Below are 903,288 nucleotides of genomic sequence, written 5' to 3' on the forward strand. Positions count from 1 at the left end.
TCAGTGACACTCAGCGGCAGGCTGTCCAGGTACTCGTCCAGGGCGGACTGCTCGGTGGTTTTCATGGGGCGGTAACCGTATTAGGTGGGAGTTGATAGCTCCAGGTTTCGCTGAGGGTCTTGTCACCCTCGACCAGAGCCGCGCGCATTTCCACCGCTTGCTTAGGATCCTTGACCTTGAGGCGCAGCGTCAGGCGCCAGCCTTTGGTCGCTGGGTTGTACTGCAGACTGTTGTCCAGCAACTCGGCGTTGTCATTGACGCTGACGTTGGACGTCACTGCCGCGTCGGGTTTGAGTTTGGCCAAGGCCGGGCCTTCAAAATCCACCAGCAAGGCGGTGCTGCCATCGAGCTTGCGGGTCAGGTTGGGCTGTTTGACTTCGCCGGCGCTGCGCATGGTTTGTTTGACCCAGGCCGTCTCTTGGCCGAGTTGCGCGTGTTCGTCCTTGGTCCAGTGCATGCGGTAGTCGAACTGCATCGGCTCGCCCGGCTTGGGCTGCTCGTCAGGCGTCCAGAAGGCGACGATGTTGTCGTTGGTTTCGTCCGGGGTAGGAATTTCCACCAGCTCGACCTTGCCCTTGCCCCATTCGCCCTTGGGTTCGATCCACACGCTGGGGCGCTGCTCGTAGCGATCTTCCAGGTCTTCGAACTGGGCGAAGTCGCGGCCGCGCTGAAGCAGACCGAAGCCTTTTGGGTTCTCAACCTCGAACGTGCTGACTCCAAGGTTTTGCGGATTGTTCAATGGGCGCCAGATGTGCTCGTCGTTGCCGGTATGGATCGCCAGGCCGTTGGAGTCGTGCAGTGCAGGGCGGTAATTCGGCTTGCTTGAGCGCTGGCTGGGGCCGTAGAGGAACATGCTGGTGAGCGGGGCGATGCCCAGCTTGTTGACGTTGTCACGCAGGAATACCCGCGACTGCACGTCTACCACCGAGTCCTTGCCCGGGCGCAGGATGAAACGATAGGCACCGGTGGCGCGCGGCGAATCGAGCAGCGCGAAGATCACCAGATGCTTGTCTTCCGGCTTGGGGCGTTCGATCCAGAACTCACGGAAATAGGGGAATTCTTCGCCGCTCGGCAGGGCGGTGTCGATGGCCAGGCCGCGGGCCGAGGCACCGTACACCTGATCCTTGCCGATCACCCGGAAATAGCTCGCGCCAAGCAGGCTCATGATCTCGTCGGACTTGCCTTTGGCGTTGATCGGGTACATCACGCGGAAACCGGCGTAGCCGAGATTCTTGATGGCATCGCCATCCTTGTCGATCTTCAGGTCACCGAAATCGAAACGCGCGGGGTCGTACTTGATTTCATTGACGCTGGTGGACGTCACTTCGTTGATCTTCACCGGGCTGTCGAAGTGCATGCCCTGGTGATAGAAACTCAATTTGAACGGGGTTTTACTGTCGGCCCATTCGTACTTGTCTTCGAGCGATTTGATCTTCTGGTAATCGGCAAACTGCAGGGTGCGCAGCTCGCTAGGCAGGTTGACGGCTGGAGCAGCGTAAGGCTTGTCCAGCAATTCCTTGGCGTCTGATGCCACGTCATCGAGTGAGAAGGCCAGCACATTGGCGCTGAACAATGAAGTGGTGCAGGCCAGGCACAGCGCGGCTGGAAGCATGCTGTGACGGACAGATGCCTTGACGGTTTTGAGGATCACAGATCCCTCCAGAAAACAGTAAGAAACAGCGGCGTGGTCGGCCGAACATCTCCTTCCGACCGTGATCGTTGCAGATGATTCCTGTGAATTTCCCGCCGCTTCGCTCTGAGCCTGTTCACGACCTCGCGAGCTAGAGCCATACAAGGCAAAAATAGGCGAGGACGCGGAGTTTACGAGCTGTAAATGAGCAGGCCGAGCCTGTTTTTAACGCAGTAGGGCAGACGCGCAGCAGGTTGTGAACAGGTTCTCAGAGTGTGCTGCGCTTCACAGGCAGAAACTTCAAGAGCTGCTTGCGGGTCGGCACCACCGCGTTCTCCTGGGCCCAGACGCAGAGGATCACGGTGAGCAGCAGGAACAGCGGGTAGAAGGCGATCGACAAGGTCTGCTCGCCGGCCTGAACCGCGCATTGCGCCCAGTTGGCGAAGCACTCGGTCGACGCCACGCTGAGCACCTTCTCCGAACGTGAGAACAGGGTGAAGGCCGGCACGTGCAGCACGAACAGCGGTAGCGAGGCAGCCCCCAGGCGCTGCGACCAGCGGCGTACCGGCTCACTGGACGGCGAAGGCGCCAGGGCGCACAGGTAGATCAGCATCATTTGCGACGGCAGGAGCAGGCCGTTGTGCAGCAGGTAGTACCAGTACTGCTCGCCCTCGACCAGCCAGGCCGCGCCGAAGAAGCAGGTCAGCACCGCGACGATCATCAGACCGATGCCTGCGCCGCCCGGCGAGCGGCCAGCGTCGCGCATGTCACGGAACAGGCCGTAGGCGAGAATGCCGGCAAGAAACTCCGGCAGGCGCACCAGCGGGTTGCGGTGCAGGATGCCGGTGAACGGCATGCCGTAGTCACCATTGAGGATCACCAAGGTCGGCGGAATCATGTAGATCAGGGTGAGTACGCCCAGCCACAGCACCTTGTGCTTCAGGCGCGCCAGGCGTGGGGCGACGAAGGGAAAGGTGAGGTAGAAGAAGAACAGCGTGGAGATCGACCACAGTGGCGGGTTGAAGGTTAGGTAGAACGGATTCCAGGCCTGCAGCATGAACAGTTGCAGCACCGTATTGAGTGCCAGCTCGCCGTTGCCCATGAAGTGTTCGAGGGTGGTGCGCGAGATTCCGGTCATGTCTTCGTTGGTGTCGTACACCACGAAACGGATGGTGGCCTTGGTCTCGTCCGGCGGGATGCCCAGGTTGCTGATGATGAAGATGACCGTGATGGTCAGCAGCAGGGAAAAGATGTGCAGTGGATAGAGGTTGGCGAAACGCCTGCTCCAGAAACTCACCGCCGGCTCGCGCAGCTCACCGCGCTTGCAGTAGACGTGGGCGAGCAGAAAACCGGACAGCACGAAGAACGTACTTGTGGCAAAAAAGCCGACACCGCTGAGCTGCTTGATGATCGGCAGCTTCTGTTCCGCGTAATTGTGCAGGGTATGGAAGACCACGATGTACAGGCCGAGTATGAAGCGCAGCCACTCAAGCCCGATGAAATGTTCCTTGTCGGTTCGGGTCATTCCCGATCTCCTTATATCAACCATCTTCCGGGCACAAATCGACCTGCGCAGAGAGCTTCACTGCGCAGCCTTGCGGCAGCGGGGTCAGTTTCTGACAGCGGCAATCGCGTTTCGATCTATCTTATTTACCGGGAAAGGGCGGTATGGCGGGAGCGGGTGTAAGGAGGGACGTAGCGTGTCATGTGCGCGAATCGAGCTCATGGCACTTGAGTCAGTCCCCAGTTTTGACCGCGTGAAAAATTGTAGGAGCCGGCTTGCCGGCGAAGTGATTTCTGGCGCAACGTCGATGCTTGCTTGACTACTACAGTCGCGGGCAAGTTTGCTCCAGCCGCCCTTTGGGCATCGGCCGTACGCTAAGCACCCGCCCCGCATCAAATACGCGGGGCGGGCTGCTAGGTGTGAAGCCGTTGAGTCAGTCGAACAGCACCTTGGCGACATCACTGTAGCGTTTGGCGAAATGCACGGTGATGCCTTCCTTGAGATAGTCCGGCAGTTCCTGGTAGGAGCCGCGGTTGGCCTCCGGCAAGATCAGCTCGTAGATTTTCTGTCGGCGTGCGGCAATGACTTTCTCGCGTACGCCACCGATGGCCAGCACCTGGCCGGTGAGTGTCAGTTCGCCGGTCATGGCCACGCCTTTTTTCGGTGCCTTGTTGCGAGCCAGGGAGAGCAGGGCGCTGGCGATGGTGACGCCGGCGCTCGGGCCGTCCTTTGGCGTGGCGCCTTCGGGGACGTGCATGTGCACGAAGGCCTCATCGAAGAAGGTCGGGTCGCCCTTATAGGTCTTCAGGTTGGAGCTGACGTAGCTGTAGGCGATCTCCGCCGACTCCTTCATGACCTCGCCCAACTGGCCGGTCAGTTTGAAACCACGGTTTAGGGTGTGAATCCGCGTTGCTTCGATCGGCAGCGTGGCGCCGCCCATGCTGGTCCAGGCCAGGCCGGTGATCACGCCGATACCCGACAGCACCTGCTCGCTGCGGAACACCGGCATGCCCAGGTATTGCTCAAGATCCTTGGCGGCGATCTTGACCTTGCTCTGCGGATCTTCGAGCAGCTTCACTACGGCTTTGCGCACCAGTTTGCCGAGCTGCTTTTCCAGTTGCCGCACACCGGCCTCGCGGGCATAACCCTCGATCAGCGCGCGCAGGGCGCCGTCGCTTATCGTCAGTTGCTTGCTCGATACGCCCGCCTTGTCCAGTTGCTTGGGCCACAGGTGGCGTTTGGCGATGGCCAGTTTTTCTTCAGTGATATAGCCGGAGAGGCGAATCACTTCCATGCGGTCGAGCAGCGGGCCGGGAATCGAATCCAGCGTGTTGGCTGTGCACACGAACAGCACCTTGGAAAGATCCAGACGCAGATCCAGATAGTGGTCGAGAAACTCGACATTCTGTTCGGGGTCGAGGGTTTCCAGCAGTGCCGAGGCCGGGTCGCCCTGGAAGCTGCTGCCCATCTTGTCGATCTCGTCGAGCATGATCACCGGGTTCATCACCTCGACATCCTTGAGCGCCTGTACCAGCTTGCCGGGCAGGGCGCCTATATAAGTGCGACGGTGACCCTTGATCTCCGCTTCATCGCGCATGCCACCGACCGAGAAACGATAGAAAGGGCGACCCAGGGATTCGGCGATGGATTTGCCGATACTGGTTTTGCCGACGCCGGGCGGGCCGACCAGCAAGACGATGGAGCCGGCGATCTCGCCCTTGAAGGCGCCTACAGCCAGGAACTCGGTGATGCGTTCTTTGATGTCGTCCATGCCCGCGTGGTGGTCGTCGAGCACCTGACGCGCATGCTTGAGGTCGAGTTTGTCCTTGCCAAACACGCCCCAGGGCACGTTGGTGGCCCAGTCCAGATAATTACGCGTAACCGCATATTCGGGAGAGCCGGTTTCCAGTACCGACAGTTTGTTCATTTCCTCGTCGATGCGTTTGCGGGCCTGGTCAGGCAAGGTCTTGCCTTCCAGGCGCTGGCTGAATTGTTCGGTATCGGCGCTACGGTCGTCCTTGGTGATGCCCAGTTCCTGCTGGATGATTTTCAGCTGTTCCTTGAGGAAGAACTCACGCTGATGCTCGCCTACCGAGCGGTTCACCTCGGCGGACAGCTCGTTCTGCAGGCGCGCCACTTCCACTTCCTTGCGCAGTAAGGGCAGCACTTTTTCCATGCGTTTGAGGATCGGCACGGTATCGAGCACTTCCTGCAGCACCTTCGCTTGTGCGGTGGTCAGCGCGGCAGCGAAGTCGGTCAGTGGCGATGGATCGTTGGGGCTGAAGCGATTGAGGTAATTCTTCAGTTCCTCGTTGTACAGCGGGTTGAGCGGCAGCAGCTCCTTGATCACGTTGATCAGCGCCATGCCGTAGGCTTTCACCTCATCGCGCGAATCATTGTCGTTGCGTGGGTACTCGACCTCGGCCAGGTAAGGCGGGCGATGGTGTTTGAGCCAGCCGCGGATACGCACACGGGTCAGGCCCTGGGCGACGAATTGCATTTTTCCGTCGTCGCCGCTGATGTGGTGCACACGCACCACGGTGCCATGCTCGGGCAGGGTGGAGGTGTCGAAGTGACGCGGGTCGGTGACCGGCTGATCGACGTAGAACAGGGCCAGAGTGCGGTGCTCGGTCTTGCTGACCAGCTCCAGGGTTTCCGCCCAGTGCTCCTCGTTGACGATCACCGGCAGCACCTGCGCCGGGAAGAACGGCCGATTGTGGATCGGAATCACATAGAGTTTGTCCGGCAGGTTCTGGCCGGGCAGCATCAGGCTATGGCTGGTCTGCTCCGAAGCGATCTCGATATCTTGCGTCTCGTTCATGCGGCACCTGTCTTTTCACGTTGAGTGTTAGATGGGGGGCCGTCAGCTTTTTTCAATATTTATTCGCTTATCTGCCCACAACTCTGAGCGCCAGTGGGGCTCCTGGAATGCTTGCAGGGTGTTTCGTACAACGGCCGTCATTCCACCGGTCGTGGCCCATACAGTTTTTCCATGCAACGCGGTAGAGTGCGCGCTTCGCCCATCGAGTTGCGAATCATGCTCAACGCCCGCCTCATGCGCCTGGACGACCAGGCCCACGAACACACTCACGACCATCATCAGTTGGTGATGTCGGTGTCGGGGCGTGCCGAGTTCGAGGTGGTCGGGCGTGGTGGCGAGGTGTGCCGAATGCGCGCCTGCCTGGTGCCAGGCGATGCCGATCACCAGTTCGCAGGCATCGGCGACAATCGCATGCTGATCGTCGATCTCAACGAGCAGGATATGTCCGCCGAGGATCTGCAACTGCTCGGCCACCTGTTCGATACGCCGCGTTATCCGCAGTTGGATGCCGACTTCCAGCACCTGCTCTGTTATGCCGGTGCCGAACTGGAACGCTACGGCAGTGATCACTTGCTGGCTCGTTCCCTTGGCGGTGTGCTGTTGCGTGCTCTGCATCTACGCCTGTTTGGCGAGTCGGCGGGGCGCAGCCATGGCTCGATGGATGTACAGCGCCTGGACGTCTATATCGCCAACAACCTGGCCCGGCGGATCAGCGTTGCTGAATTGGCCCATGTTGCTTGCCTGAGCTCTAGCCACTTCCATGCCCAGTTCAAGGATAGTGTTGGCCTCACCCCGCACCAGTACCTGCTCAAGGCGCGCCTCGACCGTGCCACACGGCTGCTGCGCGAGAGCGGTTTGCCGCTGATCCGCATCGCCGAGGAATGCGGTTTTTCCAGCCAGAGCGCCTTGACCACTGCCATGCGCCGCTACCTCGGCCTTACACCCAAGCGGCTACGCGGCTGCGAATAAAGCTCTTCAGGCAAACGGTTCACGACCTGCCGTCGGTTACTTTTCGGGTGCTGGCCTTTTGCCTTTGGTCAATCCGATAAAACGTGAACTTCTTCACTCATCCGGCTAATCTTTCCAGCAGCCCCTTCAGATTGCCGGAGAGGCCTGTGTGGCGACCTTGGTACGAGGTTGGCGTGTTCTGGACGAGTTCATCATGACCAAACGTTTTCTCCTCGCATTACCTCTGTGGTTACTCGCTTCGTTGGCCGTTGCCCAGGCTGCCAGCTTGCAGGGTGAACTGGTCGACGCCAAGGGCGCGCCGCTAGCCAACGCGGTGGTTACCCTGCAGGGCCCTGCGAATGGTGCTGCGGCACCAGGCAAAGCGGTGATTGATCAGCAGGACATGCGCTTCGTGCCCTCCGTACTGGCTGTACGTACCGGTACAGCGGTGACCTTCCCGAACCGCGACGACATCCGTCACCACGTCTATTCGTTCTCGGCGCCCAAGCGTTTCGAGCTACGCCTGTACCAGGGCACACCCAGTGCGCCAATCGTGTTCGATAAGCCAGGACTTGTGGTGTTGGGCTGCAATATCCACGACTGGATGGTTGGTTACGTGTACATCACCGACGACCCCTGGTTCGCCGTCAGCGACGCCCAGGGCAAGGTGGTCATCGACAATCTGCCCGCGGGAGACTACCGCGTAACTCTGTGGCACTCCGCCTTGCCGGACATGATGCCGCAACAGGCCGGCGCCCTGAAGGTCGAGGCTGGTGCAGTGCAACAGCGCTTCCAGTTGCCGGTTGAAGCACCGAGCGAAACCGAGCCGCCTGGCGCGCCGCCAAGCGCTTTCGGGGATGCCTTCAAGAAAGCCGTGGAACATGGTTCGCACTAGTTTCCAGGCGCGCATCGCCAGCGTTCTGATCCTGCTACTGCTTGTGGTGATCGGCGCGCTGTATTTCGCCGTTCAGGCGGCGACCAACGCATCGATTCGCACCCAGGCACGCGAGCAACTGGATGTCGGTACCGGTGTATTCGGGCAGTTGCTCGATGTGCACTCGCGACAGCTCAGGGACGCGGTGCAGGTGCTGACCACCGATTTCGGTTTTCGCGAAGCAGTGGCCAGCGGCGACGAAGCGACCATCCGCTCGGCACTGTTCAATCATGGCGCGCGCATCAATGCTGGCGTAGTGATGATGTTCGACATGGATGGCAAGCTGACGGCCAGTACCCTGGCGCCGTTGTCTACGGCGCGGGCCGAGCAGATCAACGCGCAACTGGGCAGTCAGGGGCAGAGCTTTCTGATGCCTTTCGATGGCAGCATTTATCTACTGGTGCAGGCCACAGTGAGTGCGCCGTTACCCATTGCTCGGCTGGTGATGGGCTTTGCTATCGATGAAAGCTTCGCCCGTGAACTGAACCAGCTCACTCACCTGGAACTGACCCTGACCGGCGCCATGGAAGGGCAGCCCGGCGTGCGTATAAGCACCCTGGACGATATGCCGATGATCGCCTTCGAGGGCGACAGCGGTGAAGTGCTGCATGGCGGCGAGCCCTTTCTGGTGCAGCGTCTGGTGCTCGCCAGCGGCGACGGCTTCCGCGTGCAGGCATTGCTGCAGCGTTCATTGGAGCAGGCGCGCGGTTCGATCGCGGCCCTCAACCGGAAAATCCTCTTCATCGCCGTAGTCGCATTGCTGGCTTCGCTGGTCGGCGCACTGTTGCTGGCGCGAAGCCTGTCTCAACCGATCTGCCGCCTGGCTGGTGCCGCGGAGCGAATCGGACAGGGTGACTATGAGGTGCCGCTGGCGCTCGATCGTGCTGATGAGCTGGGCAGCCTGGCCAAGGCCTTTCAGAGCATGCAACAGGGCATCGCCGAGCGTGAGCGGCAGTTGGCGCACAACGCCCTGCACGATCCATTGACCGACCTGCCCAACCGTAATCTGGCACTGGAGCGTCTGGGTAGCGCCATCACTGCGAAGCGCCATATTGCGCTGTTGTACCTGGGAATCGGAAATTTCCGCACGGTCTGTGAGAGCTGCGAGGCCGGTGGTGGTGATCTTGTCATGCAGCAGCTGGCCAACCGACTCAAGGTGGCATTGCGGCCGGCCGACAGCTTGGCACGTCTGGTCGGTGATGAGCTCGTGCTGCTGCTCGAAGGTACCGACGTCGACAGCGCGGTTGCTACGGCGGATCGTGTTCAACAGCTTTCCATGAAACCCTTTCGGGTCGACAACGTGAATGTTGCTCTGGACTGCCGGATTGGCATCGCCGCTTATCCCACCGATGGTGCTACACCGGAAGAGTTGCTGCGCCGTGCCGCCATCGCCATGCAGGATGCCGGGCATCTGGTGGGGCGAATTCAGGTGTATGAGAGTGGCCGCGATGTTGCCCAGCAGCGCCAGGTGCAATTGATTCGCGACCTGCGCCGTGCCGCTCAGCAGGAAGAACTGCTTCTGCATTACCAACCCAAGCTGGACATCCGCAACCCGTCGAAAATGCAGGCCGAAGGCCTGCTGCGCTGGCAGCACCCGCAGTTCGGCATGGTTTCTCCGGGCGAGTTCATTCCGCTTGCGGAGCGCACCGGCAGCATCCAGATACTGACCGCTTGGGTGATCGAAGAAGGTGTTCGGCAATTGCAAGAGTGGCGCCAACGCGGGCAGGTGGTGCAACTCTCGCTGAATATATCCACCGAGGATCTGATCGACGCCGAATTGCCCACGCGAGTCGGCCGTCTCTTGGCGCACTACAAAGTACCGGCCTCGCAGTTGATCTTCGAGATTACTGAGAGCGGGGTGATGCTCAATCCTGCCGTAGCGCTACAGGTATTGCATGGCCTGCGCGAGAAGGGCATCGGCCTGTCGGTGGATGATTTCGGCACCGGCTATTCTTCCCTGGCGCAGCTCAAGCGCATGCCGGTGCAGGAACTGAAGATCGACCAGACCTTCATCCGCGACCTGCACGACACCAGCGAAGATGCGGTGATCGTGCGTTCGACCATCGAAATGAGCCATAGCCTGGGCCTCAAGGTGGTGGCCGAAGGCGTCGAGCTGCAACGCAGCCTGGATCTGCTCGACCGCTGGCATTGCGACAGCGTGCAGGGCTACCTGATCAGCCGGCCACTGGCGGCGCAAGCCTTCGAGGCATGGATGCAGCGGCCGTTAACATCCCCTGTTTCTCTGGTGTATTGATCATGGCCTTATCCCAACTGACCGGCGCCCTCTTGTTTGGAATGCTCACCACGGCCGCTGTCGCCAGTGAAGGGCGGCTGCTGGCCACGGGCGGCGCTAGCAATCTGGAAGGCGCGGCCGGTGGCGGCATCACACCCTGGGCGGTATTGGCCGGCTATGGCGAGCAGGGCGAGTGGGGCGCGGACGTGTTCGCCACACGGGTGGAAACCGGTGACTACCGCCTCGACGTGGCCGGCGTCGCGGCCGCCTATGGGAATCGCATCGAGCTTTCCTACGCTCGCCAGCGCTTCGATCTGGGCAACCTGGCGCGTAACCTGAGCCTGCCGGAAAACAGCCTCAGCCAGGACATCTTCGGACTCAAGGTGCGGCTGTTCGGCGACCTCATCTATGACCAGCTACCCCAGGTATCGCTGGGCATTCAGCACAAGCGCCAGAAGGACTTCCTCATCCCCAGCCTGATCGGTGCCCAGCGTGACGCAGATACCGAAGGCTACCTGACCGCCAGCCGACTGATTCTCGGTGGTGCCTTCGGCTACAACCTGCTGCTCAACGGTGGCGTGCGCTACAGCCGTGCCAACGAACTGGGCCTACTCGGTTTCGGCGGCGACCGTCGCGACCGCCATTCGGTGCTCAAGGAAGGCTCCGTGGCCGTTCTGCTCAACCGCCGGTGGGCCGTGGGCGTGGAATATCGGGAGAAGCCGGACAACCTCAACTTCGCTGGGGAAAGCGACTGGGCCGACCTGTTCATCGGCTACTTTCCCAACAAGCACCTGGCCGTGGTGCTGGCTTATGCGCGGCTGGGCGAGATCGCCACGCTGGATAACCAGAACGGTGCCTATCTGTCCGTGCAGGGGAGTTTCTGAGCATGCTGCGTTCATTCTGCGTTGCGGCACTGTTGCTGCTGTTGCTGATCGGCTGCGCGCAGCAGCCAGCCAAGGACGACAGCCTGTACCGCGAGCTGGGCGAGAAGCCCGGCATCACCCGCATCGTCGAGGGCATGCTGCTCAACGTGGCGCGCGATGAGCGCATCGTGCACTTCTTTGCCAAGGTCGATATCGCCGGCCTGCGCGACAAGCTGGTTGATAAGTTCTGCGTGATCGCTGGCGGGCCGTGCGTCTACACCGGCGATACGCTCGAGGAAAGCCACAAAGGCCAGAAGCTGACGCCCAGCCACTTCAACGCCCTGGTCGAGAACCTGCAGGTGGCGATGGAAAGCGAAGACGTGCCAACGCCGACCCAGAACCGACTGCTGGCGCGGCTGGCGGCTCTGCGTGGGCAGATTATCGAGCAGTAGCCACTGTTTTATCCATGACGAAATAGGCTTAAAGTTCGGCCCCGTCTTTCAGCCTATTTTCGCGAGCCGATCATGTCCGTCACCTGGCACCTCAAGCCTCACTCCGAGCTAAGCAAAACCGAGTTGTACGCAGCTCTGGCGCTGCGCACCCAGGTATTCGTGGTCGAGCAGAACTGCCCCTATCTGGAAGTCGATGGTCGCGATCTGGAGGGCGATACCTGCCACTTGCTGGGCTGGCAGGGCGATGAACTGGTGGCGTACCTGCGCCTGCTCGACCCGGCGCTCAACGATGGCGAAGTCGTCATTGGCCGCGTGGTGACCGCCGCCAGCGCACGTGGCACCGGCCTTGGTCACGGCATGATGCAACAGGCGCTACAAGGCTGCGATCAACGCTGGCCCGGCGTGCCGGTGTACATGTCCGCCCAGGCGCACCTGCAGGGCTATTACGGACGTTACGGTTTCGTCGCAGTGACTGACGAATATCTGGAAGATGACATTCCGCATATCGGTATGCGTCGCGAGCCATAAGCGATAGCCCTGCGGTAACTGGCGATCCGTTTTTGCTGTGGGCTTTAGCCCACCACCCAAAATGCCCACAGCCCGAGGTGCTGAACCGCATGCTCTGAACCTCCGGCCACCATCGGCGTTGAATGGCTTTAGTGGGCTAAAGCCTCACCCTACGGTTGATGCCCCTGGGGGTAGGGTGGGCTTTAGCCCACCAACCGTAGGGGGTTCATCTACTCCAACCTCAATGAAAATCCCGGCTGCGCACATCCAGCCCCAGTAGCCAGTCGGTGAGGTCGACGAGTCTTCCGGCTATCACGTGTTGCACGCCATTGGCGGCCTCCAGATGCCCGTCGATGCGCAGCAAGCGAGCCTGCAGCAGCGTCTTGCGCTGGCGCTCGGCCAGCTCCAGGCGCACCAGTACGTTGATCATGCCGAACTCGTCTTCCAGGGTGACGAAGGTCACACCGCTGGCGGTCTGTGGGCGCTGACGGCCGATGACCAGACCAGCCACGCTGACCATGCGCCCCGGTTCCACGTGCTGTAGTTCGTTGCGGCTGCGGCAACGGGCGGCCCTGAGTTTGCTGCGCAGCAGCGACAGCGGATGCGGGCCGAGGGTGGTGCCCAGCGTCGCGTAGTCGGTCAGCAGGTTTTCGCCGACGCTGGGGCGCGGTAGCTCGATGGTGGTTTCCGTTTGTGCGGGCAGGCTGGCGAACAGCGGCAACTGCGGCTCGACACCGGCGATGGCCCAACGCGCCTGGTGGCGATGGCCAACCAGCGCCTGCAGGGCGCCTGCATCGGCCAGCCTTGCCCGGGCGTTGCTGTTCAGGCGAGCACGCCGGCACAGGTCGGCGACATCGCCGAATGGCGCGACGTTGCGGGCGGCCGCCAGGCGCAGGGCATCGTCCTCACGAAAGCCTTTCACCAGGCGCAGGCCGAGGCGGATGGCCGGCTGTGATTTGTCTATGGCTTCCAGGGTGCAATCCCACTGGCTGTAGCGCACGTCCACCGGGTGGATGCGCAAACCGTGGCGGCGGGCGTCCTGCAATACCTGGTCGGGGTTGTAGAAGCCCATTGGCCAACTGTTGATCAGCGCGCAGGCGAACGCCGCCGGTTCATGGCATTTGAGCCAGCAACTGGCGTAGGTGAGCAGGGCGAAGCTGGCCGCGTGGGACTCGGGAAAGCCATAGCTGCCGAAGCCCTTGATCTGCTCGAAGATGCGGTTGATGTATTCAAGCGGATACTCCTTCTCGAGCATGCGCTCGGTCAGCCGCTGGCGGTGATGTTCCAGGCCACCATGGCGCTTCCAGGCCGCCATGGAGCGGCGCAGCTCGTCCGCTTCGCCCGGGGTGTAATCGGCGGCGATGATCGCCAGCTCCATCACTTGCTCTTGAAACAACGGTACACCCAGGGTGCGCTCGAAGACGGGCTGCAGTTCGTCGGAGGGGTAGGTGACAGGTTCTTCCTGGTTACGCCGACGCAGGTAGGGATGCACCATATCGCCCTGAATAGGCCCCGGCCGCACGATGGCTACCTGGATCACCAGATCGTAGAAGGTCGCGGGACGCAGGCGCGGCAGCATGGCCATCTGTGCGCGGGATTCGATCTGGAACACGCCCACGGTGTCCGCGCGGCTGATCATCTCGTAAGTGGCCTTGTCCTCCTGGGGCAGTGTGGCCAGGGTCCAGTGTTTGCCGCGGTAGTCGGCAAGCAGGTCGAAGCAGCGGCGCAGGGCGCTGAGCATGCCCAGGGCGAGCACGTCGACCTTGAGCAGACCAACGGCATCGAGGTCGTCCTTGTCCCACTGGATCACCGTCCGCTCGGCCATGCTGGCGTTTTCCACCGGAACCAGCGTGTCCAGCGCGTGCTCGGAAATCACGAAGCCGCCAGGGTGCTGCGAGAGGTGACGGGGAAAACCAATCAACTCGCCGGCCAGCACCAGCACGCGATGCAGCACCTTGCTCTGCGGATCGAAGCCGGCTTCGCGCAGGCGCTCGGCATCGGGGATGCGGTCGCTCCAGCGGCCACAGCAGGCGGCCAGGGCGTTGATCTGGTCTGGCGGCAAACCCAGGGCCTTGGCCACGTCACGAATCGCCCCGGCACCGTGATAGGTGCTGACCACTGCAGTGAGCGCCGCCCGGTCGCGGCCATAGCGGCGGAACACGTACTGGATGACTTCCTCACGGCGGTCATGCTCGAAGTCCACATCGATATCGGGTGGCTCGTTACGTTCTCGGGACAGGAAGCGCTCGAACAGCAGCTTGCTGTGCATTGGGTCGAGCTCGGTGATGCCAAGGGCAAAACACACCACCGAGTTGGCTGCCGAGCCTCGGCCCTGGCAGAGGATCGACTGCTCGCGGGCGAAACGGACGATATCGTGCACGGTGAGAAAGTAGCTCTCGTAACCCAGTTCGCTGATCAGTTGCAGTTCGTACTCAATGCGGCCGCGTACCTCGTCACTGAGGCCTTTCGGCCAACGACCGGGAATACCGTCCTCAACCAGTTTGCGCAGCCAGGAACTGGCCTTGTGACCTGCGGGAACCAGTTCATGGGGATACTGATACTCGAGTTCGCCAAGATCGAACCGGCAGCGCTCGGCGATAAGCAAGGTTTCGGCCAGCAACCTCGGCGGATAAATCTCGGCCAGCTCCTCGCGGCGGCGCAAATGGCGCTCGCCATTGGCGAACAAGTAGGCGCCGGCTTCGGCCACCGGCAAGTGGTGACGGATCGCCGTCATGCAATCCTGCAGGGCTCGGCGGCCACGGGCGTGCATGTGCACGTTACCGCAGGCAACCGCACGGACACCCAGTTGCCCGGCCAGACCCAGACAATGCTGCAGGTGCGCCCGGTCATCGGCGCCACGGTGTAGCGCCACACCCAGCCACAGGCGCTCGGGAAAGCGTGCCTGCAGCCAGGCTCCGGCTGTGGCGTGGTCATCCGGACCTGGCAGCCAGATGGCCAGCAAGCCCTCCGGCGTTGCGGGAATGTCATCGATCAGCAGCCGATAGCGGCCTTTTTCCGCACGTCGCCGAGCTCGGGTGATAAGCCCGCACAGCGTCTGGTAGCCAGTCAGGTTCTCGGCCAGGAGGATCAACCGGGCGCCGTTCTCCAGCGTCATCTCGCTGCCGACGATCAAATCTACCTCGTGCTTCTTGGCCGCCTGCCAGGCGCGCACGATTCCAGCCAGGGTACATTCGTCGGTGATCGCCAGGGCGCGGTAACCCAGCAGCCTGGCCCGCTCGAAAAGCTCTTCGGCGCTGGAAGCGCCACGCTGAAAACTGAAGTTCGACAGGCAGTGCAGCTCGGCGTAGGCCACCTGGCTCATGCGAACCATCCGTGCAGATGCAGTGGGCCATCTTCGCCGACCGCGCGGAATGCCCAGCCGCGTTGGCCATTACGGGTCTCGATCAGGTAATAGTCGCGGCGTACGTCCTCGCCATCCCACCAGCCGGACTCGATGCGCTCGGGGCCCGTGAGAATACGCAGCCCGGATTCATGCAGAGCCTGAGGCTCCGGCAGCAGCCAGCTGGGCCGGGCACCGCATTGCCCAGTAACGGCGCTGCCCATAGTTTGCGTGCGCCAGGCTTTCTCGGGGCGATGATCGGCATGGGCGCTCAGGCCCTGTACGGCGTCGTCACCCAGGCGTGCCCGCAGGCGTTCGCGCAACTGTTCCCAGCCCAGGCTCTGCTGCGGGCGCTCGTCGAACAGCGCTTGGTGGTGCGGCACGAAAACCGGCAGATCATTGGCCACCAAGCGGATCGCCAGCACCGGCGACGGCAGTTGCAACTGCTCCAGACGGCCACGGGTGAACTCCAGCAACATCGCCGCTTCCCGTTCGGCACTGAGCAGGCCCACCGGCAGCAGGCTGTCATCACCCTCGCGGTGTTCCAGGTGCACCACGAAACGCTGCACGCCGCAGTCCCGCCCCGCCAGGTAGGCGGCCAGATCCGCAGTGAGGCGGCGTAATGGAAACAGCAGGGCCTGGGTCGATTCCGCCTCGAAGTGCAGCTCCAGGCGCGTATCGAACACATCCGGTGGCCGGTAATAATCCAGTGCCAGCGGGCGCAGGCCCAGCAGGGTATCCAGGCGACTCAGTAACTCGGCAGGAAAACGCCGCGCCAGGCTGTCACGAGGCAGCGCCTGTAACTGACGCACCTGGCGCAGGCCCATGCGCGTCAGGGCCGTGAGCAGCTCGACGGGCAGGCCGATGCGATCCAGAGGCATGGCCGCGATCTGCTGGCTCAGGGCCTGTTCGTCCGTCACCGCCAGGCCGTCGTGGAGATTGGCGAGCATGCGCGCTGCGGCTGGGTTGTGCGCCAGGGTGATGCGATGGCGAAAGCCCAGCGCCGTCAGCTCTTCGCGCAAGCGTGCTTCGAAGCGCGGCCAGGGGCCGAACAGGGCCAGGCTGGATTGCACCTCCAGCAGCAGGCAGCGTGGGTAGTGCAGGCTGACCTGGGAGCTGAAACCGTAAGCCCAGGCGGCGAGAAAATTGCGCCAGCGCTCGATATCCGCCGGGTCGTACTCGGCGCTGGCGAACGCGCAGTTCAGCGACTGCGCAGCCGTGAGCGTCTGCCCCGGACGCAGGCCAAGTGCCCGAGCCGCCGGGGTGACCGCCTGCAACAGCTGCCGCTGCGCTGGGCCGCTGAGCAGCACCAGCGGCGTGTCGGCGTCTTCGCGGCCGCGCAATATCCCGTCCATGGCCAGTTGCGGCAGAAGAATGCAGGCCCAGCGCATGTCATCGCCCCCAGGTGCTCAGGGGAAATGCGCGCGCCGGAGGCTGCCCGCCACGGCACTTGAGCACGCGCACCTGAGCCGGTTGCGCTTCGATGGTCAGGCGCAAGGCCGCAGGCGAGGGGTTCTGCGCCTCATGCAGTGGGCGGTAGGCGAAAGCCAGGGTCTGCCCGGTTTCCGCAGCGATCTGCAGGCGGCGCAATGCCCGATCATCGGCCCGCTGCGGCCAGAGCACCACCGCACCGCAGCTGCCCGAGCGCAGGCACTGTTCGGCTGCCCACAAGGCCTCCTGGGCAGACGCCTGGATCAGCGTCAACTGCTTCATCTTCACCCCAGCCGCCAGCCACGCGCTGGGGTAAGGCAGATAGGGCGGAGCGACCAGCACCACCCGCTCACCGGCAGCGCTCAAACGCGCGAGAGTCGCCAGCAACAAACGCAGCTCGCCAATGCCCGGTGTCGCAACCAGCAACTCGCTCAACGCCGCTTCCGGCCAGCCACCACCAGGCAGCGCCGCATCCAGCGCAGGGTTGCCTGTGGGCTGGTAGCCGCTGGGCGCAACAGCGCTCTGGCCACGCCAGATACGGCGCTCGTTGAGCAAATGATCGAGGGCTACGACAGAAGACATGGTAATCGGACGGCATAAAAATACTGTTCAAATGTACAGTATTTTATCTAGTCGACAAGCCAGTATCCGCCGAGTGGATCACTCCGAATTCTGACTGAACGTTGGCAAGCGGGTGGCAAGTGCCACACCCATCAACGCCGTAGCGGCCTGCGAGGCTTCGCACTCAAGTCCTTAGGCACGAAGGAGGCCGGTTAGCTGCCGCTTATTGGTTGGCCGAATGAGGCAAGCAATTGAAACCAAGCGAAAAAAATTGCCCGACGGGGTTCGCCAAACCGATTTCTACTGATATCATGCGCGCCGCCTGGGAAGATGCCGGAGTGGCCGAACGGGACGGATTCGAAATCCGTTGTATCAGCGATGGTACCTAGGGTTCAAATCCCTATCTTCCCGCCATATCAAAAAAAGCCCCGATACTGAAAAGCATTGGGGCTTTTTCGTTTCTACTCGCTTATTTCCTGCTGGATTTTGGCGCGCTGGTCGAAACAAACGCGTCCAATTGGAGGCCCTAGGCCTTCGCCGAGGGCCTTACTGCCTTAGGACTTGTCCAGATCCGAAGCCTGATGCCGCTCGGGCACTTGCTGCGCTTCGTCGCCCCAGGTGCGATTGACGCGTTTGCCGCGCTGGACTGCTTCGCGGTTGGCGATTTCATCGGCCCAGCGCAGAAGATGCGGGTATTCATGAACAGCAAGGAATTCGGCAGCCGAATACACGTTGTTCCTCACCAGTTCGCCGTACCAGGGCCACACGGCAATATCGGCAATGGTGTAGGTGTCGCCCGCCAAGTAGCGGTTTTCGGCGAGTCGCTGGTTGAGTACATCCAGTTGACGTTTTGTTTCCATGGTGAAGCGATTGATTGCGTACTCGAACTTCTCCGGCGCATAGGCATAGAAGTGCCCGAAGCCGCCACCCAGGTAGGGCGCAGAGCCCATTTGCCAGAACAGCCAGTTGAGGGTTTCGGTACGGCCAGCTGGATCTTTCGGCAGGAACGCGCCAAATTTTTCCGCGAGATAGAGCAGGATCGACCCGGACTCGAACACGCGGATAGGGGTATCCGCACTCTGGTCGAGTAGTGCTGGAATCTTCGAGTTGGGATTGACGCCGACAAAGCCGCTGGAGAATTGGTCGCCATCGGAAATACGGATCAGCCAGGCATCGTACTCGGCACCGCTATGCCCCAGTGCAAGTAGCTCCTCAAGCAGGATGGTCACCTTCACGCCGTTGGGCGTGGCAAGCGAATACAGCTGCAGCGGATGCTTGCCGACCGGCAGCTCCTTCTCATGAGTCGCGCCGGCAACGGGCCGGTTGATCTTGGAGAACTGGCCACCGGAAGCCTCAAGGTGCTTCCAGACCTTTGGCGGTACGTAGGTAGATTGGGTCATCGATTCCTCCCTGTTAGCGTCATGAACAATGCATTCGAAGCCAAGGCTATCTGGATTACGCCCGGCATTCGAATGCGTTTTGCGCATTTTGATCATCGATTCGGCTGATGTTGTCGGTTGGATCGGTGGTTATCGGCATCCACCTATCGCTGTAGCTCGAGAACCAGCGCCAGTGCGACCGGCGCGTTGCCTGGCAGGTTACGAACGCCACATACGGTGCGCACGTGGCCAGCGCGTTCTGCGAAGACCTGGGCCAGCAACTCCGACGCGCCGTCGATTACTTCGGGGTGGCGGCTGAACGCGTCTTCGCAGGCCACATAGGCATCCAGGCGTACCACCTGTCTGATGTGATCGAGGCTGTCGAGGTAGGCACGCGCCTGGGCCAGTGCATTCAGCACGCTGACCCGGGCTGCCTCCTGACCCGCTTCGATAGAGATCTCGCGGCCAAGCAACCCGGTAATCGAGGGCTTGCCCTGGACAATTGGCCCCTGCATGGAAATGTGCAACAGCGAACCAGCATCTACCACTGCACGGTAGGCCCCGAGCGGACGGGGCGGTGTGGGCAATTCCCATCCTAGCTGCTGCAAGCGTTCCAGCGTCTGATCCCGCATGTCTGCATCACTCCTCTCGAAAGACCGTATTGCGTCTGGTGGCAGCAGGACGATACGACATCGGCATGCGGGGTGGCGATTCGTACGTTGGCTTGGGATGTTTCAGCGATCAGGCCATTTTTGCCCGAACTCCGATGCCTGAACCTTGCGGCTACCCGTTGCAGCTCATTGGCAGAGTCCCATTAATCTCAATCCGCGTGATCGACCAGCGTATGACCGCGTAGCAGCTTGGGCTCGATGGCGCCCATGAAGAGGCTCCCTTCAAATGGTTACTCGCGAGCTTGCTGTTCGGGAAACCCATTCCGCAATCCGTGCGAAAGGGCCTCCCTGGCCATCGTCGAGCAACTCCACTCCATCGACGCCCGCCAAGTGCAATCAGAAATGCTCGTCCGGGCCCGTTACGTACGCTATGACATTTCTACCGCTGAGTGCCTCCTGACGCTCGGTAGAAAAATGCTTGGTGAGTACGACGTCCGAACTCCGCATCCGACGCTGACATGCATGGGCGTAACTTGGCTGGCCGGCTTCCAGATCGAGATCAAAGCTCGTCTAGCTGGACTTTGCGACGGCGGTGCGTTCAAGCGTCGGCTATTTGCCGGAACACGCAGCACCGCGTATCAGCGCAAATGCCGTTCGATCCATTGCGCGACGTCGACGGTATCGATCTTCGCTCGTGCGTTGTAGCTGTCCACCTTTGGCCATGCGACGCCTTTGCCTTCGGCGAACACCGCCCGGTACTTGCGCAGCGAGTCATCGGGGGCTGCAGCCAGCTCGGCCTTGAGCGCGGGCACCGTCCATTCCACGCGCTCGACCTTGCGGTCGAGTAGCTGATCGACGGTGTCCGCCAGTTGCCGGTAGGTGAGGGTGTCGCCCGCGGTGAAGACGACCTGGTTGACCAGCTCCGGCTCGAACAGGATGGCAGCCGTCAGGCGGCCGATATCTTCCGGTGTGGTGACCGTTACGGCAGTGTCCCAGCTGCCCAGCGCGCGCACGGTGTTCTGGCTCAGATCCACTACGCCGAATGCAGGTTCGAACAGAAAGCTGGTGAACATGCCGGTGGAGATGATCAGCCATTGCACCCGTGACTGGCCGCGCAGCAGTTGACGCACGTCCAGCTGTTCGTCGAACAGGTTCTGTGGGCTGCCGCGGCCGATCACGTCGTAATCCACACCGAACTGCCAGGGCACATAACGCTTCACCGCCGACTTCAGTGCTGCCCTGGCCAGCTTGCGCTGTATGCCTGCCCCGGCTGCGAACCCCAAGCAACTGACCAGCGTGTCGAAACCACTGAACAACGCGGCGAGCTTTTCTTCGGAGTCGTTTGCGGCATCTGCAGATACCACTTCGATACCCAGTGTGCTCAGTTCTTCGAGCGTCTGGCGTTTGCTTTCTGAACCGGTATCAAGAGCGGATGCTCGCAGCATCACCGTTACCCGCGCTGCCGGCTGGGCCGCCAGTTCGCGGAGCACGGCCATGCCGAGTTCACCGGCGCCCAGGACGAGAATGTTGTCGGTTTTTACAGGAGACTGTGGTTGCATCGGTTACTCGCAGTGAATGATCAGTGATGTTTTTATCCTGTCACCATTGGCGAACATCCAGAAGAAGGCACACGAGTGATACCGCATGAACGCAATGACCGAAGAAGAGGTAATTCGCTTATCTCAAGCCACCTGCGACGCACTCAGTGACGAGGACGACGGGCTCAAGCGTGAGGTTCTGACTCATGCGGGCAATCGCTGGTCGCTGGGTATCGTCCATACACTGGGAGTAGAGGGAAAACTGCGACACGCAGAAATCGGCCGGCGCTTGCAGGGCATTACCCAGCGCATGCTGACCCGTAGCCTACGACAACTTGAACGGGACGGATTGATCGCCCGTTGCGATCACGGCGAGGTGCCGCCCCGTGTCGATTACCAACTGACCGCATTGGGTCGGAGCTTTCTGGTGCAGATGGTGCCGCTATGGACCTGGCTGTTGGAACACGCAGACGATTTTCGCGCAGCGCGTGTTCGATTCGACCAGGTTTGAGCGTGCAGGGATTATCGAAGGTGGCGGCTGGGGGCGTAGCCCCAGTCAGGCGCTGAAGGGGCAAACTGCTCAGGCGTGGGTACTGGCGCGGGCATTCCTTTTCTGCAGGAGCATCGACGCTTCGTTGTAGGCACTCTGGAAGGCATCGCTGCCGATCCAGGCCACTGCCGCGTCCTCGTCTTCATCATGGAAGATCCCGCGGTAGACGATCAGCAGGCCCATCATGAAGTCGGTCGCCGGGTCTTCCTCTTCCTCAGCGACCACCAGTTCCAGCACCGGGTATTGCAGAAACACCAGGCACATCGCTAGCAGGCTGATGCCTTCGGCCATCTTCATGGTCTGGAACAGGTCGTCGAAATGGGCCGGGTTGAAACCGTTCTCCTCGATGTCCTTGAAATCGAAGGTGCTCAGGTCGATTTCGACGTCATCAAACGGCTCGTTGATCAGCGGGTTGGCCAGAACCGGATGCAGGACATTGGGCTTCGGCTTGCCCATGCGGTTCTGCTTGGCCTTGGCTTTGGCCCGCTGGGCGCGTTTTTGCTGTTTGTCAGGGGAGGCCATGGAGGCGGGTTCCTTGTCCGGTGCAGCCACATTCATGGCCTGCGATAGTCTGACGCATATTGTATTCAGTCTGGCTGGGTTCGTCGGCGAAAAGATGTCGCCCGCCTGGCCGAGAGCGGACAATGTTCGGATCCCGCAATGCCAGCAAGGAAGGCTCACCACTCACCAACTCTTCGCCATCGAGTGGATAGACGGCCAGGTGATTGAACGTGCCAACGCGGTCAGGCAGTTGGCAGCGTTCCGCCATCGATGACAAATTCGCTGCCCGTGATGGATGCCGCACGAGACGAGGCCAGGAACGCAATGAGATTGGCCACCTCCGATGGCGTCGAAGGGCGCCCGAGTGGAATACCGCCCAGAGCATCCATGATTATCCGTTTGCCGCCTTCATAGTCGGTACCGGCCTCGCTCGCCAGCCTCTCTGCCAGGGCGACCGACGCTTCGGTTTCAATCCACCCCGGCGATACCCGCACTACGCGCACACCTTTTGGCGAGACTTCTTTCGACAGACTCTTGCTGTAGGTCGACAGCGCCGCCTTGGCAGCGGCATAGGCCGTGGTGGCTTCGGGTAAGGGCAGCCGGCTCTGAATGGACGTCACGTGGATGATGACGCCTTGTTTTCGCTCCAGCATCTCCGTGAGCAGGGCGCGATCCAGACGCACTGCCGGAAGCAGGTTGAGGTCGAGCTCGCGTTGCCAATGCTCTTCGCCCAGCGCCGCGAACCCGCCGCCAGGCGACGACGAACCACCGAGGACATGAACGATGATGTCCACGCTGCCCAAGCGCCGCTTGGCCTGCGCTACCAGCGTTTCGCAACCTTCCACGGTCGAGAGGTCTGCCGCAACGAACAATTCTTCCGGCATGTCGCGGGTTGTCTGTCGGGCCGAGGTGATCACCTTCGCGCCTTCGGCGAGGAACAGATCGACTACCGCGCTTCCGACGCCTTTGGTGCCGCCGGTAACCAGAACTCGCTTGCCGCTCAGGTCGAGGTTCATGGCGCAATCTCCAGCGAACGAATCCGACCCTCTTCCAGCAGGAACAGATGATTCAGCTTTACCGGGCTGCCGGGGAAGTTGCCGGTGACCTGTGCGGTTACCACCAGTCGGCCATCTCGATGTACGGCTTCCAGTGGCTCGACCTGGTAGGTGAATGCCTGCTGCGCTTCGTGTTGCCAGGCGTGGATTGCCTCGGTGCCCTGATGCGTTCGGTTTTCGTCGGTCACCGTGGCATCTGCACTGAAACAGCCTGCAAGGCGTGACGCGTCGCTACCATTGCTGATTTCGAAGTAAGCCTTCACGGCTTCGGGAAGTTGAGGATTCACGGATTGATCTCCTGTCTCGCGGTTTGTGGGGGCACGAGTGCGATCTTGCCGCCTGGTTGATAATTTGCTCAACTGGGATGGACGTTAATGGCTAGTCCTGAAAATCAGGATAATTTGATGCCAGATCCTCGCTTCGCTCTCAATGACCTGGACGCTGTAGTGGCCGTGGCACGTAGGGCGTCATTTCGGCAGGCGGCTATCGACCTGGGCGTTTCAACCACCGCGCTGAGCAATACCATCGCCAGGCTGGAGGCGAATCTCGAAACCCGGCTGTTCAATCGCACGACCCGCAGCGTGTCTCTGACCGAGGCGGGCAAGATGTTTCTGGAGCAGGTGGGCCCGGCCTTGCAGGACGTGCGCACTGCACTGGAAACGGTGCGCTCTCACAATGCTGGGCCTTCAGGCGTTTTGCGCATCAACGCATTCGCGAGTGCTCGCACTGCGCTGCTGCCACTGATGCTGGAGTTTGTGCAGCGCTTCCCGAAGGTGCACATCGACTTGGTTACCGAGGGGCGTCTGGTGGATATCGTCGCGGACGGTTTCGACCTGGGCGTACGTTCCGTGAGCCTCGTCCCCAGTGACATGATCGTGATCCCGATTGGCCAACCGCAACGCTACGCCGTGGTCGGTTCGCCAGCGTACTTCGACAAGCACGGCCGGCCGCGCAGCCCCGCTGATCTGCTCGACCATCAGTGCATTCGCATCCGCCTGCCTAATGGGGCGATCTATCCCTGGCATTTCGAGCGAGCAGGGGACGTGATCAGGCTTGAGGTGAACGGCCAGCTCACCTTGGATGAATCCAGCATCGCCATGGCTGTCGTGCAGGTGGGTGTGGGGCTCGGTTTTTTCCTCGAGCAGGATGTTCAGGGCGAGATCGAGACCGGGAAGTTCGAGCGGGTACTCGAAGACTGGACGCCGCCCAGAGACAATCTGTGTCTGTACTATCCGAATCGTCGCAATCCCTCTGCCGCACTCAAGGCATTCATCGCCATGGCTCGCGCCAGCCTGCCAGGCAAGGACGAACTCGCTAAGCCGACCTGACTTCCTACTTGAGTTTCCCTGTGGGAGCGAGCTGGACGCCGCCCATGTCGGGTATCAGGAGATCAGACCCAGGGTCAGCCCCTTCAGGGTAGCCGCCGCTCGGGTGGAGCAGCCCAGCTTGCGAAAAATGCTTTCCATGTGGGTGCCCACGGTGCTGGGGCTGATTTCCAGACGGCGCGCCACTTCCTTGTTGCTGGCGCCACGGCTGATCTCCAGGAGGATGTGGCATTCACGTGCGGTGAGCAGCATACTTTTCGGCTGAGGCAGCCGCCGTTCGCCCCGTGCTGCGGCGATCACCGCGTCGCAGATTTCTCCGTCGAACAACCCACGGCTGGCATCCTGCTTGAGCAGCCTGGCCGCTTCCGATTCGCTGTAAGTCGGTCGCCAGGGGCGGGCACCCCTCAGCGCCACCCAGGCGACAGTGGTGGCGAGCAATCGATAAGCAGGGCATTGGGCGTCGGCCGCTGCACCGCGAAAGTAGCCGCTGCCGTCGAGCCGCTCGTAAGCATGGGCAGCGATCTCGCCGGGCACGGCCAGCTCGCTGATCTGCCTGGAGGCCTTGTGCGTCCAGTAGGGTACGAGGTGGATGCGCTCCGCTGCGCCGTAGGGCAGCGGCCCTGCGGTATTCCAGAGATGGTTGGAAACCGCAGCTCGGCCGAGACCATGAATCAGCGCGGCCTTGCCGATGTCCATCAACTCGGGCTCAGGCAGCCCCCACAAGCGCGCGGCTTCCACGGCGACATGTGCGACTTGCCTCGAGTGCCCCGCTAGCCAGGGGAGCTTCAGGTCGATCACGTCCCCCACCAGGGTCAACGACACTGCGCCTACTGACTCGCTGTCGAGCAGCGTGTCGGGTGTGGTGTCCAGATCGCTCAACCACTCCCTGGCATGTCGTACGAGCAGGGCGGCGAGGGGCGCGGGGTAGCGTCGATCGGACTGCTCGCTGATCCAGCGCAACGCCGCGTCCAGGCCGTGGGCTCGGCTGAGAATGTCCAGGTCCCCGGCAAGCACGACTTGGTAAGCCACTTCCGGGATGTGTTCGTGGGTGAGGCCCAGGGGGCGGCCAGTTCCGTCGTAGGTTTCGAATACCCGGCACACTCCCGACTCGACCGCCGCGCCGAGCTCGAGTGTCTTGGCAATTTCGCCGGACACCTCGCAGTGCACGACGGCGAGTGGAGTTGCCTGGTGCACCGCGCTCATCTGCTCGGCGCCCAGGGTCAGGTCGAGCATCGCGCGGCGGCCGTCCACATCGTCTCCCAGCAGGTGGGCAAAGCCATCGGCATTGGCGGTGCAGCCGGACCAGCGCAGCAAGGCGACCTGCTGGGCTACCGCGAGGTGGTTGCCCTCGCCGTGCATGGCTTGCGCCAGCATCCGCGCCAACCTGGCGACGCGCAAGGAGTGCCCGAGGGGCTGTCCCATGCTGAGGTCGCCGACCTGGGAGATCGCTCCCAGTGCGGCGTTTAACGAGACGTCGAAGCGCAACGCACTAACCATGAAAAAAGCCTCTGGGTCGGGTAAATGACCGATACCGGCCAAGCGAGCCTGCCAGCAGAATTTGTACTCCAAACACAGGAGTTCACCCCATGAAAACATTCAAGTCGCAACTCGTGACCGCCGCCTTCGCTCTGGCCAGCACCCTCGTCGCGAATGTGAGCCAGGCCGCCGATGCCACGCCTTCCGTTGTCATCGTACACGGCGCATTCGCCGACGGCTCTGACTGGGCCAAGGTCGTGCCGCTCATTCAGGCCGAAGGGGTGCACGTTACGGTAGTACAGAACCCGCTCACCTCGCTGGCCGACGATGTTGCCGCGACAAAAAGAACGCTGGATAACCAGTCGGGTGAGGTTGTGTTGGTCGGACACTCCTGGGGCGGCACCGTGATCAGTGAGGCTGGCAGCAGTGAAAAAGTCAGGGCTCTGGTGTATGTCGCTGCCTTCGCACCCGATGCCGGGCAGGCCAGCGGTGAGCAAGGCAAGGGCGCACCTACGCCTCCGGGCATCAGCCAGATCAAGGCAGACGGCAACGGTTTCCTCTACCTTACGCCAGAGGGCATGGCCAAGGATTTCGCCCAGGATCTGCCGGCTGAACAGACCGCCGTCATGACCGCCACGCAAGGCCCGATCAAGGCATCCGCCTTCGATGACCGTACGACGGTCGCTGCCTGGAATAGCAAGCCGTCCTGGTACATCCTCGCTACGCAAGACCGCATGATCCACCCTGATGTGCAGCGCTCATCCGCCAAGCGTATCGGCGCCACTCTGACTGAACTGCGCACCAGCCACGTGCCCCAGCAGTCGCAGCCTGCCGAAGTCGCCAAGGTGATTCTCCAGGCGGTACGCAGTGTCGGCGAGCAGTGATCGCCACTACGACCTCATCGTTGTGGTGTACGCAAGGCGGGGTGCGTGAGTCGCAGCGCGTCTTGCGCCAGGATTTAACCGCAACGTCGCGTTATCGGTGCGGTCGGTTGAAAGGCAGGCCGTTCACTTGACGTGGTGGGCTTACCTGCCAGGCCCACGACGGTAGTGATGGAGGACATGATGTTTCAGAATCGCCACGGTTTCATCTTGCAGAGTCGAAACGTCATGGCCTGCATGCTGCTGGTTTCTGCGCTGGTGAGTTGCTGGGCTGAGGAGGAGGCGCCTCAGGCCCAGGACGTTCCTTCAGCGGCCTCTACAGAGCGCGCGGCCTCTGCCAGGCTGGCGCCTTTGACCGGGACGGACATCACCGAGGCCAGGCTGCCGGGTGAGTTGGTGTGTACCTTTTCGGCGAAGGATGATGTCTACCTCTATGCAGCCGGCGACGTCGCCAGCAAGGCCGACGCGCAAGGCGTGGCGAAGCTTGGTGATAGCGTTGTGGCGATTCAGGCACAGGGAGGTTTCGACGGGATGCTGCACGGCGCCACATTCAAGGGTGATCAATTGGCGATCGAGATCAAGCTGACTGGTGCTGCGGTAGGCGATGGCGAGTCACCTCACTATCCGGCCAACGCTACCTATCTGCTCAAGGACAACCCGAGCCGCACGTTCGAGGGGCATTGGCAATGTGGGCCTTGAGCCCGACGCGTTGGTCGTGAAAAAGCTGTGTTGCGCGCCTGATAACGTCGCTAGTCGACGTGTCGTCATCGGCTAATGGGTGCGGATCACCGGGGCTCTCCAGTGCGCGGGAACACACTCTCATCAGTCCACAAGGCTTTTCTCGTTCTGTCTCTTGGCAAACCCACCACCCAGCTCTAGATTGCTTGCTGCGCAGTTCGCGCATGTAGAAGGATTTATCGATCATGCTCGGTCGCACGACGCTACCGTTGTTCCTGCTGTGCAGCATTATCTCTGCTCCCGCGCTGAGCCAGGTCTACACCTGGGTGGATGAGAACGGGCAGAAGCATTTCGGCAGCCAGCCACCTGCCTCTCAGCAGCAAGCCGAGCCAGTGAACATCAATCAGGGATACGTAGGCGATGGCCGAGCGGCCGCTCCTGTATCGCCTGCCCAGAAGGCCTCCGTTGGCGCGGCTCCAGGCAAGCTCTCGAAGCGGGAAATGTGCAAGAGCGCCATGCGCTGGACGGCTATCGATATCGAGAACCTCAAGGAAATGGCTGAGGAGCGTAAGGAGGCTGGGCGAATCACGGCTGCCGAATACGCGGAAGGTCAGAAGAACTTCGCCGGCATCGAGGAGCGGATCAGCATGCAGAACTGCGTGACCAGTTCTGGTGAGGATCAGCAGCGCTATGAATGCCTTTCTCAGGGGGCCGGCGTGATGGTCTGCTCAGGCCTGGCGGCCGCTGCTATGGAGGAGGGCATCGAGAAGGCCAAAAAGCGAATGAAGACGCCCTAGCCAGAGCCTATCGCTCGTTCATTCTCCGACATTTTGCCGCTGCCGTTTGCCAGCGTGCCGGGCTACCATCACCGAGGTTCGTTAGCGCGTATTCGAGTGGCCACGCATGCCGCGCGTCGTTGTTTTCTGTCAGTTCTTGTTGATGGGGGCATGCATGCCTGACAGTCGGCTATCACGCTGCAATATATCCGTAACACAGCCTTCATAAAATCATCGCACTTCCCCCTCCCGTTCGAGTTTTCCATGAGCCTTGGTCGTTCGCTGCGTGCCCAATTGGTGTTGCTGATTGGCGGTGGTCTGGTGTTGATGTTGTTGATTGCGCTGGCGGGTTTCGCGCTGTTGTCGCGCCAGCTCGATGGCTATCAGGCGCTGCTCAGCGGCCCGCTGGACGAGGCGCGCCAGGTCGATGCGACCAACCTGGCATTCAAGATTCAGGTGCAGGAATGGAAGAACGTGTTGCTGCGCGGTGCTGACCAGACCCAGCGTAATCGCTACTGGCAGCAGTTTCAGGACGAAGAGGGGCGCGTGCAGGCGCAGATCGGCCACTTGATCGAAACGGCAGGCAGCGCCGAGCTGCGTCAACGTCTGAGCGAATTGCGCCGCGCACATGCTGAGATGGGCCAGGCCTATCGCCGTGGTTATGAGGCCTTTGCCGCGGCCGGGTTTTCTGCTCAGGCCGGCGACACGGCAGTGAAGGGCATCGACCGAGCCACCACCGAGCAGCTGTCGTTACTGGTCAACGAACTGCACGAGCGCAGCCAGGCGAGCGCCACGCAGTTGAGCGAGATCGCCCAGCGCAGCGTGCTGTTCGGCAGCCTGGCGATGCTTGGGCTGGGAATATTGCTGGCGCTTTTCAGTGCCTGGCTGGTTAACCGGCGCATCACCACGCCGCTGCTGCAGGCCACCGGCCAGCTCGATCTGCTCAGTCGTGGGCAGTTCGGCGAGCGGCTGAGCGAAGGTCGCGAGGACGAGGTAGGGCGCCTGGCCCAGGCTGCTAATCGCCTGCGCGAGTTCATGCAGGCGCTGTCGCAGCAACTGCGTCGTGGTACCGGCGAGCTGGATGCCGCCACCCATGATTTGAGCAGCGTGGCGGGACATATCGGTCACGGTATTCGTGAGCAGTTTTCGCGTACCGATCAGGTGGCCACCGCCATGCATGAAATGAGCGCAACGGCTGATGAGGTGGCGCGGCACTCCGCTGCGGCGGCCCGTGCCGCGGATGAAGCCGATCAGGCTGCCCAGGAAGGCGAGGCGACCATGGCCAGCACCATCGCCACCATCGAGCAGATGCACAGCGAGATCACCCGCACGTCTGAGGTGATCACCCGCCTGGAAAGCGACAGCGAGCGCATCGGCAGTGTGCTGGACGTGATCCGCGGCATCGCCGACCAGACCAACCTGCTGGCCCTTAACGCGGCCATCGAAGCCGCACGCGCGGGCGATGCAGGCAGGGGCTTCGCGGTGGTGGCCGATGAGGTGCGCAACCTGTCATTCCGCACCGCCAGCTCGATCAGCGAAATCCACCAGCTGATCGCCAACGTGCAGAGCGCCTCGAAGGAAGCCACCGCAGCCATCAACGCCGGTGCCCAGCAGAGCGCAGCAGGGCGTGCCCAGGTCGGTGTGGCTGGCGAACGGTTGCACAGCATCTCCGAGGCGGTGGAGGCGATCCGCGACATGAACCGGCAGATCGCTACCGCTGCCGAGGAGCAGACCTCGGTTGCCGAAGACATCGCCCGTAACCTGGCGGAGATCGTTTCCATCGCCCAGAGCAACGAGGCCGATCTGCAGCGTAGCGAGTCGGCAAGCCGAGCCATGCAGGGGCTGTCTGGCGATCTGTCGACTCTGGCAGCGCGCCTCAAGGATTGACCGAAACGGCTCAAGCATGCCTGTCGGCGGGCGTGCAGTGAGCGCCTGCCTATGCATCATCAGCTCTTCAGCAATAGGCCCAGCATCCCCAGTGCCAGGGCGATCAGTACCAGCCCCGAGAGCCGCTCCAGCAGCGGCAGTGCGCGCTGGAAGCGTTGCAACAGGCGCCCGTTGCCGATCGCTAACGCCACCAGCAGATCCCAGCCTAGCACCACGGCAAACATCCACACGCCATAGAATAGCTTCCAGCCGACGCTGCCTTGCGAGCTCCCCAGCATGCTCGCCAGACTGACGTAAAACAGCGCGTTCTTGGGGTTGAGGATGCCCGACAGGAAACCCATGCCGGCGGCCTGCAGCCAATTGAGCTGCCTGGCTGGCGCGGCCCCGTTCGCAGCCTGCAGTACACTGCTGCCTGCGTGGCGAATAAACAGCACGCCGAGATAAAGCAGGTACAGGCAGCCGACCAGTTGCAGCACGATGAAGGGCACGCTGCCCGGCTGCAGAGCCGACACCCCGGTAAATGCCGCGACGATGAACACGCCGTTGGCCACGGCAATGCCCAGGCAGGCGCCACTGGCGACTCGCCAACCAGCAGACAGCGACGTGCGGGCGACCAGAAAGAAATCCGGTCCCGGGGAAAGCAGCGCCAGGAAGTGGGCGGCGGCAATGATCAGGAACTGCTGCATGGCGGGCATCGCTTCTCGAGAAAAGATGCCGGCAGTCTGTCGGTGCGCGGTGTGGCTGTATTGAAGGAAATCGTCAGGCGTATATGAGCAGCGGGTGCACGGGTGTAGGGAAAGGCATCAGTCACGCCTCAAAACCCTAGGGTTAAATGAGTACAGCGCATGGTGGGCATTACCAAACGCAGAAGCCCGGCACTGGGCCGGGCTTCTGTTGTTCACCGCGGTGCGGCGTTACTGCACTTCAACCGCCAGGCTTTCAGCGATCTTCTTGTTCCAGATTGCTGGGCCCGTTATATGCACCGACTCGCCGCTGCTGTCGACCGCAACGGTGACCGGCATGTCCTTGACCTCGAACTCGTAGATCGCCTCCATACCCATTTCGGCGAAAGCCAGCACCTTGGATTTCTTGATCGCCTGAGCCACCAGATAGGCTGCGCCACCGACGGCCATCAGGTAAACGGCCTTGTGATCCTTGATCGCCTCGATGGCGGTCGGGCCGCGTTCGGATTTACCGATCATGCCCAGCAGACCGGTTTGTTCGAGGATCTGACGGGTGAACTTGTCCATCCGCGTAGCGGTGGTCGGGCCGGCAGGGCCAACCACTTCGTCGCCGATCGGGTCGACCGGGCCAACGTAATAGATGAAGCGGCCTTTCAGATCGACCGGCAGTTCTTCACCCTTGTTGAGCATCTCGACCATGCGCTTGTGCGCGGCGTCGCGACCGGTGAGCATTTTGCCGTTTAGCAGGATGGTTTCACCCGGCTTCCAGCTCTGCACGTCTTCCGGAGTCAGGGTGTCGAGGTCGACACGACGAGCCGACGGGCCGGCTTCCCAGACGATTTCCGGGTAGGCGGAAAGATCCGGTGCTTCCAGCTCCGCCGGGCCCGAACCGTCGAGCACGAAGTGGGCGTGGCGGGTCGCGGCGCAGTTGGGGATCATGCACACCGGCAAGGACGCGGCGTGGGTCGGGTAATCCATGATCTTGACGTCGAGCACGGTGGTCAGGCCGCCCAGGCCCTGGGCGCCGATGCCCAACTGGTTGACCTTCTCGAACAGCTCCAGGCGTATCTCTTCGATACGGTTGGCCGGGCCACGCTTTTTCAGCTCGTGGATGTCGATGGATTCCATCAACACTTCCTTGGCCATCACCGCTGCCTTCTCGGCGGTACCGCCGATGCCGATGCCCAGCATGCCCGGCGGGCACCAGCCGGCGCCCATGGTCGGAACGGTCTTGAGCACCCAGTCGACGATCGAGTCGGACGGGTTGAGCATGGCCATCTTCGATTTGTTCTCAGAGCCGCCGCCCTTGGCCGCCACGTCCACTTCCACGGTGTTGCCCGGGACGATGGAGTAGTGGATGACCGCCGGGGTGTTGTCCTTGGTGTTTTTACGCGCACCGGCCGGGTCGGCCAGGATCGAGGCGCGCAGGACGTTTTCCGGCAGGTTGTAGGCGCGGCGTACGCCCTCGTTGATCATGTCGTCGACGCTCATGGTGGCGCCGTTCCAGCTTACGTCCATGCCCACGCGCACGAACACGGTAACGATGCCGGTGTCCTGGCAGATCGGGCGGTGGCCGGTGGCGCACATGCGCGAGTTGATCAGGATCTGCGCCATGGAGTCGCGTGCAGCGGGAGACTCTTCGCGCAGGTAGGCCTCGTGCATGGCCTGGATGAAGTCGACGGGATGGTAATAGGAAATGAACTGCAGGGCGTCGGCGACGCTCTGGATCAGATCGTCTTGCTTGATCACGGTCATGCGGGGCGCTCCTTTATAGGGCAGGAACTTCATGGGGCACCGGAACATGGCCGGGGCCGTCTAAAAGGCGCGGCATTATACCGCGGGGTCGACGGGTGGGACACCCGTACAGTAGCGGCGCAGGTCGCTGATCGCCCGTCATATGGGGCATATAAACGCCTGCTAGGCATTTGCTCAAGGCGCGAGTAGAGTGGCGGCTAGTTGCCACTATGGGATGGAGCCCATGATCCCAAGCAGCCGTCGATTGACCCAACGTACGTTACAGAATCTGCTGATCAAGCGTTTCGGCATGGCTGTGGCTACCTATCTAATGATCGCTGCGCTGGCAGGGATTGCCTATTATCACGACCTCTTCAGTGTGCGTGGCGGCACGGTTGTAGCGCTGTTGGTGATTGCTGCTGCCAGTCAGTTGCTGTTCTTCGCATTGTTCATATCGAGCCGCAATCTGCTGTTTCGCGATCCTAGCCTCACCGAGGCGCAGGTACTCGTCGCTCTGGGGTTGATCACCGCGATGGTTGCCATGCTCGACGAGGGGCGCGGCAGCCTGCTGCTGATCTATCCCATGTCGTTGCTGTTCGGCCTGTTCCAGCTGCCGCCGAGGGTGTTCTTTCGGTGTGCCGGTCTGGCGTTCTTAGGTTTCGTGCTCATCAATCTGTATGACGCCTACCAGATGCGTATGCGCGATCCTGGCCTGGCTACCTTGCAGGTTTGCGCGCTGGGGCTCGTGTTGTTGTGGCTGAGTCTGTTCGCCTCCTATATGCAGAGCATGCGCCAGCGTATGCGGCAGCGTCGTTTCGCGTTGCAGGCGCATCAGGAAACGCTACGCGGAATGATGCGTCAGTTGGAAGATCTGGTGGCTACCGATGAACTCACCGGGCTGTGCAATCGGCGACATTTTCTGCGTATGGCTGCTCTCGAGCTCGAAGGGTTATCGCCCAAGGGGCAGCACGGTCTGGCGCTGATCGACCTCGATCACTTCAAGGTCATCAACGACAGGCACGGCCATGCTGCAGGGGATCGCGTGCTGCAGGCTTTTGCAAAGGCGGCGACTGCTTGTCTGCGTGAGGGTGACATCATCGCCCGTTACGGCGGAGAGGAGTTCGTGCTGCTGGTTCCCAATACCGACACCGATGCCTTCATGTCTTGCTGCGAGCGGCTGCGGGTGGCGTTCAGTGAGGCTGAGCCTATCGGTGTTAAAGTGCAGAACCTCAGTTTGTCAGTGGGAATGACCCTGGTGTCCATGCAAGACGATCTTGACGAAGCCCTGCACCGCGCCGACCAGGCGCTGTATCACGCCAAGCGTACCGGGCGTAATCGCTGCGCCTCGACCTGGGAACAGGCGGATGCCTGAACTGTTGGTCGGTGAGCGACGCGTCACCGTCGATCCTGAAAATAACCTGCTCGATTCGCTGCTGGGTGCCGGTATTGCGGTGCCCTACAGTTGCCGCGCGGGCAGTTGCCAGGCGTGCCTGGTGCGCTGCCTGGTGGGCGAACCGCTGGATGCGAAGCCTGGTGCTCTCGATCAGGCGCGTCGGGAGCAGGGGTGGCGACTGGCGTGTCAGTGCCGGGTGATCGATGATCTGCAGATACAGATATTCGACCCCAGAAGCGATGGCATCCCTGCGCAGATCCAGGCGTGCGACTGGTTGAGCGATCATGTATTGCGCTTGCGCCTGCTACCGCAGCAGGCCGTGCGTTATCGCGCGGGCCAGCATCTGTTGCTATGGACGGCTACTGGTATCGCCCGGCCATATTCGTTTGCCAGCTTGCCACAGGAAGACAGCTTTCTCGAGTTTCACGTGGATTGCCGCCAGCCTGGCGCGTTCAGCGATGCAGCCCGGCAGTTCAGGGTGGGAGAACTCATACGCCTTGGCGCCTTGAGTGGCGGTGCATTGCACTACGATCCAGACTGGCAGACCCGGCCGCTCTGGCTGCTGGGTGCTGGAACCGGTCTCGCACCGCTGTACGCCATTCTGCGCGAGGCATTGCGCCAATCCCATCAGGGGCCGATCCGGGTTATGCATGTGGCGCGTTCGACTACCGAGCACTACCTGGCTGATCCGTTGCTCGAACTGGTCGAGCTCCATCCTCATATACAGCTCGACCTGATCGAGGCGGTAGCGCTGCCCGCTGCTCTGGCGGCGCTGCGTCCCGGCTCACGACAGACCATCGCGTTGGCTTGCGGCGGGCCAGATACCGTGGATGCCATCGCCCGACGCCTTTATCTCGCCGGCCTGCCGCGCAGCCAGCTGTTCTCTGACCTGTTCCTGCCTCACGCCTGAGCTGCTTCGCTGCGTCCGCCAGAAACGAAAAGGCCCGCATTGAACGCGGGCCTTTTGGCGGATGCTGCTGATCGTCAGACCAGCGCGTCACCGACATGCAGGATTTTCATGCCGTTGGTGCCACCGATGGTGTGATAGCTGTCACCCTTGGTCAGGATGACCCAGTCGCCTTGCTGGACGAGGCCGCGCTTGAGCAACTCGTCTACCGCTGCCTGGCTGACTTCGCCTGGTGGCAGGGCCGCCGGGTCGAAGGGGATGGTGTACACGCCACGGAACATCGCCGAGCGCGCCTGGGTGTCGCGGTGCGGGGAGAACGAGTAGATCGGCACCGAGGAGCGGATGCGCGACATGATCAGCGGTGTGTAACCACTTTCGGTGAGGGCGATGATGGCCTTCACGCCCGGGAAGTGGTTGGCCGTGTACATGGCCGCCAGGGCGATGCTTTCGTCGCAGCGTTCGAAACTCTTGCCGATACGGTGGCTGGAGCTCTTGCCGGTCGGGTGGCGTTCTGCACCGAGGCAGATACGTGCCATGGCCTGCACGGCTTCCAGCGGATAGGCACCGGCGGCGCTTTCTGCCGAGAGCATGACCGCATCGGTGTAGTCGAGTACGGCGTTGGCTACGTCGGAGACCTCGGCCCGGGTCGGCATCGGGTTCTGGATCATCGACTCCATCATCTGAGTCGCCACGATCACTGCCTTGTTGTGGCGGCGTGCGTGCAGAATGATCTTCTTCTGAATGCCCACCAGCTCGGCGTCGCCGATTTCCACGCCCAGGTCGCCACGGGCAACCATCACTACGTCGCTGGCCTTGATCAGGCCGTCCAGTGTTTCGTCGTTCGCTACCGCTTCGGCACGTTCGATCTTGGCGACCAGCCAGGCCTTGCCGCCGGACTCGTCACGTAGCTGGCGGGCATATTCCATGTCCGCCGCATCACGCGGGAAGGAAACAGCCAGGTAGTCCAGATCCATTTCGGCAGCGAGCTTGATGTCGGCCTTGTCTTTTTCGGTCAGGGCTGGCGCGGTCAGGCCACCGCCACGACGGTTGATGCCTTTGTGATCGGACAGCGGGCCGCCGATCAATACGACGCAATTGAGGGTGTCGGCGGTGGTGGTTTCGATACGCATGACCACACGGCCATCGTCGAGCAGCAACTCGTCACCTACGCCGCAATCCTTGACCAGATCCGGGTAGTCGATACCCACGACTTCCTGGTTGCCGTCAGTCAGCGGGTGGCTGGTGGAGAAGGTGAAACGATCACCGACCTTCAGCTCAATGCGCTTGTTGGCAAACTTGGCGATACGGATCTTCGGCCCTTGCAGGTCACCCAGCAGCGCGACGTGGCGACCGTGCTTGGCAGCGATGTCACGTACCAGCTTGGCCCGTGCCTTGTGATCTTCGGGCGAGCCGTGGGAGAAGTTCAGACGAGCGACATCCAGCCCTGCGAGAATCAACTGTTCCAGCATTTCCGGTGAATTGCTGGCGGGGCCGAGGGTGGCGACGATTTTGGTGCGGCGAGCGGTCATGCGCGGACTCCTTAATTGAAGCAGACCGCGAGGCTACTACGCCGCAGCGCTGTAGTCATTGTTCCTCTGCACTACTCTTCTGCCTATTTTCGTTGCACGGCTTGACCACCAGCAGGTCACAGTCCACCGATTCGAGCAGGCGCTCGGCAGTGTGACCGATGAGGATGGTGTCCAGACGGCCGCGGGCGATGGCCCCCATCACCAGTAGGTCGATTTCGTGCCTGCGCACGAAGTTCGGCAGCATGTTTTCCGGCGCGCCCTCTAGCAGGTGGGCCGATTCGGCGGCGATTCCGTACTGGTGAATCAGTTCGTCGAAGGCCTTGTGATGCTGCTCTGCATCGTCGCTGAGGTACTGTTGGTAGGTGGCCAGCAGCTCGGTATTGTTGAGCAGTGTGCGGGGCAGTGGCGCATGGCAGTGCACGACGTCGGCATGCATGCCGAGTGCGGAGGAGAGCGCCATGCTGGTGTCGATCAGGTGGTGATCGAGTGCCGCTGGCTTGTCGTCCTTGTGTAGCGGATCGACGGCGGTGCACAGGTTGCGCCCGCGCCAGTCAGCGTGATGAACCAGCCACAGCGGGAACGGGCAGTGACGCATCAACTGCCAGCAACTGTCGGTCAGCAGTAGACGGCGCAACAGATTGTTGTGGGCGGCGGACTTGAGCACCAGATCCGGCTGCAGACCGTTTGCCACATCGAGCACTGTTTCGTGCAGGCGCTTGCCCCAGCGTACCTCCTGCTGCAGTGGTAGGCCTTCATCGCGTAACGGAGTCAGTAGCTCCTCCAGCCATTTGCCGCGCTGCTCCAGCAACGCCTCACGGGCTTTGCTTTGCAGGCTATTCTCAAGCAGGCTGCCATCCAGCGCTGCGTTGTACTCCACTAGCAGAATGTGTAGGCCCGCCTGGGTTGTGCGTGCCAGCCAAGCGGCGCGTTCCAGTGCGGGATGGCTGAGTTGGCTGGCGTCGATCACGACCAATAGTTTTTCGAGTTTCATGGCGTCGGCCTCGCAGGTTAAGTAAGCCGCATTGCATACCATCACTCGATGGCATGCGTTGACATGAATCAGCGTAGAAGATCGAGTCCGCTTGTCTTGTTCTGAGGCCTTGGTAACGCGATGCAGCATGTTGCCGCTGTTCAGTTTTTTCAGGCCCCGCCGATACGCTGCTCATTGGAGGAGAAACCCATGCGTATTGTGTTGCTGCTGTGTTGTGTGCTGGTCGTCAGCGGGTGTACCCGCATGTCGCTCGATCATCATCTGAACAAGGCCTATCAGGCCTACGACCGGGGCGAGTGCGAGGATGCGCTGCTCTACCTGTCCCAGGCCGAGCGGGTGAGTCGTTCGCGCAGCTACATCCAGCCGGAGATTTCCCTGCTGCGAGGCCAGTGTCTGGAACGACAGAATCTGTACATCGATGCGGCGCAGACATATCAGTTCATCATTGGCCGCTATCCCACCAGCGAATATGCCTTCCGCGCCCGGGCGCGGCTGGAAACCCTGCGTCAGCTCGGTCATCATGGCGTGCCGGAGCCCGCCAAGGTATCGCCTGCTAGAGCGCTTTGACGGCCAACATACGATCGAGCGGGGATTGCCGCGATGCGCGCCTGGATTGGTCTTCTGCTACTGCCCTCTCTTGCCTGTGGGCAGGTTTATCGCTGGGTAGATGAGCAGGGCCAGGTGCATTACGGTCAGCAGCCGCAGGCGACCGATGCCAAGGTCATCGAGATCCGCCCACAGGTAGTAGAGCGCGATGCTGCTACTCAGGAGCGAGAGCAACGCAGTGAGCGCTTCTTCCAGGCCCGTCGTGAAGAACAGGCCCAGGCCGCGCAAGCAAGACGGCAGCAGCAGGCCGATAAGGTGCAGGAGTGCACAGCGTTGCGTAATCGTCTGGCTTCCATGCCTGAGGGGCGGCGCTACTATCAGCCCGCTGCGAATGGCGAGCGGCGCTATTACAGTGACGAAGAGCTGGATGCCGGACGTGCGTATCTACGCAGCCAGTTATCCGAGCGGTGTAATTGAAGGCTAGTCAGCTCGGCGGACTGCCGCCATACTCGTCGGACACTCATAGCGCTTAGCCATTATGAATGCCAACCGCCATATAGAACGGCACCAGTTGCCGTACTACCTCAACGTCTTCAACGCCTATACCGATAAGCCAATCGGTCATTTGGGTAATGTCTCGCAGGATGGTTTGATGCTGATCAGCCAGTTGCCTGTGCTAGTAGGTGGCTCCTTCGATATGCGTCTGAAGATTCCAAGTCAGGACGCAGTTCGTCATATCGACTTCAGTGCCACCTGCCTCTGGTGCCGTGAAGATGTGACGCCTGGCAGCTTCGATTCAGGCTTCGCCCTCAGTGCCCCTCCGGCGGACTATCTCGAGATGGTCGAAGCCCTGCGTTATTACTTCAGCTTCCACCCGCTCGCTGCGGCGGTCTGATGATTTGCTGAGTGCTCGTTGTAATTACCTTTCTTTATTAATGTGGCCCTCTGCAGTTTGCGTTGGCCAGCATTCCTACGGATCACGGTTTCTTTCCGTAATCGTGTCAGTATTTGCTTACACGTGTTGTAAGCATTAGTGGCAATTTGCCGCTTGGAATCTGGCGGCTTGGCTTTTTTGTTTATTAAACTATTGATATTGAAGTGTTTTTTATTTTTACTGGCATGCTTGCTAGGACGCTACTCGAATAGCCGTGCCGTTGTGATTAATACCAGAGCCGTTAAGATCTGAACCGTGCTTAGGGAGAAGCACAGGTCGTTAAGGAAAATGACCAGGACATCGCGGGACGCGATTCATCAGGATGATGATTTGGGAGTTTAAGGGAGTAGGGACAAAAGAGTGGGCGGGTAAAACCGCCCCTTTTTTTCGCCTGCAGAAAAGTGCCTGCTCGCTGACACCGCCCTGCTTATAGCGAGGTTCTCCAAACTCAGCGGCAATATCGCGATGGTCGCCGCCGTAATGGTGAGCCATAAAAAATGCCGCGACCCTTTCAGGTAGCGGCATCTCTAGCGGCGGTCTGCACTGCCGAACCCCTAAGCTTAGCGCTCCAGGTGCTGCAGCTTGTCTTTCACGCCATCCCACTCTTCGGCATCGGCCATTGCGTCTTTGCGCTCGGTGATGTTCGGCCAGACTTCCGCCAGTTCGGCGTTCAGCTCGATGTATTCCTGCATGCCATCCGGTATCTCGTCTTCGGAGAAGATGGCCTGCGCCGGGCACTCAGGCTCGCAAAGCGCGCAGTCGATGCATTCATCCGGGTGGATCACCAGGAAGTTCGGGCCTTCGTAGAAGCAGTCCACCGGACAGACTTCCACGCAGTCGGTGTACTTGCACTTGATGCAGTTGTCGGTGACGACGAAGGTCATTTCTAGTTCTCTCCTCGGGCTACGGCAGCGAGCCACTCCTTGATTCAGCAGCTCTCAGGCTCGGGATTGGGGCTGTCAGACCAGGCTAAAGGCTGCAGCGCTTCCGGAGCGCGCGGGATTCTAACAGCTTGTTGGCTCCGGCGTTAGACTCGCGCTTTCCATGCATATAACAGTTCGAGCGCCTTGCGTGGGCTGAGATCGTCGGGATTGACCTTCTGCAGCTCTTCCAGCACGGGATGCGGCAGGCTGGAGAACAGATCGCTCTGCATCGGCGCGGTGCTTTGTCCCATGCCTTTGGTCGGCAGGTCGTGGGGCAGGCTGGTAGTTTCCAGACGCGCCAGATGCTCGCGGGCACGTAGGATCACGGTGTCCGGTACCCCTGCCAGTTGCGCGACCGCCAGACCGTAACTCTGGCTGGCCGGGCCAGGCAGTACGTGGTGCAGGAAGACGATGCGTTCATTGTGTTCGGTTGCATTGAGGTGCACGTTGGCGACCACCGGTTGGCTTTCCGGCAAGACGGTCAGCTCGAAATAGTGGGTGGCGAACAGCGTGTAGGCCCGCAGGTTGGCCAACTGCTCGGCAGCTGCCCAGGCCAGCGACAGGCCATCGAAGGTGCTGGTACCGCGCCCCACCTCGTCCATCAACACCAGGCTGCGTTCGCTGGCGTTGTGCAGGATGTTGGCGGTCTCGCTCATTTCCACCATGAAGGTCGAGCGCCCGCCTGCCAGGTCATCGCTGGAGCCGATCCGGGTGAAGATACGGTCGACCATCGACAGTTCGCAGCGCGCGGCTGGTACGAAGCTACCTATATGGGCGAGCAGCACGATTAGCGCGGTCTGGCGCATGTAGGTGGACTTACCGCCCATGTTCGGGCCGGTGATGATCAGCATCCGCGTGGCATCATCGAGTTTCAGGTCGTTGGCCACGAACGGCGTGGTCAGAACCTGCTCCACCACAGGGTGGCGACCTTGCTCGATCAGCATGCACGGCTCTTCGACGAAGCGCGGGCGGTTGAGGTCCAGATTCAGTGCGCGTTCGGCCAGGTTGCTCAGAACGTCCAGCTCTGCCAGTGCCGCAGCGCTATCCTGCAACGGGCCCAGGTGGCCGATCAGGCGCTCCAGGAGTTCCTCGTAGAGCTGCTTCTCGCGAGCCAGGGCGCGGCTCTTGGCGGACAGCGCCTTGTCCTCGAACTCCTTGAGCTCCGGGGTGATGAAGCGCTCGGCGCCCTTGAGGGTCTGGCGGCGGATGTAGTCGGCCGGTGCCGATTCTGCCTGTCTGCTCGGTAGCTCGATGAAGTAGCCGTGCACGCGGTTGTAGCCGACCTTGAGGTTGGCCAGGCCGGTACGGGCTTTCTCCCGGGCCTCCAGATCCATCAGGTACTGGCCGGCGTTCTCGCTCAGCGACTGCAGGTCATCCAGCTCGGCGTCGTAGCCGGTTTTCAACACGCCGCCATCACGGATCACCGCCGGCGGATTGTCGATGATCGCCCGCGACAGCAGCTCGGCCAGCTCCGGGTAAGTGCTGATCGCAGTTGCCAGGGTCGCCAGGTGCGCACAGTCCAGTTGAGTCATTGCCTCCTGCAACTGCGGTAATGCACACAGGGCGTCGCGCAAGCGCGCCAGGTCACGGGGGCGGGCGTTGCGCAGGCCGATACGGGCCAGAATGCGCTCCAGATCACCGATTTCCTTGAGCTGTGGCTGCAAGGCTTCGAAGCGGTAGCGATCCAGCAGGCAGGCGATCGACTCCTGGCGCGCCTCGAGCACGGCGCGGTCACGCAGCGGGCGGTTCAGCCAGCGGCCGAGCAGGCGGCTGCCCATGGCGGTCTGGCTGCGGTCGACGACCGATTGCAGGGTGTTTTCGCGGCCACCGGCCAGGTTGATGCCCAGTTCCAGGTTACGGCGGCTGGCGCCGTCGAGAATCACCGTATCGTCGATGCGCTCGTGGCGCAGGCTGCGCAGGTGCGGCAGGGCGGTACGTTGCGTCTCTTTGGCATAAGCCAGCAGACAGCCGGCGGCACCAATGGCCAGGGTCAGCGTCTCGCAGCCGAAGCCCTTGAGATCTTGGGTGCCGAACTGTTGGCACAGGCTCTTCTGAGCGGTATCACGCTCGAAATCCCAGGGTGCACGGCGACGCGAGCCACGGCGTTTCTCCGCCGGCAAGCCTTGGGGCCAATCATCGGGGATCAGCAGCTCGGCAGGGTTGAGGCGCTCGATTTCGGCCAGCAGGTTTTCCCAGCCGCGGATTTCCATCACGCTGAAGCGCCCGCTGGTGATGTCCAGCACGGCCAGGCCGAACAAGCGCTCGTCACCGAGCACGGCGGCCAGCAGGTTGTCACGGTGCTCGTCGAGCAATGCCTCGTCGCTGACGGTGCCTGGGGTGATGATGCGCACCACCTGGCGTTCCACCGGGCCCTTGCTGGTAGCCGGATCACCGATCTGCTCGCAGATGACCACCGACTCACCCAGCTTGACCAGCTTGGCCAAGTAGCCCTCGGCGGCGTGGTAAGGAATGCCGCACATCGGAATCGCCTGGCCGGCGGACTGGCCGCGGGCGGTCAGGGTGATGTCCAGAAGCTTGGCGGCTTTCTTCGCGTCCTCGTAGAAGATTTCGTAGAAATCGCCCATCCGATAGAACATCAGCTGATCGGGGTGCTGATTCTTCAGCCTCCAATATTGCTGCATCATCGGCGTGTGGGAACTGAGGTCGCTTTGGCTCATCGTGTCGAGTGTCCGGCTGTTTAGCAAAAGCGCCTAGTGTACGGTATCGACCCCACCGCCTTTAACCCCGGAGCGCAGATGAATTTCGATGATCAGCCCCTGACCAAAATCGCCGCCCGGCTTGGTGAGGCGCTCTTGGCGTGTGGTGCTCAGGTCACCACTGCCGAGTCCTGCACGGGCGGCGGTATTGCCGAAGCCATCACCCGTATCGCCGGCAGCTCGGCCTGGTTCGAAGCTGGCTTCGTCACTTACTCCAACACCCAGAAAACCCGCCAGTTGGGCGTGCCCGAAGCGCTATTCAGCAGCGTAGGTGCGGTCAGCCGTGAAGTGGTCGAGGCTATGGTGCGTGGCGCTAAGGCGAACAGTGGGGCGCGTTATGCCACGGCGGTCAGTGGTGTGGCCGGGCCCGGTGGTGGCAGCGCGGAGAAACCGGTCGGCACCGTTTGGATTGCCTGGGGCGATGGTGAGCAGGTGTTCACCAGGTGTTTCCAGTTCCCCGGCTCCCGTGACGCCGTGCGCGCGCAAACCGTGGAAGCAGCCTTGCTGGGACTAATGCGACTACTGGCACAAGAAAATCCATCAGCGGGGTAGGCGAGTGACGAACCCTGTGGAATAATACTGGCTACTTATACAGTTATTGGCCGTCAGGCCCTTCTGATCACGTGAGGAATGTAATGGACGAGAACAAGAAGCGCGCTTTGTCGGCTGCACTGGGCCAGATCGAGAAGCAGTTTGGCAAGGGCGCAGTGATGCGTATGGGCGATCATGATCGTCAGGCGATTCCAGCCATTTCCACCGGCTCCCTGGGCCTTGACATCGCGCTGGGTATTGGCGGTTTGCCGAAAGGTCGAATCGTCGAAATCTACGGCCCTGAATCCTCGGGTAAAACCACGCTGACTCTTTCGGTGATTGCCGAAGCGCAGCGCATGGGTGCTACCTGTGCGTTCGTCGATGCTGAGCATGCGCTGGACCCGGATTACGCTGGCAAGCTGGGCGTCAATGTCGATGACTTGCTTGTTTCGCAGCCAGACACCGGCGAGCAGGCGCTGGAAATCACCGACATGCTGGTGCGCTCCAACGCTGTTGACGTGATCATCGTCGACTCCGTGGCCGCACTGGTACCCAAGGCTGAAATCGAAGGTGAGATGGGCGACATGCACGTCGGCCTGCAGGCTCGTCTTATGTCTCAGGCGCTGCGCAAGATCACCGGCAACATCAAGAACGCCAACTGCTTGGTGATTTTCATCAACCAGATCCGCATGAAGATCGGCGTGATGTTCGGCAGCCCGGAAACCACTACCGGTGGTAACGCGCTGAAGTTCTATGCCTCGGTGCGCCTCGACATCCGCCGTACCGGCGCGGTGAAGGAAGGTGACGAGGTAGTCGGCAGCGAAACTCGCGTCAAAGTGGTGAAGAACAAAGTAGCACCGCCATTCCGTCAGGCCGAGTTCCAGATTCTCTACGGCAAGGGCATCTATCGCAATGGCGAGGTCATCGACCTGGGTGTGCAGCACGGTTTCGTCGAGAAAGCCGGTGCCTGGTACAGCTACCAGGGCAATAAGATCGGTCAGGGCAAAGCGAATGCCGCGAAGTACCTGGAAGATAATCCGGAAATAGGCCGTGCCATCGAAGGCCTGATCCGCGAGAAGCTGCTTGTCGTCAGCCCCTCGGTAAAAGCCAATTCGGGTGCTGAAGTCGTCGGCGCCGAAGTCGACCTCTGATTCCAGTTCGTGGCCGTGATTCTGGATAACGTGCAAGCGGTGCGCCATACCGCCATGGATCTACTGGCGCGCCGCGAACATGGGCGGATCGAGCTGTCGCGTAAACTGCGACAGCGCGGCGCCAGCGATGAGCATATCGAGGCTGCCCTCGATCGCTTGAGCGAAGAAGGGCTGCTCTGCGAAGCGCGTTATCTGGAAAGCTTCATCAGTTATCGGGCGCGCTCGGGCTTTGGCCCGCAGCGCATTCGTGACGATCTCTCCCAGCGCGGGCTTGCCCGTGCGGATATCGAACAGGCGCTGCGCGACAGCGGCATCGACTGGCGCGATGGCCTGCAGCAAACCTGGCAACGCAAGTTTGCCGGGCAGTTACCGTCCGATGCCCGGGAGCGGGCTAAACAGATGCGCTTTCTGGTTTACCGCGGATACCCAATGGATCTGGTCGGGCAACTGATGCGCGGTTCACTGGATGACGACTGACAACGCTCTCCATTGGCAGGCAGCGGTGCTCGGATTTCGCGTGGGAACCATCCAATTGCTCTTTTGAATACTCTAATTGGTGGGCTGAAGCCCACCCTACCTGTGCGCACCCGCTGCTGGGTGGGCCGGGCGGCGATCCGCTTCAGCCCACCAATTCATGCTCGCTACCGCCACTCTCTGGCGATTGCAGCGGAAAATTCGTCGAAAAGATGACGAACAGAAGGCTCTGAGCCTGCTTGCGCTCAGGCCAGCCAATTCCGGGGCAGGTTGATCACATCGAGCAATTCACGCAGCCGCCCGGCGCTACGACCGCTGAACGCGAACGCCAGTCTTGGCATATCGCGTAGTTGAGGCCCGTCCGTTTCTGCGCTACCACTGAGCTGCTGCTGGATATCGCCGTTTTTGCATAGATCGCTGAAGTGCAGGTTGAGGTGTTCGAGGGCTTGATCGGTCAGCGGGTGCTGCATGCGGATCACGAACTGATGTTTCAGCCAGCGACTGGAGTGGAAGTTGGCATAGAAACGGTCGATTGCCTCGGCTGCCTCATCGACGTCGTGAACCAGGTGCATCAGGTTCATGTCGCTAGCGAGGATGTAGCCGTTGCTGTCGAGGTTCTGCTGGATGTAGTCGAGCAATCCCTGCCAGAACGTGCCACCGGGCTCGTCGAGCAGAATCACCGGTACCAGGGGGCTTTTGCCTGTCTGGATCAGGGTGATGACTTCCAGTGCCTCGTCGAGGGTGCCGAAGCCGCCTGGGCAGAGCACCAGAGCGTCGGCTTCCTTGACAAAGAACAGTTTGCGTAGAAAGAAGAAGTGAAACGACAGCAAGTTGTCGCTGCCTTGCATGGTCGCGTTTGCCGATTGTTCGAAGGGCAGGGTGATATTGAAGCCCAGGCTGTTGTCACGGCCGGCACCCTCGTGCGCCGCGGCCATGATGCCGCCGCCTGCGCCGGTGATGATCATCAGGTCGTGGCGGGCCAGGGTCGCGCCCAGGTCTCTCGCCAGCGCGTAAACCGGGTGGCCGGGCTGGGTGCGGGCAGAGCCGAACACGGTGACCTTGCGGCGATGCCGGAAGCGCTCCAGCACACTAAAGGCACGCTCCATCTCGCGCAGGGTCTGCGACATGATCTTGGCGTCCCAGCGGTTGCGGTCGGCTTGGGCCATGCGTGCCACAGTGGCGAGCATCTCCCGGTACAGCGCGAGGTTGGGGCTATCCGCTGGCGTTATTTGGGCGGCCAGCTCATCGAGGCTGTCCGCCAACGCGGTGCCGGTGGTTTGCAGGTGACGGGAAAGATGGGCGTTCGCGTGATCATCCATTGCGCTTCTCCTTTTGCGTCAGCACCCTCTGGTCAACTGCGCCGGAGGGTTTCAAGCCGTCTCGTTGTGCGCTTGGCTTACAGCCGGCAATCGGCCTTGCCGAACCGTTCAGTTGTGACGGGGCGATTGCTCTGGATCTCACTGAACTCGTAACGCAGTACCGCACCGCTGGCCAGCAGCTTGCGGAAGCCCGGGTTGCTACACACGCTATTGGCTAACTGCGCACGTACGGTATCGGGGTTGCCACGCATCTGCGAGGCGTGCCCTGGGCGAACGCTCAGGTGATTGATCAATTCGTTGCCTTCGACCGTGTAGCCCTGATCGAGGATATCTTCGTTGATGGCGCGTGGTGTACCGACACTGCTTTCGCGCGCTACTTTTTCCAGCGTTTGCGTCAGCTCATAGCCTTTTAGCGAAGCAGCATGCGCCGTCGGAACGAGAAGGCTGACGAGTAGGGCGGAAAGGGCGAAACGCTGCATGACTGACTCCTGAAGACGGTAAGCGGTAATAGACCCGGCTCGTCTCTTTATGTTCGCTTTAAGAAAGCGTATCGACGGGCAAGGGATGGATGTTACCAAGCCCGGCTGTTGCTTGGAGATTAGCAGGGGCAATGGGGCATTTTTAACAACGCAATTGATAGACTACGCGCCCTTCGTTACGCGACTCCAGACGGCCATGTCCTTTTCTGTCTTCGATCCGATTTTCTCTGCCCGTCCGGGTGCACGCTCATGAGCCACGCTGTTGCCGTACTGCGCGCCGCACGCCTGGCGCGTAGCGTCAAACCGTTCCTGGCTAGAGGGTCGCGAGCCGAGCGCTGCCCGGACTGCCGGCTGGCGCGTACTCATTGCCTGTGTGCCTGGCGCCCGCAGGTATCGGCGAATGCCGGGGTGTGTCTGTTGATGCATGACGTCGAGGCGTTGAAGCCAAGCAACACCGGTTGGCTGATCGCCGATGTGGTCGCGGATACCTCGGCCTTCGGCTGGTCGCGTACCGAGGTCGATCCGCTGCTACCCGCGTTGCTGGGTGAACCCCAGTGGCAGCCTTACCTGGTATTTCCCGGCGAATATGCCGAGGCTGAGCGTGTAGTGACCTCCGTGGAGGTGGGCACGGGCAAGCGGCCACTATTCGTGATGCTCGACGCGACCTGGACACAGGCGCGCAAGATGTTTCGCAAGAGCCCTTACCTGGATCAATTGCCGGTGCTCAGTTTGCAACCTGAGGCGCTGTCACGGTATCGGCTGCGACGTTCCACGCGCGATGATCACCTCTGCACCGCTGAAGTCGCGGCGTTGTGCCTGGAACTGGCTGGCGATGATCAAGCCGCCGCTGCGTTGAATGCTTACTTCGACGTGTTCAGTGAGCATTACCTGGCTTCCAATGCGCCGCGCGCTGTGAACCTGGAAAGTGAGCTGCACCAGCGCCTCAAGGCCTATCTATAACAACCGCGGGTTTTCGCCACAGCTGCGCGAGTAGCATGCCGCCGAACATCAGGGCGCAGCCGAAATAGCCGCGTGCTGACAAGGATTCGCCCAGCAACAGGGCGCCGGCGATGGCTGCGAACACCGCTTCTAGGGAAAGGATGATCGCAGCGTGGGAAGCAATGGCGTGTTTTTGAGCCACCACTTGCAAGGTAAATCCCACCGCTACGCCGAATATGCCGCCGTAGAGAATCGCTGGCAGGGCCTGAACAATGTTGGCACTCGGCAAATCCTCGAAGACCAAGACCAAGACCAAGACCAAGACCAAGACCAAGACCAAGGCCAGCGCCAAGCTGATGAGTGCGCAGGTGACGAATTGCACCAGGGCCAGCAGCAGCGCATCGTGGCGTGTGGCGAAGACACCCACGAGCAGCACATGCACGCCCCAGACGAAGGCGCCAGCCAGCTGGAGCCAGTCACCGGAGGCGACCTGGAAGCCTTCACCAACGCTCAGCAGGAACATGCCGACTACCGCCAGCGAGGCGCCCAGCCAGATGCCCATTCCGGTCTTGTGGCCCAGCAGCAGGCCAAGCAGTGGCACCACGATCACGTACAAACCGGTGATAAAACCCGAGTTAGTGACGCTGGTGAATAACAGACCGACCTGCTGCAGGTTAATGCCCAATGCCAGCACAGCGCCCATCAAACTGCCGCCGAGCAGTAGCGGGCGGCTCAATGGCGAGGCAGGTTTTGTACCGTGCCGGCGTAGCAGCATGATGAGCGGCAACAGCACGATGATGGCCAGGGCAAAGCGTAGTCCGCTGTAGAGAAATGGACCTATGGCATCCATCCCCAGGCGCTGGGCGACAAATGACGAGCCCCAGATCATGGCAGTCAGCAACATTAGCAGGTCGGCGCGTAGCGCTTGGTTGGCCATCATCGGGCTCCTGGCAAGAAGGGCGCAGACTTAGCCGTAAAGCGCCGCGCTTGACCACCTTGTCCGCGCTGGGCATTCTGGCGGATGTCGTACGCCGCCGTTGGGCATGGAGTCCGCCGTACGTTCTGCCGATAAAAAGAACAGGATCTGCCATGGTCGCTTACGAAATCCTGATAGCTGATGATCACCCACTGTTTCGCAGCGCGCTGCAGCAGGCCCTGACAATGGGCCTCGGGGCTGGCGTGCGACTGGTTGAAGTGGCCAGTATCGCCGAGCTGGAAACTCGACTGACCGAGAAAACCGATTGGGATCTTGTGCTGCTCGATCTCAATATGCCCGGAGCCTACGGATTTTCCGGGCTGGTGTTGCTGCGTGGGCAATACCCGCAGATTCCCGTGGTGATGATTTCTGCCCAGGAAGAGGCCGCCGTCGTAGTGCGCGCTCGTGAGTTCGGTGCCAGTGGTTTTATCCCCAAGTCCAGCCCACTGGAAGTGATCCAGCAGGCTGTGCGCCAGGTGCTCGACGGTGAGGTTTGGTGGCCACCGCTGAGCGAGGAAGCCATTAGCCTGTCTGCCGAGGTGAAGGCCGCCAGTGCCGGCCTGGCCAGCCTTACACCGCAGCAGTTCCGCGTGTTGACCATGGTCTGCGAAGGGCTGCTGAACAAACAGATCGCCTATGAACTGAGCGTTTCCGAGGCCACTGTGAAAGCCCACGTCACCGCTATTTTTCGTAAGCTCGGCGTGCGTACGCGCACCCAGGCGGCACTGCTGCTGCAGCAGCTGGAGTCTGTGCCGGCCGCCTGATGGTGGCGTTTGGCAACCGAATAGACGGGATTTTTCTTGGGCTCTGGCGTAATCTGCCGGCCTTCTCCTGTCGCGGTTCGCTGTCTATGTCACCATTCAAAGGACAAACCGGGTTCAAGCGCGTCCTCAATGCTGCTGGTTATTCGCTGGATGGCCTGCGGGCCGCATTCGTCGGTGAAGCGGCGTTCCGCCAGTTGGTCTTGCTCAACGTCGTGTTGATCCCGCTGGCGCTGCTGCTCGATGTCAGCCGTGGCGAGCGCGCCTTGATGGTTGCCGTCTGCCTGTTGGCGCTGATCGTCGAATTGCTCAACTCTGCTGTTGAGGCAGCCATCGACCGTATTTCCCTCGACCTGCACCCCTTGTCCAAAACTGCCAAGGACATGGGCAGTGCCGCACAAATGGTCTCGTTGACGCTGATTGCCAGTGTCTGGGGCTTGATTCTGCTGGGCTAGCGCGCCTCGGCTAACGCACTTCGGGTAGCACGATCTCGTCACTACGGCGAATGCCTGCGGTCAGTGCCCGGCACATGTCCAGAAATTCGCGCATGGCGGCTGTCTGGTATTTCTGCCTATGCCAGATGAAATAGAACTGCCGGCGCAGATCCAGATCCGGTGTTTCCACGGCTACCAGGCTGCCGCGGCGGAATGCATCACGCAGTGCCAGGCGTGAGATGCAGCTGATACCCAGGCCGGACTCCACTGCGCGCTTGATCGCTTCGGTGTGTTCCAACTCCAGGCGAATGTTCAGGGCGTCGGAGTGGTGACGCATGGCTTGGTCAAATGTCAGGCGAGTGCCGGAACCCTGTTCGCGAAGAATCCAGGCCTCACTGCTCAGTTCTCTGATACTGGCGTGACCTCGCTGCGCGAGAGGATGCTGAGGAGCACAGAATACCACCAGCTCATCTTCCACCCAGCTCTGCACCTCGATATCCGGGTGATTGCAGTCGCCTTCGATTAGACCCAGGTCAATTTCGTAATGAGCCACCTGCTGTACGATATTGGCCGTGTTCTGTACGTGGAGTTTCACCTGGCTTTCGGGGTGCACCTTCATGAAACCGCCGATCAGCAGAGTGGCCAGGTAATTGCCGATGGTCAGGGTTGCGCCCACGGCCAGGGAGCCAAAGCCTGATTTGCCGTTGAGCAGATCCTCGATCTCTTTGGATTGATCCAATAATGCGACTGCCTGTGGCAGTAGCTGGCGCCCAAGGGCGTTTAGGCTCAGGCGCTTGCCGGCACGGTCGAATAACTGGCAGCTTGATTGCCGCTCCAGCTCGGTGATTGAGGTGCTGGCGGCCGATTGGGATAGGGCGAGGAGGGTAGCGGCTCTGGATACGCTCTCCTGCTGGGCGACGGCGACAAACACTTGAAGTTGACGAAGAGTAAATCGCATATCTATATAACCGATAACCTATATCTTGATAATTCATTTAACAGATATTGTGGGCGGGATTAGAATGCCGCGCAATTGCGCTTAAGAATCAGCGCGTCTGAAGTTTTTAGGAGCCCGTACATGAGCAACATGAACCACGAACGCGTTCTCAGTGTTCACCACTGGAATGACACGCTGTTCAGCTTCAAGTGTACCCGCGATCCGGGCCTGCGCTTCGAGAATGGCCAGTTCGTGATGATTGGTCTGCAGCAAGAAAGCGGCCGCCCGCTCATGCGCGCCTACTCCATTGCCAGCCCGAACTGGGAAGAGCATCTGGAGTTCTTCAGCATCAAGGTGCCAGACGGCCCGCTGACCTCGCAATTGCAGCACCTCAAGGAAGGTGACGAAGTCATCATCAGCAAAAAGCCCACCGGCACCCTGGTTCTCGATGACCTCAACCCGGGCAAGCATCTGTATCTGCTCAGCACCGGTACTGGCCTGGCGCCCTTCATGAGCGTGATTCAGGATCCGGAAACCTACGAGCGTTTCGAGAAAGTGATTCTGGTTCACGGTGTGCGCTACGTTAACGAAGTAGCTTACCGTGAGTTCATCACCGATCACCTGCCGCAGAACGAATTCTTCGGTGATGCGCTGAAGGAAAAACTGATCTATTACCCGACGGTGACCCGCGAGGCGTTCGAGAATCAGGGTCGTCTGACTGACCTGATGCGCAGCGGCAAACTGTTCGCGGACATCGGCCTGCCGCCGATCAACCCGCAGGACGACCGCGCGATGATCTGTGGCAGCCCGAGCATGCTTGACGAGACCAGCGAAGTACTCGACAGCTTCGGTCTGAAGATCTCCGCGCGTATGCGTGAGCCAGGTGATTATCTGATCGAACGCGCCTTCGTCGAGAAGTAAGCATCAGTGATGAAAAAACGGGAGCCTAGGCTCCCGTTTTTTATTCTCGCAACTAAATCCGCAAAAGGCGCGGCGGATTGGGAGCTTGCGAGCTAGAGCCATGCAAGGCGAAAACAAGCGAGAAAGCGGAGTGTACTTATGTACATGAGCATTTCGAGCTTGTTTTCAACGCAGCAGGGCCGACGCGCAGCTGCTCCCAGTTACTCTTCCATCTGCGACTGCAGGTAGTTCTGCAAGCCAACGGCCTTGATAAGGCTGAGTTGGGTTTCGAGCCAGTCGATATGCTCTTCCTCGGATTCGAGGATGTCTTCGAGCAGTTCACGGCTGGCGTAGTCGCCAACACTTTCGCAGTAGGCGATGGCTGCTTTCAGATCGATGTGCGCCTTGTGCTCGATCTTCAGGTCGCATTCGAGCATTTCCTGGGTGTTCTCGCCAATCAGGATCTTGCCCAGGTCTTGCAGATTCGGCAGACCTTCCAGGAACAGGATGCGTTTGATGAGCTTGTCCGCGTGTTTCATCTCGTCGATGGACTCGTGGTACTCGTGCTTGCCCAGCTTGGTCAGGCCCCAGTCTTCATACATGCGGGCGTGCAGAAAGTACTGGTTGATCGCGACCAACTCGTTGCCGAGGATCTTGTTCAAATGCTGGATAACTGTCTTGTCGCCTTTCATGGGAGAGCCCGTCCTGCCTGGAAATAGATAACCGATGGCGAATTCTGGGCTTGCTAAATACTGCTGTCAAACGTAAGTTATTGAAATATAAGTGAAAATAAATATAAATGAGAGTGTTTAAGTTGTGCGTCTTGGCGCTAACTCATTGAATTTTGGGCATAAAAAAACCGGATGCTAGATCCGGTTCTTGGAAAGCGCTTAATTTAGGCGGCAATAAAATTTCCTGGGTAAGCCATGGCTACCTGGCTTTGCTGTACTTCGCCCAATGTTTCGCGCACAACCTGCTTGGCGAGGCAGGCACATTTGCCGCACTGACTGGCAACGCCCAACGTTTCACGGACTTCACGGTAGCTGCAGCAACCTTCGTAGATTGCTTCGCGGATCTGACCGTCGGTGACACCTTCGCAGAGGCAGACGTACATAGGCTTGGCCCGTCGTTTGGCTGAGACTGATGGCGAAGGATACTAATGTTAATGAGAATGCGTGTCAAAGATAAACCGACTATTGATTGGCACAGTCGTGTAACTTTCGATGAGTGGTTGCTCGCTATTCGCTTTCCTGGCCTCTGGCCCGCTAAACAACGATCAAAAAAACCGGCTTATAAGCCGGTTTTTTCTGGTTAGGGCAGGGATCAATCGATCTGAGTGCACAGCCCTTCATCCAGGCCCAGCATGATGTTGAGGTTCTGCACCGCAGCACCCGAGGCGCCTTTACCCAGGTTATCGAGCTTGGCTACCAGCAGGGCCTGTTTGCCGCTGCTCGCACCGTACACCTGCAGCTCGGCGCGATTGCTGCCGTTCAGGCCGTGGGGGGTGATGAACGGCGCCGAGTCGGCAGGGATCTCGTTGTAGGGCAGAACCTGCACGAACTGCTCACCCTGGTAATAATCGCTCAGGGCTTTTTGCAGCTCTGCGCCGTTGCTGCTTTGCAGGGGGATCATCACCAGCATGCCCTGGTCGTAGCTGCCGACCGCTGGCTGGAAGATCGGGCGTGCGTTCAGGCCGCTCCAGTGCTGGATCTCCGGAATGTGCTTGTGATCGAAGCCCAGGCCGTAGGCCGCGTAGACCGGCGCACCTTCCTGCTCATAGCGTTCGACCATCTTGGTGCCGCCACCGGTGTAGCCGGATACGGCGTTGATGCACAGCTCGCGATCCGAGCCCAGCAGGCCCGCCTCGATGAGCGGGCGCAGCAGCAGGATGGCGCCCGTGGCGTAGCAGCCCGGGTTGCTCACGGCGGCGGCCTTGGCGATGGCTTCGCGTTGGCCCTTGGCCAGTTCGGCCATGCCGAAAACCCAGTCATTGGCAGTGCGGTGTGCAGAGCTGGCGTCGAGCACTCTGCAGCCGACTTCACGAGCTTGAGCAGCCGTTTCTTTAGCCGCATCGTCGGGCAGGCACAGCACGGTCACGTCGACCGAACGCATCAGCTCGAGCTTGGCCTCTACGTCACGACGTTTGTCGTGGTCGATGGTGACCACTTCGATCTGCGGGTGGTTGGCCAGCCGCTGACGAATCTGCAGGCCCGTGGTGCCGGCCTGTCCATCGATGAAGATCTGATATTTTTTCATGGCACTCACTCGTCGAAGTCTTCCCAGCCGCCCATTTCTTTCCAGCGATTGACGATGCCGCAAAACAGCTCGGCGGTCTTCTCGGTGTCATAGCGGGCGGAGTGGGCTTCACGGCCGTCGAACTCGATGCCGGCGGCCTGGCACGCCTTGGCCAGCACGGTCTGCCCGTAGGCGAGACCGGCGAGGCTGGCGGTGTCGAAGCTGGAGAAGGGGTGGAATGGATTGCGCTTGAGGTCACAGCGCGCGACCGCGGCATTGAGGAAGCCCAGGTCGAAGCTGCTGTTGTGGCCGACCAGAATGGCGCGCTTGCAGCCATTGGCCTTCAGGGATTTGCGCAGACCGCGGAAGATCTCGGTCAGCGCATGCTCTTCGCTTACCGCCATGCGCAGCGGGTGGTCTAGCTTGATGCCGGTGAAATCCAGCGCCGCCTGCTCGATATTGGCGCCTTCGAATGGCTCGACCCGGAAGAAATGCGTGTGATCGGGATACAGGAAGCCGCCTTCATCCATGGCAATGGTGGTCGCAGCGATTTCCAGCAGGGCGTCTGTAGCACTATTGAAACCACCGGTTTCAACATCCACCACTACCGGCAGGTAACCACGAAAACGCGCAGCCATGGGGTGACGCGGGCCGCTGCTGCTCGGTTGCTCCTGATCGTCTTCGTACAATTCTTCGCTCATTGACCAGCCTCCAGCAGACGCCAGCGCAGCGATTCGCCCGCGCGCAAGGGGATTACCGTCTGCTCGCCAAACGGCAGGCTGGCCGGTGCGTTCCACGACTCACGCACCAGGGTGATGGTGTCGGTGTTGCGCGGTAGAGCGTAGAAGTCCGGGCCGAAGTGGCTGGCGAAGGCTTCCAGTTTGTCCAGCGCGCCACGCTGCTCGAAGGCTTCGGCATACAGCTCGATGGCCGCATAAGCGGTGTAGCAACCGGCACAGCCACAGGCGTTTTCCTTGGCGTGCTTCGCGTGGGGCGCGGAGTCGGTGCCCAGGAAGAACTTCGGACTGCCGCTGGTGGCTGCATCGAGCAGCGCTTCCTGGTGCGTGTTGCGCTTGAGGATCGGCAGGCAATAGAAGTGCGGACGAATGCCGCCGACCAGCATGTGGTTACGGTTGTACAGCAGATGCTGCGGGGTGATGGTGGCACCGACGTTGGCCGGCGCCTCCTTGACGAACTGGGCAGCATCGCCGGTGGTGATGTGTTCGAACACTACTTTCAGCGTCGGGAAGCGTTCGACCAGACGGCGCATGTGCTCGTCGATGAAGGCCTTCTCGCGGTCGAAAACATCAACCTCGGCGCGGGTCACCTCGCCGTGCACCAGCAGCGGCATGCCGGTTTCCGCCAGGGCTTCCAGGGCGTCGGTGATGTTATCCAGGCTGGTAACGCCCGAGTCGGAGTTGGTGGTCGCCCCGGCCGGGTACATCTTCGCCGCGTAGACGATGCCGCTGGCCTTGGCTGCACGGATGTCGTCACCCGTGGTGCGATCGGTGAGATACAGCACCATCAACGGCTGGAACTGGCTGCCAGTTGGCCGCGCGTCGAGAATGCGCTGGCGATAGCCAGTAGCCTCGGCGGCGTTGCGCACCGGCGGCACCAGGTTGGGCATGATGATCGCGCGGGCGAAGGTACGGGCGACATCGGCGACGGTGTGCGGCAGTACCGCGCCGTCGCGCAGATGAATGTGCCAGTCGTCGGGACGCAGCAGGGTGATGCGGTCGGTCATTGAGGCTTCCAGGCGGGGGCGAAACATGCCCGGAATCCTACCGGAAAAGCCCGGCGGGGGCACGCCGCAGATAGACCATCGCACGGCTCAAGTTTTCTCCGCCGCCACCGATACCCACAGGGAACGTTATGTTTTCTTGTGGAGCTCGCTGTGCGCCAGCCTCTTTTCCTCATCGTCGGATTGCTCGCCGGCGCAGGCTTGAGTCTGCCTGTGGCCGCGATCAGCTTCCAGACTCGTCTGGAAAAGGTCGAATGGCAGGTGGCCGGCGACCAGTTCGAATGCCGGCTGACGCAACCGATCACTGATTTCGGTTCGGGCCAGTTTGTGCGCCGCGCGGGCGAACAGGCGACCTTCCGTCTGCAGCCCCGGGAGCGCTGGCTGGGCAGCGGCTCGGCAACGCTACTCGCAGCAGCGGCGCCATGGCAGCCGGGGCGTGGCGACATCAACCTCGGTGTGGTTAGCGTCGGCAGCGGCGAAGTGCCGTTCAACAGCAGCCAGGAGCAGGCTGGGCGTTTGCTGACCGGCTTGCTGGAAGGGCGCAGCCCGCTGGTGCGCCATCGCAGCCAGGTGGGTGGTGATCTCGAGGTGCGGATGCTGCCGGTACGCTTTCGCAAGGCTTACGACGATTATCTGAATTGCACGGCCAAGCTGTTACCGGTCAACTTCGACCAGGTGCGCAAGTCCACCGTCGGCTTCCCGGGCGGCGGGGCAGAGCTCGACCCCATGGCCAAGGCCAAGCTGGAAATCATCCTCGATTTCATGAAGGCCGACCCGACGGTCAATCGCATCGAGCTGGACGGTCACTCCGACAACAGCGGCAACCGGCTGACCAACCGCGACCTGTCGCGCCGCCGGGCGCTGGCGGTGATGGAGTACTTCAAGGCTCAGGGCATTCCCGAAGAGCGCATCGTCATGCGCTTTCACGGCGAGCGTTACCCGCTGGCGCCCAACACTACGGCCGCCAACCGGGAAAGGAACCGCAGGGTGTCCATAAGCCTGGACAAGGTGCCTGAAGCCCCCGCGCAGCCTGCCGAACAGGCCGCTCCACCGGTGCCTTCGACGCCAGCCGCCACCTCCTGATCCTGTCGCTTCAATGCCATGGGCTGTCGCACCCCTGTAAATCGCGGGCCATGGGCAGTAGAATCACGGGCTTTCCGAACAACCCGTGGAGTGGATGGCATGGCGGACGTCAAAAAGGTAGTTCTGGCCTATTCCGGTGGCCTGGACACCTCGGTGATCCTCAAGTGGCTGCAAGATACCTATAACTGTGAAGTGGTGACCTTCACCGCTGATCTCGGTCAGGGCGAAGAGGTCGAGCCGGCCCGTGCCAAGGCCAAGGCAATGGGCGTCAAGGAAATCTACATCGATGACCTGCGCGAAGAGTTCGTTCGCGATTTCGTCTACCCGATGTTCCGCGCCAACACCGTTTACGAAGGCGAGTACCTGCTGGGTACTTCCATCGCGCGCCCGCTGATCGCCAAGCGTTTGATCGAGATCGCCAACGAGACTGGCGCCGACGCCATCTCCCATGGCGCTACCGGCAAGGGCAACGACCAGGTTCGCTTCGAGCTGGGCGCCTACGCGCTCAAGCCCGGTGTGAAGGTGATCGCTCCCTGGCGCGAGTGGGATCTGCTGTCCCGCGAGAAGCTGATGGATTACGCCGAGAAGCATGCGATCCCGATCGAGCGTCACGGCAAGAAGAAGTCGCCGTACTCCATGGATGCCAACCTGCTGCACATCTCCTATGAAGGCGGCGTGCTGGAAGACACCTGGACCGAGCACGAAGAAGACATGTGGCGTTGGACCAAGTCGCCTGAAGCGGCTCCGGACAGCCCGACCTACATCGAGCTGACCTACAAGGCCGGTGACATCGTTGCCATCGACGGCAAAGAACTGAGCCCTGCCACCGTGCTGGCCGAGCTGAACCGCATCGGCGGCGAGAACGGCATCGGTCGTCTGGACATCGTCGAGAACCGTTACGTCGGCATGAAGTCCCGTGGCTGCTACGAGACCCCGGGCGGCACCATCATGCTGCGTGCCCACCGCGCCATCGAGTCGATCACCCTGGATCGCGAAGTCGCTCACCTGAAAGACGAGCTGATGCCGAAGTACGCCAGCCTGATCTACAACGGTTTCTGGTGGAGCCCGGAGCGTCTGATGCTGCAACAGATGATCGACGCCTCCCAAGCCAACGTGAATGGTGTGGTTCGCCTTAAGCTGTACAAGGGCAACGTCATCGTCACTGGCCGTCAGTCCGACGACTCGCTGTTCGATGCCAATATCGCCACCTTCGAAGAAGACGGCGGCGCATACAACCAGGCCGACGCGGCGGGCTTCATCAAGCTCAATGCCCTGCGCCTGCGCATCGCTGCTGGCAAAGATCGCAAGCTGCTGTAACGGCTAGCGTCCTCAGTCCACGCCGGGCCCTGCATTCGCCAGGGTTCTGGTGTGCGATTTCTCCGTAAGCATCACCCACGACGCATCAACCGGCTCCCTTGGCGATCTCGCTGCAGGGCGGTTTTGGTGTGGGCGTGATGATTGTCAGGAGTGCCGCCGACCGGCTAGGCAGGGCGGCGGAGCTGGCCGGGCGAGCGCCCAGCCGTGGGTGCGAGAGGGCTCAGGCTTTGCGGGTCAGCGACTGCTGTTCGAAACTGACGCCTGCCAGGCCGCTGCTCATCAGGGCGCGGATATTGGCGTGGTCACTGCCTTCGGGAGTGGCCAGCACGCTGCGGTAGTGTTCGCCGAAGCACTGCAGAGCTTCCTGATCGCTCAGGCCTTCGAGTTGGGCCAGGCCGAGGGTCTTGCACGAGCCTTCGTTCTGCCCGGTGGCATTGCTGACATCGCCGTTGCGAAAGGCGCTGGGCTGATAGTCATAGTGCTCGGTGATGAAGGCCAGGGTCTCGGCAAAGGCGAAGTGCTCGCCGCTCAGGCGGGCGCGGAAGTCGTTCAGGTGGCTCATGCTGTTCCTTTTGGGGGCTTGGCGTTGAAGGCAGCCTGCTGCTCGGCGCTGGCTTCGGTCTGGTACTTGGCCTTCCACTCGGCGTAGGGCATGCCATACACCTCTTCGCGGGCCTGATCCGGGGTGATCGCGATATCGAGATCGTCAGCCGCGGCCTTGTACCACTTGGACAGGCAGTTGCGGCAGAAACCGGCCAGGTTCATCAGGTCGATGTTCTGTACGTCCGGCCGTTCGCGCAGGTGCTGCACCAGTCGGCGATAGGCGGCGGCTTCCAGTTCGAGGCGTTGTTGATCATTCATGGCGAGGCACTCACAAGGAGGGAATGGCGGCGATGATAAAAGCCGGCGGGCAGGTCGGCAACCGAACTGCCTGCGGATTCCAGTGGATCAGCGATGACCTGCGAGGGTGATCGACACCGACTCGGCGAAACGCAGGGCATGGGGCTTGTCGACTTCCACTTCAGCGTAGCGCACCGCCTCGTGGGCCATCACCAAGTCGAGGATTTCCTGGGTCAGGCGCTCCAGCAGGGCGAAGCTGTTGCCTTCGACGTGACGAATAATCGCCTTGGTGATGGTGCGGTAATTGAGGGCGTGATCGATGTCGTTGTCACGAACCGCATCGACGGCCGGGTAGAGAATAGTCAGGTTGATTAGCACGTCCTGCTTGTTGTTGATCTCTTCTTCCTTGATGCCGATGAAGGTGCGCAGGCGCAGATCTTTGACGCGGATGCGCGCCATGCCGGGTTCCAGTCTGGGCATGCTTACTTGCTCCGTCCGATCAGTTGCAGGAATTCATGGCGCGTATTGTAGGACTCGCGGAAGGCGCCAAGCATTACCGAGGTGCTCATTACCGAGTTCTGTTTCTCCACGCCGCGCATCATCATGCACATGTGCTGGGCCTCGATGACCACGGCCACGCCGGCGGCCTGAGTGACTTCTTCGATGGCGCTGGCGATCTGCCGGGTGAGGTTTTCCTGGATCTGCAGGCGGCGCGCGTACATGTCGACGATACGGGCGATCTTCGACAGCCCCAATACCTTGCCAGTCGGAATGTAGGCGACGTGGGCCTTGCCGATGAACGGCAGTAGGTGGTGTTCGCACAGCGAGTAGAGCTCGATGTCCTTGACGATCACCATCTCGTCGCTGTCAGAGCTAAACAGCGCGCCGTTGACGACTTCTTCCAGGCTCTTCTCATAGCCGTTGCAGAGGTACTGCATGGCCTTTGCGGCGCGTTTTGGGGTATCCAGCAAACCTTCGCGCTCGGGGTTCTCGCCGATGCCAAGAAGGATTTCGCGGTAATGATTGGGCAGTAATGGGTTCATCGTCATTGTCCTCGCGGCGCCTCACTTGAGGTGGCGGCCGCCGTTCACGGTCAGGGTGGTGCCGGTGATGTAGGGGGTGTCCAGCAGATAGCGCAGGCTCTGGTAGATCACATGGGGGCCAGGCTCGAAGCCTAGCGCCGATTTGTTCAGGGCCTTGGTTCGGTATTCGGCGTCGTCTTGCGGGTTGAACATCAGCAGCGCCGGGGCGATGCCATTGACCTTGATGTCAGGCGCGAAGCGCGCGGCGAAGGACAGCGTCAGGCTGTCCAGGCCCGCCTTACTGGCGCAGTACGCCGGCCGGTTGCCACTGCCCTTGCGCACCACATCATCGCTGATGTGGATGATGTCCGCCTGTTCGCTGCGCTGTAGCAGCGCGGCGCAGTGCAGGTTGATCAGGTAGGGTGCCAGCATATGCACGGTGAACAGTTGCTGAAAGGCCGCAGCTTCTTCGCCGGGCGCTTCCGCAAACCAGGCCGAGGCGTTGTGCACGATCGCGCGCAACGCGTCGGTATGGCTCTGCAGGCGTTCGATGAAGGCGAGAATGCTCGCCTCGTCGGTGAAGTCGGCGTGCAGGGTCAGCACGCCGCGCTCACGCAGTTTCTCCAGTTCAGGCCTGTCACTGCGGTAGGTGATGATCAATGAATGACCGTCATCGAGCAGCCGTTCGGCGCAATAGAAGCCGACACGCTTGCTGGCGCCGGTGATCAGGATCGGGGCGTTGCTGACGCTCATGGGAATTTGCCGGCAATGAACGGGAAAGGCGCCGCCATGAAAGTCGGTAGCCTTGGCCATGCAACGTTATAGTAGCCACAGAAGCTGTACAACCCTTCGTACAGTGTGGGAAAGCGAAGCGCCATGGCCTGCTGGGCCATGGCGCTCCCGGCTCAGCGGCCGGTGGGAGCGCTCACGCGGCGCAGCAGGCCGGCAGGGCGGCTACCTTGCAGCCAGGGGGCGAGCAGGCGGGTGACCAGAGGGATGAACAGGTAGGTCATCAGCGGCGTCAGCGCCAGGGTGCTGAGCAGCACGCGGGTCACTAGTGGAACGTCCGCCAGCAGGCTGCCGAACAACAGGTTGAAGCCAAGGGAAACCGGGAAGAAGGCCAGCCAGATGGCGATGGTCTGTTTCCAGCGTGGAGGTTGTCGCAGGCCGCTGCCGAACCAGGCGTCTATACCCAGGGCGCGCTGTTCATGGGGCTGGGCGAAGAGCCCTTTGCCTCGGCTCAGCCAGGCACGACGCGAGGCGGAATGCTCCCAGGCGGCCATGGTCTGCTCGTCGGTAAAGCGAAATACCATCTGGAATTCGTCGTCACCTGGCGGTGGAGCCAGGACGCCAGAGCCCAGATAGCCGGGGAAGTCGGTAGCCAGTTGCTCGCCTTCGCGTAGCCAGGCGATGAAATCCTGATAGCGCCCGTTGGCAACACGGCGCGCCACCATGAGGGTGACCGGTTCGGTAGACATCGTGTATCTCCTGCAGAGCACCTGGCCAGGGTAGGGTCAGGCGGATGGCGCGGCTCGGGGTGGTGAGTCGCGTCTTGAACGCAGCAAGGATTATTCCTGTTTTATGCAAATTATCCAGCAATGTTATTCACAACTGCCAAAAGGCGGCTCAGCGCCCCAATTTACAAGGGTTTCGAGGCTTTAGCGCAGAATCTGGGTGCTTGAGGAAAATGGCTGTCGATCCAACGATGCCCCGTTTCGGGCAGCCTGAATGGTCGATTAAGTGCCAGAACGGTGCCCATTTTCTCTGTACAGGCTTTGTATAACTAAAATGAAAGGCACTCAGAGCTGGAGTAGACTGCTGAAATTCTGACCCTATGGCGGTTTTTTCTATGTCCGACCTGGTTGGCTCTTTACCTTTCAACTCCAGCGCCCTCAAGGAAGAGGAACTGTTCCCAATCCGCGAAGTGGCGCGTCTGACGGGTGTGAATCCTGTGACGCTTCGTGCCTGGGAACGGCGCTATGGGCTGATCCAGCCAGTGCGTACCGACAGTGGTCACCGCTTGTACTCGCCCGTGGATGTCGAGATGGTGCGCAGCGTTCTGGCCTGGATCGAGCGCGGTGTACCGGTCAGCAAGGTTGCTCGGATTCTCGCTCGCCATGGTGGTAATGAAGCCAGCAGTGCACCCACCTACGAGTCGGCCACATCGGGTGAGTGGGCTCAGTGGCAAGGGCGCTTGCTGGAGGCCGTGCAGGCCTACGACGAAACCGAGCTGGATCGTGTTTATGGGCAAGTGTTTTCCAGCTACCCACTCTCGGTAGCCTTTCAGGACATCATCATGCCGCTCTGGCAGCAGCTATTGGTGCGTTATGGGCGGCCTGGGTACGGTAGCGAATGGCTATTCTTCGACACATTCCTGCGCGGTCGCGTTTTGCAGCGGCTGCATAACCTGCGCAACCAGCCTGGCCGACGTCTATTGCTGGTCGCGCTGCCTGGCCGTTGCCGCGAGTTGGAGCTGTTGGTGACCGGCCTGCTATTGAATCCGGCCGATGCAGCCGTGCACGTGCTCGGCATTGGGCAGTCGCTCGAAGAGCTGCCGCAGGTGTGCAGCAGGATGCAGCCGTTGACGGTGGTGGTGTTTTCCAATCAGGCGCCTGCGGCCGATACCCCGCAAGTCTTGGAGCGCCTGGCGCTTACCCTCGAATGCCCGGTCGCATTGGTGGGCGAGAGTGCTGATCTGCTCGAGGAAAGCTTCCATGGCTCGCCCATCGCTTGCCTGGGCAGCGAAGGTCGCATGATGCGCTTGCGGTTACGGCAATTTCTGGCCGGTCGCCTCGATACCTGAGGCGATAGTTCAGAGCATATTGGTCTGGGGATACAGATTGCGATACTGCTGGTACAGGTAGTTTTGCAGACGCTCACCGTTGTCTTCGTCCAGCGTTAATTCATACCCCAGCAGGCCATCGCCAGTCACTCGCACCAAGCTACCTTGCAGCGTAATCGGTGCCTGTTCGTCAACGTCCAGGCCGAGACTGAAGCGATCCGGCGGTGAGGATCTTGCCGTTTGTTCGACCAGCAGCCCGCTCAGTGAAAGCTCATGAATCAGCAAGCTGCCCGCTAGCCCATTGCGCGCCAGCAAGGGACGGGGCGGATCGAGCGGCAAGCGCCATGCGCGGTCGAAGGAGCCCTCCTCGAAGATCTGCGGCACCCCCAGCTCCAGGTGGGCTGTGTTCTGTTCATCGGTGACCAGATGAGGTGTGAACGACAGGCGTTGATTGTCGATGTGGGCCTCGATAGTCAGTTGCTCCTTGGCGGCGCAACTGGCGAGCAGCTCGGCGGTTTGCCGCATAGCATCGACCTGCAGGCCCGGATCGGACTCGACGAGGGCAGGGCTGTTTTCCGTGAGTTGCTGGATGAATTCCATTTCGAGAGGGGTCAGGAGTGACGAATCTTGCATGACGGCATTCTGCGCAAGCTGGAAACATCCACTTGTGACAACTGACCGGCTGTTTCGTTACCGTTAGGTGCGTGGTTTCAATTCAGCTAACTCGGCTTGCAAGGCTTGTACCTGTGCTTCCAGCTTCTTCACCCTCTCTTGGTTGTGTACGTGTTCACTGACGTTCTTCTGGATGCCGATGAAGTAGGTCAGTTGATCGCCCTCGTTGAATACAGGGGTGATGGACAGCTCGTTCCAGAAAACACTGCCGTCCTTGCGATAATTACGAATCACCTGGCGACAAGGTTGCTGGGTTCGCACGGCCTCGCGTATCAAGTCCAGTGCTGGCTGGTCACGGTCACCTGCTTGGAGGAAGCGGCAGTCCTGGTAGAGGATGTCCTCACTGCTGTAGCCCGTGAGGGCTTCGAATGCCGGGTTGGCGTAAATGAGGATGTTGTCCTCTCCCTCCTGCTCTGCGACCACGATGCCGTCATTCGAGGCGTCGACTACCAATTGCAGCAGTTTGGCGTTGATCATTTCATGCGTCCCCCCATCCATTTTCGTCAGTTTATCAGAGGCCTGTTCGGTTGCTGCTTCTGCACCTGGGCCTTTGGAAACACCCGGCTGCGCAATGCGGCATAATGCTGGGCGCAGCCCTCAACATATGGAGTTTTCATGAAAGTCGCGATTCTGTCAGGTTCGGTTTACGGCACTGCCGAAGAGGTAGCCCGGCACGCCGAGGGCCTGTTGAAACAGGCTGGTTTCGACGCCTGGCATAACCCGCGGGCGAGCCTGGAGGATGTCTTGGCGTTCGGCCCTGAGAGTTTTCTGGTGGTGACCTCGACCACCGGCATGGGCGAGTTGCCGGATAATCTGCAGCCGCTGTACTTCGCGATCCGCGACAGGTTGCCTGCGTGGAGTGGGCTGCCTGGTGGCGTGATTGCGCTGGGTGATTCGAGTTACGGCGACACCTATTGCGGCGGTGGCGAGCAGGTACGTGAACTATATGGCGAACTGGGTATACGCGAGGTGCTGCCCATGCTGCGTGTGGATGCCAGCGAAAGTGTCACCCCGGAACAGGATGCCGAGCCATGGCTCGCAGAGTTCACCGAGGCGTTGCGCGGGTAACGACCGTCCATCCTGCGAGTCGAACATTGTTGAACCCCAGCCGGTCGGGTGTAGGGAGCGTTCGCTTTCATTGATGAAAGTGGCGAGATCCCCACCAACCTGGATGAAAGGTGACAATAATGAACAAGACCAAAATGACTGCTTTCTTATTCAGTGGCCTGCTGGCCACTGCAATGCTTCCTGCCGTCGCGGATTCGACCGCTCCACCAACTGGGCCTGCCACCCCATCAGCTCCTGCCGTGCCAGCAGATGACCCAGGCTTAGGCACCGATGACGGCACCACTCTGCCAGGGGGCACCACGACTCCAGGCACCACTGCACCAGGCACCGGAACCGGTACTGGGAATGGAACCGGAGCGGGTACTGACCCGATGCCCGGTGGTACCGGCACCAATGGTGGTGGAACAGGCGGTGCAGGTAGCGGCACCGGTGATGGTACCGGCGGTGGTGCTAGCAGCGGGGCAGGCGGCGCTGCTGGTGGTAGCAGCGGTCAGTAAGCCGTGAGTCTGGCGCAGGTGTTCCCCGAGCATTGATCGTGGACGCCTGCCCTATCCGGATCTGGCGTGCGCTATCGATTGCTCTTGATGCCGTATTTGCGCAGCCGCGTGGCGATGGCGCTGTGCGAGGTATTCAGGCGTGCAGCCAGTTGTCGGGTCGAGGGATGACTGGCATAGAGTTTTTCCAGCAACTCTTTCTCGAACCCTGCAACTGCGGCCTCCAGGCTGCCAACTTCTCCCCCTGCTTGCTGAGCGACGGCGGTGCCGGCGATATCCAGATCGCCGACCTGCACCAGGTTACTGTCGCAGATAGCTGCAGCGCGGAAGATAACGTTCTGTAACTGCCGCACGTTGCCCGGCCAGCGATTGCCGAGTAGGGCAGGGTAGGTATCGGGCGTCAGACGGCACTGGGTACGCTGAATCTGTGCACAAGCATGCTGCATGAAGTGCCGGGCCAGCAGCAGAATATCCTGACCGCGCTCGCGCAGTGGTGGTACCTGCAGGTTGAGCACGTTCAGGCGGTAGAACAGATCCTCGCGAAACTCCCCTTCGCTGACCATCCGCTCCAGGTTGCGGTGCGTGGCGCTGATGATGCGCACATCGACGCGCTCCTCACGATCTCCGCCTACCCGGCGAAAAGTACCGTCACTGAGGAAACGCAGCAGCTTGGCCTGCAGGTAAGGTGACATCTCGCCAATCTCATCGAGAAACACCGTGCCGTGATTAGCCAGCTCCAGCAGGCCCGGCTTGCCGCCGCGTTGCGCGCCCGTGAAGGCGCCAGGGGCGTAGCCGAACAGCTCACTCTCGGCGAGACTTTCCGGCAGTGCGGCGCAGTTCAAGGCCAGAAAAGAGGCGCTGTGGCGCGTACTGAGGGCGTGGCAGGCGCGTGCCACCAATTCTTTGCCGGTGCCGGTTTCACCATGAATCAGCAAGGGCGCATCCAGCGTCGCGACACGTTGCGCGCGGGCCTTGAGCGTGCGGATCGGCACCGAGTCGCCGAGCAGCGAATCGAAGCCCTCTGCATGGTCATGATGCAGAGCTGCCAGGCGCGCGCCGATACGGCTGGGTTCGTAAAGGGTCAGCAGAGCGCCGGCCAGTTGTCCGGTCTCGGCGGTTTCGCTGATGGGCGTGGCATCGAGCAGCAGCGCCTGGCCGTTGAGTGTCACCTCGCGCAGAGGCAGGCGGAAATGCTGATCGAGCAGTGCCTGCTGCAGGTCTGTTTCGGTGAACAGCTCGCCGAGTGCCGCGCCTTCAGGCTCGCGGCCGCACAGGGCGATCAACGCCGGGTTGGCCAGCAACACGCGGCCGTCAGCATCCACCGCCAGCACCGGATCCGTCATCGCCGCCAGCAGCGCATCGAGCTGCAGGCGGCGGCGTTGTCCGGGCAGAATGTCCACCACCGTTACCGCCTGCACGCCACGCACCTTGAACAGTGCCTCGCGCAACTCGTCGAGCACCGCTGCACTGAGGGTCGGTGCGTCGATGTAGACGTTGGGCGGCACCATCTCCACGGCGTCGAGATTGAGGTTACGGCCACCCAGCAGGGCGAGCACTTCCTGAGTGATGCCGACGCGGTCGATGAAGGTGACGTGAATGCGCATGGTAGGCCGGGCAACGGGAGAACGGTGGCGCAGTATGCCCGGTCTGCTCTTCGGCGTTAACCGATGTGCATCGTTAACCTGATCGTAACGATACGACGCCGTGCTTGATTGATGGCTGCTCCCAGCACTCCTACTGTGATCCCACGACAGCGGAACTCGTGGAGTCTTTAATGACAACAACAATATCCCCACCGCCGCAGTGGTCGCGTCGTCGCGCTGAAAAAGCCCGGCGTCTCGATCAGGTGCGCGCACTCGCCGATGGCGTGGTTTTGCCAAGCGACAAGATCGTCGCTGCGCTCGAGGCCTTGATCGCCCCCGGTGATCGTGTAGTGCTCGAAGGCAACAACCAGAAGCAGGCGGACTTTCTTTCCCGCTCGTTGGCCAAGGTTGACCCTGGCCGTTTGCATGATCTGCACATGATCATGCCGAGCGTCAGTCGCGCCGAGCACCTCGATCTGTTCGAGCGCGGCATCGCCCGCAAACTCGACTTCTCCTTCGCTGGCCCGCAAAGCCTGCGGATCAGCCAATTGCTCGAAGATGGCCTGCTCGAAGTGGGCGCCATCCATACCTACATCGAGCTTTACTCGCGGCTACTGGTCGATCTGATTCCCAACGTTGCTCTGCTGGCCGGCTTCCAGGCTGATCGGCACGGCAATATCTACACCGGGCCGAGCACCGAAGATACGCCGGCGCTGGTCGAGCCCACCGCCTTCAGCGATGGCATCGTCATATTCCAGGTCAACGAGATCGTCGACGAACTGCCACGGGTGGATATTCCTGCGTCGTGGGTCGACTTCGTGGTGGTGGCGGATAAACCCTTCTACATCGAACCGCTGTTCACCCGTGACCCCCGGCACATCAAGCCCGTGCACGTGCTGATGGCGATGATGGCGATCCGTGGCATCTACGAAAAACACAACGTGCAGTCGCTCAACCACGGCATCGGTTTCAACACCGCCGCCATTGAGCTGATTCTGCCGACCTACGGCGAGTCTCTGGGCCTGAAAGGCAAGATCTGCCGCAACTGGACCCTCAACCCGCACCCAACGCTGATCCCGGCGATCGAGACCGGCTGGGTCGAAAGCGTGCATTGTTTTGGCACCGAGCTGGGCATGGAGGGCTACATCGCCCAGCGCCCGGACGTGTTCTTTACCGGTCGCGATGGCTCGATGCGCTCCAACCGGATGATGTGCCAACTGGCCGGGCAGTACGCGGTCGACTTGTTTATCGGCGCGACCCTGCAGGTGGATGGTGATGGCCATTCCTCGACCGTTACCCGCGGTCGCCTGGCCGGTTTTGGCGGCGCACCGAACATGGGCCACGACCCGCGCGGTCGTCGCCACAGCACGCCCGCCTGGCTGGACATGTGCCCTGAACAGAGCGAGGCGCCGCTGCTCGAGCGCGGCAAGAAGCTGGTGGTGCAGATGGTCGAGACCTTTCAGGAGGGCGGCAAACCGACCTTCGTCGATCAGCTCGATGCGGTCGAGGTGGCAAAGAAGGCCGGCATGCCGCTCGCGCCGATCATGATTTACGGCGATGACGTCACCCACCTGCTCACCGAGGAAGGTATTGCCTACCTCTATAAGGCGCGCTCCCTGGAAGAGCGTCAGGCGATGATCGCTGCCGTGGCGGGTGTCACTGCCATTGGCTTGCGTCACAACCCGAAAGACACCGCACGGATGCGCCGCGAAGGGCTTATCGCGCTGCCGGAAGATCTCGGTATCCGCCGTGCTGACGCCAGCCGCGAACTGCTGGCGGCCAAGAGCATCGCCGAACTGGTCGATTGGTCCGGCGGGCTCTATAGCCCGCCCGCCAAATTCAGGAGTTGGTGATGAGCGCGATTCATTCAAAACAACCGCAACTGTCACTCAGTGAGTGTTTGGCGGATCTGGCCGTCGATGCGTTGATCGACGAGGCTGATTTGTCGCCCAAGCCGGGCCTTGTCGACAAGCGCGGCAGTGGTGCCCACATCGATCTGCATTTGGGTTTGATGCATGCCTCGGCGTTGTCGTTGTGGCCGTGCTTCAAGGCGATGGCCGATGCAGCGCTTGAGTACGGTACGGTAAGCCTGACGTTGCGCGAAGCCATCGGCCAGATTGGTCGTGACGGTGAAGTGGAGATGCTGCGCGTTACGGCGGGGGTGAACACCCATCGCGGCGCAATCTGGGCGCTAGGCCTGCTGACTGCCTCTGCTGCACTGGATAGCAGTGCCTCAGGCGCTGGTGATGTGACCACACGGGCCGCGCGCTTGGCCATGCTCAACGACCGCCACGCTCCAGCCAATGGCGACAGCCATGGTGCCAGGGTCTGTCGCTTGTATGGTGTGCCCGGCGCCCGTGAGGAAGCACAGCAGGGCTTCCCGGCGGTGATCCAGCAGGCGTTGCCGCAGTTGCGGCGCAGCCGTGAGAACGGAGCCGGTGAGCAGAATGCTCGGCTGGATGCCTTGCTGGCGATCATGACCACCCTGACTGATACCTGCGTGCTCTACCGTGCAGGCCTGGCCGGCCTAAGCAGCATGCAATGCGGCGCACGAGCGGTGCTCAAGGCCGGCGGCTGCGCCAGCCTGGAAGGTCGCCGGCGTCTGCGTGAACTTGATAACGATATGTTGAGGCTGCGTGCCTCGCCCGGCGGTGCAGCCGATTTGCTCGCCGCGTCTTTATTCCTCGACCGCCTGCAGCCCGTGCTGCACGCGCAGATTGGGAGTCTCTGACCATGGAAACCCTGTCCTTTGCCTTCCCCGCCGGCTCGCCAGCCCGCAACCGCGCGTTGGTCGGCTGTGTCGGTTCTGGTGATCTGGAAGTACTGCTGGAGCCTGGTACAGCCGGCACCCTGGCTATTCAGGTCGTGACTTCGGTGAATGGCAGCGCAGCGCGCTGGCAACACCTGTTCGAACGCATGTTTAGCGAGCAGCAACTGCCAGCCCTGAATATCGAGATTCACGATTTCGGCGCTACGCCAGGCGTTGTACGTCTGCGTCTGGAGCAAGGGCTGGAGGAGCTTTCCCATGACTGATGCCACTATTCAACGGCTGCTGGAACAGCACAGTTTTACCGAGCTTGGCGCCCGCCAGCGCGCCCGTGCGCTGTTCGACGAGGGCAGTTTCCGCGAGTTGGTAGACCCGTTCGCCCGAGTGATTTCGCCGTGGCTGCCCAAGCAAGGCATCGTGCCCCAGGCCGATGACGGCGTGGTCGTCGCCAAGGGGCTTATCGATGCTCAACCTGCGCTTATCGTTGCGATTGAAGGTGCCTTCCAGGGCGGCAGCCTTGGCGAGGTGGGCGGTGCGAAAATTGCCGGTGCCCTCGAGCTTGCGGCCGAAGACAACCGTAATGGCACGCCGACACGCGCGGTGCTATTGCTGGAAACCGGTGGCGTACGTTTGCAGGAGGCCAACCTCGGGTTAGCCGCCATCGCCGAAATCCAGGCCGCGATTGTCGACCTTCGTCAGTATCAGCCTGTAATCGGCGTGGTCGCCGGGCCGGTCGGCTGCTTTGGCGGGATGTCGATTGCCGCCGGGCTGTGCAGCTATCTGCTGGTGACCCGCGAAGCACGGCTTGGCCTCAACGGCCCGCAAGTCATCGAGCAGGAAGCCGGTATCGATGAGTACGACTCCCGTGATCGCCCCTTCATTTGGAGCCTGACCGGCGGTGAGCAGCGCCACGCCAGTGGCTTGGTCGACGGTTATGTCGGTGACGATGTCGAGGCGATTCGCGACCAGATCCGCGCGCTGTTCGTGCAGGGTAAGCCCGTGCAGGAACGCAGTCGCCGGCATGCCTGGTTCCTCGAGCGCCTACAGAGTGTCGACACCAGCGTTCAGGCTGACGCAGCTGCCGTGCGCAGTCTTTATCAGGGAGCACAACAATGAGCCAGTCTACTGAATCGCGTGGGCTGAACTGGTTTCAGGCCCTCGCTGGCGATGCTTCGTTAGTGAGTGGATTGCCCGCTTCATTGCGCGTAGCCGATGGCGAACTCGCCGGCCAGGCTGTGCGCTATCTGGCGGTGGTCAGCGATGAACAAAACCGCTTCCCTCGCGCCAGCGGTGGTGAAGTGGGCCTGCTCGAAGGCTGGGGCCTTGCCCAGGCGGTAGATGCCGTGATTGAGCAAGATCGAGACAGCCCTCATAAGCGCGCGTTGATCGCCATCGTCGACGTACCCAGTCAGGCCTATGGCCGGCGCGAGGAAGCGTTCGGCATTCATCAGGCCCTGGCCGGTGCGGTTGACGCCTACGCCCGCGCGCGGTTGGCCGGCCACGCTGTCGTCGGCCTGCTGGTTGGCAATGCCATGTCCGGTGCCTTTCTCGCCCACGGATATCAGGCCAATCGGTTGATCGCCTTGCGTGATCCGGGGGTGATGGTGCACGCCATGGGTAAGGCGGCGGCTGCTCGTATCACCCAGCGCAGCGTCGAGGAACTGGAGAGCCTGGCAGCCAGCGTGCCGCCAATGGCTTACGACCTGGATAACTACGCATCCCTGGGCCTGCTCTGGGAAACCCTGGAGGTGCAGCAGGTGGTACAGCCTACCGAAAGCGATATCACGGTGGTGCGTGCAAGCCTTGGCCAAGCGCTGCAAGACATTGCACAGAACCCGCGGGATCTGCGCTCGCGCCTAGGTGCCGATAACCGTGCAGCCTCCAGCCGAGTCCGTGAACTGTTGCGGGCGCAGTGGTAGGAGAGGGGGCGATGAAGCAGCCACTGCCACATGACCTGCTCTGGGGCCTGCGTCCTGAGCACCTGCCGCAGGACGCTCCCGAGTGGGCTCGCACAGCACTGCGGGGCCGTGTGCCGGTGGTCGTGCGACGTGCGCCGGCCGATCCCGGCTGGATCGCGGTTGGCGTGCGGGGTGCTCAGCGTGCGGAGCGCTTCGCTACTTGGATGCGCTTGGCAGATATCGCGCGTCAGGTGAGCCCCGAAGCGGTTGCGCGTACAGGGCGCTGGCGAGTCCATCGCCGTCCGCAGTGGCCTGCTGTGCAGGCACTGGCGAAGTTGGCGCCGTTATTGACCGAGCAGGGCATGGCGTGGGGCGTGACCGGCAGCTTAGGGTTCGAGTTGGCCAGCGGCGTACCCGCCGCTCATCCGGACAGCGATCTCGATCTGTTGTTACGCGTGCCCTATGCCCTATCGCGGGCGCGGGCTCAAACGTTGTGCAGCCACCTTGATAGCGTTTTCACGCGGGTCGATATGCAGCTGGAAACGCCCAGTGGCGCGGTGGCGCTACGTGAATGGGCGGGTGCTAGCGGGCGGGTGTTGGTGAAAACCCGCAATGCCCCGGTGTTGTTGGACGATCCGTGGTCTTTGCATGGAGCGCCGGCATGAGTACGCTTTGGGCCTTCCCTGGGCAGGGTGCACAGCGACCTGGCATGTTGCATGCGTTGCCGGATGCGCCAGTGGTGCGCGAATGTCTGGAGCAAGCCAATGACGCGCTGTGTTCTGCCGCCATCGAGCTGGATTCGGCGGAGCAACTGCAAGGGACGCGCGCAGTGCAACTGTGCTTGCTGATCACGGGTGTTGCTTGCGCGCGGCTGCTGGTTGCGCGGGGGTACCAGGCTGATTATGTCGCCGGGCTGTCCATCGGCGCCTATGCCGCCGCCGTCGCCGCCGATGCGCTGGATTTCAGCGACGCCGTGCGCCTGGTGGCGCTGCGTGGTGAGTTGATGCAACGTGCCTACCCGCAGGGTTTCGGCATGACCGCCATTCTCGGTCTGGATCAAGGCAGCCTGGAGCGCCTGCTCGAGGAGGCCGACGGGCCGGTTTATCTGGCCAATATCAATGCGGACAATCAGTTGGTCATCGCCGGCAGCGATGCTGCCATGGCGGCGGTCGCCCGGCAGGCGCGAAGCCTGGGCGCGAGTGCCGCCAAGCGCCTGGCGATGAGTGTGCCGTCGCACTGCGAGTTGCTTGCCGCGCCTGCCGCACAACTGCGTACCGCCTTCGCGGATGTTGCACTGCGGCCTCCGCGTATTACCTATCTCAGTAGCAGCTCCGCGCGCGTGATTGGCGACAGTGAGCGGCTGCGCGACGACCTGGTTGGCAATATGAGCCGTATCGTCAACTGGCAGGCGACCTTGCAGACCGCCTACGAGCGAGGCGTGCGCCTGCATCTGGAGTTGCCGCCTGGCAACGTGTTGAGTGGCTTGGCGCGGCGTGTGTTCGAGCCGGGGCAGGTGATCGCGTTCGAGGGTGCCCGTCTGGATACTCTGGACGCCCTGTTGCGTGAGGAGGTGAGCCGCAGCCGATAGCAACGCGGGTCGTTTACCGAAGGACAACAACAATAACTTCGACAAGTAAAACGAGGACAACAACAATGATTATCTACGGCGTCGCCTTCCTGGCGTTCTGTACCCTGGCGGGTATCTTTATCGGCGAGTTGCTTGGCAAGCTCATCGGCGTACCGGCTAACGTCGGTGGTGTCGGCATTGCCATGCTGCTACTTATCTTTCTCGGTAGCTACTTGAGTAAACGTGGTCTGTTCGCTGGTAAATCGGAACAGGGTGTCGAATTCTGGAGTGCTATCTACATCCCCATCGTCGTGGCCATGGCGGCCCAGCAGAACGTCTATGGCGCCCTCAGTGGCGGCCCCATGGCGATTCTTGCCGGCACTGCGGCCGTGGTCATCGCCTTCCTGATGGTGCCGGTGCTCAGCCGGATTGGTCAGCCCGCCGCGGATGAACCGCCGGCGCCTAGCACTCCCCTGACCAAAACCCCACGGTGATTGCCATGTACGAATCCTTGATGAAAGTGATCACCAGCTACAGCCTGATCAGCGGTTTCGCCATCATCGGCATCACCATGTGGGTGTCTTACTGGTTCTCCGACAAAGTAACCAACGGGCGCCTGCATGGCTCAGCCATCGCCATCCTGTTGGGCCTGGTGTTGTCTTATTTCGGTGGCTTGTACACCGGTGGGCAGAAGGGGCTGGTGGATATCCCGCTGTTTACTGGTATCGGTCTGCTTGGCGGCGCCATGTTGCGTGACTTCGCCATCGTTGCCACGGCGTTCGGGGTCAATGTCGAAGAGTTGAAACGTGCTGGTTTCTCTGGCGTGCTGGCGTTGTTCGTCGGTATCGGCACGTCGTTCATTGCCGGCGTTGCCGTGGCCATGGCCTTTGGGTACACCGATGTGGTGAGCCTGACGACCATCGGTGCCGGCGCGGTGACCTATATCGTTGGCCCGGTGACTGGTGCGGCGATTGGCGCCAGCTCCGACGTGATGGCGCTGTCCATTGCCGCCGGCCTGATCAAGGCGATTCTGGTGATGGTTGCCACCCCATTCGTGGCGCCTTATATCGGCCTGAACAATCCGCGCAGTGCGGTGATTTTCGGCGGCTTGATGGGGACGTCCAGTGGTGTGGCTGGTGGCCTGGCCGCCACCGACCCGAAGTTGGTGCCGTATGGTTGCTTGACGGCTGCGTTCTACACCGCTCTTGGCTGCCTGCTTGGGCCGTCGCTGCTGTACTTCATCATGCGTGGTCTGTTCGCCTAATATCGTCAGGGTGTTGGCCGAGGCTGTACATACGGCATTCGGCGAGGAGCGCGAGCAAGTTGGGGTCGCGCTCCTTGGCCTTGAGGAACACCACACCGATATGCTGCTGCAGGTGATACTTCGCCTGTAATGGGATCAGCCGCACGCGATTCTCATAGACCGCCGCCACGCGGCCCGGGAGCAGCGCATAGCCGACACCGGAGCTGACCATGCTAAGCAGGGTGAAAATATCCTTCACCTGCATGGCTACATTGGGCTCGAAACCGGCTTGGCGAAAGACCTGCTCGCCATCACGAAACGTCGCATAGCCCTGGCTGAGGGTGATGAAGGTGGCGTTGCGCAACTCAGCCAGGTCGACGTCAGATTGATTGGCGAAGGGCGAGTCGTTTGGCACGGCAAGAAAGATATCGTCGGCGAACAATGCCAGTTGATCGCAGTCCTGATCGCTGACACTTTCGTCGAGGGCGACCAGAATGGCATCCAACTCCATGTTCTTGAGCTTGTACATCAGGTCGGCATTGGAGCCGAGGATCAGGTCGATGTTCAGCTCGCTACGGCGAATTTTCAGGCCCATGATCAACTGCGGCACGGTTTTCACCGTCAGCGAATACAGCGAGCCGAGCTTGAAGCGTTCTGCCGAGAAGCCGGCGGCTTCGCGGGTCAGGCGCACGGTATCGACAACGTCCTGCACCAGCTTGCGCGCCTTTTCCTCCAGCACGTAGGCGCTTTCCAGGGGAATCAGGTTGCGCCCTTCATGCTTGAACAATGGGCAACGCAGGGCGCTTTCCAGGGAGTGAATGGCGCGGTGCACGCTGACGTTGCTGGTATTGAGCTCGCTTGCGGCCTTCGTGAGGTTGCCGCTGCGCATGAAGGCCAGAAAGATTTCCAGCTTCTTGAGCGTCAGTTCTTCATCTATCTGCATGGGCCAGATCCGATCCTTGGCAGGGGGCTGGCCCGATTGTGCCGCAGATTAGTCGCGGTTGTACGCATTCAACCGCAGGCAATGCGCTCGATCACTTCCGCTTCGGTGATATCGATGTTCAGGCGCTGGGAGTCGTAGTCCAGGGTGACCATGTCGCCAGGCGACAGCACACGGGCGGTGCGAGCACCGGACTGCGCGCGCGCCTGTTCGACTATTTCCGCGGTGGCCACTTGACCGAGCAGGCTCTGGGCTGCTTCGGCGCTGCATTTGCCGTTGCTGTTGGCGGGTTTCGAGGCCTGGGTGGGCGCTGTGTCGGTCGAACTGCAGCCGGCGAGCACGGCGAGCAGAGCAGCGCCGCCAATCAGGTGTTTGAAAGCCATTGCATGATCCTTGTGTCTGAAGGGTTCACTGTGAAGTGCGGGAGTGTGCCTTTTATCGGACTGCCTTGTCGTGCCCGTGTTCCGAATTCAGCCTATCCAGGCACTGTTGAGGTGCATTAAACCCCAGTGATTACGCTTGCGCCGCCGAGTGGGGCAGCGGTGCTTGTAGCATTTCTTTACAATGGCCGACTGTTTTCAGGATCAAGGCAATGCCGTGCAACCGGTCATTTCTATTCAGCAGTTGAACAAAACCTACGCGTCCGGCCATCCGGCGCTGAAATCCATCGATCTGGACATCCACAAGGGCGAGATCTTCGCGCTGCTGGGCCCCAACGGCGCCGGCAAGACCACGCTGATCAGCATCATTTGTGGAATCGTCAATCCCGGCAGCGGCTCGGTGACGGTTGGCGGTCATGACATCCTGAGCGACTATCGGGCGGCTCGCTCGAAGATCGGTTTAGTGCCTCAGGAACTGTTCAACGAAGGCTTCGAGAGCGTCTGGGCGGCGGTGCGTTTCAGCCGTGGTCTGTTCGGCAAGGCGCCTGACAACGCGTATCTGGAGCTGCTGCTGCGTGACCTGTCGCTGTGGGACAAGAAGGATGCGCGCATCTTCGAACTGTCCGGCGGCATGAAGCGTCGGGTGATGATCGCCAAGGCACTGTCCCATGAACCGGAGATCCTGTTTCTCGACGAGCCGACCGCCGGGGTCGACGTCGAGCTGCGTCGCAACATGTGGGAAATGGTGCGCAAGCTGCGCGAGCGTGGCGTGACCATCATCCTGACCACCCACTACATCGAGGAGGCCGAGGAAATGGCCGACCGCATCGGCGTGATCCGCAAGGGCGAGATCATTCTGGTGCAGGACAAGGACACCCTGATGCGCCAGCTCGGCAAGAAACAGCTGACCCTGCACCTGCAGCAGCCGTTGAGCGAACTGCCGCCCGCGCTGCAGCGTGATGACCTGCAATTGCGCGACGACGGCTACGAGCTGGTCTACAGCTTCGACGGCCAGCAGGAGGATACCGGCATCGCCGCACTGCTGCAGGCGCTGGCGCAGCACGGCATCGCCTTCAAGGATCTGCAGTCGAGCGAGAGTTCGCTGGAGGACATCTTCGTCAGTCTGGTGAGGGATCGGACATGAATTTCTACGCGATCCGCGCCATCTACCTGTTCGAGCTGGCCCGTACCTGGCGCACCCTGCTGCAAAGCATCGCCACGCCGGTGATCACCACCTCGCTGTATTTCGTGGTGTTCGGCTCGGCCATCGGCTCGAGCATGACTCAGGTGCATGGCGTCAGTTACGGCGCCTTCATCATCCCCGGCCTGATCATGCTGGCGCTGCTGACCGAGAGCATCTCCAATGCCTCGTTCGGCATCTACATGCCCAAGTATTCGGGCACCATCTACGAGGTGCTGTCGGCGCCGATTTCCTACCTGGAAATTCTCCTCGGTTACGTCGGCGCAGCGGCCACCAAGTCCATCGTGCTCGGCCTGATCATCCTCGCCACGGCGCGGTTGTTCGTCGATTTCGAGATTCTTCATCCGTTCTGGATGCTGGCCTTCCTGGTGCTCACGGCGCTGACCTTCAGCCTGTTCGGCTTCATCATCGGCGTGTGGGCCGATGGCTGGGAGAAGCTGCAGATCGTCCCGGCGCTGATCGTCACGCCGCTGACTTTTCTCGGTGGCAGCTTCTACTCGATCAGCATGCTGCCACCGGTGTGGCAGACGGTGACTCTGTTCAACCCAGTGGTCTACCTGATCAGTGCGTTCCGCTGGAGCTTCTACGGCGTATCCGACGTCAACGTGCTGGTCAGCCTGGGGATGATTCTCGGCTTCCTGCTGGCGTGCATCCTTACGGTCGGGTGGATATTCAAAACCGGCTATCGCCTCAAGAGTTGATGTAGCGGGCTGGCTCACGTTCAGGCGGCGCGGGGTTGGGCAGCGCCGCGCTTTCATGCCATTATCCGGCGCAGAAGAATTCCGAGAATGGTCATGCTGGACGAGTTACTCCAACGCGTTCGAGGCTACAGCCCGCACTTCATGGAAGCCCAGGAGGGTTTTCCCGAGGCTGCGGTGCTGGTGCCCATCACCCGCAGCGAAGAGCCCGAAGTGGTGCTCACCCTGCGCGCCAGTGGTCTTTCCACCCACGGCGGCGAAGTCGCCTTTCCCGGTGGTCGTCGCGACCCGGAAGACCGCGACCTGATCGACACCGCCCTGCGTGAGGCCGAAGAAGAAATCGGCCTGCCGCCCGGCCTGGTGGAGATCGTCGGGCCGCTCAGTACGCTGGTTTCCAGGCATGGCATTCAGGTCACGCCCTATGTCGGCGTGGTGCCGGACTTCGTCGACTATCAGGCCAACGATGGCGAGATCGCCGCGGTGTTTTCCGTACCCCTGGCGTTCTTCCGTGATGACCCCCGTGAAGTCACCCACCGCATCGATTACTTCGGCCATAGCTGGTACGTGCCGAGTTACCGCTATGGCGAGTACAAGATCTGGGGGCTGACGGCGATCATGCTGGTGGAACTGGTCAACGTGGTCTTTGATGCCGGCATCGACATGCAGCGCCCACCCGAGTACTACATTCACCTCAAGTGAGCCTGGCTCCGAGACTTTCGCCATGAAATACCGCCTGGGCAATGCCCGTGTCGAACAGCACCCGCAAAGCTGGGTCGCACCCAGTGCCACCCTGATCGGCAAGGTACGCCTCGAGGCGGGTGCCAGCGTGTGGTTCGGTGCGGTGTTGCGTGGCGACAACGAACTCATCCATATCGGCGAGGACAGCAACGTGCAGGACGGCGCAGTGCTGCACACCGATATGGGCTCGCCGCTGACCCTGGGCAAGGGCGTCACCGTTGGCCATAACGCCATGCTGCATGGCTGTACGGTCGGTGATTACAGTCTGGTCGGCATCAATGCCGTGGTGCTCAATGGCGCGCGTATCGGCAAGCACTGCATCATCGGCGCCAACGCGCTGATCGCCGAGGGCAAGGATATTCCCGATGGCTCTCTGGTGGTGGGCTCGCCGGGCAAGGTGGTGCGTGAGCTCACCGAGCAGCAGAAGAAACTACTCGAAGCCAGTGCCGCTCACTATGTACAGAACGCCAAGCGTTATGCCACCGATCTCGCCGAGCAGGAAGACTGATGCAAACCGTCGAACGTCCCGTCGCCTCGCCCTGCGTGCATGTCTGTGCACTGGACGAGGAGGACATCTGCATCGGTTGCCAGCGCAACGTCGACGAGATCACCCGCTGGAGCCGCATGGACAACGCCGAGCGCCGTCAGGTGCTGCAGTTCTGCCATGAGCGTGCCAGAGACAAAGGCATCCTGCTTTAGCGGGATGCGCCGCCCGATTGCGACACATCCCGTGCCAGCAGTGACTGTGATCAGTCGTTACGCGCTCCGCCGAATGCCGCGCAGCCGCGCATCAGCTTGCCATTGAGGCGCAGCTCGGCGCTCAGATGCTGTACCGCGCCGCTCATGGTGTTGACGCAACGCTGCGGCGCGATCCACAGCTCGACGCGTTGGCCATTGGCTTCGCTGGTCAGGTTGGTGCGACCATCGGGCAGCTGCTCTTCCATATACGGTAGCGCCAGAGGCTCGTGATCCGGGCCGCTGAGCACCATGCCCTGATTGCTCACGGTTACGCTCCAGAACGGCTCCTGGCCGCTGGCGCGCACCAGCGTGCGCTTGAAGTTGGGGTCGTCACAGCCATGGCCTTCGCCTTGCAGCCGGTACACGCGGCTCAGTTCCATGCCGCCGTCGGCGCCGCTGACCGTGGTCGAGCCCATCAGCCCGCGCAGGTCGGCGAACAGAACCGAATGGCCGTCGCTGAGCAGCTCGCTGCTGTCCTGCGTGATGCTGGTATTACCCTCGGTGATCGCGAAGCGGCGTGGATCCTCGCATGGCTTGAACCACAGTTGATCGGCTTCACGAGTCAGTTCGCCTTGCAGGCGCGTCTGGGATTTTTCCGGATCCACGGGTTTGCCCGTATACACCGCGCAACTGGCGAACAGTGGCAGCAGGGTGAACACTAGGTGTTTAAGGCTGATAGACATGTGGCTCTCCGTTTGCGAGCGGCCACGTTACCGAGGCCGTAGGGCAATCTCAAGGGACGCTGACGATGATCCGTTGCAAACGCGTTTACGAACCAGAGGAGGAGGGTGACGGCTACCGGGTGCTGGTCGACCGCCTATGGCCACGAGGGTGCCGCAAGGATGCACTGCCACATGATCAATGGCTGCGTGACGTGGCGCCGTCAGCGCAGTTGCGCCGTAGCTTCGCGCATCAGGTCGAGGCGTACGAGAGGTTTCGCGATGCCTATCGCCGCGAGCTGGCCGCTCACCCTGAGTTCTGGCAGGGGCTGCTGGCCCGCGCCGCAGAGGGAAACCTGACCTTGCTTTATGCGGCACGGGATGCCGAGCACAACAACGCCAGAGTGCTGCAGGACTTTCTCGAGGATGAGCTGGATCGCTACGCCGCAAGTAGCTCACCGGTCTGTTACGCCGGTGAGTTCTGACGTTATCGAGGGTCTATGCCTACCGGGCGCATGAAGCTGCGCTCGTAACTGATGACGCAGCGGTTCTGCTGGGCATAGGCGAAGGCCTCCAGGCACTCGGCATCCTGCATCGAGCGCTCACGGTACTCCTCGTAGGTGGCCAGGCTAGGGAAGCTGAACAGCGCCAGCGCCACGTTGTTAGCACCTTCCGATGGCAGGAAGTAGCCGTGATGCTGGCCGCCGAATTTCTCCACCAGTGGTATCCACAGCTTGGCGTAGTGCTCGAATTCGGCGAGTTGGTAAGGGTCGATGATGTAGCGCAGGTAGCAGGTGATCATGGGCGTCTCCTTGACGGGGTGTGCAGCAATCGGGCTTGTTGCGGGTTTGCGGGTGAGCACACTTGTGCCGCTCAGTGCTCGGCTTTGCTGGGCTTTTCGGTAAAGGCGTCCATTAACAGGAAGGTGCCAGGCTGGCGCTGGTAACTGTCGATTTTCGGTACCAGCGTCCTGAAATGTTCGGTTCTACAGTGCACGTCCAACGCGGCCTTGTCCGGCCAGGTTTCGATGAAAACGAAGTGTCCTGGATCCTTTTGGTCGATATGCAAATCGTAAGACAGGCAAAGGGGTTCTTCGCGTGTTTTGCGAACCAGTTCGGCGTAAAGCGGCAGTACGTCCTCGAGGTGTTCGAGCTTGATGAAATCCTGGGCGATGACCGTGAGCATGGCGATGGGCTCTTGTTGGCAAGTGAGATATACGGGTGCAGGCGAAGCGCGTTGTGATGCGAAAGAGTATTCAACTGCTCAGGAGGCGCTCCAGCAACCACGCGGCAGCCGGGCCCAGCGGCCGTTCCCGCGACCAGACCACGTCCACCGAAACCTGCTTGGGCCAGCCGTTGATGGCCAGTTCCTGCAGGCGGTCGCCGCCATGGCCGATCACCAACTGGCGAGGCAGGGCAGCCCAGCCAAAGCCCAGCGTGGCCATCTCCAGCAGCAGCAGGTAGTCCGGCGCCGACCAGCAGCGCCCGCCACTGCCCGGCAGATCGTCCAGTTCTTCTTCCTGCTTCGCCACAGTGCTCAGGCGCAGTACGCGCCAGTGGGCCAGATCATCCGCAGTGACTCGCGGTAACTGGCTGAGCGGATGCCCCTTGGCGACGAATAGACCGAAATCTGCACAGTCGGCCAGGCTGGCGTGGGCCAGCTCCGGTGGGTAGCTGGGCTGGGCGGCGAGCAGGCCCAGGTTGACGCGGCCCTGGCCGACCAGATCGAGCACATCGGCGTGCTCGGCGAAAAAACACTCGAATTCCAGATCCGGGTAGCGCTGGTCGAGCTCCACCAGGCGAGCCTGATACTGGCTCGCCTGGTAGGCGTCCGACAGCACCAAGGTCAGCTTGGGCTCCAGGCCTGCAGCCAATTGCCCGGCCTGGCGCAGCAAGCGGTCGGAAGCAGCCAGCACATCCTGTACGCGGCTCAAGAGGCTGCAGCCGGCCTCGGTCAGCGTGAGCTGGCGCGCGCCGCGCACGAACAGGCTGACGTTGAGGTCGATTTCCAGCCGTGCAATGGATTCGCTGACCGTCGACTGGCTTTTGCCCAGGCGTCTGGCCGCCGCGCTGAACGAGCCGGTGGCGGCTGCCTGGGCGAACGCCTGGAGGGATTCGGGAGAGAGGTTCATATCGGTTTTGCCGATGGCTGGCAACTTTGCTCTGGCTGTTTTTCCGATGAGGATAGCCCCATCGACGTCACCTTGCGAGTCATCAGAAATGAGTCAGTCCAATCATATCGCCCGCCGCTCATTTAAGGAGCGCGTGCTGCATGCAACCCTGTTCGAAGTGATCGCTGTAGTGGTGTGCGCACCGCTGCTGGCCTGGGCCATGGGTAAATCCCTGGCGCATATGGGCGCCCTGACGCTGATGTTCTCGGCCATCGCCATGCTCTGGAACATGATCTTCAACATGCTGTTTGATGCCGCCCAGCGCCGCATGGGCTTCGAGCGCGGTCTGTGGGCGCGGATCAGCCACGCCTTGTTGTTCGAGGCTGGCCTGATTCTGGTGCTGGTACCGCTGGCGGCCTGGTGGCTGTCGATCAGCCTGGTGGCGGCATTCTTCCTGGATATCGGCCTGATCCTGTTCTTCCTGCCCTACACCCTGGGCTACAACCTGGCCTACGACAACCTGCGCGAGCGTTATTTCCAGCGCCGCCAGGCCAGCGAACTGGCCTGCCGCTAAACGTCTGGCTTTCGCCACGGCCTGCCACGCTGCAGACCGTCGGCCAAATGCCATGCGGCTTGTGATTGGTTGCCAGCAACCCCTAAGCTTCACGGTTTACGGTTCCCGAAGGCAAGGGCATGGCTACTCAGAGCATCGTCGTCCCGCGCATCTCCAATTTTCCTGGCCATGAGCGCAAGGCGCAGCAGATTCTGCGCTGGCTGGCCAAGCGCGATATCGTCGAGGCGTTGCCCACCACCTGTGGGCGCAATGGCATGGCCTACGCCATCGCGCCGGGGGCGAGCAGGGTGGTCGAGTTCGCCGAGCGGCTGCCGTTCGGCCAGCCCGTCAATGGGCTGGAAGTCATCTACCGGCGCTGCATCTATACGCCCGTCGACGGTTTCCTCGAAGAGGCGGGTTGCCCCGAGTGCCGCAAGGAGGTCGGCGAAGCGCTGTTCGAAAGCCTGGACGAGTGGACGCCAGGAGAAACCGACAACTTCACCTGTCCTGAATGCAGGCACGAAGACGACATCAACGGTTTTCTGTTCCTGCAGCCCTGCGGCTTTTCCAATCTGGGTTTTATCTTCAACGGCTGGGCCGAAGCGCGGTTCACACCGGCCTTTCTCGAAGAATTCGCCGAACGGCTGGGGTATCCCGTTGCTCTGGTAAGCGCCTAGGGATTGTTGCGCAAGCCGCGCCAAACCTGGTGACGATCAGTCTGTGGCGCGGCGCTGCGGTAGAAAGGGGAGCTCTTCCCTGAGCCTGAATAGATCAGGCTGCATGAATTCTCATCGGTTCCCTGCCAGCTGAGAATCATTGATATTAATTGCCGAACGGTCGATATCCATTCTTTACATTGAGTGACAGGGGCTGACTCGCTATAATGGCGCGCTTCCAATTTTCCCGTCTGGGAGCCCCCGCCATGCTGCGTATCAGTCAAGAAGCTCTTACCTTCGACGACGTTCTACTTATCCCCGGTTTTTCCGATGTTCTGCCGAAGGACGTCAGCCTCAAGACTCGCCTTACCCGCGGCATCGAGCTGAATATTCCGCTGCTGTCCGCAGCGATGGATACCGTGACCGAAGCCCGCCTGGCCATCGCTATGGCGCAGGAAGGTGGCATCGGCATCATCCACAAGAACATGACCATCGAGCAGCAAGCTGCCGAAGTGCGCAAGGTCAAGAAGTTCGAAGCCGGTGTGGTCAAGGATCCGATTACCATCGAAGCCGACGCTACCGTACGCGACCTGTTCGAACTGACCCGCCAGAACAACATCTCTGGTGTGCCCGTGCTGAGCAATGGTGAGCTGGTCGGTATCGTCACCTCCCGTGACGTGCGTTTCGAGAACCGCCTGGATGCGACCGTCCGTGAAGTGATGACGCCAAAAGAGCGTCTCGTCACTGTCAAGGAAGGTGCTGCCAAGGACGTCGTTCGCGATCTGCTGCACAAGCACCGTATCGAGAAGGTCCTGATCGTCGACGATGCCTTCACCCTCAAGGGCATGATGACCGTCAAGGACATCGAAAAAGCCAAGGCCTACCCGCTGGCCAGCAAGGACGACCAGGGTCGTCTGCGCGTGGGTGCTGCTGTCGGTACTGGCGCCGACACCGGTGACCGCGTTGCCGCGCTGGCCAATGCCGGCGTTGACGTGATCATCGTCGACACCGCGCATGGCCACTCCAAGGGCGTGATCGAGCGCGTGCGCTGGGTCAAGCAGAACTTCCCGGACATCCAGGTGATTGGCGGTAACATCGCTACCGGCGCTGCCGCACTGGCCCTGGCCGAAGCAGGCGCTGATGCAGTCAAGGTCGGCATCGGCCCTGGCTCGATCTGCACCACCCGTATCGTCGCTGGTGTTGGCGTGCCGCAGATCTCCGCAGTGGCCAACGTCGCCGCCGCGCTGGAAGGCAGCGGCATTCCGTTGATCGCCGATGGCGGTATCCGTTTCTCTGGTGACCTGTCCAAGGCCATCGTTGCCGGTGCTTCCTGCGTGATGATCGGCTCCATGCTGGCCGGTACCGAAGAAGCTCCGGGCGAGATCGAACTGTTCCAGGGCCGCTCCTACAAGGCCTACCGTGGCATGGGCTCGCTGGGCGCCATGTCCCAGGCTCAGGGCTCCTCGGATCGCTACTTCCAGGACTCCGCTGCCGGTGCCGAGAAGCTGGTGCCGGAAGGCATCGAAGGCCGCGTGGCCTACAAGGGCGCCATGGGCTCCATCGTCCATCAACTGATGGGCGGCCTGCGTGCCTCCATGGGCTACACCGGTTGCGCGACCATCGAAGAAATGCGCACCAAGCCCGAATTCGTCCGTATCACCGGTGCCGGCATGGCCGAGTCTCACGTCCACGACGTGCAGATCACCAAGGAAGCGCCGAACTACCGGGTAGGTTGATGCTTCGGTAATACCTGTAAGCGGGGCTGTTATCGACAGCCCCGCGTTGTTTCTGCTTACCACTGACGAGAACTAGTCATGGCCCTCGACATTCACGCTCACCGCATCCTGATCCTCGATTTCGGTTCCCAGTACACCCAACTGATCGCCCGCCGTGTGCGCGAGATCGGCGTGTATTGCGAACTGCACCCGTTCGACATGGACGATGACGCGATTCGCGAATTCGCCCCGCGCGGCGTCATCCTCGCCGGTGGCCCGGAGTCGGTACACGAAGCCAACAGCCCACGTTGCCCGCAAGCGGTATTCGACCTCGGCGTGCCGGTATTCGGCATCTGCTACGGCATGCAGACCATGGCCGAGCAGCTCGGTGGCCGAGTGGCCGGCTCCGACTTGCGCGAATTCGGTTACGCCCGTGTCGATGTGGTTGGCAAGAGCCGCATCCTCGACGGCATCGAAGACCATGTCGACGCCGACGGCGTATTCGGCCTGGACGTGTGGATGAGCCACGGCGACAAGGTCACCGAGATCCCGGCTGGCTTCCACGTGCTGGCCAGCACGCCGAGCTGCCCGATTGCCGGCATGTTCGATGATGCGCGCGGTTACTACGGCGTGCAGTTCCACCCGGAGGTGACCCACACCAAGCAGGGCGAGCGCATCCTGTCGCGTTTCATCATCGACATCTGCGGCTGTGAAGCCCTGTGGACGCCGTCGAAGATCGCCGAAGACGCCATCGCCCAGGTGCGCGCTCAGGTTGGTGATGCCAACGTGTTGCTCGGCCTGTCCGGCGGTGTGGACTCCTCTGTGGTCGCGGCGCTGCTGCACAAGGCCATCGGCGATCAGCTGACCTGCGTATTCGTCGACAACGGCTTGCTGCGCCTGCACGAAGGCGAGCAGGTGATGGCCATGTTCGCCGAGAACATGGGCGTCAAAGTGATCCGCGCCAACGCCGAAGCGCAGTTCCTCGATAACCTGGCTGGCGAAGCCGACCCGGAGAAGAAGCGCAAGATCATCGGCCGTACCTTCATTGACGTGTTCGATGCTCAGGCCAGCCAGCTCGACAACATTCAGTTCCTGGCGCAAGGCACCATCTACCCGGACGTGATCGAGTCCGCTGGCGCCAAGAGCGGCAAGGCCCACGTGATCAAGTCGCACCACAACGTCGGCGGCCTGCCCGAGGAAATGAACCTCAAGCTGGTCGAACCGCTGCGTGAGCTGTTCAAGGACGAAGTGCGTCGCCTCGGCCTCGAACTGGGCCTGCCGTACGACATGGTCTACCGCCACCCATTCCCAGGCCCGGGCCTGGGCGTGCGTATCCTCGGTGAAGTGAAGAAGGAGTACGCCGACCTGCTGCGTCGTGCCGACCACATCTTCATCGAAGAACTGCGCAAGGCCGACTGGTACCACAAGGTCAGCCAGGCGTTCGTGGTGTTCCAGCCGGTGAAATCGGTTGGCGTGGTCGGTGACGGCCGTCGTTACGCCTGGGTCGTGGCCCTGCGTGCGGTGGAAACCATCGACTTCATGACCGCCCGCTGGGCGCACCTGCCGTACGAACTGCTGGAAACCGTCAGCGGCCGCATCATCAACGAAATCGACGGCATCTCCCGCGTCACCTATGACGTGTCTAGCAAGCCGCCAGCGACGATTGAGTGGGAGTGATCCCGCGTCCGGTGTAAGCCGGTAGTAAGTGGTCAGGAAAACCAAAAGCCCGCGTAATTGCGGGCTTTTTGCGTCTGATATTCTCGTAGCCCTAGTAAGTCAAAAGGCAACCGCCAATCTCGTAGGGATCATCACCGTGGAAGATAGGAAGCACCTGACTAACGCCATGACGGACACTCTGATGATTGCGATGTATCAGGCCGAAACGAGCGTGGCCAAGTGCCCGGATCTCAACAGCTGCATTGGGCAGAGTGTCAGAGCAATGGAGGAAAATAAATCTGTCCCCTTTTTCTGGGGTGCTCCCTACTCTGACCCCTGCTTTGGAGAGCCAGTGATCGCAGCACACCAGTAGTAGCGAACAGCAACCCTCGCTGGTCAGGTCAAGCGGGGACATATCCATCAAATTCCCAGTCCATCACTTCAGCCAAGTTACGGGTACTCCCATGGGGCACAGCCGCGCGCACAAGCTCGGCTGTGTGCACTGCCCACTACACTGGCTACGCTGCTGGTCGCCGGCCACCCGTGCTTGCCGCTAATAGGGCATTCCAGCAGAATGTACCGAAGCCACACGACGGCCAGCAGGTCGTTCCCACATGTGCAGACCGCCTCGAGAGAACGCCGACATGAAACTCCGCCCCCGCATCGCCGCATGCATGCTTGCACTGCTTCCTACGGCCTTGATGGCGCAGGTACCAACGGAACTGTTGGGTGGTGGCAATTCGGCGAATGACGGGAAAATGGCAAACACGCCGTTCTACAAAGGCAAGGAAGGCATTTGGGTGCTGTCGCACAAGGCGGTGAACGATGGCTACCAGTGCTCCGTAGGTTTCATCACCGAGACGGCCTCGCTGAAAATTGCAGGTCCGTGGGATGCCGACATGGCCAAAAAAGGCGACGGGATGCTGTGGTTCAACAGCAAGGACATTCCCCAGGTAAAAGCCCCTAAGACCGTAAGAGTCACATTCGGCAATGGGCTGGGCAATGCTGATGTCGGGGCCTACCAGATACCCGGCAGTGACGGCCAGGGAGGGGGGTTCATCCTGTCGCTCAAGTTTGACTCGGTTCTGAAGGATAAAAGCGACACTGCCCACTACACCATCGGCATGGATGGCAAGTCCATGGTCGATATAAAACCCATTGCCGTGCAGGCCGCCTATAGGCGTTTGAAGGAATGCATGGCGGTGCGGGTAAAGTAAGCCCCGGACGACCGCTCTCCGGGGCAGTACGTTACACCGCCTACCGTGCCGTCTATCGGCCGGGTGCGTTCATGATGTCGGCGCAGGCATGCATGCCGCGGGTATCCCCTGCAGAGTCAGCCGTCACCCGGACATCGACAACCTTGTATACGTTGTCCGACTCGTCCGGCATCAGGACATAGCGCACGTTGCAATACTGCCAACCGCCCGCCGTGCCCATTGGGGCGCCATTGAAAGCATTCACCCACTGCACCTGGTTGTCGTACGAACTGCCGTAGGAAAGAAAGCGCATCCCACCGGCATCATTGATTGCCGGCGGCCCGTTCGCCACGACCACATCGTGTTCTGTCTTCCCCACCCACACCTGGACCAGCGTTGACTCGGCCCGCGACAGCTTGCGCTTGCCGCGCAATTGCGCAGCCTTGGTGGTAAAGGAAAGTTCTCCGCCAAGCTTCTTGAGCGTTGCATTGGTCTCATCTGCTTCACGGTCAACTCTCGACTTGAGCTCGGCCATGTTTCGTTTGAGTCCGGCGATTTCATCCGGCGTCATTTCCCGCGCGGCTACCGAGGGTGGACGTACCGCGTCCTTCCAGATGTGCTTCCAGGTGAAATCCGCCGCATCCTCACCAGTACCTATCGGAACCGCGCCCAAAACATGGATGCCCAGCCTTTCCATATTTTTTGCAAGCAGTCCGTTATTGATGGAGCGGTCCGGGTTACCCGACGCCTGCAGTGCGCTCGAGAAAGCATCCGGCTGACAGGCAATGCGATAGGCCTGCAGCAAGGTGTAGCTCGAGGTCATTTGCCAATCCGTGGGTTGTGTTGCATCGTACCTGTCCTTCTTCCGGGACCAGGTTCCACCTCCATTGGAACGGAACCTGATGGTGTCTACTTCCGGCAAGGATGCAAGTTTGATCTCGAAATCTTTCGGAACCCGCACATTGCTTCCGTTCAAGTCCGGCATGATCATGCGATCCATGTTGGGGCATTCGAATTGCGCCGCCATGACCGTCCAATGAGGCTTGTCCGCCGCCTCGTAAACCAGTTCCAGCTCCATCCCTCGGATCAGCGTTTGGGAGAATGCACTGCCACCCAGTCTGGCGATATCCTCCGCATTGGCATACACGATCACGCGGTTGGGCGATTCACCCTGCATGTCGATGATGTACTTGTTCGCCAGTACCGGGCTGGCCATCGCCAATATGGCCAGTCCGCAAAACATTTCTCGAATTTTCACTGAAGGATCCTTTGTTGCCATCCACAGCGCAGCGCATGGCCGGCTATGACCTTGAGATGGTTCGATCTTAGAGGCGCTCGGTTCGGCTAACAAGCCGAGGTATAACCGGACCCAACGGGGTGCAGAGCGTGCGCTGCGACGGATGTTCGTTTTGGGTCGATAGCAGTCGCCGGTGACGAGGGGCAGCTACCGGCCAAGAGCAGATGTAGATGACAGGCCGCTATCGGCCAATAGCAGACGTCTAGAGCAGACACTCAACCGAATGGCCATGCGTACACTAACCCTCGCTGGTGGCGGTAAGGGGTGTTGTGGTCAACTCACCATTTCGTTCAATCCAAACGAGCCGCCTATGTTTTTCGTCAGGATCGTTCGCGACCGACCCGATTTCCGGGTGTTTATTGACCTTCTGTATGGCAGTGGGCGCAACGTTGATACCGATGGCAACGCCGAATCGGTGACTAGCAGGAATTGGACTGAACTCTACCTCTGCGATCGAGAAAGCGACGATCCTTTCGTAGAGATTTACGAGGCTCAAGGTCAGCCTGGAATCTTGGTTGTTGAGTCGAGCAATGATCGATTGATGCAGCTGACAGCGCTGTACTTGTACCTTGAAAGTGGTAGCTCGATTAGCGTGAGATCCCAGACGCTAAACAGCGCAAACATCGAAGCCCTAGCCGACCAATACCGTTTCGAGTTGGATCGGGCCAAGGCCTCTGTGTGGCATTTTTCATCACCACAATCCCCCTACCCAAACAACAAGTAACGGTGACGAGGACAGCCCGAAACATCCTGAGAGACAGGATAGAGACCAGATTTATTATCTACCCTGAACGGCTGCTAATGGCCGAAAGCCGATCCTCGCTAGGGGCTGCTAAGGGCCAAAGGCAAACAGTTAGATAAGCATCAATAAAGGTGACTAGTCGGTAGAAGCAATGGCAATTCAAGCAGATGATTTCGGCTGTACTTTCTTTTGTACTCTGATCCTGTTTGCTCCCAGCTTCGGCTTCTAGATTCCCAACTGGATGTTCATCATTTTGATACTGGTATTGGAGGCAATTTGTTCACAAGGAATGCTTTGCTCTTTTTCGTTTTATCTGCAGCGCTTACTGGTTGCGGATCGAAAACTGTCTCACCAGCACTTGCAGGACTACCGGGAGTAGTGACAGACATCGGCGCCGACGGTTATCCAATTGTCAAGTCCATCACTTTTCAGCGCCCCGTTGCAGATCCGTCCCGTGTTCTCGAGTGTATGCAAGTGGAGGTAGATGGGCTGATAAGTGTCCCGGTAGAGATAGACGGTGCTGCCAGAGCGCGTGGTCATTTCTACGTTTCAATCCCAATGAACAATTATGTGGCATTTACCCTTTCCGTGCGTGGTGGCGAATACCGTTTTGAACACTTTGCCACTGCGTGGATCAAGGGACCTTTATACGAGCTAAAAGCTTCAGCCTACAACGCACCCGAGAAGTCATATCAGGCCCTCCAATCCATTGCTGATCACGTGAGTGCATGCGCAGGTAGGGAATGAACCTTAGGTCGCTGCTCTGGGCGAGCACCTCGCCGCAGTGGGCAAAGCGGGCTCGCCGGATTTAGCGTATCTGAAGCATGTGTATGTTTCTTGCTCGATCAGACACATGTATGGGCGGCTATCGACTGCCATTAACAGTCCAAGGCACGGCTGCGACAGTCCGCTGACAGCCCTCTTTGGTGAGCGGCTGTTTCTGGCCGATTGCGGCCCTCGCGACCGGCCGCAATCGGCCAGAAGCGGCCCTTCGCTGTGGCTTGAAACTGGCGAAAAGAGGACGGTCTCACCGCCGTTGGGGGATCATCTTGAGGCTTGAGGATCTCTGGAAATGGGGGGCGATGCACTCAGATGATATGCCAGAGATAAGAACGTGAGAGATCGTAGTCACGATGAGGCAATGGCAGAGGCTTTTCAGACTGGTCCGTCGATGCCATCGTATTGCTTGCCGAAGTCTGCGCTGAGGGAGCAGCTTTTGAGCTTGCTGTGCTGATGCGTCTCCTTTCTGCGGGCCGTCCTCTAAGTGCATGTATCTTGGCGACGCTGGCCCTCAGAAGTGATTTTTATCCTGCATGGTATTTTTCATGGTTTTGAAAAAATTAGTTCCTTGAAAGCCACTAAATACATGTTTTCATGGCGTCTGTTGATAATAGAGTGGGAGTGATCCCGCTGTTTTGCGTGAAAAAACCGGCTTAGGCCGGTTTTTTCATATCTGCACCAGGGCCATCAGTGTGAGCGAGGCGAGCGCAATCAGGAAGGCAACCAGCGATTCCCGTTTTAGGCGTGCCTGGTTCGTGAGAATCGCGTCCTTTCGGCGTGGGTCACAGGCCACATTGATCCGGCGGTTTTCCAGCAGTTGGCGCCAGTCCTCGTCAGTCATCCAGCAGGCCGCCCGGTGTTCGGGTAGATCCAGTGCCAGGAATAGCTCCTGGCAGGTCAGCGGGTCGAGGTTGAACGGGAAGCGCTGACCCTGTCGTTCGCAATTGAGGTGTAGGCGAATCATGGGGCGTGCGTCGCTCGCATCGCTTTGCGTCAGATCCGGGGTGAAAATTTCGTACCCGATTACCAGGGCGGTGCCAGGCCGGAAGAAAACCTGCCGTAGGGTTCGTAGCGTCTGTCTGCCAAGGTAGTAATACGCGACACCAGCTAAGGCAAGGAGCAGCAGGCAGACTAGCGTGCTCATCCCCACCAGCAGCACAAGAGCTAGGATATCCATCAGAGTTTCCAGAACAGCAGGAAGGGTGCCAGCAGCCAGCTGGAATAGGCCATCGCGGCGACCAGGAACACGCCGTAGGGCCACTGGCTCGGGTGGTTTTCCGCACGGGCGTGGGCCGGCTGGTGGTGGGGTACGTAGAGCTTGAAGGTGCCGGCCTTTTTATCCAGCATCACCTGCTGCTCGTCGATGACCAGGTATTCAATCTCATGAACGGCGCCGCCAAACTCGTAGTGCAGGCGATAGACCGATCGCAGGCCAATCCAGTTTCTGCGTCTGCCATGGATGCGGGTACTGACCTGGCGTTGATCAATGATCCTGGCTTCTACTAGGCTGTGAGCGCGCCGTAGATTAAAGGCGCCAGCGTACAGCCAGCGACCGATCCGAGCTAATAGGAAGAGCCAGTAGAACAACAGCAAGGGGGTAAGGATTGTTAGCGCGAAAGTAATTGCAATGTCGAAAGCGTCCATGCTGCGTTTATATCCTGTCGAACTTTGCGCAATTCTAGCGGCACACACGATTCTCATGTCGTGAGCGCGTCATCTTCTCTCGACATTCACGCTCACCGCATCCTGATCCTCGATTTCAGCTCCCAGTACACCCAGCTGATGGCCCGCCGCGTGCGCGAGATCGGCGTTTATTGCGAGCTGCACCCGATGACGCGATTCGCGAACTCGGTAGCGCTCTGCATCGCCAGTTACGGTATTCATGTGCCTCCCGGCCGGGATTACATGTGCGAGGGGCGGCGTTGAACCAGGGGTTGCCGCCGGGGTATGAGCGCGCGTTACGCCTTGCCCTATCGGCGGATTAAATCGCCTGCACCTTGGCCAGTTGCTCGCCTTCAAGCCAGGTGCTGATGTCGCTGGCGTGCATGGGTTTGGAGAACAGGTAGCCCTGGGCCCAGGCGCAGCCGAGGTTTTTCAGGGCGCCGAGTTCTGCGGCGGTTTCCACGCCTTCGACGATGCATTCCAGCTGCATGTCCTGGCACAGGGCAACCAGCGATTTGACGATCTTGAAGCTGGCTGGGTCGAGGTGGATGTTGGTAACGAAGGTGCGATCCACCTTCAGTTTGGTCAGCGACAGGGCGTGGATCTGGCTCAGGCTGGAATAGCCGGTGCCGAAGTCGTCGAGGGAAATGCCGCAGCCCAGCTCGCGAAACCAGCTGATCGCTCGCTGGGTCTGCGGCAGATCCTGGATGGCTGCCGTTTCGGTGATTTCCAGATCGAGGCAGGTCGGGTCGAAACGGCTGCTCTTGATCAGCTCGACGATCTGCTGGGCGGCGTCCTCCGAACCACAGTCGTGGGCGGACAGGTTGAATGACAGGCGCATACCCGCAGGCCAGCTCGCGGCCGTGTCCATCGCCTCTCTCAGCAACGGCAGCGTGAGGCGATTGATCATGCCGACGCGCTCGGCAATCGGGATGAATTCACTGGGCGGCACGTTACCCAACTCCGGGCTCTCCCAGCGTGCCAGTGCCTCGAACGCCACGGTTTGCGAACGGTGAATATCCACGATGGGCTGGAACACCACGTGAAACTCACGATCCAGATCGGCCCTGCGCAGGGCCTGTTCGGTCTGCCCTTCGCGATTGAGCTGCTGGCGATGGGCTGCGCTGAACAGGCAGACCGTGCCTGGGCGGTGGCGCTTGCTCTGGTACAGGGCATAGTCGGCGTATTCATACACCTGCGTGGCGCAGGATGCCTGATCTGGGAAAGTCGCGATGCCCAGTGAGGCACTGATCTGAATAGGGATGTCCACGAGCAGAAACGGCTCGCGCATGCTGGCGCAGATTTTCTCGCCAAACGCCCGCAACTGGTCGTCGCTCATGGCCTGGGTAATGATCAGAGCGAACTCGTCGCCGCCCAGCCGGGCCAGGTGCACATCGTCGTCGAGCAGCCCGCTCAGGCGCTGGCCAACCTGATAGAGCAGCTTGTCACCAATGCTGTGGCCATACAGATCGTTGACCGGCTTGAAACCATCCAGGTCGATCAGCCCCACGGCCAGGCGAATCTCCTGCTCGCGGGCGCGGGACAGCTGCGTATCGAGGCGGGCAAAGAACTGCCGCCGGTTGGCCAGCCCGGTCAGGCTGTCCTGATTGGCCAGGTGAAGGTTTTCCTCACTGAGTTTTGCCGTATGCGCCTGCATGTTCACCAATCGGGTGAAGTCGGTGTATTGCGCCTTGAGAATGACCAGCATGGCAATGGACACCAGCAGCACGTCAATTGCAGTGGCAATAAAGGTAATGATATTGGTGGACGCGAAGAACACCACGAACGCCGTGTTGACCACTGCCGCGGTGACCAGAGCGGCTGGCAGCAGGTGCATCATGCAAAAAATGCAGCCGATGACGGTGATCGCCATATAGAACGCGACATGCGCCTGGGTGTAGCTATCGCCATAGGGAAACAGCGCCAGCGACCAGGCGGTGAACGCCACGGCGACAAAAGGCGCGAGCAGATTGGTGCGCTTCAGCGCCGTCAGCATCTGCGCCGGGCTGCGCGTCTGCCCTCGCGTGCGCATCCATTCCACCGCACGAATCACGCCGAACACCGTCATGATCAACGGGCAATACATCACCAGCCAGCGCGGCGCGACCGCGAAGTGGGTGCCCGCCAGCATCAGGGTGTTGATCAGCAAGATGAAGTACATCATGGGCAATTGGCGAGACAGCGCGAGGTATTGCGCCTTGACCAGACCAGGATTGTCCTTGGGCACGGACATCAAAGTTCGCACGCCCAGCAGTATTTTGTTCATCAGGCGACGCTCTGAAAATAAGACCAGATAAATAACCGAGCGGATCATCCTTTCCAGCCTGGATCGAACAGGGCTAAACGCTGCTCTCATTGGGATCGTGTCGGCCTATCCCCAGGTTTCTGCAATCTTTACGACTAGTGGCACTTTGCTTTCGTTCCGTCAGCCGGTCGCGGTAGGTGTAAGCGAGGCAAGCGCCGGTGGCGAATTCAAAAGGCGGATTAGACGTTTTATTCAGTCGCTTTGCAGGAGCATGCAACCTGCTCCGCGTCTGCCGCTTATCGGCAGCGCTTAGTAGAAAACACAAAGCCCGCTTGATTGCGGGCTTTGTGCATTTTGGACTGCGCAGTTCGACGGGCCCCCGCAGGTGTGAGCGGTGCTTTTGATGACGACCTCAGCGTGTCGACCAAATGAAGTTTTATCTGCTCCGATCCAACCGGCTCGGTTTTATGTAACAGCTGGGAACTTTATTAGTAATGACTATCGTTGTGATAGACATTTTCGAATATCATTGTTGTACGACCTCTGCCGGTGCGTTGCGATAAAGCTAAAAGGGCTAGCGGCGGAAGCCTTAAAAACAATCAAGGATCTTGAGCATGACTCATTGCAAACCCAGGGCTATCCCTACAACTGTGTCCTGGCAGCGAACCGCTACGGCCGCTCTGTTCTGCGCCCCGTTGGTGGCGGTTCCCTTCGGTGTGAATGCCCAAGAGGCGATTACTATCGGTGAGGAGGAGAGCTATCGTCTCGCGCCGATCATTGTCAATTCCAAGGCTGCGGCGAGTGACGATGCAAGCTCAGTGGTCGCTCAGGAGCTCTGGGTTGGCGGCAAGGTCGCTACCAGCATCCTCAACACGCCGGCTTCCGTTTCGGTGATCACGCAAAAGGAAATCGAGCAGCGCAGCGTCAACACCACCGAAGAGCTCCTGCAATACACGCCTGGCATCATTACTGACTACTACGGCACTGATGACCGTAACGACTATTTCAAGATTCGTGGCTTTCAGGCCACCACCTACCGCGACGGCCTGACCCTGGGTTCGATGCGCGGTGTTCGTGAAGAGCCATTCGCCTATGAGCGTGTCGAAGTGCTGCGCGGTGCTAACTCCACACTGTTTGGCGCGGCTGACCCGGGCGGTTCGGTCAATTTCGTCACCAAGAAACCGCGCTTCGAGAAGCACGGTCAGGTCTACGCGACTTATGGTTCTTTCAACCACAAGGAAACTGGCATTGACGTCGGTGATTCGCTGAACGAGGATCAGACGGTTGCCTATCGCTTCACCGGAAAGCTCCAGGACAGTGACCGTGAGTACGACCACTCTCGGGACGACAACGGTTTCGTCATGGGTGGTCTGACCTGGGCACCGACTGCCTTTACCTCGGCAACTTTGGTTGTGGATCACCTCAAGACCAAGAGCACGCCCAACAGTGGTGGTTATCCGCTGGATCGGGAGTACGACCGCAGCGACTTCTTCGGTGAGCCTGACTACAACTTCCATGATGTCGAGCGCACCAATATCAGTGGCAGCTTGAGCCACGACTTCGACAATGGTTTCGTTCTGCGCAGCAACCTGCGTTACAGCGAGCTGACGGATGATTTCGGTTATGTCTATCTGAATGGTGTTCGCAGCGGTGACACGCTAGGGCGTGATGCTTTCGGTACCGATAGCGAAGCAGAGCAGCTCAACGGCAACCTGATGCTGCAATATGACGCCCGCTTCGAGAACATCGATAGCAGCACCATGGTAGGGGTGGAGTATGGCGATTCTTCGTCTGACAGCAGCTCCATCTATCAAGGTGTTGGCTCTATCAACGTGACCAACCCCATCTATACTGGTGCGCCTGTTGGACTGCAGCCCTATATGCGCGACAAGCGGGAGTACACGACCAAAGCTGTTTTCCTGCAGCAGAACCTGTCGTTCTATGAGCGTTTTATCGTCACTGCTGGTGTGCGTAACGACTCCATGGATTTGTCCAGCAAGGGCTTCAACAACTTCAACATCGTTCCAGAGTTTGACGACAGCGACAGTTTTTCCGAGACCTCTTACCGTGGCGCGCTGACCTATATCGTTACCGACGAGGTGTCCACTTACGTCAGCATGGTCGAGTCTGTTTCGCCACCCGAAATCGGTGTCACCCCGAAGCGTGGCAAGCAGTATGAGGTTGGCGTGAAGTACTCTCCAATGGGGATGAATGCGTTGTTCTCGGCTGCCATCTACGATCTGACCCAGGAAAATGTATCTATTGCCGTTGTCGTCCCTGGTGGTGGAATTCAGCAGCAGACTGTTGGTGAGACAAATGTGCGTGGTCTCGATCTGGAGGCCAAGGCTGAGCTGACCGAGAATCTGAGCCTGGTTGGCGGATACTCTTACATGAAGTCGGACGTGACCCGCGGTGCGCTGCAGAGTGGTGCGGGTATTGTTTCCATCAAAGGCAACGAGTTCGAAGTAACGCCGCAGCACTCCGCGTCGCTCTGGACCTACTACAATGTTCCGGGTACAAAAATGAGCGTAGGTGCGGGCGCTCGTTACACCGGTTCCTACTACTTCAATGCGTTTAACAACGGCAAAAGCGAAGCAACCACGTTGTACGACGCTGCCTTCAACTACAACATCGCCAAGGGAACCGACCTCGCGCTCAACGTCAGCAACCTTTTTGACGAGCAACACGTGGTCGGCTCCGGTACCGCCAACTACTACAACCCTGGCCGCGAAGTCACTGCCAAGGTGAGTTACAACTGGTAAGCCGGTAGATCGTCGCCCGAGCGGTTCCATGCTGCTCGGGCGATGCTACGTGGTTGCCTTCGGCCCACGTTGAGGCTAGGCAATAAAGGAGCTGCACCACTAATGAAAAAGGCGCGAATAGCTAGTCGATTCGCGCCTTTTTTGCTGGCATCAGCCCAAAACATGCGCAGAGATAAGCTTGGAAATCTCCACGATCGCGGTCTTGCCGGTGAACTCGAACTTCACTTTGCCGAGTGACGAGAAATGGATTTCCAGTTCAGAGTCCAGATCGAAGGTGCCGGAGGTTTCGATCGAATAGGCGACGATATTCTTGTAGGGCAGGGAGGTGAAATCCTTCTTGCTGCCGGTCAGGCCCTGCACGTTCACCGCGATGATGCGCTTGTTGGTGAACACTACGCCGTCGCGCATGGATTTGTAGGCGTCGATGACGTGCTCGTTTTCAAGCAGCAAGGCACTTACGCGCTGGGCGTATTCGTCGTTTTGCTTGAGTTTGAAAAAGCCTTTGTTGTTGAAGTCGATCATCCGGGGATATCTCTACGGGGGCAGGATTTAGTCGTACCGAGTAGAAGAGCGCCGCGGAGCGTTTTTGGCAAGCTGCAACGTGGGACGAATCAGCCGTCGATCCATGCCAGTCTGGTTGGTGTTGGTTTGGCGAGGTCGCCTTACCGGCTTCGCTCGACCATGCCGAGAATGATCGCCTGCAGTTCATTCTGGGCCTGCTCTTCGCTGATGTCGCCGGCAACGGCTGCATCCGAGAGTGAGTCGGCGGCGCCGAGCATCGCCCACATGCCGGCTGATGAAGTGCCCTTCGAAGCGCAGAAGGGCGCCAGGATCGCGGCACACTTTTCGATGAAGGCATGCTGGTACTGCTTCTTCACGGCGGTCAGCTCCGGGGAGCCGTTGAGGGCTGCCACGACATCGGATATCTCTCGTCCCTGGGTCAGTACGCAATTGACGTAGCTGGCGGCGATGACGCGACTCTTGTCCTGCAGGTTCGCAGCTGCGGCTTCGATGGCGGCGTCGAAGATCAGGGTCTGGCGCTCGTCGTAATCCTGATAGAGCGCCGCCAAGAGCCCGTTGCGAGTGCCGAAGTGGTCGTATACCACCGGTTTGGTCACGCCCGCTGCTTCGGCCAGCCTGCCCAGCGTCAGGGCATCGGTGCCTTCATCACCGATCAGTTGCCATGCCACCTCCAGAAGCTGACGCGTGCGCTCCTCCCGTGGCAGGCGGCGACGTGGCGAGGCGGGTGGCTGCGAACTCATTGATACTCCAGGGCGTTTCAGGATTGCTCGGCGAACAGCTTACGGCCAATCGCTTGTGCCGTCTCCAGATGCGCTTCCGGGAAGCCGGGGTCGGAGGCGAGTAGAAACTGCGATGTCGCCACCGGTGCGCCGCAGTAGTCGAAGATGCCGTGGTCGATCTGCGTCTTCATCGCCTGGTCGTAGCCGTGACGCGTGAAGGTGCCTGAGTCCGCACCACCAACGGCCACCAGGTGAACCTGCAGGCGCTGCAGCTTCTTGACGACCTTGCCGTTCTCGGCTTCTTCATAGGCCCAGCCGTTGCTGAACACGCGATCGATCCAGCCCTTGAGCAGGGCAGGGAAGGACCACCAGTAAATCGGGTAGACCAGCACCAGCGCATCGGCACGCTCGAGCCGCGCGTGTTCGGCAGCGACGTCTGCAGGTGCCGGGGCCTTTTTCTGGAACAGGGCGATGTCCGCCGCGTTGAAGCGCGGGTCGAAGCCTTCTGCAGCCAGATCGGCCAATTCGGCCGAGTGACTGGCCTTTGTGCTGGCAAGTCCATCGGCAATGCGGGCTGCGATCGCGTGGGTCAGGGAGTGTTTATCCGGGTGCGCAACGGCGATAAGGGCATGCATGGGCTAGCTCCAATAGTGAGTTCCTACTATTGGTAACTTACTTTTGGTAGGTTGTCGAGAGGCACGATCCTCTGCCCTCGACGCTCACTAATTCTGCATGCGCTTTGACCGTAGGGTGTCGTCAATTACTTGCCAGGATTAGCCTGGCTTTGTGCTGCTTGCAGATGGGCCGGAACCCACGGGCCACGTACCGGGATATCGGCATATACCCTGTCGAGGACACGGAGTTCGGCATCCTTAGGCGTGTTGTCGCCCTCACCCTGAATACTGACGATGTCTTGCGGGCAGGCTGAGAAGGCGACGAAACAGTCCATTTCGGCGCGTAGGGTAATGGAGTCTCCGGGCCGGGTGATGGTCGGCAGTGTCTGCAGGTGGATGTTGTCCGGCTGTACGCGGATGTTCATGAAGATATTGAACGAGGCGAGGTTGCGGCGCGGCGGGGTAACGCCCAATTCCAGCATGCCTTCGAACAGGTTGTCCGCGCAGTTGCGGTGGTAATGCGTGCAGCCCAGCAGCTCATAGCGGCGACGGTCGCAGGCTGCCATGAAGGTGTCGTGAACGCCCGGCGAGGTGTCTTCCACCAGGGTGAGGATCGGGTGGCGCTCGCTGGTGACAAAGCTGTCGCCTACCACCGGGTTGAGGTGCTGGTTGTAGACGCGCGTTGCTTCCATGCACATGTATTCGTTGAGGTCGTAGGCATTCCAGGCCCAGCAGTCGACAACCTGAGTACCGTGGGTGTTGATGACCTGTACCGCTTGGCCTGCGCGCAGGCGTACAGCCTTGCCGTGACCGGCGGGGAGGGTGATGGATGGCGTAGTCATGATGATGGCTCGCTGAGGGTTAAGCAGGACGGTGGCGTGTCAGGCGGCGTTCGATTGAGCCGGCTGCCGCATCGATCGCCAGGGTGACCAGCCAGTAGCACAGGGCTACGGCCAGGTAGATTTCCAATGGGGCGTAGCTTTCCGAAATGGCTTGCCTGGCGGCGTACATGAACTCTTCGACGGAGACGATGGACAGCAGTGCCGAGTCCTTGATCAGGCCGATGAACAGCCCGGTAGCCGGAGGAATCGCCATCGGCAACGCTTGCAGCAGAGCCACTTCTCGGAAGGTGCTCCAGCGTGACAATCCCAGCACGCGGCAGGCTTCGAACTGTCCGCGCGGGATGGATGCGAATGCGGCACCCAGCACCTGCGCCAGGTAAGGCCCGTAGTAAAGGCTCAGAGCGGTTACTCCAACCGCTGGTGATGACAGCGTGATGCCGTACTCCGGCAGAATGAAGAACAGCACATAGATCAGCACCAGCAGCGGCAGCCCGAGAATGAAATCGCAATAAACACGGCCCACTGCTTTCAAGAGACGGCTACTGCTGCGTAGATCGATCCACGTCAGCAGTGCGGCAAAGCCAAGTGCCATGAGCGCGGCGATCAGCGACAGTGCCAGGCTGTAGAGCAGACCATCGAGCAGGGCCGGCGCATGTTTTCCGATGATGGCGAAATCCATCAGCTTCTTCTCACTTTGTCGAGGCGCGCTTCCAGGCGACGGGCCAGTAGCAGGATCGGCCAGCAAACCAGCAGGTAACCAAGCACGACGGGCAGCATCACTGGGGTGGCTTCGTAGGTTCTGGCGATGATCAGTTGTCCTGCGTAGGTCAATTCGGTTACCGCGATAACCGATGCCAACGGTGTTGTCTTGACGATCAGGGTGAATTCGTTGACCAGCGCCGGCAGGCTAGCGCGCAGTGCCTGCGGTGCCAGCACGTAGCGCCAGCACTGATAGCGCGTCAGCCCCGACACTCTGGCGGCCTCGCGTTGGCCTCGGGGCACTGTGGCGTAATTGGCTCTCAGTATCTCGGCGATATATGCCGCGCTGTTCAGGCCGATAGCCAACGTTGCCGCCAGCAGCGGGTTGCCGCCCATGCCGATCAGTGGCAGCGAGAAGAACACCAGAAATAGCTGCACGATGGAGGGCGTACCCCGCATCAGGCTGACGTAGAGTCGACCCGGAGCGCGCAGGAAGGCGGATCGCCGCGTGCGCAGCCACCAGATCACATGGCCGAACAGAAAACTGATCAGCGCCGCGCCGACCGTCAGTTGCAGCGTAACCAGTAGTCCGGTGGCCAGCTCCGGTAGCGCCTTGAGTATCTGCTCGAACACCGGTTATTCCGCGAAGTCGCTCAGGTTTTCGGCCACCGACATCGCGATCGCGCCAGGCTGGTCGTTGCCCGCAATACCGGTGCAGCAGGTCGATACCACGAACAGCATGTCCTGAACCACGCGGCAGGTGACCTTGTCGCCGACCTTCACGGTGTTCGGTTGTGGCTCGATGCTGCCGTCGCGTTGCAGGACTACATGCATGAACAGGTTGATAGGATCGGGAAGCTTCGGCTGTACGCGGCCCAGGCGATCCAGCTCGCCCTGCAGCGCTTCGACGCAGCCGCTTCCCTCATAGCCCTTGCTGCGCAGATACGCGGTCGTGGAGGCGGGCAGCAGCAGGTCGTGTTTGCCGATGCTGTCCTTGCCCAGCACCATGACCGGGCGACGCCGGTTGTTCACCAGGCGCATGCCCGAGCCGAGCAGGTAGGAGTTACTGAACACCCGGGTGTGATGAACCGAGAGATGAACCAGCGGGTCGGCTTCGCTGAAGCCGAACAGACTGGCGACTGCACCGTCCTCAAGGGCTTCGATGCGCAGCAACTGCCCGCGCTTGACGGCGATGGAGCCGGCGCTGCCGGCAGCTACGTCCACGCGCTTGCTGGGCAGCGGCGCGCGGTCGTTGATAGGGTCTTTCATGATGAGCATGGTGGGATCCTCAGGCGTTAGCCGGTGCATCGTCAGTGATGCGGATATCGATGGGCGTTACCTGTAGGCCATTGCCCGGAATGATGTCCTGAGGGCAGGACGACACGGCACAGACCAGATCCTTGAGCGCCTTGAAGACAACGTAGTCGCCAGGGCGGCTGATCGGGTCGGTGACCTGCATGCGGCCATCTGCAGTGACCGGGCCGTTCTGGAACAGGTTGAAGGGCTCGGGTACGTTCACCGCGAGCACGCCGTACTCGGCCAGGCCCTCGTGTAGGTTGTCGAGGCAATTGCGGTGGCCATCCACACCGAAATCGATGCTGAAACGGGTCGAGTCGCAGGCGGGCACGTTAGCGTCATGTACGCCAACGCTATCTGCCAGTACTTCGAGCAGCGGCTCATCTACGTTGGAATACAGGCAGTGCCCAACGTTGAAAAACAGCGAGCCGAGGCGTCGGCGTGTATGCACGGGCGACAAGTACTCGCTAGCGTTGCCGTGAACCACCGCGACGAAGTCGGCGGCCTGTTGGCCCTCGGAGTCGATCACCGTGATGTACTGGCCCGCACGCACTTCGAAGGTTCGGCCGTGGCCTGCTGGCACGTGCACAGCGTTGTGTTGACAAGGCATGGGATGACTCACTTGGTTGGGATGAAGTCGGCGGAGGGCAGTTCGAAGGTCACGCCGAGGTGTTGCTGTTGCAGTTTCTCCAGTTCGCCGGAGGCTTTGAGGGCAAGGATTTCATCGTTGATCACCTGATTCAGACGCTCGTCATCCTTGCGCGTGGCCCAACTGATCCACTGGCTGTCGCCGAGCTCTCCTGCCTGTTTCAGCTTGCCTGGCAGCTTTTGCGAAAGGCTGCCCAATACGGTGATGTCGTCGAACACGAAATCGGCGCGGCGGGTCATCAGGGTGGCCAGGGTCTGGTCGACGCTGTCCACGCTCAGGATCTTGATCGGTGCCAGCCCTTTGCCTTTCAGTTCGGTATTGAATTGCTTGAGTAGCTGCTCGGGCGCGGTAGTGGTCTTGACGGCGGCAGTCAGGCCAGCGAGTGACTCGACCGTCAGCGGCTTAGCCGCGATGCGTTGCTCGTCAGCACGAACCAGCACAGCATTCACGCTCTTGCCGAATGGCACCGTGAACAACACCTTGTCGGCACGCTCGGCGGTGACGTTGAGTGAGGAGCCTTCTGCATCCACCGAGCCGGCGATCAGTGCCGGGATGATGCCGCTGAAGGCCATCTTCTGATACTCGAGCTGGACGCCCAGCCTGGTTGCCACGCGCTTCATGATCTCGGGGGTGTAACCGACGATGTTGCCGGCAGCATCGGTGTATTCGTAGGGCGCGAAAGTGGGGTCGATGGCGACCACCAGTTTGCCCTTGGCCTTCACCTCATCGAGGGTGTCTGCGCTGGCGGAGCAGGCGATGCCTAAGCCAAGGGTGAGGGCGGCGAACGTGAGGGCAAAGCGGGAGGTGAACGTCTTCATGGTGAGTGCCTTGGGTCGTGGGGGCCCAGGGGCTATCGCAGGAAGTGTGCCAGGATTTCACCAGATGATAGGGAGCGCTGGCCAAGTCGTCTGGAATGCTGGTTTCATTATCTTTTTTTTTGAAATATTTGTTTCTTTTGATGGAAGGGATATGTGCTCGAATGCCCTGATCTCGAGCGTCCTTGCTCTTTATTGGTGCCCTATCGACCGGTTTCCAGTTCATCCAACCGCTGGTGGAGCAATTCCGCTCTTTCCAGATGCGATGCCTTGCTGCCACTCAGTTCCTTGCCCACCAAGGAGCAAAGCAGGTTGGTAATGGCTGCGACGCCAGCGTTGCTGTCGAACATCAGCGTACTTTCGGTATGACAGCGAATGACCCAGGTGGCCAGGCGGGCAGGGCTGCCGGCCAGAACATCGGCCACGTAGAGCATGCGTACGCCAAGCTCGGACATCGCGACCATGCTCGCCTCCAGTGCTGGCATGCGTCGGCGCAGGCCTATGCAGATGGCCAGGTCATCCTTGCCAAGCGCTGCGAGGTACTCGGCGAGGCTGTCTCCGGGGGATGGCAGCAGCATGATGTCGCCACGCACCTGGATCAGGTTGCTGCGAAACATGTGGGCGATGGTTTGACTGTGGCGGAAACCGATGATGACGATGCGTCTTGCGCCAGCAATGGCTTGAGCAGCATCGAGTAGTTCTCTGCGGTTCAGCGACTGGTAAGTCTCGTAGATATTGGCAATCTCCTGATCCAGATGATGCTGGATGAGATCGTCAGGTGTGCTCTCGCCACGCCCTCTGTCCTGCAGATAAAGCGGCGAACCACTACCGCGCGATTCGCGTGCCTCGCGCCGTGCCTCTTCGTAGGAGGTGTAGCCCAGGGTGCGGAAAAACCGCGTAGTGGTGGCCTTCGAGACGCCTGCATGGCCGGCCAGTTCGGTAGCCGTCTGCATGGCCAACTGGCCGGGAGAGGCGAGGATGACATCGGAGAGCTTCTGCTCCACTGCAGACATCGCCTCGTAGCGTGCCTTGATTCTCCCTTCCAGCGAAGTCGACGAGGAGGGCGATGGTCGGTTCTTCCTAGTATCGGACATGGCAGAGCTCTGGGCGCAGGCGAGTTGGCCCGGATTCTAGCCGCAAATGCATGCGCTGACGTACACCTTGGCGAGCGAGATACTCCTTGGGCTGTCGGGTTTTACATTACCTGAATGTGTTGCCTGCATTGGCCATTCTGCGTTTGGCTGCGCGCGGCCCATCGCCATTTCAGAGAGCCTTCTCACTGATCAGCAGCGTTTGAAATGCAGGCGCTGGGAAGGCTGTCCATGGCTTTCTGCATTCGGCGGCCTTGCATCAGTGGATTTTCTTGAGAATCAGCTGCAATTGGCCCGTATAATTACCGGTAACTTTTTGTGTCGGCTGCCCGGGGTGGCGCTCTACGGGCCATTGCTGGCGATGTTAAAAGTCGCTCTTGGCGACTTCTTGTATGAGGAAACGATCAATGTCAGCTCATCGAGTAACCGGTCTGGCACGTGCGATTGCCGCGGGTGTTCTGTCTTCCCTGCTGTTCGCTGGTGGTGTGCAGGCTGACGATGCCGTGACCCTGACGCTGTACAACGGCCAGCACGAGGCCACCGGCAAGGCGGTTGCGGCTGCCTTCGAGAAGAAGACCGGCATCAAGGTGCTGATCCGCAAGGGCGGTGGCGGCCAGTTGGCCAACCAGATCGCCGAAGAGGGCGAGCGCTCGCCGGCAGACATCATCTACACCGAAGAAGCGCCGCCGCTGATCAAGCTCGGCAGCCAGGGCCTATTGGCCAAGGTCGATGACAGCACCCTCAAGCAGATCGACTCCAAATTCTCCGACGACAACGGCAACTGGATAGGCATCACCTCGCGCGTGCGCGTGCTGGCCTACAACCCGGATCTGGTCAGCGAAGCCGAACTGCCGAAAAGCGTGCTGGAAGTGGCCGACCCCGAATGGGCCGGCAAGATAGCCTTCGTGCCGAGCAGTGGCGAGTTCCTTGGCCAGACGGCAGCGGTCATCCGTATTAATGGTCGCGAGGCTGCCGAAGAGTGGCTCACGGGTCTCAAGGCCTTTGGTGGCACCTACACCAATAACGTCATCGCCATGAAGGCCGTGGAGAATGGTGAGGTCGGTGCTGCGCTGGTCAACAGCTACTACTGGACGGCGTTGAAGAAAGAGAAGGGCGAGCTGAAATCCAAGCTGCACTACTTCGCCGATGGCGATGCCGGCGGCCTGTCGAGCGTCTCCGGCGCGGCCGTGGTCAAGGCCAGCAAGCACCCGAAAGAGGCTCAGCAGTTTCTTGCCTTCATGATCAGCGAAGAAGGGCAGCAGGCCATTCTGAGTAAATCCGCCGAGTACCCGGTCAACCCCAAGGTGCAGGCCGATCCGCTGCTCAAACCCTATGACCAGCTCAAGCCGCCGGCTATCACCGCCGCGCAGATCGGCCTGGCCGAGGATGCGCTGGAGTTGCAACGCGAAGTTGGAATGAACTGACCATGCAGCCCCAGGCGGTAACCCCCGAACTGCCGCTACCCCCGGTAAACGTCACCACGCGGCGGCGCAAGGCGCCACCGATCTGGCTGCAGCTTCCGATCCTGGCCTTGCTGCTGCTCGCCGCATTGCCGCTGTTCTTTGTGGTCGCCCGTGCCGCGCAGGTTGGGCTGCACGAAGCCTTCGCGCTGCTCTGGCGGCCGTTCGTATTCGGCCTGCTGGCCAACACCATGAAATTGATGGTGCTGGTGACCCTGGGCTGTGCACTGCTTGGCCTGGCGCTGGCCTGGCTGGTGGAGCGTAGCGATCTGCGCTGGCGTCGGCACTGGAACGTGCTGCTGTGTCTGCCATTCGCCATTCCTTCGTTCGTCAGCGGCTTTACCTGGGTGTCGATCAGCCCGCTGTTCGAAGGCCTGGGCGGCACGGTGCTGGTGATGATCTTGTCGAAGTACCCGCTGATCTACCTGCCGGTGGTCGCGGTGCTGCGCAATCTCGACCCGGCCCTCGAAGAGTCGGCACGGATGCTCGGCTGCAGTCGCCGCCATGTGTTCTGGCGGGTCACGCTGCCGCTGCTGCGCCCGGTGCTGATGGCCACCAGCTTGCTGGTCGCCGTGCATATGCTGGTCGAGTTCGGCGCGCCGTCGATCATGCGTTACCAGACCTTCACCACCGCCATCTACCAGCAGTTCGAGCTGGAGTTCAGCGGCAGCAATGCGGCCATGCTGTCCGCGCTGTTGCTGGCGCTGTGCATGCTGTTGCTGTGGGGCGAATTCCGTCTGCGCGGGCGCGGCTATGCGCGTACCGGCCAGGGCGTGGCACGCAGCGCGGCCCGGGTGCGCCTGGGGCGCTGGAGTGTGCTGGCTCAGGTGCTGCTGTTGGCGCTGGTGGCCATCGGCTGCGGTGTGCCGCTGGTGATGCTGGGGTTCTGGATCGTCGAAGGCAGCTCGGCCAGCTTCCCCGTGGTGGAAATCGCCGAGACGCTGTGGTCGTCGCTGACATATTCCTTTGGTGGTGCCTTGCTCAGCTGCCTGCTGGCGCTGCCGGTGTGTCTGGTGGTGGTGCGCTACTACGGTCGCATGGCCACGCTGGCGGATCGCTTGCCCTACCTGCTGCACGCCTTGCCGGGCCTGGTGATCGCTCTGTCGCTGGTGTTCTTCGCCCTTGGCTACGTGCCTGCGCTTTATCAGACCAGCATCCTGCTGCTGGTGGCCTATGCGCTGCTGTTCATGCCCATGGCTCAAGGGCCGATCCGCGTGGCACTGGAAAAGGCTTCGCCGCAACTGGAAGAGGCCGCACGCACCCTCGGGCATACGCCGACTGCCACGTTTCTGAGAGTCACCTTGCCAATTATCTCGCCCGCCATCGGTGCCGGCTTCGTGCTGGTATTTCTCGACTGCATGAAAGAGCTGACCGCTACCCTGATCCTCGGCCCGACCGGTCTGGAGACCCTGGCGACCAAGGTCTGGTCGCATACCGGCAACCTGGAATACGCCGGCGCCGCGCCTTATGCCGCGCTGATCGTGCTGGTGTCGGGGCTGCCGGTGTATCTGCTGACCACGCGCGCTTACCGGCGTTCTTGAACTCGGGCTGGGCGGTATGTCGCGGTGTCGCGGCTTAACGCCCCCGCTTTCAAGGTGTATCGTTCGCAGCTCTCCAGCGCCCGCAGAGGCGTATTCGATCAAACCTGGTTAGCGTTATCGCAGTCCCGCTTCAGGAGCAGGCTTCATGAGTTTCACCCGTAGACAGGTGTTGGGCGGTTTGGTCGGTCTTGGCGTCGTTGGCCTGGGCGCTGGCGGCGCACGTTATTGGCTGGGGCGCCCGTTCGACCGCAAGACCCACGACTACGAGTTGATCGCCGCGCCCCACGATATCGAACTGGTGCCCGGCCATGTCACGCCTGCCTGGACGTTCGGCGGTCAGGCCCCCGGTGTCGAGCTGCGCTGCCGTCAGGGCGATGAGCTGCGTGTACGCTTTATCAATCACCTGCCCGAGGCCACCACCATTCACTGGCACGGCATTCGCCTGCCACTGGAGATGGACGGCGTGCCCTACGTATCCCAGTTGCCGGTGCTCCCAGGCGAATATTTCGATTACCGTTTCGTCACCCCGGATGCGGGCAGCTACTGGTACCACCCCCATGAGTCGAGCGCCAAACAGCTGGGGCGCGGCCTGGTCGGCCCGCTGATCATCGAGGAGCGCGAGCCCACCGGTTTCCAGCACGAGCGCACCTTGTGCCTGAAGAGCTGGCACGTGGACGAGCAGGGCGCCTTCACCGCATTCAGCGTTCCCCGAGAAGCTGCCCGCGAGGGCACCCGTGGGCGCCTGTCGACCATCAACGGCGTCTCGCTGCCGACCCTGGAACTGCCGGCTGGGCAGGTGGTGCGCCTGCGCCTGATCAACTTCGACAGTACCATCACCTACCGCCTCAACCTGCCCAAGGGCGATGCCCGCATCTACGCGCTGGACGGCAACCCGATCCAGCCGCGCCCTCTGGGTAAGGAATACTGGCTGGGGCCGGGCATGCGCATCGACCTGGCGCTAAAGGTGCCGGACGTCGGCAGCGAAGAACTGTCGTTGCGCAACGGGCCGCTGCGCCTGGCCACCATCAAGTCCGTCGCCAGCAATGAGCCCGCCGCCGAGTGGCCGCCCGCGCTGCCGCCAAACCCGGTGGCCGAGCCGGATCTGCAGCGCGCCGAAACCCTGCGTTTCAACTTCGAGTGGGCGGCGTCACTGGCATCCCCGGCCGATGAAGCCGCTGGCCGTTACAAGTACTGGCAGATCAACGGCCAGGCCTGGGACATCAACGACAAGACCTGCGCTGACCGGCCCATCGCTAGTCTGAAGAAGGATGGTCACTACATCTTCGTGCTGCGCAACATGGCTCAGTACCAACACCCGATCCACCTCCACGGGCTGATCTTCAAGGTGCTGGACTCCAACCGCCGCAAGATCGAGCCGTACTACACCGACACCTTTCTGCTCGGCAAGAACGAGACCGCGCGTATCGCCTTCGTGGCCGATAACCCCGGTGTGTGGATGTTCCATTGCCATGTTATCGACCATATGGAAACCGGCCTGATGGCCGCTATCGAGATCGCCTGACGTGAGTGCCCTTACTTGGGAGCGTTAACTTGAGAGCCCCGTTGATCATCGACCGCAGCCACGACGAACGCTTTATGCGTGAAGCGCTCGAACTCGCCGCTGAAGGCGCTCTGCGCGGTGAAGTGCCGGTCGGTGCCGTGCTGGTGCAGAACGGCGAGGTGATCGGCCGCGGCTTCAATTGCCCGATCTCCACCAACGACCCCAGCGCCCATGCCGAAATGGTCGCCATCCGCACCGCCTCCCTGGCCGTCAGCAACTACCGCCTGCCAGGCAGCACCTTGTACGTGACCCTGGAGCCCTGCGCGATGTGCGCAGGCCTGATCGTCCACTCGCGGGTGCAGCGTGTGGTCTTCGGGGCCAGCGAGCCCCGCGCGGGTATGGCCGTGAGTCGCGGCCAGTTCTTCGAGCAGGGCTTTCTCAACCACCGCGTACTGGTCGAAGGCGGAGTGCTGGCAGAGGAGTGCGGGGCGATGTTAAAGGCCTTTTTCAAGGCGCGGCGGGGGTAGGCCTGCTCGTCTGCTGTCTTTGTGAGCGGCGCTCTAAGGTGTGCCGCAACAGGCTGCCAAACCATGGTTCTGGTAATCCCGGCTCGATAGGCCTGCTCGGCACGCCAAGAGCGCTGCAAGGCAGGTTCAGCCGCACACCTGAGGTGGCGGCTGACGAATCTCACCTCACCAGCTGAAATTTACCGAGCCGACCAATTGGCGCTCGTCGCCATAGGTGCAGGTGGCGAACTCGCAGTAGGTGTACTGCTTGTTGGTGAGGTTGTTGGCGTTGAGGCTGACGTCCCAGTTCGCGTCGAGCTGGTAGCTGACCATGGCATCGAACAGGGTGTAGGCGGGCATCGCCGAGTCCATTTCGGAGGCCTGGGTGGTGCCCTTGTAGCGGGCGCCGGCGCCAACGGTGAGCTGCGGCAGGTTGAGGCGCATGAAGTTGTAGTCGAGCCACAGCGCCGCCTGGTGATAGGGCGTGTCTTCACTGCGTTGGCCAACTTCGCCGGGGATCACGCTCTCTGTGATGCGCGCATCGATATAGGCGTAGGAGGCGATCAGGCTGAGGGCTTCGCTGAGGTCGGCCTTGGCTTCCGCCTCGAAGCCGCGCGAGCGCACTTCCCCAGTCTGCGAGGCGATGTTGGTGGCAGGGTTCTGCTTGAACACGTTCTGCTGGGTCAGCTCGAAAACCGCCGCACTGAGCAGCAGGTTGCGGCCGTCGGGCTGGTAGCGAATCCCCGCCTCGTATTGCTTGCCTTCGGTGGGCACGAAGCTCTGCCCGCCGGCAACGGCCACTGACACCGGGAAGAACGATTCGCTGTAGCTCAGGTACGGTGCCAGGCCGTTATCGAACTTGTACACCAGGCCGGCGCGGTAGGTGGTGGCTTCGTTGTTCTGGCTGGTGCGCACGTCGTTGCGATGCTGACGCTGGTCCTGGTCGGCCCAGTCGTGGCGCACGCCGAGTACGGCAACCCAGCGGTCGTCGATGTTGATCTGATCCTGCAGATAAACGCCCTTTTGCAGGGTGTCGATCTGTGAGCCACGGTCAAAACTGCGATCCACTACCACTGGCTGCCCGTAGTTGTAGCGGCTCAGGTCAAGCGCTGGCGCTACGCCGCGAAAGTTGTGCGAGTCGTAGGTCATGTCGTAAGCATCGAAGCCCAGCAGTACGCTGTGCTCGGCGCCACCAAGCTGCCATTTGGACTCGATATTGGTGTCGCTGGCCAGGCCGCGGGCGCGCTCGTGGCGGTCGCTGTACTGGCGGCGCAGGATGCCCGTGGTGGCTGCCTGATTGATGGCCGCGGCAGAGGTTTGTATCTGCAGGTACTTCCAGTCCACTTCTGTCTGGTAGTAACGCAGCTTGTGGTTGATGCGCAACTGCTCGTTGAAGTGGTGCTCGAACTCGTAACCCAGCGTCGACATCTCGCCGTTCATCTCGTTGTAGTCGGGCTCGCCGATAAAGTCGTGGCGGCCTATCTGGTACGTCGCGTCGCCCACACCCTTGACCAGCTGATAGGGCAGCGGCGCGGAGAAGCCCGTTTCGGTCTTCTGGTAGAACGACAGCAGGGTCAGGGAGGTATCTTCGTTCGGGCGCCAGGTCAGCGCCGGTGCGATATAGAGCCTGTCGTCATTGATATGATCCTGCGGCGTGTCGCTGTCGCGCGTGAGCATCGTCAGGCGGTAGCTCAGCGTATCGCTTTCACCGAGCGGGCCGCTGAAGTCAGCGGACAGCTGCTTGCGGTCGTTCTGGCCGACCTGCAGGTTCAGTTCGCGCAGCGGCTCCCGAGTCGGCCGCTTGCTCACCCCGTTGATCATGCCGCCTGGCGACAGCTGCCCGTAGAGCACGGACGCCGCGCCGCGAATCACCTCGACACGCTCCAGGCCATAGGGCTCCTGAATGCCGTCATAGGAGTTGTTCTGCAGGCGCAGGCCATCGCGCAGCGAGCCGCCGGTGGCGGACTCGACATCGAGGCCACGGATACGAAAACGATCCGCCGTGCGGTTGAAACTGGTCGGCTGGCTGGTGACACCCGGTGTATAGCTGAGTGCCTGGGACAGGGTTTCCGACTGGCGATTGCGCAGCTCGTCGCGGGTGACCACCGAGATCGACTGCGGGGTGTCTACCAGCGCGGTATTCGTCTTGGTCGCGCTGCTGTTGCGCAGAGCCACGTAACCGGCGAGCGGCTCACCCGGTGCCTCGCTACTGCCCAGCGCGCTTCCAGACACAGTGGTGCTATCGAGCTGCAGCGCGCCGCTGGCTGGCAGCGGGCGTAGCACGTAGCCGCTGCCGCCCTGAGCAACGGCTTCCAGGCCAGAGTTCTGCAGCACCAGGGCAAGCCCAGCGGACACCGAGTAGATGCCATTCAGGCCGGGGCTGTTCTTGCCCGTCGCCAGGTCGTTGTGCCCGGCGAGGTAGATGCCCGCCTGGGCCGAGAACTGGTTGAGCACGCCGGCCAGCGGGCCTGGCGCGATGCTGTAAGTGCGCACCTCGCGGCTTTCCTGCGCCGCTGCCGGTAGCGAAACCAGCAAGGCCGGAGCGAGGGACAGCGCCATTGGCAAGGCCAGTGCGAGTGGTCGCAGGGATTGGAAGGAGTGCGCGGTTGGCAAGTGCATGGTGTCCCCTGGAGTTGTTCGAATAGTTGGCTTCTCAGGGATTACCGAGCGAGATTGCAGAAAGGGAACCGCATCGATGATTTTCTTTTCAGTCAGGCACTGGCTGGCTCGACGCTCACCCACCAGTCGGTGAGCCGTTGGATACGGATTGGCAGGGCAGCTTGCAGCAGTTGCAGTGTTTGCTCGCTGTCGTCCAGCGGGAAATAGCCCATCACCGCCAAGCTGGCGATGCTCGGATTGCACCCCAGGTGCCCACGGCGGAAGTGCGAGAGTTCTTCGAGCAGTTGCCCCAGCGGCATGCCCTCAGCCGCCAGCACATGGCGCGTCCACGACTCGCGAGCGCTGGCGGCGGGTGCCTGGCCGCCAACCCGCAGGGTATTGAACCCAACCTGCTGGCCGGCCTTGACTCGTTGCGTCTCGCGGCTATCGGCTGTGCAGATTTCCACAGTGCCATCGAACACCGTCAGCCAGGTTTCTTCAGGCGTCTGGCGCACACTGAAGCGGGTGCCCAGGGCCTGCATGCGGCCATGCCTGTTGTCGATGAACAAGGGCCTGGCGTCTTTCGCGGTATCGATCAGCACTTCACCGAAACGCAGGTGCAGCAGGCGCAGGCTGGTGCTGAATTGGGCATCCACCGCACTGGTTGCGTTGAGCCACAGGTGGGTGCCATCAGCCAGCCTGGCTTCACGCACCTCGCCGGTGCCGGTGGCGAAGTCCGCCGTCCAGCCAGCCAGCAAGCGTGGTAGCGGAGTATTGCGCCACGTGCCCCAGCCAAGCACGCTGCCGGCGCCGATAATCAGCAGGCTCTTGAGGCCCTGACGACGACTGAAGCCCGCGCGGCTTTCCTGACCCAGAGCCTGGCGCAGGGCCTGGGGATTGTCCTGTTGCTGCAGGTTGCCGAAGCGCTGGCTGACCCGCTCCACATAGTGCCAGGCGTCACGGTGTTCGCTGTGTTGCTCGAGCCACTGCTGCCATTGCTGGCGCATCTGGCTGTCTGGTTGTTCGTCGTGCAGCAGCACATACCAGTTGGCGGCCTGTTGCAGGCTGGCATGGCTGAGCGTGCGGTCTTGTTGGGTATGCATCGCCGTCACTCGACCAGCAGGCCGTCGAGCTCCGCTTCGAGCAGGGCGCAATGCAGCAGAGCCTGGGCCAGGTACTTCTTGACCATGCGCTCGGATACGCCGAGCTGCCGGGCTATCTCGCGGTAGGGCAAACCATCGAGCTGAGCCAGCAAAAACGCCTCCCGCACCCGGGCAGGTAGTCGCAGTAGCATGGCGTCAACTTCGTGCAGGGTTTCCATGATCAACGCCGCCTGTTCCGGCGAGGGCTGCAGCGCTTGCGGACGGTTGGCGAGCGCACTCAACCAGGCCTGTTCCAATTGCTTGCGGCGCCAGTGGTCGATGCTCAGGCCTCGGGCTATGGTCGCCAGGTAGGAGCGCTCGCCACTGTGACTGTCGAAGCTGCGCGGGCGAAGCAGCAGGCGCACGAAGGTGTCTTGCACCAGGTCGGCGGCATCGGCGCCATCGCCCAGGCGGCGACGCAGAAACTGCTGCAGCCAGCCGCTGTGGCTGGCGTAGAGGCTATGCAGGTGGTTGGTATCGAGAGGCGTCATCGAGAGCACGTACCCGTTGGCGTTTACGCGCCTCAATGCAGATAAGAATTAGTCGCAAATTAGAACAAGATGCGCTGATTGCTGCAATGGGTGGTGCTCAATTCAGTTTGCAGGCACGGGCTGCCGACTTCGTGCAGCAGCCCGTGATGGTGTTGGTGATGCGTCAAACGCTGCGCATCAGGCCACCACTGGAGTCAGCGGGTCGGCCGCTACCAGGGCGGTTTCGCGGATCGCGGCGGGCGGGTAGATCCACTGTGTGTTGATCTCGGTTTTCAGCTGCTTGCCCTTGGTGCCGGTCAGCACCACTTTGCGCTCCCAGCCTTCGGTGAATAGCGCGCCCCATTCGCCGAGATCCAGGCAGGTGACGTACTTGGGCTGGCTGTAGGTAATGGGTGCGACACCGAGCAGGTCGGCCGCAGCGTTGTTACCTGCGGAGCGGCCCAGAGCGATGGCGTGCTGGCAGGACATCAGCGCATGGTTGCCGTGCTCGTCGGCTGCCGCGTAGGCGGTATCACCGGCGGCGTACACGCTCTCCAGCCCGGAGACCTTGAGGTTACGGTCAACATGCAGGCGACCCTGAGCGTCACGCTCGGCAGTCAGCTCCCTGGTCAGCGGCGAGGCCTGCACGCCAACCGTCCAGATGACCGTCTGGGCGTCGATGCGCTCGCCGTTGGTGAGCGTGACGCCGCCCTTATCTACCGCACCCACTGCACTGCCCAGGCGCCAGTTAACGCCCTGCTGGGCGCTGGCTTCGGCCACGATGGGGGCGACGTGTTCGCCCAGGCTGGCGCCGATCCGCTCGCCACGGTCGACCACTATCACGCGGATATCAACCTCGTCGCCCAGGATGCTGCGCAGGCGAGCGGGCAGCTCGGTAGCGGTTTCGATACCGGTGAAGCCGCCGCCCGCTACCACTACGGTGTTGCGCGCCGGGCTGTCTGGCAGATCGCGCAGGCTGTGGAGATGACGCTCCAGGGCCAGGGCCTGCTCCAGGCTGTCGACATCGAAGGCATGTTCGACGCCGCTCAAGGCGGGGCGTACCACCTGGCTGCCGCTGGCGAGGATCAGGCGGCTATAGCCCAGCTCGCTGTCGAGGCCGTGTTCGCTTCGGTAGGTCAGGGTTTGCCTGGCGCTGTCGATACCCGTGACCCAGCCTTGCACGAAGCGGATGCCGACCACGGCGAACAGCTCGTCCAGCGGTGCGCTCATCCGCGCTACATCCGCCTCGTAAAAGCGTGGCCGCACGTGCAGTTGCGCCTTGGGAGCAATTACGCAGACCTCGATATCCTCGCGTGCCTGCAGGTCGAGTAGACGCGCCGCGCTCAGGGCGCTCCACAGACCGGCGAAACCGGTGCCGATGACTAGAATTCGTTGCTTCATCAGGTGTTCCTCGAAAGCGGTTGCCTGGCCGCAAGGTGCGGCGCAGGAAGGGCGATACGCTTGGGGCGCGATCGCTGCAGTTGACGAGGCGATTCTCTGCTTGAAGTGGATCAGCGTATTGATCCATAAAGTGCTAAATGGATTGATCCAAGAGAGGCGTTCATGGCAGCCAAGAATCAAGGGCCATTGGTGGTATCACTGCCGCTCGGCGAGCCGCAGCCAGGCGAGAGCCTGCAGCGTTGGCTATACACCGCGCTGCGCGAGGCGATCCTCAGCAGTCGGCTGCCATCGGGCAGCCAGTTGCCCAGTACGCGAGCGCTCGCTGAGCATTACGGCATGGCGCGTGGTACGGCGCAGGCCGCCTACCAGCAGTTGCAGTCCGAAGGCTATCTGAATACCGACAGCGGCTATGGCACGCGAGTCTGCGTGGTGTTGCCGGATGCTACGCTGAACGCGGGCTATGTAAGGCGGCCAATCGCCCCGCAGGTAGAGCAACCGCGTGACGCGCCAGATACGCTCTGGGCGCAGCGCCTGCAGGCAGAGAAGCCGGTGTTCATGAGTGGTGGAGCACAAGCTGGATTGCGCCCGTTCTTTCCGCACCGCGGCGACGTGTTGGCATTTCCTATCGACTTGTGGCGCAAGCTGCACACCGGGCACCTGCGTTCGTCTCGCCTGCTGGATATGCTGGATGCAGACCCAGCGGGCTTGCCCGTATTGCGCAATGCCATTGCCCAGTACCTGTCAATTGCCCGTGGCGTGCTGGTGGCAGCCGAGCGAATCGTGATTCTTGGCAGCGTCCAGCAGGCGCTGGATCTGACCCTGCGGCTAGTGGTTGCACCTGGCGAGACGGTGTGGATGGAAGACCCCGGCTATCCCGGCGCCCGGCAATTGATGAAGGCCAGTGGCGTGGACATGGTCGATGTGCCCGTTGACCGTGAGGGCCTGCAGGTCGAGGAAGGGATTGGCCTGGCACCGGGTGCGCGCATGGCCTATGTCACCCCATCGCACCAGGCACCGCTGGGCGGCGAGCTGTCACCAGCACGGCGTCTTGCGTTGCTGCGTTGGGCCAGTGAAAACGGCAGCTACATCTTCGAGGACGATTACGACAGCGAGTATCGCTTCGTCGCTAAGCCCATCCCGGCGCTGCGCAGCATGGCCAACAGCGACGCTCAGGTGATTCTTGCCGGGACTTTCAGCAAGCTGCTATTTCCGTCCCTGCGCTTGGCCTACGTGGTATTGCCGCCGCAGTTGGTGGAGCCCTTCACGCGCCTGGTTTCGCTGACCGCGCGGCACGCCAACAGCCTTTCACAGGCAGTACTGGCCGACTTCATCGAGCAGGGGCATTTCGACCGCCACCTGCGGCGCATGCGCAAGCTGTACGCGGCGCGGGCCCAGGCCTTCGCTCATGCCGCCGAGCGACATTGGCAAGGGCTGATCGACGTTCCGCCAATACGCGCGGGGCTGGATGTGGTGTGTCGTCTGCTGGCGGGCGATGAGCTGGACGTGCAGGCGAGGCTGGCCGCGGAAGGCATCGACGTGATGCCCTTGCAGCGTTACTGCGTGAAACCTCGGGCGCCTGGGCTGGTGATGGGCTTCGCGCCCTATGACGAAGCGGCCATCGAACGTGCCGCCAAGGATGTGGCGCGGTTGCTGCAATCGATGAACGTGCGCTAGCGGGCCACGATGATCACGGTGATGCAGATCATCGCCACCACGCCAAAAACCATGCGGGCGATCCATGGTGCTGTGAGCCATGCCGTCGTGGCGCCGGCAACCTGGCCGACGTTCTTTTCCGACAGCCAGCGATTGCTGGCCGGCTGGCTCATCGGGTTGCCACATTGCGGGCAGGCATGAGCTTTGTCGGAAATACGGTTCTGGCACTCGGGGCAGTCGATAAGGCTCATGTCGCTCGTCCTCTGATCAGTGGCGATGGCGAACGTGAGACTTGGCCGGTGCAGCCGAGTTCCACCACAGGGCACAACTGGCGGGGTCTGTAGCGTTTTCGTGGAGGAGATCACAAAGCGCCCGCAGCGTGCTGCGGGCGCTCCTGGCGGTTACTTGCGGCGCCACTGACCCTGCTGCTGGATGTACTGGCCAGCAGGGGTTTTGTCGATGGCTTTTTGCCCAGCGATGGTTTCCACGTCGCTGAGCTGGATACCGTTTTGCTTGGCCAGTTTCTGGTACTCGGCGCGGCGCGCCTCGTTGATCAGCTTGGCGATCTCGTCGGCCTGGCCGGCGGATTTGACCACGCCGAGGTAGCCGTTGGGCTGCTCGCCGAGTTGGCCGCTGGCCTTGGCATCGCTCAGGGCGGACATCGCCTCGTTGAGGCTGATAGCGTGGGCCGGCAGGCTCAGGCTGAGCAGCAGCAACAGGCCGGCGAAGGGTTTGATCAGGCTCATTTGCGTTTCCTCAGAACAGTCCGCTGGATTCACTGAACATGCTGTCCAGTGCCTTATCCACCTTGATATAGATCTCGTGCTCGATCTTCACATTCAGGTTGATGTTGATCGGCTCGTTGGGCATCGCCAGTTGTACCGTGGGGGTACAGGCTACGCTCAGTAGCCCCAACAGCAGGGCGGTGATGCAACTACGCAAGCGCATGGCGCTTCTCCTCGTCAAGGCTCCTTGGGTGCGGTGCTGCGCTGTAGCATTCGCTGCTGCACGCGCCGCGTGATGATCTCGTTGACTCTGTCCGTCAGTTGCAGGCTGGCGAGCAGGTTGGGGATGTCCTCCTCCAGGTTGATGTTGAAGTGAATCGGTCGGCCATTCTCGATGGCCGGGTTCTGACCTTCCAGGCGCATGGCCAGGCGCAGTTTACCGTGCTGATCATAGTCGACCGAGCTGTTCAGGGTGGTGAAGTTGAAGTCTTCCAGGGACTTCGTCACCAGCTGCATCGCCGGGTTGCTGCGGCCCAGGGCCTTGATCTTCTCCGAGCTGAATTGCAGGCGCCCGCCAGGTTCGCGGGCGGCGATATGGCCTTGTTCCACCTCGATGCCGTTCTGGCCCAGGCGCACCGGCAGGTCGCCATCCAGTGTCCCGCTTCCGGCCAGGCCTTCTGCCGGATAGAGGGTGAAAAGCTGCTGGAGTTCCAGGCCGCGAATCTGGATCGGAAACAACTGATTGCCGGCGGCGAGATCCCATTGCCCTGGTGTGAGGGTGACCTGCCCGTCCATCAGAGCCGTTCGGGCGAGGTTGACCTGCAATTGGCCCTTGTCGGCGCTGGCCAGTGATGCGCTGTAGCGACCACGCGCCTCGATCGGGCCGATGGGCAGGCCGGGGTTGGCCTGCTGTATTTTCAGTTCTTCAATGTTCAGGTCGAAGCGCTGGCGTGCCAGCTTGAATTGCAGGCGAGTATCCAGACCGCTGAGTTCGGAGCGGTCGTAAATACCGCCCAGGCCTTTGCCGGTCAGGTTCAGATCGACATTCGGCGCGCTGCTGCCAGCGGCCAGCGCTAGGTTTGCCGTGGCATTCAGGCGGCCACTGTTGAGGTCGAGCAGTTCCGGCCACTGCACCAGGGTTTTGGCCAGCGGGTTGCCGGAGCGCAGGAACAGTTCGCCGAGGGTCGCCTTGAGCAGCAGATCCTGCTTGGCGTCGAGGCTTGCATCCACGTCCAGCTGCAATTCGCTGTCGTTGCTCAGCTTACCGCGTAGGGTGCCGGCCAGATTCGCGGCGCCTACCTGGCTCTGCAAACGCCAGCCCTGAGGCTTGAGGTTGGCCTGCCCCAGGCGTGTGGTGCTCAGGTTCAGCGGGCCCTTGAACTGCCAGTTCTGCAGGGCGCCGTCCTGCAGCGTCAGGTTCAGGGCGCTGCCAGCGAGCTCTACTTGCAGCTTCTGTGCATTTAGGTCGGCGCCTTTGAGGGTGGCTGCCTGAAGCTGGGAGCCTTGGCCAAGGCTCAACTCGATTGCGTTGCCATCGGCGTGGCCGGCCAGCTTGAGGTCGCTGGTCAGCTCGCCTGCTTGCCAGCCAGCCTGGTTGGCCTTGGTAGTGCGCGTGGTCAGGCGTGTATCGGCGAACTGCACGGCCCACGGGGCTGAGCTCGCCAGCGCCAGACGGCCTTGCAAGTCCAGGCGGGTGGCGCCACGCAGTGCAAGCGTCAGTTTCAATGGCAGACTGCGCTCGGCCAGATCGCTACGTAGGTCGCCGAGCGGCGTGTCAGGCTGCACCTGTACACGCAGGGATTCGCTGCGCAGTTCCGGCGGCAGCACGTTCAGCCAGTCGGCACTCGGCTGGGTGAGCTGCAGATCCGCCTCGACGCGCCTGGCGATCCACTGTTTCCCGTCGTTGTGCGCCGCCAGTGTTAGCTGGCCTTGCAACTGGCCAAGCCCTGGAAAAGGCCAGGGTTGCGGCAGGTTACCTTGCACGTCGAGCTGGCCGCTGGCAGCCAGCAGGTTGTCTACATCCATTGCGCGTCGCGGCAGGTTCAATTGCCACGAGCCTTGCAGGCTTACCTCTCCTGGTGCCTGAGGCCACTGCTTGCCTTGCGGTACCGTCCAGGCGCTCAGCCAACTCTGCAAGGCGGCCGCCTGAGTCAGTTGCGTCGCATCGAGTTGGCCGCTCCAGTTCAGGCCGCCGTCGACTTGATCGAGACTGCTTTTCACGCTTAGTTGCGGCTGCTGATCGACCGCCAGGGTCAGTTGCAGGTCGAGTGCATCGCTGCGGGGCTGCAGAGTGAGCGAGCCATTCAGTACCTGTGTCTGGTGGTTGAGGTTCAGTTGCACGGCCAGGTGATCATCCTCGCTACGCAGCAGGCTCAGGTCGCCTGTGGCGGTGCATTGCCCGCGGGCACAGGGCAGGGCGGCGGCGAGTTGGCGAATATTGAGGCTGCGTGGCAGCAAGGCCAGTGGTGCGGCCAGTTGCTGCAGGTCGAGATCGGCTGGCGGTGTGGCTAGCGCGACCTCTTCACTTGTCGGTAACCAGGTGATCGCCAGGTTGCCTATATCGAGGTGTTGCCAGAATGGCAGGCTGAGGCCGAAGTCGCGCCAGGCCAAGTGCAGATCCTGGCTGTGCAGTTCCAGAGTGCCTGCGCTGCTGCGTTGAGTCAGTTGCAGGTCTTGCACATTCAGGCCTGTGCTGGAGAGTGAAACGCCCTGCCAATCGAGTTTATCGATGCCATTGCGTTGCAGCAGGTAGCGCCCACCCAAATAGAGGGCGGCGGTGAATACCACGAGCAGTGTGAAAACAACAGACAGTCGCAGCCTGGTGCGGCGGCTGAGCATGGGGCGTCATCCATAAACAAGGTATTTGCGACGGTAACCCGAAGCGACACGGGCTGCCAAACACGCTGTTTGCTGAATGTGCCGCTCATAGTTTTATGTCGCAATGGTGACATGGGCATTATTGGTGCGGGGCTAAAACGTCCGCCTGTCATTGCGTGGGCCCCTTAGGGCATGCCTGATGCCCCGCAAAAGGGCGTCCCAGGCAGCTTGCAGATGGACTTGTGCACAATCGCGATGCGGCTTGTCAAGTCTCATATTGGCGCTTGCGTAATTCATTGAATTGTCGTAGGTTATAATTTAAGTATATGAAAAATATGGTTTTTTTATATCTGGTGAAAAAATAGCCAGTTTGACTTCGCCCCCCATTCCATCGGTGTTGAGGGTTCTTTCGCCCACGATATGCACATAGTTATCCACAGCTTCTGTGGATTGTCATAAGCAGGCCTGCAAGGAGTAGGGCGGGCTTTACCTGAGAATAAAAAAGAGTAGAGTGGCGCGCCTCTCTGGTAACCCCTGCTTTTTCTACTATGCCCCGCGTTTTGCCCCATCCCGAGCTTCATCTGCTTCCCGTCCGTGCCCAGGTACCTGTTCGTGTTGCCGCCTGGCTGCTAGACAGTCCGCGATTGGGTCATGCCACGAGCATAAAACGCATCGCTGGTCGGCTGCTTAAGCAGCCGGCACGCCAGGGTGTGGTTCAGGCGCAGAGCCGCCTTGGTCAGATGCTTTGCCGTGATTGCGACAACGCCCGTGATCGCCGTATTGGTGTGGAGCTACTGCGCCAAGCGGCACGTGCGGGTGATGGGGCCGCGCAGTTGGAACTGGGGCGTCTCTACTGTCAGCCGCGTACCCTCGAACTGCAGCAAGCGCGGCACTGGCTTGAGCTGGCGGCGTTGCAGGGGCAGGACGAAGCACGGGATTTGCTCCAGCGTCTGTAGCCTCTTTAGGTTCGCCCACGCGCGTATACTGCCCGGCAGTCTCGCCTGGATTCCCGTATGCCCTTCGATCTCGTTTCGCTTCTGCCGGCCTTTCTGGTCGGCGCTCTGGTTTGTGCCATTCCCCTGTTGCTGCGTACTGTCGCCCTGTCGCGGGAGGCCGAGGAGATGCGTCTGCAATCCGGCCTTGCGCAGGAGCGCATGAATGCCGCGCAACTGGCCCAGGCTGGCTTGAGTGCGCAGCTGGACAGTTGCCGCGAGGAGCTCGCCGAGATTCTCGAGATCAAGGCCGACCAGCAGGCCGAGCTGGCCGCGCTGCGCCGCGAAACTCATTTGTTGCAAAACGACCTGCAACTTTCTCGTGAGCAGATAAAGGGCGGGCAGGCGCTGCGCGATCAGCAGGAAGCCGAGCTGCGTCGCCTGGATACCGAGCGGGCTGGCCTGGCTGCCGAGCTGCATGAGCAACAGGAAAACCACCAACAACGTCTCGAAGATCTGCAGGGCGCCCGCGATGCCTTGCGGGCGCAGTTCGCCGAGCTGGCGGGCAAGATCTTCGACGAGCGCGAGCAGCGTTTCTCGGAAACCAGCCAGCAGCGCCTCGGTCAGTTGCTCGATCCGCTCAAGGAGCGCATCCAGTCCTTCGAGAAGCGAGTCGAGGAGAGTTATCAGCAGGAGGCGCGCGAGCGCTTTTCCCTGGGTAAGGAGCTGGAGCGCCTGCAGGGGCTGAATCAGCGCCTGAGCGAAGAGGCGATGAACCTCACCCAGGCCCTCAAGGGCCAGAAAACCCAGGGCAACTGGGGGAGCTGGTGCTCGAGCGCGTGCTGGAGCACGCCGGCCTGCAAAAGGGCCGCGAGTACCATACTCAGGTCAGCCTGAAGAGTGCCGATGGCGAGCGCTTCCAGCCGGACGTGCTGATCCAGTTGCCAGGCGAGAAGCAGGTGGTGATCGATGCCAAGGTCAGCCTGACGGCCTATCAGCAGTGCGTGTCCGCCGCCGACGAGGCGACGCGGCAACTGGCCCTCAAGCAGCACGTGCTGTCTCTGCGCAGTCATCTGAAGGGCTTGTCGCTCAAGGATTACCAGCACCTGGACGGGCTGCACAGCCTGGATTTCGTGCTGCTCTTCGTGCCCATCGAGGCGGCATTCGCGGCCGCTTTGCAGGCTGATCCGGGGCTGTTTCAGGAGGCCTTCGACCAGCACATCGTGATCGTCAGCCCCACTACGCTGCTGGCGACCTTGCGGGTGATCGACAGCCTCTGGCGTCAGGAACGGCAAAGCCAGAACGCTCGGGAAATTGCCGAAAGGGCGGGTGCGCTGTACGACAAGTTCGTGGCTTTTATCCAGGATCTGGACGAGGTGGGCATGCGCCTGCAACAACTCGACAAGGCTTATTCCGGTGCGCGCAACAAGCTGGTCGATGGTCGCGGCAACCTGATAAGCCGCGCCGAAAATCTCAAGCTGCTCGGCGCCCGAGCCAGCAAGAGCCTGCCTCCCGAGCTGCTCGAACGAGCCGCCGGCCTGCCTCTGGATGAGCCAGAGGACGACTGAATCCTTGTCTGATCGCTGCCCCGCCAGGAGGATTTCGCTTCCTGGCTGGACGTGACTGAAAATTTGGCTATCTTGTCGGTTGTCATACTTCTTTAGGGTGTGGCGATTTCGCCTGGCTGATTATTAAACCGGCTCGATGGCTGGTTTAATTTCAGCTGATTCAATAGATTGGCCATAACAAGGATAAGAATATGCCGCTCATCGAGAGCTCATCTGCGTCAGCAGTGCAGGGTGCCTGGCGCCAAAAAAGTATGTTGTCGTACCGCTTGCGCTGCTGTTCAGCGCTTCTGCCCTGGCGCTGGACGCGCCCCACAAGGTTCAAGTGCCGACCCTGGCCTACGACGACAGCCAGATCATTCTGGTCTGGGAGAAGCCGGAGAATGCCGCCGGCATCGTCGACTATCACGTCTACATGGACGGCAAGAAACTGGGCGGCGCCAACGCCAACAACGACCAGCATTCGCCAGCCAAGCCGTACATCGATCAGTTCTACAAGGCCGATACGGAAAACTTCCATCACCGCATCTCCATCCATAACTACACCGTCGATGGCCTGAAGCCCGAGACCGAGTACCGCTTCACCGTGCGTTCGGTGGATGCCGACGGGCGCGAGTCCGGCGACAGCCCGGTGCTGGTGCAGCGAACCACGGCGACCCCCGAGGTCTTCAACGTCGAGGAGCAGGGTGCCAAGGGCGACGGCAAGACGCTCAACACGGCGGCCATCCAGAAGACCATCGATGCCTGTTCGCTGAACTGCAAGGTGCTGATCCCGGCTGGCGTGTTCAAGACCGGCGCGCTGTACCTGAAGAGCAACATGACCTTGGAGGTCGCCGAGGGCGCGACGTTGCTGGGTTCGGAACGCAGCGAGGATTACCCGCTGGAGGGTTATATCCAATATCCCTATTCGACCATGGTGCGCCCGGCGTCGTTGATCAACGCATTGCCGCGCGATCCGCGCCAGCATCAGTCGTTCGAGAACATCCGCATCGTCGGCAAGGGCACCATCGACGGCAACGGCTGGAAGCGCAACGACGACAGCCGTGACGAGCTGGGCAACACGCTGCCGTTCTATCGCGCCAGTGACAACACCCGTTACATGGAAGACGGCATTCTCGCCAAGGATCAGGTCGAGAAGGCGGTAGCGCGGGGCATCATCGTCAAGGACGCCTATGGGCAGATGCGCTCGTCACTGATGACCCTGCGCAACGTCACCAACGTGTTCTACGGCGGCTTCACCGTGCTCAATCCGGCTTACCACGGGATCATGAACCTGGAGACCGAGAACGTGGTGATGGCTGGCACCGTGCACAAGACCTACGACGCCAACAACGGCGACGGTATCGAGTTCGCCAACAGCAAGGGCGCCATGGTCTTCAACAACTTCTTCGACACCGGCGACGACTGCGTCAACTTCGCATCGGGCACCGGCGCCGATGCGACCAAGCAGCCGCCTCAGGAAGATGCCTGGATCTTCAACAACTACTTCCGTCGTGGGCACGGCATGGTGGTCGCCGGCAGCCATACCGGCGGCTGGATCCAGAACATCCTCGCCGAAGATAACGTGTCCGATGGCACCGATACCGGCCTGCGCATGAAGAGCACCAACTTCATGGGCGGTGGTGCGCGCAACGTCACCTTTCGCGATTCGGCTATCCGCAATACGGTCAAGCAGGGGGTGATCATGACCCTCGACTACCACGACCCCAACGCCATTCTCGACTACAAGCGCTCGACCGTTCCTGGCCAGTTCCGCGATATCCGCGTGGCCAACGTGACGGTGGAGGATGCTGCCGGTGCGGCGATTCAGGTCAAGGGTGACAGCGCCCACGACGCCTTCCACGAGAACGTCGCCTTCGAACAGGTACGCTTCAAGGGCAAGGCCGGGGCGCAGATCGACGGCCTGCGCAATTCGAGCTTCACCGACGTCAGCTTCGTCGGTAGCGAGGGTGACCCTTGGAACATCAAGGGCAGCGAGGGGCTCAGCTTCGACCGCGTCGAGCCGCCGCCAAAGCGCTAGGTCGCAATCAATTGACGTGGGGCGGCTCAGTCGTCCCGCGTCAGCACTTCCAGCAGCTCGATTTCGAAGCTCAGGTTAGAGTTGGGCGTGATATGCGCGCCCATCGAGCGTTCGCCGTAGGCCAGGTGCGCGGGCACGAACAGGCGACGCTTGCCGCCGACTTTCATCCCCATCAGCCCCTGATCCCAGCCCTTGATTACTCGCCCGGTGCCGATCACGCACTGGAAGGGCTTGCCGCGGGAATAGGACGAGTCGAACTCGGTGCCGTCTTCCAGCCAGCCGCGATATTGGGTGGTGATCAGCGCGCCTTTGACCGCCGCTTTGCCATCGCCTGGGTGGAGGTCTTCGATACGTAAATCTTCGCTCATTGCCTTCATTCCGATGTTCCAGAGGGCCGCGTTTTCGCAGGAAACGCGGTGTTTTGCAACAGCTGCACGCGGCAGCAGATGGTCTGGTGAGGCGTATCTCAAAGGCAGGCTATGGCAGGAACGTGGCGCTAGCGGCCGGTCGCGATCTCGTGGGAGGGGCCGGGCGGCGATCCGCTTTAGCCGCGGGCTCTTTACGCCTAACTAGGCAAAATCGAGGCTAAAGCCTCTCCCACAAAAGCTCTGCTCACCGTCCGCTATCGCCTTATTGCAGTGGCAGATGGCGGCTGATCAACGCGCGCAGGGCCGCCGGCTTGACCGGTTTGGGCAGGAAATCCAGGCCCGCAGCGTGCACCTGGGCGATCAGCTCGGGGCGGCCGTCGGCGCTGATCACCACTCCGGGTACCGGTTCACCGAGGCGGGTGCGCAGCCAGGCCATTAGCTCGGTACCGGTATCGCCTTCGTCGAGGTGATAGTCGACCAGCGCCAGGTGCGGGCGCACGTCGCCTGCGAGCAACGCTTCGCACTCGGCGCGATTGCGCGCCGACCACACTTGGCAGCCCCAGCGTGACAGCAGACTGTGCATGCCGGTGAGGATACTTTCCTCGTTGTCGATGCACAGCACCTGGGTGCCGGTGAGTAGCTGGCCATTGCCTTCCGGTCGCGTGCGCTGTAGCGCGGGCGTCTGATTACGGGCGATAGGCACGGTGACGCTGAACACGCTGCCTTTGCCTGGCCAGGAGCGTACTTCGAGGCTGTGATCGAGCACCCGGCATAGCCCGTCGGCGATGGCGAGGCCCAGGCCCAGGCCTTTCTCGGCGCGGGTCTGGTGGCTGTCCAGGCGTTTGAATTCCTCGAAGATGGTCTGGCGCTTGTCCTCGGGGATGCCCGGCCCGCGATCCCATACTTCCAGACGCAGCTGCCCACCCTGGCGGCGCACGCCCAGCAGCACGCGGCCCTTGGCGTAGCGGAAGGCGTTGGTGAGGAAGTTCTGCAGCACGCGGCGCAGCAGCTTGATGTCGCTGTCCACGCGCAGTGTGCTGCCCTGCATATGGAAGTCGACGCCATGTTCTGCCGCCAGCACCTTGAATTCGGCGCCCAGGGTGTCGAACAGATTGTTGAGCACGAAGGCGTTGCGATCCGGGGTGATGCGGCCGTTCTCTAGGCGCGAAATGTCCAGCAGGTCGCTGATCAGGTCTTCTGCGGAGCGCAGCGAGCTGTCGAGGTGACGCACCAGTTCCTGGGCTTCCCGCGGCAGCGCTTCTTCCTGGTGGGAGAGGGCGGCGGAGAACAGGCGGGCAGCGTTGAGTGGTTGCATCAGGTCATGGCTGACCGCGGCGAGAAAACGGGTTTTCGAGGCGTTGGCCGCTTCGGCGACACTGGTGGCGGCGGTCAGCGCCTTGTTCAGTTGCGACAGCTCATGGGTGCGCTCGGCAACGCGCTGTTCGAGGCCCTCGTTCGCCGCCTTGAGGGCGCGCTCGGCTTCGCGAAATTCAGTGATGTCGGTGAAGCTCATGACGAAGCCACCGCCGGGCATCGGGTTGCCGATCAGCTCGATGACCCGGCCATTGGGGAATACCCGTTCGTAACTGTGGGCGGTGCCCTGGCGCATCCAGTACAGGCGCTTGGTGACGCTTTCCTCGACATCGGTGCTGCCGAGCATGCCGCGCTCGGCATTGAAACGGATGATCTCGGCAATCGGCCGACCCACGCAAATCAGCCCTTCCGGGTACTCGAAAATTTCCAGGTAGCGATGGTTCCAGGCCACCAGGCGCAGGGACTGGTCGACCACGCTGACGCCCTGGGTGATGTTCTCGATAGCGCCTTGCAGCAAGGCGCGGTTGAACTGCAGCACCTCGCTGGCTTCGCCAACGATACGCACCACGTCCTCGACCTGCATGTCGCGCCCTTCGATGGCCGCTTTCACTACCGCGCGGGTCGAGGAGGCGCCGAGTACACCCGCCAGCAGGCGTTCGGTGTGGGCGATCCATTCGCTGTTGGCCGGTTGTGCGGCGTTGAAGGTCTTGCCGTGGCGAGCAGCGAAGCGGCTAAAGCTGTGCTGCGCGCGCTCTGCGCCGACGAAGCGGCCGGCGAGCAGCAGCAGATCGTTGACCTGCACCGCGAGCATGGTGCGGCCGCCCTGCTTGCTGCCGAAGTCGTGGTTGACGAAGCGCCCGGCCTGCCAGTGCTCGGAAACCCGGGTGCGCGAGAAGAACGATACCCAGGCGAATATCATGGTGTTGCCGGCCAGCGACAGCACCACGCCGCGGGTCAGGGCATCCACCTCGAAGCCAATGGGGGCATAGAGCAGCGTACGCAGGCCAGGAAAGATATCCAGCGGCCAGCCCAGGCCGCGGGCCAGCACTGGCAGCACCAGTGTGTATACCCACAGTGCGGCGCCAGTGATCAGGCCGGCGAATACGCCGCGGCGGTTGGCCTGCTTCCACACCAGGGCGCCGAACATCGCCGGTGCCAACTGGCCGATGGCGGCGAAGGAGATCTGCCCGATGGTGGCCAGGCTGGCGTTGGTGCCGAGCAGGCGGTAGCAGACGTAGGCCAGCAGCAGGATCAGCACGATGCTGACCCGGCGCGCGGTGAGCATCCAGTGGCGGAAGGCCTCGAAGGGTCGCTCGGTGCTTTTACGGTGCAGCAGCCAGGGCAGCAGCATGTCGTTGGAAATCATCGTCGACAGCGCCACCGACGCGACGATCACCATGCCCGTGGCTGCCGAGGCGCCACCGATAAAAGCCAGCAGGGCGAGGGCCGGATGAGCCTCGGCGAGCGGCAGGCTGATAACGAACGAATCCGGGCTGACGCCGGCTGGCAGCAGCATCTGCCCGGCGAGGGCGATGGGGATGACGAACAGCGCGGCGAGTAGCAGATACAGCGGGAATACCCAGCGCGCCAGGCGCAGATCCTGCGGTTGGGTGTTCTCCACCACGGTGACATGGAATTGGCGGGGCAGGCAGATGATGGCGATCATCGCCATGCCGGTTTGCACCAACATGGCCGGCCAGTTCACCGCCACGGCCCAGTATTCTTCGAGCTCGGTATTGCGCTGTGCCTGGCTGAGCAGGTCGCCGAAGCCGTTGTACAAGCCGTAGGTGACGAAGGCGCCCACAGCGAAGAAGGCCAGCAGCTTGACCAGCGATTCGAAAGCGATGGCCAGCACCATGCCGCGGTGGTGCTCGGTAACGTCAAGGTTGCGGGTGCCGAACAGGATGGTGAACAGCGCCAGGATCAACGATACAACCAGGGCAGTGTCCTGGGCGCGGGTGCCGTCGGGGTCGCTTTCGGAGCCGATCAGCAGGTTGACGCCGAGCACGATGCCCTTGAGTTGCAGGGCAATGTAGGGCAGCACGCCGACCAGGCAGATGAGTGCGACGACGATGGCCAGCGACTGTGATTTGCCGTAGCGGGCAGCGATGAAGTCAGCAATCGAGGTGATGTTTTCCTGCTTGCTGATCAGCACCATCTTCTCGATCACCCAGGGGGCGAACAGCAAGAGCAGTATCGGCCCGAGGTAGATCGGCAGGAACGACCATAACTGCTCGGCGGCCTGGCCGACAGCGCCAAAGAACGTCCAACTGGTGCAGTACACTGCCAGCGACAGGCTGTAGACCCAGGCGCGTACTTTCGGCGGCAGTGGTTTGCGCCGACGGTCACCGTAGAAGGCGATGGCAAACAGAACGGCCATGTAGAGCAGGGCGACCGCAGCGATGAGCCAACTGGACAGCGACATGCATACTCCGGAAGAACCAAGGGGCGACTGTATCGTTGCATGCACGCCTTTACGTGCTCGCGTCAAGGCGTAGAAGATACCGCAGTAGTGTCTCAGTAAAGTACCGCAGCGTCAGGCGCGACCAAGGTCGCACATACACTGCGGGCGCTGCTTTTTATGGAGAAACCTAATGTTCAAGCCGCAGTTGATCACCTTGCAACGTGGTGCCCTGCGCATCGAGCCGCTGCTCGACGGCGATATTCCTGCGTTGGTGACGCTGGCTGAAGTCAACCGCTCTGAACTGGCCTACATGAGCGGCACCCGGCGCCTGGACTGGTATCGCCAGGCCCTGCACGAGCAGCGTGAGGATCGCGCGTTGCCCTTTGTGATTCGCCTGGGCGATCAGTTGGTCGGCACGACCCGCTTCGCCGATTTCATACCGACCTTGCCCGCTGTGGAAATCGGCTGGACCTGGCTGGACGCCAGCCAGCACGGCACCGGGCTCAACAGCATGATCAAGTACCTGATGCTGCGTCATGCCTTTGAAAGCTGGCGGATGGTTCGTGTGCAACTGAAGACTGCCGGCAGCAATTTGCGCTCCCAGCGCGCTATCGAAAAACTCGGCGCCATTCGCGAAGGGCTGCTGCGTAATCATCGCCGCCTGGCTGACGGGCGTCTCGACGATACCTTGATGTACAGCATCACCGATCATGAGTGGCCGGTGGTCAAGGCCGGTCTGGAGGCGCGCTTCGGCGTTTGATCCGCTATGGACTCCGGTGAACGCACCCGTTTCTGGGAAAGCTCCGCACTGGCTGGGGTCGAGCTGCTGCAGGCGCGTTATATCAAACAGCGCTTCACCCCGCATGTGCACGAAGGTTTCGTGTTCACCGTGATCGAGCACGGCGCGCAGCGTTTCCGCCATCGTGGCGCCGACCATCTGGCCCCCGTCGGTAGCATGGTGCTGATCAATCCGGATGAAGTGCACACCGGTTCGGCGGCCCACGAGCAGGGTTGGTTCTACCGGGCGTTCTATCCGGCCCCTGCGCAGGTGAATGGTGTGCTCGAAGAGTTGGGGCTGGCCCAGCGCGGCCTGCCTTCATTTGCCGCCAGCGTGCTGCAGGATGTGCAACTGCATCAGGCATTTGGGCAGTTGCATCGCCTGCTCGACAGCGACGCGAGTAAGCTGCAGCAGCAGACTGCATGGCGGGAAACGCTGCTGATGCTGTTCCAGCGGCATGCGGGTGTTACCCAAGCGCCGCTGCCTGGCCAGGAGCCCCGTGCGGTGACTTTGGCCAAGGAACTGCTCGCCTCGCGACTGGGCGAGCCACCTTCCCTGGAAGAGCTGGCCGCTGCGGTGAATCTCTCGCCCTTCCATTTTGCCCGGGTGTTCCGGCGCTCGACCGGCCTGCCACCCCATGCCTGGTTGCAACTGCGCCGATTGGAGCAAGCGCGAGCGCTGCTGCGTGATGGTTGCGCACCGCTGAGTGTCGCCTTGCAGCTGGGTTTCTCCGACCAGAGCCACCTTGGGCGGCAGTTCAAGCAGGCGTATGGCGTAGCGCCGGGCGAATACCGCAAGGGTTGTGCAGGCAGCCCCTGACTGATTTCGCTTGACAGGGCTCGCCTGCGCTAGCGTGCAGCAGCACAGCAAGATTGTTCAATCAAGCCGGCGGGAGGGTTCGTTAATCTGCGGCCTTGGCACACCGTTTAGGAAGCAGGTGGATGATGGACAAAGTGTTTTGGCAGGATCCTTATCAAACGCAACTGGTTACCCGTGTGGCCCAGGTGGACGGCGATGAGGTCAGCCTGGCATCGACCATATTCTTTGCGTTTTCCGGTGGGCAAGAAAGCGATACAGGTTCTTTGGCAGGCCTGCCGGTGCTGCAGGCGCGCAAGCATGGACTGGACATCGCCTATCTGTTGCCCAGTGGGCATGGGTTGAAGGTCGGTGATGAAGTGGCTTTGCTCATTGACTGGGGGCGACGCCAGCGCCTGATGCGGCTGCACTTCTCCGCAGAAATGGTGCTGCAACTGGTTTATCAACTGCATCCCGGGATTCAGCGCATCGGTGCCCATATTGCCGAGGACAAAGCGCGTATCGACTTTGCGTTGGACGCCAACATCGCCGCGCTTTTTTCCCGTATCGAGGCACAGGCCGCGCAACTGGTGGCCGAGAATCGGCCGATCATCTGTGAATTTACCGATGTTGCAGCGCAGAGACGCCTATGGCGTGTAGACGGTTTTGCCCAGATGGCCTGTGGCGGAACCCATCCGCGCACGACCGGCGAGGTCGGTTCGATTCGTTTGAAACGCAAGAATATTGGTAAAGGCAAGGAGCGCGTGGAGGTTTATCTCGTCGAGGACCGCCAGATCGTCCAAGACGCCGCGGCATTGACTGCCTGACCTCACGTGCTGTCGTGGCGCTGCGCTGGGTTAAGCTCCAGTAGGCGCGCTTCCGGCGCAAGGCGCGTGTGGCCTCGCCGGATCGACTGCTTCGTCTTCGCGATTCGTCCCCAAGGTTCCTATAGGTTTTGCTGGTATGCCCCGCCAACACGAATTCCTCCAAGGCCTGCGCGACATGCTGCCGATGCTGCTCGGTGCCATGCCGTTTGGCATCATCTACGGCAGCCTGGCCGGCGCCGCCGGGCTGAGCGCCTGGCAAACCGTCGGCATGTCGGTGCTGGTGTTCGCCGGCTCCGCGCAGTTCATCGCCATCAGTCTGCTGGGCGGTGGTGCCACCCTGGCGGTGCTGTGGCTGACCACTCTGGTGGTGAATCTGCGCCATGCCCTGTACAGCGCCACTCTGCAGCCTTTCGTTCGCCATCTGCCCAAGCGCTGGCGGGTGCCGCTGGCTTTCTGGCTGACCGACGAAGCTTTCGCGGTGGTGCAGCAGCGCTATGCGCGAAGCGACGCTTCGCCCTACAAGCACTGGTATTTCCTCGGTGCGGGGCTGGCGATGTATTTCAACTGGGTGAGCTGCACCCTGATCGGCCTGTTGTTCGGCCAGACGGTGCCGAACCTCGCCGCCTGGGGGTTGGATTTCGCGATGATCGCTACCTTCGTTGGCATCGTCGTGCCGATGCTGCGCAATCGTCCGCAGGTGGCAGCGGCGCTGGTGGCTGCGGTAGTCGCGTTGGTGTGCCATGACCTGCCGTACAAACTCGGCCTGATGGCCGCTGCCTTCGCCGGCATTGTGGTCGGCGTGCTGCTGGAGCGTTACCCACTGCTGGAGGAGCCGTGCTGATGGAAAACTGGATCTTGATTGTCGGCATGCTGGCGATCACCTTCGCCACCCGCTACAGCCTGTTCGCCTTTCCCGACCTGCGTTTTCCCCAGGCAGTGCGCCAGGCTCTGTATTACGTGCCGACCGCGGTGCTCACGGCCATCGTGGTGCCCGCCATGTTGCTGCCAGACGGGCGCAACTGGGCACTGAACTGGGACAACGCTTACCTGCTGGCCGGGCTGGCGACCATCGCCATCGCGGTAGCGACCCGGCACCTGCTGGCGACCATTGGTGGCGGCCTACTGATCTTCTTCCTGCTGCGCTGGGCGATGGGGCAGTTGCCGATCTGAGGTCGAGATTGTTCCACTTACCGCAATAAAGTAGTGCCAATAACGCGTATTCCTCAACTCGGCATCCTGTCGCAAGCTGGCCTCACGGATCGGGAACTCTCCCGATCCACCGCCAGCCAGGAGCCGACCCATGAAAATCCATCACTTCCCACTCTCAGGGCATGCCCATCGCGCCGTTCTGTTCGCCTCGCTGCTTGGCCTCAAGCCAGAACTGGTAGAGGTCGATCTCGCTGCGGGTGAACACAAACAGCCTGAGTTTCTGGCGCTCAACCCGTTCGGTCAGGTGCCGGTGCTGGAAGACGACGGCGGCGTCATCGCAGACGCCAACGCCATCCTCGTCTACCTCGCCAAGAAAACCGGCCGCACTGACTGGCTGCCTGAAGACCCTGCTGGTGCGGCGGCGGTGCAGCGCTGGCTGTCCGTTGCGGCCGGCGAATTGGCCTACGGGCCGTGTGCGGCACGCCTGATCACGGTATTCGGCTACGACCTCAACGCTGAAGAAGTGATCGCCCGCGCCCACGTGCTGCTCGCTCGCTTGGAGCGTCACCTGAGCGGCCGCCAATGGCTGGCCGCTGATCATCCGACCATCGCGGATGTGGCGCTGTACAGCTACCTGGCCCGGGCTCCGGAAGGCAATGTCGACCTGTCCTCTTACGTGCAGGTCAGGGCATTTCTGACGCGCATCGAAGCGCTGCCGGGCTTCGTCGCTATCCCCGAAACGGCCGCAGGGCTGACCGCCAACGCCTGAGCATCCACACCGCCGTCGCCGCCACTGGGAGAACAGCCATGACCGATCACGCGAAAACGCCTGCCACCTGGCATCCGGGCGAAACTCTCATCCAGGAAAAACTCGGCGTCGCCGAGCGGATGGCTGCGGTCGGCAAGCGTGTGGTGCGTGACTTCATGCCCGATCAGCACCGCGAGTTCTATGCCCAGCTGCCGTTTATGGTGCTGGGCAGCGTGGATGCACAGGGCGATGCCTGGGCCGGCTTGCTCGAAGGGCAGGTTGGCTTTATCGCCTCGCCGACGCCCGCCACGCTGGATATCGCTGCCCGCCCGCACCCAGATGATCCTATTGCGCAAGGAATGGGCGATGGTGCTGCGCTTGGCCTGCTTGGCATCGAACTGCACACCCGTCGGCGCAACCGTATTAATGGCTTGGTGACTGCCGGTGCGCAGGGCCTGCGGGTCGCGGTCAAAGAGAGCTTCGGCAACTGCCCGCGCTATATCCAGCAGCGCGACTTCACCTTTTCCCGTGATCCGGCAGCGCCGTTCGCCAGTGAGGTCAAAGAGCTGCCGGTGCTGGATGCAGCAGCGCGGACGTTGATCGAAGGGGCGGATACCTTCTTCGTTGCGACCTATACCGATGTCGATGGGCAGCGTCAGGTCGATGTCTCGCACCGTGGTGGCAATAGCGGCTTCGTGCGGATCGAGGCTGACGGAACGCTGACTATTCCGGACTTCAACGGCAACCTGTTCTTTTCCACCCTCGGTAACATCCTGCTCAATGGCAAGGCCGGCCTGCTGTTCGTGGATTTCGCCACGGGCGATGTGCTGCAGATGAGCGGTGATGCCGAGGTCATATTCGAATCACCAGAAATCGCTGCCTTCCAGGGCGCCGAGCGGCTGTGGACATTCCAGGCGCGGCGTATCGTGCGCCGCCGAGGTGCGGTGGCCTTGCGCTGGGCACTACGCGAAGACGGCTGGTCGGACAGTTCGCTGCTCACCGGCAACTGGCAGCAGGCTGCTGACCAGCTGCGCGCCGCCCAGTACGCTACGCAATGGCGGCCGATGAAAATCGCGCGCATCGTTCAGGAAAGTCAGTCGATCCGCTCGCTGCATCTCGAGCCGGTCGATGGCGCCGGGCTGCTGCCGCATCTGTCCGGCCAGCACCTGCCGGTTCGGTTGCAAGTGGCTGCGGATGAGAAACCGCTGATCCGTACCTATACCCTGTCGGTGGCACCGTCCGATGGTCTCTATCGGATCAGCGTCAAGCGTGAAGGGCGGGTGTCGCAATTCATCCATGATCAGTTGCGTGAGGGCGATCTGATCGAAGCCCGAGCGCCGGCGGGTGACTTCACCCTTGATGCACAGGAAGAGCGCCCGCTGGTGCTGCTAGCCGGTGGTATCGGCATCACCCCGATGCTGGCGATGCTGCGCCATGTGGTCTACGAAGGCTGGCGGCAGCAGCGGATCAGGCCGGTCACGCTGTTCTATGCCGCTCGCTCGAAAGCCGAGCGCGCCTTTGACCGTGAGCTGGCCGATTTGGTCGCCGCAGCCCAGGGGGCAGTCCGGCTGGTGCGAGTACTTAGCGATACCAGCGGCGCTCAACCGGGCGTGGACTACGACACGGCAGGGCGTATCGATATGGCGCTGTTGACTCGTTTTCTCGCTTTTGACGATTACGCCTTTTACCTGTGCGGGCCGCCGACTTTCACCCAAGGACTGTATGACGGGTTGCGCGGTTACAACATCGCCGACGCGCGTATTTATGCCGAGGGATTCGGGCCCGCGTCGATGGTGCGCAGCAGTGATCAACTAATGGCAGCAGCCGTGACACTGCCTCCCGCCACTGAGCCGGTACCTGTTCTGTTCACTGAATCGCTGAAGGAAGCGCGCTGGGCGCCGGGCTCCGGCACCTTGCTGGAGCTGGCCGAAGCACGTGGCCTGGAGCCGGAGTTCAGTTGCCGCGAAGGTTCTTGTGGCACCTGCAAGACCCGGCTGGTGAAAGGCGCGGTGAGCTACCTGAAACAACCTGCCGCCAAGCTAGGCGACAACGAAGTGCTGATCTGCTGTGCAGTACCGGCGCAGCCGCAAGGCGCCGATGCTGAGCGCCTCGAACTGGCGCTCTGACATTCACCACCCACTATCTGTGTTTTTAACGTAAATGAGGAGTTCTGCCATGTCCCGTCCACCGCTTCCCCCGTTCGACGAGCAATCCGCCATCGCAAAAGTACGCCTGGCCGAAGATGGCTGGAACGGTCGCGACCCGGCCAAGGTGGCGCTGGCTTATACCCTCGACACTCGCTGGCGCAACCGCGTCGAGTTCGTCACCAACCGTGCCGAGGCCGAAGCCTTTCTGACCCGCAAATGGAACCGCGAGCTCGACTATCGGCTGATCAAGGAGCTTTGGGCTTATACCGGTAACCGCATCGCCGTGCGCTACGCCTACGAGTATCACGACGACAGCGGACAGTGGTTCCGCGCCTACGGCAACGAGAACTGGGAGTTCGCCGAGGACGGTCTGATGCGCGCGCGCCACGCCAGCATCAACGAACAGCCTATCGCCGAAGCCGACCGCAAGTTTCATTGGCCATTGGGCCGCCGCCCGGACAATCACCCGAGCCTCAGCGATTTTGGGTTCTGAGCGCCGGTTCACGAGTTTTCTAAGCGTGTGAAGGTCGATGCCGGTAGCAGGCAGGGATTACTTCAAGGCACAAGCGCACATCCAGCGATCTCGTAGGAGGGGCTTTAGCCTCGAGCTCTTTACGCCTAGGCAGGCACAATCGAGGCTAAAGCCTCTCCCACAGAAGCTCTGCTCACCGGCCGCCTCCGCCACGTTCCCGCCAGTGGTTTCCGCTGTCGAGGCCAAGCGTGCGCAGAGCACCCTCGACTAGTAGGCTCCCACGCTGGAGCGTGGGAGCCATCATCGTATGATAGCGAACAGACTCTGAGCGCAAGCGCTCTGGGGGCACTCAGATACGGCATACTGCCCCGCTGCGCTCGTTGCGTAGTCAACGCTGAAGCAAGAGGAGCGACAGGCGGATGGATCGTTGGCAGGCGATGCGGGTATTTGTGAAGGTCGCGGAAACTGGCAGCTTCGCCAGTACCGCGCGGCAGATGCACATGAGTGCGCCGGCGGTTACGCGCATCGTCGCGGGCCTCGAGGATCTGATCGGCGCGCGGCTGCTGGTGCGTACCACGCGCTCGGTAAAAACCACCGACGCGGGCAGCCGTTACCTGCAGGACTGTCGGCGCATTCTTGGCGATATCGCCGAGGCGGAGCTGGCCGCCGCCGGCCACTATGCCGAGCCTTCCGGTAGCCTCGCGGTCACCGCGGCGTCGATGTTCGGCCATATGTACGTGCTGCCGTTGGTGCTGGATTACCTGGATGCCTATCCGGGCATGCACGCGCGTACTTTTTTCGTCGATCGCCCGGTGAACATCGTCGACGAAGGCATCGATGTGGCAATCCGGATTGGTCATCTGGCGGATTCCGGCTTCACCGCCATTCAGGTCGGCTCGGTGCGACGGGTGATCTGCGCGGCGCCGTCCTATCTGCAGAAATACGGCGTGCCATCTACCCCTGCCGATTTGAAAAACCACCGCATCGTCGTATCGCAAAGCGCCTGGGCTTCGCCCGAGTGGCGCTTTGCAGAAGGGCAGCGGGTGCTTGTCGATCCCGTCCTGCAATGCAACACCAACGAGTCGGCGATCGCTACTGCCCGAGCCGGTTGGGGGCTGACCCGCGTTCTGCATTATCAGGTCGGCCCGGCCCTGCAGGAGGACGCGCTGCAGATCGTGCTCGACCCCTTTGAGGAGCCGCCGTTGCCGATCCACGTGCTTTACCCGGAGGGGCGCCAGGCGCCTGCCAAGGTGCGCGCTTTCGTCGACCTGGCCGTGGCGCGACTGCGCGGCAATCCGCTGTTCAATTGATGGCATCGCACCGCTGAGCAATGGCGTGTCGCACCAACATTAATGCTCTCGGATGTAGCTTTGCCCGAGCAGTTGCAGTCCAATGTTCAGCGACTCACCAATAGGGAAGGTATCGATGAGCCAGCAATCTCAATTTGCCCTGCTGAAAAGCCGGCGCTTCCTGCCGTTCTTCATCACCCAGCTGCTCGGCGCCTTCAACGACAATATCTTCAAGCAGTCGTTGATTCTGGCAATTCTCTTCAAGCTCAGCCTCGACGCCGATCGCGACTTGATGGTCAACGTGGCAGCGATGCTGTTCATTCTGCCGTTCTTCCTGTTTTCCGCACTCGGTGGGCAGTTCGGCGAGAAATTCGCCAAGGATTGGCTGATTCGCCGGCTCAAGTTCTTCGAGATTTTCATCATGCTCGCCGGGGCTGCTGGCGTATTGCTGGGCAACCTGAGCGTGATGCTTGGCGTGTTGTTCGTCATGGGGATTCAGTCGGCGCTGTTTGGGCCGGTGAAGTATTCGATTCTGCCCCAGGCCCTCAAGCCGCAAGAGCTGGTGGGTGGCAATGCGCTGATCGAGATGGGTACCTTCCTGGCGATTCTGGCGGGAACCATCGGTGCTGGCATCATGCTCACCAGCGTGCATTACGGGGTGATCGTCGCCGCCTCGGTGGTGCTGGTGGCAGTGATTGGCTACCTGTCGGCGCGTGGGATTCCACGGGCCGACGCAGCGCTGCCGAATCTTGAGCTGGATTGGAACATCCTGCGCCAGACCTGGCTGACCCTGCGCATGGGCCTCACCCAGCCCAAGGCGGTATCCCGCTCGCTGGTCGGCAACTCCTGGTTCTGGTTTCTCGGTGCGGTGTACCTGACGCAGATCCCGGCCTATTCGAAGGAATGGCTGCACGGTGACGAAAGCGTGGTCACGCTGATTCTCACCGTGTTTTCGGTAGGCATTGCCCTGGGTTCGATGCTTTGCGAGCGGATGAGCGGGCACAAGGTGGAGATCGGCCTGGTACCGTTCGGCTCCATTGGCCTGTCGGTGTTCGGTGTTCTGCTGTGGTGGGCTTCGGGTGGTGTGCCTGAGGCCGCGCAGCCGCACAATTGGCTGGCGCTGCTCGGCTATGGGCATGCCTGGTGGGTGTTGGGCTCGATTCTCGGCATCGGCGTGTTCGGCGGTTTCTACATCGTGCCGCTGTACGCGTTGATCCAGTCGCGCACCGCCGAGAACGAGCGGGCGCGGGTGATTGCCGCCAACAACATTCTCAACGCGCTGTTCATGGTGGTATCGGCTGTGGTGTCGATCCTCTTTCTCAGCGTCGCCGGTCTGTCGATTCCGCAGTTGTTCCTGGTCATTTCGCTGATGAACGTGGCGGTCAACAGCTACATTTTCAAGATCGTCCCCGAATTCACCATGCGCTTCCTCATCTGGCTGCTCGGTCACTCGATGTACCGGGTGTCGCACAAGGGCTTGGACGCCATCCCGGATGAAGGTGCAGCCGTGCTGGTGTGCAATCACGTGTCGTTCGTCGATGCGCTGCTGATCGGCGGCGCCGTACGCCGGCCGATACGCTTCGTCATGTACTACAAGATCTACAACCTGCCTGTGCTCAACTTCATCTTCCGCACCGCGGGTACCGTGCCAATCGCCGGGCGCAGCGAGGATCTGCTGGTGTTCGATGCGGCGTTCAAACGCATTGGCGAGTACCTTCGTAACGGCGAGGTGGTGTGCATCTTCCCTGAAGGCAAACTGACCGCCGACGGCGAGATCGACGAGTTCAAGGCGGGCGTCGAGCGCATCTTGCAGGACAATCCGGTGCCGGTGATTCCCATGGCCCTTGGCGGCCTGTGGGGCAGCTTCTTCAGCCGTGATCCTCAGAAGCGCCTGTTCCGCCGTGTCTGGTCGCGCGTCGACCTGGTTGCTGGTAAGCCCATCGAGGCGACAGAGGCCACACGCCAGGTGCTGCAGGCAGAGGTGGCGGCGTTGCGTGGGGATCGGCGCTGATTTTGAGCGCTTCCCAGGGCGTAGTTCCAGATACCGAGTGATTGCTATCCCACAGCGCTGAACGAAAGAGCCCGCCAATCGGCGGGCTCTTTCGTTTCAACCGTTGCTCATCTTTAGCCCGATCAGGCCGCAGATGATCAGTGCCACGCTGGCCAGGCGTACCAACGCCATGGACTCACCGAACAGGATGATGCCCGCTATCACCGTGCCTACCGCACCGACGCCGGTCCAGATGGCGTAGGCGGTGCCCAGAGGCAGCTCTTTCATGGCCAGGCCGAGCAGCGTCAGGCTGACCACCATGGCGGCGACCGTCAGCAGAGTAGGGATGGGGCGGGTGAAACCATCGGTGTATTTCAGGCCGATGGCCCAGCCGACTTCGAACAGGCCAGCAAAGAACAGAATGATCCAGGACATAGGGCGACTCCACAGTAGATGGGGTCGTCCCCGGCAATCAGGCACTGAAATCCAGGGTCGTCCGCGGAGTGCCCCGATAGCGTGCACGAATTTTGCTCCCGGGGGAAATCCGCCGCAGTATCAGTTGGTGTTCTTGTCGTCCTTCATGCGTCGGTAAATCGTCGCTATCAGCGGGCCTGAGAGGTTATGCCAGACGCTGAACAGTGCGCTAGGTACTGCCGCAAGTGGAGAGAAATGGGCGTTCGCCAGTGCTGCGCCCAGCCCTGAATTCTGCATGCCGACCTCGATGGACAAGGTTTTGCGTTGTGCCAATGGCATGCCAAAAAAACGTCCGGCAGCATAGCCCAGGCCTAATCCGAGGCTGTTGTGCAGCATGACGATGGCCATGATCAGCAGGCCGGACTCGGCGATCTTCGCCTGACTGGCCGCGACCACCGCAGCCACGATCGCGACGATGGAAACCACCGAGATCAGCGGCAGTACATCGATCGCCAATTTCACGCGCTCACCCAGTAGCCGTCGCACGACCAAGCCGAGGATGATCGGCAGCAGCACCATCTGCAGTATCGAGCTGAACATGGCCCAGAAGGAAACCGGCAGCCATTCGGAAGCCAGCAGCCAGATCAGTGCGGGCGTCACGATAGGCGCCATCAACGTGGTCACCGCCGTGATGCCAACCGACAGCGCCACGTCACCTTTGGCAAACCAGGTGATGACGTTGGAGGCTGTACCGCCAGGGCAGCAGCCCACCAAGATCACGCCCACGGCGATCTCTGCCGGCAACGCGAACAGCTGGCAGAGCAGCCAGGCCAGGCCCGGCATGATGATGAATTGTGCGAGTACACCGACCAGCACGCGCAGCGGATGCCGGACAACTTCGCGGAAGTCTTCTGCTTTAAGGGTCAGACCCATGCCGAACATGATCAGCCCGAGCAGTGGCACGATCCACGCGGTCAGCGGCAGGAACGCGCTGGGCAGGAGGAAGGCCAGAATTGCAAACAACAGCACCCAAATGGCGAAGGTATTGCCGACGAAGCGGCTCAGAGCGATCAAGGCAGGCATGCGTGGGTTTCCGAAACAACGGGAGAGAAGGGCGCCGGGCCTGAGATGGCGGCCCGGTGCCAGGTACTACTGGAGGGTCAGATACCTTGCGGGGTGTCTTCGCCGCCCAGGGCTTCGAACAGTGCCGGCAGGAACTCGATCAGGGTCAGCATCATCAGCGTGAAGCTGGCGTCCTGCTGGCTCAGGTCATCATCGCCGCCATCCTGCTCGGCCTGTTCCTGCAGCAGGTCTTCGAACTTCAGGCGCTTGACCACCAGCTTGTCGTCGAGCACGAAGGACAACTTGTCCTGCCAGGCCAGCGACAACTGCGTGACCTGCTTGCCCGAGCTCATGTGCAACTGCACTTCTTCGCCGGTCAGATCCTGGCGCTTGCAGCGCACGATGCCACCGTCTTCGTGGGTGTCGCGCAGTTCGCACTCGTCCAGCACGTGGAAGTCGGCAGCGGCTTGTTGAGCCTTGACCCAATCGGTCATGGTCGCTGTCGGGGCGATCTTCACGGTCAGCGGACGAACCGGCAGCGAGCCGATGGCTTCACGCAGTGTGGAGAGCAGGTCTTCGGCGCGCTTCGGGCTGGAAGCGTTGACGATGATCAGGCCCTGAGCAGGCGCAATGGCGGCGAAGGTGGCTGACTTACGGATGAAGGCGCGCGGCAGGAAGGCCTGGACGATTTCGTCCTTGATCTGCTCGCGTTCCTTTTTGTAGACCTTTCGCATCTGCTCGTTTTCGATCTCGTCGACCTTTTCCTTCACGGCGTCCTTGACCACGCTACCCGGCAGGATGCGTTCTTCCTTGCGTGCGGAAATCAGCAGGAAACCCTGGCTCTCGTGCACCAGTGGCGCATCGGCGCCCTTGCCGAACGGGGCGACGAAGCCATAGGTCGCCAGTTCCTGGCTGGCGCAGGGGCGGGCAGGCTTGGCGGACAGGGCTTTTTCGAGTGCTTCGGTTTCGAAGGAAACGTCTTGGGTGAGGCGATAGACCAGCAGGTTGCGAAACCACATGAGCGGGGTGTCTCCAGTTTGCGGGCGCGCGCTTGGCGCGCAAAAAATCATGAGTCCGGGCGCAAGGCTTCTGCATCGGTGCAGAGCGTGGGCAGTCTGGCGGCAGATGTTCAACACGCCGCGCGACGATCAGACCAGCGCGAGGGCGCATTATTCCTTCCAGCGGTGGATTAGGCCAACCCTGTATTGAGGCAGTCTGACGTTTGGGCACTGAAACCGTGATGATTCCTAAGCCTTTGGAACGCCAATAAATTTTTTTTACAAAGGGGGTTGCCAAGGTGCAGGTCGCTCTCTAGAATGCGCCCCACTTCGAGAGTGAAGGGTGATTAGCTCAGCCGGGAGAGCATCTGCCTTACAAGCAGAGGGTCGGCGGTTCGATCCCGTCATCACCCACCAATCGAGGTATGCGCAGCGGTAGTTCAGTCGGTTAGAATACCGGCCTGTCACGCCGGGGGTCGCGGGTTCGAGTCCCGTCCGCTGCGCCATATATAGCTTCCAGGGCCCACTGAACACCCTGAAGCAACGCGAAAAGCGCCCTAGGGCGCTTTTTTCGTTTCTGCGTTTCTGTATCTAAGAATCCCTTTCCTTGCGGCTCCAGACCTTTGTCCAGGCCGCAGGAGTCAGGTGCGTCTAGATCGCGCCAGGACGGAAGGGCGGTTCGTCATCCAGGTCTTCGAAGCCATCGATGATGTCCGGCACCTCGTAGCGCTCGACCTCGATTTCGACTTCTTTCTTGCGGCCCGTACCGAGAATGCCAACCACCGCGCCAAGCGCCAGGCCCGCAGCGGCGAACGCCCAGGGGCGGCGATGCAGCGCCACGTTCAGTTTGTCGGCACCTTGCTTGACCTGATTCTTCACCGACTCGGCGCTTTCCGCGAGGTCATGCAGTTTCTGCCTGGCTGCGTGGGTGCCTTGATCCAGTGACTGCCTGGCTTCGCGCAATGCGTCTGCCAGGGACTCGTGATCGGTCGGTTCGGCAAAATGCTCAGCTGGTTGCGGGCGACCGCGGGTCTGCTCCACAGCCAGCCAGGCCAGGCCGATGGCGGTCATGGCCACGGGAAGCGGGTTGGCCTTCAAGGTCTGGCCCAGGCGCTCGGCTATCTCCAGGCCACCGCTTTCACGGCCGTAAGCAAGCGCCTGATCAATCAGGCGCTGGGGCGTCAGACGTGCTTCCACGTTGTCGATCAGTGCGTCGATGCGGCTGCGCTGTTGATCGATTTCCTGCTCGAGCACTTCCGGAGACTTGAGCGATTCGGCGGCGATGGTGCTGTGGGTACTCATGACATTTGCCTCTGCACGGCTTCCTTGTCTTTCTGCAAGGAGTCCAGGGTGCGTTCGGGGGTAAGTTGAGAGGGCGTGAACTTCTGCTGACCGACCTTGAGCATGATCAGGCCGATGATTATGACTACCACCCCAACGATCAGTGCGGCCAGCCAGGGCGCCATCACGGTGCTCAAGCCGTACACGGCGGAAAGCAGCAGCATCAGCACGCCACATAGCAGCACGATGGCGCCGCCAGCTACGGCAGCGATCCCGGTCTTGGTGGCCTGCAGGGATGCGTTGAGCTCGACCTTGGCCAGCGCCAGTTCCTTGGTGAAGAGCGTCTGCACTTCACGGGTAAGCTGGCGCAGCAGGCCGAGCAGGGAAGGCTCCACCGGAGGTTGCCGCGGATCTTCGGTCATTACAGAACTCCTTTTCGTACGTGACGTTGCAGCGAACGCTCGCGCTTGAGCAGCACGCGGCTGGCCAGGAAACCTACGGCCAGACCGCCTGCTGCCAGCCAGAACGGATGGGTACGCGCGAAGCGGTCGACAGTGTGCACGGCATGCCCGCTGGCGTTGTTCAGCGCGTCGCGCATGGCGGCGAGCTGGCGGGCCGCTTCACGTAGACGGTCCGGCGATGGCGCTGCGTCGAGGTTTTCCAGGTCGGCGATGGTCGAGCGGGCTACCTGGGCCAGCGCTTCGAGTTCGTCGGTGTGCGACTGATCGGCCTGGATGCGCGCGCGCAGTTGCTCCTGAGCATCCTGCTGCCAGTGCCCGGAGATGATCTTGCCTGGGCGCTTGTGAGGCCGTTCTTTGCTGTCGTTATCCATGTGGCTACACCTGTTCATGCTTGAAAGGGCTGTACGTCGTCGTTATCGACTGTGCTCGCGAGTGGCGAATTCGTCCGCAAGGGGCGTGTGGATATCCATGGGCGCTGGCGTCACAGGGGTAGGGGATACTGGCGTTACCGGAGCGGCGCGAGTGCGGTCTGCCAGTTCTTCGGCCATCAGTACCAACTCTTGCAGGCGCTGTACCCGAGCACGCAGGTAGCGGATTTCTTCCAGGGGATCGTCCGCCGCGCTTTTCACGCTGCAGTGCCCGCTGAGACCGCGCAGCAATAGCAGGCCGCCGGCACTCAGCTGGCGATTACCCTGCTGGCCCTGTTTGCTGGCGCCCAGTGCGGCCAGTAGCAGGCCGCCGCCGATGGACAGCAAGCGCTCCCAGCCTCTTACGTTCTGGCGTGCCGGGCCCTGTCGGTCGGGTTGCGATTGCGGTTCGAAGGCGACCATGGGTTCACTCCTTTCTGGTTATTGATGAAAGCTGGATCAGCGGGCGCAAACCGGATCGGGCTGCGGCTTGTCCGGCAATACATCGTTGTCCGGTTCCTGGGGATGGCCGAGGGGAGGCTGCTCGCCTGGCGTGCCCAGTGTTCCCGGTGCCTGGTTAGGATCCTCTGGTATTCGTTGGGTCATCATGCGCTCCTCCGGTCTCGATGCTCTTGGTGGTTTGAGGGTCGCACGCGCTGCATGTTCGATCTTTTTGCCAAGAGATATCCCCATAGCGCCAGCGCCGCGATCCAGGCCCGGCACAGGCGCAGCGCCCTCTGGCTGGCTCTTTTGCGCATCCGCTGTGGTGAACGTTTCGCTGACTACACGGGCAGGCAATTACCGCATGCCGGGGCAGCGTCACTGTAGCCATTGGGCGGCAGGCAGAGGCTCGCCTTTATTTTGCTGGATATGAGTGTTGCCATTGGAGCTGGCAGCACGGGCCTTTTACCTGAACTCTGCCGCTTGCCGGTCAGTCAGGTGTTACAGGTTCAGGAGTGGAAACCCATGCTCATTTCTCTGCACAAACAGGTCGCACTGGTCACCGGTGGCAGTTCAGGCATTGGCGCCGCATCGGCGAAGGCGCTGGCGCAGGCCGGTGCTGCCGTGGTGGTGAATTATCGATCCGGGCGCGAGGCGGCGGAGCGACTGGTCGAGGAAATACGCAGCGCAGGCGGCCAAGCGATTGCCGTGGGTGCGGACGTGTCCAGCGAGAAGGAGGTCGAGGCGCTGTTCGCCAAAACCCTGTCGGCCTTCGGGCGGCTGGACATCCTGCTGGCCAACTCGGGCATGCAGCGTGATGCGCCGACGGTGGACATGAGCCTGGAGGACTGGAATCAGGTGCTGCAGGTCAACCTTACCGGTCAGTTTCTCTGTGTGCGTGCAGCCCTGCGCCAATTCCGCCAGCAGGAAATTCGCGAAGACGTGTCGCGGGCAGCCGGCAAGATCATTCAGATGAGCTCGGTGCATCAGCTGATTCCCTGGGCGGGGCGCGCCAACTACGCGGCGTCCAAGGGCGGCCTCGACCTGCTGATGCGCAGCGTGGCCCAGGAAGTGGGCGAGCAGCGCATTCGCGTCAATGCCATCGCCCCCGGCGCGATCCGTACCGCGATCAACCGCGAGGCCACCGAAGGCGAAGCCGCCAAGTCACTGCTCGAACTGATTCCCTACGGCCGCATCGGTGAAGCCGAAGACATCGCCAATGCGGTGGTCTGGCTGGCTTCCGATGCCGCCGATTACGTTCACGGCACGACCCTGTTCATCGACGGCGGTATGAGCCTTTACCCGGAGTTTCGTGACAATGGTTGAAATTCAGGGGCGTCAGATGCCCATCGAAGCCCACGGCATCATTGGTGACATGCGCAGTGCAGCACTGGTCGCTGACAGTGGTTGCGTGGATTTTTTCTGCTGGCCGGATTTCGACAGCCCGTCGATCTTCACGGCGCTGCTCGACAGCCCTGAGGCCGGAGTCTTCCAGCTGGCGCCGGATCTGCCCGGTGCGCGTCGCCAGCAGATCTACCTGCCGGACACCAACGTGTTGCAGACGCGCTGGCTGGACGATTCCGCTGTAGTGGAATGCACCGATGTCATGCCGATCAACGCCGATGTGGACGATTATCCGCGGCTGATTCGCCGTATTCAGGTGGTCTCAGGTAGCGCACGTATCCGTATGCGCTGCCGTGTTCGTCATGATTACAGCCGTGCTGACACGGTCGCGGAGATGGAGGGCGACGATGTGCTCTTCCATGCGCCCGATCAGCCGAGCCTGCGCCTCTCCGCGAGCCAGTCACTGAAGATCGATCAACATTGTGGTATTGCCGAGTTCGATTTGCAGGAAGGCGAACATGCCGAGTTCGTGCTGGGCGCGCCAGGCGACCCGCTGGTCGCTGCCGGTGCCTGCGAGCACTGCCTGGAGGCCACCGTTGCCTACTGGCGGCGCTGGATCAAGCAGTCCAACTACAGCGGACGTTGGCGCGAGATGGTGCACCGCTCGGCCCTGGCACTGAAGCTGCTGACCTCACGCAAGCACGGCGGCATTCTCGCTGCGGCCACCTACGGACTGCCCGAGGCGGCGGGCGGCGAGCGTAACTGGGATTACCGCTACACCTGGATTCGCGATGCGTCGTTCACCGTCTACGCATTCATGCGCCTGGGCTTTACCGAAGAGGCCAATGCCTTCATGCGCTGGGTGCGCGAGCGCGTCGACGACTGCTCGGAAACCCCGGCCCATCTGCGCATCCTCTACAGCCTTCGTGGCCAGCATGAATTGCCAGAGACTTCCCTCGATCATCTTGCCGGGCATGGCGGGGCGCAGCCGGTACGGATCGGCAACGAGGCCCACGATCAGGTTCAGCTGGATATCTTTGGCGAGTTGCTGGACGCGGTGTACCTCGCCAACAAGTACGGTGAGGCGATCTCCCACGACGGCTGGCACCATGTGGTGGGCATCGTCGATCAGGTCTGCGACAGCTGGCAGCAGAAAGATGTCGGTATCTGGGAGATACGCGGCGAGGAGCAGCACTTTCTGCATTCGCGGCTGATGTGCTGGGTGGCGTTGGATCGGGCCATCCGCCTGGCAGAGAAACGCTCGCTGCCGGCGCCTTTCTTGCGCTGGAACGATCAGCGTCAGGCCATTCATGATGACATCTGGAACAACTTCTGGGATGAGGACTGCGGCCACTTCATTCAGCGCATCGGCTGTCAGGATGTCGACGGCTCTATGCTGTTGATGCCGCTCATGCGTTTCGTCGGCGCCAGCGACCCACGCTGGCTGGCCACGTTGGAAGCAATCGAGCATCAACTGGTGCGCGACGGCATGGTCTATCGCTACCGCACCGACGACGGCCTGAAAGGCGAGGAGGGCTCCTTCGTCGCCTGCTCGTTCTGGTACGTGGAGTGTCTGGCACGCGCCGGGCGCGTCGAGCAGGCGCATCTGGAGTTCGAGCAGTTATTGCGTTACGCCAATCCGGTGGGGCTGTATGCAGAGGAGCTCGACAAGCGCGCCCATCATCTGGGCAATACGCCGCAGGCGCTGAGTCATCTGGCGCTGATCAGTGCTGCCAGCTTTCTCGATCACAAGCTCAGCGGCGAACGTACTACCTGGCAGCCCTGAGCGACATGCGCCGGGTCATGCCCGCTCTTCGCCCGGCGGCGCGGATTTGCGCACGGGCAGCACGTCGATGATCTCGATGCCGAGTTGCTGGATCAGCTCTCTCACCGAGCCGCTGGCGTGGTCAGCACCTTGTGAAAGATGGCCGGCAGGCAGCTCGGCGTTGAGTACGGTGAATTCCACCGCTTTCATGTTGGGAATGAGGCGGGTGGTGAGGGTCTGGAATCGCCTTTCGCCGTTACGCGAATAAATGATCAAACAATCCATGTTCACAATGCCCTGAAGTCCGTTGATATACAGTGCAGGCTATCTGGCTGCGCCAGAGGGCAAGGCGGGCACCGGTCAGGCTGGGTGCCAGTTTCTCTGCGCTGGGCAGGGAGTATTTTTCCGCGCAGAGATGCAGAACCGCACGGTAGGGTCTTGTGCCCGAAGCCGGAGCATAGGCGATAAAATCGCCAGGCGAAAGCTTCTCTGGTAATTGTGGCAATGGCGTGAATTCAACTTGGCAAACGACGAATGGCGCGGCCCATGATCAGGCCCTACCTGGGTTTTCTGCCAACCGGCGCAGGTGCGCGGATATTGTTCGAGTGGTCAGCTTTTGCTCTTCAGTCCAGCCCAGGCGACTGCGCCGAGAATCAGTAGGCCGCCCAGCAACATGCCGGTAGTCGGTACCGAGTCGAACAACAGCCAAGCGCCAGCGATGGCGTAGATCGGCTCCATGGCGATCACCACGGCAGCAGTGTGGGTGCGCACATGGCGAAGAGAGGCGATGAACAGGCTGTAGGCCAGCGCCGTGCAAAGTACGCCTAGCGCCGCGAGCTGCCACCAATCCTGGGCGCTGATCTCGGGAAGCTCCTGCCGGCACCAGGGCAGCAGCATCAGGCTGATAGCCAGGCATTGCCACCAGCACGATGGCAGCCCATCGACCTTGCTGGCGAAGTGTTTGTTGGCAACCGCAATTGCAGCATAACTGGCGCCGGACAGAATGCCCCAGAGCAGGCCTGACGTAGCACCTTCGCGCAGGTCGAAGGAGGGCGTGACCAGGACCAGGCCAGCCGACACCAGCAATAGAATTAAGCTGTCGGTACGTCCCAGGCGCTGGCCGAATACCAGTCGCTCGATCAGTGCAGTAAAGGCCGGGAACGACGCGAAGCCCAGAGTAGCCACCGCCACGCCGCCGGCTTGTACCGCCATGAAAAACAGAATCCAATGCCCGCCCAGTGCCGCGCCGGTGGCCAGCAGCTTACCCGCGGTGCCAGCGCTAACACCGCGCCAGGGACGTAGCCCCAGGCACACACAGATCACGCTCAAGGCCAGCAAGGCAAACGCCGCTCGGCCCAGCACGATCATGCTTGCGCTGACGTTCAGGGACTCACCGAACAAGGCGGATACACCCACCAGTAGGGCTGCTGAGTGCAATTGAAAATGGGCGCTGCGACGGCTCATGGGTGATCTACCTGACGAGATAGGCGCAGGGTGCCAAGTGCGGATAATCCCGTAAAACGGATTATAGTGTGGGTTGTTATTCGATAATCGAATGGTTGGCTATGGCCAGACAGGATTTGCAGATCGATTGGTTACAGGCATTCGTCGCCGTCGTCAGCAGTGGTTCGCTGACTGCTGCGGCGGTGGGGCTGTCGCGCTCGCAATCGGCGGTGAGCATGCAGATAAAGAAGCTCGAAGCGGCGGTGGGACGCCCGTTGCTGCTGCGCGGGCCGCGCCACCTGAGTTTAACGCCAGCAGGCGAGGAGTTGTTGGGGTACGCCCGCAAGCTGCTGCGGGTGCACAGCGAAGCGCTGCTGGCACTGCGCGGTGTACGGTTGGAAGGCAAGGTTTCCCTCGGCATTCCCGACGACTATGCCCTGGGTTATCTGACCCCTCTGCTCAACGACTTCGCCAGTGGACAGCCTGCGGTAGAGGTGACCCTGGTGTGCGAACCCTCTACGCAGTTGATACCTAAAGTGGAGAGCGGCGAGCTGGATGTGGCCATCGTCACCCGCGACAGGCCGCAGCGTGGTGAGCTGCTGTTTCGCGAGGAGCTGGTGTGGGTCGGCAATGCTCGTCAGGAAACCTGGCGGCAAACGCCTTTACCTATCGCGGTGTACGAGCTGGGTAGCCAGGCACGCCGTCGTGTTCTCAAGAGCCTTGAGACCCTGGGTCGCGATTACCGAGTGGTCTACAACAGCCCTAGCGTAGCCGGGCAACTGGCCGTGGCGCAAAGCGGTGCAGCGCTTGGCGTGCTAGCCCGCTGTTGCGTTCCCGCTACTTTGCAGGTGCTTGGTGCGAGCCAGGGGCTGCCGGCTCTGCCGATGCTTGAGGTGGTCGTGATCCGCAGTCGAGCCCCGGTTTCACCTGCATTGGTCGATGCCCTGCATGAGCAGGTGCTGCAGACCCTGCGTCGGGATTTTGAATCAAGTCGGCTATAGTTCGAGGCTTCTGACGAGGACACCATAGGGGATCGTATGAACTGTGCAGCTCTGGGTATCGACTTTCCGATCATTCAAGCGCCAATGGCGGGTACTGCTACACCGGCACTGGCGGCTGCGGTCAGCAATGCCGGTGGCCTGGGTTCCATCTCCATCGCTGCAGTGAAGGCCGAGGCCGGGCGGCAGATGATCATCGAGACCCGTGCCGGCACCCGCAGGCCGTTCAACATCAACGTCTTCTGTCATCGCCCCAGCGTTGCTGACCGGGCCGCGGAGCAGGCCTGGCTGGATCACCTGCAGCCTTACTTCGCCGAGTTCGATGTGCCGGGTCCACAGGCCATCGGCGACATATACAGCAGCTTTCAGAACGATGACGGTCAGCTCGAGGTGTTACTCGAGGAGCGTCCACCAATCGTCAGTTTTCACCTGGGGCTGCCCTCCCAGGATCGTATCGATGCGTTGAAAAAGGCCGGTATCACCCTGCTGGCGTCGGCGACCACGCTGGAGGAGGGATACCAGCTGGAAGAGGCTGGTATCGATGTGATCGTCGCCCAAGGTATCGAGGCTGGCGGTCACCGTGGCGTATTCGACCCGCAGCGTGGCGATCAGGGGATTGGCACCCTGGCGCTGGTGCGTGTGTTGGTGCGCCATCTGTCACGGCCGGTAATCGCCGCTGGCGGCATCATGGATGGCGCCGGTATCGCCGCCGCCATGACTCTGGGAGCCTGCGCTGCTCAGTTGGGTACGGCATTCATTCTCTGCCCGGAGTCGGCGGCCAACGAAGCCTATCGACGCATGCTGGGCAGTGAGCGGGCGCAGGTCACTCAGGTGACCACGGTGATTTCCGGGCGTCCGGCGCGCGGCATTCTCAACCGCTTCATGGTCGAGGTGGGTGCGTCCGGGCATCCGCCGGTGCCAGGTTTTGGTATCGCCTACGATGCCGGCAAGCAGCTTATCGCCGCCGCGGCGAAGGCCGGCAATGTCGAGTTCGCTGCGCATTGGGCGGGGCAGGGCGCGGCTCTGGCGCGAGCCATGCCGGCAGCCGAGCTGATCGCAGTGCTGCAGCGCGAATATCTGGCTGCGCGTGGCTGAGGCGTTTTATCGCGAGCGAAACGCCCGGCTGGAGATGCTTACGCCATTGCCGTCCGGATCCTTGCTGTTGGCGAAGCCATAGCCCTCGCCCTGGTGTATCGGGCCGAACTCCAGGCCATTGCTCAGGGCGCGGCTGCGGAAGGCCTCGAGGTGTTCCACATCGAACACCAGCTTCACGCGGGCCTGGTTGCCTTTCAGTGATACGGCTGCACGGTGCACCAGCAGGATCAGCCCGCCGCGAGGGTGGTGCAGTTCGATCACGCCCTGATCTTCCGCGCTGCTCACGAACCCGAAATGGCGCTCATAAAACGCGCAGGTCTTGCCCGGATCATTGGCATACAGCATGACTCGGGTACTGGGGGCGCTCATCGATGCAGTTCCTGTAATAGAGTACGAGCAGGCCGCATCCGCTATGGCGTGCATCTGGCCAGCAAAAAAGTCAGTAGGTTGAATGCGTTGAAGGCCGACAGCTTATACACGTGTCGGCCTGAGCAGGACGTTATCCGAATCAGGCGGTGTGAAGATGGACTTCTTCGATGCTGTCGTGCCGATCCGGAGCTTCGATGCCGGTCAGCTCGCGAATCAGCGCCCATTGCTGATCGAGTTCCTGGCTGACTGCGCCAAGACGGGTGATCATCTTCGAGGCGGCGGAGCGAACGCCGCTGTCATCGCTGCGCAGTAGATCGAATGACAGCGCGGTCATTGCCGCCGTCATGTGCGTGATGCTGCGTGAGGTGAGGGTGAGCAGTTCGGTGAGTTGTTGTTCTTTCGGGGTCATCTCGCGCTTCCTTGACTGGACGAGTCGATGCATTGCGTTGGGTAAAACTGCGACAGGCCATCAGATCCTTGATGGTTCACTGTCGGACGCCGTTCACGAATGGAAGTCGTGCTGCGAGCAAAATGATATCACCGTCACTCCAGGCCCTGGCAATATGCTGCAGAGGCTTGGATGCAAATAATTTTCATGTGTGCGTTTTAAATCGAGATGCCGTTTGTCACGCGCCGTCGGGCAGTATGCAGCGGCTGTTCACGGCGCTTGAATGGTTAAATATCTGCGACCCCGTGCGTCCAGATAGCGGCAACGTTTAAACTGCGCCTCACCGACGCCGCCTGCGGCTTTTTCGCGAGCGTCTGGAGCCTGGGTTGGCGCTGTAAGAAGTTGTCGCATGCCGGCAATGCTGACCCTCGAGCGCCCCCTACAATCTTTCGCATCGCTGGCCCTATCGTGCCGGCGTGTCTTGTCAGGAGAGTTCCGATGTCCGTTCAGCACGACCCGGTGCAACGCGCCGATTTCGACCAGGTGATGGTGCCCAGCTACGCGCCTGCGGCATTCGTGCCGGTGCGCGGTGCCGGTTCGCGCGTCTGGGATCAGAGCGGTCGTGAGCTGATCGACTTTTCCGGTGGCATCGCCGTCAACGTGCTGGGCCATGCGCACCCGGCGCTGGTGAAGGCCCTGACCGAACAGGCCAATACCCTGTGGCACGTTTCCAACGTATTCACCAACGAGCCGGCGTTGCGCCTGGCGAAGAAGCTGGTCGAGGCCACCTTCGCCGAACGTGTGTTCCTCTGCAACTCGGGCGCGGAAGCCAACGAGGCGGCCTTCAAGCTGGCGCGTCGTGTGGCTCACGATCGTTTTGGCGCCGAAAAGTACGAGATCATCGCCGCTACCAACAGCTTTCACGGGCGCACCTTGTTCACCGTGAGCGTGGGTGGCCAGCCGAAATACTCCGATGGCTTCGGGCCGAAGATTCAGGGCATCACCCACGTGCCCTACAACGACCTCGAAGCGCTCAAGGCCGCGATCAGCGACAAAACCTGCGCCGTGGTGCTGGAGCCCATTCAGGGCGAGGGCGGCGTGCTGCCGGCGGATCTGGCTTATCTGCAGGGTGCTCGCGAGCTGTGTGATCAACACAATGCCCTGCTGGTGTTCGACGAAGTACAGAGCGGCCTGGGCCGTAGCGGCCACCTGTTCGCCTACCAGCACTACGGCGTGACGCCAGACGTGCTGTCCAGCGCCAAGAGCCTGGGTGGCGGTTTCCCGATTGCGGCCATGCTCACCACCGAAGCACTGGCCAGCCATCTGGCGGTAGGCACCCACGGCACCACCTATGGCGGTAACCCGCTGGGTTGCGCGGTGGCCGAGGCGGTGCTCGACGTGGTCAATACGCCTGAAGTACTGGACGGTGTGAAAGCCAAGCACCAGCGCTTCAAGGCGCGCCTCGAGCAGATTGGCGAGCAGTACGGGGTGTTCTCCGGCGTGCGCGGCATGGGGCTGTTGATTGGTGCGGTGCTATCCGATGCGTGGAAGGGCAAGGCGCGTGCCTTCTTCGACGCAGCTGCCGAAGAGAACCTGATGATTCTTCAGGCCGGGCCGGACGTGGTGCGTTTCGCACCGAGCCTGGTGGTCGAAGATAGCGATATCGATGAAGGTCTGGATCGCTTTGAGCGCGCAGTGGCCAAAGTGGTTGCCGCTGCCTGACCTGCCTTGCTGGTGGCCCGAGTGCCACCAGTGCTTTTGTCCAGCCGAGCGGATATTCCGGTCGGCTCCATGGATGATGGTTCTCGCCGCCGGGACTGCTGTGCCCGGGCTCTGCTGAAGGAGTGACACCATGCTGGTTATGCGCCCTGCGCGAATGACCGACCTCGCTGAAGTGCAGCGCCTGGCTGCCGACAGCCCGGTAGGGGTCACCTCGTTGCCGGACAACGCCGAGCGGCTGCGCGACAAGATCGCCGCCTCCGAGGCCTCGTTTGCGGCTGAAGTGAGCTTCAACGGCGAGGAGCGCTATTTCTTCGTGCTCGAGGACAGCGAGTCCGGGCGCCTGGTCGGCTGCTCCGGCATCGTCGCCTCGGCCGGCTATTCCGAGCCGTTCTACAGCTTTCGCAACGAGACCTTCGTTCACAATTCCCGAGAGCTGAAGATCCACAACAAGATTCATGTGCTTTCGCTGTGCCACGACCTGACCGGCAACAGCCTGCTGACCAGCTTCTACGTCGAGCGCTCGCTGGTCGACAGTGTCTGGTCCGAGCTCAACTCCCGCGCGCGCCTGCTGTTCGCGGCCTGCCACCCGGAGCGGTTCGCCGATGCCATGGTGGTGGAGATCGTCGGCGAGAGCGACGACGCCGGCGAGTCGCCGTTCTGGGATGCGGTGGGCCGGCATTTCTTCGGTATGAGCTATGGCGAAGCCGAACGCCTGTGTGGCTTGCGCAGCCGCGCTTACCTCGCCGAGCTGATGCCCCATTACCCGATCTACGTGCCGCTGTTGCCGGATTCTGCGCAGGAGTCCATGGGCCTGGTGCATCCGCGTGCGCAGGTGTCCTTCGACATCCTTATGCGTGATGGCTTCGAGACCGACCATTACATCGACATCTTCGACGGTGGCCCGACCCTGCATGCGCGGATCTCTGGCATTCGTTCCATTGCCCAGAGCGTGGTTGTGCCAATCGTGCTCGGCGAAGCCGACGGCGGCGGGCGGCCCTATCTGGTCAGCAACGAACAGTTGCAGGGCTTTCGCGCGGTGATCGCCGAGCTGAACTGGGCGCCCGGTCAGCCCGCGGTGCTCGATCCGCTCACCGCACAGACGCTCGGCGTCGCCGAAGGCGGTCAGGTAAGGCTGGTGGCGGTATGAAGGTGTCAATGATGAATGCCACCTGTCTGGCCCGCAGTTTTCTGGAGGCATCATGATCGTTCGCTCCGTACGTGCCGGTGACCTGCCGGCGCTGATTGACCTGGCGCGCAGCACGGGCACCGGGTTGACCACCTTGCCGGCCAACGAGGCACGCCTGGCCTACCGGGTCGGCCGTGCCGAGAAGACCTTTCGCGGCGAGGCCGAGCGCGGCGATTGCGACTACATGTTCGTACTCGAGGACGACGACGGCCGTGTGCTGGGCATCTCCGCGATTGCCGGCGGGGTGGGGTTGCGTGAGTCCTGGTACAACTACCGGGTCGGCCTGACGGTTTGCGCTTCCCAGGAATTGAACATCCACCGTCAGGTGCCAACGCTGTTTCTGGCCAATGACCTGACCGGCCATTCCGAACTGTGCTCGCTGTTCCTGCATGCCGATCACCGCACCGGGCTGAACGGGCGCCTGCTGTCCAAGGCGCGTTTCCTGTTCATCGCCGAGTTTCGTGAGCAGTTCGGCGACAAGATCATCGCCGAGATGCGCGGCGTGTCCGACGAACAGGGTCGTTCGCCCTTCTGGGAATGCCTCGGGCGGCACTTCTTCCGCATGGAGTTCTCCCAGGCGGACTACCTCACCGGCGTCGGCAACAAGGCGTTCATTGCCGAGCTGATGCCCAGGTTCCCGCTGTACACCTGCTTCCTGTCCGAGGCCGCGCGCGAGGTGATTGGCCGCGTGCACCCGGATACCGAGCCGGCGCTGGCGATGCTCAAGTCGGAAGGTTTCAGCTATCAGGGTTATGTCGACATCTTTGATGCCGGCCCGGCCATCGAGGCAGAAACCGCGAAGATACGGGCGATTCGCGACAGCCAGTTGCTGGTACTGGCCATCGGTACGCCAGGGGACGATGCGCCGGTGTACATGGTGCACAACCGCAAGCGCGAGGACTGCCGCATCACCGTGGCGCGCGCGCGCATGGCGGCTGGCACGCTGGTGGTCGATCCCCTCACGGCGAGGCGCTTGCGCCTGAACGTGGGTGATCAGGTGCGGGCCGTGGCGTTGGCCGCACAAGCCTGAGCCCCTGTTTTTGATGTGATCAGGGGCGACGTGCCGTCTGCCCCGACCGGTGATGCCGCCATAGAGCGGCAGCCGTTATACAGACAAGGCCATCGCCTGGTGATGGCCAGTCGAACCGTGAAGCCTGGAGTGATAGACCATGAGCACGCATTACATTGCAGGTCTCTGGCAGATAGGACAGGGCAATACCCTGGAATCCCTCGACCCGGTCAGCCAGCAGGTGCTCTGGGTGGGCCGCGAAGCTAATGCCGAGCAGGTCGAGGCCGCCGTGCAGGCAGCTCGCGATGCATTTCCTGCATGGGCTGCCGTGCCATTGAGTGAGCGAATCACGCTGCTCGAGCGTTTTGCCACGGTGCTCAAGGCTAGGCAGGGTGACCTCGCGCACGCCATTGGCGAAGAGACTGGCAAACCGTTGTGGGAAGCCGCTACCGAAGTCGCCAGCATGATCAATAAGGTGGCCATCTCGTCACAGAGTCACGGCGAGCGCACGGGTAGTAAACACGGCGTGCAGGGTGATGCCAGCACGGTGCTGCGGCATAAACCCCATGGCGTTGTGGCGGTATTTGGCCCGTACAATTTTCCGGGTCATCTACCCAATGGGCATATTGTCCCAGCGTTGCTCGCCGGTAACACCGTCGTGTTCAAACCCAGTGAGCAAACGCCGAAGGTGGCCGAGCTGACGCTCAAGTGCTGGATCGAGGCCGGCTTGCCGACAGGTGTACTGAACCTGGTGCAAGGCGCGCGTGATACTGGTATCGCGCTGGCGGCAAATCCTGGCATCGATGGTCTGTTCTTCACCGGTTCCAGCCGCACGGGCAATCTCTTGCACGCCCAGTTCGGCGGCCGTCCGGAGACCATCCTCGCCCTGGAAATGGGTGGCAATAACCCACTGATCGTCGAGCAGGTCGCCGATATCGACGCGGCCGTGTACTGCATCATTCAATCCGCCTTCCTCTCAGCCGGACAGCGTTGTACCTGCGCGCGACGCTTGCTGGTGCCGGAAGGCACCTGGGGCGATGCCTTGCTGGCGCGGCTGGTGAGCGTGGCGGCAAGCATCAAAGTCGGTGCCTTTAACGCCCAACCGGCGCCTTTCATGGGCGCGGTGATTTCCCTGGACGCCGCCCAGCATCTGCTCAAGATCCAGACACGGTTGGTCGACAAGGGGGCACGACCGCTACTGGATATGAGCCAGCCTCTCGAAGGCGCAGCGTTGCTGACACCGGGGATCATCGACGTGACGGCCGTACAGCCGCGCTTCGACGAGGAGGTCTTTGGGCCACTGCTGCAAGTGATTCGCTATGGTGATTTCGACTCGGCCATCGCGCAGGCCAACGCCACCCGTTTCGGTCTCGCCGCCGGGCTGCTGTCTGATTCCCGCGAGCGCTATGAGTACTTCTGGCTGCGCAGCCGTGCCGGCATCGTCAACTGGAACAAACCGCTGACCGGCGCCGCCAGTAGCGCACCGTTCGGTGGTATCGGTGCCTCGGGCAATCATCGCCCGAGCGCTTATTACGCGGCGGATTACTGCGCCTATCCGGTTGCTTCGCTGGAAAGCGAGCAGCTCGTGTTGCCGGATAGCCTGGCGCCGGGAGTCAGTCTATGAGTCGCCAGGTCGCTGCGGCTTGTGAGCTGAACATCGATGGTTTGGTGGGCCCGACGCATAACTACGGCGGTTTGTCTTACGGCAATGTGGCTTCGCAGAACAATGGTCAAGTAGCCTCCAGCCCGCGTGAGGCCGCTCGCCAGGGTTTGGCGAAAATGAAAGCACTGATGGACATGGGCTTTGCCCAGGCCGTGCTGGCGCCTCAGGAACGGCCCGATGTGCAGGCGCTGCGGCGCTGCGGTTTCAGTGGTAGTGACGCCCAGGTCATCGAGAAGGCAGCGCGCGAAGCCATGCCGCTGCTGGTCGCCAGTTGTTCGGCGTCGAGCATGTGGACGGCCAACGCCGCCACGGTCAGCCCCAGTGCCGACACGGCTGATGGTCGCGTGCATTTCACGGCGGCCAACCTCAACTGCAAGTTTCACCGCTCCATCGAGCACCCGACCACCAGCCGCGTGCTGGCAGCAATGTTCAATGACGAGCGCTATTTCGCCCACCACGCGGCCTTGCCTGCGGTCAGCCAGTTCGGAGACGAAGGGGCCGCCAACCACACCCGTTTGTGCCGTGACTATGGCGAGCCTGGCGTGGAGTTTTTCGTCTTCGGCCGTAGCGCTTTCGACCTGCGCCTACCGGCCCCCCAGCGCTATCCCGCACGGCAGACCCTGGAAGCGTCGCAGTCAGTGGCACGCCTGCACGGCCTCAGCGATAGCGCTGTGGTGTATGCGCAGCAGAATCCCGCCGTGGTCGATCAGGGCGTGTTCCACAATGATGTGATTGCGGTGGGTAACGGCCAAGTGTTGTTTCACCACGAGGATGCCTTTCTCGATAGTGCGCGGGTCATTGGCGAGCTCGGCGACAAGTTGGCGCGGCTTGGCGGGCAGCTGCAGCCGGTGTGCGTGCCGCGGCATGCGTTGGGGGTCGAAGACGCGGTACGTTCCTATCTATTCAACAGCCAGCTGCTGACCCGAGCAGATGGTCGTATGTTGTTGGTGGTGCCCGAAGAATGCCGTGGTAATCAGCGCGTTTGGGCCTACCTGCAAACGCTGCTGGGCAGCAATGGGCCGATTGCTGAAGTACGTGCATTCGACCTGAAGCAGAGCATGCAGAATGGTGGTGGTCCAGCCTGTCTGCGTTTGCGGGTGGCCCTTAACGCCGAGGAACTGGCGGCGATGAACCCAGGCGTGATGATGACGCCCGCGCTTTATGAGCGGCTGCTAAAGTGGGTCGATCATCATTACCGGGATCGCCTGAGCGAAAGTGATCTGGCCGACCCACAGTTGCTGACCGAATGCCGCAGCGCACTGGATGAGTTGACCCAGATCCTTGAGTTGGGCGCGGTTTATCCCTTTCAATTGAACTGAATAGGCTCGCACTTCGAGCCGTTACTGAACCTGGAGTACTTATGAGCGACGCCCTGCAACTGATTCTCGAAGATAGCGACGGCACCCAGCTGGAAACCTCGTGCACCCGTTTTGCCGTGCTCTGGCAGGGCAAGGAAGTGTGGATCCAGCAGGTCGGCAATGGCCAACTGATGATCGGCGTTGACGTCGCCGAGGGTGACACTGAATACGCCAACCTGCTGCTACGTCCACTGGCCACCAATCTGGTCAGTCTGGAACTTGAAATGGAGCCAGCTGCAGACGACGCTGATGATGACCATGTCCACGGCCCAGACTGCAATCACTGAGGAAACCCTATGCTTGCCCTCGGTAACCTGCTCGAACTGACCCTGGCCGGTTATGAACCCGCCTCGAAGATCCAGCTGGCGCCGGAGGGCACGCGCCTGCGATGGCTGGCCGAGGGTGCACTTGAAATCACCCCGGCCTGCGGTCGCGACAATGGCATGGATCTACTGCTCTCGGCGGGTATCCATGGCAATGAAACAGCCCCTATCGAACTACTCGACCGCCTGCTGTGCAGTATTGCTCGCAATGAACTGCAGCCGCGGGCACGCCTGTTGCTGCTGTTCGGCAATCCCGCAGCGATGCGCCGTGGCGTTCGCTTCGTTGAGCAGGATATCAACCGGTTGTTCAGCGGCCGGCACGAGCTCAGTAGCGGTGGCGAGGCGATGCGCGCCTGCGAGTTGGAGCATCTGGCGGCATCGTTCTTTGCTGATGCTGCGCGCACTCGCCTGCATTACGACCTGCATACTGCTATCCGCGCTTCGCGCATCGAACAGTTCGCCCTTTATCCCTGGGCTGAAGGGCGTCGCCAATCTCGACGTGAATGCGCACGGCTGCAGGCGGCGGGTATCGACGCGGTGCTCCTGCAGAGTCGCCCATCAACCACCTTCAGTGCTTACACCTACGCTCAGTTGGGTGCCGAGGCCTTCACTCTGGAATTGGGCAAGGCCCGGCCGTTCGGCCACAATGAGCTGGTCAACCTGGATCGTCTGGAACTGCGCTTGCAAGCCCTCATCGAGGGGCGCGAGCCGGCGGTCGAGGAGGCGGCAATTGAGCGTCTGCAACTGTTCTCCTTCGCTCGCGAGGTGATCAAGCACAGCGATGCCTTTACCCTGCATCTTCCAACAGATGTGGAAAACTTCACCGAACTGGCGCCCGGTTACCTGTTGGCCGAGGACTTGGCCAGCAGCCGCTGGGTCGTGGAGGAGCAGGGCGCACGAATCATTTTCCCCAACCCCAAAGTGCATAACGGCCAGCGCGCCGGCATCCTGATTGTTCCGGCCGACGCCTCGCTGTTGGCGTGATCCCCCATAAGGGCGGCGCATTCTATTTTTCGTTTATCTGCTCGCACAGGAGTGCATATGCCCATCATCGATCTGCGTAGCGACACCGTCACCCAACCTACCGCCGGCATGCGTGACGCAATGCTGTCCGCTGAGCTGGGCGATGACGTGTACGGCGAAGATCCAACCGTCAACCGCCTGGAACAGCGCCTTGCGCAGCAACTCGGCTTTGCTGCTGCGCTGTTCGTGCCGACCGGCACCATGAGCAACCTGCTCGGTTTGATGGCCCACTGCGAGCGCGGCGACGAATACATCGTCGGCCAGCAAGCACATACCTATAAGTACGAAGGCGGTGGCGCCGCCGTCCTCGGCTCGATCCAGCCCCAGCCACTGGACATGGAGCTGGACGGTTCTCTGGATCTGGCGCGCGTCGAAGCGGCGATCAAGCAGGACGACTTTCATTTCGCCCGCACCCGCTTGCTGGCGTTGGAAAACACCATGCAGGGCAAGGTGCTGCCCCTGGAGTATTTGGCAGACGCCCGCGCCTTCACGCGCAACAAAGGATTGGCGCTACACCTCGATGGCGCGCGGCTGTTCAATGCTGCCGTCAAACTGGGTGTCGAGGCGGGTGAAATCACCCAGTATTTCGATTCAGTCTCTGTGTGCCTGTCTAAGGGCCTGGGCGCGCCGGTGGGTTCCGTGCTGTGTGGTAGCGAGGCGCTGATCGCCAAGGCTCGGCGCCTGCGCAAGATGGTCGGTGGCGGTATGCGTCAGGCGGGCGTGTTGGCCGCTGCCGGTCAGTATGCGCTGGATCACCAGGTCGAGCGCCTGGTCGAGGATCACGCCAACGCCGACTGCCTGGCCGCTGGCCTGCGTGAGCTGGGCTACTCCGTCGAGCCGGTGCAGACCAATATGGTCTACGTGCAGCTCGGTGAGCGTGCCGATACGCTGAAAGCCTTCTGTGCTGAGCGAGGTATCCGCTTAAGCGCCGCGCCACGTTTGCGTATGGTCACGCATATGGATGTCAGTGCTGATGCCATTGGCCAGGTGATCGAGGCTTTTGCCACTTTTCGGCGCTGAGCCACTCAGTTGCTAGTCAGGCTTTCCTGCTGGCAGAACGATGGTCGTGAGTTGCACCAGGTGAGCCACTCTGATTCCCGGTCATCGTTGCAGGTCAGTGATTTCCGGTTATTGAGCGGTTGGCAAATAATTCAGGCTATGCCCTAGCCGCCACGGACAAGCCCGATATAATGCGGGCTTTTGCCGGCTTCGCCGTGGCCGCCTGTTTTCCTGGAAAATGCCAATGAAAAGCGCAGAAATCCGTGAAGCTTTCCTGAGCTTCTTCGAAGAGAAGGGGCACACCCGTGTCGCTTCCAGCTCCCTGATTCCGAACAACGATCCAACGTTGCTGTTCACCAACGCCGGCATGAACCAGTTCAAGGACTGCTTCCTGGGCCTGGAAAAGCGCGCCTACACACGCGCTGCGAGCAGCCAGAAGTGTGTGCGCGCGGGCGGCAAACACAACGATTTGGAAAACGTCGGCTATACCGCGCGTCACCACACCTTCTTCGAAATGCTCGGCAACTTCAGCTTTGGCGACTATTTCAAGCGTGATGCCATCCACTTCGCCTGGGAGTTCCTCACCGGCGAAAAGTGGCTGAACCTGCCCAAGGAAAAGCTCTGGGTTACGGTCTATGCCACCGATGACGAGGCTTACGACATCTGGAACAAGGAAGTCGGTGTGCCGGCCGAGCGGATGATCCGCATTGGCGACAACAAGGGCGCGCCGTATGCCTCCGACAACTTCTGGACCATGGGCGACACCGGCCCGTGCGGCCCGTGCACCGAGATCTTCTTTGACCACGGCGATCACATCTGGGGCGGCCCACCCGGCTCCGCGGAAGAGGACGGCGACCGTTATATCGAAATCTGGAACAACGTGTTCATGCAGTTCAATCGCACCGCTGACGGTGTTCTGCACCCGCTGCCGGCGCCGAGCGTGGACACCGGTATGGGCCTGGAGCGCGTCAGCGCGGTGCTGCAGCACGTCAACTCGAACTACGAGATTGACCTGTTCCAGAGCCTGCTTAACGCCAGCGCCCAGGCCATCGGCTGCGCCAACAACGGCGACGCGTCGCTGAAAGTGGTGGCCGACCATATTCGCTCCTGCAGCTTCCTGATCGCTGACGGCATCACTCCGTCCAACGAAGGCCGTGGCTACGTGCTGCGCCGTATCGTGCGTCGCGCTTGCCGTCACGGCAACAAGCTGGGCGCCAAGGGCAGCTTCTTCCACAAGATCGTCGCGGCGCTGGCCAGCGAGATGGGCGAAGCCTTCCCTGAATTGAAACAGCAGCAGGCGCACATCGAGCGCGTGCTGAAGACCGAAGAAGAGCAGTTCGCCAAGACCCTGGAGCAGGGCTTGAAGATCCTCGAGCAGGATCTCGCCGAACTGAGCGGCACGATGATTCCTGGTGAGGTGATCTTCAAGCTGTATGACACCTACGGTTTCCCGATGGATCTGACTGGTGATATCGCCCGTGAGCGCGAGTTGACTCTCGACGAGGCCGGCTTCGAGCGCGAGATGGACGCCCAGCGTGTACGTGCCCGTTCCGCCAGCGCCTTCGGTGTGGACTACAACAACCTGGTCAAGGTCGACAGCGACACCCGTTTCCTCGGTTACAAAGCTACTGTCGCCAGCGGTGAACTGCTTGTGCTGCTGCGCGACGGTCAATCCGTCGACACCCTGAGCGAAGGCGAGGAGGGCGTCGTAGTCCTCGACCAGACGCCGTTCTACGCTGAATCCGGTGGTCAGATCGGCGACTGTGGCTTCCTCGAGGGCCCTGGCGTGCGTTTCGACGTGCGTGACACCACCAAGGTCGGCGGCGCATGGTTGCACCACGGTGTGGTCAGCAAGGGCAGCCTGAGCGTTGGTGCCTCGATCAACGCCGAAGTGGATGCCTCGGTGCGTACTGCAACCGGGCTCAATCACTCGGCGACTCACCTGCTGCATGCTGCGCTGCGCCAGGTGCTCGGCGAGCACGTGCAGCAGAAAGGCTCGCTGGTGGACAGCCAGCGCCTGCGCTTCGACTTCAGTCACTTCGAGGCGATCAAGCCGGAACAGCTCAAGGAGCTGGAAGAGATCGTCAACCGCGAAGTGCGCCGCAATACGCCGGTACAGACCGAAGAGATGGATATCGAAAGAGCCAAGGCCAAAGGCGCCATGGCGCTGTTCGGTGAGAAGTACGGCGACAACGTGCGCGTGCTGACCATGGGCGACGGTTTCTCCGTCGAACTGTGTGGCGGCATCCACGCCAACCGTACCGGTGATATCGGTGTGTTCAAGATCCTCAGCGAAGGCGGTGTTGCTGCCGGTGTGCGCCGCATCGAAGCGGTCACGGGCGCTGCGGCGTTCGCCTACCTGAATGGCGCGGAAGAGCAATTGAAAGAGGCCGCAGCGCTGGTCAAGGGCAGTCGCGACAATCTGCTCGACAAGCTTGCTGCCGTACTCGATCGCAATCGCCAACTGGAGAAAGAGCTGGATCAGCTCAAGGCCAAGGCCGCCAGTGCGGCTGGCAGCGATCTGGCCGGTTCCGCCGTGGACATCAAGGGTGTCAAGACGCTCAGTGCGCGCATCGACGGCCTGGATGGCAAGGGCCTGCTGGCGCTGGTCGATCAATTGAAGAACAAGCTCGGCAGTGCGGTGATCCTGCTCGGCGGCGTGCAGGACGATAAGGTCGTGCTGGTGGCCGGCGTGACCCAGGATCTGACTGGCAAGCTGAAGGCCGGCGACTTGATGAAACAGGCCGCCGCTGCAGTTGGCGGCAAAGGCGGTGGTCGGCCGGACATGGCGCAGGGCGGTGGAGTCGATGCGGCTGCACTGGATGGCGCCCTGGCGCTGATCGGCCCGTTCGTCGAACAGGGCCTCTAAGGCTCGTAACTCAAGCGTGACCACGCTGCTTGCCATGCCCGGTGAGCAGAGTGGTGGTGTGCGGTGTTGTCTGTTTAATGGGCGCCCTTCACGGGCTGAGGCAGCTTTGAAATGGCTTTGATCGTACAGAAATTCGGCGGTACTTCCGTCGGCACCATCGAGCGAATCGCGCAGGTCGCCGAGAAGGTGAAGAAATTCCGCGAAAGGGGTGACGACATCGTCGTCGTGTTGTCCGCCATGAGCGGCGAGACCAATCGCCTTATCGATCTGGCCAAGCAGATCAGTGATGGTCAGCCGGTGGCGCGCGAGCTCGACGTGATGGTGTCCACCGGCGAGCAGGTGACCATTGCGCTGTTGGCTATGGCGCTGATCAGGCTTGGTGTGCCGGCTGTGTCTTACACCGGTAGCCAGGTGCGCATCCTGACCGACAGCTCGCATACCAAGGCGCGCATCCTGAGCATCGACGACGCCAACATCCGCGCTGACCTCAAGGCTGGTCGTGTGGTGGTGGTTGCCGGCTTCCAGGGTGTCGACGAGCAGGGCAATATCACGACCCTCGGGCGTGGTGGCTCCGACACCACTGGCGTGGCGTTGGCAGCGGCCCTGAAGGCCGATGAGTGCCAGATCTACACCGATGTCGATGGTGTTTACACCACCGATCCGCGGGTCGTTCCCAAAGCCCAGCGTCTGGAGAAGATTACCTTCGAAGAGATGCTGGAAATGGCCAGCCTGGGTTCCAAAGTGTTGCAAATTCGCTCGGTGGAATTCGCCGGCAAGTACAACGTCCCGCTGCGCGTCCTGCACAGCTTTCAAGAGGGGCCGGGCACCCTCATTACCATTGATGAAGAGGAATCCATGGAACAGCCGATCATCTCCGGCATCGCCTTCAACCGCGACGAAGCCAAGCTGACCATCCGTGGCGTACCTGATCTGCCGGGCGTTGCTTTCAAGATTCTTGGCCCGATCAGCTCCGCCAATATTGAAGTGGACATGATCGTGCAGAACGTCGCGCACGATAACACCACCGATTTTACCTTCACCGTGCACCGCAACGACTACCCGGCTGCCCAGCAGGTGCTTGAGGCCACTGCGCGCGATCTGGGGGCTCGTGAGGTGGTAGGTGACGTGAACATCGCCAAGGTATCCATTGTCGGCGTTGGTATGCGCTCTCACGCCGGTGTAGCCAGTCGCATGTTCGAAGCGCTGGCCAAGGAGAACATCAATATTCAGATGATCTCTACCTCGGAGATCAAGGTCTCGGTGGTCATCGAAGAGAAATATCTGGAATTGGCCGTGCGTGCCCTGCACACTGCGTTCGAGCTGGATGCACCAGCCCGTCAGGGCGACTGAGGCATCCTGCAAAAGGTGCGGTTCTTCCGCGCCTTTTGTACTTTTGGTTAGTGTTGGCGGAACTTTCCGTCCGTCTACGCTGGTCAATAGCTGGGCGTCGGCAATTTCGTATCGATCTTGGCCGGTGCTTTTCAACTGCTTGCAGACGTGTTGTCCGTAATTGAATCCGTAAGGAGAAAGGAATGCTGATTCTGACTCGTCGGGTCGGAGAGACCCTGATGGTGGGTGACGAAGTCACTGTCACCGTGTTGGGCGTTAAAGGTAATCAGGTGCGGATTGGCGTCAATGCGCCTAAGGAAGTCGCCGTGCACCGTGAAGAGATTTACCAGCGCATCCAGAAAGAGAAGGGCGAAGAACCAAACCACTAATTTTTCTCGAAATTTTGGTTTGCAAGCGGGGGAAATATGAGTATTATGCGCCCCGTGTTGCGGAGAGGTGGCCGAGTGGCCGAAGGCGCTCCCCTGCTAAGGGAGTACACCTCAAAAGGGTGTCGGGGGTTCGAATCCCCCCTTCTCCGCCATTATTTGGTTGGTCTGGTTTTAAGCCAGGTTGGCAAAAAAACCAGCGGTGATCTGGTCTAAAAACACCAAGCGGACTCATAGCTCAGCTGGATAGAGTACTCGGCTACGAACCGAGCGGTCGGAGGTTCGAATCCTCCTGGGTTCACCATATTGAATGGCTTGCAGCAATGCAGGCCATTTTGTTTCAGCCAGCGGTGATCTGGTTTAAAAGTGCCAAAGGTCACATGTAAAGCGTGGTGTTGGCTTTCAATTGATCTGTAACGGACTCATAGCTCAGCTGGATAGAGTACTCGGCTACGAACCGAGCGGTCGGAGGTTCGAATCCTCCTGGGTCCACCATATTGAATGGCTTGCAGTAATGCAGGCCATTTTGCTTCAGCCAGCGGTGATCTGGTTTAAAAGTGCCAAAGGTTACATGTAAAGCGTAGTGTTGGCTTTCAGGTGATCTGTAACGGACTCATAGCTCAGCTGGATAGAGTACTCGGCTACGAACCGAGCGGTCGGAGGTTCGAATCCTCCTGGGTCCACCATACAAAAGAAGGGCCTGCAGCGATGCAGGCCCTTTTTCTTTGTCTAGCGTTTTCCGGCCACACAGTCGTTGTGGTCGAAGCTCACCGTGCGCCGCTCGCTGTTGTATTTACTGGCGTAGTGATAGGTCGTCTGACCGTTGCGGCGGCTGATGCGCTCAGGCTTGCCGAGAGCGCTTTCTACGTCGCCGCGGGTCATGCCGGTGCGCACCTGTTTTCTGATTATCGCTTCACGCCTGGCGTTGCCGGTGACGGTATTGCCGCAGCCGTCCTGCTGCTCGCCGACCACGGTCAGCGAGCTGCTGGCGGTGTTGGCTGCTGCGCTTTTAATGGCGGGTTGCGGTACCGCCAGCGGAACGGCTGCTCCGTTGCCGGGTCTTGGATTATGGGTGTCCTGAATCTGCTGTTGCTGGCTTTCCGTGCAGCCGTGCCGAGTGAAGGTGATGTGACCATTGTCGTCTTCGCAGCGAAAGACACTTGAGGCGAACAGTGGGGTGGGGCAGAGCAATATGGCGCAGATGATTGCGCGGCGCATTCCATGCATGTGGCGTCCTCCGTGACGTGTCTGAGCAAGCTTAGCTGATGCACTTCTGGCTGCCAGGTATCTTCTTGTGTGATTACTATTCGAACTCCTGTGGGCGGGTTCAAGAAAACGCTGCAAGCGCTTGTCTTGCCATGCCTTTGTCACGTACATGGCTGATTAGCGTGTTATTATTCGTCTGTCAGCCCCGCCGGGGCTTGTGGATCCTCACCATGGACTTACCCAGTAGTAACTCAGAATTTCAAGTGTGCAATCACGTATTGACTGATTGATCCTCGCTGGCGCGCGCCGCCGCTGGGGGCGGAGTGTGCCATGTCAGAAGTAGAAACCAAGAAGCCGCAAGAAAGCCTGCAGGATCGACTCGCTCAGGTCGTTGAGCTATTGCAGCGGCATCGGCTGGTTGAAGACCTTACTCATCGCCAGGAAGGCCACCATCAGGATCGCGTCGAGGGGCTGGTGCATCGGCAGAACCTCGCCGAGCTGCAGCGCAAGCTCGATGATCTGCACTCCGCTGACGTCGCCTACATTCTCGAAGCTCTTCCGCTGCAAGATCGCCTGGCCATCTGGCAGTTGGTCAAGGCGGATCGCGACGGCGATATCCTTCTTGAAGTGTCCGACGCCGTGCGTGAGACGCTGCTCGCCGACATGGAGGATCACGAGATCCTCGCGGCGGCGAAAGAGATGGATGCGGACGAACTCGCGGATCTAGCCTCTGAGCTCCCGCGTGATGTCGTTCATGAGCTGATGGAGACCCTCGACGCTCAGCAGCGCGAGCGCGTGCGTTCTGCGCTCTCCTATGAGGATGAGCAGGTCGGAGCGCTGATGGACTTCGAGATGGTCACCATCCGTGAGGACGTCAGTCTAGAGGTAGTGCTGCGTTATCTGCGCCGGCTCAAGGAGCTGCCAGGGCATACCGACAAGTTATTCGTGGTCGATTACGACGGTGTGCTCAAGGGCGTGCTGTCGATCAAGCGTCTGCTGGTAAACGACCCTGAGAAGCAGGTTGCCGATGTCATGGCCAATGACCCGGTCAGCTTTCATCCTGATGAAGATGCCTACGACGCTGCTCAGGCTTTCGAGCGTTATGACTTGATCTCCGCGCCGGTAGTCGACAAGAACGGCAAGCTCATCGGTCGCCTGACTATCGATGAAATGGTCGATCTGATTCGTGAGGAAAGCGAAAGCGAAGTGCTCAACATGGCGGGTCTGCGCGAAGAGGAAGATATCTTCGCTTCCGTCTGGAAATCGCTGCGTAACCGCTGGGCCTGGCTGGCTGTGAATTTGGTTACGGCTTTCATGGCGTCACGAGTTATCGGTCTGTTCGAGGGTTCCATCGAGAAGTTGGTGGCGTTGGCCGCCTTGATGCCTATCGTTGCTGGTATCGGTGGCAATTCGGGTAATCAGACCATCACCATGATCGTCCGCGCGATGGCGCTCGATCAGGTCAGTACCGGCAATGGCAATACGTCACGGCTGATTCGCAAGGAGCTGAGCGTTGCGCTGATCAACGGTCTGGTTTGGGGTGGAGTGATTGGTGTAGTGGCGTACGGCCTCTATGACAGCTGGTCATTGGGCTTGGTGATGACTGCGGCAATGACCCTCAATCTGCTTTTGGCGGCCCTGATGGGGGTGCTGATTCCTATGACGTTGATGCGCTTGGGGCGTGATCCGGCGATGGGCGCCAGCGTGATGATTACGGCAGTCACCGACAGCGGTGGGTTTTTCATTTTCCTGGGCATGGCTTCGCTGTTCCTCCTCTAGGGAGGTGTAGCTTTTCGTAGGCAACAAAAAAACCGGCTCCAGGCCGGTTTTTTGTTTTCGTGCAGTTAGTCGTCGTTGCCGGCGGCCATCTCTGCATCGTGCGCGATCAGTGCAACCAGCGCATTCTGCTGGCGGCGCGACAGCTGCCGGAAGCGCTGTAGCAGCTCCCGCTCGTGCAGGGACAGCTCTGGGCTGTCCAGGCGCACGCCGAGCTCGTCGTCCAGAGCGCCTTCCTGAAGCATGCTCTGCTCCAGGCGCGCAATGATCTCGGAGTTCATGCTGCGGTGGTGTTGGCGGGCGACATCAGCAATGCGCTCACGCATGCCGTCGGGCAACCGAACGACGAACTTGTCAGCCGTACGGCTGGAGTAGATAGCCTGTTTCATAGGGCGCATACATCAACCAATTAGTTCAGGGAAACGAAGCTGTAGTGGCATATAGCTACGGGATTGTCAGCATTTTGACCATCTTTAGCGCTAGCCGTTCAACTCGGTCGGAATTTTGTCTGCCGATTATACTACTGGATATCAGATAATTGACGCCAATTACGTGTCGTATTCTGGCCTGAATAAAGGCTTTATGCCAGTACCTGTTGCCGAAATTCGTCTCGAATGCGCGGGAAGTCGCATTTATCGGGCATTTATTACCCCGATCGCTGCGCTCTGCAATCGCGTTTGCGCGGCAGACCCCGTCCGCTTCGGGAGTTGCAGGGTGCGCAATGCGATATCTGATCACTTGGCTGACATGGGGTTGGCGCTACCGGGGCGCAGTGCAGGTATTATCCAGTGGGTGCCGAGTCTGGTAGGCCAATGATATCGCTCCGCTTGATTTGCGTCGTGAACTGCATCGCGATGGTGCTAGATCGTCTGGCTGGAAAGGCCAAAGAGGTTTTTAAATGGCGGGTAGGTTGATCTATCTCATGGGGCCTTCTGGGGCGGGTAAGGACAGCCTGCTTGAGGCTGCGCGTGAGCGTCTGGAGGCTCAGAGATGTCGGGTCGCTAGACGTGTAATCACCCGCTCTGCGGAGGCCGTTGGAGAGGATGCTATCGCCGTCTCTTGCGATGAGTTCGAGAAGCTGCAGCTGGCGGGCGCTTTCGCGATGAGCTGGCGGGCTAATAGCCTAGCCTACGGCATCCTCAAGGAGATCGATGCGTGGTTGGCGGCAGGATATCAGGTGCTGGTCAACGGTTCTCGGGGATACCTGGGCGAGGCCCGCCAGCTTTACCCTGGGCTGTTGCCCGTGCTTCTAGAGGTCGAGCCAAATGTGTTGCGCTCAAGGTTGCTGCATCGTGGTCGCGAAGCGCTTGATGAGATCGAAGCCAGATTGGCGCGCAATGAGAAGTTTGTTGCAGGCGGGGAGGGTATGGCCGATCAAAGCCTGATTCGCCTCGACAACTCGGGGCGTCTTGAGGGCACCGTTACCCGGTTGCTACATCTGCTACAGACCGAGGCGCCTGCAGGCTATGCTAGTTAAGGCGCTCCTCATTACTTCTGCTGTTAGCTATCGCCAAGCTGATGTGCGGAGCTAACGTAAGATCGGATCGAACTTGACTCGCTTGCCGATCAGCAATGCAACTGCCAGTGATACCGCGCTGATGGCCAGTACGACCTTTGCAGTAGCTGTCAGCCACTCGGTCTGTTCTGGTGCCATCCAGAGCAGGCATCCGGATATCACTGCCGTCAGCAGAAACAACAAGGCTGTTTTGGACATCATGTTCTCCATACGCTGCGCGTTTGACATCTAGAAAAAAGGTTCATTGGGGCCATTCTGCTCATACTTAAATGTTTCCGGCGGAGCCTGCTCTGAAAGCCCATCTATCAGCCAAATGGCGACACAGGTGATGGTAGCGAGCAGCAGTACGAATCCGGGGAAAAATACACTCCACATGTCAGTTACTCATACTCAGAACGTGAAACGTTGCTGTGAGCGGGGTTGCCACTCATCGTTTGAGAGTGGCTTGGCAGCGTATTGGCCAGGTTCGACCTTGGTAGCGTGCTGAAACTGCACAGGTGTGGCGCGCATCTGCTGCACCAGGTGCATGGCTGTGGCCTGCTGTTGGTTATTTTGAAAATTGGCGAATGCGGCGCCTGCTAGCAGGGTCAGAGCGATGGCGGTGGCCAGGGCGATGAAGCTGTTCATGGTGGGGTTCTCGCATTCGGATTCTATGCGAGTAAAAGAGCAGTTCCCGTGCCAATCTTTTTAAATAAAAAAATACTTATAAATCAATAAGTTGTAAGTAAATTTACAGCCTGATGCCGTGCATGTTGCAAGGTGGTCAAACTGGCGCATTGCAAAATGCATGAATGCCCTTCGGCGTCAGTCCAGAGGCAGCTCCGTGGTGCGCTTCACTTCGCTCATCGCGATGCCCGAATGCGCTTCCTGAACATGGGGGCGCTGCAGGAGCTGGTCGCGCAGAAAGCGCTCGTAACTGGCGATATCCCGCGCCACCACCTTGAGCAGATAGTCAGAGCTGCCGGCCATGGTGTAGCACTCCAGAACCTCCGGGTAGCCGGTGATCGCTTGCTCGAATTCGTCGAGATTGCTGCGTCCGTGGGCTGATAATTTGATGCTGACGAAAACGGTGATGTTGAAGCCGAGTCGTTTATGGCTGAGCAGTGCGACTTTTCGTTCGATGAAGCCTTCTTCCTGCAGGCGGTTGATGCGTCGCCAGCAGGGTGACTGGGACAGCTCCACTTTCTTGGCTATCTCGGCGGCGCTCAGGTCGGCATTGCGTTGCATCAGGCGCAGGATGCGGCGGTCGATGGCGCTCAATGGCTCGTGCATGTTCGTTTCCGGTTAGTCGTTTTTATTGGAACGTTCATGCTCAGTATTGGCATTGGCGGCGCAAATGAGAAAGAAAAAATCGCTGAGCTCCGGTCTATGCTTAAGGCAGTCATCCATACAGTGATCCTGATGGATGTGGACAAGTGGCACCTACCGTTGCCACTTGAAAAGGTCGCTATAAAAACAACAGGAGCGCCGCCCTATGTCTTTGGCCGAAATCCGCCTGGACGACAAGTACCGTCTCGCCACGGGTCATCTGTACCTGACCGGCACCCAGGCGCTCACTCGCCTGCCCATGTTGCAGAAGCAGCGTGATTCCGCTGCAGGCCTGAATACAGCCTGCTTCATTTCCGGTTATCGCGGATCGCCGCTGGGTGGGCTGGACAAGAGCCTCTGGGAGGCTCGCGAGTTTCTACAGCAGAACGCCATCCACTTTCAGCCCGGCGTCAACGAAGAGCTCGGCGCCACTGCGGTATGGGGTAGCCAGCAGACCAACTTGTTTCCTGGCGCCCGCTACGATGGGGTATTCGCCATGTGGTATGGCAAAGGCCCGGGGGTCGACCGCAGTGGCGATGTGTTCAAGCACGGCAACTCGGCGGGCGTTTCGCCCCATGGCGGTGTGTTGCTACTGGCCGGTGACGACCATGGCTGCAAGTCGTCGACCATCGCACACCAGAGCGAGCATGCCTTCATTGCCGCTTCGATCCCGGTGCTCAACCCCGCCAATGTTCAGGAAATCCTCGATTACGGCATCATCGGCTGGGAGCTTTCGCGCTACAGCGGCTGCTGGGTGGCGCTGAAAACCATTGCTGAAAACGTCGACTCTTCGGCCGTGGTGGATGTCGATCCGCAGCGCGTGCAGATCAGCCTGCCCAACGATTTCGAACTGCCCGAAGATGGCGTACACATCCGCTGGCCAGATCCTCCCCTGGCTCAGGAAAAACGCCTCAACGTCTACAAGATCTATGCGGCGCGAGCGTTTGCGCGTGCCAACGGCCTGAACAAGATCATGCTCGACTCGCCCAATCCACGGTTGGGCATTATCACCACGGGCAAGTCCTATCTCGATGTGCGGCAGGCTCTGGAGGATCTAGGGCTGGATGACGCGCTCTGTGCGCAGATCGGCTTGCGCGTGCTCAAGGTCGGCATGAGTTGGCCGCTTGAGCCAGTTTCCGTGCATGATTTTGCCGAAGGGCTGGATGAAATTCTGGTCGTCGAGGAAAAGCGCAGCATCATCGAAGACCAACTGACCGGCCAGCTCTATAACTGGCCTGTCGGCAAGCGCCCGAGGGTGGTGGGTGAGTTCGACGAGCAGGGCCAGTCACTGTTGCCCAATCTGGGTGAGCTGACGCCGGCGATGATCGCCCGGGTCATCGCTCGGCGACTGTCTCCCATCTACACCAGTGATGTGATCGAGGCGCGCCTCGGCTTTCTCGATGCCAAGGAAAAGGCCCTGGCAGCGCGCAGCTACAGCACCGTACGTACCCCGCATTTCTGCTCGGGTTGCCCGCACAACAGTTCCACCAAGGTGCCTGATGGCAGTCGCGCCATGGGCGGCATCGGTTGCCACTACATGACCCAGTGGATGGATCGCAGTACCGAGACCTTCACCCAGATGGGCGGCGAAGGGGTGACCTGGATCGGCCAGGCGCCATTCACCGATACCCCGCACGTGTTCCAGAATCTGGGTGACGGCACCTACTTCCATTCTGGGCATCTGGCCGTGCGTGCTGCTGTCGCGGCAGGCGTCAACATCACCTACAAGATTCTCTACAACGATGCGGTTGCCATGACGGGGGGGCAGCCGGTGGATGGCGAGCTGCGCGTCGATCAACTGAGCCAACAGGTATTCGCCGAGGGTGTGAAACGCATCGCGGTGGTCAGCGATGAGCCTGAGAAGTACCCGAGCCGCTCGACCTTCGCCTCGATCACTACCTTTCATCACCGTCGTGAACTGGATGCCGTGCAGCGTGAAATGCGTGAGTGCAAGGGCGTTTCGGTGATCATCTACGACCAGACCTGCGCGACCGAAAAGCGCCGCCGGCGCAAGCGCGGCAAACTGGTCGACCCTGCGCGGCGCGCCTTTATCAACTCTGCGGTGTGTGAGGGCTGTGGCGACTGCAGCGTGAAATCCAACTGCCTGTCGGTGCTGCCGCTGGAGACTGAGCTGGGGCGTAAGCGGGAGATCGACCAGAACGCCTGCAACAAGGATTTCAGTTGCCTGGACGGCTTCTGCCCCAGTTTCGTGACGGTGCACGGCGGGCAACTGCGCCAACCGCAGGCGGTCGGGGCGGGCGCATTGTTCGTGGCGCTGCCGGAGCCGCGCCTGCCGTCGTTGCAACGGCCCTGGAGCATTCTGCTGCCCGGTGTCGGCGGCAGCGGGGTGACCACCGTGGGAGCATTGCTGGGCATGGCGGCGCACCTGGAAGGTAAGGGCTGCACGGTGCTCGACCAGGCAGGCCTGGCGCAGAAGTTCGGCCCGGTGAATACCCATGTGCGCATCGCCGCCCATCAGGACGATATCTATGCGGTGCGTATCGCCGCCGGCGAGGCAGACCTGCTGATCGGCTGCGACCTGGTGGTGGCGGCCGGCGAGGATGCTCTCGCCAAGCTCAACGAGCAGGTGTCCCACGCGGTCATCAACAGCCATGAGGCGGCCACTGCTGAGTTCACCCGCAACCCCGATGCTCAGGTGCCGGGGCAGGCCATGCGCCAGACGCTGAGCGATGCCGTGGGAGCGGACAAGACCTGGTTCGTCGATGCCACTCATCTGGCAACTCGGCTACTAGGCGATAGCATCGCCACCAACCTGTTCATGCTGGGTTATGCCTACCAGAAAGGGCTGGTGCCGGTCAGCTCTCAAGCCATCGACAAGGCCATCGAGCTGAACAATGTGGCGGTCGCATTCAACCAGCAGGCATTTCTCTGGGGGCGGCGCGCCGCCCATGATGCGGCAGCGGTCGAGCGCTTGGTGCGGCCTGCGATCGCAGAGGTACCACGCTGCGAGACGCTGGAGGCAATCCTTGAGGATCGGGTCACACGCCTCACCGCCTATCAGAATGCCACCTATGCCGAGCGTTATCGGCAGTTGGTGATGCGTGTCAGCGAACGTGACAACGACCCTCAGCGTCGCCTGAGCCAGGCCGTGGCGCGTTACTACTTCAAACTTCTGGCCTACAAGGACGAATACGAGGTGGCGCGTCTGTATAGCGACAGCGCTTTCAACGAGGCATTGCGGGCGCAGTTCGAGGGTGATTTCCGGCTGCAGTTTCATCTGGCGCCTTCCTGGCTCAGTCACACCGACAAGGTAACCGGCGAGCCTCGCAAGCGCAGCTTCGGGCCCTGGATGCTAAAGGCATTCAAGGTGCTGTCGTCGCTGCGGTTCTTGCGTGGCACCTGGGTGGATCCGTTCGCTCATAGCGAAGAACGGCGAATGGAGCGTTCCCTTATTGGTGATTATGAGCGCAGTGTAGGAATGCTGCTTGAAGGCCTCACCGCCTCCAACTACCAGACTGCGTTGGCCATCGCCGAACTTCCAGAGCAGATCCGGGGCTATGGGCATGTAAAGGAAAAGGCCGTGCTAAGCGTGCGTGAGCAGGAGCGGCAATTGCAGATAAGGATGAAGGCAGAGGAGATTGCGGTGGTCAGGGTGTTCGAACCGGCAGCTTGATCAAAAGCCCGTTGGCAACGGCATGACAAATCCCGTCGTGATGGTTAACATGCCGGCCGGCTGCTGTAATGAGCGCCGGATCCAAAGGGTCTCCTTAGTTCAACGGATAGAATAAGCCCCTCCTAAGGGCTAGATGCTGGTTCGATTCCAGCAGGGGACGCCATGATCCAGCGCTGAGGATGGAGATGTTTCCATCGCGGCTCAGCCACACAAGTTTGCGTTAGCCTGATAAAAATCAAAAAAAGACCCGGCAAAAAGCCGGGTCAATAACCGTGATTAGCCTGATGAGGAGATAAACTGGAGCTTCCGTGTGGATGCATTCAGCTTATCAAGCCAGCTTCGCAGCTGACGATGTAGATAATAATCATTCTCGATTTTTAGTCAATGAAAATCCTTCTCATTTCTTCTAATGGGTTTCCTCGCGCCTGACAGATAGTGCGCGGGCAAATCATGGATGTGCGCCTTTCAGTATTATGCGCTGAGCATGTCATCTTGCCTGTCGGCAGGCTACGCTAGTGGGCATTTCCCTCAGCCAGGTAAGCAATATGTCCGATCAGCCAAACGATGTGCCCGGCGTAGAGCCGTTGACTGCCGTCGAGGCGCGCATTTTGGGGAGCCTGATCGAGAAGCAGGCGACGACCCCGGAAGCTTATCCGCTGACATTGAATTCTCTGGTGCTGGCTTGCAATCAGAAGACCAGCCGCGAGCCGTTGATGAATCTTACCCAGGGTGCTATCGGGCAGGGCTTGCGAAGCCTGGAAGAGCGCGGCTTGGCACGGCTGGTTATGGGGAGTCGCGCTGATCGCTGGGAACAACGTGCCGACAAAGCACTGGAGTTGGTTGCGCCGCAAGTGACGCTGATTGGTTTGCTGTTGCTGCGCGGGCCGCAGACGATCAGTGAGCTGCTTACGCGAAGCAATCGCCTACATAACTTCGACGATGCTGACCAGGTGCAGCACCACTTGGAACGTTTGATTGGGCGTGAGCTGGTGAGCCTGGTCGGTCGTCAGCCTGGGCAGCGCGAAGATCGCTATGCCCATCTGTTGGGTGATCCGGCGGAGTTGCAGGTGCAGCTACAAGAGCGTTCAAGGCAGGGAGAGCGCTCGTCTGATGGATCTTCTTCGGATCGCCTGGAGGCACTTGAGGCGCGGATCAATGAGCTTGAGGCGCGCCTGGCAATGCTGGAAGGCAATACATCTGCTTGAGCCTTCAAATGGGCCTTCTCGCATAGGCTACGTATTGCTGCGGAATAATGAACTGTTGTGCACTGCGCATTATCAATAGGGCACTGCCATCACAGGCCGAGCCGTGAAGGCTGTTTGCCCATTGGGTGTTTGTTTGATTTAGATTGAGCTGCCCCTTGGTGGCTTCAAGTTACAAGGAGTCGTCGCAGTCCAATGCGCATGATCTGGAAGTCCTTCAGTTCTCTGTACATCGCCACCGTTTTAATGCTGCTGGGCTCCGGCCTGTTGAGTACCTACCTGGCACTGCGTCTGGCCGAATCCGGCGAGGGCGTTTGGGCGGGCGCGTTGATGGCTGCCAATTACTTCGGGTTGGTGCTGGGCGGCAAGATTGGTCACCGGCTGATTGCTCGTGTCGGCCACATTCGCGCCTATGTGGCCTGTGCTGGCGTAGTCACTGCGGCGGTGCTGGGGCACGGTTTACTCGACTGGCTGCCAGCCTGGCTAGTGCTGCGTGTACTGGTAGGCTTGGGGATGATGTGCCAGTACATGGTCATCGAAAGCTGGCTCAATGAGCAGGCCGATACCAAGCAGCGTGGGTTGGTGTTCGCAGGCTACATGGCGGCCTCTTACCTTGGGCTGGTGCTTGGCCAGCTGGTTCTGGTCGTACACCCGACATTGGGCCTCGAGCTATTGATGCTGGTCGCCTTGGCCTTTGCGCTGTGCCTGGTTCCCGTGGCCCTTACCCGACGTATGCACCCCTCACCCTTGCACCCAGCGCCACTGGAAATGCGCTTCTTCTTTCAGCGTGTTCCCTTATCGCTGACGGCCATTGGCGTAGCTGGCCTGATGATTGGCTCTTTTTATGGTTTGGCACCGCTCTATGCGGCTGACATGGGGCTGGCGACGGAGCAGGTCGGCATATTTATGGGGGCCTGCATTCTTGCCGGCCTGATTGTTCAGGCTCCTCTGGGGTGGCTGTCGGATCGTTTCGACAGGGTCAAGTTGATGCGTGGCATGTCAGGCGTGATGGTGGTTGTGGCGGCGCCGCTGGCTATCCTTCATGAAGCGCCGTTGTTGCTGCTGATTTCAGTTGGTTTTGTTGTCAGCATGCTGCAGTTCAGTCTTTACCCCCTGGCTGTGGCGTTCGCCAATGACCATGTCGAGGCGGATCGGCGTGTGTCGTTGACCGCGATGCTGCTTGTGACATTTGGTGTCGGTGCTTGTATCGGGCCGCTGCTGGTCGGTGTGTTGATGCGTTTTTTCGGCGCCAACATGTTGTACGCCTTCTTCTGCGTCTGCGGTCTGTTCCTGGTCTGGAGAGTGCGCTCGAACATCGTCACGCATCTCCATCAGGTCGATGATGCGCCGCTGCAGCACGTGGCGATGCCTGTGAACATGACCGCTTCACCACTGGTGGCTGCGCTGGATCCACGTGTCGATGAGCAGGTTGTTCAGGATCAGATGCTTGAGCCCGTTGTGACCGATCCTGATGTGCAGACTGACGCCGATTCTGCAGATAAGCCTACGGCACCGTCGCAAGCCTGATCAGTCCGGGAATTGTTGATGTTTCAGCGCAACCCGAGCAGCTGAAACGTCATCAGGCCCTAGAGGCGATTCATAGAAAGGTGTCGCTCTCGAAGCGGCGCGCTTCGCGTTGTAACTGATAGACGAAGCGCTCCACCAGTCGCTGTTGCAGTCCGCTTAAGTTGGCGAAATGCAGGCCGACGAAGGTGAGATCAAGCTTCTCGTCATAACGAGCATGACGCAGCTCTACGGAGGCTTCCAGTCTGCCTATCGGAAGCAGTGCGCAGAAGCTCTCATAGACTTGGCCCGGCTGCAGCTTTTCGCTGGCGTTGCCGGGGAGGCGAACCTTGCAGCCTGAGGCGGAAATATCGAGCATCAGGCCTTCCAGTGGACTGCGCAGCTTGGCTCCGTCGAGTTCCACCTTGACCTGGTCTGACTGCTTGAGCGCTGCTCTGAACGCGTTGCGACGCTGATGATAAAGCACCATTTGGGGAATTTCGCCGCTGTAGCAGCGCTCTCCCTGATGCTCACTTACCTGCATGCCGGCTGGGCAATCCCAGGCGATCAGTACCCCGTCATGCAGAGATTCAACGCGGAAAGCTTCGCCGTTCTGCAGGTAGCGCTCGCCATCACTGGGGATCATCTCATCGAGAATCAGCAGATTCTGATCGCGGTCTACCTCTATCACAAAGCTTTGGAAGCGCTGATTGCGCTCCTTGAACATGATGATCAGGGGGTCATGGTGGTGTTGCAGAAGGCGTAGGTTGGCAACAATTTCCATCGGTGCTTTGAGCACTTTCGGAGGTTGCGGGCCATCGTCCTGGGCGAAGGGGTTGGACACGAACCAGTGATCTCCGGGGCATAGTACTGCTGCGTCAATGATAATGCCGTTTCGGCATCATTGCGCATCTTGTTGTTATGTCAGGCCTGGCTGAGTGGGCGCTTGCTGCCGATTTTAGCGGTGCCACCGCTGCTGTCATAGAGCGAAGGCGTTTCGTTGCCGCGCAAAATACCGAGCATGTTTTCTGTTGATTTCTGGCTTGATCGGATGATCCGGCCATTGCGCAGGTTGGCGCTCTGGCAGCTCTCCAGCAGGCTACTCAGTTTATCGCTAGCGGTCACTAGGGCATCACCCTGATCCGAACGCTCGGCGAGCGCCAGCAAGCCGGCGCGATCAGCGCTCAGGTTGAAGCCGAGGAGTATCTGGGTGCGATGCTTGCCATGCTGGTCAAGGCTGGCCAGCAAGGGCTGCTTGTCTGCCAGTATCTGCTGCAGGCGCGGCAAATCATGCTCGCTCAGGGCCTGGAATTCGGCTTCGATCAGCTCAAGCAATTGCTCGGCGTGGCCGATATCTTCATTGAATAGGTCGAGCAGGGGCGTAGCGTTCATAAGCGGGCTCTCTGGGGAAGAAACTGTTCAAGATCTGTCGGCCAACAAGCCAGCAAAACGGCGAACGGTCTCTAGGCGTCCAACACCCCAGTACAAGCCCGAAGACTAGCGCTGGGACTCGAAATTGAGCAGTTTGCTCGCGACGCGCGGGCTATCGACCTGGTAAGTGCCGTCAGTAATGGCTTGCTTGAGCTTGGCTACCCGGTCGGTATCGACGGCAGGCTGGTCGCGCAGCTTGTCGACGGTTTTCTGTAATTGCTGTGCTTCACTGCTCAGCTGAACGGATTCACCGCTCTTTGCGCTGACAGCCGCTTTCTGGGCGGCGGCTTCGTTACCACCGGCCTTGTTATCGATGGCTTCGTTCTTGCCGCCCTGGGCGCTACCGGCACGTGTTGTGCTGGCTGGCGTGGTGCTGTTGAGTCGGTTGAAATCGATGACCATGATGCAAAACCTCTGACAGAGTTTGGACGCTTGCCTAGTTTGTCGGCTATGCCCAGAAAAACTTTAGGCAAAAAATTGCGTCGCTTGCACAGTCTAAAACACCCTCATTCTCCAGTCAGCCAGTCCGTTCGACAATGCCTGTAGAAATAAATGCAAGTCATGCCTACATGGAGACTTCAACCTGCCCCGGGCCTAGCACTCTGGCGCGAACCACCCGTTGCGAGCGCTGGTTGCGCACACTGATCTGCTTACCCACGGCACCGTCGGAAAGCGCCTCGCCGGGCATGCGCACATTGATACCACCGCTGCGTGCGCTGATCACTACCTGATCGCCGCGGCGGATTACCTCTGCTTGACGGATGTGTGTGGGGGCCAAGACTTGATCTGGCAGCATGGCGCGGGTGGCTTTTCTGCCGATCGCTTGTTCTACATCAGTCAGATAGCCCTGGTTGAGCAAGCCTACATCTCGCTCCGCCAGCATTACATCGGCTTCGCTGAGCACGCCTTCGCGTTTGACGGGCTGCACCAGGGTAACCACCTCACGATACAGGCGCACCTGACCGGGAACGAATACCGTCCAAGGTGCTGCGCCATCGCAACGTACGCGCATGGTCACTCTGCCTACTGGTTCGGCTGGCGTTTCCAGGGTCGTCGTCAGCGATTGATCACATAACGGTAGCCGCAGGCGTGGATCCAAGCGGTTGATCTGAATCTCGTGCCGCGCCTGGATATTGCTGCGCTGCAAATAGTCCTCTACGGCCTGCTCAAGAAAGCGCTGAGTCTCGCCGATAAGCTGATCGGGCAGGGTGACTGAGGCAGTTGTCAGCGTGCTATAGCCGAGTGCCAGTAAAGCAGGTAAAACTGCCAAGTAACGAAGGCTCTTGGTTATCGAGCGTCGAATAATTGTCGTTTGTGCATTCATGCCTGGTTGGAAGCAAGGTGCGTGCCGCCTGCTACGCTAACTAAATCTGATGTGTTACTGGAATCATGGGAGCCCGTACATGGCCGGTGTGATGGATTCGGTCAACCAGCGTACTCAGCTGGTTGGGCAAAATCGCCTAGAACTGCTGCTGTTTCGTCTCGATGGCCCACAGCTGTACGGGATCAACGTCTTCAAGGTGAAGGAGGTGTTGCAATGCCCGAAACTCACCATCATGCCCAAGTCGAGCCCGGTGGTTCGCGGTGTGGCGAGCATCCGCGGCGGCACTATTCCGATTCTGGATCTGTCCATGGCGACAGGCAAACGGCCGTTGGGTGGTGATCTGCAGAGCAGCTTCGTCATCATCACTGAGTACAACACCAAGGTGCAGGGTTTCCTGGTGCGCTCTGTGGAGCGCATCGTCAATATGAACTGGGAAGAAATTCACCCGCCGCCCAAGGGGGCAGGGCGCGATCACTATCTGACGGCAGTAACGCGTCTGGATGACAAGCTGGTCGAAATCATCGACGTAGAGAAAATTCTCGCCGAAGTAGCACCGACCTCCGAGGTTATCTCCGTTGGCGTGGTGGACGTTGAGACCCAGACCAAGGCGGTCAGTCAGCATGTGCTGATCGTCGATGACTCTTCGGTCGCGCGTAAACAGGTGATGCGTTGTCTGCAGACGGTCGGCGTCGAGGTGACTGCATTGAATGACGGGCGTCAGGCACTGGATTTCCTACGCGCGATGGTGGATGAGGGCAAGTCGCCGGAGCAGGAACTATTGATGATCATCTCCGACATTGAAATGCCTGAGATGGATGGCTATACGCTCACCGCGGCGATTCGCACTGATCCGCGCATGCAGAAGCTGCACATTCTCCTGCATACTTCGCTATCCGGAGTATTCAACCAGGCGATGGTGAAGAAAGTGGGTGCAAACGATTTTCTGGCGAAATTTCGTCCGGACGATTTGGCTTCTCGTGTGGTCGAACGCATCAAGTCGAGCGATCACTCGGCATAACGTATGAGCCGCTTGGTGTTTTTGGCCGGGCGCTGGCGGCAAAATCGGTAAGCTTGCATTGGCTCGCTTGCCGTATTCGACTTTCATAGATGGGCGAGGCTTCGCGAGTGTCTTCAGGTAATTTGGATTTTGAGCAATTCCGGATCTTTCTGGAAAAAGCCTGTGGCATCGTACTGGGTAGCAATAAGCAGTACCTGGTTTCCAGTCGGCTGAACAAGCTGATGGAGACCAACGGCATCAAGACGCTGGGCGAACTGGTTCAGCGTATGCAAACTCAGCCACGTAGTGGTCTGCGCGAGCAGGTGGTCGATGCCATGACGACTAACGAGACCCTATGGTTTCGTGATGCCTATCCCTTCGAGGTACTCAAAAATCGCGTCTTGCCTGAGCTTATGAAAGCGTATCCTGGGCAGCGCCTACGTATCTGGTCGGCAGCCTGTTCGTCAGGGCAGGAGCCTTACTCGCTGTCGATGAGTCTCGATGAGTTTGAGCGCAGCAACCTCGGTCAGCTAAAGGCCGGTGTTCAGATTGTCGCCACCGATCTGTCGCCGACCATGCTCAATAATTGCAAAACAGGCGAGTACGACAGCCTAGCAATGGGGCGTGGTCTTGCTCAGGAGCGTTTGCAGCGTTACTTCGATCCCAAAGGGCCTGGGCGCTGGGTGGTCAAGCCCGCGATCAAGAGCCGAGTCGAGTTCCGGCCGCTGAACTTGCTGGACAGCTATGCCAGCCTCGGCAAATTCGACATCGTGTTTTGCCGAAACGTACTCATCTACTTCTCCGCCGAGGTGAAGAAGGACATCCTCACGCGTATTCACGCCATGCTCAAGCCAGGCGGCTATCTGTTCCTCGGCGCATCCGAAGCCCTCAATGGCTTGCCGGAGAAATACCAGATGGTGCAGTGCAGCCCTGGGATCATTTACAAAGCTAAATGATTCGGGGAATCAAGAAACGGGAGACTTAGGTCTCCCGTTTTTATTTCTGCGGGCCCGTCTTGCCCGACAGTGTTCTGTCACTGCAGCGTCAGAAAAGCGGCAAACCTTGGTTGAATTGCCGCTCCCAGCTTGCCAATCGGCGGAAAAGCTTTGCCGCTTGAATCTGCCGAGCCTTGTGTTTTTATCGTATCAGGCTGATTTATAAGATAAAAAATAAATTGGCACGTGCCTTGCTGTGATGTTTGTAAGTAAACAGGCTCGCCGCCACGGCAAAGGTTCCTGAGATGAGCATCAGTTTCGATAGCGCACTTGGCATTCACGAGAAGGCATTGGGCTTCCGCGCTCAGCGTGCCGAGGTGTTGGCCAACAACATGGCTAACGCCGATACCCCCAACTACAAGGCCCGGGATCTGGATTTCGCCTCCGTGCTGGCCCAGCAGGCCGCGAAGAGTGGCGGCAGCGGTAATTCGGGGCTGAAAACCACGAATAGCCGCCATATCGCAGCAGAAGGCGTGCCAATGGGCGATGCGGCGCTGGCCTATCGAACACCGACTGCGCCTTCGATCGATCAGAACACTGTCGATGCTCAGCTCGAACAAGCCAATTATGCCGAGAACGCGGTGGCCTTCCAGGCCAGCTTCACGCTGCTAAACAGTAAATTCAAAGGGCTCGTCAGCGCCCTGCGTGGTGAATAAAGGAGCCCGATATGTCACTTACCAGCGTTTTCAATATCGCCGGAACCGGCATGAGTGCCCAGAGCACTCGCCTGAATACCATTTCCAGCAACATCGCCAACGCCGAATCGGTCTCATCGAGCATCGATCAGACTTATCGGGCGCGTCACCCGGTGTTCGCTACCGTGTTTCAGCAGGCGCAGGGCGGTGAAAACGGCTCGCTGTTCGCTGATCAGGACCAGTCGGGTGCTGGTGTTCAGGTGCTTGGTATCGTCGAGGATCAGAGCAGTCTGATGCCACGCTACGAGCCTAACCACCCGGCCGCCGACGAAGCCGGCTATGTGTATTACCCCAACGTCAACGTGGTCGAGGAGATGGCGGACATGATTTCTGCCAGTCGCGCCTTCCAGACCAACGTGGAAATGATGAATACCGCCAAACAGATGATGCAGCGCGTTCTGACCTTGGGTCAGTGAGCCGGGAGTGAGAAATGAGCACTGTTGATGGCGTCAGCTCCAGTTCGGTACTGGACAAGTATCAGGTCAAGCAGGATTCCACCACACAGAACAAGGAGCTGGGCAAGGATCAGTTCCTCAACCTGCTGGTGGCGCAGCTGAATAACCAGAACCCACTAGAGCCTCAGGGCAACGGCGAGTTCATCGCGCAGTTGGCGCAATTTAGTACTGTGGAAGGGGTTGAGAAGCTCAACTCGAGCATGGAGACCATTTTGTCCGGCTATCAGTCCTCCCAGGCTTTGCAGGCTTCTTCGCTGGTCGGTCGCAAGGTGATCGTGCCGGTGGACAAGGCGGTGGTCGATACCAGTGAAAGCTTCAAGGCCAGTGCGGTGCTGCCAACCAGCAGTAGCAACGTGTACGTCAACGTTTATGACAGTGCCGGTGCGGTGGTCAACCGGATCAATCTGGGTGAGCAGCAGGCTGGCAACGTGAGCTTCATCTGGGACGGCAAGGACTCCAGCGGCAATGTGATGAAGCCGGGCACTTACAGGTTCGAAGCACAGGCGACCTATGGCAATGAAACCAAGGGGCTCTACACCTTGCTGCCGGCCAACGTCGACAGCGTCACCCTGGGTGGCAACGAATTGATGCTCAATCTTGCGGGTATTGGCAATGTGCCGCTGTCGCAGGTGCAGGTCATTGGTCAGTAATTAACAGGCTGTAACTGCCGGGCTTTCGGCAAGGAGATTTTTCATGTCGTTCAATATCGGTCTTAGTGGCCTGCGCGCTGCGACCAGTGACCTCAACGTGACGGGTAACAACATTGCTAACGCCGGTACCGCTGGCTTCAAGCAGTCGCGTGCCGAGTTCGCCGACCTGTATGCCTCGTCGATGCTCAGCAGCGGCTCCAACCCGATCGGTAGTGGGGTGCTGCTCAGCGATGTATCGCAGCTGTTCAGCCAAGGCAACATCAACTACACGCAGAACTCGCTGGATCTGGCCATCAATGGCAGCGGTTTCTTCCGTACCAGTAACAACGGTGATATCAGCTATACCCGTGCCGGTTACTTCGGTACCGACCGCGAAGGCTTCATCGTCAACAACTTCGGGCATAACCTGCAGGGTTATGGGGTAGACGCCAACGGTAATCTGCAGAACGGCATCATCGGCAACCTCCGTGTGGAGACGTCCAGCCAGGCGCCGCGGGCGACGGGTACGATTACTCAGCCGTTCAACCTGAACTCGACTGAAACCGTTCCAGTGCTGCGGCAGAGTGCCTATGACGGCGCCTACCAAACGGCCTTCAATGGTTCACTGTTGCCGGGTAACCCCAACCCGACTCCTGCTGAGATCGCGGCTGCGACTGCGGCAGCCACACCAGCAGAGCTTGCGGCCGCGAATGCAGCGGGCGCTACTGCGGGCTCCACTGCGGCCAACGCCTCTTTCAACCCGGCGGATCCGACCAGTTACAACCGATCGACGTCGGTGAATATTTATGATGCTCAGGGCAATGCTCACTCCTTCACCCAGTACTTTGTGAAGACCGGTGCCAATAGCTGGGACATGAAGATTCTGGTCGACGGCCGGAACCCGCTGGATCCGACCAACACTCAGCCGCTTTCGGCTGCCGTGAGCTTCGACGCTGCCGGTAAACTGCAGACTATCGATGCGACTGGCCTGAGCACAGGGTTGTCGCTGAACCCCGACGGCACCATCAGCATGAACGGCTGGATTCCGGCGGCACCCACCAATGCCGAAGGCACCACCTGGGCCGCCAACGGCTCCGAGGCCAGTGCGGCGGTGAAGTTCGATTTCCGCGGTTCTTCGCAGTACAACAGCACGTTCTCGGTTGCCAAGGTCGTGCAGGACGGCTACAGCACAGGTGAGTTGTCGGGCCTTGAAATTGATGAGACCGGTGTGCTCTTTGCTCGCTATACCAATGGCCAAACCAAGGTTCAGGGCCAGCTAGTATTGGCTAACTTCGCCAATATGCAGGGGCTTACACCGGTCGGCAAAACGGCCTGGGTTCAGTCGTCGGCATCTGGCGAGCCGGTCATCGGTACGCCGAAGAGTGGCACGCTGGGTACTTTGCAGTCCGGTGCGCTGGAAGACTCCAACGTCGAGTTGTCAGAGCAACTGGTCAACCTGATCGTTGCCCAGCGTAACTACCAGGCCAACGCCAAAACCATCGAGACCGAGAGCGCCATCACGCAGACGATCATCAACCTGCGTTGATGCATGCGTCAGGGAGTTGTTGCCGCTAGCGGCAACAACTCGCCAAACGACAAATTACAGGCTCCTTCGGGAGCCTGTGTTGTTTCTATAATTCCAATAAAAACAGGTGCTTATCCTGATTTAAAGATTGTGGCACGCCAATTGCTTTTCAGCTCTTGTCAGAGTCGCGGGCGAGTTGCCCCACCTCGGAGGAAACATGGACAAGATGCTGTACGTCTCCATGACTGGTGCCCACAACAATACGTTGGCCCAGCGTGCCCACGCCAACAATCTGGCGAACATCTCCACGAGCGGTTTTCGCCGTGATTTCGAGCAAGCGCGGGCGATGCCGATTTTTGGCGAGACCCAGCCGTCGCGCGTATTCGCCATGAGCGAGCGGCCAGGTACCGATTTCACTCCGGGCTCCCTGCAGGAAACCGGCCGTGACCTGGATGTCGCGATTGGTGGCAAGGGCTGGTTGGCTGTGCAGGCACCTGATGGCACCGAAGCCTACGTGCGTACCGCAAGCCTGAACGTTGATGCCCAGGGCATGCTGCGTACCGGCAATGGTATGCCGGTAATGGGCAATGCTGGGCCGATCGCCGTGCCGCCTGAGCAGAAGATCGAGATCGGCCAGGATGGCACCATCAGCATTCGTGCCCTTGGCGAGGCGCCCAACGTGCTGGCCGAGGTCGATCGCTTGCGGCTGGTGAACCCTGATCTCAAACAGATGCAGAAGGGCAGCGACGGCATGATTCGTTTCAACGGCCCGCAGCCGCCGGAAATGGACGCCACCGTGCAGATTACCTCAGGCTTCCTTGAGTCCAGCAACGTCAATGCGGTCGAGGAGATGACCTCGATTCTGGCGCTGTCCCGGCAGTTCGAACTGTCGGTGAAAATGATGCGTACCGCAGAAGACAACGACACCGCCATGGCGCGTGTCTTGCAGATGACCTGATAACCACACGCGCGGCGCCATGAATCCGGCGCCCGAGGAGAATCGCTATGCTTCCGGCACTTTGGGTCGCCAAGACCGGCCTGTCGGCTCAGGACATGAACCTGACGACCATTTCCAACAACCTGGCCAACGTTTCAACGACGGGTTTCAAGCGCGATCGCGCCGAGTTCGAGGATTTGCTCTATCAGATCCGTCGCCAGCCCGGCGGCCAGTCCAGCCAGGACAGCCAACTGCCGTCCGGCCTGCAGCTCGGTACCGGTGTGCGCATCAACGGCACCCAGAAGATTTTTACCGCTGGCAGCCTGCAGACCACCGAGCAGCCGATGGACATGGCGATCAACGGCCGCGGCTTCTTCCAGGTGCTGATGCCCGACGGCACGGTGTCCTACACCCGTGACGGCAGCTTCCACCTGAACTCGGATGGCCAGGTCGTGACGTCCCAGGGTTTCGCGCTGGAGCCAGCCATCGTGCTGCCACCGGAAGTGCGTACCTTCACCGTGGGTGAGGACGGTACCGCTTCGGTGACGACCACCGGCAACCCACAGCCGCAGATCGTCGGCAACATCCAGATCACCGACTTCATCAACCCGGCGGGGCTGGAGGCGATCGGTAACAACCTGTTCCTGGAGACCGCCTCCAGTGGTGCACCTCTGGTGGGAACGCCCGGCCTCAATGGCTTGGGCACGACCCTGCAGAACACCCTGGAGAACTCCAACGTCAGCGTGGTCGAGGAGATGGTCAACATGATCACCACCCAGCGCGCCTACGAGATGAACTCCAAGGTCATCTCCACCGCTGACCAGATGCTGTCCTTCATTACGCAGAACCTTTAAGAAACGTGGGGTAGGGCAGCAGCTCACCCCTGATACGCCTGAACGCTGTGAGGTAGTGGTTATGAACCGCTTGGTGTGTGTGTTCTCGATTCTCGGCAGCGTAGTGCTGAGTGGCTGCGTGGCGCCTGCCGCCAAGCCCAACGATCCGTACTACGCACCTGTGCTGCCGCGTACACCGCTGCCGGCCGCGCAGAACAATGGCTCGATCTTCCAGTCGGGGTTCGAGAACAACCTGTACGGCGACCGCAAGGCCTTCCGCGTGGGCGATGTCATCACCATCAGCCTCAGCGAGCGTATGCAGGCCAGTAAGAACGCTAGCTCGCAGATGTCCAAGGACAGTAACGCCAACATCGGTCTGACGTCGTTGTTCGGCGGTGGCGTATCGATCGACAACCCCAGCTCCAGCCTCAACCCGTTGAAGGCCGAGAACCTGGGGCTCAGCGCTCAGTACGGCGCCCAGCGTGACACCAGCGGCTCCGGCCAGGCCGGGCAGAGCAACAGCCTGACCGGCTCGATCACTGTGACCGTCGCCGAAGTGCTGCCCAATGGTTTGCTGGTGGTGCGCGGTGAGAAGTGGATGACTCTTAATACCGGTGACGAGCTGGTGCGCATCGCCGGGCTGGTTCGCTCCGACGACGTCGCCCGTGACAACACCGTGGCTTCGACCCGTATTGCCGATGCACGCATCACCTATTCCGGTACTGGCGCGTTCGCCGATGCCAGTCAGCCAGGTTGGCTGGATCGCTTTTTCGTCAGCCCACTGTGGCCGTTCTGAGGTTCATGATCATGCGCAAATGGATCATCACCGTTGCAGCGCTGCTGCTGGCCTCGACCGCTCAAGCCGAGCGGCTCAAGGATCTGGCCAGTATCCAGGGCGTGCGTAGTAACCAGTTGATCGGTTACGGCTTGGTCGTGGGCCTCAATGGCAGCGGCGACCAGACTACCCAGACGCCATTCACCGTGCAGACCTTCAACAACATGATGGCGCAGTTCGGTATCAAGGTGCCGGAAGGCGGCAACGTGCAATTGAAGAACGTCGCCGCGGTGTCGATCCATGCCGACCTGCCGCCGTTCGCCAAGCCCGGGCAGACCATCGACATCACCATTTCCTCCATCGGTAATGCCAAGAGCCTGCGCGGCGGCAGCCTGCTGATGACGCCGCTCAAGGGCATCGACGGCAACACCTACGCAATCGCCCAGGGCAACCTGGTAGTGGGCGGTTTCGATGCCAGTGGCGCGGATGGCTCGCGCATCACCGTCAACGTGCCGTCAGCCGGCCGTATTCCGGGTGGCGCCACGGTTGAACGTCCGGTGCCGAGTGGTTTCGATCAGGGCAATACGCTGACCCTGAACCTCAATCGCCCGGACTTCACCACGGCCAAGAACATCGTCGATCACATCAACGAGCTTCTCGGCCCAGGTGTGGCTCAGGCGCTCGACGGTGGCTCGATTCGCGTCAGCGCGCCGCTCGATCCGAGCCAGCGCGTCGATTATCTGTCGATCCTCGAGAACCTTGAGGTGGACGTCGGCCAGGCGGTGGCCAAGGTGATCATCAACTCGCGTACCGGCACCATCGTGATCGGCCAGAACGTGCGCGTGCAGCCTGCTGCCGTCACCCACGGCAGCCTGACGGTAACCATCACCGAAGACCCGATCGTCAGCCAGCCGGGTGCGCTGTCCGGCGGCGAGACCGCGGTAGTGCCGCGTTCGCGTGTCGGTGCCGACGAAGAAATGAAACCGATGTTCAAGTTCGGCCCGGGCACCACTCTCGACGAGATCGTGCGTGCGGTGAACCAGGTGGGCGCTGCACCTTCCGATCTGATGGCCATCCTGGAGGCGCTTAAGCAAGCTGGCGCTCTGCAGGCCGACCTGATCGTGATTTAAAAGGAACGGGACATGGATACTCGACTCGCGGCCGCCGGCACCACCACCCTCGATAGCGGCGCCTATACCGATCTCAATCGCCTCAACCAATTCAAGGTTGGCGGCGACAATGAGGAGAACATTCGCAAGGTCGCGAAGGAGTTCGAGTCGCTGTTCCTCAATGAAATGCTCAAGACCATGCGCTCGGCCAACGAAGTGTTCGGTGAAGGCAACTTCATGAACAGCAACGAGGCCAAGACCTACCAGGACATGTACGACCAGCAGCTGTCCGTGACCATGGCCGGCAACAAGAACGGTATCGGCCTGGCCGACGTGATGGCGCGGCAGATGTCGAAGATGCGCAACGTCAGCGATCGGCCCAATCCGTTCGCCCAGGTCGACGCACCGGTGCCCGCTGCGCCGAGCAAACCGCTGGCTCGCACTGAAGAGGCCGCTGCGCCGATTCAGGTCGAAAAGGCTCAGGGCTCGGCTGACGGTGAGCGCAACGACATGGCGCTGCTCAACCAGCGCCGCCTGTCACTGCCGGGCAAACTGGCACAGCGGATCCAGGCCGGTATCGTACCGGGCGCTGAGGCGGTCACGGCTGCTACCGCTGCTGGCACCCCAGCAGGCGATGCGGTCGGCAAGCCGCTGGCCAAGGGTGACTGGCTACCCGCCAAAGCCTACGCAGCGCCTGCTGAACGTCGTCTGGACATCAATGGCAGTGAGGCAATTGCCAGTCGCACGACGTTCAAGTCGTCCAAGGAATTCATGGAAACCATGCTGCCGATGGCCGAGAAGGCTGCGGCCAAGCTGGGCGTCGACCCTCGCTATCTGGTCGCCCAGGCAGCATTGGAAACCGGCTGGGGTAAATCGATCATCAAGCAAGGCGATGGCAGCAGCAGCCACAACCTGTTCGGTATCAAGACCCACAACAGCTGGGACGGCGATTCCGCGCGGGTGATGACCACCGAATACCAGAACGGCAAGCCGGTGAAGGAAGCCGCATCGTTTCGCGCCTACGAATCCTATGCCCACAGCTTCGAAGACTACGTGAGCTTCCTACAGAACAACGGCCGTTATGAAAAGGCCCTGAGTTCGACCGCCAACCCCGAGCAGTTCGCCCGTGAGCTGCAGAAAGCCGGCTATGCCACCGATCCGCAGTACGCCAAGAAGGTGTCGCAGATCGCTCGCAAACTGTCGACCTACCAGATGATCGCCGCCAACGGCGCGCCCTCGAACAAGGGATGATGAAGCATGGCTGACTTACTGAGCATTGGCCTGTCGGGCCTGTCGGCGAACAAGACCTCGCTGGCGGTCACCGGCCACAACATCACCAATATCAACACGCCGGGGTTCTCTCGTCAGGACACCATTCAGGCCACGCGTACTCCGCAGTTCAGCGGGGCGGGCTATATCGGCTCCGGCACTTCGCTGGTCGACATCCGTCGCAGCTACAGCGAGTTCCTGACCACCTCACTGCGCAGCAGTACCTCGTTGAGCAGTGATGTGGCGGCCTACAAGAGCCAGATCGATCAGTTGGATTCGCTGTTGGCCGGTACCACCACGGGTGTCACCCCATCATTGCAGAAGTTCTTCTCGGCCCTGCAGACCGCAGCCGAAGACCCTTCCAATGTGCCTGCGCGGCAGCTGGTGCTGTCGGAGGCCGAGGGGTTGAGCAGGCGCTTCAATACGGTTTACGACCGTTTGAGCGAACAGAACAGTTTCGCCAACAAACAGATGGGCGCGGTCACCGAGCAGATCAATCGGCTTTCCGGCTCCATCGCCAGCCTCAACGAATCCATCGCGATCGCGCAATCCAATGGCAGTCAGCCCAATGACCTGCTCGATGCCCGTGAAGAGGCCGTACGCCAGCTGTCGACCTTTATCGGCGTCAATGTCGTGGCGCAGAACGATGGCACGCAGAACGTCTTCATCGGCTCTGGTCAGCCGCTGGTAATCGGCAACAGTGCTGCCCGCCTGGAAGTGGTACCCGGCACCAACGATCCGAATCGCTCCGAGATACAGTTCATCGTCGGTGCCGCGCGGCAGACCATCACCACGCAGGTTACTGGCGGGGAGCTGGGCGGTATCTTGCGTTATCGCGAGGAGGTGCTGGATACCACCTTCAATTCACTGGGGCGTCTGGCGTTGGCGGTGAGTGATCAGGTCAACAGCCAATTGGGGCAAGGCCTGGATCTGAAAGGACAGGTCGGCACCAAGCTGTTTGGCGATTTCAATGAAGAGTCACTGGCCCGCTTGCGGGTGTTGCCGTCTGCCAACAACAGCAGCAATGCCTCACCGATCCTGAACATCAGCAACAGTTCGTTGTTGACCACCAGCGACTATCGGCTGGAGTTCGACGGTAGCAATTACACGGCACGGCGCTTGAGCGACAACCAGTCGATGACCGTGACGCAGAACCCACCCGGTACCCTGAGCTTTCAGGATAGCGCCGGGCGCAGCCAGGGTTTCCAGATCGTTGTCGGCACGCCCGCACCGGCCGCCGGTGATTCGTTCGTGTTGCAGCCGACACGCATTGGTGCCTCGACCATTTCTACCGTGCTGGATCAGGCTGATCAGTTGGCGTTCGCTGCGCCGATTCGCGCCGAGGCCAATCTGCAGAACCGCGGCAACGGTGTGATCAGTCAGCCGACGCTGCAATCCACAGGTAGCAATATCAACCCGGCAGCTTTGCAAGCTGCATTCCCTCCGCTGACGCTGACTTACGATTCGGCTGCGGGTGGTTTCAACGGTTTGCCGGCGGGTGCGACGCTGACCCGCGTCGATAACAAGGGGCAGCCGATCACTCCGGCGCCGACCCCGCTCTTCGAGCCGGGCCAGCAGAACAACTATCAACTGACCCTGGCCGATGGCACCAGCGTCAACATGAGCGTCAGCGGCCGCCCGGAAAACGGTGACCGTTTCGATATCGCCTTCAACCAGAATGGTGTCTCGGACAACCGTAACGCCTTGGCTCTGGTTGGCCTGCAGAACAAGCAGGTGGTCGGCGTCGATCCCACCGTAACGGGCATTGCCACCGGCTCCAGTTTCACAGACAGTTACGGTGATCTGATCGAGCGCGTCGGCACGCTGACCGCTCAGGCCCGGCAGGACAGCGAGGCAACCACTGCTATCCTCAAGCAGGCGCAGGACAACCGTGACTCGCTGTCAGCGGTCAACCTGGATGAAGAGGCGGCCAACCTGATCAAGTTCGAGCAGTACTACAACGCGTCGGCCCAGGTGATTCAAGTTGCGCGCTCTTTGTTCGATACCCTGATCGGGGCATTCAGGTAAGCGTGGAAGTAGGGTGGGCTTCAGTCCACCAGCGGTCAACGCGACCAAGCACTGAATTACAGATGATCCGTTTCAACCATCCAGCAATGGCCAGATGGTGAACAAATCCCCAAGAGGGTGCGGTTCTGGTAAACGCCAGTCACCGCTAGAAAAAACGAGGCTGCTATGCGCATTTCCACTCTTCAGGCGTTCAACAACGGCGTGCAAGGCCTGCAGCGCAACTACGCCAATGCCATACGCACTCAGGAACAGATCAGCACCGGCAACCGCATCCTCACGCCCGCGGATGACCCGGTCGCGTCGGTGCGCTTGCTGCAGCTCGAGCAGCAGCAGAATGTGCTGACTCAGTACAACGACAACCTGGCGGCAGCGAAGAACAGCTTGAACCAAGAAGAGGTGACACTGAACTCGGTCAATACTGTGCTTCTGCGTGTCCAGGAACTGGCTGTGCAAGCTGGTAATGGTGGCTTGAGCGGTGACGACCGTAAGTCCATTGCCGCCGAGCTACGCGAGCGTGAAGACGAATTGCTGGGCCTGATGAACACCAAGAACGCCCGCGGTGAGTACCTGTTCTCCGGTTTTCAGGGCAAGGCTGAACCTTTCACTCGTAACGCCGACGGCACGTATTCCTATCAAGGCGATGAAGGGCAGCGCAAGCTGGAGATCGCCAGTTCCCTGAACGTGGCGATCAGTGATAACGGCAAGAAGGTGTTCCAGAACGTCACCAATGCTGGTCGTCTGGATGCGGACATCACTGCGCAGCCAGGCTCGACTCTGCGTGCTTCGACGCCTTTGGTACAGGATGAGGTGGCGTTCAGTGGCACACCTGCGTTTCCTGACGATGGTGTCGACATCCTGTTCGGTAACCCCGATGCCACCAGCTATGAGATCTTTGCCGCCGGAACCACTACGCCTGCGCTCGCTACAGGATCCATGGATGAGAATCCCGACACTACTGATAAGTTGGTTTTCCGCGGCGTAGTGATTAATTTCGACGGAGCTCCGGCTGCAGGTGATACGGTCACTGTGACATCCGACCCTAATCGCCAGAAGCAGGGCGTGCTCGATACCATCGCCAACCTACGCAGATCTCTTGAGGAAGCACCTGCAACCACAGAGGGTGGCCGCGTAGTACGAGATGCCGTGGCTCAGGCGATCACCAACCTGTCGCATGCCAGCATCACGGTCGACAGCACGCGCGGCGCGATAGGCGCGCGGTTGAATGTGGTCGAAAGTACGCTTGCCGACAACGAAGACGTGGGGCTGGTGAACAAGTCGGTTCAGGCTGATTTGCGTGAATTGGATTATCCTGAAGCGCTATCGCGCTTGTCGTTCCAGACATTGATTCTCGAGGCTGCACAGCAGAGTTATGTGAAGGTTAGTAGCTTGAATTTGTTTAATAAACTATGATTTTAAAAAGTGATAATAATCTGTTTATATTATTATTAATAATTCTGATGTAAGAGTTTTTAGTTTTTCTTGTTATCTAGTGGTTTTTTATTTAAATGTCCTCGCGAGTTGATTCTCTAATGACGTGCAAATGATCGATATGCTCATTTTTAGTATCAGGTGGCCGTAATGAGTTTTACATTGAACGGTTCAATTACTTCCGTGGTGTGAGTAAGGTTATCTTGATGAGCAAGACGGTGATTACCTATGGCACCTTCGATATGTTTCATGTCGGGCATTTAAAGTTGCTCAAGCGCATGGCTGAGTTTGGAGACCGGATCATAGTCGCTGTCTCGACCGACGAGTTCAATGAGCGCAAAGGTAAGAAAGCCTTAATCCCCTACGTGGAGCGCAAGGAAATTATCGAGTCGCTCAGGTTTGTCGATCTAGTCATTGCCGAAGATGATTGGCAGCAGAAACCTGACGATATCCGCCGGCACCATGTTGATACGTTCGTGATGGGGGACGACTGGGCGGGAAAGTTTGATTCGTTGAAAGCCTATTGCGAAGTGGTCTACCTGAAAAGGACAAGTGGTGTTTCGTCAACAGAGCTACGCGATTCACTGGGTCGGCTGCTTTCCAGCGAACATGAGATCGCTCATATGATGAGCCTGCTGAAGTCCTTGCAGCGGGGGTTCGATTGACAACGTGCCCTACTGGCCAGATTCCGCTGGCGATGCAATTGTGCCTGCTTGAGCAGGAGTGTTTGCGCGTCGTTTTCGGTTCGCACAATGTGGAACATCGTTGTATGTACAGCCTTGTGCTGGTTCGTCGTAGCGACAAAACGCAGTGCATCTTCGAGGCGCATCAGGACGAAGGTATGTTAGTCGTCGACATCCCTGTATCCGCCATTGCGGCGCGGGAGTCGCGATGGGACGTACGGTTGCGTATCGAAAGCGCCCAAGTAGAGGTGCATAACGCCTTGCTGTCAGGGGCGAGTGTTCCGCGCAACGAAGATCGCCACTTTTTCTGCGCGCAGGTCGCGAGGCATGGTGTTTCCTGCTACCTGACGGAAAGTGCGGGTTCTTTGGCTCTTTTTGTTGCCGAAAGTGAGCGACACGCCAGAATGGTCGCCGCGGAGAATGCCAGGGAGCTCTATCCGCGCTACTTGGAACAGTTGCCGCTGATCGAAGATCTGGTGTTTTTCGAGAGCTTTCTTGGCAAAGCCTATGCTGGGAATCCGCGCTACATCTACGAGGCGCTGCTTAAACAAAGGCCGGACCTGCGCTGCGTCTGGTCCTATGATGGCGACCAGACGATTCCCGGTGATCCTATACTGGTCAACCGCCGTTCGCCTGATTATTACCGCTACCTGGCCCAAGCCAGGTTCAGGGTCAATAACGTGATCTTCTCGGTACACGGCAAGAAGGCTGAAACGCTGTACATCCAGACTTGGCATGGCACACCGCTGAAGAAGATCGCATTCGATGTCGAGAGGCCACAGGTCGATTCTCGCGAGAATTTTTACAAGGAGTCTGGCGCCTGGAGCGTTCTGCTCAGTGCCAATGTCTATTCGACGGATATATTTCGGCGGGCCTTCCGCTATCGGGGGGCAATTCTCGAAACCGGCTACCCACTGACGGATCCACTGCTCGACCCTGAGTTAAACAGGATCCGGCGGGTCGAAGCGCTCGGCCTGCCGGCCAATAAGCGCTTTGTCCTTTATGCGCCGACTTGGAGGGATAACAAGCCGATCGGCGACTGGCAGTACGCGCTCGACCTGCAACTGGAGTTGGATGTTGTTTCCCAGGGGCTACCGACTGACCACGTACTGCTGATCAAAGCCCACCACTTGGTATCAGAGTCTCTCGACCCAAGGTCACTGCCCCACAATGTTATAGACCTGTCGCACATCGACGACATCAGTCAGCTGTGCGTTGTCGCCGATGTGCTGATCACCGATTATTCCTCGGTATTCTTTGATTTCGCGGTCACCGGCCGACCTATTCTTTTCTATTGCTACGATCTTGCGCTCTATGCCGAAGACCTCCGTGGTTTCTATCTGGATGTGCACAAGGAGTTGCCTGGTCCGATTGTGGAGTCCACGGAGCGATTGGTTGCCTTGCTCAATAACCTTCAGGGGGTGACCGAGACGTATAGTGAGAAGTATCGTGCATTCCAGCAGCGATTCTGCTCGCTGAATGACGGTCAGGTCTCTGGCAGGGTTATCGATACGCTTTTCGGGGGCAGTCGTGGCGGTGATTAATGTACTGGTTTTCCCCTGCGGCTCTGAGATCGGCCTGGAGATCCACACTGCCCTCAAGCACAACAAGGCGATCCGACTGCACGGTGTGTCGTCTGTAGCCGATCACGGCGAGTATGTCTACGCGCGTTACCGGGAAATTGCTGCGAAGGTTGACTCGAAGGACTTCATCGAGCAGTTGAACGGGCTAATCGACGAGTGGCAGATTGATATCGTACTGCCTGCGCACGACAGTGTGGTGCTTGAGCTCGCCGAGCGCCGTTCCGAGGTGAGGGCCCGGGTCGCCGTGCCGGACGCCCAAGTGGCGCGGGTCTGTCGTAACAAGAATGCCACTTATGCGTTCTTCGCCGGTGATGCGTTCATTCCGCAGACTGTAGGAGAGGACATCGATGCTTATCCGATTTTCGCCAAGCCTGCCGTCGGTCAGGGCTCCCAAGGTGCCGAGATTGTGCACGACGCAGGGAGACACCAGCAGTTGCTGGCCTGTGGGGTGGAATACGTGTTCTCGGAGTACTTGCCAGGCGCCGAGTATACGGTGGACTGCATCTCTGATCATGCCGGTGTCCTGCTTAATGCCTTTGCGCGGGAGCGGGTGCGGGTCAAATCAGGAATTAGCGTCAGTACGCAGCTCGTCCCGCTTGACGAGGCAATAGACGTCATTGCCGGGCGTATCAGTGAAGCCCTGTGTCTGCAGGGCGCCTGGTTCTTCCAGATCAAGAAAGACGTACAGGGACTCTACAAGCTGATGGAAATAGCACCGCGTATCGCGGGCTCCATGGCCTTATCGCGCAACCTTGGCGTTAATTATCCGCTGCTCACTATCTACGCCTATCTTGGGCTGGCCTTCTCGGTAATGGGCCAACACTTTCCTATTCGCCTGGATCGGGCCCTGGGTAATCGTTTTCGGGTGGAGCACGTCTACGACACGGTCTACCTAGATCTTGACGACACGCTTATCGTGGGTGGCTGCGTTCATCCGACCATCGCTGCCTTGCTCTACCAGTGGTTGTCCCGTGATATCGATATCGTCCTGGTAACGCGGCATAACCGCTGCCCGCGAGAAACACTGAAGCGCTACAGAATTGCGCACGAGGTTTTCTCGCGCATTATCCACATCAGCGACGGCTCGCCGAAAAGCGCCGTGATAGAACGCGGTCGCCCTGCATTGTTCATTGACGACTCCTACCGCGAGCGTCTTGATGTCAGTCTGAATCTCGGTATCCCGGTGTTTGATATCGACGCCGTTGAGCAGTTGCTGGACTGGCGGTGCTGAGCATGGATGCCTCATCAGCGGTGCAGCCGCTGCTATCCATCGTGGTGCTTGTCTACAACACCGCCGAGTACCTGCCAGCCTGTTTCGACTCGCTGTTGCAACAGCGCTACCGCCCTATCGAAATCATTGCCATCGACGATGCTAGTACCGATGATAGCCTGTCTATCTGCCGGGCCTACGAAGCAGAGCATGCGGAGTTTCGGTGCATCACCAAGGCCAATGAAGGCGGCGCAGTATCCGGCAATTTGGGTATCTCTTTGGCCCGTGGCGCCTATGTTGCACTGGTCGACTCCGACGACCTAGTCACCCCTGATGGCTACCAACTGATGATGGCGAAAGCTCTGGCGACCTCAGCGGATATCGTAGTCGGGCGGGCCGCCCGTCTGGTCAATGGGCGCATGTCTACAACCTCGCTGCTCTACGAGCCTTTCGTGTGGTGCCGCGCGCGCGTTGTTGAGTCCGTTGCTCAGTTCCCTGACTTGACCGAGGACGGCTTCTATTGGAACAAGGTTTTTTGTCTGGACTTCTTGCGACGGCACGGGCTGGGCATGGTTCCCGGCCTGCTCTACGCAGACCGGCCGTTCGTACACTGTGCCTATTACCTGAGCCGCCGAACGGTGATCCTTCCCGATCTGGTTTATCTCTGGCGCAGCCGGGACACAGCAACAGCACTGTCAATCACCCAGAACAAGGCCGCTGCGGCCAATTTTGACGACCGGGTGCGCTCCATTGCGATCGAGTGGGAGCAGTTCGATGATATTGCCGGTGCTGATGAGTACCGTCGTCTTATAGCCCTGCAGAACCTGCAACGTGCCTTGCATGTGGCCAGTGGTCTTGTTGCTTCGCCGGCCTTGCGTGAGGTATTTCTCGCCGGCATGCAGCGCCTGCTGGTGTTGTTCGGCGAATTCGACTGGCACGCGCTGGGTGTGCGCCGTGCGCTCTATCTGCACCTGTTGAGCAGGGGCGATATCGACGGATTTTGCCGTGCGCTGGCCTTGCCGATGAATGGTCGGGTCAAGCAGGGAACGGATGGCAGATGCTACTGGGCCGACCCCATCGAGGATGGTGGTTTAGACCTCGAGCGCGAACTGTTGCACATCGATTTCCCCAGCATCGGGTTCTTCCGGATGGGCCGAGTGTACGCCAAGGGTAGGACGCTGATACTCGAGCTAGAACTGCACGACGCAATCATGGCCAACTGCAGTGTCGAGCTGACATTGCTCTCTATGGAGGGCAACGGCGGCTTCGCTTTCGTTTCGATCGGGCGCAAGCACCAGCATATCCACGTGTTCTCGTTGGATCTACATAAGCTCGACACGAGAGGGGAGCGCTATGGTCTGGTGCTGGACTACTGTCACGCCGGTCGCAGGGGGCATTACCGCATTGGCCGCGCGCTTGTCGCCGAGCCAGCTTGGCGCGCGCTGCCGCTCGTCGTGCAGGGTGGCTGGCAGGTGGGATTCGATGAAATGTTGGGTGGTATCGGCGTAAGAAGGGCCGTCGAATGAGTGCACGTGTAGCCTCTTCGCACGGCAGCGAAGTCCAGCCGTCTGGGCACCTATACTGTGGTCAGTGTGTCTTTCCTGGCGAGCGTGCTTCGTCTCTTTTAGGTCAATGCCCATGAAAAAAATCATCCCGGTCACTCGTCCGTTACTACCGCCGCTGGATGAGTTCGTTCCCTACCTGGAGAAAATCTGGGCGAGCGGTATCCTGACCAATGGTGGCAGCATGCACACGGAACTGGAGCGTGCGTTGTGCGAATACCTGGGTGTCGAACATATCGCGTTGTTCGCCAACGGCACTCTGGCGTTGGTAACAGCCTTGCAGGCATTACGCATCACAGGAGAGGTGATCACCACGCCCTATTCGTTCGTCGCCACCGCGCACTCCTTGCTGTGGAATGGCATCAAGCCGGTGTTCGTTGACATTGACCCGGATACCCTCAACCTAGATCCATGTAAGATTGAGGCTGCGATCACTCCGCAGACCACAGCGATCATGCCGGTGCATTGCTATGGCAATCCCTGCGATGTGGCGGAGATCGACCGTATCGCTGACACCTATAACCTACGGGTGATCTACGATGCCGCACATGCCTTCGCGGTGCGCGATCTCGGCGGCAGCATCCTTCGCCATGGGGATCTCAGCGTGCTGAGCTTCCACGCCACCAAGGTTTTCAACACCTTCGAGGGAGGCGCGATCATCTGCCCGGACGAAAGAACCCGGCAGCGCATCAATCATTTGAAGAACTTCGGCTTCGTCAATGACACCACGGTGGTCGCGCCTGGTATCAACGGCAAAATGAGCGAGATTAATGCGGCCTTTGGCCTGTTGCAGCTCAAATACATCGATCAGGCACTGGCGCGGCGTCGCGACCTAGATGGCCTGTATCGGCGTCTGCTTGAAGGCTTACCGGGGTTGAGTTGTATACGGCCAAGTGGTCAGGCAGCGGACAACTATGCGTACTTCCCAATATTAGTGGAGGAAAGTTTCCGCCTTTCGCGTGATGACCTGTTTCAGGCGCTGCGCGACCAGGGCATCTTTGTGCGCCGCTATTTCTACCCGCTGATCAGTGACTTTCCGATGTACCGCGGGCTGCCCTCGGCTGAGCCGGCAAACTTGCCGGTGGCGTCGGCAATTGCCAGGAAGGTGCTCTGTCTGCCGATATACCCCGATCTGGCAGAAACGGACGTCACCGTCATTTGCGAGCTTCTTGCGCAGATCGGACGAGGCTAACCTTTGTGACGCTGTCAGCCTGTTGAATCATGCATTGGAGCCATTTTCTTGGTGAAGTCTTTACTGAATGCTCAGATCAGTCGGCCTCTTTTGGGCAAGGTACTGCTGGCGAGCTGGCGATTCCTCGACTGGCTTGTCCCCAAGCGCAGCGATCATTGGGCGTTTTTCACCCACCCGCTCAAGCGCACCCAGTTCGTGGAAAATTCCAGGGCGGTATTCGAGCAGGTCAAGGATGATGCCTCCATCCATAAGCTGATCTTCACCCGCGGTGCTGGTGTGACGTTGTCTCTGCAAGGCGGCTGCAATGTTCGCGTTGTCAACTTGCAAAGCCTTGATGGTCTTTGCACGCTGGCGCGCTGCGGCGTACTCCTACTGACCAACTCCATTGCTATGGACTTAGTCCTGCGTTGGGCAGACGGCTCACGTAACTTCCCTCGTCCTAGCCTGAGTCGGCGCATTGTCATCAACCTGTGGCACGGAATTCCTTTGAAGCGTCTGTTCGCTCTAGCCAACGCCGAGCAGCGACAGCATGGGGATCGCGATGCCTTCCGCCGTAAGGAGCGGACTTTCTACAGCGGCTTGGTGAGTTCCTCGGATATCGACAGCTATGCGATGGCGGCGATTTTCCATCCGATTGATTATCAGAATGTCTGGATAACCGGCTTACCTCGCAACGACTTTCTACGCACCGCCGAGTGCAACCTGCCGGACTTCCTGCGAGATGAGGTGGAAACGATACGGTGCCTGAAAAAAGGCCAACGCCTGATCACCTACGCCCCGACTTATCGGGAGACCGATATCCAAGGCTCCGAGTGCTACCAGTTTGAAGAGAGTGAGATTGCGCGCTTGAAAGAACTGCTTCGCAGGCATAACGCGGTGCTGGGCTTTCGCATGCACTATTTTCGCAACAGCGACCGCCTGTTCAATATGGAGCGCTATGTCGATGGTGAGTCGATCATTGATTTGGGCCATACCACGATCAGCGAGATCGCACCTGTGTTGCGTGAATCTGACATGATCATCACGGACTATTCGTCGGTATACATCGACGCGATGTACATCGATAAGCCGGTATTTAGCTTCGCCTATGACCTTGAGCACTATCAGGCGCGGCAAAACGGCCTGTTATATGACATGGAATTGGCATTTCCCGGCCCTGTTCGTAAAGATTTTCAAGGGCTATTGAACGCTCTGGAGCAAGAGCTGAGTTGTCCGCGGCAGGCGGCAAGCGCTCATTATCGGATCACCAAGAAACTATTTTTCACCTTTCATGACGACCGTAATTCCGCGCGAGTGGTTGAGCGCTTGAAGGCATTAACGGCAAAGGGGCAGTAAGTGGCAGAGAACATGAGCAACGCCGGGTGTCCGCTGGTCAGCGTCGTCATGCCTGCTTATAAGGGCCTTTACCTGGCAGAGGCGCTCGAGAGCCTGCAGCTGCAAACGTATCGACCGATTGAGTTGATCATTTGCGACGATGCCCGCACGGATGAGGTGCAGGAAGTTGTCGATGCATTCCGGTCATCTGCTGACTTTCCCATCCAGTATCAACGCAATGAGAGGCGGTTGTGGGAAACCCGAAGCACCGCGCGTGCAGTCGCGCTGGCCAGCGGTGAGTACGTCAAGATTTTGCACGACGACGACATGCTGCACTCTGACTGTATCGCCTCATTGGTCGCTGTTATGCAGGCCGATCCGGGAGTTGCTATCGCCAGCTCGCGCCGGCGCCGTGTGGATGAGGAAGGTAATCCGTTGCCCGACACGCTGGCGACGGTGTATCCCTTTCGAGACGATGTCGTCATCAACGGGGAAGACCTAATCTCCTTTCTCGCCGACCACACAATCAACTTTATTGGCGAACCTAGCACCGTGCTCTGTCGCCGCAGCGATCTGCTCGATTTCGGTGATGAGCTTTCGGTACTTAATGGCGTGCGGGTGACCTGGGTCGCCGACCTCGCACTATATGTAAAGCTGTTCAAGCGCGGTCATTTGGCCATGCTCGCTCGCCCACTGACAGACTTTCGCGTATCACGTGATCAGTTCAGTCAGCTGGGTCGTGACAAGCCTGGCGTCGGTGACAAGGGGCACGAGGATTTTCGGCAGGGTATTCGCGACCTCGGTTGGTACCGCAGTGGCAGCAAGACGCGAATGGTTCAGGTGGCGCCTATCACTCGGCTGAAAACGCGTGTGTTCAAACCCCTGGACATACTCGCAGCGATTTACAAAGCGGCCGGGCAGAGTGGTACGTCACTGAGTGCCTGGCTCGCTGCGCGCAAGCCCTCGGCAGAACAGATGCCATTGATCGAGCAGCGCCTGCAATCCCATGGCGGCGGCCCGCGTTTTGGCGTGTTCTTGCTGGATCGTAGCGGTGATACGCAGGCGCTGGAACGCAGCGTCGTCAGCCTCGAAGAGACCAATATCTACCGCAATATCGACGTCCAGATCGTCTCGATGGCGGGCCTGTCCTCCTTGCCTGGCCGCTCGATTACGATTATTCCAACCGACTCAGTCGCTGCGGTCGAAACGCTCAATCGCGTCATACAAGAGTGGCCCGTGCACTGGTGCCTGTTGGTTAACAGCGGTGTTACTTTCACCAGCAGTGGTTTGCTAATGACGGCCCTGGAGTTGATTGGAAATGAAGCCTGCATCGCTCTCTATGGTGATGAGTTGGTGCGGGGCAGTGATGGCGAGCTGGGTGTTGCCCTGCGGCCTGATTTCAACCTTGATCTGTTGCTGAGTTTTCCTGCCAGTACGGCGCGTCATTGGCTGTTTCGTCGGGATGAGTTGCTGGCTTTGGGCGGCTTCAATACGCAGTTCGACGAGGCGTTTGAGCTGGAATACATCCTACGGCTGATTGAGCAGCGCGGCCTAAGTGGTTTGGGCCATGTCAGCGAGCCGTTACTGGCCGCAGATGCGTTCGCTCTACGGGACAGCCCGCAGGAGCGAGAAGTGATCGAGCGCCACCTTCGTACTCGGGGGTATCAGCAGCCCAGCGTCGCCTCACGGCAGGCGGGGCGTTATCAGCTGGATTATGCCCATGGTCAGCAGCCATTGGTGAGTATTCTGATCCCCTTTACTGATCAGTTGGGGCGCCTGCAGCGCTGCGTGGAAACGCTGCTAGAGAACACCACGTATCCACACTACGAGCTGCTCTTGCTGGATTTGGGGAGCGAGCAGCAGGGCACACTCGACTGGTTGCAGGCCATCGAGCAGATTGGCAAGGAGCGCATCCGTGTGCTGCATTTTGCAGCGGGAACATCTCGACCATTGGCCGGTAATGCGGCGATGGATTACCTACAGGGCGAGATATTGCTATGGCTGGATGTCGGTGCCGGCATAGTAGCCGGTGACTGGCTTGTACAACTGCTGAACCATGCTCTGCGTCCAGAGGTGGGTGCGGTGGGAGCCAAGTTGCTGTCTGCAGACGGTCTTATCCATCATGCTGGTCTCTTGCTGGGATTGCGTGGCCCGGCGGGCAAGGCCTTCGAAGGACTCGAACTTGACGATGCAGGGTATATGCAGCGGTTGCAGGTAGAACAGAACTACTCTGCACTCAGCGGCGAGTGCCTGATGATCCGCCGGGAGTTGTTTGTCGAGCTGGGTGGATTTGATCTGGAGCCCTTGTTAGAGCGTTGGGTCGATGTCGATCTTTGTCTGAAGGCTCGACAGGCCGGTTACCTCAACGTGTGGACTCCGCGTGCGCAGCTGCTGATGGACGGCCAAGCCTCGCTTCCCGCCAGCAACGCGCAGGAAGATGCGATGTACGCTCGTTGGCTGCCCATTCTGGCTCGCGATCCTTCCTACAATGCTGGCCTTTCTCTGCAAGCCGAGCAAGGGTTCAAGCTGGCCGATCCTCAATTGGCCTGGCGGCCGTTGCAGGCCTGGCGGCCTGTTCCGACTATTCTTGCGCACCCGGCTGATCTCTACGGGTGCGGCAACTACCGGGTTATCCAGCCGTTCTCGGCGATGAAGCAGGCGGGCTTAGTCGACGGTGCCTTGTCGGTGGGCTTGTTGCATGTGGCGGACCTGGAACGCTACGAGCCCGATGTGGTGCTATTGCAGCGTCAGATTGGCGAGACTCGACTGGAGGCGATGCGCCGGGTGCAGGTTTTTTCCAACGCCTTCAAAGTCTATGAGCTTGACGATTACCTGCCCAACCTGCCGCTGAAGAATGCCCACCGCCAGCATATGCCGAAGGACATTCTTAAGTCATTGCGTCGCGGTCTGGCCTATGTCGATCGGTTTGTTGTCTCCACTGAGCCTCTGGCAGAGGCGTTCGCGGATTTACATACGGATATTCGAGTGATCGAAAACCGTCTGCCCGTGCAATGGTGGGGTGGTTTGCAAAGCAAGCGCCGGGTTTCTGCGCGACCGCGTGTAGGCTGGGCTGGGGGCTCGAGCCATACCGGCGACCTAGAAATGATCGCTGACGTAGTCAGTGAGCTGGCAGATGAGGTCGATTGGGTATTTTTCGGCATGTGCCCTGACAAACTGCGGCCCTATATGAAGGAGTTGCATGCAGGGGTCGAAATTAGTCGTTACCCGCAGGCCTTGGCGAGCCTGAATCTTGACCTGGCCTTGGCGCCTGTAGAGCAAAACCTGTTCAACGAGTGCAAAAGTAACCTGCGCCTGCTGGAGTACGGGGCTTGCGGTTTCCCAGTGATCTGCAGTGATGTGCGCTGTTATCAAGACGCTTTGCCTGTCACTCGGGTCAAGAACCGTTTCCGCGATTGGGTGGATGCCATACGCATGCACCTAGCCGACCTAGATGCCTGTGCGCAGGCAGGTGATGAGTTGCGCAGGGTGGTGCAGCGGGACTGGATGCTGTGTGGTGAAAACCTGACAGCCTGGCTCGGCGCCTGGACACCCGATTGATGTTCCGAATTTGTTGGGAAAATCAGGGTTGCCAAGTGGGCGACATTAAGATGCACATCCCAGCCCTTAGATAGCCACAGCGCTATGCTCATGATCAGACAGCAGTGTGAGATTGGGCCACCCTTCTTGTGATCAGGCGATTAACTGGAATATAAAATGAGCGATACTCAAGCAAGCGAAGCCAAACAAGTGAAAATGCCAGTTGAACTCAGTCAGGAAGAACAAGAGATCGTCACCTACATCATGAAAAATGGGTTGACGCTGGTGTCTTATCAGCGCCTGTGGGCGACATTGATGGCATGCAAGCACGCAATCGAGCGCAATCTTGAAGGTGACTTCGTTGAGTGTGGTGTCTGGCGTGGTGGTAATGCAATTCTCGCGGCGGCTATGTTTAAACTGCATAATTTTCCACGTAAGGTTTACATGTTCGATACCTTCAAAGGTATGACCGAGCCGACTGATGCAGACAAGTATTTTTCCAATGGCGAAAAAGTCTTAGACGTCTTTAGCAGTAAACAGCGTGATACGCACAACGAGATGTATTATTCCTCCATAGATGAAGTTAAAGATAACTTCATTAAGGCGGGGCTGCTCGGCGATAATATTATTTTTGTTGAGGGCGATGTGCTGAAAACCCTGGATGAGAAACACAATGTCCCTGAAAAAATATGTGTTCTCCGCCTTGATACAGACTGGTATGAATCCACCAAAAAGGAACTTGAAGTTCTCTATCCTCGGATCGTCATTGGTGGCTCAGTGATCATCGACGATTACGGCCATTTCACCGGATCCAAACAGGCGACTGACGAGTACTTTTCTGCTACGAAAAAGCGTCCGCTGCTCTGCTATACCGATTACACTGGCCGAATTGGCGTGAAATTCGACTGATGCCTTTTAGGCAGTTGTACTGACTGGGGGGGGCGAATTAGAAAAGTTCTTTTAAATCATCAAGTTGATTTTTATGGCCTGAATGGATCGCGACCTTTGATCCTCATTAAGGCGCATGGCAGTACGCTTTTCGCACCCGTTCGCACCGCCGCTTATCTAGCACAGCGACCGCCCACTACGTCCCTTTGATCGTGTACTGGCCTATGGGGCACGTTACTCCAGCACAAATATGCCCATCCGTGGGTGCGGCTCAGTTTTTCTGTGCGGTGTCCGTACAGCCTTATCTGAGTGGTGTTTGCGACAGCTATCTGCATCCCTCATCATTTTTCAGGTGGATTGTCGAGTCTGAGCCTACGACTTTCTACCTCTAGCATGAAGCGGTATTCAATATACTCCGGGTTCTCTGACCACCACGAGCCCGCTGTCGCCCGTTTAATCGAAAAGCCCGCCCGATGGAAAAGCATCAACCAGTTTTCCAGCGGGAGGCAGTTGAAGTGGGAGTAGAACCATACCCACTTTGTACTGTGCTGCGGCACTATTACCAATAGCACCCCATCGTCCTTGAGTGTCCTGTTGTACTGCCAGAGCTGGAACAGCGGGTTTAATGAATGCTCAAGCGTATGGCGTGTGGTGATGAAGTCTAGACTCTTCGGTAGGAAGTGCTCCGCAAATTCACTCATGTCGGCAGTGATATGCTTTCCTATTGCTAGGTCAGAAGGTGGGAAATAGTCGTAATAGGTAATGTCACGGCCCATTTCCTGAGCTTTTTTCACCAAATAGCTTGTCCCGCCAACGTCGACGCCGGTGCCCGCGGGCAGTCGCTCAAGTATCCAATCGCACGACATCTCTTTGGATTTTGTCCATGTATAGCCGAAATCCTTAAATTGATCTTTCAGCTCGGCCATGAATTCTGAGTAGATTGCCATGTTATCCCTAAAGAATTGAGCGCAGAGTTTCGGTCGCCGCCGGGCTGTTGGCGATGACGGATCGGGCAGATCATAGGTGCATCATTAAGCTGTCGCCAAGTGTAATCGCGGTTTCGGCGCAAGGACTCCGACTTTGCCAGCGGTCTCGCTCACGGCTCGAATGGCTGAGGCTCAAGAAATTTTCGCGTGGGTCGATAAGTTTAACGACGTCTTGGGACAGCGTGATTTTTGGCGGTCTGAGTGTCACTGGGAAAAAAATTTTGGCCTGGCCCTAAAGCTCCGATCCCTCAGGCCGATAAGCAATACGAACGCGAACTCAATGGCTGCCTGAGAAATGCAGGGCCCGATTCGCAAGCTCAGGCAAACAAGCTAGGTCACTACGGAGGACATCCATCATGGCTTTGACAGTCAATACCAACATTGCGTCCCTCAACACTCAGCGCAATCTGAATACTTCGTCCAACGCGCTCAACACCTCTTTGCAGCGCCTGTCGACTGGCTCGAAAATCAACAGCGCCAAAGACGATGCTGCCGGCCTGCAGATATCCAACCGTCTGAGCAGTCAGATCAATGGTCTGAACGTTGCGGTGAAGAACTCCAACGACGGCATCTCCATGGCGCAAACCGCTGAAGGCGCCCTGCAGCAGTCGACCAGTATTCTGCAGCGTATGCGTGACCTGTCGCTGCAATCGGCCAACGGCTCGAACAGCACCGAAGAGCGCAAGGCACTGAACTCTGAAGTTAATGAACTGAAGAAAGAGCTGAACCGTATCTCCAACACCACCACCTTTGGTGGCAAGAAGTTGCTGGATGGCTCTTTCGAGACCACCACCTTCCAGGTAGGTAGTGCGGCGAACGAAACCATCAGCGTCAAGATCGACGAGATGAGCACCGAGTCGCTGAAAGGTACTTTCAGCTCTGGTTCGATCACTGCCGCCTCTGTGGCAGGCAGCACTGCGGCAGCCTCCGGTGCGATGGCCATCAAGGTGACCATGGTTGGTGGCGAAGAGAGAACCTTCAGCACTACCTTTGCAAGTGGCGCGACAGCTGCTCAGCAGGTACAAGCACTGGCGACAGTTATCAACGACGCCAACATCGGTGTGGGTGCTTTCGTAAATGACTCTGGTGATATCGAACTGGTTTCTGCTGCCGGGTCAGGTTCAGTCGACGGCAATATCCAGGCCTTCTCTTTCGCTTCGGGCGCTACAGTTTCCGCAGCCAAGAGTGCTACTGGAACTGATATCAGCATCGCTGAGGTCACCACCGGTAACCTGGTAGACGACATCGATATCACCGATGTTCAAGGTTCGCAGAAGGCGGTCATCGTAATCGACCAGGCGATCCAAGCGATCGACTCGCAGCGAGCTGAACTCGGTGCTGTGCAGAACCGCTTCGAGAACACCATCGGTAACCTGCAGAACATCGCAGAGAACGTTTCGGCTGCACGTGGTCGGATTCAGGATACGGACTTCGCGGCAGAAACTGCGAACCTGACCAAGAATCAGATCCTGCAACAGGCCGGTACTGCGATCCTGTCTCAGGCCAACCAGCTGCCGCAGGCGGTGCTCAGCCTCCTGCAGTAAGCCAAATCGGCTAGGCTGCTTTAAACTCCGGGGGGAAGTGCATAGCGCTTCTCCCCGTTTTGCCTTGCGAGGTAAAAGAAATGGACATCGCAATAAATAGTTTGTCTCCAGTCTTGGCCAAGCCAGCTGGATTATCTGCGCCAGCGGTTAGCGCGACTTCGGCTGGAAAAGCCGATGAGCAGTCGTCGAGTGCTGCGGCCGTTGAAGATACTGGTCGGATGTACGAGCAGGTGGACGAGGCCGTCACGTCGATCCAGAGTTTCGTGCAAAACATTCGTCGTGATTTGAATTTCAGCGTCGATGACTCTAGCGGTCGGGTTGTGGTCAAAGTGACCGACGGTGCTTCTGGCGAGGTTATTCGCCAGTTGCCATCTGAGGAGGCCCTTCGACTGGCCGAGAACCTTGAAGAGGTTCGTAGCTTATTGTTCAAGGCCGAAGCCTGAAATGGCTCGCTTCTTGAATGCCCGAATGGGGTGAATGGACGAGCGCCAATATGGTGACGAGGGGGAATTATGGCTGTTAGCGGTATTACGACTGGCATCAACTCGGGGCTACCCATCGGCGAGCTAGTAACCGCCATGGTAAATGCCGAAAAAGCGCCTAAGGAAGCACAGCTCGCCCGCCTCTCGAGCTCGACCACCACCAAGCTGTCCGGACTGGGTCAGCTCAACAGCGCGCTGGGCGAATTCCAGACCGCGCTCAAAGATCTCAATAGCGCGACCCTGTTCGAGAAACGTACTGCTACCTCGTCCAATACCAGCGCCCTGACGGCTACCGCCGGCAAGACGGCTTCGCCTGGTTCCTATGAGATTGAGGTCAAAAGCTTGGCCACGGCCAGCAAGGTCGCAACCCAGGCTTTGGGCGCCACGTTCAAGAGTGGCGATGACGAGCAGACTCTGAGTGTCAAGATCGGTGAGAGCGGGACTGCGGTCGATGTGACAATCGCTGCTGGCTCCGATCTGAATAGCATCCGTGATCAGCTCAATACTGCGCTCAAGGGCAAGGGTGTAAGCGTCAGCACCATCAACGACCCTGCCACTGGCAAGTCTCGACTTGTGTTCAGCGGCAACGAAACGGGAAATGGCAAGGATGTCATCGTGTCCGGAAGCGGTGACCTCGCCGCGCTTAGCGTTGATGGTCGGACTAAGCTTGATCCCGCCGATACTCAGGGCGCGGGCTACATCGTCCAAGCGACCAATGCTCAGTTCTCTGTGGACGGCCTGGCTTTGAGCAGCCCGACCAACTCGGTCAAGGGCGCTATAGCTGATGTCTCTTTTGAGCTGGTCGGCAAGACCGATGACAAACCCTTGACGCTCAAGGTCGGTGAGGACGGCGCGGGCGTCAAGGCGGGCATCAAAAAGTTCGTGGACGCCTACAACAAGCTGATCACCACGACCAATGATTTGACCCGGGTTACCAAGGTGGGGGAAGACGGGACACCTCTAGTTGGCGGGCTTGTCGGCGACTCGACGATTCGCAACCTGCTCAGTGGTGTGCGCAACGAGCTGGTCAATCCAACCGGTACCGGTGCGTTCAAGGTCTTGGCGGACTTGGGGATTACCACTCAGAAAAACGGCACCTTGAAAATTGATGACACCAAGCTCGATACAGCCATGAAGGGGGACTTCGATGCTGTTGGTTCGTTCTTCTTGGGTGATACCGGTTTGATGAAGCGTCTCGATGGGCAAGTTGCGGGTTACAGTCAGACAGGTGGCATTCTCTCACAGCGGATGCAGGCGCTTGAGTCTACTCGCAGCGATATCAAGAAGCAGACTGATGATCTGAACCTGCGCGTCGACAAGATGCAGCAGCGTCTGCTCTCCCAGTTCTATGCGATGGACTCGCTGGTGGGCCAGCTAAATGGTACCAGTAGTCAATTAGAGAGCGCCCTTTCCAACCTCCCTGGTGTCGTGAAGAAGAGTAGATAAATGAATACGCCTATCGATACCTACAAGAGCGTCAAGACCAGCCAGCAGGTCACTCCCTACCAAGCAGTGCAGTTGTTACTGGATGGTGCCATCGAGCGTGTCTCTCTTGCCCAGCTGGCGCAGCAGCAGGCCAATCCAGGTTTGCGTGGCGAGGCGGTAAGCGCCACCATCTCCATCATCGCTGTACTGCAGTCCAGCTTGGACAAGGAGCTCGGGGGCGAACTGGCCCAGAACCTGGATAACCTCTACGACTATATCAATCGCCGTCTGGTGGGTGTGGCGCTGGATGACACTCCGCGCCGGCTCGAGGAAGTGCAGGCTTTGTTGTCGCAGATTCGTGATGCCTGGAAAGCGATTGGCCCAGAAGTTGAGCCGACGGCGAGCTGACCGCTATAGGACGAGCCATCACGCCTTGTCTAAGGGTGTGCCCGCATCTATGCCCAAGTGGTCGACTGCAATATGCGCGCTCGATTATTTCGACGGTAATAATGATTAATCCCCGCTAAAGCTCACGCCCGCCATGCCGATACATTGAGTATTCCCGCTGTACACTGGAGTACATTCAGCATGAACGCCATGGCCGCTATGCGTCAGTATCAAAACGTCAACACTCAGGCTCAGGCTGTCGATGCTAGCCCGCATCGTCTGATTCAGATGTTGATGGAGGGTGGTTTGACTCGTTTGGCTCAGGCGCGTGGTGCAATGGAGCGTGAGCAGTTCGCAATGAAAGGCGAACTGATAGGCAAGGCCATCGGCATCATCGGTGGTCTGCGTGCCGGCTTGAACCTGGAGCAGGGTGGCGAACTGGCCGAGAATCTGGATAACCTGTACGACTACATGACCCGTCGTCTGCTTGAGGCTAACCTGAAGAATAGCGTCGAGCCGCTTGATGAAGTTGCCGGTCTGCTGCGTAATGTGAAAACCGGTTGGGACGCAATCGCCCAGTGACAGGCATGCGTGAAAGGAGCATCCCCATGAATACATCTGTTCAGCGCTTGCAGAACACCGGTACCGCGATGCGTCAGGCGTTGTCCACTCAGGATTGGGCCGCCATCGGCGAGCTAGATCTGCAGTGCCGCCAGGCTGTCGAAGACGCTATGGTCGACGCGGCGAATGATGACGGCGCTTTACGTGCCCGTATGCAGGAGCTATTGGATCTGTACAAGGATCTGGTGAGCGCTTGCCAGAACGAGCGTCAGCGACTGGCTGGTGAGCTGATTCAGTTGAATCAGTCGCAGCAAGGTGCCAAGGTTTATCAGCTTTTTGGCTGAGATGCCCTATCAAGTAATGGGCTAAGGCGGGGCTCCGCCTTGTCCGCTAATCGCCTTAAGATGTTACCCTCCTGTCCATAGGCTCTCTTGGACATGCTTCGATATTCCTCGCTTGATCCCTGCTTGATAAAAAACACGTCATTAAATTGACTAAGCGCCAATAATTGACTTTACTGCTGGCCAAATGCTGGCGCTAAAAGGCGTTAGTTGGCTTTTTCTTTCTGGGCCAGACCAACTATGTGGCGTGAAACTAAACTTCTGCTAATTGACGACAACCTCGAGCGGCGCCGTGATTTGTCGGTGATTCTTAATTTCCTGGGTGAAGATCATCTGGCTTTCGGCAGCAGTGACTGGCGTGGCGTAGTGGATCAAGTCGAGTCCAGCAGAGGTGTTCTTAGCGTGCTGCTCGGCGAGGTTCGGCTCAAGGGTGGGGCGTTGGATCTGCTCAAGGAGTTGGCTGCCTGGGACGAGTTTTTGCCCGTGCTGATGATTGACGAGCATGCCGTCGGTGACTGGCCAGAAGAGTTTCGTCGCCGGGTGCTCGCGACGCTGGAGATGCCGCCCAGCTACAACAAGCTGCTCGATTCTCTACACCGTGCCCAGGTGTACCGCGAAATGTACGACCAAGCCCGTGAGCGCGGTCGGCAGCGTGAGCCAAATCTGTTTCGCAGTCTGGTGGGTACCAGTCGAGCCATCCAGCACGTGCGGCAGATGATGCAGCAGGTCGCTGATACTGAAGCCAGTGTGTTGATCCTCGGCGAGTCAGGCACCGGCAAGGAAGTGGTCGCTCGCAACTTGCATTACCACTCCAAACGCCGTGAAGCGCCCTTCGTACCTGTTAACTGCGGTGCGATCCCTGCGGAGTTGCTGGAAAGTGAACTGTTCGGGCATGAGAAGGGGGCGTTTACCGGCGCCATCACTACGCGTGCAGGGCGCTTCGAGCTGGCCAATGGCGGTACGCTGTTTCTTGATGAAATCGGCGATATGCCGCTACCGATGCAGGTCAAGCTGCTGCGCGTGCTGCAGGAACGCACGTTTGAGCGAGTAGGCAGCAACAAGACCCAGAACGCCGATGTGCGCATCATTGCAGCCACGCACAAGAATCTTGAGAACATGATCGAGGGCGGCAGCTTCCGCGAGGATCTGTATTACCGCCTCAACGTGTTCCCCATCGAGATGGCACCGCTGCGCGAGCGTATCGAAGATATTCCGTTGTTGATGAACGAGCTCATCTCTCGGATGGAGCACGAGAAGCGTGGCTCCATTCGCTTCAACTCGGCTGCGATCATGTCGCTCTGCCGGCATGACTGGGCTGGTAACGTCCGTGAGTTGGCGAACCTGGTCGAACGCATGGCGATCATGCATCCCTATGGGGTGATCGGCGCGGGCGAACTGCCAAAGAAATTTCGTCATGTGGACGATGAGGACGAGCAATTGGCCGCTAGCTTGCGCGAGGAGCTGGATGAGCGTGCAGTGCTGACATCCGCTTCATCGGGTATGGGCTCGCCTGCCATGCTGCCGGCCGAAGGGCTGGATCTGAAGGACTATCTTGGCAGCCTGGAGCAGGGGCTTATCCAGCAGGCGCTGGATGACGCAGGCGGGATCGTGGCGCGTGCTGCCGAGCGGCTGCGTATTCGCCGCACCACCCTGGTCGAGAAGATGCGCAAGTACGGTATGAGTCGGCGCGAGGACGAGGCAGGGGACGAGTAAGCCACTGGCCGACTTGAGAGGTGGGCGCGGCGATTTGCTACAGCCCACCGACAACGTTCCCCGCATTGAAAGACTGTACAGCTCGTCAGTCATTCAATTGACGCTACTGACCTAAAAAAATCCCTATCTTTCTGAAAATAAAGGATTTTATTTTCAGGCATGAGTATTGCTATCTCCTTGGCAAATGACTGTCCTATGACGGCTCGCCACGCGAGAGAGCGCAATGAAACCAAGCCCGCATCTACATGCCCAGATAGAGTCTATAGCGCCCGCACAGGCGGAGCGTGTGGGTCTTGAGCAGTCGCTGGCGTTGTTCGAGCAGATGTCGAGCCGGCTCGGTAGCTCTTACGACCTCCTGGAAAACCGCGTCAATGAACTGACTGGCCAACTGGCCCACGTCAGCGAGCAACGCGTGCAGGAACTGAATGAGAAGGAGCGTCTTGCTCACCGCCTGCAGAGTCTGTTGGATCTGCTGCCGGGTGGCGTGGTGGTGATCGATGGGCAGGGTGTCGTGCGTGAGGCCAATCCGGTTGCTCGCGATATGCTTGGTGAGCCGCTGCTTGGCCGGTTGTGGCGCGAAGTAATTGCGCAGCGCTTTGCGCCGCGCCAGGACGACGGGCACGAGATTTCGCTGACGGACGGCCGTCGGCTATCGATTTCCACGCGTTCGCTGCAAGGTGAGCCAGGGCAATTGGTGCTTCTTACCGACCTGACGGAAACCCGTCGTCTGCAGGATCAGCTCTCCCGCCATGAACGCTTGAGTGCTTTGGGGCGCATGGTCGCCTCCTTGGCGCATCAGGTGCGCACTCCGCTATCCGCTGCGCTCCTGTATGCCAGTCACCTGACTGAGCAGGTATTGCCAGTAGAACAGCAGCAACGCTTTGCCGGCCGGTTGAAAGAGCGGTTGCATGAGTTGGAGCACCAAGTGCGCGACATGCTGGTGTTTGCCCGTGGCGACCTGCCGCTGTCGGATCGACTTTCCCCCAGCCAGCTCTTCGATGCATTCAGGCGCTCTGGAGAGTCGTTGTTGCAGGGGGTAGAGGTGCGTTGGCAGTGTGATGCTCGTGATGGCGAGCTGCTGTGTAACCGCGACACTCTGGTCGGTACGCTGCTTAACTTGGTCGAGAATGCCATTCAGGCAGCAGGCCGGGGCGGGCGTCTGAAGGTTCATGCTTATGTTCGTGGTGATGCCTTGCGCTTGTCCATCAGCGACAACGGTTCAGGCATTGATGCCGCGACTTTGGCACGCTTGGGAGAACCCTTCTTCACGACCAAAACTACCGGAACCGGCCTTGGGTTGGCGGTGGTCAAGGCGGTTGCCCGTGCTCACCAGGGAGAGCTACAGCTGCGTTCGCGACCGGGACGTGGTACCTGCGCCCGATTGACTCTGCCGCTGATCAGCGCACCACCACTCTTGATTCAGGAATGATCCATGGCTGCCAAAATCCTGTTAGTTGAAGATGACCGTGCGCTGCGCGAAGCCCTGGCGGACACTCTGGAGTTGGGCGGTCATGACTATCGTGCGGTCGACTGTGCTGAAGCCGCGCTGATTGCCATCGCCGAAGAGCCATTCGGACTGGTGATCAGTGATGTCAACATGCCGGGTATGGATGGCCATCAACTGCTGTTGGTGATTCGCCAGCGGCAGCCACAATTGCCGGTGTTGTTGATGACTGCTTTTGGCGCCGTGGAGCGTGCGGTCGAAGCGATGCGTCGCGGCGCCGCCGATTACCTGGTCAAACCGTTCGAGCCCAAGGTACTGCTGGCACTGGTCGCACGGCATGCCCTGGGCCTTGCTGGCGGGCTGGAGCAGGACGGGCCAGTCGCTCGAGAACCGGCCAGCCTGCAGTTATTGGAGTTGGCTGCGCGGGTGGCTCGCAGCGATTCCACTGTGCTGATCACCGGCGAGTCGGGTACCGGCAAAGAGGTGCTGGCACGTTACCTCCATCAGCAGTCCCCGCGATCAACTGGGCCGTTCGTTGCCATCAACTGCGCGGCAATTCCGGACAACATGCTAGAGGCCACGCTATTTGGGCATGAGAAAGGCGCATTCACCGGTGCTGTAGCCAGTGCGCCAGGCAAGTTCGAGCTGGCCGAAGGCGGCACCATTCTGCTCGACGAGATTTCTGAAATGCCCCTCGCTCTGCAAGCCAAGCTATTGCGTGTGCTGCAGGAGCGTGAGGTCGAACGGGTCGGGGCGCGTAAACCGATCAGCCTGGATATTCGAGTGCTGGCGACCAGCAACCGTGATTTGGCGGTGGAGGTTGCGGCAGGGCGCTTCCGTGAGGATCTATTCTATCGGTTGTCTGTCTTCCCGCTGGCCTGGCGCCCCCTGCGTGAACGCCCGGCGGATATCCTGCCGCTGGCCGAACGTCTGCTGAACAAATACGTACGCAAGATGAACCTCGCGCCGCTGCGCCTTTCCGCTCAAGCGATCGCCTGCCTGACGAGCCATGCCTGGCCGGGCAACGTGCGTGAGCTGGACAATGCCATCCAGCGTGCGGTCATCCTCCAGCAGAGTGGGGTTATCGAGCCTCATGACCTTTGCCTGACTGCGCCGATTGGCTTTGCCCCTATGGCTCAAGCAGCGCAGCCACTGGCTGTGGTGTCTGCTATGGCTGCAGTGCCGCTATCGGAACCGGCAATGATGGACGGTGCGCTGGGAGAAGATCTGCGGCGCCGCGAGTACCAGGTGATCATCGACACCTTGCGCGCCGAGCGAGGCCGTCGCAAGGAGGCAGCCGAGAGGCTGGGCATCAGCCCTCGTACCTTGCGCTACAAGCTGGCGCAGATGCGCGATGCCGGGATGGATGTCGAGGCTTATCTTTACGCAAGCTGAGTGCGAGTAAAGCGCCACTGTGACGCGGTCATCACAAGGTGATGCCCAGGAGGCGCTCTGAAAGCCTGCCTTGATCCAGCCTGGACTCTATGGTGGCCTATCGTTTGGTGGGTTACGCGCCGCGCCGAGAGTGTAGTGCTTGAGATGACCAGGGCCGGCGGCGCTAACCCACCCTACGTTTGTGCATGCCTGGAAGTCCGTTATCGAGAAATCCAGCGGGTACAAAAAGCTCCGGTTTTCACCGAGGCTTTCGAATTTGGCTCCACGACCTGGACGCGACAGCGCAGCTGAACGCGCTTCTGCGCGGCCCCGAAGGGGTGAGCGCAGCGAATAACCTGGGACGCAGTCCCTGGTGAGAGTCCGCAGGCAATAAAAAACCTGGCCTATCGACCGGGTTTCTTGAGTTTGGCTCCACGACCTGGACTCGACAGCGCAGCTGAACGCGCTTTAGCGCGGCCCCGAAGGGGGGAGCGTAGCGAATAACCTGGGACGCAGTCCCTGGTGAGAGTCCGCAGGCAATAAAAAACCCGGCCTATCGACCGGGTTTCTTGAATTTGGCTCCACGACCTGGACTCGAACCAGGGACCCAATGATTAACAGTCATTTGCTCTACCAACTGAGCTATCGCGGAACAGCGACGCGTATCCTACTGATTACGAAGGGGAAGTCAAGCATCTGCCGGCTTCCCCTGCATCCACTCAAAGCACTTCGGCGATAGCCTTGGTGACGACTGGCAGATTGCGAGTGTTCAGTGCGGCCACGCAGATGCGGCCGGTACCCACGGCGTAGATGCCGAACTCACTGCGCAGGCGTTCGACCTGCTCGGTGGTCAGCCCGGAGTAGGAGAACATGCCGCGCTGTTCGGCGACGAAGCCGAAGTCACGCTTGGCGTTCAGGGCTGCCAGTTGCTCGACCATGGCCAGGCGCATGGTGCGGATGCGATCGCGCATTTCACCCAGTTCGGTTTCCCACATCACGCGCAGCTCAGGGCTGTTGAGTACGGCAGCGACTACGCTGGCGCCATGGGTCGGCGGGTTGGAGTAGTTGGTGCGAATCACGCGTTTGACCTGCGACAGCACGCGGCCGGTCTCTTCCTGGTCGCCGGTGACGATGGTCAGGGCGCCGACACGCTCGCCATACAGCGAGAAGGATTTGGAGAACGAGCTGGAGACGAAGAAGGTCAGGCCAGATTGGGCGAACAAACGCACCGCGGCGGCGTCTTCTTCAATACCGTCGCCGAAACCCTGGTAGGCGATATCGAGGAAGGGCACATGTTCGCGCTCGCGCACGATTTCCAGCACGGCTTGCCAGTCTTCAGGCGTCAGGTCGACCCCGGTAGGGTTGTGGCAGCAGGCGTGCAGGACGACGATGGAGCGGGCCGGCAGGTTCTTCAGGTCTTCGAGCAGGCCGCCACGGTTGACGCCATTGCTGAAGGCGTCGTAGTAGCGGTAATTGCGTACCGGGAAACCAGCGGTTTCGAACAGCGCGCGGTGGTTTTCCCAGCTCGGATCGCTGATGGCGACGGTCGCGTCAGGCAGCAGGCGCTTGAGAAAATCAGCGCCGGTTTTCAGAGCGCCGGTGCCGCCGATGGCCTGGGTGGTGATCACGCGGCCTTGCTGGATCAGCGGCGAGTCGCGGCCCAGCAGCAGCGTCTGCACGGCCTTGTCGTAGGCAGCGATGCCTTCGATCGGCAGGTAGCCACGGGGCGCGTGGGCGGCGGTCAAGGCGGTTTCCGCTTCGATCACTGCACGCAGCAGGGGAATGCGACCTTCTTCGTTGGTGTAGACACCCACGCCAAGGTTGACCTTGTCAGTGCGTGTATCGGCGTTGAATGCTTCGTTGAGGCCCAGGATAGGATCGCGCGGAGCCATTTCGACGGCGGAGAACAGACTCATGAGGGCGGCAGCTCTGTAGTGAGGGTGGGTTTAGAAACGGATTTACGTTCTTAGAACCTGTTCATGATCTGCTGTGCGTCGGCCCTGCGGCGTTAAAAACAGGCTCGGAATGCTCATTTACACCAGTAAACTCCGTTTCCTCGCCTGTTTTTGCCTTGCATGGCTCTAGCTCGCTAGATCGTGAACACGTTCTTAGCAACCCCGGCAACTGAGACTAGGGGTTGCGCAAGCGGGCCGTTAGTATAGCGGCCCATATTCTGTGTCGCGACAGCGTACACCAGGTATGACGCCAGCTCTTTCGCGGCGTCACAGCCTTTTGAGGTATTTATGTCCGAGTTCCAACTGGTCACCCGTTTCCAGCCAGCCGGCGATCAGCCCGAGGCGATCCGGCAGATGATCGAGGGCCTGGAGGCAGGCCTGTCGCACCAGACGCTGCTCGGCGTGACGGGCTCCGGCAAGACCTTCAGCATCGCCAACGTGATCGCCAAGGTGCAGCGACCTACGCTGGTGCTGGCGCCGAACAAGACCCTGGCGGCACAGCTGTATGGCGAGTTCAAGTCGTTCTTCCCGAACAACGCGGTGGAGTACTTCGTCTCCTACTACGACTACTACCAGCCCGAGGCCTATGTGCCGTCGTCGGACACCTTCATCGAGAAGGATGCGTCGATCAACGACCACATCGAGCAGATGCGTCTGTCGGCGACCAAGGCGCTGATCGAGCGCAAGGACGTCATCGTGGTCTGCACCGTCTCCTCGATCTACGGCCTGGGCAGCCCCGAGGAGTACCTGAAAATGGTGCTGCACCTCGACCGCGGCGACAAGATGGATCAGCGTGCGCTGCTGCGCCGCTTGGCTGAACTGCAGTACACGCGCAACGACATGGATTTCGCCCGTGCGACCTTTCGGGTGCGTGGCGATGTGATTGACGTCTTTCCGGCCGAATCCGACCTCGAGGCTATCCGCATCGAGCTGTTCGATGACGAGGTCGAGAACATTAGCGCCTTCGATCCGCTGACCGGCGAGGTGATCAGCCGTCTGCCGCGTTTCACCTTCTACCCCAAGAGCCACTACGTGACGCCCCGCGACACGCTGCTCGAGGCGATGGAGAAGATCAAGGTCGAGCTCAAGGATCGTCTGGACTACCTGCGCGGCGCCAACAAACTGGTAGAAGCGCAGCGCCTCGAACAGCGCACCCGCTTCGATCTGGAGATGATCCTCGAGTTGGGTTACTGCAACGGCATTGAAAACTACTCCCGCTATCTCTCCGGACGCGATTCGGGCGCGCCGCCACCGACGCTCTATGACTATTTGCCTGCCGAAGCCTTGCTGGTGATCGACGAATCCCACGTCAGCGTGCCGCAGGTCGGCGCCATGTACAAAGGCGACCGCTCGCGTAAGGAAACCTTGGTCGAGTACGGCTTCCGCCTGCCTTCCGCGTTGGATAACCGGCCGATGCGTTTCGAGGAATGGGAGGCGGCCAGCCCGCAGACCATCTTCGTTTCAGCAACGCCCGGGCCTTACGAGGCCGACCATGCGGGGCGAGTGATTGAGCAGGTGGTGCGGCCTACGGGGCTGGTCGATCCGCAGATCGAGGTGCGTCCGGCACGCACCCAGGTCGATGATCTGTTGTCCGAAATCGGCAAGCGTGTTGCCCTGGAAGAGCGCGTGCTGGTGACCACATTGACCAAGCGCATGGCCGAGGATCTGACCGACTACCTGGGTGATCACGGGGTTCGGGTGCGCTACCTGCACTCGGATATCGACACGGTGGAGCGCGTCGAGATCATTCGCGATCTGCGCATTGGTACTTTTGACGTGCTGGTGGGCATCAACCTGCTGCGTGAAGGCCTGGATATGCCCGAGGTGTCGCTGGTGGCGATCCTCGATGCGGATAAGGAGGGTTTCCTGCGTTCCGAGCGTTCGTTGATTCAGACCATCGGTCGTGCCGCCCGTAACCTCAATGGTCGCGCCATCCTCTATGCGGATCGCATGACCGGCTCCATGGAGCGCGCCATCGGCGAGACCGAGCGTCGCCGGGATAAGCAGATTGCCTTCAACGAAGCGAATGGCATCGTGCCCAAGGGGGTATTCAAGGACGTTAAGGACATTCTCGAAGGTGCGGTAGTGCCCGGTGCCCGCAGCAAAAAGCGCAAGGGCATGGCCAAGGCTGCCGAGGAGAGCGCCCGTTACGAAGCCGAGCTGCGTTCGCCCTCGGAAATCACCAAGCGTATTCGTCAGCTGGAAGAGAAGATGTATCAACTGGCGCGTGATCTGGAGTTCGAGGCCGCCGCGCAAATGCGCGACGAAATCCAGAAGATGCGTGAACGGTTATTGGCGTTATGAGCACGAGTCGCGCGCCGCGGATCTATCTGGCCGGATTCGATGTATTCAGAACCGACGCCGTCGAGCGCGGCGAGTACCTGAAAGCACTGTGCCGCGAGCAGGGGCTGGAAGGCCTTTATCCGTTCGATAATGAAGTGGCGCCCGGGCTCTTGCCTGCCGACTGCGCGATGCAGATCTGTCGGCTGAACCTGGCGATGATCCGTGAGGCGGACGCCGTACTGGCCAACCTGAACCTGTTCAGGGGCTTCGAACCTGACTCGGGCACCGCCTTCGAAATTGGCGCCGCGGTGGCGCTAGGCAAACCGGTCTGGGCCTATTTCCAGCCGCAGGGCGCCATGCGTGACTGGCTGCCAGGCAACGATCAGGGGCACGATGCGCAGGGTTTCTTGATCGAGGATTTCGGCTTGCCGCGCAACCTGATGCTCGCCTGTTCCTGGGCGGGCTGTAGTGCCAGTGCCGAGGAAGCCGTGTTGGCGTTAAGCCGGTATCTGCAGCGCGTGTTGCCTGAGCAGTAAGACGGCGCAGGTTTAGCCGTATCGAGACTGCGGTCTGACCGTTGCGTTTGCTGGAGCCGACCCTGTTGGCCCTGCTACTATTCGCACTTTCCGCGAAAGCCTCTCTGGTTCTGCCTGATGGTGGTTTTCGCCCCTTTGTATCGGGATTTTCCATGACCACCGTCCGTACTCGTATCGCACCGTCGCCTACTGGCGATCCCCATGTTGGCACCGCCTACATCGCCCTGTTCAATCTGTGCTTTGCCAAGCAGCACGGTGGCGAGTTCATCCTGCGCATCGAGGATACCGATCAGGTGCGTTCGACCCGCGAGTCGGAACAGCAGATCTATGACGCCCTGCGCTGGTTGGGCATCGAGTGGAACGAAGGCCCGGACGTTGGCGGCCCTTATGGCCCATATCGGCAGAGCGAGCGCGGTGAGATCTACCGCAAGTACGCGTTGGAGCTGGTCGCGAAAGGCCATGCCTTCTACTGCTTCTGCACCCCGGAAGAACTCGACCAGATGCGTGCCGAGCAGACCGCCCGTGGCGAGACGCCGCGCTACGACGGCCGTGGGCTGCTGCTGTCCCAAGAGGACGTGCAGCGTCGCCTGGCGGCCGGTGAGCCCCATGTGATCCGCATGAAGGTGCCGAGCGAGGGCATCTGCGTGGTGCCGGACATGCTGCGCGGCGATGTCGAGATTCCGTGGGATCGCATGGACATGCAGGTGCTGATGAAGACCGACGGCCTGCCAACCTACTTCCTCGCCAACGTGGTCGACGACCATCTGATGAAGATCACTCACGTTCTGCGCGGTGAAGAGTGGCTGCCGTCGGCGCCCAAGCTGATCCTGCTGTACGAGTACTTCGGTTGGGAAAAACCGCAGCTGTGCTACATGCCGCTGCTGCGCAATCCGGACAAGAGCAAGCTCTCCAAGCGCAAGAACCCGACCTCGATCACCTTCTACGAGCGCATGGGCTTCCTGCCGCAGGCGATGCTCAACTACCTGGGGCGTATGGGCTGGTCGATGCCCGACGAGCGCGAAAAATTCACCCTGGACGAGATGATTGCGAACTTCGACGTGCAGCGTGTTTCCCTGGGTGGGCCGATCTTCGATCTGGAGAAGCTGTCCTGGCTCAATGGCCAGTGGATGCGTGAGCTGAGCGTCGAAGAGTTCGCCGCTGGCGCGCAGAAGTGGGCCTTCAACAGCGACTACCTGATGCAGATCGCCCCGCATGTGCAGGGCAGGGTAGAAACCTTCAGTCAGATCGCCCCGCTGGCGGGCTTCTTCTTCGCCGGCGGCGTGCAGCCGGACAAGGCGCTGTTCGCTCACAAGAAGCTCTCTGACGATCAGGTGCGCCAGCTCATGCAACTGATCCTGTGGAAGCTCGAAGCCCTGCGGCAGTGGGAGAAAGAGCCTATCACCGGCTGCATTCAGGCAGTGGTCGAACACTTGGAGCTGAAGCTGCGCGATGCCATGCCGCTGATGTTCGCGGCCGTGACCGGGCAGGCCAGCTCGGTGTCGGTGCTCGATGCCATGGAAATTCTCGGCCCGGATCTCACTCGTTTCCGTCTCCGTCAGGCCATCGAGCTACTCGGTGGTGTGTCGAAGAAAGAGAACAAGGAATGGGAAAAACTCCTGGCAAGCATCGTCTAATGCCTGGCCGCCGGTCGCCTCTGTTTTGGAGGCGCCTGGGTTGTTCGGTAAGTGTTTGTTATGTCAGCGAAAAAAAACGCACCACCGGCTAGAATTTTGTTGACAGGGTGCAGGGGCGCACTTAACATGCGCCCCGTCCTCGAGATGGGGCTATAGCTCAGCTGGGAGAGCGCTTGCATGGCATGCAAGAGGTCGACGGTTCGATCCCGTCTAGCTCCACCAATCTCGATAGCCACAACCGGTTCTTATGAACAGGTTGGTTGTAAAGAAGGGCTTTGCGTCCCCTTCGTCTAGTGGCCTAGGACACCGCCCTTTCACGGCGGTAACAGGGGTTCGAGTCCCCTAGGGGACGCCATTATTTCCAGCTGCAGTGCCTCGGCATTGCAGCCAGACCGAAAGGTTCTGGGGCTATAGCTCAGCTGGGAGAGCGCTTGCATGGCATGCAAGAGGTCGACGGTTCGATCCCGTCTAGCTCCACCAATCCACGACAGGCCAGCCTAGTGCTGGCCTTGTTCTTCGAAGGTTTCGTCCCCTTCGTCTAGTGGCCTAGGACACCGCCCTTTCACGGCGGTAACAGGGGTTCGAGTCCCCTAGGGGACGCCAGTTTGCCCGCTCTGCGGGATTTTTAAGGGTCACTTCTCACGAAGTGGCCCTTTTGTTTTTGTGCGCTCGAAAAACCGTGGTGATCAGAGGCGTGACGCTCGATGCGGCTTGCGTGGTGGCAAGCAAAGCCCCTAATGTCTGGATCTGAACAGGGGCTGATCGATAGAGGAGCGTTGCATGAAACTGACAATGGGTGCCGTGGAACGACTGGCGCGTGAGCGGGTCTGCAACAAGATGCGTTGTTCGTGAACTGGGATCGCCCCAGCCCCTTCACCCTAGAGCTGCTGGTCGGCAGTGAGGACATCGACGGTCTCGGGCACGCCAACAATGCCGTCTACGTGACCTGGCTGGAGCGTTGCGCCTGGCGCCACTCGCAGTCGCTCGGGCTGGATCTGGTCGAGTACCGACGCCTCGATCGCGCCATGGCGGTAGTGCGCCACGAGATCGATTACCTGAGCAGCGCCTACGAGGGGCAGGAACTGCTGATAGGCACCTGGATCGTCGAGTCCGACCAACGCTTGAAGATGGATCGCTGCTTCCAACTGGTTCGCCCGCACGACGGCGCTACGCTGCTACGCGCAAAAACCACCTTCGTCTGCATCGAACTGTCCACTGGCAGGCCAAAACGCATGCCTGCCGAGTTCATCGAAGGCTACGGCAAGGCGTTGCTGCCGCTCTAGGTACTATTGCTGCTGCGGCGCCAGAAACAGCTTCTGCTCTTCATAGATCGCCTGGTAGCGCCGCACTTCGCCAGGCTGCAGGAGGATCGACTGGCTGCTGACCAGGTCGATCTCTGCGCAGAAGCCCTCCCGCGAAGGCGTGAGCACGATGCTGCGCTCGCCGCTAGGTACATCCAGGGTCACGCTTTCGCCCGCCGGTATTGGCACCAGCAGTTGCTCGTCCACGCGCAATTGCAAATCGCAGGCATTGGGGGCGTTACGGTCGCGGCTGACGATAAGTTTGGCGCTGGTTGCCGGATCAAGCGGCGCGCCCTCGAAGATTGGGGTTGCAGCAAAGGCGGCAGGCGCAGCGGGCAATAGCAGTGCAAGCAGGCTGCCGGTCAGCAGAAGTCGGCTCATGGTCGCTCCAGGCGATACATCGGTACTGCAATGGACTGCGCGCGACAGGCGTACGTTCAGCTCGCCGGTGGCTGTGCTGCTTGGTCGGGCACCGTTACACTACGCGCCGTTTTTACGGGGCGTCACGGACAGCCTCTGCTTGCCAGGCTTCAGTCATTTTTCGAGAGAATCACTATGCAGATCGCCTTGGCGCCCATGGAAGGATTGGTCGATGAAATCCTTCGCGATGTGCTGACTCAGGTGGGCGGCATCGACTGGTGTGTGACTGAGTTCATCCGCGTCAATGACCGCGTGCTCCCGAAGTCTGCCTATCGCAAGCTGGCTCCCGAGCTGTTCAAGGGTGCCAGGACTGCTGCGGGCACTCCGCTGCGCGTGCAGTTGCTTGGCTCCGATCCGCAATGCCTCGGCGACAACGCCGCCTACGCCTGCAAGCTTGGCGCGCCGGTGATCGACCTCAACTTCGGCTGCCCGGCCAAGACCGTGAACAAATCGCGGGGCGGGGCGGTGCTGCTCAAGGAGCCGGAGCTGCTGCACGCGATCCTTTGCGAAGTACGCCGCAGCGTGCCGGCCGCCATCCCGGTAACGGCCAAGATGCGCTTGGGTTTTGATCACAAGGACTGGGCCATCGATTGTGCCCAGGCACTCGCCGAAGGCGGCGCGTCGCAGATCGTCGTGCATGCGCGTACCAAGGTCGAGGGTTACAAGCCTCCGGCCCACTGGGAGTGGGTGGCGCGCGTTCAGGAGGCGGTAGCGGTTCCGGTTTATGCCAACGGTGATATCTGGTCGCTGGAAGACTGGCGGCGCTGCCGCGAGGTGAGCGGCGTCGAGGACATCATGCTCGGTCGCGGCGTGGTGGCGCGGCCTGATCTGGCCCGGCAGATCGCTGCCGCTCGAGCAGGGCAGGATGCCGGGGTGATGACCTGGGAGGAGTTGCAGCCGCTGTTGGCCGACTTCTGGCTGCAGGCGCGGCGCAAGATGTCGCCACGCTACGCGCCGGGCCGGCTGAAGCAGTGGCTGGCCATGCTCACGCGCAGCTATCCGCAAGCCGTGGAACTGTTCGCCCAGCTGCGCCGGGAAACCAGCTGCGAGCACATCGATGCGCTGCTTGGCGTCGCTTTTGCGCCGCGCGAGCCGGAGCGCCAGGCGATTTAGTCAGGCTGTTCAACGGCCGCCGCTGACGTCGAGCAGTGAGCCGGTGGTATAGGAGGCCTGTTCACTGGCCAGCCACAGGATGGCCTCGGCCACTTCTTCTGCAAGCCCGCCGCGCGCCAGGGGAATGCTCCTGGCAACGCGGGCGACACGTTGCGGCTCGCCGCCACTGGCGTGGATCTCGGTGTCGATCACGCCAGGGCGCACCGCGTTGACCCGGATGCCGTCGGCGGCCAGCTCCTTGGCCAGGCCAATCGTCATGCTGTCGACGGCACCTTTGGCGGCCGCGTAATCGATGTATTCCTCCGGCGCGCCGAGGCGGGCGGCGATCGATGAAACGTTGACGATGGCGCCGCCGCGACCGCCCTGGCGGGTGGACATGCGCTTCACTGCTTCGCGGTTGCACAGAAAGCTGCCAAACACGTTGGTGGCGAAGACCCGCTGCCAGCGCTCCAGGCTCATCGCTTCCAGGCGCATCTGCTGCTCGAGGATGCCGGCGTTGTTGACCAGTACGTCGAGACGCCCCAGGCGCTCATCGATCTCGGCAAAGAGTCGTTTTACCTGCGCCTCGTCTGCCACATCCGCCTGCAGCGCAATGGCCCTGCCGCCCGCACGAGTGATGTCGGCAACCAGTGCCTCGGCGGCGCAGGCCTGTTGGCGATAGTTGATCGCCACCGCATAGCCGTGCTGCGCGGCCAGGCGAGTAGTAGCGGCGCCGATGCCTCGGCTGGCACCGGTAATCAGGATCACTTTGCTCATCGAAAACTCCGTTTTTCAGCCCTTGAAATTTTTTTGGCCATCCACATTTTCAGTACTGCGGGATGCCGAAGTCGGGTCTCGCACCTTATCACTCGCTGAAAAATCAGGAGATTCACATGAGCAACGCATTTTCCATGACCCCACTCTTTCGTCAGTCCATTGGCTTCGACCGCTTCAACGACCTGTTCGAGTCGGCGATGCGCAACGAGACGGGCAGCAGCTACCCGCCCTACAACGTCGAAAAGCATGCCGATGATCAGTATCGTATCGTCATCGCTGCGGCCGGTTTCCAGGATGAAGACCTGGATCTGCAGGTCGAGCGCGGTGTGCTGACCGTGACCGGAGGCAAGCGCGCGGGCAATGGCGACAATGTTACCTACCTGTATCAGGGCATCGCCCAGCGTTCCTTCAAGCTGTCGTTCCGATTGGCCGACCATATCGAAGTCAAGGGCGCCAATCTGATCAACGGCCTGCTCAATATCGAACTGGAGCGTCTGGTTCCGGAAGAGGCCAAGGCCAAGCGTATCCCCATTGGCGCTGCGCGCCCGGTGCTGGAGAGCTGATCTGCCAATTCGGCAATGAAAGAAAAGGCGCCTATTTGGCGCCTTTTCTCATTCAGTCGAGGAGTGGGCGCTGCATGCTGTGAGCCAGCAGGGCGCGGAACTCGGCCAAGGGCAGGGGCCGGCTGAACAGGTAACCCTGGTAGCAGTGGCAACCCTGGCTCTGTAGGAAGTCCAGCTGGCTTTGTTGCTCCACGCCTTCGGCGATGACCCCCAGGCCCAGGCTCAGGCCAAGCGCCAGGACGGCGCGAATGATTTCCGCATCGCTGGGGTTGCTGGTGGCATCGCGTACGAACGACTGGTCGATTTTCAACACGTCCACCGGCAAGCGTTTTAGGTAGGTGAGCGACGAGTAGCCGGTTCCGAAGTCGTCCATGGCGAAACTCACACCCAGGTTGCGCAGGCGGTTCATTTTGGCGATGGTGTCATCGATATCCTGGATGACGATACCCTCGGTGATCTCCAGCTTGAGCATGCCCAGCGGCAATCTGTTCTTGCGCAGGCAATGCTCGACCCGTTCGACGAAGTCGTTCTGGCGGAACTGCCGGGTGCTGATGTTGACGCAGAGGCTGAAGTTCTCGTCGATGATCTGCTCTTCCAGCAACTGGGCGCAGACGTGGCAGGCCTCGAGCATTACCCAGGCGCCGACCTCGAGAATCAACCCGCTTTCTTCCAGCACATGTATGAACAGTGCCGGTGATTGCTCCCCAAGCGTCGGATGCGCCCAGCGCAGCAGCGCTTCGGCGCCAATGATCTGATCCTTTCGCGCGTCCACCTGGGGTTGGAAATAGAGCTCGAATTCACCGCGGGCCAGGGCCATGCGCAGCTCGTTCTCGAGGCGCAAGCGCTCGCTGGCGGCGTGCTGCATGGTGCTGTGGAACAGCTGGATGGCATTGCGGCCGGAGTCCTTGGCGCGATACAGGGCGATGTCTGCGCGCTTGAGTAGGTCTGCTGGAGTTTGCCCATGGTTCGGGATCAGTGCGATGCCTATGCTTGGCGTGACCTGCAGGCGGTGGCCGTCGACCAGCATCGGTTCGCTCAGCAATGTGCGCAGTTTGTCGGCGGCGCTACGGGCATGACTGATAACCTGGCTGAGCGTGCCGTCGATGCCCGTCAGCAGCACCACGAACTCATCACCGCCGAGGCGCGCCACGGTATCTTCCTCGCGCACGCTGACCTCCAGGCGTGCGGTGATCAGCTTGAGTACCGCATCACCGACCGGATGGCCGAGCGAATCGTTGATGTGCTTGAAGTGATCGAGGTCGAGAAATAGCAGGGCGCCGCGTAGCCCATGGCGTTGTAGCAGGGCGATCTGCTGGGTCAGGCGATCCATCAGCAGGGCACGATTGGGCAGGTTGGTCAACGAGTCGTGGTAGGCCAGGTGCTGGATCTGCGCTTGGGCAGCCTTGAGTTCGCCGATGTCGCGGGCTGTGACCAGCAGGCAGGGCTGCCCGTCCAGTTCGATCTGCTCGACCGATACTTCCACTTCCACACAGTTGCCGTCGCGATCCCGGGCACGCATTTCCATGCGCTGGATATGGCCTTCGCTGCGCAGCGCATCAAGCATGCGTTGGCGTTGATCGGAATCCGCCCAGATGTTCACTTGTGCGGACGTTTGGCCAATCACTTCCTCTGCGCTGTAGCCGGTCAGGCGGGTGAAACCGTCATTTATCTCGATATAGCGCCCACTGTCGCGGGTCGTGATGGTGATGGCATCCGGGCTGGAGTGAAAGGCCTTGGAGAACTTCTCCTGACTGGCCTTGAGTGCCGCCTCGGCACGCTGCTGCTCGGTGATGTCACGAAATTTGCTCAGTACGCAGGGCTGCCCGCTGAGCTCTAGGCGCCGGCACGACACCACGCAGGTCATGATGCGACCCTGTGGATCGATCAGGTCGATGCGCTCGTCGGTGAGATCCGTGCCGTTGAGGATTTTCTGTCGCAGGCCTGATGAAGCGGGCAGGGCTTGCCAAGGCTTGAGCTTGAATATGTTGCGCCCGGTAATTTCCGCCGATTGCCAGCCGAATGTCTGGGCGAACGCCGGGTTGATCTCCAGAATGCGGCCTTCAGGCAGTGTCGTTACGCAGATGGGATCCGGGCTGGCCTGGAATACCGTGGCGAATTTGCGTTCGGAGGCTTGCAGGCGTTGTTCGCGTAAGGTGCGTTCGCTGGTATCGATAAGGATCCCTGTCATGCGCACGGGCTGGCCCTGTGCGTTCCAATGCAGCTTGGCGGTGCTCTCCAGATAATGTGTCTGTCCGTACGGGTCTACGGTGCGATAGGTCACCTGATAATCCTGCCCGCTGTTCGGCAGCAAGTCCCTGTAGGCCTGGCGCATGGTCTGACGCTCAAGCAGGGGGACGTGGGCGAAAAAATCCAGGAATGGCCCATGGAAAGGTTGGGCCGGCAGGCCGTGCAAGGTCGCCGCCCGTGCCGAGGCGAACATGGTATTGCTAGAGATGTGCCAGTCCCAGGTGCCAAGATCCGCCGACTCGAGGGCCATGCGCAGGCGCTCCTGGCTATCGGCCAGGGCCTGCTCCTGAACGCGCTGGCGGCTGATGTCGCGGATCACCCCGAACATCTTGTGCTGCCCGGCCTCGCCGGCCTGCAGGCTGCCGGTGATTTCCAGCCAACGCAGGCTGCCGTCCGGCCAGTGGATGCGGTGGCGGATCGGCTCGGCGGTGGGCGAGCCGTCGAGCACGGCCTGGAACATGCGCATCACTTCCGTGCGTTCTTCTTCGGGGATCAGTGCCATGTAATCGACGGGCGCGCTCAGCGGGCTGTTGGGGTCGATACCGAACAGCTTTTGCGCCCCGCGTGACCAGTTCACTTCGCCAGTGTCGACGTTCCAGAACCAGGCACCGAGGCCGGCGCCATTGAGGGCGGCCAGCAGGTGCTGGGAGTCGTGCCAGGTCTTCTCGAACTCGGCTGGGTCGAGTGCCGGGACGTAGGGCAATGGCGGGCGTTTGTCATTGGAGTTGCCCATAACCCTTCCTCTACAAAAAGGATGGCAGAACCTCTGTGTAACGCGCACCTTGGTGCGGTCTGTAGATGGCCTGCCTAGGCATCACGTTAGCCTTTGCTCGGGCGCGAAAGCAAGGCTGTCACGATGGCTGTCGAGTAACTGCATAAAGGCCCTGGCAGCGTTGGACAGCGTGCGCTCCGTATGCACGATATAGCCCAGCTGGCGCGACAGCTGAATGCCCGGCAAAGGCAAGCGCGCGACCTGTTCATCGAGCATGGTGCGCGGCAGTACACTCCAGGCCAGGCCGATGGACACCATCATCTTGATGGTTTCCAGGTAGTTGGTGCTCATGGCGATATTGGGGGTCAGATCTTCGGCCTCGAACAGGCGCTGCACAATGTGGTGGGTGAAGGTATTGCCACCGGGAAACACCGCCGGGTGCAGGGCGACATCGGCCAGCGTCACGCCGCTGCTTTGCGCCAGTGGGTGCTCCGGGGCGGTAACGAAGTCCAGGGGGTCGTCCCATACCGCCACGGCGCGTACCGGCTCGCGAGTATCCGGCGCAAGAGTGATGACCGCCAGCTCGGCGCGACCATGGAACACCTCGTCGTAGGCGACTTCCGAATCGAGAAACTGGATGTCCAAGGCTACCTGCGGATGAGCGCGGGTGAAGGCGCGCAGCAGCGGCGGCAAGCGGTGCAGGCCGATATGGTGGCTGGTGGCGAGTGTCAGGCGGCCAGTTATCTCGCCGTTGAGGTTGGTCAGCGCTCGGCGGGTGTCTTCCAGCACGTTTAGAATCTGGTAGGCGCGTGGCAACAAGGCGCGGCCGGCCTCGGTCAGGCTCACTTCGCGGCCCAGGCGGTCGAACAGGCGCACGCGTAATTGCTGTTCCAGGCTAGCGATGCGCTTGCTCACTGCGGGCTGGGTAAGGTGCAGGCGCACCGCAGCCTCGGAAAAGCTGCCAAGTTCGGCGATGGCGATGAACGCGTTGAGGGTGGCGAGATCCATTGGGGTTCCGAGGCTGAATCGAGGATCGCCGCATTCTGTCAGGGAATGCTTTGGATGAAAAATATGAATTTGAGTAATTTGACGCCGGGTCGTAGGATTACCCCATAAGCCAAAGGGCTATTGCCCTGGCATAGAAAGACCGATGAGGACAGGCTGATGGCAGGCAAGACGCTCTACGACAAGTTGTGGGAAATGCACGAAGTGAAGCGACGCGACGACGGTTCGTCGCTGATCTACATCGACCGCCACATTCTTCACGAAGTGACGTCGCCCCAAGCCTTCGAAGGTCTGCGTCTGGCCCAGCGCAAACCCTGGCGCATCGATGCCAACATCGCCACCCCCGACCACAACGTGCCGACCACTCGCGTCGAGCGTCTCGGTGGCCTGGACGCCATCGCCGATGAAGTCTCGCGTATTCAGGTCAGGACGCTGGATGAGAACTGCGACGACTTCGGCATTCTTGAATTCAAGATGAACGACGTGCGTCAGGGCATCGTTCACGTCGTCGGCCCGGAGCAGGGCGCCACCTTGCCGGGCATGACCGTGGTCTGCGGCGACTCGCACACCTCTACCCATGGCGCATTCGGCGCGCTGGCCCATGGCATTGGTACATCCGAGGTCGAGCACGTGCTCGCCACCCAGTGTCTGGTCGCCAAGAAAATGAAGAACATGCAGGTGCGGGTCGAAGGCAAGTTGCCGTTCGGCGTCACCGCCAAGGACATCGTACTCGCGGTGATCGGCAAGATCGGCACCGCTGGCGGTAACGGCCATGCGCTGGAGTTTGCCGGCAGCGCGATCCGCGAGCTGTCCCTCGAAGGCCGCATGACCATCTGCAACATGTCGATCGAAGCCGGTGCCCGCGTTGGTCTGGTCGCGGTGGATGAAAAGACTCTGGACTACGTCAAGGGCCGTCCGTTTTCGCCGAAAGGCGAGCACTGGGAGCAGGCGGCCGCCGTATGGCATGATTTGGTGTCCGATGCCGACGCGGATTTCGACACTGTGGTCGAGCTGCGTGCCGAAGACATCAAGCCGCAGGTCAGCTGGGGTACTTCGCCCGAGATGGTGCTGGCCGTCGATCAGAACGTCCCGGATCCGGCCCGTGAAAACGACCCGGTGAAAAAGGATTCGATCACCCGCGCCCTTAAGTACATGGGCCTCGCTGCCAATCAGCCGATCACCGATATCCAGCTCGATCGCGTGTTCATCGGTTCCTGCACCAACTCGCGCATCGAAGACCTGCGCGCCGCCGCTGAAGTGGCCAAGGGTCGCAAGGTCGCCAGCACTATCAAGCAGGCGCTGGTGGTTCCGGGCTCCGGTCTGGTCAAGGCCCAGGCGGAAAGCGAAGGGTTGGACAAGATCTTCATCGAGGCCGGCTTCGAATGGCGTGAGCCAGGCTGCTCCATGTGCCTGGCGATGAACCCGGACAAACTCGGCAACGGCGAGCATTGCGCGTCGACCTCCAACCGCAACTTCGAAGGCCGCCAGGGCGCCGGTGGCCGTACCCACTTGGTCAGCCCGGCCATGGCTGCCGCTGCGGCGGTGACCGGTCGCTTCATCGACGTTCGCGAATTGATCCAGGCCTGAGGAGCACGACATGACACCTTTCACTCAACACACTGGCCTGGTCGCTCCGCTGGATCGCGCCAACGTCGACACCGACCAGATCATCCCCAAGCAGTTTCTCAAGTCGATCAAGCGCACCGGCTTTGGCCCGAACCTGTTCGACGAGTGGCGTTATCTGGATGTCGGGCAGCCGAATCAGGACAACTCCAACCGGCCGATCAACAAGGACTTCGTGCTGAACTTCCCGCGTTATCAGGGCGCTAGCGTGCTGCTGGCCCGCGAGAACTTCGGCTGTGGTTCGAGCCGCGAGCACGCGCCTTGGGCGCTAGACGAGTATGGCTTCCGTACCGTGATCGCACCGAGCTTCGCCGATATCTTCTTCAACAACAGCTTCAAGAACGGCCTGCTGCCGATCATTCTGGCTGAGGAGGAGGTCGATGCCTTGTTCGAGCAGGCCGAAGCTCAGGAAGGCTATCAACTGACCGTCGACCTCGCGGCGCAGACCGTCACCCGTCCCGATGGCATGCAGTACCGTTTCGAAGTCGATGCCTTCCGCAAGCATTGCCTGCTCAACGGCCTCGATGACATCGGCCTGACCCTGCAGGACGCTGACGCGATTCGCGCGTTCGAAGTCGGTTATCAGCAGCGTCAGCCCTGGTTGTTCGGCGCGATCAAGTAAGCCAGCGGTCTTCAAGGAGCAGCATAGATGTCAGGTCACGAGCAGGTGGTGCAGCGCCAGTTTGGTGAGCAGGCCAACGCTTATCTCAATAGCGCCGTGCATGCACAGGGCAGCGAGTTCGCTCTGTTGCAGGCCGAGGTAGCAGGGCGAAGCGATGCTCGCGTGCTGGATCTGGGTTGTGGCGCCGGCCATGTCAGCTTTCAGGTCGCGCCGCTGGTTGGTGAAGTGGTGGCGTATGACCTCTCTGCGCAGATGCTCGCAGTGGTCGACAAGGCTGCCGCCGAGCGCGGCCCGAACAATCTGCGTACGGTGCATGGCGCTGTGGAGTCGCTGCCATTTACCGATGGCGAGTTCGACTTCGTGTTCAGTCGTTACTCGGCGCATCACTGGAGCGACCTGGCGGTTGCCCTGCGCGAAGTGCGCCGGGTGCTCAAGCCGGGAGGCGTGGCGGCATTCATCGATGTCGCCTCGCCGGGCAGGCCACTTCTGGATACCTACCTGCAGAGCGTCGAAGTGCTGCGTGATACCAGTCACGTGCGTGACTACTCGTCGGCTGAATGGCTGCAGCAGATCAGCGAGGCCGGCCTGCAAGTGCGCAGTCATACCCGTCAGCGTCTGCATCTGGAATTCGCATCGTGGGTCGAGCGCATGCGCACTCCGGCGGTCATGCGTGAGGCCATTCTGGCCTTGCAGGCTGCGATGGGCGAGGAAGTGCGCGAGTACTTCGAGGTCGCCGCCGATGGCTCGTTCAGCACCGATGTGCTGGTGCTCTGGGCGGAAAAATAAGGTTACGTGTTATCAGCGAACGGGCCTGGCGCCCCATTGACCCATGCCCCGCAGGCGCCGAACATGGCGCCCCTCGCGGCAGGGCGATAGGCGCAGGCCCGCTCAGGTTTCTAAATGTCGCGTTTGCCGTTTAGCGCATGCGCCTCGAGCTTCGTGAAGGAAATAGCGATGAGCAAGCAGATTCTGGTTCTCCCCGGTGACGGTATCGGCCCTGAAATCATGGCCGAAGCGGTCAAGGTGCTGCGCCTGGCCAACGACAAGTTCGCGCTGGACGTCGAGCTGTCGTTCGACGAACTGGGTGGTGCCGCGGTAGACAAGTACGGCGTGCCGCTGGCCGACGAAACCCTGGAGCGCGCGCGCGCTGCCGATGCCGTGCTGCTCGGCGCCGTGGGTGGCCCGAAGTGGGACAAGATCGATCCGGCCATTCGCCCGGAACGTGGCCTGCTGAAGATCCGTTCGCAACTGGGCCTGTTCGCCAACCTGCGCCCGGCCATCCTCTATCCGCAACTGGCCGATGCCTCGTCGCTCAAGCCCGAAGTGGTCGCTGGCCTGGACATCCTCATCGTGCGTGAGCTGACCGGTGGCATCTACTTCGGTCAGCCCCGCGAGAGCAAAGTGCTCGATAATGGCGAGCGCATGGCCTATGACACGCTGCCCTACAGCGAAAGCGAGATCCGCCGCATCGCCAAGGTCGGTTTCGACATGGCCCGCGTGCGTGGCAACAAGCTGTGCTCGGTCGATAAGGCCAACGTGCTGGCGTCCAGCCAACTGTGGCGCACCGTGGTCGAGGAAGTGGCCAAGGATTACCCGGATGTCGAGCTGAGCCACATGTACGTCGACAATGCCGCCATGCAGCTGGTGCGTGCGCCCAAGCAGTTCGACGTGATCGTTACCGACAACATGTTCGGCGACATCCTCTCCGACGAGGCATCGATGCTGACCGGTTCCATCGGCATGCTGCCGTCCGCTTCGCTGGATGCCAACAACAAGGGCATGTACGAGCCTTGCCACGGTTCGGCGCCAGATATCGCCGGGCAGGGCATTGCCAACCCGTTGGCGACCATCCTGTCGGTGTCCATGCTGCTGCGTTACAGCTTCAACCAGACCCAGGCAGCCGATGCCATCGAGCTGGCCGTGAGCCGCGTGCTCGACCAGGGCCTGCGTACCGGCGATATCCATTCGGCAGGTACGACCAAGGTCGGCACTGCGGCAATGGGTGATGCGGTAGTCGAAGCGCTGCGTAGTCTGTAATCTTCCAGGCCGCTGGAAAGTGTCCGGCGGTTTGTTCATATAGGTGTAGTGGTTATGAAACGTGTAGGTCTGATCGGTTGGCGTGGCATGGTGGGTTCCGTGCTCATGCAGCGCATGCTGGAAGAACAGGATTTCGATCTGATCGAGCCAGTGTTCTTCACCACCTCCAATGTCGGCGGCCAAGGCCCGGCCATCGGCAAGGAAACCGAGACGCTCAAGGATGCCTACAGCATCGATGAGCTGAAAGGTCTGGACGTGATTCTCACCTGTCAGGGTGGCGACTACACCAACGAAGTTTTCCCCAAGCTGCGCGAAGCCGGCTGGAATGGCTACTGGATCGATGCGGCGTCCTCGCTGCGCATGGCCGACGACGCGGTGATCGTGCTCGACCCGGTCAACCGTAAGGTCATCGACCATCAGCTCGACCTCGGCACGCGCAACTACATTGGCGGTAACTGCACCGTCAGCCTGATGCTGATGGCCCTGGGCGGCCTCTACGAAGCCGGCCTGGTCGAGTGGATGAGCGCCATGACCTATCAGGCGGCCTCGGGTGCCGGCGCGCAGAACATGCGCGAGCTGATCAAGCAGATGGGCGCCGTCAACGCCAGTGTCGCCGACGACCTGGCCGATCCGGCCAGCGCCATCCTCGACATCGACCGCAAGGTGGCCGAGGCCATGCGCGGCGATGCGTTCCCGGTCGACAACTTCGGCGTGCCGCTGGCCGGCAGCCTGATTTCCTACATCGACAAGGAGCTGCCTAATGGGCAGAGCCGCGAAGAGTGGAAGGCCCAGGCGGAAACCAACAAGATTCTTGGCCGCTTCAAGAACCCGATCCCGGTCGATGGTATCTGCGTCCGTATCGGCGCCATGCGCTGCCACAGCCAGGCGCTGACCATCAAGCTGAACAAGGACGTGCCGCTGTCCGACATCGAAGGTCTGATCAGCCAGCACAACCCGTGGGTCAAGCTGGTGCCGAACCACCGCGAAGCGAGCATTCGTGATCTCGGCCCGACCGCCGTTACCGGCACCCTGAGCGTGCCAGTGGGCCGTCTGCGCAAGCTCAACATGGGCTCGCAGTACCTGGGCGCCTTCACCGTGGGCGACCAACTGCTGTGGGGCGCGGCAGAGCCGCTGCGCCGCATGCTGCGGATCTTGCTGGAGCGTTGATCTGCTGACGGCGCGCTGCCAGGCGTGTCGTGAAGGGGCGGGTGGATGGTGGTCGCTTTGCGATTGCCATCGCTCGCCCCTTTGCTTTTCGGTAGAGTGCCGGGTCTGTTTCAGCTATCGAGCATCAGCCTCTCCTCATGACTTCTACCTTTGATATCGCCATCGTCGGCGCCACCGGCAGCGTCGGTGAATCCCTGCTGCAAACTCTCGCAGAGCGGGATTTCCCGGTTGGTGATTTGCATCTGCTCGCCAGCAGCGAATCTGCAGGTCGTACGCTAGCCTACAAAGGGCGCAATCTGCGTGTACGTGCCTTGGACGGTTTTGATTTTCGCGCTGCGAAGCTGGTGTTCTTCGCCGCCGATCAGGCCGTCACGCTGGCCCACGTCGACGCGGTGCGCAAGGCCGGCTGTTCGCTGATCGACGTGACCGGTGCGTTGCCCAACGAGCAGGCGCCGCGGGTCGTTCCCGAGGTCAATGCCGCTGTGCTCGAGGGGCGTGAGGCGCCATTCATGCTCACCAGCCCTTCTTCGGTAGCCGTGGCGGTAACGCTGGTGCTCGCCGCCTTGAGGGAGCAAGTATCGGTGCGTCGGCTGGTGATCAACGCCGGGCTGGCGGTTTCCAGCCGTGGCCGGGAGGGGGTGTCCGAACTGGCTCGGCAGACGGCCGAGTTGCTCAATGGCCGTTCGTTCGAGCCGCGTCTGTTCGATCGGCAAATGGCCTTCAACGTCCTGGCCCAGGTCGATGAGCCGGATGCAGAGGGGCACGGTCGCATCGAGCGCCGCGTCAACGAAGACATCAAGGCGCTGTTAGATGATGCCTCACTGAGTGTCGCGGTCAGCTGTCACCAGGTGCCGGTATTCTTTGGCGACAGCTTGAGCGTAACGGTGCAGTCATCTACACCTGTAGAGCTGGATAAGGTTATCGCTGTGCTGGATGCGGCAGCCGGTATCGAGCTGGTCGATGCGGGGGATTATCCGACCGTTATCGGTGACGCCGTCGGCCAGGATGAGGTGTACGTAGGCCGCGTGCGGCGCGGTTTGGACGACCCCTGCGAACTCACTTTGTGGATTGCGTCTGATAATGTGCGAAAAGGTGCGGCTTTGAATGCCGTGCAACTGGGCGAGTTATTGATAAAACACCATCTGTAAAAGATACTTATGCGGAAATTTGAAGATCTATTCGAGCTTGGCAAATACTGAGCGCGCTGATTGTTGGCTGGGGGGCCTGTAAAGGGCAGCCGACGATCACCAACCCTCTCGTTGTGCGAGAGCAGTTAACACAAAGGAAAAGGCTATGGTTCGGGTTCGTAAACTGGTACTGGCTATCGCTGCCGCGACGGCGTTGTCTTCCGGTATGGCGCATGCGTTGGGTGTCGGCGAGCTGACGCTCCAGTCGTCTCTGAACCAGCCTCTGGTGGCAGAAATTGAACTCCTGGATGTGCGTGATCTTTCCGCGGCGGAAATGCGCCCTGCGCTCGCCTCGCCGGAAGAGTTCAACAAGGCCGGTGTCGATCGCCAGTATTTCCTGACCGACCTCAAGTTCACGCCTATCGTCAAACCGAACGGCAAGAGCGTGATTCGTGTTACCTCGACCAAACCGGTTCGCGAGCCCTACCTGAATTTCCTCGTGGAAGTGCTGTGGCCAAATGGCCGTCTGCTGCGTGAATACACGCTGCTGCTCGATCCGCCTCTTTATTCCCCTCAGGCCGCTGCCGCGCCGCAATTGCCGGTCGCCGCTCCGGCACCACGTCCTGCTGCGTCGGTCACACCGCCGCGCGCTACTGCACCTACGACGCCTGCCGCACCAAGCGCTGCAGCGGCGCAGAGTGGCGAATACCGCACCAATACCAACGACACATTGTGGGAAGTTGCTCAACGTGCTCGCGGTAATGGCAGTGTCCATCAAGCGATGCTCGCCATTCAGGATCTCAATCCGGATGCATTCATCGGTGGCAACATCAACCGCATGAAGAGCGGCCAGGTACTGCGTCTGCCGGACGAGCAGCAAGTCGCCCGCCGCAGCCAGGCCGAGGCGTTGGCTCAGGTAAACGAGCAGAACAGTGCCTGGCGCCAGGTGCGCAGCGCACCGGCAGCCGCTGGTACACGGCAGATCGATGCTACGCGCCGTACCGGCACCGGCGCCGCACCTGCCGAGGTGCAGGCTGAAGATAAGCTCAAACTGCTGGCTGCCGATGCGGGTAAGGCCACTGCAGGTAGCGAAAACGGTTCCAACAACAGTGCAGCGTTGAGCAATCAACTGGCGGTCACCCAGGAAAGCCTGGATTCAACCCGTCGTGAAAACGACGAACTGAAAGACCGCATGACTGATCTGCAAAGCCAGCTCGACAAATTGCAGCGGCTGATTCAACTGAAAGATAACCAACTGGCCAAGTTGCAGGCTGATGTGTCGGCTCCTGCCGGGCAGGTCGCTGGTGCCGCAGATACTGCAGGCGCAGCAGCGGCACCTGCTAGCCCAGATCAGGCGACTGACACGCCAGCTGGTGCGCCAGGTAGCGAGGCGTCCACACCTGTCGCGCCTTCGGCTGAAACACCGGTCGTTCCGGCTGAGCCGGTAGCCGAGACCCCGCTGAGCGGTGAGTCTGCTGCACAGCCTGGTACCGATGCCGCCCCGGCTGTACCCGCCGATGGCGCTTCACCAGCCGAAGATCCTGCTGTAACTCCTGCGCCGGCACCCGTCGAACCAGCCGCTCCTGTCGTTACCCAGGCCCCAGAGGTGGTAGCTCCCGCCCCTGAGCCGGTCGAAGAGGACAGCGCCCTCGACAACTTGCTGGCCAATCCGATGCTGCTAGGTTTGGTCGGTGGCAGCTTGCTGTTGGCACTGCTACTGGTGCTGCTGATCCTGTCGCGCCGTAAGGCGCGCAAGGAAGCCGAGGAGGAAGAGAGCCTGGCTGTGTATCAGGAAGATACCCATCGTTTCGATAGCGACATGGAGCTGCCTGCCGACAGTCTGAACGACCTGCCTGATGACCTGGCAGCACCACTGCAGCCAGTAGGTGAGGATCGTGTCGTCGCGCAAACCGGTGATGCCATGGGTGAGGCCGACATCTATATCGCCTATGGCCGCTTCAATCAGGCTGCAGAGTTGCTACACAACGCGATCAACGACGAGCCGCATCGTACCGATCTGCGTCTCAAACTGATGGAGGTCTATGCCGAACTGGGTGACCGTGAAGGTTTCGCACGTCAGGAAAACGAACTTCGTGAAATCGGCGGTGCCAACGCCGAAGTCGAGCAGTTGAAAAGCCGCTACCCGGCCATGGTGCTGCTTGGTGGCGCTACTCTGGCTGGCGCTGCTGCTGCCGATGACCTGGACTCCTTCAGCCTGGACGATCTGGCGCTGGATGAGCCCGCCAAGCCGGTCGCAGCGCAACCTGCCGATGACGCTTTCGATCTCGATTTGGATGCACTCGAAGCCGAATTCGCCTCTGACTCGCAGGCCACGCCCCAGAGCGCCAATCGTTTCGACGAAATCGATACCCTGGGCCTGGACTCCGATCTGGATCTGCAGGCTCCCAAGCAGTCGGCCACAACCAAGGATGACGCTGTAGCTTTTGATCTGGATCTCGGCGATGAAGCCGACAATCGTCAGGAGTTGGGCGGTGAGCTGGCCGATTTCAGTCTTGACCTTGACTCGCCTGCCACTACGGCAGCGGCTCAGGATGATGATTTCCTGCTGAGTCTCGACGATGACGCCGACAAGGCCTCAGCCAACGACGGCTTGGCTGATTTCTCCTTGTCGCTGCCAGATGAAAAGCCACAGGATGATTTTGGTCTGCCTGCCGATTTCGATCTGTCACTCAATGACGACGCGCCGGCTCCAGGCACCGGTGCCAGCTTCGCCGCTCAGCTCGATGATGTGACGGCCGAACTTGACCAGTTGGCTGAGAGCCTGGAGCAGCAAGGCAAGCTTGAGCCGGAAAGCCATCAGGCGGATACCTCATCGCTCGACGATGACGAGGATTTCGACTTCCTCTCGGGCACCGACGAGACCGCGACCAAGCTGGATCTGGCGCGCGCCTACATTGATATGGGTGATTCCGAGGGTGCCCGTGACATCCTCGATGAAGTGATCGCCGAAGGTAACGATGGTCAGCAGCAGGAAGCGCGTGAGCTGATCGGCAAACTGGTTTGATACATGTCTGATGTGCATACCTCGACGGCAGCCGAAATGGCTGCCGTCGGCATTTACAAGATTGCCCTGGGTGTCGAGTACCGTGGCGCCCGTTATCGTGGTTTCCAGCGCCAGCGTGACGGCGTACCGTCGATTCAGGCGTCCCTCGAGAAAGCCCTTTCCAAGGTTGCCGGCGGTGCGCCTGTCACGCTGAGCTGTGCCGGGCGCACCGATGCACTGGTGCATGCCAGCGGGCAGGTGGTGCACTTCGACACCACGGTAGATCGCTCCATGCACGCTTGGGTGATGGGCGCCAACATGAATCTGCCCGGCGACATCAGCGTGACCTGGGCCAAGGCCATGCCAAGGCACTTCGATGCGCGCTTCTGCGCCATGGCGCGACGCTATCGCTATGTGATCTACAACGATCAGATACGCCCGGCGCACATGGCTGAAGAGGTGACTTGGAATCACCGTCCGCTGGATATCGAACGCATGCGCGAGGCGGCCCGTGTGTTTATCGGTACTCATGATTTCAGCGCTTTTCGGGCACGTCAGTGCCAGGCCAAGTCACCGATCAAGACGGTGCACCACCTGGAGTTGCTGCAGCACGGGCGTTTCATCGTGCTGGATATCCGCGCCAATGCCTTCCTGCATCATATGGTGCGTAATATCGCCGGTGTGCTGATGACCATCGGTGCCGGTGAGCGTCCGGTGGAGTGGGCGGGTGAGGTGCTGGCTACTGGTGTGCGGCGTACTGGCGGCGTCACGGCCCATCCTTACGGGTTGTATCTGGTGCAGGTGGATTATGCGGCTGAGTTCGAGTTGCCGACGCGTTATCTGGGGCCACATTTCCTCTCGGGTCTGAGAGACGTGGCACTTCCGGAGTAGCAGGCAGGGCAGGGTGGCGGCAGCAATTAATGGCCCATCGCCTGCGGTCATTTGTTACCATCCGGCCTTTCGCGGAGGTATTCGTCTTTTGTCAGTCGTTCGCTGCAAGATCTGCGGGATTACCCGCCTCGAGGATGCGCTCGCCGCAGTGGCGGCTGGTGCCGACGCTATCGGCCTGGTGTTCTACGAGCGCAGCCCGCGGGCGGTGTCGATCGAGCAGGCGCGGGCCATCGTGACCGCGCTGCCGCCGTTCGTGACCACGGTCGGTCTGTTCGTCGACATGCCGCGAGCCGAGTTGGATAAGGTGCTGGCTGCGGTACCGCTGGATCTGTTGCAGTTTCACGGCGATGAAACCGCTGCCGAATGCGAAGCCGTCGGCCGGCCCTATATCAAAGCGCTGCGGGTTCGTGCACAAGACGATGTGGCGGCGCTGGTGGACGCATACCCAAGTGCCCGCGGGGTTCTGCTCGATACCTTCGTGGAGGGTGTTCCCGGAGGAACGGGGCAGGCCTTCGACTGGTCGCTGGTGCCTGCGCAATTGAGCAAGCCAGTGATCCTTGCCGGTGGCCTGACCCCGAGTAACGTATCTGCGGCAATCGCCCAAGTGCGGCCTTATGCGGTCGATGTCAGTGGCGGCGTAGAGGCGAGCAAGGGCATCAAGGATGCCGGTCGGGTGAAAGACTTCGTGCGCGCTGTGCGGGCGGTTGGAGAGTCGATGTGACGACGTCGCGTAGCGAGCCGTCCATACTCCTATCGCCGCGATAAGTGCGCGCTTTTTTCGTGGTCGGGTAAGGTGGCGGGCGTAACGCCGGCCCCTGATGCGACCGCTTTGTGAATTCGCTTGTCATGTGCAACAAGCATGTTGAAGCCTACAGCGTTGGAGAATTGAGAGCATGAGCAACTGGCTGGTAGACAAACTGATCCCATCGATCATGCGTTCCGAGGTCAAGAAGAGTTCGGTGCCGGAAGGTCTGTGGCACAAGTGCCCATCCTGCGAGGCCGTGCTGTACAAGCCGGAGCTGGAAAAGACCCTGGACGTTTGCCCCAAGTGCAATCACCACATGCGTATCAACGCGCGTGCGCGCCTGAACATCTTCCTCGACGCCGATGGTCGTGAAGAGATTGGCGCCGATCTGGAGCCAAACGATCGCCTGAAATTCCGCGACAGCAAGAAGTACAAGGATCGTCTGGTCGCTGCACAGAAGCAGACCGGAGAGAAGGACGCGCTGATTTCCATGAGCGGTACTCTGGAAGGCATGCCGATCGTGGCCTGTGCCTTCGAATTCTCCTTCATGGGTGGCTCCATGGGCGCTATCGTCGGCGAGCGTTTCGTGCGTGCCGCCAACGTGGCTCTGGAGCAGCGCTGCCCATTCGTGTGCTTTGCCGCCTCCGGTGGTGCGCGCATGCAGGAAGCGCTGATCTCGTTGATGCAGATGGCCAAGACTTCCGCCGTGCTGGCGCGTCTGCGTGAGGAAGGCATTCCCTTCGTTTCGGTACTGACCGATCCGGTCTACGGTGGTGTTTCCGCCAGCCTGGCCATGTTGGGTGACGTGATCGTCGCCGAGCCGAAGGCACTGATTGGTTTTGCCGGCCCGCGGGTAATCGAGCAGACCGTTCGCGAGAAGCTGCCAGAAGGTTTCCAGCGCAGCGAGTTCCTGATCGAGCACGGCGCCATCGACATGATCATTCACCGTGCCGAGCTACGCTCGCGTCTGGCTCGTCTGCTGGCGCAGTTCACTCACCAGTCATCACCTGCAGCGCTGCCGGTCACGGCATGATCCAGCGCTCCCTGGCCGAGTGGCTGGCGTACCTGGAGCGTTTGCATCCCAGCGCCATCGACATGGGCCTGGAGCGCTCCCGGGAGGTTGCCGAGCGCCTTGGGCTTTCCCGTCCGGCGCCGCGGGTGATCACGGTCACCGGCACCAACGGCAAGGGCTCAACCTGTGCTTTTCTCGCCTCGCTGCTGCGTGCGCAGGGGCTCAAGGTTGGCGTGTACAGCTCGCCGCACCTGCTGCGTTACAACGAGCGGGTGCAGATCGACGGTCTGGACGCCAGCGATGAAGGTCTCTGTGAAGCTTTCAGCGCCGTCGAGGCCGCACGGGGCGAAACCTCACTGACCTATTTCGAGATGGGCACGCTGGCAGCCTTCTGGTTGTTCGAGCGTGCCGGTCTGGACGTCGCTGTGCTGGAAGTCGGTCTGGGTGGGCGCCTCGATGCGGTCAATCTGGTCGACGCCGATTTGGCACTGATCACCAGCATTGGTGTGGATCACGCCGACTGGCTGGGGGATACCCGCGAGTCGGTTGCGTTCGAGAAAGCCGGGATCATGCGTCCCGGCAAGCCGGCACTCTGCGGCGATTTCGATCCACCGCTGCCATTGCTGGAGCGGGTGGTGGAAATCGATGCACCGTTCTTCCTGCGCTGCCGGGATTTCGACCTGAGCATCACCGAGGATGACTGGAGCTGGTACGGGCTGACCGACCGCGGTGAAGTGTTGCGTCTTGCTGGCTTGCCACTACTCGACTTGCCCATGGAAAACGCTGCACTAGCGCTTCAGGCCTACGCACTACTTGATCTGCCGTGGCAGGCAAACCTCATTGCCAAGGCACTGCAGGCGACTCGGGTAACTGGGCGTCTGGATCGCCGTCACTTGAACTGGCAGGGTAAGTCCCTCACTCTGTTGCTCGATGTAGGGCACAATCCCCATGCGGCACAGTTTCTTGCAGGGCGTCTGCAGGCCAGTCCGCTTTTAGGTAAGCGTCTGGCGGTATTCGCTCTGTTGGCCGACAAGGACTTGCCTGCCGTCGTAGCGCCGCTGCTGGGCGAGATTGCTCACTGGGCGGTCTCGCCGCTGCCGACCGAGCGTTCTCGCTCAGCGGCCGAGCTGCATGGCCATCTGATCGCCTGTGCTGCGCAGGCCGATATGTACGCCGATGTGGCGAGTGCTCTGCAGGCACAGTGCGAGCGCGCTGCGGCAGGGGATGAAATTCTGCTCTTTGGTTCTTTTTTCTGCGTGGCCGAAGCCCTGATATGGCTGGAGCGTCACGCCCAGGAGGATGTGCAGGATGGCAATGCTGGATAGTGGAACGAAGCAACGTATTGTAGGGGCTCTGGTGCTGGTAGCGCTGGCGGTGATTTTCCTGCCAATGCTGCTGTCCCGTCCTGACGAGTTGCGTCATGTGGTAGTCGATGCGCCAAGCATGCCGGCCAAGCCTGTAGTGCCGGAAATCGAGATGCAGCCTGTGGTCGTCCCCGATCCTCAAGAGCTTCCGCAGGAGCCGGTGCCTGGCGACAGTGCGGCCGCCGGTCAGGCGCAGGCGCCCGTCGAGCAACCGATTGCCGAGTTGCCTGCCAGTCAGGAGCCCGTAGCGCCGCCCGCTCCGCAACCAACGCCCAGCAAGCCGGCCGAAGTAGCACCGCCGCCGCAGAAAGCGCCGGCTGAGCGTCTGGATGCCAATAGCTTGCCGGTCAGTTGGTCGGTGCAACTGGCTAGCCTTTCCAGTCGTCCAGGTGCAGAAACACTGCAGAAAACTCTGCGTGCCCAAGGTTACAACGCCTATATCCGCGCCGCTGATGGCATGAACCGGGTGTTCGTTGGGCCGCTGGTCGAGCGGGTTGAGGCTGATCGGCTGCGCGATCAGCTCAATCGTCAGCACAAGCTCAATGGCTTTGTGGTGCGCTTTCAGCCTGAAAGCAACTGACTCGGTATATGCGCTTAACCGATGGGCAGGGGTCTGCTAAAATGCAGCGCCTCTTCCATCGGTAGCCTGCATCGTGGCATTCACTTGGGTCGATTGGGCGATCATCGCCATCATCGTCGTATCGAGCCTGATCAGCTTGAGTCGAGGCTTCGTCAAGGAAGCGCTGTCGCTCGTCACCTGGATCATCGCTGGCGTGGTCGCCTGGATGTTCGGTGGTGCGCTCTCGCAGCATCTCGGTGCCTATATCGAAACCCCGTCCGCCCGTGTCATCGCCGCCTGCGTTCTGTTGTTCGTGCTGACCCTGCTGGTCGGTGCATTGATCAATTATCTGATTGGTGAGCTGATCCGGGTGACCGGTCTTTCCGGCACGGATCGTTTTCTCGGTATGGTATTCGGCGCCGCACGTGGCGCCTTGCTGGTCGTGGTCGCCGTCGGGCTGTTGAGCCTGGCACCCGTCGAGCAGGATGTCTGGTGGCAGCAATCGACGCTGCTGCCGCATTTTCTGTTGGTTGCAGACTGGTCGAAGAACCTCATTCTGGGGATGTCCAGCGAGTGGTTGGCGAGTGGTATACGCGAGCCGGTCGAACTGCCGTTCAAAGATGTGCTGCAGGGATCCATTCCCGTTGGCACTGGTAAATAGTCGTCTCACTGAGTAGGGGTTGCGTCACATGTGTGGCATTGTCGGTATCGTCGGGAAATCGAACGTCAATCAGGCGCTGTATGACGGCCTTACCGTCCTCCAGCACCGCGGCCAGGATGCTGCCGGTATCGTCACCAGCCACGAGGGACGGCTGTTCCTGCGCAAGGACAACGGCCTGGTGCGTGATGTGTTTCAGCAGCGGCACATGCAGCGCCTGATCGGCCACATGGGTATTGGCCATGTGCGTTACCCGACCGCGGGTAGTTCCAGCTCGGCGGAAGCTCAGCCGTTCTACGTCAACTCGCCCTACGGCATCACCCTGGCGCACAACGGTAACCTGACCAACGTCGAACAGTTGGCCAAGGAGATCTACGAATCGGATCTGCGCCACGTCAATACCAACTCCGACTCCGAAGTGCTGCTTAACGTTTTCGCCCATGAGCTGGCCGTGCGCGGCAAGCTCAACCCCAGCGAGGAAGACGTCTTCGCTGCGGTCAAGGACGTGCACAAGCGCTGCCGTGGCGGCTACGCAGTCGTTGCGATGATCACCGGTTACGGCATCGTCGGTTTCCGCGACCCGAACGGCATTCGCCCGATCGTCTTCGGTCAGCGTCATACCGACGAAGGCGTCGAGTACATGATCGCTTCCGAGAGCGTGGCGCTGGACGTGCTCGGCTTCACCCTGATTCGTGATCTGGCGCCGGGCGAAGCGGTTTACATCACCGAAGAAGGCCAGTTGCACACCCGTCAGTGCGCGCCCAATCCACAGCTCAAGCCGTGCATTTTCGAGCATGTCTATCTGGCCCGCCCCGATTCGATCATGGACGGCGTGTCGGTTTACAAGGCGCGCCTGCGTATGGGCGAGAAGCTGGCGGACAAAATTCGTCGCGAGCGCCCCGAGCACGATATCGACGTGGTCATTCCGATTCCAGATACCAGCCGTACGTCGGCGCTGGAGTTGGCCAACCACCTCGGTGTGAAGTTCCGCGAAGGCTTCGTCAAGAACCGCTACATCGGCCGTACCTTCATCATGCCGGGACAGGCTGCGCGCAAGAAGTCGGTACGCCAGAAGCTCAACGCCATCGAACTGGAGTTCCGCGGCAAGAACGTGATGTTGGTGGACGACTCCATCGTGCGCGGCACCACCTGCAAGCAGATCATTCAGATGGCCCGCGAAGCTGGCGCTAAGAACGTGTATTTCTGCTCGGCCGCTCCAGCCGTGCGTTACCCGAACGTCTATGGCATCGATATGCCGAGCCCGCACGAGCTGATCGCCCACGGTCGCACCACCGAGCAGGTTGCCGAGTTGATTGGTGCCGACTGGCTGATCTATCAGGATCTCGATGATCTGAAAGAAGCCGTCGGTGGTGGCAAGATCAAGATCGAGCATTTCGACAGTGCCGTGTTCGATGGCCAGTACGTCACCGGCGACGTCGATGAGGCTTACCTGAATCGCATCGATCTGGCGCGCAACGATGGCTCCAAGACCATCCAGCAGGCGGGTAGCGAAATTATCGATCTGTATAACAACTGATCGGCAAACGAAGCGTAAACAACCGGGCCCATGTGGCCCGGACTGGTTTCTGGACGAGGACGCGATATGACGCAGGAATGGGATGCAGGTCGACTCGACAGCGATCTGGACGGTGTAGGTTTCGATACCCTGGCAGTACGTGCCGGGCAACACCGCACGCCTGAGGGCGAGCATAGCGAGGCGCTGTTCACCACCTCCAGCTATGTATTCCGTACCGCCGCCGATGCGGCCGCACGTTTTGCCGGCGAAGTGCCGGGCAATGTCTACTCGCGTTACACCAACCCTACGGTGCGTGCCTTCGAGGAACGCATTGCGGCTATGGAAGGGGCCGAGCAGGCTGTTGCTACCGCCTCGGGCATGTCGGCGATCCTGTCCATCGTCATGAGCCTGTGCAGTGCCGGCGATCACGTGCTGGTGTCGCGCAGCGTATTCGGTTCGACCATCAGTCTGTTCGAAAAGTACCTCAAGCGTTTCGGTGTGCAAGTCGACTACGTGCCGCTTGCTGATCTGCAAGCCTGGGCTGGTGCATTCAAACCCAACACCAAGCTGCTGTTCGTCGAGTCGCCTTCCAACCCGTTGGCTGAGCTGGTGGATATTGCCGCGCTGGCGGAGATTGCCCATGAGCATGGCGCGCTGCTGGCCGTGGACAACTGTTTCTGTACGCCAGCGCTGCAGCAGCCGCTGAAGCTCGGTGCGGATATCGTCATGCACTCGGCGACCAAATTCATCGACGGCCAGGGTCGCGCCATGGGCGGCGTGGTGGCCGGTAGCGCCAAGCTGATGACCGACGTGGTGGGCTTCCTGCGTACCGCCGGGCCGACGCTGAGCCCGTTCAACGCGTGGATCTTCCTCAAGGGCCTGGAAACCTTGCGTATCCGTATGCAGGCTCATTGCGCCAGCGCTCTGGCACTCGCTCAGTGGCTGGAGCAGCAGGACGGCATCGAGCACGTGTATTACGCTGGTCTTGCCAGCCACCCTCAGCATGAGCTGGCTGCGCGTCAGCAGAGCGCCTTTGGCGCGGTGGTGAGCTTCGAGGTGAAGGGAGGCAAGGAGGGCGCTTGGCGTTTCATCGACGCCACTCGGGTGATCTCGATCACCACCAACCTGGGCGATACCAAGACCACCATTGCCCATCCAGCGACCACTTCTCATGGGCGCCTGTCGCCGCAAGAGCGTGCCAATGCTGGGATTCGCGACAGTCTGATCAGGGTTGCGGTAGGTCTGGAAGACGTGGCCGATCTCAAGGCCGATCTGACGCGTGGTCTGGCCGCGCTGTAAAAACCACCTTTTTAGAAAAAAACGAAGCGGGGCCTTGACTTAGGTTCGGCCCCCGCGTAAATTTCGCCTCCTCGCAAGGCCAAGGGTGATTAGCTCAGCCGGGAGAGCATCTGCCTTACAAGCAGAGGGTCGGCGGTTCGATCCCGTCATCACCCACCACTTGCCTTGAGAGAATCGGACGCAAGTCCACCGACGCGCAGCGGTAGTTCAGTCGGTTAGAATACCGGCCTGTCACGCCGGGGGTCGCGGGTTCGAGTCCCGTCCGCTGCGCCATATTTTCCATACCAGACGCCGTTCTGGGATGTGATACGAAAGCACCGCTTACGTATCTGACGAAGCAAGAGTTGTACGGACGCAAGTCCACCGACACGCAGCGGTAGTTCAGTCGGTTAGAATACCGGCCTGTCACGCCGGGGGTCGCGGGTTCGAGTCCCGTCCGCTGCGCCATATCCACCTGCCTCGAGCAGGTTTCCTGAAAAGCGGCCATTGGCCGCTTTTCTTGTTTTCGTCCCTCTCATTTCTGTTGGCTGATGCGCTCTGGCTCAGGGTGCTGATAAGGCTGGCTGTCACGCTATTCCCCGAGGCAGGTCGTCTTAATTGGGGATAGGCGCGCTCTATATTCTCCAATCGAATAACCATCTTGAAAAAAGTGATTTTACGAAATAATCGGTAACCCTCATTCTTAGCCGCACCAGACAACTGGAATTCCGTTTTTGCTTAGACCGGCTCTAAGTCGGTACTTCCAGGAGTCTGTTGGTGATGGGTAATCTTCAATCCTCCGTGCGTTCCAATGCAGCCTGGCAGCAGGCGCGCGTGCCCGGAGAGGTCTTTGACCTCGGTGTACCACTGCGCCAGGCGCTGGGTACACTGCGTCACGCCCCCCATGCCTCGCGTCCCGTCTTGGGGCGCCGTGAAGCGATTCTGCTGGGTACTTTCGCGTTGGTGTTGCACGCTGGTGTGCTGTTCTGGCTGAGCCAGCGGCCCGAGCCGGTGCTGCCGGAAGTGCCGGTGGAAATCCCACCGATGACCATCGAATTCGCTGCCCCGACTCCACCACCGGAGCCGGTGATCGAGCCTCCACCCCCCGAGCCTGTCGTCGAGCCGCCACCCCCACCGCCGGTGGTCGATGAGCTGGCGGTCAAGCCGCCTCCAAAGCCGGAACCTCCGAAGCCCAAGCCGCAGCCGCCGAAACCCAAGCCGGAACCCAAACCCGTGCCGAAACCGGTCGAGCCCGCACCTGCGCCGCCCAAGGTCGAAGCGCCACCGGCACCGCCTGCGCCTGCTGCACCCAAGCCGGTGACCGAGACGCCGCCATCCGCCAACGCCGCTTACCTGCGCAACCCGGCGCCGGAATATCCCTCCCTGGCCCAGCGCCGCGGTTGGGAAGGCACCGTGCTGTTGCGTATCCGCGTGCTGACCAACGGCAAGCCCGGCGATATTCAGATCCAGACCAGCAGTGGTCGCGACGTCCTCGACCAGGCTGCAGTTAAAGCGGTACAGCGTTGGAGTTTCGTGCCTGCCAAACGTGGTGATGTTGCCCAGGAAGGCTGGGTCACGGTACCGCTGGACTTCCGCCTGAACTGACGCACACGGCAACACCCTTTTTTCACGAGCCCGGACAGTCCGGGCCCGAAACCTGTCATCGACATACCGTTTTCCGAGGACCGCACCATGAACCTGCTAGTCGATTCCCCCCTGCAATCGGTCGAACACGCCGTCATCTGGCTGCTGATCGGCTTCTCCGTCGTCACTTGGGGCCTGGCCCTGATCAAAGGCATCCAGTTTGCCCGCCAGCGCCATCAGGATCGTAAGTTCCAGAAGCTGTTCTGGTCGGCCACCAGTCTCAACTCGGCCTCAGAGCTGGGTCAGAGCCAGTCTGGCGCCGTGGCTCATGTTGCCCAGGCCGGTTTCGCCGCTATCCAGGTACCGGACGGCCAGCAGCCGGGCGACCTGAGCCAGGCGATCAACCACCAGGATCGCCTTGAGCGCGCCCTGCGTCAGCAGATCCAGCGTGAGCGTCGCTCGCTGGAATCCGGTCTGGCCGTGGTCGCCTCCATCGGTTCTACCTCACCCTTCATCGGCCTGTTCGGCACTGTGTGGGGCATCATGGAAGCACTCAAGGGCATCAGCGCAGCGGGTAACGCCAGCCTGGAAACCGTTGCCGGGCCGATCGGTGCCGCGCTGGTTGCCACCGGTGTGGGCATCGCCGTCGCGGTTCCAGCGGTGCTGGTTTACAACTACTTCTTGCGTCGCCTCAAGCTGACCGCGGCGGATCTCGACGATTTTGCCCATGACTTCTACAGCCTGGCGCAAAAGAGTGCTTTCAAGGTCATCGTTCACCCAGGTGCAAAGCGCGGTGGAATCGCCACCGGCCAACCCGTAAAAGAGGCGGTGTGACATGGCATTCTCGACCCAGGACAACGACGAAGTCCTCAGCGAAATCAACGTCACGCCGCTGGTAGACGTGATGTTGGTGCTGCTGGTGGTATTCATCGTCACCGCACCGCTGCTGACCAACTCGATTCCGATCAACCTGCCGAAGACCGAAGCCGTGGCCCCAGCCGACCAGAAAGACCCGCTGGTGATCAGCATCGATGGTGACGGCAAGCTGTTCATCAACAAGGATGAGATCCAGCCGGAGCTGCTGGAAAGCAGCCTGATTCAGGCCAAGGCCGACGACGCCGAACTGAAGGTGCAGCTGCAGGCCGACGACCAGGTGGACTACGGCTCGGTGGCGAAGGCCATGGCCGCTATCGAGCGGGCCGGTATCACCAAGCTGGCGGTGATCACCGCTCGCTGACTGCGCGTCCGGGGTTCTGAAAAGCGCGATTTGCCAGCCGGCGGATCGCGCTTTTTTCGTTCCGCTTCTGTGGCGACGACATTTTTCTACTGTTCTTGTATCGCTCAATGGATGAAGCCAGAGCATCCTCCCGTCCGAATAGCGCGGATTAGTTCAGATTCCAACAGTTTCTTGCCTTTACCGCTTCAGTTGTGAGTGCTATTTTCGTTAATGAAAATGTCACATAACTGTCACATTCAAAGTGCGCAGCTAAAACAAGAACTGGAGTCTCAGGATGTTCGCCTTCTTCCGTCCCGCCCCTCATCGGGAAACCCTGCCCGAAGAACAGATCGATAGCACCTACCGCCGCCTGCGTTGGCAGATCTTCGCCGGGATATTCATCGGCTATGCCGGTTACTACCTGCTGCGCAAGAACTTCTCGCTGGCCATGCCCTACCTGATCGAGGAAGAGGGTTACAGCCGCGGGCAGCTTGGCTTGGCGATGTCCGCCATCGCCATCTCCTACGGGCTTTCGAAATTCTTGATGGGGCTGATTTCCGACCGCTCCAACCCTCGCTACTTCCTGCCTTTCGGTTTGCTGGTGTCAGCAGGCGTGATGTTCGTTTTCGGTTTCGCGCCCTGGGCTACCTCCAGCGTGACCATGATGTTCATCCTCCTGTTCATCAACGGCTGGGCGCAGGGCATGGGCTGGCCGCCCAGTGGCCGAACCATGGTGCACTGGTGGTCGCAGAAAGAGCGTGGCGGCGTGGTGTCGGTGTGGAACGTCGCCCATAACGTCGGCGGCGGCCTGATCGGTCCGCTGTTCCTGGTCGGCATGGGGCTGTTCAACGACTGGCACGCAGCGTTCTACGTGCCGGCTGCAGTGGCGTTACTGGTGGCGGTGTTCGCCTTCATGACCATGCGCGATACCCCGCAATCGGTCGGCCTGCCGCCCATCGAGCAGTACAAGAACGACTATCCCGAGGGCTACGATGCCAGCCACGAGAAGGAATTCAGTACCCGCGAAATCTTCGTCAAGTACATCCTGCGCAACAAGATGCTGTGGTTCATCGCCCTGGCCAACGTGTTCGTCTACCTGCTGCGCTATGGCGTACTGGACTGGGCGCCGACCTACCTGAAAGAGGTCAAACACTTCACGGTCGACAAGACGTCGTGGGCGTATTTCTTCTACGAGTGGGCAGGCATTCCCGGCACGCTGCTGTGCGGCTGGATGTCGGACAAGGTGTTCCGTGGCAACCGCGGCCTGACCGGCGTGGTGTTCATGGCGTTGGTGACGGTCGCGACTGTGGTGTACTGGCTCAATCCGCCGGGTAACCCGATCGTCGATATGGCTGCGCTGTTCTCCATCGGCTTCCTGATCTACGGCCCGGTCATGTTGATCGGTCTGCACGCGCTGGAGCTGGCGCCGAAGAAGGCGGCAGGTACTGCAGCGGGCTTCACCGGCCTGTTCGGTTACTTGGGTGGCTCGGTCGCGGCAAGCGCGGCAATGGGCTACACCGTCGACCACTTCGGCTGGGACGGCGGCTTCGTGCTGTTGATCGGCGCGTGCCTGTTGGCGATCGTGTTCCTGATCCCGACCCTGTGGCACAAACAGGCGCCGAGCGAAGAGCGCGCGTCCTGATCTAGATCGAGAACTTCGGTCATCTGAGCCCAGAGGGCCAGGTGACCGTAGTGATCGCTAAGTTGGCAGGTGGGGCCGACGATGGTTCGTTTCAGCCCACCCCAGTCTTTCTCGCGTCCATAGCGTGTTGCAGGTAGTTTGGTGATGCCGGCAGACACCTTTCTTTTGATGACGACGCTGAGCAGCGCTGTTGCTCAGCACTCGTCCTGACGGTTGCGGTACTGGCTCGGCGGCATGCCGAACCAGCGCATGCTCGCCTTGTGGAAGCTGCTCTGGTCGCGGAAGCCCAGGGTGGCCGAGATGTACTTCAGGCTGCGGTTGGAGTTGCGCAGAAAGTTGTGCGCCAGCTTCAGGCGTGACTCTTCCTGTAACTGGGTGAAACTCACCGCCTCGCGTTCCAGGGCATGCTGCAGGCTGCGTTTGCTCATGCTCAGGGCATCGGCGATTTCGCTCAGGCTGGGGTTGAGTCCCTGAGTGAGTTGCTCCACCAGCAGCCTCACCACGCGGGCGGCGATGGAGCCATTGACCACGTCGTCGAGACGCGCCTGGGCATATTCCTGATGCATGACATGCAGGGCCTCATCGGCCGTTGGCAGGGTGAAGGCACTGATTTCCTCACGGAACGTCAGACTGTTGTGTGGCGCCGAGAAGCGCAGGTTTTTGCCGAACAGTTGCTGCAGGCGCGTGGTGTTCTCGGGCTGCGGATAGGTGAACTCCGCTGCCAGCGGCATGGGTTTTTCGTGAGGCGTCAGCCAGTGGATCAGGCCAAGGGTCAATGCGGCCCCTGCATCGATGAATGCGCGAGGGGCCGGTACGGGGGCGGTGCCGACTTCCAGGCCGATCAGCTTCAATGTGTCTTGTCGCTGTTCGAGAAGGATGTGCGAGCCATTGCTGGTCAGTGGATGGAAGTCCGCCAACAGTTTGAGCGCGCTGCCCAGCGTCGGGCTGGACATGATCGAGTAGCACTGCGCGCCCAGGATGCTCGGGTGAGCGCGGGCGTAGGTGGCGAGGCCGATATCCGGATCGTTCGCCTGCTCGGTCGCTTGAGAAAACAGGCCATAGACCTGTGCCAGTCTGATCGGTGCACCGCGGCTCAGCGCTGCGACCAACTCATGATCTAGCTTGCTCGGGTCGATACCTTGTTCGAGCAGGGTCTTGGCCATCACCTGGAAACAGGTGCTCGTCATCGTGTACATCGGTTTTCCTGAGTCGCGGGCGGCTCTGAGTGATCGGATAAAGGCTGCCGGAAGGGGCGTGCGGACAAGAAACAGGTGCGCGGGAACACTATTCGAGTCTGTGCGGCGATGTAAACATAAGCGTGCTTATAAACATCCCTCCAGCCTATCTCAGTCTTTTTGCGACAAGCCGATATGACCGCGCATTGGTCATTAGTCGGTGTTGATCTCCATCCTCGATCCATAAAACCAATAAACCGTTTCGTGAACACGTTGCAGACCCGAGCTGGCGCAAGCGCAGCACCGGTGTGGCGGCGCGTCATCTCGATCCTGGCTTTTCTGGTCTATGCCAGATCCGGGTTTACGGGCCGCCTCTGTATCACGGGGCATGCGCCGAGCGAGGGACGGGGTACGCAGGGGCAGCATATGGAATGTCGTGTAATGCAGAACTATTTTCGGGTAGCCCAATGATCCGCCTGGCGCAGATGCCTGCCGCCGTTGCTTCGACCGATGAAGCACTGGCCAGCCACTTTTATGGACAGTTGCAGCAGGGCCGCTTTCACCTCGCGTTTCAGCCCGTGGTGTCTCCCTCGAATGCGCAGCGCACCCTCTATCACGAGGGGCTGCTGCGGTGTACTGGCGAAGCGCTTGGCTTCAACCCTTTTGCCGTTCTGGAGCGCCTGCAGTCGATCAGGCCGCTTGATCGCAGCGTGGTCAGCAGCGTGATCGCACTGCTGCAGCGTCACCCAAGCATGACCCTGGGTTGCAATGTCTCGGCGCAGAGCGCCAGGCTGGATCCTCACTGGAAACGCGTGCTGCAGCAGCTCGCGGACGATGCCAATCTGGCGCGGCGGTTGGTCATCGAGATAACCGAGAGTTCGGCACAGCCCAGCCATGAGCAGGCCATCGAGTTCGTCCATCAGTTGAGAAGCACCGGCTGCCACGTGGCTATCGATGATTTCGGATCGGGGTTCGCGACCCTCACCTTCATTCAGCAAGGCCAGCCCGATCTGATCAAGATTGATCAGGGCTACATAAGCCGGGCTCGGCAGTCATCCCTGCACGTCAAGACCCTGAAGCATCTGATCGGCCTGTGCAGCACCCTGGCCGCCCACGTCGTGGTCGAGGGCATCGAGACGATCGAAGACCTGGCTATCGCCCAGGAGTGCGATGCGCAGTGGGTGCAAGGGTTTCTCTTTGCCAGGCCGCAAGCACTCATCGATGGCCTCGAGGAGCCTTGCGTCATCGCTTTGAGATGACGGGGCGAGCAGGTGCTCACTTCACCGAATTGGCATGTCCTACCGGCCCGGCGACGCGTGCCTGAGCAGAATACTTAGTGATCCAGGAGCAGGTGAGATGTTGTTCAGGAATATGAAAATCGGTTTGCGCGCGGGTATCTCCTTCGCCGCGCTGGCGATTCTCGTGGTAGTTCTGGGGGGTACCACCCTGGGACAGATGAAACGCATGGACAGCATGTCCGATGCCATCGAGTCGAAGTGGTTTCCCGCCACATTGGCGTTGAACGAATTGAGTACGGCAACGTTGCGCATCAGGGCACTGACTCTGCGTCTCTACATCCTTGAAAACGAGCAGGCGAGGCGTGAAGCGTTGGGCGTTATCGAGGGTGCCAAGGCCGATCTGGAGCGCGCGCAGACGCGTTACGCGGCGTTGGTTGATTCCGAAGCCGAGCGTACGCTCTACCAGCGCCTGGTCGGCATCAAGGAGCGCTACATGAAGCATCAGGTCGAGGTGGTCGATCTGATACTTCGTGGGCAAGGTGACCAGGCCCAGGCAATGATCACCGGGGTGATGGCCAAAGAGGGCGACACCATCGTCCACGAGTTGCAGCAACTGACCGAATTCAACCGCCAGGGCGCCACGCAGGCGTCGGCAGAAAGCGAAAGCGTATATGGCAGTGGGAACATCATCGTGGTGTCGGTGGTGCTGATCGCCACGTTGCTGACCATCTTCCTGGCCGTGTTCCTCACCCGCAGCATCGTCAGGCCGCTGAGCAAGGCTGTTGGCGTGGCGCAGACCATCGCTTCCGGTGATCTGACGCACGCGTTCACTGACCATGGGCGTGACGAGCCGGCTCAGTTGCTGCAGGCGCTGGCCGTCATGCAGGGGAGCTTGCGTGGCACCCTCCAGCAGATTGCCGATTCCTCGAACCAGTTGGCATCCGCTTCCGAAGAGCTGCACGCGGTGACCGAGGATTCGACCCGAGGCCTGCATCAGCAGAACAACGAAATCGAACAGGCTGCCACCGCGGTCAACCAGATGACCGCGGCGGTGGAAGAGGTGGCGCAGAACGCGGTCAGCACGTCCGAAGCCTCCCGTGAATCGGACAGCAATGCACGCCTGGGGCAGGATCAGGTGCGTCAGGCCGTCGATTCGATTCACCTGCTGGCCAAAGACGTCACCTCGACGTCCGACGAGGTCGGCAAGCTGGCTGGCAACGTGCGCAACATCAGCCAGGTGGTCAACGTGATCCGCGCGATCGCCGAGCAGACCAACCTATTGGCCCTGAACGCAGCGATCGAAGCCGCCAGGGCTGGCGAACAAGGCCGTGGCTTCGCGGTGGTCGCCGATGAGGTGCGGGCGCTGGCGCATCGTACCCAGCAGTCGACCCGGGAAATCGAGCAGATGATCGAGGCCGTCCAGCAGGGTACCGAGCAAGCGGTCAGGGCAATGGAAAGCAGCACTCTACGTACCGAGTCGACCCTGTCTCTGGCGCAATCGGCCGGTCAGGCGCTGGACGGCATCGTGCAGGCCATCGGCTCGATCAACGAGCGCAACCTGGTGATCGCCAGTGCCTCGGAGCAGCAGGCACAGGTGGCTCGCGAGGTCGACCGTAACCTGGTGAACATTCGGGATCTGTCCCTGCAGACCTCTGCGGGTGCCAACCAGACCAGCGCGGCTAGTCAGGAACTGTCGCGGTTGGCGGTCAGCCTCAATGGCCTGGTAGCGGGCTTCCGGGTCTGACGGAGACAACTGCGCGTTTCCGGGTGCAGGCAGCCTGGTGCTCTCAACGCATCAGGCTGCGACGGAACGCCGGGTCATCCAGATAGGCCACATTGAGCCGCGTCCAGGGCACTGGCGTCTGCCGGTTGACGGCGAAGATCGAGCCTGGCGCGAGCATCACGCCTTGGGTCAGGCAATGCCGGGTGAGGGCGTTGGCGTCATCAATGCCGGGAAAACGCGCCCACAGATAGAGGCTCTGCTCCGGCCGGCAGAATACCTCGGCACCCAGTTCATCGAGTACCTCGAGCCCGCGTTGCGTGGCAGCGCGCAGGCGATCCTGCAGGCGTGACAGGTGGCGCAGGAAATGCCCTTCGCCGAGGATCACCTCGATGGTGCGCTCGCTGTATTCGGCGCCACTGTTGTGCAGCAGCATCTTCAGGTCGGCCAGTTCTTCGATGCGTTGTTTGCTGCCAGCGATGAAGCCGACGCGCAAGGCGGCGGAAATCGATTTGGAAAAGCTGCCCAGATACAGGGTGCGCTCGCACTGGTTCAGCGCCGTGAGTTTCATCGCCGAACTGGGTTTGAAGTCGGCCATGGCGTCGTTCTCCACCAGCAGCAGGTCGTGCGCTTCGGCAATCTGCAGCAGGCGGTGGGCCTTGGCGGGGGAGATGTCCGAGCCGGTAGGGTTGTGGCCCACCGACTGGAGGAAGAACAGCCTGGGTTTTTCTCTTTCAGCACCCGCTCCAGTGCATCCAGATCCGGCCCGTCGGCCTCCCGCGGTACGCCGAGCATGCGTGCGCCCTGCAACTGCAATTTGCCGAACAGCGGGTAGTAACCCGGGTCTTCGACCAGCACCGCGTCGCCGGGAATGACGTAGCGGCGGATGATCAAGTCCATTCCGTGGTTGGCGCCCAGGGTGGTGACCAATTGCCGGGGCGAGACGGCGATGCGGTAGTCCGCCAGCTTCTGCGCCAGGCGCTGGCGCAGGCCGGGGTTGCCCAGCCGCGTGCCGTAGCGAAACAGGGTGGTCACGCCACCGCGCACCACCTGGCGGTGAAATTTGTCCAGGCGCATGTCCATCAGCCATTCCACTGGCGGAAAGCCCTCGCCGAGGTGTGAGTGGCCGGGGTCGCGGACGAACTGCTGGCGCATCATCCAGATGGTGTCCAGCGCCCGGGTATAGGGCTGCGACTCGTCGTCCTCGACACTGGCGCTGACGCTCTTGCAGACGAAGAACCCCTTGCCGTGTCGGGCCTCCACCAGCCCTTGGGAGGCGAGGTGCTCGTAGGCGGTGATCACCGTGTTCTTGGAGTGCCCGTGCAGGCGCATGTACTCGCGCAGCGAGGGCAGTTTGCTGCCCGCCTGCAGGGCGCCATCGGCAATCTGCCTGGCGATGGCATCGGCGACTTTCTGGGCGAGGGTCTGTCTGGGCATGGCGCAAATCCCTGGGTACAGGAATGAAGTGTCCGGGCAAACTGTACCTTCTTTCAGGGATACAGTGAGGATAACGTTCGTCCCAACCAATAACAAACGACTCCCCGAGGAGCGCCCAATGACGATCGATTCCCGCCTGCCTGATTTCCGTAATCTGTCCCCCGCACAACGCCTCGAGCACGTGCAGCAGCTGCTTGGCCTGTCCGCTGAGGAAACCGCGCTTTTGCGTGATGCCGGTGCGCTGCCATTGGAGATCGCCGACGGCATGATCGAGAACGTGATCGGCAAGTTCGAGTTGCCCTATGCGCTGGCCAGCAACTTCCGCATCAACGGCCGGGAGATGCTGATCCCGCTGGTGGTGGAGGAGCCCTCGGTAGTTGCGGCGGCCTCGTTCATGGCCAAGCTGACCCGTCCGGCAGGGGGCTTCCAGACCTCCAGTAGTGCGCCGCTGATGCGTGCTCAGGTACAGATCATCGGTGTCAGCGATCCCTACAACGCGCGCCTCAGCCTGCTGCGCAACAAGGACGAGATCATCACCCTGGCCAACAGCAAAGACCAGTTGCTGAACAGCCTGGGCGGCGGTTGCCGTGATATCGAGGTGCACACCTTCATCGACAGCCCACGCGGGCCGATGCTGGTCGCGCACCTGATCGTCGATGTACGCGACGCCATGGGCGCGAACACGGTGAACACCATGGCCGAGGCCGTGGCGCCGCTGATGGAACAGCTCACGGGCGGCAAGGTGCGTCTGCGCATCCTCTCCAATCTCGCCGATCTGCGCCTGGCGCGTGCCCAGTTGCGGATCGCCCCGGAACATCTGGATACCGCCGAGTACAAGGGCACGGAGGTTATCGAGGGGGTGATCGATGCCTACACCTTCGCGGCCATCGACCCGTACCGCGCCGCGACCCACAACAAGGGCATCATGAACGGCATCGACCCGCTGGTGGTGGCCACCGGCAACGACTGGCGGGCCGTGGAGGCGGGCGCCCATGCCTATGCCTGCCGCAATGGTCACTACGGCTCCCTGACCACCTGGGAGAAGGATCGCGAAGGCCATCTGGTCGGCACCATCGAAATGCCCATGCCACTCGGCTTGGTCGGTGGCGCCACCAAGACCCATCCACTGGCGCAGCTTTCGTTGCGCATTCTGGGCGTGAAGAGCGCCCAGGAGCTGGGCGAGATCGCCGTCGCCGTCGGCCTGGCGCAGAACCTCGGGGCCTTGCGCGCCCTGGCTACCGAAGGCATTCAGCGCGGCCACATGGCCCTGCATGCGCGCAATATCGCGCTGTCGGCCGGTGCCCGTGGCGATGAGCTGGACTGGCTGGTCAAGCGCATGGTCGAGACTCGGGACGTACGTGCCGACCGCGCCGAGGCGTTGTTGCGCGAAAAGCGCGGGCAATGAGCATGCGTGCGGTAAGGCTGGTGGAGGTCGGCGCTCGCGACGGCCTGCAGAACGAAGCCCTGACCCTGCCGGTCGAGGTGCGTGTGGCGTTGATCGAGCGGCTGGTCGCGGCTGGGCTGCGTACTCTGGAAGCCGGTGCGTTCGTGTCGCCGCGCTGGGTGCCGCAGATGGCCGACTCCGACCAGGTGCTGCGCCGCCTCGAGCAACGTCCGGGGGTGACCTATACGGCGCTGGTGCCCAACCTCCAGGGGCTGGATGCTGCACTGCAGGCGGGGTGCCGGGAGGTGGCGGTATTCGCCGCCGCTTCCGAGGCGTTTTCGCAGAAGAACATCAACTGCTCCATCGCCGAAAGCCTGCAGCGCTTCGAGCCGGTATTGGGCAAGGCGCTGGAGCAGGGCGTTGCGGTGCGCGGCTATGTTTCCTGTGTGCTCGGTTGTCCGTTCAGTGGTGAGGTACCAGTGGCGGACGTGGTGCGGGTTGCCCGCGAGCTGCATGCCATGGGCTGCTACGAGATCAGTCTCGGTGACACCATCGGCAGAGGCACGCCAGGCAAGACCAGAGCGCTGATCGACGCCTGTGCCAGCGAGGTGCCGATCACGGCACTGGCCGGGCATTTTCACGATACTTACGGCATGGCGGTGGCCAACATTCAGGCCGCCCTGGAGGCCGGCGTGCGGGTGTTCGACAGTTCGGTTTCCGGCTTGGGTGGCTGCCCGTATTCGCCTGGTGCTACCGGTAATGTGGCAACCGAGGAGCTGGTTTATCTGCTCGAAGGCCAGGGCCTGGCAACCGGCGTGGATCTGTCGGCACTGCTCGAGGCCGGGGCTTTCATCGATGCGGCCCTGGGCAAACCGTCGGCTTCGAGGGTGGCCAACGCCCTGCGCAACAGGGCGCATTAACCGATTGCAGAACAGAACAATAACCCGGAAAGGGTGCGGGTCAGAGGGCGACAGCCTTTACGTCGCACGGCCCGGATCACTCCGTCAGCTCACTGTCCGAGCGTACGTTGGCCTTTCATCGGGCCCCTCGCGCCCTAGCGGCGACGTACCGACACAGGAGAACCCATGAATTCGCTTACCGATGCACTGGCGAGTTTCGCCAGAACTGCCGGCCCTCTGAAGGGCGTGACCATTCTCGACCTCACCCGCGTCGTCGCCGGCCCGTACTGCGCCATGCTGCTGGCCGACATGGGCGCCACGGTGATCAAGATCGAGAACCCCGCCGACCCCGACCTTACCCGCGAATTTCCGCCGCTCAGCCGTAGCAGCAGCGAGCCGGTGAGTGGCTTCTTCGCCCAGTTCAATCGCAACAAGATGGCGGTCTGCCTGAACCTGAAAAAGGCCGAGGGAAAGGCCACCTTCCTGGATATGGTGCGCAAGGCCGATATCGTCATCGAGAACTTCCGGCCCGGCACCATGGCCAAGCTGGGGCTGGGCTACGAGGTGCTCAGGGAGGTCAATCCAGCCATCGTGTTCACCGCCATCAGTGGCTTCGGTCAGTACGGCCCGAATTCCCTGCGACCGGCATTCGACAGCAGCGCCCAGGCCAGCGGCGGGCTCTGGTCCATGAACGGCACGGTAGAGGAGCCGATGCGCGTGGGCACGGTGCTGGGTGATCTGTCCGCTGCGCTGTATGCGGCCATCGGTACCCTCGGTGCGCTGCGTGAAGCTGAACGCACCGGTCAGGGCCAATTGGTAGACGTGTCGCAGCAGGACTCCATCGTCTCGCTGACCGAAAACGCGCTAGTGACCTACACCGAAACCGGCAAGGTCACGGTGCCCGAGGGCAATGGCCATCCGTTCGTGCGCCCCTACGGACGCTACGCCTGCAAGGATGGCTACGTGTTCTTCGGTGCCTACACCGACAAGTTCTGGCGCGAGGCCTGCCTGACTTTCGGCGACGAGGCGATGGCCAGCGACCCCGAGGTCGACAGCATGGCCAAGCGCTTCGAGACCGACGTCTACCTGCGCAAGGTCAAGCCTGCCGTGGAACGCTGGCTCGGCGCCCACACCAAGGCCGAACTGGAAGCCATGACCGGTGATCGTTTCCCACTGTCGCCGATCAAGAGCATCGATGAAGTGGTGGCCGATCCCCACCTGCGCGAGCGCGACATGGTGGTGCCCGTCGACTGCCAGGGCGCCCGCTTCGAGGTCTTCGGCAATCCGATCAAACTCTCCGGCGGCACCCTGGAGCGCGGCGCCAGTGCCCCCTCGGTCGGGCAGCACAACGCTTCCATCTACCGCGAGTGGCTCGGCCTGGACGAAGCCGAATACGCCGAGCTGATCCGGCTGGGGGTGATCTGATGGCGGATCTGATCAGCGATGAGGCCCGGCGCAGCATCGGCACCTCGCTGCCGCCGTCGCGCTTCGAAGTGAACCGCAATGACATCAGGAAATATGCAGTGGCCACCGGGCAGCGTCAGCGCCGTTATCTCGATGGCGACGAGGCACCGTTGCTGTTCCTGTTCAGCGCCATGATGCCGGTGCTGCCGTTGGAGCAACTGCTGGAAGACGGACACAAGCCCGACGACCCGCTGATTCCCGAGTTGCCACTCAAGCGCATCATGGCTGGCGGCAGCGAGTACCAGATGCACCGGAGGATCTTCGCCGGCGACGTGCTGCTGTGTCGGCAGACTTTGCTGGACATCTACCAGAAACAGGGCGCCGAAGGGCCGCTGATCTTTCTGGTGTTCGAGAACCGTTTTGAAACCGAAGCGGGCGAGCCGGTGGTGACCGAGCGCCTGACCCGGATCGCGAGGTGAACATGGCCAGGCAGATGATCAGAGCAGGCCAGCGGCTGCCCGAGCGCGAATACAGGCCCGGTACCGTACAGCTGTTCCTGTACAACGCGGCCATCTGGAATGCCCACCGTATCCACTATGACCTGCCCTATGCCCAGCAGAGCGAGGGGCATCCCGCGCTGCTGGTGGACGGCCCGTTGCAGGGTGATTGGCTGACCCAGCTGGTGTACGACTGGATGGAGGAGGGCGACGAACTGCTGAGCTTCGAGTACAGCAATCGGCGCGCGGCTTATCTCGGCGATGTGCTGACCGCTGCCGGGGAAGTCACCGCGGTAGAGGCAGGGCGAGTGACCCTAACGCTGCGCATGACCAACCAGGCAGGCCAGGTGATCACTCAGGGAAGCGCCAGCGTACGCCTTGCTGGCGCTGCATGAACAGGAGAGACGACGGGCGCCACGGCAGGCGCTTGTAGCGCATACGAACCCGACCTTGCGGTCGCCAACCAGTTGCTTCCTCAATAACAACAAGAGCCCGAAAGGGCGGGGGACACCATGAGCCAAGAGCTTGCCAGACCTGCCGCGACACCGCCCAGCGCGGACGCGGCGCGCAACACCGACAACCTCTACGAGGTGTGGGGCGACACCGTCGATGCCAGGCATCTGGTGCTGGCCATCATCGTCAGCGCCATCGTCAGCCTGGGCGCCTATGGGCTGGCGCTGTTGATACTCGGTGGCCTCGTCGAATCCGCGCAGATGGCCAAGGCCTACGCCATGCTTTTCGGCATTCTCGGCTGCCTGGGCGGTGGTGCGATCAGCGCCATGCTGTTCAAGCCCAAGCGCGATGTGGTCGAGCACGTGGCGGATCCGGCATTTCGCGAGCAGGTGGTCAATGACCTGCTCAAGGAATACGGCAGCCTTGGCCGTCTCGAGGACACCTCGCCCGAGGTGGTTGCCGAGCTGCACGAGCTCGGCCTCTACGAGTTGTTCCGTGATGCCCAGACCCGTGAAGAACAGGCGCGCGAGAATGGCGGCGCCGAAGCCGAAGTAGATACGCGCGCGTCCCTGGCGCTGAGCGGAGGGCGTTCGTGATGGAGGGCCTACTCTACGAAATACTCATGGCCCTGGCGCTGGGCTTGTTCGGCGCCGTGCTGTTCTCCGCCATCGGCCTGGTATCGGGAACCGACGAAACCACCACCCTGGCGCCGCTGACCATGCTCGTGGTACTGCTCGGCGCGCCGCCGGCTGGCATTCTCACCTTCTTTCTGGCCGGTGCGGTGGCCAAGCACATGACCCACGCGGTGCCCACTGCGCTGCTGGGCATTCCTGGTGATACCTCGGCGACCGCGCTGATTGGTGACGCCAACCACCTGCGCCGCCTTGGCGTGCCCCACGTGGCCCTGCGCAAGATGATTTCCGGTGGCGCCGTAGCGGCAGTCATCGCGGTGCCGCTGGCGGTGCTGTTCGCCGTGCTGCTGGCGCCGTTCGGCGACGTCATCAAGCAGTTCGCTCCCTGGGTGTTCCTCTGCGCCGCCTTCACCATCGCTTACTTTTCGGCCGGGCGCTGGGCCTCTGTGCTGGCCTTGCTGCCGTTCGTGCTGGTGATTGTCGCCCTGCAGACGTTGACGGCCCAGTACGGCGTCAAACTGGCGGTCAGTTACTTCCTTGGTATCGCCGTGGCACCGCTGATCACTTCGCTGTTCTCGATGCTGGTGCCAGCCGAGCGTGAGCGTATGCGTCGCGATGAGTATCGCGTGTTCTCCCTGGCGCCGGACATGAAGGGCTGGCGCGGCTACTTTCCCAACCCGTTCCGGGTTATCAACAAGCGGCAGACGCGCATGACCGCCATGGCGGCGAGCGTGACCAGCGCCACCTTCGTGTTCAGCCCGGTGGCCATGACGGTGATCATGGGCGAGCTGATCGGCGCACGTATCAAGCAAGCCTACGAGCGGCTTACCACGGTGATCACTGCCCGTAACGGGGTGACCGAGTCGACCTACATCGCCGAGGCGCTGATTCCGCTGATCGCCTTCGGCCTGCCGCTCAGCCCGGTGGCTGCCGGGCCTGCAGCGCCGCTGTTCAACGCACCGCCGCGCTTCACCGTGGACAGCGTCACCGGTGAGGTCAACAACCTGCATAACCTGCTCAACAACTGGGAGTTTTTCGGCTACGGCATGATGGCGGTATTGGTCGCCATTCTGATCGCCTATCCCTTCACCATGAACTTCGCCCACCAGGCAGCTTCATTCGTGTCGCGCAGGATCAGCCACGAAGCGGTGATCGCCACCTTCATCGGCCTGGTGCTGGTCGTCGGTATCTGGGAGGGCGGCCTGCTCGGGCTGCTGGTGATCGTCACCATCGGTCTGCTCGGCGGCCTTCTGGGGCGTTTCCTGGGCTTCAACATCGGCGTGCAGTTCATGGGCTACTACACGGCGGTGCTCAGCGTTCCCGCGTTGATCGCACTGTTGAACTGAAGGAGAAAGGGCGTGTGGCTTTTGCCTGCACGCCCTTTTTTCATCAGCGCTGCGCGGGTGTCGAAGCATCCGCACGCGCCATTCCATCTCCTGTCCAGCCACCGCCCAGGGTTCTGAACAGATCGGCCAGGGCGAGTTGTCGCTCGGTGCTGATCTGGATCAGGGTGGTCTGGTCGGTGAAGCTGCTGCGTTGCGCGTCGAGGTAACGCAGGTGGTCGTCCACGCCGCCTCGGTAGCGTGCTTCGGCAAGGGTTTCCGCAGCCCGGCTGGAGTCCGCCAGCGCACGCCGCGCGGCCTCCTCGCGACGCAGCGTGTCGGTGGCGGCGAGGGCATCGGCGACTTCCCGGAAGGCGGTCTGGATGGTGCCTTCGTAATCCGCTACCGCCGCGTCCTGGCGGACTTCGGCGAGGTTCAGGTTGGCGCGGTTGCGGCCGCCGGCGAAGATCGGCAGCGACAGGCTCGGCGCGAAGCTCCAAGCCCGTGAACCGCCATCGAACAGCCCGGACAGCTCGGTGCTGGAACTGCCTACCGAGCCGGTCAGGGTGATGCGCGGGAAGAATGCTGCACGGGCGGCACCGATATCGGCGTTGCGTGCCTTGAGGCGGTGTTCGCTGGCCAGAATGTCCGGACGCCGCTCGATCAATGCCGAGGTGGTGCCTGGGGCGATGTCTTGCAGTACCATCAGGTTGTCGCGCGGTTTGGCGGGCAGCAATCGCTCGACGTCCGGCGTGCCGAGCAGCAGTACCAGGGCGTTGTCCGCCTGGCGTAGCTGGCGCTCGGTACTTTCGCGTTCGGCTTTGGCCTGCTCGGCCAGGCCGACGGCTTCCTGATAATCCAGCGCCGTAGCGGTACCGGCCTCGCGACGCCTGCTCACCAGATCCAGCGAGGCCAGGCGGCTGTCCAGGGTCTGTTCGATCAGCGCCCTGCGGCGCAATGCGCCGTCGCGGGTTAGGTAGGCCTGGATCACTTCGGCGATCAGGCTGATCTGCGTGGCGCGGGTCGCTTCCTCGGTGGCCAGGTAGGTTTCCAGCGCTGCCTCGGAGAGGTTGCGCACGCGGCCGAACAGGTCGACCTCGTATTCGGCCAGGCCCACGCCGACCTGATAGACGCTGGTCACTTCGGAGCGTCCGGTCTGCGACTGATCGGCCGGCAGGCGCTGGCGGTTACCGGTGGCGTTGGCGTTGATCGACGGCAGGCGGTCGGCGCGCTGGATACGGTACTGGGCGCGCGCCGCTTCGATATCCAGCAGCGCCTGGCGCAGGCTACGGTTATTGCTCAGAGCGGTGTCCACCGCACGGCGCAGGTCGGCATCGACGATAAAGGTCTGCCAGTCCAACGCATCCGCGCGAGTGCCGGCTGTGCTCGCGGCCGTCCATTGCTCGGCGACCGGCGCATCCGGCCGCTCGTAATGAGGGGCCAGGGAACAACCTCCGAGGGCGATGGCCATTGCCAGTAGGGCGGGGCGCAGCATGATTTGGGAGGTCATGGCATTACTCCGCTTTGTGCAGTGGGTGATTGTCGGTTTGCTTGGCCTTGGTACGCAGCAGCGAGAGCACCCAGACGAAGAAGATCGGCACGAAGATCACCCCGAGCAAGGTCGCGCTGAACATGCCGCCCAGCACCCCGGTACCGATGGCGCGCTGGCTGGCAGCACCGGCGCCGCTCGCGATCACCAGGGGGACCACGCCGAGCATGAAGGCCATGGAGGTCATGATGATTGGCCGGAAGCGCAGGCGTGCTGCTTCGATGGCGGCATCGCGCAGGGAGTAACCTTCCTCCCACAGATCCTTGGCGAACTCGACGATAAGGATGGCGTTCTTCGCCGCCAGGCCGATCACGGTGATCAGGCCGACCTTGAAGTACACATCGTTGGGCAGGCCGATGGCCGTCACCGCAAGCACCGCGCCGAGTGCGCCGACCGGTACGATGAGCATCACCGTCAGCGGAATCGCCCAGCTCTCGTAAAGGGCGACCAGCAGCAGGAAGACCACCACGATGGCCAGGGCGAAGAGAATCACCGCCTGGCCGCTGGCGACCTTCTCCTGATAGGACAGGCCCGTCCACTCGTAGCCGATGCCTTCCGGCAGGTCGCCAGCGATGCGTTCCAGTTCGGCCATGGCCTCGCCGGTGCTGACGCCAGGGGCGGCGTCGCCGGAAATGCGGATCGACGGATAACCGTTGTAGCGGGCAACCTGTGTCGGGCCTTCTTCCCACTGCGTGGTCACGAAGGCGCTCAGCGGTACCAGGCTGCCGCTGTCGTTGGGCACGTGCAGCTTGAGTACGCTGTCTGGCGTCATCCGCGCAGCTTGCTCGGCTTGCACGACGACGCGCTGCTGGCGACCGGCGTTGGCGAAATCGTTGATCACTGAGGAGCCGAACGCGGTAGACAGCGCACTGCTGATCGACTCGAAGCTGACGCCCTGAGCGCGTGCCTGATCGCGGTCGATGATCAGGCGCAACTGTGGCGCTTCGGCCAGGCCCTCCATCATGCCGTACAGGAACAACGGATTACCGTTGACCTTGCCCAGCACTTCGTCACGCGCCGCGAGCAGCGCTTCACGGCCCAGACCACCCCGGTCTTGCAGGCGCAAGGAGAAACCACCCGAGTTGCCCAACCCTTCGATAGGCGGCGGTGGAACAGCCATCATGGCGCCGTCGTCAAGGTTGGCGAAGCGCCCGTTGACCGCCGCGGTTTCGGCTTGCACCGATTGTTCGTCGTTACGCTCGGACCAGTCCTTGAGTAGCGGGAAAGCGATGGCGGCGTTTTCACCCATGCCCGAGAAGCTGAAGCCCAGCACCACGAACGAAGTCGCTACGGCTTCACGAGTGGCGAGGAATTGCTCCAGCTCCTTGGCGGTCGACGAGGTGCGCTCGCGGGTGGCGCCCGGAGGCAGCTGGATATCGACGATCATGTAGCCCTGGTCTTCGACCGGCACGAAGGATTCCGGCAAGCGCAGGTAGAAGAAGCCCATCAGAATCACGATGCCCAGGTAGACGAACATGAAGCGCCCGGCGCGCGGCACCAGTTTGCTGTTGAGTTTCGTGTAACGCCCGGTCAGGCCGGTGAACTTACGGTTGAACCAGCCAAAGAAACCGGTCTTTTCGTGGTGCCCCTGGGGGATTGGCTTGAGCAGGGTGGCGCACAGCGCGGGCGTGAAGGTCAGCGCCAGGAAGCCCGAGAACAGGATCGATACTGCCAGTGACAGCGAGAACTGCTGGTAGATCACACCCACCGAGCCGGACATGAACGCCAGTGGCAGGAACACCGCCGACAGCACCAGGGTGATGCCGAGGATCGCCCCGGAGACCTGGCCCATGGCCTTGATGGTCGCCGGTACGGGCTCCAGGCCTTCTTCGGCCATGATCCGTTCGACGTTCTCCACTACCACGATGGCATCGTCCACCAGAATACCGATGGCCAGCACCATGCCGAACATGGTCATCATGTTCACCGAGAAACCGAGCAGGTACATGAAGGTCAACGTACCGAGCAGGCACACCGGCACCACGATGGACGGAATAAGCGTGTAACGCACGTTCTGCAGGAACAGGAACATCACCAGGAACACCAGCACCATGGCTTCGGCCAGGGTCATGATGACCTTGTCGATGGCCACGTCTACGAACCGCGAGGTGTCGTACGGCATGGAGAACTGCACGTTGTCCGGGAAGTTGGCCGACAGCTCGGTAAGGCGCTGCTTGACCGCTTCGGCGGTCTGGATGGCATTGGCGCCCGGTGCCAGTTGCACGGCGGCGGCCACGGCCGGTTTACCGTCCTGGCGTGAGCCGAAGTTGTAGTCCTGGCTGCCGATTTCGATGCGTGCGACATCGCCCAGGGTCAGGCGTGAGCCGTCCTGGTTGGCGCGCAGCACGATGGCGGCGAACTCTTCCGGGTTATCCAGGGTGCCCTTGACCGCCAGGGTCGCGGTCAGCTCCTGTTCCGCCGTACCCGGCGTGCTACCGAAGGCGCCGGCCGGGACTTGGACGTTCTGGCCGCGGATGGCGTTGTTGACGTCGTCGATCGACAGGCCGTAACCGACCAGCTTCTGCGGGTCGATCCATACGCGCATGGCGGCTTCGGAGGCGAAGAACTGCAGCTTGCCGACACCCGGCACCCGGCGGATCTCGTTGTTGATATTGCGCGCTGCATAGTCGGCCAGGGCGGTGGTGTCGGCGTCGGCGCTACCATCCTTGTAGCTCAGTGCGTAGATCAGCAGAAAGCCGGCAGTGGCCTGCTCGGTCTGGATACCAAGGGTGAGCACGGCCTGAGGCATGCGTGCCTCGGCACGTTTCAGTCGGTTCTGCACGTCGACCTGGGCCAGCTCGGGATCGGTGCCCGGCTGGAAGGTCACGGTGATTTCAGCGATACCGTTGGCGTTGCTGGTGGACTCGAAGTACAGCAGGTTCTTCGCGCCGTTGAGCTCTTCCTCGATCACGCTGGTGACCGAGTCGGTCAGTACCTGCGCCGAAGCGCCTGGGTAGGTGGCGGTAACGGTGATCTGCGGCGGCGCCACGTTGGGGTATTGCGCCACCGGCAGAAAGGGGATGGCCAGCAAGCCGCCCATCGTGATGAACAGGGCGACTACCCAGGCAAAGTTGGGGCGCCGGATAAAAAACAAGGACATGTCGTTGCTCCGACTTATTGCGCCTGGGGAGTGGTGTCGTTCTGCGCATCAGCGCCTGGCTGGCGCGGCACGACTTTGGCGCCCGGTCGGATTGCCGCCAGGGAGCTGGTGATGATCTGGTCGCCGGCCTTCAGGCCTTCGGTGATCTGCCAGCGCGCGCCCTGCATGCTGCCGGTGGTCACCGGACGCGCTTCCACGGTGTTCTCGGCGCCCAGCAGCATTACGCTGGCCTTGCCGTCCGCGGAACGCTGTACGGCGCGTTGCGGCACCAGAATGGCGTCCTGATCGAGGCCCTGCGGGGTGCGCACGCGCACGTACATGCCCGGCAGCAAGACCCCATTCGGATTGTCGAAGCGCCCGCGCAGGGCGATCTGGCCGGTGCTGCGGTCTACGGAGATATCGGTGAACAGCAGGGTGCCTTTGCTCTCGATATCGGTGCCATCGACGCTCAGCGACAGTGTCTTGTCGCCGTCACCGGACACCTTGCCGTCGGCAATGGCGGCGCGCAGGCGCAAGGCATCGGCAGCCGGCTGAGTGAAGTCGGCGTAGACCGGGTCGAGTTGCTGAATGCGCGCGAGCAGGGTGGTTTCGCCCTGGCCGACCAGTGCGCCTTCGGTGACTTGCGCACGGCCGATACGCCCGGCGATAGGCGCGCGCACCTGGGCATAACCCACGTCCAACTGCGCGGTTTCCACGTTGGCCTGGGCTGAACGCTTGTCGGCCTGGGCGCTTTGCAGCGCGGCGCGGGCGACGTCGAAGTCCTGTTGGCTGACGGCGTCTATCTTGACCAGCGGCTCGTAGCGTTTGACGGTGGCTTGAGCCTGGAACAGCTGCGCTTCGGCGCGGGCCAGTTCGCCCTGAGCACGAGACAGCGCAGCCTTGAACGGCGCGGGATCGATCTGGAACAGCAGGTCGCCCGCCTTAACGTCGGCGCCTTCCTCGAAGGTACGCTTGAGCACGATACCGGCGACCCGAGCGCGCACTTCGGCAACGCGTACGGGCTCGATACGGCCCGGCAGCTCGGCGACGACGGTGAAGGGCTCGGTCTTGACGGTAAGCACGTCGACTTCGCGGGGCGGCGCCTCCCCCCAGCCTTGCTCGCCCTTGTCACAGCCGGCGAGGCTGATCGCCACCAAAAGGGTTATCGCCGAAAAAACGCAACGCTCGCGAATCGTGCTCATGCTTCACCTGGGGCGCAGCCCATTTAGTTAGTACTCGAAAGGCGCGGATGATCGTGTATAACTGCAAATGAGTCAATATTGGCTCATTTGCAGTTTTTGTGGACAAAGTAGATAGTCCCCTTGAGGAAAAAGGTTTTTCCTGCACAATGACGCGCCGTTGCCGACGCCCGAATGAAGACTGGATTTGATGGTTAGACCTGCTGCTGAAGAAAAATTGCTCAAGGCCCTCGCGGTCGCCATCGTCGAGCACCCGCGTGGCACCTTCAAGGAAATAGCCCAGGCTGCCGGGGTGAGCAAGGCGACGCTCAACCGTTTCTGCGGAACTCGCGACAACCTGATCGAAATGCTCTTCGATTATGGCTCGGTGGTCATGAATCAGCTCATCGCCGATGCCGATCTGCAGAACGCACCACCGCAGGACGCTCTGCAGCGTCTGGTCGACGGGCACCTTGTGCATCGTGAGTTGCTGGTGTTCCTGATCTTCCAATGGCGCCCCGACTCGCTGGACGAGTGCGGCGAAGATGCGCGCTGGCTGCCCTATACCAATGCGCTGGATCAATTTTTTCTGCGCGGGCAGCGTGAGAACGTGTTTCGCATCGACATCGGCGCGCCGGTGCTGACCGAGCTCTTCGCCTCCTTGTTGTTCGGTCTGGTCGATGGCGAGCGTCGCGGGCGTGTGGCACGTGCGGGCATGGGCACCTCGCTGATGCAGTTCTTCATGCAGGGTGCCGCCGCCGTACAACAGTAAGTGCGCCCAGGCGGTGATCCCCGACGAGCGCTGCGGGCGAGATGGCTGATAAGATGGCGCAAACAACGTGGCAGGCAGATTTGCCCCAGGCCGGATTACGCACAGGGATGCTGCGCCTCGCGGAGAAACGATGCATGAATGTACAAGTGATCGAGCGTGACGGAGAACCGGAATACGCCGTGCTGCCTTGGGCCGAGTATCAGGCGCTGCTGCAGGCCGCCGGCAAGAGTGTCGCCGCTCCGTCGACCCAGCCTGTCACCGAAGCGCCGAAGCCGCTGACGCAACTGGCCCAGTTACGCGAGGGCAAGGGCCTGAGCCGCGATGAGCTGGCCCGCGCCGTGGGCATCAGCCCCCATTACCTGGCCATGATCGAAAGTGGCGAACGGCAGCCCGATGCCGCGATTCTGCGGGCCCTGGCCTGGGTACTCGGCATCTCCGGCTGGGAGGCGGGTGCATGAGCGTGCGCATCAGCCGCGTGCACTGGGACGCGCTGCTGGCCGCACTGGACGATGCCCGGCGGCAGCGTCACTTGCTGACCTATCGCGCACTGATCGAGCGCCTGTCGCTACCAGCACCAGCCATGCAGACCCTGACCGCTGCCCTGGAGCACTTGGCTGCGCTGGATGCCCGCAGCGAGCGCCCGCTACGCAGTGCTCTGGTGATCAGCCAGAGTGCCAGCCGTCTGCCACGTACCGGTTTCTTCGAGTGCGTAACCCGGCTGGGCCGCTTCGACGGTGCCTCCGACGGTGTGGCTGCAGCCTCCTGGCATGCGGCTGAAGTGACCCGCGTGTTCGAGTTCGATTATCCCGCAGAGCCCTGAGTGATCGCGCCTTGCAGGGTGTGCGTATCGATCACGTGCAGGCTGTAACCCGGCACCGCTTTGGCATGGCGCTTGGCCTCCGAGGCCAGGCCGGCCAACTCGCTGGCGTCCAGCAGCGAGCAGTGTTGCGGATGCAGATGAACGACGCCGAGTGACAGAGACAGCAGTGGAAACTCCTCGCGCTGCCCCTGGCGGTTGTGACTGACGAAGCAGCCGGCATCCAGATGCTCATCCAGATAGAAGCGCCGGCACTGTCCCTGAAAGTCTTCCAGCAGCCGGTTGAGGCGCGCGCGCCAGTCCTTCGAGCCGAATACCAGCAGGAAGTCGTCGCCGCCGATATGGCCGACGAAGTCGCGTGTCGGGTCGATCCGTTCGTTCAGGCAATGCGCCAGGCATAGCAGCACTTCGTCGCCCTTGGCGTAACCGTACAGGTCATTGAAAGGTTTGAAACTGTCGATGTCGACGTAGCAGATCACCGCTTCACGGCTCTGCTGCAACAGCCGGGTCAGGCACTGCTGGATCGGGACGTTGCCGGGAAGCAGGGTCAGCGGGTTGGCGTAACGGGCCTGCTGGATCTTCAGTTCGGTGATCAGTTTGAGCACGTCGATGACCCGGCCGAGGCCCAGGTAGCGACCGTCCACGGTAATCACGAAATCCTCTTCTATACGCTGGCGCGCACGGCTGGTTAGCAGGCGGCTGACCTTCTGCAGCGACTGGCTGATTTCCACTGCGAGGAAGTCGTCGCTCATCAGCCGGCTGATCGGCTTGCGGGCGAACAGTTCGGTGGCGAAGGGTTTGAGCAGTACCTCCGACAGCGAATGGCGATGCACGATGCCCACCGGTCGCTGATCTTCGTCCAGCACCGCCAGCGAGTTGAGGTTAGCCTGGGCACGGAACGCTTCTAGCACGTCGGCGGTGGGGGTGGCGATGGACACGGCCGGGTGCTCGTTAAGCAGGGCGGTTAGATCGCTGCCTTCTTCGCTGAGCGAGATCGGTGAGCTGCCTAAAACGGGTAGCAACGTGCGTGCGTCAGTGGGTGGATGTTCCTGAGGGCGACAGAGCAGGTAGCCTTGAAGCAGATCCACACCCATTTCGCAGAGGACGGCGAGCTCTTCTTCGAGCTCGATCCCTTCGGCGATCACCTTGGCGCGCGAAGCCTTGGCCATCTGCAGGATCGAACCGACGAACTCACGCTTGACCGCATCCTGATGGATACCATCGATGAAGTGTCGATCGATCTTCACATAATCGGGACGCAGCTCCGACCACAGACGCAGGCTTGAATAGCCTGCACCAAGGTCGTCCAAAGCGATGGAAAACCCCATGTCTCGGTAGTGATGCAGGGCGGTGTCGAGCAGGTTGAAATCGTCGGTGGGCGACTGCTCCGTCAATTCGATAACCACTCTGTTCGGTGCAATACCATAGGTCTGCAGCAGTTGCAGGGTACGGCCCGGTTGGTGACCGGCGTCGAGCAGCGAGTCCGGCGATACATTGAGAAACAGCAGACCATCCAGTTTCAATTCGCTGAAGCGGCGGCATGCGCTCTTGCGGCAGGCCAGTTCCAGTTCGTTGAGCAGACCTGCTTGGCGTGCCGCGGCGAACAGCGTGATGGGCGAGTGCAGCGGGCTATTCGACGGGCCGCGAGTGAGCGCCTCATAGCCAAGAATACGCCGCTCGGAGAGCGACACGATGGGCTGAAACAGGCTATGCAGGTCGCCGTGCGCGAGGATTTGACCCAGTGCGCTCAACTGCTCGGTGACGGTCATGGCAGGTCTCTGTACGAATCGGGAGCGAGCACACGGCAGGGGCACCGTGCGCGGGTAAGTACCGCGTGATGCTCGAGATTTCACTACAGATTGATGACTGTTTGATGAATGGTGAACGCCGTCAAAAAATAAAGGAGTAGTTTTTGACGGCGGCCGATACGGCGAGGTAGGGAGAAACGATGGGGCACAAAAAGGGCGTCGTATTCACGACGCCCTTGTTGAGTAGCGCTTGCCGGTTATTGCTTCGCCAGGCGTGTGTTGAGCTTGAGGTAGTCGATCAGAATGTGGCCGGTTTCCGACAGGTAGGCGTCGTCTTCCGGTTTGGTCTTTTTCTCTTCCTCGCTCTGCGCCAGGGTGTCGTCCTCGTCTTCCTTCTTCAGCTCGGTCAACGGCTCTTCGCCCTTGGCGCTGCGGCGGGCATTCTCGATCACCAGTTGGCGTTTCTCGATATCGGCCTGCTGGGTGCGGCGCTTGGTTTCGTTGAGGCTGACGGTTTTCTCGGCCATCAGCTCGCGAGACAGGGCCAGGCGCTCACGTGCGAAGTTGAAGTCCGGGTTGTCGGCCGTACGGCTGTCGTAACGGTTTTTCAACTCGGTCAAGAACGGCTTGATCGGATCCAGTTCGGGTTTGATTGCTGGACGGATGCTGTCCCACGGCATGGCTTCGGGCAGGGCGCTTTCGCCGATTTCCTTGTTGTCCATCACGTCGGGATAGGAGATGTCCGGCACCACGCCGCGGTGCTGGGTACTCTGCCCGGATACGCGATAGAACTTGGCCAGGGTCAGCTTCAGCTCGCCATGGTTCAAGGGCTGTATGGTCTGCACGGTGCCTTTGCCGAAGGTCTGGCCACCGAGGATCAGCGCGCGATGGTAGTCCTGCATGGCGCCGGCGAAAATTTCCGAAGCCGAGGCAGACAGACGGTTGACCAGCAGTGCCAGTGGGCCTTTGTAGAACGCACCTTCTTGCTCATCAGCCAGTACGTCGACGCGGCCATCGCTGTTGCGCACCAGTACGGTCGGACAGCTTTGTCGATGAACAGGCCGGTCAGTTCGGTGGCTTCCTGCAGCGAGCCGCCGCCGTTGTTGCGCAGATCGATGACGATACCGTCGACCTTCTCGGCCTGCAGTTCGGTGATCAGTTTTTTCACGTCGCGTGTGGTGCTCTTGTAATCCGGATCGCCAGCGCGGAACGCCTTGAAGTCCAGATAGAAAGCCGGAATCTCGATCACACCCAGGCTATAGGGCTTACCATCCTGCTCGATCTTGAGGACGGACTTCTTCGCCGCCTGTTCTTCCAGTTTGACCGCCTCACGAGTGATGCTCACCACCTTGCTGGTCTGGTCATTCGGCGCATTGCTCGCCGGAATCACCTCCAGGCGTACGCGTGAGCCTTTGGGGCCGCGGATCAGCTTGACCACTTCATCGAGGCGCCAGCCGATCACGTCGACCATCTCGTCGTCACCCTGGGCGACACCGACGATCTTGTCTGCGGGGGAGATCTGCTTGGTTTTCTCGGCCGGGCCGGCCGGCACCAGGCGCACCACCTTGACGTGCTCGTTATCGCTCTGCAGCACGGCACCAATGCCCTCGAGGGAGAGGCTCATGTTGATGTCGAAGTTTTCTGCACTGTCCGGTGACAGGTAGTTGGTGTGTGGGTCGTAGGTCATGGCGAAGGCGTTGATGTACGCCTGGAACACGTCCTCGCCTCGGGTCTGCTGCAGGCGTGCCTGCTGGGCTTTGTAGCGTTTGGTGAGCAGCTCCTGAATCGCCTTGGGCTCCTTGCCAGCGATTTTCAGGCGCAGCACTTCGTCTTTCAGGCGCTTGCGCCACAGCTCGTCCAGTTCGGCAACGTCTTTGGCCCAAGGGGCTTTTTCACGATCGACCAGCAGGTCTTCGTTGACCGTGAAGTCGATTTTGTCGACACCCTTGGCCAGCAGCCCCTGGACGTAGGTCAGGCGGCCCTGCTGGCGCTCGAGCTGACGCTTATAAATGTGGAAGCCTGGTTCGAGATCGCCCTTCTTGAGCAGGTCGTCGAACTTGTCCTTCCAGCGGTCGAACTCGGCGATATCGGCGGCCGTGAAATAGCTGCGCGACGGATCGAGCATCTTCAGGTAGCCCTGATAGATTTTCTCCGAGCGTGCATTGTCGAGCGGCGGCTTGCTGTAGTGATGACGCTGCAGCAGTTCGACGACGTTCAGGCTGGCGATAACCTGATCGCGATCAGGCTGCAGGTATTCCCACGGATCGGCTTGGCTGGTTTTAGCTGCGAGGGGCAATGCGCCCAGCCCGAGAACGAGGGCCAGGGTGGCGCTGATAAGAGATCGCTTCATGCTGATTCGACGTGAGGACAGTTGATAACGCATATTAGGCCGTCTTTGAGGGCGCCAGGTTCCATCGGCGCAATGCAAAAGCCCAGCGCGAAGCGCTGGGCTAGGTTCAAATGCACTATGGAGGCAGCGTGAAAGCATTGCAAGGCGTGGAAGGGCAGGTGGAATGGGTGCAACGTCCCACTCCTGCCTGTGATGTGGGTGAAGTGCGCATTCGCGTGGCGGCTGCGGGGCTGAACCGTGCCGATCTGTTGCAGCGTGCCGGGCTGTATCCGCCGCCACCGGGCGCCAGCGATATCCTCGGCCTGGAGTGCGCCGGTATCGTCAGCGAAGTCGGTGCCGGCTGCGACTGGCAGGTGGGTGACCGGGTTTGTGCCTTGCTGGCCGGTGGCGGCTTGGCCGAAGAAGTGGTGGTCGACGCCCGCCATGTACTGCCCGTGCCGGAAGGCGTGTCGTTGCACGAAGCGGCAGGCTTGCCGGAGGTCTACGCGACGGCCTGGCTCAATCTGTTCCAGCTGGCCGGCCTGAAACCCGGTGAGAGGGTGTTGCTGCATGCGGGCGCCAGTGGCGTTGGCTCGGCGGCGATCCAGCTGTGCAAGGCTTTCGGTAGTGCCTGCTGGGTGAGCGTCGGCTCGGCCGAGCGGCTCGCGTACTGCGAGAGCCTCGGGGCTGCAGGTGGTGCGATTCGCGGCGGCGAAGGCCTTGAGGCGCTGCACGAGGTAGGGCCCTTCGAGGTGATTCTCGACCCAGTGGGTGCCAGTTATGCCGCGCTGAACCTCAAGCTGCTGGCGCTCGATGGTCGTTGGGTGAACATCGGCCTGATGGGCGGTCGCAAGGCTGAGCTGGATATGGCCTTGCTGCTCGGTAAGCGCATCCAGTTGATCGGCTCGACGCTACGCAGCCGCGATGATCTGTTCAAGGCTGAACTGCTGCGTGATCTGCGCCAATACGTATGGCCGCTGTTCAGCGAGGGACGGCTCAAGCCGCAACTGGCGCAGACCTTCCCGATTGCCGAGGCCCAAGTGGCATTCGCTACGCTGGAGGGCAATCAGGTCAACGGCAAGCTGGTGCTGGTGATCGACGACAGCCTGAGCTGATCCGCAGGTCTGGCGCGACGCCCTTAGTGGCGTCGCGTCAGGCTGCCGCGTCGAAGCTATCGGCGCGGGCCATTTTCCACATCCTTGCGTAGAACTCTCCCTCTATCTTGCCGCTGAGCAACTCACCCGGCTTGAGGAATACGTGCTGCTGGGAAAACAGCTGAATTTCCGTCGCGGACATGCGCTGTACCAAATGCCGTGCGTCCATCTGCGCTGGGTGATCGAGGCCGGCAGCGGCGAGCATTTCCGCCAGCGCCTTGAGCGTGTTGCGATGGAAGTTGTAAACCCGCTGGGCCTTGTCGTCGACCACCAGTGCACGCTGGCGTAGCGGATCCTGGGTCGCCACTCCAGTCGGGCATTTGTTGGTGTGGCAACTCTGGCTTTGAATGCAGCCAATGGCGAACATGAAGCCGCGCGCCGAGTTGGCCCAGTCGGCGCCGATGGCCAGTACACGGGCTATGTCGAATGCGCTGACGATCTTGCCACTGGCGCCGAGCTTGATCTTGTCACGCAGATTCAGGCCGACCAGCGTGTTGTGCACGAATAGCAAACCCTCGCGCATCGGTACGCCAAGGTGATCGGTGAACTCCACGGGCGCTGCGCCAGTACCACCTTCCTTGCCATCGATGACGATGAAGTCGGGCAGGATGCCGGTTTCCAGCATGGCCTTGGCAATCCCCATGAACTCCCACGGATGGCCGAGGCAAAATTTGAACCCAACGGGTTTGCCGCCCGACAGCTCACGCAGGCGGGCGATGAACTGGAGCAGTTCGATCGGGGTCGAGAAGGCGCTGTGGCGCGATGGCGACACGCAATCTTCACCCATCGGCACGCCACGGGTTTCGGCAATTTCCGGGGTGATCTTGTGCTTGGGCAGTATCCCGCCGTGGCCGGGTTTGGCGCCCTGCGACAGCTTGATCTCGATCATTCTTACTTGAGGCCTTTGTGCCTGTTCGGCGAAGCGTTCGGCGTCGAAGGTGCCCGAGGCCGTGCGGCAGCCGAAGTAGCCGCTGCCCAGCTCCCAGATCAGGTCGCCGTCGTGCTCGCGGTGATAGCTGCTGATGCTGCCCTCTCCGGTGTCGTGAGCAAAATTGCCAAGTTTGGCGCCCTGGTTCAGGGCGCGTATGGCGTTGGCGCTGAGCGAGCCGAAACTCATCGCGGAAATGTTGAACAGCGAGGCCGAGTAGGGCTGGCTGCATTGCGGCCCGCCGATGATTACCCGAAAGCTGTCCGGATCGCTTAGCGGTGCGGGGCGCATCGAGTGGCTGATGAACTGAAAGCCATTCTGGTAAACATCGATGAGCGTACCAAAGGGTTTGTCGCCACCCTCGTTCTTGGCCCGTGCGTACACCAACGAGCGCTGGGCACGGGAAAAAGGCAACTGCTCGCTGTCGCCTTCAAGCAGGTATTGGCGGATCTCCGGGCGGATGCCCTCGACCAGGTAGCGGATGTTGCCCAGAATTGGATAGTTTCGGCGCACGGCATGGCGTTTCTGCAGCAGATCACCCACGCCAATCAGGCTCAGCAGGGCGCCGACCAGGGTCAGCGGCCAGACCCATTCATGCCTCCAGAAAGCCAGGCTGGTGAGGGTGAACAGCACGCAGAAGGCGAAAAAGGCGTAGCGACTGAGCAGGGACAGGTTCATGCAGGCTCCTTGGCGCATGGGTGGCGCCCGCAATGTAGACGGCCTGCGCCCCGTTCGTCGATGGCTGGTGCGTATCGCACGCGCCGTTGTTAATCCGGGGGCAGGCGAAAACAGGGCGCCTGTGGCACACTTGAACGTCTGTAATGAAGGTGTTTGCGCTGGCGGCACGCTGTTGTCGGCCACGCGATTGGCACCCTTGGCCGCCCTGCGGTTTTGCCTGACTATCGCCGCGAACGGCGAAGAACAAGAGGAATACACGTGCATAACGTCGTCATCAGCGGTACGGGCCTGTATACCCCGGCCAACAGCATTTCCAACGACGAGTTGGTGGCGTCTTTCAATGCCTTCGTCCAGCAGTTCAACGCCGATAATGCCGAAGCCATTGGCCGCGGTGAGGTCGAGGCATTGAGCGAATCGAACAGCGCTTTCATCGAGAAAGCGTCAGGCATTAAAAGCCGTTTCGTGATCGACAAGCAGGGCATTCTCGACCCGCAACGCATGGTGCCGTCCATCCCCGAGCGCGATAACGAGCAGTGGGGGATTCTCTGCGAAATGGCGGTGGCCGCTGCCGAGCAGGCGCTGGCCCGTGCCGGCAAGACTGCTGCCGATATCGACGGTGTCATCGTCGCCTGTTCCAACCTGCAGCGCGCCTACCCGGCGGTGGCTATTGAAGTACAAGCGGCACTGGGCATCCAGGGTTTTGGTTATGACATGAACGTGGCCTGCTCTTCGGCCACTTTCGGCATTCAGGCGGCGGTTAACAGCGTGCAGCTTGGCCAGGCGCGGGCGATTCTCATGGTCAATCCGGAGATCTGCACCAGTCACCTGAATTTCCGTGACCGTGATAGCCATTTCATTTTCGGCGATGCCGCGACGGCGGTGATCATCGAGCGCGCCGATCTAGCGACTTCAGCGCACCAGTTCGAGGTGGTTGGCACCAAGTTGCTGACACAGTTCTCCAACAACATCCGCAACAACTTTGGTTTCCTTAACCGCGCTGCTGAAACCGCTAGCCTGGCTGCCAGCGACAAGCTGTTCGTGCAGGAAGGTCGCAAGGTGTTCAAGGAAGTCTGCCCTATGGTGGCCGAACTGATTGCGGCGCATCTGCAGGAAAACCAGTTGGACGTGGTGGATGTGAAGCGCTTCTGGCTGCACCAGGCCAACCTCAACATGAACCACTTGATCGCCCGCAAACTGCTCGGCCGTGATGCCGAACCCCACGAGGCGCCGGTGATCCTCGATAGCTATGCCAATACCAGTTCGGCGGGGTCGGTGATCGCCCTGCACAAGCACCACGAAGATCTGCCCAGCGGCTCGCTCGGTGTGCTCAGCTCCTTTGGTGCGGGCTACTCGATTGGTAGCGTGATCCTGCGCAAGCGTTGATCACGCCTGGTACAAAGGACGGTGCCTATGTCGACTGATGAAGCCGCTTTTCTGGCTCGTTTACGAGGCGGTGACCAAGGCGCTTTTCGCGAGCTGGTAGTCGGCTATCAAAGCGCTATGCGTGCAGTCGCCTATGCCATAGTGGGTAGCCGTAACGCCGACGAAGTCGTGCAGGATGCCTGGCTGGCGGTGGTGCGTAGCCTCGATGGATTTGAAGGGCGCTCAAGCCTCAAGACCTGGTTACTGACAATTACCGCCAATACCGCCAAGACCCGCTTGCGCCAGAACCGCCGCGAGGTCTTGATGGATGATCTACCGTCTCCCCACGGCAGCATCGACGACACACGCTTTGCCGAGGATGGGCACTGGCTGCTCGCGCCTCATGCCTGGCACCAGGACACCCCCGAGGCGCTGTTGACCGAGGCCGAGTTGCGTGACTGTTTGGCGCGAACCCTCGCAAGCTTGTCTGAGCTGCAGGGCAGCGTCTTGCAGTTGCGCGAACAACAAGGGCTGGAACTTCAGGACATCTGTAATCTTTTGGACATCTCGCTCTCCAATGCTCGTGTACTGCTGCATCGTGCACGTTTGAAGGTATTTGCCACGCTGGAGCACTTCGAGGAGACCGGACAATGTTGACATGCAAAGAGCTGGTCGCGCATTCCAGTGATTATCTCGATGGCCAACTCAACCTGCGTTCCCGCCTGGCGGTGCGTACCCACTTGGCGCTGTGTGGGCATTGCCGGCGGTTTATCCGGCAGATGCGCGTGAGCCAGGCGGTGCTGCGGCAGATGAGCGATCCCGCCAGCGCCGAGCTCGACGCGCTCGCCAATCGCCTCGCCAAAACTCGCCGCGAGTTGCGCTAAACCGCCGCCGCAGGGCCGTGCACAACGGCCTTTTTCGTGTTTTACATCCCCTCGCCTAGCGGCTGCGGCGGCAGCGCTGTGCCGGTTGCTGCGCGTGCTCTGATCCGTGTTGTAGAAAATTTTCAGCGCGCTGTAACGTACCACCAAGGTGGCCGTCTAGTGATGTGAAGGTGCCAGTTGGCATCGTTCCAACCATCTGGAGATAGGCCATGAAACAGTTCAATAGCGTTGTCGCTTCCCTGGGTGCTGCACTGCTGAGTGCGACTACTTTCTCCGCCCAGGCGACCCAGAACCCCTTCGCCGCTCAGGAGTTGAGCAGCGGTTACAGCGTGGCTGCTGGTGAGAAATCGGCTGAGGGCAGCTGCGGCGAAGGCAAATGCGGTGGCGAGATGAAGAAAACCGAAGGTGATGGCAAGGCTGCTGAGGGTAAGTGCGGTGGTGAAACGAAGATGGACGCCGAGGGTAAGTGCGGTGGTGAAACGAAGATGGACGCCGAAGGTAAATGCGGTGGTGAGATGAAGAAAGCCGAGTAACCGGACGTAGGGTGCAGATCATGCAGACGGATTTCGTTACGGGAGCTGGGTTGGGCTTGCGCCGCGGCCTGCTTGGCACGTTGCAGTCATGCAGCCGGCGCGAGCTGGACTTCCTCGAAGTAGCACCGGAGAACTGGATCGGTGTGGGCGGGCGTCTGGGTAAGCAATTGCGAGCCCTGAGCGAGCGCCTACCGCTGCTCTGCCATGGTCTGTCCCTTAACCTCGGTGGTTTTGCCCCGCTGGATATCGAGCTACTCAAGGCCATCAAGGGCTTTCTCGCGTTGCACGGGGTTAGTGGTTACAGCGAGCATCTGTCTGCCTGCGCCGATCATGGCCAGTTATATGACCTGATGCCGCTGCCCTTTTGCGAGGAGTCGGTTATGCGTATCGCCAAGCGCATACGCATCGTTCAGGACGTCCTGGAGCGTCCGCTAATCATCGAGAACATATCGGCCTACGCGCAGTTGCCGGGCGAGCTAGATGAGGCGAAGTTCGTGGCGGCTGTGCTGGAAGAGGCTGACTGTCAGCTGTTGCTGGACGTCAATAACGTCTTCGTCAACAGCATCAATTTCAATGTTGATGCATCGGCTTATATCGCCGCCATGCCCAGTGCGCGGATTGCCTATCTGCATGTGGCCGGGCATTACGACCAGGCCAGCGACCTGAAAATCGACACCCATGGCGCCCCGGTGATCGACCCGGTTTGGGCATTACTTGCCCAGGCCTATGCCATACATGGCGTGCGGCCGACCTTGCTGGAGCGTGATTTCAACTTTCCGCCGGTTGCCGAGCTATATGCCGAGGTGGCCCATATTCGTCAGTTGCAGACTGCTGCGACGCCGCTGCGCAGTTACGGCACATGAGTGGCGTAGCGGCGCAACGCCAGTTCGCTGCACGCATTCGTCGGCCGGAGCAGCAAGCGCTGCTCGATGGCATTACTGCTGAGCGCATGGCGGTGTATGAAGCGTTGTTTTTCAACAATATCGAAGGCTTTATCAGTGGTGCGTTCCCGGTGCTGCACCGTGTCCTGGACGCCGCACGCTGGCAGCGTCTGGTACGCAGCTTTATCGCCGATCATCAAGCGGATACGCCATATTTTCTGCAGATCAGCCAGGAGTTTCTCGCCTGGTTGCAGCAAGGTTATCTCGCCGAGCCGGACGATCCGCCATTTATCCTCGAACTGGCGCATTACGAATGGGTGGAGCTCGCTTTGGATGTCAGCGATGCCGAGATCCCTGCTCAGGGGTGGTCTTCACTGGCCTGGCCGCTGGCTTATCAATGGCCGGTGCAGCGCATTGGCGTGGATTTTCAGCCGGTCAGGCCGTGCGGCGATCCGACCTGTCTACTGGTCTGGCGCGATACTCAGGACAAGGTGCGCTTTATGCAGCTCAGTCTGTTCGCCTACCAACTGGCGGTGCGCCTGCAGGGTGGCGCTCGTCCCCAATCAGCCCTCTTGGACCTGGCGCAACAGCACGGACTGACGACTGACACGCAGTACTTTGACAGCGCCCAGCGCCTGCTGGATGACTGGCAGCGTCAGGACATCTGGCACTGCTGATTGCTTGTTGTATCCGAACCACGGCGCTCAGCGCCGGCTTGTGGAGTTTTATCATGCTGATTGCTTTCAATCGTCTCCAGAATGCCCTGGACGCTACTCGTCGTCTGGATTTTATCGGTTCACTGCTGCTGCGCCTGTACCTGGCGCCGGTGTTCTGGATGGCTGGCACGCACAAGCTGGCGGATATAGAGGCGACCGCTGCCTGGTTCGGTAACCCGGACTGGGGGTTGGGCCTGCCATACCCGCAACTGCTGGCGTGGGCTGCTGCGTTGACCGAGACGGGAGGGGCGCTGCTGTTGTTATTTGGTCTGGCGGTGCGTTGGGTGAGCATCCCGCTGATCGTCACCATGCTGGTGGCGATCTTTGCTGTACACCTGCCGTTTGGTTGGCAGGCGATTGCCGATGCCAGTGCACCATTCGCCAATGATCGCGTCGCGGACTCCGTGGAGAAACTTGCACGGGCCCGTGAGTTGCTCAAGGAACACGGCAATTACCAGTGGTTAACCAGCAGTGGCAAGTTGGTGGTGCTCAACAACGGCATCGAGTTTGCCGCAACGTATCTGCTGATGCTGGTCGTGTTGTTCTTCAGTGGCGCTGGGCGATGGCTGAGTGTGGATCATTGGCTGGCGCAGTGGTTGCGTCAGCGCTGATTTCCGTGCATAGACGTAAAAGAAATAAAAAGTTCCCCTGTAACCAAATCTTTATATAACGGCAACCGCGCTGAAATATGCCCTCGCCAAGATTCCCCCAGCACGAACGAGCGCCAAGCTCGGGTGTTTTTCAGCACTTAAGTTCAATTAGGGGAATTCTCGATGATCCGTAAGCACTTCGCCGGTTTCGCAGCCAGCGCCCTGGCTCTGGCCGTTTCCGCCCAGGCTTTCGCCGGCACCGTCACCACCGACGGCGCTGACATCGTAGTTAAAACCAAAGGCGGCCTTGAGGTTGCCACCACTGACAAGCAATTCGGTTTCAAGCTCGGTGGCCGTGTACAAGCTGACTACAGCACTTTCGATGGTATCTACACCGTAAACGGTGACAACGCTGATGCTGCCTACCTGCGCCGCGCGTTTCTTGAACTCTCCGGCTATGTCTACAAAGACTGGGCCTACGTTCTGAGCTACGACTTCTCGCACAACTCGGGTAGCCAGGAAGATGGTTATTTCGATGAGGCTTCCATCGCCTACAACGGCTTCGCTCCGATCTCTATCAAAGTTGGCCGTTTCGACCCGGAGTTCGGCCTGGAAAAAGCCACCAGCTCGAAGTGGGTGACAGCTACTGAGCGTAACGCTGCTTACGAATTGGTCGACTGGGCCAACGCCCACCAGAATGGCCTCGGCGTCCAAGTTTCTGGTACTGCGGCTGACTCCCTCTACGGCTCGGTTGGTGTTAGCGCCAAGGATCAGAACGACGTCGATGGCGAGAGCACCAAGCAGTTCAACCTGCGCGGCGTTTTTGCACCGATGCACGAGGCCGGTAACGTACTGCACGTCGGTTTCAACTATGCCTACCGCGATCTATCCGACACTGCCTTCGATGGCCGCATCCGCAGCCGCATGGGTATGCGTGGTGTGAGCACCGGTGGTGGCAATGACGCCGGTACCAATGGCAACCGCCTGGTACTGGGTGGTGCCAACAACCTGGTAGCCGGCTCTTATGGCGACGATGCCGCCATGGGTCTGGAAGCTGCCTTTGCGGCAGGCCCGTTCTCGATCCAGGGCGAATACATCAAGCGTAAGCTGGAGGCCGATGACGCCGCGTTCCAGGACATCAAGGCCACGGGTTATTACGGCCAGGTTGCCTACACGCTGACCGGCGAAGCCCGTGGCTACAAGCTCGGCAAGTTCGACAGCATCAAGCCTGAGAACAAGCAGATCGGTGCCTGGGAACTGTTTTACCGCTACGACAACCTGTCGGTCGATGATGACAATGGCGCTTTCGCAAACGTTGGCGATGTCGAAGCCAAAGTTCATAACCTGGGCGTCAACTGGTACGTCAACGATGTGATCAAAGTAAGCGGCATGTACGTCAAGGCCAAGGCTGACAACGCTACCAACGCCAATGGCGATGACGACGGTGATGGCATGGTCTTCCGCGCCCAATACGCGTTCTAAGCAAAAAGTTTCAAACGTGGTGCTCCTTTGAACCCCGCCTAGTGCGGGGTTTTTTATTGACCGGGCACTTGGCTATATAGTGTGCGCTGATTGCTCGCGGATATTGCCGATGCCTGTTTACAGCCTGCACGCCCTCAACGAATTCGACGCCGCCACCTGGGACGGCCTACTCAGCAGCCCCCAGCCGTTTCTGCGCCACGCTTTTCTCAGCGCCCTCGAAGACAGCGGCAGCGTTGGCGGACGAAGCGGTTGGCAGGCGGCGCACCAGGTGCTGCTCGGTGCCGATGGCAAGCCGCTGGCGGCGCTGCCGGCCTACGTCAAATACCATTCTTCCGGCGAGTACGTGTTCGATCATGGCTGGGCCGATGCTTGCCGTCGTGCTGGTATCGCCTATTACCCCAAGCTGCTGGGTGCCATTCCGTTTTCGCCGGTAACCGGCCAGCGTCTGCTGGGTACGGCCGAGGCGGCGGGGCAGCTGCTCGACGGAGTTACCGCTTCCCTCGAGGAACAGGGGCTGTCCAGCTTGCACGTGAACTTCACCGATGCCGCTGGCGATGAGGTGCTGCAGGGGCGTGAGGGTTGGCTGCAGCGTCTGGGCTGTCAGTTTCACTGGCACAACCGCGGCTACCGGGATTTTCAGGATTTTCTCGACACCCTCAGCTCACGCAAACGCAAGCAGATGCGCAAGGAGCGCGAGCAGGTGGCGGGGCAGGGCATCCATTTCGACTGGCGCGAAGGGCAGCAGTTGAGCGAGGCGGAGTGGGACTTCGTCTATCACTGCTATGCCAATACCTACCATATACGCGGTCAGGCACCTTACCTGACCCGGGCCTTTTTCAGCCTGTTGGCCGAGCGCATGCCCGAGGCCATTCGCGTGGTGCTGGCCTGTCGCGGCGCACAGCCGGTGGCCATGGCGTTCAGCCTGCTAGGTGGCGACAGCGTGTATGGGCGTTACTGGGGTTGCCTGGCCGAGTTTGATCGGCTGCACTTCGAGACCTGTTTCTACCAAGGCATGGAGCAGGCGATCGAGCTGGGTCTGCAGCGCTTCGACGCGGGCGCACAGGGTGAGCACAAGCTGATTCGCGGCTTCGAACCGGTCATCACCCATTCCTGGCACTACCTGGTGCATGGCGGGCTACGTGATGCGGTGGCGGGGTTTCTGCAGGAGGAGCGAGAGGGCGTACTGGCCTACGCAGAGCAGGCGCGGGAGATGTTGCCGTATAGGCAGGCCTGACCTGAAGCAGTAGCGCGCTGCGGTTGCCCGCAGCGCGCCAGCGCAGCACGCGATCAATTCAGCCGTCGTAGCGGCCGCCCCACTCGAGGAAACGCATCTTGTGGGTTTCGCCCTGGCTGTCGGTGAACACCATGATCACCGGCACGACACCCCTCTTGTCGGAGACGTCGGTGCGGTACAGGATTTTCTGCACATCGACTTTCATGCCGTAGTGATAGTCCTCGGTCGGCAGGCCAGCACCGGGTTTGGGATGGATGTCGGCGGCGAACACGGCAGGAGCGAGACTGGAAAGCAGGGCGGTAACGGCAGTTGCAATTTTCATGATGAAGTCCTCGATCATTTCGATGTGAGGCAGCCTGACCGATCCAATCGGTTTCGTTGCCTCGTGGGACTTATATGACCAGTAATGCCGGCATCGCGGAAATTGATGCCTTTGCTAGTGGACATCATGAAAAATGATGATGTTAGCAAGCTAACGATTTGCTTGGCGTACTCAGGCCGGCACTGCCCCGCCAGCATCAATCGACGCCGACGAAGCCGCCTGTCTGGTGTTGCCACAGGCGGGCATACAGGCCGCCGCGCTCGATCAGTTCGGCGTGGGTACCGGTCTCGATCACCTGGCCCTTGTCGATCACTACCAGGCGATCCATGCGCGCGATGGTGGATAGCCGGTGGGCGATGGCGATTACCGTCTTGCCGTCCATGAGGCTGTCCAGACTTTCCTGAATGGCCGATTCGACTTCCGAGTCCAGAGCCGAGGTAGCTTCGTCCATCACCAGAATCGGCGCGTCCTTGAGCAGCACCCGGGCAATGGCGATGCGCTGACGCTGGCCGCCTGATAGCTTGACCCCGCGTTCACCGACCTGGGCTTCGAAGCCGACGCCGCCCTGGCTATCGTCCAGCGTGTTGATGAAGCCGTCCGCGCGGGCCTTGCGGGCAGCGGCCCAGAGTTCTTCATCGCTGGCATCGGGCCTGCCGTAGCGCAGGTTGTCGCGGATCGAGCGGTGCAGCAGGGAGGTGTCCTGAGTGACCACGCCGATGTTGGCGCGCAGGGTTTCCTGGCTGACATCGGCGATGTTCTGGCCATCGATGAGGATGCGCCCGCTTTCCAAGTCATAGAGGCGCAGCAGCAGATTGACCAGGGTCGACTTGCCGGCGCCCGACGGGCCCACCAGGCCGATCTTCTCGCCAGGGCGAATGTCGATGGTCAGGCCGCTGATCACGCCGCCTTTCTTACCGTAGTGGAAGTTCACGTCGTCGAAGCGCACACCACCTTGCTGTACCTGAAGCGGTTTTGCGTCTGCGCGGTCGAGCACCTCGCGCGGCTGGACGATGGTCTGCATGCCGTCCTGCACGGTGCCGACGTTCTCGAAGATGCCGTTGACCACCCACATGATCCATTCGGCCATGTTGTTGATGCGGATCACCAGGCCCAGCGCCAGGGCGATGGCGCCAGTGCTGATCATCGACTCGCTCCATAGCCACAGGGCCAGGGCGCCGGTGCCGACGATCAGCAGGCCGTTCATGCAGGTGATCAGAAAGTCCAGGCTGGTGATGGTGCGCGACTGCAGGCGGAATTTATCGAGCAGCTCCTGCATGGCCTCGCGAGCGTAGGTTTCTTCCTCGCGGGAGTGGGCGAACAGCTTCAGCGTGGCGACGTTGCTGTAGCCGTCGACCACCCGGCCCATGACCTTGGAGCGCGCTGCCGAAGCGGCTGCCGAGCGCTCCTTGATGCGTGGCACGAAGTACCAGAGGGCCGCGCTGTAGCCGATGATCCACAGCGACAGTGGCACCACCAGGCGCAGATCCGCGGCCGCGAACAGGTATAGCGCACTGCCGGCGTAGACCAGCACGTGCCACAGTGCATCAATTACCTGCATGGCCGAATCGCGCAGCGACGGACCGGTCTGCATGACGCGCTGGGCGATGCGCCCGGCGAAGTCGTTCTGGAAGAAGTTCAGGCTCTGCTTGAGCACGTAGCGGTGGTTCTGCCAGCGGATCAGGTTGGTCAGCCCCGGGTTGATCGCCTGGTGGGTGAGCAGGTTGTGCAGGCCGAACACGAAGGGCCTGATGATCAACGCAACCAGCGCCATCCACAGCAGTTCGTTGCGGTGTTCGGCGAAGAACGTACGTGCGTCGGTGGTCGCCTGGGCCATGTCGATCAACTGGCCGAGAAAACTGAACAACGCCACTTCGATCAACGCTGCGAAGAAGCCGATCACCAGCACGGCGATCATCAACGGCCAGACCTGTTTGAGGTAATGGGCGTAGAACCGCAGCATGCCTTCAGGCGGTGCTACGTCAGGGCTGGGTTTGAAGACATCGATCAGGTTTTCGAAGCGGCGGAACAACATGGGGCACAGTCTGCTCTGGCAAATGGGCGGGCGTTTTGCTTGTTGCTACCGACAGGGCAGGCCTGCCGGCTGGAATGCTGAGGGATATGAGCACATGGGCTCAGAGGCGAACCCGCGTGCTCTGGCACGCGGGTTACTTGCAGGAGGGTAGCAGTATCAGAGGCGCTTGGCGTCGAGAATCACTATCGGATCCACTGGCACGTTCTGCTGGCCAGAGCGGTTGGCGGTGCGCACCTGAGCGATGCGGTCGACCACTTCCATGCCACGGGTCACCTTGCCGAAAACGGCGTAACCGAAGTCCCGCGAGCCATGGTCGAGGAAGGCGTTGTCAGCATGGTTGATGAAGAACTGGCTGGTCGCCGAATCACGCGCCTGGGTACGAGCCATAGCCAGCGTGCCGCGCACGTTGTGCAGGCCGTTGTCGGCTTCGTTCTTGATCGACGCATTTGTGTTCTTCTGGCGCATGCTCTCGTCGAAACCGCCGCCCTGCACCATGAATCCTGGAATCACTCGGTGGAACTGGGTGCCTTTGTAGAAGCCGCTGTCCACGTAAGCCAGGAAGTTCTTGGTACTGATCGGCGCTTTTTGCTCATCGAGCTGAATTTCGATTTCGCCCAGGCTGGTGGTCAGCAGCACCACTGGATTTTCGGCGGCCATAAGCTGGGCGGTGAACAACAGAGAGCAGGCGGTAAGGGCGAGTTTCTTCAACATCGTGTCTAGTCCTGAGGTGAGGTGGCAGCAGTGTTTTCGACTTCATGCAGAAAGGCAAGCATGCTGGGAGTTCAAACGCTGCGTTATAAGCCTGCAGCGATGGCCTATCGAAACAGGTCATCGCACGCTGATCAGGCTGGTGGCGGCGAGGCGAAGGCCGCATTAAGCGGAGCCGCATCGAAGCGTTGAATCAGATCGGTGAGGATCTGCGTGGCCGGCCCCAGGGCTTTGTCCTTGCTGGCGTAGAGGAAGAATACCGGGCTGCGGCTGCCGCCCTTTTCCAACAGCAGGGGCTTGAGCAGGCCATCGCTCAGTTCGCGCTCGATCATATGGCGCGGCAACCAGGCGAAGCCCAGGCCGTTGCCGACGAAGGTGGCGGCTGTGGCCAGGCTGCCCACCGTCCAGCGCTGTTCGGCGCCGAGCCAGCCGACATCGCGGGGCTGGTGGCGCCCGGAATCGCGGATCACCACCTGCATCTGGGTTTCCAGATCCTGGAAATTCAACTGTCGTTGTAGGCGGTGCAGGGCGTGATCGGGATGGGCCACGGCGATGAATTCCACCGGGCTCATTTCCGAGCCAAGGAAGCCGGGAATGTTGTAGCCGCTGATCGCCAGGTCGGCGACGCCTTCCTTGAGCACTTCCTCGACACCCGACAGCACTTCCTCACGCAGGCGTACACGGCAGCCACGGCTTTGCGGCATGAATGCGGTGAGTGCGCGCACCAGCCGCGCGCTCGGGTAGGCGGCGTCGACCACCAGACGAACCTCGGCTTCCCAGCCCTGTTCCATGTGGTGCGCAAGGTCTTCGAGCTGGCTGGCCTGCTTGACCAGTTGCCGTGAACGGCGCAACAGCACGTCACCCGCTTCGGTAAGCACAGCTTTGCGCCCATCGATACGCAGCAATGGCACGCCAAGTTGTTCCTGCATACGCGCCACCGTATAGCTGACCGATGATTGCGAGCGGTGCAGCGTTTCTGCTGCCTGGGCGAAGCCTCCATGGTCGACCACGGCTTGCAAAGTGCGCCATTGATCAAGGGTTACGCGTGGGGCCTTCATTTCATCTCCTCTACCAGCCCCTGTGCACGGGCAGGGTACTGGCCCTAAACTGACGGCCCACCGTTGGAGGCTGGCCATGAAAAAACTCTGTTGTGCGCTGATCGCCTTGCTACCACTGGCAGCTCAGGCTTATCCCATCGAACTGGAGAAGCAGCTCAATGGCGCCGAGGTATCGGCCAGCTCCCAGGAAATCGACCACAACATGGCGGCGGTGCGGGTACAGAACTACGGCGAAACGGCGGCTTCCTGCAAAGCGGTGTTTCGCAACGGCCCGGAAGCGCCACGTACCCGCAGCGCCAATCTGGCAGCGGGGGAGAGCGGAAACCTGACGGTGAAATTCGCCCGCAGCATCATCCGTCTGCGTGTCCAACTGACCTGCGAACCACAGTGACCTGAAACTTCGAGCAGCCTAGGGTCTGATCCCGGACAAATCAACTTCATCGATATTTAGTGGTGGATATTTACGCTTTATTATCGAACCTCGCTTATCTACTCTCGCGCCCATCGTTTGATACCCGCCTATCGATGGAGTGACCCCATGGCTCAGTTGTTGGTGATTGAAAGCAGTGCGCGGCAGCACGGCTCGGTTTCACGACAACTGACCGAGCGCCTTCTGGCGCACTGGCGCAAGAAGCGCCCCAACGACGCTGTCTGCCGTCGTGATCTGGGCGTCGAGCCGTTGCCCCATCTCGATACCAGCCTGCTCAACGCCTGGACGCAACCTGCTGAAAAGCATGGCGCAGCCGAATGTGCGGCGTTGCAGCGCGCCAATCAGCTGATCAATGAACTATTGGTTGCCGATGTGCTGGTGCTGGCCGCGCCGATGTACAACTTCACCATTCCCAGCACACTCAAGGCCTGGTTCGACCACGTGCTGCGTGCCGGGGTGACCTTCCGTTACAGCGAAAACGGTCCGCAAGGCATGCTGCATGGCAAGCGCGCTTTCGTGCTCACAGCCCGTGGCGGCATCTATGCGGGCGGCTGTCAGGATCATCAGGAGCCTTATCTGCGCCAGGTGCTGGCCTTCATGGGTATCCACGACGTCACCTTCATCCATGCCGAGGGCCTCAACCTCGGTGCCGAGTTCATGGCCAAGGGTTTGGAAGCCGCCGAGCTGCGCCTGACTCAAGTGATATGAATCGCCACTCGCCCCCGGTGCTCCTCAGACTGTGTGAAAACTACTGCGCTCGATCATGCGGCGTTAAAAACCAGCTGGAATGCCAGCCCAGTCAAAATGCTCATTTACAACTCGTAAACTGCGCTTTTGACTCACTACGTTCGCCCTGCGGGCCAGCCTTCGGCTGTTACTCCGCTGCGCTACGTTTCGCTGGTTTTTGCCTTGCCTGACCTTCGCTCGCTACGTTTTCACACGGCCTGTCCTGGGTGTGACTTTCCAGGGATCGCTTCGGCGGTTCCTTTTTTTGCCTGGAGTTTCGTGGCGCAGATGATTGTTTGCCTTGCGCTGAACCGTTATGGTGCGCCGCCGTTCGCTAGAGCGTCGCTTGCATGTCTGTCTGCGCCGTTTTGGTGCCGCTATTGTGGCCGCCTGATAGCCTGAACAGCGTGGGTGATTTCTCTCTCTTCGAGGTGCGCAATGACGCTTTCCGGACGTGGTGTGGTGTTCTCTGTCAGCGCCTCGATCCTGTTTGCCCTGATCCCTGGCTACGTGCAGATGCTCACGCCGCTGGACGGTTTCCAGGTGTTCGCCCAGCGCGTGCTCTGGTCGATTCCGGCGGTGTTGTTGCTGGTTACCGTGCTGCGTCAGTGGCCGGTGCTGCTCGCTGTCCTGCAGCGCCTGCGCAGCGAGCCTTTGCTGTTGGCCGCCTTGCCGCTTTCGGCGGTACTGATCGGCGTGCAGTGGTTCCTGTTCGTGTGGGCGCCGCTTACTGGGCACATGCTGGATGTTTCGCTGGGTTATTTCCTCTTGCCGCTCGCCATGGTGCTGGTTGGCCGGGTGTTCTATGGCGAGCGACTGCGCCCCTTGCAGAAGATTGCCGTGGCCTGCGCCTTTGCTGGCGTCCTGCATGAGCTGTGGCGTTCCCAGGTATTTTCCTGGGTGACGCTAGTCACTGCGCTGGGCTATCCACCGTATTTCATGCTGCGTCGCTGGATGCGTCTGGATGCCCTGTCCGGGCTGATTCTGGAAATGCTGATGCTGACGCCACTGGCCATCTGGCTGATCCTGCAGTGGGCGCCGGACAACGTATTCGGCGAATTCCCTCGATTGTGGTGGCTGGTGCCGGGCATGGCATTGCTGGGCACCATCGCCCTGGCCGCGATGATGGCGTCGTCGCGGCTGCTGCCGCTGGGCCTGTTCGGCATCCTCAGCTATGTGGAGCCGGTGCTGCTGTTCATGGTTTCTCTGCTGTTTCTGGGCGAGCAGTTCGACTCCGGCCAGTTCCTCACCTACCTGCCGATCTGGCTGGCAGTGGTGTTGGTGGGCTGGGACAGTGGACGTCTACTGATCAAACAATGGCGCATGCGGCCGGCCATCTGACAGTTTTCAGCCATCCGTTCGGAGAAAGCATTCGGCCCCGGAGCGCGAACGCGGTAACCTATGCGGCTGATTTAGCATTTGCATCGAGGTTGCCCCGTGTTTGCCCAATTTGCCCTGCATGAACGCCTGCTCAAAGCCGTGGCCGAGCTTAATTTCGTCGAGCCGACTCCGGTACAGGTGGCGGCGATTCCGCCTGCGCTGCAGGGCAAGGATCTGCGCGTAACCGCCCAGACCGGTAGCGGCAAGACCGCTGCCTTCGTATTGCCGATGCTCCACCGCCTGCTCGGCGACGGTAATTCCAAGCAGCGCCTGAGCGTGCGTGCACTGATTCTGCTGCCGACCCGCGAGCTGGCCCAGCAGACCCTCAAGGAAGTCGAGCGCTTCGCCCAGTACACCTTCCTCAAGGCTGGTCTCGTCACTGGCGGTGAAGACTTCAAGGTGCAGGCCGCCATGCTGCGCAAGATCGACATCCTGATCGGTACCCCGGGTCGTCTGATCGAGCATGCCAACGCCGGCAACCTGCTGTTCGAAGACGTGGAAATGCTGGTGCTGGACGAAGCCGACCGCATGCTCGACATGGGCTTCGCCGAAGATGTGCTGCGCCTGGCTGAGCTGTGCGGCAACGCGCACCAGACCCTGCTGTTCTCCGCCACCAGTGGCGGCGCCGGCCTGCGTGAGGTGATTGGCAAGGTGTTGCGTGACCCCGAGCACCTGCAGCTCAACCGCGTCAGCGAGCTGGCCGAGGGCACTCGCCAGCAGATCATTACCGCCGACCACAACCATCACAAAGAGCAATTAGTCGAGTGGTTGCTGAGTAACGAGACCTACGACAAGGCGATCATCTTCACCAACACCCGTGCCCAGGCCGATCGTCTGTACGGCAAGCTGGTGGCCAAGGAATTCAAGACCTTCGTGCTGCACGGCGAGAAGGATCAGAAGTGACCGCAAGCTGGCCATCGACCGCCTGCGTCAGGGCGCCGTGAAAGTGCTGGTCGCCACCGACGTGGCCGCCCGCGGTCTGGACGTCGATGGACTGGATCTGGTGATCAACTTCGACATGCCGCGCTCCGGCGACGACTATGTACACCGCGTCGGCCGCACCGGCCGTGCTGGTAGCGAAGGCACTGCGATCTCGCTGATCACTCACGGCGACTGGAATCTGATGTCGAGCATCGAGCGCTACCTCAAGCAGCGTTTCGAGCGTCGCAGCATCAAGGAGCACAAGGGCGTTTACCAGGGGCCGAAGAACCTCAAGGCGTCTGGCAAGGCAGTTGGCCCGAAGAAGAAAAAGATCGATCCGAAAACTGGCAAGAAGATCGCCAAGAAGCCAGTGGCGAAAACTCCAGCCAAACGCAACACGGTGAACAAGCCGAAGAGCGATGCGCCGACCCTGGTCAGCCAGGATGGGCTGGCGCCGCTCAAGCGCAAGGCGCCTTCCGCCGACGCCTAATGCGTCAGGGCTGCTGACAGGCGCGCTGCATGCCGCGCCTGTTAGCTCAGCCTCACTCCACCTGCTCCTCTACCTCGCCGCCGATCTCCTCCAGCTCGCGCAGGCGCTGGTCATAGGCGTCGCAATCGGTGCCCAGCTTGTCGGCTTCGGTTTGCGGCTCCGCTTCCTTGAGTTCCTGGCGCAACAGGGCGGCCCGTTCGGGATCGCGCTGGGTTATTTCCTCGATCTTTGCAGCCAGCTCCTGGGCTTTGGCGGCGGCTTCGTCGGCCGTGCAGGCCTGTGCGTGACCGGTGCCGTAGAGCGCCAGGGCCAGGCCGCAGAGTGGCGCGATATGCTTGATCATGCTCAGTTCCTCACGCTTGGCGGGGTCATGTCCTGGGATTGAGTGCCTGCTTGGCGTGAAGGTTCAGGCTATCGGCCGGCGTGCTATTTCACGCTGTCCAGGCTGCGCACCGTCAGATCCAGGGCTTTCTGCATGTCCAGCCTGGCCGAACGGCCGATGTCCTTGTCATTCAGGTCGAAGCCACGCTCGGAGGGCAGAATCGGTGCCGTCAGGTCGTCGGCATCAGTAGGCTCGAAGTCGAATTCCTCACCGATGGTCATGGCGCTGCGGCGCAGCAGCATGCGCAACTGATCGGGATGCAGCTCGGGGTTGATCGACATCAGTGCCGCGACCACGCCCGCCACCAGCGGTGTGGCGTAGGAGGTGCCGCAATGCACGCTGCCCTGTTTGCCTTCTGCTGCGGTGGAGGCGCGCACGCAAGCGGCTGCAGTGATGTCGACACGAGTATCGACGTTCGACGAGCTGCGTCGGGTGACGTAGGCCGGGTCGTCCACCGCGACGTCCTTGCGCTCGCTGCGCTGATGGCCGCCCACCACGAACAGTTGCTCGGTGACGAAGGAGGAGGGCAGGCGGTAATCGTCGGCGCCGGAGAATGACGCACCGTTGCCGGCGGAGTTGATCACCACCACATCCGGGTGCTCGCGGCGCAGCCACAGGAAGAACTCCTCCAGCAGTTCCTCGTAACCGCTCATGGCAATGCCCGAGCGCACCAGCGAGTCGATCTCGTCGCCATGAATGTTCTTGGCGCCTACGCGGTGGATGCCCCAGCTCCAGTTCAGTACGCGAACGCCGTCTTCGACCAGGTTGACCGAGGCGGCGATGTTGGCGGTGATGCCGGCGTCCGAATTACGGTCGACGATCACTTCGAAGCCCGGGCCGGCGCCGTCCAGGCCACGCAGGAAGCCGGTGTTGCCGCCGTTGTCCCAGCGCGCGGCGAGAATCCCGGCAACGGTGGAACCGTGGCCGTTCGGCTTGTCGGCATCACGGCTGTACAGGCGGGTGTGAGGGGTATGGCCATCGCGTTCGGCAGCGCCAAGGTAATCCTTGAAGTCCGGGGCGTCGAAGTCGACATTGCGCTCGATCAGGCCAATGCGCACGGGCTTGGTTTCGATGGGCGAGCGCTTGGACGGGATGCGTCGCTGGTAGTAGTTCACCGCATCGATAAAGCGGTTCGCTGCCCATTCCTCTTCGTCGAGGTGAGCCTCTGCGGACTCTCCAGCTGGCGCTTCCTGTTCCTCCGCCGAGGATTCTTCGATTACCACCGCATCCACGCTCAGCTCGCTGCCCAGGCGCAGCACCATGGCATCACGCTGGATCAGATCCTTGGCTGGCAGGCGCAGCTGGAAGGTATTGAGCGGCGGAATCGCGCCGACCACTTCAGCGCCGTATTTCTTCGCCAATGCCCTGGCCGTCTCGAGGCCTTTCGCGTCTTCTTCGATGACCACGCTGACCAGGTCGACGTAGGTGTTCAGGCCATCCATGTTCTTGGCCACTTCACTCGGCTTGGCTGCCAGTACATGGCTGCCCGCCATGGACAGCCACACCGGATTGCTGACTGCGTCGCCCTGCTGCAGCCACAGCGGGCCACTGCGGTAGCTGTCGCTGTTCAGGGTGATACGCAGACCATCGCGACGGCTTACTGCACTGGCGGGCAGCGGTTTACCGTCGAGCAACACCTGCAGGTCGCCGCTTGCCATGCCGCGGGCGTCGAGGCAGAAGGTCTGGCGCTGGCTATCGAGCACGTCTTCACAGCGGTACAGATGCTTGAGCCGCAGCGGCTCGGCCGCCAGTACCGATGGCGCGATGGTCGCCAGAAGCAGGGCGCTGAGAACGGGGCGCAGCGGTAGCCGGCGGAGCATGGGTGAGTCCTTTGTGCGAAGGGGAAGATGCGCCTCAGACTGGCGGCGTTTGCCTTGGTTCAGGCTGCGTTTGGGCAGATAGGGCGAACCTTGCCCAATGCAGCAGCGTCACACGTTCACAGGTGCCAACGGGCGCCGCATCCGATAGTCCATCGGGTGCCCTAAATGGTGGGAGATGATGATATGACGACTCAGACCCAAACCCATAATTGGGATCTCATCGAGCGCATACTGCACGAAGTCCAGAACAGCGCCGGCCAGGCGTTCGTGCCGCGCCGCTGTGCCGAGGAACTGGCCGAGGCGCTGCAGCAAGCTGGTCAGGATGTACAGGATATCGACGGGCTCAAGGCCCAGGCCGATCGCTATGAAGCCACGCTGCTCGCTGGCGGCTTTATCGAACCACGCCCGGAAAGTGAAGGCGGCAATGGGGAAAACTTTGTGCTCACCCCGCGCGGCTCCCAGTTGCTGAGCATGATCGACAGCACCTTCCCCGGGGAAGAGCATCCGCGTGAGGTGCTCGACCAGCACGGGCTGGCGGCGCTCACGCCAGAGGTGTTCGATGGGCTGGGGCCCAAGGCCACGCTAGTTTGAATACCGGTGATGGGCGCAGTGGCTGGTAAGCTTTGGTATGGGCGATGAGTACTGTGCTGGACAGCGTGATTCGCCCCCGCTATACCAACTGGCTACGGAGCCGATGAGTGGCAGTTATGCGCATGAAGTGGTGGGTAGTCGGGTTGTCGCTCCTCGCGCTGGATTGCCTGGCCGAGGAGTTGAGAATCGGCTTTGGCACCCACAAGCCACCCTATGTCTTTGAGAGGCAGAACAGAGGGCTCGAGTATGACGTAGTGGTCGCTGCTGCGCGTGCCGCCGGCTTTACGGTGAAGCCTTATTACTCGCCCATGGAGCGCCTGCATCGTTCCTTCAAGCTGGGTGAGATTGAGGCGATGACCACCACAAGCTCCAAGGATGGGGCAGCGCCTTTCTATTCGCAGCCTTACATCTACTACCAGAACGTTGCCATGTCATTGGCATCTCGCGGCTATCGCATAGAGCGCATCAGTGATTTGCGGCACTACTCGGTTCGCGCTTTCCAGCGCGCCCGTTTCCTGCTCGGCGACGAGTTCCGGCAAATGGCCGAAGACAACCCCCGTTATCATGAGGAAGCCCAGCAGGTCGCCCGCAATCGACTGCTTTATAGCGGGCGTGTGGATGTAGTGATCGGTGACCGGCGCATCCTGCATTACTTCAACCGCGAGGTGTATGCCCAGGTCGATGTCGGCCAGCCGGTCATCGAATACCCGCTCTTTCCCGCCACCCCATACCATCTGGGGTTACACGACGAGGCGCTGCGTGATCGCTTCGATAAGGGCTTGGCAGCTATCCGTGCCAGCGGCGAGTACGCCGAGATCGAGCGGCGTTACGCAATTTATTGACCCCAGTGAGCGTGGCTCACTGGGTCAGTTCTGCACTTTCTTCTTCTGCCTGAGCTGCCAGCAGTTCGGCTTCGATTGGCCGCGTAGCGACGCTGAAATCGGTGATTTCGATGGAGCCTTTGCCTTCGCCCACGAGGTGGAAGGAAAATGCCTTGCGCGTATCGAGGTTGTCGAAGGCAAAGCTCAGCTCCAAGGGTTGGCCTTCCTTCAACAGCGGAATCTCCGGGATGTTGATCAGCACATCACGGTCGAATTCCTTGGTTTTCAGGCGCAGCGTAGCGCCTGATTTGGCCATCTTCAGTGCATTGATCTTCAGCGTCACCGTCGTCTGTGTGCCTTTCGGCAGCTCCAGGTACTGGGCGCCGATCAGGTTGTCGGCCCAGTCGTCGCCCGGCGTGGTGCGCAAGCGAATACGTTCGTTGCTGGCGAACTGCAGCAGCTGGTTACCCTGGCCATCGCTGAGTGAACGATCTAGCAACTCTGCACGCTGGCTCACCAGACGCGCCGGCTTGCCGCTGACGCGGCCTAGGTATTGTGCGTGATCGGCAATGAAGCCTGGGCTGGCATAGCGGCGGCAGACCTGCTGGAAATTGCATTCGGTGAGTGTGCCGTGACCATCGTGTTCGCGCAGCAGGCCGTTGGTGTAGGAGATGATCTCGCGGCCTTGGGCGTAGTCACGCAGCATCGAGCGACCGGCGATATCCGTCGGCAAGGACAGGGCGAAGTAATCGAGAACCGAGGCGGTGAGATCGACGTGCCCATAAACGCCTGTCTTGATCGACGGTAACTGAGCCTGCTCGGGAGCCAGCATCAGGTTGAAGCCCCAGGCCGATGCCAGGCGCACGTTTTCGATGCCGTGGGATTCATCTGAAGTGACTATCACCAGGGTGTCGTCGAGTACGCCGCGCTTTTCCAGAGCCTCGAGGAACTCGCCAACAGCATCGTCGAGGTAAGCGATAGCCGCCTGTTTCGCGTTGGGGTGGCGGTCGAGGTAGTCGGCCGGCGCGGAGTAGGGTTGGTGGGTACCGACGGTCAGCAGGGTCAGCATCCATGGCGCTTTCTGCTTGCGTAGGCCATCGACGTAGGTCAGCGCGCCTTCGAAGTAGGATTTGTCGTCCATGCCCCAGGCGAAATCGAGGTAGGGCGTGTTGCGGAACCAGTCGCGGCCCAAGGTCTTTTCGAACCCCATGCGCGGCATGATCTGATCCTTGGCCATGAAACGCAGCCCGGCGCCCTGTAAGAAGTGCGTGCTGAAGCCCTGTTCGCGCAGTTGCGCAGGCAGGCACTGGGCGCTACGCTCGGCATTGGCCAACAGCTCGATGCCTTTCGGCGTGCCCGAGGCGAGCTTGTCGTAGTCGCCACAGAGCATTGCGTAGAGCCCACGGATGGTCTGGTGGCCGTGCAGTACGTAATCGCTGGTCAGCATGCCACGCTCGGCCCATTGGCTCAGGCGTGGCATCGGATCAGCCTGGTAGCTGCTGCCGATGGCCTGGCGGCTGGCGGCGATATAGGCGCCAGGAATGCCTTCCAGGGTGATGATCAGGACATTGCGCGCGCGGCCGGGCTCGCTCAATAGTGGGCTACCGTCCATGTCCAGCCGGGTCAGCCCGGTTACGTCCGGGGGGCTGCTTGGCTGGCCCCGGGCGATCCAGTCTTCGACGCTGAGTTGAGTGGTGCTTATGCCTTCTGCCAGCCATTTATGCGGCAGATTGAACTGCAACCACTGATCCGCTTCGCTGGGGTTGTGGTACTGGTAGATGCCGTGTGCGCTGAACAGACCAAGCGGCAGCAGCAGCCAGACCGCCGATGGTTGGCTGGTGCGTTGTTTGCGGCTCATGGCAAATAGGGCAAAGAACGCGAGTGCGGTCGAGATCAGTCCTGCAGCCAGCCACGGATGAGTGAGGCCGCCGCCCTGGGTAGAGTGGCTGAGGAACTGTGCATCGGTCAGATAATGCAGGTCTGCCGGCTCCGGCATGCGTCCGACGGCGCTGACCAACTCGGCGGTACCGAGGTTCAGCGTTACCCAGCCGAGAATCAGCGGAATGCCGAGCAGCAGGCCGCGGCGTTGTACCAGCCACAGCAACAGGCTACCGATGGCCAAGTCCGAGAGATAACCGAAGGGATGCGACCAGCCCAATGTGTAGCGGCTGATCAGCGGAAGCAGAATGAACAAGACAATCAGCGCCGCCAGAGCACTGGCGGGGCGCTGCAGCCAAGGGCTGAAAAAACGCACGTATATTCCTTAAGCAGTTGCCTGTGAACGACTAGCCCACTCAAGTGCTGTCAGATCGTGTTAACGGTGTGGCAAATAGACAGGACGCTGAGCCGGAAAGCCGACTGTATTGAAAGCGGGCTGTCATCATTTTGAAACATGCGAGTGCTCATCACCAGCAGTAAGCGGCGAAGACGAGAAATATGTGGTGCAAATCATTGCCCGGACGGGCGAGGGGGAGGTTGCCGACCTGGCGCCCGGCATTGCAGGCGCTGCAGGTCGATACAGACGGGTATTACTTCTTGGCGATAGTAATGTGACGGCTGGCTGGACCGTTGGTCTGGCCGCTCACACCTTTGGCGATCTCTTGGATCTTGCCGCCGGATTTGATAAACGCCGCTATCTGGGCGTCGATCGATTCGCTGGTTTCGACAGCGGGGGCTGGTTTAGCTTTGCTCTGGGATGCTTTGACGCGCATGACGGCCATTTAACCTACTCGAGAAATCAAGATGGCCGCGCATTGTACCACCGCTGGGCGCATCGCTGTTCATTCAATGACCAATGGGCAGAAAATACGCGGAACCTGATGTGCGCAGCCGAGAATCGTGCAGGCGACTCGGGTAAACTGCCCGGCTGAAAATGAGGGTAGGCACCATGGCTGTTATCGGACGTATGAATTCCTTGCAGGTCGTCAAGCACACCGACTTCGGTCTGTACCTGGATGGCGGGGCGGATGGCGAGATCCTGCTGCCCAAGCGTTACATCCCCAAGGAGACGCCGAGCGAGGTGGAAGACTGGCTCAACGTGTTCCTCTATCTGGACAGTGAAGACAAGTTGATCGCCACCACCGAGAAACCCAAGGTACAAGTCGGCGAGTTCGCCAGCCTGAAAGTGGTCGACATCAATCGCGTCGGCCTGTTTCTCGACTGGGGGCTGCCCAAGGATCTGCTGCTGCCGCATTCCGAAGAGAAGCGGCCCTTGCAGATCGGTGATTACTGCGTGGTGCACGTGTTCGTCGACAAGCGCAGCCGCCGCATCACAGCGACCGCGCGGCTGGATCGTTACCTGGACAAGGTGCCAGCGACCTACAAGGCCGGCGAAGAAGTCGATCTGCTGGTAGTCGAGCCTACCGATATGGGCTTCAAAGCCATCATCAACGGCAAGCACTGGGGGCTGATCCACAAGAACGAAGTGATCGGCTTCATGCGCGGCGGCATCCGCCAGCCGGGTTTCATCAAGGACATGCGCAGCGACGGCAAGATCAGCCTCAGCCTACAGCCCATCGGCCAACAAGCGGCGGAGGGGCTCAGCGAACAGATTCTCAACCGCCTGCGCGACAGTGGCGGCACGCTGGAGATCAGCGACAAAAGCTCGCCCGAACGCATTAGCGAGCTGTTCCGGGTCAGCAAGGGTAACTTCAAGAAAGCCATTGGCGGTCTGTACAAACAGGGTCTGATCCATATCCATGAAGACCGCATCGAACTGGCCAAATAAGAGGTGTGCCTTTTAAACGGCTAGAAAGCGTTGAGTGTTGCGCTTCGCCTGTCGAATAATACATTTCCCGCCGGTGTAGCTCAGTCGGTAGAGCAGCGCACTCGTAACGCGAAGGTCGTAGGTTCGATTCCTATCTCCGGCACCAGACAATGCACTCCATTGAAACCCGCATGCAGCGGGTTTTCTGTTTCTGGAGTGTCCCGATTGTGGCGAGCGACCCTGATGCATGGAGGCAGCTCATGTTTCATCGCAACAAACTGGTGCCGGAACTGATGGTCACCGACCTGCAGAGCAGCCTTGCGTTCTGGGTATCCTGCCTGGGTTTCAAGGTGGCGTATCAGCGCCCGGAAGATGGGTTCGCTTACCTGGATCTGGATGGCGCTCAGGTCATGCTCGAACAGGTTGATGCCTCGGCAAGCCAATGGCTCGCCGCGCCATTGGCCCGGCCATTTGGAAGAGGTATCAATCTGCAGGTGGACGTTCCTGCGGTTGGGCTCATCATCCAGCGCCTTGACCTGGCGGGTTTCAGCCTGTTTCGAGACTGTACGGATACCTGGTACAGGGTTGATTCCGTGGAGGTGGGCCAGCGCGAGTTCATTGTCCAGGATCCCGATGGCTACCTCGTCAGGCTGGTGGAACGCTTGGGTGAGCGGCCATACCATTCAAGTTGAGATCGATCCGATTGGACGTGTACGGCCCTTTTCGTTGGCTAAGAGTGTCACGTGTGAGGGTTAAATACGTTGATGTTCGGATCGTTGTAATTGGCGCCGATGGCATCTTTTCCCATGTTGACGCGGACGACGGTAGTCGTCGGGGTAACCGCCAGCACGTCCAGGCGGGTGGTGATGCCCGGTGCGTCGCCAATGGTTTCGACGAATCGATACAGATTGCTGATCGGGCCGCCGAGCAATTGAGCGTGTACATCACCGCATCCGGGCGCAAAGCCTGCTCCGCCCCCCGCGCAAACCTTCAGCGTATCTGGCTGCGGATGCGCCGGGCCGCCGACACGATTTCCGCCAGCCGGTGCCTTGATCTCCTGAACCTCTCCCGGCGTATGCCTCTCGGACGTTATAAGTCCCAATCTTTGACTTCATCAGAGGTGCGCACCATGAGTGTCAATGCTATCGACAGTGCTCGTAACTCGGCTTATTCCACCTATCAGGACGCCCTCAGTTGGGCCGGCTCGCTCAGTGCTCAGCGGCCCACGGAGGATGAGCCGTCAGAGGAGCCGGGTTGGAATACGGACACCCAGCCCGACGAGTTGCCGCAAGAGCAGCCTGGCGAGTTGCCACAAGAGCAACCCGACGAGCTGCCGCAAGAGCAACCTGAAGAGTTACCGCAAGAGCAGCCCGAAGAGTTGCCGAAGAATCCGGGTAACGGGCAGAGCGAAATCTGACTGGCCCGCCAGCCACGGCAAGTACATGAAAACGCCCGGCCATAAGCCGGGCGTTTTCATGTCGCTCGTCCCCTCGAACCGCCGGGCTGCTGGCTGCAGCTTAAGTGCGCTAGCGTACGGACGATTTGCCGCGAATCTGTAATGTTTCAGGTGATGGATAATTGGCCAACATTCTGTGTCCGCCAGCCGAGCGTAAGTGTTTGGGCAACATATGGAGCAGGCCGGATTCCATCGCAGCGATGCGTTCGTCCGGCTCTGCAGTTGCGCCGCAATGGAGTTTGCAGAAGAGCGAGGCGTTATGAGCTACCGGGTTTTGCTGGTCGCCGCCGACATAGAGTTGTGCAACGGGTTGCAGATGGCGTTGAGCGAGGTGGGCGATGGCTCGTTTGACTGCGAGTGTGTTGCCAGCCTGTCGACGGCTGAGGTTCGTCTCAGGCGCAGCGGCATTGATGCGGTACTGCTGGATCTGAATCTGCTCCATGGCGCCAGCAGCGCGCGCTGTTCGCGGTTCTTCGCATCGGCAGCTAATGCGCCTGTGATGACGCTCTGCGAGCCGAAGAGCGAAGCGCTCGCACGTCAGGCGCTGCGCTGGGGTGCACATGGCTATCTGCTCAAGGGGCAGATAGCCAGCGGCCTGCTGGCCCGTTCGGTGATCGCGGCCATCTACGGCAAACTGGGCGAGAAGCGTGATCAACGGGCAGTTACGCGCGCCGAAATTACCTTGGACTGTCTGGCTGATGCGGTGATCGGCACGGATGTGCACGGCCAGGTGGACTACCTCAACCTGGCCGCCGAACGCCTAACCGGGTACCGGCGTTCGGAGGCCTTGGGCCGGCCCATCGCCGAGGTGATGACGCTGATTGACAGTGTTACTCGTACCGTCTGCCACAGCCCTGTCGAACGATTGCTGCGGCGAGGTCGGCGGGCGCCCGAGGCAGGTAGTGCCCTGCTGGTGCAGAGTGATGGCAGCACCCTTGCCATTGAACAGTCCGCCACGCCCATCCGCGATGGCAAGGGCCCTATTAGCGGTGCGGTCACGGTGTTCCGCGATGTCAGCGTGTCCCACGCTGCGGCGCTCAAAATGTCTCATCTGGCGCAGCATGATGCTCTGACCCAACTGCCCAACCGTGCTTTGCTGAATGACCGCATTTATCAGGCGATTAGCCTGGCTCAGCGTACCGGCAATGTGGTGGCCGTGATGTTTCTCGACCTGGATCACTTCAAGGCGGTTAACGATTCGCTCGGCCATCACCTTGGCGACAAGCTGCTGCTAGCGGTGAGTCAGCGGTTGACGGCCTGTGTACGCAGTTCCGACACGGTCAGCCGTACCGGCGGCGATGAGTTCGTGGTGCTGCTGGCTGGCGACAGCGACGGGCATAGCGCAGGGCTTACCGCCCGGAAGATTCTCGACGCGTTACAGGTGCCTTATCTCATTGAGGAGCAGCGTCTACAGATCACCTGCAGCATCGGCATCAGCTTGTATCCCCGGGATGCAGACGCCGCCGAGGCGCTGCTGAGGAATGCCGACCAGGCCATGTACTACGCCAAGGAGAGCGGGCGTAACCACTACCTGTTCTTCCAGCACGATATGAGGCTGCGCGCCAGCGAGCGCATGGCGGTGGAGCAGGGCTTGAACCATGCCATCGAGCACCAGCAACTGCGGCTTTATTTCCAGCCCAAGGTAGATCTGCGCAGTGGCCGAATTACCGGTGCCGAGGTGTTATTGCGCTGGCTGCATCCGCAGTGGGGGCTGACCTTGCCAGAGCGTTTTTTGCCGATTGCCGAGGCCAGTGGTGTGATGGTGCGCCTGGGCCGCTGGGTTCTGCACGAGGCTTGCCTGCAGGTTGGCCGCTGGGATGCCCAGGGCATCGTGCTGGAGGCGATTTCGGTGAATATATCGGCCGTCGAGTTTCGCCACTCGGGATTCGTTGCTGGAGTGCGCGAAGAGCTCGCTGAATGTGCCCTGCAACCAGGTCGCCTGCACCTGGAATTCACCGAGGGCGTGCTGATGCACGATGCTCAAGCCAGCCAGCAGGTGCTGGCACAGCTAAAGGCACTTGGCGTGCGGCTGAGCATCGACGACTTCGGCGCAGGGTATTCGTGCCTGAGCCTGTTGCTGCTGTTGCCCCTGGATTCGCTGAAAATCGACCAACGATTTATCGCCGCAATCAGCGCGTTGGGCGCTAATGATCCGATCGTGCGTGCGCTGATTGCCATCGCTACCAGCCTGAAACTCAAGGTGGTGGCCGAGGGCATCGAGACGCCTGCGCAACTGGCTTTTCTCGATGCCGAGCACTGTGATGAGGGGCAGGGCCATCTGTTCAGTGCCGCACTCAACGAAGAGTGCTTCACCGCGCTGATGCAGTTACCGCAGCCTTTTCACCTGCGGCCTTGAATGCTCAGTGGCGCAGCGGCATGTAGGACAGCAGGCGGTCGGTTTCCTTTTTCACCACGCAGTAGCACTCACAGCTCATTTGTTCGAGCCGCTTACGGTTGAGTACCGTGATATGCCCACGGCTGTATTCGATCACCCCTTGGCGCTGCAGCTTGCCGGCGGCCTCGGTGACACCCTCGCGGCGTACGCCGAGCATGTTGGCGATCAGCTCCTGGGTCATGGTCAGCTGGTTGCCGTTCAGGCGATCCAGTGACAGCAACAACCAGCGGCACAACTGTTGGTCGATCGAGTGATGGCGGTTGCACACGGCGGTTTGCGACATCTGGGTGATCAGTGCCTGTGTGTAGCGCAGCATCAGTACCAGCAGCTCGCCATGGCGGTTGAATTCGTCTTTCAGGCGCTGCCCTTGCAGGCGATAGGCATACCCCGCGCTTTGCACCACGGCACGGCTGGGCGTGCTTTCGCCACCCATGAACAGGGAAATACCCACCAGCCCTTCGTTGCCGACCACGGAGATCTCTGCAGAGGCGCCACTTTCCATGACATTGAGCAAGGAAATGATGGAGTCGGTCGGAAAGTACACATGGCGTACCGATTCGCCTGACTCATAGAGCACCTGGCCGAGCGGCAGGGTGACAAGTTCCAGGTGCGAGAAAAGTCTCTCCTGGACTTCGCCAGGCAGAGCAGCCAATAAGTGGTTCTGCTGAGGCATGCAGTCTTCAGGCATGGAGTCCCTTCGGTATCGACGCGATTAACCTTCTGACTATACGCCTGGAATACACATGGCTCCGTTCGCTAGCGTACATAGCGCGCTGGCTACTCGGTCTCATCACTGCTCAGGTTGCCAAGGTTTATCGAACTCTGGCCATCTTCGAGCTTCCCCACGTCGGGCATCGGCGCTCTGTAGAGGCGTTGGCGGGTTTGCTTGTCAGGTGGTGCGGTGCCGTTCGAAGAAGCTGACGATCTGTTTATGCGCTTGCTCGTGGGTCATGTCATAGCGTTTTTGTACCAAGTGGGTGAGTTTGTCCAGATCACCCCCGGATTTGATCAGCTCCTCCAGGGTTAGGTCGTCCCAGACAATCTGGGCCAGGCCTGCGAGGAGCCGCCATTTACCCTTGATGATTTCGGTCAGTGGTCTGTTCATGGTTTCTACTCTCGTATGTGTTGCGGCTGAGGGATCACCCGGACAGGGCTTGCAACCATCGTCGGTGTGCCAGGCCCCTTATGCGGCCACTGGATATCGACCTGATGAGCCTGGCCATCGTCGAGCAGGTGGAGGGTGCTTCCTTGCACGGCGATGCCGTCTAGGTGGAGGCTCGAATCGTCGGTATCCGTGCGGCTCACACTGATGCGGTAGGGAGTGTCACCGAACCGGTAATGCAGGGTGAAGCCTGGCCAATCTGCCGGCAGCACTGGCTGTATGCGCAGTTGTGCACCGCTGCGCTGTACACCGAGCAGCGACTCGACAATCAACCGGTACATCCAGCCGGCTGAACCGGTGTACCAACTCCAGCCGCCACGTCCTTCATGGGGCGGCATGCCATAGACATCCGCGGCCATCACATAGGGCTCGACCTTGTAGGTGGCAATGGCGTCGGCACTGTCGCCGTGATTGACCGGGTTGATCAGGCGCAGCAGTTCCCAGGCGCGTGCACTGTCGCCCAGTTCGGCGAAGGCCATACTCGCCCACACGGCCGCGTGGGTGTACTGACCACCATTCTCGCGCACACCGGGCACGTAGCCCTTGATGTAACCGGGGTCGAGCACGCCGCGGTCGAACGGGGGAGAAAGCAGTTGCACCAGGCCGATGTCGCGGCGCAGCAGATGCCGCTCCAGCGAGTCCATGGCGGTGCGTCGGCGGCTGTCGGGAGCTGCGCCGGACAGCACCGACCAGCTCTGCGCGATGGAGTCGATGCGGCATTCGTCGTTGCTGGCCGAGCCCAATGGCGTGCCGTCATCGAAATAAGCGCGGCGATACCAGGCGCCGTCCCATGCATGTGCTTCCAGGCTGAGGTTCAAGGCGTCGGCCTGTTCATCGCAACGCCGGGCGAAATCGCCGTCACCGTAGAGCAGGGCAGTGGTGGCGAAGCGGCGCAGCACGTCGTAGCCGAAGAAACCGAGCCAGACGCTCTCGCCCTGGCCGTGCTCACCGACGCGATTCATGCCGTCATTCCAGTCGCCGTGGCCCATCAACGGCAAGCCGTGAGCGCCGCGCGCCAAGCTGTGCTCGATGGCGCGTACGCAATGTTGGTAGAGGGTTTCCTGCAGTGTGGAATGGTTCGGTAGATCGTAATAGGACTCCTCGCCGCTATTGAGCGCACGGCCTTCCAGATAGCCCACGGTTTCCGCGAGCACACTGTGATCACCGCTAACTTCCACGTAGCGGCTGGTCGCCAGGGCCAGCCACAGGTAATCGTCGGAGCAGCCGGTACGCACGCCACGATCCAGTGGTGGGTGCCACCAGTGCTGCACGTCCCCTTCGGTGAACTGGTGCGCAGCGCACAGCAGCAGATGCTGGCGAGCAGCTGCCGGGTCGGCATGTAGCATGGCCATGCTGTCTTGCAACTGATCGCGAAAGCCGAAGGCGCCACCGGACTGGTAGTAACCGCTGCGGGCCCAGAATCGGCAGGCGATCACCTGATACATCAGCCAGCCATTGACCAGCACATCCACGGCCGGCTCCGGGGTTTCGATCTGTATCGTGTCCAACGTCTGGCGCCAATGGCTGCGTACCCGCTCCAGTTCGAGCTTGGCGATGCTGCTGCCGCGCATACGCTGCACCAGGCGCGACGCCGATTTGCTGTCCTGCTCGGCGCCCAGACGGAAGATCACGTTGCGGGTTTCGCCGGCTGCCAGGTGCAGATCGACCCGTAATGCCGCGCAAGGGTCGAGACCCGGGCCGCTGCGCCCTGATAAGTGCGGCTGGGCCATGGCGGCGGGGGCGCTGAGGTGGCCATTACGACCGATGAATTCACTGCGCTCGGCGGTACTGCTGGCGAGCGGTGCGTCCACATCGAAGAACGCCACCCGGCCCGGGAATTCGATGGAGTAGGCATTGCGTGCGAACAGGGCGCCGCTGTTCGGGTCGGCTTCGCTGACCACGTGCATCGACGATTTTTCCCGCAGGTCGCCCAGCACCCACGTCACGTAGCCAGTCACCGACAGGCGCCGCGGTCTGCCAGAGGTGTTGTGGATCGTCAGGTGCGAGAACTTGACGGGTGCCTGCAGCGAAACGTACACCCACAATTCGCTGAGGATACCGTCTTCCTCGTGCTCGAAGACGCTGTAGCCGAAGCCATGACGAGTCACGTAGCGGCCCTTGCCAGGGCGCGGCAGTGGCGTCGGCGACCAGTAGTGGCCGTTGTCTTCATCGCGCAGGTAAATGGCTTCTTCGCCAGGGTCGCTGACAGGATCGTTGCACCAGGGGGTAAGGCGAAACTCGTGGGCATTTTCATGCCAGGTGTAAGCGCTGCCGCTTTCCGAGATAACGCTGCCGAAATGCGGGTTGGCCAGCACGTTGACCCAGGGTGCTGGCGTAGGCTGGCCGGCGCTGAGATGAATCACGTATTCCTTGCCGTCGGCGCTGAAACCACCATGGGGGTTGCTCAGTATCAGCGATGAATCAGGCAGCGCAACGACCTTGGCTGATGTCGGTTTGGGCAGCAGCGTGGCATCGAAGGTGGGCAGTGCCGGTTCGGCTCGGCGCCGGTGAATCTGCTCGGCGAGGCTGCCACGCTCGTCGCTGAGTACCAGATGAGCCACGGCCAACATCAGCACGCGGTCTTCGCTGGAGAGCTGTTGTGCAGGGCGGACGAAAATACCGCCAGGTTTGTCCAGCAGGTGCGCCTCGCTGCCCGACGTGACCAGCCCCATGATCACGTCCTGCAGATCCTGGCGGTAACCGGCCTGGTCTTCGTTCCAGATCACCAGGTCGACGATGAGGCCCTTGTGCCGCCAATAGGCATGGGCTTGCACCAGTTGCCGCACCAGATCGATATGGGCAACCGTGCATATCTGCAACAGCACAATGGGGCGGTCACCGGAAATCGCCTGGCCCCACAGGCCGCTCTGGTTGCGCTGGTTGGCCGCCAGCACGCTCGGTGCGGCGCGCAGCGAGGGGTTGGTGTAGATGATCGATGCGGCCATCTGCTCGAACAGACGTGCCTCGGCGTGGGACGTGTTGAGCTGGCGCAGCAGCACCTGGCTGTGGGTCCAGGCCAGGTCGAACACGCGGTCGGCCAGGTGCCGGTCGCGGTACTTGTTGATCAGTTGCAGGCACCCCTCACGGCTGTCGCTGACGCCGGTCACCAGGTCGATGGTCGCAGTCTGGCCAGGTTCCAGGCTGATCCGACAACGGATCGCCACGATGGGATCGAGCACGGCGCCGCACGTGCCGGAAAGCACCTCGCTATCCATTGCTGCGGGATGCGTCAGGTTGCGTCCGCGTCCGATGAAACGGGCACGGTCGGTTTCGTAGGAGATCGCGGTGATATCCACCTCGTGCGCCGCCAGCAGGTGGCACAGCCAAGGTACGTTTTCTTCGCTGGAGCGTGGTCGCCGGCTACACAGAATCGCCTGCAGCGGGGTCAGCAGTTCGCTTTCTACGAACAGCTTGCTGAAGGCCGGGTGCAAGGCGTCACTGAGGGCCGGAGCGAGTACCACTTCGGCGTAGCTGGTCAGCTCCAACGTACGGCGCTGCGCACCGCGGTTACTGATGTGCAGGCGGCGCAGTTCGATATCGTCTTCCGGTGAGACGACGATCTCGGTATGGGCGTCGAAGCCCCGTTCGCGCACGCGGAACTCGGCGCGGGCATCGGTGAAGATCGCTTCGAAGCTCTCGGTGACATGCAGAGTGGGCTGGTGCGCGGAAGACCAGAAAGCACCGCTGTCGACATCGCGCAGGTAGCAGAAGGTACCGGTGTTGTCGCAGGTTATGTCCTCGTGCCAACGGGTCACCGCCATATCGTCGCGGCGGCTGTAACCGCCGCCGGCATTGCTGATCATCACGTGGTAGCGGCCGTTGGAAAGCAGTTGCACGGCCGGATGGCGGCGCCCTGGATCGGTGTAGACCCGCAGCTTGTTCTCGTTGACCCGGGCGATCTTGCCTTCCAGCGAAGCATTGGCGGTGTGCAGGTACTGCGCGGCACTTTTCGGTACCCGTTCCTGCAACAGCAGGGCGGTGGCCTGGAACTGCGGGTCGGCCTCGAAGCGCCGCTGCATGGGGCGGCCCAGTAGCACATAGGTCAGGGCCAGCAGGCTCATGCCCTGGTGGTGCGCCATGAAGGACTGGATCAGGGCTGTGCTCTGTCCCGGCGGCAGGCGGGCACTGGTGAAGTCGATGGCTTCATACAGACCGTAACGGCCGGCCATGCCCATGTCGGCCAGACGCTGGAGGTTCTTGCAGGCGGCTTCCGGCGCGACCATCAAGGCCAGCACCGAGGCATAGGGCGCCATCACTATGTCCTCGCCAAGGCCGCGTTTGAGACCCAGGCCGGGCACGCCGAAGGCCCGGTATTGATAGTTCAGTTGCGCATCCAGAGTACTGTAGCCGGACTCGGATACGCCCCAGGGCAGGCCCAATTGCTGGCCGTATTCGATTTGCCTGGATACCGCTGCGCGGCAGGTCTGGTCGAGCAAAGTGCCTGCATAACTGGGCATGACCAGCATCGGCATCAGGTACTCGAACATCGAGCCAGTCCAGGACAGCAGCACGGGAACACCGCCATTGCTGGTGAGCAGCCGGCCAAGGGTGAACCAGCTTTCCTGGGGCAGTTGCCCCTGGGCGATAACCACGAAATTGGTCAGCCGCGCTTCTGAGGCCAGCAGGTCATAGTAGGCGCTATCGAGGCGCTGCTCATCGGCGTTGTAACCGATGGCCAGCAACTCCCGTTGCGGGTTGTAGAGGAAGGTAAAGTCCATGTCCGCCAGCTCGCCGGCCAGATCCGCCAGGCGCAGTGTGGTGGCGATGCGTTCACGGGCATGGCGGATGACTGTTTGTACCTGCGCCTGCTCGGCGGCAGGCCATTGGCTGGCGTCGAGCCGCGCCAGGTCTTGCCAACTGGCCGATGCCAGTGGGGTACCGGGTAGGGTCAGACAGGCCAGTTCGCTGTGCAGATCCTGGCAATGGGCGAGCAGGGCCTGACGCCAATAATCCGCCTCTGGGGCCACCGACAGAGCGATTTCCAGGTTCTGGGTGAGAATGATCAGGCGCTGCAGGGTCGTGCTGATCTGCGCCACACTCTCAGTCTCGAGCGTGTGCGCCGCGGCCAGCTCGTTGAGCGCTTCGTCGAGCAGGTGTTCGTCCAGCTCGCTGGCCAGCAGTGTCTCGTGCAGAACTCCGAGGCTATCGGCCAGACCGCTGAGCCAGTTGGGGCTGATCAGCGCCGCGCTCGGTAGCTCGTACAGGCCTGGGCGCAAGGTCAGCAGCAGGCCTGCCAGGTTGCCACTGTCGACGGTGGAGACGTAATGCGGCGGCAGTGGTTGCAGCGTCTGGGTGTCGTACCAGTTGTAGAAGTGCCGGCGATGGCGTTCCAATCGCGACATGCTGGTCAGCGCGTTGTCTAGCCGCGTAAGCAGGCGACCTGCACTCAGATAAGCGAAATCGTAAGCGGCCAGATGCGACAGTAATGCCATGCCCATGTTGGTCGGCGAGGTTCGGTGGGCGGTCACCGCCGTTGGGCGTTCTTGAATGTTGTCCGGTGGTAGCCAGTTGTCCGCCGGGCCCAGGTGATCATCGAAGAAGGCCCAGGTCTTGCGGGCCAGGCGGCGCAAAAACTGCTGTTCTTCACGTGACGGGGCGAAGGCCATATCGGCGTTGGGCAGGCTCAGCCAGCAGGCGATGGCCGGTGCCAGCAGCCAGGCCAGCAGGAAGGGCGCGGCGATCACCAGCACCACGGGCTTATCGAGCAGCAGTAACGCTACGGTGATCGCCAGCAACGGAGCTACCCACATCAGCCTGTATAGGCTTGGCAGATCGTTGCGGCTGCTGCGTTCCACTTCTCGCGAGGGGTTCCACTGCAACAGGTGGCGCTGGCTGATGGTCATGCGCCACAGGGTACGGGCGACCGCATCCAGGCTACTGAAGGCCTCGAAGGGCATCCAGGTCAGGGTCAGCAATGCACGGCTGAAGTGCTGCGCAGCATCGCGGAAGGTGACTTTCAGGTGCTGGCCGAGCGTGATGTCGTGGGCTTTTCGCAGCAGTTCCAGCAAGGTACTGAGCAGTGGTTGGGCGATGATCAGCAGGAACACGCCCAGGCTCCAGAGCACTACTTGGGAGCTGGCGAACCACCCCCACAGCAACATGCAGAGAAAGGCAGCCGGCTCCAGGCTGCGGCGCAGGTTATCGACAATCTTCCAGCAGGCCAGATTTGTCAGGCGGTTGTGCTCCAGGCCGCCGCCGGGTTTCGGTGTCCATGGCAGCAGCCACGGCAGCAATTGCCAGTCACCACGGATCCAGCGATGCCGGCGTTTGGCATCGGCGCTGTAGCGCGCCGGGTGTTCCTCATAAAGCTGCACGTCGCTGATCAGGCCGGAACGGGCATAGCAGCCCTCGATCAGGTCATGGCTGAGAATCCGGTTGTCGGGAAAGCAGCCTCGCAGAGCTTGCTCGAAGGCATCCACGGCATACACACCCTTGCCGATGAACGAGCCATTACCGAACAGATCCTGGTACACGTCGGATACCGCCCGAGTGTAAGGGTCGATACCCGCATCGCTGCCGAACAGTTGGGCATAGGCGGAGCGGGCGATGCTCGGCAGGCTGATGCCAACGCGCGGTTGCAGGATTGCGTAGCCGCCGATGATGCGCCGCTGCAAAGGATCAAAGCGCGCCTGGTTGAGCGGATGGCAGATGGCGCCGATGAATTGCCGCGCCACATCGCGGGGCAGTTGGGTGTCGGTGTCCAGGGCGATCACGTAGCTGATGTTCGGCAGCGCGGCAATATCGCCGACGATCAGCGAAAACCGCTCATGGCCATGGCCGCGCAGCAGGGCATTGAGCTCGGCGATCTTGCCGCGTTTGCGCTCATGGCCCATCCAGCTTTGTTCAGTGGGGTTCCAGCGCCGTGGGCGATGCAGCAGCAAGAAACGCGGCGCACCGGCGTCCGGGTACTTCAGGTTGAGCGCTTCGATTGCCTGACTCGCTTGCAGCAATAGCGCCGCATCGCCATCGAGTACCTCACTCGGTGCATCCATGAAGTCGGTGAGCAGGGCAAAGTGCAGGTTGGCATCGCGGTTGGCAAGAAAGCGCACCTCGATACCTTCCATCAGCTCCTCTACATCCTGGGCGCTGCCGATCAGCGTCGGCACCACGACCAGCGTGCGCGCCTGGGAGGGAATGCCCGCGCTGTAATCCAGGCGCGGGAGAATATCCGGCGGCAGGCTGAGGGTCACCAGTCGGTTGACCAGGCCAATGGCCAAGTGGCTGGTCATCAGCAGGGTTGGCACGCTGAGCAGCATCACCACCCATGGTGCCCCAGCCGTCGGCCCGCAGCATGGCGAGGAAGGGCCAGGCGAGCAGACCGCTAAGCACCATCACTGGCGCCAGGAAGAAGCCCAGCGGCCACTGGCGCAGCCGCCGCCGGCAGCGCTCGGCCAAGGAGGGTTGTACGTTCAGTTGCCGTTCCAGTACGGGCAGCCCTGCGCCCATGAGGTAGAAGCCGACGTGGGTCATCAGCGGATCATCGGCCGGTGCCGCCTGGCACAGGGTGATGGCTTCGCGGGCAATGTCGATCTCGGCATGGGGGCAGGTACGCGCGAGGCGCTCGACCGCGTGGCGGTAATGGTCGCGGGTGGCGAAATCCATGCGGGTGTAGATGGCAGCCGGGTCTTCACCGAGCGCCTGTTCGACCCCGCTCATGTGCTCGACGAACTCGCGCCAGTCGGTCGCCGAGAGCAGGCGCAGGCTGTTGATGCTGTTGCTGATCGACACCTGCTCAGCGGCTTGCAACTGAGCATCCAGGTGTACCAGACGTTCGACGCTCTGGCCCGACTCGGCCAGGGCCTGCTCGACCCAGGTCATTGGCAGAATCAGTGCGGTGCTCTGACCTTGCAGGCGCCGCGCCAGTTCGGCGACGAAGGCACTGCTCATCGGTGGTGCCGAACGTGCCAGGTCGGCGACCAGCAGCACCACGCTTTTGGCGTCGCGTTCTGCGGTCGCGGTCAGGCGATCAGCCCAGTCGTTGGCTAGGTTGCGGTCGTTCCAGTTGCTCATCACCCGAGAGGCGACCCGGCGCAGGTTTTCGATCAATGCCAGGCGCAACATGATGGGAATGCCCCATAGCTCGCCCAGGGTCAACGGCATGACAGTCTGATAGGCCGTTACAAAACGGCTCAGACTCTCGCTGTTGACCCGGCCGTCACCGTGGGCGATGGTTTCCAGAGCAATGTCGTAAACCCGCGGCAGGGTGCGGGACGGCCCGTTGGCCAAGCCAGGCAGTTCGCGACAGTAACCTTTGGGCAGATGCTTTTGTGCCGTGCGGATTTGCTCTTCGACCAGGTAGAAGTTGTCCAGCAGCCATTCGGCCGCCGGTGTCGCACGTTGGTTGGAGAGTGCTGCGACGGTCATGGCCTGGCAACTGCTGGCCAGTACGTCAGCGTTTTCGGCGAGCCGGTGGAGCAGGGCGTCGGACGTCGTGTCAGGGCTGAGGTGATGCTGTCGGGCCAGGTGGGCGCCATGGGTGGCCATCTGTTCGGCGCTGAACAGTTCTGCGCGAAGGGCCGGCTCGTACTCGAAGGTGCGTGGCGCGGGCTGCCACAACCGTTGGATTGCTCGAAGCCATTGCCTGTCCATGTTTTCCTTGGCGTGCAACGTGAAACGCGGGCAACGTTGCAGTGATGCGTGTCACGCAAGGTTGCCGGGCGTGACGAATGAGAAGGGTGCAGACCTTCAGTGTGAAATTCTCCCGGCGGGGCGTCTGTCTGCTGGCGCACATAGCGGCGGTGCCTGACGATCCGCTTGGCTCCTGCCGGCCGATGGATTGCCGAGCTTGAGTCACCTGCAACGTGAGGCCCCTCGCCTGTTCTGCGCGAAAAGCCCAGGGCTGCGTACGCAGGTAAAAACTCGTAACAGAGCACTCCGCTGCTAACTACCGTTTGTATGTTAGCGTTGTTTTCAATTGTATTTTTCGAAGCATTCAGCGGTAGTCAGCGACTCATATGACCCAGGATCCAGCCCCAGAAGAATCAGCTAACAAGTCTGTTGGTGCGAACAAGCGCGTGCGCTTGTCCGCGGAGCAAAGGCGCCAGCAGATACTTGATGCCGCGCTGGTGGAGTTCAGTAGCGTGGGCTTCGAGGGCGCCACGGTGGAGCGCATCGCACAACGCGTTGGCTTGACCAAGGCAGGGCTTTACGCGCACTTCGCCAGCAAGGATGCGATCCTGGAAGCACTGTTCGTCACTACGATTTTCTCTCCGTCGATCCAGAGCCATTGGCAGTGGGTCGAGGGCGCTTCGCTGGAGGAGACCGTCGACCGGTTTCTCGATATGGCCTACTCGGCTATTGGCGATCCCCAGGCGCGCGCGATCTTTCGACTGCTCATCACCGAGAGCGGCAGGTCGCCCGAGCGGCTTCGCAGTTGGCACGAGCACATCCTGCTGCCCCATGCCACGCGCCGACAGGCCGAGCTCGATGAGTGCGTCGCCAAGGGCGTGATCCCGGATAACGCCGTATCGAGAAACTTCGCCATGGCAACCTCGCCTGTGGTCATCGCCTTGCTCACCCAACTGCTGTTCGGTGAAGAACTGGCCGAGCAGGAAGTTGCCAAGATCCGAAGTGCGCATAGAGAAATGCTGCTGATCCTGTTCGCCCGGCGAGGCAACTGATGGGATCTGCTCACCCTCTTCTGGTTGCCTCCCGCCCCCTGTTGTTGGCTTCGCTCATCCTGCTTGGCGCCTGTGCCAGCGTACAACCCGAGCCGGCGCAGGTGCCTTTCAGCCTGCCAGCAGATTTCGTCGCCGCCGATCAGGCCGGCTATTCAACGGAGGATTTCTGGTGGCGCGACTTCGCTGATGCGCGGCTCGATGCCTTCGTGAGCACCGCGCTGGAGAAAAACCCAGGGCTGGCCCAGGCGTTGGCTCGCTCACGCATGGCCGAGGCCCAGGCACGCCTGAATCGGGCCGACCAATTGCCGCAGGTCGGCCTCGCTGCGGGAGCTGCGCGGCAGCGTCAGAACCTGCCGGATATCACCGGCGAGAATGCGGCGGCTATCGGCAACAACTACGACGTTGCACTGGACGTGAGCTGGGAGCTGGATCTCTGGGGGCGTCTGTCGGCGCTCACTGCCTCGGCCCGCGCGGACTACCTGGCCAGCGCCGAGCAGTTGCGCGGCGTGCGTCAGTCTGTGGCGGCGCAGGCGGTGCAGCTGTATTTCGAGATCGTGCATGCTCACGCGCAGGTCGACCTTTCCGAGCGAACCGTCGAGGCGCTGGGTGAAATGGCCCGACAGATCAATAACCGCGTCAGCATCGGCATTACATCGCCGGCTGACGGTATGCTCGCCGACGCCAATCTGGAGTCGGCGCGTGCGGGGCTGGAACAGCGCAGAGAGTCGCTGGCACGCAGCCTGCGACAACTACAGATTCTTATGGGGGAATACCCGTCGGGCGATGTCGAGACCGCGCTGGCGCTGCCGCCGGTTCCCGCAGCCCCGGCCAGTGGTTTGCCGGCCGAACTGTTGGCGCGCCGCCCCGATGTGCGTGCCGCCGAACTGAATCTGTTGAGCGCCGGCTATCAGCTGGGCGCAGCGGAGCGTTCCTTTCTTCCATCCCTGTCACTGACCGGTTCCGCCGGCTACAACGGCAGCGAGTTCGCCCAACTGTTCAACAGCGGCAACCTGATCTGGTCGATTGCCGGCAGAGCCTTGCAGCCAGTTTTTCAAGGTGGCCGCCTGGTCGCCCAGGTTGATATCGCCGAGGGGCAGCGCGATGAGGTGTTGAATGCCTACGCCGAAACGGCCCTCGTCGCGTTCTCCGAAGTCGAGACTGCGTTGGCCGTCGACTCGCTGCTGACAAGCCGGGAGCGCGCACTGGAAGCCTCGGCAAGTTCGGCAGAAGACGCGGTAACGGTCTCGCTCAACCGTTACCTGCAGGGCATCGATCCGTTCCTGAATGTGCTGGAAAGTCAGCAACGCGCCCTCGATGGCCGCAGCGCGCAGATCACCGCACGACATGCTCGCCTGGAAAATCGCATCGCCCTTCATCTCGCCCTGGGCGGTGGTTTCGAGGACGCATCGTCAACTGCCGCTGCCGCCACCACGCCGCCCATTTCGCCGACCGCACCATGACGATAAGCACAGCCATGAACCGACATTGCCGTAGCACCCTCGGTGCTCTTGCCCTACTGAGCCTCGCGGCTTGTGGTGACAAATCCGAACCCAGCGAGCCGCAAGCCGATCAGCAGCAGGCGAGTGACACGCGCGCTACCAGCGTCAATGTGGTGGCAGTGGAGCGTCGCCAGTTGCAGGCCTGGGTCTACAGCCAGGGCACGGCGCGGTCGAGGCAGCGCGAATTCCTGACCTTCACCCAGCAGGGGGTAGTCTCCCATATCGATGCGAAGCTGCGCGTGGGGATGCCGGTGAAGGCCGGTCAGTTGATCGCCCATCAAGCCCCCGAACGGGTGGAGGCCGATCTGCAGGCAGCCAAGGCTTCCCTTGCCGAGGCGCAGGCGAGCTTCAAGCTCGCCGAAGTCACCCAGAAGCGCTACGAAACCCTGATCGATCAGCGCTCCGCATCCCAGCAGGAACTCGATGAAGCCAGGGTGCAGGTGCAGCAGGCCAAGGCCGTGCGTGACAACGCTCGCGCCGAGCTCGCCCAGGCGCAACTGAGCATCGATGAATCGCGTCTGGTGTCGCCCATCGATGGCGTGCTGGCGCGCCTTAATATCGAGAAAGGCCGCTACTTCATGCCCAATACCGTACAGGCCGACACCGAGCAGAATGCCTTGCGTACGGTGCCTGCCATGGTCATCGACCCGGATCGTTTCGAAGTGCGGGTCGATCTGCCTTCCTACAACTTTCGGCAGATCACCACCGGTGCTCGGGCAGTGATCGGCGAGAACGCCTCGGTTGCCGGGCAGGATGCCGACCCCACCAAGGCCAAGAATCGAGTCGACGGCCAGGTCTATGCCATCAGCCCCTCACTCGATCCGGAGACGCGCACCTTCGAGGTGATCGTGCACACCCAGGGCAATGAAACCGGCCTGCAGGACGGTGAGTTCGTCGCCGTCTGGATCGCCGAGCCGAGCGTCGACGATGCGCTGGTCGTACCTCTGGAGGCGCTGCGTTTCCGCAATGACCAGGCGTTCGTGTTCGTTGCGGACGAGGACAAGGGAACAGTCAGCGAGCGCCGCGTGGAGCTGGCTCAGCAGTCCGGCGATTATCGGGCGGTAACGGCTGGGCTGGAGATCGGCGAGCTGGTGGTGACCGATGGCCGTGCAGCCCTGAATGACGGGCAGCAGGTTCGCGTCATCGGCGCGGGCGAGCCTGCACCATGAGTACCGGGAGCACGGGCGACGAGCCGCGTTTGGCCACTGACAGCGCGCCGCTCGAGAGCGACGACGTACGCAACGCGCATCCGCTGGCGCGGTTCTTCTTCCTGCAGCCGATCTTCGGGATTCTGCTGGTTGCGACCCTGCTGCTGGGTGGCCTGATGGCGTACTCGCAACTGGTCAAGGAGTCCCTGCCGGATCTGAACATTCCCCAGGCGACCATCACCACTACCTGGCCGGGCGCTGATCCGCTGACCATGGAGGAGCAGGTCACCGACATCATCGAAGATGAAGTGACCACGCTGCAGGGTGTGCGCCGCGTCGACAGTGCCTCGTTCGATTCCTTTTCGATCATCTCGGTGGAGTTCGAAGCGTCTGCCGATCCGCTCGACGCGATGACGCGTCTGCGTGCCGCGGTCGCCGACGCTGAAGCGGAGCTGCCCGATGACGTCGAGCGCCCAACGATCAGCCAGGCGTCGGTAGACGACCGGCCCATCTTTACCTTCACCCTGCATGGAGCCGCCGGCTCGGCGACCATGAACGAGCAGGCGCGGCGTATTCAGGACACGCTCGAGCGGGTGCCCGGCGTCAATGAAGTGGACATCGGCGGTGAGCGCGAAGAGATCGTGCAGATCCTGCTGCGGCCCGAGCGATTGCTCGCCCTCGGCCTGTCCCCGGCCACGGTGCGCAACGCGGTTCAACAAGCCAATATCGAACAGCCCTTCGGCGAAATTCGCAGCGACAGCATCGGTGCGGTAGTGCGTCTGGAAGGGCGCTTCCGGGATGTCGCCGACTTGCGTGCGCTGCCTGTCGCGCGCCTCGGTGGTGCTGGCGCCGGGCGTGCCGTGCGGCTCGACGAGATCGCCTCGGTCAACCGCATGCAGGAAACCGAAACCAGCCGCGCCTTCTTCGCCGATCAAGGCGGCGATTTCGAGCAGTCGCTGGAAATCTCGGTGCGCAAGTCGCCGGGTGCCGACACCGTCAATCTGGTCGAAACGCTGCACGATACCCTGGCGCGGATGGAGCAGGACGGCGCCTGGCCGGTGGGCCTGGAATACACCGTCACCCAGGACGAAGCCAAACAGATCTGGAAGGCGCTCTCCGAGGTGTTCGTCAGCGCCTTGCAGACCATGGCCATCGTGTTCGTCATCCTGCTGCTGACCATCGCCTGGCGCGAGGCCGTGGTGGCCGGGTTGTCGGTGCCGATCACTTTCGCCGGTGTGCTGTTGGCCATTCTGATCATGGGCTACTCGCTCAACGAGCTGGTGGTGATCGGCATGGTCATCGCGCTGGTGATGATCATCGACGTGTTCATCATCCTCATGGAAGGGCTCCACGATGAGATCTACGTGCAGGGCAAAACCTTCGGCCAGGGCGTGCTGGCTACGGTAAAACGCTACGCGATGCCGGCATTCGCCGCGCAGCTGACGACTATTCTGGCCCTGGCGCCGCTGATGTCCATCGGTGGCACGGTGGGTGAATTCATCCGCGTGCTGCCTGCCACGGCGGTGGTCTGCCTAGTGATTTCCTTCATCGTCGCCATGCTCTGTTCGTTGCCGCTGTCACGGGCGCTGCTGGGCAAGCAGCGCAAGCCTGACAGCGCGCAGAAACAGGGCCTGTCCGACCGGGTAACGAGCAGGGCTGTGAATGGTCTGGAAAGCTGGAATGTGCGCTGGGTGGTGCGCAGCCGCAAGCAGTCATGGCTTTGGGTATTGGCTGCCATCGCACTGTTCATGGTGTCGATAGTGGCGTTTACCCAAGCGCGTATCGAGCTGTTCCCGCAGTCCGATGGCGAGCGTCTGGGGATCAACATCGAGCTGCCGCCTACCGCCCAACTGGCGACCTCTCAGCAGGTGGCCGACGAGGTGGGCGAGATTCTCAGGAGCAAACCCTATTTCCAGAGCGTGGTGAAGCTGGTCGGCCTGAAGAGCCCCTTCGCTGGCGGCTCCATGGCCTCCAACCTGCAGCCGAGCGAGGCGGAGAATTTCCTCGGTTTCTCGGCGATCTTTCTTCCCCGTGAAGAACGTGAGACCGACTCCTACGTGCTGGCCGAAGAGTTGCGCCGCGAGCTGACGGCCTACCTGCAGGACAACGTTGCTGCCGCGCAGCTGCTGGTGGTGCCCGAAGCCAGTGGCCCTGGTGCCGGCGATCCGATCGAGATTCAACTGCTCGGTGCCGACATGGACGAGCTGCTCGTTCGCTCGCGCGAGGTGCAGGCCTTGCTCGCTGAAATCGCCGGCGTCGTCGACGTGAGGGATAACATCGGCATGCTCAAACCGCAGTTGGCACTGCGGCCAGATCGCGAAGCCGCCAACTTCTTCGGCATTGGCCATGATGACCTGGCATCGCAGATCCGCATCGCCTTCAGCTCCGATATCGTCGGCACCTTCGTCACCGCCAGCGACACCGACAACATCGACATCCGCCTTGGCACCGAATGGCCCAGCCGCCCGGGCGAGGCCGGAGGGCCGCACAACACCGAGGAGCTGTCGCGGGTTCGCGCTTTCACCGAAGAGGGTTCTTCCATTGCCCTCAACCAGTTGCTCACACCGGTGCAATCGGAAGCGGCGATTGCGATTTCCCACAGCAATGGCGAGCGCGCGCTCACCGTCATGGCCAAGAACGAAGGGCGCACGGTTGGCGAGATCATGGCCGAGGCGGGGCCTCGCCTGGCCGACCTGCAGGCGTCCTGGCCGGATGGCTACCGCGTCGTGGTGGGTGGTGAGTCCGCCGATACCGCCGAGACGTTCACCTCGGCGCTGATCGCCATGCTCATCGCCGTGGTGCTGATCGTCGGTGTGCTGGTCATTGTGTTCAGCAGCTTCCGCCAGGCCTTCATCATTTTCGCCACCATGCCGCTGGCGATCATCGGCTCTGCGCTGGGCTTCTGGGCGTTCGACATCACCTTCTCGTTCTTCGCGATGATCGGCCTGGTGTCGCTGATCGGTATTGCCATCAACAACGGCATCATCATGGTCGACACCATGAACGGTTACCTGAAGGAGGGCATGTCCATCGCCGAGGCCGCCGCAGCCGGCTCTGCTCGACGCTTGCGCCCGCTGCTGACGACCGCCGTGACCACCATCGTCGGTCTCGTGCCACTGGCGGTCAGTAGCGCGTTCTACCGGCCACTGACGCTGGTGATTATCTTCGGCCTGGTTTCCGTCTCGATGCTTGCGCTGATCGTGGTGCCAGCCTTGTACCTGTTGCTCACGCCCAAGAATGCAGGGCAGCCGGTGTCATTGGACTAATCCCCGCGAGGACGCGGATACGCCGCAACGTAGTCTGGTGTTGAGCGAAGCGATACCCAGGATTGCGATTCCCGAGTATCGCTTCGCTCAACCCGAGCTACGGCGCTCAGGCAATCCACCACGATGCGGGTCGCCGGAATTTGCCATGTGCGCCGTTGCCGGACAGAATCGCGCGCCGAGCCGGCGCTATGTGCCGGATCGCCCATGGTGAAAAGAGGCTGCAGTTGAACGAACAAACCTTGTCCATGCGCCTGGAGCGCGTGGCAGCACATGTGCCAGCAGGTGCACGGTTGGCGGATATCGGCTCGGATCACGCTTACCTGCCTGTGGCATTGATGAGGCGCGGTGCCATCGAGTGGGCATTGGCCGGCGAGGTGGCCATGACGCCGTTCCAGGCCGCCGCGCGCAGCGTGCGCGAGAATGGCCTGAGCGAGCGAATCACCGTGCGCCTGGCCAGCGGGCTGGCGGCAATCGAGCCGGCAGATGGCATCACTGCGCTCAGCCTCTGCGGCATGGGCGGTGAGACCATCCGCGACATCCTCGACAGTGGCAAAAACCGGCTGAGCGGCGAGGAGCGCCTGATCCTGCAGCCCAACGGTGGCGAGCAGCCGCTGCGTCAGTGGTTAATGGAAAATCGCTACCGCATCCTCGGCGAGGAAGTCCTGCGGGAAAACCGTTTCTACTACGAAATCATCGTCGCCGAGCGTACCGGCCCGGTGCTGTACACCGCCGATGAACTGTACTTCGGCCCCTGCATCTGCGCGAACGTAGCCCCGTGTTCCTGGCCAAGTGGCAACGTCTGCTGCATCTGAAGCAGCAGACCCTGGCCAATCTCGCCCAGGCACGGCAGGCCGTGCCTGGGGAGAAGATGCAAGCGCTCGCTCAACAGATTCGCTGGATTACCGAACTGCTGGCTTGAGTCTGCTTTACAGGGGAGGCCTAAAAACGAGGTGCCCGGGCAGGCACCTGGTTTTCAGGGGGAGCGCCTATCAATTGAAGATCAGCGTCGCGCCATAGAACAAGCCTGCTGCCAGTGCCATGGAGGTGGGCAGGGTGAGTACCCAGGCCAGCAGGATGTTGCTGATGGTGCTGCCTTGCAGGCCGCTACGGTTGGCGACCATGGTGCCCGCCACCCCCGATGACAGCACATGGGTGGTGGACACCGGCAGGCTGTAGACGTTGGCCAAGCCAATGGCGCATGCGGCGGTGATCTGCGCGCTCATGCCTTGGGCATAGGTCATGCCCTGCTTGCCGATCTTCTCGCCGACGGTTTTCACCACGCGCTTCCAACCGACCATGGTGCCAATCCCCAGAGCCAGTGCTACGGCGATGATCACCCAGAAGGGTGCGTATTCGGTGGTAGCAGTCAGGTCTTTACGCAGCTTTTCCAGATCGGCCTTGTCGCGCGCCGGCAGGTTTTCCAGCTTGCCGACTTTCTTGGCCGAGTCATCCAGGCACAGGAGGTAGCGGCGAATATCGATGCGTTTCTCTTCGCTCAGGCTGTGATAATCCTTCACGCCGTCCAGCGTCTTGAGCAGCGTGGAGATGGTCAGCTCGGTGAGCTTTGGATCGCAGCGGAATTGCTTGGGCAGTTCGCTGTTGCCGGATTTGCCCAGTGCCAGGAACTCATTGAGGGTCGGCGCATTGCGCTGGTAGAACTCGCCCAGATGGATGGCTGCATCGCGGGTGCGCTCTATCTGGTACGTCGTGCTGTTCAGGTCGAGTACGAACTTGGCCGGCACGATGCCGATCAGCACCAGCATGATCAGGCCGATACCCTTTTGCCCATCGTTGGAGCCGTGCACGAAACTCACGGCCATGGCCGATACGATCAGCACCAGGCGGTTCCAGAACGGCGGCTTGTTCTTGCCTTTGGTTTCCTTGCGGGAAACGGGCGTGCTGTGCACCTTCGGGGTTGGCATCCAGTGCTTGAGGGCGAGAAACAGCAGGGCGGCGACAACGAAACCGGCGATTGGCGAGAAGATCAGCGACAGGCCGATATCACTGGCTTTCTGCCAGTTCACGCCATCAGCGAGCGGTATGTCGGTAAGCAGCGCATTGGCCAGGCCTACGCCAAGAATCGAACCGATCAGCGTGTGCGAGCTGGAAGCCGGAATGCCGAAGTACCAGGTGCCAAGGTTCCAGGTGATCGCCGCAGCCAACAGCGAGAAAACCATGATCAAACCATGGCTGGTATTCACGTTGATCAGCAGCTCGACCGGCAGCAGGTGGACGATGGCATAGGCCACGCCGACGCCGCCGAGCAACACGCCGAGGAAGTTGAAGATGCCCGACATGACGACGGCCAGGTTTGGCGGCATGGCCTTGGTGTAGATGACCGTTGCAACGGCGTTGGCTGTGTCGTGGAAACCGTTGATGAATTCGAAGGTAAGGACGAAGAGCAGGGCAAGTGCCAGGCTCAGCGCCAACCAGGCATCGAGCCCGCTGAATAATTCGAACATGAGGGTTTAGGTCTGGCTCAATGAGAGGGCTGGGTTAGTCCAAGGGCAAGCTTAGATCTGCTGGCGTTAACGCTGAGAAACTCGGATGGACGGAGAGGCCAACAAACCGTGGTTACGATAAACCGTCGAGAACATCATCTGCGCCCTGCAGATGCAGAGCTATTTCAGTTAGATAAGAATTATCGGCGGGATTTACGTAGAAAATCGACTGAGAAGCAACCCCGGCGCGTAAAGAATCCGTATTTTTATCAGTTGCCCCATCTCCCAACACCGGGTGATGAGGCTCTGCAATCAGTCCCATCGTCGGTTGATTACGTCTTTTCCTGATGGGCTTACCTGACTATGATCCCCGGCCTTTGTACGATCAGTGATTTTCAGGAATATACACATCATGGATAGATGGACCGAAGGCGGCTCTGCCAAGAGCGACCTGCAAAACCAGCCAGCGGCTGAGCCGCATTACATCGCCCGTCATTGGCGCGGCGAGCTTTCCTTGGCCAGGTCGTTCTGGGTCAATGAGATACTCCTTTCGCTGCTCTCTATGGGGCTCGTTTTACTGCTCGCGCTGGTGTTGATGCGCAACCCACTCAGCCCTGGGAATACGCTGCTCATCCTGACCGCCTGGCTTGCCTTCGCACTCTGCCTGGGCACCTGGCAAACGGTGGGCGTATGGCGTTCAGCCAGGCGGCATAAGGCGCATGGCGGCCGCTCCCTTTGGGTAATGAGCGTTCGCGGGCTCATGATCGCCGGCGTGTTGTACTCGGGGTACTCGCTAGTGGCCGATATGTACCCCCTGTTGAGGTCGACTGCGTTGATGGCCTTGAACCCGAATGCCCTGCCACCTTATCAGGTCAGCCTGCTGGCCGATGATCAACTGGAGTTCGCCGGGGGCCTTTCGCCCGGCAGCGCGAGTGCGCTGGAGCGGTCGCTGAAAGAGCATCCGCATGTCCGGGTACTGCACCTGGATAGCAGCGGCGGGCTGCTCAGCGAAGCGCGGGCGATCTCCAGCCTCATCGAAGACAGAGCCCTGATCACCTTTACCAATGGCGATTGCTTCAGCGGTTGTACCCTGCTTTTCATGGCTGGCAGCGAGCGTTTGCTCGGTGAGCGAGGTCGCCTCGGCTTTCATACGGCGAGCCTGTATGCATCCGATGCATCACCGTCGATGGTGATGACGTATCTGTACCGCAAAGCGTTTGTGGATCATGGCGTCTCTGATGCATTCGTGGAAAAAGTGCTGAATACCCAGCAAAAGGATCTGTGGATACCAGAACCTGAGGAACTGTTACGGGAGGGCATCGTTACCGCTCAGGTGAACGCGCGAACCTTCGAAGATGGTCGTCTCACACGTTTGCGCCAAGACGGGCAGCTCAAGGCTTATCTGTTAGGTGGCAAGGTGTTCAATACCCTTGCTCGAATTGCTCCGGAGCAATATCAGAAGCAGGAGAGTGAGGCTGCAGAGGCGCTTGCTCGTTTTTCAACGTTTGCTGATTTTCATGCGGCCGTTAAGCACCGCAGCGAAGGCCTGTTCAGTCATTACATCAGTACCGCACCGGCGCCTCAGCTGATCGAGCTCTGGAGTGCCCACATGGTGCTTTTACAGTCTGTGTACGAGCGCGCCCCCGAGCAGTGCGGCAGCTTCATTCTTGGCCAAAACCTATCAGGGGTCGACTACAGCAGCGTTCTGCCAGCCGATGCGCGCAAGCGCCTGCAGGATGCCGAGCAGGCTTTGCTGGAGGCCGCGATGCTGAACCCACAAGAATCCGAAGCAGACGCCACGGCGGAGCTGACGGCAGCTTTCGCCAGTGCGAAGTCCAAGTCCGCCGATGCCGAGGACATGTATCTACATCCGGGAGATTACGCTGACGAACCGGAAAGCCTGTGCTCGGTATTTCTGGCACTGTACGGATCGTTGCTCGCTATTGCTGATGAGGAGCGGGCTGGCGCTGCTTTGCGCCAACTCGCACGACTGCGCAAGTGAGTGCAGCGTACGGCCAAAAGCGTAAGCGTTCGGCAATGTCATCTAGGCAGCGACGCTCACTACGAGAGGGCGCCCGACTACACGGACACCCTCTCTAGCAAATTAGGCGTCTGGGATTATCGATATTTCGGGTGCGTGGCTGACTGGAAAGTTTACCGAGCGAGCAATAAAGCATTTCTCATGGGCTATTTTGTGCAGCGCCTGAGCCTTTTCGATTGCAGACCCCGGTGCCAGAATCACCTTCGGCCTCAACACAACTGAGGTGAACTGACCTGCGCCGTCGCTTTCCTCGACCATTGTTCCTTGAGCGCTGTCCTCGTAGGCCATCACAACGATCCCGGCCTCAGCACAAAGGCCAAGGTACCAAAGCTTGTGGCACGCCGATAAGGATGCCAAGAGCAACTCCTCTGGGTTCCAGCGTGTTGGGTCTCCACGAAAACTGGGGTCGGATGACCCATCAATTGGTTTTTTTCCGTTAGCTGTGATGACGTGCGCCCGGCTGTAACCCCGATATGACGACGTTCCTGTTCCCTCGTTGCCGGCCCACTTCACCTGGACTTCGTAATCGTGCGCTTTATCTGCCATTGATCCCTCCTGGGAAAGTTCTCGATAAGTCTGTTAAAAAGCGGACTCATTTGAGTGGGTACGAAGAGCGACTTCTGAGTGAGTACCTTGCCACAGCAACTATCGGCCAATAGCGGACGGTTAGAGCGCGGAGAATATATCCACTCAACCGTTAATTGGCTGCGCTTGATGCTGGAGATCGGCAGCAGGCCCTAAGCAGCTAGCGCTTTTTGTTTCAGCGCCACCAGCAGAGAGCGCAGTTCGGCGGGCTGCACGGGCTTGGACAGGATCGGAATGTTCTCGTCGCCCAACTGCTCCTGCACACGGCGCACGTCGTGGCCGGTCATGATGATGGCAGGCACGTTGCGGCCGCTGAGTGCACGCACATGGTTGATACAGTCGGCTCCGGAGGCTTCACGGCCGAGGTCGAAGTCGGTGACCACCAGATCGAAGTCCGTCGACACGTCGGGTAGCGAGGTGAAGGTGGCGACGTCACAGCCCCACTTCGTCAGCAGGGTGGCGGTGGCCAGTAGTACGTTCTGGTCGTCCTCGATAAGGCATATCCGCAAGCCATCCAGCATGCGCGGTGCCTGGTTGCTGCTCTGTGCCGTGGCGATGCGTTCGACCGGTGCCGCTACCGACTGCAGGCCGTCGATCGCTGCGAGTGTGCCCCGGCCCTCCACGGAACGAATGCGAATGCGCAGACCCATCAGCGTGCCTAGCCGCCTTACGATGGTCAGCCCCAGACCCATTCCGTCGACATCGGTGTCGCGCGCCTGGCGCACGCGGTAGAACTCTTCGAAGATATTGTCGAGATGCGCTTCGGCGATACCGCGGCCTTTGTCGTACAGCTCGATGGACAGGCCTGTGCCTTTGCGTCGGCAGCCGATCAGCACGGGTTGCCCGGGGCGTACTTCAAGGCGTTGGAGAGCAGGTTCTGCAGCATGGTGGTGAGCAGGGCGTGATCGGTACGCACATAGACTGGCGGGCAGTGCAGGCGAATATCGACCCCGGCCCAGCGAGCTGCTTCGGTGTTCTGCTGGATCAGTTGCTGCAGCAGATTATGCAGCGCTAGAGTTTCCATCTGCGGATCCACCTTGCCGCTGTCCAGCGAATACATGTCGAGAATCGAGCGGAACAGGCGCGAGACGCTGTGCAGCGATTTGTCGATATTCTCCACCAGGCGCTGTTGTTCGGTGCCCAAGCGGCTGTCGCGCAAACACGCGGTAAACAGGCTGATGGAGTGAATGGGCTGGCGCAGGTCGTGGCTGGCCTGTGCCAGAAACTGCGACTTGGCCAGGTTGGCGGCCTGCTCGGCCTCGGTCGCCCGGCGTGAGCGCTTGAGTAGGGCGTGTATATAGGCTGGCACCATCAGAGTGGTGAGCACCAAGGTGAATATCAGGTAAGGCTGCGATCGCCAGTAGGCCGATGTGCTGATGATTATCAGCAGCGAGATCATGGCCATGATGGTTGCCAGCAACAGGTAACCCGATCTGTAACGCAGCCCATAACCGACGGTCACCCAGAGCAGCACCGCATAGATCGGCAACATGGGCGCATCGCCAACGGCGATCATCGCGGTGAGGCAGCCGTAGTCAATGAGCATGGTGAGCACCCTCCGTACCGGTCGATTACCTGGCCGGCGACGGATATCGACCCATAGCACCAAAGAAACGACGAAGCAGATCGTCATGAGCCAGAGAACCTGCAGGGCTAGCAATGATTCTATGAACGATTGCTGATAGAGCAGCAGTGCGTAGCTGGTGATGATTGGTGCGATGATCAGGCGCACGATCGCCTGAGAGCGCTCTACGTCGTATACGGTAGGGGCGGTCGTGAACATGGAAACTTCCCGGAAGGCTTTTGATTCAAATATCAGGCCACCATAGCCCCCAGACTTTTTCAGGCGCAATACAACACTGACGTTATGAAGTGGTTTTAGCACGCCTGCACTATTCGGCCGCCATATAGCCCCCGACCCGCGCGAAATCCAGCATGGTGTCGAATTTGCTGAGCTGGTAAGCGGGTTGATTCACCCACAATCAATACTTTTATTGGTTATAAAAATCTGAGTTTCCCGACGAGGAAGGCCCGTGTCCAACGTCAGCTTTTGGCCGAGGCTGTGTAAAAACTTTTTTGAGCGCGACAGGTACTCAAAAACGGACTGGAAATCGCGCATCTGGGCGAAATCCACATCTGCTGACGCGCCGATAAATTTCAGATTTCACGTAGACATGCGTACTTCAATTTTGACGAAGCGTTTTTACACACTCTGGGCCGGAAGCTGCCCTTCAAAGAGCAGCGTATAAATGATCTAAAAGTCATGCCCCTGGTTGGGAGCCACCATGTAGGCTCCTGTTGCCCCAGCTTTGTAGTGCATGCTGCGTGATGCTTGTGATTTTCCAGTGATCGTCTGCCCGGTTGAGCAAGAACTCGTAATCACCGCAGGAGTGAAAGAAATTGTCACCGGCGATATCTGCGGATTGGCAATCTGCGAATCGCAGGATCAGATAGTTGCAACGAGCGCTCACTGCATCCTCATCCTGTTCATACGCTGCAAGAAGATTCGAAAAGCTATGGTGTTTAGCCAATTTGTCGACAGCATTCTCTCGGCGCTTAACAAAGTCCATGCCGCTCATAGTCGATGGTTTTTCTCTACCCGACGATGAGTAATCAATGAACACGCGCGAGGATAGGCAATTGCTCATCGATGCCCAGTCTCGACGGTCGAAGGACAGGAAAAATCGACAAAGGACGTCGTTAATCGCTAAAAAATCGTTTGGGCTGACTGCTTTCATAGCTTCTCCTGATACCACGAGCTGTATGTGCTAGAGCATTTTCAAACTGATACAAGCGGCTGCTGTGAGAGCTATGCCGGCGGCCCACAGTGATCCGTTGAAATTCTGATTCATCGTGTAGAAAGCGTCCGCTACAAAGGGGCCAGCAATTTGGCCCACGCTGTAGATGATTGTCATGACTGCTAAGAGATTGATGCTCGCTTTATTGGTGATACGCTGAGCGGCCGACATGGCAATGGTCACTGCGCCCATGAAAGTCCCGCCGACAAGTAGCGCGCTGCCTAGATAGCCGGTTCCGTTTGGCAGCAATATAGGCAAGATGACACCTAGTGCCTGTATTGCCAGGTTCAAGGCCAGAGAGTTTTGAGTTCCGAGGTGCCGGTGTAGTCGATGCCATAAAAAGCACGAGGGGGCGGCGCCGAGGCCAAATACAGCCCACACATGTCCAGGATCCAGCTCTGGAAGAGCCGTCCTGACCAGCAGTGGAAGATAGGTTGCGGTGATGATGTACCCGAAACCAGCGAGGCCATAGATGAGCACTAGCGGCCACTGTTTTACCGGGCTCTCAGGCGCACCTTTGCTGTCAGCCTGTGCGTCGTACTTGGTGTCGCTCAGGCCAGGTACTGCAAGGAGCATCAGGGCGAAACTCACCAACCCCAGCAAAAGCCACACTTGGTGGCTTGTCAGATCCAACCAGAAGCCGAGAACGACAAGCTCAGCAGATACCGCGATGCCCAGCCCTACACCTGCATAAAGCAGAGGGGCCCCATGGATATGTCGGCGGTGCTGAAGCAGCCAAAGGGAAGCGGCAACCATTGCAACGGCGCTTAGGGCTCCAGCTACACCGCGAACCATAACGATTAGCCAAGCTGACTCAAGAAAGGCGAGGCTAATCAGGCATGCTGCAGTACCGCCCGTGGCCCACAGGCAGAAGCGATGGGCATTTTTCGGTTTTGTCTGAATTGCCAGCAGGGCGCCAACCAGATAGCCCGCGTAGTTGGCAGACGCAGCCATGCTGCCCTGGCTCAGGCTGAGGATATTTTCCTTAACCATGTGTGGGTATAGAGCTGTGTAAGCAAAGCGGCCGAAGCCCATTCCAATCGCGATGACAATCGCAGCCTCCAGCGCTGAACGCAGTTGCATCCCGCGAGACATCGACTTGAGTGTCATGCAGCTCCCTTGAACAGCAGGGCGAACTTGTCGAATGCGGGCGTCTTATAGTCCCTGCGCCAAACTAGGTATGTGCTGATCGAGCAAACCCTGATCGTGGACAGCTGGTCGCGGGCGCTGGTCAGTTGCAGCACACTTTCCGGCAGGATCGCGACGCAGGAGCCTGCTGCTACAGTCGCGACCATTGCGTGATAAGAGCCTAATTCCTGAATTTTCCAGCCGGAACCTACGTGGATGCCGAGTTGCTCCTCCGCGATGTACCGATACGTACAACCAATTCGAAAAGCTGCGAGTGCGCGCGCTTTTACCTGTGCAGGGCTAGTGGCAGTGGCATCTGTGGGAGGCAGCAATAGCAAGAGCTCTTCTTGCCAGATTGCGCTGCCTTCCAGCCCCATTTCGGTGAGATGCGCTTCATCGCTGTGTGCTGGGGGCAGTGCCACAAATGCGCAGTCGAGTTGGCCGCTACGAACCTGCTCAATCAACATTCCTGAAGGCCCGGTACTGACTTCGAGCTGTGTCGAAGGGCTCTCACGATTGAATGCCGCCAAGGGCACAGGTAGCCGGCTAGCTGCAGTGCTCTCCATACTGCCGACACGTAGCGTGCCCCCCGTAGCTCCACCAGTGATGACATGGCGAGCCTCGTCTTCCAGCGAGAGGATCCGCTGCGCATAGCCTACAAATTGCTCTCCAGAGGTCGATAGGGCCATGCGTTTGCCGGCACGAACGAAGAGCTCCACCCCCAATTCCGCTTCAAGCTGTTGAATGCGAGTAGTCACGTTCGAGGGCGCGCGTCCCAACCTGCTTGCGGCGCGCGTAACGCTTAGCTCGCTGGCGACGCTGCTAAAAATTCGTAACGACTCAAGATCCACCTTATTCTCCTTTTGGTATCTATGTTGTTAATATATTCTTATTTTGAGAACAATCAATCTCCATCGATTTCATACTCGTCTAGCGGGAGTTCAGGGTAATGAGTGTTTTTAGTTCTTTTGCTGCTCGTTTGCGCATCTACCCCATCATCCAGGCTCCGATGGCCGGTGTAGCGACGCCAGAGTTGGCTGCCGCGGTATCGAATTCAGGGGGATTGGGTTCCATTGGGATCGGAGCTAGCAGTGTTTCACAGGCGAAAGAGATGATTGCGCGAACTAAAGCGCTCACCTCAAAGCCATTCAACGTGAATGTCTTTTGTCATGCACCCGCCCTGCGCAATGAGCCCTTGGAGAGCGCGTGGCTGCAATGCATGGAGCCTTTGTTTCAGGAGTGCGAGATGGATGTGCCGACCTCGCTGAACGAAATTTATAAGAGCTTTATCGCGGACGAAGAGGTTTTTCAGATGCTTCTCGAAGAGCGCCCGGCTGTGGTGAGCTTCCATTTCGGCCTGCCCACGGCGCAGCAGGTCAGCATGCTGAAGAATGAAGGCATCTGCACGTTGGCTACCGCGACTAACCTTGATGAAGCAAGGCAGATCCAAAGGCTTGGCATTGATGCGATTGTGGCTCAAGGCATCGAGGCAGGTGGGCATCGGGGGGTGTTTGACCTGGGCGCTGTCGACGAGCAATTGACGATGCCGGTGCTCGTTCGACTCTTGGTCAAGAACACAGACCTTCCTATCATCGCCGCAGGTGGAATTATGGACGGGCAGGGGATTCATGCAGCGCTGGGGCTAGGAGCTGCAGCGGCGCAGCTTGGTACTGCATTTATCCTATGCCCGGAGTCTGCGGCGAATGAGGGTTATCGAGCCTCACTACGAAGCGAGCAGGCCTCCAATACCCGGTTGACCTCGGTCTTCTCTGGCCGCCCAGCACGTGGGATCGTGAATCAGTTTATTCAGCACCTGGATAGGGGCTCGGAAACCCAGGTGGCGGCCTATCCGCTTGCATACGACGCTGCAAAGAGGCTGTCTGCAGCGGCCGCCAAGAAGGGCAATCATAAATTCGCTGCACATTGGGCCGGGCAAGGAGCCCCCATGGCGCGCGAATTACCCGCCGAAGATCTGATGAATAAGCTGATCGAGGAATGGCGCCGTTGACACCTCATCGGATGCCAATCAAGCAATCTTGCCTCGCTCACCTGCGGGGTCTAAGCGCATTTAACCTTAAAGTGAGTAGCCCTCATGCCATTGCTGAAAATTGATGCAATTAAAGGCCGCACCAGTGCGCAAATCCAACGTCTCCTAGACGCGACTCATCAGGCAATGGTGGAAGCATTTGAGGTGCCTGAGCGTGATCGATATCAGATTTTCAATGAGCACGAACCGAGCCATATGATCATTCAGGACACCGGGCTTGGTTTCGAGCGAACTGACCGCGTCGTGGTGATAACGGCTATCAGCAGGCCGCGCAGCGTTGAAATAAAACAGCGCTTTTATGCACTGCTGGTAGCTGCGCTTGAAGAGAAATGCGGTATTGCTGCAACTGATGTAATGGTTTCAGTGGTTACCAATCGTGATGACGACTGGAGCTTCGGGTTGGGTCGAGCGCAGTTTCTAACTGGCGAGCTCTGAGGTGGTTGAGGTTGCTCTGGGCGAGCGAACCTTTGCCCAGTAAATGTCCACTCTTGGCCGATAGCGACAGTCCACTTCAGAGCGCTCACAGCGTTGGAGAAGTGCTACCTGATGCTGCCGCCTGCCAATGCAGGAAAGCTCGAACCTACATGCCAAAATAACCCGACCGCGTGCCAAAGCTATCGGCAATCCAAGGTGGATAAATGATCGAAACCCGACTGTTACGTCAGTTCGTCGTCGTTGCTGAAGAACTGCATTTCAGCCGCGCCGCAGAACGGCTACATATGGCGCAGCCTCCTCTCAGTCAGGCGATCAGGAGGCTGGAGGAGCAAATCGGCTATCCCTTGTTCGTTCGCGACAAGCGAACCGTGGAGCTCACCAGCGCAGGGATGGCTCTCATGGGCAAAGCCCACGAACTGCTAGGGGCGCTAGACGAAAGCGTCGCGCATACGCGGCGGGTCGCCCAAGGCATAGAGGGACATCTAGTGGTTGCCATGATCAGCCTCAATCACTATCCAGGTTTCTGGCGAGCCCTGAGCGCATTCAGAAAGCAGATGCCTACTGTCGAGCTGAGTTTCATCGAGGCCACTACCAAAGAACAGGTCGAGCTTTTGGAGAGCGGCGAAGCCGATGTTGGCGTGATGCGTTGCCCCGGAACGACAACACCTGCGCTGAACATCGAACGGCTACTGCTGGACCCCATTCAGGTTGCTTTACCTTCTGGCCACCCGCTGGCGGCGAGCATTGCGGTAAGGCTTGAGGATATTTCTAACGAATCGTTCGTCATGTCGGCGCGCGCCTTGGGGCAGGGCTTTCATGACCAGTTACTCACACTATGCAAAGGTGCAGGTTTCTCGCCAAGGATCGTTCAGCATGCCAGGCAAATCCAGACTGTGTTGGGGCTGGTGGCGGCAGGATACGGGGCGGCGCTGGTGCCGGCCTCTTTCGAGCGCTTAGGGCTGCAGGATGTCGTATTCCGGCCATTGCTGCACAGTGCCTCTCAGGAGCTGGGCTCGGTGGCGCTGAATGTTGCCAACAACAATACGGTCGACTCGCCGCTGCGAGATTTTTTTATCGAGACGGTCAAGCGCCACGTCTGATACTTGAGTCGTCTTACTAACCGACATAAACAGTATTTCACGGCGCGCCTTGCAAACCACAGCATGCACCTGTCTTTTCCAACCGGAGATCGGTCATGCAATATCGCTCATTAGGCAGTTCATCCCTGCAGCTTTCAGTTCTATCATTTGGGAGCTGGATTACCTTCGGTACGCGCCTCGACCAACGTGGTGCCAATGAATGTCTCGCTTGCGCCTTCGACCATGGCATCAATTTCTTCGATAGCGCCGAGGTGTACCTTGGCGGTGAGGCAGAGCGTATGCTCGGACGCGGGATCAAGACGCTTGGCTGGTCGCGAGACAGTTACTGCGTTTCCAGCAAAGTACTGTTCGGCACCGGTGACAATCACTCTGCCACGAATCCATCACGGCCTACCCAGCAGGGCCTGAGCCGCAAGCACATCACGGAAGCCTGTCACCAAGCATTGCAACGTTTTGGTGTCGACTATCTCGATTTCTACCTGTGCCACCGTCCAGAGCCTGGTATGTCCATCGCGGAAATTGCCTGGACGATGAACGCGCTAATCCAGCAAGGCAAGGTGTTGTATTGGGGGACATCGGAATGGCCTGCAGAGGACATTTTGAAGCTTATAGAGTTTTGTCAGCACAACCGCCTCATCCCACCACAACTGGAGCAGCCGCAATACAACCTGTTCCATCGCGAACGTGTCGAGAGCGAGTACCAGCCACTCATTCATGAGCATGGGCTCGGTTTGACTACCTGGTCTCCGCTGGCATCCGGCGTTCTGGCGGGGCGTTACGACGAGGGAATTGCGGTGGACACTCGGCTGGCGACCGAGGGGTTCTCTTGGCTCGAGGATTTTGTTTTCGAGAACAAGCGCGACGAGCGAATCGAGGCGGCTAAACAGCTTAAGACAATAGCCCGTGAACTCGGAGCAACACGCGCTCAGTTGGCGCTTGCCTGGGTGTTAAAGAACCAGGCTGTAACGTCAGTTTTGATTGGTTCTTCAAACGTTATGCAGTTGCAGGAAAACCTAGGGGCGCTTGAGGTTTTACCGCGCCTTGAAGAAGCATTGCTTGACCAGATGGATAAGATCTTCCAGTAAATGTCATTAATGGGGTTATCGCCTAGCAAGCCTCTCGCTGGAGGCTTGCTAGGCGAGAAATTGGCCAGTACCCCTGATGACAATGACCGGCTACTTCTGGCCGAAAACTGCCGGTCATTTCTCGCTGGGCTGTTCAAGGCGAATGCACGCGGTGGTCACAGCCCAAGCAATCAACCGGTCAGGTCAATGCCATTATGCAAACTCTTCGCCTACGGCTGTCGGGGCGAATAAGTGTTGGCGTCGTACGCTTGGCTGGCGATTTTTTTGCCAGTTGGGGGCTGGGGGCGCACATGTTTATAGGGCGGAACTGTCGGCGCGCAGGGCTACAGTTGTTAAGTACGCAACCGGCAGCCCAGGTGGGGCCGCTGGCTGCAGCGCCAGTTACTTATCGGCAAGCTTGTCCCAGTATTTAGGGATGACCGCACAGGCGTTGCATTGGCGACCCATGGAAACCATGCGCTGGATGGCTCGTTTCTTCATGCGCACCAACCTCCCTGCAGGCGGCGCTATGGCCCATTAATTAGTTCTGTTCATAGGCCCTTGCCGGTTTGCCTGGCTAGTCCGGGCTAACTCCTTCGCTTAACGTCCCTTATCCGCATTGCAGTCACTGGCCCGCCGCTGAGTGCCGTGCATCCTGCCTTTCGCTCATACGGATACGCATGATGAATCGACTCACCATCCAGTACGGCATGACGCTTTTGCTGGCGATGTTCGCCGAAATCGTCATGGCCGGAGCGACACCGCCACAGGCCATCTCGAAGGCCAGTGAAAGCCGTGCCGCCACTGAGCGGGAATCCGAAGAGGGGCTTGCCACTGGGGTGGAAAAGCCTGTGGTGCTGGTCGTGGGTGCCAGCGGAAGCATCGGCCGATTGGCGGTGGCAGAGGCATTCAGGCGTGGCTACGAGACGCGCGCTTTGGTGCGTGACCCCGCCCAGGCATCGCTGTTTCCTGCTGGAGTGAAGGTGGTGGTTGGTGATCTGACTCGCGCCGAGACCCTGCCAGAGGCTGTGGCGGGCGTCAGCGCAGTCATCTTCACCCACGGCATCAGTGGCAACGATCCCAGTGGCGCGGAGGCGGTGAACTATGGGGCGGTGCGCAATGTTCTTGGCGTGTTGCAGGCGCCGGCACGGATCGCTCTGATGACCACTGTCGGCGTCACCAAACCCACCGTCGGGCATGACTGGAAACGTCGCGGAGAACGCCTCGTGCGTGCCAGCGGGCTGCCTTACACCATCGTGCGGCCCGGCTGGTTCGACTACAACGCCGCCGACCAACAGCGCCTGGTAATGCGCCAGGGCGACACGCACTGGGCGAGTTCGCCGTCCGACGGTGTGATGGCTCGTGCGCAGATCGCTGAGGTGCTGGTCGCCTCCCTGACTTCACCCAGCGCGAACCGCAAAACCTTCGAACTGGTTGCGGAACGTGGCGCTGCTCAAACGGATCTCGAACCACTGTTCTCGGCGCTGCCGGCAGATCCCACAGAGGGCTATGACGCCATACGGGATCAGGACAACCTACCGCTGAGCCAGGAGCCGGACAAGGTCGTTCAGGAGCTTGATGCTGTCCGCGTCCAGTTCGATAAGTAAGCCAGGGTACGCCGAGTTATGGTGTGACTGTGTTGAGCGGGTGGCCAGTGGTGATGCTGGGCAACAGCTACCACTGGCCTGACGATGGGCATTCGATCAATGTGCTCGCATCAGCGAATCTTGACGACAATCTTGCCTTTGGCATGTCCGTCGACGACGTGGGCGAGTGCCTCGGCCGTCTCTTTGAACGGTAACACCCGTTCAATCACTGGGCGGATGGCGCCGGATTCGATAAGTGAGGTTATTTTGGTCAACTGGCTGCCTTCGGCGCGCATGAAAACAAAGCTGTAGCTGACGCCTCGCTGCTTGGCTTTCCGGAGAATGCTGCGGCTAAGCAAACGCAGCACCTGTTTCAGGGGCCAGGATAGGCCTTGCTGGGCCGCGAAATCGGCTGTAGGTGAACCGGAAATGGAGATCAAATGCCCGCCGGGCTTGAGCACCTGCAGCGACTTTTCCAGCACATCGCTGCCGAGGCTATTGATTACCACATCGTAGTCTCGTAACTCCGTTTCGAAGGCGTGCTTGCTGTAATCGATGACTACATCTGCGCCGAGCGCCTTTACCCAATCGACATTTGCCGTGCTGGTCGTGGTAGCGACGAAAGCACCCAAATGCTTGGCGAGTTGTATGGCAATGGTGCCGACGCCGCCGGAGCCGGCATGAATCAGTACCTTCTGGCCCTTCTTTAACCTGGCCGTTTCGACGAGCACTTGCCATGCCGTCAACGCAACCAGGGGAATGCTGGCCGCTTCTTCCATGCTGAGGTTCGTTGGCTTGTGTGCCAACGACGCTTCGCCGACCGCGATTCGCTCGGCAAACGTGCCGATACGATTCTGCTCAGGCCGAGCGTACACCTCGTCGCCTGGTTTGAAGCGAGTGACGTTGCAGCCGACCTTCAGTACCTTGCCAGCCACATCATTACCGAGGATCAAGGGCAGGCGATAAGGAAGGACAAGCTTGAATTCACCTGCCCTGATTTTCGCGTCCAGTAAATTTACCCCCGCGGCATGCACCTGAATCAGGACATCCTCGTCCTGTAATTCGGGTTCAGGTATATCTGCGATTCGTCCGATTTCTTTCTTCCCGTAACGATCAATGATGAACGCTTTCACTGGGTGGAATCCTTGTATTCAGATGGGCACAGTCGGGCGTGTCATTTTCCAAAAAACGTAAAAATCTTATGACCTTGAGCCTACAAGCCCTTAGTCCGGTAGCGCTCTGCCGCGTTGGCCATGCGGATATCGGATAGCAGCAGCTGGCGTGATGCGTCCAGGGCATCCCAGCGTTCGGCCACATGCAGCGGCGGGATAGTGACCAGTTCGCGGCTGTCGAAACCGGCCAGTGCCGCGTCGACCAGTTCATCTACCTTCATCAATTCAGGGAGCGTGTTGATGTCGATGCCAGCGCGTTCCCAGATTTCAGTGTGGGTGCCCGCCGGTAAAACCGCTTGTACGTAGACGCCCTTGGGCGCTAGTTCCAGGCTTAGCCCCTGGGACAGGAACAGGACGTAGGCCTTGGTCGCTCCGTAGATGGTCATACCGAATTCTGGCGACAGCCCGACTACCGAACCCAGGTTGACGATCGAACCCTCGCCGGCCTGCGCCAGGCGCGGTGCAATGGCGTTGGCCAGCCGCGTCAGGGCGGTAATGTTCAGGGCGATCAGGCGGTCGATGGACTGTGCGTCCTGCGCCACGAAACCACCGGACTGAGCCAGGCCGGCATTGTTGATCAGAATGCCGATGCTGGCGTCTTCGCGCAGGCGGGCCTCGACCACAGCCAGATCGCTGGGTTGGGTGAGGTCGGCGCGCAGCACGTCGATGGCAACCTTGGTTTCCTCATGCAGGCGCGCAGCCAGTGCTTCAAGACGAGCCTGGTCACGTGCAACCAGGACGAGATTGTGGCCGCGACGTGCGAAGCGTTCGGCATAAACGGCGCCGATGCCGGAGGAGGCGCCGGTGATAAGAACAGTAGAGAGAGTGGTCATGTGGGGTGCCTAGATAAGGTATGAATCGGCCGCCCAGAAAGAGGGCGGCTCCTGTGTTTGAAGAGACTCGGTTCAGCCCAGCGTTGGGTAATCGGTGTAACCCTTGGCGCCACCGCCGTAGAGCGTGGTCGGATCCAGCTGGGCGAGCGGTGCATTGGTGCTGAGGCGCTCGACCAGATCCGGATTACTGATGAAGGGGCGACCGAAAGCGATCAGATCGGCCTTGCTCTGCGCGAGTCGGGTCGTGGCCAAATCCAGGTCGTAGCCGTTGTTGGCCAGATAAACCTGCTTGAAGCGGCTACGCAGCGAGTCATAGTCGAACGGCGCGTTATCGCGTGGGCCGCCTGTGGCGCCTTCGACCACGTGCAGATACGCCACGCCGAGGGCGCTGAGTTGTTCCGCGATGTAATCGTATTGGGGTTGCGGCTGGCTGCAGCTGATGCCCGAGGCCGGTGAAACAGGCGAGATGCGCACGCCCGTGCGCTGTGCGCCGATTTCCTTGACCACTGCTGCCGTCACTTCCAGCAGCAGGCGTGCCCGGTTTTCGATGGAGCCGCCGTAACGGTCGGTGCGCTGGTTAGCGCCATCCTTGATGAACTGCTCCAGCAGGTAACCATTGGCACCATGAATTTCGACGCCGTCGAAACCGGCGGCGATCGCATTGGCAGCGGCTTGGCGGAAGTCCTCGATGATGCCTGGCAGCTCGTCCAGCTCCAGTGCTCGCGGTTCGGACACGTCGTGAAAGCCGTTGTTAACGAAGGTCTTGGTTTCAGCACGAATGGCTGAAGGCGCGACCGGCGCTTTGCCTCCTGGCTGAAGGTCAACGTGCGATACCCGGCCCACGTGCCACAACTGGACGAAGATGCGGCCGCCTTTGGCATGCACCGCATCGGTCACCTTGCGCCAGGCCTCGATCTGCTCCGGCGTATAGAGCCCTGGGGTGTTTTGATAACCCTGAGCTTGCGGGGAGACCTGAGTGGCTTCCGTGATGATCAGGCCCGCCGAGGCGCGCTGGGCATAGTAGGTGGCAGTCAGGTCAGTGGGCGCCAGGCCATCGCCGGCACGGTTGCGGGTCAATGGGGCCATGACAATGCGATTGTTGAGCGTCAGTGCACCAAGGGTGAAGGGGTCGAAGATCGTCTTGTCGGTCATGCCATGCCTCTACGTGATGTGGGGAGCCGTGTGGGCTTCAGTGAAGTGACTTAATGATTATGTTTGTAATCATAAGTGTCAAGAATTTTGATTTAGATCGACATCAATGTAAGATCGCGCTCTAGATTGCTGCCATACAAGCGAGGCCAAATACGTGAAAGTCAGCAAAGCCCAGGTGCAAGCAAACCGTGCGCACATCGTCGAGACGGCATCCAGGCTGTTTCGCGAGCGCGGTTACGATGGCATCGGCATCGCCGATCTGATGGCGGCGGCGGGGTTTACCCATGGCGGCTTCTACAAGCACTTCGGTTCGAAAGCGGATCTGATGGCTGAAGCGGCGGTTTATGGGCTTGAGCAATCGGCAGCACAAACGGCTGGTGCCGATTTATCCGAGTTCGTGGGGCAATACCTGTCTCGCAGCCATCGCGATGAGCCGGGCGAGGGCTGCACCATGGCCGCGCTCTGTGGCGATGCGTCTCGTCAGCCGGACTTTGTCCGCGAGACATTTGCTGCCGGTATCGAGCGTCAGCTGGCCGCGACCGAGCTTGATGGAGGCTCGGCAGCCGAAGCACGAGCCAAAAGCATCAACACGATTGCTCATGCGGTTGGCGCCATTGTGTTGTCGCGAGCCTGCCCAGACGACAGCCCGCTGGCCCAGGAAATTCTAGATGTGTGCCGCGCCCGGATACTCGCCACATTGGCACCGCCGGTGGCGAGTGAGTAATCAAGCCACTACTTGAACAGGGTTTGAATCAGAGGCGTTCGGCATGGGCCGGCTCGTGCAGGCCTGTTGCTTGCGGAGCTTTTCACGACCTTTATGGGCAGGCGCCTGGCTGGAGTGTTTCACCCACCGTGGGTTCCCCATGACGCTACCTGCCGGACAGCTGTTGCCTGTTCGTCAGGCCTTTTGATCCTCGAAGGCATGCTCAGGGCCAGGGAAAACGCCTGTTTCCACCTCAGCTGAAAAGGCCTGTGCCGCTTGATGCAGTAGCCCACGCATGTCTGCGTACTGTTTGACGACGCGCGCATGTCTCTGTGGAAAATCCATGAGCAGGCCTCAGCTAGCCGCTAAAACCCTCAGTGTTTGGCGAGCAGCCGTGAGGCGTCGAAGCCCATGCGCATGTTGCCCCAGTGGCGACCGTCGAAAATGAACGGTACGTCGATCTCGGTCATGATCTCGCCGGTGTCGCGCAGGTAGGTCTGCAGCAGGAAGCGTTGGGTGTTGGTTGCTGCGCGCAGGCCCACAGGGTCGGAGAACATGCGCTTGTTGCGGCACACCGGCAGGTCGACGGCGCGATTGCCGGTGGGCGCTTTCGACACCCAGCTGTTGTTCACCGGGCAGTAGCCTTTGTTGTCGACGATAAAGGTGACGATGCCACCCGACGTGCCCTTGGTCAGCTTGTCGATCTCTTCCTGGCAGATCTGCGCGAAGCGCTCGGTGTAGCCGGTCATGTACTGCTTGGGATCGGTGTTGGGTATCAACCGGTAGTTCTGGTCGAACAGGTTCACGCCCTCGCGCTGCAACGCGGCCAGGCGAACCTGCAGGATGTCGCGGCACTGGCTAGCGCGGGTGATGGCGGCATCCAGTTCGCCTTGGCCGAGCACGAAGCGGCCGAGCAGCGTCTGCACTTTTTCGGCTACGCCAGAGAGGTCGCGGGTAGCGGTGGCAGAGCGTTGCATGCGCTCGTCGATGGCCTGGCTGTCGGCGTGAATCTGCGTGACTCGTTCGTTGATGCCGGTATTGGCATCGGCCACCTGCTGGATGTGTTCGGCGATTTCCGCGAGCTTACCGTTGGTGGACTCGAAGTCGACGATCATGCTTTCGAAGTGGCCAGTGGCGCGTTCGACCACTACCTGGGTTTCGCGGGCGCTGGTGCTGATCAGTGCAGTCTGCTCGTGAGTCGAGCCCACTTCCTTGAGCATGGCGTCGATGTTCTGGGAGATGTCGCCAGTGGCGCGGCTGACGTTCTGCGCCAGGGTGCGTACTTCGTCGGCGACCACGGCGAAGCCACGGCCGCTTTCGCCAGCGCGGGCGGCTTCGATGGCCGCGTTGAGAGCCAGCAGGTTGGTCTGCGAGGAGATCTGCTGGATCAGCCCGACCACCGACTTGATGTTCGAGGAGCGCTCGTTGAGTGCGGACACCAGCACGCCAAACTCGTTGAGGCTGTTGGAGATAGCGCCAATGTTGCCGGTCACTTCCAACAGCTCGGCGTAGGAGTCGCGGGCCATGCTGAGGTTCTGTGCGGTGGTGCCGGAGATCGCCTGAGTCTGCTGCGACACTTCTGCGATGCGGCCAACGGCGCTGTTGCTCTCGCTCATCACTTCATTGGCGAAGCGTGCCTGGTGGGTGGCGCTTTCGCTGGAGTCGCTGATGTTCTTCAGCGAGCGGGCGGACTCCACGGCGATCTGCACGGTGAGTGCCTGCACATTGCTGATGATCTCGCGTTGCTTGGCCAGGAAGCGGTTGCAGGTGCTGGCCAGGGTGCGGATTTCATCGTGGGTCAGCAGCGGCAGATCGCGGGACAGGTCGCCTTCGCCGTTGGCGATTTCTTCCAGGGCGCGGGTCATGTTGTCGACCGGCCGCACGATCAGGTGGCGGAAGTACCAGACCATGAAGCTGACCATGCCCAGGGTGAACAGCGCACTGAGCAGCAGCGCGTTGCCGAGGGTGTCGAGCTTGGCCTCGATGCGGCTCAGCAGAGCGGCATCGATCTGCGCGGCTTGCAGTTGCTGGAGGATGTCGGCACGCAGGCTGGTAGCGACCCAGAACAGCAGGCCACTGACCAGCACCAGCAGGAAAAGGCTGGATAACTTCTTGGTCAGGGTATCGAAAAAGTGCATCTCGATTGAATCGTAAAGCGACTTCAACGACTGCATGCCGCAGCTCCTGGCAAAGAAAACATCCGTGGGTTTCTATTTATTCGACCAGCAGTGCAGAAGCTTTAATGACTGCGCCGCTTTCGACGACGTTCCGCGCTCTTTCAGGATGGGTGTTCGCGCGCAGGGTGAGAATTGTAGAGCTTCGCTTGATGCGGATAAAGCGGTCGCCAGCAGGAAAAATAGTAGGCATAACGACAGATACCGGCGCGAGGGCCGGTATCGTTACGAGCTGCACTGTGATGCCGCGGTTTAGCCGCGCTGGCCGATCTCCACTTCCTGCGCTGTCCAGCCGGCGACCCGGTCGCTGAGCGACAGACCAAGACCCGGTCGCGTCGGTACCAGCATGCGCCCGTCACGGGTTTCCAGGCGCTCGTTGAACAGCGGCTCCAGCCACTCGAAGTGCTCGACCCAGGGCTCGGTGGGGTAGGTCGCGGCAAGGTGCACGTGCAGTTCCATGGCGAAATGCGGGGCCAGCATCAAGCCCGCCTGTTCGGCCATCGAGGCGATTTTCAGGAACGGGCTGATACCGCCGACGCGAGGCGCATCGGGCATCAGGTAGTCGGCGCCACGGGTCTTGATGAACTCGGCGTGCTCGGCAACGCTGGTGAGCATTTCCCCGGTGGCGATCGGCGTGTCGAAGGCTGCCGCCAGGGCTGCGTGACCTTCGGCGTCATAGCAGTCCAGCGGTTCTTCGATCCACACCAAGTTGTATTCTTCGAACTTGCGGCACATGCGCTGGGCGGTCGGGCGATCCCATTGCTGGTTGGCGTCGACCATCAGCGGGAAGTCGTCGCCCAGGTGGCGGCGCACGGTGCTGACGCGCTCGATGTCGATAGCCGAGTTGGGTTGGCCGACCTTGAGCTTGATGCCGCCAATGCCTTTTTCGCGGGACAGGTCAGTGTTCTTCATCAATTGATCGAGTGGCGTGTGCAGGAAGCCGCCCGAGGTGTTGTAGCAGCGCACCGAGTCGCGCTGAGCGCCGAGCAGGCGCGCCAGGGACAGGCCAGCACGCTTGGCCTTCATGTCCCACAGGGCGACGTCGAAGGCGCCGATGGCCTGGGTCGACAGTCCGCTGCGGCCCACGGATGCACCGGCCCAGCACAGCTTGGTCCAGAGCTTCTGGATGTCGCTGGGGTTTTCACCTATCAGTGCCGGCGCGATCTCTTTGGCATGGGCGAACTGGCCTGGGCCGCCCGCGCGCTTCGAGTAACTGAAGCCAAGGCCGCGATGGCCATCCTTGCTTTCGATCTCCACGAACAGCATGGCGATCTCGGTCATCGGCTTCTGCCGGCCAGTCAGCACCTTGGCATCGCTGATCGGGTTGGCCAGGGGCAGGAAGACGGAGGCGATACGAATCCAGGCGATCTGATCCTGGTCTGCACAGCCTTGGGAAAGGGGTTGTTCGCTCACACTGATTACCTCGCTTACGTTCTTGTTCGAGCCAGCAGATGCCTGGAGCGATCTGCGGTGATCTGCGACGTTAAGCTGATTACGTAATCATTCAAGCGCTGAGACATGCGCGACGGCATGTCAGGAAAAGGGTCGGTAACTGCGCTACCGCTAACGCCGTGCAGGCAGGCTAGCGGTAGGCAGGTGCCTGCGGCGGTTAGCCGAGAATGGCGTTGAAGAACAGCAGGGTGAGCAGCGAGGTGAGCCAGCCGAGCGTGGTGGGCACCGACCAGGTCAACAGTTGATGCTTGGCATTCTTGACCCCGAGCATGCGGTTGACCACCCAGAAATAGCTGTCATTGAAGTAGCCAAAGACCATAGAACCGATCGCGGCGGCCTGGGCGGCGAACACCATGTTGACGTCGGGAATGGTCGCCAGGATCGGTGCTGAAATGGAGGCCCCGGTGATCATCGCGACAGTGCCGCTGCCCTGGATAAGTCGCACCAGCGAAGCGATCACGAAGGGAATCAGCACGGCAGGCAGCGGTAGCGTCGCCACCCATTCGCCCATGTACTGGCCTGCACCGCTGTCGCGCAGCACGGCGCCAAGCGCACCGCCTGCCCCGGTCACCAGGAGGATGATACCGGCGCTTTCCACGCCTTTTTCCATCTCGGCGATCACCTCATCGCGCGGGCGACGCGGTACCAAGCCGTACAGCGCGACAATCACCCCAAGGCCCACGGCAATCACCGGGTTGCCCAGGAATGCGACGCACTGGCCGAACATGCTCATCTTGAGGGTGCTGGCAGCATCAAGTTTGGCAATCACGCCGACCAGCGTGTTGGCGAAGATCAGCAGGATCGGCAGCAGAATCGGCAACATCGACAGCCACAGCGGCGGCAGCTCGGCCTCACGGGCGTCGGCGCGCTCGAGTACTTCGCGGTAGGCAGCGGCCGGTTCGATGGGCGCCTGGCCGCTCTGGGCGATCATCGCTTCGATGCGCGGCCCCATGAAGCGGGCGTAGGCAACCAACACGAATGTCGCGGGAAGGGTGAACACGACCCCCCAGAACATCATCAACCCGACGTCGATATTGAAGATCCCGGCGATTCCCAGTGGCCCGGGAGTCGGCGGCACTGCGTGGTGGGTCAGCATCAAGCCGCCCGCCAGCGCGATACCCAGGGTCAGCATCGATTTACCGGTGTTACGCGACAGTGCGCGTACCAGCGGGTTGAGAATGACGAACGCCGAGTCGCAGAAAATCGGCACCGAGACGATGTAGCCAGTGACCATCATGGCCCACTCTTCGCGTTTGTTGCCGAGCCAGCGGACGAAGCTGTAGGCCATGCGCTCGGCAGCGCCCGAGACTTCCAGCAGGCGCCCCATCATCACGCCGAAGCCGATGACCAGACCGATGGTGGACAACGTTGTACCGAAACCGGTGGTGATGGATTTGACCAGCGCATCGGGTGCCATACCGCCGATCAGGCCGGAGATCGAGGCGGCTATGATCAGCGCCAGGAGTGCGTGGATACGCGTTTTCAAGACCAGCACGATCAATACGACGATGGCCAGAACCAGGCCGACCATCAATTGTGGGCCGGCCACTGATGTTGCTTCCATTGTTGATTCCTCTTGTTTTTATTAGCTGGAACAACGGCGCTGCTGGGGCGCCGTACTGGTTAGCGATGCATGTCGTGCTGATGAGCGTTGACGACGCTGTCGAAGTCCGCGTCGACCGTGAAACCCAGTTGCAATGGCCGCTTGATATCGAAGTCGCCCGGCCAACTGCACACGATGCACTGCACGCGTTCATCGGGCTCGAAGCTGACTCGTTGGCGAGCCGCGTCGCCGCCGACACGCGCCAGGCTGTCGAGCATCTCGCTGACCCGCACGCAGATGCCCGGCAGATTCAGGGTGCGACGCTGCCCGAGCAGCTCGCCGTCGAGCCGCGCTGCGTGGAGCAGGTTGTCGATCACGGTGCCGGGCGAGGACAGCCACAGGCGGGTATCGAGCGGAACCGGGCAGTTGCTTGGCTCGCCCGCCAGCGGTTCGCGCAGCATGCCGCTGGCGAACGACGAGGCGGCGGCGTTGGGCTTGCCGGGGCGTACGGAGATGGTCGGCAGCCGGCACACACGGCCGTCGACGAAGCCCTTGCGCGAGTAGTCGGTGATCAGCAGTTCTGCCATGGCCTTCTGCGCCCCGTAGGAGGACTGTGGCAATGGCGCAAGGGATTCAGGAACCTGCTCAGGGATAGGGCCGCCGAATACCGCCAGTGAACTGGCGAACACGAAGCGCGGCACCTGCTCCTGTTGCCGGCAAGCTTCGAGCAACGCTCGGGTTGCATCGAAGTTGATACGCAGACCTAGGTCGAAGTCCGCTTCTGCCTGACCGCTGACGACTGCGGCCAAGTGATAGACCACACGTGTATCGGGGCCGACCAGCGAGGCGATGAAGGTCGGGTCGCAAATATCGCCGATGTGTGAGGTGACACGTGGATCCTCAACCGGGCAGGGCGCCAGGTCGGCCGAGACGATATGGTCATTGGCTCCTAAAAGGTCGCTTGCGGTGGGGGCGAGCAACGCCTCGATCAGGCGGGCGCCGAGAAATCCGGCGCCACCAGTTACCAAAATATTCATGCATGAGGCTCCGCTTGGGAGAATATTCGGGGTGATAAGTGCGCCCCGTATTCTTGTTATTGATGAATCAGGTGACAGGTAGTTGTCATGTTGTATGATGAATTTAATGTCGATGCAACCGTTCGCGCCGTTCTTCTTCGTCATCAGTGATGGAAAACAGGCGTGGCGGTTGCCAGGAGATGCAAGTGGATAGGCTCAACGAAACCACCCCCAAGCTCGCCGAACGGCTGGCCAAACGCCTGAGTACGGCGGTTCACGAAGGTCAGCTCGCCGCAGGTGCGCGGCTACCCACCGAGCAGGCCTTGTGCGAACAGTACGGCGTCAGTCGCACGGTGGTGCGCGAGGCCACCTCGATGCTCAAGCGCGAAGGCATGCTCGTCTCGCGCCAGGGCAGCGGTACCTTCGTCGTGGCTAACCCCTCGGTGGCGCTACGCATGCCGCAACCACAAGGCAATTTTGCGGCGGTGGTGGAAATCATCGAGCTGCGTAGTGCGCTGGAAATCAAAGCTGCCGAGCTAGCGGCTACACGCCGTAGCAGCGCCCAGTTGCGGGCGATGCGCAACGCACTGGCCGAGCTCGATGAAGCGGTCGAGCGGGGCGAGGACGGTGTTCGTGAAGACCTCGCCTTTCACCGCTCCGTGGTCGCCGCCACCGGCAACCAGCACTTTCTCGAAACCATCGACTTTCTCCACCAGTTATTGCAGCAGGCCATCAGCGTGACCCGCCGCAACGAGGCGAAAAATGCGCAGTACATGCGCCAGGTCGACCATGAGCACCATGCGTTGCTCGATGCGATTGTCAGCGGTGACAGCGAGGCAGCCCGGCACGCGGCCTCGATGCATCTACGCAATGCCGAAACTCGCCTGCGCGAAGCGCAAAGCGAGGCAGACGCCGTCTTATAAAAATCACAAGAGGACTTATTCAGATGACAGCGATATCCAACATTGGCGTGATCGGCCTAGGCTCCATGGGCCTGGGTATGGCGCGCTCCCTATTGCGCGCCGGCTTGCCGGTATGGGGTTACGACACCCGCGCAGAGGTCAGCCAGGCCTTCGCAGCAGAAGGCGGCAAACCCGTCGAGGCGTTGCTTGAAAGTGCCTCGGTCAGTGACTTGCTGTTTATCGTGGTGGTCAACGCTAAACAAACCGAAGACCTGTTGTTCGGCGAACAGGGCGTCGCTTCGCGATTGCGCCCGGGCACTGTGGTGATCGCCTGCGCGACGATTTCTGCGGCAGCGGCGAGGCGCATCGCCAAGCGCTTGGCCGAGCAGCAGATCCTGATGCTCGATGCACCCATCTCCGGTGGCTCGGTGCGCGCTGCGGCGGGGGAGTTGACCATCATGGCCTCTGGGCCTGCGGCTGCCTTCGAACGCTGTGAATCAGCGTTGGCGGCTGTTGCTGCCAAGGTCTACCGACTGGGCGACGAAGCCGGCCAGGGCTCGCAGATCAAACTGGTCAACCAGCTTCTGGCGGGCGTACACATCGCCGCCGCGGCCGAGGCCATGGCCTACGGCATTCGCCAGGGCTGCGATCCGCAGGCCTTGTATGAGGTGATCAGCCACAGTGCAGGTAATTCCTGGATGTTCGAAAACCGCGTGCCGCACCTGCTGGCGGGTAACTACCAGCCGCGTTCGGCGGTGGACATCTTCGTCAAGGATCTCGGTTTGGTGCTCGACAGCGCGCAGGAGGCCGTATTCCCGCTGCCCATGACCGCCAGCGCGCACCAGATGTTCAAGCAGGCCTCGGCTGCCGGGTTGGGCCGTGAAGATGATATTGCCGTTGCGAAGATCTTTCCCGGTATCCGCCTGCCCGCTGCCGCCAACGAGGAGATGTGAACATGCCCTTGATCGGATGCATCGCCGATGACTTCACGGGCGCGACCGACCTTGCCAGCATGCTGGTGCGTGGCGGCGCTCGTACCATACAGACCATCGGCATACCGGCTCGGCCGCTGGAATTGGCCGATGCTGACGCCCTGGTTGTGGCGCTCAAATCGCGCAACCTGGCGCCCGCCGAGGCCGTTCGACAATCCCTACAGGCGCTCGAGTGGCTGCGTGAGCAAGGTTGCCAGCAGTTCTACTTCAAATACTGTTCGACGTTCGACTCCACCGCCGAAGGCAACATCGGTCCGGTCAGCGATGCACTGCTACAGGCACTGGGCAGTGACTTCACCGTCGCCTGTCCGGCTTTTCCGGAGAATCGCCGCAGCGTGTTCAACGGCTACTTGTTCGCCAACGACGTGCTGCTCAACGAGAGTGGCATGCAAGACCATCCGCTCACGCCCATGCACGATGCCAACCTGTTGCGCGTGCTGCAGCCGCAGACGTCTCACCCGGTTGGTTTGATCGACTACCGCACCCTGCGGGCCGGCGTCGACGCGACACGCCAGCGGATCGCCGCGTTGCGTGCCGAAGGCGTCGGCATCGCCATCTGTGATGCCACCGATAACCATGACTTGACTGTGTTGGGCGCCGCTTGTGCCGATCTGCCGCTGGTAACCGCGGGCTCAGGCCTGGCGTTGGGGATGGCGCAGGATTGGCAAGCCAGAGGGTTGCTTAAGGCCAGTGGCGAAGCGAGCCAGCTGGAGTCGGGTTGGGGGCGCCAGGCGATTCTCAGTGGCAGTTGCTCGAGGGCGACCCTCGCGCAGATCGAGCAGGCCGCAGCGCTGTATCCGGAGTTTCGCATCGAGGCGGGTGAGCTAATGGCCCGTGGTGATGCGTTGGTCGCCGAGGCGCTGGCTTGGGCCGAGCAGCACCAAGGGCCGGTGCTGATTTACGCCAGCAGCCCGCCCGAGGAGGTGCGCCGCGTTCAGCAGCAGTTCGGTACCCAGCAGGTTGGCGAGCGTATCGAAGCGGCCCTTGCGGCGGTTGCGCGAGGGTTGGTCGAGCAGCAGGGCATCGGCCAGTTATTGGTGGCTGGCGGTGAAACCTCTGGCGCGGTAGTCGGGGCGCTGGGCATCGAAGGATTGCGCATCGGCGCGAGCATCGACCCGGGTGTGCCTTGGACTCAAACGCTCGGCCAATCCGGCAAGCCACTGGCGTTAGCGCTCAAGTCCGGCAACTTCGGCAGTGCCGATTTCATGATCAAGGCATGGGAGAAGCTGGCATGAGCAACGAAAGTGCATTGCGCGAGGAAATCGTCGAAATCGGCCGCTCGCTGTACCTGCGCGGACTGAGCCCCGGCTCATCAGGCAACATCAGCGTTCGCCTTGATGATGGTTGGCTCTTGACCCCGACCAATGCCTGCCTGGGTCGGCTGGATCCAGCCGATATCGCCAAACTCGACTGGCAGGGAAACCATCTGGCGGGCAAGCCGGCCTCCAAGGAGGCCTTTCTGCACCGTGCGGTGTACGAGGGTCGGGAGGACTCCGGCGCCATCGTGCACCTGCACTGCACCCATTCGGCGGCTGTCTCCTGCCTGGACTGCCTGGACACAACCTCTTGCCTGCCCCCGCTGACGCCCTATTTCGTGATGCGCGTTGGCCGCTTGCCACTGATCCCTTACCACCGCCCCGGTGACCCACAACTGGGTGAGGCGATTCGTGGCCTGGTGGGGCAACACAGCTCTGTGTTGCTCGCCAACCATGGGCCTGTCGTCTCGGGCAAGAGCCTGGAGGCGGCCACCTACGCCATCGAAGAGCTGGAAGAAACCGCCAAGCTCTACTTGCTGCTGCGCCAGCAGCCGGTACGCCCGCTCGACGATGAACAAATTGACGAACTGCGCCAGACCTTCGGCGCTCAATGGTGACTGCCATGCCACGATTTGCTGCCAACCTCAGCATGATGTTCAGCGATGCTCCTTTTCTTCAGCGATTCGCCCGCGCCGCAGCTGCCGGGTTCAAGGGCGTTGAGTACCTGTTCCCCTATGATTTCACCCCGGCCGAGTTGGCCGAACGGCTGGCCGAGCATGGTTTGAGCCAGGTGTTGTTCAACCTGCCGCCGGGTGACTTCGCGGCGGGAGAGCGCGGCATTGCCGCCTTGCCGGGGCGCGAGGCGGAGTTCCGCGAGGGCGTCGATCGCGCCATCGAATATGCCCATGCGCTGGGCTGCCCGAAGCTGCATGCGATGGCCGGATTGGTGAGCGAGGAGGGCATGCGCCCGCGGATGCGCGAGGTCTACCTGGAAAACCTGCGCTATGCCGCTCGCCGCCTGGCCGAGCACCGACTGACACTGCTGATCGAGCCGATCAATAGCCGCTCGATACCTGGTTATTTCATCAATTATCAGGCAGAGGGCCACGCCATTCTCGCCGAGCTGGGCGAGCCAAATCTGAAGGTGCAGATGGATTTTTTTCATACGCAGATCATGGAGGGCGATCTTACGGCGTGCTTCAAACGCTTTCAGGCTGGGGTCGGGCATATACAGATTGCCGGCGTACCGGATCGCCACGAGCCGGACACCGGCGAGGTGAACTATCCGCAGCTATTCGCCCTGCTCGACGAACTTGGCTATGACGGCTGGATTGGTTGTGAATACAACCCGAGAGGCCTCACTGAAGACGGTTTGGGTTGGTTCGCACCTTGGCGTTGAAGTGCGCGGGGGTGGCATCGTCAAGTGCCGAGCGGGCTATGCGCTCTGCCGTTCGATGATCCTGAAACCGGTATCGATGCGCACTTTCACTGGTTCTTCGTGGGGATGATCGAGGCGTTGCACCAGCGCGCGGGCCGCCTGCACGCCGATGTCCGCGCCGTTGATGCACACGGTGGAGAGGGCCGGGTGCAGGTGAGCGGCGCTGCTCAGGTCGCCAAAGCCCATCACCGCCAGATCCTGCGGCACGCGAATGCCCAGTTCGGTGGCTTCTTCCAGCACGCCGTGGGCCAGGGTGTCGGAACTGCACACCAGTACATTCGGGCGCTCGCGACCTGCTAACAGACGCTGCAGGCCCTCACGGCCGAGGTTCACCGTTGCCGGTGGCGGCAACACCACGCGCGGCACCTCGGTAATCCCCTGGCTCGCCAGTTCGCTGATCAGGCTTTCGCAGCGTCGGTGGCCGCGTGGGTCATCCAGGGTCACCACGGCGAAGCGCCGATAGCCCTTGCCCATCAGGTAGCGCGCGGTGGCCACGCCGACCGCTTCGTGGGAAAAGCCCACCAACATGTCCAGCGGCCGCGGCGCGAGATCCCAGGACTCGACGATCGGAATGCCCGAGCGCGACAGGCGCGTGCGGCTGGCTTTGGTGTGTAGGGTGCCGGTCAGTACGATGCCATCGGGGCGCCGCCGCAAGATGGCGTCGAGTAGCTGCTCTTCGCGTTCGGCGCTGTAGTTGGTCAGGCCGATCAGCGTCTCGTGGCCGGCTTCGGTGAGGGTGTCGATCAGCGCCTGCACCGTGTCCGAGAAGATCGAATTGGCAATCGTCGGCACCAGCAGGGAAATCAGCCGGCTGCGCTGCTCGGCCACGCCGGTGAGCATGGCCGGCACGTAGCCGGTCTTGTGCACGGCACGAAAGACCTTTTCGCGCAGTTCCGGGCGGACGATCTCCGGCTGGTTGAGCGTGCGCGACACGGTGATCGGCGAAACGCCTGCGACCTTGGCCACATCCGCCAGCGTCGGCGGCTTGCCTGGGGCGGTAGCGGAGCGCCTGCCGGTCGCTCGATCATCGTCTCGCTGCATCCTGTGTTTCCTGGCCAATCCGGGGTCGGGCGATGTTATCCCAGCCGGCGATGCCATGGTGCATGGATCGAGGCCGCTGCATGGCGATGATTGACGGCTCGACGCTTCGATGGTCAGATGCGCGCCAGTTTCAGGTGTCCCATGCCGCCGTGCATGGGGTGAAACGGGAAGCCGGTTCGTCATTGAGAGGTCACCTCCAAAATGATCAGTCCGGCGCTGCCCCCGCAACGGTATGCGAGCGAAGCATTCGATTAACCACTGTGCCACGGCATGGGAAGGTGAATGCTTCATGACCCTCGTGAGCCCGGAGACCGGCCCGAAACTTCTGTTTGGCAAACCCGCGGTGGGCGGGCGCAGGCCGGTTTCCGTGGGCTTCGTGCGCCTGCGATTCCCTATGCGTTGTTCCCTCCGGGATTCATTCATTCCTGTTTCGAGTGGAACGACATGTCCCGATATTCCCTGTTCGATGCCCTGTCGGGCAAATCCCTGCGCATGGGCCTAGTGCCCTGCGTGCTGTTCGCCTTGCCGGCTCAGGCCGCCGAGTCGAACGCTTCAATAGCCTTGCCCTCGACGGCGATCACCGGCACGGCCGATGAGTCGTCGCCGCCTGATCTGCATACGCTGGCAACGACCGGCTCGCGCCTGAATCTGACGCCACTGGAAACGCCCGCCAGCGTCAGCAGCATTGGCGCCGAGCAGATCCAGAAGCGCAACAACGCCACCGTCCAGGAGGCCGTCACCCGTTCACCTGGCATCACCTTCATGGGCACGCCCGGCAATGGCGGCACCGCGTTGTCCGCCCGGGGTTTTACCGGGCACAGCTCGACCATGCAGCTGTATGACGGCACCCGTCTTTATGTCGGCGCCGGCACCGTGACCTTTCCGGTCGATACCTGGTCGGTGGAGCGTATCGACATCCTCCGTGGCCCGGCCTCGGTGCTGTACGGCGAAGGGGCGACGGGCGCGGTGATCAACGTGGTGCCGAAGAAGCCTTTCGAGGGCGAGATCCGCAATCGCGTGCGTCTGGGTTACGGCTCCGATGATCGTCAACAGATGGCACTCGATAGCGGCGGCTCCCTGAACGACCGCCTGAGCTACCGTTTCAATCTCAATCAGCAGGCCAGCAATGGCTGGGTCGACCGTGGTGATTCCGAGAGCCTGGCCATCAGTGCTGCATTGCGCTGGGAGGCGACCGACGACCTGAGCTTCACCCTCAGTCACGATTACGGTAATCAGGAGCCGCAGCAGTATTTCGGCACGCCGTTGGTGGATGGTCACTACCGCGAAAGCCTGCGCGAGCGTAACTACAACGTCGAGAACGCCACGCTGCAGTACAACGACCAGTCGACCCGCTTGGTGACCGACTGGACGATCAGCGACAACCTGAGTGCCAGCAACCAGCTGTACTACCTCAAGACCCAGCGGCGCTGGCGCAACGCTGAAACCTACACCTGGCAGCCGGGTGATTTAGTCGAGCGTAGCGATTTCATCAGCATCAAGCACACCCAGGAACAGATCGGCGACCGCCAGACGTTCACCCTGCAGCATTCGCTGTTCGGCCTCGACAGCCGCACCGTGGTTGGCGTGGACTACAACTCCATCCGTTTCGTGCGCAAGCATGATTTCGGCAATACCCTCAGCGACAGCGTGCCACTCGGCCAGTCCGGTGGTGGTAGCTACATCAGCAATGACCCGTATCGCGCTCGCGAAGCCAATCAGGCGCGTCAGTTCTCGTTGTTCGCCGAGAACCGCACGCAGCTCACCGAGCAACTGGCACTGGTCACCGGTGTGCGCCGTGACCAGGTACACCTGAATCGTGATGATCTGCTGGCCGGCACCCGCAGCGACCGTAGCCTGACCGGCAACAACTGGCGCGCCGGCCTGGTGTTCGCGCTGACCGATGACTTGTCGCTGTACGGTCAGTACGCCACCAGCACCGAAGGCGTCGGCAACCTGCTGACTCTCAGTGCGGGCCAGCAGCAGTGGGATCTGAGCACCGCCAAGCAAACCGAAGTGGGCATCAAACAGCAGTTTTTCGATAACCGTGGCGAGTGGACGCTGGCCGCCTATCACATCGTCAAGAACAAGCTGCTCAGTACCGACCCGGCCAACCCGACCGTCCAGCAGCAGGTTGGCCAGCAATCCTCGGATGGTATCGAGGCGACCCTCGAGCTGCGCCTGCCCTATGCCGTGCAGCTGTCTGCCAATGCGGCACTGGTGCGCGCCGAGTACGACGAGTTCGTCAGCGGTGGCGACGATTTCCAGGGCAATCGCCCCACCAACGTGCCGCGTCGTTCCGCCAACCTGTGGTTGAGCAAGGACTTTGCCGAGCGTTTCAGCGTCGGTGCCGGCGCCCGTTATGTGGACAGCCGCTACGCCGACAACGCCAACAGCGTCAGGGTACCGAGTTACACCGTGGTGGACGCCAACTTCGACTGGCATCTGCAGAAGGATCTGACCCTCGGCCTGCAGTTGAACAACCTGTTCGACCGTCAGTACGCCACCACCACGAGCAACAATGGCCAGCAGTGGTACCTGGGCGAGCCACGCTCGTTCTTCGTCAGCGCTGACTACAGCTTCTAAACGCCGGCGCACCGGGTAGTTTGCCGGTGCGCCACAAGCAGGAGTCGGGCATGTCGAGGCTACGTATCGAAAAGCTGTCATGGGCCGTCGAGAGTCGGCGCAGTGCGCCACGCTGGCTGTTGCAGGACATCGATCTGCATATCGGTGAAGGCGAGTTCGTCGGCCTTATCGGCCCCAACGGCAGCGGCAAGACCAGCCTGTTGCGCTGCGCCTATCGTTCCAGCGAGCCGGCGAGCGGCAGCTTGCATCTCGACGGCGAGAACCTCTGGCGGCAGACCCCGCGCTGGAGTGCGCAGCGCATCGCCGTGGTGCTGCAGGAGTTTCCGCAGGAGTTCGGCCTCAGCGTCGCCGATGTGGTCGCCATGGGGCGCACGCCGCACCAGGGGTTGTTCGCCGGCGACAGCGCCGAGGACGCCGCAATGGTGGCCCAGGCGCTGCAGCAGGTCGGCCTGACTGCGCAGGCGGGTCAGGCGTTCGCCACCCTTTCCGGCGGCGAGAAACAACGGGTGTTGCTGGCCCGTGCGCTGGTTCAGCAACCCGGCTTGCTGATTCTCGACGAGCCGACCAACCACCTCGACCCGCGTTACCAACTGGAGTTGTTGCAGCACCTGCGCAGCCTCGGCCTGAGTACCCTGGCCAGCTTTCACGACCTGAACCTGGCGGCGGCTTTCTGCGACCGCCTCTATGTCATGGCCGCTGGCCGTCTGGTCGCCAGCGGCACACCTGCCGAGGTGCTGAGCGCCGAGCTGTTGCAGCGCGTATTCGGTGTGCGGGCGTTGGTCGACAGCCATCCGCTGCATGCCTACCCACGGATCACCTGGATTACCCAATGAAGACCCTCAGATACTTTTGCAGTCTGTCGCTGGCGCTGCTCGCGCTGCCGGCAGTTGCCAGCGACTATCCACTCACGGTGCGCAGCTGTGACCGTGACGTGACTTTCGAGCAGGCGCCCCAGCGCGTGGTCAGCCACGACATCAACATGACCAGCATGCTGATCACCCTTGGCCTACGCGAGCGTATGGTCGGCTACACCGGCATCAGCGGCTGGAAAACCCTGGATCCTGCCTTCAAGAATTCGCTCGGCGATGTGCCCGAACTGGCCAGCCGCTATCCCTCCGTAGAGACCTTGCTGGAGGCCGATGCGGATCTGTTCTTCGCCGGCTGGAACTACGGCATGCGGGTCGGTGGCGCGGTCACCCCGACGACCCTGCAGCCCTTCGGAATCGCCGTCTATGAACTCAGTGAGTCCTGTTCCTGGGTGATGAAACAGCAGGGCGCCAGCCTCGATGACCTGTACCGCGACCTGCTCAACCTTGGGCGGATCTTCGCGGTGCAGCCGCGGGCCGAGGCACTGGTCGGGCAACTGCGCGAGCGCATCGCGGCGGTGCGCACCGCTGTCGAACAGGCCGGCAGCTCGCCGCGGGTGTTCCTCTACGACAGCGGCGAAGACCGCCCGACCACCTCCGGGCGTATGGGCATGCCCCAGGCACTGATCGAAACGGCAGGCGGACACAACGTGATGGACGATGTCACGGCCAGCTGGATCCAGGTGAACTGGGAAAGCGTGGTGGAGCGCGACCCCGAGGTGATCGTGATCGTCGACTACGGCCCGCGTTCCTGGCAGCAGAAGCGTGACTTCCTGCTCGGTAACCCTGCACTGCAGGCGGTGACGGCGATCCGCGAGCAGCGTTTCGTGGTGCTGTCCTACCTGGAGGTCACGCCGTCGGTAGAGAACGCCACGGCCATCGAGAAGCTCGCCGCCGGCCTGCATCCGCAGTCGGGGAGCCGCTGATGCCGATCCGCAGCGCAGCGGCTTATCGGGCGCTGATCATCGGCCTGTGCGTCGTCCTCGCATTCTCTTGTGTGATGGCGCTGGGCTTCGGCCCGGCAGCGGTGCCGTTGGCCACTGTCTGGGGGATCCTCGGCAAGCAGCTGGGCCTGGAGCTGGGCGCTGAATGGAGCCGCAGCCAGGAGCCCATCGTCTGGCTGATCCGCGCGCCGCGGGTATTGCTCGGCGCGCTGGTCGGCGCCGGGCTGGCCCTGGTTGGCACTGCGCTGCAGGCCGTGACCCGCAACCCGCTGGCCGACCCCCATCTGCTCGGCGTCAGTTCCGGTGCAGCGCTCGGCGCGGTGCTGGTGGTGCTTTACCTGGGCGAGTTCTTTAGTGTGTTCAGCCTGCCGCTGGCCGCCTTTATCGGCGCTGCTGGGAGCATGCTGCTGGTACTGGCGGTGGCGCGGCGCAGCGGTCGCCTGGAAAGCGATCGGCTGCTGCTGGCCGGCGTGGCGGTGTCGTTCGTGCTGATGGCGCTGGTCAATCTGCTGCTGTACACCGGCGACCACCATGCGGCGGCGTCGGTGGTGTTCTGGATGCTCGGCGGTCTGGGCGCAGCGCGCTGGGACGTGATCTGGTTGCCGGCGGTCTGCGTGGCCACCGGTTTCGTGGCGTTGCTGGTGCTGTCGCGCGGGCTGAATGCATTGATGAGCGGCGAGCAGACCGCCGTGAGCCTGGGCTTCAGTGGCAAGCGGCTGCGCCTGCAGGTGTTCGTCTGCACCTCGCTGCTGACCGGCGTGCTGGTGTCGCTGTCCGGTGCCATCGGTTTCGTCGGCCTGATGGTGCCGCACGTGGCCCGCGTGTTGGTCGGCGCTGAGCATCGTCGGCTGATTCCGGTCAGCGGCTTGCTGGGCGCGTTATTCCTGGTCTGGGTCGACGTTGCCGCACGCACGCTGATCGCGCCGGAAGACCTGCCCATCGGCATCGCCACGGCGGCGTTGGGCGGGCTGTTCTTTATCGCGCTGCTCAAGCGGCGCCAATAGCGGCTTGAGCAGCGTCGGCCGGCATGGTGTTCGCGGGTTCTTGGGGCGGAACGACTGCTGGCCACTCATCCACAGGCCTGAACTTAACGTCAGCGGCCCTCTCGGAATCTGCATCACGCACTCGTGTCCCCGGAGATTCCATGCACTCACCTATCCATCACGGCAGTTACGCCTTAGCTGTTGGCAATTTTTCGCCGCCTATCATGGCTCTGCACGATCATGGCCCGGCTTCTCATGCATGCCGATGTTCTCTTGGTGGGTTGTCTAGGCGTATGGATGGAGGTAACTGACGTGCCCGGCATCACTCCCTCCTCAATTTCCATGGTTGAGCCCCAGGATGTTTCCGATTCACTGATGTTCGGTACGCCGAAAGCACGCCTGGATTTCTACCGTCGGGAGATCCAGTACGAAACCAGGCTGCTCGCCGATCGAACCAACGCTTATTTGTCCGCTCAGTCATTTCTGGTCATCGCCTACGCCTCGTCCATGGCGAACTCGAATCCGCAGTGGGGGGCCTGTTCACCTTGGTGGTGCCCGCCATGCTGGCGCTGCTAGGGATCGTCAGTTCGCTGAATGCCTGGCCTGGGATAAGGGCATCGTCGGCGATAGTCGGCCATTGGCACTTCAAGCAGGAACAACTGCTGCACAGTGAGCCCAAGTTTGGCCATGCTTACGACGAGTCACCGTTGTTCAGCGAGCATGAGTCCAGTAATGAGCGCTACTACAAGTCCCTGAGATTCTCGCTGCGCTCACCGTGGCTGTTCACCATTTTCTGGATGGTTCTGGGCTTGTTCTCGTTGTGGCTGCAACTGTCGACGTCGGCAAAAATCTGACCGCCCACCATTTGTAATAACACTCATCACTGGTTCTTTGCAGCCAGTCGGCTGAATGTATGTGATGGGGCGGATGCTCAGTTGGCCGATCTTCTCTGCTCACAATGTTCAGGCGAGGCCGGGGGGCGCCCTGCAGTGACATGTGGGGTTTCCACTGCGCGGTGGAGGAGTGCTGAGGGCTTGCGTGATGGTTACCGCCAGCAACTTGCTGGCGGTGGCCTGCAACGGTGCGATTACAGTTTGAAGTTGCCCACCAAGCCATCCAGGTCTCTGGACAGGCTCTGCAGGTTGCTGCTGGCATCGTTTAACTGATCGGCGATTGCCGTGGTTTCCTGGGTGAGCTGGTTGATCTGCTCGACGTTGCGGTTGATCTCTTCGACCACGCAAGACTGCTCTTCGGTGGCGGTGGCGACCTGAATGTTCTGGTCGCTGATCTGGCTGATCTGACCGTTGATCTGTACCAGTGCCTCGGAGGCCTTGCTGGCGTATTCGACCACCAACTCGCTCTGCTGACGCCCTTTGGCCATGGCTTCTACCGCTGAGCGGGATTCGGCTTGCAGGCGGTCGATGACCTTCTGGATTTCATTGGTCGAGGCCCCGGAACGGCTCGCCAGGGTGCGCACCTCATCGGCCACCACGGCAAAGCCGCGGCCCTGTTCGCCTGCACGTGCCGCCTCGATAGCGGCGTTGAGGGCCAGCAAGTTGGTTTGCTCGGAGATGCTGCGAATGGTGCCCAGCGTGGCGCTGATCGCATCGATCTGTCCGGCCAGTGCGCCGATCACCTGTGAAGCCTGATCCAGTTCGCCACTCAGTGCGCCGATCTGACGGTTGGCCTGGGTGACCACTTCGCCACCCGTGGTGGCGTGCTCGGTGGCTTCGCGCGCCATACGGGCGGCATTCTCGGCATTGCCGGCAATTTCGTTGACCGTCGAACCCAATTCGTGAATGGCGGTAGCCACCTGCACGGTGCGGTCGCTCTGGGCGGTGCAATTGCTTTGCGTCAACTGCGCGCGCTCGGCCACTTCGCGGGCCATGTTGGACAGTTGCCGCGAATTGCCGGCCAGTTGCTGCATGATGCCGTGGATCTTCTCCAGAAAGCGGTTGAAGCTCTGGGCGATATCGCTCAATTCATCGCTGCCGCTCAGTTCGATGCGCGCATTCAGTGCCAGGTTGTCGGCGGCATTGCCCAGGCTGCTTTGCAGGATGGACACGCGACGCCGCAGGTTGGCGACGATCAGCCAGGACGCGATGAACGACACCAGGAGGCCCAGCACGATGATCGTCAACTGACGAGTACGGCCGTCGTTGTAGTTGTCGGTGCTGCGCTGGTTCTGCTGTTCGGCCTGCTGCAGCAGGGCATCGAGCAGTTCGTTGGCGCCCAGGCGCATGGCGCCGTAGCTCTTTGCGTATTGGTCACGATAAATCTGCTGGGCTCTGGCCATGTCGCCGCCATCGAGTGCCTGCAGCATGGGCGTGAGCTCGTTGTTGAGCATTGTCTCGAACTGATCGAGCAGCCGCTGCGCCTGTGCCCGGCGCTCCGGATTGACCTGCGCCTTGACCGCGTTGCTCATGGCTTCGCGCATGCCGGGGATGTCCTCGTTGAGGGCTTCCTGCACACGGGTTTTGACGCCGCGCTCGTCACGCAGTGCGGTGTCCTGCAGCAGCATCATGTCGATGCCAACGCGCATGCGCGGAATCCGCGAGGCGGCTTCGGCCATGGCGCGCATGGGCGCTGAGGTATTGAGGTAGAGCGCGCTCGCCTCTTTCTGCATATTGGACATGCTGTTGAGACTGGTCACCGCGACCAGAATCAGAGCGGTGCAGGGGATGGCTACTGCGATGATCAGGCGGGCTTTGAGTGTCAGCGTGTCGAGGCGCATGGGTGTTGTTCCATGTCATTGGAGTGACGCCAGTATACGGGCACTAATGATTTCATGCTGCCATGACACGCCTACCGTTCGGCGGGCCGCCGAGCAGACCTGCGCATGTGGCAAAGCCTGTCGAGCCGCCGGTTCGCCGCGAGATGAGCGTTGCGTTTCAGTTCGCCGAAAATGATGTCATTTTGCTCCGTTCAGCACTTCTTTATGGGGATGATTTGCTCGTACTATGCGTGGCGAAAAACTATCTCCAACTATCCCGAAGCCGTCCTGTCACTGTCTAACAGCGGTAAGTTCGGTAAAGATCCGTATTCGTTCAGGAGTTAATGGCACATGGCAGCACTGCAGATCGGCACCATCGAGGCTATCAAGAACAATCAGGCACAACTGCTCAATGAGTGGACCAGGGGCCTGGAGGCGAGCGGTTCGACTCGCAACCTCAAGGAGCAGGATCTGCAGCAGCAGACCGCGGAGTTTCTGCAACTGACCGTCGCCGGGCTCGAAAACGCTGCTGGTACCAACATCGCCGCTGCCAGCTGGGAAGACGTGCGCCAATTTCTGGAGCGCCTGTCGTCCAGCCGCGCATTGCTTGGCCATGACTCCCATCAGGCTGCTAGCTTCATCTTCGCCCTCAAGGGCCCGCTGTTCGCACTGCTGCAACGCCATTACCGTGACCAGCCCGAAGAGCTCGCTCAGCAGCAGTGGGAAGTCTCCGAGCTGTTCGACAACCTCGGCTTGCATACCATCCGCACGTTCCAGAAATCCCGCGAGTCGGTGATCAAGCGTCAGCAGGAAGAGCTGCTGGAGCTGTCCACGCCAGTGGTCAAACTGTGGGATGGTGTTCTGGCGCTGCCGATGATCGGCACCCTGGATTCGCAACGCACTCAGGTGGTGATGGAGTCCCTGCTGCAGCGTATCGTCGATACCGGCTCGGAAATCGCCATCATCGACATCACCGGCGTGCCGACCGTCGACACCCTGGTCGCTCAGCATCTGCTCAAGACCGTGACTGCGATTCGTCTGATGGGCGCCGACTGCATCATCAGCGGCGTACGTCCGCAGATCGCGCAGACCATCGTGCACCTGGGCCTCGACCTGCAAGGCGTGGTGACCAAAGCCAATCTGGCCGATGCCTTGAAGTTGGCCCTGAGCCGCCTTGGCGTCACCCTCAGCAAAGCGGTCTGAACCCATGGAACGCATTCCGATTTTGCGGATGGGCGAGTTCCTGCTGGTGACCATTCAGGTCGACATGCATGACCAGCTTGCCCTGACCCTGCAGGACGATCTGTCCGAGCTGATCAGCAAGACATCGGCCCGTGGCGTGCTGATCGACATCTCCGCGCTGGACATGGTCGATTCGTTCATCGGCCGAATGATCGGCACCATCTCCGGGCTGTCGAAGATCATGGATGCCGAAACCATGCTGGTCGGCATGCAGCCTGCGGTGGCGATCACCCTGGTGGAACTGGGCATGACCTTGCCGGGCGTGAGCACCGCGCTGAACGTTGATCGTGGGATGAAGTTGCTGCGGGAACGAGTAGCTCAACAATGATCGTACGCAGCAGCGGTACCCAACCGATCAACATCGAGCAGGACGTGGTATTGGCGCGCCAGACCGCACGCAAGCTGGCCACCGAGTGCGGCATGCGCTTGATCGACCTGACCAAGCTGGTCACGGCGGTCAGCGAGCTGGCGCGTAACACCATGGTCTATGGCGGCGGCGGTGACATGGACTGGCAGGTGCTCGAAGACAGCGCCCGGGTTGGCCTGCGCCTGACCTTTCGCGACGAAGGCCCAGGCATTCCCGACCTGAAGCTCGCGATGACCGATGGCTGGACGTCCGGTAACGGCCTTGGTCTCGGCCTGACCGGCGCCAAGCGTCTGGTCGACGAATTCGAACTGGACACCGCACCCGGTGAAGGCACGCGAATCACGATCACCCGATGGACATGACTATCAGCGGCAGCCTGACCCAGGTTCTGCCCATCGACGACAACAGCCAAGTTGGTCACGCCAGGCGTACCGCACAGAAACTGGCCGAGCAGCAGGGCTTCGATGAAACCGATGCCGGTCGTGTCGCCCTGGTGACCACCGAGCTGGCGAGCAACCTGCTCAAGCATGCCGGACACGGTGAGCTGCATTTGCGGGTGGTACCACGCCCGAGCGGCGCTGGCATTGAGGTGCTCGCCGTGGATCGTGGCCAGGGCTTCGACCTGAACGCCTGTCTGGCTGACGGCTATTCCACCGGCGGCACCCAAGGCATCGGGCTTGGCGCGGTCTCACGGCAGGCAGAGGTGTTCGACGTGTACGCCGATGCGCGCGGTGCAGTGCTGCTGGCACGCTTCTATTCGCGCACGGACAAGCGGCCGGACTGGCGCTTCGGCGTCAGCCAGCATTCGCTGCACGACGACCCGGCCTGCGGTGACGTCTGGCACCTGGCTGCCCAGGACGGCGCTATCAGCGCCCTGGTAATCGACGGGCTTGGCCACGGTGAAGAAGCCGAGCGCGCCGCGCTGGCTGGAGAGCGTGCCTTCGCGCTGGCGCCGTTCAGCGATTCGGTCATGCTGCTCGAAGAGCTCCACCACGCCATGAACGGCACACGTGGCGGTGCGGTGGCCATCGCCCAGGCACTGCTCGACAACGGCACCTTGCGCTTTGTCGGTGTCGGCAATATCAGCGCCACGCTGATCAGCACCGAGAAGTCCCGTGGGCTGGCATCGCACCCAGGCATCGTCGGTGGCCAATACCGCAAGGCCCGTCCTTTCGATTTTGACGAGATCAACGGTCAGCTATTGATTCTGCACAGCGACGGCCTGCAGTCGCGCTGGAACCTGAAAGACTATCCCGGTCTGGTGCATTGCCATCCTGCCGTGATCGCCGCTGTGCTGCACCGAGATTTCTGCCGCGGCCGTGACGATGTCACTGTCGTGGTCATTGCCCTGGAGGCTGCTCATGGTTGAGCCCACTGACCTTACCCACGCCGAGCAGGCCGCGCTGATTGCCCGCTTGCAAGGCGAAAGCGCTGCGCTGCGCGAAGAGCTCGATGAAACCAACCAGGGTGTGCTCGCTCTGTATGCCGAACTCGACAACCAGGCCGACGAGTTGCGCCAGGCATCGGACTTGAAGAGCCGCTTTCTGTCTTACATGAGCCACGAATTCCGTACGCCGCTGGGCTCGATCCTGAGCATCACCAGCTTGCTCACCGACGAGCTGGACGGTCCGTTGAGCGCTGAGCAGCACCGCCAGGTGGCATTCGTCAGCACGGCGGCGCGCGAGCTCAGCGACATGGTCGATGACCTGCTCGACCTGGCCAAGATTGAGGCCGGACGCATCAGCATTTCGCCAGCCTGGTTCGATATGTTCGACCTGTTCTCGGCGCTGCGTGGCATGTTCCGGCCAATCGTCGATGCCAGCGCCGTGGATCTGATTTTCGAGGAGCCGGTGGGCTTGCCGCGGCTGTTCACCGACGACAAGAAGCTGGCGCAGATCCTGCGTAATTTCATCGCCAACTCCCTGAAGTTCACTACCCGCGGCGAAGTGCGGGTATCCGCTCGCCTGGAGGGCACCGACCGGGTGCGCTTCGCGGTCAGCGACACGGGTATTGGCATCGCCCCCGAGCTGCACGGCACCTTGTTCGAAGACTTCTCTCAGGTCGACTTACCGCTGCAGAAACGCCTGCGTGGCACCGGCCTGGGGCTTTCCCTGTGCAAACGCTTTGCGGCGTTGCTCGGTGGTGAGGTCGGTGTGCAAAGCGAACCAGGCGTCGGGTCGGTGTTCTTCGTGATCATCCCGTTGGCGATTGCCCAGGAAGCCGCCGATGAAGCCTGATCTGCGCTTGCTGATCGTCGATGACAATGTTGCTACCCGCTATGCCTTGCGCAGGCGCCTTGAGCAGCATGGTTATCGGGTGCTGGAGGCCGGCACCGGCAGCGACGGGCTGGTGCTGATCCGCAACGAGTCGCCGGACGCGCTGATTCTCGACGTCAACCTGCCGGACATGAGTGGCTTCGATATCGTCCGCATTCTGCGCGCCGAACCAGGTACGGCGCTGCTGCCGGTGATCCACGTGTCGGCGGCGTCGATCCAGACAGGCGACATCATCACCGGCCTCGAGGCCGGTGCCGATGCCTATCTCGTGCATCCTGTAGACCCTGACGTACTGCTGGCGACCCTGCGCACGCTGTTGCGGGTACGTGATACCGAACATGCCTTGCGGGAAAGCGAAGCGCGTTTTCGAGAGATTTTCGCCAACGTCTCGGCGCCGATTGCCGTGCTCGATTCGAGCTTCAAGATCCACGAGTGCAACCATGCCTTTGCTCAACTGACCCAGGACAACCACGATACCCAGGCGTTGAGCGAGTGCTTTACCGCTGACCAGAGTGAGCTGCTCGATGAGTTGCGCCTGCGGTTGAAAGCCGGTGAGCGCTGGAAAGGTTCGCTGAACATGCAAGTAAAGGGCGAAACCCGGGAAACCGAGTGGCAGGTGTCACCGTACCGCACCCCGGAACTGAGTTTGGTGTTCGTCGAAGACGTCACCGAGCACCGTCGCCGCGAGCGCCTGCACTTGGCGCAGCTGGACGACGCCACCAGCAGGCTGGCCCGCGAAGTTGCCGAACGCGCCCGCACCGAAGCACAGTTGCTGCAGGTGCAGAAAATGGAAGCGCTGGGCAACCTCACCGGTGGGATCGCCCACGACTTCAACAACATGCTCACTGGCATCATCACCAGCCTGGAGCTGATTCAGAAACGGGTTGCCGAACAGCGTCTCGACCGTGTGCAGCTGTATACCGAGGCTGCGCTGAGCTCGGCGATGAGTGCGGCTGCGCTGACTCATCGGTTGCTCGCGTTCGCCCGCAAGCAGCCCCTCGACAACCGCGCCGTCGACGTAAACGAACGTGTGCGCTCGCTGGAAGAGCTGCTGGTGCGCACCATCGGCGAACAGATCACCCTGACCCTGGAACTGACCGGCAAGCCGGCCATTGCCCTGGTCGACCCCAGCCAGTTGGAAAGCGCCGTGCTCAACCTGGTGATCAACGCCCGGGATGCGCTGCCTCATGGCGGCAATATCTGGGTCAGCACTTACACCGCCCACTCCAGCGGCGATCCAAACCTGGCTGACGGCATCTACATCGCGCTATCGGTACGCGACGACGGCAGTGGTATCGATCACGCGCTGATCGACAAGGTCTTCGATCCCTTCTTCACCACCAAACCGGTGGGGCAGGGCACTGGCCTTGGGCTGTCGACCATCTACGGTTTCGCTCGCCAGTCCGGCGGCAACGCAAGCATTCGCAGCGCGACCCGGCGTGGTACGGAAGTCACCATCATGCTGCCGGCCAGTAGCGAGCCGGTCGTCATCGAGAACGATGCTGAGCAGGTTGAGCAGCGCGGCGCTGGCGAGCATGTACTGATCGTCGAAGACGTAGCCACGGTGCGAGCCTTCGTCTGCGAAGTGCTGGAGGAGGCCGGTTACCGCTGCACTCAAGCCGAAGACGTGGAGACTGCGTTGGCCCATTTGCAGAGCGATGCGGTCATCGACCTGCTGCTGACCGACGTCGGCCTGCCGCGCATGAACGGTCGCGAACTGGCCGAAGCGGCGCGCAAGCTGCGCCCTGAATTGTCGATTCTGTTCATGACCGGCTATGCCGAGAACGCCATCAACCGCCAGGTGTTCCTCGACAACGGCATGGAGCTGCTGACCAAGCCGTTCAAGATGAGCGAGCTGCTCGACAAGGTGCGTCGCTCGCTTCCTGAGGTCTGATTTTCAGCCAGGGCGGCGTTCGCCTCGTCTGTCCTCGTCAACAGCAAAAGCGAAGCTCCTCGCCCAGATAACGCACCGCCAGTTCATGGCCGCTACCGCTGATATCGAAGGGTTCGCACAGCGCGCCGGTGGACACGATGTCGCCAGCGCGCATCGTCTCGCCGCGTTCGGCGGCGTGGGCGTAGAGGGCGGCCAGTGATTGCAGCGGGTCGGTGGCGGCATCGCCGTGCAGCGTGCGCGCTTTGGGCTCGCCGTTCAGGTGTACCACCGTCGTTTGCGCGAGTTCGCGCAGTACCTGCATGTCGAGGCCTGTGCAGGCGGGCGTGCCGATGATCAGCGCTTCGAAGCCGACGTTGTCCGCCGTGAAGCTTGGCCAGCCGACGCTTTTGCGGTCGATGAAGCGTGAGCGCACCACCTCGAAGGTCAGGCAGGTATGGCTGATGTCATCGGGCTGCACGTTACGGCCCGGCAGCGGCTCGATATCCCGGGCGAGCACGAAGGCGATCTCGCATTCGATGGTCAGTGGCCCATTCACGGGTAGCTGAAGCCGTGCGCCGCTGGGGTGGCAGCGAGCCGCCTCCAGCTGGCCCACCAACGGCCGCGACAGCTGCGCCGCACGCATGGCCGCGGGGCTGCCAACGCCCAGTTTCCAGCCGGCTCGGGTGCCGCCCGCTGCCTTGAACAGGCAGTCCTGCGCGTCGTAACCCTGCTGCACCGTATGTGGGCGCAGCGCGACGGGCAGGCTGTCGAGCAGCGTTGCAGCGCGCCAGGTTTTCAGCAGTAGTGCAGCGGTAGCAACGGGGTCGAATGCATCGTTTTGCATGGGGGCTCCTGGTGGGTAATGAAAGTCAATGAGGCTAAGTGGGCGCTACGTGCGCGGTCGCAGGCGCGGCGCGAAATTCCACGTTCAGCAGTCGTTCGTAGACCTTGATCATGGCGCCCTTGTCGTCGCTGCCATGGCCTTGCAGCAAAGCCGTCTGGTAGATCGCTGTGGCAGCCGAGAGCAGCGGCAGGGGAATGCCCAGGTCGGCGCTGAGGTGTGCTGCGCTGGAGAGGTCCTTGTAGGCGTGATCGAGCGGGTAGGCGCTGTCGAAGCGGCCGGCGAGTATGTGTGGCAGAAAATAGCTGGACGCATGGCTGCGCCCGGTGCCGTTGTTGACCACGGCGCTGACCTTCTCGGCATCCAGGCCGAGCTTGACCGCCATTGGCAGAATTTCCGCCAGCGCCGCGCAATTGATGTCGTAGAGCAACTGGTTGATCAGCTTGGTCAGTTGGCCGCTACCCGCTGCGCCCATGTGCATGATGGTCGTGGCCATGCTCTGCAAGTACGGCTGCACATCCGCGAACAAAGCCTCGCTGCCGCCGCACATGATGGTCAGGGTACCGTCGGCCGCCCGTGACGGCATGCCGGATACCGGAGCATCCATGAAGTGGATGCCACGTGTTGCCAGCTCGCTTTCGATCGCCAGGGTTTGCTGGTAATCGACGGTGCTGGTGTCGACGACGATGCTTCCCGGGCGCATCCACTGTGCAAGGCCGTCTGCCGCGAACAGCAGTTCCCTGATCACTGTTGCATTGGGTAGGGACAGAAAGACCAGATCGCATTGCGCCAGGCGTCGACGATCATCGGTGGCTTGTGCGCCCAGGCCGGTCAACTTGGGGTAGGCGCGGCCACTGGCTGAGCTGACCAGCAGACCAGGGTGATCGTGGAGCAGATTGATGGCCATCGGCCGACCCATCTGTCCGAGACCGATAAAGGCGATAGGCATGGCGGGAGCTCCTGACCGATGGACTGGCGGCCATGCTAGGAGGGTCGGCTCATCATGAGAAATATATTGTTATGATGCCTTGCATCACAAATTGTTATGGGGCTGTGCCGTGAACCTGAGAGCGTTGAAGTGCTGTGTGGAAATTGCCCGGCTGGGCAGCTTCACCAGAGCGGCCGAGGCGATGCATATCGCCCAGCCAGCACTGAGCATGGCCGTGACCCGCCTCGAAGACGAGTTGGGTGTGGTGCTCTTCAACCGCGCCGCGCGGCAGATCACCGTGACCGCCGAAGGTCAGGTGTTTCTGGAACGTGTCGCCAAGGCGCTGCTGGAACTGGATATGGCGCGCCAGGAACTGGATGACATGGCCGATCTGCAACGCGGCGAGATACGCCTCGGCGTGCCACCGATGTTCGGCATCCATTACATGCCGGAGCTGCTCAGCGCCTTTCGCCAGGCGTATCCGGGCATCGTCATGAGCGTGCTCGAGGGCAGTGCCGACGAGATCGGCCGGCTGCTCGAGGCGCGGCAGATCGACCTCGCCCTGCTCGAATCACGCCGGGTGAGCGGCGCTTGGGATTCGGTACTGCTCGGCACTGACGAAATGGTGCTGTGCATGAACGAACAGCACCCCCTCGCCGGTGAGGCTCGATTGCCGGCAGGACGTCTGCAGGATGTGGATATGGTGGTGTTCGACCAGAGCTTTCTGCAGCGCCACCTGCTCGATGCATTTTGCGCTGAGGGTGGAGTGACCTACCGCATCGCCCTGCAAAGCAACTTCGTGTCCCTGGTGACCCGGGCGACCTTCGATGGGCTGGGCATTTCCACCCTGTTGCGCTCGGTACAGCAGGGCGAACCCGGTATCGTCGGTGTGCCCTTCGAGCCGGCGCAAGTGATGAGCTTCAGGCTGTGCTGGCGGGCCAACGAATACCTGTCGCTGGCCAATCGACGCTTCGTCGAATTCGCCCAGCATGCAGGCTTCTTCGGGCGCGCGACGGACTGAGCGGATTGCCGACAGGTCGCGCCGTTACGCTTACCGGGGAAGCTGCTTGCAGTAGTGGCAAAAAGTACCGAGACAGGATTCAATGGCGCTTCGCTTGGCTCCCATTTCCCTGCCTGCTCGGTTCCTATCGTGATATCTGATGACGCCGAAGCGCTTCGGCAGCGGCTGCAAGCACTCGAAGACGAAAACGCCCAACTTAAAGCCAGCCTGGCAGCATCCGAAGGCCAGGGCTGGGCTGTCGATCGCGAGATCCAGTTCCAGAAGATCTTCGAGCAGGCGCCGGCGGCGATGGCCGTGCTGCGCGGCGAGCAGCTGCGCTTCGAGCACATCAACCCGGCTTATCAGCGCGTGCTGGGCCTGGGCGATGTGACGGGCAAATCAGCACGAGAGGTGCTCGCCGGGCGCATCGAGCGGCGTTTCATCGAGTTGATGGAGGAGGCCTACCGGCGCGGTCGCCCGGTGCGCGCACGCAATTTCCAGGTGCTCGGTGAAGACGGCTATCAACTGGACTTTCTCTACCTGCCGCAGTTCGATGCCCATGGCCAGGTCGACGGCATCTTCGTCCAGGAAATCGACATCGCCGAGCAGCGTCGCGTGGAGAACGCGTTCGCTCAGGAGCGCGAGCGTTACGAATTTCTGTTCAACACCATGGACGAAGGCTTCTGCGTTATCGAATTCTTCGACGGCCCTCATGGCCCGCTCAGCGACTACATCCACATTGAGGCCAACCCGGCCTATGCCGAACACGCGGGTATCCGCAACGTGGTCGGCCAGAAGTTGCGCGAGATGGTCGGTGAGGAGGCGGACAGCTGGGTTGCACGCTACGGCCATGTGTTGCACACCGGCGAGTCGATCCGCTTCGAACAGGAGCTGGTCGCCACGGGCCGACATCTGGAAATCAGCGCCTTTCGTGTCGGCCCGGCGAGTCGCAAGCAGGTCGCGGTGCTGTTTCAGGACATCACCCAGCGCAAGAGCGCCGAGGCGTCGCTGCGCCTGCTCAACGAAACCCTGGAACTGCGCGTGCGCGATGCCAACGAGGCGCGTCGGGTGCTCGCCGGGGTCGTGGATAGTGCCAATGCGCTGATCTTCATCATGGGCTTCGATTACCGCTGGATCGCCATCAACGGCTCGGGCATGCGCGAGTTCGAGCAGGTCTTCGGCGTGTGTCCGCAGATCGGCGACAGCATGAAGGACAACCTCGCCGATCAGCCCGAGAACCTGGCTGCCGTGCTCGCGCCCTGGGAGCGTGCGCTGGCCGGTGAAGAGTTCGATGTGGTGGTGCCCTTCGAGGCCGCAGAAGGCACACGCCACTACGAAATGCATTTCAGCCGTTTGAACGACAGCGACGGTCGCCAGATTGGCGCCTACCAGTTCGTCTACGACATCACCGAGCGCCTGCGCGAGCAAGCGCGCCTGAGTGTGGTGGAAGATGCCCTGCGCCAGTCGCAGAAGATGGAGGCGGTCGGGCAGTTGACCGGCGGCATCGCCCACGACTTCAACAACCTGCTGACCAGTATCAGTGGCTCCCTGGAGCTGTTGCAGATGCGCCTCAGCCAGGGCCGCCTGAGCGATGTCGATCGCTACGTCAGCGCCGCGCAGAGTGCCGCACGGCGCGCCTCGGCGCTGACCCATCGGCTGCTGGCCTTCTCTCGCCGGCAGACCCTCGACCCCAAACCGACCAACGTCAATCGCCTGGTGGTCGGCATGGAGGAACTGATACGGCGCAGCGTGGGGCCACACATCACCACCGAAGTGGCGCTGGCTGCCGGCCTGTGGTCGAGCTTCATCGACGGCCCGCAGCTGGAAAACGCGCTGCTCAATCTGTGCCTGAATGCCCGCGATGCCATGCCCAATGGCGGCCGCCTGACCATCGAAACCGGCAACAAGTGGATCGACGAGTACGCCTCCCGCGGGCGCAACGTGCCGCCGGGCCAGTACCTGTCGCTGTGCGTCACCGATACCGGTACCGGCATGAGCGAGGAGGTGATCGAACGGGCCTTCGAGCCGTTCTTCACCACCAAGCCGATGGGCGAGGGCACTGGCCTCGGGCTGTCGATGGTGTACGGTTTCGTGCGCCAGTCCGGCGGGCAGGTGTGCATCTATTCCGAAGTCGGTCAGGGCACCACCATGTGCCTGTACCTACCGCGTTACTACGACAGCGACGAAGAGGAGACCGAGCCCACCAGTCAGTCGACCAACGCGCGTACCGATTCGCGGGAAACCATCATGGTGGTCGACGACGAGCCGGCCATTCGGATGCTGGTCGTCGAGGTGCTTGAGGAACTGGGGTACACCACACTGGAAGCTGGAGACGGAGCAGCGGGACTGAAGATTCTGCAATCCGATATGCGCATCGATCTATTGGTGACGGATGTCGGCCTGCCCGGTGGCATGAACGGTCGGCAACTGGCTGACCTGGCGCGCATCGAGCGGCCGGCACTCAAGGTGCTGTTCATTACCGGCTATGCGGAGAACTCGGTGATCGGCAACGGCCACCTGGCCCCCGGCATGCGCCTGCTGACCAAGCCCTTCACCATGGAAGCGGTGGCCAACCGCATCCACGAGATGATCGCGGGCGACAGGTTGGGCTGAGCCGGCCTTACCTTGATTAGTTGTGTACCCAGTGCAGCGGTTTTACTGCCTACGGGAAAGGTGCTGTCACGCCTGTTGCAGGCAACTCTCGGCAAAATACAGTTCGAGCAGTTTGCGTGAGGGCTTCTTGACGTCCTTGTCCAGGTCGACCGAGGAGAACCAGCGGCAGTCGGCGATCTCGTTCTGCGGCCTGGCGTTCAGGGCTTCTGGCACCGTCACACGGAAAACATGATGCGGGCGGCTGTCGAACTCGTGCAGGGCGAGGAACTCCAGCGCCTGGCTGTCCAGCCCGGTTTCCTCGAACAGTTCGCGAAGCGCCGCTTCGGCCGGGTGTTCGTTGGCTTCGATCTTGCCGCCCGGCAGTGTCCATTTCGCTTCTGCCTTGCGCACCAGCAGCACCTTGCCGTGCTGGTGGCAGATGACGGTAGCGCGGTGTTTGGCGGATTTGATCATGGGTATTCCAGACTTGGTGTGCAGTGTTCATACAGGGTGCCGAAACGCTAAAAAGTTCGGACTGTTTCTGCAGCCTACTCTTTAATTGCGCTCGTGTGATAACCGCATGGCAGACGCTTGCGACGATGATTTCAGAAATATCGTCACGTGCACGTCGAGTGCATCACGCTTGTCACCTGCCGGTGTTGGATTTCGTGCGCAGCAAGCACCGGCAGGGGCGTCGGGCTTACCCCGGAAGCGCGATACGAAGGTTCAAGAATGGGCTTCTTGGCAAGTTCGCGAGGTGCGTGGTGGCGGTTTGAATGTCATTGCGGCCTAACAAGCAGGTCGACAGGCTGACTTTCTGGAAGGGGCATCGTAGGAGTGTGCTTATGGGCTCCGGCTGGCCGCGACCGGCGCGGCAGCCAGAGCAGTGGGGCGTTACTGGAAGGGCAGACGCCTGCCTAGGGCAAAACGACCAGGGCCACTGATCGCCAATGTGGTGAAGATAATTGCCAGCAGCCAAGCGAACTGCCCCTCGGCCAAGCTCCATTCGGGGTGCACCAGCGCCAGAGAAACCAGCAGTACTGCCAGGATCGGCAAGCTGGCGAGACGGGTGAACGGCCCGAGAATTATCAGCAGCGGGCACACCACCTCGGCGAACAGTGCCAGGCTGAGGGTTATCGCTGGGCCCAGACCCAGCGGGTCTTCGATCAGGCCGAGCTCTGCCGGCACGTTCAGCAGCTTCGGCAAACCGTGTACCGCCAGCAGAAGCAGGCTGCCGGCGACACGCAGAAAGAGCAGCGCCCAGTCGCTGCGTTCATGTACCGAGGTAGGGTGCATGGCAAACCTCCAGTCAAAAGAGGTGCCACTTTGAGCCTGGCCGGGGGCAGTGTCTTGTATGGTTGTGCGCTTCTTTACCCGCTCGCTTTGTTTTGATTGGAAAGTTGCCGGGGGAGGTGTCGATGCTTTTTGATGAGCTGCTTTTTACGGCTGCGTATGCATTGTTTTCCATAAACAACAATACCCAACAGGATATGTTGTTTATGGAAAACGGCAGGCGTTCAGCGCTTCATGGTTTGATTGAGGCCATGAAGCCAAAAGAGATAGAGGCGGCTTACATGGCTCGCGTTTCGAGGGTCGGCAGAACTTCGAGGATTTCCAGAGCATCTTTGTTTTCGAAACAAGGGATGCCGGTGATGGTGAGCGATTCCATTGTTAGCGGATGGGTGAGCTCGATTGTCATCAGGTAGGGTGTTTCAATCGATTTCTGTTCAGTAATCGGATTGATGAAGTTGTAGAGTGCGTAAATTGCGTCCAAGCAGCGTGTCTTGATCATTTTGTTTATTCTTCGAGTGCGGTAGCTGTAGGGTGTGTTCAGGTTAAAAATGACCTGGCTATAAAAGTACGCTGGTAACGCGCTAATGGGGTTGGCGATACGCTCGCTGATACCCTGGTTAGCCAAGCCTGTCTGGCAGGCTGTATGTCGGCTTGGGTCGAGCAGGCGCCAAAGGCTAGGCCCGCATGTGGTGGGCCTTTGCCGTCCTCAACTAGGACGAGCGCTTACCGCCACCGCCATGGCTGTTCTGCCCGCCCTTACGGCCTGCTTCTGCCGCCTTTACGCGATCATTGGCAAAGTTTCCGCCACTGTGCTGGCCACCTTTACGACCGGCTTCCGATGCTTTTGCACGATCATTCGCGAAGTTGCCAGGGTTGCTATTGGTCATTGTTATCTCCTCATGCATGGGGGTAAGAGGACTGCCCTCATGGGTACTAAGCAACTTTCAAGCGCTTCGTTCTAGCGAAATATTTCACTATAAGACAGGCGGTCGGTGCACGAGGAAATAGCGACACTTCGCAGGTAACTAAAGCGTTGCAAGTGATCGTGCAAAAAGCCGGAGTAGGTACTGTTCTCCTTGCAAAGTGCATGAGTTATTTTTCGATGCATGTTGTTTTCATTAGAAAAGTTTCTGGCATTGCTGATGCACTAACCTAGTTGCCTGAAATATACCAAGTGTCCTAAGTATTTTTTGCAGCTTCGTTATCAAGCCGACAAAAAAACAGCGCCAGCTTATTTGCGCGGAACGAAAGCCATTTAATCGAGAGGTGAACGGTGATGATGTCCATTTTGGAACAACGGCAGATCGTTGAGGCTGCTTTTTTACCGCTGGGCTGCCGATGCAGTATCGAGGCTGACGACACGGTAACGATCCAGATTCGTGCGTCTGATGATGAACGGGTGCTCCTGAATGCGACGGGTATCAATCGCTCGGAGCTCTCCAGTTCGCGAAGCATTTCGCAGTTGGTGTTGCGCCTGAGGCGGGCGCTCGAGCACGCCAGCGCGGTCGCTGACACGCCTAAGGTTGGAAACGACAGCCTTCCTTTAAACAAACGCGGGCATGCGTCATTACCCTCGAAGAGGTCGATTCAGGGGTGATTGAGAAACTCGGCTGAGTGGCCTTCAGGCCGGGTGTCAGCCACTGAAGACCTGCGTTATCCCTCTCAATCCGCTGCCTTGCCGCGTTGCTCGTTCAGGTTGAGCAGATAACTGCGCCGGATACGCTCGACCTCCCCGCTGCGGATCAGCCTCTGCAAAGCGGCGTTCAACCCAGGCAGTTGGTTCGCGTGTTGGCGTTGCAGCTTGATGACCAGGGGCGCATTGCTCAGTTCTACCCCTCGGGGGAAGCGTCCCTGATCGAGGTGGCGAGCGGTGAGCAGTTCGGCGAACACGTCGTCCACCACTGCGATGGCGTCGACCCGGCCAAGCATCAGCAAGTCCAGCAGTGCAGGTTCTCGCGAGGTTTCAACTTTCACCAGCCGCTTATCTTTAAAGGCGGTTTCCAGGCTCTGGTAGGCATACCCGCGCACAATGCCAATGCGCAGCCCTTGCAGCTTTTCAAGTGGCAACAGGCGCGCCGGGTGGTCGCTCAAAAAGTACAGGTACTCACGAATCTGCAAATACGGCTGCGAATACACGAAGCGTTTGCCGGCATCCGCCGTGTTCCAGAGCGGTGAGTCGGCGTAATTGAGATCCAGGCGGCCTTCGTCAAGGAGCCGGTTGAGGCGGTTGGCCGGGTAGAAGACGAAATCCACCTCGTGGCCGTTCTGCGCCATGACCTTGCGCACGATGTCGACGGCGATGCCCTTGGCCTGCCCGTCATTATCCTGATAACTGTAGGGATGCCACTGCGCGCCGCCGCCTAGCAGCGGCTGCGCCAAGCCTGCGTTGCACCACAGCATCATCAGCAGAGCGCAGCCATACAGCACGCTGCAACGCTTCATAGGAACCTCATGAACATCCGTGTTGAAAAGAGGGCGAGTTTAAAACCGCGCCAGGGTGGATTGCTGTCGACTGGTATCCGATATTCATCAATGGCAGCACGTCGCCCGGCATGTGCGAGCCGGATAAACCGTACGTTATTGATGCGTATCGTTCCTAGCCGCCCAACGGTCGGTTACTTAGTCGCAACTCTATACGCGTTGTGATGTCATTTCGTTATCATCTATCGTGCTGTTTGTGTAAACGAACCACGATCACGTTTTAAGCAGCAAGCGAGAAAAGAACGATGCTGGCACCCAATCCACCCCTTCCCTTGAATGAGTTGAGCCGGCAGGCACTGCTCGATAAGCATCCGTGCCTCCTCGAACAGAGCACCGATCCCTTTCTCGACGAAGTGGTGAAGATGGCCGCGATGTACTTCAAGGCGCCCATCTCGCTGATCACCATCCTTGACCGCAAGCGCCAGTGGTTCCGCGCCCGGGTGGGCACCGAGCTGCAGGAAACACCACGCAGCGATTCGTTCTGCGCCTACAGCGTGGCGATCGGCGAGAGCGTGGAAGTGTGCGACGCCACGCGGGACGAGCGGTTTCGCTACAACCCGCTGGTCACCGGCGACCCTGGTATTCGCTATTACGCGGGTGTGCCTCTGGCGCTCGATAATGGCCTTATCCTCGGCAACCTGTGTGTGATCGATACCCAGCCACGGCCGCCGATGTCGGCGGACGACATGGCCATGCTGCAGCAGATGGGCCGCCTGGCGATGAGCCGCCTCAATGAGATGCGGGCAGCAGCCTATACCGACGGTGCTACCGGTTTGTTCAACCACGCCAAACTGGACGAAGACATCACCGATGCCCTGAGCAGGGGCGACAGCCCGCTCGCCGTGGCCATCGAGCTGGTTTCGCCGGTACAGCTCAATGACATGCTCAAATCTCTCGGCTTTCGTTTTCTCACCGACTTCACCCTGGCGGTGAGAGACACCCTGCGTACATTGCTGCCGCCCGGCTGGGAGCTTTACAAGATCAGCGCGCTGCGTTTCGCCTGCAGCGTACCTACTAGCCAGCACGAGCAGGCCGAAGACGTGTTTGCGCAACTGGTCGAAGCATTCAGCAAACCGATTCACTGTCAGGGGCTACCTGTATTGCCGCAGATCGGTGTGGGCGTGCTGCGCATGAGCGCCAATGAGCAGCCCGCTGACTGGATGCGCCTGATCGTCTGTGCGGCCGACGAAGCGCGCTCCTCGGGCTGCGGCTGGGCCTATTACGATCAGCAGATGGATGCCGCGCAGCAACGCAGCACCCGTCTGCTCAACGACCTGGCTGACGCGGTGCGCGCTGATGATCAGCTGCGCCTGGTGTTCCAGCCGCGTGTTGACCTGCACAGCGGTGCTTGTCTGTCCGTCGAAGCGTTATTGCGCTGGGCGCATCCGACGCTGGGCGAAATCGGCCCTGCCGAATTCATTCCCCTGGCCGAGAAAACCGCGCTGATCCACGCCGTCAGTTTCTGGGTCATCAACCAGGCGATTAGCCAGATCATCGCCTGGCGCCAGATCGGCCTCGACCTCAAGGTGGCAATCAACGTCTCCGCTGCGGATCTCAACAACGATCACCTGGCCGACGAAATCATCCGCTTGCTGGCTCGCCATGAGCTTGATGGCTCCTGCCTGGAAGTGGAATTCACCGAGAGCGCGTTGGTCGGTGATTTCTCGGTGGTGATCTCACAGCTCGAACGCCTCAAGGCGATTGGCGTGGAAATCGCTATCGATGACTTCGGCAGCGGCTACAGCAACTGGTCGTACCTGCGCGACATCCCGGCTGACACGGTAAAACTCGACCGTTCGTTCATGGACGACCTGCGCCCCGGGCAGAAGGACTGGAACATCGTTCGCGCGTTGATCAGCCTGGCCACGGAGTTGGGCCAGCGGGTGGTCGCTGAAGGCATCGAAACCGAGCGAACCCTGCAGGTTCTGCGTGAGTGGGGCTGTCAGGAGGCTCAGGGCTACTACATCTCTCGGCCGCTGGAAGTGCCAGCGCTGCTGGACTGGCTGCAGCAGGGCCATACAGGCGATGCGTCTGCGCGTGGGCAGGGCATTGGAACCTGCCCATTTCCAGGCGTATGACCCTGAGCGTATGAGGGCTACTCAGGCAATCCACCTGCCGCTGTGAACTGATAGCATCGGCAGGCGCCTTCCCATCACGAGCCTTCACCATGGCCCTGCACCTCTGGTTCACCTTCTTCCTGGCTTACCTGGCCACCACGCTGACTCCCGGGCCGAATGTGCTGTTGGTGGTGCGCAACGCATTGCGCCATGGGCCGTCTGCCATGGAGGCGACCCTGGTCGGTAATCTGGCTGCACAGCTATTGGTGACCACCGGCGTCGCGCTTGGTGTGGGCGCGCTGCTCATTGCCGTGCCTTCGGCTTTTCTGGCCTTGAAGGTAGTGGGTGCCAGCTACCTGATCTACCTGGGCGTGCGCCAGTTGTTAAGCCGTAGCGCTACTGCCACTAACACCGCTGTGGTGATACCCAGCGGGCCTGTCTCGAAATGGCGGATCGGCATCGAGGCGTTTCTGGTCTCGGCGAGCAACCCCAAAACCCTGATCTTTCTCTGCGCGTTCCTGCCTCAGTTCCTGCAACCGGGGCGCTCCATCGTCGGGCAGTTTCTGGTGATGTACCTGACCATCGCGGCAATCGTGATCGTCGTGCACTCGGTGTACTGCTACACCGCGTTTCGCTTCAGCAAACGCCTCAGGGCCGCGCAGTGGGTCGCTGCGATCAAACGTCTTACTGGTGCGCTGTTCATTGGTTTGGGCGTGCGACTGCTCAATACGCGCGCGTTGTAAGACGGTATCTGGTCGTACTTGTGGGGGGCAGGGCAGGTCGTTCTGATCAGCGCCACATTCTTCCCGCGAGAGGTGTTTCAAGCGTAAGCATCACCGCTGAAACCACCCTCGCCAGGTCGATGGCGCCGATTTAGTTCTTCAGCGTCTTCGTCGCTGAGTCGCTGTAAGTTTCTGCGCAGGTGGTGCGATCGCTGCCGTCCCAGCATTCGATGTTCTTCAGATCCGGCATATCGTCGCGGTGGAACACCGGCTCCACACCCTGACGGCGTTGCTCGTTGTAGTGCTTGAGCAGCCGAATGACGATGCCGGCCAAGGGCAGAATAGCGATCAGGTTGGTCAGTGCCAGCAATGGCATGAACACGTCAGCCATCGACCAGACCACGGATACCTTGGCTACCGAGCCAATCAATACGAATGCCAGCACCAGTACACGGAACAGGTTCAGGCACAGTTTGCTGCCGAACATGTACTGGATGTTCGACTCGCCGTAGTAGTAATTGCCGATCACCGAGGTGAAGGCGAACATCAGAATGGCGAAGGTCAGAAAGTGAATGGCCCAGTTGCCGAGCTGTTCGGCCAGCGCCCACTGCGTGAGGCTTGCCCCCATGGTTTCATCACCGTAGGCGTGGCTGGGATCGGCGAGCAGAATGATGATCGCCGTCATGGTACAGATCACCATGGTGTCGAAGTACACACCCAGGGTCTGCACCAGGCCCTGCTTGACCGGGTGGGATACCGACGCCGTGGCACTGGCATTGGGCACCGAGCCCATACCCGCTTCGTTGGAAAACAGACCGCGGCGCATGCCCATCATGATCGCCGCGCCGATGCCGCCACCGGCTATCTCGCGAATGCCGAAGGCATGGGTGAAAATCTCGCCGAACATGGCCGGCACCCGGCCGATATTCATGATGATGACTAGCGCGCCTATCCCCAGATACAGCACCGCCATCACCGGCACCACGGTCACCGATACCTTGGAAATGGTCTGCACACCGCCAAAGATGATCAGGCCGGTCAGCACCGTCAGCACGATGCCGATGCCCCACGCCAGTGTCTCGCTACCGCCTTCGCCGCCGAACGAGGTCTGCATGGCATCGACGATGGAATTGGCCTGCACCGAGTTGAACACCAGGCCATAGGTGATGCTGATCATTACCGCGAAGGTCACCGCCAGCCAACGCCAGCCTAGGGCCCGCTGGATGTAATAGGCCGGGCCGCCGTGGTAGCGGTACTGCTTGTCGGACTTGTACAACTGCCCCAGCGTCGACTCCACGAATGCCGTAGCGCCGCCGAGCAGCGCCACCACCCACATCCAGAACACCGCACCCGGCCCACCGAGGGCAATCGCCGTGGCTACCCCGGCGATATTGCCGGTGCCGACCCGTGACGCAGCGGAAATGGTGAAGGCCTTGAAGGAGGAAATCGCCTCCTTGTCGCCATGGTTGCTCTCGAGGATGACCCGAAACATTTCGGGGATCATCCGCAGCTGCACGCCACGACACATGTAGGTCAGATAGACGCCGCTAAGCAGCAGCATGGGAATCGCGAGGTAAGTCCAGAGCAGGCCGGAGAAGGCATCGAGCAACGCAGACACAGGCGTCTTCCTTTGGTCGTCTTTATTCGAAGGGGCGCGAGGATAGGGCAATCCGCCCAAATCCCCAAACCCGACGCCGCTGACGGCAGGCCGATAAGCCCATTTCCCTTACCCGCAGCGGTACTGCTTAGGGCAGGAAAGGGCGGGATGGTTCAGGTTTAATAGTTGCAAGGGGATAGCTAAGATATTTGATTTTTTTGGTGCAATGAGTTGAGGGCAACTGTTTCGTCGCGATTAAGCACTGCTGCCCTGTATAAACTCAGTTCTGCTCAGGCTAATGAGCGCTTCATGCCTATGCCCCAAGAGGCAATCAGACGGGACAATGTAAGTAGATTTTCATCAAATGGGCCTATCTTTTCTGATAGTTTATGTACGCTTATACTTTCCGAGTAATTTACAGTATCTTCCAGTAGAGATTCTCCCATTGGGGCGCATATCCATATATTATCTGGGTGCTGGTAAAACGGCTGGTAGAATCTTTTGTTATGCTTGGCATCAAGCTGCTTTGCATATTTAACAGTCATCCCGGTTTTATGATCAGGGTATAGTCTGACTTTTTCGCATTCAGGCGTTCTAAATACTAATCCCATCTCAAAATTCGTGCCCAAAATTTCTTCTAGCAATGTATGTGGAATTAAGTTTTCTATTTCGTGGCTGGGGAGTAAGTCAAAGTAGTATTTTGCGTGCATTCCTTTGGTTTCTTGTGTGAATCTCTTTGCAGTGGAGCCCAGTTTTCCGTTTGGATGATCTTGGTCTCGATCTATAAGGCAAATGAATAGTCTTTCATTGTTTTTTAGGTCTAAGAAACAGTTGTATGTAGTGCTGCCGCCTCCCAGTATATGAGTTATGCTTAGTTTGCAGCCACTTAAAAGCTTTTTTCTTAAAAGATATATTTCGGCAAATTTGCTGAGAATTTTAGAGTCTAAAAAGTTTTCAGTTAATATGGCGCTTTGCTGAAGCGCTGATGAGTTTATTATTTTTCTGTAGCCAATTGTGATCTTCTCTTTTGTAAAGTCTAGTCTGTTAGGGTTTTTGAAATCGATTTCAGCGTGGAAATCAAAGTTTTCTTCGATTCTCCGAGTTTCAATGATCTCGCTTTTTAATTCGTAAATCACACGTTTTGAATAAGCGCTAAGCCGGTGTTCATCTAAAAGAGATTGCACTGCCTCTATTGGCATCCATATTATATGACTTCCCTCTCCGTATGCGCAAAGAAGATTGTCTATTGCTCTGAGTTTTTCGTTAGTGTTGGTGGAGAAGTCCACGCTCTCTCGGATTATAATTATCATGGTGTTAGGCCGAAAGGAAGCCGGCAGGCCAGTCGATTAAGTATCCCTCAGGATCAAAGCCGGATAGCGATACTTTCGTGGGTACTCCATTTTTCTTTTCAAAGAGAGAGATTGTTACGTCAGATTCGGATAGCAGCTTACTTCTAATTCCTGCACCAAGTGCATCAATTAAATGTTTGCTGTGAGTCTCAATTACAACGCTAAACTGACCCTCTGCTAAAGCAGCAACTTTAGCGATTGCCTCGCCAAATTTGTACTGTAGTGCTGGATGTAAATGTAGCTCTGGTTGCTCAATAACCAATGTTCTTGGTTTTTTCCTTTTCTGTCTGGCAGCTGGGGTGTTTGAACTGAATTTTTTTCTCTCGACTAGCTCTAGCCACATGGAAACAATTACCGGCAGTATTTGAGAGTAACCAAATCCCATGTCGCTAATGTTGTGGTAACGGTCATCGCTATCTTCTTTGATTTTTAGAGCATAGTGTAGTCCCGCATTTTCTAGTTCTAACTTAAATCCAAAATTTTCAAAGATCCATTCGCTAAGTTCTCTTTTGTTTCGCGAGTCTAAGGAGTTGATGACCATGGGTAGGTTTGAGCCAGTATGATCGATTTCGCCAATTTGTAGGTCTTGATGTCGATAAAACCTTTCCGCAGATGCGCGGAGTGGGCCCAGATATCGAACTCCTTGATAGAAATTAGATAAATAGTTATCCGTTGCTTTCCAGAAGCTGCTTATTTTGCTTGTTAGAAGAAATTGATAGCAAATTGCAGATATCTCTTCTTTATTCTCGTCTAATTTTTTTAAGAAAAATTTATCTCGAGCAAAGATCTCTTTCAAGGCGAATATGAGCTCCTCGCCGGAGGAGATTGGCATGTGTTGAATTGCGAGTCTTATATTTCTGGTTTGTTTGGACTTGTGATGAAATTTTGCTAGGTAGCGTGTCATTCTTGTCAATGGCTCAGAGGCCAATAAATCCACTGAAACGATTCTTTTATGAATTCCTCCTGTTCCTGCGGATTTTATATTTATCTCCCTGTAAGAACAGACTTCTTTCGGTATAAGAGCTCCGCTTAAAGATACGCTTGTTGGTGAGTACTCTTCTTCGTGGTTTGTTATTAGGCATCGAGATGTGCATGAGAGTACTTCCTCTGCGCTGTATACTAGCTCTACGGTGCTCGTTCCGATTTTGAAGTTAACTGAGGTTATAGGTGCTTCCTTGTCCTTTCTTTTTTTAAGGCCGATGGTGCAGGTTATATTTTGATGGGTAAGTACTTCTGACTCAAACTCGTTCGCCGAGCTTAGCTCGTTGTGTACCCACATCCAGCTAGGACTTTCTGTGATGTCAAGATTCATATCGAAATCAAAGAATATTTCTTTCGCGCCATCTTGTAGTGCAGTGCTGAAATCTCCGAAGTCTACATACCCACCATACCAAAGGATAGGTGATCGTGTAGCAGACTCTACTGATTGACGTAGTAAGGGGTATGTGCGTAGGAACGTGCTTTTGCCACAGCTGTTTTTACCGACATAAACATTTATCTTCTTTTGGGGGATGAGCGTTTTTTCACTCCCGAAGCTTCTTAAGTTTCTAACTCCAAATGCATTTAATATATTCATTATGGCTGTGTCTTTAGAGGTTGATTTTTAATGGTTTTTGGTGCTTGGCTTTGTGATTTTTAAAGAAGTACATGTTTTAGGTCGGGGTGGGGTCGTAGCCGTACAGCCACGCAAACTGAGCAGCGCCATCAAAAGGTTGAGCCACCAGGGTAAGCGGCTGGCGATGGAGATAAGGTCTTCGAATGCGGAGGTTTTGCGACGTCTGGCCACTTCATTACTTCCCTGTCTGCGGTCGCCGACCGACAGATGTCATTTCCCTGACTGCCTTCCTTGCAAGTCACCGTGGAGTACCTATTGAAGGGAGATTCCTACGGGATCGCTAAAAGAAGCTATGGCGTATCGCTATCAATAAGGGCGACGTTAGCCAATGTGATGGGGATCACGCAAGCCATCCGATGGTAGTAATTGCGTGTTTTTGATGAGATGAACAGAGAGAGGTGCTGCTGGGCAGAGATCCATACGCAGCACTCTCGGTACGGCGTTGGCCATATCGCGCCTGGAAGATAGGGCCAGGAGTGAGCCCTATTGAGCAATCAACACTTTATCGAGCAGTTCATAGCCTGATCTGTCGGCGTAGCCACGGCTGCGGTAGAACCTGCGCGCAGACTCGTTATCCCGTGACAGTTGCAGCGCGATTTTGGTGTAGCCCCGGCGTGTGAATTCGGCCTCGGCGGCGGCCAGCAGTTCTACGCCAACTCCGCTGCCACGCTGAGATGACAGCACGAAGAACTCGTCGATCTCTGCGGTTAGCCCCAGGTATTCGAGGCTGAATACCTGAACGGCCAGCAGATAACCCACCGCGGCACCGTCCACCACCGCAATCCAGCCGGCCCCCAGTTCCGGGGTCGAGAGTAGGCGAGTGAGTTGGGTGGTGACGCGCGCTTGATCGAAGCCGGTAATGCCTTCGAAGTCCCAATAGCTGGCTACTAAGGGAAGTAGGGCTGGCACGTCGTTGGGCGTCGCTTGCTGTATGCGCGTCATGTTCGGGATCAGCCTGCTGATAGTGGCACGTGAGACCTCTGGCGAAATGCGGCATGACAGGTTGTCACTTGCGCTTTATTCGCCCACGGTCTGGATATCGGCAGGATGATAGCTTCGTATGGACGTAGTGCGCACTCTGCCGGGTAGGTTGGTTGCATCGTGACGAGTGCTACCTCGTGCAGTCGATGGCTCCCAACTTACCCGCAGATCCAGGCTCAGGGAATCAGCTTGGCTTCGCGCAGGTGCTCGAATACGGCGAAGAAGGCTTCGTCGCTGGCCTGATAGTCGAGGAAGCCCAGCTTGCGGCTTTTCGACATGTCGGTGACCACTTCGATGGGTCGGCCAAGGTCGGCATCGGTGTGCCATGGGGAGATCAGGCGGGTGATGTCTGCTTCGGCCAGATCGTGTTTGGCAACCAGCTCCAGCCAGGTTGCGGCATCCCCAGCCATCTGTTCTTCCAGCGGTGCAGGCTGGCCGTCGAAAGCGGCGGCTTCGATGCCGAACCACTCGGCGATGCGCTGCCACATCCAGCTCCAGCGGAATACGTCACCGTTGACGATGTTGAAGGCCTGGTTGGCGGCTGCCGGAGTGGTCGAGGCCCAGTGCAGTTGCTTGGCCAACTGGCGGGCGTCGGTCATGTCGGTCAGGCTGTTCCACTGCACGGCCGAGCCGGGGAAGCGGAACGGGCGACCGGTTTCGCGGCAGACCGAGGCGTAGACGGCGAGGGTGGTCGCCATGTTCATGGCGTTGCCGACTGCCACACCGGTGATGGTGTGCGGGCGGTGTACGCTCCAGGTGAAACCATCGCGCTTGGCGGCGGCGAACACTTCGTCTTCCTGGGCGTAGTAGAAGTTCTCCACGTCCAGGCGGCCCTGTTCCTCGCGGAACGGCGTCTGTGGCAGGCTGCCCTTGCCGTAGGCTTCGAATGGGCCGAGGTAGTGCTTGAGCCCGGTGACCAGCGCGACATGCTTGACGCTGCCGGCAGCGCGCAAAGCGTCGAGCACGTTACGGATCATTGCCGAGTTGACGCGGATGTTCTCCGCTTCGGTGGCCTGGCGCGCCCAGGTGGTCAGGTACACGTGGCTGGGTTTGAGCCCCTCAAGGGCGCTTGCCAGCGAGGCTGGGTCGAGCAGGTCGGCGGCCAGCGGGGTGATGTTTTCGGCGGCCTTGGGGTTACGGGCCAGGCCGGTGACCTGCCAACCTTGATCGGCCAGCAGGCGGGAGGTGGCGCTGCCAACGATGCCGCTAGCGCCAACAACCAGTGCGTGATGTGTCATTAGAGATTCCTTCGCAGATAGAGCATTGGCACCATAGCGATGCTGAAGACTCAAACCAAGACGGCACCAAAAGGTAACCACCCCGATGCAAACCGGATCCCCCGAAGAACAATGGCGCGAGGACTGCGCGCCGCGCCGTGTGCTGGAACTGTTTTCCACCAAGTGGACGAGCATGATCCTGCATACCTTGCACGCCCGCCACGGCGGTAACGCCCGTGCGGGTGTGCTGCACCGCAGCCTGCCGGGCATCTCTAAGAAAATGCTGGTGCAGACCCTGCGCGAGCTGGAAGCCAGCGGGCTGGTGAATCGGCAGGTGTACGACAGCGTGCCACCGGCTGTCGATTACTCGCTCACCGAGCTGGGCCAGCGGCTGGTCGAGCCCATCGAATTGATCTACGACTGGGCCCGACAGAACGCACCGGCTCTCGATGCGCTGCAGCCCAGACAGTCATCGCGCAGGCGTTGATCATGCTCACTCATTGGCCAGCTCACGTTCTGTAGGAGCCCCGCCCTCGGGGCGAATATCGATCACAGCGCCGACAGCGAGTGATGGCCACTATCGTTTCGCGCCGAGGGCGACGCTCATACGGGGCGCATCAGGCGTTGATCATGCTCACTCATAGGTCAACTCACGTTCTGTAGGAGCCCCGCCCTCGGGGCGAATATCGGTCACAGCGCCGATAGCGAGTGATGGCCACCATCAAGGATGCTCAATGAGCCCGTTGAGGTACTCGACCCGTTTTTGCGTCTGTTCTAACAGGCAGGCCGCGTAGATAGTGCCGAAGCCACTGCCTGTGCTGGATTCATAGGTCTCGAAATCACAGCTCGTATCGCGCAGTTTGATCCAGGCTCTTTGGGCTTCTTTAAGATGGCTACCTTGCGTTTGCGCTTTCGGTGTGGATGGTGCGCTATTTTCCTCGTAGCGCGACAGGAGCCTCTGGTATGCGCTGTTCAGCTCGTCGTCGGCGTTTTTCAACTCGGCGTTCAGGCACGCATGCATCCCTGCTTCGTCTTTGGCAGACGTGCACGAATTGTTTGATGGCTCTGAAGCGTTGCCAGTGCCGCACGGGTATTTATGGCGTAGTACGCGAGTGATTGATGGCGCTGCGGGCTTGCCCCACTCGCTGTCAGGAATATCGGTGCCGATTTGCTCGTATAGCTGCCAGGGTGCGAGTTTCTCTGGCAGGCAGGTCTGCTGCTCTGGCTTCAGCGAAGGGTTCAGTGCTCGCTGGGTATCCATGATTCCATAGAGGTATGACTCGCAGTCGAAATGGGCAATCAGGCCATTGGCCGTTTCGCCAATGACCGAGCAGGCCTCCATGAAATAGTCGAGCGTTACTGTTTCCTGCGGGTTACGCGTTTCCAGCGGTGTAATCGCATTCGCAGCCGAGCTGACGGTTATTAGCGTGAGAATGGCTGCTTGTCTCATTTCAACGATCCTTGTATTTCGTCTGGTTGTGCCATGTGGTTCGAGCCGACCACGCGGGACAGATCCAGTGCTCAGCGCTTTACGGCACGGGCTCGCAGACGTGTCTGGCATGGCATTCTCTGGAAGAAATTGGGGGCGCAACGCTGCACTATCTAGCGCTTGATTACCAGGCTTGCGCGCCACTTCTTGCCATCGGGCTCCGTCGGCTTCCGCTTGAGCGCCGTTGGCGATTGGTCACGGCCCTGGATACGGATGATCCAGAACACCCGGCCGGATCGGTGCTGCACCGGGCGTGCTAGATCCCTGCTGAGCCAGCTCTGCAGCCTATGGCTCCCACACGGCTGTGGGAGCCATAGGATTACGGTCAGGAACCGACAGTCGAGCCGCGATCCATGCGGGTGTCGAGGTTGTCGCCGTCGCCTTTGTAGTCTTCGTGTTGGCCGTCCCAGTAGGTGTGGCCTCTGTCGACGAAGTAGTCCCATTCATCGCTGCGGTAGTCGAAGATACTCTGGTCGTCCGGCGCGTCACGCTGGCCGTAGCCATGCATGTATTCGTCGAGGAATTCGAAGCGCATCAGGCCGTCTTCGCTGAGCAGGCCATCACCTTCCAGATCGGTGAACAGATCCTTGAGGCTGTCGCGGTAGTCGTCGAGTTTGTTGTTGTATTTGATGTCTTCGATGATGGTGAAGGGCAAGGTGGCGAGGGTCAGCGCGGCGGATATCCAGAACATCGGGCCAACCGCTGCGCGGGCGAAACTGAGCTTGGCCAGGGCACCGGCCGAAGCCGCGCCACCGCCTACCCCAAAGGCCCCGGCAGCCACGGTGATGGCGCCTTGGGCGATCATCGCCTTGTCGCCGGTATCTGCACCCTTCTTGATCATCAAGCCGCCAAGCACCGCATCGGCCACGCCGACGAAGGTGTTGGCACCCGCGTCCAGCACGCGCAGGAAGGCGCCTGCGCCACGGCTGAAGGCATTGGAGTCGGCGAGTACTGGCGTGCCGCTGAAACCTTCCTTCATGCCCTTGATGACCTCCTTGTAATCGGATTGCGAGAGGTCAAGCTTGTCGGCCATCTTGGCGTCGTCGGCCAGTGGCGCGCTGGCCAGCAATTCATCGAGGTTGGTCTGGAAGCGCGCTCCGATTTCCGAGGTGAACGGCCGGTTCTCGGGCAGTCCCTTGCCGAAGATCTCCGGCAGTGACTTGTCCAGGCCAAGCATGGCGTTGAGGTGGCTGCCGTTGACCTTGTCGATGATGTTGGTGCCGAGGTTGACGAAGTGCTGGCTGGCGCCAAAGAAGGCGACCATTTCCTTGGCGATTGCCAGGCGCTCCTCAGGCGTGCCACCCAGTTTGCCGCCGGCCATCTGGTAGATACCCGACGCGAGGGATATCAGCCCGCCAGCCGAGCCCAGGGCGCCGTTGCTATTGAGTACGCTGATGGCCGAGAGCATGCCGCCACCGGTCTTCTCGTTGAGCGCTTTGTAAACGTCCTTTTTCATCAGGTCGTCGATATCACCCTGGGTGACTTCACCGTTCTTGATGAAACGATCACCCAGCTCCTGCAGAGCCTTGCCAAAATCCTTGGCGGTTTGCTTGTCGCCGAGAAATTCGTTGATGAATTTGTCGAGGCTTTCGGCGGTACGGCGCGGTAGGTCGACACCGGCTTTTTTCAGGGCAGTGAGCACGGTCTTGACCACATCCTGGGTGGCCAGGGCGAGGTTGCCGTCGTTGACCAGCTCGGGATTCGCCATGAGCTTGTCGAGGTCGACGATGGTCGCGTCGAGCTGCAGCTTCTGGGCGAACTCGGCGGCCCTCTCTGGGTTGGCGATGGCCAGCTGTGAATAGGTTTCGCGGATGTCGGCGGCAGCCAGGTCGTCTTTGTTGGCGTCCTGCAGGTCGCGGATATGTTTGACGTAGTCCTCGCTGAAGGCCATGTCTTCGAGCTTCTTGGTGACCTCGTCCTTGTTGGGCACGGCATCCAGGGCGCTTTTCTGCGCGTCGAGGTAGTCCTTCTGTACGGCTTCGCTGGAGAACAGGGTGGTGAGCTGTTCGTCGACCTTGCGCTCGTCGATGATGCTTTCGAAGTCCTCGCCCTTGGCACCAGCAGTGCTTTGGCCCTTGCTGATGTCGAGGGTGACCATGTCCAGCCCGCCATCGAGCGTGCCCTGGGCACGTAGCGCGCGGTACATTTTGGCGCGGTCGTCGTCTTCCTTGATCGAGCCGTCTTCGATGCCTTTTTTCCAGCCGTCGATGACCTTCTGCCAGGTCAGTTCGCTAACGGTCAGCGAGCGCTTGCTGTCCTTGGGATCTTTTTCGCTGGTTTCCAGGTTGCCGATATCCAGCTCGCCGGTTTCCGGCAACTTGCTGTCGCCGCGAGCGTCATCGACCTTGTCGAGGTTGTTGCGCCGGCCTTCGTCTTCGGCGACCAGGCGGTCGTACATGGTGGGGTTGAGTTCGCGGGAGACGATGACCTTGCGGCTGCTATCGCCATCGAAGATTTCCGCCCGCACGAACCCGTCGCCGACCTCGCCTTCCGGGCCGATGGTGGCACCGGCGATTTCCTCGCTGGTCAGGTAATCGCCGGGGTGCAGCATGGCGTAGCCTTCCTTCTCCTGCTCGTTGGCCTTGAGCATGATCTCGGCGTTTTTCTTGAGCTGTGCAAACATCTCCGGGCTGACCTCGGCGGATACCGCAACCTTTTCACCCTCCCAGGTTTCGTAGGTGATGAGGCCGTTATCACCTACGGTACCTTCCCAGCGAATCGCCTTGTAGTCGGGGTAGGCCGGCGCCTCGCCGTCGCGGTTGAGCAGGCTGTGGCCGTCTGCCTGAGCACGATCCATGGCGCCGCGTGAGTCGTCGTTGCTGAGCAGCTTTTCCATCTTGCTCAGGTAGTCGAACAGGCCGGGGTTGTCGTCCTTGTGCAGCACCACTTTTTCGTCGCCGTTGTGATAACGGATCAGGCCGGGGCCCATTTCATCGACCTTGCCGACGCCCAGGCCGCTGTAAGGCGGCCAGGTTTCGTTATCGCTGGCGCGGCGGTAACCGTCTTCTTCGCTGGCCGTGATGCCGTCCAGGGAGTCTTTCAGGCCTTCGAGCTTGTCGAACATTTCCGGGTTATCGACTTTGGCCAGCACCACTGCGTCGCCGTCCTTGTTGCGGTAGCGGATCACCTCGGCGGACAGGCTCTCGATGGCCTGGTAGTCGCGCAGGCTGTCCGGCGCTTTGTCGTCCTTACCGGCGCGGCGGTCGCCGTCGGCGCTGGCCTGGTTCAGCGTCTTGAGGGTCTCGAAGTCTTTCTTCACTTGCTCGAACAGCGCTGGCGAAGTGGAGCGCAGCACGATGACCTTGTCGCCGCTTTGGGTTTCGAAACGGATGGTGTCGTTGGCGACTTCGTTGGCCGGGCCGATGCTCTTGTAATCGGCGAGGGCGGGCGCTTTGGCGTCTGACGCCGCGGGCTTGTAGTCCGCTGAATCCTTGCGCGGCTTGACCTGGGCAAGGGCCAGGTTGGCGTCGAAGGTTTTTTCGGAGGAAGACGGGGGTGTTTTCGACAGGCGCGTAATGCTGCTCATGGTGGGCTCCATTCGACCAGAGTTGTGATAAATGCCTGACAACAACGGCTCCATCACAGAGCCGAACAAGCACGACACCACGGGGATGGCCGCGGTGACCAGAACAGTGCAAAGGGCGGATGACAGAATGATTGCAGGCGGGGCGGGGGGATTCGCGCCTTGTTGCAGGCGAATCGGCCGATAGCCAGGTGTGGCGCGGGATGTGAAGCGGCGAGGGGGAGCGGGCAGTTCGTCCTGTTTAACAGTTTTTCACAGGGGCAGCGCTCCCACGCGGAACGTGGGAGCGACCAGAAGCGGTTACGCCTGGATTCGCTTCAGTTGCTGGGGGGCGCAGTTTTACCTTTAACGGGTTGGGGCTGAGCCATACCTTGCGGCCAGTAAACGATGCAGCCGGCAGGGGCATTGCCATAGCAGTTATGCGGGTTGTAGCTGGAGAAATCAGGTTCGAAGCCCAGGTCACGCATGCACTTGGCCTGCTCCTGGATTTTTTGCACACCAGCACTCATTTGATCGATGAAGTCGCATTGCTTGAGCGCTGTATCGACATCGATTTTCGCTTGTCTGGTGGGCTCCCACATCACTCGTGCAGGCTGTGCCGGTTGGTAATACGAGGCACAGCCAGCAATGCTGGCGGCGATTATCCCTGTAATCAATTTCTTCATACGTCTTTCTTCCATGTGGTGAATGTAGGCATGTACATGTCTGTCGCGACGGCATTCACGCTGGCTGCATGCCTGCGCGCTTGAGCAGTTGTTTGCAGCGTTCTGAGAGGTGCACCACGCGCAGGTGCTTGCCGGCCTTGCTGTAGCGCTCGCGCAGGGTCATCAGGGCGGCGATGGCCGAGTAGTCGACGAAGCTCAGGTGACGGCAGTCGAGGGTGACGTCGGCGGGGTCGTTGGCGGCGTCGAACAGATTCAGGAACGGTGCGGTGGAGGCGAAGAACAGGGTGCCATGGGGCAGGTAGAGTTTGCTGCCGTCGGCCTCCAGGCGGCTGTCGGCGTAGAGCTCGCGGGCGTGGTGCCAGGCGAAGTTCAGCGCGGCGATTACGATGCCGCACATCACCGCCATGGCCAGATCCGTGAGCACGGTGATGATGGTCACTGCAACGATGACCAGCACGTCGTTGAGCGGTACCTTGCCCAGCACCCGCAGAGACGCCCAGGCGAAGGTCTGCTGGGCGACCACGAACATCACGCCGACCAGAGCGGCCAGCGGAATCAGTTCGATCAGGGGCGAGAGGAACAGCACGTAGAGCAGGATCATCACCCCGGCAACGATGCCGGAAAGCCTGCCGCGGCCGCCGGAACTGAGGTTGATCATGGTCTGGCCGATCATCGCGCAACCGCCCATGCCGCCGCACATGCCGGAGGCGATATTGGCTGCGCCGAGGGCCACGCATTCGCGATCCGGGTGGCCACGGCTTTCAGTGATTTCATCGGTGAGGTTGAGGGTCAGCAGGGTTTCCAGCAGGCCGACCATGGCCATCAGCACCGCGTACGGGAGGATGATCCACAGGGTTTCCAGGTTCCAGGGGATCTGCGGCAGCGCCGGCACGGGCAGACCACCGGCGATTTTCGCCATGTCCCCAAGGGTGTGCGTGGGCAGGTGCAGGAAATAGGTGAGCAGGCCGACGCTGAGAATCGCCGCCAGGGCCGGCGGAATGGCGCGGGTCAGCTTCGGCAGGATGTAGACAATGGCCATGGTCAGCGCCACCAAGCCGAGCATCAGGTACAGCTCGTTACCCTTGATCCAGTGGCCGTCGCGCTGAAAGTGCTCCAGCTGCGCCATGGCGATGACGATGGCCAGGCCGTTGACGAAGCCGAGCATCACCGGGTGCGGCACCATGCGCACCAGCTTGCCGAGTCGCAACAAGCCGAATGCCAGCATGATCACACCGCCAAGCAGAACCGTGGCCAGCAGATACTCGACGCCGTGCTGTACCACCAGGGCGACGATGACCACGGCCATGGAGCCGGCAGCGCCGGAAATCATCCCGGGGCGGCCACCGAACAGGGCGGTGATCAGGCAGATGAAGAAGGCGCCATACAGGCCCATCAGCGGATTGACCTGGGCCACCAGGGCGAAGGCGATGCACTCCGGCACCAGTGCGAACGATGACGTGAGACCGGCCAGGACATCGGCGCGCAGACGAGCGATTTTCATGGGTTACCTGATCGAACAAGACAAACGCCCCGTGGAGAGTGCAGGGCATTGCACGGCCGTGTGGCCTTGGAGTTGGAAGGCTGTCGATGGTAAGGAATCGCCGGGGCGAAGGCCAGTGCCGGGGATCCGTCGGGTGGAGACTTTCCCGGGTTTCGCTACGCTCTACGCCGGGCTACTGAACAAGGCCAGGCGCCCGTAGCCTGGGTTGAGCAGCGCGATACCCGGAGATCTGGATGGCGTAACTCACAACGTCGCCGAGACTCTGCGACAAAACAACCTGCCGACGAAATGTGGCCTGGCTGGCATTTGGAGCGACCAATAGGTCTAATCTCCTTTTTCTCCGGCGACCAATCGACATTACACTGTCGCCTGCCCAAAAAACGATGACGAGGTAAACACGTTGATTATTCACCCTAAAGTTCGTGGCTTCATCTGTACCACCACCCACCCGCTGGGTTGCGAGCGCAACGTGGCCGAGCAGATCGAGGCCACGCGCAAACTGGGCGTGCGTAACGACGGTCCGAAGAAGGTGCTGGTTATCGGCGCCTCCAGCGGTTACGGCCTGGCCGCGCGCATCACTGCCGCATTCGGCTTTGGCTCCGACACCCTGGGCGTGTTCTTCGAGAAGCCGGGTACCGAGACTAAGGCCGGCACCGCTGGCTGGTACAACTCGGCTGCGTTCGACAAGTTCGCCAAGGCCGAAGGCCTGTACAGCAAGTCGATCAATGGCGATGCCTTCTCCGACGAAGCGCGCGCCAAGGTCATCGAGCTGATCAAGAACGAAATGGGCGGCAAGATCGACCTGGTGATCTACTCCCTGGCTTCGCCGGTGCGCAAGCTGCCGCAAAGCGGTGAAGTAATCCGTTCGGCGCTCAAGCCTATCGGCCAGCCGTACAAGTCGACCGCCATCGACACCAACAAAGACGTGATCATCGAGGCCGCCATCGAGCCGGCCAATGAGCAGGAAATCGCTGACACCATCACCGTCATGGGCGGCCAGGACTGGGAACTGTGGATCAACGCCCTGGAGCAGGCCGACGTGTTGGCCGAAGGCGCGCGTACAGTAGCCTTCAGCTACATCGGCACCGAAATCACCTGGCCTATCTACTGGCACGGTGCGCTGGGCAAGGCAAAGCAGGATCTGGACGAAACCGCCCTGCGCCTGAACCAGAAACTGGCCGGTGAAGTCAAAGGCGGCGCCAACGTGGCCGTGCTCAAGTCGGTAGTCACCCAGGCCAGCTCGGCCATCCCGGTGATGCCGCTTTACCTGTCGATGGTATTCAAGATCATGCAGGAAAAGGGCATCCACGAAGGCACCCAGAACCAGCTCGACCGCCTGTTCCGTGACCGTCTGTTCCGCGCCGACGGCGCCCCGGCTGAGGTCGACGAAAAAGCCCGCCTGCGCCTGGACGATTGGGAGCTGCGTGACGACGTACAGGACGCCTGCAAGGCCATGTGGCCACAGGTAACCACCGAGAACCTGTTCGAACTGACCGACTATGCCGGTTACAAGAAGCAGTTCCTCAACCTGTTCGGTTTCGAGCGCAGCGACGTGGACTACGACGCTGACGTGGCCACCGACGTCGAGTTCGACGTGGTTCAGCTGTAACCGCTCTTTCAGCGGTTGTGAAAAAGGGACGCCTTGGCGTCCCTTTTTGCTTTCCGGCCTGGGCCTGTCAGCCCACCGGCTCGTCGATATTCACGTAACGAGGCACCTTCGCCAATGGCAGGCGGCGTGCTTGTTCGACGCTGATGCCTGGGCGCTTGGGTAGTGACTCCAGGCGCTGTGGCTGGCCAGTCTGCAGAGCGCGTTCGATGGCAGCGAGGATGCGCACGTCACGCCAGCCTTCGTCACCGTCCGGCTCCGGTTCGCGGTTCTGCAGGATGCAGTCGGAGAAGTACTGGGTCTGGCCGCCGAACTGATCGACCACCGGATGGCTGTGTTCCTTGGTCTCGTCACCGATGATGGCGCGGTAGCTGATCCCCACGCCTTCACCGAAGCCGAAGCAGGGCGAGGCTTCGAACTCGCCTTCGCTGCCGATCACCTGCAGACGCTGGCTGCCGGGCAGGCTGTAGCTGACGGTGAACACTGCCAGGCGCTCGTCGGTGAAGCGCAGGGTGACGGTCACGGTGTCCGGCGTATTGATCTCGCGGCCGGGTGTCTGGATGGCCACGGCACGCACTTCCAGGGGCTCATCGTCGAACAGGTTGCGTACCGCATTGATCGGGTACGGGCCCATATCGGTCACCGGGCCGGCCCAGTAGCCACTCTGCATTCGGTGGTTGGCCGGATCGACGGTCTGCGTGAAGGTCGCGGTGAACAAGCGCGGATCGCCAATATCGCCCGAACGGATGCGGTGAATCATCTCCACTGTGCCGGGTTCGAAATGCAGGCGGTAGGCGATCATCAATTTGGCGCCGGAGCGTTCGGCCGCGGCGGTGATGGCCTTGCAGTCTTCTTCGCTGGTTGCCATGGGCTTTTCCAGCAGCACATGGATACCAGCTTCCAGGGCGGGCTCGGCGAACTCGCGGTGGCGGAAGTTCGGCGTGGCCAGGTAGATGGCATCGATCTCGCCCGAGGCGAGCAGCGTGGGGAATTCTTCGTAGCTGTAGCTCTTGATGTCGTACAGCGCAGCCAGTTCGTCGGCCTTTATCGGGTCACCGGTCACCAGCGCAGTGATCACCGAATTGTCGGTCTGGCCAACACCGGGCATGAACGCCCCCTGGGAAATCCAGCCGCCTGCGACCACTGCATAACGAACCTTGCCTTGAGCATCGGGCATTTCATCGACTCCTGTGCAACACCGGACAGCATTGTCCGGCTTGTAGTAGTCGGCAGGTATCGGCACTTGAAGTTCAGTAAAAGCGCTTGCCGGTCTTGATGTATCGGCGTGCTTGAGTGACGCGGGAAATCATCCGGCTATTCTGTGGTCAGTATTGGCGCCATCCAAGGCGCACCCGTTATGTTGTTTATGGAGAGTTGCAATGAAAGCCCTGATTTCCAGCCTGTTGCTCGTCGCAGCACTGCCGGCACTGGCCGACACCGCGTCCAACCCACGTTGCGAGGCGAAGGCTACGGACATTCAGCAACAGATCGAGGCTGCCAAGGCCGCTGGCCATGACAGCAAAGTGAAGGGGCTGAACACCGCGCTGGAAGAGGTTCGTGACAACTGTACCGACAAGGAGCTGCTGCGCGAGCTGGAAGGCAAGCTAGGCGAAGCCCGGGACGAGGTGCGCGAGCGTGAGGCGGATCTGCGTGAGGCAGAATTGAGCGGCGACGCCAGCAAGATCGCCAAGCGTCAGGCCAAGCTCGAAGAAGCCCGCGAGGAATTGCAGCAAGCCGAGGCTGAGCTGAGTCCGGCACCCAAGCAGCAGCCGTAATGAAAAAAGGGAGGATGGCCGAACGGCTATCCTCCCTTTCGCAAACTGCGGCGCCGGATTGCCCGGCGCCTGCCGTCAGGTTCTGAAACGCCCCACCAGACCATTCAATTCACCGGACAGCGACTCCAGGCGCTGTGAGTCGCTGCGGGCCGAATGTGCCAGTTCTTCGACCAGTTGTGCATCGGTCTGAATCTGCGCGATGTGCCGGTTGATGTCTTCGGCCACGTGGTGCTGTTCTTCGGCTGCGGTGGCGATCTGATTGTTCTGATCGCGGATCTCGTCCACCGAGGTGCGGATCTGCTCGAAGCTGTCGCGAGCCTGCTGAATCCGTTCGACGCTCTGCTGCGACATGCTCAGGCTGCTCTGCATCTGCTTGGTCACGTCCTGAGTGCGTTTGGCCAGGCCACCCAGCAGGCTGTCGATCTCGCCCGTTGAATCCGCCGTGCGCTTCGCCAGCGCGCGTACTTCGTCGGCGACCACGGCGAAACCACGCCCCTGTTCACCCGCGCGTGCGGCCTCGATGGCAGCGTTGAGGGCTAGCAGGTTGGTCTGCTCGGCGATCGAGCGGATGGTGTCGAGGATGGCATTGATGTTCTTGCTGTCCTGCTCCAGCACCTGCATGGCCTGGGCCGACTTCTGCAGGTTTTCGCTCAGCCGCGAGACGCTGCCGGTGGCTTCGTCGATCTGCAACTGACCATCGTGCACCTGACGTTGGCCGGAGTCGGCCGAGGAGGCTGCATGACTGCAGGAACGGGCCACTTCGTTGGCGGTGGCGACCATCTCGTTGAAAGCGGTGGACACCAGCTCCACGGCCTCGCGCTGACGGCCGGCGGCATCGTTCATGTCGCGGGCCACCCGGGTGCTGGCATCCGAGGCGGTTTGCAGATCCGCCGAAGCGCTGCCGATGCGTTGCACCAGGGTGCGGATGGCGCCGAGGAACTGGTTGAACCAGCGTGCCAGCAGGGCGGTTTCGTCATTGCCGCGCACGTCGAGGTTGCGGGTCAGGTCGCCTTCGCCCTGGGCGATGCCTTCAAGACCGCCGGCCACGCTGCGGATCGGTTTGACGATCAAACCCGCGAAGCTGGCGCCGACGATGGCGAACAGCACGGCCAGCACCGCGGCGATCACACCAATCTGCCAGGTCAGGCTGGTGGCCTTGGCCATCACTTCGCTGCGTTCGATCAGGCCGATGAAGCGCCAGCCGAGGACTTTCGATGACCAGACGTTGGCCATGTACGGCACGCCGTCCAGCTCTATCTCCACCAACCCGTTTTCCACACCGGCCAGTTCCTTGTAGCCGTCGCCCAAGTCGCTGATCAGCTTGAAACCATGGGCAGGATCGCGGGGGTCGACCAGCACGTTGCCGTTGCTTTCCAGCAGCATCAGGTAGCCGCTTTCACCGAGCTTGATCTGCTTGACCAGTTCGGTGAGCTGCTTGAGCGAAACGTCCAGGCCCAGCACGCCGGCCGGTTGACCCTGTTGATTTTCGATGGTGTGCACGGTGCCCATTAGCACTACGTCGTCCGGCGCCCAGTAGTAGGCCGAGGTGCGTACGGTCTTGCCCGGCGAGGCCATAGCGGCCTTGTACCAAGGGCGTACGCGCGGGTCGTAATTGCTCAACTTGGTATCGTCCGGCCAGGACGCGTAACCGCCGTCGGGCTTGCCGATCGACAGGTAAGCGGTGCTCGGGTGGCTGGCAGCGAACTGGCCAAACATCTGCAGAAACCTCTGATTTTCTTCGGTCAGCGGTATCTGTGCGGCATTTGCACCGGAATAATCCTTCAATTCCCCCGCGTTGCGTACGTCAGGATGCTTGGCCAAGTACTCGACGTTCTGCGCGATGGCGTCGAGAAACTGGTTCATGGCGTTCTCGATCTGGCGGATCTCGCGGCTGCTGCTGTCGAGGAAGTCGTCCTGCGCCTGAGCGCGCAGATTGACCACCACCACAACGGCGACCACTACGACGGGCACACAGGCGATGGCCGCGAAGGCCCAGGTGAGTTTCTGTTTGATGTTCACGGTGGTTCCTGCTCGAGCGAGAGAAGTTGTTTTTGAAGCGAGAGGCAGTAAGAGAACGATCGTCAGGCCTTGTACCGGCCTGTGAACATTGAATCGGCACGCTTGAAGGGAACTTGAGGGGGGCACGCGGGCGCCGCGTGTTTATTGCAGTGCCGAGCGTCTGCGCTCGCGGCGGCCTGCGATGATGAATACCACCACGAACACCGCACTGAGCAGCACCACGATGGTCGGCCCCGGTGCGCTGTCGATGAAGAAACTCAGGTACACGCCTCCGAGTGCGGCGCCGACAGCGATGCCCACGGCGGTGAAGAGCATGGCGCCCATGGTGCGGGTGAGCAGGAAGGCGATGGCGCCAGGGGCGATCAGCAGCGCCACGGTGAGTACGATGCCGATGGCCTTGAGGGCGCCGACGATGGTCAGTGACATCACCGCCAGCAGGCCATAGTGCAGCAGGCGCACCGGTAAACCGACAGTGCGCGCCTGCACCGGGTCGAAGGCGTGCAGCAGCAGGTCGCGCCATTTCAGACCGATGAATGCGGTGACGGCCAGGGCGATCAGCCCGCTTTCCAGCAGGTCGGCCCAGCCGATGCCGAGCATGTCGCCAAACAGGATGTGATCCAGGTGCACGTCGCTGTGAATCTGCGTGTAAAGCAGCAGGCCGAAGCCGAACATGCCGGAGAACACCACGCCCATCAGGGTGTCCTGCTTGATCCGGCTGTTTTCCTTGAGGTAGCCCGAGGCGACCGCGCACAACATGCCGGCGACGAATGCGCCGAGCGAGTAGGGTAGGCCGACGATGTAGGCGACGACCACGCCGGGAAACACCGCGTGGGCGGTGGCGTCACCCATCAGTGCCCAGCCCTTGAGCACCAGAAAGCACGACAGCAGCGCAGCGGGAATGGCCACCAGCACAGCGATCAGCAGGGCGTACTGCATGAAGTCGATTTGCAGCGGTTGCAGGAGCATCTCCATGGTCACATCTCCAACCGGGCCTGGGCGGCCCGGCGGCGGGCGGCGAGCAGGCCATGTTTGGGCGCGAAGACGAAAGCCACCAGGAACACGCAGGTCTGCAGCACGATAATGACCGCCCCGGTGGCGCCATCGAGAAAGTAGCTGGCGTAAGCGCCGATAAAGCAGCTCAGGCCGCCGATGCAGCCGGCGATCAGCAGCAGCCGGTCGAAACGGTCGCTGAGCAGGTAGGCGGTGGCGCCAGGGGTGACGACCATGGCGATGACCAGAAAGGCGCCCACGGTCTGCATCGCCGCTACGGTGCAGGCGGACAGCAGAATGAAGAAGATCGCCTTGAGGCGCGTTGGGCTGAGGCCGATGGAGCGGGCGTGGTTTTCGTCGAAGAACACCACCATCAGATCTTTCCAGCGCACTGCCAGCACGGCCATGGTGATGCCGGCGATCAGCAGTAACTGCAGCGTGTCACCGGGTGTGATGGCGAGGATGTTGCCGAGCACGATGGTCTGGATGTTCACCGAGGTGGGTGACAGCGACACCATGAACAGCCCGAGGCCGAAGAACGACGAGAAGATCAGGCCGATGATCACGTCTTCCTTGAGCTTGCTGCGCTGGTTGAGGAACAGCATGGCACCCGCCGCCAGCGTACCGGCGCCGAAGGCACCGAGGGCGAAGGGCAGGCCGAGCATGTAGGCGCCGGCAACGCCGGGTACTATGGAGTGTGCCAGGGCGTCACCGATCAGCGACCAGCCCTTGAGCATCAGGTACACCGAGAGCAGCGCGCAGACCATGCCGACCAGGGTCGAGACCCACATGGCGTTGACCATGTAGCCGTAGGAAAAGGGTTCGAGCAGGATGTGCATGATTGCCTACTGATCCTTTTCGTCGACGCGGCCGCGGATGGTCGATTTGCCGTCATAGAGCACCAGCGGGCGCTCGTCGTCGGTGATGATGCCGATCAGCGGGGATGTACTGTTGTGCCCTTCACCCGGCAGCTCGAAGTGGCGTAGCACACCGCCAAAGGTGCGCTCGAGGTTCTCACGGGTGAACACCGATTGAGTCGGGCCGTAGGCGAGCACGGTACGCGCCAGCAGCACCGTGCGGTCGCAGAACTCCGGCACACTGCCCAGGTTGTGGGTGGAGACCAGCATCACCCGACCTTCGTCGCGCAGCTCGCCGAGCAGCCGCACGATGGCGTCCTCGGTTTTCACGTCGACCCCGGTGAAGGGTTCGTCGAGCAGGATGACCCGCGAATCCTGAGCCAGGGCGCGGGCGAGGAACACGCGTTTCTTCTGTCCGCCGGAAAGTTCGCCGATTTGCCGCTTGCGCAGGTCGCTCATGCCGACCCGCGCCAGCGCTGTTTCAACCGCTTGGCGATCGGCGGCTTTGGGGCGACGCAGCATGCCCATGTGGCCGTAGCGACCCATCATCACCACGTCTTCGACCAGTACCGGGAAATTCCAGTCGACGTCTTCACTCTGCGGCACGTAGGCAATCAGGTTGCGTTTCAGGGCATCGCGCACCGGCATGCCGAGCACGCTGATGCTGCCCTGAGCGACGTTCACGAAGCCCATGATGGCCTTGAACAGGGTCGACTTGCCGCTGCCGTTGACGCCCACCAGGGCGGTGATGCTACCGCCCGGGCTACCGAAGCTGGCATTGCGCAAGGCGGTGTGGCCATTGCGGTAGGTCACGCTGATGTTATCGACACGAATGCCGTCGAGGCTGTCCTCTTCGTGCAGGGTGTTTGGCATTATTCGGCCAGTCCGTCAGCGATAGTCTGCGAGGTGACGCGCAGCAGGTCGAGGTAGGTCGGTACCGGGCCATTCGGCTCGCTGAGCGAATCGACGTATAGCACGCCGCCGTATTTGGCGCCGGTTTCTCGGGCAACCTGTTGGGCTGGGGAGGCGGAAATGGTGCTTTCGCTGAAGATCGCCGGGATCTGGTTGGCGCGCATCGCATCGATCACCTTGCGCACTTGCTGCGGTGTGCCTTGCTGGTCGGCGTTGATCGGCCACAGGTACAGCTCCTTGAGGCCGAAGTCGCGTGCCAGGTAGCTGAATGCACCTTCGCTGGACACCAGCCAGCGACGGTTTTCCGGGATCGCCTGCAGGCGCTCGCGGATCGGTGCCACGGTGGCCTGAATGCGCGCCTTGTAGGCCTCGGCGTTGGCTTTGTAAATCTCGGCATTGGCGGCGTCGTACTTGACCAGCGCATCGCGGATGTTGTCGATGTAGATCATCGCCGAGTCCGCAGACATCCAGGCATGCGGGTTGGGCTTGCCACTGTATGGGCCTTCGGCGATACCCATTGGTTCGATACCGTCGCTGAGGGTCACCGCCGGCACGTTCTGCAAGCGCTGCAGGAAGCGCTCGAACCACAGCTCCAGGTTCATGCCATTACGCAGGATCAATTGCGCGTCGCGGGCCTTGAGGATGTCGCCCGGCGTCGGCTGGTAATTGTGAATTTCCGCGCCAGGTTTGGTGATCGACTCGACCACGGCCGCGTCGCCAGCTACCTCGCGGGCCATGTCGGCGAGAACGGTGAAGGTGGTGACGACCTTGAACTTGCCTTCGGCGGTGGCCAGTTGCGGCAGCAGGGTCAGAAGGAGGGCGGCGAGCAGGGGCACACGGGTGCGCGAGCGGATCCGATTGAACATCTTCATCCTCATATGGCTTGACCGGTCAAATCACCGGGATGGTCATGACCCCGGACAGGGCTGCCACTCTAGCGATAATTTGTCGCTAATGAAAACTATTGTCATTAGAGGTTTATTCTATGTGTGCCGCCTATTACTGCATTGCGGCAGCGAACGGCGAATGCACTCAGCGTAGCTGCTGGAGCGCATGTATGTGAGCGGTCGCGTGCTCGTCAGGTTCCGCCAACCTGCTCCTTGCAACCCGAAAGAGCTGCGGCTGTAAATGCAAAACCCCGCGACTGGCGCGGGGTTTGGTGAGAGTGAAGAGTTAGCTGCCGCTCTTTATTTTCGTCCAGGCACGGGTACGCACCCGTTCGACTTTCTGTGGCAGCGGCTCGACGCTGTAGAGGGTTTTCTGCGCTTCGGCGGTCGGGGTCAGGTCGGCGTTATCACTGATCGCCTTGTCCACCAGCAGCATGCCGGGCTTGTTGGGGTTCGGGTAACCGAGAAAATCGCTGATCGGTGCGATCACTTTCGGGTCGAGCAGATTGTTGAGGAACTCATGGGCTTCTTCGACGTTCTTGGCGCTGACCGGAATGGCGAAGGTGTCGAACCAGATTGGCGCGCCTTCCTTCGGCAAGCGCCACTCGACCTTCACACCGTTGCCCGCTTCCTTGGCGCGGTTGGCGAACTGGTAGAAGCTGCCCGAATAGCCGATGGCCACGCAGATGTCGCCGTTGGCGATGTCGGTCATGTACTTGGCCGAGTGGAAATAGGTCACGTATGGGCGGATGCTCATCATCAGCTCGGTGGCCTTGTCGTAGTCAGCCGGGTTGGTGCTGTTCGGCGGTAAACCCAGGTAGTGCAGCGCCAGCGGCAGGATCTCGTTCGGCGCATCGAGCATGGCGACGCCGCATTGCTTGAGCTTCTCCATGTTCTCGGGTTTGAACACCAGATCCCAGCTGTCCACGGGGGCGTCGGCGCCGAGGGCGGCCTTGACCTTGTCCGGGTTGAAGCCGATCAGCACGGTGCCGTACATGTAGGGCACGCCGTACTGGTTGCCGGGATCGTTGGTTTCCAGCAGCTTGAGCAACGCGGGGTCGAGGTTCTTCCAGTTGGGCAGCTTGCTCTTGTCGAGTTTCTGGAATACGCCAGCCTTGATCTGGGTGTCGAGGAACATGTTGGATGGCACCACCAGGTCGTAGCCCGAGTTGCCGGTGAGCAGTTTGGCTTCCAGCGCCTCGTTGGTTTCGAAGGTGTCCCAGGTCAGCTTGACGCCGCTTTTCTGCTCGAAGTCCTTGAGGGTCTGCGGCAGGATGTAATCGGCCCAGTTGTAGACCCGCAGTTCCCGGGCTTCGGCCATGGCACTGCCGACGAGCAGGGCTGCGCCGCAGAGGGTGGTGCCGAACAGACGGTGGAGATTTTTCATCGTTATGTGCTCCGTTGAATGCGTGATTATCGGCAGTAGGCTCAGGCGCCCTCGAAACCTTCCAGTACGTTCACCGCGTTGACGCCGATCTCCTCGACGGCATAGCCCCCTTCCATCACGAACAGGGTGGGCTTGCCGAGGCGGGCGATGCGTTCGCCCATGCGCAGGTAGTCGGGGCTATCGAGCTTGAACTGGGAAATCGGATCCTCCTTGAAGGTGTCCACACCCAGGGACACCACGATCACGTCCGCTGTGTAATCGTCGATACGTGCACAGGCGCTCTCCAGCGCCGCGCTCCATTGCTCCCAGCCGCTGCCGGCAGCCAGCGGCAGATTGAGGTTGAAGCCTTCGCCGGCGCCCTCGCCAGGTTCATCGGCATAGCCGAGGAAGAACGGGAATTCGAAGGCTGGGTGGCCGTGGATGGAGACGAACAGCACGTCGCTGCGGTCGTAGAAGATCGACTGGGTGCCGTTGCCGTGGTGGTAGTCCACGTCGAGGATGGCGACCCGCTTGCAGCCCTGATCGAGAAAGGCCTGAGCGGCAATGGCGGCATTGTTCAGGTAGCAGTAGCCGCCCATCAGGTCTGCGGCGGCGTGGTGGCCTGGCGGGCGACACAGGGCGAAGGCGCTGTTGGCGCCATCGCTGATCAGCTTCTGCCCGGTAAGGGCGACCTGGGCGGCACTCCAGGCGGCCTGCCAGGTACCGGCGGTGATCGGTGCGCCGCCGTCGAAACTGTAATAACCGAGCTGACCATGCAGGTTGTCCGGCACCACGCTGCGCAGGGTGCGGGCGGGCCAGGTGAAGGGCATCAGGTCGCCGTCACGGCCCATGGCCGCCCAGCGTGCCCAGGCGCCTTCGAAAAAGCTCAGGTAGTCGCGGTGATGAATGCGTTCTATCGGTGCTCTGCCGAAGTCGCTGGGAGCGATGACCTCGCCCAGTTGCTGTTGGCGTACACGGGCGAGCACATGGTCGGCCCGCGACGGCATTTCGAAACAGGGCTTGAGCTCCCCGTCGATGATTTCGCAGCGACCATGATGCAGGTGATGGTCATCGCTGTAGATCGTACGCATGGCTGAGCCTCCGACTTGGATACCTGCATTCTTGGCCCGAGTCTGGCGCTGGCGAAATGAGCGCAATGGCCAAAAGGGGATAGATATGGCCACGAAATGGCGCAGCAACGATCCGTATCGGTGCAGGTTCTATGCGCTGACCGGGCGCCGATAGCGGCTCGGTGACACACCGCTCCAGCGCTGGAAGGCGTGGCGGAAACTGGCGGTTTCGCTGTAGCCGAGCTCCTCGGCGATCCGGGCGATGGGCAGCCGCTCCTGTTCCAGCAGATGGCGTGCCTGCTCGAAGCGCAACTCATCGAGTAGCGTCTGGTAGCTGGTGCCGACCTCCTGCAACTGCCTGCGCAGGGTGCGCGACGAACAGCGTAGCTGGCGCGCCAGACCATCGAGCCCTGGCGCGGTCGGCAACTGGCTGGCGAGCAACTGGCGCACGCGGGAAATCAGCGCCAGGTGGGAGATGAACTCGCGGTTCAGATGGCGGCAGCGTTCCAGAGTGTCGCGGTGAGTTACCGGGTCTGCCAGGGGCAGGCGTCGATCCAGCCACTGGCTGTCGAACACGATGGCGTTGTCGGCGGCATTGAAGCGCACCGCACAGCCGAAGTCGCGGCTGTACTGGCGCTGGTAGCGCGGCGCTCGATGGGTGAAACGGGCCGTTTCGAGTGGCAGGCTGCGACCCAGCAGGTCATCGCAGATCAGCTTCAGCGAGGCCAGGCAGAACTCGGTGTTGAAGGTCTCTAGTTCCGCCGTGTCGCGATAGTGGCTGGCCTCGATCCAGGCCTGCGAGCCGTCGCGTCGCAGACGCAGGTCGAAGAGGGTGCCGAGCAAGGCGGGAAAGCTGAAGGCCACTTCCAGCGCATCGCCCAGCGTCGATGCTGAGAGCAGGCTGAAACCCAGCAGGCCATAGGACGATACGTGCATACGCCTGCCGAGCAGCAGGCCGAGATCCTGCCGCCTGGCGGTGGCGTTGCGAAACACCTGGCGTTCCTGGGCGATGCTGATGCGCATCTCCGGGCGCTGCAAATCCGCGGCGTCGATGCCACTGCCGGCCAGCAGCTCATGGGCGTTGCAGTCGCCATTCTGGCAAAGGGTATCGAGGGCCAGAACGACGGCATGCAGGGTGGTCAGGTGGGAGTGCAGCATGGGGGCACGCCTTCTCGGAACAGAGTCGAGAATCAGGCAATAAGCGTGCCTTGCGTCTTGCCGAAAGGCACGCCCTGCCTGGCATGCTGCCTGCCGGAGGTATCGATAGCTAACAAGCGGCTCGTTCGCCAACGCGCGTCGGGGTGTCTGTAGGAGATGGTAACGCCAGAGACGTCAACGCTCGCTCTCAGCCTGCTTGCCCAGTCAGCCCGCCTTCATCGCTTTCCTGCCTGGACGGCAGCGCCGGGCAGCTTGCGACTTCGTCGCTCATCTGCCGCTTCGCCCAATTTTCTACGCGGGTGTACCAGGCAGTACCACTTTCATCCAGCCAGCTCAGCGCTTCTTCGTGGCCGTTTTCACCAGCCTGAGTAAGCCACAGGTAGCGCTGAATGCTGCTGGCGGGCACGCCTCGACCGATGCTGTAGGCTTCGGAGATGGCAAACTGGGCGTCCGCATCGCCTTGCTCGGCAGCCTTGCATACCCAGTACGCGCCCAGCTCTTCGTCACCGCCATAGCGCATCGCCAGTTGATCATCAGCGGCGAAACCCTCGATGCCGCGATCCGCCCAGTAACCCTCGCCAAGCAGATATTGGCCCTGGATATTGCCCTGAACTGCCGCCTGCTCGAACCAATGCATGGCCTGGTAGAGCTGTTCGTTGTCGTCGCGCTGTTCCCAGTGATCGATACCAAGCTCGATCTGCGCCAGATCAGCGCCTAACGCGGCAGATTTCTCCAGCCATTGTCGGCGCTGCCCGGCGTTGTCTTCGAGCAAACCATCGCGGTACAGGATGGCGATCTCGAACGCTGCGCGCGCGTTGCCTTGCTCGGCCGCGAGGGCGTACATCCGCTCTGCCGCGTCATATGACTGATGGGTGTAGTGGTAGAAACCGAGGTTGAACTGGGCGCACAGATCACCCGACTCGGCTTTGTCGCGCACCACGCCGACACTCTCCGGGTCATCGGCTATGTCGTTTACCGGGCAGGGTGGTGAGGAGTCTGCCTGCGCGGCAACGGCGCAGGCGAGGAGTAGCGGGGCGGCGAGCAGTGCCAACGGGTGCATGAACCGATCCTTTCATAAGCCGAGAGACGGCGAGCCCCGAACGGGGCGTCCTTGGACAGCACGTTACGCCAGCGCTGCCGATAGCGGCAAGACGCTGCGATTACAACGCTATGAACAACAGGAATGTGCCGAGGATCAGGCGGTAGATTACGTAGGGCAGCATGCCGATGCGATCTAGCGCAGCCAGGAACAGCTTGATGCACAGGAAGGCCGAGATGAACGACAGGCCAATGCCCCAGGCCATGTCGCCCCAGTGTGCGCCGTTGCCTTCTTCGATCAGGTGCAGGGCCTTGAGGCTGCCCGCGGCGAGAATCAGCGGGATCGACAGCAGGAAGGAAAAGCTTGCGGCGCTCTTGCGGTCGAAGCCGAGCATCAGTGCGGCGGTCATGGTGATGCCTGAGCGCGAAGTGCCTGGAATCAGCGCGAGCATCTGTGCCAGGCCGATCAGCAGGGCGTGACGCCAGGTCATGCGGCTCATGTCGGCATCGCGGCTGCCTTTCACGTCGGCCCACCAGAGCACCAGGCCGAAAACGATGGTGGTGGTACCGATCACCAGCATCGAGCGGGTGTATTGCTCGATCACCGATTCGAAGAGCAGCCCGGCCAGTGCGGCCGGGATGGTCGCCAGGATGATCATCCAGCCCATGCGGCTTTCCGGGCTGGCGCGGCGGTGCAGCACATGGCCCAGCCAGCCGCTGACGATTGCCGCGATTTGCTGGCGGAACGCGAGCACCACCGCCATCAGGGTGCCGACGTGCACGGCGACGTCGAACGCCTGGCCCTGATCGGGCCAGCCCAACAACTGCGAGGGCAGGATCAGGTGCGCGGAGGAGGAGACGGGAATGAATTCAGTAATGCCCTGGATGAGCGACAGGATGAGCAGGTGGAGCCAGTCCATGGGTTTCCTTATGAGGGAGTGAGCGAGCGCGGACTGCGGGTATGACCTGCTGAGGGCTCGTTTTCTCCGCGCTGCCGGTCGATTCCTTGAGTTTCACCCGCATTCTAGGCATGCCGGTCTTTTTCGAACCAGCGCGGGCTTGCCTGTGGCACTGCCGGTGGGCTGCGGATTTGCTATCGTGTGCGCCCCACGACCGAACGCTGTCGGTCGATGTTCTCCGTAAACCCCTCGAGACTCCCCCGCATGCACCGCGCAGCCTCTTCGGCACCCGGCCGACCCCTGACTCGTAGCGATTACAAGACCCTGTCCCTGTCTGCCCTAGGTGGCGCGCTGGAGTTTTACGACTTCATCATCTACGTGTTCTTCGCCACCGTGGTCGGCAAGCTGTTCTTCCCGCCGGATATGCCCGACTGGCTGCGCATGCTGCAGACTTTCGGCATCTTCGCCGCTGGCTATCTGGCACGCCCGCTGGGCGGCATCATCATGGCGCATTTCGGCGACCTGATCGGTCGCAAGCGCATGTTCACGTTGAGCATCCTGATGATGGCGGTGCCGACGCTGATCATGGGCCTGCTGCCGACCTACGCGCAGATCGGCATCTTCGCGCCGCTGCTGTTGCTGCTCATGCGCATGATCCAGGGCGCGGCGATTGGCGGTGAGGTACCGGGCGCCTGGGTGTTCGTCTCCGAGCACGTGCCGGCCCGCCATATCGGTTACGCCTGCGGTACGCTGACCTGCGGCCTGACCGTTGGCATCCTGCTTGGCTCGTTGATGGCCACGTTGATCAACAGCGTCTACACCGAGCAGGAAGTGCTCGACTGGGCTTGGCGCCTGCCGTTCCTGCTCGGCGGCGTGTTCGGCCTGTTCGCGGTGTACCTGCGCCAGTGGCTGCACGAAACGCCAGTGTTCACCGAGATGCAGGCGCGCAAGGCACTGTCCGAAGAGCTGCCGCTGAAAACCGTGATACGCGACCATCGCGGCAGCGTGGTGATTTCCGCGCTGCTGACCTGGCTGCTGTCCGCCGGCATCGTGGTGGCTATCCTGATGACCCCGACCTTTCTGCAGACCTTCTACGGTTTCGATGCCGTCACTGCGCTGCAGGCCAACAGCCTGGCCATCGTCATGCTGAGCATCGGTTGCATCATCAGCGGTGCGCTGTGCGATCGCGTCGGTGCTGGCCGCGTCCTGGTGGTTGGCTGCAGCGCGCTGGCGGTCTTCGTCTGGCTGTTCTACACCAGCCTGCACGCCAACCCGCAGTGGCTGTTCCCGCTGTATGCATTGGTCGGCTTGTTCGTCGGCACCATCGGCGCGGTGCCGTTCGTGATGGTTCACGCATTCCCGCCGCGGGTGCGCTTCAGCGGATTGTCGTTCTCCTACAACATGTCCTATGCGGTGTTCGGCGGTCTGACCCCGGTGGCCGTTTCGCTGCTTGTGAAGTGGAGCCCGCTGGGCCCGGCTTATTACCTGATCGCCCTGTGTGGCGTCGGTGTAGTGGTCGGGCTGGGCCTGCTGCGCAAGGTCCGATGAACGCGCGACTATTCCGTTTCACCCGGCCGAGCCGGTATGGTGCGCACACGATCAAAACGCTACGGAGAAGCTCATGAGCCTGTACGGCGACTACGATTCGCAGAACATCTTCGCCAAGATCATTCGCGGCGAGATGCCTTGCTACAAGCTTTACGAAGACGAGGACGTACTGGTGTTCCTCGACCTGTTTCCGCAGTCCTTCGGGCACACGCTGGTGATCCCCAAGCGCGCCGAAGCGCGCAATATTCTTGAGATCGACGCTGACAACCTGACCAAGCTGACTCTGGGCGTGCAGAAGGTCGCCCGTGTGCTGGCCGACGAACTCAAGCCCGATGGTGTGCAGGTCACTCAGTTCAACGGCGCGCCGGCAGGGCAGACGGTCTATCACATCCACGTGCATGTGATTCCGCGCTTCAGCGAGCAGGGCCTGCAGAACCACGCCAGCGGCAAGGCCGATCCGGCCGAGCTGGAGAAACTGCAGGCCAGGCTGGTTAAGCGTTTTCAGAGCGTTTGATTGGTATAAGCACTTGGTGGGCTGAAGCCCACCCTACATGCGATCACCGCCACTTCACCCGTAGGGTGGGCTTTAGCCCACCAACGCTCTTAAAGATCCGACTCGGCCGCGGGGTGAATCAGGGTCGTGCGCCGAACCCTCGATGGGTATCGCTTCGCTCAACGCCATCCTACGAGAGTCGTCGCTTCAGCCATTGGCTCAACCATTCGTAACCGCTGACCATCAGGATGCCGCACAGCACCAGCAGTGCGCCGGCGATGAAGTTGACTTCCAGTGGCTCGTCGAGCAGCCACACGCCAAACACGATGCCGAACATCGGCGTCATGAACGACAGCACGCCGAGGCGCGAGGCGAGGTAGTTGCGCAGCAGCCAGAACCAGGCGAGAAAGCTCGCGAAGGACACCAGTAGCGCCTGGAACGCCAGGCCGCCCAATGCCACCGGCGTTGGGTTGAAATACAGTTGGCCAGTTAGTGCACAGGCCGCCATCAGCAGCAGGAAACCGCCAAGCAATTGGTAGAGCAGTGTTTGCGTGACCGGTGCGCTGGACAGGCGTGAGCAGCGCACCACCACCGTGGTCGCTCCCCAGGCCATGGCGCCGAGCAGGCCGAGGATGTCGCCGAACATCTGCTTGCTGGTGTCTCGCGCTTCGAGATCGGGCGCCCCCCCGGCGAAAGACACCACGATACCGATGAAGGCCACGCCGATGCCCAGCCACTGCAGAGGTTTCAGGCGTTCGCTAGGCTGCAGCCAGTGCAACCCGAGCGCGGCGAAGATCGGCGCGGTGTAGAGGAAGATCACCATATGCGAGGCGCTGGTATGGCGCAGGCCTTCGCCGACTAGCATGAACTCCAGCGCGAACAGAAAACCGACCATCAGGCCTGGTCGCCAGTTGCCTTCGCGCAGCGAGAGACCGTCGCGGCGCCAGAGCATCAGTAGCGCCACCAGCATGGCGGCCACCCCGGAGCGAAGGGCGAGCATCATCATCGGCGTTACGTCGTCTGCTGCCGCTTTGAGTACGACTTGCTGCAGCCCCCAGATCATGCACAGCACGACCATCATTGCCCCGGCCAGCCCGTCGATGTTCTTGCGCGTGTCCATGAAGGAGCCTGCCAGTGAAGTAGGTCACCATTATGGTGCTGGCGATTTCTGCTGATATAGTTCAAACCCGACAGCGCATAGCGGTTATCCGCCAGAGCGATGAACACTGACGCCCCGCGACTGCAGATCCCTCCATTCAGCGACGCCTTGCCGGCCCCGCTGTTCTTCCGAACCGCCAGCGTGCCGGCACATGCGACCTATCCGCGCCATCGCCACGCCTGGGGCGAGTTCGTCTATGCCTTCAGCGGTGTGATGGAAATCGAAGTCGCCGGTCGTCATTACCTGGCGCCGCCGCAATATGGCATCTGGCTGCCGCCGGATCTGGAGCACATCGGCTTCAATCGTCACGAGGCCTGTCACTGCTCGGTGTATGTCGCCCCTGAGCATTGTGCCGAGCTGCCCGCCGAACCCTGTGCGCTGAGCCTGACGCCGCTGGTGCGCGCCTTGCTCGACGACTTGCGCGAATCGCCGCCTGACGCCTCGCGGCAGGCCGAGAACGAGCGACAGCTGCAGTTGCTGCTCGACAAGCTGACCCGCGCACCCAAGGTCGGCAGCTACCTGCCCAGCTCCAGCGATCCGCTGCTGGAGCCGGTGTTGCGGCAATTGACAGCCAACCCCGCCGATACGCGCTCGCTGGCGCAACTGGCCAGCCAGGTCAACACCACCGAGCGTACGCTGATGCGTCGTTGCCAGCGCGACCTGGGCATGTCCTTCGCGCAATGGCGTCAGCGCCTGCGCGTGGTCGCGGCGTTGGCGCAGCTGGAGCGTGGTCGTACCGTGGAAAGCATCGCGCTGGATCTGGGTTACAGCAGTGCGTCGGCATTCATTGGCATGTTCCGCCGGCTGATGGGCGTGTCGCCCGATGAATACCGCAAGGGCAACTTGCCGCGACAGCAGTAGACGGTGGCGAAAATATCCCGGTGAGTCGTGCCAGGATTTATGGCACTGTCATGGCAGTGTGCTGGTCATAACGGTCACTTCACTATGATTCCCATGGAGGGAACCCATGCGTTCGATCTTCGCCGTACTGCCGCTGCTGGCTTTGGTTGGTTGCTCTTCGTACCAGGCCGACCCCGATAAGGTCACGGCCGTGCCGGCCGAGCGCCTGCTGGCGTATCAGACGCCGGTCAGTGGTGGCGGTGAGGTCGTGGTCAACCGTGATCTGGGCTTGATGGGCGGCGGTTGCTACGTCGCTGTGCTGGTCGACCGCAAGGTCGCGGCGCGCATCGCCGTGGGCGAGGAGGCGCGCTTCCAGGTGCCTGCGGGTAATCGCATTCTGGGCATCACTGCCGATAAGCAGGATGAAACCCTGTGTGGCAAGGGGCGCCTCAATCGCGAGGTGGCGGTGAAAGTTGAGGCGGGCGGCAGTGCTGATTTGCGTATCGTCAGCCAAAACCGTGGCGGCTTCGATATCCAACTCAGCGAGCCGAGGTAGAATCCGCCTCACGAACTACTGCACAGGAAGTGCCCGTGAAAGATCTACCCATTGCCATCGTCGGGGCTGGTACCGCAGGTCTGGCCAGTGCCATTCTGCTGGCCCGCCAGGGCTGGACTGTCAGCATTTTCGACCGCGTCGCCGAATTGCAGCCGGTCGGTGCGGGCATTCTCCTGCAGCCCTCCGGCCTGGCCGCTCTGCGCAGCCTCGGCTTGCTCGATGAGTGCGTTGCGCTCGGAGCGCCGGTAAGCCGCCTGTTTGGGACTTCCGCCTGCGCGGGACGAGTGATTCTCGACACCCGTTATCAGCACTGGCAAGCCGACTCCTTCGGCCTCGGCATCCATCGCGGTGTGCTGATGACGGCGCTGCTCAATGCGGCGCGCGCGGCCGGCGTGAACATCTGCACGGGTATCTCCATCAACCGTTTCCAGAAGTCGCCCACCCATGTGAGCCTGCTCGCCGCTGATGGTCAGGGTGACGAGGTCGCACTCGGCGACCACGCGGCGTTGATTCTGGCCGATGGCACCCGCTCGCAGTTGCGCGCGCAGATGCAGGTACGTCAGTGGGTCAAGCCCTATCCCTGGGGTGCGCTATGGAGCATCGTGCCGACTCCGGATGGGGCCGATTCCACCGATTTGCGCCAGTGGTACCGGGGCTGTTCGCAGATGTTCGGCATCATGCCGACCGGCGCTACCCATACCGACCGAGATACGCGCCTGAGCAGCCTGTTTTGGAGCCTGCCGGTGGCGACCCATGGTGCGTGGCAGCAGGCTGGCCTGCCTGCGTGGAAGGATTCGGTACGGCAACTCGCTGGCGAGCCGGCCGAAGCCTTTCTGCAGACGATCGACTCGGCGCAGCACCTGATGCTCGCCACCTATGCCGATGTGCGCATGTCGCAGTGGCACGACGGTCGGGTGCTGGCAATTGGTGATTGTGCCCACGCCATGAGCCCGCAACTGGGGCAGGGCGCGAACATGGCGCTGGTCGATGCTGTTGCGTTGGCCAATGCGCTGGGGTCAGCAGACCATGGTCAGGCGCCGAGTTTTCCTGACCGCTTCGCCGCCTACGCGGATCTGCGTCGCGCTCACCTGCGTTATTACCGCCAGGCCAGTCGCTTGCTGACGCCCTTGTTCCAGTCGGACAGCGCATGGTTGGCGGTCATCCGTGATACCGCGCTGTTCATGGCGCGGCACTTGCCGATGGGTCGCCAACATGCCGTTTCCACACTAGTTGGTGCGCGCACCGGTTGGTTGTTGTCCGGCAAGGGAGCCGCCGAGCTGTACGCGTTGCGCAAACCAACGACGCAGCCGGCTGCTCCGGCACCTTCCGTTTAGGCGGCGCCCTGCGCTTGCTGTACTTTCCAGGCCCAGAAGAAAATCAGCAGGCCGCCCGCCGCGGTTATAGCGCCGATGTAACCCGTCGATGTCCAGCCAAAACCGGCACTGATCGCCAGGCCGCCCAGCCAGGGGCCCAGGGCGTTGGCAATGTTGAATGCGGCGTGGTTGGAGGCAGCGGCCAGGGTTTGGGCGCCGGTGGCCACGTCCATCAGGTGGGTCTGCAGGGCCGGCGACAGGGCGGCGATGGTGCCCAGGGCTAGGATCGCTGGCAGCATCGTCCAGATCGAATGGGTGGCCATAGGTAGCAATAGCAGCACCAGCGCGCTCCACAGCAGAATCCAGGCCACCGACTTGAATTGCAGGCGGTCGAATAGCCAGCCGCCCGCCATGTTGCCGAGAATGCAGCCGACGCCGAATATCGCCATGGCCACCGGGATCATGCCTGGGCTGACCTGGGTGACTTCCAGCAGTGTCGGAGCCATGTAGCTGAACACGCAGAACATCCCGGCGAAGCCGATCGAACCGATGCCCAGCGCCAGCCAGATCGGCGCGCGGTTGAAGGCGCGCAGCTCGTTGATCGGGCTACTGCGTACTTCGTTACGATCCACCGGCAGGAAGATCGCAACCATCGCCACGGTCAGCAGTGCGATCACGCTGACCAGTGCGAAGGCATAGCGCCAGCTGACGCTCTGGCCCAGCCACGTGGCCAGCGGGTTGCCGACCAGAATGGCCACGCTCAGCCCCATCAGTACTCGACTCACCGCCTTGGCGCGCTTGTGCGGTGGCGCCATGGAGGCAGCAACCAGCATGGCGACGCCGAAATAGGCACCGTGAGGCAGGCCGGCGAAGAAGCGGAATATCAGCAGCGAGGAGTAGTCGGGCGCCAGGGCGCTGGCCAGGTTGCCGACGGCGAATACGCCCATCAGCAACAGCAGCAGGGTCTTGCGCAGCAGGCGTGCGCCGAGCAGGGCCAGGATCGGCGCACCGACCACCACGCCAAGCGCGTAACTGCTGATCACGTGACCGACCTGCGGCTCGCTGACGCCCAGATCCTCGGCGACGTTGGGCATCAAACCCATGATCGAGAACTCACTGGTGCCGATGGCGAAACCGCCAAGTGCCAGGGCCAGTTCGATCAACAGGATCGCCCCCGCGCTCAGGCGCGTGGCGTCGTGGGCTGGGCCACTCATGTGTTTACCTCGATAACGTGCGGCGAATCAGGCGGGGCATTATTCACGCAATGGGCCGTCGAGAGAACCGCTTTATTGCGCGGCTTCGTTCAGCGGTAGCGCTTGAGGATGGCATCGAATTCGCCGTCCTGTTTCATCTGCACCATGGCGCGCAGCAACTGCATGGTGGGTACATCAGGTTCGTCGCGAACCAGGCAGGCTGCCAGGTCACTGGCCAGTTCGTGTACCTCGTAGAGTTTTTGGGTTTCGTCGTTGTGGCGGTTGTACCACTGCAGGGCGAGTTCGTTGCTGATCGCATAATCGTAACGTCCGGCAGCGAGCTTGGTCAGAACCAGGCCCTGGGTGCGGCCATCGTCGCGCAGCAACTTGCCGCTCATGAATAGCGGATGCAGGGTCGGGTAATAGAAACCCAACACCGTACCTATGGATTGTTTGGGCAGTTTTTCCGGGGTGACCGGCTGAGGGCTGCGACCTACCAGCAGATCACGCTGCACCATAAAGGGGATGCTCCACACGTACTCGGGATAAGCTTCACTCAGCCACGCCGGATTAACGTAGCAGCGCACGTCGACCTCTTTGTGCAAGAGGGCGCGCTGTACGCGTAGGCGCGGCAACACCAGCATTTCAGCGCGACGGCCGAGCTTTTCTGCCAGGCGCATGTGCAGGTCGTAGAGAATGCCCGCGACGGCTTTGCCGTCGCGGATGTCGACCAGTGGCATGACGCCGCTTTCGGTGATCGAGAAGCGTATCGGGCGTTCCTCCGCGATGCAGCAGAAACTGAGCAAGGCGAGCACTGCGGCACACAGGCGAGGAGACATGGCACGAACCAGGCAGGATTGAGCGTTGTCGTAAAGCGTAGGCCGTCTGGAGCCGGTACGCTGCTGGTTCATGCTGATAAGACTCCATCATCGGTTGCGGTATACGAAAACTTCAGATTATTGTTTTAAAAGGCTTTTTATATGGGTCGATTGACTGAGCTTATTGGATTGATGGTTTCAATCAATGGGCTCTTTGATCCATATGGGGCTACTATCCCTCCTGTAAATTTTTCAACCCTCCTAAGGAGTTACTGATGTCTTTGATTAACACTCAAGTTCAGCCGTTCAAGGTCAATGCATTTCACAATGGCAAATTCATCGAAGTCACCGAACAAAGCCTGAAGGGCAAGTGGTCGGTACTGATCTTCATGCCGGCAGCTTTCACCTTCAACTGCCCGACCGAAATCGAAGACGCCGCCAACAACTACGAAGCCTTCCAGAAAGCTGGTGCCGAGGTTTACATCGTCACCACCGACACCCACTTCTCGCACAAGGTATGGCACGAAACTTCCCCTGCCGTTGGCAAGGCTCGTTTCCCGCTGATCGGTGACCCAACTCACCAGCTGACCAACGCTTTCGGCGTACACATCGCTGAAGAAGGTCTGGCACTGCGCGGTACCTTCGTGATCAACCCGGAAGGCCAGATCAAGACTGTCGAAATCCACTCCAACGAGATCGCTCGTGACGTGGCCGAGACCCTGCGCAAGCTGCAAGCTGCTCAGTACACCGCCGCTCACCCGGGTGAAGTCTGCCCAGCCAAGTGGAAAGAAGGTGCACAGACTCTGGCTCCTTCCCTGGACCTGGTCGGCAAGATCTAAAAACGACCCGGAAGCCTCGCTTCTAGATGGTCAGCCGCGGGGATGTAACCCATCCCTGACGGCTCGGCGCCCGGGCGTAACCCGTCCGGGCGTTTTATTGCCCGAATTTCGTCATTGAGGACACGTTTATGTTGGACGCCACGCTTAAAACCCAGTTGAAGGCCTACCTGGAAAAGGTCATCCAGCCGTTCGAGATCGTCGCGTCCCTCGATGACAGCGACAAATCTCAGGAGCTGAAAGGTCTGCTCGACGACATCGTCAGCCTGACCGACAAGATCACCCTGAAGACCGATGGCAGCGACGCCCGTGTGCCGTCGTTCGCCCTGAATCGCCCGAACGGCAACATCAGCCTGCGTTTTGCCGGCCTGCCGATGGGGCACGAGTTCACTTCGCTGGTGCTGGCCCTGCTGCAAGTCGGTGGCCACCCCTCGAAGCTGGCGGCTGAAGTGATCGAGCAGATCAGCAGCCTCGAAGGCGAATTCAACTTCGAGACTTATTACTCGCTGTCGTGCCAGAACTGCCCGGACGTCGTCCAGGCGCTGAACCTGATGGCCGTGCTCAACCCAAACATCCGTCACGTCGCCATCGACGGCGCGCTGTTCCAGGATGAAGTCGAGTCCCGTCAGATCATGTCGGTACCGAGCATCTACCTGAACGGCGAACTGTTCGGCCAGGGCCGTATGGACGCCGAGCAGATCCTCGCCAAGATCGACACCGGCGCTTCTGCCCGTGATGCGGCCAAGCTGAACGGCAAGGAAGCCTTCGACGTGCTGGTCATCGGTGGTGGCCCGGCCGGTGCTGCGGCAGCCATCTACGCTGCCCGTAAAGGCATCCGTACCGGCGTCGCAGCTGAGCGTTTCGGCGGTCAGGTGCTGGACACCATGGCCATCGAGAACTTCATCTCGGTACAGGAAACCGAAGGCCCGAAACTGGCCCGCGCCCTGGAAGAGCACGTCAAGCAGTACGACGTCGACATCATGAACCTGCAACGTGCCAGCGCACTGATTCCAGCTTCCAGCGCTGGCGGCCTGCACGAAGTGAAGTTCGAGAGCGGTGCGAGCCTGAAAGCCAAGACCGTTATTCTGTCCACCGGCGCACGCTGGAGAGAGATGAACGTGCCGGGCGAGAAGGAATACCGCAACAAGGGCGTTGCCTACTGCCCGCACTGTGACGGCCCGCTGTTCAAGGGCAAGCGTGTGGCAGTGGTCGGCGGCGGCAACTCCGGTGTGGAAGCGGCCATCGACCTGGCCGGTATTGTTTCAGAGGTCACGCTGCTGGAATATGACAGCAAGCTGCGCGCTGACGCCGTACTGCAGAAGAAGCTCTACAGCCTGCCCAACGTCAAGGTGATCACCAGCGCCCTGACCAGCGAAGTGAAAGGCGATGGCCAGAAGGTCACCGGTCTGGTCTACAAGGATCGCAACTCCGATGAGTTCGTCCCGCTAGCGCTGGAAGGCATCTTCGTGCAGATCGGCCTGCTGCCAAACTCCGAGTGGTTGAAGGGCTCGGTGGAATTGTCGGATCGTGGCGAAATCATCGTCGACGCTCGCGGTGAAACCTCGCTGCCCGGCATCTTCGCTGCGGGTGACGTGACCACTGTGCCGTACAAGCAGATCGTCATCGCCATGGGCGAGGGCTCGAAAGCCTCGCTGAGCGCCTTCGATCACCTGATCCGTAGCTGATGCGCTGAGCCTGAAGCACGAAAGGCGGACCTGATGGCCCGCCTTTTTCATTTCCGTTTTCCAGAAAGTGTGGCAACCAGCCAGAATCGACAGATATCTACCCGGATCAAATGATCGCCGGCAAGCCGGCTCCTACGGGGAGGACGATGGCAGTCGCTACATCTGTAGGAGCCCGCTTGCGGGCGATTCGGCTGGGCGATGCATGTCGCTATCGCCGGGTTGAATCACTCAGTCGGTTTCTTCATCGCGAATCAGTACGAAGCTGGGGCCCTGTTCATCGTCCAGGCGCTCGCAGACGAAGTACATCTCTACCTTGCCAGCACCGGACATGGTCGCCAGGTAATCACCGGACTGCGGGGTGAAAAAAGCCTTGGAGCCCGGTTTGGCTTCACAGGCAACCAGCGCAGTGACGAACAGTGCCGGATCACTGCCATCGAAATAATCGTCACGCTCGGCGGCGTCCCATTCCTGGGGCGGCTCGAACGGGCCGGTGAACAGGACTTTGGCATCACCCATGTCCCGTTCTTCAGCGTCGCTATCGTCTTCATCAGGGCGATAGACCGTGCAGTCCAGGGACTCGGCGGCATCCAGCACGCGCTGGCGGTGTTGATCATCGGCTAGGGACACGGTGGCTCCGGGCGTCGTCAAAATAGAGGCTTGCAGTTTGAGCTGCGCCACGGTCACCTGCAATCACCTTGTACGTGCATTTCCCCTTGGCGTGGAAACTGCGATGCTGCAGCGACCGTGAAGCAGTGTTGGGAATAAATATGAAGATCAGCTCGGATTTCGACAGCGGCAACATCCTCGTGCAGGACGCCAGCAACCCGCACAAGGTGCTGCTGGCCATGCGCAAGGATCTCAATAGCCACCATTTCCAGTGGTTTCATTTCCAGGTCGAGGGCCTGACGCCTGGCGCGCGCCACGATTTCAGCATCACCAACGCCGGGCAGTCGGCCTATAGCCATGCCTGGACGGGCTACAACGCAGTGGCCTCTTATGATCAGCGCACCTGGTTCCGTGTGCCAAGCCGCTTCGAGGATGGCGCCCTGCATTTTGGTCTGGAACCCGAGCAGACGCAGATCTGGTTCGCCTACTTCGAGCCCTACAGCCGCGAGCGGCACAGTGATCTGATCGCTCAGGCGCTGGCCTTGCCGGGTGTCGAGTTGCATGGCTGTGGGCGCAGCATCGAGGGGCGGGATATCGAGCTGTTGCGTGTGCACCGCCACCCGCAAGCGAGCCGCAAGGTGTGGATCATCGCCCAGCAGCATCCGGGCGAGCACATGGCCGAGTGGTTCATGGAGGGCATCGTCCGCCGTATGCAGGACAGCAGCGACGTGATTCTGGATGCCCTGCTGCAGCAGGCCGACCTTTATCTGGTGCCTAACATGAACCCGGACGGCGCCTTCCGTGGCCATCTACGCACCAACGCCGCGGGCCAGGATCTCAATCGTGCCTGGCAGTCGGCCAGCGTCGAGCGCAGCCCGGAGGTGTTCTTCGTGCAGCAGGCCATGCGTGAGGTGGGCGTGGATCTGTTTCTCGATATTCACGGGGATGAGGAAATTCCCCATGTGTTTACCGCTGGCTGCGAAGGCAATCCCGGATTCTCCGCGAGGCTAGAGGCGCTGGAGAATGAGTTCCGCAGCCGTCTGGTCGAGCGCGGCGCCGAGTTCCAGACGCGCTTCGGCTACCCGCGCAGTGCACCGGGTCAGGCCAATACTGCGTTGGCCTGCAATTCAGTAGGGCTGGAGTTCGACTGCCTGTCATTCACCCTGGAGATGCCTTTCAAGGATCATGATGACACGCCAAACCCGCTGACTGGCTGGGACGGCGAGCGCTCGATGAAGCTGGCCGGCGAGATGCTCGACGTGGTGGCGGAGATGGTCGATCGGCTGCGCTGATCAGGCATGCTCGTGCAGGGTGCCTTCCTCATCCTGCGCGGCCTGCAACTCCTGCAGGGTCTGCATTTTTTCGGCGATTTCCTTCTCGGCTGCGGCGCGCTGCTCAGGTGGCAGGCTCTCGAGCTCTTCCTCGGTCATGCCGATTTCCTTGAGGATCTTGTCGCGCATCTTCTCGGCAGGCGACATGTCCATGTAGGCCATGAACTGAGCAAGGGCACTGTCGGTGGCTGGCTTCTTGTCCGAGTTGACGCCTGGTGTGCTGTCGGACGTCTGCTGTGAATCCTCAGCGGTGCTGTACAGGTTGACCATCATCCGCGCGAAGGCTTCGTTGTAGGCCTGCTGGCTGGAGTCCGCCTGATCGCTCTTGAATCCCTTGGGCGCGGCACTGGCTTCCTGCGCTTTCTCTTGCTTGGCGAGCAACGCTTCGCTGCTTTGTTTGAAGTCCAAGGCCTCGACACGGCTGCGCTGCAGGGTGCTGGTCGTTGCGTAGTGGGTGAGCGAACCGATGATGCTCATGGCAGTCCTCCTTGGCTGTAGATCTTCACATCAGCAAAGCCTGTGCCAGCCAATTGGTTGCTGCCAATTGTTTGATTATGAAAGGATTTATTTTTCATGCCGAGGCGCTTTGGGCAGCCCTTTGCCGCTCACGGCAAGTCGCTGCCGCCTGTCGTAATGTCCTCAGTTCGACAGGTCGAACAGGCCTTGCTGTGGTGGCGTTGGCAATGTCGGCGTGGCAGTGCGCGATGGTAGCTGTCGGCTGACTTGCGCAACGGGCACCTGAGGTACGCGGCTGCGTTGCACTTGCCACCAGCCTGGTAGCAGGGCTCGTACTTCGGCCAGGGTGAAGCGGTCGTCCATCAAGTGCACCACGCCACTGTCCTGCGGGGTGCGGATGACCCGGCCGGCGGCTTGCACCACCTTTTGCAGACCAGGAAACAGGTAGGTGTAGTCGTAACCGTTGGTGAACATTTCCGCCATGCGCTGCTTGATCTGCTCGTTGATCGGGTTGATCTGTGGCAGGCCCAGGGTGGCGATAAAGGCGCCAATCAGGCGGTCGCCCGGCAGGTCGATGCCTTCGCCGAAAATCCCGCCCAGCACCGCGAAGCCAATACCTCTGCCACCCGGCTCGAAACGTTCGAGAAACTGCTGACGCTGGCTTTCGTCCATTTGTCGAGCTTGTACCCAGCGCTCGATCTGCGGGTGATCGTGCTCGAAGCGTTCCAGCACTTGTTGCAGGTAGGCATAGCTGCTGAAGAACGCCAGGTAATTGCCCGGGCGTTCAGCGAACTGCTTTGCCATCAGGGCAACGATGGGTGTTATCGAGTGCTCGCGGTGTTGGTAACGGGTCGACAGATTGCTCACCGCATGCACCTGCAACTGCGTGGCCTGGAATGGTGATTCGACGTCCAGCCAGGGCGTGGCGTGTGGCAAACCGAGCAGGTCGGCGTAGTAGTCAGCCGGGCTCAGAGTGGCGGAAAACAGCGTAGTGCTGTGGCTGTTCTCGAAGCGCGGGGTAAGAAAGGGCGCCGGTACGATATTGCGCAGGCACAGAGTCGAATGGCTGCGTCCGCGCAAAGGTGGTTGGCGACTGATGTCGAACAACGAGTGCGGGCCAAATACTTCCGCCAGGCGGCAGAAGGCCATGGCATCGAGATAGAACTGCAGTAGTTCGCCGTCGTTTCCGGTGGGCTGATCGGTCAGGTGATCGGTAATGGCACTGACCGCTTTCTGCAGGGACATGAGCAGCAAGTCTGGTGGTTGCGGATAGGTCTGATAGTCCTCGTGCTGTTCCTTGTGCAACTGCTTCCAGTGTCGGCTGATGCGCGTCAGTACGCTACCCAAGCCCTTGGGCGCATTGCTGTGCATGGCTTCGAAGCGTGCCTGGTCGAGTTCAGCGCTGTACATGCGTCGAGCCCGTTCGATCAGGTTGTGGGCTTCGTCGACCAGCACTGTTACGCGCCATTCGTTGATCAGGGTCAGGCTGTAGAGCAGGGCGCTCATGTCGAAGTAATAGTTGTAGTCACAGACCACTACATCAGCCCAGCGGGTCAGCTCCTGGCTCAGGTAGTAGGGGCAGACCTGATGCTGGAGGGCGATCTCGCGCACGGCGGCCTGATCCAGCCAGGTGCAGTCGACAGCGGCCTGGCGGGCGGCGGGCAGGCGGTCGTAGAAGCCGCGAGCCAGTGGGCAGGATTCGCCGTGACAGGCTTTGTCCGGATGCTCGCAGGCTTTGTCTCTGGCAACGTGTTCAAGCACGCGCAGTGGCAGCGCTTCGCCGCGCAGCGTTTGCAAGGCATGCAGGGCCAATCGGCGTCCCGGCGTCTTGGCGGTGAGAAAGAACAGCCGATCAATGCCCTTCTCGGGAAACGCCTTCAATTGCGGGAACAGCGTGCCGAGAGTTTTGCCGATGCCCGTGGTGGCCTGCGCCATCAGGCAGTGGCCGTCGCGGGCTGCACGGTACACAGCCTCAGCCAGTTGTCGCTGGCCATGACGAAATTCGGTGTGGGGAAAGCACAGTTCGCTCAAGGCTGTGTCACGCATCAGGCGGTGAGCCTGTTCCTGCTCGGCCCAGGTGATGAAGCGGCTGCATAGCGTCTCGAAGAACGCCTGCAGCTCGGCTGCCGTACAGGTTTCGCGCAGCACACTTTCCTTCTGGGTGAGGACGTTGAAGTACACCACCGCGAGTTCGACCTCGGCCAAGCCGCGACTCTGGCAGAGCAGCCAGCCGTAGACCCGTGCCTGGGCCCAGTGCAGTTGCCGGTGGTTGTCCGGTATACGGCTGATCTCACCGCGGTGGGTCTTTATTTCTTCCAGCAGGTTGAGGTGTGGATCGAAACCGTCAGCCCGGCCACGCACTTGCAGGGAGCGGAACTCACCGGCTAGGGGCACCTCCGCTTCATAGTGCTCGCCTCGTCGGCTGACCACCGTGGCATGTCCGGCCATACCCTCCTGAGCGGTGGGCGAGGGCGTGAAACGCAGGTCGAGGTCGCCGCATTTGGCGGTAAACTCGCAGAGCGCGCGCACCGCCACGCGGTAGCTCATGCTTCGGCCCATTGCACGTAGCAGACGTCCACCGGCATGTCGTGCTCGGCACAAAATGCCAGCCAGCGGCGCTGGTTATCCTGCAGCCGATCACCCGGGCCTTTGACCTCGATCATGCGGTAGCGTTTTTCCTCGGGCCAGAACTGGATCAGGTCGGGCATGCCGGCGCGATTGGCCTGGATATCACCGAGCAAGCGGCGAAACCAGGCGTGCAGATGCGCCGCCGGCAGGCAGTCCAGCGCCTGCTCCAGCAGCGTTTCGCTGAGCACACCCCAATGCACGAAGGGTGACTGGATACCGAATTTTTCGCGGTAAGTCTGGCGAATGATCTGGCGGTACCTGTCATCGTCCAGTTGCGCTAGACAGGCCGCGAACAGCGCACGACGGCGCGGGTAGAAGTCGGCGCTGAGCAGGTCTGCCGGGCCGTGCTGGAACGGGTGGAAGAACGCACCAGGCAGTGCTGAGAAGATCGCCGGCCAGCAAAGTAGGCCGAACAGGCTGCAAATCAGTGTGTTCTCGACGTAATGCACGGGTGCTTCGCTACGCTGCAGGTGCATCTGCACGAGTTGTTCCACTGCTAACAACGGCAGCTTGGGCAGTTGCAGATCAAGACGAGCAGGTGTGGGCGCTTTGGTGCGTTTCTGCGCAGGCAGACCCAGCTGCCGGGTCAGGCGCACCAGTGCCCGTTCGGCCAATTGCAGTTCGCCGTCGCTGTTCGGTGTGGTGATGGCCAAGCTGGCCAACTCGAAGGCCTCCGTGTAGCGCAAGGTGCGTTCCAGTACGCGAATCTGCCGCTGTCGTGCTGCGCCATAACCGCTGCTGGCGTATACCTGCAAGGCCAGTTCGAACTCGGCGCAACGCTCCAGGTGCTGACCGATGCGAAACAGCAACTTGGCGCGCCGTTCGGCAATGTAGGGATTTTCGTAGTGGCGAGTGTCGATGCGTTCGAGTAACTCGGTACTCGCATTTCCGGCCTCGAATACTTCACGACAGCGCTGCAGATGCAGGTAATCGTCGACATCCTCGCGACAGCGCAGCGCTCGTGAGTCAGGCGGGAAGTCGACGCTTTCGTAGCGCAAGATACCCAGGTCAGCGAGCACGAACTCCGACCACTCCTGATGCAGATTGCCGAAGAACATCAACCGCAGCCGCTCGCTCAGATCGTCGATGGTCAGACTGTAGAGCGCATCGTCGAGTGTTGGGCACCACGCAACGAATGACTGAGCGTCGTCGAATTGCGCGGCGAGTTGCTCCAGCAGGTCGCCTTTGCGGGCGCGGCGGTCGATGAGCCGTGCGGCGAAGCAGTCAATAATCTCGTCCTTGCGCAGCAGCGTCAGCAGTTCATCTATCTGCAGCGCCGCATCATCGACTACCCAGCCGTTGGCAACGAGCGTCAAGGCGGCCTTGCGGCTGCAGCCAATTTCTTCGTAGTTCAGCTTGCTGGCGCGAAAATGCACGCCTTTGCGCATGATCATGCGTACCAGCAGGGCTTGTGCCGGGACGTTGAGCGTACTGAAAGCGTGCAAAAACGCATGCTCACGAGCGTTCAGCAGATCGGCATGGCGTTCGCCAATCCACGTCAGGGCCTTGTGAAAGTTATGCAGGTAGTAGAAACGTGTATCGCTGGAAAATGGCATGAGACAGTGCTGGGTACTGGTTTTATATACAGATATCAGGCCGCTCGTCATCTGGCAATGAGCAAGGGATAGGCGGGCAGCACGTCGCGCTGTCGCTTGGTGCCGATAGCGGACTACACTGCTGCACCTCCATCGCCGCTTGAGCGGGCCATCATGAACAGCCAGTTAGCCCCACTTTCTGCGGGTACGTTGACCGAGCGCCATTACGAGATGCTGGTTCAGGCCGTTGCCGACTATGCGATCTTCATGCTGAGTCCGGAAGGCTGCATCGTTTCCTGGAATGCCGGTGCTGCGCGTATCAAGGGCTACGACGCCACTGAGGTGATCGGCCAACACCTGTCGATCTTTTATTCCGACGAAGACCGGCATGAGCGCAAACCCTGGCAGCTTATCGAGCGGGCGCTGCGCGATGGGCGATCTCAGGACGAAGGCTGGCGTGTGCGCAAGGATGGCACACGTTTCTGGGCGCTGGTGGCGATTGAAGTGATTCGCAATGAAGAGGGCGTGGTCATCGGGCTGGCCAAAATCACCCGCGATATCACGGATCGCCACGAGGCAGACTTGCGCTATGACGCCCTGCGCGCCCAGCTATTTCAGGCGCAGAAACTCGAAGCGCTGGGCCAGTTAAGTGGTGGCATGGCCCACGATTTCAATAACCTGCTAACGATCATCCTCAGTGCTGCCAAGCTGGCTAGCCGCGCCAGCAACCCGGAGCGCTTGGCAAGCCTGCTCGCCAGTATTCAGAACGCTGGCGAGCGTGGCGCGCAGATGACGCGTAATCTGCTGACCTTCGCTCGCTGCGAACAGATGCCGAGCCGCCTGGTCAACCTCAATGAGTTGCTTGATACCGCTCATATGTTCATGAGCCAGGCGCTGCCCAAAGGAATGAGCCTGGAAATGCAATACGCCCCAGACTTGCATCGTGTCGAACTCGACCCAAGTCAGTTGGAAATGGCGCTGCTTAACCTTATCCTTAATGCCCGGGATGCCATGCACGGCATGGGTATCATCCGGTTGCACGCTGAGAACCGCACACTCGCTGGGGAGTTCGACGATCTGCGCGGAGAGTTCGTGTTGATTTCGGTCATTGACCAGGGCGTTGGTATCGATCCAGCCATTCGCTCGCGGCTTTTCGAACCGTTTTTCACCACCAAGGACGTAGGCAAGGGGACTGGGTTGGGGCTCAGTCAGGTTTATGGCTTTGCCCGGCATGCAGGCGGCGGCGTGCACGTCGAGAGCGCGGCAGGGCAGGGTGCCACCATGATTCTCTGCTTGCCGACGGCTGTCGGGGAATCAGCAGGTGCTCGGACATGAACATGCTAGTATCCGCGAGTCGCTTTTCCCATCAGCGTGTTAATCCGTAGGAAAAGCATATTCAAGCGTGGGCTTTTACTGCGTATTTTCGACTGAGGCAGGCCAGAACTTGGAACAGCTACAACGCCTTAAAAGTGGGATCGATGGGCTAGACGCTTTACTGAAGGGCGGTCTGGTCGCAGGTGCATCCTACATCGTTCAAGGACGCCCCGGCTCGGGCAAAACCATCCTGGCGAACCAGATAGCGTTCAATCATGTGCGCGATGGTGGCCGCGTGTTGGTGGCCACCTTGCTGGCCGAATCCCATGAAAGGCTTTTTCAATTCCTTTCGACGATGACCTTCTTCGACCCGGCCAAGGTCGGTGCGGAAATCCAGTTCGTCAGTGCTTTCGACACCTTGGAGAATGAGGGCCTCGATGAGGTCGTCAAGTTGCTGCGCCGTGAAATCAGCCGCCAGAAGGCCACGCTGCTCATCGTCGATGGTCTGCTGAATGCCCGCTCCAAAGCGGAGAATCAGATCGACACCAAGAAATTCATTGCCGAGCTGCAGGGGCACGCCGCTTTTGCGGGTTGCACCGTGCTGTTCCTGACCAGTTCTCGCCTGGACGATGGCAGCCCCGAGCACACCATGGTCGATGGCGTGATCGAGCTCGGTGAGGAGCTCTTCGGCGCGCGCTCTGTACGCCGCATTCACTTGCGCAAGACCCGCGGCAGCGGTGCGCTGTCCGGGCTGCACGAGTGCGAAATCACCGACGACGGGCTGGTTGTTCACCCGCGTCTGGAAAGCCTGTACAGCAAACCGATGCAGGACGATATCGACACGCTGGCTCGCATTACCAGCGGGATTCCAAGCCTCGATAAGCTGATCGGCGGTGGTCTTTCGGAGTCCTCGGTTACCTTGGTCATGGGGCCGTCTGGTGTCGGCAAGACTACGCTGGGGCTGAATTTTCTCGCGCAGTCCACGGTGGAAATGCCAGGCCTGCATTTCGGCTTTTACGAAACGCCGCAGCGCCTGCGCATCAAAGCCGAAGCTATTGGCCTTGACCTGCGGTCACTGGAAGAAAGTGGCGCGTTGCACATCATGTGGCAGCCAACCACCGAGGGATTGCTTGACGGTCTTGGTGCGCGGGTCATCAAGGCAGTCAAAGAGAAAGGTATAAAACGCCTGCATATTGACAGTCTGGGCGGCATGGCACGCGTGGCCACTAGCAGCGCACGCCTGATCGAATTTTTCAGTGCGCTTATGAGCCAACTGCGCTCTATGGGCGTCACCGTGTTCGCTACCTGGGAGATGCGTGACCTGTTTGCGGCTGAGATCAATGCGCCAGCTCCGGAGCTGTCGAGCATTGTCGATAATCTGGTGCTGATGCGTTTCGTGGAAAAGGACGCTGAACTAAAGCGGCTTTTTTCCATACTTAAGATGAGGGACAGTTATTACGATTCCTCACTCTTGGAAGTGGTGATCAGCGATCATGGTATTGAACTCAGCAAGGCATTCAAAAACCAGGCAGGCGCTTTGTCAGGTAACGCCGTTCCGGCGCAGGACGCCTGAGCCATGCGTGCCTGACCGAGCCTATTGATTATGACAACCATCCTGATAGTCGATGATGAATACCTGATCGCGGATATTCTCGGCTATGCCATGGAAGATGAAGGCTACATGGTGGTGAAGGCGAGCAATGGCCGTAGAGGGCTGGAAGTGCTCGACCGTGAACGCCCTGAGCTGGTCATTACGGATTTCATGATGCCAGTCATGGATGGTCTTGAGTTCGCCCGTGCGATACGGGCGAGGGCTACGTCGGCTGATCTGCCGATCATCCTGATGAGCGGCGCTCAAGGCAGTGTCGGCCGAGCCAGCCCTGAGCTGTTTGCTGCAGTATTCGACAAACCCTTCGATATCAATCAGGTCATCGCCAAGGTGAAGGAACTCATCGGCTCGAACTGATTGATCGCGCCATCGTTTTGCCCCCATTCCCGCTTCGCTGGTTTCCCTCCTTCTCTCTTTTCTATTTCTGGAACGCCTGTGCCTGGGCGAATGTCGAACCCCATGTATACGCCACTGTCGCTGTAAGGCGCCTGAGGCAGTCTGTTGTGTCGAGAGTAGGTATCCATGGATGAGGTCGTAGTACGGGCGCCCGTTGACGCCCGGTGGTGGGATGCCAAATTGGCTGTTTTCCTATTTGCGTGGAAGGCGGCCCATGGTGGTTCGGCAGCTTCATACGGACGTTTGCGAGTGCATGCTGCCAGCGCGCTCCGGTACCGGGGCGCGTTGAAGATTCGCGGGTGGTGCCCAGCATGCGCGTATTGATCTGCAGTGACGAGGCGAGCCGGTTGCTACCGCTGCTTTCACCTTTGGGATTGACCCTCGAGTTGTGCGAAAACTTTGTCGTGTTGCTCGATGCCCTGGCTGGCAACGCCGATGCTGTCTTGATCGCCGAGGAGATGTTGGCGGGCCAGGATGAGTTGGCACACGCCAGGCTTTTCCAATCGTCGCTTCCGCTTATCCTGCTTGGTGCTGCCACAGTACAAGAGCCGCCTGCAGCACTCAGTGGCCGCGGTGTCGTCGTGCTGGAGCGCCCTTTCACGTCGCGCTCACTGTGCAGTTGCCTGATGGCACTACTCAATCGTTCGCCAAGCGGCGTTGTGGAGGCTCATCGCAGCGAGTGCGAGTTGGCGTTGCTGCAAAGTCAGAAGATGGATGCCGTTGGAGCGTTGACCGGCGGTATTGCACATGACTTCAACAATGCGCTTACTGGCATCATCGGCGCGCTCGATATCATGAAACGCCGTGTTGCCAATGGTCGGCTCGAAGGGATAGAGCGCTTTATCGAGGCCGCCAGCGTTTCTGCGGATCGGGCCAGTGCGCTGACCCAGCGGCTGCTTACCTTTTCTCACCGACAGCCACTGGAGGCCAGGCCAGTTGATGTGGCTCCCCTTCTCGAATCGCTGGAGCTGCTGATCGGGCGCACGATCAGTAAAGGTACTTCGCTGCAGGTCGATTATCAGCACGGTACGGTGCGGGTTCTGGTGGATACTCGGCAGCTGGAAAGCGCAATTCTCAACCTTGCCGTCAACGCCCGTGATGCCATGCCCAATGGCGGGCAAATACGGCTGCACACATCACTGATCAGCCTGGCACGGCAAGAGATGACGGCCTTGCCGGATCTGCTGCCAGGTGATTATCTGCTGATCGCCTTGTCCGATACCGGCTCTGGCATCAGCAGCGAGACGCTGGAGAAGGTTTTCGATCCGTTCTTTACCACCAAGTCCGCCGGGCAGGGCAGTGGCCTGGGCTTGCCCATGGTGCATGGGTTCGCGCGACAGAGCGGTGGGCAGGTCACCATTCACAGTGAGCCTGGTATTGGTACCACGGTGCGCCTGTACTTACCCCTCGCCGCTGGCGAACACGCTCCCGATGCCAATCTGCTACCCGAGCGTGCGTTGGGCCATCGTGTTCTGCTGGTTGAAAGCGATTCGGCAGTACGGCTGCTGGTGTCCGAGGTGTTAGCAGGGAGACGCTGTGAAATCGTCAACGCTGCCGAACCTCAGGCGGCTATCGACTTGCTCGCGTCCAGCGCGTCGTTCGACCTGCTGGTCTCGGATATCAGCCTGCCAGGTATCACGGGTTTGCAGCTCGCCGATCTAGCGCAGCAGTGCAGGCCTGGCTTGCCTGTATTGCTGATAGCTGGAGATGCCGATACCGAGCCGCTTGCCTCGTTACCTGGCCTCAAGAGCATCAATAAACCCTTCTCCATGCGAGAGCTGAGCGAAACCATCGACGACATGCTGCCGTCGAGGCCATGACGCTTTTTCTTGGTGCTTCCCGTCTGCCAGAGCCCGGTGTAGGTGCGTTTGCGTCAAGGGCAACGGCCTTCCGGCAACTTTTTCCCTCGATAGCATCCTGCTGCGGAATCAAAGCGTTGCTCCGTAGTCCTAAACCCTGACAACGAAAAGGCGGTAGCCCATATCGCCACCTCCAGCCTCTTGAAGTGCTGGTCTGGACGTCGATCCGTTTGCAGTACCAATGCCATTTTTCCTGCGTGCTGCTGTTGAGCGGGCAGAGAGATTTGGTGATTGCGTTAGAGAAGGGATGCTGCTGTATGCGCCAGCCATGACGGGCTTCTGGTGGCGTGCAGGCGCTTGCGGTTGGGCCGATAACTGCCTGCGTCTATCAATTCAATGTCGCCGTACCACTATGGCGATTGTGGGGGAGATATTAACCATTGAACGGTAATCACAGCCTATGAAAATGTTGAAGGAATCCCTCAAGAAGGTATTGCCCCGCGACAGCATCGACAACCTGAAAGGGATGCAGAAAAAGCTCTCCATGAGCTGGATTCGCGCACTCTCACGGTCTGCCACGCTGCGCCGCTTCCACTATTCGTTCTTCTCGTCGGCGTTCGACCGTGAGGCTTACGCGGTGGTGGTCGGTCACCTGCAGCACGAGGAAAACCTGTCCGGCGCCGAGCCGGTCAACTACTTCCTGCGTCGTGCCGTGCACCGTATCGAGAAGGGGTTGATCATGCAGCCCAGGCGCGAAGTGTTCGCCCTGGATTACATCGGCGATACGGTCGACAGCTACATCGCCTCGCTCAACGGCAATGTGGATCGTGACGAAGTCAGCTGGGCTCACGATGTGCTCGCCGAATACTTCACCGTGACCGGTGATCATCCGGTGATCAACCGAGCTCGCGAGAAATTCGCCCGCTTCGAGCGCCCGGTCAGTTCGCCAGGCAGCCTGCGCAACCCTGACACCGAGCGCGTGCCGTTCGCCGCTGACGTAAGTACGCCGAGCGTGGATTACACCGCCATGCGCCAGCTGTCTATGAAGCGCCGCTCGGTGCGCTGGTATCAGGATCGCCCGGTACCGCGCGACGTGATCGACAAGGCCGTTGAAGTTGCCGTGCAGTCGCCGAGCGCCTGCAATCGCCAGCCGTATCGCTTCCTGATCTTCGATGATGCCGCTTCCGTGGCACAGGCTTCGCGCTTGCCAATGGGCGTTGCCGGTTTCGATCACAACTTCCCGGCCATCGTCGCCGTGGTTGGCCGCCTGCGTGCCTACCCGCACGTTCGTGATCGCCATGTGATCTATATCGACGGCGCACTGGCTGCGATGTCCTTCATGTTCGCGCTGGAGACACAGGGCGTGTCGTCCTGCTCGATCAACTGGCCGGACATTCCCGAGCGCGAGCAGGCCGCCGCCAAGCTGCTCAAACTCGACCCGGACGAACGCATCGTTATGTTCATTTCCCTGGGTTATGCCGCGGACACCGGCCTGGTGCCGTATTCGCAGAAGCTGTCGCTGGATGAAGCCCGCAGCTACGGGCACCTGGAGACGTCCAGCCGATGAGTGCCGCGCGTGTCCAGGAGGGCATGAAGTACCTCCTCAACTCTGGCTGGATGCTGGCCGAGAAGTTCTTGATGCTGGCCATCGGCCTGGCGACTACCGTGGTACTGGCCCGTTATCTGGGCCCCGAGGATTTCGGTTACCTCAACTATGCACTCGCGCTGCTGGGTCTGCTCAGCATCGTGGTGCACCTGGGGCTGACCGGCCTGGTGGTCAAGGAGCTGCGCAGCAACCCGGAAAACGAAGACCAGATTCTCTCGACGGTATTCATGATCAAGGTGGGCTGCTCGGTGTTCGCCTTCGCGATCATGATGGGCACCTACCTGATCGGCAACGATCAGAATTTCCTGGTGCTGCTGTTCACCGCCCTGGCGCTGTTCTTCACGCCGTTCGAGATGCTCATCGACTGGTTCCAGGCGCGGGTGCAGGCCAAGTATGCCGCCGTGGCAGGGTTCGTCGGGCAGCTTGGTGGCAACGGCCTGAAGATGATCCTGGCCATCGCCGGTGCCGGCCTGGTGTATATCGCCCTGGCCCACGTGGTGGTGGTGATGGTCACCTCGGCGATCCTGGTCTGCTATGCGGTGATGCTCAAGCGCGAGTTCCGCTTCGACTTTTCCTGGACGCTGGGCAAGACCCTGCTCAAGAAAAGCCTGCTGATCTTCCTCGGTTCGCTGTCGGCGGTGATCTACCTGAAGGTCGATCAGATCATGCTGCAGTACATGCTCGGCGAGTATTCAGTGGGTGTGTATTCGGCGGCTTCGCGGCTGTCGGAAGCCTGGTACCTGATCCCGACCATCCTCATGGCGTCGGTCTTCCCAAAGATGATCGATCTCAGCAAGACCGATACGGCTGGCTACAACCGCTTCATGCAGGTCGCGCTGGATGTGCTGTTCTTCATGGCGTTCGGCCTGGCGGTAGTGGTGTTCTTCCTCTCCGACTGGATCGTCCTGACGCTTTACGGCGAGCAGTACGCTGACGCCGGGCCGGTGCTGGCGATCCATATCTTCGCGGCGACCTTCGTGTTCATGCGCGCGCTGTTCAGCAAGTGGATCATCATCGAAGAGGCCTTCATCTTTTCCCTGGTCACTCAGGGCCTGGGGGCGGTGAGCAACATCGTGCTCAATTACTTCCTCATCCAGAGCCACGGTGTCGTCGGTTCCGCCTGGGCGACGCTGATTTCCTATTCCATCGCCGGTTACGTGAGCCTGCTGCTGTCACGCAGGACGCGACCGCTGTTCATCATGATGACCAAGAGTATTTTCCTGCACGTGTTCATTAGCGTGCCCCAGTTGATTCGTGAATTCAGGAGAACGTGATATGTACGTCGAGATTCGCAAAGCCGGTTTCGTCAACAAGGGGGCTGCACTGATGCTGCACGCTGCCCTGCAGCAGGTACAGAAGAACCTTCCTGCCGCCAAGGTGGTGATGGAGCCTGGCCGCGCCAAGAGCCCTTATCCCTACGTCAACCGTGCATCCCTGGGCCTGTATCAGAAAGCCTGGCTGTGGCGCGCCGGCATCCCCTTCGGCGACCTGGCGGCGTTGGTGCCGGCCGGTATTCGCGAGCAGTACGGTGTGGTGCTCGACAAGGAAGTGAACGTGGTACTGGACGCCGCTGGCTTCGCTTACAGCGATCAGTGGGGCCCGGATCTGTCCGAGGAATTGGCGCGCTCCAGCAAGCGCTGGAAGAAGCAGGGCTCGAAAGTGATCCTGCTGCCCCAGGCATTCGGCCCGTTCCGCGATCAGAAGAGCAAGGATGCGGTCAGGGCGTTCCTCGACAACTGCGATCTGGTTTTCGCCCGCGAACAGGTCTCTTACGACTATCTCACCGAGGTGGTTGGCGAGCGTGACAACATCAAAATAGCACCCGATTTCACTAACCTGATCACCGGTACCTTGCCGGCCTATTTCGATCCTGAAATTCATCAGGTCTGCGTAGTGCCCAACTGCCGTATGCTCGACAAGACCGGTGACAGCGTCGCCAAGGGCTATGTGCCGTTCCTGCAACGCGCTACCAAAATGCTGGTGGAGCGTGGCGCCAAGCCGTTCCTGCTGATCCACGAAGGCGAGGGCGATGCCCGGGTGGCCGAGCAGGTATCGCAAGCGGTCGGTGGCTTGCCGATCCTGCGTGAGACCGATCCGCTGGCCATCAAGGGCATCCTCGGCGCCTGTCGCGGCACCTTGGGTAGTCGCTTCCATGGTCTGGTCAGTTCGCTGTCGCAAGGGGTACCGTCGTTGGCTACTGGCTGGAGCCACAAGTACCAGATGCTGTTCGCCGACTACGGTTTTGCCGAAGGCGTGCTGAATATCAATTTGACTGACGAGGAGCTTTCCAGTGCTCTCGATTACCTGACCGACCCTGCGCAGATGCAGGCGCTCTCGAGCCGTTTGCAGGCGCATTCCGCGGAACTGAAGACGCGTACTCAAGCCATGTGGGATGAAGTGTTTGCGTTGATCGGACAGAGCCACAGCGTGCGTAGCGAGAAGCCGCTAGCTGTGGCAGCGGGGCGCTAAGGCGCCTGCTTGCGGGTGACCCTCCATGGGTAGCGTTTATTGCGCCTGGTGGGTTACGCGGCGCGCTGAGTGAGCGGTGCCTGCCAATGCGTAGCTATGGCGCCACTCACCCACCCTACGGGTTGTGCAGCAACGAAAAACGCCCCGGTTGATCACTCAACCGGGGCGTTTTCGTTTCAGCGCTGGCGTCAGGACTTGCGGTCGTAGGCGCCTTGTTCGCTAACCACAACCTTGCGGTCTATACCGTTACGCATGATGTAGTAGAAGAACCGTGGGATGCCGATTATGTAACGGCTGAACAGGCGGCGCGGCTCCATCAGCAGGCGGTACGCCCACTCCATACCGACCTTGCGAACCACCGCTGGCGCACGGCTGAAGCGTTGTGCCGCGAAGTCGAGGATTGCGCCCCCGCAGATCATCAGGGCAGGGCGGCCGAGGTCACGCTGCAGGCTCACGGCGACTTCTTCCTGGCGAGGCATGCCCATGCCCATGACGATCAGCGGGATCTTTTCCGGCTGCAGGTGCTCTCGGACGAATTCGAGGTAGCGCTCGGTCGGCTGGAAGCCATCGATGGCATAAAACTTCCGATCGCCGAACAGCGCGCTGGCGCCTAGGTTGACCCACGGCTCGCTGGTACCCATGGCGAACAACTGGTAGCTGTCGCTGTGCTCACTTTCGAGCAGGTGGGTGATCAGGCTGGGAATGAAATCGGTGCCGTTGAGGTTGGCGCCTGGCGCTAGGCCGTTGAGCGAGCAGGCCAGTTTGACGCCGATACCGTCGCGCAACAGATAGTTGACCTTGAGGAAGTGACGGCGTGCTTCCGTGTCGTTCTGGACGATGTTGTAGCCGTGCTGATTGAGGAAGCCGAGGATGGTCGGCTTCTTCGGCGTGCTCAGTTCGTCGAGCAGCGGGGTCACGTCATCTTCTTCCAACAACTTCAGTTTGTGGATCAAAGGATCGTGCAGTTTGAGTTGAGAAGTTTTCACAGGCGAGCCTCATTGTCGGAAAGGAATGGAGTTATCCGGTATCTGTTCACTTGGGCTTCGCGCTTTGCTTGTTTTTATAAATATCCATTTTTTCAGCGAAATGAAGGAGCTATCCGTCGCTCTGTTAGTCGTGAACGGTGATGCCATGCATGGCAAGTCACCCTGCTGCCGGGCTCGACTTTGGCCCAGTATCTGATGGTCAGCGCCACATCGGTAGCGGTGCGGCGCTGTTTGCACATCAGGCTGCAGAAACCTTGAGTTCCTTTACCCGGCCGTAGTTGTCGGAGAAACGAACGATGTCGTCTTCGCCTAGGTAGGTACCAGACTGTACCTCGATCAGTTCCAGCGGGATCATGCCCGGGTTTTCCAGGGCGTGGATCTGGCCGATAGGGATGTAGGTCGACTGGTTCTCGGTAACCATATAGGTCTCGTCACCATTGGTCACCTGCGCGGTGCCGCTGACTACGATCCAATGCTCGGCACGGTGGTGGTGCATCTGTACCGAAAGCTTGGCGCCCGGTTTCACGGTGATGCGTTTCACCTGATAGCGCTGGCCATGATCGATCGAGTCGTACATGCCCCACGGGCGATACACCTCGCGGTTGTTGAGATACTCGCCGCGCTCTTCGTGCTTGAGTTGTTCGACGATGCGCTTGACCTCCTGAGCCTTGTCCTTGTGCGCGACCATGATGGTGTCTTTGGTCTCGACGATGATCAGGTTCTCGACGCCCACGGTGGTGACCAGACGATAGTCGGCATGCACGTAGTTGTTGTGGCTATCGTGGCTGAGCACGTCGCCCTTGTGCACGTTGCCTTGTTCGTCCTTGTCGCTGACGTCCCACAGTGCAGACCAGGAGCCAATGTCGCTCCAGCCGGCGTCCAGCGGCACCATTACTGCGTCTTCGGTCTTTTCCATCACGGCGTAGTCGATGGAGTCTTCCGGGCAGGCGGCGAAGGCCTCCTTGCCTATGCGCACGAAGTGCATGTCTTGCTCGCTCTGCGCGGTGGCGCGGCGACAGGCATCGAGGATCTCCGGCTGCCAGCGCTGCAATTCTTCCAGATAGCGGCTGGCGCGGAACATGAACATGCCGCTGTTCCAGAAGTGTTCACCGGAGGCCAGGTAGCGCTCGGCGGTCGCGCTGTCTGGTTTCTCCACGAAGCTCTGTACGGAGAAGCCACCGTCACCTGCCGATGCACCTTTCTGCACGTAGCCGTAACCGGTTTCCGCGTGGGTAGGCACGATGCCGAAAGTCACCAGCTTGCCGGCCTGGGCGAAGGGCAGGGCGGTTTCAACGGCGCGATGGAAGGCGCTGACATCCTTGATCAGATGGTCGGCAGCCAGCACCAGCAGTACCGGGTCGTGTTCCTTCTCAAGGGCTTTGATGGCAGCCAGGGCAACCGCTGGAGCGGTATTGCGGCCGACCGGCTCGAGCAGGATGCTGGCATTCTCGATGCCCAGGGCACGCAGCTGTTCAGCGGCGAGGAAGCGATGTTCCTCATTGCAGATCAGGCACGGTTGGCTGACTTGCAAGCCTTCCAGGCGGCGAATGGTCGCCTGCAGCATGGACAGCGAATCATCGGCGATGGGCAGGAACTGCTTGGGATTGAGTTGGCGCGAAAGCGGCCAAAGGCGCGAACCGTTACCGCCGGAAAGAATGACAGGAATCATCGTGGAGCTCCTCCCATGAAGAGTGATTGGCGTAGTTTGAATTCCCTGAGCAGGATCGGCAGGATGCGAAACGCGTCGTGCACGTAACGTCCTACCAGTCGACGAGGCTCGGTGAAGGCGCGGTGCAGCCATTCCAGAGAATAGCGCTGCATCCACAGTGGAGCGCGACGAATTCTTCCGGACAGAAAGTTGATCGAGGCGCCCACACACAGACCGATGCCGACGGCCTGGTCGGTTTCGAAGATCTTCTGCGCGAGGATTTCCTGACGCGGGCAGCCCACCGAGAGTACTACCAGATTGGACGGGTGTTCGATGACGAAGGACAGGCAGGCCTGGATCGCTGCTTCGCTGTCGATGAAGCCCATCGGTGGGTTGTGATGGTGGAAGGTGATGTGCGGGTAGCGTGCTCGCAGATGCTGGATGTCCTCATCGGCGCAGCCTATCACTGTGACGCTCCAGGCACGCCGCTCGGCAATGTCGATCAGTTCTTCGGTGAGTGTGCTGCCGGGAATGGCGTCTTCCACGGGAACCTTGAGCATGCGTAGCAGGGGCAGGAGAACACGGCTGTCGCAGATACGATGGCGGGCTACCGCGTAGGCGCGCTTGAGGTCGTGGTCGGTTTCCAGCTGCACGATGTGATTTACGTTGGGTGTCACGACGTAGCTGTACCTTTCGGTGCTGTGCTCGACCAAGTCCTCGACCAGGCGATCCTTGGAGCCAGCGTAGAACTCGATATCAAAGGCCTTCATCAACACCTCTTTGCGCCATTGGCTCGTGTTACGGATGGGCAGCGGCTGTTGTTGCCCGCGATTCATTTGCCCAGTGCCGCTTTCAACAATTTGCTATGCGTATGCACGTAGTGCAGGACATACAAAGAGATACTGTGCAGCGGCGATAGTTTCATGACCTCCCGACGGATGCGCATATCTTCCTTCAATGCATCGAAGCGACGACTGGTAGAAACCCCTGTGGTATCGAAGATGCATAGCGGCGAAGCGACTTTCAGCACGTCGCGCTTGTGATCCTGACCCTGGAGAAATTCGACGATCATGCAGTAATCCGCAGACAGCTTGAAATCCTCGCGAAAGCGCACGCTGCGCAGCCTTTCGTTCTCGAAGTACATCGCCTGGTGGCTGGACGGCATGCCCAGCACCAGATGCTCGATCTTCTTCGCGTTCTGTGGCGTGAGGCGGCCTTCGGCGTTCTGCAGGTAGTAGTCGCCGTACACGTAACGCGGCTTGCTTGGCGCCTGCTCGATGGCATCGGCAACCTTCTGCAACACGTTCTCGTCATAGAACGAATCACCGCTGTTCAGGAACAGGGTGTAGCCCTCGGTCGCCGAGCCCTTGATCAGGCCCTTGTTCATGGCGTCATAGAGGCCTTTGTCGCGCTCCGAGGTGATTTCGGCGTAGGGCTCATCAATGGTCGCCAGCCATTCGGCGCCACCGTCGTTGGAGGCACCGTCGACGACGATCCAGCGGAAGTTCCGATAGGTCTGGGCAGCCACACTCTGGTAGGTCTGTTTGAGGCCTTCCAGATTATTCCAGTTGATGGTCACGATACTGAAGTTTGTCATGGCGTGTGCCTCTGAGCTCTCGAGTCGGGGATTTCTCCGTCGCGTAGGCGCGGGAGAAGTACAGGAAACAGGCGGCGCCGATGCCCAGCACATCACCGCCGTACATCAGCGAGTTGGACAGGAACATGTTGAGCATCTGGAACCAGAACACCAGTTGCAAAGCATTGAGCAGCGGGCCCTTTTGCGGGCAGCGTTTCATGATGCGCAGGTAACCGGCGTAGAAGATCAAGGCGATCACCGGCGTGAGGAACCCGTAGCGGTAGTACACGCCGAAGATGCCCACGTCCGACAGGTAGAAGTGCGGGTTATAGAGCGTTCCGAAGCCGCCTTTCCACTGCAGCGACAGCGAGCCCATGCCGATGTACCAGTTGTCGGCAACTGCGCCGATGATGATCGCCGTGGTGGTGTCGCGTACGCCGGGCCCGGTGGTGGCTTCGTCGAGCAGGGCTTCGAACTTGGCGAACTGCTCGTAGTAGAACTCGGGGAAGATGAAGTAGGAGGCGACCAGGATGGTGGCCGCGAGCAGGCCGAGCTTGATCAGCGAGTCGATGCGGTCACGGAAGATCCACAGGCCTGCCAGGCACCAGATGATCATGGTCTGACGGGTTTGCAGCACCAGCCACAGGTAAGAAGCGAAGAACAGCAGGGTGAGCACTTTGAACAGCGAGATACGCTCTTTCATGCTGTACATGAGCATGAAGGCGCAGATGGTCACGTAGCTCGAACCGATACGGAAACGGTTCGGCCGCAGCAGCACCTCGCCGGCATCCTTGGCATCCACGGTGAACGAGACGCCTGAGTTTTCCGGGATGATGCCGAAGTAGTAGCAGTAGCCGACGAAGGCGCACGCCAGGCCCGAGTAGAGAAAGAAGGTCTCCAGGTGCTTTTGCGTGGGCGCGGTCTTGATCAGCAGGAACAGGGCCGGGAAGAACACCAGATAGGCGAAGCTGCGACGTTCTTCGAGCAGGCCATAGATGAACGGCTGATCGAAATTCAGCTGCGCCATGATCGCCGAGGTGACCGGCAGCACCAGGCCCATGAAAATGATCCACAGGCTGGTCTTGGACTGGTACACGCGCTTCCAGACCAGGAACAGGGCCGCAGCGCTACCTAGCACGCCGAGCAGATAAAGCTCGCGCAGATAGGGGATGCCGGCCTTCTTGTCGTCGGTCAGAAAGAAGCAGGCCGAGTTCAGGACAAACAGGATCAGCAGCAGGTTGCGGTATGCCAGGAATTGCTTGAACAAGCTCGCGTTCCCATATCGAAATTGTCGTGGCTCGCAAGCCGACGCCGCGTTGAGTGGCTTGCGAGAGGTCTAGTAGAGCGCCTGCAGGTAGTCCCGCGTATTGCGGTGTATGCGCGGTTCCTCGCGCATCTGCTCGATCGGCCACCAGCGGTAGCGACCGTGCTGCACGCTTGGCGGTTGCAGGCTCTGCTGAGCGCCAAGCTCCAGTGCGTAGGCGATCACCACGTAGTGGGTATCCGGTGTTTCGCCAAACACGCTGTCGTCATAAAAGTGCTCGTAGACGCCGAGCAGCCGGCCCTGGTCGCCCCCGAATGCCTGGCCCAGTTCTTCCAGAGTCAGGCGTTCGAAAGCGGCATCCAGGGTTTCATTCTTGAGAATGCGCCCACCTGGAGCGAACCAGCTGCCCTGGGCGGGGCGGTTGAGACGCTCGCCCAGCAGCAGCTCGCCCGCTGCGTTGCGAACCAGCAGATCGATGGACACCAGCGGTGTGCTGGCGACCACGGTCTTGAAGGTATCGGTCGGCAGAAACATCAGCTACGCACATCGTCGATGTGTTCGACGAACCAGCGGTAGGCGTCACGCAGACCGGTTTCCAGATCGATGCTCGCCGTCCAGCCAAGCTTGGCCAGACGCGATACGTCCATCAGCTTGCGTGGCGTACCGTCGGGCTTGCTGCTGTCGAACGTCAGACGCCCCTGGAACTCGGTGACCCGCGCGATGGTTTCTGCCAACTCGCGGATGGTGCAGTCCTGCCCGGTGCCGACGTTGATGTGCGAGAGCATCGGCTGGGTGTGCGCCTGGTAAGTGGCGTCGTCCAGATTCATCACGTGCACGCTGGCGGCCGCCATGTCGTCGACATGCAGGAACTCGCGCATCGGTGTGCCGCTGCCCCAGATCACCACCTCATCGTCGCCACGCAGGGTCGCTTCGTGGAAGCGGCGCAGCAGGGCGGGGATGACGTGGCTGTTTTCCGGATGGTAGTTGTCGTGGGGACCGTACAGGTTGGTCGGCATCACGCTGCGGTAATCACGGCCGTGCTGGCGATTGTAGCTTTCGCACAGCTTGATCCCGGCGATCTTGGCGATCGCGTAGGGCTCATTGGTCGGCTCCAGTACGCCGGTCAGCAGCGCCTCTTCACGCATCGGCTGCTCGGCATGCTTGGGGTAGATGCACGAGCTGCCTAGCGACAGCAGGCGGTTCACGCCGGCATTGTGCGCGGCGTTGATGACGTTGGCTTCGATCATCAGGTTCTGATAGATGAAGTCGGCCGGGTACTGGTTGTTGGCGTGGATGCCGCCGACCTTGGCTGCGGCCAGATAGACCTGGTCGATGCGTTGTTCGGCGAAGAAGCGCTGCACGCTGGCGGCGTCGACCAGATCCACACTTTCACGGGGCGCCGTGACGATGTTCTGGTGCCCCATGCTCTGCAGGTGGCGCACGATCGCCGAACCGACCATCCCGCGATGGCCGGCGACGAAGATGCGCTGATCAAGTGGCGCGCTCATGCTCAGTTCTCCACGGAGACTGGCATATCATGGCCGTGCTCACGCAGCAGCGCGTGGCGCTTGGCGACCTTGAGGTCTTCGCGAACCATCTCGGCGCACATCTCCTGCACGGTGATTTCCGGCGTCCAACCCAGTACGGTCTTGGCTTTGGTTGGGTCGCCCAGCAGGGTTTCCACTTCGGCAGGGCGGAAGTAGCGCGGGTCTATGCGTACCACCACATCGCCGACCTTCAGGGCCGGCGCGTTGTTGCCTTCGATGCGCTCGACGATGCCTTGCTCGTCCACGCCAGTGCCTTCGAAACGCAGGTGCACGCCCAGCTCAGCGGCAGACCAGGTGATGAATTCACGTACCGAGTACTGCACGCCGGTGGCGATCACGAAGTCGTCTGGCTGATCCTGTTGCAGCATCATCCACTGCATGCGGACGTAGTCCTTGGCATGCCCCCAGTCACGCAGCGAATCGATGTTGCCCATGTACAGGCACGGCTCGAGACCCTGGGCAATGTTGGCCATGCCGCGGGTGATCTTGCGGGTCACGAAGGTCTCACCGCGGCGCGGCGACTCGTGGTTGAAGAGGATGCCGTTGCACGCGTACATGCCATAGGCTTCGCGGTAGTTGACGGTGATCCAGTAGGCGTACAGCTTGGCGACCGCATAGGGCGAGCGCGGGTAGAAGGGGGTGGTTTCCTTCTGCGGGGTTTCCTGCACCAGACCGTAGAGCTCGGAAGTGGACGCCTGATAGAAACGGGTTTTCTTTTCCAGGCCCAGCAGGCGGATGGCTTCGAGGATGCGCAGGGTACCCATGGCGTCGACGTCAGCGGTGTATTCCGGGGCTTCGAAGCTCACCGCAACGTGGGATTGTGCGCCGAGGTTGTAGACCTCGTCAGGCTGCACTTCCTGGATGATGCGGGTCAGGTTGGACGAGTCGTTGAGGTCGCCGTAATGCAGGATGAAGTTTTGGTTGTCGACGTGCGGATCCTGATAGATGTGATCCACGCGCTGGGTGTTGAACGACGAGGCACGACGCTTGATGCCATGCACCTGGTAACCCTTTTCGAGCAGAAACTCGGCCAGGTAGGAGCCGTCTTGGCCCGTGATACCGGTGATGAGCGCTTTTTTCTGTTCCATTGCGATACCTGCGATGTTCAATTGATAGAGGGTCTGTGTTCGGTTGCTGAACGCGGTCCGTTAGGGCGTACGCTTGAGCAGCAACTGGAGGCGTTCCATAACGCCAAAAAGAATGATCCGTACCGACGGAAACTTGTAAAAGAAACGGTAGATGTCGTACTCCGTTTTGGGCCGCGACAGGCTGGCGCCGTCTATGTCGGCCGAGTCGATCAGGGCTAGGCCCTCACCTTCGATGTTATGCAGGATGCTCAGTTCCATGGGCTTCATGGAAAGGCTGAAATTGTGCAGGCCACGGGCTTCTGTTCGGGTCAGTTGCAGGCCTTTTTTGCAGGTCTTGCAGCCATACAGGTTGACCGTGAAATCGTAGGGCTCGAGCACGGGGTTCTGGCGTTTTACGCAGGCTGGCAGCAGCTCGCAGAAGGCATCGTAGACCGACACGCTTTCTTCGCGTTTTGCGAACTGGTAGTCGATCGGCTGTTGCTGGATCGGCACCTGGAAGCGCGACGAGGCGATGTTGAAGTGCTGACCCGGATCGCCGAAGTTGGTGCTCAGCGAGCGGAACGGGTACACGAAGTACAGATCCCGGGAAATGATGTACGCGGTGAACAGCTTGAGCCACGATGACTCGGGCCAGCCGCGGATATCTGCCGGGATGCCGTCGATGTGGCTGATGTCGGTGCCGTGGCTTTCCAGCCACTGGCGGAAGCCTTGCCAGTGGCGACGCGACCAGGCTTGCCCCCAGGACGCGGCCATCTGAATGAAATGCACGGCCGAGTCGCCGTCATCGATCGGTGTGAACGGCAGGTTGGCGGTCTGGTTGAACTGCACGCTGTACAGGCTGATACCGGCAACGCCAGCATCGTCGGCATAGGCCTGCAACGCCCGCCATGTGTACTCGTAGAAGAACGGTGAGACGAACAGATCGTCTTCGAGAATGATCACGTCGCCGTACTGTTCGGTCAGGTCGCCGCAGCTCAATACGTGCTGGCGCAGGCCGAGGCGCTCGGGGTGAGCGATGATGCGTTTCTCGCCGTGGGGCCAGTCGAAGGCTTCGGCTACCTGGCGTGGCTGCGGGTTGCCGGAGTTGTCCAGGCTGATCACCAGGCGAACGTCGCCTTCGGGGTAGCGAGCCTTGATCAGCGAGCCGAGCAGGCGGCTGAGGCTCTTCGGCCGGTTGTAGCCGATGACGACGATAGTGGGCAATTGTGCGGTCATAGGATCGAAGCCAGTCTCTGATGAAAATGTTTAGGGGCAGTCACGAGGCATCTGCCGATCGGCCTTGCCGTACATCGCGTGCGGCGTACAGCACGCTGGCGATCAGGCACAGGTAGATCAGGATGCTGGCCGCGGTAAAGGCCATGACGGTCTGTTCGGCCTGCTCCAAGAACAGGGCGCCGGCCATCAAGGCAGCGATGCGCAATACGGTGCTGAGCACCTCGAAGATCAGGAAGCGACCCTGTAGTGCGAGTGCCGGAACGGCGACCGTGCAGGGCCGGCTGACGAAAATCATGTACTCGGCCAGGGCCAGCCAACGCGCGTATTCACCGGCCACCGCCCATTGCTCGCCGAACACCAGGGCGAATAGCTGCGGGCCAAAGCAGAACACCAGCGCGAAAGGCAGCAGACCCGCCAATGCCAGCATGGCAGTCGCTTTGGCTAACATGGTGATGATCGGTTCGCGGTTATGCACTGCAGCGCTGATGCGCGGGTAATAAACATCAGCCACGGATTTGCCGATCAATTGAGTCGGCACGTTCAGGGCCTGTTTGCACAAGGCGAAGAAACCAGCCGCCACCGGACCGAAGAACACCGCCAGCACGAGCGTTGGCAGGTTCTGCGATACCGCGTTGATGAGCATCTGCGGTGCGCGATACAGCGGGAAATCGTGGTATTGCAACGCGAGTCCGCGGGTACTCAACGGCTGCGGATCGGTGGCCGTCTTTTGAGTCTGTGCGCTTGCGTTGCGGCGCAACGCCCAGTTGAGCATCAGTGTCTGCAGCAGTGGCCCGAAGGCAGTGCTCAGCAGCAGGGCCGTAGGGCTGGCATGCAACAGCCCAACGCCAATCCGCAAGCCGTTATGGGCGATGGCGTGTTGTACCGCCACGCCAGCAGTGAGGCGATAGCGCTGTTGGCGAATCAACCATTGCTGAGTGACTTCAAGTGCTGCGCCAGCGAGAAGAACCACGGGCAGCAGCATCAGAAAAGGGGCGATCTGAGTAATCCCTGCCAGGCTGGCCAGCTTCTCGCCGAACAGGGCGATTACGGCTGCCACGAGCACCGAGAAGGCACAGGCGACGAGCAGGGACAGGCGAATCAGACCGCGGGCATCGGCATCGCGCCTCGGAAGCACGATGGCGACTGGATAGGTGAGGGCAGCGACCGGAATGAGCATGAACGCCAGGCTCATGAATACCCCGAGTACTCCGTAGCTCTCTGGCCCGTAGATCCGGGTGATGACCGGCATGAGGGCCAGCGTGATGACCTGGGCGCCAGCGGTACCCGAAGCGACGGTCGCGATATTGCGTAGCACTGGGCTGCGCAACGCCGCCCTGCCGGACACGCCGAGACGTGTCCAGAGGGCGGTGGGAGCCGTGACTTTGGGTTCGATGACGTCCATTGTCAGGAGGGGCTCAGCCGTTCACTTGCTTACGGCCGATGCCGTAATAGTCGAAGCCCTCGCGATCTACCTGGGCGAGGTCGTACTGGTTGCGGCCGTCGATGATCACCGGCTGCTTGAGCAGCTTTTTCAGCGCCTTGAAGTCCGGGCGACGGAATGGCTTCCACTCGGTGACCAGAACCAGTGCGTCGGCATCGATGGCCGCTTCGTACTGGCCGTCGACGATCTGCAGGCGACCTTCGCTGAACCAGTGCTCGGGGAACTCGCGTGCGGCAGTTTCACTCGCAACCGGGTCGAAGGCTTTGACCTTGGCACCGGCGTTGATCAGGCTGTTGATCAGCACCACGCTCGGCGCTTCACGCATGTCGTCGGTACCCGGCTTGAACGCCAGGCCCCAGACAGCGAAGGTACGGCCCTTGAGATCGCCTTCGAAGTGCGCGGCCAGCTTGTTGAACAGCGATTGCTTCTGCTGCTCGTTGCGCGCCTCGACGGCTTGCAGAACCTTGGGTTCGAAGTCGTTCTGGTGGGCGATGCTGATCAGTGCCTTGACGTCTTTCGGGAAGCACGAGCCGCCGTAGCCGCAGCCGGCGTAGATGAAGTGGTAACCGATACGCTGATCCGAGCCGATGCCCAGGCGCACGTTCTCGATGTCCACGTCCAGGCGCTCACAGAGCCCGGCAATCTCGTTCATGAACGAGATCTTGGTGGCCAGCATGGCGTTGGCGGCGTACTTGGTCATTTCCGCATCACGCACGCCCATGAACTTGATGCGCGGGTTGTTGCGGATGAACGGTGCGTAGAGCTCGCTCATGGCCTTGCGAGCACGCTCGCTGTCGGTGCCGATGATGATCCGATCCGGGTGCATGAAGTCGTCGACTGCAGCGCCTTCCTTGAGGAATTCCGGGTTGGACACCACGTCGAAACTGATGTCCTTGCCGCGCAGCTCCAGTTGCTCGAGGATTTCGGCGCGAACCAGGTCAGCGGTGCCCACCGGTACCGTGGATTTGTTGATCACGGTGGTGTGACGAGTCATCAGGCTGCCGATCTGGCGAGCCACCTCTACCACGTAACGCAGGTCGGCAGAGCCGTCTTCACCGGGCGGCGTGCCAACGGCGATGAAGATGATATCCGACTGCTCCATGGCTTCCGGCAGGGCCGTGGTGAACTGCAGGCGACCGGCCTCGAAGTTCTCTTCCACGACGGTTTCCAGGCCCGGTTCATAGATCGGCAGAACACCGCGTTTGAGGTTTTCGATCTTCTTCGGATCGACATCCACGCAGACAACCGTGTTGCCCATCTCGGCGATACAGGCGCCGGTGACGAGGCCGACGTAGCCGGTTCCAACGACAGTGATGTTCATGGATAAAAATTCCTTGAGTGAGCGTTAATCGTTACGTGACGCCAAGTGGGCATCGTTCAATAAATGTCGCGTGAAAACAGGGTGAAAGGCGTCTTCACCAGAATCTTGATGTCCAGCCACAACGACCAGTTGTTGATGTAAGCCAGATCCTGTTCCACGCGTTGCTGCATTTTTTCCAGGGTTTCGGTTTCACCACGATGACCGGTCACCTGGGCCAGACCAGTGATGCCTGGCTTGAGGCGGTGGCGGGCCATGTAGGCAAGAATCTTGTCGCTGTAGTAGTTGTTGTGGGCCACCGCGTGGGGGCGCGGGCCAACCAGTGACATCTCCCCGCGCAGCACGTTGAGCAACTGCGGCAGTTCGTCGATCGAGGTGCGTCGCAGAAAGCGGCCGACCGGGGTGATGCGCGGATCTTCGCGGGTTGCCTGGGCGACTTTCTGATCGTCATGCATGCGCATGGAGCGGAATTTCCAAACCAGAATCACGCCACCGTTCCAGCCATGGCGTGGCTGCAGGAAGAACACCGGGCCAGGTGAGGACAGCTTCACGGCGATGGCGGCGGTGATGAACACCGGGCTCAGGGCCACCAGGGCGAGGAAGGCCAGGGTGCGATCCATCAGCTCCTTGCTGAACACGGCAGCAGGGTGCGAACTGATCGGGCTTTCGTTGAGGTAGATGGCTGGCAACTGTTCGATCTGCGAGATCGATTGGTTGAGCAGCGGCATGCTGCCGAAGTCCGGTACCCAGACCACGTCGACGCTCATGTCGAGCAGGTCGATGTAGAGCTTCTCGATGTGCGAAATCTCGTCCAGCGTCAGGGCGATGTATACACGACGTACGCCATGTTGCTCGGTTACTTCACGCAACTGGTGCAGGGCGCCGAGAATCGGGAAGCGGCCATCCTGGGTGTGCGCATCGTCGTTCGAGGCGAGCATGCCGATCAGCGGAACCCGGTTGGATGCAGCCAGGCGCTCGGCCAGTTCGTGGGCTTTTTCACCTGAACCAATGATCAACGAGACGCGATCGTTGCGCAGTTTTTCCGAATGAAGCCTGGCGAAATAGCGCAACGGGATGAAGGCGATGGCCTGTGCCAGGAAGCCGAGCAGCGCCCACTCGCGCATGATCTCGAAGGAGAACCGGTCCAGGCTTTGGCTGAAGTAGGCCACGAAGAGCAGGCCAGCGAGGAGCGTGAGCCAGCCAGCCAGCAAGTGCGCCAGACCGGTTAGGTAGTTGAAGCGCTTGTGGTATACGCGCAGCAGGCCATAGGCTGGCACGGAGCCCAGTACCGTAAGTACGATCAGCAGTCGGTACTCGGTCGGCACGTCGCCATAACGCTGGATGACCAGATAGCAGAGCAGCATGCTGACCAGAGTAATGGCACAGGCTCGATTGACCCCAGAACGTCAGCCCCCTGCGGTTTTCGGCAGGATTGATCCGTTTGGAAATCATGTGCGGCGATCCTCGTGCAAATCTTCGATGAAGTGTGATGCCCCCGGAAAACACACGAGAGGCGACCCGTCCGTATGCGATACGTATGGCGACACGCTGGGCGAACCCAACACTGCGCCGCGCTTGCGCGCCAGTCGGTAGCTGTACTGCGTCCTGTTGCCGAGTGCTCGACGCATGGTTTTCCAACCTCCAACAAATACGAATCCAGCGGCCTGAACCGACAGGCACGCGTTAATCAGGCAGTCAACTAAGCGAAATGCTGGTGTGCGATGCGCCAGGGCGTGTCGATGACCAGACGTTCGGCCTCTCTCTCGCCCAGGATCCGGGCGGCTTGCAGGAGACCTTCTTGTAATTGGGGGGGGCGGTGATCAAGGTTGTGAGCATCAGTCGCCATAATGCTGACCACGCGATGTCTCAGCAGTTCGTGAGCCAGGTGCATTGCGCGTTCACCAAAGCGACCAGCGGCAGAGGCAGCGGTCACTTGCAGCAGACAACCTTGCTCGATAAAGGGCTTGAGCTTGCTTGGCGTGTGCATCAGCACCTTGTTGCGTTCCGGGTGCGCGATGATCGGTACCACGCCGTTTTCCAGCAGCCACTGGGTCAGCCGTTCGGCGCCGAAGGGCATTTCCCCGTGGGGAAATTCCAGCAGCAGTGCCTTCTTGCCTTCCCACTGGCCGAGGAACGGAATGCTGCCGTCCATCACGCGGGTCATCAGCTCGCCAGAGAAACGAACTTCTGCGGCCGCGCCTACCTTGAGATCGATGCCGGCCTCCTGCAGCGCCAGGTTGAAGCTGTCGCAGGCGCTGCGAATGCTGTCACTGTCGTTGTCGTAGCGGCCGGCATGGATATGCGGCGTGCAAACGATATGGCTGATGCCGTTGGCCACGGCCATGCGGGCCATTTCCAGCGCGGTCGGCAGGTCTGCCGGGCCGTCGTCGATGCCCGGCAGCAAGTGGTTATGCAGATCGATCATCAGATACCTCCTGCTGTCATGCGCTGGTTGGTCATGGCTGCATCAAGCCTTGCGGTCGCTGTAGCCGTAGTGGTCGTAGTAGCCGCTGTACTCGCCGGAGCGGGCAGCTTTTTCCACGTCCACCTGGTTGAGCACCACGCCCATCACCGAAGCACCGCTCTGCAGCAGGTGGCCTACGCCACGCTGTGCCAGCGGAATCGAAGTGGCCTCGGACTTGATCACGTAGATGACCGAGTCGGCGAAGGTCGACAGCAGCGAGGCATCGCTGACCGCCTGGCTGGGCGGCGAATCGATGATGATGTGGTCGTAGCGCTCCTTGATCATCTCCAGGAACTTGGCGAAACGTGGCGATGCCAGCAGTTCCAGCGGGTTTGGTGGTACCGCACCGGCCGGCAGCATGTCCAGGTTGTTGCCCATGTTGTGGATGCAGTCTTCGACCTTGGCGCTGCCGCTGATCAGGTTGGCCAGGCCGGGTGTGCCGACCGGGAAATCGAAGCTCTTGGCCAGGGTTGGGCGACGCAGGTCGGCATCGATCAGCAACACGCGTTGCAGTTGGCTGAGGGCGAATGCCATGTTGGCCACCAGGGTGCTCTTGCCTTCGCCTGGCGACGAGGAAGTGACCACCAGTACCTTCTGCGAGTGATTGGTATCGGCCAGCATCAGGCTGGTACGAATGGTGCGGATCGATTCGCAGAAGCGCGCATCCTCGCCATGCTCGAAGAGATGCGCGGCGGTGTATTTGGTGTTGTTGGAAATCAGCGGCACGATGCCGAGAACCGGTAGGTTCAGCTTGTTCTCGACGTCGTCGGCGCTCTTGAAGGTGTTGTTGAGGATGTCGCGGATCACCGCCAGGGCGATACCGAATATCAGGGCCAGACCGGCAGCCAGGACAATCAGCAGCTTCTTGTTCGGCGCGCTGGCCTGAACCGGAGCGATAGCCTGATCGATGATTCGCGCATTGCTCGAGTTGACGTCCTGAGTGGCTGCGGTTTCGCGCAGGCGGGTCATAAACGTCTCGTAGAGCGAACGGTTGCTTTCCACGTCGCGGGTCAGCTCACGGATCTTGAATTCCTTGCGCGAAATATCCTGAATCTGCTCCTTGTTCTTGTTGAACGAGGCATTCAGGGAGTTCTCGTTGGCGACTGCCAACTGGTAGTTGCGCTCGATGCTCGCCACCACCTGCTCGACCTGGGCACGCAGACTTGCGGAGGCGGCGCTGAGATCCGACTTGGCAGCTGCCATGGCCGGGTGGCGCTCGCCATAACGGCGCGACAGCTCTTCGACCTTGGCGCGAGCGCGGGCTTCTTCAGCCTTGAATTGCTGGATCAGCGGGTTGCCCAGGACAGCAGGTACGCTGGACAGACGACGCCAGTCGGTAGAGCCCATGGATTCGACCTGACGGTACTGGCTTTCCGCTTCGGCACGCTGACGGCGGGCATCGATCATGCGATCGCCGGTCAGCGACAGCTCGTTGTTACTGATGGTGGCCACGCCGTTGACGTCTACCAGGCCTTCGGCTTCGCGGTAGGTTTGCAGGCGGTTTTCGGCTTCCTGTAGCGAGCTGCGCAGCTCGGTCAGGCGTGTATTCATCCAGGTGGTGGCCGACAGCGACATTTCCATCTGTGCTTCGAGCTGGCTGTCGATATAGTTGCTTGCCAGCGAGTTGGAGATTGCAGCGGCGGTCAGGCGATCAGGCAACTCGACGGAAATGCTCACCAACTGGCTTTTGCCTTCTACCCAGATACTGGTGCGATCCATCAGGATTTTGGTGGCGATATCCAGCAGCTCGGCTTCGGTCATCGGCTTGGCTGGCTCGGGTGCGTCGACCAGCCCGGTGACTGACAGCATGCCTTGCAGGCTGTTTACGAACCCGCCGACATTGATCAGTGGTTTAGGCTGTTGGCGTGGGTCGAAGTCCGGATGTTCGGTGAGGTTGAGCTCGCGAACAACTTTCTCGGCCACGCCGCGGCTCTTGATCAGCCCGAGCTGGGTTTGCAGGTATTCGTTTACCGCGCCGGTGGTGTCATAGACCTGCTGGAAGGACACCAACTGGGTGCCTTTGGTCTCGATCATCACCGTCGAGACGGCTCGGTAGATCGGCGTCATGCGGGAGACGGCGAGGGCGGTGACCAGGGTGATCACCACCACGAACAGGGCGATGGCCCACTTGCGCATCCAGATGGCGTTCCAGATACGCCGCAGGTCGATGTAATCGCTATCTGCTTCCGACGGCGATGGTTGCCACTGTCGGATCGTTCGTGCAGGACTGTTCATATTCAGAAGAACCCTTGATCGATGGTGATGGTGTCACCCGGCTTGACCAGGGTGTCGAGCGAGGCCTTTTCCGAAGCACGGGCTTCGCCTGTACCACGCGCGATGGTGATGCGTTTGGTGGAGGCGCGTTCGGTCAGGCCGCCGGCCAGTGCGATGGCGCGATCCAGAGTCAGGCCGGGCTGATAGGGGTAGCCGCCAGGCGCCTTCACTTCACCGCTGATATAGAACTCGCGGTAGGTGGTCACGCTGACGGAGACGCGAGGGTCGACCAGATAACCATCGGCCTTCAGTCTGTCGGTGAGGACGCGTTCGATGTCGCCGGCAGTCTTGTCGCTGGCTTCGATCGACCCCAGGAACGGGTAGGAGAAGGTACCTGCGTCGTTGAGGCGGATTTCCTCGAACGACAGATCCGGCTCGCCGAAGACACTGATCTTGAGCACATCGCCGGAACTCAGCCGATACTGTGGATTGGCCTGTGCAGTCGCTGCGAATGCGAGCATCAGCAGCAGCGAGAAGGCTTTGAACAGATGGTGGACTGACATCCGCGTACTCCTTGTGGTTGATTCGTCTCAGGCGCAGAAAAAAGGGCGCCGCCGCTCGCTGCAAAGGCGAACGGAGAAAAGTTGATAGGGGTGGTGACGTTGGTCGTCACCCTGTTGAGAAGCCCTGGTTTTAGAGGCTCAAGCTCAACGACAGCTGATAGATGTTCCGGTCATAGGATTTTTCCCGCACGCTCGAATCGTTTTCGGTGTGGCGGTAACCCAGTGATACATCGACCCAGCGATCCGGGGAGTAGGTGACTCCCAAGCCGTAACTGGTGCGCTCGTCCTTGCGCTCGATCGCTTTGTAGTCGCGATCGGAGAAGCGGTAATCAAGATCCGTACGGATGAAGGCCGACCATTCATGTTCCCAGCTCAGGCGGGTAGTGGTGTCCTGAACCGTGCTCGCACCGTCGTCACCTTCATCGAAAGCGCGGCGAGTGTTGAGTTTGACGACGGAGTAGGTGCGCGGTTCCCAGGCCACACCAACTTCCCACATCGGGCTGGTGTAATCCTCACGCGTATTGCTGTCGAAGTTCTTGCGTTCGGCACCGAGGCGCAGGGTGCCGGAGGTCTTGGCGGTCGCTTCCCAGGTAGCGCCGAACAGTGCGGCGTCATTGGTACTGTCGCGGTTGCTACCGCTGCGCACGTAGTCGTGATCGGTGTGGCGCAGCTCGACCAGCGATCGCGTGCTGCCACCGAGACGGTGGTACCACACGGTGTTGAACATGGTGCTATCGCGCTCTTCGTCAGCGTTGAGTTCACCGCTGTTGCGATAGCGGATGCCTTCGCGATTGACGCCGAATTCCAGCTGGTTCAAACCGCTCAGCGTGCCGTAGCTGTATGTGGCGCCAGCTACGGTGCGGTCGTACTTGTCGTTTTCATTGTCATCGGGATCCGCCAGATCGATGGTCTCCTCGATGCGGTGATAGCCAAGGTTCCAACGCAGGCGATTGCGTGAGTTGAATTCGAGAACGCTGCGAAAGCGCAGATGATGGTCGGTGTGGCTGGCCCTATCATCAGAGTGGTAGGTCTGGTCGTCGAATTCGTATTCGAGCTGGTAACCGCTGTTGCGCGTCTCGGCACTGAGCAGAAACTTCGGGTTGATGCTGGTAATCCAGGACGAGCCGGCACCATCACGCAGGCCGCGGTAGTTGTCGTCATAGCTCTCGGTAACGTCGAGGGTAGGCGTGAACTCGAAACCAGCCAGGTCGATGCTCGCCGGGTCGGTTGCCCAGCTGGCCGTAGACAGCGTACCTGCTAGCGAAGCCGTCAATATCTTGGTGAGTTTCATCGTGCCAAATCCCTTCCCGGGGTCGATCGCTTGAGTGGAGTGGCCGGGTGACTACGCTGCGGGACAACCTCCCGGCAGCCTCTGGTCAGTCACCTATCGCGTTGACTTGCGGCCATTTTTCATGAGTCATTGGTTGTCGGCCCAAGGAAGAAGTTCCCCGTTGGCCGTGAAACTCATCACAGGCTGTTCGATAAAAAAATAGGGAACTTTCCATGCGCTCTAATGGTTCGCTCTTGCCGTCAGTGCTTCAATCAGGGGCGGCATACTCGGTTCTGGAAAGTACGCTACCGCCCCAAGGCCGTCGCTCTTAAGGGCGTTGAAACTATATAGAGAGGGTGCGGGAGCTGTGGCTCCAGGTTCAGTCCAGAGAGTAGAGGTAATGCATTACAGGGATGTTAATGAGGTTGAGCAATATTCATGCCTGTAAAATAGAGAGTTGAGAAAGTGGCACGTTGATCTGCTTTTCTCGATCAAGTAAGCGAAGCAGTAGCATTACTCTCTGCTCACCGTCCATGGCCAGAAAGATCGCATCCATATCAGCCAGTGGGCCGCTGCTTATATGCACTCTGTCTCCTGGGGTTAGCGCTTTCGCTTGCGCTCTCTGGAGGCTGCGTTCTTTCAGTTGTTCGATAATGGCATCGTCTATCCGGCACGGAACTCCGCAGAAAGCGATGACCCTGCTGACGCCGCGCGTCGAGCGCAACTTTGCCCAGTTACTCTGGCTCCCCATATGCAGGAAAAGGTATCCGGGAAACAGTGGTTGAGTGACTTTTATGATTTTGCCAGCCTTGGTCAATTGCGTCCTTGTGCGCGGGCAAAAGCACTCGAAACCCTGTCTGTTCAGGTGTTCCCAGGCCTTGTCGTCGTGTCGGGGTTTGCACTGGACAAGGTACCAGGCGGTTTCCGATGACGTCACGTCGATGCTCATAAGGCTTCCGCTTTCCATGCTTGAGAAGTGCCATTAACTGCTGTTCTGGCAGATCATCGATGGTAGGCCTTCCGTAACCCATTCGGTGCGTTTCGACGACGAATGGCGAGTTATTTTATGCGCTTTTAAATCCGACAAGTGGCTGCCAGAATTGTGCTGTCATTTTGGTTTTTATTTGCCGGAAAGGTGCATATTAATTGCGTGTTGCCAATATCTATAAAAGTTCCATGGCAACTTGTAAGCATTTTTATGGCGCCTGTTTTTTGATGGTCTCGTGTTGCCTGTTGCGCACTGTCATAACCCTCCATTTGTGCGAGATGACACACCTGCATAACGGTTGATTCGGGTAAGGATTGAAGCCGTAGTGGCTAATAGATATCAACTCTGATTAAGGACGATGAATCATGACGCACATATACGCAGTGGTTCTTACTTATAACCGCAAGGATTTACTCGAGCGTTGCCTGGAGGCCGTGTACGCACAAACAAGACCCTGTGATGGCGTTATCGTGATCGATAACGCCAGTAACGATGGTACGGAGCAAATGGTGCTGGATCTGGCGTTGCCCGGTCTGGAGTTATATGTGCTGTCGGACAACGTCGGCGCATCCGGTGGTTTCAATGCCGGGTTCCGGATGGCTTACCAGCGCGGTGCCGATTTCATCTGGATGATGGACGATGACGTGATTCCCAGTGCCGATGCCTTGCAGCGACTGATCGAGGCGGATGAAGCGCTGGCTGTGCGGGATATCAAACGCACCTTTCTGTTATCGGGTGCCTACACCCAGGATGGTCTGGTCAACAACGCGCCGTCGCTGGATCAGCGGCGTAACCGAATCGATTACGAGTGCTGGCCGGCCACCGTGGATCTCGGCGTGGTGCCGGTTTCCCGTGCGACCTTCGTTTCCATTCTGGTGCCGCGCTCTACGCTGACCGAATATGGCGTGCCGATTTCCTCGATGTTCATCTGGGGCGAGGACACCGAGTTCACCTTACGTGTGACCCGCAACATACCGGGGTATCTGGTGGGCGCGAGCAAGGTGCTGCATCTGCGCCAAGAGGGCGGCGGGGCGATCAATATTCGTACCGAGAAGAGCCCAGCGCGGATTCGCTATCACCGCCACTTCGTGCGCAACGAGCTGTTCATCACCCGCAAGTACGCCAACCGTCGCCGCTTGCTGACGACCCTGAGCCATCGGCTTTGGGGGATGTTCAAATTGTTGCGTGGCGGTGAGTTCCTCAAGGCGCGCGTCGTGCTGCAGGGGCTGCTCGAAGCTCTGGCGTTCTCGCCGCGGGTCGAGTCCGCCGATGCGCCGCTGGACAGCCTGCGGGTGCAGATTCGTCGGGCCGTGGTGCCGGCGTTCGAGATGACCTTACCGGTGATGTCGCTGGATATCGAGCCGGCTGCCAGTTTCCTGCAGCCGGAGATGATGCCTGCTCAGTAGAGGCGTTCGGTGCGGTCGGCGATCAGTGGCCAGGCCGCATCCTTTTCCGAAATAGTGGTCACTGCCAGTGGCCAATCGATGCTCAGGCTCTCGTCGTTGTAACGCAGGCCCCGCTCGGCACTCGGTGTATAAGCGCTCGAAACCAGATAGCTGACCTCAACATCATCACTCAGGGTCTGGAACGAGTGGGCGAAGCCTGGCGGCACGTAAAGTTGCCGCTGATTGTCGGCGCTCAGCTCGAAGGCCTCGTGCTGCAGGTAGGTCGAGGAATCCTCACGCAGATCGACGATCACATCGACGATGACGCCGCGGATGCAGCGCACCAGTTTGGCTTCACCATGGGGCTGCATCTGATAGTGCAGGCCGCGCAGGGTGCCGCGACGTGCCGAGCGTGAGGTGTTCTGTTGCACGAAGTGGCTGATCAGGCCATGGCGCTCGAACTCTTCCGCGCAGAAGGTTCGCGCAAAGTAGCCGCGCTCATCGCCGCGTGGTTCCAGTGCGATCAGCCGGGCGTCGTTGAGGGTGGTGCTGTGAAAGATCATGGCTGCTCCTGATCGAGAAAGTCGCGAAAGCGTCGTGTGCTGGCGGCATCCGCTGCGAACAGGCATTCCTGCTCGGCGTACAGGCGGTCGACGATTCGCCCGCTGGGAAATTGCACGTCATCGAAGGTCAGTGCGCTGTCCTTGCTCACTGCGCGTTTGAGCGTGCAGCCGAGCGCCAGGCCGATGGGCAGCAGGTTTTCATCGCGGATAGCGGCGATGTTCTCGGCCATGCCGTAGGTCTCGTAACCGCCGAAATCATCGATACGGTCGCCTGGCTGCAGATCCTTCTTGGCCACCGTAATCACGCCCACGCTTGGGCCGCCGCGTGGAGTCAGTACCGGATCGCCGAACAGCACCGCGCGGGCGACCGAGTTGGGTACCTCGAAGTGACACAGGTGATAAGGCGTGTAGAAGCTGTAGTAGGGGCCCTTGCCGAGTTTGTAGAGCTCCAGGTAATGACGCTGGCGCGGATTTTCCAGGGTACCGATGACGAACACGCCAGGGCCCGGGCGGGCACCGACCACGTAATCGACCAGGCCGGGCTCGTCTGGCTTCAGGTGCGCTTCGAAGGCAGAGAGGGTGTCTTCGATGGGCACCAGTGGTGCGCCCGGATTGCCGCCGGAAAAGTCCGGGCCGAGCATGCCGCGGCGAGCGACGCGCATACCGGTGGCATTGGCCACGATGGCTTGCTCGAAGGAGATCTTGGTGCCATCGGCGAAGGACGCGACCATCGCCGCTTTCTGCCCCCATCGGCGCGCGAACTCCTGTTGCGTGGTCGGGTTGCGATACGGGTCGTGCAGGCCTTTGATGTTGCCGCACAGCACCGGCTTGATGCCGAGCCCCGCCACGAAGCGGTAGAGGTTCATCTGCACGCCCGGCTGATCGCCATCGGAAAAGGTGTAGATGAGTCCGGCTTGGTCAGCCTTGTGCTTGAGAATCGGGCCGATGGTGCCGTCCAGTTCGGCGTTCATCTGCACCACGTGCTTGCCGGCTTGCAACGCGGCGAGCACCGCGCCCGCCGCGTATTCGATGGAGCCGGTGACTTCGATGATCGCATCCAGCCCTTTGGCGCGCGCCAGGGCCAGGGCGTCCTCGGTGACCGCAGGCGTGCCACTGGCGATGGCGCGTTCCAGCTCGGCCTGCGTATAGCACTGCAGCGGCTCGATACCGGCCTGGTCGTACACGCCGACGGCACTGCCGATAGTGCGATTGGCCACGGCGCACAGGCGCATGCCGGTGGTCGCCGTGAGGATCTGCAGGGCGATGCCGCTGCCTTGGAAGCCGGCGCCGATCATGCCCACACGAATGGGTCGGCCTTCGGCTTCGCGTTTGGCCAGGGCGGTGTCAACGATGATCATCGGTGCTGCTCCTTCAGTCGTTCCACTGTTTCCACGGCGCGCCACTGGCCCAGGCGGTTTCCAGGGTGATCTTGTCGCGCAGCGAGTCCATGCTCTGCCAGTAGCCTTTGTGGTGGTAGCTGCCAAGCATGTCGCGCTCGACCAGGCGATCCATGGGTTCGTTTTCCCAGGTGGTCTGGTCGTCATCGATCAGCTCGAAGACTTCCGGCTGGCAGACGAAGAAGCCGCCATTGATCAGGCCGCCATCGGCAGCGCCTTTCTCGCGAAAGGCTTCGACGCGATTGAGGTCTTCGTTCAGACGCAGTGCGCCGTAACGCCCGGGCTGGGTGACGGCGGTAAGGGTGCACCAGCGCTTCGAGGCCTTGTGCACCTTGACCAGCTCGCTGATGTTCACATCGCTGACACCATCGCCGTAGGTCAGGCAGAACGGCTCGTTGCACAGCAATGGCATGGCACGCTTGAGGCGCCCGCCGGTCATCGAGTCGGCGCCGGTATCGAGCACGGTGACGCGCCAGTCTTCACTGACGCTCTCCAGCCAATCGATATTGCCGGTCTTCAGGTCGATGGTGTAGTCGGTGCGTTGCGCGCGGTAGTTGAGGAAGTAGTCGCGGATGTAATCGACCTTGTAGCCGCCGAGCACCACGAAATCGTTGAAGCCGTGGTGCGCGTACATCTTCATGATGTGCCAGATGATCGGTCGGCCACCGATCTCGACCATCGGCTTGGGACGGATCGCCGTCTCTTCGCTCAGGCGGGTGCCGAAGCCACCCGCAAAGATTGCAACCTTCATGATGGTGCTCCCCCGTGGTTAATGGACGCTGTATCAGTGGGCCAGATGGCCCGGTAATGCGGCCGCGATCTAGCGCGATTGCCAGCGCAGGTCTTCGCTCAGTCGGCCACTGTCGATATGGCCTTGCAGCACGCGCAGGCGCACGAGCGGCGATGTACGAAACTGGCTGTCGCTGAAGCTCATGCCCTTGAGGCCCTCGACCAGTTGGCTGATCGACCTCGATAAGGTCATTTGCGGCTGATGAGCGGGGGCAAGGCTGGCGAACAGACTGAAATCGACCTGATAGGAGCGGCTGTCGACGGGGGCTTCGGTATTGATGCTCACCTCGGTGCCGGGCAGGGCATCGGCTACCGCGGCGGCGAGGTCGCGAACCTGATGGTTGCGCTCGTTGCTGCCGGTATTCACGCGCAAGATGCGCCCGCCGTTGTCGGCGCTGCGCTGGATGGCCCAGTCGATGGCCCGCGCCATGTCGGCGACGTCGATCAATGGGCGCCATGGCGAGCCATCGCTGAGCACCGTGATGCGGCCTTCGCTGAGCGCACCGGCAACGAAGTCATTGAGCACCAGATCCAGGCGCAGCCGGTCGGACATGCCGCAGGCCGTGGCGAAGCGCAGGCTGGTAATCACCATGTCGCCGGCGATGTCGGAGAGCGCATCTTCGCTGCCGATCTTGGAGCGGGCGTAAGCGGTCATGGGCGAGACGGGATCGCTTTCTGTGCGCGGCCCACCCTGGGCCACGCCGTACACGCTGCAGCTGGAGGCGAAGACGAAGTTGCGTACCCCGGCACGGGCGGCCGCATTGGCGATAGCGATGGTGGCGTTCTGGTTGATTGCTTCGGTCACGCTGGCAAAGCGGTCGCCCATGGGATCGTTGGAGACGGCCGCCAGCTGCACCACTGCGTCGTAGCCTTCGAGGAACTGTGGTGAAAGGTCACGCACGTCAGCAAAGAACTGCTGGCTCAGGTGCTGTTCCGGCAAGACATGAGCGTTGGTGAGGCAGTGGGCGAAATAGGCGTTGTCGAAGCCATGCACGATGGCTTGGGGATGGCGGGTCGTCAGTTCGCGGATGACCGCCGGGCCGACGTAGCCCATGTTTCCCAGCACGAGAATTTTCATCAAGCCTTCCTTGCAATGACCGCCCACGGGTGGGGCGGTATCCATCGTTCGGCTGATAGTATTCCTGCGTCAGAAAAATGCTTGTTTATCTGATAGGCGGTTTTAGGTTGTTTAAAATATTGATTTATAAGGATTAATAATTATTTTCTGATTTCGGGGTCAGTTTTTTTAAGCTGCTGCGGCCGACTCAAGCCTTGTTCAAGGTGACCCCCGGCATCGCTGGAAGCCGCGCCGCATCAAGCTTCAACCGCTCAAAAAAGGGCTTTGTGGCGCGTTTCACAAAGTCGAAAGATTTCTGTCATTCGCTTGGCGGTCGTACCTCGGGATTAGCCAGCGGGCAGTCTTCACCCTTGAAAAACGCCCGCACGTTGGCAAAGGCATCGCCGAAATACAGCTCGTAACCTTCTCGCTCGACGTAACCGAGGTGCGGAGTACAGAGCACGCCCGGGTGGTTCAGCAGCGGGTGTGCGGGGTCGAGAATCGGCTCCTGCTCGAACACGTCCAGCGCGGCATAGCCCGGCCTGCCAAGGTTAAGGGCCTCGAGCAAGGCGCCCGGGGCGATCAGTTCGGCGCGGCTGGTATTGACCAGCAATGCGCTGGTTTTCATAAGTGCCAGATCTTTGGCGGTCACCAGATGCCGAGTGCTTTCGGCGAGGCGCAAGTGCAGGGTGATTACATCCGACTCGGCAAAGAATGCTTCCCGTGATGGTGCCGCGCGGTGTCCGTCGGCAATCGCGGCCTGGCGCGATGCATCGCTGCCCCAGACCAATACGGGCATCTCGAAGGCCTGGGCATAACGGGCCAGACGCTGGCCTATCTTGCCGTAGCCCCAGATGCCCAGCGTCTGCCCGGCCAGGCGCTGGCCGAGGTTGACTTGCCACTGCCCGGCATACATGCCCTGCATGGCCGGGAACAGCTGCCGTCTGGCATTGATGATCAGCGCCCAGGTCAGCTCTGCCGGGGCGATGGGCGAGCCACGGCCCTCCATGACGGCCACGCCATGGCGCGTGCAGGCGTCCACATCGAGGTGGCTGGAGACCTTGCCGGTCTGGCTGATCAGCTTGAGCTTCGGCAGTTGGGCGAGCAGTGCTTCGTCGATGCGCGTGCGCTCTCGGGTCAGCACCAGCGCATCGGCATCGGCGAAGCGCTCGGCCAGCAGTCGGGTGTCGTCGACGGCATCGTGATGGATGCTGACCTGATGGCCGCTCAGGGTGGCGAAACAGTCGAGGGTACGGATGACGTTCTGGTAGTCATCGGGAATGACGATATGCATGGCAGGCTCCCAGGCGGTTCAGGCTCCACAGGGAGCCTGATTCGGTGAAGTATCAGCCGACGCTCTGGGCCGCTGCCCTGCGGCGAGCCCGCCAGATACGCCAGATGGGCAAGGCTATCATCAATGCCACCAGGGCCCATACGGCCAGGGTGATCGAGCTGCTCCAGAGAATGCTCAGGTCACCATTGGACAGTGACAGGGCGCGTCGCAGGTTCTGCTCCATCAGGCCGCCAAGGATGAAGCCGAGCAGAATCGCCGAGAGCGGAAAGTCCATCTTGCGCAGGATGTAGCCGGCGACGCCGATTCCGATCATCAGGTACAGATCGAATGCCGTGGCGTGCACGGCGTAAACGCCGATCGAGGTGATGATGGCGATGGCCGGCACCAGCGCCCAGTATGGTACGGCGAGGATCTTGGTGAAGATCTTGATCATCGGCACATTGATGACGATCAGCATGATGTTGGCGATGAACAGCGAGGCGATCAGGCCCCAGACGATGTCCGGCTGGTCGCGAAACAGCAGCGGGCCGGGGGTGATGTTGTACAGCGTCAGCGCGCCAAGCATCACCGCAGTGGTGCCGGAACCCGGAACGCCGAGGGTCAGCATCGGCACCAGCGAGCCACAGGCCGATGCGCTATTGGCGGTTTCAGGCGCCGCCAGGCCGCGCAGATCGCCGTCGCCGAACTTGTTGTCTTTCACGGCCAGGCGCTTCTCGCTCATGTATGCCACGGCACTGGCCAGGGTCGCACCAGCGCCCGGCAGGATGCCGAGGAAGAATCCCACCGCCCCGCTGCGCAGGTTGGTGGCCAGTACCGACAGGCCTTCCTTCATGTTGAACAGCATACGGCCCTTGGCTTCGATAGCCTTCTGGCCATGGTGAGTACGCTCGAGCAAGACGAGAATTTCACTGACCGAGAACAGACCCAATACCAGCACCACGAACTGGATACCATCGGCCAGGCCGAGGCTACCGAAGGTGAAGCGATACACGCCGCTGTTGGAGTCGATGCCGACGCAGGACAGCAGCAGGCCGATGCAGCAGGCGATGGCCGTCTTCATCGGTTTGTTGCCAGCCATGCCAGCCAGACAGACGATGGCAAACACCATCAGCACGAAGTATTCAGCGGGGCCGAATGCGACCGCCCATTTAGCCAGCAGGGGGGCAAAAATCACCACGCCGCAGGTGGCCATCAAACCGCCGACGAAGGAGCTCCAGGCGGAGATCGACAGGGCGATACCGGCTTTGCCCTGGCGTGCCAGCGGGTAGCCGTCGAGGGTGGTCATCACGGCCGATGCTTCGCCTGGGATGTTCAGCAGGATCGAGGAAATACGGCCGCCGTATTCACAGCCCAGGTACACGGCCGCAAGCAGGATCAACGCGGTTTCCGGCGGCAGACCAAGGGCGAAGGCGATGGGAATCAGCAGCGCCACGCCGTTGATCGGGCCCAGGCCCGGCAGCAGGCCGACGATGGTGCCAATCAGGGTGCCGCACAGTGCGGTGAACAGGTTGTAGGGGCTCAGGGCGACGCCGAAGCCTTGCCCCAGATAGCTGAAAGTATCCATCCGTTTAGAACTCCAGGCCAGAAAACAGGCCAAGTGGCAGCGGTACATCGAGGGCTTTGTCGAACAGCAGGTAGAGGCCCACCGCGAGTAGCACGCCGGAGGTCAGGCTGGCTTTCCAGGTGCCTTCGTACAAACGCGCCATGGCGATGGCGAAGAGAGTACTGGCGATGATGAAACCGGCGAGTTCGAACAGTGCGGCGTAGATCAGTAGTGCCACGATGCACAGCACGATCTTGCGGATTACGTGACGATCCAGGGCTGGCTCCGCTGGTTCATCGCTGGCCCGCGACGGCTTCACCAGCAGGTAGATGGCGCCCATGGCGATCATCACGATCAGCAGCAGGGGAAAGGCTCGCGGCCCTACCGGCTCGTAGGAAAACGGCGCGTGGTAGCCCCAGGCCACCAACGAGAGGCCGAGACAAAGCAGCAGGCTGACGCCCGCGAAAATACGGTCTTGCATAGGGTGCTCCATGGGGAGAGCCGAATGGCTCCCCCCGGAAGGGTTATTCGACCAGGCCGAACTCGCGGCCCAGCTCTCGGTATTGCTCGACCTGCTTGTGTACCAGCGCCTTCAGCTCCGGCCCGCTGACATACATCGGCAGTACGTCGCGGTCGACCATGTAGCGTTCGAAGTCGGGTGAGGATTCCAGTTTGGCGAACGACTCGCGCCACCACTGCACCTGCTCTTCTGGCACGTCCGGGCCGAGGAAGTAACCGCGGATCAATGGCCACTGGATCTCGTAGCCTTGCTCGCGAGCGGTGGGAATGGAGGCCAGGTCACCCGGCAGGCGCTCTTCGCTGAATACCGCCAGGGTGCGGATGTCGTTGCCCTTCTGCGAGGCGATCTCGCTGGCGCTGCCGGTGACCAGATCGACGTGTTTGCCCATCAGCGCCATGTAGTGCTCGGAGCCGCCTTCGAACGCCGCATAGCGCAGTTCACTGGGATTGATGCCCGCGGCCTTGGCGAGCAGCGCGATCTTCATCCAGCCCTGGCCGCCGATGCTGCCGCCGCCACCGACGACGACGCTTTTCGGGTCTTTCTTGAGCGCTTGCACGACATCGTCGAGATTCTTGTACGGCGAGTCGTCGCGAACCGCCAGGGTGCCGTAATCGGCGCCGATGGTGGTCAACCACTGCACGGCGTTTTCATCAAATTGGCCGTATTTGCCCAGAGCAAGGTTCAGCAGCGAAGCACCGGAGAACGCGATCAGCGTGCCCGGCTCGTTACGCCGATTGGCGGCTATCGAATTGTAGGCAACAGCGCCGATGCCACCCGGCATGTACGTGACGCGCATCGGCGACTTGAGCACGGCATTGTCTTTCAGGCCGGCCTGGGCGAGCTTGCAGGTGAGGTCGAAACCGCCACCCGGTTTGCTTGGCGCGATGCATTCGGGCCGGTGTGGCTGATCGGCGTTGGCCTGCAGGCCGGTCAGCAGTAGTACGCCGGCGAGGGGAAGAAGGCAGTTCTTGAAAGCTTTCATAGTGTTACCTGTATTGGATTTATTGGCAGGTTCTTCGTGGCGCCGTATCACCAGATCGGCAGGGCATAACTCAGGATCAAACGGTTTTCATCGATGCCGCGGGTGAAGTTGGCGCGGTAGGCCGCGTTGCGCCAGGTGACTTTGAGGTTCTTCAGCGGCCCATCGGCGAATGCATAAGCCAGGTCGGTGTTGCGCTCCCACTCTCTGCCGCTATCGCCATTCGCGAGGTCGATTCCGCTGCCACGGACGTAGCGCGTCATAAAAGTCAGACCGGGGATACCCAGCTTGCTGAAGTCATAGTCATAGCGAACCTGCCAGGAGCGCTCATCGGGCCCGGCAAAGTCGTTGATCTGCAGAAAGTTGGTCAGGTAGGGCGTTGCGCCGTCGACATAGGTGAAGCCGTCGTCGCCATGCATGCGCTGGTAGGCAACGCCCAGGGCGTGGCCGGCCAGGCTGTAAGTGAACATGGCGTTGAACACTTGGTTGTCGATATCGCCGGCACGCGCCTGGCCACTTTCACTGTTGTTGAAGTAGCGCAGGTCGCTTTTCAGCTTGCCCGGGCCCAGGGCAAGCGTGTGCTGCAGGCCGAGGAAGTGCTGGCGGTAGATGTCACTCAGCTCACCCTGGTGGTAACTGACCTGGGTGGTTGGTGTCAGCGCATAGTCGAGGCTGGCGAAGCGTAGATGATCGCTGCTCGGGCTGCCGCCAAAACGGCCGTTCTTGTTGTTCAGTGCCAGATCGCTGGAGCCCGAGACATCGCGCTGCACCACCTTGGAGATTTCGCCGAACGAGGCGGTCAGTCGGTCGATGTCCTTGCTCTGCAACTGCCAGCCCTCGAAGGTCTGGGGCAGTAGGCGGCTGTTGCTGAACTGCAGGGTTGGCATCTTAGGTAGCAGGGTACCGACCTTCAGTACGCTGTCGGCGAAACGCACCTTGGCGGTCAGCCCCAGCTTGCTGTAGTCGTCCTCGGCGCGCCGATCACCGTTGCGCGGCAGCAGCGCGGTGCCAGAGCGGTCGGGTGATGAGTCGAGCTTTACGCCGAGCATGGCCAGGGCGTCCACGCCGAAACCGACGGTACCCTGGGTGTAGCCGGACTCCATGTTGAGGATGAATCCCTGAGCCCATTCTTCACGCTTGTTCTGCCCTGGGCCGTCGCGAAAGTCGCGGTTGAGGTAGAAGTTGCGCAGTTCCAGATTGGCCTTGCTGTCGTCGATAAAGCCAGCCGCCTGGGCATTGCCCACGGCCAGCGGCAGGCCCGTCAGGAAGGCGGGAGCGAGGGATACGTAGAGCAGATTCTTTCTTGTCATTATTGTTTTCTCGTTGTTGACAGCAGGTGACGTCAGTTTTTCTGGGTGCTTCTTGCCGCCAGCGGCACATAGACATCGCCGGCGAAAAGGCGCCGTGCGGTGCGTATCAGGGAGGCCTGCATGTGTTGCGGCTGGCTGTCTTCGCCAGGCGTGAGTGACACTTCGATTTGCCCGCCCGGGTGTTCCAGACGTACCAGGGCGGCTCCGGTTATCGGCGCGATGTCGAACGCAACGCTTCCCGGCAAAGCGCAAGCGCTGGCCAGGCCGATGGCGCCGGTGGCGGCGATGGAACGATGGCAGCTGTGCGGCATGAAATAGCGGGTCGACAGCGTGCCGCCGTTGCGTGACGGGGCAAGCAGCACGGGTTTGGGGATCACCATCTGGCTGACGTCACCGAGGCCCATGGCTTTGCCGGCCTGCAGGCGGATGCTCTCCAGGCGCTCCAACAGCGCGCTGTCGGCGTCCAACTGCGCAGGTGTCTCGTAGCCGGTCTTGCCCAGCGCTTCGGCGTGCATGATGACCATGGGCATGGCCATGTCGATGCAGGTGGTCTCGACACCGTCGAAGCGGTCACGAACATTGCCGGTGGGCAGCAGTTTTCCGGTCTTGGCACCGGAAGCATCGAGGAAGGTCAGCTTGATCGGCGCGGCGCTGCCGGGAACGCCATCGATGCTGGTTTCTCCTTCATAGCGAACCTTGCCCTTGGGCGTCTGCACTTCCGAGTCGATCAGTGTGTTGGTGTTGAGGTTACGAATCCGTACCCGGGTCACTGGGGCGCAGGCGTTGACCAGGCCATGTTCGATGGCGAACGGGCCAACGGCGCAGAGCATGTTGCCGCAGTTGGGCGCCGTATCGACCCGGCGCTGGGCGACCATGACCTGCACGAACAGGTAGTCGACATCGGCATCCGGGTGAGGGGAAGTACTTACGATGGCGACCTTGCTGGTCTGCGGATTGCCGCCGCCAATGCCGTCTATTTCCAGCTCGTGACCCGAGCCCATTACTTTGAGCAGCAGCTCGTCTCGCTGGGCAATATCGGAGGGCAGGTGGTTGGCCAGAAAGACCGGGCCGCGAGAAGTGCCGCCGCGCATCAGGACGCAGGGAATGGCTTGCATGATGTCTCCAGTGCAATAAATTCGCTTATTGTTGCTTTCCTTAAATGGTGGTCAGTGTCTTTTGTTTTGTAAATTGCATATATTTCAACAACTAATGCTTTTTGTGCATTAATGCGCCTGCTAGAGGCTTCGGCTGGCGGATTTCATCAGACGGTCGCCGTGTTCTGATTAATGGACTAATCTGCCTCACATAATAAAAGTCGTTATTGATAGGTTTTATGCATGAATTACGAGCTTCAGGATCTTCGTGCCTTCGTCAAAATTGCTGAATTCGGCAATTTCCACGAGGCGGCCAACGCCATTCACCTGTCCCAGCCGGCGCTCACCCGACGCATGCAAAAGCTGGAAGAGGGCTTGGGTACCCAACTGCTCGATCGCACCACGCGGCGGGTCAGCCTGACGGCCGTAGGGCGTGATTTCCTGCCGAAGGCTCGGCGTCTGCTGGATGATTTCGAGCGTTCGATTCTGGGCATTCGAGAACTGGCCGAGCGTCAGTCCGGGCAAGTCACCCTGGCGTGCATTCCCACTGCGGCGTTCTACTTCCTGCCCACGGTGATTCGCGAATTCAATCGGCAATACCCGAAGATCCGCATTCGCATTCTCGACCTGAGCGCCCACGAAGGTCTCGAAGCCGTGCTGCGTGGTGAAGCGGATTTCGGTATCAACATGCTCAGCGGGCAGAACGCGGAGATCGATTTCACTCCGCTGGTCAACGAGCCCTTCGTGCTCGCCTGTCGACGTGACCATCCCCTAGCGGAGCAGCCTCAGGTGGCGTGGCGTGAACTGAGCGATTACCGCTTGATCGGCGTGGGGCGTTTGAGCGGCAACCGCGTGCTGCTCGACCATGGCCTGGCCAATCTCGATTGGCGGCCCAGTTGGTTCTACGAGGTTCAGCACCTGTCCACTTCTTTGGGGATGGTCGAGGCCGGCCTCGGCATCGCCGCCATGCCCAGCCTGGCGATGCCGGCCGAAGATCACCCGACGCTGGTGCAGCGCCCTCTGGTTGACCCGGTGATCAGCCGCACCCTGGGGCTGGTGCGCCGTCATGGGTCATCGCTGTCACCAGCAGCGGAGCAGTTCGTCGATACCTTGCTGCGCCAGTGGCCGGGTTATACCGCGCTGGGCGGTGACAAGCCGGCGTGACGCTTTCCCGCGATTTTGCGCTTTTCAGCCATTCGGAGATGTAGTTTTACTGATGCGTTAAATGCATTAATTGCTTAAATCTTTGCATTTGATGGAATTGTTGGTGCATGTAACTCTTTTGCTCAAGACATCAATCGGCCTGATTGATCAGCAAAAGAGTAAGAATCATGCAGCCAATTCCTTGTGTGCTCATGCGCGGAGGCACCTCGAAAGGCCCGGTTTTTCTCGCCAGCGACTTGCCTGGGTCGGTAGACGAGAGAAATGAAGTCTTGTTGTCGGTCATGGGTGCAGGGCATGAGCTCGAGATCGACGGCATAGGCGGTGGCAGCCCGCAGACCAGCAAGGTCGCCATCGTCAGCCCGTCCAGTCACCCGGATGCCGATGTCGACTACCTGTTCGTGCAGGTCATGGTCTCCCAGCGGCGCGTCGATACCGCGCCCAATTGCGGCAACATGCTTTGCGCCGTGGGGCCCTTCGCGGTCGAGCAGGGCCTGGTGAAGGCGGGGCTCGCTACCACCGAAGTGCGTATCAGGAACCTCAATACAGGCACCTTCGTCAGCTCCAAGGTGCAGACGCCAGGCGGCGCAGTCACCTACGCCGGGGCGACCCGCATCGATGGCGTGCCGGGTGTCGCCGCACCTATCGAACTGACTTTTCTGGATGCCGCCGGCAGCAAGACCGGCAAGCTGTTTCCCACAGGCAATACCCGCGACCGCTTCAATGGCGTCGAAACGACCTGTATCGACATGGCCATGCCGATGGTGCTGATCGATGCCGCCAGCCTCGGCAAGACGGGCCGCGAATCACCTGCCGAGCTCGACGCCGACCTGGATTTTCTCGCCCGGCTCGAATCCATTCGTCTGCAGGCTGGGCTGGCCATGGGGCTTGGGGATGTCACCGACAAAGTGATTCCGAAACCTGTCCTGCTGGCGCCTGCCTCGGCCGGCGGAACGATTCAGGTCAGGTATTTCATGCCCCATAACTGCCACCGCGCATTGGCCATCACAGGCTCCATCGGTCTGGCCACCGCTTGCGTCAGCGTGGGAACCGTGGCCGCGCAGATGCTTGATCTGGATGCCAGTGCAGCGCGCATGAGCCAGGTGCGGATCGAACATCCAAGCGGTTCGATCGAGGTGGCACTGGCGTACGTGGGCGAGCAGGGCGAGACCATTCGTGCGTCCGTGGTACGCACCGCCAGGCGACTGTTTTCCGGTGAGGTTCACGCTCCTGAGGAGCGCCTTCTGGCCGGATGACATCGCCGTCCAGTGAGGCCTTGGTCTTCTGGCAAAGGGTTCTACGGAGAGAGCCATCACTGCAGCAAACGAAGCATGTAACTTGGGCAAATCCGGTTGTGCCGGATCGCCACGAGATGCTCGTCTCCAAAAACAAAAAGAGAGAACTCTATGCTCGCTTTACTCGGGTTGGCGATGGTGGTCGTGTTCACCTACATGATCATGTCGAAGCGGATGTCGCCCATCGTGGCGCTCACCTTTATTCCGATCGTTTTCGCCATTGCTGCAGGCTTTGGCGATTCGACCGGCAAGATGATTCTCGATGGCCTGAAGATGGTCGCGCCCTCGGCGGCATTGCTGCTGTTCGCGATCCTGTTCTTCGGGCTGATGATCGACACCGGGCTGTTCGATCCGCTGATTCGCAAGATCCTGCGCAAAGTCAACGGTGATCCCGTGAAGATCGCCGTAGGGACTGCGCTGCTGTCCCTGACCGTTGCGCTGGACGGCGATGGCACCACCACCTACATGATCACCTGCGCGGCGATGTTGCCGCTGTACCGCCGTATCGGGATGAACCCCATGGTGCTCGCCACGGTTTCGATGCTGTCGCTGAGCATCATGAGTGGCATGACGCCCTGGGGCGGGCCTGCGACCCGCGCCATCGCCGCGCTGGGGCTCGATGCATCCGAATACTTCATCCCGCTGTTGCCGACCATGGTGGCCGGTGCTGCCTTCGTGGTGCTGATCGCCTACGTGCTTGGCCGCAAGGAGCGCAGCCGCATCGGCAATACCAAACTGCAGACTGGCGGCGGCAACTGCTATATCGAGGAGATCCTCGGCGACCAGCCCTACAAGCGTCCTCGTTTCGTGTGGGTGAACCTGTTTCTGGTGATCGCCGTGATGACGGCGCTGGTGATGGGCATCGCTCACGCTGCCGTGCTGTTCCTGATCGGTTTCGTGGTCGCTCTGATGATCAATTACCCACAGCTCGATATTCAGAAGGAGCGCATCCTCTCCCACTCGGGAAATGCCATGACGGTGGTGCTGCTGGTCTTTGCGGCAGGGGTGTTCGCAGGCATCTTCTCGGGTACCAAGATGGTCGACGCCCTGGCGCAAAGCATCGTCAACATGATCCCGCCGTCGTGGGGCCATCTGTTTCCGCTGGTAGTGGCAGTCACCAGCATGCCGCTGACGTTCGTGTTGTCGAACGATGCCTACTATTTTGGCGTGGTGCCCATTCTCGCCAAAGCTGCAGCAGCCTATGGCATCGACCCGGTGGAAATCGCCCGCGCTTCGATTCTGGGGCAGCCGGTTCACCTGATGAGCCCCCTGGTGGCTTCGACTCTGTTGCTGGTCGGCATGGTGGACAAGGACATCGGCGACTTTCAGAAAGCCACGGTGAAGTGGGCCGTCCTGCTGTCGCTGGCAATCACCCTGGTGGCGGTACTCACGGGAGCCATTTCATTTCTGGTCTGAGTACCTGAAGGCGCGCAGGCACGGCTGTTCCCGGTGGCCTGCCGCTGATGGGGGAGGAGTAATGCTCGTATCAACAGTGGGGCTGGGCCGGTAATTAAGTTTTGTTATATCATAACCATTCGCTGTGCCGGGTAGACCCTCTGTCTGCCCGGCTTTCTGTTCTGGATATGCTATGACCACTGCCGCAATCGCCAATCCCGTTACCTCACGCCTTACCTCCATCGACGCCCTGCGCGGGCTAGTCATTCTGTTCATGCTGCTCGACCATGTGCGAGAAACGTTTTTCCTGCACCGTCAGGTACTCGACCCCATGGATGTGAGCAGCACTGAACCGTCGCTGTTCTTCAGTCGCACCCTGGCTCACCTGTGCGCGCCGGTATTCATCTTCCTGACCGGCCTGTCGGCATTCCTGTATGGCGAGAAGGCCAATGGCCGGGCTGCTGTCAGTGCCTTTCTGTTCAAGCGTGGGCTGTTTCTGGTCGTGCTCGAATTCACTTTGGTGAACTTCGCCTGGACCTTCCAGGTGCCGCCAACGGTGATCTACCTGCAGGTGATCTGGGCCATCGGCCTAAGCATGCTGGCGCTGTCGCTGCTGGTCTGGCTGCCGCGCGGCGTGCTGATCGTGTTGGGGCTGGTGCTGGTCTGTGGCCACAACCTGCTCGATGGCCTGCACTTCGCGGCCGACTCGGCGATGCACGTGCCATGGGCCATCCTGCATGATCGCGGCTGGCTGCAGGTGTCCGACGATCTGCGTCTGCGCACCTCCTATCCGCTGCTGCCGTGGATTGGCGTGATTGCCCTGGGTTATGCCGCCGGCTCGTGGTTCGGTCGCGCTGCGGACGCCGCAAGTCGTCAGGCCCTGCTGCTTGGCTGGGGGCTCGGTTCGCTGCTGGTGTTCGTCGTGGTTCGTGCAGGCAACGGCTACGGCGAGAAGAGCTGGGTGATGGGCAGCAACTGGCTGGAAACCCTGATGAGTATCCTCAACATCACCAAGTATCCGCCGTCGCTGGCCTTCCTTACGCTGACCCTGGGGTTGGGTCTGCTGCTGTTGCTCGCGTTCGAGCGTGCTCAGGGCAACCGCTGGCTCAAGGCGCTGACCGTGTACGGTGGTGCGCCGATGTTCTTCTACCTGCTGCACCTCTATGTGCTGAAGCTGCTGTACCTGGCTGCCGTGGCTATCTGGGGCACTAATCAGGGCGACTACTTTGGCTTCGACTCGATCGGCCCTGTATGGCTCTGTTCGATTCTGCTCGCCGTGGTGCTGTTCCCGCCGGTGCGCTGGTTCGCGGCACTCAAGGCCCGTCGTCGTGACCTGACCTGGCTGCGTTATCTCTGAACGCCGTTCATCCGCTTGTCGGAGTGGTCGAACATCGGCCGCTTTTGACCTGTCCGTTGTGAATCACAGACAGACTGGAGCTAGCGATATGTCCACATTCGATAAGCAAGGCGGCAGTAACGTGCAGGGTTGGGAACGTGCGCTTTCCATCGGCAGTGGTATCGCCATGGCTCGTGGCGGCCTGAAGCGTGGCGGCGTGCTGGGGCTGGCTCGTGCAGCGTTCGGCGGTATGCTGTTAGCACGTGGCTTGAGCGGGCATTGCAAGCTCAAAAGCGTCATGGAAGACGCCCGTTCCATGCGTCCTGACGTGGATCGCATCGCTGAAACCGTGACCCGTATCGAGAGCGAGATCGCCGAGCGGGTCAAGCCGGTTGCCAAGCAGGTTCGCGACAGCGTTTGATACGTTGAGGTACCAAATCGGCCCGCAATAGCGGGCCGGTTGCGTTTGGCTCATTAGTGGAGATGACAACATGAGCAGCGAATACAGCAGCACGGCGCCGACAGCCGCTGAAGTACAGGCGAAGCCTGGTATGACCCTCATCGAATTCGGTACCGACTGGTGCAGCCATTGCCAGGCGGCGCAGCCTTTGCTGGCCAAGGTAATGCCGGATTATCCCGAGGTCACTCACCTGAAGATCGAAGACGGCAGCGGCCGACCATTGGGGCGCGCCTTCAAGGTCAAGCTGTGGCCGACCCTGGTGTTCCTGCGTGACGGCGTCGAGGTCACTCGACTGGTTCGCCCCACCAGTGTCAGCCCACTGGAAGAAGCCCTGGAGCAGTTGGTGGGTGAGGGCTGAGCTGCACATCGCATCCCGTCACTTTTCCTGAATTTTCCCGGTATGGGTCGAGTCAACCGAACAGACCCATACTGGAGAACGTCATGAGCACACCCAAGCAGCCAGCCACACCTCGGGAGATTGATGACACTGAGGATCGCATGGGCTCGATCGAGCAGTTGGATTTCAGCGACAGTAAGGATGTGCGCGAAGGGCGCATCGGCGACCGTCGTCCAGCAGACGAGGTGCAGCACGAATATCCGGATGAGCGCGTGCGCGACGCGGGGCAGAGCGGTGGTGAAACCCTGAAAGAAGGTCGCCACGAAGACGGTGTCAGCCTCGACGACCTGAGCCCCGAGAACCTGATCGACGATACTGGCGCACACTCGCCGCGGGAACGTGGTGACGACGAGCCCGCTGACCGCGACCTGAGCATCGTCAGTGAAGGCGATATCGGCGGCGGCTCGGGCCTCGATGAAGCCGAACTGGCCAAGAAACACCCGCTCGACGGCCAGCCCTGGGATGACGAGCCGAAATCCTGAGGCCGTGTTGACCTGCATGGCCGCAATGGCCATGCACCCCCGCCACTAAATTCCCGTTGTGACCCTCTCGCCAATTTGACAGCTATGTAGTTGCAGGCTTACGTTTACGTAAAGGTCATTCAGGCGAGTCGCTCGCACCATGAGTCATTCCTACAGCATTTCCGAGCTGGCCCACGAACTCGGCGTCACCACCCGCACCATTCGTTTTTACGAGGAGCAGGGCATGCTCGCGCCCGAGCGCAAGGGGCTGGAGCGTATCTACAGCGCCCGTGACCGAGTGACGCTGATGCTGATCCTGCGCGGCAAGCGCATCGGTTTTTCCCTCGCCGAGTGCAAGGAATTGATCGACCTCTATGACCCGGCTGGCGGCAATCGCAAGCAGCTCGATCACTTTCTGGAAAAGATCGCCGAGCGCCGCGAGCATCTCGCCCGCCAGCTGCTCGACATCCAGCAGATGCAGCGTGAGTTAGATACCGCCGAACAGCGTTGTATGACTGCCATGCGGCAGATGACTGCTTCCTGAGGCCCGTTTGCCAATCGTTTAACGCATCCAACAACTACAACAATGGAGAGTCGTTACATGAGCATCACCCTGCCAGGTCTGAATTTCTTCCTCGGCGAGGAAATCGACATGCTTCGCGACGCGGTCGCCGGTTTCGCCGCGAAGGAAATCGCCCCACGGGCTGCCGAAGCCGATCGCATTGACCAGTTCCCCATGGATCTGTGGCGCAAGTTCGGCGACATGGGCCTGCTCGGTCTGACCGTCAGCGAAGAGTACGGCGGCGCCGGCATGGGCTACCTGGCGCACATGATCGCCATGGAGGAAATCTCCCGGGCCGCTGGCGGTATCGGCTTGTCCTATGGGGCCCATTCCAACCTGTGCGTGAACCAGATCAACCGCAATGGCAGCGAGGCTCAGAAGCGCCGTTTCCTGCCAGGGCTGATCAGCGGTGAACACATCGGGGCCCTGGCCATGAGCGAGCCCAATGCCGGTTCCGACGTGGTGTCGATGAAGATGCGCGCCGATCGCAAGGGCGACCGCTACGTGCTCAACGGCACCAAGATGTGGATCACCAACGGCCCGGATTGCGATGTGCTGGTGGTCTATGCAAAGACTGATTCAAGCGCTGGCGCCAAGGGCATGACCGCCTTCATCGTCGAGAAGGGCACGCCAGGCTTCAGCGTCGCGCAGAAGCTCGACAAGCTCGGCATGCGCGGTTCGCACACCGGTGAGCTGGTGTTCCAGGATGTCGAGGTGGCTGAGGAAAACGTGCTCGGTGGTGTCGGCGAAGGCGCCAGAGTGCTGATGAGCGGCCTGGATTATGAACGTGCGGTGCTCTCTGGCGGCCCGTTGGGGCTGATGCAAGCGGCGATGGACGTGGTGGTGCCCTATATCCACGACCGCAAGCAGTTCGGCCAAAGCATCGGCGAGTTCCAGCTGATTCAGGGCAAGCTGGCTGACATGTACACCACCCAGCAGGCCTGTCGCGCCTACCTCTACGCGGTCGGCCGGCAGCTCGACGCCCTGGGCAGCGGCCATGTGCGCCAGGTACGCAAGGACTGCGCCGGGGTCATCCTCTATGCAGCGGAAAAAGCCACCTGGCTGGCCGGTGAGGCGATCCAGATTCTCGGCGGCAATGGCTACATCAACGAGTATCCGGTCGGACGCCTGTGGCGTGACGCCAAACTCTACGAGATCGGCGCCGGCACCAGTGAAATTCGCCGCATGCTGATCGGACGCGAGCTGTTCAACGAAACGGCTTGATCGAACCCCACGTTTCAGGTGCCCTTCAGTCGGAGCCGTGCCATGGCAATATTGCACACGCAACTGAACACCCGTTCCGCCGAGTACGCCGCTAACCGTGAGGCGATGCTGGCTCAGGTCGATGAGCTGCACGGCTTGCTCGCCCGCACCCGCGAAGGCGGCGGTGCCAAGGTGCAGGAACGACACCGCTCGCGCGGCAAACTGCTGCCGCGCGAGCGCATCGACTGGCTGCTCGATCCAGGCTCGCCGTTTCTGGAAATCGGCCAGCTCGCCGCTTATCAGGTCTACGACGAAGAGGTTGCCGCCGCCGGGGTGATCGCCGGAATTGGCCGTGTCGAAGGTGTCGAATGCATGATCATCGCCAACGACGCCACGGTGAAGGGCGGCAGCTATTACCCGCTGACCGTGAAGAAGCATCTGCGCGCCCAGGCCATCGCCAGCCAGAACCGCCTGCCGTGCATCTACCTGGTGGATTCCGGTGGCGCCAACCTGCCGCGTCAGGACGAGGTGTTTCCTGATCGCGAGCACTTCGGCCGCATTTTCTTCAACCAGGCCAACATGAGCGCCCAGGGCATCGCTCAGATCGCCGTGGTGATGGGTTCGTGCACCGCCGGTGGCGCCTACGTGCCGGCGATGAGCGACGAGACCATCATGGTGCGCGAACAGGCGACCATCTTTCTCGCCGGCCCGCCTCTGGTGAAGGCAGCCACCGGTGAAGTGGTCAGCGCCGAGGAACTCGGTGGCGCCGACGTACACTGCAAGACCAGTGGCGTGGCCGACCACTATGCGGAAAACGACCCGCACGCGCTTGCCCTGGCACGCCGCTGCATTGCCAACCTCAACTGGCGCAAGCTCGGTGAAGTTCAGGCGCGGCAGCCCATCGCGCCGCGCTACGCCGCCGATGAGCTGTACGGCATCATTCCCGCCGACCCGAAACAACCTTTCGATGTACGAGAAGTGATCGCGCGGATCGTCGATGACTCGCAGCTCGATGAATTCAAGGCGCTGTTCGGTACCACCCTGGTCTGTGGTTTCGCCCACCTCAACGGCTATCCCATCGCCATCCTGGCCAACAACGGCATCCTCTTCGCCGAAGCTGCGCAGAAAGGTGCGCACTTCATTGAATTGGCCTGCCAGCGCGGCATCCCGCTGCTGTTCCTGCAGAACATCACCGGCTTCATGGTCGGCAAGAAATACGAAGAGGGCGGCATCGCCAAACACGGCGCCAAGCTGGTCACTGCGGTGGCCTGCGCCCGGGTGCCCAAGTTCACGGTGATCATCGGCGGCAGCTTCGGCGCCGGCAACTACGGCATGTGTGGCCGTGCCTACGACCCGCGTTTTCTGTGGATGTGGCCCAATGCGCGGATCGGCGTGATGGGCGCACAGCAGGCTGCCGGGGTATTGGTGCAGGTCAAGCACGAGCAGGCGCAGCGCGCCGGTCAGGTGTTTTCCGCCGAGGACGAGCAGCGCCTCAAGCAGCCTATCGTCGAGCAGTACGAGCGCCAGGCCCACGCCTTTTACTCCAGTGCGCGGCTGTGGGACGACGGTGTGATCGACCCGGCGCAGACTCGCGAAGTGCTGGCGCTGGCGATTTCCGCCAGCCTCAACGCGCCCATCGAGCCGACACGCTTCGGCGTGTTCCGCATGTAGCCCCGGCCGAGGACAGACTGATGACCGATTTCAGCAGCATTGAATTGCACACCGACCCGCGCGGGGTCGCCACCCTGTGGCTGAACCGCCCGGACAAGCACAACGCCTTCAATGCCGAGATGATTGAGGAGCTGATCCAGGCACTGCGCCAGGTAGCGGCTGACGACAGCCTGCGGTTTCTCGTCCTGCGTGGCCAGGGGCGGCATTTCTCCGCCGGCGCTGATCTGGGCTGGATGCAGGCTTCGGCGCAGCTCGACTACGCCAGCAACCTGCGAGACGCCCACCAACTCGGTGAGTTGATGAGCCTGCTCTACCACTTGCCGTGTCCGACGCTGGCCGTGGTGCAGGGCGCCGCGTTCGGCGGTGCGGTCGGGCTGACGGCCTGCTGCGACATCGCCATCGGTGCCAGCGAGGCATCGTTCAGCCTTTCCGAGGTGCGCATCGGCCTGGTTCCCGCGGTGATCAGCCCTTACGTGGTGCAGGCCATCGGCGAGCGCGCCACCCGGCGCTACGCGCTCAGTGCCGAGCGCTTCAGTGGTGAGCGTGCTCGGGAGCTGGGCCTGCTCGCCGAGTGTTATCCCGCCGCCGAGCTGGAGGGCGAGGTCGAACAATGGATCGCCAACCTGCTGCTCAACAGCCCGCAGGCGATGCGCGAGAGCAAGGCGCTGTTGCACGGCGTCGGCAGCGGTGTGCTCAGTGACGCCCTGCGCCAGCGTACCGAGAGCGTGATCGCCGGCATTCGCGTCAGTGAAGAAGGGCAGGAAGGCCTCAACGCCTTTCTGCAGAAACGCCCACCCGCCTGGCAGGCCCAGTCATGAAAACCATCGACACGCTTCTGATCGCCAACCGCGGCGAGATCGCTTGCCGGGTGATGCGCACCGCCAAAGCCCTCGGGATGACCACGGTGGCAGTTCACAGCGCCATCGACCACAGCGCCCGGCACGTGCGCGAGGCGGATCTCGCCATCGACCTCGGCGGCGCCAAACCGAGTGACAGCTACCTGCTGATGGACAGGATCATCGAAGCTGCGCAGGCCAGCGGCGCGCAGGCCGTTCATCCCGGTTATGGCTTCCTGTCTGAGAACGCCAGCTTTGCCCGTAAGCTCGAAGCAGCCGGTTTGATCTTTCTAGGCCCGCCGGCCAGCGCCATCGATGCCATGGGCAGCAAGTCCGCGGCCAAGGCGCTGATGGAGGAGGCCGGTGTGCCGCTGGTGCCGGGCTACCATGGCGACGCACAGGATCTGGAGACCTTCCGCGCCGCTTCCGCGCGCATCGGCTATCCGGTGTTGCTCAAGGCGACTGCCGGCGGCGGTGGCAAGGGCATGAAGGTGGTGGAGAGCGAAGGCCAACTGGCCGAGGCCCTGGCGTCGGCGCAGCGTGAAGCGCAGTCGGCATTCGGTGACGGGCGCATGCTGGTCGAGAAATATGTGCTGCAGCCGCGCCATGTGGAGATCCAGGTATTTGCCGATCAGCACGGCAATTGCCTGTACCTCAACGAGCGTGACTGCTCGATCCAGCGGCGTCATCAGAAAGTGGTCGAAGAAGCCCCCGCGCCGGGCCTGTCGCCGGAACTGCGGCGGGCCATGGGCGAGTCCGCCGTACGCGCGGCGCAGGCTATCGGCTATGTCGGCGCCGGTACCGTGGAGTTTCTCCTCGATGCCCGGGGCGAATTTTTCTTCATGGAGATGAACACTCGCCTGCAGGTCGAGCACCCGGTGACCGAAGCGATCACCGGTCTCGATCTGGTGGCCTGGCAGATCCGTGTGGCGCGTGGTGAGCCGCTGCCGATCCGTCAGGATCAGGTGCCCCTCGACGGCCATGCCATCGAGGTGCGCCTGTACGCCGAAGATCCTGAAGGCGGCTTCCTGCCGGCCAGTGGGCATCTCGACCTGTACCGCGAACCGGCAGCCGGACCGGGGCGCCGGGTCGACAGCGGGGTGGAGCAGGGCGATGAAGTATCGCCGTTCTACGACCCGATGCTGGCCAAGTTGATCGCCTGGGGCGAGAACCGTGAAGAGGCCCGCCAGCGCCTGCTGGCCATGCTGGGGGAAACGGTGGTTGGTGGTTTCAAGACCAACCTGGCATTCCTGCAGCGCATTCTGGCGAATCCCGCGTTTGCTGCAGCGGAGTTGGATACCGGCTTTATCGAGCGTCACCAGGCGCAGCTGCTGCCGCCAAATAAAGAGCTGCCGGAAGCGTTCTGGCAGCAGGCTGGCGCGGCCTTCCTGGCCACCGATGCCGAGCGGCAGCGGGCGGACGATCCGCATTCGCCCTGGGCGGCACGCAGTGCCTGGCGCAACGGTTTGCCGGCCGAGGTGCATATGACTCTGGTGTGCGGCGATGTAAGCCGTAGCCTGGTGCTTCAGGCGCGTTCCGCCAGCGCAGTACGCCATTCACAGGTCGTGCGCCAGGGAGACACGCTTTACCTGCGCTGGGGCGTGGAGTGGCTGGCGGTGCGCCGTTTCGATCCGATTACCGCTGCCGCGGTGGGCAACGCACATCAAGGTGGGCTCACCGCACCCATGAACGGCAGCATCGTTCGTGTGCTGGTCGAGCCGGGTCAGCAGGTCGAGGCGGGCGCTGCACTGGTGGTGCTGGAAGCCATGAAGATGGAGCACAGCATTCGGGCGCCCGAGGCGGGCACGATCAAGACAATCCATTGCGTCGAGGGCGATTTGATTGGCGAGGGCTCGGTACTGGTCGAACTGGAGGCACAGCCATGAGCCTGCCCAGTCATGTGCGCCTGGTGGAAGTGGGCCCGCGGGACGGCCTGCAGAACGAGAAGCAGCCGATCAGCGTGGCTGACAAGGTGCGCCTGGTCGACGACCTGAGCGCTGCCGGGCTCCGCTATATAGAAGTCGGCAGTTTCGTGTCGCCCAAATGGGTGCCGCAGATGGCCGGCAGTGCTGAGGTATTCGCGGGCATCGATCAGCGGCCCGGTATTACCTACGCGGCGTTGACCCCAAACTTGAAAGGGCTGGAAGCGGCAATCGAGGCTGGGGTGAGAGAAGTGGCGGTGTTCGCGGCGGCGTCTGAATCCTTCTCGCAGCGCAACATCAACTGCTCGATTGCCGAGAGCCTGTTGCGCTTTCAGCCGTTGATGGACATGGCCCAGCAGCACGGCATCCGCGTGCGCGGCTACGTGTCGTGCGTGCTGGGCTGTCCCTATGACGGCGCCATCTCGGCCCATCAGGTCGCCGCCGTCTCCCGGGAACTGCAGGCCATGGGCTGCCATGAAATCTCCCTGGGCGACACCATTGGCGTCGGCACCGCTGGCGGAGTGCGGCAATTGATAGAGGTGGTAGCTCGCGACGTGCCACGCGAGCAACTGGCCGGGCACTTTCACGATACCTACGGCCAGGCGCTGGCCAATATCTACGCCAGCCTGCTGGAAGGCGTTGCGGTGTTCGACAGTTCGGTCGCCGGGCTGGGCGGCTGCCCCTATGCCAAGGGGGCGACCGGCAACGTCGCCAGCGAAGACGTGCTCTATCTGCTGCAGGGCCTGGGCATCGAAACCGGCATCGATCTGTCGCGGTTGATCGACGCCGGACTGCGTATCAGCAGGGTATTGGGGCGCGACTCTGCTTCACGGGTGGCGAGGGCATATGCAAGCAGTCAGTGATGCCAATTTGCTCGGTCTGGCAGTGAACTTCCCCCTGGAAAAAAACTCATACCGGCTAGTCAGTTACACCGCTGCCTTGGCAAATCGGCGCGGCGAACTGAACGATCCGGTCAGCTTTCTGCTTCATCTCGCCATTTCCCGCAAGGCATGCGTGATCTGCCTGGATAAATCACAGCAACGCGGCTTGCGTTGCTATACCCACACCCCCTAAGCTCGCGCTTTTACTCGATTGCCCTAGGGCGTAGCGAACAAGGAATCAGCATGAAACAGCATCGTTTGGCAGCAGCGATCGCCCTGGTGGGCCTGGTGCTCGCCGGTTGTGATTCGCAAACCAGCGAAGTTAAACTGGAAAGCCCGGCTCAGAAGGCCTCCTACGGCATTGGCCTGAACATGGGCAAAAGCCTGGCTCAGGAAGGCATGGATGATCTGGATCCCAATGCTGTTGCTCAAGGCATCGAAGACGCCATTGGCAAGAAAGAGCAGCGCCTGAAAGATGAAGAGCTGGTTGAAGCCTTCGCTGCTCTGCAAAAGCGTGCCGAAGAGCGCATGACCAAAATGAACGAGGAAGCGGCCCAGGCCGGCAAGAAATTCCTCGAAGAGAACGGTAAGCGTGACGGCGTCACCACCACCGCTTCGGGTCTGCAGTACGAAGTGGTCAAGAAGGCCGACGGCGCTCAGCCCAAGGCTGATGACGTGGTCACAGTTCACTACGAAGGCAAGCTCACCGACGGCACCGTGTTCGACAGCTCCGTCGAGCGTGGCACTCCGATCGACCTGCCGGTTGGCGGCGTGATTCCGGGTTGGGTCGAAGGCCTGCAACTGATGCACGTCGGCGAGAAGTACAAACTGTACATCCCGGCCGAACTCGCCTATGGCGCCCAGAGCCCGAGCCCGGCCATTCCGGCCAACTCGGTACTGGTGTTCGACCTGGAGCTGATCGCCATCAAGGATCAGGCTGCTCAGGAACAAGCTGCACCTGAGGCTGCTCCCGCTCAGTAAGCTCAGCCTGTTCAAAGCAACGCCCCGTTCTACGGGGCGTTGTCGTTTCTGGGGCTTTTGCCTAGCCGCAAAGCGCGCTGAATGCAACCACTGCGTTACGGTTATGCACACTGCGACAAAGGTTCTTATTTACTTGGTCAGGTTTTTTACGAAATCTTTTGATTTTTTTAACTAATTGATTTAACAGGATTTTATCCGCTGGATAAAAAATGTCCGATCTGTGGCGAGGCCGCATGGCAAGGGCGTTTGGTAAGCTAATCCCATAACTGTTCACAAGGTTATCCACAGCTATGGTGGATAACCACAGACAGCCCAGCGAACACGCGGGCTGACGAGGAGTGGTCATGAAAGCACCGTGGAATTTTGCCCGTTACCTGCCCATCGCACAGCGTTTCCTGAAGCGCGGTCGCTTGCCGGCATTGCTACTGGCAGTGACCCGTAAAAGCAGCGGAGGAGGCCGCAGCCTGTCTTCGTTGAGGGGCGATCTGAGCCTGCTGCAGGAGTTATGTGTGGCCTGGTGGCGGGGCAGCTATCGGGCGATCAACCCGCAGGCGCTGCTCGCCATCGTGGCCGGCTTGCTGTACTTCGTGTCGCCGCTGGACGCCATCCCAGACTTCATTCCCGGCCTGGGCCTGGTGGACGACCTGGCCGTGCTCGCCTGGGTCATGAAAACCTGGGGCAGCGAGCTGGACGCCTTCCGCACCTGGCGCGATGCCCAGGATCGCGAAACCCGCGACGCCATCGCCAAACTGCCGGTAGCCGAGCGGGTGACCTGAGCGGGCAGTCACCCGAATTTGCACTGAGTGGCGTTAGTGACCGTCAGGCCGCGAAACCACCGTCGATGGTCAGCGCCGTTCCCGTCACTAGCCCGGCTTCGGCACCCGCCAGCCAGGCCACCATGCTGGCGATCTCATCGCTACGGGCGTGTCGCTTGATCGCCATGAAGCTGTGCATCAGCTCGTTCAGTGGGCCGTCGGCCGGGTTCATCTCGGTATCGGTCGGGCCTGGCTGCACGACGTTGACGGTGATGTCACGCGCGCCGAAATCCCTTGCCAGTCCCTTGACCATGCCACTCAATGCGGCCTTGCTGGCGCCATAGGCGGCCATGCCCGGCATCGCTGCGCGGTCGGCGATGTTCGAACCGATCAAGATGATCCGGCCGCCGGCTGACATCTGCCGCGCCGCACTGACCGCTGCATGGTAGGGCGCGTTGATATTGATGGTGAAGAGCTGGTCGATGGCTTGGGCATCCAGCTCCAGCGGGTCGCCCGCGACGAACACGCCGGCGTTGACTACCAGCACGTCGATGGCGCCGAGGCTGTCGATCAGGGCAGTCAGGGCGGCACGATCAGCACTGTTCACTTGCTCGGCGCGGCTCCCTGTTTCTTCTACCAGCTGCTTTGCCGGTGCCGCCGAGTTAGCGTAGGTGAAGGTTACCTGCGCGCCATCGCTGGCGAAGCGGCGCACGATGGCGGCACCGATACCGCGGCTGCCGCCGAGAACCAGAACGGATTTGCGATCTGAATGGGACATGATGGTTATCTCCTGATTGGCTAAGGTGGATGATCAGTGTCCGGCGACGACCGCGTCGCTACGTCGTTGCCCGGACGGGAAGCCGTGGCGGCTGGCCGCCGAGGCGATCCATAGGGCGATCAGCAGCAGAGCCAGCATCACCCAAGGGAAGGCGCCGACGCCGAACTGGCCGAGCAGCACGCCGCCGGTCAGCCCCGCACCAGCGATGGCGCTGTTCCAGATCACCACGTTCATCGACATCGCCACGTCGGCGCCAGGGCCGGCGGCGTCGGCCAGTGCGGTTTGCAGCAGGGTGGCCGCCCCCCGAAAGTCAGCCCCCAGACGAACACGCCGATGTACAGCACAGCGATCGATTCGGCGTACAGGCCGAACAGCAGGGCGACCAGGGCGAAGGTGGCAAGGCTGGTGAGTACTGCCTGGCGCAGATGGCGATCGACCAGCCGGCCGGTAATCCAGATACCCGCCAGGGCGGCGACGCCAAAGGTCAGCAGGACGACATCGAGCTGATTACCCAGCCCGGCGGGCGCGACGAAGGGGGCGATGTAGGTGTAGAGCATGTTGTGGGCGAGCATCCAGGTCAGCACTACGGCGAGAACGGGGCGCACACCGGGCGTCAGCAGTACCGAACGCAGGGCAATGCGCTGGGTTCGCGGTTGCCCGGGGTAGTCCGGCACCTTGACGAGCACCCAGACGATCAGCCCAATGCTGAGCAGGGACATCAGCCCGAACGCGGTGCGCCAGCCCACCAGGCCGCCGAGCCAGGTGCCGATCGGTACGCCCAGGGAAAGGGCGATGGGCGTGCCCACCATGGCCAAGGCCAGGGCTCGGCCCTGCTGGTGCGGAGCGACCATGCGCCGGGCGTAACCGGCGATCAGGCTCCAGGCCAGCCCGGCGGCCATGCCGGCGAAGAAGCGCGCGACCAGTGTCAGTACATAGTCCGATGACCAGGCGGTGATCGAGTTGAACACTAGAAAACCGATGATCGACAGCAGCAACACATTGCGCCGCCGCCAGCCCTGGGTGGCGATGGTCAGTGGGATCGCGGCCAGCAGCGAACCCATGGCATAGAGGGTGACCAGTTGTCCTGCCAGTGCGGGCGAAACACCGAGCCCGGCGCTGATTTCTGGGAGCAGGCCAGCCGGCAGGGTTTCGGTGAGGATGCAGATGAAGCCCGTCATCGCCAGCGCCAGTAGCGCTGAAACGGGAAGCGAATCGGTTTTTGGGGAATCGGTCATGGGCTGCTTCTCATATGTGTATCGAACGGTACAAATGTAGGGCGATGTAGATCCATGGTCAACGACTTTTGTATCGACTAGTATTTATGTCATCAGGCAGGAGGACGGGACATGGCACAGATGGGGCGCCCACGCACATTCGACCGCGATGCGGCAATCGTTCAGGCGATGCACCTTTTCTGGGAGCATGGCTATCAGGCTACATCCCTGAGCCAGCTCAAAGCCGGGATCGGTGGTGGTATCTCAGCACCCAGTTTCTATGCAGCCTTCGGTTCCAAGGAGGCGCTGTTCGATGAGGTGGTTGAGCGGTACATGGGCACTCACGGGCGGGTTACCGAGAGTCTCTTCGACAGCGATCTGTCGGCACGCGATGCCGTCGAGCTGACGCTGCGCCGCTCGGCCAGCATGCAATGCGAGACGGGGCATCCGCGAGGCTGCATGGTGGCCCTGGGGGTGATCGGGGTATGCACGCCGGAGCAGGAGACGACGGTGCTGAGCGAAGTTCGCGATCGCACGCGCAAGGGATTACGTGCCTGTATCGAGCGGGCAATCGCCGACGGTGAGCTGGCGGCCGATACCGATGTCCAGGCACTGACGTCGGCGTTCGACAGCTTTTTGCTGGGGCTTTCTACCCTGGCCCGCGACGGCATCGAACATGCGGCGCTCGATGCTGCGGTCGGTCAGATCATGAAACTGTGGGACGGCTGCCGCCGCTAGCGCCGACCACCGTTGGGCTGTGAGCCCTGTCCGTTACTCGATGGTGCGGTCTATGCGGGCGATCTCCCGCACCGACAGCGCTCGCCAGTCATCCTCGGCAATGCCGTGATCCTCCAGAGCGGAGTCCATTGCCTCCTCCAATGACAGCCAGAGGTGGTCACCTTCGGACTGGCCGCTGGCGTAGTCGGTATAGCGAATTTCCAGGTACACCACGTCGTCATCCTCGCAGAGCAGGGCGAAAAGCACGATGGCCGTGACTTCCGGGCGCTGCGAGCAGGTTTTGCGGCATTCGGCGAACAGATAGTGGAGGGTCGGGAAATCGTTCATGGGCAGATTCGTCGGGATGGAGCCTGATCGTATCGCGAACTGGCCCCGAAATGGCAGGCCCGGCAGAAGACGGGCCTCGCCGTTCAATCCCGCTCGAGCAGCAGTGCCACGCCCTGGCCACCGCCGATGCACAGGGTGGCCAGACCTTTTTTGGCGTCACGCTTGAGCATCTCGTGCAGCAGGGTAACCAGCACGCGGCAACCGGAGGCGCCAATCGGGTGGCCGAGGGCGATGGCACCGCCATTGACGTTGACCTTGCTGGCATCCCAGCCGAGTTCTTTCCCCACCGAAAGCGCCTGGGCAGCAAAGGCTTCGTTGGCCTCGATCAGGTCGAGCTGATCGAAGGACCAGCCGGCCTTGTCCAGGCTACGGCGGGTGGCCGATACCGGGCCGATGCCCATGATCGCCGGGTCGACGCCGGCGTTGGCGTACGCCTTGATCTGTGCCAGCACCGGCAGGCCCAGACTCTGCGCTTTGCTCGCGCTCATCAGCAGCACCGCAGCTGCGCCGTCATTGAGGCTCGAGGCGTTGCCGGCAGTGACGCTGCCGTCTTTCTTGAAGGCCGGTTTCAGCTTGGCCAGGGTTTCTGCCGTGGTGCCCGCGCGGGGCTGCTCGTCGGTGGCGAAAGTGACGGGATCGCCTTTGCGCTGGGGAATCAGGATCGGGGTGATCTCGTCGGCGAAACGCCCTGACTCGATGGCTGCCACGGCTTTCTGCTGGGAGGCTGCCGCGAAGGCATCCTGGGCCTCACGGCTGATGGCGTACTTGTCCACCAGGTTCTCGGCGGTGATGCCCATGTGGTAATCGTTGAAGGCATCCCACAGGCCGTCGCTGATCATGCTGTCGATCAGTTGCCCATGGCCCATGCGCAGACCGGTGCGCGCCTTGGGCAGTACATAGGGCGCCAGGCTCATGTTTTCCATGCCACCGGCGATGATCACCTCGGCGTCGCCGCAGCGAATCGCCTGGGCACCGAGATGTAGCGCCTTGAGGCCGGAGCCGCAGACCTTGTTGAGCGTCAGGGCCGGCACGGCATGGGGCAGGCCGGCAGCGATGGCCGCCTGGCGAGCGGTGTTCTGCCCGGCACCAGCGGTAAGCACGTGGCCGAGGATCACTTCATCGACCTGATTGCCATCCAGGCCGGTCTGCTCGAGCAGGCGACGGATCACCGCCGCGCCCATTTCGGTGGCCGGAACATCCGCCAGCGCCCCCTGGAAACTGCCAATGGCGGTACGGGTGGCGGCGACGATGACGACATCTTGCATGGGGTTCTCCTGGCCGTGATGGGACGGATATTGTTATTGGCTGGGTACGATCCTGACGCCGGGTCGACCGGCATGCAAGTCCAGGATTTTCGATCGGATAGATCAGCAATGCTGTATGCCTGGCCGCAAGGCGGCGTGATAGATTCCTGGCCTCGTCAACAGCCTACCGATGGAGTTTTGCCATGCCCGAATCCCGTGCGACGGTTACCACCGAACATGCCGTGCGTTGCGTGACCCGCTTGTGCCGGCACTGGAGCCACAAGTTTCAGGTGAGCTTCGACGAGACCCGTGGCGAGATCTTCTTCGACCCGGCGCGTTGCACCCTGACGGTAGTGGAGGGCGGTTTGGACGTGCTCATCGAGGCGCCGGACGCGGCCACGCTGGAGCAGCTGGAGCCCGTGGTGGCCGATCACATGCAGCGCATGGTCGCCGGAGAAACGCTGCAGATCAGCTGGCGGCGTTGAATGGCAGTGGGGCACCATCGCCGAGCGAGCTGTTAGACTAAGCGGCTTTGAACGCTATCCAGGATCGTCAATGGATCGTCCCGTATTTCGTCGCTCCTTCCTTCACCCACGCTTCTGGCCGTTGTGGCTGGGGCTTGGGCTGTTATGGCTGATCGTGCAACTGCCCTATGGCGCCTTGCTGCGTCTGGGGCGTGGCCTGGGCTGGTTGATGTACCGGGTGGCCGGTTCCCGGCGGCGTATCGCCACGCGTAACCTGCAACTGTGCTTTCCACAGATGTCCGCCGCCGAGCGCGAGCGACTGCTGAAGGAAAATTTCGCCTCCACCGGTATCGCCTTTTTCGAGATGGCCATGAGCTGGTGGTGGCCGCGGGAGAAGCTCGCGCGGCTGGCGCACATCGAAGGCATCGAACACCTGCAGCAGGCCCAGGCCCAAGGGCAGGGCGTGATCCTCATGGCGATACATTTCACCACCCTGGAGATCGGCGCCGCGTTGCTCGGCCAGGTGCACACCATCGACGGCATGTACCGCGAGCATCGCAATCCGCTGTTCGACTTCGTGCAGCGACGCGGGCGCGAGCGTCACAATCTGGATGCCACCGCCATTGAGCGTGAAGACGTGCGCGCCATGATCAAGGTGCTGCGTGGCGGCCGGGCGATCTGGTACGCGCCGGATCAGGATTACGGTCCCAAGCAGAGCCTGTTCGCGCCGCTGTTCGGCGTGCAGGCCGCGACGGTCACTGCGACCACCAAGTTCGCCCGCCTGGGCCGCGCCATCGTGCTGCCGTTCACCCAGCAGCGTTTGCCGGACGGCCAGGGCTATCGCCTGACCATTCACCCGCCGCTCGCAGACTTTCCCGGCGAGACCGAGGAAGCCGATTGCCTGCGCGTCAACGCCTGGGTCGAGGAGGCCATCGCCACCTGTCCTACGCAGTATTTGTGGGCGCACCGCCGGTTCAAGACCCGTCCACCAGGCGAGCCCAAGCTCTACTAACAACCTCGAATTGGAATCGACCTGATGACGCAGGATGCCCGCAGCGAGCCGTCCACCACTGGCCTCATTCTCTCCGGTGGTGGCGCTCGCGCTGCCTATCAGGTCGGCGTGCTGTCGGCGATTGCCGATCTGCTGCCTGATTCGTCAGGCAATCCGTTTCCGGTCATCGTCGGCACCTCGGCCGGAGCCATCAATGCGGTCAGCCTGGCCTGCGGTGCTCTGCATTTCCGCGAGGCGGTGCGCCGGCTGAGCACCGTGTGGCGCAGCTTTCACACCGATCAGGTGTATCGCAGTGACTGGCCTGGGGTATTGCGGCAGGCTAGCCGTTTCGTCGGCCACAGCATGCTCGGCATGGGCAAGCAGGTGCCGGTGGCGCTGCTCGACAGTTCGCCGCTGGCCGGGTTGCTCGAACGCGAGCTGGACTTCTCCGGTATCGCTGCCGCGATACGTCATCGCCAGTTGCGTGCGGTGGCCGTCACGGCCTTCGGTTACGAGTCGGCCCAGGCGGTGACTTTCTATCAGGGGCGGGCGGCCATCGATCCCTGGTTCCGCCACCGTCGTGTCGGCGTACCGACCCGTCTGGCGCTGCCCCATCTGCTGGCCAGTACCGCCATTCCGCTGATCTTCGAGCCCGTGAAGATCAACCGCGAGTATTTCGGTGATGGCGCAGTGCGGCAGATGGCACCGATCAGCCCAGCGTTGCACCTTGGCGCCACCCGGGTGCTGGTGGTGGGGGTGAGTGGCAACCCGGTGGGCGACCATGCCAACGCCGGCGCAGCGGCTCCGCGGCCTGCCGGCAGCATGCCCAGCCTGGCGCAGATCGCTGGGCACATGCTCAACAGCACCTTCATCGATAATGTCGAGAGCGATGTCGAGCTACTGGGGCGCCTCAACCAGTTGGGCAGGCTGGTGCCCGCCGAGCAGCGCAGTCGTACCTATGGCCTGACGCCGGTCGAGGTATTGGTGATTTCTCCCAGCCAGCCACTGGACGTGATCGCCGCCCGCCATCGCCGCGAAATGCCCGCCGCGTTGCGCCTGTTCCTGCGCGGCCCCGGCGCGACACGCGACGGCGGTGGCGGAGTGTTGAGCTACCTGCTGTTCGAGCCCGGCTACTGCAGCGAGCTGATCGAGCTGGGCTACCAGGACGCCATGGCCAAGAAGGCCGAGCTCCAAGCCTTTTTGGGCTTGCTACCCGAAGGGGAGCAGGCGGTTTCCACCTCGTAGCCTGGATTAGCCGAAGGCGTAATCCGGGGCGCAAACTCCCGGGTATCGCTTCGCTCAACCACGGGCTACGGTCTGCTTTCCTTCAGTCACGTTGCCTGGGTTGGGCCTGCGATACTCATGAGCGGATTCCCGGGTGTCGCTTCGCTCGACCCGGGCTACGTTTGATTTTCACCCCCGCGCCATCCATCAGCCGAAGCGCTGCATCTGCATTTCCTGCAGCCGGCTCAGGGTGCGGCGGAAGGCGAAGGACAGGTAGCCTTCGGTGTACAGCGCTTCAAGGGCCACTTCGGCTTCCAGATACAGCGGCACGCGGCGGTCGTAGCACTCATCCACCAGGGCAATGAAACGGCGCACGGCGTTGTCGTGGATCGACAGGGCCGGCAGATGACGGTCACCGGCCACCACCCGCTCGGCGGCATCTTCGGTGCCGCGGGCGATCTTCGCAGGGCGCTGCTGAGCACTGAGGGCTGGCACGTCACCCAGCACAATGGCCGTGAAACGGTCGCACAGCAGGATGAAGTCCTGGGCGGCGAGAGGCTCCACGCAAAGTTGATCGAAGCTGCAATGCAGTACCTTGTCGCTGTGACGCTGCACGCCAATCAATCGGTGGTTGATGGCCAATGCTTCGTGGCTGGCGGTTTCGCCGCCACTCAACGGATCGAACAGCGCGGGCAGGGCGCTGGGCTGGCCCGGCTCGCGAACCCAGTAGCGCTGGCAGTGCTGGCCTGGGTGCTGACGATGATCCTGGCTGCCATCCACGGCGACCACCTGCATGTGTCGCTGCAGCGCGGCTATCGCCGGCAGGAAGCGCTCGCGATTGTGGCCACCGGCGTACAACTGATCCGGCGGCTGGTTGGACGTGGCCACCAGCACCACACCCTCATTGAACAGCGAGCCGAACAGGCGACCAAGGAGGATCGCGTCGCCGATGTCGCTGACGAACAGTTCATCGAAGCACAGCACACGAATCTCCGCACCCAGCTCGCGAGCCAGCACCGCGAGGGGCTCGGCGGTGCCACTCAACTCGAACAGGCGACGGTGCACCCAGCGCATGAAATGGTGGAAGTGCTGACGCCGCGCTGGAACCTGCAGCGAGTGGTAGAAGCTGTCCATCAGCCAGGTCTTGCCACGCCCCACCGGGCCCCACAGATAGACACCTGGTGGCGTTTGCGCTGGCGCTGCGTGCAGCGCCTCATGGCAGACCTGGAGCAGGTGCGCGGCCTGCAACTGGGCGTCATCGGCAACGAAGCCCTGATGCTCGACGGCATTCAGGTAAAGCTGCAGAGGCGAGTGTTCCGCTGCTGGCATGCTCACTCCTCGGGGGCCTGGAACAGGTCTTCTATGCGCGACTCGAACAGCCGGGCGATCTTGAAGGCGAGGGGCAGGCTGGGGTCGTAACGGCCGGTCTCGATGGCGTTGATGGTCTGCCGCGAGACGCCCAGCTTCGCGCCGAGATCAGCCTGTGACCAGCCTCGCTCGTTGCGCCGTTCGCGTACATGGTTGATCACCGGTAGCGTCTCCAGGCGATCACCGAACCCAGTGCCCACAGGGAGGCCAGTACCGGCCACACGAAGAACATCGACAGGCGCGGGAAGCCGGCAGTCTCCAGAAAGCCGTAGCTGAAGGTGATCAGGGCGGTACCCACGAAGGCCATGGCCAACGCTTCCAGATGGATGGCGCGGGCCAGCTCATCGAGCTGACGAACCTGGCGAATCACCGTGATGGCGACGGCGATAAGCGGGGCAATGGGAATCAGCGCGCACAGGGTACGCAGCGCTCCATCCGTAACCGTACCGAGCAACAGGCTGCTGCTGATCACCGCGATTACATAGGCAACCATCGCCAGGGCGAAGTGGACGAGAAAACGGTTCTGGCTCATGACGCATTCCTGATATGGAAAGTAAGCTTTACATTAGCGGCGGTCTTTTCGTGAGTCAAGTTCGCTTTACATTTTGCTGTGAGGCTGGCGCGGTTTCGCTTAGCATGGGGGACGATTGGCAAGATGAACCGAGCATGCAGCCACGCAAGATTCGCCTGAGTGACGTTGACGCCTTTCATGAGCTGTTCAGCCAGGTGGCGGCGGAAGGCTTGTACTCGATACGCCCCATAGCACCGCCCAAAGCCGTCATCGCCCGCGCCCTGGAGCGGGCGGACGACAACGGCTGGGCGGTCTATGTGATCGAGCATGAAGGACGCATCGTCGCCACCGCCGAAGCCTACCCGGACAGCTACTGCCGGCCCGAGGGCGATGCGACCGTGGGCATCCTCGGCATGCAGGTGCATGCCAATTGGCGACGCCAGGGGCTGGGTAGGCGCCTGCTGGAAAGGGTCATCGAGCATTGCCGGGAACAGGGCATGCGCTGCATCGAATTGAACGTGTTCAAGTCCAATCACGCAGCCCTGGCCCTTTATCGGCTATACGGTTTCGTCTGGGTCGAAGACTTGCCGACCTGCCAGCTACCGGCCGGGCACCGTGATCAGCCGCAGCGTATGCGTCTTGTACTCACGGAGCCTTTGGTGGGCTGAAGCCCACCCTACCGGAGACACCGCCGTGGGGTGGGCCGGGCGGCGTTCCGCTTCAGCCCACCAGCGGTCAACATTCGCTAGCCATGACGAGCACCGTTTCATTCACCCACCCGCCACGTTCAGGGCTTGCTGAATAGTGTGGTGGTCATGTGATCGATGAACACGCGGAGCTTGGGCAGCGCGTATTTGCTGTTGGGCCAGAGCATCCAGAACGCACCGCCATGTTCCATGTGATCAGTCAGCACCGGTCGCAGGCGGCCAGCGGCAATGTCCTCGGCGATCAGAAAGTCCGGCAGGCAGGCGATTCCCAGGCCGGAACGGGTGACCCGCAGCAGGCTGTCGAGGGTATTGCAGATCACCCGTTGTTTGAGCGCGCTCTCCAGATCCGCATTGGCGCCGCGCAGCGGCCAGCGATCAAGTTTGCCGCTGGCGTGGAAGCGGTACATCAGGCAGGCATGTTCGAGCAGGTCCGCCGGTTGTTGGGGCGTGCCGTGGCTGTGCAGATAATCCGGGCTGGCCACCAGTTGCTGCGCAAAGCTGCCGAGTTGCCGGGCGGTCAGCCGCGAGTCCTGCATGGGGCCGGTGCGGATCACTGCATCGAAGCCTTCTTCGAAGACGTCCACCATGCGGTTGGAGAGGTCGATATCCAGTTCGATCTGCGGATAGCGCTGCATGAAGTCGATCAGCACCGGCATGACCAGTTCTCCGACACGCGGCATGCTGATGCGCAAGCGCCCACTGGGCCCCTGTGCCGCGCTACTGAGCTCCAGTTGCGCGGCTTCCAGTTCGCACAGCACGCGCCGGCAGCGTTCGAGAAAGCGCTGCCCCTCGGCCGTCAGCGTCATGCTGCGGGTGCTGCGGTGAAATAGGCGGATGCCCAGTCGCTGCTCCAGGCGGGCGATGCTCTTGCCGACCGCCGAAGAGGAAATGCCGAGCAGTCGGCCGCTTTCGGTAAAGCTGCGGGTGTTGGCCACCTGCACGAACACGCCGATACCGCTGAGGTTGTCCATCCTGGATTCCGTCATGGGCCCAGACTGCAAGGGCGTTGGATTGAGGACAGAAGTGTCCGCTAAGTTGCGAACCTTAGCCTGTTTTTCTCAAGCGCGCCGCTGCCTAACCTGCTGCTCGGTTCGATTGGCCGCTTTCCGCTGCGCCGAGACCGTTACGGGCGATTCTCCATGTACACAGACGAACATTCTCTGCCTGCAAGCCAGGTAGTTACCGAGCGCGAGCGCTTGCCCCTAAACGGTTTGCTGGTGCTGGCGGGGGCTGGCTTCATCACCATCCTTACCGAGGCACTGCCAGCCGGATTGTTACCGCAACTGAGCGCGGATCTGGGCGTCAGCCAGGCCATGGTTGGGCAGATGGTCACGCTCTACGCGCTAGGTTCCCTGCTGGCGGCCATACCGCTGGTGATGTTGACCCGATACTGGCGGCGGCGACCGCTGCTGCTGATCGCCATCGGCGGGTTCGCGGTCGTCAATCTTGTCACCGCGCTGTCCAGCCATTATCCGCTGACGCTGGTCGCGCGGTTTTTCGCCGGGGTGTTTGCCGGTCTGCTGTGGGCGCTGGTCGCCGGGTACGCGGCGCGTATGGTGGCACCCCATCTTCAGGGGCGGGCCATTGCGGTGGCCATGGTCGGTACGCCGTTGGCGCTATCGCTCGGCGTGCCGGCAGGCACCTTTCTCGGCAATACGTTCGGCTGGCGTTACACCTTCGTGCTGATGAGTCTGCTGACCTTGATTCTACTGGCCTGGGGGCGCATCAGCCTGCCGGACTTTCCTGGGCAGCGCAGTGCCAGTCCGCTGCCGATTGGGCGGGTGTTGCGCCTGCCCGGTGTGCGCCCGGTGCTGTTCGTCATCCTCATCTATGTGCTGGCTCACAACCTGTTCTACACCTATATCGCCGCGTTTCTGGCTCCACTCGGCATGCTCGCGGAAGTGGATCGGGTGCTGCTGGCGTTTGGTCTGGCAGCGCTGCTGGGCATCTGGCTGACCGGCATGCTGATCGACCGCTGGTTGCGGTTGCTGAGCCTGATGAGTGCGGTTGTGCTGGCGCTGGCTTGCGTGATGCTGGCTGTGAACGACTCTTCTTCGATGCTGATTTATGCCGGAGTGGCCGCCTGGGGCCTGGCGTTCGGCGGTGTTCCCACGCTGTTTCAGACCGCCTCGATTCGCGCAGCGGGCGACGATGCCGATGTTGCGCAATCGATGTGCGTGACCGCCTGGAATCTCGGCATTGCCGGGGGCGGGTTATGCGGTGGCGTGTTCCTGCAGAGCCTGGGGGCCGCAGCACTGCCATGGGGAACCGCTGGTTTGGCGTTGCTGGCATGGCTGATCATATTCATGGCCCGCGAGCACGGCTTTGCTCGCGCCGGTTAGGCACACGAGGATCGTCAGACGTTCGGCTCTGCCAGGGCCTGCTGATACACAGCCAGATCACTGGCGGAAAAGCAGCAGAACGTTACGTCGTCGATACCCCGATGATCGGCCAGTTCGGCCAGTTCGGCCCGTACGGTAGTGACGGCGATCTGTGCCGCCTGGTCGATCGGGTAGCCGTAGATGCCGGTACTGATACTGGGGAACGCGATGCTGCTCAGGCCTTTTTCGGCCGCCAGGCGCAGCGCGTTGCGGTAGCAGGACGCGAGCAGCTGCGCTTCGCCCTGACTGCCGGAGCGCCAGACCGGGCCGACCGTATGGATGATGAAGCGGGCGTGCAGACGGTAACCCCTGGTCAGTTTGGCTTCACCGGTCTTGCAGCCACCGAGTAGCCGACACTCGTGCAGCAGCTCGCTGCCGGCGGCGCGATGGATCGCCCCATCGACGCCGCCGCCACCGAGCAGCGAGGAGTTGGCCGCGTTGACGATGGCATCCACGTCCAGTCTGGTGATGTCGCCCTGCAGAGCGGTGAGGGTAGCGGGCATGGCCGGGTTCTCTGATCGAGCTTGGAATGCTGGTGACAGGGCGTGGCTCACCAGAGCAGCGGCTTGCTCTGGCCTTTCCAGAACAGCCAGCGCTGCCGTTCCTGATGCTCGCCGGTACCGATCTGCCAGGCGGGGCGACCGGCGTCCAGATCGATCAGGCAGACGAAACCGGCATAGCTGGACACGGCCAGGGTATTGCCGTCGTCCGACAGATCCATGGCACAGATGGTCGAGCCGATGAAATGCTGCCAGCGCTCGTTGCCCTGTTCGTCGAAGGCCCGCAGATAGCCGTAGGCATCTCCGACGATGAAGGTATCGCCACGGGAGACACCGGCGTACACCCGCGCACCGTCCTGCACGACCGGAGTGCGTTCATCGTCGCTGTAGAAGTCGGTCTGCATGCCGAGCAGGTCGGCCACGGCGACGCTCAGGGTCGCGCCGTTGTAGAAATGGCAGGCATTGAGTATCAGGCGGTCACTGCGGCCATTGAACAGGGCGAAATGCGGATACTCGCCTGCCGGGCCTACTTCGGCGACCTGTTGCAGGGCGCTGTCGAACACCAGATGACTGCCACATTGCTCGCCCACCGCGATCCAGCGGCCATCCGCTGATACGGCGCCGTGCTCCATGGACAGCCCCAGAACGATGTCGTCGGCGGGGGTGCCTTTGTGCAGGTCGTCGCAGATATCCGCCGGGCGCGGCAGCAGGCGCGTGGTTGCCTCCCTGGCGAGCACGAAGATGCCATCCGAACTGACCAGCAGCACACGCTGACCATCCGGAAAGGGAATCAGCGCGGTCGGCGTTGGAGGGTGTTCCAGAGGCTCGAGTCCGGCGTCCTCAGGCAAGCCTTCCAGCCCCGTGGGCCAGGCGAACTGGGCGACCTGCGGGCCGGCCCAGCCATCGTGCACGCTGATGCCCGATGCCCTGGCAAAGGCGAAATAACGGCGTGCCGGGCAGCGTCCGAAAAAGTCGATGCCGATCACGTCGTGCCACTGGTTGCCGTGAATATGCACCAGGCGTCCACGCTCGTAGGCGCTGCCGACGCGGGCCAGCAGGCTGCCGTCGTCGAGAAGGGCGAGGGCGCTTATCGCCTGGGCCTGCTCATCCAGCAGGGGCACCAGTGGCAGATGGGCTGGTGGCCAGTCGTTACGGAAGTTGGCGTGGCTGGCGTCATCCGCACTCGTCTCATTGGCGGCCTGCAGCGCCTCCAGTAGGGCCGGCAGCAAGTGCTCGGTCGCTGCCAGTTGCGGTTCTTTCAAACCGTCCCAGCCTTGGCTGAGACCCTGTTCGACATAGCGATTGACCTGCCGAGCATAGTCGAGCACGGCGGCTTGCCATTGCTGTTGGGGGGTTAAAGTCTTCATAGAGCGCTCCTTCGACGCCGTTGCTCAGGGCAGAATTTCAATCGGTGTGCCGGGCTCGACGGCCTCCCAGATGGTTTCCATCGAGGCATCGTCAACGGCGATGCAGCCATTGGTCCAGTCGAATCGCTGGGTCAGCCATGACCACCAGCCCCAGCCGTTGCGTTGGCCGTGGATCATGATCAGGCCACCGGGATCCACACCGCGCGAGCGCGCATTCGCCACGTCCGCAGCGTTCGGATAGGACACATGGATGGCCTTGTAGTAACCCGAGTCGGCTTTCTTGTAATCCAGGGTATAGCGTCCTTCCGGGGTGCGCTCATCGCCTTCCTGCTGTTTGTGGCCATCGGGATTGGCACCGAACACCACATCGAACGTCGCGAAAGGTTTGCCCTCGGCAATCAGTTGCAGGGTGCGCGCGCTCTTGTCGACGCGCACGGCATCGGCCTTGGGTGTGGCGAGAACTGTGCCACAGCACAGCAGCAGACAGAGAAGCAGAACAGGTTTCATGGGGGCCTGCGGTGAATTGGGGAGGGTCATTCTCGCGTTGCCGGAGGGTTTTGCGCGCTAATCCAGTCAGCAGTCTAGCTGGCCAGGAATCTGCAGGGCGCCAACTGCATCGCGTTCGCGCCAAGGTAGAGCGTAGTGGCAGGTATTCGTTCCAGGCGGACGCCGTAACACTGCAGGTCTTGTTGTTAGCATGGAGTGTGCTTATCGCTAGCAACATTCCGTCTTGAGCACTGCAGCGGCCCATTCGGCCTAGGCGTTACCCATCCTGGTCATCAGCCGGCGGCGATTTAGACAGCGCTAGCGAATCAGGTCGCCATGGCGTATTTACCCAACCCATGGGCTGGCGGATAATGCGTCAGTCGTAGCGTTCGCGACGGGCCATCAGGGCTCGTCAACGTGGGATCAGAGGACAAGATGGCTGCGAAGACCGTCACCAGCAAGCAAGCCGAAGTGCAGCGCATCGTCGATGTATTGTTCAAGGCCATCGCTCAGCATCGCTTGCCGCCAGGGACGCGCCTGATCGAAGCGCAGATCGTCGAAACCCTGCAGGCCAATCGCAACCATGTGCAGGCGGCGTTGCAGCGCCTGGCGTTGCAGCGCGTCGTCACCATCGAGCCGAACCGCGGCGCGATGGTCGCTCAGCCCAGCGCCAAGGAGGCGCGCGAAGTCTTCGCTGCACGGCGCGCCATCGAGCGGGCCATCGTCGAAAACATCACGCCGGCGATCATGCACAAGCAGCGTCAGCGAGTGGCCACGCACATGAGCAACGAGCGCAAGGCCACCAGCGCTACCGACCGCCGCGCCATCGTTCGCGAGCTGAGCGAGTTTCACCTGATGCTCGGCGAGATCAGCGGCAATTCGGTGCTCAGCGAGATCCTCGCCAACCTGATGGTGCGCAGCTCACTGATCGTCGCCCTCTACCAGCGCAATGACGTACCGTCCTGCGCATCGGACGAGCATCAGCAAATCATCACCGCCCTGGAGAACGGCGACCATGAGCGGGCGGCTGCGGTGATGCTCGAGCACCTGGGCGAGCTCGAAGACCAGCTGGATCTGGACGATCAGGCCGAGCCCGAGGTCAATCTGCGTCAGGCCCTGGCAGGGCTGTAACGCGGCACCTCATGGATCTGCCATGAATGCGGCAGATCAGCGCCTTTGCCGTTGCGCTACGGGTGGCGACTCAGAGCGCCATCTCCCGCCTGAACACCTCCAGCGTATGGGCCTTGACCCGCACGAACTCCGGGTGGCTCATGATCTCCGCACCCCGTGGCCGGGGCAGATCGAACGGGACGATTTCGGCAATCTGGGTGGGTCGCCGGGTCAGCAGCAGGATCTCATCGGCCAGAAATACCGCGTCTTCCAGGTCGTGAGAAACGATCAGCATGGTGACGCCGGTGGCCAACTGCACTTCCTGCAATTTGTCGCGGATGAACAAGGTCATCTCGAAGTCCAGCGCGGAAAACGGCTCGTCGAGGAACATCACTTCCGGGCGCGGCGCCAGCGCCCGCATGATGCACACGGTCTGTTGCTGGCCGCCTGAAAGCTCGTACGGATAACGATTCAGATCGAAGCGTATATCGAACATCTGCGTCAGCTCATCGACGCGCGCTTTCACATCGGCCTTGCTCATGCCCTGACGAACCAAGGGGTAGGCGATGTTGGCGCGGGCACTCATCCACGGAAACAGCGCATCGCGGTAGTTCTGGAACACGTAGCCGATCTTGGTTTGGGCGAGCGTCTTGCCATCGAACAGAATCTCGCCTTTATCCATCGGCATCAGCCCGGCGATCATGTTCATCAGTGTCGACTTGCCGCAGCCATTGGGCCCGAAGGTCGAGACGATCTTGCCGCGCGGCAGATCGAGATCCAGGTCGGTATACAACGGCTGGCCGGCAAAGGCTTTGCTCAAGCCGCGAATGGTGACATGGGTATCGGCACGCGGTGCAGCACCGGGTACCTGTGGCTTGTCGAGGGCTGGGGCGAGGGAAAGAGCGTGCGTCATGCCTGGCTACTCCAGTGAACGGTTTTTTTCTCGATCAGCAGGAACGCCAGGTTCAGCAGATAGCCCAGGGCGCCGGTGATCAGGATCGAGGCGTACATGTCTTTGATGTTGAATACCTGTTGCGCATCGATGATCCGGTGCCCCAGGCCGTTTTCCGAGCCGATGAACATTTCCGCGACGATCACGATCACCAGGGCGATGGACACCCCGGTACGCAAGCCGACGAAGGTTTGCGCGAGGCTTTCCATCAGCAGGATGTCCTTGAAAATGTGCCAGCGGGAAATGCCCATTACCTTGGCGGCCATCAGCCGGGTTTTCTTGGCGTTCATCACGCCATAGGCGCTGTTGAACAGAATCACCAGCACGGCGGCGAATGCGGCGATGGCGATCTTGTTCGCATCGCTGATGCCGAATATCAGCATGAACAGCGGGATCAGCGCCGAGGAGGGCGTCGAGCGGAAGAAGTCGATCAAAAATTCCAGGCTGCGGTAGACCTTTTCGCTACTGCCCAGAATGACGCCCAGCGGCACCCCAACCGCGGCGGCAAAAGCGAACGCGGCCAGCGTTCGGTACAGCGTCGAGGCGATGTCGGTGCGCATGGACGGTTCAGTGAACGACTGGAACATGAAGCCCAGCGTTTCGAGCGGCGAGGGCAGCAGAACCGGATTCAGCCACTGCGCACTGACTGCCAGTTGCCATAACAGAAACAGCAGCAGCGGGCCGATCAGCGGCAGCAGGCGCGAAGACCAGTGTGACGTCATGACGATTCTCCTCAGCCCTGATAGATCAGTGCAGCCACGTCGATCGGTTTGCTGAAGATTTTCCGCTCGGTGAACACGTCATAGAACTTCTGGAACCACTGCAGGTTGTCGCCTTTCAGGTCGGAATACATGACGAAGCCCGGCAGCGGCACCTCGTTCACCAGATCCGATTCGATGCTGGTGTAGCCGACGATGTTCTTGCGTGCCTGCTCCGGCTGCGAAGCGATGAACGCCACGGCCTTCTGGTAGGCAGCGATGAAGGCTTTGGTCTGTTGCGGCTTGCTCTCGATGAAGGTGCTGTTCAGTGCGGCGGCACCACCGAACCAGGGCGCGTCGGCATTGCCGAGCACGTATTTGGAGATGACGCCGGTTTCCAGCGTGCGCGACAGGTTCTTCATGCGCCCCACGGTGCCGGTCGGCTCCAGGGTATAGACCCCGTCGATCTGGCCGGCCGCCAGCGCTGGCGCGTGCTGGCCGACTGGCAGTTCGATGACGGAAGGATCGCTGAAGCCGTTTTTTTCCAGAATGATCTTCGCCATCGTGACGTTCTGAATGCCCGGGCCACAGGCGATTTTCTTGCCTTGCAGATCGCTGATGCTCTGCGCAGTGCTATTGAGCGGAACCAGAAATTCATCCAGAACCAGTCGATGGTTCGATGGGTTGGAGCAGATGATCTTGAAAAGCCCCGGCATGGTGATCGCCCCCAGACCGAGGGCGCCGGTCGCGGTGCCGTTCGCACAGCCGTGGATTCGGCCAGTGATCATGCCCTCGACGATTTGCTGCGGGCTGGAGAACTTGACGCCTTTGACGTTCAGCCCCGCTTCCTTGAAAAAACCTTGCTCCAGGGCGACATACAACGGCAGGCCGCCAACGATGGGCCAATAGCCGATGCGGATTTCCTCGTCATCGGCGGCAAACGCGCCAGCGGGAAGCAGGCCGCCAAGGGTCATGGCGCTCCCCGTCACGGCCAGCCACTTCATCAGTTGGCGACGATCCAGATTGAGCGGAAGGTTTTCAGGTTTGACGTCTTTCATCGGTTTTCCCTGTTTTCAGATTGGCAATGTGGCGTGTACATAGCTGCAAGCACGTGCCGTTCCAGGTTGATAAATTTATAAAATTCAGCTGGTTACATTATTTTTTGACGCGTGACTGGGGCGATATCTGCGCAGCGTCGATCAACGGGCCCCAGGTTGGCGCGTGCGGTGATGTGGGCTGTCACGGCCTCAGCAGGATTGCCTGCGCGCGTTCGAAGGTCTTGCGGCCGGCCTTGTAGCCCATCAGCGGCGGGCTGATCTCGGCTACCACGGCGGCCGGTGAGGGCGCATCGAAGACGATGAAGTCGGCGCGACAGCCGGGTGTCAGGCCGTAGTCGGGCAGGCGCAACAGGCGTGCCGACTCACTCGACACCCAGCTCAGGCAACGCAGCAATTCGGCCTCGGTAGCCAGTTGGCTGACGTTGGCGAACAGGTTGGCCTGGCGCACCAGCGAGGCATCTCCGTAGGGCGTGAAGGGGTTGCCGATGTTGTTGGTCGATAGCGAGCAGGTCACGCCACAGGCATGCAGATGCTGCAACGGCGCCAGGCCGCGTGGCCGGTTGTGGAAGTGCTCGCGGCCGGTGAGGAACAGGTCGGTACTCGGTAGACAGGTGACCTGCACGCCGGCCTCGGCCAGCGATTCGGCAACCGCCAGCAGGGTGTCCCTGGGCAGTGCCGACAGCTTGGTCACATGGCCGATGGTTACCCGGCCAGCCCAGCCGTGCTGATGGGTGCAGCGGATCACCTCGCCGATGGTCATGCCTTCGGGGGTCAGGTCGAAATCCAGGTGGAAGTCCAGGTCACGGTCGAACTCCAACGCCAGTTCGAACAGCCGGCGAATCTGCGCACCAGGATCGGCGTCGGTGTAGGGGCAGCCGCCAAGCACCTCGGCGCCCTGGGCCAGCGCCTCGCACAACAGGGCTTCGGTGCCCGGGTTGTTGAGCAGGCCTTCTTGCGGGAACACGCAGATTTCCAGGCTGATGGCCCAGGCGTAATCCGCCTGCAGGCGACGCACCGCGTTGAAGCCGATCAGGCCGATCTGCGGGTCGATCTCGACGTGGGTGCGCATGTGCGTGGTGCCCTGGGCGATGGCCTTGTCGAGCACCTGGGCGCCGCGCTGGTAGACGTCCGCTTCGGTGAAGTCGGCCTTGGCCGAGCGGGTCTGGGCGATGGCCTCGGCCAGGGTGCCTTCGCTGAGCTGGCAGCGCTGCATGATGCAGGCCTTGTCCAGATGAATATGGGTCTCCACCAGGCCGGGCAGCAGCAGCTTGCCATTCAGGTCGAGGGTCTCGGCGGCGGCATTCGGCGCGCTGACGAAGTGGCCGTCCTCCACGTACAGGGTCTGCAGCGCCTGGGTGTCAGCGCCGAGACGGGCGTTGATGATGGTCAGCGCACTCATGCTGCCGCTCCTTCGCCGAGGTAAGCCGCTTCCAGTTCCGGGTCGCCACGCAACGCTTCGGCACTGCCGGATTTGACGATGCGCCCGGTCTCCAGCACATAGGCACGGTCGGCCACCTGCAGGGCGAGGTTGGCCATCTGGTCGACCAGCAACAAGGTCACGCCTTCGTCGCGCAGCGCGGCCAGGGCGTCATACAGCTCGCCGATCATGGCTGGCGACAGGCCCAGGGAAGGCTCGTCGAGCAGCAGGATTTTCGGCTTGGCCATCAGCCCGCGGCCGACCGCCACCATCTGCTGTTCGCCGCCCGAGAGCAGGCCGGCGGGGCTGTCGATACGATCACGCAGACGTGGGAAGCGGCGCAGGATGGCTTCTATTTCCGCGTCGGCATCGAAGGCCTCCTTGCGTGAGTAACCGCCGAGCAGCAGGTTGTCACGCACGCTGAGCTGGCCGAACATCTGACGGCCCTCCGGCACCAGGGCCAGGCCGCGGGCGGCGATGGTGCTGGCATCGGCGTGTTCGATGCTTTCGTTGTCGAGCAGGATGCTGCCGCCACTGGCTTTGTGCAGCCCGGCCAGGCACTGCAGGATGCTCGACTTGCCGGCGCCGTTGGCGCCCAGAATGGCGATCAGCTCGCCAGGGTTGACCACGATATTGACCTTGTCGACCACCGGCGCGGCGCCGTAGTCGATGACCAGATCCTTGATGTACAGACGAGCATCGCGCGAGCCATCCCAGGCTTCGGCCCGCGGTGTGGCCTGGTAGCTGGTGCCGCCCAGATAGGCGGCGATGACGCGCTCGTCCTTGCGCACTTCATCCGGTAGGCCCCAGGCGATGGGTTTGCCGGCGTCGAGCACCAGCAGGCGCTCGGACACGGCCATCACCAGGCCCATGTCGTGCTCGACCAGGATGACCGCGATGCCGAACCCGGCGAGGGTTCTGAACAGGCCAGCCAGGCGATCCGTGTCGCTGCGGCTGAGGCCGGCTGCCGGCTCGTCGAGCAGCAGTACACTGGGGCGGGTGGCCAGGGCGCGGGCGATTTCCACCAGGCGCCGATCGACGTGGGCCAGGTCATCGGCCGGGGTGTTCACCGAGCCCTGATAGCCGACCAGCGTCAGCAACTGCAGGGCGAGCTGGCGCCGGCTGTCGCTGGCGCAACTGAAGGGCAGGCCCAGGCGCCCCTGCTGCATGGCCACCAGCAGATTTTCCAGCACCGACAGCTCACCGAACAGTTGGGTGGTCTGGTAGGTACGGGCGATGCCGGCTCGGGCGATTTTCCAGGCGGGCAGGCCGGCCAGTGGGCGACCCAGGTCGATGCTGCCGCTGTCCGGTGCGTAGAAGCCGCTGATCATGTTCAGCACCGTGGTCTTGCCCGCGCCATTGGGGCCGATGATGCTGGTGATGCTGCCCGGTGGTGCCTGCAGGCTGACGTTCTGCGCCGCCTGGACGCCGCCGAAGCGAATGCCGATGTCCTTGACCAGCAGGCCGTCGCGGGCGGCGCTGTCCTGCTGGAAGAACGCGCTCAGCTGCACCTGATCGAAGGCCGCCGGGGCGCTCTGGTGAGCTGGCCGCAGCCACAGGCTGGCCAGAGTGCCGAGCAGTCCCCGTGGTGCAGCCCAGAGCACGCTGAGCAGCAGCAGCGAGAAAATCAGCAGACGGTATTCAGCGAAATCCGAGAGCATTTCCGGCAGCAGCACGATCAACAAAGCGCCGAGCAGCGGGCCGAAGAGGGTGCCGCTGCCGCCGACGATTACTGCCAGCACGAACAGGATCGACTGCGAGAAGGGGAAGGAGGCCGGGTTGATGAACATCATCAGTGGCGCCACCAGCGAACCGGCCAGGCCGGTGAGCAGAGCGGACAGGGCGAAAGCCAGGGTCTTGGTCTGTACCGGGTTGAAACCGAGCGAGCGGGCAGCGATTTCGGTGGATTTCACCGCGCGCATCGCCATGCCCCAGCCGCTGTGGCGCAGGCGCTGAAACAGGGCCAGGGCGGCGATCATCAGGCCGGTGGCGATCAGCGCCATGCTCACGCTTGGGTCGAGGTTGCCGATTTCCGGCATGGGGATGCCCATCAGGCCGTTGGCCCCGCCGGTCAGCGAGCGCCATTCGATCAGACCGTGGTGCACCACCAGGGCGAAGGCGATGGTGATCATCGCCAGGTACGGGCCGCTGACGCGCAGAGCCGGGATCGCCAGCAGCGCGCCAATGGCGCCACAGGCCAGGCCAGCGGCGATCATCGCCAGGCCCAGTGGCAGGCCGGCCATGGTCAGCAGTGCCGAGACATAGGCGCCGATGGCGTAGAAGGCGATATGGCCGAAAGAGATCTGCCCGCTCAGGCCGATCAGGATATTCAGGCCCACGCCGACCACCACGGCCAGCGCGCAAAAGGTGAAGACCAGCAGCGAGTAGCTGTCGAGCAGCAGCGTGGCCGCGATGCAGGCCAGCGTCAGCAGGGCGAGGGAAACGGGTGCGAACAGCGAATTCTTCAGGGTCATACTTTCACCAGGGTCTTGCTGCCGAACAGGCCATTGGGGCGCAACGCCAGGGCCAGAATGACCAGAGCGAAGGTGAACAACTGGGTGAAGGCCGAACCGAAATAGATGGTCACCAGCGCCTCTACCAGACCGAACAGCAGGCCGGCGGCGAATACCCCGCCAGCGCTGGCGATACCGCCAAGAATCGCCACGGCGAAGGCCTTGAGGCCGAACAACATGCCCATCTCGGCATTCACGCTGAACAGCGGCGCGATCAACAGACCGGCTATGGCGGCGAACACGGTCGACACGGCAAAGGCCACGGCCACCACGCGATTGACGCGGATACCCATCAGCATCGCCGCCTTGGGATTCTGCACACAGGCTTCCAGCACCTTGCCCAGGCGGGTGTAGCGACGCACCAGAAACAGCGCCAGGGCGATGCCGCCACCTACCAGCGGAATCAGCAACTGCAGCACGCCGACGTTGTTGCCGAACAGTTCCAGGTGCTGGTTGGCCAGGGCCGAAGTGAACTGCCGCGGCTCCTTGCCGAAGGTGAATAGCGCCAGGTTGTCGACCAGGATGCCCGCTGCCACCGTCGCCATCAGCCAGGCTTCGGAGCCGCGCGAATGGAAGGGGCGCACCAGAAAACGTTCGATGATCAGCCCGTAGACGGCGCACAGCGTCAGGGTCGCCGGAACCGCCAGCCACAGTGGCCAGCCCCAAGTGATGTAGAAGCTGTAGCCGAGTACGGCGCCAACCATCATGGCGCTGCCCTGGGCGAAATTGACTGTACGCGAAACCACGTAGGTGATATGGAAACCCAGGGCCAGCAGTGCATACATGCTGCCCAGTCCGAGCCCGGTGATGATGGCGGCGGTGATCATGACGATAATCCTCCGGGCGGGCCGCCAGGGCCCGCCCGTTCACGGCTTCAAGGGGCGAGCGGAACGATGCGACCGTCGACGAAGTGGGTGAAGACGTAGTCGTCCGGGCCCAGGGCGTCATGCTTGGTCGGGGTGAAGGGCTGGGTGTAGTCCTTGATCAGGCCCTGATAGCTGTCGATCGCATAGAAGCCATCGCGCACCTTGCTGCCCTGGGTGTCGCCGGCCTTTTCGATGGCAGCGGCGGCCAGGTGCATGGCGTCGTAGGCGTTGGCGATTCCGACTGCTGGAGTCACGTCGGCCAGGCTCTTGATCTCAGGGAAGCGCTGCTTGAGGGCAGCCAGCACGCTGTCGCCCTTGGCGCTGTTGTTCTCGGTGAACACATAGGTCTGGATGAAGTGCACGCGGCTGGCATTAGGGCCGGCCAGCTCGCTGAAGCGGCCGCCTGCCGGGCCCCAGTGGGAAACCACCGGCACATCCCAACCCATGCGATCGAGGGACTTGACCACCTGGGCCGAGGGGCCGACGTTGCCGACCATTAGCAGGGTGTCGGTGCCGGCATTCTTCAGGCGGGTGAGCTGCGGCACCACGTCGAGGTCGCTGTCTTCGATGCGCTCGATGCCGGCGTATTCCATGCCACGTTTGGCCAGGGCATCCTTGAAGCCGATTTCATTGGATTCGCCCCAGGGATTGTTGATCAGAATCATCCCCGGCTTCTTCATGCCCTTCTTGATGCCGTGCTCGACCAGCGCTTCGTCGACCAGCTCATCCACCGCCGATACGCGGAATACGTAATTGTCCTTGGCGCCGTTCTCGGTGATCTTGGTGCCAGCGGCCCAGATGCCCATGAACGGTACTTTCAACTGATTGGCCAGCGGCACGATGGCCAGGGAAACCGGTGTATCGAGGCCACCGAACAGCACGGTGACTTTTTCCCGCTGCGCCAGTTCACGAGCGGCCAGCATGCCTTTGGCCGGATTGCTTTCATCGTCACGGCGAATCAGCTGCACCGGGCGACCGAGGATGCCGCCCTTGGCATTGATCTCGTCGATGGCCACGGTGAGCCCGCGGGTAAGCGCCTCGCCGGATTTCGCCGACTGCCCGGACAAGGCAGCAACCAGACCGACCTTGATCGGCTCCTCGGCGTGCGCCGGAGCGCTCAGCGCCATGCCGAGGCTGGCAACAGCTGCTGCGCAGGGCAACAGGCGGCGTAGTGGGGATAATAGTTTGCGCATGAGCTTTCTCCTGATTGCTAGCATTCGTATATAATTTGCTAGCAAGCCTGGTGCCATAACGCGCAAACTGGTCATTCCGCGGTTTTCCCGGATTATCCACGGCAAACGTGCACAAATAGCGTGCGTGCCGCACCACATGCAGGCACGAAAGGTGCCCGGGCACGATCAATGAGTTGGGAGAGCAGGTATGAGTGAGATGAATGAAGCAGTAAAGATTGTTAGCGATTTTCTGGCCGCCTCCATGGCCCCGGATCCGGTCAAGGCAGCCACCTATATGAGTGACGACGTGCGCATCACCTTCACCGGTGGCCGCCACATGCCCACGCCCCAGGACATCACCGCATTCAACGGCTCGCGCTACGCCTGGGTGAAAAAGGCCCTCGGCCAGTTCGACTGGACCGAGCGCGACGACCATACCGTCGTCTATTCCAACGGCACGCTGTATGGCGAGTGGCCGGACGGCAGCAGCTTTTCCGGTAACCGCTATCTGGATCGTTTCGAAGTCCGCAACGGCAAGATCACCCGCATGGACGTCTGGAACGACAGCGCCGAGTGGCTGCTCACTCCCGAGATCGCCAAGGCCTGACTGTGCGGTGACAGGTCGACGTGCCGGCCTGTCACGACCGCTTTCGCGTCGGTCGTGGAATCCTGAAGGGGAATTGGCGAATAATACCGCCATTGGCTAGCGCCGCCCCTACACAGGAATCGATTTGCCATGAGCGCCTCCACCCCATCTTTGGTTCTCTCGATCCAGTCCCATGTCGCCCTCGGCCATGTTGGTAACGATGCCGCTGTGTTCCCGTTGCAGCGCCTGGGTTTTGAAGTGTTGCCGGTACACACGGTGCAGTTCTCCAACCACACCGGCTACGGGCAGTTCCGCGGCCAGGTGTTCGATGCCGAGCACATCCGCGAAGTGCTCGCTGGCCTGCGCGATCGCGGCGTGCTGTCACGGGTTTCGGCAGTGCTTTCCGGCTATCTGGGTGATGCGGCTATCGGTGCGGTGATCCTCGAGGCGGTGGACGAGATCCGTCGTGACAATCCGGGCGTGCGCTACCTCTGCGATCCGGTGATGGGCGATGTAGGGCGAGGGGTATTCGTCAACGCGGCGATCCCGGATTTTCTGCGCAACCTGGCGATTCCCTGCGCCAACATCATCACCCCCAACCAGTTCGAGTTCGAGCTGCTGACCGGCAGCAAACTCGACAGCGTCGACGAGGCCGTACGCACCGCGCGCCAGCTTCGTGGTCGTGGGCCGGACGTGGTGGTGATCACCAGCCTGGCCACCCCGGACATCCCCGCCGACCAGCTCTGTACCCTGGCAGTCAACGGTGAAGGCGCCTGGCTGGTGAGCACTCCGCGCCTGGCGTTGCATCCGCTGCCCAATGGCATGGGCGATGTGTTCTCGGCAACGCTGCTGGCCCGATTGCTCTCCGGGCATGCGCTGCCGCAGGCGCTAGAACTGGCTACCGCCACGCTCTACGCCCTGGTGCAGAAAACCGCTGAGGGATCCCGTGATCTGCCGCTGGTGGTTGCCCAGGAACAAATCGTCGAGCCGCAGCAGCGCTACGAGGCGACTGAGGTGGTGGTCAAATGATCGGGCGTTGCCTGTGCATGGTCGGGCTGCTGCTGGCGAGTGGCCTGGCCTGCGCCTGCGAGGTCGACACGGCAGCGGCCGTTCGCGATGACACCCATGGCAACTACGTGATTCCGGTACGGGTCAAGGCGGGCGAGCGCTGCGTGATCCTCGATCACCTGACGGCAGAGGGCCGCAAGACACGCAGTGAAGTCTGGATGCCGGTAGAAAAACTGGGCAGCAGCATGCCGAAACTGGGGCGCTTCAAGCGTGAGTACCAGGTCGAGGGTGAGGTGGCGAACGTAGATCGTTTCGTCTACCTGGCGGGCGACAAGGCGGGTGAGGATTCGGTGAGGTTCTCGTCGTTCCCCAATCAGCAGGAGCGACGCGCAGTCGAGTACCGCATCAGTATCGAATGACCGGCTGCGCCAGGCACATCAACGCTGGTAGGGGCTTTCGCTTTTCAGCTCTGCGCCGTTCTCGACATCCTTGAGGTGCTGGGAGCTACTGGTTTGGCCAGTAGCTCCCAGGGCGTGTGGCTTACTGGGAGATCGCCAGTTTCGAGTCACGGACGCCTTTCATGCCGGTTGCATCATCGACCATCTCGACACCAGCACCGCCTACGAACACACCCATCTTGATGTACTGACGAACGAAGTAGTTCTTGCCGCCATCAGCCTGGAAGGTGAGGGCGTTGTCGCTGAACTCAGACTCGGTGGAAATGACGTGTTTGCCGGGGGCGATTTCCTTATAGAAGTACACCTTGTTGGCTGTTTCGCCGAGCACCTGGCCGTCCAGCGAAACGCTTTTCTTCAGCGCCTTGCCGGCAAAACTATTGCGGTAGATATACAGGCCCGCTTTATCCGCAGTGGGGGCGGTGAATTGCTTCATGGCACTGTCCTGCTCGGCAGGCGCCATGGGCACGGATGAGCAGCCAGTCAGTACCAGCGAGGCAAGAAGGGCAGAGCTGGCAATCAGTTTTTTCAACATGATGACGTTCCTTGTTCGAGAGAGGAGTTGGGCTGCGTACTTTGCGCGAACCCGTTCATCCCGCTACCGCGGGTCTGAATGCGCGCCATATTAGAAAAAAACTTCGAGACGTGTTGAGAGAAAATCCACATCCCTGGCACATGCTCACGTCCTGACGGGCGGTACAGTCGATAGGTTTGACAAAAGTTAGTCGTTTTCATAGCTTTGCCATTACGCAAACGTTTGCGTGCCCATAAAAATGACAATAATCACGGAGTTCGCCCATGTCCGGTTTCCGTCCTGCCCGTCTCTGCGCCGCCATCGCTCTCGGTGCCGCCGCTCTCGTCAGCTTCTCCAGTGCCCATGCCGCCGAAGGTGAAACGCCTCGCGTCGCGTTGGTCATGAAGTCCCTTGCCAACGAGTTCTTCCGCACTATGGAAGACGGCGCCAAGGACTACCAGAAAGAACACCCGAATCAGTTCGAATTGATCGCCAACGGCATCAAGGACGAAACCGACACCTCCGCGCAGATTCGTATCGTCGAGCAGATGATCGTTGCCAAGGTCGATGCGCTGGTGATCGCGCCGGCCGACTCCAAGGCGCTGGTGCCGGTGATCAAGAAGGCCAGCGATGCCGGCATCAAGATCGTCAATATCGATAACCGTCTCGACCCCGAGGTGGTGAAGAGCAAGGGCCTGGACGTGCCGTTCGTGGGCCCGGACAACCGCAAGGGCGCGCGTCTGGTCGGTGAGTATCTGGCCCAGAACAAACTCAAGGCGGGTGATGAAGTCGGCATCATCGAAGGCGTTTCCACCACCACGAATGCCCAGCAACGTACCGCAGGTTTCAAGGATGCGATGGAAGCAGCCGGCATGAAGATCGTCGGCGTGCAGTCGGGCAACTGGGAGATCGACCGTGGTAACGCGGTGGCCTCGGCCATGCTCAACGAGTACCCGGATCTCAAGGCGCTGCTGGCTGGTAACGACAGCATGGCGCTTGGCGCGGTATCCGCCGTGCGCGCTGCCGGCAAGAAAGATCAGGTGCAGGTGGTCGGTTACGACAACATCAACGCCATCAAACCGATGCTCAAGGATGGCCGCGTGCTCGCCACTGCCGACCAGTTCGCCGCTCGCCAGGCGGTGTTTGGCATCGAGGCGGCGCTCAAGCTGGTCAAGGGTGAAGCCACCGACGCCAAAGACGGTGTGATCGAAACCCCGGTCGAACTTGTGACCAAGCCGTGACCACGGCTGTAGTGGCCGGCGAGACCGTTCTCGCCGCCAGCAATATCGGCAAGACCTACGTCCAGCCCGTGCTGGGCGGGGTCGAGCTGGAGCTGCGCGCCGGTGAAGTGCTGGCGCTGACCGGCGAGAACGGCGCCGGCAAGAGCACGCTGTCGAAGATTTTCTGTGGGTTGGAGCAGCCGACTACCGGCTCGCTGACTTTCCTTGGCCAGCCTTACGCACCAGCCAGTCGTCGCGAGGCCGAGCGCCTCGGCGTGCGCATGGTGTTGCAGGAGCTCAATCTGCTGCCGACCCTGACCGTTGCCGAGAACCTGTTTCTCGACAACCTGCCTAGCCGTGGCGGTTGGATTTCCCGTGGTCGCCTGCGCGAGATGGCGCGCCAGGCCATGGCCCAGGTCGGCCTGGAAGCGGTAGACCCGGATACTCCGGTAGCCGCGCTGGGCGTCGGCCATCAGCAGATGGTCGAAATCGCCCGCAACCTGATCGGCGATTGCCGGGTGCTGATTCTCGATGAGCCCACGGCGATGCTCACTGCCCGCGAAGTGGATCTGCTGTTCGAGCAGATCCAGCGGCTGCGCGCCGCGGGCGTGGCCATCGTGTACATCTCCCACCGCCTCGAAGAGTTGGCGAAGGTGGCGCAGCGTGTCGCCGTGCTGCGCGACGGTCAGTTGGTGGCGGTGGAACCCATCGACCGTTACAGCAGTGATGAACTGGTCACCCTGATGGTCGGCCGCGAGGTCGGCGAAGCCATCGACCTGGGTCAGCGAAACATCGGCGCGCCGCTGTTGCAGGTGGCCAATCTCAGCCGCCGCGGCAAGGTCGACGACGTTTCCTTCAGCGTACGGGCAGGGGAGATCTACGGAATTTCCGGCTTGATCGGTGCCGGCCGCACCGAGTTGCTGCGGCTGATCTATGGCGCCGACCGCGCGGACAGCGGCCAGGTGGCAATCGGCAACCCTCCGGTTCCGGTGCGCGTGCGCTCGCCTGCCGAAGCGGTGGGGCACGGTATCGCGCTGATCACCGAAGACCGCAAGAGCGAAGGCCTGCTGCTTGGTCAGCCGATCGCCGCCAACCTGGCACTGGGCAACATGCCGGCCGTTTCCAGGCATGGCGTGATGCGCCCGGCTGCCGAGCAGGCGCTGGCGCAGCGGCAGATCGATGCCATGCGCATTCGTTGCAATGGGCCCCATCAGGCGGTGGTCGAGCTGTCCGGTGGCAACCAGCAGAAGGTGGTCATCGGCCGCTGGCTGGAACGCGACTGTCGCGTGCTGCTGTTCGACGAGCCGACCCGTGGCATCGATGTCGGTGCCAAGTTCGAGATATACGGCCTGCTCGGCGAACTGGCGCGGCAGGGCAAGGCGCTCGTGGTGGTGTCCAGTGACCTGCGCGAGCTGATGCTGATCTGCGACCGTATCGGCGTGCTGTCTGCCGGCCGCCTCATCGAAACATTCGACCGCGATGACTGGAGTCAGGATCGCCTGCTGGCCGCCGCGTTCGCCGGCTACCGCAGCCGCGAAGCCATGCTCGGCGACGTCGCCCCCCCGTTACAGGAGCTTTGCCAATGACCACTCCATCCGCCACGCCCACCAAGCGCAGTGGTACCCATCAGGGCCTGGGCACCTACCTGGGTCTGGCTGGTGCGCTGCTGGCGATGATCGTGCTGTTTTCCTCGCTGAGCAGCCATTTTCTTTCCTATGCGACCTTCACCACCCTGGCCAACCAGATCCCCGATCTGATGGTGCTGGCGGTGGGCATGACGCTGATCCTGATCATTGGCGGCATCGACCTGTCGGTGGGTTCGGTGCTAGCGCTGGCGGCTGCCGTGGTCAGCGTGGCGACGCTCGGGTTCGGCTGGGGCATCGTGCCTGCTGCGCTGCTGGGCATGGCCTGCGCGGCGCTGGCAGGCAGTGTGACCGGGCTCATCACCGTGGCCTGGGGCATTCCGTCGTTCATCGTCTCCCTCGGCGTGCTGGAGATGGCCCGTGGCCTGGCCTACCAGCTCACCGACTCGCGCACCGCTTATATCGGCGACGCCTACGCCTGGCTGTCGACGCCGTTCGCGGCCGGTATCTCGCCGTCGTTCGTCATCGCGCTGCTGGTGATCGTCGCGGCGCACCTACTGCTGACGCGCAGCGTGTTCGGCCGCTATCTGGTGGCCATCGGCACCAACGAAGAGGCGGTGCGCCTGGCCGGCATCAACCCGAAACCCTACAAGGTCTCGGTTTTCGCGCTGATGGGCCTGCTCGCCGGGCTGGCAGCACTGTTCCAGATTTCCCGCCTGGAGGCAGCCGACCCGAATGCCGGTTCCGGTCTGGAACTGCAGGTGATCGCCGCCGTGGTGATCGGTGGCACCAGCCTGATGGGCGGCCGTGGTTCGGTGATCAGTACCTTTTTCGGTGTGCTGATCATTTCCGTGCTGGCCGCCGGGCTGGCGCAGATCGGCGCCAGCGAGCCCACCAAACGGATCATCACCGGTGCGGTGATCGTGGTCGCGGTGATCCTCGACACCTACCGCAGCTATCGCGCCAAGCGTAGGGCCTGATCGTTCATGGCCACCATCAAGGACGTCGCCGCACGCGCCGGTATTTCCTACACCACGGTTTCCCACGTGGTGAATGGCACGCGCCCGGTCAGTGACGCGGTGCGCCGCAAGGTCGAGGCGGCCATCGCCGAGCTGGGCTATGTGCCCAGTGGGGTGGCGCGGTCGCTCAGAGCCCGCGCCACCGGCACCCTCGGACTGCTAGTGCCGAACGCCAGCAACCCTTATTTCGCCGAATTGGCGCGGGGTATAGAGGATCACGCCGAGCGCAACGGCTATAGCGTGATCCTGTGCAATTCCGACGACGACGGTGCCAAGCAGTTGCGCTACCTGCGGGTGCTGCTGGAGCGCCGTATCGATGGCCTGATCGTCGCTACCGTGACCCGCGATGCCGCCTTCGCCCAGGCTCTGGCAGCGGTACGGCTGCCGCTGATGCTGGTCGACCGATCCCTTGACGGGGTCAGTGCGGATCGCCTGCAGATCGACCATGAAAAGGGCGGTTACCTGGCGACCCGGCACCTGCTCGAGCTTGGCCATCGGCGCATCGCCTGCATTGCCGGGCCTGTTGATACCCAGGTGGCTCAGTTGCGGGTGGCGGGCTATCAACGGGCTCTGGCCGAGGCAGGCTTGCCAGCTGCCGAGCCGACTCACTGCACCTTCACCAGCCCGGCGGGGCACGCCGCTGCGCTTGGCCTGTTGAGCGATGAGGCGCGGCCGACGGCGATTTTCGCCGGTAACGACATGATCGCCCTCGGCGTGCTGCGTGCTGCTGCGGAGCGTGGTGTGCGGGTGCCCCAGGAGCTGTCGCTGGTAGGTTTCGACGACATCGAAGTGAGTCGCTATTTGCACCCGGCCCTGACCACCGTTGGCCAGCACATCGGCCAACTCGGCGAGCGTGCTGCCGAGCGCTTGCTGCAGCGGGTGCGCACCCCGGAACTCGAACCCGAACAATGGCTGCTCGAACCGACCCTGATGGTGCGCGAGTCCACCGCCGCTGCGGGCGGCTGAAATTACCCAGTGGGCGCATCAGCGTCCTGAGGAGCAGGTACAGATGCAAGGCAATCTGGTGGTAGTGGGTAGCTTGAACATGGATTTGATCGTGCGTGCGCCGCGCCTGCCCCGTGGTGGCGAAACCCTGGCCGGGCATGACTTCGCCACGGCTGCGGGCGGCAAGGGCGCCAACCAGGCGGTCGCGGCGGCACGCCTCGGCGCGCAGGTGGCGATGATCGGCTGCGTCGGTGCCGATGCCTACGGCGCACGCTTGCGTACTGCGCTGCTCGTGGAAGGTATCGATTGCACGGCGGTCAGCGAGATCGAGGGTGTGCCGACGGGGATCGCCTCGATTCTGGTGGATGACGCCGGACAGAACGCCATTGTCATCGTCGCCGGTGGCAACGGCGCCTTGACGCCCGCTCACCTCGATGCGCAGGCGGTGCTGCTGGCCGCCGCCCAGGTGCTGGTGGTGCAACTGGAAGTGCCGCAAGCCACCGTCGAAGCGGCCATGAGACGTGGCCGCGAGGCCGGCTGCACGGTGATCCTCAATCCGGCGCCCGCTAGTGGGCCGCTGCCGGCACACTGGTACGGGCTGGCCGATTACCTGATCCCCAATGAGAGTGAGGCCGCGGCGCTCACCGGCCTGCCGGTGGACTCACCCGAGTCGGCCCTGCACGCTGCGCAACGGTTGCTGCAGGTCGGCGCTCGCCGTGTGCTGATCACCCTGGGCGCTCAGGGCGTGCTCTACGCCGATGGCGAGCGACACGCGCATTTCGCCGTGGCCCCGGTGGTGGCCGTGGATACCACGGCCGCTGGCGATACCTTCGTCGGCGGTTTCGCCGCCGCGCTGGCTGCCGGGCAGACGCTGGAATCAGCCATCGGCCTGGGCCAGCAAGCTGCTGCACTGGCGGTTACCCGGCCCGGCGCACAGCCTTCAATTCCTTATCGCCACGAGTTGCCCGCATGAAGAAGACGCCCCTGCTCAACGCTGCGCTCTCCGCCGCCATCGCCCGGCTCGGCCATGGCGACATCATCGTCATCGGCGATGCCGGCATGCCGGTGCCGCCGGGTACGCCGTGCATCGACCTGGCGCTGACCGCCGGCGTGCCGGACTTCGTTACCACCTTGCGGGTGGTGCTGAGCGAGATGCAGGTGCAGGGCCATCTGCTGGCCCGGGAAACCCTGGAGGTGGCGCCACTGGCGCTCGAGGCCATCGAGTCGCTGACCGCCGCTGGCGAGTTGGGCGAGCGGCAGGTGGTCAGCCATGATGAACTCAAGGCGGCCTGTGCCAAGGCACGGGTGCAGATCCGTACGGGTGAGTGCCGGCCCTACAGCAACATTGCGCTGATCGCCGGCGTGACGTTTTAAGAAGCGGTTTACGATCTGCTTTCACGGCGCCACTTGGGTAGCTTCAAGGCAGAAGCGGACGGTGAGCAGAGCTTTCTTTTTGTAGGAGGGGCTTTAGCCGCGAGCTCTATTGAAGAGCAAAGAGCTCGCGGCTAAAGCGGATCGCCGCCCGGCCCCTCCCACGAGATCGCGACCGGCCGCTGATGATGGCTCCCACGCTCCAGCGTGGGAGCCCAATCCAGGGCGCTCTGCGCCCGCCAGGCCTCGACATCGGACGCAGAGCGTCCCTACAGGCATTCCCACGCGGAGCGTGAGGAACGATCAGATCGAACCCCGCAGCAGAACCGCTTCCGCCACATTGCCGCTGTAGTGCTCAAGACCAGCTCAGGATCGGCCAGCCTTCGCGTTCGGCGTGCTCGCGCAGTGCCGGATCGGGGTTCACCGCGTGGGGCTTGTCGACCCGTTGCAACAGCGGCAGGTCGTTGCGTGAGTCGGAGTAGAAGTAGGCGCCTTCCAGGCTTTCGCCTTGCTCCTCCAGCCAGGCGTGCAGGCGGGTGACCTTGCCTTCACGGTAAGTGAGCACGCCTTCGGTCTTGCCGCTGTAGTGGCCGTATTCTTCGTGCAGGTCGATGGCCAGCACCTCCTGAACCTTCAGCCGTTCGGCGATGGCGCTGACCAGAAAGTGCGCCGAGGCGGAGATGATCAGGATGCGGTCGCCGGCTGCGCGGTGGTTGGCCAGGCATCGGGTGGCGTCGCTGAAGAAGATCGGTTCGATCACGTCTTCCACGAAGGGCTCGACGACGAAGGCGACTTCTTCCGGCGTGCGCCCCACCAGCGGCGACAGGCTGAAGGTCATGTAGTCCTCCATCGCCAGTTTGCCTTCGGCGTACAGCGCCATCAACTGATGATCCTTGGTGATGAAACTTTCCCCGTCGACCCAGCCGAGCGTGGCCATGTGCTCGCTCCACAGGCTGGCACAGTCGCCATTGATCAGGGTTTCGTCGAGATCGAAAATTGCCAGTGCCATCAAGCTACCTCTCGCACGGCATTCGCCGCGATATCCAATGAGATTGAGTGGCCGTCGGCATGTAGGTCGTCCGCGCTGCGATTGAGCACGTCGACCAGCAGTTCCACACCGTCGGCTTCCACCCGGTAGCGGATGATATTACCGAGCAGGCTGTGACTGCGAATCCGCGCTGCGATGGTGCCCTGGCCGAGCACGATGGCTTCCGGGCGGATGGCCACCTGGCTGCTAACCGGATAGCCGAGCAAGCGACTGGCGGTGGTCGCGTCGAGCAGGTTGTAGTTGCCGATGAAGCCGGCCGCGAAGGCATCAGCAGGGGCGGTGTAGAGGGTTTCCGCGTCGCCGCTCTGGACGATGCGCCCGGCGTTCATGAGGAAGATGCGGTCGCTCATCACCAGGGCTTCTTCCTGATCGTGGGTGACGAAAATCGTCGTCAGGCCCAGTTCCTGCTGGATGCTGCGGATCTGCTCACGCAGGTGTTTGCGGATGCGTGCATCGAGCGCCGACAGCGGTTCGTCGAGCAGCAACAGGCGCGGGCGGGTGACCAGCGAGCGGGCCAGGGCGACGCGCTGGCACTGGCCGCCGGAGAGCTGATGCGGGTAGCGGCTGGCGAAGTCGCCGAGCTCTACCATGGCCAGGGCTTCCTGCACGCGCCCGGCGGATTCGTCCTTGCCGGTTTTCTGCATGCGCAGGCCGAAGGCGACGTTCTGCGCGGCGGTCATGTTGGGGAACAGCGCGTAGCTCTGGAACACCATGCCGATGCCGCGCTTCTGTGGCGCCAATGGCACCAGGTCTTCGCCGCCGAGCAGGATCTTGCCGCCATTGACCTCGGTGAGGCCGGCGATGCAGCGCAGCAGGGTGGATTTACCGCAGCCCGATGGGCCCAGCAAGGTGACGAATTCGCCCTGTTCGATCTCGGCATTGATGTCGCTGAAGATCGAGGTGCCGCCGTAGCTTTTGTGCAGGTTCTGGATGCTCAGGAAGCTCATGCCTTGTCCCTGTTCAGTCGATTGGCCGCCCAGGTGAACACCAGGACGAAAAAGAAGTAGGAGATCACCAGGGCGCTGTTGAAGTGGCCACTGCTGTTCTTCATGTTGTTGAGGTACACCTGCAGGGTTTCGTAGCGTGTGCCGACCAGCAGGTTGGCGAACACGAATTCGCCGAACAGAAAACTGAATGACAGGAACAGCGACACCATCAACCCCTTGCGCAGGTTGGGCAGCACCACCAGAAAGGCGGCTTTCCAGGTACTGGCGCCGAGCAGATGGGCAGCGTCCATCAGGTCACGCAGGTTGATCGCCTGCAGGTTGTTGGTGATGGCCCGGTACATGAACGGCAGGGCGATGGTGAAGTAGCAGCCGACCAGGATCCACGGCGTTCCGACCATCGCCAGCGGCCCGGAGCCATACAGCTGCAACAGACCGACGGCGGACACCACCGGCGGCACGGCGAACGGCAGCAGGATCAGCACGTTCATCACCGCGTCGAGTTTCGGGAAGTGGTAATGCACCACGAACAGCAGTGGCAGGATCAGCACCACCGACAGCGCCAGGGCGCCGAAACACACCAACAGCGACTGGCCGAAGGCCTTGAGAAAGCGCGGTTCGCCCCACAGCTCCAGGTACCACTTGAAGGTCAGGCCATCCGGCAGGATGGTCGCCGACCAGCTGGTGGCCAGCGAGTAGAGCAAGGTGCCGGCCAGCGGCAGCAACAGGATCAGAAACAGCAGCCAGACCACCACGCGGTGGTAAAGGCTGGCGGCTGGGGCATCAGCGCGGGACATGGTAGCTCCTCCTCAGCAGCAACTGATGGACGAGGGTGATCGCCGCCATCAGGCCGACCAGGATCATCGCCAGGGCGCTGGCCATGTGTGGATCGAGGGAGATGTCCCCGGAAATCATCGCGGCGATACGGATCGGCAGCACGTTGAAATTGCCCGTGGTCAGGTAGTACACCGTGGCGTAGGCGCCCAGGGCATTGGCCAGCAGGATCACGAAGGTGCCGAGCAGCGCCGGGGTGAGTACTGGCAGGCCGATGTGCCGCCAGAAGTCCCAAGTGCCGGCGCCGAGCAGCGCGGCGGACTCGCGCCAGTCCTGACGCAAGGCGTCGAAGGCTGGGTAGAGCAGCAGCACACCGAGAGGAATCTGGAAGTAGGTGTAGAGCACGATCAAGCCGTTCTTCGAGTACAGGTTGAAGCTCTCGATCAGCCCGGCCTGGATCAGCAGCAAGGTCACCGCGCCGTTGAAGCCGAGCAGGATGATGAACGCGAAGGCCAGGGGCACGCCGGCGAAGTTGCTGGTCATGTTGGAAAAGGCGATCACGAAATCGCGCAGTTTCGAATCCACCTGGCGCAGCGAGTAGCTGCCGATGATGGCGATGAGCATGCCGAACACGCTCGACCAGAAGGCGATCTGCAGGCTGAACTTGACCGCCTGCATGTAGAACTTCGAGGCAAACGCCTTCTCGAAATTGCCCAGGCCCCAGCCGTCCGGCGTGTTCAGGCTGTTGAGCGCGACCCACACCAGCGGGGCGATCTGAAAGGCGATAAAGAACACCACGAAGGGCAGCAGGCACAGCAGAGCCAGCCATTTTCCCTTGGGTTTGTGGATGGCGCTCATCGCAGCAGCTCCCGGCACGAAGGTTTGTCATGGGGCACGCCGAGCAGCTCGCAGATGGTGCCGCACAGCTCCAGTTGCTTCGGCGCTGCCGACTCGCTGAGGCTGAACGCATCGCCGAGCACGAACAGCGGCACTTCGCGCTCTTCGGGCAGCAGGCCGTTGTGCGAGCGGTCGTCGTTCATGCCGTGATCGGCGGTCACCAGCACCTGATAGCCAGCGTCCAGCCAGGTCTGCAGGTAGCCGGCCAGCAGGATGTCGGCGACCCGCGCCGCGTTGCGGTACTGGCTGCTGTCGAGGCTGTGCTTGTGGCCGGCGTCGTCGATGTTCATCGGGTGCACCAGCAGAAAGTCCGGCGCATGCGCGAGGCGCAGGCTCTCGGCATCGTCGAACAGGTGCGAGTCCGGGTAATGGTCTGCGTAATAGAAATGCCCGTGCTGGATCGGCAATTCGCTATCACTGGTATGGCGGTCACGGGCTGCCACAAAGGGCGCACGGTTATACAGCTCGCTCATCCAGTGATAGGCGGCAGCTGCAGTGCTCAGCCCGGCGGCGCGGGCGTAGTGGAACACACTGCGCTCCTTGCTGAGGCGCACCACGTTGTTGTGCACGATGCCGCTGTCGATCGGTGTCACGCCGGTGAGAATGCACTCATAGAGCGGGCGCGACAGCGAAGGCAGCTCGCATTCGAGCTTGTACAGGGCGGCACGCCCGGCGGCGCGATACGCCTGCAAGTGGCCGAGCGCATGCCGAGCGACCTCGAAATTGAGGCCGTCGAGAATGACGAGGATGACCTTGGACGGCATGGGTGATCCTGGGTTGAGAGGGACGTAGAGACGTAGCCTGGGTTGAGCGAAGCGATACCCAGGGCAGGTTTCCCGGGTTTCGCTGCGCTCGACCCGGGCTACACTGTGCCTGGATTACTCCATATTGATGATCACGTTTTCCTGCCACAGCTGCGGCAGGGTTTTCGAGGTCGTTTCCCAGGCGGCGGCGTCCTTGATCGGCTTGACCTTGGCGTACTGCTCGTTGGGCAGCAGCTTGGCCTGCACTTCAGCCGGCAGGGTCAGGTGCTCGGCGCGGATCGGGCGGGCGTTGCCCTTGGCCAGGTTGATCTGCCCGGCGTCGCTGAGGATGTACTCGCGGGCCAGCTTGGCGGCGTTGGGGTTCTTGGCGTACTTGTTGATGATGGTGGTGTAGCCGGAGATCACCGAGCCATCGGAAGGGATCAGCACTTCGAAGCGGTTCGGGTCGATCTGGTCGCGGTAGCTCAGGCCGTTGAAGTCCCAGACGATACCCACTTCCACTTCGCCTTTCTCCAGGGTCTGGATGGTCGGGTTGGCCAGCGACAGGCGCCCCTGTTCGGCGATTTCGGCGAAGTAGTCCAGGCCCGGCTGGATGTTCTTCTCGTCGCCACCGTTGGCGATGGCCGCAGCCAGCACGCCGTTGACGGCCTGAGCAGCAGCGCTGACGTCACCGATTGCCACGCGGTATTTGCCGGTTTTCAGGTCAGCCCAGCTTTTCGGGGTGTCCTTGACCAGCTGCTTGTTGACGATGAAGGCGATGGAGCCGGTGTAGGCGAGCATCCAGTGGCCGTCGGCATCCTTGGCCCACTCCGGAATCTGGCTCCAGGTGGTCGGTTTGTAGGGCTGGGTCACGCCCTGCTGCACGGCGATCGGGCCGAAGGCGGCGCCCACGTCACCGATATCGGCGCTGGCGTTGTCCTTTTCGGCGGCGAACTTGGCGATTTCCTGGGCCGAGCTCATGTCGGTGTCCATGTGCTTGAGGCCGTACTTGTCGCTCAGGTCCTGCCAGGTGTCCTTCCAGTTGGCCCAACTGTCCGGCATGCCGACGCTGTTCACGGCGCCTTCTTTGCGTGCGGCCTGTTCCAGTGCAGTTATATCCGTCTCGGCGGCCATGGCCTGGGAAGCCAGAGCGATGGCGCTGCCCATCAGCGATGCCAGTAGCAGTTGTTTCATTGGAAACTCCTTTGCGTTGAGGGTTGGTCTAGATCAGCAAGACCCAAGCCAATGTAGGCGGCGCCAATGACAGTTTTGTGTCGGTATGGCCGTCGCGCACATCCGGAGCCTTCGGCGAGGCCCCGCTCAGCAAGCGTAGACCAGGTTAAGCCTTTGAATTGGCGGGCTTGTCACTGGCATGGGGCGTGCTTGAAAGCAGCCTGTCATCTGCCGGTCATCCGGCTTGCCTAGGCTTGTGAGCAAGCATTGCAGCCAGTCGATGGCTGTTACGTGCCCTGTAATGGGGCTGGTCTAGTCCAAAAGGAATCAGCGTGATGCGCGACGACACGCCACGGGCCGTCACCACCATTTGCCGCGCGTTGCAGGAACAAATCGAGCACGGCCTGCTGCCTGCCGGTGCCAAGTTGCCGGCCGAGCGGCGCCTGAGCGAATTGTTCGACACTACACGGATCACCCTGCGTGAGGCGCTCGGGCAGCTGGAAGCTCAGGGCCTGGTGTACCGCGAGGAGCGCCGCGGCTGGTTCGTCTCGCCCGCGCGGGTCGCCTACAACCCCCTGGTGCGCACCCACTTTCACGCCATGGTCGCGGAGCAGGGCAGAGTGCCTGCCACCGAAGTGCTGAGTGCCCGACTGATGCCGGCACACTCGCAGGTCTGCCAATTGCTGGGCTTGTCCGGGCTATCCAGCGTCTACCAGATCCGCCGGGCACGGCGCATCGACGGGCGACTGGTGCTGTATGTCGAGCATTACCTGAACCCCGACTATTTCCCTGGCATCCTCGATTACGACCTGACCCGGTCGCTGACCGAGCTATATGCCAGCGAGTACGACGTGCACTACGGCCGGGTACGTTTCGACATGGTGCCCACCGCGCTGCATGCCGACGCCGCTGCAGCGCTCAAGGTGGCGCCCGGCAGCCCGGCGTTGCGCATCATCCGGGTCAACCGCGACCAGCGCGGCCGCCTGATCGACTGCGACCTCGAGTACTGGCGCCATGACGCAATTCATATCAGCGTGGAAGTGCCGGATTAGGATCCGGTAAAAGGCATTGCAGAGCGGTGCGCGGCTCCTGAGTTCAGGCGTCGCGTTTCACCGTCAACTCACAGGCTCTTTATCTTGGCGGCAAGAACGGCCGCATTGACCGTGCTCAGGGTTTGCTTACCCGCTGGAAACTCCAGCACAGCGCTTTCTACCAGGGTGTAAATTCGCTCGCCGTTATTCAGCGTGAATTCTAAAAACGCCAGGTGATCGCTCCATGAGCGGTAGCGCCGCACCATGAAAATGCTGTGCCTGGACGTTACCGAGCGAATTTTCGTCAGCGCAATCTTCTGGTCAGCCGCTTCGCTGGAGACGATCAGCTCATCGTTATGGATAGAGGCCGGGCCGGCTTTTGCGAGCATTCGCCATTCCAGTGCGAAGCGCCACGACATGCTCAGCAGGCAGACGCCGATCAGCAGCAGCTCGGGGAGGGGAGTGCTGGGCGCTTTGATCAGAACCAAACCACTGCCTGCCACGAGAATGGCCAGGGTGATGAACCGGTAGAAATAGACGTTGTGGAAATCGGGGAAGGTCAGAAAGCGGATGTCCATATACGGGTTCCTGAAGTCGGAATCTGCCAACGCGTTCGTTAGCAGCACTCACTCGCGCAGGCATTATCGGTGATGGTGCACCTGGAAAACTGTGCGGTGCTCCCTGTTTCACCGGTGTGCCAATCCGAGCACGTTGCCGGCTCTCAAGAGCGGAGGTCGGCTTGCTTCCGTGGGGGGCGCCCTCTCAGTTAGTTGGCAAAAAAATGCCCGCAACGACCGATGAACTGTCATTGCGGGCATGTTTTACGGCTTGCTTCAGCCGATGCGGTGCGCGTGGATCAGACGGCAGCCACTACCTTGGCAGGTGGCTGAGTGCGGCGCCCCAGTACACCGGCACCAGCCGCCACCAGCCCTGAGATCACCAGGGTGATCAGCAGAATCCAGGCACCCTGAGAAACTCGCTTGGCCGCTACTTCAGCGGCTTCACGGGCTTTCTGCTCGGCTTGGGCTTTCAGTTCCTGATACTTGGCGTAAGCCTGGCGATAACTGGCTTGTGCCTGATCGACGATCTGGTTGGCCTCGGCGTCGGTCTTGTTGCCGCGTGCCTTGATCAGATTGACCAGCGCTTCACGGTCGGCAGCGTCCCAGGCCTGGTCGCCCTTGGCTTTGATGCGATCCAGCAGACTGCCCAGTTGCTCGCCGGCCTGTTGAGGGTTTTCAGCGCTGCGCTGGGCGGTGTTCTGCGCATCCTGCTGAGTGGCTTGCGCTTGCTGGTTGAGGTTCTCCGGGTTCAGTTCAGGCTTGCCAGTCTGACGCATGGCTTGTTCGAGCTCGCCTTGAATATCGTCCAGATTGAACTCGATACCCTGCTCACGGAGCTGATCCTGAATCTTGCCACCCAGTGCCGGTGCGACCTGGGCGATGCCGCTGCCCAGTGCCGACATACCGCTGCCAGCCAGATTCAGGCCGCCACGCACCACGCCGGTTACGGCGCTGGAGACCAGGTATACGGTGATCAGCGAAACGCTGGCCCAGACCAGCAGGCCATGAAAGGCACCCTCACGCTGTGCCAGGCGACCTGCGGCCCAGCCACCGATGAACAGCGAAATCACTGCACTGATCACCACCCAGATGGCGGCGCCCGTGCCGATGCCCGACAGCGGGTCGGCTTCTTGCAGCGGATCGATGCTGGCGCTGCCGATGGCCGTGCCCAGCAGGTTGAGTAGCAGTGATACCACCATGGCGAGTACGACCCCCGCCACAATCGCACTCCAGGAAATGCGCTTGAGCAGTGGCGCCACAGCAGTGGAGTCATGGTAAACGGGTTGGGTGTAGCCGACTGGAGCAGTACGGTCGTCGCGGATCATAATGGCAGCCCCTCAAGGCAATGGCAGAACGAGCGAAATATCTCGTTACTACAAATGACTGTGGCGCCAACGGGAAAGTTTGGACTGGATTTTCGGGGGAGATTTTCTAGGCCCTGCGCCTGACATCGGGCTTTTTGAGTTTGCCGCCGACCCGCAACAAAAGCAGGCCGTGGTCAGCGCATGAGCGTTAGAGCCAAGGGTGTATCTGCCACTCGTTCAGGGTGCCGGAAAGGCACCCGTGTTTCACGAAAGCGATCAATGAATGGAGCCATAGGCAAGCCGCTCACGCACCAACAACTCAGCCTGATGGGCCATCTGATCGAGCAGCCGGTCGCGCTTCTTCTCCGCCTCGCTCATGGCCTTCTTGCCGTGTTGCTTCAACAGATACGCATGGATCTGCCGCACTTCGGTAGACTGGTAGATCGGCATGAGATCCTGCACCGCCACCATGCCGTCCGAGCGATAGCTGCGGGTATTCATCGACACCTGCGGGCCCTGTGCCGCCAGCACACGAAAGCCCATGGCCTCGAAGGTTGGCACCTTGCTCGCCGCGCAGGCCAGCTCCACATGCGGATGACGTTCGATGATCTGCTGCAGCATGGCCCGCGCCACACCGTGCCGTCTGTGGCTGGTCTGTACGGACATATAGGCCAGGGTGCAGGCCTCGACATCATCCTGGCTGGGCAGGTACAGGGTAAAACCCAACACCTGGGAAGGATCTTCGTCGTCCAACGCCAGGATCAGCTGTGTGGGGCTGTCGGCGTTACCGTTCATGGCCTGCAGATACAGGTGCACCTCGTAGCCGATCACGTACTGGTACAACTGATAGAGCGGGTTGCTGGGCGTCAGCGACACCGGGCTGATATCGCTGAAATAGTCCACCACCATCTGCAGCACCTGGCTTTTCAGGGACTCGGGCGGCGGGGTATCCAGGTGTACGAGGGTGAACATCGAAAGGCGAGCTCTTGTGTGAATCGGCGGGCGCCATTGTAACGCGTGTGGCTGTGGCGGCGGGTCGAGATGATCGGGGCGTTATCTGCCGGGGCTTCAGGTAAAATTGCGTAACATCGGATTCAAATCTGGCAGAGGCTTATGGCATCGTTGAAACGCAAATACTCAGGCATGGAGCGCGAGCTGGCTCGCACGCTGACCACCGCCTGTGAGACGGCCAAAAGCCAGATCGTCGGCTTCCAGTGGCTTACCCATGACGTTGACTACGAGCGCTTTCCGCAGAGCCTGAAAGTGACCTGGGTGTTTGATACCGAAGCGAGCAAGGACAAGGCAATTGCCAGCCCGGACAGGGCGAGAATGCATGACCTGACGCTGGCCTCCTTTGAGGAGGTGGGCATCAGCGTGGCGAACATCGCCGCCCACGTCGTGTTTCGCTCTGAGCAACGCCTGGCACCCGCGTCCGGTAATCGTGGTGCGCAGCCGGTGAGCGGCAAGCGTGGCTAAAGACATCGAAAACCCCTGCGTGTCGCTGTGCCAGCTCAACAGCGAACTGTGCGTCAGCTGCGGCCGCACCCGAGAAGAAATCCGCAAATGGCGCGGCATGAAACGCCCCGAGAAAATGGCCACCGTGCAGAAGGCTACGGCGCGGATGAAGGCGATAGCCAAGAAGAAGAGCAAATGAGCAGGGCAGAGAATGATCGTTCCCACGCTCTGCGTAGGAATGCAGCCAGTGACGCTCCGCGTCACGAATACCACCGGTCTACCTCAATCAATCCCGCCAGCCCCGCATAATTCCTGGCACTGGAATAACGCCAATGTTCGGCTCGGCCTACTAGCCACGTTTGACTGGGTTGTGATGGATGTAGTCGAGCTTTTCCCTCATCACTTCGTTGCTGTACACCAGCTCCGCATGTGAACCCTCCTGCCAGAGTTGATACACGCGATCAGCCTTGTGCGCGCGCTTGGCGAAGCGCAGTCGCTCCAGCAAACGCTCTGCCCGTCGTTCTTGCAGGTGATCGATGATTTGCCGTGCAGTGAACGACTTGAACCCGCTGACACATTTGCCCAGGTCAGGCGCTTGGGCAACGAAGTGCAGGTGATTTTCCAGAACGACGTAGCCATAAAGGCGCAAGCCCTGGTTTGCCTGTTGATAGCGCCAGCAATCGAGCAGAATTTCGACCAGCGTGGGGCGAGTGAATAGCGGTAGCCATTCCATCACCGTGCAGGTGAGAAAGTGTGGTTTTTCCGGTTCGGTGATGACGTAGCGGCTGCGGCCCATTGGATTCTTCCTTGAATCGAGTGCTATCTGATCGTACCCACGCTCCGCGTGGTTACGCCTTCTCGGACGCTCCGCGTCTTGTTATCTGGTTCTCGATAGAGATTAGCTGACGCGTCAGTCTGGGTAGTTTTCGACGCAGAGCGTCGAGGGCTGCGTTCCCACGCGTAGCGTGGGAACGATCAAAATTACACTCATACCCTCATGGGTGTCCTCTTTTTTGTTTATTGATTAAGAATCAAGCTCTTGGTTTATCATGCTTATGATTTCCGAAAACTTATCGTTGTTATAGGTGGAAATGTTTAGGCAGAATAAGTATAGAGCCTCTTCTCTAGGTAAATTTAAGTGCTTCCCTATTTCATGAAATTCATTGTGCTTCCCTGCTCCTAATCCATATTCAATTATATCCAGTAGAAGGGCTTCATCTATTTTGAATAAGGAGGCTAGGTGTGTGGCGTTCTGCTTTGAAGTTTCTAGTATCCAGGCCTCTGGCCATGTGTCTCCTGGGAGGTAGTTGATTTTTGACTTGAACCAGGCTGGATAGTCTTTATCTTTGATTTCTAGTGTGTTTGCTCCAAACTCTTGGTTGTTTTTTTCTTTGTCTTTTTGGTCGCCATCAAAAAGTGTGATGGTATTTTTACAGTCGGATAGCTTGTACGTTGATGCTTGCTGAACGCTTAGTGCTGAGGCAGAGCCTATTATTTCTGTGTTAACTCTTGAGCGTATTTCGTTTGGTAGATTCAATGTGATGAGTTTCTGAGCAACGTCGTCTTCTACAAGAATGCAAAGTTCTTTGGAGTTTTTTGAGCTCAACTTTGAGAAGGCGTGATCGGATGAGTAACCTGCCGTAGCAACGGTGTTTTGTCCGATCTTTTCAATAAATACTCTTGAGTCCTCTGGAAGAAAATCAAATACTTCACTTGAGTGGGTGGTGCAGATAATTTGGATTTTCCTTTCGAGACAAATTTCTTTCAATTTTTTTATGAATCTTGCTTGAGCCTCTATGTGAAGACCTAGTTCGATTTCATCTATTACTATCAGGGCCCCTGGTGGTGCTGAATAGATTGTCGAGAATATTTCAAAAAGTGCGTTTTCACCAGCACCCATATTAAAGCCAGAAAATGTTACTCCATTTACTTTTGCTAGTGGAAGTCTGTATTTTGAGTGGGACGCAATTTTTACATCTTCGTATTTTTTATTTAAAATGTAGCCAATAATGTCACGAAGTTTGTCTTCCCAACCTTTCGGCTCTCCGGTGATGAAGTATCTGCAGTAGCTGCGGGATTGGCTTTTTTCACTGTGAGGAACGATGCGTTCAATTCCTAAGAAAGCAACGTTGCGATCTATTCTACTGGCATACTCATTCCATTTGCCCCCAGCAGATTTATGTCTGAGTTGATATTTTATACCTTTTTTATCTGGGTTGGATGAGGTTACTCGCCAGTTATCGTATGCAAAATAATATTTTATATAAACAGTTTTTGACGTTCCTTCGTTCTTGTGCTGTATGAAAAAGTCTGCAAAAGTGTAATAACTTTTCTTTCTGTTATTTGCGCGAAATCCATCATCTTTATTGTGATACGCGCAGCATGCCAAAGCTAAAATTGTAGACTTTCCTGTCCCATTTTTCCCCGCTATAGCGATAATTGGAAAATTTATTGGCACTGAAAGTTTTGTTAATCCTCTTATTCCGCCAATTGATATCTCAATTTTTCTTAAGTGTGCGTGAGCGTAGTCATTTGAAAACCACTTTCGAAGGCTGATATCAAGCTGGCTATTTCTATATTTCATAGAGCTTCCAATAAAAAGCCCCGCACTAGGCGGGGCTTTTTATTCAGCTTAATCCCCAACATCCATGGCAGGTGTTGGGTCAATCTACGCTGATGTCAGCGGGCCATCAATCCCAGCTCAACGCCCCACCAGTCTGATACTCGATTACACGGGTCTCGAAGAAGTTTTTCTCTTTCTTCAGGTCCATGATTTCGCTCATCCACGGGAACGGGTTGCTGGCGCCTGGGTATTCTTCTTTCAGGCCGATCTGGGTCAGGCGGCGGTTGGCGATGAATTTGAGGTAGTCCTCCATCATCGCGGCGTTCATGCCGAGCACGCCGCGGGGCATGGTGTCGCGGGCGTATTCGATTTCCAGCTGGGCGCCCTGCAGAATCATCTGGGTCGCTTCGTCTTTCATCTGCGCGTCCCACAGGCTAGGGTTCTCGATCTTGATCTGGTTGATCACGTCGATACCGAAGTTCAGGTGCATGGATTCGTCGCGCAGGATGTACTGGAACTGCTCGGCGGTGCCGGTCATCTTGTTGCGGCGGCCCATGGAGAGGATCTGGGTGAAGCCGCAGTAGAAGAAGATGCCTTCGAGTACGCAGTAGTAGGCGATCAGGTTCTTGAGGAACTGGCGATCGGTTTCCGGGGTGCCGGTTTCGAACTTGGGATCGGAGATCGAGCGGGTGTACTTGAGGCCCCAGGAGGCTTTCTTCGCGACGCTCGGGATCTCGTGGTACATGTTGAAGATCTCGCCTTCATCCATGCCCAGCGATTCGATGCAGTACTGGTAGGCGTGGGTGTGGATCGCCTCTTCGAAGGCCTGGCGCAGGATGTACTGGCGGCACTCGGGGTTGGTGATCAGGCGGTACACGGCCAGTACCAGGTTGTTGGCAACCAGGCTGTCGGCGGTGGAGAAGAAGCCGAGGTTGCGCATTACGATACGGCGCTCGTCTTCGCTGAGACCGTCCGTGGATTTCCACAGCGCGATGTCGGCGTTCATGTTCACTTCCTGCGGCATCCAGTGGTTGGCGCAACCATCCAGATACTTCTGCCAGGCCCAGTCGTACTTGAAGGGTACGAGCTGGTTGAGGTCGGCGCGGGCATTGATCATCTGCTTGTCGCCAACTTCCACGCGACCAGAGGCGCCTTCGAGGTCATCCAGGCCTTCCTGGATGTCGAGGTCGTTCAGGGCCTTTTTCGCACGGGCGATGGCATCGGAGTCGTTGGCATCAACGGCGCGGGCCTCGAGGGCGGCGTTGCCACCAACCTGGTTGAGCTTTTCCAGACTCATGTCGGCACTGATTTGCGCCGCGGATTGTTTGTTGGGAGCGGCAGCTTCTGCGCCGTCTTCCTTGTCGAATTCATCCCAGCTCAGCATGGGTTGGCTCCTGCTTGAGGGTCGGCATGTGGGCCGACCTGTATGGATAGTGGCTAATCATGTGTGGCTCGCGGTGCACGCAGAGCGCTACGGCTGATTATTGCCAGGGCTGCGCCTGGCTTCGCGTTATCGGTGCCGGATTGCAGTGAAGGCTGCAACCCGGCGGATACCTCTTATTGGCAGGCTTCGCAATCCGGCTCGTCGATGGCGCATGCCTTCGGAACTGGAGCCGGGCCAGGGGAGGCCTCATTGGCCGGCGCTGCAGCAGGTGCTGCGCTGAGGCCTTGGTCGCCACCACTGGACACCGCGTTGAGTTTGCTGGTGCTGATGGTGGACTTCTCGGTGCTGGTCGCGGCCAGGGCACGGAGGTAGTAGGTGGTTTTCAGGCCACGGTACCAGGCCATGCGGTAGGTCACGTCGAGCTTCTTGCCCGAGGCGCCGGCGATGTACAGGTTCAGCGACTGCGCCTGATCGATCCACTTCTGGCGACGGCTGGCGGCATCGACGATCCACTTGGTGTCGACTTCGAAGGCGGTGGCGTACAGGTCTTTCAGTTCTTGCGGGATGCGCTCGATCTGCTGCACGGAGCCGTCGTAGTACTTGAGGTCGTTGATCATGACCGAGTCCCACAGGCCGCGCGCCTTGAGGTCGCGAACCAGGTAGGGGTTGATCACGGTGAATTCGCCCGACAGGTTCGATTTCACGTACAGGTTCTGGTAGGTCGGCTCGATGGACTGCGATACGCCGGTGATGTTGGCGATGGTCGCGGTCGGCGCGATGGCCATGATGTTCGAGTTACGAATACCTTTCTGTACGCGAGCACGCACTGGCGCCCAGTCGAGGGTTTCGTTCAGGTCGACGTCGATGTACTTCTGGCCACGCTGCTCGATGAGGATCTGCTGGGAATCCAGCGGCAGCACGCCCTTGCTCCACAGCGAACCCTGGAAGGTTTCGTAGGCGCCACGCTCGTCGGCCAGATCACAGGAGGCCTGGATGGCGTAGTAGCTGACCGCTTCCATGGATTTGTCGGCGAAGTCGACGGCGGCGTCGGAGCCGTACGGGATGTGCTGCAGGTACAGCGCGTCCTGGAAGCCCATGATGCCCAGACCAACCGGACGGTGCTTGAAGTTGGAGTTGCGCGCTTGCGGCACCGAGTAGTAGTTGATGTCGATGACGTTATCGAGCATGCGTACGGCGGTGTTTACGGTGCGCTGCAGCTTGGCGGTGTCCAGCTTGCCGTCGACGATGTGGTTCGGCAGGTTGATCGAGCCCAGGTTGCAGACGGCGATCTCGTCTTTGTTGGTGTTCAGGGTGATCTCGGTGCACAGGTTGGAGCTGTGTACCACGCCCACGTGCTGCTGCGGGCTGCGCAGGTTGCACGGGTCTTTAAAGGTCAGCCATGGGTGGCCGGTCTCGAACAGCATCGAGAGCATTTTGCGCCACAGGTCTTTGGCCTGGATGGTCTTGAACAGTTTGATCTTGCCTGGGTATTCGCTCAGCGCTTCGTAGTACTCGTAGCGCTCTTCGAAGGCCTTGCCGGTCAGGTCGTGCAGATCCGGTACTTCGCTCGGCGAGAACAGGGTCCACTTGCCGTCGTCGAAGACGCGCTTCATGAACAGATCCGGGATCCAGTTGGCGGTGTTCATGTCGTGAGTACGGCGACGGTCATCACCGGTGTTCTTACGCAGCTCGATGAACTCTTCGATGTCCATGTGCCAGGTTTCCAGGTAGGCACACACGGCGCCTTTGCGCTTGCCGCCCTGGTTGACCGCGACAGCGGTGTCGTTGACCACTTTGAGGAACGGCACGACGCCCTGGGATTTGCCGTTGGTGCCCTTGATGTAGGCGCCCAGCGAGCGAACCGGTGTCCAGTCGTTACCCAGGCCGCCAGCGAATTTGCTCAGCAGGGCGTTGTCGCGAATGGCGTCGTAGATGCCGCCCAGGTCGTCTGGCACGGTGGTCAGGTAGCAGCTGGACAGCTGCGGACGCAGGGTGCCGGCGTTGAACAGGGTCGGCGTCGACGACATGTAGTCGAAGCTCGAGAGCAGGTTGTAGAACTCGATGGCGCGGTCTTCGCGGTTCTTCGGCTCTTCGATGGCGAGGCCCATGGCCACGCGCATGAAGAACACCTGCGGCAGTTCGAAACGGATGCCGTCCTTGTGGATGAAGTAACGGTCGTACAGGGTCTGTAGGCCCAGGTAGGTGAACTGCTGGTCGCGCTCGTGGTTGATCGCCTTGCCCAGTTTTTCCAGGTCATAGGTTTTCAGTTTCGGGTCGAGCAATTCGAACTCGACGCCGGCTTCGACGTAGGCAGGCAGGGCCTTGGCGTATAGCTCGGCCATCTCGTGGTGAGTGGCGCTGGCGGCGACGTTGAGGAAGCTCAGGCCTTCGGCGCGGATGTTGTCCATCAGCAGGCGGGCGGTGACGTAGCTGTAGTTCGGCTCACGCTCGACCAGGGTGCGGGAGGTCATCACCAGGGCGGTGTTGACGTCTTTCTGGGCGACGCCGTCGTACAGGTTCTTCAGGGTTTCTTTCTGGATCAGAGCGCCGTCGACTTCCAGCAGACCTTCGCAGGCCTCGGTGACGATGGTGTTGAGGCGGCCCATGTCCAGCGGCGCCATGCTGCCGTCAGCCAGGGTCACGCGGATGCTCGGGTGCGGCTGGGCGATGCCGTCGGCGGCGCCAGCGGTTTTGCGTTCCTGGCTGCGGGCTTCGCGGTAGATCACATAGTCGCGGGCGACTTTCTGTTCGCCGGAGCGCATCAGGGCCAGTTCGACCTGATCCTGAATCTCTTCGATATGAATGGTGCCGCCGGAGGGCATGCGACGCTTGAAGGTCGCGGTGACCTGCTCGGTCAGGCGCGCGACGGTGTCATGGATACGCGACGAGGCAGCGGCATTGCCGCCTTCCACAGCGAGAAACGCCTTGGTGATGGCGACGGTGATTTTGTCACCGGTGTACGGCACGACGGTGCCGTTACGCTTGATCACACGCAGTTGGCCTGGCGCGGTGGCAGCCAGAGCCTGAGTGGCGTCTTCACCCTGAGGCGTTTTGGCCTGAGGGTTCTCGTGAGTGGTGTCGGTGTGCATGTATGTCTCCATGATCAATGAAATTTTTCGGGATGAGCGTTCTGCCGCGAATCGTTACCTGTACCTGGCTTTCATTCCAATCGACAAAGCCTGAAGCCTGCACAAGGCTGGCAGCAGGGTGTTGCAAAAAGGCGGTGATGGACTGGCTGGCGTTTTTGCGCAGCTGCAGTCGGTACTGCTTCGAGGCCGGAACGCTATCCCTGGCTTAACTGGTGCTTCCTGCTGCACGCGGTCACTAGATGTAGTGTTGCCGGTGCAAGCGTGGCGAGCGGTGTTCTATTTGCGCCGAACGACCCGGGTCGTTCGATACCGCTGTGTTCTGGTTGCCGGAGCGCGGTGGTCGGTGGTTTTTCTGTGCACCGAAACGACTCTGGGCATGGACTTTTTCAGGGCATTTATGCTTGTGTCCATTTTTGCCAAAAACCCAACATGTAGGTGTTTGGCGAGCTGGGGATACAAGATAGTGCGATGGGGGAGCTAAGGCAAGCCCTGTGGCCTGTGGATAAATCTGTGGGTTAATGCGGGGTAAGTGGCGCAAATGCCCATGGATACTGGCGATGCCAGGGGCGGCGGCCTGATTGCCGCAGGTAGTTTTTTTTACGGGGCTAGCGAGGGAAATTCACTTCGTCACATAAACACAATATGTAGGGTTTATTCGGGAACTTTGGCCTGCAATATGCAGATGCGCGGCTGCTCTCTGCAGGCAGCCGCCATTAGCCGATGGCGCAAGAATTTTATCGTGTTATGGCAGAACCAGTGCCTTGTGCTTCAGGGCGCGTTTCTGCGTATCGGGCAGCTCGTCACGATCACCATAGGGCGCGGTGTACCAGCCGCCGTAGGTCGGGTTGGGCAGCAGGAACCAGCGCTGGCCGAACCACGCCTCATAGGGCTGCGCAGCCTGGCGTTGTTCGCTCAAGCGATTGGGCGCGGCAATGAAGTCGCCGTAGCTGTCGCCGACCAGCAGCAGAACCCGAGCATGTTCACCGACCCACTGGCGGCGGCAGGTCTTGTCCGAACCGGCGCTCTGGCAGCCGCCGATGGCGGTTCCCGCAGTGAGGATCTGTCCTTCATCCGCGATGGGGAAGCCCGCCTGGCGCAGGTTGCGCAGGGTGTCGGCTTCCTGGCCTGGCTCGCGGTTGGTCAGGTAATAGGGCGTGATACCGAGCTTGGCCGCTGCCTGCATGAAGGCGACCGAGCCGGGCAGGGCGCTGGCTTCGGCCTTTGTCACCCAGCGGTACCACTCGGCGTAATCATAAGCGCCACCATCGACCACCGACTTGGCATTCACGGGCGTGTTGTCGAGCAGCGTTTCATCGATATCGACGATCACTGCTGGTGGCAGGCCCGTCAGGTTGCGCGGCGGTTGCGCCAGGGCATCCCAGTGCGGATCGGCCAGCGCCGGTTGCAACTGGCGGGTTGCGGCGTCATACACCTGGCGATAGAGCAGCTCGTGCTCGATGGAGGTTTGTGTCCATAGCACCGCATCGAGCTGATCATGTTCCTTGGGTGCTTGCTGGCAACCAGTCAGCAGGCTTCCCAGCAAGCAGAAGGTCAATAACGATGCGGTGCCACGCATTTGGGATGCTCCTTGTACTTTTCCGACAATGGTTCAGATGAAGCGGTCGCAAAAAGGCAATAGCGGCCGGTCGCGATCTCGTGGGAGGGGCTTTAGCCGCGAGCTCTTTACGCCTAGCTAGGCAAAATCGAGGCTAAAGCGGATCGCCGCCCGGCCTCTCCCACAAAAGCTCTGCTCACCGTCCGCTTCCGCCTTTTTTCTGCCCATCACCGATACGACTTACCCGTCACCCGTTAAAAACTCACGGTTGCAGACAGGCGCGCGGTGCGTGGGTCGCCCGGGAACAGGTAGCCATCGCCTTGGTATGCGCCGGTGTCGCGCCAGTAGCGTTTGTCGAACAGGTTGTCGACGGTCAGGCGCAACACCGTATCAAAGCCTTCTATACGCGTGGTGTAACGGCTGCCGAGGTTGAATACCGTGTAGTCGGCGACCTTCACCGTGCCGCTCGGGTTGGCGTACTTGCTGCCGCTGTACTGCAGGCCGCCGAGCAGCGACAGGCCCTGAATACCGGGTATCCGGTAATCGGCTGACAGGCTGGCGCGCACGCGCGGTACGTTGACTGCCTGATGACCTTCATAGGCTTCGGTGCCGCTGTCGATCGCCCGGGCGCGAATCACTGCAGCGCTGGCCGATAGCTGCAGATCGCGAGTTGCCTGCCCGCTGGCAGAGAGCTCCAGGCCGATATTGCGCTGCTTGCCCTGTTGCACGTAGGTCAGGTTGCCATCGTCGTTCGGGCGACTGTATTGCAGCGCCTGATCGATACGGAACAGCGCCGCGCCCAGGCTCAGGCCCTGCCAGTCGCGCTTGAAGCCGGCTTCCAACTGGCGGGAAATGGTTGGAGCGAGAATTTCGCCATCGTTAGTGGTGAACCACGGCGCTTCGCCGCCCAGGGACAGCCCCTTGCTATAGCTCACATACAAGGTGGTGTCGGCCTGCGGTTTGTAGAGCAGCGCGGCGTTGGGCAGGAATTCGCTGCGCCGGGTACGGCGGTCGCTGATGCCACTGCTGGTGAAGGCTTCTTCGTCCAGACGCACCTGACGCCCGCCCAACAGCACCTGCCAGTGCTCGTCGAAGCTGATACGGTCGCTGAAGAACAGGCCGTACTGGCGGCTGTCGAGGCGGCGGTTCTTGGAGTTGAGCGCAACGTCGGTCGGGGCGAAGTCGGCAATGTCTTCATTGATGTTGCCGGTGCCGATGAACTCATTGACCGAGCTGCGTCTGTCTACGGTACGCCGCAAGGCGCTGGTGCCGACAGTCAGCTCGTGGCCCAGCGTGCCGGTAGTGAAGGCGCCGGATAGGGTCGCCTGCAGTTCGTCATGGCGCCGGGTGTCGTCCGGGCTGCGGTAGTCGTAGATGTCGTAGCCGCCTTCGGGGCTGAAGTGTGCAAGCCAATCGCTGCACCCGGAGTCCGGGCTGCAGCCATACGGAAAGCTACTGTAGTCATCGATCACCACCTGGCTGCGCGACGCATCGATGGTGGCTTTCCAGTTTTCGTCGAAACGGTATTCGAAACGCCCGCCCAGGTTCAGTGAGTCGATACCCACCGGTTTCGACCAGCTCTGATGGCCCAGGCGTTTATCCGGGTCGACGCCGCTTGGCACCTGAGTGCCGCCAAGCAATTGATAACCGGCGACCGAGCGCTGCTCGCGGGTCTGGTATTCGGCGTCCAACTGCAGTGTGGCGTTGGGCGACAGGTTCCAGTCCAGCGCCAGGGAGATGAAGTCACGCTTGCCATCGGCGTGCTCGACGAAGGAACGGATGTCCTCGTGGGCCAGGTTAAGGCGCAGGCCCAGCTCCTGTTCGCTGCCAAACCAGTGGCCGAGGTCGGCGGCGATATAGCGTTCGCCATCCTGATTGCTGGCCACGCTCAGCGAGCGCACGTTCTCGGTACGCTTGGTCACGTAGTTGATCAGCCCGCCAGGCTCGACCACGCCGCTCTGCAGACCGGACAACCCCTTGAGCAGCTCGACCTGCTGCTTGTTCTCCAGCGCCACGTTCTGTTCGCCGACCACGCTGCGGCCATTGACCCGGTAGCTGTTGGCGGCATTCAGCGAGAAGCCGCGCACCACGAAGTTCTCGTAGTAACCGATAGGGGCGTAGGCTTCGCCCACCGACGCGTCGTTCTTCAGCACGTCACTGAGCAGGCGTGCCTGCTGGTCGTCGAGCAACTGCCGGGTGACCACCGAAACCGACGCTGGGGTATCGAGCAGCGGCGTCTCCGTAAAACCACCGACTGTGGCACCACGGGCCTGGTAGCTGTCGCCGGCCTGGTCTTCGATGGTGGTGGCGTCGAGGGCGACCACCGAGTCGGCAGCCCAGGAAAACGTCGGGCTCAGCGCAATGGCGAGCAGGGTCGGGGCGAAACGCGGGCGAGGCAGGGCCATGCAAGTTCCTTGGGTGCGGAGGTCGGCGGTTGGCTATCCGGTGCGCGGGCGATTTCTGGGCTGGGGAGTGGCGATCGCTTGGCGGGGCGGCATTCTCCCTCATAAGAGCTGCCGTTGCCATGCCGGTTCTCGGCGTCCGTAGCCTGTGGTTGAGCGAAGCGATACCCAGGAGTTGCTCCCGAGTTTCGCTACGCTCTACGCCGGGCTACCAGAGCGGGAGTAGCGGGTATCAGTCAGAACGGTGCCGGGCACTCGAAGCGCAGGCGTTCGCCGGTTTGTGGGTGGGTCAGGCTGAGCATGCTGGCGTGCAGGCACAGGCGCGGGTAAGCGGCCAGGGCCTGTTCGTGGGCATAGAGGCCGTCACCGAGCAGCGGGTGACCGATGGACAGCATGTGCACGCGCAACTGGTGCGAGCGGCCGGTGATCGGGGTCAGTTCAACGCGACTGTGCTCGGCATGGCGCTCGAGTACGCGCCAGAAGGTCAGTGCGTGCTTGCCCTGTTCATGGTCGACGACGTGTCGCGGCTTGGTCGGTGGGTCGTAGCGCAGCGGCAGGTCGATGCTGCCGCTTTCGCCTTCGGGCGAGCCCCAGCACAGGGCGGTGTAGGCTTTTTCCGTTTCGCGGTCGTGGAACTGCCGGGACAGTTCGCGGTGGCTGTCGGCGTCACGGGCGAGGACGATCAGGCCGGAGGTTTCCCAGTCCAGGCGGTGCACGATGCGCGCTTCGGGGTAGCCGTTTTCCTGCAGGCGGGTGACCAGACAGTCCTTGTTGTCTTCGGCACGACCAGGCACCGAGAGCAGCAGGGTGGGCTTGTTGATCACCAGCAGGGCGGCATCCTGATGGACGATTTCGATTTGGCTGAGCGGCATGGGCGTTCTTTTGGTTGGCCGATAAAAACGAAAGGCGGCCATCGAGGCCGCCGTTCGTGGAGCTGATTACCGCAGGGATCGATGTCGTTTCCGGCATCGCCTGGTGGGTTACACAGCGCATGGACTCTGGTTGTGAAGTGACGATCACTACCAGGCGCTGCTAACCCACCCTACGGAACGCGGATCAACGATCCGGCAGAGTGATGTTCAACTCCAGAATCGAACAGCTGCCCTGGTTTTCCAGTGCGACCTGAACCTGATCGGAGTCGATGTTGACGTACTTGCGGATCACTTCGACCAGTTCCTGCTGCAGGGCAGGCAGGTAATCGGGTTGAGTGCGTTGGCCACGTTCGTGGGCAACGATGATCTGCAGGCGCTCTTTGGCGATGGAGGCAGTGGCTTCCTTCTTGCGCGAACGCAAGAAGTCAAAAATATTCATTCTCGACCTCCAAACAGGCGTTGCAGGAAGCCCTGCTTTTTCACATCAAGGAAGCGGTGCGCCACTTCTTTACCGAGCAGACGATCCACGGCATCACTGTAAGCCTGGCCGGCATCGCTCTGGTCATCGAGGATTACCGGTACGCCCTGGTTGGACGCCTTGAGCACCGCCTGGGATTCCGGGATCACGCCGAGCAGGCGGATGGCGAGGATTTCCTCGACGTCTTCCACACCGAGCATTTCGCCACGGGTCACGCGCTCCGGGTTGTAACGGGTCAGCAGCAGGTGTTCCTTGATCGGCTCACCACCCTGTTCGGCGCGACGCGATTTGCTGGCCAGCAGGCCCAGCATGCGGTCGGAGTCACGTACCGAGGAGACTTCCGGGTTGGTCACCACGATGGCTTCGTCAGCGAAGTACATGGCCAGGTGAGCGCCTTTCTCGATACCGGCCGGCGAGTCGCAGACCACGTATTCGAAGTTTTCGCGCAGTTCGTTGATGACCTTCTCGACGCCTTCCTGAGTCAGGGCGTCCTTGTCACGGGTCTGGCTGGCAGCCAGCACGAACAGGTTCTCGAGACGTTTGTCCTTGATCAGGGCCTGGGTGAGGGTGGCTTCGCCATTGACGACGTTGACGAAGTCGTACACCACGCGGCGTTCGCAGCCCATGATCAGGTCGAGGTTACGCAGGCCGACGTCGAAGTCGACGATGACGGTCTTGTGGCCGCGCAGGGCGAGGCCGGTACCGATGGCGGCGCTGGTGGTGGTTTTACCGACGCCACCTTTGCCGGAAGTGACTACGAGGATCTTGGCCAAGGTGATTCACCCCAAAAATGAATAAAAAGCAGGAACCTGCCAGCGACTGGCGGTCTGTCGAAAAAATCGGTGGAGCGGATTTTCGGCGTGTTTCGAGGGCTGACGGCGCAGTTCGCTGCAGACGCCAGGCAATGCCTATAGATCGCTTGCCAGTGATTATTTTGACAGTCCGCCTGACGGCGCTCAGATGCCCTGTGTGCCTTATGTAAAGTGGCGGCAGTATCCGTTAAAGGCGGGTGATGTTCAACACGTCACCCATCAGGCTGACCTGTACCGCGCGCCCCCAATTCGGGTCGCGGCGCAGGTCTTCAGCCACCTTGTACTGGCCGGCGATGGAGAGCAGTTCCGCGCCCATCTGCTGGCAGAAAATTCGCGCCTGACGATTACCCTTGACGCCAGCCAGAGCCCGGCCGCGCATGGGGGCGTAAACATGGATGTTGCCATCGGCGAGAAGTTCCGCACCGGCACTGACCGGGGCCAGCACCACCAGGTCGCAGCCCTGGGCGTAGATCTGTTGGCCTCCGCGCACTGGCGTGGTGATCACGCGGGTCGGTTTGACCTCGGGCTCGACAGGCTTGGGCGGCTCGACGGGTTTCGGTGCTGGATCGATGACCCGCTCGCGGGCGCCAGAAGGCGGCAGCACGGGCAGATCCAGCGCATTGGCGGCGGCGATGTCTTCTTCGCGGCTGGCGCGTACGGCCAGGGTACGCAGGCCATGCTTGCGGCACAGGGCCATCAGTTCGCCGAGATCGAGGCTGCCTTCATCCTTCGGTAATTTGTCGAGGGCCAACACCAGCGGGGTGTTGCTGAAGAAGTTCGGCGCCTGGGCGACTTTCTCCGCCAGTTGCAGGTCAAGGCGGGCGAGGTCGTTGTGCGCCAGTTCCATCACGGTGATGGCCAGCATGCTGCCTTTGAGCTGGAACACGGGGTCTTGGTCGAGGAGATCAGCTTGGCTCATGGTCTGCCTGATGCGGCCTTGGAAAAGTAGCGGGACTTATAACGAGAACGGCGGCGAGGCTCAAGGGCAAAAGCAGCCGCGTCGGTTCGATAAGCGAGGCATTCACTGACAACGCCGCGAAACTTTGGTGCCTCGGCTGCCTATATAAGCGCCGTGTGGTTGCGAGCGGGGCAGGTGCGGGCTATGTTGCGGCACTTTCACCAGCGGCCGTCTGCTCAGCAAGCGGGCCGGCGCAATTCGGAGAGGCATGAGTACGTCACCGATTCATATCGCCAGCGTTCAGGCCGGCGATGTCGCCGAGCTGGTCGATTTCGTCATGGCTGCCCGCGCGCAAATCTTCCCCATGCTCGATGCAACGGTGCTGCCGGCGGATCTGCAGCATTTCGAGCGGGTCTACCTGAGTGGTGGCGACGGCCGTTTCTGGCTGGCGCGCTGTGACGGCGAAATAGTCGCTGCCATTGGCTATCTGCCCTATGACCATCGTTTCGCGCAGCTCGACTACGCCGGGCGTCGAACCGTGGAGATCGTGCGACTGTTCGTGGCCCCGCAATTTCGCCGTTTCGGTCTGGCCAAGGCGCTGTACGAGCGGCTGCGCGAGCATGCCGCTGCTGCAGGTGTGCAGGTGCTCTACCTGCATACCCATCCGTTTCTGCCGGGCGCCATCCGCTTCTGGGAGCGGCAGGGCTTCGCTGTGGTGGACGTCGAAGCCGATCCGCTCTGGCAGACGACGCATATGCAATTTCTACTGCCCGAGTTGAGCTAGAGTCACCGCCAGTCAGTCTCGGGAATCTGTTCGATGGACAAGCTGCTGGCTTTGAAAGCCCTGGTCGAAACTGTCCGCAGCGGTGGCTTTTCTGCTGCTGGGCGGTCGCTGGGCATGGCGACCTCTTCGGTGACGCGCCTGGTCAGCGGCCTGGAGGCGGAGCTGCAAAGTGTGCTGCTCAACCGCAGTACCCGTCAGGTCAGCGTCACCGAGGCAGGGCGTGTTTATTACGAGCGTGCGGTGGCCATTCTTGAGGCGCTGGAGGAGGCCGATGCGGCCGTTTGCGATGGCGGTAGCCAGGCGCGCGGGCGGCTGAATGTCAGCGTGCCGGTCGAGTTCGGTCGGCGAATCATCGCGCCGCGCCTTGGCCTGTTGTTCGAACGCCATCCCGAGTTGGAATTGAATCTACGGCTGAGCGATGAGGTGATCGATCTGCTCGGCGAGCGGGTGGACGTTGCGGTTCGCCTCGGCAGCGCGGTGTTGAGCGACGATGTGGTCAGCCTGAGAGTCGGCGAGTTTCGCCGCTGGCTGGTGGCCAGCCCGGATTATCTGGCGCGTAGCCAGCCGGTCAGCGAGCCCCAGTCACTGCTCGCTCATGATTGTCTGCGGTTCGATTTCGGTGCGGCCGGGCAGCGCTGGCAGTTCAGCGCGGCAGGTGAGGTCGAGCAGGTGGCGGTGCGTGGGCACCTGCAAAGCAACAATGGCGATGTACTGCGTGAAGCGGCGCTGGCGGGGCACGGCATCGCGTTGCTGGCCGACTGGTTGGTTCGCGAGGATGTCGCCGCTGGCCGGTTGACTCGCCTGCTGGATCAGCATGAGGTGGCGCCCGGTTCGATGAGCGGCGCCATCAGCGTGTTGTATCTGCCCAATCAGCGCAGTTCGCGACGGGTTGCCGCGTTCGTTGCGTTTTTGCGTGAGCTGCTCGAAGCCTGAGCCGGGTGTTCGAATCTGCGCAACGCTGCTTTGCACTGGAGACGGATTCTCCGCAGCGGCGAGGCGCCGTAACGTTGCGTCACCAGATGCCACCAGCCAGATGCTGGTGACGCCATGGCATTGCCGGGCATCCCACCCGTTCCCTGTTCCGACGATCCGCGCCTGTGTACGCCGATTCATCGCGAGGTAACCATGAACACATCCACTTCCCGCGAACACCATAGCCTGCCGCCCGCGCTGGTGCTGTTGTTCGCCTTCTGCTGCGGCGCCATCGTCGCCAATCTCTATTACGCCCAGCCGATCATCGAGCTGATCGCCCCTGCAGTGGGCCTGTCGATGCACGAGGCCAGCCTGATCGTTTCCCTGACCCAGGTCGGTTATGCGGTGGGGTTGTTGTTTCTGGTGCCGCTGGCTGACCTGCTGGAGAATCGACGGCTGATGCTGTTGACCACTCTGGCCGCGATGGTTTGCCTATTGGCTGCGGGCTTCTCGTCATCGCCGGGCCTGTTTCTCGGCCTGTCGCTGCTGGTCGGTCTGAGTTCGGTATCGGTGCAGATGCTGATTCCCCTGGCGGCCCATCTGGCGCCGGAGGCCACCCGGGGGCGAGTGGTGGGCAACATCATGGCCGGGCTGCTGCTGGGCATTCTGCTGGCGCGCCCGGTCGCCAGCCTGATCACCGAGTACTTCGGCTGGCGGGCGGTGTACTTTTCCGCGGCGGCGATGATGCTGGGCATCGTGGTGGTCATCGCCACCACCATTCCCCGTCATGCGCCGGACAATCGAGGACATTACGGGCAATTGTTGCTGTCGCTGTTCGGCCTGTTGCGCCGCTACCCAACGCTGCGTCAGCGGGCGCTGTACCAGGGGCTGATGTTCGCTTCGTTCAGCCTGTTCTGGACGTTGGCTCCGCTCGAACTGGTGCGCCATTACGGCTTCAGCCAGAGCCAGGTAGCGCTGTTCGCTTTGGTCGGGGCCATCGGCGCGATCGCAGCACCGCTCGCGGGCCGACTGGCCGATGCCGGCCATACCCGTCGTGCCACCCTGGTGGCGTTGATTCTCGCGCCGCTGTCGTTTGCGCTGACCCTGGCCGGCTCGCTGGCTGGGGTGATCGGCCTGGTGCTGTGTGCCGTGCTGCTGGACTTCGCCGTGCAACTGAACATGGTGTTGGGCCAACGCGAGGTCTATGCCTTGGAGCAGAACAGTCGAGCGCGGCTCAATGCCCTGTACATGACCAGCATCTTCGTGGGAGGCGCCACGGGGTCGGCCATCGCCAGCCCGATCTACGAAAGCTTTGGCTGGCAGGGTGCCGCGCTGATCGGTGGGGCGTTTCCTGCCCTGGCGCTGCTCTTGGCGTTGTGGAATAGGCGCCAGGCGGCTGCGCCGGAGCAGCGGGTGCTGTCCGGCAAGTAGCAGAGTGATTCAGAGCTGCGAGGTACGCACCACGCAATCCGCACGCTCACGCAAGCGCGGGTTCAGCGCGGTGCCCAGGCCAGCACCGGTTGGCGGCAGGATGAAGCCGTTCTGCACATCGGGCAGGGTGGTCACCAGATCCTGATAGAAGCCGGCCAGGTAGGCGCGCACCACTTCCTGGAAGATCGCGTTGGGGCTCGACAGCCCCAGGTGCAGCGAGGCCATCAGTACCACCGGCCCGGTGCAGTCGTGAGGGGCGATGGGTTTCTGGTAGGCCTCGGCCAGGGCGGCGACTTTCTTGGCCTCGCTGATGCCGCCGCACCAGGACAGATCCAGCATCACGTAGTCCAGCGCATCGGCGGCCAGCAGGTCGCGGAACGCACTGCGTGTCGCCAGGGTTTCGCTGCCGCACACCGGCAGGCCGCTGAGGCGACGGTAATCAGCCAGGCCCTGCACGGAGTCCATCTTGATCGGGTCTTCGGACCAGAAGATGTTGTAGTCCTTCAGTTCACGGGCGATGGACAGCGCTGTGGTGGTGTTCCACAACGAGTGGAATTCGCACATCAGTTCGATGCGGTCACCGACTGCCTTGCGGATTTTCTCGAAGGGCTCAAGGCCCTTTTTTATATCCGCCGAACTGATGTACTGGCCGCCGCTGGCCATGGCGAAGGCATCGAAGGGCCAGATCTTCATGGCGCTGAAACCGTCTTCGATCAGGCTCTGGGCTAGCTCGTCGGGGCATTCGATAAAGGCGACCTGGTCGTCGTAGCGTTCGCTGACCGTGGCCTCGCCCTTGGCGATGGTGCGGCGCTGTTCGCCGCCGGTATTAAAGTTGCCACCGGCGCAGGTGTTGTAGGCGCGCATGCTGTCGTGGGCGAGGCCGCCGAGCAGCTGGTAGATGGGCTGGTTCACCGCCTGGCCGAAGATGTCCCAGAGGGCGATATCCAGCGCCGAGGCCGCGCGGGTTTCCACGCCGGAACCGTTGAAGCCGAGGTAGCCGCGCAGCAGCGTCTTGCTGTGCCGTTCGATCTGTAACGGATCCTTGCCCAGCAGCATGCCGGCGGAAATCGAGTGGATGTAGGCTTCCACGGCTTCCGAGCCGCGGAAGGTCTCACCGAGACCGACCTGGCCGTCATCGGTATGCACCTCGACCCAGATCAGGTTGGGCAGGCTCTTCAGGCGCGTGGTTTCGATTCTGGTAATTTTCATGAGCTGTCCTCAACCCTCGCCGTAGACGACGTTATGCAACTTCTCGCCGTTTTTCAGGCGCTCGATATTGGCAGCGATAAAGGCGTAGCGGCGCTCGAACAGGCCGTGGGTCCAACCGGAGATGTGCGGTGTGCAGAAGGCGTTGGGCAGTTCCTCGAAACGGTGCCGGGCCGGCGCCACGCTGTCGTTGCTACCAGCCGGGTAGGCGTACCAGACGTCGAGAAACGCCTTGGCGATCTGCTTGTCGACCAGGGCCTGATAGAGCGCGTCTTCGTCGACCACCGCGGCACGGGCGATATTGATCAGTACGGCGTCCTCGTGCATGGCCTGGAACTGCGCTACGCCGAACGAGCCACGGGTTTCATCGTTGAGCGGACAGGACAGCACCACGTAGTCGACACGGGGCAGGATTTCGTTGATCTGCGACGGTGTGCAGGCCTCGTTGCATGGCCCCTTCAACTGGCCATTGAGGGCGCGGGAGGAGAGGGCGATGACCTTCAGTCCGAAGGCCTGGGCACGTACCGCCACGGCCTGGCCGATGCGCCCGAAGCCGACGATCAGAACGGTTTTGCCATACAGCTCGCCGCGCGGTCTGCGTCCCAGGTAGGAAGCCGAGAAACGCTCGCTGTCGAAGCTGGCACGGGCCTGGGCCAGGCCGACTTCATGTTCGAGCATGCTCGCCAGGGCATATTCGGCCATGGGGATTTCGTGCTCGAACACGTTGCAGGCCACACTGCCTTTGGGCATCACCGAAAAGTCGATGCCATCGAGGCCGGCACCCGGTACATGGAGCAGGCGAAAGCGCGGCACTTCCGCCTTGTTCGGACGCTTGAAACGCATGGCCACCAGCACATCGGCACCGTCGATCTGCTCATCCCACTCCGGCGATTCGTGAGCCTCCCGCGGCAGGGCCACATAATCGGCCTCAAAGCCCAGTTCGGCGGCGATTTCATCCCGGTGGGTGGCGGCTTCGCCGACCATGACGATTTTCATGAGTCTCTCTCCTGTATCGCTGTCATGCCTGTGCAAGTGGCTTGCAGGTGACGGCTCCTGTGCAAAGGTACTGAAAATTATGGTAGCGCAACCATTTTCCACTCCACCGTAGTCCATGACTGGCGGGCCTGACAAGTGGATTTGTTTTATGAGCGCGCGAGAAGGTACTCAACGCCGTGTGCCACACAGGGTTTCTGAGAGGTATTGCGCCTAGCGAGTGCTGTCGCGATCGATCAATTGGTAGCCGATATCCTGTCGCAACACGTTATCGCTGTTGCCCAGAAGTCGACCGAGCAGGGCACTTGCTGCAGCATCGCCCATGGCTCTGCCGTCGATCTTCACGGTAGAGAGTGAAGGGTGGGTATGGGCCGCGAAATTCATGTCACCAAAGCCCATCACGGCGACTTCATCGGGCACGCGAATGCCCTGCGCCATCGCCTCGGTGAGCACGCCGTGGGCGAGAGTGTCAGAGGTACAGACCACCACCTGCGGTCTGGTTGGCGCCGCGAGCAATTTGCGCAGGCCGCTGCGGCCGTGTTCCAGGGTCGGTACGCCTTCGATGTGCTCGCCCGGCACCTCGTGTATGCCGTTGGCCAGCAGCTCATCGACGAAGGCTTTGATCCGTCGCTGACCGCGTGGGTCGTTGACCGCCAGGGTGGCGAAGTCGCGATAGCCTTTGCCCAGCAGATTGCGGGCCACATCGCGCCCAATATCCTCGTGCGAAAAGCCCACCAGCATGTCGATGGGGTCGCTGGTCAGATCCCAGGTTTCCACCACGGGAACCCCCACGGCGCGCAGTCGGCGGCGGCTGGCCTCGGTGTGCAGGGTACCGGTGAGGATGATGCCGTCTGGCCGGCGGCTGAGAATCACTTCGAGCAGTTCCTGCTCCTGATCAGGCTGGTAGCCGGACATGCCCAGCAGTACCTGGTAACCGGATTTACTCAGGCGGTCGGCGATGGCCTGGAAGGTGTCGGAAAAGATCGGGTTGGTGAGGATCGGCACGATCACCGCGACCAGATGGCTGCGGTTGCTGGCCAGGGCGCCGGCGACCAGATTGCGCACGTAACCGGTGTCTTCGATGGCCTTGCGCACCTTGAGCAGCGTCGCCTTCTTGACGTGATCGGGGTTGTTGAGTGCCCGTGACACGGTCATCGGTGCCACACCCGCTGCCTTGGCCACATCGATCAGGGTTACCCCGTGAGTCGACCTGCCGCTGTTGCCTGCTCCCTTGACCGCCATAACACTTCCACATTGATTGAGTGGGCATCCTAACAGTGCCAGCGCGTAGCGGTCATGCCGTGATTGCCTTTTGCCAGCCCGGCGACCGGCAGCGCTTGTCGACCATCGTCCGTTGGCCGATCTACCGGCCGTTGAGGAACCAGCCCGATTCACCGCGGTCTTTCAGCAGTCGGCCAAACCGGGCGAAAGGCATGGCGTTGCGCCAGTTACGCGACCCTGCCGAGCCCCACAACAATTCATCTGGCCGACGTTAGCGCGCTGCGTCGCATTGTGTTCCACCGCCGAGTGAAGATCGTTTTTATGTCCCTAGCCCGCCCGTTTTCCGCATCCTTTTCCCTGCCGCAGCTTCGCGTGCTCGGGACTTCACTACTCGCCGGTTTGCTGCTTGTTGCGGCGCCGGTTCATGCTCAACAGGCCAGCGCCGACGTGCGCTGGGTCAGCGACAGTTTGAATACCTACGTGCGCAGCGGTCCGACCGATGGCTACCGTATTGTCGGCACGCTCAGCTCAGGTGTACGCGTGCAGTTGCTGCGTACCCAGGGCGATTACAGCCAGGTTCGCGGCGAGAATGGCGATGCCGTATGGATCGCCAACCGCGACCTGCAGGAGGTGCCTGGCCAGGCTGAGCGGCTGCCAGCGCTCGAGCAGAAGGTGACCGAATTGAGCACCGAACTCGAAGGCATCAACGACACCTGGAAAACCCGCGTGCAAGGCATGCAGGAGACCCTGGATTCGCGCAAGACCCTGATCGACGAACTCGAGGCCAGCCGCAGTGCCCTGGATATCGAATTGAATCAGGCGCGTTCGGAGTTGCGTGAAGCCCAGGCTCAGTTGGGCAGCGAGCAGAAGGAAGTGCTGATGCGCTATATGATTTATGGCGGCAGTATCGCGGGCGCTGGCCTGTTGATGGGGTTGATCCTGCCAACGATGTTCCGAGTGCGTCGCAAGCGTAACGATCAGTGGGTCTGAACCGATAGGTGAAGCCGTCCTGGGTATCGCTCTACGCAGCCCAGGCTACGGGGCAGGTTCGCGCATCACTGCACGTCTGCCGCTACTGCCGCCCGAATCGCTTCCAGCAGCATCATGCAGGCCGGGTTGTCGTTGTTGCTGCGCCAGGTCAGGTGCAGCTCGCTCTGAATGCCGTTGCCCAGGTCGATCTCGCGGAACGTCACGTCCTTGAACACCACGTTGGTGGCGCAGCGCGGCACCAGGGCCAGGCCCATACCGGCGTTGACCAATGCCAGAATGGTCAGCGACGACCCCAGCCACTGCACGTATTCCGGCGCCACTCCTGCCGAGCGGAACATGCCGGTCAGCAATTCGTTGAAGGGTGGATAGGCTGCGTGGGAGTACATCAGAAAGGGCGCGCCATCCAGATCCCCGACCCTTACCTGATCAGCCGTGGCCAGTGGATGATGGCTGGGGATGGCCAGCACGAAAGGCTCACGCACCAGGCACTCATTCTCGTAACCCGCCTGCAGCAGCGGCTGGCGCACGATGCCCAGGTCGATACGCCGGGTGCGCAGCGCTTCGTGCTGCTGGTGGGTGTTCATCTCGCTCAGGGAAATCTTCACCTGGGGCTGATTGAGCCGCGCCTCGGCGATCACCCGTGGCAGGAACTCATACACCGCACTGCCAACGAAGCTGATGCTCACCGAGCCGATATCGCCTGCTGCGAAGCGTCGTGCCGAGGCGGCTGCCTGATGGGCGCGTTCCAACAGGTGCTGAGCTTCGATGAAAAACGCCCGACCAGCGGCGGTGAGCGCGACGCTGCGAGTGCTGCGGGTGAACAGTTCGACGCCGAGGCTGTGCTCCAGTAGCTGGATCTGCCGACTGAGTGGCGGCTGGGTCATGTTAAGCCGTTCGGCGGCACGGCGAAAGTTGAGTTCGGTGGCGACGGTGGTGAAGCAGCGCAGCTGGGCAAGCTCGAACATTGATCTAATCCAGGTATCAATCGAATACCAATCTAGATTAGACGGGATCAATGCCCGCGTACATGATCGGCGCATCCCACAAAAACAATGATCGGGAGTCGCCCCAATTGAATAACGTCCAGAGTTCCGCCGATCCGCAGGTTGTTGCCCGCGCGGTCTCGAAAGTGAAACGCCACGTTCTGCCGCTGTTCGTGGTCATGTTCATCGTCAACTACATCGACCGGGTGAACATCGGCTTCGTCCGCAGCCACCTGGAAACCGATCTGGGTATCGGTGCCGCGGCCTACGGCCTGGGGGCCGGCCTGTTCTTCATCGGCTACGCGCTGTTCGAAGTGCCTTCGAACATCCTGTTGCAGCGCTACGGCGCCAAGGTGTGGCTGACCCGCATCATGTTCACCTGGGGCATCGTCGCCACCGCGATGGCGTTCGTACCCAACGAAACCTGGTTCTACATCCTGCGCTTTCTGCTCGGCGTCGCCGAGGCCGGTTTCTTCCCGGGCGTGGTGTATTACTTCACCAAGTGGCTGCCCGCCGGTGAGCGTGGCAAAGCCATGGCCATCTTCCTTAGTGGTTCGGCTATCGCGTCGATCCTCTCGGGCCCGCTGTCCGGTCTGCTCCTGCAAATCGAAGGCCTGGGCATGAAAGGCTGGCAGTGGATGTTCTTCATCGAGGGCATGTTCTCGGTAGTGCTCTGCGGCTTCGTCTGGTTCTGGCTGGATTCGCTGCCCAAGGACGCCAAATGGCTGACCCGTGAGGAAAGCCAGGCCCTGACCGACTGCATCGACGAAGAACAGCGTCAGCGCCAACTGGCGGCGGGGGAGACCGGCGCGGTCAAGCACTCGGTGTTCAAGCTGCTGCGCGACCCGCAGATCATGCTGTTCTGCTTCCTGTACTTCTCGATCTCGCTGACCATCTACGGCTGCACCTTCTGGCTGCCGAGCATCATCCGCTCCATGGGTGGGCTGGATGATATGCAGGTCGGGCTGTTCAACTCGGTGCCGTGGATCATCTCGGTGGCCGCCATGTACGCCTTCGCCAGCCTGGCAGCGCGCTACAAGTGGCAACAGGCCTGGGCCTCCGCAGCGTTCGTGATCGCCGCGTTCGGGCTGTTCATGTCCACCACTGGCGGGCCGATCTTCTCCTTTATCGCCATCTGCTTTGCGGCCATCGGTTTCAAGGCGGCGTCCTCGCTGTTCTGGCCGATTCCCCAGGCATATCTGGATGCACGCATCGCCGCGGCGGTGATTGCCCTGATCAACTCGGTGGGCAGCCTGGGTGGCTTCGTTGCCCCGGCCACCTTCGGTTACCTCGAAGAGCACACCGGCTCAATCGAAGGCGGCCTGATTGGTCTGGCCGTGGTCTCGCTGATCGCCGGCATCCTGGTGTTCATGACCAAGACCAGCAAGGGCGCCAAAAGCAATGACAATGGGGTGAGCCCCAAACCGGCGGTATCGCCAGCCTAAGAAAGTCCATGCGCTGGCACCACCGGCGCAGTAATCCTGCGAGATTTAAGGAGTTCCAATCATGAGGATCAAACACGTACGGGTAACGCCGATTGCGTTCCGTGACGCACCGCTGCTTAACGCCAGCGGCATCCACGAACCCTACGCCCTGCGTTCGATCATCGAAGTAGAAAGTGACAACGGCTATATCGGCCTGGGTGAAAGCTACGGCGATGCCCCGGTGCTCAGCGTGTTGCAGGCCATGCAGGAATCGCTGGTCGGGCTCGATCCTTTCGATCTCAACGGCTTGCGTGCCCGTGTGGTGAAAACCGTCGCCGCGTTGAAGCCAGGCACTGCTGGCGCCGAGCTGGCCCCTGGCTCGCACCCGAGCAAGCAGGTGGCTAACGCCTATTCGGCCTTCGAAGTGGCCTTTCTCGATCTGCAGGCACGTTCGTTGGGCATGCCTCTGGTCGATCTGCTGGGCGGCGCGGTGCGCGACGAAGTGCCGTTCAGCGCCTACCTGTTCCTCAAGTACGCCGAGCACGTGGGCTCACCCTACAAGCCGGATCGCTGGGGGGAGGGCATCAGCCCCGAGCAGATCGTTGCTCAGGCACGCACCATGATCGAGGAGAACGGCTTCAAGAGCATCAAGCTCAAGGCCGGTACCTTGCTCGGCCCGGAACACGAGGTCGCCTGCATCAAGGCACTGCGTCAGGCCTTCCCGGACACGCCGCTGCGTATCGACCCCAACGGCAACTGGTCGGTGGAAACCTCACTGCGCATGGCCGAGCTGATGGGCGATGACCTGCAGTATTACGAAGACCCGTGTCCCGGGCTGGAAGGCATGGCCGAGGTGCACAAGCGCACCGGCATTCCCCTGGCGACCAATATGGTGGTCACCGATTTCGACGAGTTCCGCCGCAGTGTGGCGCTGAACAGTGTGCAGATCGTGCTCGCCGATCACCACTACTGGGGCGGCCTGCGTGATACGCAGATTCTCGCCCGCATGTGCGACACCTTCGGCCTGGGCGTATCGATGCACTCGAACTCGCATCTGGGCATCAGCCTGATGGCCATGACCCACGTGGCGGCCGCCGTGCCGAACCTGGCCTACGCCTGCGACACCCATTACCCGTGGCAGGAGCCGGATGAAGAGGTGATCAAGGGCGGCAAGCTGCCGATCGTCGATGGCTGCGTGAAGCTCACCCGAACCCCTGGGCTGGGTGTCGAGCTGGATTACGATCAGCTGGCCAAACTCAATGACCAGTACCTGACCTGCGGCATCCGCTCGCGCAATGACGTGACCCAGATGCAGAAGTACGACCCGAGCTGGAAAGCACTCAAGCCGCGCTTCTAAAGTAGCTGCGCATGGCTTCTGCATTGAAGCCATGCGGTTTTGCTACTGGTTCACGGCTTTTTCGATGTACTCCACCGCTTGCGCGACAGGGATGGTGAAAATACCACCTTCGTCCGCGTCGAACGCGGCTTTCCAGTGGCCGTAGCCTTCGGAAATATCAGGCATGGGCGCGTCCGAACTGACCATTCGCGTCACGCTGTCTTGCAGTGCCGCCTCGCTGATGGGAAGGTGAGGCAGGTCGGTCTGCAGACCACCTTCGATATGCGGGTTCCTGAGTTTCAGGCCGTCCAGGGCAATGTGGTAGATCGGCCCGAGTTTTTCGTGCGGGTCGATCTGCACGATATAGAGCTGTGAAGACTCTTCCCCCGCGCGCGTCTGGTAGTGCCAGACTTGTCCTTCTTCAAGCTGTCCTGATGCAGACGCTGACATGGCGACCCCTGCTGTGAATGAAATGGCTGCGGTTTTCAAAAAGCAGGATCCGGGAACGGCAACTTGTCCTGCGAGACGCTTGGTTGCGCCACCCATTTCTGCCCCTGGCGATAGAAGTCCGCCTGAGTCTCACTGGTGCCCGCACCCATGACCATCAACACGCCACAGGCGATCTGCCCTGGATGCTCAGCCTCTACGGCCGGGATGCAGGTTCCCAGCTTGGCAGTGGTCGTTCCGGCGAGCTCTGGCATTTGCATCATCTCCAGAAATGCCGCTGTGGCTTCCTCGCTGCTGGGGCGCTGCAACTCTTCTGCATGGGTTGCGGGGGCGCAAAGCAATGCGGTCAGGGTCAGCGCTGCGTAGGTTTTCCTGGTCAATTCCGACACTCCTTATCCGGTTGTTGTCATGACGGGCGAGTCGAACGTTGGCACGGCTCGCTCCATCGCGTTATTTTGCCTATTCATTTGCCTGTAGCAACTGCTGTGCTTTTTTGCCGTCGATGACGGTCGCATATTCACCCTGCAAATTCGCCAGTGCCATGCAATGCACTTCCTCTGCGCTACGTGCCACACCACTGTAGTCGCTCTTCGCGAACGCGAAGCAGCCATCTGCCGCCACGTGGGTGGTGAAGCCGAGATTGCCCGCCGAGCGCGCCGTGCCTTCAACGGAGTTGTTGGTACTGACGCCGACTATCACCAGTGATTCGATCCCCCTTACCCGCAACCAGCGCTCCAGCCCGGAGTTGATGAAGGCATCGGGCACGTTCTTCTCGACTACGTGCTCCTCTGGTTGTGGGCGCAGCGCTGGCTGGAACTCGACGCCAAACTGCCCAGGCGCAAACAGTGAGCCGGTCGCCCTTGAGATATGGCGAACGTGCACGATCGGCGCTTGCGCCGCGCGCCAGGCCTGCAAGAGCTCAGCGACACGGGCTGGCGCATCAGGATTGTTGCGCTGTCCGGCAGCCGCCTCGAGCATGCCGCGTTGCATATCGATGATGATCAGAGCCGGTAACGGCATGGGTGAAACCTCCTTTAGGGGGTGCGGGGCACTTCTGGCCAGCTTTTCTATCTATAGCTGGTAGGGCCTCCGATCAGATATTGCATCTTGCACGACCGAATCATGGTTACCGTGCAGGATGCATAGTTCAATTGATTTTTAAATAAAAAAAGTCCTTTAAAATCAGCATCTTATTTTTTATCAGAAGCTGGCATGCACTCTGCAATATCCCTCTTATAAAGAAACACCACATAGAGGGTACGAGCCATGCAATACGCCATCCAGCAGCTAATCGAAAATCTCCCGGATCACGTAGTCGATTTCAAGAAGCGCCCTGACGGGATGTTGCTGATGACGTTGCGTAAGGACGATGAAGTGGTATTCGTAAAGGCAATCGACCGTCAGACCGTATTTTGTGAAGTCCGCGTCAAGGCTTTGCTGCATGAAATCATGCGTGACAACAAACTGGTCAGCGGCGAAATCAATTGGAAAGGCCAGGGTGCTCAGTGGATCGACCGCACGCTGCCAACCTTTACCGGTGCGCCTATCAACCCGACTGCCGCCAAGATGATGTGGGCACGTCGTACGCGTGACGGTGGCTACCGCGCTACTGCCTAATAAGGCAGCCATAACACCCAAAAGCCTCGCTAATGCGGGGCTTTTTGCGGTTTGCAGTAAAGATTTTCCATGTCCTGCACGGTAAGGACGGCAAGGCATGTGGGGCCGGCGCTCTCTTGCCAGGGCGCCGGCTGCATGGGTTCAGCCGGCTAGCACGCTGTCGACCAGCGCCTTGGCTTCTTCCTGAATGCGTTTCAGGTGAGTATCGCCTTCGAAGCTTTCGGCATAGATCTTGTAAACGTCCTCGGTGCCGGAGGGGCGAGCGGCGAACCAGCCGTTGTCGGTGACCACTTTCAGCCCGCCAATGGCTGCACCGTTGCCCGGTGCTTCGGTGAGAATCGCGGTAATCGGCTGGCCAGCCAGCTCACTGGCAGTCACTTGAGAGGCCGACAGCTTGCCTAGGCGGGCTTTCTGCTCACGGTCGGCCGGTGCGTCGATACGTTGGTAGACGGGAGCACCGAAGCGTTCGGTCAGCGCCTGATAGCGCTCGCCTGGATCTTTGCCGGTCACCGCGGTGATTTCCGCAGCCAGCAGGCCGAGGATGATGCCGTCCTTGTCGGTAGACCACGCGCTGCCGTCCTTGCGCAGGAACGAAGCCCCGGCGGATTCCTCGCCACCAAAGCCGAAATTGCCCTCGACCAACCCGTCGACGAACCATTTGAAGCCCACTGGCACTTCCACCACGTTACGGCCGATGCCCTGGGCAACGCGGTCGATCATCGAGGAAGACACCAACGTCTTGCCGATAGAGGCCTGAGCCGACCAAAGCGGACGGTGAGTGAACAGGTACTCGATGGCCACTGCCAAATAATGGTTGGGATTGAGCAGGCCTACCGAGCGGGCGACGATGCCGTGGCGGTCGTGGTCGGTATCACAGGCGAAGGAGACGTCGAAGCGATCCTTGTTTTCGATCAGCCCGGCCATGGCGTAGGGCGAGCTGCAGTCCATGCGGATCTTGCCGTCCCAGTCCACGCGCATGAAGCGGAAGGTCGGGTCGACGCGGGTCGACAGCACCTCCAGCGGCAGGCCGAAGCGCTCGGCGATGCGTGTCCAGTAATGCACGCCGGCGCCGCCCAGCGGGTCGACCGCGAACTTCAGGCCCGAGCCGCGAATCGCCTGCAGATCGAGCACCTGCTCGAGGTCGCCGACGTAATTCTCGATGAAGTCGTAACGCTGGGTGGTCGGCGCCTTCAGGGCGCTGGCGTAGTCGATGCGCTGCACACCCTTGAGGCCTGCCACCAGCAGTTCGTTGGCGCGTTCCTGAATCCACTTGGTGACGCCGGTGTCAGCCGGGCCGCCGTTCGTGGCGTTGTACTTGAAGCCGCCGTCGGCAGGCGGGTTGTGCGATGGGGTGATAACGATGCCATCGGCCAGGCCGCTGCTGCGTCCCCTGTTGTAATCAAGGATCGCCTTGGAGATCGCCGGGGTCGGCGTGTAGCCGGGCTCGCCAGCGGTTTCACTGCAGCCTGCATCGATACGGGTTTCGATACGGTTGGCAGCCAGTACTTCCAGCGCCGAGACGAACGCGGGCTCGGACAACGCGTGGGTGTCCATGCCGATGAACAGCGGGCCGTCGATACCTTGGCCATTGCGGTAATCGCAGATCGCCTGGGTCACGGCAAGGATGTGCCATTCGTTGAAGCTGTTCTTCAGGGACGAGCCGCGGTGGCCCGAGGTGCCGAACGCCACCTGCTGTGCGGGGTCGCTCGGGTCCGGACGTTCGCTGTAATAGCGGGATACCAGGCGCGGCAGATTGGCCAGGCTGTGCTCGTCGGGAAGGCGTCCCGCAGTGCTGTGGATGCTCATCAATCGTTCCTTTGATGGGATGAAGGGGCCTGGCGGCTATCGCAGCGCGCGAGGCATCGGACTCGGGGTTCGACACCACAGCAGTGGCTTGGAGTTCCCCATACTCATGGTCGCGGATGATAAAGACTGCAGAATAAAGCGCCAGCGCCTTCGCTGGCGGCGCGATTCAGGGCAGTTGCAGATACCCGAATATTCCGTTTGTCGGCGATAGATTTTGTTCATGAGCGCAATGCTGTCACTTTGCTATCTTTCTATTGCGCCTCTGCAAAAAATATAGGGGGCGTGTCTTGCTGGGCCGACAAGGAGTGGTTGGTTAAAACGCTCTAGTCATCCGGTGCCGCCATGAACCTTCGTAATTTCAATATCGCCCCCCGTGCCGCTTTTTGTTTCGCCCTCATTACCTTACTGGTCGTGGTATTGGGGACGTTCTCGCTATTCAAGTTGGGTGACCTGTACGAGGCCGAGCAGGATATCGAAGCCAATTGGATGGTCAGCATCCAGGCCACCAGCGAGATGCAGAAGGATCTGCTCAACATTCGCCTGGAAACCCTGAGGCTGCTGGCCGTTGGTGAAAGCACCGGGCAGAAATCGATCGATGAAAGTGCTGCGCAAAGCTACCGCACAGCCCTCCAGCAGGCGCTGCAGCAGTATGGCGATCACCTGGTTTCTAGCCCTGCCGAGCGAACCCTTTTCGAGCATGTGCGCACCAGTACGCAAACCTATCTCAGTGGCCAGCAGCAGATCGTTGACCTGCTGCACCAGACGCAGATCCAGCAAGCCCTTGATCTGGCTAACGGCCAGGTGCGCAATGACGGCACTGCTCTTCAGCAGCAGCTTGACGAATTGACTGCCTACAACATGCAGGGCGCCAAACAGGCCGGGCTTACCGCCAGTAAAACCTATGAGCATGGGCGTACCGGCGTGGTGGTGACCATCTCCGTCGCTGTGCTGCTGACTGTATTGCTGGCAACCTTGCTGACGCGCTCTATCGCCGCGCCGATCAACGAAGCACTGGTCAGCGCCGAGACCATCGCCTCCGGTGACCTGACCCGCACCGTTCAAGTCAGCGGCAAGGACGAAGCGGGGCGCCTGCTGGCCGCCCAGGCGACCATGCAGAAGAACCTCAACGAGGCGATCCGCCAGATCAGTGATTCGTCCACGCAACTGGCCGCGGCTGCAGAGGAAATGGCCTCGGTGACGGAGGAGAGCACTCGCGGTTTGCAGAGCCAGAATGCCGAGATCGACCAGGCCGCCACCGCAGTTACCGAGATGAGTGCGGCGGTCGAAGAGGTATCGCGCAATGCCAGTGGCGCCTCTGATGCAGCGCGCGATTCGACCCTATCGGCGAATGCCGGTAACCAGCATGTGGCGCGCACGGTGGCGGCGATTCGTCAGTTGTCGGGCAATGTGGTTGAGGCATCCGATCAGGTTCAGGGGCTTGCCAATCAGGCGCGTGATATCAGCAAGGTGCTTGACGTGATTCGCAACGTCGCCGAGCAGACCAACCTGCTGGCGCTCAACGCGGCCATCGAGGCCGCGCGGGCCGGTGACCATGGCCGTGGTTTTGCTGTAGTGGCGGACGAGGTTCGTGGCCTGGCCCACCGTACTTCTGCTTCTACCCAGGAAATCGAACAGATGATCGCCGCAATTCAGGCCGGTACCGAGAAGGCTGTGCAAACCATGCGTACCAGCAGTCAGGAGGCGACCAATACCCTGCAGGTCGCCGATGAGGCGCGCAACGCCTTGGGGCAGATCGTCGACTCCATCGGCATGATCAATGAGCGCAACCTGCAGATCGCCACCGCTTCAGAAGAGCAGGCCCATGTTGCCCGTGAGGTCGACCGCAACCTGGTGAGCATCCGCGATCTGTCGATCCAGAGCGCTTCCGGCGCCGACCAGACGGCAGCGGCGTGCAGCGAACTGGCTCGTCTGGCCCAGGGGCTCAATACGCTGGTAGGCCGATTCAAGTTGAGTGCGTGACATGAGTGAGCGGGCTAGCGGCTCAGTGACCATGGTCAATGAGCCGCTAGCCTGGCTATGATGCAGGCCATGAGCCTATCGACGCCGATCCGCCATCCCTGTCCGCCTGGCGCTTGCGACTGCGAGCGTGAACAACTGCTGGAAACTGCCAGCGGCGATCAGCGCATCCTGATGCTGACCAAGGCAGAGGAGAAACGCCTGCTCGAGCGTCTGGAAAATCTTGCCAGCCTGGAAGACCTCGAGCGTATGCAGCAGCGTATGTTCGAGCAACTGGGCATTCGCGTAGAAGTCGCTCCCGGCTTCAATGAAGTGCGCAGCATGCGCGGGATTGCCATTGAGGTGACGACCTTTCCCGGCCTGTGCCGCAAAACTCGCCAAGCCATTCCAGCGGCCATTCGCCGGGGCCTGGAGCGGCGCCCGGAAATCGCCTACGCGCTGCTCAACGCCAACGATCTGTTTCGCGATCTTTGAATTCCACGGCAGACGCCTAAAGGTTTCGGCAGTCCGCCCCCAGCGCCTGATAGCGCGCGTCGAAATCAGCGGCCAGAGCGGCCACGGTAATCATCGATAACCGTTGCAACAGTAGTGCCTGTGCCTCGTCGAAGGCTTGAGCCAGGGCGCTGTTGACCGCTTGTTCAACCAGGCACTGAGGGTGTTCAGCGGCCAGGCCAATACTGAAGATCGACTGCGTGCCCAGTGCCTCGTGAATATCCAGCAGGGTGATATCCGCCAATGGCTTGGCCAGCGCCCAGCCGCCGTTGTGGCCCTTGTCCGAGGTCACGTATCCCTTGTCGCGCAGCAGGCCCATGGTTCGGCGCACTACCACGGGATTGGTTTCCAGCATCCTGGCGATGGTTTCCGACGTGGTGCGCTGCTCATGGCGATCCATATGGATCAGCACGTGCAGCATGCGTGACAAGCGGGTGTCGTTTCTCATGAGCATCTCGAGGTAGAGCGGCGTTGAGACGGAAGTATGGTTCGTAATGAGTAAAGTTACGAGAGTTGACGTGACCACATTACGTAACTTATGGTGTTTCGTGATGGCCTGGGCTTAACCGGGCTCGGCATGGAGGAGTGATGCCATGAGTTATGACGCAATCATTATTGGCGGCAGCTATGCCGGCTTGTCCGCGGGACTACAGCTGGCACGCGCGCGCCGTCGGGTGCTGGTGATCGACGGCGGCGTGCGGCGCAATCGCTTCGCCAGCCATTCCCATGGCTTTCTTGGCCAGGATGGACGACCGCCTGCAGACATTGCTGCCGATGGCCGCGCCGAGCTGATGGACTACCCGAACGTGACCTGGCTGGTCGGTGAAGCGGCCGAGGTGCGTGGTGGCAGCGACGCCTTTGAGGTGACGCTGGCCAACGGGCAAACGCAGTCCGGGCGGCGTCTGGTGCTAGCCGGTGGCGTGCGTGACGAGCTGCCGGCCATCGACGGTCTGGTCGAGCGCTGGGGACGCAGTGTTTTTCATTGTCCCTACTGCCATGGTTATGAGCTCGATCAGGGCCGCATCGGCGTACTGGCCGTCTCGCCGATGTCGATACACCACGCGATGATGTTGCCTGACTGGGGTAGCACGACATTTTTCACCAATGGCGTCTTTGCCCCCGACACCGAGCAACTCGAACAGCTGGCAAACCGAGGCGTGGTGGTTGAGCCGGAGCGGGTGAGGTCGATCAGCGGCGAGCGGGTCGATATCAACCTGGCCGATGGCCGCAGCGTTGCCGTTGACGGCCTGTTCGTGATGCCACGTACCCACCAGAACAGTCCGCTGGCCGAGCAGTTGGGTTGCACGCTTGCCGATGGCCCGATGGGCCCGTATCTGCAAACGTCCGAGACGCAAGAAACCAGCGTGCCGGGTGTATTCGCATGCGGCGACGCAGCCCTGGCCGCGGGCTCCGTGGCATTGGCGGTAGGAACCGGCGCAAGGGCAGGGGCGGGCGCTCATCAGTCGCTGATCTTCCGCTAGAGGGGCGCAGATCAATGAATCGGCTCCAGCGCTGAGGCATACTGTCGGTTCCTTTGCCATGACCGAATTGTCCCGTGCAGATGCCTGGTTTCCGTCTCAATAAAGCCACTCGCTACCGAACTCTCCAACGTCTTGTCAGCCACTGCTTGCTCGCAGTGGCTGCCTTGCTGTGCGCCGCAGGCCTGGCTCATGCCGAAGCGGATATCGCCGCAGGTGAGGCGTTGTTCAAGCGCAACTGTGGCAATTGCCACAATGTTGGGCCAGGCGCCCGCGCAGCCTTTGGCCCGCAGCTCAACGGCATCGTTGGCCGTGAGGCCGGGTCGACGAGCGACTACCGCTATTCGCCGGCCATGAAGGACTCCAGCGTGGTCTGGAGTCGAGAAACCCTCAGCGCCTTCATCAAGGATTCCGACGAGGTCGTGCCCGGCAACAAGATGCGCTTCTGGGGCATTGGCGATCAGCAGAAAATCGACAACCTGTTGCTCTACCTCGAGTCTCACCAGAAACAGTAGCGCCTAGGCGCTCTTATGCCGCGCGTCAGCCATTCAGTCTGAACGAAGCCCCGCATGCCGGTTCTGAAAATACACAGACTTTTCAACCGGCGGACGGCCTGGCCGTTCGCGATCCGCCCTCTCAACTCTCGGGATCGCTATGGCAGACGAAGAACAGATCAACTGGTTGGTCGAGCAGTCCATGCTGCATGCGGCCCGCCAGCGTACGCGTCTCTATTCGGGGCAAGCGCGGCTTTGGCAGCAACCCTATGCGCTGGCCCGCCCACGTAGCGTCACGGCGGTCGCTTCGGTGTGGCTGGCGGTCTATCCGGCGTCGATCATTACCGCCCCAGACGGCTCTGTGCTTCAGGCGCTCGGCGATGAACGCCTGTGGGCAGCACTCTCCGAGCTGGGCGTGCAGGGCATCCATACCGGGCCGCTGCGGCGTGCGGGCGGGTTGCAGGGGCGTGAATACACCCCAACTGTGGATGGCAACTTCGATCGCATCAGCCTGGAGATCGACCCGCAGTACGGCAGCGAAGAACAACTGGTTCACCTGAGCCGTGTGGCGGCTGCGCACAATGCGGTCACCATCGATGACTCGATTCCGTCGCACACCGGCAAGGGCGCGGATTTTCGTCTGGCAGAAATGGCCTACGGCGATTACCCCGGCCTCTATCACATGGTGGAGATTGCCGAAGCCGATTGGGTGTTGCTGCCGCCGCTTCCCGAAGGCCGTGACTCGGTGAACCTCTCGCCGGTGGTGGTCGATGCCCTGCGTGACAAGCATTACATCGTCGGCCAATTGCAGCGGGTGATCTTCTTCGAGCCGGGCGTCAAGGAAACCGACTGGAGCGCCACCGGCGAGATTACCGGCGTGGACGGCAAGATGCGGCGCTGGGTGTACCTGCACTATTTCAAAGAGGGCCAGCCCTCGCTCAACTGGCTGGATCCAACCTTCGCTGCCCAGCAGTTGGTCACTGGCGAGTCGCTGCATGCCATCGACGTGATTGGTTCACGGGTGCTACGCCTGGACGCCAACGGCTTCCTCGGTGTCGAGCGGCGCAGCCATGGCAACGCCTGGTCGGAAAGCCATCCGCTGTCGCTGACCGGTAACCAGCTGCTTGCCGGCATGATCCGCAAGGCCGGGGCGTTCAGCTTCCAGGAATTGAACCTGACCCTGGATGATATCGCTGCGATGTCTCAGGGCGGCGCGGATCTGTCTTACGACTTCATCACCCGGCCTGCCTACCAGCATGCGCTGCTGACCGGCGAGGTGGAGTTCCTGCGTCTGATGATGCAGCAGATGCACGATTTCGGCATCGACCCTGCGTCGCTGATCCACGCGCTGCAGAACCACGACGAACTGACTCTGGAACTGGTGCATTTCTGGACGCTGCACGCCAACGATACCTACGTGTTCCGTGGGCAGAGCCTGCCTGGCAGCATCCTGCGCGAGCACATTCGCGGCGAGATGTACGAGCGCCTGACCGGCGAGCATGCGCCTTATAACCTGAAATTCGTCACCAACGGTGTGGCCTGCACCACGGTGAGTATCATCACCGCGGCGCTGGGCATCCGTGATCTGAATGCCATTACCGATGCCGACATCGAGCAGATTCGCCGCGTGCATCTGCTCCTGCTGATGTTCAACGCCATGCAGCCGGGTGTGGTTGCCTTGTCCGGTTGGGATCTGGTCGGCGCATTGCCGCTCGATCCAGAGCAGGTGGCCGAACTGGTTGCCGATGGCGACACACGCTGGATCAACCGTGGTGGCTATGACCTGGTCGATCTGGACGCTGAGTCGGAGCTTTCCGCCGAGGGCCTGCCGCGTGCCCGTCATCTGTACGGCAGCCTTAGCGAGCAGCTGCTCGATCCGCAGTCGTTCGCCTCCCAGGCGCGGCGCATGTTCGCAGCGCGGCGTTCCCATGGCGTGGCGTCCAGCCGGCAAATCGCTGTGCCGGTGACTAACCATCCGGCGCTGTTGATCATGGTGCATGAGCTGCCAGCCGGGCGTGGCATTCAGGTCACGGCGCTGAATTTTGGTGCCGAGGCGCTGAGCGAGGTGATCACCCTGGAGCATGTCGAGCCAGGGCCGGTGGTGGATATCATTCATGAGCGGCTGATCGGTGATTTATCCGCTGACGGTGAACTGCATATCCAGCTCGAACCTTATGAGGGGCTGGCGCTGCGTATCGCCAGCATGGCGCCGGGGATCGCACCATTGGATCACTGATGCATATTCCTTTTCGGGCTAAGCACATAATCATTGGATATTTGAGGGCGTGCGCTGGCACACCGTATCGTCCATCCCCATAGGGGCTGGCCATGGGTGCCGGTCGCAGTTTGAGTTGAGGTTTCAATGAACAGCGAGTTTGCCACCAGCAATGCCGGTGGCACGGAAGCAGAAGGTTCATCCCATTCGATCAATTGGCAACTGGAGCAGACCGTTGCTGGTTTACGTGCGGCCCGCGCCGAGTGGCGCAACCGCTCTGGCCGCGATCCTGAGCTCGGCGGCCGTGAGCTGCCGTCACGGCAGGCGGTTGCCGCAGTGCTTAGCGGGCTGTGCGGTGCATTGTTTCCAATGCGCCTTGGGCCGCCTGAGCTACGTGAGGAAAGCGAGGACTATTACGTTGGTCACACGCTGGATCGCGCACTCAATAGCTTGGTCGCGCAGGTTCGCCTGGAACTGCGTTATGCCGCGCGTCAGCGTGGCGAGGGCGTAGAACGGGTTGATCAGCAATCGGTTGCTATCGTTCGTGATTTTGCCGCGGCGTTGCCGGCGCTGCGCCGGCTACTCGATCAGGATGTGGTGGCTGCTTTCAACGGCGACCCGGCGGCGCGCAGCGTAGACGAGGTGCTGCTCTGTTACCCCGGCGTGCTGGCGGTGATCTATCACCGTCTGGCTCATCATTTGTACCGCACAGGTTTGCCGCTGCTGGCGCGCATCGCCGCAGAAACCGCCCACGGCGCCACTGGCATCGACATCCATCCGGGTGCGCAGATCGGCCACAGCTTCTTCATCGACCATGGCACGGGTGTGGTGATCGGCGAGACCGCGATCATCGGCAATCATGTGCGTATCTACCAGGCCGTTACCCTAGGCGCCAAGCGCTTCACCAGTGACGAAAGCGGGCAGTTGCACAAGGGCCAGCCGCGCCACCCGATCGTCGAAGACGATGTGGTGATCTATGCCGGCGCCACCATTCTGGGCCGCATCACCATCGGCAAGGGCTCGGTAATCGGCGGTAACGTCTGGCTCACCCGCAGTGTCGAGCCTGGGAGTAATGTGTCTCAGGCCAGCGCTCAGCAACGTGAATGCTGAACTGACATGGCTTGATCTGTGTCACAGGATAGTCACGCAAATTTCATAGACTCGCTGCGAGACCAAAGAGAAAAGAAAGGAGAAGAGAGATGGATGATTATCAGGAAGAGTTGCTCGAGTCCCGCGCCCTGGAACAGGACGTGCCCGAGTTCGCTGAAGATGCAACCGAGCTGTAACTGCTTGTTTGCGGCAAGACCGGGGCTTGAACGGTAATCCGTACAACCCATTTGCCAGAAATCAAAAGAAAAGGCCCGATGCGTATGCATCGGGCCTTTTCGTTGCTGCGCTGTTTTAGCGCTGGCGCTTTCGACAGGTTGTCACTGCGTCAGGGCTTTCACCAGGCTCTCGACGTTACCTTCCAGCTCAGCCAGCGGATCGTCGCTTTCGGTTTCCAGCACCAGCAGCGGGATACCGGCAGCCTTGACCGCATCCGCTACCGGTTGCGGCGGTTGGCGGTGATGCAGCACCAATGCCACGTCATCGTCCTTCAATGCGGTGGTCAGTGCTTTCAAGGACTCGGCATCCCATTCGCGGTCGTCACGGCTGTCGCTGCTGACCAGATCCAGGTTGAGGCCACTGACCAGATAATCCAGGCGATTGGTAAGGCTGTAGACCGACAGGTTGTCGGCCTTGGCCAGTTCGGCCTCGCTGTGTGCATTGAGCTTGAGCAGCCGCTGCTTGATGGTGGCCAGGTTCTGCTCGACCTTGCCTTTGGCGTCTGGTGCGAGGCGTACCAGGTCGGCAGCCATCACGTCGGCCATACGCCCCATATTATTGATCGCCAGCCACGGGTGGCCGGCCAGGTCGTTGTCGTCCGCGCTTTCGGCCTGGGTAGCGATGCCGGGCAGGGCACCGTCCACCGGACGCGCCGCGTCGATTTCGACGATGCGGATATTGCTGCGCCGGGCCATGGGGTAGAGCGGGTCCTCCGACCACAGCGAGCGCAGGCCAATGGCTGCGTCGGCATCCGCTGCGACCTTCTGCAGCGCAGCAGCGCCACGGCCAGCGAAATACGACACCTGGCGGCTGGCCGGAAGGTTCGCGGGGGCGGCGCGTTCGATGCGCACGGCGGTGCCTTCCAGCAGATCGCTGGCAAGACCGAAGGTGATGGGTTGCGAGACCAGAACGCTGACGTCCTTGGCCAGGGCGAGGCCGGGCAGGCTGAGGAGCACGGCGAGGCCGAATTGATGGAGGCGATGGGTCATCCCAGGTTCCCTTTCAAGCTTGGTACGACGCCGCGCGCGATGGCGGCGAGGGCGAAGGCGATGCCCGCGATCATGATGATTGCGGCACCGGAGGGGATCGGCAGATCCAGCAAGATGGGCATGAGTATGCCGAGCAGTGTGCTGACGGTGGCGATCAGCACCGAGAGCCAGAAAAAACCTTTCAGTGACTGGCTGAGGAGTCGCGCCGCTGCAGCCGGAATGACCAGCAGGGCACCGACCAGAATGGCGCCGATCACCTTGACCGCAGCCACGGTGATCAGCGTCACCAGGATCACGAACAGGTAATCCAGGGTCTTCACGGCCACGCCGCGCACGGCCGCCAGTTGTGGGTTGAAGCTGGCCAGCATGATGCGGTTGTACAGCGGCAACGCCAGGGCCATGACCAGCGAGCCGACCACCAGTAGCACCAGCAGGTCGGTGCCATTGACCGTCAGTACCGAGCCGAACAGCACGTTCTCGAGAATGTGCACGTTGATGCGCCCGGCGAGAATCAGTAGCAGGCTGGCGCCCATGGCCAGGGAAACGGAGAGGAACACACCGATCAGCGTGTCCGGTGCCAGGCCGGTGCGATTGCGCAGGTAGTTGAGCAGGATGCCGAATAGCAGGGCGTAGCCGAACAGGGCGCCGTAAGGGCCGGTGTAGGGCTCGCCGAGCAGGATGCCGATGGCCACACCGGTGAGTGCCGCGTGGCCGACCGCTTCGGAGAAGAAGGCGAAACGCTTGACCACCACCAGGGTGCCGAGGCCGCCCAGTACCGGGCCGATCAGCAAGCCGGCGAGCAGGGCGTTGATGACGAAACCATAGACCAGTGCTTCAGGTAGATAGCCGGCGGACGCCCAGCCCTGAATCATCATGCGGAACTGTTCGTAGTCGATCATAACGGCGAGGTCTCCGCAGCGCGTACATGGGTGGAGAACAGGCTGAGCAGGCGCTCTGGGGTCAAGGCTTCAGCGGGCGGTGCGTCGAACAGCACGCGGCGGCTAAGCCCCGTGACGCGATCGGCCAGGCGCTTGACCGCTTCCAGGTCGTGCTCGATCCACAGGACGCTGATGCCGGCGCGGCGCCAATCACCGAGCAGGCGTTCGAAGACCTGAATGCCGGCTTCGTCCAGTGCCGACATCGGCTCGTCGAGTACCAGCAGTTGCGGCGCTGGGATCAGCCCCTGGGCCAGCAGCACGCGCTGGCGCTCACCACCAGACAAGGCGCCCATGCGTCGCTTGCGCTTTTCCAGCATGCCGACCCGCTCCAGGGCCTCATTGATGTCCTTGGCGTAGTGTTTCGACAGGCCGAGAAAGGCCGGGCGGCGCTGGCACATGGCGGCCATGAAGTCGTCCACGGTCATCGGTAGGCCACGGTCGAATTCCAGGGCTTGAGGCACGTAGCCGATGGTGCCGACGGCGTCGGGCCACTCCAGGCTGAGTTTGCCCTGGTGGGGCATCTGGCCGAGCAGGGTCTTGATCAGTGAGCTCTTGCCGCCGCCGTTGGGGCCGACCAGGGCATGCACACTGCCTGGCTTGACCTGAAAACTGACATTCTCGAGGATTTTCGTGCGGCCCAGCACCAGGCTGACCTGCTCGAAGTCGATAGTCGGGCCGATAGCGGTCACGCTCAGGTTTTCGGCCACGGTCATTTGCCGGCGTCCTGAATAGCGCGCACCACGGTGTTCATGTTGTTGGTCATTTCCTTCTCGTACTTCTCGGCGCTGTATTCGCCGTAGGAAATGTGTGAGAGCGGGTAAAGCTTGACGCCCGACTCGCGCTGGATGGTGTCGACGTAGGTGGACGGGAAGTCCAGTTCGGAGAAGATCACTTTCACGTCCAGTTCACGCAACTGGTCGATGGTCTTCTTCAACTGGCTCGGGCTCGGCTCGATGCCGTGTGCCGGTTCCACCACCGCGGTGACTTCCAGGCCGAATTCGCGCAGCAGGTAGTCGTAGGCCGCGTGCACGGTGGCCACACGCAGGTCGGCGTTCGGCGCCTCGGTCAGTTGCGCTAGGGCATCGGCGCGCAGCTGGCGCAGGCGTTTGCCGTAGGCGCGGGCGTTCTGCGTGTAGGTCTTGGCATTGTCCGGATCGAGCTTGCCCAGCTCACGGGCAATATTGTTGATCTGCGCGATGGAGGCGCTGATCGACAGGAAGGTGTGCGGGTTGACCACCTTGCCGGCGCCGCGTGCGGCGATGCCGGTGGCAGCCAGCAGCGGCACGTTGGCGTTGGCTTCGATGACCTCGATATCCGGTTTCTCGCTGGCGGCGATCATGCGGTCGGCAAAGTCGTCATGGCCGACGCCGTTGAGCACCACTACGTCGAGCGAGCCGATACGCTTGATGTCTTCCGAGCGTGGCTCGTAGGCATGGGGGTTGAAACCGGCCGGAATCAGCGGCACCACTTCGGCCTTGTCGCCGACGATATTGCTCACGTAGCTGTAATAGGGGTGCAGGGTGATGCCGATACGCAGCTTGGCATCAGCAGCGCTGGCAGCACCGAGCAACAGCAGGGCGGACAGGCCGATGGTCAGGCGTGACAGCAGGGGACGTGCGCGGGAGGGGCGGAAAATGGGCATTGGCGGGCGGTCTTCTGTCGGGTGAATCGGAGGTGATCAGTGGCGATGTTGCCGGGTCACACCTGCGTCGTACTGGGAGGCGATCTGCTGCCAGCCGGCAGTGATCAGGCTTTGCGCGTCCAGACTGGAAGGCGCACTGGCGTTTGTGCGGTTGAGCCAGACGTCGGCCTGCTCGTGCTCGGCGTCGACCAGCATGAGCATCGAACCGGCTACGTCCAGAACCTGGCTGGCACCGAAATAGGCCGCCTCGTCACTGGGCAGCAATTGCCATTGGTGGCTGCCACGGCTAGTCGCGCTGGCATCGGCGGCGAACGGCGGAAAGCCTTCGTCGGCCAGCTCGGCGGGGCTCAGCAGCGCCTGTTCTTCGTCACGACGGATGCGGATCTCGTCAGCGGCCACGCGCAGATCGGCGTAGATGCCCTGTTCGGCGGCGGTGAGATCACGACGGGCATCTATCTGATGGCTCTCGATGCTGGTTTCGCTTTCCGTTTCGCCATGCCAGGCCACTACCGAGCCGGCGGCCAGTAGGATGACCAGGCACAGCAGCAGTACGTAGAGGGTTTCATGACCAGCACCAGCGGGGCGTACGACCTGAACCGTCATGGGGCCTCGATTTCGGTGTGGTCGATTTCCACGATGTGGCCGGGGCCTGCATCGAACAGCACGTAGAACTCGCCCTCAGGGCGCTTGAAGGTGATGGTCGAGTCTTCGGCCAACTTGCCAGGTACCAGGATGCTTTCGTCGTAGCCGATCACGTCCAGGGTCACGCCGGCAGCTCCGCTACCATCGGAAAAACCGCCGGTGCAGCGGATGTTCTCGGCGTCGATGTCTTCGCACTGGCACATCGGGTTGTGCGCCAGGGCTACACCGCTGAGCGAGAGCAGGGCGACGCCTGTGGCCAGACGTAGGGATTTAGAGTTGATCATTATTTGCCTCCTTGTTGTTTCTTCAGCCAGGCGACGGTGGACGGCGACGCCTGTTCGAGCGGCACGGCAGCTTGGTGCATGGAGCCATCCCAGCCCTCCATGGTGATCCACAGTTCGGCGTCGGGCTTGGTGCGGGCCGGTAATGGCACAGTGGCTCCCATGCGGTGGGCGCTACCGAAGAATATGCCACCCGCGGCGCGCAAGCTGCGTGGTTTACCGATGCGCAGGTAGGTGGCCTTGACCTGGCTGGCGCATTCGGTGCACAGCGCAGCATTGAAGGATTTCATGTAACCGGCTGGGCCATCGAGCTCTGGTGGGCCAGCACGAAATTCGGCCAGACGGATCGACCAGGGGCCCACCGCCACTTCACCGATCATGCGTTCGCCCAGACCGCTGGTGCCGGTGAACAGCGCGACATCGGCGAAGTACTTGGGCATGAACCCCAGCGGGATGAGCACTAGCAGGATGTTGATGTGGAAGCGCCACTTGTGCCAGAGGCGGCTCAGGGGCGAGGCTGGTTGTGCGGCAACGGCCTTGCTCATGCCTTCACCTCCGTGTTGTCGCTGCTGGTATTGGTTGCTCGGCTGCGGGCCGGCCGCTTGATCACCTTGGCGGTGGCCTGGGCGGTGCGTTTTGTCCAGATCAGCAGGCCGCTAAGTACCATCATGCTGAGCATCAGGCCGAAGAAGAACCAGATCATCTTGATCCAGATGCCGCCGAAGTCGCCGGTGTGCAGCGGGCGCATGGATTCGGTGACGAACTCCAGTTTGGAGCGATCTTCCAGCAGGCGCTGTTGCGCCACTTCGCCTGTGTAAGGGTTGATGGAGGCGCTCTGGAACATCAGCGGGTACCAGCCGCGACCGCTCACGGATATGTGGTCGTAGGCGTTGCTCGGCAAACGGGTGAAGCTCACGTCCAGGCTCGGCACCTTGCTGATGGCAATCTGCGCTGCTTCGTCCAGACCGATCATGGGGATCGGCTCGCCGGGTCTGACATTGGGCACGTCTTCACGTGCGACCACGGCAGGCACGCCCTCGGTCGAGATGGAAATCTGGTTGTCGAACAGGATCGCCTGGATCAGGAACCAGATGCCAGTGATCGACACCACGGCGATGAACCAGATCGACCAGATACCGCTCAGGCGGTGAAAGTCGCCCCAGAAGATCCGCGCGCCCTGGTTGAAGCGCAAACGCGGTTTGAAGAAGCCTTTCCAGAATTTCTTGTAGACCACCAGGCCGGTGATCAGCGACAGCAGCATGGGGATGCCCATCATCGACACCAGGTACCAGCCCCAGCTGAAACCATTGGTGAAGGGCACCAGCCACCAGCCGTGCAGGGCGCGGGTGAACTGGCGGAAGTCGAACTGTGGACTGACGCCCTGGATGTCGCCGGTGTACGGATTGACGTACAGCGTCGGCGTGCTGCCGTCCGGGTAGGCGACCCTGGCGGTAAGCGCAAAGTGGGATTCGTCCGGCCGGCTGATGGATTGCACGATGGTCTGCGGCTCGGCCTTGTTGATCGCCGCCAGCACTTCGCCAAAGGTCATCAGTTCTGCGTCGTCCGACGGTTTGGTGGCGCGTACGTCCGGGTTGGCCAGCCAGACGATTTCCTGGCTGACCACTGCCAGGGTGCCGGTGACGCAGACGATCAGCACGAAGAACCAGATGGGCAGTGCGAGCCAGCTGTGGACGAGAAACCAGATTTTTGAACGCGACTTCTTGGACATGGAATATCAGTCTTGTGAAAGGCCATGAGTCACTGGGCGGAGCAGCGAAAAAAGGCACTTTTATTAACGGACGAAACCCCGCCTGCCTTACGGCCTGCGAGGGTGGAAACCCGATGGTGAGTGTTGCGATCGCACTCTTGTGTGTAGGTTACTTATTAAGACGGATGAGAAGCGTAAAACCCGCAGCCGCAAATGAAAATAATTATTTCATAGATTCAGATGTACTGATGCTGTCTTTTCGACATGTCCGACGCAACTCACCCGGTGTTTGCTGCAGCCACCGCTTGAAGGCGCGCTGGAAGGGCTCTGCCGAGGAGAAGCCAAGCAGATAGGCGATCTCGCCGAACGACAGTTCGGTGTCGCGTACATAGGCAATGGCCAAGTCGCGGCGAGTTTCATTGACGATGGTACTGAAACGCGTGCCTTCCTCGGCCAAACGTCGGCGCAGCGTCCAGGTCGGTAGCTGCAGCTGTCGGGCGATCTCCTCCATGTCTGGCTCGCAGCCATGCAGACGTGGCCCGAGCAGTTGGCTGACCCGCTCACGCAGGCTGTGGGTGCGGGTCAGGCGCTGCAGTTCCTGCTCACAGAGTTGCAGCAATTCCTGCCAGGTACCGGGGCAGTGCTGTGGATTGCGCAGGCTCAGCGTTTGTTGGTCAAGCCGCAGGCCGTTAAAGGCTGCATCGAAGAGGGGCGGGCAGCCGAACTCGGGCTGATAGCGCTCAACATAGGTGGGGGGTGAGAACTCCACCTGTAGTGCTTCGGCTTGCAGGGGCATGGCGACGAGCGTACCCAGCTGCTGCAGCCAGCCCACGAGTACCGAATCGACCACGAAGCGGTTGTAAGCGTTGTACGGGCCGATCGAGTGAAAGCGTAGCCAGGCGCCGCTGCTGTCTTCCTGAAGGGTCGAGCGGCCGCGGTAGTTGGAGGCATACAGCAGTTCGAAGCGGATCAGCGTACGTGCCGCTTCGCGCACTGTGGGGGCTTGGGCGGCGGTAACGCCCGCCAAGCCTAATTGATGCAGGCGGCCGAACCGACCCATCAGCAGACCCAGCGCCGGTTCACCGGTAAGTCGGATGGCGCTGTGACCCAGGTGCATATAACGCGGAATCGACAGCCGTGCCCGGGGCTCGGCCAGGCGTGTGGCATCGAAACCATACTGTTCCAGCAATGCTTGCGGCGCGTGGCCCAGATGGCGAATGGCATCTGCCAGGCTGTACAGAAAGCCGACGGAGAGATCGCCCAGGCGAATGCGTGCGGGGTTCATGGGCTCGGACAACGCTCGTGGAAGGATCAGCAGAGTATCTCGACCTGCGCTACCTCACCAGTTTTGGTGTTACTCAGGATCAGTAAGTTGTTATTTATGATCATTGAGTGAGGGTCGTGGCTTCACTATTGTCTGTCGCATATCGACCGCTGCCCACAGAGGCTGCGGCATCCCGTGATCAACGCCAATGGATGCATGACCATGACCGCTTACCCGCATTTGCTCGCTCCGCTGGATCTGGGTTTCGTCACCCTTAAAAATCGCACCCTGATGGGCTCCATGCACACTGGGCTGGAGGAGAAACCTGGCGGTTTCGAACGCATGGCGGCCTATTTTGCCGAGCGGGCTCGCGGTGGTGTCGGCCTGATGGTTACCGGCGGTATCGCGCCGAACGAGGAGGGCGGGGTATACGCTGGCGCGGCCAAGCTGAACACCGCTGAAGAGGCCGAGAAACATCGCATCGTCACCGCGGCGGTGCATGCCGCCGACGGTCTGATCTGCATGCAGATCCTCCACGCCGGCCGTTACGCCTACAGTCCCAAGCAGGTTGCGCCGAGCGCCATTCAGGCGCCGATCAACCCATTCAAGCCACGGGAGCTGGACGAAGAAGGCATCGAGAAGCAGATCGCTGATTTCGTCAACTGCGCGGTACTGGCGCGCCAAGCCGGTTATGACGGTGTCGAGATCATGGGTTCCGAGGGATACTTCATCAATCAGTTCCTCGCTTCCCACACCAACCAGCGTACCGACCGCTGGGGCGGCAGTTTCGAGAACCGCATGCGTCTACCGGTGGAGATCGTGCGCCGGGTGCGCGAGGCGGTCGGCAGCGACTTCATCATCATCTACCGGCTGTCGATGCTCGATCTGGTCGAGGGTGGCAGTGACTGGCAGGAAGTCGTCGTGCTCGCCAAAGCCATCGAAGCCGCGGGGGCGACCCTGATCAATACCGGGATCGGCTGGCACGAAGCGCGTATTCCAACCATCGCCACCAAGGTGCCGCGGGCAGCCTTCACCAAGGTCACCGCCAAGCTGCGTGGCGAGGTGACGATTCCGCTGATCACCACCAACCGTATCAACACCCCGGAAGTGGCCGAGCGCGTGCTGGCCGAGGGCGATGCCGACATGGTGTCCATGGCCCGGCCGTTTCTCGCCGACCCGGAGTTCGTCAACAAGGCGGCGGCTGGTCGTGGCGATGAAATCAACACCTGCATCGGCTGCAACCAGGCGTGCCTCGACCACACCTTTGGCGGCAAGCTGACCAGTTGCCTGGTCAACCCGCGTGCGTGTCATGAAACCGAGCTGAATTACCTGCCGACCGCGGCGGTGAAATCGATTGCCGTGGTCGGTGCCGGCCCCGCCGGGCTGGCTGCCGCCACGGTAGCGGCCGAGCGCGGTCATCGCGTTACTCTGTTCGATTCGGCGAGGGAAATCGGCGGGCAGTTCAACGTCGCCAAGCGAGTGCCGGGCAAGGAGGAGTTCTTTGAAACCCTGCGCTACTTCAAACGCAAGCTGGAAACCACCGGCGTCGAACTGCGTTTGAATACGCGGGTCAACGCTGAGGAACTGATCGCCGCTGGTTTTGACGAGATCATCCTCGCCACCGGTATCGTGCCACGTACTCCGGCGATTCCCGGTATCGAGCATACCAAGGTGATCAGCTATCTGGACGCCATCCTGCAACGCCGGCCGGTCGGTCAAACGGTCGCGGTGATCGGTGCCGGCGGCATCGGTTTCGATGTCAGCGAGTTCATCACCCACGCGGGTGCGGCCACCAGCCTGGATCGTGATGCGTTCTGGAAGGAATGGGGCATTGACCCTGCCCTGCAGGCCCGGGGTGGCGTTGCCGGTGTTCAGGCCGAGGTCGAACCCGCCGCGCGCCAGGTATTTCTGCTGCAGCGCAAGAAGAGCAAGGTCGGTGACGGCCTCGGCAAGACCACCGGCTGGATCCATCGTGCCGGGCTGAAGAACAAGCGGGTGCAGATGCTCAATGCCGTCGAGTACCTGAAAGTCGACGACGAGGGCCTGCACATTCGCATCGCCGATGGCGAACCGCAGCTGTTGCCGGTGGATACGGTGATTCTCTGCGCCGGGCAGGATCCGCTGCGCGAACTGCAGGATGAACTCGTGGCTGCCGGGCAGGCGGTGCACCTGATCGGCGGTGCAGATGTGGCCGCCGAGCTGGATGCCAAGCGCGCCATCGATCAGGGTTCGCGTCTGGCCGCTGCTCTCTGAGGCGCTGCTTTCGGGAGGCTCTACCGAGCAGGTCACAGTTTGGCTTAGCCGTTCGTCCTGCGGCTGAGTGACTGCCAACCGTGTCACACAGTGGATGGCGCGTTCTCGCCTAGACTTGCTGAGCTGCAGATTTTACCGCTGCAGCTAATGTGCAACCGAGAACGGTCATTTGTCTGGAGAACATCGATGAGCAAGCCGCAACTGATTGAGGCCGTGATGTTTTTCGCTGATGACGGCAGCATCAGTAAGCAGATGTTCTACACCGAATTCGAGACGCTGCTCGATGGCTTGGTGAAAATGTCGGATTTCGCTGACCAGCAGGTTCGTGTCGTCTACATGACGATCAATGCACGCTTGCAGATTCGCTCGGTTGTGTTCTTTTATCTAGACTTCGACGAAAGCGGCGCACCCGACAGCGGCTGGAACATCCCGCTGCAGCAGTTGGCCGAGCGTGCTGGCCGTGGCCCTGATCTGGGTGGCGGGCCGATTCGTCTTGCTTGCCGCAGCCAGTGCCCGGTGTCCTGGCATCAGATGCACCTCTGGGATCCAAGCCTGGCCGCAGGCAACAACGACCTGGCCTTGCTGCGCGACACCGTCAAACTCAACAGCCTCGGCATCCTGCTTCGCGAGGAGGAGGCCAGCAGTGTTTCTCCGGCACGCCTGCAGGTGGCCTCTGAGGATCAATGGTACGCCGCCGACTCGTCCCGGGAGTTGGCCGAGAAGCTTGCCGAGCGGCTGTCTCGCGACTATCGGCAGAAGGCCGCGCAGTTGGTCAAGCAGCAGCGTGAGCGTCTTGCCAGTTTGGGCCAGGAGCATCAGGCCGAGCTCGCTGCCGCCGCGTTACAGGCCAAAACGCAAATTGCCGGCTTGCAGGGGCAGATCCAGGCACTGCAACAGGCTGTACGTCAGCATGAAATGCTCAACAAGACCGTCAAGGGACAACTGACCGAGCAACTTGCCATTCAGCAGAGTGAGCGCGACGAGATGGCAGTTCGTTTGCGCGCAGCAGAGCGTCATGCACGCACCGAACGTGAAATCCTCCGTGAGCAGTTCGATGAAGAGCTGCGTGCGCGCCTTATCGCTACCCAGGCTGCGGCAGAAGAGCAGGCCCGGCGTCATGAAGCAGAAGCCACGCAGCGCGGTGCCCATCAGGTGCTCGAACGTCTGGCAGGGCAGGGTGTGGTGTTCGTGGTGTTCCATCCGGGTGCCGGCCACCTCACCGTGCCGCTGCAGGATGTCGACCGCTATTTGGCCAGCCCCCTAGGGTATGCGGCGAGTAAATGCTTTGTGTCCGAAAGCCAATACCGCCAATGGCTGGAGCACTACCAGCGCCCGCGTTGCGAGGGCCTGCAGGCCAGCGGCCAGCGCTGCGACGTAGCGGTGGAGCGTATCGAAACGCCGGGACGCTTCGTGTTGGGTGACTCCAACTGCTGCATGCTGCACAAGGCTGCGGCGCGCCTGCGTACCGTGGGCTGAGTTAAACTCGCAGGCCCTTTCGCTAGTCCCACCGCGTGTTTCCATGAGTCCATTTTCCCTTGCTCTCGCCAGTGGCTGGCGCGCCCATGCGCTGCTGCAGCATCTCTCATTCGATTGGTTGGCTGGCGTTGAGTTGGCGGTATTACGGCTGGATCTGATCGATCCGCTGATCAGTGGCAACAAGTGGTTCAAGCTCGCTCCGCACCTGCACATCGCCGCGCAGCAGGGCGCTCGCGGCATCATCAGCCTGGGCGGTGCCCATTCCAACCACCTGCATGCGTTGGCTGCTGCCGGCCAGCGTTTTTCGTTCGCGACCGTCGGTCTGTTACGCGGCCACCCTCAGAGCACGCCAACCGTCAGTGACTTGCAGCGTTTCGGCATGCAGATTCATTGGCTGGGTTATGGCGGCTATCGTGAGCGTCACCTTGCGGGCTTCTGGACGCAATGGCAGGCGCGTTATCCCGATTTCTATACGGTGCCCGAAGGTGGCGGTGGTTTGCCGGGCGCTCAGGGCTGTGCCGATCTGGTCGAATTGGTGGCAGCGCAATTGCCGTCGCTGGGCTGGAGCGATTATCACGGTTGGTGGCTGGCTGCCGGTACCGGCACCACTCTGGCGGGGTTGGTGATGGGCGAAGGTGGGCGACGACCTGTTCATGCCGCACTGGCGGTGCCGTTCGATCATGGTGTGCCGGAGCAGGTGCAGGCATTGCTGGCGCAAGCGGGTCTGGCCGATGCCGGCTACCAGTTGTTCGATGCATGCCGCGGTGGCTTCGCGCGGCAGGATGCCGAACTACTGGGCTTTATGGCTCAATGCGAAACCCAGAGCGGTTTACCACTGGAGCCGCTGTACACCGCCAAGGCGCTAATGGCCTTGCGCGAAGCCATTGGCAGTGGGGTGATCGAGGCTGGCTCGCGACTGATCTTTGTGCATACCGGTGGGTTGCAAGGTAGACGAGCGGCCCTCGCGCCTGGTTCTTCTGTCGTTTAACCCTGAACAGGCCAATCGTCGTCGACCAGAAACAGGCGTTGGCGCTCATGCAAATAGCCGGTGGCATCGGGTCGTAAGTCGACCAGCAACTGAGCGTCGGCATGCTCGGGTAGCTCGTCCAGCCAGGCGTGTAGGCGAGAGCTCGACCAGCTCTCCTGCTGTGCCATACGGGCAGGCGCAAGCCATGCGTGGCGCGGCAACGGTTGCCAGCGTGCGTCCCTATCCTTTGCGTGAAACGCTGGCCATTCGCGCCGATGCAGCCAGGTGCCGCGCAGATGCGCTGGATGGGCGCCTGCTGGTGGCGAGCAGGGGCGGGCATGGGGATAGAACAGATAGCCGCCGATCCACATGGCCGCCTGGATACGGTTGTCCGTCACTGCATCCAGAACAGGGCGGGCATCGGGATGTGCCGACAACGGCAATTGATGGGTGGTGAGATGGTCGAGTTTGATATCCAGGCGGTCGTGGCTGCCTGGAACCGATCCAGTGTGCCGGCTCTGGCGAGGGCGCACCCAGATAGAGCTTGATGGCCAACTCCAGATGATGCACGCCGCTGCCATCGCGCAACAGCAGATCCAGCTCGCCAAGGGTGTGACCGCCCTGGCGGATCGGCAGATTGGCAGCCAGCACCTCGACGCCGGGTGCTGCGTGCAGGGCGAACTGCCAGAGGCGTTCATAGTAGAGGCCCAAGCGGCGTACCGAGCTGCGCGACAACCAGGTTTGCAGGGGCACGCAATCCTGATCCTGGCGCAGTAACCAGTCCGCCAGCAGACCCGGCTCAGCAGCCCAGGGCGTTTCGATTAACGGATGGCGCTGTTGCCAAGTCGTGCGAGCGAGCAAGGGCGGTGATAACAGCGTCCAGGCCAGATCCCGCACCGCTGGCTGAGTCAGGCGTTGAGGCAGGTCGGCGAGGCAAGCGAAAGGGTTCATGCCGCAAGCATAGGGGCTTTTGTTCGATTGGCGCGAAGGTTTGCTGCTGAAGTAGCGTTTCACCCATAATCGGGACACTAGAGCCAGAGCGTCGCGGGAGCCCCATGGAGCAGTTTCGTAATATCGGCATCATCGGCCGCCTGGGCAGTACCCAGGTGCTAGACACTATTCGCCGTCTGAAGAAATTTTTGCTCGAACGCCAGTTGCACGTGATTCTCGAGGACACCATCGCCGAGGTTCTCCCCGGCCATGGTCTGCAGACATCTGCCCGCAAGCACCTGGGCGAGTTCTGCGATCTGGTGATCGTGGTCGGCGGCGACGGCAGCATGCTTGGCGCAGGTCGCGCCCTGGCCCGGCACAAGGTACCGGTGCTCGGCATCAACCGCGGCAACCTGGGGTTTCTCACCGATATCCGTCCGGATGAGCTGGAATCCAAGGTCGCCGAGGTGTTGGAAGGCAACTACCTCACCGAGAATCGCTTTCTGCTCGAGACCGAAGTGCGCCGTCATTCCGAGGCGATTGGCCAGGGCGATGCGCTCAATGACGTAGTGCTGCACCCGGGCAAGTCCAACCGAATGATCGAGTTCGAGCTGTACATCGACGGCCAGTTCGTCTGCAGCCAGAAGGCCGATGGCCTGATCGTCGCCACGCCGACCGGCTCCACCGCCTACGCGCTGTCGGCTGGCGGGCCGATCATGCATCCCAAGCTGGACGCCATCGTCATCGTGCCGATGTACCCGCACACGCTGTCCAGCCGTCCCATCGTGGTAGATGGTAATAGTGAGCTGAAGATCGTCGTCTCCAAGGATCTGCAGCTCTATCCGCAGGTGTCTTGCGACGGCCAGAACCACTTCACTTGCGCCCCTGGCGACACCATCACGGTGCGCAAGAAATCCCAGAAGCTGTGCCTGATCCACCCGCTGGATCACAACTATTACGAGATCTGCCGAAACAAGCTGGGATGGGGTAGCCGGCTCGGCGGCGGAGGCGACTGATGCAGCTCGACTCGTCTCGCGGTTATGACCTGATCGGAGATATCCATGGCTGCGCCAATACCTTGGTGCATTTGCTTGAGCGCCTGGGCTATCGCCGTCAGAACGGTACCTGGCGCCACCCGCGGCGTATGGCGATTTTTCTGGGTGATCTGATCGATCGTGGCCCGCACATTCGCGAGGCGGTGCACCTGGTGCACGATATGGTGCGTGCCGGCGAGGCGCTGTGCATCATGGGCAACCACGAGTTCAACGCGCTCGGCTGGATGACACCGGCGCCGCCCGGTAGTGGCCGACAGTATGTGCGTGAGCACAGTCCACGGCATGCGCGGCTGATTGGCGAAACCCTCAAGCAGTTCGACCCGTACCCCGATGAGTGGCGCGATTTCCTGGCCTGGTTCTACGAACTGCCACTATTCATTGATGCTGGGCATTTTCGTGTGGTGCATGCCTGCTGGGACGACGGAATAATCGCACCGCTGCGCCAGCAGTTCCCGGACGGTTGCATCGACGAACACTTCCTGCAAGCTTCGGCAGTGCCCGGCAGTTACGCCTGCACTGTGCTTGATCGATTGCTGCGCGGTACCGATATGCGCCTGCCTAATGGCCTGAGCATGACCAGTGGCGATGGCTTCACCCGCTCGTTCTTTCGTACCAAGTTCTGGGAGGACAACCCGCAGACCTACGGCGACGTAGAGTTCCAGCCCGATGCCTTACCTGAGTTGGTGGCGCAGATGCCGCTCAATGAAATGCAGAAGACCGAGCTCTTGAAGTACGGGCCGGAACAGCCGTTGCTGTTCGTGGGCCACTACTGGCGCAGCGGCATTCCTGCGCCGATTCGCCCCAACCTGGCCTGCATCGACTACAGCGCGGTGATGTACGGCAAGTTGGTGGCTTACCGCCTGGATCAGGAAACCCGCCTGGATCCGCACAAGTTCGTCTGGGTCGACGTAGAGAAACCAGAGGCTCCACGATGAGCGCCGTGATTGCCTTGCGTGTGCCGCTCGATGCGGATCTGGCGCCTTTCATTGCGCTGTTGCGCAATCTGGGCGTCTCTCACCGCGTGGCGGAGCAGGCCAACGAGCAAGTGCTCTGGGTGCCCGACGAGCACACGGCGGATCAGGTTCGCGAGCTGTATGCCCGGGTGCCGGAGGGCGATCCCAATCTGCAGCCGGTGCGCACCCAGGCCGTGCGCGAGCGCCCCGGCTTGCTCTCTCAGGCGAAAGGCAGCCCGCTGACGCTGATCGTGCTGGTGCTGACACTGCTGGTCGCACTGTTGACCTGGGGCGGTGAAGACTACGATGTGGTGCGCTGGTTGAGCTTCGTCGACTTCCATATCGATGGTCAGTACATCTACTTCGGTACCTTCACTCAGGCGATGGACAGTGGCCAATGGTGGCGCGTGCTCACGCCAATGCTGCTGCATTTCGGCCTGCTGCACCTGACCATGAACAGCCTGTGGTATTGGGAGCTGGGTCGCCGCATCGAGGTACGTCAGGGCGCCGTGATGCTACTGCTGCTAACGCTGTGGTTCGGTCTGGCAGCCAACGTGGCGCAGTATGTCTACGGCGGGCCAGCCTTGTTCGGCGGATTGTCCGGCGTGCTCTACGGCCTGCTCGGGCACTGCTGGTTGTTCCAGTGGCTGGCCCCGAATGCGGCCTATAAGCTGCCGCGGGGCGTGCTGGTGAGCATGCTGATCTGGCTGTTGATCTGCATGACCGGCGTTTTCGAGCTGTTGCAGTTCGGCGCCATCGCCAACGCCGCCCATGTCGGTGGATTGGTAGCAGGGTGCGTCACCGGGCTGATTGGCGGTCTGCTGGCACGGCGTTTACAGCGCGGTTGATCCCCGTAGCTGCCTCGGCTTGAGGGTCGAGATAGGGTAGAATCAGCGCTTTTCCAGCCTCGGAGCCAGTCATGTCCTCCTTTGTCGAATTGATCCGCAACATCACCCCGGACGTGTATGAAAGCCTCAAGCTGGCCGTCGAGATCGGCAAGTGGCCGGACGGCCGCAAGCTGACTCAGGAGCAGAAGGAGTTGAGCCTGCAGGCAATGATCGCCTGGGAGATCGAGAACCTGCCCGAGGATCAGCGTACCGGCTACATGGGCCCCTCCGAGTGTGCCTCGAAGTCCGCGCCGATCCCCAATCTGCTCTACAAATCGTCGGAAACCCTGCACTGATGTTAGAAGTAGCCCGTGGCGCCATGAGCAAGATGACAACCCAGCTCGACGCGCCAGTGCAGTATGCGTTTCGCCTGGGTGACGAGCAGATCGCCGTCAACCCGATGATCGGCAAGACCGTGCGCCTGGAGTTCCTGGGCGCGATTCATTGCAGCCATTGCGGTCGTAGAACCAAGACCAGTTTCAGTCAGGGTTATTGCTACCCCTGCATGCAGAAGCTCGCCCAGTGCGACCTGTGCATCATGAGCCCGGAACGCTGCCACTATGACGCCGGCACCTGCCGCGATCCCGGTTGGGGCGAGCAGTTCTGCATGACCGATCACGTGGTGTATCTGGCCAACTCGTCGGGCATCAAGGTCGGTATTACCCGCGCCACGCAGATCCCCACGCGTTGGATCGACCAGGGTGCGACTCAGGCGTTGCCGATCATGCGCGTGGCGACGCGCCAGCAATCCGGTTTCGTCGAAGATTTGCTGCGCACTCAGGTGGCCGATAAAACCAACTGGCGCGCACTACTCAAGGGCGATGCGACGCCGGTCGATCTGCTCGCCGTACGCGAGCGGATTTTCGAGGCTTGTGCCGAGGGCATGAGCGCGCTGCAGCAGCGTTTCGGCCTGCAGGCGTTGCAGCCGCTCAATGACCTGCCAGTGGTTGAAATTGCTTACCCGATCGAGGGCTATCCCGGCAAGATCACCAGCTTCAACCTGGACAAGAATCCCGTCGCAGAGGGCACGCTGCTGGGCATCAAGGGTCAGTACCTGATGTTCGATACCGGCGTGATCAATATCCGCAAGTACACCGCTTACCAGATCGCAGCCAGCTGCGCCGCCTGACCGGCAGGCGCTGCTGACGCCATTCACCTGTCTGCCACGCCAATGGGCGTGGCATCGAAGAGGTTCCCATGCGCACCGAGCAATCGAAGACCATCTACCTGAAGGACTATCAGGCGCCGGATTACCTGATTGACGAAACTCACCTGACCTTCGAACTGTTCGAGGATCACACCCTGGTGCACGCCCAGTTGGTGATGCGCCGCAACCCGGCGCTTTCGGCTGATCTGCCCGTGCTGACCCTCGATGGTCAGCAGCTGGAGTTGCTCGAGTTGAAGCTCGATGACCGTGAGCTTAGCGCCACCGACTACACGCTCACCGACAGCCACCTGAGCCTGCAGCCGACCCAGGCCAGCTTCGTTGTCGACAGCAGCGTGCGTATCCACCCGGAAAGCAACACCGCGCTGGAAGGGCTGTACAAGTCCAGCGGCATGTTCTGCACCCAGTGCGAGGCCGAAGGCTTCCGCAAGATTACCTACTACCTCGACCGCCCGGACGTGATGAGCAGCTTCACCACCACGGTGAGCGGCGACAAGCAGAAGTACCCGATCCTGCTGTCCAACGGCAACCCGGTCGCCAGTGGCCAGGAAGACGACGGTCGGCACTGGGCGACCTGGGAAGACCCGTTCAAGAAGCCGGCCTACCTGTTCGCTCTGGTCGCCGGTGATCTCTGGTGCGTGGAAGACAAGTTCACCACCATGAGCAGCCGCGAAGTGACGCTGCGCATCTATGTCGAACCGGAAAACATCGACAAGGTGCAGCACGCCATGGACAGCCTGAAGAAGTCCATGAAGTGGGACGAAGAGGTCTACGGGCGCGAGTACGATCTGGACATCTTCATGATCGTCGCGGTCAACGACTTCAACATGGGCGCCATGGAGAACAAGGGCCTCAACATCTTCAACTCCAGCGCCGTGCTGGCCCGCGCCGAGACGGCCACCGATGCCGCGCACCAGCGCGTCGAGGCGATCGTCGCCCACGAGTACTTCCATAACTGGTCGGGTAACCGGGTAACCTGCCGTGACTGGTTCCAGCTGTCGCTCAAGGAAGGCTTCACGGTGTTCCGTGATGCAGCGTTCTCGGCCGACATGAACTCGGCGACGGTCAAGCGCATCCAGGATGTTGCTTACCTGCGTACCCATCAGTTCGCCGAAGATGCAGGCCCCATGGCCCATCCGGTGCGCCCGGATGCGTACATGGAAATCTCCAACTTCTACACCCTGACCATCTACGAAAAGGGTTCCGAAGTGCTGCGCATGATCCACACCCTGCTGGGCGAAGAAGCCTTCCGCAAGGGATCGGATCTGTACTTCGAGCGCCACGATGGTCAGGCCGTGACCTGCGACGACTTCGTCAAGGCCATGGAAGACGCCAGTGGCATCGACCTGACCCAGTTCAAGCGCTGGTACACCCAGTCGGGCACGCCGCGCCTGGCCGTCGGCGAGCGTTACGACGCTGCTGCCAAGACCTACACGCTGACATTCACCCAGAGCTGCCCGGCTACGCCAGGGCAGAGCGAGGGCGACAAGTTGCCCTTCGTGATCCCGGTCGAGTTGGGGCTGCTCGACGCCCAGGGCGACGACCTGCCACTGCGCCTGCAGGGCGAGGCCGCTGTCGCTGCTGGTAGCCGCGTGCTGTCTGTGACCGAGGCGCAGCAGACGTTCACCTTCATCGATATCGCTGAGAAGCCCTTGCCTTCGCTGCTGCGTGGCTTCAGTGCGCCGGTCAAACTGAGTTTCCCCTACGACCGCGATCAACTGATGTTCCTGATGCAGCACGACAGCGATGGTTTCAATCGCTGGGAAGCGGGTCAGCAGCTCAGCGTTCAGGTGTTGCAGGAGCTGATCGGCCAACACCAGCGTGGCGAGAAGTTGGTGCTCGATCAGCGACTGGTCAGCGCATTGCGCACCCTGTTGCAGGATGACTCGCTGGATCAGGCCATGGTCGCCGAGATGCTTTCGCTGCCGGGTGAGGCCTACCTCACCGAGATCAGCGACGTGGCCGATGTCGACGCCATCCACGGCGCCCGCGAATTCGCCCGCCAGCAGTTGGCCGAGGCCTTGTTCGAGCCGCTGTGGCAGCGTTATCAGGCCAACCGCGAGGTGTCGCGTACTACGCCCTACGTGGCCGAAGCCGAGCACTTCGCTCGTCGCGCCCTACAGAACATCGCGCTGTCGTACCTGATGCTGACGGGCAAGCCCGAGGTTCTGGCGGCGACGCTGGAGCAGTACGAGGCGTGCGACAACATGACCGAGCGCCTGACCGCCCTGGCGGTTCTGGTCGGATCAAAGTTCGAAGCCGAGCGTGCGAAGACCTTGGAAGCCTTCGCCGAGCACTTCAAGGACAACGCCCTGGTCATGGATCAGTGGTTCAGCGTCCAGGCGGCCAGCACCTTGCCCGGCGGCCTTGCACGTGTTCAGGCGTTGATGGAGCACCCGGCATTCACCCTGAAGAACCCGAACAAGGTACGGGCATTGATCGGTGCATTTGCCGGCCAGAACCTGGTGAACTTCCATGCCGCCGATGGCAGCGGTTATCGCTTCCTCGCCGACCAGGTGATCGTGCTCAACGCCCTCAATCCGCAGATCGCCTCGCGCCTGCTGGCACCGCTTACCCGCTGGCGCAAGTACGGCAGCGAGCGCCAGGCGCTGATGAAGGCGGAGCTGGAGCGGATTCTCGCCTCCGGTGAGCTGTCGGCGGATGTCTATGAGGTGGTGAGCAAGAGCCTGGCCTGAGCAGTCGGGATGGGCGACCTCTTCCGGTAGGAATGTCGCCCTAGAGGCGAAGCGTTAGTGGCTTGCACGCGACATCTGCGTTGTCCGTGCGATTCGCCCGCAAGCAGGCTCCTACAAAGGCGGGTTGCCGCAGCAGAGTTGGGGTCTGGCTCAGTTGTGTAGGAGCCCGCTTGCGCGCGATGCAATGGTGGCCTGACTGCGACTGCACCAATCGCCGCGGTGCTGGCATTCATTCGATTGCCGGCTATCCAATCTGGATGCAGATCCTCTGCAACCATTAGAAACTCTCTGAAGGTCTGAAAAGTTCGTTCTAGAGCGGTTTGACTTGATTTAACGCGCATCATCGGGCCGAATGTTACCGTTCGTTCCCGCAGTAACGTTTTTCGTTACCTGGCGGAATCAAAAGTTACCTTCTTATAAGTCGACACACTTAATATTCGACGCTAGCGATTGACTAGCACGTGTGGCTGTGTGCGCTTCGCACCGCTTTCTGGGGAGGAGGCGGTTGAAAAGGCAGTAATCGAGAACTATTGGTCAGTGGACGATCAGTCATAAAAAGACGGTGCGGGGCTGCTCTGGAAAAGCGGTTTCGGCTAATACGATCGTTTGAATTGGCACCAAGGTTGCACTGCATAAGGCAGTGATGCCAGCCAGTTCAGCGCAATGACAGGACACCCAACAAGGTGTCCGCCAGGCCCACCGAAAATCGGGCCGGATAGAACAACGACTGTCTGTCAGCGGAGTAGAGATTCAATGCGTATCAAGTCCTTTGAGCCGGCCTTGCGCCTGGTTCCGGCGAAGGCGGGTTATGCCCTGGCCAGTGTGTTGCCACTGCTGGTCGCAGTACCCGTAAAAGCGGTGGAGTTCAGCTTCGCCGATAACGAGATCAGTGGCTCGCTCGACACCACCCTGTCTTATGGGCAGCTGTGGCGTGTGCAGGGGCAGAGCAGAAGCAACGACGACGTCAACGTCAACGACGGCAATCGCAATTTCGATACCGGACTGGTTTCCGAGGTGTTCAAGATCACCTCCGATCTGGAAGTGAATTACCAGAACTACGGCGTCTTCGTGCGCGGCACAGCGTTCTATGACACCCAGATCATGGATAAGCGCAACGACTTCAACAGCGGCAACAGGCCCGCTCAGCCGAGCCAGAACTTCCCGGATGACGACAGCTTCACCCGGGACACTCGGCACAAGGCCGGACGCGATGCGCAGATCCTCGATGCCTACGTGTATGGCAACTGGGATGTTGCCGAGCGTCCGGTCAGCGCGCGTCTGGGCCGGCAGGTGTTCAACTGGGGTGAGGGAGTGTTCTATCGCGGTGGCGTGAACACCAGCAACCCGGTGGACGGCGCACGTTTCCGACTGCCCGGTTCGGAAATCAAGGAAGTGCTGATCCCTGTCGAGGCGGTCAGTTTCAATATCGGCCTGACCGACAATCTGTCGATGGAGACTTTCTATCAGTTCAACTGGAAGGAAACCGCCATCGACCCGGTAGGCAGCTACTTCTCCGAGACCGACCTGTTCGCCGAGGGCGGCAACACGGCTTACACTCGTCAACCTGCATTGATTCCGCTGGCTGGGTTGTACAGCGGCCTTGGCGCTACGGGTGGTCTACAGGGTGGCCGTAACGTGGACGCCAATGGCTATATCAAGGTGGCCTCCATCGGCAAGGACATCAACGCCAAGAACGACGGTCAGTTCGGCGTAGCTTTTCGCTATATCGCCGAGCAATTGAACTCGACCGAATTCGGCTTCTACTTCGTTAACTATCACTCGAAAGAACCTGTTGTCGCGGCGGATCTGGGCGACTACGCAGGTCTGGATTTGGCGACTATCGCAGGTACATGTGCCGCATTAGGGCCTGCCTGTCCAAACCCGGCTCTTGCCGCAGGTGGCTTGGCCACTATTGATGTCGCCAACCAAGTTAACGCCCGCCGCGAGTACGTCGAAGATATCCGCATGTACGGCTTCAGCTTCAATACGACCCTGGGCAATGCCTCTCTGTTCGGTGAGCTGTCCTATCGGCCGAACCTGCCGATCGGTGTCGCCGCCACCAACGACCTGCTCGGCGATCTGCTGCGTCAGGCACCGCAAGTGGTGCAAGGCCAGCAGGTGAATATCGGTGGCAGCGCTCTGCAGCTCGGCGAGCAGATCCACAACTACGAGCGCGTCGAGGCCTACAACGCTTCGCTGGGCACCATTTACAACTTCGGTCCGTCGCTGGGGTTCGATTCCCTGACCGGTGTGGCCGAACTGGCTTCCGAGCACCTGCGCGGCAGCGACCTGAAGTACACCGCCTACGATGGCTCGACCCGCTATTACGCCGGGCGTGGTGATTCCTCCTACGCTTTCGGTTATGGCCGCAGTTATCAGGTCAACAAGAACGCTTATGGTTACACCCTGGTGCTGTCCGGCACCTGGAACGACGTCGTGGCCGGGGTCAACCTGTCGCCCTTCGTCGTCTACAAGGATGACTTCGAGGGTAACTCCTACCAGACCGGCAATTTCATTGAGGGCCGCAAGGCTTACACCCTAGGTATGAAGGCCAGCTACATGAACAGCCTGGAAGCCGAGCTGCAGTACACCGAGTTTTCCGGTGGTGGTAACAATAACGCCGTGCGCGACCGCGACAATATCGGCGTCAACGTCAAATACTCCTTCTGATCACGGAGATACAGGATGCTGAACATCAAAGGCGTCGCAGTCGCGCTGGTGCTGCTGGCCGGTAACGCCCAGGCGGCTGTTTCGCCTCAGGATGCGGCCAAGCTGGGCACCAGCCTGATGCCACTTGGCGGCGAGAAGGCCAGCAACGCAGCAGGCACAATTCCGGCCTGGACAGGCGGGATCACCCAGGCGCCGGCTGGTTATAAGGGCTCGGGCAAGCACCATGTCGATCCTTTCGCGGACGACAAACCGCTGTTCACCATCACCAAGGCCAACCTGCAGCAGTACCGGGACAACCTCACGCCCGGGCAGATCGCGCTGTTCGAGGCCTACCCGGATACCTACCAGATGCCGGTGTACGCCAGCCGTCGCTCCGGCTCGGCGCCGCAGTGGGTCTACGACAACACGGCGAAGAACGCGCTCAGCGCCAAGCTGCTCGATGGCGGCAACGGTTTCGCGGACGCTTTCGGTGGCATCCCGTTCCCGATCCCGCAAAACGGTGTCGAGGCGCTGTGGAACCACATCGCCCGTTATCGCGGCACCTACATCGTACGGCGCGCCTCGGAAGTGGCGGTGCAGCGCAATGGCTCCTACTCGCTGGTCACTTCGCAGCAGGAGGCGATGTTCAAGTTCTACGACCCGCAGGGCAGTTACGCCAACCTGAACAATATCCTGTTCTACTACCTGTCCTTCACCCGCAGTCCGGCGCGTCTGGCCGGTGGTGCGGTGCTGGTTCACGAGACCCTCGATCAGGTCAAGGAGGCGCGCCAGGCTTGGGGTTACAACGCCGGTCAGCGCCGCGTTCGGCGGGCACCGAACCTCGCGTATGACACACCGATCTCCGCAGCCGATGGCCTGCGCACCGCCGATGATACGGACATGTTCAATGGCGCCCCGGATCGTTACGACTGGAAGCTGCTCGGCAAGCGGGAAATCTACATCCCTTACAACAACTACAAGGTCACCAGCCCGCAGGTCAAATACAAGGATCTGCTGCAGGTCGGTCACCTCAATCCGGCTTTCACTCGCAGTGAGTTGCACCGGGTGTGGGTTGTGGAGGGCACGCTCAAACCCGGCGCCCGGCATATCTACTCCAAGCGCACACTGTATCTCGACGAGGACAGCTGGCAGGCCGCGGTGGTCGATCAGTACGATGGCCGCGGTGAATTGTGGCGCGTGTCTCTGGCGTACCTGAAGAACTACTACGAGCTGCCGACTACCTGGTCTGCGCTGGATGTGTTCCACGATCTGCAGGCGCGTCGTTACCACGTGCAGAATCTGGATAACGAAGAAGCCAACACCATCGACTTCAGCCAGCCGGTTGCCAATGATGGTTACTTCACGCCGGCTGAGTTGCGCCGCCGAGGAACTCGCTGAGTCGATGGCGTGATCGATTGCGCGGCTGTCATTCGCGCGGTCGATAACGCGGGCTTTTTCTTACAAAACAGTGGATTTTGGATCCGCAAAGGCCGCTAGCATGAGCGTCGTTTTACAGGCGCTGGCAATAACAAGAAGAAGGGGGAGTTTTGTATGAGTGAGCCCATATTGCGGCGCACCAGGGGCGGGAAAACCTTGCAGCCCGTGCTGCAGGCGCTGTCGCTGTGCGCGCTGCTGGTGGCCGCCGCGCCGCTCGTGCAGGCGCAAGCCGCTGGCGAGGCGGCGACCTATTCGGTGCCGTCTGCGAAGGCCGTTTCCAGCCTCCTGCTCGATATCGCCCATGCCGGTAAACGCCTGGTCGCGGTCGGCGAACGCGGCCACATCCTCTATTCCGATAACGACGGTGCGAACTGGGAGCAGGCCAAGGTGCCCACCCGGCAGATGCTCACCGCGGTGTTCTTCGTCGACGACAAGCACGGCTGGGCGGTCGGTCACGATGCCCTGGTACTGGCTACCACCGATGGCGGGGCCACCTGGAGCAAGCAGTTCGAGGATCTGCAGCGCGAGGCGCCATTGCTCGACGTCTGGTTCAAGGATCTGCAGCACGGCTTCGCCATCGGCGCCTACGGTGCGCTGTTGCAAACCACCGATGCTGGCACCACCTGGGAAGATGTCAGCGACCGTCTCGACAACGAAGACGCCTATCACCTCAACGCTATCACCGAGGTGAAGGACACCGGCCTGTTCATCGTTGGCGAAATGGGCAGCCTGTTTCGCTCCGTCGATGGCGGAGAAACCTGGGAGACTCTGGAAGGGCCATACCAGGGCTCGCTGTTCGGCGTGCTGGCCACCGGCGAGCCACAGGGCCTGCTGGTCTATGGCCTGCGCGGGCATCTGTTCCACTCTGCCGACGGCGGCGACAGCTGGCAGCAGATTGCGCTCACGACTGCCAGCGGCGGCATCCTGGAGTTCGGCCTGGCCAACGCTAGCTTGCTCGACGACGGCAGTATCGTGGTGGTCGGGCATGGCGGCAGCGTGCTCAAGAGTACCGATCATGGAAATAGCTTCAGCGTATTCAATCGCCCGGATCGGGTGTCGCTGGCAGGTGTGACCGCGGGTGCCGATGGCAAACTGATTCTGGTGGGGCAGGGCGGCGTACGCCTGGCCTCGTCGACCGGTGCCAATCCAGGCCAACAATAACAAGCTGGGGTAGTGTTCGATGAGTAACCATCACCAAGATAAGGCCAGCCTGCTTGAGCGCCTGATCTTCAACAACCGGCCGGCAGTGATCCTGATCTGCCTGCTGGTCAGCGTGTTTCTGTTCTTCCAGGCGACTCAGGTCAGGCCGTCGACCAGCTTCGAGAAGATGATTCCGCTGAGCCATCCGTTCATTCAGAACATGATGGAGCACCGCAACGACCTGGCCAACCTGGGCAATACCGTGCGTATTTCCGTGGAGGCCAAGGATGGCGACATCTTCAGCAAGAATTACATGGAGACGCTGCGGCTGATCAACGACGAAGTGTTCTACATCCCAGGCGTCGACCGCTCCGGGCTGAAGTCGCTGTGGAGCCCCAGCGTGCGCTGGACCGAGGTCACCGAAGAAGGTTTCGCCGGTGGTGAGGTGATTCCGCAGACCTACGACGGCAGCCCACAGAGCCTCGAGGAACTGCGCAGCAACGTACTCAAGTCCGGGCAGATCGGTCGCCTGGTTGCTAACAACTTCAAGTCCAGCATCATCGATGTGCCGCTGCTCGAGTCCTACCCGGATCCCGAGGATCAGGGCCGGCAGATCAAACTCGATTATCAGGCCTTCTCCCACCAGCTGGAAGAGAAGATCCGCAGCAAGTATCAGGCGCAGAATCCGGACGTGCAGGTGCACATCATTGGTTTCGCCAAGAAGGTCGGTGATCTGATTGATGGCCTGGTCATGGTGGCGCTGTTCTTTGGCGTGGCACTGCTGATCACCTTCGTGCTGCTGTACTGGTTCACCTGGTGCATACGCAGCACCATTGCCGTGCTGATCACCACCTTGGTAGCGGTCGGCTGGCAACTGGGACTGATGCATACCGTCGGCTTCGGGCTCGATCCGTATTCCATGCTGGTGCCGTTCCTGATCTTTGCCATCGGCATATCCCACGGTGTGCAGAAGATCAATGGCATCGCCTTGCAATCCGGTGGTTGCGAAGACGCGCTGACGGCGGCGCGGTTGACCTTCCGGCAACTGTTCCTTCCCGGGATGATCGCCATCCTCGCTGACGCCGTTGGCTTCATTACCCTGCTGCTCATCGATATCGGCGTAATCCGTGAACTGGCCATCGGCGCGTCCATCGGTGTCGCGGTCATCGTCTTCACCAACCTGATCCTGCTGCCGGTGGCGATCTCCTATATCGGCATCAGTAAGAAAGCCGTGGAGCGCAGCAAGCGTGACGCGGTGAGTGAGCATCCGTTCTGGCGTCTGCTGTCCAACTTCGCCAGTTCCAGGGTCGCGCCGATTTCCGTCGCGCTGGCCTTGTTCGCCGGCATCGGTGGCTTCTGGTACCAGCAGCAGAACCTGCAGATCGGCGATCTCGATCAGGGCGCGCCCGAGCTGCGTCCGGATTCGCGCTACAACCTCGACAACGATTTCGTGATCCGCAACTACTCGACCAGCTCCGATGTGCTGGTGGTGATGGTCAAGACCGCGCCGGAAGGCTGTTCGACCTACGAAGCCCTGGCGGCCATGGACGAGCTGATGTGGACGATGGACAACACGCCTGGCGTGCAGTCGTCGATCTCCATGGTCAGCGTGTCGCGGCAACTGATCAAGGGCATGAACGAGGGCAACCTGAAATGGGAAACCCTGTCGCGTAACCAGGACGTGCTCAACAACTCCATCGCCCGTGCCGACGGCCTGTACAACGCCGACTGCTCGGTGGCACCGGTGCTGGTGTTCCTCGAGGATCACAAGGCCGAGACACTGAAGCGCACTGTGGCGGCGGTCGAAGGTTTCGTCGCCGAGCATGAGTCAGAGAATGTGCATTTCCTGCTGGCCGCCGGTAACGCGGGTATCGAAGCCGCAACCAACGAGGTGATTGGGACTTCGGAACTGCTGATCCTAGTGCTGGTGTACCTGTGCGTGGGCATCATGTGCATGATCACCTTCCGCTCCTTCGCCGCGACCGTGTGTATCGTGCTGCCACTGATCCTCACCTCGATCCTCGGCAACGCCCTGATGGCGTTCCTCGGCATCGGTGTGAAAGTCGCGACTCTGCCGGTAATCGCTCTGGGTGTGGGCATTGGCGTGGACTATGGCATCTACATCTACAGCCGCCTGGAAACGTTCCTGCGAGCTGGCTTGCCGTTGCAGGAAGCCTATTACCAGACCCTGCGCTCCACCGGTAAGGCGGTGCTGTTCACCGGTCTGTGCCTGGCCATCGGCGTGGCGACCTGGATGTTCTCGGCGATCAAGTTCCAGGCCGATATGGGCCTGATGTTGACCTTCATGTTCATCGTCAACATGTTCGGCGCCCTGTGGCTGCTGCCGGCTCTGGCGCACTTCCTGATCAAGCCGGAGAAGCTGGCCGGCAAGAAAGGTGGTTCGCTGCTGGCTCATTGAAGCCGATTGCGACTTGAAGAAACCGCGGCCTGGCCGCGGTTTTTTTTGCCCTGTGACTCCTGGCTATCACCCTTTGGGGCATGCGTGTTTTCTTCAATACACCTGGGTGGCTACCGGGTAATTTGCCTCACTCAAGATCAGTGGTGGGGGCGTGCGTGATGAGTCTGTTTTTGTCCATGGCGGCCTTTGCGCTGGCCGCCTCGATTTCTCCCGGGCCGGTCAATCTGGTTTCGCTGAGTACCGGTGCGCGGTATGGCTTGCGGGTTGCGCTGCGACATGTCGCCGGCGCAACGCTGGGCTTCACCTTGCTGCTGGTACTGATCGGCATGGGGCTGCACGAACTGTTGTCACTATTACCCTGGCTGACCGCCGCGATTAAGTGGGCGGGCGTGGCATTTCTGCTGTACCTGGCGTGGCGATTGGCGGCCGACGATGGTTCGCTGCAGGCGGGCGAGGGCGCGCCGGTCGCTTCGTTCATGCACGGCGCGCTCATGCAGTGGCTCAACCCCAAGGCCTGGCTGGCGGCGATCGCCGGCATGGGTGCCTTCGTTGCCGATGGTGAGGTGTTGCTGGTCTGGCAGTTCGCCGCGATCTACTGCGTGGTGTGTTACCTGTCGCTGGCCTGCTGGGCGTATGCCGGAACCTGCCTGCAGCCCTATCTGCAGGAGCCGCGCAGAGTACGGGTGTTCAATCGAGTTCTGGCTGGGCTGCTGGTCGCTAGTGCGGGGTATCTGTTGCTGGCATGAGCCGATTAAAGCGCGGGATAAACGATAACCCGCGGTTGAGCGCAGCGATACCCGGGGCAGCCTTACGAGTGGTTCCTGGGTATCGCTGCGCTCAACGCCAGGCTACGGCGTCGGGCCAGGGGCGTTATCGCTAGCCGCGGTACTGGCCGGGGGTGGCGGCGAGGAATTGTTTGAAGGTGCGCTGGAAATGCGCCTGGTCGGCGAAGCCGGCCTCCAGGGCGACTTCGGCCAGTGGCGCACCGCTCTTCAGGCGGGAGTGGGCGAACTGAATACGGCGGTTGAGCAGGTAGGCGTGAGGCGTCATGCCGTAACGTTGCTTGAAGCCGCGAATCAGTTGCGACGGTGATAGTTGTGCAGCCTCGCACAGGGTGTCGAGCCTGAGCGTTTCGCCGCAGTGGCGGTGGATCAGGCGGGCGGCGTGTTCCAGGCGCGGGTTGATGCTCTCGTCGCTGTCGCCTTCCAGCGCCAGGCGTTGCAGGGCGAGGCTGAAGAAAGCCGTTGCCTGAGCGGCCTTGCCGTTCGGGCCAAGGGCTGGATCGAGCAGGCTTTCACGTAATTGCAGCAGGCCCTGATACAGCTCGGCATCGTCACTGGCGATGCAGGCGAAGCGCTGGAAGACTGGCGTATCGGTCAGCCCCTGTGCCTGCTGCAGGCGACCCAACCACTGTGGGTCGACATACAGCATCAGGTACGACCAGGGTTGCCCGTCGATGGGGTTGCAGGCGTGCACGTCGCCCGGATTCATCAACACCACGGTGCCTTGGCTGACGTGGTGATCCACCTCGCGATTGCTGTAGGTGCTCTGCCCATGGGTGATCGCACCGATGGAGAATATCTCGTGGCTGTGCCGGCCATAGCAGACCTGACGGCCATCCTCGATCGAACGCAGTTCGACGAAGGGCAGGTCGGCGTCACGCCAGAAGCTGGGAAGCGCGGACACCGGCTGCTCGATCATCGGTCTCTCCTGTTCAGCGCGGATAAAGCGGCGGCAACTGGGTGGTTTCCTGGCCGTTTTCCTGGGCTTTTTCGGCCGCCGGCAGCTCGCCGATGGCCTGCCACAACTGGGCGCCTTGCCAATGCTGGCCACTTTCGCTGTAAAGCGCGCCGTTGAGGCCATCGAGGGCCTCGGACAACGGCGCGAACCGGGCTGCCATATCGGCCAGGGTTTCCGGTTGCTGACGTGCCCAGGCGTCGAGGGCCTGGCGGGTCGCCTGGCTGTCGTTGGCCAGGCAGGCGCGCTTGAGGTCGTCGAGCAGGGTGCGGGGGCTCGGACCGCTCTGTGCGGCACGTTGGATGGCTGGCTGGCGACGCGCGTGCCACCACAGGCCGAAGCCGAGCAGGGTGGTCAGGGCGAACAGCACGCTACTGAGTTGCCATGGCCACAGCAGTACGTCTTCGACCGGCGTGCTGCGCGGGCGTGGTTCCACCGGCTGCTCCACGCTCATGGCCGGATCGGCTGCCACTTCCAGGCTACGCCCGGGTAGGGTCGTGCGCTCCAGGCGATCCTCATGGGTGTTCCACCACACCACCTCGACTGCCGGCAGCTCCAGCGTACCCGCCTTGCTGGCCACCAGGGCCTCACGCTCCTCACGGCTGCCGATCAGGCCGCGTTCGTTGCTTTCATTGTTCAGCTGCGGCTGGTCCGGATAGCGGCGCAGGCCATCCACGGTGGTCGCTGGCAGCGGCGGCAACTGAGCGCTGGATAGCCCATCGGCCTTGAGCATCAGGCTGCGGGTCAGCGAGTCGCCGACCTTGACCTGGCCGGGCTCCGGGCTCCAGGCCTCGGCCAGGCTCAGGGCGCGGGCCGGCAGCCATGGCACGTCAGCGGGGTAATCGGCAGGCTTGGCCTTGACCGTCAGCGGGATTTCCGGGGATTTGACCCGCGTGACCTTGCCGGGGCGCGGCCCGAATGGCAGGTAGTCGTTCTTGTTGGAGCGGTCGACCAGGGTGGCGCTGAACACCTGGCCGGGAATCGTCAGCTGACCGCTCTTCTGCGGGAAGATCGCATAGCGCAGCTCGATCACGCCATGGCGAACTCCACCGATATCCTGTTCATAGGTGCGTGGTTCGCCCAAGGATTCGACGCGGGCATCGGCAATTTCCAGCGGTGTCAGGCTGCTGTCGTCATACAGCGACACGGAGTGGTAGATGCGCAGGGTCAGCACGCTCTGCGCCTGCACGTAGACGCTCTCGTGATCCAGGCTGGCATCGATGAACACCGGTGCCATCTGCTCATCTGCGCTCTTGGTGGCCGATTCCAGCACGTGCAGGCTGATCGGCTGGCTTTGCGAGTTGCCCAGACGCAGCGGAGGCACCACCACGTAGCCGCTATGGCGCGGCCGCAGGGTGACGATCCAGCGGGTGGTGGCGCGGGCTTCGCCGTTCAGGGTGGTGAGACGATTGACCTGGCGGGTGCCGAGCACTTCGAACAGCTCGTTGAGCGGCGCCAGATCCGGCTTGCCGAACTGGGTGGAGTCCGTGGACTCCAGGGTCAGGTCGACGCTTTCGCCCAGGTTCAGCCGGCTGCGGTCGACGCTGGCGATAAAGTCCTGCGCGCTGGCCTGAAACGCCAATAGGCAGAGGAGCAGGGTGCAGAGCAGGCGGGTCATCGTGGCTGTTCCTGACGCTGTTGCTGTTCGTACCAGAATTTGCGGCGCAGCAATTCGCCCGGGTCATCGGGAATCTGCCGCAGCCATTGTTCCAGAGCCTGGCGGCGCTCGCCATCGAGAGGGGCATCGTCTTCCGAGCTGCCCGTGTCGGGTTGTGGCGATGACGGCGTTTCCGCGTTCTCACCTGTTTCGGAGGGCTGGCCCGGCGAGGTTTTCGGCTCGCTCGGTGGCTGTTGCTCCTGCGGCGTACCGGGCTGGCCCTGGCTGGCCTCACGCTCGTCCGGGGTGGGAGCCGCAGATTGACCGGGTTGCTGTTGTTCGTTGCTTTCGTCGCGCTCTTGTTCGTCTGGCTGATCTTTCTGCTCGGTTTGCTGCTGTTCACGCTGGCGCAGCAGTTCTTCCACCAGTGCTTTGTTCTTTTGCGCCTGCAGCAACTGCGGGTCGATTTCCAGCGCGCGTTCGTAGGCGTCTACGGCGGCTTCCAGCTCGTTGCTGCGGGCCAGGGCGTTGCCGCGGTTGTACAGCGACACCGCGCTGTCGCTCCGGGCGAACTGCTCGGCAGCGGCGGCGTAGTCGCCGGCTTCATAAAGCGCCAGGCCGCGCCACTGCGGATCATCGAAACGCTCTGCGGCCTCCTTGGGGCGCTGCGCTTCGAGCAGGCGCTGGCCCTGCTGATCGGCACGCAGCCAGAGATCGTCGAAGCTGAACGCCATGCCCGTCTGCGGGGTGCCCAGCAACAGCAGCGGAAGGCACAGCAGCCAGCCGCAGCGCCCGGCGCAGGCCGCCAGCAACAACAGCGGCAGCAACAGCCAGTAGCCCTGATCGGCCCAGCTACGCAGTTGCGTCTTGTGGCCGTTGTCGCGCAACTGCTGCGGGCCATCGAGCAGGCCTAGAGTACGCAGGTCGCGCTCGTCGAGGCTGATAGCGCGGTATTGGCCGCCGAGGTCGCGAGCGAACCGGCTCAAACCGGCCGTGTCCAGGCGCGGCATGAGGATGGCGCCCTGATCGTCCTTCATGAAGGTGCCGTCTTCCTGGACGATCGGTGCGCCCTCGCTGCTGCCGACACCGAGAATGCGCAGACGCTCACCCCGGTTGCCGAGCAGCTTGCCGATGGCGCTGCGCTCGCTGTCATCGAGGCTGCTGGTGATCAGCAGCAGGCGGCCCTGGCCTTGAGCGCCGTCCTTGAGCAGTTGCAGAGCCCTGGCTACGGCGAGGTCGGCGCGTTTGCCCGGTTCCGGCATGATCGATGGCTTAAGCGCTTCGAGGAGGTTGCGGCTGGTGCCCAGGTCGTCCGACAGCGGCACCACGGTGTGGGCGCTGCCGGCGTACACGACGATGGCGGTCTGTGCGTCACCGCGGGCCTGCAGCAGATCGAGCAGTTTGCGGCGTGCCTGGGCCAGGCGGTTGGGTGAGGCGTCGCTGGCCAGCATCTGCGGGGTCAGCTCGAGCATCACCACCAGCGGATCGGCCGGCTTCATGTCGTTCTGTTCCACCCGCTGCCAACTGGGGCCGAGCAGCGCCAAGATGGCCAGCAGCCAGGCCAGACCGAGGGCGATCCACGGCAGGCGACTGCTGCGACCGCGGCCGCCGCGTAGCAGCACGGCATGGAAGGCGGGCGGTAACAGCGTCTGCCAGCGGCCGCTGCGTTTTTCCCGGTGCGTGAGCAGCCACAGCAGCCAGGCCATCAAAGGCAGCAGCAATAGCCACCAAGGGCGCAAGATATGGGGCCACAGCCCGGTGAATTCGATCATGGTGCCTTGCGCCTCAGTCGCTGCATGAGGGTGAGGCGCTGCTGACGTAATTGTGGCCACAGGCTACGGGCCACCAGGGCCAGGCTGAGCAGCACGGCCGTTGCCAGGGGCCATGAATAGAGTGCCAGGGCAGGGCGCGCCAGGGTCGGTTGCTGGGCCACCGGCTCGAGACGGTCGAGGGTGGCTTCGATGGCCTGCAACTCGCTCTGATCGCGGGCGCGGAAGTATTCGCCGCCGGTGAGCTCGGCAATCGCGCGCAGGGTCGGCTCGTCCAGATCCAGGCTCGGGTTGAAACCGAACGCCGCGAAGTTGCCACCTTGCTGCGGGTCGGCGCCGATGCCGATGGGATAGATGGTCACGCCTTCTTCGGCAGCGAGGCGGGCGGCGGTCATCGGCTCGATTTCGCCGCCGTTGTTGGCGCCATCGGTGATCAGCACCAGCACGCGGCTGTGCGCCGGCCGCTGACGCAGACGTTTGACCGCCAGGCCGATGGCGTCGCCGATGGCGGTGTTCTTGCCGGCGATGCCGATCACCGCTTCGTCGAGCCAGGTGCGCACGGTCTGCCGGTCGAAAGTCAGCGGAGCCTGCAGGTAGGCCTGGCTGCCGAACAGGATCAGCCCGAGTCGATCGCCGGTGCGACCTTCGATGAAATCGCCCATCAGGTGCTTGACCAGCACCAGGCGGCTGACTTCCTCGTCCTCCCAGCGCATGTCGGCGTAATCCATCGAGCCGGATACGTCTACGGCGATCAGCAGATCACGCCCGCTGGCCGGCAGTGGCAGGGGGTCGCCGACCCATTCGGGGCGGGCCGCGGCGCAGAGCAGCAGGAGCCAGAGCAGGGCGAAATGCACCTGTTTCTTCCAGGGCGGCAACTGCAGGCGAGCACGTCGACCGGAGAGGTTCTCCAGCTCACCGAGGAAACTCACCTGCAACGCCGCTTCGCCGCTGTCGGCCGGCGGCAGCCACATACGCAGCAGCCAGGGCAGCGGCGCGAGCAGAAAGATCCACGGCCAGGCGAACTCAAACATGTTTGCGGATCCAGATGCCAACGGCCTGACTGAGACCCTCGATGGCCTTGTCGTCCAGCGTGCACTGTGGTTTGTAGGCGCCTTCGACCAGGATCATCCAGCGGGTCAGACCGGCGGCCGGGCAGCGGTTGTCGAGAAACGCCAGCCAGGCGCGGCTGCTCAGGGTATGGCTGTGGCTGTCCGGGTAACGTTCGCGGCACAGGCGCTTAAGCAAGCCGTTGATCTGTTGCAGCCAGGGCCCGGCAGGGGCGCCGTCGTAGGGTTTGCTGAGGCGTTGCAGTTCCTGCAGGGCGGCCTCGCGCAGTGGGTCGAGGGGCTGCTCGGCGGCCTGCTTGCGCTTTGGTTTGGGCAGCCGCTTGAGCAGCCGCCAGGTGGCCCATGCCAGCAGCGGCAATAGCAACGCGAGCAGCCACCAGCCAGGTGCGGGCGGCCACCAGCCAACAGCGGCCGGGGCGATCAGCGGTTGCAATTGATCCAGCGGGTTCATGCCGATTTACCGGGGCGCAGGTTGTTCAGGTGTTCACGCAACTGATCGACCAGTTCATGACCGGTGGACAGTGACAGCAAGGGCACGCCGAGCTTCTGCGCCAGGCGCAACCAGCGTGCCTGGCGGGCCTGTGCCTGGGCGGCGTAGCTGTGCTGCAGGTTGGCGTCCTCGGTGTCCACTTCCAACTGAGCGTCCCCATCGGCGAAGCGCAGCAGGCCGGATGCTGGCAGGGCATGATCGAGGGGGTCGGAGACTGGTAGCAGCAGCAGGTCGGTGTGCCTGGCGAGCAGGATCAGCTGTTGCTCGCTGCTGTCGCTCAGCGTGCGTTCATCGCAGAGGATCACTACCAGGCTGCCGGGGCGCAGCACTTCGCGGGCCCGGCGCAGGGCCTGACCGAAGCTGTCCCGATACACCGCTGCATCACCATCCAGCGCCTGGTTGGCACGGGCCAGGCGGCTGAGCAGTTGCAGCAGGCTCTGCTTGCTGCGTCGCGGTTTGATTTCGTGATGCTCCTGGCCGCCGAATACCAACCCGCCGATGCGGTCGTTATGGCCCAGTGCGGCCCAGCCGATCAGGCCGGCGGCACGGGCGGCGAGCACCGATTTGAACATCAGGCCGGAGCCGAAGAACAGCTGGCGGCTCTGTTCTACAAGAATGTAGATCGGTCGCTCGCGCTCTTCGTGGAACAGCTTGGTATGCGGCTCCTGGGTACGTGCGGTCACGCGCCAGTCGATGGTGCGCACGTCGTCGCCGGGTTGGTAGACCCGCACCTGATCGAAGTCCACACCGCGTCCGCGCAGCTTGGAGTGATGCAGACCAATCAGTGGGCTGCGCCTGCCAGGAGAGGAGAACAGCTGCACCTCACGCACGCTGTGACGCATGTCTATCAGTTGCTTGAGATCGGTACGGATGCCCGCCTGCAGCTCAGGGTTATCCGCCGGCGATTGCATCAGGCTACTGCAACCACATCGAGGATGCGCTGGATCACGCGATCCTGATCGATACCCGAGGCTTCTGCTTCGAACGACAGGATGATGCGGTGGCGCAGCACATCGAACAGCACCGCCTGGATGTCTTCAGGGCTGACGAAGTCGCGACCTGCCAACCAGGCATGAGCGCGGGCGCAGCGATCCAGGGCGATCGAGCCGCGCGGGCTGGAACCGTGGGCGATCCACTCGGCCAGCTCGGCGTCGAACTTGCCCGGGGTGCGCGAGGCCATCACCAGCTGCACCAGGTATTCCTCCACCGCATCGGCCATGTACAGGCCGAGAATTTCCTTACGCGCAGCGAAGATCGCCTGCTGGCTCAGGCGGTGATCCGGTTTGGTTTCACCGTGCAGCGCTTCGCCGCGAGCCTGAGCGAGAATCTTGCGTTCCACGCTGGCATCGGGGAAGCCGATCTTCACGTGCATCAGGAAACGGTCGAGTTGCGCCTCTGGCAGCGGATAGGTGCCTTCCTGCTCGATCGGGTTCTGGGTGGCCATGACCAGAAACAGTGGCGACAGATCGTAGGTGCTGCGGCCTACCGATACTTGCCGCTCGGCCATCGCCTCAAGCAGTGCCGATTGCACCTTGGCGGGCGCGCGGTTGATCTCGTCGGCGAGCACCAGGTTATGGAAGATCGGCCCCTGCTGGAACACGAAACTGCCGGTTTCCGGGCGATAGATCTCGGTGCCGGTGATGTCGGCGGGTAGCAAATCCGGGGTGAACTGAATGCGGTGGAACTCGGCTTCGATACCTTCGGCCAGCTCCTTGATCGCTTTGGTCTTGGCCAGGCCCGGAGCGCCCTCGACCAGCATGTGGCCGTCGGCGAGCAGGGCGATCAGCAGGCGATCGATGAGTTTTTCCTGACCGAGGATCTGGCTGGCCAGGAAGTGGCGAAGGGAGAGCAGCGCGTCTCTGTGTTCCATAGGTTTTCCAGGATGGAAATCGCGAGCGACGACCCCGCTCGTCAGGGCCAACCATGATAATCGAAGGCAGGGGGGTTAAGCCATGCGGGGCATGCTCTGCTGCACATATCGCTACCATACGCTGCTTCGATCGTGTGCCCGGTCACGTATCCGGCCGGCGTGCCGCGCATTGGCGCGCGCGGCCGGTGATAGGTTCAAGCGATGCGGAACTGGTTGGCGCTCTGGTTGAGGGCTTCGACCTGACGCGACAACCCCTGGGTGTGTTCGTCGAGGCTAAGGCGCAGCGTCTTGGTCTTGCCAGTGTGCAGGTTGATGTCCTCGACCTTGGTGGCGATTTCTTCGGTACTGCCGGACACCTGTTCGATGGCGACCACAACCTGGCTCATCTGTGCATTGAGCTGCTCCATTGAGTCGGTGATGCCCTCAATGGCGCTGGCCACTTCGCCGGAACTGCGCTGACCCGCTTCCGCCAGGCTCAGGCCGCTGGTCATCAACTGATCCATCTGCTGCGTCTGTTGCCTGAGTTCATTGACGATGGCGGCGATATCGGTAGTGGCAGCCATGGTTTTCTGTGCCAGGGAACGAACTTCGTCAGCCACCACCGAGAAACCACGCCCGGCTTCGCCGGCCCGCGCTGCCTCGATAGCGGCGTTGAGGGCCAGCAGGTTGGTCTGGTCAGCCAGGCCGTTGATCACGCCAATGATACTGGTGACCTTGCCGCTAGACTGGGTGAGGGCGCTGACCTGGGCGTGTGTGTTCTGAATCAACTGCGCCAACTGGTTCATGCTCTCGGCACTTGCGTTGATCACGTTGCCACCATTGCGCGCCGCATCGTAGGCGCTGTGGGTGGCGTTACCGACTTCAGCGGTGCGCTGCGCCATGTCGTTGAGCGTGGCGCTGATCTGCTGGGAGGCCGCAGCCGCCTGCTCGGTCTGCATCTCTACCTGTGTGCTGTTGTTGCCCAACTGGCGCATGGAGTCATCGAGGTGGCCGTGCAGGCGGTTGAGCTCACGGTTGGCTTCGATCACCTGGGCAACGATGCGGCCAATGTCGCGGATCATGCTGTTCGCGGCACCGGCCAACTGATTGAACTCGTCCTTGGTGTTGGTGCCGACCGGCAGGGTGCAGGTGAGGTCGCCGGAGGCAACCTGGCTGAGCAGTCGGGTGACGTTCTCCAGGCGCTTGACTAGCGTGCGCGATGCCTGCAACAGGGTGAGTGAGAGCAGGGCGGCGACTACGGCGAAGCTCAGGCCCATCAGCCAGAGTGAGGAAACCCGAGCTTGTTTGGCACCTTGGGCGCGTTGCAGCAGCAGCCCCTGCTGCAGATCCTGCGTTTGCGCATCAATGCGCGCCTGCAGTTGCTCGCCAAGTTGGCTCAACTGGCTATTCGTTGCACTGATCTGCTCGAGGCTGTTCTGGGTTTCGACGAAGGCCTTGTTGAACGCATACACAGTTTTGCCGACCGGGGTGTCTTGCCACTCAAGATCATCGATCTGCGCTTGCAGCTTCTTGATGGATGCATGGGTCATCTCGGCGAACACGGGATCGGAAGTCGCCAGGTAGTCGCGCTGACTGCTCAGGGAGCTGGTGACGGTGGCCTTGATCATGTCGAAGCTGATCGCCTCCAGCGCCTTGCTCTTTTCGCTCAGGGTTTTGCGTTGCCCTTCAAAAGGCGTGAGGCCAAGGGTCTGGTTGAGACTCAGCAAGCGACGCTGCTGCGCGACTTCCTGTTGCAGCACGGTTTGGATTTGCTGGGCATGTTCCAGTGTGCTGGCGTCATTGAGTGCCTGAGCCTGCGCTGGTAGCGCGTCGACGAGTGCCTGCAGCTCATCCAGGCCTGCACTGAAGGCGGCCTGGTTGTCGGGAGTCAGTTGTTGACGTTGAGCGTTACTGCGCCACCACTGATTCATCAGCATGGTACTGGCGTTGACATAGGCGGCTGCATCTTCCCTGGCTTGCAGCGAGGAATTGAGGCGCTGGCTGGCCCAGAACGAGGCCGCGGTAAGCAGAGCCAGGCTGGACAGGGTGACGAGAATCAGCAGACGAAACTTCTGCTTCCAGGAGAGGAAGAGCGGCATGGGAGTGATGTCCATTTGGCATTATTTTTATTGACGCCAGACTTTAGGCGTTGTGCCAATGCAGTGCAAGGGTTGTATGACGTCTGCTGAGTCTCTATAGCCGTGAACGAAAATGTCGCCGCATGGCAAGCGCTGGCGTCTGCACTGTCGTTAAGCTCAGGCAGCCTCTGTGACCGAGGAGTCATCGTTCAAGCATTCAGTTAAAGCGGCTGCCCGGGTAATTTCAAACCGCTGCGCTAAGGTTGAACTAGGACATGGAACACGAATCGCAAAGGAGGGGCTGTTGTCGTTTCAGCACGGTTCGTGCTGAAACGACAACAGCCCCTCATAGCCCATAGACGGAGCATAAAAATGGCGTTCTTCACCGCGGCCAGCAAAGCCGACTTTCAGCATCAACTGCAAGCGGCCCTGGCGCAGCATGTCAGTGAACAGGATCTGCCAAGAGTGGCCCTGTTCGCTGAACAGTTCTTCGGCATCATCGCCCTCGAGGAACTGACACAGAGGCGTCTTTCCGACCTGGTTGGTTGCACTCTTTCTGCCTGGCGCCTGCTGGCTACTTTCGATCCTGCCCAGCCCCAGGTGCGCGTATTCAACCCCGACTATGAAAAGCATGGCTGGCAAAGCACGCATACCGGTATCGAAGTCCTGCACCCGGACATCCCATTCCTCGTCGACTCCGTGCGCATCGAACTCAAGCGCCGCGGTTACAGCATCCATACTCTGCAGAACAGCGTGCTCAGCGTGCGTCGCGATGCCCAGGGCGCGCTGGTCGACCTGCTGCCCAAGGGCAGTGCCGGCCAGGATGTCACGCGCGAATCGCTGATGTTCCTGGAAATCAACCGTTGCGCCAGCAACGCCGAGATCAAGTCGCTGCAAAAGACCCTGCTCGACGTGCTGGAAGAGGTGCGCCTCTCCGTTGCCGATTTCCAGCCGATGAAGGCCAAGGCCCAGGAGCTGCTAAGCAAGCTGGGTGACGGAACCCTTGGTCGCGGTCAGACCGAAGCCGCCGAACTGGACGAGATCAAGGTGTTTCTCGACTGGTTGCAGGATGACCACTTCACCTTCCTCGGTTACGAGGAGTTCACCGTTCACGACGATGCCACCGGCGGCTATCTGCAGTACGACGCAAGCTCGCTGCTGGGGTTGTCCAAGCGCCTGCGCAGCGGCCTGAGCCAGGACGATCTGCGTATCGAGCCCTATGCCCTGGCGTACCTGCGCGAGCCGAGCCTGCTGTCGTTCGCCAAGGCTGCTCAGCCAAGTCGGGTGCATCGCCCGGCCTATCCGGATTTCGTCTCCATTCGTGAAATCGACGGCGAAGGCAAGGTGGTCAAGGAGTACCGTTTCCTCGGCATCTACACCTCTACGGCTTACAGCGAAAGTGTGCGCGATATTCCCTACATTCGCCGCAAGGTCGCCGATGTTGAGAAACGCTCCGGTTTTATCTCCCAGGGCCACTTGAGCAAGGAACTGGTCAAGGTTCTCGAAGTGCTGCCGCGCGACGACCTGTTCCAGACGCCGGTGGACGAGCTGGCCAGTACCGCGCTGTCGATCGTGCAGATTCAGGAGCGCAACAAGGTTCGCCTGTTCCTGCGTTTCGACCCCTATGGCCGTTTCGTCTATGCACTGGCTTACGTGCCGCGTGATATCTATTCCACCGAGACCCGCCTGCGTATTCAGCAGGTACTGGTCGATCGCCTACAGGCCAGCGATTGCGAGTTCTGGACCTACTTCTCCGAGTCGGTGCTGGCTCGCGTGCAGTTCATCCTGCGTGTGGATCCGAAGACCAAGCTGGCCATTGATCCGCAGCAGCTCGAGCGCGAGGTCATTCAGGCCTGCCGCTCCTGGACGGATGATTATGCGTCTCTAGTAGTGGAAAATTTTGGCGAGGCCAAAGGCACTCGCGTGCTGACCGACTTCCCCAAACACTTCCCTGCAGGCTACCGCGAACGTTTCCCGGCGCATTCGGCCGTGGTCGACATGCAGCACCTGCGCAGCATTTCCGAAGAGCGCCCGCTGGTGATGAGCTTCTACCAGCCGCTGGTGCCGGGTGAGCGTCAGTTGCACTGCAAGCTGTACCACGCGGACACACCGCTGGCGCTGTCCGACGTGCTGCCGATTCTGGAAAATCTCGGTTTGCGCGTGCTCGGTGAGTTTCCATACCGGCTGCAACACCAGAGTGGCCGTGAGTTCTGGATTCACGATTTCGCCTTTACCTATAGCGAAGGCCTCAAACTCGACATCCAGCAGCTCAACGACACGCTGCAGGACGCCTTTATCCACATCGTGCGGGGCAATGCCGAGAACGATGCCTTCAACCGTCTGGTATTGACGGCAGGCCTGCCATGGCGCGATGTCGCGCTGCTGCGTGCCTATGCCCGTTACCTGAAACAGATTCGTCTGGGCTTCGACCTGGGCTACATCGCCAACACGCTGCTCAACCACGCCGATATCGCCCGCGAACTGGTGCGTCTGTTCAAGACCCGCTTCTACCTAGCCCGCAAGCTTAGTGCCGATGATCTGCAGGACAAGCAGAACAAACTGGAACAGGCCATTCTCGGTGCGCTGGACAACGTTGCGGTGCTCAACGAAGACCGCATCCTGCGTCGCTATCTGGATCTGATCAAGGCGACTCTGCGGACCAACTTCTATCAGCCCGATGCCCAGGGTGAGGCGAAGCATTACTTCAGCTTCAAGTTCAACCCGAGCGCGATTCCCGAACTGCCACGACCCGTGCCGAAGTTCGAGATATTCGTCTACTCACCACGGGTCGAAGGCGTGCACCTGCGTTTCGGCAACGTCGCGCGGGGCGGCCTGCGCTGGTCTGACCGTGAGGAGGACTTCCGTACCGAAGTGCTCGGCCTGGTCAAGGCGCAGCAGGTCAAGAATGCGGTGATCGTGCCGGTCGGCGCCAAGGGTGGCTTCGTGCCACGTCGCTTGCCTGTGGGTGGCGGCCGTGACGAGATTCAGGCCGAGGCCATCGCCTGCTACCGCATCTTCATCAGCGGGCTGCTCGACATCACCGACAACTTGAAAGACGGCGAAGTGGCGCCGCCCGCCAACGTGGTGCGCCACGACGTCGATGACCCGTATCTGGTCGTCGCGGCCGACAAGGGCACCGCGACCTTCTCCGACATCGCCAACGGCATTGCCGGTGAATATGGCTTCTGGCTGGGCGATGCCTTTGCTTCGGGCGGCTCGGCCGGTTATGACCACAAAGGCATGGGCATCACCGCCAAGGGCGGCTGGGTTTCCGTGCAGCGGCATTTCCGCGAGCGCGGTATTGACGTGCAGAAGGATCTGACCACCGTGATCGGTATCGGTGACATGGCCGGTGACGTGTTCGGCAACGGCCTGCTGCTGTCCGAATCGCTGCAGATGGTCGCTGCCTTCAACCACCTGCATATCTTCATCGACCCTAATCCGGATGCTGCACGCAGCTTCGCCGAGCGCCAGCGTTTGTTCGATCTGCCGCGTTCCAGCTGGGCTGACTACGACACCTCGCTGATCTCCCAGGGCGGGGCCATTTTCCTGCGCAGTGCCAAAAGCATCCCGATCAGTCCGGAGATGAAAGCCCGTTTCGATATTCAGGCTGACAAACTGGCCCCCAACGAGTTGCTCAATGCGCTGCTCAAGGCGCCGGTGGATCTGATCTGGAATGGCGGTATCGGCACCTACGTCAAATCCAGCCGAGAAAGCCATGCGGATGTCGGTGACAAGGCCAACGACCTGTTGCGTGTCGACGGTCGTGAACTGCGCGCCAAGGTGGTGGGCGAGGGCGGCAACCTGGGCATGACCCAGCTCGGCCGTGTCGAGTTCGGCCTTAACGGCGGCGCCAGCAACACCGACTTTATCGACAACGCCGGTGGTGTGGACTGCTCCGACCATGAAGTGAACATCAAGATCCTGCTCAACGAGATCGTCACCGCCGGCGACATGACCGGCAAGCAGCGCAACACGCTGCTCGCCGAGATGACCGAAGATGTCGGCAGTCTGGTGTTGGGCAACAACTACAAGCAGACCCAGGCCCTGTCGCTCGCCGAGCGTCGTGCCCGTGAGCGCCAGGGTGAATACAAGCGCCTGATGGCGGCCATGGAGGCGACCGGCAAACTCGACCGCGCCTTGGAGTTCCTGCCGACCGAAGAGGAGCTCAACGAGCGCGCCACCAAGGGCCAGGGCCTGACCCGTCCGGAACTCTCGGTGTTGATTTCCTACAGCAAGATCGAGCTGCAGGAATCGCTGATCAAGTCCGACATCGCCGACGACGATTACCTGGCACGTGAGATGGAAACTGCCTTCCCGGCGCGACTGGCGCAGCAGTACGGTGAGGCCATGCGTCGTCACCGTCTCAAGCGCGAGATCGTCAGCACGCAGATCGCCAACGATCTGGTCAATCACATGGGCATCACCTTCGTGCAGCGCCTGAAGGAGTCCACCGGGGTGGGCTCAGCCCAGGTGGCTGCTGCCTACGTCGTGGTGCGTGACGTGTTCCACCTACCGTTCTGGTGGCGGCAGATCGAGTCCCTGGACAACCAGGTGCCGGCCGATCTGCAGTTGACCATGATGGATGAGCTGATGCGCCTCGGCCGTCGTGCTACCCGCTGGTACCTGCGCAGCCGCCGCAACGACCTGGACGCCGCTCGTGACGTCGCTCACCTCGGCCCACGGGTCAAGGCGCTGGCCATGCGTCTGGACGAACTGCTCGAAGGGCCTGCCCGCGATCAGTGGATGGCGCGCTACCAGACTTACGTCGAAGCCGGTGTGCCGGAGCTGCTGTCCCGCGTGGTTGCAGGCACTGGCCACCTGTACACGCTGTTGCCGATCATCGAGTCGGCGGATCTCACCGGTCGCGAGCCGACTGAGGTAGCGTCAGCGTACTTCGCTGTGGCGGATGCTCTGGATCTGTCGTGGTACCTGCAGCAGATCAGTAGCCTTAGTGTGGAAAGCAACTGGCAGGCTCTGGCCCGCGAGGCGTTCCGCGATGACCTGGATGCACAGCAACGGGCGATCACGGTCTCCGTGCTGCAGCTACCAGGTGGTTCGGAGTCGATCGAGGAGCGGGTCGAGGCATGGCTTGAGCAGAACCGTCGCTTGGTCGACCGTTGGAAGGCCATGCTCGCCGAACTGCGTGCGGCGGCTGGTAGTGATTATGCGATGTACGCCGTGGCCAATCGCGAGCTGAGCGATCTGGCGCAAAGCCAGCTGCCGGTATTACCAGCTTGATCACCTGAGCTCTAGCGAGAAACGAAAACGCCCCGACTGGTTCGGGGCGTTTTTTTATCTTTGCTTCCTGAAAATCATATCGCCGGCAAGCGGGCTCCTACTCGATACGTAAACTGCCCACGATCCAGTAGGAGTCGGCGCCTAGCCCTTGCCGGCGAGTTGTCGCCAGGCCGCAATCTTACGAAAAGACCGCCGTCTCAGGGCTTCTGCTGGAGGCCTTCGAGCAATGCCTTGTGGAAGCGCTCAGGTTCTTGGATCTGCGGCGAGTGGCCAAGATCCGGGAAGGTCACCAGGGTCGCGTCGGGGATACGTTTCGCTGTTGCCGGGCCGAGCGCCTTGTAGTCACCCAGTTTGCTGCGCATCGCTTCGGGCGCTGTGTCCTTGCCGACTGCGGTATTGTCTTTCTCGCCGATCAGTAGCAAAACGGGCATCTTCAGGTTGGCGAACTCATAGACCACCGGCTGGGTGTAGACCATGTCGTAGGTCAGCGCCGAGTTCCAGGCAACGATTTCCTTGCCATCACCTTTGAACATGCCTGCCTGCATATCCACCCAGCGGTCGAACTCTGGGCGCCACTGGCCTGCATAGTAGGTGTTCTTCTGGTAATTGCGGCTGGCTTCGGCAGTGGTTTTCAGCTCGCGCTGGTACCACTGATCCACGCTCAGGTAAGCCACGCCGAGGGTCTTCCAATCTTCCAGGCCGATCGGGTTGACCATCGCGAGCTGCTCAACCTGTTCGGGGTAGAGCAAGGCGTAGCGGGTGGCGAGCATGCCGCCCATGGAATGGCCCATGACCGTCACGCGCTCGATCTTCAGCTGTTCCAGCAGCGCATGAGTGTTGCTGGCCAATTGCTGAAAGCTGTACTGGTAATGAGCGGGCTTGCTGGACTTGCAGAAGCCCACCTGATCCGGCACCACCACACGGTAACCAGCCTCGCTCAGGGCGGCGATGCTGCCTTCCCAGGTTGCGCCGCAGAAATTCTTGCCGTGCATCAGCAATACGGTTCGGCCGTTGGCTTTTTCGGCTGCACGTCCATGTAGGCCATTTGCAGCGAGTTGCCTTGGGAGTCGAAGGTGAATCGTTTGATCTCGTGTGGGTAATCGAAACCTTGCAGTTCAGGGCCGTAACTGGGCGTTTCGGCAGCCAGGGCCGGCAGGCTGCCAGCGATAAGCAGTGTGGCGAGGGCAATGCGCACAGGGGGATGCTCCAGACGTTGGGGGAGCAAAGACTGACAGCAATGCGCGGCTCATATTGCCGGCAAGTGTTTACAAAACCTGTCTGAATGGCGGGTTTCAGCCCAGTTCGTGAACGTAGCGCAGCATATCCGGGGCACCTGCCTGGCACAGGCCTTCGCCCAGTGCTGAGGCTTGTGGCGAGTGTTTGGGCAGCAGCAGAAACTCGGGTGAGCCCTGGGTGCGCAATAGGCTCAGGCGGGCGTAGGGCACGTCGTGATCCATCAGCAACTGCATGAAGGCGGCATCGCTCCAGGCGGCGCAGGGCATGGCCAGGGCATGGTAATGCTGCTCTAGATCATGCAGGCCTTGCGCGCTGACGCGATAACGGGTGATGTCCGCCGGCAGGCTGATTTCCAGCCCACGTAGCCGTGCATAGGCCACGGCGCTGGCGAATGCCTGCGGGTGTGACTCCCCGGCCCAGAACAGCCGCTCACCGCGCCATTGGGCCTGGAGGAGATCTAGACGCTGATTGGGGAAGCCGGGCAGCGCCTGGCCTAGCGTCTTGAGAAAGTCCCGATAGCTGATGATGCGGATTTTTCGGCACGCTTCACTGGCCGCGTAGTCTTCGAAGCTGGTGTGGCGCTCATCGCAATGCACCAGGCTGTCGACTTTGCGCAGGTCTATCTGCTCGATCTGCCGGTGCTCGACCTCGATGAGATTGGTCAGAGCGGCGTGAGCGTCTGCCTTGTCTTCCTGGACAGGGCCTGAGAGCGCGCTACGGGGCAGATCCTTGAGGCGATGCAGTGGTGAACCTGCGAGCCAGCAAATGGTGTCGGCGAAGGTCGGAATGGCGGCGAAAGGCAGATTTAACTGGCTAGCGCGCTCGAAGATCGGCTTGCAGCCACGACCAAGCAGACCTACACGCTGAGCCAGGGCGGTCAGGCGTGTGGTAAGGGGGCTGGGCTGTTCAGGCAGGCTCATGGCAACTCGCGGACGTCGGTGTGCCCGTTGCAGTGTGGCAGAGCTGGCGGCGTCTTGCGAGAGGGGCGTATCGAGGCCGCTTCGAGTGATGCACTGCAAATGCCAGGCGGCAGTGCGTCTGGCTGGCGGCACTGTGGCAGAATCCGTTCATTCATTTGCAAGGAGCCTCCATGCCCAGCCTGGTTCTGGATATCGCGTTATCGGCAGAGCGTCTGCGGGTGGTCTATCAGGGGCGGGCCAATCGCATTCAGGCCCTCAGCCGTGATGGTCGTCGGGTGAGTATCCCATCCCATCATTTCCGGCCATTTCTGACCCATGAAGGCATCTATGGTTCCTTCGAGCTGCAATTCAACGAGGAAGGTGAGCTGCTTAGCCTGCGTCGCCTGCCTTAGGGGCTAGTGACGTTTCAGCTGCAAAGGGTCGTGTTGAAACGTCAACTGACCCTAGGCCTCGCTAGGCGGGCCGTTGGGCGGCTATAATTCGCGCCTTTCGATTTCGCCACTGACGAGCTGAGCCTGCCCATGTACAACCTGGCCCGCGAGCTGCTGTTCAAACTGTCCCCGGAAACGTCCCACGAGTTGTCCATCGACCTGATCGGCGCGGCGGGACGTCTGGGCCTTGCCGGGCGTCTGAGCAAGGCGCCGAACAGTCTGCCGGTGACGGTGATGGGGCTGCAGTTCCCCAACCCGGTTGGTCTGGCTGCAGGCCTGGACAAGAACGGTGATGCCATCGACGGTTTCGCGCAGCTGGGCTTCGGTTTCGTCGAAATTGGTACGGTCACGCCGCGTCCGCAGCCAGGCAATCCAAAACCCAGGCTGTTCCGCCTGCCTGAAGCCGAGGCGATCATCAATCGCATGGGCTTCAACAACCATGGCGTCGATCACCTGCTCGCTCGCGTGCAGGCCGCCAAATTCGGCGGTGTGCTGGGTATCAATATCGGCAAGAATTTCGATACCCCGGTAGAGCGCGCGGTAGACGATTACCTGATCTGCCTGGACAAGGTCTATACCCACGCCAGTTACATCACCGTCAATGTCAGTTCGCCGAATACGCCAGGGCTGCGTAGCCTGCAATTCGGCGATTCGCTCAAACAGTTGCTCGATGCCTTGCACAAACGCCAGAACGAACTGGCGCTGAGCCATGGTCGTCGCGTGCCCCTGGCGATCAAGATCGCCCCGGACATGACCGACGAGGAGACCGTTCAGGTTGCGGCGGCATTGTTGGAGAGCGGCATGGATGCGGTTATCGCCACCAACACCACGTTGAGCCGTGAGGGTGTCGAGAATCTGGCGTTCGCCAACGAGGCTGGTGGCCTGTCGGGCGCGCCGGTACGCGACAAGAGTACTCATACGGTCAGCGTGCTGGCGGGAGAGTTGGGCGGGCGTCTGCCGATCATTGCTGCTGGCGGTATCACCGAGGGGCGTCATGCCGCGGACAAGATCGCCGCGGGTGCGAGCCTGGTGCAGATCTATTCCGGGTTCATCTACAAGGGGCCTGCGCTGATTCGCGAGGCGGTGGATGCGATTGCCGCGGCGCGCCGCTGAAGAGGGGAAATAAAAAGGGCTCCCTTTAGGGAGCCCCTGGGCTTGCGCCCGCCGCTCGGATGGAGCGTGCTTGGTGAAGTCGGTAGGTCCCTGGTTTAGCCGACAGCTCGAAGTTCGTTGAGTCGATGGATACCGGCGGTGCCGGTCAAACCGTCCCAGTTGTCACCGCGGCCTTCACGCCAGCCATTGATCCAGGCCTGACGCACGGACGGAAGAGAGAAAGGACACAGCTCGCGGGATTTACCACTAATACCGTACTGATAGCCGCGCAAAAAAGCTTTTTCTAAAGGATCACGCTTAAGTCTTCTCATAGGGTGTTGCCCTCACTTGTTGACTGTTTATGTCCCGTAGACCTCTGGGAGGTCAGGCAGAAGATTCTGCCGTGGAGTCCGCTGCCGGCGTCGCGAGCCTCCTGTGCCACCGTCGTTGCAACGTTGGCCTGGGTAGATTTCTATCGAATGCAGGAACCCGTGTGAATGATCGATTTGTCATAAGGACGTAACGGTTTTGCGGGTGAGGCCATAAGGTCGGCGTAATTTTTTGTCGGCCTTGAGCGAAAGCCACGGTAAATGGGGCTTCGCACGTTGCTTGCTGGTGTTTTGCCATCGTGAATGGCTATCGATTACACCTGCTGTTTATTCCGACGAAGGGTCGCTTTGCGACTTTTTGTCACTTATTTTGGTTGTGCCTTTTGTTGCGCCCAACCCATTACTGCCTTTTGGCACTGGATCTCTGATGTCGGACGATAACGAACTCTTCCTCACGTGCCCCAAAGGGCTCGAAGGCCTGCTACTTGAGGAAGCCAAAGCGTTGGGCCTGGATCAGGCTCGCGAGCACACCTCGGCCATTCGTGGTGTGGCCAGCATGGAGACGGCTTATCGCCTGTGCCTGTGGTCGCGTCTGGCCAATCGCGTGCTGCTGGTGCTGGCGCGTTTTCCGGTGCGTGATGCCGAGACCCTTTACGAGGGTGTGCTCAATGTCGACTGGTTCGAACATCTACTGCCGAGTGGCAGCCTGGCCGTCGAGTTCAGCGGTAATGGTTCAGGTATCGACAATACTCATTTCGGGGCGCTGAAGGTCAAGGACGCCATCGTTGACAAGCTGCGCCAGGCCGATGGCACCCGCCCGTCGGTGGACAAGATCAACCCCGACATGCGCGTGCACCTGCGCCTGGACCGTGGCGAAGCGATACTGTCGCTGGATCTGTCCGGCCACAGCCTGCACCAGCGCGGTTATCGCCTGCAGCAGGGTGCTGCGCCGCTGAAGGAAAACCTGGCTGCCGCGGTGCTGATCCGCGCCGGTTGGCCGCGCATCGCCGCTGAAGGTGGCGCCCTGGCCGACCCCATGTGCGGGGTCGGTACCTTTCTGGTCGAGGCCGCGATGATCGCTGCCGATATCGCGCCGAACCTGACCCGCGAACAATGGGGCTTCAGCAACTGGCTCGGCCACGTGCCAGCCACCTGGAATCGTTTGCGCGTTGAAGCCGAAGAGCGTGCCGCTGCCGGTTTGACCAAGCCACCGCTGTGGATTCGTGGCTACGAAGCCGATCCGCGACTGATTCAGCCTGCCCGCAACAACATCGACCGGGCTGGCCTGAGTGACTGGATCAAGGTCTATCAGGGCGAAGTGGCGACCTTCGAGCCACGCCCTGACCAGAACCAGAAAGGCCTGGTGATCAGCAACCCGCCCTACGGCGAGCGCCTGGGTGACGAAGCGAGCCTGCTGTACCTCTACCAGAACCTTGGCGAGCGTCTGCGCCAGGCCTGCATGGGCTGGGAAGCAGCGGTATTTACCGGTGCGCCCGACCTGGGCAAGCGCATGGGTATTCGCAGCCACAAGCAGTACGCCTTCTGGAACGGCGCGCTGCCCTGCAAGCTGCTGCTGATCAAGGTGCAGCCCGAGCAGTTCGTCACTGGCGAGCGTCGCACCCCCGAGCAGCGTGAGCGGGAACGTGAGCAGAGCGAGCTGCAGGCCGAAGAGCCAAAGCTCAACCGCAACGGCAATCCGATCAAACCTGCACCGGCACCCGTCGAGCAGGCGCGCCTGAGCGAAGGCGGGCAGATGTTCGCCAACCGCTTGCAGAAGAATCTCAAGCAGCTCGGCAAGTGGGCGCGCCGCGAAGGCGTTGATTGCTACCGTCTGTACGATGCCGATATGCCCGAGTACGCCCTCGCTATCGACCTCTACCACGACTGGGTGCATGTGCAGGAGTATGCCGCACCGCGTTCCATCGACCCGGAAAAGGCCCAGGCCCGTCTGTTCGATGCGTTGGCAGCCATTCCCCAGGCGCTGGGCGTCGACAAGAGCAAGGTGGTGATCAAACGCCGCGAGCGGCAGAGCGGTACCAAGCAATACGAGCGGCAAGCCGCGCAAGGCAAGTTCATGGAAGTGGCTGAGGGCGGCATCAAGTTGCTGGTCAATCTGACGGACTACCTGGATACCGGGCTGTTTCTTGACCACCGTCCACTGCGCCTGCGCATCCAGAAAGAGGCGGCTGGCAAGCGCTTCCTCAATCTGTACTGCTACACCGCCACGGCCAGTGTGCATGCGGCAAAAGGCGGTGCGCGTAGCACTACCAGCGTCGATTTGTCGAAAACCTACTTGGACTGGGCGCGGCGTAACCTGTCGCTTAACGGCTTTTCCGACAAGAACCGTCTGGAGCAAGGCGATGTGATGAGCTGGCTGGCCGATGATCGGGGTGAGTACGACCTGATCTTCATCGACCCGCCGACCTTCTCCAACTCCAAACGCATGGAAGGCGTGTTCGATGTACAGCGCGATCACGTTCAGTTACTGGACATGGCCATGGCGCGCCTGGCACCAGATGGCGTTTTGTACTTCTCCAATAACTTCCGCAAGTTCCTGCTCGACGAGCAATTGCCGTCGCGTTATGAGGTAGAGGAGATCACCGCCGCGACCCTCGATCCGGATTTCGCCCGTAACGCCAAGATCCACCGCGCGTGGAAGTTGATGGCCAAGTAACGCCGCAACCATAGAACCGTACCCTGGGTTGAGCGAAGCGATACCCAGGGTGATTTCCCGGGTGTCGCTGCGCTCGACCTGGGCTATCTCATGCTGTTATCTGGCGTTGCTCTTCGGCTGCTTGTAGAGGTCGAGCAGCACCTGATCGAGGATCACCGAAGCGCCCCAGGGTTTCGGGTCGTTGAGGATCGCCACCACGGCCCAGCTGTTGCCGTTGCTGTCGCGGCTGAAGCCGGCGATGGCGCGTACGTTGTTCAGGGTGCCGGTCTTGATGTGCGCCTGGCCGGCCATCGGCGTGTTGCGCAGACGTTTGCGCATGGTGCCGTCCAGCGCGACGATCGGCATCGAGCTGATGAACTCGGCGGCGTAGGGGCTCTTCCAGGCAGCCTCCAGAATACGGCCCATCTCACGCGCGCTCAGGCGTTCCGCACGTGACAGCCCGGAGCCGTTCTCCATTACCAACTGCGGTGCAGTAATGCCCTTGCGGGCCAGCCAGGCGCGGATCACCCGCTGCGCGGCGTGGGCGTCGTCGACATCGGCATTGGTGCGATTCTGCGCGCCGATGCTGAGGAATAGCTGCCGAGCCATGGTGTTGTTGCTGTACTTGTTGATGTCGCGGATGATTTCCACCAGGTCGGGGAAAAGGCTCGCGCCAGCAGGCTCGCGCTCTTCGGCACATCGGCCTGGCGGTTCTTGCCCATGATGCTGCCGCCCAGCTCCTGGAAGATGGCGCGCACGGCACCCGCTGCATAGCCGGGATGGTCGAGCAGCGACAGGTAGGTCTGGGCGCTGCAGCCGTCGGTCAACTGGCCGGTGACGATCACCCGTGTACCGTCGAACTCCTTGACGGGGTTGTAGCGCACGTCCGGCCAGGCCGGGCATTTGCCGGCCTTGAGCACCTTGACCTGATTATCCAGCGTCAGCCCCGCCAGCGGCGGCTCGGCAGCGACGGTGACCTTGCCATTCTCGGCGCGGGCGATGAAGCGCAGCGCCTTGAGGTTGACCAGCAGCGAGTCGGGGGTGACCAAATAGGGCTTGTTGGCATCGCCGCCGTCGTCGTTGAAGGCGGGCAGATCAGGCTGTGCGAAATAGCTGCGATCGAGCACCAGATCGCCGGTCACCTGACGCACGCCATTGGCTCGCAGGTCACGCAGCAGCAGCCAGAGCTTTTCCATGTTCAGCTTGGGATCGCCGCCACCCTTGAGGTACAGGTTGCCGTTGAGCACGCCGTCCTTGAGTTGGCCGTCGGTATAGAACTCGGTTTTCCACTGATAGGTCGGGCCGAGCAGTTCCAGTGCGGCGAAGGTGGTCAGCAGCTTCATGGTCGAAGCCGGATTCACCGAAACGTCGGCATTGAAGATAGTGCCGTTGCCTGGGCCAGTGAGCGGCAGGGTGACCACCGACAATGATTGCTGGCCGATCTTGTTGGCCTTGAGGCTCTTGACCACACTTTCGGGAAGATTGGCGCTGGTCGCCGCAAGGGCGGGCAGGGCAGTGGGCAGTACGAGGCAGGCGAGGGCCAGAGGGCGGAGGATGCGCAACCTCCGAACGGCGGGTACAACGGAAAATCGCATTACGAGCTCCCACAGCGGTTTGGGACAATGCGCCGCATTATGCCCCATGACTAGGCTATCAGGGCTGCGATTGCGGGGTTTTTCGTCAGGTGACGGGCATCGAGCTCGCTAAGCTGGTAGAGTGCCGCGCGTTATCACTCTGAAGGATTTTTACCCATGGCTACCAATCGTTCCCGTCGTCTGCGCAAGAAACTCTGTGTGGATGAATTCCAGGAGCTGGGTTTTGAGCTGAACCTGAACTTCAAGGAAGACCTGAGCGACGAAGCCGTCGACGCCTTCCTCGATGCATTCCTGAGCGACGCCATGACCGCCAATGGTCTGGGCTACGTCGGTGGTGACGACTACGGTCTGGTATGCCTGTCCAAGCGCGGTTCGGTCAGCGAAGAGCAACGCGCCGCCGTCGAAGCCTGGCTCAAGGGCCGTTCGGAGCTGGTCGATGTCAGTGTCAGCCCGCTGCTTGACGTCTGGTATCCGGAAAACGAGATCAGCTCGGCTTCCTGATGCAATGTACGGGCCTCGTTCGAGGCCCGTTCTTTCTCAGGTTGATGCAGCCTGACGACTCTCCAGATGCCGAGCGGTGATTGTCGCCACGGCCTCACTGAATGCCACACATTGTTCGCTACGGATGCCTAGAGAATCGTCTTGTGTCTCCTCGCCTTGTAGCAACACAAGCATGCCCAGCAGTTTGCCTTGTCGGTCACGTAGAGCAATTGCCAGCAGATTTACCAGTGGTGTGCCTAGCATGTTGAGCAGCGGCCGATAGTCGCCAGCTTTGTCGAATCCCAGTGAAAGTGATGCTCGGCCGTCATCCAGTGCCATGCGCAGCCATGTCGGCAAATTGTCGCCATCCAGCGGTTGAGCGTGCAGGTCGCTACGGCGAAGCGTGTGAGTCGTATCTGAAAACTCCATAGTGTGGGGTTGCAGGCGCCCGTTTTCGATCAAGTAGACGATGCCGGCTTGGGCCTTGATGGCCTGTAGGGTTTGCTGCGTTATCCACTTCAAGAGTGCCTGAGTGCTTTGCTGGTGACCCAGTTCGGCGATGATCTCCTGGTAGTGAGTCAGGGCCCTATTCATCTGTGCCATGGCCTGGGCCAGGCAATCCACTTCCAGTACCGAGGAGCGCAGGCCGCTTGCGGCGGCAAAGTCGAAACGCCCCATCGCCTCGGCCTGATTCTGTAGGGCAGCCAGCGGCCGGGTGATACAACGCGACACCAGCCAGGCAATGGGCAGGCATAGCAGCAGGGTGGTCAGGGTGATCAATGCACCTTGCCAGCGAATGCGATAGGCGTCGGCGAGCAGTTCGTCTTCTGGCACCAGCAGCGCCAGATAAAGGCCATCGGGCCCACCTTCGCTCACGTGGCTACGTGAAACTACCCAACGGCGTTTGTTTAACGTTTCGATGCTTTGCTGATTGTGCCCGGGTGTCAGTTCGACAAAGGCGTCGGCCAGCTCCGTGAGCAGTTCGGTTACGGGCTTGAGTCTGGGCTCGGGTGCATTGTTGAGTAAACGCTGGCTATCAGGATAGGCAATGGCCAATCCCCTGGCATCGAATAGCACCACTTCGCTGCTGGGCGTGACCTTGTGCTTGATGAGTGTGGCGGAAAGGTCTTGCAGGGTAAGGTCGGCAGCAATCACTGCTTGATCACCCACGGCGTTGGCCAGGGTGGTGCCGATCGCTCCAGAGGAGAAGAATACATAGGGCGTGGTGGTTATGGTGCCGTTCTGGCTGTGGGCCCGGCTGTACCATTCGCGCATTCGCGGGTCGTAATCCTGGCTGCCTAATGGACGGCGCTCCAGCAGGTTCAACGCGTCATCGAAATACAGGTACTCACCCGCACGGCCGTTTGCGTGCTGCTCGACTGACCAGATTTGCAGCGAGGCGCCTTCGGGGGCCTGGAACTGCCGCTGGATGGTTCGGTTACGCAGAGCGCGAACCATGAAGAAGTCGCCATTGCGGTAACCGAGGTACAGCGAGGCCAGCTTGGGATTGTCACGCAGTGCCTGTGCGAAGGGGGCGAGCAGGGGCATGCGTGTCTGCAGGTCATCGCTGCGGGCACCTTCGGCGAACGCCAGCACGCCGAGCAGGTGATGGATGGGTTGGTAGGTGGCGCTGATATCGCGCTGTACATCCTGCTGAATATGTTCGAACAGGATAGCGCTGCTGGAGAAGATGATTGCCGTGGTCTGGCGGTAGTTGAACACACCCAGCGCACCGCCGGTGAGCAGCAGCATCAGCATGAACAGCACGCTAATGTGAACGTGCAGGGGTAACCTGCGTTCTCCAGGCCGGAAGCTGCTGGGCATCGCGCGTCGCTCCATGGTTGCGCTATTAATAGGCCAGCATAGTCAGGCGTTTATGGCACTGTCGAGTCTTGTGAAGGCACTTTGTCATTATTGCCGAGTGGTTGCTGTTTTATCGCCGCGCGATTGTCCAGCCATTGCCGCAGAGCATGCATTAGCAAGGCTATGAACAATGTCAGCAGAATGCCCAGGGTGACGTTGAACAGGCGTACTTGTGGCAGGTGCCAGTCCCTGGCCAGGCTTTCCGCGAGCAGCACGAAGCACACCGTGGTCTGCAGCACGAACAGGCCGTAGTTGTGCGCTTGCAGAGCACGGCTCAGGGTGATCAGCGGCAGCATGATGGCCACCATCATCGGTGGGCTCTGCAGGCTGTTGCCGAACAAAATCAGCAGTCCGGCAGCGCTCAGGCTGGCCATGCTTGCCTGCAGGGCGCGCACCAGGCTGCCCCTGAACTCCAGCTGCAGGGTGGTGACCACCGCCAGAGTCAACCAGTAGCCGCGCTGCAGGTGCGCGAGGTTGACGATCAGGCCGGCCAGCGATACTGCCAGCGTGCAGCCCATCGCGTACAACCACCACTGCTGGCGTGACTGGCGGCGGGCATGGCGGCGCAGCACCTTTATCAGGCTCATCAGGCGCGGCATGTACGGCCACATGCGCAGGCCGTGAACGCCACGCAGGCCGAACGCCAGGAGCATCACCCACAGCCCTCCGAGAATGAACAGCATGGCGATGGCGTAGGGGTTGTTCAGGCTGCTGCTGCCGTATTGGCCTTGCCCCAGGCACAGGCACACAGTGAGGCCGATACCCAGCTTGCCCGCCTCGGTACCGTAACGCTGCAGCCAGGCGAGCAGTAGGCCGAAGGCGGCGAACAGCGACAGGCTGATCAGTGGGTGTGTCGCCGACCAGAAACCCAACCCTGCACTGCAGGCGCCGAGCCCGGTTAGCAGCAGCATGCGCAGCATGCCGAAGCGGTGCAGCGGATTGGCCTGTGCAGCCTGAAAGGCACCGACCGAGGCCCACAGGAAGCCAGGGTGAGCGCTGAACAGCCCCAGCAGCAACGGCAGCGCACAGCCCAACCCGGCCACCACGGCCGGGCCCCAGGCAGGTGGCCCGGCGTGCCAGCTGAACAACTGTCGCAATACCTGGCGCATGCTCAGACGGGGCTCGAGCGACCGGTCATTTCGCGGGCCATTTCGGTAGCATAGCTATCGGTCATGCCGGCAATGAAGTCGATCATCCGCAGGAAGGAGCGGTACAGCGGCCAGTGCGGATCGGGCGCGTTATGGCCGAGCAGGTCGAGGATGCGGCGGTTCTTGAACGACGGCGTACGCCCGCCATGTTGTTCCAGCGCCGCGCCGCAGAAAGCATTGAGGAGAATTTCCAGGGTGGTGTAGGCACCGATCTCGTGGAGGGTTTTGCGTTTGTCCTGAAAGATCTTTTCCCGAGCCATTGCCTTGGCGGCTTGCACGCAATTCTTGGCTGGGCCGTGCATGTGCTCGACCAGGTCGCCTTCCAGGGTACCTGCCAGCAACGCCGACTGCTGCTCGACGAAGGCGTGGGCTGCCGAGTTGGTCAGGTGCTCGATGGCCTTGCCGCGCAGGATCGCCAGCTTGCGTCGACGCGAATCGTTGGGGCCCAGCTGGCGGTAAGTTTCCGGCAGGTCATCGCCGACCAGATCGAGCAGCAGCGACTCCACTTCGGCGTAGTCGAGCAGCTCCATTTCCAGGCCGTCTTCGAGGTCGATCAGGCCGTAACAGATATCGTCTGCGGCCTCCATCAGATAGACCAGGGGGTGACGTGCCCAGCGCTGTTCTTCGAGTTGCGGCAGGCCGAGCTTACTGGCGATCTGCTCGAGCAGCGGCAGCTCGCTCTGGTAGCAACCGAACTTGTGCTTCTTGTAGCCCAGAGCTTCCGCGTGGCGGGACGTCCAGGGGTACTTTAGGTAGGTGCCGAGGGTTGCATAGGTGAGGCGTGTGCCACCATCGAACTGGTGGTACTCCAGTTGGGTGAGTACCCGAAAGCCCTGGGCGTTGCCTTCGAAACTGAGGAAGTCGCCGCGTTCGGCATCGCTCATGGCGTCCAGCCAGCCGCGACCGGCCGCCTGCTGGAACCAGTGGCGAATGGCGTCTTCACCGGAATGGCCAAAAGGCGGGTTGCCGATGTCATGAGCCAGGCAGGACGACTGCACCACCATGCCCAGGTCGCTCGGCTCGCACCAGGAGGGCAGTTCGCTACGCAGTATCTCGCCGACGCGCATGCCCAGGGAACGGCCCACGCAGCTGACTTCCAGCGAGTGGGTCAGACGCGTGTGGATGTGGTCGTTGCTGGACACCGGGTGCACCTGGGTCTTGCGGCCCAGGCGGCGGAAGGCACCGGAGAAGATGATCCGGTCATGATCCTTGTGAAAGGGGCTGCGGCCCAGTTCATCGGCGCTGGGCGACGGTTTGCCAAGACGTTCACGGGTGAGCAGGGTTTGCCAGTCCAAGCGTGCTTCCTTTACCGGAGACGATGGCGCGGCCTTCGTCGGTCAGATGCATGTGGTTTGCCAACGACCCACATGCGAATTGATCGTTAGCTTCCCTGTTCGACGAAGTAACTGCAAGGCTGCATCCACTAAAGTCCATTGGCATCGATATCGACCAGTAACAGCCGGTTGCCGTTGTCGATGAACTGCCCGGCCGTGAGGCAGTACTGGTTGCTGGTCGCATCGCGGTAAGTGCTGGATAGAATCAGGCGGCGCTCTTCCCAACCCTCGGCGAGCAGCTGATAGAAATACGGGCGCCACGACCAGTTATGGCCGATGTAGCGATCATCGGCCTGCCAGGCACCGTCGCGCCACTCCAGGTTGGGCGTGGTCTGTGTGCCATGGCGGTCACATTGGTACAGGCGCAGCAGCCAGGGGTAGGCCACTGGCGCGGCAAGCGCTGCCGGCAGACCGCTTTCCAGATCTTTCTTGAGCACTGCGAACAGCTCGGCGAGTTGTTTGCGTAGGCCCATCAGACGAGCCCTCTCGGCCAATTTCTGCTGCACGTACTGATCGCGCAGCAGTGCGAAACGATCAACGAACGCATCGTTCTCGAAGAACGCCAGTTCGGGCCTGGCAAACAGATAGCCTTGCACGTAGCGGGCTCCGCATTCCAACGCAAAGTCGAGTTCGGCGTTGGTTTCCACACCCTCGGCGATGATCCAGCAGCCGGTTTTTTCGGCCATCATCGCCAGTGCCTTGACCACTTCGCCACTGGGGCCGCCACGGGCTGCTTCCTGGAACAGGCGCATGTCCAGCTTGAGAATGTCGGGTTGCAAGGCCAGCACCCGGTCGAGCTGGGAGTAGCCAGCGCCGAAGTCATCGATGGCGATGCGCGCGCCGGCTTCCCGGTAGCGAGCCACTACGCCAGGCAGGCGCTGGCTTGCGCCACCGAGTTCGGTGATCTCGAAAACCACGCGCTTGGGATCGATACCGCTGCGCTCAAGCTGCTTGAGGCTGGGCAATGCCTGTTCAGGTCGCAAGCGACTGATCCAGCGTGGCGATATGTTCAGGCTCAAGAACCATTGCGATGGCGCGTCGTGAAAACGCATCAGCGCTTGTTCACGCACTTGCCGGTCGAGGCGGCGCAGGGCGGTTGGCGGTGTCTTGGGATCGGCGAACAGCGGCCCTGCCGAGTGCAGGCGACCCTGTGCGTCACGCAGCCTGGCCAGCGCTTCGACGCCAGCAATCTGGCCGGTAGCCGTATCGATAAAGGGTTGGAAGACGGCGAGCGGTTGACCGTCGAGCACCGAGCACATCCTTAGCAAAGAGAACGGTAATGCCGGGGAATATCCGGCTCAAGCCCATGTCGCTAGCAAGAATGTGGCCAGTATCAGGCTTGCTCAGGCTCTTTTGCTGGCTTTTTGCCTTCAGGGTTGGCCGGGCGTTTCCTCAGGTTGGGAAAAGCCTCCAGCGCCATGCGTAGCCAGCGACGCCATTGGCCGCCGCGCATACCGAGCAGGGTCAATGCGAAGGCTCCGCCAGTGATCCAGATTGGTGCGTTGCTGCCTTTGAGTTCCTGGCGCCAGTGATTGCCGAAGTCCTTGGCTTTCTGCAACGGCTGCAGGATGACCATTGTTTCGTGGCGAATTTCCTGACGATGCATTTCCAGGCGCAGGCGCAGCATGGTCTTGCGCAGTTCCTGGGTGGAGGTCTTGCTGCTGGGGCGGGTCATGGCAGCAGTTGCTCCCGATCGCGGGCCAGTTCTTCGAGGCTGGCGCTGAATGGGGCGGGGGCGTTACGCATGCGCTGAACCAGGCTCGACGCACAGGCAAGCAGGCCCAGCGTATAGAAGAGGCAAAGCAGTGAAATCACCAGAATGCGGTGGTTTTCCCAGAATACGATCAGCAGTGCGGCAGACAGGCCGGTGATCAGCAATAGCCCGAACAACACGCACAAGCCAGTCAGGATCAGCAGGGTGACGGTGCGCGCCTGCTGCTCCCGAAACTCTTCGCTGAACAGTGCCACATGGCCCTGAATCAGCCCGAGCAGGGCACCGGCCAGGCGCCGCGGCGAAGGGCCGCGGCTGGGAGGTGCTGCTGTCTGGCTGTCATCCATGTGCTGTCCTGATCAACGTCGGCTAATGAGCATGCCGATCAGTATACCAATGCCGGCGGCTATGCCGATGGTCTGCCATGGGTGGGTCTGCACATAGTCTTCGGTCGCGCCGACTGCAGCCTTACCGCGCAGTACAACGTTCTCTTCGGTGTTCTTCAGCGTCGAACGCGCACGGCCGAGGCTGTCACGGATCTGCGCGCGCAGCTCTTCGGCTTGATCGCCGACCAGGCTGGCCGAGTGCTGCAGCAGGACTTCGGTGTCGCGCACCAAAGCCTGAAACTCTTCGAGCAGCTCTTCTTTATTGGCAGGTGCAGCAGGACGTGAAGGAAGTGGGCGGGCCATGGATCGTTCTCCTGTAGGTGTGATGCGGTGTAAGGGGTTCGAGTAGCTGCCATTGACCAGGTTCAGTCTATCTGTGAATCGCCGGGAATGAAGCAGGCGCGGAAGGCATAAGCATTGCATTGGCGTGGTGCGTTCGTGCCTGAAATGCATGTTTATGGTGCTTGCTCCGCTAGGAAGGCAATGGTCTGGTGCGTACGCAACCAATTGATAATTAATAAATAAGTACTGAAATGACAGCGTCGTTGAGCACCAGGATGGCGCTCGCCTTCAGTTGAGAACGCAGCAAAACGGCTGCTAGTGCCTCTTTGTGGTGCTCTCTGATTGCGCGATGTTCTTTTCTGGTGCTTTTCTCTGCGGAGCCTCTGCCTCGATGGAAAACCTCAACAGTGCCGTGCAAACGCTGATTCACGGCTCCAATACATTGTTCATCCTGATCGGCGCGATCATGGTGCTCGCCATGCACGCCGGCTTCGCTTTTCTGGAAGTGGGCACGGTAAGGCAGAAGAATCAGGTCAACGCTCTGTCGAAGATTCTCTCGGACTTCGCGATCTCCGCCATGGCCTACTTCTTCGTCGGCTACTGGATTGCCTATGGGGTGACCTTTCTGCACCCCGCCAGCGTACTGGTGGAGGGCAATGGTTACGCATTGGTGAAGTTCTTTTTTCTGCTGACCTTCGCGGCGGCGATACCGGCGATCATTTCCGGTGGCATCGCCGAGCGCGCGCGCTTCGGCCCGCAGCTGTGCGCCACGGCACTGATAGTCGCCTTCGTCTATCCATTCTTCGAGGGCATGATCTGGAACGGCAACTTCGGCCTGCAGAGCTGGCTGGAGGCGCAATTTGGCGCGCCATTCCACGACTTTGCCGGTTCGGTGGTGGTGCATGGCGTTGGCGGCTGGCTGGCATTCACCGCGGTGCTGCTGCTCGGGCGTCGGGATGGCCGTTACCGCGATGGCCGCCTGGTCGCTATGGCGCCGTCGAGCATTCCGTTCCTCGCTCTTGGCTCGTGGATACTGATCATCGGCTGGTTCGGCTTCAACGTGATGAGCGCCCAGACCCTGGGCAGCATCAGCGGACTGGTGGCCGTGAACACGCTGATGGCAATGGTCGGCGGCACCCTGGCGGCGCTGATCGTCGGTCGCAACGACCCGGGCTTCCTGCATAACGGCCCGCTGGCCGGCCTGGTGGCGATTTGCGCAGGTTCCGACCTGATGCATCCGGTCGGTGCGCTGGTCACTGGCGCTATTGCCGGCGCGCTGTTCGTCTGGGCGTTTACCGCCACTCAAGTGAAATGGAAGATCGACGATGTGCTCGGCGTCTGGCCGCTGCACGGTTTGTGTGGCGTCTGGGGCGGTATCGCCTGCGGCATCTTCGGGCAGCAGATGTGGGGTGGTCTGGGTGGTGTCAGCCTGGTCAGTCAGTTGCTCGGCAGCGTACTGGGTGTGCTGGTGGCGCTGATTGGCGGCTTCCTGGTATACGGCGCGCTGAAGCTGGTCGTCGGCATTCGTTTGAGCCAGGAGCAGGAGTATTACGGCGCCGATCTGTCGATACACAAGATCGGTGCGGTCAGTCAGGACTGAGCCGCTTGTCGAGTTGCTCGGTAGCTAGCCCTAAACTTTTGCCGCAAGCTGCCGTCAACCTTGCACATGCTCCGTTTCGGTGACTTGCCATGACTGTTTCTCTTCCGCTGTCGACCTCAACGACAGGCCGCTCGCCTCAGATTGGCGGCCAGACCACCATCCGCAACGCGGCCGATGCCCAGGTCGCGCTGTCCAATCGGCTTGCCGAGCGCCTGGGTCTGCCTGCCGGCTCGCTCACCGCCAAGCAGGATGACTTCTCTCCGGAGAAGGTGGCGGATCGCGTGCTCGGGTTCATCGAGCAGCGGCTGAAGAGCGAAGCGGCTGCAGGGGCGAGCCCGGAAAAGCTGCAGAAATTCATGGATCAGGCCCGTTCTGGCGTAGAGAAGGGCTTCGACGAAGCCCGCAAGATTCTCGACGGCATGGGCGTTCTCAAGGGCAAGGTCGCCACTGATATCGACGATACCTACCAGCGCATTCAGCAGGGCTTTGCCGGCCTCGACAAACAGTTCGGCGCAGCGCCAGCCGCTGGTGTCGTGCCGACGTCGAGCGACCGTTTTGCGGCCGTGGCGGAAAGCTTCGAGTTGGATATCACCACCCGAGATGGTGACCGCCTGCGTGTATCGATCGCTCAGGCGTCCGCCGCCTGGTCGCGCACCGAAGGTTCGAGCAGCCAGTCCGGCAGTCTGCAGATCGGTGGTTGGCAGGTGCAGGTCGAGGGTGATCTGGATGATCAGGAAAAAGCCGCCCTGGAGAAGCTGTTCAGCCAGGTGCAGGATCTTTCCAATTCCTTCTATTCCGGTGATGTAGCCGGCGCCTTCGATCGGGCCATGTCACTGGAAATGGACGGCTCGCAACTGGCCTCCATGTCCCTGAAATTGACTCAGACCAGCGTGCGCCAGGCTACCGATACCTACGGCTCGGTGGCCAGCCAGGGTGGGCAACCGGCCAGTGCGGTGAATGGCGCGCTCAACGACTATGCTCAAGGCTTGCTCGACGCACTGCGTACTGCCAATGAGTGGGGCAGCGACGGCAAGGGCCTGCTGCAGGATCTGCTCAAGGGGGGCTTCTCTCTGGACGAGCGTTTCGATAATGCGCGGCTGGACAAGGCCGAGCAGCTCAATGGCCGCCTGCTGGACGGTCTGCAAGGCCTGCTGGGCTCCACGTTGGCGCCGAAAGCGGATGAAGGTGCTGCGAGCGCCTGATACAGAGGAGCGGGGTGGTAGACTGCCACCTTTCTCGCTGCGGAGGCTGACCCATGCTCCCTGAGTGCCAATTGCTGGGAACCATCGGTTGTCATCTTTGTGAGTACGCCGAGGCGGTAGTGATGCCTTTCGTCGAGCGCGGCTTGCTTGTCGAGTTAGTCGATATCGCCGAGCGTGACGACTTGCTGGAGCGCTATGCGCTGTTGATACCTGTGCTGAAACGCACCGATACCGGCGCCGAGTTGACTTGGCCGTTCGATACGCCGCAGGTCGTCGCCTTTCTTGGCTGATCCACCGTCTGCACACAACGAGCCTGACGCATTCGAAGTCTGGCCAGGTTTTGCTTTTTAGAATGACAGGGGAGTTGTATCCATGGGTGTAGTGCTGGGCGATGCGTTATCGCTGCTGCTGTTTCGTTTGCACAGTGGCCGTTTGCTGGGCATCAATCTGCTCAAGGTCAACGAGATCATTCCCTGCCCGCAGTTGACCAAAATGCCCAGTCGGCACCCTCATGTGCGCGGCGTGGCGACGTTGCGTGGTTCGGCGCTGACGGTCATTGATCTGGCGCGAGCAATTGGTGAGCGCGGTGGTAGTGATAGCCAGGACGGCTGTCTGATCGTTACCGAGCTCAGCCGGTCGCGGCAAGGGCTACACGTACAGAGCGTGGAGCGCATCGTGCAATGCTCGACTCGCGATGTGCGCCCGCCGCCCGCTGGCGCTGGCACGCGGGCTTTCATTACCGGAGTGACGCAGATCGACGGCGCTATCGTGCAAATTCTCGACATTGAAAAAGTCTTGCATGAGATCGCACCAGCTCCTCTCGAGGATGTCGCCGATGAGTTGCTCAGCCATGCCGAGCGGCAGCTCTTGCAAGGCCGTCGAGTACTGGTCGTCGATGACTCACAGGTAGCCCTGCAGCAAACGCTGATCACGCTGCGAAAGCTCGACTTGGACTGCCAGGCCGTACGTAGCGCCGCCAGCGCGCTTGAAGTGCTGCGGGCCGCGCAGCAGGAGGGGCAGCCGATCGAGGTGTTGGTCTCGGATATCGAAATGCCGGAAATGGACGGCTACACCCTGGTTCAGCAGATTCGCAAGGACAGTGTGCTTGGCGAGACCTACGTGCTGCTGCATACCTCGCTGGACAGCACCATGAATACCGAGAAGGCCCGCGCAGTGGGGGCCAACGACGTGCTCACCAAGTTCTCCAGCGTCGATCTCAGCAAAGCGCTACTGCGCGCGTTCCAGCGTCTCAACGACTGAATTGCGGCACGCCTATTCGATTCTCTGTTCGCCGGTGAACTGTAGGGTGATCTTGCAGCGCCGGCAGAAGTAGCGACGGCCCTTGGCGACCAGGGCGTGGCGCTGCGCGGAGAACGGAAATTCGCCTTGCGGGCACTGGCAGCGATAGATGAAGCGGCTGACCTGGCGGCGTTTCACGTCATAGCTGTGGCAGCGGTGTGGGGGCAGTTCGTAGACCCCACGCATGATCAGCTGCCATTCCTCGCCGTGGGGCTGAATGCTCAGGCCGAAAAGCTGGTGTGCGACCAGATGCGCCACTTCGTGGGGCACCGTCTGGCGCAGAAAATCTTCCTGGTTTTCACGGTACAGCTGCGGGTTGAAGCGCAGTTTGTTTTCTGTGAGATGAGCCACTCCGGCCTTCTGGCCGCGCAGTTTGAAACTCACTTCGGGGCGTTTGAATGGCTGCTTGAAGAAGGTTTCCGCCTGCTGATAGCAAGCCTCGACGCGGGCGTGGATCTGTTCTGACATGGGGGCATCGGGAAAGGTGATTACGGCGGATTATGCCGCAGTTCATCCTGCCATGCAGCGTTTGCGGGCTGAACGGCAAGTGCCCTCAGCGGTAATAACGCTGCAGTGTCTCCATGGCGTGGTTGATGCTCTGCAACTGCTGCGTGCTGCCGCCGCGATCCGGGTGATGGATGCTGACCAGCTGTCGGTAGCGCTGCCTGATGAAAGACAGGTCGAGATCACCGCTGTGCGCATCCAGCTCGAGAACGGCGAGGGCGGATTGTTTTTCCTCGCCGCCCTGCAGGCGTACCCAAAACGCGCCAAGCAGTTTCTGCACATCGTCGGCATCGGTATCGCGCAGATGAGTCAGGTCGAGGTAGTACTCGCGCAACGGATCCTTTTCGCTCAATGCGCTTTCGCCCGCCTGATACGGCAGCAGCCGAATGCACAGCGGGCTGATCTGCAGCAAGGCACATTGTTCGGCAGCCAACTGGTCGCGCAGCCGATAAAGCGTATGGAACAGCAGAAAGTGGCTGCGAAACAACTCCAGGGTATCCGTGGGCAGGCGCTCTTCGGCGCCTTGCCAGCGATTCAGGCGCAGCAGCAGCTCGTATTCCGAAAGCCCTTCGGGCGCGGTCTGGAGCAATTCGAGCAGTCGTGTGTTGGGGGCGTTTTCTTCGTTCATTGGCTCACCTTAGCCGAAGGAATATCGCCTTGCACAATCGGGCGCCACGCCAATCGGCGACGGTTGGCCGTTTTGTGGCTGGGGTATGCCTGGTTTTCTGGGTAAAATGCGCGGCTTCAGTACTTCTACCGGATTTCCGCGCGCCATGGGCACCCTCTCGGTCAATCAGAACAAGCTGCAAAAACGCCTGCGTCGTCAGGCCGGCGAAGCCATTGCCGATTTCAACATGATCGAGGAGGGCGACAAGGTGATGGTCTGCCTGTCCGGTGGCAAGGACAGCTACACCATGCTCGATATCCTGCTTTATCTGCAGAAGGTCGCGCCCATTCACTTCGAGATCGTCGCGGTGAATATGGACCAGAAGCAGCCAGGCTTCCCCGAGCACGTGCTGCCGGCCTATCTGGAGTCCATCGGTGTGCCGTACCACATCGTCGAGAAGGACACTTACTCGGTGGTCAAGGAGAAGATCCCGGAAGGCAAGACCACCTGCTCGCTGTGTTCGCGCCTGCGCCGCGGCACCCTGTACACCTTCGCCGACGAGATCGGCGCGACCAAGATGGCCCTCGGTCACCACCGTGACGACATCCTCGAGACCTTCTTCCTCAACATGTTCTATGGCGGCACGCTCAAGGCCATGCCGCCCAAACTGCGTGCCGATGACGGGCGCAATGTGGTGATTCGCCCGCTGGCCTATTGCAACGAGGCCGATATCGAGGCCTATAGCAATCTCAAGGAATTCCCGATCATTCCGTGCAACCTTTGCGGCTCCCAGGAAAACCTGCAGCGTCAGGTGGTCAAGGAGATGCTCCAGGACTGGGAGCGCAAATCGCCGGGTCGCACGGAAATCATGTTCCGTGCCCTGCAAAATGTGGTGCCGTCGCAACTTGCCGATCGCAATCTGTTCGACTTCACCAGCCTGAAAATCGATGAGCAGGCCACGCCGCGCTTTCTTAACGTGATGAACCTGTAAGAGTCCAAGCCATGTACAAGGCCATGCTGGTGATGTTCTGTCTGTTGCTGAGTGGCTGCGGTGGCGGTAGCGAGCAGGGCCATCTGACGCTTGAACTGGGTGGTAAGGCCATGCGTTTCGATTCGCGGCTGGTGGCCCAGTTGGCCGAGAGCCGAGAGCATCTTGTCATTGGCGGTCGTCTGGACGATGGGGCCATGAGCGACAGTTACGATTTCGAATTGTGGGCGCTGGGCGGTGAGATCAAGCCAGGTACTTACAGCCTGTCAGGCTCCAGGCTGGTCAGTCGTTATGCCGTACAGCATGAGGACGGCACAGAAATCTGGTCGGCGCTCAGTCATGATGATGGCGCCACGTTCGACCTCAGGATCGACGGCATCGACGACTGGGGCGTGCGCGGCAGCTTCGACGGTCGCCTCAAGCGCCTCGGCGGCGAAGGTTTCATCGAGGTGAGCGAGGGTCGCTTCGCTGCACCGTTCAAACTCCAGTAGATCCGAAGGCAAACGATGCACGATTACCGATGGATGCATGAATACTGCGTGAACCGCTTCGGCTCGCTGGAAGCCCTCGAGGCGCGCCTGCCGCAACCGGCTTCTGACAAGAAGCTCCGTGCTCTAAGCGATGATCGCTACCTGTCGATCATGAGCCTGCGCATCTTCCGGGCGGGTCTCAAACACAGCCTGGTGGACGCCAAGTGGCCGGCCTTCGAAGAAGTGTTCTTCGGTTTCGATCCGGAAAAGGTCGTGCTGATGGGCGGCGAACGCCTCGAGCGTCTGATGCAGGACGCTCGCCTGATCCGCCACCTGGGCAAGCTCAAGAGCGTACCCCGTAACGCGCAGTTCATTCTCGACGTGGAGCGTGGCGCGTTGAGCGGGCCGGCTGCCGCTGCGAAAACCATCACCCCGCGCCCCGGCTTTGCCTTTGGCGCACTGATCGCCGATTGGCCGGTGACCGATATCGTCGGGCTCTGGCACTGGTTGGCCAAGCAGGGTACTCAGCTCGGCGGCCTTTCTGCATCGCGCTTTCTGCGTATGGTTGGCAAAGACACCTTTATTCCTTCCGATGACATGGTCGCAGCGCTCAAGGCTCAGAAGATTGTCGACAAGGTACCAAGCAGTCAGCGCGACCGCGCTGCGGTTCAAGCTGCCTTCAATCAGTGGCATGCGGAAAGTGGTCGGCCCATGTGCCAGCTGTCAGTGATGTTGGCTCATACGGTCAACCACTGATGCATCCCCATCTGCCGCGCCTCGCTTCAGCCGTCGCTGCCGCGCAGAGGATTTTGATCATCACCGGAGCAGGCCTGTCTGCCGACTCCGGGTTGCCCACCTACCGCGGCCTCGGTGGTCTGTACAACGGCCACACCGCAGAGGGCGTACCGATCGAAGTGGCGCTATCTGGCGACATGCTGCGCCGCGACCCGGCGCTGTGCTGGAAGTACCTGGCACAGCTCGGCACCGCCTGCCTGGCCGCCCAGCCAAACGCCGGTCACAAGGCGATTGCCGAGTTGCAGGCCTTGAAGCCTGAATGTTGGGTGCTCACTCAGAACATCGACGGTTACCACCGCCTGGCTGGCAGTCCGGCAGATCGACTGATCGAAATTCACGGTGAGTTGGCGCCGCTGCATTGCCAGAGTTGTGGCGGCGTGGACGAGGGACTCGTCAAGCATCTGCAACAACCGTTGCCGCCTCTGTGCGGCAGTTGCGGTGGTGTGCTGCGCCCGCCGGTGACGCTTTTCGGTGAGATGCTGCCGGAGGAGGCCGTCGGTCGTCTGTATACGCAGTTGGAGAAAGGGTTCGATCTGGTGATCAGCGTCGGCACCAGCGCAAGCTTCCCTTATATAGTCGAGCCGCTGCTGCGCACTCGCCAGTCTGGTGGGGTGACGGTGGAGGTCAATTTGTCGCAAAGCGAGGTTAGCGATCTGGTTGACTTCAGGCTGGAAGAAAGGGCCTTAGATGTTTTTCCGGAACTACTGAGTCACATTAATCGTCATAGAATTTGCATATGGCCCCGTTAGAGGGCATAGTCGCGGCTGTTCATTTTTCATGCCACGGTCGTGCCCATGCGCAAAAGCTTCGCACCCCTCGTGCCTCTCGCACTGACGATGGTTCTCGCCGCCTGCGCTAACCATGCTCCGCAATCCCATAACGATGCCCCAGCCCAGGCTTCTTTGCCTGCCCGGCCGGTAGTCGCAGCGCCTGTTCTGGATCGGATCGATGTCGTTGAAGACGATGCAGCCGCTGATTTTGCCGGCCACGCACCGTACGAGCTGCCACAGCTTGCAGACAGTGTTCTCGAAAAAGGCCTCTCGCTGATCGGTACCCGCTACCGGTTCGGGGGCAGCTCGGTGAAAACCGGTTTCGATTGCAGCGGTTTTATTGGTTACCTGTTCCGTGAAGAGCTTGGCATGGAGCTGCCGCGCTCGACGCGCGACATGATCAACATCGACGCGCCGCTGGTCGAGCGCAAGGCGCTGGAGCCCGGTGATCTGGTGTTCTTCAGCACGGCAGGTCGTGGCCGCGTCAGCCATGCCGGTATCTATCTGGGCGATGATCAGTTCATCCATTCCTCCAGCAGCCGCAGCGGTGGCGTGAGGATCGATAGCCTGGATGACCGCTACTGGAAACGTACCTTCATCGAAGCCAAGCGTGTCCTGGCGATGGCGCCGACCGAGCACCTGGCGTCTCAGCATTGAGGTGGTAAATGTCCGATCTGCACAGATCGGGCAACATCTTGATAGTTTTCAAGCGGCTGCAGCATAAAGCTAAAGCTTGCACTGCAGTTGTGAACGGAGCAGAGTAGGGCGCATTCAGGCTCCGGGATCGTCCGTCCATGACTGCCACCATTCGCATCGCCCTCTTGCTGCTCACAGCACTGCTCAGTGCGTGCTCCAGTCGTGCACCCGTACCTGCTCCGCAACCCGTTGTCGTAGCACCTGTACCTGGTAATTATCAGGGGGGCGCTGACGATGTACTGTTTCGTGCATTGGGCCTTGTCGGCACGCCTTACCGCTACGGCGGCAATACCCCAGCCAGCGGTTTCGATTGCAGCGGCTTGATCGGTTACGTCTACCGTGATGCGGCGGGCATCCAGTTGCCGCGGTCGACGCGCGAACTGATCAGCATGCGCGCGCCGACCGTAGGGCGTGATGCCCTGCGCAGTGGTGATCTGGTGTTCTTTGCCACCAGTGGCGGCCGCCAGGTTAGCCATGCTGGCATCTACGTCGGCGAAGGACGCTTCGTGCATGCACCGTCCTCGGGCGGCACCGTGCGCTTGGACAGCCTCGCCAACAGCTACTGGCAGCGTACCTATATCGAAGCGAAGCGGGTTTTTCCGGTCGAGTTGGCTAGTCATCCCTGAGTCTTCGATTGACGCTGAGGCGGCCAATCCTTACCCTTCGCCGCTTGCTTCAGGTGTCCTCGGTTTTGGCCGAGGGTGAAACTGGGAAGTCGGTGCGCCGCTGCTCCAGCAAGCAGGCAATGCCGACGCTGCCCCCGCAACGGTAAACGAGCCAAGCCACGCTTTCAGCCACTGTATCGCCGATACGGGAAGGCTGCGTCGGTGGCCGCATTCTGATGAACGCGGCGCTCGCAAGCCCGGAGACCGGCCTGTCGCTTTTTCCAGAGTTGCGCGGTGGGCGCGGCCGGTGCGTGATCGATCCGGTCAGCTCCTGCCTACTCCTGTGTGATTCCTTTATCGTCCGGCATGAACCCGGTTTCCTGCCCGAGCGCTTCACCTGCGTGCGCCGATTGGCCCTGCGCTGAGGAGATCCCATGAGCGAATCGACCCCATCCCCAAGCCGAGAATCAGCAGAGCGCGACGCGCGGCACAACGCCCGTATGGCTCGCAAGAAAGCCCTGATGGACGAGAAGATCGCCCAGGCTCAGGACGAGTATGGCCTGTTGCTGGTGCACAGCGGCAATGGCAAGGGCAAGAGTAGCTCCGCGTTCGGCATGGTTGCCCGGGCGCTGGGACATGGTCTCAAGGTCGGCGTGGTGCAGTTCATCAAGGGCGGCATGGCCACCGGCGAAGAGCATTTCTTCCGCCGCTTTCCCGATGAGGTCAGCTATCACGTGATGGGCGAGGGCTACACCTGGGATACCCAGAATCGGCAGCGCGATATCGAGAAAGCCGTGCAGGCCTGGGAGGTCGCCCGGCAACTGCTGAACGACCCGCAGATCGCCTTGGTGGTGCTGGATGAATTGAACATCGCCCTCAAGCACGGTTATCTGGATGTGGACGTGGTGCTGCGTGATATCGAATCGCGCCCCGAGCTTCAGCACGTTGTCGCGACCGGCCGTGGCGCGCCGCCAGCGCTGCTTGAAGCAGCCGATACCGTCACCGAGATGACGCTCGTCAAGCATGCCTTCAAGTCTGGCGTAAAAGCACAAAAAGGCGTGGAGTTTTGATCGTTACAGCGTCTGCATCCGATGCGGGTGAGCGCACGCCGCGTCACTGTCCTGCACTGTTGATCGCGGCTCCAGCCTCGGGGCAGGGTAAAACCACCGTCACTGCGGCCCTGGCACGCCTGCACACCCGGCAGGGGAAGCGGGTGCGGGTGTTCAAGTGCGGGCCTGATTTTCTCGACCCGATGATCCTCTCCCGTGCCAGTGGCAATCCGGTCTATCAGCTGGACTTGTGGATGGTCGGCGAGGACGAGAGCCGTCGCTTGTTGTGGGAGGCTGCTGGCGAGGCCGATCTGATTCTCATCGAAGGCGTGATGGGCCTGTTCGACGGCTCGCCATCCGCCGCCGACCTCGCGCGCCGATTTGGCGTACCAGTGTTGGGCGTGATCGATGGCTCCGCCATGGCCCAGACCTTCGGCGCACTGGCCGTCGGTCTTGCTAGCTATCAGCCGGATCTGCCGTTCTCCGGCGTGCTTGGCAACCGCGTCAATCCCGGGCGTCACAACGATCTGATCCGCGATAGCCTGCCGGCTTCGATCCGCTGGTACGGCTCGCTGCCGCGCAGCGCCGCCATTGAATTGCCGAGCCGCCACCTGGGCCTGGTGCAGGCAGCCGAGCTCGCCGACCTCGATGTGCGCCTGGATACCGCTGCCGATGCGCTGGCTCAGACCGCGACGGTAACCCTGCCGCCACCTGTGACCTTCGCCGCCCCGCCGATTGCAGCGCCGTTGCCGCTGCTGGAGGGCGTACGCATCGGCGTAGCCCGCGATGCATCCTTCGCGTTCACCTATCAGGCCAACCTCGATCTGCTGGAGCGGATGGGCGCGACCCTGACGTTCTTCAGCCCGCTGACCGATGAAAGCCTGCCCGAGGTGGACAGCCTTTATCTGCCCGGTGGTTATCCCGAGCTGAATCTGCAGGCGCTGGCCGCGAACCGTTCGATGATCGAGGCCATCACCGCTCATCAGCAAGCCGGCAAGCCTATCCTCGCCGAGTGCGGTGGCATGCTTTACCTGCTCGACTCGCTGAGCGACGTGGCAGGCGAACGGGCGGAGTTAGCAGGGTTGGTGCCTGGCCATGCACAGATGCAGAAGCGCCTGGTCGCCCTCGCGCTGCAGGCCGTAACGCTGCCTGAGGGGCTGTTGCGGGGTCACAGCTACCACCATTCGCGGCTCGAGTCCGAGTTGGAGCCACTGGCTCGTGGCGAGTGCCCCAATGACAAACCGGTCAGCGAAGCAGTGTTCCGTCTCGGTCGGCTTACCGCGTCCTATATCCACTTCTATATGCCATCCAATCCTGCGGCCGCAGCGGCATTGTTTCGACCATGAGCGACCACGCCTTCAGTCCTGAGGAGCGCGCCGCGGTCTATCGGGCTATCGCCGAACGCCGCGATATGCGCCATTTCAGTGGTGGTGAGGTAGCGCCCGAAGTGCTCGCGAAGCTACTCGAGGCGGCGCATCAGGCACCCAGTGTGGGGTTGATGCAACCTTGGCGCTTCATCCGCATCACCCGGCCGGCGCTACGTGAAGACATCTATCAGTTGGTCGAGGCCGAGCGTCGGCTGACCGCCGAGGCCCTGGGCGAGCGCTCCGACGAATTCATGCGGCTCAAAGTCGAGGGCGTTCGTGAGTGCGCCGAGGTGCTGGTCGCGGCGCTGATGGACGGCCGTGAATCCCATGTATTCGGCCGCCGTACCTTGCCGGAAATGGATATGGCGTCGTTGTCCTGCGCCATTCAGAATCTGTGGCTCGCCGCCAGAGCCGAGGGGTTGGGTATGGGCTGGGTGTCGCTGTTCGATCCTCTGGCATTGGCCGAACTGCTGGGCATGCCAGCCGGCAGCAAACCGGTGGCGGTGCTGTGCCTGGGGCCGGTGCAGGCGTTCTACCCGGTACCGATGCTGGCCCAGGAGGGCTGGGCCGAGGTGCGGCCATTGAGTGAATTGCTGTTTGAGGATCGCTGGGCATCATATGGCGGGGAGACACATGAATAGCGCAGCACCTTTATGAGCCTGATCCTCAGTGCGGCCGCTGGTGTGGCGCTGGATGCCGCGCTCGGTGAGCCGAAGCGCTGGCATCCGCTGGTGGGCTTCGGCAAGCTGGCCAATCGTCTGGAGCAACGCTTCAACCCGTCCGGTGGTGGCTGGCGCAGCCATGGCGTGAGCGCCTGGTGCCTGGCGGTATTACCGCTCACTCTGCTGACTGTGCTGCTGGTGCAGTTGCCCTGGGTCGGCTGGCTGGTGCAGATCATCGCCCTGTATGCGGCGCTTGGTCTGCGCAGCCTCGACCAGCACGCTCAGCCCGTGGCCCAGGCGCTGCGCCTTGGCGATCTGCCCTTGGCCCGCCAGCGGGTCGGCTATATGGTCAGCCGCCGCACCGATGACCTGGACGCCACCGGCGTAGCCCGTGCCGGCACCGAGTCGGTGCTGGAAAACGGCAGTGACGCGGTGTTCGCCGCGCTGTTCTGGTTTCTTGTCGCTGGCGCCCCCGGTGTGGTTCTGTATCGCCTGAGCAATACCCTGGATGCCATGTGGGGCTACCGCAACGAACGCTTCGAGCGCTTCGGCTGGGCCGCTGCGAAGATCGATGACCTACTCAACTACGTGCCGGCGCGTCTGGTCGCGTTGACTTACGCGTTACTCGGCCGCACCAGCACGGCGATGCGTTGCTGGCAGAGTCAGGCGCCGCAGTGGGACAGCCCCAACGCCGGGCCGGTGATGGCCGCTGGTGCCGGTGCGCTGGGCGTCAGTCTCGGCGGTGCGGCTGTCTATCATGGCGAGCTGCACCAGCGACCCGAGCTTGGCGAAGGGCCGCAGCCCCAGGCGCGGGATATCGAACGGGCGATGAATCTGGTTTGGGGTGGCGTGCTTTTATGGCTGCTGCTGATGCTGATCGTGGGGGTGTGCGTTGCTTGAGCATGGCGGACGTTTGCGGCGAGCGGCTCTTCAGTACGACATTCCCCTGAGCGACTGGCTGGACGTCTCGACTGGCGTGGCGCCTTACGGATTCGCACTGCCAGCGATTCCGCAGCAGGCCTGGGTGCGTTTGCCCGAACTGGATGATGGGTTGGAAGCTGCTGCCTGCGCCTACTACGGCGTCGATCGGCTGCTGCCGGTGGCTGGCTCTCAGGCGGCCATCCAGTGCCTGCCGCGACTGCGGCGTGAAGCGCGCGTGGGCATCGTCTCGCCGGCCTATGCAGAGCATGCGGCGGCCTGGCAGCGCGAAGGACACCGGGTGCTGGAACTCAGCGAAGCGAGCGTCAACCGGGCGCTGGAGCGGCTCGATGTGCTCTTGCTGGTCAACCCCAACAACCCTACCGGTCGGCGATTTTCACCGCAGCAACTGTTCGCCTGGCATGAGCGCCTAGCCGAGCGAGGCGGTTGGCTGATCGTTGACGAAGCCTTCATCGACTGTACCCCGGAGCAGAGCCTGGCGGCTCACAGCCACCTGCCAGGCTTGATCGTATTGCGCTCGTTCGGCAAGTTTTTCGGCATGGCAGGTGCCCGGCTGGGTTTCGTGCTGGCCGACACCAAGCTGCTCGGTGAGCTAGAAGAGATGCTTGGCCCCTGGACGATAAGTGGGCCGACGCGCTGGTTGGGAACCCATCTGCTCGAAGATCACGCTGGCCAGCAGGCGCAGCGGCAGCGCTTGGCCAGTGACGGTCAGCGCCTGGCCGACCTGCTGCGCGAGCATGGCCTGCCAGCCACTGGCGGCTGCGCGCTGTTCCAGTGGATCGCCTGCGAGCGGGCTGGTGTGCTGCACGAGTTTCTGGCCTGTAACGGCATTCTCACCCGGCTGTTCGAGCGGCCAGCCAGCATCCGTTTCGGCCTGCCGCCGGACGAACAGGGTTGGCAGCGTCTGGCCCGCGCACTGAGTGTATTCGCCGAGGAGTCGAGATGAGCCGTTCTGAACCAGGCACCGCTCTTATTCAGCAGGGCGCTACTTTAATGGTGCAAGGCACTACGTCGGATGCCGGCAAGAGCACCCTGGTTACCGCGCTGTGCCGCTGGCTGCACCGTCAGGGCGTCAGCGTGGTGCCGTTCAAGCCGCAGAACATGGCACTCAACAGTGCGGTAACCGCCGACGGCGGCGAGATCGGCCGCGCCCAGGCGGTGCAAGCCCAGGCCTGCGGTCTGGCGCCGCATACCGACATGAATCCGGTGCTGCTCAAACCCAACAGCGACACCGGCGCTCAGGTGATCATCCATGGCCAGGCCGTCGGCAACATGAATGCCGTGGCCTACCACGATTACAAACAAGTCGCCCGCCAGGCGGTGCTGGCCTCCCATCAGCGCCTGCAGGCGACGCATCAGGTGGTGATGGTGGAGGGGGCCGGTTCGCCTGCGGAGATCAATCTACGGGCCAACGACATCGCCAACATGGGCTTTGCCGAGGCGGTCGACTGTCCGGTGATTCTGATCGCCGATATCGACAAGGGCGGCGTTTTCGCCCATCTGATTGGTACCTTGGAATTGTTATCACCCAGTGAGCAGGCGCGTCTCCAGGGCTTCGTGATCAATCGCTTTCGCGGCGATATCGCCTTGCTGCAGCCCGGCCTGGACTGGCTCGAGAAACGCACCGGCAAGCCGGTGCTTGGCGTGCTGCCCTATCTGATGGATTTCCATCTGGAGGCCGAAGACGCCATTGACCGTCGCCAGGTGAGCAAGGCCGAACAGGTGCTCAAAGTGGTGGTTCCGGTGCTGCCACGCATCAGCAATCACACCGATTTCGACCCGCTGCGCCTGCACCCTCAGGTCGAACTGACCTTCGTCGGCCCTGGCGAAGCGATCCCGCCCGCCGACCTGATCATTCTGCCCGGCTCCAAGAGCGTACGCGCCGACCTGGCTTTCCTGCGTAGCCAGGGCTGGGCCGAGGCCATCGACCGGCATCTGCGTTATGGCGGGAAGCTGCTTGGCATCTGCGGCGGGCTGCAGATGCTCGGGCGCCGTGTCGAGGATCCCGACGGCCTCGAAGGGCTCGCCGGCGTTAGCGAGGGCCTGGGACTTTTGCAGATCGACACGGTGCTGGAGCCTCACAAGCAACTGCGTAATGTGCTTGGGCGTCTATGCCTGGAGGATGCCCCTATCAGCGGTTACGAGATTCATGCCGGCGTGACCTCGGGCGCCGATCTGCAGCGTGCCGCCGTTCAGCTTGATGACGGTCGCGCAGACGGTGCTCTGAGTGCCGATGGCCAAGTCATGGGCACCTATCTGCATGGCCTGTTCGAGTCCTCGGCAGCTTGCTCGGCACTGCTGCGCTGGGCCGGCCTGGGCGATGTGCAGGTGGTGGATTATCACGCCCTGCGTGAACGCGATATCGAGCGCCTGGCCGATCTGGTCGATGCGCATCTGGATCGCTCGGCGCTGCTTTCTCTGTGTGGCCTGGCGGCCCCTGTGGAGACCGAATAGATGCAGGAATTGATTCTCGGCGGCGCCCGTTCCGGCAAGAGCCGACTGGCCGAGCGCCTGGCCCACGAGTCGGGCCTCGAGGTGATTTACATCGCCACCAGCCAGGCGCTCGATGGCGAGATGAGCAGCCGTATCCGGTCACATCGCGATCGCCGCCCGGCGCACTGGGGGCTGGTCGAAGAGCCGCTGGAGCTGGCCCGGATACTTGGCGAGCAGGCATCGGCACAGCGCTGCCTGCTGGTCGATTGCCTGACCCTGTGGCTGACCAACCTGTTGCTGCTGGAAGATGACGCACGCCTGGTGCGCGAGCGCGACGCGCTGTTGGCCTGCCTGGCGAACCTGCCGGGGCGGTTGATTCTGGTCAGCAATGAAACCGGGCTCGGCGTGGTGCCGATGGGCGAGTTGACCCGTCGTTATGTCGATGAAGCCGGCCTGCTGCACCAGGCCATCGCCGAACGCTGCCAGCGGGTGGTGTTCACGGTCGCTGGCCTGCCGATGATTCTCAAGGGAGATCCGTTATGAACCTCGACTGGTGGCTCAACCCCACTCAGCCTATCGATCAGGTTGCGCGCGACAAAGCTGAGGCGCGGCAGGGGCAGTTGACCAAGCCGGCCGGTTCGCTCGGCGAGCTGGAGCGCCTGGCGATTCGCCTGGCCGGGCTGCAGGGCCGTGAGTGCCCGGGTATCGACAAGGTGTGGATCGCCATTTTCGCCGGCGATCACGGCGTCGTGGCTGAAGGTGTCTCGGCATACCCACAGGCGGTCACGGGCCAGATGCTGCGCAACTTCGTCGGTGGTGGCGCAGCGATCAGCGTGCTGGCCCGGCAATTGGGTGCATCGCTGGAAGTGACTGATCTGGGCACCGCGCTGCCCCTCGAACCGCTGCCAGGCGTGCGTCATCTGCAGGTCGGCGCCGGCACCGCCAATCTCATGCGTGAAGCGGCGATGACTCCGGCCCAGACGCTGATCGCCCTGCAGGCCGGACGCGACAGCGTCGTCCGCGCTGCAGGGGATGGTCGTGAGCTGTTTATCGGCGGTGAGATGGGCATTGGCAATACCTCCGCGGCCACGGCGCTAGCCTGCCTGTTGCTAGATTGCCCTGTAGCCGAGCTGGTGGGGCCGGGTACCGGGCTCGCCGCTGCCGGCGTGGCCCACAAGGCGCAGGTGATCGAGACGGCCCTGGCGCTGCACCGTGCAGCCGCCAGCGAGCCGATGGAAGCCCTGCGTCGCCTGGGCGGCTTCGAGATCGCTGCGCTTACCGGCGCCTATCTGGCGTGCGCCCAGCAGGGCGTGGTGGCGCTGGTCGACGGCTTCATTTGCAGCGTCGCCGCATTGCTGGCGGTGCGCCTGAACCCGGCGTGCCGCGACTGGCTGCTGTTTTCCCATCAGAGCGCCGAGCCGGGCCATCAGCGCCTGCTCGCCGCATTGCAGGCCACGCCGATAGTCAGCCTGGGCCTGCGCTTGGGTGAGGGCAGCGGGGCTGCTCTGGTGGTGCCAATGCTGCGCTTGGCCTGTGCGCTACACAATGAGATGGCCACTTTCGCCGAGGCGGCGGTGGCGGATCGCGCGCCGTGATCCTGCATCTCTTGCGCCATGGCGAAACCGAACAGGGCGGCGGCTTGCGCGGCAGCCTGGACGACGCACTGACCGACGCTGGCTGGGCGCAACTGCGGGCTGCGGTACGGGCCGATGAACACTGGGATGCGCTGATCAGCTCGCCGCTGCAGCGCTGCGCACGCTTTGCCGAGGAACTGGCCGCCGCCCGCGATCTGCCGTTGCAGTTCGAGGCCGGTTTGCAGGAGCTGCATTTCGGCGATTGGGAAGGACGTAGCGCCGCCCAGTTGATGGAAACCGATGCCGAGGATCTGGGGTGCTTCTGGGCCGATCCCTACGCCTTCACGCCACCCGGCGGCGAGCCGCTGTTCGCCTTCGAGGCGCGGGTGCTGGATGCGTTGCGGCGTCTGCAAGACGCTTATCAGGGGCAGCAGTTGCTGGTGGTCACCCATGGCGGGGTGATGCGTCTGTTGCTGGCGCGGGCGCGTGGGTTGCCCCGTGAACAATTGCTGCAGGTCAGCGTGGCCCACGGTCAGCGAGTACACCTGCAGATCGATGGTCACGGCTTGCGGGAAATACCATGACACCTTTCTGGATCGCGCTGCAGTTTCTCACTCGCCTGCCGGTACGCCTGGCCGGCGTACCCACGCCTGAGCAGACGGGGCGCTCGCTGCTTTGCTATCCGCTGGTTGGTGTGGTGATCGGCCTGCTGCTGCTCGGCGCCGCGCATCTGCTCGACGCTGCGCCCGTGCCACTGCAGGCGGCGCTGCTGCTGAGCCTCTGGGTCGCGCTGACCGGTGCATTGCATCTGGATGGCCTGGCCGACAGCGCCGATGCCTGGATGGGCGGTTTCGGGGATCGCGAGCGCACCCTGACGATCATGAAGGATCCACGTAGTGGGCCGATCGCCGTGGTGGTGCTGATGTTGCTGCTGCTGCTCAAGTTCGTTGCCTTGCTGACCCTCCTCGAACGGGGTGATCATTTCGCGTTGCTGCTGGTTCCGGTGCTCGGGCGTGGTGCCTTGCTGGCCCTGTTTCTGTGGACGCCCTATGTCCGCGCGGGCGGACTCGGCGAGGCGCTTGCTAATCATCTACCGAGGTCGACCGCCATCGCCGTGCTGGCAGTGACGTCGCTTGCCTGTCTGCTGTTCGGTGGTATCTGGGTGATGCTGGCGGCGGTGGCAATTTTCTTCTGCATGCGGCGCATGATGCAGCAGCGCCTGGGCGGCACCACAGGCGACACCGCCGGGGCCTTGCTGGAAGTGCTCGAGTGCGGCGCTCTGCTGGCCATGGCCCTGCAAGTCACCAGCTAACCAGCTATCCCGTAGCCTGGGTCGAGCGAAACAGTACCTGGGGTTTCTCCAGGCATGCGCTGTATACGGCCGTTCTCCTGTCCCGAAAAAGTACTGCAAATTTCACGTCGGGGTTGTCCGGGGTGAAAAGCGGGTATATACATGCATCCCATGTTGCCGACCGAATGTCTCTGTACTCGTTTGCGCCGTGCCAGCCGTGGCGTCAGCAAACTCTACGACGACGCCTTGAACGAGGTGGGGATCAATGTCGCCCAATATTCTCTGCTCAGGCACCTGCAGCGGCTTGGCCAGCCGAGTATTACCGATCTTGCCGATGCCATGGGGCTTGAGCGCAGCACCCTGGGCCGCAATCTTCGTGTGCTCGAAGGGCGGGGCGTGGTGACGCTGCAAGGCGGTGCCGACCAGCGCAATCGGTTGGTCGTGCTGAGTGCTTCTGGAGAGCAGCTTCTCGCCGCCGCACTGGGCGCCTGGCAGAAGGTGCAAGCGCAACTGCAGCAGCAACTGCAACCGCAGCACATGGAAGCGCTGGACGAATTGCTCGCCAGCCTGGATTGACGGGAGTGGGCGTCAATCGCCTTTCCCACTGTGCGTTTCGACCTGATAACAGAAGGACATGCAATGAGTTCGGTATGGCGCACGAGTTTCTGGCTGATGCTGGGAGCTTCTCTGATCCTCGCCCTGTCCCTTGGCACTCGCCACGGGTTCGGCTTGTTCCTGTCGCCGATGAGCGACGATTTTGGCTGGGGGCGCGGTGTCTTCGCCTTCGCCATTGCCTTGCAGAACCTGATCTGGGGCATCGCACAGCCATTTACCGGTGCCCTGGCGGATCGCTTCGGCGCGCAGCGGGCGATTATCGTCGGCGGCCTGTTGTACGCGACCGGGCTGATTTTCATGGGGCTGTCGGACTCGCCGCTATCGCTGTCACTGAGCGCCGGTCTGCTGATCGGCATCGGCCTGTCTGGCACTTCGTTCTCGGTGATTCTCGGCGTAGTCGGCCGTGCGGTGCCGGTCGAGAAACGCAGCATGGCCATGGGCATCGCAGCAGCGGCGGGCTCTTTCGGCCAGTTCGCCATGCTGCCGGGCACGCTCGGGCTGCTCGGCTGGCTGGGCTGGTCGGCCGCGCTGATCGTGCTGGGTATCATGGTGGCGCTGATTGCACCGCTGGCGGCCATGGTCAAGGATCGCCCGCAGGTGTCACAGGGCCCTCAGCAAACGCTTGGAGAGGCGCTGCGCGAAGCCTGCAGCCATTCCGGGTTCTGGCTGCTGGCGCTGGGCTTTTTCGTATGCGGGTTTCAGGTGGTGTTCATCGGAGTCCACCTGCCGGCCTATCTGGTCGATCAGCACCTACCGGCCATCGTCGGCACCACGGTGCTGGCGCTGGTCGGGCTGTTCAACGTGTTCGGCACTTACATCGCCGGCTGGCTGGGCGGGCGGCGCTCAAAGCCACGGCTGCTCAGTGCGCTGTATCTGGCTCGTGGCGTGGTGATCACGCTGTTCATCACGGTGCCGTTGAGCGTATGGACGGCCTACGCATTCGGTATCGTCATGGGCCTGCTGTGGCTGTCCACCGTGCCGCTGACCAATGGCACGGTGGCGACCATGTTTGGGGTACGCAACCTGTCCATGCTCGGCGGCATCGTCTTCCTGTTCCACCAACTGGGTTCTTTCCTTGGTGGCTGGCTGGGCGGCTACCTCTATGACCACACGGGCAGCTATGATCTGGTATGGCAGATTTCCATCCTGCTCAGCGTTCTGGCCGCAGCGCTCAACTGGCCGGTTCGCGAACAGCCCGTAGCCCGTCTGCAAGGAGCCCATGCATGACCCTCAGACCCTTGATCGCTTTGGCTATCGGCGCCGCAGGTCTGTCGCTCCTGGCGGTGATCTTCTGGGGCTGGCAACAGGGCGGGCTGGCGATAATGCAGTTGGGGATGAGCCTCTGCTGAACGGATCAAACCATAAGGAAACGACCTGATGCGCGTGCGACTGTTTGCTCTGCCGCTGGTTTTGCTGGCGTTCACTGTCTCCGCCGTGCAGGCCGCTGAGTGCCCGGCGCTTTTGCAGGGGGAGCTGCCCAAATTGCGCTCCAAGGACAAGATCGACCTGTGTGAGCAGTTCGCCGGCAAGCCGCTGGTGGTGGTCAATACCGCCAGCTTCTGCGGCTTCACCTCGCAGTTCGAAGGGCTGGAAGCGCTCAACCAGCGCTATCGCGGTCAGGGCCTGGAAATCCTTGGGGTACCGTCCGATTCGTTCAAGCAGGAGTCGGACGACGCCGAAGAGACCGCCAAGGTCTGTTACGTGAATTACGGCGTGACCTTCACCATGAGCGAAACCCAGCCCGTCACCGGCGACAAGGCCATCCCGCTGTTCAAGGAGTTGACCCGGCAGACGGCAGCGCCGCGCTGGAATTTCTTCAAGTACGTGGTCGACCGCAAGGGCCAGGTGATCGCGCGGTTTTCCAGCATGACCAAGCCCGATGATCCCGAGCTGATCGCCGCCGTGGAGAAGGCAATCGCTTCACAGCCTTGAGTCGAGGAGGCAATGAAAAATCGCGGCATGAGCCGCGATTTTTTTGTTTCCGATTGCCGTCTGTTGAGCACGCCACCCTGATGGACGTGCGTGCTCGAGATCGGCTTAGAAACGGTAGGTCAGGGATGCCCCCAGGCCATGGGCACTGTTCTTGTAGGTGGCGTTGTAGGTACCTCGAGAGGCGCTGCTGCGATTGATATCGACTTCTTCTTCCTTGAGATAGGTGTAGGCGAGGTCGATGGTCATGTCGTCGCTTGGGCTCCAGCCTGCACCAACGCTGAAAATCGTCCTGTCACCCGACGGGATGCGTGGCGAGCGATGTTCGTTGTTGGTGGGTGTCTGGTCGATGGCCACACCTGTACGCAGTACCCATTGCGGATTCAGCTTGTAAGACACGCCGACCGCATGAGCCCAGGTGTCGTGCCAGTCTTGTTCTTCTACGATGGTGCTCAAACCAGGGGCCAGTGGGCCGGTCACACCTTCATTTTCGACGCGGATTTCCTTGAAACGGCTCCAGCGTGTCCAGGTGCTACCTGCATAAAGTGTCCAGGCATCGTTGAGTTCGTGCGTGATGGAGAGGTCTACGGATTCTGGAGTGGTCACGTCGAGCGAGGCGTCATACTTGCCAGCTGCAGTGCCTATCACCGTGCCAGGGCCCGATACGCGGGTGTCGCCTTCCAACTCGTACTTGACCCGCGAATGGTAGGCCAGGCCTACACGTGTTTGCGGAGTGAACTCGTACAGGACACCGACGTTGAAGCCCACGGCCACATCATCGCCCTTGATCTTGACCTTGCCGTCATTGCTGCCGGGTGGGCCGGCCGGGTTGGTCAGCGACGAAGTAAGTTCGCCTTCGATGTGGTTGAAGGTGGGGCCGAAGCCGACCGACAGTTGGTCATTGAAGCGGTAGCTCAGCGTAGGCTGTACCGTGATGACTCGCACATAACTCTTGTCCGCGAAGTAGCGGCCCTGGAAGCCACTCTCGTACTCGGTCGCCAGGCCGAAGGGCGCGTAGACGCCGATACCGAAGGCGACTTTGTCGTCCAGTGGTTTGACGTAGTAACCCATCGGCACGCCCGTGGTCGGCACCATGTCACCATCGTTGCTACCGCCGTTGGGAGCACCGCTCAGAGCTGTGGTACTGCCATTGCTGCTGATTCTGCTCTTGGCATGGATGGCAGCCACACCGAAATTGACCTGTTCGCGCTTGATTCGCGCCATGCCAGCCGGGTTGCCGAACACCGTGCTGGCATCCTCCGCTGACGACGAGCGGCCAGCGAAAGACATGCCCATGCCTGCGACGCTCTGCTCGTTGAGCGCAAAGCCGCTGGCCAAGCTATAGCTGGAAGTGGATGCGATGGCGATTGCCAGACCGGTTCTTAGGATTCTTGTACTCACGGGGTGCTCCTTGGCAGGGTCGGGGGAACTCTCGCTTTGCTGACTCAACGTCAACTCGGAAAGTTCAGGGTTAAACACGATCCGTCGAGGTGAAACTGTCCGTTCGGGCAGGATATAGAGCCTCGCGCCGATTGGCACCCCTGACTCGATAGTCAGTTTTTCAGGCAGCAACCGCTCGTCCGAGAACACATCGTTGCCAGGCCGAAATGAATTCGTCCGGCTTGCGATAGGGCGCGAAGACCTGCTGCCAGATCAACGCCTGTGCGGCGAGATCGTCGGCTACAGGCAGCACCTTGTAGTGGTTGTCGATGAGCAGCCAGGCTATCGCGGTGGCATAGCGCAGATTGACCGTCAGTTCGAGGTGGGGCGCGCCGAGAAAGGCATGCTGGCTGGCTAGGCCTCTTACTCGACTGGCCAGCTCGGGGTCGCCGGCCAGGTGGTCATCCCAGAGATGCCGATGACGGGATTCCGAGATTCGATACAGGCCGTAACCGCTATGGTTGTCCAGTGATTCGCCCAGAGACGACTGGCAGGCGGCGATGCCTAGCAACAGCGCTTCGGCGGCGGTCGATTGTTTGTCCAGATACAGCAGGGTGGGGCGGATAACCTGCTGGTTCAGATCACAGGCGGCGATTCCCATACGAGCCTCTACGCAGAGGTGACCGGTGGAGGAGGGCGCTGGCAACATCGTCGTGAGCAGGCGGTGGCGTTTGCGAAGCGGCCCATCAATCTGTAAATCCCATCGGGAGCGGTGGTTTAGCCGCTCAAGTTAAAGCTTAGTGGGATATTCATCCTGTAAAGATCTGTTTTTAAATCAATAGAGGATTTACACCAGGCTGCATATGCCTAATTGGAACTGTAGCGAGCCGTATTGACACCATTGCGCTGCTTTCGGCAGTATCGATGCATCGTTGTCTTGCCTGAGCATTCCATGTTCATCATCTCCCAGCCCATACCTTCTGCCCGTAGCCTCGCCGCTGCGTTGCAGGGTGTTTGCCTGGAAGCTGGTAAGTCGAAGAAACAGTCGCTCATTTGACCGGGGCGCGCTGTCCCGTCAGATGGGCTGACAGGACAGAGGCGCGAGGTCGAAGCATCCCTTCGTCACACTCCCTTCCCGCACTCCATCGACGGTGACCAGACGGTCTACATCGAGGAGTTGCACGCATGTCTACATTTTCTGGAATCTGGGTCGCTCTGGTTACGCCATTTCGCGACGGGCAGGTGGATTTGCCGGCCTTGCGCTCGCTGGCTGCGCATTTGCTGGACGCAGGTGCGGCAGGGCTGGTGGTTTGCGGCACCAGTGGCGAAGCGGCAGCGCTGGATGAGCAGGAGCAGTTGGCGGTGCTCGACACGGTGCTCGAAGTGATCCCCGCCAGCCGTGTCGTGATGGGGCTCAGTGGCAATAATCAGGCGGCGGTGCTGGCTCGCCTGCAGCGCATTCAGAACCGCTCGCTGGCCGGTATCCTGGTACCTGCGCCCTATTACATCAGGCCGTCGCAGCAGGGGTTGCTGACATTCTTCGGGGCCATCGCTGATGCTTCGCAGTTGCCGGTCATTGTTTACGATATTCCCTATCGCAGCGCCGTCAGCCTGGAACTGGAGACGATTCGTCAGCTCGCCAGGCACCCACGGATAGTCGCCATCAAGGATTGCGGCGGCGACTCACGCAAGACCCAGATGCTGATTCAGGATGGCGCGCTCGACGTACTTACCGGCGAAGACGAGCAGATATTTGCCACACTGTGTCTCGGTGGCAGCGGTGCCATCTCTGCGGCAGCGCATATCCGTACCGCCGATTTCGTGCAGGTGGTGGCACATCTGCAGCGGGGCGATCTGCAAGCCGGGCGCGCGTTGTTCCGCGACTTGTTACCACTGATCCGCCTGGCCTTCGTCGAACCCAACCCAGCGCCGGTGAAAAGTCTGTTGGCCATGCAGGGGTTGATCGTCGATGAGTTGCGCGAGCCCATGCTGCGTTGTTCCGACGAGTTACGTGAACGCATGCGGGTCGAACTACTGTGAGCCCACGGCAGAGGCTCACGGGATATACTGCGCGGCAATCTTTACGGGAGAGCCGCGTGACCATCGAAATTCTCTGGATTCGAGACAACGCCAGCCTGGCGGAGCACTGTTCTGCCTGGCGCAAACAGCCATTTCTGGCGCTGGACACCGAGTTCATGCGCGTCGACACCTTTTACCCCATCGCCGGCCTCCTACAGGTAAGCGAGGGTAAGCAGGCCTATCTGATCGACCCGCTACTGATCGACGACTGGTCGCCGTTCGCCGCGTTGCTCGAAGATTCCCAGGTGATCAAGGTGGTGCACGCCTGTAGCGAAGATCTGGAAGTGCTACTGCGCCTGACCGGTAGCCTGCCAGTGCCACTGTTCGATTCGCAGTTGGCCGCCGGTTATCTCAATCTTGGTTTCTCCATGGGTTATTCGCGTCTTGTGCAGGCTGTGCTGGATATAGAGCTGCCCAAGGGCGAGACCCGCTCGGACTGGCTGCAACGCCCGCTTTCCGACACCCAGGTCAGCTATGCCGCCGAAGACGTGGTGCATCTGGCCGAGCTCTATCGGCGTCTGCAGGAAAGGCTCTCGGCCGAGAAGAATGCCTGGATACTCGAGGATGGTGCCGAACTGGTCGCCGCCCTCGGTCGCGAGACGCCTGCCGAAGATGCCTATCGCGAGGCCAAGCTGGCCTGGAAGCTGTCACGCGCTCAACTGGCCGTGCTGCGCGTACTGTGCATCTGGCGCGAGCAGCAGGCACGGGCACGCAACCAGCCGCGCAACCGCATCCTGCGTGAACACTCGCTGTGGCCGCTGGCTCGCCAGCAGCCGGGTGATCTGGTCAGCCTGGCGCGCATCGAAGACATGCATCCGAAAACCGTCCGCCAGGACGGCGAAACCATCCTGCAGATGATCCGTGATGCCGCCGCGCTGCCACAGAGCGAGTGGCCGCCAGCCATGCCCGAGCCTTTGCCGCTGGAGTCCACGGCGCTGCTCAAGAAGCTACGCGCCATTGGTCAACGTGAAGGCGAGCGCCTGGATATCGCCCCTGAGCTGATGTTACGCAAGAAAATTCTGGAAGCGCTGCTCAAGAGCGGATATCCGAATGGTCCTTACCGCCTGCCCGACAACCTGCGTGGCTGGCGTCGTGAGTTGATGGGCGAGGCGCTGCTCGACTGCCTCGCTGCACAAGGAGAATCTGCTTGAAACGTATCTGCTCCATCTACAAGAGCCCGCGTAAGGATGGTATGTACCTCTATGTGCTACGTGCCGACGCCCTGAAACAGGTGCCTGAAAACCTGCTGAGCGCCTTCGGTTCGCCGATTCATTCTTTCGACATGGTGTTGACGCCGGAGCGCACTCTGGCACGCGAAGACATCCAAAAGGTGCTGGAGAACCTTGATAGCCAGGGTTACCACCTGCAGATGCCGCCACCGGAAGAGGATTACATCGAGCATCTGCCGGAAGAGTTGTTACGTCGCAACGACCCTGTCTGAGGTAGGCCGCCATGCGTGTACTGATTGCCGAAAATGATCACGCCGTATATCGCGATTTGCTGCAAACAGCCTTGCCACAAATCGAGCTGGTTGCCGGTGAGCACGATCTGGCGCAGCAGGCGGGCGGCTGTGAAGTCTGGCTGGGCGAGCCCCATTTGTTCGCCGAACTTATGCGCGCCGGTCACAAGCCGGGTTGGGTGCAGTCGACCTGGGCGGGCATCGCCCCTTTGCTGGCGGACGATTTGCCACGGGATTATCGATTGACGCGTGCAGTGGGCGTTTTCGGGCAGATCATGGCCGAGTACGTGCTGTGCCACATGCTCGCCCACGAGCGCGAACTCTTCACCCGTCTGCAGGCGCAGCGCGAGCAGCGCTGGGATGGCCGGCTGCCCAGCAGCCTGGCCGGACGCAAGGTGTTGATCGTCGGTACCGGCGAAATTGGCGTGGCAGTAGCGCGCTTCCTGCAGCCATTCAACGTCGAGCTGACCGGTGTTGCCAGCAGTGCGCGAACGCTGGCGCCATTCAACGAAGTGGCTGCCCTCGAAGACCTGCCGCGCCTGGTCGCCCAGGCCGATTACGTGATCAACCTGCTGCCCAACACGCCGGCCACCCACGACATCTATGATGCTGCGCTGTTGGCACGCTTCAAGCCGTCAGCCGTATTGATCAACGCGGGACGCGGCACATCGGTGGTCGACGAGGATGTGGTCGCGGCGCTGGCCAAGGGCCAATTGGCCGCCGCGGTGATCGATGTCTGCCGCGAAGAACCGCTGCCTGTCGGGCATCCGTTCTGGACTGCCGACAACCTGCTGCTCACCGGCCACAGTGCTGCGCCCAGCTTGCCGCATCTGGTGGTCGAGCTGTTCGTCAGCAATCTGCAGCGTTACCAAGACGGCGGCGCGCTGCAAGGCCAGGTGGATTTCTCCCGAGGCTATTGAGCCGCGTCGTCGCGCGCGGCTTGTACTGTGCGGTCGGCAGACCTAGACTGCCGGCCTTTTCGCCCGCTACCTCCAGTTCTGATCATGGCCGCGCTCGTACCCCCATTCTGGAAACACAAGACCCTCGAGCAACTCGACGCTCAGGAGTGGGAATCGCTGTGCGACGGCTGTGGCCTATGCTGTCTGCAAAAGCTCGAAGACGAGGACGACGGTGCGGTCTATTACACGCGCATCGCCTGCAAGCTGCTCGATCTGGATACCTGCCGCTGCAGCGATTACCCGAACCGCAAGACCTTCGTACCGGATTGCATTCAGCTCACGCCAGCCCAGGCAGATCAGTTCCAGTGGTTACCGCCCACTTGTGGTTATCGGCTGGTCAGCGAGGGCAAAGATCTGCCGCTCTGGCATCACCTGGTCAGCGGTGACCCGGATGCAGTGCACCGCGAGCGGATCTCCCAGGCGGGGCGCATGCTCAGTGAAAGCAGCGTGGCCGAGGATGATTGGGAAGAACATCTGATCTTTCGCGCCGGCTGAGTGTCTGTGATGTGCTGTTAAGGCTCGCTTAAGCGGGCTGGTGTCTCATGACGTTATTGCACCGGCTATTGTTGTGCCTGATCCCATGGAACGTCCGATTCGTCTGTTCTGGAGTTGCCTGTATGTCGATTCGCTGCCTGCTACTGTCCGCTGTTCTGTTGAGTACCGGCACACCCTTGTGGGCGGCCGAAAAGGTCGATCTGGATTACAAGGTGAAATTCCTTCCGCAAAGCGACCAGGCCGAAGTCAGCATCAGCCTGGAGAAGGGCGAGCGCGTTCGCAGCCTCAATTTCAATCTGGGTGACGATGGTTATTACAGCGACTTCAAGGCTGACGGCGAGTGGAAGCAGGAAGGCGCGCAGCGTGGTCAGTGGGTGCCGGGTAAAGGCAAAGCCAGCCTGACGTACAAGGTGCGTATCAGTCATCCCCGCGGCGAAGACCGCTTCGACGCGCGGATGACCGAAGATTGGGCCCTGCTACGCGGTGATGACCTGATCCCCAGCGCGGTACTCAACCAGGTCGACGGCACGGATCTGGTCGCGCGCCTCGAGTTCGACCTGCCCAAAGGCTGGCGTAGCGTCGAGACCGGCTGGCCGCGAGTGGGTAAGAACAAATTCCGTATCGACAACCCTCAGCGCAAGTTTGATCGCCCCACTGGCTGGATCGTCGCCGGCAAGATCGGCACGCGGCGTGCCAAACTCGGTGAAACCCAGGTGACCATCGCCGCGCCTGTGGGTGAGGGCATGCGGCGCATGGATGCCCTCACCTTGCTGACCTTCGTATGGCCCGAGATGCAGGCGGTGTTCCCGCGTGACCCAGCCAAACTGCTGGTGGTCGGCGCCGGTGATCCGATGTGGCGTGGCGGTTTGTCGGCCCCCAATTCCTATTTCATGCACGCGGATCGCCCGCTGGTCAGCGAGAACGGCACCAGCTCGCTGGTGCACGAGCTGGTACACGTGTTCAGCCGCATCGGTGATACCGACAATAGTGACTGGATCAGCGAAGGGGTGGCCGAGTATTACGCCATCGAAGTGATGCGCCGCGCTGGCGGACTCAGCGAGGATCGCTACCAGAAGGTGCGCGAGCATCTGATCAAGTGGAGCAAGCCGGTCAAGTCCTTGCGCACGGAAAACTCCACCGGCCCGATCACCGCGCGTGCGGTTCTACTCCTGCAGGAGCTCGACCGGGAAATTCGCCAGGCCACCAAGGATGGTCAGCAGCGCTCGCTGGACGACGTGGCTCGCGGCCTGATGCGTCTCGACAAGGCCAGCACCAAGGACTTCATCGAGATCACCGAGAACGTCATGGGCCGCACCTCCAAGGTGCTGGATACCCGCTTGCTGCGCTGAGTAATTGGCTGTTGGCCACGGGTAGGTGGATCAGCTCAAATCCAATAAAGCCCTCTTTCGAGTCACTAACGCCCAATCCGGTGCAGGCGCCAGGTTGGGCGTTTTCGCATCCAGGCCCCGCCATTGCTGGCGTTCAGCAAGCTATCAATGAAGTCGATCTTTACTATTCCTAGGATCGAGTTTTTGATCAAATTTTCTTGAGTAACATGAGCTCCATACCCACTTACTTCCTCCCAAGGAGCTCAACATGAAAACTGAATTTATCGCCAGCCTGTTCATCGCCACCCTTGCCAGCGCTGCTTTCGCACTGCCGCAAGCCCCTGTCGATGCCACTACTTCGCACTCGGTTGGTGCACAAAAAGTCGCTGAAGATGGTTACAAACGTACCGGCGGCAAGCTGGTTGCTGAAGATGGCTACGAGCGTACCGGTGGCAAGATCGCTGAAAGCGGCTTCGAGCGTGTCGGTGGCAAGCTGGTTGCTGAAGATGGCCACGAGCGTACCGGCGGCAAGATCGCTGAAAGCGGCTTCGAACGTGTCGGTGGCAAGTTGGTTGCTGAAGACGGCCACGAGCGTACCGGTGGCAAGATCGCTGAAAGCGGTTTCGAGCGTGTAGGCGGCAAGTTGGTTGCTGAAGACGGCCACGAGCGTACCGGTGGCAAAATTGCTGAAAGCGGCTTCGAGCGTGTCGGTGGCAAACTGGTCGCTGAAGATGGTTACGAGCGTACCGGTGGCAAAGCTGCCCAGGCCTTCGAGCATATTGGTGGCAAGCTGGTTGCCGAAGATGGCTACAGCCGCACTGGTGGTAAGGCTCAGCCTTCCTGATACCTGATAAGTAGGCTTCAACACAAAGCCCGGTTCGCACCGGGCTTTATTTTGTCTGCAATTTGGCTCAGTACTGGGCGCCGGTCTTGGTGTTGTTGCCTTTGGCCAGGCGATCATAGAGCACCACATTGACCGTCGCCGCCAGGTTCATGCAGCCCTGCGTCGGGATGTATATGACCTCTTCACACCAGTCGCGCACGGTTTTGTCCAGCGACCCATCTTCCGGGCCGAAGATATAGAAGGCGCGATCCGGGTGGGTGTAGGTCGGCAGCGGTAGGGCACCGTCCACCAGTTCCACGGCAACCGGGGTGCAACCCAGGGGAATGACTTTCTGCAGGTCATCGATGCCGATCAGGGGAATGTCCAGGTGCACACGCTTGGTATCGGTGACGAAGTCCCGGGCGCGCTCGTAGCGCTTGCCGGTATAGAAAACCGAGGCTACGCCATAGCAGCCGGCGGCGCGCATCACGGCACCGACATTCTCCGGTGACTTGGGGTTGTACAGACCGATGCAGCTGTATCGTTTGTTACCCACGGACAGGTCTCGCGCAAAAGGGCGGCATTATACGGCCTGTTCGATGATCAGGATTTTTTCTGCAGCAGATCCGCGAGGTTGGCAAAGGCTTTGTGAGTCGTTTTCGGCCCCGTTTGGCTGGCTGTGGAGCTTTCGCTGAAATATTGCTGATCGGTATAGCGGGAGTGTTCGTTGTCATGACAGAACAGGCATAGCAGCTCCCAGTTGGAGCCGTCCTGGGGGTTGTTGTCGTGATTGTGGTCACGGTGGTGCACGGTCAACTCGCTGAGGCGTTTACCGGAGAACTCACGGGTGCAGCGTCCACAGACGTGCGGGTACATGCGCAGGGCTTTATCCCGATAACCCTCTTCGCGGCTGCGTTGGGCATCGGCGAGGATGCGGTCGAGTTTGGACGTTGGCGTGGACGGGCTGCTCATGTTCGCTCCTTGGTGGCTGGCTCCCAGTATAAGGCAGCGTCAGTGACTGCCCAGAGGAATCTGTTTGCACTTTCCAGCATCTGGCAATGCCTAATGCAGTTCGTCCCACCGAACATTGGAGTACCCAAGATGCGCAAATCCATCGTGATGCTGATCGGTCTGCTGTCATTCGCCGGCATCGCCCATGCCCAGCAGGAACAGCCGTCTGCCGTGCAGCCCGCGGATACCGTGCAGAGCCCCGACGTGCCCGATCCCTCTGCCGTTGATCCCGACACCCCGCCAGTGATCCGCGACGGCCGTGATAACGACGAGTCGACCGAGGCGGCTGATGACGCCGCCGAGCGTCAACATGAGCAGCAAGACCAGCACAAGAAACACTGAGTGCTCAACGCTGGCTGCCGGCCACGGTAGCCAGCCAGGTATCAAGCCTCGGAACGCAGACCGAGTACCTTGAACAGAAACGCATACTCCAGCGCGACGTCCCGTAGTGCCTGGTAACGGCCGCTCATGCCACCGTGGCCGGCCTCCAGGTCAGTCTTTAGCAACAGCAGGTTGTCATCGGTCTTCAGTTCGCGCAGGCGTGCCACCCACTTGGCCGCTTCCCAGTACTGCACGCGGCTGTCGTTGTAGCCGGCCACCGCGAGAATCGCTGGATAGCGTTGCGCCTGTACGTTCTCGTAGGGTGCGTAAGCCTTGATGCGTTCGTGCACCTCCGGCTGGTTGGGGTCGCCCCATTCGTCGTACTCGGTGACGGTCAACGGCAGCTCCGGGTTGAGCATGGTGTTGAGCACATCGACGAAAGGTACTTCGGCGATAGCCGCTGCGAACAACTCAGGCCGCTGGTTGAGCGTCGCGCCGATCAGCAGGCCGCCGGCGCTACCGCCGCTGATGGCCAGCTGCGACGGGCTGGTGAAACCCTGGGAGATCAGGTGCTCGGCGCAGGCGATGAAGTCGCCGAAGCTGTTTTGTTTGTGCTCCAGCTTGCCGGCGCGGTACCAGGCTTCTCCCAGCTCGCCGCCACCGCGTACGTGAGCGATGGCGAACACCACGCCGCGATCGAGCAGGCTCAGGCGCGCGTGGGAAAACCACGGATCGAGACTTTCGCCGTAGGCGCCGTAACCATACAGATAGAGCGGAGCGCCCTGGCCTAGCGCATCTCGGCGGGCGACCAGGCTGATCGGCACCTGAGTGCCATCTTGCGCGGTCGCCCACAGCCGCTGGCTGAGATAGACATCGGCATCGAACTCGCCGAGTACCGGGGTTTCCTTGAGAATCTGCTGAGTGCCATCGGCCAAGCTCAACTGGCGAATCTGTGCGGGGCGATTGAGCGCCTCGTAACGCAGGCGAATCACCGGGCTGGCGAATTCCAGGCTGTCCTGCACGTACAGGCTGTAGGCGGCATCCGGCAGGCTGACCCGATAACCGGCCAGCCCTTGCGGGCGCACGTCGATGATCGGCAGGCCGCCTTCACGCAGGCTGAGCACCAGCGCCGACTCGGCCAGGCTGACGCCTTCGAGCATCACCTGTTCATTGTGCGCTACCAGTTCCTGCCAGTACGCGCGCGTTGGTCGCTCAGGTGTTGCGCTGTACAGCGCGAAGTTGATGCCTGTCTGGTTGCTGCGAATCAGCCAGGCCCACTGGCCGTCGAGCTTGCCGTGGTCAGGGTAGTACTCGTGACCTTCCTCGCGCGGCGCCAGGCATTGGAAGTCCTGCTGCGGCGTGTCCGCGTCGAGTACCCAGCATTCGCTGGTGGTCTTGCTGCCGAGCAGCAGTACCAGTTGGCGTTCCGAGCTACTGCGGTAGCAGGTGAGGAAGAAACGGCCATCGGGCTCGTGGAACACCTGGGTGCTCTGCGTTTCGCCAAGTCGATAGCGATGCAGCGTGCTGGGGCGGTGGGCATCGTCCAGTTCGCCGTAGAACAGCGTCTGGCTGTCATTGGCCCAGGTCATGCTGCCGTCGCAGTCGTCGAACGGCAGCTCGTCGATGGTGCCGCTGGCCAGTTCCTTGACGAACAGGCGATAGATCTCGTCGCCGCTGGTGTCCAGGCTATAGGCCAAGCGCTGTTGGTCGGGGCTGATGCTGAAGGCGCCCAGGGACAGAAATCCGCCTGCGGCGATTTCGTTTGGGTCGAGAAGCAGCTGTTCGGCAGCTTCGTCTAGCTGCAGGCTGCCATCTGCAGGGCGAGGGCAGCGATAGTGGCGCGGGTATTCGTCACCAGCGGTGGTGCGCTGGTAATAGAGGTAGTCGCCCCAGGGCGTCGGCAACGAAAGGTCGGTCTCGCGGATACGCGCCTTTATTTCCTGAAACAACCGTTCGCGCAATGCACCCTGATCGCTCAGCTGGCTTTCCAGGTAGGCGTTCTCGGCACGCAGGTGGCCAAGCACCTCATCGCTGTCCCGGGCTTCGAGCCAGTGATAGGGATCGGTGCCGGTGTCCTTGCGGGCGATAGGGGCGGTGGTCATAAAAGTCTCCAGAACGCAGGGCGACGACAAAGGGCACTTCTAAAAACTACCTACGTTTTTAGAGGCACCCTAAAGGCGCCGAACCAGGGAAAAGCCGTTATCATAAGCGTCTTTGTCGCCAGGCAACCGCCGAAAGATGCGGATTCGCCCGTTCGAGCCCAGTCAAGCAAGGGAACCGTCCCCCTCATGATCGAAAACGACTACCTCCTCGCCTGGGGCGCCTATGCCATTGCGGCGCTGGGCTGCCTGCTGGTGTGGTTCCGTATCACCAGCTGGATGTGGCGCTACCTGCGCGAACCCCTGCGCGTGCTGGTGGCGATCCTGCTGTTCTGCCCGACCATTGTCGATCCGGCCAAGGAGCTGTTTGCGCCTGCCGTAGCCATCGTTGCCCTCGACCTGATCTTCAAAGTGGGTAGCAGTGCTTGGCGCGCCGTGGCGGATCTGGCCATGTACGGGCTCATCGTATTCGCGATCTACCTGGTATTTGTGGCCATTCGCTGGCCGTTCCTGCGCAGCGCCAAGGCGCGTAAGGCAGCACGCGAAGAAGAGCAGGGTGAGGACAGCGATCTGACCCTGCGCGAACGCCTCAAGCAGGAGCAGGAGCAGGAGCCAGAGTACGCCGCGCCACGCAGTTCGCGCAGCGCTCGCGTCGAGCCGCGGTTGTAAGCCAGATCAAATCGGGAACCAGATCATGTGTGAACTGCTCGGTATGAGCGCCAACGTCCCCACCGATATCGTCTTCAGCTTTACCGGGCTGATGCAGCGTGGCGGGCTTACCGGGCCGCACCGTGATGGCTGGGGCATCGGTTTCTACGAAGGCCGCGGCCTGCGCCTGTTTCAAGATCCACGGGCGAGCAGCGAGTCGGAAGTGGCGCAACTGGTGCAGCGCTATCCGATCAAGAGCGAAGTGGTGATCGGTCATATCCGCCAGGCCAATGTCGGGCGCGTCTGCCTGGCCAACACCCATCCCTTCGTGCGTGAGCTGTGGGGGCGCAATTGGTGCTTTGCTCACAACGGCCAACTGGCTGATTTCCGTCCGGCCCTGAGTTTCTACCGCGCCATCGGCGATACGGACAGCGAATCGGCCTTCTGCGATCTGCTCAACCGCATTCGCACGGCGTTTCCAGAGGCGGTTCCTATCGAAGTGCTGTTGCCTGAACTTGTCGCCGCCTGCGCGGCCTATCGTCAGCATGGCGTGTTCAATTGCCTGCTCAGCGACGGTGACTGGCTGTTCAGCTTCTGCTCCAGCAAGCTCGCGCACATCACCCGGCGCGCGCCTTTTGGGCCCGCGCATTTGCGTGATGCCGACATGAGCGTGGATTTTCATGCCGAGACCACGCCCAATGACGTGGTCTCGGTGCTGGCCACCGAGCCGTTGACCGACAATGAGCAGTGGTCGCTATACCAGCCGGGCGAATGGCGCCTGTGGCGCGCGGGCGAATGCATCGCCCAGGGCCTGAGTAACTGACGAGCGTCCCCCGTGACGGGGCTGCGGGGGATGAATGTTTAGAAGTTATCTGCGTCTGGCGTTGTTCGCCCTGGGCCTGTTGCTGGGCGTTCAGGTGCCGGGTTTCATCGATGATTACGCCAAGCGCGTCGAGGCCCATCGCCTGGAGTCCGAACAGAGCCTGAGCGGTTTCCGTGATACCGCCCGGCGCTTCTTCGATGGCGACCTACAGCGCCTGGTTGGCCATTATCGCGCCAGCGCTGACCCGGTGATGCAGAGCGACGCGCGCAGCGTCAGTCTGCTGGTCGACCGCTCCGAACTGCTGCAGCGCGAATCTCTGGCCATGCAGGGGGCCTGGTATCGCCAGGTCTGGCACCTGGCAACCGCCGCTGATGAACAACTGCTGGAGGAAACCCACGCTGCCTACCGCTATCAGGTGCTCCTGGCTCCCGAGGCAATCGCCTGGGGTATCGCCTGCGCGCTTTTCCTCGCCTGGGTAGTGGAAAGCATCCTGTTGTTACTGGCCCTGCCGTTCCGGCGCCGTGATCGCCGCGTAGTAACCGAGCGTCAACAACCGCGCATGCGCTAAGAGCAAGTGACGTAGCCCGGGTCGAGCGAAGCGATACCCTGGGCCGCTATCTTCCCGGGTGTCGCTGCGCTCGACCCGCGCTACAGGCGCCCAGCTACTTGGCCAGAAAGCGCATCCCATCCTCCAACCCCTGTAGGGTCAGCGGGAACATCTGGTCGTTGATCAGCTCGCGGATGATGCCGGTCGAGGTGGTGTAATCCCAAGTCTGGCGCGGGTAGGGGTTGATCCAGATGAGCTTCTTGTAGGTTTCCATGAAGCGGCGTATCCACAGGTAGCCCGCTTCTTCGTTCCAGTGCTCGACGCTGCCGCCGGGCTGGGTTATTTCATAGGGCGCCATGGCGGCGTCGCCGATGAACACCACCTTGTAGTCGGCGCCGTACTTGTGCAGCAGGTCATGGGTGGAAAAGCGCTCGGCGTTGCGGCGCAGGTTGTTCTTCCACACCGTCTCGTACACGCAGTTATGGAAGTAGAAATACTCCATGTGCTTGAACTCGGTGCGGCAGGCCGAGAACAGCTCTTCGCAGACCTTGACGTGGGCATCCATGGAGCCGCCGATGTCGAACAGCAGGAGCAGCTTGACCGTGTTGCGACGCTCCGGGCGCATCTGGATGTTCAGCAGACCACCGTCCCGGGCGGTGTGGTCGATGGTGCCGTCGAGATCCAGTTCGTCCTGCGCACCCTGGCGGGCGAACTTGCGCAGGCGGCGCAGGGCCACCTTGATATTGCGGGTGCCCAGCTCGACCGAGTCATCGAGGTTCTTGTACTCGCGCTGATCCCACACCTTGACGGCCTTGCCCTGACGCTCACCCGCATCACCGACGCGGATGCCTTCGGGGTTGTAGCCGCCCGAGCCGAACGGGCTGGTGCCGCCGGTGCCGACCCACTTGTTGCCGCCGGCATGGCGCTCCTTCTGTTCCTCCAGGCGCTTCTTGAATTCCTCGATCAGCTTGTCGAGGCCGCCCAAGGACTGGATCTGCGCGCGCTCTTCAGCGCTCAGGGAGCGCTCGAACTCCTTGCGCAACCACTCTTCAGGGATCAGGGCTTCCAGGTGCTGATCGAGGTTCTGCAAGCCATCGAAATAGGCGGAGAAGGCGCGGTCGAACTTGTCGAAATGGCGCTCGTCCTTCACCAGGATGGCGCGCGACAGGTAGTAGAACTCGTCCATGTCGGCGAACACGACCTTATGCTGGAGCGCATTGATCAGGTCGAGCAGTTCACGCAGGGAAACCGGCACCTTGGCGGCGCGCATTTCAGTGAACAGGTTGAGCAGCATGGTGGCTTCCTCAGTCGCGACGTTCTACGGGCAGGCCGTCGGCGATCCGGTACCAGTCGGCGCAGGATTCGGCATGAATGTGTTGCTGCGCAACGCTGGGTAACGGCGTATCAAGCGTCCCCAGGGTTACCGACAACCAGTTCGGACGGGGCTGTTCGGCGAACCATTGCAGATTCGAGCCGCAGCGCTGGCAGAAAGTACGGCCTACGCCCGGCGAAGAGCTAAACAGCGCCACCGCCTCTTCGCCCTGGGTAAAGCGAAAGTGCTCGCGCCGCACGTTGCCGTACGTGGCGAACGCTGCACCATGGCCCTTGCGGCACTGGCTGCAATGGCAATGGTTGGCAGATTCGATGGGCCCGTCGATCTGGTACCTGACCGTACCGCAGAGGCAACTTCCACAGTGCATTAGATGTTCCTTAGAACGTGTTTAGGATCTAGCGAGCTAGAGTCATGCAAGGCAAAAACAGGTGAGGAAGCGGAGTTTACGAGTTTGTAAATGAGCATTCCGAGCCTGTTTTTAACGCGGCATGGCCGACGCGTAGCAGGTCATTAACACGTTCTCAGCGATTACCGCGGCGCGCCATGAAGGCCAGGCGCTCCAGCAAGTGCACGTCCTGCTCGTTCTTCACCAGAGCGCCGGCCAGGGGCGGGATGGCCTTGGTCGGGTCGCGCTCGCGCAGCACCGCCTCGCCGATATTGTCGGCCATCAGCAGCTTGAGCCAGTCGACCAGTTCGCTAGTCGAGGGCTTTTTCTTCAGCCCCGGCACCTTGCGCACGTCGAAGAACACGTCGAGGGCTTCGGCCACCAGGCTGTTGCTGATGCCGGGGTAGTGCACGTCGACGATCTTCTGCAGGGTTTGGCGATCCGGGAAGGCGATGTAGTGGAAGAAGCAGCGGCGCAGGAAGGCGTCCGGCAACTCCTTCTCGTTGTTCGAGGTGATGATGATGATCGGGCGCTGCTTGGCCTTGATCGTCTCGTCGGTCTCGTAAACGTAGAACTCCATCTTGTCGAGTTCTTGCAACAAGTCGTTGGGAAACTCGATGTCGGCCTTGTCGATTTCGTCGATCAGCAGCACCACGCGCTCTTCGGCCTCGAAGGCCTCCCACAGCTTGCCTTTCTTGATGTAGTTGCGAACGTCGTGAACCTTCTCGGAGCTCAGTTGCGAATCACGCAGACGGCTCACCGCGTCGTACTCGTACAGCCCCTGGTGAGCCTTGGTGGTGGACTTGATGTGCCAGGTGATCAGGCGCGTGCCGAAGGATTCGGCCAGTTGCTCGGCCAGCAGAGTTTTGCCCGTGCCGGGCTCGCCCTTGACCAGCAGCGGCCGCTGCAGGGTGATGGCCGCATTGACCGCCAGTTTGAGGTCGTCGGTGGCGACATAGGACGGTGTGCCTTCGAACTTCATCGGATAATCCTCGTGCTTCGACGCCGGCCAGCGGCAGGGCGGTTATCAAAGCCGAGACTATAACGTGATGGGATTGCGACTGTGAACGCGCAGCGGCTATTCAGTCACTGAATAGACGTTTCACTCTTCTTTTGCCGCACCCCGCTCGAAGCGGCTGTTGAAGGCTTCGACGAAGCCATTGCGCAGGATGCCGATAAACGCCTGAAAGGCACTGATGTCCTGCTGTTTGGTGCTACCGCGCAGCTCCACGCGGGTGGCAATCTGATCCTGGCGCTGATTTTTCAGCACCTTCTCGCCGCCACCGACCACGGCTTCCCAGATGGAGCGGAAGAAACCTTTGTTTTCATTCTCGACGTCCTGTTGCCAGTCGAACACTTCTACGTTGCGCAGTATCGGCTTGATGTAGCCGCTCAGTTGCGAGTCTTCGGCGAACGCCTCGATCACCAGATCACCGTTGCCGCTTTTGAAATCGAATTTGCCGTAGGCATTTGCCAGATCGTTGAGGCGCGGGAGTTCGATGCCGGTGGCGCGTACGCGGAACTCGAAATCCTGGAAGTTGTGGAAGGGGTCGAACACGGCACTGGCTTCCAGAGGCGCATGGTCTAGCAACTGTGCTTTGCCCTCGAAGCGAGCGACCCGATCACCCTGTTCGTCGGCCACGTTGGTCAGGTTATAGAGGCTGGCCTGGATGGCATTGGCCTGGATCTTCACTGGCGGCGACGCATTGAAATTGTAGAAACCCAGGGTGCCGTCATTCACACGCAATTCGTTGAGGGTAATCGGCAGCAGCTTGTTCAACTGCTCGCGCCAGTCGACGCCTTCACCGGTCTGGGCATCGTCGCGGTTTTCGCTATCGACGAAATTCACTTCGGGCTTCTCGAATACCACCCGGGCGACCACTGCGCGTGCGCTCCAGAGTTCATTCCAGCTCACCGAGATCTCGATCTGCGGCACGGCCACGAACGGCACCGGCACGTCGCGATCTGCCTTGACGATGCGCAGGCCATTGATGCGGTAGCCGCCGCGCCACAAGGCCAGGTCGACATCCTCGACGTGGCCGCGGTAGTCGCCCATGTCGGCGAGCTTCTCGTTCAGGTAGTCGCGCACCACATAGGGCAGGGCGACATGGGCAACCAGCACCAGTGCGAGCAGGCCCAGGCAGATCCATAGCGGCAGGCTGTAGCGGCGTTTCATCGGATGCATCCGTGTAGGCGTAGTCTGGGTTGACTGCAATCGCGCCCGCAGAGTTCGACCTTCCCGACGCTGGACGCCCTGACGCATCGGGCATAGGCTGATGAGCTCAGTCAAGACAAGGAACCGGTACACCATGAGCCGCATATATGCAGACAACGCACAGGCTATCGGCAACACACCTCTGGTGATGATCAACCGCCTCGGGCCCAAGGGCGTGACCATCCTGGCCAAGATCGAGGGGCGCAACCCAGCTTATTCGGTGAAGTGCCGGATCGGCGCCAACATGGTCTGGGATGCCGAGTCCCGTGGCGTGCTTAAGCCGGGCATGACCCTGGTCGAGCCGACGTCGGGCAACACCGGTATCGGTCTGGCCTTCGTCGCCGCTGCCCGTGGTTACAAGTTGGTGCTGACCATGCCGGCGTCCATGAGCCTGGAGCGTCGCAAGGTGCTCAAGGCGCTGGGCGCCGAACTGGTTCTCACCGAGCCAGCCAAGGGCATGAAAGGTGCGATCGAGAAAGCCGCCGAGATCGCTGCCTCCGATACCGCCAAGTACTACATGCCACAGCAGTTCGAAAACCCGGCCAACCCGGCGATCCACGAGAAAACCACCGGCCCGGAAATCTGGAACGACACCGAAGGTGCCGTGGACGTGCTGGTATCTGGCGTCGGCACCGGCGGCACCATCACCGGGGTTTCGCGTTACATCAAGCACACCCAGGGCAAGGCGATCCAGTCCATTGCCGTCGAGCCGGTCTCCTCGCCGGTGATCACCCAGACCCTGGCCGGTGAGGAGGTCAAACCCAGCCCGCACAAGATTCAGGGCATCGGTGCTGGCTTCGTGCCGAAGAACCTCGATTTGTCGGTGGTCGACAGGGTCGAGCAGGTGACCGACGAAGACTCCAAGGCCATGGCCCTGCGCCTGATGCGCGAGGAAGGCATTCTCTGCGGGATTTCCTGCGGCGCGGCGATGGCAGTCGCCGTTCGCCTGGCCGAGAAGCCGGAGATGCAGGGCAAGACCATCGTGGTGATCCTGCCGGACTCCGGCGAGCGCTACCTGTCGAGCATGCTGTTCAGCGACCTGTTCACCGAGCAGGAATTGCAGCAGTAAAGTATTGGCCGCGTAGCCAATCAGATCGCTCCCCACGCTTGAGCGTGGGAGCCATCAAACGAGGTGAATTGGTGGGCTGAAGCCCACCCTACGCCAGCGCCCCTGTAGGGTGGGCTTCAGCCCACCTAATCGATCGTCCGGCACTGCTTTCGAGCCGTAACGGGTAGACGACGCTTCACTTGCACGTCCCGATCCACCCTATGGGATTGGACGGCTGTCTATGCCGGTGCTTTCGTCGCCGGGCGAACCACTAGCCACAACGCGATGGCGATCAATACTCCGCCGTACAGGTGTGCCCAGGACAACGGCTCGTCGAGCAGCAGGGCGCCCCAGAACACGCCGAAGATCGGGATCAGAAAGGTGGTGGTCGACGCCCTGATCGGGCCAATGTCGTTGAGCAGGCGGAAATACAGCACGTAGGCGAAGGCTGTGCAGCCCAGCCCCAGGGCCAGCAGCGATGACCATTCCAGCCAGCCGCCCCAGCTGGCCGGTGGTTGTATCGCCAGCGAACCACCGAACAGCGGCAGCAGGAACAGGCTGGCGCCGCACAGGCTGCCAAACGCGGTGAGGCGATTGTCCAGGTCACCGGCGATCCAGCGCCGTGTGAGGAATCCGGCCAGGCCGTAACATACCGTCGCCAGCAGGCAGGCGAGGGCGCCAAGTACCAGGTCAGTATCCAGCTCCACCGGGCCGCTTCGGGTCAGTACGGCAACCCCGAACAGTCCGAGGGCAACGCCGGCTGCACGGGTCAGGGTCATCGCTTCGGCGAAGAACAGAGCACCGATCAATACCCCCATCATCGGCGTGGTAGCGTTGATGATCGCCGAGTAACCCGCTGGCAACACCAGCGCCGCCAGGCTGTACATGGCCGAGGGTATCCCCGCGTTGATCACGCCCAGCACCAGACACAGGCCCAGCTTGCCGCGAAAATCCCACTTCACTCGCATCAGCAGCAGGATCGCCAGCAGGCCCAGCATGGCGATCGCAGCTCGAAAAAAGGCTGTCGGCATGCTGCCGATCACAGGGGCCACCACGCGCAGGAACAGGAAGCTGGCTCCCCAGATCGACGCAAGTAGCAGAAGGCGCAGCATATCGGCGGGGCGCAAGGCAGGCTCCAGTCTCGGGCGGAAGGCCGGCAGTTTTGCCGGACGTCGTCGGCAAGGCAAGCTCGAAATTGGCTTTCAAAGTCGGCAAGTGCCTGCCGAGCAGGAAACAACCTGCAACCTTGTCCAAGGCTAGTGAGCGCTAGGCTCTGTGCCACCGAGCACTATTGTTTGAACAAGCGCTCTGGCACGCGGGTCGCACGTCAGGCTCGAAAGAACCATAATTGCGCCGCTCTGCATCAGCCATCCCTATCAGGATGGTCGCGCCAAATACGCTTCGCCGAAGAATTAAGGAACACGCCCATGAGCTGTAACTCGCCTGCGCAATTGCCCGAGCTGTCTCGCCTGGCTAAGGCCATCCTGTTATGCAGCTGCGCCGCTGCGGGGACGGCACAGGCAGCGGAGCCTGCCAGCAGCCTGGTACTTGAACCCAGCGTGGTGACCGGCTCGCGTAGCGCGATGCAGAGTTTCGACCTGCCATTCTCGGTGGACGGTATCGACCGCGAGCAGATCAGTGATGGTCAATTGGGCATCAATGCTTCCGAGGTGCTGACACGTGTGCCCGGGCTGGTGGTGCAGAACCGCCAGAACTATGCCCAGGACTTGCAGATATCCTCCCGTGGTTTCGGCGCCCGTTCGGCTTTCGGCGTGCGCGGTTTGAAGCTGATCACTGATGGTATCCCTGCCAGCACGCCTGACGGCCAGGGGCAGGCGGCGACCTTCAACCTGGATACCGCCGACCGTATCGAAGTGCTACGTGGCCCGGCCTCGACGCTGTATGGCAGCAACGCCGGCGGGGTGATCCAGATGTTTTCCCGTGACGGTGTTGGCCGGCCGCGTATCGGTGCCGAGACCCTGATCGGCAGCGACGGCCTGACACGCAACCACCTCACCGCCGAAGGCGAGGCGGATGGCGTGGGCTTCGTGCTCGACGCCTCGCGGATGGACACCGACGGTTACCGAGACCACAGCTCGGCGCGCCGTGATCAGACCTTCGCCAAACTCAATTTCAAACCGGATGAAGACAGCAAGCTGGCGTTGATCTACAGCAGTCTGGAGCAAAATGGTACGCAGGATCCGTTGGGGCAGACATGGGAGGCCTACAAGGCCGATCCGCGTTCGGTGGCGGTCAATGCGCTGAACTTCAATACCCGCAAGAGCATCGACCACCAGCAACTGGGCGCCAACTATGAGCGCTATTTTGGTGACGCGACGCTGCAGGCGACGGCCTATACGGGTAAACGCAGCGTGATTCAATATCTGGCCATTCCCCAAGGGCCACAGGGCAACCCGAATCACAGTGGTGGGGTAGTCGATTTCGACCGCGAATTTCATGGCGGCAGTGTTCGCTGGCTGCAACCGGTGGATGGGGTGGCGGGTGATCTGCGGCTGGTGTTCGGTCTGGATTACGATCAGAGCCGTGACGATCGCCGCGGTTACGAGAATTTCTCCGGCTCTCAAGTAGGCGTCAAAGGCGCGTTGCGCCGCGACGAAGTCGACACCGTCACCAGCCTGGATCCCTACGCTCAGGCGACCTGGACACTCGGCGACTGGACGCTGCAGGGCGGCCTGCGCTACAGCACTGTAGAGGTGGACGTCGATGACAAATACATCGTCGGTGCCAATGGTGACGACAGCGGCACCCGACGTTATGAAAAGGCCACGCCTTCGGTCAGTCTGGGTTACGCCTTCACGCCTGACCTGAATGGCTATGTCAGCGTCGGCAAGGGTTTCGAAACGCCGAGTCAGGCCGAGCTGGCCTACTCGCAGGGCAATGCTGGTTTCAACTATGGCCTGGAGCCGTCGGAAAGCACCCAGTACGAAATTGGCCTGAAAGCTCGCGTCGCCGAAGGCACCCGCGTCAATGCCGCGATCTTCCAGATCACCACCGATGATGAAATCGTCGTGCTGGAAAACAGCGGCGGCCGCACCAGCTACCAGAATGCCGGCAAGACCCTGCGCCGCGGTTTCGAACTGGGGGTAGAGAGCCAGTTCAATGAGCAATGGTCGGCAGCGCTGGCTTATACCTATTTGGCTGCGACCTATGATTCGCGCTTCGTCGCAGGCAGCAATACCATCGACAAGGGTAACAACCTGCCTGGCGTGCCACGCACTACGCTGTTCGGCGAAGTGGCCTGGAAGCCAGTCGATGGCATCAGCACTGCCGTGGAAGGCCTGTATCGCAGCAAGGTGTACGTCGAGGACACCAACACCGATAAAGCCGCGCCGAGTTACGCGGTCTTCAATTGGCGTACCCGCTTCGAGCAGAACCTCGGTGCATGGAAGACCCACCAGACCTTGCGCCTGGATAATCTGTTGGATAAGCAGTATGTCGGCTCGGTGATCGTTGGCGATGGCAACGACCGTTATTACGAAGCGGCACCCGGGCGTTCCTGGTATGCAGGGGCGGGCGTGGAATATCAATTCTGATCAAACCGACGGGGCCGCAGCGTCGGCCCTCGACTTTCAGCAGAAGCAAAGCGACGGTCGGTAGCGCCTTGCAACGGTTGGAGGCTTGTTACATCTCCCCTAGTGCGAAGGTTTCGGCTACTCTCAAGTCAAGCGGTCACCATAGCCGCGTGCAGTCGAGGAGATCTCTTATGAAAGCCTGGTTCGAAAAACTTGCCGCACAGCTCAATGCCCTGTTTGTTCAGCGCATGCAGCCGATCCCAATCCGCAGTGAAGAGCAGCGCCGTTTGGCAGCAGAGCGCCAGCGCCGCCGCTGAGTGTCGCTGCGTCATTGATCTGGAAGCGTCGCCAGCGGCGCTTCGATGTTCACGCCTGTATCCCCGCCCAGGGACTGATACAGCGTGACTGCATTTATCAGCTGGTTCAGACGATTCTCCGCCAGGGTGATCTGCGCCGTGCGGCGGGTGTCCTGCGCGCTCAGCCAGGACTGCAGATCCACAGCCCCTGATTCGTAACGAATACGATAGATACGTTCTGCCTCGCTGGCTGCATCCAGTGCGCGGCTGCGCATGCCTCCCTGCTCGGCATAATGACGCCGCCCCGCCAGCCCGTTCTCCACGTCGGCCAATGCCTGATACAGGCTCTGGCGGAAGTCCGTCACCGCCAGCTCGTAGTCGGTTTTCGAGACCGCGACGTTGAGCTTCATCTGATTCCACTGCAGGAACGGCATGGCCAGGCTGGCACCCACGGCGCCGACCGGATTCTGCAGCAGATTGCTCAGCGCCGAACTGGAATAGCCCAACGTGCCGGTCAGGCTCAGGTCCGGGTAATAGCTGGCGCGGGTGGCATCCACGGATTTCAGGCTACTGCGCAGGCGCAGTTCAGCAGCGCGCAGATCCGGGCGTCGAGCCAGCAGGCTGGCCGGTAAATCTGCACCCACGGCCGGTAATACGCTGCCTTGCAGGCTCTGCAGTTCAGTCAGGCTCACCGGGCTGGCACCATCGAACAGCACGGCCAGGGCGTTGCGCTGCTCGACCCGTTGCTGGCGCAGATCCACTTCACTGGCAAGCTGGGTTTCCAGGCTCTGCCTGGCCTCGGCGAGCTCCAGCGCCGAAGCTTGGCCGGCATCGTATTGCACCTGAACCAGCTGCAGGGTTTGCTGTGCGTACTCGATGCTCGCGGCGCTGGCCGCCAGGCGTTCGTTGAGATAGCCGATCTGCCAATACAAGGTCGCCACCGTCCCCGCCAGTGACAAGCGGGTAGCGGCGTAATCCTGCTCGGTCGCCAGCGCCTCGAGCTCGGCTGCATCGGTGGCGCTGCCCAGACGGTTCCACAGATCGGCCTCCCAGCTCACCGAGCCGGTCAGCGAATAGCTATGAGCGGTGCTGCCTTCACCGCGCAGGGCGCGAGTACGGTCGGCACTCAGGCCGCTGCTGAGCTGGGGGAACTGACCGTCGCGGGTCAGCCCAGCCTGCAATTGTGCGCGGCGTACGTTCAGCAATGCGGTGCCGATATCGTTGTTGCGGGTCAGCGCCGCCTCGATCAGTCGATCCAGCTCCGGATCGTTGAAGGCTTTCCACCAGGCCTGGCCGCTGCTGGCCTGCTGTTCGCCAGGCTGCTGCCAACTGGCGGGCACGTTCAGCGCTGGGCGCTCGTAGGGTGTGGAGAGCAGCGAGCTGCAGCCGCCCAGAGCAAGGGCGACGAGCAGAGACAGAGGTTTCAGGTAATGGCTGTGCATGATCGGTTACTCGCGAGACAGGGCGTCGACAGGATCGAGGCGGGCGGCATTGCGGGCTGGCAGGAAACCGAACACCAGGCCAATGACCGTGGAACAGAGAAACGCAGCGATGATCGAGCCGCTGGAAAACACCAGGCTGAATTCACTGGTGAAATGGCTGAACAGCGCGCCGAAGGCCAGCGCCGACAGCACCCCCAGTGCGCCGCCGATCAAGCAGACCAGCACCGCCTCGATCAGGAACTGGCGAAGGATGTCGTTCTGCCGGGCGCCTACCGCCATGCGCACGCCGATCTCACGGGTACGCTCGGTGACCGACACCAGCATGATGTTCATCACCCCGATGCCGCCGACCAGCAAGGAGATCAGGGCGATGGCCGAGATCAGCAGGGTCATGGTCTGGCTGGTCTTCTCGATGGTCTGGCGGATGGTGTCGGTGTTCATCACAAAGAAGTCCTGCACCCCGTGACGGCGCGTGAGCAGGCGGATGATGCCCTGCTCGGCGGCATCGCTGGACACGCTGTCGTCGACCCGCACAGTGATGCTTTCCAGGTACGACTGGCCGAGCATGCGGTTCATCACCGCGGTGTAGGGTAGATAGACGCGTAGCGAATCGCTGCCGCCGAAGTTGCTCTGGATGGGGTCGAGCACGCCGACCACGCGCACCGGTACGTTGCCCAGCAGGATCACCTGGCCGAGCGCCTGTTTGCCGGCGAACAGCTTCTTGTAGGTGTTGTCATCGATGACCGCGCTCTGCGCCGACTCGCGTACCGCCTTGGCGTCGAACGCGCGGCCCTGGGCGAAGGTGTAGCCCTTGGCGCGGAAGAACTGTTCGCCCACGCCGCTGGTGGATACGGTCAGCGCCTGCTCGCGGTAGCGCAGGGTGCCGGAGCTGGAAACCGACGGCGTGACGCTGTCGACGAAAGCCTGGCCGGCCAGGGCGTCGGCATCGGCCGGCACCAGCGTCTGGATCCGTCCGGAGCGGCGGTCACCAAAGCCGCTACCCGGATAGATGTCGATGGTGTTGGTGCCGATCGCGCTGATGTTTTCCATGATCTTCTGCTGCGAGCCCTGACCGAGCGCTACCACCGAGACCACCGAGGCGATGCCGATGATGATGCCGAGCATGGTCAGAAAAGTCCGTAGCTTGTGCGACAGCATCGCCAGCAGGGCCATGCGCAGGGCCTCGCGGAACTGGCCGAAACTGGCCTTCAAGGCATTAGCGACCCGCGCCGGCGCCGGTTCAGGCATGGCGGGCACGTCGTCCTCGGCAGGGCGCAGGCGGCGATCGGCGATGATGCAGCCGTCGCTGATCTCGATGACTCGGTCGGCGATTTCCGCGACCTTCATGTCGTGGGTGACGATGATCACCGTGTGCCCGGCGGCATGCAGCTCGCGCAGCAGCTTGAGCATTTCCTCGCCGCTGTGGCTGTCCAGGGCGCCAGTGGGTTCGTCGGCGAGAATCACCTGGCCGCCATTCATCAGCGCCCGGGCGATGGATACGCGTTGTTGCTGGCCACCGGAAAGCTGGTTTGGCCTGTGGCTCAGGCGTTCGCCCAGACCGAGCCGCTGCAGCAGTGCTTCGGCGCGCTCGCGGCGGCTGGCGGCGTCCTTGCCGGCGTAGATGGCCGGCACTTCGACGTTGCCCACGGCGTCCAGATCGCCAAGCAGGTGGTAGCGCTGGAAGATGAAGCCGAAATACTCGCGGCGCAGTTCGGCCAGCTCATCGGGAGAGAGCTTGCCGGTCTCCCGGCCAGCGATGCGGTAGGTGCCGGCGCTGGCTCTGTCCAGGCAACCGAGGATGTTCATCAGTGTCGACTTGCCCGAACCGGAGGTGCCGATGATCGCTACCATCTCGCCCTGTTCGATGCTCAGGTCGACATCCTTGAGCACGGCAATGGTCTGCTCCCCAGCGGGGAATTCGCGGCGCAGGCCGCTGAGTTCTAAGAGTGCCATATCAGAGCCTCATCGGCCCGCGCATGCGCAGGGTGGTGCTGGAGCCGGCCGCGGCGTCGCCGAGTACCACCTTGTCGCCGGTCTCCAGGCCTTCTAGCACCTGAGCGTTGATCGAGTCTTCCAGGCCGGTGCGGATCTGTCGTGCCTCGACCTTGCCGTCCTTGAGCACCTGCACGGTGTAGCTGCCGTCACGGTTGGCGCTGCCCAACGCCGACACCGGAACGCTCGTCGCGCCTTTGACGCTGTCGAGGACGATGTTCACTTCGGTGGTCATGGAAATGCGCAGCTTGCCGTCCGGGTTTGGCACGTCGAACACGGCGATGTAGTACACCGCCGTATCGGTGGAGGTGGTCGACGATGAACTGCTCGAGGTGCTGTCGCTGGTGTTGATCGAGTCCGGTGCCGGTTCGATCATGCGCAGCGTGGCTTCATAGCGTTTGCCGGGCTCGCCGAGAATGGTGAAGTACACCGGCAGGCCGGGCTGCAGGTTGACCACGTCGGCCTCGGAGATTTCGGCGCGTACGGTCATCTTGTCGAGCTGGGCGACCTTGACGATGGTCGGCGCCGACTGCGCCGAGTTGACCGTCTGGCCTTCCTTGACCACCACGCCGACCACGGTGCCGTCGATGGGCGCGACGATCTTGGTGTAGCCGAGATCGACTTCGGCGGTGGATACCTGGATCTGTGCCTGCTGAATCTGCGCGTCCAGCGCGGCGACCTGGGCCTTGGCGGTGTTCAGGTCGGCCTCGGCAGTCTCGTAGCTTTCCCGCGAGCTGGCGTTCTGGGCAAGCATTGATTTCTGCCGATTGAAGGCGAGCTGCGCCTTTTTCAAGTTCGCGGCCTGCACTGCGCGTTGGGCCTTGACGTTGGCCAGCGCGGCCTTGGCATTGGCCAGGTCGTTCTGCTGGGTCAGGGAGTCGATCTCGGCGATGGGGTCGCCCTGTTTGACCAGGTCACCGAAGTCGACGTGTAGCTTGGTGACTTGGCCGGACACCTGGGCGCCGACACTGACCTGCTTGAAGGCTTCCAGTGTGCCGGTGGCAATGACCGTTTGCTCGATGCTGGCCTGGCGAACCTCGGCAGTCAGCAGGCCGTTGCCTGGCGTTGGCTGCAGCCAACGGTTGAGCGCATAGCCGCCCAATGCCAGGGCAGCGATGGCGGGAATCAGGAGCAGCAGCTTGGTTCTTGGCATGGTGATGGCACACAACGAATTTGGATGCAGCCACTATAGGGAGGCGCTCATCTGCGTTGGGTAAGAGCGAGGTAAGGTTCTGTCAGGAATAGGTAAAGTTCGTGGCCGGACGACCGGCAACGGTTATTTGTGACCCAGCAAATGCGGCAAGGCTCTCAAGTCACCGACGCGCTTGCCGACATTATGGAAAGCCCGATCAGGTAAGCAGGAAACAGGCGTGGCAGGGAGCCGAGTGCGACGACTCCAATGTGCCATTTCGCTCGTGCTTAGTTGTTTAAAACCAAACGCCTACCTGTGCTGGCGCGGCAGCATTGCTGTGCTAGACATAGTGGAGTGGCAGGGATGTACCCTTCACGAACTAAAGGATTGCAACCATGCGTCAGAATCTGCCGGTGACTCAGCGGGAAAGGACTTTTCCTGGTCATGAGCGGTTGATCTCCACCACCGATCTGAACAGCAAGATCACCTACTGCAACGACGCATTCGTTGCCATCAGCGGCTTCACTCGTGAGGAACTGATCGGCCAGCCCCACAACCTGGTACGCCACCCGGACATGCCGCCAGCGGTATTCGGCCACATGTGGGAGACCATCAAGCAGGGCAAACCCTGGATGGGGATCGTCAAGAATCGCTCGAAGAACGGCGATTACTACTGGGTCAGTGCCTACGTCACGCCGATCTACCAGAACGGCCAGGTGTCGGGTTACGAATCGGTGCGCTCGCTGCCCAGTGAAGACCAGAAACGCCGCGCCGAGGCGCTGTACGCCAGATTGCGGGCCGGAAAATCCCCGGTACCGAAGATCGAGTACCTGACCTACGACCTGATTCGTTCCTGGCCGCTGATTCTCGCCACGCTGGTGATCCTAGCGGCCCAAACGCTGCTCGCCGGGCCGTGGCTGGCGGCGCTTATCGTGGTGGTGATGGCTGCTCTGGGCTCCTATCAGCTGTACGCCAAGCGCTCTCTGATTCGCCGCACACTGGCCGACCATCCCAAAGCCTTCACCAGCAGCCTGGTGGCGCTGACCTACAGCGAGAGCCGCGGCGCTCAGGCGTTGCTGGACATGGCCATGATCAGCGAAGAAGCGCGCCTGCAGACGGCGCTGACACGCCTCGAAGATGCTGGCGTCAACGTCAAGAAACAGGCCGCTCAGTCAGCCGGCTTCTCTCGAGCGGGTGCCGAGATGCTCGATCAGCAGCGCAGCGAGACCGATCAGTCGGCCACGGCCATCAACCAGATGGCGGCAACCATTCAGGAAGTCACCCAGAACGTGCAGAGCACCAGCCATGCCGCCGAAGAGGCCGATCGCCTGGCCAAGGAAGGGCGGCAACTGGCCGGTGGCAGCCTGGAGTCCATGCAGCACATGGCTAAGGCGGTCGCCGACATCGGCCAGGCGGTGAACGACCTGGCAAACTCCACCCAGTCCATCGGCAGCGTCGCCGACGTGATCACCTCGATTGCCGAACAGACCAACCTGCTGGCGCTCAACGCTGCTATCGAGGCGGCGCGCGCGGGCGAGCAGGGGCGTGGTTTTGCCGTGGTTGCCGATGAGGTGCGTTCGCTAGCTTCACGTACGCGCGAGTCGACCCAGCAGATTCATCAGATCATCGCGTCCCTGCGCGCCGGCGCCGAACGTGCGGTGGTCACGGCCGGGCGAGGGGAGGAGATCTCCCGGGAGAGCGTGCAGAGCGTCGAGGCGGTGCGTATCGCGCTCGATGGCATCAGTGAATCGGTCAGCCGCATCACTGGGATGAGCCAGCAGATTGCCGCCGCTTCCGAAGAGCAGGGCCAGGTGGCCGAGGACATCAGCCGGCAGATCACCCGCATCGCCCACCTTTCCGAGCAGGGTGCCGAGCAGGCTCACCAGGGGGCCGCCATCGGTAAGGAGCTGGAGACCATGGCCGACTACCTGCACAGCCTGGCCGAGCGCTTCAACCGCTAGGGTCTGTTGCCGTTTCACGCACGGCAACGCGGCTCGCGTTGAAACGGCAACAGACCCTAGGCCAGTGGGCGGCTGTCTTTGTTGATCAGTCGCTCATGCAGTTCTACCGTCAAGCCTTCGATCCGCTCGCTCAGTTGCTTGGTGATGGACGTCAGTTCGGTATTCTGACGAATCAGATCCAGCAACTGAGCACTCTGTTGCGCCGCGTTCTCCAGGCGTTTCTCGTTGGCAACGGCCAGTTCTTCACGGTGTTTTGCATCGGCCTCCGAATGCGCTTTATCGCGGGCCGCCTGGCGGGTCTGAGCCAGCAGGATCAGGGGCGCCGCATAGGCGGCCTGCAGGCTGAACGCGAGGTTGAGCAAAATGAATGGATAGGGATCGAAGCTGCCCAGGCCACTAGCGTTTGCTGCGATCCAGGCCGCTACGATCAGGGTTTGCACGCCAAGAAACATCGGGGTGCCGAAGAATCGGGCGAAGGCTTCTGCCTTGAGCGCGAAAGTGTCGTTACCAAAAGGGTTGGCCAGGTGGGCGTGGGGGCGATGGAAGCGCAACGGGTCGAGTGGGGAAGCGGAGGGTTTCTCGGCAGGCGTGTTCATTGGCGGCTCCATGGGGGCAGGGCGCGCAGCGGTGAGTCGGCCGGCAGGGCGCTTGGTCGGAGCACCACGACGGCTGTCTGGTTGCCACTGCAGCTTACGCGGCAGTTGGCTTGTGGCACACTGCCTCGCTGAGGAGAACCACCGATGTCACGCCCCCGCTGTTCCCGCTGCAAACGCCCCGAAAGCCATTGCTTGTGCGCGCTGATTCCAGATTTGCCCAGCCGTACCGAAATCCTCGTGCTGCAGCATCCCGATGAAGTCGATCACGCCCTGAACACCGCCAATCTGGCTGTGCTCGGCCTGCGCAATGCGACGCTGCGGATAGGTGAGGTGTTTGAGGATCTTCCGCTGTGGCTGGCGCAACCGGGCTACCGAACCTGTTTGTTGTTTCCGGGGGACGATGCGCAGCCGCTGGAGAGCCTGGTCTATGAAACGGATGACAGGCCGTTGCGCCTGGTGGTGCCTGATGGCACCTGGCGCAAAGCGCGCAAGCTGCTGCATCTCAATCCTGCGTTGGCAGCGCTGCCGCGGGTGACCCTGTCGAATGTGCCGCCCTCACGCTATCGCCTGCGCAAGGCGCCGATGGAAGGATCGTTGTCGACCCTCGAGGCAATCGTCGCTGCATTGAACGTGCTGGAGGCACCGGCTGATTATCAGGCCCTGCTGAAACCCTTCGATGCCCTTATCGAAGGGCAGATCACGGCGATGGGCGAGGAAACGTTCAGGCGCAATCACCTGCATTCATAGGTGTTTGTGGGCTGAAGCTCACCCTACGGGGTGCGCGCGTGTCGTAGGCTGGGCTTCAGCCCACCAATAGCGGCGCCCGCTTCAGGCGAAGGTGCCATCTCGGAAGTCGCGCATCGCCTGTTCGATTTCTTCCCGGCTGTTCATCACGAAAGGCCCGTATTGCACGATGGGCTCGTTCAGCGGCTTGCCAGCGAGCAGTAGCACTCGAGCCCCCGTGCTGCTGCTCAGATGCAATTCACCCTGATCATCCAGGCGAACCAGCCTGCCAGCTTTCACTTCGTGGCTGCGTTGCACATGAGCGTTGCCCTGGTACACGTAAAGCAGAGCGCGGTGGCCGTCGGGCAGGGTGGGGCTCAAGGTGCTGCCTGCCGGAATATGCAGATCGAGGAGATAGGGATCGGTACTGGGGCGCTGCACTGCGCCTGCCTGAACGATGTCGCCCTCGGCGAAGGTGCCGGCGATGACCACCACTTCGGCGCCACTGGCAGTACGCACGCGGGGAATCTGCGAGGCCGGGATGTCGCGGTAGTCCGGGGCGGCCATCTTGCTGTCGGCGGGCAGGTTGAGCCATAGCTGGAAGCCGCGCATGGCACCTTGCTCCTGCTCCGGCATTTCGCTGTGGATGATGCCGCGTGCAGCGGTCATCCACTGCACGTCACCGCCCTGCAGCAGCCCGACATTGCCCAGATGATCCTCGTGGCGCATGCGCCCTTCGAGCATGTAGGTAATGGTTTCGAAGCCGCGGTGTGGGTGCGGCGGAAAGCCGGCGATATAGTCGTCGGCGTTCTCGGTGCTGAACTCGTCGAGCATCAGGAAGGGGTCGAAGCGCTCGATGCCGCCGCCGCCGATCACTCGATTGAGGCGCACGCCGGCACCGTCGGAAGCGGGCTGGCCCGGCTGAATGGCGAGTACATTGCGTAGTTGGGTCATGCTGAAGGCTCCTGGAACGCGATGGCCCATGTTAGGCGAGGCGAACCAGGATATGGGTAGGAAAACTCTGTGTTATCGATCAACAAAGCCGATGTTGAAGGGCGGCGCCACTGGACGCCGCCCTTCGTATCACTCGGCGATCTGCAGCTTGCGCGATTCGGTATAGAAGAAGCGCAGCTTCTCGTATTCGAACGGCGAGTTTATCTGGCCGTAGCGGAAGCTGGTGGTCGAGCGCTGATCGACGCCCCTGAGCAGGGTGACTTCCGGATGATCGCTGGCGACCTCGGCCATGTTGAGGTAATTGACCGCTTGTGCGACGCCGAAGTCCGTCACCAGGCCACCGGTGTCGCGCAGGTTCGACGGCCCGAGAATCGGCAGCATCAGATATGGGCCGGCGGGGGTTCCGTAGAAACCCAGGGTCTGGCCGAAGTCCTCACGCTGCTTGGGCAAGCCCATGAGGGTGGCTGGATCCCACAGTCCGGCAACCCCGAGCGTGGTATTGAACAGCAGGCGTGCCGTGGTGTTCAGTGCGCGCTGCCCCTTGAGCTGCGCCACGCTGTTGAACAGGTTGGGTACGTCACCCAGGTTGCTAAAGAAGTTGGTCACACCCTTCTGCACGAAGCCCGGTGTGATGTAGCGGTATCCGTCGACCACGGGCAGAAACACCCACTCATCGAAACGATAGTTGAAGTGGTAGACACGACGGTTCCACGACTCCAGCGGATCGAACACTTCCAGCGCGGATAGCGTCGAGCGTTCGAACTCGCGCTGATCCAGACCGGGGTTGAACTTGAGCTTGCTCAGCGGTTGCTTGAAGCCGTCGTCCTCGATGGTGGTCTGGGCAACGGCAGTGCCGCAGGTCAGCAGGGCGGCGAACAGCGTGAGAGTAGGAAAGGACTTAGCCACGGAAGAACTCCAACATGTCTTTGCTGTTGACGCGGTAATTGAGGTTGCCGCAGTGGCCGCCCAGCGGGTACACGGTCAAGCGATCGCCCATGGTACGGCGCAGAAAACCGAGGTCGCCTGGGCCAAGAATCACATCGTCAGCGTTATGCATCACAGCGATTTTTGGGCTGTTCTTCAGGTAATCCTCGATACCGTACAGGCTCACCTCATTGATCAGTTGGGTCATGCTGCCGCCGTCATAGCGGGCACGCCACATCGGAATCAGCTGTTCGGCCATGTAACAGTCGAAGTCGCACTGCAGAGCGCGGCGGAAGAACGGCGTCAGGCTGGTGCCCTCGCCAATCGGATAATCCACTGGAGTGATCAGGCCGCGACGGTTGATCAGATCCGATGTGAAGGCGATATCGGCAGCCGAGAAGCGGAAAGAGGTGCCGATCAGCATGGCCATCTGTTCGTCGGTCAAGTGCTCCTTGGACTGCTGAAAGTCATACAGCAGCGCGTCGTTGATATCGACGTACCCCTTGTCCTGGAAGTAACGGGTCAGTTTGCCCAGCACCAGTTCATAGAAGGTGGTGCGGTTGCTGATGCCCTTGACCTCGGTCTGTACCAGGCGATCCAGGTTGGTGATCGAGGTGTACAGGTTGACCGGTGGGTTGAGCATCAGCACGCGCTTGAAGTTGAAGCTGCGGCGTGTCTCGTCCAACTGGCTGACGAATGCGGCGTGCAGGGCGCCGAGGCTGTAACCGGTGAGGTAGAAGTCGGTGACTTCCAGGCGCGGATGCTGAGCACGCACCGCCTGCATGGCGCGATACAGGTCTTCGGCATCGTCACGGCTGATACCCGGCGTGGCGAAGCGCGAGGCTGAGGTCATGAAGTCGTAGCTGGTCGGCGATGACAACTGCACGACGTGGTAGCCCGCACCATAGAACAGTTTCTTCAGGTATTCAGGCGTGCTGCTCGAGTAATGCGCACCGGTGCCGGCGATGATGAAGATCAGCGGCGCCGGGCCTTTCTGCTCGGCCAGCCGGTAACGCATCTTGGTCACTGCCCAGAAGTTGTCCGGCAGCTGGAATTCGCGTTCCGGGCGCAGGCGAACCTGATAGTCCTTCTGGTTGATATCGGCATCGTCCGGTAACTCAGGCCGCAGCTCCGGCGGCGTGGTGGCGATAGTCGCCTCGAACGGATTGGTTAGCGGATAGCCATAAGTCTGAGGGTCGACATCGGCGGCCCAGAGTGGGGTGCTGAGCAGTAGGCCGCTAAGCAGGGCAGCAAGGCGGGGAATGAAAGACATACAAGATCCCTTTGGAAGAGAACATTCTTTTCAGAGGTGGGCGGGGCTGCCCGTGCTTTCGGCATCAGCCGCGATGACTAGGACAACTGCCTATGTGTCAAAGTGCCATGGGAAATTATCGTCCTGCTGCATGCCAATGAAGTAGATACCGGATTTACGAGCAAAGGTCGAGGTTGCGCGGTTTTCAGCGCCTTTGCACTTGCCACCATTTGTGACTTGCATCCACCCGGCGGGAGATTATGCTGAGCGCCATTTCGATGCCCTCTGGAGTGCCGCATGCCCCGCCGTCTGTCTGTCGTTGTGCTGGTGATCGCCGCCGTTCTGTGTGTGATCGCCAGTTATGGCTTGCGTTATCTGCTTATGGAGGGTGATCAGTGGGTAGGTCGTTGTGTCGACGACCCAGAGAATCTGGCCTGCCAGGTTCGCGCTACCCTGGGCTGGATGATTCATTTGAGAATAATCGCCTGGGCTGCCCTCGGTTGCGCCGTGCTGGCCTTCGTGTTGCCAGGTGCCTGGGGCTGGCGCCTGGCGGTGCCAGGGCTGCTGCTTGGTTTACCGGCTCTCGCGCTCTACACCGCCAGCCTGGCGGTGTTCGCGGTGGTACTGGCGCTGTTGCGCTTGGTACGCGCGCCCACTTCGGCAGCGGGCTGATAGTGCCTGGCGCAGCGCTCGAACGCTGCGCCAGTTGCTCCTAGCGTCCCTTCGAGCGTTTCAGGCTGCGCCACAGCGCGGCTGCCAGCAGCGCGCTGGTAATCGCCCAGCCAATGGCCTGCAGGTTATCCAGCGTCTCTTCATACAGCTGCGGCACGATGCCTGCGGCAATCAGCAGCCCCAACAGGGCAATCTCCCGACGTGGCGCCGCAACCGGGCGTAGCAGGTAAACCAGCGCCGGCAGCAACAGCGCTGCACTGGGGAAGCTGCGATAGCGGGCGTCGGTGACCATCGCCAGCATCATCACCGCACCGGCGAAGCCGGCCGCCGCCAGCCACCAGCCTGCACGGCGCTCCAACCAGCTGAATGCCTGGGCACGCCAGCCCGAGGCTGTGGAGAGCGACAGTGCTGCATGGGCTATTACCAGCAGGTTGAGTGCGAGCAAGGCGCCAGCCCACAGCCATTCGCCGACATAGCGGCTGGTGACCCAGGACAACTCTGCCCACAGGCCAACGCATGCAGCACCCAGCGCGGCCAACAGTGGTAGTAGCACGGCGTTGCGGGTCGAGCTCGGGCGACCGCCTACCAGTAAACCGAAGGCCAGAACGCCGCCGCTGATGGCCAGCCAGAGCGGCCAGTGCGGCAGGTTGGAAACAGGCCCCGCGAGGATCGATTTGTCCTGGCGGTCGGCGTCATACAAACCCCAGAAACCACCCACAGCGCCTTCGCTGACGCGTTTCCACGGCTGATCGAAGGCTTCAATCAGGTTGTAGCGCCAGCCGTGCTGTTCGGCCAGTGCGACGAAGCCACGAATGAAAGTGGCCTGGTTGACGCGGCTGGGTACTGCGGTTTCACGCTGGCGGCCTTCGCTGGGCCAGCCGGTTTCGCCGATCATGATGTCTTTGGGCGCGAACTGCTTGCCGAACAATTCGCGCACTTCGGTCACTTCATGCAGGGCCGCGTCGATGCCAGCCGGATCATCTTCCCAGTAAGGCAGCAGGTGAATGGTGATGAAGTCCACTGCCGGGGCCACTTCGGGGTGCTTGAGCCAGAACTCCCAGACATCAGCGTAGGTCACCGGCTGGGTGATTTCGGCTTTGACCTGGTTGATCAGTTCGACCAGTTGCCCACCCGTGACTTCCTTGCGCAGCAACGCTTCATTGCCGACGATCACTGCTTCGACGACATCCGGGTTTTCCTTGGCCAGTTTGATCAGGCCCTGAATTTCGATGGCCGTGTCATGGGGGTTACGGCTCACCCAGGCGCCGGTGATCAGCTTCAGGCCGTGCTTGCGCGCCAGATCCGGTAGCGACTCGAGGCCGGTGACCGAATAGGTGCGGATGCATTGGAAGCGTTCGGCAAGCAATGCAAGATCGGTGTCCATCTGCTCCGGATGAATCTGCAGAGGTAGATCGAAGGGGGACTGATCCTTGCCAAACGGTGTGTAGGACGCACACTGCAGCTTATGCGTGGGCGTCGCGGCATCGGCCAACACGACGGGTTTGCCAATGGTTTGCCAGAGGCTGCCAAGCGCGAGAAAACCGATGATGCAGGCACAGATATAGGGGAGTAACGGAAAGCGAGCGTTGGCGGGCATGATCAAACACGCGTGGTAGGGGAGACGCGCATCTTAGCGGCGAGATGGGGCTTTAGATAGCGGCGAAAAATACGTTAACAATCCCGAGATTTGACAACCGATGCAAGCTGGCTAGTTTTGACTATGCGGCGTTAGGGATGTCCGCGTCGCTCAATCCGAGTGAACTCTAAAAGGATGTTGAATCATGCAAAAATCTATGTTGCAAACCGTGCTGTTTGTTGTGCTCGCCAGTGCCTCTCTGCTGGTCAGCGCCAACGAAAGTGCCAAAACCCCAACTACTGAGCCAGTCGCTCAGCAAGTTGCCGAACTCAACCCGATCAACCTCAATACTGCCGATGCTGAAACCTTGCAGCGCGAGCTCAGTGGGGTTGGTGCCGTCAAAGCTCAAGCTATCGTCAGCTACCGGGATACTCACGGCGAGTTCGCCTCGGTCGACGAGTTGCTAGAGGTCAAGGGTGTTGGTGAGGCCTTGCTGGAGCGTAATCGCACCAAGCTAACCGTCAGCCAGTAACGCTAACTCACGCGTTGTACCCGAGCCGCTCGGCCCTTCTGGGGCGAGCGGCGTTTTTATGGGCTGCACGCCTTCTTTTGGTAGGTTTTCTGGCGTCGCGTCCGATGAGTCTTGGCGTCGAATACCCAGCGTATCTGCGTTTGGGGAGGTTGGCTCATTTCATGCTCTCCGATCAACAGAAGCCTGCTGCGCCGATAAATTAACGCTCTAGGCATGGGATGCGCAGTTGGCACCCTTGTTGCAATTACCTCTGCAAAGCACACGCGGCGTCAAAAAACCGCGGTCAGTGGAGGAAGGGTTATGAGTCAGGGTGTCGCGTTCAATCGTCTAATGCTGGAAATGCGCTCCATGCAGGCTGAGGCCATGGCACGCAAGCCGGCAGTCTCCGAAACCCAAGAAGCCGGCGCGCCGAGCTTTTCGGACATGCTCGGGCAGGCGGTGAATAAGGTCAGCGAAACCCAGCAGGCTTCCAGCCAACTGTCCACGGCCTTCGAAATGGGCCAAAGCGGGGTTGACCTGACCGATGTGATGATTGCTTCGCAGAAGGCCAGCGTTTCTTTCCAGGCCATGACACAGGTACGCAATAAGCTGGTTCAGGCGTACCAAGACATCATGCAAATGCCGGTTTAAGAGGTAGATCCCGATCATGGCCGACGCACTTGCTGCAAACGTACCCGCCACTTCCGCTGGCAGCGCGCCGAAAAAGCCGCTGTTCGGGTTGACGTTCCTGGAAAATCTCTCCGATATGCCGTTGCTGCGCCAGCTCGGGCTGCTGGTCGGTCTGGCCGCCAGTGTGGCGATTGGTTTTGCCGTAGTGCTCTGGTCACAGCAACCGGATTACAAGCCGCTGTACGGCAGCCTTAATGGCATGGATGCGACCCAGGTGTTGGAAACGCTGACGACTGCGAACATCACCTACACCATTGAACCGAACTCGGGTGCGCTGCTGGTTAAATCCGACGATCTGTCGCGTGCGCGCATTCTCTTGGCCTCGGCTGGCGTAGCGCCGACCGACACCAGCATCGGTTTCGAAATTCTCGACAAGGAGCAGGGACTCGGTACCAGCCAGTTCATGGAGGCGACCCGTTATCGCCGTGGCCTGGAAGGCGAGTTGGCACGTACCGTGTCGAGCCTGAACAACGTCAAGGCCGCGCGCGTGCACTTGGCCATTCCGAAGAGCTCGGTATTCGTCCGTGACGAGCGCAAGCCCAGTGCTTCGGTACTGGTCGAGCTTTATTCGGGCCGCAATCTGGAGCCAAGCCAGGTGATGGCGATCGTCAATCTGGTCGCCAGCAGCGTGCCGGAAATGGACAAGGGCCAGGTCACCGTGGTCGATCAAAAGGGCAACCTGCTGTCCGACCAACAGGAAATGTCCGAACTGAGCATGGCCGGCAAGCAGTTCGATTACAGCCGCCGTATGGAAAGCCTCTTTACCCAGCGCGTGCACAACATCCTGCAGCCGGTGCTCGGCATGGGCCGCTACAAGGCTGAAGTATCGGCCGATGTGGATTTCAGCGCAGTCGAGTCGACCTCGGAGACCTTCAACCCGGATCAGCCAGCGCTACGCAGCGAGCAGCAAGTCAATGAACAACGCAGCAGCGGCAGCGGTCCGCAAGGCGTGCCTGGCGCCCTGAGCAATCAGCCTCCTGGCCCTGCTGCCGCGCCGCAACAGGCTGGCGGTGCCGCCGCGCCTGGTGGCCCGATTGCCCCCGGCCAACCTCTGGTCGATGCCAATGGCCAGCAGATCATGGATCCGGCGACCGGGCAGCCGATGTTGGCGCCATACCCGGCCGACAAGCGCGATCAGTCGACCCGTAATTTCGAGCTAGATCGTTCGGTCAGTTACACCAAGCAGCAACAAGGTCGCCTGCGCCGGCTTTCCGTCGCCGTGGTGGTAGATGATCAGATGCGTGTCGACCCGGCCACCGGTGAAGCCACCCGTGTGCCGTGAACCAGTGATGACCTGGCGCGTTTCACTCGCCTGGTGCAGGACTCGGTAGGCTTCGATGCCAGCCGCGGTGACAGCGTCAGCGTGATCAACACTGCCTTCAGCAGTGAAGTCAGCGAAGTGATCGAAATGCCGTGGTACCAGAGTGAGCTTTTCCTCATGGCTATGGGCGGTCTAAAGTCGCTGTTCCCGGCCTTGTTGATCTTCCTATTGGTGTGGTTCGTGTTGCGCCCTGTGCTCAACAACATCACCGGTGGCGGCAAGGGTAAAGAACTGGCCATGGCTGGCGGTGGTCGCGATGGCGACGTAGACCTGGGTGAAATGGGTAGTCTGGATGGCCAGTTGTCGTCCGACCGGGTGAGCCTCGGTGGCCCGCAAAGCATTCTCCTACCCAGCCCGAGCGAGGGGTATGATGCGCAACTGAACGCGATCAAAAGCCTGGTCGCCGAAGACCCGGGTCGTGTAGCCCAGGTGGTCAAAGACTGGATCAATGCTGATGAATGACAACCGTACCACCGCCAAGATGAGCAAGGTCGAGAAGGCTGCGATTCTTCTGCTTTCGCTCGGTGAAACCGATGCGGCCCAAGTGCTTCGTCATCTGGGGCCCAAGGAAGTGCAGCGAGTGGGTGTGGCCATGGCCGGCATGCGCAACATTCATCGTGAGCAGGTCGAACAGGTGATGGGTGAGTTCGTCGAAACCGTCGGCGACCAAACCAGCCTGGGCGTGGGGGCTGACGGTTATATACGCAAAATGCTTACCCAGGCGCTCGGTGAGGACAAGGCCGGCAACCTGATCGACCGTATCCTGCTGGGTGGCAGCACCAGCGGCCTGGACAGTTTGAAGTGGATGGAACCGCGAGCCGTGGCCGATGTGATTCGCTACGAGCACCCGCAGATTCAGGCCATTGTGGTGGCCTATCTGGATCCGGATCAGGCGGGCGAGGTTCTGGGACATTTCGATCACAAGGTACGTCTGGATATCGTCCTGCGTGTGTCGTCGCTGAACACCGTGCAGCCCGCGGCGCTCAAGGAACTCAATCTGATCCTCGAGAAGCAGTTCTCCGGCAGCTCCAACACTACCCGCGCCACCATGGGCGGGGTCAAGCGCGCCGCCGACATCATGAACTACCTCGACAGTTCGGTAGAAGGGCAGTTGATGGACTCGATTCGCGAGGTCGACGAAGACCTGTCGTCGCAGATCGAAGACCTGATGTTCGTCTTCGATAACCTGGCCGATGTTGACGACCGCGGAATCCAGGCGCTGTTGCGCGAGGTTTCCTCCGATGTGCTGGTGTTGGCGCTCAAGGGGGCGGACGAGGCGATCAAGGAGAAGGTGTTCAAGAACATGTCCAAACGTGCGGCCGAGCTGTTGCGTGATGATCTCGAGGCCAAAGGGCCTGTGCGCGTCAGCGACGTCGAGACGGCGCAGAAAGAAATTCTCACCATCGCTCGACGTATGGCCGATGCCGGCGAAATCGTCCTGGGTGGTAAAGGTGGCGAGGAGATGGTTTAACCCATGGCCGGCAAGGAACCCGCCAGCGAGCTGATTCGCGCCAAGGATCTGGGCAGCGTCAATCGCTGGTCGCTACCCAGTTTCGACGAGCATGTTGAGGTGCCGGAAGAGGTACCTGCTTCTGGCGTAGCGGCTGCAGAGGCGCAACCGCCTGAGCCGCAGGAGAGCGAAGAGGTTGCCCTGGAAGATGTCAAACCCTTGACGCTCGATGAGCTTGAGGCCATTCGCCAGGATGCTTACAACGAAGGTTTCGCAACGGGCGAAAAAGATGGCTTCCGCGCCGGTCAACTCAAGGCCAAGCAGGAAGCCGATGCCGCGCTGGCGAGCCGCGTCAATGCGCTCGAACAAGTGATGAGCCATCTGTTCGAGCCAATCGCCGAGCAAGACCAGCAGCTCGAAGTAGCTCTGGTGGCCTTGGTTGGGCAGATCACCCGTGAGGTCATTCAGCGTGAGCTGAGTCGCGACTCCAGTCAGATCCGCCAGGTATTGCGCGAGGCGCTAAAACTGCTGCCCATGGGCGCAGAAAATATCCGCATTCACCTCAATCCGCAGGACTTCGAGCAGGTCAAGGCGCTGCGTGATCGCCATGAAGAAAACTGGCGGATTCTCGAAGATGATTCTCTGCTGCCCGGCGGCTGCCGAGTAGAAAGCGAGCACAGTCGCATTGACGCCAGTGTCGAAACGCGTCTTAGCCAAGCGCTCAAGCAATTGTTCGAGCAGCAGCGCGAGCATGCGACGACTCCACGTTCCGCCGACATGCATATCGAACTGGATGACGCCAATGCGCCTTGAGCGCATTAGCTTTGCCCGCCGCATGGAGGGCTATGGCGACGCGGTGAAGTTGCCATCTCAGCCCGTCGTCGAGGGCCGCCTGCTGCGCATGGTTGGCCTGACCCTCGAAGCCGAAGGCTTGCGCGCTGCGCTGGGCAGCCGCTGCCTGGTGATCAACGATGACAGTTATCACCCGGTGCAGGTGGAAGCCGAGGTGATGGGCTTTTCCGCCGGCAAGATTTACCTCATGCCGGTCGGCAGCCTGGCCGGTATCGCTCCTGGTGCGCGCGTGGTGCCGCTGCCAGATACCGGGCGTCTGCCCATGGGCATGTCCATGCTCGGCCGCGTGCTCGACGGCGCTGGCCGTGCCCTGGACGGCAAGGGCGGGATGAAAGCCGAAGACTGGGTGCCCATGGACGGCCCGACCATCAACCCGCTCAAACGTCACCCGATCAGCGAGCCGCTGGATGTCGGTATTCGCAGCATCAATGGCTTGCTCACCGTCGGCCGCGGCCAGCGCCTCGGACTGTTTGCCGGTACTGGCGTGGGTAAGTCGGTGCTGCTGGGCATGATGACCCGCTTTACCGAGGCCGATATCATCGTGGTCGGGTTGATCGGCGAGCGGGGCCGTGAGGTAAAGGAGTTCATCGACGAGATTCTTGGCAGCGAGGGCATCAAGCGTTCTGTGGTGGTGGCGTCGCCAGCCGATGATGCGCCATTGATGCGCCTGCGAGCGGCCATGTATTGCACACGGATCGCCGAGTACTTTCGTGACAAGGGCAAGAATGTCCTGCTGCTGATGGATTCTCTGACCCGTTTCGCCCAGGCCCAGCGTGAAATTGCCCTGGCCATTGGTGAGCCACCAGCGACCAAGGGCTATCCACCGTCGGTATTCGCCAAATTGCCGCGTCTGGTCGAGCGTGCCGGTAACGCCGAGGAGGGTGGTGGGTCGATCACTGCGTTCTATACCGTGCTGTCGGAAGGTGATGACCAGCAAGACCCCATCGCTGATGCTGCCCGTGGCGTGCTCGACGGTCACTTTGTACTGTCCCGGCGTCTGGCCGAGGAAGGGCATTACCCCGCAATCGATATCGAAGCGTCCATTAGCCGGGTCATGCCTCAGGTGGTCAGTGCTGAGCACATGCGCAACGCCCAGCGTTTTAAACAGCTGTGGTCGCGTTACCAGCAGAGTCGCGATTTGATCAGCGTGGGCGCCTATGTGCCTGGTGGTGATGCCGATACTGATTTGGCCATCGCCCGCCAGCCGGTGATGGTGCGCTACTTACGTCAAAGCTTGGGCGAAAGCGAAAGCCTGGACAGCAGCCGTGACCTGCTGGCCGCGGTGCTGAACCCCAGTACGGCGCCCTAATCCATGGCAACGAGTCGCGCTGCGCGCTTGGCGCCCGTGGTGGAAATGGCCGAAAAGGCCGAGCGTGAAGCCGCTTTGCAGCTAGGGCGCGCTCAAGGCTTGCTGGGGCAGGCCCAGGGAAAGCTGGGCGACCTCGAAAATTATCTGCAAGGCTATCAGCAGCAGTGGATCAGCGAAGGGCAGCGCGGTGTATCCGGTCAGTGGCTGATGAATTATCAGCGTTTCCTTTCCCAGCTCGATGTGGCGATCGCTCAACAGCACCAGGCTGTGAGCTGGCACCGCAGTAATTTGGACAAGATGCGTGATATCTGGCAACAGCGCTACGCAAGACTCGAGGGGTTACGAAAGCTGGTGCAGCGTTACCTGGACGAAGCGCGCCTGGCCGAAGACAAGCGTGAGCAGAAATTACTTGACGAGCTTTCTCAGCGCCTACCTCGGCGTGATTTTCAAGAATGATGGTTGCCGCTGACGCAGGCTAATGCTAAATCTTCATAGGTCGGAATTCAGGTCGCCGGAGAGCGACTTGGGCAGGGACAGGAAAATAGGTGAGACACCGCGCCGCGGCTTTGGTCTGCAAGGTATTGCCTGCTGATCAGGGCAGGCTCGGGCAAGTTGGTTCGCATACGGCGGTCTGACGGGTTTCTCGGATCTCAAGGAGTGTTGCATGCCCATCACCTCGCTGCCTTCGGAAGATGGGCAAGAGTTGACCATCACGATTCAGGGTCGCTTCGATTTTGGCGCCCATCAGGAGTTTCGTCGTGCTTACGAGCGCGTCGATATCCGTCCTAAGCGCTATTCGGTAGACCTCAAGGGGACGACCTACCTCGATAGCTCGGCGCTCGGCATGTTGCTGCTGCTGCGTGACCATGCAGGCGGCGACCGCGCACAGATTCGCCTGCTTAACTGCAATGCCGACGTGCGCAAGATCTTGTCCATTTCGAACTTCGAACAGCTGTTCCAGATCGTCTGACGCGCTATGAACGCCTCGCGTCTTACCATCCTTATTGCCGAGGACAGCGCCACTGACCGCATGCTGCTGTCGACCATCGTCGGTCGCCAGGGGCATCGAGTGCTGGCCGCCAGCGATGGCCTGGAGGCGGTCGCGCTGTTCGAGTCGCAGCGTCCGCAACTGGTATTGATGGATGCGCTAATGCCGGTGATGGATGGTTTCGAAGCGGCGCGGCGGATCAAGGCCCTGGCTGGCGATGCCATGGTGCCGATCATTTTCCTGACCTCCCTCAGCGAAGACGAAGCGCTGGTTCGCTGTCTCGAGGCTGGTGGCGATGACTTTCTTGCCAAGCCTTACAGTCGGGTGATTCTCGAAGCCAAGATCAACGCCATGGATCGTGTGCGTCGCCTGCACCAGGAGGTGCTGCAGCAGCGTGATCTGATTGCCCGGCACAATGAGCACTTGCTCAACGAACAACAGGTAGCCAAGGCGGTGTTCGACAAGGTGGCCCATTCCGGTTGCCTGGGCGCGGGCAATATCCGTTATATGCAATCGCCCTACGCACTGTTCAATGGCGACCTGTTGTTGGCCGCATTTCACCCTAGCGGTGACATGCATGTGCTACTTGGCGACTTCACCGGCCATGGTTTGCCCGCGGCGATCGGCGCGATGCCATTGGCCGACGTCTTCTACCGCATGACGGGCAAAGGCCATTCGCTGGCTGAAATTCTCCATGAGAGCAATGCCAAGCTGCGGCGCATCCTGCCGCGCGGGGTGTTCTGCTGCGCGACGGTGCTGAATATCAGCTTTCGCCGTCAGGTGGTCGAGTTCTGGGGCGGTGGTTTGCCGGATGGCTACGTGCTGCGTAACGGCGGTGAACGAATTGCGCTGGTGTCACGCCATCTGCCGCTCGGGGTGCTGGAGCCGGACAGTTTTCGCGATGATTACGAGGCCTATCCGCTGGAACTGGGCGATCGCGTATTCCTACTTTCCGATGGGGTGCTCGAAGCTCACAACGAACATGAAGAGTTGTTTGGCGAGCAACGGCTGCTCGACGTACTCGATAACGGTCATCCGCCGTCTGCGTTGTTCGACGACATTCAGCGTGCGCTGCAGCGTTTTCATGGTGAGGCGCGTGACGACGTCAGCCTGGTCGAGGTGACCATGGTCGAGGATAGCGCGGTGAATCGACCGCCGCTGGCGTCCACTGAGTGGCGCGCAGGGCCTGAGCAGTGGTCGGCACGCTTCGACTTTCGCGGCCCCACCTTACGTGATTTCTATCCCTTGCCTTACCTGCTGCAGCTGTTGCTCGAAGTGCCAGGTTTACGTGGCCATGGCGGTAATCTCTATAGCGTGCTGTGCGAGCTGTACACCAATGCGCTCGAACACGGTGTATTGGGGCTGGATTCGGCCCTCAAGTGCGATGCGGCGGGGTTCTCCGAGTATTACCGGCAACGTGGTGAGCGACTCGATGCGCTAGATGATGGCTGCGTCAGTATCATCGTTGACGTTTGTCGTGAGGAGGGTGGCGGTCGTTTGACGCTGACGGTGGAAGATAACGGCAAGGGCTTCGATCCTTTAGCCATACTGGCACGTCAACATCCGGCCGGAGGGCTGAGTGGGCGCGGTATGACCCTGGTTCGTGATCTCAGCGAGCGCAGCAGCTGGTCGCCTGACGGGCGTCGGGTCTGTGTGGAGTTTTCCTGGCCGGCAGAGGCATAATTCGCCAATTGGTTTGGCTCTGCCTGTCGGGTACAAGGCGTGTCATCAGCAATGACGAGCTGCCACTCACTGCATGTCTGGAGTAAAGGGTGTCCGATAATCATCTAGACCGCGCCGTGCTGGTGACCTTGCAGGACATCATGGAGAGCGAGTACCCCGTGTTGCTGGATACTTTTGTGACCGACTCCGAAGAGCGTCTGCGGCTATTACGGTTGGCCGAGCAGGAACAGGATGTTCAAACCATGCGCCACGCCGCACATAGCTTCAAGGGCAGCTGCAGCAACATGGGCGCCAAGGTGCTAGCTGATACCTGCTGTGAGCTTGAGGAGCTTGCCCGCCGTGGCGACTTGGCGGATGCTGCCGAGCTGATCGGCCGCGTTGAGCGCGAATTCGCCATCGTTCGTATCTTGCTCAAGTCTGAGCGTCAGCGTTTTTCCATTGATTAACCGGTTTTCCTGACAGGTTGGCCCGCCCTTTGCTTTGTCTGTGTTCACGACATCATTCAAGCGGAGAGCATTCATGCCCGTTGCCCCTGATCTGCTGCTGACGCCCACAGCGGTGGCCAAGCCCAAGGCCCCTGCCGCGAACACTGCGCAGAATACGGCCGAACCGCGCAAGCAAGAGGCTTCCAGCTTCTCGCAGGTGTATGCCAAAGAGCGTCAGGCCAAGGCTGCCGAGCGCCAGGACAATGCCGCCAAAAACGCACGTGACAGTAAAAATGAGCCGCAGAAAAGCGCCAGTAGTCCGGCGGCGACCTCCGAGCAGGCGCCAGCCGTTGCCGAAAGCGGCAAGGACTTGCCTGCCGACCCGGCAAGCGAGGATGCAGCGCTCGATCCGCTGTTGATGCTCGGCCTTTTCGAGCCTCAGCCTGTCGTGGTGGAGGTCGTTGACCCTGAGCTGCAGGCGCAGGTCGCTGCTGCCTCGGCCAGCCTGATCGGCTCCGCACCCGCCACCATGACCGAAGCCAGCTTCGACCCTGAGATCGATGCGCTCAATCAACTGCCTGCGGTGCGCCTGGCGCTCGACCTCGGAGCCCAGGAAAAGGTGGCTGAACAGGCGGCAGCGAGTAATGGCAACGCGTCGACGTCTGCGTCGGCCAGCAGTGGTCAGGCATTCGCCAGCGCCATGGCGGCCATGGGAATGAAATCCACAACTGTTGAGGGTGAGGGCGGTGAGACTGCAACGCTTCCGCTGTTCGAACTCAGCACCGAAGGCCTGGAAGCGTTGAAGGAGAGTTCGGCGGACACCGCGCCTGAGCAGTTTGTCAGCAAGCTCAGCGCACTGAGCCAGGCTATCGGCCAGCAGGCCTCACAAGTGGCCCGGGCTCCCGTGGTGCCCGGGCAGGCAGTAGCCATGCATCAGGGTGGTTGGAGCGAGGGCGTGGTGGACAAGGTGATGTGGATGTCCAGCCAGAACCTCAAGTCCGCCGAGATCCAGCTTGACCCTGCGGAGCTTGGTCGTCTGGAGGTGCGCATCAGTGTGAACCAGGATCAGACCCAGATCAGCTTTGCCAGCGCCCACCTGGGCGTGCGTGAGGCGTTGGAAAGTCAGGTGCACCGCCTGCGTGAAATGTTCACCCAGCAAGGCATGAACCTCGCCGATGTGAACGTTTCCGATCAATCCCAAGGCCGCGCATGGCAAGGGCAGGGGCAGGAGAGCGACAGTCGCGACCGCGGCGGTCGGCTCGCGGATGACGGCTCCATCGGTGCGGAAGAGGAGCGCGTGATCGGCAGTGTCGAACTACGCGATCCCGCCCAAGGCAGTGGCCGCGGCATGGTCGACTACTACGCCTGATGTTGCTGTCGGTGGGCCTGTCGATGATTAACAGGTAGTCGCTTGGCCTGAGCGCCAGTCTCTGCTCTAGACTTCACCCTGCCCGAATCAATCGGTCAGGGTGATTTCGTTTCTGGGCCAATGCCCAGGTCAGATACTGTGCTTTCGCGTAACATGGCGCGCAGCAATTGCACCCTAGCTCATGAGCTGGCATAACACTTGCTCTCAACCCTTTGAAAGCGGAAGGTTCTCTGCTTCGTGACGGATTTTTGGCATGGCTAAGAAGAAAGATCCACCCGCCGTAACTGCCGAGGCAGGAAGCAAGCCGCCTGGCAAGCTGAAGCTGATCATCGTGATCGTTCTGGCGCTGCTGCTTGCCGTGGGGCTATCGGTGGGTGGCACCTGGTTCTTTCTCAGTAAGGAGTCGGCCAAGGAAGACACTGCCCATGAGTCGGCCGAGAATGCCGCTCCGGTCAAACAACCGGCCATTTATGAGGAGTTGACGCCAGCGTTTGTGGTCAATTTCACCCAGAATGGTCGGGCTCGCTACATGCAAGTCAGTGTTGCCCTGATGACTCGCGACCAAGCCGCACTGGATGCGCTGAAAGTGCACATGCCAGTACTGCGCAACAACCTGGTGATGCTGTTCTCTAGCCAAGACTTCGCCACGCTAGTCACCCCCGTGGGCAAGGAGATGCTGCGTCAGCAGGCCACGGCCAGTGTGCAGCAACTGGCTGAGAAGGAGACGGGTAAGGTGACCGTCGAGCAGGTACTGTTCACCAACCTCGTGTTGCAATAAGGCGGGAGTCCGATAATGGCTGTGCAAGACCTGCTGTCCCAGGACGAGATCGACGCACTGTTGCATGGTGTCGATGACGGCTTGGTGGAAACCGAGGAGTTCGTCGAGCCGGGTAGCGTCAAGGGGTACGATCTGACCAGTCAGGATCGGATCGTGCGCGGGCGCATGCCGACCCTGGAAATGATCAACGAGCGTTTTGCGCGCTATACCCGCATCAGCATGTTCAACTTGCTACGGCGCTCCGCTGACGTGGCCGTGGGTGGTGTACAGGTGATGAAGTTCGGCGAGTACGTTCACTCGCTGTACGTGCCGACCAGCCTCAATCTGGTGAAAATGAAGCCGTTGCGTGGCACTGGCTTGTTCATTCTCGACGCCAAACTGGTATTCAAGCTGGTCGACAACTTCTTTGGTGGTGATGGCCGCCACGCGAAGATCGAAGGCCGCGAGTTCACCCCCACTGAATTGCGCGTGGTGCGCATGGTGCTGGATCAGGCGTTCATTGATTTGCGTGAAGCCTGGGCTGCGGTGATGGACATCAACTTCGAGTACGTCGGTTCGGAGGTCAACCCGGCGCTGGCCAACATCGTCAGCCCCAGCGAAGTGATTGTGGTATCGACCTTTCACATCGAGCTCGATGGCGGCGGTGGCGACCTGCACATCACCATGCCTTATTCGATGATCGAGCCGATTCGAGAGATGCTCGATGCCGGCTTCCAGTCCGATGTCGATGACCAGGACGAACGCTGGGTCAAGGCTCTGCGTGAAGACATTCTTGAGGTCAGCGTACCGCTCAGCGCCACTGTCGCGCGGCGCCAACTCAAGGTGCGCGACATTCTGCACATGCAGCCGGGCGATGTGATTCCCGTGGAGTTGCCGGAGCACATGATTCTGCGTGCCAATGGCGTGCCGTCCTTCAAGGTCAAGCTTGGCTCGCACAAGGGCAACCTGTCTCTACAGGTGCTCGACCCGATCGAGCGTCATCGCTAGCCACAATTTCGCCATGCGCCCGCGCGCGTGGCCCGACCGATAAACGCCAGCCGAGGTTGAACGATGGCAGACGAGAACGAAAACACCACGCCCGAGGAACAGGCACTGGCCGATGAGTGGGCTGCTGCCCTGTCTGAGTCCGGCGATGCTGACGGGCAGGACGACATCGACGCCATGCTGGCCGCCAGTGCAGCAAGCCAGCCGGCTGCGCCGCGGGCGCCCATGGAAGAGTTCGGCAGCATGCCCAAGGCCAACAACCCCGTTAGCCTGGACGGCCCGAATCTCGATGTGATCCTCGACATTCCCGTGTCCATCTCCATGGAAGTGGGCAACGCCGATATCACCATCCGCAACCTGCTGCAGCTGAACCAGGGCTCGGTGATCGAACTCGACCGCCTGGCTGGCGAGCCGCTCGACGTGTTGGTCAACGGTACCTTGATCGCCCATGGCGAAGTGGTGGTGGTCAACGAGAAGTTTGGCATTCGCCTGACCGACGTGATCAGCCCCAGTGAACGCATCAAGAAGCTGCGCTGAAATCATGAAAAAAATCCTCTTCACTCTACTGGCGCTGCCGCTCTCTGCGTTGGCTGCTGAGCCTGCGGCCCAGGCGCCTGCAGCCACCGGCGGTATCGGTAGCCAACTGGTGCAATTGGTCATCGGCCTGTTGCTGGTCATTGGCCTGATCTTTCTGCTCGCTTGGATGATGCGCCGCGTACAGCGCCTGGGGCCCAATGGCGGCAAGGTGATCAAGATCGTGGCTACCCAGGCTTTGAGCCCGCGTGACCGGCTGGTGCTGGTGCAAGTGGGTAACGAGCAGATATTGCTTGGCTTGACCCCGGGGCGAATCAATCAATTGCACGTGATGAACGAGCCGGTGCATCTGCCTGACGCCGAGCCTGCTTCGACGGAGTTCGCTCAGCGCCTGATGGAGCTGCTGGGCAAGGATCAGAAGGACAAGTCCTGATGCTGCGCCTTCTGCTTATGCTGGTGTTCACCCTAGGCGCCTCCCTGGCTTTCGCTCAGGAGCCGCCTGGTGGCATCTCGCTGATCCAGCAGGGCAACAACCCGCTGTCGATTCCTGCGATCACCCTGAGCACCGATGCCGAGGGGCAGCAGGAATATTCGGTCAGTCTGCAGATCCTGCTGATCATGACCGCGCTGAGCTTCATTCCGGCGTTTGTCATGCTGATGACCAGCTTTACGCGGATCATCATCGTATTCTCCATCCTGCGTCAGGCCATGGGTCTGCAGCAGACGCCGTCCAACCAGATTCTCATCGGTTTGGCGTTGTTTCTGACGATGTTCATCATGGCGCCGGTGTTCGATCAGATAAACCGTGAGGCGCTGCAGCCCTATCTGAGTCAGCAACTGCCAGCGCAACAGGCGATCGAGCGGGCTGAAGTGCCGATCAAGAACTTCATGCTGGCACAGACTCGCGAGAGCGACCTGGAGCTGTTCGTGCGTCTGTCCAAGCGCACCGACATCGCCAGTCCGGAGCAGGCACCGCTGACCATCCTGATTCCGGCGTTCGTGACCTCCGAGCTGAAGACTGCCTTCCAGATCGGCTTCATGATCTTCATCCCGTTCCTGATCATCGATATGGTGGTGGCGAGCATCCTCATGGCCATGGGTATGATGATGTTGTCGCCACTGATCATTTCGCTGCCGTTCAAGATCATGCTGTTCGTGTTGATCGATGGCTGGGCGTTGATCATGGGCACTCTGGCCAGCAGTTTCGGCACTTTATAGCGAGGCTCACATGACCCCTGAAGTTGCTGTCGACCTGTTCCGCGAAGGGCTCTGGCTGATCTCCCTGATGGTCGGTTTGCTGGTCATGCCCAGCCTGCTGGTGGGTCTGCTGGTGGCGATGTTCCAGGCTGCCACGCAGATCAACGAACAAACGCTGAGCTTCCTGCCGCGTTTGCTGGTGATGCTGTTGACTCTGATCGTTGCCGGTTCCTGGATGGTGCAGCAACTGATGGAGTACACCCAGAACCTGATCATGAACATTCCGCAGCTGATCGGCTGATGTTCGAGCTGAGCGATGCACAGATAGGTAGCTGGGTCAGTAGCTTCGTGCTGCCGCTCTTTCGCATCGCAGCGTTGCTGATGGTGATGCCGATCTTCGGCACGCAACTGGTGCCGACGCGTGTGCGGCTGTACCTGTCGCTGGCCATCAGTGTGGTTCTGGTGCCTACCTTGCCGCCCATGCCACAGGTGGAATCCATAAGCCTGCAAGCCTTCATGCTCATCGCCCAGGAAATCCTCATCGGCGTGATGCTCGGCTTCGTGCTGCAACTGTTCTTTCACATCTTCGTGGTCGCCGGGCAGATCCTGGCGATGCAGATGGGCCTGGGCTTCGCGTCCATGGTCGACCCCGCCAACGGTATTTCGGTACCGGTGATCGGTCAGTACTTCACCATGCTGGTGACCCTGCTGTTCCTGGCCATGAATGGCCATCTGGTGGTCTTCGAGGTGCTCGCCGAGAGTTTCGTAACGTTGCCGCCGGGCTCCGGGCTGCAGGTCGAGCATTATTGGGAGGTGGCAACCAAGCTCGGCTGGGTGATGGGCGCGGCGCTGATTCTGGTGCTGCCGGCGGTTACCGCGCTGCTGGTGGTCAATATCGCCTTTGGCGTAATGACCCGTGCGGCGCCGCAGCTGAACATCTTTTCCATCGGTTTTCCACTGACGCTGGTGCTGGGCATGGTGATCGTGTGGATTTCCTTGGCCGATATCCTCTCGCACTATCAGGCGTTGGCATCCGAGGCGCTGATCATGTTGCGCGAACTGGCGAGGGCGAGCTGATGGCCGAGTCGGAGAGTGGTGCCGATAAAAGCGAGGAACCCACGGATAAACGCCGTCGGGAATCTCGTGAGAAAGGTCAGATAGCGCGCTCACGCGAGCTGAACACCTTTGCCATCATGCTGGCAGGTACCGGTGGTTTGTTGGCCACGGGAGGCGCCATTGGCAATGCGCTCTTGGAAATCATGCGCGGCAATTTCGAGCTGACACGTGAGGCGCTTTTCGACGAGCGAAATATGGCGTTATTGCTGGCCGCTTCCGGGAAGGTGGCCCTTGAGGCGCTCATGCCGCTGTTCATCGTTCTGCTGATCGCCTCTATCATTGGCCCTATCTGTCTGGGCGGCTGGTTATTCTCGGCCAAGGCCATGGCACCCAAGTTCAGCCGCATGAACCCGCTGGCCGGGCTCAAGCGCATGTTCTCGATGAAGGCGCTGATCGAGCTGCTCAAGGCGCTGGCCAAGTTCATCCTGATCCTGCTGGTCGCGCTGGTGGTGCTGTCGATGGATCGGGACGATCTGCTGGCGATCGCCAATGAGCCGATTGAGTCGGCCATCATGCATTCGGCGGAAGTGGTGGGGTGGAGTGCGCTGTGGATGTCCTTTGGATTGATCCTGATCGCGGCCGTCGATGTTCCGTTTCAGCTGTGGGACAACAAGCAGAAGCTGATGATGACCAAGCAGGAGGTTCGGGACGAGTACAAGGACAGCGAGGGCAAGCCCGAGGTCAAGCAACGGATTCGTCAGTTGCAGCACGAAATGACACAACGCCGCATGATGCAGGCCGTGCCGCAAGCCGATGTGGTGATCACCAACCCAACCCACTTCGCGGTGGCCCTGAAATACGACCCCGAGAAGGGGCAGGCGCCCATGCTGCTCGCCAAGGGCAGTGATTTCACCGCATTGAAGATCCGCGAGATCGCCCAGGAGCACAAGGTCATGCTGCTGGAATCACCTGCGCTGGCGCGCTCGATTTATCATACCACCGAGCTCGACCAGGAAATCCCCGCAGGGCTCTATCTGGCCGTCGCCCAGGTGCTGGCGTACGTCTATCAGATCCGTCAGTACCAGGCTGGCAAGGGCAAGCGCCCGGTACCGCTCAAGGATCTGCCCATCCCACCAGATCTACGTCGCGACGAGTAAGCACGCACATCGAGAACTGCGTTCTGCGATGTGCGTCTGCGGTATTACTTGATCACGCCACAGGCCACGCGAGCACCACCACCGCCCAGCGGTTTCGGGTGGTCAGCATGGTTGTCGCCACCGGCATGAACCATCAGGGCCAGATTCTTCAGCTCGTCCACGCTCTTGATTCGAGGTGCCAGCACTGGCTGGTTGGCCTTGCCGTCTGCGGTGACCAGCAGGGCAGGGAGATCACCCAGATGGCCGTCACCCCACGGGAGGTCGTGTTTACCGGTGTTCTGTGGATCCCAGTGGCCACCAGCCGCCTCGGCTGCTGAGGGTTGACCGTCTTTAGGGGCCGGATCGCAGCTGGGTTTACCGTGTACGTGAAAGCCGTGCACGCCGGGTTCCAGATCGTGCAGCTCCGGCGTGAAAACCACGCCATAAGGACTTTGGCTGATCACCACCTTGCCAACCGAAGTGCCGACACCCTTGGCGTCTACGGCGTTGAGGTCGACCGTCAGGTCGGCGGCTTGCAGGCTTGCAGCGCAGCAACTGGCCAATGCGGCCATCATCCAGCGTTTCATACATGACTCCTCGAGGATGGAAAATCCGCGGGCAAAACCGTCGCCCACAGGGTGTGGACTCGGGTTTGCCGACGGGGTTCGTGTTTTCGTTTCGCTCCGGGGTGGTTATGGCAGTCCTGATTGGCTCTGCAGTCTAGGTATTTCGCACTTTTCGAAGAGTTGGAAAGGTTCTTGCAAACACCGGCAGCAAGGGCGTTTAGGCGTCAAAAGATTGAATAATCCGGGGTAACCACGTGGCAGTAGATCGCGCACAAATGATTGGCAACGTTCGCAGCAACCTGTCCGGGTTGCGCGACGGCAATCTTGGTATTCCGTTGATGCTGCTGATCATGCTTGCCATGGTCATGTTGCCGATCCCGCCATTCCTGCTCGACGTGTTGTTCACCTTCAGCATCGCGCTGTCGATCGTCGTGCTGCTGGTGGCGATCTACGCCCTGCGGCCGTTGGATTTCGCGGTGTTCCCGACCATCCTTTTGGCCGCGACCCTGCTTCGCCTGGCGCTCAACGTTGCCTCCACACGGGTGGTGCTACTGAACGGGCAGGATGGTCACGACGCCGCTGGTAAGGTGATTCAGGCCTTCGGCGAAGTGGTGATCGGCGGCAACTACGTGGTCGGTATCGTAGTGTTCGCGATCCTCATGATCATCAACTTCGTGGTGGTCACCAAGGGTGCCGGGCGTATCTCCGAAGTGAGCGCACGTTTCACCCTGGACGCCATGCCCGGTAAGCAAATGGCTATCGACGCCGACCTCAATGCCGGCCTCATCGACCAAGTCGAAGCCAAGAAGCGCCGTACCGAGGTCGCTCAGGAGGCCGATTTCTACGGCTCCATGGACGGTGCCAGCAAGTTCGTACGCGGTGACGCCGTCGCCGGCTTGCTGATTCTATTCATCAACCTGATCGGTGGCATTGCCATCGGCATGCTGCAGCACGGCCTGAGCTTCGGCGATGCTGGCCGCATCTACACCCTGCTGACCATCGGTGACGGCCTGGTGGCGCAGATCCCGTCGCTGCTGCTGTCGACCGCCGCAGCGATCATGGTGACCCGGGTTTCCAGCTCCGAAGACATGGGCGCCCAGGTCAATCGTCAGATGTTCGCTTCGCCACGCGCGCTGGCTGTGTCGGCGGCGATCATGATCGCCATGGGCCTGGTGCCCGGCATGCCGCACATGTCCTTCATCAGCTTGGGTCTGGTCGCCGCTGGCGCTGCCTACTGGATCGCCAACAAGCAGCGCAAGACCAAGGAAGTCGAAGTCCAGGAAGTACAGCGTCAGCAGGAGCTACTTCCCGCTCAGCGCGCTCAGGAAGTCAAGGAACTGGGCTGGGATGACGTGATGCCGGTCGACATGGTCGGCCTGGAAGTCGGTTACCGGCTGATTCCGCTGGTCGACCGCAACCAGGGCGGGCAGCTGCTGGCGCGGATCAAGGGCGTACGCAAGAAGCTCTCTCAGGAGATGGGCTTCCTGATGCCGTCCGTGCACATTCGCGACAACCTGGATCTGCAGCCTAACGCTTATCGCCTGACCTTGATGGGGGTCAGCGTCGCCGAGGCCGAGGTGTATCCGGATCGCGAGCTGGCGATCAACCCGGGCCAGGTGTTTGGCACCCTCAACGGCGTGGCCGCCAAAGATCCGGCGTTCGGTCTGGAAGCTGTGTGGATCGATCCAGGCCAGCGCGATCAGGCGCAGTCCCTTGGTTACACCGTGGTGGACGCCAGTACCGTAGTCGCCACCCACCTCAATCAGATTCTGCACAAGCATGCCCACGAGCTGCTAGGCCACGAAGAAGTCCAGCAATTGATGCAATTGTTGGCGAAAAGCTCGCCAAAACTGGCAGAAGAGCTGGTTCCTGGCCTGATCTCGCTGTCGACCCTGCTCAAGGTGCTGCAAGCACTGCTGCAGGAGCAGGTGCCGGTGCGCGACATCCGTACCATCGCCGAAGCCATCGCTAACGTCGCGCCACGGAGTCAAGATCCCGCCGCCATGGTTGCCGCAGTACGCGTCTCGCTGGCTCGCGCAATCGTGCAAAACATCGTGGGACTAGAGCCGGAGCTGCCTGTGATCACCCTTGAACCAAGGTTGGAACAGATATTGCTAAATAGTCTTCAGAAGGCCGGTCAAGGCTCCGAGGATGGCATCCTCCTGGAGCCTGGCATGGCCGAGAAGCTGCAACGTTCCCTGGTGGAAGCAGCGCAGCGTCAGGAGATGCTTGGCAAGCCGGTGATTCTGCTGGCGGCCGGGCCGGTTCGGGGAATGCTCTCGCGTTTCGCCCGGTTGGCCGTCCCGAGCATGCATGTTCTGGCGTACCAGGAAATTCCGGACAACAAGCAGGTCACCATCGTTGCGACGGTGGGGCAGAACTAATCGAGGGTACGGGCCATGCAGGTCAAACGCTTTTTTGCCGCCGATATGCGCCAAGCCATGAAGCTGGTTCGTGATGAGCTGGGCGCTGATGCGACCATCATCGGTAACCGCCGCGTGGCAGGTGGCGTGGAGTTGACGGCCGCACTCGATTATCAGGTTCAACCCGCTCCGGCGCGGCAACCGAATCCGGCCCTGGAGGCCGAGCTGCGCAAGACGCAGTCGCGCATCGCCTCCGCTCAGGCCGAGCTGAGCACCCGTGCGCAGCTCGATGCCGGTAAGGATCGTCAGCTGTTCGCCGAAGCGCCGAGCGTGGCACCAGCCGACAGCCTGGACGCCGTACTCGAGCGTCAGCAGAAGAAGCCGGCCTCGGCTTCGGTCGACCAGTCTGCCCTGGAATCCATGCGCTCCGAATTGCATGGCTTGCGTGAGCTGATCGAAATGCAGATGGGTTCCATGGCCTGGGGGCAGATGCAGAGCCGCCGCCCACAGCAGGCCGCCCTGTGGCGCCGCCTGCAGCGCATGGGTTTGCCGGCTGACCTGGCACGCACACTGCTTGAGCGCGTTGCCTCGCTGAGCGATCAACGCCAGGCCTGGCGTATGGTGCTGGCGCACCTGGCACACTCAATTCAGACGCCTAAGCAAGAGCCGATGGAGGAGGGCGGTGTGATCGCCCTGGTCGGCCCGGCTGGCATGGGCAAGACCACCACCCTGGCCAAGCTCGCGGCACGCTACGTACTCAAGTACGGCGCTGCGAATATCGCGCTGGTGAGTATGGACAGCTACCGCATCGGTGCTCAGGAGCAGCTCAAAACGCTGGGCCGTATCCTTGGCGTTTCCGTGACCCACGTTGATCCAGGTCAGTCATTGACTCAGGCGCTGGCGCCGTTGGTGCGCAAGCGAGTGGTTCTCATCGATACTGCTGGCCTGCCAGCCAACGACCCAGCGCTGCGTATGCAACTGGAGACCCTGGCAAGCCGAGGCATCAACGCCCGCAATTATCTGGTGCTGGCTGCAACCAGCCAGGCGCAAGTTCTCAAGGCGGCGTATCACAGTTACAAGCGCTGTGGGCTGGCCGGCTGCATTCTGAGTAAACTGGATGAGGCAACCAGCATGGGAGAGGTATTGGGTCTGGCTATTAGCCACCGTCTACCGGTAGCCTATCTGGCAGACGGCCCGCGAATTCCGGACGATGTACATGTGCCGCGCAGCCATCAGTTGGTCAGCCGTGCTGTAGGCCTGCAGGCTCCGGATGAACCGAGTGAGGATACGATGGCCGATATGTTTGCCGGGTTGTACCAAGACCCGGCACGACGCGCAGGATGATCATGCAGGTGTGGCGAAGCGCTGGCTGTGGTCGTTCCAGCAGCGCACAATGGCCATGTGGCTCTAAAGCGAAGTTAGACAAGGTGTATAGATAACATGGGTATGCATCCCGTACAGGTGATCGCGGTGACCGGCGGCAAGGGCGGCGTTGGCAAGACCAATGTGTCGGTGAATTTGTCGTTGGCGCTGGCGGATCTCGGTCGGCGCGTCATGCTCATGGATGCTGACCTGGGGCTGGCCAACGTCGATGTATTGCTCGGCCTGACGGCCAAGCGCACCCTGGCTGACGTCATCGACGGCCAGTGCGAGCTTCGCGATGTTGTCCTGCAGGGTCCGGGTGGCATTCGTGTCGTGCCGGCGGCCTCCGGTACTCAGAGCATGGTGCAGCTTACGCCCATGCAGCATGCCGGTCTGATCCAGGCTTTCAGTGATATCAGCGACAACCTCGATGTACTGATCGTGGACACCGCCGCGGGCATCGGCGACTCGGTGGTGAGCTTCGTACGTGCTGCGCAGGAAGTGCTGGTGGTGGTATGTGACGAGCCGACCTCGATCACCGACGCTTACGCGCTGATCAAGCTCCTCAATCGTGACCACGGCATGAACCGTTTTCGGGTGCTTGCCAATATGGCGCATAGCCCGCAAGAGGGCCGTAATCTGTTTGCTAAGCTGACCAAGGTGACCGACCGTTTTCTGGATGTTGCGCTGCAGTACGTGGGCGCAGTGCCTTATGACGAATCGGTACGCAAGGCCGTACAGAAACAGCGTGCGGTATATGAGGCGTTCCCTCGTTCGAAGTGCGCGCTGGCGTTCAAGGCGATTGCCCAGAAGGTTGATGCGTGGCCATTGCCGGCCAACCCGCGAGGCCACCTGGAATTTTTCGTTGAACGCCTGGTGCAACAACCGACTGCAGACACGGCTGTATGACGACAGCCTCTGGACTCCGTATGTACAGCAAGGCAACAGCACGAGATTCACAGCATCAGTTGATTGAGCGTTACGCGCCATTGGTCAAACGCATCGCCTACCACCTGTTGGCGCGTCTGCCTGCCAATGTGCAGGTGGACGACCTTATTCAGGCCGGCATGATTGGCCTGCTTGAGGCATCGCGTAAATACGACGCCGGTAAGGGCGCCAGTTTCGAGACGTTCGCGGGTATCCGTATCCGGGGTTCGATGCTTGATGAGGTGCGCAAGGGTGATTGGGCGCCGCGTTCGGTGCACCGCAACAGCCGGATGGTCAGCGACGCAATCCGAAAAATTGAAGCGAGAACGGGAAGAGACGCTAAAGATCAGGAGGTTGCTGCCGAACTCCAATTGAGTCTCGAAGATTACTACGGCATTCTTGGCGACACGTTGGGTAGCCGCCTGTTCAGTTTCGACGATCTGTTGCAAGAAGGCGAAAGCGGTGGGCTGCAGGAAGACACAAGCTCCTTGCTGCAAGGGCCTTCGCATGAACTGGAAGACAATCGTTTCCAGGCAGCGCTGGCCGACGCTATCAGCAATCTGCCGGAGCGTGAGCGGTTGGTGTTATCGCTGTATTACGACGAGGAGTTGAATCTCAAGGAAATCGGCGAGGTACTGGGGGTTAGTGAGTCGCGGGTCAGCCAATTACACAGTCAGTGTGCCGCGCGTTTACGCGCACGGTTAGTGGAATGGCGCGCATAAGGAATTAGCAGGGCGCTGGAAAAACACAGTGAACGCAGCAAAGCCGGGCGCAATAGTTTTGCGGCGTTCCGCCAGGCCGGTTTCACGATTTATAAGCGCTTCAGAATGCTGATGGCGTTTTAGGACTGTACGGAGGTCGACTTGGACAAGAACATGAAAATCCTCATCGTCGATGATTTCTCGACGATGCGCCGGATCATCAAGAATCTTTTGCGTGATTTGGGCTTTACCAATACGGCGGAAGCCGACGATGGCGTCACGGCCTTGCCGATGCTGCAAAGCGGCAGTTTTGACTTCCTAGTGACCGACTGGAACATGCCGGGCATGAGCGGAATCGATCTGCTGCGCGCGGTGCGTGCGGATGAACGCTTGAAGCAAATGCCAGTGTTGATGGTAACGGCAGAAGCCAAGCGTGATCAGATCATCGAGGCCGCTCAGGCTGGTGTGAACGGCTACGTGGTCAAGCCATTCACCGCCCAGGTGCTCAAGGAAAAGATCGAAAAAATCTTCGAGCGGGTCAACGGCTGATGTCTGCCGCGAGGTTGTTATGGAACACGAAGATTCTCAAGAGGCCGACCTCGAGTCGACTCTGAAAAGCAATGCCCGCCAACTGGTAAGCAGCCTCGAACAAGGCAACTTTGGCGAAGCGGTACAGCTGATCAATGAACTGAACAAGGCACGCGACCGTGGTCTTTACCACGAAGTCGGCAAGCTCACGCGTGAGCTGCACAACGCCATCGTCAATTTTCAGCTTGACCCTCGGGTGCCCCACGCCAATGAAGTCTCACAGATATCTGACGCGACGGAGCGGCTCAACTACGTCGTGACCATGACCGAGCGTGCGGCCAATCGCACCATGGATCTGGTCGAGCAGAGTGCACCACTGGTCAATGATTTGAGCAGCGAAGCCGATGCTCTGAGCGAAGATTGGGGGCGTTTCATGCGCCGTGAAATGGGCGCTGAGGCTTTCCGTGAGTTGGCCAAACGCATCGAGCTGTTTTTGGCGCGCAGCCAGCGTGACAACAGCAAACTGTCCGGGCACCTCAACGACATTTTGCTGGCGCAGGACTATCAGGATCTGACCGGGCAGGTGATCAAACGCGTCACCCAGTTGGTGACCGAGGTAGAGAGCAATCTGCTGAAACTGATGCTGATGGCCAGCCAGGTCGACCGTTTCGCCGGCATCGATCACGATCACAATGAATTACGTGTAGAGCAGAACAAACAAAAAAATACGTCCCATGGTGAAGGTCCACAGATTCATGCCGATAAGCGTGATGACGTCGCATCGAACCAGGACGACGTCGACGATTTGCTGTCCAGCCTGGGATTTTAGGAGCACGTCATATGAGCTTCGGCGCCGATGAAGAAATCCTCCAGGATTTCCTGGTAGAGGCCGGCGAGATTCTCGAGCTGTTGTCCGAGCAGTTGGTGGAGCTGGAAAGCCGCCCGGACGATATGAATCTGCTCAACGCGATTTTTCGGGGATTTCACACGGTAAAAGGCGGGGCAGGCTTCCTGCAGCTCAATGAGTTGGTGGAATGCTGCCATATTGCCGAGAACGTGTTCGACATCCTGCGTAAGGGTGAGCGTCGCGTCGACTCCGAGTTGATGGACGTAGTGCTCGAAGCGCTGGATGCCGTCAATGGCATGTTCACCGAAGTACGCGAGCGTGTTACGCCGACGCCGGCTTCTCCCGAGCTGCTGGCAGCGCTGGCACGACTCGCTGAGCCTGCTCCTGCCGCAGGGTCTGTTGCGGTTGCTGCAGCTATGCCTGTTGAATCAGTAGCCCAGGCCGCCCAAGCAGAGGCGGACATCACCGACAGTGAGTTCGCACAGCTCCTCGATGCTCTGGACGACGAACCACAACCGCAAGCGAGCGCTTCGGACGACGAAATCAGCGACGATGAATTCGAGTCGCTGCTCGATCAGTTGCATGGCAAAGGTCAGTTCGCGGCTTCGGCGACAGCCGCTGCCGAAACGGCCGCGCCTGTACCGGCCAGTGTCTCGAGCAGCGCCAATGGCGACGACATCACCGATGACGAATTCGAGGCTCTGCTCGATCAGTTACATGGCAAAGGCCAATTCGTCGCTGCTGCGGTAGAGGCGCCGGCACCGACGGCTCCTGCTGCGTCCGCCAGCTCTGCGGCGCAGAGCGATGAAATCACCGATGACGAGTTCGAGTCGCTGCTCGATCAGCTGCACGGCAAAGGTAAGTTTGTCGAACCAGCGGCGATCGCTGCTGTTGCCCCAGCTGCGGCGCCGAAACCTGTAGCCAAACCCGCTGTGCCGGTAGCAGCCAAGGCTGTACCAGCACCGGCGACCAAGGTCGAGCCTGCTAAAGCCGCTGCCGTAGCGCCGGCCGCTGCTCCAGCTCCTGCTCCAGCGAATGAAGCGGAAACCACCGTGCGGGTCGATACCGCGCGTCTGGACGAAATCATGAACATGGTCGGCGAGCTGGTGCTGGTGCGTAACCGCCTGGTGCGCCTGGGGCTCAACAGCGGCGACGAGGCCATGTCCAAGGCTGTGTCTAACCTCGATGTTGTGACCGCCGATCTGCAGACCTCGGTCATGAAGACCCGCATGCAGCCGATCAAGAAGGTCTTCGGGCGTTTCCCGCGCTTGGTTCGTGACCTGGCTCGGCAACTGAAAAAAGAGATCAACCTGGAACTGGTTGGTGAAGAGACGGATCTCGACAAGAACCTCGTCGAAGCCCTCGCCGATCCATTGGTTCACCTGGTGCGCAACGCGGTTGACCACGGCGTGGAAAGCCCGGAAGAGCGCGAGGCTGCCGGAAAGTCGCGTACCGGTCGCGTGGTGCTGTCTGCCGAGCAGGAAGGCGATCACATCCTGCTGATGATCACCGATGATGGCAAGGGCATGGACGCCGACGTGTTGCGCAGCAAAGCCGTAGAAAAGGGTTTGCTGGACAAGGACGCGGCCGACCGCCTGACCGATCTGGAATGCTACAACCTGATCTTCGCACCCGGCTTCTCGACCAAGACCGAGATTTCCGACGTGTCCGGCCGTGGCGTCGGCATGGACGTGGTGAAGACCAAGATTTCCCAGCTCAACGGCACGGTCAACGTGTTCTCGCAGAAAGGCCAGGGCTCGAAGATCGTCATCAAGGTGCCCCTGACCCTGGCAATCATGCCGACGCTGATGGTGATGCTCGGCAACCAGGCGTTTGCCTTCCCGCTGGTCAACGTCAACGAGATCTTCCACCTCGACCTGTCGCGCACCAACGTGGTCGACGGCCAGGAAGTGGTGATCGTGCGCGACAAGGCATTGCCGCTGTTCTATCTCAAGCGCTGGCTGGTCAGTAAGGCTGCCCACGAAGAGCAAGGCGAAGGCCATGTGGTGATTCTCACCGTCGGCAATCAGCGTATCGGCTTCGTCGTCGATCAACTGGTCGGCCAGGAAGAGGTGGTGATCAAGCCGTTGGGCAAGATGCTGCAAGGCACGCCTGGCATGTCGGGTGCGACCATCACCGGTGACGGGCGCATCGCCCTGATTCTCGACGTGCCAAGCATGCTCAAGCGCTACGCACGGCGTATCTGATTGTCCGCAGCACGGCCTCTGCCGTGCTGCTTAGGAGTGTTTATGGTTGTCAAGGTACTGGTGGTCGACGACTCCGGCTTCTTCCGCCGCAGGGTCTCGGAGATCCTCTCGTCCGATCCCAACATCACCGTGGTCGGCACGGCCACCAACGGACGTGAGGCCATCGATCAGGCGCTGGCACTCAAGCCGGACGTGATCACCATGGACTACGAGATGCCGTTAATGGACGGCATTACGGCCGTGCGCAGCATCATGCAGCGCTGTCCGACACCGGTATTGATGTTCTCCTCGCTCACCCACGAAGGCGCTCGGGTCACCCTGGATGCGCTGGATGCCGGGGCGGTGGATTTCCTGCCGAAGAACTTCGAGGACATCTCGCGCAACCCGGAGAAGGTCAAGCAACTGTTGTGCGAGAAGGTGCACAGCATTTCGCGCAGCAACCGCCGGGGGATCGGCGCGGCGTCCCTGACGCCGCCTGCCGGCGGTAGCCTGAGCCGACCTGCCAGCACTTCGAGCACACCTGCACCTGCCGCGCGGCCACAACCAAGCGTCAGCCATCCGCCGGCCGAGCGTCATTCGTCCGCCGCTAGCTCCGCGCCCAAGCGCAAGGCTTACAAGCTGGTAGCGATCGGTACCTCGACGGGTGGCCCGGTTGCCCTGCAGCGGGTTCTGACCCAGTTGCCAGCGAATTTCCCGACGCCAATCGTATTGATCCAGCACATGCCCGCAGCCTTCACCAAGGCCTTTGCCGAGCGTCTGGACAAACTCTGCAAGATCAACGTCAAGGAAGCCGAAGACGGCGATATCCTGCGCCCCGGGCTGGCCATTCTGGCACCAGGCGGCAAGCAGATGATGATCGACGGGCGCGGCACCATCCGCATCCTGCCCGGTGACGAGCGCCTGAATTACAAGCCTTGTGTGGATATCACCTTTGGCTCGGCGTCCAAGTCCTACAACGACAAGGTGCTGGCCGTGGTGCTCACCGGCATGGGCGCCGATGGTCGTGAAGGCGCTCGCTTGCTCAAACAGGGTGGCAGCCAGGTATGGGCGCAGGACGAAGCCAGTTGCGTGATCTATGGCATGCCCATGGCGATCGTGAAGGCGAATCTGGCGGACGCGGTGTACCCGTTGGATGACATCGGCCGGCATCTGGTCGAGGCCTGCCTCTGATGGATGTACTGAGCCTGATCGGTGTCATCCTGGCATTCGTCGCCATTCTTGGCGGCAATTACCTGGAAGGCGGTCATGTCTCGGCACTGCTCAACGGCCCGGCGGCGCTGATCGTGATCGGCGGCACGCTGGGAGCGGCCTTGCTGCAAACACCGGTCACCGTATTCAAGCGCGCCATGAGCATCCTGCGCTGGATTTTCTTTCCACCGCAGATCGATCTGTCCGGTGGCATCGATCGGGTAGTGAACTGGAGCATGACCGCGCGCAAGGAAGGTTTGCTCGGCCTCGAGGCTGTAGCTGACGGCGAAGCCGATCCCTACGCACGCAAGGGCCTGCAACTGCTGGTCGATGGCGCCGAGCCGGAAGCCATCCGTAGTATTCTCGAGGTTGACCTCTACACACAGGAAAGCCGCGACATACAGGCTGCCAAGTTCTTCGAGTGCATGGGCGGCTACGCGCCGACCATCGGCATCATCGGTGCGGTCATGGGGCTGATCCACGTGATGGGCAACCTGGCCGATCCGAGCCTGCTCGGTGGCGGGATCGCCGTCGCTTTCGTCGCCACCATCTACGGTGTGGCCATCGCCAACCTGCTGCTGTTGCCGATTGGCGCCAAGCTCAAGTCCGTGGCCATGCGCCAGTCGGCTTATCGGGAGATGTTGCTCGAAGGCATCCTGTCCATCGGAGAGGGTGAAAATCCGCGCTCCATCGAGTTGAAGCTGCAAGGCTTCATGAGCTGACCATGGCTCGCCGACGTCGTCACGAAGAGCATGAGAATCACGAGCGCTGGCTGGTGTCCTACGCGGACTTCATCACGCTGCTGTTCGCCTTCTTCGTGGTGATGTACTCGATTTCCTCGATCAACGAGGGCAAGTACAAGATCCTTTCGGAAACCCTGACCGGTGTATTCAACCAGCCGGATCGTTCGATCAAACCCATTCCCGTGGGCGATGAGAGGCCGCGTACCACCGAGCCGGATCGCTCGATGGTCGACGAAGAGTCAGCCCAGCAGATCGCCGCTTCTACACTGGAGAATATCGCCGACAGCATTCGTGATGCGTTCGGCGGGCTGCTGCAGAGCGATCAATTGAAGGTGCGCGGCAATGAGCTGTGGATCGAGATCGAGTTGAGCTCCGGTCTGCTGTTTCCCAGTGGCGATGCGCTGCCGAACGATATGGCTTTCGAGATCATCGAGAAGATTGCCAAAATCCTGGCGCCCTACGGCAACCCCGTGCATGTGGAAGGTTTTACCGATAACCAGCCGATCAGAACTGCGCAGTTTCCGACCAACTGGGAGCTGTCTACTGCACGCGCTGCCAGCATCGTGCGGATGCTGGCCATGGATGGCGTCGACCCGTCACGCATGGCCGCCGTAGGCTATGGCGAGTTCCAGCCAGTAGCCGACAACGCCACGGCAGAGGGCCGGGCACGCAACCGTCGGGTGGTACTGGTGGTCTCGCGCAATCTCGATGTGCGGCGTAGTGTAAGTGGTGTGGGTAGTGCCAATGCCCAGCCTGACACGGCTCTGCAGCGGGCTGGCACGCAACCTGCTTCAGCGCCTGCAGTACAGGCTCCAGCAAATGGGGCCGTCAATTCCCCGTCGCCTGCCCAATGAAGTGGGCACTCAGTCTCGGCCAGGCGCAGCCTGTTCCGGGAGGATGAAGAGTATGAGAGTTTGGGCTGTAGCCAATCAGAAAGGCGGTGTGGGTAAAACCACCTCGTCCATCGCCCTGGCAGGTTTACTGGCGGATGCTGGCAAGCGTGTGGTGGTGGTCGATCTCGACCCGCATGGCTCGATGACCAGCTATTTCGGTCACGATCCCGATAGCCTGGAGCGCAGCGTCTTCGACCTCTTCCAGCATCAGGGTAACGTGCCTCAGGAGCTACCGAAGCAGTTGTTGCTACCCACCAGTCATGAACGAATTTCCCTGCTGCCATCGAGCACGGTTCTCGCCACGTTGGAGCGTCAGTCTCCCGGACAGAGCGGCCTTGGTCTGGTGGTCGCCAAGAGCCTGGCGCAACTGTGGCAGGACTTCGATCACGCGGTGATCGACAGTCCGCCGCTGCTTGGCATATTGATGGTCAATGCCCTGGCTGCCTGCCAGCAACTGGTGATCCCGGTGCAGACCGAGTTTCTCGCGGTGAAAGGCCTGGAGCGCATGGTCAGCACCCTGGCGATGATCAACCGTTCGCGTAAGCATGCTTTGCCTTACACCATCGTACCGACCCTGTTCGACCGTCGTACCCAGGCGTCGATGTCCACCTTGCGGTTGCTCAAGAGCAGCTATCCGGAGACGCTCTGGCAAGGCTACATTCCGATTGATACTCGCCTGCGTGATGCCAGCCGGGCAGGGCTGACGCCTTCGCAGTTCGATGGCAACAGCCGCGGCACGATTGCCTACCGTGCGCTGCTCAAGCATTTGTTGGCACAACAACCTGCGTCTCAGGTGGCCTGATCCATGATGGCTGGTTATTCTGCACAAACTGGCTCAAGTCTGCCGCCACTGCGGCCGATAGCTCATACAGGTCTCCATTGCGGGTTGCATTCATGAGTCGTTCAACTGCCACTGCCACACGGCCCCAGCTGGCACTGCAGTCCTACCTCGATGGTTTGCTGCAAGACGCGGCGGTCGAGCTCGAACTGGAGCTTGCCGAGAACAGCCTCGATGAGTTCGAGGCTGCTGTGCTTGAGGAGCAGATTCGCGATGCCCAGACGGTGCCGCGTGTCGAAGCCACGCCCCTGACGTTGGTGCAGCCGGTTGCCGAGGTGATTGTCGAGCCGGTCGTCGAGGCTTTGGCTCCGGTGTTCGTCGAGCCGATTGCCATGCCGACGGTGGTGGAACCTGTGGCCGAGGTGCATCGCCCGGCGCCACAGATCGCCTCGGTACTCGCCGACGGTCGCCCCGAGTGGGCTGAAGAGCCGTTCGAATGCCTGCTGTTCGATGTCGCCGGCCTGACGCTGGCTGTGCCGCTGGTCTGTCTCGGGTCGATTTACCCGCTGGCCGGGCAAGATTTGACACCTTTGTTTGGCCAGCCGGACTGGTTTCTCGGCATACTGCCATCACAGTCCGGCAACCTGAAGGTGCTCGACACGGCGCGCTGGGTCATGCCGGATCGCTACCGGGAAGATTTTCGTCAGGGGCTGCAGTACGTGATTTCCGTTCAGGGCTACGAGTGGGGGCTGGCCGTTCATCAGGTCAGCCGCTCGATTCGCCTGAGTCCGGACGAGATCAAGTGGCGTAGCCAGCGTACGCAGCGGCCCTGGTTGGCAGGCACGGTGATTGAACACATGTGCGCGCTGCTGGATGTGGCTGCGTTGGCTGAGTTGATTGCCAGCGGTGCAGCCAAACGCATGAACAACGGGCAGATACACTGATTACTGGCCGCACGGGCTCCTGCACGCGCGGCCGATTGAATAGCGGGACTCCCGCACACCGCCACGCGCGGTCAATGACGAGGCTAGGCCATGAAGAAAAGCTCTGCACAAGGCGCTGAAGATCCGATCCTGCAGTGGGTGACGTTCCGTCTGGACAACGAAACCTACGGCATCAACGTGATGCAGGTGCAGGAAGTCCTGCGCTACACGGAAATCGCCCCGGTACCCGGTGCGCCGAGCTACGTGCTGGGGATCATCAACCTGCGCGGTAACGTAGTCACCGTGATCGACACGCGCCAGCGTTTCGGCCTGGATTCGTCAGATGTCACTGACAACACCCGTATCGTCATCATCGAGGCGGACAAGCAGGTGGTGGGCATCATGGTCGACAGCGTGGCCGAAGTGGTTTACCTGCGTCAGTCTGAAGTGGAAACCGCACCGAACGTCGGCAACGACGAGTCGGCCAAGTTCATCCAGGGCGTGTGCAACAAGAACGGCGAGCTGCTGATCCTGGTCGAGCTGGACAAGATGATGACCGAGGAAGAGTGGTCGGAGCTGGAGAGCATCTGAGGTGCTTGAAGTCGCGCTCATCGTTCTCGCTCTGGTCTGCGTCGGCCTGGTTGGCACCTGCGTCTGGCTGGCAGGGCGGTTGCGCCTGGCCAGTCAGCTGCAGGCTGAGCGCGATACCCAGCGTGACCAGCGCATCCGCGAGCTCGGCAAGCGTCTGGACACCTACCTTACCGGCAGTATTCGCATGGGCGAAGAGCTCCACGAGCTGCGACGTACCGTTGCGCCGCTGCCGGACAAACTGATCCAGATCGAACAGCGTGATCCCTCCAGCCTGTCGTTTACCCAAGCCGCGCGTTTGGTGGGCATGGGTGCCAGTGCCGACGACCTGACCCATTCCTGCGGCCTGAGCAAGGCCGAGGCAGAACTGGTCGCCAAGCTGCACCAGTCGCGCCGCTCTTAGGCATCACTTCCGTAAATCCCCCCAATCCCAGGTATCGCTGCGCTCAACCCGGGCTACGCCGTGTTGGCGCAGGATTGCGACTTACATCTTCCCGATTGCAGGAGCGTCGCCCCGGCGCGAACGATTGTGGCCGTGCCGCGATAAATGCGTTGCCTATGCGATTCGCCGCGGGGGCGCGGCTCCTACATGAACGCGGCGGTTATCCCGATTGTAGGAGCGTCGCCCCCGGCGCGAAGGATTTGGTCGCCCAGAGGATTCGCCCGATGGCGCGGCTTCTACAGAATTTACGCAGACGTCACTGGCGTAGCCCGTCGTCGAGCGAAGCTGACCTAGCGTTTGCTACCTTTGCGCTCGGGCCCGCCGAGCAGCAGCGGGCCGTCCTTCGGCTTGCCTCGCGGATCGAAGTCGGACGGGAACTTGCCCTTCAGGTACCAGGCGAACGCGATGATTTCAGCGATGCAGCGGTACAGCTGCTCGGGTATCGCTTCGCCCAGTTCCAGGCGCGCGAGTAGGCGCACCAGTTCGGCGTTCTCGTAGATCGGAACATTGTGAGCCCGGGCGATGGCGAGTATCGCCTCTGCCAACTCGTCGTCACCCTTTGCACTTAGATTGGGGGCGTTTTGGCCGTCGTAAGTGAGGGCGATGGCTTGGCGTGGAGCTTTTTTACTCATGCGGTTTCGTCGACCCAGCGCTGTTCCAGTGAGGTTTTCGGGCCTTGCGGTGGTGTGCCCTGGCTGCAGGCCAGTTCGCCGACGGTAAGGCCCGCTGCGACCAAGCGTTCGCGCAGGTTGCTCAGTTCCCGATCAATCATTCCCGCGGTACTGGCGTGTTCTGCCCAGAGTTGGCTGGACAGGCTGCCATGGGCCAGTTGCGCCTGTACTTGGAGTGGCCCGAGGGGATCGAGATCAAAAGCCAGGTCGATGCGCCAGAGCGTTTCCTTGGTTTCCTGTTTCTCGGAGGGTGCCGGTTCCTCATGCTGGATTTTTACCTGCAGAGGTACCAGCTCATGCTGATTGCGCATGGGCACTTCTATCTGCCAGGTCGTTACCAGTGCGCCGTCGGGCCCGGTCTGGCTCTGAGCCAGGCTGGAAAGCTGGTGGGTCTGTAAGCGAGAGATGGCTGCGGCGGCGAGCTTGAGCAGTGCCTCGAGATCGGATTCCCCATCCATGGCCTGCAGCAGGCGGCTGGGCAGGGGGAAACTCATGGCTTGTTGACGCCCGCTACTCTGGCCGATATTGCCGAGAATGTTGCGGGCAAAGGCCGGTAGCGCCTGAGTCATGGCGTTGGCGGCTGCGGCTGCCAGCGGCGCAGAACCGGGCAACAACGGTAGCAACTGGCTGACCAGGCGCAGCAGGTTGGCCTTCATGTCGGTACTCAGTGCGCCGGGTTGACCAGCCAGCAGTTTACCTTCGAGAAACAGGCCACTGTTTTCCAAGGCCTGCATCAGCCCCTTGCCGCTACTCATCTGCTCGCCACTGGGCAGGCCGCCGAGCAGTTTGTCGATGCTGCCGCGCAGCCCGTCGGGCATGCCGCTCTGCTTGCCCATACCCTGCAGTGCCGACAGCAACCCTTCAAGCGAGCCCTGGCGACTCTGCTGAGTGCCGAGTTGCTGGAGTAGCGCCAACTGATCGAGTCGTCCGCTGAGCGGCAGGAAGGCCAGGGATTGATCGCCTTGCACGCGTGCGCTGAGCAGGCTGCCAAGGGGCAGGTTGAGGTGGGTTTCCAGGCTCAGCTTGCTGCCGGCCAGCGGCGTGTTGAGCAGGTTTACCAGCACCTTGTAGACGGCCTGCGCTGCCTGGGTAGGTAACGCTTCGCGGGAGATGACCTTGCCCTGTAGCAGCGTGCCGACGGGCAATTGCTCGAGGTCGATACTGGTCAGCGGTTTGCCGCCGGCGAGTAGCGCCAGGGCCAGACGCGTGTCGGACAGTGCCGTGATCGCCAGTGCCGTGCCCTGAGCCAAGGGCTGTGGGCTGCTAGCCTGCAACGTAGCCTGACGGCCGCTTTCCAGCGTCACGCGCAGCATCAGCTGGAAATTCTGCGCCACCTCCTTGAGGCCCACCACTTCTGCCTTGGCACTCTCACCGCTGCTCATCAGGCCGTCGAGGGGCTGCAAAAGCTTTACCGCCAGGTCGGCGGCATTGACTTGCGGCCTGCTGGCAGGAGGTGCTGCGGCGATAGGACGCGATCCACTGATCTCGGTCATTAAGTCTCATACTCTGTAGCCAAAAGCGCACTGCGAGTGGGCCTATTGGGCATGTATAATTCCGGCCACTTTAATGTCCGCATCATTATAGCGGCCACAATCGTCTCGACTTGAACCAGGTGCCCGCGCTGTGAGCAGTCCTTTTCTCGAAGCCATGGCACTTTCCTGCGAACGGGATTGGCGCCTGCTGTTCGAGAACCTCGATATTCAGCTGGACGCCGGGCAGATGCTACAGGTATCCGGCCCCAACGGCAGCGGCAAGACCAGCCTGCTGCGCGTGCTCGCCGGATTGAGACAACCCACCTCAGGGCAAATTCGCCTCAAGGGCCAGCCACTGACCAGCCGCAGCGGTGATCTGGCCAGTGACCTGCTGTGGATCGGCCATGCCGCTGGCATCAAGGGCTTGCTCAGTGCCGAGGAAAATCTCGCTTGGCTGTGCGCCCTGCATCGCCCCGCGAACCGTGAGCAGATCTGGCAGGCGCTGCAGGCGGTTGGGCTGCGAGGCTTCGAAGATGTGCCCTGTCACACTCTTTCGGCCGGCCAGCAACGCCGCGTGGCACTGGCGCGGCTTTATCTCGATGGCCCGCCGCTGTGGATTCTCGACGAGCCTTTCACTGCTCTGGACAAACATGCCGTGAGCCAGCTGGAAGACCATCTGGTTGCGCATTGCCAGCAGGGCGGCCTGGTGATTCTGACTACCCACCATACGTTGAGCCGCATGCCGGCGAGTTATCGCGATCTTGATCTGGGACAGCATTTCGCATGAACAGCGTATTTATGCTGCTGGCCGTGCGCGAGGCGCGACTGCTGTGTCGGCGCCCTGCAGAGCTGGCCAACCCACTGGTGTTTTTCGCTATCGTCATCGCACTGTTTCCGCTGGCTGTCGGCCCGCAAACGCAGCTGCTGCAAAGCCTCTCGCCCGGCCTGGTGTGGGTAGCGGCCTTGCTGGCTGTGCTGCTGTCCCTCGACGGCCTGTTCCGCAGCGACTTCGAAGACGGCTCTCTCGAACAATGGGTGCTTTCCTCCCATCCCTTGCCGCTGCTGGTGCTGGCCAAAGTCTGCGCTCACTGGCTGTTTTCCGGCTTGGCCCTGGTGCTGTTGTCACCCTTGCTGGCCTTGATGCTCGGGCTGCCGGTGCGCTGCCTGCCGGTGCTGCTTGCGTCCTTGCTGCTCGGCACGCCTATCCTCAGCCTGCTCGGCGCTGTCGGCGCTGCCCTCACCGTGGGGCTCAAGCGCGGCGGGCTGCTGCTGGCACTGCTGATTTTACCCTTGTACATCCCGGTGCTGATTCTTGGCAGCGGAGCCTTGCAGGCGAGTCTGCAGGGGCTGCCGGTGGCTGGTCATCTGTTATGGCTGGCCAGCCTCACCGCACTGGCAGTGACCCTGACGCCTTTCGCCATTGCCGCCGGCCTGACCATCAGTGTCGGCGAATGATTCAACCGTGCTACCGAGGATGGCCGCCGATTTCGGTTCTGGCCCCTACCTCGGAGAATGATGAGTGACCTGATGAATTGGACATGGTTTCACAAGTTGGGCTCGCCCAAATGGTTCTACGAGATCAGTGGCCGCTGGCTGCCCGGGCTGGCGATTGCCGCTGCCGTGCTGCTGGTCGTGGGTACGGTCTGGGGCCTGGCCTTCGCGCCGCCGGACTACCAGCAGGGCAACAGTTTCCGGATCATCTATATCCACGTGCCGGCCGCTTTTCTGGCGCAGTCGATCTATGTGATGCTGGCCGTGGCCGGCGTGGTCGGTCTGGTATGGAAGATGAAGCTGGCCGATATCGCCCTGCAGCAGGCTGCGCCCGTCGGCGCCTGGATGACCGCCATTGCATTGATCACCGGAGCGGTGTGGGGCAAGCCGACCTGGGGGACTTACTGGATCTGGGATGCGCGCCTGACCTCGATGCTGATTCTGCTGTTCCTGTATTTCGGCGTGATTGCCCTCGGCCAGGCGATCAGCAACCGCGACAGCGCCGCCAAGGCCTGCGCGGTACTGGCAGTGGTCGGGGTGATCAACATCCCGATCATCAAGTATTCGGTGGAGTGGTGGAATACCCTGCACCAGCCGGCCACCTTCAGCGTTATCGACAAGCCGACGATGCCCATGCAGATGTGGCTGCCGCTGTTGATCATGGTGCTGGGCTTCTACTGCTTCTTCGCTGCCGTGCTGCTGATGCGCATGCGCCTCGAAGTGTTGCGCCGTGAAGCACGCAGCAGTTGGGTGAAGGCCGAGATCCGCGCGCAGGTGGAGGGTAAACCATGAGTTTCGCGTCATTCGCCGACTTTCTCGCCATGGGCACTCACGGCCCCTATGTGTGGTCGGCCTACGGTATTTGCCTGGCCATACTGGTGTTGAACGTGGCGCTGCCGCTGCGCGCGCGACGTCGCCATTTGCAGGATGAGGCGCGTCGTATGCGCCGGGAGGAGACACGTTGAACGCTGTTCGCAAGAAGCGTCTGTTCATCGTACTGGCCATCGTCGCCGGCGTCGGTATCGCCGTAGCGTTGGCCTTGAGTGCCCTGCAGCAGAACATCAATCTGTTTTACAGCCCAAGCCAGATCGCCAACGGCGAAGCACCACGCGATACCCGTATCCGCGCCGGCGGCATGGTGGAAAAAGGTTCGGTGAAGCGCTCTGGTGATTCCCTACAGACCGACTTCGTGGTCACCGACTACGTAGCGCGGGTGACCATCCGCTTCCACGGCATCCTGCCGGATCTGTTCCGCGAAGGGCAAGGCATCGTCGCGATGGGCAAGATCGACGACAGCGGCATGTTGCTTGCCGATGAAGTCTTGGCCAAGCACGACGAAAACTACATGCCGCCAGAGGTCAAGCAAGCTTTGGAGCAGAGTGGTATGAGCAAGCAATACGAGAAGGCCGGGGAGACTGCGCAATGATTCCCGAACTCGGCCATCTGGCGATGATTCTGGCCCTTTGCCTGGCCCTAGTGCAGTCGACCCTGCCGCTGATCGGTGCCTGGCGCGGCGATCGGCAGTGGATGAGCCTGGCGCAGCCCGCGGCCTGGGGGCAGTTCGCCTTCCTGGTTTTTTCTTTCGCCTGCCTCACCTATGCCTTTATGGCCGACGATTTCTCCGTGGCCTACGTGGCACAGAACTCCAACACGGCGCTGCCCTGGTATTACAAATTCAGCGCCGTATGGGGCGCTCACGAGGGCTCGCTGCTGCTCTGGGCACTGATTCTCGGCGGCTGGACGTTTGCCGTGGCGATCTTCTCCCGGCAGTTGCCCGAAGAGATGCTCGCCCGCGTGCTGGGTGTGATGGGCATCATCAGCGTCGGCTTCCTGCTGTTTCTGATCATCATTTCCAACCCGTTCACCCGCCTGCTGCCGAACGTACCGGCCGATGGTCGCGATCTCAACCCGCTGCTGCAGGATTTCGGCCTGATCATCCACCCGCCGATGCTTTACATGGGCTATGTAGGCTTCTCCGTGGCTTTCGCCTTCGCCATTGCCGCGCTGCTCGGCGGCAAGCTGGACGCCGCCTGGGCCCGCTGGTCGCGGCCCTGGACCATCGTCGCCTGGGCCTTTCTCGGCATCGGTATCGCTCTTGGCTCATGGTGGGCCTACTACGAATTGGGCTGGGGCGGTTGGTGGTTCTGGGATCCGGTAGAAAACGCCTCGTTCATGCCCTGGCTGGTCGGCACCGCGCTGATCCACTCACTGGCCGTGACCGAGAAGCGCGGCGTGTTCAAGAGCTGGACGGTGCTGCTGGCCATTGCCGCGTTCTCCCTAAGTCTACTGGGTACCTTCCTGGTTCGTTCCGGGGTGCTGACGTCGGTGCATGCATTCGCTAGCGACCCCGAGCGCGGCGTGTTCATCCTTGCCTTCCTGCTGTTGGTGGTCGGCGGATCGTTGACCCTGTTCGCCTTACGCGCGCCGGTGGTGCGTAGCCACGTCGGTTTCAGCTTGTGGTCGCGGGAAACCCTGCTGCTGACCAATAACCTGATCCTGGTGGTGGCCGCTTCGATGATCCTCCTTGGCACCCTCTATCCGCTGGTGCTGGATGCCCTGAGCGGCGCCAAGCTGTCGGTCGGTTCACCTTATTTCAATGCGCTGTTCGTACCGCTGATGGGCTTGTTGATGGCGGTGCTCGCCGTTGGCGTAATGGTGCGCTGGAAGGACACCCCGCTGCGCTGGCTGCTCGGCATGCTCGCGCCGGTGCTGGTCGCCAGTGTGGGGTTGGCCTTGCTGGCCAGTTGGCTCTGGGGCGACTTCCATTGGGCGGTGCTGGGTGTTTGCATGCTGGCCGCCTGGGTGGTTCTGGCCGGGCTGCGCGACATTCAGGACAAGACTCGTCACAAGGGCTTGTTCAAGGGCATGGCCAGCCTGGGCCGCAGCTACTGGGGCATGCAGTTGGCGCACCTGGGCCTGGCGGTCTGTGCACTGGGCGTGATCCTCACCAGCCTCGGCAGTTTCGAGCGTGACATGCGCATGGCGCCGGGCGATGCCGTAGAGCTGGGAGGTTACCGGTTCGTGTTCGAGGGTGCGGCGCATCACGAAGGGCCGAACTTCATTTCCGACCGTGGCACTGTGCGCGTCTTCGAAGGGGAAAGGCAGATCGCTCTGCTGCACCCGGAAAAACGCCTGTACACCGTGCAGCAATCGGTGATGACCGAAGCGGGGATCGACGCCGGTCTGACCCGCGATCTGTTCGTTGCCCTTGGCGAGCCGCTGGAGCAGGGCGCCTGGGCCGTGCGCGTGCACATCAAGCCCTTCGTACGCTGGATTTGGCTGGGTGCTTTGCTGATGGGCTTCGGCGGCTTCCTCGCCGCATCCGACAAGCGCTACCGGATGAAGGTCAAGACCCGTGTGCGTGACGCCCTGGGCCAGCAGGAGGCACGAACATGAGACGGCTGATTTTGTTGCTACCGCTGGTGATATTTCTCGGCGTGGCGGTGTTTCTCTATCGTGGCCTGTTTCTCGACCCCGCCGAGCTGCCGTCGGCGCTGATCGACAAGCCCTTTCCAGCGTTCTCCCTGCCAGTAGTGGAGGGCGATCAACTGATCACCCAGAAGAATCTGCTGGGCAAGCCTTCGCTGGTCAACGTTTGGGCCACCTGGTGCGTGGCCTGCAAGGTCGAACATCCGGTGCTCAACAAACTGGCCTCCCTGGGCGTGAACATCCATGGCGTCAACTACAAGGACGACAACGCTGCCGCGCAGACATGGCTGAGCGATTTCCACGATCCTTATCAGCTCAACATCAGCGACCCCAAGGGCACCCTGGGCCTGGATCTGGGCGTGTACGGCGCACCGGAAACCTTTTTCGTCGACGCCAAGGGCATTATCCGCCACAAGTTCGTTGGGGTGATCGACGAGGCCGTCTGGCGTGAGAAGCTCGCGCCGCTGTACCAGCAGATGGTCGACGAGGCGGGGCAATGAGGCGTCTTTTGATCGGGCTGAGCCTGTTGCTGGTGCTGGTCGGTGTGGCCCATGCAGCCATCGACACCTACGAGTTCGCCAGCGAGGCCGAGCGTACCCGCTACCGCCAGCTCACCGAAGAGCTGCGCTGCCCGAAATGCCAGAACCAAAACATCGCCGATTCCGACGCGCCGATCGCCATGGACTTGCGCGCCGAGATCTACCGCAAGCTGGAGGCGGGCGACAGCAACGCGCAGATCATCGATTACCTGGTCGCCCGTTATGGCGACTTTGTGCTCTACAAGCCGCCGGTCACCCGGCGCACGCTGTTGCTCTGGTATGGCCCGGCAGCGCTTCTGGTCGGTGGCTTCGTGCTGCTCGGGGTGATCGTCGTGCGTCGTCGCAAGGGCGCTGCCGAGGTTTCCACAGGTTTGTCGAACGATGAACAGCAACGTCTGGCGCAACTGCTCAAGCAGGCGCCTCTGGATAAGAACGAGCCATGATCGAATTCTGGTTATCCGCCGGCCTGCTGTGTCTGGTCGCCGTAAGTTTTCTGCTGATTCCGCTGCTACGCGGGCGCAAGGTTCAGGCCGAGGAAGATCGCACGGCGCTGAACGTTACCCTCTATCAAGAGCGCGTGAGCGAGCTTGAGCGCCAAAACCAGGCAGGCACGCTGGACAGCAGCCAGTTGCAGGCGGCACACGACGAAGCCGCACGCGAGTTGCTCGCCGACACCGAGGGCAGCGGTGATGCCAAGGTTGGCCGGCGCCTGGGTCGTACGGTGCCGTTGATCATGGTGTTATCGATCCCGCTAGTCAGTGTGCTGCTTTATTCGCAATGGGGTGCTATTGAGGATGTTCAGCGTGCCCGCACCTTCGCCAGTGAGCCGCGCAGTATCGAGGAGATGACCGCGCGCCTGGAGCAGGCCGTGCAGAGCAATCCCGAATCACCCGAGGGTTGGTACTTCCTGGGCCGCAGCTACATGGTGCAGGAGCGTTCGGCGGATGCAGCGAGCGCCTTCGAACAGGCGGTCAAGGTGGCGGGTCGCGAACCGGAGCTGCTTGGGCAATGGGCTCAGGCGCTGTACTTTGCCGGTGGCAAACAGTGGACAGCGCAACTGGAGACCCTAACGGGCGAAGCCCTGCAGGCTGACCCGGAAGAGGTCACCAGTTTGGGCCTGCTGGGTATCGCCGCCTATGAGGAACAGCGTTTTCAGGACGCCATCGGCTACTGGGAACGCCTCGTCGCGATCTTGCCCGAGGGTGATCCATCCCGTCAGGCAATCGCGGGCGGCATCGCCCGGGCCCGTCAGGAAATCGACCCGCAAGCCGGCGCTGCCGCCGCCGCGCAGACGCCGGAAGTCAGCAGCCTGCAGGTGCGTGTCGAACTGGCGGATGCGCTGCGTGACAAGGTGCAGCCGGGCGACACGGTGTTCGTCTTCGCCCGCGCTGCCTCGGGGCCGCCCATGCCGCTGGCGGTCAAGCGCCTGAGCGTGGCCGATCTGCCGGCGCAGGTCAGCCTGTCGGACAGCGATGCGATGATGCCGCAACTGAAACTTTCCGGGTTCGACCAGGTTCAATTGGTGGCGCGCATTTCGCGCGCCGGCGATGCGAAAAGCGGCGAATGGATCGGCCAGGGGCAACCGTTGGCCAGCACCACGCAAACCGTGCAACGCCTGATCATCGATAGCGCTGACGGCAAACAACCATGAATAAATTGATGTCGGCTGCCCTTGCGGCCACCCTGTTGAGCCTCGCCGGCTGTACCTTGCACAGCCCCGCGCCCGGCACCGATGGCTCCTCGGCACCCGCTGGTTCACCGCCAGCCAGCAAATCCCACCCGCGCTTCGCACCGCCACCGGGCGTTTCCAGCCACTGGGACGGCGGGCTGGGGGTCTATGTCGTCGACTCCGAGCAGGACACCTACTACCGCGAACGTACCTTCTATCGCTGGAGCGACGGCTGGAACTGGGCCGGCACCCTGCAAGGCCCATGGCAACCCGTGGACAGCAGCGGCGTGCCGCCGGCCTTATATCGCCATCACGCACAGTAAGCTTGGGGCACTGGCGTTGAAACGATCATCGCTGGTGAATGATTCGGTGGCGTGATCCGCTCTACGAGTTGGCACGCTTTTGTAGGAGGTGCGCCCCCGCGCCGAATCGTGTGGGCGATGGCGAAATCGCGGTGTGGCGACAATCTTTTCGCGCCGGGGGCGACGCTCCCACAGGTAAGACCTCTGGTGCCGAACAGGCTCTTGCAAGGCACGGATCACGGATCACGGATTACTGCCTGTATCCTCCCGCCGCCAGTAACCGGCGGCCTTGATGCGCTCCTCATCGATGCCATGCTCGTCGATCAGCACACGCCGAATCTTGCGAGACTGATTGGCCTCACAGGCCACCCACGCATATACCTCGCCGTCAGGCATACGTAACGCACCCGCGGCGTCGACCAGGCTGCCTTCGCCGCGAATCAGCCAGTGCAGTTCTACATCGGCCACGCTGGGTAATGGCTGCTTCTCAGCCTCGTTCTCGATCTCCACCAGTACCGTCGCCTTGCGCCCTGGCGTGAGCACCTCCAGCCAGCGGCCAATGGCGGGCAGGGCGGTTTCATCGCCGATCAGCAGGTAGGCGTCGAAAATATCCGCTACTACCAGAGAGCTACGCGGCCCTGCGATGTACAACTGCTGGCCCGGCTGCAACTGACTTGCCCAGGTTGAGGCTGGGCCGTCGCCATGTAGAACGAAGTCCACATCCAGTTCACCTGCATGCGGGTCATAGCGGCGTGGCGTGTAGTCTCGCGTCACCGGTCGCTCGCCATCGCGGCCTGCCAGAAAGTCATCGAGGCGGCGTTGTTCAGCCTCGTCGCGGGCGAATAGCAGCTTGATATGGTCATCCGCGGCGGCAGAAACGAAACCTTCGAGCGACTCGCCCGTGAAGGTCACCCGGCGCATGCGTGGGGTGACATCCGCCACCCGTGCCACCGTCAGGCGGCGGCGGACGATGGGGTGCATCACACGCTCGATGGTCTTGGCCATTAAAGTCACTTGTTTCACTCCTTTCTCCAAGAGGGGCGCCTTGCTCCGATGAGGGAATGTCAGCTTTGCGCCGCTGGCGCAAGGTTCTGACTGTGATCGCTGTCGATTGCCTTGCGATTATCGCACCGCAGTTCGATAATCGCGCATATCGTCAGGATGAGTTGATAGCCCATGACCGAGTCCCGTTCTCTGCCAAGCCCGATGGCGCCGCCTATCATTGCCTCGCCGGCGAAACGTATCGAGGCCCTCACCGGTGACCCGAACTTCATGACCTCCCTGGCGCGCGGCTTGGCGGTTATCCATGCCTTCCAGGAGCGCAAGCGCCACCTGACCATCGCGCAGATCAGTCACCGTACTGAAATCCCCCGCGCAGCCGTGCGGCGGTGCCTGCACACGTTGATGAAACTGGGTTATGTGACCACCGATGGGCGTGTTTATTCACTGCTGCCCAAGGTGCTGACGCTGGGCCATGCCTACTTGTCATCGACGCCGATGGCGGTAACCGCTCAGCCGATCCTTGATCGCCTCAGCGAGCAACTCCACGAGGCTTGCTCCATGGCTACGCTGGAGGGCGACGAGATTCTCTACATCGCCCGCTCGGCAACGCCGCAGCGGCTGATTTCCGTTGACTTGAGTGTGGGCAGCCGGCTGCCGGCCTATTGCACCTCCATGGGCCGCATCCTGCTGGCTGCGCTGGATGATGCGGCGGTGGACGATTACCTGAGCCACGCCGAGCTGCAGGTAAAAACCAGTCGCACGCTGCACACGCCTGAAGACTTGCGGGCCTCTATCGAAGAAATCCGTCGTCAGGGCTGGGTGATTATTGACCAGGAACTGGAAGTCAGCCTGCCGGTCCATCGCCGTCCCGCTCAAGGACTCCGCAGGCCAAGTGCTGGCGGCGCTCAACGTTGGCACCCATGTAGGGCGCGTTTCGAGACAGGATCTGGAAAATCGCTTCTTGCCGATCCTGCTGGAAGCCAGTCACGAACTGAGTACGCGGCTGTTCCAGTAGCGCACCCCCGGGTGTCGCTGCGCTCGATCTGGGCTACTTGGGAGTGATCGTGAGATCCGTAGCCTGGGTCGAGCGAAGCGATACCCAGGAAATGCTCGCCATCCCATCTCTCTGCCTACCCGGCCCGCGGTCTACTCATTCAACAACCTGATGATGGCTGGGCCAAGGCTTCTATCTGTCTACACTCGGCCTGTCTTTCATTGGCTAGCAGGGCAGGTTGCGTATGCACAATCGCATGATGATCACGGGTGCCGGCTCCGGCTTGGGGCGCGAAATCGCGCTGCGCTGGGCGCGTGAGGGCTGGCGCCTGGCGTTGTCGGACGTCAACGATGCGGGCCTTGCCGAAACGCTACGCTTGGTGCGCGATGCTGGCGGAGAAGGGTTCACCCAGCGCTGTGACGTGCGCGATTACAGCCAACTGACGGCTTTTGCGCAGGCCTGCGAGGAAAAATTGGGCGGCATCGACGTCATCGTCAATAACGCCGGCGTGGCCTCTGGTGGTTTCTTTGCCGAGCTATCGCTGGAAGACTGGGACTGGCAGCTGTCGATCAACCTTATGGGAGTGGTCAAGGGCTGCAAGGCGTTTCTACCACTGCTCGAGCGCAGCAAGGGGCGCATCGTCAACATCGCCTCGATGGCGGCGCTGATGCAGGGCCCAGGCATGAGCAATTACAACGTGGCGAAGGCCGGTGTGGTGGCGCTGTCGGAGAGCTTGCTGGTCGAGTGCAAACCACTGCAGGTCGGTGTACATGTGGTGTGTCCCTCGTTCTTCCAGACCAATCTGCTCGATTCTTTCCGCGGACCCACGCCAGCGATGAAAGCCCAGGTCGGAAAGTTATTGGAGAGTTCACCTATTAGTGCTGCGTTCATCGCCGATTACATCTTCCAGGCAGTGGCCGATGGGCAATTCATGATCCTGCCTCATGAGCAGGGTCGCCAAGCCTGGGCGCTAAAGCAGAAGAACCCACAACTGCTCTATGACGAAATGACCGTGATGTGCGAGAAAATGCGCGCCAAGGCAACCAGTCACCGCGAAGGCTGAACCATCACCAAACGTAGGAGCGCCGCCCTCGGCGCGAAGGCGATTGTAGCCACCCCGTAAATGCCTGGCGCTGCCAACATTCGCCGCGGGGTCGCGGCTCCTACAATGTTATCGGTAGCCACGTCTATAGGAGCGTCGCCCTCGGCGCGAAGGCGATTGCAGCCATCCCGTAAATGCCTGGCGCTGCCAGCATTCGCCGCGGGGTCGCGGCTCCTACAATGCTAGCGGTAGCCACGTCTGTAGGAGCGTCACCCCCGGCGCGAAGGCGATTGCTGCCATCCGCCGGAAGAAAGTATCTTCTGATACTGGCCACGGCATTTTTCCAGGGACGATAGCCTTGCTGTCAGGCTTGCCCTGGGCCAGGTCTGCCGGTAGGGTTGCCGCCTTGGCTAACCTGGCCACCTGATCAGGAAATCTCGTGAAACCCGTCTCTCGCGCTTTGTTGCTGTTGGCTCTAGTGGCTGCAGCGGTGAATTTGCGCCCTGGCATTACCTCGCTGGCGCCCCTTATCGAACGTATTGCCCAGGAGCTGTCCCTGAGCCGAGGCTTTATCAGCCTCACCACCGCGCTGCCGGTACTTTGTATGGGCTTGCTGGCGCCGTTGGCTCCACGTCTGGCGGTCAAACTAGGGTTGGAACGCACCCTCACACTGTGTCTTGGCGCTATCACCCTGGCGTTGATGCTACGCCTGATCGGCCATTCCAGCGTGATGCTGATCGGCAGCGCTATGCTATTGGGCGCCGCTATCGCGATTGCCGGGCCCCTGCTGTCGGGGTTCATCAAACGCCATTTCGTTGGGCGCATGGGTCAGGTGCTGGCCTGGTATTCCCTGAGCATGGCCATCGGTGGTGCGGTCGGTGTCGTGCTGACTATGCCGGCTACGCAGTTGTTCGCCGATGATTGGAGCTACGGCTTGGCTATCTGGGCGTTACCTGCCGCGCTGGCTGTGGCGATCTGGTGCTACCTGCCCAAGCAGCAGGCCGAACCGCTGAACAGCGAAGATGCAGTTGCCGGTTTGCCTTGGCGCGAACCGCGTGCGTGGTTGATTAGTGTCTATTTCGCCCTGCAGGCAGGTTTGTTTTATGCGATTGCAACCTGGACAGTCGCGCGCTACCAGGAGGCAGGCTTGTCAGCCGCTCATAGCAACACGCTGTTCAGTCTGGCGATGTTGATGGGCCTGCCGAGTTCCTTTCTGTTGCCGTGGCTGGTACAGCGCGTGAGCAATCACTATCTGCTGATGGTTGCTTGTGGCTCTATGACGCTTATCAGCCTGAGCATGATCACCTTCCAGCCCACCTTCGTACCTGAGCTCTGGGCGTTGACATTGGGTTTCGGCATGAGTGGTTCCTTCGCCCTGTCGCTGCTGCTGCCAATCTACGAAGCAGGCTCGCCCATGGCCGTGAGCCGCTGGACGGCCATGATGCAGGGCATGGGCTATAGCGTGGCGTGCCTGACCCCATTGCTCACTGGCCTGGCGCGCGACATGGCCGGTACCTACAAGATGCCTTTCATGGTACTAACCAGCATGGCAGTCGTTATGGTGCTGCTGGCCTGGTTGATGCGCAAAGGCCCACGTCGTAGCAACGCGTAGAAAGCGTGTTGACTCTTGCCCGGCGAGAGCCCGGTCGGAATCAGAGGCGTAGGAGCGTCGCCCCCGGCGCGAATTGATAGTCGCCACACCGCGGCTCCGGGGTTGCCCATACAAATTTGGCGCGAGGGCGCACCTCCTAAAGACGGTTGGCTATCCTCAGCGCTTATCGCTAAAACCCATCATGGTTAACACTTGGGGCCTCGAAGTTCCCCTGGACTGCCGGGTTATGATAGAAGGCAGCCAGTTTTTTGCGGAGTGTCCCCGTGGGATCGGAATCCATCGTCTATGGCTGCATTCGTGACTGGCCGTCCGACAGCCCATCGGAAAGTCGCTTGCGGCGCCTGCTCAATTTGCAGGTGCTGGAAAGCTTGCCAGTTGGCGATGCATGGCCGTTTCTTGGCCGCGAGATGTTTTCCTGCTGCCAACAGCCTGGCAGCGGTCTGTACCAAACACAGGTCATCCACTTCGGTGCGAGCTACCAGACCATCGAGTACGAATGGAAGCTCTGGGTCGCTGAGTTCGAGGCTCTGCTCAAGCGCCTTTATTGGGCCAGTGCCGTGGTGCACCTGGAAACCGAGTTGAGCGGCACCCATACCTTTCGCTGGGAGTCGGACACCGGTCTGCACAGCCCCCACGACGGCGCCTTGCGCGTACGTTGCGCGTGGGAACGAGAGGGCGGTTTACGCGGCTAGGGTTCTGGCGTATCTGTCGCCGCCAGCCCTTGCGAGAGTCTGCATGAACTGATCTATTTTCCACAGGACGACAATGCTCAACTATTTCTGGTTCTTTCTCGCCGCGGTATTCGAAATCGCCGGTTGTTACGCCTTCTGGATGTGGCTTCGCATGGGCAAGAGCGCCTGGTGGATTGCACCGGGGATATTCAGCCTGCTTTTTTTCGCCCTGTTATTGACGAGAGTCGAAGCCGCTTACGCCGGCCGTGCCTATGCAGCGTATGGCGGCATCTACATCGTCACATCACTGCTGTGGCTTGGCGTCATCGAGAAAGCCCGTCCCTTGAGCAGCGATTGGCTTGGCGCAGCACTATGCGTGATTGGCGCTTCGATCATCCTGCTGGGGCCACGCTTCTCGCAGACCTGAGGCGCCCTCGTTGGGATACCGGCCCGTAGGAGCGTCGCCCTGGCGCGAAACGATTGCGGCCATCATTCAAATTTGAATCAAGGCCACTATTCGCCGCGGGGGCGCGGCTCCTACAGGATTTGCAAATCCCGAGCGCTCTGTAGGAGCGTCGCCCCGGCGCGAAACGATTGCGGCCATCATTCAAATTTGCATCAAGGCCACTATTCGCCGCGGGGGCGCGGCTCCTACAGGATTTGCAAATCCCGAGCGCTCTGTAGGAGCGTCGCCCCCGGCGCGAAAGCAATTGCAGCCATCATTCAAATTTGCATCAAGGCCACATTCGCCGCGGGGGCGTGGCTCCTATAGGATTTGCAAATCTCGAGCGCTCTGTAGGAGCGTCGCCCCCGGCGCGAAAGCAATTGCAGCTTCGCTACAAGATCTCGCCATCCCCCGGTTTAGCAAAGTAACGTTGGCGCTTACGCCTCATCCTCCACCAGCCACTCCTTCGGCACATCGCGTTTGAGCGCCAACTGGCATTGTTGGCTCTCCGGGTCGAATATGATTACAGCCTCGCCTTTATCCAGCGCGCGCCGAACGCGGGCAATGCGTGTTTCCAGCGGTGTTTCGTCGCCATTGTCAGTGCCGTCACGGGTGACGAAGTCCTCGATCAGGCGAGTGAGGGTATCTGCCTCGAGCAGATGGGCGGGAATCAGCACAGTTTTCTCCTGAGACCCTCTCGGGCCTCTGACCAGCAAATGCATGAGATATTTTGGACGGCAGCTTTGAGGTTTTGATCACCTCTTTCGCGCGTTAGCAAGCCGGGCAGGGTACGCATATCCTCAGCAAACCGCTCGACAAAGCAACATTCCAATCCAGACAACGACTTACGTTCATCTGCCCGAATCCCTCATGGCTATTTCAAGAACTCAAGCACATTTTCCGGATTGGTGATTTTTTAGGCTGTTCAAAAGCTGATCAGCGTGCTAAAACCGTTCCATCGAGTGACATAGCCGCTTGAAAATGAAGGGAAAAGTATGACCAAGTCGGAGCTGATCGAAAGAATCGTCACCCACCAAGGGCAGCTTTCAAACAAAGATGTCGAGCTGGCCATCAAAACCATGCTGGAACAGATGTCCCAGGCGCTGGCGACTGGCGATCGCATCGAGATCCGTGGTTTCGGCAGTTTTTCCCTTCACTATCGCGCTCCGCGCGTTGGCCGTAACCCGAAAACCGGCCAGTCTGTGCGCCTGGATGGCAAGTTCGTCCCGCACTTCAAACCCGGCAAGGAATTGCGCGATCGGGTCAATGAGGACGAAGAGGAATAGGGTTCAACACCTACCGCTCAAGCTTGATCGGCTCGTCATCACCGCCACTTCCCGCCCAGCGACTCGTAGCCTGGATCAGCCGAAGGCGTAATCCGGGAATCGAATCCAATCCCGCAATGCCACCAAAAGTTAAAGGATTAACTGATGGACTATCCGCGCATCACCCACCATGGCGCTCAAGATGGCGTCACCGGTTCCTGTCATCAACTGCATATGGCAGCAAACAGTAGCGTTCTCATCGACTGTGGCCTTTTCCAGGGCGCCGACGCTTCCACCCACGGCGCTCGAGCCGATCACCAGATAATCGACTTCGCTCTGGATAGCATTCGCGCACTGATCGTTACCCATGTGCACGCCGACCACGTAGGGCGCATTCCTTACTTGCTCGCCGCAGGCTTCAAAGGCCCGATCCTGTGTAGCGAGCCCTCTGCCAAGTTGCTGCCCATCGTGCTGGAGGATGCCTTCAAGCTGACTTTCAGCCGCGATCAGAAGCAGGTCGAGCGTTATATAAAGGAAGTGCAGCAGCGAATCATCGCACTGCCCTACAACCACTGGTTCACTCTGCACGATAGCGATGGGCTGGCTAGCAAAGTGCGCCTGCAGCGCGCCGCCCATATGCTCGGTTCCGCCTACGTCGAGGTGGATCTGCAGTACGACCCGGGCCTGCCCAGCAAGCGCATCGTCTTCTCGGGCGACCTCGGTGCCCCGGGCGCCCCAATCCTCAAGCCCTGTATACCGCCACGCCGTGCGGACATCCTGGTATTGGAGAGCACCTACGGCGATCGCTTGCACGAAGACCGTAGTACACGCCGCCAGCGCCTGGAACAGGTCATCGAACATGCCCTGGCCAATAACGGCACCGTGCTGATTCCCGCCTTCAGCGTCGGGCGCACGCAAGAGCTGCTCTACGAGCTGGAAGACATCATCCATAGCAAGAAACTGAACACGAAATCCCAGCACGACTCTCCTGTAGGAGCGGGCCCCGGCCGCGAACAATCTCCATCACGCCGCAGCCCGGAAGATACCGCACCGACTCAGAAAAACAGCGAGAACGAACCTGATATCGCTTGGCCAAGCCTGCCGATCATCTTGGATTCGCCCCTGGCCAGCCGCTTCACCCAGGCCTACCGCGAACTGAAAGATTACTGGAACGACGAAGCGCAAACCCGCGTGCAGTCAGGCAGAAGGCCGCTGGCGTTCGACCAACTGATTACTATCGACAGCCACGCCGACCACCAGAAGATCCTCAACCACTTGGTAAGCAGCGCCAGGCCATCCATCGTCATCGCCGGCAACGGCATGTGCTCCAGCGGCCGCATCGTCAACTACCTGAAGGCCATGCTGGGCGACCCACGCCACGACGTGCTGTTCGTTGGCTACCAAGCCAAAGGAACGCCAGGCTATGCCATCCAGCGCTTCGGCCCGCGCAATGGTTACGTGGAGTTCGACGGCCAGCGCTACGACATTCGAGCTGGTGTGCACAGCATTGGCGGGTACTCCGCGCATGCGGATCAGGCTGGACTGGTGAGCTTTGTGACGGGGATGGAGGAGTGGCCGGGGGATATTCGGTTGGTGCATGGGGAAGGAGGTGCAAAAGCCGCTTTGCAACAAGTCTTACTGACCCGCTATGCACAAAACGGATTGCCACTAACGATCGGTGCACGAAGCACATATGCTAAATTACCCAAAAGCATAATACAGAAGAACAAATATACAGTTTGAATAGCTAACAGCAGAGATATCAAATGTCAATCGTATTGATATGTATGACAACTTACTCACAAACGTGAGTACAATGTCCCGCTTTGGCGTTACGCACTATGCGGGCAGATAGTGTGAAATTTGATCGCTGCAGCGTTTATGGCACCGTAGATCTCGGTAAGTCATAGTCTTAGGAGAGATCACCGTCCAAGGCAAGGTCGCTGGCTCAAGTGGAATGTAGTGATGGCGAAGGTTGTGCAAGGGACTGTTGGGCCGACGCGGCGCTTGCATGCAAGCGAATTTTCCCGCATCCGAAAATTTGAGCGCCATTACCGACTGCTTCCAGCTCATACTGTGTCTGATCAATCTATATTAATAGCCTCACGCCGATCATTTTCTGCCGAACGGCACGATCCAGACTCTTCTTATGCGCGCTATATGTTGAGTACAAACGCTTTGATACGTTACAAGAGAGCCCAGCTGAGAGGTGGGTTCTGGCTTGGCTTATCGCCGCGAGGCCTGTACCTGAGCTGGAGCCGTTCTATCAATCTAGGGAACGCTGTGCAATGGCTGTAAAAACTCTATGTGTCTTTGGAACGCGTCCGGAAGCAATAAAAATGGCGCCCCTAGCGCTTGCTCTGGAAGAGGATGAACGGTTCGAGGCCAAGGTCTGTGTTACAGGACAGCACCGTCATATGCTCGATCAGGTGCTCGGTTTTTTCGGAGTCACTCCTGATTTCGATCTCAATATCATGAGGCCAGGTCAGGATCTGACGGACGTCACCACTGCAATTCTGCAGGGTTTGAAGGCGGTGTTTTCTGAGTTTAGGCCAGACATCGTACTGGTACATGGCGACACCGCTACCACGCTTGCGGCCAGCCTAGCTGCTTACTACCAGCAAATTCCTGTGGCCCACGTCGAAGCCGGTTTGCGCACTGGCAACATCTACTCTCCTTGGCCGGAGGAGGGCAATCGCAAACTTACTAGTGCGCTTGCCGCGCTGCACTTCGCGCCGACGGAGACCGCCCGCGATAACCTGTTGCGTGAAGGTATTAGCGAGCAAGACATAGCTGTAACAGGCAATACGGTAATTGATGCGCTCCTGCAGGCGGTAGGCAAACTGGATAGTGATATTAAATTACGCATAGAGTTGGAGGCGCGCTTTCCGTTTCTGAATCCTGATCGTAAGTTGGTGTTGGTCACCGGTCATCGTCGAGAAAGCTTCGGTGATGGCTTCGAGCGCATATGCCAAGCGTTGGTGGAAACTGCGAATTGCTTTCCAGACGTTGAAATAGTTTACCCCGTTCATCTGAATCCGAATGTACGAGAGCCAGTAAATCGATTGCTCGTAGGGATTGATAATATACATCTGATAGAGCCGCTAGACTACTTGCCTTTTATTTATATCTTGAATCGTGCCACTTTGGTGATAACTGATTCTGGAGGGGTGCAAGAAGAAGCGCCTTCCTTGGGGAAGCCCGTTCTTGTAATGCGGGATACGACAGAGCGCCCTGAAGCTGTCATGGCAGGTACAGTGAAATTGGTCGGAACAGATACAGAATCTATCGTTCAGTCAGTGCACTCCTTGCTGAGCAATACTGATTTATATAAGAAAATGAGCCAGGCTCATAATCCATATGGTGATGGGCAAGCTTGTGCGCGAATAATAGGAAAATTGTCCGCCGTGATTAAGAGCTTCTGATGATATTTAATGATATTTCTATAATTGGCTTGGGTTATATCGGTTTGCCCACCGCTGCTATGCTTGCATCTCGTAAGCAGCGTGTCGTTGGTGTCGATATCAATTCAAATGTCGTGCGCACTATTAATAAGGGACGTGTTCACATTGTTGAGCCGGGACTTGATTCGATGGTTCATACAGCTGTCATGCAGGGGTATTTGAGAGCGACAACAGTAGTTGAACCAGCTGATGTATTTATTGTTTCGGTTCCTACACCCTTTAAGTCTGATTACGAGCCTGATCTTTCCTATATCGAAGCGGCAAGTAAAGCTGTGGGAGCAGTGCTCAAAAAAGGGGATTTAGTGGTACTCGAGTCAACTTCTCCTGTCGGCGCTACTGAGCAGATGGCAGCTTGGCTTGCTGAAGTCCGCCCGGATCTTACATTTCCGCAAGTCGCTGGCTCTGAGTCCGATATCCGAATCGCTCATTGTCCCGAGCGAGTTCTCCCAGGTCATGTTTTGCATGAGCTGGTACACAATGATCGGGTGATCGGTGGGATGACGCCTCGTTGCTCCCAGGCGGCGGTCAGTCTTTACAAATTGGTTGTCAAAGGTGAATGCATCGTCACCGACGTGCGCACGGCGGAATTATGCAAGTTGACAGAAAATACCTTCCGCGATGTGAATATTGCTTTCGCTAATGAGCTGTCGATCATCTGCGACAAGCTGGGCATTGATGTATGGGAATTGATCCGTTTGGCCAATCGGCACCCGAGAGTGAATGTCTTGCAGCCTGGGCCTGGGGTCGGTGGGCACTGTATTGCGGTCGATCCCTGGTTTATTGTCAGTCAAGCTCCGAAGGAGTCGCGCCTCATCCGTACCGCCAGAGAGGTGAACGACAGTAAGCCCCACTGGGTTTGCGCTAAGGTCGACCTGCTAATCGATGAGTTGGTTCAGCGCACTACAAAAGCTAGGCATGAGCTTAGAATTGCCTGTTTTGGTCTGGCATTCAAGGCCAACATCGACGATGTCAGAGAGAGCCCAGCGCTTGCAATTACGCTTGATATCGCTACGCGTTATCCAGGGCAGGTGATGGCTGTTGAGCCTCATCTCAGCTCGGCACCTACTGCTCTGATCGAGGCTGGTGCTGAGTTTGTCGATTTTTCTACTGCAGTCACCGCAGATGTTTTGGTTTTTCTGGTTGACCATACGGCTTTCAATCATGAGTCTCTCTTGTTGAGTGGGTGCCAGCGACTACTGGATACTCGCGGCGCTATAGCTGCTTCTGTTCGCCAGGAATGAGTTTAGGGTGTTTTTCATAGATGTTTATTGTTTTGGATAGGGGTTTTCAATGAAGCAGCAGCTTCTCGGTCGGTTGACTGAGCGTACCGCCAGCATAGGTATCGTCGGGTTGGGTTACGTCGGGCTGCCACTGGTACTACGTTATGCAGAAGTAGGCTACAAAGTGATCGGTTTTGATATTGATCATTCCAAGATACATTGCATCGCAGCAGGTAAAAGTTATATTGAGCACATTTCTGCTGAGGCGATTTCGGATGCTGTGGCCCAAGGCTTCGAGGCTACTTCGGACTTTACCCGAGCCACTGATGTCGATGCACTGATTCTCTGCGTGCCCACCCCCCTTAATAAATATCGTGAGCCTGATCTGAGCTTCGTGCTAAATACTATGGATTCATTGGTACCCCATCTCCGTGCTGGGCAGATTGTATCTCTGGAAAGCACAACTTACCCGGGCACTACAGATGAAGAATTGTTGCCACGTATTGAGTCACGCGGTTTCAAGGTGGGGCAGGATATCTTTCTAGTGTACTCACCCGAGCGTGAAGATCCGGGCAACCCGGATTTCACCACCCGCAGTATTCCAAAGGTTTGTGGTGGTCATACTCAGGCTTGCCTGGATATTGGCATGGCGTTGTATGGTCAAGTAATCGACCGAGTCGTTCATGTTTCCAGCACCCGCGCTGCGGAAATGACCAAATTGCTGGAAAATATCCATAGGGCAGTCAACATCGGCCTTGTCAATGAGATGAAGATTGTTGCCGACAGGATGGGTATCGATATCCATGAAGTAATTCGCGCAGCAGCGACCAAGCCCTTTGGTTTCGTGCCGTATTATCCGGGGCCGGGGCTTGGGGGGCACTGCATTCCAATCGATCCTTTCTACTTGACCTGGAAAGCACGTGAGTATGGCTTACATACACGTTTTATCGAGTTAGCAGGGGAGGTCAACTCTGCCATGCCAGATTACGTGATCTCCAAGCTAAATGGCGCACTGAATGATCGAAAGAAGGCGATTAATGGCAGTAAGGTCTTGGTGCTAGGAATTGCATATAAGAAAAATGTCGATGATATGCGTGAGTCTCCTTCCGTTTTCATGATGGAAAAATTGCGAGATCTTGGGGCAGATGTTCACTATAGTGATCCACATGTACCCGTCTTTCCAAAAATGCGCGAACACTACTTTGATTTAACTAGTAAAAAACTGACGGGGGATTTGATTGCTTCATATGACTGTGTATTGCTGGCCACTGATCATGATAAGTTCGATTTCGAACTGATCAGAACTTCTGCTCAACTGATTGTTGATGCAAGAGGAAAATACCTAGAGCCGGCTGGAAATATTGTAAAAGCCTAACTATTTGGAGTGATAAAGATGTTGACGGATAAAACTATTTTGGTGACGGGTGGTACGGGTTCTTTTGGTAATACGTTCGTACCAATGACCCTTGCGAAATATAATCCGAAGAAAATCATCATTTTTTCCCGTGATGAGATGAAACAGTGGGATATGGCCAAGAAATTCGAAGGCGATCCTCGCGTGCGTTTTTTCATTGGCGATGTACGCGATAAGGATCGCTTGTATCGTGCTCTAGATGGTGTCGACTACGTTGTGCATGCCGCTGCCACCAAGATCGTCCCAACTGCCGAGTACAATCCGTTCGAATGCATCAAGACCAACATCAACGGTGCCATGAACCTGATTGATGCCTGTATCGACAAGGGCATCAAGCGCGTAGTCGCGCTGTCAACGGACAAGGCCAGCAGCCCAATCAACCTGTACGGTGCAACCAAACTGGCTTCGGACAAGTTATTTGTTTCTGGTAACTCCTACGCTGGTGGGCACGACACGCGTATGGCCGTTGTGCGTTACGGTAATGTGATGGGCTCACGTGGTTCGGTGATCCCATTTTTTATGTCGATCAAGGATAAAGGTGTTCTACCTATTACAGATGATCGCATGACTCGCTTCATGATTTCTCTCGAAGAGGGCGTCGAACTGGTCTGGCATGCCTTCGACGACATGGAGGGAGGTGAGATCTACGTTAAGAAGATTCCGTCCATGAAAGTGACAGATCTAGCTTCCGTCGTTGCCCCCGAAGCGAAGCAGGAAATTATCGGTATCCGCCCTGGCGAGAAGCTTCACGAGCAAATGATCAGCGCGGAAGACTCGTACTACACCTACGAATACCCGGAGCACTACAAGATCCTTCCGGTTATCAATAACTGGTCGACTTGCGCCGAGCGTATCAAGGACGGTACCAAGGTTCCTGAGGGCTTCGTCTACTCCAGCGACAACAACACCGAGTGGATGAGTGGTGAGGCTCTGCAGGCTTGGATTGACAAGAACCGTGAAAAGATCGGGAGCATCTGATCCATGATCCCCTATGGTCGCCAGGACATTACCCAAGCGGACATCGATGCTGTTGTCGCAGTGTTGCAATCCGACTTCCTGACTCAGGGCCCCATGGTGCCGACTTTTGAGCAGCGTGTAGCGCAGCATGTGGGGGCGCAGCACGCGCTAGCCGTTAACAGCGCCACTTCCGCACTGCACATTGCTTGCCTAGCTCTCGGGCTTGGTTCAGGCGATCATTTGTGAACCACTCCGGTCACCTTTGTTGCATCGTCCAACTGCGCTTTGTACTGCGGAGCTCAAGTTGATTTCGTAGACATAGACCCTCGTACCTACAATCTTTGTCCGCACGCCCTGGAGCAGAAGTTGGTGCAGGCAGAGCGTGAAGGGCGCCTACCAAAAATAGTGGTGGCGGTGCATCTGTGTGGCCAGCCTTGCGATATGCAGGCTATTCATGCGTTGTCGCAACGTTATGGCTTCAAGGTTATTGAAGACGCTTCCCATGCCATCGGTGGTAAGTACCAGAATGAGTTTATTGGTAACTGCCTTTATAGCGATATCACAGTCTTCAGTTTTCACCCGGTAAAAATTATCACTACCGCCGAAGGTGGAATGGTACTTACTAATAGTCCTGAACTAGCCGCTGAAATGGCTTTGCTGCGTAGTCACGGAATTACTCGTGATCCAGCACTCATGACTCAAGAAGCAGATGGCCCATGGTATTACCAGCAGATCAGTCTTGGTTTCAATTACCGTATGACTGAGCTGCAGGCGGCATTGGGCGTCAGCCAGATGGATCGCCTCGACCAATACGTTGCCCGTCGGCACCAGTTGGCCGCACGTTACGACAAGCTACTGGATACATTACCGGTCACCAAGCCTTGGCAGCATCCAGATAGCTACTCGGGGCTGCACCTCTACGTGATCCGCTTGCAACTGGAAAAGATCGGTAAATCTCACCGCCAAGTTTTCGAGTTGCTGCGTGAGAAAGGGGTCGGGGTCAATCTGCACTACATCCCGGTTCATACTCAACCCTATTACCAAGCGATGGGCTTCGAGGTTGGAGATTTTCCTCAGGCCGAGAGCTACTACCGCGAAGCGATCAGTCTGCCGATGTTCCAGACCCTGAGCGATCAAGATCAGGATCTGGTCGTTGCCATCCTTCGTGAGGTGCTATACGTATGAGGTTAGCGATCATCCCGGCTCGTGGCGGCAGCAAGCGTATTCCGCGTAAAAATATCAAGGCGTTCTGTGGCAAGCCGATGATTGCCTGGTCTATCGAGGCGGCGCTTGAAAGCGGTTGCTTCGATCAGGTTGTTGTGTCCACTGACGACTCGGAGATTGCAGCGGTTGCACGACAGTATGGGGCGGCGTTGCCCTTCATGCGACCTGCCGAGCTGGCAGATGATCACACCGGCACGCTCCCTGTTATCCGGCATGCCATCGAGTGGTTCAGGGCTCAGGGACAAGTAGTTGACCAGGCTTGCTGCCTTTATGCCACTGCACCATTCATTTGCGTGGAGGATATTCAGCGAGGGCTGGAGATACTTGAGCAGACCGGAAGCGATTATGCCTTCTCGGTAACCAGTTATGCCTTCCCTACTCAGCGAGCCATTCGCATTACCGAAGCCGGGAGGGTTGAGATGCTCAACCCAGAGCATTTCAATACACGCTCTCAGGATCTTGAAGAGGCTTACCACGATGCTGGTCAGTTCTATTGGGGGTGTGGTGACGCATGGTTGGAGGGCAAGGTAATTTTCAGTCCGGCTGCAGCGCCTGTCGTTTTGCCTCGTCATCGTGTTCAGGACATCGATACGCCTGAAGACTGGTTGCGAGCAGAATGGATGTTCAAGGCAATGCAGCACGCGCAGAGCGTTTGACATGGCGGCCCTGACGGTTGTGTTTCGCGCTGATGCATCGCTGCAAATCGGCACTGGCCACATCATGCGCTGCCTAGCTTTGGCGGATGCTCTAAGGACTCAAGGGGCTAGTTGCCATTTCATTACTCGTGACCATGCGGGGAGCATGATCGATCATCTTCGCAGCCGCGGGTACGAGACTCACGTTCTGGCGTCCCTAGGGAAAAAGAGTGTCGAAGCGAATGCTCCTGACCGTAGCGAGCCTGCTCATATCCACTGGCTGTGTGTTACTCAGCAGCAGGATGCGGAGCAATGCAGTGAGGTTCTACGGGAACTGAAGCCCGATTGGCTGATTGTCGACCACTATGCGCTTGATGCTTACTGGGAAGCAGTACTGCGGCCTCATTATGTGAAATTGATGGTGATCGATGATCTTGCAGACAGGCCGCATCTTTGCGACCTCCTGCTAGATCAGACTTTCGGGCGGCAGACAGAGGACTACAAACCGTGGCTTTCTGGTGACTGCACCGTGCTCTGTGGGGCCAAGTACGCACTTTTACGCCCTGAATTTTCCGCACTACGGCCATACAGCTTGCAGCGTCGGCAATCTTCACCCCTCGAACACCTCCTTGTCACCATGGGAGGAATCGACAAGGACAACGCTACTGGTTTGGTGCTCGACGCGCTTTCGTTTGCTTCAATCCCCGTGCACTGTCGAGTCACTGTAGTAATGGGCAACAATGCGCCTTGGCTGCAAAATGTACGGCAGCAAGCCGAGCAATCTCCCCTACTTGTGAACGTGCGCGTAGGTGTTGCCGACATGGCAGCGTTGATGGCTGACAGTGATTTGGCAATTGGTGCCGCTGGATCGACTTCCTGGGAGAGGTGCTGCCTGGGTGTGCCGACAGTAATGGTCGTGCTTGCCGACAACCAGCGAGAGGTCGCGAGTGGTCTGGAGAAGGCTGGTGCGGCACTTACACTTCAGGGAGCGCAACAAATCGTGTCCGATCTTCCTGCGATGCTGCATGCACTGTTTTCCTCGCCTGCTCAGCGAGCCTCCATGAGTCGTGCCGCGTCGTTCGTTGCGGATGGCAGTGGCTTATCAAAAGTCATCGAATTTCTGGAGCAATAAAGTGGACGCAACACTCAGAACCGGGCTTCGCTCAATGACCTCTACGGATCTCGAGCTGGTATTGGAATGGCGTAACCATGAAGACGTTCGCCGATACATGTACACACAGCATCAGATCGGTCTCCAAGAGCACACGCAATGGTTTGAGCGTGCCTCGAAATCATCAGCTCGCCACCTTTTGATCTATGAAAAGGAGGGCGCTTCACTCGGTTTCATCAATATCCATGTCATTGCTGCCGGAGGCATCGCTGACTGGGGATTTTACGCTGCGCCGGACGCCCCGAAAGGTACTGGGCGTGATCTGGGGGAAGCGACGTTGAATTACGTGTTTGAGCAGATAGGTCTGCACAAGCTCTGCGGGCAAGCGCTTGTATATAACCAGCGCTCGGTCAAGTTTCACCAGAACCTGGGCTTCCATCAAGAGGGAGTCCTGCGCGAACAGCATTTTGACGGCCAGGCTCATCACGACGTGGTGTGCTTTGGCCTCCTCGCCAGAGAATGGCAAGCAAGAACCTGAGAGATATAGAAAATTATGTCAGTTCCCAGCATTCACATTGCGGGTCGCCGCATTGCTCTTGACGCACCGCCTTACATCATTGCCGAGCTGTCTGCCAACCATAATGGCAAGCTCGAAACAGCCCTGAAAATAATAGAAGAGGCGAAAAAGGCCGGCGCTGATGCAATCAAGCTGCAGACGTACACAGCCGACACCATCACACTCGATTGTGACTCTGAAGATTTCCAGATTCGTGGTGGTCTCTGGGACGGAAAGACGCTTTACAAGCTTTACCAAGAGGCTCATATGCCCTGGGAATGGCATCGCCCGCTCTTTGATTATGCCCATAAGCTCGGGATCACTATCTTCAGCTCTCCTTTCGACAACACTGCGGTCGATTTACTGGAGGATCTGAATACCCCTGCGTACAAGATTGCCTCTTTCGAAGCCATCGACCTTCCGCTGATTCGCTATGTAGCAAGCACCGGTAAGCCCATGATCATCTCCACTGGCATGGCCAATGCCGAAGAGATACAAGAGGCCATTGATGCCGCGCATGCCGGTGGCTGCAAGGAGCTCGCCATCCTGCATTGTGTCAGTGGCTATCCTGCACCGGCCGACGAATACAACCTACGCACCATTCCAGCCATGATGGATCGTTACGGTTTGGTAACCGGCTTGTCGGACCACACGCTGGACAACATTACCGCAGTAACCAGCGTAGCGCTGGGTGCATCGATCATCGAAAAACATTTCACCCTCGACCGGAAAGGCGGGGGGCCGGATGACAGTTTCTCCCTCGAGCCGGAAGACCTGAGAGCGCTATGCGTTCAAACAAAGACGGCATGGTCGGCCTTGGGCAAGGTTAAAACAGAGCGGTCGGAGAGCGAAAAAGGCAATGCACAGTTCAGAAGGTCTCTATATGTGTGCAAGACGATAAAGCGTGGGGAAACGCTTACGGCTGACAACGTCCGGAGTGTCAGGCCTGGGTTTGGTCTTGCACCCAAACACCTGGATGAGTTGATAGGGAAGAGATCTAGGCAAGATCTCCCAGTTGGTACTCCACTGTCGTGGGAGATTGTAGAGTAGAAGTTTTTGTGCTCATGTTAGCGAGCATGTGTGGGGGCACTAAGTTTGTTGATGTCAGAAGTGTCTGTTCGCAACGAGTTGAACTTCATGGGTCGGGGGATGGCGCTAATAACTTGAAAAAAAAGATAAAGGCAAAGTTGCGACTGAAGCATTTTCTGCTTCTAGCTCTCGAGCGCTGTTTTCCGGAGGTCGTCAAAGCCTTGAACGCAAGAAGCGTTGAAGGGCAGAGCGGCGTTGCTGTCATTGCCTATTCTTTGGCCAATGTAGGGAATCCGCTAGCGACGCTCAATCATTACTTCAGCAGTCTTGGGATATCCAGCACGACATTATGGCGAGCATTATGTTTGCTTCAGGAGCAGCGGGCACCTGCATTTGACAATCTCATGACTAGCGCGGAGCGTATCGACGCTATAGACCTACGATTATTGCTGCAAGTTAAAGTGATGCTTCTAAAGCCTGTCAGAGTTGTCGAATCCGACCTTGCTGACTTATTGCGCTTTTACAAGGCTTCTACAGTACAGCTAGAAGACAAAAAAAACGTAGCTGCTGCACTTGCATCGTTGATTATTGAGAAATCTCCGATTGAGAACGCTGAGTTATGGTTGAGCGAGATTCAACTCAATATATTTTCGCTGACTGAGTATCAGCAGTTGCAGTTTTTGTCGAGTATAAGTCGTGCTAAAGATTGCCGACGTTTTCTGTTTTGGGAGGCTAAACTGGCTCCGGTGTTTTCGGAAATCGCACAGCTAAAAGTGCTACTGATGCGATACTCGATTCTAGGTGGAGTAGACGTATTTTCAAAACTGGAATTCTCTTTTGCTAGCATGCAAAATCCGGTCTGCGAAATGTACAAGGCTCAAGTTAAACCCATCTTTGATCAAATTGATGCGCGTAATAATTTTCTTGACGCCCGGTTTGATCATGCCTCAGTACGTTCAGTGCAACAGCTTATCCTTCAGAAAATTTTTGAAGCCAAGCCCTTCTGCTACATGCGGCTAGGGGACGGAGAAAGCTACGGGTTTTCGAATGATGATTATGTAGATCAGGTAGGGCTGAGCAGGCAAGAGCTGCATTGGTGGGGTAGAGCACTGGATGAAGAATGTCGTCTTGAATTACGACGTCAGTTCTTGGCTGCTTTGGAATGTGTAGACCTCTTGGGCATTCCGAGTGCTATTCGGCTTGTAAAAGAACTAAAGGCGTCAGGTAAAAACTTTTTTCTTGTGAACTCACTGATATCTAGATTGTTCTGTACGATGCACGGTGTAGGCTGCTTTCGTACCGGGTCGAAAGATTATCGAAGATCAGAGTAATTTGTTCATGTTTGATTCGGACTTCCTGTATGAAATATTCCGAACCGCCAAGAAAGTCTATGTGGTTTCTGGCTTGAGGTCAGATGTTGTAGAGGGCTGGGCGCCTGATAGGAGCAAAGTGCAGCACATCGAAATACCGACCCACAGGCTCATGAAGCACACTGAAGTCGGAAGCTCGTTGCCTCGAATCTTTCCCGATGTATATAAAGGTTATATGGCAAGAGTTGCTTCTTTAGCTGAGCCAGGTGTGGTGTTCTTATTTTCGGCAGGATTCATAGGTAAGATACTGATGTCCACAGCTGCCAGGAATGGTGCGGTAGCCTTAGATGTTGGGCAGTTTCTTGTCTCTGCCAGTTTGCGCTCTCTGGAGGAAAAATGAGAATCGTAAGTATTGTGCGGTTTGTATTCTATTTCTTCAAAGGGCTGGAACGCAATTTTAAAATTATTTGTTATGGGGATGTGCCAGAAATCTACAAGGTTCCCAGGGTTGTAGAAAAATATTCATTTGCCAGCGGTAGGGCGCTATCGTTTTTTGTTGTGGTTAAAGAGCTTTTCAGGCACTGTCTGCGTGCGCATCAAAGTTGCTGTGCCGTGCCTGCAGGTAGTGTTGTTTTTTGCGGCGGAACTGCCAATAACGAAAGAGAGTTTATTTTTTTTTCACATGTGCTTTCGAAGAGTATTCAAGAGGCAACATATTCGAGAGAAAAAAATTTGTTCTTTTTGTTTGGCGACGAAAAGAAGAAGCTGTTTTTTGAAAGAGTGTTGTCCGGGTTGATTTTTATTTTGGCTTGTATGTATATGCCGAGAATAAAAATGGGGCCGGTAGCTTTCAAGTATTTGGTTTCTTATTCGAAGCTATACCTTCGGCTGTTCTGCAGCTTTCAAAGGTCGCGTTACTTACCAGCGCTATTGGTGGTTGCGAACGATCACACTGACCTTCCTGTGGCCGCCGCGATGATAATGCGATACTTCAGAGTGCCGGTGTGTTATGTCCAGCACGCCGAGATTTCAGACCTTTTCCCTCCGCTGGATTTCGATATCTCTATCCTTAGAAACAAAAAAACGCTGGATAAATATCAATCCATAAGCGCAGTCCGTGGTGATGTCTATGTTGTTCCCCGTTCAGAGAAAAAACAGGGATTTGAGTGCATTCTCAAGTCAGGATCCCTTTCTGCCGCCCATGTGGTGATCTATCTAAGTTCCATTTTCAACCTCGATGAGGTTAAAGACTGTATCGGGATACTTTTGAAAAATCCATTTGTGGCGGCAGTTTCAATTAAATTGCATCCTAGAAGCGATGCTTCTGTTTTTCAGCAGATCCGCGGTGCAGTTATTTGCGAGCAAATACCTGATTTTATTCATGTGGGTATTGTGGCGAACTCATCTGTTTCCGTTGAGTTACTCGAGCAAGGTATTCCTGTCTTTCAATACTTTGCTCTTGATGCAATGGCTGAGGACTACTACGGTTTCGTTGCCGATAAGATAACTTTGCCGATTCAGCGTGCAGTATTGTGTCAAAGATTTTGGGGCGAGAATTTCTATGATGCATCTTGGGCTGAGCGCTTCAAGAGATACAGTCCGTCTCTTGGTGAGAACTGGCAAGCGTCCACTGATGCGCTCCTTGAAAAAGTACAGCTGATATTAAATCGCTATTAAATTTTAATTAGGGTAGCAGTGTGTTTTTAAAGATTTTGAAGTATATATGGCTGCGATTACCATCCTGGCACGCCTTGTTCTACCGGCCGAAAAAAGATAGCTATCTTTTCTTGCCGATCAATGGCGCTGGACTAGGACACCTTACCCGCTCCTTGGCTATAGCGAAGAAGCTGAGAGCCGCGCGGCCGCACGCGGAAATTATATTTCTCACAACTAGCATCGGAGTTCCTCTGGTGCATCGGGCGGGCTTCATTTGTCACCACGTTACACCATCATCTCTGCTCAATGTTGGAACTATCGTCTGGAATAGACTGTTCTACCAAACATTAAAAAGTATTTTGTCTGTTCACCGCCCAGGTACATTAGTGTTTGATGGCACAATTCCTTATCTGGGACTCCAGAGGTTGATGTTATCTCACAGGAATATTAGCTATGTCTGGGTTAAGCGAGGGCTATATAAGGAGGGCGTGAACAGTGAACTGCTGAATTCTTATCTGCAGAGGTTCGATAAGATAATAACGCCATGTGAGTTAAATGACAAACCCCAGTCGGGGTCTCTCGGCAGTAAGAAAATATTTTCCGTAAGTCCTATATCTCTTATTGATAGAGACGAACTGTTCAACCGCGTTGATGCGCGTGAGGCGTTACGGCTAGATAATAGGCCATGTGCTTATGTACAGCTGGGGGCTGGAAATATAAACGGTATCTCTGGCCTTCAAGAGCGTTTGGTGAAGAGTCTACAGGGGCTTGGAGTCCAAGTGGTTCTGGGTCTATCTCCTATATCGCTGAGTCCCCAGTCCTCCCATGGGGCAGACAAAACCATTGTTGACTATCCGAATAGTAAATATTTTTCAGCGTTTGATTTTGCCGTTGTTGCTGCCGGTTATAACTCTGTTTGCGAGGTCGTCATGCTCGGTTTGCCGGCTATTTTCTTCCCCAATACCGAAACCGGCGCGGATGATCAAGCCAAGCGTGCGATGCAAGCATGTGCTTTCGGCCGATATGAGTGCATGCTTGACTTTGATGATAAAAAAATTTCATTAGCTGTCGAGCGGCTATTGGAGGGCGGGGGAAGAAGGAACGTTATCAGGGTGAGAATGGCGCAATTGAAGCAGCAGAATTAATAGGTTCTCTATAACAAGAACTGATGATGCGGACTAGTACCGATAGTCGTTTTGGTTAAGCTGCATATTTTACGCGGAATCTATTTTAGAGATAATAGTCCTGTATAACATATTTCTTCCCGGTATATCGTTTGCTGAGATTGAGTAAGTTAAATGCCCAAAGCAATTGCTTGGAGCATTAACTTTAATGGAAGGATGCTTTGTCAATCGTTTCGCGCAATTCAGGTAATGATAGAAGAAACTCGCTGTACTGCGTCATTGCAGTGTCAGTTATATGCTGATTGTCCCAGAATATTGGTTTCTTGTAAGAGTTATCTATCCAGAGTCGGCATGCCTCTGGTGTACAAAAAAATGAACTGATATTTGCAAATCTTATATTTGCCTGCTTGGCTACACTTTGAGCTTGCTTTGCAAGCTCAAAGTAGTTCCACGGTATCATGTCTTTGTTACTGGTTTCTATTGAGAGTGGCAGTTCCTCGCTTGAGGGGAGCGTTTTAATGTGGTGCTCCACTGTGCGAACAAACATTGGCGCTACTCCTAGCATGACAATATTAGACGTGATTTCTTTTATGATTGGTATGCTATCTTTTACTGAAAGCCAGTGTTTAGGTCTATAACGAAAGCTTAGAATGACGCCGCTTATAGTTGTTCTCTCTGAAAGCTTTCGCATAGTAGAGTACATTTGAGGAAAGCAGACAGGTATGGAATTTTTGTTGAAGGTTTCTGCTGGTGGGCACCCGGAGTGATGTAACATAATAAAGTTCACTGAAGGGAAAGACCTTCTTAGTGAATGCAGCGTATCTCTGCCAATACTGTCTCCGATAATGAGAATGTTACTCTGCTTTGCCTGCCGCTCTAGGCAGAGTAATACTCTTTCTGGCGTATTGTTTCTATCAAAGCTGCAAGTGAATCCTGTATGTTTAGATTCCGAGTAATTTCCGCTGTCTCCCGTAAAGTTTAAATTCAGCTTTGCGTGATAATGGTCTTTCTCCGCCTCAATAATCGCTAATGTTTTTGCCTTTGCTTCGTTGTAGAAAAAAGCTTTTATGTCTGCACTTAGAGTGTTTTGAAGTTTTGCAACTGTTGTTATATGAGTCGATAAAACAAACAGAACCAAAGCTGAGAATGAGGCTAGGAAATATTTGTAAGCTGCTGCTTTATTGGTAAGTATCCGCTTCTGACGAATTGGTTGCTCCAGGCAGTAATAAGAAATCGTAGCAAACAGAAATGCAGCTGAAATCGCGGTGACCATCAGTAAGGGAGGGGCGCTGGGGTTAATTGTGCGAGCAAGTACCAAAAGAGGCCAATGCCAGAGATACAATCCATATGATATCAAACCTAACCAAACCAAAATCTTGGATCGTAATATTGGTGTAATTATTCGCCCTTTACCTGAGGCTGCGATTATTAAAGCGGTGCCTATAGTAGGGATTAAGGCAGAGGTTCCTGGGAATGTTGTTTCCGAGGTGAAAAGCAGAGCGGAGCCTATTATCATTGCAGCACCACTTATTTCAAGGGTATCTGCGGTTAACTTTGTGCGTGATCTATTTGGCAGGCAAGCTAGAATAGCGCCGATTAGAAGCTCCCAAAAACGGCCTAAGGAACCATAGAACGCTAGCTCAATTTTTTCGTTAAAAACTAAACTAACTGAGTATCCGAAGGAAAGTATAAATAGCAGAGCACAAAGCGCAAGTGGGTTTTTTCTGGACTTTAAAGTTAGCAGAAGGAGTAGCGGGAAAAACAGATAGAATTGTTCTTCAATCGAAAGTGACCACATATGAAGTAGCGGAGTCAGCTCTCCAGGGCCATCAAAGTATCCCACCGAAGAATAAAAATACCAATTTGCTGAAATTGCTAGCGTCGAGTATAGGCTCTGTGTTGTGTCATGAAGCTGCGGCTTATCAAATATTGCGAAGGCGATAATCCACGAGGTGAGCAGCACTGGTATCAGCGGCGGTACAAGTCGTCTGATGCGGCGCTCATAGAATTTACCAAACGAAAAAGCATTTGCTTTCATTTCATTAAGGATTATGGAAGTTATCAGGAATCCCGATAAAACAAAAAATACATCAACGCCAACATAACCACCGGGAAAAAAAATAAAACCTGCGTGGAAAAATAAAACACTAAGAACAGCTATCGCCCGCAAACCGTCCAGTTCAGCTCTGTATAAAAACAATTTGCACTCTCCCTCGATTGATGGCTGTATAATATCATCGATATCTAACGGCAGGCTAGCCTATAAAAAACAAGTAATAACACTATGTCCTTGTGGTGCGCGGTGAGTGCGGACGTCATGCTTAGCGCTTGTGCGCCGGAGCTCGTCAGGGTAAGAGTGTAGGGTTTGGCTGCAGAAGGATCGGTCAGTCATTACTGATACATGGGGGGGCTGGTTTATCGGTCTATCGATAGTGACGCCGGTACGTGAGGTTTATGGAACATGCTGCTATTTGTAGTGGGTGGATTCAGTTGCCACCATTTTTTGATTCTGTTATGCGTGTAAATACAGCATTTATCGGATTTTTTGAAAAGAGCTTAGCCAGGTAAGAGGTGCTTTGGTATTATAACAAGAATATGCTGAAGATCCGCTTAGTCTTCGGCTTTGCGCTTCATGGTTTACTAGGTAGCGTGCTCGTTTGGTTGTGCTGCCAAAGCTGCGCATGATTCAGTTGGTATTCACGACTTTCAATTCAGTCAAACAGGGTTGTAAATGACTAGTCTCGATTATCTGCCTTCCACCCCAGAGCAGCTGTTTTTGGTTGCGAAGGAGCTCCATGCTCAATGGCGACTGAATGAAGCTGATATCGCTCTGAAGAAGCTACGTGAAGCACCGGGAAAATACGAAGTTGCTGCGTTGAATCTTCACGCCGACATACTATGGTCTCTTGGCGATGTAGAAGATGCTAGGGCCGCAACGGAGCGGTTGCTTGTTATTGCACCTCTTGATCATCAAGCAGCGCGGCGTGCTCGCTGGCTTGATCTTCCTGTCGATCCTTTGCGTTGTACGCCTGAGTGGATTGAAGAAGTCCTGGCGGCAGGCGAGAAGCCAGTAATTACTTATCCGGCATTGGTCAGGCTTCTAAATGAAGAAGGGCATCATGGCTCTGCACTTCAGGTAGCGTTAAATGGTTTAGAGGTGATTCAGCGGCTGAAGGGTGATGTTCGTATCATCAATAAGCTTTTACTTGAAACTGCGATTGCCAAAGAAAATTTAGGTGACTACGACGGTGCCTTGGAGGCGCTGTCGCGGATTGATCCTACTCTACCGGTAGCAAAGTCGGCAGCCCTGAGTCGTTCTCGGATGCTGCACGAGATGGGGATTTTTGATCAGGCTGAAGTAGCGCTTTCTCCTCATTACGATGATGTCGTTCCTGCATTCAATGCGCCTCGTTATCATATTTTTCTTTCCACTGGAAGAATTAAAGAGGCATTCGCGCTGTACAAGTCGAGAAGGGAGACTGAGGTATTCAGGCGTTTGATCAAAAACTATGACTCACCCAGTTTTTTCAAGGGCGGAGAGTGGCGTAATGATCATATTCTGATTCTGTCGGAGGGAGGGCCAGGTGATGAGTTACGTATGTCGAGCCTTTATGGCGACGTCTTGTCTCATGTTAGGAAGGTCACAATATCCTGTGATCCGAGGCTGGCCGGCATTCTTTCGCGCACCTATCCAGAGGCACGTTTTGTTCCGTCACCTCGCTTTCGTGACGAATTAAGAAAGTCTGATTATTCAAGCCGCAATGAAGTGCGTGACGCATTAGGGGCAAAGCTTCTTACCAATACGTTGTTACGTGAGACTGAAGGGGTGACTCGTACTGCTTCGATCTTCGAGTTGTTGTGCGAGTTGCGCCCTGATCGAGAGGCGTTTCGTAGCGTGCAGCGCAGAAACTTGCGCCCCGATCCGGTGTTAGTCTCAGAGTTTAGGGCGAAGATGCCTCCTAATGTGCGTAGAGTTGGCCTTGCCTGGAGAAGCATGATCAATAATTCAACTCGGCAGAAACACTATTTTTATCCTGAGGATCTTTATCCGCTTTCAGCTTTGCAGAACACTGAATTCTGGATATTGCAGCCTGAATACACAACTGAAGAGATTGAGCAGCTGAGCAAGTTTCTTACAATCAAGGTTGTGGAAGAAATTGATCTAGTTGATGATTTTGAATCGCAGTCAGCTTTGATCTCTTGCCTTGATGCGGTTGTTGCTCCGTGCACGACTACCGCTGAGCTTGCTGGGGCAGTTGGAGTCGAGACCATCATTCTCGCAAATACCCACATGACCTCTTGGCGGCAGAACCAGGATGGCTCGGATGTGTGGCATCCGGATGGTAAACTGATTCTGGGTGATAGAATTGGTGATCGCCAGACTGTTATAGATAACGCCTTGAATGCGCTTCTAGGTAAAAAGCACAAACTAAGGGAAGAGTTTAGTCCTGTGAGCAATGAAGTTAAAATCTTATCTGAACCAATCAAGAGTCCCTCTTCGAAGGTTGCTACTCGGTTATCCTTGAAGTACCGAATAAAGAGGCTGATCGCTTCGCTGCCTGGCGCTCGACGGTTCAAAAAATATATATATCACTATATGGCAGTTGCAAAATCTACTAATGGCGAAGCTAGGGAGACGTACTCTCTTGAGGCTCATGCGAAACAATTGATTCGTGTGAAGGATGTCAAGGAGGCCCATATCGCTCAAGCTGCCGAGGCGGCTCGCTCCGATAAGACCGGCACCATGCTTGCGGTGAAAGCAATTCTTCAAGCACGATCTGGCGGATTTCAAAATGCACTTTTCACTGCTGCCCAACTGCCAAAGAATAATGCTATTCATGAGCGAATTCTTCCGGCATTACGAATAGAAATGGCGGATCTTGGCAGACATGATCTTTCCAAAGAAGGATTGCGTCTCCTGTTGTCTCAGAGTCCTGGTGAGCCTGTTCAAGATGCAGTTAGGTTGGGTAATGCGGACTTTGAGGCGCAGGCTTACGACTTTCTTACAGGTATTGCGCAGCCTAATGATCCCAAAGGTTATGTCGTAGTATTCGGACTAAACAACAGGGTTACCCTTGGGCTTATGGTTCCGCTGGCGTGGCAACTCGCGAAGGATGGATATTATGTATGTTCTTCGGTTGCCGCCTCTATGAAGCCGTCGGTGTTACCGCAATTGAAGGGAATTTCCGGCGCGATTCGTTGGGGGGGGCTTTCCCTTACAAATGAACCTTCCAGTTTCAGGAAGCTGAGGAACAACTGGCAGATTGATCTTGAACATCGTAGTGTGGTTTGCGACGAGATAAATTATTTTACTTATTTTGCAGAGCGTCTCGGCAAGCTTTCCAACAGCTACGATGTGGATGTCAGCAATTCGAAGGTGCTAGCCGACTTTGAAAGTCTGCTTCAGCGTAGTGATGCGGCACTCACTGTATGTAAGCGCCTGCTTTCGCTGGCTGAGGAAGGAAAACCAATCCGATTGGCCGCGATGGACACCCACTTTGCCCCAGCAGGGATTGTTCGTAAGTGGTGCGAGGAGTTTGGTCGGCATAAGGGCATTGAGCTCGTCGCTCTTTCAATTTCCTACGAAAACTACTATTCAAATCTCACCTCATTAGAGGCTAAAACTATATCGGTCGAGAATCTCACCGCTCGGCCCGACGTTCGCCATCCTCTTTTTGGTGGGCGCAAGCGATTTGATCGCTATATCGCTGATAATCCAAGTGTCCTTCATAATCGAGATGAGGTGCTGGCTCACATCAAGGTGAACCGAAGCAAGACGGAAGAAGGAGATTTGCAGTTCAGAAATTCTGTCATTGAGCGAGCCAAGCAATGTCATGCTGATGGAGGCAAGGTTTTTGCAGCTCTTGGCAAGGTATTGATTGATTTCGCAGCGCCATATGATCACGGTCACACTTTTGATGAGTTTTCTAGCTGGATAAGGTTTCTCGTAACTGAAGTGGCGGACACTAATAACGTGTTGATTATTAAGCCTCATCCTCATGAAAAACGCTCCGAAATTGCAGCACCTGGTGTACAGACTCTCAGGGATCTCTTGCCGGACGAATTGCCGGAGAATGTTATTTTTCTTGATCATGCAGCATTTAATTCTTACGAATTAGCGGAAATTGTCGACCTTACGTTCGTCTGGAATGGAACCGCTTATGCAGAGTTTCCAGTACTTGGAAAACCTGTTGTAGCCGAAAGCACGTGGGCTGAGAGGGACTACCCCTTGAATGGCGTCACGCTTTGCTCGGAAGCTCATTATCGTCACGTTCTTCGTGGAGAAAAGCAGGTAGGCCTTTCAGATGAGACTATTGCCCGCGCTACTGCATTTATGCAGTTCATGAAAAGTTCGGTTGTTTCAATTGCTTTTGGTTATGTCAGGCGTGCAGGGACCAACCAGAGTATTGGGTCAATTACCTTTGTCAAAAATGATATAGATGCCATATCTATGCAAGTTGATCCTGGTTTAGAACTGGCTTCGTCTCGCTTCTTTGAGGTGGAAGAACGTGTAGACTGACGTCGTGCGCGGGCTTTTTGGAGTGGCCGATATGGTTTGGTGTAAATACACCTAAATAACTTACACTCAATTAGCCCGCGTTTTTAATATGCTATGGGAGCCTGGGTGTATGCGAATTGTGGACGCGTATGAATGATCTGATGAGTGGTGTCGCCAAATCGCTATTGTGGTCGATTTCTCTGGGGGGCAAATTTTTTCGCGTCGTCCCGGTTTGTACCATTGTTGCAGTTGTTGCGACAGTGCTCAGTCAGTTTTTTCTTTTGGTTGGCTTTCTTTTGCCGTTAAAAGTTGTTTTGTTACTTGGTTCTGAGCATGTGCCTCATTATTTTCCAGTTTTTTTGAAGGATGTTGGTCGGGACTGGCTCATAATATTTCTCAGCTTTGCTTCTGTTGTTTTTTATTCTTTGCATCTCGTTGCGGCAAGAACTGTCGACCATTTTTCATCTCTGGGGGCTAGAAGGCTGCTTGATAAAAGTAAAAAGATGACGATATTCGAAGGGCAGGAAGATATCGCCTCAAAAGGCTTCCAGCGGTATTCGCAAAGTTTGGCCAGCCTGTCTTTTTTAATAATCTGTCTGCTGGTGATGTTGCTTTTTTACCCGCGCGTTGCCTTGGTTATATTTTTTTATTTTGCGACCGCTGTCTTCGTCTTGAGTGTCGTTTTCTCCTTGGCGCCCAATATTCACAGTCGCTATGCTGATGGTTTAGGTATTATGCCTAAGGTGTTGGGTAGTGTTGGTTTCTTGTGTTCCTTTGCATTTATTGTATTTGATTATTTGTCTGGGGGGGCGCCAGGCTTATTGGTTGCAGTGGTTTCGTTGTTGCTGGCCAGACAGCTCTTTTCTCGAGCGTCCAGTCTTATAAAAGATCAATACGATCTCTATCGGCAAAAAGCACAGCTTTCTATTCTTTTCTTTCATGGCAGTTTTTTTCAAGGCGACGCAAGGAGTAAACATCAAGAAATATGGTCACTCGTTAACCCTGATGCAAGAGACCGTTGGCTGGCTGATGTTGTTGCGGAGATTCCTGGTTTTATCAAAAGCGAGTTTTCCGTTTCATGGGTGCAAATGGGCGTCCCAAATATTTTTTGCTATTTATTGGCTCAGAAGGACGAAGGCGGTCGGCAGCTATTGGTAAAGCTGTACAATACAAATCTAGCGTCTCTCGCAAAACATGAGGCAACATTGTTAGTTAGTCAAGATGGGTTACCCACGCTTCCGTTTTTACATGCAACTACAGTTGAAGGCCTGAGTTGCCACGTTTTCGATGCCAGCGGCTACCGTTGTTGTACCCCTCAAGAAACCACTAAGGCTCAAATGGCATTTAGAGCCATGCTTTCTGCCTGCAAACCTTCGGACTCTCTGGCGGCGATTTATATAAGATCTCGAGCTCGGTTCTGGCATCATCTTGATAGTGACTTACTAGACCGACTTGAAAACGTGTTGGCTGACAATTCAAGTACGGTATTGTACGAACGATTTCGTGCCAGACTTCATGAAATGCGAGACACGCTTGAGTGTCTGCCTCATTGTTTATTGGTGCAGGATGTGCGGCCTGGAATGCTCTGGACTGACCCTGATGGTAATCTAGCACTCGCAAACTGGACGCGTTGGGAGCTCGAGCCTGTCGGTGCCCGATGGTCTTTTGATACTCATACCAATCAGTTAATTGAGAAGTTGGGCACCGCTCGCTATCTTCAGAATAAAGGGGTCGATATTTCGCAATTACGCTTTTCGTCGTTGATCTATGATTTTGTGTCTTTTGTTAATCGGGCGCGCTACTTTGAGGCTTACGCACTCATCGACAAAATATTAGATGCATATGATGAGATTTGAGTTTTAAGTTGCTTGATTGGAACTCGATAGTGGAAGGGCATGGGCGGAGCTCCATAATAGGGATCACCACCTCTTTGGCTGTTGGCAGATTTTTTGTTAATAGATGGGATTAGCTTCAATGACTCGTGTTGCTATGTTGGTCTGGAACGAATTTCTCAACGACGCTCGTGTCCTTAAAGAAGCGCAGACCCTTCAGGGCGCAGGATATCTAGTAACGGTTTTTGCTTTGCACACGCCAGGTGTAACTGAAGAGCGGCAGGCGCTGTGTGAAGGAATACAGATCGTACGGGTTCCACGAAGCCCGCTTGTACGATGGAGAAGGCCTACGGCTGCTACTGCTTCCGGCGGGCCGATTGGGCGATTGGGGGTGGGCAGGCAGCTGCTACGTATTGCTGGTCGACTTTGGACCCATGGGGTTTTTCTTGGTCGGATAGCCCTGCACAGGGCAGCTATCGTGCACGCCCACGACGTCAACGTCCTGCCTACTGCATGGCTTGCCGCCAAGTTGTCTGGTGCAAGAATCATTTATGACGCTCACGAGATCAGCACAAGTCGCGAGGGTTATACGAGTTTCCGAAAATTGGTGGGCGTCGTTGAGCGCTTCTTGATGCCCAGGGTGCAAGGCACCATCACCACCACCGATGCTCGGGCCAAGTTCTTCGCGCGGGCCTATGGCGTGGCGCGCCCTGTTGTTCTGCAAAATCGGCCGCGCCATCAGGCAGCGCAGGTGTCTACTCGTATTCGTGACGAGCTTCAGCTTGAGCACCCCTGGCCTATCGTTGTGTACCAGGGAGGTGTTCAGCAGGGGCGAGGGCTCGAGCTTCTTGTTCGAGTCGCTGCCCAGGTGCCAAATACGTACTTCGTATTCATCGGAGGAGGGCGGCTCGATACGAGCTTGCGTTCCATTGCGTCTGAGCTCGGGCTTGAGGGTCAGGTTCGCTTTATCCCGACAGTAGCGCTGGCCGCGTTGCCAAGCTATACCGCATCTGCCGATATTGGCGTGCAGCCCATAGAGAACACTTGTTTGAACCACTACACTACGGATTCCAACAAGTTGTTCGAATACGTTCAGGCGGGATTACCGGTTGTAGCCTCCGACTTGCCGGAAATTCGACGTATTGTACGGGCATATGACTTGGGGCTACTGGTGCCACCTGGTGACAGCCAGGCTCTGGCGGTGGCGCTGCGACTCATGGTTGCTAATGTTGGTTTGCGTGAGCAGTATGCCCAGCAGGCTCGCAATGCTTCGGTAGAGTTGAGCTGGGAGCAGCAGGAACAGGTACTGGTCGATCTGTATCGACACGTTATGGACTGAATTTCTGTCATGGATAGACGATTCTGCCATGCCTGACATGCTCTCTGTACGATGGGGTAACATACGTATCCCATCGGGGGGTAGTCGCGGCACTCTTTGCTGAATACTTGCCGAAGTAATTTAGTGTTCTCTATATGCCCAAGCGAGTTTTGCTGCTGAGTTTCTTTTATCCGCCGGATCTTTCTGCTGGATCCTTTCGTGCCGTTGCGTTGGTGGAGGCATTCCAGCGTGAAGCCGATCACGATGTTCAGATTGATGTGCTGACGGCGCAGCCCAATCGTTATATCAGCCATGTTGTTGACGCTGTATCCAGAGAGGATGCGTCTGGTGTGTGCATCCGGCGTATAAGCTTGCCGGGCGTGCGCAAGGGGTTTGTGGGGCAGGCGGTATCGTTTTGGCGTTATGCCCGCAAGGTCTGCCGTTTGACTGCTGATCAGGATTACGATCTGGTCGTCGCAACCTCGTCGCGGCTGATGACTGCTGTGTTAGGGGCATGGGTAGCCTACCGTCGTAATGCTCGTCTTTATCTCGATATGCGGGATATTTTTGTCGAAAACCTGAACGTTCTGTTCCCCAGATTCGTGGCATTGCCTCTTCAGTTTTTTTTTGGCGCGCTGGAGCGCTGGGCTATTGGGCGAGCGGATCGGGTAAACCTGGTTTCCCGCGGTTTTCTTGGCTACTTCCAGCCGCGTTATCCCTCACGGCGGTTTTCCGTGTTGCCCAATGGTGTCGATGATTCTTTCATGGGCATTGAGCCAGTCGCGTCTGCGCCATCGTCTGGCCGGCCCATCAAGATCATGTATGCCGGTAACTTCGGTGATGGGCAAGGGATGCACCTGATACTGCCGGCAATGGCTCGGCGCCTGCGAGGGCGTGCCAGCTTTCTGCTGATTGGTGGTGGCGCACGGTTGCAGTTGTTGCGCGATGCATTGCAGGCCGAGGATGTAGACAATGTCGAGCTGCGGCCTCCGGTGGCGAGAGAGCAATTGCTGGATCTGTATCGTCAGGCCGATGTGCTGTTTCTGCACCTCAATGATTTTTCCGCTTTCCGACGTGTTCTACCATCCAAGCTTTATGAGTATGCAGCTACAGGCAAGCCAATTTTGGCAGGGGTTGCGGGCCATGCGGCGGAGTTCATGGAAAAGGAAATCAGGAACTTTGCGTTGTTCCCTCCCGGCGATGTTGGTGCGGCGGTTGCAGGCCTTGAGTCATTGGCGCTGACGTGGACTGATCGAAGTGCTTTCGTTAAGAACTATGCGCGTACGGGCATTATGGATGAAATGGTGCAGGAGATGCTGCAACTGATGGAGCCAGAATGAACCGCGTTTTGGTGACTGGGGCCAGTGGCCTGGTCGGTTCTGCCTTGGTACAGCGTCTAGCGGGTGAGCCTGGCGTGCAGGTTATCGCTGGTGTGCGCAAGGCGACTGGAGAGGTGCACGGGGTAGAGCAGCTGCTTATCGATGATCTTGCGGCTGGGCAGGTCGATGCGAGGCAGCTTTCAGGCATCGAGGTACTTGTCCATGCCGCTGCCCGTGTCCATGTGATGCGAGAGAGCGAGGCTGACCCGCTCGCGGCCTTCCGGCAGGTGAACGTCGAGGGAACAAGGGCATTGCTTGTCGCGGCGAGGCAGGCCGGCGTTCGGCGTTTTGTGCTTGTCAGCTCGATAAAGGTCAACGGTGAATGTACGCTTCCAGGAAGAGCATTTTGCGAGGCGGACGCTGCCAGCGCTCAGGATGCTTACGCACTGTCCAAATGGGAGGCGGAGCAACTGGTTCAGGCGTTTTGTGAAGCGCATGGTATGGAGTGGGTAATCGTACGCCCGCCCCTGGTTTATGGTGCCGGAGTGCGAGCCAACTTCAGTAGTTTCGTTCGCATGCTTGCTCTTGGCCTGCCACTGCCCTTGGGGGCTCTACATAACAGGCGTAGCCTGGTTTCATTGGTGAACTTGGTCGATTTTCTCACCTGCTGTGCATGCCATCCTCTGGCGGCCAATCAGCTGTTTCTCATTCGCGATGATGAGGAGCTTTCAGTTACCCAGCTAAGCCGGAAACTTGTTGGTTTACTGGGAGCGAGATCTATTCTGGTTCCGTTACCCTCGGTGCTCTTGCGTGTTGCCCTTTGTTCGCTAGGACGATCTGCCGTTGCAAGCCGTCTTTGTGGGGAGTTGCGTGTGGATAGCAGCAAGGCTCGCATCTTGTTGAACTGGAAGGCGCCACAACATGTCGACGAGGCGCTGAGTGTTGTCGCACAAGGTTTTCTTGAGGAAAAAAAACGATGATGGCCGCTTGGTTGCTAGGTGTTCTGCTGGTTTCCTGGTGGTTCAATTATGGTGCTGCGCTGCCGTTACGGGTCGAGATTTCCAAAGCGCCGATGATCTGCTGGGGTGGGGGCTGCCCGTATCAGTGAGTGAAGGGTTGCGTCATTGTTTCGCTGAGCATAGGGATATAGCGTGATTCGTTTTTTCGACATCCTTTTTTCGTTGTTGGGTATTGTGTGTGGGTTTCCAGTATTAGCGGCCATTTATATTATTGGCATGTTCGATACCGGCTCTCCATTGTTTCGCCAAGAGCGGGTTGGGCGCTATCAGAAGCCCTTTACCTTGGTGAAATTTCGCACCATGGCCGTGAATACTGCCTCGGTGGCCAGCCATTTAGCGTCGGCAACTTCCATTACATCACTGGGGGTATTTCTGCGCAAAACTAAGCTGGACGAGCTGCCGCAGTTATGGAATGTACTCAAGGGAGAGATGAGTCTGGTTGGCCCGCGGCCAGGACTTTTTAACCAGGATGAGTTGACATATGAACGCAGTATTCGTGGCGTGTTCGATGTGCGGCCTGGAATAACCGGCCTGGGCCAGGTCAGTGATATCGATATGTCGACGCCTGTGCTGCTGGCGGAAACTGATCAGAAAATGATCCAGAATCTGACGCTTTCCAGCTACTTCAAGTACATCTTGATGACGGTCAGCGGCGGCGGTCGTGGGGATCGAGTCAAGGGTTGAGGTGAACTCGAATTACATCTTCGTCTGATTTAGGGTGCGGTTGGTTGACTATTTATCTCGATAGCAGCGGCGCTGCCACGGCTCGCCGGCTGAATTGTAGTGTTACGCTTCAAAGCCTATGTTCATCATTGTATTCAGTGCTGCTGGATCAAGGAAGTGAGTCTGGTGGCATGACGGGCTGAATGGCTGCAACAGCAGTATGAATGGAGGCGTGTAAGTGAAACACTGCTGAACGGCAAGAAGTTCGAGGATAAACTCGGCCAGAATGACAAGAGTTCATACCAATAATACACCGTTCACTCGCAGAGCCTGGCAGAGGGCGATGTGTTTGGCGCGCTGGCAAAGAGGGTGCATAGTTCTCAGATCATGAGGGTGAGTACCAGTATATTTCAGGTAAAAATATATGAAGTTGGGAAAAACCAGGGGTTTGGCGTAATATTCGGATTTTCGACCAATTTTATGGATGGTCATTCGCAGTCGAAAGCCATATGCAACTATAATTTTCGAGTTGTGTAACCAGTCACATTGGGTTCTGGCTTTTCAAGGGATATGAGGTGTTGCGGTGCTGAGGCTAGCTGAAAAGTTTCGTGCGATTTTGGTGCGGTTACCGCGTCAGCAAAAACGGCTGGTTCAGGTTACGGCCGATGTATTGCTCGTATGGGCTGCATTATGGCTAGCTTTTGTTGTGCGCCTGGGCGACTTCAACAATATCCATCCGTTGCAAGGGCATTTCTGGTTGTTCGCGCTGGCTCCGATCATTTCGATTCCTCTTTTCATACGTTTTGGTATGTACCGCGCGGTGATGCGTTATCTCGGTAACGATGCCTTGATTGCTATCACCAAGGCCGTGACCCTGTCGACGCTGCTATTGGCGCTCGCGGTGTACTGGTATCGTGATGTGCCAGCTGTGGTGCCTCGTTCCATGGTGTTTAACTACTGGTGGTTGAGCATCATGCTGATCGGTGGTTTACGACTGGCGATGCGGCAGTATTTCATGGGCGACTGGTTCTCGGCCGAGCAACCTTACAAGTTCGTAGGGCGCGATGCCCATCTACCTCGTGTGGCCATTTACGGCGCCGGTTCGGCAGGTAACCAGCTGGCTGCAGCCCTGCGCATGGGGCGTGTCATGCGCCCCGTGGCGTTTATCGATGATGACCACAATATTGCCACCCGGGTGATCGCTGGTTTACGTGTGTACTCGCCCAAGCACATCCAGCAGATGATTAATGAGACAGGGGCTGGCGAGATCCTTCTGGCGCTGCCATCGGCGACCCGCACACGTCGACGTGAAGTGTTGGAGACGCTGGAGCAGTACCCGCTGCATGTGCGCACCGTCCCGGGTTTCATGGATTTGGCCAGTGGCCGAGTGAAGGTGGAAGACGTGCAGGAGGTGGATATAGCCGACTTGCTGGGCCGTGATGCGGTGCCGCCGCAACAAGCTTTGCTTGAACGCTGCATCCGTGGCCAGGTGGTGATGATCACCGGCGCGGGTGGTTCTATCGGATCGGAGTTGTGCCGGCAGATCGTTAGCGCCGGCCCGAAGGTATTGCTGTTGCTTGAGCACAGCGAATTCAACCTTTACAGCATTCATGCCGAACTGGAGCAACGTATACGGCGCGAGTCTCTAAGCGTGCGCCTGGTGCCTATCCTCGGCTCGGTGCGCAATCAGGAGCGCCTGTTCGAGCTGATGCGCACTTGGGCGGTGAGTACCGTTTACCACGCTGCGGCCTATAAGCATGTGCCGATGGTCGAGCGCAATATCGCCGAGGGGGTACTGAACAATGTGCTGGGCTCGCTGTATACGGCCCAGGCGTCGATGCGTGCCGGAGTAGAGCACTTTGTGCTGATCTCCACGGACAAGGCGGTGCGCCCCACTAATGTTATGGGGAGCACCAAGCGTTTGGCCGAGATGGTGCTTCAAGCGCTGAGTCATGAAACTGCTCCGGTACTGTTCGACGACAAGGACAGGCTGCACCAGGTCAACAAGACTCGTTTCACCATGGTGCGCTTCGGTAACGTGTTGGGCTCATCTGGCTCCGTAATCCCGCGTTTCTATGAGCAGATCCGCAAGGGCGGGCCGGTGACGGTGACCCATCCGAACATCACCCGCTACTTCATGACTATCCCGGAGGCTGCACAGCTGGTGATCCAGGCGGGTTCCATGGGTAAGGGCGGGGATGTGTTCGTGCTGGATATGGGGCCGCCGGTGAAGATTGCTGAGCTGGCCGAGAAGATGATCCACCTTAGTGGCCTCAGCGTGTGCTCGGAGAAAAATCCCCATGGCGATATCGCCATCGAGTTCACTGGTCTACGCCCTGGCGAGAAGCTCTATGAGGAGCTGCTCATAGGCGACAACGTGAGCCCCACCGATCACCCGATGATCATGCGTGCCAATGAAGAGCACCTGCCGTGGGAGGTCTTCAAGGTGGTCATAGCAGACTTGATCAAGGCTGTTGAGCAGGATGATTATGATCGTGTGCGCCAGTTGTTGCGCGACACCGTCTGCGGCTATACGCCGGAAGGCGAGATCGTTGATTGGATGCATCTGCGCCGCGCGGCGAAGAAGCCGTTGGAGTAGGGCGCTTCGGCCTTAGTTTCGGCATTGCCCTCACGATTCTGCGCGGGGGCGCGCCTCCTAAGATCATGGGTCTTATGTTATGGCGAGCACCCTCAGTTTTATTCGTTGCAACGAGAGAGCGCTATTTCAGCTGATTTGTGAATCTACCTACGGCGCCGACGACCTGTCGTGCACCTTCCTGGATCTCGATGATCACTGAGCCTGCTTCATTGGCCAGCATCAATCCCTGTTCCGCTTTTCCTCGGCTGTTAGCCATGCCGTGAATGGCTGCGTCGGTTAAGCTCTGGTTTTGCTGAACCACGGTTACGATTTCCTCGGTCGCTGTGCTGGTGCGACCTGCCAACTGGCGAACCTCGTCGGCCACCACCGCGAAACCGCGACCTTGCTCACCTGCTCGGGCTGCTTCGATGGCAGCGTTTAGCGCCAGCAAGTTGGTCTGCTGGGCGATGCCGCCGATGGTTTGGACTATCGAGCTGATCAACAGCGATTGTTTGCCCAGCGCCTCAATTCCAGCTGAGGCGGACTGCAGTTCATCGGAGATACTTCGCATGGTTTGTACTGTGTTCTGTACAACCTCAGCACCACGTCGTGCGCTGACATCGGTCTGCTGTGAAATATCAAAGGCGATGGTTGCCGCGTGACTGACCTCCTCTTCGCGGGCCAGTTGCTCAGTGATCACCGTGGCGAACTTTACGACTTTATATAGCTGGCCTTGTGCGTTATGCACGGGGTTGTAGGTTGCCTCGAGCCACACCACTCGACCATTGCTGTCCAATCGTTTGAAGCGATCCGCGACGAAGTCACCCCGATTAAGGGTGGCCCAGAATTCTTTGTACTGCTCTGAGGTTTTCTCGGCGGAATCGCAGAAGATGCTGTGATGCTTACCCTTTATCTGCGCAAGGCTGTAGCCCATGGCGTTTAGGAACTGATCGTTTGCTGTCAAAACCTGGCCGCTAAGGTCAAATTCAATGACTGCTGAGGAGCGCAGCAGTGCTTTTATGAACGCAGCATTCTCCGCTGACACGTCGACAGTCTCGGTGATGTTCGAACCAAAAGCATGGATGCTTTGCAGTTGACCGTTCTCATCAACAATGGGCTGCCAAAGGCCCCTGAACCAGGCCAAGCTGCCGTCTGCGCGCTGAAAACGGTACGTATCAATGACGGAATCGTGATTGTTCACGCTGTCCAGCAATTTACGGTAGCAGTCCATTTGCCTGACATAAGGTGGGATGAACGTATCTATGGGCTTACCCAGTACCTGATCGGCTTGACAACCGAGCATGTTCAGAAATGCGTCGTTAACCTCTACAACGCGATACTGGCTATCAAGCACTGACCGTACTAGACATGTCTCTATGCCCTTAATCAGTTGGCGACACACTGAAACTTCAGCTTGCAGCGCCTGTAATTCCTTTTTCAAGCGAGTATTGAACATGACCGTACCAATCCATGAGAGGGTAATAACGTGCTATCGGCAATATTAGCTGATACCTGAAAAATATCTTTAAGAGCCTCAAAACATGATTCATGTTTGTGTCGCGTCTTAAAAATTAAAAAGAGCCATTCGGCGCGCTAGCACTTGCAGCCATCCATAAGCTTTGTACGTATTCGCACCTGCATCGTTACCTGTGGTGGCTTTGAGGCTTAAACAATGAGGCGTTTCAGTTGGATTGCGGCATGACTCATTCTGCGCAAGTCTCCAGGCGGTATATCGGTGATGCGCGATGTGAGTACCGTTAACGCAGATAGGTTGGGCTTCAAGCGCCACTTGGTACGCCCGACTGTTTGGTAGGCCTTCCTGACTCTAATTGTGTGAGTCAGGAAGGCAGCCACTGATGCGACAGCAATTGGACGTTATCTTTTGTTCGAGCCGCCTATCTAGGGGCGGTCGTAAAGGTGCAAGCGTCTAGCTGTCTCTTTCTCTGTTACCCACCAGGCTATCGACGGTCGGTACTCGGGTGTCCGGCTCCATTTGCGCGTCATGCTCCAACTGGTGGCTGAATCGTTCCAATGAGCCGTTTTCTGGTTGGGCGTCGCTGGCGAATACCGGCGGGCTGAGCAGGTAGGCACCCAGCAGGCGGGAGAGGGCGGCGAGGCTGTCGATATGGGTACGTTCGTAGCCGTGGGTAGCGTCGCAGCCGAAGGCGATCAGCGCGGTGCGGATGTCGTGGCCCGCAGTGACCGCCGATTGAGCATCACTGTGGTAGTAGCGGAACAGGTCGCGGCGTACCGGAATCTCGTTCTCGCTCGCCAGCCGCAGCAGTTGCCTAGACAGGTGATAGTCGTAAGGGCCGCCGGAGTCGTGCATGGCCACGCTGACGGTGTGTTCGGTAGAACGTTGGCCGGCAGCCACTGGGGCGATGTCGATGCCGACGAATTCGCTGACGTCCCATGGCAGGGCTGCAGCAGCACCGGAGCCGACTTCTTCGGTGATGGTGAACAGTGGGTGGCAGTCGATGTGTGGTTCTTGGCCGCTTTCCACCACCGCCTTGAGCGCGGCGAGCAGCGCCGCGACGCCAGCCTTGTCGTCCAGGTGACGAGCGCTGATGTGGCCGCTCTCGGTGAACTCGGGCAGCGGATCGAAGGCTACAAAATCGCCGACGGATACGCCCAGGCTTTCGCAGTCGGCACGGCTGGCGACCAAGGCGTCGAGGCGCAGTTCGACGTGATCCCAGGAGATCGGCATCTGATCCACTTCGGTGTTGAAGGCATGCCCGGAGGCCAGCAGGGGCAGCACGCTGCCGCGCAGCACACCGTGGTCGCTGAACACACTGACACGGCTGCCTTCGGCGAAGCGGCTCGACCAGCAGCCAATGGCAGTCAGGCACAGGCGGCCGTTGTCTTTGATTTCGCGCACCATGGCGCCGATGGTGTCTAGGTGCACGGACACCGCACGATCGGGGCTGTAGCGGCGGCCCTTGAGTGTTCCGCGGATGGTGCCGCGTCGGGTCATTTCGAAAGGAATACCGATTTCCGTCAGGCGCTCGGCGACATAGCGCACGATGGTGTCGGTGAAGCCGGTTGGGCTGGGAATGGCGAGCATTTCCAGCAGTACTTTCTGCATGTACTCGAGGTCTGGTTCAGGAATTTGCGACATGGGATCTCCATCTATGACGGGGATGGGCCGCCGAGCGGCGTCAGTCTTGGGTGAATGCTTTGACGCCTGTCGACGGACGGTAAAATCAGGTCTGTGTTACATGCTGACCTGCGATGGCGGTGAGGGTTTCAAAGAGCTTTGGAGTTATCGGCGCCTTTGTTCGCGCCGAGGGCGACGCTCCTACATGGTGTGAATTGCACCCCGTTGTAGGAGCCGCGCCCCCGCGGCGAATCGTTTGGGCAATGCCGACATTGCGGTATGGCCGCTGTCTTTCGCGCCGAGGGCGACGCTCCTACATGGTGTGAATTGCACCCCGTTGTAGGAGCCGCGCCCCCGCGGCGAATCGTTTGGGCAATGCCGACATTGCGGTATGGCCGCTGTCTTTCGCGCCGCGGGCGACGCTCCTACATGTTGTGAATTGCACCCCGTTGTAGGAGCCGCGCCCCCGCGGCGAATCGTTTGGGCCATGCCGACATTGCGGTATGGCCGCTGTCGTTCGCGCCGGGGCGACGCTCCTACGCGATGCGCCGCAACTGGCGGATACCTCCGGTAGCTCGCGTCATGCTCAATCGCCTACGCCATGGCTGAGCGGGAATAGCAGGTCAATAAAGCGCTCTGCGGTGGGCTGCGGTTCGTGATTGGCAAGACCGGCGCGTTCGTTGGCTTCGATGAACACGTGCTCGGGCTGATCCGCTGCCGGCACCAGCAGGTCGAGGCCCACTACCGGGATATCCAGCGCACGAGCGGCCTTGATAGCGGCTTCGGCGAGCGTGGGATGGAGGATGCCGGTGACGTCCTCGAGAATCCCACCGGTGTGCAGGTTGGCGGTCTTGCGTACGGCCATACGCTTGCCCTGGGGCAGCACGCTGTCGTAGTCGAAGCCGGCCGCATGCAGGGTTCGCAGGGTTTCAGCATCCTTGGGAATGCGGCTTTCGCCACCTGTTGCAGCCTGGCGGCGACGGCTTTGCGCGTCGATCAATTCGCCGATGGTATGGCGGCCGTCGCCCATTACTTCTGCCGGGCGGCGGATCGCGGCGGCGACCACTTCGAAACCAATCACCACGATGCGCAGGTCGAAACCCTCGTGATAGCTCTCCAGCAACACGCGTTCGTCGAAGGGGCGGGCGCGCTCGATGGCGGCTTGCACATCGGCTGGCGTGCGCAGGTCGACGGCCACGCCCTGGCCTTGTTCGCCGTCTACCGGCTTGACCACGAGGCTGCCGTGTTCGGCGAGAAATGCCGCATTGTCTTCAGCGCTACCTGCCAGGCGCTGTGCAGGCAGGCTGAGGCCGGCGCGGCTGAGGGTGCGGTGGGTGAGGCGCTTGTCCTGGCACAGGGTCATGGTCACGGCGCTGGTCAGATCAGTCAGCGATTCGCGGCAGCGGATGCGCCGGCCACCCTGGCTGAGGGTGAACAGACCGGCTTCGGCGTCATCGATCTGGGCGTCGATACCGCGCCGGCGCGCCTCGTCGACGATGATGCGCGCGTAAGGATTGAGATTGTCGTCCGGGCCGGGGCCGAGGAACAGCGTCTGGTTGATGCCGTTCTTGCGTTTGACGCTGAAGGTCTGCAGCTCGCGGAAGCCCAGCTTGGCATACAGCTTCTTGGCCTGGCCGTTGTCGTGCAGCACGGACAGGTCGAGGTGGCTCAGGCCGCGGCTCATGTAGTGTTCGATCAGGTGGCGCACCAGCACCTCACCAACGCCGGGGCGGCTGCAGGTGGGGTCGACCGCCAGGCACCACAGGCTGCTGCCGAGTTCCGGGTCGTGGTAGGCCTTCTGGTGATTGAGGCCCATCACGCTGCCAATCACTGCGCCGCTGTCTTCATCTTCTGCCAGCCAGTAGACCGGGCCACCCTGGTGACGCGGAGTCAGTTTTTCTGTATCGATGGGCAGCATGCCGCGGGTCTGGTACAGGCAGTTGATCGCCTGCCAGTCGGCTGGCGTCTGCGCGCGACGTACTCGGAAGCCACGAAAGCCGCGTCGGGCTTGACGGTAGTCGCTGAACCAAAGGCGCAGGGTGTCCGACGGGTCGAGAAACAGTTGCTGTGGCGCGTAGGACAGCACCTGTTGTGGCGCTGCTACGTAGAGGGCAATGTCACGCTCACCGGGCTGCTCGCTGAGCAACTCTTCGGCCAGCACCGATGCATCGGGGAAGGTGTGCCCGATCAGCAGTCGACCCCACCCGCAATGCACGATCTGTGGCTGGCTGATGCCATCGCCATGTTCTTCGGCGAAGCGGGCCTGCAGGCGCTCGTAGGAGGGGGATTGACCTCGAAGGAGGCGTTGATTATGGGCAGTGGCTCGCATTGGAGAGTGTTCCTTTGCTTTCGCATGTCCGGCATGCGCCGGCTATCGGTTGACCTGTCCACGGATCCGCATCGAGGCGGATTCGGTCATTCCTGTTGGGTTGCGGGGGAGCCACTGGCTCCCCCGTCGTCGATCACAGTCCCTGTTCGCTCAGCCACAGGTTGAGTGCTGCCATCTGCCATAGCTTCGAGCCGCGCAGTGGCGTCAGTTGGCCTTGCGGGTCGGTCAGCAGGCGGTCGAGCATCTGCGGGTTGAAGATGCCGCGGTCATGCGCCGGGTCGACTAGCAGATCGCGAACCCAACCGAGCGTCGCGCCCTCCAGGTGCTTGAGGCCCGGCACCGGGAAGTACCCCTTCTTGCGGTCGATGACCTCGGAAGGGATGACCTTGCGCGCAGCTTCCTTGAGTACGTACTTGCCACCTTCGGGTAGTTTGAACTGACCCGGGATGCGCGCGGACAATTCGGCCAGGCGGTAATCCAGGAACGGCGTACGGGCTTCGAGGCCCCAGGCCATGGTCATGTTGTCGACGCGTTTGACCGGATCGTCGACCAGCATCACTGTGCTGTCCAGGCGCAGGGCCTTGTCCACGGCTGCGTCGGCACCCGGCTGAGCGAAGTGCTGGCGGACGAACTCACCGGCCACGTCATCGGTCAGCCAGGCGGGTTGCACGCAGGCTGCGTATTCGTCGTGCTCGCGGTCGAAGAAGGCTTTGCGATAGGCGCTGAAAGCGTCTTCGGCGCCGTCGACCAATGGATACCAGTGGTAGCCGGCGAACAGCTCATCCGCACCCTGGCCGCTTTGCACCACCTTGCAATGTTTGGCTACTTCGCGCGAGAGCAGGTAGAAGGCGATGCAGTCGTGGCTGACCATCGGCTCGCTCATGGCGCGGAAGGCGGCTGGCAACTGGTCGAGAATTTCGTTCTCACCGATGCGCAACTGGTGATGCTGGGTGCCGAAGCGTTTGGCGATCAGATCCGAGTACTGGAACTCGTCGCCACGCTCGCCACCGGCATCCTGGAAACCGATGGAAAAGGTCAGCAGGTTGTCAACACCAGCCTCGCGCAGCAAGCCGACCAGCATGCTGGAATCGACGCCGCCGGAAAGCAGTACGCCGACATCGACCGCTGCACGCTGGCGAATCGATACGGCTTCACGCATGCCGTCGAGGGTGGCATCGCGCCAGTCTTCAAAGGTGAAGTTGGCTTCGTCCGCGTTCGGGCCAAAGTTCAGTGTCCACCAGACTTTTTGCTCGACCTTTCCGTTAATGTCGACGCGCATCCAGGTCGCTGGCGGCAGCTTCTCGACACCCGCAAGAATGGTGCGTGGAGCCGGTACCACAGCGTGGAAATTCAGGTAGTGGTTGAGCGCGATGGGGTCGAGGGTCTTACCGATATCGCCTCCTTTCAGCAGTGCTGGCAGGCTTGAAGCGAAGCGCAGGCGATCTTTGGTCTTGGAGAGGTACAGCGGTTTCACGCCCAAGCGATCCCGGGCGATGAACAGCTGTTGGCTGTCGCGTTCCCAGATGGCGAAGGCGAACATGCCGTTAAGTTTGGGCAGCAGGTCGGCGCCCCAGGCGTGGTAGCCCTTGAGCAGCACTTCGGTATCGCCACCCGAGAAGAAGCGATAACCGAGCTGTTCCAGCTCGCCGCGCAATTCCGGGTAGTTGTAGATGGCACCATTGAAGACCATCGACAGGCCGAGATCGTTGTCGATCATCGGCTGGCCCGAGGCCTCGGCGAGATCCATGATCTTCAGCCTGCGGTGGCCGAAGGCAACCGGGCCGCGGCTGTGGAAGCCGTGTGCATCCGGGCCACGGGGGGCGAGGTGGTGAGTGATACGTTCAACGGCGGCCAGGTCGGCCGGTTGGTTATCGAAGCGTAGTTCGCCTGCTATTCCGCACATAGTCTATAAAGCCCGCGTATTTCCTGGGCTCTGTTCCTCCTTAACGTCAGTCCGTACCAGTTGTGTACCGGTTCTGAGTTCCAGCACGCTCCAGAGCGCACCGGAGATGATCGAGCATCAATGGAACCGATGCGCGCCATCGGCAGCACAGCAGTCCCGAGCTTTTTCGAGTCACCTCGGCGCAGGAATGTTCAATAAAATGACGGGGTGGGTGGCGTACGGCTTGCGAAACCTCCCTTGCAGCCAGCGCTGGCGGCAGTGCCGCAAACGGAGTGTGGCCACAATCGTTCGCGCCGAGGTCGACGCTCCTACAGGATGTGCTGCTGTCACTGTGTAGGAGCCGCGCCCCCGTGGCGAATCGTATAGGCGTCACCATAATTGCGGCATACGCCGCTAGAGCCAGATTGCATCCCAATGCGGATAGTCGCCTATTTGAGTTACTAATCCAGCGCGCAATGGATTCGCCACGATGTAGCGAGCGATGTGAAGTACATCGTCCTCTTTACGCACGGCGTGATCGTGAAAATCCTTTTGCCAGATTGGCTCACCGATACGTCTCGCCGACAGCGACTTCACTCTCCCGACCAGCTGCGACAAGGTTCCTTGCTGTAACTGAAAGAGCCAATGCAGGTGATCAGGCATCACCACATAACATAGCGTCGTGTGTGTACCCGCCAGAGCGTCTTGCTTGATTATGTTGATCAGCGTTCTTGCCTGGTGAAACTCAGCGAAGACAGGTTTTCTATCCAGGGTCACCGTGGTTATTAGGTAAACTTGGTCATGGGCTGAGTACCTTCCCAAGCGCAGCCGATGGGCAAATCGGTAATTGGCGTTCACATTAATCCCTCCTTGGATCTACGTGTTTCGCTAGTGTAGTTCGCGACCGGCGCATTCGTTTTTGGCAAACAACAGGGATCTGCAGTGCGGCCGCGATCATTCGCGCCGAGGGCGACGCTCCTACGGATGCGGTATTGCAATCACCATTGTAGGAGCCGCGACCCCGCGGCGAATCATAAGGGCAGCGCCTGAATTGCGGTAAGGCCTCGATCATTCGCGCCGGGGGCGACGCTCCTACGGATGCGGCATTGCGATCACCATTGTAGGAGCCGCGGCCCCGCGGCGAATCGCGAGGGCAGCGCCTGACTTGCGGTAAGGCCGCAACTTATTGGCGCGCCGCGCCAATCGGTAGATATCAGCCCTTGCGGATCAACTGCCGAAGCATGAAGCGGTTGGGGTGGCAGGCTTCGGCTACATCTTGTGGGACTGGCAGCGGTTCGTCATTCAGCCAGGCGGCGATCAACTCACCGGATAAGGGCGCTGTGATCAGCCCGCGCGAGCCGTGGCCACTATTAATGTACAAACCCTCATGCCACGGGCAGGGGGTTTGCGGCACCTGGCGAGCATCGCGCGCCAATACGGCGTAAGCCTCGGCAAAGGCACTTGCATCTGCCAGCGGTCCGACGATAGGCAGATAATCCGGGCTGGTGCAGCGAAAGGCCGCGCGACCTTGCAGCGTATCCGGCTCGAGCGTGTCGACCTGCAGGCGTTCGGCCAGGTCGCTGGATATCTCTCTGAGCAGATCCAGATTGCTGGCGTGTTCGGCGCTACTCGGCGTCAGGTCATCGCTATCGAAGTTGAAGCTGGCCCCCAGGGTGTGCTCGCCATGGCGAACCGGCGCCACATAACCTTCCGCACATACGACCGCGCGCAGCATGGTGCTTGCAGGCGAGGCAGGCAGCCGGCTGATCTGCCCGCGGATGCGCTTGAGCGGCAGTTGTGCGGTTTGCTCGAAGTGGGTGATATCCGCTGCGCCACAGAGCACGACCACCGCTGCACTGGCGATCATTTGTTCACCGCTCCATGCTTGCCATTCTCCGTCCACGCGTTTGAGCTGCAAGGCGTGTTTAAAGACATGCAGGCTCACGTTTGGATGATCGATCAGGTGTTGGCAGAGGGCTGGCGGGTGCACCCAACCGGCGTCGGGATAGAACAACCCGCCGCTTGCCAGCCCGATGCCAGCCTGGCGTTCGGCCTCGTCACGATCCACCTGGGTCAGCAATGTATCGGGAAAGGCCGCAGCGAGCTTGGCCTGACGCTGCGCTTCACGGTCGTCGAAGGCCAGTTGCAGCACGCCGCAATTGTCCCAGTCCTGCCCTTTGTGCAGGCTCTCAAGCAGGCGGCGTGTGTAACCGAAGCCATCGACGATCAATCGCGACAACGCTGTGCCGTGAGCGGAAAGCTTGAGGTACAGCACGCCCTGCGGGTTCCCCGAGGCTTCCTGGGCGATGGCTGCGTGGCGTTCCAGCACCTCCACCTGCCAGCCGCGTGCGGCAAGGCTGGCTGCGCTGGCGCAACCAGCGAGCCCCGCGCCGATCACCAGAGCACGGCGCTCGACAGGACGATACGCAGGGCGCGCGAACCAGGGCTTGCTCAAGGTGCTGGCTGCACCGCCGAAGGTGCCGCGCATGACTTCCCATTTCTTGCCAAGGCCCGGTACGCGCTTGATCTGAAAGCCAGCTTCTTTAAGCGCTCGGCGAACGTAACCGGTAGAGGTGAAGGTGCCAAGCGTGGTTTTCGGCGTGCTTAGCCGGGCCAGTTGGGCAAATAGCTCGGGCGTCCACATCTCGGGGTTCTTGGCGGGAGCGAAGCCATCGAGAAACCAGGCGTCGATACGCGCACTAAGCTGCGGCAGCATGCTCAAGGCGTCACCGATCATCAGTGTCAGCACCACGCGGCCAGCGTCGAAAACCAGGCGCTGGAAGCCTGCGTTGACACCGACATAGCTCGCCAGCAATTGCTCGCTATAGCTTTGTAATGACGGCCACAAGGCAAGTGCGCGCTTCAGGTCGGTATGGGTGAGAGGGTGCTTTTCAACGCTGACGAAATGCAACCGTGCACCGGCAGCGGCCTGCTGATCGAACAGCTCCCAGACGCATAGAAAGTTCATGCCGGTGCCGAACCCGGTTTCGCCGATCACCAACTGCTCGCCGGGTTGCAGTGCAGCGAAGCGTTGCGGCAGATCATTGTTGGTAAGGAACACATAGCGCGTCTCTTCCAGGCCGTTCTCCCGGGAGAAATAGACATCGGCGTATTGGCGCGACGAGGGTTGGCCCTGTTCGTCCCAGTCGAGTTGTGCGTGTTGATCGGCCATCGTGGCGTTCCTGGAGCAGGCAGGGCGGCGATTCTAGCAGGGGCGATGTGCAGAGCGAGCGCGTATAAGGCTGGCGTATCGCGTAGGAGCGCCGACCTCGGCGCGAATGATGGTGGCCATAACGCGATTTTGGCGTTGCTCATACGATTCGCCGCGGGGTCGCGGCTCCTACAATGCGATAGTGGCCATTGCGAAGACCCGTGTCGTGCCCCCGATTCGCGCGCAAGCGAGGCCGACTACAATCCCAAGCCTGGACATAGAATCTCCTACACCCTCCGCCTGGATCGAGCCTCGCGATGCTGAAGGCAATCCACCTGTGCATCGTGGCTTGCGCTGAAATGCCAACGGCCCCTAGTCTGGGGCATACATTTCAGGAAGAGGTGCTTATGTTCGAATCCGCCGAGATCGACCACATCATCGACAAGGCTACCTTCGACGCCGAAGAGCAAGTGCTGCGCGAGGCACTGCTCGAGGCGCAATACGCGTTGCGCGAGCAGGGGCGCTCGGCGGTGGTCATCCTGATCAACGGCATCGAGGGGGCAGGCAAGGGCGAGACGGTGAAGCTGCTCAACGAATGGATGGATCCGCGCCTTATCCAGGTCAGCACCTTCGATCAGCAAACCGACGAAGAGCTAGCCCGGCCAGCCGCCTGGCGTTATTGGCGGCAGCTGCCACCCAAAGGGCGTATCGGGATCTTCTTCGGCAACTGGTACAGCCAGATGCTACAAGGTCGCGTGCACGGCGATTTGAAGAAGGACGACCTCAACGGCGCCATCGACGGCGCGCTGGGTCTGGAGCAGATGCTGTGCAACGAAGACACGCTGATCTTCAAGTTCTGGTTTCATCTCTCCAAGAAACAGATGCTGGGGCGTCTCAAGAGCCTGCAGGACGATCCACTGCACAGCTGGCGCTTGAGCCCGCTGGATTGGCAGCAGTCGAAGACCTACGACAAGTTCGTGCGTGTCGGCGAAGATCTGTTGCGACGCACTAGCCGCGATTACTCGCCTTGGTACATCGTCGCCGGAGCGGACGCCAATTACCGCAGCCTGACTGTTGGGCGCGTTCTTCTCGAGGGTTTGCAGGCCGCACTGCGTGATACCAGCGAGCGCGCTCCGCTGCCCCATGCCACGCCACTGATGACCCGCACTGACCAGCGCAGCCTGCTCGACAGCCTGGACATGAGTGTGAGCCTCGCCAAGGCTGACTACCGTGAGCAACTGACTCGCGAGCAGGCGCGTCTGTCGCTATTGATGCGCGATAAACGCATGCGCCGGCACGCGCTGGTGGCGGTGTTCGAGGGTAACGATGCCGCCGGCAAGGGTGGTGCGATACGTCGGGTCGCTGCGGCGCTGGATCCCCGGCAGTACCGCATCGTGCCGGTGGCAGCGCCGACCGAGGAGGAGCGCGCCCAGCCTTATCTATGGCGCTTCTGGCGGCATATTCCGGCGCGTGGCAAGTTCACCGTATTCGACCGTTCCTGGTACGGCCGCGTGCTGGTGGAGCGGGTCGAGGGTTTCTGCGAGCCGGCGGACTGGCTGCGGGCTTACGGCGAGATCAACGATTTCGAGGAGCAGCTCAGCAATGCAGGTGTGGTGCTGGTGAAGTTCTGGCTGGCCATCGATGAGAACACCCAGCTGGAGCGCTTTCGCGAGCGCGAGGCCAATCCGGTCAAGCGCTTCAAGATCACCGAAGAGGATTGGCGCAACCGCGAAAAGTGGCCGCAGTACCGCGAAGCGGTAGGCGACATGGTTGATCGCACCAGTACCCGCCTGGCGCCTTGGACACTGGTCGAAGCCAATGACAAGCAGTTCGCCCGGGTAAAAGTGCTGCGTACCATCAACGATGCGCTGGAGGCGGCGTTCGAAAAGAGCGAGCGCTAATACTGCCGATATCAGTGGCCGTAGCCTGGTGTTGAGCGAAGCGATACCCAGGGTTAATAGCCAATGGGTTATGGCCTGAAACTGCCCGTGCTGTTGCGACTCTCGATGATCGCCAAGGCCTGCAGCATGCGGTCGATGTAGCGGGGGATATTTCGTTCGGCTTCATCGCGGGAGAAGTAGGGGCCTTCGAGGGTGCCCTCGCGCGTCGTGAAGAAGAAGCGGCCATTGATGGTGCTGACCCGGTCACTGCGAAAGTGAGTGGTCTGAACCGTATCCTCTGCGCGCTGGGTAGTCATATTAGTCGCCGCCCGTGAACGTACCTCCAGTGCAGTGTATCAGCGGATGGGAAATCTGCTGGCGACGCCATTATGGCTAGCTGCAGCCCAACAAACGTAGGAGCGTCGCCCTCGGCGCGAAGGATTGCGGCCTTGCTGCGATTTCGGCATTGCCCTGGCGATTCGCCGAGGGGCGCGCGGCTCCTACGGAGGTGATCGTGTAGGTGCGTCGTCCCGGCGCGAACAAGGGCACTCTGTGTTCAGCGCCGATTCGGCAAGGTCTTCTGCTTGAGGATATACAGGCTCACCAGCACAGCGCTGGTTAGCATGAACGCGCGCGCCCATACCAGTGGAACCAGCCAGCAAGAAACGCCTATGCTCAGCCACATCAGGCCGATGGCATAAATCTTGGCTTTGCGAGGAATGCCTTCACCCTCCAGATAGTCGCGAATCCACGGGCCGAGGTGAGGATGTTCGACCAGCCACAGATAGAAGCGTCGCGAGCTGCGCATAAAGCAGGCGGCGGCCAGCAGCAGGAAGGGAGTGGTGGGCAGCACCGGCAGGAAGATGCCGAGCACGCCCAGCGCTACGCTCAGCCAGCCGAGGGTCAGCAGGCTGTAGCGCAGCAGAGGGTTGCGTGTTTCGTAGGGTTCGCGCGCCATGTTGATGGCGTCGCTATCAGTGGTGGCGAGGTTTGAGCAGCGCCGGTTTTTCTTCAGGTGCATTGCACAGCAGGAACAGTGCGGTGAGCAGCTCCGGGATCTGTTCGACCATGCTATCGACCAAGTCGCGATCACGGGCAATCTCAGCGAACTCCGGCTGCTCATCGAACAGGCCCGAACCGACCATGATCGGTAGCAGCAGCTCGCTGACTTCATCTTCAGCGTCGTCGAACCACACGGCTTCGCGCAGGAATACGCCTTCCATGAAGCCAATGCACCAGCCGCGCAGGTCGGAGTCGTCCGGCTCGTCACCGAGATCCAGCTCACACGGTACTTCCGGCTCGTCATCGCTGGCCAGCTGGCGGGCGATATGCGACTGCAGCTGAATCAGAGTGGCTTCGATGTCATCGCGCTCTTCATCACTGCGGTAGTGCGGCGGCTCGGAAAATAGCGCGTCGATCCACTCACGGGTTTCGACCTTGTCCGGGCAGATGGAGAGGGCGGTCAGGTAACCGTGTGCGGCGACATAGTCCAGCGCTTCTTCGTGCAGTTCATCAGCATCGAGGAAGGCTTGCAGACGGGACAGTTGCTCGGCGAAGGACATCGGTGGCTACCTTGAAGAAGTAAACGAGGCTGAATTCTAGCAGGCTGTTGAAAAACTATCTGCGTTGCCGTTGCTTCGTTGAAAGCAGATTCGAAATGCTCATTTACAGCTCGTAAACTCCGCTTTCTCACCTGCTTTCGCCTCGCACCGGCTGCCTCGCCTACGTTTTTCAACGGCCTGCTAGAGCAGACCAACCTACCCGGCCAGAGTTGCAGGCAAAACGGCGTGCTAAACGCTAAAAAACACATCCGTTGCCCGTCGCCGCGAGACACTTGCGTATAATGCCCCGCTTGATTCGGAGACCCTACATGCTCGAGCAGGCGCAACGCATCCTCAAAGACGTATTCGGCTATGACAGCTTCCGTGGCCGCCAGGGTGCGATCATCGAGCGTGTGGCCAGTGGCGGCGATGCGTTGGTGTTGATGCCGACCGGCGGCGGCAAGTCGCTGTGCTTCCAAGTACCCGGGTTGTTGCGTGACGGGCTGGCCGTGGTGGTTTCGCCGCTGATCGCGCTGATGGACGATCAGGTGGCGACCCTTGAAGAGCTGGGTGTCGCCGCAGTGGCGCTGAACTCGACACTGGACGCCGATCAGCAGCGCGATATCGCCGATCGCATTCGTCGCGGCGAGATCAAGATGCTCTATCTCGCCCCGGAGCGGCTGGTGCAGTCGCGCATGCTGGCCTTCCTGCAGCAGCTGAAGGTTGCCCTGTTCGCCATCGACGAAGCTCACTGCGTGTCTCAGTGGGGGCATGACTTCCGTCCCGAGTACCTGCAGTTGGGGCAGTTGGCCGAGCTGTTCCCCGAGGTGCCGCGCATTGCCCTGACCGCGACTGCCGACATGCGTACCCGCGAGGAAATCGTCAATCGTCTGCATCTGCAGAACGCCGAACGCTTCCTGTCCAGTTTCGACCGCCCCAACATCTTTTACCGCATCGTGCCCAAGGAGCAGCCCCGCAAGCAGTTGCTGGCGTTCCTGGCCGCGCGCAAGGGCGATGCCGGCATCGTCTATTGCCTGTCGCGCAAGAAGGTCGAAGAAGTCGCGTCGTTTCTATCCGAGCAGGGCTTCCCGGCACTGCCATACCACGCTGGCCTGCCCATTGAGCTGCGCGCCTACAACCAGAAACGCTTCCTTAATGAGGAAGGGCTGATCATGGTAGCGACCATCGCCTTCGGCATGGGCATCGACAAGCCCAACGTGCGCTTCGTCGCCCACCTCGATCTGCCCAAGTCGCTGGAAGCCTATTACCAGGAAACCGGCCGTGGCGGCCGCGACGGTCTGCCTGCTGAAGCCTGGATGGCCTACGGGCTGCAGGACATGATCTTCCTCAAGCAGATGCTCGCCAATTCCGAAGGCGACGAGCGTCACAAGCGCGTGGAGCAGCACAAGCTCGATGCGATGCTGGCTTTGTGCGAGGAAACCCGTTGCCGTCGCCAAGTGTTGTTGGCCTATTTCGACGAAGACCTGCCGCAGCCCTGTGGCCATTGCGACAACTGTACCGACGGCGTGCAGACCTGGGATGCCACCGAGCCGGCTCGCCAGGCGCTGTCGGCCATCTACCGCAGTGGTCAGCGTTATGGCGTCGGCCACCTGGTGGACATTCTGCTTGGCCGCGACAACGAGAAGATGCGTAGCCTCGGCCACCAGCATCTCTCTGTTTTCGGTGTTGGCAGTGCGCTCAGCGAAGGCGAGTGGCGCTCGCTGTTCCGTCAGTTGGTCGCGCGTGGCCTGGCGGATGTGGATCTGGAAGGCTACGGCGGGCTGCGTTTGTCTGACAGCTGCAGGCCTTTGCTGCGTGGTGAGGTGACGTTGCAGCTGCGCCGTGACCTCAAGCCGCAACAGAGCGCCAAGGCTTCGGGCAGCCCGGCACGGCAGTTGGTGCGTGGTGAAGAGCGCGAGCAGTGGGAAGCGCTGCGTGCCCTGCGCAAGCGTCTGGCCGAGGAGCACGGCGTACCGCCTTACGTCATCTTCCCCGACGCCACGCTGCTGGAGATGCTGCGCAGCAAACCCAGCACACTGGCGGAGATGGCCCGTGTCAGTGGTGTGGGTGCTCGCAAGTTGGAGCGCTACGGCGATGCCTTCCTCGAAGTGCTGGCTGGCAACGAAACGCCGCAGCCGGTGGTGGATCTGCGTCACGAGCTGGTCAGCCTGGCCCGTGCCGGCATGACGCCTGCGCAGATAGCCAATCAGCTCGGTTGTAGTCAGAAGAGTGCTTACTCGCTACTTGCCGAGGCCATCGCTGATCAGCAGATTTCCCTTGAGCAGGCCCTCGATCTGCCGGAGGAGTTGCTTGGTGAGATACAAGACGCCTTTCTCGATGGCGAAGGTGAATTGCCACCCGTAGCGCAAATCAGCCCGCTGTTTGCCGGTCGTGTGGAGGAGGGCGTGCTGCATTGCGTTCGCGCAGCGTTGCAAGCCGAATTCGAAGCCTGATCGACGATTATTGACGCGACAGACTCTTATCTCGCAACGACTGCAATCTTGCTCTCTGCCAAAAGCTATGGTTAGCTCGCTAATAATTAGTTTTTGATAATTCCAAGAGCAGCCTCAATGTCCCAATCCGAACAACACCGTTTCGCCATGCAGTTGGCTCAGCTTTCCCGTTCCTGGCGCGCCGAGCTGGATCGGCGGCTCGCTGGCCTGGGGCTGTCCCAGGCGCGCTGGTTGGTGCTGCTACACATCGGCCGTTTCGACGAGCTACCGACCCAGCGTGAGTTGGCCCAGAGCGTCGGTGTGGAAGGGCCAACGCTGGCGCGCTTGCTCGACAGCCTGGAGGCACAGGGACTGGTCAGCCGCCATGCGGTACCCGAGGATCGTCGGGCCAAGAAAATCGCTTTGTGCCCGCCGTCCAAACCGCTGATCGAGCAAATAGAAGCGATCTCCACGCAGTTGCGCGAAGAGCTTTTTGCTGGCATCGACGAGGAAGAACTGCGCCGTTGCCAACAGGTGCACGCACGCATTCTGGGTAATCTGGAACGCCGCTGATGCAGGGATTGTCTCTGCTGCAGAGACGCTTCGGGCCGCGCTATCCTCAGTATCTTCTGGTCGTGCTGATGCTCGGCAGCATGGCGATGATTCTGGCGTCGACCAGCATCAATGTGGCTTTGCCAGCAATCATGGCCGACTTCCAGATTGGCCGTCCGCTGGCTCAGTGGTTGTCCACGGGGTTTCTCGCGGCGATGACTGCCGGCTTACTGCTGTCAGCGTGGGCGCAGGCCCGGCTTGGTGCGCGTGTTACGGCGCAGGCAGGTTTGAGTCTGTTTATCGTCACCTCATTGCTTGCACTGGTGGCCGATGCCGCCTGGCAACTGATCGCCCTGCGCATCATCCAAGGGCTGTGTGCCGGTATCGTCCAGCCGCTGGCGATGGTGCTGATTTTCCAGGTGTTCGCCGGCGGCGGCCGCGGTACTGCGCTTGGCACGTATGGCCTGGGCGTGATGATCGCGCCGACGCTGGGGCCGAGCATTGGTGGCTATCTAGTCGATGCATTCGACTGGTACGCGGTGTTCTGGTTGCCTTTGCCGATGTGCGTGCTGGCCATGCTCGCTGGGCAGTTTCTAATGCCCAGCGAGCGGCAGCGTGATACGCCATTTCTCGACCTCCGGGCTTTCAGCCTGCTGTGCATCGGCTTGTTCGCCTGGCTCGGTGCGCTGGCCGAGGCGCAGCGCTTTCCCTGGGGGCAACCGCAGGTCTGGCTGACCGGCCTGGTCGGCACTCTGGCGATGGCCGGCTTTCTATGGCGAAGTCGCTATAGCGCTCGCCCGTTGCTGCCGCTCGGGCTCTGGCGACATGTTGGTTTTCGCAAGGCCAGTTGGGTAGCGCTCGCCCTGGGCATGGGACTGTACGGCACCACCTACCTGATCCCACTGCATGTGCAGACCATCGAGGGCTATAGCGCTGGCAGAGCCGGTTTGCTGTTGCTGCCAACCGGCATTCTGATGGGCGTGGCCTCGTTTCTCGGCGGTTGGTTGAGTGATCGCCTGTCCACCGCGGTGTTACTGGTCAGTGGCTTGCTGATGCTGGCGCTGTCTTCGTTCGGGCTGGGCTGGCTGGAACCGGGGGCATCGTTTCTGGTGCTTTGCTGCTGGGCCTGCGTCGGCCGTATTGGTCTGGGTATCCTGTTGCCAGCGCTGAGCACTGGAGCGCTGGACATTCTTGACCGTGAACAGCTGGCACACGGAGCGGGGGCTATCACCTTCGTGCGTCAGTTGGGCGGTGCATTCGGCGTTAACCTGCTGACCTTCTTTCTGGAGTGGCGCCATCGCCAGGAGGGCGGCGATTTCGCTGCCGAGGTGGTGGCGTTTCAGCAGAGTTATTTGCTGATGGGGGCGCTGTTTGTCTTGACCGTTTTTGCCGCTTGGAACATTCGGCCGTCACAACGTTGACGGCGTTCACATAACTAGCCGTATTTCTGGCTTTTTGCGTATGATGGCCAGATGCTCGACTTCGAGTGGATTATGCGGGTTGAAACTCGCAAGCCGTTGAATCGAGACCATACTCACTACTCGGTGGGACAAGGAGCGTTTGCCGACGCAGCGCTGTGCTACGCCGCATCTTGCAGGAAGGCCGATCCGGTTTCGGTTGCTGCAGCTACTCTTCGAGCGGAGTTATCGGGAGCTTTTATGACTCGTGTTCGTCACTTACTGATCGGCCTGGCATCGGGTTCGGCATTCTATTCGGGACTGGCGCCAGCGCTGGGGTTGGGTGAGATCACTCTGCATTCGGCGCTTAATCAGCCGTTGAACGCCGAGATCGAGCTGTTGGCGGTTGGCGATGACATGAGCGCTTCCGATATCAAGGTCTCACTTGCGCCCGCGGATGCCTTCAATCTTGCCGGTGTAGATCGCGTTTACTTCCTAAATGACCTGCGTTTCAGTCCAGTCATGCGTGGCGGCAACAGCGTCGTGCGGGTAGTTTCCAACCAGCCTGTGCGCGAGCCGTACCTGAATTTCATCGTTGAGTTGAAGCGTCCTGGCGGACAGTTGTTGCGCGAATACACGGTGCTGCTCGATCCGCCAACGTCTTCCTCGTATAGCAGTCAGGCGGCACCGGTCGGCAACAATGAGCAGTTCACGTCCTACGCGCCGCCGCGTCGTACGCCTATCGCCAGCCGTGGTGAGCGCTATCAGGTCACCAGCGGTGACAGCCTTTGGACAATTGCATCCAAGCTGCGAGTGGAAGGCAACCAGACCTCCCTGCAGGACTTGATGCTAGATATCCACGCCCTCAACCCACAGGCGTTCAGCAACGGTGACATTCACCGGCTGCGTGCCGGGGCTTCGCTATTACTGCCCGATCATGCACGCATGCCGGATGCCGCAGCGAGCCAGCCTACGCAAGCAGGCGCTGCACCACGTTCTGAAGCGCCTGCCGAGATCATTCCCGATACTGCGCCGCAACAGCCTGCCGAACCTCAGGTGGAAGTGATTGCGCAGATTCGCCGTGTCGAGGAAGAGGTCGCCAACCGCAGTGCCGAGAACATGCAGTTGCAGCAGGATCTGCTGGTGGTGCAGAACCAGTTGAAAGACATGATGACGCGCATGGAAGCGCGTGACGAGCAGATTGCCCAGCTGTTGGAGCAACTTGCTCAGCGCCCGGTGCCTGTCGAGCCCGCTTTAGCCGCTGCTGAGAGCGCTGCGCCGACTGCCGCTGTGCAAGAGCCCGTCGTTGCACCTGCAACGCAGCCTGCTGCAGAAGGGTTCTGGAATCTGTGGAACGTGCTGCTTGCATCCCTGCTGGCGCTACTGGCTGTTGCTTTGTTGCTGTTCAAACGTAAGCGCAAGCCTGATCCCGAAGCGATTGCCGAGCCTGTAATCGTCGTCCCACCAGTGGTTCGGGCTGCTGCACCTGAGGTTGTCGAACCTGTCGCGGTATCACGTGCCACGGTAGTCGACGTACCTCTGCCGGTGCGCTCCCCGGCTGTAGCGCGCACTGAGCCGAATTCCACAGATCCGCTGGACGGCGCCAATATCTATATTGCCTATGGCCGCCTGGGTGAAGCAGTAACGGCGTTGCGTCAGGCCTCCCTGGCTAACCCGCAGCGCCTGGATATCCGCTTCCGTTTGCTCGAAGTACTGGCCCAGCAGGGCAACACCGCCGCCTTCGCCGAAGAAGAAGCGAAGTTGCGTCATGACGGTTTTGATAGTGCACGCATTGACCAGCTCAAGGGTCGCTATCCGGCTCTGTTTGTGTTGCCGATGGAAACCCTAGAACCTTCCGACTCGCAAGAGCCGTTGGGGGGGCTGGAGGAACTGACTCTGGAACTGGATGATGTGCCATCGTCAGCGCTGGAACAAAGCAAGGGGCAGGACGACGATTTTCAGTTGAACCTGGACGACCTGTCGCTGGATGCCGACTGGGATCTGGTCAACCCGTTCGAGAGCGGAGCCCGCAAGAAACGTGCTGGTGTAGAGCCCGGATCTTCCGAGGCCACAAGCGCTGAGCAGTCCACCGATATTTTCGGTCATGATGCCAACAGCCCATTCGCTGGCACCATGCTAGTGGAGGAAGAGGGGCATGAGGACGATTGGCTCGATCTGGATGATTTGCCTGCTGATGAAACCGATGGTCTCGATCGTTTCGTCACCAATGAGGCGAACCTGACCAAGCTCAATCTGGCGATGGCCTACATCGAACAGGACGATCTCGAAGCTGCCTGCGATATCCTCAACGAAGTGCTCAGCGAGGGTGACGAGGAAGAGAAGCAGGAAGCCCGTGAGCTGCTTGCGCGTATTGCCTGATCTAATTCCTGATTGAAACCAAGCGCGGCCATGCCGCGCTTTTTCATGGGCGCTCGAATGGGCTGGCGCTAAGATGGCGGCCTTAGCAATGGAGCCGACTCATGACCCCTAACAAAGCCGAAGTCACCATCACCTATTGCACACAGTGCCAGTGGCTGCTGCGCGCTGCCTGGCTGGCCCAAGAGCTACTGTCGACCTTCGCTGATGACCTTGCCAGGGTCAGCCTGGAACCGGCAACCGGCGGTACCTTTCGCATCCAGTGCAACGGTGTGGAAATTTGGGAGCGCAAGGCCGATGGCGGGTTTCCCGAAGCCAAGGTGCTCAAGCAGCGGGTGCGCGACGTAATCGACCCGGCCCGTGACCTCGGCCATAGCGATCGCCCTGCAACGAACTGAGTCATTCCCTAGGCCGTTTTCGGAACCGGCCCAGAACCTGCCTGAGCGGCGCTCAGGCACACCGCCACGATGATCAGGCTCCCACCGGCAAGCATGCCAGGCGTTGGAACCTGGCTGAACAGCAACCAGGCGAAGCTGATGCCGTACACCGGCTCGAGGGCGAAAATCAGTGCTGCGCTGCGCGCTTTGACGACCCGCAGACTAGCTACCAGCAGGCTATGCGCTAACCCCGTGCAGAACACGCCCAGCAGCGCCAGCCAGAACCATTGTGGGGCTGCCAGGCCCTGCAGCGTCGCACCCGCGAATGGCAGTGAGCAGGCCAGGGCTACCAGATTCTGACCGAGTGCCGCCTGGATCGGATCGACATGGGAGGCAATCGCTCGGCCAAGCAGCGACAGCAACGCGAACAGCAGCCCCGACATGACTCCCCAAAGCAGCCCCTGAGTGTTGCTGTTGCTCGCATCCAGCGCCGGCGCGACCATCAGCAGGCCGACGCTGACCAAGGCAACCATCAGGTATTCGCCAGGCCGTGGGCGTTCGCCCAGCAGCACTTCGAGCAAGACCGTGAAGGCCGGAAAACTGGCGAACCCCAGGGTCGCGATAGCCACGCCGGACACCCGCACCGATTCGAAGAAGGTCAGCCAGTGAGCCCCCAGCAGCAGGCCACCAAGTACCAGCCAGGCCAGATGACGGGCTGCGATGTGCAACGGTTTGCCCAGCGCGAGGAGAAACAGGCCCAGCGCAAGCACGGCGAACAGCGAGCGGCCGCTGACGATAGTAATGGGGGTGGTGCTCGCCAGTTCGCCGAATATGCCGGACAGGCCGAATGCCAGAGCGCCCAAGTGCAGGCCGAGCAACGCGTTGCGGGTGTTCATGCCAAGCGCGCGCCATTGGGCAGGGGTTTGTCGAAGCCGGCGAGGACAACTTTGTCGTCGCTGTCATAGACCCCCGTCACCAGTACTTCAGAGCGCACCCCGGCAATGCGTTTGGGGGCGAAGTTGCAAACGCACAGCACCTGGCGCCCAACCAGTTCGTCGGCGCTGTAGTGGGCGGTGAGTTGGGCGCTGGAGGTACGGATGCCCAGCTCGCCGAGATCCACCTGCAACACGTAGGCGGGTTTCAAGGCTTTTTCGTTGGGCGCTGCGCTGATGAGGGTGCCGACGCGCAACTCGACGCGTTCGAAGTCCTGCCACTCGATGATCTGCATGATACGTCTCCTATTCTGGCCGCCACTTTAAAGGGCCGGAACAGGATCAGCTGTCGCGCGACTGGCGTTATTTGTCGCGAGGCTGGCGCTCGCGCAGCGCCTTGGGCGTTTCGCCGAATTGCCGGGAGAGGGCGGCGGTGAAGGCGCTCTGCGAGGTATAGCCGACCCGTGCGGCAATTTCGCCGACGCTCAGGCGGCTGTTGTGCAGCAGTTGGCGACCCAGGCGCAGGCGCTTGTCGCGCACGTAGGCCATTGGTGTGAGCCCTGTCTCGTCGAGAAAACGGTTGTGAAAGCGCGCAGCGGAAAGCCCGGCAAGGCTGGCCAGATCCGCCACCTGAATGGGATGGGCAGCGTGCCGCTCGATATAGGCGTTCAGCACGCTAAGCGGCAGACCCAAACTGGGACGTTGATTGGCTTCTGCGCTTAGGCTGGCCAGCAGCAGAATAGAGCCCTGACGAGCGATCAGCGGATCGTTGATCGGGCTGGCGGCAAGCCAGTTGACCAGGCCGCTTTGCGTCACCGACAGCTCGACTTTCTGCGGCGCCTCCAGCAAGCGTTGGCTGGCATCGGCATGATCGCCGAGGTGATGCTCAAGCCAATTGCCTGCGGGTACGTCGAGCACCAGGCATTCGCTGCCATGGCGGCTGTCGCAGGCGTGGCGCGCACCGGCAGGCACCACCACCAGCGTTTGCCGGCTGATGCGACTGCCCAGGCCTTCAACCTCGAACTGCAGGTGTCCGCTCAGGCCGAAAACCAGCTGGGCATGGTCATGCTCGTGGCAGACGATGTCCTGATGGTAGTGGCGGACTGACAAGAGCGCTGACATGGCGGAGTTCCTCGAACGGTCGTGCCAGTTTACTCCGTGAATCGACGTTTTGGATGCGGACAGCGAGCGTGCATCTGCGAAAACGCCGCTGTCGTGAGGCTCTGTCATCGAATCGCCATGCCACGTTCACAATCATTTCACCGCTTTCGCTCAAGCTCGGCCGAAAATCTGCCGGAGATCGCCCGATGAGCATCGCACAACTGGTAAGGCCGAGCCGCAAGCAACGCGTCCGCACGCTGTGGATTTCCGATGTGCACCTGGGCACACGAGATAGCCAGGCCGAGCACCTGGCAGCCTTTCTCAAGCGTTATCAGGCCGAGCGCATCTACCTGGTGGGCGACATCATCGACGGCTGGAAGCTGCGCGGTGGCATTTACTGGCCACAGGCGCATACCAATGTGATCAGGCGCCTGCTGACCATGAGCAAGCGCGGTACTCAGGTGATCTACGTCACCGGCAATCACGACGAATTCCTGCGCCGCTACTCGAAGCTGCTGCTGGGCAACATCCAGCTGGTCGACGAGGCCGAGCACGTTACCGCCGATGGCCGGCGCCTGCTGGTCATCCACGGCGACCAGTTCGACGTGATCACCCGTTATCACCGCTGGCTGGCCTTTCTCGGTGACTCGGCCTACACCTTCACGCTGGTGCTCAATCGCTGGCTCAACCACTGGCGGCGCCGCTACGGTTACGGCTACTGGTCGCTGTCCGCCTACCTCAAGCACAAGGTCAAGACGGCGGTGAACTTCATCAGCGATTTCGAGGAAGCCATCACCCACGAATGCGCTCGTCGCGGCTTCGACGGTGTGGTGTGCGGGCATATTCATCACGCGGAGATTCGCAAGCTGGGCGATGTCGAGTACCTCAACTGTGGCGACTGGGTCGAATCCTGCACGGCGCTGATCGAGCACCCGGACGGGCGCATCGAGCTGTATCGCTTGGCCGATGAGCAGGAGCGGCTGGCGCAACTGCAGGCAGACAAGGTCGCGGTCATCGAGCCAGCCGCATGAGGCTGCTGATCGTCACCGATGCCTGGGCGCCGCAGGTCAATGGCGTGGTCACCAGTCTGCAGGCTCTGGTCAGCGAGTTACGGGATATGGGGCATCTTGTCGACGTGCTTTCGCCGAGTGCATTTCGCTGCGTGCCCTGTCCGAGCTACCCGGAGATTCCCCTGGCCTGGAACCTGTGGCGCGTCGCTGCGGCCATCGAGGCCTTCGCTCCGGATTGCGTACACTTGGCGACCGAGGGGCCCTTGGGTTGGGCGGCGCGGCGTTGGCTGCTGCGCCGAGGCATGGCATTTTCCAGTGCGGTGCACACTCGTTTTCCCGAGTACCTGACGACGCGATGTCCGTGGCTACCGCTGGGGTTGGGGTATGCCTATCTGCGTCTGTTTCATCGTCCCAGCCAGGCGGTGCTGGTCAGTACCGAACGATTACGCGAGGGGCTTGCCAGTCGAGGGCTGCAGCGCCTGGCATTATGGCGCAAGGGCGTGAATACCCGCCTGTTCGCCCCGAAGGTCTGTGCCCAGACGCCGGTGGCCGCGGTATTTCTGTACGTGGGGCGCATCGCGGCAGAGAAGAATCTGCAGGCATTTCTCGAGCTCGATCTACCCGGCGAGAAATGGGTGGTCGGTGATGAACCTCAGAGAGAGGGGCTGCAACAGGCTTATAGTCAGGTCAGGTTCTTTGGTTACCGGCACGGCGAGGAATTGGCCGAGTTCTATCGTCGCGCCAGTGTGCTGGTGTTTCCCTCGCTGACCGATACCTACGGCCTGGTGATGCTCGAAGCCCAGGCCTGCGGTACGCCGGTGGCAGCCTTCGCCGTGCCGGGGCCGTTGGATGTAGTGGTGCCCGGCGTGACGGGCGTGCTCGCCGACGATTTGCGTCTGGCGTGCCTAGCAGCGCTGGAGCTGGATCGCAGGCTATGTGCGCAGGAGGCCGGGCGACAATCCTGGCGCGCGTCGGCTGTCGAGTTTCTGGCCCGACAGCCACTGCTGAGCGGCGAGTCGCTGGATGTCGAATTGCCGCCGCGAGCCGCGGGGCTGGGCATTACATGATGATCTTGTCGCGCAGCTTCTCGGCAGCCTGCTGCAGGGCCTGGATGACCCGTTCCTTGTCGAAGTTCTGAATGCCGTTGGTATCCAGGTACATGGAGAACCCGGGCAACTCGTGTTCGACGTAACTGGAGGTGGCACCCAGGTCGCGGCGGAAGTCCACCACCTGATAGATCTGCACCGGCCGGGTGAAGCCCTTGACGTTGATCTGGCCCTTGTCGCGGCACATGATCACGTCTTTGATCAGCGAGTAAGTCTCGTGAGAGATCAGGATCTCGCCGGCTTCGGCAGCGCTTTCCAGGCGGCTGGCCAGGTTCACATCGCGACCGATGATGGTGTAGTCCATACGTGTATCGGCACCGAAGTTACCGACGGTGCAGTAACCGGTGTTGAGCCCCATGCGGATCTCCAGCGGCTTGGTGATGCCCTGGGCGCGCCAGTGCTGGCGCAACACCTTCATGTGCTTGCGCATGGCGATGGCCATCGAGACCGCGGCCATGGCGTCCTTCTTGGCGCCCTGGCTGCTCGGGTCACCGAAGAACACCATGACGCTGTCGCCGATGAACTTGTCGATGGTGCCGCCGAATTTCATGCAGATCTTCGACATCTCATTGAGATAGGTGTTGAGCAGGTCGGTCAGGGCTTCGGCTTCCAGCTCTTCGGACAGCTCGGTGAAACCACGAATATCGGAGAAGAACACCGTGAGCTTCTTGCGCTGGGTTTCCAGGCGCACGTGTTTCTTGCCGCTGAAGATCGACTCCCACACCTGTGGCGACAGGTACTTGGCCAGGTTGCGGGCCAGACGCGCGGCCTTTTCCTGCTCACGCTTGATCTCGATGCGTACCTGGCTGAGGCGAATGCTCTGCTGGTGTACGAAGTAGGCGGTTATGCAGATATACAGCGTGGTGAAGACGATACTGACCAGCGCCACCAGAGCCGGTGTTTCCGGTGCGACGTGCAGGTCGGTGAGTGAGGCGGTGAGCAGCGCACCGCTGCAGGCCACCAACAGCGCCAGGCCCATGTCGCGCAGCCCGCCGACGATCAAAGCGCTGAAGGTCAGCGTGAGCAGGCACATCAGGCTGGGCACCACCGAGAAACCCAACAGCGCTGCAGCGGCACCACAGTGCAGGGCATCGACGAACAGCAGAGTCATCACTGTGCGATGCGAGTACTCGTCCCTGAAGCGTTTGCTGAGCCAGTAAGCCAGGTGCGGGTAGAGCAGGGCGTACGGCACCAGCCACAGCAACTCGTGGCTGAACACCTGCGCATAGGTGCCGGCGGCGACGCTGGCGGCTATGGCGATGTAGGCCAGTACACGTGAGTAATACTCGCGTGTGGGCAGCGTTGGTAACCCGTTCGGAATGGCGGAAAGAGTTGCATTCATGCTGTGGCGACGATCCCTGCTGTAAATCCGACTGCATTACCGGGAGCCAGGCAGCACGGGGCGTGCGGACGGGGCCAGCGGAAAACTGGGATCATATACGCTGACGCGGAGGCCGGCAAAGGCGCAATGCCATAAGACACCGAACGGTCATGCCGAGCGGCCTGTCGGTCTCGCCGAGGTTGCTTACTAAAAGCGGATTTTGCCGGTTAGGGCGTCCTTGAGCATTACCCAGTCCCCCATCAACGAGTACAGCGGATGCTGGAAAGTGGCCGGGCGGTTGTGTTCGAAGACGAAGTGTCCCAGCCATGCGAAGCCATACCCGATAACTGGCAGGGCCAGTAGCCAGAGCCATTGCTGGCTGACCAGCGAATAGCCGAGCACCAGCAGTACCAGCAGGCTGCCGAGGTAATGCATGCGCCTACAGATCGGGTTGGCGTGTTCTTGCAGGTAGTAAGGATAGAACTCGGCGAAGGAGTTGAAACGCTCGTGGGCCTGGCTGCTCATCGACGGCTTCCTGTTGTTGTTATGTCAGGAGAGTTTAGGCCGATTCCGCGCAATCGTAGCGCCCGGTCGTCTGCGCTGAGGCCGCGATCAGTGTCGCCAGAAAGCGGGCATCAGCAGCACCAGCACGGTGAGGATCTCCAGGCGGCCCAGTAGCATGCCCAGGGTCAGCAGCCATTTGGCCATGTCTGGCAGGCTGGCGTAGGTGCCGGCCGGGCCAATGATCGGGCCCATGCCTGGGCCGACGCCGGCGACCGTGCTGGCCGCGCCGCTCAGTGCGGTGATCCAGTCCAGGCCGCACAAGGTCAGGGCCAGAGCCAGCATCGCGATAGTGATGGTGAAGAAGAACGAGAAGGTGAGAATCGAGCGAACGATGTCCTCATCCAAGCGGTGATGGTTGTACTGCTGTTTGATCACCGCGCGTGGGTGCACCAGTTGCATCAGGTTGGCTTTGAGCAGGATGTAGGCGACCTGGAAACGGAAAATTTTCAACCCGCCGGCGGTGGAGCCGGAGCAGCCGCCAATAAAACCAAGGTAGAAAAACAACATGCCGGCGAAGCCGCCCCACAACGTATAGTCGCCGAGCGCGAAGCCTGTGGTGGTCATCACCGAGGTGCTATTCACCGCCACGTGGCGCAGAGCGTCGAGCCAATGCAGGTCGGTGGTCAGGTAGTACCAAGTACCCATAACCAACCAAGTGCTGAAAAGAATGGCGAGAAAACCGCGTACCTGCTGGTCGCGCAGCACCGCGCCGAAGTTGCCACGCAAGGTCGAGACATAGAGCACGAAGGGCAGGCTGCCAAGGATCATCAGCACCACGGTCACCCAGTGCACCCCGGGTTGTGTCCATTTCGCCAGGGACATGTCCGAAGTGGAGAAGCCGCCCGTGGAGATCGCCGACATGCTGTGGTTGATGGCGTCGAAGAAGCTCATGCCAGCGAGCCACAGGCCCAAGCAACCGAGCAGGCTGATGCCCAGATAGGCCACCACCATGTACTTGGCCACCATGTGCGAGCGCGGCATGACCTTGTCGGAGCGATCCGAGGATTCGGTCTGGAACAGGCGCATGCCACCGATGCGCAGCATCGGCAGAATGGCCACCGCCATGGCGATAAAGCCGATACCACCCAGCCAGTGCAGCATGGAGCGCCAGATCAGGATGCCCGGTGACATGTCGTCCAGCCCGGTCAGTACGGTGGCGCCGGTGGCGGTGATGCCCGACATGCTCTCGAAAAAGGAGTCGGTGTAGCTCATGTGCTGGGTGAGCATGAACGGCAGGGCGGCGAAAATGCACACCATCAGCCAGCTCGAGACCGTCAGCAGGTACATGTCACGGGGGCGCAGTTGAACATCCTGGGGGCGACCACGGGCGATCATCGACAGGCCGGCGATAAAGGTGATCAGACTCGACCAGGCGAAGGGGCTCACTTCCGCGGCACGATCAAAAACGAACAAGGTGAACATCGGGCCAATCATGCCGATGGCCAGGGTGATCAGAAAGATGCCATTGATGAACGCGATGAGTCTTAGGGTTGGCCAGGCCATCGGTTTTATCCGCGAAAAAGTGGCGCCATTCTACCTGTGCCACTGGTGCTGTAAACCGGCCAGCTCAGGCGCTTCGATCACCCGGTATGGCGGCCACTCAGGGCGCTTTACAAGTCCATGGCGATGCATAGAATACGCCCTCAGGTGCCGGCCCTTGCCGGTTTCTGAGCCCATTCGAAATCATGTCCAATCCTTGTCTCACGTGCGGCGCCTGCTGCGCGCATTTTCGTGTGTCCTTCTTCTGGGGTGAATGTCAGTCGGCAGGCGGAAGCGTGCCCGACGAACAGGTCATCCTGATCACCCCGCACCGCGTCGCAATGCGCGGCACCGAGGCCAAACCATCACGCTGCAACGCCTTGTTGGGCGACGTGGGGCAGGGCACGCGCTGCACGCTGTATGAACAGCGCTCCAGCACCTGCCGCGAGTTCGAGGCCTCCTGGGCCAACGGCGAGCACAACCCGCAGTGCGATGACGCGCGCAGGGCTTACGGGCTGCCGCCGCTGGTGCCGCCATTGGAGCCAGAGATGTCGCCGGATCGGGTTGCCTAGCGGCCAGACCACGTGTTCTGCATGGCGTCCACCATCGCTTCGCCGGCAAGCGGGTTCCTACGGATCTGCGCCGGGCTCGCGCGCTGGTGTAGGAGTCGGCTTGTCGGCGAATGGCTGCTGCACCGTGTTTTTATAGGGTGAGCAAGGTTTCGGCCTCCGCTTTTGTAGCTTGTGTCGAGCGCAGCGATACCCGGGAAATCGCCCTGGGTATCGCTGCGCTCAACGCCAGGCTACGGAGGTTACGGATCCACGCGATCCCTGTAGGAGCTGGCTTGCCGGCGAATAGTCGCTGCACCGCGAATTTGCGTGATGCCCGCAACCGTTTTCGCCCGCAAGCGGGCTCCTACAGGATTGCTGGTGATTCGGCTGTGCCCTCGCCGTTCATGCTCGGCTGGCTTGGCTGGTAGAATCCCGGTTCTTTTTCTGGAGGTGAGCCCATGGATGCTCTCGATGCGCTGATCAACCGTGTTTCCGCTCCTCGTTTGATCGAGCCTGCGCCCACCGCCGAGCAGCGTGAACAGCTGTTTCGCGCCGCGTTGCGGGCGCCGGATCACGGGCAGCTGCGTCCTTGGCGTTTCCTGACGGTCGAGGGTGATGCGCGTCATGTGCTGGGCGAGCTGTTTGCCGAGGCGATAGCGGGCAAATATCCCGATGCTGACGAAGAGGCGCTGACCAAGGCGCGCAACATGCCGCTGCGGGCGCCACTGCTGATCGTTGTAGTTGCCCGTACCCAGGGGCATCCCAAGGTGCCGGCTCAGGAGCAGGTACTGGCTGCGGGCTGCGCGGCTCACGGCATTCTGCTTGCCGCCTACGCCCAGGGTATCGGTGCGGTGTGGCGCACCGGCGAGTTGTCCCATGATCCGCTGGTGGATGCCGGCCTCGGCCTCGCGGAAAACGAGCAAGTGATTGGCTATCTCTACCTGGGCACGCCGCAGCGTGAATTGCGTGTCGCGCCGCAGTCGAATATCGACGAGTTCGTCAGCGCTTGGGTGAACAAGGCCTAGCTGCTTTCCCGCTCGATCAACTCACACACCAGCGGTTGCGGGGCATCGCTCGATGCCTCCTCGAGCACGCCCAGTTTCTGCAGGATGCGCTGCGCTGCCACTTCGCCGATAGACCTTGTCCAGTAGATAGCGCGCTGCGCTGACGCCAACGCAAGGTTTGTCACTCGATCTGCGTCGCATCCAGAGGGAGGATGAGCTTGGCGCTGAAGCCGCCGTCCGGGTGGTTTTCCAGTTGCAGGCGACCGCCGTGGCGTTCTGCGGCGCGGCGCGCGATGGCCAGGCCGAGGCCGTGACCGGCAGCGCTCTGGCCTGGTGCGCGAAAGAAGGGTTCGCCGAGTTGTGCCAGGTGCTGTTCGGCAACGCCGGGGCCGTGGTCGCGGACTTCCAGGTACACCTCATCGGTGCGACGTACGAAATTCAGCTCGATAGGCTGCCCTTCGGGGCTGAAGCGCAGGGCGTTGCGCAGCAGGTTGTCCAGCGCACGCTCGAGCATGTCCGGCCAGCCTTGCAGGTGCATGCCCGGCTGCAGGCTGACGTCCAGTTGCTGTTCGGGATGGCTGAGTTTGACGTCTTCGCGCAGCTTGTTGGCCAATTGCGCCAGGTCGATGCTCTGCGCCGAGCCAGGTTCGGCGTCGAGGCGGGCGAGGGCGAGGATTTCGCTGATCAGGTCTTCCAGGCGGTCGCATTCACGAATCAGCCGTGGCCAGAGTTTTTCCCGCTCCGCAGGCTCTGCGCGCTCCGCCAACGCCAGGGCGATGCGCAGGCGGGCGAGCGGGGAACGCAGCTCGTGGGAGACGTCGCGCAACAACTGGCGCTGGCTGCCGATCAGATCCTGCAGGCGCGCGCCCATACGGTTGAAGTCGTTGGCCAGCACGCCAAACTCGTCACGACGGCTGGCCAGGCGCGCCAGGCTGTTCTGCTGGTAGGCGGTCTGCCCGAGGTCGTGCACTGCACCGCGCAAGCGATTCAGCGGACGAGTGATGGACAGGGTCAGCAGCAAGCTGAACAAGGTCAGCACGACCAGTGCGATACCCAGTGCACTCAACGGCCAGAGCAGGCTACCACGGTGCCAGGCATCCAGTTCCGGGTGTGGGATGCGGTAGATGAACAGGTAGGTTTCGCCACTCGAGGGGCTGGTGTAATCGGTGGTCAGGCGCCGCCAGGGCAGGCGCCGTTCGCCTTCGTTGCGCTCCTCGAAGGCAGCGGCGCGAGGCGGGAAGGTGCCACGAACCGCGGGCTGGCCGGCTTCCGTCAGCACCTGGGTGTCGATGCGGAAACGCCGTTTGCGTTGTTCCAACACGTCCTGCGCGGCGCTTGCGCCGTCCGTCTCGTACGCTTGCACCCATTGTGCGGGGAGGTTTTCCAGGCCGGGGTGCTGGTTGAGAATCCAGGCGTCCTGATTCAGGGCACGACCGAGCAGCATGGACAGGCCAGCCACCAGGGCGATCGCCAGCCAGAAACTGCCGAGAATCCGCCAGAACAATGAACGCACGTGAACTCCTTCAGACGCAGAAGCCTGTGCCACCCGAGGTGGCACAGGCTGGTATTGGGCCGTCACCTGGCGTGCAGGCGACGGGCTGTCGCGATCAGCCAGCTTTCTTGTGTTCGGCTTTCCACGCTTCGAAGGCTTCGCGATCGGCCTTGCGCTCTTTCATCTTGGCCGCCTGTTCGTCGAAGGTCTTCTGTTGTTCCGGGTTCAGCAGGGCGCGAATGGCGGTCTGCTGCTTGTCGCGAGAAGCTTTGCGCTCTGTTTCCAGGGCCTTCTTGTCGGCTGCCGGCAGCTTGTCCAGATAACGCTGGGTGAGCTCGCGATCGTTCTTTCTCTGTTCGCCCATCAGCTTGTGTACCTGGCGTTGCTGATCCTTGCTCAGATCCAGCTCATGGAAGAACCGCGGGCCGTGATCACCGCCTGGGCGATGGTCACCACCAGGGGCTGCCATTGCCAGGGTCGGCAGGGTCATGGCGAGGAGCAGGGCGGTCATGGTCTTGCGCATGGTGTATCTCCTTGTCTCGAAACCGGCCAGTTGCCGGATGTGCCCAGATTAGGGGTTTCAAGGTAAGGCGCGGTCAGCCAAGGTAAAGGCAGGGTAAAGAGACGCCATGCTGTGTAAATCGCTCGAAAACTGCTCATTATTCGCGGCGAATCGGCCTCGCAGCGTCGCAGAGCAGGCTCTCAGGTCGTGTAGTAATAGCCGCGGCTGCGCAGGGCGATGATGCGCTGGCGGCCATCCGGGTGCGGGCCGATTTTCTTGCGCAGGTTGCTGACGTGCATGTCCAGGCTGCGGTCGTAGAGGGTCAGCTTGCGGCCCAGGGCCAGTTGCGCGAGCACCTGCTTATCCACCGGTTCGCCGGGCTGCTTGAGCAGGGCTTCGAGAACCCGGCTTTCGGACAGGGTCAGGACGATCTCCTGGCCATCTGCGCCAAGTGCCGCCACCCCTCGAGCCGGGCTGAAGCGCAGATCGCCCAGTTCCAGCTGGCTGGATGTGGCTGGTGGCAGGCTGCGGCGCAGCACGGCGCGCAGGCGCGCGGTCAGCTCGCGGGGGTCGCAGGGTTTGGCCAGGTAATCGTCGGCGCCCAGCTCCAGGCCGAGAATCCGATCCAGCGGCTCGCCCCTCGCCGAGAGCATCAGCACGGGCAGCTCGGGGTGTTCGCTGCGTAGCTGCTTGAGCACCTCGAGGCCACTGCCGTCTGGCAGCATCACGTCCAGCACAACGGCATCCGGGGCACTTTGCGTGAGCGCGTGGCGGGCATTCTGCCCGTCGTGGCAGGCGGTGACCTGAAAACCTTCCTGGGTCAGCCAACTGGCCAGCAGTTCACAGAGTTCGACGTCGTCGTCGATCAGCAGCAGATTGCTCATGGTTAAGAGGTGACGATTCCTGATCAGGGCAACACGTGTTTGAACGGCTTGACTACCACCTCGGCGTAAACGCCGGCGTCGCGGAACGGGTCGGCATTCGCCCAGGCCTTGGCGGCGTCCAATGATTCGAATTCGGCAACGATCAGGCTGCCGCTGAAACCGGCTGGGCCTGGGTCGTTGCTGTCGATGACCGGATTGGGGCCGGCGAGAATCAGCCGTCCTTCGGTTTTCAGTTTTTCCAGGCGCGCCAAGTGGGCAGGGCGTACGGAAAGACGACGTTCCAGGGAGTTTTCCACGTCGGTGGCGATGATGGCGTAGAGCATGTCGATCCTTATGTTCGGAAACATCGGGTGGGGAACGCTGTGCAGTGCCAGCAAGAATCCGCCAGCCGGGGCATAATAACAAACATGAATCGTCGGGAAAGCGCCCCTTATGCAGGTTGATCTTCACTGTCACAGCACCGCCTCGGATGGCGCCTTGCCGCCTGCTGAAGTGGTCGCTCGTGCGCACGGGCGTGGCGTTCAGATGCTGGCGCTGACCGATCACGACACCCTCGAAGGGCTCGATGAAGCCAGCGTTGCGGCCAAGGCGCTAGGCGTGCAGTTGGTCAATGGCATCGAGCTGTCCTGTACCTGGGGCGGCGCGACCATCCATGTGCTCGGCTATGCCTTCGACAGCAACGCGCCGGCATTGCGCCAGTCGATCGCCGATCTGCATCAGGGCCGCTGGTTGCGCGCCGAGGAGATTTCCCAACGTCTGGCACTCAAGGGGATGAGTGGTGCACTTGAAGGCGCGCGCGCCATTCAACTGGCGCAGGGGGAAAGCGGCAACGCGCCGGCGCGCCCGCATTTCGCCGAGTTTCTGGTGCGTTCCGGCTACGTAAAGGATCGCGCTGATGCATTTCGCAAGTGGTTGGGGTCGGGCAAGTTGGGCGATGTCAAACAGCATTGGCCAACGTTAGATGAAACGCTCGAGACCCTACGCCAGTCCAACGCCTGGATCAGCCTTGCCCATCCGTGGCAGTACGATTTCACCCGCAGCAAGCGGCGTAAGCTGGTGACTGCTTTCGCCACGGCCGGTGGCCATGCGTTGGAAGTGGTCAACGGCATGCAGCCTGCGGAGCAGGTCGGAGGCCTGGCGATCCTGGCGCGCGAGTTCGGCCTGCTGGCCAGTGTCGGCAGTGATTTTCACGCGCCTGGCGACTGGTCGGAGCTGGGTATGCATCGACCGTTGCCTGATGACCTTTCACCCATCTGGACGCGGTTCGCCTGCGCCCCGTCTTACGATGCCGTTTGAGAGCCCATAGCCATGAGCCAGTTTTTCCAGATACATCCGCAGAGTCCCCAGGCCCGCCTGATCAAGCAGGCCGTCGACATCATCCGTAACGGTGGGGTGGTGGTCTATCCCACCGACTCGTCCTACGCGGTGGGTTGCGTGCTGGGCGCCAAGAGCGCGCTGGAACGCATTCGTCGCCTGCGCCAACTCGATGACAAGCACAACTTCACCCTGGTATGCCGCGACCTGTCGCAGCTCAGCACCTTCGCCAAGGTCGACACTGCGGCGTTTCGCCTGCTGAAGAACCACACGCCGGGTCCCTACACCTTCATCCTCAACGCCACCCGGGAAGTGCCGCGCATGCTGCTGCACCCCAAGCGCCGTACCATCGGCCTACGCGTGCCCAACCATCCGATCGCTTCGGCGCTGCTGGAGGAACTGGGCGAGACGATGATGAGCGTCAGCCTGATCCTGCCTGGTGAGGATCTGCCGATGAGCGATCCTTACGAAATGCGCCAGATACTTGAGCATCAGGTGGACCTGATCATCGACGGCGGTTTCGGCGGCCTGGAAGCCTCCACGGTGATCAGCCTGGTGGACGACGAGCCTGAGGTGATCCGCGTTGGCTGTGGCGATCCGTCACCTTTTGCCGAGCAGCGTTGAGCCAATGTCCAACCCTGCCGAACACGTCGACAGCCAGGCTGGAGCTCAGCAGGAGCTGCCGTTCGCCCTGGTCTACGGGCAGGCGCTCACCGAGATGCCGGTGGATCTGTACATTCCGCCGGACGCTCTCGAGGTCTTTCTCGAAGCCTTCGAAGGCCCGCTGGATCTGCTGCTCTACCTGATTCGCAAGCAGAACATCGACGTGCTGGACATCCCCGTGGCGGAGATCACCCGCCAGTACATGGGCTACGTCGAGTTGATGCACAGCGTGCGCCTGGAACTGGCTGCCGAGTACCTGGTGATGGCCGCCATGCTCGCCGAGATCAAGTCGCGCATGCTCCTGCCGCGCTCGTCCGAGGCACAAGAAGAGGAAGACGATCCGCGTGCCGAACTGATTCGCCGCTTGCTGGAGTACGAACGCTTCAAGGCGGCAGCCGAAGGCATCGACACCTTGCCCAGGGTTGGCCGTGACCTTACCGTGCCGCGGGTCGAAGCCCCCGAAGCGCGAGCGCGCAAGTTGCTGCCCGAGGTCAGCCTGCAGGAACTGCTGGTCTCCATGGCCGAGGTGCTGCGCCGCGCCGACATGTTCGAGAGCCACCAGGTCAGCCGTGAGGCGCTCTCGACCCGTGAGCGCATGAGCGAGGTGCTGGAGCGCCTCAAGGACGGCGAGTTCGTGCCTTTCGTCAAGCTGTTCACTGCGGAAGAAGGGCGCCTCGGCGTGGTGGTGACCTTCATGGCGATTCTCGAATTGGTAAAGGAATCGCTGGTGCAACTGGTGCAGAACGAGGCCTTTGCCGCCGTGCATGTGCGCCTGCGCAATGAACAGAGCGTCGAGGACATGGCGGACGAGCTCTGAGCCGCAGTAGTCGCGTTTCACTTTCCATGGCTATTCCCACCCATTAATCAGGACGATTCAATGAGTCTGTTTTCCCGCTTCTTCGGCCGTCAGGACGGCAGCAGCACCGATAACACCGAGCTGGTCGCCAAGCCAGGCATCGAAAACCCGCCCAGCCTGCAGGTGGTGTTCGCCCAGCCTCTGCGTATCGCCGAGGCGCCCCTGACGGCGGCTCTGCGTCGTTACCATCCGAGCATGGGCGATGCCCGCTGTGACATCTCCGACGAGGTTGAACAGTTCTTCGCCCTGGCCGGTTGGGGTTCCCATGTGGTGAAAATGGTCGGTTTCGACCATCCCTTTCCTGCTGACGCTCTGGAAAACTGCGTCGCCCCGGCGCACTACCCCCAGCAGGTCAAGGACGAGGTGCGGCAACAGACCAGCCACATCCTGCTGTACTACGCAGGCCATGAAACCGATCCGCTGGAGCAATACGTGGCTTTGGCTGCCGTTGCCGGGGCGTTGGCTAGTTTCGGGGCGCTGGCGGTGCTCAACGAAACGGCGCATACCTCCTTGCCGGCTGCCGTGTTCGCCGATGAAGACATGGGCGAACACAGCCTGGAGATCCTCCGTGACCTGCCGCTGACCATGCTGTACTGCGGCTTTGTGAAGTATCAGGTCGAGGGTGTGCAGGGTGTGTGGATGCGTACCTATGGCTGTGGTGCGTTCGGTCTGCCGGATTTCGCCGCGCTGGCTGCCGGCCATCATGAAGGCCAGCGTTACATGGACATCTTCAATAACGTGCTCGGCTATCTGATCCAGAGCGGCGCGCAAATGGAGGCGGGGCACACTATGCAGATCGGTGAAACCGAGTTCATGCGGTTGCGCGAGCCAGCCGAGGCTGAGTACTACCTGCATGGCCCCGAGCGAGTGCTGGTTGCCGAGATCATCGCGGCGAGCGAGATCGTCAGCCATTGACGGCGTGGCGCTCGCTGATTTGCTAAGCTGGCGCCGCCCCAGAGCCAAGCAGACCTTGCCCAGACGATGAACCTGTCCGATCCCAAACAACTCGCAACCTTACTCGAGGGCCTTTTGCTCGCGTCTGGCAAGCCGCTGTCGTTCGAGCGGATCATGGAATTGTTTGAGGAGGCCGAACGGCCGGAGCCCGACGTCTTTCGCAAGGCGCTGGCGATTCTGGGCGGCAGTTGCAAGGGACGGGCGTTTGAACTCAAGGAAGTGGCATCCGGCTACCGGCTGCAGATCCGTGAGAATCTCTCTACTTGGGTTGGGCGTTTGTGGGAAGAGCGCCCGCAACGTTACTCCCGTGCCATGCTCGAAACCTTGGCACTGATCGCCTACCGTCAGCCCATCACTCGCGGCGAGATCGAGGAAATTCGCAGTGTTGCCGTGAACAGCCAGATCGTTAAAACCCTGCTGGAGCGCGAGTGGATTCGCGTGGTGGGCTATCGGGAGGTTCCCGGCAGGCCAGCGATGTTCGCGACCACCAAGGGCTTTCTCGATCACTTCAACCTGAAGAATCTCGACGAACTGCCGCCTCTGGCCGCGCTACGTGAGCTGGAGCCCGAGCCGATCCTGGCCACGGATGACGACCCAGACGTGCCGCAGAGCCTGCAGGCTCGCGCCGATCTCGCCGTGGGCGACGAGCCCGGCGAGGCTGAAGCCAGTTCCGAGACCAGTTTCGGTTCCTTGCTGGCCGAGCTCGACGCCATGGAGCAGGGCCTGAAAACCGATTTCGATGACTTGGCGCGTGCTGACGAAGAGCCGAACCTCGAAGAACAGGGCGCTGTCTCTACAGCTGAGGATGACAGCCGTGAAGAGAGCCCATGAAAGATCCCTGCATCAGCGTCTGCAAGTTCAGCGATAGCATTTGCCTGGGCTGCGGGCGCAGCAAGGCCGAGATAAAGGCCTGGAAAAAACTCGACAAGGCTGAGCAGCGCCTGGTTCTGGCCGAGGCCGATATGCGCTTATTGGTACTGGGCTCCAAGGCGCGCCGCAAGCACTGAGCTGAGCGCCTGTGTTGACAGCCGCTCGCTGGACGCCTTCATCTGGTCAGCTATGCTCTTGCGCCAGGTGCGTTGAGCGCCTTATCCGCGTATGATTCGCGCCCCTTCGACGAGATGATCGTCCTATCACCAGAAAACACCGGGAGGTGCCCAGATGAGTGAAACCGAAGAATACAGCCCCGCTGGCGAGAAACTGCAGAAAGTCCTGGCTCGTATCGGTCTGGCCTCGCGCCGTGAGATCGAGTCCTGGATCAGTGCAGGTCGCGTCAAGGTCAACGGCAAAGACGCCACCTTGGGTCAGCGCGTCGACTTGCATGACGCCATCGCCATCGACGGCCGCCTGCTGCGCCGCGAAGAAGCCACGGAAGCACTGCGTCGTGTTCTGATCTATAACAAGCCCGACGGCGAGATCTGCACCCGTGACGATCCTGAAAAGCGCCCAACCGTATTCGACCGCTTGCCGCGGCCGAAGGAAGGCCGCTGGATCAATATCGGTCGTCTGGACATCAACACCACCGGCTTGCTGATGTTCACCACCGACGGTGAGCTGGCCAACCGCCTGATGCACCCGTCCTACCAGATGGATCGCGAGTACGCCGTGCGCGTGCGTGGTGAAGTCGACGAGGAAATGATCGAACGTCTCAAGGCTGGCGTGATGCTTGAAGACGGCCCAGCCAAGTTTACCGACATCAAGGAAGCGCCCGGCGGCGAAGGCTTCAACCATTGGTACCACTGCGTGGTCATGGAAGGTCGTAACCGTGAAGTGCGGCGCCTGTGGGAGTCGCAAGGTCTGGTGGTCAGCCGTCTGAAGCGTGTGCGCTTTGGCCCGGTATTCATGACCTCCGATCTGCCTATGGGTCGCTGGCGTGAAATGAGCCAGCGCGAAGTCGATATCCTCAGTGAAGAGGTCGGCCTCAAGTCGGTGGCGCTGCCGGAAATGAAGGAAAAGGCCCGCGAGAAGCTTGATCGTTTGCAGCGCAAGGCGGCGAAGCCGATTGGCCGTGGTGAGCGTCCGGCGCGTACCGCGCGCCCAGCCACTGGCGGCCCCGCTCAGCCATCCAGCAGCGGTCGTGGTTCCCGTGAGGAGCAGGGCGAGCGTCCGACACGTGCGCCTCGCACTCCACGTGGTGAAGGGCGTAGCGAGACATCGCGCGGCACGCCAGTTGCCGAGCGCCCGCGTGATGTGGGCAAGAAGCCCGGCAAGCCCCGCGGCGACCGCCCAGAGTCGGGCGAGCGCGCACCGCGCAAACCGGCTGGCGCCGACAAGGGTCGCAGCCGCCCGGCAAGCGAAGGCCAGCGTCCAGGCTTTGGTCGTGGCAGCCGCAAGCCACAGTAACGGATCGCAAAGTAGCTCGTAGTTGCTGCCTGTGATCATGAAAAAGGGCCCCCTCGGTGAAGAGTGGGGCCCTTTTTTGTGGTTCTAGGATTTAGATCAGCCGGCCATGGCCATGCAGTTACGTCCGTTGCGTTTGGCGCTATACAGCGCCTTGTCTGCTCGGTCGAGTAGGTTTTCCAAAGGCTCGCCTGGCTCCAGGGTAGCGCAACCGAGACTGACGGAGAGCTCGATAGGTTTGCCTTGCGCCACGCATTGCAGTTCCAGCACTGACTCGCGCAGGCGCTCCCCTACCAGTGCGGCACCTTCGCGTGGTGTGCCGGAAAGCAGTACCAGAAACTCTTCGCCACCGTAGCGGAACACCATGTCGATATTGCGTAGCTGATCCTTGAGGGTCGCGGCTACGGCCTTCAGTACTTCGTCTCCAGCGCTGTGACCGTGCTCATCGTTGATGCGTTTGAAGTGGTCGATATCCAGCATCAACAGCGACAGCGGTTGCCCGTTACGGCGAGCCAACTCGATTTCCCGTCCTAGCACCTGATCCATGGCGATGCGGTTGCCAGTGTTGGTCAAGGGGTCGCGCAGCGCGCTCTGGATGGCAACGCGGTAAAGCAGGGCGTTGCGCAGCGGGAACAGCAGGCAGGCGAGTAGCGACTCCAACTGCGCCAGCTCCTGATCGGAGAAGCGCTGGCGGCGGCGAAAGGTCAGCTCGCCCAAGTATTCGCTCTCATGGCTGAGGCGGTAGGTGGCCGAATGATTGGCCTGTTGACCCATGTCCAGGCGCAAGTCGCTGCTCAAGTGCTGGTAGCCGAGCGCATCGACTGGCACCAGGTGCTGAAGCTCACGAAAGAACATGCCGAGAATGCGTTCTGCATCCAGGCTGGTTTGTAATTGCAGGCCAAGTCGCTGGCGCAACTGTGCGAGGCTGATCGGGCGGGCCTGATCCTTACGATTCGAGAAATCGAGACGCTGCAGCTTGGCAGCATCGAAATCGATCGTGTTCTTCTGGCTAGGTGGAACCATTTTGGCGAACCTCTGGCGCTTCATTACGGCTTATGAGTAATAGAGCGAATTTCGTGCCAGTCTTTTTTGGCCTTATAAAAGCCTTTAGGTTCAATGGGTTGGATTGTGAGGCGAGAGGCAGAGTGCCATTGATGGCAATTGGCTGTCAGAAGACCGGCAATGATCTGCCGGTCTTGGCATGGTCGCGACAATTTAATGTCGAGTTGGGTTTTGCTGTTGGTTGGGTGCCGGAGCTGGGAATGATTTCAACGTGAGCACTCGATTTATCGAGGCAAAGGCAGTGAGATCGGAGGTTAGCGGCGCATCACTAGCACGCCGGCCACCAGGATCAACAGCATTCCGCTCCATGTATGCACGCCTGGCACTTCATTAAAGATCAAATACCCCCAGAGACACGCGAAAATAAGGTAAATGTAGTCAAATGTTCCGATCAGCGCCGAAGGTGCGATTTGGTAGGCTTTGGCTATAGCGGTATTGATGGTAACCAAAGCAATTGCATAGCTGACGATAAAAATTGCTTCCTGCCAGCCTATGGGTTGCCAGGCCAAAAACAGCCCCGGCGCAGAGGCTATCAGGGCCGGGCCACCTAAATAGGACAGAAGACCGACAAAACTGGCGGCGACTAGAAACGCTATGTTCAGGCCCAGAGCCATTACGAGTGGGTGCTCACCTCGACAGTGCCGGCGCGTCAACACCATCGCAGCGGCATAGAATACTGCACCGATTACAGGTAAAAACACCGCAAGATCAAATGCTTCAGATCCAGGGCGTAGGACGATAGCGACCCCTGCAAAGCCTAGCGCTACGGCTATCCAGCCACGAACCGAGAGTCGTTCTGCGCCATAGCACGTCGAAAAAATCGCGATGAAGAGCGGTGTGGTGTATATGGCAACGGCAGCCACGGAGAGGGGAATGAGTGGCAACGCCGAGTAATAGGCTACCCACATCAGTAACAGCAAGATGCTCCTTACTGTAATCCAGCGCACCGATGCTACGCGCAGCTGCCCGGAGCTGATTCTTGTGACCAGCCATATTCCAAGGAGTGGAACCGACATGCCAGACACGAGTAGGAATAGCTGCCATAGCGCCACTCGAGCACTGAAATACTTCACTGATGCATCAGCGAGCGAGAGCAGGAAAACGGCAGACACAATCAGCGCTATTCCCTGATATACGCTGTCATTTCTGACGTGTTGATTGCTCATGGTGATTCGCTTGCCTCTTCGCTCGGCGAGCTAGCGCGGAGGACAGGGCACATCTTCAGTCGCCGCGATATTCACAGCCGCTGCTGCAGGTTTCGTGAATACGGATGCGCGACAGCTCTGGCAGCAGAGGTTTGAGCTGCTGCCATACCCATTTAGCGAGGACTTCGCTGGTCGGGTTTTCCAGACCAGGTATGTCGTTGAGGTAGTTGTGGTCGAGCTGCTCGTAGATCGGCTTGAAGATGGCCTTTATCTCCGAAAAGTCGCGAATCCATCCGGTATGCGGATCGACCTCTCCCTCGATATAGACCGCGATGCGGAAGGAGTGGCCGTGCAGGCGCGCGCATTTATGGCCTTCCGGCACATGGGGGAGCCGGTGGGCGGCTTCGAAGATGAATTCTTTGAACAGTTCCAAGGCCAGTCTCTTTGTCTACGGTGCGAACAGGCTGCGATTCTAGCAGCCTGCTGCGTACTGTAGGACGTTCACTGCGCCAGGGCGGCGTTGCGATCGTGGCGATAGACGCTTACCGCTTCGTAGACCGCCTTGCGCAAGCGATTGATTCCGCCGATTGGGCGATGCTCCGGTAAGGCGTGCCACGGATTGAAGGACAGGTTGTCGCAAAACAGGTTCTGCTCCGAACTGTCGAAGTCCTGGGCCGGGAGGCGGATGTCCGCGACGGTTTCGAACGGCGAAATCCGTTCGTCCCATTCCACACTAGGGTCTTCGATCGGCATGTAATAGCTTGGGTTCTGCCGCTGTACCTGCAGCGCGAAGCAGGCTGGCATGCGATCCAGTGACAGCTGCTGATAAAGCGCGCTACGCAGAAAGTTGGGCAGGTCGGTGTTGGGCTTGGGAATCGCGTAGGTCGGGCAGCTTTCAGGGCTGGGGATGACCCGGTACTTGATGTTGTGCTGGTCCCAGCTTGAAGGGGGCGATCGAGTTGTAGGTCGTTTCGACCGGGCTGCTCGGCGCAGGCGAAAGCGTTTTCAGGGCGATGATCAGGTGGCGGATCTCCCAGGTGCGGGGATCGAAGCTGGGGAAGAAGGCCAGCGCTTTCTTGCCGTCCGCCTGGGCGGCGAAGTTGCTCCGGTACTCGGCAACGTCACGTACGAAGAATGCCGGATGGTTGAACATCACGAAATCCTGCTCGTCGGCATGGCGCGGATTGACCATCAGCTTGTTGCCTGGAACGTCGAGCAGCTTGATGGCCATCCCCCTGGCATCACGAGCGCGGTCGAACTGCGGATAGGCGTTGCCGTTGGACAGGCGCATCCAGGCCTGCCAGGTCTTGCCTGGTTCACTGAGCACGCCATGGCGCAGGGTTTCATCGAGCTCGGCACGTACGGTTACTTCGGCTTTTACGCAGCCGTGCGCCTTGGCATGGGCGTCGCGCAGGACGCGAGTATTGTCGCGGTGCTGCTCGACCACGCGGATAGCGTCTTCGATGATGCCCTCGGTATAGGCCGCCTCATTGGCGGGTATCTGTTCCTCGCTGGAAACCGGTCCGGAAAACTTCCAGCTGTAGTAGGCGGCGCCTATTGCCCAGCCACCAAGACCGACGATCAGTAGCACGACGAGCATCTTGCCTAGAAGCCTGCCGAGCCAAAGCCAGAATCGTTTAAGCATCGTTGGACTCCTTGTTGTTTGCCGTCACGCTGCCCTGGCAGAACTGTCCAGGGCTCCAGGGTTTGCTCGGCACTTCGCTCAATTGATTTTCCAGCTGCGCATTACCCAGCACCTTCAGGTACTCGACCAGTGCCCAACGCTCCTCCGGCTGTAGACCTCGGCCAATGACGCCGTTGTTACGGCAGCCGTCGCGGAACTCGTGGCCGTTGTTGCCGTTGCCTTTGATGCGGGTATCGAGAAGGAAGCCGCCGGGGAACTTGTCGCTGACGAAGCCGACATGCTGGGGATCGAATTCGAAGTTACCGACCCAGAAGCGGCTGGGACGCTCCGAGACCGGCGACAGCAGATGAAACAGCGTAGGTACCGAGCCATTGTGCAGGAAGGGCGGGGTGGCCCAGATGCTGTCGAGGGGCCGGGCCTTGTAGCCGCGGATCTCCTGCACGCCGATAGGCAGGCCGTAGCCATCCATGCGCTTGCGTTGCTCCGGCGCGATGCCGTTGTCGCGGTATGCCCGCTCTTCGACATAGGCGGTGACGTAAGCCAGCGCTTCGGCGGTGGAGATGGCGCGCAAGTCGACCTTTTCGAGGCTGTTGCTGAACAGTTTGACGTCGAGCTTGGCCAGCTCTGCTTTCGTCCATCCCAACTTGCTGATGTCGAAACGATGGTCGGCGATATTGTCGGCAGTGGTGGAGTCGGTGCCGACGATGGATGTTGGGATGACGCGCATGTGCCACTCTGGGTCGCGCTCCGGAGCCATGCGTTTGTCCGGCGGAACTGCCTGTGGTGCGTGGCAGTGGGCGCAGTTTTCCTGGAACAGAGCGCGCCCTCGGCTGGCCAGGTCGAGATCCACCTTGCCGAAGATCTTTTCCGGCCACGCAGGTGGTTGCAGGCGCTTGAGCGTTTCCTCCAGTGCATAGAGGTCGGTGATGCGGACGCTTGAGGCATAACGCTGAGACTCCGGGACGGCTCTCCCGTTTTCGTCGAGCAGATGCAGCGTGGCGCCAACGCCGAGCGATTCGCCGACGTTACGTGCCATGGGCTGCATGGCCGAGCCGTTCCACTGCACCCAGTCGAACTTCCAGATATCCCAGAGGTGCGGATAGCTGACGGGGGCATCGGCAACCCGGTAATTGGCGGCGTCGATGCTGTCACCGAATACGGTATTGGCAATGCGCCCGAAGGCATCGGTACGGCCGAAGCCTTCTTCGGTCGGGTAAAGGCCTCTGTGCCAATCGTTGTAAGCGGTACTCAGCAACTGATCGAGGACCTGCTTGAATTCCACCCGCAGGGTGTCGTAATCACGCTCGTAGTGCTCACCCAATACTTCCCGGGCGAAGCGGCGAAACTTCAGTGGATTGTAATAGGTGAATGCCATGCTCATGCCAAGGGACTGGCCAAAACTGCCCCCCTTGAGAGTCGGCACAGTGGAGGCCAGGGAGTGCAAAGCTGCACCGCCGTCGATACGCACCGCCTGGCCTTTGTAGCGCAGCTCGCCGGTGTGGCAGGCAGAACAGGTGATGTCCAGGTACTGGACACCGCTTTGGTCGTCCTGATGGCGTGCGAAGCCCACCGGCAGGTTGCCAGGGTTGAGTGGCGTGGCTTTTTGCCCTGGTTGAGTGAGAAAGCCGAAACGCGCCAAGTAGTCGGGGTCAGCGAATTTGGCCTTGCCGAAGGGCAGTTCCAGCGCCGGGAACCATGCGTATTGCAGGCCCTTAACCCGGGTTCCCTGGGGCGTATAGTAATAGAACTGACGTTCCTGCTCGCTCCATTGCCCGAGGTAATGCACCTTGTCCGCTGGCGTGTAGTCGGGAAGATTGGGCTTGGCGATGAAGTAAGCGGCGATCATTAACGCGATGAGCAACAGCAGAAGGATTATCTGCAAAGTGCGGCGAATCATGCGCATCGGTGACGTCCTTGTGGCGTTTTCTAGTCGTGTTCCTTTATGCCCATGCCAACGGCTAATGGCAAGATGCCAGGCATGCATCCCGTGATATTTGTGTGGCTTTTGATGGCCTGCCATCCCTGGCGGGCACACTGCCGGCCTTAGCAAGCGACGTTAAAAAGTTCTCCCGGAAACTTTTTATTCGCCAACTGCCAGCCAGGCTTCGACCCGGCCAATGACTTCGCTCTGGCGCTCACTCCAGGTGCCTGCAATTTCCACGATGGTCTGCTCATGTGCCGCGAGCCATGCAGCGCAGGCCTGATGAAAAGTGACCCGCTGTGCGAGATCCGGCTGGCAGCGCTGGCCGTCATTGATCCATTCGACCCCGCGCGGGTCGAGCAATAGATGCAAGTGGTAGTCACGCGCTAGTAGCGCCGGTTCCATCCAGTCCGGGCAGTCGCCGAACAGCTCACGGCTCCAGAGAATATTACTGAGCAGGTGGGTATCGAGAATCAGCAGGTGAGGGCGCTTCTCCCGCGCGGCATCTTCCCAGGCCAGCTGGCCCCTGGCGATGGTAGATATATCGGCATAGCAGGTATCGCGTTGCTCACTGTCGATGAAATGGCGCACGTACTCACCGACGACAATCCCCCCGAAGCGCTGCTGCAACTCATTGGCCAGCCAGCTCTTGCCGCTGGACTCGGGGCCTGTCATTACCAGCACTTTCATGCTGCACGCGCGATCAGTTCTCGCCGCCAAGTCAGCCAGCCGTGGCAGGCGAGCAGGGTGAACAGGCCGTACAAGGCAGCAGTGGAGTACAGCGCCTGGTCGATGAACAGTGCGACGAACAGCAGGTCGAGGACGATCCATAGCGGCCAGCATTGCAGGCGCTTCTTGGCCATCCACAATTGCGCGACCAGGCTGAAGGCACACAGTGTGGCATCCTGCCAAGGCGCGCTGGCGTCGGTGTAGGTGCTCATCAACACACCCAGCACGACCGAGCCCAGCAGGCCCAGCGCAAGGCCGGCGGCGATTTGGCGAAGATCCAGACTCGAGACCTGGAGTCGCTCGTCAGGGCGGTCACCCCGTGTCCAGTGCCACCATCCGTAGAGCTGCAGAGCGGCGTAGACGAATTGCAGCAGTACGTTGGAATACAGCTTGGCCTCAAAGAATACCCAGGCGTATAGCACTACCATGACCAGGCCAACCGGCCAGCACCAGGGATTCTGGCGCACGGTCAGCCAGACGGCGATCAGACCGAGCAGCGAGGCGCAGGCTTCGAGCGGTGACATGGAACCCCTGAGTGAATGGTTTTCTAGGGGGCGCATTCTATCCCTTGTCACTGCGGTCGTCTCGTCACTAGAGCGCGCGTTACGGCTGCAATTTCCTAGTCGGCAGTGATAGCGGTTTGAAATTGAAAACAACTGCTTTATAACTGCCGCTTTTTTCGGCCATGCTGGAACCTACACCAGCCACTCCAGTCCGAGAATCATCCCCTTTCCAGCCAGCCTGTCTGGCACATCCGTAGGAGTTCTGATGGACAGTTGGCTCGCTTTTCAGGCGCTGATCCTGGGTATCGTTGAAGGCCTCACTGAATTTCTGCCCATTTCCAGCACGGGTCACCTGATCGTCGTTGGCGATCTGCTGTCGTTCAATGGTGAGCGCGCCACGGCATTCAAGATCATCATCCAGCTCGGCGCGATCCTGGCGGTGATGTGGGAGTTTCGTCAGCGCATCACGTCGGTGGTCACCGGCCTGGGCAGCGATCCCATGGCGCGGCGCTTCACGATCAACGTGTTGGTTGCCTTCATTCCTGCGGTGATCCTCGGTCTGCTGTTCGCCGATATCATTGAACACTGGCTGTTCAATCCGATCACCGTCAGTGCGGCCTTGGTTATCGGCGGCGTGATCATGCTCTGGGCGGAGAAACGCCAGCACCGCATCGTCGCGGAGTCGGTCGATGACATGGACTGGAAGCTGGCCCTCAAGGTCGGTTTCGCCCAGTGCCTGGCACTCATTCCGGGTACATCACGCTCTGGCTCGACCATCATCGGCGGTCTGTTGTTTGGCCTGTCGCGCAAAGCAGCCACCGAATTCTCGTTCTTTCTGGCCATGCCGACCATGGTCGCAGCCACCGTATACTCGCTCTACAAATACCGCGAAATACTGCAGTGGAGCGATCTACCCATGTTCGCCATCGGTTTCGTGACGACGTTTGTAGTGGCCATGATTACCGTGCGTGCGCTGCTGGTATTTATCGCCAACCACAGCTACGCGGTGTTCGCCTGGTACCGGATCGCTTTTGGTCTGGTGATCCTGGCGACTTGGCAATTCGGCTGGATCGACTGGAGCACGGCAGAAGGCTGATTGCCTCGCCAGGCAGGGAAGACTTATGCAAACCAAGGAACAGGCCGGCCGAATCAAGAGCTGGAACGACGACAAGGGCTTCGGCTTCATTCAGCCCATTGCGGGTGGTGTCGAAGTCTTCGCGCATATCTCGGCGATGCGTGGTGATCGCCGACCCAGCGCCGGTGATCAGGTGATGTTCGTCGCCGGGCGTGACGAAAAGGGGCGTTTGCGTGCCGAGCATCTGCGCCTTTCGGGTGAGCTGGCCATCGATCAGCCGCAGATTCGCGTCAAGCCGTGGACTGCCGCACCGTCCCGTAAGCCCCCGGCCGCGGCCGGGCGCGCAGCCAAACCACATGCACGCAATACCCGCCAGACATCAGGTGCGCTGCGCAATCCTGCCGCCAAGCTAGTGATCTTCGCTGCCCTATGCAGCCTGCCCGCGTTTGGCGCTCTGCGCTGGCTGGCAGAGGGGCAGAGTATCTGGCCGCTGCTGCTTTATCCGCTGGCCAGCGTGCTGTGCTTCATTCTCTACTGGAGCGACAAGAGCAGCGCCCAGCGTGGCTGTCAGCGTATTGCGGAGAACACTCTGCATCTGGTCGAGCTGGCAGGCGGCTGGCCCGGTGCTCTGCTGGCGCAGCAAGCGTTCAGGCACAAGACGCGCAAACTTTCTTACCAGCTGCTGTTCTGGATCATCGTGGTGCTGCACCAGATGTTCTGGGCTGACCAGGTGTTGTTGGCCGGGGCTTATACCAGTGGCAGGCTGGGCGGCCTGCTATAGATCGAGCAGCAAGCCGACCTGCTGCTTCTTGGGCAGCCGCCGCACGACCAGTTGGTGAGAGCGGGTCAGCAGCTCACGCAGCTCTTCGTCGCCGATGGGCGGCTGGCTACCGTTCATGCTGATCCAGTGAGCACGGGCCAGGTAGGGCGCCGGGCGAACGCCCGGGCGGTCGGTGAAACCGAGAAACAGCGCGTCATCGACCTTGAAGGCCAGGTTGTCACCGAGAAAATCGACGATGGCGAACATCTTGTTGTGCGCCACGGAAAACACTTGATTGCTGCCCCATTTGTAATCGACGCGAGCCCCTGGAAGTTGTAGACAGAAGGCAACCAGCTCTTCGCGGGTCATGGCTGCACTTCCTTCGGGCGTTCCGCACGGCGCAGCAGCAGCAGGCTCAGCCCAAGGCCGAGCAGCGAGAGCAGGCCGGAAGCGAGGAACACGGCGCCATAGTCATAGGCGCTGGCGATCAGGCCCATCAGCGGGCCGGCGATGCCCAGTGCCAGGTCGAAGAACAGCGCGTAGGCGCCCAGGGCCGAACTGCGGCTGGCCGCAGGTATATTGCCGATTGCCTCCACACCCAGCGCCGGGTAGACCAGCGACAGGCCGAAGCCCGTCAGCGCGGCGCCACAAAGTGCCAGCGCCGGTATTGGCGCAAGCCAGAGCAGCAACAGCCCCAGGGTTTCGATCGCCAGGCAGATGGTCGCGACTCGGTAGCCGCCACGCCGCTCGATCGTGCCGGCGAACAGCAGGCGGGCGACGATGAAGGCCACGCCAAAGGCGCTCAGGCAGTAAGCCGCGTGCTCCCAGCCGAGGCTGGCGTAATACAGGGTGACGAAGGTCGCCAGGGTGCCGAAACCGATGGAGCCCAGCGCGAGCGCTACACCATTGGGCGCAATGGTCAGGAATACGTTATGAAACGGCAGGCGTTTGCCCTGAATGATCGGGATGGCGGGTTTGTCGCGCGCCACCCAAAGGGCGCCAAGGCTGAGCAGCGTGATCGCCAAGCCGATACTCCAGAGGCCCAGAGAGGAGGCCATCACCACCCCGAGCGGCGCACCTATGGCGATGGCGCCATAGGACGCGATGCCATTCCAGGAAATCACCCGTGCGGTGTTCTCTGCGCCGACCCGACCGATGCCCCAGGTGATTGAGCCGGTACCGATCAGCGCCTGGGAGATACCCAGTGCTACCCGCCCCGCCAGCAGCAAGCCCAGGCCAATTTCGTTAGAGAGGCCATGCGCGCTGGTCGCTGCGAGAGTTAGTACGCCGCTGCCCGCAGCACCGGCCAAGCCGTAAACCACTGCACGCTTGGGACCGATACGATCGATCAGCACGCCGGTGATGGGCCGTGAAACCAGAGTGACGAGGTACTGCAGGCTGATCACCAGGCCAGCCATCACCGAGCCATAGCCCAGATCGTTGAGCACGAAGCCAGGCAGCACGGCGAGAGGTAAGCCGACACACAGGAAACCGATGAAGGTGAAGAAAACCACTGCAAGAATTCGGGCGGTCTGGCCAGGAACGTGGGGCTTGCGAGCGGTCATCGGGCATCCTGTTTGGTAGAAGGGGTTATTGATCGTTCTAAGGCGTTTCTGACAGGGCCGGAGCCAAGTCCGTTCCAGGCATCAGCCAGCCGTTGGCACTGGCCTGGATCATATGGTCGAGCCACGCCCTCACAGCCGGCAGCATGCCCTGACGATGAGGATAGACGGCTTGCAGATGACCGCCGGGCAGTTCCCAGTCCGGCAGCAGGCGAATCAGGCGGCCAGCCTTGATATCGGCCAGGCACTTGGTGTGCGGCAGCATGGTGAAGCCCAGACCCTGCAGCGCCGCTTCCCTGCGTATATCGAAGTCTTCGATGCTCAGACGCGCCTCGAAAGTCACCTCACGACGTATTCCCGACAGGCTCTTGAAAATATGATGAATACGCCGGTCGCTTCCCACGGCGCCGAGCGCGGGCAATTGCTGCAGATCGTCTGGGGTGTGAATGCTCAACCCTTGCAGCAAGGCCGGAGAGGCCACCAGAAAGGCGGAGGCTGGCGCCAGTTGGCGGGCGATCAGCGAGGGATCCTCGTCATCCTGATCGCGCACCCGCAAGGCGACGTCTATGCCTTCCTGGAGCAGATCCACACGCCGATTGGTCAGCATCACGTCCAGTTGAACCAGCGGATATTTCAGCAGAAAAGTATTGATTACCTGATGCAGTCCAGCGCGTGCCAGTTCGCTGGGGCAGGACATTCGAATCCGCCCACGGGGCTCGCTGCTCAGCGAGGCCACCGCCTCCTGAGCTTGTTCTGCCTCGAGCAGCATGGCCTGACAATGGCGCAGATAGCGCTCGCCGGTTTCGGTCAGCGCCAACTTGCGTGTGGTGCGTTGCAGCAGACGCACGCCCAGTCGTGTCTCGAGCTCGGCCACTCGCCGCGATAGGCGGGATTTAGGAATGCCCAGTTGCTGCCCCGCAGCGCTGAACCCGCCATGCTCGACTACTTTGGCGAAGTACATCAGGTCATTGAGATCCTGCATCACAGGCTCCAGCTCAGCAGAGAAATGAGGTTTGTCCTATCAGTGGAACGCATCATCGCATTTTTGCCGACTAATCAGGGATTGGCTTCACCGGTAGGATTAATCCATCGAACATCTACTGATGAACCTAATTGTTCAAGGAGCCACCATGAAACTTCTCCATCTTGATTCCAGCATTCTCGGCAACGCTTCCGCTTCCCGTCAGCTCAGCGCCGCTGTTGTCGATGCCTGGAACAATGGTCAGGCCGACATCCAGGTTACTTACCGCGATCTGGCCAGCGATGCGCTGAGCCACTTCTCGGCTGCCAGCCTGGTTGCCGGTGGTACCCCCGCCGAGCTGCGCGATGCCGCCCAGGCTCATGAAGTGGCGCTGGCCGAAGCCACACTGGAAGAATTTCTCGCCGCTGACGCAATCGTGATTGGCGCACCGATGTACAACTTCTCCATTCCGAGCCAGCTCAAGGCCTGGATCGACCGTATCTCCGTGGCCGGCAAGACCTTCGCCTACGACGAAAACGGTCCCAAAGGTCTGGCAGGTGGCAAGAAGGTGATCATCGCCTCGACCGCTGGTGGTCTGCATGCCGGCCAAGCCAGCGGGCAGGCTCACGAGGATTACCTGATCTTCGTGCTGCGCTTCCTGGGCATCACCGATATCCAGGTGGTGCGTGCCGAGGGCCTGGCTTATGGCGAAGAACCGAAAGCCAATGCGCTGCGCGGAGCTCAAGAGCAGATCCACGCGTTGTTCGCCGCTGCCTGACTCCACTCCCGCCGCGGCGCCGTGGGTTTCCCTGGCGCCGCAAATGTGCTTCCTTGTGGCTCTGGCGCAGCTTCGGCTGTATCGAGTTGGCACATCTGCGATGGGAGTCAAACAATGAAGAAATCACTGTTGTCGGTAGCGTTGCTGGGGCTGGCGGGATTGGCCGAAGCGGGTGTGGTGGTCAAGAACGTTCCCTATGAAATCGATGGTGAGCCGTTCGAAGGCCTGCTGATCTATGACGACGCCGTCACTGACCCGCGTCCCGGTTTGCTGATGGTGCCCAACTGGATGGGCGTCAACGATGCATCCGCTCAGAAAGCGGCGCGTGCGGCCGGAGACAAGTACGTGGTGTTCATGGCCGACATGTACGGCAAGGCCATTCGTCCCAGCAATGCCGATGAAGCCAAGGAGGCGGCTACCGCCGTGCGCAGTGATCGGGCGCTAATGCGCAAGCGCGCTCAGGCTGCGGTCGAAGTCCTCAAGGCGCAAACCGCTCAGGTCGCTCTGGATACCTCCAAACTGGGCGCGATCGGTTTCTGCTTTGGTGGCGGAACCGTTCTCGAGCTGGCTCGCTCGGGGGCTCCGCTTAAGGCTTTCGTGTCCTTCCACGGCAATCTGGATACGCCCAACCCGACTGACGCCAACAACATCAAGGCACCGGTGCTGGTGCTCCATGGCGCGGACGATCCGGCAGTGCCGCAGGCGCAGGTCGATGGTTTCGTTGCGGAGATGAAGGCCACCAAGGTGGACTGGCAGTTGGTGAGCTACGGTGGAGCGGTGCATTCGTTCACCAATCCGCAGGCCAACACGCCGGGTAGCAATCAGTACCACCCACTGGTCGCGGCGCGTGCCTTCAAGGCGATGAACAATCTGCTCGATGAGGTGTTCGAGTAACCTGAGGCGAGACAGGGGAAGGCCGGGTGGCCTTCCCCTGTTGGCGTTTTACATAGCTGGCAGGACAGTAATGTCGATGATGTCGGCAGGCAGATTCTTGATCTCGCCCAGCGCGCTGGCCTTGCCGGTTTCCAGGTTTACCTGGTGCAGCGTGGCACCGGTCAGCAGGTAAGCGGTGTTACCGCCTTTGCCGTCACTCTTGATATCCAGCGCCGCATTTTTCAGGCCATCGGCGATCTTGCCGACAACCTGCTGGATGCCGTCATTTGGCGGGTTCTGCAGCATCAGGTTGCCGCTGGCCAGATCCACCGTGTACAGCGCGGTTTTCTCGGTACCGGCATAGGCGTTGGTGTAAGCACCGGCTACCACCTTGGCGGTCTTGCCTGCATATGGGCCATCTTTGGCGTAGGCGACCTTGCCATCTACCACGACTTCACCGCTTTCAACATTGACACGCAGGCTGGTGCCGTCGGCAGCCAGCAGGCGCAGACGATCGGCTACCGGGTTGAAGTCTACGACGGCCTGACCTTTGCCTGGCAACGCTTGGCTCAGTTTGGCAGCTTTGCTGGCCGCGCCAGTTTTGGCGTCGACGGTGTAGAGTTGGCCAGCGTCATCCAGGCCATAGATCCAACCGTTGGATGGACGTACATCGAGGCCGCGCAGGCTGGATACGCCGCTGAGTTTCACGTCGGAAGCGACGGTGAGGGTCTTGGTGTCGATGTGCAGCAGTTTGCCGTCCGCACTCAATGCCAGCAGGTTGTCGGCGTTGGCAGTGGCACAGCCCAGAGCAGCGGTGGTGATAGCGATACCGAGCATTTTCTTGGAAATGTTCATGAGCGTCCTCTCTATGGGTAAGGCGCGAAGCTCTCTTCGCGCTCGCATCCAGGCACCGTGATGAAGCACCTGTTATCAATACCCATGAGATGACGTGGCAGATGTCGGCAGACATATTTATTTACATCTGCCGATTTTCGGCATGCATCCGTTCAGTCCAGCGCCGCTACCACAGCGCGGCCGATGTACAGCACTTCGCCCGTTGGCCTGTTCAGTGGCGAGCCACCAGAGGGCTCCAGGGTCAACTCGAACAGCTGGCCGGCGCGTACGGCGCCGATCTGCTCGGCGGACAAGGTCAGGCGTTCGCCCGGCTCGACAAGACCGAGTGAGCGCGGCCCGTCCTTCGGATCGACGAGCGTCCAGAACTGCACGGATTGATCCGCCGCGACCTGATCCTCACGCAGTGGCTCCAGCAGCAAGGTGCCAGCTGCATCGATATGCACTACCCAGCCCGGTGCTGCCGCTTCGCCAGGCGGCTGCAACACGGCGGTGTAGGAGGCCGGGAGCACGTCGCTGCGCCACGGCATTGGCAGCAGGGCGATGATCAGCGCCATCGCCAGGGCCGCGCTGGTCAGGCGCCAGGTATTCAGACTCGACCACCAGGCCTGCCAACTGCTGGCCCGCTGACCCAGGTTCAGCGTTTGCTGCAGGCGCGGCCACAGGCCGGGCGAGGGTGTGCTGGGCTCAAGCTTGTCGCTTAGTTCGAGAAAGTGCTGCTCCCATTCCAGCGCCATGGCGGCAGCATGGGGATCGTGCTCTATCAACTCGGCGACTTCACGGGCCTGATCCTGCTCGAGCAGGCCCAGAACATACTCGCCGATGAGCGCACGGCGTTCTGCGGGGTCGGTGCTTATCATCGTTGCAAACACTCCTGCAGTGCGCGCAGACCGCTACGAATGCGCCCTTTGATGGTGCCCAGTGGGGTGGTCAGGCGCTCTGCTATCTGCTCATGGGTCAGGCCGCGGTAGAACGCCAGCAGAACCGGATGACGCCGTGGGCGCTCGAGTTTCTGCAGGCAGGCGCGCAGATGACGCTTGTCCGACTGTTGTTCGTGTTGCTGAGCGGCCGAGGGACTTTCATCGATCAGGTGATCGGCGATGTCGTCCGCCAAGGCCACGGTGCGCCCGCGCTGGCGCAGCTGGTTCAGCGCGCGGTAGCGCAGGATGCTGTAGATCCATGCCCGGCCGCTGCCCAGTGAACGCTGGAAGCGCCCGGCGTTACGCCAGATCTGCACGAAGGCATCGTGCAGGCAGTCCTCGGCCGAGTCGCGCTGGCCCAGCAGGCTGATTGCCAGACCGAGCATCTGCGAGGATTCCTGGCGGTACAGTGCCTGGAAGGCGCGCTCGTCACTGCGGGCGCAGGCTTCCAGCGTTTTTTCGTAGTCGAACATCGGGTCAGACATGCCGTCGTCCTGTCATGGGCTGCTTCCTGAATGTGACAAGGGTTATACCCGAGAGAAGGCGTGCCGGATGTAGGGGGAGTGAAACAAATATTCTCGCGCAGCTCAGCGAGGAGCTGCTGGCGAGTTGTTCGGGCCGCTCAGAGCAGCGCCGAGAGCCTTACATCGGCGCCTAGCACCCGTAGCAGACGACCCTGGGCGTCGAGGATCGGCACCGATACGGTAAAGCAGAAGTCGTCGGTGGCCGATGAGCGATAGACCTCGGTGGTGTGGCTGCTGAGGTCGTCGGCAACGGCGCGGAACCAGGGGCGCTGGCTCCAGTCGCGGCCGCGGCTGCTGGCCACCGTCTGATGGGGCACGTCCGCCGCGAAGACGTTCTGCGAGAGCTGTACGCCGCGTGCATCGACCAGGTAGAACAGCTCGAAGCGCGGGTCACGCTTGAGCATGGCTGTCAGAGCCTGTTCGACACTGTCGATATCGCTCGCGGCCAGCGCTGGTTGATCGGCCAGTTGCTGGACGCTGCGGCGTACTGCCTGGTGAATGTCCAAACGGAATTCGCCGAGCCCGGCGAGCAGGCGATCGCCATCTTCTCTCACCGCTTGGCTGTGATGCAGAACCTGACCGGCCTTGCCGAGCAGCTCGGCCGATACCTGAGCGATACGCTGCACGTCTCCATTGATGGAGCGTACGGCCTGGCCGATTTGCTCGGTGCCTGCCGCCATCTGTCCGACTCGCTCGTCAAGGCTGTCCATCGCCTGGCGGGTACTGTCCAGGCCGCTGTCGACCTGCTGCATGCCGCTGCGACCGTCGGCCACTGCGTTGTGCATATGCCCACCGGCTTCACCAAGCTCACGCATACCTTCGCGAAAGCGCTCGATGATATCGCTGACCTGACCGGTCGCCTGCGTGGTATGGCCCGCCAAGCGCCGCACTTCTTCAGCGACCACCGCAAAGCCGCGGCCGTGCTCTCCCGCCCTGGCTGCCTCGATAGCGGCATTCAGCGCCAGCAGGTTGGTCTGTTGGGAGATGCTGGCGATCACTCCGATGACTTTGCTGACTTCCTCCAGTTGCTCGGTCAGATTGCCGATCACACGGCCCAGTTGCATTTCGCTCTGGCCAATGACATCTACCTGTTGCAACACGGTTTTGCCGTTTTGCTGACACTGCTGCAGAGTGGCCGCCACGTCACGCGACAGGGCAGCCACCTGCGCAGTACCGGGAACCAGTTCCACGTCCAAGGTGGTGGTCACCTGTTCGCTGGCGCTGGCGATCAGTTCCGAGGATTGCGCGAGTACCTGTCCGCTGACTTCGTTGTCGGCGGCTATGCGTGCCAGCTGCGGGGCGTGGGCAGCGATGCTGACGGCAGCGCCTAGACTGGCCCTGATACGTTTTTCCAGGACTGTGCTGAAGCGATTGAGGTTGGACATCGTGTGATGATCTTCCGCCACCCGGGCGGTCAGATCGTGATGGAGGAAGAGGGCGTCTAGCGCTTCCTGATCCCTGGATTTGCGATTGGTCTTGCGCAGCAACTGCAGCATGGCACGGCCTTCTGTATGGAGTCTGCATCTGCAGTGCAATCGAAGTGCCAGTATGCAGGCGCAGATTTGGTCGCAATCCCGGTCGAAAATGTGCCGCCAGGGTGCTTTGGGCTTACATGTGCACCGCGATAGTGCGTAGCGCGTTCCAGTCCAGGATCAATTGCTGAACTTGCTTTCAAGCGCCGCAGTCTATGCTGCTCACTGTCAGGAGGACATCAGCATGCAGTTGATCCGTTTGAGTTTTTTGCTGTTTATCGGCCTGTCGTCGACTGTCGCCGGAGCCCGCGAATATCGTTACAGCGATGCCCATTTGCACTACGTCGATTTCTTCCAGGAAAGCGCAGGCATGGACATACTGCTGCAGCGCATGGACGAGGCGAAGGTCGATCACGTGATGTTCTCGGGCATACCGGTCGCCAAGAAGTGGCACGAGGATGAGCCCAAGCGCCCGCGCTATTACGCCGGCGATGACGCTGCAGCCTACTGGTACAGCGCTACCGACGTGCTTATTGCCCACGCCTACAAGCAGGTACCCGAGGCGCAGCGCCATCGTTTTCACCCGTTCCTGTCTGGTTTCAACCCCAACGACAAGAATTCGGATGCCCATATCCGCCGCATGCTGGAGCTCGACCCCGGGCTTTGGCAGGGCATCGGCGAGGTATTCACGCGCCACGACGACCTGACCTCGCTGATCGAGGGCAGTACCCCGCGGGCCAACAACGAGGCCATGACACGGATCTATCACCTGGCGGCAGAATACGATCTCCCGGTGATGGTGCACTCCAACATCACCTCCAAGCGCGAGCGTAATCCGCTCTATCTGCAGGAGATCGAAGAGCCACTGCGTAATCACCCCCACGTGCGCTTCATCTGGGCTCACGCCGGCACCAGTATGGAGATCCATCGTCATCAGGAGAAACTGGACTTTCTCTTCGACGTGCTCTCACGCATGCTGGAAAGCTACCCAAATCTGTACGTGGATCTGTCCTGGACAATGCTCAGGCCGTACCTCACCGACGAGAACGGCAAGCCGGATCCGAAGTGGGTAGAGCTGGTTGGCCGCTACCCCGAGCGTTTCATGATTGGTTCCGACGTAGTAGGGCGTTTCGATAGCATGGGAGAGTATATGCAGGGCTTTGATCGCTTCCTCGATGAGCTGCCCGACGATGTTGCTCACAAAGTGGCCAGAGACAATTTCCTTTCCATCCTGCCGCGCACTGTGCGGGAGGCGCAGCCCGCTTCACGCTGATTGTCATCAGCCTGTCATCGTCGCGTCATAGCCTCGCGCCATTCCAAAGAAGGAGCGTGAGATGCAACACTTTCGATTCGCAACGATGACGGCGGCGCTGCTGCTGGCAGCAGGCCTGGCCCAAGCAGAAGTACGTGTGCAGGGGCCGGTTGAATACGGCGTTTTCGTTAGCCAGTACAAGGATTTTCAGCCGGGTGAGCGGGTGCTCACCCAGTCCAGTCAGGAAATCCAGCAGACTAGCGTGGTGCCGGCCAAGCTGGGTACCAAGTTCGGTATGCGCTATACATTGACCGGCAAGACTGCCGATGGCGAACCGCTGACTCTGCTGTACCTCACCCCAGGCGTGACCGGGAGCGATGGCCAGCGCCGCGACAAGTTCGTGGTGACGCAGAATCTGGTGCCCGATGCGCCGCAGGACGTCATGGCATTCGAGTTTTCCGAGAATAACGAAGTGGTACCCGGCGAATGGCATTTCCTACTGTTTCAGGGTGATCGCAAGTTGGCTGAGCAGCGCTTCGAGGTACGCTGAGGCGGCGAAACACGACGCTACCCGAGCTTGCAGCGAATAAACCCGGAGCATAAAAAACGGCGCCCTAAGGCGCCGTTTTTCGTATCAGGCAGTTATCAGTTGCCGGCCCAGCGCTTCAGTACCAGGGTGGCATTGGTGCCACCGAAGCCGAAGCTGTTGGACATGATGGTGTCCAGCTTGGCGTTCTCACGGGTTTCACGCAGGATCGGCAGGTCAGCGACAGCCGGATCCAGTTCCTCGATGTTGGCCGAGGCGGTGATGAAGTTGCCTTCCATCATCAGCAGGCAGTAGATCGCTTCGTGAACACCGGCGGCGCCCAGGCTGTGACCGGACAGGCTCTTGGTGGAGCTGATGGCCGGAGCCTTTTCGCCGAACACTTCGCGCACACCCTTCATTTCCGCAACGTCGCCGACCGGAGTCGAAGTGCCGTGGGTGTTCAGGTAGTCGATCGGGGTGTCGACGGTGGACAGTGCCTGCTGCATGCAGCGCACCGCGCCTTCGCCACTCGGGGCAACCATGTCGTAGCCGTCCGAGGTCGCACCGTAGCCGACGATCTCGGCGTAGATCTTGGCGCCACGAGCCAGCGCGTGCTCCAGCTCTTCAACGACGACCATGCCGCCGCCGCCAGCGATGACGAAACCGTCACGCTTAGCATCGTAGGCACGGGAGGCCTTTTCCGGGGTGTCGTTGTATTGAGTGGAAAGGGCGCCCATGGCGTCGAACAGGCAGCTTTGGCTCCAATGCTCTTCCTCACCACCGCCGGCGAAGACCACGTCCTGCTTGCCGAGCTGGATCTGCTCCATGGCCTGGCCGATGCAATGCGCGCTGGTGGCGCAAGCCGAGGAAATGGAGAAGTTGACGCCCTTGATCTTGAAGGGGGTCGCCAGACAGGCGGAAACGGTGCTGCCCATGGTGCGGGTAACGCGGTACGGGCCAACACGCTTGACGCCTTTCTCGCGCAGGGTGTCGATAGCTTCCATCTGGTTAAGAGTGGAAGCTCCGCCAGAACCGGCGATCAGGCCGGTACGTGGGTTCGAGACCTGATCTTCGCTCAGACCGGAATCCTTGATCGCCTGATCCATCGCCAGGTAGGCGTAGGCCGCGGCATCACCCATGAAGCGGAACAGCTTGCGGTCGATCAATTCTTCCAGGTTCAGGTCGACGGAGCCGGATACATGGCTGCGCAGACCCTTTTCGGCGTATTCCGGATTGAAGCGGATACCGGGGCGGCCAGCGCGAAGGTTGGCGGAGACGGTTTCTTTGTCATTGCCCAGGCAGGAAACGATGCCTAGACCGGTAATAACGACGCGACGCATGGAAAGGATCCTTTAGAAACTGTCGGTGGAAGTGAACAGGCCGACGCGCAGGCTTTCGGCACTGTAGATCTCGCGACCATCGACACTCACGCTGCCATCGGCGATTGCCAGGATCAGCGAACGAGTGATGGTGCGTTTGATATGGATGTTGTAGGTGACTTTCTTGGCGGTAGGCAGAACCTGGCCGAAGAATTTCACGTCGCCCGAACCCAATGCACGGCCACGGCCGGGGTTGCCCTGCCAGCCGAGGAAGAAGCCAACCAGCTGCCACATGGCATCGAGGCCCAGGCAGCCAGGCATGACCGGGTCGCCTTCGAAATGGCAGCCGAAGAACCACAGATCAGGATTGATATCGAGCTCTGCGACAATTTCGCCCTTGCCGTACTTGCCGCCCGTTTCGCTGATGTGGACGATTCGATCGATCATCAACATGTTGGGGGCGGGCAGTTGCGCATTACCCGGGCCGAACAGTTCGCCGCGGCTGCAGCGCAACAGATCTTCCTGGGTGAAGGCGTTTTGTTTGGTCATGCGAGCTCCTCAATAATCCCCACGCGCCTCGGCTGGGTAAATCGTCCTGGCTGGCGGCGCATCAGTAATGCGACTGCCAGCAGCCTAGTCATAGACTGTTGCGTTGTGGTGAAAGTCACAGTGCGGTGAGTACAGTTGTACTCTGCTGCGGCCAATGGTGTCACAGATGACCCTTTGACGCCCACTTCAGCCCGCAAGCGTGCAACATTTCCGTCGATCTGACTAGTCATCTAATGGTTGGGTGACAGCCAGCGATCGAGCAATTCCTGCAGTTCCATGCGTTTGAACGGTTTGGCGAGGTAATCGTTCATTCCAGCCTGCAAGCAGGCTTCCCGATCTCCCTGCAGCGCATTGGCAGTCAACGCGATGATCGGAAGCTGTCCTTGTGATCCCAGTTCGCGGATGCGGCGAGTGGCCTCGTAGCCGTCCATGATCGGCAGGCGGCAGTCCATCAGCACGGCTGCGAATCGACTCTGACGTACCGCCGAAACGGCCTGTACGCCGTCGACCACCAGGGTCACCTGATAGCCGAGACTGCGCAGCATGGCCTCGATCACCGTTTGGTTGACGGCGTTATCTTCCACCAGGAGTACCGAGTGGGCTTCTCGTCTTTCAGGCTCTGGTGTTGTCGCTTTGGGGGAGGGCAGCGGCTGTTGCGCCGAAAACGGCAGAGGAATTTCCAAGGTAAAGCAGGAACCGCGGCCCTGTTCGCTTTGCGCTTTCAGGGTGCCCCCCATGCGCTCTGCCAACGTGCGGGCGATTGGCAGGCCTAAGCCGGTGCCACCGTAACGTCGGGAAATCGAATTGTCTGCCTGCTGGAAGGCATCGAACATGGTTTCAAGTCGTTCGCTGCTGATACCAATGCCGGTGTCGTGCACGCTACAGGTGAACCACAGCACCTGATTGTCCAGCGCCTGCCAGTGAGCCTCCACGCGGACTTCGCCGCGCTCGGTGAATTTCAGGGCATTGCCGATCAGGTTGACCAGAACCTGGCGAAGACGAGTGGGGTCGCCCTGTACCTGAAGCGATGGCAGTGCTTCGCCGAGTTCCAGGCGCAGGGCCAGTCCACGCTGCTGGGCGCTGTGCTGAAAAGAGTGCAGTGCAGTTTTCAACAGTACCGACAGATTGAAACTGATGAGCTCCAGCTCCAGTGCACCGCGTTCGATCCGCGAAAAATCGAGAATGTCGTTAATCACCTTGAGCAGGTGTTCGGTCGACTCCGTGGCCAGGGCCGCATATTCATGCTGCTCCTGGTTCATGTCCGTGGTTTCCAGCAACTGCAACATCCCCAGAACACCATTCATGGGAGTGCGAAGTTCGTGGCTCATCATCGCCAGGAAGTCCGATTTTGCACGGTTGGCCAGTTCCGATTCCTCGCGGGCCTTGATCAGCAGGGTCATAGCCTGCTGTTGCTCCAGGGCGGCGTTGTTCAGGCCGCTGGCAAGGTTGTTGATGTGCTGGGCCAGGGTAACCAGTTCGCCGCCGCCGACTTCCGGAAGCGTCGTCTGGTAGTTACCGCTCTGAATTGCCGTGACGGCATCGCTCATCGCGCTTAATGGCCGAGACAGGCGGCTGGCGAGGCGCCGGGCCAGCAGGAAGGTCAGCAGCAGGGCAAACAACACCAGCATTGTGACCTTGAAGAGAATTTCCTGCTGACGTGTGTTGAAGGCTTCACCGGACATGCCGACGACGACTCGTCCCAAATAGTCGCCGTTCAGGGGCCCCTGTGTGCTGGAATCTTCCTGAATGAAATCCGAACCCAGATCGACCTGCTGCTGCCGGATCGGCGATTGGAAAATGTCGATATGAGTGTGGCCCGTCTGCACGTGTTCGGGTTGTTCGAGGTAGGCCAGGATGTTGTCGTCGCGATCACGCACCTCGATGAAGCGGACGTGAGGCGTTTTCAGGGTGGCCTGCAGCAGTGACTCCAGCACCTTGCGGTTGCCCGAAATTACTCCGTATTCGGTGGCCGGAGCCAGTTGGCTGGCAATCAGTTGGCCGGTGTGATTGATCTCGGCGCGCAGATCCTGCAAGCGGTTGAAGGTCAGAAACCCAGTTAGCAGGAGCGTCAGCAGCAGGGCTGGTCCGACACTGATCAGCTGGGTACGGATGTGGATGTTCCAGCCGCGCCACAGTTTCATGGCGTTTCTCCTTCTGACAGATGCCAGGCAAGTTCCTCGTCGCTGGGCAACGCTACCGCCAGGGCGCGCGCCACCTGAGAATTGCCGAGCACTTTGAATGTGTTCGAGTAGGTGCCGACTGGCCAGTTGTGCGTCGGCTGGTCGAGCAGGCTACCGAGTGTGTTCAACCAGTCGTTCTGGTCGCTGTAGGTGCTCGCCAGGCTGCCTGCGCGGACGAAGCCAGCACTGGGTCCAATCAGGGCGCGTTGTTGGCCGTAACTGGTCAGCAGCAGGTTCTTGGCGGTTTGTGGGTTGTACAGGTCGTCGTCGGCGACGCCGAGCAGCACGTCGCTGTCGCGTAGCACGCGCAATAAGGTTCGGTTGTCGCGAGTGCTGGGCCAGTCTTCGGAAACGATCTCGATATCCAGACTTGTGGCGGCATGCCGGATCTCATCGAGCAGAAACGCGCTGTGCTCATCGTGTAGCACACCGACCCGAGCGATATGCGGCAGCAGCAGTTTGGCCAGACGAAGCTGGCGTAACGGTGATGGATCCGACCAGAGCACGCTGAGATTGGTCGGCGTACTGTCGCCAAGGGTTGCGCGCGCCTGGGTTTTGTTTACCTGCAACACCAGCGTCGGCGGGCCTTCATGCGAGCTGAGGCGCCAAGCCAATGCCGGTTGGCCGAAGAGAATAAGGCGGGTATCTGCCGGCAGTTCGTTCAGGGGCGGCAGGTCGTTCAACGGCACGATACGCACGTGATCCTGTGGCCGCGACGAGGCCAGAGCGGTGCTGAAACCCTGCAGGATGCTAGTGTCTCCGGCGCTACTCAGTAGCAGCTCGGCGGCCTGCGACGATGATTGCAGCAGGCAGAGCAAAAGCAGCGTGCGGCGCGCCCATGAGCGATAGCCAAGCCCTGTTCTCGAGTGATTGGCGACCATCTAGAATTCAAGCTCGGCGCTGAGATAGAACAGGCGGGCTTCGTCGTAGTTATTCTCGCGCCAGGTCAGCGCTTCATCATCCAGGCGCCACTGCAGCACCCCCGCCACTTCCAGTTGGCTGCGACCTATTGGCGTGCGCTTGGCCAGGCGCAGATCCATGCGCTCGAAGCGGCGTTCGTTGAGGCGATCCGCACCGTAATAGAACAAACCACTCGACCAGCCCATGCCCCAGTCACGCAGCCAGCCGGCGGAGCCACTGTTGCGTGCGGTGAGACGCTGGTCGGTCTTGCTGGTGGCGCTGTGGTCGACGTAGGCATAGGTCAGGCGTAGGCGGTCATCAGTGCTTACATGCCAGTCCAGTTGGGTCTCCGCGCCGCTGAAACGCATGCGATGGGCATTGTTGGGAGCGAAGCGATCGACGCGCAGAGGCTCGCTGATCATGTTGTGGATCTCGTCGTAGAACAGCTTCACGTCGATGCTGAGACCTGCTTCGGCGAACAGGCCGTTGTAACCCAGTTCGTGGGAACGGATGACTTCCTGTTCGAGGTCGCGGGGGCCCTTGGCGTTGATGAAGTAGTCGGCGTCGCGCTGACCGAACGGCTGTGGCTGCAGGCCGCGAATTCGGTAGCCCCAGTCAACATTGTTTTCGTACATGTCGGGCGAGCGCACTGCTTCCGAGTAGACGGCGCGCAGGCCATGTCTTGGGGTAATCAGGTAGTTGACGGCGAGGCGTGGTGTCAGCGACGAACCGGTGAGGCGGTCGTCCTCGAGCATGGTGCCACCTTGCAGCAGCCAGTGATCGTCCACCTGCCATTCGAGGTGACCGAACAGGCGCCAGATCTGATTGCTGAGGCGGCCACTGAAAAACGTCTCCGAGTCGGCCTGGTCGTAGCGATAACCCAGGCCGCTGAGCAGGCGCAGGTTGTCGGAGAGGCTGAGGGTGTCCTGCAGCTCGATGTCGTAGCGGGTTTCGCGGATATTCTGGTTGGCAGTGCCGCAGACTTCGCGGGTCGCTCCCGTAGCCAGTTGCTGCTGGATCTGCGTCGCCAGCGCCTGCTCCTGAGTGGTGCCTGCAGGCACGCTGCCGAACGGATTGCGGGTGAAGCGCGTCACGTACCCGGGATTGAGTGACCACAGCTCGGCGAGCTGAGGGCTGAAGGCGATTTCCGCTTCGCAGGCCCGCCAGCTTTCCAGGCGTTCCCAATGCTGCACGGAACTCTGCAGTGACAGGCTGTGGTTGGCCGTCTGGTCGAAATTCCAGCGCAACGAGCCAGCGTAATCACGTGCTTTGACGTCCGAGTCCGTATCGCCAAGGCCGATACCCGGAAACAGCGGCTCATAGAGGTAGGGGCGCTGATTGCTGCCTTCCTTCGCGGCGAGTTGCCAGTCCAGGCTCTGGCGTTCATCGAGCTGATGGCTGACGGACAGATTGATACGTTCCAGGCGACGGCTGTCACGGTAGGGGGCGGCAAATTCATCGTGGTCGAAACCGTCATCCTCCTGGCCGCTGATCGAGAGGCGTAAGGCGCCGCTGTCCCAACTGCTGCCTTGGCTGGCGTAGTAATCGGCGATACCACGCTGGCCACGGGTGACCTTGAGTCGGGTGCCATGGCTGTCTGCCGGGTTGCGGGTAAAGATGCTGACGACGCCCATCAGCGCATTGGCGCCATAGCTCACGGTGTTGGGGCCGCGAAATACCTCGATGCGCTCGATGTCTTCCAAAGCCACTGGAATATCCGACCAGTCGACGGTCGCCAGCCCGGGGTGGTACACCGAACGACCGTCGACCATCACCTGCAGGCGTCGTGCTTCCGAGGCGCTGGAACCATGGTAGTTGAGTGTCGGTTGATTGCCGTTGCGGTAGCCGACCATCATGCCCGGCACCAGACGCAGCAGTTCGGCGATATCACGGGCGCCACTGGCTTTGATAAGCGAGCTGTCGAGCACCGTCACGCTGCCAGGCACCGCAGCGGGCGACTGTTTCAGGCGCGTGGCGGTCAATACTTCGGGAACGACCTGGCCGCCGCTGAACAGGTCATCGGCCACGGCGTCGCCAGTGGCCAGGAGCGCCAGCAGCAGAAGTTTGAGGGGAGGGGAGGTTTTGGTCACGCAACGACCCTGTTCGCGCAGTGTGATGCATGTTAACCGAGCGGCGAACCGTTGCCAGTCATACATCGGTAAAAGACCCGTTTTAGTTCAGCGAGCCAGTCTGCCGCGTTGGGAAGCCCGCAAGGGTGGCCGTGGGGCGAGTGAGCCGTATAATGCTCCATTGCCACACACCTCACTACGGATCGGTCATGACTCAACAGCAACCTATCGCGGTGCTTGGCGGCGGCAGTTTCGGTACCGCTATCGCTAACCTGCTGGCGCAGAATGGTCATCGTGTTCTGCACTGGATGCGCGACCCCGTGCAGGCCGAGGCCATTCGGGTCAATCGCGAAAACCCCCGTTACCTGAAGGGCGTCAAGGTGCTCGACGGTGTCGAGCCGACTACTGATCTGGCAGGTGCGCTGAACAGCTGCGCATTGGCGTTCGTGGCTTTGCCGTCCAGTGCGTTGCGTCAGGTGCTGCAACCGGTGTCGACGCTGCTGGTTGGCAAGATGCTGGTCAGTACCACTAAGGGCATTGAAGCGCAGACGTTCAAACTGATGAGCCAGATCCTCGAGGAGGTCGCTCCCGAGGCACGTATCGGCGTGCTTTCCGGGCCGAACCTGGCGAAGGAAATCGCTGCGCATACGCTGACCGCCACGGTGGTCGCCAGTGAAGACGAAGCCCTGTGTCGGGAGGTTCAGGAGGTGCTGCACGGTCGTACCTTCCGCGTTTACGCCAGTGCCGACCGTTTTGGTGTCGAGCTGGGTGGTGCGCTCAAAAACGTCTACGCCATCATTGCCGGCATGGCGGCGGCGCTGGGCATGGGCGAAAACACCAAGAGCATGTTGATCACCCGGGCGCTGGCGGAAATGACTCGCTTCGCCGTGCATCTGGGTGCCAACCCCATGACCTTCCTCGGCCTCGCCGGGGTCGGTGATCTGATCGTTACCTGCTCGTCGCCGAAAAGCCGCAATTACCAGGTCGGCTTCGCGCTTGGTGAAGGCCTGAGCCTGGAAGATGCAGTCGAGCGCCTTGGTGAGGTTGCCGAGGGGGTCAATACCATCAAGGTGCTAAAGGCCAAGTCCGACGAATTACAGATATACATGCCGCTGGTGGCCGGGCTGCACGCGATCCTGTTCGAAGGGCGTACCCTGGATCAGGTGATCGAGGCGCTGATGCGCGCAGAGCCGAAGACCGACGTCGATTTCATTCCAGCCACTGGCTTCTGAGGGATCCGAACATGAGTGAACACCAAAAAGGCGAGCCCATCGGGCTGCGCATCGTCTGGATGCTGCTGTTCCTGCTGGTCTGGCAAGTGGCCGAGCTGTTGCTGGCCGGTGTGGTTCTGCTGCAACTGATCTATCGCCTGATATACGGCGCGCCAAATGCCGGTTTGCTGGGTTTCGGCGACAGCCTCAGCCAGTATCTGGCCCAGATCGGCCGTTTCGGCACCTTCAACAGCGAATCCAAGCCCTGGCCGTTCGCCGACTGGCCAACGCCGCGCCCAGCGCAGGGCGAATTTGCGCACAGCGTGCCGCCGGCAAGGGACGAGGAGCCGAAACTGTGAGTCATCAGCCATGAGAATCTGGTTGCTTCGACATGGCCAGGCCCACCCTGAGGCACGCACTGATGCCCAGCGGGAGCTGACGGACTACGGGCGTGACGAAGTACGCCAATCCCTTGAACACCTGCGTGGCCGTTCACTGGATGCGATATTCGTCAGCCCTTATGTTCGGGCCCAGCAGACGGCAGCGCTGGTGCGCGATACCCTGGCGTCGAGCGCCGAACTGCACACGGTTCCCTGGCTGACCCCGGAAAGCGATCTCCGCGACAGTTTGGGCAGGCTGCAGCGCCTCTCGGCCCAAGAGCTCCTGCTGGTTTCCCATCAGCCCTTCATCGGCGCACTCGGTGGGCTGCTGGTGCATGGTCACCGGCAGCAACCGCTTTCCATGCACACCGCTAGCCTGGCGATGCTCGAAGGTGAAGAGCTGATTGCCGGGTTGATGTCCCTGGAGTTGCTGGCCCATTCCGACCTGCGCTGAGCTGGCTATCGGTTACACCGCATTACTCTCGCTCGCAAGACGTTGAGCCGGTTATGGGATATTTGGCCGGAGCGTCGTCTTTCCTGACCGTTACGGTCATTGCCGTGGGCTGGGGGCTGGCTGACAATCCCTGCATTGCCTGCCACCAGCGCGACGACCATGTCCCAGCTCATCTTCTTTGCCCACGCCAATGGCTTCCCCTCGGGAACCTATGGCAAGCTATTTGCCGCGCTCGCACCGGAGTACCGGGTGCAGCACCTGGCACAGCACGCGCACGACCCGCGCTTTCCGGTGAATGACAACTGGAGCAACCTGGTCGACGAGCTACTGCATCACCTGGAGCAGTGCGGCGGCCCGGTATGGGGAGTGGGTCATTCGTTGGGTGGCGTGCTGCATTTCCATGCCGCGTTGCGCCGGCCGGATCTCTACCGCGGCCTGGTCATGCTCGACTCGCCCGTGCTGAGCCGTACCGACCGGATGGTGATCCATGCTGCCAAGCGCTTCGGCTTCATCGACCGCCTTACACCCGCCGGGCGCACCCTTGGCCGACGTGAAGCGTTCGCCGACCCGCTGGAGGCGCGCCGTTATTTTGCGGAGAGGAAGCTGTTCAGCGGTTTCGATCCCGAGTGTCTGGATGCCTACGTCGAGCACGGTTTGCATCCACACGAGGATGGCGTGCGGCTGCGTTTCGAGGCGGCGACCGAGATCAGTATCTACCGCAGCGTTCCTCATACCAGCCCTGGCCTGCCGCAGCAGTTGCAAGTGCCGCTGGCGCTGGTGAAAGGTGCCCAGAGCCGCGTGGTACTCGCCCATCATGGGCGGATGGCACGCCGGGCGCCGCGGGGCGAGTTTCTCACGCTGCCCGGTGGGCATATGTTCCCTCTCGAGCACCCGGAGGATACGGCGCAACTGATTCGCGGGCTATTCGCGCGCTGGCAGCAACCAGTCGAGGGAGCTCGATGAGCCTGGGTTTCGAAGAGGTACGGTTGCGGCTGCCGCACATCGAGCTGGCCGCTCAGATTCATGGCCCGGAGAATGGCATCCCGGTGATCGCTCTGCACGGTTGGCTCGACAATGCGGCCAGCTTCTCCCGGCTGGCGCACAGGCTGTCAGGGGTGCGTATCGTCGCCCTGGATTTTGCCGGCCATGGTCACTCGGATCATCGTCCTGCGGGTGCCGGGTATGCGCTGTGGGATTACGTGCACGACGTGCTGTTGGTTGCCGAGCAGTTCGGCTGGCAGCGCTTCAGTCTGCTCGGCCATTCCATGGGGGCAATCGTCTCACTTCTGCTTGCCGCGACCTTTCCAGAGCGCGTGCAGCGTTTGGCGTTGATCGATGGTCTCGTTCCACCCACAACCGAGGCTGATGCCGCGGTGAATAACCTGGGCGACTCCCTGCGTGCGCAACTGGCACTGCCCGCCAAGCGTAAACCGGTCTACCCCAGCCTCGAGCGTGCGGCTCAGGTACGCCAGCGCGGGGTAGGGCTGGTGAGTTTCGACGCCGCCGAGCTGCTCGCGCAACGTGGGCTGATGCCGGTTCCCGGCGGCTATACCTGGCGCACGGACAATCGCCTGACATTGCCGACGCCCCTGCGGCTTACCCGCGACCATGTGCACGCTTTCATTGCCGCGCTTAGTTGCCCCACCAGGCTGGTGCTTGCCGAGCACGGCCTGCTGGCGCAGCGTAACGGGCTGGACGATTTGCTGGCGCAGACGGCCATCGACGTAGAGCGTCTTCCCGGCGGGCATCACTTGCATCTGGACGATGAGCACGGGGCGCAACTCGTAGCAGACTGTTTCAATCCTTTCCTGAACGCGCCTTGACGGCCTGCTGCAACTGGGGAAAGGTGTCGGCATTGCAATGGAGACCCGCATGACCGACTTGTATACCGTCGCGCTGGAAGCGCTGCTCGCGTCCGATGATGTTCACACCCTGCCAGTTGCTTCGCAGACCTTCGTTACCGCCGAGCAGCGAGGGGTTTCATGCGTCTGAGTTACCTGCTTCCGCTTATGTTGGTCAGCGCCGCTGCCACTGCTGATGTAGCCGGCAGCAGCGACCTCGATGTGCTGCCACGCTTTCCGGGCAGTGAGATCATCACGTTCAAGGAGCAGGCCGACCAGGAGCGTCTATATCCGCAAGGCACCATCCGCCGTATCAGCGGGCGCTTGCGTTACGAGCGCGAAGTGCTTGCCACCGGGCAACTCACCGCAATCACCTACGAACTGCCTCGTACCCATAGTGCCAATGAGGTGTTCTCTGCCGCGCGCGAGTCACTGCAGGACAAGGACGCCCACATCCTTTACTGGTGCGAGGGGCGCGAGTGCGGCTCCAGCAGCCTGTGGGCCAACTCGGTATTCGGCAACTCCACTCTTTACGGCTCCGATGATCAGCAAGCTTATGCATTGCTGCGTCTGGCCGAGCCGAATCAGGACAGTCTTGTAGCGCTGTACAGCATCACTCGTGGCAATCGCCGCGCCTATCTGCATGCCGAGTTGCTGGCTGCCACTGAGCCTCTGGCGAAAGTGTTGCCAACGCCTGCCACGCTGTCACGGCAGCTGAAAAGTACCGGAGAGCTGCGCCTGCCCGGGCAGGGTGAGCCCGAGCAAGAGTGGACGGAGCTGCTGGCGCGTAGCCTCAATCAGGACAGCACCTTGCGTGTGAGTCTTTCCGGCGCTCACGCAGAAGCCTGGCGCGAGGCGTTGATTGAGCAGCGGGTGAGGGCAGCTCGCCTGGAAATCGGTGAAGGCAGTGGCGACGGGTTACGTGTCGACGTGCTACGTTGAGCGCGCCCTTCAGGGCCTGAGTCTGCTTTTCTGGAAACACTGAAAAATGCCGAATAACGACCGTTTGCTGGTGCAGATCCTGCTACTGGGATTGCTGGGCGCCAGCCTTTGGGTGCTGGCGCCGTTTTGGTCGGCGCTATTCTGGGCCGCGGTTCTATCGTTCGCCAGCTGGCCGGTAATGCGCTGGCTGACGCGGCTGCTCAAGGGCCGCCAGTCCGTCGCTGCAGGATTGCTCACTGGCGTCTGGATCGTTCTGGTCGCAGTGCCCCTGGTGATGCTCGGCGTCAACCTGGCCGACCACATTCGTGATGGCACCGCGGTGATCAAGGGCTTTCAGGTCGAAGGCCTGCCGCCACCGCCAACCTGGCTGGAGTCCGTGCCTCTGGTGGGCGTTCGTCTTGTCAGTATCTGGGAAACCCTGGATCAGCAGGGTTCAGCGCTGTTCGCCACGGTTCAGCCCTATCTCGGCCAAGTCGGCAACTTCCTGCTGGTGCGCAGTGCCAAGATTGGTGGGGGCATTCTCGAGCTGGCGCTGAGCCTGATCCTGGTGTTCTTCTTCTACCGTGACGGCCCACGTTTGGCGGCCTTCGTCGAAAGCCTGCTCGAGCGCTTGATCGGCGACCGTGCCGAGCATTACCTCGAACTGGTGGCCGGCACGGTACAGCGGGTGGTGAACGGCGTGCTGGGTACTGCCGTTGCGCAGGCGATCCTCGCCTATATCGGCTTCATGATCGCCGGAATTCCGGGCGCTCTGTTGCTGGGCCTGCTGACCTTCGCCTGCAGCCTGATCATGGTGCCGCCGCTGATCTGGGGCCCAGCGGTGGGCTGGCTGATCTGGCAAGGCGAGATCGGCATGGCGATCTTCCTCGGCATCTGGGGCTTCTTCATCATCAGTGGTGTGGACAACATCCTCAAACCGTACCTCATCAGCCGCGGCGGTAACCTGCCGTTGGTGGTGGTGCTGCTTGGGGTGTTCGGCGGCATTCTGGCCTTCGGTTTCATGGGGCTGTTCCTCGGCCCGACCCTGCTGGCAGTGGCTTACAGCCTGCTCAGCGACTGGGTCGCCCACAAGGCGCCAGCCGGTCTGCCGCCGCGCGAAGAGCGCACGCCGCCAGGCTGAATGACGGCGACCTCAGTGGTCGCCGCGCTCATATTTGTCGAGGGTATCCTTGGCTATCTGCCGACCCAGCATGATCAGTTCCGGCGCCTTGTAGAACTCGAAGAAACGACACACCCGCTTGGGCACGTTGATCAGGATGTCCGGCGGATAGCCGGCGATCTTGTACTGCGATAGCGAGGTCTGCATGACCTCGAAACTCTGGTTGATCAGTTCCAGCAGCGAAGCCGGGCCGACCATGTTGGCGACCCGCGAACCACTCGCTGATTTCGGCGCACTGCCGCTCTGCGGCGCGGCGGCGGGTTGTTGGGCATGGGGATCCACCGGATCCTGCAGCCACAAGTCTGGCTGCTGCGGGATCGCTGCTTGGGCGTCGTTGCCCAGCAGCAGAAGCTGATCATCCTCACCACCCTTGCGGCGCAACGACGGCAGCCGTGAACCCAGTGAAGCCATCAACTGATCGAAGCGGCCTTTCAACGCGGGCGTACGTTCGATGATCGGCAACTGATAGTGCTGCTGGTGTGCCGAGTTGAGGTTGACGGCGATGATCAGGTCGCAATGACTGGACACCACCGGAACGATCGGCAGGGGATTGAGTAGGCCGCCGTCGACCAGCATGCGCTTGCCTTGTATGACCGGCGTGAACAGGCTGGGAATCGCCGCCGAGGCACGCATCGCCTGGTGCAGACAGCCTTCCTGAAACCAGATTTCCTGCTGGTTGGTGAGGTCGGTGGCTACCGCGGTGAACGGGATGTTCAGCTCCTCGATATTGATCTCGCCGACGATATCGCGAATTCGCCCGAAGACCTTTTCCCCACGTATGGCACCCAGGCGGAAGCTCACGTCGAGCAGGCGCAGTACGTCCAGGTAATCGAGGCTCTGCGTCCAGTCGCTGTACTCCTTCAGCTTGCCAGCCGCATAGATGCCACCGACCACTGCGCCCATGGAGCAGCCAGCGATGCAGCCGATCTCGTAACCGCGCGACTCCAGCTCCTCTATGACGCCAATGTGGGCATAACCGCGTGCGCCACCCGAGCCCAGTACCAGGGCCACTTTCTTGCTCATCCCAATCTCCCTGAAACGCTCTGTAAGCAACCGCACATTACGTATCGTAAGGCGCTGCTGATAGTGGCACTTTTTCCTCGGCGTGCCGTCATAATCAGCACCGGCAACATGATTGCCGGTCAACCTTTGGAGTATGCGACATGAAAGCCTGGATCCTCTTACCGATTGCGCTGTTGGCGGGCTGCTCAGCGACCACTTCCTACCGTGATAGCTGCGCCTCTCAACTGGATGCCGCGTGGCAGGAACTCGACCTGGCCAAGGCCGAAGGCTTTGCCGGTACCGTTAGTTACTCCAAGGCTGCATCGCTGATGACGGCGGCGAAAACCCAGCAACAGTTCGAAGCGTTCCGCGGCTGCACCAACAAGTCAGAAAAAGCCCGTTTCTATATTCGTGAATCTCGGGCAGGCCGCTGAAAACCGGATCACGCTCTGCTGCGCGTCGGTCTTGTGGCGTTAAAAACAGGCTCTGGCGCGCGAGATCATGAGCAGGTTCTGGTGGCTGATTGGCGTAAACTGGCAGCAACCTGACTTTTGGAGAATGGGATGCTGCTCGAGTTCGCCAATCTGACCCCGCTGGAACGTTATCGCTGGCTTGCCTCTACCGTCACACCCAGGCCCATCGCCTGGGTGTCGAGCCTTTCTAAAGAGGGCGTCGCCAATCTGGCGCCCTTCAGTTTCTTTCAGGTGATCAGCGACGATCCGGCCACGCTGATGGTCAACGTCAGTACCCGTGATGACGGCGCTCTAAAGGACACCCTGCGCAACGCCCAAGAAACCGGCGAGCTGGTCATTCATCTGGTGTCCTTCGCCCAGGTGGACGCGATGAATGCCAGCGCCGCGATTCTGCCGCGTAGCAGCAGTGAGTTCGAACATTGCGGCATCGCGTCTATTCCCAGCAGTCGTGTAGCACCGCCTCGCGTTGCAGGCGCAGCCGTGGCGTTCGAATGTCGAGTGGCGGAAATCATCGGTTATCCGCAGCAGCAACCCAATCAGCATCTGATCTTCGCTGAGGTGCTGCTCGCACATGTGGACGATGGCGTGCTCAATGAAAAGGGCCGTATCGACCCGCATCGCCTCGATTTGGTTGGGCGCCTGGGTGGTACGGCCTATAGCAGAACCCGTGAGACCTTCGATTTGCAGCGGCCGGGCTGAGCCCTTACCAGTAGAGTTCGATACGCGAGCGTGGGGAGCGCTCGTCCAGCCTCGTGACGGTCTGCGCCAGGGCTTCACGATCGATGCGCGTGTCGGCATTCTGGTAGCGGATGCGGTAGCCGTCACGGCAATCGTGGTTGGTCAGCAGCAGCGCCTGACTATCGGCGAGGCTGTCGACTTGGCAGGCACTGTGCACGGCCAGGCGGATACCCACTTCACCGCCGGCCATTTCGGCGAAAGCCTGGCTGCTCGCCAGCAGAGCGCCTAGCAGCAGGATCGAAGGGTAGAGGATCTTGCGTGAGGTGTTGGGCATGGTCGGTGTCCTGCCGACGGTCTGTCGGCTGAGTAGGCGAGCCGATTCTAGCAGTGGATTCTCTGTGGTGGCGAGGTGCTATTGCAGCCGTCCGTCGCTCGGGATCAGGCTGTCTTTCGCCCTGACATTCTGCAGCCGTACTTCGCTTTGGTAACGCTGTAGCGCCGCTCAAGTTCGGGCCTGGTACACAGTTTCGTCAGCAAAGGTTACGTAATGCTTTGCCCGGTGCGGCAGGGCCAGTAGCATCGAGCCACTTGCATGAGGAGTGGACGATGCACACGAAACTGGATGCCTGCCTTGATACCGTCAACCAGGTGCTGCTCGGCAAGGACGCGCAGGTACGCCTGGCACTGACCTGCCTTCTGGCACGCGGCCACCTGTTGATCGAGGATCTGCCCGGCATGGGCAAGACCACCCTGAGCCACGCCCTCGCCAAGGTGCTGGGGTTGAGCTTCCAGCGCGTGCAGTTCACCTCCGATCTGCTGCCGGGCGATATCCTCGGTACCTCGGTATTCGATAAGGATACCGGGCAGTTTCTCTTCCATCCGGGGCCCATCTTCGCCGAACTGGTGCTGGCCGACGAAATCAACCGGGCTACGCCCAAGAGCCAGAGTGCCCTGCTGGAGGCCATGGAAGAGGGGCAGGTGACCATCGAGGGTGCGACTCGGCCACTGCCGGATCCGTTCTTCGTCATCGCCACGCAGAACCCGATCAGCCAGAGCGGCACCTTCGCCTTGCCGGAATCGCAACTGGATCGTTTCCTGATGCGCCTGTCGCTAGGTTATCCAGCCCGAGCGGCGGAGAAGGCGTTGCTGCTGGGCGAATCCCGTCGCTCGGTGCTGCCAACTCTGGAGGCGGTACTCAACCACACCGAGCTCGCGAAATTGCAAGCCGAGGTGCCCAAGGTTCGGGTCAGTGATGCATTGGTCGACTACGTGCTGCGCCTGGTCGAGGCCACACGTACCCAGCCGCAGTTCGCTTGGGGCCTGTCACCACGTGGCAGCCTGGCGCTGCTGGCGGCGTCACGGGCCTGGGCGTTGCTGGCGCAGCGTGATTATGTGATTCCCGAAGATGTGCAGGCGGTGCTGCCATCGGTTGCCGGCCATCGCCTGCGCGATCAGGCCGACCCCGCCGGGCATGGCGGCGGTGCACTGGTGCAGTGGCTACTGCGCGAGGTTCCTGCACTTTGACGAGTGCTCTGAAGCAGCGCTGGGGTCGTTGGTTGGACAAGCGCATTCCGGCGGCGGCCAGTATCCAGCTCAGTCAGCGGCGGATCTTTATCCTGCCGACGCGGGTCGGGGTGGCGTTTCTGTTTGCGCTGCTGGTGATGTTGCTGGCGGCAATCAATTACCAGAGCAGCCTGGCCTACGGGCTGACGTTCCTGCTGGGCTCGGTCTTCGTGGTGGCCATCCTGCACACCTACCGCAACCTGGCTGGCCTGGTGCTGCATGCTGGTGGCGCCGGTGCCGTATTCGCCGGCGAACAGGCGCGTCTGCGAGTGCGTCTGGAAAGCCGCGGGAGGGGGCATGAGGCTGTCGCGCTGGGTTGGCCGCCTGCCGACACGCTGCAACAGGACGTTGCCGCCGGTGGCGTTGCCGAATGCGAACTGAGCCTGCCGACCGAGCACCGCGGCTGGCTGCACCCCGGCAGGCTGCGGGTGGAAAGCCGTTTTCCTTTAGGCCTGCTGGTGGCCTGGAGCCTGCTCGATCTGGACCAATCGGTGCTGGTGTATCCCCGTCCACTGGAAGGTGAGCTGCCGCTTGCCGCCGGCGGCAGTGAAGACGATCAGGAGCAGGGGCATCTGAGCATGGGGCAGGGCAGCGACGATTTCCAAGGCCTGCGTACCTATCAGCCGGGCGACTCGCGTAAGCGTCTGCACTGGAAGGCTTACTCGCGCGGCCAGGGGCTTCTGGTCAAGGATTTTGCCGCCCACAGCGGCCGTGATCTGGTGCTGGATTTCGACGTACTGAGCGGTGATCTAGAAAGCCGACTCTCGCTGCTCTGCCACTGGGTGCTGGTACTCTCTGAACGCCAGCAGCCGTTTGCCCTGCATCTTCCTGGCAGTCTGTTCTCCGCGGATATCGGCGAGCGTCACCGTGAGCAGTGCCTGCGTGCGCTGGCGCTGCACGGAGCTCGAAAATGAGCGCCATTCAGGGTATTCCGCGCATCAGTTTGACCTGGCTGCTGGTGGCGCAGGCGCTGGTGATCGTCCCGCACCTGGGGCATCTGCCGTTATGGGTGATCGGCCTGTGGCTGGGCTGCGCCTTCTGGCGGGTGCAGATTTTTCGCATGCGTGCCGGTTATCCCACACGGCTGCTGCGCATCGGCCTGATCGTACTGGCGGGACTCGGGGTATTCCTTTCGCGCGGAACGCTGGTGGGGCTCGATGGCGGCGTGGTGCTGCTGATTGCCGCCTTTATCCTTAAGTTGCTGGAGATGCGCACCCGCCGCGACGCGCTGGTGCTGATCTTCCTCGGCTTCTTCGTGGTGGTGACCGCGTATCTGTTCGACGACAGTATCCTCATCGCGCTATTCAGCCTGCTGCCGATCTGCGCCCTGCTGGCGGCAATGATTGGCCTGCAGCAGAGCGGTACGGCGACCCGCCCATGGCGCACGCTTCGCTTGTCGGCCAGCCTGCTGCTGCAAGCGCTGCCGCTGATGCTGCTGCTGTTTCTGTTCTTTCCGCGTATGGGGCCGCTTTGGTCGCTGCCGGTGCCAAATGAGCGGGGCGCCGTCACGGGGCTGGCCGACAGCATGGCCCCCGGAGATATCGCCGAACTGACTCGCTCTGGTGAATTGGCCTTTCGCGCCAGCTTTGAGGGCGAGGTGCCGCCGCGCAGCGAGCTCTACTGGCGAGCGCTGACCCTCGATCAGTTCGATGGACGACGCTGGTCGCAATCGCCAGTGGCGCAGTGGCAGCCGGCGCCGCAGTGGCAGCCGCGTGGTGAAGAATTGCGCTACAGCATCGTCATGCAGCCCACCACGCGGCCCTGGCTGTTCGCCCTTGATGTGGCACAAACCGATCTGCAGGGCACGCGCCAGATGGGCGACTTCCGCCTGCAGCGCAACCGGCCAGTGGAGCGTGCGCTGCTTTACAACGTCAGTTCCTGGCCCGAGGCAGTACGCGAGCCGCAAGAGCGTCAGAACGGTATGCGAACCTGGTTGCGCCTGCCCGAGGAGGGCGATGCGCGCAGCCGCGCGTGGGCCCAGGAGCTGCGCCAACAGCATCCGCAGGACGAGCAACTGGTCGCTGCGCTGCTCGCCCACTTCAATCGTCAACCGTACGTGTACACCCTTAAGCCGACGCCCCTGGGTGCCAACTCCATCGATGAGTTCCTGTTCGACACGCGCAGCGGCTTCTGTGCCCACTACGCGGGCGCCATGACGTTCGTGCTGCGTGCGGCAGGCATTCCCAGTCGGGTGGTCGCCGGTTATCAGGGCGGAGAGTTAAGCGGTAACGGCAACTATGTTCAGGTGCGTCAGTTTGATGCCCACGCCTGGGTCGAGTACTGGCAGCCGGAGAAGGGTTGGACGAGCGTAGATCCGACGTTCCAGGTCGCCCCGGAACGTATCGAACAAGGCCTGGAGCAGGCACTGGCGGGCGAGCAGAGTTTCCTTGCCGATTCACCATTTTCGCCATTGCGTTACCGCAACCTGACCTGGCTGAACGAGCTGCGACTGGCTTGGGATGACCTCAACTATGGCTGGCAGCGTTGGGTTCTGGGCTATCAGGGGGCTCAGCAGTTCGAATTGCTGCAGCGCTGGTTCGGTCAGGTGGATGCCAGCCGGCTGATACTGGCGCTGGTCGGCGGCGGTGGGTTGCTGCTGGGTTTGCTGTCACTGTGGTTGTTCAAGCCGTGGCGTGCTGAGCGTGATCCGCTGCAGCGTGTGTTCCTGCGCTTCGAACGTCTGCTGGCACAGCATGGTGTACGCCGAGATACCGGCGAGGGCCCGCGAGCTTTCGCTGCCCGTGCGGCTCAAGCACTACCCGGGCAGGCCGAGGCCATCAATGGGTTCGTGCAGGCCTATGAGGCGCAGCGTTATGCAGGACAGAACATATCCACCCGCATACTACTCCAACAGCTGACTGCGCTTCGCCGTCAGCTACCGTGGCGTTGGAGTCGATCCCATTGACCGGTTTTCAGGAGTACCCGCAATGACTGGTTTCGTCAGCAATTTGCGCAGTGAGGTGCTGCGTTTGCAGGTAGCGCTGTATGCCTGCCGCGAGCGCCTACAGGCCCAGACCGATGGTGAGGCGCTGCATGATCTGCGGGTGTGCCTGCGCAGGCTGCGCAGCTTGTTGAAGCCGCTTAAGGGCGCCGCCGGCAGTGACCCGTTGCAGCAGCGTGCGGCTGAGCTCGGGCGCCTGAGCGGCCCGCTACGTGATCTCGAAGTGTTGATCTCCACCCTGAGGCAGCATGGCGAGCATGCCGCTGCCGACCGACGTGTGGCCGAGCGGGCCAGAGGCGATGCGATGCTGCTCGCCAGCCGCTCGCTGCCAGCACTGTTTCGGGCACTGGATGAATGGCCCCAGGAGCTGGCTGTGCAGCAGGCCAATGGTGAACTCGATGACCTGCACAAAAAGGTTCGCCGCTACCTGCGCAAGCAGCGAGCTCGTCTGGTCGAGGCGTTGCGTGATGCCGAGCATGACCGCCACCGCGTCCGTCTGTTGATCAAGCGCGTGCGCTATACGGCGGAAGCGTACCCGCAACTGTCGCCGCTATCCGCCGCTCAGGTTCGCCTGCTCAAGAAGGGGCAGGCGCTGCTCGGCGATTGGCACGATCACCTGCAGTGGTTGGCAAGGGCTGAAACGGAGAAGGATTTGCAGGTATTCGTACAGGCCTGGCGCCGTTCGATGGAGGAGGCCGAACAGTCTTCGGAAGTAATTCAGGCGCGTCTGCTGGCCGCGCTGGAGTGAGCACGCCGCTATCTCCTCACAAATGACCGAACTGGCGTTCGCCCCAGGCTCGCTGCCTGGGGGCGAGTCTTTTACTATCAGGCGGACGTTTACGGGAGTTGAATATGAATTTCTCTGCATTGCTGGAGCAGGTACAGCGCACGCCCGAGTCGCTGTCGATCCCGGCTGACTGGGGCCAGGGGCGCGCCAGCTTTGGTGGCGTGGTAGCGGCATTGGTGTACGCCGTGATGCGCAGCAAGGTGCCGGCCGATCGCCCGCCACGGTCGCTGGCAATCACCTTCGTTGCGCCGGTCGCGCCAGACACCTCAACCCGTTTCGAAGCCGAGGTGCTGCGCGAGGGCAAGGCGGTCAGCCAGGTGCTGGGGCGTGCGCTACAGAACGGCGAAGTGGTGGCTCTGGTGCAGGGCAGCTTTGGCGCGCCGCGCTCTTCTGCGGTCATGGTCGAGGCGCAGCCAGCACCGGTGCTCAAGTCTGTGGAGAGCAGCCAGGAGCTGCCTTATATCCCTAAGGTTACCCCGGAATTCACCCGCCATCTGGCCATGCGTTGGGGGCTGGGTGGGTTGCCATTCAGTGGCAGCCAGTCGCGGGAGATGGGAGGTTGGGTACGTTTCCGCGATCAGGAACGTGTCGAAACCCTCGATGAAGCACACCTGCTTGGGCTGGTCGATGCCTGGCCACCGGCTGTGCTGTCGCTGCTCAAGGGGCCTGCCCCGGGCAGTTCGCTGACCTGAACCATTGAATTCATCCAGCCGCTGGTTTCGGTTACTTCCGATCAATGGTGCCTGTACCGCGCGGAAATCGAGCACGCACGCGATGGCTACGGGCACGTCGCGGCAGCACTCTGGACCTCAAACGGTGAATTGCTGGCGATCAGCCGTCAGACGGTAACGGTGTTCGCCTGAGTCTCAGCGGCAGGTAGCAGCGCCTGACGCGCCAGGGCATAGGCTGCGATGGCTCCAAGCCCGGACAGAGCCAGTGCCAGCGGGCCTGAGCCACTGCCGGCAAGGGCGAGCGACACCAGTAGCAGCGGCATGGCGATGGCCAACGATGGCATGTCGATCGATTCGGTGCTGGCCGAGTGGGCGAGGGGGGCGCTTTGCGTGGTCATGAGAGGTCTCCTGCATCAGATGGAGCCAGTCTATGGCGCTGCAGGCCCGGCAGCGAATTGATCCCTCCTATGTGGCAGATAGCTTTTGTACTATCTGCCTGCGCTCCGATAGCCTTAGGGTTTGAGCTGGCGGATGGCCCGCGATAACTCGCCGGCCAGTTCTGCCAGTTCACTGCTGGTAGTGGCCGATTCCTGAGTTTGCTCGACGGTTTGTTCGGTGACATCGCGAATGCCGATCACCGAGCGAGTCATCTCCTCGGCCACCTGACTCTGCTGCTCGGCAGCTACGGCGATCTGCGTATTGCTCTCGCGCATCTGTGCCACTGCACTGGTAATCGCAGCCAGCGCCTCACCGGCTTCGTGGGCGGCCTGTACGCAGTCGTCGGCCTTGAGCGAGCTTTCCTGCATGAATTCCACGGCGTCGCGAGTGCCGGCCTGCAAGGTGCCAATCATGCTGGTGATCTCGTCGGTGGAGTCCTGCACACGCTTGGCCAGGTTGCGCACCTCGTCGGCTACCACGGCAAAGCCACGGCCCATCTCACCAGCGCGCGCCGCCTCGATGGCGGCGTTGAGCGCCAGCAGGTTGGTCTGTTCGGCGATGCCATGGATGACGTTCACCACACCGCTGATCTTCTGGCTGTCGCCTGCGACCTGCTGGATCAGCATCGCCGTCTGCTGCACGCCACTGGAAAGCCCGGTGATCGAGTGCACAACGCGACTGACCACGGCCTGCCCGGCGCCGGCGAGTTGGTCGGCGGTCTGTGACTGGTCACGAGTGGTCGCCGCATGCTCGGCAATATGGTGCACGGTCGTCGACATCTCGTTGATGGCGGTAGCGGCTTGGTCGGTTTCGCTCTGCTGGCCGAGCATGCCCTGGCGTACGTCTTCCGTGCTCCGGGCAAGCCGTGTCGTGCCGTCATCCAGTCTGGAGGCTGCCTGGATGACCGTGCTGACGACACGCTGGTAGCCGTCCTGCATGGCATTGAAGGCACCGGCCATCTGCCCGACTTCATCGCGGCTTTGCAGGGCAACGCGTGCCGACAGGTCGCCGTTCCTCTCCACGTGCAGCATGACGTCCTTGAGGGTATTGAGGTGGGTGAGCAGAAAACGGATGAGAACCTGCGAGGCGCCAAGCAGGGCGAGCATCAGCAGGGCTACCGTCAATGCGTAACTGCCGAGACGCTCGGCAAATATTTGCGCCAGGCTGCGGCCGTATGCCGGTAGCGCTACGCGCTTGTCGCTGTCGCGCTCGATGATCTGGGCGCCGATCAGCGGATCGCTGCCGAACACGCTGTCATGGGCGAGATCGACCCAGCCGTGGGCATTGCGCAGTGCGCTAGTGTCAGCGTTACCGGGCAGGCGTGGCGCCTCATCTGTTGTGAACGGGATCAGATCAGCACTGCGCGGTAGCTCGCCATCGGCGGGCCATGCGGAAATAAGGCGCGCCTGCTTTTGCGCTCCTTCGCGGGCAGCCTGGGCAAAGGTGTCCTGTTCCTGATACATGGCGAACAGAACGAGCAGCAGGGTGGTGAAGAAGGCGACGGCGTTGACCGCCCAGAACTTGTGTTTCAGGGATACATCGCGAATCCAGACGGGCATGTTTTTCTGCTTTCGACATGAATGAGGGTGCTAGCAAGGCGCCATCATTCTTCCACGAGCAAAATGTCCATCCCTTGATATGAGTCAATGACTCGGAAGTTGCATGATTGCACCCGGATCAACGGAGGTGGTCGCCCCTAGTCATCCATTTCTTCGTCGTCAGCCCGCTCGACGATCGACGGCAGCGCAAAAAAGGCACGGGCACAGGCGGTGGTGTGTCGTGCAACCTCGGCCTCGGATTCCTGGCGATGCAGGGCCACCTCGCGCAGTACCTCACTCAGGTAGGCGGGCTCGTTACGTCCGTTTTTCGGTTTGGGTCTGAGGCTGCGAGGGAGCAGGTAAGGGGCGTCGCTTTCCAGCATCAGGCGGCCAACGGGAATCTCTCTGACCAGCGGATGCAGGTGGGCACCACGACGCTCGTCGCAGATCCAGCCCGTGATGCCGATGTGCAGATCCAGGTCCAGGTAATCGAACAGCGCGCGCTGCTCGCCGGTGAAGCAGTGCACGACCGCCGCCGGCAAGCGATCACGGTAATCACGCAGGATCTGCACGAAGCGTGGATGAGCATCGCGCTCGTGCAGGAACACCGGCATCTGCAGCTCCACCGCCAGGCTGAGCTGTTCTTCCAGCGCCTTCTCTTGCTGCGGGCGTGGCGAGAAGTCCCGGTTGAAGTCCAGACCGCATTCCCCCACGGCGCGTACCTGAGGCTCGGCCAGCAGGGCGCCCAGGCTTCGCGCATGGTCGCTGCTCCAGTCCTTGGCGTTGTGAGGGTGTAGGCCAGCAGTGCTGAACAGGCGGTCACCACTTTCATCCAGCTGTCGGCAAAGATTCAGCGCATGCTCGCTTTCCTCCAGACTGGTGCCGGTCAGCACCAACTGGCAGACGCCCGCGTTGAAGGATCTTTCGAGCAGTGCCTGGCGCTGATCATTGAAGCTTGCGTGGGTCAGATTGACGCCGATGTCGATGAGTTGCATGGTGTGACCCTGTGGAACTTGAGGGCCGCAGCATAACAGAGCTTTTCATGTCATCTAAAAAGCTATTGATTACAAAGGGTTGTGAGTTCTTTGTAATGTAAAATCAACAATTATTGGCGTCAGAACCCCGGCTGTGCGACTCTCCGCGCCCAGCTTTCGGCTGACCGCCACTGGCAGTCGGCCGGTTTTCCGCCTCCGGAGCGTCGATATTGCGTGTCTTTCTCGTGCTATGCATGTTGCTCTCGCTGCCGCTTTCGGCAGTGGCGCGTATTGCTGGCCCGGTGGAAGTGACCCAGCCAGCGGCAGTTCGTGATTTGCCCAGCATTCGCAAGAGTGGCGAGCTGCGCGTACTGGTCAACCAGAGCCGCAACAGTTCGGGTGAGGTCAAAGGGCAGAGCATTGGCGTCGAATATCAGCGCCTGCGTGCCCTGGAGCAGTACCTCAACCGCAACGCGCGGGATGGGCGCAGCCTGCATCTGAAGATGATTCCCAAAGCCAAGGATCAATTGCTAGCCGCGCTGCAGCGCGGCGAGGGCGACCTGGTGGCACCCGGTGAGTTGCTTAGCAGCAAGGGCGGTACGAGCATCATCGCCAGCGAAGCGATTCGCCGTGATGTGCCGGTGGTGATCGTCGCGCGGCAGGGCAATCGGCGCTATCAGCGTCTCGAGCAATTGGCTGGACGCAGCCTGTCGCTGCCAGTGGGCAGCATTGCCAAAGACGCCCTGCACGGTATCAACCTGAAACTCCAGGAGCGCAAGCTGCCGCCTATCGTGGTCGAGTGGGTGGATCCGACTCTCGCCGTCGAGGACGTGCTGGAGATGGTTCAGGCCGGTATCTTCGACTTCACTGCCGTGGAGCTGCACATTGCCGAGCGCTGGGCAAAGGTTATGCCCAAGTTGCGCGTCGATCGCCATCTGGTGCTCGATGATCAGGGCGATATGCGCTGGTACATGCGCCGCGACGCGCCGATGCTCAGTGCCAGTGTCGATCGCTTCCTTGAAGGTTACCGGGTACCCGATGATCAGGATGCTGCCTTTCAGCGTGTCTATCGGCGTCTCTACAAAGTGCATTCGCCCATGGGGCGCACCGAGCGGCAGCGGCTGGAGCGCGTGCGTCCGGTCTTGCAGCGCTACGCCGAGCAGCATGATTTCGACTGGCTGGCGCTGGCTGCGCTGGCATTCAAGGAGTCAACCCTGAATCCCGGTGCGCGGGGCAGCAGTGGCGCTACCGGATTGATGCAGATTACGCCAGCGGCGGCGCGCAGCGTCGGTGTCAGCGATATCACGCGGGTGGAGAACAACGTGCAGGCCAGCGCCAAGTACCTGGCCAAGATCCGCCGTAGCTTCTTTAATAGTCCTAGGCTGAACGAGCGAGAGCGTATGGCGTTTGTGTTGGCCGGCTACAATCTCGGCCCACAGCGAGTGCAGAGGCTGCGCGCAGAGGCGCGGCGACGTGGCTTGAATCCGGATCAGTGGTTTTTCCAAGTGGAGCGCGTCGCCATGGAAGAGCTGGGCATGGGTGTGGTCAGTTACGTCAATGCGGTGAACAAGTACTACCTGGCCTATGCGCGGGAGCGCTATTCCCTGGAGCCTGCTGCAAAGCAGGCAGTGAGCATGCGTAAATAATCGATCTATTCGATTTGTTTTAGCGGTTTTATTCGGTTTTCATATTTGATAATTAAATTAATATGGCGCCATCTCACTCACACAGCAAAGGAATCGCCCCATGAACGCACTCATCAAATCCCTGGCAGCCACCCGCGCAGGCTATGGCCTGACCATCCTGCGGGTACTGGTCGGTATCATTTTCGTGGCCCATGGCGCGCAGAAACTGTTCGGCTGGTTCGGTGGTTATGGCCTGGCGGGTGTGGCGCAGTGGATGGAAAGCATCGGTCTGGCACCCGGCTACCTGATGGCGTTGATGGCCGGTAGTGCCGAGTTCTTCGGTGGCCTGGCGCTGATTGTTGGTTTGTTGGTTCGTCCGGCTGCGGCGGTGCTGACCTTCACCCTGTTGGTGGCCATTTTCTCCGTGCACATCGGTAACGGTTTCTTCATGAGCGACAATGGCTATGAATTCGCCCTGGCGCTGATGGCCGCCACCCTGGCACTGCTGATCGAAGGCGCGGGTCGTCTGTCTGTTGACAAGCGCATCGCCGGTTAAGCGACACGCGTCTCTGCAAGGCCCGCTGATGCGGGCTTTCTTGGTTATTGACAGGGCGATCTGCAACTCTCTAGGATTGCCGCCTGCGCCGATTTAAACAGCTACTTGCGGGGCGCCTCAGGGATTCTTCAACGAGTCTCGAAATTCCGCTAAAGCGCTGGTTCGGTGTTGCCTCTCACCGCTGCCCAGCGGGATTTTCGAGGCGGAGACAAACACCCATGACCTGCTCCCAGGCCACACAGATTCGTATCGTTCCCATCACTTCCGGTTTGATCCGGCGCAACCCGCGCATTCTGCTCGGTGGCACCCACCAGCCGACCCTGCTGCGTTACCTCGATGGCTGGCCCAGTCGCCGTCAGGGGCGTCGCGCCTTTCTCGTGCAGTTCGCCGAACACGGCGAGTCGCTGCAACGCTTTGCCGATGACAGCTTCGACTTTGCGGTGCTGCAGCGCCCCAGTAGCGAAGCGCTCGGCCAACTGACGCGTATCGCCCGCCAGGGACTGATCACCCTGCGTTGATTACGGATAGTCGATGGCGATGACGTACCAGTACTTGTCGCCGGTCGGCGTTTCTACACGCACTTCTGCGTCCAGCCCTTTGCCTATCAACGCCCGGGCCAGTGGTGAGTCGATACTGATCAGATTGAGCTTCAGGTCGAGTTCGTCCGGGCCGACGATGCGGTAGCGCGAGGCGTTGCCATCCTCATCTTCCAGGGTCACCCAGGCGCCGAAGTAGACCTTGTCGGGATCACTCGGATGCGTATCGACCACCTTGAGGCTTTCCAGGCGCTTGGTAAGGAACCGTACGCGGCTGTCGATTTCCCGTAGCATTTTCTTGCCATAGGTGTATTCCGCGTTCTCAGAGCGGTCACCCTGGGCCGCTGCCTCGCTGACCGAGCGCGTGACCTCCGGACGGCGTACGTGCCAGAGCTCGTGCAGTTCAGCACGCAGACGCGCCTCACCTTCGGGGGTGATGAGGGGCGTTCCGGCAGTGCGGGGCGGACGGTATCGACTCATGCTCGGCTCAGTCTGTGACGGGGGCGCAGTCTATCAACCCTCGCGCAGAACGGTGAGAGGGCTGGCATCCAGCGAGCGCCGCGTGCCCAGTACGCCAGCAGTTGCGACCAGTAAGGCGCCGATCAGAGGCAGCAACAGCAGCCACGGGTGCGGCTGCCAGCTCATCTGGAAGGCGTAGCGGTAAAGCAGGAAGCTGACCAATTCGCAGCCAAGTGCCGCCAGCAAACCACTCGCCGCACCGAGCAGACCGAATTCGGCACGCCGTGCCTTAATCAGCAGCTTGCGTTCGGCACCCAGCGCGCGTAACAGGGCGCCCTGATGAATACGTTCGTCCAGCGTCGATTGCAGCCCGGCGAACAGTACGGCCAGGCCGGCGGCGAGGACGAACAGCAGGACGAACTCGATGGCGATGGTGACCTGGGCGAGGATGCTGCGCAGTTGATTGAGCAGCGCCTCGACCTGTAGCAGGGTGACCGACGGGAACGCCCGCGACAGTTCGACCAACTGCCGCTCCTGCTGTGGCGGCAGGTAGAAGCTGGTTAGGTAGGTGACTGGCAGATCCTGCAGGGTGCCAGGCTCGAAGATCATGAAGAAGTTGGGCTGGAAGTTGTTCCAGTCGACTTCGCGCAGGCTAGTCACCACCGCATCGCGGTTGACGCCACCCACGGTGAACGTCAGCCGGTCGCCCAGCTTGATCTGCAAGCTTTCCGCCAGCTCGTCTTCCACCGATACACCGGGTAGTTCCTGGCTCTTTTCGCCTGTCCACCACTGACCTGCGGTGAGGGTATTGCCCTCCGGCAGGTCGGCACCCCAGGTCAGGCTGAGGTCGCGGCGTACCGCACGCTCGCCACGGGAGTCCTTGCTGACGTACTGACGAACCGGATCACCGTTGACCATCACCAGCCGGCCCGGCACGACCGGGTAGAGTGGTGCCGGGTGGGGGGACAGCTGCTCCAGGCGTGCGGCGAACGCGTCCCGTTCGGCAGGCAGTACGTTGAGGGCGAAATGGTTGGGTGCGTCGGCGGGCAATTGATCCTGCCAAGTGTCCAGCAGTTCGCCGCGCAGCAGCGCGATCAGTGCCATGGCCAGCAGGATCAGGCCGAAGGCCAGGGATTGCCCGGCGGCGGCCAGAGGGCGGCGCAGCAGCTGGCCGAGCCCCAGGCGCCATGGCAGCGAGGCACGAGCCAGCAGGCGGCGCAGGCTCTGCAAGCCGAGTAGCAACAGACCGCCGAGCAGTAGCGCAGTGACCAGGCCGCCACCGAGCAGTGCCAGGGTCAATGGCAAATCCAGGCTCAGACGCCACATGATCAGCCCCAAGGCGAGCAGGGCGGTGCCGTACACCAGCCAGGAGCTGGCCGGCACCGGTAGCATGTCGCGGCGTAGCACGCGCAGGGGCGGCACGCGACCAAGAGCGGCCAATGGCGGCAGGGCGAAGCCCGCCAGTGCCACCAGGCCCGTGGCGATACCCGCCAGCGCTGGCCATAAGCCGCCCGGCGGAATCTGCGCCGGCAGCAAACCCTGTAGCAACTGGAACAGCAAGTGCTGGGCGAGCCAGCCGAGTAGGGCGCCGCTGATGCTGGCAACCAGGCCGAGAATTGCCAGCTGCAGACTGAACAGGCCAAGAGCCTGGCGGCGTGACAGGCCCAGGCAGCGCAGCAGTGCGCTGGCGTCGAAGCGGCGGCTAGCGAAGCGTGCGGCGGACAGCGCCACCGCGACCCCGGCGAGCAACACGGCTGCCAGACTGGCAAGATTCAGGTAGCGCTCGGCACGATCGAGGGCACCGCCGACGCTGCGGCTGCCATCCCGGGCATCATCGAAGCGCTGGTGGGCGGCCAGGTCTGGTTCGAGGGCCTGGCGATAACTGGCCAGGGCGTCGCTCGGGCCATTCCATTGTTCGATGTAGCGTACCCGGCTGCCTGGCTGCACCACGCGAGTGGCGGGCAGATCATCCAGGTGCATTAGCACATGGGGCGTCAGGCTGTAGAAGTCGCCAGCTTCGTCCGGCAGGTAGGTGAGTACGCGCGTCAGGCGCAGGGTCTTGGCGCCGACCTCGATGTCGTCCCCGGCTTTCAGGTTCAGGGCAGCCAGCAATCGCGCCTCGGCCCAGACTTCGCCAGGTTGAGGGCCTTGGCTGACCGCTTCCTCGGCATAGGGCTCGGCAGCGCTCTTCAGTTCGCCGCGCAGGGGGTAGCCGTTGCCGGCCGCTTTGACGCTGGCCAGCTGGATGCCTTCGTCGCTGGCGATCACGCTGGAAAACTCGACGACCTGGGCGTGTTCCAGCCCCCGCGAAGTGCCTGCCTCGATCTGTTCGGCAGATGCCGGCGCGCTGCCGCGCAGAATCAGGTCGGCACCGAGGAACTCGGTCGCACGCAAGGTCATGCCTTCATTCAAGCGGGCGCCGAAGTAGCCGATGGCGGTACTGGAGGCTACTGCGATCAGCAAGGCGAAGAACAGCACGCGCAACTCGCCGGCACGGGCATCGCGCAGCAGTTGGCGGCCTGCAAGGGATAGCAGGCTGAAGAAGGACAGGGATTTCATCAGGCGTTCACCGGTGCCACGAGGTGGCCACCCTCCAGGCGGATCAGGCGTTGGCAGCGGGCCGCCAGGCGTTCATCGTGGGTAACCAGAACCAAGGTGGCGCCGCGCTCTTGATTCAGCTCGAACAGCAGGTCGCTGATCCGCTCGCCGGTGTGGCTGTCGAGGTTACCGGTGGGCTCATCGGCGAACAGTACATCCGGCTCGGCGGCAAAGGCACGGGCGATAGCGACTCGCTGCTGCTCGCCACCGGAGAGCTGGCGCGGGGTGTGGGTCAGCCGTGCACCTAGACCAACACGCTCGAGCAGCTCAGTGGCGCGCTGCCGGGCATCGCTTCGGCCTTCGAGCTCCAGCGGCAGCATGACGTTTTCCAAGGCGTTGAGGCTGTCGAGCAACTGGAAGGACTGGAACACGAAGCCGACGTGCTCAGCACGCACACGGGCGCGTTCGTCTTCGCCCAAGCTACCCAGATCGTTGTCGGCCAGCAGAATGCGCCCGCTGCTTGGCAGGTCGAGCCCGGCCAGCAGGCCGAGAAGGGTGGATTTGCCAGATCCCGAGCTACCGACGATGGCCAGACTGCCACCTTTTTCCAATTCCAGTGAAAGGTCGTGCAGGATGGTCAACTCGCCTTCCGCGCTGGAAACCACTTTGTTAAGGTTCCGCGCAGACAGAATGCTTGAGCTCATGAGGTATCCGATGCGTGCGATATGGAAAGGGGCCGTTCTCGGCCTGCTGCTGTTGGGACAGATTGCGGTACAGATGGCGCAGGCGGGAACCGTACTGGTCGTCGGCGATAGTATCAGTGCGGCTTTTGGCATGGATACCCGGCAGGGCTGGGTTCATCTGCTCGATGAGCGCCTGAAAAGCGAGGGTTTAGAGCATCGGCTGGTGAATGCCTCGATCAGCGGCGACACCAGTGCAGGCGGTGCCGCGCGGCTGCCGGCGCTGCTTGCAGAGCACAAACCGAACCTGGTGATCGTGGAGCTGGGTGGCAATGATGGCCTGCGCGGTCTGCCACCCAGCCAATTGCAACAGAATCTTGCGTCGATGATCGATGCTTCCCGCGAAACCGGTGCCAAGGTGCTGTTGCTGGGTATGCGCATTCCACCCAATTACGGGGAGCGCTATACCACCGCCTTCGCCAAGGTCTATGACGACTTGGCGGGAGATAAGAATGTCCCGCTGGTGCCGTTCCTTCTTGAGGGGGTGGGCGGTGTCGACACGCTGATGCAGGACGATGGCGTGCATCCCGCCGTGGAGGCACAGCCGCTGCTGCTGGAGAATGTCTGGCCAACCCTGAAACCGTTGCTCTGACGGGCTTTTCCACTGACGGAGTTTCGGCTAATGTGGCGCCCCCGCCCTGGAGCCCTCAATGCTGCGACCCGTCTGGTCTCTGTACGCCTATCAACTGATCGAGCCCGACGAACAGCTCGACCTGTTCGCCTGCCGTGAGGCGCGGGTGCACCTGGTCGCTCGTCAGTTGGAACTCGGTGGCTATGCCGACCGCACGCTGTGTGGTGGCTTGCTGCCGGCGCAGCCGCTGTGGCGTGATCTGGAGCGCCCCATGTTGCATGATCGGCGTCTGTGTTCAGCCTGCCTGGCTACGCTCGAGGCTCAGCGGCGCGGAGATCGCCCAGCCTGGCCGGGACGCTGAGCCTGGCGGCGGTATACACTTCACCTCTCACTATCACCTCCACCTCAAGGGTTTCCTGCATGTCGCCGCGCGTTTCAGCTCTCGCCCGCTGTCTGTCGTTGAGTGCTTTCTGTCTGGCAGGTTCTGCTGTCGCGATGGAGTTGCCGCTGCCGCCGCCCGGTGAAGATGTGGTGGGTGAAATTCAGGTGATAAAAGCGCGTTATGAAGACACCTTCGCTGATCTGGGTACTGCCAATGATCTGGGCTACCTAGAGATGGTTGCCGCCAATCCGGGCGTGGATGCCTGGCTGCCAGGCGAGGGTACTGATATTGTTCTGCCAACACGTTTCATTCTGCCGGCAGGCCCTCGAGAGGGCATCGTCATCAATTTGGCCGAATACCGTCTTTACTACTTTCCGAAAGGTCAGAACGTCGTCCACACCTACCCGCTGGGTATCGGTCGTGAAGGTTGGAGTTCGCCGGTTGCCGATGCGCGTATCACTGCAAAAACGCCGAATCCGGGCTGGTACCCACCGCAATCGATCCGCGACGAGCACGCTGCTGATGGTGACCCGCTGCCAAGTTACGTGCCGCCAGGCCCGGACAATCCGTTGGGGCCTTACAAAATGGCACTTTCGGTGCCGGGTTACCTGATCCACGGCTCGAATAAAAAATTCGGTATCGGCATGCGCGTGAGCCATGGTTGTTTTCGCATGCTCAACAACAATGTGCTCGAGCTGGCCGATATGGTGCCCGTCGGTACACCAGTGCGCATCATCAACGAGCCTTACAAGTTTGGTGTGAGCAATGGCAAGGTCTACCTTGAGGCCCATGCGCCACTCGGCGAGGAAGAAGGCTCACCGGTTGGTGATCAGCATGCCGCAGTGGTCAATGCACTGATCAAGCGTAGCGACCTGAATGCGCAGAATCTGGACTGGGATGTAGTACGCGAGGTCGTAGCGTCGCAAGACGGTCTGCCGATCGAGATCGCGACGCCTCGGGATGGGGTGATTCAGGCGCAATCGCCTGCGTTCTGAGTGTGACTGCAGCCATTCAAGACCACTGTCATCGAACAGTGGTTTTTATTGTTTGCACATACGCTTTAAATACGCCGGCCAATAAAAAGCCGACCCCAGGGGTCGGCTTTTTATTAGCCCAAGGGCTATTACTTGCGGCTGGCTTTTTCCAGCATACGCAGAGCACGCTCGTTGGCTTCGTCAGCAGTTTGCTGAGCCTTCTGAGCGGCAGCCAGTGCTTCGTCAGCCTTGCGGTAGGCTTCGTCAGCGCGGGCTTGGGAGCGAGCTGCTGCGTCTTCAGTTGCAGTCAGGCGAGCTTCGGTTTCTTTGGTAACGCTGCTGCAACCGGTAGCCAGAACTGCGGCCAGAGCCAGAGCAGAGAATTTCAGAACGTTGTTCATCGTGTTCCCCTTGGGGTAAGTTTTTTGCTTGTTGAAGGCACATTCCGAACCCGGAAAATGACCGGCGTACATACTACCTGTAACTTTTAGTAAGTAAACGCATGGAAAGCAAGGGTGCTGTTTTTTTTCATATTCAGCGTTCTGCTGATAATAAACCGAGGGTGATTTTGGTTGTTTATTGAGCAGTGCGCTGAGGCGAAAAGCAGTCGAAAGATCAGGGTAACTGGACAAGGACTCTGCCGATTCCGGGCGCCGCGGATTTTGCCTTGCCCTTTACCATCTAGAATGGCTTTATATCCTATTGTTACCGGATGTACGCGGGCCACAATGGCAGGGTATCGACGTCCGGCCTAATTGAGAGGAGTAGTAATGAGCGAGTCACTGTCCATTCACCATGACCTTGCCGGTCACCAGTTCGAGACCACAGTGGATGGTGATCGCGCATATCTGTCCTACATGGATCTGGGTAAGCAAACGCTGGATATCTATCGGACTTTCGTACCCAATTCGCTGCGTGGTCGCGGTATCGCCGCGGCCCTTACCGAGACCGCACTCGATTACGCTGAGCGCATGGGTTACACGGTGATTCCTTCCTGCTCCTATGTGGAGCGTTACATGGAGCGTCGTGAGGGCTCTGCCGAGCAGAGCTGAGGCCGTGGTGCAAACAAAAACGCCGGGCAGATGCCCGGCGTTTTCATTGCTGTCGGCTTAACCGCGCTGGCGCTTGGGCAGTACGTCCTTGAGTTTGACGTGCATGCTACGCAGGGTCTTCTCGGTGCTCTCCCAGTCGATACAGGCATCGGTGATCGACACGCCGTACTTGAGCTGCTGCAGGTCTTTCGGTATCGACTGGCTGCCCCAGCCAAGGTGGCTTTCGACCATCAGGCCGACGATCGACTGGTTACCTTCGAGGATCTGATTGGCGACGTTTTCCATCACCAATGGCTGCAAGCCTGGATCCTTGTTGGAGTTGGCGTGGCTGCAATCGACCATGACGTTCGGTTTGATGTTGGCCTTCTTCAGTTCCTGTTCGCAGATAGCCACGCTCACAGAATCGTAGTTCGGCTTGCCGTTGCCGCCACGTAGCACTACGTGACCGTAGGCATTGCCCGTGGTGGTGACGATGGATACGCCGCCTTGCTGGTTGATGCCCAGAAAACGGTGCGGGCTGGAAACAGATTGCAAGGCGTTGATGGCGACAGTCAGGCCACCGTCTGTACCGTTCTTGAAGCCAACAGCCGACGAAAGCCCAGAAGCCATTTCGCGGTGTGTCTGGGATTCGGTGGTGCGCGCGCCAATGGCGGACCAACTGATCAGATCCTGCAGGTACTGCGGCGAGATGGGATCCAGCGCTTCGGTGGCGGTGGGCAGACCCATTTCCGCGAGATCAAGCAGCAGCTTGCGGCCGATATGCAGACCGTCCTGGATCTTGAACGAGTCATCGAGATACGGGTCGTTGATCAGGCCTTTCCAGCCGACGGTGGTGCGCGGTTTTTCGAAGTACACACGCATCACCAGATAGAGCGTGTCAGATACTTCTTCTGCCAGCACTTTCAGGCGCTCTGCGTATTCGTGAGCCGCTTTGATATCGTGGATAGAGCAGGGGCCAACAACCACGAACAAGCGGTGATCCTTACCGTCGAGGATGTCACGCACCACTTGGCGGCCGGCAGAAACCGTGCGCTGGGCGCTTTCGGTCAGCGGAATCTCCAGCTTGATCTGCTCTGGGGTGATCAGGGTCTCGTTGGAGGCGACGTTAAGGTCGTTAATCGGTAAATCAGCCATCGTGCTTTTCATCAATTGCGTCATCAGGTCACGGAAGCCGGCCGCCAGCGATCCCCGTGCAGCGGGCACAGCGGTATGGGCACAGCGGGGAAGCCGAACCTTAGCGCGTTAGCGCCCGGCTAGACAATGATATTTAGGGTGTGAAGGCGCTAAACCTGTCATGCGCTGCTCCTGTCACTCTGGATGGCGATGCCACCAGGAGGTCACGCACTGGTTTGGCGTTCGCGATGGTTGCAAGTTTGTAATCTGTGGCAGAGCTGCTCGAGCATAGATAGGCGCAACCGCTGTCGTACAGCCGTTGGCGAGGCTGGAATAGAATACTCTTCGGCTCGGGTAAGAAGATGCAGCTCGACGGCGCTGCCTTGAATGAGTGGGCGCGTATAGTCGCGTGCCGCGCCACGAGTGCGATGTTGTCGAGATTTTGCCAGAGGTTGCGATTTTGGCTGGTTAGCTGTAATTCCCCCGATAGATCATTGCTATGACGAAGAAGCTGACGCATGACAAATCCCTCCAATTCCCCTCACATTGATAGTGCCTCGGCGAGTAAAGCGAGCGAGCTGGAACTGACCGATTTTGATGCCGATCAGCAACTGCTGAGCCTGCCAGGCATCTCCTTGATCATCTTCACCAGCCAGGGTTGCACCACTTGCCGCTATGCACGTGAGCTATTACCCAGACTATCGCTACCCATCGAGCGGCTGGCATGGATTGACGCCGGCGCCAATGGTGGCCTTGTTCAACGCTATGAGGTTTTTCACCTGCCTACGCTGTTTCTGGTACGGGATGGGCACTTCCATGGCGCATTGCAAAGCCGGCTTGAAGGTGCCGAGCTTGGAAAGGTTATTGGCGAGGTACTTGGCCGAGAGCCTCAAGAGCTGCCTTGAGCCTGCTGCCTGGCACGAGCCTTATATAGCAATGCGTCCTGAATGAACGCTTGGCCGCTCACTTATGGTAGCTGCTGCTAAGCTCAAGCGAGGCTTGGCCGTGTCGGCAGTCGAGGAGGCCGCATGATTCGTTCGATTCTCTATGCAACCGATCTCGGCCTTTATGCACCTTATGTCCTGCAGCACGCGCTTGCGCTGGCGCGAAGCTTCAATGCACGGCTTTATGTGGTGCATGTCGTGGAGCCGATGGGGCTGTTCGCCGAATCGGTATTGCAGACCTATGTAGATGAGGCGCGGCTCAAGGAGCTACGTAGCACGGGGCTGGACACTGTGATGAACAGCATCGAGCTGCGGGTACTCGAAGGTTTTCGCGACGAGTTGGGGGAAAACCGTGACGACCTTGATCTTATCGGCTCCGTACAGGTGCTGAGGGGCGATCCGCCGCTGACCATTCTCGAAGAGGCGCAGAAGCTTGGTGTGGATTTGCTGGTCGTAGGCAGCCACAGCCATGGCGCAGCATTAGAGGTTCCGATGGGGAGAACGGCGTCGAGGTTGCTGCAGCTATCCGAGGTGCCCGTCTACTTGGTGCCCATGCTGCAGCACCGTTCTCGTCATTAATGATCAGTGTGAACCTAGGTAAAAAATCTATATTCACTATCTGAACCATTAATATGGTTATATATCGAAATGACGATCAGGCTGCCTATCCGCTTTGAGGGATTTATATGAAGCTTCAGCAACTGCGCTACATCTGGGAAGTCGCGCACCATGACCTCAATGTCTCAGCCACGGCGCAGAGCCTCTATACCTCACAGCCTGGAATCAGCAAACAGATCCGCTTGCTCGAGGACGAATTAGGTGTGGAAGTGTTCGCCCGCAGCGGTAAACACCTGACGCGCGTGACGCCAGCGGGTGAGCGGATCATCACCACGGCCGGTGAGATTCTGCGCAAGGTCGAAAGCATTAAGCAGATCGCCCAGGAGTTCTCCAACGAGAAGAAAGGCACGCTGTCCATCGCTACTACCCACACTCAGGCACGCTACGCCTTGCCGCCGGTAATTAGCAGCTTCATCAAGCAGTATCCGGATGTGGCGCTGCACATGCACCAGGGCACGCCGACGCAGATTGCCGAAATGGCCGCCGACGGCACCGTCGATTTCGCCATCGCTACCGAAGGTCTCGAGCTGTTCAACGACTTGGTGATGATGCCTTGCTACCGCTGGAATCGCTGCGTGATCGTGCCTCAGGGGCATCCGTTGGCGAAGCTGCCCAAGTTGACCCTGGAAGCTCTGGCCGAGCATGAGATCGTTACTTATACCTTCGGCTTTACCGGTCGCTCCAAGCTCGATGAAGCGTTCAGCCACCGCGGTCTTACCCCCAAGGTAGTGTTTACCGCAGCCGATGCCGATGTGATAAAGACGTACGTGCGCCTTGGCCTCGGTGTGGGCATCGTGGCCAAGATGGCCATCGATCCAAACTTGGATCCGGATCTGGTCGTGCTCGATGCCAGCGAGCTGTTCGAGTCCAGCGTGACCAAGATCGGCTTCCGTCGCGGCACCTTCCTGCGTGGCTTCATGTGCGACTTTATCGAGAAGTTCGCCCCCCACCTGACTCGTGATGTGCTGGCCAAGACCGTGCAATGTCACAACAAGGTCGAGCTCGAAGAGCTGTTCAAGGGCGTAGAGCTGCCGCTGCACTAATTGCCGCGTTAAAACGAAAATGGCGCCCATGAGGCGCCATTTTCGTTGGTGCAAGAATCAATGGCTCAGGTGCAGGCCGCACTCCCGGTTATCTTCGCCCTTGGTCGGGTCGAAGTAGTCGAAGTTGTTCGGCAGGCCATGGGCGGTGAGGTACTGATACAGATCCTTGGATGACCAGTGCAGCAGCGGTGCGACCTTGATCAGGCCGTCCGGGTTGATGCTTACTGGCTGCATCTGCGCGCGCACGGCCGTGTCGGTTGCGCGCAGCGCCGTAAACCAGACGCCCGGTGCGGTTTCGCGTAGAGCGCGGGCGAATGGCTCCAGCTTGACCTCTTCGGTGAACGCGGCGTGGCGCGGGTCGTCCAGCGCTGGTGTCGGGCCGTCGATGGCTTCACGATGGGCACGGCTGCGCTTGGGCAGGTAGGTGATCAGATTCAGGCCGAGCTGGCTGGTCACCTCGTCGGCGAACTTGTAGGTGGCTTCGGTGTTGTAGCCGCTGTCCATCCACACGATCGGGGTGTCGGCCTTGGCCTGGCTGACCATGTGCAGGATGACGGCTTCGAACGGGCGGAAGTTGGTGGTGCAGATCGCTGGTTTACCCAGGCCAAGTGCCCACTCGACCAGCTTTTCTGGCTGGTTGGCGAATTCGGCGTTGAGTCTGTCCAGGTCGAGATCCATTGCGGGCTCCAGGGCATGTGGATGAGAGGGTGATGGTAGCAAATCTGCGTGGTAGCCGGGGTTGACCGTATCGTCAAAGTGCTGTGGCTTCTGTAGAGTTGCCGCCAACTTTCAAGCCCAACGTAGGAGTGTGCCGTGGAAATCGCTTGCCTCGATCTGGAAGGTGTACTGGTTCCCGAGATCTGGATCGCCTTTGCCGAGAAGACCGGAATCGAATCCCTCAAGGCGACCACCCGGGACATTCCCGATTACGACGTGTTGATGAAGCAGCGCCTGCGCATCCTCGACGAGCACGGCCTGAAGCTGTCGGATATCCAGGAAGTGATCGCCACGCTGAAGCCGCTGGACGGCGCCGTTGAGTTCGTCGACTGGCTGCGCGAGCGCTTCCAGGTGGTGATCCTGTCGGACACCTTCTATGAGTTCTCCCAGCCGCTGATGCGCCAGTTGGGTTTTCCGACGCTGCTGTGCCATCGCCTGATCACCGACGATACCGACCGCGTGGTGGATTATCAGCTGCGTCAGAGGGATCCCAAGCGTCAATCGGTGCTGGCTTTCAAGAGCCTCTATTACCGTGTCATCGCTGCTGGTGATTCATACAACGACACCACCATGCTCAGCGAGGCCCACGCCGGCATTCTGTTCCATGCCCCGGAAAACGTGATTCGCGAATTCCCGCAATTTCCGGCCGTGCACACGTTCACCGACCTCAAGGCAGAGTTCCTCAAGGCGTCCAATCGTCAGTTGAGTCTGTAAGAGGGTTGCCTGCTGCCGACGGGCGTCGGCAGCAGGGCAGGGCTCAGATTTCTGCAGGCGGGATGTGGCCGAACAGTTCCTGAGAGAAGCGCGTGCGCTCTTCGGCGTTTTCCTGAATGCCTTTGGCAGCCAGTTCTTCCAGGCGTGCCTCCACCGCATGGGCGCGATGGGTCAGGCCGCAATCGTTGGCGATCTGGATGTTTAGGCCGGGGCGGGCGTTGAGCTCGAGAATCAGCGGGCCTTTGTCCTGATCCAACACCATGTCCACGCCGATGTAGCCCAGGCCGCATAGCTCGTAACAGCCAGCGGCGAGCTTCATGAAGCCATCCCAGTTCGGCAACTGCACGCCGTCTACCGCATTGGTGGTGTCCGGGTGCTTGGTGATCTTGTTGTTCAACCAGGTGCCGCGCAGGGTCACGCCGGTTGCCAGATCCACACCAACGCCGATGGCGCCCTGGTGCAGGTTGGCCTTGCCGCCCGACTGACGGGTCGGCAGACGCAGCATGGCCATTACCGGGTAGCCCATGAGCACGATGATGCGGATGTCCGGCACACCTTCGTAGCTGATGCTCTTGAAGATGCTGTCCGGAGTCACCCGGTATTCGATCAGCGCACGATCCCGGTGTCCGCCGAGGGAATACAGCCCCGAGAGGATGCTGGAAATCTGCTGTTCGATCTCAGAGTGGCTGACGATCTTGCCGGATACCGTCTTGAAGCGATCCTCGAAACGGTCGGCGATTACCAGAATGCCGTCACCGCCAGCACCCTGGGCCGGCTTGACGACGAAATCGCTACGCTCGCCAATGATCTTGTCGAGGTTGTCGATCTCCTTCTCGGTGGAGATCACCCCGTACATTTCCGGTACGTGGATGCCGGCCTGAATCGCCCGCTCCTTGGTGATGATCTTGTCGTCGACGATGGGGTACAGGTGCCGTTTGTTGTACTTCAGCACGTAGTCCGCATTGCGTCGGTTGATACCCATGATGCCTTTGGCTTCAAGGGCCTTCCAGGTTTTCCAGAGACCTAACATTGGCTCAATCCTTCAGGAAGGCTTTGAAGCGGAACAGTTCGGTCAGGCGGTAGCCGCGGTAGCGACCCATCGCCAGCATGAAGCCCACCAGAATCAGCAGAATCGCCGGGAATGTGAAGACGAAGTAGACCAGTTCCGGCACGCTCATCAGCAGATGCGCGATGGTGGCGGCGAACAAGGTACCGATGGCAACCTTGAAGGCATGGCTACCGCCACGTTCTTCCCAGGTGATCGACAGGCGTTCGATGGTCATGGTCAGGATCACCATCGGGAACAGGGCTACGGACAGGCCGCGTTCCAGGCCCAGCTTGTGACTGAACAGGCTGATGGTGGCGATCAGCACGACCACGAAGGTCAGTACCACCGACAGGCGTGGCAGCATCTGCAGCTTCAGGTGTTCCAGGTAGGAGCGCAGCGACAAGCCGAGCGCGGTGATCACCGTGAACAGGAAGATACCGAAGCCCAGCTGCGTCTCGCGGAAGGCCAGGGCGATCAGCACCGGGGTAAAGGTGCCCAGGGTCTGCAGGCCGCCAAGGTTGCGCAGGATCAGAATGACCAGCACGCCGATGGGGATCATCACCATGATCATGAAGGTTTGCTGGGTCTGCAGCGGCAGGCCGTACAGCGAGTACTCCAGGAAGTCGGCGTCGGTGTTCTCATCGGTCAGCTGAGCGAGGCGTATGGCGTTCATCTCGCTGTTGTTGAGCGTGAAGGTGGTGGTTGCCTGGCGGCCGCCATCGAGGGTGACCAGCGGTTCGTCACCCGTCCACCAGACCAGGCGATCGTTCGGTAGGCCTTGTTCACCTGTTTCCGGGTTGAAGTACAGCCAGCGATCGCCGTTGAAGCTGCGCAGCCACAGCTCCGGGCTCTGTTGGATGTCGGCAGCCAGGCGAATGGTGTGGACGCGCTCCATTGGTACGTGGGCGATGGACAGCAGCAGTTCGACGGCCTGGGCCTTTTTGGTCGTGGAAGCATCGCCGCCGAGCAGCAGCTTGGCGTTGTCGTCATTGGTGTTGTTGACGCGCTTGATGGTCTCGCTGATGAAGGTTTCGACGTCGGCCGAGTGCTGACGAATCGGCGCCAACAGGGCTTCTGCGGCGATCTTCTCGGGGCCTTCGACCGGAATGCTGTCACGGAAGATCGGGCCCTTGGCCTTGGCCTGTTCACCGCTGTAGCGCTTGGTCAGCACCAAACGGTAATAAAGAGTCTGCTTGCCGCTGGCGCGGCGCGCCGACCAGGTCACCTTGCGGTTGGCGTCGGCACGGTTGACGCTCACCCCATAGTTATTGGAAATGAAGCTCTCGTTGAGGCTGACGTAGTCCTGATTCAGCGGCGGCACGAACATCTGCAGCTTGATCGGGTCGCGGCCGTTGGCCTGGAATTCGACGCGGGTGTCGATGTTCCACAGGTCATCGGTCTCGTCGCTGCTGACCGGGATGCCAAGCACGAATATCTGATAGGCCGTAATCGCGATCCCCAGGCTCACCAGGATGGTGATGAGGATTTTCAGGTGCAGGGTGAGAGAGCGCATGGAATTACTCGCCGGATTTTGCGGTGGTACAGGCAGGTTTCCCTGCTGCGTATTTCAAACTTGGGTCGATCAGGGCATCGAAGCGCTTGAGTGCATCGGAGCCGATCAGAAGAGGGTATTGGAAGGCACTGCGATCGGTAAGGTTCACTTCGATCTGGCGCCTGACGCCGCCCATGCACACGTCGAGCTCGACGACCGGGCGTGCCGTGTAGGTCTTTTCGTCGTCGGAGTCGACATCGCCAGCACGTCGCTTGATCTTGCTGATACGTGCCAGCGGCCGCTCGATCGGGTGCGCGTGGGCATCATCGATGGCCAGATAGAAACGCACCCAACGCTCGCCGTCACGTTTAAAACGTTCGATATCACGGGCGCTGAGTGATGCGGTCTGGGCGCCGGTGTCGAGCTTGGCGGCCACCTCCACATCGATGTCGAGGCTGACGTATTCGTTCAGGCCATAGATGGTCTTGTCCGCTGCCACGGCAAAGCCGGGCAGGAGCAATAGGCAGAAAAGCAGGGGAAAGGGCTTGAGTCTCATAAATCCTGTCGGGTGGATCGCGATCAGTAGAGCGAATCTCGGGCAGGGCCGCGTTCGCTGGCGTGGAGTCTAGCAGGCACCCCAGGGTATTGAATGGCGCGCATTCTAACATGGGGTTTTTCCGCGGTGACAGACGGTTATGGGCTTTGTATGTCTGCTTGCTGGGCTGTCGTTCTCAAGGAGAGAAACTGTTTATTGTCGACAATAGTATTTAGGGTTTGTACGAATAAGGCTTTTTAACTATATTTTATTCATTGTTTTTCTATGGTGTGTCGACAATATGCAAGAAACCAGCGTGCTTGTCCTGGCCGCCGAGCAGGATGCGGAGACCCGCGCCGAACAGGTATTTCGCCGTATCCAGACGGCTATCGTGAAAGGCGAGATCGCGCCAGGCAGCAAAATCTCCGAGCCCGAGCTGGCGCGTACCTATGGCATCAGTCGTGGCCCGCTGCGCGAGGCGATTCATCGCCTGGAAGGGCAGCGACTGCTGGTACGCATCCCCCATGTCGGAGCACGGGTGGTGTCACTCGACCGTGACGAGCTGATCGAGCTCTACGAGATCCGCGAGTCCCTCGAAGGCATGGCCTGCCGATTGGCTGCCGAACGTATGAGCGAGGCCGAAATCGATGATCTGCGCAGGGTGCTGGATACCCATGAGCGCGATGAAGCCTTCCAGGCCGGAGTGGGCTATTACCAGCAGGAAGGCGACTTCGACTTTCATTACCGCATCATCCACGGCAGCGGCAATCGCACCCTCGTGAAGATGCTCTGCGGTGAGCTTTATCAACTGGTGCGCATGTACCGTATCCAGTTCTCCGCTACGCCCAACCGTCCGCCCCAGGCGTTCGCCGAGCACCACCGCATTCTCGACGCCATTGCCGAGCGTGATGGCGAGTTGGCCGAGTTGCTGATGCGCCGGCACATCGGCGCCTCCAGGCGCAATATCGAGCGCCATTACCAGGGCGCCCATCCCATCACCGTCAAGTCCCGAGGCAAGTCATGAGTCAAAGCACGCCAGGTCAGCGCTTTCGCGATGCGGTCGCCAACGAGCAGCCGTTGCAAGTCGTCGGCGCCATCAATGCCAACCATGCGCTGTTGGCCAAGCGCGCCGGATTCAAGGCTATTTATCTGTCGGGCGGTGGCGTTGCCGCTGGTTCTCTGGGGCTTCCGGATCTCGGCATCACCGGGCTAGATGACGTGCTCACCGATGTGCGGCGCATCACCGATGTCTGCGACCTGCCGCTGTTGGTCGATGTGGATACCGGCTTCGGCAGTTCGGCATTCAATGTGGCGCGTACTGTCAGGTCGATGATCAAGTTTGGCGCCGCCGCGATCCATATCGAGGATCAGGTGGGTGCCAAGCGCTGCGGTCACCGGCCGAACAAGGAGATCGTTTCCCAGCAGGAAATGGTCGACCGCATCAAGGCCGCAGTGGACGCGCGTACCGACGACAGTTTCGTGATCATGGCGCGTACCGATGCGTTGGCCGTCGAGGGTCTGGAAGCCGCTCTGGATCGTGCCGCAGCCTGTGTCGAGGCCGGCGCCGATATGGTCTTCCCGGAAGCCATCACCGAGTTGCAGATGTACAAGACCTTCGCCGCTCGGGTGAGGGCGCCAATTCTCGCCAACATCACCGAGTTCGGCTCCACGCCGCTGTTCACCACCGATGAGCTGGCCTCGGCCGATGTGGGCCTGGTGCTCTATCCGCTCTCGGCATTTCGCGCCATGAACAAGGCGGCGGAAAACGTCTACACGGCAATTCGTCGTGATGGCACGCAGCAGAATGTCATCGACACCATGCAGACTCGCATGGAGCTATACGAGCGCATCGACTATCACGCTTTCGAGCAGCACCTCGATGCGTTGTTTGCCCAGAAAAAGAGCTGAAACCCGTTCCGCTGATGAGGCGGCGCGGTACGAATTGCACATCCGACAATTTCAAGAAAACGGGAGCGAGCAATGGCTGAAGCAAAAGTGTTGAGTGGCGCTGGCCTGCGTGGCCAGGTAGCCGGGCAGACCGAACTGTGCACCGTGGGCAAGACCGGTGCCGGCCTGACCTATCGGGGTTATGACGTGCGCGAGCTGGCCGCAGGGGCGATCTTCGAGGAAGTCGCCTACCTGCTGCTGTATGGCGAGCTGCCCAACCAGGTGCAACTGGATGGCTACCTGAAGAAACTCCAGGGCCTGCGTGATCTGCCCGCAGCGCTCAAGGAAGTGCTGGAGCGCATTCCCAAGGATGCCCATCCCATGGACGTGATGCGTACCGGCGCCTCGGTGCTGGGCAACCTCGAGCCCGAGACCAGTTTCGAGCAGCAGCGCGACAAGGCCGACCGACTGCTCGGCGCCTTTCCGGCGATCATGACCTACTGGTATCGCTTCACCCACGAAGGCCAACGTATCGATTGCAGCAGCAGTGAACCGACCATCGGCGGTCATTTCCTGGCGCTGCTGCATGGCAAAAAGCCCAGCGAGCTGCACGTCAAGGTGATGAACGTGTCGCTGATTCTGTATGCCGAGCATGAGTTCAATGCATCGACCTTCACTGCGCGGGTGTGCGCCTCGACGCTCAGCGACATCTTCTCCTGCGTCACCGCGGCCATCGGTTCCCTGCGCGGGCCGTTGCATGGCGGTGCCAACGAGGCGGCGATGGAGATGATCGAGCGCTTCGCCTCGGCAGAAGACGCCACTGCCGGCACCCTGGCGATGCTCGAGCGCAAGGACAAGATCATGGGCTTCGGCCACGCGATCTATAAGGAGTCCGACCCGCGCAACGAGGTGATCAAGGGCTGGAGCAGAAAACTCGCCGATGAAGTGGGCGACAAGGTGCTGTTCCCGGTTTCCGAAGCCATCGACCGGGTCATGTGGGAGCAGAAGAAGTTGTTCCCCAACGCCGACTTCTACCACGCCTCGGCGTATCACTTCATGGGTATCCCCACAAAGTTGTTCACGCCGATCTTCGTCTGCTCTCGGGTTTCCGGCTGGACGGCTCACGTGTTCGAGCAGCGTGCCAATAACCGAATCATTCGCCCCAGTGCCGAATATACCGGCGTCGAGCAGCGTCCGTTCGTGGCGCTGGATCAGCGCTGAAGTAACGCCCGCGGCCCACTTCGGTGGCGCCGCGCCCCCTATAAAGAGCGCAGCCGGCTCGAACGGCGCGCCAGCTATTCCACCGTGATCGAGTTTCGTGCCATGACCCTGACCATGAACAGCGCCAACCGCAAGCCGCTACCCGGCACCTCGCTGGAATTCTTCGATACCCGCACGGCGGTCGATGCCATCCAGCCTGGTGCCTACGCCACGCTGCCGTACACCTCGCGAGTGCTGGCGGAGAACCTGGTGCGCCGCTGTGATCCGGCCACGCTCACTGCGTCGCTGACGCAACTGATCGAGCGCCGCCGTGACCTGGATTTCCCCTGGTATCCGGCGCGTGTGGTGTGCCATGACATTCTCGGTCAGACCGCGCTGGTGGATCTTGCCGGGCTGCGTGATGCGATTGCCGACAAGGGCGGCGATCCTGCCCAGGTCAACCCGGTGGTGCCGACCCAGTTGATCGTCGACCACTCTCTGGCCGTGGAATGCGGTGGTTTCGACCCGGATGCGTTCGCCAAGAACCGCGCCATCGAGGATCGCCGCAACGAGGATCGCTTCCACTTCATTGAGTGGACGAAGAAGGCTTTCAAGAACGTCGACGTGATCCCGCCGGGCAACGGCATCATGCATCAGATCAATCTGGAGAAGATGTCGCCGGTGGTGCAGGTGCAAGGCGGGGTGGCCTTCCCCGATACCTGCGTGGGCACCGACAGCCACACACCGCATGTCGACGCGCTGGGGGTGATCGCCATCGGTGTCGGTGGGCTAGAAGCGGAGAGCGTGATGCTCGGGCGGGCCTCGTGGATGCGTCTGCCGGATATCATCGGCGTCGAACTGACCGGCCGGCCGCAGCCTGGAATCACCGCCACCGATGTGGTGTTGGCGCTCACCGAATACCTGCGTCAGGCCAAGGTGGTCGGTGCCTACCTGGAGTTCTTCGGCGAAGGTGTGCCGGCGCTGACCTTGGGCGACCGCGCGACCATCACCAACATGACTCCAGAATTTGGCGCCACGGCGGCGATGTTCGCCATCGACCAGCAAACCATCGATTACCTCAAACTGACCGGGCGCGATGATGAGCAAGTACGCCTGGTGGAAACCTACGCCAAGGCCACCGGCCTGTGGGCGGACGATCTGGCCAGTGCCGAGTACGAGCGGGTGCTGAGCTTCGATCTGTCGAGCGTGGTGCGCAACATGGCTGGCCCTTCCAACCCCCATAAACGCCTGCCGACCTCGGCCCTCGTCGAGCGCGGTATCGCCGGTGCCTGGGAGGACGTGCCCGGGCTGATGCCCGATGGCGCGGTGATCATCGCCGCCATCACCAGTTGCACCAACACCAGCAACCCGCGCAACGTCATTGCTGCCGGGCTGTTGGCGAAAAAAGCCAACGAGTTGGGCCTGCTGCGCAAGCCCTGGGTCAAGTCGTCTCTGGCGCCGGGCTCGCGGGCGGTGCAGTTGTACCTCGAGGCCGCGGGCTTGTTGCCTGAGCTGGAAAAGCTCGGCTTCGGCATCGTTGGCTTCGCTTGCACGACCTGCAACGGCATGAGCGGCGCGCTGGATCCGGCGATCCAACGGGAAATCATCGAGCGTGACCTCTACAGCACCGCCGTGCTGTCGGGTAACCGTAATTTCGATGGGCGTATTCATCCGTACGCCAAGCAGGCGTTTCTGGCCTCGCCGCCGCTGGTGATTGCTTACGCCATCGCCGGCACCATTCGCTTCGATATTGAAAAGGACGTACTGGGCGTGGTCGACGGGCGCGAAATTCGCCTCAAGGACATCTGGCCGGCGGATGAAGAAATCGACGCCGTGGTAGCTGCCAGCGTCAAGCCTGAGCAGTTCCATGCGGTCTACATACCGATGTTCGCCGTGCAACCGGACAACGGCGAGCGCATCAGCCCGCTGTATGACTGGCGGCCGATGAGTACTTACATTCGCCGTCCGCCTTACTGGGATGAAGAGGGTGAAGGCGCTATGGCCGGTGAGCGTACCCTCACCGGCATGCGTCCACTGGCGGTGTTGCCTGACAACATCACCACCGATCACCTGTCGCCTTCCAACGCCATCCTGGCCGACAGCGCTGCGGGTGAATACCTGACGAAAATGGGCGTGCCGGAAGAGGACTTCAATTCCTACGCCACTCACCGCGGCGATCACCTGACCGCCCAGCGCGCCACCTTCGCCAACCCGCAACTGGTCAACGAAATGGCCGTGGTCGATGGTCAGGTGAAGAAGGGTTCGCTGACCCGCCTGGAACCCGAAGGACAGGTGGTGCGGATGTGGGAGGGCATCGAAGCCTACATGCAGCGCAAGCAGCCGCTGATCATCGTTGCCGGTGCCGACTACGGGCAGGGCTCATCTCGGGACTGGGCGGCCAAGGGCGTGCGACTGGCCGGAGTAGAGGCGATTGCCGCTGAAGGTTTCGAGCGCATCCATCGTACCAATCTGATCGGCATGGGCGTGCTGCCGCTGGAGTTCAAACCAGGCACCACGCGCCTGACCCTCGGCATTGATGGTAGCGAGACGTTCGACGTGGTCGGCATGCGCACGCCGCGTACCGAGCTGACGCTGGTTATCCGCAGGCGTGACGGGGAAACCGTCGAGGTACCCATGACCTGCCGTCTGGACACCGCCGAGGAAGTGTCGATCTACGAAGCCGGTGGCGTGTTGCAGCGCTTCGCCCAGGACTTTCTCGAGTCGGCCAAGGGCTGACCAAGCGAGGCGCGCGGCAGGATCGCCAGGCGCCGCGCATAGAAAACTGCTAATTACTCAGGACGGACATTCATGGCCCACGCACCGCAAGTGAAAATCCCCGCGACTTATATGCGTGGCGGCACCAGTAAGGGGGTCTTCTTCCGCCTGCAGGATCTTCCCGAGCGTTGCCAGGTGCCGGGTGAGGCTCGCGACAAGCTGTTCATGCGCGTGATCGGCAGCCCCGATCCTTACGCCGCACAGATCGACGGCATGGGCGGCGCCACCTCCAGTACCAGCAAATGCGTAATCCTCTCCAAGAGCAGTCAGCCCGACCACGACGTGGATTACCTCTACGGCCAGGTATCTATCGACAAGGCCTTCGTCGACTGGAGTGGCAACTGCGGCAACCTGTCCACGGCGGCGGGTGCGTTCGCCCTGCATGCCAGGTTGATCGACCCGGCTCGCATTCCGCAAAACGGCACCTGCGTGGTGCGCATCTGGCAGGCCAACATCCACAAGACCATCATTGCCCATGTTCCGGTGAGCAATGGCCAGGTTCTGGAGACGGGTGACTTCGAGCTCGACGGAGTGACCTTTCCGGCGGCAGAGATCGTGCTGGAGTTTCTCGACCCTTCAGACGACGGCGAGGAGGGCGGCTCGATGTTTCCGACCGGCAATCTGGTCGATGACCTGGAGGTGCCCGGTGTCGGTACCTTCAGGGCCACCATGATCAGTGCCGGCATTCCCACGGTATTCGTCAACGCCGAGGACATTGGCTACCAGGGCACTGAGCTGCGCGAAGCGATCAATGGCGACCCGGCGCAGCTCGCGCGCTTCGAGAAGATCCGTGTGGCCGGCGCCCTGCGCATGGGCCTGATCAAGAGCGCTGAACAGGCGGCGACCCGGCAACATACGCCGAAAATCGCCTTCGTCAGCCCACCGAAATCGTACGCGTCATCGAGTGGAAAAACGGTTGAGACCGGGGAGGTCGATCTGCTGGTACGCGCGCTGTCCATGGGCAAACTGCACCACGCGATGATGGGCACTTGCGCGGTGGCGATCGGCACCGCGGCAGCCATTCCCGGCACGCTGGTGAATCTGGCGGCGGGTGGCGGCGAGCGCAGCGCGGTGCGCTTCGGTCATCCCTCCGGCACGCTGCGGGTGGGCGCCGAGGCAATCCATGACGGCAAGCAATGGCTGGTAACCAAGGCCATCATGAGCCGCAGTGCGCGGGTGTTGATGGAAGGTTGGGTGCGCGTACCGGGCGATGCTTTCTAAACTATCGGCTCAGTGTTGTGTCGTGCCGATCAGCAGCCCGCCTGCACCCACGAAGAACGCACCAGTGGTACGGTTGAGGCGCTGCGCGCCGCGGCTGGTGCGGATGAAACGGCGAATCTGCCGGCCGAACAGGGCATAGACCAGCGAAGCCGCGTACTCGGCCAGCAGGTAGGTCGCGCCCAGGTAGACGAACTGCTCTATGGCTGGCTGGCCCGGCTTGATGAACTGCGGGAACACTGCAGCGAACAGCAGGATTGCTTTCGGGTTGCTGATACCTATCAGAAACTCCTGCAGCATCAGGCGGCTTATCCGCCGTTGCGGCTGTACGGCAGGCACCGCGCCGTCCAGCTCCAGGCCGCTGAATTCCCGGCTGCGCCAGGCGCTGATGCCCAGATACAGCAGGTACAGCGCGCCCACCCATTTGATCGCCGTGAACGCTGTTTCCGAAGCCAGCAGCATGGCGCCCAGGCCGATGGCGGAAATGCTCAGGAAGATGGCGAATGCCACTGCACGGCCTGTGGTCGCCAGCACGGCCGCGCCGATGCCGTGGCGAATGCCGTTGTTCATCGCGCAGAAGTTGTTCGGCCCTGGCGTCAGTGCGATCAGCATGGCGACAGGGGCGAAGAGCACGGCATCGAGCAGGGTCATGGGGCACGTCCAGAAGGGTGCGAGTTACTTGAAGCGCCGTTCGACGCCTTTTTCCACCAGAATCTTGGCGGAGATTTCTTCCACCGAGAAGTGTGTGGAGTCGATGAAGTTGATCGATTCGCGGCGGAACAGGCTTTCCACCTCGCGCACCTCGAACTCGCACTGAGCATAGCTGGAGTAACGGCTGTTGGGTTTGCGTTCGTTACGAATGGCGGCCAGGCGATCGGCATCGATGGTCAGGCCGAACAGTTTGTCGCGGTACTTCTTCAGCGAGGCCGGCAACTGCAGGTGTTCCATGTCGTCCTCGGTAAGCGGGTAATTGGCGGCGCGGATGCCGTACTGCATTGCCATGTACAGACAGGTCGGGGTTTTCCCACAGCGCGATACGCCAACCAGAATCAGGTCCGCCTTGTCGTAATAATGCGTGCGCGCGCCATCGTCGTTGTCGAGGGCGAAGTTGACCGCCTCGATGCGTTCCATGTAATTGGCGTTGTGCATGATCGAATGCGATTTACCCACCGAATAGGAGGAGTGCGAGTTCAGCTCCTGCTCCAGGGGCGACAGGAAGGTCGAGAAGATATCGATCATGAAGCCGCGGGACTCGGCCAGGATGTCGTGGATCTGCTGATTGACGATGGTGGCGAAGATGATCGGGTTGGCGCCGTCCTTGTCGGCGGCGTTATTGATTTGTTGTACCATCGCCCGCGCTTTTTCCACGCTGTCGACGTACGGTCGCGTGAGCTTGGTGAAACCGATGGTCTCGAACTGGGCCAGCAGGCTCTGACCCAGGGCTTCTGCGGTGATACCGGTGCCGTCGGAGATGAAGTACGCGGTTCGATTCATTGCGACAATGGCCTTAAGCTGAGAGCGAATCTTGGCTATGATGGGCCAGTTTTGCGGCCCCCGATGGGCTTGCATTGTTACTTATTTTCCAGGGCCAGGCCATTGTCCACACGGCGCAAGCCGGCGGCTTTTCCAGCCCCATGAGCTTTTCCAACACTGAAGTGGAGAGATCACCTTGGCAGAGTACGTAGTTTCCCTCGATAAGCTCGGCAATCACGATGTCGAGCATGTAGGGGGCAAGAACGCCTCCCTTGGCGAGATGATCAGCAATCTGGCGGGCGCCGGCGTTTCGGTTCCCGGTGGTTTCGCCACTACGGCACAGGCCTACCGCGACTTTCTCGAGCAGAGTGGGCTCAACGCGCAGATCCACGAAGCGCTGGACGCTCTGGATGTCGACGATATCAACGCCCTGACCAAGACCGGTGCGCAGATTCGTCAGTGGGTGATGGACGCCGATTTCCCCGAAGCGCTCAACCAGCAGATCCGCACCGCATTCGCCGCCATGGCGGGTAGCAACGACAACATGGCCGTTGCCGTGCGCTCCTCGGCGACCGCCGAAGACCTGCCCGATGCGTCCTTTGCCGGCCAGCAGGAAACCTTCCTCAATATCCGCGGTGTGGAAAACGTCATTCGCGCTGCCAAGGAAGTATTCGCTTCGCTGTTCAATGACCGTGCTATCGCTTACCGCGTGCATCAGGGCTTCGACCATAAACTGGTCGCCCTCTCTGCCGGCGTACAGCGCATGGTGCGCTCGGAAACCGGTACTGCCGGGGTGATGTTCACCCTCGACACCGAGTCGGGCTTCCGCGACGTGGTGTTCATCACTGGCGCCTACGGCCTCGGTGAAACGGTCGTGCAGGGCGCGGTCAACCCTGACGAGTTCTACGTGCACAAGCACACCCTCGAAGCGGGCCGTCCGGCGATTTTGCGCCGCAACCTGGGCAGCAAGGCGATCAAGATGATCTACGGCGACGAAGCCAAGGCCGGCAAGTCGGTCAAGGTCGTCGACGTCGACCGCGCCGAACGCGCGCGCTTCTGCCTGAGCGATGCCGAGGTCACCGAGCTGGCCAAGCAGGCGGTGATCATCGAGAAGCACTACGGCCGCCCGATGGATATCGAGTGGGCCAAGGACGGTGACGACGGCAAGCTGTACATCGTCCAGGCTCGCCCCGAGACCGTGAAGAGCCGCGCCAACGTCACCGTGATGGAGCGCTACCTGCTCAAGGAGACCGGCACCGTGCTGGTCGAGGGTCGTGCCATCGGCCAGAAAATCGGCGCCGGCAAGGTGCGGGTCATCAACGACGTGTCGGAAATGGACAAGGTTCAGCCCGGCGACGTGCTGGTTTCCGACATGACCGATCCGGACTGGGAACCGGTGATGAAGCGCGCTAGCGCCATCGTCACCAACCGTGGCGGGCGTACCTGCCACGCGGCGATCATCGCCCGTGAGCTGGGCATTCCGGCCGTGGTCGGCTGCGGCAACGCCACCCATGTGTTGCGTGACGGCCAGGGCGTGACCGTTTCCTGCGCCGAGGGCGACACCGGTTTCATCTTCGAAGGCGAGCTGGGCTTCGACATTCGCAAGAACTCCGTCGATGCCATGCCCGAGCTGCCGTTCAAGATCATGATGAACGTCGGCAACCCGGATCGCGCCTTCGACTTCGCCCAGCTGCCCAACGCCGGTATTGGCCTGGCGCGTCTGGAATTCATCATCAACCGCATGATTGGCGTGCACCCTAAAGCGCTGCTGAACATGGACGGCCTGCCGCCGGAAATCCGCGAAAGCGTCGAGAAGCGCATCGCCGGCTATGACGATCCGGTGAATTTCTACGTCGAGAAGCTGGTCGAGGGCATCAGCACCCTGGCTGCGGCGTTCTGGCCGAAGAAGGTCATCGTGCGGCTGTCCGACTTCAAGTCCAACGAATACGCCAACCTGATCGGCGGCAAGCTGTACGAGCCGGAAGAAGAGAACCCGATGCTCGGCTTCCGTGGTGCCTCGCGTTACATCAGCGAGTCGTTCCGCGATTGCTTCGAGCTGGAATGCCGGGCGCTGAAAAAGGTCCGCAACGAGATGGGCCTGACCAACGTCGAGATCATGGTGCCTTTCGTGCGTACCCTGGGCGAAGCCAAGCAGGTGGTCGATCTGCTGGCCGAGAACGGCCTGGCGCGCGGTCAGGATGGTCTCAAGGTCATCATGATGTGCGAGCTGCCGTCCAACGCCATTCTTGCCGAGGAATTCCTCGAGTACTTCGACGGCTTCTCCATCGGCTCCAACGACCTGACTCAGCTGACCCTGGGCCTGGATCGTGACTCCGGTATCGTCGCTCACCTGTTCGACGAGCGTAACCCGGCGGTCAAGAAACTGCTGTCGAACGCCATCCAGGCGTGCAACAAGGCTGGCAAGTACATCGGTATATGCGGCCAGGGCCCTTCGGATCACCCGGACCTGGCACGCTGGCTGATGGAGCAGGGCATCGAAAGCGTCTCCCTGAACCCTGATTCGGTGCTGGAAACTTGGTTCTTCCTCGCCGAAGCCCAGCCTAGCTGATTGACATGCGCTGAACCGTGACCCGAGGGCAGGTTCTACCTGCCCTTTTTTGTGACCCGCATTCCCGCTGGCTGGCTTTATATGACAGCCAGCTGTTTCCCGACATTTTGTGGCCTATCGACTAGTGATCAACCGTCGTCGACAGCGTGCTGTATCAGAGCGAAGAAGATGCAAAGCAGTAGTGAGTTGTTTCCCGTAGCGCTGATCAGTGCCGAGTTGCGTGGCGATCTGAGTGAAGATGTCTACCGCCTCAAGCCTGGCAACAGCCCGGACTTCAGCGTCGAGCTGGCGCTGACTCGTCTGGCAGTGGCGGGCCAGGAGTGCGTGCGTGGCGAACCGGTGATCCTACTGCACGGCAGCTTTTCCAATCGGCGTTTCTGGTACTCGCCCAGGTGCATAGGCTTGGCGCCGTACCTGGTTCGCGCCGGGTTCGATGTGTGGATCGCGGAAATGCGTGGTCACGGCCTGTCGCCGCGCAACCTCGCCTATCGCTACAACTGCGTGGCCGACTATGCGCGTTACGACTTGCCGGCAATAGCGGCCTTCGTTGCCGAAAAGAACCCGCGTCCTGCGCACTGGCTTGGCCACTCGCTGGGCGGCCTGACCCTCGCCGCAGCGCTGGGCGGCGGCTATCTGCAGCAGGGCGCTATCGCCAGCGTCGGCCTGTTCGGTAGCGAAATCAGCCGCCGCTACTGGCCGCTCAAGGTGCCGCCAATCGAATGGCTGGCGCGCCTGCTGCTCAAGCGCTTTGCGCTGCTGTCCGGCTCGCGGCTCAAGCGCGGGCCTGAAGACGAGCCGATCGGCATCGCTCTGGAAACCCTGCGCTGGCACCGCTTGTTCGGTCGTTTCGGCGATGCTGAGCGGGACTGGTGGGCCGGTTTGAATGATGTACAGGTGCCATTACTGGCAGTGGCGGGCGAGGGTGACCTCGAGTGTCCGCCTGCGGCGTGCCGGGCGCTGTTCGAGCAATTCGCCTCGGTTGATAGGCAGTTCGTCAACCTGAGCCGTGCCCAAGGCTTTCAGCAGGACTACGACCACGTGCAGATGCTGGTCAGCAAGCAGGCGCAAGACGAAGTCTGGCCGCTGGTTCGCCGCTGGCTCGAGGGAGAGCGGCAGTCGCCAGTCGCTACCGCGCAGGAGCAAAGCGATGCGAGCATTCCTGCTAAGCCGTGATCCGGCTAAGATTGCCTCGTCAATCGCCGCGACGCCTGGCCACACAGTGCCCGTCGCGTGTCTGAGAGAGCTATGCTGCAGGCCACGATCACCCATTCAGGAGCTTCGCCATGCAATACATCACGCCCGATCTGTGTGACGCCAACCCGGAACTGGTCAGCGTCGTGGAGCCAATGTTCAGCAATTTTGGTGGCCGCGATTCGTTCGGTGGGCAGATCGTCACCGTCAAATGCTTCGAGGACAACTCACTGGTCAAGTCCCAGGCTGATGAGCCCGGTGCCGGCAAGGTGTTGGTGGTCGACGGCGGAGCCTCGCTGCGTTGCGCGCTGCTTGGCGACATGATCGCCGAGAAGGCCGCAAAGAACGGCTGGGAAGGCATGGTGATCTATGGCTGCGTGCGTGACGTCGATGTGCTGGCGCAGACCCACCTTGGCGTTCAGGCCCTGGGCAGCCACCCGATGAAGACCGAGAAGCGCGGCCTGGGTGATCTCAACGTGGTGGTCACTTTTGGCGGCGTGACTTTCCGCCCGGGCGAGTACCTGTATGCCGACAACAACGGCATCATCGTTTCGCCGCAGGCCTTGCAGGTCGAGTAAATCAGCTTGTCGTAGCCACCTGGCTGCCGTGATGAATCATCAGGGGTATGGATGTACGAGGAAGACAACGCGCAGTGGGGCCTGGTACACGGCTTCGTGCTGGATGGTAAAGGCGGCGCCTGTGCGGTAGCGCGCGAGCAACTCGACGAATTGCAACTGGAGGAGGGGCAGAGCCTTTGGTTGCACTGGGATCGCAGCCACCCGCAGACCCAGAGCTGGTTGCGCCGCGACAGTGGTTTGAGCGAGTTTGCCTGCGATCTGTTGCTCGAGGAAAATACCCGGCCACGGGCATTGCCGCTGTCCAACGATGAGCTGCTGGTCTTTCTGCGTGGGGTCAACCTCAATCCGGGTGCCGAGCCCGAGGACATGGTTTCGGTACGAATTTTCGCTGAAGAGCGACGCATCATTTCCCTGCGCCTGCGTCCGTTGCGGGCCACCGAGGATCTGATCGAGCGACTACAGGCCGGCAAGGGGCCGAAGACAGCCTCCGAACTGGTGCTGCAGCTCAGCGATTACCTGACGGACAAGGTCGAGGATCTGGTGGCCGAGCTCTCCGAGCTGGTTGACGGCCAGGAAGAGAAGGTCGACGGCGATGAGCGAGCGTTGCCCGATCACGGCCTGCTGCTGCAAATCCGCCGGCGCGCAGCGAACCTGCGGCGCTTTCTGTCGCCACAGCGCGACATCTACGTACAGCTGACGCGTAGCCAGTTGCCCTGGCTCACCCACGAAGACGGCATCTACTGGAACGAGTTGAACAACCGCCTGCTGCGCTACCTCGAGGAGCTGGAGCTGACTCGCGAGCGCATCGGCCTGCTGCTGGAAACGGAGAATAGGCGCATGGACGTGCGTATGAACCACATCATGTTCCGTTTCGGCATCATCACCTGCGTCTTTCTGCCAATGAGCTTCGTCACTGGTCTGCTGGGGATCAACGTCGGTGGTATTCCGGGTGCTGACAACCCGTACGGCTTCCTCGTCGCCTGTCTGCTGATGCTGTCGATCGGCTTCGGGCAATGGCTGTTGTTCCGGCGCCTGCGTTGGGTCTGATGTGACTTGCGTCTCAGGCGCTTCGTCTAGCGAAGACGTTCTATGAGGTCTGCCATGCACGATCCATTCGAAGAATCCCTGCGTGATCTGTTGAAAGCCTCGTCTTCGCCATCGCGCGACGACGACGCTTGTCTGAACCGCGTCCTGAAGACCGCCAACCGCCAGGTCGGTGCGGGCGACCTGTTCGGCTTGATGGGGCACTGGGCCGGCGCCCTGATGATTGCCCTCAACAATGGCTCTTCCCATGTAGCACCGGTGTCGCGTCGCCGTGCTTCTGCTCGCTCTTCTGATAAGGCTGAATGAAATGGAACTCGATCCTTGGACTCATAGCCTGGTCGCCGCGATGACGGCGTTGTGGACGAAAGTCGCCAGCTTTATTCCCAACCTGTTCGTGGCCCTGGTGCTGGTGTTGCTCGGTTTCGTGGTCGCCAAGCTGCTCGATACGCTGCTTTCCAAGCTGCTTGGCAAACTTGGCCTCGACCGCCTGATGGCCGGCACCGGCCTGACCAAGATGCTAGGCCGCGCGGGCTTTCAGGTTCCGGTTTCGACGCTCATCGGCAAAATTGTCTATTGGTTCGTACTGCTGATATTCCTGGTTTCCGCTGCTGAGTCGCTGGGCCTGGAGCGCGTTTCCGCAACGCTGGACGTGCTCGCCCTGTATCTGCCGAAGGTGTTCGGCGCCGCGCTAATCCTGCTGGCTGGCGTGCTGCTGGCGCATCTGCTCAGCGGTCTGGTACGCGGGGCTGCGGAGGGTGTTGGTCTGGACTACGCCCATGGCTTGGCACGGCTGGCCCAGGGGTTGGTGATCATCATCAGCATCTCCGTGGCCATCGGCCAACTGGAAGTGAAGACCGACCTGCTTAACAACGTCATCGCCATCGTGCTGATTTCCGTGGGCCTTGCGGTTGCGCTGGCGCTCGGCCTCGGTAGCAAGGAGCTGGCCAGCCAGATCCTTGCCGGTATCTATGTGCGTGAGCTTTATCAAGTAGGGCAGGAGATCGAAGTGGGCGGCGTTGAAGGGCAGATCGAAGAAATCGGTACGGTGAAGACCACCGTATTGACGGACGCTGGCGAGCTGATATCGCTCTCCAATCGCGTGCTGCTCGAGCAGCGGGTAAGCAGCCGCTGAGGGGGCATTTCTGCTACCCTATGCGCCCAGCCAGCGGCCTGTACGAACAGGTGCTGGCTGCTTTCATTCTGACCGTTGGCCCGATCTGCTTTGAACGCACCCCAATTACCGTCACTGCGCTATGACCCACGCGAGCTATCCGACGAGGAGCTGGTGGCGCGTGCCCATGACGAGCTGTTCCACATCACTCGAGCTTACGAAGAGCTGATGCGGCGTTATCAGCGCACCTTGTTCAATGTATGTGCGCGATATTTAGGGAACGATCGCGATGCGGACGATGTCTGTCAGGAAGTGATGCTGAAAGTTCTATACGGACTGAAGAATTTCGAAGGTAAATCGAAGTTCAAAACCTGGCTCTACAGCATTACTTACAACGAGTGCATCACCCAGTACCGCAAGGAGCGTCGCAAACGTCGTTTGATGGATGCGCTGAGTTTGGATCCTCTCGAAGAGGCGTCTGAAGAAAAGGCGCCAAAGGTAGAGGAACCGGGTGGTTTGGATCGATGGCTTGTGCATGTAAACCCGATTGACCGTGAAATTCTGGTGTTGCGCTTTGTTGCAGAGCTGGAGTTCCAGGAAATTGCTGACATCATGCATATGGGGCTGAGCGCCACGAAAATGCGTTACAAGCGTGCGCTCGACCGATTGCGAGAGAAGTTTGCAGGCGTTACCGAAAGTTAGTTCGGGCAGGTTTTTCTGGCAAAGGTGAGTTTTGTTAAACTTACCGAAGACTCACATGTCTATCTGCATGTGAAGCAATCACTCTATAGATGAGATGGGGATTTAACGGATGAAACTGAAAAACACCTTAGGCGTTGTCATTGGCTCCTTGGTAGCCGCAACCTCCATGGGCGTGCTGGCTCAAGGCCAAGGCGCTGTCGAGGTGGAAGGCTTTGCCAATCGCTATTTCACCGACACACAGCGTGACTTCGCTCATGACGAAGGCAACCTGTTCGGCGCAAGCGTTGGTTACTACCTGACCGACGACGTTGAACTGGCTCTGTCCTACGGCGAATACCACGACCTGCGTGGCGAAGGCGCTGCTGGCAGCAAGAACATCAAGGGCAACCTGACTGATCTTAAAGCTCTCTACCACTTCGGTCAGCCAGGTGTAGGCCTGCGTCCGTACGTTTCTGGCGGCGTTGGCCACCAGAGCATTGGCGACGCCAACAAAGGCGGTCGTGATACTTCCACTCTGGCTATCGCTGGTGCTGGTGCCAAGTACTACTTCACCGAGATGCTGTACGCACGTGCTGGCGTTGAAGCCCTGTACAACATCGACAAAGGTGACACCGAGTGGCAAACCGGCGTTGGTGTCGGTCTGAACTTCGGTGGCAGCACCCGTCAGGTTGCCCAGGTCACTGAGCCGGCTCCAGAGCCAGTTCCAGCTCCGGCTCCGGTCGTTGAAGAAGCACCGCAAGTGGTTCGCGTTGAGTTGGACGTCAAGTTCGACTTCGACAAGGCTGCTGTTAAAGAAGAAAGCTATGGCGACATCAAGAACCTGGCTGACTTCATGAACCAGTACCCGCAAACCAGCACCAACGTTGAAGGTCACACCGACTCCGTCGGTACTGACGCCTACAACCAGAAACTGTCCGAGCGTCGTGCAAACGCTGTTCGTGACGTTCTGGTCAACCAGTACGGCGTAGGCGCTAATCGCGTCAACTCCGCTGGCTATGGTGAGTCGCGTCCGGTAGCTGACAACGCTACCGAAGAAGGTCGTGCGATCAACCGTCGCGTTGAAGCTGAAGTAGAAGCCCAAGCCCAGTAATAGGCTTAGGTTGTAAGAAAAACCCGGCTTCGGCCGGGTTTTTCTTTGCCTGGAGAAAAGCGCGTAGTGCTGCAAGTAAAAACGGCATCTACCAGGCCACCCGATGGGGGAAGGTGACCTGGCAGACGCCGTATCCGTTACTCAGCTTCCCAATATGAGGCCGCCGATTTAGTGTCTCAATGCAATAGCAAGCATCGTGCCATATCTACAAGGCGTAACGGATGGGTGCTTGGCTCAATTCCCTATCTATCCGTGATCTATCGTTGTGCGCAGTGGCCCCTGCATGTATCGCTATGAGGCAGGGCGAACCTGAGCTTCTTCCACATAATCCCTGAGCCAGCGCAAGACATCCACGGCCTCCCAGCGATTGGGATCGAACATCGCATACGCCAGGCCTTGGTACCCGACCACGTCCAGCTGCCTGTGATAGCCCGCGCGTTGCAGCAGGGCTTCGATCTCGGCGAAGCAGGTATTGAAGTGCAGGCGGTTGAAGGGAGTTTTACCTTCGGTAACGATCCCCTCCAGGTGCAGCTCCTCGACGATGGGGCGAACCTTGTCCAGCGACATTCGGTTGATCGTGTATTTGAGTTGCATTACGTCCAGCATAGTAGGCTCCCGCTTTACGCCTGACCCGGCCGGGGCAATCCCGGTTTTCGATCAGTGTGGTGACGGCTGCTAGGGTAAATCAAAAATACTGTACAAATAAACAGTATTCGGTAATAGTGAGCTCCGACGCTTCATGACTCCCATATCCACGAGCGCTGCAGAGCGCCGTGGCCGATGCCGAGGGCTACGAACAATGCAACAGATACTCATGACAATTGTGCTGTTGGTGATGCTGACAGGCTGTGTGCAGCCGCACGTTGAGCAACCCAGGGTCAACGCCAATTACCTGATCATCGAAGACAACCAGGCCTGGGCCGTACTGGTTTCAGACGGCAAGCGCGTGGAAGAACACGGTGTAGTAGTCGATGCGATCAAGCTGGCCAGCAGCGATGCGCCGATTGCCGCCAGCTACGTGATCGATACGCCGAACTGCGGCAAGGTGCAGTGGCTGGTCGAGCGTCAGGACGCTGCGGATGGTGTCACCACCCGCATGACCCTGCATGACAACAATCAGCTGGGTGGTTCGGGCTGCGTGATCGGCGAAGGGCTGACGCGAGTCTGGACGGTTCTCGATTACTCCAGCTGACACCCACCAAGCTAGCTAGCTAGCTGGCTGCTGCTGCTGCTGCGGAGGCTTTGCGCTCCTCGACAGTGATGCGCTGGCATATCTCGATAATCTGCTCACGCATCCAGCGATTGGCAGGATCCTGATCGGTGCTTTCATGCCAGTAGAGATGGGTTTCCAATAGCGGAATGCTGGCAACCGGCAGTTCGCTGAAATACAGATCGTTATCCCGGGCGAAGCGTTCCGGCACGGTGATCGCCATGTCGGTATCGCGCATCACGCGGCAGGCCATCAGATAATGCTGTGAGCGCAGGGCGATGCGTCGCTGGATGCCCATTTTGCCCAATGCCAGGTCGACATAGCCCAGGCCGCTACGGCGGCTGGAAATGTGGATGTGGGTCAGTGACAGGTACTTTTCCAGGCTCAGTTTTTCCTTGGCCAGCGGATGGCCGTGGCGCATCGCACAGACGTAGCGATCCTCCATCAGTTTGACATGGCGAACCTGCGGATCGATGTTCAGCGGCGCATCGACGGCGAAGTCCAGGCGCCCGGCAGCCAGCTCCTTGGTGGTTTCCCGTCGGCGTACCAGCATGCTTTCGATGGTTACGTTCGGCGCCTGGCGACGCAGGCGCTGGAACACGGGTGGCAACACCACGGCTTCTGTCAGGTCGGTCATGCTGATGCGGAAGGTCTTGTTCGCCTGGGCCGGATTGAAGGTACGGCTTTCCTGTACCGAAATACGCAACTGCTGCAGTGCGGTGCGCACGGGGGTGATGATGTTTTGCGCCATCGGCGTCGGCACCATGCCCTGCGCGGTGCGCACGAACAACGGGTCATTGAAGGTTTCCCGCAGGCGCGCCAGGGCGTTGGATACCGCCGGCTGGGTGATGCCGACGATCTGTCCGGCACGGGTCAGATTGGCTTCGGTGTAGATGGCATCGAAGACCACGAAGAGATTGAGATCTACCTTGTTCAGGTTCATGCCTGAGCGACTCCGCAATGTTGTTCTTGTGGGGCGATCTTATATCGGTGATGAATGTTTATACACGCCGAAAATAGCTTCGATAAATTATGCGCCGTCCACTAGCATCGTTTGCACACGAAAAACAGCCGAAGGTGCGCCATGGATTTCGCCTATTCCCCCAAGGTTCAGCAACTGCGTGAGCGCGTCAGCGCGTTCATGGAGACTCATGTCTATCCGGCCGAGGCGGTATTCGAGCGTCAGGTGGCCGAAGGTGATCGCTGGCAGCCGACGGCGATCATGGAGCAGCTCAAGGACAAGGCCAAAGGCGAGGGCCTGTGGAACCTGTTCCTGCCCGACTCCGAGCACGGGGCGGGGCTGAACAACACTGAATACGCGCCATTGGCTGAGATCATGGGCCGCTCGCTGATCGGTCCCGAACCGTTCAACTGTGCGGCACCGGATACCGGCAACATGGAGGTGTTGGTGCGCTACGCCAGCGAGGAGCAGAAGCGACAGTGGCTCGATCCGCTGCTCAGTGGCGAGATTCGTTCCGCATTCGCCATGACCGAACCGGAGGTTGCCTCGTCTGACGCGACCAACATGCAGGCCAGCGCCGTGCGTGAGGGTGAACACTGGGTGATCAACGGGCGCAAATGGTGGACTTCCGGTGCTTGCGATCCGCGCTGCAAGATCATGATCTTCATGGGACTCACCGATCCTGAGGGGCATCGTCATCAGCAGCACTCGATGATTCTTGTGCCCATGGATACGCCCGGCGTGAAGGTGGTTCGGCCACTGCCGGTGTTCGGCTATGACGATGCGCCTCACGGCCATGCGGAAGTGCTGTTCGAGAACGTCCGCGTTCCCTACGGCAACGTGCTGCTTGGTGAGGGGCGCGGCTTCGAGATCGCCCAGGGGCGCCTCGGTCCTGGGCGTATTCACCATTGCATGCGCTCCATCGGCATGGCCGAGCGGGCACTCAAGTTAATGTGCGAGCGAGCCCTCGAGCGAAGTGCGTTCGGCAAGCCGCTGGCGCGCCTCGGCGGCAACATCGACCTGATCGCCGAGTCGCGGATGGAGATCAACATGGCCCGCCTGCTGACCCTGAACGCGGCCTACATGATGGATACGGTCGGCAACAAAGTGGCCGCCAGCGAGATCGCGCAGATCAAGGTCGTGGCGCCCAACGTGGCATTGAAGGTGATCGATCGTGCCATCCAGATGCACGGTGGAGCAGGGGTCAGCGCTGATTTTCCGCTGGCTTACTGGTATGCGATGCAGCGTACTCTGCGCCTCGCCGATGGCCCGGATGAGGTGCATCGCGCGGCAATCGGCAAGTACGAACTGGGCAAGTACATGAAGTGAGGCTGGCTCAGGTGCCAGATGGCTCGTTGAGCCCCGGCACCAGAGTCGGCTTCGCACTGTGGACACGCATGTGCAGTTGCGCGGCGAAGGTACGTGCAGCGAGTTCATTCTCGAACATGAGCGTGCGTTTGCCCAGGCGTACGCACCAGCGTACGCCTTCACCTTTATCTACGCATTCGATCTGCACGTCTTGCTCGGTCACGTCGTCTCTGCAGGCTTCTTGTCACGGGTTTTCAGCAGCGACAGGATGACGCCGCCGGCCAGTACGCCCATGGTAACGCCGAGCGAGAGCAAAGCGGGAACCTTGATGAAGCCATGCAAGAAAATCTTGCAGCCGATGAACATCAACACGATCGCCAGTGCGTATTTGAGGTACACGAAGCGGTGCATCAGTGCCGCCAGCGCGAAGTACAGCGCCCGCAGGCCGAGAATCGCGAAGATGTTCGAGGTGTAGACGATGAACGGATCCTGGGTGATGGCGAACACCGCCGGCACGCTGTCGACGGCAAATACCAGATCCGCCAGTTCGATCAGCACCAACGCCAGGAGTAGTGGAGTGGCGAACAGCAGCATCTTGCCGCTGGCTGGGTCGTGCTGACGCACCAGAAACTTGCCGTCGTGTAGGTCATCGGTCACTCGGATGTGCTTGCGCAGGAAAATCAGGAACTTGTTCTGCGACAGATCCGGATGCTCGTCATGATCCTTGCTGAACAGCATCTTGATGCCAGTGAACAACAGGAACGCACCGAACACGTAGAGGATCCAGTCGAACTCCTGAACCAGGGCCGTTCCTAGACCGATCATGATCGCCCGCAATACGACCACACCGATGATTCCCCAGAACAGCACGCGATGCTGGTATTTGCGGGGAATACCAAAGAAACCAAGAATCATCGCCATGACAAACACGTTGTCCATTGATAGCGACTGTTCGACCAGGAAACCGGTGTAGAACTCCAACGCCTTGGTCGCGCCAAGCTCCCACCAGACCCAACCACCAAACGCGACGCCCACGCTGAAGTAGCCAGCGTAGAGCAGCAGGCTTTCGCGCATTTCGATTTCATGCTGGTCACGATGCAGGACGCCGAGATCGAAGATCAACAGCGCAAAGACGATGACGATGAACGCCATCCAGAAATAGTACGGGGTGCCGAGAAACGGCGTGGACATAAAGGCATGTAGAGCTGTCATGGGCCCTCCCTGTTTAATGCCTAAGTTGAGATTCAACTTAGTGACTCCGACATCACGATGAGAGTACTCATCGCCAGAGGGGCCCGGCGTCACATGTGCATAAGGCTAGGATGAATCACGCGGTTGAGCAAGTGCTTGCCACGCCTCGAAAAAATCAATACACCCAGACTTCCACGCGGCGATTCTTGATCCTACCGCTATCGCCGTCGTTATCAGCGACTGGCAGTTCATCGCCGAATCCGGCGACTTCACGCAATACCACGCCCTCGCGCACCAGTTCGCGGCGTACCGCCATGGCTCGCAGCTTGGACAGCAGCTCGGCGCGTGCCGAGACTGCTTTGGGATCGCCGAAACCGACCAGCACCACCTTGTGCTGCAGCTTGTCGTGCTGCTTAAGGTAGTCGAGCACCCGGCGCAGATCCTGCTGGGCCTTGTTGTCGAGGTTGGCGCTGCCTTCCTGAAAGCGGAAGTTCACCGACAGCCGTTTGGCCTCGCGGGCCAGGGTCTGATAGGCGGCAGGCATGTCGGCGGTGGCCTCGATGCTGACCGCTTGCACGGTCTGCGCGATGAAGCCGTTCTGAGCTACGATCTCCTGACCCTGCGGGCTCTGCGCGAACTGCAGCAAGGCTTCGGCCCATGGATTGGTGTTCTTCGGTGGCCCGTAAAGGAACAGGCGCCGCGACAGCGGGTAGTCCTCGGTGGCGATCAGCGTCACGCTGGGTAGCATCGGCTGCGACTCGCCGGTGGCGATGGCCACCGCTTTCGCCTTCCGCACGTAGGGCAGGCCGATGAAGCCGATGCCGTTTGCATCGGCGGCGACCGAATCGGACAACTGCTCGCTGGACTCGAAGCGTTTGGCCTTGGCTGACAATTGCTTGCCGTTGGCGCTCAGTACCAGCTCCTTGAACGTATCGAAGGTGCCGGAGTTGTCGTCCCGGGCGTACAGATCGATGCTGCCTGGGCGACCGCCCAGCTGTGCCCAGTCGCTCACTTCACCGGAGAATATCTGCGCCAGCTGCTCAGTACTGAGGGTGCTGATGGGATTATCAGGATGCAGCACGATGGCCAGCCCATCGATGGCGATGACCTGCTCGGCGTCCCGGCTTTTCATGTTGCCCAGCGATGACAGGGTCGCCACTTCGCTGTCCTTGATCGGTCGTGAGGAGGCCGCCAGTTCAGCGTTGCCCTGGCCTATGGCACTGAAGCCGGTGCCTGAGCCGTGAGCGGCAATTTCCACGCTCACCGTACGGCCGGCCGCATTGAGGGCGGAAACCACCTGTTCGTTTTCCCGGCTCGTGACCGTACGAATATTGCTCAGGCCCTGTTGCTGCATTAGGCCCTTGACCAGCGCCGGGCCCAGGCTGGCGCCAATGGTGTTGGAGCCCTGAATGCGCAGCGCCGGACTGTCTCCGGCGGGCAGCGGCAGGGCGGCGAATGCCGTCCAGGGGCTCAGGTAGCAGACGAAGCCGAGCAACAGAAACGTTGCGGTTCGGCTCCAGGTTTCTCGGTCACAGACGGGGGCGCGCAGCATGCGGCAAACACCTTGCAGGGGGTGGCTGAAGTGCTGCGACGATAAGACAGAAAAATGACCGGAAGATGACTGTGCGCGTTAGCTCAGTTCCAGCCAGATCGGCGCATGATCCGAAGGCTTCTCCATGCCCCTCAGGTCATAGTCGATACCGGCGTCCTTGAGGCGTTCCTGCAACACCTGGGAGGCAAGGATCACGTCGATGCGCAGGCCACGTTTGGGTTCGTCCTCGAAGCCGCGGCTGCGGTAGTCGAACCAACTGAAGCGATCGTCGACCTGCGGGTGCAGCGAACGGAAACTGTCGACCAGCCCCCAGCCTTTCAGCGTCGCCAGCCACTCGCGCTCTTCTGGCAAGAAGCTGCATTTTCCGGTCTTCAACCAGCGCTTGCGGTTGACCTCGCCGATACCGATGTCGCAATCCTCAGGAGAAATATTGATATCACCCATGACGATCAGCGGCTGGTCGTGGGCGAAGCGACCGGTCAGCAGTTCCTGGAGGTCGGCATAGAAGCGCTGCTTGGCAGGAAACTTGGTGGGGTGGTCGCGGCTCTCGCCCTGAGGGAAGTAACCGTTCATCACCGTGACCGGGTTGCCCTGAGCATCGGCATAGGTGCCGTAGATGAAGCGGCGCTGGGAGTCTTCACTGTCGCTCGGAAAGCCTTTGACCAGCTCCAGTGGCGCCTGCCGGGACAGCAGGGCGACACCGTAGTGGCCCTTCTGGCCATGGTAGTGAACGTGGTAACCGAGAGCGCGAATGTCCGCTTCGGGAAACTGATCGTCGCTGACCTTGGTTTCCTGCAGGCCGATTACATCCGGCTGGTGCTTCTCGATCAGCGCTGCGAGTTGGTGCGGACGTGCCCGCAAGCCATTGATGTTGAAGGAAACGAGTTTCATATCGGCGATCCTGGTGATTCTAGTGCGTTAAAGCGTCGATGCTAGCCGATCAGGGCTGCGCACGGCCAGCGGCCGGGCAAGACCTGGAAATGCTTTGGATTCGTGCGAGCACTGGAATGGGGCGGTTGGCGTGATAGCATCGCGGCCATGAGAGTTATTTCTACACTAGGCGTCGGATGCGCGCTGTTGTTATTCAGTTCGACGCTGCTCGCCGAAGACGCTCGTCTGGTGGTCAGTGTGCAGCCTGCCAACAATGCCTTGAAGAGCAACGTCGAGGGTTACATCGGCAGCCTCGGTGAGCGTGATGCCGAGGCGCTGCAGCGCTTGCGTCGAGTGGTCGAGGGCCAGGCGGAGAAAGCCGCGCAGGCGCTGGGCTATTACCAGGCGCAGATCACTACCGACGTGGTCGAGCAGACGCCACCGCGCCTGAACGTGCGTATCGTTCCCGGCGAGCCGGTGCGCATCGGCAGCGTAATCGTTCGGGTCGACGGGCCGGCTGCGCAGATGCGCGCCTTTCAGATACCCAAGGATGCGCAGCTTACCCAGGGCGCTCGGCTTAATCACGGCCGTTACGAGGCCGCCAAGCGGCACATTCAGAACCAGGCTTCGCGCTACGGCTTCTTCCGCGGGCGTTTCACCCAGCAGCGCCTGAGCATCGATCCCCAGGCCGGACTGGCCGACATCGAACTGATCTATGACAGTGGCCCGCGTTACATTCTCGGCAGTGTAGCCTTCGAAGGCGACATGCCGTTCGACGATGATCTGCTGCAGCGCATGGTGCCGTTCCCCGCCGACACGCCCTACGACTCCGAGCGCATCGCCGAGCTGTATCAGGCGTTGCGCTCCAGCGGTTATTTCGAATCGGTGCGGGTCGATGCCAGCCCCAACGTGGCCGAACAGCAAGTCATTCCGGTCAAGGTGCACCTGCAGACCCGTCTACCGCGCACCATGGGCCTCGGGCTTGGTTTTTCCACTGACGTCGGCCCCCGTGGCCGTGCCAATTGGGAGCGCCATTGGGCCAATCCGCAAGGGCACAGTTATGGCGCGGAGTTGGAAATTTCGGCGCCGCGGCAGAACGTCGGCCTTTGGTACGACATCCCGGGCGATCCCCCGTTGACCGATAAACTACGAATCGCCGGCGGTTATCAGTACGAAGAGATTGCCAACACCGACAGCCTCAGCCGCTTGCTGACCGTTGGCCCGGAATGGCATAGCAGGCTGGATAGCGGCTGGCAGCGGGTGATTTCCCTGAAGTGGCAGCGTGAGGAATATCGTCTCGGTGATGACTCGGGGCTGAGTACCCTGCTGATGCCCGGTATCAGCTATTCCTACCTGCGTAGCGATAACCGCATCGACCCCAATTATGGCTATCGCCTGCAGTTCGATGCCTCGGTGGCCAAGGAGGGCCTGCTGTCCGACTCCGATGTCATCCACGGCAACGTGCTTGCCAAGGGCCTGACCACGCTGTGGCAGAACCACCGCTTCCTCGGTCGGGCACAGTTTGGTGGTACCGAGTCCAAGGGGTTCAATTCGTCCGTGCCACCCTCGCTGCGCTTCTTTGCCGGTGGTGACCAGAGTGTGCGCGGTTATGACTATCAGAGCCTGTCGCCGGAGAACAATCAGGGCGACAAGATTGGTGCGCGTTACATGTTCGCCGCCAGCGCCGAGTACCAGTACAGCGTGGCCGACAAATGGCGGGTGGCAACTTTCTATGACACCGGTAACGCCTTCAACTCGTTGAGTATGCCGACGCTCAAGAGCGCAGTCGGTATCGGTATGCGCTGGGTGTCGCCGGTAGGGCCGCTGCGCCTCGATCTGGCTCACCCCTTGGACGACGAGGGCGGCGTGCGGCTGCATTTTTCCATGGGGCCTGAACTGTGAGGCGTGCGCTCAAGTATGTCGGGTTGAGCCTGGCGAGCCTGCTGGCGCTGTTGATCGTGCTGCTGGTGTGGATGCTGGCGACCTCTGCCGGTAGCCGATGGACACTGGGCCTGGTGCCCGGGCTGCAGGTGGATGAATTTGAGGGAAGCCTGGGAGGTCACTGGTCGCGGAACAGGTGCTCTGGCGCCAGGGTGAAGATCAGGTACTGGTTCGCCAACCCTTGTTCGACTGGTCGCCAGCCTGCCTGCTGCGCATGACGCTGTGTATCGATACGCTGCGCAGCGAACGTATCGAGCTGAACTTCGCACCCAGCGATGCGCCGCCGAGTGAGGAGCCGTTTAGCCTGCCGCAACTCGATCTGCCGCTGGCCTTTGAGGTCGGCGAGGTATGGATTGGCAGCCTGCAGCTCAACGGTGACGATCAATTGCAGGGCCTGGAGCTTGCCGCCGACTGGGCGAGCGATGGTCTAAACATCAACCGGCTGCACTTGCAGCGCGATGATCTGGTCGTCGATCTTCAGGGGCGACTGCTGCCAAATGGCGAATGGCCGCTGAGCCTGCAGGGCACTGCAGCACTGCCGTCGCCTGATGGCAAAGACTGGGATCTGGCACTGCGTGTCGAAGGCAACCTGCGGCAGAACCTGGCACTGACGGTCGACAGCAGCGGCTACCTGGCCGGGCGCCTTAGCGGTGAAGTGCAGCCGCTGGTCGAGCACATCCCGGCAACCCTGACGTTCACCGCCGACGGCTTCAAGGCCGATGCATCGCTGCCCGATACCCTGCGATTGAACGGCTTGACGTTGCGGGCAGCGGGTAATCTGCGGGACGGTTACGGCATCGATGGCATCGCCACTTTGCCTGCCGAGGATGGCCCTGTCGCTTTGTCGCTGCGCGGCCGCGTCGACGCCAACGGTGCGGATATCGCCACCCTGAGCCTAGCTGCAGCGGAGAACCAGTACCTGGCTATCAACGGGCGCCTGGACTGGCAGCAAGGCTTCAGCGCCGACACCCATGTCGACTGGCAGGATTTTCCCTGGCTGCGTCTGTATCCGTTGGAGGAAGCGCCCCCGGTTACCCTGAAGAAACTCACCGGCGACCTCGCCTACGAGGACGGCAACTACCTCGGCAACCTGTCCGCAGCGCTGGATGGCCCGGCAGGCGCGTTCAGCGTGCAGACGCCGCTCAGCGGTGACCTGCAGCAGGTGCATCTGCCGCAACTGCAGATACGCGCCGGGCAGGGCAAGATCGATGGCCAGGTGACCGTCGGTTTCGCCGATGCGGTGAGCTGGGATGCGCAACTGCAGGTCAGTGATTTCGACCCTGCCTACTGGGTTGCCGAGCTCCCCGGGCGTATCGCTGGGCCGGTGCGCAGTAAGGGCCAGTTGAGCGACGGGCGTCTGGAACTGACGGGCGATCTCGACCTGCAGGGGCGCCTGCGTGGTCAGCCCGCACAGCTTCAGACCCAGCTAGCCGGCGCCGGCGAGCGTTGGCAACTGAGCGCGCTCAGCGCCCGCTTGGGCGACAACCGGATCGAGGGCAGCGGCCAGCTCGATCAGCGTCTGCAAGGTGAGCTGAGTATCGCCCTCAACCGCCTCGGTCAGCTATGGCCGGGTTTGCAGGGGCAGGCTTCCGGGCGCCTCGATCTGGCGGGCAGCCTGCAAGCACCGCAAGGCACGTTCGACCTGAACGGCCAAGGGCTGGGATTCGAAGACACGCGTCTGCGTCAATTGGGGCTGGACGCAACTCTGGATGGCAATGGGCAGGCCAAGGTGCAGTTGCGTGGCCAGGGGATTGCCAGCGGCGATACCCAGTTTGGCAATCTGACGATCAACGGCAGTGGCAATCAACGTCAGCAGCAAATGGATCTGAGCTTGCAGGGGCCCCAGCTGCAGACCAGCCTGGCACTCGACGGTACCCTCGATCAGGGCAACTGGCGCGGCCGCCTCAGTCGTGCCGAGGTGCAGGTCGGTGGGCAGGATTGGCGCCTGCAGCAGCCTGCTTCACTGGTGCGCCTGGCTAACGGTCAGATCGACCTCGGCGCACATTGCCTGCGCTCCGGCGAGGCCAGTCTGTGCGGCGAGAATCAGCGCCTGCAGCCGGAGCCGAGAATTCGCTATCGCCTTGCCGATTTCCCCCTCGACAGCCTGGCTCCCTTCTTTCCGCATGACTTCGCCTGGGAGGGCAAGCTCAATGCCGATGTGCACCTTGATCTACCGGCGGCTGGCCCCAGCGGGCGTGTGGTGGTGGATGCCGGCAGCGGCACCTGGCGTGCACGTGATAACGGGCAATGGGTGGACTTTACCTACGACAGCCTGCGCCTGAGCAGCGAGCTGAAACCTCAGCGCATCGACACCGAACTGAGCCTGCGTGGGCCCAAGATCGGTGAACTGCTGGTGCAGGCGCAGCTCGATCCACGGCCACAGAACAAGCCGCTGTCCGGCCAGTTCCGCCTCAGCGGCCTCGATCTGGCCATCGCCCGGCCGTTCGTACCGATGGTGGAGCGCTTGTCCGGCCGCCTGGATGGCAGCGGCAATCTGTCCGGCGATCTCATTAAGCCGCTGATCAACGGCCAACTGGCGCTCAGCGACGGAGAGATTTCCGGGGGTGAATTGCCAACCAGTTTCGAGGATCTGCAGATCCGTGCGCTGATCGCTGGCGAGAGCCTGCAGCTCAACGGCAACTGGCGCAGTGGCGAGCAGGGGCAGGGCACGCTTGAGGGTGCGCTGGCCTGGGGCGACCAGTTGAGCGGCAACCTGAGCGTGCAGGGTAGCCGCCTGCCGGTGGTCGTCGAACCCTATGCGAATCTGGAAGTGGAGCCGGATATGCAGGTGCGCCTGGCCGATGATCAACTCTCGGTCAGCGGCAAGGTATCCATTCCACGTGGCAAGATCGTGGTGCGCGAGTTGCCGCCGTCGACGGTCAAGGTCTCCGACGACGCGGTCATCGTCGGTGCCGAGGCGCGCGAGCAACAGGCAGTGGCCATCAGCATGGACATCGATGTTGATGTTGGCAGCGACAAGCTGACCTTCAGCGGCTTCGGCCTCAACGCCGAGCTGGTCGGGCGGGTCCGATATCGGTGACGACATGGACACCCGCGGCGAGCTGAACCTCAACAAGGGCAACTTCCGCGGCTACGGTCAGCGCCTGACCATCCGTCGTGCACGCCTGTTGTTCGCCGGGCCAATCGACCAGCCGTTCCTCGATATCGAGGCGATCCGCAAGGTCGATGAGGTGGTCGCTGGCCTGCGCCTGACTGGCAGCGCCGATCAGCCGCGTACCGAGGTGTTTTCCGAACCGGCGATGAGCCAGGAGCAGGCGCTGTCGTACCTGGTGCTGGGGCGTCCGCTATCGACGGGCAATGAAGACAGCAACATGCTGGCCCAGGCGGCTCTAGCGCTTGGTGTGGCAGGCAGCTCCGGGGTGACCGGCTCGGTCGCGCAAAGCCTGGGCATTCAGGACTTCCAGCTGGATACCGCAGGCAGCGGCAACAGCACCAGCGTGGTCGCCAGCGGCAACCTATCGGAGCGGCTGAGCCTGCGTTACGGCGTCGGCGTGTTCGAGCCGGTGAACACCGTGGCACTACGTTACGCGCTCAGCCGACGCCTGTATCTGGAGGCAGCGAGCGGTCTTGCGAGCTCTCTGGACCTGTTCTACAAACGTGACTTCTAGCAAAGGCCTTCCTGACGTAGGATGGCCGCCCATGCGTGTTTTACCCACATAGAAAAGGATCATTTTCATGGCACAAGTAACCCTGCGCGGTAACCCGGTTCAGGTCGACGGCCAGCTGCCGCAAGTCGGTCAGCAGGCACCTGCCTTCAATCTGGTCGGCGCCGGCCTGGCTGATGTCAGCCTGAGCAGCCTGGCGGGCAAGCGCAAAGTGCTGAACATTTTCCCAAGCGTCGACACCCCGACCTGCGCCACTTCGGTACGCAAGTTCAACAGCGAAGCCAGCCAGTTGGCCAACACCGCCGTGCTGTGCGTTTCCGCCGACCTGCCGTTCGCCCAGGCGCGTTTCTGCGGCGCCGAAGGCCTGGAAAACGTGATCAACCTGTCGACCATGCGCGGCGCCGAGTTCCTCAAGGACTACGGTGTGGCCCTGAGCTCTGGCCCGCTGGCCGGTGTGGCTGCCCGCGCCGTGGTGGTGCTGGATGAAAACGACAAGGTGCTGCACAGCGAGCTGGTTGCCGAGATCGGCAGCGAGCCTGACTACGATGCCGCTCTGGCCGTCTTGAAGTAAGTTTCTCGTCACGCGAAAACGGCCTGCTTTGCAGGCCGTTTTCGTTTCAGTGGCTCATTGCTTGTTCAAGCCTGCAGCGACCAGCCTGCGCAGGCGGTTGGCGACCGGCGATAGCTGCCTGCCCTTGACCAGCAGCAGGTAGTACGGCGACATCTCGATGGTCACGTTGAGTGGCAGAACCTTCAGCTTGGCGCCGACCTGATCGCCCAGCAGCAAGTCAGGAACCTCGCTGGCCAGCGGGGCGATGGCCGAGGACGAGACCAGAATGGCAATCATCGCCAGCAATGACGTGGTGTTGGTGATGTTGGTGGGCAGCGGCGCGCCAGCGCTTAGAAAGGCCGTCTCCATCGCTTCACGGATCGGTGCCCGGTGGCTCTGCATCACCCATTCGTAAGGTGACAGGTCGCGCAACGTCACCTGATCGACGTTGGCCAGCGGATGATCCTGGCGAACCATCAGTTTCAGGGTCTCGGTACGCGCCGGGAATATCTCGAAGTCCGCCGGGTTGACGCCGCGCGGCAGGCGGGCGAGCACGAAGTCGTTCTTGCCGGCAGCCAGGTCATGCACCAGAACGTCACTGGCAGCCACGTTGACGTGCACTTCGGCCCGTGGCGAGATCGCCTTGAGCTGGCGAATCGCTGGAATCACGAAACCCACCGCCGCTCCGGTCACCGCGCCCACCGTGGTGATGCCGCCTTCGCCGCGCTTGAGCTCCTCGACGTCCTGCGCCAGGTCTCGCAGCTCTACCAGCATGTTATGCGAGCGTTGCGCCAGCGCTCGGCCGATCAGCGTCGGCAGCATGCCTTTGGCATTGCGCTCGAACAGCCGTGCGCCGAGGGTGTGTTCTATGTCCGCGAGCATGCGCGAGGCGGCCGGCTGGGTAATGGTCAACTCGTCTGCCGCCAGGCCGAGCTGGCCGTGCTCGGCGATCGCGGCGATCAGCCGTAACTGGGGAATCTTCAGGTGTCGGGCGATCCCGATATCCATGGCAGCTCTCACTTTATTGTCGTTATCGGAGGCACTGAACGGATTCTGCGACGGGGTGGGGTGCTTGTCGACTGCTACATACCAGTATTGGTATGGCGTTGAACGGAATATGAATTTGATTGATATGCGGGCTACTTCTATCTTCATGCCTGCTTTGAAAGCTCTTCGCTGACCGAACAACAATAACTGCGATGCCCCGTGTGCTCAGGCCCACAGCAGGCGTCGCCCAGGAGAAGCTGATGAACACTGTCCGTAAACTCGTGGCCGCCGTGGCCATGGGCGCCAGCCTGTTGAGTGCCGCCTCCGCAGGGGCCGCCGAAAAGGGTTACGTGGGTATCGCGATGCCCACCAAGTCGTCCGCCCGCTGGATCGACGATGGCAACAACATGGTCAAACAACTGGAGAAGGCCGGCTACAAGGCCGACCTGCAGTACGCCGAAGACGACATCCCCACCCAGGTCTCACAAATCGAAAACATGATGGTCAAGGGCGTCAATGTCCTGGTCATCGCGGCGATCGATGGCACCACGCTCACCAATACCCTGGAAAATGCCAATGCCGCGGACATCAAGGTCATCGCCTATGACCGCCTGATCCGCGACAGCGAGTACGTGGACTACTACGCCACCTTCGACAACACCAAGGTCGGCGTGCTGCAGGCCGAGTCGCTGGTCAAGGGCATGCAGGCGCGCGGCCCGGGCCCTTACCACGTCGAACTGTTCGGCGGTTCGCCAGACGACAACAACGCCTACTTCTTCTACGACGGCGCCATGTCGGTGCTGCAACCGCTGATCGACAAGGGTGAGATCAAAATCCTCTCCGGGCAGACCGGCATGGGCAAGGTCGGCACCTTGCGCTGGGATGGCGCCACCGCCCAATCACGCATGGACAACCTGCTGTCCGCCAACTACACCAAGGAACACCTCGACGGCGTGCTGTCGCCGTATGACGGCATCTCCATCGGTGTTCTCTCGTCGCTCAAAGGCGTTGGTTATGGCTCGGGCGGCATGCCCATGCCAATCGTTACGGGCCAGGACTCGGAAGTGCCGTCGGTTAAGTCCATCCTCGCCGACGAGCAGTATTCGTCGATCTTCAAGGACACCCGCCAGCTCGCCGAAGTGACCGTGGGCATGGTCAAGGCGCTGCTTGAAGGCGGCGAGCCGCAGATCAACGACACCAAGACCTACAACAACGGCAAGAAAGTCGTGCCGGCCTACCTGCTGCAGCCGGTCACGGTCGACAAGAGCAACTGGGAAAAGGTGTTGATCGACAGCGGTTACTACACCAAGAACCAAGTCCAGTAGCGTGACTCCGCCGGCAGCCAGGCGCTGTCGGCCATTCAATCCTTTCCTGAAGTGAGCATGGCATGCGCTGCGGCTGGCGCGTGCCTTGCGGACGGATAAAGCCATGCAGCAAGACATCATTCTGGAAATGCGCGGCATCACCAAGACGTTCCCGGGCGTGAAAGCCCTGAACGACGTCAATCTCAAGGTGCGCCGCGGCGAGATCCATGCCCTGTGCGGCGAGAACGGCGCCGGCAAATCGACCCTGATGAAGGTGCTCAGTGGCGTCTATCCCCACGGCAGCTACGAGGGCGAGATCGTCTACGAAGGCAAGCCACTGGCGTTTGGCGGTATCCGCGACAGCGAGCGGGAAGGGATCATCATCATTCACCAGGAGCTTGCGCTGGTGCCGCTGCTGTCCATTGCCGAGAACCTGTTTCTCGGTAACGAGATCGCCAGCAACGGCGTGATCGACTGGCCAGAGGTGTACCAGCGCACCGAGGTGCTGCTGAAGAAGGTCGGCCTCGACGAAATCGCCACCACCCCGGTCGAGAAACTCGGTGTCGGCAAGCAGCAACTGGTGGAGATCGCCAAGGCGCTGGCCAAGGACGTCAAACTGCTGATCCTCGATGAGCCCACTGCGGCCCTGCAGGAGAACGACAGCCAGAAGCTGCTCGATCTGTTGCTGGAGTTTCGCGCCCAGGGGATTTCCTCGATTCTGATTTCCCACAAGCTCAACGAAGTCAGCCGTGTCGCCGACAGCATCACGGTGCTGCGCGACGGCGCGTCGGTCAGCAGCATGGATTGCCATACCGAGGCGGTCAGCGAAGAGACCATCATTCGCGGCATGGTTGGCCGCGACATGGAGAACCGCTACCCGGAGCGCATTCCCGAAATCGGCGAAACCCTGCTGGAGATCCGCGACTGGAACGTCTGGCACCCGGAGTCGGCATCCCGGCAGATGATCCGCAACGTCAACCTCAGCGTGGCTGCCGGTGAAGTGGTGGGCATCGCCGGGCTGATGGGGGCAGGGCGCACCGAGCTGGCCATGAGCGTGTTCGGCAGGAGCTACGGGCGCAACATCTCCGGCTCCGTGCACCTGCGCGGCAAGGAGATTGACGTGTCCACGGTGCGCCGCGCCGTGGACAATGGCATCGCCTATGTCACCGAGGACCGCAAGTCCCTGGGGCTGGTGCTCGACGAGAGCATCCTCTGCAACACCACCCTGGCCAATCTGCCGGGCGTATCGAGCCACGGCGTGATCGACGAGCACGAGGAGCGCCGCGTCGCCGAGCAGTACCGCGAGGCGTTGCACATCCGCACGCCCGGGGTGTTCCAGAAGGTGCTCAACCTGTCCGGTGGCAACCAGCAGAAGGTGGTGCTGAGCAAATGGCTGTTCGCCAAACCCGAGGTGCTGATTCTCGATGAGCCGACCCGGGGCATCGACGTCGGCGCCAAGTTCGAGATTTACAGCCTGATCAACCAGCTCGCCGCCGACGGCAAGGGGGTGATCATCATTTCTTCGGAAATGCCCGAGCTGCTGGGCATGTGCGACCGCATCTACGTAATGAACGAAGGCGCCTTCCTGGGCGAACTGGCGCGCGCAGATGCGAGCCAGGAAAAGATCATGTCGATGATCGTCAAGGCGTGAGCGAGGTGAACGCAATGGATACGAAAACCCAACCGGCCCGGCCCACGTTGCTGGCCCACCTGAAGAACCACGTGCGTGACTACGGCATGCTGATGACCCTGGTGGTCATCATGGCACTATTCGAAGTGCTCACCGACGGCACCCTAATGCGCCCGGTGAACCTGACCAACCTGTTCCTGCAGAACAGCTACATCATCATCATGGCTCTGGGCATGCTGCTGGTGATCGTCTCCGGGCACATCGACCTGTCGGTGGGCTCTGTAGTCGGCTTCGTCGGCGCAGCCGCCGCGGTGATGATGGTGCAATGGGGCTGGCCGACCTCTGTGGTGGTGCCGGTGTGCCTGTTGATGGGCTGTCTGATCGGAGCTGCCCAGGGCTACTGGATCGCCTATTGGCAGATTCCTTCGTTCATCGTCACCCTGGCCGGCATGCTGGTGTTCCGTGGCCTGACCCTGGCCGTGCTCGACGGCCAGTCGATCGGCCCGTTCTCGAGCAGCTTCCAGTTGATGAGCAACGGCTTCATCCCGGACATCTTCAGTGATACGCGGCCGAACATCACCGCCATCGTGCTCGGCGCGTTGGCTGCCGTGCTGATCATCTACCTGGCCGTGCGTGCCCGGCGGCGTGCCAAGCGCTATGGCATCGTCGACGAGCCGGCGCTGTTCTTCGTCATCAAGAACGGCTTGATCGCCGGTGCCATCGTCTACATCGCCTACCTGCTGGCCACCTACCGCGGGCTGCCGAACGTACTGATCATCATGGCGATGCTGATCAGTGCCTACACCTTCCTGACCAACCGCACCACCCTGGGCCGCCGCATCTACGCCATCGGCGGCAACGTCAAGGCCGCCAAGCTGTCGGGCATCAACACCGAGCGGCTGACCTTCTTCGCCTTCGTCAATATGGGCATGCTCGCCGCCCTGGCGGGGCTGATCTTCGCGGCGCGGCTGAACACCGCCACGCCCAAGGCCGGGGTTTCCTTCGAGCTCGATGTGATCGCCGCGGTGTTCATCGGCGGCGCTTCGATGTCGGGCGGCGTGGGCAAGATCATCGGTGCGGTGATCGGCGCCCTGATCATGGGGGTGATGAACAACGGCATGTCGATCCTCGGGATCGGCATCGAGTGGCAGCAGGTGATCAAGGGCCTGGTGCTGCTGGCTGCGGTGATCTTCGACGTGGTCAACAAGAACAAATCCCGCTGAAGCGGAGCCATCTGCTCCCGTCGCGCCGGGCAGTGCCTCGGCGAGACGGGACGAACACGAGGTAACAGGCCATGAATAGCCAGAATCTGACCCCAGGCAAGGCGGTGTACGCCGACCTGGCAGAGCGCACCGTGCTGATTTCCGGTGGCGCCACCGGTATTGGCCGGGCATTGGTGGAAGCCTTCGCCCGTCAGGGCGCGCGCACCGCGTTCGTCGATATCGACGACAAACACGGCCAGGCCCTGGCCAGCCAGTTGAGCGAGGCGGGGCATCAGGTGCGCTTCCTACGTTGCGACATCACCGACATCAAGGCCTACCAGGCGGCCATCCACAAGATGGCCGAACAGTTCGGGCCGATCACCGCCTTGCTCAACAACGCCGCCAACGACGTTCGCCACGCGCTGGATTCGATCAGTGTTGAGCGCTTCGACGATCTGATCGCGGTCAACCTGCGCCACGCCACCTTCGCCACCCAGGCGGTGGTGCCGATGATGCGCCAGGCCGGCGGCGGCTCGATCATCAACTTCGGCTCGGTGGGCTGGATGATGGCGTCGGCCGGCTACCCGGTGTACGCAGCGAGCAAGGCCGCCACCCACGGCCTGACACGGGGCCTGGCGCGGGATCTGGGCAAGGATCGTATCCGCGTCAACACCCTGGTGCCCGGCTGGGTGATGACCGAGAAGCAACTGGCCATGTGGGTCGACGAATCGGCCAAGGAGCAGATTCGCCAGAACCAGTGCATGCCCGGCCAACTGCTGCCCGAACATATCGCCGACATGGCGTTGTTCCTGGCTTCGGACGCCGCGGCAATGTGCACGGCGCAGAATTTCATTGTCGACGGAGGCTGGGTATGAGCACCTTCAAACCGGCGGTATGGCCACGCAAGCTGCGTTCCACCGAATGGTTCGGCGGCAACTCGCGGGATCACATCTACCACCGTAGCTGGATGAAGAATCAGGGGCTGCCGGCGGATCTGTTCGATGGTCGACCGGTGATCGGCATCTGCAACACCTGGTCGCAACTGACACCCTGCAACGCGCACCTGCGCGATCTTGCCGAACGGGTCAAGCACGGCATCTACGAGGCTGGTGGTCTGCCGCTGGAGTTCCCGGTGTTCTCCGCCGGAGAAAGCTCGCTGCGTCCGACCGCGATGATGTACCGCAACATGGCGGCGATGGACGTGGAAGAAGCGCTGCGCGCCAATCCGCTGGATGGCGTGGTGCTGCTGGCCGGCTGCGATAAAACCACCCCAGCGCTGCTGATGGGCGCGGCGAGCGTCGACATTCCGGCCATCGTGGTGTCCGGCGGGCCGATGCTCAACGGCTGGTTCCGTGGCGAGCGAGTCGGCTCGGGCACCGCGCTGTGGCAGATGTCGGAAGACATCAAGGCCGGCAAGATGAGCCGCGAGGATTTTCTCGAAGCCGAGCAGTCGATGTCCCGTTCACCGGGTTCCTGCAACACCATGGGCACCGCCAGCACCATGGCCAGCATGGCCGAAGCGCTGGGCATGGCGCTGTCCGGCAACGCGGCGATTCCGGCTGTGGACAGCCGTCGCCGGGTGGTCGCGCACCTGACCGGGCGGCGCATCGTGCAGATGGTCAAGGACGACCTGAAACCGTCCGACATCATGACCCGGCACGCCTTCGAGAACGCTATTCGGGTCAACGGCAGCATCGGCGGTTCGACCAATGCGGTGATCCACCTGCTGGCCATCGCCGGTCGCGTCGGCGTCGACCTGACGCTGGATGACTGGGATCGTCTCGGTCAGGATATTCCCACCATCGTCAACCTGATGCCCTCGGGCAAATACCTGATGGAAGAGTTCTTCTACGCCGGCGGCCTGCCGGTGGTGATTCGCATGCTCGGCGAGGGCGGCAAGCTGCACAAGAGTGCACTGACCGTATCCGGCGAAACCATCTGGGAAGAGGTCAAGGGCGTTCGCAACTGGAACGAGGATGTCATCCGCCCGGTGGACAAGGCACTCACCGCCAAGGGCGGGATCGCCGTGCTGCGGGGCAACCTGGCACCTCGTGGCGCAGTGCTCAAACCCTCGGCCGCGTCGCCGCACTTGATGCAGCATCGTGGCCGCGCCGTGGTGTTCGAGGACATCGACGACTACAAGGCGAAGATCAACGACGAGAGCCTGGATATCGACGAACACTGCGTGATGGTGCTGAAGAACTGTGGCCCGCGCGGTTATCCGGGCATGGCCGAGGTGGGCAACATGGGCCTGCCGCCGAAGGTGCTGCGCAAGGGCATCACCGACATGGTGCGTATCTCCGACGCGCGGATGTCCGGCACCGCCTACGGCACCGTGGTTCTGCACACCACACCGGAAGCCGCGGCCGGTGGGCCTTTGGCGGTGGTGCGCGATGGCGACATGATCGAGCTCGATGTGGAAGCCAGGCGCATTCACCTGGACATTCCCGAGGCCGAGTTGCGCCAGCGCCTGGCCGAGTGGCAGCCGACCGTCGAGCCGCCTACCAGCGGCTACATCAAGCTGTTCCACGACCACGTCGAGGGCGCCGATAGCGGAGCGGACTTCGATTTCCTCAAGGGCTGCCGCGGTGCCGGCATTCCCAAGGACAGCCACTGAGACCTGCGAGGAAATCAGCGATGACAGACAACAGCCGAGCTGCGGTGGGCTGGATAGCCGTCGACTGGGGCACGACCCAGGTGCGCGCATGGGCGCTGTCGGACAGCGGGGAAATTCTCCAGCGCGCGTCTTCTGCGCGCGGCATGAGCACGCTGACGCCCGATCAGTTCGAAGGCGCGCTGCTGGAGCTGATCGAGCCCTGGCTGGATCACGGGCGGATCATCGACGTGGTCGCATGCGGCATGGTCGGTGCCCGCCAGGGCTGGCGCGAAGCGCCATATACCGAAGTGCCCTGTGCACCCCAGGCGGTGGAGCGGATGATCAGGCCCGAGGTGAAGGATGAGCGTTTGCGCGTCTCGATCATCCCGGGGCTTTGCCAGCGTGCGCCTGCCGATGTACTGCGTGGCGAAGAAACCCAGGTCGCCGGCCTGCTCGCCGAGCATGCCGATTACAGCGGCGTGGTCTGTCTGCCAGGCACCCACAGCAAGTGGGTCGAGGTGCGCGACGGCCAGGTAACCGCCTTCCAGACGTTCATGACCGGCGAGTTGTTCGCCATGCTGAGTCAGCAATCGGTGCTGCGCCATGGCATGCAGGGCGATGCGGGTCAACTGGATCAACAGGCGTTCGAGGCCGGCTTGCGGGCAGGGGCAGGGCAGGCGCAGCGTCTGGTCGGCGCTTTGTTCGGCCTGCGTGCCGAGGGGTTGCTGGAAGGGCTGGGGGCGGTTGCCGCACGTTCGCGGCTGTCCGGGCTGCTGATCGGCCAGGAGCTGGCTGCGCTGGATGAACGCTGGCGAGGCCAGCCGGTCTGTGTAATCGGTGACGGCGAATCGGCCGAGCGTTACCGCCATGCGCTCGACACACTGGGGGTAACGGCTTTGACCGTGAGCGCCGAGCGAGTCACCCTGGCTGGCCTGACCGCCGCCCATGAGCACATTCAACGAGGAGCCTAGGCATGGCCGCAACCCCGAATGGCAGCACCGACGCACGTATCGCCGACGCACGCCGCTGCACGCTGGGGGAGGGGTTACTGTGGCACCCGCAGCGCGAGCAATTGTTCTGGTTCGACATTCTTGGTCGGCGCCTGCTCAGCCAGCGGGATGATCAAGCGCTGGAGTGGGCGTTCGATGAGCGGATATCGGCTGCAGGCTGGGTCGATGACCATGTTCTGCTGGTCGCCAGCGAGACGGCGCTGCTGACCTTCGATCTGCTTAGCGGCGCGCGGCAGACGGTCTGCGCCCTTGAGGCGGACAATCCGCTGACTCGTTCCAACGATGGCCGCGCCGATCCCTGGGGCGGCTTCTGGATCGGCACCATGGGCCTCAATGGCGAAAAGCACGCCGGTGCGATCTACCGTTACTACCGTGGCGAGCTGCGCCGCCTGTTCGCGGACATCAGCATCAGCAATGCCATCTGCTTTTCCCCGGATCGGCGCCATGCCTATTTCGCCGATACCGCTCGCCAGCAGATCTGGCGCCAGCCGCTAGACGAACAGCACGGCTGGCCACAGGGCGATGCGCAGTCGTTTATCGATGGTCGGGTGGCGGGCGTCAACCCGGATGGCGCGGTAATCGACAGCCAGGGGCGCTTGTGGAACGCGCAATGGGGCGCTTCACGCGTTGCCTGCTATGACGCTGATGGACGTTTTCTGCAGGCGGTCGCCTTTCCTGCTTCGCAGATATCCTGTCCGGCGTTTGGCGGGCCAGACTTGTCGACGCTGTTCGCGACCTCCGCACGCGATGGCCTCGACGACGAGGCGCTGGCTGCCGAGCCTCAAGCGGGCAAATTATTTGCCGTCGAGGTGGCGGCCCAGGGACAGGCCGAGCACCGGGTCATCTTGTAGCGCCGGCAAATGTGCTGAGCAATACCAGGCAATACATCGAAAACAACACCCATGGCGCTCGTCCAGCTACCGGCCAGGGCGGTTTTCTGTGCATTTCTTCCTCCCAAGCCACCTCTGGAGGTAAATAGCCCGTAAAGAGGCTTTGCTTCGGGCCTTACAGTGCTTATCGTTCACGCTCCCCAAGGAAGCGATTGGCCCATGTCCGAAGTAAATACACCGCGCAGTACTCCATCCTCGTCACGTCAGTGGTTCATCGGTTTGCTCCTGCTGGCGGCTGTCATCGTTCTGATCTGGTGGTTCTGGCCGGCCAAGCCAGCACCTGAAGGCGACATGGGCTGGGGTTTCAATAACGTGCCGGTGCGTATCGCCCACGTCGAATCGCGGGACTTTCCCATCGTTCTCAAAGCACTGGGCACGGTCACTGCCTACAACACCGCCAATGTGCGCAGCCGAGTGGATGGCCAGTTGGTGAAGGTGCTGTTCAAGGACGGGCAGCCGGTCAAGGCCGGCGACGTGCTGGCGCAAATCGACCCACGACCGTTCGAGATCGCCCTGCAGCAAGCCCAGGGCACGCTGGCGGAAAACCAGGCACAACTGCGCAACGCCGAGAAGGATCTGGCGCTGTATCGCGGCTTGTTCGCCGAAGATTCCATCGCCCGGCAAACCCTGGACACCCAGGAAGCGCTGGTCAACCAATACCGTGGCACGCTGCAGAACAACCAGGGTTCGGTGGCCGAAGCCAAACTCAATCTGGACTTCACCAAAGTGCGCGCGCCCATTGATGGCCGCCTGGGTATCCGTCAGGTCGATCAGGGCAACCTGGTGAATTCCGGCGACACCGATCCCATCGTGGTCATCACCCAGACGCTGCCGATTTCCGTCACCTTCACGCTGCCCGAGGCCGAACTGCCGGCCGTACTGGCCCAGGTGCGCAATGACCGCGAGCTGGTGGTACAAGCCTGGGATCGCGGTGACAACAACAAGCTGGCCGACGGTGTGCTGGAGAGCCTGGACAACCAGATCGACACCACCACCGGTACGGTCAAGCTCAAGGCGCGTTTCGAGAACGCCGAGGAAATGCTGTTCCCCAACCAGTTCGTGAACACCCGGCTGCAGGTTTCGGTGCGCCAGAACGCGCTGTTGGTGCCAGTCGCAGCGCTGCAGTTCGGCGCCAACGGCACTTTCGTCTACGCCATCGACGCGGAAGACAAAGTGCAGGTTCGCCAGGTCAAGGTCGGCCCCAGCGACGGCGAGTTCTCGGTGATCGAAGAAGGCGTGGCCGCGGATGAACGTGTGGTGGTCGAAGGTACCGATCGCCTGCGTGACGGCAACAAGGTCGAAGTGATCGGCGAGGGCACTCGCGAGCCGTCTGCCACCGAGGAAAATGCACCGCGGGTGCGTAGCGCTTCATGAACGTCTCCCGCCTGTTCATCCTGCGTCCGGTCGCCACTACCCTGATCATGCTGGCGATCTTCCTCAGTGGGGTGATCGCCTATCGGCTGCTGCCGGTTTCCGCGCTGCCCGAGGTCGATTACCCGACTATCCGGGTGATGACCCTTTACCCCGGTGCCAGCCCGGATGTGATGACCAGCGCAGTGACGGCGCCACTGGAGCGCCAGTTCGGCCAGATGGCTGGGCTGCAGCAGATGTCGTCGACCAGTTCCGGTGGCGCTTCGGTCATCACCCTGCGCTTCAATTTGGAAGTGCAGCTGGATGTGGCCGAGCAGGAAGTGCAAGCGGCGATCAACGGCGCCACCAACCTGCTGCCCAACGATTTGCCGGCGCCGCCGGTGTACAACAAGGTCAACCCGGCCGACACCCCGGTACTGACCCTGGCGGTGACCTCCAAAGAGCTGCCGCTGCCCCAGGTCAACGATCTGGTCGACACCCGGCTGGCGCAGAAACTGGCGCAGACCACCGGCGTCGGCCTGGTCTCTCTGGCCGGTGGCCAGCGCCCGGCGGTGCGCATTCGCGTCAATCCCGAGGCCCTGGCCGCCTATGGCCTCAATCTGTCCGACGTGCGCACGTTGATCAACGCCAGCAACGTCAATCAGCCCAAGGGCAACTTCGACGGCCCGACCCGGGTTACCCAGCTCGATGCCAACGACCAGCTTCAATCGGCCGATGAATACCGCGACCTGATCCTCACCTACGCCAATGGCGGCGCGCTGCGCCTGCGTGATGTCGCGTCGATCGTCGATGGCGCGGAAAACCAGCGCCTTGCCGCCTGGGCCAATCGCAATGCGGCGGTGCTGGTCAACGTGCAACGCCAGCCCGGTGCCAATGTTATCGACGTGGTGGATCGCATCCAGACCCTGCTACCCAACCTGACCCAGGGCCTGCCGGCGAGTGTCGAGGTGACGGTGCTCACCGACCGTACCCAGACCATCCGTGCTGCGGTGCGCGATGTACAGCACGAGCTGATGCTGGCCATCGCCCTGGTGGTGATGGTCACCTTCCTGTTCCTGCGCAAGGTCTCGGCGACGCTGATTCCCTCGGTGGTGGTGCCACTGTCGCTGATCGGTACCTTCGGCGTGATGTACCTGGCCGGCTTCACGATCAACAACCTGACGCTGATGGCGCTGACCATCGCCACCGGTTTCGTGGTGGACGATGCCATCGTCATGCTGGAGAACATCGCCCGTCATCTCGAGGAAGGTGAAACACCGTTCAACGCCGCCCTCAAGGGCGCGAGGCAGATCGGTTTCACCCTGGTGTCGCTGACCCTGTCGCTGATCGCCGTGCTGATCCCGCTGTTATTCATGGCCGATGTAGTGGGGCGGCTGTTCCGCGAATTCGCCATCACCCTGGCGGTGGCCATCCTCATCTCTCTGGTGATTTCCCTGACCCTGACGCCGATGATGTGCGCGCGTCTGCTCAGGCACGAGCCAGAAGCGGAGCAGGGACGTTTCTACAAGGCCAGCGGCGCGGTCATCGATCGCATGATCGACCGCTATTCGGTTGGCCTGCGCTGGGTGCTGCGCCACCAGCCGCTGACCCTGCTGGTGGCCATCGGTACCATGGCGCTGACGGTTGTTCTTTACCTTGCGGTGCCCAAGGGCTTTTTCCCGGTGCAGGATACTGGGGTGATCCAGGGCATTTCCGAGGCGCCGCAGTCGATTTCCTTCTCGGCCATGAGCGAACGCCAGCAACGTCTGGCTGACGTGATCCTCAAGGATCCGGCAGTTACCAGTCTGTCGTCCTATATCGGTGTGGACGGTGACAATCCGACGCTGAACAGCGGGCGCATGCTGATCAACCTCAAACCCCATGCCGAGCGTGACCTCAGCGCCGCCCAGGTGATCGAGCGGCTGCGCCCGGAACTGGCCAAATTGAGTGGCATCGAGCTGTTCATGCAGCCGGTTCAGGATCTCTCCATCGAGGATCGGGTCAGCCGTACCCAGTTCCAGTTTAGCGTCGAGTCGCCCGACCCCGAGATGCTGGAAACCTGGTCGAACAAGCTGGTCGAGGCGCTGCGTCAGCAACCCGAGCTCAGTGACGTCAACAGCGATCTGCAGAGCCGTGGCCTGCAGGCGTATCTGAAGATCGATCGCGACCTGGCCGGGCGTCTCGGCGTCAGTGTTGCGGCGATCGACGATGCCCTCTACGACGCCTTTGGTCAGCGGCAGATCTCCACCATCTACACCCAGGCCAGCCAGTATCGCGTGGTGCTGGAAAGCGCCGATGGCGGCAGCATCGGCCCGGCCGCCCTGCGCCAGATTCACGTTGCTACCGCCGAAGGCGGTCAGGTGCCGCTGTCGTCCCTGGCTCAGGTCGAGGAGCGTGCCGCGAGCCTGCTGATCAACCATATCGGCCAGTTCCCGGCGGCCACGCTGTCGTTCAACCTCAGCTCTGGTGTCGCTTTGGGCGATGCGGTGGCGGTGATCGAGCGGGTGCAGCAGGACATCCAGATGCCGGTCAGCGTACAGGTGAACTTCCAAGGCGCCGCCGAGGCCTTCCGCGCCTCGCTGTCGTCCACGTTGCTGCTGATCCTGGCGGCCATCGTCACCATGTACATCGTGCTCGGCGTGCTCTACGAGAGCTACATCCACCCGATCACCATTCTCTCCACGCTGCCGTCGGCCGGGGTCGGCGCCTTGCTGGCGTTGCTGTTGACCGGTAACGATCTGGGGCTGATCGCGATCATCGGCATCATCCTGCTGATCGGTATCGTCAAGAAGAACGCCATCATGATGATCGACTTCGCCCTTGAGGCGGAGCGGCATCAGGGCATGACCCCTCACGATGCGATCTACCAGGCGGCGCTGCTGCGTTTCCGGCCGATTCTGATGACCACCCTGGCGGCGCTGTTCGGCGCCATTCCGTTGATGCTGGCTTCGGGCTCGGGCGCCGAGCTGCGTCAGCCGCTGGGCCTGGTGATGGTCGGCGGCCTGCTGCTCAGTCAGGTGCTCACCCTGTTCACCACGCCGGTGATCTACCTGTATTTCGACCGCCTGGCGCGGCGTGTCAGTGGCCGCAGCGCCGCGGGCGTGCCGACATGATGGCTGTTGGTCGCGTGCGGGGCTTGGCGGCATGAATCTCTCGGCACCCTTCATTCGGCGTCCGGTCGCGACCCTGCTGCTGAGCCTGGCGATCATGCTGCTCGGTGGCGTCAGCTTCGGTCTGCTGCCGGTGGCGCCTCTGCCGAACATGGATTTTCCGGTGATCACCGTGCAGGCCAGCTTGCCTGGTGCCAGCCCGCAGGTGATGGCGGCTACGGTGGCCACGCCGCTGGAGCGCTCGCTGGGCGCCATCGCGGGCGTCAGCCAGATGAACAGCAACAGCAGCCAGGGCAGCACACGGATCATGATCGAGTTCGATCTGGATCGCGATATCAATGCTGCGGCGCGGGAGGTGCAGGCCGCCATCAATGCCTCACGGGAGCTGCTGCCCAGCGGCATGCGCAGCATGCCCACCTACCGCAAGATCAACCCGTCCCAGGCACCGATCATGGTGTTGTCGTTGACCTCCGCGGTGCTCGACAAGGGCCAGCTGTACGACGTCGCCTCGACCATTGTCGGCCAGAAACTGTCACAGATCAGCGGCGTCGGTGAAGTACAGATCGGCGGCAGCTCTCTGCCTGCCGTGCGGGTAGCGCTGGAGCCGCGCCTGCTGGATCAGTACGGCGTGGCGCTGGACGACGTGCGCGCGACCATCGCTGCGGGCAACGCCAAGCGGCCCAAGGGCGCCGTCGAGGACGAGCAGCGTCATTGGCAGGTGCAGGCCAATGACCAGTTGGAGCGCGCCGCCGATTACGAGCCGATGATCATCCGCTACCAGGACGGTGCGGCTATCCGCCTGGGTGATGTCGCCCAGGTCACCGATGGCGTGCAGGATCGCTACAACAGCGGTTTCTACAACGACAAACAGGCCGTTCTGGTGGTGGTGAACCGGCAGAGCGGGGCGAACATCATCGAAACCGTCGCCGGTATTCGTGCCCTGCTACCTGAATTGCGCGGGGTGATCCCGGCCAGCGCCGACCTGGAAGTGGCGATGGATCGCTCGCCGGTGATCCGCGCCACCCTCAAGGAAGCCGAACACACCTTGCTGATCGCCGTGGCATTGGTGATTCTGGTGGTCTTCGCCTTTCTCGGACGCTGGCGTTCAGCGCTGATTCCCGCATTGGCAGTGCCGGTATCGCTGGTCGGCTCGTTCGCGGCGATGTACCTGCTGGGTTTCTCGCTGAACAACCTGTCGTTGATGGCCCTGATCATCGCCACCGGCCTGGTGGTGGACGATGCCATCGTCGTGCTGGAGAACATTTCCCGGCATATCGAAGCGGGCGAAACACCCATGGCGGCGGCCTTCAAGGGCTCTCGCGAGGTGGGCTTCACGCTGTTGTCGATGAACGTCTCGCTGGTGGCGGTGTTCTTGTCCATCCTGTTCATGGGCGGGCTGGTCGAGCGGTTGTTCCGCGAGTTCTCCATCACCCTGGCGGTGGCCATCGTGATTTCCCTGCTGGTATCGCTGACGCTCACACCGATGCTTTGCGCGCGCTGGCTGAAACCCGAACCTAAGCGCGAAGAACACCAGGCCGGGCGCCTGCAGGCCTTGGGGGCGCGAGTGATGCGTGGCTATGAGCGCAGCCTGGACTGGGCGCTGCGCCATTCCCTGCTGATGCTGATCAGCCTGTTCGCGACCATCGCGCTGAACGTGTTCCTGTTCGTCAGCATCCCGAAGACCTTCATGCCGCAGCAGGATACCGGGCAGTTGATGGGCTTCATCCGCGGTGACAACGGGCTGTCGTTCCAGGTCATGCAGCCGAAGATGGAAGCCTATCGTCGCTCGATTCTGGCCGACCCGGCCGTGGATAGCGTGGCGGGCTTTATTGGCGGTAGCAGCGGCATCAACAACGCGATCATGATCGTGCGCCTCAAACCGCTGAACGAACGCGACCTCTCGGCGCAGCAGGTGATCGACCGTCTGCGCAAGAATGCACCGAAGATTCCGGGCGGGCGGATGTTCCTCATGCCCGATCAGGATCTGCAGGTCGGCGGCCGGCAGGGGCGCAGCTCGGAAAACGAATACATGCTGATGTCGGGCGACCTCGATGCCCTGCGCGAATGGTTGCCGAAGGTTCGCGAGGCGCTGCGAGCCTTGCCCGAACTGACCGATATCGATGCCAGCGAAGACGGTGGTGCGCCGCAGATTCGCCTGGTGGTCGACCGTGACGAAGCCAAACGCCTGGGCATCGACATGAGCCTGGTGACCGGCGTGCTCAACAACGCTTTCAGCCAGCGGCAGATTTCCACCATCTACGATAGCCTCAACCAGTACAGCGTGGTCATGGAGATCAACCCGCGCTATGCCCAGAGCCCCGAAGCCCTGGCACAGATCCAGCTGATCACCGCAGACGGTGCCAAGGTTCCACTCTCGACCATCGCGCACTGGGAGCGCAGCCTCGAAGACGACCGCATCAGCCACCAGGGCCAGTTCGCAGTGGAGAACATTGGTTTCTCTCTGGCGGAGGGCGTCAGCCTCGATCAGGCAACCGCTGCCATCGACCGCGCCGTGGCGCTCATCAGCTTGCCCACCGAGGTGCAGGGCGTACTGGGCGGTACCGGCGGAGCCTTCCAGCAGACGCAGAAGAACCAACCCTGGATGATCCTGATGTCACTGGTGGTGGTGTACATCGTGCTCGGTATTCTCTACGAGAGTTACGTGCACCCGCTGACCATCCTTTCGACGCTGCCATCTGCCGGCGTCGGCGCCTTGCTCGCTCTGCAGCTGCTCAATACCGAGTTCAGTCTGATCTCGCTATTGGGACTGTTCCTGCTGATCGGCGTAGTGAAGAAGAACGCCATTCTGATGGTCGACCTGGCGCTGCAGCTTGAGCGTAACGAGCACCTGAGCCCGGCCGATTCGATCCGGCGCGCCTGCCTGCTACGTTTCCGGCCGATCATGATGACCACCCTGGCTGCCTTGCTCGGCGCCTTGCCGCTGATGCTCGGCAGCGCCGAGGGCTCGGAAATGCGCCAGCCGCTGGGTATCACCATCGTTGGCGGCCTGATCCTCAGCCAGATCCTCACGCTTTACACCACTCCGGTGGTCTATCTCTATCTCGATCGCCTGCGCCACCGGGTCAACCGCTGGCGTGGCGTGCGTACCGATGCCGCTTTGGAAACGCCTCTATGACTCATGCAACCCGCCGTACCCTAGGCCTGTTGGCGCTTAGCGTCGCCCTGGCCGGCTGCGCTATCGGCCCGGACTACCAGCGTCCGGAAATCAGCACTCCGGCGCAGTTCAAACAGGCCGAAGGCTGGAAGGCCGCGGTGCCTGCCGACGCTCTCGAGCGCGGAACCTGGTGGGAGCTGTATGGTGATGGCGAACTCAATGCGTTGGTCGGCCGCCTGAACGTCTCCAACCAGAATTTGGCCGCCTCCGAAGCCCAGTATCGCCAGGCCCGCGCGTTGCTGCGCAGCGGCCGCGCGGCATTCTTCCCGACGCTGTCGACCAGTGCCGGCATGACCCGTGCCGGGCAGGGCGGTGGCGACAGTACGCTGCGTACCTCCGACGGCATTGCCATCGGCGGCTCCAACTCGGCGAGCATCTCGAAAAACTACGATCTGAGCCTCAATGCCAGCTGGGAGCTGGATGTGTGGGGCAAGCTGCGTCGCGGCCTGGAATCCAATCGCGCGGCCTTCGAGGCCAGCGCGGCAGACCTCGCCGCCGTGCGCCTGAGCCTGCAATCCGAGTTGGTACAGAGCTACCTGCAACTGCGGGTGCTGGATGAGCAGCAACGCCTGCTGGACGCCACGGTGGCGGCCTACCAGCGTTCGCTGCGTCTCACCGAAAACCAGTACCGCGCCGGCATCGTGCCGCGCTCCGACGTAGCCCAGGCGCTGACTCAGCTGCGCAGCACCGAGGCCCAGGCCATCGACCTGCAATGGCAGCGGGCCCAGCTCGAACATGCCATTGCCGTGCTGATTGGCGTGCCACCGAGTGACGTGAGCATCGCTCGCCGGGAAAGCCTGCCGATGTTGCCGCAGGTGCCGGCGAGCGTGCCCTCGCAAATGCTGGAGCGTCGCCCCGATGTGGCTGCCGCCGAGCGCCGGGTGATCGCCGCAAACGCCGAGATCGGCGTGGCCAAGGCCGCTTGGTTCCCGGATCTGACTCTTTCCGCCAGCGGCGGTTATCGTGGCAGCAGCTTCGCCGATTGGGTCAACCTGCCCAATCGCTTCTGGTCGGTGGGGCCGCAACTGGCATTGACCCTGTTCGATGGCGGGCGCCGCAGCGCTGAAAGTGATCGGGTCGAGGCCGCCTACGACCAAACCGTCGCGCAATATCGCCAAGCCGTGCTCGACAGCTTCCGCGAAGTCGAGGATTACCTGGTGCAGCAGCGCGTGCTGGGCCGTGAGGCCGAGGTGCAGTCGCAAGCGCTGGATGCCGCGCGTGAATCCCTGCGCCTGATCGAAAATCAGTACCGCGCCGGCACCGTTGACTACAACAGTGTGGTCAACGTGCAGGCCACGGCGCTGAGTAACGAGCGTACCAGTCTGACCTTGCTGGGCAGCCGATTGACGGCCAGTGTGCAACTGATCGCTGCGCTGGGCGGTGGCTGGGACGAGCAGCGGCTCGAAGAAGGAGACGAGTAAGCGTGATCCGTAGCCCGGGTTAGCCGCAGGTGTAACCCAGGATCGGGTGTCGCTGCGCTCGCCCCGGGCTACTGGACGATTACTGGTGGCGATATACGCCCTTGCCCGGCAGGCGCTCTCGGTCGTGCGGCGCGTCGAAGTCCAGCGCGGGCCCTTTGGGCACGACACCGGTCGGGTTGATGGTCTGGTGGCTGGCGTAGTAGTGATGCTGGATGTGCCACATGTCAACGCTCGCCGCCACGCCCGGCCACCGGTAGAGCTCGCGCAGCCAGTTGCTCAGGTTCGGATAGTCGGCGAT

At 60.7% G+C, this 903,288-nt stretch carries 818 protein-coding genes, 17 tRNA genes, 28 pseudogenes and 2 riboswitches (2 of these 865 cut by a window edge); of the genes and pseudogenes, 501 read left to right on the plus strand and 362 right to left on the minus strand.

Annotation, left to right across the window (positions count from 1 at the left end):
* From mdoH to lon, 4 genes are all read right to left on the minus strand, one after another.
* Positions 1–65, minus strand: partial view of a glucans biosynthesis glucosyltransferase MdoH gene (mdoH, locus tag ACZ0AI_RS00285; RefSeq protein WP_463564050.1) — the 5' portion only. 2,509 nt of this gene lie to the left of the window's left edge; the window shows 65 of its 2,574 coding nt (coding positions 1–65); it begins with the start codon at positions 63–65; the stop codon falls past the left edge of the window.
* Positions 62–1,612 carry a glucan biosynthesis protein G gene (locus ACZ0AI_RS00290; protein ID WP_463566024.1) on the minus strand — a complete coding sequence of 517 codons (1,551 nt, stop codon included), beginning with the start codon at positions 1,610–1,612 and terminating at the stop codon, positions 62–64. Before ACZ0AI_RS00290 ends, mdoH begins: the two co-directional genes overlap by 4 nt.
* 286 nt (positions 1,613–1,898) lie before the next feature.
* Positions 1,899–3,155 carry an acyltransferase family protein gene (locus ACZ0AI_RS00295; protein ID WP_463564051.1) on the minus strand — a complete coding sequence of 419 codons (1,257 nt, stop codon included), beginning with the start codon at positions 3,153–3,155 and terminating at the stop codon, positions 1,899–1,901.
* A gap of 412 nt (positions 3,156–3,567) precedes the next feature.
* The gene (gene lon, locus ACZ0AI_RS00300) at positions 3,568–5,955 is read right to left on the minus strand and encodes an endopeptidase La (protein WP_463564052.1); all 2,388 of its coding nucleotides are present in this window, start codon (positions 5,953–5,955) and stop codon (positions 3,568–3,570) included.
* Between the two features lie 216 nt (positions 5,956–6,171).
* On the opposite strand from lon, the gene ACZ0AI_RS00305 reads away from it, so the two are divergent.
* From ACZ0AI_RS00305 to ACZ0AI_RS00330, 6 genes are all read left to right on the plus strand, one after another.
* Positions 6,172–6,924, plus strand: a complete 753-nt coding sequence (locus ACZ0AI_RS00305; RefSeq protein ID WP_463566025.1) for a helix-turn-helix domain-containing protein — start codon at positions 6,172–6,174, stop codon at positions 6,922–6,924.
* A 193-nt stretch (positions 6,925–7,117) separates the two neighbouring features.
* Entirely contained in the window at positions 7,118–7,798 is a 681-nt protein-coding gene (locus ACZ0AI_RS00310; RefSeq protein ID WP_225834233.1) for a methylamine utilization protein, read from the plus strand.
* On the plus strand, positions 7,785–10,091 hold the full coding sequence (locus ACZ0AI_RS00315; protein ID WP_463564053.1) for a bifunctional diguanylate cyclase/phosphodiesterase: 2,307 nt from the start codon (positions 7,785–7,787) through the stop codon (positions 10,089–10,091). Before ACZ0AI_RS00310 ends, ACZ0AI_RS00315 begins: the two co-directional genes overlap by 14 nt.
* Positions 10,088–10,954: a DUF3034 family protein gene (locus tag ACZ0AI_RS00320; RefSeq protein ID WP_463566026.1), complete on the plus strand. Its 867-nt coding sequence runs from the start codon at positions 10,088–10,090 to the stop codon at positions 10,952–10,954. The genes ACZ0AI_RS00315 and ACZ0AI_RS00320 overlap by 4 nt, the downstream gene beginning before the upstream one ends.
* Positions 10,955–10,956: 2 nt before the next feature.
* On the plus strand, positions 10,957–11,385 hold the full coding sequence (locus ACZ0AI_RS00325; protein ID WP_463564054.1) for a group I truncated hemoglobin: 429 nt from the start codon (positions 10,957–10,959) through the stop codon (positions 11,383–11,385).
* Positions 11,386–11,457: 72 nt separating this feature from the next.
* Complete coding sequence (locus ACZ0AI_RS00330) at positions 11,458–11,913, plus strand: GNAT family N-acetyltransferase (RefSeq protein WP_463564055.1); 456 nt, start codon at positions 11,458–11,460, stop codon at positions 11,911–11,913.
* 220 nt (positions 11,914–12,133) lie between these two features.
* On the opposite strand, the gene ACZ0AI_RS00335 is transcribed toward ACZ0AI_RS00330, so the two are convergent.
* Genes ACZ0AI_RS00335 through imuA form a run of 3 tightly spaced genes read right to left on the minus strand, consistent with a single transcriptional unit; the run spans position 12,134 to position 17,245 of the window.
* Positions 12,134–15,223 (minus strand): error-prone DNA polymerase, encoded by a 3,090-nt coding sequence (locus ACZ0AI_RS00335; protein WP_463564056.1) that lies wholly within the window; start codon positions 15,221–15,223, stop codon positions 12,134–12,136.
* Positions 15,211–16,623 (minus strand): Y-family DNA polymerase, encoded by a 1,413-nt coding sequence (locus tag ACZ0AI_RS00340; protein WP_463564057.1) that lies wholly within the window; start codon positions 16,621–16,623, stop codon positions 15,211–15,213. Before ACZ0AI_RS00340 ends, ACZ0AI_RS00335 begins: the two co-directional genes overlap by 13 nt.
* A gap of 1 nt (position 16,624) precedes the next feature.
* Positions 16,625–17,245 carry a translesion DNA synthesis-associated protein ImuA gene (gene imuA / locus ACZ0AI_RS00345; protein ID WP_463564058.1) on the minus strand — a complete coding sequence of 207 codons (621 nt, stop codon included), beginning with the start codon at positions 17,243–17,245 and terminating at the stop codon, positions 16,625–16,627.
* A gap of 303 nt (positions 17,246–17,548) precedes the next feature.
* Between imuA and ACZ0AI_RS00350 the strand changes: the two genes are divergently transcribed.
* Positions 17,549–17,638, plus strand: a tRNA-Ser gene (locus ACZ0AI_RS00350).
* A gap of 140 nt (positions 17,639–17,778) precedes the next feature.
* Here ACZ0AI_RS00350 and yghU read toward each other — a convergent pair.
* From yghU to ACZ0AI_RS00365, 3 genes are all read right to left on the minus strand, one after another.
* Entirely contained in the window at positions 17,779–18,624 is an 846-nt protein-coding gene (gene yghU / locus ACZ0AI_RS00355; protein ID WP_463564059.1) for a glutathione-dependent disulfide-bond oxidoreductase, read from the minus strand.
* Positions 18,625–18,767: 143 nt separating this feature from the next.
* On the minus strand, positions 18,768–19,235 hold the full coding sequence (locus ACZ0AI_RS00360) for a RidA family protein (RefSeq protein ID WP_463564060.1): 468 nt from the start codon (positions 19,233–19,235) through the stop codon (positions 18,768–18,770).
* Positions 19,236–19,852: 617 nt separating this feature from the next.
* Positions 19,853–20,773: an aromatic alcohol reductase gene (locus ACZ0AI_RS00365; RefSeq protein WP_463564061.1), complete on the minus strand. Its 921-nt coding sequence runs from the start codon at positions 20,771–20,773 to the stop codon at positions 19,853–19,855.
* A gap of 94 nt (positions 20,774–20,867) precedes the next feature.
* Between ACZ0AI_RS00365 and ACZ0AI_RS00370 the strand changes: the two genes are divergently transcribed.
* Positions 20,868–21,263: a winged helix-turn-helix transcriptional regulator gene (locus ACZ0AI_RS00370; protein ID WP_463566027.1), complete on the plus strand. Its 396-nt coding sequence runs from the start codon at positions 20,868–20,870 to the stop codon at positions 21,261–21,263.
* A 69-nt stretch (positions 21,264–21,332) separates the two neighbouring features.
* Here ACZ0AI_RS00370 and ACZ0AI_RS00375 read toward each other — a convergent pair whose 3' ends face one another.
* The 3 genes from ACZ0AI_RS00375 to ACZ0AI_RS00385 all read right to left on the minus strand — a co-directional run bounded on the left by ACZ0AI_RS00375 (position 21,333) and on the right by ACZ0AI_RS00385 (position 23,145).
* Complete coding sequence (locus ACZ0AI_RS00375; RefSeq protein ID WP_463564062.1) at positions 21,333–21,824, minus strand: hypothetical protein; 492 nt, start codon at positions 21,822–21,824, stop codon at positions 21,333–21,335.
* Between the two features lie 221 nt (positions 21,825–22,045).
* Positions 22,046–22,819 (minus strand): SDR family oxidoreductase, encoded by a 774-nt coding sequence (locus ACZ0AI_RS00380; RefSeq protein WP_463564063.1) that lies wholly within the window; start codon positions 22,817–22,819, stop codon positions 22,046–22,048.
* Positions 22,816–23,145 (minus strand): nuclear transport factor 2 family protein, encoded by a 330-nt coding sequence (locus tag ACZ0AI_RS00385; protein WP_463564064.1) that lies wholly within the window; start codon positions 23,143–23,145, stop codon positions 22,816–22,818. The genes ACZ0AI_RS00380 and ACZ0AI_RS00385 overlap by 4 nt, the downstream gene beginning before the upstream one ends.
* 117 nt (positions 23,146–23,262) lie before the next feature.
* On the opposite strand from ACZ0AI_RS00385, the gene ACZ0AI_RS00390 reads away from it, so the two are divergent.
* On the plus strand, positions 23,263–24,186 hold the full coding sequence (locus tag ACZ0AI_RS00390; protein WP_463564065.1) for a LysR family transcriptional regulator: 924 nt from the start codon (positions 23,263–23,265) through the stop codon (positions 24,184–24,186).
* 54 nt (positions 24,187–24,240) lie between these two features.
* Here the strand turns inward: ACZ0AI_RS00390 and ACZ0AI_RS00395 are convergent, their stop codons facing one another.
* Positions 24,241–25,680, minus strand: coding sequence for an HD domain-containing phosphohydrolase (locus ACZ0AI_RS00395; protein WP_463566205.1), 1,440 nt, complete (start codon positions 25,678–25,680; stop codon positions 24,241–24,243).
* Between the two features lie 89 nt (positions 25,681–25,769).
* On the opposite strand from ACZ0AI_RS00395, the gene ACZ0AI_RS00400 reads away from it, so the two are divergent.
* The 5 genes and pseudogenes from ACZ0AI_RS00400 to ACZ0AI_RS00420 all read left to right on the plus strand — a co-directional run bounded on the left by ACZ0AI_RS00400 (position 25,770) and on the right by ACZ0AI_RS00420 (position 29,881).
* Positions 25,770–26,543 carry an alpha/beta fold hydrolase gene (locus ACZ0AI_RS00400; protein ID WP_463564067.1) on the plus strand — a complete coding sequence of 258 codons (774 nt, stop codon included), beginning with the start codon at positions 25,770–25,772 and terminating at the stop codon, positions 26,541–26,543.
* Positions 26,544–26,723: 180 nt separating this feature from the next.
* On the plus strand, positions 26,724–27,239 hold the full coding sequence (locus ACZ0AI_RS00405; RefSeq protein ID WP_463564068.1) for a hypothetical protein: 516 nt from the start codon (positions 26,724–26,726) through the stop codon (positions 27,237–27,239).
* 224 nt (positions 27,240–27,463) lie between these two features.
* Positions 27,464–28,015 (plus strand): DUF4124 domain-containing protein, encoded by a 552-nt coding sequence (locus ACZ0AI_RS00410; protein ID WP_463564069.1) that lies wholly within the window; start codon positions 27,464–27,466, stop codon positions 28,013–28,015.
* Positions 28,016–28,837: 822 nt separating this feature from the next.
* Positions 28,838–29,011: pseudogene (locus ACZ0AI_RS00415) on the plus strand (HAMP domain-containing protein); the annotation flags it as partial.
* 156 nt (positions 29,012–29,167) lie between these two features.
* Positions 29,168–29,881 carry a methyl-accepting chemotaxis protein gene (locus tag ACZ0AI_RS00420; RefSeq protein ID WP_463566028.1) on the plus strand — a complete coding sequence of 238 codons (714 nt, stop codon included), beginning with the start codon at positions 29,168–29,170 and terminating at the stop codon, positions 29,879–29,881.
* Positions 29,882–29,940: 59 nt separating this feature from the next.
* Here the strand turns inward: ACZ0AI_RS00420 and ACZ0AI_RS00425 are convergent, their stop codons facing one another.
* The gene (locus tag ACZ0AI_RS00425) at positions 29,941–30,567 is read right to left on the minus strand and encodes a LysE family translocator (protein WP_463564070.1); all 627 of its coding nucleotides are present in this window, start codon (positions 30,565–30,567) and stop codon (positions 29,941–29,943) included.
* A gap of 228 nt (positions 30,568–30,795) precedes the next feature.
* On the minus strand, positions 30,796–32,319 hold the full coding sequence (locus ACZ0AI_RS00430) for a fumarate hydratase (RefSeq protein ID WP_463564071.1): 1,524 nt from the start codon (positions 32,317–32,319) through the stop codon (positions 30,796–30,798).
* A gap of 223 nt (positions 32,320–32,542) precedes the next feature.
* On the opposite strand from ACZ0AI_RS00430, the gene ACZ0AI_RS00435 reads away from it, so the two are divergent.
* Together ACZ0AI_RS00435 and ACZ0AI_RS00440 are read left to right on the plus strand one after the other, a co-directional pair.
* Entirely contained in the window at positions 32,543–33,670 is a 1,128-nt protein-coding gene (locus ACZ0AI_RS00435) for a GGDEF domain-containing protein (protein ID WP_463564072.1), read from the plus strand.
* Positions 33,663–34,601, plus strand: coding sequence for an iron-sulfur-binding ferredoxin reductase (locus tag ACZ0AI_RS00440; RefSeq protein WP_463564073.1), 939 nt, complete (start codon positions 33,663–33,665; stop codon positions 34,599–34,601). The genes ACZ0AI_RS00435 and ACZ0AI_RS00440 overlap by 8 nt, the downstream gene beginning before the upstream one ends.
* A gap of 74 nt (positions 34,602–34,675) precedes the next feature.
* Here the strand turns inward: ACZ0AI_RS00440 and pyk are convergent, their stop codons facing one another.
* Positions 34,676–36,127 carry a pyruvate kinase gene (gene pyk, locus ACZ0AI_RS00445; RefSeq protein ID WP_463564074.1) on the minus strand — a complete coding sequence of 484 codons (1,452 nt, stop codon included), beginning with the start codon at positions 36,125–36,127 and terminating at the stop codon, positions 34,676–34,678.
* A 55-nt stretch (positions 36,128–36,182) separates the two neighbouring features.
* Complete coding sequence (locus ACZ0AI_RS00450; protein ID WP_463564075.1) at positions 36,183–37,118, minus strand: universal stress protein; 936 nt, start codon at positions 37,116–37,118, stop codon at positions 36,183–36,185.
* A gap of 189 nt (positions 37,119–37,307) precedes the next feature.
* Between ACZ0AI_RS00450 and ACZ0AI_RS00455 the strand changes: the two genes are divergently transcribed.
* The 3 genes from ACZ0AI_RS00455 (at position 37,308) to ACZ0AI_RS00465 (ending at position 38,559) form a co-directional block, all read left to right on the plus strand.
* Positions 37,308–37,685, plus strand: a complete 378-nt coding sequence (locus tag ACZ0AI_RS00455) for a tetratricopeptide repeat protein (protein ID WP_463564076.1) — start codon at positions 37,308–37,310, stop codon at positions 37,683–37,685.
* Between the two features lie 33 nt (positions 37,686–37,718).
* Positions 37,719–38,141, plus strand: a complete 423-nt coding sequence (locus ACZ0AI_RS00460) for a DUF4124 domain-containing protein (protein ID WP_463564077.1) — start codon at positions 37,719–37,721, stop codon at positions 38,139–38,141.
* 61 nt (positions 38,142–38,202) lie between these two features.
* Entirely contained in the window at positions 38,203–38,559 is a 357-nt protein-coding gene (locus ACZ0AI_RS00465; protein WP_463564078.1) for a PilZ domain-containing protein, read from the plus strand.
* Between the two features lie 599 nt (positions 38,560–39,158).
* Here the strand turns inward: ACZ0AI_RS00465 and fdxA are convergent.
* Together fdxA and mutS are read right to left on the minus strand one after the other, a co-directional pair.
* A complete protein-coding gene (gene fdxA / locus ACZ0AI_RS00470) occupies positions 39,159–39,482 on the minus strand; it encodes a ferredoxin FdxA (protein ID WP_042552052.1) in 324 nt (107 codons plus the stop codon).
* Positions 39,483–39,625: 143 nt separating this feature from the next.
* Complete coding sequence (gene mutS, locus ACZ0AI_RS00475; RefSeq protein WP_463564079.1) at positions 39,626–42,199, minus strand: DNA mismatch repair protein MutS; 2,574 nt, start codon at positions 42,197–42,199, stop codon at positions 39,626–39,628.
* 78 nt (positions 42,200–42,277) lie between these two features.
* On the opposite strand from mutS, the gene ACZ0AI_RS00480 reads away from it, so the two are divergent.
* The 3 genes from ACZ0AI_RS00480 to recX all read left to right on the plus strand — a co-directional run bounded on the left by ACZ0AI_RS00480 (position 42,278) and on the right by recX (position 44,397).
* A complete protein-coding gene (locus ACZ0AI_RS00480; RefSeq protein WP_463564080.1) occupies positions 42,278–42,790 on the plus strand; it encodes a CinA family protein in 513 nt (170 codons plus the stop codon).
* Between the two features lie 83 nt (positions 42,791–42,873).
* Positions 42,874–43,920, plus strand: coding sequence for a recombinase RecA (gene recA / locus ACZ0AI_RS00485; protein ID WP_463564081.1), 1,047 nt, complete (start codon positions 42,874–42,876; stop codon positions 43,918–43,920).
* A 9-nt stretch (positions 43,921–43,929) separates the two neighbouring features.
* Positions 43,930–44,397, plus strand: coding sequence for a recombination regulator RecX (gene recX, locus ACZ0AI_RS00490; RefSeq protein WP_463564082.1), 468 nt, complete (start codon positions 43,930–43,932; stop codon positions 44,395–44,397).
* A 242-nt stretch (positions 44,398–44,639) separates the two neighbouring features.
* Here recX and ACZ0AI_RS00495 read toward each other — a convergent pair whose 3' ends face one another.
* Both ACZ0AI_RS00495 and ACZ0AI_RS00500 read right to left on the minus strand, forming a co-directional pair.
* The gene (locus tag ACZ0AI_RS00495) at positions 44,640–45,713 is read right to left on the minus strand and encodes an LOG family protein (RefSeq protein ID WP_463564083.1); all 1,074 of its coding nucleotides are present in this window, start codon (positions 45,711–45,713) and stop codon (positions 44,640–44,642) included.
* A 77-nt stretch (positions 45,714–45,790) separates the two neighbouring features.
* Positions 45,791–46,192 carry a quorum-sensing-regulated virulence factor family protein gene (locus ACZ0AI_RS00500; protein ID WP_463564084.1) on the minus strand — a complete coding sequence of 134 codons (402 nt, stop codon included), beginning with the start codon at positions 46,190–46,192 and terminating at the stop codon, positions 45,791–45,793.
* A 249-nt stretch (positions 46,193–46,441) separates the two neighbouring features.
* On the opposite strand from ACZ0AI_RS00500, the gene ACZ0AI_RS00505 reads away from it, so the two are divergent.
* The gene (locus ACZ0AI_RS00505) at positions 46,442–47,152 is read left to right on the plus strand and encodes a tRNA-uridine aminocarboxypropyltransferase (RefSeq protein ID WP_463564085.1); all 711 of its coding nucleotides are present in this window, start codon (positions 46,442–46,444) and stop codon (positions 47,150–47,152) included.
* On the opposite strand, the gene ACZ0AI_RS00510 is transcribed toward ACZ0AI_RS00505, so the two are convergent.
* Positions 47,136–48,068 carry a DMT family transporter gene (locus ACZ0AI_RS00510; protein ID WP_463566206.1) on the minus strand — a complete coding sequence of 311 codons (933 nt, stop codon included), beginning with the start codon at positions 48,066–48,068 and terminating at the stop codon, positions 47,136–47,138. The two genes, ACZ0AI_RS00505 and ACZ0AI_RS00510, sit on opposite strands and share 17 nt — an antisense overlap.
* 152 nt (positions 48,069–48,220) lie before the next feature.
* Between ACZ0AI_RS00510 and erdR the strand changes: the two genes are divergently transcribed.
* Both erdR and ACZ0AI_RS00520 read left to right on the plus strand, forming a co-directional pair.
* Positions 48,221–48,871, plus strand: a complete 651-nt coding sequence (gene erdR, locus ACZ0AI_RS00515) for a response regulator transcription factor ErdR (protein ID WP_463564086.1) — start codon at positions 48,221–48,223, stop codon at positions 48,869–48,871.
* 80 nt (positions 48,872–48,951) lie between these two features.
* Positions 48,952–49,323, plus strand: coding sequence for a diacylglycerol kinase (locus ACZ0AI_RS00520; RefSeq protein ID WP_463566029.1), 372 nt, complete (start codon positions 48,952–48,954; stop codon positions 49,321–49,323).
* Between the two features lie 10 nt (positions 49,324–49,333).
* On the opposite strand, the gene ACZ0AI_RS00525 is transcribed toward ACZ0AI_RS00520, so the two are convergent.
* The gene (locus ACZ0AI_RS00525; RefSeq protein WP_463564087.1) at positions 49,334–50,260 is read right to left on the minus strand and encodes a LysR family transcriptional regulator; all 927 of its coding nucleotides are present in this window, start codon (positions 50,258–50,260) and stop codon (positions 49,334–49,336) included.
* Positions 50,261–50,380: 120 nt separating this feature from the next.
* On the opposite strand from ACZ0AI_RS00525, the gene fpr reads away from it, so the two are divergent.
* Positions 50,381–51,160: a ferredoxin-NADP reductase gene (gene fpr, locus ACZ0AI_RS00530; protein WP_463564088.1), complete on the plus strand. Its 780-nt coding sequence runs from the start codon at positions 50,381–50,383 to the stop codon at positions 51,158–51,160.
* Between the two features lie 200 nt (positions 51,161–51,360).
* Here the strand turns inward: fpr and bfr are convergent, their stop codons facing one another.
* From bfr to pyrC, 5 genes are all read right to left on the minus strand, one after another.
* Entirely contained in the window at positions 51,361–51,831 is a 471-nt protein-coding gene (gene bfr, locus ACZ0AI_RS00535; RefSeq protein WP_225839401.1) for a bacterioferritin, read from the minus strand.
* Positions 51,832–52,034: 203 nt separating this feature from the next.
* Positions 52,035–52,253 (minus strand): bacterioferritin-associated ferredoxin, encoded by a 219-nt coding sequence (locus ACZ0AI_RS00540; protein WP_463564089.1) that lies wholly within the window; start codon positions 52,251–52,253, stop codon positions 52,035–52,037.
* 209 nt (positions 52,254–52,462) lie between these two features.
* Complete coding sequence (argC, locus tag ACZ0AI_RS00545) at positions 52,463–53,395, minus strand: N-acetyl-gamma-glutamyl-phosphate reductase (protein WP_463564090.1); 933 nt, start codon at positions 53,393–53,395, stop codon at positions 52,463–52,465.
* Positions 53,396–53,400: 5 nt separating this feature from the next.
* On the minus strand, positions 53,401–54,075 hold the full coding sequence (gene rnt, locus ACZ0AI_RS00550; RefSeq protein WP_463564091.1) for a ribonuclease T: 675 nt from the start codon (positions 54,073–54,075) through the stop codon (positions 53,401–53,403).
* Positions 54,072–55,118 (minus strand): dihydroorotase, encoded by a 1,047-nt coding sequence (pyrC, locus tag ACZ0AI_RS00555; RefSeq protein WP_463566030.1) that lies wholly within the window; start codon positions 55,116–55,118, stop codon positions 54,072–54,074. The genes rnt and pyrC overlap by 4 nt, the downstream gene beginning before the upstream one ends.
* A gap of 150 nt (positions 55,119–55,268) precedes the next feature.
* Between pyrC and ACZ0AI_RS00560 the strand changes: the two genes are divergently transcribed.
* Positions 55,269–56,198, plus strand: coding sequence for a flagellar protein MotY (locus tag ACZ0AI_RS00560; protein WP_463564092.1), 930 nt, complete (start codon positions 55,269–55,271; stop codon positions 56,196–56,198).
* A gap of 99 nt (positions 56,199–56,297) precedes the next feature.
* Positions 56,298–57,515, plus strand: coding sequence for an argininosuccinate synthase (locus tag ACZ0AI_RS00565; protein ID WP_225839409.1), 1,218 nt, complete (start codon positions 56,298–56,300; stop codon positions 57,513–57,515).
* A gap of 220 nt (positions 57,516–57,735) precedes the next feature.
* Here ACZ0AI_RS00565 and ACZ0AI_RS00570 read toward each other — a convergent pair whose 3' ends face one another.
* The 6 genes from ACZ0AI_RS00570 to ACZ0AI_RS00595 all read right to left on the minus strand — a co-directional run bounded on the left by ACZ0AI_RS00570 (position 57,736) and on the right by ACZ0AI_RS00595 (position 60,855).
* Entirely contained in the window at positions 57,736–58,077 is a 342-nt protein-coding gene (locus ACZ0AI_RS00570; protein ID WP_463564093.1) for a HopJ type III effector protein, read from the minus strand.
* A complete protein-coding gene (locus ACZ0AI_RS00575; RefSeq protein WP_225839413.1) occupies positions 58,074–58,376 on the minus strand; it encodes a DUF1244 domain-containing protein in 303 nt (100 codons plus the stop codon). The genes ACZ0AI_RS00570 and ACZ0AI_RS00575 overlap by 4 nt, the downstream gene beginning before the upstream one ends.
* An 87-nt stretch (positions 58,377–58,463) precedes the next feature.
* The gene (gene folX / locus ACZ0AI_RS00580) at positions 58,464–58,835 is read right to left on the minus strand and encodes a dihydroneopterin triphosphate 2'-epimerase (RefSeq protein ID WP_463564094.1); all 372 of its coding nucleotides are present in this window, start codon (positions 58,833–58,835) and stop codon (positions 58,464–58,466) included.
* Positions 58,836–58,837: 2 nt separating this feature from the next.
* Positions 58,838–59,398 carry a GTP cyclohydrolase I FolE gene (folE, locus tag ACZ0AI_RS00585; RefSeq protein WP_463564095.1) on the minus strand — a complete coding sequence of 187 codons (561 nt, stop codon included), beginning with the start codon at positions 59,396–59,398 and terminating at the stop codon, positions 58,838–58,840.
* 21 nt (positions 59,399–59,419) lie between these two features.
* A complete protein-coding gene (gene folM / locus ACZ0AI_RS00590; protein WP_463564096.1) occupies positions 59,420–60,130 on the minus strand; it encodes a dihydromonapterin reductase in 711 nt (236 codons plus the stop codon).
* 152 nt (positions 60,131–60,282) lie between these two features.
* Entirely contained in the window at positions 60,283–60,855 is a 573-nt protein-coding gene (locus ACZ0AI_RS00595; RefSeq protein WP_463564097.1) for an antibiotic biosynthesis monooxygenase, read from the minus strand.
* A gap of 371 nt (positions 60,856–61,226) precedes the next feature.
* Between ACZ0AI_RS00595 and ACZ0AI_RS00600 the strand changes: the two genes are divergently transcribed.
* The gene (locus ACZ0AI_RS00600; protein ID WP_463564098.1) at positions 61,227–62,180 is read left to right on the plus strand and encodes a MerR family transcriptional regulator; all 954 of its coding nucleotides are present in this window, start codon (positions 61,227–61,229) and stop codon (positions 62,178–62,180) included.
* A 9-nt stretch (positions 62,181–62,189) separates the two neighbouring features.
* Here ACZ0AI_RS00600 and ACZ0AI_RS00605 read toward each other — a convergent pair whose 3' ends face one another.
* Both ACZ0AI_RS00605 and ACZ0AI_RS00610 read right to left on the minus strand, forming a co-directional pair.
* Complete coding sequence (locus tag ACZ0AI_RS00605) at positions 62,190–62,792, minus strand: PilZ domain-containing protein (protein WP_463564099.1); 603 nt, start codon at positions 62,790–62,792, stop codon at positions 62,190–62,192.
* A gap of 63 nt (positions 62,793–62,855) precedes the next feature.
* Positions 62,856–63,308 carry a PAS domain-containing protein gene (locus ACZ0AI_RS00610; RefSeq protein WP_463564100.1) on the minus strand — a complete coding sequence of 151 codons (453 nt, stop codon included), beginning with the start codon at positions 63,306–63,308 and terminating at the stop codon, positions 62,856–62,858.
* A 138-nt stretch (positions 63,309–63,446) separates the two neighbouring features.
* Here ACZ0AI_RS00610 and ACZ0AI_RS00615 point away from each other — a divergent pair, with 138 nt between their 5' ends.
* Positions 63,447–63,899: a flavodoxin gene (locus ACZ0AI_RS00615; RefSeq protein WP_463564101.1), complete on the plus strand. Its 453-nt coding sequence runs from the start codon at positions 63,447–63,449 to the stop codon at positions 63,897–63,899.
* A gap of 260 nt (positions 63,900–64,159) precedes the next feature.
* Here ACZ0AI_RS00615 and ACZ0AI_RS00620 read toward each other — a convergent pair whose 3' ends face one another.
* Both ACZ0AI_RS00620 and ACZ0AI_RS00625 read right to left on the minus strand, forming a co-directional pair.
* Positions 64,160–64,429 carry a hypothetical protein gene (locus tag ACZ0AI_RS00620; protein ID WP_463564102.1) on the minus strand — a complete coding sequence of 90 codons (270 nt, stop codon included), beginning with the start codon at positions 64,427–64,429 and terminating at the stop codon, positions 64,160–64,162.
* Between the two features lie 38 nt (positions 64,430–64,467).
* On the minus strand, positions 64,468–65,997 hold the full coding sequence (locus ACZ0AI_RS00625; protein ID WP_463564103.1) for a sigma-54-dependent transcriptional regulator: 1,530 nt from the start codon (positions 65,995–65,997) through the stop codon (positions 64,468–64,470).
* A 170-nt stretch (positions 65,998–66,167) separates the two neighbouring features.
* Here ACZ0AI_RS00625 and mdcA point away from each other — a divergent pair, with 170 nt between their 5' ends.
* From mdcA to madM, 9 genes are all read left to right on the plus strand, one after another.
* Entirely contained in the window at positions 66,168–67,829 is a 1,662-nt protein-coding gene (gene mdcA, locus ACZ0AI_RS00630) for a malonate decarboxylase subunit alpha (RefSeq protein WP_463564104.1), read from the plus strand.
* Positions 67,829–68,707 carry a triphosphoribosyl-dephospho-CoA synthase gene (locus ACZ0AI_RS00635; protein ID WP_463564105.1) on the plus strand — a complete coding sequence of 293 codons (879 nt, stop codon included), beginning with the start codon at positions 67,829–67,831 and terminating at the stop codon, positions 68,705–68,707. The genes mdcA and ACZ0AI_RS00635 overlap by 1 nt, the downstream gene beginning before the upstream one ends.
* Before the next feature lie 2 nt (positions 68,708–68,709).
* Positions 68,710–69,009 carry a malonate decarboxylase subunit delta gene (locus ACZ0AI_RS00640; RefSeq protein ID WP_463564106.1) on the plus strand — a complete coding sequence of 100 codons (300 nt, stop codon included), beginning with the start codon at positions 68,710–68,712 and terminating at the stop codon, positions 69,007–69,009.
* Positions 69,002–69,859, plus strand: a complete 858-nt coding sequence (locus ACZ0AI_RS00645; RefSeq protein ID WP_463564107.1) for a biotin-independent malonate decarboxylase subunit beta — start codon at positions 69,002–69,004, stop codon at positions 69,857–69,859. Before ACZ0AI_RS00640 ends, ACZ0AI_RS00645 begins: the two co-directional genes overlap by 8 nt.
* Entirely contained in the window at positions 69,856–70,662 is an 807-nt protein-coding gene (gene mdcE, locus ACZ0AI_RS00650) for a biotin-independent malonate decarboxylase subunit gamma (protein ID WP_463564108.1), read from the plus strand. The genes ACZ0AI_RS00645 and mdcE overlap by 4 nt, the downstream gene beginning before the upstream one ends.
* An 11-nt stretch (positions 70,663–70,673) precedes the next feature.
* Entirely contained in the window at positions 70,674–71,306 is a 633-nt protein-coding gene (locus tag ACZ0AI_RS00655; protein WP_463564109.1) for a malonate decarboxylase holo-ACP synthase, read from the plus strand.
* Positions 71,303–72,229 (plus strand): malonate decarboxylase subunit epsilon, encoded by a 927-nt coding sequence (gene mdcH / locus ACZ0AI_RS00660; protein WP_463564110.1) that lies wholly within the window; start codon positions 71,303–71,305, stop codon positions 72,227–72,229. Before ACZ0AI_RS00655 ends, mdcH begins: the two co-directional genes overlap by 4 nt.
* A gap of 65 nt (positions 72,230–72,294) precedes the next feature.
* A complete protein-coding gene (gene madL / locus ACZ0AI_RS00665) occupies positions 72,295–72,702 on the plus strand; it encodes a malonate transporter subunit MadL (protein ID WP_463564111.1) in 408 nt (135 codons plus the stop codon).
* 5 nt (positions 72,703–72,707) lie between these two features.
* Entirely contained in the window at positions 72,708–73,472 is a 765-nt protein-coding gene (gene madM / locus ACZ0AI_RS00670) for a malonate transporter subunit MadM (protein ID WP_463564112.1), read from the plus strand.
* On the opposite strand, the gene ACZ0AI_RS00675 is transcribed toward madM, so the two are convergent.
* Positions 73,450–74,394, minus strand: coding sequence for a LysR family transcriptional regulator (locus ACZ0AI_RS00675; protein ID WP_463564113.1), 945 nt, complete (start codon positions 74,392–74,394; stop codon positions 73,450–73,452). The genes madM and ACZ0AI_RS00675 overlap by 23 nt on opposite strands.
* Positions 74,395–74,462: 68 nt before the next feature.
* Positions 74,463–74,774, minus strand: coding sequence for an I78 family peptidase inhibitor (locus ACZ0AI_RS00680; protein ID WP_463564114.1), 312 nt, complete (start codon positions 74,772–74,774; stop codon positions 74,463–74,465).
* Positions 74,775–74,988: 214 nt separating this feature from the next.
* On the opposite strand from ACZ0AI_RS00680, the gene ACZ0AI_RS00685 reads away from it, so the two are divergent.
* The 5 genes from ACZ0AI_RS00685 (at position 74,989) to ACZ0AI_RS00705 (ending at position 78,107) form a co-directional block, all read left to right on the plus strand.
* On the plus strand, positions 74,989–75,915 hold the full coding sequence (locus ACZ0AI_RS00685) for an ABC transporter ATP-binding protein (protein WP_463566031.1): 927 nt from the start codon (positions 74,989–74,991) through the stop codon (positions 75,913–75,915).
* Positions 75,912–76,673, plus strand: a complete 762-nt coding sequence (locus tag ACZ0AI_RS00690) for an ABC transporter permease (RefSeq protein ID WP_042552012.1) — start codon at positions 75,912–75,914, stop codon at positions 76,671–76,673. The genes ACZ0AI_RS00685 and ACZ0AI_RS00690 overlap by 4 nt, the downstream gene beginning before the upstream one ends.
* A 93-nt stretch (positions 76,674–76,766) precedes the next feature.
* Positions 76,767–77,369: a CoA pyrophosphatase gene (locus ACZ0AI_RS00695; RefSeq protein WP_463566032.1), complete on the plus strand. Its 603-nt coding sequence runs from the start codon at positions 76,767–76,769 to the stop codon at positions 77,367–77,369.
* A 22-nt stretch (positions 77,370–77,391) separates the two neighbouring features.
* Complete coding sequence (locus ACZ0AI_RS00700) at positions 77,392–77,916, plus strand: gamma carbonic anhydrase family protein (RefSeq protein WP_463564115.1); 525 nt, start codon at positions 77,392–77,394, stop codon at positions 77,914–77,916.
* A complete protein-coding gene (locus tag ACZ0AI_RS00705; protein WP_463564116.1) occupies positions 77,916–78,107 on the plus strand; it encodes a DUF1289 domain-containing protein in 192 nt (63 codons plus the stop codon). The genes ACZ0AI_RS00700 and ACZ0AI_RS00705 overlap by 1 nt, the downstream gene beginning before the upstream one ends.
* A gap of 50 nt (positions 78,108–78,157) precedes the next feature.
* Here the strand turns inward: ACZ0AI_RS00705 and ACZ0AI_RS00710 are convergent, their stop codons facing one another.
* Positions 78,158–78,829, minus strand: coding sequence for a COG3650 family protein (locus tag ACZ0AI_RS00710; RefSeq protein ID WP_463564117.1), 672 nt, complete (start codon positions 78,827–78,829; stop codon positions 78,158–78,160).
* A 65-nt stretch (positions 78,830–78,894) separates the two neighbouring features.
* Between ACZ0AI_RS00710 and ACZ0AI_RS00715 the strand changes: the two genes are divergently transcribed.
* Positions 78,895–79,290, plus strand: coding sequence for a DUF488 domain-containing protein (locus ACZ0AI_RS00715; protein ID WP_463564118.1), 396 nt, complete (start codon positions 78,895–78,897; stop codon positions 79,288–79,290).
* A 2-nt stretch (positions 79,291–79,292) separates the two neighbouring features.
* On the opposite strand, the gene ACZ0AI_RS00720 is transcribed toward ACZ0AI_RS00715, so the two are convergent.
* From ACZ0AI_RS00720 to ACZ0AI_RS00730, 3 genes are all read right to left on the minus strand, one after another.
* Entirely contained in the window at positions 79,293–79,607 is a 315-nt protein-coding gene (locus ACZ0AI_RS00720; protein WP_463564119.1) for an NIPSNAP family protein, read from the minus strand.
* Between the two features lie 71 nt (positions 79,608–79,678).
* Positions 79,679–79,990: a putative quinol monooxygenase gene (locus ACZ0AI_RS00725; protein WP_463564120.1), complete on the minus strand. Its 312-nt coding sequence runs from the start codon at positions 79,988–79,990 to the stop codon at positions 79,679–79,681.
* 70 nt (positions 79,991–80,060) lie between these two features.
* The gene (locus tag ACZ0AI_RS00730) at positions 80,061–80,936 is read right to left on the minus strand and encodes a LysR family transcriptional regulator (protein WP_463564121.1); all 876 of its coding nucleotides are present in this window, start codon (positions 80,934–80,936) and stop codon (positions 80,061–80,063) included.
* Between the two features lie 88 nt (positions 80,937–81,024).
* Here ACZ0AI_RS00730 and ACZ0AI_RS00735 point away from each other — a divergent pair, with 88 nt between their 5' ends.
* From ACZ0AI_RS00735 to ACZ0AI_RS00755, 5 genes are all read left to right on the plus strand, one after another.
* Positions 81,025–81,489 (plus strand): multidrug/biocide efflux PACE transporter, encoded by a 465-nt coding sequence (locus ACZ0AI_RS00735; protein WP_463564122.1) that lies wholly within the window; start codon positions 81,025–81,027, stop codon positions 81,487–81,489.
* Between the two features lie 119 nt (positions 81,490–81,608).
* Entirely contained in the window at positions 81,609–82,145 is a 537-nt protein-coding gene (locus tag ACZ0AI_RS00740; protein ID WP_463564123.1) for a sugar ABC transporter ATPase, read from the plus strand.
* A gap of 245 nt (positions 82,146–82,390) precedes the next feature.
* Positions 82,391–83,860 (plus strand): IMP dehydrogenase, encoded by a 1,470-nt coding sequence (gene guaB, locus ACZ0AI_RS00745; protein ID WP_225839496.1) that lies wholly within the window; start codon positions 82,391–82,393, stop codon positions 83,858–83,860.
* 78 nt (positions 83,861–83,938) lie between these two features.
* The gene (guaA, locus tag ACZ0AI_RS00750) at positions 83,939–85,516 is read left to right on the plus strand and encodes a glutamine-hydrolyzing GMP synthase (protein ID WP_225839499.1); all 1,578 of its coding nucleotides are present in this window, start codon (positions 83,939–83,941) and stop codon (positions 85,514–85,516) included.
* Positions 85,517–86,139: 623 nt separating this feature from the next.
* A complete protein-coding gene (locus ACZ0AI_RS00755; protein ID WP_463564124.1) occupies positions 86,140–86,712 on the plus strand; it encodes a hypothetical protein in 573 nt (190 codons plus the stop codon).
* Between the two features lie 52 nt (positions 86,713–86,764).
* Here the strand turns inward: ACZ0AI_RS00755 and ACZ0AI_RS00760 are convergent, their stop codons facing one another.
* Positions 86,765–87,949: a hypothetical protein gene (locus ACZ0AI_RS00760; protein WP_463564125.1), complete on the minus strand. Its 1,185-nt coding sequence runs from the start codon at positions 87,947–87,949 to the stop codon at positions 86,765–86,767.
* Positions 87,950–88,217: 268 nt separating this feature from the next.
* On the opposite strand from ACZ0AI_RS00760, the gene ACZ0AI_RS00765 reads away from it, so the two are divergent.
* The gene (locus ACZ0AI_RS00765) at positions 88,218–88,712 is read left to right on the plus strand and encodes a hypothetical protein (protein WP_463564126.1); all 495 of its coding nucleotides are present in this window, start codon (positions 88,218–88,220) and stop codon (positions 88,710–88,712) included.
* Between the two features lie 1,465 nt (positions 88,713–90,177).
* Here ACZ0AI_RS00765 and ACZ0AI_RS00770 read toward each other — a convergent pair.
* Together ACZ0AI_RS00770 and ACZ0AI_RS00775 are read right to left on the minus strand one after the other, a co-directional pair.
* Positions 90,178–90,687, minus strand: coding sequence for a hypothetical protein (locus tag ACZ0AI_RS00770; protein ID WP_463564127.1), 510 nt, complete (start codon positions 90,685–90,687; stop codon positions 90,178–90,180).
* Positions 90,687–91,154 carry a hypothetical protein gene (locus tag ACZ0AI_RS00775; RefSeq protein ID WP_463564128.1) on the minus strand — a complete coding sequence of 156 codons (468 nt, stop codon included), beginning with the start codon at positions 91,152–91,154 and terminating at the stop codon, positions 90,687–90,689. Before ACZ0AI_RS00775 ends, ACZ0AI_RS00770 begins: the two co-directional genes overlap by 1 nt.
* Positions 91,155–91,214: 60 nt before the next feature.
* Between ACZ0AI_RS00775 and ACZ0AI_RS00780 the strand changes: the two are divergent.
* Positions 91,215–91,341, plus strand: a pseudogene (locus ACZ0AI_RS00780) (hypothetical protein); the annotation flags it as partial.
* A 150-nt stretch (positions 91,342–91,491) separates the two neighbouring features.
* Here the strand turns inward: ACZ0AI_RS00780 and ACZ0AI_RS00785 are convergent.
* Entirely contained in the window at positions 91,492–93,438 is a 1,947-nt protein-coding gene (locus ACZ0AI_RS00785; RefSeq protein ID WP_463564129.1) for a putative bifunctional diguanylate cyclase/phosphodiesterase, read from the minus strand.
* Between the two features lie 593 nt (positions 93,439–94,031).
* Here ACZ0AI_RS00785 and ACZ0AI_RS00790 point away from each other — a divergent pair.
* On the plus strand, positions 94,032–96,179 hold the full coding sequence (locus tag ACZ0AI_RS00790; RefSeq protein ID WP_463564130.1) for a TonB-dependent siderophore receptor: 2,148 nt from the start codon (positions 94,032–94,034) through the stop codon (positions 96,177–96,179).
* Positions 96,180–96,329: 150 nt separating this feature from the next.
* Here ACZ0AI_RS00790 and ACZ0AI_RS00795 read toward each other — a convergent pair whose 3' ends face one another.
* The 10 genes from ACZ0AI_RS00795 to ACZ0AI_RS00840 all read right to left on the minus strand — a co-directional run bounded on the left by ACZ0AI_RS00795 (position 96,330) and on the right by ACZ0AI_RS00840 (position 103,429).
* Positions 96,330–96,701, minus strand: coding sequence for a PH domain-containing protein (locus ACZ0AI_RS00795; protein ID WP_463564131.1), 372 nt, complete (start codon positions 96,699–96,701; stop codon positions 96,330–96,332).
* 140 nt (positions 96,702–96,841) lie between these two features.
* Positions 96,842–97,441: a TetR/AcrR family transcriptional regulator gene (locus tag ACZ0AI_RS00800; RefSeq protein WP_463564132.1), complete on the minus strand. Its 600-nt coding sequence runs from the start codon at positions 97,439–97,441 to the stop codon at positions 96,842–96,844.
* Between the two features lie 17 nt (positions 97,442–97,458).
* Entirely contained in the window at positions 97,459–98,055 is a 597-nt protein-coding gene (locus ACZ0AI_RS00805) for an NAD(P)H-dependent oxidoreductase (RefSeq protein WP_463564133.1), read from the minus strand.
* 125 nt (positions 98,056–98,180) lie between these two features.
* Positions 98,181–98,876, minus strand: coding sequence for a DUF1989 domain-containing protein (locus ACZ0AI_RS00810; RefSeq protein ID WP_463564134.1), 696 nt, complete (start codon positions 98,874–98,876; stop codon positions 98,181–98,183).
* 19 nt (positions 98,877–98,895) lie between these two features.
* Positions 98,896–99,555, minus strand: coding sequence for an amino acid ABC transporter permease (locus ACZ0AI_RS00815; protein WP_463564135.1), 660 nt, complete (start codon positions 99,553–99,555; stop codon positions 98,896–98,898).
* Positions 99,555–100,208, minus strand: a complete 654-nt coding sequence (locus ACZ0AI_RS00820; RefSeq protein ID WP_463564136.1) for an amino acid ABC transporter permease — start codon at positions 100,206–100,208, stop codon at positions 99,555–99,557. The genes ACZ0AI_RS00815 and ACZ0AI_RS00820 overlap by 1 nt, the downstream gene beginning before the upstream one ends.
* 3 nt (positions 100,209–100,211) lie before the next feature.
* On the minus strand, positions 100,212–100,853 hold the full coding sequence (locus tag ACZ0AI_RS00825; RefSeq protein WP_463564137.1) for an urea carboxylase-associated family protein: 642 nt from the start codon (positions 100,851–100,853) through the stop codon (positions 100,212–100,214).
* A 10-nt stretch (positions 100,854–100,863) separates the two neighbouring features.
* The gene (locus ACZ0AI_RS00830) at positions 100,864–101,481 is read right to left on the minus strand and encodes a DUF1989 domain-containing protein (protein WP_463564138.1); all 618 of its coding nucleotides are present in this window, start codon (positions 101,479–101,481) and stop codon (positions 100,864–100,866) included.
* 8 nt (positions 101,482–101,489) lie between these two features.
* Positions 101,490–102,338: a transporter substrate-binding domain-containing protein gene (locus ACZ0AI_RS00835; protein WP_463564139.1), complete on the minus strand. Its 849-nt coding sequence runs from the start codon at positions 102,336–102,338 to the stop codon at positions 101,490–101,492.
* Between the two features lie 200 nt (positions 102,339–102,538).
* The gene (locus ACZ0AI_RS00840; protein WP_463564140.1) at positions 102,539–103,429 is read right to left on the minus strand and encodes a MurR/RpiR family transcriptional regulator; all 891 of its coding nucleotides are present in this window, start codon (positions 103,427–103,429) and stop codon (positions 102,539–102,541) included.
* Between the two features lie 404 nt (positions 103,430–103,833).
* Between ACZ0AI_RS00840 and ACZ0AI_RS00845 the strand changes: the two genes are divergently transcribed.
* The 4 genes from ACZ0AI_RS00845 (at position 103,834) to tadA (ending at position 108,455) form a co-directional block, all read left to right on the plus strand.
* Positions 103,834–104,850 carry an extracellular solute-binding protein gene (locus ACZ0AI_RS00845; RefSeq protein WP_463564141.1) on the plus strand — a complete coding sequence of 339 codons (1,017 nt, stop codon included), beginning with the start codon at positions 103,834–103,836 and terminating at the stop codon, positions 104,848–104,850.
* A gap of 2 nt (positions 104,851–104,852) precedes the next feature.
* Entirely contained in the window at positions 104,853–106,427 is a 1,575-nt protein-coding gene (locus ACZ0AI_RS00850; RefSeq protein WP_463564142.1) for an ABC transporter permease, read from the plus strand.
* A gap of 145 nt (positions 106,428–106,572) precedes the next feature.
* Complete coding sequence (locus ACZ0AI_RS00855) at positions 106,573–107,949, plus strand: multicopper oxidase family protein (protein ID WP_463564143.1); 1,377 nt, start codon at positions 106,573–106,575, stop codon at positions 107,947–107,949.
* A gap of 29 nt (positions 107,950–107,978) precedes the next feature.
* Positions 107,979–108,455 (plus strand): tRNA adenosine(34) deaminase TadA, encoded by a 477-nt coding sequence (gene tadA / locus ACZ0AI_RS00860; protein WP_463564144.1) that lies wholly within the window; start codon positions 107,979–107,981, stop codon positions 108,453–108,455.
* Between the two features lie 165 nt (positions 108,456–108,620).
* Here tadA and ACZ0AI_RS00865 read toward each other — a convergent pair whose 3' ends face one another.
* The 4 genes from ACZ0AI_RS00865 to ACZ0AI_RS00880 all read right to left on the minus strand — a co-directional run bounded on the left by ACZ0AI_RS00865 (position 108,621) and on the right by ACZ0AI_RS00880 (position 114,045).
* A complete protein-coding gene (locus tag ACZ0AI_RS00865; RefSeq protein ID WP_463564145.1) occupies positions 108,621–111,053 on the minus strand; it encodes a TonB-dependent siderophore receptor in 2,433 nt (810 codons plus the stop codon).
* Between the two features lie 92 nt (positions 111,054–111,145).
* Positions 111,146–112,135 (minus strand): FecR domain-containing protein, encoded by a 990-nt coding sequence (locus ACZ0AI_RS00870; RefSeq protein WP_463564146.1) that lies wholly within the window; start codon positions 112,133–112,135, stop codon positions 111,146–111,148.
* A 5-nt stretch (positions 112,136–112,140) separates the two neighbouring features.
* Complete coding sequence (locus tag ACZ0AI_RS00875) at positions 112,141–112,665, minus strand: sigma-70 family RNA polymerase sigma factor (protein WP_463564147.1); 525 nt, start codon at positions 112,663–112,665, stop codon at positions 112,141–112,143.
* A 177-nt stretch (positions 112,666–112,842) separates the two neighbouring features.
* Positions 112,843–114,045 (minus strand): NAD(P)/FAD-dependent oxidoreductase, encoded by a 1,203-nt coding sequence (locus tag ACZ0AI_RS00880; protein WP_463564148.1) that lies wholly within the window; start codon positions 114,043–114,045, stop codon positions 112,843–112,845.
* A 162-nt stretch (positions 114,046–114,207) separates the two neighbouring features.
* On the opposite strand from ACZ0AI_RS00880, the gene pdxR reads away from it, so the two are divergent.
* Complete coding sequence (gene pdxR / locus ACZ0AI_RS00885) at positions 114,208–115,719, plus strand: MocR-like pyridoxine biosynthesis transcription factor PdxR (RefSeq protein WP_463564149.1); 1,512 nt, start codon at positions 114,208–114,210, stop codon at positions 115,717–115,719.
* On the opposite strand, the gene ACZ0AI_RS00890 is transcribed toward pdxR, so the two are convergent.
* The 4 genes from ACZ0AI_RS00890 to ACZ0AI_RS00905 all read right to left on the minus strand — a co-directional run bounded on the left by ACZ0AI_RS00890 (position 115,716) and on the right by ACZ0AI_RS00905 (position 119,261).
* The gene (locus ACZ0AI_RS00890; RefSeq protein ID WP_463564150.1) at positions 115,716–115,949 is read right to left on the minus strand and encodes a zinc ribbon domain-containing protein; all 234 of its coding nucleotides are present in this window, start codon (positions 115,947–115,949) and stop codon (positions 115,716–115,718) included. The genes pdxR and ACZ0AI_RS00890 overlap by 4 nt on opposite strands.
* Before the next feature lie 150 nt (positions 115,950–116,099).
* The gene (locus ACZ0AI_RS00895) at positions 116,100–116,444 is read right to left on the minus strand and encodes a YdbL family probable chaperone protein (RefSeq protein ID WP_463564151.1); all 345 of its coding nucleotides are present in this window, start codon (positions 116,442–116,444) and stop codon (positions 116,100–116,102) included.
* A gap of 10 nt (positions 116,445–116,454) precedes the next feature.
* The gene (locus ACZ0AI_RS00900) at positions 116,455–116,646 is read right to left on the minus strand and encodes a YnbE family lipoprotein (RefSeq protein WP_042553186.1); all 192 of its coding nucleotides are present in this window, start codon (positions 116,644–116,646) and stop codon (positions 116,455–116,457) included.
* 14 nt (positions 116,647–116,660) lie between these two features.
* The gene (locus tag ACZ0AI_RS00905) at positions 116,661–119,261 is read right to left on the minus strand and encodes an intermembrane phospholipid transport YdbH family protein (RefSeq protein WP_463564152.1); all 2,601 of its coding nucleotides are present in this window, start codon (positions 119,259–119,261) and stop codon (positions 116,661–116,663) included.
* A gap of 527 nt (positions 119,262–119,788) precedes the next feature.
* On the opposite strand from ACZ0AI_RS00905, the gene ACZ0AI_RS00910 reads away from it, so the two are divergent.
* The 3 genes and pseudogenes from ACZ0AI_RS00910 to ACZ0AI_RS00920 all read left to right on the plus strand — a co-directional run bounded on the left by ACZ0AI_RS00910 (position 119,789) and on the right by ACZ0AI_RS00920 (position 123,757).
* Positions 119,789–120,196 (plus strand): tetratricopeptide repeat protein, encoded by a 408-nt coding sequence (locus tag ACZ0AI_RS00910; protein WP_463564153.1) that lies wholly within the window; start codon positions 119,789–119,791, stop codon positions 120,194–120,196.
* A gap of 198 nt (positions 120,197–120,394) precedes the next feature.
* Positions 120,395–121,740 (plus strand): annotated as a pseudogene (locus ACZ0AI_RS00915) (DNA recombination protein RmuC).
* Positions 121,741–121,975: 235 nt separating this feature from the next.
* Positions 121,976–123,757: a glycosyl hydrolase family 28 protein gene (locus ACZ0AI_RS00920; RefSeq protein ID WP_463570113.1), complete on the plus strand. Its 1,782-nt coding sequence runs from the start codon at positions 121,976–121,978 to the stop codon at positions 123,755–123,757.
* Positions 123,758–123,783: 26 nt separating this feature from the next.
* On the opposite strand, the gene ACZ0AI_RS00925 is transcribed toward ACZ0AI_RS00920, so the two are convergent.
* Positions 123,784–124,125 carry an FKBP-type peptidyl-prolyl cis-trans isomerase gene (locus ACZ0AI_RS00925; RefSeq protein ID WP_463564155.1) on the minus strand — a complete coding sequence of 114 codons (342 nt, stop codon included), beginning with the start codon at positions 124,123–124,125 and terminating at the stop codon, positions 123,784–123,786.
* A gap of 262 nt (positions 124,126–124,387) precedes the next feature.
* Entirely contained in the window at positions 124,388–127,864 is a 3,477-nt protein-coding gene (locus tag ACZ0AI_RS00930; protein ID WP_463564156.1) for a hybrid sensor histidine kinase/response regulator, read from the minus strand.
* A gap of 169 nt (positions 127,865–128,033) precedes the next feature.
* Here ACZ0AI_RS00930 and ACZ0AI_RS00935 point away from each other — a divergent pair, with 169 nt between their 5' ends.
* The 10 genes from ACZ0AI_RS00935 (at position 128,034) to ACZ0AI_RS00980 (ending at position 138,059) form a co-directional block, all read left to right on the plus strand.
* A complete protein-coding gene (locus ACZ0AI_RS00935; protein ID WP_463564157.1) occupies positions 128,034–128,603 on the plus strand; it encodes a GNAT family N-acetyltransferase in 570 nt (189 codons plus the stop codon).
* 6 nt (positions 128,604–128,609) lie between these two features.
* The gene (locus tag ACZ0AI_RS00940) at positions 128,610–129,440 is read left to right on the plus strand and encodes a helix-turn-helix transcriptional regulator (protein WP_463564158.1); all 831 of its coding nucleotides are present in this window, start codon (positions 128,610–128,612) and stop codon (positions 129,438–129,440) included.
* A gap of 122 nt (positions 129,441–129,562) precedes the next feature.
* Positions 129,563–130,243 carry an alanyl-tRNA editing protein gene (locus ACZ0AI_RS00945; RefSeq protein ID WP_463564159.1) on the plus strand — a complete coding sequence of 227 codons (681 nt, stop codon included), beginning with the start codon at positions 129,563–129,565 and terminating at the stop codon, positions 130,241–130,243.
* A gap of 136 nt (positions 130,244–130,379) precedes the next feature.
* Complete coding sequence (locus ACZ0AI_RS00950; RefSeq protein ID WP_463564160.1) at positions 130,380–131,084, plus strand: AzlC family ABC transporter permease; 705 nt, start codon at positions 130,380–130,382, stop codon at positions 131,082–131,084.
* Positions 131,084–131,413 carry an AzlD domain-containing protein gene (locus tag ACZ0AI_RS00955; protein ID WP_463564161.1) on the plus strand — a complete coding sequence of 110 codons (330 nt, stop codon included), beginning with the start codon at positions 131,084–131,086 and terminating at the stop codon, positions 131,411–131,413. The genes ACZ0AI_RS00950 and ACZ0AI_RS00955 overlap by 1 nt, the downstream gene beginning before the upstream one ends.
* Positions 131,414–131,543: 130 nt before the next feature.
* Entirely contained in the window at positions 131,544–132,161 is a 618-nt protein-coding gene (locus ACZ0AI_RS00960) for a glutathione S-transferase family protein (protein ID WP_463564162.1), read from the plus strand.
* A 38-nt stretch (positions 132,162–132,199) separates the two neighbouring features.
* Complete coding sequence (locus tag ACZ0AI_RS00965) at positions 132,200–134,266, plus strand: 2Fe-2S iron-sulfur cluster-binding protein (RefSeq protein WP_463564163.1); 2,067 nt, start codon at positions 132,200–132,202, stop codon at positions 134,264–134,266.
* Between the two features lie 49 nt (positions 134,267–134,315).
* On the plus strand, positions 134,316–134,780 hold the full coding sequence (locus tag ACZ0AI_RS00970) for a nuclear transport factor 2 family protein (protein ID WP_463564164.1): 465 nt from the start codon (positions 134,316–134,318) through the stop codon (positions 134,778–134,780).
* A 398-nt stretch (positions 134,781–135,178) separates the two neighbouring features.
* Complete coding sequence (locus tag ACZ0AI_RS00975) at positions 135,179–136,069, plus strand: LysR family transcriptional regulator (RefSeq protein WP_463564165.1); 891 nt, start codon at positions 135,179–135,181, stop codon at positions 136,067–136,069.
* Between the two features lie 115 nt (positions 136,070–136,184).
* Complete coding sequence (locus ACZ0AI_RS00980) at positions 136,185–138,059, plus strand: MFS transporter (protein ID WP_463564166.1); 1,875 nt, start codon at positions 136,185–136,187, stop codon at positions 138,057–138,059.
* A gap of 96 nt (positions 138,060–138,155) precedes the next feature.
* Here the strand turns inward: ACZ0AI_RS00980 and sugE are convergent, their stop codons facing one another.
* From sugE to rdgC, 3 genes are all read right to left on the minus strand, one after another.
* Positions 138,156–138,473, minus strand: coding sequence for a quaternary ammonium compound efflux SMR transporter SugE (gene sugE / locus ACZ0AI_RS00985; protein ID WP_463564167.1), 318 nt, complete (start codon positions 138,471–138,473; stop codon positions 138,156–138,158).
* A 120-nt stretch (positions 138,474–138,593) separates the two neighbouring features.
* Positions 138,594–139,535 (minus strand): bile acid:sodium symporter family protein, encoded by a 942-nt coding sequence (locus ACZ0AI_RS00990; RefSeq protein WP_463566210.1) that lies wholly within the window; start codon positions 139,533–139,535, stop codon positions 138,594–138,596.
* Positions 139,536–139,612: 77 nt separating this feature from the next.
* Complete coding sequence (gene rdgC / locus ACZ0AI_RS00995; RefSeq protein WP_463564168.1) at positions 139,613–140,533, minus strand: recombination-associated protein RdgC; 921 nt, start codon at positions 140,531–140,533, stop codon at positions 139,613–139,615.
* 320 nt (positions 140,534–140,853) lie between these two features.
* Between rdgC and ACZ0AI_RS01000 the strand changes: the two genes are divergently transcribed.
* Positions 140,854–140,929: transfer RNA gene (locus tag ACZ0AI_RS01000), tRNA-Val, on the plus strand.
* Positions 140,930–140,941: 12 nt separating this feature from the next.
* Positions 140,942–141,018, plus strand: a tRNA-Asp gene (locus ACZ0AI_RS01005).
* A 145-nt stretch (positions 141,019–141,163) separates the two neighbouring features.
* On the opposite strand, the gene ACZ0AI_RS01010 is transcribed toward ACZ0AI_RS01005, so the two are convergent.
* Genes ACZ0AI_RS01010 through ACZ0AI_RS01030 form a run of 5 tightly spaced genes read right to left on the minus strand, consistent with a single transcriptional unit; the run spans position 141,164 to position 143,267 of the window.
* A complete protein-coding gene (locus tag ACZ0AI_RS01010; RefSeq protein ID WP_463564169.1) occupies positions 141,164–141,814 on the minus strand; it encodes a DUF3618 domain-containing protein in 651 nt (216 codons plus the stop codon).
* Positions 141,811–142,215, minus strand: coding sequence for a phage holin family protein (locus tag ACZ0AI_RS01015; RefSeq protein ID WP_463564170.1), 405 nt, complete (start codon positions 142,213–142,215; stop codon positions 141,811–141,813). The genes ACZ0AI_RS01010 and ACZ0AI_RS01015 overlap by 4 nt, the downstream gene beginning before the upstream one ends.
* Complete coding sequence (locus ACZ0AI_RS01020) at positions 142,215–142,625, minus strand: hypothetical protein (protein WP_463564171.1); 411 nt, start codon at positions 142,623–142,625, stop codon at positions 142,215–142,217. Before ACZ0AI_RS01020 ends, ACZ0AI_RS01015 begins: the two co-directional genes overlap by 1 nt.
* Before the next feature lie 42 nt (positions 142,626–142,667).
* Positions 142,668–143,084, minus strand: a complete 417-nt coding sequence (locus ACZ0AI_RS01025; RefSeq protein WP_463564172.1) for a hypothetical protein — start codon at positions 143,082–143,084, stop codon at positions 142,668–142,670.
* Between the two features lie 36 nt (positions 143,085–143,120).
* Complete coding sequence (locus ACZ0AI_RS01030; RefSeq protein ID WP_463564173.1) at positions 143,121–143,267, minus strand: hypothetical protein; 147 nt, start codon at positions 143,265–143,267, stop codon at positions 143,121–143,123.
* 360 nt (positions 143,268–143,627) lie between these two features.
* Between ACZ0AI_RS01030 and ACZ0AI_RS01035 the strand changes: the two genes are divergently transcribed.
* Positions 143,628–144,428, plus strand: coding sequence for a glucose 1-dehydrogenase (locus ACZ0AI_RS01035; RefSeq protein WP_463564174.1), 801 nt, complete (start codon positions 143,628–143,630; stop codon positions 144,426–144,428).
* Entirely contained in the window at positions 144,421–146,232 is a 1,812-nt protein-coding gene (locus ACZ0AI_RS01040; protein ID WP_463564175.1) for a glycoside hydrolase family 15 protein, read from the plus strand. Before ACZ0AI_RS01035 ends, ACZ0AI_RS01040 begins: the two co-directional genes overlap by 8 nt.
* Before the next feature lie 15 nt (positions 146,233–146,247).
* Here ACZ0AI_RS01040 and ACZ0AI_RS01045 read toward each other — a convergent pair whose 3' ends face one another.
* Positions 146,248–146,496, minus strand: a complete 249-nt coding sequence (locus tag ACZ0AI_RS01045) for a hypothetical protein (RefSeq protein WP_463564176.1) — start codon at positions 146,494–146,496, stop codon at positions 146,248–146,250.
* Positions 146,497–146,820: 324 nt separating this feature from the next.
* Positions 146,821–147,675: a DMT family transporter gene (locus tag ACZ0AI_RS01050; protein ID WP_463564177.1), complete on the minus strand. Its 855-nt coding sequence runs from the start codon at positions 147,673–147,675 to the stop codon at positions 146,821–146,823.
* A gap of 101 nt (positions 147,676–147,776) precedes the next feature.
* Between ACZ0AI_RS01050 and ACZ0AI_RS01055 the strand changes: the two genes are divergently transcribed.
* Both ACZ0AI_RS01055 and ACZ0AI_RS01060 read left to right on the plus strand, forming a co-directional pair.
* Positions 147,777–148,655, plus strand: a complete 879-nt coding sequence (locus tag ACZ0AI_RS01055; RefSeq protein ID WP_463564178.1) for a LysR family transcriptional regulator — start codon at positions 147,777–147,779, stop codon at positions 148,653–148,655.
* Positions 148,656–148,691: 36 nt separating this feature from the next.
* Positions 148,692–149,747 carry an NAD(P)H-dependent flavin oxidoreductase gene (locus ACZ0AI_RS01060; protein WP_463569923.1) on the plus strand — a complete coding sequence of 352 codons (1,056 nt, stop codon included), beginning with the start codon at positions 148,692–148,694 and terminating at the stop codon, positions 149,745–149,747.
* Positions 149,748–149,753: 6 nt separating this feature from the next.
* On the opposite strand, the gene ACZ0AI_RS01065 is transcribed toward ACZ0AI_RS01060, so the two are convergent.
* Entirely contained in the window at positions 149,754–150,116 is a 363-nt protein-coding gene (locus ACZ0AI_RS01065) for a VOC family protein (protein ID WP_463564180.1), read from the minus strand.
* Positions 150,117–150,255: 139 nt separating this feature from the next.
* Positions 150,256–150,525, minus strand: coding sequence for a hypothetical protein (locus ACZ0AI_RS01070; RefSeq protein WP_463564181.1), 270 nt, complete (start codon positions 150,523–150,525; stop codon positions 150,256–150,258).
* 477 nt (positions 150,526–151,002) lie between these two features.
* On the opposite strand from ACZ0AI_RS01070, the gene ACZ0AI_RS01075 reads away from it, so the two are divergent.
* The 15 genes from ACZ0AI_RS01075 to ACZ0AI_RS01145 all read left to right on the plus strand — a co-directional run bounded on the left by ACZ0AI_RS01075 (position 151,003) and on the right by ACZ0AI_RS01145 (position 165,057).
* The gene (locus ACZ0AI_RS01075; protein ID WP_463564182.1) at positions 151,003–152,226 is read left to right on the plus strand and encodes an aspartate aminotransferase family protein; all 1,224 of its coding nucleotides are present in this window, start codon (positions 151,003–151,005) and stop codon (positions 152,224–152,226) included.
* A gap of 130 nt (positions 152,227–152,356) precedes the next feature.
* Entirely contained in the window at positions 152,357–153,373 is a 1,017-nt protein-coding gene (aruF, locus tag ACZ0AI_RS01080) for an arginine/ornithine succinyltransferase subunit alpha (protein ID WP_463564183.1), read from the plus strand.
* A 52-nt stretch (positions 153,374–153,425) separates the two neighbouring features.
* Positions 153,426–154,442, plus strand: a complete 1,017-nt coding sequence (gene astA, locus ACZ0AI_RS01085; RefSeq protein ID WP_463564184.1) for an arginine N-succinyltransferase — start codon at positions 153,426–153,428, stop codon at positions 154,440–154,442.
* Positions 154,443–154,581: 139 nt separating this feature from the next.
* A complete protein-coding gene (astD, locus tag ACZ0AI_RS01090; RefSeq protein ID WP_463564185.1) occupies positions 154,582–156,045 on the plus strand; it encodes a succinylglutamate-semialdehyde dehydrogenase in 1,464 nt (487 codons plus the stop codon).
* Positions 156,042–157,403: an N-succinylarginine dihydrolase gene (astB, locus tag ACZ0AI_RS01095; protein WP_463564186.1), complete on the plus strand. Its 1,362-nt coding sequence runs from the start codon at positions 156,042–156,044 to the stop codon at positions 157,401–157,403. Before astD ends, astB begins: the two co-directional genes overlap by 4 nt.
* Before the next feature lie 41 nt (positions 157,404–157,444).
* Positions 157,445–157,729, plus strand: a complete 285-nt coding sequence (locus ACZ0AI_RS01100) for a topoisomerase II (protein ID WP_225830866.1) — start codon at positions 157,445–157,447, stop codon at positions 157,727–157,729.
* Positions 157,730–157,738: 9 nt separating this feature from the next.
* Entirely contained in the window at positions 157,739–158,749 is a 1,011-nt protein-coding gene (astE, locus tag ACZ0AI_RS01105; protein WP_463564187.1) for a succinylglutamate desuccinylase, read from the plus strand.
* A gap of 57 nt (positions 158,750–158,806) precedes the next feature.
* Entirely contained in the window at positions 158,807–159,808 is a 1,002-nt protein-coding gene (ltaE, locus tag ACZ0AI_RS01110; protein ID WP_463564188.1) for a low-specificity L-threonine aldolase, read from the plus strand.
* 223 nt (positions 159,809–160,031) lie between these two features.
* Positions 160,032–162,656, plus strand: coding sequence for an alanine--tRNA ligase (gene alaS, locus ACZ0AI_RS01115; protein WP_463566211.1), 2,625 nt, complete (start codon positions 160,032–160,034; stop codon positions 162,654–162,656).
* Positions 162,657–162,767: 111 nt separating this feature from the next.
* Entirely contained in the window at positions 162,768–164,006 is a 1,239-nt protein-coding gene (locus tag ACZ0AI_RS01120; protein ID WP_463564189.1) for an aspartate kinase, read from the plus strand.
* Positions 164,007–164,188: 182 nt separating this feature from the next.
* The gene (gene csrA, locus ACZ0AI_RS01125) at positions 164,189–164,374 is read left to right on the plus strand and encodes a carbon storage regulator CsrA (protein ID WP_013792214.1); all 186 of its coding nucleotides are present in this window, start codon (positions 164,189–164,191) and stop codon (positions 164,372–164,374) included.
* Positions 164,375–164,435: 61 nt separating this feature from the next.
* A tRNA-Ser gene (locus tag ACZ0AI_RS01130) sits at positions 164,436–164,526 on the plus strand.
* A 72-nt stretch (positions 164,527–164,598) separates the two neighbouring features.
* Positions 164,599–164,675: transfer RNA gene (locus ACZ0AI_RS01135), tRNA-Arg, on the plus strand.
* Between the two features lie 114 nt (positions 164,676–164,789).
* Positions 164,790–164,866: transfer RNA gene (locus ACZ0AI_RS01140), tRNA-Arg, on the plus strand.
* 114 nt (positions 164,867–164,980) lie between these two features.
* Positions 164,981–165,057 (plus strand) — tRNA-Arg (locus ACZ0AI_RS01145).
* Positions 165,058–165,100: 43 nt separating this feature from the next.
* On the opposite strand, the gene ACZ0AI_RS01150 is transcribed toward ACZ0AI_RS01145, so the two are convergent.
* Positions 165,101–165,598, minus strand: coding sequence for a DUF4124 domain-containing protein (locus ACZ0AI_RS01150; RefSeq protein WP_463564190.1), 498 nt, complete (start codon positions 165,596–165,598; stop codon positions 165,101–165,103).
* A gap of 309 nt (positions 165,599–165,907) precedes the next feature.
* Between ACZ0AI_RS01150 and mgtE the strand changes: the two genes are divergently transcribed.
* Positions 165,908–167,356: a magnesium transporter gene (mgtE, locus tag ACZ0AI_RS01155; RefSeq protein WP_463564191.1), complete on the plus strand. Its 1,449-nt coding sequence runs from the start codon at positions 165,908–165,910 to the stop codon at positions 167,354–167,356.
* 65 nt (positions 167,357–167,421) lie between these two features.
* On the opposite strand, the gene ACZ0AI_RS01160 is transcribed toward mgtE, so the two are convergent.
* Positions 167,422–167,751 carry an Arc family DNA-binding protein gene (locus ACZ0AI_RS01160; protein ID WP_027906133.1) on the minus strand — a complete coding sequence of 110 codons (330 nt, stop codon included), beginning with the start codon at positions 167,749–167,751 and terminating at the stop codon, positions 167,422–167,424.
* A gap of 500 nt (positions 167,752–168,251) precedes the next feature.
* Here ACZ0AI_RS01160 and phnN point away from each other — a divergent pair, with 500 nt between their 5' ends.
* Positions 168,252–168,830 carry a phosphonate metabolism protein/1,5-bisphosphokinase (PRPP-forming) PhnN gene (phnN, locus tag ACZ0AI_RS01165; protein ID WP_463564192.1) on the plus strand — a complete coding sequence of 193 codons (579 nt, stop codon included), beginning with the start codon at positions 168,252–168,254 and terminating at the stop codon, positions 168,828–168,830.
* A 51-nt stretch (positions 168,831–168,881) separates the two neighbouring features.
* On the opposite strand, the gene ACZ0AI_RS01170 is transcribed toward phnN, so the two are convergent.
* From ACZ0AI_RS01170 to ACZ0AI_RS01180, 3 genes are all read right to left on the minus strand, one after another.
* Positions 168,882–169,067 carry a PA3371 family protein gene (locus ACZ0AI_RS01170; protein ID WP_463564193.1) on the minus strand — a complete coding sequence of 62 codons (186 nt, stop codon included), beginning with the start codon at positions 169,065–169,067 and terminating at the stop codon, positions 168,882–168,884.
* A gap of 192 nt (positions 169,068–169,259) precedes the next feature.
* Positions 169,260–169,496 carry a hypothetical protein gene (locus ACZ0AI_RS01175; protein WP_463564194.1) on the minus strand — a complete coding sequence of 79 codons (237 nt, stop codon included), beginning with the start codon at positions 169,494–169,496 and terminating at the stop codon, positions 169,260–169,262.
* A gap of 177 nt (positions 169,497–169,673) precedes the next feature.
* On the minus strand, positions 169,674–170,141 hold the full coding sequence (locus ACZ0AI_RS01180) for an Lrp/AsnC family transcriptional regulator (protein WP_463564195.1): 468 nt from the start codon (positions 170,139–170,141) through the stop codon (positions 169,674–169,676).
* 202 nt (positions 170,142–170,343) lie between these two features.
* Between ACZ0AI_RS01180 and ACZ0AI_RS01185 the strand changes: the two genes are divergently transcribed.
* From ACZ0AI_RS01185 to ACZ0AI_RS01200, 4 genes are all read left to right on the plus strand, one after another.
* Positions 170,344–173,811: an indolepyruvate ferredoxin oxidoreductase family protein gene (locus ACZ0AI_RS01185; RefSeq protein ID WP_463566212.1), complete on the plus strand. Its 3,468-nt coding sequence runs from the start codon at positions 170,344–170,346 to the stop codon at positions 173,809–173,811.
* An 88-nt stretch (positions 173,812–173,899) separates the two neighbouring features.
* A tRNA-Arg gene (locus ACZ0AI_RS01190) sits at positions 173,900–173,974 on the plus strand.
* A 382-nt stretch (positions 173,975–174,356) separates the two neighbouring features.
* Positions 174,357–175,016 carry a YceH family protein gene (locus tag ACZ0AI_RS01195; RefSeq protein WP_463564196.1) on the plus strand — a complete coding sequence of 220 codons (660 nt, stop codon included), beginning with the start codon at positions 174,357–174,359 and terminating at the stop codon, positions 175,014–175,016.
* Between the two features lie 192 nt (positions 175,017–175,208).
* A complete protein-coding gene (locus tag ACZ0AI_RS01200; protein WP_463564197.1) occupies positions 175,209–176,540 on the plus strand; it encodes an MFS transporter in 1,332 nt (443 codons plus the stop codon).
* A gap of 70 nt (positions 176,541–176,610) precedes the next feature.
* Here ACZ0AI_RS01200 and ACZ0AI_RS01205 read toward each other — a convergent pair whose 3' ends face one another.
* The 4 genes from ACZ0AI_RS01205 to flgA form a co-directional block, all read right to left on the minus strand.
* Positions 176,611–177,300, minus strand: a complete 690-nt coding sequence (locus ACZ0AI_RS01205; RefSeq protein ID WP_463566033.1) for a flagellar brake protein — start codon at positions 177,298–177,300, stop codon at positions 176,611–176,613.
* Between the two features lie 140 nt (positions 177,301–177,440).
* A complete protein-coding gene (locus ACZ0AI_RS01210) occupies positions 177,441–177,908 on the minus strand; it encodes a flagella synthesis protein FlgN (protein ID WP_463564198.1) in 468 nt (155 codons plus the stop codon).
* A gap of 105 nt (positions 177,909–178,013) precedes the next feature.
* The gene (gene flgM / locus ACZ0AI_RS01215) at positions 178,014–178,349 is read right to left on the minus strand and encodes a flagellar biosynthesis anti-sigma factor FlgM (protein WP_463564199.1); all 336 of its coding nucleotides are present in this window, start codon (positions 178,347–178,349) and stop codon (positions 178,014–178,016) included.
* 163 nt (positions 178,350–178,512) lie between these two features.
* Positions 178,513–179,271, minus strand: a complete 759-nt coding sequence (flgA, locus tag ACZ0AI_RS01220; protein ID WP_463564200.1) for a flagellar basal body P-ring formation chaperone FlgA — start codon at positions 179,269–179,271, stop codon at positions 178,513–178,515.
* Between the two features lie 79 nt (positions 179,272–179,350).
* Here flgA and ACZ0AI_RS01225 point away from each other — a divergent pair, with 79 nt between their 5' ends.
* From ACZ0AI_RS01225 to ACZ0AI_RS01325, 21 genes are all read left to right on the plus strand, one after another.
* The gene (locus ACZ0AI_RS01225; protein WP_225830894.1) at positions 179,351–180,289 is read left to right on the plus strand and encodes a chemotaxis protein CheV; all 939 of its coding nucleotides are present in this window, start codon (positions 179,351–179,353) and stop codon (positions 180,287–180,289) included.
* Between the two features lie 107 nt (positions 180,290–180,396).
* Positions 180,397–181,224 (plus strand): protein-glutamate O-methyltransferase CheR, encoded by an 828-nt coding sequence (cheR, locus tag ACZ0AI_RS01230; RefSeq protein ID WP_463564201.1) that lies wholly within the window; start codon positions 180,397–180,399, stop codon positions 181,222–181,224.
* Positions 181,225–181,508: 284 nt separating this feature from the next.
* On the plus strand, positions 181,509–181,919 hold the full coding sequence (gene flgB, locus ACZ0AI_RS01235; RefSeq protein WP_463564202.1) for a flagellar basal body rod protein FlgB: 411 nt from the start codon (positions 181,509–181,511) through the stop codon (positions 181,917–181,919).
* An 11-nt stretch (positions 181,920–181,930) separates the two neighbouring features.
* Positions 181,931–182,374: a flagellar basal body rod protein FlgC gene (flgC, locus tag ACZ0AI_RS01240; RefSeq protein WP_225830899.1), complete on the plus strand. Its 444-nt coding sequence runs from the start codon at positions 181,931–181,933 to the stop codon at positions 182,372–182,374.
* 14 nt (positions 182,375–182,388) lie between these two features.
* Positions 182,389–183,063, plus strand: a complete 675-nt coding sequence (flgD, locus tag ACZ0AI_RS01245) for a flagellar hook assembly protein FlgD (protein ID WP_463564203.1) — start codon at positions 182,389–182,391, stop codon at positions 183,061–183,063.
* A gap of 43 nt (positions 183,064–183,106) precedes the next feature.
* Positions 183,107–184,588 (plus strand): flagellar hook protein FlgE, encoded by a 1,482-nt coding sequence (locus tag ACZ0AI_RS01250; protein ID WP_463564204.1) that lies wholly within the window; start codon positions 183,107–183,109, stop codon positions 184,586–184,588.
* Between the two features lie 196 nt (positions 184,589–184,784).
* On the plus strand, positions 184,785–185,525 hold the full coding sequence (locus ACZ0AI_RS01255; RefSeq protein WP_463564205.1) for a flagellar basal body rod protein FlgF: 741 nt from the start codon (positions 184,785–184,787) through the stop codon (positions 185,523–185,525).
* A 47-nt stretch (positions 185,526–185,572) separates the two neighbouring features.
* Complete coding sequence (flgG, locus tag ACZ0AI_RS01260; RefSeq protein WP_463564206.1) at positions 185,573–186,358, plus strand: flagellar basal-body rod protein FlgG; 786 nt, start codon at positions 185,573–185,575, stop codon at positions 186,356–186,358.
* Between the two features lie 61 nt (positions 186,359–186,419).
* A complete protein-coding gene (flgH, locus tag ACZ0AI_RS01265) occupies positions 186,420–187,133 on the plus strand; it encodes a flagellar basal body L-ring protein FlgH (protein WP_463564207.1) in 714 nt (237 codons plus the stop codon).
* Between the two features lie 5 nt (positions 187,134–187,138).
* Positions 187,139–188,242 (plus strand): flagellar basal body P-ring protein FlgI, encoded by a 1,104-nt coding sequence (locus tag ACZ0AI_RS01270; protein ID WP_269432928.1) that lies wholly within the window; start codon positions 187,139–187,141, stop codon positions 188,240–188,242.
* Between the two features lie 12 nt (positions 188,243–188,254).
* Entirely contained in the window at positions 188,255–189,472 is a 1,218-nt protein-coding gene (gene flgJ / locus ACZ0AI_RS01275) for a flagellar assembly peptidoglycan hydrolase FlgJ (protein ID WP_225830910.1), read from the plus strand.
* Between the two features lie 6 nt (positions 189,473–189,478).
* Positions 189,479–191,518 (plus strand): flagellar hook-associated protein FlgK, encoded by a 2,040-nt coding sequence (flgK, locus tag ACZ0AI_RS01280; RefSeq protein WP_225830912.1) that lies wholly within the window; start codon positions 189,479–189,481, stop codon positions 191,516–191,518.
* Between the two features lie 165 nt (positions 191,519–191,683).
* Positions 191,684–192,928, plus strand: a complete 1,245-nt coding sequence (gene flgL / locus ACZ0AI_RS01285; protein WP_463564208.1) for a flagellar hook-associated protein FlgL — start codon at positions 191,684–191,686, stop codon at positions 192,926–192,928.
* 224 nt (positions 192,929–193,152) lie between these two features.
* A complete protein-coding gene (locus ACZ0AI_RS01290; protein ID WP_463564209.1) occupies positions 193,153–193,611 on the plus strand; it encodes an adenylyltransferase/cytidyltransferase family protein in 459 nt (152 codons plus the stop codon).
* Positions 193,612–193,715: 104 nt separating this feature from the next.
* Positions 193,716–195,173, plus strand: coding sequence for a CDP-glycerol glycerophosphotransferase family protein (locus tag ACZ0AI_RS01295; RefSeq protein ID WP_463564210.1), 1,458 nt, complete (start codon positions 193,716–193,718; stop codon positions 195,171–195,173).
* The gene (locus tag ACZ0AI_RS01300; protein WP_463564211.1) at positions 195,160–196,443 is read left to right on the plus strand and encodes an ATP-grasp domain-containing protein; all 1,284 of its coding nucleotides are present in this window, start codon (positions 195,160–195,162) and stop codon (positions 196,441–196,443) included. The genes ACZ0AI_RS01295 and ACZ0AI_RS01300 overlap by 14 nt, the downstream gene beginning before the upstream one ends.
* A gap of 2 nt (positions 196,444–196,445) precedes the next feature.
* Positions 196,446–197,948: a glycosyltransferase gene (locus ACZ0AI_RS01305; protein ID WP_463564212.1), complete on the plus strand. Its 1,503-nt coding sequence runs from the start codon at positions 196,446–196,448 to the stop codon at positions 197,946–197,948.
* Positions 197,949–198,060: 112 nt separating this feature from the next.
* Positions 198,061–199,176: a DegT/DnrJ/EryC1/StrS family aminotransferase gene (locus tag ACZ0AI_RS01310; RefSeq protein ID WP_463564213.1), complete on the plus strand. Its 1,116-nt coding sequence runs from the start codon at positions 198,061–198,063 to the stop codon at positions 199,174–199,176.
* A gap of 51 nt (positions 199,177–199,227) precedes the next feature.
* Positions 199,228–200,511, plus strand: coding sequence for a CDP-glycerol glycerophosphotransferase family protein (locus ACZ0AI_RS01315; RefSeq protein ID WP_463564214.1), 1,284 nt, complete (start codon positions 199,228–199,230; stop codon positions 200,509–200,511).
* A 12-nt stretch (positions 200,512–200,523) separates the two neighbouring features.
* Positions 200,524–204,048: a glycosyltransferase gene (locus tag ACZ0AI_RS01320; RefSeq protein ID WP_463564215.1), complete on the plus strand. Its 3,525-nt coding sequence runs from the start codon at positions 200,524–200,526 to the stop codon at positions 204,046–204,048.
* 156 nt (positions 204,049–204,204) lie between these two features.
* Positions 204,205–204,936, plus strand: coding sequence for a TylF/MycF/NovP-related O-methyltransferase (locus tag ACZ0AI_RS01325; protein ID WP_463564216.1), 732 nt, complete (start codon positions 204,205–204,207; stop codon positions 204,934–204,936).
* A gap of 320 nt (positions 204,937–205,256) precedes the next feature.
* On the opposite strand, the gene ACZ0AI_RS01330 is transcribed toward ACZ0AI_RS01325, so the two are convergent.
* On the minus strand, positions 205,257–205,862 hold the full coding sequence (locus tag ACZ0AI_RS01330; protein ID WP_463564217.1) for a methyltransferase domain-containing protein: 606 nt from the start codon (positions 205,860–205,862) through the stop codon (positions 205,257–205,259).
* A gap of 395 nt (positions 205,863–206,257) precedes the next feature.
* Between ACZ0AI_RS01330 and ACZ0AI_RS01335 the strand changes: the two genes are divergently transcribed.
* The 9 genes from ACZ0AI_RS01335 to ACZ0AI_RS01375 all read left to right on the plus strand — a co-directional run bounded on the left by ACZ0AI_RS01335 (position 206,258) and on the right by ACZ0AI_RS01375 (position 215,193).
* A complete protein-coding gene (locus tag ACZ0AI_RS01335; RefSeq protein WP_463564218.1) occupies positions 206,258–207,445 on the plus strand; it encodes a flagellin in 1,188 nt (395 codons plus the stop codon).
* A gap of 80 nt (positions 207,446–207,525) precedes the next feature.
* On the plus strand, positions 207,526–207,888 hold the full coding sequence (locus tag ACZ0AI_RS01340) for a flagellar protein FlaG (RefSeq protein ID WP_463564219.1): 363 nt from the start codon (positions 207,526–207,528) through the stop codon (positions 207,886–207,888).
* Positions 207,889–207,957: 69 nt separating this feature from the next.
* Positions 207,958–209,373, plus strand: a complete 1,416-nt coding sequence (gene fliD, locus ACZ0AI_RS01345; protein WP_463564220.1) for a flagellar filament capping protein FliD — start codon at positions 207,958–207,960, stop codon at positions 209,371–209,373.
* Positions 209,374–209,760 carry a flagellar export chaperone FliS gene (fliS, locus tag ACZ0AI_RS01350; RefSeq protein WP_463564221.1) on the plus strand — a complete coding sequence of 129 codons (387 nt, stop codon included), beginning with the start codon at positions 209,374–209,376 and terminating at the stop codon, positions 209,758–209,760.
* A gap of 180 nt (positions 209,761–209,940) precedes the next feature.
* Positions 209,941–210,321, plus strand: coding sequence for a flagellar export chaperone FliS (gene fliS / locus ACZ0AI_RS01355; protein ID WP_042553087.1), 381 nt, complete (start codon positions 209,941–209,943; stop codon positions 210,319–210,321).
* 26 nt (positions 210,322–210,347) lie between these two features.
* Positions 210,348–210,644, plus strand: coding sequence for a flagellar protein FliT (locus ACZ0AI_RS01360; RefSeq protein ID WP_463564222.1), 297 nt, complete (start codon positions 210,348–210,350; stop codon positions 210,642–210,644).
* A gap of 237 nt (positions 210,645–210,881) precedes the next feature.
* The gene (locus ACZ0AI_RS01365) at positions 210,882–212,354 is read left to right on the plus strand and encodes a sigma-54 dependent transcriptional regulator (RefSeq protein ID WP_463564223.1); all 1,473 of its coding nucleotides are present in this window, start codon (positions 210,882–210,884) and stop codon (positions 212,352–212,354) included.
* 223 nt (positions 212,355–212,577) lie between these two features.
* Positions 212,578–213,783 (plus strand): sensor histidine kinase, encoded by a 1,206-nt coding sequence (locus ACZ0AI_RS01370; RefSeq protein WP_463569926.1) that lies wholly within the window; start codon positions 212,578–212,580, stop codon positions 213,781–213,783.
* 3 nt (positions 213,784–213,786) lie between these two features.
* Complete coding sequence (locus ACZ0AI_RS01375; protein WP_463564225.1) at positions 213,787–215,193, plus strand: sigma-54-dependent transcriptional regulator; 1,407 nt, start codon at positions 213,787–213,789, stop codon at positions 215,191–215,193.
* A 555-nt stretch (positions 215,194–215,748) separates the two neighbouring features.
* Here the strand turns inward: ACZ0AI_RS01375 and ACZ0AI_RS01380 are convergent.
* A tRNA-Asn gene (locus ACZ0AI_RS01380) sits at positions 215,749–215,824 on the minus strand.
* A gap of 67 nt (positions 215,825–215,891) precedes the next feature.
* Entirely contained in the window at positions 215,892–217,088 is a 1,197-nt protein-coding gene (locus ACZ0AI_RS01385) for an amino acid aminotransferase (protein WP_463564226.1), read from the minus strand.
* 327 nt (positions 217,089–217,415) lie between these two features.
* Here ACZ0AI_RS01385 and uvrB point away from each other — a divergent pair, with 327 nt between their 5' ends.
* The 8 genes from uvrB (at position 217,416) to ACZ0AI_RS01425 (ending at position 222,863) form a co-directional block, all read left to right on the plus strand.
* The gene (gene uvrB, locus ACZ0AI_RS01390) at positions 217,416–219,431 is read left to right on the plus strand and encodes an excinuclease ABC subunit UvrB (RefSeq protein WP_463564227.1); all 2,016 of its coding nucleotides are present in this window, start codon (positions 217,416–217,418) and stop codon (positions 219,429–219,431) included.
* On the plus strand, positions 219,428–219,946 hold the full coding sequence (locus tag ACZ0AI_RS01395) for a nucleoside 2-deoxyribosyltransferase (RefSeq protein WP_463564228.1): 519 nt from the start codon (positions 219,428–219,430) through the stop codon (positions 219,944–219,946). The genes uvrB and ACZ0AI_RS01395 overlap by 4 nt, the downstream gene beginning before the upstream one ends.
* A 152-nt stretch (positions 219,947–220,098) precedes the next feature.
* Positions 220,099–221,580: a glutamate--tRNA ligase gene (gltX, locus tag ACZ0AI_RS01400; protein WP_463564229.1), complete on the plus strand. Its 1,482-nt coding sequence runs from the start codon at positions 220,099–220,101 to the stop codon at positions 221,578–221,580.
* A gap of 146 nt (positions 221,581–221,726) precedes the next feature.
* A tRNA-Ala gene (locus ACZ0AI_RS01405) sits at positions 221,727–221,802 on the plus strand.
* A 57-nt stretch (positions 221,803–221,859) separates the two neighbouring features.
* Positions 221,860–221,935 (plus strand) — tRNA-Glu (locus ACZ0AI_RS01410).
* A gap of 49 nt (positions 221,936–221,984) precedes the next feature.
* Positions 221,985–222,060, plus strand: a tRNA-Ala gene (locus tag ACZ0AI_RS01415).
* A gap of 47 nt (positions 222,061–222,107) precedes the next feature.
* Positions 222,108–222,183: transfer RNA gene (locus ACZ0AI_RS01420), tRNA-Glu, on the plus strand.
* Positions 222,184–222,428: 245 nt separating this feature from the next.
* On the plus strand, positions 222,429–222,863 hold the full coding sequence (locus tag ACZ0AI_RS01425) for an acyl-CoA thioesterase (protein ID WP_463564230.1): 435 nt from the start codon (positions 222,429–222,431) through the stop codon (positions 222,861–222,863).
* A 3-nt stretch (positions 222,864–222,866) separates the two neighbouring features.
* Here the strand turns inward: ACZ0AI_RS01425 and ACZ0AI_RS01430 are convergent, their stop codons facing one another.
* A complete protein-coding gene (locus ACZ0AI_RS01430; RefSeq protein WP_463564231.1) occupies positions 222,867–223,262 on the minus strand; it encodes a hypothetical protein in 396 nt (131 codons plus the stop codon).
* Between the two features lie 174 nt (positions 223,263–223,436).
* Here ACZ0AI_RS01430 and ACZ0AI_RS01435 point away from each other — a divergent pair, with 174 nt between their 5' ends.
* The gene (locus ACZ0AI_RS01435) at positions 223,437–224,414 is read left to right on the plus strand and encodes a tRNA dihydrouridine synthase (RefSeq protein WP_463564232.1); all 978 of its coding nucleotides are present in this window, start codon (positions 223,437–223,439) and stop codon (positions 224,412–224,414) included.
* 9 nt (positions 224,415–224,423) lie between these two features.
* On the opposite strand, the gene ACZ0AI_RS01440 is transcribed toward ACZ0AI_RS01435, so the two are convergent.
* On the minus strand, positions 224,424–225,170 hold the full coding sequence (locus ACZ0AI_RS01440) for an SDR family oxidoreductase (protein ID WP_463564233.1): 747 nt from the start codon (positions 225,168–225,170) through the stop codon (positions 224,424–224,426).
* A 116-nt stretch (positions 225,171–225,286) separates the two neighbouring features.
* Between ACZ0AI_RS01440 and ACZ0AI_RS01445 the strand changes: the two genes are divergently transcribed.
* On the plus strand, positions 225,287–225,733 hold the full coding sequence (locus ACZ0AI_RS01445) for an Hsp20 family protein (RefSeq protein ID WP_463564234.1): 447 nt from the start codon (positions 225,287–225,289) through the stop codon (positions 225,731–225,733).
* Positions 225,734–225,785: 52 nt separating this feature from the next.
* Here ACZ0AI_RS01445 and ACZ0AI_RS01450 read toward each other — a convergent pair whose 3' ends face one another.
* On the minus strand, positions 225,786–228,713 hold the full coding sequence (locus ACZ0AI_RS01450; protein WP_463569928.1) for an EAL domain-containing protein: 2,928 nt from the start codon (positions 228,711–228,713) through the stop codon (positions 225,786–225,788).
* Between the two features lie 81 nt (positions 228,714–228,794).
* Positions 228,795–229,700 (minus strand): LysR family transcriptional regulator, encoded by a 906-nt coding sequence (locus ACZ0AI_RS01455; protein ID WP_463564236.1) that lies wholly within the window; start codon positions 229,698–229,700, stop codon positions 228,795–228,797.
* Positions 229,701–229,856: 156 nt separating this feature from the next.
* Between ACZ0AI_RS01455 and leuC the strand changes: the two genes are divergently transcribed.
* From leuC to glpT, 22 genes are all read left to right on the plus strand, one after another.
* Positions 229,857–231,284, plus strand: a complete 1,428-nt coding sequence (gene leuC / locus ACZ0AI_RS01460) for a 3-isopropylmalate dehydratase large subunit (RefSeq protein ID WP_463564237.1) — start codon at positions 229,857–229,859, stop codon at positions 231,282–231,284.
* 10 nt (positions 231,285–231,294) lie between these two features.
* Positions 231,295–231,942 (plus strand): 3-isopropylmalate dehydratase small subunit, encoded by a 648-nt coding sequence (gene leuD / locus ACZ0AI_RS01465; protein ID WP_463564238.1) that lies wholly within the window; start codon positions 231,295–231,297, stop codon positions 231,940–231,942.
* A gap of 27 nt (positions 231,943–231,969) precedes the next feature.
* Positions 231,970–232,728: a class I SAM-dependent methyltransferase gene (locus tag ACZ0AI_RS01470; protein WP_463564239.1), complete on the plus strand. Its 759-nt coding sequence runs from the start codon at positions 231,970–231,972 to the stop codon at positions 232,726–232,728.
* Positions 232,729–232,896: 168 nt separating this feature from the next.
* A complete protein-coding gene (gene leuB, locus ACZ0AI_RS01475; RefSeq protein WP_463564240.1) occupies positions 232,897–233,979 on the plus strand; it encodes a 3-isopropylmalate dehydrogenase in 1,083 nt (360 codons plus the stop codon).
* Between the two features lie 54 nt (positions 233,980–234,033).
* A complete protein-coding gene (gene asd, locus ACZ0AI_RS01480; protein ID WP_463564241.1) occupies positions 234,034–235,146 on the plus strand; it encodes an aspartate-semialdehyde dehydrogenase in 1,113 nt (370 codons plus the stop codon).
* 137 nt (positions 235,147–235,283) lie between these two features.
* A complete protein-coding gene (locus ACZ0AI_RS01485) occupies positions 235,284–236,294 on the plus strand; it encodes an aspartate-semialdehyde dehydrogenase (RefSeq protein WP_463564242.1) in 1,011 nt (336 codons plus the stop codon).
* A 145-nt stretch (positions 236,295–236,439) separates the two neighbouring features.
* Positions 236,440–239,298 (plus strand): motility hub landmark protein FimV, encoded by a 2,859-nt coding sequence (locus tag ACZ0AI_RS01490; protein ID WP_463564243.1) that lies wholly within the window; start codon positions 236,440–236,442, stop codon positions 239,296–239,298.
* A 3-nt stretch (positions 239,299–239,301) separates the two neighbouring features.
* A complete protein-coding gene (gene truA / locus ACZ0AI_RS01495; RefSeq protein WP_463564244.1) occupies positions 239,302–240,168 on the plus strand; it encodes a tRNA pseudouridine(38-40) synthase TruA in 867 nt (288 codons plus the stop codon).
* Between the two features lie 88 nt (positions 240,169–240,256).
* Positions 240,257–240,889, plus strand: coding sequence for a phosphoribosylanthranilate isomerase (locus ACZ0AI_RS01500; protein WP_463564245.1), 633 nt, complete (start codon positions 240,257–240,259; stop codon positions 240,887–240,889).
* Between the two features lie 172 nt (positions 240,890–241,061).
* Positions 241,062–241,946, plus strand: a complete 885-nt coding sequence (accD, locus tag ACZ0AI_RS01505) for an acetyl-CoA carboxylase, carboxyltransferase subunit beta (protein ID WP_463564246.1) — start codon at positions 241,062–241,064, stop codon at positions 241,944–241,946.
* Positions 241,943–243,250 carry a bifunctional tetrahydrofolate synthase/dihydrofolate synthase gene (gene folC, locus ACZ0AI_RS01510; protein ID WP_463564247.1) on the plus strand — a complete coding sequence of 436 codons (1,308 nt, stop codon included), beginning with the start codon at positions 241,943–241,945 and terminating at the stop codon, positions 243,248–243,250. The genes accD and folC overlap by 4 nt, the downstream gene beginning before the upstream one ends.
* Positions 243,234–243,869, plus strand: coding sequence for an SPOR domain-containing protein (locus tag ACZ0AI_RS01515; protein ID WP_463564248.1), 636 nt, complete (start codon positions 243,234–243,236; stop codon positions 243,867–243,869). The genes folC and ACZ0AI_RS01515 overlap by 17 nt, the downstream gene beginning before the upstream one ends.
* A 73-nt stretch (positions 243,870–243,942) precedes the next feature.
* Positions 243,943–244,509, plus strand: coding sequence for a CvpA family protein (locus ACZ0AI_RS01520; RefSeq protein WP_463564249.1), 567 nt, complete (start codon positions 243,943–243,945; stop codon positions 244,507–244,509).
* 28 nt (positions 244,510–244,537) lie between these two features.
* Complete coding sequence (gene purF, locus ACZ0AI_RS01525; protein WP_225830994.1) at positions 244,538–246,043, plus strand: amidophosphoribosyltransferase; 1,506 nt, start codon at positions 244,538–244,540, stop codon at positions 246,041–246,043.
* A 66-nt stretch (positions 246,044–246,109) separates the two neighbouring features.
* Positions 246,110–247,321 (plus strand): O-succinylhomoserine sulfhydrylase, encoded by a 1,212-nt coding sequence (locus tag ACZ0AI_RS01530; RefSeq protein WP_463564250.1) that lies wholly within the window; start codon positions 246,110–246,112, stop codon positions 247,319–247,321.
* An 83-nt stretch (positions 247,322–247,404) separates the two neighbouring features.
* Positions 247,405–247,480: transfer RNA gene (locus ACZ0AI_RS01535), tRNA-Val, on the plus strand.
* A gap of 37 nt (positions 247,481–247,517) precedes the next feature.
* A tRNA-Asp gene (locus ACZ0AI_RS01540) sits at positions 247,518–247,594 on the plus strand.
* Between the two features lie 97 nt (positions 247,595–247,691).
* Positions 247,692–247,768: transfer RNA gene (locus ACZ0AI_RS01545), tRNA-Asp, on the plus strand.
* 312 nt (positions 247,769–248,080) lie between these two features.
* On the plus strand, positions 248,081–248,905 hold the full coding sequence (locus tag ACZ0AI_RS01550) for an energy transducer TonB (protein WP_463564251.1): 825 nt from the start codon (positions 248,081–248,083) through the stop codon (positions 248,903–248,905).
* Positions 248,906–248,992: 87 nt separating this feature from the next.
* Positions 248,993–249,718, plus strand: a complete 726-nt coding sequence (locus tag ACZ0AI_RS01555) for a MotA/TolQ/ExbB proton channel family protein (RefSeq protein ID WP_463564252.1) — start codon at positions 248,993–248,995, stop codon at positions 249,716–249,718.
* 1 nt (position 249,719) lies between these two features.
* Positions 249,720–250,121 (plus strand): ExbD/TolR family protein, encoded by a 402-nt coding sequence (locus tag ACZ0AI_RS01560; RefSeq protein ID WP_075929518.1) that lies wholly within the window; start codon positions 249,720–249,722, stop codon positions 250,119–250,121.
* 274 nt (positions 250,122–250,395) lie between these two features.
* Positions 250,396–251,742, plus strand: a complete 1,347-nt coding sequence (gene glpT / locus ACZ0AI_RS01565; RefSeq protein ID WP_463564253.1) for a glycerol-3-phosphate transporter — start codon at positions 250,396–250,398, stop codon at positions 251,740–251,742.
* Between the two features lie 194 nt (positions 251,743–251,936).
* On the opposite strand, the gene ACZ0AI_RS01570 is transcribed toward glpT, so the two are convergent.
* Entirely contained in the window at positions 251,937–252,938 is a 1,002-nt protein-coding gene (locus ACZ0AI_RS01570) for an AraC family transcriptional regulator (RefSeq protein ID WP_463564254.1), read from the minus strand.
* 446 nt (positions 252,939–253,384) lie between these two features.
* Here ACZ0AI_RS01570 and ACZ0AI_RS01575 point away from each other — a divergent pair, with 446 nt between their 5' ends.
* On the plus strand, positions 253,385–254,176 hold the full coding sequence (locus ACZ0AI_RS01575; protein WP_463564255.1) for an EAL domain-containing protein: 792 nt from the start codon (positions 253,385–253,387) through the stop codon (positions 254,174–254,176).
* A gap of 97 nt (positions 254,177–254,273) precedes the next feature.
* The gene (locus tag ACZ0AI_RS01580; protein ID WP_463564256.1) at positions 254,274–255,899 is read left to right on the plus strand and encodes a methyl-accepting chemotaxis protein; all 1,626 of its coding nucleotides are present in this window, start codon (positions 254,274–254,276) and stop codon (positions 255,897–255,899) included.
* A gap of 43 nt (positions 255,900–255,942) precedes the next feature.
* Here ACZ0AI_RS01580 and ACZ0AI_RS01585 read toward each other — a convergent pair.
* Positions 255,943–257,312 (minus strand): annotated as a pseudogene (locus tag ACZ0AI_RS01585) (aminotransferase-like domain-containing protein).
* 118 nt (positions 257,313–257,430) lie between these two features.
* On the opposite strand from ACZ0AI_RS01585, the gene ACZ0AI_RS01590 reads away from it, so the two are divergent.
* From ACZ0AI_RS01590 to ACZ0AI_RS01620, 7 genes are all read left to right on the plus strand, one after another.
* Positions 257,431–258,717 (plus strand): hydroxymethylglutaryl-CoA reductase, degradative, encoded by a 1,287-nt coding sequence (locus tag ACZ0AI_RS01590; protein ID WP_463564257.1) that lies wholly within the window; start codon positions 257,431–257,433, stop codon positions 258,715–258,717.
* Positions 258,714–259,616 (plus strand): hydroxymethylglutaryl-CoA lyase, encoded by a 903-nt coding sequence (locus tag ACZ0AI_RS01595; RefSeq protein ID WP_463564258.1) that lies wholly within the window; start codon positions 258,714–258,716, stop codon positions 259,614–259,616. Before ACZ0AI_RS01590 ends, ACZ0AI_RS01595 begins: the two co-directional genes overlap by 4 nt.
* A gap of 165 nt (positions 259,617–259,781) precedes the next feature.
* The gene (locus ACZ0AI_RS01600; RefSeq protein WP_463564259.1) at positions 259,782–261,020 is read left to right on the plus strand and encodes a CaiB/BaiF CoA transferase family protein; all 1,239 of its coding nucleotides are present in this window, start codon (positions 259,782–259,784) and stop codon (positions 261,018–261,020) included.
* Complete coding sequence (locus tag ACZ0AI_RS01605) at positions 261,020–261,478, plus strand: FAS1-like dehydratase domain-containing protein (protein WP_463564260.1); 459 nt, start codon at positions 261,020–261,022, stop codon at positions 261,476–261,478. Before ACZ0AI_RS01600 ends, ACZ0AI_RS01605 begins: the two co-directional genes overlap by 1 nt.
* A 2-nt stretch (positions 261,479–261,480) precedes the next feature.
* Positions 261,481–261,891 carry a hotdog family protein gene (locus tag ACZ0AI_RS01610; RefSeq protein WP_463564261.1) on the plus strand — a complete coding sequence of 137 codons (411 nt, stop codon included), beginning with the start codon at positions 261,481–261,483 and terminating at the stop codon, positions 261,889–261,891.
* A gap of 117 nt (positions 261,892–262,008) precedes the next feature.
* Positions 262,009–262,545, plus strand: a complete 537-nt coding sequence (locus tag ACZ0AI_RS01615; protein ID WP_463564262.1) for a hypothetical protein — start codon at positions 262,009–262,011, stop codon at positions 262,543–262,545.
* Positions 262,545–263,927, plus strand: coding sequence for a tripartite tricarboxylate transporter permease (locus ACZ0AI_RS01620; RefSeq protein ID WP_463566034.1), 1,383 nt, complete (start codon positions 262,545–262,547; stop codon positions 263,925–263,927). The genes ACZ0AI_RS01615 and ACZ0AI_RS01620 overlap by 1 nt, the downstream gene beginning before the upstream one ends.
* Positions 263,928–263,970: 43 nt before the next feature.
* Here ACZ0AI_RS01620 and ACZ0AI_RS01625 read toward each other — a convergent pair whose 3' ends face one another.
* The 3 genes from ACZ0AI_RS01625 to ACZ0AI_RS01635 are packed head-to-tail and all read right to left on the minus strand — an operon-like array spanning position 263,971 to position 269,733.
* Positions 263,971–265,413, minus strand: a complete 1,443-nt coding sequence (locus ACZ0AI_RS01625; RefSeq protein ID WP_463564263.1) for an efflux transporter outer membrane subunit — start codon at positions 265,411–265,413, stop codon at positions 263,971–263,973.
* A 4-nt stretch (positions 265,414–265,417) separates the two neighbouring features.
* Complete coding sequence (locus ACZ0AI_RS01630; RefSeq protein ID WP_463566217.1) at positions 265,418–268,552, minus strand: multidrug efflux RND transporter permease subunit; 3,135 nt, start codon at positions 268,550–268,552, stop codon at positions 265,418–265,420.
* A gap of 14 nt (positions 268,553–268,566) precedes the next feature.
* The gene (locus ACZ0AI_RS01635; RefSeq protein ID WP_463564265.1) at positions 268,567–269,733 is read right to left on the minus strand and encodes an efflux RND transporter periplasmic adaptor subunit; all 1,167 of its coding nucleotides are present in this window, start codon (positions 269,731–269,733) and stop codon (positions 268,567–268,569) included.
* A 187-nt stretch (positions 269,734–269,920) separates the two neighbouring features.
* Between ACZ0AI_RS01635 and ACZ0AI_RS01640 the strand changes: the two genes are divergently transcribed.
* The 3 genes from ACZ0AI_RS01640 to ACZ0AI_RS01650 all read left to right on the plus strand — a co-directional run bounded on the left by ACZ0AI_RS01640 (position 269,921) and on the right by ACZ0AI_RS01650 (position 271,301).
* On the plus strand, positions 269,921–270,481 hold the full coding sequence (locus tag ACZ0AI_RS01640; RefSeq protein ID WP_463564266.1) for a TetR/AcrR family transcriptional regulator: 561 nt from the start codon (positions 269,921–269,923) through the stop codon (positions 270,479–270,481).
* Between the two features lie 134 nt (positions 270,482–270,615).
* Positions 270,616–270,939 (plus strand): helix-turn-helix domain-containing protein, encoded by a 324-nt coding sequence (locus tag ACZ0AI_RS01645; protein WP_463564267.1) that lies wholly within the window; start codon positions 270,616–270,618, stop codon positions 270,937–270,939.
* Positions 270,936–271,301 (plus strand): hypothetical protein, encoded by a 366-nt coding sequence (locus tag ACZ0AI_RS01650; RefSeq protein ID WP_463564268.1) that lies wholly within the window; start codon positions 270,936–270,938, stop codon positions 271,299–271,301. The genes ACZ0AI_RS01645 and ACZ0AI_RS01650 overlap by 4 nt, the downstream gene beginning before the upstream one ends.
* On the opposite strand, the gene ACZ0AI_RS01655 is transcribed toward ACZ0AI_RS01650, so the two are convergent.
* Both ACZ0AI_RS01655 and ACZ0AI_RS01660 read right to left on the minus strand, forming a co-directional pair.
* The gene (locus tag ACZ0AI_RS01655; RefSeq protein ID WP_463564269.1) at positions 271,283–273,067 is read right to left on the minus strand and encodes a bifunctional diguanylate cyclase/phosphodiesterase; all 1,785 of its coding nucleotides are present in this window, start codon (positions 273,065–273,067) and stop codon (positions 271,283–271,285) included. The genes ACZ0AI_RS01650 and ACZ0AI_RS01655 overlap by 19 nt on opposite strands.
* Positions 273,068–273,303: 236 nt before the next feature.
* Positions 273,304–275,396: pseudogene (locus ACZ0AI_RS01660) on the minus strand (carboxy terminal-processing peptidase).
* 128 nt (positions 275,397–275,524) lie between these two features.
* On the opposite strand from ACZ0AI_RS01660, the gene ACZ0AI_RS01665 reads away from it, so the two are divergent.
* A complete protein-coding gene (locus ACZ0AI_RS01665) occupies positions 275,525–276,490 on the plus strand; it encodes an NAD(P)H-quinone oxidoreductase (protein ID WP_463564270.1) in 966 nt (321 codons plus the stop codon).
* Between the two features lie 37 nt (positions 276,491–276,527).
* Here ACZ0AI_RS01665 and ACZ0AI_RS01670 read toward each other — a convergent pair whose 3' ends face one another.
* Complete coding sequence (locus ACZ0AI_RS01670; RefSeq protein ID WP_463564271.1) at positions 276,528–278,135, minus strand: FMN-binding glutamate synthase family protein; 1,608 nt, start codon at positions 278,133–278,135, stop codon at positions 276,528–276,530.
* Between the two features lie 258 nt (positions 278,136–278,393).
* Between ACZ0AI_RS01670 and ACZ0AI_RS01675 the strand changes: the two genes are divergently transcribed.
* The 9 genes from ACZ0AI_RS01675 (at position 278,394) to ACZ0AI_RS01715 (ending at position 285,817) form a co-directional block, all read left to right on the plus strand.
* On the plus strand, positions 278,394–279,518 hold the full coding sequence (locus ACZ0AI_RS01675; RefSeq protein ID WP_463564272.1) for a beta-ketoacyl-ACP synthase III: 1,125 nt from the start codon (positions 278,394–278,396) through the stop codon (positions 279,516–279,518).
* Positions 279,519–279,545: 27 nt separating this feature from the next.
* Positions 279,546–280,154: an RNA polymerase sigma factor gene (locus ACZ0AI_RS01680; RefSeq protein WP_463564273.1), complete on the plus strand. Its 609-nt coding sequence runs from the start codon at positions 279,546–279,548 to the stop codon at positions 280,152–280,154.
* A complete protein-coding gene (locus ACZ0AI_RS01685; RefSeq protein WP_463564274.1) occupies positions 280,148–280,381 on the plus strand; it encodes an anti-sigma factor family protein in 234 nt (77 codons plus the stop codon). Before ACZ0AI_RS01680 ends, ACZ0AI_RS01685 begins: the two co-directional genes overlap by 7 nt.
* Before the next feature lie 209 nt (positions 280,382–280,590).
* Positions 280,591–280,914, plus strand: a complete 324-nt coding sequence (locus ACZ0AI_RS01690) for an HvfA family oxazolone/thioamide-modified RiPP metallophore (protein WP_463564275.1) — start codon at positions 280,591–280,593, stop codon at positions 280,912–280,914.
* Positions 280,915–280,934: 20 nt separating this feature from the next.
* Entirely contained in the window at positions 280,935–281,777 is an 843-nt protein-coding gene (locus ACZ0AI_RS01695) for an HvfB family MNIO-type RiPP peptide maturase (RefSeq protein ID WP_463564276.1), read from the plus strand.
* The gene (locus ACZ0AI_RS01700) at positions 281,774–282,472 is read left to right on the plus strand and encodes an HvfC family RiPP maturation protein (RefSeq protein ID WP_463564277.1); all 699 of its coding nucleotides are present in this window, start codon (positions 281,774–281,776) and stop codon (positions 282,470–282,472) included. The genes ACZ0AI_RS01695 and ACZ0AI_RS01700 overlap by 4 nt, the downstream gene beginning before the upstream one ends.
* A gap of 53 nt (positions 282,473–282,525) precedes the next feature.
* Positions 282,526–283,122, plus strand: coding sequence for an HvfX family Cu-binding RiPP maturation protein (locus tag ACZ0AI_RS01705; protein ID WP_463564278.1), 597 nt, complete (start codon positions 282,526–282,528; stop codon positions 283,120–283,122).
* Between the two features lie 162 nt (positions 283,123–283,284).
* The gene (locus ACZ0AI_RS01710; RefSeq protein ID WP_225831028.1) at positions 283,285–284,583 is read left to right on the plus strand and encodes an OprO/OprP family phosphate-selective porin; all 1,299 of its coding nucleotides are present in this window, start codon (positions 283,285–283,287) and stop codon (positions 284,581–284,583) included.
* 109 nt (positions 284,584–284,692) lie between these two features.
* Positions 284,693–285,817: a GNAT family N-acetyltransferase gene (locus ACZ0AI_RS01715; protein WP_463564279.1), complete on the plus strand. Its 1,125-nt coding sequence runs from the start codon at positions 284,693–284,695 to the stop codon at positions 285,815–285,817.
* Positions 285,818–285,875: 58 nt separating this feature from the next.
* On the opposite strand, the gene ACZ0AI_RS01720 is transcribed toward ACZ0AI_RS01715, so the two are convergent.
* From ACZ0AI_RS01720 to ACZ0AI_RS01735, 4 genes are all read right to left on the minus strand, one after another.
* Positions 285,876–286,139, minus strand: coding sequence for a DUF2790 domain-containing protein (locus ACZ0AI_RS01720; RefSeq protein ID WP_463564280.1), 264 nt, complete (start codon positions 286,137–286,139; stop codon positions 285,876–285,878).
* 196 nt (positions 286,140–286,335) lie between these two features.
* Entirely contained in the window at positions 286,336–288,171 is a 1,836-nt protein-coding gene (locus ACZ0AI_RS01725; protein ID WP_463564281.1) for an ABC transporter ATP-binding protein, read from the minus strand.
* A 156-nt stretch (positions 288,172–288,327) separates the two neighbouring features.
* Complete coding sequence (locus ACZ0AI_RS01730; RefSeq protein ID WP_463564282.1) at positions 288,328–288,882, minus strand: peptidylprolyl isomerase; 555 nt, start codon at positions 288,880–288,882, stop codon at positions 288,328–288,330.
* Between the two features lie 131 nt (positions 288,883–289,013).
* Complete coding sequence (locus ACZ0AI_RS01735; RefSeq protein ID WP_463564283.1) at positions 289,014–289,937, minus strand: LysR family transcriptional regulator; 924 nt, start codon at positions 289,935–289,937, stop codon at positions 289,014–289,016.
* A gap of 76 nt (positions 289,938–290,013) precedes the next feature.
* Between ACZ0AI_RS01735 and ACZ0AI_RS01740 the strand changes: the two genes are divergently transcribed.
* From ACZ0AI_RS01740 to ACZ0AI_RS01755, 4 genes and pseudogenes are all read left to right on the plus strand, one after another.
* A complete protein-coding gene (locus ACZ0AI_RS01740; RefSeq protein WP_463564284.1) occupies positions 290,014–290,328 on the plus strand; it encodes a 3-phosphoglycerate kinase in 315 nt (104 codons plus the stop codon).
* Between the two features lie 147 nt (positions 290,329–290,475).
* The gene (locus tag ACZ0AI_RS01745) at positions 290,476–291,075 is read left to right on the plus strand and encodes an FMN-dependent NADH-azoreductase (protein WP_463564285.1); all 600 of its coding nucleotides are present in this window, start codon (positions 290,476–290,478) and stop codon (positions 291,073–291,075) included.
* 456 nt (positions 291,076–291,531) lie between these two features.
* The gene (rarD, locus tag ACZ0AI_RS01750; RefSeq protein WP_463564286.1) at positions 291,532–292,434 is read left to right on the plus strand and encodes an EamA family transporter RarD; all 903 of its coding nucleotides are present in this window, start codon (positions 291,532–291,534) and stop codon (positions 292,432–292,434) included.
* 96 nt (positions 292,435–292,530) lie between these two features.
* A pseudogene (locus ACZ0AI_RS01755) lies at positions 292,531–293,884 on the plus strand (DEAD/DEAH box helicase).
* Between the two features lie 52 nt (positions 293,885–293,936).
* On the opposite strand, the gene ACZ0AI_RS01760 reads toward ACZ0AI_RS01755, so the two are convergent.
* Together ACZ0AI_RS01760 and ACZ0AI_RS01765 are read right to left on the minus strand one after the other, a co-directional pair.
* Positions 293,937–294,227 (minus strand): hypothetical protein, encoded by a 291-nt coding sequence (locus ACZ0AI_RS01760; RefSeq protein WP_463564287.1) that lies wholly within the window; start codon positions 294,225–294,227, stop codon positions 293,937–293,939.
* Between the two features lie 83 nt (positions 294,228–294,310).
* Positions 294,311–296,086 (minus strand): S8/S53 family peptidase, encoded by a 1,776-nt coding sequence (locus ACZ0AI_RS01765; protein ID WP_463564288.1) that lies wholly within the window; start codon positions 296,084–296,086, stop codon positions 294,311–294,313.
* 183 nt (positions 296,087–296,269) lie between these two features.
* On the opposite strand from ACZ0AI_RS01765, the gene ACZ0AI_RS01770 reads away from it, so the two are divergent.
* The gene (locus tag ACZ0AI_RS01770; RefSeq protein ID WP_463564289.1) at positions 296,270–296,677 is read left to right on the plus strand and encodes a PTS sugar transporter subunit IIB; all 408 of its coding nucleotides are present in this window, start codon (positions 296,270–296,272) and stop codon (positions 296,675–296,677) included.
* Between the two features lie 116 nt (positions 296,678–296,793).
* Positions 296,794–297,519, plus strand: coding sequence for a substrate-binding periplasmic protein (locus tag ACZ0AI_RS01775; protein ID WP_463566035.1), 726 nt, complete (start codon positions 296,794–296,796; stop codon positions 297,517–297,519).
* Positions 297,520–297,535: 16 nt separating this feature from the next.
* Here ACZ0AI_RS01775 and ACZ0AI_RS01780 read toward each other — a convergent pair whose 3' ends face one another.
* Both ACZ0AI_RS01780 and ACZ0AI_RS01785 read right to left on the minus strand, forming a co-directional pair.
* The gene (locus ACZ0AI_RS01780) at positions 297,536–299,752 is read right to left on the minus strand and encodes an LTA synthase family protein (RefSeq protein WP_463564290.1); all 2,217 of its coding nucleotides are present in this window, start codon (positions 299,750–299,752) and stop codon (positions 297,536–297,538) included.
* Between the two features lie 274 nt (positions 299,753–300,026).
* Positions 300,027–300,218, minus strand: coding sequence for a hypothetical protein (locus ACZ0AI_RS01785; protein ID WP_225831056.1), 192 nt, complete (start codon positions 300,216–300,218; stop codon positions 300,027–300,029).
* A gap of 167 nt (positions 300,219–300,385) precedes the next feature.
* On the opposite strand from ACZ0AI_RS01785, the gene ACZ0AI_RS01790 reads away from it, so the two are divergent.
* The 3 genes from ACZ0AI_RS01790 to ACZ0AI_RS01800 all read left to right on the plus strand — a co-directional run bounded on the left by ACZ0AI_RS01790 (position 300,386) and on the right by ACZ0AI_RS01800 (position 301,896).
* The gene (locus ACZ0AI_RS01790; protein ID WP_463564292.1) at positions 300,386–301,225 is read left to right on the plus strand and encodes a CvfB family protein; all 840 of its coding nucleotides are present in this window, start codon (positions 300,386–300,388) and stop codon (positions 301,223–301,225) included.
* A 69-nt stretch (positions 301,226–301,294) separates the two neighbouring features.
* Positions 301,295–301,370: transfer RNA gene (locus ACZ0AI_RS01795), tRNA-Thr, on the plus strand.
* A gap of 94 nt (positions 301,371–301,464) precedes the next feature.
* Entirely contained in the window at positions 301,465–301,896 is a 432-nt protein-coding gene (locus ACZ0AI_RS01800) for a bleomycin resistance protein (protein ID WP_463564293.1), read from the plus strand.
* 80 nt (positions 301,897–301,976) lie between these two features.
* Here the strand turns inward: ACZ0AI_RS01800 and ACZ0AI_RS01805 are convergent.
* Positions 301,977–302,217 (minus strand): annotated as a pseudogene (locus ACZ0AI_RS01805) (nuclear transport factor 2 family protein); the annotation flags it as partial.
* 116 nt (positions 302,218–302,333) lie between these two features.
* Between ACZ0AI_RS01805 and ACZ0AI_RS01810 the strand changes: the two are divergent.
* Together ACZ0AI_RS01810 and ACZ0AI_RS01815 are read left to right on the plus strand one after the other, a co-directional pair.
* Positions 302,334–302,621 (plus strand): hypothetical protein, encoded by a 288-nt coding sequence (locus ACZ0AI_RS01810; RefSeq protein WP_463564294.1) that lies wholly within the window; start codon positions 302,334–302,336, stop codon positions 302,619–302,621.
* A 298-nt stretch (positions 302,622–302,919) separates the two neighbouring features.
* Complete coding sequence (locus ACZ0AI_RS01815) at positions 302,920–305,016, plus strand: GGDEF/EAL domain-containing response regulator (RefSeq protein ID WP_463564295.1); 2,097 nt, start codon at positions 302,920–302,922, stop codon at positions 305,014–305,016.
* A gap of 4 nt (positions 305,017–305,020) precedes the next feature.
* Here ACZ0AI_RS01815 and ACZ0AI_RS01820 read toward each other — a convergent pair whose 3' ends face one another.
* The 3 genes and pseudogenes from ACZ0AI_RS01820 to ACZ0AI_RS01830 form a co-directional block, all read right to left on the minus strand.
* Positions 305,021–305,743: a Crp/Fnr family transcriptional regulator gene (locus tag ACZ0AI_RS01820; RefSeq protein ID WP_463564296.1), complete on the minus strand. Its 723-nt coding sequence runs from the start codon at positions 305,741–305,743 to the stop codon at positions 305,021–305,023.
* A gap of 201 nt (positions 305,744–305,944) precedes the next feature.
* The gene (locus tag ACZ0AI_RS01825) at positions 305,945–306,160 is read right to left on the minus strand and encodes a CsbD family protein (RefSeq protein ID WP_463564297.1); all 216 of its coding nucleotides are present in this window, start codon (positions 306,158–306,160) and stop codon (positions 305,945–305,947) included.
* A gap of 5 nt (positions 306,161–306,165) precedes the next feature.
* Positions 306,166–314,806 (minus strand): annotated as a pseudogene (locus ACZ0AI_RS01830) (GH36-type glycosyl hydrolase domain-containing protein).
* Positions 314,807–315,231: 425 nt separating this feature from the next.
* On the opposite strand from ACZ0AI_RS01830, the gene ACZ0AI_RS01835 reads away from it, so the two are divergent.
* The 5 genes and pseudogenes from ACZ0AI_RS01835 to ACZ0AI_RS01855 all read left to right on the plus strand — a co-directional run bounded on the left by ACZ0AI_RS01835 (position 315,232) and on the right by ACZ0AI_RS01855 (position 322,669).
* Positions 315,232–315,837: a TetR family transcriptional regulator gene (locus ACZ0AI_RS01835; RefSeq protein WP_463564298.1), complete on the plus strand. Its 606-nt coding sequence runs from the start codon at positions 315,232–315,234 to the stop codon at positions 315,835–315,837.
* Positions 315,837–317,297 (plus strand): efflux transporter outer membrane subunit, encoded by a 1,461-nt coding sequence (locus tag ACZ0AI_RS01840; RefSeq protein WP_463564299.1) that lies wholly within the window; start codon positions 315,837–315,839, stop codon positions 317,295–317,297. Before ACZ0AI_RS01835 ends, ACZ0AI_RS01840 begins: the two co-directional genes overlap by 1 nt.
* A 14-nt stretch (positions 317,298–317,311) precedes the next feature.
* On the plus strand, positions 317,312–318,505 hold the full coding sequence (locus tag ACZ0AI_RS01845) for an efflux RND transporter periplasmic adaptor subunit (RefSeq protein ID WP_463564300.1): 1,194 nt from the start codon (positions 317,312–317,314) through the stop codon (positions 318,503–318,505).
* Positions 318,502–321,750 carry an efflux RND transporter permease subunit gene (locus ACZ0AI_RS01850; protein WP_463564301.1) on the plus strand — a complete coding sequence of 1,083 codons (3,249 nt, stop codon included), beginning with the start codon at positions 318,502–318,504 and terminating at the stop codon, positions 321,748–321,750. The genes ACZ0AI_RS01845 and ACZ0AI_RS01850 overlap by 4 nt, the downstream gene beginning before the upstream one ends.
* 224 nt (positions 321,751–321,974) lie before the next feature.
* Positions 321,975–322,669: pseudogene (locus ACZ0AI_RS01855) on the plus strand (tRNA (adenine(22)-N(1))-methyltransferase).
* A gap of 70 nt (positions 322,670–322,739) precedes the next feature.
* On the opposite strand, the gene ACZ0AI_RS01860 reads toward ACZ0AI_RS01855, so the two are convergent.
* Both ACZ0AI_RS01860 and ACZ0AI_RS01865 read right to left on the minus strand, forming a co-directional pair.
* Positions 322,740–324,212 carry an inorganic phosphate transporter gene (locus ACZ0AI_RS01860; RefSeq protein WP_463564303.1) on the minus strand — a complete coding sequence of 491 codons (1,473 nt, stop codon included), beginning with the start codon at positions 324,210–324,212 and terminating at the stop codon, positions 322,740–322,742.
* A 112-nt stretch (positions 324,213–324,324) separates the two neighbouring features.
* Positions 324,325–324,513: a hypothetical protein gene (locus tag ACZ0AI_RS01865; protein WP_463564304.1), complete on the minus strand. Its 189-nt coding sequence runs from the start codon at positions 324,511–324,513 to the stop codon at positions 324,325–324,327.
* 66 nt (positions 324,514–324,579) lie between these two features.
* Here ACZ0AI_RS01865 and ACZ0AI_RS01870 point away from each other — a divergent pair, with 66 nt between their 5' ends.
* Positions 324,580–326,193 carry a COG3904 family protein gene (locus ACZ0AI_RS01870; protein ID WP_463564305.1) on the plus strand — a complete coding sequence of 538 codons (1,614 nt, stop codon included), beginning with the start codon at positions 324,580–324,582 and terminating at the stop codon, positions 326,191–326,193.
* 102 nt (positions 326,194–326,295) lie between these two features.
* On the opposite strand, the gene ACZ0AI_RS01875 is transcribed toward ACZ0AI_RS01870, so the two are convergent.
* The 5 genes and pseudogenes from ACZ0AI_RS01875 to ACZ0AI_RS01895 all read right to left on the minus strand — a co-directional run bounded on the left by ACZ0AI_RS01875 (position 326,296) and on the right by ACZ0AI_RS01895 (position 331,594).
* Positions 326,296–326,778, minus strand: coding sequence for an OsmC family protein (locus tag ACZ0AI_RS01875; RefSeq protein ID WP_463564306.1), 483 nt, complete (start codon positions 326,776–326,778; stop codon positions 326,296–326,298).
* A gap of 191 nt (positions 326,779–326,969) precedes the next feature.
* Positions 326,970–328,600, minus strand: a pseudogene (locus tag ACZ0AI_RS01880) (hybrid sensor histidine kinase/response regulator).
* Positions 328,601–329,078: 478 nt separating this feature from the next.
* On the minus strand, positions 329,079–329,555 hold the full coding sequence (locus ACZ0AI_RS01885; RefSeq protein ID WP_463564307.1) for a nuclear transport factor 2 family protein: 477 nt from the start codon (positions 329,553–329,555) through the stop codon (positions 329,079–329,081).
* Positions 329,556–329,585: 30 nt separating this feature from the next.
* Positions 329,586–330,725 (minus strand): YbfB/YjiJ family MFS transporter, encoded by a 1,140-nt coding sequence (locus ACZ0AI_RS01890; RefSeq protein ID WP_463564308.1) that lies wholly within the window; start codon positions 330,723–330,725, stop codon positions 329,586–329,588.
* The gene (locus ACZ0AI_RS01895; protein WP_463564309.1) at positions 330,722–331,594 is read right to left on the minus strand and encodes a LysR substrate-binding domain-containing protein; all 873 of its coding nucleotides are present in this window, start codon (positions 331,592–331,594) and stop codon (positions 330,722–330,724) included. The genes ACZ0AI_RS01890 and ACZ0AI_RS01895 overlap by 4 nt, the downstream gene beginning before the upstream one ends.
* A gap of 98 nt (positions 331,595–331,692) precedes the next feature.
* Here ACZ0AI_RS01895 and ACZ0AI_RS01900 point away from each other — a divergent pair, with 98 nt between their 5' ends.
* The 5 genes from ACZ0AI_RS01900 to ACZ0AI_RS01920 all read left to right on the plus strand — a co-directional run bounded on the left by ACZ0AI_RS01900 (position 331,693) and on the right by ACZ0AI_RS01920 (position 336,996).
* Positions 331,693–332,751: an NAD(P)H-dependent flavin oxidoreductase gene (locus ACZ0AI_RS01900; RefSeq protein WP_463564310.1), complete on the plus strand. Its 1,059-nt coding sequence runs from the start codon at positions 331,693–331,695 to the stop codon at positions 332,749–332,751.
* Between the two features lie 84 nt (positions 332,752–332,835).
* Entirely contained in the window at positions 332,836–333,225 is a 390-nt protein-coding gene (locus ACZ0AI_RS01905) for a tautomerase family protein (protein WP_463564311.1), read from the plus strand.
* Positions 333,226–333,428: 203 nt separating this feature from the next.
* On the plus strand, positions 333,429–334,325 hold the full coding sequence (locus ACZ0AI_RS01910) for a LysR substrate-binding domain-containing protein (protein WP_463564312.1): 897 nt from the start codon (positions 333,429–333,431) through the stop codon (positions 334,323–334,325).
* Between the two features lie 95 nt (positions 334,326–334,420).
* Positions 334,421–335,410, plus strand: a complete 990-nt coding sequence (locus ACZ0AI_RS01915) for an aldo/keto reductase (RefSeq protein WP_463564313.1) — start codon at positions 334,421–334,423, stop codon at positions 335,408–335,410.
* A 662-nt stretch (positions 335,411–336,072) separates the two neighbouring features.
* Positions 336,073–336,996 carry an SDR family oxidoreductase gene (locus ACZ0AI_RS01920; RefSeq protein WP_463564314.1) on the plus strand — a complete coding sequence of 308 codons (924 nt, stop codon included), beginning with the start codon at positions 336,073–336,075 and terminating at the stop codon, positions 336,994–336,996.
* A 110-nt stretch (positions 336,997–337,106) separates the two neighbouring features.
* On the opposite strand, the gene ACZ0AI_RS01925 is transcribed toward ACZ0AI_RS01920, so the two are convergent.
* From ACZ0AI_RS01925 to ACZ0AI_RS01935, 3 genes are all read right to left on the minus strand, one after another.
* Positions 337,107–338,108, minus strand: coding sequence for an NADP-dependent oxidoreductase (locus tag ACZ0AI_RS01925; RefSeq protein ID WP_463569932.1), 1,002 nt, complete (start codon positions 338,106–338,108; stop codon positions 337,107–337,109).
* A gap of 80 nt (positions 338,109–338,188) precedes the next feature.
* The gene (locus ACZ0AI_RS01930) at positions 338,189–338,980 is read right to left on the minus strand and encodes an SDR family NAD(P)-dependent oxidoreductase (RefSeq protein ID WP_463564316.1); all 792 of its coding nucleotides are present in this window, start codon (positions 338,978–338,980) and stop codon (positions 338,189–338,191) included.
* 72 nt (positions 338,981–339,052) lie between these two features.
* Positions 339,053–340,132, minus strand: a complete 1,080-nt coding sequence (locus ACZ0AI_RS01935) for an alkene reductase (RefSeq protein WP_463564317.1) — start codon at positions 340,130–340,132, stop codon at positions 339,053–339,055.
* 154 nt (positions 340,133–340,286) lie between these two features.
* Here ACZ0AI_RS01935 and ACZ0AI_RS01940 point away from each other — a divergent pair, with 154 nt between their 5' ends.
* Entirely contained in the window at positions 340,287–340,856 is a 570-nt protein-coding gene (locus tag ACZ0AI_RS01940; protein WP_463564318.1) for a TetR/AcrR family transcriptional regulator, read from the plus strand.
* A gap of 353 nt (positions 340,857–341,209) precedes the next feature.
* On the opposite strand, the gene ACZ0AI_RS01945 is transcribed toward ACZ0AI_RS01940, so the two are convergent.
* From ACZ0AI_RS01945 to denD, 4 genes are all read right to left on the minus strand, one after another.
* Entirely contained in the window at positions 341,210–343,009 is a 1,800-nt protein-coding gene (locus tag ACZ0AI_RS01945; RefSeq protein WP_463564319.1) for a methyl-accepting chemotaxis protein, read from the minus strand.
* Between the two features lie 252 nt (positions 343,010–343,261).
* On the minus strand, positions 343,262–344,422 hold the full coding sequence (locus ACZ0AI_RS01950) for an L-talarate/galactarate dehydratase (protein ID WP_463564320.1): 1,161 nt from the start codon (positions 344,420–344,422) through the stop codon (positions 343,262–343,264).
* A 196-nt stretch (positions 344,423–344,618) separates the two neighbouring features.
* A complete protein-coding gene (locus tag ACZ0AI_RS01955) occupies positions 344,619–346,025 on the minus strand; it encodes a GntP family permease (RefSeq protein WP_070881622.1) in 1,407 nt (468 codons plus the stop codon).
* A 59-nt stretch (positions 346,026–346,084) separates the two neighbouring features.
* Positions 346,085–347,041 carry a D-erythronate dehydrogenase gene (gene denD, locus ACZ0AI_RS01960; protein WP_463564321.1) on the minus strand — a complete coding sequence of 319 codons (957 nt, stop codon included), beginning with the start codon at positions 347,039–347,041 and terminating at the stop codon, positions 346,085–346,087.
* Positions 347,042–347,226: 185 nt separating this feature from the next.
* Between denD and ACZ0AI_RS01965 the strand changes: the two genes are divergently transcribed.
* From ACZ0AI_RS01965 to otnI, 5 genes are read left to right on the plus strand one after another with little or no spacing between them, the layout of a single operon-like run.
* Positions 347,227–347,943, plus strand: coding sequence for a FadR/GntR family transcriptional regulator (locus tag ACZ0AI_RS01965; RefSeq protein WP_463564322.1), 717 nt, complete (start codon positions 347,227–347,229; stop codon positions 347,941–347,943).
* A 23-nt stretch (positions 347,944–347,966) separates the two neighbouring features.
* Positions 347,967–348,875, plus strand: coding sequence for an L-threonate dehydrogenase (gene ltnD / locus ACZ0AI_RS01970; RefSeq protein WP_463564323.1), 909 nt, complete (start codon positions 347,967–347,969; stop codon positions 348,873–348,875).
* A 2-nt stretch (positions 348,876–348,877) separates the two neighbouring features.
* Positions 348,878–350,149 (plus strand): 3-oxo-tetronate kinase, encoded by a 1,272-nt coding sequence (gene otnK, locus ACZ0AI_RS01975; RefSeq protein ID WP_463564324.1) that lies wholly within the window; start codon positions 348,878–348,880, stop codon positions 350,147–350,149.
* The gene (gene otnC, locus ACZ0AI_RS01980; protein ID WP_070881757.1) at positions 350,146–350,787 is read left to right on the plus strand and encodes a 3-oxo-tetronate 4-phosphate decarboxylase; all 642 of its coding nucleotides are present in this window, start codon (positions 350,146–350,148) and stop codon (positions 350,785–350,787) included. The genes otnK and otnC overlap by 4 nt, the downstream gene beginning before the upstream one ends.
* A gap of 5 nt (positions 350,788–350,792) precedes the next feature.
* Positions 350,793–351,569, plus strand: coding sequence for a 2-oxo-tetronate isomerase (gene otnI / locus ACZ0AI_RS01985; RefSeq protein WP_463564325.1), 777 nt, complete (start codon positions 350,793–350,795; stop codon positions 351,567–351,569).
* 36 nt (positions 351,570–351,605) lie between these two features.
* Here the strand turns inward: otnI and ACZ0AI_RS01990 are convergent, their stop codons facing one another.
* Entirely contained in the window at positions 351,606–352,649 is a 1,044-nt protein-coding gene (locus ACZ0AI_RS01990) for a LacI family DNA-binding transcriptional regulator (protein WP_463564326.1), read from the minus strand.
* Positions 352,650–352,764: 115 nt separating this feature from the next.
* A riboswitch (cobalamin riboswitch) is annotated at positions 352,765–352,983 on the plus strand.
* Positions 352,984–353,093: 110 nt separating this feature from the next.
* Here ACZ0AI_RS01990 and ACZ0AI_RS01995 point away from each other — a divergent pair.
* The 5 genes and pseudogenes from ACZ0AI_RS01995 (at position 353,094) to ACZ0AI_RS02015 (ending at position 358,879) form a co-directional block, all read left to right on the plus strand.
* Positions 353,094–355,232, plus strand: coding sequence for a TonB-dependent receptor (locus ACZ0AI_RS01995; RefSeq protein WP_463564327.1), 2,139 nt, complete (start codon positions 353,094–353,096; stop codon positions 355,230–355,232).
* 50 nt (positions 355,233–355,282) lie between these two features.
* Positions 355,283–356,065, plus strand: coding sequence for an ABC transporter ATP-binding protein (locus ACZ0AI_RS02000; protein ID WP_463564328.1), 783 nt, complete (start codon positions 355,283–355,285; stop codon positions 356,063–356,065).
* The gene (locus tag ACZ0AI_RS02005; RefSeq protein ID WP_463564329.1) at positions 356,062–357,024 is read left to right on the plus strand and encodes an ABC transporter substrate-binding protein; all 963 of its coding nucleotides are present in this window, start codon (positions 356,062–356,064) and stop codon (positions 357,022–357,024) included. The genes ACZ0AI_RS02000 and ACZ0AI_RS02005 overlap by 4 nt, the downstream gene beginning before the upstream one ends.
* Positions 357,024–358,046, plus strand: coding sequence for a FecCD family ABC transporter permease (locus ACZ0AI_RS02010; protein WP_463564330.1), 1,023 nt, complete (start codon positions 357,024–357,026; stop codon positions 358,044–358,046). The genes ACZ0AI_RS02005 and ACZ0AI_RS02010 overlap by 1 nt, the downstream gene beginning before the upstream one ends.
* Positions 358,047–358,367: 321 nt before the next feature.
* Positions 358,368–358,879 (plus strand): annotated as a pseudogene (locus tag ACZ0AI_RS02015) (RipA family octameric membrane protein).
* A gap of 233 nt (positions 358,880–359,112) precedes the next feature.
* Here the strand turns inward: ACZ0AI_RS02015 and ACZ0AI_RS02020 are convergent.
* Both ACZ0AI_RS02020 and ACZ0AI_RS02025 read right to left on the minus strand, forming a co-directional pair.
* Complete coding sequence (locus ACZ0AI_RS02020) at positions 359,113–359,952, minus strand: methyl-accepting chemotaxis protein (protein ID WP_463566036.1); 840 nt, start codon at positions 359,950–359,952, stop codon at positions 359,113–359,115.
* Positions 359,953–359,970: 18 nt separating this feature from the next.
* Positions 359,971–360,759: pseudogene (locus ACZ0AI_RS02025) on the minus strand (MCP four helix bundle domain-containing protein); the annotation flags it as partial.
* Between the two features lie 330 nt (positions 360,760–361,089).
* Here ACZ0AI_RS02025 and ACZ0AI_RS02030 point away from each other — a divergent pair.
* Genes ACZ0AI_RS02030 through ACZ0AI_RS02055 form a run of 6 tightly spaced genes read left to right on the plus strand, consistent with a single transcriptional unit; the run spans position 361,090 to position 366,517 of the window.
* On the plus strand, positions 361,090–361,941 hold the full coding sequence (locus ACZ0AI_RS02030) for an STAS domain-containing protein (RefSeq protein ID WP_463564331.1): 852 nt from the start codon (positions 361,090–361,092) through the stop codon (positions 361,939–361,941).
* Between the two features lie 4 nt (positions 361,942–361,945).
* Positions 361,946–362,308 (plus strand): STAS domain-containing protein, encoded by a 363-nt coding sequence (locus tag ACZ0AI_RS02035; protein ID WP_225831194.1) that lies wholly within the window; start codon positions 361,946–361,948, stop codon positions 362,306–362,308.
* Positions 362,305–362,709: an anti-sigma regulatory factor gene (locus ACZ0AI_RS02040; protein WP_225831196.1), complete on the plus strand. Its 405-nt coding sequence runs from the start codon at positions 362,305–362,307 to the stop codon at positions 362,707–362,709. Before ACZ0AI_RS02035 ends, ACZ0AI_RS02040 begins: the two co-directional genes overlap by 4 nt.
* Complete coding sequence (locus tag ACZ0AI_RS02045) at positions 362,706–363,716, plus strand: ATP-binding protein (protein ID WP_463566037.1); 1,011 nt, start codon at positions 362,706–362,708, stop codon at positions 363,714–363,716. The genes ACZ0AI_RS02040 and ACZ0AI_RS02045 overlap by 4 nt, the downstream gene beginning before the upstream one ends.
* Positions 363,709–364,584 (plus strand): sensor histidine kinase, encoded by an 876-nt coding sequence (locus ACZ0AI_RS02050; protein ID WP_463569934.1) that lies wholly within the window; start codon positions 363,709–363,711, stop codon positions 364,582–364,584. The genes ACZ0AI_RS02045 and ACZ0AI_RS02050 overlap by 8 nt, the downstream gene beginning before the upstream one ends.
* Positions 364,574–366,517: a response regulator gene (locus ACZ0AI_RS02055; RefSeq protein WP_463564333.1), complete on the plus strand. Its 1,944-nt coding sequence runs from the start codon at positions 364,574–364,576 to the stop codon at positions 366,515–366,517. The genes ACZ0AI_RS02050 and ACZ0AI_RS02055 overlap by 11 nt, the downstream gene beginning before the upstream one ends.
* Positions 366,518–366,554: 37 nt before the next feature.
* Here the strand turns inward: ACZ0AI_RS02055 and ACZ0AI_RS02060 are convergent, their stop codons facing one another.
* Together ACZ0AI_RS02060 and ACZ0AI_RS02065 are read right to left on the minus strand one after the other, a co-directional pair.
* Positions 366,555–367,340: a 2-keto-4-pentenoate hydratase gene (locus ACZ0AI_RS02060; protein WP_463564334.1), complete on the minus strand. Its 786-nt coding sequence runs from the start codon at positions 367,338–367,340 to the stop codon at positions 366,555–366,557.
* Positions 367,341–367,374: 34 nt separating this feature from the next.
* Entirely contained in the window at positions 367,375–368,286 is a 912-nt protein-coding gene (locus ACZ0AI_RS02065) for an NAD(P)-dependent oxidoreductase (protein WP_463564335.1), read from the minus strand.
* A gap of 109 nt (positions 368,287–368,395) precedes the next feature.
* Here ACZ0AI_RS02065 and ACZ0AI_RS02070 point away from each other — a divergent pair, with 109 nt between their 5' ends.
* Entirely contained in the window at positions 368,396–369,286 is an 891-nt protein-coding gene (locus ACZ0AI_RS02070) for a LysR family transcriptional regulator (protein WP_463564336.1), read from the plus strand.
* A gap of 129 nt (positions 369,287–369,415) precedes the next feature.
* Positions 369,416–371,878, plus strand: coding sequence for a PAS domain-containing hybrid sensor histidine kinase/response regulator (locus ACZ0AI_RS02075; RefSeq protein WP_463564337.1), 2,463 nt, complete (start codon positions 369,416–369,418; stop codon positions 371,876–371,878).
* A 66-nt stretch (positions 371,879–371,944) separates the two neighbouring features.
* Here ACZ0AI_RS02075 and ACZ0AI_RS02080 read toward each other — a convergent pair whose 3' ends face one another.
* From ACZ0AI_RS02080 to ACZ0AI_RS02095, 4 genes and pseudogenes are all read right to left on the minus strand, one after another.
* The gene (locus tag ACZ0AI_RS02080; RefSeq protein WP_463564338.1) at positions 371,945–372,331 is read right to left on the minus strand and encodes an NUDIX hydrolase; all 387 of its coding nucleotides are present in this window, start codon (positions 372,329–372,331) and stop codon (positions 371,945–371,947) included.
* A 420-nt stretch (positions 372,332–372,751) separates the two neighbouring features.
* Positions 372,752–373,153, minus strand: a complete 402-nt coding sequence (locus ACZ0AI_RS02085; protein WP_463564339.1) for a DoxX family protein — start codon at positions 373,151–373,153, stop codon at positions 372,752–372,754.
* Positions 373,154–373,427: 274 nt separating this feature from the next.
* A complete protein-coding gene (locus tag ACZ0AI_RS02090) occupies positions 373,428–373,649 on the minus strand; it encodes a hypothetical protein (protein WP_463564340.1) in 222 nt (73 codons plus the stop codon).
* 211 nt (positions 373,650–373,860) lie between these two features.
* Positions 373,861–374,019, minus strand: a pseudogene (locus ACZ0AI_RS02095) (con-10 family general stress protein); the annotation flags it as partial.
* Positions 374,020–374,426: 407 nt separating this feature from the next.
* Between ACZ0AI_RS02095 and ACZ0AI_RS02100 the strand changes: the two are divergent.
* Entirely contained in the window at positions 374,427–374,747 is a 321-nt protein-coding gene (locus ACZ0AI_RS02100; protein ID WP_463564341.1) for a DUF1652 domain-containing protein, read from the plus strand.
* Between the two features lie 65 nt (positions 374,748–374,812).
* On the opposite strand, the gene ACZ0AI_RS02105 is transcribed toward ACZ0AI_RS02100, so the two are convergent.
* Complete coding sequence (locus tag ACZ0AI_RS02105; protein ID WP_463564342.1) at positions 374,813–375,592, minus strand: substrate-binding periplasmic protein; 780 nt, start codon at positions 375,590–375,592, stop codon at positions 374,813–374,815.
* Between the two features lie 284 nt (positions 375,593–375,876).
* On the opposite strand from ACZ0AI_RS02105, the gene ACZ0AI_RS02110 reads away from it, so the two are divergent.
* On the plus strand, positions 375,877–377,709 hold the full coding sequence (locus tag ACZ0AI_RS02110) for a sensor domain-containing phosphodiesterase (RefSeq protein ID WP_463564343.1): 1,833 nt from the start codon (positions 375,877–375,879) through the stop codon (positions 377,707–377,709).
* 89 nt (positions 377,710–377,798) lie between these two features.
* The gene (locus tag ACZ0AI_RS02115) at positions 377,799–378,431 is read left to right on the plus strand and encodes a LysE family translocator (RefSeq protein WP_463564344.1); all 633 of its coding nucleotides are present in this window, start codon (positions 377,799–377,801) and stop codon (positions 378,429–378,431) included.
* Between the two features lie 130 nt (positions 378,432–378,561).
* Here ACZ0AI_RS02115 and ACZ0AI_RS02120 read toward each other — a convergent pair whose 3' ends face one another.
* The 5 genes from ACZ0AI_RS02120 to ACZ0AI_RS02140 all read right to left on the minus strand — a co-directional run bounded on the left by ACZ0AI_RS02120 (position 378,562) and on the right by ACZ0AI_RS02140 (position 385,190).
* Positions 378,562–380,028: an alanine/glycine:cation symporter family protein gene (locus tag ACZ0AI_RS02120; protein WP_463564345.1), complete on the minus strand. Its 1,467-nt coding sequence runs from the start codon at positions 380,026–380,028 to the stop codon at positions 378,562–378,564.
* Between the two features lie 269 nt (positions 380,029–380,297).
* Positions 380,298–381,293 (minus strand): hypothetical protein, encoded by a 996-nt coding sequence (locus tag ACZ0AI_RS02125; RefSeq protein WP_463564346.1) that lies wholly within the window; start codon positions 381,291–381,293, stop codon positions 380,298–380,300.
* A gap of 28 nt (positions 381,294–381,321) precedes the next feature.
* Complete coding sequence (locus tag ACZ0AI_RS02130; protein ID WP_463564347.1) at positions 381,322–382,932, minus strand: AAA family ATPase; 1,611 nt, start codon at positions 382,930–382,932, stop codon at positions 381,322–381,324.
* 522 nt (positions 382,933–383,454) lie between these two features.
* Positions 383,455–383,913: a GNAT family N-acetyltransferase gene (locus ACZ0AI_RS02135; RefSeq protein ID WP_463564348.1), complete on the minus strand. Its 459-nt coding sequence runs from the start codon at positions 383,911–383,913 to the stop codon at positions 383,455–383,457.
* A 215-nt stretch (positions 383,914–384,128) separates the two neighbouring features.
* Complete coding sequence (locus ACZ0AI_RS02140) at positions 384,129–385,190, minus strand: SDR family oxidoreductase (RefSeq protein WP_463564349.1); 1,062 nt, start codon at positions 385,188–385,190, stop codon at positions 384,129–384,131.
* Between the two features lie 85 nt (positions 385,191–385,275).
* On the opposite strand from ACZ0AI_RS02140, the gene ACZ0AI_RS02145 reads away from it, so the two are divergent.
* Positions 385,276–385,656 carry a winged helix-turn-helix transcriptional regulator gene (locus ACZ0AI_RS02145; RefSeq protein WP_463564350.1) on the plus strand — a complete coding sequence of 127 codons (381 nt, stop codon included), beginning with the start codon at positions 385,276–385,278 and terminating at the stop codon, positions 385,654–385,656.
* 234 nt (positions 385,657–385,890) lie between these two features.
* Here the strand turns inward: ACZ0AI_RS02145 and ACZ0AI_RS02150 are convergent, their stop codons facing one another.
* The 4 genes from ACZ0AI_RS02150 to ACZ0AI_RS02165 all read right to left on the minus strand — a co-directional run bounded on the left by ACZ0AI_RS02150 (position 385,891) and on the right by ACZ0AI_RS02165 (position 392,347).
* Complete coding sequence (locus ACZ0AI_RS02150; protein WP_463564351.1) at positions 385,891–386,619, minus strand: lysozyme inhibitor LprI family protein; 729 nt, start codon at positions 386,617–386,619, stop codon at positions 385,891–385,893.
* A gap of 364 nt (positions 386,620–386,983) precedes the next feature.
* Positions 386,984–390,184, minus strand: a complete 3,201-nt coding sequence (locus tag ACZ0AI_RS02155; RefSeq protein WP_463564352.1) for a hypothetical protein — start codon at positions 390,182–390,184, stop codon at positions 386,984–386,986.
* Positions 390,185–390,498: 314 nt separating this feature from the next.
* On the minus strand, positions 390,499–390,846 hold the full coding sequence (locus ACZ0AI_RS02160; RefSeq protein WP_463564353.1) for a hypothetical protein: 348 nt from the start codon (positions 390,844–390,846) through the stop codon (positions 390,499–390,501).
* A 55-nt stretch (positions 390,847–390,901) separates the two neighbouring features.
* A complete protein-coding gene (locus tag ACZ0AI_RS02165; protein WP_463564354.1) occupies positions 390,902–392,347 on the minus strand; it encodes a SulP family inorganic anion transporter in 1,446 nt (481 codons plus the stop codon).
* Between the two features lie 400 nt (positions 392,348–392,747).
* On the opposite strand from ACZ0AI_RS02165, the gene fabV reads away from it, so the two are divergent.
* On the plus strand, positions 392,748–393,956 hold the full coding sequence (gene fabV / locus ACZ0AI_RS02170) for an enoyl-ACP reductase FabV (protein ID WP_463566222.1): 1,209 nt from the start codon (positions 392,748–392,750) through the stop codon (positions 393,954–393,956).
* Between the two features lie 67 nt (positions 393,957–394,023).
* Here the strand turns inward: fabV and ACZ0AI_RS02175 are convergent, their stop codons facing one another.
* Positions 394,024–395,130 (minus strand): Gfo/Idh/MocA family protein, encoded by a 1,107-nt coding sequence (locus tag ACZ0AI_RS02175; protein WP_463564356.1) that lies wholly within the window; start codon positions 395,128–395,130, stop codon positions 394,024–394,026.
* A gap of 202 nt (positions 395,131–395,332) precedes the next feature.
* Here ACZ0AI_RS02175 and ACZ0AI_RS02180 point away from each other — a divergent pair, with 202 nt between their 5' ends.
* Positions 395,333–395,728, plus strand: a complete 396-nt coding sequence (locus ACZ0AI_RS02180; protein WP_463564357.1) for a DUF1090 domain-containing protein — start codon at positions 395,333–395,335, stop codon at positions 395,726–395,728.
* Between the two features lie 75 nt (positions 395,729–395,803).
* On the opposite strand, the gene ACZ0AI_RS02185 is transcribed toward ACZ0AI_RS02180, so the two are convergent.
* From ACZ0AI_RS02185 to ACZ0AI_RS02235, 11 genes and pseudogenes are all read right to left on the minus strand, one after another.
* Positions 395,804–396,571 (minus strand): methyl-accepting chemotaxis protein, encoded by a 768-nt coding sequence (locus ACZ0AI_RS02185; RefSeq protein ID WP_442964004.1) that lies wholly within the window; start codon positions 396,569–396,571, stop codon positions 395,804–395,806.
* Positions 396,572–396,661: 90 nt separating this feature from the next.
* A pseudogene (locus ACZ0AI_RS02190) lies at positions 396,662–397,873 on the minus strand (cache domain-containing protein); the annotation flags it as partial.
* A gap of 15 nt (positions 397,874–397,888) precedes the next feature.
* Positions 397,889–398,719 carry a metal ABC transporter permease gene (locus ACZ0AI_RS02195; protein WP_463564358.1) on the minus strand — a complete coding sequence of 277 codons (831 nt, stop codon included), beginning with the start codon at positions 398,717–398,719 and terminating at the stop codon, positions 397,889–397,891.
* A gap of 2 nt (positions 398,720–398,721) precedes the next feature.
* Entirely contained in the window at positions 398,722–399,576 is an 855-nt protein-coding gene (locus tag ACZ0AI_RS02200) for a metal ABC transporter permease (RefSeq protein WP_463564359.1), read from the minus strand.
* A gap of 6 nt (positions 399,577–399,582) precedes the next feature.
* Entirely contained in the window at positions 399,583–400,467 is an 885-nt protein-coding gene (locus tag ACZ0AI_RS02205) for a manganese/iron ABC transporter ATP-binding protein (protein ID WP_463564360.1), read from the minus strand.
* Positions 400,467–401,372 (minus strand): metal ABC transporter substrate-binding protein, encoded by a 906-nt coding sequence (locus ACZ0AI_RS02210; protein WP_463564361.1) that lies wholly within the window; start codon positions 401,370–401,372, stop codon positions 400,467–400,469. Before ACZ0AI_RS02210 ends, ACZ0AI_RS02205 begins: the two co-directional genes overlap by 1 nt.
* Positions 401,373–401,679: 307 nt before the next feature.
* The gene (locus tag ACZ0AI_RS02215; protein ID WP_463564362.1) at positions 401,680–402,780 is read right to left on the minus strand and encodes a polyamine ABC transporter substrate-binding protein; all 1,101 of its coding nucleotides are present in this window, start codon (positions 402,778–402,780) and stop codon (positions 401,680–401,682) included.
* 41 nt (positions 402,781–402,821) lie between these two features.
* Positions 402,822–403,850, minus strand: a complete 1,029-nt coding sequence (locus tag ACZ0AI_RS02220) for a histone deacetylase family protein (protein ID WP_463564363.1) — start codon at positions 403,848–403,850, stop codon at positions 402,822–402,824.
* Positions 403,851–403,979: 129 nt separating this feature from the next.
* Positions 403,980–404,987, minus strand: coding sequence for an AraC family transcriptional regulator (locus ACZ0AI_RS02225; RefSeq protein ID WP_463564364.1), 1,008 nt, complete (start codon positions 404,985–404,987; stop codon positions 403,980–403,982).
* A 187-nt stretch (positions 404,988–405,174) separates the two neighbouring features.
* Positions 405,175–406,047 carry a tetratricopeptide repeat protein gene (locus ACZ0AI_RS02230; protein WP_463564365.1) on the minus strand — a complete coding sequence of 291 codons (873 nt, stop codon included), beginning with the start codon at positions 406,045–406,047 and terminating at the stop codon, positions 405,175–405,177.
* Positions 406,048–406,147: 100 nt separating this feature from the next.
* Entirely contained in the window at positions 406,148–406,945 is a 798-nt protein-coding gene (locus tag ACZ0AI_RS02235) for an undecaprenyl-diphosphate phosphatase (protein ID WP_463564366.1), read from the minus strand.
* 243 nt (positions 406,946–407,188) lie between these two features.
* Here ACZ0AI_RS02235 and ACZ0AI_RS02240 point away from each other — a divergent pair, with 243 nt between their 5' ends.
* Entirely contained in the window at positions 407,189–408,472 is a 1,284-nt protein-coding gene (locus ACZ0AI_RS02240) for an MFS transporter (RefSeq protein WP_463564367.1), read from the plus strand.
* Positions 408,473–408,545: 73 nt separating this feature from the next.
* Complete coding sequence (locus tag ACZ0AI_RS02245) at positions 408,546–408,986, plus strand: HIT family protein (protein ID WP_463564368.1); 441 nt, start codon at positions 408,546–408,548, stop codon at positions 408,984–408,986.
* A 169-nt stretch (positions 408,987–409,155) separates the two neighbouring features.
* Here the strand turns inward: ACZ0AI_RS02245 and ACZ0AI_RS02250 are convergent, their stop codons facing one another.
* Positions 409,156–410,085, minus strand: coding sequence for a DMT family transporter (locus tag ACZ0AI_RS02250; RefSeq protein ID WP_463564369.1), 930 nt, complete (start codon positions 410,083–410,085; stop codon positions 409,156–409,158).
* Between the two features lie 99 nt (positions 410,086–410,184).
* Between ACZ0AI_RS02250 and ACZ0AI_RS02255 the strand changes: the two genes are divergently transcribed.
* From ACZ0AI_RS02255 to ACZ0AI_RS02265, 3 genes are all read left to right on the plus strand, one after another.
* Positions 410,185–410,985 carry an AraC family ligand binding domain-containing protein gene (locus ACZ0AI_RS02255; RefSeq protein WP_463564370.1) on the plus strand — a complete coding sequence of 267 codons (801 nt, stop codon included), beginning with the start codon at positions 410,185–410,187 and terminating at the stop codon, positions 410,983–410,985.
* Positions 410,986–411,091: 106 nt separating this feature from the next.
* A complete protein-coding gene (locus ACZ0AI_RS02260; protein ID WP_225831297.1) occupies positions 411,092–411,520 on the plus strand; it encodes a 3-isopropylmalate dehydratase in 429 nt (142 codons plus the stop codon).
* 35 nt (positions 411,521–411,555) lie between these two features.
* A complete protein-coding gene (locus tag ACZ0AI_RS02265; protein WP_463564371.1) occupies positions 411,556–412,854 on the plus strand; it encodes an FAD-dependent oxidoreductase in 1,299 nt (432 codons plus the stop codon).
* On the opposite strand, the gene ACZ0AI_RS02270 is transcribed toward ACZ0AI_RS02265, so the two are convergent.
* Together ACZ0AI_RS02270 and ACZ0AI_RS02275 are read right to left on the minus strand one after the other, a co-directional pair.
* Positions 412,851–414,047 (minus strand): MFS transporter, encoded by a 1,197-nt coding sequence (locus ACZ0AI_RS02270; RefSeq protein WP_463564372.1) that lies wholly within the window; start codon positions 414,045–414,047, stop codon positions 412,851–412,853. The two genes, ACZ0AI_RS02265 and ACZ0AI_RS02270, sit on opposite strands and share 4 nt — an antisense overlap.
* A gap of 89 nt (positions 414,048–414,136) precedes the next feature.
* Entirely contained in the window at positions 414,137–414,937 is an 801-nt protein-coding gene (locus ACZ0AI_RS02275) for a substrate-binding periplasmic protein (RefSeq protein ID WP_463564373.1), read from the minus strand.
* 182 nt (positions 414,938–415,119) lie between these two features.
* Here ACZ0AI_RS02275 and ahpC point away from each other — a divergent pair, with 182 nt between their 5' ends.
* A complete protein-coding gene (ahpC, locus tag ACZ0AI_RS02280) occupies positions 415,120–415,683 on the plus strand; it encodes an alkyl hydroperoxide reductase subunit C (RefSeq protein WP_070885309.1) in 564 nt (187 codons plus the stop codon).
* Between the two features lie 128 nt (positions 415,684–415,811).
* Positions 415,812–417,365, plus strand: a complete 1,554-nt coding sequence (ahpF, locus tag ACZ0AI_RS02285) for an alkyl hydroperoxide reductase subunit F (protein WP_225831305.1) — start codon at positions 415,812–415,814, stop codon at positions 417,363–417,365.
* 228 nt (positions 417,366–417,593) lie between these two features.
* On the opposite strand, the gene ACZ0AI_RS02290 is transcribed toward ahpF, so the two are convergent.
* Positions 417,594–417,992, minus strand: a complete 399-nt coding sequence (locus ACZ0AI_RS02290; protein ID WP_463564374.1) for a hypothetical protein — start codon at positions 417,990–417,992, stop codon at positions 417,594–417,596.
* 140 nt (positions 417,993–418,132) lie between these two features.
* Between ACZ0AI_RS02290 and ACZ0AI_RS02295 the strand changes: the two genes are divergently transcribed.
* Positions 418,133–419,263, plus strand: a complete 1,131-nt coding sequence (locus tag ACZ0AI_RS02295; protein ID WP_463564375.1) for a M14 family metallopeptidase — start codon at positions 418,133–418,135, stop codon at positions 419,261–419,263.
* Here the strand turns inward: ACZ0AI_RS02295 and ACZ0AI_RS02300 are convergent, their stop codons facing one another.
* From ACZ0AI_RS02300 to ACZ0AI_RS02310, 3 genes are all read right to left on the minus strand, one after another.
* Complete coding sequence (locus tag ACZ0AI_RS02300; RefSeq protein ID WP_463564376.1) at positions 419,264–419,779, minus strand: hypothetical protein; 516 nt, start codon at positions 419,777–419,779, stop codon at positions 419,264–419,266. It lies immediately after the preceding gene.
* A 162-nt stretch (positions 419,780–419,941) separates the two neighbouring features.
* Positions 419,942–422,305 carry an ATP-dependent DNA helicase gene (locus ACZ0AI_RS02305; protein WP_463564377.1) on the minus strand — a complete coding sequence of 788 codons (2,364 nt, stop codon included), beginning with the start codon at positions 422,303–422,305 and terminating at the stop codon, positions 419,942–419,944.
* A complete protein-coding gene (locus ACZ0AI_RS02310; RefSeq protein WP_463564378.1) occupies positions 422,302–423,942 on the minus strand; it encodes a VRR-NUC domain-containing protein in 1,641 nt (546 codons plus the stop codon). Before ACZ0AI_RS02310 ends, ACZ0AI_RS02305 begins: the two co-directional genes overlap by 4 nt.
* A 153-nt stretch (positions 423,943–424,095) precedes the next feature.
* Here ACZ0AI_RS02310 and ACZ0AI_RS02315 point away from each other — a divergent pair, with 153 nt between their 5' ends.
* The 7 genes from ACZ0AI_RS02315 to ACZ0AI_RS02345 all read left to right on the plus strand — a co-directional run bounded on the left by ACZ0AI_RS02315 (position 424,096) and on the right by ACZ0AI_RS02345 (position 433,114).
* Positions 424,096–425,256: a two-component system sensor histidine kinase NtrB gene (locus tag ACZ0AI_RS02315; RefSeq protein ID WP_463564379.1), complete on the plus strand. Its 1,161-nt coding sequence runs from the start codon at positions 424,096–424,098 to the stop codon at positions 425,254–425,256.
* Positions 425,257–425,365: 109 nt separating this feature from the next.
* The gene (locus ACZ0AI_RS02320) at positions 425,366–426,808 is read left to right on the plus strand and encodes an ATPase domain-containing protein (RefSeq protein WP_463566038.1); all 1,443 of its coding nucleotides are present in this window, start codon (positions 425,366–425,368) and stop codon (positions 426,806–426,808) included.
* 30 nt (positions 426,809–426,838) lie between these two features.
* Positions 426,839–427,201, plus strand: a complete 363-nt coding sequence (locus tag ACZ0AI_RS02325; RefSeq protein WP_463564380.1) for a response regulator — start codon at positions 426,839–426,841, stop codon at positions 427,199–427,201.
* A 350-nt stretch (positions 427,202–427,551) separates the two neighbouring features.
* Complete coding sequence (locus tag ACZ0AI_RS02330; RefSeq protein WP_463564381.1) at positions 427,552–429,060, plus strand: ATP-binding protein; 1,509 nt, start codon at positions 427,552–427,554, stop codon at positions 429,058–429,060.
* Positions 429,061–429,499: 439 nt separating this feature from the next.
* Positions 429,500–430,606 (plus strand): nitroreductase family protein, encoded by a 1,107-nt coding sequence (locus ACZ0AI_RS02335; RefSeq protein ID WP_463564382.1) that lies wholly within the window; start codon positions 429,500–429,502, stop codon positions 430,604–430,606.
* A complete protein-coding gene (locus ACZ0AI_RS02340) occupies positions 430,603–431,919 on the plus strand; it encodes a flippase (RefSeq protein ID WP_463564383.1) in 1,317 nt (438 codons plus the stop codon). The genes ACZ0AI_RS02335 and ACZ0AI_RS02340 overlap by 4 nt, the downstream gene beginning before the upstream one ends.
* Position 431,920: 1 nt before the next feature.
* Positions 431,921–433,114, plus strand: coding sequence for a polysaccharide pyruvyl transferase family protein (locus ACZ0AI_RS02345; RefSeq protein ID WP_463564384.1), 1,194 nt, complete (start codon positions 431,921–431,923; stop codon positions 433,112–433,114).
* Between the two features lie 188 nt (positions 433,115–433,302).
* Here ACZ0AI_RS02345 and ACZ0AI_RS02350 read toward each other — a convergent pair whose 3' ends face one another.
* From ACZ0AI_RS02350 to rfaH, 17 genes and pseudogenes are all read right to left on the minus strand, one after another.
* Positions 433,303–434,100, minus strand: coding sequence for a WecB/TagA/CpsF family glycosyltransferase (locus ACZ0AI_RS02350; protein ID WP_463564385.1), 798 nt, complete (start codon positions 434,098–434,100; stop codon positions 433,303–433,305).
* 238 nt (positions 434,101–434,338) lie between these two features.
* Entirely contained in the window at positions 434,339–435,769 is a 1,431-nt protein-coding gene (locus ACZ0AI_RS02355) for a mannose-1-phosphate guanylyltransferase/mannose-6-phosphate isomerase (protein ID WP_463564386.1), read from the minus strand.
* The gene (locus tag ACZ0AI_RS02360) at positions 435,766–436,518 is read right to left on the minus strand and encodes a WecB/TagA/CpsF family glycosyltransferase (protein ID WP_463564387.1); all 753 of its coding nucleotides are present in this window, start codon (positions 436,516–436,518) and stop codon (positions 435,766–435,768) included. Before ACZ0AI_RS02360 ends, ACZ0AI_RS02355 begins: the two co-directional genes overlap by 4 nt.
* Positions 436,519–436,580: 62 nt before the next feature.
* Positions 436,581–437,345 (minus strand): glycosyltransferase, encoded by a 765-nt coding sequence (locus tag ACZ0AI_RS02365; protein ID WP_225831335.1) that lies wholly within the window; start codon positions 437,343–437,345, stop codon positions 436,581–436,583.
* A complete protein-coding gene (locus tag ACZ0AI_RS02370; protein ID WP_463564388.1) occupies positions 437,308–438,591 on the minus strand; it encodes a hypothetical protein in 1,284 nt (427 codons plus the stop codon). The genes ACZ0AI_RS02365 and ACZ0AI_RS02370 overlap by 38 nt, the downstream gene beginning before the upstream one ends.
* 69 nt (positions 438,592–438,660) lie before the next feature.
* Positions 438,661–439,122: a GDP-mannose mannosyl hydrolase gene (locus ACZ0AI_RS02375; protein ID WP_463564389.1), complete on the minus strand. Its 462-nt coding sequence runs from the start codon at positions 439,120–439,122 to the stop codon at positions 438,661–438,663.
* The gene (fcl, locus tag ACZ0AI_RS02380) at positions 439,122–440,096 is read right to left on the minus strand and encodes a GDP-L-fucose synthase (protein ID WP_463564390.1); all 975 of its coding nucleotides are present in this window, start codon (positions 440,094–440,096) and stop codon (positions 439,122–439,124) included. Before fcl ends, ACZ0AI_RS02375 begins: the two co-directional genes overlap by 1 nt.
* A 2-nt stretch (positions 440,097–440,098) precedes the next feature.
* Positions 440,099–441,223 (minus strand): GDP-mannose 4,6-dehydratase, encoded by a 1,125-nt coding sequence (gene gmd / locus ACZ0AI_RS02385; protein ID WP_463564391.1) that lies wholly within the window; start codon positions 441,221–441,223, stop codon positions 440,099–440,101.
* A gap of 60 nt (positions 441,224–441,283) precedes the next feature.
* The gene (locus ACZ0AI_RS02390) at positions 441,284–442,438 is read right to left on the minus strand and encodes a hypothetical protein (protein WP_463564392.1); all 1,155 of its coding nucleotides are present in this window, start codon (positions 442,436–442,438) and stop codon (positions 441,284–441,286) included.
* A gap of 40 nt (positions 442,439–442,478) precedes the next feature.
* Positions 442,479–443,840 carry a lipopolysaccharide biosynthesis protein gene (locus ACZ0AI_RS02395; RefSeq protein WP_463564393.1) on the minus strand — a complete coding sequence of 454 codons (1,362 nt, stop codon included), beginning with the start codon at positions 443,838–443,840 and terminating at the stop codon, positions 442,479–442,481.
* A 13-nt stretch (positions 443,841–443,853) separates the two neighbouring features.
* On the minus strand, positions 443,854–445,200 hold the full coding sequence (locus ACZ0AI_RS02400; protein ID WP_463564394.1) for a UDP-glucose dehydrogenase family protein: 1,347 nt from the start codon (positions 445,198–445,200) through the stop codon (positions 443,854–443,856).
* A 56-nt stretch (positions 445,201–445,256) separates the two neighbouring features.
* A pseudogene (locus tag ACZ0AI_RS02405) lies at positions 445,257–446,649 on the minus strand (undecaprenyl-phosphate glucose phosphotransferase).
* A gap of 247 nt (positions 446,650–446,896) precedes the next feature.
* Positions 446,897–447,622: a tyrosine-protein phosphatase gene (locus tag ACZ0AI_RS02410; RefSeq protein WP_463566223.1), complete on the minus strand. Its 726-nt coding sequence runs from the start codon at positions 447,620–447,622 to the stop codon at positions 446,897–446,899.
* Between the two features lie 42 nt (positions 447,623–447,664).
* Positions 447,665–449,896, minus strand: coding sequence for a GumC family protein (locus tag ACZ0AI_RS02415; RefSeq protein ID WP_463564397.1), 2,232 nt, complete (start codon positions 449,894–449,896; stop codon positions 447,665–447,667).
* 2 nt (positions 449,897–449,898) lie between these two features.
* Positions 449,899–450,438 carry a polysaccharide biosynthesis/export family protein gene (locus ACZ0AI_RS02420; protein WP_463564398.1) on the minus strand — a complete coding sequence of 180 codons (540 nt, stop codon included), beginning with the start codon at positions 450,436–450,438 and terminating at the stop codon, positions 449,899–449,901.
* Between the two features lie 130 nt (positions 450,439–450,568).
* Positions 450,569–451,729 (minus strand): outer membrane beta-barrel protein, encoded by a 1,161-nt coding sequence (locus ACZ0AI_RS02425; RefSeq protein WP_463564399.1) that lies wholly within the window; start codon positions 451,727–451,729, stop codon positions 450,569–450,571.
* A 415-nt stretch (positions 451,730–452,144) separates the two neighbouring features.
* Complete coding sequence (rfaH, locus tag ACZ0AI_RS02430) at positions 452,145–452,657, minus strand: transcription/translation regulatory transformer protein RfaH (RefSeq protein ID WP_463564400.1); 513 nt, start codon at positions 452,655–452,657, stop codon at positions 452,145–452,147.
* Positions 452,658–453,061: 404 nt separating this feature from the next.
* On the opposite strand from rfaH, the gene ACZ0AI_RS02435 reads away from it, so the two are divergent.
* Complete coding sequence (locus ACZ0AI_RS02435) at positions 453,062–454,102, plus strand: glycosyltransferase family 2 protein (protein ID WP_463564401.1); 1,041 nt, start codon at positions 453,062–453,064, stop codon at positions 454,100–454,102.
* Here ACZ0AI_RS02435 and rfbC read toward each other — a convergent pair.
* The 10 genes from rfbC to ACZ0AI_RS02485 all read right to left on the minus strand — a co-directional run bounded on the left by rfbC (position 454,096) and on the right by ACZ0AI_RS02485 (position 464,648).
* On the minus strand, positions 454,096–454,644 hold the full coding sequence (rfbC, locus tag ACZ0AI_RS02440) for a dTDP-4-dehydrorhamnose 3,5-epimerase (protein WP_463564402.1): 549 nt from the start codon (positions 454,642–454,644) through the stop codon (positions 454,096–454,098). The two genes, ACZ0AI_RS02435 and rfbC, sit on opposite strands and share 7 nt — an antisense overlap.
* The gene (locus ACZ0AI_RS02445; protein WP_463564403.1) at positions 454,641–456,002 is read right to left on the minus strand and encodes an NAD(P)H-dependent oxidoreductase; all 1,362 of its coding nucleotides are present in this window, start codon (positions 456,000–456,002) and stop codon (positions 454,641–454,643) included. The genes rfbC and ACZ0AI_RS02445 overlap by 4 nt, the downstream gene beginning before the upstream one ends.
* Before the next feature lie 13 nt (positions 456,003–456,015).
* Positions 456,016–456,792, minus strand: coding sequence for a glucose-1-phosphate cytidylyltransferase (gene rfbF, locus ACZ0AI_RS02450; protein WP_463564404.1), 777 nt, complete (start codon positions 456,790–456,792; stop codon positions 456,016–456,018).
* A 69-nt stretch (positions 456,793–456,861) separates the two neighbouring features.
* Positions 456,862–457,908, minus strand: a complete 1,047-nt coding sequence (locus ACZ0AI_RS02455) for an NAD-dependent epimerase/dehydratase family protein (RefSeq protein ID WP_463564405.1) — start codon at positions 457,906–457,908, stop codon at positions 456,862–456,864.
* A 298-nt stretch (positions 457,909–458,206) separates the two neighbouring features.
* Positions 458,207–459,181, minus strand: a complete 975-nt coding sequence (locus tag ACZ0AI_RS02460) for a D-2-hydroxyacid dehydrogenase family protein (protein WP_463564406.1) — start codon at positions 459,179–459,181, stop codon at positions 458,207–458,209.
* A 52-nt stretch (positions 459,182–459,233) separates the two neighbouring features.
* The gene (locus tag ACZ0AI_RS02465) at positions 459,234–460,745 is read right to left on the minus strand and encodes a tripartite tricarboxylate transporter permease (RefSeq protein ID WP_463564407.1); all 1,512 of its coding nucleotides are present in this window, start codon (positions 460,743–460,745) and stop codon (positions 459,234–459,236) included.
* A gap of 4 nt (positions 460,746–460,749) precedes the next feature.
* Complete coding sequence (locus tag ACZ0AI_RS02470; RefSeq protein WP_463564408.1) at positions 460,750–461,205, minus strand: tripartite tricarboxylate transporter TctB family protein; 456 nt, start codon at positions 461,203–461,205, stop codon at positions 460,750–460,752.
* Between the two features lie 43 nt (positions 461,206–461,248).
* Positions 461,249–462,226: a Bug family tripartite tricarboxylate transporter substrate binding protein gene (locus ACZ0AI_RS02475; protein WP_463564409.1), complete on the minus strand. Its 978-nt coding sequence runs from the start codon at positions 462,224–462,226 to the stop codon at positions 461,249–461,251.
* Positions 462,227–462,273: 47 nt separating this feature from the next.
* Entirely contained in the window at positions 462,274–463,533 is a 1,260-nt protein-coding gene (locus ACZ0AI_RS02480) for an OprD family porin (protein ID WP_463564410.1), read from the minus strand.
* Positions 463,534–463,565: 32 nt separating this feature from the next.
* Positions 463,566–464,648, minus strand: a complete 1,083-nt coding sequence (locus tag ACZ0AI_RS02485; protein ID WP_463564411.1) for a 4-oxalomesaconate tautomerase — start codon at positions 464,646–464,648, stop codon at positions 463,566–463,568.
* Between the two features lie 222 nt (positions 464,649–464,870).
* Between ACZ0AI_RS02485 and ACZ0AI_RS02490 the strand changes: the two genes are divergently transcribed.
* The 16 genes from ACZ0AI_RS02490 to ACZ0AI_RS02565 all read left to right on the plus strand — a co-directional run bounded on the left by ACZ0AI_RS02490 (position 464,871) and on the right by ACZ0AI_RS02565 (position 479,964).
* Positions 464,871–465,791 (plus strand): LysR family transcriptional regulator, encoded by a 921-nt coding sequence (locus tag ACZ0AI_RS02490; protein WP_463564412.1) that lies wholly within the window; start codon positions 464,871–464,873, stop codon positions 465,789–465,791.
* Positions 465,792–465,958: 167 nt separating this feature from the next.
* A complete protein-coding gene (locus ACZ0AI_RS02495; protein WP_463564413.1) occupies positions 465,959–467,044 on the plus strand; it encodes a 4-oxalomesaconate tautomerase in 1,086 nt (361 codons plus the stop codon).
* 150 nt (positions 467,045–467,194) lie between these two features.
* Complete coding sequence (locus tag ACZ0AI_RS02500; protein ID WP_463564414.1) at positions 467,195–468,499, plus strand: CitMHS family transporter; 1,305 nt, start codon at positions 467,195–467,197, stop codon at positions 468,497–468,499.
* Positions 468,500–468,671: 172 nt separating this feature from the next.
* Positions 468,672–469,835 carry an acetyltransferase domain-containing protein gene (locus tag ACZ0AI_RS02505; protein ID WP_463564415.1) on the plus strand — a complete coding sequence of 388 codons (1,164 nt, stop codon included), beginning with the start codon at positions 468,672–468,674 and terminating at the stop codon, positions 469,833–469,835.
* A gap of 88 nt (positions 469,836–469,923) precedes the next feature.
* Positions 469,924–470,235, plus strand: coding sequence for a YgaP family membrane protein (locus ACZ0AI_RS02510; RefSeq protein ID WP_463564416.1), 312 nt, complete (start codon positions 469,924–469,926; stop codon positions 470,233–470,235).
* A gap of 70 nt (positions 470,236–470,305) precedes the next feature.
* Positions 470,306–470,632, plus strand: a complete 327-nt coding sequence (locus ACZ0AI_RS02515; RefSeq protein WP_225831392.1) for a thioredoxin family protein — start codon at positions 470,306–470,308, stop codon at positions 470,630–470,632.
* Between the two features lie 83 nt (positions 470,633–470,715).
* The gene (locus tag ACZ0AI_RS02520) at positions 470,716–471,153 is read left to right on the plus strand and encodes a phosphotransferase system, HPr-related protein (protein WP_463564417.1); all 438 of its coding nucleotides are present in this window, start codon (positions 470,716–470,718) and stop codon (positions 471,151–471,153) included.
* A 139-nt stretch (positions 471,154–471,292) separates the two neighbouring features.
* The gene (locus ACZ0AI_RS02525; RefSeq protein WP_463564418.1) at positions 471,293–471,676 is read left to right on the plus strand and encodes a MerR family transcriptional regulator; all 384 of its coding nucleotides are present in this window, start codon (positions 471,293–471,295) and stop codon (positions 471,674–471,676) included.
* Between the two features lie 63 nt (positions 471,677–471,739).
* Positions 471,740–472,918: an isovaleryl-CoA dehydrogenase gene (locus ACZ0AI_RS02530; protein WP_463566039.1), complete on the plus strand. Its 1,179-nt coding sequence runs from the start codon at positions 471,740–471,742 to the stop codon at positions 472,916–472,918.
* Positions 472,919–472,960: 42 nt separating this feature from the next.
* Positions 472,961–474,568 carry a carboxyl transferase domain-containing protein gene (locus ACZ0AI_RS02535; protein ID WP_463564419.1) on the plus strand — a complete coding sequence of 536 codons (1,608 nt, stop codon included), beginning with the start codon at positions 472,961–472,963 and terminating at the stop codon, positions 474,566–474,568.
* 20 nt (positions 474,569–474,588) lie between these two features.
* Positions 474,589–475,386: a gamma-carboxygeranoyl-CoA hydratase gene (locus ACZ0AI_RS02540; protein ID WP_463564420.1), complete on the plus strand. Its 798-nt coding sequence runs from the start codon at positions 474,589–474,591 to the stop codon at positions 475,384–475,386.
* Positions 475,383–477,290, plus strand: coding sequence for an acetyl-CoA carboxylase biotin carboxylase subunit (locus ACZ0AI_RS02545; protein WP_463569939.1), 1,908 nt, complete (start codon positions 475,383–475,385; stop codon positions 477,288–477,290). The genes ACZ0AI_RS02540 and ACZ0AI_RS02545 overlap by 4 nt, the downstream gene beginning before the upstream one ends.
* A complete protein-coding gene (locus ACZ0AI_RS02550; RefSeq protein ID WP_463564422.1) occupies positions 477,287–478,189 on the plus strand; it encodes a hydroxymethylglutaryl-CoA lyase in 903 nt (300 codons plus the stop codon). Before ACZ0AI_RS02545 ends, ACZ0AI_RS02550 begins: the two co-directional genes overlap by 4 nt.
* A complete protein-coding gene (locus tag ACZ0AI_RS02555; protein WP_463564423.1) occupies positions 478,173–478,400 on the plus strand; it encodes a hypothetical protein in 228 nt (75 codons plus the stop codon). Before ACZ0AI_RS02550 ends, ACZ0AI_RS02555 begins: the two co-directional genes overlap by 17 nt.
* A 50-nt stretch (positions 478,401–478,450) precedes the next feature.
* Positions 478,451–479,188, plus strand: coding sequence for an FKBP-type peptidyl-prolyl cis-trans isomerase (locus ACZ0AI_RS02560; protein WP_463564424.1), 738 nt, complete (start codon positions 478,451–478,453; stop codon positions 479,186–479,188).
* Between the two features lie 344 nt (positions 479,189–479,532).
* Positions 479,533–479,964, plus strand: a complete 432-nt coding sequence (locus tag ACZ0AI_RS02565; protein ID WP_179537733.1) for a YkvA family protein — start codon at positions 479,533–479,535, stop codon at positions 479,962–479,964.
* A 43-nt stretch (positions 479,965–480,007) separates the two neighbouring features.
* Here ACZ0AI_RS02565 and bdcA read toward each other — a convergent pair whose 3' ends face one another.
* Both bdcA and ACZ0AI_RS02575 read right to left on the minus strand, forming a co-directional pair.
* A complete protein-coding gene (bdcA, locus tag ACZ0AI_RS02570; protein WP_463564425.1) occupies positions 480,008–480,721 on the minus strand; it encodes an SDR family oxidoreductase in 714 nt (237 codons plus the stop codon).
* 33 nt (positions 480,722–480,754) lie between these two features.
* Positions 480,755–481,956: pseudogene (locus tag ACZ0AI_RS02575) on the minus strand (MFS transporter).
* A gap of 111 nt (positions 481,957–482,067) precedes the next feature.
* On the opposite strand from ACZ0AI_RS02575, the gene ACZ0AI_RS02580 reads away from it, so the two are divergent.
* The gene (locus ACZ0AI_RS02580) at positions 482,068–482,673 is read left to right on the plus strand and encodes a TetR/AcrR family transcriptional regulator (RefSeq protein ID WP_463564426.1); all 606 of its coding nucleotides are present in this window, start codon (positions 482,068–482,070) and stop codon (positions 482,671–482,673) included.
* Positions 482,674–482,706: 33 nt separating this feature from the next.
* On the opposite strand, the gene ACZ0AI_RS02585 is transcribed toward ACZ0AI_RS02580, so the two are convergent.
* Together ACZ0AI_RS02585 and ACZ0AI_RS02590 are read right to left on the minus strand one after the other, a co-directional pair.
* Positions 482,707–483,000, minus strand: coding sequence for a hypothetical protein (locus tag ACZ0AI_RS02585; protein ID WP_463564427.1), 294 nt, complete (start codon positions 482,998–483,000; stop codon positions 482,707–482,709).
* An 83-nt stretch (positions 483,001–483,083) separates the two neighbouring features.
* Positions 483,084–484,265 (minus strand): acetyl-CoA C-acetyltransferase, encoded by a 1,182-nt coding sequence (locus ACZ0AI_RS02590; RefSeq protein ID WP_463564428.1) that lies wholly within the window; start codon positions 484,263–484,265, stop codon positions 483,084–483,086.
* A 182-nt stretch (positions 484,266–484,447) separates the two neighbouring features.
* Between ACZ0AI_RS02590 and ACZ0AI_RS02595 the strand changes: the two genes are divergently transcribed.
* The 3 genes from ACZ0AI_RS02595 to ACZ0AI_RS02605 all read left to right on the plus strand — a co-directional run bounded on the left by ACZ0AI_RS02595 (position 484,448) and on the right by ACZ0AI_RS02605 (position 486,944).
* Positions 484,448–484,729, plus strand: a complete 282-nt coding sequence (locus tag ACZ0AI_RS02595; protein WP_463564429.1) for a DUF2218 domain-containing protein — start codon at positions 484,448–484,450, stop codon at positions 484,727–484,729.
* Positions 484,730–484,799: 70 nt separating this feature from the next.
* Positions 484,800–485,720 (plus strand): lipid A biosynthesis lauroyl acyltransferase, encoded by a 921-nt coding sequence (locus ACZ0AI_RS02600; RefSeq protein ID WP_463564430.1) that lies wholly within the window; start codon positions 484,800–484,802, stop codon positions 485,718–485,720.
* A 24-nt stretch (positions 485,721–485,744) separates the two neighbouring features.
* The gene (locus ACZ0AI_RS02605; protein ID WP_463564431.1) at positions 485,745–486,944 is read left to right on the plus strand and encodes a patatin-like phospholipase family protein; all 1,200 of its coding nucleotides are present in this window, start codon (positions 485,745–485,747) and stop codon (positions 486,942–486,944) included.
* 186 nt (positions 486,945–487,130) lie between these two features.
* Here ACZ0AI_RS02605 and zapE read toward each other — a convergent pair whose 3' ends face one another.
* From zapE to ACZ0AI_RS02620, 3 genes are read right to left on the minus strand one after another with little or no spacing between them, the layout of a single operon-like run.
* A complete protein-coding gene (gene zapE / locus ACZ0AI_RS02610) occupies positions 487,131–488,252 on the minus strand; it encodes a cell division protein ZapE (RefSeq protein WP_463564432.1) in 1,122 nt (373 codons plus the stop codon).
* Between the two features lie 2 nt (positions 488,253–488,254).
* A complete protein-coding gene (locus ACZ0AI_RS02615; protein ID WP_225831417.1) occupies positions 488,255–488,452 on the minus strand; it encodes a helix-turn-helix transcriptional regulator in 198 nt (65 codons plus the stop codon).
* A complete protein-coding gene (locus ACZ0AI_RS02620) occupies positions 488,449–488,823 on the minus strand; it encodes a hypothetical protein (protein WP_463564433.1) in 375 nt (124 codons plus the stop codon). Before ACZ0AI_RS02620 ends, ACZ0AI_RS02615 begins: the two co-directional genes overlap by 4 nt.
* Positions 488,824–488,957: 134 nt before the next feature.
* On the opposite strand from ACZ0AI_RS02620, the gene ACZ0AI_RS02625 reads away from it, so the two are divergent.
* Positions 488,958–489,470, plus strand: coding sequence for a GNAT family N-acetyltransferase (locus tag ACZ0AI_RS02625; RefSeq protein ID WP_463564434.1), 513 nt, complete (start codon positions 488,958–488,960; stop codon positions 489,468–489,470).
* Positions 489,471–489,589: 119 nt separating this feature from the next.
* Here ACZ0AI_RS02625 and ACZ0AI_RS02630 read toward each other — a convergent pair whose 3' ends face one another.
* Positions 489,590–490,480: a LysR family transcriptional regulator gene (locus tag ACZ0AI_RS02630; protein ID WP_463564435.1), complete on the minus strand. Its 891-nt coding sequence runs from the start codon at positions 490,478–490,480 to the stop codon at positions 489,590–489,592.
* A gap of 168 nt (positions 490,481–490,648) precedes the next feature.
* Here ACZ0AI_RS02630 and ACZ0AI_RS02635 point away from each other — a divergent pair, with 168 nt between their 5' ends.
* The gene (locus ACZ0AI_RS02635) at positions 490,649–491,851 is read left to right on the plus strand and encodes an MFS transporter (RefSeq protein ID WP_463564436.1); all 1,203 of its coding nucleotides are present in this window, start codon (positions 490,649–490,651) and stop codon (positions 491,849–491,851) included.
* A gap of 14 nt (positions 491,852–491,865) precedes the next feature.
* On the opposite strand, the gene ACZ0AI_RS02640 is transcribed toward ACZ0AI_RS02635, so the two are convergent.
* The 3 genes from ACZ0AI_RS02640 to ACZ0AI_RS02650 are packed head-to-tail and all read right to left on the minus strand — an operon-like array spanning position 491,866 to position 494,264.
* Entirely contained in the window at positions 491,866–492,393 is a 528-nt protein-coding gene (locus ACZ0AI_RS02640) for an O-acetyl-ADP-ribose deacetylase (RefSeq protein WP_463564437.1), read from the minus strand.
* Positions 492,394–492,440: 47 nt separating this feature from the next.
* Complete coding sequence (locus ACZ0AI_RS02645; RefSeq protein ID WP_463564438.1) at positions 492,441–493,757, minus strand: WD40 repeat domain-containing protein; 1,317 nt, start codon at positions 493,755–493,757, stop codon at positions 492,441–492,443.
* A 24-nt stretch (positions 493,758–493,781) separates the two neighbouring features.
* Positions 493,782–494,264, minus strand: coding sequence for a L,D-transpeptidase family protein (locus tag ACZ0AI_RS02650; protein WP_463564439.1), 483 nt, complete (start codon positions 494,262–494,264; stop codon positions 493,782–493,784).
* Positions 494,265–494,678: 414 nt separating this feature from the next.
* Here ACZ0AI_RS02650 and ACZ0AI_RS02655 point away from each other — a divergent pair, with 414 nt between their 5' ends.
* Positions 494,679–495,374, plus strand: coding sequence for a GntR family transcriptional regulator (locus tag ACZ0AI_RS02655; RefSeq protein WP_463564440.1), 696 nt, complete (start codon positions 494,679–494,681; stop codon positions 495,372–495,374).
* A gap of 70 nt (positions 495,375–495,444) precedes the next feature.
* Here ACZ0AI_RS02655 and ACZ0AI_RS02660 read toward each other — a convergent pair whose 3' ends face one another.
* From ACZ0AI_RS02660 to ACZ0AI_RS02690, 7 genes are all read right to left on the minus strand, one after another.
* Positions 495,445–496,266: an ABC transporter ATP-binding protein gene (locus ACZ0AI_RS02660; protein WP_463564441.1), complete on the minus strand. Its 822-nt coding sequence runs from the start codon at positions 496,264–496,266 to the stop codon at positions 495,445–495,447.
* The gene (locus tag ACZ0AI_RS02665; RefSeq protein WP_463564442.1) at positions 496,263–497,027 is read right to left on the minus strand and encodes an ABC transporter permease; all 765 of its coding nucleotides are present in this window, start codon (positions 497,025–497,027) and stop codon (positions 496,263–496,265) included. The genes ACZ0AI_RS02660 and ACZ0AI_RS02665 overlap by 4 nt, the downstream gene beginning before the upstream one ends.
* A gap of 11 nt (positions 497,028–497,038) precedes the next feature.
* Entirely contained in the window at positions 497,039–498,061 is a 1,023-nt protein-coding gene (locus tag ACZ0AI_RS02670; RefSeq protein ID WP_463564443.1) for an ABC transporter substrate-binding protein, read from the minus strand.
* Between the two features lie 181 nt (positions 498,062–498,242).
* Positions 498,243–499,460: an amidohydrolase family protein gene (locus tag ACZ0AI_RS02675; RefSeq protein ID WP_463564444.1), complete on the minus strand. Its 1,218-nt coding sequence runs from the start codon at positions 499,458–499,460 to the stop codon at positions 498,243–498,245.
* Positions 499,457–501,952: a branched-chain amino acid ABC transporter ATP-binding protein/permease gene (locus tag ACZ0AI_RS02680; protein WP_463564445.1), complete on the minus strand. Its 2,496-nt coding sequence runs from the start codon at positions 501,950–501,952 to the stop codon at positions 499,457–499,459. The genes ACZ0AI_RS02675 and ACZ0AI_RS02680 overlap by 4 nt, the downstream gene beginning before the upstream one ends.
* Positions 501,949–502,818, minus strand: a complete 870-nt coding sequence (locus ACZ0AI_RS02685) for a branched-chain amino acid ABC transporter permease (protein ID WP_463564446.1) — start codon at positions 502,816–502,818, stop codon at positions 501,949–501,951. The genes ACZ0AI_RS02680 and ACZ0AI_RS02685 overlap by 4 nt, the downstream gene beginning before the upstream one ends.
* 47 nt (positions 502,819–502,865) lie before the next feature.
* Positions 502,866–504,050 carry an ABC transporter substrate-binding protein gene (locus ACZ0AI_RS02690; RefSeq protein WP_463564447.1) on the minus strand — a complete coding sequence of 395 codons (1,185 nt, stop codon included), beginning with the start codon at positions 504,048–504,050 and terminating at the stop codon, positions 502,866–502,868.
* A gap of 187 nt (positions 504,051–504,237) precedes the next feature.
* On the opposite strand from ACZ0AI_RS02690, the gene ACZ0AI_RS02695 reads away from it, so the two are divergent.
* The 3 genes from ACZ0AI_RS02695 to ACZ0AI_RS02705 all read left to right on the plus strand — a co-directional run bounded on the left by ACZ0AI_RS02695 (position 504,238) and on the right by ACZ0AI_RS02705 (position 506,042).
* Entirely contained in the window at positions 504,238–504,636 is a 399-nt protein-coding gene (locus ACZ0AI_RS02695; protein ID WP_463564448.1) for a nuclear transport factor 2 family protein, read from the plus strand.
* Between the two features lie 129 nt (positions 504,637–504,765).
* Positions 504,766–505,644, plus strand: coding sequence for a pyridoxal kinase PdxY (gene pdxY, locus ACZ0AI_RS02700; protein WP_463564449.1), 879 nt, complete (start codon positions 504,766–504,768; stop codon positions 505,642–505,644).
* On the plus strand, positions 505,641–506,042 hold the full coding sequence (locus tag ACZ0AI_RS02705) for a hypothetical protein (protein ID WP_463564450.1): 402 nt from the start codon (positions 505,641–505,643) through the stop codon (positions 506,040–506,042). The genes pdxY and ACZ0AI_RS02705 overlap by 4 nt, the downstream gene beginning before the upstream one ends.
* A gap of 121 nt (positions 506,043–506,163) precedes the next feature.
* On the opposite strand, the gene ACZ0AI_RS02710 is transcribed toward ACZ0AI_RS02705, so the two are convergent.
* Complete coding sequence (locus tag ACZ0AI_RS02710; RefSeq protein ID WP_122983028.1) at positions 506,164–506,613, minus strand: DUF2846 domain-containing protein; 450 nt, start codon at positions 506,611–506,613, stop codon at positions 506,164–506,166.
* Positions 506,614–506,876: 263 nt separating this feature from the next.
* On the opposite strand from ACZ0AI_RS02710, the gene ACZ0AI_RS02715 reads away from it, so the two are divergent.
* The 6 genes from ACZ0AI_RS02715 to rbsD are packed head-to-tail and all read left to right on the plus strand — an operon-like array spanning position 506,877 to position 512,733.
* Positions 506,877–507,833 (plus strand): sugar ABC transporter substrate-binding protein, encoded by a 957-nt coding sequence (locus ACZ0AI_RS02715; RefSeq protein ID WP_225831454.1) that lies wholly within the window; start codon positions 506,877–506,879, stop codon positions 507,831–507,833.
* 11 nt (positions 507,834–507,844) lie between these two features.
* On the plus strand, positions 507,845–509,398 hold the full coding sequence (locus tag ACZ0AI_RS02720) for a sugar ABC transporter ATP-binding protein (protein WP_463566040.1): 1,554 nt from the start codon (positions 507,845–507,847) through the stop codon (positions 509,396–509,398).
* The gene (locus ACZ0AI_RS02725) at positions 509,395–510,375 is read left to right on the plus strand and encodes an ABC transporter permease (protein WP_463564451.1); all 981 of its coding nucleotides are present in this window, start codon (positions 509,395–509,397) and stop codon (positions 510,373–510,375) included. The genes ACZ0AI_RS02720 and ACZ0AI_RS02725 overlap by 4 nt, the downstream gene beginning before the upstream one ends.
* A 6-nt stretch (positions 510,376–510,381) precedes the next feature.
* Complete coding sequence (locus ACZ0AI_RS02730; protein ID WP_463564452.1) at positions 510,382–511,380, plus strand: LacI family DNA-binding transcriptional regulator; 999 nt, start codon at positions 510,382–510,384, stop codon at positions 511,378–511,380.
* A gap of 43 nt (positions 511,381–511,423) precedes the next feature.
* Entirely contained in the window at positions 511,424–512,332 is a 909-nt protein-coding gene (gene rbsK, locus ACZ0AI_RS02735; RefSeq protein WP_463564453.1) for a ribokinase, read from the plus strand.
* Positions 512,329–512,733, plus strand: a complete 405-nt coding sequence (gene rbsD, locus ACZ0AI_RS02740) for a D-ribose pyranase (protein WP_463564454.1) — start codon at positions 512,329–512,331, stop codon at positions 512,731–512,733. Before rbsK ends, rbsD begins: the two co-directional genes overlap by 4 nt.
* 352 nt (positions 512,734–513,085) lie before the next feature.
* Here rbsD and ACZ0AI_RS02745 read toward each other — a convergent pair whose 3' ends face one another.
* From ACZ0AI_RS02745 to ACZ0AI_RS02770, 6 genes are all read right to left on the minus strand, one after another.
* Positions 513,086–513,739, minus strand: coding sequence for an HAD family hydrolase (locus ACZ0AI_RS02745; RefSeq protein WP_463564455.1), 654 nt, complete (start codon positions 513,737–513,739; stop codon positions 513,086–513,088).
* Entirely contained in the window at positions 513,739–514,725 is a 987-nt protein-coding gene (locus ACZ0AI_RS02750) for an ABC transporter ATP-binding protein (protein ID WP_463564456.1), read from the minus strand. Before ACZ0AI_RS02750 ends, ACZ0AI_RS02745 begins: the two co-directional genes overlap by 1 nt.
* On the minus strand, positions 514,722–515,519 hold the full coding sequence (locus ACZ0AI_RS02755; RefSeq protein WP_463564457.1) for an ABC transporter permease: 798 nt from the start codon (positions 515,517–515,519) through the stop codon (positions 514,722–514,724). Before ACZ0AI_RS02755 ends, ACZ0AI_RS02750 begins: the two co-directional genes overlap by 4 nt.
* Positions 515,506–516,354 carry an ABC transporter permease gene (locus ACZ0AI_RS02760; protein ID WP_463564458.1) on the minus strand — a complete coding sequence of 283 codons (849 nt, stop codon included), beginning with the start codon at positions 516,352–516,354 and terminating at the stop codon, positions 515,506–515,508. Before ACZ0AI_RS02760 ends, ACZ0AI_RS02755 begins: the two co-directional genes overlap by 14 nt.
* A complete protein-coding gene (locus tag ACZ0AI_RS02765; protein ID WP_463564459.1) occupies positions 516,351–517,157 on the minus strand; it encodes an alkaline phosphatase family protein in 807 nt (268 codons plus the stop codon). Before ACZ0AI_RS02765 ends, ACZ0AI_RS02760 begins: the two co-directional genes overlap by 4 nt.
* A gap of 114 nt (positions 517,158–517,271) precedes the next feature.
* The gene (locus ACZ0AI_RS02770) at positions 517,272–518,330 is read right to left on the minus strand and encodes an ABC transporter substrate-binding protein (RefSeq protein WP_463564460.1); all 1,059 of its coding nucleotides are present in this window, start codon (positions 518,328–518,330) and stop codon (positions 517,272–517,274) included.
* Between the two features lie 314 nt (positions 518,331–518,644).
* On the opposite strand from ACZ0AI_RS02770, the gene ACZ0AI_RS02775 reads away from it, so the two are divergent.
* On the plus strand, positions 518,645–519,361 hold the full coding sequence (locus ACZ0AI_RS02775) for a UTRA domain-containing protein (RefSeq protein WP_463564461.1): 717 nt from the start codon (positions 518,645–518,647) through the stop codon (positions 519,359–519,361).
* Between the two features lie 68 nt (positions 519,362–519,429).
* Here ACZ0AI_RS02775 and ACZ0AI_RS02780 read toward each other — a convergent pair whose 3' ends face one another.
* The 3 genes from ACZ0AI_RS02780 to ACZ0AI_RS02790 form a co-directional block, all read right to left on the minus strand.
* Entirely contained in the window at positions 519,430–519,918 is a 489-nt protein-coding gene (locus tag ACZ0AI_RS02780; RefSeq protein WP_463564462.1) for a hypothetical protein, read from the minus strand.
* A 278-nt stretch (positions 519,919–520,196) separates the two neighbouring features.
* Positions 520,197–521,225 (minus strand): hypothetical protein, encoded by a 1,029-nt coding sequence (locus ACZ0AI_RS02785; RefSeq protein ID WP_463564463.1) that lies wholly within the window; start codon positions 521,223–521,225, stop codon positions 520,197–520,199.
* A 255-nt stretch (positions 521,226–521,480) separates the two neighbouring features.
* Complete coding sequence (locus ACZ0AI_RS02790; protein ID WP_463564464.1) at positions 521,481–522,176, minus strand: GNAT family N-acetyltransferase; 696 nt, start codon at positions 522,174–522,176, stop codon at positions 521,481–521,483.
* A gap of 141 nt (positions 522,177–522,317) precedes the next feature.
* Here ACZ0AI_RS02790 and ACZ0AI_RS02795 point away from each other — a divergent pair, with 141 nt between their 5' ends.
* Entirely contained in the window at positions 522,318–522,680 is a 363-nt protein-coding gene (locus tag ACZ0AI_RS02795) for a hypothetical protein (protein ID WP_463564465.1), read from the plus strand.
* The gene (locus ACZ0AI_RS02800; RefSeq protein ID WP_463564466.1) at positions 522,673–522,858 is read left to right on the plus strand and encodes a DUF1289 domain-containing protein; all 186 of its coding nucleotides are present in this window, start codon (positions 522,673–522,675) and stop codon (positions 522,856–522,858) included. Before ACZ0AI_RS02795 ends, ACZ0AI_RS02800 begins: the two co-directional genes overlap by 8 nt.
* Positions 522,859–522,919: 61 nt before the next feature.
* Here the strand turns inward: ACZ0AI_RS02800 and ACZ0AI_RS02805 are convergent.
* The 10 genes and pseudogenes from ACZ0AI_RS02805 to minC all read right to left on the minus strand — a co-directional run bounded on the left by ACZ0AI_RS02805 (position 522,920) and on the right by minC (position 536,733).
* A pseudogene (locus tag ACZ0AI_RS02805) lies at positions 522,920–523,455 on the minus strand (REP-associated tyrosine transposase).
* Positions 523,456–523,683: 228 nt separating this feature from the next.
* Positions 523,684–525,243 carry an AAA family ATPase gene (locus tag ACZ0AI_RS02810; RefSeq protein ID WP_463564467.1) on the minus strand — a complete coding sequence of 520 codons (1,560 nt, stop codon included), beginning with the start codon at positions 525,241–525,243 and terminating at the stop codon, positions 523,684–523,686.
* Between the two features lie 106 nt (positions 525,244–525,349).
* Entirely contained in the window at positions 525,350–526,606 is a 1,257-nt protein-coding gene (locus tag ACZ0AI_RS02815; protein WP_463564468.1) for a ribonucleotide-diphosphate reductase subunit beta, read from the minus strand.
* A gap of 173 nt (positions 526,607–526,779) precedes the next feature.
* Positions 526,780–529,695: a ribonucleoside-diphosphate reductase subunit alpha gene (locus ACZ0AI_RS02820; protein ID WP_463564469.1), complete on the minus strand. Its 2,916-nt coding sequence runs from the start codon at positions 529,693–529,695 to the stop codon at positions 526,780–526,782.
* A gap of 742 nt (positions 529,696–530,437) precedes the next feature.
* Complete coding sequence (locus ACZ0AI_RS02825; protein WP_463564470.1) at positions 530,438–531,271, minus strand: 5'-nucleotidase, lipoprotein e(P4) family; 834 nt, start codon at positions 531,269–531,271, stop codon at positions 530,438–530,440.
* Between the two features lie 233 nt (positions 531,272–531,504).
* Complete coding sequence (locus tag ACZ0AI_RS02830; RefSeq protein WP_463564471.1) at positions 531,505–533,655, minus strand: TonB-dependent siderophore receptor; 2,151 nt, start codon at positions 533,653–533,655, stop codon at positions 531,505–531,507.
* Between the two features lie 233 nt (positions 533,656–533,888).
* Positions 533,889–534,524 carry an RluA family pseudouridine synthase gene (locus tag ACZ0AI_RS02835; protein WP_463564472.1) on the minus strand — a complete coding sequence of 212 codons (636 nt, stop codon included), beginning with the start codon at positions 534,522–534,524 and terminating at the stop codon, positions 533,889–533,891.
* Between the two features lie 184 nt (positions 534,525–534,708).
* Positions 534,709–534,963, minus strand: coding sequence for a cell division topological specificity factor MinE (minE, locus tag ACZ0AI_RS02840; RefSeq protein ID WP_070883881.1), 255 nt, complete (start codon positions 534,961–534,963; stop codon positions 534,709–534,711).
* Positions 534,960–535,775 (minus strand): septum site-determining protein MinD, encoded by an 816-nt coding sequence (gene minD, locus ACZ0AI_RS02845; protein ID WP_463564473.1) that lies wholly within the window; start codon positions 535,773–535,775, stop codon positions 534,960–534,962. Before minD ends, minE begins: the two co-directional genes overlap by 4 nt.
* 226 nt (positions 535,776–536,001) lie before the next feature.
* Positions 536,002–536,733, minus strand: coding sequence for a septum site-determining protein MinC (minC, locus tag ACZ0AI_RS02850; RefSeq protein WP_463564474.1), 732 nt, complete (start codon positions 536,731–536,733; stop codon positions 536,002–536,004).
* Between the two features lie 247 nt (positions 536,734–536,980).
* Here minC and ACZ0AI_RS02855 point away from each other — a divergent pair, with 247 nt between their 5' ends.
* The 3 genes from ACZ0AI_RS02855 to ACZ0AI_RS02865 all read left to right on the plus strand — a co-directional run bounded on the left by ACZ0AI_RS02855 (position 536,981) and on the right by ACZ0AI_RS02865 (position 539,839).
* Positions 536,981–537,496, plus strand: a complete 516-nt coding sequence (locus ACZ0AI_RS02855; RefSeq protein ID WP_463564475.1) for a GNAT family N-acetyltransferase — start codon at positions 536,981–536,983, stop codon at positions 537,494–537,496.
* A gap of 33 nt (positions 537,497–537,529) precedes the next feature.
* Positions 537,530–538,429, plus strand: a complete 900-nt coding sequence (locus ACZ0AI_RS02860) for a LysR family transcriptional regulator (protein ID WP_463564476.1) — start codon at positions 537,530–537,532, stop codon at positions 538,427–538,429.
* 192 nt (positions 538,430–538,621) lie between these two features.
* Positions 538,622–539,839, plus strand: coding sequence for an MFS transporter (locus ACZ0AI_RS02865; protein WP_463564477.1), 1,218 nt, complete (start codon positions 538,622–538,624; stop codon positions 539,837–539,839).
* Positions 539,840–539,848: 9 nt separating this feature from the next.
* On the opposite strand, the gene ACZ0AI_RS02870 is transcribed toward ACZ0AI_RS02865, so the two are convergent.
* The 3 genes from ACZ0AI_RS02870 to ACZ0AI_RS02880 all read right to left on the minus strand — a co-directional run bounded on the left by ACZ0AI_RS02870 (position 539,849) and on the right by ACZ0AI_RS02880 (position 543,280).
* Positions 539,849–541,048 (minus strand): mandelate racemase/muconate lactonizing enzyme family protein, encoded by a 1,200-nt coding sequence (locus ACZ0AI_RS02870; protein WP_463564478.1) that lies wholly within the window; start codon positions 541,046–541,048, stop codon positions 539,849–539,851.
* A 9-nt stretch (positions 541,049–541,057) separates the two neighbouring features.
* A complete protein-coding gene (locus tag ACZ0AI_RS02875; protein ID WP_463564479.1) occupies positions 541,058–542,041 on the minus strand; it encodes a 2-hydroxyacid dehydrogenase in 984 nt (327 codons plus the stop codon).
* Between the two features lie 210 nt (positions 542,042–542,251).
* Positions 542,252–543,280, minus strand: a complete 1,029-nt coding sequence (locus ACZ0AI_RS02880) for a LacI family DNA-binding transcriptional regulator (RefSeq protein ID WP_463564480.1) — start codon at positions 543,278–543,280, stop codon at positions 542,252–542,254.
* Between the two features lie 300 nt (positions 543,281–543,580).
* On the opposite strand from ACZ0AI_RS02880, the gene ACZ0AI_RS02885 reads away from it, so the two are divergent.
* Positions 543,581–544,249 (plus strand): TIGR04211 family SH3 domain-containing protein, encoded by a 669-nt coding sequence (locus ACZ0AI_RS02885; protein ID WP_463564481.1) that lies wholly within the window; start codon positions 543,581–543,583, stop codon positions 544,247–544,249.
* A gap of 65 nt (positions 544,250–544,314) precedes the next feature.
* On the opposite strand, the gene ACZ0AI_RS02890 is transcribed toward ACZ0AI_RS02885, so the two are convergent.
* Complete coding sequence (locus tag ACZ0AI_RS02890; RefSeq protein ID WP_463564482.1) at positions 544,315–545,214, minus strand: LysR family transcriptional regulator; 900 nt, start codon at positions 545,212–545,214, stop codon at positions 544,315–544,317.
* 107 nt (positions 545,215–545,321) lie between these two features.
* Between ACZ0AI_RS02890 and ACZ0AI_RS02895 the strand changes: the two genes are divergently transcribed.
* Together ACZ0AI_RS02895 and ACZ0AI_RS02900 are read left to right on the plus strand one after the other, a co-directional pair.
* Positions 545,322–546,677: an MFS transporter gene (locus ACZ0AI_RS02895; RefSeq protein WP_463564483.1), complete on the plus strand. Its 1,356-nt coding sequence runs from the start codon at positions 545,322–545,324 to the stop codon at positions 546,675–546,677.
* Between the two features lie 61 nt (positions 546,678–546,738).
* On the plus strand, positions 546,739–548,013 hold the full coding sequence (locus tag ACZ0AI_RS02900) for a glucarate dehydratase family protein (RefSeq protein ID WP_463564484.1): 1,275 nt from the start codon (positions 546,739–546,741) through the stop codon (positions 548,011–548,013).
* Between the two features lie 42 nt (positions 548,014–548,055).
* Here the strand turns inward: ACZ0AI_RS02900 and ACZ0AI_RS02905 are convergent, their stop codons facing one another.
* From ACZ0AI_RS02905 to ACZ0AI_RS02915, 3 genes are all read right to left on the minus strand, one after another.
* Entirely contained in the window at positions 548,056–548,481 is a 426-nt protein-coding gene (locus ACZ0AI_RS02905; RefSeq protein WP_463564485.1) for a hypothetical protein, read from the minus strand.
* On the minus strand, positions 548,478–548,819 hold the full coding sequence (locus ACZ0AI_RS02910) for a hypothetical protein (protein ID WP_463564486.1): 342 nt from the start codon (positions 548,817–548,819) through the stop codon (positions 548,478–548,480). Before ACZ0AI_RS02910 ends, ACZ0AI_RS02905 begins: the two co-directional genes overlap by 4 nt.
* A 79-nt stretch (positions 548,820–548,898) precedes the next feature.
* The gene (locus tag ACZ0AI_RS02915) at positions 548,899–549,459 is read right to left on the minus strand and encodes a cysteine hydrolase family protein (RefSeq protein WP_463564487.1); all 561 of its coding nucleotides are present in this window, start codon (positions 549,457–549,459) and stop codon (positions 548,899–548,901) included.
* Positions 549,460–549,705: 246 nt separating this feature from the next.
* Here ACZ0AI_RS02915 and ACZ0AI_RS02920 point away from each other — a divergent pair, with 246 nt between their 5' ends.
* Positions 549,706–550,056, plus strand: a complete 351-nt coding sequence (locus tag ACZ0AI_RS02920; protein WP_463564488.1) for a hypothetical protein — start codon at positions 549,706–549,708, stop codon at positions 550,054–550,056.
* 141 nt (positions 550,057–550,197) lie between these two features.
* Here the strand turns inward: ACZ0AI_RS02920 and pgm are convergent, their stop codons facing one another.
* Entirely contained in the window at positions 550,198–551,862 is a 1,665-nt protein-coding gene (gene pgm / locus ACZ0AI_RS02925; RefSeq protein WP_463564489.1) for a phosphoglucomutase (alpha-D-glucose-1,6-bisphosphate-dependent), read from the minus strand.
* Between the two features lie 342 nt (positions 551,863–552,204).
* Between pgm and ACZ0AI_RS02930 the strand changes: the two genes are divergently transcribed.
* Both ACZ0AI_RS02930 and ACZ0AI_RS02935 read left to right on the plus strand, forming a co-directional pair.
* Positions 552,205–553,842, plus strand: a complete 1,638-nt coding sequence (locus tag ACZ0AI_RS02930) for a methyl-accepting chemotaxis protein (protein ID WP_463564490.1) — start codon at positions 552,205–552,207, stop codon at positions 553,840–553,842.
* Positions 553,843–553,911: 69 nt separating this feature from the next.
* The gene (locus ACZ0AI_RS02935; protein WP_463564491.1) at positions 553,912–554,313 is read left to right on the plus strand and encodes a hypothetical protein; all 402 of its coding nucleotides are present in this window, start codon (positions 553,912–553,914) and stop codon (positions 554,311–554,313) included.
* Positions 554,314–554,329: 16 nt separating this feature from the next.
* Here the strand turns inward: ACZ0AI_RS02935 and ACZ0AI_RS02940 are convergent, their stop codons facing one another.
* Positions 554,330–554,779 carry an Rrf2 family transcriptional regulator gene (locus ACZ0AI_RS02940; RefSeq protein ID WP_463564492.1) on the minus strand — a complete coding sequence of 150 codons (450 nt, stop codon included), beginning with the start codon at positions 554,777–554,779 and terminating at the stop codon, positions 554,330–554,332.
* A gap of 145 nt (positions 554,780–554,924) precedes the next feature.
* Here ACZ0AI_RS02940 and ACZ0AI_RS02945 point away from each other — a divergent pair, with 145 nt between their 5' ends.
* From ACZ0AI_RS02945 to epsC, 4 genes are all read left to right on the plus strand, one after another.
* The gene (locus ACZ0AI_RS02945; RefSeq protein ID WP_463564493.1) at positions 554,925–555,812 is read left to right on the plus strand and encodes an NAD(P)/FAD-dependent oxidoreductase; all 888 of its coding nucleotides are present in this window, start codon (positions 554,925–554,927) and stop codon (positions 555,810–555,812) included.
* A 155-nt stretch (positions 555,813–555,967) separates the two neighbouring features.
* The gene (locus ACZ0AI_RS02950; protein WP_463564494.1) at positions 555,968–556,324 is read left to right on the plus strand and encodes a c-type cytochrome; all 357 of its coding nucleotides are present in this window, start codon (positions 555,968–555,970) and stop codon (positions 556,322–556,324) included.
* 139 nt (positions 556,325–556,463) lie between these two features.
* A complete protein-coding gene (gene treS, locus ACZ0AI_RS02955) occupies positions 556,464–558,539 on the plus strand; it encodes a maltose alpha-D-glucosyltransferase (protein ID WP_463564495.1) in 2,076 nt (691 codons plus the stop codon).
* Between the two features lie 126 nt (positions 558,540–558,665).
* Complete coding sequence (gene epsC / locus ACZ0AI_RS02960) at positions 558,666–559,628, plus strand: serine O-acetyltransferase EpsC (protein WP_463564496.1); 963 nt, start codon at positions 558,666–558,668, stop codon at positions 559,626–559,628.
* A gap of 317 nt (positions 559,629–559,945) precedes the next feature.
* Here the strand turns inward: epsC and ACZ0AI_RS02965 are convergent, their stop codons facing one another.
* The 9 genes from ACZ0AI_RS02965 to ACZ0AI_RS03005 all read right to left on the minus strand — a co-directional run bounded on the left by ACZ0AI_RS02965 (position 559,946) and on the right by ACZ0AI_RS03005 (position 567,329).
* On the minus strand, positions 559,946–560,833 hold the full coding sequence (locus ACZ0AI_RS02965; protein WP_463564497.1) for a metal ABC transporter solute-binding protein, Zn/Mn family: 888 nt from the start codon (positions 560,831–560,833) through the stop codon (positions 559,946–559,948).
* Entirely contained in the window at positions 560,830–561,732 is a 903-nt protein-coding gene (locus ACZ0AI_RS02970; RefSeq protein ID WP_225831547.1) for a metal ABC transporter permease, read from the minus strand. The genes ACZ0AI_RS02965 and ACZ0AI_RS02970 overlap by 4 nt, the downstream gene beginning before the upstream one ends.
* Entirely contained in the window at positions 561,729–562,484 is a 756-nt protein-coding gene (locus tag ACZ0AI_RS02975; RefSeq protein ID WP_463564498.1) for a metal ABC transporter ATP-binding protein, read from the minus strand. The genes ACZ0AI_RS02970 and ACZ0AI_RS02975 overlap by 4 nt, the downstream gene beginning before the upstream one ends.
* Complete coding sequence (locus ACZ0AI_RS02980) at positions 562,481–563,413, minus strand: metal ABC transporter substrate-binding protein (RefSeq protein WP_463564499.1); 933 nt, start codon at positions 563,411–563,413, stop codon at positions 562,481–562,483. Before ACZ0AI_RS02980 ends, ACZ0AI_RS02975 begins: the two co-directional genes overlap by 4 nt.
* Before the next feature lie 36 nt (positions 563,414–563,449).
* A complete protein-coding gene (locus ACZ0AI_RS02985; RefSeq protein WP_463564500.1) occupies positions 563,450–564,016 on the minus strand; it encodes a DUF6162 family protein in 567 nt (188 codons plus the stop codon).
* Positions 564,013–564,339, minus strand: coding sequence for a hypothetical protein (locus ACZ0AI_RS02990; protein WP_463564501.1), 327 nt, complete (start codon positions 564,337–564,339; stop codon positions 564,013–564,015). Before ACZ0AI_RS02990 ends, ACZ0AI_RS02985 begins: the two co-directional genes overlap by 4 nt.
* On the minus strand, positions 564,339–564,881 hold the full coding sequence (locus tag ACZ0AI_RS02995) for a thiamine pyrophosphate-binding protein (RefSeq protein WP_463564502.1): 543 nt from the start codon (positions 564,879–564,881) through the stop codon (positions 564,339–564,341). The genes ACZ0AI_RS02990 and ACZ0AI_RS02995 overlap by 1 nt, the downstream gene beginning before the upstream one ends.
* Positions 564,878–566,065: a PepSY-associated TM helix domain-containing protein gene (locus ACZ0AI_RS03000; protein WP_463564503.1), complete on the minus strand. Its 1,188-nt coding sequence runs from the start codon at positions 566,063–566,065 to the stop codon at positions 564,878–564,880. Before ACZ0AI_RS03000 ends, ACZ0AI_RS02995 begins: the two co-directional genes overlap by 4 nt.
* 202 nt (positions 566,066–566,267) lie before the next feature.
* The gene (locus ACZ0AI_RS03005) at positions 566,268–567,329 is read right to left on the minus strand and encodes an AraC family transcriptional regulator (protein WP_463564504.1); all 1,062 of its coding nucleotides are present in this window, start codon (positions 567,327–567,329) and stop codon (positions 566,268–566,270) included.
* Between the two features lie 195 nt (positions 567,330–567,524).
* Between ACZ0AI_RS03005 and ACZ0AI_RS03010 the strand changes: the two genes are divergently transcribed.
* The 3 genes from ACZ0AI_RS03010 (at position 567,525) to ACZ0AI_RS03020 (ending at position 572,025) form a co-directional block, all read left to right on the plus strand.
* The gene (locus tag ACZ0AI_RS03010) at positions 567,525–569,561 is read left to right on the plus strand and encodes an oxidoreductase (RefSeq protein ID WP_463566041.1); all 2,037 of its coding nucleotides are present in this window, start codon (positions 567,525–567,527) and stop codon (positions 569,559–569,561) included.
* Between the two features lie 186 nt (positions 569,562–569,747).
* Positions 569,748–571,037, plus strand: a complete 1,290-nt coding sequence (locus tag ACZ0AI_RS03015) for a chromosome partitioning protein ParA (protein WP_463564505.1) — start codon at positions 569,748–569,750, stop codon at positions 571,035–571,037.
* 43 nt (positions 571,038–571,080) lie between these two features.
* On the plus strand, positions 571,081–572,025 hold the full coding sequence (locus tag ACZ0AI_RS03020; RefSeq protein WP_463564506.1) for a 1-aminocyclopropane-1-carboxylate deaminase/D-cysteine desulfhydrase: 945 nt from the start codon (positions 571,081–571,083) through the stop codon (positions 572,023–572,025).
* On the opposite strand, the pseudogene ACZ0AI_RS03025 reads toward ACZ0AI_RS03020, so the two are convergent.
* A pseudogene (locus ACZ0AI_RS03025) lies at positions 572,022–572,955 on the minus strand (DUF1853 family protein). The gene ACZ0AI_RS03020 and the pseudogene ACZ0AI_RS03025 overlap by 4 nt on opposite strands.
* Before the next feature lie 104 nt (positions 572,956–573,059).
* Here ACZ0AI_RS03025 and ACZ0AI_RS03030 point away from each other — a divergent pair.
* The 11 genes from ACZ0AI_RS03030 to ACZ0AI_RS03080 all read left to right on the plus strand — a co-directional run bounded on the left by ACZ0AI_RS03030 (position 573,060) and on the right by ACZ0AI_RS03080 (position 588,081).
* On the plus strand, positions 573,060–573,950 hold the full coding sequence (locus tag ACZ0AI_RS03030) for an NAD(+) kinase (protein WP_225831572.1): 891 nt from the start codon (positions 573,060–573,062) through the stop codon (positions 573,948–573,950).
* A complete protein-coding gene (locus tag ACZ0AI_RS03035; RefSeq protein ID WP_463564508.1) occupies positions 573,950–574,924 on the plus strand; it encodes a metallophosphoesterase in 975 nt (324 codons plus the stop codon). The genes ACZ0AI_RS03030 and ACZ0AI_RS03035 overlap by 1 nt, the downstream gene beginning before the upstream one ends.
* Entirely contained in the window at positions 574,921–575,790 is an 870-nt protein-coding gene (locus ACZ0AI_RS03040) for a rhomboid family intramembrane serine protease (RefSeq protein ID WP_463564509.1), read from the plus strand. The genes ACZ0AI_RS03035 and ACZ0AI_RS03040 overlap by 4 nt, the downstream gene beginning before the upstream one ends.
* A gap of 71 nt (positions 575,791–575,861) precedes the next feature.
* Complete coding sequence (locus ACZ0AI_RS03045) at positions 575,862–576,125, plus strand: YeaC family protein (protein WP_225831586.1); 264 nt, start codon at positions 575,862–575,864, stop codon at positions 576,123–576,125.
* The gene (locus tag ACZ0AI_RS03050; RefSeq protein ID WP_463564510.1) at positions 576,125–576,958 is read left to right on the plus strand and encodes a DUF2797 domain-containing protein; all 834 of its coding nucleotides are present in this window, start codon (positions 576,125–576,127) and stop codon (positions 576,956–576,958) included. The genes ACZ0AI_RS03045 and ACZ0AI_RS03050 overlap by 1 nt, the downstream gene beginning before the upstream one ends.
* 68 nt (positions 576,959–577,026) lie before the next feature.
* Complete coding sequence (gene pepN / locus ACZ0AI_RS03055) at positions 577,027–579,690, plus strand: aminopeptidase N (protein WP_463564511.1); 2,664 nt, start codon at positions 577,027–577,029, stop codon at positions 579,688–579,690.
* A gap of 753 nt (positions 579,691–580,443) precedes the next feature.
* Positions 580,444–582,360: a DUF1302 domain-containing protein gene (locus tag ACZ0AI_RS03060; RefSeq protein WP_463564512.1), complete on the plus strand. Its 1,917-nt coding sequence runs from the start codon at positions 580,444–580,446 to the stop codon at positions 582,358–582,360.
* A 15-nt stretch (positions 582,361–582,375) separates the two neighbouring features.
* On the plus strand, positions 582,376–583,737 hold the full coding sequence (locus tag ACZ0AI_RS03065) for a DUF1329 domain-containing protein (protein ID WP_463564513.1): 1,362 nt from the start codon (positions 582,376–582,378) through the stop codon (positions 583,735–583,737).
* A 153-nt stretch (positions 583,738–583,890) separates the two neighbouring features.
* On the plus strand, positions 583,891–584,937 hold the full coding sequence (locus ACZ0AI_RS03070) for a WD40/YVTN/BNR-like repeat-containing protein (protein ID WP_463564514.1): 1,047 nt from the start codon (positions 583,891–583,893) through the stop codon (positions 584,935–584,937).
* A gap of 19 nt (positions 584,938–584,956) precedes the next feature.
* The gene (locus ACZ0AI_RS03075) at positions 584,957–587,335 is read left to right on the plus strand and encodes an efflux RND transporter permease subunit (protein WP_463564515.1); all 2,379 of its coding nucleotides are present in this window, start codon (positions 584,957–584,959) and stop codon (positions 587,333–587,335) included.
* A 158-nt stretch (positions 587,336–587,493) separates the two neighbouring features.
* On the plus strand, positions 587,494–588,081 hold the full coding sequence (locus tag ACZ0AI_RS03080) for a LysE family translocator (protein WP_463564516.1): 588 nt from the start codon (positions 587,494–587,496) through the stop codon (positions 588,079–588,081).
* A gap of 130 nt (positions 588,082–588,211) precedes the next feature.
* On the opposite strand, the gene ACZ0AI_RS03085 is transcribed toward ACZ0AI_RS03080, so the two are convergent.
* The 8 genes from ACZ0AI_RS03085 to ACZ0AI_RS03120 all read right to left on the minus strand — a co-directional run bounded on the left by ACZ0AI_RS03085 (position 588,212) and on the right by ACZ0AI_RS03120 (position 597,943).
* Complete coding sequence (locus ACZ0AI_RS03085; RefSeq protein WP_463564517.1) at positions 588,212–589,036, minus strand: helix-turn-helix domain-containing protein; 825 nt, start codon at positions 589,034–589,036, stop codon at positions 588,212–588,214.
* A 13-nt stretch (positions 589,037–589,049) separates the two neighbouring features.
* Positions 589,050–590,690, minus strand: coding sequence for a BatD family protein (locus tag ACZ0AI_RS03090; RefSeq protein WP_463564518.1), 1,641 nt, complete (start codon positions 590,688–590,690; stop codon positions 589,050–589,052).
* Positions 590,687–592,441, minus strand: coding sequence for a VWA domain-containing protein (locus tag ACZ0AI_RS03095; protein ID WP_463564519.1), 1,755 nt, complete (start codon positions 592,439–592,441; stop codon positions 590,687–590,689). Before ACZ0AI_RS03095 ends, ACZ0AI_RS03090 begins: the two co-directional genes overlap by 4 nt.
* On the minus strand, positions 592,438–593,469 hold the full coding sequence (locus ACZ0AI_RS03100; protein ID WP_463564520.1) for a vWA domain-containing protein: 1,032 nt from the start codon (positions 593,467–593,469) through the stop codon (positions 592,438–592,440). The genes ACZ0AI_RS03095 and ACZ0AI_RS03100 overlap by 4 nt, the downstream gene beginning before the upstream one ends.
* Entirely contained in the window at positions 593,462–593,956 is a 495-nt protein-coding gene (locus ACZ0AI_RS03105; RefSeq protein WP_463564521.1) for a DUF4381 domain-containing protein, read from the minus strand. Before ACZ0AI_RS03105 ends, ACZ0AI_RS03100 begins: the two co-directional genes overlap by 8 nt.
* On the minus strand, positions 593,953–594,906 hold the full coding sequence (locus ACZ0AI_RS03110; protein WP_463564522.1) for a DUF58 domain-containing protein: 954 nt from the start codon (positions 594,904–594,906) through the stop codon (positions 593,953–593,955). The genes ACZ0AI_RS03105 and ACZ0AI_RS03110 overlap by 4 nt, the downstream gene beginning before the upstream one ends.
* Positions 594,906–595,865: an AAA family ATPase gene (locus ACZ0AI_RS03115; RefSeq protein WP_463564523.1), complete on the minus strand. Its 960-nt coding sequence runs from the start codon at positions 595,863–595,865 to the stop codon at positions 594,906–594,908. The genes ACZ0AI_RS03110 and ACZ0AI_RS03115 overlap by 1 nt, the downstream gene beginning before the upstream one ends.
* 194 nt (positions 595,866–596,059) lie before the next feature.
* Positions 596,060–597,943 (minus strand): methyl-accepting chemotaxis protein, encoded by a 1,884-nt coding sequence (locus ACZ0AI_RS03120; protein ID WP_463564524.1) that lies wholly within the window; start codon positions 597,941–597,943, stop codon positions 596,060–596,062.
* A gap of 351 nt (positions 597,944–598,294) precedes the next feature.
* Between ACZ0AI_RS03120 and ACZ0AI_RS03125 the strand changes: the two genes are divergently transcribed.
* Complete coding sequence (locus ACZ0AI_RS03125; protein WP_463564525.1) at positions 598,295–603,163, plus strand: NAD-glutamate dehydrogenase; 4,869 nt, start codon at positions 598,295–598,297, stop codon at positions 603,161–603,163.
* A gap of 197 nt (positions 603,164–603,360) precedes the next feature.
* Here ACZ0AI_RS03125 and ACZ0AI_RS03130 read toward each other — a convergent pair.
* Both ACZ0AI_RS03130 and ACZ0AI_RS03135 read right to left on the minus strand, forming a co-directional pair.
* Positions 603,361–604,373, minus strand: a pseudogene (locus tag ACZ0AI_RS03130) (alpha/beta fold hydrolase).
* 82 nt (positions 604,374–604,455) lie between these two features.
* Positions 604,456–605,319 carry a DUF6685 family protein gene (locus ACZ0AI_RS03135; RefSeq protein ID WP_463564526.1) on the minus strand — a complete coding sequence of 288 codons (864 nt, stop codon included), beginning with the start codon at positions 605,317–605,319 and terminating at the stop codon, positions 604,456–604,458.
* Between the two features lie 170 nt (positions 605,320–605,489).
* Between ACZ0AI_RS03135 and ACZ0AI_RS03140 the strand changes: the two genes are divergently transcribed.
* Together ACZ0AI_RS03140 and ACZ0AI_RS03145 are read left to right on the plus strand one after the other, a co-directional pair.
* The gene (locus tag ACZ0AI_RS03140) at positions 605,490–605,711 is read left to right on the plus strand and encodes a DUF2835 domain-containing protein (protein ID WP_042555839.1); all 222 of its coding nucleotides are present in this window, start codon (positions 605,490–605,492) and stop codon (positions 605,709–605,711) included.
* Between the two features lie 129 nt (positions 605,712–605,840).
* A complete protein-coding gene (locus ACZ0AI_RS03145) occupies positions 605,841–606,863 on the plus strand; it encodes a quinone-dependent dihydroorotate dehydrogenase (protein ID WP_463564527.1) in 1,023 nt (340 codons plus the stop codon).
* 95 nt (positions 606,864–606,958) lie between these two features.
* Here ACZ0AI_RS03145 and rmf read toward each other — a convergent pair whose 3' ends face one another.
* Positions 606,959–607,174 carry a ribosome modulation factor gene (gene rmf / locus ACZ0AI_RS03150; RefSeq protein WP_225831642.1) on the minus strand — a complete coding sequence of 72 codons (216 nt, stop codon included), beginning with the start codon at positions 607,172–607,174 and terminating at the stop codon, positions 606,959–606,961.
* Between the two features lie 424 nt (positions 607,175–607,598).
* Here rmf and rlmKL point away from each other — a divergent pair, with 424 nt between their 5' ends.
* Positions 607,599–609,845, plus strand: coding sequence for a bifunctional 23S rRNA (guanine(2069)-N(7))-methyltransferase RlmK/23S rRNA (guanine(2445)-N(2))-methyltransferase RlmL (gene rlmKL / locus ACZ0AI_RS03155; RefSeq protein ID WP_463564528.1), 2,247 nt, complete (start codon positions 607,599–607,601; stop codon positions 609,843–609,845).
* A gap of 96 nt (positions 609,846–609,941) precedes the next feature.
* Here rlmKL and dacB read toward each other — a convergent pair.
* A pseudogene (gene dacB, locus ACZ0AI_RS03160) lies at positions 609,942–611,419 on the minus strand (D-alanyl-D-alanine carboxypeptidase/D-alanyl-D-alanine endopeptidase).
* 156 nt (positions 611,420–611,575) lie between these two features.
* On the opposite strand from dacB, the gene ACZ0AI_RS03165 reads away from it, so the two are divergent.
* Entirely contained in the window at positions 611,576–611,920 is a 345-nt protein-coding gene (locus ACZ0AI_RS03165; protein WP_463564529.1) for a YggL family protein, read from the plus strand.
* Positions 611,921–611,956: 36 nt separating this feature from the next.
* Here ACZ0AI_RS03165 and ACZ0AI_RS03170 read toward each other — a convergent pair whose 3' ends face one another.
* From ACZ0AI_RS03170 to ACZ0AI_RS03200, 7 genes are all read right to left on the minus strand, one after another.
* Entirely contained in the window at positions 611,957–613,723 is a 1,767-nt protein-coding gene (locus tag ACZ0AI_RS03170) for a hypothetical protein (protein WP_463564530.1), read from the minus strand.
* A gap of 50 nt (positions 613,724–613,773) precedes the next feature.
* Positions 613,774–614,871 (minus strand): FUSC family protein, encoded by a 1,098-nt coding sequence (locus ACZ0AI_RS03175; protein WP_463564531.1) that lies wholly within the window; start codon positions 614,869–614,871, stop codon positions 613,774–613,776.
* A 2-nt stretch (positions 614,872–614,873) separates the two neighbouring features.
* A complete protein-coding gene (locus ACZ0AI_RS03180) occupies positions 614,874–616,205 on the minus strand; it encodes a deoxyguanosinetriphosphate triphosphohydrolase (RefSeq protein WP_463564532.1) in 1,332 nt (443 codons plus the stop codon).
* A 128-nt stretch (positions 616,206–616,333) separates the two neighbouring features.
* Positions 616,334–617,494 (minus strand): EAL domain-containing protein, encoded by a 1,161-nt coding sequence (locus ACZ0AI_RS03185; protein ID WP_463564533.1) that lies wholly within the window; start codon positions 617,492–617,494, stop codon positions 616,334–616,336.
* 83 nt (positions 617,495–617,577) lie between these two features.
* Positions 617,578–617,919 carry a hypothetical protein gene (locus tag ACZ0AI_RS03190; protein ID WP_463564534.1) on the minus strand — a complete coding sequence of 114 codons (342 nt, stop codon included), beginning with the start codon at positions 617,917–617,919 and terminating at the stop codon, positions 617,578–617,580.
* Positions 617,916–618,302 (minus strand): phage holin family protein, encoded by a 387-nt coding sequence (locus tag ACZ0AI_RS03195; RefSeq protein WP_463564535.1) that lies wholly within the window; start codon positions 618,300–618,302, stop codon positions 617,916–617,918. The genes ACZ0AI_RS03190 and ACZ0AI_RS03195 overlap by 4 nt, the downstream gene beginning before the upstream one ends.
* Positions 618,303–618,314: 12 nt before the next feature.
* Positions 618,315–618,644: an ElaB/YgaM/YqjD family protein gene (locus tag ACZ0AI_RS03200; protein ID WP_042555727.1), complete on the minus strand. Its 330-nt coding sequence runs from the start codon at positions 618,642–618,644 to the stop codon at positions 618,315–618,317.
* A 370-nt stretch (positions 618,645–619,014) separates the two neighbouring features.
* Here ACZ0AI_RS03200 and ACZ0AI_RS03205 point away from each other — a divergent pair, with 370 nt between their 5' ends.
* From ACZ0AI_RS03205 to ACZ0AI_RS03220, 4 genes are all read left to right on the plus strand, one after another.
* The gene (locus ACZ0AI_RS03205; RefSeq protein WP_225831659.1) at positions 619,015–620,223 is read left to right on the plus strand and encodes an ammonium transporter; all 1,209 of its coding nucleotides are present in this window, start codon (positions 619,015–619,017) and stop codon (positions 620,221–620,223) included.
* Positions 620,224–620,312: 89 nt separating this feature from the next.
* Positions 620,313–621,425, plus strand: coding sequence for a DUF5610 domain-containing protein (locus tag ACZ0AI_RS03210; RefSeq protein ID WP_463564536.1), 1,113 nt, complete (start codon positions 620,313–620,315; stop codon positions 621,423–621,425).
* A gap of 53 nt (positions 621,426–621,478) precedes the next feature.
* Complete coding sequence (locus ACZ0AI_RS03215; RefSeq protein WP_463564537.1) at positions 621,479–621,715, plus strand: glutaredoxin family protein; 237 nt, start codon at positions 621,479–621,481, stop codon at positions 621,713–621,715.
* Positions 621,716–621,797: 82 nt separating this feature from the next.
* Positions 621,798–622,685, plus strand: coding sequence for a chemotaxis protein CheV (locus tag ACZ0AI_RS03220; RefSeq protein WP_225831665.1), 888 nt, complete (start codon positions 621,798–621,800; stop codon positions 622,683–622,685).
* A gap of 12 nt (positions 622,686–622,697) precedes the next feature.
* On the opposite strand, the gene ACZ0AI_RS03225 is transcribed toward ACZ0AI_RS03220, so the two are convergent.
* Both ACZ0AI_RS03225 and ACZ0AI_RS03230 read right to left on the minus strand, forming a co-directional pair.
* Positions 622,698–623,192 carry a SprT family zinc-dependent metalloprotease gene (locus tag ACZ0AI_RS03225; RefSeq protein WP_225831667.1) on the minus strand — a complete coding sequence of 165 codons (495 nt, stop codon included), beginning with the start codon at positions 623,190–623,192 and terminating at the stop codon, positions 622,698–622,700.
* A gap of 85 nt (positions 623,193–623,277) precedes the next feature.
* A complete protein-coding gene (locus tag ACZ0AI_RS03230; RefSeq protein WP_463564538.1) occupies positions 623,278–623,856 on the minus strand; it encodes a DNA-J related domain-containing protein in 579 nt (192 codons plus the stop codon).
* 145 nt (positions 623,857–624,001) lie between these two features.
* Between ACZ0AI_RS03230 and ttcA the strand changes: the two genes are divergently transcribed.
* From ttcA to ACZ0AI_RS03330, 20 genes are all read left to right on the plus strand, one after another.
* Entirely contained in the window at positions 624,002–624,826 is an 825-nt protein-coding gene (gene ttcA, locus ACZ0AI_RS03235) for a tRNA 2-thiocytidine(32) synthetase TtcA (RefSeq protein ID WP_463566042.1), read from the plus strand.
* Positions 624,827–624,837: 11 nt separating this feature from the next.
* Complete coding sequence (locus ACZ0AI_RS03240) at positions 624,838–625,314, plus strand: hypothetical protein (RefSeq protein WP_463564539.1); 477 nt, start codon at positions 624,838–624,840, stop codon at positions 625,312–625,314.
* A gap of 15 nt (positions 625,315–625,329) precedes the next feature.
* The gene (locus ACZ0AI_RS03245) at positions 625,330–626,049 is read left to right on the plus strand and encodes a DNA-3-methyladenine glycosylase I (protein WP_463564540.1); all 720 of its coding nucleotides are present in this window, start codon (positions 625,330–625,332) and stop codon (positions 626,047–626,049) included.
* Positions 626,049–626,837 (plus strand): NAD-dependent deacylase, encoded by a 789-nt coding sequence (locus ACZ0AI_RS03250; RefSeq protein WP_463564541.1) that lies wholly within the window; start codon positions 626,049–626,051, stop codon positions 626,835–626,837. Before ACZ0AI_RS03245 ends, ACZ0AI_RS03250 begins: the two co-directional genes overlap by 1 nt.
* A 45-nt stretch (positions 626,838–626,882) precedes the next feature.
* A complete protein-coding gene (locus tag ACZ0AI_RS03255; RefSeq protein ID WP_463564542.1) occupies positions 626,883–627,515 on the plus strand; it encodes a C40 family peptidase in 633 nt (210 codons plus the stop codon).
* Positions 627,516–627,652: 137 nt separating this feature from the next.
* Positions 627,653–628,180, plus strand: coding sequence for a C40 family peptidase (locus ACZ0AI_RS03260; RefSeq protein ID WP_225831677.1), 528 nt, complete (start codon positions 627,653–627,655; stop codon positions 628,178–628,180).
* Between the two features lie 34 nt (positions 628,181–628,214).
* A riboswitch (cobalamin riboswitch) is annotated at positions 628,215–628,446 on the plus strand.
* Positions 628,447–628,593: 147 nt separating this feature from the next.
* On the plus strand, positions 628,594–629,229 hold the full coding sequence (gene cobO, locus ACZ0AI_RS03265; RefSeq protein ID WP_463564543.1) for a cob(I)yrinic acid a,c-diamide adenosyltransferase: 636 nt from the start codon (positions 628,594–628,596) through the stop codon (positions 629,227–629,229).
* Complete coding sequence (locus ACZ0AI_RS03270; RefSeq protein ID WP_463566043.1) at positions 629,229–630,554, plus strand: cobyrinate a,c-diamide synthase; 1,326 nt, start codon at positions 629,229–629,231, stop codon at positions 630,552–630,554. Before cobO ends, ACZ0AI_RS03270 begins: the two co-directional genes overlap by 1 nt.
* Positions 630,551–631,216 (plus strand): 5,6-dimethylbenzimidazole synthase, encoded by a 666-nt coding sequence (gene bluB, locus ACZ0AI_RS03275; RefSeq protein ID WP_463564544.1) that lies wholly within the window; start codon positions 630,551–630,553, stop codon positions 631,214–631,216. The genes ACZ0AI_RS03270 and bluB overlap by 4 nt, the downstream gene beginning before the upstream one ends.
* A 12-nt stretch (positions 631,217–631,228) precedes the next feature.
* On the plus strand, positions 631,229–632,137 hold the full coding sequence (gene cbiB / locus ACZ0AI_RS03280) for an adenosylcobinamide-phosphate synthase CbiB (RefSeq protein ID WP_463564545.1): 909 nt from the start codon (positions 631,229–631,231) through the stop codon (positions 632,135–632,137).
* The gene (cobD, locus tag ACZ0AI_RS03285; protein ID WP_463564546.1) at positions 632,130–633,122 is read left to right on the plus strand and encodes a threonine-phosphate decarboxylase CobD; all 993 of its coding nucleotides are present in this window, start codon (positions 632,130–632,132) and stop codon (positions 633,120–633,122) included. Before cbiB ends, cobD begins: the two co-directional genes overlap by 8 nt.
* Positions 633,119–634,630: a cobyric acid synthase gene (locus ACZ0AI_RS03290; RefSeq protein WP_463564547.1), complete on the plus strand. Its 1,512-nt coding sequence runs from the start codon at positions 633,119–633,121 to the stop codon at positions 634,628–634,630. The genes cobD and ACZ0AI_RS03290 overlap by 4 nt, the downstream gene beginning before the upstream one ends.
* The gene (gene cobU / locus ACZ0AI_RS03295) at positions 634,631–635,152 is read left to right on the plus strand and encodes a bifunctional adenosylcobinamide kinase/adenosylcobinamide-phosphate guanylyltransferase (RefSeq protein WP_225831687.1); all 522 of its coding nucleotides are present in this window, start codon (positions 634,631–634,633) and stop codon (positions 635,150–635,152) included.
* Positions 635,149–636,204 carry a nicotinate-nucleotide--dimethylbenzimidazole phosphoribosyltransferase gene (gene cobT / locus ACZ0AI_RS03300; protein WP_463564548.1) on the plus strand — a complete coding sequence of 352 codons (1,056 nt, stop codon included), beginning with the start codon at positions 635,149–635,151 and terminating at the stop codon, positions 636,202–636,204. Before cobU ends, cobT begins: the two co-directional genes overlap by 4 nt.
* Positions 636,201–636,767 (plus strand): alpha-ribazole phosphatase family protein, encoded by a 567-nt coding sequence (gene cobC, locus ACZ0AI_RS03305; protein WP_463564549.1) that lies wholly within the window; start codon positions 636,201–636,203, stop codon positions 636,765–636,767. The genes cobT and cobC overlap by 4 nt, the downstream gene beginning before the upstream one ends.
* Positions 636,764–637,495: an adenosylcobinamide-GDP ribazoletransferase gene (locus tag ACZ0AI_RS03310; RefSeq protein ID WP_463564550.1), complete on the plus strand. Its 732-nt coding sequence runs from the start codon at positions 636,764–636,766 to the stop codon at positions 637,493–637,495. Before cobC ends, ACZ0AI_RS03310 begins: the two co-directional genes overlap by 4 nt.
* A 150-nt stretch (positions 637,496–637,645) precedes the next feature.
* Complete coding sequence (locus ACZ0AI_RS03315) at positions 637,646–638,050, plus strand: MarR family winged helix-turn-helix transcriptional regulator (RefSeq protein ID WP_463566044.1); 405 nt, start codon at positions 637,646–637,648, stop codon at positions 638,048–638,050.
* Between the two features lie 63 nt (positions 638,051–638,113).
* Complete coding sequence (locus ACZ0AI_RS03320; protein ID WP_463564551.1) at positions 638,114–639,316, plus strand: MFS transporter; 1,203 nt, start codon at positions 638,114–638,116, stop codon at positions 639,314–639,316.
* The gene (locus ACZ0AI_RS03325; RefSeq protein ID WP_463564552.1) at positions 639,313–639,438 is read left to right on the plus strand and encodes a hypothetical protein; all 126 of its coding nucleotides are present in this window, start codon (positions 639,313–639,315) and stop codon (positions 639,436–639,438) included. Before ACZ0AI_RS03320 ends, ACZ0AI_RS03325 begins: the two co-directional genes overlap by 4 nt.
* Positions 639,439–639,466: 28 nt before the next feature.
* The gene (locus tag ACZ0AI_RS03330) at positions 639,467–640,021 is read left to right on the plus strand and encodes a glutathione peroxidase (protein WP_225831695.1); all 555 of its coding nucleotides are present in this window, start codon (positions 639,467–639,469) and stop codon (positions 640,019–640,021) included.
* 105 nt (positions 640,022–640,126) lie between these two features.
* Here ACZ0AI_RS03330 and ACZ0AI_RS03335 read toward each other — a convergent pair whose 3' ends face one another.
* Positions 640,127–641,419 carry an OmpP1/FadL family transporter gene (locus ACZ0AI_RS03335; RefSeq protein WP_225831698.1) on the minus strand — a complete coding sequence of 431 codons (1,293 nt, stop codon included), beginning with the start codon at positions 641,417–641,419 and terminating at the stop codon, positions 640,127–640,129.
* 160 nt (positions 641,420–641,579) lie between these two features.
* Entirely contained in the window at positions 641,580–642,059 is a 480-nt protein-coding gene (locus ACZ0AI_RS03340; RefSeq protein WP_225831700.1) for a hypothetical protein, read from the minus strand.
* 524 nt (positions 642,060–642,583) lie between these two features.
* Here ACZ0AI_RS03340 and dapA point away from each other — a divergent pair.
* The 7 genes from dapA (at position 642,584) to ACZ0AI_RS03375 (ending at position 648,562) form a co-directional block, all read left to right on the plus strand.
* A complete protein-coding gene (gene dapA, locus ACZ0AI_RS03345) occupies positions 642,584–643,438 on the plus strand; it encodes a 4-hydroxy-tetrahydrodipicolinate synthase (protein ID WP_463564553.1) in 855 nt (284 codons plus the stop codon).
* Between the two features lie 56 nt (positions 643,439–643,494).
* A complete protein-coding gene (gene rnd / locus ACZ0AI_RS03350; RefSeq protein WP_463564554.1) occupies positions 643,495–644,628 on the plus strand; it encodes a ribonuclease D in 1,134 nt (377 codons plus the stop codon).
* Positions 644,625–644,918: a YcgL domain-containing protein gene (locus ACZ0AI_RS03355; protein WP_463564555.1), complete on the plus strand. Its 294-nt coding sequence runs from the start codon at positions 644,625–644,627 to the stop codon at positions 644,916–644,918. The genes rnd and ACZ0AI_RS03355 overlap by 4 nt, the downstream gene beginning before the upstream one ends.
* An 11-nt stretch (positions 644,919–644,929) precedes the next feature.
* Positions 644,930–645,856, plus strand: coding sequence for a D-2-hydroxyacid dehydrogenase (locus ACZ0AI_RS03360; RefSeq protein ID WP_463564556.1), 927 nt, complete (start codon positions 644,930–644,932; stop codon positions 645,854–645,856).
* Positions 645,857–645,940: 84 nt separating this feature from the next.
* A complete protein-coding gene (locus ACZ0AI_RS03365) occupies positions 645,941–646,390 on the plus strand; it encodes a YcgN family cysteine cluster protein (RefSeq protein ID WP_463564557.1) in 450 nt (149 codons plus the stop codon).
* 122 nt (positions 646,391–646,512) lie between these two features.
* Complete coding sequence (locus ACZ0AI_RS03370; RefSeq protein ID WP_463564558.1) at positions 646,513–647,739, plus strand: hypothetical protein; 1,227 nt, start codon at positions 646,513–646,515, stop codon at positions 647,737–647,739.
* Between the two features lie 247 nt (positions 647,740–647,986).
* Positions 647,987–648,562, plus strand: coding sequence for a heme utilization protein (locus ACZ0AI_RS03375; RefSeq protein WP_463564559.1), 576 nt, complete (start codon positions 647,987–647,989; stop codon positions 648,560–648,562).
* 67 nt (positions 648,563–648,629) lie between these two features.
* Here the strand turns inward: ACZ0AI_RS03375 and ACZ0AI_RS03380 are convergent, their stop codons facing one another.
* Complete coding sequence (locus ACZ0AI_RS03380) at positions 648,630–649,097, minus strand: RNA methyltransferase (RefSeq protein WP_463564560.1); 468 nt, start codon at positions 649,095–649,097, stop codon at positions 648,630–648,632.
* A 47-nt stretch (positions 649,098–649,144) separates the two neighbouring features.
* Positions 649,145–649,513, minus strand: coding sequence for a YajD family HNH nuclease (locus tag ACZ0AI_RS03385; protein WP_463564561.1), 369 nt, complete (start codon positions 649,511–649,513; stop codon positions 649,145–649,147).
* Between the two features lie 129 nt (positions 649,514–649,642).
* Between ACZ0AI_RS03385 and ACZ0AI_RS03390 the strand changes: the two genes are divergently transcribed.
* Positions 649,643–649,894 (plus strand): hypothetical protein, encoded by a 252-nt coding sequence (locus ACZ0AI_RS03390; RefSeq protein ID WP_463564562.1) that lies wholly within the window; start codon positions 649,643–649,645, stop codon positions 649,892–649,894.
* A gap of 41 nt (positions 649,895–649,935) precedes the next feature.
* Here ACZ0AI_RS03390 and ACZ0AI_RS03395 read toward each other — a convergent pair whose 3' ends face one another.
* Positions 649,936–651,975: a S9 family peptidase gene (locus ACZ0AI_RS03395; protein WP_463564563.1), complete on the minus strand. Its 2,040-nt coding sequence runs from the start codon at positions 651,973–651,975 to the stop codon at positions 649,936–649,938.
* Positions 651,976–652,161: 186 nt separating this feature from the next.
* On the opposite strand from ACZ0AI_RS03395, the gene ACZ0AI_RS03400 reads away from it, so the two are divergent.
* From ACZ0AI_RS03400 to ACZ0AI_RS03410, 3 genes are read left to right on the plus strand one after another with little or no spacing between them, the layout of a single operon-like run.
* The gene (locus ACZ0AI_RS03400) at positions 652,162–652,641 is read left to right on the plus strand and encodes an MFS transporter (RefSeq protein ID WP_463564564.1); all 480 of its coding nucleotides are present in this window, start codon (positions 652,162–652,164) and stop codon (positions 652,639–652,641) included.
* Positions 652,642–652,666: 25 nt separating this feature from the next.
* Entirely contained in the window at positions 652,667–653,443 is a 777-nt protein-coding gene (locus tag ACZ0AI_RS03405) for a class II glutamine amidotransferase (protein WP_463564565.1), read from the plus strand.
* Positions 653,444–653,477: 34 nt separating this feature from the next.
* On the plus strand, positions 653,478–654,011 hold the full coding sequence (locus tag ACZ0AI_RS03410) for a DUF2937 family protein (protein ID WP_463564566.1): 534 nt from the start codon (positions 653,478–653,480) through the stop codon (positions 654,009–654,011).
* Between the two features lie 94 nt (positions 654,012–654,105).
* On the opposite strand, the gene ACZ0AI_RS03415 is transcribed toward ACZ0AI_RS03410, so the two are convergent.
* The 4 genes from ACZ0AI_RS03415 to ACZ0AI_RS03430 form a co-directional block, all read right to left on the minus strand.
* Positions 654,106–655,284: a vWA domain-containing protein gene (locus tag ACZ0AI_RS03415; RefSeq protein WP_463564567.1), complete on the minus strand. Its 1,179-nt coding sequence runs from the start codon at positions 655,282–655,284 to the stop codon at positions 654,106–654,108.
* 10 nt (positions 655,285–655,294) lie between these two features.
* A complete protein-coding gene (locus tag ACZ0AI_RS03420; protein ID WP_463564568.1) occupies positions 655,295–655,690 on the minus strand; it encodes a GFA family protein in 396 nt (131 codons plus the stop codon).
* Between the two features lie 154 nt (positions 655,691–655,844).
* Positions 655,845–656,690: an AAA family ATPase gene (locus ACZ0AI_RS03425; protein ID WP_042555768.1), complete on the minus strand. Its 846-nt coding sequence runs from the start codon at positions 656,688–656,690 to the stop codon at positions 655,845–655,847.
* Between the two features lie 120 nt (positions 656,691–656,810).
* Positions 656,811–657,893, minus strand: coding sequence for a DUF748 domain-containing protein (locus tag ACZ0AI_RS03430; protein WP_463564569.1), 1,083 nt, complete (start codon positions 657,891–657,893; stop codon positions 656,811–656,813).
* Between the two features lie 124 nt (positions 657,894–658,017).
* Between ACZ0AI_RS03430 and cysK the strand changes: the two genes are divergently transcribed.
* Positions 658,018–658,992, plus strand: coding sequence for a cysteine synthase A (cysK, locus tag ACZ0AI_RS03435; RefSeq protein WP_225831733.1), 975 nt, complete (start codon positions 658,018–658,020; stop codon positions 658,990–658,992).
* Between the two features lie 218 nt (positions 658,993–659,210).
* Here the strand turns inward: cysK and ACZ0AI_RS03440 are convergent, their stop codons facing one another.
* Complete coding sequence (locus ACZ0AI_RS03440; protein WP_463564570.1) at positions 659,211–660,098, minus strand: DMT family transporter; 888 nt, start codon at positions 660,096–660,098, stop codon at positions 659,211–659,213.
* 300 nt (positions 660,099–660,398) lie between these two features.
* Between ACZ0AI_RS03440 and ACZ0AI_RS03445 the strand changes: the two genes are divergently transcribed.
* The gene (locus tag ACZ0AI_RS03445) at positions 660,399–662,525 is read left to right on the plus strand and encodes a TonB-dependent receptor family protein (protein ID WP_463564571.1); all 2,127 of its coding nucleotides are present in this window, start codon (positions 660,399–660,401) and stop codon (positions 662,523–662,525) included.
* Between the two features lie 170 nt (positions 662,526–662,695).
* On the plus strand, positions 662,696–662,821 hold the full coding sequence (locus ACZ0AI_RS03450) for a PA1414 family protein (RefSeq protein WP_268945231.1): 126 nt from the start codon (positions 662,696–662,698) through the stop codon (positions 662,819–662,821).
* Positions 662,822–662,832: 11 nt separating this feature from the next.
* Here the strand turns inward: ACZ0AI_RS03450 and ACZ0AI_RS03455 are convergent, their stop codons facing one another.
* From ACZ0AI_RS03455 to ACZ0AI_RS03465, 3 genes are read right to left on the minus strand one after another with little or no spacing between them, the layout of a single operon-like run.
* A complete protein-coding gene (locus ACZ0AI_RS03455; protein WP_463564572.1) occupies positions 662,833–664,242 on the minus strand; it encodes an efflux transporter outer membrane subunit in 1,410 nt (469 codons plus the stop codon).
* A gap of 6 nt (positions 664,243–664,248) precedes the next feature.
* Complete coding sequence (locus ACZ0AI_RS03460) at positions 664,249–666,195, minus strand: MacB family efflux pump subunit (RefSeq protein WP_463564573.1); 1,947 nt, start codon at positions 666,193–666,195, stop codon at positions 664,249–664,251.
* Position 666,196: 1 nt separating this feature from the next.
* On the minus strand, positions 666,197–667,387 hold the full coding sequence (locus ACZ0AI_RS03465) for an efflux RND transporter periplasmic adaptor subunit (protein ID WP_463564574.1): 1,191 nt from the start codon (positions 667,385–667,387) through the stop codon (positions 666,197–666,199).
* Between the two features lie 374 nt (positions 667,388–667,761).
* Between ACZ0AI_RS03465 and ACZ0AI_RS03470 the strand changes: the two genes are divergently transcribed.
* Entirely contained in the window at positions 667,762–669,327 is a 1,566-nt protein-coding gene (locus ACZ0AI_RS03470) for a methyl-accepting chemotaxis protein (protein ID WP_463564575.1), read from the plus strand.
* A 56-nt stretch (positions 669,328–669,383) separates the two neighbouring features.
* Here ACZ0AI_RS03470 and ACZ0AI_RS03475 read toward each other — a convergent pair whose 3' ends face one another.
* The gene (locus ACZ0AI_RS03475) at positions 669,384–669,923 is read right to left on the minus strand and encodes a DUF1003 domain-containing protein (protein WP_463564576.1); all 540 of its coding nucleotides are present in this window, start codon (positions 669,921–669,923) and stop codon (positions 669,384–669,386) included.
* Between the two features lie 144 nt (positions 669,924–670,067).
* Between ACZ0AI_RS03475 and ACZ0AI_RS03480 the strand changes: the two genes are divergently transcribed.
* On the plus strand, positions 670,068–670,670 hold the full coding sequence (locus ACZ0AI_RS03480; protein ID WP_463564577.1) for a tRNA-uridine aminocarboxypropyltransferase: 603 nt from the start codon (positions 670,068–670,070) through the stop codon (positions 670,668–670,670).
* Positions 670,671–670,751: 81 nt separating this feature from the next.
* Here ACZ0AI_RS03480 and ACZ0AI_RS03485 read toward each other — a convergent pair whose 3' ends face one another.
* The 3 genes from ACZ0AI_RS03485 to ACZ0AI_RS03495 form a co-directional block, all read right to left on the minus strand.
* Positions 670,752–671,600, minus strand: coding sequence for a pirin family protein (locus ACZ0AI_RS03485; protein ID WP_463564578.1), 849 nt, complete (start codon positions 671,598–671,600; stop codon positions 670,752–670,754).
* Positions 671,601–671,729: 129 nt separating this feature from the next.
* Complete coding sequence (locus ACZ0AI_RS03490) at positions 671,730–672,479, minus strand: MlaA family lipoprotein (RefSeq protein ID WP_225839695.1); 750 nt, start codon at positions 672,477–672,479, stop codon at positions 671,730–671,732.
* Between the two features lie 19 nt (positions 672,480–672,498).
* A complete protein-coding gene (locus ACZ0AI_RS03495) occupies positions 672,499–673,797 on the minus strand; it encodes a serine/threonine protein kinase (RefSeq protein ID WP_463564579.1) in 1,299 nt (432 codons plus the stop codon).
* A 276-nt stretch (positions 673,798–674,073) separates the two neighbouring features.
* Here ACZ0AI_RS03495 and ACZ0AI_RS03500 point away from each other — a divergent pair, with 276 nt between their 5' ends.
* Positions 674,074–674,448, plus strand: a complete 375-nt coding sequence (locus ACZ0AI_RS03500; protein WP_463564580.1) for a hypothetical protein — start codon at positions 674,074–674,076, stop codon at positions 674,446–674,448.
* A 40-nt stretch (positions 674,449–674,488) separates the two neighbouring features.
* Here ACZ0AI_RS03500 and ACZ0AI_RS03505 read toward each other — a convergent pair whose 3' ends face one another.
* Positions 674,489–676,045 carry a glycoside hydrolase family 17 protein gene (locus ACZ0AI_RS03505; RefSeq protein WP_463564581.1) on the minus strand — a complete coding sequence of 519 codons (1,557 nt, stop codon included), beginning with the start codon at positions 676,043–676,045 and terminating at the stop codon, positions 674,489–674,491.
* Between the two features lie 184 nt (positions 676,046–676,229).
* Between ACZ0AI_RS03505 and ACZ0AI_RS03510 the strand changes: the two genes are divergently transcribed.
* The 19 genes and pseudogenes from ACZ0AI_RS03510 to flhB all read left to right on the plus strand — a co-directional run bounded on the left by ACZ0AI_RS03510 (position 676,230) and on the right by flhB (position 692,328).
* On the plus strand, positions 676,230–676,556 hold the full coding sequence (locus ACZ0AI_RS03510; protein WP_463564582.1) for a ComEA family DNA-binding protein: 327 nt from the start codon (positions 676,230–676,232) through the stop codon (positions 676,554–676,556).
* A 300-nt stretch (positions 676,557–676,856) separates the two neighbouring features.
* Positions 676,857–677,186: a flagellar hook-basal body complex protein FliE gene (fliE, locus tag ACZ0AI_RS03515; protein WP_463564583.1), complete on the plus strand. Its 330-nt coding sequence runs from the start codon at positions 676,857–676,859 to the stop codon at positions 677,184–677,186.
* 16 nt (positions 677,187–677,202) lie between these two features.
* Positions 677,203–679,008, plus strand: a pseudogene (gene fliF / locus ACZ0AI_RS03520) (flagellar basal-body MS-ring/collar protein FliF).
* A complete protein-coding gene (gene fliG, locus ACZ0AI_RS03525) occupies positions 679,001–680,017 on the plus strand; it encodes a flagellar motor switch protein FliG (protein ID WP_463564584.1) in 1,017 nt (338 codons plus the stop codon). The pseudogene fliF and the gene fliG overlap by 8 nt, the downstream one beginning before the upstream one ends.
* 3 nt (positions 680,018–680,020) lie before the next feature.
* Positions 680,021–680,809 carry a flagellar assembly protein FliH gene (gene fliH / locus ACZ0AI_RS03530; RefSeq protein ID WP_463564585.1) on the plus strand — a complete coding sequence of 263 codons (789 nt, stop codon included), beginning with the start codon at positions 680,021–680,023 and terminating at the stop codon, positions 680,807–680,809.
* Positions 680,799–682,157, plus strand: coding sequence for a flagellar protein export ATPase FliI (fliI, locus tag ACZ0AI_RS03535; RefSeq protein WP_463564586.1), 1,359 nt, complete (start codon positions 680,799–680,801; stop codon positions 682,155–682,157). The genes fliH and fliI overlap by 11 nt, the downstream gene beginning before the upstream one ends.
* A 3-nt stretch (positions 682,158–682,160) precedes the next feature.
* Positions 682,161–682,613 (plus strand): flagellar export protein FliJ, encoded by a 453-nt coding sequence (gene fliJ, locus ACZ0AI_RS03540; protein ID WP_463564587.1) that lies wholly within the window; start codon positions 682,161–682,163, stop codon positions 682,611–682,613.
* 208 nt (positions 682,614–682,821) lie between these two features.
* Positions 682,822–683,127, plus strand: coding sequence for an STAS domain-containing protein (locus ACZ0AI_RS03545; RefSeq protein ID WP_070882915.1), 306 nt, complete (start codon positions 682,822–682,824; stop codon positions 683,125–683,127).
* Positions 683,128–683,133: 6 nt separating this feature from the next.
* Entirely contained in the window at positions 683,134–684,828 is a 1,695-nt protein-coding gene (locus tag ACZ0AI_RS03550; protein ID WP_463564588.1) for a SpoIIE family protein phosphatase, read from the plus strand.
* Positions 684,829–684,917: 89 nt separating this feature from the next.
* Positions 684,918–685,274, plus strand: a complete 357-nt coding sequence (locus ACZ0AI_RS03555) for an Hpt domain-containing protein (protein ID WP_463564589.1) — start codon at positions 684,918–684,920, stop codon at positions 685,272–685,274.
* A 73-nt stretch (positions 685,275–685,347) separates the two neighbouring features.
* Entirely contained in the window at positions 685,348–686,622 is a 1,275-nt protein-coding gene (locus tag ACZ0AI_RS03560; protein ID WP_463564590.1) for a flagellar hook-length control protein FliK, read from the plus strand.
* A gap of 253 nt (positions 686,623–686,875) precedes the next feature.
* The gene (gene fliL / locus ACZ0AI_RS03565; RefSeq protein ID WP_463564591.1) at positions 686,876–687,400 is read left to right on the plus strand and encodes a flagellar basal body-associated protein FliL; all 525 of its coding nucleotides are present in this window, start codon (positions 686,876–686,878) and stop codon (positions 687,398–687,400) included.
* Between the two features lie 15 nt (positions 687,401–687,415).
* Positions 687,416–688,387, plus strand: coding sequence for a flagellar motor switch protein FliM (gene fliM / locus ACZ0AI_RS03570; RefSeq protein ID WP_225831781.1), 972 nt, complete (start codon positions 687,416–687,418; stop codon positions 688,385–688,387).
* Between the two features lie 63 nt (positions 688,388–688,450).
* Positions 688,451–688,921, plus strand: a complete 471-nt coding sequence (gene fliN, locus ACZ0AI_RS03575) for a flagellar motor switch protein FliN (RefSeq protein ID WP_463564592.1) — start codon at positions 688,451–688,453, stop codon at positions 688,919–688,921.
* Positions 688,922–688,925: 4 nt separating this feature from the next.
* Entirely contained in the window at positions 688,926–689,351 is a 426-nt protein-coding gene (gene fliO, locus ACZ0AI_RS03580; protein ID WP_463564593.1) for a flagellar biosynthetic protein FliO, read from the plus strand.
* A complete protein-coding gene (gene fliP, locus ACZ0AI_RS03585; RefSeq protein WP_463564594.1) occupies positions 689,351–690,136 on the plus strand; it encodes a flagellar type III secretion system pore protein FliP in 786 nt (261 codons plus the stop codon). The genes fliO and fliP overlap by 1 nt, the downstream gene beginning before the upstream one ends.
* A gap of 10 nt (positions 690,137–690,146) precedes the next feature.
* Complete coding sequence (gene fliQ / locus ACZ0AI_RS03590) at positions 690,147–690,416, plus strand: flagellar biosynthesis protein FliQ (RefSeq protein ID WP_463566229.1); 270 nt, start codon at positions 690,147–690,149, stop codon at positions 690,414–690,416.
* The gene (fliR, locus tag ACZ0AI_RS03595; RefSeq protein WP_463564595.1) at positions 690,416–691,192 is read left to right on the plus strand and encodes a flagellar biosynthetic protein FliR; all 777 of its coding nucleotides are present in this window, start codon (positions 690,416–690,418) and stop codon (positions 691,190–691,192) included. The genes fliQ and fliR overlap by 1 nt, the downstream gene beginning before the upstream one ends.
* A complete protein-coding gene (gene flhB, locus ACZ0AI_RS03600; protein ID WP_463564596.1) occupies positions 691,192–692,328 on the plus strand; it encodes a flagellar biosynthesis protein FlhB in 1,137 nt (378 codons plus the stop codon). Before fliR ends, flhB begins: the two co-directional genes overlap by 1 nt.
* A gap of 44 nt (positions 692,329–692,372) precedes the next feature.
* On the opposite strand, the gene sodC is transcribed toward flhB, so the two are convergent.
* Entirely contained in the window at positions 692,373–692,894 is a 522-nt protein-coding gene (gene sodC, locus ACZ0AI_RS03605) for a superoxide dismutase [Cu-Zn] SodC (protein WP_463564597.1), read from the minus strand.
* A gap of 254 nt (positions 692,895–693,148) precedes the next feature.
* On the opposite strand from sodC, the gene flhA reads away from it, so the two are divergent.
* The 14 genes from flhA to ACZ0AI_RS03675 all read left to right on the plus strand — a co-directional run bounded on the left by flhA (position 693,149) and on the right by ACZ0AI_RS03675 (position 707,324).
* Positions 693,149–695,257 (plus strand): flagellar biosynthesis protein FlhA, encoded by a 2,109-nt coding sequence (gene flhA / locus ACZ0AI_RS03610; protein WP_463564598.1) that lies wholly within the window; start codon positions 693,149–693,151, stop codon positions 695,255–695,257.
* A 15-nt stretch (positions 695,258–695,272) separates the two neighbouring features.
* A complete protein-coding gene (gene flhF, locus ACZ0AI_RS03615; RefSeq protein WP_463564599.1) occupies positions 695,273–696,580 on the plus strand; it encodes a flagellar biosynthesis protein FlhF in 1,308 nt (435 codons plus the stop codon).
* Positions 696,581–696,667: 87 nt separating this feature from the next.
* Positions 696,668–697,507 carry a flagellar synthesis regulator FleN gene (fleN, locus tag ACZ0AI_RS03620; protein WP_225839697.1) on the plus strand — a complete coding sequence of 280 codons (840 nt, stop codon included), beginning with the start codon at positions 696,668–696,670 and terminating at the stop codon, positions 697,505–697,507.
* Positions 697,504–698,247 carry an RNA polymerase sigma factor FliA gene (fliA, locus tag ACZ0AI_RS03625; RefSeq protein WP_463564600.1) on the plus strand — a complete coding sequence of 248 codons (744 nt, stop codon included), beginning with the start codon at positions 697,504–697,506 and terminating at the stop codon, positions 698,245–698,247. Before fleN ends, fliA begins: the two co-directional genes overlap by 4 nt.
* 153 nt (positions 698,248–698,400) lie before the next feature.
* Positions 698,401–698,775, plus strand: a complete 375-nt coding sequence (locus ACZ0AI_RS03630) for a chemotaxis response regulator CheY (protein WP_225831800.1) — start codon at positions 698,401–698,403, stop codon at positions 698,773–698,775.
* Positions 698,776–698,794: 19 nt separating this feature from the next.
* Positions 698,795–699,583, plus strand: a complete 789-nt coding sequence (locus tag ACZ0AI_RS03635) for a protein phosphatase CheZ (protein WP_463564601.1) — start codon at positions 698,795–698,797, stop codon at positions 699,581–699,583.
* 11 nt (positions 699,584–699,594) lie between these two features.
* Entirely contained in the window at positions 699,595–701,808 is a 2,214-nt protein-coding gene (locus ACZ0AI_RS03640; RefSeq protein ID WP_463566230.1) for a chemotaxis protein CheA, read from the plus strand.
* A gap of 42 nt (positions 701,809–701,850) precedes the next feature.
* Positions 701,851–702,978 carry a protein-glutamate methylesterase/protein-glutamine glutaminase gene (locus ACZ0AI_RS03645; RefSeq protein ID WP_463564602.1) on the plus strand — a complete coding sequence of 376 codons (1,128 nt, stop codon included), beginning with the start codon at positions 701,851–701,853 and terminating at the stop codon, positions 702,976–702,978.
* On the plus strand, positions 702,978–703,718 hold the full coding sequence (locus ACZ0AI_RS03650; protein ID WP_463564603.1) for a flagellar motor protein: 741 nt from the start codon (positions 702,978–702,980) through the stop codon (positions 703,716–703,718). The genes ACZ0AI_RS03645 and ACZ0AI_RS03650 overlap by 1 nt, the downstream gene beginning before the upstream one ends.
* A gap of 2 nt (positions 703,719–703,720) precedes the next feature.
* The gene (motD, locus tag ACZ0AI_RS03655; protein ID WP_463564604.1) at positions 703,721–704,593 is read left to right on the plus strand and encodes a flagellar motor protein MotD; all 873 of its coding nucleotides are present in this window, start codon (positions 703,721–703,723) and stop codon (positions 704,591–704,593) included.
* 52 nt (positions 704,594–704,645) lie between these two features.
* Complete coding sequence (locus ACZ0AI_RS03660; RefSeq protein ID WP_463564605.1) at positions 704,646–705,434, plus strand: ParA family protein; 789 nt, start codon at positions 704,646–704,648, stop codon at positions 705,432–705,434.
* 92 nt (positions 705,435–705,526) lie between these two features.
* Complete coding sequence (locus ACZ0AI_RS03665) at positions 705,527–706,354, plus strand: CheW domain-containing protein (RefSeq protein ID WP_463564606.1); 828 nt, start codon at positions 705,527–705,529, stop codon at positions 706,352–706,354.
* A 90-nt stretch (positions 706,355–706,444) separates the two neighbouring features.
* Positions 706,445–706,924, plus strand: a complete 480-nt coding sequence (locus tag ACZ0AI_RS03670; protein WP_225831817.1) for a chemotaxis protein CheW — start codon at positions 706,445–706,447, stop codon at positions 706,922–706,924.
* Between the two features lies 1 nt (position 706,925).
* Entirely contained in the window at positions 706,926–707,324 is a 399-nt protein-coding gene (locus tag ACZ0AI_RS03675) for a DUF2802 domain-containing protein (RefSeq protein ID WP_463564607.1), read from the plus strand.
* A 329-nt stretch (positions 707,325–707,653) separates the two neighbouring features.
* Here the strand turns inward: ACZ0AI_RS03675 and ACZ0AI_RS03680 are convergent, their stop codons facing one another.
* Together ACZ0AI_RS03680 and fliK are read right to left on the minus strand one after the other, a co-directional pair.
* Positions 707,654–707,995, minus strand: coding sequence for an EscU/YscU/HrcU family type III secretion system export apparatus switch protein (locus ACZ0AI_RS03680; RefSeq protein ID WP_463564608.1), 342 nt, complete (start codon positions 707,993–707,995; stop codon positions 707,654–707,656).
* Entirely contained in the window at positions 707,992–709,527 is a 1,536-nt protein-coding gene (gene fliK, locus ACZ0AI_RS03685; RefSeq protein ID WP_463564609.1) for a flagellar hook-length control protein FliK, read from the minus strand. The genes ACZ0AI_RS03680 and fliK overlap by 4 nt, the downstream gene beginning before the upstream one ends.
* Before the next feature lie 130 nt (positions 709,528–709,657).
* Here fliK and ccmA point away from each other — a divergent pair, with 130 nt between their 5' ends.
* From ccmA to ACZ0AI_RS03735, 10 genes are all read left to right on the plus strand, one after another.
* On the plus strand, positions 709,658–710,293 hold the full coding sequence (ccmA, locus tag ACZ0AI_RS03690) for a cytochrome c biogenesis heme-transporting ATPase CcmA (protein WP_463564610.1): 636 nt from the start codon (positions 709,658–709,660) through the stop codon (positions 710,291–710,293).
* A complete protein-coding gene (ccmB, locus tag ACZ0AI_RS03695; protein ID WP_463564611.1) occupies positions 710,290–710,961 on the plus strand; it encodes a heme exporter protein CcmB in 672 nt (223 codons plus the stop codon). The genes ccmA and ccmB overlap by 4 nt, the downstream gene beginning before the upstream one ends.
* 69 nt (positions 710,962–711,030) lie before the next feature.
* Positions 711,031–711,789 carry a heme ABC transporter permease gene (locus ACZ0AI_RS03700; protein ID WP_463566045.1) on the plus strand — a complete coding sequence of 253 codons (759 nt, stop codon included), beginning with the start codon at positions 711,031–711,033 and terminating at the stop codon, positions 711,787–711,789.
* Complete coding sequence (ccmD, locus tag ACZ0AI_RS03705; RefSeq protein WP_463564612.1) at positions 711,786–711,962, plus strand: heme exporter protein CcmD; 177 nt, start codon at positions 711,786–711,788, stop codon at positions 711,960–711,962. Before ACZ0AI_RS03700 ends, ccmD begins: the two co-directional genes overlap by 4 nt.
* Positions 711,959–712,423, plus strand: coding sequence for a cytochrome c maturation protein CcmE (ccmE, locus tag ACZ0AI_RS03710; protein ID WP_463564613.1), 465 nt, complete (start codon positions 711,959–711,961; stop codon positions 712,421–712,423). The genes ccmD and ccmE overlap by 4 nt, the downstream gene beginning before the upstream one ends.
* Positions 712,420–714,393, plus strand: coding sequence for a heme lyase CcmF/NrfE family subunit (locus ACZ0AI_RS03715; RefSeq protein WP_463564614.1), 1,974 nt, complete (start codon positions 712,420–712,422; stop codon positions 714,391–714,393). Before ccmE ends, ACZ0AI_RS03715 begins: the two co-directional genes overlap by 4 nt.
* Entirely contained in the window at positions 714,390–714,926 is a 537-nt protein-coding gene (locus ACZ0AI_RS03720; RefSeq protein WP_463564615.1) for a DsbE family thiol:disulfide interchange protein, read from the plus strand. The genes ACZ0AI_RS03715 and ACZ0AI_RS03720 overlap by 4 nt, the downstream gene beginning before the upstream one ends.
* Positions 714,923–715,408: a cytochrome c-type biogenesis protein gene (locus ACZ0AI_RS03725; RefSeq protein ID WP_463564616.1), complete on the plus strand. Its 486-nt coding sequence runs from the start codon at positions 714,923–714,925 to the stop codon at positions 715,406–715,408. Before ACZ0AI_RS03720 ends, ACZ0AI_RS03725 begins: the two co-directional genes overlap by 4 nt.
* Positions 715,405–716,616 carry a c-type cytochrome biogenesis protein CcmI gene (gene ccmI, locus ACZ0AI_RS03730; RefSeq protein WP_463564617.1) on the plus strand — a complete coding sequence of 404 codons (1,212 nt, stop codon included), beginning with the start codon at positions 715,405–715,407 and terminating at the stop codon, positions 716,614–716,616. The genes ACZ0AI_RS03725 and ccmI overlap by 4 nt, the downstream gene beginning before the upstream one ends.
* On the plus strand, positions 716,613–716,957 hold the full coding sequence (locus tag ACZ0AI_RS03735) for a hypothetical protein (protein WP_463564618.1): 345 nt from the start codon (positions 716,613–716,615) through the stop codon (positions 716,955–716,957). The genes ccmI and ACZ0AI_RS03735 overlap by 4 nt, the downstream gene beginning before the upstream one ends.
* A 222-nt stretch (positions 716,958–717,179) precedes the next feature.
* On the opposite strand, the gene ACZ0AI_RS03740 is transcribed toward ACZ0AI_RS03735, so the two are convergent.
* The gene (locus tag ACZ0AI_RS03740; RefSeq protein ID WP_463566046.1) at positions 717,180–717,941 is read right to left on the minus strand and encodes a siderophore-interacting protein; all 762 of its coding nucleotides are present in this window, start codon (positions 717,939–717,941) and stop codon (positions 717,180–717,182) included.
* Positions 717,942–718,112: 171 nt separating this feature from the next.
* On the opposite strand from ACZ0AI_RS03740, the pseudogene ACZ0AI_RS03745 reads away from it, so the two are divergent.
* The 5 genes and pseudogenes from ACZ0AI_RS03745 to ACZ0AI_RS03765 all read left to right on the plus strand — a co-directional run bounded on the left by ACZ0AI_RS03745 (position 718,113) and on the right by ACZ0AI_RS03765 (position 722,684).
* Positions 718,113–718,953 (plus strand): annotated as a pseudogene (locus ACZ0AI_RS03745) (IclR family transcriptional regulator domain-containing protein).
* Positions 718,954–719,176: 223 nt separating this feature from the next.
* Positions 719,177–719,995, plus strand: a complete 819-nt coding sequence (locus ACZ0AI_RS03750; protein WP_463564620.1) for an SDR family oxidoreductase — start codon at positions 719,177–719,179, stop codon at positions 719,993–719,995.
* 418 nt (positions 719,996–720,413) lie between these two features.
* Positions 720,414–721,586: an MFS transporter gene (locus ACZ0AI_RS03755; protein ID WP_463564621.1), complete on the plus strand. Its 1,173-nt coding sequence runs from the start codon at positions 720,414–720,416 to the stop codon at positions 721,584–721,586.
* A gap of 263 nt (positions 721,587–721,849) precedes the next feature.
* A complete protein-coding gene (locus ACZ0AI_RS03760; protein WP_463564622.1) occupies positions 721,850–722,278 on the plus strand; it encodes a hypothetical protein in 429 nt (142 codons plus the stop codon).
* A gap of 73 nt (positions 722,279–722,351) precedes the next feature.
* Positions 722,352–722,684, plus strand: coding sequence for a YnfA family protein (locus tag ACZ0AI_RS03765; RefSeq protein ID WP_463564623.1), 333 nt, complete (start codon positions 722,352–722,354; stop codon positions 722,682–722,684).
* A 455-nt stretch (positions 722,685–723,139) separates the two neighbouring features.
* Here ACZ0AI_RS03765 and ACZ0AI_RS03770 read toward each other — a convergent pair whose 3' ends face one another.
* Positions 723,140–723,379 (minus strand): YheU family protein, encoded by a 240-nt coding sequence (locus ACZ0AI_RS03770; protein ID WP_463564624.1) that lies wholly within the window; start codon positions 723,377–723,379, stop codon positions 723,140–723,142.
* Between the two features lie 318 nt (positions 723,380–723,697).
* Here ACZ0AI_RS03770 and ihfB point away from each other — a divergent pair, with 318 nt between their 5' ends.
* The 15 genes and pseudogenes from ihfB (at position 723,698) to ACZ0AI_RS03845 (ending at position 739,688) form a co-directional block, all read left to right on the plus strand.
* Positions 723,698–723,988, plus strand: a complete 291-nt coding sequence (ihfB, locus tag ACZ0AI_RS03775; RefSeq protein WP_463564625.1) for an integration host factor subunit beta — start codon at positions 723,698–723,700, stop codon at positions 723,986–723,988.
* A gap of 144 nt (positions 723,989–724,132) precedes the next feature.
* Positions 724,133–725,710: an MBL fold metallo-hydrolase gene (locus ACZ0AI_RS03780; protein ID WP_463564626.1), complete on the plus strand. Its 1,578-nt coding sequence runs from the start codon at positions 724,133–724,135 to the stop codon at positions 725,708–725,710.
* 545 nt (positions 725,711–726,255) lie between these two features.
* On the plus strand, positions 726,256–727,392 hold the full coding sequence (gene wecB / locus ACZ0AI_RS03785; protein ID WP_463564627.1) for a non-hydrolyzing UDP-N-acetylglucosamine 2-epimerase: 1,137 nt from the start codon (positions 726,256–726,258) through the stop codon (positions 727,390–727,392).
* A complete protein-coding gene (gene wecC / locus ACZ0AI_RS03790) occupies positions 727,392–728,672 on the plus strand; it encodes a UDP-N-acetyl-D-mannosamine dehydrogenase (RefSeq protein WP_463564628.1) in 1,281 nt (426 codons plus the stop codon). Before wecB ends, wecC begins: the two co-directional genes overlap by 1 nt.
* Before the next feature lie 49 nt (positions 728,673–728,721).
* Entirely contained in the window at positions 728,722–730,026 is a 1,305-nt protein-coding gene (locus tag ACZ0AI_RS03795; protein ID WP_463564629.1) for a nucleotide sugar dehydrogenase, read from the plus strand.
* Between the two features lie 18 nt (positions 730,027–730,044).
* Positions 730,045–731,043: a UDP-N-acetylglucosamine 4,6-dehydratase (inverting) gene (gene pseB, locus ACZ0AI_RS03800; protein ID WP_463564630.1), complete on the plus strand. Its 999-nt coding sequence runs from the start codon at positions 730,045–730,047 to the stop codon at positions 731,041–731,043.
* 3 nt (positions 731,044–731,046) lie between these two features.
* Positions 731,047–732,207: pseudogene (gene pseC / locus ACZ0AI_RS03805) on the plus strand (UDP-4-amino-4,6-dideoxy-N-acetyl-beta-L-altrosamine transaminase).
* On the plus strand, positions 732,204–732,902 hold the full coding sequence (pseF, locus tag ACZ0AI_RS03810; RefSeq protein WP_463564631.1) for a pseudaminic acid cytidylyltransferase: 699 nt from the start codon (positions 732,204–732,206) through the stop codon (positions 732,900–732,902). The pseudogene pseC and the gene pseF overlap by 4 nt, the downstream one beginning before the upstream one ends.
* Before the next feature lies 1 nt (position 732,903).
* Positions 732,904–734,013 (plus strand): UDP-2,4-diacetamido-2,4,6-trideoxy-beta-L-altropyranose hydrolase, encoded by a 1,110-nt coding sequence (gene pseG / locus ACZ0AI_RS03815; RefSeq protein WP_463564632.1) that lies wholly within the window; start codon positions 732,904–732,906, stop codon positions 734,011–734,013.
* A gap of 1 nt (position 734,014) precedes the next feature.
* Positions 734,015–734,530, plus strand: coding sequence for a UDP-4-amino-4,6-dideoxy-N-acetyl-beta-L-altrosamine N-acetyltransferase (gene pseH / locus ACZ0AI_RS03820; RefSeq protein WP_463564633.1), 516 nt, complete (start codon positions 734,015–734,017; stop codon positions 734,528–734,530).
* A 15-nt stretch (positions 734,531–734,545) separates the two neighbouring features.
* Entirely contained in the window at positions 734,546–735,598 is a 1,053-nt protein-coding gene (gene pseI / locus ACZ0AI_RS03825; RefSeq protein WP_463564634.1) for a pseudaminic acid synthase, read from the plus strand.
* A gap of 113 nt (positions 735,599–735,711) precedes the next feature.
* Positions 735,712–736,908, plus strand: a complete 1,197-nt coding sequence (locus ACZ0AI_RS03830) for a hypothetical protein (protein WP_463569945.1) — start codon at positions 735,712–735,714, stop codon at positions 736,906–736,908.
* A 7-nt stretch (positions 736,909–736,915) separates the two neighbouring features.
* Complete coding sequence (locus ACZ0AI_RS03835) at positions 736,916–737,287, plus strand: hypothetical protein (RefSeq protein WP_463566233.1); 372 nt, start codon at positions 736,916–736,918, stop codon at positions 737,285–737,287.
* A complete protein-coding gene (locus ACZ0AI_RS03840; RefSeq protein ID WP_463564636.1) occupies positions 737,284–738,564 on the plus strand; it encodes a hypothetical protein in 1,281 nt (426 codons plus the stop codon). Before ACZ0AI_RS03835 ends, ACZ0AI_RS03840 begins: the two co-directional genes overlap by 4 nt.
* A 467-nt stretch (positions 738,565–739,031) precedes the next feature.
* Positions 739,032–739,688, plus strand: a complete 657-nt coding sequence (locus ACZ0AI_RS03845; protein WP_463569947.1) for a hypothetical protein — start codon at positions 739,032–739,034, stop codon at positions 739,686–739,688.
* 184 nt (positions 739,689–739,872) lie between these two features.
* Here the strand turns inward: ACZ0AI_RS03845 and ACZ0AI_RS03850 are convergent, their stop codons facing one another.
* Entirely contained in the window at positions 739,873–741,867 is a 1,995-nt protein-coding gene (locus ACZ0AI_RS03850; protein WP_463564638.1) for an acyltransferase family protein, read from the minus strand.
* A 531-nt stretch (positions 741,868–742,398) separates the two neighbouring features.
* On the opposite strand from ACZ0AI_RS03850, the gene ACZ0AI_RS03855 reads away from it, so the two are divergent.
* The 8 genes from ACZ0AI_RS03855 to ACZ0AI_RS03890 all read left to right on the plus strand — a co-directional run bounded on the left by ACZ0AI_RS03855 (position 742,399) and on the right by ACZ0AI_RS03890 (position 754,916).
* A complete protein-coding gene (locus ACZ0AI_RS03855) occupies positions 742,399–746,187 on the plus strand; it encodes a hypothetical protein (protein WP_463569949.1) in 3,789 nt (1,262 codons plus the stop codon).
* A 128-nt stretch (positions 746,188–746,315) separates the two neighbouring features.
* Positions 746,316–748,022: a hypothetical protein gene (locus ACZ0AI_RS03860; RefSeq protein WP_463564640.1), complete on the plus strand. Its 1,707-nt coding sequence runs from the start codon at positions 746,316–746,318 to the stop codon at positions 748,020–748,022.
* 118 nt (positions 748,023–748,140) lie between these two features.
* Positions 748,141–749,337, plus strand: a complete 1,197-nt coding sequence (locus ACZ0AI_RS03865) for a glycosyltransferase family 4 protein (protein WP_463564641.1) — start codon at positions 748,141–748,143, stop codon at positions 749,335–749,337.
* 134 nt (positions 749,338–749,471) lie between these two features.
* The gene (locus tag ACZ0AI_RS03870) at positions 749,472–750,656 is read left to right on the plus strand and encodes a glycosyltransferase family 4 protein (RefSeq protein ID WP_463564642.1); all 1,185 of its coding nucleotides are present in this window, start codon (positions 749,472–749,474) and stop codon (positions 750,654–750,656) included.
* On the plus strand, positions 750,653–751,615 hold the full coding sequence (locus ACZ0AI_RS03875) for an NAD-dependent epimerase/dehydratase family protein (RefSeq protein ID WP_463564643.1): 963 nt from the start codon (positions 750,653–750,655) through the stop codon (positions 751,613–751,615). The genes ACZ0AI_RS03870 and ACZ0AI_RS03875 overlap by 4 nt, the downstream gene beginning before the upstream one ends.
* Positions 751,612–751,743 carry a hypothetical protein gene (locus tag ACZ0AI_RS03880; RefSeq protein ID WP_463564644.1) on the plus strand — a complete coding sequence of 44 codons (132 nt, stop codon included), beginning with the start codon at positions 751,612–751,614 and terminating at the stop codon, positions 751,741–751,743. The genes ACZ0AI_RS03875 and ACZ0AI_RS03880 overlap by 4 nt, the downstream gene beginning before the upstream one ends.
* Positions 751,744–751,786: 43 nt before the next feature.
* Entirely contained in the window at positions 751,787–752,338 is a 552-nt protein-coding gene (locus tag ACZ0AI_RS03885) for a sugar transferase (protein ID WP_463564645.1), read from the plus strand.
* Between the two features lie 592 nt (positions 752,339–752,930).
* Positions 752,931–754,916, plus strand: coding sequence for a polysaccharide biosynthesis protein (locus ACZ0AI_RS03890; RefSeq protein WP_463566047.1), 1,986 nt, complete (start codon positions 752,931–752,933; stop codon positions 754,914–754,916).
* Between the two features lie 121 nt (positions 754,917–755,037).
* On the opposite strand, the gene ACZ0AI_RS03895 is transcribed toward ACZ0AI_RS03890, so the two are convergent.
* From ACZ0AI_RS03895 to mnmC, 7 genes and pseudogenes are all read right to left on the minus strand, one after another.
* Complete coding sequence (locus ACZ0AI_RS03895) at positions 755,038–755,595, minus strand: methyl-accepting chemotaxis protein (RefSeq protein WP_463566048.1); 558 nt, start codon at positions 755,593–755,595, stop codon at positions 755,038–755,040.
* Positions 755,575–756,351: pseudogene (locus ACZ0AI_RS03900) on the minus strand (PAS domain-containing protein); the annotation flags it as partial. The pseudogene ACZ0AI_RS03900 and the gene ACZ0AI_RS03895, both read right to left, overlap by 21 nt.
* A gap of 471 nt (positions 756,352–756,822) precedes the next feature.
* The gene (locus tag ACZ0AI_RS03905) at positions 756,823–758,013 is read right to left on the minus strand and encodes an osmoprotectant NAGGN system M42 family peptidase (protein ID WP_070882972.1); all 1,191 of its coding nucleotides are present in this window, start codon (positions 758,011–758,013) and stop codon (positions 756,823–756,825) included.
* A 565-nt stretch (positions 758,014–758,578) separates the two neighbouring features.
* Entirely contained in the window at positions 758,579–760,321 is a 1,743-nt protein-coding gene (ngg, locus tag ACZ0AI_RS03910) for an N-acetylglutaminylglutamine synthetase (RefSeq protein ID WP_463564646.1), read from the minus strand.
* A 133-nt stretch (positions 760,322–760,454) separates the two neighbouring features.
* Positions 760,455–762,224 carry an N-acetylglutaminylglutamine amidotransferase gene (locus tag ACZ0AI_RS03915; RefSeq protein ID WP_463564647.1) on the minus strand — a complete coding sequence of 590 codons (1,770 nt, stop codon included), beginning with the start codon at positions 762,222–762,224 and terminating at the stop codon, positions 760,455–760,457.
* A gap of 393 nt (positions 762,225–762,617) precedes the next feature.
* Positions 762,618–763,061 (minus strand): REP-associated tyrosine transposase, encoded by a 444-nt coding sequence (locus tag ACZ0AI_RS03920; protein WP_463564648.1) that lies wholly within the window; start codon positions 763,059–763,061, stop codon positions 762,618–762,620.
* Between the two features lie 355 nt (positions 763,062–763,416).
* Positions 763,417–765,375: a bifunctional tRNA (5-methylaminomethyl-2-thiouridine)(34)-methyltransferase MnmC2/FAD-dependent 5-carboxymethylaminomethyl-2-thiouridine(34) oxidoreductase MnmC1 gene (gene mnmC, locus ACZ0AI_RS03925; RefSeq protein ID WP_463564649.1), complete on the minus strand. Its 1,959-nt coding sequence runs from the start codon at positions 765,373–765,375 to the stop codon at positions 763,417–763,419.
* 386 nt (positions 765,376–765,761) lie between these two features.
* Between mnmC and pap the strand changes: the two genes are divergently transcribed.
* Positions 765,762–767,255 (plus strand): polyphosphate:AMP phosphotransferase, encoded by a 1,494-nt coding sequence (gene pap / locus ACZ0AI_RS03930; protein ID WP_463564650.1) that lies wholly within the window; start codon positions 765,762–765,764, stop codon positions 767,253–767,255.
* A 68-nt stretch (positions 767,256–767,323) separates the two neighbouring features.
* Here pap and ACZ0AI_RS03935 read toward each other — a convergent pair whose 3' ends face one another.
* From ACZ0AI_RS03935 to ACZ0AI_RS03945, 3 genes are all read right to left on the minus strand, one after another.
* Positions 767,324–767,551, minus strand: a complete 228-nt coding sequence (locus tag ACZ0AI_RS03935; protein ID WP_463564651.1) for a DUF6316 family protein — start codon at positions 767,549–767,551, stop codon at positions 767,324–767,326.
* A gap of 239 nt (positions 767,552–767,790) precedes the next feature.
* Positions 767,791–768,192 (minus strand): YbaN family protein, encoded by a 402-nt coding sequence (locus ACZ0AI_RS03940; RefSeq protein ID WP_463564652.1) that lies wholly within the window; start codon positions 768,190–768,192, stop codon positions 767,791–767,793.
* 16 nt (positions 768,193–768,208) lie between these two features.
* Positions 768,209–768,796: a UPF0149 family protein gene (locus ACZ0AI_RS03945; RefSeq protein WP_463564653.1), complete on the minus strand. Its 588-nt coding sequence runs from the start codon at positions 768,794–768,796 to the stop codon at positions 768,209–768,211.
* 308 nt (positions 768,797–769,104) lie between these two features.
* On the opposite strand from ACZ0AI_RS03945, the gene recQ reads away from it, so the two are divergent.
* From recQ to ACZ0AI_RS03970, 5 genes are all read left to right on the plus strand, one after another.
* Positions 769,105–771,228, plus strand: coding sequence for a DNA helicase RecQ (recQ, locus tag ACZ0AI_RS03950; protein WP_463564654.1), 2,124 nt, complete (start codon positions 769,105–769,107; stop codon positions 771,226–771,228).
* A gap of 117 nt (positions 771,229–771,345) precedes the next feature.
* Positions 771,346–771,780, plus strand: coding sequence for a MarR family transcriptional regulator (locus ACZ0AI_RS03955; protein ID WP_463564655.1), 435 nt, complete (start codon positions 771,346–771,348; stop codon positions 771,778–771,780).
* Positions 771,780–773,180: a DHA2 family efflux MFS transporter permease subunit gene (locus tag ACZ0AI_RS03960; protein WP_463564656.1), complete on the plus strand. Its 1,401-nt coding sequence runs from the start codon at positions 771,780–771,782 to the stop codon at positions 773,178–773,180. Before ACZ0AI_RS03955 ends, ACZ0AI_RS03960 begins: the two co-directional genes overlap by 1 nt.
* A 237-nt stretch (positions 773,181–773,417) precedes the next feature.
* The gene (locus ACZ0AI_RS03965) at positions 773,418–775,535 is read left to right on the plus strand and encodes a motility hub landmark protein FimV (protein ID WP_463564657.1); all 2,118 of its coding nucleotides are present in this window, start codon (positions 773,418–773,420) and stop codon (positions 775,533–775,535) included.
* Between the two features lie 101 nt (positions 775,536–775,636).
* On the plus strand, positions 775,637–775,930 hold the full coding sequence (locus ACZ0AI_RS03970; RefSeq protein ID WP_225831899.1) for an Rdx family protein: 294 nt from the start codon (positions 775,637–775,639) through the stop codon (positions 775,928–775,930).
* Between the two features lie 8 nt (positions 775,931–775,938).
* Here the strand turns inward: ACZ0AI_RS03970 and ACZ0AI_RS03975 are convergent, their stop codons facing one another.
* The 3 genes from ACZ0AI_RS03975 to ACZ0AI_RS03985 form a co-directional block, all read right to left on the minus strand.
* On the minus strand, positions 775,939–776,805 hold the full coding sequence (locus ACZ0AI_RS03975; RefSeq protein ID WP_463564658.1) for a DMT family transporter: 867 nt from the start codon (positions 776,803–776,805) through the stop codon (positions 775,939–775,941).
* Positions 776,802–777,137, minus strand: coding sequence for a tRNA-binding protein (locus ACZ0AI_RS03980; RefSeq protein WP_463564659.1), 336 nt, complete (start codon positions 777,135–777,137; stop codon positions 776,802–776,804). The genes ACZ0AI_RS03975 and ACZ0AI_RS03980 overlap by 4 nt, the downstream gene beginning before the upstream one ends.
* A gap of 67 nt (positions 777,138–777,204) precedes the next feature.
* Positions 777,205–777,963, minus strand: coding sequence for a helix-turn-helix transcriptional regulator (locus ACZ0AI_RS03985; protein WP_463564660.1), 759 nt, complete (start codon positions 777,961–777,963; stop codon positions 777,205–777,207).
* Between the two features lie 185 nt (positions 777,964–778,148).
* Between ACZ0AI_RS03985 and ACZ0AI_RS03990 the strand changes: the two genes are divergently transcribed.
* Entirely contained in the window at positions 778,149–778,973 is an 825-nt protein-coding gene (locus ACZ0AI_RS03990) for a UDP-2,3-diacylglucosamine diphosphatase (protein WP_463564661.1), read from the plus strand.
* Positions 778,970–780,019 (plus strand): glycosyltransferase family 4 protein, encoded by a 1,050-nt coding sequence (locus ACZ0AI_RS03995; RefSeq protein ID WP_463564662.1) that lies wholly within the window; start codon positions 778,970–778,972, stop codon positions 780,017–780,019. Before ACZ0AI_RS03990 ends, ACZ0AI_RS03995 begins: the two co-directional genes overlap by 4 nt.
* On the opposite strand, the gene ACZ0AI_RS04000 is transcribed toward ACZ0AI_RS03995, so the two are convergent.
* From ACZ0AI_RS04000 to ACZ0AI_RS04010, 3 genes are all read right to left on the minus strand, one after another.
* The gene (locus tag ACZ0AI_RS04000) at positions 780,012–781,400 is read right to left on the minus strand and encodes an adenylate/guanylate cyclase domain-containing protein (protein ID WP_463564663.1); all 1,389 of its coding nucleotides are present in this window, start codon (positions 781,398–781,400) and stop codon (positions 780,012–780,014) included. The two genes, ACZ0AI_RS03995 and ACZ0AI_RS04000, sit on opposite strands and share 8 nt — an antisense overlap.
* A gap of 186 nt (positions 781,401–781,586) precedes the next feature.
* Positions 781,587–781,904, minus strand: a complete 318-nt coding sequence (locus ACZ0AI_RS04005) for an Mpo1-like protein (protein ID WP_463564664.1) — start codon at positions 781,902–781,904, stop codon at positions 781,587–781,589.
* 87 nt (positions 781,905–781,991) lie between these two features.
* Positions 781,992–783,446 carry a TrkH family potassium uptake protein gene (locus tag ACZ0AI_RS04010; RefSeq protein WP_463564665.1) on the minus strand — a complete coding sequence of 485 codons (1,455 nt, stop codon included), beginning with the start codon at positions 783,444–783,446 and terminating at the stop codon, positions 781,992–781,994.
* Between the two features lie 182 nt (positions 783,447–783,628).
* Here ACZ0AI_RS04010 and ACZ0AI_RS04015 point away from each other — a divergent pair, with 182 nt between their 5' ends.
* Together ACZ0AI_RS04015 and ACZ0AI_RS04020 are read left to right on the plus strand one after the other, a co-directional pair.
* A complete protein-coding gene (locus tag ACZ0AI_RS04015) occupies positions 783,629–783,994 on the plus strand; it encodes a YkgJ family cysteine cluster protein (RefSeq protein ID WP_463564666.1) in 366 nt (121 codons plus the stop codon).
* A 437-nt stretch (positions 783,995–784,431) separates the two neighbouring features.
* Positions 784,432–784,998 (plus strand): NAD(P)H nitroreductase, encoded by a 567-nt coding sequence (locus tag ACZ0AI_RS04020; RefSeq protein WP_463564667.1) that lies wholly within the window; start codon positions 784,432–784,434, stop codon positions 784,996–784,998.
* On the opposite strand, the gene ACZ0AI_RS04025 is transcribed toward ACZ0AI_RS04020, so the two are convergent.
* From ACZ0AI_RS04025 to ACZ0AI_RS04045, 5 genes are all read right to left on the minus strand, one after another.
* Positions 784,995–785,162, minus strand: coding sequence for a hypothetical protein (locus ACZ0AI_RS04025; protein WP_463564668.1), 168 nt, complete (start codon positions 785,160–785,162; stop codon positions 784,995–784,997). The genes ACZ0AI_RS04020 and ACZ0AI_RS04025 overlap by 4 nt on opposite strands.
* Positions 785,159–786,490, minus strand: coding sequence for a sensor histidine kinase (locus tag ACZ0AI_RS04030; RefSeq protein ID WP_463564669.1), 1,332 nt, complete (start codon positions 786,488–786,490; stop codon positions 785,159–785,161). The genes ACZ0AI_RS04025 and ACZ0AI_RS04030 overlap by 4 nt, the downstream gene beginning before the upstream one ends.
* Positions 786,491–786,584: 94 nt before the next feature.
* The gene (locus ACZ0AI_RS04035; RefSeq protein WP_225832796.1) at positions 786,585–786,992 is read right to left on the minus strand and encodes a Spy/CpxP family protein refolding chaperone; all 408 of its coding nucleotides are present in this window, start codon (positions 786,990–786,992) and stop codon (positions 786,585–786,587) included.
* A gap of 179 nt (positions 786,993–787,171) precedes the next feature.
* Positions 787,172–787,855: a response regulator transcription factor gene (locus ACZ0AI_RS04040; RefSeq protein WP_463564670.1), complete on the minus strand. Its 684-nt coding sequence runs from the start codon at positions 787,853–787,855 to the stop codon at positions 787,172–787,174.
* Between the two features lie 23 nt (positions 787,856–787,878).
* Positions 787,879–788,178 carry a YciI family protein gene (locus ACZ0AI_RS04045; RefSeq protein WP_463564671.1) on the minus strand — a complete coding sequence of 100 codons (300 nt, stop codon included), beginning with the start codon at positions 788,176–788,178 and terminating at the stop codon, positions 787,879–787,881.
* 109 nt (positions 788,179–788,287) lie between these two features.
* On the opposite strand from ACZ0AI_RS04045, the gene ACZ0AI_RS04050 reads away from it, so the two are divergent.
* The 7 genes from ACZ0AI_RS04050 to rluB all read left to right on the plus strand — a co-directional run bounded on the left by ACZ0AI_RS04050 (position 788,288) and on the right by rluB (position 793,985).
* Positions 788,288–789,151 (plus strand): PHP domain-containing protein, encoded by an 864-nt coding sequence (locus ACZ0AI_RS04050; RefSeq protein ID WP_463564672.1) that lies wholly within the window; start codon positions 788,288–788,290, stop codon positions 789,149–789,151.
* A 12-nt stretch (positions 789,152–789,163) separates the two neighbouring features.
* Entirely contained in the window at positions 789,164–789,793 is a 630-nt protein-coding gene (locus tag ACZ0AI_RS04055) for an L-threonylcarbamoyladenylate synthase (protein WP_463569952.1), read from the plus strand.
* A gap of 94 nt (positions 789,794–789,887) precedes the next feature.
* On the plus strand, positions 789,888–790,649 hold the full coding sequence (locus tag ACZ0AI_RS04060; RefSeq protein WP_463566049.1) for a segregation and condensation protein A: 762 nt from the start codon (positions 789,888–789,890) through the stop codon (positions 790,647–790,649).
* Between the two features lie 60 nt (positions 790,650–790,709).
* Entirely contained in the window at positions 790,710–791,603 is an 894-nt protein-coding gene (locus tag ACZ0AI_RS04065) for a DUF4261 domain-containing protein (RefSeq protein WP_463564674.1), read from the plus strand.
* A 66-nt stretch (positions 791,604–791,669) separates the two neighbouring features.
* Positions 791,670–792,473 carry an SMC-Scp complex subunit ScpB gene (gene scpB / locus ACZ0AI_RS04070; protein ID WP_463564675.1) on the plus strand — a complete coding sequence of 268 codons (804 nt, stop codon included), beginning with the start codon at positions 791,670–791,672 and terminating at the stop codon, positions 792,471–792,473.
* Positions 792,470–792,649 carry a DUF1289 domain-containing protein gene (locus tag ACZ0AI_RS04075; protein ID WP_463564676.1) on the plus strand — a complete coding sequence of 60 codons (180 nt, stop codon included), beginning with the start codon at positions 792,470–792,472 and terminating at the stop codon, positions 792,647–792,649. Before scpB ends, ACZ0AI_RS04075 begins: the two co-directional genes overlap by 4 nt.
* Positions 792,650–792,803: 154 nt before the next feature.
* On the plus strand, positions 792,804–793,985 hold the full coding sequence (gene rluB, locus ACZ0AI_RS04080; protein WP_463564677.1) for a 23S rRNA pseudouridine(2605) synthase RluB: 1,182 nt from the start codon (positions 792,804–792,806) through the stop codon (positions 793,983–793,985).
* Positions 793,986–794,081: 96 nt separating this feature from the next.
* Here the strand turns inward: rluB and ACZ0AI_RS04085 are convergent, their stop codons facing one another.
* The 7 genes and pseudogenes from ACZ0AI_RS04085 to pnuC form a co-directional block, all read right to left on the minus strand.
* Positions 794,082–795,005, minus strand: coding sequence for a GGDEF domain-containing protein (locus ACZ0AI_RS04085; RefSeq protein WP_463564678.1), 924 nt, complete (start codon positions 795,003–795,005; stop codon positions 794,082–794,084).
* A gap of 293 nt (positions 795,006–795,298) precedes the next feature.
* Positions 795,299–796,210 carry a DMT family transporter gene (locus ACZ0AI_RS04090; RefSeq protein WP_463564679.1) on the minus strand — a complete coding sequence of 304 codons (912 nt, stop codon included), beginning with the start codon at positions 796,208–796,210 and terminating at the stop codon, positions 795,299–795,301.
* A 55-nt stretch (positions 796,211–796,265) separates the two neighbouring features.
* Positions 796,266–796,622 carry a 6-carboxytetrahydropterin synthase QueD gene (queD, locus tag ACZ0AI_RS04095; RefSeq protein ID WP_225832780.1) on the minus strand — a complete coding sequence of 119 codons (357 nt, stop codon included), beginning with the start codon at positions 796,620–796,622 and terminating at the stop codon, positions 796,266–796,268.
* A 68-nt stretch (positions 796,623–796,690) separates the two neighbouring features.
* Positions 796,691–797,834 (minus strand): annotated as a pseudogene (locus ACZ0AI_RS04100) (catalase family protein).
* The gene (locus tag ACZ0AI_RS04105; protein ID WP_463564681.1) at positions 797,827–799,737 is read right to left on the minus strand and encodes a di-heme-cytochrome C peroxidase; all 1,911 of its coding nucleotides are present in this window, start codon (positions 799,735–799,737) and stop codon (positions 797,827–797,829) included. Before ACZ0AI_RS04105 ends, ACZ0AI_RS04100 begins: the two are co-directional and overlap by 8 nt.
* Positions 799,738–799,914: 177 nt before the next feature.
* On the minus strand, positions 799,915–800,445 hold the full coding sequence (locus ACZ0AI_RS04110) for an AAA family ATPase (protein ID WP_463564682.1): 531 nt from the start codon (positions 800,443–800,445) through the stop codon (positions 799,915–799,917).
* The gene (gene pnuC / locus ACZ0AI_RS04115) at positions 800,442–801,008 is read right to left on the minus strand and encodes a nicotinamide riboside transporter PnuC (RefSeq protein WP_463564683.1); all 567 of its coding nucleotides are present in this window, start codon (positions 801,006–801,008) and stop codon (positions 800,442–800,444) included. Before pnuC ends, ACZ0AI_RS04110 begins: the two co-directional genes overlap by 4 nt.
* 244 nt (positions 801,009–801,252) lie before the next feature.
* Between pnuC and ACZ0AI_RS04120 the strand changes: the two genes are divergently transcribed.
* Together ACZ0AI_RS04120 and ACZ0AI_RS04125 are read left to right on the plus strand one after the other, a co-directional pair.
* Positions 801,253–802,083, plus strand: a complete 831-nt coding sequence (locus ACZ0AI_RS04120; protein ID WP_463564684.1) for an undecaprenyl-diphosphate phosphatase — start codon at positions 801,253–801,255, stop codon at positions 802,081–802,083.
* Positions 802,084–802,108: 25 nt separating this feature from the next.
* Positions 802,109–802,843 (plus strand): DUF1294 domain-containing protein, encoded by a 735-nt coding sequence (locus ACZ0AI_RS04125; RefSeq protein ID WP_463564685.1) that lies wholly within the window; start codon positions 802,109–802,111, stop codon positions 802,841–802,843.
* Here ACZ0AI_RS04125 and ACZ0AI_RS04130 read toward each other — a convergent pair.
* From ACZ0AI_RS04130 to ACZ0AI_RS04140, 3 genes are read right to left on the minus strand one after another with little or no spacing between them, the layout of a single operon-like run.
* A complete protein-coding gene (locus ACZ0AI_RS04130; protein ID WP_463564686.1) occupies positions 802,838–803,191 on the minus strand; it encodes an MmcQ/YjbR family DNA-binding protein in 354 nt (117 codons plus the stop codon). The genes ACZ0AI_RS04125 and ACZ0AI_RS04130 overlap by 6 nt on opposite strands.
* Positions 803,188–804,387 (minus strand): MFS transporter, encoded by a 1,200-nt coding sequence (locus tag ACZ0AI_RS04135; protein ID WP_463564687.1) that lies wholly within the window; start codon positions 804,385–804,387, stop codon positions 803,188–803,190. The genes ACZ0AI_RS04130 and ACZ0AI_RS04135 overlap by 4 nt, the downstream gene beginning before the upstream one ends.
* A 37-nt stretch (positions 804,388–804,424) precedes the next feature.
* Positions 804,425–805,366, minus strand: a complete 942-nt coding sequence (locus ACZ0AI_RS04140) for a LysR substrate-binding domain-containing protein (RefSeq protein WP_463564688.1) — start codon at positions 805,364–805,366, stop codon at positions 804,425–804,427.
* A 148-nt stretch (positions 805,367–805,514) separates the two neighbouring features.
* On the opposite strand from ACZ0AI_RS04140, the gene ACZ0AI_RS04145 reads away from it, so the two are divergent.
* Positions 805,515–806,123: an FMN-dependent NADH-azoreductase gene (locus ACZ0AI_RS04145; protein WP_463564689.1), complete on the plus strand. Its 609-nt coding sequence runs from the start codon at positions 805,515–805,517 to the stop codon at positions 806,121–806,123.
* A gap of 114 nt (positions 806,124–806,237) precedes the next feature.
* Positions 806,238–807,017 (plus strand): dienelactone hydrolase family protein, encoded by a 780-nt coding sequence (locus tag ACZ0AI_RS04150; RefSeq protein WP_463564690.1) that lies wholly within the window; start codon positions 806,238–806,240, stop codon positions 807,015–807,017.
* Positions 807,018–807,065: 48 nt separating this feature from the next.
* On the opposite strand, the gene ACZ0AI_RS04155 is transcribed toward ACZ0AI_RS04150, so the two are convergent.
* From ACZ0AI_RS04155 to ACZ0AI_RS04170, 4 genes and pseudogenes are all read right to left on the minus strand, one after another.
* Positions 807,066–807,851 carry a DUF4394 domain-containing protein gene (locus ACZ0AI_RS04155; RefSeq protein ID WP_463564691.1) on the minus strand — a complete coding sequence of 262 codons (786 nt, stop codon included), beginning with the start codon at positions 807,849–807,851 and terminating at the stop codon, positions 807,066–807,068.
* Positions 807,852–808,003: 152 nt separating this feature from the next.
* Complete coding sequence (locus tag ACZ0AI_RS04160) at positions 808,004–808,708, minus strand: anti-sigma factor (protein ID WP_463564692.1); 705 nt, start codon at positions 808,706–808,708, stop codon at positions 808,004–808,006.
* The gene (locus ACZ0AI_RS04165) at positions 808,705–809,253 is read right to left on the minus strand and encodes a sigma-70 family RNA polymerase sigma factor (RefSeq protein ID WP_463564693.1); all 549 of its coding nucleotides are present in this window, start codon (positions 809,251–809,253) and stop codon (positions 808,705–808,707) included. Before ACZ0AI_RS04165 ends, ACZ0AI_RS04160 begins: the two co-directional genes overlap by 4 nt.
* Before the next feature lie 137 nt (positions 809,254–809,390).
* Positions 809,391–810,299 (minus strand): annotated as a pseudogene (locus tag ACZ0AI_RS04170) (methyl-accepting chemotaxis protein); the annotation flags it as partial.
* A gap of 709 nt (positions 810,300–811,008) precedes the next feature.
* Between ACZ0AI_RS04170 and ACZ0AI_RS04175 the strand changes: the two are divergent.
* Entirely contained in the window at positions 811,009–812,037 is a 1,029-nt protein-coding gene (locus tag ACZ0AI_RS04175) for an amidohydrolase family protein (RefSeq protein WP_463564694.1), read from the plus strand.
* A gap of 61 nt (positions 812,038–812,098) precedes the next feature.
* Entirely contained in the window at positions 812,099–812,566 is a 468-nt protein-coding gene (locus ACZ0AI_RS04180) for a DUF3859 domain-containing protein (RefSeq protein ID WP_463564695.1), read from the plus strand.
* 95 nt (positions 812,567–812,661) lie between these two features.
* Here the strand turns inward: ACZ0AI_RS04180 and fabB are convergent, their stop codons facing one another.
* From fabB to ACZ0AI_RS04205, 5 genes are all read right to left on the minus strand, one after another.
* A complete protein-coding gene (gene fabB, locus ACZ0AI_RS04185; protein WP_225832751.1) occupies positions 812,662–813,882 on the minus strand; it encodes a beta-ketoacyl-ACP synthase I in 1,221 nt (406 codons plus the stop codon).
* Positions 813,883–813,894: 12 nt separating this feature from the next.
* Positions 813,895–814,410 (minus strand): 3-hydroxyacyl-[acyl-carrier-protein] dehydratase FabA, encoded by a 516-nt coding sequence (gene fabA / locus ACZ0AI_RS04190; RefSeq protein ID WP_225832749.1) that lies wholly within the window; start codon positions 814,408–814,410, stop codon positions 813,895–813,897.
* Positions 814,411–814,640: 230 nt separating this feature from the next.
* A complete protein-coding gene (locus tag ACZ0AI_RS04195; RefSeq protein WP_463564696.1) occupies positions 814,641–816,551 on the minus strand; it encodes an ATP-binding protein in 1,911 nt (636 codons plus the stop codon).
* A complete protein-coding gene (locus ACZ0AI_RS04200) occupies positions 816,548–817,471 on the minus strand; it encodes an ABC transporter substrate-binding protein (RefSeq protein ID WP_463564697.1) in 924 nt (307 codons plus the stop codon). The genes ACZ0AI_RS04195 and ACZ0AI_RS04200 overlap by 4 nt, the downstream gene beginning before the upstream one ends.
* Positions 817,472–819,580 (minus strand): TonB-dependent receptor plug domain-containing protein, encoded by a 2,109-nt coding sequence (locus ACZ0AI_RS04205; protein WP_463564698.1) that lies wholly within the window; start codon positions 819,578–819,580, stop codon positions 817,472–817,474.
* Between the two features lie 188 nt (positions 819,581–819,768).
* Here ACZ0AI_RS04205 and ACZ0AI_RS04210 point away from each other — a divergent pair, with 188 nt between their 5' ends.
* From ACZ0AI_RS04210 to ACZ0AI_RS04240, 7 genes are all read left to right on the plus strand, one after another.
* Entirely contained in the window at positions 819,769–820,791 is a 1,023-nt protein-coding gene (locus ACZ0AI_RS04210) for an NAD(P)H-dependent glycerol-3-phosphate dehydrogenase (RefSeq protein ID WP_463564699.1), read from the plus strand.
* An 11-nt stretch (positions 820,792–820,802) separates the two neighbouring features.
* Complete coding sequence (locus tag ACZ0AI_RS04215; protein WP_463564700.1) at positions 820,803–821,129, plus strand: DUF4389 domain-containing protein; 327 nt, start codon at positions 820,803–820,805, stop codon at positions 821,127–821,129.
* A gap of 10 nt (positions 821,130–821,139) precedes the next feature.
* Complete coding sequence (sixA, locus tag ACZ0AI_RS04220; RefSeq protein ID WP_463564701.1) at positions 821,140–821,604, plus strand: phosphohistidine phosphatase SixA; 465 nt, start codon at positions 821,140–821,142, stop codon at positions 821,602–821,604.
* A 159-nt stretch (positions 821,605–821,763) separates the two neighbouring features.
* Positions 821,764–822,567 (plus strand): alpha/beta fold hydrolase, encoded by an 804-nt coding sequence (locus ACZ0AI_RS04225; RefSeq protein WP_463564702.1) that lies wholly within the window; start codon positions 821,764–821,766, stop codon positions 822,565–822,567.
* Positions 822,564–823,427 (plus strand): alpha/beta hydrolase, encoded by an 864-nt coding sequence (locus ACZ0AI_RS04230; RefSeq protein ID WP_463564703.1) that lies wholly within the window; start codon positions 822,564–822,566, stop codon positions 823,425–823,427. The genes ACZ0AI_RS04225 and ACZ0AI_RS04230 overlap by 4 nt, the downstream gene beginning before the upstream one ends.
* Before the next feature lie 159 nt (positions 823,428–823,586).
* On the plus strand, positions 823,587–824,387 hold the full coding sequence (locus ACZ0AI_RS04235) for a DUF4892 domain-containing protein (protein ID WP_463564704.1): 801 nt from the start codon (positions 823,587–823,589) through the stop codon (positions 824,385–824,387).
* A gap of 46 nt (positions 824,388–824,433) precedes the next feature.
* Entirely contained in the window at positions 824,434–825,507 is a 1,074-nt protein-coding gene (locus ACZ0AI_RS04240) for an AI-2E family transporter (RefSeq protein ID WP_463564705.1), read from the plus strand.
* 12 nt (positions 825,508–825,519) lie between these two features.
* On the opposite strand, the gene ACZ0AI_RS04245 is transcribed toward ACZ0AI_RS04240, so the two are convergent.
* A complete protein-coding gene (locus ACZ0AI_RS04245) occupies positions 825,520–826,569 on the minus strand; it encodes a patatin-like phospholipase family protein (RefSeq protein WP_463564706.1) in 1,050 nt (349 codons plus the stop codon).
* Between the two features lie 140 nt (positions 826,570–826,709).
* Here ACZ0AI_RS04245 and ACZ0AI_RS04250 point away from each other — a divergent pair, with 140 nt between their 5' ends.
* Both ACZ0AI_RS04250 and ACZ0AI_RS04255 read left to right on the plus strand, forming a co-directional pair.
* Positions 826,710–826,982 (plus strand): hypothetical protein, encoded by a 273-nt coding sequence (locus tag ACZ0AI_RS04250; protein ID WP_225832731.1) that lies wholly within the window; start codon positions 826,710–826,712, stop codon positions 826,980–826,982.
* 129 nt (positions 826,983–827,111) lie between these two features.
* The gene (locus tag ACZ0AI_RS04255; RefSeq protein ID WP_463564707.1) at positions 827,112–827,720 is read left to right on the plus strand and encodes a flavin reductase family protein; all 609 of its coding nucleotides are present in this window, start codon (positions 827,112–827,114) and stop codon (positions 827,718–827,720) included.
* Positions 827,721–827,724: 4 nt separating this feature from the next.
* Here ACZ0AI_RS04255 and ACZ0AI_RS04260 read toward each other — a convergent pair whose 3' ends face one another.
* Positions 827,725–828,033 carry a hypothetical protein gene (locus tag ACZ0AI_RS04260; RefSeq protein ID WP_463564708.1) on the minus strand — a complete coding sequence of 103 codons (309 nt, stop codon included), beginning with the start codon at positions 828,031–828,033 and terminating at the stop codon, positions 827,725–827,727.
* A 272-nt stretch (positions 828,034–828,305) separates the two neighbouring features.
* Between ACZ0AI_RS04260 and ACZ0AI_RS04265 the strand changes: the two genes are divergently transcribed.
* The 5 genes and pseudogenes from ACZ0AI_RS04265 to ACZ0AI_RS04285 all read left to right on the plus strand — a co-directional run bounded on the left by ACZ0AI_RS04265 (position 828,306) and on the right by ACZ0AI_RS04285 (position 833,853).
* A complete protein-coding gene (locus ACZ0AI_RS04265; protein WP_463564709.1) occupies positions 828,306–829,223 on the plus strand; it encodes an AAA family ATPase in 918 nt (305 codons plus the stop codon).
* Positions 829,220–830,176: a DUF58 domain-containing protein gene (locus tag ACZ0AI_RS04270; protein WP_463564710.1), complete on the plus strand. Its 957-nt coding sequence runs from the start codon at positions 829,220–829,222 to the stop codon at positions 830,174–830,176. Before ACZ0AI_RS04265 ends, ACZ0AI_RS04270 begins: the two co-directional genes overlap by 4 nt.
* Positions 830,173–832,167: a transglutaminase TgpA family protein gene (locus ACZ0AI_RS04275; protein WP_463564711.1), complete on the plus strand. Its 1,995-nt coding sequence runs from the start codon at positions 830,173–830,175 to the stop codon at positions 832,165–832,167. Before ACZ0AI_RS04270 ends, ACZ0AI_RS04275 begins: the two co-directional genes overlap by 4 nt.
* A gap of 22 nt (positions 832,168–832,189) precedes the next feature.
* On the plus strand, positions 832,190–832,951 hold the full coding sequence (locus ACZ0AI_RS04280) for a CHAD domain-containing protein (protein ID WP_463564712.1): 762 nt from the start codon (positions 832,190–832,192) through the stop codon (positions 832,949–832,951).
* Between the two features lie 104 nt (positions 832,952–833,055).
* A pseudogene (locus ACZ0AI_RS04285) lies at positions 833,056–833,853 on the plus strand (acyl-CoA thioesterase).
* Here the strand turns inward: ACZ0AI_RS04285 and ACZ0AI_RS04290 are convergent.
* The 3 genes from ACZ0AI_RS04290 to ACZ0AI_RS04300 form a co-directional block, all read right to left on the minus strand.
* Entirely contained in the window at positions 833,829–834,059 is a 231-nt protein-coding gene (locus ACZ0AI_RS04290; protein ID WP_225832721.1) for a hypothetical protein, read from the minus strand. The pseudogene ACZ0AI_RS04285 and the gene ACZ0AI_RS04290 overlap by 25 nt on opposite strands.
* Before the next feature lie 114 nt (positions 834,060–834,173).
* Positions 834,174–835,658, minus strand: a complete 1,485-nt coding sequence (locus tag ACZ0AI_RS04295; RefSeq protein WP_463564713.1) for a methyl-accepting chemotaxis protein — start codon at positions 835,656–835,658, stop codon at positions 834,174–834,176.
* A 137-nt stretch (positions 835,659–835,795) separates the two neighbouring features.
* Positions 835,796–836,632 carry a TatD family hydrolase gene (locus ACZ0AI_RS04300; protein WP_463564714.1) on the minus strand — a complete coding sequence of 279 codons (837 nt, stop codon included), beginning with the start codon at positions 836,630–836,632 and terminating at the stop codon, positions 835,796–835,798.
* A 233-nt stretch (positions 836,633–836,865) separates the two neighbouring features.
* Between ACZ0AI_RS04300 and ACZ0AI_RS04305 the strand changes: the two genes are divergently transcribed.
* The 3 genes from ACZ0AI_RS04305 to ACZ0AI_RS04315 all read left to right on the plus strand — a co-directional run bounded on the left by ACZ0AI_RS04305 (position 836,866) and on the right by ACZ0AI_RS04315 (position 839,310).
* Positions 836,866–838,257 (plus strand): MltF family protein, encoded by a 1,392-nt coding sequence (locus ACZ0AI_RS04305; RefSeq protein WP_463566050.1) that lies wholly within the window; start codon positions 836,866–836,868, stop codon positions 838,255–838,257.
* 100 nt (positions 838,258–838,357) lie between these two features.
* Positions 838,358–838,792, plus strand: a complete 435-nt coding sequence (locus ACZ0AI_RS04310) for a DoxX family protein (protein WP_463564715.1) — start codon at positions 838,358–838,360, stop codon at positions 838,790–838,792.
* Between the two features lie 218 nt (positions 838,793–839,010).
* Positions 839,011–839,310 (plus strand): class I SAM-dependent methyltransferase, encoded by a 300-nt coding sequence (locus ACZ0AI_RS04315; RefSeq protein ID WP_463564716.1) that lies wholly within the window; start codon positions 839,011–839,013, stop codon positions 839,308–839,310.
* Here ACZ0AI_RS04315 and greB read toward each other — a convergent pair whose 3' ends face one another.
* From greB to ACZ0AI_RS04330, 3 genes are read right to left on the minus strand one after another with little or no spacing between them, the layout of a single operon-like run.
* Complete coding sequence (gene greB, locus ACZ0AI_RS04320) at positions 839,311–839,808, minus strand: transcription elongation factor GreB (protein WP_463564718.1); 498 nt, start codon at positions 839,806–839,808, stop codon at positions 839,311–839,313.
* A 33-nt stretch (positions 839,809–839,841) separates the two neighbouring features.
* Entirely contained in the window at positions 839,842–842,346 is a 2,505-nt protein-coding gene (locus tag ACZ0AI_RS04325; protein ID WP_463566237.1) for an ABC transporter permease, read from the minus strand.
* A complete protein-coding gene (locus ACZ0AI_RS04330; RefSeq protein ID WP_463564719.1) occupies positions 842,346–843,029 on the minus strand; it encodes an ABC transporter ATP-binding protein in 684 nt (227 codons plus the stop codon). The genes ACZ0AI_RS04325 and ACZ0AI_RS04330 overlap by 1 nt, the downstream gene beginning before the upstream one ends.
* Before the next feature lie 10 nt (positions 843,030–843,039).
* Here ACZ0AI_RS04330 and ACZ0AI_RS04335 point away from each other — a divergent pair, with 10 nt between their 5' ends.
* The 3 genes from ACZ0AI_RS04335 to ACZ0AI_RS04345 are packed head-to-tail and all read left to right on the plus strand — an operon-like array spanning position 843,040 to position 845,013.
* Complete coding sequence (locus tag ACZ0AI_RS04335; RefSeq protein WP_463564720.1) at positions 843,040–843,657, plus strand: arylesterase; 618 nt, start codon at positions 843,040–843,042, stop codon at positions 843,655–843,657.
* Between the two features lie 58 nt (positions 843,658–843,715).
* Positions 843,716–843,997: a hypothetical protein gene (locus tag ACZ0AI_RS04340; RefSeq protein ID WP_463564721.1), complete on the plus strand. Its 282-nt coding sequence runs from the start codon at positions 843,716–843,718 to the stop codon at positions 843,995–843,997.
* Positions 843,998–844,056: 59 nt separating this feature from the next.
* Entirely contained in the window at positions 844,057–845,013 is a 957-nt protein-coding gene (locus tag ACZ0AI_RS04345) for a L,D-transpeptidase family protein (RefSeq protein ID WP_463564722.1), read from the plus strand.
* Positions 845,014–845,141: 128 nt separating this feature from the next.
* Here the strand turns inward: ACZ0AI_RS04345 and oprI are convergent, their stop codons facing one another.
* A complete protein-coding gene (oprI, locus tag ACZ0AI_RS04350; RefSeq protein WP_042553774.1) occupies positions 845,142–845,393 on the minus strand; it encodes an outer membrane lipoprotei OprI in 252 nt (83 codons plus the stop codon).
* A 369-nt stretch (positions 845,394–845,762) separates the two neighbouring features.
* Between oprI and ACZ0AI_RS04355 the strand changes: the two genes are divergently transcribed.
* Positions 845,763–846,044, plus strand: coding sequence for a GNAT family N-acetyltransferase (locus ACZ0AI_RS04355; RefSeq protein ID WP_225832704.1), 282 nt, complete (start codon positions 845,763–845,765; stop codon positions 846,042–846,044).
* A gap of 57 nt (positions 846,045–846,101) precedes the next feature.
* On the opposite strand, the gene ACZ0AI_RS04360 is transcribed toward ACZ0AI_RS04355, so the two are convergent.
* Positions 846,102–847,178 (minus strand): 3-deoxy-7-phosphoheptulonate synthase, encoded by a 1,077-nt coding sequence (locus tag ACZ0AI_RS04360; protein WP_463564723.1) that lies wholly within the window; start codon positions 847,176–847,178, stop codon positions 846,102–846,104.
* A 497-nt stretch (positions 847,179–847,675) separates the two neighbouring features.
* Here ACZ0AI_RS04360 and ACZ0AI_RS04365 point away from each other — a divergent pair, with 497 nt between their 5' ends.
* The 3 genes from ACZ0AI_RS04365 to cysB all read left to right on the plus strand — a co-directional run bounded on the left by ACZ0AI_RS04365 (position 847,676) and on the right by cysB (position 849,762).
* Complete coding sequence (locus ACZ0AI_RS04365) at positions 847,676–848,062, plus strand: thioredoxin family protein (protein ID WP_463564724.1); 387 nt, start codon at positions 847,676–847,678, stop codon at positions 848,060–848,062.
* Between the two features lie 123 nt (positions 848,063–848,185).
* Entirely contained in the window at positions 848,186–848,680 is a 495-nt protein-coding gene (locus tag ACZ0AI_RS04370) for a universal stress protein (protein WP_463564725.1), read from the plus strand.
* Positions 848,681–848,787: 107 nt separating this feature from the next.
* Positions 848,788–849,762: an HTH-type transcriptional regulator CysB gene (cysB, locus tag ACZ0AI_RS04375; RefSeq protein WP_463564726.1), complete on the plus strand. Its 975-nt coding sequence runs from the start codon at positions 848,788–848,790 to the stop codon at positions 849,760–849,762.
* A 57-nt stretch (positions 849,763–849,819) separates the two neighbouring features.
* Here cysB and ACZ0AI_RS04380 read toward each other — a convergent pair whose 3' ends face one another.
* A complete protein-coding gene (locus ACZ0AI_RS04380) occupies positions 849,820–850,440 on the minus strand; it encodes a phosphoadenosine phosphosulfate reductase domain-containing protein (RefSeq protein WP_463564727.1) in 621 nt (206 codons plus the stop codon).
* A gap of 135 nt (positions 850,441–850,575) precedes the next feature.
* Here ACZ0AI_RS04380 and thrH point away from each other — a divergent pair, with 135 nt between their 5' ends.
* On the plus strand, positions 850,576–851,193 hold the full coding sequence (gene thrH, locus ACZ0AI_RS04385; RefSeq protein WP_463564728.1) for a bifunctional phosphoserine phosphatase/homoserine phosphotransferase ThrH: 618 nt from the start codon (positions 850,576–850,578) through the stop codon (positions 851,191–851,193).
* Positions 851,194–851,236: 43 nt separating this feature from the next.
* Here the strand turns inward: thrH and ACZ0AI_RS04390 are convergent, their stop codons facing one another.
* The 3 genes from ACZ0AI_RS04390 to rloA are packed head-to-tail and all read right to left on the minus strand — an operon-like array spanning position 851,237 to position 854,289.
* Positions 851,237–852,223, minus strand: coding sequence for an alpha-L-glutamate ligase-like protein (locus tag ACZ0AI_RS04390; protein WP_225832692.1), 987 nt, complete (start codon positions 852,221–852,223; stop codon positions 851,237–851,239).
* A gap of 4 nt (positions 852,224–852,227) precedes the next feature.
* Entirely contained in the window at positions 852,228–853,754 is a 1,527-nt protein-coding gene (gene rloB, locus ACZ0AI_RS04395) for an osmotic stress tolerance membrane protein RloB (protein ID WP_463564729.1), read from the minus strand.
* 4 nt (positions 853,755–853,758) lie between these two features.
* Complete coding sequence (rloA, locus tag ACZ0AI_RS04400) at positions 853,759–854,289, minus strand: retropepsin-like aspartic peptidase RloA (RefSeq protein ID WP_463564730.1); 531 nt, start codon at positions 854,287–854,289, stop codon at positions 853,759–853,761.
* A 280-nt stretch (positions 854,290–854,569) separates the two neighbouring features.
* On the opposite strand from rloA, the gene ACZ0AI_RS04405 reads away from it, so the two are divergent.
* The 5 genes from ACZ0AI_RS04405 (at position 854,570) to prpF (ending at position 861,351) form a co-directional block, all read left to right on the plus strand.
* Complete coding sequence (locus tag ACZ0AI_RS04405) at positions 854,570–855,292, plus strand: GntR family transcriptional regulator (RefSeq protein WP_463564731.1); 723 nt, start codon at positions 854,570–854,572, stop codon at positions 855,290–855,292.
* Complete coding sequence (gene prpB / locus ACZ0AI_RS04410; RefSeq protein WP_463564732.1) at positions 855,289–856,176, plus strand: methylisocitrate lyase; 888 nt, start codon at positions 855,289–855,291, stop codon at positions 856,174–856,176. The genes ACZ0AI_RS04405 and prpB overlap by 4 nt, the downstream gene beginning before the upstream one ends.
* 72 nt (positions 856,177–856,248) lie before the next feature.
* Positions 856,249–857,376: a bifunctional 2-methylcitrate synthase/citrate synthase gene (prpC, locus tag ACZ0AI_RS04415; RefSeq protein ID WP_463564733.1), complete on the plus strand. Its 1,128-nt coding sequence runs from the start codon at positions 856,249–856,251 to the stop codon at positions 857,374–857,376.
* Between the two features lie 114 nt (positions 857,377–857,490).
* Positions 857,491–860,091, plus strand: coding sequence for a Fe/S-dependent 2-methylisocitrate dehydratase AcnD (gene acnD, locus ACZ0AI_RS04420; protein WP_463566051.1), 2,601 nt, complete (start codon positions 857,491–857,493; stop codon positions 860,089–860,091).
* A gap of 72 nt (positions 860,092–860,163) precedes the next feature.
* Positions 860,164–861,351: a 2-methylaconitate cis-trans isomerase PrpF gene (prpF, locus tag ACZ0AI_RS04425; RefSeq protein ID WP_463564734.1), complete on the plus strand. Its 1,188-nt coding sequence runs from the start codon at positions 860,164–860,166 to the stop codon at positions 861,349–861,351.
* Between the two features lie 9 nt (positions 861,352–861,360).
* Here the strand turns inward: prpF and ACZ0AI_RS04430 are convergent, their stop codons facing one another.
* Positions 861,361–861,999, minus strand: a complete 639-nt coding sequence (locus ACZ0AI_RS04430; protein ID WP_463564735.1) for a LysE family translocator — start codon at positions 861,997–861,999, stop codon at positions 861,361–861,363.
* 24 nt (positions 862,000–862,023) lie between these two features.
* Positions 862,024–862,842 carry a posphoenolpyruvate synthetase regulatory kinase/phosphorylase PpsR gene (ppsR, locus tag ACZ0AI_RS04435; RefSeq protein ID WP_463564736.1) on the minus strand — a complete coding sequence of 273 codons (819 nt, stop codon included), beginning with the start codon at positions 862,840–862,842 and terminating at the stop codon, positions 862,024–862,026.
* Positions 862,843–863,017: 175 nt separating this feature from the next.
* Here ppsR and ppsA point away from each other — a divergent pair, with 175 nt between their 5' ends.
* From ppsA to ACZ0AI_RS04475, 8 genes are all read left to right on the plus strand, one after another.
* Positions 863,018–865,390 (plus strand): phosphoenolpyruvate synthase, encoded by a 2,373-nt coding sequence (gene ppsA, locus ACZ0AI_RS04440; protein WP_463564737.1) that lies wholly within the window; start codon positions 863,018–863,020, stop codon positions 865,388–865,390.
* A gap of 168 nt (positions 865,391–865,558) precedes the next feature.
* Complete coding sequence (locus ACZ0AI_RS04445; protein WP_463564738.1) at positions 865,559–866,563, plus strand: alpha/beta fold hydrolase; 1,005 nt, start codon at positions 865,559–865,561, stop codon at positions 866,561–866,563.
* Between the two features lie 110 nt (positions 866,564–866,673).
* On the plus strand, positions 866,674–867,159 hold the full coding sequence (gene rraA, locus ACZ0AI_RS04450; RefSeq protein ID WP_042553754.1) for a ribonuclease E activity regulator RraA: 486 nt from the start codon (positions 866,674–866,676) through the stop codon (positions 867,157–867,159).
* A gap of 51 nt (positions 867,160–867,210) precedes the next feature.
* Entirely contained in the window at positions 867,211–868,206 is a 996-nt protein-coding gene (locus tag ACZ0AI_RS04455; protein ID WP_463564739.1) for a zinc transporter ZntB, read from the plus strand.
* A 54-nt stretch (positions 868,207–868,260) separates the two neighbouring features.
* Positions 868,261–868,509: a CrfX protein gene (locus ACZ0AI_RS04460; RefSeq protein WP_463564740.1), complete on the plus strand. Its 249-nt coding sequence runs from the start codon at positions 868,261–868,263 to the stop codon at positions 868,507–868,509.
* 1 nt (position 868,510) lies between these two features.
* Positions 868,511–869,335 carry a mechanosensitive ion channel family protein gene (locus tag ACZ0AI_RS04465; RefSeq protein ID WP_463564741.1) on the plus strand — a complete coding sequence of 275 codons (825 nt, stop codon included), beginning with the start codon at positions 868,511–868,513 and terminating at the stop codon, positions 869,333–869,335.
* A gap of 90 nt (positions 869,336–869,425) precedes the next feature.
* The gene (gene sigX, locus ACZ0AI_RS04470; protein ID WP_463564742.1) at positions 869,426–870,016 is read left to right on the plus strand and encodes an RNA polymerase sigma factor SigX; all 591 of its coding nucleotides are present in this window, start codon (positions 869,426–869,428) and stop codon (positions 870,014–870,016) included.
* A gap of 109 nt (positions 870,017–870,125) precedes the next feature.
* Positions 870,126–871,106 carry an OmpA family protein gene (locus ACZ0AI_RS04475; RefSeq protein WP_463564743.1) on the plus strand — a complete coding sequence of 327 codons (981 nt, stop codon included), beginning with the start codon at positions 870,126–870,128 and terminating at the stop codon, positions 871,104–871,106.
* Positions 871,107–871,397: 291 nt separating this feature from the next.
* Here the strand turns inward: ACZ0AI_RS04475 and ACZ0AI_RS04480 are convergent, their stop codons facing one another.
* Positions 871,398–871,712: a transcriptional regulator gene (locus ACZ0AI_RS04480; protein WP_463564744.1), complete on the minus strand. Its 315-nt coding sequence runs from the start codon at positions 871,710–871,712 to the stop codon at positions 871,398–871,400.
* A gap of 193 nt (positions 871,713–871,905) precedes the next feature.
* On the opposite strand from ACZ0AI_RS04480, the gene ACZ0AI_RS04485 reads away from it, so the two are divergent.
* Positions 871,906–872,298: a hypothetical protein gene (locus ACZ0AI_RS04485; protein ID WP_463564745.1), complete on the plus strand. Its 393-nt coding sequence runs from the start codon at positions 871,906–871,908 to the stop codon at positions 872,296–872,298.
* A 19-nt stretch (positions 872,299–872,317) separates the two neighbouring features.
* Here ACZ0AI_RS04485 and ACZ0AI_RS04490 read toward each other — a convergent pair whose 3' ends face one another.
* Positions 872,318–873,259 (minus strand): LysR family transcriptional regulator, encoded by a 942-nt coding sequence (locus tag ACZ0AI_RS04490; protein ID WP_463564746.1) that lies wholly within the window; start codon positions 873,257–873,259, stop codon positions 872,318–872,320.
* Positions 873,260–873,400: 141 nt separating this feature from the next.
* Here ACZ0AI_RS04490 and ACZ0AI_RS04495 point away from each other — a divergent pair, with 141 nt between their 5' ends.
* Positions 873,401–874,606 carry an acyl-CoA dehydrogenase gene (locus ACZ0AI_RS04495; RefSeq protein WP_463564747.1) on the plus strand — a complete coding sequence of 402 codons (1,206 nt, stop codon included), beginning with the start codon at positions 873,401–873,403 and terminating at the stop codon, positions 874,604–874,606.
* A gap of 7 nt (positions 874,607–874,613) precedes the next feature.
* Here the strand turns inward: ACZ0AI_RS04495 and ACZ0AI_RS04500 are convergent, their stop codons facing one another.
* From ACZ0AI_RS04500 to xthA, 4 genes are all read right to left on the minus strand, one after another.
* A complete protein-coding gene (locus tag ACZ0AI_RS04500) occupies positions 874,614–874,808 on the minus strand; it encodes a hypothetical protein (protein WP_463564748.1) in 195 nt (64 codons plus the stop codon).
* Positions 874,805–875,797, minus strand: coding sequence for a TerC family protein (locus tag ACZ0AI_RS04505; protein ID WP_463564749.1), 993 nt, complete (start codon positions 875,795–875,797; stop codon positions 874,805–874,807). The genes ACZ0AI_RS04500 and ACZ0AI_RS04505 overlap by 4 nt, the downstream gene beginning before the upstream one ends.
* 154 nt (positions 875,798–875,951) lie before the next feature.
* On the minus strand, positions 875,952–877,328 hold the full coding sequence (locus tag ACZ0AI_RS04510) for a substrate-binding domain-containing protein (RefSeq protein ID WP_463564750.1): 1,377 nt from the start codon (positions 877,326–877,328) through the stop codon (positions 875,952–875,954).
* Between the two features lie 78 nt (positions 877,329–877,406).
* On the minus strand, positions 877,407–878,219 hold the full coding sequence (xthA, locus tag ACZ0AI_RS04515) for an exodeoxyribonuclease III (protein ID WP_463564751.1): 813 nt from the start codon (positions 878,217–878,219) through the stop codon (positions 877,407–877,409).
* Positions 878,220–878,366: 147 nt separating this feature from the next.
* On the opposite strand from xthA, the gene ACZ0AI_RS04520 reads away from it, so the two are divergent.
* The 3 genes and pseudogenes from ACZ0AI_RS04520 (at position 878,367) to tpx (ending at position 884,336) form a co-directional block, all read left to right on the plus strand.
* Positions 878,367–880,100, plus strand: coding sequence for an autotransporter assembly complex protein TamA (locus ACZ0AI_RS04520; protein WP_463564752.1), 1,734 nt, complete (start codon positions 878,367–878,369; stop codon positions 880,098–880,100).
* A pseudogene (locus tag ACZ0AI_RS04525) lies at positions 880,097–883,768 on the plus strand (translocation/assembly module TamB domain-containing protein). The gene ACZ0AI_RS04520 and the pseudogene ACZ0AI_RS04525 overlap by 4 nt, the downstream one beginning before the upstream one ends.
* A gap of 67 nt (positions 883,769–883,835) precedes the next feature.
* Positions 883,836–884,336, plus strand: a complete 501-nt coding sequence (gene tpx / locus ACZ0AI_RS04530) for a thiol peroxidase (protein ID WP_463564753.1) — start codon at positions 883,836–883,838, stop codon at positions 884,334–884,336.
* 54 nt (positions 884,337–884,390) lie between these two features.
* Here the strand turns inward: tpx and ACZ0AI_RS04535 are convergent, their stop codons facing one another.
* Positions 884,391–885,323, minus strand: coding sequence for a LysR family transcriptional regulator (locus ACZ0AI_RS04535; RefSeq protein WP_463564754.1), 933 nt, complete (start codon positions 885,321–885,323; stop codon positions 884,391–884,393).
* A gap of 239 nt (positions 885,324–885,562) precedes the next feature.
* Between ACZ0AI_RS04535 and chvE the strand changes: the two genes are divergently transcribed.
* The 11 genes from chvE (at position 885,563) to ACZ0AI_RS04590 (ending at position 902,990) form a co-directional block, all read left to right on the plus strand.
* Positions 885,563–886,627: a multiple monosaccharide ABC transporter substrate-binding protein gene (gene chvE, locus ACZ0AI_RS04540; RefSeq protein ID WP_463564755.1), complete on the plus strand. Its 1,065-nt coding sequence runs from the start codon at positions 885,563–885,565 to the stop codon at positions 886,625–886,627.
* A gap of 103 nt (positions 886,628–886,730) precedes the next feature.
* Positions 886,731–888,257 (plus strand): multiple monosaccharide ABC transporter ATP-binding protein, encoded by a 1,527-nt coding sequence (gene mmsA / locus ACZ0AI_RS04545; RefSeq protein WP_225832649.1) that lies wholly within the window; start codon positions 886,731–886,733, stop codon positions 888,255–888,257.
* 14 nt (positions 888,258–888,271) lie between these two features.
* A complete protein-coding gene (gene mmsB, locus ACZ0AI_RS04550; RefSeq protein ID WP_463564756.1) occupies positions 888,272–889,459 on the plus strand; it encodes a multiple monosaccharide ABC transporter permease in 1,188 nt (395 codons plus the stop codon).
* Between the two features lie 71 nt (positions 889,460–889,530).
* The gene (locus tag ACZ0AI_RS04555) at positions 889,531–890,313 is read left to right on the plus strand and encodes an SDR family NAD(P)-dependent oxidoreductase (protein ID WP_463564757.1); all 783 of its coding nucleotides are present in this window, start codon (positions 889,531–889,533) and stop codon (positions 890,311–890,313) included.
* Entirely contained in the window at positions 890,310–892,055 is a 1,746-nt protein-coding gene (gene araD / locus ACZ0AI_RS04560; RefSeq protein WP_042553734.1) for an L-arabinonate dehydratase, read from the plus strand. The genes ACZ0AI_RS04555 and araD overlap by 4 nt, the downstream gene beginning before the upstream one ends.
* Positions 892,056–892,075: 20 nt before the next feature.
* Positions 892,076–893,005: a 2-dehydro-3-deoxygalactonokinase gene (locus ACZ0AI_RS04565; protein WP_463564758.1), complete on the plus strand. Its 930-nt coding sequence runs from the start codon at positions 892,076–892,078 to the stop codon at positions 893,003–893,005.
* A 2-nt stretch (positions 893,006–893,007) separates the two neighbouring features.
* Positions 893,008–893,895, plus strand: a complete 888-nt coding sequence (locus ACZ0AI_RS04570; RefSeq protein WP_463564759.1) for an SMP-30/gluconolactonase/LRE family protein — start codon at positions 893,008–893,010, stop codon at positions 893,893–893,895.
* Between the two features lie 198 nt (positions 893,896–894,093).
* The gene (locus tag ACZ0AI_RS04575; RefSeq protein ID WP_463564760.1) at positions 894,094–895,308 is read left to right on the plus strand and encodes an MdtA/MuxA family multidrug efflux RND transporter periplasmic adaptor subunit; all 1,215 of its coding nucleotides are present in this window, start codon (positions 894,094–894,096) and stop codon (positions 895,306–895,308) included.
* Positions 895,305–898,397 carry an MdtB/MuxB family multidrug efflux RND transporter permease subunit gene (locus tag ACZ0AI_RS04580; protein ID WP_463564761.1) on the plus strand — a complete coding sequence of 1,031 codons (3,093 nt, stop codon included), beginning with the start codon at positions 895,305–895,307 and terminating at the stop codon, positions 898,395–898,397. The genes ACZ0AI_RS04575 and ACZ0AI_RS04580 overlap by 4 nt, the downstream gene beginning before the upstream one ends.
* A gap of 31 nt (positions 898,398–898,428) precedes the next feature.
* Positions 898,429–901,530 (plus strand): efflux RND transporter permease subunit, encoded by a 3,102-nt coding sequence (locus ACZ0AI_RS04585; RefSeq protein WP_463564762.1) that lies wholly within the window; start codon positions 898,429–898,431, stop codon positions 901,528–901,530.
* Complete coding sequence (locus tag ACZ0AI_RS04590) at positions 901,527–902,990, plus strand: efflux transporter outer membrane subunit (RefSeq protein ID WP_463564763.1); 1,464 nt, start codon at positions 901,527–901,529, stop codon at positions 902,988–902,990. The genes ACZ0AI_RS04585 and ACZ0AI_RS04590 overlap by 4 nt, the downstream gene beginning before the upstream one ends.
* A 79-nt stretch (positions 902,991–903,069) precedes the next feature.
* Here ACZ0AI_RS04590 and ACZ0AI_RS04595 read toward each other — a convergent pair whose 3' ends face one another.
* Positions 903,070–903,288 carry the final stretch of a glutathione S-transferase family protein gene (locus tag ACZ0AI_RS04595; RefSeq protein ID WP_463564764.1) on the minus strand. It continues 783 nt past the right edge of the window, so only the last 219 of its 1,002 coding nucleotides appear in the window; its start codon lies beyond the right edge, outside the window; the stop codon is at positions 903,070–903,072.

Source organism: Pseudomonas sp. AC355, from assembly GCF_979258205.1.

Coding starts and splice junctions, on each gene's coding strand:
- ACZ0AI_RS01910 (WP_463564312.1), top strand. CDS start 333,429: ATGATCGAAACCCGACTGTTACGTCAGTTCGTCGTCGTTGCTGAAGAA.
- denD (WP_463564321.1), bottom strand. CDS start 347,041: ATGAATATTTTGGTAACTGGTGGCGCCGGATTTCTCGGCGCCCGCCTG.
- ACZ0AI_RS00715 (WP_463564118.1), top strand. CDS start 78,895: ATGATCCGTTGCAAACGCGTTTACGAACCAGAGGAGGAGGGTGACGGC.
- ahpC (WP_070885309.1), top strand. CDS start 415,120: ATGTCTTTGATTAACACTCAAGTTCAGCCGTTCAAGGTCAATGCATTT.
- fliS (WP_463564221.1), top strand. CDS start 209,374: ATGAATACGCCTATCGATACCTACAAGAGCGTCAAGACCAGCCAGCAG.
- ACZ0AI_RS03560 (WP_463564590.1), top strand. CDS start 685,348: ATGCCCGTTGCCCCTGATCTGCTGCTGACGCCCACAGCGGTGGCCAAG.
- ACZ0AI_RS04130 (WP_463564686.1), bottom strand. CDS start 803,191: ATGACCCGCGAAGAGCTGGTTGCCTTCTGTCTACAACTTCCAGGGGCT.
- ACZ0AI_RS00725 (WP_463564120.1), bottom strand. CDS start 79,990: ATGCTCACGGTCATCGCCCAGGATTTCATCAAGCTCGAACACCTCGAG.
- ACZ0AI_RS00865 (WP_463564145.1), bottom strand. CDS start 111,053: ATGCACTTGCCAACCGCGCACTCCTTCCAATCCCTGCGACCACTCGCA.
- ACZ0AI_RS03740 (WP_463566046.1), bottom strand. CDS start 717,941: ATGGCCAAGACCATCGAGCGTGTGATGCACCCCATCGTCCGCCGCCGC.
- ACZ0AI_RS02375 (WP_463564389.1), bottom strand. CDS start 439,122: ATGTTTCTGCCGACCGATACCTTCAAGACCGTGGTCGCCAGCACACCG.
- ACZ0AI_RS04145 (WP_463564689.1), top strand. CDS start 805,515: ATGAAACTTCTCCATCTTGATTCCAGCATTCTCGGCAACGCTTCCGCT.
- flgJ (WP_225830910.1), top strand. CDS start 188,255: ATGGATACTCGACTCGCGGCCGCCGGCACCACCACCCTCGATAGCGGC.
- ACZ0AI_RS02580 (WP_463564426.1), top strand. CDS start 482,068: ATGGCACAGATGGGGCGCCCACGCACATTCGACCGCGATGCGGCAATC.
- ACZ0AI_RS01385 (WP_463564226.1), bottom strand. CDS start 217,088: ATGAGTCTGTTCTCCGCCGTCGAAATGGCTCCGCGCGATCCTATCCTG.
- ACZ0AI_RS04430 (WP_463564735.1), bottom strand. CDS start 861,999: ATGACCCTGCTCGATGCCGTGCTCTTCGCCCCTGTCGCCATGCTGATC.
- ACZ0AI_RS03470 (WP_463564575.1), top strand. CDS start 667,762: ATGCGTCAGAATCTGCCGGTGACTCAGCGGGAAAGGACTTTTCCTGGT.
- ACZ0AI_RS02550 (WP_463564422.1), top strand. CDS start 477,287: ATGAGCCTGCCCAGTCATGTGCGCCTGGTGGAAGTGGGCCCGCGGGAC.
- ACZ0AI_RS02640 (WP_463564437.1), bottom strand. CDS start 492,393: ATGCCCGCTACCCTCACCGCTCTGCAGGGCGACATCACCAGACTGGAC.
- cobT (WP_463564548.1), top strand. CDS start 635,149: ATGAACCTCGACTGGTGGCTCAACCCCACTCAGCCTATCGATCAGGTT.
- pyk (WP_463564074.1), bottom strand. CDS start 36,127: ATGACCGCTCGCCGCACCAAAATCGTCGCCACCCTCGGCCCCGCCAGC.
- ACZ0AI_RS03500 (WP_463564580.1), top strand. CDS start 674,074: ATGCCCCGCCGTCTGTCTGTCGTTGTGCTGGTGATCGCCGCCGTTCTG.
- ACZ0AI_RS03735 (WP_463564618.1), top strand. CDS start 716,613: ATGAATAAATTGATGTCGGCTGCCCTTGCGGCCACCCTGTTGAGCCTC.
- cbiB (WP_463564545.1), top strand. CDS start 631,229: ATGAGCCTGATCCTCAGTGCGGCCGCTGGTGTGGCGCTGGATGCCGCG.
- ACZ0AI_RS00710 (WP_463564117.1), bottom strand. CDS start 78,829: ATGTCTATCAGCCTTAAACACCTAGTGTTCACCCTGCTGCCACTGTTC.
- ACZ0AI_RS02475 (WP_463564409.1), bottom strand. CDS start 462,226: ATGAAAGCTTTCAAGAACTGCCTTCTTCCCCTCGCCGGCGTACTACTG.
- ACZ0AI_RS04120 (WP_463564684.1), top strand. CDS start 801,253: ATGGACAGTTGGCTCGCTTTTCAGGCGCTGATCCTGGGTATCGTTGAA.
- ACZ0AI_RS02485 (WP_463564411.1), bottom strand. CDS start 464,648: ATGCAAGCCATTCCCTGCGTCCTGATGCGCGGCGGCACTTCTCGCGGC.
- ACZ0AI_RS03260 (WP_225831677.1), top strand. CDS start 627,653: ATGACTGCCACCATTCGCATCGCCCTCTTGCTGCTCACAGCACTGCTC.
- ACZ0AI_RS00655 (WP_463564109.1), top strand. CDS start 70,674: ATGAAGCAGCCACTGCCACATGACCTGCTCTGGGGCCTGCGTCCTGAG.
- ACZ0AI_RS04460 (WP_463564740.1), top strand. CDS start 868,261: ATGCACGATCCATTCGAAGAATCCCTGCGTGATCTGTTGAAAGCCTCG.
- ACZ0AI_RS01250 (WP_463564204.1), top strand. CDS start 183,107: ATGTCGTTCAATATCGGTCTTAGTGGCCTGCGCGCTGCGACCAGTGAC.
- ACZ0AI_RS01735 (WP_463564283.1), bottom strand. CDS start 289,937: ATGAAGGCCCCACGCGTAACCCTTGATCAATGGCGCACTTTGCAAGCC.
- ccmI (WP_463564617.1), top strand. CDS start 715,405: ATGATCGAATTCTGGTTATCCGCCGGCCTGCTGTGTCTGGTCGCCGTA.
- ACZ0AI_RS04180 (WP_463564695.1), top strand. CDS start 812,099: ATGCAACACTTTCGATTCGCAACGATGACGGCGGCGCTGCTGCTGGCA.
- ACZ0AI_RS04305 (WP_463566050.1), top strand. CDS start 836,866: ATGTTGCTCTCGCTGCCGCTTTCGGCAGTGGCGCGTATTGCTGGCCCG.
- ACZ0AI_RS02755 (WP_463564457.1), bottom strand. CDS start 515,519: ATGTCCCGCGCTGATGCCCCAGCCGCCAGCCTTTACCACCGCGTGGTG.
- ACZ0AI_RS00440 (WP_463564073.1), top strand. CDS start 33,663: ATGCCTGAACTGTTGGTCGGTGAGCGACGCGTCACCGTCGATCCTGAA.
- ACZ0AI_RS02160 (WP_463564353.1), bottom strand. CDS start 390,846: ATGAAGAAATTGATTACAGGGATAATCGCCGCCAGCATTGCTGGCTGT.
- ACZ0AI_RS00975 (WP_463564165.1), top strand. CDS start 135,179: ATGGATCGTTGGCAGGCGATGCGGGTATTTGTGAAGGTCGCGGAAACT.
- ACZ0AI_RS02165 (WP_463564354.1), bottom strand. CDS start 392,347: ATGAAAATCGCTCGTCTGCGCGCCGATGTCCTGGCCGGTCTCACGTCA.
- ACZ0AI_RS04380 (WP_463564727.1), bottom strand. CDS start 850,440: ATGGATCTCGACCTGGACAGACTCAACGCCGAATTCGCCAACCAGCCA.
- cobU (WP_225831687.1), top strand. CDS start 634,631: ATGCAGGAATTGATTCTCGGCGGCGCCCGTTCCGGCAAGAGCCGACTG.
- ACZ0AI_RS03385 (WP_463564561.1), bottom strand. CDS start 649,513: ATGAGCAGCCCGTCCACGCCAACGTCCAAACTCGACCGCATCCTCGCC.
- ACZ0AI_RS01040 (WP_463564175.1), top strand. CDS start 144,421: ATGGTTGAAATTCAGGGGCGTCAGATGCCCATCGAAGCCCACGGCATC.
- ACZ0AI_RS02275 (WP_463564373.1), bottom strand. CDS start 414,937: ATGAACCAGCAGCGTACCGGCTCCAGACGGCCTACGCTTTACGACAAC.
- ACZ0AI_RS03120 (WP_463564524.1), bottom strand. CDS start 597,943: ATGCCGCTCTTCCTCTCCTGGAAGCAGAAGTTTCGTCTGCTGATTCTC.
- ACZ0AI_RS04235 (WP_463564704.1), top strand. CDS start 823,587: ATGCGTCTGAGTTACCTGCTTCCGCTTATGTTGGTCAGCGCCGCTGCC.
- pyrC (WP_463566030.1), bottom strand. CDS start 55,118: ATGACCGACCGCATCACCCTGCTGCGTCCCGACGACTGGCACATTCAT.
- ACZ0AI_RS01705 (WP_463564278.1), top strand. CDS start 282,526: ATGCTGATTGCTTTCAATCGTCTCCAGAATGCCCTGGACGCTACTCGT.
- pseF (WP_463564631.1), top strand. CDS start 732,204: ATGAGGTTAGCGATCATCCCGGCTCGTGGCGGCAGCAAGCGTATTCCG.
- ACZ0AI_RS04390 (WP_225832692.1), bottom strand. CDS start 852,223: ATGTTAGGTCTCTGGAAAACCTGGAAGGCCCTTGAAGCCAAAGGCATC.
- ACZ0AI_RS01205 (WP_463566033.1), bottom strand. CDS start 177,300: ATGGAAATTGTTGCCAACCTACGCCTTCTGCAACACCACCATGACCCC.
- ACZ0AI_RS02080 (WP_463564338.1), bottom strand. CDS start 372,331: ATGATCAAATCCGCCAAACACCGCGCTACCGTCATCTGCCACCAGCAC.
- ACZ0AI_RS03445 (WP_463564571.1), top strand. CDS start 660,399: ATGAGCTGTAACTCGCCTGCGCAATTGCCCGAGCTGTCTCGCCTGGCT.
- ACZ0AI_RS02105 (WP_463564342.1), bottom strand. CDS start 375,592: ATGAAGCGTTGCAGCGTGCTGTATGGCTGCGCTCTGCTGATGATGCTG.
- guaA (WP_225839499.1), top strand. CDS start 83,939: ATGGCCCTCGACATTCACGCTCACCGCATCCTGATCCTCGATTTCGGT.
- mgtE (WP_463564191.1), top strand. CDS start 165,908: ATGTCAGAAGTAGAAACCAAGAAGCCGCAAGAAAGCCTGCAGGATCGA.
- ACZ0AI_RS00340 (WP_463564057.1), bottom strand. CDS start 16,623: ATGCGCTGGGCCTGCATTCTTCTGCCGCAACTGGCCATGGACGGGATA.
- ACZ0AI_RS02230 (WP_463564365.1), bottom strand. CDS start 406,047: ATGCACCCGTTGGCACTGCTCGCCGCCCCGCTACTCCTCGCCTGCGCC.
- ACZ0AI_RS04345 (WP_463564722.1), top strand. CDS start 844,057: ATGTCGCCGCGCGTTTCAGCTCTCGCCCGCTGTCTGTCGTTGAGTGCT.
- ACZ0AI_RS04065 (WP_463564674.1), top strand. CDS start 790,710: ATGAGTCTGTTTTCCCGCTTCTTCGGCCGTCAGGACGGCAGCAGCACC.
- guaB (WP_225839496.1), top strand. CDS start 82,391: ATGCTGCGTATCAGTCAAGAAGCTCTTACCTTCGACGACGTTCTACTT.
- ACZ0AI_RS02415 (WP_463564397.1), bottom strand. CDS start 449,896: ATGAACAGTCCTGCACGAACGATCCGACAGTGGCAACCATCGCCGTCG.
- ACZ0AI_RS03075 (WP_463564515.1), top strand. CDS start 584,957: ATGAGTAACCATCACCAAGATAAGGCCAGCCTGCTTGAGCGCCTGATC.
- rfbC (WP_463564402.1), bottom strand. CDS start 454,644: ATGATCTTTCACAGCACCACCCTCAACGACGCCCGGCTGATCGCACTG.
- folC (WP_463564247.1), top strand. CDS start 241,943: ATGATCCAGCGCTCCCTGGCCGAGTGGCTGGCGTACCTGGAGCGTTTG.
- ACZ0AI_RS04475 (WP_463564743.1), top strand. CDS start 870,126: ATGAAACTGAAAAACACCTTAGGCGTTGTCATTGGCTCCTTGGTAGCC.
- ACZ0AI_RS04585 (WP_463564762.1), top strand. CDS start 898,429: ATGAATCTCTCGGCACCCTTCATTCGGCGTCCGGTCGCGACCCTGCTG.
- ACZ0AI_RS02345 (WP_463564384.1), top strand. CDS start 431,921: ATGTACGTCGAGATTCGCAAAGCCGGTTTCGTCAACAAGGGGGCTGCA.
- cysB (WP_463564726.1), top strand. CDS start 848,788: ATGAAGCTTCAGCAACTGCGCTACATCTGGGAAGTCGCGCACCATGAC.
- ACZ0AI_RS02785 (WP_463564463.1), bottom strand. CDS start 521,225: ATGATCCGCGACGACCGTACTGCTCCAGTCGGCTACACCCAACCCGTT.
- prpC (WP_463564733.1), top strand. CDS start 856,249: ATGGCTGAAGCAAAAGTGTTGAGTGGCGCTGGCCTGCGTGGCCAGGTA.
- ACZ0AI_RS03240 (WP_463564539.1), top strand. CDS start 624,838: ATGTACAAGGCCATGCTGGTGATGTTCTGTCTGTTGCTGAGTGGCTGC.
- ACZ0AI_RS00875 (WP_463564147.1), bottom strand. CDS start 112,665: ATGACGCCTCTCGATACCAACCACCTGCATAGCCTCTACGCCAGCCAC.
- ACZ0AI_RS03980 (WP_463564659.1), bottom strand. CDS start 777,137: ATGCAGATCATCGAGTGGCAGGACTTCGAACGCGTCGAGTTGCGCGTC.
- ACZ0AI_RS02020 (WP_463566036.1), bottom strand. CDS start 359,952: ATGCAGCAACTGGCCGGCAATTCGCGGCAACTGTCCAACATGGCCCGC.
- ACZ0AI_RS01150 (WP_463564190.1), bottom strand. CDS start 165,598: ATGCATGGAATGCGCCGCGCAATCATCTGCGCCATATTGCTCTGCCCC.
- ACZ0AI_RS04275 (WP_463564711.1), top strand. CDS start 830,173: ATGAGCGCCATTCAGGGTATTCCGCGCATCAGTTTGACCTGGCTGCTG.
- ACZ0AI_RS02470 (WP_463564408.1), bottom strand. CDS start 461,205: ATGCAAGACCGTATTTTCGCGGGCGTCAGCCTGCTGCTTTGTCTCGGC.
- ACZ0AI_RS02630 (WP_463564435.1), bottom strand. CDS start 490,480: ATGGACAACCTCAGCGGTATCGGCGTGTTCGTGCAGGTGGCCAACACC.
- tpx (WP_463564753.1), top strand. CDS start 883,836: ATGGCACAAGTAACCCTGCGCGGTAACCCGGTTCAGGTCGACGGCCAG.
- ACZ0AI_RS02360 (WP_463564387.1), bottom strand. CDS start 436,518: ATGAAGGCCTTTGATATCGAGTTCTACGCTGGCTCCAAGGATCGCCTG.
- ACZ0AI_RS02480 (WP_463564410.1), bottom strand. CDS start 463,533: ATGACAAGAAAGAATCTGCTCTACGTATCCCTCGCTCCCGCCTTCCTG.
- ACZ0AI_RS00705 (WP_463564116.1), top strand. CDS start 77,916: ATGCAAACCGTCGAACGTCCCGTCGCCTCGCCCTGCGTGCATGTCTGT.
- ACZ0AI_RS02065 (WP_463564335.1), bottom strand. CDS start 368,286: ATGCCTATCGCCTTTATCGGTCTCGGACAGATGGGTCGGCCGATGGCC.
- ACZ0AI_RS02390 (WP_463564392.1), bottom strand. CDS start 442,438: ATGACCGCACAATTGCCCACTATCGTCGTCATCGGCTACAACCGGCCG.
- ACZ0AI_RS01720 (WP_463564280.1), bottom strand. CDS start 286,139: ATGAAAATTGCAACTGCCGTTACCGCCCTGCTTTCCAGTCTCGCTCCT.
- fliQ (WP_463566229.1), top strand. CDS start 690,147: ATGACCCCTGAAGTTGCTGTCGACCTGTTCCGCGAAGGGCTCTGGCTG.
- ACZ0AI_RS04140 (WP_463564688.1), bottom strand. CDS start 805,366: ATGCAGGATCTCAATGACCTGATGTACTTCGCCAAAGTAGTCGAGCAT.
- rloB (WP_463564729.1), bottom strand. CDS start 853,754: ATGCGCTCTCTCACCCTGCACCTGAAAATCCTCATCACCATCCTGGTG.
- ACZ0AI_RS01325 (WP_463564216.1), top strand. CDS start 204,205: ATGAGCGATACTCAAGCAAGCGAAGCCAAACAAGTGAAAATGCCAGTT.
- rfaH (WP_463564400.1), bottom strand. CDS start 452,657: ATGAGCATCGACGTGACGTCATCGGAAACCGCCTGGTACCTTGTCCAG.
- ACZ0AI_RS02820 (WP_463564469.1), bottom strand. CDS start 529,695: ATGCACACCGACACCACTCACGAGAACCCTCAGGCCAAAACGCCTCAG.
- ACZ0AI_RS03880 (WP_463564644.1), top strand. CDS start 751,612: ATGATGGCCGCTTGGTTGCTAGGTGTTCTGCTGGTTTCCTGGTGGTTC.
- ACZ0AI_RS00605 (WP_463564099.1), bottom strand. CDS start 62,792: ATGCAAGATTCGTCACTCCTGACCCCTCTCGAAATGGAATTCATCCAG.
- ACZ0AI_RS02515 (WP_225831392.1), top strand. CDS start 470,306: ATGAGCAGCGAATACAGCAGCACGGCGCCGACAGCCGCTGAAGTACAG.
- ACZ0AI_RS02870 (WP_463564478.1), bottom strand. CDS start 541,048: ATGAAAATTACCAGAATCGAAACCACGCGCCTGAAGAGCCTGCCCAAC.
- gmd (WP_463564391.1), bottom strand. CDS start 441,223: ATGGAACAGAAAAAAGCGCTCATCACCGGTATCACGGGCCAAGACGGC.
- ACZ0AI_RS03430 (WP_463564569.1), bottom strand. CDS start 657,893: ATGCATCCGATGAAACGCCGCTACAGCCTGCCGCTATGGATCTGCCTG.
- ACZ0AI_RS01710 (WP_225831028.1), top strand. CDS start 283,285: ATGATCCGTAAGCACTTCGCCGGTTTCGCAGCCAGCGCCCTGGCTCTG.
- ACZ0AI_RS02745 (WP_463564455.1), bottom strand. CDS start 513,739: ATGGCACTGGCAATTTTCGATCTCGACGAAACCCTGATCAATGGCGAC.
- ACZ0AI_RS01075 (WP_463564182.1), top strand. CDS start 151,003: ATGTCCGTTCAGCACGACCCGGTGCAACGCGCCGATTTCGACCAGGTG.
- ACZ0AI_RS03660 (WP_463564605.1), top strand. CDS start 704,646: ATGAGAGTTTGGGCTGTAGCCAATCAGAAAGGCGGTGTGGGTAAAACC.
- rnt (WP_463564091.1), bottom strand. CDS start 54,075: ATGAGCGAAGAATTGTACGAAGACGATCAGGAGCAACCGAGCAGCAGC.
- ACZ0AI_RS01680 (WP_463564273.1), top strand. CDS start 279,546: ATGTCGACTGATGAAGCCGCTTTTCTGGCTCGTTTACGAGGCGGTGAC.
- folE (WP_463564095.1), bottom strand. CDS start 59,398: ATGAACCCATTACTGCCCAATCATTACCGCGAAATCCTTCTTGGCATC.
- ACZ0AI_RS02605 (WP_463564431.1), top strand. CDS start 485,745: ATGACGCAGGATGCCCGCAGCGAGCCGTCCACCACTGGCCTCATTCTC.
- ACZ0AI_RS03400 (WP_463564564.1), top strand. CDS start 652,162: ATGATCGAAAACGACTACCTCCTCGCCTGGGGCGCCTATGCCATTGCG.
- greB (WP_463564718.1), bottom strand. CDS start 839,808: ATGAGTCGATACCGTCCGCCCCGCACTGCCGGAACGCCCCTCATCACC.
- ACZ0AI_RS03070 (WP_463564514.1), top strand. CDS start 583,891: ATGAGTGAGCCCATATTGCGGCGCACCAGGGGCGGGAAAACCTTGCAG.
- ACZ0AI_RS04465 (WP_463564741.1), top strand. CDS start 868,511: ATGGAACTCGATCCTTGGACTCATAGCCTGGTCGCCGCGATGACGGCG.
- ACZ0AI_RS01305 (WP_463564212.1), top strand. CDS start 196,446: ATGGATGCCTCATCAGCGGTGCAGCCGCTGCTATCCATCGTGGTGCTT.
- ACZ0AI_RS00410 (WP_463564069.1), top strand. CDS start 27,464: ATGCTCGGTCGCACGACGCTACCGTTGTTCCTGCTGTGCAGCATTATC.
- ACZ0AI_RS02140 (WP_463564349.1), bottom strand. CDS start 385,190: ATGACACATCACGCACTGGTTGTTGGCGCTAGCGGCATCGTTGGCAGC.
- erdR (WP_463564086.1), top strand. CDS start 48,221: ATGGTCGCTTACGAAATCCTGATAGCTGATGATCACCCACTGTTTCGC.
- ACZ0AI_RS03455 (WP_463564572.1), bottom strand. CDS start 664,242: ATGCACAGCCATTACCTGAAACCTCTGTCTCTGCTCGTCGCCCTTGCT.
- ACZ0AI_RS03115 (WP_463564523.1), bottom strand. CDS start 595,865: ATGGAACACAGAGACGCGCTGCTCTCCCTTCGCCACTTCCTGGCCAGC.
- ACZ0AI_RS04575 (WP_463564760.1), top strand. CDS start 894,094: ATGTCCGAAGTAAATACACCGCGCAGTACTCCATCCTCGTCACGTCAG.
- ACZ0AI_RS03460 (WP_463564573.1), bottom strand. CDS start 666,195: ATGGCACTCTTAGAACTCAGCGGCCTGCGCCGCGAATTCCCCGCTGGG.
- ACZ0AI_RS02045 (WP_463566037.1), top strand. CDS start 362,706: ATGACTATCAGCGGCAGCCTGACCCAGGTTCTGCCCATCGACGACAAC.
- flgH (WP_463564207.1), top strand. CDS start 186,420: ATGAACCGCTTGGTGTGTGTGTTCTCGATTCTCGGCAGCGTAGTGCTG.
- ACZ0AI_RS03365 (WP_463564557.1), top strand. CDS start 645,941: ATGGCCGCGCTCGTACCCCCATTCTGGAAACACAAGACCCTCGAGCAA.
- ACZ0AI_RS03975 (WP_463564658.1), bottom strand. CDS start 776,805: ATGAACACCCGCAACGCGTTGCTCGGCCTGCACTTGGGCGCTCTGGCA.
- ACZ0AI_RS02220 (WP_463564363.1), bottom strand. CDS start 403,850: ATGCGTACGATCTACAGCGATGACCATCACCTGCATCATGGTCGCTGC.
- lon (WP_463564052.1), bottom strand. CDS start 5,955: ATGAACGAGACGCAAGATATCGAGATCGCTTCGGAGCAGACCAGCCAT.
- motD (WP_463564604.1), top strand. CDS start 703,721: ATGGCTCGCCGACGTCGTCACGAAGAGCATGAGAATCACGAGCGCTGG.
- ACZ0AI_RS01655 (WP_463564269.1), bottom strand. CDS start 273,067: ATGACCGTCACCGAGCAGTTGAGCGCACTGGGTCAAATCCTCGCGCAC.
- ACZ0AI_RS02030 (WP_463564331.1), top strand. CDS start 361,090: ATGGCAGCACTGCAGATCGGCACCATCGAGGCTATCAAGAACAATCAG.
- ACZ0AI_RS01670 (WP_463564271.1), bottom strand. CDS start 278,135: ATGAACCTGTCCCTGCTCAGTCGCTACGCCTTTTTCGCCTTCTGCGTG.
- ACZ0AI_RS02210 (WP_463564361.1), bottom strand. CDS start 401,372: ATGTTCAATCGGATCCGCTCGCGCACCCGTGTGCCCCTGCTCGCCGCC.
- ACZ0AI_RS01930 (WP_463564316.1), bottom strand. CDS start 338,980: ATGACCACTCTCTCTACTGTTCTTATCACCGGCGCCTCCTCCGGCATC.
- ACZ0AI_RS04175 (WP_463564694.1), top strand. CDS start 811,009: ATGCAGTTGATCCGTTTGAGTTTTTTGCTGTTTATCGGCCTGTCGTCG.
- ACZ0AI_RS04315 (WP_463564716.1), top strand. CDS start 839,011: ATGACCTGCTCCCAGGCCACACAGATTCGTATCGTTCCCATCACTTCC.
- ihfB (WP_463564625.1), top strand. CDS start 723,698: ATGACCAAGTCGGAGCTGATCGAAAGAATCGTCACCCACCAAGGGCAG.
- ACZ0AI_RS01395 (WP_463564228.1), top strand. CDS start 219,428: ATGAGCACGAGTCGCGCGCCGCGGATCTATCTGGCCGGATTCGATGTA.
- ACZ0AI_RS03200 (WP_042555727.1), bottom strand. CDS start 618,644: ATGGCCCGCCCACTTCCTTCACGTCCTGCTGCACCTGCCAATAAAGAA.
- ACZ0AI_RS01225 (WP_225830894.1), top strand. CDS start 179,351: ATGGCCGGTGTGATGGATTCGGTCAACCAGCGTACTCAGCTGGTTGGG.
- ACZ0AI_RS01550 (WP_463564251.1), top strand. CDS start 248,081: ATGGGTAATCTTCAATCCTCCGTGCGTTCCAATGCAGCCTGGCAGCAG.
- astE (WP_463564187.1), top strand. CDS start 157,739: ATGCTTGCCCTCGGTAACCTGCTCGAACTGACCCTGGCCGGTTATGAA.
- ACZ0AI_RS00880 (WP_463564148.1), bottom strand. CDS start 114,045: ATGAAGCAACGAATTCTAGTCATCGGCACCGGTTTCGCCGGTCTGTGG.
- ACZ0AI_RS02525 (WP_463564418.1), top strand. CDS start 471,293: ATGAGTCATTCCTACAGCATTTCCGAGCTGGCCCACGAACTCGGCGTC.
- ACZ0AI_RS03670 (WP_225831817.1), top strand. CDS start 706,445: ATGAAGAAAAGCTCTGCACAAGGCGCTGAAGATCCGATCCTGCAGTGG.
- ACZ0AI_RS02865 (WP_463564477.1), top strand. CDS start 538,622: ATGAACACATCCACTTCCCGCGAACACCATAGCCTGCCGCCCGCGCTG.
- bluB (WP_463564544.1), top strand. CDS start 630,551: ATGAGCGACCACGCCTTCAGTCCTGAGGAGCGCGCCGCGGTCTATCGG.
- ACZ0AI_RS01600 (WP_463564259.1), top strand. CDS start 259,782: ATGAATTCGCTTACCGATGCACTGGCGAGTTTCGCCAGAACTGCCGGC.
- ACZ0AI_RS02420 (WP_463564398.1), bottom strand. CDS start 450,438: ATGTCAGTCCACCATCTGTTCAAAGCCTTCTCGCTGCTGCTGATGCTC.
- ACZ0AI_RS02825 (WP_463564470.1), bottom strand. CDS start 531,271: ATGCGTGGCACCGCATCGTTATTGACCTTCTGCTTGCTGGGAAGCCTG.
- ACZ0AI_RS02710 (WP_122983028.1), bottom strand. CDS start 506,613: ATGTTGAAAAAACTGATTGCCAGCTCTGCCCTTCTTGCCTCGCTGGTA.
- ACZ0AI_RS02455 (WP_463564405.1), bottom strand. CDS start 457,908: ATGAAAATTCTCGTGCTGGGAAACATGGGCTACGTCGGCCCGGCGGTC.
- ACZ0AI_RS00570 (WP_463564093.1), bottom strand. CDS start 58,077: ATGAGCCACCTGAACGACTTCCGCGCCCGCCTGAGCGGCGAGCACTTC.
- epsC (WP_463564496.1), top strand. CDS start 558,666: ATGAACAGCGAGTTTGCCACCAGCAATGCCGGTGGCACGGAAGCAGAA.
- flgB (WP_463564202.1), top strand. CDS start 181,509: ATGAGCATCAGTTTCGATAGCGCACTTGGCATTCACGAGAAGGCATTG.
- ACZ0AI_RS02675 (WP_463564444.1), bottom strand. CDS start 499,460: ATGAGTGCGCTGACCATCATCAACGCCCGTCTCGGCGCTGACACCCAG.
- ACZ0AI_RS04290 (WP_225832721.1), bottom strand. CDS start 834,059: ATGACCACGCAAAGCGCCCCCCTCGCCCACTCGGCCAGCACCGAATCG.
- ACZ0AI_RS03140 (WP_042555839.1), top strand. CDS start 605,490: ATGCCCAGCCTGGTTCTGGATATCGCGTTATCGGCAGAGCGTCTGCGG.
- ACZ0AI_RS02790 (WP_463564464.1), bottom strand. CDS start 522,176: ATGTTCACCCTCGTACACCTGGATACCCCGCCGCCCGAGTCCCTGAAA.
- fliI (WP_463564586.1), top strand. CDS start 680,799: ATGCGCCTTGAGCGCATTAGCTTTGCCCGCCGCATGGAGGGCTATGGC.
- minC (WP_463564474.1), bottom strand. CDS start 536,733: ATGAGCCAAGCTGATCTCCTCGACCAAGACCCCGTGTTCCAGCTCAAA.
- ACZ0AI_RS02465 (WP_463564407.1), bottom strand. CDS start 460,745: ATGGATACTTTCAGCTATCTGGGGCAAGGCTTCGGCGTCGCCCTGAGC.
- ACZ0AI_RS01785 (WP_225831056.1), bottom strand. CDS start 300,218: ATGGCCGTCATGCGCGTCAAAGCATCCCAGAGCAAAGCTAAACCAGCC.
- ACZ0AI_RS03410 (WP_463564566.1), top strand. CDS start 653,478: ATGTTTAGAAGTTATCTGCGTCTGGCGTTGTTCGCCCTGGGCCTGTTG.
- ACZ0AI_RS04035 (WP_225832796.1), bottom strand. CDS start 786,992: ATGCGCAAGACCATGACCGCCCTGCTCCTCGCCATGACCCTGCCGACC.
- ACZ0AI_RS00950 (WP_463564160.1), top strand. CDS start 130,380: ATGCCCCGCCAACACGAATTCCTCCAAGGCCTGCGCGACATGCTGCCG.
- flgL (WP_463564208.1), top strand. CDS start 191,684: ATGCGCATTTCCACTCTTCAGGCGTTCAACAACGGCGTGCAAGGCCTG.
- ACZ0AI_RS03505 (WP_463564581.1), bottom strand. CDS start 676,045: ATGCCCGCCAACGCTCGCTTTCCGTTACTCCCCTATATCTGTGCCTGC.
- leuD (WP_463564238.1), top strand. CDS start 231,295: ATGACACCTTTCACTCAACACACTGGCCTGGTCGCTCCGCTGGATCGC.
- ACZ0AI_RS00925 (WP_463564155.1), bottom strand. CDS start 124,125: ATGAGCGAAGATTTACGTATCGAAGACCTCCACCCAGGCGATGGCAAA.
- aruF (WP_463564183.1), top strand. CDS start 152,357: ATGCTGGTTATGCGCCCTGCGCGAATGACCGACCTCGCTGAAGTGCAG.
- ACZ0AI_RS04010 (WP_463564665.1), bottom strand. CDS start 783,446: ATGGCCTGGCCAACCCTAAGACTCATCGCGTTCATCAATGGCATCTTT.
- ACZ0AI_RS00365 (WP_463564061.1), bottom strand. CDS start 20,773: ATGCAACCACAGTCTCCTGTAAAAACCGACAACATTCTCGTCCTGGGC.
- ACZ0AI_RS02310 (WP_463564378.1), bottom strand. CDS start 423,942: ATGCCATTTTCCAGCGATACACGTTTCTACTACCTGCATAACTTTCAC.
- ACZ0AI_RS04005 (WP_463564664.1), bottom strand. CDS start 781,904: ATGAGCAGCCAGGCCCACGAGCGTTTCAACTCCTTCGCCGAGTTCTAT.
- ACZ0AI_RS02880 (WP_463564480.1), bottom strand. CDS start 543,280: ATGGCGGTCAAGGGAGCAGGCAACAGCGGCAGGTCGACTCACGGGGTA.
- ACZ0AI_RS02655 (WP_463564440.1), top strand. CDS start 494,679: ATGGCTGCGAAGACCGTCACCAGCAAGCAAGCCGAAGTGCAGCGCATC.
- ACZ0AI_RS03330 (WP_225831695.1), top strand. CDS start 639,467: ATGCGCGTGCGACTGTTTGCTCTGCCGCTGGTTTTGCTGGCGTTCACT.
- ACZ0AI_RS01295 (WP_463564210.1), top strand. CDS start 193,716: ATGTACAGCCTTGTGCTGGTTCGTCGTAGCGACAAAACGCAGTGCATC.
- ACZ0AI_RS01335 (WP_463564218.1), top strand. CDS start 206,258: ATGGCTTTGACAGTCAATACCAACATTGCGTCCCTCAACACTCAGCGC.
- ACZ0AI_RS02225 (WP_463564364.1), bottom strand. CDS start 404,987: ATGCTGCACTCCCACCTGACCACCCTGCATGCCGTCGTTCTGGCCCTC.
- ACZ0AI_RS01340 (WP_463564219.1), top strand. CDS start 207,526: ATGGACATCGCAATAAATAGTTTGTCTCCAGTCTTGGCCAAGCCAGCT.
- ccmD (WP_463564612.1), top strand. CDS start 711,786: ATGAGTTTCGCGTCATTCGCCGACTTTCTCGCCATGGGCACTCACGGC.
- flgA (WP_463564200.1), bottom strand. CDS start 179,271: ATGAATGCACAAACGACAATTATTCGACGCTCGATAACCAAGAGCCTT.
- ACZ0AI_RS02930 (WP_463564490.1), top strand. CDS start 552,205: ATGAACCTTCGTAATTTCAATATCGCCCCCCGTGCCGCTTTTTGTTTC.
- ACZ0AI_RS01200 (WP_463564197.1), top strand. CDS start 175,209: ATGCGCATGATCTGGAAGTCCTTCAGTTCTCTGTACATCGCCACCGTT.
- prpF (WP_463564734.1), top strand. CDS start 860,164: ATGGCCCACGCACCGCAAGTGAAAATCCCCGCGACTTATATGCGTGGC.
- ACZ0AI_RS01900 (WP_463564310.1), top strand. CDS start 331,693: ATGAGTGTTTTTAGTTCTTTTGCTGCTCGTTTGCGCATCTACCCCATC.
- ACZ0AI_RS02205 (WP_463564360.1), bottom strand. CDS start 400,467: ATGCCAAACACCCTGCACGAAGAGGACAGCCTCGACGGCATTCGTGTC.
- ACZ0AI_RS03205 (WP_225831659.1), top strand. CDS start 619,015: ATGGAAAACCTCAACAGTGCCGTGCAAACGCTGATTCACGGCTCCAAT.
- ACZ0AI_RS03030 (WP_225831572.1), top strand. CDS start 573,060: ATGGAGCAGTTTCGTAATATCGGCATCATCGGCCGCCTGGGCAGTACC.
- ACZ0AI_RS03985 (WP_463564660.1), bottom strand. CDS start 777,963: ATGTCAGCGCTCTTGTCAGTCCGCCACTACCATCAGGACATCGTCTGC.
- ACZ0AI_RS00425 (WP_463564070.1), bottom strand. CDS start 30,567: ATGCAGCAGTTCCTGATCATTGCCGCCGCCCACTTCCTGGCGCTGCTT.
- ACZ0AI_RS01695 (WP_463564276.1), top strand. CDS start 280,935: ATGCAGACGGATTTCGTTACGGGAGCTGGGTTGGGCTTGCGCCGCGGC.
- ACZ0AI_RS01435 (WP_463564232.1), top strand. CDS start 223,437: ATGCAGATCGCCTTGGCGCCCATGGAAGGATTGGTCGATGAAATCCTT.
- wecB (WP_463564627.1), top strand. CDS start 726,256: ATGGCTGTAAAAACTCTATGTGTCTTTGGAACGCGTCCGGAAGCAATA.
- ACZ0AI_RS04405 (WP_463564731.1), top strand. CDS start 854,570: ATGCAAGAAACCAGCGTGCTTGTCCTGGCCGCCGAGCAGGATGCGGAG.
- dapA (WP_463564553.1), top strand. CDS start 642,584: ATGTCTACATTTTCTGGAATCTGGGTCGCTCTGGTTACGCCATTTCGC.
- ACZ0AI_RS03165 (WP_463564529.1), top strand. CDS start 611,576: ATGGCTACCAATCGTTCCCGTCGTCTGCGCAAGAAACTCTGTGTGGAT.
- ACZ0AI_RS03665 (WP_463564606.1), top strand. CDS start 705,527: ATGAGTCGTTCAACTGCCACTGCCACACGGCCCCAGCTGGCACTGCAG.
- ACZ0AI_RS00965 (WP_463564163.1), top strand. CDS start 132,200: ATGACCGATCACGCGAAAACGCCTGCCACCTGGCATCCGGGCGAAACT.
- ACZ0AI_RS00945 (WP_463564159.1), top strand. CDS start 129,563: ATGATGGACAAAGTGTTTTGGCAGGATCCTTATCAAACGCAACTGGTT.
- ACZ0AI_RS03100 (WP_463564520.1), bottom strand. CDS start 593,469: ATGTTTGAGTTCGCCTGGCCGTGGATCTTTCTGCTCGCGCCGCTGCCC.
- imuA (WP_463564058.1), bottom strand. CDS start 17,245: ATGTCTTCTGTCGTAGCCCTCGATCATTTGCTCAACGAGCGCCGTATC.
- ACZ0AI_RS01850 (WP_463564301.1), top strand. CDS start 318,502: ATGAGTACCGGGAGCACGGGCGACGAGCCGCGTTTGGCCACTGACAGC.
- ACZ0AI_RS01730 (WP_463564282.1), bottom strand. CDS start 288,882: ATGTTGAAGAAACTCGCCCTTACCGCCTGCTCTCTGTTGTTCACCGCC.
- fliR (WP_463564595.1), top strand. CDS start 690,416: ATGTTCGAGCTGAGCGATGCACAGATAGGTAGCTGGGTCAGTAGCTTC.
- ACZ0AI_RS02135 (WP_463564348.1), bottom strand. CDS start 383,913: ATGACGCGCATACAGCAAGCGACGCCCAACGACGTGCCAGCCCTACTT.
- ACZ0AI_RS03395 (WP_463564563.1), bottom strand. CDS start 651,975: ATGACCACCGCCCCTATCGCCCGCAAGGACACCGGCACCGATCCCTAT.
- ACZ0AI_RS02780 (WP_463564462.1), bottom strand. CDS start 519,918: ATGGACATCCGCTTTCTGACCTTCCCCGATTTCCACAACGTCTATTTC.
- ACZ0AI_RS03310 (WP_463564550.1), top strand. CDS start 636,764: ATGACACCTTTCTGGATCGCGCTGCAGTTTCTCACTCGCCTGCCGGTA.
- ACZ0AI_RS03255 (WP_463564542.1), top strand. CDS start 626,883: ATGCGCAAAAGCTTCGCACCCCTCGTGCCTCTCGCACTGACGATGGTT.
- ACZ0AI_RS01470 (WP_463564239.1), top strand. CDS start 231,970: ATGTCAGGTCACGAGCAGGTGGTGCAGCGCCAGTTTGGTGAGCAGGCC.
- ACZ0AI_RS01860 (WP_463564303.1), bottom strand. CDS start 324,212: ATGTTCGAATTATTCAGCGGGCTCGATGCCTGGTTGGCGCTGAGCCTG.
- rmf (WP_225831642.1), bottom strand. CDS start 607,174: ATGAGAAGACTTAAGCGTGATCCTTTAGAAAAAGCTTTTTTGCGCGGC.
- ACZ0AI_RS04155 (WP_463564691.1), bottom strand. CDS start 807,851: ATGAACATTTCCAAGAAAATGCTCGGTATCGCTATCACCACCGCTGCT.
- ACZ0AI_RS01560 (WP_075929518.1), top strand. CDS start 249,720: ATGGCATTCTCGACCCAGGACAACGACGAAGTCCTCAGCGAAATCAAC.
- ACZ0AI_RS01620 (WP_463566034.1), top strand. CDS start 262,545: ATGGAGGGCCTACTCTACGAAATACTCATGGCCCTGGCGCTGGGCTTG.
- ACZ0AI_RS00845 (WP_463564141.1), top strand. CDS start 103,834: ATGTCAGCTCATCGAGTAACCGGTCTGGCACGTGCGATTGCCGCGGGT.
- ACZ0AI_RS02130 (WP_463564347.1), bottom strand. CDS start 382,932: ATGAATATATTAAATGCATTTGGAGTTAGAAACTTAAGAAGCTTCGGG.
- ACZ0AI_RS02425 (WP_463564399.1), bottom strand. CDS start 451,729: ATGAAACTCACCAAGATATTGACGGCTTCGCTAGCAGGTACGCTGTCT.
- ACZ0AI_RS04230 (WP_463564703.1), top strand. CDS start 822,564: ATGAGCCTGGGTTTCGAAGAGGTACGGTTGCGGCTGCCGCACATCGAG.
- ACZ0AI_RS04495 (WP_463564747.1), top strand. CDS start 873,401: ATGGATTTCGCCTATTCCCCCAAGGTTCAGCAACTGCGTGAGCGCGTC.
- recQ (WP_463564654.1), top strand. CDS start 769,105: ATGCTCGAGCAGGCGCAACGCATCCTCAAAGACGTATTCGGCTATGAC.
- ACZ0AI_RS02725 (WP_463564451.1), top strand. CDS start 509,395: ATGACCACTCCATCCGCCACGCCCACCAAGCGCAGTGGTACCCATCAG.
- mdcE (WP_463564108.1), top strand. CDS start 69,856: ATGAGCCAGTCTACTGAATCGCGTGGGCTGAACTGGTTTCAGGCCCTC.
- ACZ0AI_RS01515 (WP_463564248.1), top strand. CDS start 243,234: ATGGCAATGCTGGATAGTGGAACGAAGCAACGTATTGTAGGGGCTCTG.
- ACZ0AI_RS03425 (WP_042555768.1), bottom strand. CDS start 656,690: ATGAAGTTCGAAGGCACACCGTCCTATGTCGCCACCGACGACCTCAAA.
- ACZ0AI_RS02490 (WP_463564412.1), top strand. CDS start 464,871: ATGAATTACGAGCTTCAGGATCTTCGTGCCTTCGTCAAAATTGCTGAA.
- ACZ0AI_RS00370 (WP_463566027.1), top strand. CDS start 20,868: ATGACCGAAGAAGAGGTAATTCGCTTATCTCAAGCCACCTGCGACGCA.
- ACZ0AI_RS03750 (WP_463564620.1), top strand. CDS start 719,177: ATGCACAATCGCATGATGATCACGGGTGCCGGCTCCGGCTTGGGGCGC.
- ACZ0AI_RS02670 (WP_463564443.1), bottom strand. CDS start 498,061: ATGAAAGACGTCAAACCTGAAAACCTTCCGCTCAATCTGGATCGTCGC.
- ACZ0AI_RS02810 (WP_463564467.1), bottom strand. CDS start 525,243: ATGAAATATAGAAATAGCCAGCTTGATATCAGCCTTCGAAAGTGGTTT.
- ACZ0AI_RS00980 (WP_463564166.1), top strand. CDS start 136,185: ATGAGCCAGCAATCTCAATTTGCCCTGCTGAAAAGCCGGCGCTTCCTG.
- ACZ0AI_RS02600 (WP_463564430.1), top strand. CDS start 484,800: ATGGATCGTCCCGTATTTCGTCGCTCCTTCCTTCACCCACGCTTCTGG.
- ACZ0AI_RS02270 (WP_463564372.1), bottom strand. CDS start 414,047: ATGAGTGGCCCAGCCCACGACGCCACGCGCCTGAGCGCGGGGGCGATC.
- pseG (WP_463564632.1), top strand. CDS start 732,904: ATGGCGGCCCTGACGGTTGTGTTTCGCGCTGATGCATCGCTGCAAATC.
- ACZ0AI_RS02340 (WP_463564383.1), top strand. CDS start 430,603: ATGAGTGCCGCGCGTGTCCAGGAGGGCATGAAGTACCTCCTCAACTCT.
- mdcA (WP_463564104.1), top strand. CDS start 66,168: ATGACAACAACAATATCCCCACCGCCGCAGTGGTCGCGTCGTCGCGCT.
- ACZ0AI_RS01640 (WP_463564266.1), top strand. CDS start 269,921: ATGGTTAGACCTGCTGCTGAAGAAAAATTGCTCAAGGCCCTCGCGGTC.
- purF (WP_225830994.1), top strand. CDS start 244,538: ATGTGTGGCATTGTCGGTATCGTCGGGAAATCGAACGTCAATCAGGCG.
- ACZ0AI_RS01070 (WP_463564181.1), bottom strand. CDS start 150,525: ATGACCCCGAAAGAACAACAACTCACCGAACTGCTCACCCTCACCTCA.
- ACZ0AI_RS02915 (WP_463564487.1), bottom strand. CDS start 549,459: ATGCCGTTACCGGCTCTGATCATCATCGATATGCAACGCGGCATGCTC.
- ACZ0AI_RS02435 (WP_463564401.1), top strand. CDS start 453,062: ATGACGCACATATACGCAGTGGTTCTTACTTATAACCGCAAGGATTTA.
- ACZ0AI_RS02245 (WP_463564368.1), top strand. CDS start 408,546: ATGAGCCTGTACGGCGACTACGATTCGCAGAACATCTTCGCCAAGATC.
- ACZ0AI_RS02980 (WP_463564499.1), bottom strand. CDS start 563,413: ATGCCCATTTTCCGCCCCTCCCGCGCACGTCCCCTGCTGTCACGCCTG.
- ACZ0AI_RS03125 (WP_463564525.1), top strand. CDS start 598,295: ATGGCGTTCTTCACCGCGGCCAGCAAAGCCGACTTTCAGCATCAACTG.
- ACZ0AI_RS04225 (WP_463564702.1), top strand. CDS start 821,764: ATGTCCCAGCTCATCTTCTTTGCCCACGCCAATGGCTTCCCCTCGGGA.
- rarD (WP_463564286.1), top strand. CDS start 291,532: ATGACGCTTTCCGGACGTGGTGTGGTGTTCTCTGTCAGCGCCTCGATC.
- ACZ0AI_RS00460 (WP_463564077.1), top strand. CDS start 37,719: ATGCGCGCCTGGATTGGTCTTCTGCTACTGCCCTCTCTTGCCTGTGGG.
- ACZ0AI_RS04085 (WP_463564678.1), bottom strand. CDS start 795,005: ATGGTTCCACCTAGCCAGAAGAACACGATCGATTTCGATGCTGCCAAG.
- ACZ0AI_RS00825 (WP_463564137.1), bottom strand. CDS start 100,853: ATGCTCATCATGAAAGACCCTATCAACGACCGCGCGCCGCTGCCCAGC.
- ACZ0AI_RS00600 (WP_463564098.1), top strand. CDS start 61,227: ATGTCCGACCTGGTTGGCTCTTTACCTTTCAACTCCAGCGCCCTCAAG.
- ACZ0AI_RS03510 (WP_463564582.1), top strand. CDS start 676,230: ATGCAAAAATCTATGTTGCAAACCGTGCTGTTTGTTGTGCTCGCCAGT.
- fliH (WP_463564585.1), top strand. CDS start 680,021: ATGGCCGGCAAGGAACCCGCCAGCGAGCTGATTCGCGCCAAGGATCTG.
- ACZ0AI_RS00795 (WP_463564131.1), bottom strand. CDS start 96,701: ATGATCGACTTCAACAACAAAGGCTTTTTCAAACTCAAGCAAAACGAC.
- flgG (WP_463564206.1), top strand. CDS start 185,573: ATGCTTCCGGCACTTTGGGTCGCCAAGACCGGCCTGTCGGCTCAGGAC.
- ACZ0AI_RS01820 (WP_463564296.1), bottom strand. CDS start 305,743: ATGCCTGAAGACTGCATGCCTCAGCAGAACCACTTATTGGCTGCTCTG.
- ACZ0AI_RS03465 (WP_463564574.1), bottom strand. CDS start 667,387: ATGCCAAGAACCAAGCTGCTGCTCCTGATTCCCGCCATCGCTGCCCTG.
- ACZ0AI_RS00625 (WP_463564103.1), bottom strand. CDS start 65,997: ATGCGCATTCACGTCACCTTCATCGACCGCGTCGGCATCACTCAGGAA.
- ACZ0AI_RS04265 (WP_463564709.1), top strand. CDS start 828,306: ATGCACACGAAACTGGATGCCTGCCTTGATACCGTCAACCAGGTGCTG.
- ACZ0AI_RS00690 (WP_042552012.1), top strand. CDS start 75,912: ATGAATTTCTACGCGATCCGCGCCATCTACCTGTTCGAGCTGGCCCGT.
- ACZ0AI_RS04250 (WP_225832731.1), top strand. CDS start 826,710: ATGAAAGCCTGGATCCTCTTACCGATTGCGCTGTTGGCGGGCTGCTCA.
- ACZ0AI_RS03650 (WP_463564603.1), top strand. CDS start 702,978: ATGGATGTACTGAGCCTGATCGGTGTCATCCTGGCATTCGTCGCCATT.
- ACZ0AI_RS00810 (WP_463564134.1), bottom strand. CDS start 98,876: ATGACTACGCCATCCATCACCCTCCCCGCCGGTCACGGCAAGGCTGTA.
- ACZ0AI_RS04565 (WP_463564758.1), top strand. CDS start 892,076: ATGACAGACAACAGCCGAGCTGCGGTGGGCTGGATAGCCGTCGACTGG.
- ACZ0AI_RS02770 (WP_463564460.1), bottom strand. CDS start 518,330: ATGAAACAACTGCTACTGGCATCGCTGATGGGCAGCGCCATCGCTCTG.
- ACZ0AI_RS00635 (WP_463564105.1), top strand. CDS start 67,829: ATGAGCGCGATTCATTCAAAACAACCGCAACTGTCACTCAGTGAGTGT.
- ahpF (WP_225831305.1), top strand. CDS start 415,812: ATGTTGGACGCCACGCTTAAAACCCAGTTGAAGGCCTACCTGGAAAAG.
- pdxY (WP_463564449.1), top strand. CDS start 504,766: ATGAGCGCCTCCACCCCATCTTTGGTTCTCTCGATCCAGTCCCATGTC.
- araD (WP_042553734.1), top strand. CDS start 890,310: ATGAGCACCTTCAAACCGGCGGTATGGCCACGCAAGCTGCGTTCCACC.
- ACZ0AI_RS01020 (WP_463564171.1), bottom strand. CDS start 142,625: ATGGATAACGACAGCAAAGAACGGCCTCACAAGCGCCCAGGCAAGATC.
- rloA (WP_463564730.1), bottom strand. CDS start 854,289: ATGAGACTCAAGCCCTTTCCCCTGCTTTTCTGCCTATTGCTCCTGCCC.
- ppsR (WP_463564736.1), bottom strand. CDS start 862,842: ATGAATCGAACCGCGTACTTCATCTCCGACGGCACCGGTATCACCGCA.
- mdcH (WP_463564110.1), top strand. CDS start 71,303: ATGAGTACGCTTTGGGCCTTCCCTGGGCAGGGTGCACAGCGACCTGGC.
- ACZ0AI_RS04105 (WP_463564681.1), bottom strand. CDS start 799,737: ATGCGCATGATTCGCCGCACTTTGCAGATAATCCTTCTGCTGTTGCTC.
- ACZ0AI_RS04570 (WP_463564759.1), top strand. CDS start 893,008: ATGGCCGCAACCCCGAATGGCAGCACCGACGCACGTATCGCCGACGCA.
- ACZ0AI_RS00610 (WP_463564100.1), bottom strand. CDS start 63,308: ATGATCAACGCCAAACTGCTGCAATTGGTAGTCGACGCCTCGAATGAC.
- ACZ0AI_RS04150 (WP_463564690.1), top strand. CDS start 806,238: ATGAAGAAATCACTGTTGTCGGTAGCGTTGCTGGGGCTGGCGGGATTG.
- ACZ0AI_RS02255 (WP_463564370.1), top strand. CDS start 410,185: ATGAACACTGACGCCCCGCGACTGCAGATCCCTCCATTCAGCGACGCC.
- ACZ0AI_RS00790 (WP_463564130.1), top strand. CDS start 94,032: ATGACTCATTGCAAACCCAGGGCTATCCCTACAACTGTGTCCTGGCAG.
- ACZ0AI_RS03050 (WP_463564510.1), top strand. CDS start 576,125: ATGTTAGAAGTAGCCCGTGGCGCCATGAGCAAGATGACAACCCAGCTC.
- cysK (WP_225831733.1), top strand. CDS start 658,018: ATGAGCCGCATATATGCAGACAACGCACAGGCTATCGGCAACACACCT.
- ACZ0AI_RS03040 (WP_463564509.1), top strand. CDS start 574,921: ATGAGCGCCGTGATTGCCTTGCGTGTGCCGCTCGATGCGGATCTGGCG.
- ACZ0AI_RS02145 (WP_463564350.1), top strand. CDS start 385,276: ATGCAAACCGGATCCCCCGAAGAACAATGGCGCGAGGACTGCGCGCCG.
- ACZ0AI_RS03645 (WP_463564602.1), top strand. CDS start 701,851: ATGGTTGTCAAGGTACTGGTGGTCGACGACTCCGGCTTCTTCCGCCGC.
- ACZ0AI_RS01920 (WP_463564314.1), top strand. CDS start 336,073: ATGAATCGACTCACCATCCAGTACGGCATGACGCTTTTGCTGGCGATG.
- ACZ0AI_RS01815 (WP_463564295.1), top strand. CDS start 302,920: ATGAGCTACCGGGTTTTGCTGGTCGCCGCCGACATAGAGTTGTGCAAC.
- csrA (WP_013792214.1), top strand. CDS start 164,189: ATGCTGATTCTGACTCGTCGGGTCGGAGAGACCCTGATGGTGGGTGAC.
- acnD (WP_463566051.1), top strand. CDS start 857,491: ATGAACAGCGCCAACCGCAAGCCGCTACCCGGCACCTCGCTGGAATTC.
- ACZ0AI_RS01625 (WP_463564263.1), bottom strand. CDS start 265,413: ATGACCTCCCAAATCATGCTGCGCCCCGCCCTACTGGCAATGGCCATC.
- ACZ0AI_RS02500 (WP_463564414.1), top strand. CDS start 467,195: ATGCTCGCTTTACTCGGGTTGGCGATGGTGGTCGTGTTCACCTACATG.
- ACZ0AI_RS00960 (WP_463564162.1), top strand. CDS start 131,544: ATGAAAATCCATCACTTCCCACTCTCAGGGCATGCCCATCGCGCCGTT.
- ACZ0AI_RS04505 (WP_463564749.1), bottom strand. CDS start 875,797: ATGACAGCTCTACATGCCTTTATGTCCACGCCGTTTCTCGGCACCCCG.
- ACZ0AI_RS00940 (WP_463564158.1), top strand. CDS start 128,610: ATGGACTCCGGTGAACGCACCCGTTTCTGGGAAAGCTCCGCACTGGCT.
- ACZ0AI_RS01570 (WP_463564254.1), bottom strand. CDS start 252,938: ATGTACACGATGACGAGCACCTGTTTCCAGGTGATGGCCAAGACCCTG.
- astD (WP_463564185.1), top strand. CDS start 154,582: ATGAGCACGCATTACATTGCAGGTCTCTGGCAGATAGGACAGGGCAAT.
- ACZ0AI_RS01180 (WP_463564195.1), bottom strand. CDS start 170,141: ATGCACGAGCCATTGAGCGCCATCGACCGCCGCATCCTGCGCCTGATG.
- ACZ0AI_RS04165 (WP_463564693.1), bottom strand. CDS start 809,253: ATGTCTGACCCGATGTTCGACTACGAAAAAACGCTGGAAGCCTGCGCC.
- ACZ0AI_RS04370 (WP_463564725.1), top strand. CDS start 848,186: ATGATTCGTTCGATTCTCTATGCAACCGATCTCGGCCTTTATGCACCT.
- ACZ0AI_RS00840 (WP_463564140.1), bottom strand. CDS start 103,429: ATGTCCGATACTAGGAAGAACCGACCATCGCCCTCCTCGTCGACTTCG.
- ACZ0AI_RS01645 (WP_463564267.1), top strand. CDS start 270,616: ATGAATGTACAAGTGATCGAGCGTGACGGAGAACCGGAATACGCCGTG.
- ACZ0AI_RS02050 (WP_463569934.1), top strand. CDS start 363,709: ATGGTTGAGCCCACTGACCTTACCCACGCCGAGCAGGCCGCGCTGATT.
- ACZ0AI_RS03060 (WP_463564512.1), top strand. CDS start 580,444: ATGCGTATCAAGTCCTTTGAGCCGGCCTTGCGCCTGGTTCCGGCGAAG.
- ACZ0AI_RS03360 (WP_463564556.1), top strand. CDS start 644,930: ATGCGTGTACTGATTGCCGAAAATGATCACGCCGTATATCGCGATTTG.
- ACZ0AI_RS01575 (WP_463564255.1), top strand. CDS start 253,385: ATGATCCGCCTGGCGCAGATGCCTGCCGCCGTTGCTTCGACCGATGAA.
- ACZ0AI_RS03015 (WP_463564505.1), top strand. CDS start 569,748: ATGAGCAAGCCGCAACTGATTGAGGCCGTGATGTTTTTCGCTGATGAC.
- ACZ0AI_RS03135 (WP_463564526.1), bottom strand. CDS start 605,319: ATGAGCCTGCCTGAACAGCCCAGCCCCCTTACCACACGCCTGACCGCC.
- ACZ0AI_RS00970 (WP_463564164.1), top strand. CDS start 134,316: ATGTCCCGTCCACCGCTTCCCCCGTTCGACGAGCAATCCGCCATCGCA.
- ACZ0AI_RS01580 (WP_463564256.1), top strand. CDS start 254,274: ATGTTGTTCAGGAATATGAAAATCGGTTTGCGCGCGGGTATCTCCTTC.
- flhB (WP_463564596.1), top strand. CDS start 691,192: ATGGCCGAGTCGGAGAGTGGTGCCGATAAAAGCGAGGAACCCACGGAT.
- ACZ0AI_RS01455 (WP_463564236.1), bottom strand. CDS start 229,700: ATGGATCTCGCCACCCTCAACGCGTTCATCGCCATCGCCGAACTTGGC.
- ACZ0AI_RS04310 (WP_463564715.1), top strand. CDS start 838,358: ATGAACGCACTCATCAAATCCCTGGCAGCCACCCGCGCAGGCTATGGC.
- ACZ0AI_RS04050 (WP_463564672.1), top strand. CDS start 788,288: ATGCAGGTTGATCTTCACTGTCACAGCACCGCCTCGGATGGCGCCTTG.
- ACZ0AI_RS00910 (WP_463564153.1), top strand. CDS start 119,789: ATGCCCCGCGTTTTGCCCCATCCCGAGCTTCATCTGCTTCCCGTCCGT.
- ACZ0AI_RS00565 (WP_225839409.1), top strand. CDS start 56,298: ATGGCGGACGTCAAAAAGGTAGTTCTGGCCTATTCCGGTGGCCTGGAC.
- alaS (WP_463566211.1), top strand. CDS start 160,032: ATGAAAAGCGCAGAAATCCGTGAAGCTTTCCTGAGCTTCTTCGAAGAG.
- ACZ0AI_RS04245 (WP_463564706.1), bottom strand. CDS start 826,569: ATGAGCAAGAAAGTGGCCCTGGTACTGGGCTCGGGTGGCGCACGCGGT.
- ACZ0AI_RS03080 (WP_463564516.1), top strand. CDS start 587,494: ATGAGTCTGTTTTTGTCCATGGCGGCCTTTGCGCTGGCCGCCTCGATT.
- ACZ0AI_RS03960 (WP_463564656.1), top strand. CDS start 771,780: ATGCAGGGATTGTCTCTGCTGCAGAGACGCTTCGGGCCGCGCTATCCT.
- ACZ0AI_RS04510 (WP_463564750.1), bottom strand. CDS start 877,328: ATGCTGCGCGCCCCCGTCTGTGACCGAGAAACCTGGAGCCGAACCGCA.
- ACZ0AI_RS01010 (WP_463564169.1), bottom strand. CDS start 141,814: ATGAGTACCCACAGCACCATCGCCGCCGAATCGCTCAAGTCTCCGGAA.
- ACZ0AI_RS01365 (WP_463564223.1), top strand. CDS start 210,882: ATGTGGCGTGAAACTAAACTTCTGCTAATTGACGACAACCTCGAGCGG.
- ACZ0AI_RS03105 (WP_463564521.1), bottom strand. CDS start 593,956: ATGAACCCGCTGGATCAATTGCAACCGCTGATCGCCCCGGCCGCTGTT.
- ACZ0AI_RS00330 (WP_463564055.1), top strand. CDS start 11,458: ATGTCCGTCACCTGGCACCTCAAGCCTCACTCCGAGCTAAGCAAAACC.
- ACZ0AI_RS04590 (WP_463564763.1), top strand. CDS start 901,527: ATGACTCATGCAACCCGCCGTACCCTAGGCCTGTTGGCGCTTAGCGTC.
- ACZ0AI_RS00695 (WP_463566032.1), top strand. CDS start 76,767: ATGCTGGACGAGTTACTCCAACGCGTTCGAGGCTACAGCCCGCACTTC.
- ACZ0AI_RS02595 (WP_463564429.1), top strand. CDS start 484,448: ATGCCCGAATCCCGTGCGACGGTTACCACCGAACATGCCGTGCGTTGC.
- folM (WP_463564096.1), bottom strand. CDS start 60,130: ATGAGCGTCAGCAACGCCCCGATCCTGATCACCGGCGCCAGCAAGCGT.
- ACZ0AI_RS01945 (WP_463564319.1), bottom strand. CDS start 343,009: ATGCAGTCGTTGAAGTCGCTTTACGATTCAATCGAGATGCACTTTTTC.
- ACZ0AI_RS01370 (WP_463569926.1), top strand. CDS start 212,578: ATGAAACCAAGCCCGCATCTACATGCCCAGATAGAGTCTATAGCGCCC.
- ACZ0AI_RS02985 (WP_463564500.1), bottom strand. CDS start 564,016: ATGACGGTTCAGGTCGTACGCCCCGCTGGTGCTGGTCATGAAACCCTC.
- ACZ0AI_RS00935 (WP_463564157.1), top strand. CDS start 128,034: ATGTTCAAGCCGCAGTTGATCACCTTGCAACGTGGTGCCCTGCGCATC.
- ACZ0AI_RS01310 (WP_463564213.1), top strand. CDS start 198,061: ATGAAAAAAATCATCCCGGTCACTCGTCCGTTACTACCGCCGCTGGAT.
- pseB (WP_463564630.1), top strand. CDS start 730,045: ATGTTGACGGATAAAACTATTTTGGTGACGGGTGGTACGGGTTCTTTT.
- ACZ0AI_RS03970 (WP_225831899.1), top strand. CDS start 775,637: ATGACCCCTAACAAAGCCGAAGTCACCATCACCTATTGCACACAGTGC.
- ACZ0AI_RS02200 (WP_463564359.1), bottom strand. CDS start 399,576: ATGCACATCCTGCTCGAACCCTTTTCCTACGGCTACATGGTCAACGCC.
- ACZ0AI_RS00680 (WP_463564114.1), bottom strand. CDS start 74,774: ATGGCTTTCAAACACCTGATTGGCGGCGCTGCTCTGCTCGCCGTGCTC.
- sixA (WP_463564701.1), top strand. CDS start 821,140: ATGAGAATCTGGTTGCTTCGACATGGCCAGGCCCACCCTGAGGCACGC.
- ACZ0AI_RS04055 (WP_463569952.1), top strand. CDS start 789,164: ATGAGCCAGTTTTTCCAGATACATCCGCAGAGTCCCCAGGCCCGCCTG.
- ACZ0AI_RS04260 (WP_463564708.1), bottom strand. CDS start 828,033: ATGCCCAACACCTCACGCAAGATCCTCTACCCTTCGATCCTGCTGCTA.
- rraA (WP_042553754.1), top strand. CDS start 866,674: ATGCAATACATCACGCCCGATCTGTGTGACGCCAACCCGGAACTGGTC.
- ACZ0AI_RS01885 (WP_463564307.1), bottom strand. CDS start 329,555: ATGAAAGCAGTCAGCCCAAACGATTTTTTAGCGATTAACGACGTCCTT.
- ACZ0AI_RS02325 (WP_463564380.1), top strand. CDS start 426,839: ATGACAACCATCCTGATAGTCGATGATGAATACCTGATCGCGGATATT.
- ACZ0AI_RS04210 (WP_463564699.1), top strand. CDS start 819,769: ATGACTCAACAGCAACCTATCGCGGTGCTTGGCGGCGGCAGTTTCGGT.
- ACZ0AI_RS00870 (WP_463564146.1), bottom strand. CDS start 112,135: ATGCATACCCAACAAGACCGCACGCTCAGCCATGCCAGCCTGCAACAG.
- asd (WP_463564241.1), top strand. CDS start 234,034: ATGAAACGTGTAGGTCTGATCGGTTGGCGTGGCATGGTGGGTTCCGTG.
- mnmC (WP_463564649.1), bottom strand. CDS start 765,375: ATGGCCGATCAACACGCACAACTCGACTGGGACGAACAGGGCCAACCC.
- ACZ0AI_RS03725 (WP_463564616.1), top strand. CDS start 714,923: ATGAGGCGTCTTTTGATCGGGCTGAGCCTGTTGCTGGTGCTGGTCGGT.
- ACZ0AI_RS02545 (WP_463569939.1), top strand. CDS start 475,383: ATGAAAACCATCGACACGCTTCTGATCGCCAACCGCGGCGAGATCGCT.
- ACZ0AI_RS00360 (WP_463564060.1), bottom strand. CDS start 19,235: ATGCGGGATCAGACGCTGGAACGCTTGCAGCAGCTAGGATGGGAATTG.
- fliN (WP_463564592.1), top strand. CDS start 688,451: ATGGCAGACGAGAACGAAAACACCACGCCCGAGGAACAGGCACTGGCC.
- accD (WP_463564246.1), top strand. CDS start 241,062: ATGAGCAACTGGCTGGTAGACAAACTGATCCCATCGATCATGCGTTCC.
- pepN (WP_463564511.1), top strand. CDS start 577,027: ATGCGCACCGAGCAATCGAAGACCATCTACCTGAAGGACTATCAGGCG.
- ACZ0AI_RS03450 (WP_268945231.1), top strand. CDS start 662,696: ATGAAAGCCTGGTTCGAAAAACTTGCCGCACAGCTCAATGCCCTGTTT.
- ACZ0AI_RS03680 (WP_463564608.1), bottom strand. CDS start 707,995: ATGAGTAAAAAAGCTCCACGCCAAGCCATCGCCCTCACTTACGACGGC.
- astA (WP_463564184.1), top strand. CDS start 153,426: ATGATCGTTCGCTCCGTACGTGCCGGTGACCTGCCGGCGCTGATTGAC.
- fliL (WP_463564591.1), top strand. CDS start 686,876: ATGGCTAAGAAGAAAGATCCACCCGCCGTAACTGCCGAGGCAGGAAGC.
- ACZ0AI_RS02400 (WP_463564394.1), bottom strand. CDS start 445,200: ATGAACATCACTGTCGTTGGAACCGGCTACGTCGGCCTCGTCACCGGC.
- ACZ0AI_RS01360 (WP_463564222.1), top strand. CDS start 210,348: ATGAATACATCTGTTCAGCGCTTGCAGAACACCGGTACCGCGATGCGT.
- fliA (WP_463564600.1), top strand. CDS start 697,504: ATGACGACAGCCTCTGGACTCCGTATGTACAGCAAGGCAACAGCACGA.
- ACZ0AI_RS02110 (WP_463564343.1), top strand. CDS start 375,877: ATGCTGGCACCCAATCCACCCCTTCCCTTGAATGAGTTGAGCCGGCAG.
- ACZ0AI_RS03795 (WP_463564629.1), top strand. CDS start 728,722: ATGAAGCAGCAGCTTCTCGGTCGGTTGACTGAGCGTACCGCCAGCATA.
- ACZ0AI_RS02295 (WP_463564375.1), top strand. CDS start 418,133: ATGAAGATCAGCTCGGATTTCGACAGCGGCAACATCCTCGTGCAGGAC.
- ACZ0AI_RS02830 (WP_463564471.1), bottom strand. CDS start 533,655: ATGGCCCTGCCTCGCCCGCGTTTCGCCCCGACCCTGCTCGCCATTGCG.
- ACZ0AI_RS04060 (WP_463566049.1), top strand. CDS start 789,888: ATGCCGGTGGATCTGTACATTCCGCCGGACGCTCTCGAGGTCTTTCTC.
- ttcA (WP_463566042.1), top strand. CDS start 624,002: ATGGGCACCCTCTCGGTCAATCAGAACAAGCTGCAAAAACGCCTGCGT.
- pseI (WP_463564634.1), top strand. CDS start 734,546: ATGTCAGTTCCCAGCATTCACATTGCGGGTCGCCGCATTGCTCTTGAC.
- ACZ0AI_RS03405 (WP_463564565.1), top strand. CDS start 652,667: ATGTGTGAACTGCTCGGTATGAGCGCCAACGTCCCCACCGATATCGTC.
- ACZ0AI_RS02690 (WP_463564447.1), bottom strand. CDS start 504,050: ATGCGCAAACTATTATCCCCACTACGCCGCCTGTTGCCCTGCGCAGCA.
- ACZ0AI_RS03225 (WP_225831667.1), bottom strand. CDS start 623,192: ATGTCAGAACAGATCCACGCCCGCGTCGAGGCTTGCTATCAGCAGGCG.
- ACZ0AI_RS00305 (WP_463566025.1), top strand. CDS start 6,172: ATGCTCAACGCCCGCCTCATGCGCCTGGACGACCAGGCCCACGAACAC.
- ACZ0AI_RS03045 (WP_225831586.1), top strand. CDS start 575,862: ATGTCCTCCTTTGTCGAATTGATCCGCAACATCACCCCGGACGTGTAT.
- ACZ0AI_RS03245 (WP_463564540.1), top strand. CDS start 625,330: ATGCACGATTACCGATGGATGCATGAATACTGCGTGAACCGCTTCGGC.
- ACZ0AI_RS03370 (WP_463564558.1), top strand. CDS start 646,513: ATGTCGATTCGCTGCCTGCTACTGTCCGCTGTTCTGTTGAGTACCGGC.
- ltnD (WP_463564323.1), top strand. CDS start 347,967: ATGACAGCGATATCCAACATTGGCGTGATCGGCCTAGGCTCCATGGGC.
- ACZ0AI_RS02060 (WP_463564334.1), bottom strand. CDS start 367,340: ATGCAAAACGATGCATTCGACCCCGTTGCTACCGCTGCACTACTGCTG.
- ACZ0AI_RS00525 (WP_463564087.1), bottom strand. CDS start 50,260: ATGCGATTTACTCTTCGTCAACTTCAAGTGTTTGTCGCCGTCGCCCAG.
- ACZ0AI_RS01210 (WP_463564198.1), bottom strand. CDS start 177,908: ATGAACGCTACGCCCCTGCTCGACCTATTCAATGAAGATATCGGCCAC.
- ACZ0AI_RS01800 (WP_463564293.1), top strand. CDS start 301,465: ATGTTTCATCGCAACAAACTGGTGCCGGAACTGATGGTCACCGACCTG.
- ACZ0AI_RS02215 (WP_463564362.1), bottom strand. CDS start 402,780: ATGAAAAATCTCCACCGTCTGTTCGGCACCACCCTCTGCGGCGCAGCC.
- otnC (WP_070881757.1), top strand. CDS start 350,146: ATGAGCAACGAAAGTGCATTGCGCGAGGAAATCGTCGAAATCGGCCGC.
- ACZ0AI_RS02705 (WP_463564450.1), top strand. CDS start 505,641: ATGATCGGGCGTTGCCTGTGCATGGTCGGGCTGCTGCTGGCGAGTGGC.
- ACZ0AI_RS00540 (WP_463564089.1), bottom strand. CDS start 52,253: ATGTACGTCTGCCTCTGCGAAGGTGTCACCGACGGTCAGATCCGCGAA.
- ACZ0AI_RS02005 (WP_463564329.1), top strand. CDS start 356,062: ATGAAGACCCTCAGATACTTTTGCAGTCTGTCGCTGGCGCTGCTCGCG.
- ACZ0AI_RS02235 (WP_463564366.1), bottom strand. CDS start 406,945: ATGGACTGGCTCCACCTGCTCATCCTGTCGCTCATCCAGGGCATTACT.
- zapE (WP_463564432.1), bottom strand. CDS start 488,252: ATGCCAGCAGCGGAACACTCGCCTCTGCAGCTTTACCTGAATGCCGTC.
- rdgC (WP_463564168.1), bottom strand. CDS start 140,533: ATGTGGTTTCGCAACCTGCTGGTCTATCGCCTCACCCAAGACGTTTCC.
- ACZ0AI_RS01100 (WP_225830866.1), top strand. CDS start 157,445: ATGAGCGACGCCCTGCAACTGATTCTCGAAGATAGCGACGGCACCCAG.
- ACZ0AI_RS02355 (WP_463564386.1), bottom strand. CDS start 435,769: ATGATTCCTGTCATTCTTTCCGGCGGTAACGGTTCGCGCCTTTGGCCG.
- ACZ0AI_RS00575 (WP_225839413.1), bottom strand. CDS start 58,376: ATGAATGATCAACAACGCCTCGAACTGGAAGCCGCCGCCTATCGCCGA.
- ACZ0AI_RS00720 (WP_463564119.1), bottom strand. CDS start 79,607: ATGATCACCTGCTACCTGCGCTACATCATCGACCCTTACCAACTCGCC.
- rbsD (WP_463564454.1), top strand. CDS start 512,329: ATGAAGAAGACGCCCCTGCTCAACGCTGCGCTCTCCGCCGCCATCGCC.
- pnuC (WP_463564683.1), bottom strand. CDS start 801,008: ATGTCACCGCTCGAAGCCTGCGCCTCGCTGCTCGGTCTGATCGCCGTC.
- ACZ0AI_RS03020 (WP_463564506.1), top strand. CDS start 571,081: ATGAGTCCATTTTCCCTTGCTCTCGCCAGTGGCTGGCGCGCCCATGCG.
- ACZ0AI_RS01630 (WP_463566217.1), bottom strand. CDS start 268,552: ATGTCCTTGTTTTTTATCCGGCGCCCCAACTTTGCCTGGGTAGTCGCC.
- ACZ0AI_RS00295 (WP_463564051.1), bottom strand. CDS start 3,155: ATGACCCGAACCGACAAGGAACATTTCATCGGGCTTGAGTGGCTGCGC.
- ACZ0AI_RS01635 (WP_463564265.1), bottom strand. CDS start 269,733: ATGAGCACGATTCGCGAGCGTTGCGTTTTTTCGGCGATAACCCTTTTG.
- ACZ0AI_RS02250 (WP_463564369.1), bottom strand. CDS start 410,085: ATGGACACGCGCAAGAACATCGACGGGCTGGCCGGGGCAATGATGGTC.
- fliE (WP_463564583.1), top strand. CDS start 676,857: ATGAGTCAGGGTGTCGCGTTCAATCGTCTAATGCTGGAAATGCGCTCC.
- ACZ0AI_RS04480 (WP_463564744.1), bottom strand. CDS start 871,712: ATGCTGGACGTAATGCAACTCAAATACACGATCAACCGAATGTCGCTG.
- ACZ0AI_RS03145 (WP_463564527.1), top strand. CDS start 605,841: ATGTACAACCTGGCCCGCGAGCTGCTGTTCAAACTGTCCCCGGAAACG.
- ACZ0AI_RS04040 (WP_463564670.1), bottom strand. CDS start 787,855: ATGAGCAATCTGCTGCTGATCGACGACGACGTCGAACTCTGTGAACTG.
- ACZ0AI_RS00620 (WP_463564102.1), bottom strand. CDS start 64,429: ATGCTCGGGGAACACCTGCGCCAGACTCACGGCTTACTGACCGCTGCT.
- ACZ0AI_RS02835 (WP_463564472.1), bottom strand. CDS start 534,524: ATGCCGCTCAGCCAAATCGAAATCGTCCATCAGGATGCCGCCCTGCTG.
- bfr (WP_225839401.1), bottom strand. CDS start 51,831: ATGAAAGGCGACAAGACAGTTATCCAGCATTTGAACAAGATCCTCGGC.
- ACZ0AI_RS01290 (WP_463564209.1), top strand. CDS start 193,153: ATGAGCAAGACGGTGATTACCTATGGCACCTTCGATATGTTTCATGTC.
- ACZ0AI_RS01445 (WP_463564234.1), top strand. CDS start 225,287: ATGAGCAACGCATTTTCCATGACCCCACTCTTTCGTCAGTCCATTGGC.
- ACZ0AI_RS01255 (WP_463564205.1), top strand. CDS start 184,785: ATGGACAAGATGCTGTACGTCTCCATGACTGGTGCCCACAACAATACG.
- ACZ0AI_RS03840 (WP_463564636.1), top strand. CDS start 737,284: ATGAGAATCGTAAGTATTGTGCGGTTTGTATTCTATTTCTTCAAAGGG.
- ACZ0AI_RS03035 (WP_463564508.1), top strand. CDS start 573,950: ATGCAGCTCGACTCGTCTCGCGGTTATGACCTGATCGGAGATATCCAT.
- ACZ0AI_RS00770 (WP_463564127.1), bottom strand. CDS start 90,687: ATGGATATCCTAGCTCTTGTGCTGCTGGTGGGGATGAGCACGCTAGTC.
- fpr (WP_463564088.1), top strand. CDS start 50,381: ATGAGCAACATGAACCACGAACGCGTTCTCAGTGTTCACCACTGGAAT.
- ACZ0AI_RS04555 (WP_463564757.1), top strand. CDS start 889,531: ATGAATAGCCAGAATCTGACCCCAGGCAAGGCGGTGTACGCCGACCTG.
- ACZ0AI_RS02665 (WP_463564442.1), bottom strand. CDS start 497,027: ATGACGTCACACTGGTCTTCGCGCCTGCTGCCGCTGATCGGCCCGCTG.
- ACZ0AI_RS01845 (WP_463564300.1), top strand. CDS start 317,312: ATGAACCGACATTGCCGTAGCACCCTCGGTGCTCTTGCCCTACTGAGC.
- ACZ0AI_RS01485 (WP_463564242.1), top strand. CDS start 235,284: ATGACTTCTACCTTTGATATCGCCATCGTCGGCGCCACCGGCAGCGTC.
- ACZ0AI_RS02765 (WP_463564459.1), bottom strand. CDS start 517,157: ATGCCGTCCAAGGTCATCCTCGTCATTCTCGACGGCCTCAATTTCGAG.
- ACZ0AI_RS00855 (WP_463564143.1), top strand. CDS start 106,573: ATGAGTTTCACCCGTAGACAGGTGTTGGGCGGTTTGGTCGGTCTTGGC.
- ACZ0AI_RS02365 (WP_225831335.1), bottom strand. CDS start 437,345: ATGACAAACTTCAGTATCGTGACCATCAACTGGAATAATCTGGAAGGC.
- ACZ0AI_RS00930 (WP_463564156.1), bottom strand. CDS start 127,864: ATGTCGCTGTCCAGTTGGCTCATCGCTGCGGTCGCCCTGCTCTACATG.
- ACZ0AI_RS03320 (WP_463564551.1), top strand. CDS start 638,114: ATGAGTTCGGTATGGCGCACGAGTTTCTGGCTGATGCTGGGAGCTTCT.
- pap (WP_463564650.1), top strand. CDS start 765,762: ATGTTCGAATCCGCCGAGATCGACCACATCATCGACAAGGCTACCTTC.
- ACZ0AI_RS02085 (WP_463564339.1), bottom strand. CDS start 373,153: ATGCACCCTACCTCGGTACATGAACGCAGCGACTGGGCGCTGCTCTTT.
- ACZ0AI_RS01610 (WP_463564261.1), top strand. CDS start 261,481: ATGGCCAGGCAGATGATCAGAGCAGGCCAGCGGCTGCCCGAGCGCGAA.
- ACZ0AI_RS04135 (WP_463564687.1), bottom strand. CDS start 804,387: ATGACCGCTCGCAAGCCCCACGTTCCTGGCCAGACCGCCCGAATTCTT.
- ACZ0AI_RS00800 (WP_463564132.1), bottom strand. CDS start 97,441: ATGAGTTCGCAGCCACCCGCCTCGCCACGTCGCCGCCTGCCACGGGAG.
- ACZ0AI_RS01065 (WP_463564180.1), bottom strand. CDS start 150,116: ATGAGCGCCCCCAGTACCCGAGTCATGCTGTATGCCAATGATCCGGGC.
- ACZ0AI_RS04520 (WP_463564752.1), top strand. CDS start 878,367: ATGAGAGTTATTTCTACACTAGGCGTCGGATGCGCGCTGTTGTTATTC.
- ACZ0AI_RS00480 (WP_463564080.1), top strand. CDS start 42,278: ATGAATTTCGATGATCAGCCCCTGACCAAAATCGCCGCCCGGCTTGGT.
- ACZ0AI_RS03170 (WP_463564530.1), bottom strand. CDS start 613,723: ATGCCCAGCAGCTTCCGGCCTGGAGAACGCAGGTTACCCCTGCACGTT.
- ACZ0AI_RS00835 (WP_463564139.1), bottom strand. CDS start 102,338: ATGAAGACGTTCACCTCCCGCTTTGCCCTCACGTTCGCCGCCCTCACC.
- ACZ0AI_RS02990 (WP_463564501.1), bottom strand. CDS start 564,339: ATGATCAACTCTAAATCCCTACGTCTGGCCACAGGCGTCGCCCTGCTC.
- ACZ0AI_RS00895 (WP_463564151.1), bottom strand. CDS start 116,444: ATGAGCCTGATCAAACCCTTCGCCGGCCTGTTGCTGCTGCTCAGCCTG.
- ACZ0AI_RS00900 (WP_042553186.1), bottom strand. CDS start 116,646: ATGCGCTTGCGTAGTTGCATCACCGCCCTGCTGTTGGGGCTACTGAGC.
- rluB (WP_463564677.1), top strand. CDS start 792,804: ATGAGTGAAACCGAAGAATACAGCCCCGCTGGCGAGAAACTGCAGAAA.
- ACZ0AI_RS04485 (WP_463564745.1), top strand. CDS start 871,906: ATGCAACAGATACTCATGACAATTGTGCTGTTGGTGATGCTGACAGGC.
- ACZ0AI_RS00455 (WP_463564076.1), top strand. CDS start 37,308: ATGCGTATTGTGTTGCTGCTGTGTTGTGTGCTGGTCGTCAGCGGGTGT.
- ACZ0AI_RS02860 (WP_463564476.1), top strand. CDS start 537,530: ATGGACAAGCTGCTGGCTTTGAAAGCCCTGGTCGAAACTGTCCGCAGC.
- ACZ0AI_RS04200 (WP_463564697.1), bottom strand. CDS start 817,471: ATGGTCGCCAATCACTCGAGAACAGGGCTTGGCTATCGCTCATGGGCG.
- ACZ0AI_RS01825 (WP_463564297.1), bottom strand. CDS start 306,160: ATGAACAGACCACTGACCGAAATCATCAAGGGTAAATGGCGGCTCCTC.
- fliO (WP_463564593.1), top strand. CDS start 688,926: ATGAAAAAAATCCTCTTCACTCTACTGGCGCTGCCGCTCTCTGCGTTG.
- ACZ0AI_RS02300 (WP_463564376.1), bottom strand. CDS start 419,779: ATGAGCATCATCGGTTCGCTCACCCACTACGCAACGACCAGCACCCTG.
- fliM (WP_225831781.1), top strand. CDS start 687,416: ATGGCTGTGCAAGACCTGCTGTCCCAGGACGAGATCGACGCACTGTTG.
- ACZ0AI_RS02940 (WP_463564492.1), bottom strand. CDS start 554,779: ATGAGAAACGACACCCGCTTGTCACGCATGCTGCACGTGCTGATCCAT.
- ACZ0AI_RS03415 (WP_463564567.1), bottom strand. CDS start 655,284: ATGCTGCTCAACCTGTTCACTGAAATGCGCGCCGCCAAGGTGCCGGTT.
- ltaE (WP_463564188.1), top strand. CDS start 158,807: ATGCCCATCATCGATCTGCGTAGCGACACCGTCACCCAACCTACCGCC.
- phnN (WP_463564192.1), top strand. CDS start 168,252: ATGGCGGGTAGGTTGATCTATCTCATGGGGCCTTCTGGGGCGGGTAAG.
- ACZ0AI_RS00430 (WP_463564071.1), bottom strand. CDS start 32,319: ATGACCGTGATCAAGCAAGACGATCTGATCCAGAGCGTCGCCGACGCC.
- ACZ0AI_RS04110 (WP_463564682.1), bottom strand. CDS start 800,445: ATGAAAGTGCTGGTAATGACAGGCCCCGAGTCCAGCGGCAAGAGCTGG.
- ACZ0AI_RS03090 (WP_463564518.1), bottom strand. CDS start 590,690: ATGACCCGCCTGCTCTGCACCCTGCTCCTCTGCCTATTGGCGTTTCAG.
- ACZ0AI_RS00290 (WP_463566024.1), bottom strand. CDS start 1,612: ATGCTTCCAGCCGCGCTGTGCCTGGCCTGCACCACTTCATTGTTCAGC.
- ACZ0AI_RS03990 (WP_463564661.1), top strand. CDS start 778,149: ATGAGCATCGCACAACTGGTAAGGCCGAGCCGCAAGCAACGCGTCCGC.
- ACZ0AI_RS04330 (WP_463564719.1), bottom strand. CDS start 843,029: ATGAGCTCAAGCATTCTGTCTGCGCGGAACCTTAACAAAGTGGTTTCC.
- ACZ0AI_RS02650 (WP_463564439.1), bottom strand. CDS start 494,264: ATGAAACCTGTTCTGCTTCTCTGTCTGCTGCTGTGCTGTGGCACAGTT.
- ACZ0AI_RS01890 (WP_463564308.1), bottom strand. CDS start 330,725: ATGACACTCAAGTCGATGTCTCGCGGGATGCAACTGCGTTCAGCGCTG.
- ACZ0AI_RS02645 (WP_463564438.1), bottom strand. CDS start 493,757: ATGAAGACTTTAACCCCCCAACAGCAATGGCAAGCCGCCGTGCTCGAC.
- ACZ0AI_RS01270 (WP_269432928.1), top strand. CDS start 187,139: ATGATCATGCGCAAATGGATCATCACCGTTGCAGCGCTGCTGCTGGCC.
- ACZ0AI_RS04300 (WP_463564714.1), bottom strand. CDS start 836,632: ATGCAACTCATCGACATCGGCGTCAATCTGACCCACGCAAGCTTCAAT.
- ACZ0AI_RS01875 (WP_463564306.1), bottom strand. CDS start 326,778: ATGGCAGATAAAGCGCACGATTACGAAGTCCAGGTGAAGTGGGCCGGC.
- ACZ0AI_RS01770 (WP_463564289.1), top strand. CDS start 296,270: ATGACGACTCAGACCCAAACCCATAATTGGGATCTCATCGAGCGCATA.
- ACZ0AI_RS03965 (WP_463564657.1), top strand. CDS start 773,418: ATGACTCGTGTTCGTCACTTACTGATCGGCCTGGCATCGGGTTCGGCA.
- ACZ0AI_RS03835 (WP_463566233.1), top strand. CDS start 736,916: ATGTTTGATTCGGACTTCCTGTATGAAATATTCCGAACCGCCAAGAAA.
- flhA (WP_463564598.1), top strand. CDS start 693,149: ATGATTGGCAACGTTCGCAGCAACCTGTCCGGGTTGCGCGACGGCAAT.
- ACZ0AI_RS03220 (WP_225831665.1), top strand. CDS start 621,798: ATGGGTGTAGTGCTGGGCGATGCGTTATCGCTGCTGCTGTTTCGTTTG.
- ACZ0AI_RS04455 (WP_463564739.1), top strand. CDS start 867,211: ATGTACGAGGAAGACAACGCGCAGTGGGGCCTGGTACACGGCTTCGTG.
- mutS (WP_463564079.1), bottom strand. CDS start 42,199: ATGAGCCAAAGCGACCTCAGTTCCCACACGCCGATGATGCAGCAATAT.
- ACZ0AI_RS02150 (WP_463564351.1), bottom strand. CDS start 386,619: ATGAGACAAGCAGCCATTCTCACGCTAATAACCGTCAGCTCGGCTGCG.
- ACZ0AI_RS04365 (WP_463564724.1), top strand. CDS start 847,676: ATGACAAATCCCTCCAATTCCCCTCACATTGATAGTGCCTCGGCGAGT.
- ACZ0AI_RS02510 (WP_463564416.1), top strand. CDS start 469,924: ATGTCCACATTCGATAAGCAAGGCGGCAGTAACGTGCAGGGTTGGGAA.
- ACZ0AI_RS03065 (WP_463564513.1), top strand. CDS start 582,376: ATGCTGAACATCAAAGGCGTCGCAGTCGCGCTGGTGCTGCTGGCCGGT.
- ACZ0AI_RS00675 (WP_463564113.1), bottom strand. CDS start 74,394: ATGCAGATAGATGAAGAACTGACGCTCAAGAAGCTGGAAATCTTTCTG.
- cobO (WP_463564543.1), top strand. CDS start 628,594: ATGAGCGAATCGACCCCATCCCCAAGCCGAGAATCAGCAGAGCGCGAC.
- fliS (WP_042553087.1), top strand. CDS start 209,941: ATGAACGCCATGGCCGCTATGCGTCAGTATCAAAACGTCAACACTCAG.
- flhF (WP_463564599.1), top strand. CDS start 695,273: ATGCAGGTCAAACGCTTTTTTGCCGCCGATATGCGCCAAGCCATGAAG.
- ACZ0AI_RS04445 (WP_463564738.1), top strand. CDS start 865,559: ATGCAAAGCAGTAGTGAGTTGTTTCCCGTAGCGCTGATCAGTGCCGAG.
- ACZ0AI_RS00955 (WP_463564161.1), top strand. CDS start 131,084: ATGGAAAACTGGATCTTGATTGTCGGCATGCTGGCGATCACCTTCGCC.
- ACZ0AI_RS02185 (WP_442964004.1), bottom strand. CDS start 396,571: ATGAACGATGCCGCCGGCCGTCAGCGCGAGGCCGTGGAGCTGGTGTCC.
- ACZ0AI_RS00785 (WP_463564129.1), bottom strand. CDS start 93,438: ATGAACAAAATACTGCTGGGCGTGCGAACTTTGATGTCCGTGCCCAAG.
- ACZ0AI_RS03210 (WP_463564536.1), top strand. CDS start 620,313: ATGACTGTTTCTCTTCCGCTGTCGACCTCAACGACAGGCCGCTCGCCT.
- ACZ0AI_RS03340 (WP_225831700.1), bottom strand. CDS start 642,059: ATGGGAATCGCCGCCTGTGATCTGAACCAGCAGGTTATCCGCCCCACC.
- ACZ0AI_RS00990 (WP_463566210.1), bottom strand. CDS start 139,535: ATGCCTGCCTTGATCGCTCTGAGCCGCTTCGTCGGCAATACCTTCGCC.
- ACZ0AI_RS02555 (WP_463564423.1), top strand. CDS start 478,173: ATGCAAGCAGTCAGTGATGCCAATTTGCTCGGTCTGGCAGTGAACTTC.
- ACZ0AI_RS02855 (WP_463564475.1), top strand. CDS start 536,981: ATGAGTACGTCACCGATTCATATCGCCAGCGTTCAGGCCGGCGATGTC.
- ACZ0AI_RS02935 (WP_463564491.1), top strand. CDS start 553,912: ATGAGCCTATCGACGCCGATCCGCCATCCCTGTCCGCCTGGCGCTTGC.
- ACZ0AI_RS00850 (WP_463564142.1), top strand. CDS start 104,853: ATGCAGCCCCAGGCGGTAACCCCCGAACTGCCGCTACCCCCGGTAAAC.
- flgD (WP_463564203.1), top strand. CDS start 182,389: ATGAGCACTGTTGATGGCGTCAGCTCCAGTTCGGTACTGGACAAGTAT.
- ACZ0AI_RS02305 (WP_463564377.1), bottom strand. CDS start 422,305: ATGAGCTACCGCGTGGCGGTGCGCGCGCTCTGCGAGTTTACCGCCAAA.
- ACZ0AI_RS00830 (WP_463564138.1), bottom strand. CDS start 101,481: ATGCCTTGTCAACACAACGCTGTGCACGTGCCAGCAGGCCACGGCCGA.
- ACZ0AI_RS04340 (WP_463564721.1), top strand. CDS start 843,716: ATGCTGCGACCCGTCTGGTCTCTGTACGCCTATCAACTGATCGAGCCC.
- fabB (WP_225832751.1), bottom strand. CDS start 813,882: ATGCGTCGCGTCGTTATTACCGGTCTAGGCATCGTTTCCTGCCTGGGC.
- leuC (WP_463564237.1), top strand. CDS start 229,857: ATGGCAGGCAAGACGCTCTACGACAAGTTGTGGGAAATGCACGAAGTG.
- ACZ0AI_RS02760 (WP_463564458.1), bottom strand. CDS start 516,354: ATGAGCGCCATCCACAAACCCAAGGGAAAATGGCTGGCTCTGCTGTGC.
- ACZ0AI_RS00400 (WP_463564067.1), top strand. CDS start 25,770: ATGAAAACATTCAAGTCGCAACTCGTGACCGCCGCCTTCGCTCTGGCC.
- ACZ0AI_RS02055 (WP_463564333.1), top strand. CDS start 364,574: ATGAAGCCTGATCTGCGCTTGCTGATCGTCGATGACAATGTTGCTACC.
- ACZ0AI_RS02175 (WP_463564356.1), bottom strand. CDS start 395,130: ATGCCCGATGCTCAAGGCAAGGTTCGTTATGCAGTGGTCGCAGGCGGC.
- rbsK (WP_463564453.1), top strand. CDS start 511,424: ATGCAAGGCAATCTGGTGGTAGTGGGTAGCTTGAACATGGATTTGATC.
- leuB (WP_463564240.1), top strand. CDS start 232,897: ATGAGCAAGCAGATTCTGGTTCTCCCCGGTGACGGTATCGGCCCTGAA.
- ACZ0AI_RS04000 (WP_463564663.1), bottom strand. CDS start 781,400: ATGAATGCAACTCTTTCCGCCATTCCGAACGGGTTACCAACGCTGCCC.
- ACZ0AI_RS02970 (WP_225831547.1), bottom strand. CDS start 561,732: ATGATCGACTACGAACAGTTCCGCATGATGATTCAGGGCTGGGCGTCC.
- ACZ0AI_RS00700 (WP_463564115.1), top strand. CDS start 77,392: ATGAAATACCGCCTGGGCAATGCCCGTGTCGAACAGCACCCGCAAAGC.
- ACZ0AI_RS03110 (WP_463564522.1), bottom strand. CDS start 594,906: ATGCAATCGCCGGCGGATAACCCTGAGCTGCAGGCGGGCATCCGTACC.
- ACZ0AI_RS03095 (WP_463564519.1), bottom strand. CDS start 592,441: ATGATCGAATTCACCGGGCTGTGGCCCCATATCTTGCGCCCTTGGTGG.
- ACZ0AI_RS01490 (WP_463564243.1), top strand. CDS start 236,440: ATGGTTCGGGTTCGTAAACTGGTACTGGCTATCGCTGCCGCGACGGCG.
- ACZ0AI_RS02900 (WP_463564484.1), top strand. CDS start 546,739: ATGAGGATCAAACACGTACGGGTAACGCCGATTGCGTTCCGTGACGCA.
- ACZ0AI_RS03720 (WP_463564615.1), top strand. CDS start 714,390: ATGAGACGGCTGATTTTGTTGCTACCGCTGGTGATATTTCTCGGCGTG.
- ACZ0AI_RS03915 (WP_463564647.1), bottom strand. CDS start 762,224: ATGTGCGGAATAGCAGGCGAACTACGCTTCGATAACCAACCGGCCGAC.
- ACZ0AI_RS02040 (WP_225831196.1), top strand. CDS start 362,305: ATGATCGTACGCAGCAGCGGTACCCAACCGATCAACATCGAGCAGGAC.
- ACZ0AI_RS00755 (WP_463564124.1), top strand. CDS start 86,140: ATGAAACTCCGCCCCCGCATCGCCGCATGCATGCTTGCACTGCTTCCT.
- ACZ0AI_RS00465 (WP_463564078.1), top strand. CDS start 38,203: ATGAATGCCAACCGCCATATAGAACGGCACCAGTTGCCGTACTACCTC.
- oprI (WP_042553774.1), bottom strand. CDS start 845,393: ATGAACAACGTTCTGAAATTCTCTGCTCTGGCTCTGGCCGCAGTTCTG.
- ACZ0AI_RS03175 (WP_463564531.1), bottom strand. CDS start 614,871: ATGCGCCAGGTATTGCGACAGTTGTTCAGCTGGCACGCCGGGCCACCT.
- ACZ0AI_RS02815 (WP_463564468.1), bottom strand. CDS start 526,606: ATGCTGAGCTGGGATGAATTCGACAAGGAAGACGGCGCAGAAGCTGCC.
- ngg (WP_463564646.1), bottom strand. CDS start 760,321: ATGCGAGCCACTGCCCATAATCAACGCCTCCTTCGAGGTCAATCCCCC.
- ACZ0AI_RS02585 (WP_463564427.1), bottom strand. CDS start 483,000: ATGAACGATTTCCCGACCCTCCACTATCTGTTCGCCGAATGCCGCAAA.
- ACZ0AI_RS02180 (WP_463564357.1), top strand. CDS start 395,333: ATGAAAGCCCTGATTTCCAGCCTGTTGCTCGTCGCAGCACTGCCGGCA.
- ACZ0AI_RS04075 (WP_463564676.1), top strand. CDS start 792,470: ATGAAAGATCCCTGCATCAGCGTCTGCAAGTTCAGCGATAGCATTTGC.
- fliK (WP_463564609.1), bottom strand. CDS start 709,527: ATGACCGAGATCAGTGGATCGCGTCCTATCGCCGCAGCACCTCCTGCC.
- ACZ0AI_RS01915 (WP_463564313.1), top strand. CDS start 334,421: ATGCAATATCGCTCATTAGGCAGTTCATCCCTGCAGCTTTCAGTTCTA.
- ACZ0AI_RS02560 (WP_463564424.1), top strand. CDS start 478,451: ATGAAACAGCATCGTTTGGCAGCAGCGATCGCCCTGGTGGGCCTGGTG.
- ACZ0AI_RS04015 (WP_463564666.1), top strand. CDS start 783,629: ATGTCCAATCCTTGTCTCACGTGCGGCGCCTGCTGCGCGCATTTTCGT.
- ACZ0AI_RS00435 (WP_463564072.1), top strand. CDS start 32,543: ATGATCCCAAGCAGCCGTCGATTGACCCAACGTACGTTACAGAATCTG.
- ACZ0AI_RS00735 (WP_463564122.1), top strand. CDS start 81,025: ATGAGTCAGTCCAATCATATCGCCCGCCGCTCATTTAAGGAGCGCGTG.
- ACZ0AI_RS03995 (WP_463564662.1), top strand. CDS start 778,970: ATGAGGCTGCTGATCGTCACCGATGCCTGGGCGCCGCAGGTCAATGGC.
- ACZ0AI_RS00335 (WP_463564056.1), bottom strand. CDS start 15,223: ATGGTTCGCATGAGCCAGGTGGCCTACGCCGAGCTGCACTGCCTGTCG.
- chvE (WP_463564755.1), top strand. CDS start 885,563: ATGAACACTGTCCGTAAACTCGTGGCCGCCGTGGCCATGGGCGCCAGC.
- ACZ0AI_RS00645 (WP_463564107.1), top strand. CDS start 69,002: ATGACTGATGCCACTATTCAACGGCTGCTGGAACAGCACAGTTTTACC.
- ACZ0AI_RS00775 (WP_463564128.1), bottom strand. CDS start 91,154: ATGGACGCTTTCGACATTGCAATTACTTTCGCGCTAACAATCCTTACC.
- prpB (WP_463564732.1), top strand. CDS start 855,289: ATGAGTCAAAGCACGCCAGGTCAGCGCTTTCGCGATGCGGTCGCCAAC.
- ACZ0AI_RS03010 (WP_463566041.1), top strand. CDS start 567,525: ATGACCATGACCGCTTACCCGCATTTGCTCGCTCCGCTGGATCTGGGT.
- ACZ0AI_RS02750 (WP_463564456.1), bottom strand. CDS start 514,725: ATGAGCTTCCTGAGCATCCAGAACCTGCACAAAAGCTACGGCGGCACC.
- ACZ0AI_RS03315 (WP_463566044.1), top strand. CDS start 637,646: ATGTTGCCGACCGAATGTCTCTGTACTCGTTTGCGCCGTGCCAGCCGT.
- ACZ0AI_RS00740 (WP_463564123.1), top strand. CDS start 81,609: ATGGCTACTCAGAGCATCGTCGTCCCGCGCATCTCCAATTTTCCTGGC.
- ACZ0AI_RS03905 (WP_070882972.1), bottom strand. CDS start 758,013: ATGTCGCAAATTCCTGAACCAGACCTCGAGTACATGCAGAAAGTACTG.
- ACZ0AI_RS02240 (WP_463564367.1), top strand. CDS start 407,189: ATGCACCGCGCAGCCTCTTCGGCACCCGGCCGACCCCTGACTCGTAGC.
- ACZ0AI_RS03945 (WP_463564653.1), bottom strand. CDS start 768,796: ATGTCCTTCGCCGAGCAACTGTCCCGTCTGCAAGCCTTCCTCGATGCT.
- ACZ0AI_RS03480 (WP_463564577.1), top strand. CDS start 670,068: ATGTCACGCCCCCGCTGTTCCCGCTGCAAACGCCCCGAAAGCCATTGC.
- ACZ0AI_RS01160 (WP_027906133.1), bottom strand. CDS start 167,751: ATGCGCCCTATGAAACAGGCTATCTACTCCAGCCGTACGGCTGACAAG.
- ACZ0AI_RS03635 (WP_463564601.1), top strand. CDS start 698,795: ATGGAACACGAAGATTCTCAAGAGGCCGACCTCGAGTCGACTCTGAAA.
- ACZ0AI_RS01120 (WP_463564189.1), top strand. CDS start 162,768: ATGGCTTTGATCGTACAGAAATTCGGCGGTACTTCCGTCGGCACCATC.
- ACZ0AI_RS01935 (WP_463564317.1), bottom strand. CDS start 340,132: ATGACCGACAAGACGATCTTCGACCCCTTCACCCTTGGTGCACTGACG.
- bdcA (WP_463564425.1), bottom strand. CDS start 480,721: ATGTCCCATTCAGATCGCAAATCCGTTCTGGTTCTCGGCGGCAGCCGC.
- ACZ0AI_RS04490 (WP_463564746.1), bottom strand. CDS start 873,259: ATGAACCTGAACAAGGTAGATCTCAATCTCTTCGTGGTCTTCGATGCC.
- ACZ0AI_RS00890 (WP_463564150.1), bottom strand. CDS start 115,949: ATGAGCCTTATCGACTGCCCCGAGTGCCAGAACCGTATTTCCGACAAA.
- pgm (WP_463564489.1), bottom strand. CDS start 551,862: ATGAGCATCCACAGCACTGCGGGACGCCTTCCCGACGAGCACAGCCTG.
- mmsB (WP_463564756.1), top strand. CDS start 888,272: ATGGATACGAAAACCCAACCGGCCCGGCCCACGTTGCTGGCCCACCTG.
- ACZ0AI_RS03955 (WP_463564655.1), top strand. CDS start 771,346: ATGTCCCAATCCGAACAACACCGTTTCGCCATGCAGTTGGCTCAGCTT.
- ACZ0AI_RS01450 (WP_463569928.1), bottom strand. CDS start 228,713: ATGGGCAACTCCAATGACAAACGCCCGCCATTGCCCTACGTCCCGGCA.
- flgM (WP_463564199.1), bottom strand. CDS start 178,349: ATGGTCATCGATTTCAACCGACTCAACAGCACCACGCCAGCCAGCACA.
- ACZ0AI_RS00505 (WP_463564085.1), top strand. CDS start 46,442: ATGAGCCACGCTGTTGCCGTACTGCGCGCCGCACGCCTGGCGCGTAGC.
- ACZ0AI_RS03870 (WP_463564642.1), top strand. CDS start 749,472: ATGCCCAAGCGAGTTTTGCTGCTGAGTTTCTTTTATCCGCCGGATCTT.
- ACZ0AI_RS03875 (WP_463564643.1), top strand. CDS start 750,653: ATGAACCGCGTTTTGGTGACTGGGGCCAGTGGCCTGGTCGGTTCTGCC.
- ACZ0AI_RS04195 (WP_463564696.1), bottom strand. CDS start 816,551: ATGAAACTGTGGCGCGGCTGGAACATCCACATCCGTACCCAGCTGATC.
- truA (WP_463564244.1), top strand. CDS start 239,302: ATGTCTGATGTGCATACCTCGACGGCAGCCGAAATGGCTGCCGTCGGC.
- ACZ0AI_RS02260 (WP_225831297.1), top strand. CDS start 411,092: ATGCGTTCGATCTTCGCCGTACTGCCGCTGCTGGCTTTGGTTGGTTGC.
- ACZ0AI_RS02565 (WP_179537733.1), top strand. CDS start 479,533: ATGAAAGCACCGTGGAATTTTGCCCGTTACCTGCCCATCGCACAGCGT.
- ACZ0AI_RS00405 (WP_463564068.1), top strand. CDS start 26,724: ATGTTTCAGAATCGCCACGGTTTCATCTTGCAGAGTCGAAACGTCATG.
- ACZ0AI_RS03215 (WP_463564537.1), top strand. CDS start 621,479: ATGCTCCCTGAGTGCCAATTGCTGGGAACCATCGGTTGTCATCTTTGT.
- ACZ0AI_RS02100 (WP_463564341.1), top strand. CDS start 374,427: ATGATGTCCATTTTGGAACAACGGCAGATCGTTGAGGCTGCTTTTTTA.
- ACZ0AI_RS03195 (WP_463564535.1), bottom strand. CDS start 618,302: ATGGATGACAGCCAGACAGCAGCACCTCCCAGCCGCGGCCCTTCGCCG.
- madM (WP_463564112.1), top strand. CDS start 72,708: ATGTACGAATCCTTGATGAAAGTGATCACCAGCTACAGCCTGATCAGC.
- ACZ0AI_RS04280 (WP_463564712.1), top strand. CDS start 832,190: ATGACTGGTTTCGTCAGCAATTTGCGCAGTGAGGTGCTGCGTTTGCAG.
- treS (WP_463564495.1), top strand. CDS start 556,464: ATGGCAGACGAAGAACAGATCAACTGGTTGGTCGAGCAGTCCATGCTG.
- ACZ0AI_RS02995 (WP_463564502.1), bottom strand. CDS start 564,881: ATGAGCAAGGCCGTTGCCGCACAACCAGCCTCGCCCCTGAGCCGCCTC.
- argC (WP_463564090.1), bottom strand. CDS start 53,395: ATGAAAAAATATCAGATCTTCATCGATGGACAGGCCGGCACCACGGGC.
- ACZ0AI_RS00420 (WP_463566028.1), top strand. CDS start 29,168: ATGCATGAAATGAGCGCAACGGCTGATGAGGTGGCGCGGCACTCCGCT.
- rlmKL (WP_463564528.1), top strand. CDS start 607,599: ATGTCGGACGATAACGAACTCTTCCTCACGTGCCCCAAAGGGCTCGAA.
- mmsA (WP_225832649.1), top strand. CDS start 886,731: ATGCAGCAAGACATCATTCTGGAAATGCGCGGCATCACCAAGACGTTC.
- ACZ0AI_RS01725 (WP_463564281.1), bottom strand. CDS start 288,171: ATGTTGTTCCGCCGCTTCGAAAACCTGATCGATGTCTTCAAACCCAGC.
- scpB (WP_463564675.1), top strand. CDS start 791,670: ATGAACCTGTCCGATCCCAAACAACTCGCAACCTTACTCGAGGGCCTT.
- ACZ0AI_RS02090 (WP_463564340.1), bottom strand. CDS start 373,649: ATGATCAAGACACGCTGCTTGGACGCAATTTACGCACTCTACAACTTC.
- ACZ0AI_RS01050 (WP_463564177.1), bottom strand. CDS start 147,675: ATGAGCCGTCGCAGCGCCCATTTTCAATTGCACTCAGCAGCCCTACTG.
- ACZ0AI_RS00765 (WP_463564126.1), top strand. CDS start 88,218: ATGCGTACACTAACCCTCGCTGGTGGCGGTAAGGGGTGTTGTGGTCAA.
- ACZ0AI_RS00315 (WP_463564053.1), top strand. CDS start 7,785: ATGGTTCGCACTAGTTTCCAGGCGCGCATCGCCAGCGTTCTGATCCTG.
- ACZ0AI_RS00615 (WP_463564101.1), top strand. CDS start 63,447: ATGAAAGTCGCGATTCTGTCAGGTTCGGTTTACGGCACTGCCGAAGAG.
- ACZ0AI_RS02000 (WP_463564328.1), top strand. CDS start 355,283: ATGTCGAGGCTACGTATCGAAAAGCTGTCATGGGCCGTCGAGAGTCGG.
- ACZ0AI_RS04255 (WP_463564707.1), top strand. CDS start 827,112: ATGCTGCTCGAGTTCGCCAATCTGACCCCGCTGGAACGTTATCGCTGG.
- ACZ0AI_RS01990 (WP_463564326.1), bottom strand. CDS start 352,649: ATGCAGCGAGACGATGATCGAGCGACCGGCAGGCGCTCCGCTACCGCC.
- ACZ0AI_RS03545 (WP_070882915.1), top strand. CDS start 682,822: ATGCCCATCACCTCGCTGCCTTCGGAAGATGGGCAAGAGTTGACCATC.
- fliP (WP_463564594.1), top strand. CDS start 689,351: ATGCTGCGCCTTCTGCTTATGCTGGTGTTCACCCTAGGCGCCTCCCTG.
- ACZ0AI_RS04325 (WP_463566237.1), bottom strand. CDS start 842,346: ATGAAATCCCTGTCCTTCTTCAGCCTGCTATCCCTTGCAGGCCGCCAA.
- astB (WP_463564186.1), top strand. CDS start 156,042: ATGAGTCGCCAGGTCGCTGCGGCTTGTGAGCTGAACATCGATGGTTTG.
- ACZ0AI_RS03630 (WP_225831800.1), top strand. CDS start 698,401: ATGAAAATCCTCATCGTCGATGATTTCTCGACGATGCGCCGGATCATC.
- yghU (WP_463564059.1), bottom strand. CDS start 18,624: ATGACCCAATCTACCTACGTACCGCCAAAGGTCTGGAAGCACCTTGAG.
- ACZ0AI_RS00375 (WP_463564062.1), bottom strand. CDS start 21,824: ATGGCCTCCCCTGACAAACAGCAAAAACGCGCCCAGCGGGCCAAAGCC.
- ACZ0AI_RS02660 (WP_463564441.1), bottom strand. CDS start 496,266: ATGACGCACGCTCTTTCCCTCGCCCCAGCCCTCGACAAGCCACAGGTA.
- ACZ0AI_RS01195 (WP_463564196.1), top strand. CDS start 174,357: ATGTCCGATCAGCCAAACGATGTGCCCGGCGTAGAGCCGTTGACTGCC.
- ACZ0AI_RS01025 (WP_463564172.1), bottom strand. CDS start 143,084: ATGGTCGCCTTCGAACCGCAATCGCAACCCGACCGACAGGGCCCGGCA.
- ACZ0AI_RS03420 (WP_463564568.1), bottom strand. CDS start 655,690: ATGCACTGTGGAAGTTGCCTCTGCGGTACGGTCAGGTACCAGATCGAC.
- sugE (WP_463564167.1), bottom strand. CDS start 138,473: ATGTCCTGGATCATTCTGTTCTTTGCTGGCCTGTTCGAAGTCGGCTGG.
- ACZ0AI_RS02495 (WP_463564413.1), top strand. CDS start 465,959: ATGCAGCCAATTCCTTGTGTGCTCATGCGCGGAGGCACCTCGAAAGGC.
- ACZ0AI_RS01055 (WP_463564178.1), top strand. CDS start 147,777: ATGGCCAGACAGGATTTGCAGATCGATTGGTTACAGGCATTCGTCGCC.
- ACZ0AI_RS02625 (WP_463564434.1), top strand. CDS start 488,958: ATGCAGCCACGCAAGATTCGCCTGAGTGACGTTGACGCCTTTCATGAG.
- ACZ0AI_RS03780 (WP_463564626.1), top strand. CDS start 724,133: ATGGACTATCCGCGCATCACCCACCATGGCGCTCAAGATGGCGTCACC.
- ACZ0AI_RS04355 (WP_225832704.1), top strand. CDS start 845,763: ATGAGCGAGTCACTGTCCATTCACCATGACCTTGCCGGTCACCAGTTC.
- ACZ0AI_RS01530 (WP_463564250.1), top strand. CDS start 246,110: ATGACGCAGGAATGGGATGCAGGTCGACTCGACAGCGATCTGGACGGT.
- glpT (WP_463564253.1), top strand. CDS start 250,396: ATGTTCGCCTTCTTCCGTCCCGCCCCTCATCGGGAAACCCTGCCCGAA.
- ACZ0AI_RS02410 (WP_463566223.1), bottom strand. CDS start 447,622: ATGATCGATCTGCATAACCACTTGCTGCCGGGCATCGACGACGGCCCG.
- ACZ0AI_RS03865 (WP_463564641.1), top strand. CDS start 748,141: ATGACTCGTGTTGCTATGTTGGTCTGGAACGAATTTCTCAACGACGCT.
- ACZ0AI_RS01690 (WP_463564275.1), top strand. CDS start 280,591: ATGAAACAGTTCAATAGCGTTGTCGCTTCCCTGGGTGCTGCACTGCTG.
- ACZ0AI_RS02460 (WP_463564406.1), bottom strand. CDS start 459,181: ATGCATATCGTCATTCCCGATGACTACCAGAACGTCATCCGTACCCTC.
- ACZ0AI_RS01865 (WP_463564304.1), bottom strand. CDS start 324,513: ATGGGACTGATTGCAGAGCCTCATCACCCGGTGTTGGGAGATGGGGCA.
- ACZ0AI_RS00495 (WP_463564083.1), bottom strand. CDS start 45,713: ATGGATGATCACGCGAACGCCCATCTTTCCCGTCACCTGCAAACCACC.
- ACZ0AI_RS02730 (WP_463564452.1), top strand. CDS start 510,382: ATGGCCACCATCAAGGACGTCGCCGCACGCGCCGGTATTTCCTACACC.
- gltX (WP_463564229.1), top strand. CDS start 220,099: ATGACCACCGTCCGTACTCGTATCGCACCGTCGCCTACTGGCGATCCC.
- fabA (WP_225832749.1), bottom strand. CDS start 814,410: ATGACCAAACAAAACGCCTTCACCCAGGAAGATCTGTTGCGCTGCAGC.
- ACZ0AI_RS00815 (WP_463564135.1), bottom strand. CDS start 99,555: ATGGATTTCGCCATCATCGGAAAACATGCGCCGGCCCTGCTCGATGGT.
- ACZ0AI_RS02335 (WP_463564382.1), top strand. CDS start 429,500: ATGAAAATGTTGAAGGAATCCCTCAAGAAGGTATTGCCCCGCGACAGC.
- ACZ0AI_RS02590 (WP_463564428.1), bottom strand. CDS start 484,265: ATGCAAGATGTCGTCATCGTCGCCGCCACCCGTACCGCCATTGGCAGT.
- rfbF (WP_463564404.1), bottom strand. CDS start 456,792: ATGAAGGTTGCAATCTTTGCGGGTGGCTTCGGCACCCGCCTGAGCGAA.
- ACZ0AI_RS01995 (WP_463564327.1), top strand. CDS start 353,094: ATGTCCCGATATTCCCTGTTCGATGCCCTGTCGGGCAAATCCCTGCGC.
- ACZ0AI_RS00730 (WP_463564121.1), bottom strand. CDS start 80,936: ATGAACCTCTCTCCCGAATCCCTCCAGGCGTTCGCCCAGGCAGCCGCC.
- ACZ0AI_RS01840 (WP_463564299.1), top strand. CDS start 315,837: ATGGGATCTGCTCACCCTCTTCTGGTTGCCTCCCGCCCCCTGTTGTTG.
- ACZ0AI_RS02965 (WP_463564497.1), bottom strand. CDS start 560,833: ATGACCCATCGCCTCCATCAATTCGGCCTCGCCGTGCTCCTCAGCCTG.
- ACZ0AI_RS02695 (WP_463564448.1), top strand. CDS start 504,238: ATGAGTGAGATGAATGAAGCAGTAAAGATTGTTAGCGATTTTCTGGCC.
- ACZ0AI_RS01685 (WP_463564274.1), top strand. CDS start 280,148: ATGTTGACATGCAAAGAGCTGGTCGCGCATTCCAGTGATTATCTCGAT.
- ACZ0AI_RS01320 (WP_463564215.1), top strand. CDS start 200,524: ATGAGCAACGCCGGGTGTCCGCTGGTCAGCGTCGTCATGCCTGCTTAT.
- ACZ0AI_RS02685 (WP_463564446.1), bottom strand. CDS start 502,818: ATGATCACCGCCGCCATCATCACCGGGCTCGGACTGGGCAGCATGTAT.
- ACZ0AI_RS01060 (WP_463569923.1), top strand. CDS start 148,692: ATGAACTGTGCAGCTCTGGGTATCGACTTTCCGATCATTCAAGCGCCA.
- ACZ0AI_RS01555 (WP_463564252.1), top strand. CDS start 248,993: ATGAACCTGCTAGTCGATTCCCCCCTGCAATCGGTCGAACACGCCGTC.
- ACZ0AI_RS01745 (WP_463564285.1), top strand. CDS start 290,476: ATGGCTCAGTTGTTGGTGATTGAAAGCAGTGCGCGGCAGCACGGCTCG.
- ACZ0AI_RS02920 (WP_463564488.1), top strand. CDS start 549,706: ATGCAATACGCCATCCAGCAGCTAATCGAAAATCTCCCGGATCACGTA.
- ACZ0AI_RS03475 (WP_463564576.1), bottom strand. CDS start 669,923: ATGAACACGCCTGCCGAGAAACCCTCCGCTTCCCCACTCGACCCGTTG.
- ACZ0AI_RS01955 (WP_070881622.1), bottom strand. CDS start 346,025: ATGGAAGCAACATCAGTGGCCGGCCCACAATTGATGGTCGGCCTGGTT.
- ACZ0AI_RS00500 (WP_463564084.1), bottom strand. CDS start 46,192: ATGCAGCGTTTCGCCCTTTCCGCCCTACTCGTCAGCCTTCTCGTTCCG.
- ACZ0AI_RS03230 (WP_463564538.1), bottom strand. CDS start 623,856: ATGAACGAAGAAAACGCCCCCAACACACGACTGCTCGAATTGCTCCAG.
- ACZ0AI_RS03855 (WP_463569949.1), top strand. CDS start 742,399: ATGACTAGTCTCGATTATCTGCCTTCCACCCCAGAGCAGCTGTTTTTG.
- ACZ0AI_RS00905 (WP_463564152.1), bottom strand. CDS start 119,261: ATGCTCAGCCGCCGCACCAGGCTGCGACTGTCTGTTGTTTTCACACTG.
- ACZ0AI_RS00450 (WP_463564075.1), bottom strand. CDS start 37,118: ATGAAACTCGAAAAACTATTGGTCGTGATCGACGCCAGCCAACTCAGC.
- ACZ0AI_RS02890 (WP_463564482.1), bottom strand. CDS start 545,214: ATGTTCGAGCTTGCCCAGCTGCGCTGCTTCACCACCGTCGCCACCGAA.
- recA (WP_463564081.1), top strand. CDS start 42,874: ATGGACGAGAACAAGAAGCGCGCTTTGTCGGCTGCACTGGGCCAGATC.
- ACZ0AI_RS03390 (WP_463564562.1), top strand. CDS start 649,643: ATGCGCAAATCCATCGTGATGCTGATCGGTCTGCTGTCATTCGCCGGC.
- ACZ0AI_RS03940 (WP_463564652.1), bottom strand. CDS start 768,192: ATGGCGCGCGAACCCTACGAAACACGCAACCCTCTGCTGCGCTACAGC.
- ACZ0AI_RS04240 (WP_463564705.1), top strand. CDS start 824,434: ATGCCGAATAACGACCGTTTGCTGGTGCAGATCCTGCTACTGGGATTG.
- ACZ0AI_RS00595 (WP_463564097.1), bottom strand. CDS start 60,855: ATGTCTACCGAACCGGTCACCCTCATGGTGGCGCGCCGTGTTGCCAAC.
- ACZ0AI_RS01760 (WP_463564287.1), bottom strand. CDS start 294,227: ATGATCAAGCATATCGCGCCACTCTGCGGCCTGGCCCTGGCGCTCTAC.
- ACZ0AI_RS00310 (WP_225834233.1), top strand. CDS start 7,118: ATGACCAAACGTTTTCTCCTCGCATTACCTCTGTGGTTACTCGCTTCG.
- ACZ0AI_RS04125 (WP_463564685.1), top strand. CDS start 802,109: ATGCAAACCAAGGAACAGGCCGGCCGAATCAAGAGCTGGAACGACGAC.
- ACZ0AI_RS01440 (WP_463564233.1), bottom strand. CDS start 225,170: ATGAGCAAAGTGATCCTGATTACCGGTGCCAGCCGAGGCATCGGCGCC.
- fdxA (WP_042552052.1), bottom strand. CDS start 39,482: ATGACCTTCGTCGTCACCGACAACTGCATCAAGTGCAAGTACACCGAC.
- ACZ0AI_RS02715 (WP_225831454.1), top strand. CDS start 506,877: ATGTCCGGTTTCCGTCCTGCCCGTCTCTGCGCCGCCATCGCTCTCGGT.
- fliG (WP_463564584.1), top strand. CDS start 679,001: ATGAATGACAACCGTACCACCGCCAAGATGAGCAAGGTCGAGAAGGCT.
- ACZ0AI_RS02195 (WP_463564358.1), bottom strand. CDS start 398,719: ATGGAGATGCTCCTGCAACCGCTGCAAATCGACTTCATGCAGTACGCC.
- fliJ (WP_463564587.1), top strand. CDS start 682,161: ATGGCAACGAGTCGCGCTGCGCGCTTGGCGCCCGTGGTGGAAATGGCC.
- ACZ0AI_RS03290 (WP_463564547.1), top strand. CDS start 633,119: ATGAGCCGTTCTGAACCAGGCACCGCTCTTATTCAGCAGGGCGCTACT.
- ACZ0AI_RS01765 (WP_463564288.1), bottom strand. CDS start 296,086: ATGCTCCGCCGGCTACCGCTGCGCCCCGTTCTCAGCGCCCTGCTTCTG.
- minE (WP_070883881.1), bottom strand. CDS start 534,963: ATGAATATTTTTGACTTCTTGCGTTCGCGCAAGAAGGAAGCCACTGCC.
- ACZ0AI_RS01810 (WP_463564294.1), top strand. CDS start 302,334: ATGAGTGTCAATGCTATCGACAGTGCTCGTAACTCGGCTTATTCCACC.
- wecC (WP_463564628.1), top strand. CDS start 727,392: ATGATATTTAATGATATTTCTATAATTGGCTTGGGTTATATCGGTTTG.
- uvrB (WP_463564227.1), top strand. CDS start 217,416: ATGTCCGAGTTCCAACTGGTCACCCGTTTCCAGCCAGCCGGCGATCAG.
- ACZ0AI_RS02010 (WP_463564330.1), top strand. CDS start 357,024: ATGCCGATCCGCAGCGCAGCGGCTTATCGGGCGCTGATCATCGGCCTG.
- ACZ0AI_RS01330 (WP_463564217.1), bottom strand. CDS start 205,862: ATGGCAATCTACTCAGAATTCATGGCCGAGCTGAAAGATCAATTTAAG.
- ACZ0AI_RS02680 (WP_463564445.1), bottom strand. CDS start 501,952: ATGACCCTGAAGAATTCGCTGTTCGCACCCGTTTCCCTCGCCCTGCTG.
- folX (WP_463564094.1), bottom strand. CDS start 58,835: ATGCCCAGACTGGAACCCGGCATGGCGCGCATCCGCGTCAAAGATCTG.
- ACZ0AI_RS03640 (WP_463566230.1), top strand. CDS start 699,595: ATGAGCTTCGGCGCCGATGAAGAAATCCTCCAGGATTTCCTGGTAGAG.
- ACZ0AI_RS03375 (WP_463564559.1), top strand. CDS start 647,987: ATGAAAACTGAATTTATCGCCAGCCTGTTCATCGCCACCCTTGCCAGC.
- ACZ0AI_RS04215 (WP_463564700.1), top strand. CDS start 820,803: ATGAGTGAACACCAAAAAGGCGAGCCCATCGGGCTGCGCATCGTCTGG.
- ACZ0AI_RS03550 (WP_463564588.1), top strand. CDS start 683,134: ATGAACGCCTCGCGTCTTACCATCCTTATTGCCGAGGACAGCGCCACT.
- ACZ0AI_RS03860 (WP_463564640.1), top strand. CDS start 746,316: ATGAATGATCTGATGAGTGGTGTCGCCAAATCGCTATTGTGGTCGATT.
- otnK (WP_463564324.1), top strand. CDS start 348,878: ATGCCCTTGATCGGATGCATCGCCGATGACTTCACGGGCGCGACCGAC.
- ACZ0AI_RS02445 (WP_463564403.1), bottom strand. CDS start 456,002: ATGATCATCGTTGACACCGCCCTGGCCAAACGCGAAGCCGAAGGCCGA.
- ACZ0AI_RS04360 (WP_463564723.1), bottom strand. CDS start 847,178: ATGGCTGATTTACCGATTAACGACCTTAACGTCGCCTCCAACGAGACC.
- ACZ0AI_RS03250 (WP_463564541.1), top strand. CDS start 626,049: ATGCATCCCCATCTGCCGCGCCTCGCTTCAGCCGTCGCTGCCGCGCAG.
- ACZ0AI_RS02885 (WP_463564481.1), top strand. CDS start 543,581: ATGTCCCTAGCCCGCCCGTTTTCCGCATCCTTTTCCCTGCCGCAGCTT.
- ACZ0AI_RS02620 (WP_463564433.1), bottom strand. CDS start 488,823: ATGAGCCAGAACCGTTTTCTCGTCCACTTCGCCCTGGCGATGGTTGCC.
- ACZ0AI_RS04020 (WP_463564667.1), top strand. CDS start 784,432: ATGGATGCTCTCGATGCGCTGATCAACCGTGTTTCCGCTCCTCGTTTG.
- ACZ0AI_RS01650 (WP_463564268.1), top strand. CDS start 270,936: ATGAGCGTGCGCATCAGCCGCGTGCACTGGGACGCGCTGCTGGCCGCA.
- ACZ0AI_RS01035 (WP_463564174.1), top strand. CDS start 143,628: ATGCTCATTTCTCTGCACAAACAGGTCGCACTGGTCACCGGTGGCAGT.
- ACZ0AI_RS01715 (WP_463564279.1), top strand. CDS start 284,693: ATGCCTGTTTACAGCCTGCACGCCCTCAACGAATTCGACGCCGCCACC.
- ACZ0AI_RS02975 (WP_463564498.1), bottom strand. CDS start 562,484: ATGACCGTGGCCGAAAACCTGAGCGTGACCGCTATCGGCCCGACTATC.
- ACZ0AI_RS02035 (WP_225831194.1), top strand. CDS start 361,946: ATGGAACGCATTCCGATTTTGCGGATGGGCGAGTTCCTGCTGGTGACC.
- ACZ0AI_RS03495 (WP_463564579.1), bottom strand. CDS start 673,797: ATGTCTTTCATTCCCCGCCTTGCTGCCCTGCTTAGCGGCCTACTGCTC.
- ACZ0AI_RS04295 (WP_463564713.1), bottom strand. CDS start 835,658: ATGCCCGTCTGGATTCGCGATGTATCCCTGAAACACAAGTTCTGGGCG.
- ACZ0AI_RS03190 (WP_463564534.1), bottom strand. CDS start 617,919: ATGACCCGCCCCAGCAGCAAGACCTCCACCCAGGAACTGCGCAAGACC.
- ACZ0AI_RS04580 (WP_463564761.1), top strand. CDS start 895,305: ATGAACGTCTCCCGCCTGTTCATCCTGCGTCCGGTCGCCACTACCCTG.
- ACZ0AI_RS02395 (WP_463564393.1), bottom strand. CDS start 443,840: ATGGACGTCATCGAACCCAAAGTCACGGCTCCCACCGCCCTCTGGACA.
- ACZ0AI_RS01615 (WP_463564262.1), top strand. CDS start 262,009: ATGAGCCAAGAGCTTGCCAGACCTGCCGCGACACCGCCCAGCGCGGAC.
- ACZ0AI_RS01605 (WP_463564260.1), top strand. CDS start 261,020: ATGGCGGATCTGATCAGCGATGAGGCCCGGCGCAGCATCGGCACCTCG.
- ACZ0AI_RS02315 (WP_463564379.1), top strand. CDS start 424,096: ATGAACAGCCAGTTAGCCCCACTTTCTGCGGGTACGTTGACCGAGCGC.
- ACZ0AI_RS04045 (WP_463564671.1), bottom strand. CDS start 788,178: ATGCTCTACGCCATCATCGCCACCGACGTGGAAAACTCCCTGGAACGT.
- ACZ0AI_RS02535 (WP_463564419.1), top strand. CDS start 472,961: ATGGCAATATTGCACACGCAACTGAACACCCGTTCCGCCGAGTACGCC.
- ACZ0AI_RS01595 (WP_463564258.1), top strand. CDS start 258,714: ATGAGCATGCGTGCGGTAAGGCTGGTGGAGGTCGGCGCTCGCGACGGC.
- ACZ0AI_RS01175 (WP_463564194.1), bottom strand. CDS start 169,496: ATGAACAGCTTCATCGCCCTGGCCACCGCCATCGCTCTGACCCTGCTA.
- ACZ0AI_RS02635 (WP_463564436.1), top strand. CDS start 490,649: ATGTACACAGACGAACATTCTCTGCCTGCAAGCCAGGTAGTTACCGAG.
- ACZ0AI_RS02520 (WP_463564417.1), top strand. CDS start 470,716: ATGAGCACACCCAAGCAGCCAGCCACACCTCGGGAGATTGATGACACT.
- ACZ0AI_RS03005 (WP_463564504.1), bottom strand. CDS start 567,329: ATGAACCCCGCACGCATTCGCCTGGGCGATCTCTCCGTCGGCTTTCTG.
- fcl (WP_463564390.1), bottom strand. CDS start 440,096: ATGAGCGCGCCACTTGATCAGCGCATCTTCGTCGCCGGCCATCGCGGG.
- ACZ0AI_RS00390 (WP_463564065.1), top strand. CDS start 23,263: ATGCCAGATCCTCGCTTCGCTCTCAATGACCTGGACGCTGTAGTGGCC.
- ACZ0AI_RS00325 (WP_463564054.1), top strand. CDS start 10,957: ATGCTGCGTTCATTCTGCGTTGCGGCACTGTTGCTGCTGTTGCTGATC.
- ACZ0AI_RS03000 (WP_463564503.1), bottom strand. CDS start 566,065: ATGTCCAAGAAGTCGCGTTCAAAAATCTGGTTTCTCGTCCACAGCTGG.
- ACZ0AI_RS01430 (WP_463564231.1), bottom strand. CDS start 223,262: ATGAGCCGACTTCTGCTGACCGGCAGCCTGCTTGCACTGCTATTGCCC.
- ACZ0AI_RS01045 (WP_463564176.1), bottom strand. CDS start 146,496: ATGGATTGTTTGATCATTTATTCGCGTAACGGCGAAAGGCGATTCCAG.
- ACZ0AI_RS02155 (WP_463564352.1), bottom strand. CDS start 390,184: ATGAGCAGCATTACGCGCCTGTCGAAAACACCCCCGTCTTCCTCCGAA.
- ACZ0AI_RS02775 (WP_463564461.1), top strand. CDS start 518,645: ATGCGCGACGACACGCCACGGGCCGTCACCACCATTTGCCGCGCGTTG.
- ACZ0AI_RS04535 (WP_463564754.1), bottom strand. CDS start 885,323: ATGGATATCGGGATCGCCCGACACCTGAAGATTCCCCAGTTACGGCTG.
- ACZ0AI_RS04335 (WP_463564720.1), top strand. CDS start 843,040: ATGCGTGCGATATGGAAAGGGGCCGTTCTCGGCCTGCTGCTGTTGGGA.
- ACZ0AI_RS02945 (WP_463564493.1), top strand. CDS start 554,925: ATGAGTTATGACGCAATCATTATTGGCGGCAGCTATGCCGGCTTGTCC.
- madL (WP_463564111.1), top strand. CDS start 72,295: ATGATTATCTACGGCGTCGCCTTCCTGGCGTTCTGTACCCTGGCGGGT.
- ACZ0AI_RS04090 (WP_463564679.1), bottom strand. CDS start 796,210: ATGAGCAATCAACACGTCAGAAATGACAGCGTATATCAGGGAATAGCG.
- ACZ0AI_RS02505 (WP_463564415.1), top strand. CDS start 468,672: ATGACCACTGCCGCAATCGCCAATCCCGTTACCTCACGCCTTACCTCC.
- sodC (WP_463564597.1), bottom strand. CDS start 692,894: ATGAAACGCTGGATGATGGCCGCATTGGCCAGTTGCTGCGCTGCAAGC.
- ACZ0AI_RS03935 (WP_463564651.1), bottom strand. CDS start 767,551: ATGACTACCCAGCGCGCAGAGGATACGGTTCAGACCACTCACTTTCGC.
- ACZ0AI_RS03085 (WP_463564517.1), bottom strand. CDS start 589,036: ATGATCGAGCAGCCGGTGTCCGCGCTTCCCAGCTTCTGGCGTGACGCC.
- ACZ0AI_RS00395 (WP_463566205.1), bottom strand. CDS start 25,680: ATGGTTAGTGCGTTGCGCTTCGACGTCTCGTTAAACGCCGCACTGGGA.
- ACZ0AI_RS03715 (WP_463564614.1), top strand. CDS start 712,420: ATGATTCCCGAACTCGGCCATCTGGCGATGATTCTGGCCCTTTGCCTG.
- fliD (WP_463564220.1), top strand. CDS start 207,958: ATGGCTGTTAGCGGTATTACGACTGGCATCAACTCGGGGCTACCCATC.
- ACZ0AI_RS01700 (WP_463564277.1), top strand. CDS start 281,774: ATGAGTGGCGTAGCGGCGCAACGCCAGTTCGCTGCACGCATTCGTCGG.
- ACZ0AI_RS01590 (WP_463564257.1), top strand. CDS start 257,431: ATGACGATCGATTCCCGCCTGCCTGATTTCCGTAATCTGTCCCCCGCA.
- ACZ0AI_RS03485 (WP_463564578.1), bottom strand. CDS start 671,600: ATGACCCAACTACGCAATGTACTCGCCATTCAGCCGGGCCAGCCCGCT.
- ACZ0AI_RS02795 (WP_463564465.1), top strand. CDS start 522,318: ATGGCATCGTTGAAACGCAAATACTCAGGCATGGAGCGCGAGCTGGCT.
- flgK (WP_225830912.1), top strand. CDS start 189,479: ATGGCTGACTTACTGAGCATTGGCCTGTCGGGCCTGTCGGCGAACAAG.
- ACZ0AI_RS00805 (WP_463564133.1), bottom strand. CDS start 98,055: ATGCATGCCCTTATCGCCGTTGCGCACCCGGATAAACACTCCCTGACC.
- ACZ0AI_RS02330 (WP_463564381.1), top strand. CDS start 427,552: ATGCGCGTATTGATCTGCAGTGACGAGGCGAGCCGGTTGCTACCGCTG.
- ACZ0AI_RS00510 (WP_463566206.1), bottom strand. CDS start 48,068: ATGGCCAACCAAGCGCTACGCGCCGACCTGCTAATGTTGCTGACTGCC.
- otnI (WP_463564325.1), top strand. CDS start 350,793: ATGCCACGATTTGCTGCCAACCTCAGCATGATGTTCAGCGATGCTCCT.
- ACZ0AI_RS01185 (WP_463566212.1), top strand. CDS start 170,344: ATGTCTTTGGCCGAAATCCGCCTGGACGACAAGTACCGTCTCGCCACG.
- ACZ0AI_RS01740 (WP_463564284.1), top strand. CDS start 290,014: ATGAAAAAACTCTGTTGTGCGCTGATCGCCTTGCTACCACTGGCAGCT.
- ACZ0AI_RS01030 (WP_463564173.1), bottom strand. CDS start 143,267: ATGACCCAACGAATACCAGAGGATCCTAACCAGGCACCGGGAACACTG.
- ACZ0AI_RS00640 (WP_463564106.1), top strand. CDS start 68,710: ATGGAAACCCTGTCCTTTGCCTTCCCCGCCGGCTCGCCAGCCCGCAAC.
- ACZ0AI_RS02115 (WP_463564344.1), top strand. CDS start 377,799: ATGGCCCTGCACCTCTGGTTCACCTTCTTCCTGGCTTACCTGGCCACC.
- ACZ0AI_RS03325 (WP_463564552.1), top strand. CDS start 639,313: ATGACCCTCAGACCCTTGATCGCTTTGGCTATCGGCGCCGCAGGTCTG.
- ACZ0AI_RS01775 (WP_463566035.1), top strand. CDS start 296,794: ATGCGCATGAAGTGGTGGGTAGTCGGGTTGTCGCTCCTCGCGCTGGAT.
- xthA (WP_463564751.1), bottom strand. CDS start 878,219: ATGAAACTCGTTTCCTTCAACATCAATGGCTTGCGGGCACGTCCGCAC.
- ACZ0AI_RS02875 (WP_463564479.1), bottom strand. CDS start 542,041: ATGAAAATCGTCATGGTCGGCGAAGCCGCCACCCACCGGGATGAAATC.
- ACZ0AI_RS03765 (WP_463564623.1), top strand. CDS start 722,352: ATGCTCAACTATTTCTGGTTCTTTCTCGCCGCGGTATTCGAAATCGCC.
- ACZ0AI_RS00380 (WP_463564063.1), bottom strand. CDS start 22,819: ATGAACCTCGACCTGAGCGGCAAGCGAGTTCTGGTTACCGGCGGCACC.
- ACZ0AI_RS01170 (WP_463564193.1), bottom strand. CDS start 169,067: ATGTCCAAAACAGCCTTGTTGTTTCTGCTGACGGCAGTGATATCCGGA.
- ccmB (WP_463564611.1), top strand. CDS start 710,290: ATGAACAGCGTATTTATGCTGCTGGCCGTGCGCGAGGCGCGACTGCTG.
- pdxR (WP_463564149.1), top strand. CDS start 114,208: ATGGCAGCCAAGAATCAAGGGCCATTGGTGGTATCACTGCCGCTCGGC.
- ACZ0AI_RS01375 (WP_463564225.1), top strand. CDS start 213,787: ATGGCTGCCAAAATCCTGTTAGTTGAAGATGACCGTGCGCTGCGCGAA.
- ACZ0AI_RS02540 (WP_463564420.1), top strand. CDS start 474,589: ATGACCGATTTCAGCAGCATTGAATTGCACACCGACCCGCGCGGGGTC.
- ACZ0AI_RS01790 (WP_463564292.1), top strand. CDS start 300,386: ATGGCTGTTATCGGACGTATGAATTCCTTGCAGGTCGTCAAGCACACC.
- flgC (WP_225830899.1), top strand. CDS start 181,931: ATGTCACTTACCAGCGTTTTCAATATCGCCGGAACCGGCATGAGTGCC.
- ACZ0AI_RS01905 (WP_463564311.1), top strand. CDS start 332,836: ATGCCATTGCTGAAAATTGATGCAATTAAAGGCCGCACCAGTGCGCAA.
- ACZ0AI_RS01015 (WP_463564170.1), bottom strand. CDS start 142,215: ATGACCGAAGATCCGCGGCAACCTCCGGTGGAGCCTTCCCTGCTCGGC.
- ACZ0AI_RS04160 (WP_463564692.1), bottom strand. CDS start 808,708: ATGATAAGCACCGACCCCGCAGAACGCCGTGCGCTCATCGGCGAGTAT.